We start from the raw sequence: 922,746 nt of genomic DNA, 5'->3' as shown, positions 1-922,746 counted from the left end.
GATCGGACGCCTATCCTTGTCGAAGTACTGCAGCGACGGGTTGTAGTAGACGAGGTGATAGTCGTGGCAGGTGTGATACGCGCGATAACCGAACTGACGCTCGTGCCGCGCGATCACGCTGAGAATCGAAGGCGACAGCACGTTGTGGTAGTTGTGCACCATCAGCCGATGCGGCCGGAAACGATGCAGCGCCTTTTCGAGCGCGCGCGCGGCGGTCGTGTTCCAGGAGCGCGACAGCATCGTCGAGCGCGCGGAAAACTGGCTATCGTCGAAACGCTCGACCTCGACGCCGGGCAGCGTGCCCAACAGCTCGGCCGATTGTTGATAGACCACTTCCGCGCCGCCCATGTGCGCGTAATCGTTGATCACCAGTACCCTGCAGCGCTGCATGTCCCCTCCTGTCGTATGCCCCTCGTGCCGTCTCGCGAAAAACCCGGACGGCGTTGCCCGGACGAATCGCTTCGTCCAGGCGCTCCCTCTGTTCAAAACTGCGGAAACTTGCCGCGCCAGCCTCCACCCTCGCGCAGATAGCGCAGAAACAGCGCAATGCCGCTCAATTGCGCCGCGAAGCGCAGCGTCGATGCCGCATCGTCGATGATGATCGTGCGCAGCCGGTACGGATCGGTGTGCTGATCGTTCCAGCCGATGTCGCAGGTGCGCGCGGTTTTGAAGCCGGCGGCCCGCACGAACTCCACTTCGCGTTCGCCGTAATTGCCGTTCGGATACGCGAAGTGCTCGCACGGTTGTTGCAGCAGCGCCGCGATCTCATGGCGGCTGTCGCGGATTTCGGCCTCGCTTTCAGCGTCGCTGCAATGCGTGAGGATCGGATGGAAGCGTGTATGCGCCTGGAAGTCGATGTGCTCGCGCATCGCCTGCATCGCTTCGATCGACAGGCCGGTTGGCCGGTCATCGCCGTCCTGCTGGTAGCCTTGGGCCGCCAGCGCGGCGAGGCGCTCGTCGTTCGTCATCCGCTTCAGACGTTCATGGCCGACGCGCAGCGAGCCCGGATGCAGCCACCAGTGACTGCGCGGCCGTCCGACGATGCGGCTGCACAGGAAGATCGTCGGGCGCACGTTGTGCCTGATGAACACCGGCAACAGCTTCGCGTTGCCCGCGTGGCCGTCGTCGAGCGTGATCGCCACGCGTGGCCGGCCGCGGCCGCGCGCGCTGACGTCGGTCAACGGCACGAACTCGCACAGCTTGCCGAGATAAGTCAGGTGACGGTCGAGCGTGTCCGGATCGGGATCGTGATAAAGCAGCACGGCCACGCGATCGCGCCACAGCACCTTGCGCGTGAACCACGCGAGACCCGAAATCAGGACGAAGCCCGCAAGCATCTCCTTCACGAGCATCTTGTAGCGCTTCATGCGGCGCCCGCGGTAGCTGTCGGACAGGTGCGAGCGCGCAGGCGCGCCCGTTGCCTGGGTTTTATTCACCTGAGCGCTCCGGCATGGGTGCATGGGCGACGGGCCACGTGCGTTGCCGCGCACCCGCTTTCAACGAACCGATAATGTGCCGCGCCACGGTCGGCGACGCGTGCTTGGTTCCATAGACGAAGCGCATCACGGGCCCGAAGCTGTGCGCGCACGCGGGTCCGATCACATAGAGGCCGCGCACGCGCGTTTCGTAGTGCGACGTCAGGTCGGGCATGCCGCCCTGATTCGAAATCGCGTCGGCCAGATCTTTGGACAGGAACGCGTGCTGCCGCATGTCGGTCTTGAAACCGGTCGCGGCGATCACGTGATCGGCGCTCACCCGCGCTTCCTTGCCATCGCTCAGCACGTTCAGTACGACGCGGTCGTTTTCGATCGCCGCGGAGCGCACCACGGTGCGATGCGATATCTGCACCTTGCCGACCACGCGATCGTGCAGCCACCACGCGCCGGACGCGCCGTACGTGTGCTCCATGATCTGCTTGCGGCGTCGCGGGTCGAGCATGTGGAACACGCCCGGAAACTCGGACAGGAACAGCGAGCGCCAGCCGCGCCCCAGTCCCGCGTCGGGCCCCTTGATGCGCGACAGGATGTTGCGACCGCCCTGCGGCCGCTCGTGCCACACCACGCTGCTCTCGCGCATCAGCACGTGCGCGCGCGCGCCGAGTTCGTTGAGCAGCGCGGACAGCCCGAGCGCCGACTGCCCGCCGCCGACGATCGCAATGTCCTTGCCGCGCGCCCACTCGAGGTTCCCATACAGCTCAGAATGCGACGCATATTGCGCCGGCAAGTCCCGCAGCGCCGGCGGGGTTTGCGCGAAGCCCTTCAGGCCGAGCGCGATCACGACTCTGCGCGCGGCGAGCGAGCGGCCGTCGCTCAGCGACAGCTGGAACTGATCGCCGACGCGGCGCAATGCGAGCACGTCGACCGGCCGGATTTCGCCGACCAGATTCGACTGGAACCACAGCCCGTACTCGACGAAGGTTTCGAGCGTCAGCGCCATGCCGAGCGGTTGGTAAGGCAGCCCTGTCAGGCGGCAGTAGTCTTCGACGGTAAAGCCGCTGCGCGGCGCGTGCAGGCTCGACGCGAACGCCTCGGAGCGCAGCAGCATGCCGGGTGGCATGTAGTTGCGCCACGCTCCCATCGGTTCCCCGAGGATCTGGTGATCCACGCCGGCGGCCTTCAGATGCGCGGCAAGAGATGACCCGTAGGGCCCCGCGCCAATGATGATGGTATCGGTCAAAGACATGCTGGTCTCCAGGGGAACGGCTTTCGTTGCCAGCGTCAGGCTTTGGCCTGACGCGACTCGGGCGCCCTGATCGCTTTTTTCCAGCTGCGCTTCATGCGTCGCAGCGGATTCATCACGACATAGTGCTGCAACGCTGGGAACGGATCGTTCCAGCGGAAATAGCCATCGAAAATTTTTGTGCGCTCGCTCAGCAATTCGGGCGGCGGCCGGTCGGAAAACGTCGCGCGCCACGCAACCGGTTGCCGGCTCAGGCGCTCGACGGGCAATGGCAGGCCGAGTTCATGGCGGTACGCGGCAAGCGGAATGTTGACGCCGCACAGCGTCGCGATCTCCTCCTGCCAGTCCGTGCGGCCGACCGTCGGCTCGACCATCATGAACTCGTTGTAGTTGTCGTCCCACACTTGTACTCGATGCTGCCCATGCCGTCGAAACCGGCCAGCTCGGCGAAGCGCCGCGTCAGCGGTTCGAGCGTCCCGCGCGCTTCGGGCGCGGCCACGCAGATCGCGGTGTTGCCGACGCCCGGCGGCGAGCTCAACACCTTGCGGCCGGTGAACATGCTGACCATGTTGCCGTCGGCGCCGCGATAGAACAGCGTGAAGTGGATGTTGCTGTCAGGCCCCTCGATCCACTCCTGCGCGATGATGCCGCCCGGTGTCGCGAGCATCGCCATAGCGCGATCGCGTGCATGCTGCAGCGTGTCGACGCGCACCGCGCGTTCTTTCTCGCCGCGCAGCACGTTGCGCTTGTCGTCCGGTTTCAGCACGCACGGGTAGCGCAATTCGGCCAGCCGTTCGATGTCGGCAAGCTTGTCGAGCACGACCGAGCGCGGCACCGGAAAGCCATGCTGCTGCGCGAATTCGTGAAAGCGCGCCTTGCTCGACAACATCTTGACGGTGTCGTCGGCCGGCAGGCGGAACCGATACCAGTGCGACAAAGCCGCCCGATTTTCCGACACCGCATGCACCGCGTCTTCGTCGGTCAGAATCAGAACTGGCAGACGATCGAACCGCTTGCCGAGTTCGATCATTTCATCAACGAATATTTTCCCGACAAAACTCTTTACCTGATGCGCATGAACGTGTCGGCACCACGTCGCCGCGCGGGTCCTCGTATCGACTGCGATAACCGGAACGCGGGCCTGCGCGAGCGATCGCGCCACCCCCAGTCCGTTCAACTCTGCTCCAACGATAACCCCTGCCGATTGACCTGAGTCGTATGCGCTCGCCATAGTGTCGATATCCTTGCTTCGTACGTGCGCGGACCCTCGAAGACAGACTTCGAGACTCCACGCAATCGAATTATCGAATCGGATAGAAATCCTTTTTTGTTGCCTCGCGGGGGCGCTTTGGCGTTAAAGCTTGGTTCCGGCGGCATGCATGCATGAGCGCGGCAGGCACGTCCTGGCACGCGCCGTGTGTCGAATCATGGTCTTGCGATTTACCGCAGCGTGAGCATTGCGCTGCTCTCGCCGTGACCTACTTTACGTTTCGGCCTGATCTCGATACGTGCGCCGGCGCACAGAGAACAATAGAAAGCAAGAAAGGAAGAAAACCTTTTAGAAAGGCGCAGAGCCTTATTCCGTAAGGGTTTCGAAGATTTCGCCATTGTTATGTAAAAACGTTGCGAAGCATTAATTTATTGCAACGCGATAACGGCGGGAAAGACTTTCTAATGGAACTATAAAGTGCTGGATCGCACAAAAGATATGCGCTGCGAATGCTATTCGTAGCGCATCGGAAAAATGCTTATTTACCTTCGCTCAAGCCGCGCTCGAGCGCCGCGACACCCGCCGGCAGATCGACCTTGACGCCGAGATCGACCATCGTGCGGCCCAGCGCATGCACGGTGCGAAACAGGTTGTGCTCGCGGCACTGTTCGCCCATCTGGCCGATACGCACGATCGGCAGACCGAACGAGCCGGAGATTTCCACCTGATGCTGCCGCGAGATATGCGCGCAGACGTCGGCGGGACTGAGGCCGTCCGGCACTTCGATGCCGACCACCGAATTCAGGCGGCAATTCTCCGGCGCATACAGTTGCAGGCCCATCGCGGTGACGCCTTGTTGCAACGCGAGCGAACATTTCAGATGGCGCGCGAAGCGCTTCTCCAGCGTCTCCGCGCAGACGAGCCGCAGCGCCTCGTGCAGCGCGAGCACGCCCGACACCGGCGCCGTGTAGTGATACCCGGCGTTGTGCCAGAAGTTTTCCGCCAGCGACGCATCGAGGCACCAGTGCGTATTGGGCGCCGTGCGGCCTTTGACGCGCGCCCAGGCGGCGTCTGAAAACGCAATCAGCGACACGCCCGGAATCGATGACAAGCCCTTCTGGCCGCCGGTGATCACCGCGTCGATGCCCCAGGTATCCATTTCGAGCGGCATCGTGCTCAGCGTGCAGACAGCGTCGACGATCACGAGCGCGCCCGCTTCCTTCGCAAGCGCGGCGATGTCTTTCAGATGATGATTCCACACGGTGTTCGAGGTCTCGCCCTGCACGACCGTGACGACCTCGGGACGCTCGCGGCGCAGCGCGTCGGCGATCTGGTCGAGACTCGCGACCGTGCGGTCCGCGACTTCGAGCATGCTCACGCGCGCGCCGACGCGCCGGCCCATCTCGCCCATGCGGTCGCTGAAGAAGCCGTTCTTGATGCACAGCATGCGCGTGCCTTCCCACGCGAGATTGGAGATCGCCATCTCCATCGCGCCCGATCCCGGTCCCGCGACGCCGAGCACCCACTTCGACTGCGTCTGGAACACGTAGCGCGCCATCGTTTTCACCTGGTTCACCACCTTCGCCATCGTGCCGCCCAGATGGTTGATCACGATCGCATTGGCCTTCGCGACCGCGGCGGGAATCGGCACGGGGCCGGCGCCCATCATCAGCAGCGGTTCTTCGGGAAGGATGGCGTCGAGTGATTCGACTATCGGACAGGGGACGGACGAAGCAATGGTAGTGGAGGTTGAAGTCGGCATGATCGATGTATGAATGTGTAGCGCAAAGGAACGAACGGCCTCGCGGCAGGCACGCCGCTCGAGGCCGTTCGTCCGATCATTCACTGAACCGTGTGATTGCGCAAGTTTTTTGGCCAAGATAGCCAGCCGTCATGCGCGAGCGGTACCCGCGTTCACCACATCACCCTACTCTTTCATTCGCGAAGTCGCCTAACATCGAGAGACAGCTTCTTCGGAGCCCGATATGCGCACGATCCTGTTCAGCAGTCGTCAATACGACGTTGATACATTCACCGAGGCCAATGCCGCGCATGGCTATGAACTGCATTTCCAGGAATCCCCTCTCGACAGCGAGACCGCGATCCTCGCGCATGGCTACGACGTGGTCTGCCCGTTCGTCAACGACAGCGTCGACGCCGCCACGCTCGAACGGCTTCATGCGGGCGGCACGCGCATGATCGCGCTGCGCTCGGCGGGCTTCAATCACGTCGACCTCGCGGCGGCCGAGCGGCTCGGCATGCCGGTCGCACGCGTGCCGGCCTACTCGCCGTATGCGGTCGCCGAACATGCGGTCGGGCTGATTCTCGCGCTGAACCGGCGCCTGCCGCGTGCGGTCGCGCGCACGCGCGAAGGCGACTTCTCGCTGCACGGGCTGCTCGGCTTCGACCTGCATGGCAAGACGGTCGGCGTGATCGGCACGGGCACCATCGGCCGGGTGTTCGCGCGCATCATGGCGGGCTTCGGCATGCAGGTGCTCGCCTACGATCCGGGGCCGCCGGCCGACGAACTGCTCGCGCTCGGCACGCGCTACGTGCCGCTCGATACCTTGCTCGCCGAATCGGACGTCGTCAGTCTGCATTGCCCGCTGTTGCCCGACACCTATCACCTGATCGACCGCGCCGCGCTGGCGAAGATGAAGCGCGGCGCGATGCTGATCAACACCGGGCGCGGCGGGCTCGTCGAGGCGAACGCACTGATCGGCGCGTTGAAGGACGGCCAGCTCGGCCATCTCGGGCTCGACGTGTACGAGGAAGAAGGCGGCATCTTCTTCGAGGATCATTCGAATCTGCCGCTACAGGACGACGTGCTCGCGCGTCTGTTGATGTTTCCAAACGTGATCGTTACCGCGCACCAGGCGTTCTTCACGCGCGAGGCGATGACCGAGATCGCGCAGACCACGCTCGCGAACATCGCGGCGTGGCAGGCGGGCACGCCGCGCAACGTCGTGCAGGCGGGGTAGCCGTGATAACCGTGGCGTACGCGAATTGCCGCGGAGCGCGAAAGTTAGACGTCGCTGTCGCTGCCCAATTGGGTCGCGCGAATCGCGGTGCGGGCATCATCGGCCGCGCCGCACAGCTCACTCAGCAATCCCGCCTCGCGCTCGTGCACTTCGACCGGACACCAGCGCGCGCCCGCCTCGGCCAGATAGCGCGCGCGATGCTGGCCGTTGCGAAACGCCACCACCCCCTCGCGCTCGATGCCGACCCAGCCGAGCAATCCCGGCGCGCGACGCGTGGAGATCGTCACGTAGGGCATCTGCGGAATCCGCGGGCTGTCGGGATCGAGAAACTCGCGAATGCCGCGGACCTTGCCCGCGTGCCATTCGGCGACTGGCTTCAGCACGTAATCGGTGTTGTCGCGATTCGCGCACACGAGCAGCTTGCGCAGATCGACGAGCACAACCTGGTGACGTGTGCCGTCGGTGACGAATACGCGCTTCAGGCGCACATGGTCGTACCACGAGTGGTCCTGCAACGGCAAGACCCACACCGCTTCGGCGCAGGCTGGCGCGGCGGCCGGCGATGAATTGGGCAAAGGCAAGGACAAAGGTAGGCTCGGCAAGCTGGCGACAGGACGCCAGCGCATCAATAGAGCGCTAACGCTACGAGCCGGATGTGATGGAAACATGACAACTCACCGGATTAATTACGCTGCATGAGCGTGCTGTAACACTGCCGGATCAACAGGTCAGCAGCGACCTTCAGGTACCCTTAAGGTACATAACGATGATAGCCAACCAATATTTCAATAACCATGTGCGAATCGAGTCGAATGACGGCAACGGCATCGCTACGATCGTGCTGGAGAGGCCCGCGCAGCGCAACGCGGTCGATCGCCAGGTGGCCGATGCGTTGAGCGCCGCGTTCAGCCGCTTCGAGGCGGAGCCCGCGTGGCGCGCGGCCGTGCTGTTCGGCGCGGGCGGCACGTTTTGCGCGGGCGCGGACCTCAGCGCGCTTGCCGACGACGCGCGCCGCAACGAGTTGCATGCGGACGGCAGCGGCCCCGGTCCAATGGGACCGACGCGCATGCATTTCAGCAAGCCGGTGATCGCCGCGATCGCCGGCTATGCGGTGGCGGGTGGGCTCGAGCTTGCCGCGATGTGCGACCTGCGCGTCGTCGAGGAAGATGCGGTGCTCGGCGTGTTCTGCCGGCGTGTTGGCATTCCGCTGATCGACGGCGGCACGATCCGGCTACCGCGACTGATCGGTCTGTCGCGTGCGCTCGATCTGATCCTGACCGGCCGCGCGGTCGATGCGCGCGAGGCGCTTTCGTTCGGGCTCGCCAACCGCGTGGTGCCGAAGGGCGAAGCGCGCGCGGCTGCCGGGCAACTGGCCGCGGAGCTCGCCGCGTTTCCGCAGGCGGCGCTGCTCGCCGATCGTCGCTCCACGCTCGAGAACAGCACGCTGGACGATCTCGCCGAGGCATTGCGGCGCGAAGGCGCGGGCGGCTACGCGGCAGTCTTCGCCGAGGGCGTGGCGGGCGCGGCGCGCTTTGTGTCCGGCGCGGGCCGTCATGGCGACACGTTCGACGCGGATCGCGGATAAGACGGCGCCGCGCGATCGGTGACAGGTTTGCAATCGCTGATCGCGACACTCCCGCGCGCACGAGACCTGGGTTACCCGAAACGAACAGGATGAAATGCGATGGCTACGATCTACCGGGAAATCGCCGTAGCAACCACCGCGGCCGATGCATGGGCCGCGCTGCGCGATCCCGCCGGGGTCGCCCGCGTATTCGCGGGCGTGCTGATCGCGGCGCGCATGGAAGGCGACCTGCGCTGGGTTACCTTCGCCGACGGTACCGTGGTGGAGGAACGCGTGATTGCCGTCGACGATGCCCACATGCGGCTCGCCTACTCGGTGGGCGGCGGGCGCTTCGAGCATCATCATGCGACGCTGCAGGTCGTGGCCGACACGTCCGCACATTGCCGCGTGATCTGGATCGCCGACTTCAAGCCCGACGATCGCAGCAACGTGGTCGAAGCGCTGACGGATGCGGGCTGCGTGGCACTCGGGCGCAACCTCGCGCGGCGCTGAACGCCGCTCGGCGGCTCGGGCTCCCGCCGCCGCGTTCCACAAAAAACAACAGCTTTCCGGACAGCCTGCAAGCCAGATTTGACTTAGGTAGAATCCCCTACTGTTTTCCCCTGGCCGGCGACAGCGTTTCCGCCTTCGGAATCGCCCGCCCGGCGGCCGTTTTTCGCGCCGCTTCACGCGTCACACCCCATCATCGCCATGCCATTGCCTCTGCTTGCCCTTGCCGTTGCCGCGTTTGGAATCGGTACCACCGAGTTCGTCATCATGGGCCTGTTGCCCGATGTCGCGCGCGATCTGTCCGTGTCGATTCCGGCGGCTGGCATGCTGGTGTCCGCGTATGCGCTCGGCGTCACGATCGGCGCGCCGATCGTCGCGATCGCGGTTGCCAACATGCCGCGCAAAAAGGCCCTGATGAGCCTGATCGGCGTGTTCATCGTCGGCAATCTGCTGTGCGCGATCGCGCCGGGCTACGCGGTGCTGATGGCCGCGCGCATCGTCACCGCGTTCTGCCACGGCGCGTTTTTCGGCATCGGCTCGGTGGTCGCGGCCGGGCTCGTCGCGCCGAATCGCCGCGCGCAGGCAATCGCGCTGATGTTCACCGGCCTCACGCTCGCCAACGTGCTCGGCGTGCCGCTCGGCACCGCGCTCGGCCAGGCGGTCGGCTGGCGCGCTACTTTCTGGGCCGTGACCGGCATCGGCGTGCTGGCGGCGGCCGCGCTCGCGGTGTGCCTGCCCGCGAAGATCGAGATGCACAAGGCGAGCCTCGTGCGCGAATTCAGCGTGCTGAAGAACCCGCAGGTGCTGATGGTGCTCGGTATCAGCGTGCTCGCGTCGGCGAGCCTGTTTTCGACCTTCACCTACATCACGCCGATTCTCGAAGACGTGACCGGCTTCACGCCGCACGCGGTCACCCTGGTGCTGCTCTTGTTCGGCCTCGGCCTGACGGTCGGCAGCACGCTCGGCGGTAAACTCGCGGACTGGCGGCTGATGCCCTCGCTGGTCGCGTTCCTGATGGCGATCGTCGTGATCCTGTGCGTGTTCGCGGGCACGATGCACGCGCGCACTCCGGCGATGCTGACCGTGTTCGTGTGGGGGGTGCTCGCATTCGCGATCGTGCCGCCGCTGCAGATGCTGATCGTCGATCGGGCGAGCCACGCGCCGAATCTGGCGTCGACGCTGAATCAGGGGGCGTTCAACCTCGGCAACGCGACCGGCGCATGGCTCGGCGGCATGGCGATCGGCGCCGGCGCGCCGCTGACGACACTGCCGTGGGTCGGCGTCGCGACCGCGCTCGGCGCGCTGTTGTTGACGTTGTGGTCGGTGTCGATCGAGCGGCGGGTGGCGGTGGCGGGGTGAGCTTGCCAGGCATTTTGACGATGCGCGAAATGGGGTATTCCATTCCGGCGCGCGACAGCCGCTGTTCCGCGCCGATGCACCAGTGCTCGATGTCCGCCAGCAACGACGAGCGGCTCTGAGGGTAAGGCCTCGTTCGACAGCATTTCAGCCAGCGAGTGGAAACGATCTGCAACAGATCTTGAGCCGGGCGCCGAGACCAATACCCGCTTCCACTCACGCTTTTCCGCGAACACAGTTTTTGCGACGTGCAGTGACGGGCGCGGCGTGCGGACCATCGTGCCAGGTTGTCGTGCTCGGCGCGGCCGCGGGCGCGATCTACACGCTGTCGGTGGTGGCCTGCGGCGAGCGCTTTCGCGGCGTCGCGCTGGTGTCGGCGAGTTCGCTGGTCGGCGCGTCGTGGATCGCGGCGAGCTTTGGCGGTCCGCTCGTCGCCGGCGCGTTGATGAAAACGGTCGGCCACGATGCGGTGGTCGGCGTGCTGTTGTGCGCGGCGCTCGCGTTTCTGACGGCGGCGTGGTGGGAGCGTCCGCGGATCGCGCTGCGGGCGCCGAGTTGACGATTAGACGCTAATTGCTGGCTTTTACGATCTATACGCAGGGTGATAATCTCAACCCACGTTGCGCGGACACTCGACGAACGGCCCATATTTCGTGGCGCCGCCGCAAGCAACGGGGAGTCCGCCATGGTCTCGATGCGCCTGTTGCTCCGTGCCAGCCTGTTGGGCACGGCGATCGCGGTAGCCGCGATCCTCGCGGCGAACTGTGGAGGCGGCGGAGGCGGAAACAGCAGTGCCCCGACGGGCGCGAGCGTCGGCGCCGGCGGCAGCGGCGCATCGGCCCCGGCCGCAGCGAGCGGCGGCAGCACCATCAGCGGTGGCACCACGAGCGGCGGCACCACCACCGGTAGCACCGGCGGCTCGGGCAGCGGCTCGGGCACCCCGATGGGCGGCACATCGGCGGCAGCCGTGCGCGACGTGCTCACCTATCACGACGACATCGCGCGCACCGGCCAGAACCTCGGCGAAACCACGCTGACGCCCGCCAACGTGGCGGCTTCGACGTTCGGCAAGGTCGGCTTCTTTAGCGTCGACGGCAAGGTCGACGCGCAGCCGCTATTCGTCGCTGCGCTGGCGATCGCGGGCGGCACGCACAACGTGCTGTACGTCGCGACCGAGAACGACAGTGTGTACGCATTCGATGCCGACACCGGCGCGACCCTGTGGCAGGTGCGCACACTCGGCACCGGCGAAACCCCGAGCGACAACCTCGGCTGCAGCCAGATCGTGAACACCATCGGCATCACCTCGACACCGGTGATCGACCGTTCGCGCGGCACGCACGGCACGATCTACGTGGTCGCGATGTCGAAGGACGCGGCCGGCGGCTACCATCATCGCATTCACGCGCTCGACCTCGCGACCGGCGCCGAGCTGCTGAACGGTCCCACCGAAGTCGCCGCCTCTTACCCGGGCAGCGGCGCGGGCAATACGAACGGCGTCTTGCCGTTCACCACGTCGTTGTACGCGGAGCGCGCGGGGCTGCTGTTGCTCGGTAACACGGTCTACACGTCATGGACCTCGCACTGCGACCACGGCGGCTATACGGGCTGGATCATGGGCTACGGCGCCGACACGTTGCAGCAGACCACCTTGCTCAACCTGGCGCCTAACGGCATCGGCGGCGCGATCTGGATGAGCGGCGCGGGACCGGCGTCGGACGGCTCGTCGATCTATCTGCTCGATGCCAACGGCACGTTCGACACGACGATGACGTCGAGCGGCTTCCCCGCCAGCAAGGATTTCGGCAATACGTTCCTGAAGCTCGGCACGGCGGGAGGCCTGTCGGTGGCGGACTACTTCGCGATGACGAACGTCGTGCAGGAGTCCAACGACGACATCGACCTCGGCTCCGGCGGCGCACTGGTGCTGCCGGACCTGACCGACGCGAGCGGCACCGTACAGCATCTGACGCTCGGCGCGGGCAAGGACAGCACCATCTACGTGCTGAATCGCGACTCGATGGGCAAGTTCAACCCGATGGCCGACAACATCTATCAGGAGATTCCCGCTCAGCTGGCCGGCGGCGAGTTCGGCATGCCCGCCTATTTCAGCGGGCGCGTGTATTTCGGCTCGGTCGGCGATCATCTGAAGGCGTTCACCGTGACCAACGCGAAGCTGTCGATCACACCGACCGCGCAAAGCGCGATGACGTTCGCCTATCCCGGGACGACGCCGAGCATCTCGGCGAACGGCACCACGAACGGCATCGTGTGGGCCGCCGAAAACGGCACCATCGCGGCCTTGCATGCGTTCGACCCGATCGCGCTCAACGAGCTGTACAACAGCAACCAGATGGGCACGCGCGATCAGTTCGGCACGGGCAACAAGTTCATCACACCATTGATCGCAAACGGCAAGGTGTATGTCGGCACGACGAATGGGGTGGCCGTATTCGGGTTGCTGGGTGGGTGAAGCGGACGACGCGCCGATTCATTTCGACCCGTACGCCCAAGGTCTCGCACAAACGACGAGGGCCGGCATTGCGCGCCGGCCCTCGCTCATCGTGACTGCCGCGCGCTCACCCTCGCGCCGGCAGAATCTCTGCGGCACACGCGCCGAACCCCACGCGATATCCGTCGCCCTGGCACCAGCCGACGAGCGTCAACTCATCGCCGTCCTCGATGAATGTGCGCGTGCCGCCCTCTTTCAACGCCAGCGGCTTCTTGCCGTTCCACGTCAGCTCCAGCAGGCTGCCGTACGAATCCTCGGTCGGCCCGCTGATCGTCCCCGAGCCCATCAGGTCGCCCACCCGCGTATTGCAGCCCGCCACCGTGTGATGCGCGAGCTGCTGCGCCATCGTCCAGTACATGTATTTGAAGTTGGTCCGCGCGATCGTGCTCGCTTGCCGCGCGGGTTGCGCACGCAATGTCACTTCGAGGTGAATGTCGAACGCATGCTTTCCTCGATGCCGCAGATAGGCGAGCGGCTCTGGCTCCTGCACCGGTTGCGCGACGCGGAAGGGTTCGAGCGCATCGAGCGTGACGACCCACGGTGAGATCGTCGTCGCGAAGGTCTTCGCATTGAATGGGCCGAGCGGCACGTATTCCCATTGCTGGATGTCGCGCGCGCTCCAGTCGTTCAGCAGCACCATGCCGAAAATGTGCGCCTCCGCGTCCTCGCACGCGATCGGCTCGCCCAGCGCATTGCCGCCGCCGATGATGAAACCCGTCTCCAGTTCGATATCGAGCTTGCGGCTCGCGCCGAACACCGGACGCTCCTCGTCGGGCAACTTCAGCTGACCATTGGGACGACGCACCGGCGTCCCGCTCACGACCACCGACGATGCCCGTCCGTTGTAGCCGATCGGCATCTCCGACCAGTTCGGCAGCAGCGCATTCTTCGGATCGCGGAACATCGCGCCGACATTGGTCGCGTGTTCCTTCGATGAATAGAAATCCGTGTAGCCCGGAATCTGCACCGGCAGATGCAGACGCGCATCGGCCGCGCGCACGAGCACCTTCGCGCGCAACGCGGCATCGTCGCGCAGCGTCGCGGTGTCGCGCGCGAGCAGTTGGCTCAACTGGATACGCACGCTGCGCCACACGTCGCGGCCAAGCGCGATGAAATCGTTCAGCGCATCGCGCGCGAACACGTTGTGCGCCGGCACGTTCAGCAGACCCGCGGCCTGCAATCCGGCGAGATCGACGATCTGATCGCCGAGCGCGACGCCCACGCGACGCGCGTCGTTGCCACGGTCGCTGAAAATGCCGAACGGCAGGTTCTGGATCGGGAAGTCGCCAGCCGGGTCGTTGGCCGACTCGATCCAGCTCTTGCGCGACGCATCGAGCGTCGCCTGGAGATCGTTCACCGCGTTCATCGTTGCTCCGGATTGAAGTGTTTCTCGAGGCCTTGCCAGCACTCGTAGTAATGCGCCTGCAGTTGCGCGGTTTCGAGCGCGAAGCGCGTCGGCTTGATCAGCGTGCGGGTCTCGAACATGAAGGCCATCGTGTCGTCGACCTTCTTCGGCACCGAGGTATCGATATGCGACGCCTTCTCGAACGTGTCCGCGTCCGGGCCGTGGCCCGTCATGCAGTTGTGCAGGCTCGCGCCGCCGGGCACGAAGCCCTCGGCCTTCGCGTCGTAGACGCCATGCACTAGGCCCATGAACTCGCTCGCGACGTTGCGATGGAACCAGGGCGGCCGGAACGTATCTTCGGCGGCGAGCCAGCGCGGCGGGAAGATCACGAAGTCGATCGTATCGACGCCCGGCGTGTCGCTTTGCGATTGCAGCACGAGGAAGATCGACGGATCCGGATGGTCGAAGCTGATCGAGCCGATCGTGTTGAAGCGGCGCAGGTCGTATTTGTACGGCGCGTAGTTGCCGTGCCATGCGACCACGTCGAGCGGCGAATGGCCGATGTCCGCGCGCCACAGATTGCCGTTCATCTTCGCGACGAGTTCGAATGCGCCTTCGCGGTCGTCGTATGCGGCGTGCGGCGTCAGGAAATCGCGCGGATTCGCGAGACCGTTGGAGCCGATCGGCCCCAGTTCCGGCAGTCGCAGCAGCGCGCCGAAGTTCTCGCAGATATACCCGCGCGCGCTGCCGTCCGGCAGGCTGACCGCGAAGCGCACGCCGCGCGGAATCACCGCGATCTCGAACGGCTCGACATCGACTCGGCCCATTTCGGTCGCGATATGCAGGCGCCCCTGTTGCGGCACGATCAGCAGTTCGCCGTCGGCGCTGTAGAAGAAGCGATCGTGCATCGAGCGGTTCGCCGCATACAGATGGATCGCGCAACCGCTCATCGCTTCGGCCGAGCCGTTGCCCGCCATCGTGACCCAGCCGTCGATGAAATCGGTCGGTTCGCTGGGCATCGGCAGGGGGGCCCAGCGCAGTTGGTTCGGCGGCGTCGGCGGCACCTCGGCGAAGTTCGCGACGAGCCGCTCCGACGGCATCGAAGTGAACGGCTTGTGCATGGCCGCCGGACGAATCCGGTACAGCCACGAGCGACGGTTGTGACCGCGTGGCGCCGTAAACGCCGTGCCCGAAATCTGTTCGGCATACAAACCATAGGCCGCGCGTTGCGGCGAATTGCGGCCGGTCGGCAGCGCGCCCGGCAATGCCTCGGTCGCGAATTCATTCGCGAAACCCGACTGATAGCCGGGCTCGATTTCAGGACGCAGGCGTTCGTCGGCCGGCGTACGTGTTGAGGTATCCATACAAGGTTCTCCGCGAGTTGCCCGATTCTTTCCCGGTTGATACGTGATCTTTGCTGTCAGGCTCAGGCCGGCTCCGCTTCGGACGCGCGGTTGGGTTGCCGCGTCGCACCGGCGAGCACGACCACCAGCAGCGCCGAGCACAGCACCGGCAGCGCCGCCGCATGAAACAGCGCGGCATTCGACCAGTTCAACGCGATCAGCTGTCCGCCGACGAGCGGCCCGATCACCGAACCGATCCGGCCAATGCCGAGACTCCAGCCGATGCCGGTCGAGCGCAGCGCGGTCGGATAGAAATGCCCGGCAAGCGCATTGACGGCCGGCTGTCCGCCGACCACACAGAAGCCGCCCGCGAACACGACGACGAGCAGCCACGGCAGCGCATGCGCGACCGCGCCGATCGTGCCGACCGCGAACGCGGCGAGCGCGAAGCACGCGAACAGCACGCGCACGAAACCCACGCGCTCGATGAACCAGCCGAGCAGCAGCGTGCCGATCACACCGCCCGTCTGCAGCACCGTGCCGACGATCACGGCCGTGCCCGGCGTGTAGCCAGCGTCGCGCATGACGGTGGGCAGCCAGTTCGACAGGAAGTACAGCACGATCAGGTTCATGAAGCTGATCGCCCACAGAATCAGCGTGACCGGACCGCGGCCCGCTCGGAACAACTCGGCGACCGGCGCGCCGTCGCTGCGCTTTTCGCTGACGACGAGCCGCGTGTTCGCGTCGATCCGCAGAGCCGGGTTGAACCTCGCCAGCCACCTCACCGCGCGCTCGCTGCGGCCCTTCAGCACCAGAAACTGCAGCGACTCCGGCAGCATCGCCAGCATCGCGAACGCGAGCAGCAACGGCACGGCGCCGCCGACCCAGAACACCCCGCGCCAGCCATAGGCCGGAATCAGCGCAGCGCTGACGAAGCCGCCGACCGCCGCGCCGAGCGTGAAGCCGCACGACACCAACATCATGCGCTTGACGCGATGCGCGGGCGTCGAGAATTCGCCGACCAGCGCCATCGCGTTCGGCATGATGCAGCCGAGCCCGAGACCCGTGATGAAACGCAGCGTGATCAGCGCGGGAATCGTCGCTACGAACGGCGTGACGAGCATCGACAGCGAGAAGAAGAACGTCGCGCCGATCAGCACCGGCCGGCGACCGATGCGGTCGGCCAGCACCGACAGCCCGAGCGCGCCCAACAGCATGCCGAACAGGCTCGCGCTGAAGACCGGGCCAAGCGCGGTTTTCGCGACGTGCCATTCGGCGATCACGCTGGGCGCGACATAGCCCATCGCCTGCGCGTCGAAACCGTCGATCAGCAGACATAGCCCGCACAGCGCAAGCAGCATCGCCTGAAAAGCCGGGCGATCGGTTTCGGCGAGCACGCGCTCGACTTCGATCACATTGGCGGCGGGTTGGTCACTCATTGGGTCGTCCCCTCTAAAATTGTGTTTTACGAATAGTAAAACGAATTACGAATAGTGAAACTAACGTATACCCTTGGAAACACGCCCGCGAACCTCGTCATTCCGCGCTCATCCCCGGCCGATAAGCGTGAGGCCAATAACGATATGAGCATTTTTTGTTAATCTGCGCAGGGCGCGTACTGCTACCATCAATGAATGCGGCCATCGCGTCGCGCTGCCACGCGCCCGGTGCGCGTTCATCGTCGCCTTTCATTTGCCTTCATGATTTCGCCGACCATCCCCGATCTGATCGCCCGCGCCGCTCATCACCCGTTTCTCGGCGAGCATCTGGCAATGGGACAAGGCGGGCACGCCGGCATCGCGCTCGCACATTTCGATGGCATCGAGCTCACGAGTGCCTACGAGCCGATCTTCGACATCAGCGTGCACGGGCTTGCGCAGTCGCTGTCATGCGGCGCGGAAGGGGTCGACCGCTTCGGTGATGAACTCGGCTTTCAGGCGGTCACGCACCGGCTCGACGCGCCGCCATTCGAGGTGTTCGATCCGTTCGACAACATCGCCGACGATCAGCAGCTGGTCGCGCTAGACCGCATGTCGCGCGCGCTGCACGCAATCAACTTCTTCGGCCCGCAGCGACATGGATTGCTTTTTCTGCGGGTGCACGAGAGGCTGTTGAAGAGCGTGAAGTACGACCACGGCCGGCATTTTTCGAGCGTGCTGACCTCGTTCAATTTGAGTCCGACGCGCATCGTGATCGAGTTGCCGGCGGCGGCGGTCGCACACAAGACGTTCCTGGGCTATCTGACGCGCAGCTATCAGCACTACGGGTTCAAGGTGGCGGGCAATCTGTCGAACGCGGGGCAGATCCTGTCGGTATCCGAAACCGCGCGGCTCGACTTCATCAAGATGGATGCGGCAGCCGCATTGCGCGACGCGACCGTGAAGCCGCTCGTGGGTTACGCGGGCCGGCTGCGGGTGCCGCTGATTTTCAATCGCGTGACGGATGAGGCGCAATTCTCCGCGCTACAGCAGTACGACGTGCGGTTCGTGCAAGGGCCATTATTCAACGCGCATTATCACGACCGGGCGGCGTGACACGGTTGGGCCCGGTTAGCCGGGGCGCTGCGGCATTACCTCAGCCCGGCTCCCCCAGCCGCGCCGCGAGCGCCTTCAGGCGCGGCGCGACATTCTCGCGAAACACTTCCTCCCCCATTGACGACGCCGGCCCGCTGCAACTGAGCACGAGCCAGCGCTTTTCGCGCGGCTCGCGAAACGGCACCGCGACTGCGTTCACGTCGTCATGCCACGCACGAAACGAGTAGCAGCATCGCTCGGTCGCGAACGCGGCGATCTCCTGTTCGGCTTCGGCGACGAGCATCGCCCCCACTCTGCCAGCCGCTTTTTTCAGTTCCGCGAGTAACGCGGTACGCGCGTCGGGCGGCTGCACGGCGAGATAGGCGCGGCCCATCGAGCTCGTCAGCATCGACAGTTTCGAGCCGGATGCGAGGCCGAGCGTCAATGCGGTTTCGCTGCGAATCGTCTCCAGATACACCATGTCGAGCCCGTCCCGGCACCCGAGCGAGACCGCCGCGCCGACCTCGCGCGCCAGGCTGCGCAGGTGCGGGCGTGCCAGTTCGAGCATGTCGGTGCCCGACAGCAGCGCGAAACCGAGCGACAGCACGCCCGCGTCGAGCGCATATTTGCCGTGTCTCTCGTCCAGCCGCAGATAGCCGAGCACAGTCAGCGTGTAGGCCAGCCGGTTCACGGTTGCCTTCGGCAACCCCGTGCGTTCGACGAAATCTCGATTGCCGAGCATCGTCTCGCCTGGCCGGAACGCGCGCAACAGGTCCAGCCCGCGAGCAAGGGCGACGACGAATTTGCGTTCGTCGAGCGGAGCGGAGAAAGTGGATGGCAGCGTCATAGGGTGATACACTCGGGCGTCATTTGCAAAACATTGTTTCGCAAAGCGGAACTCTAGTCAAGCTGTTTCTGAGCGAGAAATCAGGAGATACGTCATGGCCGTAGCCGCGCAGTTTCACTGGGAAGACCCGTTGCTGCTGGATCAGCAGCTCACCGAAGACGAACGTATGGTGCGCGATGCCGCTGCGGCTTACTCGCAGGACAAGCTGCTGCCGCGCGTGCTGGAGGCGTTCCGCCACGAAAAGACCGATATCGGGATCTTTCGCGAAATGGGCGAGCTTGGCCTGCTCGGTCCGACGATTCCCGAACAGTACGGGGGCCCCGGTCTGAACTATGTCGCGTATGGGCTGATCGCGCGTGAAGTGGAACGCGTCGACTCCGGCTATCGCTCGATGATGTCGGTGCAGTCGTCACTGGTGATGGTGCCGATCTACGAATTCGGCTCGGACGCGCAGAAGGAAAAATATCTGCCGAAGCTCGCGCGCGGCGAGTGGATCGGCTGCTTCGGCCTGACCGAGCCGAACCACGGCTCCGATCCAGGCAGCATGGTCACGCGCGCGAAGAAGGTCGATGGCGGCTACTCGTTGTCGGGCTCGAAGATGTGGATCACCAATTCGCCGATCGCCGACGTCTTCGTCGTATGGGCGAAGCTCGAGGAAGACGGCAAGGACAACATCCGCGGCTTCATTCTCGAGAAGGGCTGGAAGGGTCTGTCGGCACCGGCGATCCACGGCAAGGTGGGTCTGCGCGCGTCGATCACCGGCGAAATCGTGCTAGACGAAGCGTTCGTGCCGGAAGAGAACATCATGCCGGATGTCAGCGGCCTGCGCGGTCCGTTCACGTGTCTGAACTCGGCGCGCTACGGCATCGCCTGGGGCGCGCTCGGCGCGGCCGAAGCGTGCTGGCACATCGCGCGTCAGTACGTGCTCGATCGCAAGCAATTTGGCCGGCCGCTCGCCGCGAACCAGCTGATCCAGAAGAAGCTCGCCGACATGCAGACCGAAATCACGCTCGGGCTGCAAGGCGTACTGCGCCTCGGCCGCATGAAGGACGAAGGCACGGCCGCGGTCGAAATCACCTCGATCATGAAGCGCAATTCGTGCGGCAAAGCGCTCGACATCGCCCGCCTCGCCCGCGACATGCTCGGCGGCAACGGCATTTCGGACGAGTTCGGCGTTGCGCGTCATCTGGTGAACCTCGAGGTCGTCAACACCTACGAAGGCACCCACGACGTTCACGCGCTGATCCTCGGCCGTGCGCAGACCGGTATTCAGGCGTTCTTCTGATTCCGATGCTGGTGTATCGATAATGCAAAAAAGCCGGTTCCTTCGAACCGGCTTTTTGGTTCATGCCGCGCCGCTTACCGGTTCGGCTGCGGCGTCAGGCGCAGGTACGGACGCAACGCCTTGTAGCCCTTCGGGAATTTCTGCCTGATGACTTCCTCGTCCTTCAGCGACGGCACGATCACGACGTCATCGCCTTGCTTCCAGTTGCCCGGCGTCGCGACCGAGTGACTGTCGGTCAGTTGCAGCGAATCGATCACGCGCAGCACTTCGTCGAAGTTGCGGCCGGTGCTCGCCGGGTACGTGATGATCAGACGCACCTTCCGGTTCGGATCGATGACGAACAGCGAACGAACCGTGAACGTTTCGTTCGCGTTCGGGTGAATCATGTCGTACAGCCCGGAGACCTTGCGATCGCCATCCGCGAGAATCGGAAAACCGATGTTGGCGGCCTGCGTCTCGTTGATGTCCTTGATCCACTCCTTGTGCGACTCCGCGCTGTCGACCGACAACGCGATCGTCTTCACGTTGCGCTTTTCGAACTCGCCCGCGAGCTTCGCGGTCAGGCCCAGCTCGGTCGTGCAGACCGGCGTGAAGTCGGCCGGATGCGAGAACAGCACGCCCCAGCTATTGCCGAGCCACTCGTGAAACCTGATGCGGCCAATGCTCGACTCCTGTTCGAAATCCGGCGCAATGTCGCCAAGACGTAGACTCATAGTGCATCTCCTGTAGGTATTCGGAAGGTATCCGGATAAGGTCGCGGGCGTGTGCCCGCGACGGCCAGTCACGATAAAGCATAAGGCCGCGGTGGTACACGGCGAACCAACATCGCGTCAGTACTTTATGTGTTTTTGTAATTTTCTCCCGTTTGACGGAAACTTTGCGGGACAGATCAACTCAATCCAGATACCGGTCTGGAGCAGAGTGCCCGCAAACGGGTGTCTGGCGCCACGCGCTGGCGGGAACGGATCGTGCAGCGGCGGCATGCAACCGGCACTATGCTCGCCAGCGACCGTTTCTTTGGTTACGATTTACGCGTAGCGTGAGACAAAGGGAGCTGTCAATGTCGGAAGTCAACAAGGAGAGATTGATGTCGGATATCAAAACCGTCCTCGCGGACGCTGAAGACCTGCTGAAACAGGCCGCGAGCGCTACCGGCGAACGCGCGTCGGAACTGCGCGAAACCGCGCTGACGCGCCTGAAGCAGGCGAAAGAAAAGGCAGCCGACGTTCAGGTCGTGGTCGTCGAAAAAGGCAAGAAGGCCGCCCGCGCCACCGACGACTACGTGCACGAGCATCCGTGGGCGTCGATCGGCATCGCCGCGGGCATCGGCGTGGTGGTCGGTCTGCTGATCAATCGCAAGTAAAGGCCGGTGAGGCCGCCGGAGCAGGCAGGTCCGGCGCACCGGCGACACGGGCGGACCGGCGCGAGCCTCGCCGGTCCCCTTCTGCTGGCGCGCGCGCGCCGGCTAGGCCCTCACGCGCAACGCCCACAGCCATGACGACCGAAACACACTCGCAGCGCGCAGAACACAGCCCGTTGCGCCGTATTCTCAGTTCCGTGTTTGCGATCCTGCAGACGCGGCTCGAACTGGTGGGCATCGAACTCGCCGAGGAAAAAGACCGCCTGCTCGGCGTCCTGTTTCTCGGTCTTGCCGCGATGATGCTCGCCACGATGGCCTTGATCGCGTTGACCGCACTCGTCGCCATTGCCTTCTGGGACACCTACCGATGGCAGGCGCTTGCCGGCATCACCGCGGTCTACGCGATTGCCGGGCTCGCCTGTGCGCTGAAGGCGCGCAGCGGTTTGCGCAACGCGCCGATGGTATTCGAAGCGACCCTCGCGGAGTTCGAAAAGGATCGCGAAGCGTTTCGCAGCCGCGACTGATGGGAAAGTTCGTCTGCATCCGATCCATCGCCTCACCTTCACCGCCGCCGACACGCCATGAGCCCTTCCCGTCCTGATACCGCCTTTCGTAACAAGCGCCATCCGTCGAAGGATCTGAGCGCGCCGCATCTGCGGGCGCTGCGCAAGGAATTGCTGCTCGTGCGCGCCGACGTCGAGCGCGTCGAGCTCGCACAGGCCGCCTTCGAACTGCGCCAGGCCGTCACGCATTTCAGCTGGCTCAGGTTCGTGATCCCCGGCTTCGGCGGCGTGCGCGTCGGTAAAGGGCCAAAGGCGAGCGTGCTCAACGCGGGCACGATCGGCGCGTTGCTCAAGCAGTACCCGCTCATCAGCTCGATCGCTTCGCTGTTGCTCGCCAAACCGCTGCGCGCGAGGGTCGTCGCGAGCGCGAAGCCCGCGCTCAAGTGGGGCAGCCTTGCGCTCGGCGCGTGGGAAGCGTTCCGGATCTGGCAACAGATGAAGAACGAGTCGGCGGCGGCGCGGGCGGCCGCGGCGGCTTCCGCTACGGCGCGGTCGCCGGCTGCGCGGGACGATTCGTTGCGAAGCGGCTATTGACGTCGTGGCCGCTGCGAGTGGCAGCGATCTGGCGGACCTCCCGCTCGCAAGGTTGCGTGTGTCGGACTTCAATCACCCGCTAACTGGTATTCCAGCATTCGCTGCTTGTGGGCGTCGCGCCGCTCGCATCGTTTCTATTGCCTCGCTGACCCGTCGCATCTAGCGTGAACGTGCCGCACGGGTCGTCGCGCATCGGGCCCGCTTCCGCGGGCGCCGCTTCGATCGAATAGCCGCCGTTCGTATCGTCCGCGGGCAGCACGCGCACTCGATACACCGGGGCGCCGAACTGCGGCGCCTGATCGATACCCGGTGGCAAGGCCGGCGCCCCATCGCTCGCCGCGGCCTCGACGAATTGCGCAGCCCGATATAACGCCGACGCCGCATCGATGCGATGCGTGCGCGCAATGTGGCTGCGATACGAAGGGATCGCAAACGCGGCGAGCGTGGCGGCAATCGCGAGCGCGATCACGAGTTCGAGCAGCGTGAATGCGGATGTGTTCGGCCTTTTCATACGTGTCCAGTCGGTGCGTTCCTCAGAATGGTCTTGCTGCAACGCGCCGCCAATGACGTTCGATCGCGCCATCTTCGGTCACGACCTCCATCTGCAACCAGATCTGCGACTCGCTGCTCCGCCCGAAGCCGCGCGCTGTCAGCAGATAAGCGCTGGCGTTGGGTCGACTCGCGAGACGCCAAGGCTCGATCAGGCATTGCGGCGCGCGCGACGATCCCGGCCATTGCGCCACAGGCGTGATGGCGCCTGCGTCGAACGCGGTTTCAAGCCTCCATTGAGTCGGCTCGCCGGATGTGAGCGGTGCATCGCGCGCGTCGCCACTTGCCGATAGCACGTTGCGCTCGCACCAGCTCAGCGCCGAATCCGCCGCGTGGAAAGCCTGCAGATAGTCGCGCACATTGGTCGCCGCGCGAGCGGCCGCGAGCGATGTTTCGAACCATATCGCGGACGTGGCGAGCATCATGGCCGAGATCAACAGCACGATGGCTAGCACGACGCCGCGTTGATGTGCCCCTCGGGCACCGCCCTGACAATTTCGCCTACCTAAGTGTTTCGCTGTTGCGCCTGGCCTGCCGCATATGTCGTACGCGCGGCCGCGTTGCGTTGCTGTGCCGCGATCCATCACGACGGCACTCCGCGCGATTACGCAGCGCAACGCGGCGGGAAAACACCTGTCGAGGCCGCAGGTCGGTACCGAGTGTACTCACGCCATCGCAGTCGATGTACTTCGAACGCTGTCCTTGCGGCGCGCCGCGCACCAGCACGCAGACATCGACCGCAACGACGTTCGCCCATTGATCCGCCGCCACGGCTGACGCATTCACCGCATCCGCCGCGCCGTCCAGCCAGTAGCGCAACCGCACGCGCTCGACGCCTTCGATCAGCGGCTGCGCGGACCCCGCATTGCCGCTGCCGACGCAGTAAAGCTCCGGCTCGCCGGTCGAGCCGCTGACGTTGGCGAAGTAGCGATTGACCACCGGCGCGCCCTCATCGCCAAGGACCGCGTCGCTGCTTTTGACGGCCTGTCCGACACAGTCGGTGACCTGACCGCTCGACGATGGCCATGTCGATACGACGTCTGCGACGTAACGGATCGCGACGCCATCCGAGCCGGTGCTCAACGTGGTGCAAGCGAGGCTGTCGTCGGCGCCGGTCGGACGACCGCCCGAGCAGCCGAATAGCGCAGGCGCCGCGTTGTAGCCAATGACATTGGCAGGGACGAAGCCGGCCATCTGCAATTGCTGGCCGATCAGCATCAGCGCGGTCAAGCCCGCTTCGCGAATCCGGGTCGCGTTGCTCGCCTGCACGAACGCGTTGCGCTGCGCCGTGTAAAGGGACACGGCGCCCGCGATCACGAGCAACCCGAGCGCCATCGCGATCAGGAATTCGATTAGCGTATGACCGAGTGGGCAATGCGGCCGCTTCATTTCGCGAACGCCAACGCGACACACGACGATCCAGCCGGTGCATCGACGTCGCCGCAAGGCTCCGCCGGCTGGGCGCTCGCATCGCCCAAAGCGGGCCGGTCCCGCACGGACGCCCACGTCACGCGCGCCGCCGCGACCGCGCCGCTCTCGCCAATCGATGCGTCGCCGTGCGGCAGCAGAACGCTCGCCCAGGTGCGCCATTGATTGAGCGCGACATCGCCCGTGGAAGGCGTGCGCGTCGCTTCGGCAATCGAGTCGGCTATCCACGCGGCGCTCTCGCGCAGCGTCATCGCGCGCGCTTCGCGTGCGGTCCACACCTGAACCGCGATCAAACCCAGCGCGCTCACCGCGACCAACGCGACCGCCAGCATCACCTCGATCAACGAGCTGCCATCACAAGCCGATGCGTGCGCACGCAAACCGGTCTTGAATGCGGGCTGTCTCACGACGTCGCTCCGCACGCGCCCTCCGAGATCCGCGCGCGACCTCCTGCCGCGACACTGATGCAGCGCCGCCACGGGTTCCCCTGCATCGATTTCGATGGGCTTCGCGGCGCGATATCAAAACTTCGAAACGCGCCGATCACCTGCCCAGCCGGCGGCGTGAACGTCATATCCGTCTGCACGCCGGTGATGCTCACCGCCGCGAGCGCCGGCTGCGCGCGCAACAAGGACGGCTTGCCGCCACGTTCGGCGAATACGGCCCAGCCGCAGGCCCAGTCGGCGATGCCGCCGGCGCAAGGTTGGCCCGACGCGAGACAGACGCGCGCCGCATCGACGCGGCACACCGTGATGCGCGCACCGCGCCGCAGCGCCTCGCTGCGTGCGTAGGCGAACGTGGACAGCAGCGCCTTCGAGCGCGCGTCGACCTGATCGCGCATATGCCATGCGGCGAACGACGGCACCGCCATCACGGCCATCAGCATCACGAGCGCTATCACCGCCAGCGTTTCGACGAGTGTGAAACCGGCGCGCGATGGCCCGTAAATCCCCTTGAATTTCATCTGCACCCCTGAGCGTTACGAAAGGATGCAGCCAATCTAGCGATTTGCGAGCGCGCCGACCATCGTCCGAATGGCCAGGTGGCATTCAGACGTTAGCGCGCGCAACAATGCACGTGACGATCGATCACGGAGGCGGGAGAAGCGATGCGGGAAAAAAAGCGCGAAATGCGCGAGGCGATGAATGCGAATGACCGCAGCTCAGCTGCGACACGCGTGCGCTCAGCGCTTGCGGGAAGGCTTGGGCGGGGAAGAGGCGCGGCGGAATTCCTCGATCACGTCCTCGAATTCGGAGACGTCTTCGAAGCGCCGGTACACGGAAGCAAAACGGACGTAAGCGATCGTGTCGAGCGCGCGCAACTCGTTCATCACGAGTTCGCCGAGGCGCTCGCTACGCACCTCGCGCTCGCCGCTGCCGAGCAGCTGATACTCGATACGGGCGACAGCCGCTTCGATCGCGTCCACCGCAACCGGGCGCTTGCGCAGCGCCAGTTGCATGCTCGCGACAATCTTGCGGCGATCGAATTCCGTGCGCGTGCCGTCCTTCTTGACGACCGACGGCAACGCCAGCTCGACCCGCTCATACGTCGTGAAACGCTTGTCGCAGGCCGGGCAGCGGCGGCGCCGGCGGATCGTCGCGCCGTCTTCGGATACGCGCGAGTCGACGACTTGCGTATCGGCATGGCGGCAGAAGGGGCAATGCATGGTTTAGCCGTAAACCGGAAAGCGCCTGGTCAGATCGGCGACCTGAACCTTCACGCGCTCGATCGTCGCGGCATCTTCCGGGTTGTCCAGCACGTCGGCGATCAGGTTGCCGACCCGCTCGGCTTCCTTCACGCCGAAGCCGCGCGTGGTCATGGCCGGAGAACCGAGGCGGATACCCGAGGTCACGAACGGCTTTTCCGGATCGTTCGGGATCGCGTTCTTGTTGACCGTGATGTGTGCCGCGCCGAGTGCCGCTTCCGCAGCCTTGCCGGTGATCTTCTTCGCGCGCAGGTCGACCAGCATCACGTGGCTTTCGGTGCGACCCGACACGATGCGCAGACCGCGCTTGACCAGCGTTTCAGCAAGCACACGCGCGTTCTCGACGACCTGCTGCTGATACGCCTTGAATTCCGGCGAAAGCGCTTCCTTGAACGCGACGGCCTTCGCGGCGATCACGTGCATCAACGGACCGCCCTGGATGCCCGGGAAAATCGCCGAGTTGATCGCCTTCTCGAACTCGGCCTTCATCAGGATCACGCCGCCGCGCGGGCCGCGCAGGCTCTTGTGCGTAGTGGTGGTGACGAAATCGGCGTGCGGCACCGGGTTCGGATAAACGCCCGCGGCGACGAGACCGGCGTAGTGCGCCATGTCGACCATGAAGTACGCGCCGACCGACTTCGCGATCTTCGACATGCGTTCGAAATCAATGCGCAGCGCGAACGCGGACGCGCCCGCTACGATCAGCTTCGGCTTGTGTTCTTGCGCGAGCTTCTCGGCAGCGTCGTAGTCGATGTCTTCGGCTTCGTTCAAGCCGTAGCTGACCACGTTGAACCACTTGCCCGACATGTTGACCGGCGAGCCGTGCGTGAGGTGGCCGCCGTGCGCGAGGCTCATGCCCATGATCGTGTCGCCCGGCTTGAGCATCGCGAAGAACACGCCCTGGTTCGCCTGCGAGCCCGAGTTCGGCTGCACGTTCGCGGCTTCGGCGCCGAACAGCTGCTTCACGCGGTCGATCGCCAGCTGCTCGGCAACGTCGACGTATTCACAGCCGCCGTAATAGCGCTTGCCCGGATACCCTTCGGCGTACTTGTTCGTGAGTTGCGAGCCTTGCGCGGCCATCACGGCCGGGCTCGTGTAGTTTTCCGACGCGATCAGTTCGATGTGCTCTTCCTGACGGCGGTTTTCCTGCTCGATGACCTTCCAGAGTTCAGGATCGACGTTGGCGATGGTGCTTTGGGCTCTGTCAAACATACGGGTTCCGTTGAGTGTTTTCAGGTTGACCGGATCGTGCGCCGAATCCTGCGTAGAGGGTACACAGCGGGGTACGCAGCGCTTTGGGCGGCGAGGCTTGCCCTGACGCGGCGAGTGGAGAGTCGCCGCACACGCGAGGCGGGCCAGCCACCGTCAGCGCAGATCAATGCGCGCGGTTCACGGCTGCCCAGGCGAACGGCAAAACGGCACCCTGCGCTTCACGGTGGGTTGTTCCACCTTGAACCCGATTGGTTGAATCGGCTGAGTCGGACGACTCGGTTCTATCGCCAGTCACGCAGGGTCGAGCGCGTTAGTGTATTGGAAGAGGCCCGAATAGGCAACCGACTTGCGGGTGCTCCGGCGGCCGCTGGCGGGGCCTCCGGACGGTTTGGCGGCCCCTCTGCGCAACCATCTGAGGAAAGCGCGCCGGTCGCGCCGCGCACCCGTTGCGCGCCGCCGCGGCAGCCGCCGATCCGGCTCGTGCATCCTTGCCGCAGCGTGCCATTGGAAGTAGGCTTTGGGCCTTTGTCTCTTACCGACCAGGGAACTGCAATGATCGTGTTTGTCACAGGAGCGTCGGCCGGATTCGGCGCCGCCATCGCCCGCTCGTTCGTCAAGGGCGGCCATCGTGTCGTCGCCACTGCACGCCGCAAGGACCGTCTGCAAGCACTCGCCGACGAGCTCGGCGACGCGCTGCTGCCGTACGAGCTCGACGTGCGCGATCGCGCCGCCGTCGAAGCCGTGCCCGCCTCGCTGCCGGCGGACTTCGCCGCGATCGACGTGCTCGTCAACAACGCCGGCCTCGCGCTCGGCACCGAGCCGGCTCACAAGGCAAGTCTCGATGAATGGAACACCATGATCGAGACCAATTGCACGGGCCTCGCGCAGGTCACGCATGCGCTGTTGCCCGGCATGGTCGAGCGCAACCGCGGGCATATCTTCAATCTGGGTTCGGTGGCGGGCCGCTGGCCGTACGCGGGCGGCAACGTGTACGGCGCGACCAAGGCGTTCGTGCGCCAGTTCAGCCTGAACCTGCGCGCCGACCTCGCCGGCACGGCGCTGCGCGTGACCGACATCGAACCGGGACTGTGCGGCGGCACCGAATTCTCGAACGTGCGTTATCGCGGCGACGACGACAAGGCCGCCAAGGTGTACGAAAACGTGCAGCCGCTGACGGCCGAAGACATCGCCGATTCCATCTACTGGATCGCCACGCGCCCAGCCCACGTCAACATCAACACGATCGAGCTGATGCCGGTCGCGCAGTCGTTCGCCGGTCTGTCCGTGCATCGCGGCTGAGTTTGAAGGCGGGCGACGGCGGCCGCCGCTACCACTGGTCGCGCCACCGCCCATCATCGTGCTGGCTTTTCCTGCGGCACGTCGATAGCCCGCTCCGCCAGTCCCGGCCCGGCCGGCAAAGCCAGCTCCTATCGCCGCCGCCGCCCGCCACAAGCAACTCACACTTCGAAACAGACCCCGGGTTGTGCGTTCCGGTAGAATGCGCCGCATGAATATGTCGACCAGCCAGCCAGGCACGGAAATCGGCTATACGTGGCCCATCCGCGTGTACTACGAAGATACCGACGCCGGCGGCATCGTGTTTTACGCCAATTACCTGAAGTTTTTCGAACGCGCTCGCACCGAATGGCTGCGCGCGTGCGGCGTCGACCAGCACCGGCTTGCGGAAGAAAACGACGCGATTTTCATCGTGCGCAGTACCGCGGTCGATTACCGGGCTCCGGCCCGACTCGACGACATCGTGAAAATTATCAGCCGGATCGAGCGTCTTGGCCGAGCTTCGGTAGACTTCGTGCAGGAAGCATGGCGCGAAGGCACGCTGCTTGCGGCCGGTTCGGTCCGGATTGGCTGTGTGGACCGCGCGACGCTGCGGCCAGCCGCGATCCCGCCGTCGGTTCTCGCCGCGCTGCGGCACGGGCCGGGCACTAGCGAGAGCGCTGACTGAACGACGGCGGCATGTCAACGGACGATCCCTGAGCCTCGTTGTTACGGGGCCAGTGAACTCACACCGGTCAGGTAATACAAAGCATGGTTCGGCTTCGATATCGCCGAAGCTTCCGTTTTGCCCACGGCAAGCTTGAAGCGGCCTTGCAGCCGGACGCCCCCTTCCCGGGACGTTAAAACGAACCTTTATGAACACTACACAAGATCTGTCGATCGTTTCACTCGTACTCAACGCGAGCCTGCTGGCCCAGGCCGTCATGGCTCTGCTGCTGTTGCTGTCGCTACTCTCCTGGACTTTCATCTTCCGCAAGTGGTTTGCGATTCGCCGGGCGCGCGCGCAAACTGAACGCTTCGAGCGTGATTTCTGGTCGGGCGGCGACCTACAGGCGCTGTATCAGAGCGCCGCGAACAACCGTCACAGGATCGGCGCTCTCGAGCGGATTTTCGAGTCCGGCATGCGGGAATTCCTGAAGGGCAAAGAGAAGCGCCTGAACGATTCGGGCGCGATTCTCGACGGCGCCCGGCGCGCGATGCGCGCGGCGTTTCAACGCGAAATGGACGTGCTCGAAGCGAATCTGGCGTTCCTCGCGTCGGTCGGTTCGGTCAGCCCGTATATCGGTCTGTTCGGCACGGTGTGGGGGATCATGAATGCGTTCCGCGGCCTCGCCAACGTGCAGCAGGCCACGCTCGCGAACGTCGCGCCGGGCATCGCCGAGGCCCTGACCGCCACCGCGATCGGCCTGTTCGCCGCAATTCCGGCCGTGGTCGCCTACAACCGCTACGCGCACGACATCGATCGTCTGGCGATCCGTTTCGAAACCTTCATCGAAGAGTTCTCGAACATCCTGCAGCGCCAGGCACACTGAGGAGGCCATGATGGCAGGCTCCCGTTCCTCCAGCATGCGCGGCTCGCGCTCGCGTCGCGCAATGGCCGACATCAACGTCGTGCCGTACATCGACGTGATGCTCGTGCTGCTAGTGATCTTCATGGTCACGGCGCCGCTCGTCGCGCCGTCGATCGTCAATCTGCCGACCGTCGGCGGCGCGGCGCCCCAACAGCAGACGCCGCCCGTCATCGTCAACATCCGCGCGGACGGCAATATGAGCGTCAAGTACAAGGACGACTCCGGCGCGCAGCAGCAGGAAGACATGACGAAGGCTGGCCTCAACGGTTTCATCGCCGATCGGGCACAATCGCACCCCGATCAGCCCGTCGTGATCGCCGCCGACAAAACCGTGAAATACGAAGTCGTGATGAACGTGATGTCCGAGCTGAAGGCTCGGGGCGTCAAGCGCGTCGGATTGCTCGTCAAATCGCAATGATCCGCAAGAACTCCGAATACCCGCTTCAGCCGCCGCGTGAACGCGGCACCGGGCGAGCTTTTCTGTTCGCGCTGGTGATGCATGCGCTGCTCGGATTCTTCCTGTATCAAGGCATCCAATGGCAGAACAGCACGCCCGAGGGCGAGCAAGCGGAACTGTGGACAGAGGTGCCGGATTCGGCGATTCCGCGTCCCGTCGTCACGCCGCCGCCCACGCCTGTCGCCCCTGCTCCGCCCGTGCGTGACGAACAGGCCGACATCGCGCTGCAGGAAAAGAAGCGCCAGCAGCAGGAAGCGGCTCGCGCGGCCCAACTGGCCGAACAGCAGCGCCAGCTGAAGCTGAAAGAGCAGCAGGAAGCGGAAGCGAAGCGTCAGCAACAGCTGGCGGCCGAACAGGCGGCCCAGCTCGCGGCGCAGAAGGCCGCGAAGCTCAAGCAGCAGCAGGCGCAACAGCAGCAACAGCAGCAGCAACAGCAGCAGGCCGAGAAGCTCAAGCAACAGCAGCTCGCCGAGCAGCAGAAGCAACAGCAACTGAGAGAACAGCAGGAGCAGCAGCAAAAGCAGGCTCAGGCAGAAGCGCAGAAGAAGGCTGAGGCGGAGAAAGCGGCGAAGGCCAAGGCGCAAGCCGATGCGGCCGCGCAGGCGAAAAAGCAGCTCGACAACGAACGTCGCGCGCGGCTTGCGCAGATGCAGGGTCTGGCCGGCGGCGTGGGCGGCAGCAGTTCGAGCAGCAACGGACTGGGCAAGAGCGGAACGGGTAGCGGCTCGGGCGGCACGGCGGCATCGCCGGGTTACGCGGACAAGGTACGACGGCTGGTGCTTCAGCATGTGAACTGGGGCGGCGAAACGGAAGGTCTCGAGACCGTGATCGCCGTGCGTTGTTCGCCGGACGGCAATCAGCTGAGCGCAAACATTACCCACAGCAGCGGCAACGCCGGGTGGGACGCCGCCGCGTTGCGGGCGGTGAAAGCCTCCGATCCGATGCCTCGGGACGTCAATGGCAAGACGCCGGACTACTTCACTATCACGCTGCGTCCGGCGGCTTGATGCGCAGGCTGACAGCCGACCAGCGGCCAACGCCGCGCCCCACCCGGCGCGGCGTTGCGCGGGAACGAAATAGCCGTTTTCCGGTCTGTCTGCTGTCTTCGAGTATTGAGTAAAACCGTTTTGAGGAACCCATACAGCATGAGTTTGATGACCAAGCTAGGCCTGCGAACACTCGTGGCAACGTGCCTGATCGCCGTCGGCGGCGCCGCCAACGCACAACTCAACGTCCTCGTGACGGGCGTCGGATCCACTCAGTTTCCGATCGCAACGGCGAATTTCGCCAATGAAGCGAACTCCCCGCAGCAGGTCAGCACGATCGTGCGTCAGGATCTGCAACGCAGCGGCAAATTCACGAATATCGACGCAGGCTCGACGCCGGTGTCCGAGACCGATTCCGTCGACCTCGGCGCATGGAAGGCGAAGGGCGCCAACGCGTTCGTCGCGGGCAGCGTGAACCGCCTGCCGAACGGCCAGTACGAAGTGCGCTTCAAGCTGTACGACACGGTCAAGGGCGAAAGCCTCGGCGGCCTCGTGCTGGTGAGCCCGGAAAGCGGTCTGCGCATGAGCGCGCACAAGGTCGCGGACTACATTTACGCCAAGCTGATGGGCAATCGCGGCGTGTTCGCCACGCGCCTGTCGTATGTGATCAAGTCGGGCAACCGCTATCAGCTGCAGATCTCGGATTCGGACGGTCAGGACGCGCACATCGCGCTGTCGAGCCCCGAGCCGATCATCTCGCCGGCCTGGTCGCCCGACGGCACCAAGGTCGCTTACGTGTCGTTCGAGAAGAAGAAGCCGATCGTCTATATCCACGACCTGCCCACGGGCCGGCGCATCGTCGTATCGGACCAGAAGGGCAACAACAGTGCGCCGGCGTGGTCGCCGGATGGCCGCACGCTCGCCGTCGCGCTGTCGCGTACCGGCAATACGCAGATTTTCGCGGTCAACGCGGACGGCAGCGGTCTGCGTCGTCTGACGCAAGGCAGCTCGATCGACACCGAGCCGACCTACTCTCCTGACGGTCAATGGATCTATTTCACGAGCGACCGCGGCGGCGCACCGCAGATCTACAAGATGCCGGCGCAAGGTGAAAGCGCGGGCGGCGCGCAACGCGTCACGTTTACGGGCAGCTACAACACCAGCCCGCGTGTGAGTCCTGACGGCAAGGAGCTTGCCTACATCTCGCGCGTCGGCGGTGCATTCAAGCTGTACATCCAGGACCTGCAAGGCGGATCCGCCACGGGCCTGACGGACACGACACATGACGAATCGCCGAGCTTCGCGGCGAACGGTCAGTACATTCTTTACGCCACTCAGGTGAACGGCCGTGGCGTGTTGGCCGCAGTATCGACCGACGGTCGCACTCGGCAGGTCCTGTCCGTTCAGGGGGGCAGCGTACGCGAGCCGTCCTGGGGCCCGTTTATGCAATAACGTTGATGCAATAACACAAGGAGAGTAATCAAATGATGTCCAAACTTCGTTTCGCATTCGCCGTCGTGATGGTCGGTGCACTGGCCGCATGTCACTCGGGCGTCAAGCTCGACGAAAACGCCAACAAGGGCGCAGGCTCGGCCCAACCGAACCCGACCGACGTCGCGACGGTCAACGTCGACCCGCTGAACGATCCGAACAGCCCGCTCGCGAAGCGCAGCATCTACTTCGACTTCGACAGCTACTCGGTGAAGGATGACTATCAACCGCTGCTGCAACAACACGCGCAATATCTGAAGAGCCACCCGCAGCGTCACGTGCTGATCCAGGGCAACACCGACGAGCGCGGCACCAGCGAATACAACCTCGCACTCGGCCAGAAGCGTGCTGAAGCCGTGCGTCGTTCGTTGTCGCTGATGGGCGTGTCGGATTCGCAAATGGAGGCCGTGAGCCTCGGCAAGGAAAAGCCGCTGGCAACGGGTCATGACGAAGCGTCGTGGGCACAGAACCGCCGCGCCGACCTCGCGTATCAACAGTAAGTCAACGGGTGATGAGCCGAATGACGCATCGTTTCTCCTGGCTGCGGTTTGCCGCAGCGGCCTGCGTCGCAGGCACGGCCCTCACGGCCGTGCCCGCCCATGCGGGCATGTTCGACGACGATCAGGCCCGCCAGGCCATTCTCGATCTGCGCTCGAAGACCGATAGTCTGTCGAGCCAGCTATCGGCGGCGCAACGCACGATCCTCGATCAGTCCAACCGTCTCGACCAGCTCAACCAGCAGGTCGCGACGCTGCGCGGACAGAACGAGGACATGGCGAACCAGCTCACGACGCTGCAAAAGCAGCAGAAGGACTACTACACCGATCTCGACACGCGCCTGAAGAAATTCGAGCCGCAGCAACAGACGGTGGACGGCGTCCAGGGCGAGGTGCAGCCGGGTGAAACCGATGCGTTCAACGCGGCTTCACAGCAATTCCGCAGCGGCGACTTCAAGAACGCGGCGGCATCGTTCCGCAGCTTCATCTCCAAATATCCGAACAGCCCCTATCAGCCGACCGCGCAATACTGGCTCGGCAACGCGCTGTATGCACTGCGCGACTACAAGGGTTCGACGACTGTCTGGCAAGGTGTCGTGAAGAACTATCCGCAGCATCCGCGTGCACCGGAAGCGCTGCTCGCGATCGCGAACAATCAGCTCGAACAAGGCCAGAAGGCCGCGGCGAAAAAGACGCTCGAGCAGATCGTCGCGCAATACGCCGGCTCGGACGTCGCGCAGTCGGCCCAGAACAAGCTGTCGCAGATCAAGTAGATCGTGGTGTTGGATTGATCACGTTTTGATGTAGTTTGCAGTAACGCGCAGTGTCCGAAGTGATAGCCACGCGCGCCTCTCGCTGGAAAGCCCGGGTAGTGATGCCCGGGCTTTTCAATTTGGGCGACGGTCTTGCAGAGTTGACAGGGCATTGGTGCGCCGATATAATTTCGCTTCTCTTTTGGGTCGTTAGCTCAGCTGGTAGAGCAGCGGACTTTTAATCCGTTGGTCACAGGTTCGAATCCCGTACGGCCTACCAAAAGATTCGAGGGCTGACATGCGAAAGCATGTCAGCCCTTTTCTTTTTCCTTTGCCCGCGTGTGCAAACAGGTACGCGCGCGGCAAACGAGCCGCCTCTTCCCGTCCGCCTCAACGTAGCCTTCCGTTCAGGCACTGCCCTCCGCCCTCCAACGCCGCCCCAAAAAACCATGCATCCCGCAACGAAATCGCGCCAACGCGCCAGCGCATTCTTATCTTTTTAGTAATTTTCGATTCATGTTTGTGCCACGGGTGGTTTGTAGCCTCGCGACTTGCAATACCGGCTGCAACTTTCAAAAAATTTCACCCACCCTACTCAAACACAAAGAATGCAAACCACCCTGAAGGCGCTTCCGATCGCGGTTCTGATCTCCGCCATCTACGGCTGCGGCGGCAGCACCCAAAACACGAGTACAACGGCGCCGCAAGGCACCACGAGCAGCACCCCGGCCACGACGACGACGCCCTCGACTTCCGCCAGCAACTACACGGCTGGCAACCTCCTGGTCTCGCGCACAGCCTATGACCCGGCGTTCGCTCTGAGCGGCACACTGCCTTATAACGCGACGCCCACGACCACCAATGCAGCCCCCGTGACCGCAGTCACGCCGGGCACCTTTCCGAATGTGTTCACCAACGACGCGAACGACGCCAACTTCGGCGTGACGTCGGAAGCGTATCTGGATCAGTGGGCACCGAACGCGACGAGCCCGTCGCAAACGCTGGACATCACCGCGCAGGCCGCGAAAAGCAACGTGAATTTCGCCACCAGCTTCGCCTCGAAGTCGGAGCTCGCGCTGAACGTGTCGCTGGATCAGAAATCGCTGACCTTCACCGGCTACAACACGTCGATCGACCAGGCCGATATCTCGAACTCGAATACGCCGGGCGTGGTCGACACGACCAACACCGACATCGCGACGCCTACATACCGTACCGTCGCGCAGCTGAATTTCGCCGATAACAGCCTGTCGTTCACGAACACCAACGCGTACGCCGGCAACAACAGCCGCGCGGCCGTGCTCGCCAACGGCATGTACTACATCGTCGGCAATGCCGGCAATTCGGGCAAGAATCCGAAGCCGACGACGGCCCAGCTCGACATGCTGACGATGAACACCGGCGTGCAAAGCATCGCTCCGGGCAGCCAATGCGCGTTCACGCAAGTGATCGGCGCATTCCAGTCCGGCACGGGCACCGGCACGTACGCGGTCGCACCGGCGGGAACGGCGTGCTCGCTGGCATCGATGGGTTCGATCACGGGCGGCAGCTCGACCGGCGACCAGTTCGGATTCTCGATCGCGAGCCTGCCAACGACCCCCGCGACCGCCGCCGACAAAACCGGCAAGGACGTCAACCTGCGCGGCCTCTTCGTCGGCCCGGACGGCACGATGTATGTCTCCAAGGGCAGCGGCGGCAACGGCGTGAACACCGTGTACCAGGTCGGCGCGACCGGTGCGCTCGCCAACGGCGGCAAGTTGCCGCAAAACGCCGCGATGGCGATCGTGCCCGGCTTCACGACGGCCCTCGCGACCAACCTGACGGCGCTCACGTCGCCTAGCCAGGTGACCGGCACGGTCTATCCGTTCGGCATGTGGATCCCCGCGTCGAATCCGTCGATCATGTTCGTCGCCGACGAAGGCGACGGCACGCCGGGCGACCAGGTGAGCGGCAGCGGCGGCCTGTGGGTCTATCAGAACCAGAACGGCACGTGGAAGCCGCTCGCCAACCTGACGACCGGCCTGAACCTCGGCACGGCCTACACGGTGACGGACACGACCGGCGCGTACGGTACGAAGGGCGCGAGCTATACGACGACGCCTGACGGCTTGCGCAACATCACGGGCCAGGTCAACAGCGACGGTTCGTTCACGATCTACGCGGTGACCTCGACGATCGGCAACAGCCTCGGCACCGTGTTCGATGCAGGTGCCGACTCGAACCAACTCGTCAAGATCACGGTCAGCATCAGCGGTTCGACGGTGACCTCGACGCAGGGCTTCACCGTGATGCAGACCGCGCCGTATGGCCAGGCGCTGCGCGGCGTCGCCCTCGTGCCGAAGTCCTGAGCGGGTTAGTAGATTCAAAAGAAACGACCTGCCATCCGGCAGGTCGTTTTTTCTTGCACGCTCCAACGTAAAATCCGTCGCGAGCAATCGCCGTCTCGCCTCAACGCCCCGGCAATCCCGCATTGAACCGCAACACGATCCTGCAGCCTGGCGTGTTGTCGTGAATCTCCACGACGGCCTCGTGCACCCGCGCGATCGCGGCCACGAGACTCAAGCCGACGCCATGCCCCGAAGTCGCCGCCTCCTGCTGCCCGTTTCTGCTGCGATAGAACGGACGCAGGACTGCGTCGCGCTCACCTGCCTCGATACCGGGTCCAGTATCCGCGACCTGCACGACGGGCCTTCCCGCTTCGAGCGTTGCTTGCAGCGTCACCGCGCCGCCACCGGGCGTGAACTTCAGCGCGTTATCGAGCAGATTCTCGATAGCGCCGAACAGCAGATCCACGTCGCCGCGCGCGAAAACTGGTTCGGACGCAAGCACCGCGACCGACAACCGACGGTTCTCCGCGACCGGCTCGTACAACTCCGCGACGTCGCGCAGGATGGTGTCCAGCGACACGTCGCAGAAGCTCGCGCGTCTGACATCCGCTTCGACCTCCGCGATCCTCAATAGCGCGGTGAAACGGTTCAGCACGACGTCCGATTGCGCGATCGCGGTGTCGACGGCGCTCGTGTAGTCGTCGACGGTATGCGAGCGCCGCCGCGCGCGTTCGAGGCCCGCGCGCAGATGCGTCATCGGCGTGCGCAGATCGTGCGCGATGCCCGCGCACACGCCGCGGACTTCGGCCACGAGCCGCTCGATTTCATCGAGCATCAGGTTGACGATTTCCGCGAGACGATCGAGATCGTGATGCGTGCCGCGACTCGGCAGACGCCTGTCCAGTTGGCCCGCCATGATCTCGCGCGCCGTCAGACTCATCGAGCGGATGCGCCGGTTCGACAGCGCGTGCAGCGCGGCGCCGCAGCCCACGGCGAGCAGAATCGTCAGCGTGAGCCCGAGGCACAGGATCTTCACGAGCGTATGGTCGAAATAAATGATCTCGTCGATCGAGTGGCCGACGACGATCCGCAAACCGCTACGCGTCGGCACGATGATGCCGCGGAAATGACTGTCCAGCGACGGCGGTCCGTCGTCCATCGACTGCGTGTAGTAGAACGGCCGGCGTTCGCGCTCGGTCGGCAACGCATGGATATTGCCGGCGAGCCAGCGGCCGTCCTCATCGAACACGCCATAGGGTCGGCTGCTCGCGACGTCGCGCCGGCTGAGCGCCGCGATATCGGCAATCGCCTCGGCCCGGCCGATCGAACTGAACTCGGCCACTTCTCCTCGCAGCCGTTCATCGACCTCGTGCAGCAGATACGTGTGCATCATCCAGTAGAGCATGGCGAACAGCACGACCGCGCAACTGACGAACACCATCAGCGGCCAGGTGACGTTGTTGGCCGGCAGCCGCGGCCAGCGCCTATTCGCTGGCACGGAGGACATAGCCGACATTTCGAACCGTGTGGATCATGAGCGAAAACCGTCCGTTCATACTGATCTTGCGGCGCAGCTGACCGATGTGCATATCGATCACGTTGGTCTGCACATTGAAGTGGTAATTCCAGACTGACTCGAACAGCATCGCGCGCGTCACCGGCTGCTCCGTATGCAGCATCAGGTATTTGAGCAACTGGTACTCGCGGGGCTTCAACTCGATCGACTCGCCCGCGCGCCGGACCTGATGCGTGCCCTTATCGAGCACGAGATCGCCGACGCTCAGCACCAGCGGTTGCTCAGAAGAAGAGCGGCGGCGCAGCAGCGCATTGAGGCGCGCGGTCAACTCGAGACTGTCGAATGGTTTGGTCAGGTAATCATCGCCGCCGGCGCGCAGGCCGCGTACGCGTTCGTCGACCGCCGAAAGCGCGCTCAGTATCAGCACCGGGGTCTCTTTGCCGACGTTGCGCAACGTGGAGAGGATGGACAGACCATCCACGTCGGGCAGCATCCGGTCGAGCACGACTGCGTCGAAATCGCCGTTGAGCGCGCGCAGCAGGCCGGCATGGCCGCTCGGCACGCTTTCCACGGCGAATTCGTAGTCCTCGAGCGCGGTGGAGACTTCGAGCCTCACACGTTCGTCATCTTCGACGACGAGAATGCGGGGTCTGCGCCCCGCGGGGTAGTTGATCGCTGCTCTGCTTTCCAAGAGGACGTCGTTTCCTGTGGTCGTGCGTCGCCGCATGAACGGCGACGTCAATAGCGGGGGCCGCCTATGCGGGCGCGGAGTATGACATGGCCATGTTTCTGCCTCATGACGCGTCCCGCGCGGAGCCGAAAACCGTTCACACGTGCAACTAGTCGAGCTTCAGTGCCGCGCGCACTTCCGCCTTCGCATCGGCAAAGTCGCGCTGAAAATCCGGATTGGCCATCAGCGCCGCCGCGACGAGCGTTCCGTCGATGCGACCCGCTTCGACATCGCTCGGATAGTGGACGCCGTCGACGACGCGGTTCATGCCGAATTCGCGCCCACGCGCGAATAGCGCATCGCGCTTCTCGGGGACCATCTGCGCGAGCAGGATCGCGCACAGATAGCCGAAGGTCGCATGACCGCTCGGGTACGAGTTGTAGTCGTCGCCGGGCCGCTTCGGCACGATCGGTTGCACGTCGCGGCTCGCGATGAAGGGCCGCGCGCGGCTAAAGACATGCTTGCCGCCTTTTGCGACCCGCTCGGCATCGTGATCGACGGCTTCGAACAGCGCAGTGGTTTTCGGCAGACCGGCTTCTTTGAAGTCCGGTCCGAGCACATCCGCGAAGCGGAACACGGACTTGGTGGCGTCCGCCTTCGCGCGCGCCACCTGCTCCGGCGTGCGGCTGCGCTGCGCGTTCAGCACGGCATCGAGATCGGCTTGCTGACGCTCGGAACCATCGGCGGCAGGTGGCGCGAGCAGCACGCCAAGCGGAATTTGACGAGCGTCGAGATAGCTCGCCTCCGCGGACGGTGCGGCGTAACTCGCCGCACTTGCAGCGACGAAGAGGGAAGCCGCGAGCGGCAAGCAGGTAAAGCGTTTCATCGTGTGCGAGAAATGAAGAGAGATTGCAGCGAAGTGGCACGGCGCTATCGCCGCCAGGAAAAAAGGCGTGATTCACCGCCTGAACAGTGCTGCCGATGCTAGTGCGCACGTATGAATGCGCGGTGTCCACAATCTTACAAACCTGAGCGCGTCGCGTAGCGTCAGTGCGGATCGCGCTGTTGTGGGGCATCCGTAATAGCAACTTTAGATTCGTAAGATACCGATCACTTCGCATTAACGGACGGTTGATAGCATCCCGCCTCGTTCGACTCCCAGTTCATCGCCCCACTCGCGAAAGGATGCAGCACCATGCAACGGGTTAGTTTTCCCCTTAGAAAGAAGCCGCTGACGCAATTCGTTCTTGCCACACTGTGCGCGGCCGGCGCACAGATCTCGCATGCCCAGACCTCGGGCGATCTCGGCTCCGTGCAAAGCACGGCCGTCTCGTCATCGAACAGCGGCACGGCCACCAGCACCAACACGCAGTCGGCACCGGCGCAGGCGCCTTCGCAAGGCTCGCTCACCGCAACCCAACCGCAGTCGGTGATCAGCCGGCGTTACATCGAAAACAGTACCGCTCCGACCGCGAACTACAGCGAGATCGTGCAGATCGCGCCGAGCGTGTCGAATGTTTCTCCGAACGGCTCCGGCCTGATGGAATCGCAGAGCCTGTCCATTCGCGGCTTTCAGGACGGTCAGTACAACGTGACATTCGACGGCATCCCGTTTGGCGATACCAACGACTTCACCCATCATTCGACGTCGTTTTTCTCGAACCGGGTGCTCGGCAATATCGTCGTCGACCGCGGTCCCGGCGACGCTTCGCAGATCGGCTTCGCCACCTTCGGCGGAACGATCAGCCTGCAGTCGAGGGATCCGTCGGCATCGCCGGCATTCTCGGTGCTCGGCTCGTACGGCAGCTTCGACACATGGCAGGCCGGCGCCGAGTTCAATACCGGCTATCTGCAGCAATGGGGCGATGCGCGCGCGATGGTCGGCTATGCGCAGAGCAGCAGCGACGGTTATCTGACCAACGCGGACCAGCGCCGTCAGAACGTCTACTTCAAGCTCGACAAGCCGATCGGCGACAACACGCTGCTCACGCTGTTCGCGACTTACAACAACATCCACCAGAACGTGCCGCTCGGCGCGACGGCCGCGCAGATCCAGCAGTTCGGTCCCAACTTCGGTCTTAGCGCCGATCCGACGAGTCAGGCCTATGCCGGCTACAACTTCGACAAGATCAATACGGACTTCGAGTACATCGGCGTGAAGACCAAGGTCGCCGAGTGGGTGATCGACAACAAGCTCTATACGTACGGCTACTACCACAACGGCTTCAACGGGCTCGACCCGAACGGTGAAACGCCGAACGGCACGATCTTCGGGCCGAACAACGTGCCCGGCCAGGAGATGAACAACAACTACCGCGCGTTCGGCGACGTCCTCGCGCTCGAGCGCCAACTCGGTCCCGGCAAGCTGCAGACCGGCATGTGGATCGCGCACCAGTCCAACTTCCGCGACAACTTCAATGTCGATTCGTCGCTGAACTTCGCGTTCATCTCGCAAAACTTCACGATGAACGACACGATGCTGACGTTTCAGCCGTATCTGCAATACGCCTGGCAACTGCAGAACGGTTTGACGATCACGCCGGGACTCAAGTACGTGTCGTTCAACCGCAGCATCGATACGCCGATGAACCAGAAGACCGGTGAGCCGCTCGATTTCAGCCATACGTGGGACAAGGTGCTGCCGTCGTTGACGCTGCACCAGCAGATCACCCCGCAATGGAGCGCGTATGCGCAGTACGCGCAGGGCTTTCTCGCGCCGAACCTGAATGTGTTCTATGTCAACGATCCGACCGTCTCGGGACAACCCGATCCGGAACAGACCGACAACTACCAGATCGGCACGACGTACAAAACGGGGCGTCTGACCGTCGCCGCCGATCTGTACTACATCAACTTCCGCAACGCGGTGACGAGCCGCACGGTCGGCAACAACGTGATCTTCTCGAATGCGGGTGGTGCGACCTACAAGGGTGTCGAAACCGAAGCGACCTTGTCGGTCGGCGACGGCTTCAGCCTGTACGGCAATCTGACCTTCAATTCGGCCAAACAGAAGAGCACCAATACGTGGATGCCCAACGCGCCGCAATCGACGGCCGCCGCCGGCGTGCTCTACGAACGCGGGCCGCTCAACGGTTCGTTGCTGATGAAGTTCGTCGGCCATCAGTATGGCGATACCGGCAACACCCAGCCGATCGGCGGCTATGCGATCACCAACTTCGCCAGCTCGTACACGTTTGCCCGACTCGCACCGTGGACGCATAACACGCGCCTCGGTTTCCAGATCGACAACCTTTTCAACCGCACCAGCATCAATGCGCTGGCCGGCTACACCGCCGCGGACAACACACCGCTTTACTGGACCATCCCGGGCCGCGCGTTCGTCGCGACGCTGTCCACCGATTTCTGAACGGAGCTTCTTTCATGACTGTCGATAACCTGCTGCACCTCGCGAACAATTCCGGTGGCGTGTTGTATGTGATTGCCGCCATGCTGTTCGTTGCCCTGACGATCATCATCGAGCGCTCGTGGTTCCTGCAGCGCGCATCGAGCGGCAGCCGCGCGGTGCTCGACCAGGTCGACCGCCTCGAACAACTGAACGCCGCCTCGCTGACGGTATGCGCCGAACAGTTTCAGGCGCTGCCGATGGCGAGCCTGCTGAAGGTCGCCGGCCGGCTTGCCGGTCAGACGTCGCGCGATGAGCTCGATGCGTGTCTCGACGAAGCGATCATGCGCGAAGCACCGAACATCGACCGCTTCCTGTGGGTGCTCGACACGATCGTCACGCTCGCGCCGTTGCTCGGTCTGTTCGGCACGATCGTCGGTATGTTCAACGCCTTCCAGGTGCTGTCGAATCCGGGCAACGCACCGACCCAGGTCACGGGCGGCGTGGCCGAGGCACTCATCGCTACGGCGTCGGGTCTGTTCGTCGCGATGATCGGCCTCGTGTTCTTCAACGGTCTGCACAACCGCGTAAGAGGCGTCGTTCATCAGCTCGAAACCCTGAAGGCGGCGCTCGTGAACCGGCTTGCGGCCAGAACGCATGAGTCGGTCAAGCCGGTGCATGAAGTGCCGCGCCCGGTGGTCGGCAAATTCGCCTCGCAGGGAGTCTGACGATGAAGTATTTCGAGGCGCGAAAGGCGCGCATCGAGATCATCCCGATGATCGACATCATGTTCTTTCTACTGGTGTTCTTCATCATGATCACGCTGCACATGATCCCGAACGCGGGGCTGCGCTCGCAGCTGCCGTCGAGCGCCACGGCGCAAGCGCTGCCGCCGCCGCAGGTCACGGTAACGCTCGCGACCGACGGCAGTCTGTCGGTCGACGGCCGCACGCTGAGCCTTGCGCAATTGACCACCCTGCTCGCCGCCCGCACGGACGTCGCGCATACGGTCGTGACGATTGCCGGCTCGAAGCAGGCGCAGATCCAGCACCTCGTCTCGGTGATGGACGCGTGCCGCGCCGCGGGTGTATCGCAAATCGCGCTCGCCGCGCAGCCCGTGGCGAACTGATATGGCAACCGTACCCGCCTCCGGGATCGTGCAGGAACGAACGCGCCTATTGCGGGCCGCCGCCATCGCGCTCGTCGCGGAAGCGCTGGTGCTCGGCGCGACGATTGCGCTGCTCACGCATACGACCCGGATGTCTTCCGTGTCGCATGAAGCGCCGCCAACGCTGCTGACGCTGGCGGCACCGGCTCCCGCGCCGCAACCGCCGCAGCCGCCTGCGAAGCCCGTGCCGCCTCCCGCGCGGCCGGTCGTACCCGTGCGCCATGCTGCGCACACGCCCGCGAAGCCCGTGACGGCCGCGGTGCCGAAGCGCCTGCCGACTCCGGTGCCGGTGCAGCCCGCGGCGACACCGACCGAGCCGCCATCCGCGCCCGCGCCGCAACCGCCAGCTCAGCCCGCGCGGCAACCGCCCGCACCCGCTGCGGCGCCGGTTGCAGCCGCGCCTACGCCAAGCTTCGAGGGTGCGCTGCGCGCGGCGATTCAGGCCGCGCTGCGCTATCCCGAGTCGGCCCGCATGGCTGGCATGACGGGCCGCACACGCGTCGCGTTCCGGTATCGCGACGGCGTCGTGTCCGACCTCAGCGTCGTGGTGTCGAGCGGTATCGGACTGCTGGACCGCGCAGCGCTCGCAGCTGTGCGCGACGCCGCTTACCCGAAACCCGAGTCCGCATTCGCGGGCAAAACGCTCTCGGAACAATTGTGGGTCGACTTCAAACTCGACGACCACGAATGATGATCCGCTAACGCCCAACCGCACGAGGGACGTCATCCGCCCACCGGAATGGCGTCCCTCTTCCCAATCTATACGCAGTACTAGTATGAATATACTCAACGTGAAACTGAACAATATCCTGTCCGCCTTGATCGCCGGCGGCCTCGCTTCCCTGCTCGCGCTGTCGAACGTCCATGCGGCGACGGGCGCCAACGCCGATCAATTCGAAATCGCGAAACGCTATGGCCTCGAAGGCGGCGAGCGTTGGGATTACGTGGCGTACGACGCTGTTCGCCAGCACCTCTTCATCAGCCGCGACACGCACGTGCAGGTGATCGATACGCGCACCGGCAAACGGGTCGGCGAGATCGCCAACACCGACGGCGTGCACGGCTTCGCGTTAGTGGAGGACCTCAAGCTCGGCTTCGTCACCAACGGCCGCGCCAATACGGTGAGCGTCGTCGATCTCGACACACTCAAGGTCGTCGACAGCATCAAGGCCGCGGGCCCCGACCCGGACGGCATCCTCTACGTGCCGGCCTTGCGGCGCATCTTCGTGAGCAATGGCCACGACGGCAGCGTCAGCGCAATCGACGTCGCGACGCGCAAGGTGGTCGCCACGATGAGCGTCGGCGGCAAGCCGGAGGCGCTCGCGGCGGACAGCCACGGGCACGTGTTCGTCAATGTGGAAGATCGCGCCGAGATCGTCGAGATGGACGGTCGGTCCGCGACGGTGCTGGCGCATTGGCCACTCGCACGGTGCGAGTCGCCGACCGGACTCGCGATCGATCCGGCGAGCGAGCGCCTGTTTTCAGTTTGCGCCAATCACCGCATGATGATCGTCGATGCGACGTCGGGGCGTCGCGTGGCCGAGGTGCTGATAGGGGGTCACCCCGACGCGGCGGCTTTCGATCCGGCCTTGAAGCTCGCGTTCAGTTCGAACGGCGCGGACGGCACGCTGACGATCGTGCATGAAGACGATGCGGACCATTACACGGTCGCGCAGAACATGCCAACGCTGGAAGGCGCGAAAACGATGGCGCTCGATGAACAGCAGCACCGGATCTATCTGGTGTCGTCGAAGTTCGGCGCGGCCGACCCGGCCACGACTGCCAATTCTCATCCGCGCGCGACGGTGATCCCCGGCACGTTCGAAGTGCTCGAGGCGCAGCTCAAGGCACCCTGACGCGCGGCATCGACGCACGGCCGCCCGTTGATCGCGGCGGTGCATCAAACATCGGTTCGCCTAGATGAGGCCGTGCGCGACGCCGCTCGGCGTCGCCCAGCGCTCGCTGTCGTTCGACACGCCGAAATCGGCGGCCCGTAGTGAAACGGTGGCCGAGCAGGCCGTCGCACGCTTTGCGCTAGCGCGCGCGAGGATGCGCTGCTCGTGCATATAGAAGAATTCGAGTTGGCGCGCGTCGGACGCTTTTCGTTCGAGTTCGAACACATCCTCGAGCACGCGCCGCGACACATGAAAACGCTGAAGTCCGCGGCCAAGCCGGATCTGAAAGACAACACCATCGCTGTTGTGCGGCACCGCTGCCCAGATAAGCGGAATGCTACTCATGGAGCCCCCGTAACTGGATCTTCATGTCAGGAACATTGACAATTTCATCGTCGCACGGATAAACGCACGGCGCGACTTGTCAAAATTAAACAAGGTTGATTTGTCGTTTTCACCACAGTGGCAGGTGTTGCGACGCAACGCCCCATTGATCGACGACGCACCAATCTGGAGCGAATCCTTACTCGACAGCAGCCCGTCGCTTGCGCCGCGCGGTCGTTCGTCGGGTACGAATGCAATGCGGCCCGATTTAATTTGCCACGCTTCTCGCTGACTTTTCGGTGGCCGGCCATGCAGAAGAATCATTCGCTTTTGCGTCGGGAATCCACACGCAAGGAATATGCGTTGGCTCGTTTGCTTCTTGCCACGAGCCGCCTTATGCGCGCTGAGTCGGAAGCTGAAAAGACACTCGCCACCTGCTGGATGAAGGCGTGGGCAAGCGTCATCGGCGATGCGCAGTTCCCTAAGCTTCCTTACCGACCGGCCACATCCAAAGCGAGGCGGCGCTCCTCGCCAATGCCCCGCGATTGACATCTGCCGTCGCTCGAACTGAACGGCGACGCGGCGACATCGTCGCGCACTCCGACCCCATTCATTTGACCGTATGGTTCGCCACCTCACAGACCGTCTACGCCCTCTGCTCGCATGATCGCTTCACGACGCCTTAGAGCGTTCGCGACAAAGAGAGCAAAAGAAGAGACGACAAAACGGCGAGCGCGTCCCGCAACGATCGGGCTGCCCGCCGCGCAGGGGTACCCATGAAAGCTGGAAAGGTAATCTGGGTAGTGGCTTTGCCGTGTCTGATCGAAACGTCGCATGCGCAGGAGGTCTATCTGCAAGGCGGCACGCTGGGCATCGGGGTTGGCGCGGCGTGGAGCGTCACGTCGTGGTTCGGCGTGCACGCGGACTTCAACGCGATCAATCTGTCGCACAACTTCGAGGTCGGCGGCAATCGCTACGAAGACGGCATACGGCTGCGCCAGGGCGGTCTCTACGGCGATTTCTTTCCGTGGGCCGGCACCGGCTTTCGCGTGACAGCGGGCCTGCGTCTGACCGACAACGAAGTCAGCGGCAACTCGGTTCCGACCAACGGCATGTACGTATTCGAGGGCAAAGCCTCGCCGGCCTTTCCTGGCGAGTACGCGACGGCGACCGCCCGATACCCGACCGCGATGCCCTACCTTGGCGTCGGCTATGGCTTGCACCCGGGAGCCAAAGGCTGGGGGCTCGTGGTCGATCTCGGTGTCGCCTACGGCATTCCGAAATCCTCGTACACACTGTCGCCGGCACTGTCGCAGGCCGCAGGACCGGAGATGAGTCAGCAGATCATCAACACCGGATTGCAGCAACTGCGCGATAAGGTCTCGCCTTATCGATGGTATCCGACGTTGCAGATCGGCATTTCTTATCGCTTCTGAGGCGCAGCGCACGGAATCCGTCGCAGTACTATAAATTTGCAAAGGACTTTTCGCATCCCGATTGCCTATAAAAACAAACGAAAGAAAGAGCGATACGACCTTCGCTTTTTCTGGTTATTTATCGAGATGAAAAGATATGCAATGATCGCCGCCGAATCAGCGGAGCATGTCTGAACCTTGCGCGAGCATACGTTCCGGCAACCCCACGGCCCATTGCTCTTTCATTGAACCGATAATGACCACCTTCCTGTTCGATCTGCTGTCGAACCTCGCCTTGTTCGCCATCGTATCGATGGCCTGTCGACTGTATAACCGGTTCGGGTCGGGTGCCGCGCTGAGCGGCCCTGCGATTTTCATCGTGATCGCGCTGGCCACGTGCATGCTCGACGGCTTGTTGACGTTTGTCGTGTTCGCCGACGCGCAGAACCGCTATGGACAATTCGCCCTGCCGACGTCGTTTCTTCGGCGTGCTGGCGCGTATGCGCTCGCGATCGTGATCGCGTTCTCGTGGCATCGGATGTCGAGGCGCCGGTGCGCCGTGAAAAGCGCCCCGGACGACGCGGTTGTCATCCAGACGTCACCGTATTCCGAATCGCGGCTGCGCATGTGAGCCCGGCACGCCCCGACCGGCTTTTCACGTACGCCCCGCCATGTTTCATCTCTGTATTGCCGTCGCGAGCAGGGCAGGAACGGTCCTTGCGCGTGCGGGCGCCGTCGGCTATAACTCCCGAAGACCGCGCGTTGTGGGTCATGGCACCACCGTCGTTCAATCCGTTGATGGCAACCTATAACGAGGAAACATCTTGGATATCGAAACCGTACGTGCATTCATCATGACCCGTGGCATCGACATCGGCACCAAGGTCATCGGCGCAATCGTGCTGTGGATCGTCGGCCGCTGGGTCATCGGGCTGATCTCCCGCCTGTTGCGCAAGATGCTCGCACGCAACGGCCGGGTCGACCCGACGCTCGCCCACTACCTCGCGTCGATTCTCGCCGGGTTGCTGAACCTGCTGCTCGTCCTCGCGATCCTGCAAATCTTCGGTGTGCAGACGACGTCGTTCGCCGCGTTGCTCGCCGGCCTCGGCCTCGCGATCGGTACTGCGTGGGGCGGCCTGCTCGCGCACTTCGCGGCCGGCGTGTTCATGCAGGTGCTGCGGCCGTTCAAGGTCGGCGATTTCGTCATGGCCGCGGGCGTCACCGGCACCGTCACGGAATTGGGCCTGTTCGGCACCACGATCGTGACGCCGGACAACGTGACGACCATCATCGGCAACAACAAGATCTTCTCCGACACGATCTCGAACTACAGCGTGCTGCCGTTCCGGCGCGTCGAGCTGACCGCGAAGATCGCCAATGGCGTCGATCCGACCGATGCGATCGCGCGTTTGAAAGCCGCCGTCGCGAAGATTCCGAACGTGGCCGAAAACCCCGCGCCGGATATCGAGGTCTTGAGCTTCACGCCAGAAGGACCGCTGCTGTGCGTGCGCCCTTACTCGTCCAACCAGAACTACTGGCAGGTCTACTTCGACACCAATCGCGCGATCGTTCAGACCTTCAAGGAAGCCGGCTATCCGACGCCGGAAACGCCACTCGCACCGCGCGCGATCACGCGCGATTGATCTGATCGAACCTCCGCGCGCACCCGACCCGGGTCGTCGGCATGGCGGCATGAAAAAAGGCGTCGCGAGATTCGCGACGCCTTTCGTGTTTTCAAGGCCCGAAATACAGCAAACAACTCGTCATCAACGCGTACTCGCGTTCGCGCCATTCTTGCGCAGCATCTTCCACAGCGCGCCGAGCACGATCGGTACGATCGCCGCGCCGATACCGACAAGCACGATCACGTTCAGATACTGACGGATGAACGGGATGTTGCCGAAGAAATAGCCGAGCAGTGTCAGCAGCAGCACCCACAACAGCGCGCCGACGACGTTGAACATCTGGAAGCGGCTCCACGTCATCGACGACGCGCCCGCGACGAATGGCGCAAACGTCCGCACGACAGGGATGAAACGCGCGAGCACGATCGTCTTGCCGCCGTGTTTCTCATAGAAGTTGTGAGTCTTCTGCAGCGCGGCGCGATCGAGAAAACGCTCGAGCACCGGAATGTGCGTATTGAACACGCGCGGTCCGATCGCGCGGCCGATCAGATAGTTGGTCGTATTGCCCGAGACCGCCGCCACCAGCAGCAACAGGATCAGCAGCCCGAGATGCATCTGCCCGGTCGCGGAGAACGCGCCGCCGATGAACAACAGCGAATCGCCCGGCAGAAACGGCAGCACCACGAGCCCGGTTTCGGCGAACACGATCGCGAACAGCACCGCGTAGACCCAGGCGCCGTAGACCTGAATGAAGTCCCCGAGAAACTTGTCGATGTGCAGGACAAGATTGGCGAAATGTAGCAACGTATCCAAGGGACGTCCTTTTAAACCAGTATGTGCGTAGAGGGAAAACGGCCGCCGCGCGACCCGGCAACAGGGGCAGCAAGCGGCGAGCCGACCGCTGCGAATTGACCGCGACATGATACCGAAAGTGCCTCGGGTCGAATGAAAATCTGCTGGTTGGGCGTCTGCGCGGGCGGCGTGCGCCAAGTCGCTATAATTTCGCCATGTCCGAATTCTCCGAAACGCCTGCGGGCACCGCGGCCGCGGCCGCACCTTCCGACGCCTCTCGCGCGGCGCCCGCGCCGCGTCCGTTGCGCGCCATCCAGCCGCTCCCCGATCAATTGATCAGCCAGATCGCCGCCGGCGAAGTGGTCGAGCGGCCGGCGTCGGTAGTCAAGGAGCTGCTCGAGAATGCGCTCGACGCGGGCGCGCAGACGCTGCGCATCCTGCTCGACGAAGGCGGCGTCAAACGCATCTCGATCACCGATGACGGCTGCGGCATCCCCGAGAACGAACTCGTGCTCGCCCTGACGCGCCATGCGACCAGCAAGATCCGCTCGCTCGCCGAGCTCGAAGCGGTCGCGACGCTCGGGTTCCGCGGCGAAGCGCTGGCGTCGATCGCGTCGGTCGCGCAGATGAGCATCACGAGCCGCACCGCAGACGTGCCGCACGCGGTGCGCATCGACGCGGAAACCGGCGTGCTGAGTCCCGCCGCCGGCACCCAGGGCACGACGATCGAAGTCCGCGAGCTGTACTTCAACACCCCGGCACGCCGCAAATTCCTGAAAAGCGAACAGACCGAACTCGGCCACTGTCTTGAACAGATCCGCCGCGCCGCGCTCGCGCGGCCGGACGTCGCGATCTCGGTGCTGCACAACGGCAAGGCCGTCGAGCACTGGAACGCGAGCGAGCCGCCCGCGCGGGTCGCGAAGATTCTCGGCGAGACGTTCGCGACCGCTCATCTGCCGCTCGACGAATCCGCCGGTCCGCTTGCGATCTACGGCTGCGCCGGTCTGCCGACCGCGAGCCGCGGTCGCGCCGATCAACAGTATTTCTTCGTCAACGGCCGCTTCGTGCGTGACAAGCTGCTCACGCACGCGGTGCGCGCCGCGTATGAAGACGTGCTGCACGGTGAGCGTTATCCGTCGTACGTGCTGTTCCTCGATTTGCCGCCCGAAGGCGTCGACGTGAACGTACATCCGTCGAAAATCGAGGTGCGTTTCCGCGATTCGCGCTCGATCCACCAGTTCGTGTTCCATGCGGTGCAGCGCGCGCTCGCTCGGCACGCGGGCGCGTCGCCTGACACGACGGCGGGCGGGCATGCGGCGCGTCTGGAACCGTCGGCCGGTGGACCGGCTTCATCTGGTTCGACGCCGCCGGGTGTCACAAGCGGCGTAGGCGACGGCATTGGCGCGGGCGCCGGTCTTTCGAGCGGCGCGGGCTTCGGCGCGGGAAGCCGCGGCGGCCTTGGCGGCGGCAGCAGCTTCGGCGCCCCGGGCGCCTCGCAGCCTGGCAACACGTGGATGCGCCAGGCACGCATGACGCAAGGCACGCTGCCGGTCGCGCAACCGCTCGCCGGTTACGATGCGCTGTTCGGCCGCAAGGATCCGCTTGCCGGCCGGGTCGAAGGCGCGTCGCTGTTCGAAGCGCGCGACTCCGCAACCGACACGACGTCGCCATACGACGCGGCGCCGTTCGCGCCGCGCCCCGCTTCCCCCGCATTCGACGCCACCGACGACCAGCCGCTCGGCTTCGCGCTCGGCCAGGTCCACGGCATCTACGTGCTCGCGCAGAACCGCCACGGGCTCGTAATCGTCGACATGCATGCCGCGCACGAGCGCATCCTGTACGAGCAGTTCAAGAACGCGCTCGCCGACCGCACGATCGCCGTGCAGCCGCTGCTGATCCCGCAGACGATGCAGGCCGATCCGGTCGAAATCGGCACGGTCGAGGAAGAGCGCGATACGCTCGATGCGCTCGGCTTCGACCTCGCGGTGTTGTCGCCGACCACGCTCGCGATCCGCGCAGTCCCCGCGTTGCTGAAGGACGCCGACCTGCAAGCGCTTGCGCGCGCGGTGCTGTCCGACCTGCATGCATTCGGCGGCTCGCGCGTGCTGACCGAGCGTCAGCACGAACTGCTCGGCACGCTCGCGTGCCATCACGCGGTGCGCGCGAACCGGCGTCTGACGCTCGACGAAATGAACGCGCTGCTGCGCCAGATGGAAGCGACCGAGCGCGCCGATCAGTGCAACCACGGCCGGCCGACCTGGTATCAGCTGACGCTGGCCGATCTCGATCGGCTGTTCATGCGGGGGCAGTAACGCCGCTGCGTTTCGATCACACCGTTGCGCCGCGCGCCCGCTTGCCCATGACGTCACGCCCTACTCCCATCCCGTGCCTGCTCGGCCCGACCGCGTCCGGCAAGACCGCCGCCGCGCTCGCGCTCGCCGCGCGGCGGCCGGTCGAAATCATCAGCGTCGACTCGGCGCTCGTCTATCGCGAGATGGACATCGGCACCGCGAAGCCGACCGCGGAAGAACGCGCGGTCGCGCCGCATCATCTGATCGATATCGTCGATCCAGCCGACTCGTACTCGGCCGCGCAGTTTCGCGCCGATACGCTGCGGCTCGTCGGAGAAATTCATGCGCGCGGGCGGCTGCCGCTGCTGGTCGGCGGCACGATGCTTTACTACAAGGCGCTCACGCAGGGCCTCAACGACCTGCCCGCCGCCGATGCCGAAGTACGCGCGAGGCTCGACGCCGACGCCGCCCGCGACGGCTGGCCGGCGCTTCACGCGCGGCTCGCCGCGCTCGATCCGGTCACGGCCGCGCGTCTCGCGCCGAACGATTCGCAGCGCATCCAGCGCGCGCTGGAAGTGTTCATGCTGACCGGCCAGCCGATGTCGACACTGCTCGCCGCGCCCGCGCGCACCGACGACGCCGCATTGGCAAGCTTCGTGCCGGTCGCGCTGGAGCCGTCCGAGCGTGGCGTGCTGCACGCGCGCATCGAGCAGCGCTTCGATTCGATGCTCGCGCACGGTTTCGTCGATGAAGTGGTGAAGCTGCGCGCGCGCGGCGACCTGCTGCCCGAGATGCCGTCGATGCGCTGCGTCGGGTATCGGCAGGTGTGGGAATACCTCGACGGCGCGGTCGACTATCGGACCATGCGCGACAAGGGCGTCTTTGCGACGCGGCAACTCTGCAAGCGGCAGCTCACGTGGCTGCGCAGCATGCCGGAAAGACAGGTGGTGGATTGCTGCGATCCGCACGCGACGGCGCGGGTGGTGGAGTTGATCGAAACGCTGGTTTGAGGCGCCGATCAGCGTGGGGGAATCGGAGGGACGTAAAGCGGGAATTTGAAGCGGGAAATGTGAAGCAAAGGATTTGAAGCCCGCGCGGCGCACCATTGCGGCACGCCGCCCTCGTCAACCTTTAGACCACGACTGTCTGCGCTTCACCCGCTGCGCTCTCACGGACCGTGCCGATCTTCCAGACCTGCTCGCCCGCCGCGGACAGCAGACCAATCGCCGCTTCGGCATCCGCGGCCGACACGATTACCGCCATACCGATACCGCAGTTGAACACGCGATGCATCTCCGCATCGGCGACGCCGCCGTGCTTCTGCAGCCACGAGAACAGCGGCGGCAGCGGCCACGCGCGATGGTCGAGCTCGGCCGTCAGGCCTTCGCGCAGCACGCGCGGAATGTTCTCGACCAGGCCGCCCCCCGTGATGTGCGCCATACCCTTGACCTCGATCTGCTGCATCAGCGCGAGCAGCGGCTTCACATAGATGCGCGTCGGCGCCATCAGCGCGTCGGCGAGCGGGCGGCCGTCGAAGTCCGCGTTCAGATCGGGATTGGCACGCTCGATGATCTTGCGCACGAGCGAAAAGCCGTTCGAATGGATGCCGCTCGACGCGAGCCCGAGCACCACGTCGCCCGACGCGATCTTGCTGCCGTCGATAATCTTGCTCTTTTCCACCGCGCCGACCGCGAAACCAGCCAGGTCGTATTCGCCGTCCGGGTACATGCCCGGCATTTCCGCGGTTTCGCCGCCGATCAGCGCGCAGCCCGACAGCTCGCAGCCGTGCGCAATGCCCTTCACGACGGTCGCCGCCGTGCCGACGTCGAGCTTGCCGCAGGCGAAATAGTCGAGGAAGAACAGCGGCTCGGCGCCCTGCACGAGGATGTCGTTGACGCTCATCGCGACCAGATCCTGGCCGACCGTGTCGTGCTTGTTCAGCTGGAACGCCAGACGCAGCTTGGTGCCGACGCCGTCAGTGCCGGACACGAGCACCGGTTCCTTGTACTTCTTCGGCACTTCGAACAACGCGCCGAATCCACCGATGCCGCCCAGCACGCCGTCGCGCAGGGTTTTCTTGGCAAAGGGCTTGATGGCGTCGACGAGGGCGTCACCCGCATCGATGTCCACGCCGGCGTCGCGATACGACAAACCTTGGGCCGAATCGGTTGAATGCTCGGCGGATTTCGGTTGATTCATGGGGAAAAGCTCGAAGGTCGGTAAAATACGATTTTACCCGATGCTGGCCGCCTGGCTGGAATTCACGCGTTCCGACGATATCCTGGAAACGACATTGCAACACGACACCCCGATTCCGGCGCCGCCGACCCGCGCAATTGCGCCAGCCGTGCTTCGCGACGCGCGGCCTCACGACCCGGCGAGCACGCTTCACGACAACTGAGCGCCTGGCAACCTTCCAGGCCCCGAGGTCCGGGCCACTCGCGGCCTGAGCCTCATTTTCGGCATTAACCTACTGTGCTTCGTCAACTGACGCTCGATCTCGGCACCCCGCCGCCATCGACATTCGACAATTTCTTCGCCGGCGCGAACGCCGAGCTGGTCACGCGCCTGCGTGAGCTCGACGACGCGCTCGCCTCCGGACCGGTCGCCGATCGCACCTTCTACATCTGGGGCGAAGCCGGCAGCGGCCGCACGCACCTGCTGCAGGCGCTCGTGCACGAAGCGCCGCCGGGGCATGCGCGCTTCGCAGGGCCGCAAAGCAGCCTCGCCGCCTTCGGCTTCGATCCGCGCGTCGCGCTCTATGCAATCGACGACTGCGACGCGCTGTCGGCCGCGCAGCAGATCGCCGTGTTCAACCTGTTCAACGAAGTGCGCGCGCATCCGACCAGCGCGCTCGTCGCCGCGGGCAACGCGGCGCCGATCGGCATGACGGTGCGCGAAGATTTGCGCACGCGCCTCGGCTGGGGACTGGTGTTTCACCTTGCGCCGTTGCCCGACGACGCGAAGGCCGCGGTGTTGAAACGCGCGGCGCGCGAGCGCGGCATCATGCTCGCCGACGACGTGCCGGCGTACCTGCTCACGCACTTTCGCCGCGACATGCCGAGCCTGATGGCGCTGCTCGACGCGCTCGACCGCTTCTCGCTCGAACAGAAACGCGCGGTCACGCTGCCGCTGTTGCGCACGATGCTCGCGTCGCCCGACCCCGCCGCCGCGCCGGGTTCACACGCCGCTCTTCCCGCTTCAAGTAAAATAGGCGCCCATGGCTAACCTTGCACTCTTCGATCTCGACCACACGCTCATTCCCACCGACAGCGACCACGAATGGGGCCGCTTCATGGTGAAAAAAGGCATGGTCGACGCCGAAAATTTCGCCCGTGAAAACGATCGCTTTTACACCGACTACAAGGCCGGCAAGCTCGACATTCACGCTTATCTGATCGCCATGCTGACGCCGCTCGCGAAGTACACACGCGCGCAGCTCGCTGACTTTCACGCGCAGTACATGCACGAGTTCATCACGCCGGCCATCCAGCCGGTGGCGCTCGAACTCGTGAAACAGCATCGTGAAGCGGGCGACCTGTGCTGCGTCGTCACTGCGACCAACGAGTTCATCACGCGGCCGATCGCGCAGGCGTTCGGCGTCGACACGCTGATCGCGTGCGAGGCCGAGACCGTCGGCGGGGAGCCGCACGGCGCCTACACCGGTCGTCCGACCGGCACGCCGAGCTACAAGGAAGGCAAGATCGTGCGCACCGAAATGTGGCTCGCGTCGCTCGGCAAGAGCTGGAGCGACTTCGAGCACAGCTATTTCTATAGCGATTCGCACAACGACATCCCGCTGCTCGAAAAAGTCACCGATCCCATCGCGACCAATCCGGACGACACGTTGCGCGCCCATGCGCAGGCCAAAGGCTGGCGCATCCTCGAACTCTTCCAACCCTCGTGATCAAGAAACTCATCCGCAAGCTATTCGGCCAGGACACGGCGACCGCTGACGACACGCTCTCCGCCGCCGCCAGCGTCGACGTCAATGCCAATGACAAGCCGCCGGCGCGCAGCAAGTCCGTATCCGGCACGACCGCTTCCGGCACGGCCGCGCGGCCGCGCCGCAAGTCCGCAGGTGCCGCTGCTGCCGCGCAAGCGCCGCGCGAGCCGGACGTACCCGTCATCATTCCGCACGACGTGCACGGCATCGACCCCACGCTGATCTCGCGCAATGCGATCCGCGTGACCGAGGGCCTGCAACAGGCGGGCTTCCGTGCGTTCATCGTCGGCGGCGCGGTGCGCGACCTGCTGCTCGGCGTCAAGCCGAAAGACTTCGACGTCGCGACCGACGCGACTCCCGAACAGGTGCAGAAGCTGTTCCGCCGCGCGCGCATCATCGGCCGGCGCTTCCAGATCGTGCACGTGCAGTTCGGCCAGGAAATCATCGAAACCTCGACGTTCCGCGCGCTGGTCGATCCGCCCGCGGCCGACGCGCCGCCGCCGAAGCGTCTGAAGCGCGACGAGCTGGACCGCCGCACCCACGCGGTCGATGCGAGCGGCCGCGTGCTGCGCGACAACGTGTGGGGCGAGCAGCACGAGGACGCCACGCGCCGCGACTTCACGATCAACGCGATGTACTACGATCCGGCCACACAAACAGTGCTGGACTACCACAACGGCATGGCCGACATGCGCGCGCGCCTGTTGCGCATGATCGGCGACCCGGCCACGCGCTATCGCGAGGATCCGGTGCGCATGCTGCGCGTCGTGCGCTTCGCCGCCAAGCTCGACTTCGACATCGACGACGCCACGCGCGCGCCGATCGAGAAGATGGCCGATCTGATCAACAACGTGCCCGCCGCGCGTCTGTTCGACGAAATGCTAAAGCTGATGCTGTCGGGTCACGCGCTCGCGTGCCTGACGCGGCTGCGCCAGGAAGGCCTGCATCACGGGCTGTTGCCGCTGCTCGACGTCGTGCTCGAGCAGCCGACCGGCGAAAAATTCATTTCTCTGGCACTCTCTAACACAGATGCACGCGTGCTCGCCGGCAAGCCGGTGTCGCCGGGCTTCCTGTTCGCGACGCTGTTGTGGCACGACGTGCAGCAGCGCTGGCAGAAGTTCGAGGCCGAAGGCGAGTATCCGGTGCCCGCGCTGCATCGCGCGATGGACGAAGTGCTCGACATGCAGACCGAAAAGCTCGCGATCCACAAGCGCTTCTCGGCCGACATGCGCGAGATCTGGGGCCTGCAGCTGCGCCTCGAAAAACGCTCGGGGCGCAGCGCGCTGAAGCTGCTCGAACACCAAAGATTTAGAGCGGGGTATGATTTCCTCCTGTTGCGCTGCGCATCGGGCGAACTCGACGAGTCGGTCGGTGCGTGGTGGACGGAGTTCATCGAAGGTGACGTCGCCGCGCGCGAGACATTGCTCACGCAAGGCGGGAAGGACCGGAGCCCAAGAAAACGACGGCGGCGCGGTGGCGCCAGAAGCCGCAAATCAGGTGACGGAGTGGAGGGCGGCTCGTCCGCCGAACGCACGGACAACGACGCGGGCCTCGAAGGCTCGCACGAAGACTGACGCGGCGTTCGCGGAAAAGCCGTCAAAACGATAGTTGCAGGAAGTTATGCCATGACGGTTGCTTATCTCGGCCTCGGCGCGAATCTCGGGGACGCGCGCCAGACCCTGAAAGACGCGGTGGTGTGCCTCGCACAACAGCACGCCATCACCCGTGCTCGCCAAATCGAGCCTGTATCGTACTGCCCCGATCGACGCGGGCGGCGACGACTATTTCAACTGCGTCGTGAAGCTGGAAACGACGCTCCCCGTGCGGCATCTGCTCGCGCTGTGCCACAAGATCGAGCATCAGTTCGGCCGTGAGCGGCCGTTCCGCAATGCGCCGCGCACGCTCGATCTCGACATCCTGCTGTATGGCGATCAATCGATCGACGAAGCCGATCTGATCGTGCCGCATCCACGCCTCGTCGAGCGCGCGTTTGCGCTGGTGCCGCTCGTCGAGATCGACGCGGCGATCGTCATTCCGCTGCATGGCCGGGCCGCCGCGCTGCTCGACAGCGTGAGCGATCAGCGCATCGAGAAGGTGAAGTCGCCCTGCCAGTGCCCGATGCTCAATGCGCTGACCGGCAATTCCGCCGAGAAAGGCCGCTGCGAATGAGTTCGCCGCCGCTCACGGTCACCGCGCCGCAGCTGCGCCCGCCGTTCGGCTATATCGCGATCGAAGGGCCGATCGGCGTCGGCAAAACCTCACTCGCGCGGCGCCTCGCGCAACGCTGGTCGATGCACGAACTGTTCGAACGCTCGCAAGACAATCCGTTTCTTGAACGCTTCTATCGCGACACCACGCGCTATGCGCTACCGGTGCAGTTGCACTTCGCACTGCAACGCGCGCAGCAGGCGCAGGAAGTCAGCGCCGCGCAGGCGAGCGGCACGCCGCTGATCGCCGACTTCATCACGCAGCGAAACGACATCTTCGCGCGTCTGACCTTGCAGGAAGACGAGTGGCAGTTGTACCGCGCGCTTGCCGTGCGGCTCGACGTCAGCGCGCCGGAGCCGGACTTCGTCGTTTATCTGCAGGCGAGCCCAGAGGTGCTGTTCGCGCGCATCCAGAAGCGCGCGGTGCCGATGGAGCTGCAGATTTCCGATGCCTATCTGCGCGCGCTGTGCGACGCGTACAACGAATTCTTCTACCACTACGACCGCACGCCCGTGCTGACGGTCAACGCCGAACACCTGAATCCGCTCGACTCCGACGCGGACCTTGCGCTGCTCGCCGAACGCATCGAGACGATGCGCGGCCGCAAGGAATTCTTTGTCAAAGCCACGTCGCTGTAAGCGGCGCGGCTAGTTCATTTTTTTCACTGGATTGACCATGACTTATTTGCAGGAAGCGAGCCGGAGCGCGATCACCGTGCCGAAACTGCAGGCAATGCGCGATGCTGGCGAAAAGATCGCCATGCTCACCTGTTACGACGCGAGCTTCGCCGCGCTGCTCGATCGCGCGGGCGTCGACGTGCTGCTGATCGGCGACTCGCTCGGCAACGTCCTGCAAGGCCAGGCGACCACGCTGCCGGTGTCGCTTGCCGACATCACGTATCACACGGCGAGCGTCGCGCGCGCGCGGCCGTCGGCGCTGATCGTCGCGGACCTGCCGTTCGGCACCTACGGCACGCGCGAAGACGCATTCAGGAGCTCGGTCGAACTGATGCGCGCGGGCGCGCAGATGGTCAAGCTCGAAGGCGGCGAATGGCTCGCCGACACGGTGCGGTTTCTGGTCGAGCGCTCGATTCCGGTGTGCGCGCATGTGGGTCTCACGCCGCAGTCGGTGCATGCGTTCGGCGGCTTCAAGGTGCAGGCCAAGACCGAAGCGGGCGCGAGCCAGCTGCTGCGCGATTCGCTCGCCGTGCAGGAAGCCGGCGCGCAATTGATCGTGATGGAAGCGATCCCGTCGCAACTCGCGGGCGAGGTCACGCAACAGCTGCGCATTCCGACGATTGGTATCGGCGCGGGCCTCGGCTGCTCGGGTCAGGTGCTGGTGCTGCACGACATGCTCGGGATTTTTCCTGGCAAGCGACCGCGCTTCGTGAAGGATTTCATGCAAGGACAGCCGAATGTTCAGGCGGCCGTCGAGGCGTATGTGCGGGCGGTAAAGGACGGCACGTTTCCCGGCGCCGAGCACACGTTCTGATGTTTCATTGCCGCGCGAGCGCGCGGCATTCCCGTATTTTTCAGTGCTCTAACCAACAAGCCGTGCCGGCACCGCGCCGCGCAACGCGTTGCACACGAGCAGCGCTTCGGCGTTCAGCACATCCGCCCGCGTCAGCACTTTTTCACCTGCCCGCAAGCCCGACGCGTCGTCGAGCAACACGCTTCGCATTACACCTGGCAGCACGCCTGACGCGAGCGGCGGCGTCCACCATTGTCCCGCGAGCTTCACGAACACGTTCGACCTGCCGCCTTCGGTCAGTTCGCCCCGTTCGTTGAAAAACAGCGTATCGAAGGCGCCCTTCGCTTCGGCTTCGCGCCAGCCGCGGTCGTAGTCTGCTCGGCGCGTGGTTTTGTGGCGCAGCAGCGGATCGGCGGCGTGGGTCGGCGCGAACTGCGCTTCGGGGCCGAGCAGAACACCAACGATCGCATCCGCCAACGGCGCAAGTATCGCGGCCGAGATGTGGGTCACCCCGCTCTTGCTCAAAGCAAGCCGCATTCGATGCGGCATCTGCGCCGGGAGCGTGGCGCACCGCGCTGAAATCTCCTCACGAATGCGCGCTTCGTCGAACCCGAAGCCAAGCGTCGCGGCGCTCGACGACAAGCGCCGCAGATGCCGCTCGACGTGCCGCACGCCGTCTTCCCGCGTCGCGTACATCGTTTCGAACAGTTCGAAACCCGGCTCGGCGCCCATCAGAAAACGTGCTTTCAATCGACACTCCTCGTGCTCGTCGGCGGCCACGCTGTCGAGCACGATGCCCGCGCCGATGCCCATGCTGCCGTGCAGACCGTTCGTGCCACCGTCGGACGCCGACGACGCAGTCAACGTCAACGTGCGAATCGCGACCGACATGCAAAAGTCGCCGCAATCGTGATCATCGCCCGGCGCATCGAGCCAGCCGATCGCGCCGGTATAGAGCCCGCGCGGCGTGCTTTCCAGTTCGTCGATCAACTGCATCGTGCGATGCTTCGGCGCACCGGTAATCGAGCCGCAGGGAAACAGCGCGCGCAGGATCGTCGCGAACGAGGTGCCATCGAGCAATGTCGCCTCGACAGTCGACGTCATCTGCCACACCGACGCATACGGCTCGACCGAAAACAACGCCGGCACGCTGACCGAGCCGATCCGCGCGACTCGCGACAGATCGTTGCGCAACAGATCGACGATCATGACGTTCTCGGCGCGGTTCTTCGGATCGGTCGCGAGGAACTCGGCGTTACCCCGGTCGACGGCAGGATCTTGCGAGCGCGGCGCCGTGCCCTTCATCGGCCGCGCGCGCAACGTCGGGCCGTGCTTTTCGACGAATAGTTCGGGCGAACACGACAGCACCCACGCATCGTCCGGCAACGCGATCAGCGCGCCGAACGACACGGGCTGGCGCGCGCGCAACCGCCGATAGAACGCGAGCGGCGAGCCGAACACGTCGAAGCCGAGGCGGTACGTGTAGTTGACCTGATAGGAATCGCCCGCGCACAGGGCGGCGTGAATCGCGTCGATCGCCGCGTCGAACTCGGCGCGATCGACGCTCTCGCGCACGTTCGCGGTGCCCGCGACCGACGGCTCGAGAGCGCCGTTGTCCCGCGCCGTGAGCCACGCGTCGACCTCGTCGCGCGAAAGCTTCGCACAACGCTCGAACAATAAAAAACGCAGCGTGGCATTGCCACGCTGCGTTTCAGAAGACCGGCGCGCATCGAAACCCATCAGCGCGCGGCCAAATTCATAATCGGCGAGCACGACGGCGTGCAAACCGCTCCGGGTATCCGCCGCGACGCTGTCGCACACGGCTTCGAGCTGCGCCGCCTCCGTGCAGACCCGCTCGCGCACGAAACCCGTGTACAAGCGGCTCGACGGAAGCGCCGCCGTTGCACCGCAATCGTCGAGCAGCGCGAACGCCGCGCCGCGACTGTCCACCGTCATACTGACCGCCGAATCAAATCAATCGAAAAAACTCTTTACGCGATCGAACCAGCTCTTGCTTTGCGGACTATGCCGCGAACCGCCTTCCACGAGCGCCTTTTCGAACTGCTTGAGCAGATCGCGCTGCGCTTCGGTGAGCTTGACCGGCGTTTCAACCTGCACGTGTACGTACAGATCGCCGGCGATGCTCGAACGCAGCCCCTTGATGCCCTTGCCGCGCAAACGGAACGTTTTGCCGGACTGCGTGCCTTCCGGCACCGTGAAGCTGGCGCGACCGGCGAGCGTCGGCACCTCGATATCGCCGCCGAGCGCCGCGGTAGTGAACGGGATCGGCATCTGGCAATGCAGATCGTCGCCGTCACGCTCGAACACCGAGTGCTGCTTGATATGAATCTCGACGTACAGATCGCCCGACGGACCGCCGTTGATGCCCGGCTCGCCGTTGCCGGCCGAGCGGATGCGCATGCCGTCGTCGATACCGGCCGGGATCTTCACTTCGAGCGTCTTGGTTTCCTTCACCTTGCCCGCGCCGTGGCAGTGATTACACGGCTCAGGGATGTAGGTGCCGGTGCCGTGGCACTTCGGGCAAGTCTGCTGGATGCTGAAGAAGCCCTGCGACATGCGCACCGAACCCGAGCCGCTACAGGTCGGGCAGGTTTCCGGCTTGGTGCCCGGCTTCGCGCCCGAGCCATGGCAGACTTCGCACGAAACCCAGCTCGGCACGCGAATCTGCGTGTCGTAGCCGTGTGCGGCCTGCTCGAGCGTGATTTCCATGCTGTAGCGCAGATCGGCGCCGCGATACACCTGCGGGCCCGCGCGGCCGCCTGCGCGGGCGCCGCCGCCGGCCGCCTGGCCGAAAATGTCGCCGAAGATGTCGCCGAATGCATCGGCAAAGCCGCCGAAACCTTGCGCGCCGGCCCCACCCATGTTCGGATCGACGCCCGCGTGACCGTACTGATCGTACGCGGCGCGCTTTTGCGAATCCGACAGCATTTCATAGGCTTCCTTTACCTCCTTGAAATGCTCTTCCGCATCCTTGTGGCCCGGATTGCGGTCGGGGTGGTGCTTCATCGCGAGCTTGCGATAAGCCTTCTTGATTTCGTCGTCGCTCGCGTTCTTTGCGACGCCCAGAACCTCGTAGTAATCCCGTTTCGCCATATCGGTTCAACGCCGCCGCGCAAAGCGACGCGGTAGCTCCTTGTGAATGCTGTGGAGTCTCACGACTCGTCCGGCCGCTGTCTGCGCCGCGCCAGGGCACGGTTCAAAACAACGCCCTCCATAAAACGAACGTGCCCGGAGAGCCCCAAAAAGGCTCGCCAGGCGCGAAAACCGCTCTTGCACTTTGGGCGCCCCGGGGGCGCCGTTCTCGTGCAGCCGGGCCGCGCACATTGCTGTGCACGGCTTTACGGTCGGATGCCGACCTGGCTTTAGTCTTTCTTCACTTCCTTGAAGTCAGCGTCGACCACATCGTCGGCCTGCTGGCTCGCACCCGCCGATGCACCGGCACCGCCCGCCGCGCCCGCCGCCGCTTCGGCACCTTGCGCAGCCTGCATGTCGGCGTACATCTTCTCGCCCATCTTCTGCGACGCCGTGGCCACCGCTTCGATCTTCGCTTCGATCGCGGCCTTGTCGCTCGAGTTGCTCTTCAGCGTGTCTTCGAGGTCCTTCAACGCGGCTTCGATCTTGTCCTTCTCGCCAGCTTCGAGCTTGTCGCCGTACTCGGTCAGCGCCTTCTTCGTGCTGTGGACGAGCGCATCACCCTGGTTGCGGGCGTCGGCCAGCTCACGCAGCTTGTGATCTTCTTCCGCGTTCGCTTCGGCGTCCTTCACCATCTTCTCGATTTCGGCTTCGGACAGACCCGAGTTCGCCTTGATCGTGATGCGGTTCTCCTTGCCGGTCGCCTTGTCCTTCGCGCCGACGTGCAGAATGCCGTTCGCGTCGATGTCGAAGCTCACTTCGATCTGCGGCACGCCGCGCGGTGCCGGCGGAATGCCTTCGAGGTTGAACTCGCCGAGCAGCTTGTTGCCCGCTGCCATTTCGCGTTCGCCCTGGAACACCTTGATCGTCACGGCGCCCTGATTGTCGTCAGCCGTCGAGTAGACCTGCGCGTGCTTGGTCGGGATCGTGGTGTTCTTGTTGATCATCTTCGTCATCACGCCGCCGAGCGTTTCGATGCCGAGCGACAGCGGGGTCACGTCGAGCAGCAGCACGTCCTTGCGGTCGCCCGAAAGAACCTGGCCCTGGATCGCGGCACCAACGGCCACGGCTTCGTCCGGGTTCACGTCACGGCGCGGATCCTTGCCGAAGAATTCCTTCACCTTTTCCTGCACCTTCGGCATACGGGTCATACCGCCGACCAGGATCACGTCGTCGATTTCGCCGACCTTCACGCCTGCGTCCTTGATCGCGACGCGGCACGGCTCGATCGTGCGTTCGATCAGCTCTTCAACCAGCGCTTCGAGCTTGGCGCGCGTGATCTTCAGGTTCAGGTGCTTCGGACCCGATGCGTCGGCCGTGATGTACGGCAGGTTGATTTCGGTCTGCTGGCTCGACGACAGCTCGATCTTTGCCTTTTCAGCCGATTCCTTCAGGCGCTGCAGCGCGAGCACGTCTTTCGACAGATCGACGCCCTGCTCCTTCTTGAACTCGCCGATGATGTAGTCGATGATGCGCTGGTCGAAGTCCTCGCCGCCGAGGAACGTGTCGCCGTTCGTGGACAGCACTTCGAACTGCATTTCACCGTCAACGTCCGCGATTTCGATGATCGAGATGTCGAACGTGCCGCCGCCGAGGTCAAACACGGCGATCTTGCGGTCACCCTTTTCAGCCTTGTCCAGGCCGAATGCCAATGCGGCTGCGGTCGGTTCGTTGATGATCCGCTTGACTTCCAGACCGGCGATGCGGCCGGCGTCCTTGGTTGCCTGACGCTGGCTGTCGTTGAAGTACGCCGGCACCGTGATCACGGCTTCCGTGACGGTCTCGCCGAGGTAGTCCTCAGCGGTCTTCTTCATCTTGCGCAGCACTTCGGCGGAGATTTGCGGCGGCGCAAGCTTCTGGTCGCGCACTTCGATCCATGCGTCACCGTTGTCGGCCTTGATGATCTTGTAGGGCATCAGGCCGATGTCCTTCTGCACTTCCTTCTCTTCGAAGCGGCGGCCGATCAGGCGCTTGACCGCGAACAGCGTGTTCTTCGGGTTCGTGACCGACTGACGCTTGGCCGGCGCGCCGACCAGGATCTCGCTGTCATCCATGTAAGCGATGATCGACGGCGTGGTGCGCGCGCCTTCCGAGTTCTCGATGACCTTGACCGAGTTGCCTTCCATGATCGCCACGCACGAGTTGGTCGTGCCGAGGTCGATACCGATGATTTTGCCCATTTTTACAAATCTCCTGACTTTGATCGCTGCGGAAAGCGCCCGGTTGGCCCATCTGGCGGCGGGACGATCCGCTCTCAACTCATACCTGCACTCAAAATAAGTGCGGCCGCATCGTTTTCAAGACCTCTTTTGCGATGCGGTCTTTAATTTTTTTCAATCACGGGGCGAGGCGCCTGAATCTTCGCTGCGAGCCCGCTCCGTCAGTCTGCGCGGCGCCCCCGGCGTGGTTCGCCGGAAGTGCCTGAATCGATGGGATCTTTGCGGCACGTAGCGATGCGAAGCGACGCAGCAGACGCCACCGGTGCAAACTCCCGGAGCGAGTGTCGACGTGATTACTTCGGCGCCGCGACGGTCACGAGCGCGGGACGCAGCACGCGATCCGCGATCACAAAGCCCTTTTGCAGCACCGCGACGACGGTGTTCGGCTCCTGGTCGGCCGGCACCATCGAAATGGCCTGATGGCGATGCGGATCGAACTTTTCGCCGACCGGATCGATCGCCACGACGCGACCCTTCTCGAGCGCGCCGCTCAACTGCCGCAGCGTGAGCTCGACGCCTTCGCGGACCTTCTGCAAGTCGTCGGACGAATGGGCGACGGCCGCTTCGAGACTGTCGACCACCGGCAGCAGATGCTCGGCGAAGCTCTCGATCGCAAACTTGTGCGCCTTGGCGACGTCTTCCTGAGCGCGACGACGCACATTTTCGGTTTCTGCCTTCGCGCGCAGGAAGCTTTCCTGCAACTCGGCGATTTTCGCCTGAGCGTCGGCCAGCGCCTGCTCGGCGGCACCCTGGGCCGGTTCCGCGGGGGCGCCGGTGTCCGGCTGTTGAGCAGCGGCCCCGGCCGCCTCGGCGGCCTGGCGCGCGGCTTCGTCGGCGGGCGTGGGATTCTGGCTCGTCGGGTTCTCTTGCGTGTTTTCCATGTCGCTGAAAGTCGTTAAAAAGTAAAAGCCAAAGGCGGTGCAAGCCGTTCCGACACAGTACGATTCATGCTTTGCAAAATCGCGACACGCGTCTTCGCGCCGATCCGCCAGACCGGACCCCAGATGGGGCCTGAAAAAGCCGTTTCAAGCGGCTCCGAGGGTTTTTTCGCACCACCGACGTGCAGGCGAAATGCGCCGTAACAAGCCTCAACGTGGCGCAATCAGATAGAGATTGAGTGCAGCCCGCAACTGACCTATTCTCCAGTCATGGAGCGGCAACGCCACGTTAACCCTAATCTGACGTAAGCGTTACCGACACCTGACAGTCGTTCCGATAGCCTGTTTCAGCCCATCAAGGGGAGTACCGTGAAACTGACCTTTGCAATCGGGGTGGTCGCACTGGTACTGATCGCGGGCACCACGACCATCTGCATGTCCGGTGCGGTCAACGACCACACCACTGAGTACGGCGGCGCACACGCCACCGTGGAGCAGTTTTTCAATCCCCACCTGAAAATCTGTCGATAGTGCGCCGGTCGCGTTTGGTCGGTCGGCCGTGCAGCGCGGCGGCCGGCTCGTGGTAGACCTTGCGCCGTTCCTGCTCGACCTGCCGCTTCGCCTTGCTCTGCGCGGTTTCCACATAAAGCGTCTGCGCGACGCTCGCGGGACCGCGTACGTCGCATACGCCCAGCACCTCCACCTGCCACACGTAGCGCTCGATCTCGATTTCGACCAGATCGCCGACACGCACGTCCTTCGCCGGCTTCACAGCCACGCCGCCGATACGCACCCCGCCCCTTGTCGACCGCCTCCGCGGCCAGCGAACGCGTCTTGAAGAAGCGCGCGGCCCACAGCCATTTGTCGATGCGCAGTTTCGCGCCCGGTTCGGTTGAAATGCGGTAATTCATCTGCGTATTCAAGCTCCTGTCGTGTGCGGCACCGGCACCGCCTGCACGGGCCAGCCCTGCAGATGCTGCGCAACGATTTCGCCAAGCGCGGCAACCCACGGCTGCGACGCGTTCAGACAGGCGATCCGGTGAAACTCCTTGCCACCCGCCTGCAGAAATTCGCGGCGCACTTCCATGCCGATTTCCTCGATCGTTTCGAGGCAGTCGGCGGTGAAACCCGGGCAAAACACGTCAGCACGCCGCACGCCTGCCGCGCCGAGTTCCTTCAACGTCGGCGCCGTATAGGGCTGCAGCCATTCGGCCTTGCCGAAGCGCGACTGGAACGTGATGCGGCATTCGACCGACGTCAAATCGAGCGCCTGCATCAGCAGCGCGCCGGTCTGCTGGCATTGCTCGTGGTACGGGTCGCCGAGGTCGAGCGTACGCTTGGGCACGCCGTGGAAACTGAGCACGAGCTTGTCGCCCGCCGCGAAATTGGGGCGGCCGTGCAGATGCCAGTAGTGGTGCACCTGTGCGGCGAGCGCCGCGATGTACGCCGGGTGATCGGCGTACTGGCGCACGGTGCGGACTTCCGGCTGGTTGCGCATGCGCTCGAGCGCGGAAAAGGCTTCGTCGAACGCGGTCGCGGTGGTCGACGCCGAATACTGCGGATACATCGGCATCAGCAACACGCGCTCGGCGCCCGCGAGCTTCAGCTGGTTCAGCATTGCCGGAATGCCGGGCGTGCCGTAGCGCATCGCGTAGTCGACCAGCACCGTGTAGTCGTTCAGTTGCAGCAGATGGCGCAGGCCCTCGACCTGCTTTTCGGTGTGGACGCGCAGCGGTGAGCCCTCGGGCATCCACACCGCCGCATACTTCTTCGCAGAGCTGCGGCCGCGAAACGGCAGAATCAGCAGACGCAGAACGAGCTGCCACAGCAGCGCCGGAATTTCGACCACGCGAGGATCGGACAGGAACTGCGCGAGGTAGCGGCGCACCGCGCGCGGCGTCGGCGCGTCGGGCGTGCCGAGATTGATCAGCAACACGGCGACGCGATGCGACGTGGCGTTCTGTGAAGGCCGCTCGAGGTCGAAGCGCATAGGTAGCAGAAATCACCGCATCATGCGGCGAGTCGATTCAATGGAGATTCATTATAGCGGCGCGGGTTCTGCCCGGCGCCGCCAGAGACCCCTGGCCATTCGGACGATTGGCAGACGCCGCGCGTTCGCGCATCATGGTCGCCACGGACTGCGATGACGCCAGTTCCGCGGAGCCCGAGGACTACTGCTGGCTGAGCGTCATGGACAACAGCCGAGCGGTTATGTCCACGATCGGAATCACGCGGTTGTAGGCCATGCGGGTCGGTCCGATCACCCCGAGCGTGCCGACGATCTTGCCGTTCACCTCGTACGGCGCGGTGACGACGCTCATTTCCTCGATCGGTACCAGATTCGATTCGCCGCCAATGAATATTTGCACGCCCGCCGCGTGACTCGACACGTCGAGCAACTGAAGGAGGCTGGTCTTCTGGTCGAACACATCGAACAGCTTGCGCAGGCGCGCCATGTCCGACGAAAGATCGGCGACTTCGAGCAGATTGCGCTCGCCCGAGATCAACACGGTCTCGCCGGTGTCGGATTCGTCGGTGCTCGCGGTGACGGCCGCGTGCATCAGCGAGGTCATGTCGCCACGCAGCTCGTCGATTTCCTCGCGCAGGCGGCGGCGCACCTCGTCGAACGAGAGGCCCGCGAAGTGCGCATTGATGTAATTGGAGGCTTCCACCAGCTGCGAAGGCGAAAAGTCGCGCTGGGTGGCGAGGATGCGGTTTTGCACGTCGCCTTCGGGCGTCACGATGATCAGCAGAATGCGCTGGTCGGACAGGCGCATGAATTCGATCTGCTTGAACACGTGGCTGCGACGCGGCGTGAGCACGACGCCGGCGAACTGCGACAGATTTGACAGCACGCTCGCCGCCGCGGCGACGATCTTCTGCGGCTCGCCCACCTGCAGCGTGGTCTTGACGGTGCGCGTCACCGCCTCCTCGTCGGCGGCGGATTCGACGGTCAGCATCGTGTCGACGAACAGGCGGTAGCCTCGTGGCGTCGGAATGCGCCCTGCCGACGTATGCGGACTGATCACGAGCCCCAGATCCTCGAGGTCCGACATCACGTTGCGGATCGTGGCCGGACTCAGTTCGAGGCCCGAATAACGTGACAGCGTGCGCGAGCCGACCGGCTGACCTTCGGCGATGTAGCGCTCAATCAGCGTTTTGAGGAGGGTTTGTGCGCGAGGATCTAGCATGAAGAAAAATTTTAGCTCAATGGCATCGCAGCCGGGAGCGCCCGCGGCGCCCGCTCCCGGCGAATGCGCCGCCGTCGGCGGGCTCGCATGTCATCGGGTCTTCACCATTCTAACGATAATCGCGACATACGCAGACGCCCTGCGTGCGCCGCCCCACAACCGGGTTGGTCTGCGGTTCTTTTCAGGCCCTACCTATGGTGTAATGCCGGCATGCAAGTGACCAGCCAGTTCAAGACCGTCGCGCTCGTCGGGCGCAGCAATACGCCAGGCATCGGCGAGCCGCTGACCGCGCTCGCCGCGTGCATCGCGAGGCTCGGCCTCGAAGTCGTGTTCGAAGCCGACACCGCCGCCGAAATCGGCGTGACCGACTATCCGGCACTGCGTCTCGCCGAGATCGGCGCGCGCGCCGACGTCGCCGTGGTGCTCGGCGGCGACGGCACGATGCTCGGCATCGGCCGTCAGCTCGCGCCGTATCGCACGCCCTTGATCGGCATCAACCACGGGCGGCTCGGCTTCATCACGGACATTCCGATCTCCGACATGCGCGAGATCGTGCCGCAGATGCTGTCCGGCAATTTCGAGCGCGAGGAGCGCGTGCTGCTCGAAGCGCGCATCGTGCGCGACGGCACGCCGATCTACCACGCGCTCGCGTTCAACGACGTGGTGGTCAACCGCAGCGGCTTCTCGGGCATGGCGGAGTTGCGCGTGTCGGTCGACGGCCGCTTCATGTACAACCAGCGCTCGGACGGCCTGATCGTCGCGACGCCGACCGGCTCGACCGCGTACGCGCTGTCCTCGCAGGGGCCGATCCTGCATCCGCAACTACAGGGCATCGTGCTCGTGCCGATCGCGCCGCACGCGCTGTCGAACCGGCCGATCGTGCTGCCGGACGAATCGAAGGTCAGCATCCAGATCGTTTCCGGGCGCGAGGTGAACGTCAACTTCGACATGCAGTCGTTCACGTCGCTGGAGCTCGGCGACACGATCGAGGTGCGCCGTTCGCGCCACACGGTGCCGATGCTGCATCCGGTCGGCTACAGCTACTACGCGACGCTACGCAAGAAGCTGCACTGGCACGAGTACCCGTCGCACGAAGAAGACCCGAGGCCGTAAGCGGCACTTTGATTTCGCACGCCGCCGCGGCCGCCACCCGAATCCCAAGCTCACCCGACGACCTCCATGCTTCGCCACCTCTCGATACGCGACTTCGTCATCGTCGCCGCGCTCGACCTCGAATTCGACAGCGGCTTTACCGTTTTCTCGGGCGAAACTGGCGCCGGCAAATCGATCCTGATCGACGCGCTCGCGCTGGCACTAGGCGCGCGCGCCGAGGCGAGCGTCGTGCGCACCGGCGAGAGCCGCGCCGACATCACCGCGGAGTTCGAGACGCACGCACAGGTCGATCAATGGCTCGACACGCAGGCGCTCGGCGCGGCCGACGACAGCCAGCACGGCGGCACCGTGATGCTGCGGCGGGTGGTCGACGCGAACGGCCGCTCGCGCGCGTTCATCAACGGTACGGCGGCCACGCTCGCGCAGCTGCGCGAGGTCGGCGAGATGCTCGTCGATATTCACGGCCAGCACGCGCACCAGTTGCTGATGCGCCCGGACGCGCAGCGCGAGCTCTTCGACACGCACGCGGGCCTGTCCGACCTGGCCGCCGCCGTCACGCGCGCGTGGCGCACGTGGCGCGACAAGGCGCAGGTCGTCGAGCACGCGCAAACGCGCGATCGCGAGCTGCAACTCGAACGCGAGCGACTCGCATGGCAACTCACCGAACTCGACAAGCTCGCGCCACAGCCGGGCGAATGGGAAGAAGTCAACACCGAGCATAGGCGGCTGTCGCATTCCGCGAATCTGATCGACGGCGTGCAGGGAGCGCTCGGCGCGCTGTCCGAATCGGACGACGCGATGATCACGCATCTCGGCTCGATCGTGTCGAAGGTGCGCGACCTCGCGGAGATCGACCCCGCGCTGAACGACGTGCTCGCCGCGCTCGAACCGGCCGAAATCCAGTTGCAGGAAGCCGCGTATTCGCTGAGCCACTACGCGCAGAAGCTCGAGCTCGATCCGGAGCGGCTCGCGCAGATCGAAAAGCGCCTCGACGCGCTGCACTCGGCTGCGCGCAAGTTCCGCCTGCAGCCTGAGACGCTGCCGGAAGAACACGCAGAGCGGCGCAAACAATTGGCCGCGCTCGACGCCGCCGCCGACCTCGACGGCCTGCGCGCTGCCGAAGCGCAAGCGAAGGAAGTGTTCGTCGCCGAGGCGAAAAAGCTGTCGAAGGCACGCGCGAAAGCAGGTAAGGCGCTCGGCCAGGCGGTCACGACCGGCATGCAGGAACTGTCGATGAAAGGCGGCAGCTTCGACGTCGCGCTGGTGCCGCTGCCCGAAGGCGGCGCGCACGGGCTCGAGCAGATCGAGTTCCGCGTCGCCGGTCATGCCGGCGTGCCGCTGCGGCCGCTCGCGAAGGTCGCGTCGGGCGGCGAACTCGCGCGTATCAGTCTCGCGCTCGCAGTGATCGCGAGCACGGCCAGCCCGACACCGACGCTGATCTTCGACGAAGTGGATACGGGCATCGGCGGCGGCGTGGCCGAAGTGGTCGGACGGCTATTGCATCAGCTCGGCGAGGCGCGCCAGGTGCTGTGCGTGACCCATCTGCCGCAGGTCGCCGCGCGCGGCGATCATCATTTCCAGGTCGCAAAGATGAGCAACGGCACCGGCGGCACGCTCAGCAGCGTGAGCTCGCTCGACAAGGCGAGCCGCATCGAGGAAGTCGCGCGCATGCTCGGTGGCCTCGAAATCACGGCGACCACGCGCAAGCACGCGAAGGAAATGCTGGCCGCCTGAAATTGCGCCGCGCATAGGCGGCCGCACACGGCTGAGTCGGCTTGGCCGGGACGTCACACCGATCCCGGCCGCGCATGATGCGCTACGCGAAGTGCGTGAGCGCCCTTACCCAAACACCCTCTTCCACAACGCCAGCACCGCCTCGCGCTCGGCCGCGACCAGCGCCGGATCGACCCGCGCCTTCTCCATCCCATCGAGCCGCAGCGTGTGCTGCAGCTTGCGATAGCGCCGATAGGCGGCGCCGACCGTCTCCGCTTCCGCTTCGCTCATCAGCCCGAAACGCGACACCTCACGCAGCAGCGCGATATTGCCGGTATTGCGGATCAGCTCGGGATCGCGCGCCGCATGCAGCAGCACCCAGTACTGCACGGTGAACTCAATATCGACCATGCCGCCGCGGTCGTGCTTCAGGTCGAACAGCGCCGGCGTATGGTTCGGGTGCCCCGCCTCGACACGCGCACGCATCTCGACGATCTCTTTCGCGAGCGGCGCCGCTTCGCGCGGCGTCGTCAGCACCTGTTCGCGGATCGCCTCGAACTTCGCGCCGATCTCCGGATCGCCCGCGCAGTAGCGCGCACGCGTCAGCGCCTGATGCTCCCACACCCACGCGGTGTTCGCCGCGTCGCCCTCGCGCAGCTGGTAGCGGCGGAACGCATCGAGGTCGGTGACGAGCAGGCCCGACTCGCCGTTGGGTCGCAGCCGCAGGTCGATGTCGAACAATGTGCCGGCGCCGGTCGCGGTGGTCAGCCATGTGATCAGACGCCGTGTGTAGGTTGCGTAGACGTCGGCGGCGGCATCGCCGGGATCGTCGTACAGGAAGATCACGTCGAGGTCCGACGCGTAGCCGAGCTCCTTGCCGCCGAGCTTGCCGTAGGCGATCACCGCAAAGCGCGGCACGTCGCGATGACGTTTGGCCAACTGCTTCCACACGGCTTCGATCGTCACGTCGAGCACTGCGTCGGCGAGCTCGGACAGCCGGTCGCTGACGTGCTCGACGGACAGCTTGCCGGCAAGATCGATCAGCAGAATGCGGAACACCTCGGCCTGATGCGCGTGACGCAGCAGATCCATCTGCTGCTCGACGCCATCGGCGGCGGCGAGCCGCAAACGCAACGTACGCTTGAATTCAGCCCAGTCGAACGGACTGTTGATCGCCTCGGCGTCGAGCAGCTCGTCGAGCAGCTGCGGATGGCGGATCAGATAGCCGGCCGCCCAGCGCGAGCCGCCCAGCACCGACAGCACCTGGTGCAGCGCCTGCGGATACTCGGTCAGAAGCGCCAGATACGCGCCGCGCCGGCTCACCGCTTCGAGCAGATCGAACAGGCGCGCGACCGTATCGCCGCGCCGCCCGGCAGGCTCCAGCGTGCGCGCGGCTTCGAGCGCGCGCTGCGCGACGATGTCGAAACGCTGCCGGCTGCGCTCGTTCAGGCCCGTGTAGCGCGACGAGCGCCACACCGCCTGCAGCCGGGCGAGCAGCTCACCGGGCTCGGCCACCCCCAGTTCGACGAGGTGCGCGCGCAGTGCGTCGTCGGCGCTATCGTCGGCGAGCGCGCTGCTCCATACCCACGCGGCCGCGCCGTCCTCGGGCGCGCCGCAACCGTCGCGGCCGCCCACCTTGTCGGCGAAAATCTGGTCGAACTGCCGTTCGACGAACTCGCGATGCGCGTCGAGCTTCGTCATCAATTGCGGGTAGTCGTCGCAGCCCATCGCGCGCGCGAGCGCCATGCGGTCTTCGGCACCGACGGGCATCGCGTGGGTCTGCGCGTCGTTGCGATATTGCAAACGATGCTCGAGCTCCCGCAGAAAGCGATACGCCTGCGACAGCTTCACGCACACCGACGGGTCCATCAACCCATGCGTGGCCGCGTGGCGCAGCACGGAGAGCGTCGGCCGCACGCGAAAGCCGGCGTCCTGGCCGCCGCGGATCAGCTGGAACACCTGCGCGCTGAATTCGATTTCACGGATGCCGCCACGGCCGAGCTTGATGTCGTCGGCCTTGTCGGGGCGCATCGACGCGCGGCGCTGCGCCTCCTGGCGGATCTGCAGATGCAGCGCGCGAATCGCGCTGATCACGCCGAAATCCAGATAGCGTCGATAGACGAACGGCGTGACGATCGCCTCGAGCTGCTTCTGCAGCCGCTGCGCCGAGGCGCTCGCGCCCTCGGACACGAGCCGGCCCTTGATCCACGCGTAGCGCTCCCACTCGCGGCCCTGCACGTAGAAATACTCTTCGAGCATGCCGAGGCTGCATACGAGCGGCCCCGAATCGCCGTTCGGCCGCAGACGCATATCGACGCGAAACACGTAGCCGTCGGCGGTGACTTCGGCGAGCGCGCCGATCAGCCGCTTGCCGAGCCGCGTGAAGAACTCCTGGGTCGCGAGCGGCGAGCGCTGGCCGCCGGCGGTCTCGCCGTCGTCCTCATAGACGAAGATCAGGTCGATATCCGACGACACGTTCAGCTCGCGCCCGCCGAGCTTGCCCATACCGACCACGCCGAGCGTGAGCCGTTCGCCCTGCTGGTCGCGCGGCTCGCCATACAGCGCTTCGAGCTCGGCGCTCAGCACCGTCAGCGCGCGCTGGATCGTGGTTTCCGCGAGATCGGTCATCGCGCCGGTGACTTCGGCGATATCGGCCTCGCCGGCCAGGTCGCGCTCCATCACCGCGCAGAATACTTCGGTGCGCAGCTGGCGCAGCGCGCGCTTCAGCGCATCTTCGTTGACCGGCGCACCGGCTGGGGCCGCCGCCTCGGCGCACAGTTCGTCGAGACGCGCGTCGATGCGCTCGCGCGTCAGCGGTTCGTCGGCCAGCGCGCCGACATGCGCGACCAGTTGCGGGCGGGCCGCGGCGGCGCGCGCGGCATAGTGCGAATAGCTGGAACTCAGGAGGGTGGCGTCAGTCATCAAAAATCTGGCTCGCTCGTTGCTTGATCGAATTTGTCCGGCGGTATCCTGACGGTGTCCGGGTGTCGTTCCGGGGTCGTTGTCGTGTCGTTCCGTCGTCCCATCGGCATGCGGCGACAAGCGTGCCGGACCCCGTGCCGGATGGTCTCGCCAATCGCCGTCACGGGCCGTCGGACAGGGTTTGCAGGAGGTCCGCCGACGCTTTCCCGTGTGTTACATTTCGTCGTTAACACGCAAAACTACCATACGCCCAGCCGCCGCAGCATGTCCGAGCGAAACGAATCCGCCGACCCGCAAACCCCACCGCAGGTCCGGCATGTGAGCGGAAGCGACCACATCGTGCTGCGTCGGACGTTGCGCGTGCTCACCGCGCTCGCGCTCGTCCTCTATTTCATCGCGGGCGGACTGTTTCTGGGTTTGCGCTACGTGGTGCTGCCGCGCGCCGACATGTTCCGGCCGCGCATCGAAGCCGCGGTCTCCGACAAGCTGCGCACCCAATTCACGATCGGCCGGCTCGCGCCGCACTGGAGCGGCTTCCAGCCAGGGCTCGATGTCACGAATCTCGTCATCCGCGATCACGACGGCCAACCCGCGCTGACGATTCCGCACGCCACCGCGTCGGTGTCCTGGCGCTCGCTGTGGGAGTTTCATCTGGCGCTGTCGAGCCTGATCGTCGATGAGCCGGACGTGCTGGTGTCGCGCAGCGAGGACGGCGTGCTGTCGGTCGCGGGCGTGCCGGTGCCGACGCGCCACAGCGGCAACGACGCGCTGTCCACCTGGTTGTTGCGTCAGCAGGCGATCGTCGTGCGCGGCGGCGTGCTGCGCTGGCGCGACGCGACGCGCAACGAACCCGAACTGGCGCTGCGCGACATCCGCATCGCGATCCTCAATGACGGCCGCGACCACCGCATGGCGCTGCAGGCGCCACCCGACGGCCAGGTGCTGAAAGGCCCGCTCGACTTCCGCACACACTTCCGCCACGCGCCGCTCTCGGCGCTCGGCAAGCCGATCAACTGGAGCGGGCAGGTGTACATGTCGACGGGCCCGGTCGATCTGCCGACACTCGCGCGCTACATCCAGTTCCCGATAGAGACGTTCGCCGGCCGCATCGACAATGCAATCTGGATCGACTTCAGCGAAGGCCGCATGACCGAGGCGACCGGCCAGTTGAGCGGTTACGACGTCGCGATGCGCGTGCGCCCGACCCAGCCAAGGCTGCTCGTGCCGATCACCCACTTTCTGTGGCGCGTCGAGGCAAACGAAGGCGAGTACCGGCTGCAGCTGTCGGACCTGCGTGCCGAGCTCGGCCAGCCGCCGCTCGAAGACGGCACGCCGCTCACGCGCATCCTGCGCTTCCGGACCCTCGACAGCCGCTACCGGATGGCGTCGCAGCAGCATGGGCAGCTTTTGAGCATCAGCGGCGATCGCGTCGATCTCGGCATCCTCGCCGAATTCAGCCGCGCGCTGCCGCTGCCGCGGCACTTTCTCAATGAACTCGTGCGCATCAATCCGCGCGGGCTCGTCGCGAACTACGTGATCGAGGTCGAGCGCGGCAAGCCGGAATCCGGAGAAGTGGGCAGCGACCATCGGCCCACGGGTGCTGAACCGATCGAGCGTTATCGCTTCAAGGGCGATTTGCAGGGCATCAGCTTTGCCGCCCAGGAGCCGGGGCCGGGCCTGACGCCGCGCGGCCACCCGCGCGCCGGCGTTCCCGGCATCGAAAACCTGTGGGGCAACGTCGACGCCGATGAAAAAGGCGGCCACGCGAACCTCGATACGACCAACGTGGCGATCACGCTGCCGGGCGTGTTCGACGATCCGCGTCTCACGCTTGCGCGTCTGCACGGTCGCGCCGACTGGACGATGGGCACGAAGGCACCGGGCGACACGCGTCCCGCGTTCGCGGTCAAGCTCAACGATTTCAGCGTATCAAACCCTGACGTCGAGGCGAGCGCGACTGCGAGCTACAGCAATCCCGGCCACGGCCGCGGCTCGCTCGACCTGAAAGCCGACTTCCAGCGCGCGCAGGTGACGCGCATCGCCCGCTATCTGCCGACCGCGGTCAGCGAAAAGCTGCGCATTTACCTCGGCCACGGCTTGCAGGCTGGCGTGTCGCATGGCGGCACGATCGAAGTGCACGGCGACCTGACCAGGTTCCCCTACGCGCGCGACCCCGACGCCGGCATCTTCCGCATCGTCGCGCCGTTCACCGGCGGCAAGTTCGATCCGACGCCGTTCCCGCCGCGCAACATGCGCAACGGCACGCCAAACGTTTGGCCGCCGCTCGACGGCATCGACGGCGTGTTCGAGCTCAAGCAGAACGTGCTGCGCTTCGACATCGACCGCGGCCGTTACAAGCGCGTCGCGCTGACCGGCGTGAACGGCCGCATCGACGACCTCGGCACCAAAGGCTCGAACCTCACCATAGAGGGCAACGGCCGCGGCCCGCTCGCCGATATGCTCGACTACGTGAACGGCAGCTCGCTCGGCATCATGGCGCGGCACCAGACCGAAAAGATTCGCGCGGAAGGGCCCGCGTCGCTCGCGCTGAAGCTGACGATCCCGCGTACGCCGAAGCCGCATATCGGCGTGGAAGGTGCGCTCGGCTTCCAGAACAATCGCCTGAGCGTGAGCAATGCGCCGTCGCTGTCGCAGCTGAACGGCCGGGTGCGCTTCACCGAACGCACGGCCGAGGTCGAGCGGCTCTCAGGCCAGTTCCTCGGCGGTGACGTGCATGCGAACGGCGGCTTGCGGCAAGACGGCACGTACGCGCTCGGGCTCAACGGCCACATCGCCGTCGATGCCGCGCGCGAACTGCATCTGCATGGCCCGGCCGCACAGGTGCTCACGCATATGAGCGGCAGCGCGCCTTATGCATTGCGCGTCACCGGCGCGAAGGGCCGCCTGCCGGAGGTCAGCGCCAACTCTGATCTGAGCGGCCTCGGGCTCGATTTTCCAGCGCCATTCAAAAAGACGGCCGGCACACCGATGCCGCTGCACTTCTCGGTCAATCCGTCGACGGTGCCGGGCGAAGCCGGCCTCGAACGCGCCGACCTGACGTTGGGGCCGGTCGCCGCCGCGTATCTGCTGCGCTATCGGCCAAACGCGCAGCCGCGTACGTCACCGACCGTCGTGCGCGGCGCGATCGGCGTGAACCGGCCGGTCGACCTGCCGTCCGAGGGCGTGGTCGCCGCGGTGGACATCAAGGAGTTCGATGCCGACGCCTGGCGCGCGCTCGCCGCGCAGCTGCGCGCGGGCGTGAGCGCGGGCGGGGCGAATGGCGTGAACGGCGGTGCGAACGGCGGCAATACCGCCAGCAGCGCGGCCACACCCGCGGCCCCGCCGAATCCCATGCTCACGCAGTTCCTGCCGAACCGCTTCGCGCTGCACATCGACATGCTTACGCTGCTCAAGCGTCACTGGGACAACGTGATCGTCGGCGCGTCGCACGCGGACCGCACGTGGCAGGCGAACGTCGCGTCAAATCAGGTGTCAGGCCACGTGTCGTGGCTGCCGGGAGCGACCCGCGAATCGCCGGGCGAACTGCAGGCGCGCTTCGCGCGCGTCGTGATTCCGTCGGTCGCGGACAAGGACCTGCTCGGTCCGGCGATGTCGGCGCCCGCGCTGAACATGCCGTCGATCGATCTGGTCGTCGACGAGCTGATCGTGCACGATCGCAACGTCGGCCGGCTCGAGGTCGACGCGCACAACTTCAAAGAAAACGGCGTGCCGGTCTGGCAGCTCGACAAGCTCGACGTGACGAACCCCACCGCGACGCTGACCGCGACCGCGAACTGGCGCACCTCGACCGAACTGCCCACCTCGGCCGACGAAGCCATGCCGCGCCGCACCGTGTTCGATTTCAAGCTCGACATCAAGGATGCCGGCGCAATGCTCGAGCGCTTCGGTCTGCCGAGAACGCTCAGGGGCGGCACCGGCTCGATTCAGGGCAAGGCCGTGTGGCAGGGCGGCCCGACCACGATCGACTATTCGACGCTGAACGGCAACCTCGCGCTGGATCTACGCCACGGGCAGATCCTGAAGGTCGATCCGGGCGTCGCGACGCTGCTCGGCGTGCTGAGCCTGCAAAGCCTCGCGCGCATCGCCACACTCGATTTCCGCGATGTGATCGGCGAGGGCCTGCCGTTCTCGAGCGTGACGGGTACCGCGCAGATTCATGACGGCATCGCCCGCACTGACAACTTCAGGATGGTGACCGCGCCGGCCCGCGCCGAGATGGTGGGCTCGGTCGACATCGCGCAGAAGAGCCAGGACCTGCACCTGCACGTAGTGCCGACCGTCAGCGCCGGCTCCGCGGTGATCGCCGCGACGGTCATCAATCCGCTGATCGGCCTCGGCGCGCTGATCGCCGATATCGCGTTCACGCATGGGGTGTCGCACGTCTTCGCGCGCGACTACGCGATCACCGGCTCGTGGTCGAAACCGCACGTCGAGCGGGTGACGGGCGAACGGGGTAAGATTGACGCTCCGGCTTCGACCGTGGAAGCGCACTGAGCTCCGGTTTCCCTGGCGCCGCCGTCTCGAACCACGCGGCCGCTCGTGCCGCTCTATCGACTCAATGCGCCAACGGGGCCGAGCCAGCCCAGAACCATGCATGCGGCGCCCGCGCTTCACACCGCCGCCCGCCGGGAGTCTTTCGACACGCTCATGAGCGAAACACACGTCACTTCATCCGCATCCGCCGCAACGTCCAGCGGCCTTGTAGCCAGCCCCTTCCGGGTCGCCGCGCTGCAGATGGTCAGCTCGCCGGATCGCGATCGCAATCTCGCCGACGCAGAGCGCCTGATCGCCGAAGCCGCCGCCGACGGCGCGCAACTCGTGCTGCTTCCCGAGTATTTCTGTTTCATGGGCTTCAAGGACACCGACAAGCTCGCCGTGCGCGAGCCACATCAGGACGGCCCGATCCAACGCTTTCTCGCCGACGCCGCGCGCCGCCACCAGATCTGGGTGATCGGCGGCACCCTGCCGCTGAACGCACCGGAGCCGTCGCGCGTACTGAACACGACGCTGGTGTTCGACCCGAACGGCAACGAGGCCGCGCGCTACGACAAGATCCACCTGTTCAACTTCGAAAAGGGCGAAGAATCGTTCGACGAAGCGCGCACGATTCGACCCGGCACCTCGGTGCAAAGCTTCGAGGCGCCATTCGGCCGGGTCGGCCTGTCGGTCTGCTACGATCTGCGCTTTCCCGAGCTGTACCGGCGCATGGGCGACTGCGCGCTGATCGTGGTGCCGTCCGCGTTTACCTACACGACCGGCCGCGCGCATTGGGAACTGCTGCTGCGCACTCGCGCGATCGAAAACCAGTGCTACGTGCTCGCCGCGGCGCAAGGCGGCAAACATGAAAACGGCCGCCGCACCTGGGGCCACAGCATGCTGATCGACCCGTGGGGCGAGATCGTCGCGGTGCGCGACGAGGGCGCCGGCGTGGTCGCGGGCAACCTCGAACGCGCGCGCATCGACGAAGTGCGGCAGAGCCTGCCGGCATGGCGTCATCGCGTGCTGACCTGAAACCGACATTGAAACTGCGGCGCCTGCCACGCATATAGCGACGCAGGCGCTCCCCGACCCCTTCGTATCGAGCAGAGCATACTTCGCATGAACATCATCGAACCCGGTATCCGTAATCTCGCCGCCGCCAAGGACATCCTCCTCACGCCCTATGGTCTCGACGAATCGCTGCTCACGCGCACGCTCGCCGAAATCTTCACGCACCGCGTCGACTACGCGGACCTGTACTTCCAGACCACCCGCAGCGAAGCGTGGAGTCTCGAGGAAGGCATCGTGAAGTCGGGCAGCTTCAGCATCGATCAGGGTGTCGGCGTGCGCGCCGTGTCGGGCGACCGCACCGCGTTCGCCTACTCGGACGACCTGTCGCCCGAAGCGATCCGCCAGGCGGCCACCGCCACGCGCGCGATCGCCAAGGCAGGCGGCGGCAAGCAGAAGATCAAGGTGGCGTCGTCGCTGACCGGCATCGCTGGGCGCGATCTGTACCTGCCGTCCGACCCGCTGCATTCGCTCGACGCCACCGCCAAGGTCAAGCTGCTCGAGCGCATCGAGCAGATGGCGCGCGGCCGCGACCCGCGCATCCAGCAGGTGATGGCGGGCCTCGCCGGCGAATACGACGTGGTGCTGGTCGCGCGCAGCGACGGCGGCTTCGCGGCCGACATCCGGCCCCTCGTGCGTGTGTCGGTGACGGTGATCGCCGAGCAGAACGGCCGCCGCGAAATCGGCAGCGGCGGCGGCGGCGGGCGTTTCGACTACGGCTATTTCACCGATGAAGTGCTGTCGCGCTATGTCGACGATGCGGTGCACGCCGCTCTCGTCAATCTCGACGCGCGTCCGGCACCGGCCGGCGCGATGACCGTCGTGCTCGGGCCGGGCTGGCCCGGCGTGCTGCTGCACGAGGCGATCGGCCACGGACTCGAGGGCGACTTCAACCGCAAAGGGTCGTCGGCATTCGCGGGACGCATCGGCGAGCAGGTCGCCGCGAAGGGCGTCACCGTGGTCGACGACGGCACGCTGCCGAATCGTCGCGGCTCGCTCAATATCGACGACGAAGGTAATCCGACCCAGTGCACGACGCTGATCGAGGACGGCATCCTGAAGGGCTACATCCAGGACACGCTGAACGCGCGTCTGATGAAGATGCCGGTCACCGGCAACGCTCGACGCGAATCGTACGCGGCGCTGCCGATGCCGCGCATGACCAACACGTACATGCTGAACGGCGACAAGGACCCGCAAGAAATCCTCGCGTCCGTGAAGAACGGCCTGTATGCGGTGAACTTCGGCGGCGGTCAGGTCGACATCACGAACGGCAAATTCGTGTTCTCGGCCTCCGAGGCGTACATGATCGAGAACGGCAAGATCACGTATCCGGTCAAGGGCGCGACGCTGATCGGCAGCGGACCGGAATCGCTGAAGTACGTCACGATGATCGGCAACGACATGAAGCTCGATTCGGGCGTGGGCGTGTGCGGCAAGGAAGGCCAGAGCGTGCCGGTGGGCGTCGGTCAACCGACGCTGCGCATCGAGCGGATGACGGTCGGCGGCACGGCCTGATTTCGTCACGGATGCACGCTTCGCGCACGCAAGACGCGAAGTGTGCGGGTTTTTCGCATTTTTCGACGCTCCAGCTTGTCAACCGAGCCTGTACCGGGTTATAAAGTCACTCACCCTTTTTGACCAGCGACGCATTCACTTCGCCATGTCCGCCAAGTTTTATTTTTACTTTTTTTGGTATCTCAGACCGCTGGCGGATCGAGAGGGGTGTTAGTGCACGCAGGACACCGAGAATTCCCGAAAAACCGCCAGCTAGCCTGGCGGTTTTTTTTTCGTCTCACGCTTTTCGATACCTGACTGACATTTTGTCGTTGACCAATTTTTGATCGTCGTCCGCTCTGGCCTCGCTGTTTGATCACTGACTGATCGCCCCCGTTGCCCGCGCGAACACGCTACGAACCGATTCAGGAGAACAACATGCCCCCGCACAATACCGATGATGTCCGCATTCGCGAATTGAAGGAACTCACGCCGCCCGCTCACCTGATCCGCGAATTTGCCTGCGACGAGACGGTTTCCAACGTGATCTACGACTCGCGCACCGCGATGCATCGCATTCTGCACGGTATGGACGATCGTCTGATCGTCGTGATCGGCCCGTGCTCGATTCACGATCCGAAGGCCGCGATCGAATACGCGGGGCGTCTGATCGAGCAGCGCAAGCGCTTTGCCGGCGAACTCGAAGTCGTGATGCGCGTGTACTTCGAAAAGCCGCGTACGACGGTGGGCTGGAAGGGTCTCATCAACGACCCGCATATGGACAACAGCTTCAAGATCAACGAAGGTCTGCGCACCGCGCGCGAGCTGCTTCTGCGGATCAACGAACTCGGCCTGCCGGCCGGCACCGAGTACCTCGACATGATCAGCCCGCAGTACATCGCGGATCTGATCTCCTGGGGTGCCATCGGCGCGCGCACGACCGAATCGCAGGTGCACCGGGAGCTGGCTTCGGGACTGTCGTGCCCGGTCGGCTTCAAGAACGGCACGGACGGCAACGTGAAGATCGCCGTCGACGCGATCAAGGCCGCCTCGCAGCCCCACCATTTCCTGTCGGTCACGAAGGGCGGCCACTCGGCGATCGTATCGACCGCGGGGAACGAGGACTGCCACGTGATTCTGCGCGGCGGCAAAACGCCGAACTACGACGCCGACAGCGTCAACGCGGCCTGCGCGGACATCGGCAAGGCGGGTCTCGCCGCGCGTCTGATGATCGACGCGAGCCACGCGAACAGCTCGAAGAAGCACGAGAACCAGATTCCTGTGTGCGCGGACATCGGCCGTCAGATTGCCACGGGTGACGAGCGGATCGTCGGCGTGATGGTGGAGTCACACCTCGTCGCGGGTCGCCAGGATCTGCAGGAAGGCTGCGAGCTCACGTACGGGCAGAGCATTACCGATGCGTGTATCGGCTGGGACGAAAGCGTCGCGGTGCTCGAAGGCCTTGCCGAAGCGGTCAGGCAGCGCCGCGTCGCGCGCGGCAGCGGCAACTGAACGCCTGCCCCGCCACCACGGCGGGGGCTTGTCAGCCGTCCGTAGAAAAAACCTCGGTTCAATCAATTTCGAACCGGGGTTTTTTTATTGGCCATTCGGACGAATGGTACTCAGCCTGCCGCCTCGATATCGTCATAGCTCGTTGCCTGGTCGCTTACACGCTTGACCAGGTTGGAGAATGCGTATAAGATTTTATACATGAGGTGGCGATGGAGCAGGAAAAGGAAATTCGCTGGTTAGGCTCCAGCTACCGTGATCTGCTCGCTTTTCCCAACGAAGCGCGTCGTCTCGCAGGGTTTCAGCTTCACAAGATTCAGTCAGGACTCGACCCCGACGACTGGAAACCGTTCGAGTCTATCGGCGCGGGAACGCGCGAAATTCGCATCAGAGACCAGGACGGCATTTTTCGCGTGATGTACGTGACCAAATACGCCGAAGCGCTGTACGTGCTGCATTGCTTTCAGAAGAAAACGCAGAGGCTCGGACCGTGCGACAGAAAAATTGCCGAAACGCGCTACCGCGCCATCACCCATTACAGGACCACCCAGCCATGACGATCGACACCAACATTCGTCACGTAACGCGAGCCGGCGCGAACGTGTTCCTCGAACTCGGTTTTTCCACCGAGGAAGCGAAGCGCCTTCACGATGCGTCGCAAAAGCAGATCAACGACACGCGGCTGCTCAAGGAACAGCTGATGACCGAACTTTCCACGTGGATCGAACAGCATCATCTGAAGCAGGCCGAGGCGGCCGAAATTCTGATGGTGTCGCGCCCGCGCGTGTCCGACGTCGTCAACAAGAAAACCACCAAGTTCACGATCGACACGCTCGTGGAAATGCTGAGCCGCATCGGCAAGCCGGTCACGCTCGCCGTCGGTTGAGCGTCGGCTCGTGCGAAGCACCGTGCGTGTCCATGCGCACATGTGCGTCGCCATTCACGGCGCGCCACGATCGTGCTGCCACAGCACGTCGGTGCCGCCGTCCGCGCGATTGAGCACGCGCGCCAGCACGAACAGCAGATCCGACAGCCGGTTCACGTACTGACGTGGCGCCGCGTTCAGCGCCTCGTGTTCGCCAAGCGCGACGATCGCCCGCTCCGCGCGGCGGCAAACGGTACGGCACACATGCGAGAGCGCGGCCGCGCGCGAACCGCCCGGCAGAATGAATTCCTTCAGCGGCGGCAGCGTGGCGTTGTAGTCCGCGAGCCAGCCGTCGAGCTGAGCGAGATGCTGTTCGGTAATCATCGTGTGACCGGGAATGCACAGCTCGCCGCCCAGATCGAACAGGTCGTGCTGGATTGCGACCAGCGCCGCGCGTACGTTCTCGGGCAGGTTCTCGCACAACAGCACGCCGAGATTCGAATTGAGTTCGTCGACGTCGCCAATCGCGGCGATACGCGCGCTGTCCTTGCGCACGCGGCGGCCGTCGCCGAGACCGGTGGTGCCGTCGTCGCCGGTGCGAGTGGCGATCTTGCTGAGGCGATTGCCCATGACGTCTCCCATGCATTAGTGACGATGCTGCCAGCTGGTTTGTCCATATTGCACGCATCGCGAAATCGCCGCCATTATATGAGCGGAAGCCGACCCAGCGCTGCCTGGCGGGCGAACGGCGTAAAATGAAACACTTGCTGCAAACAGACCGTTATTTAAAGAAACTTTCATGGGACCGGAGCAAGCGTTGAAGCGCCAACTCCGATCGAGCTAAAGCATGGGACCGGAGTAAGCGCTGTAGCGCTAACTCCGGTCGACACAGGAGACATGCGTGAACCATCCCGTGCCGCCGGCGCCGCTACGCCGGCCGTTTCCCGCCGAATTGCTGAACCAGCTCAAAGCCGCTTTCGGCGATCGGGTTTCCGTTGCCGAAGCCGTGCGTGCGCACCACGGTCGCGACGAATCACCGTTCGATCCGCAACTGCCTGACGCCGTCGTGTTCGCGCGTACAACCGAAGACGTGCAAACCGCCGTCAAGCTGTGCGGCCAGTACGACGTGCCGATCATTCCGTACGGCAATGGCTCGTCGCTCGAAGGACATCTGCTTGCCGTGCAAGGCGGCGTGTCGATCGATCTGTCGGAAATGAACCGGGTGTTGTCGATCAACGCCGAAGACCTGACCGTCACCGTCGAGCCCGGCATCTCGCGCAAGCAACTGAACGAAGCGCTGCGCGACACCGGCCTGTTCTTCCCGATCGACCCCGGCGCGGACGCGAGCATCGGCGGGATGTCGGCAACCCGCGCGTCGGGTACCAACGCCGTGCGCTACGGCACGATGCGCGAGAACGTGCTCGGCCTGACGGTCGTGCTCGCCGATGGCCGCGTGATCAAGACCGGCTCGCGCGCACGCAAATCGTCGGCGGGGTACGACCTCACGCGCCTGTTCGTCGGCTCGGAAGGCACGCTCGGCGTGATAACGGAAATCACGCTGCGCCTCTATCCGCAGCCGGAGGCGGTGTCGGCCGCGGTGTGCACGTTCCCGTCGATGGGCGATGCGGTGCGCGCGGTCATCGAGACGATTCAGATCGGCGTGCCGATCGCGCGTGTCGAGTTCGTCGATTCACTTGCGATCCGCTCGATCAATCGCCATTCGAATCTGACACTGCGCGAAGCGCCCACATTGTTCTTCGAATTTCACGGCACCGAGGCCGGCGTCAAGGAACAGGCCGAACTCGTCCAGGAAATCGCCGCACAGAATGCCGGTGAAGGCTTCGAATGGGCGACCCGCCCCGAAGACCGCAGCCGTCTGTGGAACGCGCGTCACAACGCCTATTTCGCGATGCTGCAACTGAAGCCCGGCTCGCGCGCGGTCACCACCGACGTCTGCGTGCCGATCTCGCGTCTCGCGGAGTGTGTGGTCGAAACGGAGCAGGATCTGTTGGCGTCGCCGCTGCCCTGCCCGATCGTCGGCCATGTCGGCGACGGAAACTTTCACGTCGCGATCCTGATCGACCCGGAAAAGCCCGAAGAGCTCGAGGAAGCCGAGCGCCTGAACCATCGCATCGTGCAGCGCGCGCTGCGGATGGACGGCACCTGCACCGGCGAGCATGGCATCGGCCTGCACAAGATGGGCTTTCTGCTCGAGGAGCACGGCGACGGCGCGGTCGACACGATGCGCTCCATCAAGCACGCGCTAGACCCTCGCAATCTGATGAACCCGGGCAAGATTTTCGCCTGGGCGGCGGCCTGATCGACACTGCGCATGCCGGCCGCGGCAAACCGCTGACACGCCCAGTGGCAACCGCGCCAGGCTGAACACGCAAGTGATGCGAAGCAGGCAGCACGAAACAGCCGGCTCGAACCAGGAAGCCGGACCGGCGCAAGCCACGAGGAGACAACTCACATGAACGCACCCGCTGAACTGTCGGCCGAAGTCCTCGCGAAGCGTCAGCGCGAAGTCGTGCAGGCGCTGATGGCCGTGTTGCCGACCCACTGTCTGCTGTATCGCGAAGAAGACACCGTCGCGTACGAATGCGACGGACTCGCCGCGTACCGGCGTTTGCCGCTCGCGGTCGTGTTGCCGGAAACCGAATCGCAGGTGCAGCGCATCGTGCAGATCTGCCATCGCCTCGAGGTGCCCATCGTGCCGCGCGGCGCGGGCACCGGGCTGTCCGGCGGCGCGATGCCGATTCGGCACGGCGTGGTGGTATCGCTCGCGCGCTTTCGCAAGATCGTCGAAGTCGACTCGTACGCGCGCATCGCGACCGTGCAGCCGGGCGTGCGCAATCTGGCGATCTCCGAAGCCGCGGCGCCGTATGGTCTTTACTATGCGCCGGATCCGTCGTCGCAGATTGCCTGCACGATCGGTGGCAACGTGTCAGAGAATTCGGGCGGCGTGCATTGTCTGAAGTACGGCCTCACCGTGCACAACGTGCTGCGCGTGCGCGCGGTCACGATGGAAGGCGAGATCGTCGAATTCGGCTCGCTCGCGCCTGACGCGCCGGGGCTCGATCTGCTCGCGGTGCTGATTGGCAGCGAAGGCATGTTCGCGATCGTCACCGAGGTCACCGTCAAGCTGATCCCGAAGCCGCAAACCGCGCAGGTCATCATGGCCAGCTTCGACGACGTCGTCAAAGGCGGCGACGCCGTTGCGGGCATCATCGCGGCGGGCATCATTCCGGCCGGCCTCGAGATGATGGACAAGCCCGCCACGCGCGCGGTCGAGGAGTTCGTCAACGCGGGCTACGACCTCGACGCGGCGGCGATCCTGCTGTGCGAATCGGACGGCACGCCCGAGGAAGTCGCGGCCGAGATCGTGCGCATGACCGCGGTGCTGCGCGAGCACGGCGCAACCCGTATCCAGATTTCACGCACGGAAGCCGAGCGCCTGCGCTTCTGGTCCGGGCGCAAGAACGCGTTTCCGGCCGCCGGCCGCATTTCGCCGGACTACTACTGCATGGACGGTACCGTGCCGCGCCGCAGTATCGGGCCGCTGCTCGCGCGCATCGAGGAGATGGAGAAGACCTACCAGTTGCGCTGCATCAACGTCTTCCATGCCGGCGACGGCAACATGCACCCGCTGATCCTGTTCAACGGCAACGACCAGGACGAGTGGCATCGCGCCGAGTTGTTCGGTTGCGACATCCTCGAAGCTTGCGTCGAGCTGGGCGGCACGGTGACGGGCGAGCATGGCGTCGGCATCGAGAAGATCAATTCGATGTGCGTGCAGTTCTCGCCCGAAGAGCGCGACACGTTCCACGCGGTCAAGCGAGCATTCGACGCGCCCGGCCTGTTGAACCCCGACAAGGGCATTCCGACGCGGGCGCGCTGTGCCGAATACGGCAAGATGCACGTGCGCGGCGGCCTGCTGCCTCATCCCGAGCTGCCGCGCTTCTAGCGGCTGGCGTTTGTAGCGCGCATCCACCGTTCGCCGCGCCCGCGCTGATGCTGGCGCGGCCTGCGCGGCGCTTTGCGCCCTCCCCTCCAGACCGATGCCGCGCCCCGTCATGCGGGTGCGCTCCGGCTTGCCAGCGAGCCGCCGCCCGGTACAATCAAACGAAACACAACGAGCAGGACACCATGGAAGAGGACGACATCGTCGCCGTATGGTCCGAACGCGTGCGGTCGGCCAGCGCCGAGGGACGCGCGGTGCGCATCCGCGGCGGCGGCACCAAAGACTGGTATGGCCAGACGCTGGAAGGTGAGATCCTCGACACGCGCGCTTATCGCGGCATCATCGCGTACGATCCGGCCGAACTCGTGATTACCGCGCGCGCGGGAACACCGCTGCTGGAAATCGAAGCCGCGCTCGCCGAGCACGACCAGATGCTGCCGTTCGAGCCGCCGCACTTCGGGTCGCAGGCCACCTTCGGCGGCTGCATCGCCGCTGGCATTTCGGGGCCGCGCAGGCCGGCCGTCGGCGCCGCGCGCGACTTCGTGCTCGGCGCCGTCGTGATGAACGGCCAGGGGCAGGTGCTGCACTTCGGCGGCCAGGTCGTCAAGAACGTCGCGGGTTACGACGTGTCGCGGCTGCTCGCGGGCTCGCTCGGCACGCTCGGGCTGATCCTCGAGCTGTCGGTCAAAGTGCTGCCGCGGCCGCAGGTCGAAGCCACGCTGAAGTTCGACATGAACGGCACCGACGCGGTACGCAAGCTCAACGAATGGGGCGGCCGGCCGCTGCCGATCACCGCGAGCGCATGGCGCAACGGCACGCTCGCGGTGCGCCTGGGCGGCGCGGAAGCCGCGGTCAAGGCAGCGCGCACCGGGCTCGGCGGCGAAGTCGTCGATGCGGTCGAAGCTGAACGCTTCTGGGCCGGCCTGCGCGAACAGACCGATTCGTTTTTCGCGGGCATTCCACCGAAGGCCGCGCTGTGGCGTCTCGCGCTACCGTCGATCACCGAGCCGCTGCAGTTGCCCGGCGCGCAACTGATGGAATGGGGCGGCGGCCAGCGCTGGTGGATCACCGACACCGACGCGCAAACCGTGCGCATCAGCGCGAAACAGGCCGGCGGCCATGCGACCATCTTCCGCAGCGGCCAAGGCTACGACCGCAGCGCCGGCGTATTCACACCGCTGCCCGCGCCGCTGATGAAAATCCATCGCGGCCTCAAACATGCATTCGACCCGGCCCGCATCTTCAACCCCGGCCGTCTCTACTCCGACTTCTGAGCGACGCGATGCAAACCAACCTCGCGGACTTCATTCGTAATACGCCCGATGGCAACGAAGCGGACGCCATCCTGCGCAAATGCGTGCATTGCGGTTTTTGCACCGCCACCTGCCCAACCTACCAACTGCTTGGCGACGAACTCGACGGCCCGCGCGGGCGCATCTATCTGATCAAGCAGATGGTCGAAGGCGCGCCGGTCACGCGCAGTACGCAGGTTCACCTCGACCGCTGCCTGACCTGCCGCAATTGCGAGTCGACCTGCCCGTCGGGCGTGCAATATGGGCGGCTCGTCGAAATCGGCCGCAAGCTCACCGAAGAGAAAGTCACGCGTCCGCTCAATCAGCGGCTGATGCGGCGCCTGCTCGCGAGCGTGCTGCCGAACAGCGCGATCTTCACGCCGGCGATGCGGCTGGGTCAGCACGTGCGCGGCCTGCTGCCGAAGAAGCTGCGCGACAAGGTGCCGGCGCGCCAACGCCCGCTCGAATGGCCGAGCGCAAAACACGAACGCAAGGTGCTGATGCTGGCGGGCTGCGTGCAACCGTCGATGATGCCGAACGTCAACATCGCGACCGCGCGCGTGTTCGATGCGCTCGGCATCGAAACGCTGATCGCGCCCGACGCCGGCTGCTGCGGCGCGATCCGCCTGCACCTCGGCTACCACGACGAAGCGCTCGACGACCTGCGCGCGAACATCGACGCATGGTGGCCCTACGTCGAACAGGGCGTTGAAGCGATCGTGATGAACGCGTCGGGCTGCGGCGCGACGGTCAAGGAATACGCGCATCTGCTGCGCCTCGATCCGAACTATGCCGAGAAGGCGCGCCGCATCGTCGAATTGACGCGCGACGTCTCGGAGATCCTGCCCGAGTTCGAAGAAAAGCTCGTCGCCATCACGCGCCGCCGCTCGGTACACACGGTCGCATTTCATCCGCCCTGCACGCTGCAGCATGGCCAGCAGATCCGCGGCAAGGTCGAGCAACTGCTCAGCGCGCTCGGCGTCGAAGTGCGCCTGCCCGCCGACAGCCATCTGTGCTGCGGCTCGGCCGGCACCTACTCGCTGCTGCAGCCGCGCCTGTCGTACGCGCTGCGCGACCAGAAGCTCGAGCGTTTGCAGGCGCAGGAGCCGCAGGTGATCGTGTCGGCGAACGTCGGTTGCATCGCGCATCTGCAAAGCGGTACGTCGACGCCGGTCGCGCACTGGATAGAATTGGTCGAGCACATGCTGTCCGTATAATCGGGGCATCGTCTTCGCTGAACACCGGTTCGTTCCATGTCCGATCTGCCTCACAATCTCGCCGACGTGCACGAGCGCATCGCCAGGGCCGCGCAAGCGGCCCACCGCGACGCGCAGTCCGTGACGCTGCTCGCGGTCTCCAAGACGTTTCCCACCGATGCCGTGCGCGCCGCTCATGCGGCCGGTCAACGCGCATTCGGCGAGAACTACGTGCAGGAAGCGCTCGACAAGATCCAGGCACTTGCCGATCTGCGTGCGTCGCTCGAATGGCATTTCATCGGGCCGCTGCAATCGAACAAGACGCGGCCCGTCGCCGAGCATTTCGACTGGGTACATTCGGTCGATCGGCTGAAGATCGCGCAGCGGCTGTCGGAGCAGCGCCCGGACAACCTGCCGCCGCTCAACGTGTGCCTGCAGGTCAACGTCAGCGGTGAAGCGTCGAAGAGTGGCGTCGCCATCGCCGAGGCGGCCGCTATCGCGCAGCAGATCGCCGCGCTGCCGAAGCTGAAGCTGCGCGGACTGATGTCGATTCCCGAACCGGGCGGCGATCTCGCAGAACAACGCGCGCCGCATCGCCAATTGCGCGAGTTGTTCGAGCGCTTGCGTAACGACGGGCTCGCGCTCGATACGCTGTCGATGGGCATGTCGGCCGATCTCGAAGCAGCCGTGCTCGAAGGCGCGACGATCGTGCGCATCGGCACCGCGATCTTCGGCGCACGCGATTATTCGCGCTGAGCATTTCCACGGGCCTTGCGCGAACCTGGCTGCGCGAAGCCCTCACCGCATCTCATCTGAACCTACCCGGACCATCATGAAAATTGCGTTTATCGGCGGCGGCAACATGGCCGCGGCGTTGATCGGCGGCCTCATCAAGCGGGGCGTCGCGCCCGCGGACCTGTACGCGGTCGATCCGAACGAAGACGCGCGCCAGCGCAACGAGCAGCAATTCGGCATCCGCACCGGCGCGGCCGCCGACGCCACGCTCGCCGACTACGACGCGGTCGTGTTCGCGGTGAAACCGCAGATCCTGAAGAGCGTCGCCGGGACGCTGGCGCCGCATCTGCGCGCGTCGCAACTCGTCGTCAGCATCGTCGCGGGCATTCGCATCGGCGACATGTCGCGCTGGCTCGCTGGCCACAACCGCGTCGTGCGCGTGATGCCGAATACGCCGGCGCTGATCGGCATGGGCGTCACGGGTCTCGTCGCCAGCGGCAGCGTCGACGAAGCGGGCCGCGCGCTCGCGTCACAGGTGCTCGGCGCGGTCGGCGAAACCGTCTGGTTCGACGACGAAGCGAAGATCGACGCGGTCACCGCGATCTCGGGCAGCGGGCCGGCCTACGTGTTCTATTTCATCGAAGCGCTGCAGGAAGCCGCGCGCCAACTCGGTATGGACGAAGCGCAGGGCCGCGCGCTGGCGGTCGCGACCTTCACGGGCGCCGCGCAACTCGCGGCCAATTCCGACGAGCCGCCGAGCGTGCTGCGCGAGCGCGTGACATCTAAAGGCGGCACGACCGCGGCAGCGCTCGCCTCGTTCGAAGCGAGCGGCATCAAGGACGCGATCGTGCGCGGCGCACTGGCCGCCGACGCACGGGCGCGCGAGATGGGCGACGAGTTCGGCAAGCAGTAACGCGAACCGGCGTCGAAAAGAAACAGCGGAAACAGACACGCCGTAGCGCGACTGTCCTTCTTCTCATCAGGGCAGGCGCCTACGGCGTGTAGAAATGCAGCGGTCTGAAGCCAGAAAAGCGCTGACGCGAATTAAAACGAAGCCACCACGTAATGCGCGGCGATCCCCGCGAACAACGCGCCGCCGAGCCAGTTGTTGTGACGGAACGCGGCAAAGCACGGCATGCGCTCGCGATGGCGGATCAGCGTGTAGTGATAGATCGCGCAACCCACCGCGACCGCCCAGCCGAGCCAGTACAGCGGACCAAACCCGAGCGTCACGCCGATGCCGACGTAAATCCCGAGCGTCACCGCATAGCACAGCATGACCGCGGCCACGTCGAAACGGCCGAACGTCAGCGCCGACGTCCGGATGCCGATCTTGATGTCGTCGTCGCGATCGACCATCGCGTATTCGGTGTCGTACGCAACGGCCCAGAAGATATTCGCGACCAGCATCACCCACGCGAGCAGCGGCACGTGATCCTGCACCGCGGCGAACGCCATCGGAATACCGAAGCCGAACGCGATGCCCAGATACGCCTGCGGAATCGCGAAGAAGCGCTTCATGAACGGATACGTGCCGGCGACGAACAGCGCGACCACCGACAACTGCTTGGTCAATGCATTGAGCGGCTGAATCAGCAGAAACGCGATCAGCGACAGCACGGTTGCCAACACGACCGCTTCCCACGCATTGATCTTGCCGGACGTGATCGGCCGGTTCTCGGTGCGCTTCACGTGACGGTCGAAATCGCGGTCCGCGTAGTCGTTGATCGCGCAGCCGGCCGAGCGCATCAGCACCGTGCCGAGCGTGAAGATCACCAGCAATTGCCACGACGGATGACCGCCGGACGCGATCCACAGTGCGTTGAGCGTCGGCCACAGCAGCAGCAGGCTGCCGATCGGCTTGTCCATGCGCACGAGGCGCAGATACAGGGGAAATCGGGCGAACATGGGACGAATTCGGTGAAGTGCGAACACGGTGCGCCTATTTTACGGGAAGCGCACGGCGGCCCAGGATTCGCGCGGCCGCGTATCGAAGTGCCACGCGCTCGGATCTGCGCGTCACGCGGCAGCGGCGCAAAAAACAAAGCCTCCCGTGCAGAGAGGCTTGTGCGTTTTTAGCACGGCGCGGGCGATGCCGGCGCCGGCATCGGACTCGACTCGACCGGCTCAGCTGCGCCAAATCAGGCGAGCAGCGAGCGCAGCATCCATGCGGTCTTTTCGTGTGTCTGCATGCGTTGCGTGAGCAGGTCGGCGGTCGGCTCGTCGTTGGCGGCTTCCGTCGACGGGAAAATCGCGCGCGCGGTGCGCACCACCGCTTCCTGACCTTCGACCAGCTGACGGATCATGTCTTCCGCGGGCGGCACGCCGTCCGCTTCGGGGATCGACGACAGCTTCGCGAAATCCTTGTAGCTGCCCGGCGCATGCACGCCCAATGCACGGATGCGTTCGGCGATCGAGTCGACCGCGAGCGCGAGTTCGCTGTACTGCGTTTCGAACATCAGGTGCAGCGTATTGAACATCGGACCCGTGACGTTCCAGTGGAAGTTGTGGGTCTTCAGGTACAGCGTGTAGGTGTCGGCGAGCAGACGCGACAGCCCTTCGGCGATCTTCTTGCGATCCTTGTCGCTGATCCCGATGTTGACGTGCTGTACTGCTGCGGCGGCTTCTTTCTTGGCCATGATGACTCCTTTGAAGAGTGATACGAACCGGTCGGCAGATGACGGTCAGCGAAAACACGAATAAAACGTTCGACAGTGTAGCGTGAATGCCGCAAGGTTCGCGCAACACGTGCCCGCGAGCCTTGCTGCGCAGCCATTCTGGCGGTACTGCGCTCAGCCTCCCAGCGCGCGTTGCAACGCCTGCGCGGCGATTACCGCAAAGCCGCTCGCGACGATCGCAAAGCCCACCGCCTTGCGAAACATCAACGCCTGCCATTGCGCCTGCATGCTCGGCGCGGCGGCCGGACCGCCGATGCTTGCCATTATCATCCGAATCATGATCGTACTCCGGGTTCGTCTCGTGACGGACCGCAGCAATGCGCCGCGCCGTCGATTACTTTGCCACTGCTTTACCATCCGCCGCGTATATGACGCCTAGCGGTTCCCGCCTTCCCGCAACGCGGCGAGCGCCGCGATCACACCTTCCGCGTAAGCCGGATCGGCGCGGCGGAAATGCTCGATCTGACGCGCGACGATCTCCTGCGGCACGCCGTCGATATGTCGCGCGATATTGCCGAACAGACGCTCACGTTGCGCGTCGTCGAACAGCGCGAACAACATGCGCGGCTGCGTGTAGTAGTCGTCGTCCTCGCGATGCTCGTAACGCGCGACCGCGCCCGCCGCGAGCGGCGGCTCGGACGCGTTCTCGTCCTGCACGAAGTCGCCGAAGCGATTCGGCTCGTAATTCACGTTGCCGCCGCGATTGCCGTCGGTGCGCATCGCGCCATCGCGATGAAACGAATGCGGGTTCGGCACGCGCGGCGCATTCACCGGAATCTGGTGATGATTGATGCCGAGCCGGTAACGCTGCGTATCGCCGTACGAGAACAGCCGCCCCTGCAACAGACGGTCCGGCGAAAATCCGATGCCCGGCACCACGTTCGCCGGCGTGAACGCCGCCTGCTCGACGTCCGCGAAATAGTTCGCCGCGTTGCGATTCAGTTCGAGCGTGCCGACGTCGATCAACGGATAGTCCTTCTGCGACCACACCTTCGTGATGTCGAACGGATTGAAGCGGTAGTTCGCCGCATCCGCTTCCGGCATCACCTGAATTGCGAAGCGCCACTTCGGAAAGTTGCCCGCGTCGATGCTGTTCACCAGATCGCGCTGCGCGCTTTCGCGGTCATTGGCGACTACCTGCGCGGCATCGGCGTCGGTGAAGTTCTCGATGCCTTGCAGCGACTTGAAATGGAACTTGACCCAGAAACGCTCGTTGCTCGCGTTGATGAACGAGTACGTGTGCGAGCCGAAGCCGTGCATCTGCCGGTAGTTCTTCGGAATGCCGCGATCGCTCATCAGAATCGTCACCTGATGCAGCGACTCCGGATGACTCGACCAGAAGTCCCACGCGGCGACGTTGCTGCGCAGATTCGTGTACGGATCACGCTTCTGCGTATGAATGAAGTCCGGAAACTTGAGCGGATCGCGAATGAAGAACACCGGCGTGTTGTTGCCGACCACGTCCCAGTTGCCTTCCTCGGTGTAGAACTTGATCGAGAAGCCGCGCACGTCGCGCTCGGCGTCGGCCGCGCCACGCTCGCCGGCCACCGTCGAAAAGCGCATGAAGAGCGGCGTTTCCTGGCCGACCTGCGCGAATACCTTCGCCTTCGTGTAGCGCGAAATGTCGTGCGTCACCGTCAGCGTTCCGAACGCGCCCGAACCCTTCGCGTGAACGCGCCGCTCGGGAATCACTTCGCGATCGAAGTGCGCGAGCTTTTCGAGCAGCCAGACGTCCTGCAGCACCACGGGGCCACGCGGACCGGCGGTCATCGAGTTCTGGTTATCGGCGACGGGCGCGCCGGCGGCATTGGTGAGCTTACGTTCGGACATGGGCACTCCTGCATGGTTTCTATCGAATCGGGGGAAAAGCGTGCGGCATCCGTGCGCGACGGACGCCGTCACGGGTAGGCACGTCAGGCGGCCAGCACCCGGTCGGCCAGCAACGACACGGCGACCGTACGGATACTCGGCGCCGCGGCCGTCGTGGCCGGTTGCGCGGGAAAAGCGTGGATGGGCTGTGAAAGCGCTTGCATGGTGTTTTCCTCCCGGCTTGTCTCGCGCCCCGACTCGGAGTCTGGGCGCTGAGCCTTATCGAATAAGGGGTTCGGGCGATCCGTGGAGGAAACTATAGCAATATCTATCGAATATTCGTATTTGATTAATTTAATCTATTCGATAGGGCTTGCGCCCTTTTTGCGGCAGGCCGCACCGGTGTCCGGCGCGGCTGCGAATGATGGCGAGTCAGTTGACGGCCGCGGGCAGATCGAGCTTTTTGACGCCCGGCAGGTCGCACGCGGCGATTGCTTCGCAGATCGCGTCGATCGCGGGCATGCGCGTGAAGCTCTTGCGCCATACCAGCACGACGCGGCGATCGGGCACCGGCTCGTCGAATGCGACATAGCTGAGCAGGCCCGCGTCGATACCGCCCGCATGTGGCTTGACCTCGTGCACCGACATGCGCGGCAGCACGGTAATGCCCACGCCGCTTGCGACCATATGACGAATCGTTTCGAGCGACGAGCCCTCGAAGGTCTTCTGGATGCCGTCGGCGTTCTGCGAAAAGCGCATCAGCTCGGGACACACGCCGAGCACGTGATCGCGGAAGCAGTGGCCGCTGCCGAGCAGCAGCATGGTTTCCTGCTTCAGGTCGTCGGGGTCGATCTTCGGGCGGCTTTCCCATGCGTGGCCGGACGGCAGCGCGACGACGAACGGCTCGTCGTACAGCGGACGCAGCATCAGCCCGGTTTCGGGAAACGGCAGCGCCATGATCGCCACGTCGATTTCGCCCTGCTTGAGCAGCTCGATCAGCTTCAGCGTGAAGTTTTCCTGCAGCATCAGCGGCATTTGCGGCACGCGCTGGATCATCTGCTTGACGAGCGTCGGCAGCAGGTACGGTCCGATCGTGTAGATCACGCCGAGGCGCAGCGGACCGAGCAGCGGGTCCTTGCCCTGCTTGGCGATTTCCTTGATCGCGAGCGTCTGCTCGAGCACGCGTTGCGCCTGCGTAACGATCTGTTCGCCGATCGGCGTCACGCTGACCTCGCTGGTTCCGCGCTCGAAAATCTGCACGTTCAGCTCGTCTTCGAGCTTCTTGATGGCGACGGACAGCGTGGGCTGGCTGACGAAACACGCTTCGGCGGCCCGGCCGAAGTGCCGCTCGCGGGCCACCGCCACGATGTATTTCAATTCGGTGAGCGTCATTCGGGGATCAATCAGTCCGATGGATTCGATAGGTTCTAGTTATACACCTATAGGGTCGGTTCGCCAACTTTTTAGCCGTTGTGCTTGCGGCGGGGACGGCGGTCAGGCTTTCAGATACTGCTCGCGCGCGCCGAGCCAGCGCGCCAGATGCTGAATGACCACGTCCGGATATTGGTCGAGCAGCGTCGCGGCGGCTTCGCGTGCCGGCTCGATCAGGTGCTGATCGTTCTGCAGGTCGGCGAAACGCAGCATCGCGGCGCCTGACTGCCGCGCGCCGAGGAACTCGCCAGGTCCGCGGATTTCGAGGTCGCGGCGGGCGATCTCGAAGCCGTCTGTGGTTTCGCGCATCGTTTGCAGGCGCGCGCGCGCGGTCATCGACAGCGGTCCGGTGTAGAGCAGCACGCAGACCGACGCGGCGCTGCCGCGCCCCACGCGTCCGCGCAACTGATGCAGCTGCGCGAGACCGAAGCGCTCCGCATGCTCGATCACCATCAACGATGCGTTCGGCACGTCGACGCCGACTTCGATCACCGTGGTCGCAACCAGCAGCTGGATCTCGTTGCGCGAGAACGCGTCCATCACCGTGGTCTTTTCGGCGGGCGCGAGGCGCCCGTGCACCAGCCCGACCTTCAGCTCGGGCAGCGCGGCCACCAGCGTCTCGTAGGTCTCGACCGCGGTTTGCAACTGCAGGGTCTCGCTTTCCTCGATCAGCGGACACACCCAGTACACCTGGCGCCCCGTCAACGCCGCCTCGCGCACGCGGCCGATCACCTCTTCGCGGCGCGCATCGGACACGAGCTTCGTGAGGATCGGGGTGCGGCCGGGCGGCAGTTCGTCGATCGTGGAGACGTCGAGGTCCGCGTAGTAGGTCATGGCGAGTGTGCGCGGAATCGGCGTCGCGGACATCATGAGTTGATGCGGCTGGAAGTCGGCCGCGCCGTCGGCGGCGCCCTGCGCCTTCGCGCGCAACGCGAGCCGTTGCGCGACGCCGAAGCGATGCTGCTCGTCGACGATCACGAGTCCGAGGCGCGCGAACTCGACTGCGTCCTGAATGATCGCGTGCGTGCCGATCACGAGCTGCGCGGTGCCGAGCGCGGCCGCTTCGATCGCGGCGCGCTTCTCCTTCGTCTTCAGACTGCCCGCGAGCCACGCGACATTCACGCCGAGCGGCTCGAGCCAGCCGCGCAATTTGCGCGCGTGCTGCTCGGCGAGAATTTCGGTCGGCGCCATCAGCGCGGCCTGGTAGCCGGCGTCGATCGCCTGCGCGGCGGCGAGCGCCGCGACGATCGTCTTGCCGCTGCCGACGTCGCCCTGCAACAGCCGCTGCATCGGATGCGGCTGCGTCAGATCGAGTGCGATCTCGCCGCCGACGCGCTGCTGCGCGGCCGTCAGCGAAAATGGCAGCGCCTTCAGCAGCCGCGCGACCAGCGCCGATTCGTCGCCGAGCTTGCGGCGCGGCATGGCCGGCGCGGCGCGCGTGCGCCGCTCGTCGTGCGCGCGCTTCAGCGACATCTGCTGCGCGAGCAGCTCCTCGAACTTGATGCGCACCCAGGCCGGATGCGTGCCGTCGATCAGCGCCGTTTCGTCCGACTGCGGGTCCGGATGATGCAGCGTGCGCACCGCGTCCATCAGCGCCGGCACCCCGAGCGGTTCGAGAAACGCGCGCGCGACCGGCGCGGGCAGCAGCTCCGGCAGCGACGTGCGCGCGAGCGCGTTGTCGATCGCCTTGCGCAGATACGCCTGCGATACGCCCGCCGTGCTCGGATAGACCGGCGTCAGCGCCTGCGGCAGCGGCGTGTCTTCATCGACGACGCGCACGCTCGGATGCACCATCTCCATGCCGAAGAAGCCGCCCCGCACGTCGCCGCGCACGCGCAGGCGCGCGCCGGGCGCCATCTGCTTGACCTGCGAGCCGTAGAAATTCAGAAAGCGCAGCATGAGCTCGTCGCCGTCGGCGTCGCGCAGCTTCACGAGCAACTGCCGGCGCGGGCGATAGGCGATCTCATTGTCGAACACCACGCCTTCGGTTTGCGCGATGCCGCCGGGCAGCAAGTGACCGATCGGTGTCAGGGAGGTTTCGTCTTCGTAGCGCATCGGCAGATGCAGCACGAGGTCGATGTCGCGCGTGAGGCCGAGTTTGGCGAGCTTGTCGGCGGTTTTGACCGGGGCTTTGGCGGCGGCTTTTGCCACGCCTTTGGTTTTGGCGGCGGGTTTGTCGTCGCTCGCGTGGTCGGCGGCGAATTGATCCGGCGGGTCGCCCGCGTTGCCGCCGGGCTTGTCGCCGTCGCGCCCGGCATCGTGGCCAGCGGACATCATGCCACCTTGCGCGCCATCTTCCGCCGCATCCAGCTCCCCCGCCTCCGCCCGCGCACCGCGGCGCCGCGGTTCGGCGCCCGCTTCGAGGGTGGCAACGGACGATCGGCGGTCGGACAAAGGCATAGGCTGCTTCGCAAGTACAATATCGGGTGCTGTCGAAAAGAGGTCGTGCCGCCCTTCGCGCGTCCAGCGTAGGCAGGATGCGGCACAAAGCGCGCGGGCCGCTTCGGCGTCCCGCCATCATAGCCGCCCGGCTCCGGCTTCGGCTCAATTCAGTCCCAAATCAGTCCCAACCCGCTTCCAGTCGTTCGCATGTTTACGCTTTCCGATTTCGATTTCGATCTGCCGCCCGATCTGATCGCGCAAGCCGCGCTGCCCGAGCGCAGCGCAAGCCGTCTGCTCGACGTGGACGCCGCAGGCGCCGCCGACGGCGCCGCGCGCCTGATCGACCGCCGCTTCACCGAACTGCCCGAGTGCCTCGCGCCGGGCGATCTGCTCGTCTTCAACGATACCAAAGTGCTGAAGGCGCGCTTCTTCGGCCAGAAGTCAAGCGGTGGCAAGATCGAAGTGCTGGTCGAGCGCCTGACTGGCGAGCGCGGCGCACTCGCGCAGATCCGGGCGAGCAAGAGCCCGCAGGCGGGCACGACGATCCGTCTCGCGGATGCGTTCGACGTCACCGTCGGCGAGCGCGTCGATCAGTTCTACACGCTGCATTTCCCCGACGACTGCCTGACGCTGATCGAGCAGTACGGCCGTCTGCCGCTGCCGCCGTACATCGAGCACGACCCCGACGCGACCGACGAAACCCGCTATCAGACCGTATTCGCGCAGAACCCGGGCGCGGTCGCCGCGCCGACCGCCGGCCTGCACTTCGACGACACGCTGCTCGCCCGCCTCGACGCCCTCGGCATCGACCGCGCGACGCTGACGCTGCACGTCGGCGCGGGCACGTTTCAGCCGGTGCGCGTCGAAAACATCGCCGAGCACAAGATGCACAGCGAGTGGTATCACCTGCCGCAAGCGCTCGCGGACAAGATCGCCGCGACCAAAGCGCGCGGCAACCGCGTGATCGCGGTCGGCACGACGTCGATGCGCGCGCTCGAAGCCGCCGCGCGCGACGCCGAAGCCGCCGGCCATCCGCTCGGCGCGGCGAGCGCGGAAACCGACATCTTCATCACGCCGGGCTACCGGTTCCGCGTGGTCGACCGGCTGGTCACGAACTTCCATTTGCCGAAATCTACGCTGCTGATGCTGGTGTCGGCGTTCGCGGGCGTCGAGACGATTCGCGCCGCGTACCGTCATGCGATCGACGAGCGCTATCGTTTTTTCAGCTACGGTGACGCGATGCTGCTCACGCGGCGCGATGCATGAGCCGGTTCGAGCACTGCTTCAGCGTATTGGCAGTCTTCCTAGCCGCCGCGATCCCTCGTGGCGGTTTTCATTGATTGCGCCGGACTGTTTTCCGGTAGCCCAGGAGTGATCCCCATGACCCTTGGTCATCTCTCGCAACATCCTGCCCACGAGCGCCCGGAGAATGGCCTCAAATTCGAACTGCTCGGCACCGACTGCCTCGCGCGCCGCGGCCGCGTCACGCTCAATCACGGCGTGGTGGAGACGCCGATCTTCATGCCGGTCGGCACCTACGGCACCGTGAAGGCGGTCCAGCCGCGCGAGCTCGACGAAATGCACGCGCAGATCATCCTCGGCAATACGTTTCACCTGTGGCTGCGACCCGGCCTCGAAACCATCGAGGCGCACGGCGGCCTGCACGGCTTCATGGGCTGGAAGAAGCCGATCCTGACCGACTCGGGCGGCTTCCAGGTGTTCTCGCTCGGCGATCTGCGCAAGATCACCGAGGACGGCGTCACGTTCGCGTCGCCGATCAACGGCGACCGGCTGTTCCTGTCGCCGGAAGTGTCGATGCAGATCCAGAAGGTGCTGAACTCGGACATCGTGATGCAATTCGACGAATGCACGCCGTACGCGACCAACAACATCCCGACCTCGCACAAGGAAGCCGCCGGATCGATGCGCATGTCGATGCGCTGGGCGCAACGCTCGATCGACGAATTCGAGCGCCTCGGCAATCCGAATGCGCTGTTCGGCATCGTGCAGGGCGGCATGTTCGAGGATCTGCGCGACGAGTCGCTCGCCGGCCTCGCGGAGAAGACCTTCCACGGCCTCGCGATCGGCGGTCTGTCGGTCGGCGAGCCGAAGGAAGACATGATGCGGATCCTGAACCACATCGGCCCGAAGCTGCCGGCCGACAAGCCGCACTACCTGATGGGCGTCGGCACGCCGGAAGACCTGGTGGCCGGCGTCGCGGCCGGCGTCGACATGTTCGACTGCGTGATGCCCACGCGCAACGCGCGCAACGGCTGGCTCTTCACGCGTTTCGGCGACATCAAGATCCGCAACGCGACGCACAGGAACTCGCTGCGCCCGCTCGACGAGCAATGCGGCTGCTACACCTGCCGCAACTTCACGCGCGGCTATCTGCACCACCTGCATCGCGTCGGCGAAATTCTCGGCGCGCAGCTGAACACGATCCACAACCTGCATTACTACCTGGAACTGATGCAGGAAATGCGCGATGCGATCGAGGCGAAACTGTTCGACACATTCCGCAAGCGTTTCCACGAAGACCGCGCGCGCGGCGTCGAACCGTCGTCCTGACGGCCCGCCACATGGATTGCGCATGCCGCACGCGGACAACTTACAATTTACTTTCGCCGGCCGCTGAATTTGCCCCGAATCGGACCTTTAAACGATTGATCGCAAAGCCGATTCGCCGCGCCGGCGCGCGTGTGGCCGGTGGTAGAATAATCGGCTGATTTTTTTGATCGTTTGACTGATAACGGAGAGACCAACGTGTCGTTCATTTCCAATGCCTTCGCGCAAGGCGCAGCAGCAGGTGGTATCGAATCGAACCTGATGAGCTTCCTGCCGCTGATCCTGATGTTCGGCGTGCTGTACTTCATCATGATTCGCCCGCAAATGAAGCGTCAGAAGGAACATCGCAACATGCTCGCAGCGATGGCCAGGGGCGATGAAGTCGTGACGAACGGTGGCATCGTCGGCAAGGTGACGAAGGTGGGCGAAGCCTACGTCGGCATCGAAATCTCGGAAGGCACGGAAATCACCGTGCAAAAGGCGTCGGTCACGACAATTCTCCCGAAGGGCACGATCAAGTCGCTGTAAGGCCTGCACTCCCCGCGTCCGGTGCGGCCTCGCCGGCGGTTCCGGCACTTCGCTGAACGGCCCGCGCTCATCGCCGGACGCATCGCATCCAAGCCAACCTTCCCGTTGGACCACTCATGAATCGCTACCCCCTCTGGAAATACGCCGTGATGCTGGTGGCTCTGGTCATCGGCCTCGTGTACACGCTGCCCAATCTGTACGGCGAAGCGCCGGCGGTGCAGGTGTCGAGCGGCAAGGCCACGGTCAGACTCGACGCCACCACGCTGGCGTCGATCGAAGCCGCGCTCGCGGGCAATCAGATCAAGCCGACCGCGGTCACGTTCGACAACTCGCAGAACAACGCGAACATCCGCGTGCGCCTGACGGACACGGACACGCAGTTGCGCGTGAAAGACCTGCTGCAGAAGTCGCTCAATAGCGACCCGAACGATCCGCAGTACATCGTCGCACTGAACCTGCAAAGCGCGTCGCCGACCTGGATGACCGCGCTGCGCGCACTGCCGATGTACCTCGGTCTCGACCTGCGCGGCGGCGTGCACTTCCTGCTGCAGGTCGACATGGCCGGCGCGCTGAACAAGAAGCTCGACTCGGACGCCTCGGACGTGCGCACGCTCCTGCGCGACAACAACGTGCGCGACGGCGGCGTGAATCGCGTGAACCAGTCGGTGGTCGTGAATCTGGCCGACCAGGCCACGGCGGACGCAGCGCTCAAGCTGCTCGGCCGCAGCGTCAGCGAACTGCAGTGGGTGTCGCAGCCGAACACCGGCGCGGACGGCGGCGTGCAGCTCGTCGGCACCTTTACGCCGGCCGTGCAGCGCGCGGTGCAGGACGCCGCGCTCAAGCAGAACATCACGACGCTGCATAACCGCGTGAACGAACTCGGCGTGGCCGAGCCGGTGATCCAGCAACAGGGCGCAGACCGCATCGTGGTCGAGCTGCCGGGCGTGCAGGACACCGCGAAGGCGAAGGACATCATCGGCCGCACGGCGACGCTCGAAGCGCGCCTCGCCGACCCGGTCAACACGCATCCGAACCCGAACGACCCGGTGCCGCCGGGCGATGAACTCTTCACGCAAGGCAACCAGGCGCCGGTGCTGCTGCGCAAGCAGGTGATCTTCACCGGCGACCGCATCATCGACGCATCGGCGGGCTTCGACGAGCATCAGCGTCCGTCGGTCAACATCCGTCTCGATTCGGCAGGCGGCCGCGCGGTGCGCGCAGTGTCGCGCGACAACATCGGCAAGCCGATGGCGATGGTGCTGTTCGAACGCGGCAAGGGCGAAGTGCTGACGGTCGCGACCATTCAGTCGGAACTGGGCGACCGCTTCCAGATCACCGGCCAGCCGACCCCGCAAGCGGCCGCCGACCTCGCGCTGCTGCTGCGCGCCGGTTCGCTCGCCGCGCCGATGGAAATCATCGAGGAACGCACGATCGGCCCGAGCCTCGGCGCCGACAACATCAAGAAGGGCTTCCACTCGGTCGTGTGGGGCTTCGCGGCGATCGCCGTGTTCATGATCGCGTACTACATGCTGTTCGGCGTGATCTCGATGATCGGCCTGTCCGTGAACCTGTTGCTGCTGGTCGCGGTGCTGTCGATGCTGCAGGCCACGCTCACGCTGCCGGGTATCGCCGCTATCGCGCTCGCGCTCGGTATGGCGATCGACGCGAACGTGCTGATCAACGAGCGCGTGCGCGAGGAACTGCGCCACGGCGCGCCGCCGCAACTGGCCATCCAGAACGGCTACGCGCATGCATGGGCGACGATTCTCGACTCGAACGTGACCACGCTGATCGCCGGCCTCGCGCTGCTCGCGTTCGGCTCCGGTCCGGTGCGCGGCTTCGCGATCGTCCACTGTATCGGCATACTGACGTCGATGTTCTCGGCGGTGTTCTTCTCGCGCGGCCTGGTCAACTTCTGGTACGGCGGCAAGAAGAAGCTGAAGTCGCTGTCCATCGGCCAGGTGTGGCGTCCGCAAGCGGCGGCCGCCGGATCGGCTGCGTACGCCGGCGGCAACAGCCTCGGCAGCAGCGACGCCGCGACCGACACCGCGCAGGCCATCGCCACGGCAAAGGCGAGCGCGAAGGCAAGCTCGAAGGCACCGGCCGCGGCCGGCGCAAAGGGTCGCGCGAAGCCGACCGTGCGCCGCCGCAATGCGCCGGGCACGTCGACGTCGAATGACTCGACGCCGCAGAAACCGGGTTCATCCCGCTGAGTCCCGGAGAAAAGACCATGGAATTTTTCCGTTTCCGTAAAGACATTCCGTTCATGCAGCGCGCGTTGATCTTCAACGCGATCTCGCTGATCACCTTCCTCGCCGCCGTGTTCTTCCTCGTGCATCGCGGGCTGCATCTGTCGGTGGAATTCACCGGCGGTACCGTGATCGAGGTGCAGTATCCGGGCGCGGTGCCGCTCGACCCGGTGCGTAACACGCTCGGCAAGCTCGGCTATGCCGACGCGCAGGTGCAGAACTTCGGCTCCTCGCGCGACGTGCTGATCCGTCTGCCGCTGAAGTCGGGCTACACGTCCGCGCAGCAGAGCGAGCAGGTGATGGGCGCGCTGAAAGCCGACACGCCGGAAGTGCAGTTGCAGCGCGTCGAGTTCGTCGGTCCGCAGGTCGGCAAGGAACTCGCCACCGACGGTCTGCTCGCGCTCGCCTGCGTGGTGGCCGGCATCGTGATCTACCTGTCGTTGCGCTTCGAATGGAAGTACGCGGTCGCCGGCGTGATCGCCAACCTGCACGACGTCGTCATCATTCTCGGCTTCTTCGCGTTCTTCCAGTGGGAGTTCTCGCTGTCGGTGCTGGCCGCGGTGCTCGCGGTGCTCGGCTATTCGGTCAACGAGTCGGTCGTTATCTTCGACCGGATTCGCGAAACCTTCCGCCGCGAACGCAAGATGACCGTGATCGAAGTGATCAACCACGCAATCACCAGCACGATGTCGCGAACCATCATCACGCACGGTTGTACGCAGATGATGGTGCTGTCGATGTTCCTGTTCGGCGGCCCGACGCTGCACTACTTCGCGCTCGCGCTGACGGTCGGTATTCTGTTCGGTATCTACTCGTCGGTGTTCGTCGCCGCGGCTCTTGCCATGTGGTTCGGCGTCAAGCGCGAAGACCTGATCAAGGACAAGAAGGAACGCGTCGATCCGGACGATCCGAACGCGGGCGCCCAGGTTTGACGCGCGCGTAACCGCTGAGGATGCGCGGAATCGGCATAGGGGGCAGCCTGAGGCTGCGCCCCTGCCACACCACCCGGCATGCGGGTCCGCACCGGGCGGTTCGGGAAGTTGAGGTTAGGAGAGTCGGGGCACACCCAGCTGATCGAAGTAAGTGATGGTCAGCACGCTGTTGAGGAGCTTGCCGCTGTTGCACCACCAGCGGCGACTGTTCGCCGCCACCTGTTGTGCCACAGAGCATGACGCGCCCAGCGCGCGCAGTTCCCGGTAGATGGTTGAGCCACGGCGCCAATGCTTAAGCTGGATGGCGCGTAGTCGGTGGCGCAGCCACTCATCCAGCTCACGCCAGACTCTGGGGGTTTGCGCCAACCGGAAGTATGCCCTCCAGCCCTGCACATAAGTCCGCAACCGTGCCACCACGTCCTTCATGCTGCGCCCGCCAGATCGGCGGGTCAGTTCACGAATGCGGTGCCTGAACGCCAGCAGCGGTTTGGCCGCCACCTTGCGCTTGACCACACCGCCTGGAGCCACCCATAAGCTGTAACCCAGGAACTTGCGACCGAACACACTCGCGACCGCACTTTTGGTCTCGTTGACCTTCAGGCGCAATCGCCCATACAGACGTCGCAGCAGCACCATTACCCGTTCGCCCGCGCGGCGGCTACGAACATACACGTTCGCATCGTCGGCGTAGCGCGCAAAGCAGTGGCCCCGCCGCTCCAGTTCCTTGTCCACCTCATCCAGCAACACGTTGGCCAGCAGCGGCGATAGCGGCCCGCCTTGCGGCGTGCCCTGGGCTCGCTGCTGAACCACTCCATCATCCATGATGCCGCTGTTCAGATACGCCCTGATCAGCCGGATTACACCAGCGTCTCCAATGCGTTTCTGTAGGCGGTCGATCAGGATGTCGTGGTTGACCCGGTCGAAGAACTTCTCCAGGTCAACGTCCACCACGATTCGCCGGCCTGACTGCACGTACGACTGCGCGGCAAGCACCGCATCGTGTGCACGCCGTCCGGGCCGGAAGCCGTAGCTATGCTCGCTGAAGGTGGGATCCAGAACCGGCTGCAGCACCTGCAGCAGAGCCTGCTGGATCAACCGGTCCGTTACCGTCGGGATACCAAGCTCGCGCTCGCCTCCGTCCGGCTTCGGAATCGTCACCCGCCGTACCGGGCTGGGCCGGTACGTCCCCTTCAGCAGTTGTTCACGAATCGCTGGCCACGCCGTCACCAGATGGCGCGCAGTCTGGTCAACGCCCAGACCATCCACCCCAGCGGCTCCTTTGTTGGCCCGCACCCGTTTGAACGCCCGCTTCAGGTTCTCTCTCGTCAACGCCGCTTCCAGCAACGCTGACCCTGTGCTCCCGGGTTCATGCCGCGGGCAGCCGGCTTCGTCGCTCACAGGTACATGCGCAGCTTCACCACGCGCTGCTCCCGCTCGCCCCGTTTGCACGGGCATCTGACGCATTGCCTGCCGCATCGGCATATCCCTGAACACTCCTTCCCGTTCGGTCCTTCGTCACCAGCTTCAGCCTTGCCGACCTGTCCTGTGACTACTACGACCTCGGCTGACTTCTCGCTCCGGTTCGACACCGTTGCCCTTTCAGGCATGAGGCGAGATCTCCCCAGGTAAGAACGCACTCCTTCACCGCACAACCGCCGGATTTACGGCACCAATCCTTGACCACAAGAGCTTCGCAGATTCGTGCCCGCTCGCCCTGATCGGTGCCGCCTCATATCCGGTTCTTGTCCATCGGCTCACGGCTTTGCTCCACGCTTCCTCCCCACGCTCGGTCACCCTTACGCAGTTGCGCTTCACTTCATTCGCTGTGGTCAGCTTATGGGAGGACTTGCACCTCCAGGAGTGCGCCCATGCTGGGCGCACACAAAAAAGGCCGGTTCTGTCGAACCGGCCTTTTGCGTTTACGTACGCCGTCGTTACCGCCTCGTTCCTAGCGGAACCCCAGCTTGCGCCGTGCGCCGATCAGCGCCGCGATGCTCAGCAGCGCGGCAAACATCACGTAGTAGCTCGGCGCTGCCTTCGAACCGGTCGCGCTGATCAGCCACGCGATGATGAACGGCCCGAAGCCGCCGAAGATCGTCACCGCGATGTTATACGCGAGCGACATGCCGGTCGTGCGCGTCTGCACCGGGAAAATCTCCGACAGCAGTCCCGGCGTCGCGCCGAAGTAGCCGCTGACGAGAAAACCGAACACGATCTGCCACACGATCAGCGTGCCGAAGCTCGGATGCGCGATCAGGAACGCGAACGCCGGATAGACGAGCACGAACAGCAGCACGGCCGCGCCCAGCATGATGCGTGTGCGTCCATGCAGGTCCGACCAATGCCCGGCCACCGGCGAGAACACCATCTGGATCAGACCCGTCAGCGCGATCGCCGAGAACGCGACCGACGGCGCGAGCCCCAGTTGCCGCACGCCATAGGTCGGCATGAACAGCATCAGATACGCGGACACGGTCCCGAGGATCACCACGCCCATCGCGATCACGAGCCGCAGCTTCTGCGTCGCGAACGTATCGCGCAGCGGCGTCTGCGTCGTTTCGGCGGCGAGGAATTCGGGCGTCTCGTCGAGCCTGGTGCGGATGTAGAACGCAACGGGCCCAATCAGCAGACCGAAGAAGAACGGCACGCGCCAGCCCCACGATGCCATCTGTTCCGGCGACAGCTGGCCGGTCAGCAACGCGCCGAAACCGGCCGCGAGCAGCGTCGTCAGGCCTTGGCTCGCCATCTGCCAGCTCGCGTAGAAGCCGCGCCGGCCCGGCACGTGCTCGGCGAGAAACGCAGTCGCGCTGCCGAATTCGCCGCCGGCCGAGAAGCCTTGCATCAGCCGCGCGAGCACGAGGATCAGCGGCGCGGCGAGGCCGATGCTCTGGTAGGTCGGCAAAATCGCGATGATCAGCGTGCCGCTCATCATTAGCAGGATGGAAAGCGTGAGCGCCCCCTTGCGCCCGACGCGGTCCGAGTACGCGCCGATCACGATCGCGCCGAGCGGCCGCATGAAGAACGACACGCCGAACGTGCCGAGCGTGAGCAGCAGCGATACGGTCTCGTTGCCGGCCGGAAAAAACAGCTTGGAGATGGTCACGGCGAAAAAACCGTACACCACGAGGTCGAACCATTCGAGCGCGTTGCCGATCGAGGCGGCCACCACCGCGCGCCACGAATTCTGCCGGCTTCCCGCGACGCCTGCTGCTGTCGTTGCATTCATCCAGATCTCCTGTACGGCGCGAAATATTTATCGACACGAACGCATAACGTCCGCCCAGGCCATCCCGGCAACGCGCAGCACCGGCCTGACTGCTTGCGCTCTATTTAACTGAAAAAATAAAAGTGATGCGAGCGACAAATGGCCGAGGCGCGCCACCATGGCCGAGGCGTTCGCTACGGGCGACAAAAAACCGCTTCGTCGGTGAACGGCCGAAGCGGTTTTCGTATTGCGGCGCAGCGCGGATCGAATCGCAACAGCGGCCGGCGCGCGGCGCCGGTCGCGAAGCTGCCGGCGCCCCTACTGCTGCTTGATACCTTCCGACTGGATATGCAGGCGCGTCTGCATGCTGAAGCCGTACTTCGCGCCGAACTCCATGCCGTAATCGGCGCGATTGAATTCGGTGCTCGCCTCGACGCCGCAGACTTCGCGCTTGAGGACCGGGTGTTGCATGCACTTGAACGAATCGATCTTCAGATTCACCGGCTTCGTGATGCCGCGAATCGTCAGCGCGCCGATCACCTTGACGGGCTTGTCGCCGTCGAACTTGATCTCGGTGCCCTTGTAGGTCACGGTCGGATACTTCTCGACGTCGAAGAACTCGGCGGCCCTCAGGTGATCGTCGAGCTTCGGGTTGCCGGTCTGCACCGAAGCGGGATCGACGGTGACGTCGATGGTGCCGGTTTTGGCCGCGCGATCGAGCGTCACCGTTCCCGTGGTCTTCGTGAATTTGCCGCGCCAGATCGACAGACCGCCGAAGTGGTCGGCCTCGAAGCTCGGAAACGTATGCATCGGATCAAGCAGATAGGTATCGGCGGCGAAGGCGCCGAGCGACAGCGACGAAGCCAGCGCGCCAACAGCGATCAACATGGACGTTTTCAATTCGTGCTCCTGTTTTGCGTTGAAAATCGCGGTGCAACCTGCGGTGGGAAAGCGGCCGCGCCCCACGTGGCGCGGCGGACCTCGCGAGCGCCGTGCGCGTTACTTGAGCGCGGCGACGATATGAAACCTGATCACGACCTCGTCGGCGACGACCGATGCGTCCTTCCATTCGCCGGTGCCGATGTCGAACTGCGAGCGCTTGATCGGCAGCGCGCCGTCGAAGGTCTGCATCGCGCCCTGCTGGCCGACCGTGACCGGCACCACGACCGTCTCCGACTTGCCCTTGATGGTCAGATTACCGGTCACCTTGAACTGGTTGCCGCCGGCCGGCGCGATCGCGCTCGACACGAACGTCGCGCTCGGAAAGGTCTTCGCGTCGAACCATTCCTTGCCGCGCACCTGCTCGTTGTAGCTCTCGTCGCCGAGATCGTAGCTGGCGACGTCGATGTTGAGCAGCGCGCTGCCGGCCGTCGGTTTGGCCGGATCGAAGCTGACCTGCGCCGTGAACTTATTGAACTTGCCTTCGACCGGCACGTTCATCTGCTTCGAGGTAGCCGTCACCGAACTCTTCGCGACGTCGACCTGCGCGAGCGCCGCGCCCGCGGCGCTCAGCGACGCCGCCGCGAACGCGGCCAGCATGTAGCGATAAAACGAACCCTTCATGGATGTCCTTATTTGAGGAAAGGGAGCATGCGAGACAGCAGGCCGTCGCGATCGAGCCATTGATGCTTGAGCGCCGCCGCGGTGTGTAGCGCGACCAGCACGAGCAACGTGTAATTCAACGCGATGTGCAGGTTCTTCAGCACTTCCTTCAGGTGCGGATCGGGCGCGATGATTCGCGGCAGCGGAATCAGCCCGAGGTAGACGACCGGCACGTTCGCCGCCGAGCTATACAGATAGCCGGACACGGGAATCACGATCATCAGCACGTACAGCAACAGATGTGTGACATGCGCGGCGCCACGCTGCCAGGTGGGCATGCGGCGCGGCATCGGCGGCGAGGCGTGGGTCGCGCGCCACAGGATGCGCACGATCGCGAGCGCGAACACGGTCACGCCGATCCATTTGTGCCACGAGAAATAGCGCAGCTTGGTGGGCGTGAAGCCCGGGATGTCGGTCATCACCCAGCCGAGCGCAAAGCCGCAGACGATCAGCAGTGCGATCAGCCAGTGAAACGCGATGGCGGTCCGCGTGTACGACTCCCGGGTACCGAACGATGGATTGAGTGTCATGACAGATCAACGCAGGCAGTTAGAAGTTAACGGCGCGCCGCGGCCAGCTATTCCACGATCGCCGCCGCGCATCGGCGCGGCGCGCGCGGCCGATGCGGCGGACATCATCGCCACAAAAGGCCGCCGGGCATGCCACGGGCGCCATGCTACCCCAAGCGCGAAAAGCTGGCTGGAGCGCGTCGCGGAACGGGCCCGAATTTTGCCCTGCAATGGCCCCACTGCGTCGCGTCACCGCCCTTGCGTTGAACGATTCGGGGACGGAAAGCCCCGAAGCGACGCCATCTCAGGCCCGGACCAGCGCGCGGGGGGACGGCGCCACGCCCCGCGCCGCGCGCGCGGCTCGCGTCGGTCGCGAGGCCGCGTTTGGTACTATTGCTGCTCACCGCCGCCCGACCCCTCGTAAAGAGCAGGCCTTGCACGCCGCTACTACGTCGTTAGCCCATCTGCCGCATGGAACATGACAACCTGATCGCGTGCCATGAATGCGATACGCTGTTCCGCAAGCCACGGCTTGTCGGGCGCGTCGCCGCGCGTTGTCCGCGCTGCGGCGCGACGCTCTATCGCGGCGTCTCGCGCAAGCTCGACGCGATCTGCGCACTGACGCTCGCCGCGCTGATCACGTTCGTGATCGCGCAGGGCTTTCCGATCGTCGAACTGGAAACCAACGGCATCACGTCACAGACTACGCTGTTCGGCGCGCTCGTCGCGCTGTGGGGCGAAGACATGGAGATCGTCGCCGTGATGGTGTTCTGCTCGACGATCCTCTTTCCGTTCACCGAACTCGTCGCGCTGCTGTACGTGCTGGTGCCGCTACGCGCCGGCTACGTGCCCGCGCACTTCAATCTCGTGCTGCGCGCGATCCAGTTCGTGCGGCCGTGGGGCATGATCGAAGTGTTCATGCTCGGCGTGCTGATCACGATCGTGAAGATGGTGAGCCTCGCGCGCGTGATTCCCGAGGCGGCGCTGTTCGCGTTCGGCGCGCTGACGCTCATGTTCGCGGTCGTCGTCACATTCGATCCGCGCGTGCTGTGGGATGTCGCCGACGAGATCGACGCGAGCGGCGATCGGCCGTTGCCGCGCACGTCGGCCGACAGCCCGGCGGTCGCGGTCGGCTCGCTCGCCGGTCCGCCGGCGCCGTCCGCGCGCGTCGCGGGCTCGACCAGCGGCAGCGCTGGTGGCACAACCAACAGCACGGCGGACGGCACCCCGCCCGGCTTGCCGCCCACGCCGCGCGAAGGATGAGCCCGCGATGAAATACGTCACCGCGAAACGCGCGGGCCTGCTGTCCTGCCATTCGTGCGGGCGCGTCGAACCGCGCATCCGCTCGGTCACGCCGCAGCACTGCGGCCGCTGCGGCGCGCATCTGCACTCGCGCAACCCCGACAGCCTGATGCGCACATGGGCACTGCTGATCGCCGCGGCGCTGCTGTATATTCCGGCGAACCTGCTGCCGGTGATGCACACGTCGTCGCTGCTCGGCTCCGAGGACGACACCATCATGAGCGGCGTCGTCTATTTCTGGACCTCCGGCGACTGGCCGCTCGCGATGATCGTGTTCATCGCCAGCATCCTGGTGCCGATGCTGAAGCTCTCGGTGCTCGTGCTGCTCACCGTCACCGCGCAGCGCCGCTCGCGCTGGCGTCCGCAACAGCGCACGACGCTGTACCGGATGGTCGAGCGGATCGGCCGCTGGTCGATGCTCGACGTGTTCGTCGTCACGCTCACCGTGGCGCTCGTGCGTTTCAAATCGCTGGCCGTGATCACGGCCGGGCCGGGCGCGATCGCGTTCGGCTCGGTCGTGATCCTGACGATGCTGGCCTCCATGCAATTCGATCCACGCCTCATCTGGGACCCCGTGGAAAGCAGTACCCCAACACCTCAGGATCTCGACCATGACTAGCCCGCAAGAACCGACGCCCGCTTCCGATGACGCGCCGCGCAGCGATTCGAACGGACCCAGACTGCCGCCCCAACTGCCCGAACCCGACATCGAACCACGCAGCCGCTGGCTGCCGTCGCTCGTCTGGGTGGTTCCGCTGATCGCCGCGTTGATCGGCATCGCGCTCGTGATCAGGTCGGTGACCGAGCGCGGACCCGTGATCACGATCAGCTTCATCAGCGCGGAAGGGCTCGAGCCGGGCAAGACCAAGGTCAAGTACAAGGACGTCGACGTTGGTGCGGTGAAGACGATCACGCTGTCGCCGGATCTGTCGCACGTGCTCGTGCAGGTGCAGCTCACCAAGGAAGGCGGAAAGTTCGCGGTCAAGGACTCGCGCTTCTGGGTGGTGCGTCCGCGCGTCGGCGCGAGCGGCGTGTCGGGTCTGACGACGCTGCTGTCGGGCCCGTACATCGGCGCCGACGCGGGCCGTTCGTCCGATAGCGAGAGCAACTTCGTCGGCCTCGAAACGCCCCCGCCCATCACCGGCGACCAGAAAGGCCATCAGTACACGCTGCACGGCGATTCGCTCGGTTCGATCGACATCGGCTCGCCGATCTTCTATCGGCGCGTACAGGTCGGCCAGGTGGTCGGCTTTTCGCTCGACAAGAGCGGCACCGGCGTGACGATGCAGGTGTTCGTGTCGGCGCCGTTCGACCAGTACGTCGGCACCAACACGCGCTGGTGGCATGCGAGCGGCGTCGATCTGCGGCTCGATTCGAGCGGCTTCAAGCTGAACACGCAGTCGCTCGCGACGGTGATCGTCGGCGGTCTGTCTTTCCAGTCGCCGCTCGGCCAGAACATGGGCCCGCAGGCGCCGAACAACCAGACGTTCCACCTCGGCTCGGACGAAGCGGACGCGATGCGCGAACCGGACGGCGTGCCCTTGCGCGTCGTGATGAACTTCAACCAGTCGCTGCGCGGGCTGTCGATCGGCGCGCCGATCGATTTCCGCGGCATCGTGCTCGGCCAGGTGACCAATATCGGCATCGACTACGATCCGAAGACTCAGAGCTTCACGATGCCGGTCACGATGAACCTGTACCCGGACCGCCTCGGCAAGCGCTTCCGCGAGAGCTCGCCGCAGCCGGGCACGCTCGCCGGCGAGAACCTGCTGCAGGAACTCGTCAGGCACGGCCTGCGCGGCCAGTTGCGCACCGGCAACCTGATCACGAGCCAGCTGTACGTGGCGCTCGATATCTTCCCGAAAGCGCCGCCGGCCAAGGTCGACGTGACGACCGATCCGCTCGAGCTGCCGACCATTCCGAACACGCTCGACGAATTGCAACTGCAGGTCGCCGACATCGCGAAGAAGCTCGACAAGGTGCCGTTCGACCAGATCGGCGCGAATCTGAACACCGCGCTGAAGAACGCCGACCAGCTGTTCTCGCGTCTCGACAAGGAAGTCGTGCCGCAAGCGCGCGACACGCTGACGGCCGCGAAGCAGACCTTCAGTTCGGCCCAGGCAACCTTGCAGCAGGATTCGCCGATGCAGTCCGACGTTCATCAGGCGTTGCAGGAACTGACGCGCACGTTGCAGTCGCTGAACGCGCTGTCGGACTACCTCGAGCGTCATCCCGAATCGCTGTTGCGCGGTAAATCAGGAGATAAACCATGATGTTTGCCCGGCTCCCCCGTCCGCCGCGCGCGCTCGTGCGCGGTGCCGTACGCGGCGTCGCGTACGGCACCGCACTGGCTGCGGCTCTCGTCATCGCGGCGTGCTCGTCGCCGTCGAGCCGTTTCTATACGCTGGGTGGCGCGGATAGCGCAAGCACCGCCGCGAATGGCGCCGCGCCGGCCGTCGCGCGCACGAGCGCCGCGCCTGCCTGGCTGATCGAAGTCGCGCCGGTCAACGTGCCGCCGCAGGTGGCGAGAAATCAGCTGGTCGTGCAGACCGGGCCGACTCAGGTGCAGTTGCTCGAACAGGAGCGTTGGGCGTCGCTGCCCGGCGATGAAATCCGCCGCGCGCTGTCGACGAATCTGACGCAACAGCTCGGCACCATCGATACGTTCGGCACCGCGCACCCCGACGACGCGGCCGTCTACCGGATCGCCATGAACGTGCAGCGCTTCGAGTCGTGGCCCGGCTCGCATGCGTTGATCGATGCGGTGTGGAGCGTGCGGGCCGTGCGCAGCAATGCGGTGATGACGTGTCGCAGCGTGGTCAGCGAGACGGTTGGCGGCGGGTACGACGCGCTCGTCGATGGACATCGGCGCGCGCTCGCGGAAGTGTCGACACAGATCGCGATGGGCGTGCGCGCGATGGCGGCAACGGCCGTCGCTTCCACGAACACGACGGGCCGGCATTCGTCTTCGGCCAAACCGGCCGCGGCGCCGGCCGTGTCGCCCTGTCCTTCGGCGGGAACGGCCGCGGGAGCCGGCGCCTGACAGGCCCGGCTGGCGCGGCGAGCTCAACGGTGTCGGCATGCCGGCGGGCGTCGCGGGCCAAAGCGGGACGCGAGGCGAGATGACGCGACGACAGACGACGGGCCGCCGGCGCGCCAATCGCGCCGGCCCGCCGATCTCGACCGCGTACAATAGCGCCTTATCCAACGCCTTGCGGCAACCTCAATGTCCTTCGATTTCTTCCTTCCTTGCCCGCGCGGGCTCGAAGCTCCGCTCGCGGCCGAACTCGCCGAAATTGCCGCCAAACATCTGAACGGCGCCGCCTTCACGGCCGGGGCCCAGGTACCGGGCGGCGTGCATTTTCGCGGCGGCTGGGCCGCCGGCATGGCCGCCAATCTGCACTCGCGTCTCGCGAGCCGCGTGCTGCTGAAAATCGCGGAGCGGCCCTACCGCAGCGAGCAGGACATCTACGCGCTCGCGCTCGAGCAGCGCTGGGAGCAGTGGTTCTCCGCGGACGAGACGCTGCGCGTCGACGTCACCGCGATCAAGTCGCCACTGCGCAGTCTCGAGTTCGCGACGCTGCGCGTGAAGGACGCGATCTGCGATCGTCTGCGCGAAAAAAGCGGCGCGCGGCCGAGCATCGACACCGCGATGCCCGACGTGCGCGTGTTCGCGTTCCTGAGCGCGACCGACTGCACGCTGTACCTCGACACTTCCGGCGATCCGCTATTCAAGCGCGGCTGGCGTCTCGACAAGGGCGCGGCGCCGCTGCGCGAAAACCTCGCGGCTGGCATTTTGCGTCTGACTGGCTGGCAGGCCGGCACGCCGCTCTACGATCCGATGTGCGGCAGCGGCACGTTCCTCGCGGAAGCGGCGCAGGTCGCGTTGAACATCGCGTCGGGCGTCGAGCGGCGCTTCGGCTTCGAGAAACTCAAACAGTTCGACGCGCGGAGCTGGCAAGCGCTGAAGGGCGCCGCGCTCGAAGCGAAAAACGCGGCGCGCGGCTCGCGCGGCGCGGATCTGCAGATTTTCGGCAGCGACATCTCCGGCGACATGCTCGAAAAAGCGCGCGCCAACTTCGAGCGCGCCGGCTTGCCGCCCATTTCGCTCAAGCAGCTCGATGCGCGCGACATGACGCCGCCTGGCTCGGCGCCGGGCATCCTCGTCGCGAATCCGCCGTATGGCGAGCGGATCGAAGTGCGCGGCCGCAATGCGCGCGGCGAGCTTCGCGAAGGCCGCGGCAATCGCGACGACGACGGCTTTCGCCGCATTCAGGAAGAAGCGCCCGACAGCGAGTTTTTCCAGTTGCTCGGCAATGCGTTGAAGCAGCGCTTTGCCGGATGGCATGCGTTCATCCTGACGTCGGATCGCAAGCTTCCGGGGCAACTGCGATTGCGCGAATCGACCAAGACGCCGCTGTTCAACGGCGCGCTCGAATGCCGGCTGTTCCGCTTCGATCTGATCGCGGGCAGCGTGCGACAGCGTCCGCAGGGCGACACGCAGGCGGGCTGAGGCTGCGTCGGTCGGGCGGCGCGCTGTCGTCGTAGTTGACATGAAAACCGCGGACCTCGTGCCGCGGTTTTTTATTGCGCGACGGCGCCGAGTCGCCTGGCGAAACTGAGCGATAGCAGCAACGCGCACTGCGTTCACCTCGTCGTCCGTCGCGGGACCGACTTTCTGTCGGTCCCGCAACACCCCTCCGCCGCACCTCTATCCCACTGCTTCCCTTCCTTCGAAAGCGCCCGCATTCGATCCCGCCCCTTCATATTTGCAAACGTTTGCCGTAAACCCTAACGACCCCGCGTACTTTCCCGGTGCGCCGCTTTCCCGTTCCGTTGTTTCGAGGCATCCATGTTTTCGAACCTCACGATTCGTACGCGTCTGGCCCTCGCGATGGGCTTCCTCGGCTTGCTGATGGCGATCGGCGCGGCGCTCGGCGTCACCGGCATCGCGTTGAGCAACGCCGACCAGAAGGAGCTGTACACCGACGAGCTCGCGTCGGCGAGTGCGCTCGGCAAGTTCAACTTCTTCTACGCGCGCGGCAGGCTCGTGCTCGATCGCATCGCTGCGCAGCCGGATCGCGCGGACATCGCGAGCCTCGAACAGCATGCGCGCGAGCAGTTCGCGATCGGCGACAAGGCCTGGCAGGCTTATCGCGCGCTGCCCTCCGATGCGCAGGAGCGGCAACTCGCCGACGCGGTGGAGGCCAAACGCGCCCTGGCGATCAACGGTCCGGTTGCACAGGCGTTCGCCGCGATCGAACGGCGCGACACCACGCCGCTTGCCGACCTGATCTCGAACAGGATGACGGACCCGTTCAACGAAATCACGGACCGCTCCGCGAAGCTCGAGAAGATCCAGAGTGACAACGCGCGCAGCCGCTACGAAGCGGCGCAGGACCGCTTCCACGCGATTCTCGCGATCGCCGGGGTCGGCCTTCTGATTGGACTGGCGACGGCCGCGTTCGCATGGCATGCGCTGCGCAAGTCGATCGCCGGTCCTCTCGAAGAAGCCACCGGGCACTTCCGTGCGATCTCCAATGGCGATCTGGGCCGACGTATCGACGTGCGTTCGCGCGACGAAATGGGGCGCATGATGGAACACCTCCGCATGATGCAGACGCGCCTCAGGCAGGCGCTGCTGTCGGTGCGCGACGGCACGCAGTCCATTTCGACGGCGACCGCCCAGATTTCGGCGGGCAACACCGATCTGTCGCAACGCACCGAAGAACAGGCCGCGTCGCTCGAAGAAACCGCATCGAGCATGGCCGAGCTGACCTCGACGGTTCGTCAGAACGCCGACAACGCGCGGCAGGCGAGCGAACTCGCGCGGGCCGCGGTCGGTGTGACCACCGAAGGCAGCGACGTCGTCTCGCGGGTCGTGATCACGATGGGCGAGATCGACGCAAGCTCGAAGCAGATCGCCGAGATCATCGGCGTGATCGAGGGCATCGCTTTCCAGACCAACATCCTCGCGTTGAACGCCGCCGTCGAAGCCGCGCGCGCCGGCGAACAGGGCCGCGGCTTCGCGGTGGTGGCGGGCGAAGTGCGCACGCTCGCGCAACGCAGCGCGTCGGCGGCGAAGGAAATCAAGACACTGATCAGCGAATCGGTGGACCGCGTCGGCAACGGCACCGAACTCGTTGGCCGGGCCGGCAAAACCATGACGGAGATCAACGACGCGGTGCGCCGCGTGACCGAGCTGATGACCGAGATCGCGGCCGCATCGGAAGAACAGAGCGACGGCATCGAGCAGGTCAACCGCACCGTCTCGCAGATGGACGAAGTCACGCAGCGCAACGCGGCGCTCGTCGAGCAGGCCGCGGCCGCGGCGGCGTCGCTCGAAGAACAGGCCACGCGCATGAGCGATGTGGTGGGGATGTTTCAGTTGCCGGTGGAGTGAGACTGCCGCCTTTCCCCACCCTACTGCCACCACGCTGTCAGCAGCACCCCCGCACACTCCTTCTCACGCCATCCGGCGCTTGAACGGCCTACTGCCAACCGAAGGAGAGTGTCATGTCCGCATTGCCCAAACTCGTTGCCTGGTTCGAAATCCCGTCCGTCGATTTCGATCGCGCGGTGCGCTTTTACGAAGCCGCGCTCGACGCCCCGTTGAATCGACAGGAGATCGGCGGCCAGCCGATCGCCGTGTTCAGCTACGAGGAGCCCGCGACTGGCGGCGCGATCGTTCACAATCCGTCGATGACACCCGGCGTCGACGGCGTCACTGTCTACCTGAACGCGCTGCCCACCGTCGACGCGGCGCTTGCGCGCATCGAACGGGCGGGCGGCAAGACCGACGGCCCGGTGATCAAGCTGCCGCAGGACATCGGCTATATCGCGTTCTTCACCGATACCGAAGGCAACCGCCTCGGCCTGCATTCGCGCACCAACGGCTAAGCGCGCACCGGAAGCCGCCGCGCCCCGACCGAAGGCCGCCATGCGGCGCTATCATCGCGGGACCGTCCCCTTCCTCCTCTACCCGACGCCCACGATGACGCGCCGCGCCGACCGCCTGTTCCAGATCGCCGAACTGCTGCGCGGCCGGCGCCTGACCACCGCTCAGCAACTGGCCGACTGGCTGAACATCTCGCCGCGCACGGTCTATCGCGACGTGCGCGATCTGCAATTGTCAGGGGTGCCGATCGAAGGCGAAGCGGGCATCGGTTATCGGCTGTCGCGCTCGGCGAGTCTGCCGCCGCTCACCTTCACCGCCGACGAACTCGCCGCGCTCGCCGCCGGCGCGCGCATGCTCGAATCATGGGGTGGCGCGGGCTTCGCGAGCGGCGCGCGGGGCGCGCTGGCCAAAATCGCATCGGCGATGCCCGCCGACAAGCGCGCGACGCTCGAACGGCTCGCGATCTTCGCGCCGTCGTTTCACATCAAGGGGGATTTTTCGACGCAGCTCGACACGCTGCATCGCGCAATCGATGCGCGCCAGGTGGTGCGCTTCGCGTACACCGACGCGAACGGCGCCGACACCGAGCGCCGCGTCTGGCCGCTCGCGCTCGCGTACTGGGGCGCGCGCTGGACGCTCGGCGCATGGTGCGAGCTGCGTGCTGATTTCCGCAACTTCGGACTGGAGAAGATGCGCGATCTCGAAGTGCTCGAGACGTATCCGGATCAGGAAGGCAGGCGGCTCGCGGATCTGCTGCGGCATCTGAACGCGAAGCCGAACAGATGAAAAGGATCGCGGCAAAGGATCGCGGTGACCCACCGCGATCCTGACGCCTATTCACCGCTAGCGATCTAGTCGACCGCCTTCACCATATCCTCGATCACCTTCTTCGCGTCGCCGAACACCATCATCGTCTTGTCCATGTAGAACAGGTCGTTGTCGAGCCCGGCGTAGCCCGCCGCCATCGAGCGCTTGTTGACGATCACGGTGCGCGCCTTGTACGCCTCGATGATCGGCATGCCCGCGATCGGCGACTTCGGATCGTTCTTCGCGGCCGGATTCACCACGTCGTTCGCGCCGAGCACCAACACCACGTCGACCTGGCCGAACTCGCCGTTGATGTCCTCCATCTCGTACACCATGTCGTACGGCACTTCGGCCTCGGCGAGCAGCACGTTCATGTGACCCGGCATGCGGCCGGCCACCGGGTGAATGGCGTACTTCACCTCGATGCCCTTCTCGACCAGCTTGTCGGTCAGCTCCTTCAACGCATGCTGCGCGCGCGCGACGGCCAGCCCGTAGCCCGGCACGATCACGACCGTTTCCGCGTTGCCCATCATGAACGACGCGTCATCGGCCGAACCCGATTTCACCGGACGCTGCTCCGCCGCGCCGCCCGCGGCCGCGCCCGGCTCGTTGCCGAAGCCGCCGAGGATCACGTTGAAGAACGAGCGGTTCATCGCGCGGCACATGATGTACGACAGGATCGCACCAGACGACCCCACCAGCGAGCCGGCAATGATCAGCATCGGATTGTTCAGCGAGAAGCCGATGCCCGCCGCCGCCCAGCCCGAGTACGAGTTCAGCATCGACACGACGACCGGCATGTCCGCGCCGCCGATCGGAATGATGATCAGCACGCCGAGCACGAACGCGATGATCGTCATGATGATGAACGGCAGCCACGACTGCGTGAGGAAGAAGAGGACGCCGAAGCCGAGCATCGCGAGCGCGAGCATCAGGTTGATCAGATGCTGGCCGCCGTAGACGACCGGCGCACCCTGAAACAACCGGAACTTGTACTTGCCCGACAGCTTGCCGAACGCGATCACCGAGCCGCTAAAAGTAATCGCGCCGACGAAAGTGCCGATGAACAGCTCGATGCGGTTGCCGTACGGCAGGAAGCCCTCGATCGGCACGTCGGGATCGACGAGGCCGAACGCGGCCGGCTCCGACACCACCCCATACGCGATGCACACCGCCGCGAGACCGATCAGCGAGTGCATCGCCGCGACCAGTTCAGGCATCCTGGTCATCTCGACGCGCGCGGCGACGAACGCGCCGATCGCGCCGCCGATCACGAGCCCGAACAGCAGCAGGCCGAGCCCGAGACCGAGATTGGAGCCAAGTGCTTCGGCCTGCCGCGAGATCAGCGCGATGGTCGTCAGAATCGCGATCGCCATGCCGACCATGCCGAAGGTATTGCCGACGCGCGCGGTCTTGGGATTCGACAGCCCCTTGAGCGCCTGGATGAAGCAGACCGACGCGACCAGATACAGCAGCGTGACGACGTTCAGGCTCATTTACGTACCCTCCTTGCCGCCAGCCGGTAGTTTCCTGGGTTCCTTCTTCTTGAACATCTCGAGCATTCGCCGCGTGACGAGGAATCCGCCGAACACGTTGACGGCCGCGAGCGCCACCGCGATCGTGCCGAAGAACTTCCCGGCGCTGCCGACGGTGAGACCCGCCGCGAGCATCGCGCCGACGATCACGATCGCCGAGATCGCATTGGTCACCGCCATCAGCGGCGTATGCAGCGCGGGCGTGACGTTCCAGACCACGTGATAGCCGACGTAGATCGCCAGCACGAAGATGATCAGGTTGATCACCGTGTGATTGATGACTTCCATCTTCGGCCTCCTATGCGTTGCGCGTGACCTGGCCATCGCGAGCCAGCAGCGTGGCCGCGACGATGTCGTCCGCGAGATCGATGTTCAGCGTGCCTTCCTTGGCGATAATCAGCTTCAGGAAGTCGAGCACGTTGCGCGCGTACAGCGACGACGCGTCGGCGGGCACCATCGCGGCGAGATTCGTGTAGCCGACGATCTGCACGCCATAGCGCACCACCACCTGGTCCGCCTCGGTCAGCGGACAATTGCCGCCGCGCCGGCCGTCGACTTCGGGGCCGCGGCCGGCCGCGAGGTCGACGAGCACCGAGCCCGGTTTCATCGCCTGCACGGTTTCGACCGACAGCAGCGTCGGCGCGGGGCGGCCTGGAATCAATGCGGTCGAGATCACCACGTCGGCCTGCCTCGCGCGCTCGTGCACGAGCGCCGACTGGCGCGCGAGCCACGACGGCGGCATCGGCCGTGCATAGCCGCCCACGCCTTGCGCGGCCTCGCGCTCCTCCTCGGTCTCGTAGGGCACGTCGAGAAACTTCGCGCCGAGCGATTCGATCTGCTCCTTGACGGCCGGGCGCACGTCGGACGCCTCCAGCACGGCGCCGAGGCGCTTCGCGGTGGCGATCGCCTGCAGGCCAGCCACGCCCGCGCCGAGAATCAGCACGCGCGCGGCCTTCACGGTGCCGGCCGCGGTCATCAGCATCGGCATGAAGCGCGGATAGAGCGTCGCCGCGAGCAGCACCGCCTTGTAGCCGGCGATATTGGCCTGCGACGACAGCACGTCGAGGCTCTGCGCGCGCGTCGTGCGAGGCGCGGCTTCGAGCGCGAACGCGGTGACGCCGGCCGCGGCGAGCTTGCCCGCGTTGTCGGCGTTGAACGGATCGAGCATGCCGACGAGCGTCGCGCCGCGCTTGAGCAGCGGCAGTTCGGAATCGATAGGGGATTGGACTTTGAGGACGAGATCTGCGCCGAAGGCAGTGACGGCATCGACGATTTCCGCGCCCACGGCCGTATAGGCGTCATCGGGAAAGCTCGCGCCGGCGCCGGCACCGCTCTGGAGCGTGACCCGGTGGCCTTGCGCCACGTACTTCCTGACCGTCTCGGGCGTCGCGGCAACGCGGGTTTCATGCGCGCGCGTCTCGGCTGGCACTCCGATGTGCATCGTTGTTCCTCCTCGACTTCCTGTTTGACGACAGATCTGCCGACGAGGCTCGCCGGCTTGCACATGCAACGGCTAACGCAGGCCCCACTTTAACCGGAAACCGCCACATCACAAATATCGGGGTCGATGCGAATGCGCGGCAGACCGCCAAACTGTTACGGATCGGTCGCGATTCCACCTCGAACATGCTGCGAACCGGCTGCCAGCGGTCACCGGCCGTAGCCCAGCCCAGCGCCCGTCCGCCGTCCGGCAGCCGGCGCGCATAACCGGTAAAATGCGCACCCATGAAACCGGAAACCTGGCTGCCGCACGTGACCGTCGCGGCGATCGTCGAGCGTGACGGGCGCTTCCTGCTAGTCGAGGAACACACTGCCGCCGGCCTGCGCCTGAACCAGCCCGCCGGCCACCTCGAGGCGGGCGAAACGCTGCTGGAAGCGGTGGTCCGCGAAACGTTCGAGGAAACCGCGCATCCGTTCGCGCCCGAGGCCCTCGTCGGCATGTACATGACCCACTTCGAGCGGCCGGACCGCGCGGGCACCACGTACCTGCGCTTCACCTATTGTGGCGCGGGCGGCGAACCGGACCCGGCGAATTCGCTCGATCCCGACATCGTCCGCACGCTGTGGATGAGCGCCGATGAGTTGCGCGCGTGCCCCGAGCGGCATCGCACGCCGCTCGTGATGCAGTGCATCGACGATTACCTGGCCGGCCGGCGTTTCCCGCTCGACTTCGTCCATACGCATTCGGTTGGGCCGAAGCAATAGGGCCGTCACGAGCGACCCCATAGATCCATGCAGTCATGCAGCACCCAGTGAGTACCTTATGAGCAAGCGTAAAGTCGTAGTAGGCATGTCGGGCGGCGTCGATTCGTCGGTCACCGCGTGGCTGCTAAAGGAACAGGGCTACGACGTGGTCGGCCTGTTCATGAAGAACTGGGAAGACGACGACGACAGCGAATACTGCTCGACGCGCCAGGACTGGATCGACGTGGTGTCGGTGGCGGACCTGATCGGCATCGACGTCGAGGCGGTCAACTTCGCGGCCGAGTACAAGGACCGCGTGTTCGCCGAATTCCTGCGCGAATATTCGGCCGGCCGCACGCCGAACCCGGACGTGCTGTGCAACGCCGAGATCAAGTTCAAGGCCTTCCTCGATCACGCGATGTCGCTCGGCGCGGAAACGATCGCGACCGGCCACTACGCGCGCGTGCGCGAGAACGATGGCCGCTTCGAGCTGCTGAAGGCGCTCGACCATACGAAGGACCAGTCGTACTTCCTGCATCGGCTGAACCAGGCGCAGCTGTCGAAAACACTGTTCCCGCTCGGCGAAATTCCTAAGACGAAGGTCCGCGAGATCGCCGCGCAGATCGGCCTGCCGAACGCGAAGAAGAAGGATTCGACCGGCATCTGCTTCATCGGCGAGCGGCCTTTCCGCGACTTCCTGAACCGCTATCTGCCGACCAGGCCGGGCCCGATGAAGACGACCGACGGCAAGATCGTCGGCGAGCACATCGGCCTCGCGTTCTACACGTTCGGCCAGCGCAAGGGCATCGGTCTCGGCGGCAGCAAGGACGGCAGCGGCGAGCCCTGGTTCGCCGCCGGCAAGGATATTCCGACGAATACGCTGTACGTCGCGCAGGGACACGACCATCCGTGGCTGCTGTGCCATACGCTGTCGGCGGGCAACACGAGTTGGGTCGCGGGCGAGCCGCCGGCCGACGGCTTCGCGTGCGGCGCGAAGACGCGCTACCGGCAGGCCGACGCGGCGTGCACGTTCAACGCCTCGGCGGGAGGCGGTTCGGGCGAAGGCATCTTCGAACTGACCTTCGACGCCGCGCAATGGGCCGTCACGCCGGGCCAATCGGCGGTGCTGTATGATGGCGACGTGTGCCTCGGCGGCGGCATCATCGAACGCGCGATGACCGGGCAACCGGCCGAGCTGCCGCAGGATCAGGCGCCGAAGCAAACTCGCGCGCAGCGTCGCAAGCAGGCGCACAGGCCAAAGCAGCCGCAAGGCCAGGCGCAGGACGAGCCGCAAACTCCGCGGCAAAAAGCGGCTCTGCTCGGCGCGCGTTGAGCGATGCATAACGGCGGGCGCGGCGGGTCGTACCATTCCGACAGGTTCGCGCCGTTCACCATATTTCCCCCGCCTGGCGAATTCACACACACTTCACCTTCGCGTGCGACGCCTGGCTTCCATTCGCGGGCCTTATCTTCGGGCTTCGCCGGTCCGCGTCGCACCGTGACCCGCAACCGCCAGTTTTCCTTCGCGACCGATACCGCCCGCGCTCCCGTGCGGACGATGCCGCCGCAATGATCTTCACTGCACTGGAGTCCCCATGTTTTCTCGACGCTATCTGGCCATGTGGTGCGCAATCGCCCTCACCGCGGTATGTGCCGCGCTCGCCGCGACGCATCGCCTGTCGTGGTTCTGGATCCTCGTGCCGGCCGCGCTCGTCGCGCTCGGCGTGTTCGACCTGAGCCAACAGCGCCATGCAATCCTGCGCAATTACCCGCTGTGGGGCCACCTGCGTTTCATTTTCGAATCCATCCGCCCGGAGATCCGTCAGTATTTCGTCGAAGACGATACCGACGAGCAGCCGTTCTCGCGCGCGCAACGCAGCATCGTCTATCAGCGCTCGAAGAACGATGTCGACAGCCGCCCATACGGCACGCGAATCGACGTGAAGGCGGTCGCGCACGAATGGATCAGCCACTCGCTCGCGCCGACCTCGCTCGACGGTCACGACTTTCGCATCGTCGTCGGCCCCGATCGCGCGCGGCCGTATTCGATGTCGATCTTCAACGTGTCGGCGATGAGCTTCGGCTCGCTATCGGCCAATGCGATCATGGCGCTGAACCTCGGCGCGAAGAAAGGCAACTTCGCGCACGACACCGGCGAAGGTTCGATGTCGAAATATCATCGCGAACATGGCGGCGACATCATCTGGGAAATCGGGTCCGGCTATTTTGGATGCCGTAACGACGACGGCACCTTCAACGCCGGGAAGTTCGCGAAGCAGGCCGCCGAACCGCAGGTGAAGATGATCGAGGTGAAGCTGTCGCAAGGCGCGAAGCCCGGTCACGGCGGCGTGCTGCCGGGCGCGAAGATCACGCCCGAAATCGCCGAGACGCGCGGCGTGCCGATGGGCCGCGACTGCATCTCGCCGGCGACGCACTCCGAGTTCTCGACACCGCGCGAGCTGCTCGAATTCGTCGAGCGGCTGCGCACGCTGTCGGGCGGCAAGCCGACCGGCTTCAAGCTGTGCATCGGGCATCCGTGGGAATTCTTCGGTATCGCGAAGGCGATGCTGGAAACGGGCATTCTGCCGGACTTCATCGTCGTGGACGGCGCGGAAGGCGGCACCGGCGCGGCACCGCTCGAATTCACCGATCACGTCGGCGTGCCGTTGCAGGAGGGGCTGCTGCTCGTGCACAACACGCTGGTCGGCATCGGTCTGCGGCAACGCATCCGCATCGGCGCGAGCGGCAAGATGATCACCGCGTTCGATATCGCGAAGACGCTCGCGATCGGCGCGGACTGGGTCAACGCGGCGCGCGGCTTCATGTTCGCGGTCGGCTGCATCCAGGCGCAGACCTGCCATACCGGCCGCTGCCCGACCGGCGTCGCGACCCAGGACCCGGTGCGCCAGCGCGCGCTGGTGGTGCCCGACAAGGCCGATCGCGTGTTCAACTTCCACCACAACACGCTGCACGCGTTGCAGGAAATCATCCAGGCCGCCGGGCTCCGGCATCCGGCGGAGCTGCGCGCGCATCACATCGTGCGGCGCGTGTCCTCGCATGAGGTGCGGCTGATGTCGGATCTGCTCAAATATCTCGAACCGAACGACCTACTCAACGGCAACTATCGCTATACGCTGTTCGAGACGTACTGGCCGATCGCGCAAAGCGATTCGTTCTCGCCGAAGGCGGAGCTGGCGGCGAGCTGAACGTACGCGCGGCCCTTGCCGCGTCGCCCGTCGCCCAAAAACCGCATCGCGGCCCGTCCGACCCCGCAAAACGGGCCGCCCCCCTTCCTTTCCGTTAAAATCTCGGGTTTAGCACTTCGCTCCACGGCCCCCTCGCGCGCTTAGGCGCACGCGGCATGGCCCCATGCCCGAAAGGCACTTCATGCTCACGTTTCAGCAAATCATCCTGACCTTGCAGTCCTACTGGGACAAGCAGGGCTGCGCGTTGCTCCAGCCGATCGACATGGAAGTCGGCGCGGGCACGTCCCACGTCCATACGTTCCTGCGCGCGATCGGCCCCGAGCCGTGGCGCGCCGCCTACGTGCAGCCGTCGCGCCGCCCGAAAGATGGCCGCTACGGCGAGAACCCGAACCGTCTGCAGCACTACTACCAGTATCAGGTGGTGCTCAAGCCCGCGCCGGAAAACATTCTCGACCTGTACCTCGGCTCGCTCGAAGCGCTCGGCTTCGACCTGAAGCAGAACGACGTGCGTTTCGTCGAGGACGACTGGGAAAACCCGACGCTCGGCGCATGGGGGCTGGGCTGGGAAGTGTGGCTGAACGGCATGGAAGTGACGCAGTTCACGTACTTCCAGCAGGTCGGCGGTCTCGACTGCAAGCCGGTGCTCGGCGAAATCACCTACGGACTCGAGCGCCTCGCGATGTATCTGCAGAAGGTCGAGAACGTCTACGACCTCGTCTGGACCGAGTGGGAAGAACAAGGCCCGAACGGCCCCGAATTGCGCCGCCTGACCTACGGCGACGTGTATCACCAGAACGAGGTCGAGCAGTCCACCTACAACTTCGAGCACGCGAACGTCGATCTGCTGTTCACTTTCTTCAACAGCTACGAAGCGGAAGCGAAGCGCATGATCGACGCGCAGATCGCACTGCCCGCCTATGAGCTCGTGCTGAAGGCCGGCCACACGTTCAACCTGCTCGACGCGCGCGGCGCGATTTCGGTCACGGAACGCGCGGCGTACATCGGCCGGATTCGCGCGCTGTCGCGTCTGGTCGCGCAGGCCTACTACGACTCGCGCGAAAAGCTCGGCTTCCCGATGCTCGGCAATCCGGTGCACGGCGTGCCCGGCCTCACCACCGACGAGCAGGAAGCCGCGATGCCCGCGTGGGCGCCGCCGCTGAAAGTCGAACGCAAGATCGACCAGGACTGACGAGAACTTCAACCAATGACTCAATCTCAACACGCTACCCTGCTCGTCGAGCTGCTGACCGAAGAACTGCCGCCGAAGGCGCTCGCCCGTCTCGGCGACGCCTTCGCCGAAGGTATTGCGCAGCGCCTCGCGGTGCGCGACCTGATCGAAGGCGAGCCGTCGTTCGAACGCTTTGCTACGCCGCGTCGTCTCGCGGTGACGATTCACAACGTGCGCGCGGTCGCGCCGGAAAAACACGTGCGCGAAAAAGTGCTGCCGGTTTCCGTCGCGCTCGATAAAGACGGCCAGCCCACCGCGCCGCTCGCGAAGAAACTCGCCGCGCTCGGCTTCCCCGACTTCACGGTGAACGACCTCGAACGCGCCCAGGACGGTAAAGCCGAAGCGTTCTTCCTGCGCTACGCGGCGCCGGGCGCGACGCTCGCCGACGGCTTGCAGGGCGCGCTCGACGAAACGCTCGCGAAGCTGCCGATTCCGAATCCGATGACGTATCAGCGCCCCGACGGTTCGAGCGTGAAGTTCGTGCGCCCGGTGCATCGTCTGACCGCGCTGCACGGCGAGGAAATCGTGCCGGTCAGCGCGCTCGGCATCGACGCCGACGACACCACGCTCGGCCACCGCTTCCTGTCCGAAGGCTTCGTGCAGATCCAGCACGCGCAGTCGTATGCCGAAACGCTCGAACACAGAGGCCGCGTGGTCGCGAGCTTCGCGAAGCGCAAGGAAGCAATCCGCTCGCAACTGCTCGCGCAAGCCGGTGACGACAAGGTCGTGATGCCCGAAGCGCTGCTCGACGAAGTGACGTCGCTGGTCGAATGGCCGGTCGTCTATGAGTGCCGCTTCGAGGACGAATTCCTGCAAGTGCCGCAGGAATGCCTGATCCTGACGATGCAGACGAACCAGAAGTACTTCGCGCTGACCGATGCGAACGGCAAGCTGCGCTCGCGCTTCCTGATCGTGTCGAACATCGAGACGGCGACGCCGGTCGAGATCGTCGAAGGCAATGAGCGCGTGGTGCGTCCGCGTCTCGCCGATGCGAAGTTCTTCTTCACGCAAGACAAGAAGAAGCCGCTCGCGGATCGCGTGCCACTGCTCGCGAACGTCGTTTATCACAACAAGCTCGGCTCGGCGCTGCAACGCGTGGAGCGGCTCGAAGGGCTGGCCGGCGCGATCGCCGCACTGACCGGCGCCAACGTCGCGCTCGCGACGCGCGCCGCGCGCCTCGCGAAAGCCGACCTGATCACCGACATGGTCGGCGAATTCCCCGAGCTGCAAGGCACTATGGGCACGTACTACGCGCGCCACGACGGCGAGCCGGAAGAAGTCGCGCTCGCATGCTCGGAACACTACCAGCCGCGCTTCTCGGGCGACGCCTTGCCCTCCACTGCGACCGGCACCGTCGTCGCGCTCGCCGACAAGCTCGAAACGCTGGTCGGCATCTGGGGCATCGGCCTGCAGCCCACCGGCGAGAAAGACCCGTTCGCGCTGCGCCGTCATGCGCTCGGCGTGCTGCGCATTCTGGTCGAGAAGCAGCTGAACGTCGACTTCGTCGAGCTGCTGCGCATCGCTTATGCGCAATTCTCCGGCGTGCCGAACGTCGCCGATTCGACCGACGCGATCTACGAATTCAGCATGGACCGCCTGCGCGGCCTGCTGCGCGAACGCGGCTACGCGGCTGGAGAAATCGACGCGGTGCTCGCGCTGAACCCGACGCGGCTCGACGACCTCGTCGCGCGCCTCGACGCGGTGCGCGAGTTCGCGTCACTCGCCGAAGCGGCGTCGCTCGCGGCGGCCAACAAGCGTATCTCGAACATCCTGAAGAAGTCGGAAGGCGTGACGAATGGCGGCGTGCAGCCCAGCTTGCTCACCGAGGCAGCGGAGAAGGCGCTCAACGCGCAGCTCGAACAGGTCACGCCGCGCGTGCAATCGCAACTGGCCGTGCGCGACTACACCGGCGCGCTGACGGCGCTGGCCGCGCTGCGCGAACCGGTGGACACGTTCTTCAACGACGTGATGGTCAACGCCGAAGACCCCGCGTTGCGCGCGAACCGTCTGGCTCTGCTCGGCGCGCTGCATCAGCAGATGAACTGCGTCGCCGATATTTCCCGACTCGCCGCCTGAGCACCGCGCCATGCCGATCAAGAAAGTGGTGATCCTCGACCGCGACGGTGTGATCAACGTCGACTCCGACGCGTTCATCAAGTCGCCGGACGAATGGGTCGTGCTGCCCGGCTCGCTGGAAGCGATCGCACGCCTGAACCAGGCCGGCTATCGCGTCGCAATAGCGACGAACCAGTCGGGCATCGGCCGCGGTCTGTTCGACATGGATGCGTTGAACGCGATGCATCTGAAGATGCACCGGATGGCGGCAGCGGTCGGCGCGCGCATCGAAGCGGTGTTCTTCTGCCCGCACACGGCGGAAGATCAATGCGAATGCCGCAAGCCGAAGCCCGGCATGCTGAAGATGATCACCGAGCGATTCGAGGTCGATCCGGCGCATACGCCGACGGTCGGCGATTCTCTGCGCGATCTGCAGGCGGGCGCTGCGCTCGGTCATCCGGTGCATCTGGTGCTGACCGGCAAGGGCCGCAAGACCCTCGCCGCGGGCGGCTTGCCCGAAGGCACGATCGTGCACGACGACCTGCGCGCGTTCGCGCTCGACTTTCTCGCCGACGCTCAGGAATAAACGCGCGCACCGCGCTCCCACCCCCCACCGACCACGCCGATGCGCTTTATCCGTTCCCTGCTGCTGCTGATTTATTTCGTTGTGTTCACGGTGCCGTACGCGACCGCGTGCTTCATCGCGTTTCCGTTCCTGCGCGCGCAAAACCGCTACTGGATGGCGGCCGGCTGGTGTCGTCTGACGCTGTGGACGGTGCGCTACCTGAACGGCATCCGCTACCGCATCGAAGGTTTCGAGAATCTGCCCAACGGCCCGGCCGTGCTGCTGTCGAAGCATCAGTCGGCGTGGGAAACGCTCGCGTTTCCGGCGATCATGCCGCGCCCGCTGTGCTACGTGTTCAAGCGCGAGCTCTTGTATGTGCCGTTCTTCGGCTGGGCGCTCGGCATGCTGAAGATGGTTCACATCAACCGCAAGGAAGGCAAATACGCGTTCGTATCGGTCACGAACCAGGGCAAGGCCCGCATGGCCGAAGGCGCATGGGTCATCATGTTTCCGGAAGGCACGCGCACGCCGACCGGCAAGCAGGGCAAGTACAAGACCGGCGGCGCGCGCTTCGCGATCGCGACCGGTGCGCCCGTCGTGCCGATCGCGCACAACGCGGGCCGCGTGTGGCCGCGCAACTCGTTTCTTAAATATCCGGGTATAGTCACGGTGTCGATTGGCAAGCCGATCGACACGACGGGGCTCACGCCCGACGAAGTGAACACGCGCGTCGAGCAGTGGATCGAAGCCGAGATGCGCCGCATCGATCCGACTGCCTACAGCGCGGCGGCTAACGATTCCGCCGCCGCTCCCATCTGACGCGCCACGCCCTCGAACTCCGAAGGCGTATTGCGCGAAGCGAAGCCGATGCAGAAGTCTCCTACGCCGCAGCCCGCCGCGGCGCTCGAAAACCGGCAGCTCGATCTCCCGCTCTTCGCCGAGCCGGGGTCGACGTCGTCGTCTCCGTCACCTTCCGCGCCGGGTTCATTGGGCTCAACGCCGGTCAGGCCGCCCGTCGCGCCGCTCGCGCCGGACGGCAGCAGGCTGCGCTGTCTCACCATCGGTTCACGCACGCTGCATTACGCGCTCAAGCGTTCCGCGCGCCGCTCGATCGGCTTTGCGATCGACAGCACCGGCCTCACGATCACCGCGCCGCGCTGGGTCACGCTCGCCGATATCGAAACCGCGATCACCGAAAAACAGCGTTGGATTTTTACGAAGCTGATCGAATGGCAAACGCGCGTCGAGCAGCGTGCATTGCCGAAGATCGACTGGAAAGACGGCGCCGAAGTGCCCTACCTCGGTCAGCCGGTGCGCGTGACGCTCGGCGCGCCGCAAGGCATGCTCGCGTTCAGCGCCGAACATGGGTCGCTGCAATTGCCGCTGCCGTTGCAAGCCGACCCGCAGCAGATCAAGGATCGCGTGCAGGGCTGGCTGCAAGGAGAAGCGAAGCGGCTGTTCGGCGAGCGTCTGGCGATCTACGCGCAGAAGCTGGACGTCAACTATCGCGCGTATGCCTTGTCTTCGGCGGCGACGCGCTGGGGCAGTTGTTCGAGCGACGGCAAAATCCGCCTGAACTGGCGGCTCATCCACTTTCCGCTGTCGATCATCGACTACGTCGTCGCGCACGAGCTGTCGCATCTGCGCGAGATGAATCACAGTCCGCGCTTCTGGCAGACGGTCGAATCGATTTTTCCGGAGTTCCGCGAGGCGCGGCAGACACTGAAGTCGCATCCGCCGGAGCTGTTGCCGACGCTTTGAGGCCGGGCGCTATCTATGCGAGAGCGCTTTCGCGGACTGCAACAGATCGTCGAGCATCACGCCGCGCCTGTCCGGGCTCGTGTCGCGGCCGGTCATGAAACACAGCGCCGCGATTGGCAGTCCCGCACGGTCGCGAATCGGCGCTGCCATACAAAGCCTGAACGCATTCGAGAGTCCTTCGGTGCAGCAGTAGCCTCGTTCTTTTGCGGCCTGCACGTCGTTCAGGAAATCGTCGAATTCGATATTCACCCCGTTGTCGAGGATGAAATCTTCGGCCGGAATGAGCGCGCGAATCTCGTCGGCATTCAGGTGACCTAGCAGCAGACGTCCCGTGGCGGTCCACGGAATCGGCACTCTCACGCCGATGTCCGAACTGATGTTGAATGGCCGGGCACTGTTCTCGGATAAAACGACCGTGTACTTGTTGCCTTCCAGCATGCACAGCTGCGTGGTCTCATCGTACTTCCGTACCAATGCCAGAATGGATTGATGCGCGCGGCTAATCAGATCGTTGTGCGTTGCATAGTCGGACCCGTAGTAGTGCATCTCGCGCCCGAAGAACACGCTCCCATCCGCGGCCGTCTCGAGCCAGCCCACTTCCGCGAGAATCGCGACCAGCTCGTAAATGCTCGAACGCGGCGCGCCGGTCGCCTCGATTAATTCGCGCATGGTCAGCGGGCGTTGGGCGACGTGCAATTGCCGGAACATCGCGATGACGCGATCCACGCCTCTCGCCCGAGACGATTCTGTTACAGCCATGCGTTCACTCCGTAAAGCGTTCATCCGAGCGGTTGTCTTTCAAGCGACGTGAGTTTATCGCGCGGCAGACCCGCGAAAGCGACTTTCAGGCCACGACAGATCAATGGTCGAGTACTCTGTGCAGAAATTGCCGCGTGCGTTCGTTCGCGGGATTGACGAAGATCTGTTCCGGATCGCCCTGCTCGGCGATGACGCCCTTGTCCATGAAGACCACGCGGTCGGCGGTCTTGCGGGCAAAGCCCATTTCATGCGTGACGACGACCATCGTCATGCCGTCGCGCGCGAGCCCACGCATCACCTCGGTGACCTCGCCGACCAGCTCCGGATCCAGCGCGGACGTCGCCTCGTCGAAGAACATGATGCCGGGCTCGACCGCGAGCGCTCGCGCAATCGCCACGCGTTGCTGCTGACCGCCCGACAACTGGCTTGGATAGTGTGCCGCGCGGTCCGCGAGCCCGACGCGGTCGAGTGTGTCCATGGCGCGCTTGCGCGCGTCGTCCAGACTCATGCGGCGTGCCTTGATAAGCGCGAGCGTGACATTGCCGAGCGCGGTCTTGTGAGGAAACAGATTGAACTGCTGGAAGACCATGCCGACATGGCCACGAATCTCTCGCGCTCGGCGCGGATCATGCATGGGCACATCGTTGACCCAGACCTCGCCGGAATCGGTGGTCTCCAATCCCGCCATGATTCGCAAGACGGTGCTCTTACCCGAGCCGGACGCGCCAATGAGCACCAGCACCTCACCCGAGCGAACCTCGAGATTGATTTCGTTCAACACCCGAGTCGAACCGAATGCTTTGCTGACGCCCGTCAGTGAAATGATGGGTCTGGTTTGGCTTTGGTTACTCACGACAATCTCCTGCGGTCATGATGGCGCACCCATTGCGAGAGCGGGAAGCACACGGCGAAGTAAATGAGGGCGACGAGTCCGTAGATTTCCACGGGCTTTCCGACCCGGTCGACGATGGCCTGGCCACCATGCATCAACTCGGACATTCCGATCATGCTGACGATCGACGTGTCCTTGATGAGCGACAGATACTGACCGACGAGAGGCGGCAACACGATCTTTCCCGTCTGAGGCAGCACGACGAACGAGAACGATTGAGCCCGCGTGAGGCCGAGGATCTGAGATACCTCCCATTGACTTTTGGGTACCGCCTCGATCCCTGAGCGGAAGATTTCGGCGATGTAGGCGCCCTGATAGACGCTCAAGCCGATGACGCCGGCTGCGAAGACGTCGATCGCGTAACCGAAGTACGACACGCCGAAATAGATGAACATCAGCGTGATGAGTACCGGCGTGCCGCGAAACAGCTCCGTATAGAGTCTGGCAATGCGGGCTGTGCCCCACGGTCCGAACGACCGCAAGACGGCGGCGAAAAGGCCGATCAGCGTGCTGCCCACGATGGACGCAATGGAAAGCAACAGCGTCGTCGCCAGACCCTGCAGCAGGATTGAGAAACTGGTTTTCAGCAATTCGACTGACATGATCCAACTCCAATCCGGGAATCAGGCCCGTTTCGTCCGGCGCATAATGCCGGTCCCGAAACCGGTGCGCGCCGGCATGACGAGGGGAGGATGAAAGATCCGCGCTCCGAGCTGGTCCGCAAGCCAGGACAGTACGTTACTGAGCACGAGATACGCGACGAGCGTCACGCTGAACGTCTGAAGGTAGAGAAGCGTCCGCGAGTTGATCACGGTCGCAGTGCCGGTCAACTCCGGCAACGCAATGGCGGACAGCAGCGACGTACCGAGCAGCAACTGGATCAGGTAGTTGACGATGGCCGGATAGACCGCGCGCGTCGCCTGCGGTAGCACGACCTCGACGAAGATCTGCGCGCGTTCGAGACCGAGAATGCCGGCGGCCTCGAGTTGGCCGCGCGGCACCGACTGTATGCCGGCGCGGAACACTTCCGATAGATAAGCACCGACGTTGACGCCGAGCGCAATGACGCCCGCCCAGTATGCGTCGAGCGAAATACCCGCCGACGGCAGACCGAAGAAAACGATGAAAATCTGCAGGAGAACAGGCGTGTTGCGGATGATTTCAACGTAGCCACGAGCAATCAACCGAAATGGCGCGAGCGGAGAAGCGCTGGCAAGCGCGGTCAACAAACCGAGGACTAGCGCCAGTACGAATGCCAGCACGGTCACTTGCAACGTTAGCCAGCTCGCGCTCAAAAACTCGGGCACGTAGCCCCACAGAGTGAGCCACTCGTAACTCATCTCACCCTCCGCATCGTTCGGGTTTCAATGGATATCGGCATCTCCCGCTCCTCAAAACTGCGGATTGAGCGGGTAGCGCGGATCGGTGCCGAACCACTTGTTGTAGAGCTGCGCGTTGAGCTTCGACGCATTGACGTTGAAGAGGAACAGATTCAGGTAGGTGAGCCATTCCTGATCGCCGGCCTTGACACCGAACGCGTTGTATTCGAGCGGGACCAGCGCTTCGTTCGTGACGGCAAGTTCAGGATCGAGCTTGGCCTGATACGCGAGAAAGTTGTTGTCCTCGATCATCGCGTCGGCCTGCCCCTGCTTGACGGCAAGAATCGCAGCCTGCGAGCTGTCGTATTCCTGGATCTTGATCGGGATATTCAGCGAGCGCACTTCGTCGCCATTGGTCGAGCCCTTGACCGTCGCAATCGTGCGACCGCCCATGTCCTTGATCGACTGAACGCCACTATTTTTTCTGACCAGCAGTGCTTCGCTGGCAACCACGTAGGGGGTCGTGAATTCGATTACCTTCGCGCGCTCCAGATTACGCGTGAAGTTGCAGAACACGACATCCACTTTGCTGGTCTGCAGATTCGGAATCCGATTCGCGCTCGTCGTATTCACGACCTCGAGCTTCACGCCCATCTGCTTCGCGAGTTCCTTCGCGAGATCCACGTCATAGCCGTCTGGTTGGCCGTCCTTGTTATAGAACCCGAACGGCGCGAACGTCAGGCAGTCGCCGACGCGCAGCGTGCCTCGCTGCAGCACGGCCTGAAGCGTCGAGGGGGATGCCGCCGCGCTCTGCCCTGGCGTGGCAACCTTGGTGCAGCCGGTGATTGCGAGCAATCCAGCAACAGCGAACAGAAAGGCGGCTTGGGCGCCTCGTTTGGCAAGCTTCATGGCAGGGTCCTAAGCGGAGAAGAGTGGTCCGGAGCGGACGAATCGGCTTCAGCGCCTGTGTGCACGCTCAACGAATCGCCGGGTCACGCATCGATTGTCCGATATATCAGACTGCTATCTGACAAACCGGATTGATGCTGAGTGTTGGACACTAATATCAAACCGGCAACCGCACACAAACCCTTATTGCCTATACTTTTTTGTTCAAATAAGTCGGATCGAATTCCACGAGGCGCATCGAGTCCGCGGTGGGCCGGGCGGGCGGCGCGGCTTCGGGCTCAAGCTATACGGCAATCATTTACAATTGCCGCAGGTCGACGCATTTATCCACAAACTATCAAAGGAGTCCTCATGCGAATCTTGCATACTATGCTTCGAGTCGGTGATCTGGACGCATCGATCCGGTTCTACACCGAAGTTCTAGGAATGCGCCTGCTTCGAAAGAACGACTACCCGGACGGGAAGTTCACCCTCGCATTCGTCGGTTACGAGGACGAGTCCGAAGGCGCGGCGATCGAACTGACATACAACTGGGACACGAGCAAGTACGACCTCGGAACCGGCTACGGTCACATCGCCCTTGAAGTCGACGACGCCTATGCGGCATGCGAAGAAGTGAAGAAACGCGGCGGTGTCGTTACACGCGAAGCTGGGCCCATGAAACACGGCACGACTGTCATCGCCTTCGTCGCCGATCCGGACGGGTACAAGATCGAGTTGATACAGAAGAAGGGGCGAGTCGACTGACGTCCGGTGGCGGGCACGAGTCGCGCTGGCAGCCAGAACGATGAAAACACAGCCCGGCTTCACGTTGCACCCGGCGAATTGACGCCGGGCGAATTCGCCCGGCAATCTTGCCTCGTGCCGACACCATTAAAAAACGCCGACGACTGACGCTCGGCGTTGCCCGCAAGAAAATCAGGCAACTCAGACGCATCAACGACCGGCATCCGAGCGCGCCCACCGACATCCCTACGGCTCGGCGCACGCTCACAGAAGACAGGGCTTCGGCTCGCGCAGGCAGGTTTGCTATCGTATGGCCTTCGCCGCGCACCGGACCGACCGGCTCGCCGTGCACTCTCCACCTCTTCACCCACCGCCATGAGCACGACCACCGCCTTGCCCGCGCGCCGCGCCCCGGATAGCTTCGCGATCCTGTTGATGATCGGCCTGTGCGCAATCTGGGGGCTGCAGCAAGTCGCGATCAAGACCACCAATGCGGCGGTGCCGCCGGTCTTTCAGGCGGGACTGCGCTCGACGATCGCGGCGCTGCTCGTGTGGGCATGGGCACGCTCGCGCGGCACGCCGCTCTTTCGCGATGACGGCACGCTCGGCGCGGGCCTGCTCGCGGGCGTGCTTTTCGCGGCCGAGTTCGTCTGCATCTTTCTCGGCCTGACGCTGACGAGCGCGTCACGCATGGCGGTCTTTCTGTACACGGCGCCGTGTTTCACGGCACTCGGCCTGCACTGGTTCGTCGATGGCGAACGCATGCGGCGCATCCAGTGGCTCGGCATTGTCGTCGCGTTCGCGGGGATGGCGCTCGCGTTCGCGGACGGCTTCCTGCACACGGACGCGGGCACGGCTGCAAGCGCGGCAAACGGCTCGACGTTCGCGGGCGCGGCCGGCGATGCGCTCGGCGTGCTCGGCGGCATCGCGTGGGCCGCGACCACGGTGATCGTGCGCGGCTCGCGGCTCGCGCGGACGAGCGCGAGCAAGACGCTGTTCTATCAGCTGACTGTGTCGGCGGTGGTGCTGCTCGCGCTGGCGCTGGGGCTCGGCGAGGTGCGCGTGGAAAGCGTGACGCCGCTCGCGCTCGCAAGCCTCGCGTATCAAGCTGTGATCGTCGCGTTCGTCAGCTATCTGTTGTGGTTCTGGCTGTTGACGCGTTACATCGCGTCGAGGCTGTCGGTGTTTTCGTTTCTGACGCCGCTGTTCGGCGTCACCTTCGGCGTGCTGCTGCTCGGCGAGTCGTTCAGCGCGCGCTTTCTGATCGCCGCGCTGCTGGTGCTGACCGGCATCGCGCTCGTCAACGCGCCGGCGAAACGGTAAGCGGGCTCGACGGCGGCGCCCTGCCGCCGTCGAGCGTCGAGTCTATTCCGGCGCAGCGGCCGAGCGCGCCGCCACCGCCTGCGCCACACTCACGTATTCGGCGACCGGCACGTCCTCCGCGCGGCGTTGCAGATCGAAGCCGAGCGCGTCGAAATCGACGGTGTCGCGCAGCGCGGCAAGCGTGTTGCGCAACATCTTGCGACGCTGCGAGAACGCCGCCGTCACCACCCCGCCGAGCACGCTTTCGTCGACCACCGGCAGTTCGTGCCGCTCGTACGGAATCATCCGCACGATCGCCGAATCGACTTTCGGTGGCGGCTGGAACGACTCGGGCGGCACGTCGAGCTGCTTGTCGATCACGTAGCGGTACTGCAGCATCACCGACAGGCGACTGAACGCCTTCGTGCCCGGCTCCGCCACCATCCGCTCGACCACCTCGTTCTGCAGCATGAAGTGCTGATCGATCACGCGCTCCGCGAACGTCGCCAGATGAAACAGCAGCGGGCTCGAAATGTTGTACGGCAGATTGCCGACGATGCGCAGCGACGCCTTGTCGCCCGGTGCCGCGAGCGAGCCGAAGTCGAACTCGAGCGCGTCGCCCGCGTGCAGTTCGAGCAGGTTGCCGAACTTCGTCTTCAGACGGCCGATCAGATCGCGGTCGAGTTCGACCGCGTGCAGCGGCGTCTCGGGCGTCGCGAGCCGCTCGATCAGCGGCTCGGTCAGGGCGCCGAGGCCCGGCCCGATCTCGACCATGCGCTCGCCGCGCTGCGGCCGGATCACGTCGACGATCGAATCGATCACGCCCATGTCGACCAGGAAGTTCTGACCGAAACGCTTGCGCGCGAGATGGCCCTGGTGCCGGCCTTGCTGTCTGCTGGTGGACATCGGAGAAACGCTAGAAAGAAAACTGCTTGAGAATGAAAGACGTCACGGTGGAAACACGACGCCACGCGGCGCGTCACGAGCACCGCGACCGCCCACGCTACTCGCGCCTCAGCCCGCGCGACGATGCTGCGCCATCGACACCGCCGTGTCGATGGCGGCCATCAGGCTACCCGCGTCGGCGCGGCCGGTGCCGGCCAGATCGAGCGCGGTGCCGTGATCGACCGACGTGCGGATGATCGGCAGGCCGAGCGTCACGTTGATCCCTTCGCCGAACGTCGCGAATTTCAGCACCGGCAGGCCCTGGTCGTGGAACATCGCGAGCACGCAGTCGGCTTCGTCGAGATAACGCGGCTGGAACAGCGTGTCGGCCGGATACGGACCGCGCGCGTCGACGCCCTCGCCGTTCACCTGCCGCAACGCCGGCATGATCACGTCGATTTCCTCCCGGCCCAGATAGCCGTTTTCGCCAGCGTGCGGATTGAGCCCCGTCACGAGGATGCGCGGCGCGGGCAAACCGAAGTGGTGACGCAGGTCGTGATCGATGATGCGCAGCGTTGCAACGAGGCTTTCGATCGTCAAAGCCGCCGACACGTCCTTCAGCGGCAGATGCGTGGTCGCAAGCGCGACGCGCAGCGGCCGCTTGCCGGTGCCCGCGAGCATCATCACGACGCGCGGAGTATGGGTGCGCTCGGCCAGATATTCGGTGTGGCCGGTAAACGGCACACCGGCGTCGTTGATCGTGCTTTTTTGCAGCGGCGCGGTGACGATCGCGTCGAACCTGCCGGCCACCGCGCCGTCGATCGCCGCATCGAGCAGATCGAGCACATAGCGGCCGTTCGCGGCGTCGAGCTTGCCTGCCTGCGCTGGTGCGCCAAGCGAGTGATGTTCGAGCCGCACGCGCGGGCCTGGCGCGAGCAGCGCCGCCCAATCGACGCCGACCGCGCGCGCGCGCTCAGCGAGCAGTTGCGCATCACCGAGCACGGTGAACTGCGCGTGAGGCCAGTGCGCCGCCGCGCCGGCCAGCGCCTGCGCGGTCAGCTCGGGACCGACGCCGGCGGGTTCGCCGGTCGTGATCGCGATCTGCAGCGGGCGGTGGGTGGGCTGGGCAGCGCTCGTCATCGCATTGGCTCTGTTATTGCACGTTCGCCGTGGCCGGCTTCACTTCGACGTACGCGGTATCGCGCAGCTCGCGCAGCCAGTCGGCATACGCCTGTTCCGCCTTGCGCTGGCCGATGGCCTGACGCGCGAGATCCATCTGCTGCGCAATCGAGCCTTCCGCATCGCGGCGGCCGAGCACCTGAATCAGGTGGTAGCCGTATTCGCTGCGCACCGGGTCGCTGATCTGACCGTCCTGCAGCGAGTTCATTGCGCGCTCGAACTCGGGCACCGTCTCGCCCGGGCTGACCCAGCCGAGGTCACCGCCTTGCGACGACGAGCCGTCCTGCGAGTAGGTGCGCGCGAACTTCGCGAAGTCGCCGCCGGCGGCGATCTGGTTGCGGATGTCGAGCAGCTTCTGGCGTGCCTGCGGTTCGGACAGACCGTCGCCGACGCGCAGCAGAATATGGCGCACGTGCGTCTGCACGAGCTTCGGCGCCTCCGCGCTGGTGCCCTGGCCGGCACGGCGCTCGACCAGACGCACGATCTCGAAGCCGTCGTTGGTGCGGATCAAATCCGGATTGATCTCACCCGGACGCAGTGCCGACGCGGCCTTCACGAACTCGGGCGGCAGCTTCGACGGCGCGAGGAAGCCGAGATCGCCGCCGTTCTTCGACGCGTCCGGCGCCTGCGAATTGGCTTTCGCGAGCTTTTCGAAATCCGCGCCGCCCTTCGCTTCGGCGAGCAAACCCTCGGCCTTCTTCTGCGCCGCCTCGATGTCGGTCTCGGACGCGTTCAGCGGCGCCTTCACGAAAATGTGCTGGACGTGCAGGTCGTTCGTCTGGCCAGCGCCCGGGCCGCGCTGGCTGGCGATATAGTTCGCGACCTCGGCGTCCGTCACCGTGATCTTGCTGTCCACTTCCTTTTCGCGCAGACGCGACAGCGTCAGCTCCGTGCGCGCGTCGCTCGAGAAGGTGGTCCAGGGCACTCCTTGCGCTTCGATGCGCGCGCGGTACATGGCGAGCGACATGTTGTTCGCCTGCGCGAGACGCTCGAGCGTGCGCTGCACGGCCGCGTCGTCGATGGTGATGCCGTCTTCCTTGGCCTTCTGCAGCTGGATGCGCTCCAGCACCATCTGCGTGAGCACCTGCTGGCGCAACTGGTCCGTCGGCGGCACCGGAGCGTTCTGCTGGTTCAGCCGGTGCGCGATCAGACCGACCCGCTCGTCGAGCTCGCGCTGCGTGATGACACCGTTGTTGACCACTGCGGCGATGGTGTCCACCGTCTGGCCGCTATTGCCGGCCAATGCCTGCGCCTGTACCGACGCGACTGGAACGAAGGACGCCGCGGCGACGAGACCCGCCGCGAGTATTGCCAAGCGAAGCTGTTTCATGATTGCCACAGATACTCCAATGATGTCGGGCGCTTCGCCCGTCTTTTCGCAAGCCGTGAATGACCGGGCGACCGTCATTCGTAGTTGGTGAACCGCGACTCCGGCGGTGGCGGTGGCGGCAACGGCATGTAGCCAGCCACACTGCTGCGGAACGCGGTCATCAGCCCGTTGTCGACGCTCGACAAGCCCTTGAACGTCAACTGCGCCAGAAACCGTGTGCTCGACTGATTCTGTCCCGACGAGTTCAGGCCGTTCGCGTAGCGCTGGATGCCGGCGCCGAGCGTCCAGCAGTCCGCGTCGTATTGCAGGCCGACCAGGCCGTCGACGACACGGTGGCCACCCAGGTCGTAGTTGAACCGGCCGACACCGTACATCCGGTGCGTCAGCGGCCATTGGCCCGAAATCAGCACCTGATTGATCGGCTGGTTGTCGAGCGTGGTGTTGGCGCGCGTGTAGCGGTACGCGACGTTGATGACCTTGCCGCTCTCCGGACTGAACCCGAAGCCGACACTCGTCTTCGTGAGCTGGTTATTGTCCGCATTATATTGGAACGCCGTTTCCGAAGCGAAACCGGCGCCCAGCTTGATCGACGCGCCCGCGATCAGGTCCGAGTGCGTGGCCTGGGTACTGGTCTGGGTCGGCGTCAGCGTGACGCGCTGATCCCGGAAGTAATACTGCTGCGCGATCACGAAGCGCGCGCGCTCGTCGCCAGTGGACGGGTTGATGAAGCGCGTGGTGAGACCGGCGGTCAGGCGGTTCGCGTCGGCGATCCGGTCGTTACCGACGAACGTATTCGGCGTGAAGATTTCCGCGAGACCGAAGTCGGATTCGGCGGTATCGAACAGCGGCGCGTTGTTCTGGTTGCGGTACGGCGTGTACACGTAGTAGAGGCGCGGCTCCAGCGTCTGGATATAGTCCGCGCCGAAAATGCGCACCGAGCGCTCGAACGTCAGTCCCGTGTCGAACGTGAAGGTCGGAATCGACTCGGTGAAATTCTTCTGCGCCCCGGGCACGTTCGCCAGATCGGTGCCGATGTTGTTCAGGTTGTACGACGCAAAGTGCCACTGCACCTTCGGCGTGACGAAGTAGCCCGGCCCCACCACCGAATACGACAGGTACGGATTGAACAGTACCCGCTGGCCTTCGCTCAGATCCGCGGTGGTGATGCGGAAGTTCGTGTAGTCGGCTTCGGCGCCGAAATCGAAGCCGCCGATGTTGTACTTCGCGTACTTGACGTTCAACTGCGGCTCGCGGCCGTACGGCGCGACCGACGGCTCCAGCGTCTGCCAGTGCTGCTCACGCGCGAGCACGGACCACGGTCCGTTGTTGTAGGTCAACCCGGCTTCCTGCTGATACAGGAGCTGGGTGCCGTTCATGAACTGGTTGACCGACGACGACAGGTCTTCCGGATAGGTGTTGTCCGAAACCTTGTTGTAATAGATGTAGCCGCCGAAGCCGTTACCGAAATTCTGGTTGTGCTGGATGTACAGCGCGTAGCGGTTGGTCTTCGTCAGGCGATCGTCGGGCAGAAATTCACCGGTGATCGACCCGGAATACGTCGGCGACAAATAGCGGAACGTGCTCTGCAACTGCACACCGCGCTTCGAGATCAGACGCGGCGTGACCGTCAGATCGCGATTCGGCGCGATGTTGAAGTAATACGGTACCGACAGCTCGAAACCGTTCGTCGAGCTCAGCGAGAACGTGGGCGGCAACAGGCCGCTGCGCCGATCGCCCGACAGCGGGAACGACAGCCACGGCGAGGCGAACACCGGCACGCCCTGGAAGAACAGCACGCTGTTGTAGGCGACGCCTTCGTCGGCGCCGGTGTCGAAATCGAATTCGCTGCCCTTGATGTACCAGGCCGGATTGTCCGTGCACGCGCACGCCGTGTAGGTGCCCTTCGTGAACACGGAGCGCTCCGCGTCGAGCAGGTCGACGCGCTGCGCGCTGCCCGAGCCGCCCGTCAGCGTGAAGTGGTATTTCGGCGCGGTCATGAAGCCTTCGGTCGAATCGACGCGCAGATGCGCTTCGGGTCCGATGAAGGTATTGCCGGTATTGATCACGTGGACATTGCCGTACGCATCGGCCATGTCCGTGTCCTGATCGTAGTGCAGGTCGTCGGCCTTGATCACGGACGTGTTGTGCCGCACTTCCGCCGAGCCCTTGGCGGCCAGATCCTGGTCGATCGTGCCGCTCGCGTGGTCGCCGAGCACGAAGGTGGCCGGCCGCTGGCCCGTTTGCAACGGATGATCCTCGAGCTGCGGCGCAAGCTGCATGCCCCACGGCGGGTAGACCGCCTGCGGTTGCGCAGCTTCCCCCACCAGCTGGGCGTGCGCAAGCGCGGGCATCAGGCCCGGAACGGCGATCAGCGCCGCGACGAGCCGCCTTTTGCGCGGCACTACTGCACAGGAAGGAGTGGTATCGGAAAGCTGTCTGGGCGGCATGTATCGTTTGGCGAGTCGACCCGTGCGCAAGCTTCCGTCGTCACGATCCACCGCCTGCACACCGCGACCGTTAGAGTCGGCTGCACGTCTGGATTCCCAATTTGCCGAGTGATAAGGCGGGCGGTAAAACGGAGCACGCGAAAGCTGGCGTGTGAGTCGCGTCAAAAAAGTCGTGGGGTATTATATGGCAAGACGTTGTCCCCAAGAATTTGCCGCCGCTTTTCATGACGCTGCCTTCCACCCAAGATTTCACCGACACCCGTCTCTCCCTGCTCAAGGCCTGGCTGCAAGGCCACGCGGCGCGCCATGCGCTCGAGCCCGACACCCTCGTTCCGGCCTCGTCCGACGCCAGTTTCCGCCGTTATTTCCGGCTCGCCGGTAAGGCGGCGCAAGGCAATGGCGCGGCCACGCTGATCGCCGTCGACGCGCCGCCGCCCGAAAAATGCCGCGAATTCGCACAGATCGCGCAATTGCTCGCCGCCGCCGGCGTGCACGTGCCACGCGTGCTCGAGGTCGACTTCGACGCGGGCTTCATGCTCGTCACCGATCTCGGCACCGCGTCGTATCTGGGCGCGCTGACCGACGCGCAGGCCGCGGGCGACACGCGCGCGGCTCGCGCGCTGATGCGCGACGCGCTCGACGCGCTGATCCGCTGGCAGCTCAGCTCGCGCGAAGACGTGCTGCCGCCGTTCGACGAAGCGTTCCTGCACCGCGAGCTGGAGCTGATGCCCGAGTGGTTCATCGGCCGGCACCTTGGCCGCGAGGTCGATGCCGCTACGCGCGCGCTGCTCGATCGCACGTTCGCGCTGCTGATCGCGAGCGCACGCGCGCAGCCGCAAAGCTTCATGCTGCGAGATTTCATGCCGCGCAATCTGATGATCGCCGAGCCGAACCCAGGCGTGCTCGACTTCCAGGACGCGGTGTACGGGCCGATCACGTACGACGTCGTGTCGCTGCTGCGCGACGCGTTCCTCAGCTGGGACGAGGAGTTCGAGCTCGACTGCTTCGCGTACTACTGGGAGCGCGCCAAAAAAGCCGGCCTGCCGGTCGATGCCGATTTCGGCGAGTTTTACCGCCAGCTCGAATGGATGGGGCTGCAGCGGCACATCAAGGTGCTCGGCCTGTTCTGCCGCATCAACTACCGCGACGGCAAGGCGCATTACATGAACGACCTGCCGCGCTTCATCGGCTATGCACGCAAGGTGGCGGAGCGTTACGCGCCGCTGCGCGGGTTCGCGAAACTGCTCGACGACCTCGACGGCCGCGCGCAGGAAATCGGCTACACCTTCTGACCGATGACGATGTCCGTAAAGAAAGCGATGATTTTCGCCGCGGGCCGCGGCGAGCGCATGCGTCCGTTGACCGACGCGTGCCCGAAGCCCTTGCTCGAAGTGGGCGGCAAGCCGCTGATCGTATGGCAGATCGAACGGCTCGCGCGGGCCGGCATCCGTAGCATCGTGATCAATCATGCGTGGCTCGGCGCGCAGCTCGAAGCCGCGCTCGGCGACGGTTCGCGCTGGCAGGTCGAGCTGCGCTACTCGCCCGAGCACGAGGCGCTGGAGACCGCGGGCGGCATCGCGCAGGCGCTGCCGCTACTGACCGACGACGGCGCGGATCAGTTGTTCGTCGGGGTGGCCGGCGACGTGTACACCGATTACGACTACGCCGCGCTGCACGCGCACGCCGGCCGGCTGAAGGCGCTGCCCGTGCCCGGCATGCATCTGGTGATGGTGCCGAATCCTGCGTTTCACCCGAACGGCGACTTTGGTCTCGTCGACGGCGTGCTGTCGCTCGATGCGCAGCCGCGCCTCACGTTCGGCAGTTTCGGGCTGTACGACACGCGCATGTTCCGCGATCTGCCGCGTGGCACCCGGCGCGCGCTGAGCCCGTATTACCGCGGGACCATCGCGCGTGGGCTCGCGAGCGGCGAGCTGTACGAAGGCTTGTGGGAGAACATCGGCACCCAGGCGCAGCTGGAAGCGCTCGATCGGTTGCTGCGGGCGCGCTGAGCTTTACTTCGCCGGGCTCTCACCTGCCCCGACTGCTTCCGCTCTTTCCACCGCATCCGTGGTCTGCGCGGCGCGCTGCTGCAGCGCCCACATCTGCGCGAACAAACCGTTCGCGCGCAACAGCTCCGCGTGCGTGCCGCGCTCGACGATGCGCCCTTTGTCCATCACGATGATCTGCTGCGCGTGCACGACCGTCGACAGCCGGTGCGCGATGATCAGCGTCGTGCGTTCGCGCGCGATCAGGTCGAGCTCATGCTGGATCGCGCGCTCGGAGCGTGAATCGAGCGCGGACGTCGCTTCGTCGAACAACAGGATCGGCGGATTCTTGAGTATGGTCCGCGCGATCGCGACGCGCTGCTTTTCGCCCCCGGACAGCTTGAGCCCGCGCTCGCCGACCGGCGTGTCGTAGCCCTTCGGCAGACTCTCGATGAACTCGTGGATATGCGCGGCGCGCGCCGCCGCGATCACTTCGTCGCGCGTCGCCGACGGCCGACCGTACGCGATGTTGTAGTAGATAGAGTCGTTGAACAGCACCGTGTCCTGCGGCACGATGCCGATCGACGCGCGCAGCGAATCCTGCGTGACGTCGCGAATATCCTGCCCGTCGATGCGGATCGCGCCGCCCGTCGCGCGGTCGAGATCGTAGAAGCGGAACAGCAGCCGCGCGAGCGTCGATTTGCCCGAGCCGCTGTGGCCGACCACCGCCGTCGTCGTGCCGGCCGCGATCGTGAAGCTCACGCCGTGCAGAATCTGCCGCGAAGGCTCGTACGCGAAGCTCACGTCGTCGAAGCGCACCTGCGCGCCGCTCACTTGCAAAGCCACCGCATTGGGCGCGTCGGGCACTTCCCGCGGTGCGCCGAGCAGCGAGAACATGCGGTCCATGTCGGTCAGGCTCTGCTTCAGCTCGCGATAGACCACGCCGAGAAAATTCAACGGAATATACAGCTGCAGCATGAACGTGTTGATCAGCACCAGGTCGCCGAGCGTCAGACGCCCGGCCATCACGCCCTGGGTCGCGCGCCACAGGATGAACACGAGCCCCGTGCCGATGATCGCCTGCTGCCCGAAGTTCAGCGCCGACAGCGAGCGCTGCGACTTGATCGCCGCCGCGCGATAGCGCTTCAGGTTTTCGTCGTAACGGCTCGCTTCCCACTCCTCGTTGCCGAAGTACTTGACGGTCTCGTAGTTGAGGAGCGAGTCGATCGCGCGCGAATTCGCCTTCGAATCGAGCTCGTTCATCGTGCGGCGAAAGTGCGTGCGCCACTCGGTGACCTTCACCGTGAACGCGATGTACACCGCGAGCGCGACGAACGTGACGATCGCGTAATAGGCCTCGTATTTGACGACGAAAAAGCCGAGCACGAGACCGACTTCGACGAGCGTCGGCAGGATGCTGTACAGCGAATAGGAAATCAGCTGCGTGATGCCGCGCGTGCCGCGTTCGATATCGCGCGACATGCCGCCCGTCTGCCGCTCCAGATGAAAGCGCAGCGACAGCCCGTGCAGATGGCGGAACACCTTCAGCGCGAGTTGGCGCACCGCGCTTTCGGTCACTTTCGAAAACAGCATTTCGCGCAGCTCGGTGAAGAGCGACGTCGATAGCCGCACCACCGCATACGCGACCACCAGCAACCCGACGCCGCCGAGCAGCACGATGCCGGGCGCGTCCTGCGCGCGGCCGAGCGCGGTCAGATGCCGGACCGATGCAAGGCTATCGACGATGCGCTTCATCACGATCGGCACGCCGAGGTTGGCGACCTTCGCGCCGATCAGGCAGCTGAGCGCGAAGCCGACTCGCCATTTGTAGGTGGCAAGGTATGGCAGCAGCGACAGGATCGTTTGCCAGTCGTTGCGGGGTGCGGTGGAAATCGGCGAGGGTTCGGACGAAGGAGCGCGGCGCATAAATCGTGGGGAGAGTGTGGAGCTGCCGGAGTTCGCAGCGGCGCGCGGCTCGCGCGCTTCGCTGGGTGCTTTCCCGTACAATTCCTGATCTTTCTATTGTCGCAGAAGCCGGTTGGCGGCGCTTTGCATGGCCTACTGTCGAACTGGCCCAGCCATTGCGTCAATGTGCGTCAATACACTCGAACACGTTTCCCAAGGATGTCCCGATGACCGATCTTCTTCAACTTCCGTCCAAGCCGTGCGCGCTGCGCGTGATGCCGCAGCCATCGGACGCGAACATTCATGGCGACGTGTTCGGCGGCTGGATCATGGCGCAGGTCGACATCGCCGGCTCGATTCCGGCAAGCCGTCGCGCGAATGGGCGGGTCGCGACGATCGCGGTTAATTCTTTCCTGTTCAAGCAACCGGTGTTCGTCGGCGATCTGCTGAGCTTTTACGCGGATATCGTGAAGACCGGCAATACGTCGGTGACAGTGTCGGTCGAGGTCTACGCGCAGCGGTTGAGGCTCTCGCAGGAAGTCGTCAAGGTCACGGAAGCGATCCTCACCTACGTTGCCACCGACAGCGACCGCCGTCCGCGCGCGCTGCCCGCGCTGGACTGAGCCGGCGAGGATGCTTAAGCTAGCGGTTCCACGCGTCACGCGCCGCGCCACCCGCTAGCCGTTTCAGCCGATCAGCGCATGAGGCCCGGGGCGCCCCATAGTCGCTCTTCTAATGGAAACGAGATGAAACTAATCGGAATGCTCGACTCGCCCTACGTGCGGCGCGTCGCCATCTGCATGAAGCTGCTCGCGCTCGACTTCGAACACGAGTCGATTTCGGTATTCCGCACCTACGACCAGTTCGCGAAGATCAACCCGGTCGTCAAGGCGCCGACGCTCGTCGCCGACAACGGCGCGATCCTGATGGACTCGACGGTGATCCTGCAGTATCTGGCAGCGCTCTCCGGCCCCACCCCGCTGTTCCCGACGCAAGCCGACGCGGCGTTGCGCGCCGCGCGTCTGACGGGTCTCGCGCTCGCCGCGTGCGAAAAGAGCGTGCAGATCGTCTACGAGCGCAATCTGCGGCCTCAGGAGAAGCAGCATGAACCGTGGGTCGAGCGCGTGCGCGCGCAACTGCTCGCCGCCTATGCCGAACTCGAACGCGAGTTGGGCGAAGGGCCGCTGCCCGACACGCAGCAGCAGTTCAGCGCGGCGGACGTGGCCGTCGCCGTAGCCTGGCAGTTCACGCACATGATGCTGCCGGAGGCGGTCAGCAAGGCCGATCATCCGCGGCTCGAGAAGTTTTCCGCGTTCGCGGAAAGCCTGCCGGTGTTCAAGGACACGCCGGCTCAGTGACCAGCGTTGGACGCGGCACACGGCGACACGCGGCGACACCCGTCGCCGCGTCACGCTCCCCTCACGCCGGCTCCAGCTCCGGCACCAACCCGCCGTGCAGCAGTTCGGAAATCGCTTCCGTCGATAGCGGCTTCGCGAAATAGAAGCCCTGCATTTCGTCGCACGCGCGTTCCTTCAGGAAGTCGAGTTGCGCCGACGTTTCCACGCCCTCGGCGATCACCTGCAACTTCAGCGAATGGGCGAGCGCGATGATCGCCGACGTGATCGTCTCATCGTCGCCCGATACGCCGATATCCGACACGAACGAGCGGTCGATCTTCAAGCGGTCCACCGGGAAGCGCTTCAGATAGCTGAGGCTCGAATAGCCGGTGCCGAAGTCGTCGATCGCGAGACCGATGCCGAGCGCGTGCAGTTCGTTGAGCATCGACACTGCTTCTTCCGCGTTGCGCATGATCGTGCTTTCGGTCAGCTCGAGTTCGAGGTACTTCGGTTCGAGTCCGGTCTCGTCGAGCACCTGCATCACGAGCTTCGCGATGTCACGCTGCTGGAACACCCGCGCCGACAGATTCACCGACACGCGCGCCGGCGGCAAGCCCTGATCCTGCCACGCCTTGTTCTGCCGACACGCCTCGCGCAGCACCCACTCCGACAGCGGCCCGATCAGCCCGCTTTCCTCGGCGAGCGGAATGAACGACGACGGCAGCACGAGCCCGACCTCGGGATCGTGCCAGCGCACCAGCGCCTCGATGCCGACGATCTGTCCGCTGCCGATATCGACCTGCGGCTGATAGTGCAGCAGGAACTCGTTGTCGCGCAGCGCACGGCGCAGGCGTCGTTCGAGATTCAGGCGCGCGCCCGCGCTCGCGTTCATCTCCGGCTGATAGAACTGGAAAGTGTTGCGCCCCATGTCCTTCGCGCGATACATCGCGACGTCGGCCTTCTTCATCAGCGTTTCGGCATCCTCGCCGTCCTGCGGGAACAGGCTCGCGCCCATGCTGCAGCCGACGTACAGCTCGGTGCCGTCGAGCCACACCGGCTCGGCGATCGACGCGCGCACGCGCTCCATCCACGTGATCAGCGATTGCTCGTCGACGGTGTCGGTCATCACGATCACGAACTCGTCGCCGCCGTGACGCGCAACCGTGTCGCTGGTGCGCGAGCAGCGCGCGAGCCGTTCGGCGACCACCCCAAGCAGCCGGTCGCCGACGCTATGGCCGAGGCTGTCATTCACGTTCTTGAAGCCGTCGAGATCGAGGAACACGACCGCGACGCCCGAATGATGCCGCTGCGCGACGACGAGCGCATGTTCGAGCCGGTCGCGCAGCAGGTTGCGGTTCGGCAGCCGCGTAAGGCCGTCGTAGTTGGCCTGGTATTCGAGCTGCTCCTGATAGCGGATCAGCTCGGTCACGTCGTTGATCACGCCGATATGATGGGTGATCACGCCTTCCGCGTTCGGCACCGGCGCGATGAACAGCTGATTCCAGAACAGCGCGCCGTCCTTGCGATAGTTGCGCACCACCGCGCTGACCTCGCGATTCGCCGCGAGCGCTTCGCGGATCAACGCGACGCCTTCCTGGTCACGGTCGTCGCGTTGCAGCACGCGGCAGTCGTGGCCGATCACCTCGGCGGGATCGTAGCCGGTGATGCGCATGAACGCCGGATTCACGTATTCGATCAGATTGCCCGACGGCGACGGCGCGGTGATCAGGATCGCGTTGACGCTCGCGTCGAGCGCCCGGCTTTGCAGACGCAGCGCGAGATCGGCGCGCTTGCGCTCGGTGATGTCGGTGTACGAGCCGAGCACGCCGATCACCTGACCGTCGCCGTCGGTGAACGGCAGCTTGCTCGTGACCGTCGTGCGATGCACGCCGTCGATCACGAAGTCGACCTCGAAGTTCATCTTGGGCACGCCGGTGTTCACGACTTCGCGATCGTGCTCGGTCAACAGGTCGGCGAACGCGCGCCACGCCAGGTCGGCGTCGCTCTTGCCGACCACCTGTTCGGGATACGCGAGCCCCGCGTCGCGCGCGAATGCCATGTTGCAGCCGAGATAGCGCGAGTTCAGGTCCTTCCAGAAGATGCGCTGCGGAATGTTGTCGATCACCGCTTCGAGCATCTGATTCGAGCGCTGCGCTTCGGCTTCGGCGTTGATCTGGTCGGTCACGTCGTCCGCCAGCACGAACGAGGCGTCGCGGCCCATGAAGTTCAGTGCGTGATAGGACACGTTGACGCTGAGGATCGAGCCGTCCTTGCGCCGATGCCGCCAGATGCCCGCCATCGTGTGGCTCTGGCGGAGGTCGGCGCTACGCTGCAGGTGCGTCTCCAGGCGGGCGATTTCCGAGTTCGGGCGGATCGCGCGGATCGTCATGCCCAGAAACTCGTCTTCCGTGTAGCCATATTGCTGGATCGCCGCCTTGTTGACGGCGAGAAAGCACAGCGTGTCGCGATCGAAGATGTACATCGGCACGGTGTGATCGTCGAACAGGCTGCGAAAACGCTCGTCGTTGCGCACCAGCGCGCGGGCGCTGCGCAGCTTTTCGCGCGTGCTGTTCTCGCGCACGCCGAACGTGAGGAACAGCAGCACGCTGCCGGTGAGCATCGTCACGAGCAGCACGAACATCGCGCGCTCGCTGTCGCTCGCCGATGCCGCGAGCGAGGTCTGCAACGAGCGGTTCTCCTCGCTGCGCAACGTGGCGAGCGCGGCTTCGACACCCTCTACCGCGGGGGCAAGATGCGAGTTCGACGGCGCAGGGTCGAGGGATGCCTCGAATGGCGCGTCGAGGGGGGCCGCCCCTGATGCTTCGGTCGATGCCGCGTGCGCCACGCCCGACGCCGCGCCCGACGCCGCGCTTGCCGCTCCGGGCAGGTCACTCGCATGGTTGCGCAGCGTGTCCTCGAGATCGTGCTGCAACGCGCGCCGCGCCGCGCTCAGGCTGGCGAGCGCCCCCGACATGTACGGCTCGCTCGCGAGCTCGTCGCGCAGTGATTGCTCGCGGCTCGCGAGTGTGTTCGTCATCGAAGCGGCCGCGTCGGGCGGCACCGGCTTGCCCGATTCTTTCAGGCGGTGCAGAGCGGCGAGCGCGTTATCGAGCGCGGCGTGATACGCATCGAGGTTCTGGCGCACGCTGGTCGAGCGCGCGAGGCGCGCATCGGCGTCGCGCTGCCCGCGAATCTGCGTGTACGCGACGAACGCGTTTGCACCGACCGCGACGACCACGACCGCAATATTGATCAGCAGTCGCTTCGATAGAAAAGGATTCATGGGTTCCGAACGTCAATCGTTCCGAGGGCGGGAGAGCGCGCTCGCTGCCGGTGCGTCGGGCCGCATCGATGCAAGTCTTTTACGCGCCATCCTTTGGATATCGGCAGCGACCGGAAGCGGGTTGAGGGTCGGCGTGAAAAAAATCTGATGATTTGGGGGAAGGCTGCGAGTTGGTGGGGGCGCCTGGCTGGGAGCGGCTGGCCGGCCGCGCCTAGCCGGCCGCGCCTAGCCGGCCGCACCTAGCCGGCCGCACCTAGCCGGCCGCTCCAAATTCCTTCATCGCCGGGACGAAATCGTGGCTCGCCTCGGGCTTGCGCGACAGCTTCGCGAGCACATAGCGCTTGAAAGGATCGAGCTCGGCCCAGCGCGCGACGCTCGGCGCGGCGAGACCGGCCAGCCCCGCCTGATGCGCGACACCGTCGGGCACGCTGTCGGTTTGACGCCAGGCCGGCGACTCCTCCGGCGTAAACCACTCCGGTTCGACGTTCGCGTGCGTGCGCAGCATCTCGAACAGCGCGTGATCGAAATTCGGTTCGATCTGCGTGTCTTCTTCGACCGGGAAACGCGCGAGCAGCTTACGATCTTCGAGCGGCAGTTGCTGCCACTGCACGAGCGTGATGCGCAGCCCGAAACGGTCGAGATTGAAGCGCACCGACATCGGGATATAAGTGAAATTCTCCGAAGACGCGACTTCGAAGTCGAACAGAAGCGGTGCTTCGTTGAGTCCCATGTCAGTGCTCCTTGTCGGTGGCGGACAGCGTGCGGGCGTCGCTTGAGGTATTTTAGAACTTATTCGCGCGACGGCGCCCCGCGCGGCAGCCGCCGCGAAGCATACGGCGAGGCCGGCGCACCCTTTGACGCGCGGCATGGTACAGGAGTGAAGCAGCTTGAACGGACAGGAAAACGGGCGCGCAACCGAGCGGGCGGACGGCCAGCCCAACGCCCTCGACAGCGACGAACAACCCGGCGTAGTGCAACTCGAAGTGCGCCGCCATCGCGGCGCGGCGGTTGAAACCGCCACCGATCACGTCGGCCAGGAGTGGCCGGTCGCGCTCGTGTTCAACGGCATCTCGCACGCGGTGATGATGTGCACGCCGCGCGATCTCGAAGCGTTCGCGGTCGGCTTCTCGATTTCGGAGGGGATCGTCGAGCGCGGCAGCGACATTCAGGACATCGAGGTCGAACTGCATGAGCACGGCGAGCTGCCGCATGCCGAGGTGCAATTGCAGGTCGTGCAGCAGGCGTTCGCCGGTTTGAAGGAAAAGCGCCGCGCGCTCGCCGGGCGCACCGGCTGCGGCGTGTGCGGCATCGAAAGCATCGATCTGCTGGATCTGAAACCGCAGCGTGTACTCGACACTGGCTTCTTGCAGCGGCTCGCGCCCGATGCGATCGCACGCGCCGCGCGCGCGCTGCCCGAACACCAGGCGCTCACTCGTTTGACGGGCGGCCTCCACGCGGCCGCGTGGTGTGATGCGCAAGGCGCGATCCACTATGCGTTCGAGGACGTCGGCCGCCACAACGCGCTCGACAAGCTGATCGGCCAGCTCGTGCTCGACCGCGCCGATACGCGCGACGGTTTCGTGTTTCTGTCGAGCCGCGCGAGCTACGAGCTGGTGCGCAAGGCCGCGCGCGTCGACGTGCCGATGGTCGCGACGATCTCGGCGCCGTCGTCGCTCGCGATTGCGATCGCGCGTGAGGCGGGCGTGCGGCTCGTGAGCTTCTGCCGCGAAGGCAGCTACGTCGATTACGACACGTGGCAGCAGCAAGTTTGAGCGATTGACGCGGCGCAGCGACGATTCACGGCTAACCCACCCGAAGCCCGCCTGCGTCGCACACCCCTCAGTCGAACCGCCGGAAATCCGGCTTGCGCTTCTCGAAGAACGCCTTGAACGCCTCGCGCGCTTCGGGCGCAAGCAGCATCTTGCCGAAGTGCACGGCTTCCTCGGTCATCTGGGTCTGCAGTTCCTGCTGGCTCGCGCGCTTCATCAGGCTCTTCGTCACGCGCAACGACGACGCCGGCAGCGCCGCCAGCTTCGCGGCCTGCGACGCCGCGAACGCGTCGACTTCGCCCGCCGGCAGCACGCGATTCACGAAGCCCATGCGGTGCGCTTCGGCCGCGTCGAACGCCTCGCCGAGCAGCAGTTTTTCCGCCGCCGCCTGATAGCCGGCCACGCGCTGCAGCAACAGGCTCGACGCTGCTTCCGGGCACAGCCCGAGCTGCGTGAACGGCAGCGAAAAGCTCGCGGTGTCGGCCGCGTAGACCAGATCGCAATGCAGCAGCAGCGTCGTGCCGACGCCGACTGCCGGCCCCGCGACCGCCGCCACCACCGGTTTTTCCGCCGAACATAGCGCGCGCAGGAACTGGAACACCGGCGGGGTTTCGCCAACCGGCGGCGACTTCATGAAGTCCTCGAGATCGTTGCCCGCGCTGAACATGCCCGCGCTGCCGCGAATCAGGATCGCGCGCACCGACGCGTCGCCCTGCGCTTCTACGAGCGCGTCGGCCATCGTCTGGTACATCGCGGCCGTGAACGCGTTTTTCCTGCCGGGCCGGTTGAAGCTGATGGTCAGCACCGCGTCGGCGCGCTCGACCAGAATATCCGTCGTCATCCCGTTCATCTCCTTGTGCTTCTGCTGAATGTAAAAACGGTTCGCAAGCCGCGCGGCCTGCGAACCGTTGCGCGGTCCTTGGTGGATCACAGAAGGATCCCCCGTTCGATCAGCGGCTCACAGACGCTCGATGATGCCCGCCGCGCCCATGCCGGTACCGACGCACATCGTCACCATGCCGTACTTGTAGTTGCGGCGGCGCAGGCCGTGCACCACGGTCGCCGCACGAATCGCGCCGGTCGCGCCGAGCGGATGGCCCAGTGCGATCGCGCCGCCGAGCGGGTTGATCTTCGATGTATCGAGGCCGAGGTCCTGGATCACCGCGAGCGACTGCGCGGCGAACGCCTCGTTCAGCTCGATCCAGTCGAGGTCGTCCTGCTTCAGGCCCGCGGCTTTCAGCGCGGCCGGAATCGCTTCCTTCGGGCCGATGCCCATGATTTCCGGCGGCACGCCGCGCACCGCGAAGCTGACGAAGCGCGCGAGCGGCGTCAGGTTGAACTGCTTGAGGATCTTTTCCGATACGACGATCAACGCACCCGCGCCGTCCGACGTCTGCGAGCTGTTGCCGGCCGTGACCGAGCCTTTGTTCGCAAACACCGCGCGCAGCTTCGCGAGGCCTTGCATCGACGTGTCCGCGCGCGGACCTTCGTCGAGCGACACCTCGCGCGTTTTCACGTTGATCTCGCCGGTCGCGAGATCGGGCACGCGATCGACGATCGTGTACGCGGCGATTTCGTCGTTGAATTCGCCGGCTTGCTGCGCGGCCATCGCGCGGCGGTGCGATTCGACCGAGAACGCGTCCTGCGCTTCGCGGCTGATCTTCCAGCGCTCGGCGACTTTCTCCGCGGTCAGGCCCATGCCGTACGCGATGCCGACGTCTTCGTTGCGATCGAAGATATGCGGCGACAGCGACGGCTTATTGCCCATCATCGGCACCATGCTCATCGATTCGCAGCCGCCCGCGATCATCGCATCCGCCTCGCCGACGCGAATGCGGTCCGCGGCCATCGCGAGCGCGGTCAGACCCGACGCGCAGAAGCGGTTCACCGTGACGCCGCCGACCGTGTTCGGCAGACCTGCCAGTAGCGCGCCGATCCGTGCGACGTTCAGGCCCTGCTCCGCTTCCGGAATAGCGCAACCGACGATCGCGTCTTCGATCACGCCGGTGTCGAGGCCGGGCACCTGAGCGACGGCCGACCTGATCGCGTGAACCAGCAGCTCATCCGGACGTGTGTTCCTGAACATGCCGCGCGGCGCCTTGCCGATCGGCGTACGGCTCGCGGCGACGATGTATGCGTCTTGCAATTGCTTTGCCATTTGGGAATCTCCTTTGTCGACCAGAGTTGGCGCTTTAGCTGTCGATCCGGAGTTGGCGCTTTAGCGCTTACTCCGGTCCCATGCAAAGCTCTTACTCTGGTCCCATGCACATTGTGCGGTCGCCGCTTAGTTGCGCACCGGCTTGCCGGTCTGCAGCATGCCCATGATCCGTTCCTGCGTCTTCTGCGTGCCGAGCAGCTCGACGAACGCGCGACGCTCGAGTTGCAGCAGCCATTCTTCGTCGACGAGGCTGCCCGCTTCGACGTCGCCGCCGCACACCGCTTCCGCGATGCGGCTCGCGATCAGGAAATCGTGCTCGCTGATGAAGCGGCCGTCGCGCATGTTGACGAGCGACGCCTTGATCGTCGAAATCGCCGAGCGGCCCGCGACCGGCACCTGGGTCTCGCGCAGCGGCGCACGGTAGCCCGCCGCGGCGAGCGCGCGCGCTTCCTTCTTCGCGACGTCGAGCAGTTCGAACACATTGAAGACGATCGTGTCGGAAGGCTTCAGGTAGCCCATCGCGCGGGCGTCGAGCGCGGAGGCCGACACCTTCGCCATCGCCGCGTTCTCGAACGACTTCTGCAGGAACTTCAGCAGATCGTTCGTCGCACCAACCTGGCTTGCCGCTTCGGCCGCGCGCAGCGCCGCTTCCTTCATGCCGCCGCCCGCCGGCACGAGACCCACGCCGACTTCGACGAGACCCAGATAGCTCTCGATGTGCGCGACGCGCTTCGCGCTGTGCAGTGCGAGTTCGCAGCCGCCGCCGAGCGCGATGCCCGAGATCGCCGAGATCACCGGCACGTTCGCATACTTGACGCGCAGCATGCCCTGCTGGAAATTCTTCACGAACGGCTCGATGCCCTTCGCGCCGCCCATCATGAACGCGGGCATCGCTTCTTCGAGGTTGGCGCCCGCCGAGAACGGACCGCCCGGCGTGCCGAGCTTCAGCGATGTGGGCTGCCACACGACGAGGCCCTTGTAGTCCTTCTCGGCCAGTTCGATCGCCTGCGTGAGCCCTTCGATCACCGCCGGTCCGATCGTGTTCATCTTGCTCTTGAACGACACGATCAGCACGTCGTCCTCGCCCGCGCGATCGTCGACCCATGCGCGCACCGCATCGGTCTCGAACAGCGTCTTGCCGTAAGTCTTCGGATCGACGCCGGTTTCGCCGACGAGCGGCGCGCGGAACACCTGCTTGCGGTACACGTCGAGCGACGAGCGCGGCACGAAGGTCTGCGTGGCCGGTGACCACGAGCCTTCGGCCGTGTGCACGCCGCCCTTCTCGTCAACCGCGCCTTCGAGCACCCACGACGGCAGCGGCACGTTGGCGAGCGCCTTGCCCGCGGCGATGTCTTCCTGCACCCATTCGGCGACCTGCTTCCAGCCGGCCGTCTGCCAGCCTTCGAACGGGCCTTCGTTCCAGCCGAAGCCCCAGCGGATCGCGAGGTCGACGTCGCGCGCATTGTCGGCGATCGATTCCAGATGCACGGCGATGTAGTGATAGACGTCACGGAAGATCGACCACAGGAACTGCGCCTGCGGGTGCTGCGTTTCACGCAGCAGCTTCAGACGCTCGGCGGCCGGACGCTTCAGAATGCGGCCGACGAGTTCGTCCGCCTTCCCGCCGCCGTCGATATATGCACCCGTGTTCGGATCGAGCACCTTGATCGCCTTGCCTTCCTTCCTGTAGAAGCCGCCGCCGGTCTTCTGACCGAGCGCGCCCTTCTTCACCAGTTCGGCGAGCACGGCCGGTGTTTCGTAGACCGGCAGAAACGGATCGTCCGGCAGCGTGTCCTGCATCGTCTTGATCACGTGCGCCATCGTGTCGAGACCGACCACGTCGGCGGTGCGGAACGTCGCCGACTTCGCGCGGCCGAGGCGCGCGCCGGTCAGGTCGTCCACTTCGTCGAAACGCAGGCCGAACTTCGCGGCTTCGGCAATAACCGCAAGGATCGAGAACACGCCGACGCGGTTCGCAATGAAGTTCGGCGTATCTTTCGCGCGCACGACGCCCTTGCCGACCACGCTGGTCAGGAAGGTTTCGAGCTGATCGAGAATTTCCGGACGCGTCGTCGCGGTCGGGATCAGTTCGACCAGATGCATGTAGCGCGGCGGATTGAAGAAGTGCACGCCGCAGAAGCGCGCCTTCAGTTCGTCCGCGAAACCTTCGGACAGTGCGGTGATCGACAGCCCCGACGTGTTGGTCGCGAAAATCGCGTTCGGGCCGATGTGCGGCGCGACCTTCTTGTACAGGTCGTGCTTCCAGTCCATGCGTTCGGCGATTGCTTCGATCACGACGTCGCACTCGGCGAGCTTGTCGATGTCGTCGTCGTAGTTCGCGGGCTGGATGTATTGCGCGTCGTCCTTCACGCCGAACGGCGCCGGCGACAGCTTCTTCAGATTTTCGATCGCCTTCAGCGCGATCCCGTTCTTCGGGCCTTCCCTGGCGGGCAGGTCGAACAGCAGCACGGGCACCTTGGCGTTGATCAGGTGCGCGGCGATCTGCGCGCCCATCACGCCGGCGCCGAGCACGGCTACCTTGCGAATGATCAGATTGCTCACGTCGTTTCTCCGGAGAGTTGTGCGATGGCGCGAAGCGTCAGCCATGCTTCGCGCGATGTGTGTGGTCGGGAGCGAGGCACCTTGGGTTCAGTACGCGCAGGCGCCTCGCTCGATGTGCGAGCGTCAGAACAACGCTTCTTCGACGTCCATCATCGGCTTCGAACCTGCGCGCGCCTGGCGGATCGTCATCGCCGTTTCGGGTAGAAGCTTCGCGAAGTAGAAGCGCGCGGTCGCGAGCTTCGCCCTGTAGAACGGATCGCCCGATGCCTCCTTGTCCAGCGCGATGCGCGCCATGCGCGCCCAGAAATACGAGAACACCAGATGGCCGACCGTGCGCAGGTACGGCACGGCCGCGGCGCCGACTTCGTCGGGGTTCTGCATCGCCTTCATGCCGATTTCCATCGTCAGCTTCTGCACCTTTTCGCCGATCTCGGCGAGCGGGTTCACGAACTCCTGCATTTCCGGCTTGATGCCTTCCGCTTCGACGAACCCGGCGACGAGCTTGCCGAACTTCTTCATCTTCGCGCCCATGTCGCCGAGCACCTTGCGGCCGAGCAGATCGAGCGACTGGATGCCGTTGGTGCCTTCGTAGATCATGTTGATGCGCGCGTCACGCACGTACTGCTCCATGCCCCATTCGGCGATGAAGCCGTGGCCGCCGTAGATCTGCATCGCGTGATTGGTGCCTTCGAACGCGTTGTCCGACAGGAACGCCTTCAGGATCGGCGTGAGCAGCGCGACCAGGTCGGCGGCTTCCTTGCGCTCGGCTTCGTCGGCGTGCGACAACTCCTTGTCGATCTGCAGCGCCGACCAGTACGAGAACGCGCGGCCGGCTTCGGCGTAGGCCTTCTGCGTGAGCAGCATGCGGCGCACGTCCGGATGCACGATGATCGGATCGGCGGCCTTTTCCGGCGCCTTCGGGCCGGTCAGCGAACGCATCTGCAGCCGCTCCTTCGCGTACGTGAGCGAGTTCTGATATGCGACTTCGGTGAGACCGAGGCTCTGCATGCCGACGCCGAGACGCGCGGCGTTCATCATGACGAACATCGCGTTCAGGCCCTTGTTCGGCTCGCCGACCATCCAGCCCTTCGCGTTGTCGAGATTGATCACGCAGGTCGCGTTGCCGTGAATGCCCATCTTGTGCTCGATCGAACCGCACTTGACGCCGTTGCGCTCACCGGGCTCGCCCGCTTCGTTCGGCACGAACTTCGGCACGATGAACAGCGAAATGCCCTTGGTGCCCTTCGGCGCATCCGGCAGACGCGCGAGCACGAGGTGAACGATGTTCTCCGCCATGTCATGCTCGCCGCTCGAAATGAAAATCTTCGTGCCGCTGATCGAGTACGAGCCGTCGCCATTCGGTTCGGCCTTCGTGCGCAGAATGCCGAGGTCGGTGCCGCAATGCGGCTCGGTCAGACACATCGTGCCGGTCCAGACGCCTGCGACGAGCTTCGGCAGATAGCGCTGCTGCAGTTCCGGCGTGCCGTGCGCGTGCAGGCATTCGTACGCGCCGTGCGACAGGCCCGGATACATCGTCCACGCCTGATTCGCCGAGTTCAGCATTTCATAGAGCGCGTTGTTGACGAACGCGGGCAGTCCCTGGCCGCCGAATTCCGGGTCGCAACCGAGCGCCGGCCAGCCGGCTTCGACGTATTGCCGGTAGGCTTCCTTGAAGCCCTTCGGCGTGGTCACGACGCCGTCGCCGGCATACGTACAGCCTTCCTGGTCGCCGCTGAGGTTGAGCGGGAACAGCACTTCGGAGCAGAACTTGCCGGCTTCCTCGAGCACCGCGTTGATCGTGTCGGCGTCGAGTTCGGCGTGCTTCGGCATTTGCCGAAGTTCGGCCTCGACGTTGAGCAGTTCGTGCAACACGAATTGCATGTCGCGCAGCGGCGCGGCGTACTGTCCCATGACTCTCTCTCCCTGGTTTGACAAAAAGCCAGGCCGTTGGCCGGGTCCGTGGTCGGACCTTCTGCGCCGCGCGTTTCCGGTAGATTCCGGCGACGCCGCTAACGGCTTTCGCTTTGATACGAATTAATCAGTTTTTCCAGTGCGGCCCACGTGAGACGCACCGCATCCGGCAGATGCAGAAAGCGCGCGTCGTGATGCAGGCCGAGCGTGACGCTATACAGTTCGAACAGCATCAGCTGCGGGTCGGTATCGGCGCGCAGATGCCCTTCTTCCATCGCTTGCGAGATCGCGCGCGTGAGCGCCGCACGCCACGTCGTCACGCTCGACACCAACTGCTCGCGCACCTGGCTATCCGCGCGGTCGTCGTATTCGACGGCGCCGCTGATGTAGATGCATCCGGTCGTGACTTCCTGAATGCGTTTCTCGATCCAGCGGGAAATCATCGCGCGCAAGCGCGGCAGACCACGCGGCTCGCGCAGGCTCGGGAAAAACACCTCGTCTTCGAAACGGCGGTGGTATTCGCGCACGACCTCGATCTGCAGATCCTCGCGCGACCCGAAATGCGCGAACACACCGCTCTTGCTCATCTGCATGCGCTCGGCCAGCAGACCAATCGTCAGACCTTCCAGTCCGTCTCGGCCTGCCAGATCGAGTGCTGCGTCGAGAATCGCGGCTCGGGTTTGTTCGCCTTTTCGCATAGCTGTTTTACCGTTCTAATGTGACCGAATTGAAAATCGAACGGCCGTACTATTATTGAGTGCTTGCCGTCCGCGAAACAAGGACTTTATTAGAAACCGGTTTCTAACCGGCTTCTAATTTTGCGGCTTTCGACCATCAGATCAATCAGATTTTTAGAGGCGTTTGCCTTGAATCGATGGGTGCCGATCGGCGCGCGCGTGTTCTCGCGCGTGTTCTATTTCTTTGCCCCGGTTCGCTGGCGCCGATTGATGGCCGACATGATGCGGCAAGCGCGGGCTCTCGTGCGAGCGGTATTAGTCGTAGCCGCCCACCGTCAGCAGCTTCATCGCGACGCGGTAGCTCGTGTACGCGATCCAGCTCAGCGCGCGCACGCGCGCCGGTCGCGATTCGTAGTGCGCTTCATCGATTGGGCGCGCGTCCGTGAACGCGTCGAGAATCGCGTCGCGCAGTTTGGGGATCGACGGATCGTTCACGAGCACGACGTTCGCTTCGTTGTTCAGCATCAGGCTGAGCGCATCGAGATTCGACGAACCGACCGTGCCCCAGTTCGAATCGACCACCGCGACCTTGCCGTGTAGCAGCGTCTTCTCGTATTCGGCGATCTGCACGCCTGCGCGCAACAGCGCGTGGTACAGGAACGGCACGGCGTAATCGAGCGCCTTGAACTCCTTGCGCCCGATGATCAGCTTCACGACCACGCCGCGCCGCGCCGCGAACACCAGCGCGCGACGCAGCTTGCGTCCCGGCATGAAGTACGGATTCGCGAGCAGGATTTCATGGCGCGCCTGGCCGATCGCGGCCAGATAAGCTTTTTCGATCGCGCGGCGGTTGATCAGGTTATCGCGCGCGACGAATGCGACGCACGGCTCGCCGCCGGCCCACAGTGCCTCGTTGCGGCGTCGCCGGCGTCTGCGCAGACTGCCAAGCGAGTTGGCGTCCTGCGACGACAGGTCGGGCTTCATCGAATCGAGCGGCCGATGGCCGACGCGAATCCGCCGCCACTGCACTTCGATCGCATCGCGCACGTCGGCGACCACCGGCCCGCGCAGTTCGACCGCGAAGTCCCAGCGCCGGTACGGCAGCTTCTCGCCGTTGTTCTCGTAATCGTCGACGATATTGATGCCGCCGCAATATGCGATCTGATCGTCGATCACCGCGAGCTTGCGGTGCGTGCGCGAAAAGCCGAAGCGGCCGAACAGATGCGGGTTGTAGATGCGATGCTCGATGCCGCCGGCCGGCCATTGCTCGAACATCGTCAGGCGCGCGGTGCCGACGCCATCGGTGATCACGCGCACTCTGACGCCGCGCGCGGCAGCGCGAAGCAGCGCCTCGCTGACCGCGTGGCCGGCTTCGTCGTCGCAGAAGATGTAGGTTTCGAGCGCGACGTTGTGCTCGGCCGCGTCGATGCGCTCGATCAGCGCATCGAAGAAATCGTCGCCGGAGCGCAGCAGCTCGACCTCGTTGTTACTGGTGAAGCGGTAGCGCTGCCAGTAACGACGGCCGAGCAACGTGTGCCGCAGACGCGCGAAACGGCCCGAGCCGCCTGCGCTCACTGGCCACGCTCCCCGGCCAGCGGGCCGGATTGCGGGTCGACCGGGCGTGCGGCGAGCCGCCGCGGCAACTGCAGGATCGCATCGGCATTCGACGACGAAAAGCAGCGCGATGCGGCCTCTTCATATGGCAGCCACATATACGCGGTGTGTTCGCGCGGCGCGAGCGTCACGTCGATGCACTCGGGGACCTGCAGGCTGAACCAGTGCTCGGTGTTGTAGAGCACGCCCGCTTCGTAGCGGTAACGAAATTCCGGGTAGATCTCGTAGTCGATCGAGTAGTGCCAGTCGAACAACCCGCTGCGCGGCACCAGTGCGCCGCCGATCATGATGCCGGTTTCCTCGCCGACTTCGCGCACCGCCGTGTCGGCGAGCGGTTCGTCGAGCCGGTCTTTCGAACCCGTCACCGACTGCCAGAACGCCGCATGATCGGCGCGCTCGAGCAGCAGCACGTCGAGCGCAGGCGTATGAATGATGACGAGGACGGACTGCGGAATTTTCGGCGGTTTCGGCATGGCTCAAACTGGGCGCGACGATACGCGCGGTACATGTCGGATGACGGTCGAAAGGGTCTGGAAAGCGGTGGCTTCACTGTAACGCAAAAAATGAAAAAGGCGCTGAGGTGGAGATCACCTCAGCGCCTTTTCGTTTCGCTCGTGTGGTTTTTTTGCGGCCGCCGCCCCGCCGGCCGGCACACGCAAGACCGCTTGCCGGCCGCGCGCAGCGGCCGCGGCTTTATGCCTTCGGTTCCGGCGTACGCAGACGGATGTGCAGTTCGCGCAGCTGACGCTCGTCGACTTCGCTCGGCGCCTGCGTGAGCAGATCCTGCGCGCGTTGCGTCTTCGGGAACGCGATCACGTCGCGGATCGAGTCGGCGCCGGCCATCATCGTGACGATGCGGTCCAGACCGAACGCGATACCGCCGTGCGGGGGCGCGCCGTATTGCAGCGCGTCGAGCAGGAAGCCGAACTTCGCCTGCGCTTCTTCCGCGTTGATCTTCAGCGCGCGGAACACCTTGCTCTGCACTTCCTCACGGTAGATACGCACCGAGCCGCCGCCGATTTCCCAGCCGTTCAGCACCATGTCGTAGGCCTTCGCGAGGCAGCGCGCGGGGTCCGTTTCGAGGTACTCGAGGTGCTCGTCCTTGGGGCTCGTGAACGGGTGATGCGCGGCGACGTAGCGGTTGTCTTCCTCGTCGTATTCGAACATCGGAAAGTCGACGACCCACAGCGGCTTCCAGCCGGACTCGGCCAGGCCGTTGGCCTTGCCGAATTCCGAATGACCGATCTTCAGACGCAGCGCGCCGAGGCTGTCGTTGACGACCTTTGCGCGATCCGCCGCGAAGAAGATGATGTCGCCGTCTTGTGCGCCGGTGCGCTCGATGATCGCCTTCAGCGCTTCGTCGTGCAGGTTCTTCACGATCGGGCTTTGCAGACCGTCACGGCCCTTCGCCGCTTCATTGACCTTGATCCACGCGAGACCCTTCGCCCCGTAGATGCGCACGAATTCCGTGTAGCTGTCGATGTCGCCACGCGACAGCTCGCCGCCCTTCGGCACGCGCAGCGCTGCGACGCGACCGTCCTTCGTGTTGGCCGGGGTGCTGAACACCTTGAAGTCGACGTCGCGCATCGCATCGGTCAACTCGGTGAACTCGAGCTTCACGCGCAGGTCCGGCTTGTCCGAACCGAAGCGGCGCATCGCTTCCGCGTATTCCATGACCGGGAATTTCTGGTCGAGCTCGACGCCGATCGTCGTCTTGAACACGTGACGGATCATCGCCTCGAACAGATCGCGGATTTCCTGTTCCGAAAGGAACGAGGTCTCGCAGTCGATCTGCGTGAATTCCGGCTGACGGTCGGCGCGCAGGTCTTCGTCGCGGAAGCACTTGGTGATCTGGTAGTAACGGTCGAAGTTCGCGACCATCAGCAGCTGCTTGAACAGCTGCGGCGACTGCGGCAGCGCGAAGAACTGGCCCGGGTTCGTACGCGACGGCACGAGGTAGTCGCGCGCGCCTTCCGGCGTGCTCTTCGTGAGCATCGGCGTTTCGATGTCGATGAAGCCCTGCTCGTCGAGGTACTTGCGCACTTCGATCGCGACGCGGTAGCGCAGACGCAGGTTGTGCTGCATCTGCGGACGGCGCAGGTCGAGCACGCGATGCGTGAGGCGCGTGGTTTCCGACAGGTTGTCATCGTCGAGCTGGAACGGCGGCGTGACCGACGCGTTCAGCACGATCAGCTCGTGGCACAGCACTTCGATCTTGCCGCTCTTCAGCGAGGCATTGGTCGTGCCTTCCGGACGGCCGCGCACGATGCCCTTGACCTGCACGCAGAACTCGTTGCGCACGCCTTCGGCGACCTTGAACATGTCAGCGCGATCCGGATCGCAGACGACCTGAACGAGCCCTTCGCGATCGCGCAGGTCGATGAAGATGACGCCGCCATGGTCGCGGCGGCGGCTTACCCAGCCGCACAGCGAGACGGATTGGCCCAGCAGTTCTTCGGTCACCAGACCGCAGTATTCAGATCTCATCGACATGATGTTTGTCTTTCGTTTTGCATTGGTTGAACGGCGCGCCGCAGACGATCCTGCATGAAGCGTTGCGCGCCGGCATTAGAGCGGAGGCTCGACGGTGGCGCGGCGCACCGGCGCCGGCGGCGGCGCGGACGGCGCCACGACGCCCATCGAGACAATGTACTTGAGCGCAGCGTCGACCGTCATGTCGAGCTCGATCACTTCGCTTTTCGGCACCATCAGGAAGAAGCCGGACGTCGGGTTCGGCGTGGTCGGCACGTATACGCTGACGTAATCTTCCTTCAGATGGTTGGCCACGTCGCCGCCCGGGATGCCGGTCAGAAATGCGATCGTATAGGACCCGCGGCGCGGGTACTCGATCAGCAGCGCCTTGCGGAATGCATTGCCACTGCTCGACAGCAGCGTGTCGGACACCTGCTTCACGCTGGTGTAGAGCGGGCCGACCACCGGAATGTGCGCGACCAGCAGTTCCCACCACTTCACGAGCTTCTGCCCAATGAAGTTCTGCGTCAACAGCCCGACGACGAAGATGAACGCGAGCGTGAGCACCGCGCCGAGGCCCGGCAAGCGATAGCCGATCGTGCGTTCCGGCTGCCACGAGGTAGGCAGCAGCAACAGCGTCTGGTCCATCGTGCCGATGACCAGGCCGAGCACCCACAGTGTGATGGCCAGAGGCACCAGCACCAGCAGGCCGGTCAGAAACACCGATTTGAGCGTGAATTTCTTCGTCGTCATGTGTACCGCCAGAAAGCTGCGCGGGCCGAAGCCCATGCGCGGTAGATACGCCGCCCGCGCGGGGCGGGAGTCCCACTAGGCGCTGCCGGAACCGCTCGGGCTCGTGGCGGCGGGCGCTGCGGCGGGGGCCGCGGGCGCGGCAGCCGACGCAGCCGGGGCAGCGACTGCGGCCGGCTCGGACTTCGCTTCCGACGCGGCCGGCGCGCTCGTGCCGCCGCGGAAATCGGTCACGTACCAGCCGGAGCCCTTCAACTGGAAGCCGGCGGCGGTGAGTTGTTTGCTAAAGGTGTCTTTTCCGCACTCGGGACACTGCGTCAACTGGGGATCGCTCATCTTCTGGAGCACGTCCTTCCCGAAACCGCATGACCCGCAACGATAAGCGTAGATCGGCATGATCCTTTCTTACTCCAAATCCTACTGAAATCTTGTAAACGCTTGCAAAGCCTTGAATTATAGCCGCAAACAATGTCCGTTCCCCGGATTTCGGGAAGCGGACGCACGACGCGCCCGCCACCGCGCCAGATGGGGACGATCCCCGGACCTCTCAAGAGCGGCGCGCGTGGCGTTAGCCGCGACGCCGCCAGGTGAGCCAGCGCTCGCGTCCGGCGAATACGGCGATCGAGTCGTCGACCGCTTCGTCTTCGACCAGCTCGAAGTGTGGCGTAAGCAGCGCATCGAGCTCGCCGCGTTCGATGCCGAACGGCGGCCCTTTCGGCGTCGCGCCGATGAAAAAGATGCCCGCCAGCAACCCGCCGGCCGGCAGCAGTTCGCCCATGCGCTGCGCGTAGTCGGCGCGGCGCGCCGGCGGCAGCGCGCAGAAGAATGCGCGCTCATAGATCCATGCCGGTGCGAACGGTGGCGCATAGGTGAAGAAATCCGCCTGTTCGACCAGCGATGCATGCGCGCCGAGCTGCTCGCGTGCCGCCGCCACGGCGGCCGGCGAGAAGTCGATCGCGCGTACCGGGTTGCCCTGGCGCGCGAGCCATACCGCTTCGTGCGCGCTGCCGCAGCCTGGAATCAGCACGGCCACGTCGCGGTGCCGTTCGGCGAACGCGCGAAACGCGGACGGCACGCCCGCCTGATCCCACGGCGTGAAATGGCGCTCGAAGCGTTCGTCCCAGAACTCGGGCGAGCCGGGATCGCGGGTTGCGAAATCGGGCGCGGCGGGTTGGGTCGGATCGCTCATCGGAATCTATCCTCCATAAGCCAGTACCAGGAACGCACGCGCCAGCATCGCGCCGACGCCGACCGCCACGCCGAACAGCAGCAGGCCTTGCAGCAGACGGTTGGTGCGCTTTTGCTCGAGCAGGATCTGGCGGATCACGTCGTCGTTCGCGCCGCCCACCGGATGATGGCGCTCGGCCAGCATGTTATGGACGAGGCGCGGCAACTGCGGCAGCGTCTTGCTCCACTGCGGCGCCTCGATCTTCAGACGCTCGTACCAGCCGCGCAAGCCGATCTGCTCGTTCATCCAGCGCTCGAGATAGGGCTTCGCGGTCTTCCACAGATCCAGTTCGGGATCGAGCGAACGGCCTAGGCCTTCCACGTTCAGCATCGTCTTTTGCAGCAACACGAGCTGCGGCTGGATCTCGACGTTGAAGCGCCGCGACGTCGAGAACAGACGCAGCAGCACCTGGCCGAGAGAAATGTCCTTCAGCGCGCGATCGAAATACGGTTCGCAGACGGCGCGGATCGCGCTTTCGAGCTCCTCGACACGGGTGGTCGGCGGCACCCAGCCCGACTCCAGATGCAACGTCGCGACGCGATGATAGTCGCGCTTGAAGAACGCGAGGAAGTTCTGCGCGAGGTAGTTTTTGTCGAAGTCCGACAATGCGCCGATGATGCCGAAGTCGAGCGCGATATAACGGCCGAAGTGCGCGGGATCGAGGCTCACCTGGATGTTGCCGGGGTGCATGTCGGCGTGGAAAAAGCCGTCGCGGAACACCTGCGTGAAGAAAATTTCGACGCCCTCGCGCGCGAGCTTCGGGATGTCGACACCCGCCGCGCGCAACGTATCGACCTGGCTGATCGGCACGCCGACCATGCGCTCCATCACGAGCACCGTGGGCGTGCAGAACTCCCAGTACATCTCGGGCACGAGCAGCAGGTCGAGCCCCAGGAAGTTGCGCCGCAACTGGCTGCCGTTGGCGGCCTCGCGCATCAGGTCGAGTTCGTCGTGCAGGTATTTGTCGAATTCGGCGACCACCTCGCGCGGCTTCAGGCGCTTGCCGTCGGCCCACAGACGCTCGGCCCACACGGCGATGTCGCGCAACAGCGCGAGGTCGGAATCGATCACCGGCAGCATCTTGGGGCGCAGCACCTTCACCGCGACCGCCTTGCCCGCATGCTGGCCGGCCTTCACCTTCGCGAAGTGGACCTGTGCGATCGACGCGCTCGCGACCGGCACCCGCTCGAAATCGTCGAATAGCACGTCGACCGGCGCGCCGAGCGACTTCTCGACGAGCGCGATCGCGACCGCCGAATCGAACGGCGGCACCTGGTCTTGCAGCTTGGCAAGTTCGTTGGCGATATCGACCGGCAGCAGATCGCGACGGGTCGACAGCACCTGGCCGAACTTGACGAAGATCGGCCCGAGGCTTTCGAGCGCGAGCCGCAGACGCACGCCCCGCGGCGCATCGAACCTGCGGCCGAGCGTCGTGATGCGCAGCAGCAGACGCACGCGCCGGTCGTTGATGCGGCTCAACATCATTTCGTCGAGGCCGAAGCGGATGACCGTGAAAAATATCTTGAGAAAACGCAGAAAACGCATGGCTGGGCCCGGTGACTAGCGCGTGCCGCGCGACGTGGCGGCGCCGCCCGGCGTTTGCGCGCCGCGGACTTCGACCTTCTGTTCGATGCGCTCGATGCGCTTTTCGACGCGCGCGAGCGAATCGCGCGCGCGCGCCAGCTCGACGTTGAAGTCCGCGAGCGCGGTGCGGCGCACCAGCTGCGGATTTTCGTCGAGCAGGTACTCGGCGGCGGTGTCGAGCAGATTGCGACCGGTGCGCTGCACATGCTCGCCGACTGAGCGGACTAGCGACGTGATGCGCCACGCGGGTCCATCACCGATCAGCTTCGCGAGATCTTCCTCCGGCTCCCAGCGCAGATGCTCGGCGAGCTTCGCGATCACGGTCGCGAACTCGGCGTCGCCCTCGATCTTCACGTGCTTCATCACCGCGGCCTGGCCACCTTGCAGGAAGGCCGGCAGTGCGTCGGACGGCACCGAGATCGTCACGTCGAACTGATGCGCATCGGCTTCGTCGAGCGTACCGAGATAGCCGTCGGGCTGCACGAGCAGCGCGAGCACAACCGGCGGACATGACAGGCGAGCGGTCTTGCCCGCGTACGGGGCGAGGCGCTCGCGGGCCCACGATTCGCGGGCGAGCAGATGATTGACAGCAGCAGCGAAGGGCTTGGCGGCGAGGGTCATCGAAGGTGGCAAGAAAAAACCCGCGCGAGCAAGGTGCTTGCGCGGGCTCCCATTGTAACGTCCGTTCGCTTCGCGGCCTGCTATGCCGAACGGCCTAAGCCATGCGCGAGTTGAGGAATCGCTATGCCGTGGCCGGCTCTTTTCGAGGCAAACGCGACTCGATGCTTCGGCATGTCAGTGTTGCTCGACCTGCTGGATGCCGGCAAGCAGCCAGCCTTCGCCAGTGCGGTTCGCCTTCGTCAGATTCCAGACTTCGACGAACGGCTCGGCCGCCGCGCCCGGCTCCTCGCGGATCAAACCGGAGAAGCGCACGCTCGCGAAGTATTCGTTCGCGCGCTCCTCGACGCCGAGCAGCTCGGCGTTCAACTGCACGACGTCGGTCTGGGTCGGCTGCGTGCCGCGCGACGCGAGATCGACGCGCACTTCGGCGAACATTTCCGGCGTCGTGAATTCGCGGATGTCCTCGACGTTGCCGACGTCCCACGCGGCCTGCAGGCGCACGAAGTACACCTTCGCGTTACGCAGAAACGCTTCCGAATCGAAGCCGGCCGGCACCGACGGCGTCGCGCCGAGCGATGGCGTGGTCAACGGGTTGCCCTGCGGTTCGAGATACGAGCCGGTGGGCGGCGCCGTGTAACGCGGCTCCTGAATATAGTCAGTGCCTTTCGTGTTCAGCGACGGCGCCGTGCCCGCGTAGGCAGGCTGCGCCGCATCGCGCTTACGGCCGGTGAAGCGGCGGATGAGCCAGATCACCACAATTGCGATCAACGCGATCACGATCACGTTCGCGAGCATGCCGGCGAACGCCTCGCCGAGCCCGAAATGCGACAGCAATGCGGCGATGCCGAGACCGGCCGCGAGACCGGCGATTGGCCCGAGCCAGCGATTGCGGTTCGGTGCGCCGGGCGGCGTGGGCTTAGTCGCAGGCGCCGGCTGCGCGCTTTGCTGCGTGGCCTGATTGTTCTGCGCCGGCTGGGACGGCGGCGGCGTCTGGCGCTGCTGCTGCAGACTGTTCGATTGACGGCCGAAGCTGCGGCCTCCGCCCATGCGGCGTGCTTCGGCGTCGAGAGAGGCAAGAGTGCCGGCCATCAGCAGACCGACCATCGCGATCAGTCCGATTCTTCTCGCCAGCGCCCCCTTAACCTTACGAGTAGATAACAAATTCGAAACGGACATTTCGCACTTTCCTTTAAAAATCGATGGGTTAGGGACTCTAGTATTTGATCCCCACATGCAAAGCTACCACGCCAGCTGACAAATTGTAATATTTGACGCCGTCGAGACCAGCTTGTTCCATCATAGTTTTCAAAGTTTGCTGGTCCGGATGCATGCGGATCGATTCCGCCAGGTACTGGTAGCTTTCCGCGTCCTTGGCGAAGCGCTCGCCGAGCCACGGCAACACCTTGAACGAATACAGATCGTAGACCTTCTTCAGCGGATCCCATACCTTCGAGAACTCGAGCACGAGCAGCCGCCCGGCCGGTTTCAGCACACGACGCATCTCGGCGAGCGCGATGTCCTTATGTGTCATGTTGCGCAAGCCGAACGCGACCGTCACGACGTCGAAGTAGTTGTCCGGAAACGGGATTTTCTCGGCATCGCACAGCAGCGTCGGCGTGATGATGCCCTTGTCGAGCAGCCGGTCGCGGCCCACGCGCAGCATCGATTCATTGATGTCGGTATGCCAGACCTCGCCCGTTTCGCCCGCCTGTTTCGCGAATGCTTTCGACAGGTCGCCCGTGCCGCCCGCGATGTCGAGCACCTTGTAGCCCGGCCGCACGTTCGCCTGGGCGATCGTGAACACCTTCCACGCCCGGTGCAATCCGCCCGACATCAGGTCGTTCATCAGGTCGTAGTTGGCGGCCACCGAGTGGAACACCCCCGCCACCTTCTGCGCCTTGTCCTGTTCGTCGACCGATTGAAAGCCGAAGTGGGTTTTGCTCATCGCGCTCGTCCTTTCGCGTGTTCTTGAATGTTGCGCCGCTCGAGCGGCGTTCGGGGGCGAATCGTATCAGTGACAGTGCCCGTGCGCAGCCGCGGCGGGCACCATCGGCGTGTCGCGGTCGATGCCGGCCGCTGCCAGTTTGGCGAGATACGCGCGCCAGAGTTCATCCTGACGCACGGCCATGTCGTACAGCAGGTCCCACGAGTAGATGCCGGTGGCGTGTCCATCGGAGAAGGTCGGTTGCAGCGCGTAATTGCCGACGCCTTCGATCATCGTGATCGTCACGTCGCGCTTGCCGGTCTGCAGGGTTTCCTGGCCGGGCCCGTGGCCCATCACTTCCGCCGACGGCGAATATACGCGCAGCAGTTCGAACGGCAGGCGATACGCTTCGCCGTTCGCGTACTGCAGTTCGAGCACGCGCGACTTCGAATGCACGATCACGCCTGTCGGCACCGGCGTCTCGGGAGTCAATCCGCTCATGTTGGCCTCATCAGATAACGGCGGGTGATAACGTCGGATTGGCCGCCTCGCACGCCGACGGCAGTCCGGCGATACGCGGCGACGGGTTCAGCGACGCTCAGCCCAGCACCTGTTCGATTTCCTGCCGCACGGCTTCGCGCAGCAGCGTGGCTTGCGCGCGGCGCGACGACAACATCGCTTCGGACACCGTGCGCTGGCGCGGCGCCCAGATCGGCAGGGGGAAATGCGCGTCGTTCGAGAAACGCGGAATCACGTGCCAGTGCACGTGCGGCACCTGGTTGCCGAGGCTCGCGAGATTGACCTTCGCGGGCTGCATCACGCGTCGCTGCGCACGCTCGACCGCGTACACGGCCTTCATCACGTGATCGCGCTCGTCGGCAGAAAGATCCGAAAACTCGGCGACGTGAGCGTTCCAGATGACCCGGCAAAAGCCCGGGTAGTCGTGTTCGTCGGCGAGGACGACTCGGAGCGAGTCGTCCTGCCACAGCACATCGCCGCCGTCTTCACGGCAAAAAACGCAGTCCATCGTCGTCCTCGGCAAAAATCCTTGGTCGTGCCATTAAACCAGCACGCGCTCGATTCCGCCATTGTTCGCCCGTTGAACGTAGTCCGCCATCCAGTTTTCGCCCAGCACGTGACGTGCCATCTCGACCACGATGTAGTCCGCCTCGGTACCCGCGTCTTCGTTGTAGCGCGACAGCCCTTGCAGGCACGACGGGCAACTCGTGAGGATCTTCACGTCGGTCGCGCCCGCGTTTCCGGAATTGGGCTGCGGACCGTCGCCGGCCTTCAGCACCGAACCGTTCGGCGCGCCCGCGGCGCCGGCCGATGCATTGGCCGGATTGATCGCGTTCGCGCCCGCTTCGGCGACGAGAGGAATGCCGCGCAGCTTCGCCGCGCCCTTGCGGATCTCTTCTTCCTTGCGGAAGCGCACCTGAGTCGAGATGTCGGGACGCGTGACCGCGAGCGTGCCCGATTCGCCGCAGCAGCGGTCGTTCTTCTCGATCTTGTAGCCGTCCTGCTCCGAACCCATCAGCTGATTGACGAGCTTGACCGGGTCCATCGTCTTGATCGGCGAATGGCACGGGTCGTGGTACATGTAGCGCACGCCGTTCACGCCATCGAGCTTGATGCCTTTTTCCAGCAGATACTCGTGGATGTCGATGATCCGGCAGCCCGGGAAGATCTTTTCGAATTCGTAACCGGCGAGCTGGTCGTAGCACGTGCCGCACGACACCACCACCGTCTTGATGTCGAGGTAGTTCAGCGTATTGGCGACGCGGTGGAACAGCACGCGGTTGTCGGTGACGATCTGCTCGGCTTTGTCGTACTGGCCCGAGCCGCGCTGCGGATAGCCACAGCACAGGTAGCCCGGCGGCAGCACGGTCTGCACGCCCGCCTCCCACAGCATTGCCTGGGTCGCGAGACCAACCTGCGAGAACAGCCGCTCGGAGCCGCAGCCCGGGAAGTAGAACACCGCTTCGGTGTCGGCGGTGGTCGTCTTCGGATTGCGGATGATCGGGACGATCTTGTTGTCCTCGATATCGAGCAAGGCGCGCGCGGTCTTCTTCGGCAGGTTGCCCGGCATCTTCTTGTTCATGAAGTGGATCACCTGCTGCGTGATCACCGGCTTGCCGACCGTGGCGGGCGGATGCGCGGTCTGCTTCTTCGCGAACTTCTTCAGCACTTCATTGCCGAGGCGCTGCGCCTTGTAGCCGACGCCCATCATCGCGGTGCGCGCGAGGTTGATGGTCTGCGGGTTGGTCGCGTTCAGGAAAAACATGCCCGCGGCGTTGCCCGGGTTGAACTTCTTCTTGCCCATCTTGCGCAACAGGTTGCGCATGTTCATCGTCACGTCGCCGAAGTCGATCTTCACCGGGCACGGCGTCACGCACTTGTGGCAGACAGTGCAGTGATCGGCGACGTCGTTGAACTCGTCCCAGTGCTTGATCGACACGCCGCGGCGCGTCTGCTCTTCGTACAGGAATGCCTCGACCAGCAAGGACGTGGCGAGAATCTTGTTGCGCGGGCTGTACAGCAGGTTCGCGCGCGGCACGTGGGTCGCGCAGACGGGCTTGCACTTGCCGCAGCGCAGACAGTCCTTGATCGACTCGGAAATCGCGCCGATATCGGACTGCTGCATGATCAGCGATTCGTAGCCCATCAGGCCGAAGCTCGGCGTGTACGCGTTGCGCAGGTCCGCGCCTTCGAGCAGCTTGCCCGCGTTGAAGCGGCCATGCGGATCGACGCGCTGCTTGTACTTGCGGAATTCGCCGATCTCGTCGTCGGTCAGGAATTCGAGCTTCGTGATGCCGATGCCGTGCTCGCCGGAGATCACACCGTCGAGCGAACGCGCGAGCTTCATGATGCGCGCGACCGCCGTGTGCGCGTCCTGCAGCATCTCGTAGTTATCGGAGTTGACCGGCAGGTTCGTGTGGACGTTGCCGTCGCCCGCGTGCATGTGCAGCGCGACGAACACGCGCCCGCGCAGCACCTGCTTGTGGATCGCCTGGGCTTCGTCGAGGATCGGCTCGAACTCGCCGCCGTTGAAAATCTGCCGCAATTCGGCGCGGATTTCCTGCTTCCACGACACGCGAATCGTGCGGTCCTGCGCGAGGTGGAACACGGTTGCGTCGGGTTGCGCGTCGACGCGATCGGCGAACTTTTCGGCGAGCGATTCGTAGCCGAGGCCGACCAGGTAGTGCTGCGCCTCGCGCAGCGACAGGTCGAGCTTGCCGCGCACGAATTGCCAGCGCGTGCGCACACGCGCGAGTAGATCGAGCGCCTGCTGCACGCGGTCTTCGAGCAGCTCGGCGCTCGGGATTTCGTTCGCGTCGTCGCTCCTGCCGAGCGGCAGCTTGCCGCCCTTGAAGAACACTTCGAGCGCGTCGACCAGTTGCAGCTTGTTCTTCAGCGACAGCTCGATGTTGATGCGCTCGATGCCGTCCGTATATTCGCCCATGCGGTCGAGCGGAATCACGACGTCTTCGTTGATCTTGAACGCGTTGGTGTGCTTTGCGATCGCGGCCGTACGGCTGCGATCGAGCCAGAAGCGCTTGCGGGCCTCGGCGCTGACGGCGACGAAGCCTTCGCCGCTCTTGCCATTGGCCATGCGCACGACTTCCGAGGTGGCCTGCGCGACCGCGTCCGCGTCGTTACCGACGATATCGCCGATCAGCACCATCTTCGGGAACGCGTTGCGTTTGCTCTTGGTCGCATAGCCCACCGCGCGCAGATAGCGCTCGTCAAGATGCTCGAGACCCGCGAGAATCGCGCCGCCCTGGCGCGACGTCTCGAACAGATAGTCCTTGATCTCGACGATGCTCGGAATCGCCTCGCGCGCCTGGCCGAAGAACTCGAGACAGACGGTGCGCGTATGCGCGGGCATCTTGTGCAGCACCCAGCGCGCGGACGTGATGAGGCCGTCGCAGCCTTCCTTCTGCACGCCCGGCAGACCGGCGAGGAATTTGTCGGTGACGTCCTTGCCGAGGCCTTCCTTGCGGAACACGCGGCCCTTGATGTCCAGCGCTTCGGTGCGCAGCAGCTTCTCGCCCGGCGCGTAGTTGCCGTCGAACCATTTGAGCTCGAAACGCGCGACTTCGATGTCGTGGATCTTGCCCATGTTGTGCTCGAGACGCGCGACTTCGAGCCAGTTCCCTTCCGGGTCGACCATGCGCCACCACGCGAGGTTGTCGAGCGCCGTGCCCCACAGCACCGCCTTCTTGCCACCCGCGTTCATCGCGACGTTGCCGCCGACGCAGGACGCGTCGAGCGAGGTCGGGTCGACCGCGAACACGAAGCCGGTCTGCTCGGCCGCTTCGGTCACGCGGCGCGTGACGACGCCCGCGCCCGAGAAAATCGTCGCGACCTTGCGATCGACGCCCGGCAGCTGGGTCATTTCGACCGGGCCGAGCTGTTCGAGCTTTTCGGTGTTGATGACGGCCGAGAACGGCGTGAGCGGCACCGCGCCGCCCGTGTAGCCGGTGCCGCCGCCGCGCGGAATCACCGTCAGCCCGAGTTCGAAGCAGGCCTTGATCATGCCGGCGATTTCGGCCTCGGAGTCCGGCGTCAGCACGACGAACGGGTATTCGACGCGCCAGTCGGTCGCGTCGGTCACGTGCGAGACGCGCGACAGGCCGTCGAACTTGATGTTGTCTTTCTGCGTGACCTTGCCGAGCACGCGCGTGGAACGGCGGCGCAGGTCGTAGGTCTGCTGGAATTCGCTGGCGAACTCGTCGATCGCGCGGCGCGCGGCCTGCACCAGCTTTTCGACGCGCGCGGCGCGCTCGACGCCGGCTTCGTCGCCGTGGTCGCGCAGATCGGCGCGGCGGCGCTTCTCGATTTCGGCGAGACGGTGATTGAGCGCCTCGATCAGAAGCGCGCGGCGCTTCGGGTTGTCGAGCAGGTCGTCCTGCAGATACGGATTGCGACGCACGACCCAGATATCGCCGAGCACTTCGTACAGCATGCGCGCCGAGCGGCCGGTACGGCGTTCGGCGCGCAGTACGGCGAGCGCGTCCCAGGCGTCGTTGCCGAGCAGGCGGATGACGATTTCGCGGTCGGAGAACGACGTGTAGTTGTAGGGAATTTCGCGCAGACGCGCTTCGGGATCGGCGGCCACCGCGCCGGCGGCGCCGTGCGGATCGAAAACTTGAGGTGCGTTCATGGTTGGACGACTCGGTAGGTCAGCCTGGCGCACTCGTCACGAGGCGTCGGCGGACAATGCGCGTGGGGCGCAATGCTTGAAATCTTCTAGTGCTTCAAGGGGAGCGAGCACGACCGGCGGCCAACTCACGGCGGTCGCTTCGCGGCACTCAGAGACAGCTACACGATCGCGCGTGGCGGACATGCCGTTCCGCCGCGGGGCAGGATTCGCGCGGGACGGGCATTAAATGGGCGATCCGAGGCTGCCAGTGCATCTTCCGATCCTTATTCCAAAGCGAAATTCTACCGCATCATTCCGCCACGCGTTGACGGTGGGAATCGGGCGGCGGCGGGGGTTCGGAGGTTTTGGCGATGAATCCGGCGGCGTTTTCGCATACCGTCCATTGACCGGCCGGACGGTTGGGCGAGCTTCGATCGCGCGATTCCGATACGGCCCGGTTAAGTGCACGGCACCCGTCCGCGGAGCGCGCGCAACGGCCAGAGCGGGCACCGTTGGCGCTATCATTGACGTCTTCCCGTTTTACACAGCGCACCGCGCCACCCGCATGGCTTCCCACGACTACCTGAAAAAGACCCTGACCGCGCGCGTCTACGACGTGGCGCGCGAGACCGAACTCGAACGCGCGCCGAACCTGTCGGCGCGGCTGCGCAACCCGGTCTATCTGAAGCGCGAGGACAACCAGCCGGTGTTCTCGTTCAAGCTGCGCGGCGCATACAACAAGATGGCGCATATTCCGGCCGAGGCGCTCAGTCGCGGCGTGATCACCGCGTCGGCGGGCAATCATGCGCAGGGCGTGGCGTTATCGGCGGCACGCATGGGCGTGAAGGCGATCATCGTCGTGCCGGTGACGACGCCGCAGCTCAAGGTCGACGCGATCCGCACGCACGGCGGGCCGACCGTCGAGGTCGTGCAGTTCGGTGAGTCGTATAGCGACGCCTATGGTCACGCGGTCAAGCTGCGGGAAGAGCGCGGCCTGACCTTCGTGCATCCGTTTGATGACCCCTACGTGATCGCCGGCCAGGGCACCGTCGCGATGGAAATCCTCAGCCAGCACCAGGGGCCGATTCACGCGATCTTCGTGCCGATCGGCGGCGGCGGTCTCGCGGCCGGTGTCGCCGCATACGTGAAATCGGTACGCCCCGAGATCAAGGTGATCGGCGTGCAGACCGACGATTCATGCGCGATGGCCGCGTCGTTGAAGGCGGGCGAGCGCGTGACGCTGAACGAAGTGGGCCTGTTCTCCGACGGCACCGCGGTGAAGCTCGTCGGCGAAGAAACCTTCCGTCTGTGCCGCGAATATCTCGACGAAGTGCTGCTCGTGAACACCGATGCGCTGTGCGCCGCGATCAAGGACGTGTTCCAGGACACGCGCAGCGTGCTCGAACCGGCGGGCTCGCTCGCGGTGGCCGGCGCCAAGCAGTATGCCGAACGGGAAGGCATCGAGAACCAGACGCTGATCGCGATCACGTCGGGCGCGAACATGAACTTCGACCGCATGCGCTTCGTCGCCGAACGCGCGGAAGTGGGCGAAGCGCGCGAAGCGGTCTTCGCGGTGACGATTCCCGAAGAGCGCGGCAGCTTCAAGCGCTTCTGCGAGCTGCTCGGCACGCGCAGCGTCACCGAGTTCAACTACCGGATCGCCGACGCGAACTCGGCGCATATTTTCGTCGGCGTGCAGATCCGCAATCGCAGCGAATCGGCGCAGATCGCCGGCGCCTTCGAAGCGCACGGTTTTGCCACCGTCGACCTGACCTTCGACGAACTGTCGAAGCAGCACATCCGCTACATGGTCGGCGGCCGCTCGCCGCTCGCGCGCGACGAACGACTGTTTCGCTTCGAGTTTCCGGAACGTCCGGGCGCGCTGATGAAATTCCTGTCGTCGATGGCGCCGAACTGGAACATCAGCCTGTTCCACTACCGCAACCAGGGCGCGGACTACAGCTCGATTCTGGTCGGCATTCAGGTGCCCGGGAGCGACCACGCGGCGTTCGAGCGCTTCATCGAAACGCTCGGCTATCCGTGCTGGGAAGAGACGAAAAATCCCGTCTATCGTCTCTTCCTCGCCTGATCTCTTCGAACCGGAACGCAACGATGGCGCTTTCGCTCGTCGACAAACTGGTGGTCGCAATCTCGTCGCGCGCACTGTTCGACTTCGAGGAAGAGAACCGTGTCTACGAGGCCGGCGACCTGAAGGCTTACGAAGCGTTGCAGCGCGAGCGTCTGAACGTGCCCGCGAAACCGGGCGTCGCGTTTCCGCTGATCCGCAAGCTGCTTGCGCTGAACGCCGGCGGTCATCGCGTCGAAGTGGTGATCCTGTCGCGCAGCGATCCGATCAGCGGTCTGCGCGCGTTTCATTCCTGCCGCGAACACGGGCTCGCGATCGAGCGCGGCGTGTTCACGCGCGGCCGCGCGCCGTTCGGTTATCTGAAGCCGTTGAACGCTTCGCTGTTTTTGTCGGCGAATCAGCAGGACGTGCGCGATGCGCTCGCCGCTGGCTTCCCAGCCGCACGCGTGTTGCCGGAATCGGCGAAGATGGCGAGCAAGTACCCGGACGAAATCCGCATTGCCTTCGACGGCGACGCGGTCTTGTTTTCCGACGAAGCGGAACGCATCTTCCAGCAAGACGGCCTGCGCGCGTTCGTCGGTCACGAGATCGACAACAAACATCTGCCGCTCGCGGACGGTCCGCTCAAACCGCTGCTCGAAGCACTGCACCGGCTGCAAAAACTCGCGGACGCGGCGGCGCCGATGCGCATTCGCACGGCGCTGGTGACGGCGCGCTCGGCTCCCGCGCATGAGCGCGCGATCCGCACCCTGATGGCATGGAACATCGAAATCGACGAAGCGATGTTCCTCGGCGGCCTCGACAAAAGCGCATTTCTGCGCGAGTTCGAGCCCGACTTTTTCTTCGACGACCAGATCGGCCACTGCGAATCGGCCCGCGTCGTAACCGCGACCGGGCACGTGCTGAGTGGCATCGTGAACGCATCATGACACCCGAACAATCCCCGCTCGGCAAGTCCTCGACTTACACCGAACAATACGATCCGACGCTGCTGTTTCCGATTGCGCGCAGCAATGCGCGCGAGGCGATCGGCATTACCGCGCGACTGCCGTTTTTCGGCACCGACATCTGGAACGCCTACGAGCTGTCGTGGCTGAACGCGCGCGGCAAGCCGCAGATCGCCGTCGCGACGTTCTTCGTGCCGGCCGACTCGCCGAACATCGTCGAGTCGAAATCGTTCAAGCTGTATCTGGGCTCGTTCGCGCAGACTGCGTTCGACTCGGCCGAGAGCGTGCGCGACACGATCAGGCGCGACGTGTCCGCGTCGTGCGGCGCGACCGTGTCGGTACATCTGAGCACACCGCACGAATTCGGCAAGCTGAAAATGGAAGAATTCGACGGTCTGTCGCTCGACCGGCTCGAACTCGAGGCGAGCGTCTATCAGCCGGACGCGTCACTTTTGAGCGCGGCGCGCGACGAAGCGCCGGTCGCGGAAACGCTGTTCTCGAACCTGCTGAAGTCGAACTGCCCGGTGACCGGTCAGCCGGACTGGGGCAGCGTGCAGATCCACTACGCCGGCCCGCAGATCGATCACGCGGGCCTCTTGCGATACATCATCTCGTACCGCAATCACACCGGGTTTCATGAGCAATGCGTCGAGCGAATCTTCGTCGACATCATGAAGATGTGCAAACCGCTGAAGCTCGCCGTGTATGCGCGCTACACGCGCCGCGGCGGGCTCGACATCAACCCGTTCCGCACCAACTACAACCTGCCGATGCCGGACAACATGCGGCTCGCGCGGCAGTAACTCCAACACAAAAAACAGCGGTAAACGCGACGAGGGCGCCGCAGGCCATCACGACCTGCGGCGCCCTCGTCACATGAAAGCCATCAAAGCGATCAGGCCGCCGGCTTCTTATAAGCGACGCAATCCACCTCGACCTTGCAGTCGATCACCATCGACGACACCACGCACGCGCGCGCCGGCGGATTCTCGCCAAAATACTCGCGAAACACCTTGTTGAACGACGCGAAGTCGCGCGGATCGTCGAGCCACACGCCGCAACGCACGACGTGCTCGGCGCCATAGCCCGCTTCCTTCAGGATCGCGAACACGTTCTGGATCGCCTTGTGCGATTGCTCGACGATGCCGCCGTTGATCACTTCGCCGTTTTCCATCGGCGTCTGGCCCGACACGAACAGCCAGCCGTCCGCCTCGACCGCGCGCGCGAACGGCATCACCTGACCGCCCGTTCCCTTTCCGCCTTCCACGCCATATCGCTTCATCGTCACACTCCTTAAAAAGTCGGGCACGCGCGACGCCCTCGCCGCGCGCGCCGCCATCAATCGATAAAAAATCAGAACGCGCCCTGCGCATCGCCCTTCGACGGCGCGCCGCGCGTGACGAACCGGCCAGCCCGCTCGCCCGTCACCGCGCCATCGCGATACGACAGCACGCCGTTGACCCACACCGCGTCGATGCCGGCAGCGGGCTGCTGGGGCTTGTCGAACGTCGCCACGTCATGCACTTTCGCCGGATCGAACAGCACGAGGTCGGCGTGATAGCCGATATGCACTTCGCCGCGTTGCGCGAGTCCGAAGCGACGCGCGGACAGGCTCGTCATCTTGCGCACCGCTTCCTCGAGCGGCAGCAAAGCGGCATCGCGCGCATAGTGACCGAGCACGCGCGGAAACGCGCCCCACAGCCGCGGATGCGGCAGCGGATCGTTCGGCAGGCCGTCGGAACCGACCATCGTCGCCGGATGCGACAGGATGCGGCGCACGTCGTCTTCGGACATGTTGTGATAGACCGCGCCGGCCGGCTGCAGGCGCTTGCCCGCCTCCTGCTGCGAGACGCCCCATTCGGCCGCGACTTCCTTGATCAGCTTGCCCGCCATTTCCGGATGCGGCTCGGACCACGTGATCGTGATGTCGATGTCGCCTGTCACCTGCTTCAGATCAAGCGTCGACGAGCTGCGGTTGTACGGATAGCAGTCGCAACCGACCGGCTGCCCGCCGCGCGCGCCTTCGAGCGACTTCAGCACCTCGACGCTGCGCCCCCAGTTCGACGGCCCCGCGCACTTCAGATGCGAGATCACGACCGGCACACGCGCATGACGACCGACGCGGTAGGCCTCGTCCATCGCGTCGAGAATCGCGTCGAACTCGGTGCGCATATGGGTCGTGTACAGCGCGCCCGCGGCCGCGAGCGGCTCGGCGAGCGCCATCACTTCCTCGGTCGGCGCGGCGAACGCCGAACCGTATGCGAGCCCCGAGCTGAGACCGAGCGCGCCGTGCGCGAGCGCTTCCTCCAACTGCACGCACATGCGCTCGATTTCCTCGGCAGTCGCCGCGCGATCGAGCCGGTCCATCTGGTTGTTGCGCAACGCCGTGTGGCCGATCAGCGCGCCGACGTTCACCGCCGGCCGCGCGGCGTTCACCGCGTTCACATAGTCGGCGAAGGTCGGGTACTGGAACGCGTCGCGCTCGCCGAGCAGGTTCATCGGATCGGGCGGATCGCCCTTCAGCGATACCGGCGACGCGCTGATCCCGCAATTGCCGACGATCACCGTCGTCACGCCCTGGGTGATCTTGGGCAGCATCTGCGGCGAGCGGATCACATGCGTGTCGTCGTGCGTGTGTACGTCGATGAAGCCCGGCGCGAGCGCGCGCCCCTCGGCCTCGATCACCTCTTCGGCGAGCCAGTTCGACAGATTGCCGATCGCGGCGATGCGCCCGTCGCGGATCGCCACGTCGCGCTCGACGGGCGGCGCGCCCGTGCCGTCGTACAGTTGCGCGCCGACGATCAGCGTGTCGGCGGCTTCGGGATGCGAATGCATGGATCAGTCTCCTATCGGTTGTCGATCGCCGCCGCCGCGGTGCGCGTCGAGCGCGTGCTTCATGCGGCGCAGCAATTCGCGGCTCTCGTCGCCCTGACTGACGGCGAGTTCGGTGACGAGCACATCGAGCGCCATCATCATCGCGTAACGGGACGACGACGGCTTGTAGATGAAATCGGTTTCGAACGCGACGATCGGGATCAGCCAGTTGGCGAGCTTCGCCAGCGGCGACGCGGGCGCCGTCAGCGCGACCACCGTCGCACCGTAGCTGCGCGCGATCTTGCAGTTCTCGACCATCTCGGGCACGCGCCCCGTGGTAGACAGCGCGATCACGACGCACTCGCGCGACACCGTGCTCGCCACCATGCGCTGCAACAGCCCGTCCTGATAGGTTGCGACCGGGCGGCCGAGGCGCACGAGCCTGAAACGCATTTCGTCAGCGAGCGCGGTCGAGCCGCCGCCCATGCCGAACACGTAGATCATGCGCGCATTGCGCAGCGCGGTCGCCGCTTCGGCGAGCGGCGCCTGGCGCAGCAGTTGATGATTGTGCGCGAGCGCCGTTTGCAGTTCGTCGAAGACGCGCGTGGCGATCGGCTCGGGTGCGTCGCTTGCGGTGTCGCGCTCGAGAAACCGCTGACCGACCGCGGCCGCCTGCGCGAGTCGCAGCTTGAGTTCGCGCACGTCGCGGCAGCCGACCGCCTTCGCGAAGCGCGTGACGGTCGCGATGCTGACCTCGGCCTGCTGTGCCAGCGCGCCGATGCTCGCGCGCGACGCGCCGGTCAGATCGTCGAGGATCAGCGCGGCGACCTTGCGTTCGGCCGAGCGCAACTCCGGTGCGCACTCGGCAATGCGCGCGACGATGTCGAAAGCGAGCGGTTCGGCGCTACTGTTCATGGCAGGCGGTGGGGTTCGCGGCACGGCTTTCGCGGCCCTTTGCGGCGGCCTTCGAAACCCATGGTACTAAATAACATTCTTTCAGACATCGTACTTTCCGTAACATGGTAAAGTCAAATCTGACTCAATTTACCCGGACGATGGAGCACGGAGACATGAAAGTTACAAACTATCAGGGCGCGACGATTGATCCTTATAGCAAGGGCTTGGGCATGGTTCCGGGCACGAGCGTCCAGCTGAAGGACGCCGCGCGCCTCGACTGGAACCTGCTCGCCGAGGACGTCAGCCTGCCGGCTGCCGTACTGTACGAGGATCGCGTCGAGCACAACCTGAAGTGGATGCAGGCGTTCGTTGCCGAATACGGTGTCAAGCTCGCGCCTCACGGTAAGACCACGATGGCGCCGCAACTGTTTCGCCGTCAGCTCGAAACCGGTGCGTGGGGCATCACGCTCGCCACCGCTCATCAGGTGCGCGCGGCGTACCACGGCGGCGTCTCGCGCATCCTGATGGCGAATCAGCTGGTCGGCCGTCACAACATGACGATGATCGCCGAATTGCTCAGCGATCCGGATTTCGAATTCTTCTGCCTCGTCGATTCGGCTGAAGGCGTCGAGCAACTCGGCGAATTCTTCACCTCAGTGAAGAAGCCGCTGCAGGTGCTGCTCGAACTCGGCGTGCCGGGTGGACGCACCGGCGTGCGCGACGAAGCGCAGCGCAACGCGGTGCTGGACGCGATCGCGCGCTATCCGGACGTGCTGAAGCTCGCGGGGGTCGAACTGTACGAAGGCGTGCTGAAGGAAGAACCCGAAGTGCGCGCGTTCCTGCAAGACGCGGTTGCGGTCACTCGCGAACTTGTTGAGCAGGGGCGTTTCGCGCGCTCGCCGGCGGTGCTCTCGGGCGCGGGATCGGCGTGGTACGACGTGGTCGCCGAAGAGTTCGCGCAGGCGACGCAATCCGGCAAGGTCGAGGTCGTGCTGCGTCCCGGCTGCTATCTGACGCATGACGTCGGCATCTATCGCAAGGCGCAGACCGACATTTTCAAGCGCAATCCTGTCGCGAAGAAAATGGGCGAAGGGTTGCTGCCGGCGCTGCAATTGTGGGCGTACGTGCAGTCCATTCCCGAGCCGGATCGCGCGATCATCGGCCTCGGCAAACGCGACTCCGCGTTCGACGCGGGCATGCCGGAGCCGGCGCGCCACTATCGCCCGGGCCAGCAAGCGCCGCGCGACATCGCCGCGAGCGAGGGCTGGGAAATCTTCGGTCTGATGGATCAGCACGCGTATCTGCGGATTCCCGCCGGCGCCGATCTGAAAGTGGGCGACATGATCGCGTTCGACATCTCGCATCCGTGCCTGACGTTCGACAAGTGGAAGCAGGTGCTGGTCGTCGATCCGCAGTATCGCGTGAAGGAAGTGATCGAGACGTTCTTCTGATCGGACCACGCCGCGCTGACTGAAGCGCGATCTGTTCCGCTAAAGAAAAAAGGCTGTGCGCCCTTGGGCCCACAGCCTTTTTTATCCCCACACGCGAAGCAACGATCACACGCGTTGCGCCGCCTCGTCGCCAGCGGTCTCCTGCGGCGCGGCGGCCACGGTCGCGGCGCCGGCGTTGGCCGTCACCTCGCCGATCCGCGTCTCCAACATTTTCAGCGCGCTCGACAACGCCGCGAGCGCCTCATCCGGCAACCCGGCCATCGTGTCGTGCAAGAACGCGTTGCGACGCGGCAGGCTCGCTTCGGTCGCGGCGTGGCCCGCTTCGGTCAGGCGCACGTTGGTCACGCGGTTATCGCGCGTATCCATGCTGCGCGCGATCCAGCCCAACCCTTCGAGCGCCTTCAGCTGTCGCGTGAGCGCGCCAGGATCGACGCGCAACCGCTCGACGAGCCGCTTCTGCGACGACTCGCCGGCCTGCTCGCGCAGCGCGAGCAGAATGCGCCAGCGTGGCAACGGATGCCCCACCTGGGCCTCGAATGCCGACATGAACGCCCGATACGTGCGACCAAATTGCTGCATGACGGCGACGCGGTCCTGTTCTTCCATAATCTGCCTGTCCAACACCAAGTTCAAAAATCAGTCTGCGTGAATCACCGGCTCGAGCTTGCGCTGCAGCTTGATCGGCGGCACGCGGCGGGTTTGCCACACCGACACGACGGCGATCACCGCGGCCATCGCGAGACCCAGATGAATCGCCCCGACCAGCGCCTCGCGCGCACTTTCGAGCAACATCGCGCCGTTGTGGCCAGCATGGGTCAACTGGTCGACGAGCGTGGTCTGCGCATCGCGGTTGATCAGGATCTGCGGATCGCCGAGATCGGCGAACCAGTGCGACGCGCCCGCGCCTTCGAGCGCATTGCGCACACCGCTCTTGTACATGTGGGTCACGAGCGTGCCGGTCAGCGCCGTGCCGATCATGCCACCGATCATCCGCAGCGACTGCAGCAGCGCGGTCGCGATGCCGAGGTGTTCGCGGCCTGCGGTCTGCTGCGCGAAGATCGTCAGGTTCGGCATCACGAAGCCGAGCCCGAGGCCGCCGACGACCATGAACGACATCAGCACCCATTGCTGCATCGAACGGGTCGCGACGACGATGCCAAGGCATGACAGCGCGACCATCGCAAAGCCGATGTACAGCATCAGGTTCGGATTCTTCACCCGCGACACGACGCGCCCGTTCGCGATACTGCCGATCGTGATGAACACGACGAGCGGCGTGATCACGAGGCCCGCCTCTTTCGGCGACATGCCGAAGCCGCCCTGGAACAGCAGCGGTGCGTAGAACAGCAGCGAGAACATCGTGAAGCCGCCGAGCACGGCCAGCGTGAACAGCGCGGCCAGACTGCGGTTGCGGAACATGTCGACGGGCAGGATCGCGGTCGGGCAGCGCTTTTCCCATTTCCACAGCGTGACGGCCGACGCGACGGCGAGCCCGAGCAGCGCGAACGCGCTCAGCGTGATGCCGTGCTTCGGCAGCAATTCGACGAACAGCTGCAGTGAGCCGAGCGCGATCGCGATCAGCAGCGCGCCGGGCCAGTCGAGCCGCATTTTGCCGGTATGTTCGACGTGCCGCAGATGCGGCAGGAAACGCCAGACGAAAAACAGCGACAGCAGCCCGACCGGCAAATTCACATAGAACACCGAGCGCCAGCCGTAGTACTGCGTGAGAAAACCGCCGAGCGACGGGCCGACCGCATTGGCGATGCCGAACGCCGAGCTCATCAGCACCTGCCAGCGCAGCCGCACGACGGAATCGGGGAACAGATCGGGAATGCATGCGAACGCGGTGCCGACGAGCATGCCGCCGCCAATGCCCTGCAACCCGCGCGCGAGCACGAGAAACAGCATGCTGTTGGCCGCGCCGCACAGCACCGAGGCGGCGGTAAACACGACGATCGACGCAATCACGAACGGCTTGCGCCCGTAATAATCGCCAAGCCGCCCGAAAATTGGCACGGTGATCACCGAGGTCAGCAGATACGAGGTTGCGACCCATGCGTACAACTCGAAGCCACGGAGTTCGGACACGATGGTGGGCAGCGCGGTGCCGACCACGGTCTGGTCGAGCGCGACCAGCATCGTGACGAACGAGATGCCGAGCATGGCCAGCAGGGATTCGCGGAACGGTAAGACTTGCCCACTCGAATGGTGAGCGGCGGTATGGACAGCCATTTTTGATGGAGCAAAAGTTGACGTGTCAAAAGATTGGGGATCATACCATGGTGCGACGCTCCAAGCGGGACGGAACGCGTCTTGCAACGCGGTAGACTGACTCCAAGTACCCAAGACACGACATGCCAGGGAGGCCCATGCAGCCGAGTTCGCTCGCAACACCATCCTTATCGGAGCAGGACCTCGCCGCGCTGCGGCGCGCGAAACACCAGCTCGAAAGCCCCGCGCTCACGATGAAGCTCGCGAGCGTCGTCGGCGCGCCGATCGAGAAGCTGCTATCGCGCATCCCGGCGTTCGCCAACCAAAAAGTGTCCGATGCGACGCAGGCCGCGTTGCGCAAATGTCTGTCGATCGCGCTACGCACGCTCGGCCGGCGCGACGACGCCAAGCTTCTCGCGCCCGACAAGCCGAACAACCTGCTGCACAAGTTCGCGGTCGCGACCACCGGCGCGGCCGGCGGCGCGTTTGGATTGGTCGCGCTGCCGGTCGAGCTGCCGGTCACGACTACGCTGATGTTCCGCTCGATCTGCGACATCGCGCGAAGCGAGGGCGAGGACCTGACCTCGGTCGACACGCAGCTCCAATGCCTGACCGTGCTCGGCATGGGCGGTACATCGAGCGAGGACGACGACGCCGACCTCGGCTACTTCTTCATGCGCGGCGCGCTAGCGCAGGCGGTGTCGAAGGCGTCGTCCGAGGTGGCCAGCAAGGGCTTCACGACCCACGGCTCGGCGGCGCTGCTGCGGCTACTCAACGCGATCGCCGCGCGCTTTTCGGTGCAGGTCAGCGAACAGATCGCCGCCAAATCGATTCCCGCGATCGGCGCGGTGCTCGGCGCGATGGTCAACACCGTGTTTATCGATCACTTCCAGCAGGTCGCGCACGGGCACTTCACCGTGCGGCGGCTCGAGCGGCAATACGGCCAGCAAACGATCGAAGCCGTCTATCGGACGCTCGACGTCACGCTCGACGCCTGAGCCCTGTTCGCGGCGCGGCTCGTCGCGCGTCGCACGAACGCGGCCGCGCGATCGAGCGCGCGGTTCGCCTCCGGCATGAACGGCGCGAACATCGGCCACACGTGCGGCAGGTTTTTCCACACTTCGCATTCACAATCGACTCCTGCCGCGTGTGCATGGTCGGCGACGCGGCGCGCGTCGTCGAGCAGCACCTCGGTGCTGCCCGCCTGCAAGAACAGCGGCGGCAGACCGCGTAGGTCCGCGTAGACCGGCGACGCGTACGGATGCGTGGCCGGCGCGTCGCCGAGATAGACCTTGGCCGCGCGCTCGATCGAGGCGCCACAGAACATCGGATCGACGCTGTCGTTGGTGCGCAGGCTCGCGCCGGTCGTTGCCAGATCGGTCCACGGCGAGAACAGCAGGCCGCCAGCGGGCATCGGTGCGCCGGCGTCGCGCAGCGCGACCAGCGTGGCGAGCGCGAGGCCGCCGCCGGCCGAGTCGCCGGCGACCACGATCGAGCTCGGCGCGATGCCCATCGCGAGCAACTGTCGATAGGCGGCGGTGGCGTCGTCAAGCGCGGCCGGAAAGCGATGCTCGGGCGCGAGGCGGTAGTCGAGGGAGAAGAGCCGCGCGTCTGCGCGGGTAGCGAGAGCGAACGTTAGCGACCGATGCGTGCGCGGCGAGCAGAAGTAGTAGCCTCCGCCGTGGCAATACAGCACCGTCGGCTCCGCGCCGCCGGCCGTGCCGCCGTCCACGCGTTCCAGCCATTCGCCGACGAGCGGCGCCTCGCCCGCGCCATACGTTTCGCGAAGATGCCAGCCGCGCGGCACGCGTGGCGACCACACCCGCTTCGAGGTCAGCGCGCGCGCCCGCTCGACGTTGATAGACGGCTTGAGGGTTTCGGGCCGGAACTGCCTGCGCAAATACCAGCAAGCGAGCGCGCTTTGCCAGCTCATCGGGACATGCTCCTTCGTTGAAGTCCCGTCATGGTACGGGCGGTGGCGGGGGCGCCGTTGGTTGGCGGGTTCTAACGGTGTGAAGCTGCTTTTGGCCGCGGCACGCGCGCTCGGCCCACGCTACGCACACGCGAGGCCCACGCCTAGTTCGCCGGCAACACCTGCCCGCGAATTTCGCCCGTCGGATTCTGCGCGGTATGAACATTGAAGTACCACTGCCCCGCCATCAGATCCGTGACCTGCTGCTCGGTCAGCTTCGCCGTGCCTTTGATCGGACTCGCGAGGCCATTCTTCTCGATCGGCACCTGGACCTTCGCGTTCTGGCCAACCGGCGCGGGACCGTGGAAATGCGCGGCGGTGACCGGACCGCTCAAGCCTTCGTAAGTAGCAGTCCACTGCAGCGATTGGGTGGATGTGTCGAAGGTCGCATTCAGCACGCCGTGCCCGTGACTCACGCGCGGCGGCACTTCGCTCGACGGCTGGAGATCCGCCTTCAGCGCAACCGTATCCGCGAACGCAGCGCCCGACGCAAGCGCCCACACCACCACGGCCAGATTCAATTTTCGCAGCGAAATCATGGTCTTCTCCGGACATTGACGCGCCGCCGCGGCACCCGTGTCGGCCGTGCGGAGCTTCCACATACTAGTGCAAATCATTTGGAGCCGGTGAGGTTGGGATGGTGGCTTGCGCGGGCCGCTTTAATTCGAACCGGACTGTGATTGAAACAGAAGGCCTGATGGGCAACGTGCGCAATGCGCACAGGCGTTCGTCACGATATGCCTAAAAATACCGGCAAAAACGTAGTGCGAAATCGTTTTAATCGATTTAATCGAAAAGTTAATTGCGCGATTTGTAATGAATAAATGACGCTGTTCCTGGTATGCTTCGATTTGCGAGAAGTGACTCCTTCATCGAAGGATGTCTCCAAATCTTTAACGCGGCTTCGGCCGCGTTTTTTTTCGTCCCGATTTTGGTCGCGGCCGTTTGAATCGGCCGCGTATTCGCGCGAGGTCACCGCCCGCCGCCCGCTAGGCGAGCAATGCGGCCTGCTGTTCGATGCCATCGAGCATCGCCTCGCATTGGCGGATTAGCGCATGCCCCTCGTTACGCAACTGCTCGGGCGACTTCGCGACAATGTCGCGACGATAGGCTTCGAGCGCGTGTACGAGTGGCTGATACTGCAGCACGCTGGCCGCCCCCATCACCCGATGCAGCCACTCGGGCACCCGCCCCGTGTCCGCGCGTTCGAGTAACGTCGCAAGCGCGTTGAAGTCTTCGCGCATCGACGAGACGAATGAACCGAGCAACGCCTTGACCGTCGACTCGCTTCCCCATAACTGCGTCATGTGTGCTAGTTCGATGGGCACGTACGGTTCGACACCGACGCGCTGCGTGATCTGCCGCTCGCCGGCCGGCGCAGACGATTCGCGACCGCATGTTTCTGCCGGCGCGGGGTGCCGAACGGTGTCGGTGCCAAACCAGCGGCTCAGGTAGTCGCGCAATGTGGCGAGCCGAGTCGGCTTGATCAGACTGTCGTCCATGCCGGCTTCGCGGCACAGCCTCAGGTCGTCGGGCGCGGTGTTGGCCGTGATGCCGAGTATCGGCAGACGCTGCGCGCCGACGCGCAGTGCCTCCGCTTCGCGGATACGGCGAGTCAGTTCGTAACCGGACAGGTTTGGCATGTGACAGTCCGTGATCAGGCAGCCATAGCTCGTGCGCTCGAGCGCGAGAAGCGCTTCGGCGCCGTCGTTCGCGACGTCGCACGCGAACCCCAGCAGGGCGAGTTGATGGCGGATCAACTCCTGATTGACTGGGTGATCTTCCGCGACAAGAATCAGTCGCCCGCTCGCGATCGCGCGTTCACGATCAGGCGGCGGCGCGACGCCATCGGTCGAGAACGGCACGCCTGGCGCTCGCGGTACCATCGGGGACATCGACGACAGGCCCGTCATCGCGGCCGCGCATGCGGCGCCGAGGCCGCGCCACGAAATCGGATTGATGCTCACGCGCACCTTGTCGTCGAGGATGCGGTAACCCGTCGGCATCGGCTTTTCGGTCAGCGTGACGACACGCGCGTTTGCGCCGATCTGTACGGGCAACGTGACGTCCTCGCCGACGAACAGCAGATCCGCGCGGCTCAGCACGTCGCTTTTGCCCTGCGTCGCCGCAGCGGCCGAGAGGCGGCGCAGTTCGAGCCCGAGCGCCTCGCCGAAGTGTGCGAGAGCGCTGCCGATGCGCGGATCTCGCGTGATCACGACGGCGCGTTTGCCGCGCAGACCGTTGATCGAATAACGCCGTTCGACGATCGGCATCGTCAGCCGCACGATCATCCTCGTGCCGTGGCCGGGTTCGCTGCGCAGCGCGAGCGTGCCGTTCATCAGGTCGATCAGCTTGCGGCAGATCGTCAGCCCAAGGCCCGTGCCGCCGAAGCGCCGCGTGGTGGACGACTCAGCCTGCACGAACGGCTCGAACAGGCCCGCCTGCACGTCCGGCGCGATGCCGATGCCGGTGTCCTCAACGGTCAGCTCCAACGTCTGCGAGTCCGCGCGATCCTGGACGACCGCTACGCTCACACCCACCTCGCCCTTCGGCGTGAACTTGATCGCATTGCCGAGCAGATTGAACAAAATCTGGCGCAGACGCACGCTGTCGCCACGGAGCGTCGCGGCGGCGTCGGTCGCGATGTTGACGCGCACTTTCAGCCCTTTTTCGTGGGCGCGCCCCGCGAGCAGGCCGACCGCGTTATCGACGAGCTCGCGCAGATCGATCGGCTCGGCTTCGAGCGTGAGCCGCCCCGCCTCGATCTTCGAATAATCGAGCAAATCATCGAGAATCTGCAGCAGCGCGCCCGCCGACTCATGGATCATGCCGAGCATTTCGCTCTGATCGGTACTGAGCGGCGTGCGCTCGAGCACTTCGACGAGACCGAGCACACCGTTCATCGGGGTGCGGATCTCGTGGCTCATCATCGCGAAGAAGTCGTCCTTCGCGCGCGAGGCCGCCTCGACCACATCGCGTGCCCGCGCGAGTTCCTCCGAACGCGCGCGCTCGACGCTCGCATCGACCCAATAGCCGCTCCAAACGACGCTGCCATCGGCTTCTCGCCGCGGCACCAGCTCAGCCCGCACCCACTTTAGTTGACCGGCGTTTTCGAGGCGGAACTCCATATGCACTGGGCAGGCGCAGCTCGCGGAACGCTCGAGCTCGGCGAGAACGCGCGGCCGATCCAGCTCCGACACTCGTTGGAAATCGACTCGTGCTCCCCCCTGCCAATCACCCTCGCCGAGCAGATGCCGCGTGTCGCCGCCGATGTACGGGAAGGAATACGCGCCGGACGGCGAGCGCCGCAACTGGAACACGACGGCGGGCAACGAGCGCGTGACGTCGAACAGGCGCCGTTCGGTTTCGCGCGCGCGCATTTCAGCGCGCCGGATGTCGGTGATGTCGACCATCGTGCCAAGCACGTACGCCGGCTGCCCATCGCTGGCCTCGCAGACGCTCGTCCAGAAAATTCCATGCCGCGTCTCGCCAGCGCCGTCCTCGAACTCGAGTTCGACTTTCGCGATGCCGCCGCCGCGCAGGATCTCGCCCGTGATGTCGTCGAGCACGCGGCTGTTTGCGTCGCCCCATGTGCCGACCTCGGTCGTCGTGCGCCCGAGCACGTCCTTCCGCTCCAGTCCGCACGCTTTCTCATAGGCCTCGTTGATCGCGATGTACCGTCCGTCCAGGCCTTTCGCGATGAGCGGATACGGCACCGTCTTCATCATCGTTTCCTGGAAGTTCAATTGCAGGGCGAGTTCGCGCTCGGTCTGCTTGCGTAGCCGGACTTCGCGTTGTAGCAGCACGTACGCGCGCAACGTGACCAGCAGCACGACGCCGATGCCGATCAGCACCGGCAGCAGCCGCACCGCAGTCACGCTCCATACGGCGTTGTCCGGCGCGGCGGGACTAACCCACTTGCGCCGGATGCGCTGCTTTTCGGCTGCCGGCATCGCCTGCAACGCGCGATCGATCAGCTCGACGAGCGGGCTCAGATCCTCGCGCACAGCAAAATACAACGAGTCGGATTCGCCGAGCGAGTCGAGCACCCTGAGCGCGCCGACGTAGTGCTGCCGCAGTTGCACATTGATCGCGGCAGCGTTGCCGACCAGCACGTCGGCCTCGCCGCTCGCGACCATGCGCATCGCCTCGCCCAGGCTCGCCGCGACGACGATGTGATCGACCGGCACCGTTTCCAACGCGAGCGGCACCGAGCCGGCCACATGCGGCGACATCACGACGCGGCACGACGTGATGTCGTCGAACGAGCACGGGGGCGGCGCGCCGCTCCGCCCGACGATCACCAGCGGATCGCTCTCGTACACACGGCTATGGTCGGCGCCTACCAGAAGCGCGCCGCGACTCGATGTGGAGGACAGCATCGCGAGGTCGCCACGCTGGAACGCTTCGACGGCGGCGGCCCAGTCGGCCATGCGCGCGCGGTTGAACACGACACCGAGCGTGCTGCTCAGGTACGTGAGGTAATCGGCGGTCAGACCGACGGGGCGACCTGCGGAATCAACATAGCTGAACGGCGCCCAGTCGTTGTCGAAGCCGACCTGCAACGGCGGCAGCGAACGCAGCCAGTTCTTCTCTTCCGGCGTCAACGTGAAGCGTGGTGCATCCGGCGTGGGCGCCGCGTTGAAGTTGCCGGACAGCCAGCGCGCGCGTATCGCGGCGGCCTCGGCAGGATTCATCGACACGAGCGCACGGTTCAGCTGATCGCGCAAAGCAGGCTGGCGAGGCGATACGGCAAAGCGCAGGTCGAGCGCTTTACCGCCTTGCTCGAACGCTACGCGCAGATTGCGATACGCGTCGGTCGCCAGTTCGTATTGCACGACCGGCGTGAAGCCGAAGTAGACGTCTGCATCGCCATGCAGTAGCGCGTTCAGCGCTTCGTGCGTGCTCGCGAACGAGACGATACTCGCGCGAGGAAAACCTGCGCGCAACAAACGCTCACGCGCAAAACCGCGCTCGATCGCGATACGCGCGCCAGCGAGGTCGGTGGGGTTCACATGCCGGGCGTCGTCGCGACGCACGACGGCCGAGGCGAACGAGTGGAAGTAAGGAGCCGTAAAGCTGAGGCAGCGCTCGCGCTCCGGCGTGCGCGCTATGCTCATCAGCAGGTCGACCTCGCCGGCGCAAGCCGCGGCGACCAGCTTGGCCATGTCGGGAAAGCTCTTCGTCTCGATGACGACGTTCGGCCCCACGAGCGCGCGCAACAGGTCGCCGCTGACGCCGGCGAGCCGGCCGCCCAGCGGAATGTCGAACGGCGCCCAGCCTCCTTCGAGAATGCCGACCGTCAATCTGGCAGGAAATGCAATGGATGACGACGCGGAAGAACCCGCTCCCATTGCGGAAATTACGGGTGGCTGTGACGCAGCGCCGGCAGGTCCGGCCATGCAGACCGCATCCGTAACCGCCAGCAGAAAAAACGCGAGCCAATGCGTCATTGAGTGGCGCGGCGAGCGCGGCCAAAGACACCGCAACAAACGCCGCAGCCCCAATGTCAGCACCGCATCGACCGGAAGTGGTGAGTACCGTCCCTCGCTCACGAAACGTCACCCTGCCCGTCCACCAACGACACCGAAGACGAATCGGCTCCGCCGTCCAGAAACGAGAACAGCACGCCAGCCGCGATTGCTCCGGCCAACGGCGCGGCCCAGAACAGCCACAACTGATCCAGCGCCCAGTTGCCGACGAACAGCGCCTGCGCGGTCGAGCGTGCGGGATTGACCGCTCCATTGGTGATCGGAATGGACACCAGGTAGACGAGCATCAGACATGCGCCGGTGATGAACGGCGCAATCGTTGCCACCTCTTTTCGAACGACGACCAGCAGGCATGCTCCGACAAACACGAACGACAGCACGAATTCCACGACGAGCGCCGTATGCAATGGATAGTCGGCGGGCGAATGAGCGCCGAAGCCGTTCGCCGCGAATTCACTCGCGGAGAGTTCGAAACCTGGCCGGCCGCTGGCGAGGCAGGCGAGCAGCGCCGCGGCGACTATTGCGCCCCAGATTTGCGCAGCGATATAGGGCAAGACATCACGCACGGGAAAGCGCTGCGCGATCGTCAGGCCGATGGTGACGGCAGGATTGAAATGCGCGCCGGAAATCTTGCCGAAGGCATAGCTGCCGGTGGCGAGCGCAAGACCGAACGCCAACGACATTTGCAACGCGCCAGTGCCCTGCAGCACGCCTGTGGTGTCTAGCACCGTACTGCCGCAGCCGACGAACACACGAGCCAAGCCGTACCCACACCCTCGCTGCACAATCGCTTGCCTAGCGCAACCATCTCTATCCCGTCCATCAAGTATGAGGCACAGACGCCAAACGATCGCGCGAAGAGGTCTGCACCGGATTCCCCTGATCCATTGGTAATCGGATCACGAACCAGCCACTTGGCAGTTGCGGCGCAAGGCGCGCAATGACAGGCGGCCAGGATTATTGGGTGCCCCCCACGCCACGGCAATCAGATAAGTCTGATAAGGGCTACCTCAAAGCCATCGAGAACAAGAATTTGTGACCGTTGCTGCGCCTCATATCAGCCCAATCTGAGTGGCGTAGTTGATCAGGTCGGCTTCTGTTTCCAGTCCGAGCTTGCGCATCGCGCTGCGTTTTTGCGTGCTGATGGTTTTGTCGCTACGTCGCAGACGTGTGGCGATCTCGTGCACCGCGAGGCCTCGCACATAGAGTTGAAACACCTCCCACTCGCGTGCGCTCATCACACCGCCGCGCCGGGGCGGCGCAGGCTCCGCGGTCGCGAGTGCGGCCCGAACCTGTTCCGATAGATGGGTGCCCCCGGCGGCAACGGCTTCGATTGCGTCGATCAATGCGTCCACGGCGTCGCGCTTGTCGACGATTCCAGTCACGCCGATATTGCGCAAGCCGGCCAACACATGCGCGCGCCCAATCATGGTCAGCACGACCACGTGGGGATGCGGCGTGCGCCGTAGCAGCCGGCGCAATAGCGGCACCGCGCTGGTGTCTCCGTCGAGTCCCGGCATGCCGATGTCCGACACGACGACGTCGCATGCGCAGGCATCGAGCAGCTTCGCGAGACCACGGGTGTCGGCAGCTTCGCCGACAATTTCGATATTCGGCTTGTCGCGCAGCAGAGATCGGACGCCCGCGCGAATGGAGTCGTGATCGTCCGCCACGACGACGTGAATCTTGTTTGGCATTCTTTTCCGTGACTTTTTTATGGTGTCGATCGGGCATACCGCACTAAATGTGTCCCCCGGTTATGCCGATATATTCGCCGCGCGCCTGCGCAGTATGTTGCAGCTCGCTTAACGGCTTTGACCAAGCCCTTCTGGCACTACGCCATACTCGACTGCGAAGCGAAACAGTTCGGCGTCGCTATTCAGCGACAGCTTGCGCATGGCCATGCACTTCTGCGCGCTGATCGTCTTCACACTACGTCCCAGCCGCGTGGCGATTTCCGTGACGCCGAGTCCTGACGCGTATTGCGTAAAAACCTCGAACTCTCGGCGAGACAGGGTGGCGCGCACGAAGTCGAGACGTTTCGTCAGCGTGACATCGGCCAGCATGGCGCGCACCGCCGGACCGACAAAACATTCGCGCGCCAGCGCCATGACCACCGCCACATGGATCAGATCGATACGATCACGTTTGCTCAGCAGCCCATCCACGCCGAGCGACATCACTTTGCGCAGCGTCGCCGCCTCCGTTTCCATTGTCAGAATGACGAGCGCCACGTTGGGATAGCGCGCCTTCAACTGCCTGACGACGTCGAACCGGTTGTCGTTGTGCCCTCCTGGCATGTAAAGGTCCATCAGCACGATATCGCAAGGACTGCGATCGACTTCGATGAACAGTTCGGCGACATCCGCCGCACGGCCAACCACCTTCAGGTCTGGATAGTTGCCAATCAGATTTTCTATAGCCAGCAGAACCAGCGGATGATCATCCGCAATGATCGTTCGAACAGGCGAGCCTGATGCAGCCATGAGGTTCATCGTCTGGCGCTCCTCGATACTTTCATTTCTCGACACCTTGTTATGTGTGACCGGCGCTCACGCAATGGTCGAGCATTTCTATTGCGACAAACATCAGAGCGCTCTGAAATGGAACGAACAACCGTATGCCTGATGCTTAGTCTTCCGATTCGAGGAGAACCGTGCCACAGGCGCGCACACAGGAAAAAAGCGCGGGGTCGTCGTTGACTCCAAGCCGCGCCATCGCTTCGCGCTTGTGCCGGCTCACCGTGCGGCGATGGCAGCCGAGCGCCGCCGCGATCTGCACAATGGACTCGCCGCTCACGAGCCTGCGCAGGATGTCGGTCTGCCGCTTCGACAGCAGCAGGGCCGACACGAACCGACCGTTGTCCGGCTGCAAACGCGCGAGCGTATCGACTACCGAGCGGCCCAGGTAGCGCGCGCCGCGCGCACTGTCGCAGACCGCTTGCGGCAGTTCCTCGAGCGAATCGGCTTTGCCGATCACACTGACCGCGGCATCGGCGACGACGACACGCAACATCGCGGCATTCGTCTGCCCGGTCACGACGACGACGCGCAATGACGGCCACTCGCCACGAATGCGCCGGATCAGGCCGAGTCCGTCGCCAATCTCGCCGGCGGGCTCCGGCATGGAAAGATCGACGACGAGCACGTCGCACGGTGTGTGTTGCAGCAATGCGATCAACGCAGTGGGCATCTGCGCCTGACCGACGACGGACAGACCTTCGTGCGCCTCCAGTGTCGATTTCAGGCCAAGCAGGACGAACGGGTGATCGTCCGCCAGAATGATTCGAAGATTTGTCACGATTAGTCTCGCTCGCTATAAGAATGGTCGAAATGCGCGCGGCAGTGGCTGTGCAGGCGGCAGGCATCGACCTGCGTCGCGACACTCAAGCGACGTGCCGGAAAAGCCATCTGATCACCCTCGCAAATTCACGACAATCGGAGCGTTCCTAATCCAGATCAATAACCGGGATAATTTATAGTTCTACCAAGCAATATGCGCACCGTGATTCGAATCGAATCAAAATCAATTCGGCAACGCAAAGCGGGCGCTGTTCGCCCCATGTCTCACGCCGCATCGCAAGCACGCGTCGCGCGCATCGCACGCGTCGACGCGGCGCGCGGAAACACCGGCAATGCGAGCAACGCGCAAGCGCTCGCCACCGTCCACACCAGCGGCCATGCTCCGATAGACAGCAGCGCCGGAATCGCGAGCGGCGTCACGAACAGCGTGAGGAACACGCAGGTGTTGCCCATCGCGAGCGCGGTGCCCGCGCGGCGAGTACCGGCGAGCGTCGCGAGTTCGGTGAACGCGACGCCGTGCCACGCCGACGCGCTAACTCCGCCGAGTACGATCATCAGCGCGAGCGGCGCGACCGCCCCGGCGCGACGCAGGCCGATGAGCCCGGTCGCGAGCGCGAGCAGCACGAACAGCACGGCGGTCAACAGACTGCATGCCCGCATATACGCGCGGCGGTTGCCGCGCCGGTCGGTCCACGCGCCGCTCCAGACCCGCGCGATCGCGGCGCCAGTCTGCACCGCGGCCATCGTCGCGCTGATCGCGAACACGCCGGCACGCCCGAAGTCGTGCAGGAACACCGTGCCGAATGTGATCACGGCAATCTGCGGCATGCACAGCGCGCCCGCGCCGAGCGCGACGCGCCAGATCGCGATGTCGCGCAATGGGGAGATCATCGGCGGCGGTGCGCTGACGTTCGAGGAGTCCATCCTCCGACCGTTGGCCGCCGCAGCACGGGCCGTCGCAGCCGCGCGCGCCCCTTTGGGCGCCGGCGTATCGTCCGCGTGTGCGGGCTCGTGCAGCCAGCGCCACGCGAACCATGCGGTGATCGCGCACGCCAACGCCAGCACCGCATAGGCGCTCGCAAAACCAAAGTGCGCGGCGAGCACCGGCAGGACCAATGCGCCGAGTCCACCACCCGCCGGCACGGCGGTTTGGCGGATGCTCATCGCGAGGCCGCGCTCGCCTTCGCGAAACCACGCCATCACCGCTCGGCCGCTCGATCCGTTGACGCTGCCGCCCAGCAGTCCGACCAACAGCAGCCCGAGCGCGAGCGGGACGATGCCGGGCACATGCGCGCCGCCCGGCGACACGAACAGCGCGAGACCGGCGAGCGCGACCGCGGTCGACAGCAAGCCGAGCAGCAGCACCCGGCGATCGCCCCAGCGGTCGGTTAGCAGCCCCCACGGCAACTCGCTGATCGCAATGCCCAGGCCGAGCATGCCGAGCACGAGGCCGAGCCCGTGGTTGCCCAGGTGGTAGTCCGAGCGCAGGAACACCGCTGTCGTCGGAATCCCCGAAAATGCCGCCGAAAAGCTCGCATTCGCGGCAAAACCAACGCCCAGCACCTTCCAGCGATGCCGCGCGCCGCGCTCGCCGGTGCCGCCCGACGCTGTCATCGATCCGTTGTCCATCACACCCTCCGTGTGTCATTCGGGGGTATGCTACGGCTGGGCATTCCATCGGCAAAGCCGGAAATTTAGATCGCCACCATCGGAAAAACCGAATCATGAGCCAGCGTGGTTTCGACCTTGCGCAGTTGCGGACCTTCGTCGCCGTCGCCGAATCGGGCGGGGTGTCGGCTGGCGCGCAGCGCGTGTTCCTGTCGCAGTCGTCGGTAAGCGAGCAGCTGAAGAAGCTCGAGGAGCGCGCCGGCCAGCCGCTCCTCGTGCGCGGCCGGCAGGGTGTGAGTCCGACGTCCGCGGGCGAGCGCCTGCTCGAGCATGCGCGCCGCATCATCGCGATGAGCGAAGCGGCCTTCGACGACCTGCAAGGCCGCTCGCTCGACGGCGAGCTGCGCATCGCGATCACCGATTACTACCGGCCGCACGACATCGCGCGCATCCTCAAGACGTTTTCGGAACAGCATCCGCGGCTGAAGCTGCACGTGACGGTGCTGCCGAGCGCGGTGATCGACAGCGGCGCGGACGATCACGCCTCGTTCGACATCGGTTTGTCGGCGCGGCTAGTCACAGGCCAGCTGCGTGCGCGCGGCGCCGGTGCCGGTGCCGCGAGCATCGTCGTGCGGCGCGAAAGGCTGCTATGGGCCAGTTGCGCCGATGCCGCCACCCGCCCCACCGCGCCGTATCAACTGGTGCTGCTGCCGTCGACGTGTCAGTTGCAGCGCTTCGTCGTCAAGCTGCTCGACGAACACAAGGTACCGTACGTGGTGTCGCATTCGGCATCGGGCGTCGCGGGCCTGCAGCTTGCCTTGAAGGCGGGGCTCGGGATTTCCTGTCTGAACGAGTCGTCGCTCGGCGGCGGCGTGGTGGCGTGTGCCGCGAACTTCGGCTTGCCACCGCTGCCCGCCATCGAGTTTCATCTGCTGCCCCGGCGTCCGGGCGAAAGCGAGTTGGTCAGCAATGCACGTGATGCGCTCGTGCGGCTCTTCGCATGACGCACAAATGAAATTCACAGCAAAATTTATCGATCGACATCAGCTAATCACATTTACTTGATGCATTGCGATCGATAAGCCGCGGCGCCACAAAATCCGGCGCGCTGGGGCCTGCATCCATGCTGGTCCGCGATTATCGGAGCGCCTGTTTTCCTTTGTATTCTCTATTGACGCGTCCGATAAATTGTTGCACGCTGCTGCTGGCTACCGGGCGTTTTCAGCGCCTCACGCGTCGCTCTTTGCAGCCAGAAAGCCGCCGTCCCAGGCGCATCCAGCGCGAATCATTGTCGCAGATCAAGGTTTTGGCCGGACAATTGCATCATCATTGCGCTTCCATACTTCGCGGTCCCGAACAAGCCCGTTCCGAATAGCAGTTAATAGCAACTCAATTAAAAGCAGCTAGTCCCGAGATGCATCGTTTCCGGATTCATAAGGCAATCCGCACACGCGCGCCGGGTATATAAATCGAGCGATAAGAACGTTCCACAACGAGGCCCGGTGTGTATCGCAAAACTATCGGCGCTGCGGTCCTGTTCGTGCTGTGCGCGCTTCACGCGCTATGGAGCGGCGCGGCGTTCGCGGCCGCCGACGCGGCCGGCGCGATGCCCCCATCGATGGACCAGCGCATGCGCGCCTGCACGTCGTGTCACGGCGAGCAGGGCCAAGGCCGCAAAAACGACTACTTCCCGCGCATCGCCGGCAAACCGGCCGAGTACCTGTTCAACCAGCTGATCGCATTTCGCGACGGCGGCCGCACCTATCCGCCGATGGGCTATCTGCTCGCGTTCCTGCCCGACGACTACCTGCGTCAGATCAGCGAGTATTTCGCGGCCTTGCAGCCGCCCTATCCCGAATCCGACCACGCTGCCCTGCCGCCGAAGCTGCTCGCCGCCGGCGAAAAGCTCGTGATGCATGGCGACGCGGCGCGCGGCATACCGGCGTGCATCGCCTGTCACGGCGCGCGCATGACCGGCACGCAGCCGGGCATTCCGGGCCTGCTCGGCTTGCACGCGAGCTATATCGCCGGACAGATGGGCACCTGGCGCTCAGGCACCCGCCACGCGCTCGCACCGGACTGCATGCGCACGATCGCGCTCAAGCTGAACGACAACGACATCGCCGCGGTATCGAACTGGCTCGCGCGCCAGCCGCGTCCCGCCGATCCCCGGCCCGCACCGGCATCCGCCGAGCGGCTGCCCCTCGCTTGCGGGAGCCAACCGCAATGAAGCCGACACTTCGCCCGCCCGGTTGGCTGCGCCCGGCAAGCATGGCTAGCGTCCTTGCGATCGGCAGCCTCGCGCTCGCGTCGCTGCTTCATGCACCGCTCGCGACGACGGCGCATGCGGCGACCGCCGCACCTCAAGGCGCGGAAGCGACCGCCACGGCAGCCACAACTGGAGGCGGCGCCGACAGCCGCCCGGAGATCGTCAGACGCGGTGAATACCTCGCTCGCGCGGGCGACTGCATCGCGTGTCACACCGCGCCGCGCGGGCGGCTGTTCGCCGGCGGCCTCGCGATGGAAACGCCGTTCGGCACGCTGTACTCGCCGAACATCACGCCGGACCCGCAGTACGGCATCGGCACGTGGAGCGAGGAAGCGTTCTTCAAAATGATGCGCACCGGCCGCAAGCCAGACGGCGCGCCGATCTATCCGGCGATGCCGATCGCCCAGTACACGAAGGTCACGCGCGAGGACTCGAACGCGATCTTCGCGTTCCTGAAGACGGTCGAGCCGGTGCGTCAGCCGAATCGCCCGCACACGCTGCGCTTCCCGTTCAATCAGCGCGATCTGCTGTACGGCTGGCGCACGCTGTATTTCCACGAGGGTGAGTTCCAGCCCGACCCGACCAAATCGGTCGAATGGAATCGCGGCGCGTATCTGGTCGAAGGGCTCGGGCACTGCACGATGTGCCACACGCGCATCAATATGCTCGGCGGCTCGTCGCCGCGCGAGCAGTTCGCGGGCGGGCTGATTCCGTTGCAGAACTGGTATGCGCCATCGCTGACCTCCGACAAGGACGGCGGCCTTGGCGACTGGAGCATCAAGGACATCGTCGATCTGCTGCAGACGGGCATCTCCGCACGCGGCGCCGTCTACGGTCCGATGGCCGAGGTCACCTATCACAGCCTGCAGCACCTGAGCGACGAAGACATCCGCGCGATGGCCGTCTATCTGAAGTCGCTGCCCGACCAGGGCGGCCGCAAGACCGGGCCGAGCGCAACGCCGGACCCGACGGTGTTCGCGCTCGGCAAGCGGATTTACGCTGAGAAATGCGCGATCTGCCACGGCGACAATGGCGAAGGGCAGGTGCCGCATTACCCGCCGCTCGCGGGCAACCAGTCGATCGAAATGGACTCGAACGTCAATCCGATCCGCATCGTGCTGAACGGCGGCTTCCCGCCCGGCACCAAACAGAATCCGCAGCCGTTCGGCATGCCGCCGTTCGGCCAGGAGCTGAACGACACCGAGGCGGCCGCCGTCGTCACCTTCATCCGCACGGCGTGGGGCAATCACGGCCTGCCGGTCACGGCCCACGAAGTCAACGAGTTGCGCAAGGCGCCGCTGCACTGAGGCGCCGCACCGAAGGGCCGTACCAAAACGTCGCATAGGAGAACCATCGACATGAAAGCGAACGACCCGCCCAGCGCCGCCCCGCCGACCGACGACGAAGTCGAACGCGTCGTCGCGGCCGGTCCGCACGGCGCGATCGCGCTGGCCGGCGTCGCAACCGTCATCGTGATGCTGATCTGGTTCGCCTTCTACTTTTTCGCGTTTCTGCCGCGCGGCATCATCCACTGACCATGTCGACCGACTCTTCTCATCAACCCGGTAGCGGCCACGCGGTCGCATTGCGCGCCGAGCGGCGCTGGGCCATCTTCGCGGTCGCGCTGATCGTGCTGATGCTCGCCGTGATCGTGTTCTCGGGCGTGCATTGGGCGATGATGCCGCCGTCGCGCGTCGAGACGATCGATCCGTCGCGTCTGCAGCTGTCCGGCGAATTCGCCGAGGACAATCTCGGCAGCGCGGTGCAGCCGGACGGCTCGGTAATCGTGCGCTTCGTCGCGCAGCAGTACTCGTTCACGCCGCAGTGTCTGCTCGTGCCCGCCGATACGCCGATCACGATCCGCACCACCAGCGCCGACGTCGTGCACGGCCTGCTCGTCACCGACACCAACATCAACACGATGGTCGTGCCCGGCTACGTCGCGACGCTGAACACGCAGTTCGACCATCCCGCCGATCACGCGATGCCGTGCCACGAATACTGCGGCTTCGGCCATCAGACCATGTGGGCGAACGTGAAGGTGATCGACAAAGCCGCCTTCTTCGAACAGGCCCGACAATCACGGAGACTGAGCTGTGTTCCACGCTAAGCGACTCGTACTCGCGCATTTCTGGCTCGCCTTCATCATGTTCGCGATCGCGTTGTGCCTCGGCGCGTGGCAGATGCTGGTGCGCAGTCCCCTGTTGCCGTGGATCGCCGATCCTGAGCTGTACTATCGTTCCGTGACCGCGCACGGCACCGTGATGGCCTACGTGATGCCGACGCTCGTCTCGATGGGGTTCGGCTACGCGATCGTCGAGCTCGCGCTCGCGCAGCGCCTCGTCGGTCTCAAATGGGCGTGGGCCGCGCTCGTCACGCTGCTGGTCGGCGCCGTGATGGCGATGGTGCCGGTCGCGCTCGGCAAGGCGTCAGTGCTCTACACGTTCTATCCGCCGATGATCGGCAGTCCGTTCTACTACCTCGGCGTCGTGCTCGTGGTGGTCGGCTCGTGGATCTGGGTCGCGCTGATGCACGTGAACCTGCGCATCTGGAAGCGCGCGAACCCCGGCAAGCCGGTGCCGCTCGCGATGTTCGCGAACGTCGCGGGCGCCTACCTGTGGGCGTGGACCGCGGTCGGCGCGGCGCTCGAAATCCTGTTCCAGATCCTGCCCGTCGCGCTCGGTCTCGCCCATACGATCGACGCCGGCCTCGCGCGCGTGCTGTTCTCCTGGACGCTGCACGCGATCGTCTACTTCTGGCTGATTCCGGCGTACATCGCGTACTACACCCTGGTGCCGCGCGCGATCGGCGGACGGCTCTACAGCGATTCGATGGCGCGCGTGTCGTTCATCCTGTTCCTCGTGTTCGCGATGCCGATCGGCATCCATCACCTGTTCGTCGATCCGCAGGTCGGCGCAGGCTTCAAGTTCGTGCATGCGGTGTTCACCGGCATGGTGTCGGTGCCGACGCTGCTGACCGTGTTCACGATTTGCGCGTCGGTGGAAATCGCCGGACGGCTGCACGGCGGCAAGGGCGCGCTCGGCTGGCTCACCGCGCTGCCGTGGCGCAATCCGATGATGCTGGTCGTCGCGTTCTCGTTCGTGATGCTCGGCTTCGGCGGCGCGGGCGGCCTCATCAACATGAGCTATCAGCTGAACTCGACCGTGCACAACACGCAGTGGGTGACCGGCCACTTCCACCTGATTTTCGGCGGCGCGATCGTCATCATGTACTTCGCGATCGCGTACGAACTGTGGCCGCAGCTGACCGGCCGCGCGATCCTGTCGGCGAAACTGGTGCGCACGCAATTGTGGCTGTGGTTCATCGGCATGATGGTGGTCACGATTCCGTGGCATTACGTCGGCCTGCTCGGCGCACCGCGCCGCATGGCCTACTACGACTACGCGATGGCGGGCGTGCAGGGTCAGGGTGCGTGGGTCGTCATGTCCGCGGTGGGCGGGCTGATCCTGACGGTGTCCGGCCTGCTGTTCGTCTATATCCTCGCGAAGTCGCAATTCGGCCCCCTAGTGGAGCTGCAGACGTTCCGCTTCGCTAGCGCCGCGCACCCTGTCGAGCGCGTGCCCGTCGCGCTCAATAGCTTCGGCCTGTGGGTCGCGCTGATGATCGGGCTCACGGTCGTCAACTACAGCGTGCCGATCGTCCAGTTGCTCAGACTGCCGCAGACCTCCGTGCCGGCAGTCGTCATCGGAGCGCAGCGATGAACGAAGAACGCCTGTTCACCCGGCGCAACCCGTGGTTCGTGTGGAGCGTCGGCAGCACGCTCGCGGTTGCGATCGTCGCGATTCTGATCGGCTTCGTATGGCTGCCGTCGGCGAGCAGCGCGTTCGGCGACCTCAGCCTGTGGGCGAGGATTTGCGGCGCCGCCGGCGTGCCGTCGAGCTGGTACAGCGGCAACGAGACCAGCCACGTGCCGAGCGACGTCGTCGTCTTGCCGCCTTCGGACACGAGTCACGCGATGGCCGACGCGATCGGCCGCGGCGCGACGATCGCGACGCAGCACTGCTCGATGTGCCACGGCGTACTCGGCACCGTGCAGGTCACCGCGCCGGCGCTCGCCGGGCAGTACGCCGACGTGACCTACAAGGAATTGCGCGACTTCCAGAGCGGCCAGCGGCAAAGCGCGGTCATGCAGGCAATCATCGCGGGACGCAGCGACCAGGATCTGCACGATCTGGCGGTGTACTACGCGTCGCTCCCGCTCCCCGCGGCGGCCGAGAAGACCCGCGCCGGCGAAGGACCCGATGCGACCGCAACCAGGCTCGTGATGCAGGGTGACCCGCAACGCAATATCGCCCAGTGCGCCGCGTGTCATGGCCAACTCGATCGCAAGGGCGCGGCACCGTGGCTCGGCGGACAGTCGGCGGCCTATCTGGCCGCGCAGTTGCAGGCGTTCGCTTCGGGCGCGCGGCGCAACGACATCAACGAGCAGATGCGCAATGTCGCGCGGCAGATGACGCCCGAGGAAATCGATGCCGTGGCGAGGTATTACGCGGCCATGCAGTAGTGGGACGGTGAGAGGTCGCGGGTTGACGCAGCGCAACGGCTCGCGTTACGCCGCGACAAACTCGCTGTCCAGTCTCCGCTCGCCGGCAACACCGGCCACCTTCGCGCCGGGCGCTGGAGCACGGCTGCGCGATTCGCTGCCGGTCCGGAACACCGCCACCGCCGTCGACAGGCGCCGCGCCTGATCTTCCAGCGAACTCGCCGCCGCGGCCGCCTGCTCGACGAGCGCCGCGTTCTGCTGCGTGACCTCGTCCATCTGACCGACCGCGCGATTGACCTGATCGATGCCGGTGCTTTGTTCGAGCGCCGCCGCCGCGATCTCGTTCATGATGGAACTGACGCGCGCGATCGCCCCGACGATGTCGTTCATCGTCGTGCCCGAGCGCTCGACGAGCTGCGAGCCCTGCTCCACGCGGGTGGTCGACGCGTCGATCAAGCCCTTGATCTCCTTGGCCGCCGCCGCGCTGCGCTGCGCGAGCGAGCGCACTTCGCTCGCGACGACCGCGAAGCCGCGTCCCTGCTCGCCCGCTCGCGCCGCCTCGACTGCGGCGTTCAGCGCGAGGATGTTGGTCTGGAACGCGATGCCCTCGATCACGCCGACGATATCGGCAATCCGCCGCGAATCGTCGACGATGCCGTGCATCGTGCCGACCACCTGCTCGGTCAGCTCGCCGCCCCGCGCGGCCAGCGTCGAGGCGCCCTGCGCGAGCGAGCTCGCCTCTTTCGCGTTGTCGGCCGTCTGCTTGACCGTCGTGGTCAGCTCTTCGATGCTCGCGGCCGTTTCCTCGAGCGCCGCCGCCTGCTCCTCGGTGCGTTGCGACAGATCGGCGTTGCCGGCCGCGATCTCGCTGACGCCGGTATCGATCGAATCGGTACCTTGACGAACCGCGTTGACGGTCGCGATCAGCGACTCCTGCATCTTGCGCAGCGCGGCCGCGAGACGGCCCATCTCATTGTCGCTGAGCACCTCGATGCGGCCGCTCAGGTCGCCATCGGCGATGCGCTGGAACCGCGCGATCGTCGCATCGACCGGCGTGACGATCGCGCGCACGAGCACGAAGCGGGCGAGCAGGCCGCCGACCAGCGACAGCGCAATGCCGATCGCCACCGCCGTGCTGATCGCGTAGAACAGGTCCTGCGCATCCTTGTAGCGCTGTGCGCCGTGATCGAGTTGCAACTGCTCGAGCGCGAGCATGGCCTTCTCGTACGCGCTGTACAGCGACGGCAGTTTATGCGCCTGCGATTGCTGGAAGGCGTTGGTGTCGCTCGACTTCAGCGCGGCGAGCGTCGGGTCGACGCCGTCGTGCAGGAACGCGTCGCGCTTCTGCTGCATGTCGGCGATCAGACGCTGCTCATCGGCATCCGTGCCCGCATGGCTCAAATAGTGGGCAAGCCGCTCGTCAGAGGCTTTGCGGTACTGATCGAAGCGCTTGAGCACGGCGCTCGCGCCGTCCTGATCGTTCAGCGCGACGAGCGACGCGTACGTCGCGAGCGCGAGCCGCAGGCGCAGCAGTTGGCCGGCGCTGCCTTCGAGGTCGGCGACGGCGGGCGTGTCGACCGTGTACATCTGTTGCAGCGACGCGTTCGACGAGCGCAGCGACAACAATCCCGCGGCCGCACCGAGCAGCAGCACGATGCCGAAGAACACGATCATCAGGGTAAGGCTGGTGCGAATCGACAGCTTTTTCAACATCGGACTGGTCTCCTTGGGCTGCCCGGCCGATGGTTCCGTATCGTTGACGATAGCTGCACGGCCACGCAGGCTGCGCCCACGCCGTTCGGCCCGGTCCGCAACTTGTCTGAAAATTAAGCAAACAGCACATTCGGGACAACGGCGTATCGGCCGAAAACTTTATGGTTGATCGCTCGCCCGGCTTGCGTTACATCAATAGAGTCTCGAAGCCCGTTTGCTGAAGCCCTTCTGTCGAAGCTCCTTCCTGCCCGGAGCGCGCCCATGTCGGAAATCGGTTCGGCCGTACTCGTGTTCGCGCTGCTGCTGATCGCCACAGGCCTCGGCGTCGGGGTGCGGCCGCTGCTGCCGGAAGAGCACAAGGCACACGAGACCGTACAGCTCGTGCAGCTCGTGATCGGCATGCTGGTGACGTTCGCCGCGCTGGTGCTGGGATTGATGACGGCATCGGCGAAAGCGAGCTTCGACACCGCGTCGAACGATATGCGCAGCTATGCGGCCGAACTGATCGAATTCGACTCGACGCTGCGCGAGCTCGGCAGCGCGGCCGACGAATCGCGGCGCCTGGCGCCAGTACACGGCGGCGGCGATCGCTTCGACATGGCCGCGCGAGCCCGCGCCGAGCGGCGACTATCCGCACGATCTCGGGCCGCCGGACAATCCGCAGCAACTCGAAAACGTGCGTCTGGGCGATATGCTGACCACGGTGGGGCGGCAATTGCGACAGCTGCGCACGCAGGATGCATTGCAGCAACGTGCGCTCGATGACGCGTTGACGCAGTACCGGCGCGTCATCGATGCGCGCTGGAAAATCATCGAGGAAGCGCACAGCTCGATTTCGCAGCCGTTCTTCAGGACGCTGACGTTCTGGCTAGGCGTGATCTTTCTGAGCTTCGGGTTGATCGCGCCGCGCAATGCGTTGGCGCTGGTGACGATATCGCTGGGAGCGGTGTCGATTGCTTCGGCGGTTTATGTGATCGTCGATCTCGACACGCCGTTCACCGGGCCGATCGTGATTTCGAGTCTGCCGTTGCGGGATACGTTGGAGCATTTGAGTCGGTGAGTTTCTCAGGGAATGCCCCGTCCGCGCGCGTGACGTAAAAAAAGCCGGCAAACAGAAGGCAGAAAGGCCCGCTTTCCTGGCAGAAAGCGGGCCTCTGTTTTTGTGTCGATCAGCGGGACGCTGGTCGGCTCGGCATCGAGCCGCAACGATCAGAACGGAATATCGTCGTCCATCTCGTCGAAGCCACCGCCAGCCGGCGCGCTCGGACGGCTCGCACCGCCACCGCCGCTACCGCCACGCGAACCGCCGCCCGACGACATCGCGCGACCACCACCGCCGCCGCTACGCTCCGACGGCTCGCCACGGCTATAACCGCCTTCATCGCCGCCACCCATCGACGCGCCGCCGCGGCCGCCGAGCATCTGCATCTGCTCCGCGACGATCTCAGTCGAATAGCGATCGGTGCCGTCCTGCGCCTGCCACTTGCGCGTGCGGATGCGCCCTTCGAGGTACACCGACGAGCCCTTCTTCAGATATTCCGCCACGATTTCCGCTAGGCGGCCGAAGAACGCGACGCGGTGCCACTCGGTCGCTTCCTTCATCTCGCCCGACGCCTTGTCCTTGTAGCGGTCCGTCGTCGCAAGGCGGATGTTCGCCACTGCGTCGCCGCTCGGAAGATAGCGGACTTCCGGATCGGCGCCGAGGTTGCCGACCAGAATGACCTTGTTCACGGATGCCATGAATTTCTCCTGTTGATTCCTGTTGCAGGCGGCGCGGCACTACGCGGTTCGCGTCTCACGGCCGGCAGGCCCGAGACCAGAAGAGCGCCTCTGCCCGCCGCCGGGTGAGTTCTGGATGATTCGGGAGGTGCCCCGAGCACGCTCTGTTACGCCTTGCGCGGCGGCTGTTTCATCTTTGCGGCGATTATAAGCCAGCAAAATACCAGCCCGGAGCAGGCGAAGAAAACCGCGCTCTGGCCGTTAACCTTCAGGAGCCAGCCGCCGATCATTCCGCCCAGCGCAAGACCGATCGACTGCGTGGTGTTGTACACGCCGGCCGCGGCTCCCTTGCGGGTACCGGGCGCGAGCTTCGACACCAGCGAAGGCTGCGAGGCCTCGAGAATATTGAAGCCGAGAAAGTACACGAACAGGATCGCCGCCACACTCAGAATCGTATGCGGAGCAACGCCCAATAACAACTGGCCGATCAGGATAAGAGCGATCGCCGACAGCAGCACGATCTTCATCTTGCCGCGCTTCTCGGCGGCGATGATCGCCGGCACCATCATCACGAACGACAGCCCCATCACCGGCAGATACACCTTCCAGTGTGAAGCGACCGGCAGCCCGCCCGCTTCGAGAATGCGCGGCACGACGAGGAACAGCGCGGTTTGCGTGGCGTGCAGCACGAGCACGCCGAAATTCAAACGCAGCAACTCGACGTTGTGCAGCACTTCGGCGAACGGCGCGCGCACATGCACCGGCTTCGGCGCATCGGGCACGACCCATATCACGACGCCGATCGCGAGAATCGAGAACACGCCGACCAGCGTGAAGAGCCCGCTCATGCCGAGCCAGTGGAACACGATCGGCGCGCCGACGATCGCGACCGCGAACGACACGCCGATGCTGCCGCCGACCATCGCCATCGCCTTCGTGCGATGTTCCTCCGAGGTCAGATCGGCGATGAACGCGATCACCGCCGACGACACCGCACCCATCCCCTGAATCACCCGGCCGACGATGATCCACGTCATGTCGTGCGCGGCCGCCGCGACGAAGCTGCCGATCGCGAAGATCAGCAGGCCCGTCGCGATCACCGGCTTGCGGCCGACCTTGTCGGAGATCCAGCCATAGAAAATGTAGAGCATCGACTGCGTGACGCCGTACGCGCCGAGCGCGATGCCGACGAGCAGCACGTTTTCGCCGCCGGGAATGGTCTTCGCGTAGATCGAGAACACCGGCATGATCATGAAGAGACCCAGCATGCGCAGCGCGAAGATGGCGGCAAGCGACACGGTCGCGCGCAATTCGGGCGCGCTCATGCGTGTGGAGATGGCGGACGGATTGGACATCGAAGCGTTGTTTGAATGAACCGGGCGGCGAGCCCGTGGGGACAGCCTTGGCCGCCGGCACAGTGGAGCAGAACGAACAGGCAGGCGGCTAGCCCCGGCATATCGGCGGGTCCGCGCCGACGAGACGCGCAAAGCCCGTGCCCCATCGCCCCCGCTCGCCCCTCGCGGCATCTTGTACTCACGGAAAACGGCCCCAGTTACGCCTTTTTCCCGCTATCAGCACACCGTAACGGCGGTCTGGAAAAGTCGTTATAGTAGCAGGTTTGGCCTCTTTCCCTTTCCGCAGTTCATGGAATAAATCCGTGGAACAAATCCGTATTCGTGGGGCTCGCACCCACAACCTGAAGAACGTCAATCTCGACCTACCGCGTCACAAGCTCGTCGTTATCACGGGGCTTTCGGGCTCCGGCAAATCGTCGCTGGCGTTCGATACGCTGTATGCGGAAGGACAGCGGCGCTACGTCGAAAGTCTGTCCGCCTACGCGCGGCAGTTCCTGCAACTGATGGAAAAGCCGGACGTCGACCTGATCGAAGGCTTGTCGCCGGCTATCTCGATCGAACAGAAGGCGACCTCGCACAATCCGCGCTCGACGGTCGGCACCGTCACCGAAATCCACGATTATCTGCGCCTGCTATTCGCGCGCGTCGGCACGCCCTACTGCCCCGATCACGAGATTCCGCTCGAAGCGCAAAGCGTGTCGCAGATGGTCGACGCGGCGCTCGCGCTGCCCGACGAAACGCGCGTGATGATCCTCGCGCCCGTCGTCAGCGATCGCAAGGGCGAGCACACGGATCTGTTCGAGGACATGCAGGCGCAAGGCTTCGTGCGCTTTCGCGTGCGCTCGGGCGGCGGCACCGCCAACGAAGGCACCGCGAAAATCTATGATGTGGACTCTCTGCCGAAGCTGAAGAAAAACGACAAGCACACGATCGACGTCGTGATCGACCGCCTGCGCGTGCGCCCCGACATGAAGCAGCGCCTCGCCGAATCGTTCGAAACGGCGCTGCGTCTCGCCGACGGCCGCGCGATCGCGCTCGAAATGGATACGGACAAGGAGCACCTGTTCAGCTCGAAGTTCGCCTGCCCGATCTGCTCCTATTCGCTGCAGGAACTCGAGCCGCGCCTGTTCTCGTTCAACAACCCGATGGGCGCGTGCCCCGAATGCGACGGCCTCGGCCAGATTACGTTCTTCGATCCGAAGCGGGTGGTCGCGCATCCGTCGCTATCGCTAGCGGCGGGCGCGGTGAAGGGCTGGGACCGGCGCAACCAGTTCTACTTCCAGATGCTGCAGAGCCTCGCAGCGTTCTACGACTTCGACATCGACACCGCGCTCGAGGACCTGCCGGAGAAAGTCCGCAAGATCCTGCTGTACGGTTCGGGCAAGCAGGAAATTCCGTTCTCGTACATCAACGAGCGCGGCCGCACGTCGGTGCGCGAGCACGTGTTCGAAGGGATCATCCCGAATCTGGAGCGGCGCTACCGCGAAACCGATTCGTCCGCGGTGCGCGAAGAACTCGCCAAATACCAGAATAACCAGCCATGCCCGGCGTGCGCGGGCACGCGGCTGCGTCGCGAGGCGCGCTTCGTGCGCATCGGCGCGGACAGCGACGCGCGCGGCATCTTCGAGATCAGCGGCTGGCCGTTGCGCGATGCGCTCGGCTACTTCCAGACCCTGCGCCTCGAAGGCTCGAAGCGCGAGATCGCCGACAAGGTCGTCAAGGAAATCGTCGCGCGTCTGATGTTCCTGAACAACGTCGGGCTCGATTACCTGTCGCTCGAACGCAGCGCGGAAACGCTGTCGGGCGGCGAAGCGCAGCGCATTCGCCTCGCTTCCCAGATCGGCTCGGGGCTGACCGGCGTGATGTACGTGCTCGACGAACCGTCGATCGGCCTGCATCAGCGCGACAACGACCGGCTGATCTCGACGCTCAAGCATCTGCGCGATCTCGGCAACTCGGTGATCGTCGTCGAGCACGACGAGGACATGATCCGCATGGCCGACTATGTGGTCGACATGGGCCCGGGCGCCGGCGAGCACGGCGGCATGGTGATCGCCGAGGGCACGCCGAAAGAGGTGCAGAAGAACGCGGCGTCGCTGACGGGCCAATACATGTCCGGCGCGCGCACGATCGAATACCCCGACGAGCGCAAGGATCCCGACGAGCGGCGCCTGCGCATCGTCGAGGCGTACGGCAACAATCTGCACAACGTCACGCTCGATCTGCCGGTGGGTCTTTTGACCTGCGTGACCGGCGTGTCCGGCTCGGGCAAGTCGACGCTGATCAACGACACGCTGTATCACGCGGTCGCGCATCATCTGTACGGCTCGGCCACGGAGCCTGCGCCGTACGAGTCGATCGAGGGCCTCGAGCACTTCGACAAGGTGATCAACGTCGATCAGTCGCCGATCGGCCGCACGCCGCGCTCGAATCCGGCCACCTACACGGGCCTGTTCACGCCGATCCGCGAGCTGTTCGCGGGCGTGCCGGCCGCCAAGGAGCGCGGCTACGATCCGGGGCGCTTCTCGTTCAACGTGAAGGGCGGGCGCTGCGAATCGTGCCAGGGCGACGGCGTGCTGAAGGTCGAAATGCACTTCCTGCCCGACGTGTACGTGCCGTGCGACGTGTGCCACGGCAAGCGCTACAACCGCGAAACGCTCGATATCCAGTACAAAGGCAGCAACATCAGCGAAGTGCTCGACATGACGGTCGAACACGCGTACGAGTTCTTCAAGGCCGTGCCGGTCGTCGCGCGCAAGCTGAAAACCCTGCTGGACGTGGGTCTCGGCTATATTCGCCTGGGTCAGTCGGCCACCACGCTGTCGGGCGGCGAGGCGCAGCGTGTGAAACTGTCGCTGGAACTGAGCAAGCGTGATACCGGTCGCACGCTATACATCCTTGACGAACCGACTACCGGCCTGCACTTTCACGATATCGCGCAGTTGCTGGAAGTCATACACCGGTTGCGTGACCAGGGTAATACCGTCGTGATCATCGAACATAATCTCGATGTAATCAAAACTGCGGACTGGGTCATCGATCTCGGCCCCGAAGGCGGCGCCGGCGGCGGGCAGATCATCGCCCAGGGCACGCCCGAGCAGGTCGCGAAGTCGAAGGCCAGTTTTACCGGCAAATATCTGGCGCCGCTGCTCAAGCGCGCCGCCACCACGAAGTAACGCTGCACTACCGAGGTTGGAGACGGGATAAGCCATGACCAAGCGTAATCAGGCGCGCGAAGAAGATCGGGTGCAGGACCTGCGCCCGCGCCCGGTCAGGCTGACCAGCGACATGAGTCTGCCGAAGCTGTCGGCGGTCGAGATCGGCAGCTACGTGGTGATGCTGTTCGGCATGTGGGCGGTGATCGAACTGAAGCTGCTCGGCGCGCTGCTCGCCGGGCTGCTGGTGTTTCAGCTCGTGCATACAATCGCGCCGCGCATCGAGCGTCACATGTCGAGCAAGCGGGCGCGCTGGCTCGCGGTGGTGATTCTGTCGACGCTGATCGTCGGCGCGCTGACGGGACTCACGCTCGGCATCATCTCGCATTTCGAGAACGACGTGCCGAGCGTGCAGGCTCTGCTCGATCAGGCCATGCAACTGATCGACCAGGCGCGCGGCAGGATTCCCCAATTCGTCGCGAACTATCTGCCGGTCGACACCGAGCAGATGAAGACGAAGGCCGCCGAACTGATGCACACGCACGCGAACATGCTGCAGCAAAGCGGCACGACCGTGGCGCGCGCGTTCACGCACGTGCTGCTCGGCATGATCATCGGCGCGATCATCGCGGTCGGCGCGCAAAAGCATATCCAGCGGCTGCCGCTGTCCACCGCGTTCGTCACGCGCGTCACGCGTTTTGCCGACGCGTTTCGCCGCATCGTGTTCGCGCAGGTGAAGATCTCCGCGCTGAACACGGTGTTCACCGCGATCTTCCTGCTCGTGATCCTGCCGGTTTTCCATGACCGGCTGCCGCTGTCGAAGACGCTCGTGCTCGTCACGTTCATCGTGGGTCTGCTGCCGGTGATCGGCAATCTGATCTCGAACACGATCATCGTCGCGGTCGCGTTGTCGGTGAGTTTTCCGGCGGCGATCATGTCACTTGTGTTCCTGATCCTGATTCACAAGCTCGAGTACTTCCTGAACGCGCGGATCGTCGGCGGGCAGATCGAGGCGCGCGCGTGGGAGCTGCTGATCGCGATGCTGGTGATGGAAGCGGCGTTCGGTCTCGCCGGGGTCATCGCGGCGCCGATTTTTTATGCGTACATCAAGCGGGAGCTCATTTATTTGCGGTTGGTGTGAGTTGGGCCGAATCGAGTAGCAAAAGTCAGCACTCACTAGCGCTCCGCAGCACACGCGGCAGTCCATGCAGGCGACGAAAGCACAAGCGGCACTTCGGTGCCGCTTTTTTTTGCTTCCGCGACCCTGCAGCGTCGCCTCTTGCCGACAGAAAACTTGCAGCCGACCGCGTCAACCCCTAAGATGCGAACAATTCCTATTTACACACCGTCCGCATCGTGACGTTTCACCTGATCGCCCACCCGCGTCTCCGTCTGGGTCCCTGTTGTGCGTTGCCGGCTCGCGCATGAGACGCCAGCTTGTCCGCCTGCACCGTTGGTTCGGCGTCGCGACCGCACTGTTTCTGTTCGTCGCGGGCCTTACGGGCGCGATCATCGCGTGGGACCACGAGCTCGATGCCGCGCTGAACCCGTCGTTTTACCAGGCTCGCACGGTCGGGCCGACGCTGTCCGGCCTCGAACTGGCGAATCGCGTCGAAGCCGCCGATCCGCGTCTTCGGGTGACCTATCTGCCGCTCGCGGTCGAACCGGGCCACACGCTGCAGATGATGGTGCTGCCGCGCACCGATCCGGCGACGAAGCAGCCCGATCCGCTCGATTTCAATCAGATCGCCGTCGATCCCGTCACCGGCGAGATCCAGGGACGCCGCGAGTGGGGCGCCGTGTCGCTCGCGCGACTCAACCTGATTCCGTTCATCTACAAGCTGCACTACACGCTGCAGTTGCCGTTTACCGGCGGTGTCGACCTTGGCACCTGGCTGATGGGGATCGTCGGCATCGTGTGGCTCTTTGACAGCGTGATTGCGCTGTGCCTGTCGTTTCCGAGCCTGAAGGCCTGGCGCAAGTCGTTCACGTTCCGCCTGAAACGCGGCGGCTATGCGTTGACGTTCGATCTGCACCGCTCCGGCGGCGTATGGATCTGGAGCCTGCTGGCGATCGTCGCGCTGACGTCGATTTCGATGAATCTGTCGTCCCAGGTGGTGCGGCCGATCGTGTCACGACTGTCGACGCTGACACCCGATCCGTTCAGCGACCCAGAAATCCTGCGCGCGCCGCAACCCGGCGATCAGGTGCTGAGCCGCGAGCGCATCGTCGAACTCGCCGGGCAAGCCGGCACGGAAATGCATGTCGCCGCGCCGCCGGGCGGGCTCTACTACGCCGAATTCATGCACGCGTACGGCGTCGGCTTCTACACGCCCGGCAACGACCACGGCGACACCGGCCTCGGCAACCCGTGGATGTATTGGGACGCCGCCACCGGCAAGCGGCTCGCCGCGCGGATTCCCGGCCAAGGCACGGCCGGCGACATCTTCCTGCAGATGCAGTTTCCGCTGCACTCGGGGCGCATCCTCGGTCTCGGGGGGCGGATCCTGATCAGCGCGGTGGGGGTGGCGGTGGCCGTGCTGAGCGTCACGGGCCTGCTGATCTGGCTGAAGAAGCTGAACGCGCGCCGTCGTTCCGCGCAAAACGCGAATCTCGCGAGAAGCACGGGTGGCGCGGCAGCGCGTTCGTAACACGAGCAGGTAAAGGACCGCGCCGACCTCGACCGTCGCAGCGTTACTGGCGCGGCTCCTAGCGGAACACCACCGTCTTGCTGCCGTTCAGCACGACGCGATGCTCCACGTGCCACTTCACCGCGCGCGCGAGCGTCACGCACTCGACGTCGCGGCCGATCGCCGTCAGTTGTTCCGGCGTCATGCTGTGGTCCACGCGCTCGACTTCCTGCTCGATGATCGGGCCTTCGTCGAGATCGGTCGTCACATAGTGGGCGGTTGCGCCGATCAGCTTCACGCCGCGGTCGAATGCCTGGTAGTACGGCTTCGCGCCCTTGAAGCTCGGCAGGAACGAGTGGTGGATGTTGATCGCGCGGCCGGCGAGCGCCTCGCACAGATTCGGCGACAGGATCTGCATGTAGCGCGCGAGCACCACGAGGTCGGCCTGATGCTCGTTGATCACTTCGAGCACGCGCGCTTCCTGCGCGGTTTTCGCTTCGGGCGTGCCGCCCAGCAGCGGGAAGTGATGGAACGGGATGTCGTAGCTCGCGGCGAGCTGGTAGAACTCCTTGTGGTTCGAGATGATCGCCGGGATGTCGATGTTCAACTGACCGGTGCGGTAGCGGAACAGCAGATCGTTCAGGCAGTGGCCGATCTTCGACACCATGATCACGACGCGCGGCTTCACGTTCGCATCGTGCAATTCCCAGCTCATGCCGAACTGCTCGGCGAGTGTCACGAACGACGCGCGCAGCGCGTCAAGCCCCGGATCGCCGCCCACCTGCTGAAAATGCACGCGCATGAAGAACTCGCCGGTGCGGCTGTCGCCGAACTGCGCGGAGTCGAGAATATTGCTGCCCCGCTCGAACAGAAAGCCTGACACGGCGTGAACGATGCCGGGCCGGTCGGCGCACGACAGTTTGAGGATAAAGCTGTGATCGGTCGACATGACCTCGGTGACTCCCTTCTTCAATGCGTGGTTTGTTTCAGTGGGTACTGGCTGCACGGGTTGAGCTCGACTGATGAGCCTGAGCTAGGCCAGCGCCGGCGGCGCGAACAGCGCGTCGATGCCCTCGCACGCGTCCTCGTCGATCCAGCGGCGGCGCAGCAGGCAATCGAGCGTCGCGAGGCTGGCATCGACGGTCAACGCGCCTTCCTCGATCCAGCGCGCGACTTCGTCGATGCGCGCGAGCCGGTGTTCGCCCACTTCGCCGTCCTGGTTGCGCGGCGCGAAGTCGGCGGGCAGCGCGAGGTCGTAGATGAAAATCTGCTCGGCCTGCGTGCCTTCCGGCAGCGATTGCAGCACGTGCGCGGTGCGGCCGGCGACCGCACTCGCCGCGATCTGCGGCGGAATGCCCGCTTCTTCCCAGCATTCCTTGACGATCGTCTCGGCGATGCCGAAGCCCCAGCCGATCCCGCCTGCGACGACGTTGTCGAGCATGCCGGGGTCGGTCGCCTTGGTATCGCTGCGGCGCGCGATCCACAATTGCGGTGCGCCACGCGGCGCTCCGCCAAAGTGCGCTCCGCCATCCGCATATTCTACGACGCCGTTCAGATGCACCGCGTAGGTCATCGTGCCGAAGAAGCGCGACGCCGCGCGCTCGATATACGCGAGCGGCGGCGCGTCGAACGCATTGCGGATCGCGTACGTCTCGTTGCGCCAGCCGGGGATGCGACCATCGGCGGCGAGCGCGCCGATCACGGAAGCGAGCGCCGCGCTGCGCAGATCGACGGTATCGAACGTGGCGGAGAGCGTCACGCCGTCGTTCGCCATCTCGAACACGTCGGGCCAGCGCGCGAGCAGCGGCACGTCGCGCTCGCGAATCCACCCGACCTGTTCGGCGCAGATCAGAAACGGCCGATGCGCGTTCGCGTCGAAGCGGCGCGCGGCGGTGATGCAGGGCAAAGTCATCGGAAAACTCCAAACTGTCCGCCGTCGTGGCGAACCGGGGCAAAGCAGAAGCGGGCGGATTGCGTGACGACTGTCAGTCGCGCAAGGCGACGCGAATTCCGATCGCGATGAACGTCGCGCCGGCCACGCGATCGAGCCACAGGCCCACGCGCGGCCGCCGTCTGAGCCAGCCGCCGATGATCCCCGCGCACACGCCGAATAGCGAAAACACCACGACGGTCTGCAGCATGAACAGCGCGCCGAGCTCCAGCATTTGCACGGTGACGCTCTGCGCGCCGTCCGGCTGCACGAACTGCGGCAGAAACACGACGAAGAACAGCGTGACCTTCGGATTCATCAGATTGCCGAGCACGCTCTGGCGAAACACCGTCGAAAGCGGCTGCGGCGCACGCTCGTGCGCGGTCGCGAGGCCCTGGCTGCGCAGCGCCTTGATGCCGATCCACACCAGATACGCGGCGCCGGCGAGCTTGATCGCTTCGAACGCGAGCGGCGACGAGCGCAGCAGCGCGGCGACGCCGAGCGCCGCGAGTGTCGTATGAAACGTGATGCCGGCGGCAAAGCCGAGCGCGGCGACCAGGCCGGCCGCGCGGCCCTGCGAGATGCCGCGCGCGAGCACCTGCAGATTGTCCGGGCCGGGCGCCACGGTGATCGCGATCGAGGTGGCAAGAAACAGCAGGAAGTTGGGCATCGTGGTGGCCTTCTGGTTGGGCGACTGGTGAACCCTGATGGGTGAGCCATATCGTTGAGCCCGGTTGGTTTTGCTCGGCCAACCGGGCTTGTGCGGCTCGTGCGACTTTAGCCGCTGGTACGGCGGGAAACGCTACCGCGCGTCACGGCACGCGCCGTGACTACCTCCCGGTTCAATGACCGTCGAAACTCGTCACGGTATAGAGCGCAAGACCGCCCTCGCCCAGCAGCTTCGAGCCGCCCAGCTCCGGCAGATCGACGATCGCCGCGCCTTCCACGACGACCGCGCCGAGCCGCTCGAGCAGCAGTTTGCCGGCCATCATCGTGCCGCCGGTCGCGATCAGATCGTCGATGATCACGACGCGGTCGCCCGGCTCGCACGCATCCTCGTGAATCTCGACGGTCGCGGTACCGTATTCCAGTTCATACGATTGCGAGATCCGCTTGTACGGCAGCTTGCCCGCCTTGCGAATCGGGATGAAGCCAACGCTCAACTCATGGGCGACGATCGGCCCGATGATGAAGCCGCGCGCATCGAGCCCGGCAATGTAGTCGAGCTTCGCGTCGATATAGCGCTGCACGAACAGGTCGATCAGCACACGCAGCGACTTCGGTTCGCGCAGCAGCGGCGTGATGTCGCGGAACTGCACGCCCGGCTGCGGCCAGTCGGGCACCGTGCGAATGTGACTTCTGATGTAGTCGGCCGCATCGAGCGGCGCGCTCGCGAGCGCCTTGGACATGATGTCTCCGGATGGACCTCGACAGGTCCGGTGAAAAGCTTGAATCAGGGTCGCCCGCCAGAACGGGCCAGGCTCACGGGTTCAGGCCGCAGCGGCGCGGCGATGCTTCGACAGCCGCTCCTCGGCTTGCGCCAGTTGTTCGGGCAGACCGCGCAGCACCACGATGTCGCTCGCGCGCAGTTTCGTCGACGGGTCCGGTTCGACGCCGCGGATGCCGTGCCGGCGGATCGCGGTCACTTCGACACCGAGTTCGTACAGGCCCACCTCGGCGAGTGTACGGCCCACCGCGTCGGCGCTCTCGTCGACCGGCACCGATTGTAGCCGCACCTGCTCGTGGCCGTCGTCGTCGTCGATGTCGTCGGCGCCGTGGAAATAGCCGCGCAACAGCGAATAACGTTCGTCGCGCATCTCCTCGACGCGCCGCACCACGCGCCGCATCGGCACACCCATCACGACGAGCGTATGCGACGCGAGCATCAGGCTGCCCTCGACGATCTCCGGAATCACCTCCGTCGCGCCGGCGGCGAGCAGTTTCTCCAGATCGGCATCGTCGACGGTGCGCACGATGACCGGCAGCGTCGGCTCCATCTCGTGAATGTTGTGCAGCACGCGCAGTGCCGACGGCGTGTTCGCGTAGGTGATCGCGATCGCGGCCGCGCGATGCAGGCCGGCGGCCAGCAGCGACTCGCGCCGCCCCGCGTCGCCGAACACGACCGATTCGCCGGCTGCCGCGGCCGCCGCGACACGGTCGGGATCGAGATCGAGCGCGACATACGAGAGCCCTTCATGCTCGAGCATTCGTGCGAGGTTCTGCCCGGCGCGGCCGTAGCCGCAGATGATTACGTGGCCGCTCTGCTTCAGGCTTTGCGTGGCGATGCGCGTCATCTGCAACGACTGCATCATCCATTCGGTCGACGACAGCCGCAGCACGACACGGTCCGCGTTCTGGATCATGAACGGCGCGGCGAGCATCGACAGCAGCATCGCGGCGAGAATCGCCTGCAACAGCGTCGCATCGACGAGATGTCGGTCGAGAATCAGGTTCAGCAGCACGAAGCCGAACTCGCCCGCCTGCGCGAGACCGATACCGGTGCGCATCGCGACGCCCGGCGTCGCGCCGAAGAGCCGCGCAAGGCCGGTGATCATGACTGCTTTCAGCAGCACCGGGCCGAGGAAAAAGGCCAGCACGACGAGCGGATGCTCCCAGATCACGCGCGGATTGAGCAGCATGCCGGTGGTCACGAAGAAGAGCCCGAGCAGCACGTCGCGAAACGGCTTGATGTCCTCTTCGACCTGATGCCGATACGGCGTCTCGGCGATCAACATGCCGGCGATGAACGCGCCGAGCGCGAGCGACAGTCCGAATTTGTCGGTGATGAACGCGGCGCCGAGCGTCACCAGCAGCAGATTGAGGACGAACAGCTCCTGCGAGCGCCGCCGCGCGACCACGTTGAACCAGCGCGTCATGAAGCGCTGCCCGACGATCAGCAGCAGCGCGAGGGCCACGACGATCTTGATCGCCGCGACGCCGAGCGCGCTGACCAGATTTTCGGAGCGGCCGCCGAGCGCCGAAATGATGATCAACAGCGGCACCACCGCGAGATCCTGAAACAGCAGCACGCCGAAGATATTGCGGCCGTGCTCGGTTTCGATTTCGAGCCGCTCCGCGAGCATCTTGCTGACGATTGCCGTCGACGACATCGCCAGCGCGCCGCCCAGCGCGACGCTCGCCTGCCACGTGATATGCACCCAACGCTCGAGCACGAAGCCGAGCGACACCGCCACCGCGACCGTGCCGATCACCTGCAGCAAGCCGAGTCCGAACACGAGCCGGCGCATCGTGCGCAGCTTGGCTAACGAAAACTCGAGCCCGATCGAGAACATCAGGAACACGACACCGAATTCCGCGAGATTCTGCGCCCCCGCCGAATCGGGAATCAGCCCAAACGCATGCGGCCCGACGACGATGCCGACCGTCAGGTAGCCGAGCATCGGCGGCAGATTCAGGAAGCGAAAGATCACCACGCCCGCCACCGATGCCAGCAGCAGAAACAGCGTCATTTCGAGCGGGGAAATCATCGGCAAAAACGCATGGGTCAAGCGTCCTCGTTCGTCAGCGGAACCGCGCACGAGAACGCCGTGCGACATGATTGATTGGGCCGGCAAAAAAGCTGCAAAAAGGCGGCAAAGCAGCTGAAAAAGGGATTGTCGACAGGCCGATGCAGACAGCGGCTCGGCACAGCAGGCCCGGGGCGGCGAACAGGCGCCTTTGCTATACTCCGCGAATGATAGCGAAAATCAATGGCGACAGGGCACTCACGCTTGCTCGCGACGTACTCGACATCGAAGCGGACGCCGTGCGCGCGCTTCGCGACCAGCTCGACGGCAGTTTCGTCGGCGCGGTCGATTTCATCCTGGGTTGCCGTGGACGCGTGGTCGTCTCCGGCATCGGTAAATCCGGCCACGTGGCCCGCAAACTCGCGGCCACGCTGGCAAGCACCGGCACACCGGCGTTCTTCGTGCATCCGGCGGAAGCAAGCCACGGCGACCTCGGCATGGTGACCGCCGACGACGTATTTCTCGCGCTGTCCAATTCGGGCGAAACCGAGGAGCTGATGGCGATCCTGCCGCTCATCAAGCGGATCGGCGCGAAGCTGATCGCGATGACGGGCCGTCCTGGCTCTAGCCTCGCGCAACTCGCGGATGTGCATCTGAATTCCGGCGTCGCGAAGGAAGCCTGTCCGATGAATCTCGCGCCCACCGCCAGCACCACCGCCGCGCTCGCGCTCGGCGATGCGCTCGCGGTCGCGGTGCTCGACGCGCGCGGCTTCGGCCGCGACGACTTCGCGCGCTCGCATCCGGGCGGCGCGCTCGGCCGACGCCTGCTCACCTACGTGCGCGACGTCATGCGCACCGGCGACCAGTTGCCGCAGGTCACCCCTGAGGCAACCGTCAGCGATGCCCTCTTTCAACTGACCGCGAAGCGCATGGGCATGACCTCGGTCGTCGACCGCGAGGGCCGTGTGACGGGCATCTTCACCGATGGCGACCTGCGCCGCGTGCTCGAACGCGACGGCGATTTCCGCCAGCTGCCGATCGCCTCGGTGATGACCGCGGGCCCGCGCACGATCGGGCCGGATCATCTCGCGGTCGAAGCCGTGGAACTGATGGAGCGTTATCGCATCAATCAGATGCTGGTCGTCGACGAAACGGGCAAGCTGATCGGCGCGCTCAACATGCACGACCTGTTTTCGAAGAAGGTGATCTGATGGCCGTTGCTCCCCCTACCGCTACCGAACGCGCAAGCCGCGTGAAGCTGATGATTTTCGACGTCGACGGCGTACTGACCGACGGCGGCCTGCTGTTCACGGCGGAAGGCGACACGATGAAAGGCTTCAACTCGATGGACGGCCACGGCATGAAGCTGCTGCGCCAGGCCGGCATCGAAACGGCGCTCATCACCGGGCGCAAGTCCGGCATCGTGGCCGCGCGGGCGAAAGAAATGAACATCGCGCATGTCTACCAGGGCGTGCAGGACAAGCCACAGGCGTTCGCCGACCTGCTGCGGCAAACCGGCCTCACCGCCGAGGACTGCGGCTACATGGGCGACGACTGGGTCGATCTCGCGGTGATGCTGCGCGTCGGCTTCGCGGCCGCGCCGGCCAATTCGCATCCCGAAGTGATCGCACGCGCCCACTGGGTCAGCGAGGCGCGCGGCGGTTACGGCGCGGCGCGCGAAGTGTGCGACACGCTGCTGCGTGCCCAGCACAAATATGAAGCACTGCTCGCGGCGGCGTGCAGCGGCGAGCAACGGGGCCTCGTGGGATGAACCAGTTTCGCCTGACTTCGCTGATCCCGCTCATCGCGATGGCGGCGCTCGCCGGCATCACGTGGTGGCTGCTGCAAGCCACGTTGCCGCGCAAGACCGACGACGAGGTGCGCCCGAAGGAACACACGCCGGACTACTTCGCCGACGACTTTTCGGTGTCCGAGCTCGACCAGTCGGGCGCGACGCAGTACCGGCTGACCGCGAAGTCGCTGGTCCATTACGAGGACGACGAAATGAGCGACCTCGTCAAACCGGCGATGCGTGCGTTCCAGCCCGGCAAGCCGATCGTCACCGCGACCGGCGACACGGGCACGGTCAACGCGGATGCGTCGATCGTCAATCTGTACCAGAACGCGCGCATCCTGCGCGCGCCCGGCGGCGGCGACCCGCAGATGCAGGCCGATTCCGAGCATTTCAGGGTCCTCGTCAACGACGATGTGATCGAGACTGAAAAGCCAGTTAAACTTCAGCGCGGCATGTCCGTGATGACTGCCAGCGGCATGAAATACAACAATGTCACCCGGTTTATGCAACTGTTCGGCAATGTAAGAGGCGCAATCGCCGCGTCCGATTCCGGCCACTAAGCCAACGCATACCGGGTAATCCATTCCAGGCGTGACTGCATGAACGAATCGCACCCCCGTTTTGATACCGGCCGTTCGCGCGCGCTGTCCGCGTGCCGCGCCGCACTCGCTGCGCTCGTCGTCGCGCTGCCGCTCGTCGGCTTCGCGCCGCTTGCGCACGCGGACCGCGCCGACAAAGACAAGCCGCTGAACATCGAAGCGGACAACATGACTTACGACGACCTGCGGCAGGTCAGCATCTTCACCGGCCACGTGGTGGCCACCAAAGGGACGATCCTGATCAAGGCCGATCGCGTCGAAGTGTCGCAAGACCCGCAGGGCTACCAATTCGCGACCGGCACCTCGAGCGGCGGCAATCTGTCGTATTTCCGCCAGAAGCGCGAAGGGCTCGACGAATACATCGAGGGTACGGCGATCCGTATCGACTACGACGGCAAGCAGGATCTGACCACGCTGACCACCAATGCGACGGTGCGCCGCCTGCAGAGCATGACGACGCTGCTCGACCAGGTGCACGGTAGCGTGATCACCTACGACGGCCAGAACGACTTCTACACCGCGAAGGCAGGCAAGGACGTCGCAGGTCCGGGCAACCCGACCGGCCGCGTGCGCGCCATGCTCTCGCCGCGCAACGCCGGCGCCGCGCCGCTGACCGGCGCGTCGGCCACGCTCACGCCGTCCAACTCGATCCAGGGAGCGCCGAACCAGTGAGCACCATGAGCAGCACCATCGCGCCCCTCCCCCATCGGAAGCCGGCCGGCACCAGCAGTTCGCTGGTCGTGCGCAATCTGAAGAAGCGCTATGGCTCGCGCACGGTTGTCAAGGACGTGTCGCTCGACGTGAAGAGCGGCGAAGTGGTCGGCCTGCTCGGCCCGAACGGCGCCGGCAAGACCACGTCGTTCTACATGATCGTCGGCCTCGTGCCGCTCGACGCCGGCGAAATCGATCTGGACGGCAAGTCGATCAGCCTGCTGCCCATTCACAAACGCGCATCGCTCGGCCTGTCATATCTGCCGCAGGAAGCGTCGGTGTTCCGTAAGTTGAGCGTCGAGCAGAATATTCGCGCGGTGCTGGAATTGCAGCACGACGAAAACGGCAAGCGCCTCGGCAAAGACGTGATCACGTCACGCACCGAAGCGCTGCTCGACGAGCTTCAGATCGCGCATCTGCGTGAAAATCCGGCGCTCTCGCTGTCGGGCGGCGAGCGTCGTCGGGTTGAAATTGCGCGCGCGCTGGCAACCAATCCTAGCTTCATTCTGCTCGACGAACCGTTCGCCGGCGTCGACCCGATCGCGGTGCTGGAAATCCAGAAAATCGTCAAGTTCTTGAAGCAGCGCAATATCGGCGTCCTGATCACCGACCACAACGTGCGCGAAACGCTAGGTATCTGCGATCACGCGTACATCATCAGCGACGGCAGCGTGCTGGCCGCCGGCGCGCCTAGCGACATCATCGAAAACGAAAGCGTGCGGCGCGTCTATCTGGGCGAGCACTTCCGCATGTAAGCACACACGGCGTCCCCGGCCACGCGAGCGCGCGCGGCCGGCCGCGGCGCCATTTTTGCGGCACCCGCACATTCGTTGTCAGGCGGCGCAGGGTGGCGCCGCGCGGCGCGCCAAATTGGGCGTACCCAAAAATTGCGAGTGCCGCAAGGTATCGCGGTCGTGGCAAACTCTCTACAATGAATCTCAACTTGCCATGAAAGCCAGCCTCCAACTCCGCCTATCGCAGCATCTTGCGCTCACGCCGCAACTGCAACAGTCCATCCGACTGCTTCAGTTGTCGACGCTCGAACTGCAGCAGGAAGTCGCCATGGCGATCTCGCAGAATCCTCTCCTCGAAAACGAAGACGAGTGGATCGCGAGCCCGTTGCGGGTGGCAGGCGACGGTTCCGTGATCGCCCAGACACCGGGCTCCTCGGCGCCGGCCGATCCGATGGCCGGCAACGGTTCGGCATCGTCCGAGGGCAACGGCGAGCGAGCCGAAAGCGGCGAGCCGCAGGGTGTCGACGAATACAATGGCCTTTCGGGCGACGGCGGCGGCGATACCTCGCAGTGGAACCTGGACGACTACGGCCGCTCCGGCAACGCGTCGGACGACGACGACCTGCCCCCGCTGCAAATCCACGAATCGAGCACGTCGCTGCGCGACCACCTGATGGCGCAACTGCGCGTCACCCAGGCGAGCCAGCGCGACCGCGCGCTCATCACGTTCCTGATCGAATCGCTGGACGACGACGGCTATCTCGCCGCCACGCTCGAAGAAGTGCTGGCTGACCTGCCCGAAGAACTCGAAGTCGACGTCGACGAACTGAACGCCGCGCTTGCGCTGCTGCATAGCTTCGACCCATCAGGTGTCGGCGCGCGCTCCGCGTCCGAATGTCTGAAGCTGCAGTTGCTGCGGCTCGAGCCATCGCCCACGCGCACGCTTGCGCTAGACATTGTCAGCCATTACCTGGAACTGCTCGCCGCGCGCGATTTCACGCGGCTGCGCAAGTACCTTAAGGCCAGCGACGACGATCTGCGCGACGCGCATGTGCTGATCCGCTCGCTCGAACCATTTCCGGGCGCGGCCTATGGCAAGGCCGAAGCGGACTACGTGGTGCCTGACATCATGGTGCGCAAAACGGCACAGGGCTGGCAGGCGGAGCTGAATCCCGAGGTAGTGCCGAAGCTGCGGATTAACCATCTATACGCGAATATTCTGCGCAATAACCGCGGCGATCCGGGCAGTGGTTCGTTGCGCCAGCAACTGCAGGAAGCACGCTGGCTGATCAAAAATATCCAGCAGCGTTTCGAGACGATCCTGCGGGTTGCGCAGGCAATTGTCGAGCGTCAAAAGAGCTTTTTTGTGCACGGCGAAATTGCCATGCGCCCCTTGGTTTTGCGGGAAATAGCTGATACGCTGGGCCTACACGAGTCGACTGTCTCGCGTGTGACAACCGGCAAATACATGCTGACCCCATTCGGGACGCTGGAATTCAAGTACTTTTTCGGCTCACACGTTTCGACGGACACCGGCGGCGCGGCCTCCTCCACGGCCATTCGCGCGCTGATCAAACAACTGATAGGAGCGGAAAACCCGAAATCGCCACTTTCAGACAGTCGCATAGCCGAACTGCTGGCGGAACAGGGCTTCGTGGTCGCACGGCGTACCGTTGCGAAATACCGTGAGGCGCTCAGAATCCCGGCAGTCAACCTGCGCAAGTCTCTGTAGCCCGCCGCGTTTTGCAGCGGGCATTTACCGGCCGCTCCGCACCTGGCGGACAGGCCGGCCGCTGCGACCTGCCAGATGTCCGTCACCGGGGGGCGACACAGGCAAGCCGTCAGATCGACCGGACCTCTGTCATTGTGCGGACCAAGCGGCCATTAGCTTGGAGAAGCACTATGAATCTCAAGATCAGTGGACACCACCTCGAAGTAACGCCTGCGTTGCGCGAATACGTGATCACCAAACTGGACAGGGTGCTAAGACATTTCGATCAGGTCATCGACGGCAGTGTGGTCCTCTCGGTCGACAACCATAAGGAAAAGGACAAGCGTCAAAAGGTGGAAATCAACCTCCATCTGAAGGGTAAGGATATCTTCGTCGAGAGTTGTGACAGCGATTTGTACGCTGCAATCGATCTGATGATCGACAAGCTCGACAGGCAGGTGATACGCCACAAGGATCGTCTGCAAGGCCATCAGCACGAAGCGATCAAGTATCAGCCGGCGCCGCAACTGGACGTGCCGCCGCAATAGGAGAAATTAGAGGAAATTCCTCATTTCCCTTGAACTCGTCGAGCCGCCCGCGACCGGGCGGTTTTTCGTTTCAGCGCCCCGGTTCCCGCTCACCGCCGGTGCGTCTCGCCGAGGCCGACCCCAACCATTCCCGCAGAAGATTGCGCAGCGCGACATGTGCCGCGGCGCAAGCGCTGAAAAACCTGATATGCATAGATGGCGCGCCGCACCATCGGCCGTCACCCTGTTCTATAATGTTCCGGTTACCATCGGGGTCAAGCCAGCTCTGATGAAGTACGGCCGATCGAAATCTAACGCTTTCGCGATCGACGCTGACCGTCCGTCTTCGCCAGCATCGAACGAATGGAACGTCACTCAACCGCCCCGGTGGGGAGAACTCAGGCCACGTTTTCGCCTGTCAAAATGAATCGTTTAGCCAAATTTCTTCCCCTCGAGAACGTCGTCATCGGACTATCGGTCACCAGCAAGAAACGCGTGTTCGAGCAAGCGGGCCTGATCTTCGAGAACCAGAACGGCATCGCCCGCAGTACCGTCACAGACAATCTTTTTGCGCGAGAACGACTCGGCTCGACCGGGCTCGGCGAAGGCGTCGCGATCCCGCATGGGCGGATCAAGGGCCTCAAGCAGCCGCTCGCCGCATTCGTCAGACTCGCCGAACCGATCCCCTTCGAAGCGCCGGACGGCCAGCCGGTCTCGCTGCTGATCTTCCTGCTCGTCCCCGAACAGGCCACTCAACAGCACCTCGAAATTCTTTCCGAGATTGCGCAATTGCTGTCCGATCGCGACGCCCGCGAGCGGCTGCACACGGAAGAAGAACGCGAATCGTTGCATCGCCTGCTTACTCAGTGGCAACCTTGATGCAACGGCGGCAGTAGTTCATGCACGCACATACACGCAGGTAAGGCCCGGTAAGCGGCTCACACTGGAGTCACTGACTCATGGATACGTCCAGCATCAACGCCCAGAGCATTTTCGACGACAACGCCGCCATGCTGAAGCTCAGCTGGCTCACGGGGCATGAAGGCTGGGAGCGCGGCTTTTCTTCGGAATCGGTCGCCAATGCCACGTCGAGCGCCGACCTCGTCGGCCACCTGAACCTGATCCACCCCAACCGGATCCAGGTGCTCGGCGACGCTGAAATCGACTACTACAAACGTCAGACCGACGAAGACCGCTCGCGCCACATGGCCGAGTTGATCGCGCTGGAGCCGCCGTTTCTCGTCGTCGCGGGCGGAGTCGCGGCGCCGCCGGAGCTGGTGCTGCGCTGCACGCGCTCGTCGACGCCGCTGTTCACGACGCCGACCTCGGCGGCCGCGGTGATCGATAGTCTGCGTCTTTACATGTCGCGCATTCTCGCGCCGCGCGCGACGCTGCACGGCGTGTTTCTCGACATCCTCGGCATGGGTGTGTTGCTGACCGGCGACTCGGGCCTCGGCAAGAGCGAACTCGGCCTCGAACTGATTAGCCGAGGCCACGGTCTCGTCGCCGACGACGCTGTCGACTTCGTGCGCCTCGGCCCGGACTTCGTCGAAGGACGCTGTCCGCCGCTGCTGCAGAACCTGCTCGAAGTTCGCGGCCTCGGTCTGCTCGACATCAAGACGATCTTCGGCGAAACGGCGGTGCGCCGCAAAATGAAACTGAAGCTGATCGTGCAACTGGTGCGCCGCCCCGACGGCGAATTCCAGCGGCTGCCGCTGGAAAGCCAGACCGTCGACGTGCTCGGCCTACCGATCAGCAAGGTGACGATCCAGGTGGCCGCCGGCCGCAACCTCGCGGTGCTGGTCGAAGCGGCCGTGCGCAACACGATTCTGCAGCTGCGCGGTATCGACACGCTGCGCGATTTCATGGATCGGCAACGTCTCGCCATGCAGGATCCCGATAGCCAGTTTCCCGGCAAGCTGATCTGAAGCCCGCCACAGCGCCATGAAGCGCCCGCAGAAGGCAGGCCGCGGGCACGCGCATGGAGGCCAGATGCTATGATGAAATCTACGCTTTCGACGACTCCATGCGCATAATCCTGATCACCGGTATCTCCGGCTCCGGCAAATCCGTTGCCCTGAACGCGCTCGAAGACGCGGGTTATTACTGCGTCGATAATCTGCCGCCGCGTTTTCTGCAGCAACTCGCCACCTACCTCGCCGCGGACGGCCAGGATCGTCTCGCGGTCGCGATCGACGCGCGCTCCGGTTCGTCGCTCGACGAAATGCCCGCGATGATCCGCGACCTCAAGCGCTCGCACGACGTGCGCGTGCTGTTCCTGAGCGCGAGCACGCAGTCGCTGATTCAACGCTTTTCCGAAACGCGTCGCCGCCATCCGCTGTCCGGCTCGCCCGCGCACGACGCGGACGTTGGCCTGCTCACGTCGCTCGCCGAAGCGATCGAACGCGAGCGCGAACTGGTCGCGGGACTTGCCGAATTCGGCCATCAGATCGACACGAGCAATCTGCGCGCGAACGTGCTGCGCGCATGGGTCAAGCGCTTCATCGAACAGGAGGACGCGGGGCTCGTGCTGATGTTCGAGTCGTTCGGCTTCAAGCGCGGCGTACCGCTCGACGCGGATTTCGTATTCGACGTACGCACGCTGCCGAACCCATACTACGATCATGAATTGAGGCCGCTCACCGGCCTCGACAAACCGGTGATGGATTTTCTCGATGCGCAGCCGGTCGTCAACGAGATGATCGACGACATCGAGAAGTATCTGTCCAAGTGGCTGCCGCATTTCCGCGACGACAATCGCAGCTACCTGACCGTCGCGATCGGTTGCACGGGCGGCCAGCACCGCTCGGTATTCATCGCAGAGACGCTTGCCGCGCGTCTCGCAACATCGGCGAATGTGATTGTGCGGCACCGCGATGCGCCGGTCGACGTCGGCGAATCATCGAAGCTGGTGGCTTAACCGGCCGCATCGCGCGGCCTTAACCCGAAGCGTTGCGCCATGTCCTCTACGCCTACTGTGTACGCCGATTTGCCGCTGTTTCCGCTGCATACGGTGCTATTTCCCGATGGCTTGCTGCCGCTCAAAATCTTCGAAGCACGCTACCTCGACATGGCGCGCGACTGTCTGCGCGAAAAAACACCGTTCGGCGTTTGTATGCTGAAAAGCGGCGCCGAAGTCGCGCGCGAGGAAGAACCTTCGGTACCCGAAACGATCGGCTGTCTCGCCGAAATCGACGAGTGCGACGTCGAAGCATTCGGCATGCTGCTGATTCGCGCACGCGGCACGAAGCGCTTTCGTCTGTTATCGCATCGCGTCGAAGCGAGCGGTCTGCTGGTCGGCATGGCCGAGCCGCTCGCCGATGATCTCCCGCTCGAGGGCAATGAGCTATTGGCCAAATTCGGCGCGTGCGCGGAAGTGCTCGAGCGGATCATCGCAACGATCCGCGAACGCGATCCGGACAGCCTACCGTTCGCCGAGCCGTTCCGGCTCGACGATCCGTCGTGGGTGTCGAACCGTCTCGCCGAGGTGCTGCCAATCGCGTTGCGCGCACGGCAAAAGCTGATGGAATTAACCGATGCCGGCGCGCGCATCGACGTCGTGCATCACTACATGCAACAGCATCAGTTGCTGTGAAATCCTGAAGTCGTGAAGGCTGCCGCGCCGGACCCAAGTCGCCCGCTCAGCACCTCCGATCCATTCCGCTAGAGCAACGAACCATGCAGACTGGCGAGCAGCTTGCGTACCGGCGCCGGCACGCCGAACGAATCCAGATCGCTGAGCGCAACCCATGCGGTGTCCGCATCGTTGAGCGCGGCCAGGGCGCCGACACCGCGATCAAACTCCGCAAGCCGCGGTTCGATATCGAGCTTGAAATGCGTGAATACGTGTGAGAACGACGCGAGCGCGGACACTTCGCCGTCGCCGCCGAACGCGCGCGCCCGCTCGGCCAGCGATGCTTCGTCGGCAGCTTCGGGCAGACTCCACAGACCACCCCAGATGCCCGACGGTGGACGCCGCTCGAGCATCACCGCATTGCCGTCGCGCAGCACCAGCATCCACGTACGGCGTGTCGGCACCGCTTTCTTCGGGCGCGCGGTCGGCAATTCACGTTGACGTCCGGTGACGTTGGCGACGCAGTCCGGCGCGAACGGACAGCGCGAGCAATGGGGTTTGCCACGCACGCACAATGTCGCGCCGATATCCATCAAGCCCTGCGTGTACCCGCTGACCTCCGCGTTCGACGCATTCGACGGCAGCAGTGATTCCGCGAGCGTCCACATTGCATTCTCGACTTTCTTCTCGCCCGGAAAGCCTTCGACGCCGAATACGCGCGCAAGCACGCGCTTCACGTTGCCGTCGAGAATCGTCGCGCGCGCGCCGAACGCGAACGATGCGATCGCCGCGGCCGTCGAGCGGCCAATGCCGGGCAACTCGGCGAGCTCATCGACCGACGCGGGAAACGCGCCGCCATGCTGCTCGACGACGACCTGCGCGCAGCGATGCAGATTGCGCGCGCGCGTGTAGTAGCCGAGGCCGGCCCACAGCGCCATCACGTCATCGGACGGCGCGGCGGCGAGCGCGGCGACATTCGGGAAACGCGCGAGAAATTTCGCGTAGTACGGAATCACCGTCGACACCTGGGTCTGCTGCAGCATGATTTCGGACAGCCAGATGCGATACGGATCGCGCGTGTTCTGCCACGGCAGATCGTGGCGGCCGTGCTGGCGCTGCCACGCGATCAGCCGCGCGGAAAACTCGGGCATCGGCGCAAACGCGGGCGTGGTGTCGGACGCGCTCGAGCGCGCGCCGGTCGTTGGGGTCAGGCGGGAAGGCATCGAGACTCTAGCGCTGGCAAGTGGGACAGAAGTACGTGGAGCGTTGCCCCTGCACGATCTGTTTGATTGGCGTTCCACACACGCGGCATGGCAGGCCAGCGCGATCATAGACGAAGTAGTCGAGCTGAAAATAGCCGCTTTCGCCGTCGCTGCCTACGAAATCACGCAGCGTGCTGCCGCCCTTGTCGATCGCGGCGGCGAGCGTCACGCGCACGGCATCGGCCAGCAGTTCATAACGCACGAGCGACACGCGGCCCGCCGCGGTGGTCGGCCGGATGCCCGCGCGAAACAGACTCTCCGACGCGTAGATATTGCCCACGCCGACCACGATGTCCCCCGCCAGCAGCGCCTGCTTCACCGACACCTTGCGCCCGCGCGTCACCCGATGCATCAGCGCGCCCGAAAAAGCCGGCGAGAAAGGCTCGACGCCAAGGCTCGCGAGCAGCGGATGTTCGAGGATGTCGCCTGCTTCGCGCGGATGCCACAGCACCGCGCCGAAGCGGCGGGGATCACGATAGCGCAGGATAAAGTCGTCGAAGATCCAGTCGACGTGATCGTGCTTCGCCGCGGCAGGCGGATGCGGCACATGACGCAGAACGCGCAACGTGCCCGTCATGCCGAGGTGGACGATGAACCACCCTGCGTCGATTTCGAACAGCAAATACTTGCCGCGTCGCTCGACTTTGCGCACCACGTGACCGCGCAAGGTTTTCGCAAGGTCGGCCGGAATTGGCCAGCGCAGCGCGGCCGTCCGCACGTCGACGCGCTCAACCTTGCGCCCGGACACATACGGTTCGATCCCCCGTCGGGTAACCTCGACTTCTGGCAACTCTGGCATGGCTGATTGGTCTGCTACTTGCGTGAGTGGTTGTGCGCGTATTGTAGCGAGCGCGTTACAATCGACTGAAACATTGAACGGATTTCCATGAACGTGTCCTTCGTGAAGCTGCTATCAAAGCGCCGCGCGCGCGTGTCCAACGTGTCGCTCGCCGTGTTCGCTCGCCGGATGCTCGGTGCAGCCGCGCTCGGATTGTGGGCGCTGGCCGCCGTGCCCGCGCATGCGCAGGACCCGTCGCCGGATTCCGACGACACGTCGGTCACGATGCCGGACCCGCTGGGTCCGGCAACATCTGAAGAAGAAAAGTCGCTGCCCGGCGTACCGCTGTCGAGCCAGATCGTCTTTCAGGTGCTGGCCGCCGAGATCGCGCTGCAGCGCGACCAGCCGGCACCGGCCTATCAGACCTACCTCGCTCTCGCGCGCGATACTCACGACCCGCGCATGGCGCAACGCGCCACCGAAATCGCGCTGGCGGCGCAGAGCCCGTCGGACGCGCTCGCCGCCGCGCAACTGTGGCAACAGTACGCGCCGAGTTCGGAACGCGCCGCCCAGCTCGACGCGTCGCTGCTCGTGCTGTCTGGCAGGCCCGACGATGCGTCGCCGATCCTGTCGCAAGAACTGGCGAACGTACCCGAGGAAAATCGCGGCAGCGCGATCCTCGCGCTGCAACTGCTGTTGTCGCGCGGCCCGAACCGCGTCGGTGGCCTGCACGTGTTGCAGGACCTGCTGAAGAACGACATGAACCGGCCGGAGGCGCAACTGGCCCTCGCACGTCAGCAGCTGCTGGCCGACGACGCGCCGGGCGCGCACAAGTCGCTCGAGCAGGCGCTCACGATCAAGCCCGACTATCTGCCGGCGGCGTTGATGCTGTCGCAAATGGGTCCGGAGGAGCGCAAGGAAGGCATCGCGTCGCTCGAAAAGTACGTGCAGCAGAATCCGAAATCGCATGACGCACGGCTCGCGCTGGCGCAGATGTATCTTGCCAGCGACCGTCTCGACGACGCGCAGAAGCAGTTCGAGCTCATGCGCAAGGCAAACCCCAACGACTTGACACCGTTGATGGCGCTCGCGCTGATCAAGATCCAGCAGAAGAATCTCCCCGAAGCGCAGACGTATCTGGTGCAGTACGCGCAGCAGGCCGAGAAGACGCCCGGTGCCGATGCGGGCCAGGGCTACATCTACCTCGCGCAGCTAGCGCTCGAACAGAAGAATGAGGCGGCCGCGAGCGACTGGCTGAACAAGATCTCGCCAGCGAGTCAACAATACCTGGCCGCGCAGATTACCCACGCACAACTGCTCGCGAAACAGGGCAAGACGGAGGAGGCGCGCCAGTTGCTCTCCAACTTGCAGACCTCCGATCCGCGTGATGTGGCACTGATCGCGCGCACCGATGCGGCGATCCTGTTCGACGCGAAGCGCTACCCGGAGGCCGAAGCGCGTCTGCAGCAAGCCACGGCGAGCTTTCCCGACGACCCCGACCTCACCTACGACTACGCGATGGCCGCCGAGAAAACCGGCCATTACGACATCATGGAAGCGCAGCTGCGCAAGCTGATGCAGACGCAGCCGGACAATCCGCAGGCCTATAACGCGCTCGGCTATTCGCTCGCAGATCGCAACCAGCGCCTGCCAGAGGCGGACAAGCTGGTCGAGAAGGCCTCGGCGCTCGCACCGAACGATGCGTTCATCATGGACAGCGTCGGCTGGGTCAAGTACCGGATGGGTAACACGGCCGATGCGATCAAGCTGCTGCGCAAGGCATACAGCCTCCAGCCGAACGCGGAAATCGGCGCGCACCTCGGCGAAGTGCTGTGGAAGGCCGGCGAGCAGGAACAGGCGCGCGCCGCGTTTCGCGAGGCTCGCAAGCTCGAACCCGACAACGAGACTCTCGTCAAAACGTTGCAACGTCTTCAGGTAAACGATCTTTGATGCGTCTTTCCCGTTTGATTTCTTTTTCCAGGGCGCCGCGCGGCATGGCGGTTGGTTTCGCGGCGGCGGCGGTTGTCGCGCTGGCCGGCTGCGCGTCGGTGAAGCCGCAGGGGCCGTCCACGTCGAACGCCGCCACCGAAGTCACCGCGCAGACGAGCCGCTCGTATCAGGGCCGCTTCGCGATCCAATACAACGATCAGAACGGCCAGCAGCGCAACGCTTACGGCAATTTCTCGTGGCACGAAACGGGCGACACCGTCACGCTGCAGTTGCGCAATCCGCTTGGCCAGACGCTGGCCATCGTGACTTCGTCGCCGGCTTCGGCCACGCTCGAATTGCCGAACCGCCAGCCGCTCACCGCCGATAACGTGTCGACGCTGATGCAGAACGCGCTCGGCTTCACGCTGCCGGTCGAAGGGTTGCGCTACTGGCTGCAACCGTCGCCGGCGCCGACTTCGCGCGCGAAGACCGAGAAGGATCCGGAGCAACCGTCGCGCCTGAAGCAGATCACCCAGGACGGCTGGACGATCGACTATGTGGCCTATGCCGATGCACCAGCCACCGGCGTGAAGCGCCTCAATCTGAGCCGCTCGGAGCCGCCACTCGACATCAAGCTCGTGCTGGATCAGTGAGTCGTTCTTGCTGGGCCTTTTGTCCCAGCATCCGCTCACGTAACCTTGCTACCCGTTTGGCGCCCCCGTGGCGCATGTAGCCTTCACTCATGATCGAAACAACCAATTCGCTGCGCGACTGTCTCGCGCCAGCGAAACTCAATCTCTTCCTGCACATCACCGGCCGTCGGCCGGATGGTTATCACACGCTGCAGACGGTCTTCCAGTTGCTTGACTGGGGCGACACGCTGCACTTCACGCGACGCGACGACGGTCTCATCACGCGCCGCACCGAAATCGCCGACGTGCCACCCGAGCATGACCTGACCGTACGCGCCGCGACGTTGCTGAAGGTACATACGGGCTCCCGCGAAGGCGTCGATATCGAAATCGACAAGCGCCTGCCGATGGGCGCGGGCCTCGGCGGCGGCAGTTCCGATGCGGCGACGACGCTGCTCGCGCTCAATCGCCTGTGGAAGCTCGATCTGCCACGTCAGGAGTTGCAGGATCTTGCGTTGAAACTCGGCGCGGACGTGCCTTTCTTCGTATTTGGAAAAAATGCGTTTGCAGAGGGTGTCGGAGAATCATTAGACGTTGTACAATTGCCGCCGCGTCACTTCCTGATAGTGACGCCGAGGGTGCAGGTTCCGACTGCAGCGATTTTTTCCGAAAAAGCGTTGACAAGAGATACAAAGCCCCTCATAATTACCGACTTTCCCGCAGAACTCAGCTGCAACACTGAGTGGCCAGAAAGCTTCGGCCGGAATGACATGCAGCAGGTTGTCGTAGGAAAGTACGCGGAAGTAGCGCAAGTGTTGCGGTGGTTTGGAAGCATCGCGCCAGCGCGGATGTCCGGATCGGGTGCCAGTGTTTTTGCAGCGTTCCGTAGCAAAGCTGAAGCAGAAGCGGCGCAAGCCAAACTGCCCGGCGAGTGGAACAGTGCAGTAGCAGCGGGCTTGGATCAGCATCCACTCTTTGCTTTCGCGTCATAAGTTTTGCATCGTCGAACGAAACTCCACGTTCGGCGGAGCTCAAAGTTAGTGTAGGGGAGTCGCCAAGCTGGTTAAGGCACCGGATTTTGATTCCGGCATGCAAAGGTTCGAATCCTTTCTCCCCTGCCAAAAATTCTCGTAGTTCGCTGTATCGCATTTCTCCCGCCCCCAGCCTGAAGTAGGTGCACGATGAGCAGCCATGACGGCCTGATGGTTTTTACTGGCAACGCAAATCCCGCGCTTGCACAGGAAGTCGTCAAAAACCTCGGTATTCCCCTCGGCAAAGCAATGGTTAGCCGTTTCTCGGACGGTGAAATCCAAGTCGAGATTCAGGAAAACGTGCGCGGCAAGGATGTCTTCGTCCTGCAATCCACGTGTGCGCCGACTAACGACAATCTGATGGAACTGATGATCATGGTCGATGCGCTCAAGCGCGCATCCGCAGGCCGGATCACCGCAGCCATCCCCTACTTCGGTTATGCCCGTCAGGATCGTCGCCCGCGTTCGGCGCGCGTCGCCATCTCGGCTAAGGTCGTGGCGAACATGCTGGAAATCGCCGGCGTCGAGCGGATCATCACGATGGATCTGCACGCCGACCAGATTCAAGGCTTCTTCGACATCCCGGTCGACAACATCTACGCAACGCCCGTGCTGCTCGGGGATCTGCGCAAGCAGAACTACGACAACCTGATGGTAGTTTCGCCGGACGTCGGCGGTGTGGTCCGCGCCCGTGCATTGGCGAAGCAACTCAATTGCGATCTCGCGATCATCGACAAGCGTCGCCCGAAGGCGAACGTCGCCGAAGTGATGAACATCATCGGTGAAGTCGAAGGCCGCACCTGCGTGATCATGGACGACATGGTCGACACGGCTGGCACGCTGTGCAAGGCCGCGCAGGTTCTGAAGGAACGCGGCGCGAAGCAGGTATTCGCGTACGCCACCCACCCGGTTCTGTCGGGCGGCGCGGGTGAGCGTATCGCCGCTTCCGCACTCGACGAACTCGTTGTCACGGACACGATTCCGCTCGGCGAAGAAGCCCGTTCGTGCGCGAAGATCCGTTCGCTGACGAGCGCCGGTTTGCTCGCCGAAACGTTCTCGCGCATCCGCCGCGGCGATTCGGTGATGTCGCTGTTCGCTGAGAGTTAAGTATTTGCGAAGACACCGCGTACCGCTTCATGCGACACGCGGCGTTTTGGCACAATCGGCATGAACGAACGAAGGTTCTTGCCGCTATCCTGGGCCTCAGCCATTACGGCTTCGAGGCCCTGTTTTTACTGCCTGGTCGCGGGCAGTGCATTGGAGATTCAAAATGAAAGTAGTCGCTTTCGAGCGTTCCCTGCAAGGTACGGGTGCGAGCCGCCGCCTGCGTAACTCGGGCAAGACCCCGGGTATCGTTTATGGCGCCGGCGCTGACACGCAACTGATCGAACTCGATCACAACGCCCTGTGGCACGCGCTGAAGAAAGAAGTTTTCCACTCGTCGATCCTCGATCTGGAAGTGGCAGGCAAGTCGCAACAGGTTCTGCTGCGCGACGTGCAATACCACCCGTTCCGTCAGCTCGTGCTGCACGTGGACTTCCAGCGCGTCGACGCGTCGAAGAAGCTGCACACCAAGGTGCCGCTGCACTTCATGAACCAGGAAACCAACCCGGCAGTGAAACTGTCGAGCGCGGTGATTTCGCACATCCTCAACGAAATCGAAATCGAGTGCTTGCCGTCGGCACTGCCGGAGTTCATCGAAGTCGACCTCGCGAAGATCGAAGCAGGTCAATCGGTTCACGCGAAGGACATCCCGTTGCCGGCAGGTGTGGCGCTCGTGGCCCACGTCGACGCGGAAAACCCGGTGGTCGCTGCTGCAACGATCCCCGCTGGCGCAATCGCTGAAGACGCTGCTGCTGCTGAAGGCGGCGAAACGCCGGCTGCTTAAGAGCCTTCCGGTTCGAAGCAAGCAATCCTCTCGATCCGTTTCCTATGAAACGGTCGATGTGACCCGCCGAGGTTCGCCCTGGCGGGTTTTTTTTCGGCTTTTCTAGTCCGGTACGTTTCACTTCCGGACTTGGTGGACTCACGCAATCATGATCAAGCTGATCGTCGGGCTCGGCAATCCGGGCGCCGAATACACCGCGACGCGTCACAACGCCGGCTGCTGGCTGGTCGATCAACTCGCGCGCGAGGCTGGCACCGCGCTGCGCGACGAGCGGCGCTTTCACGGCTTTTACGCGAAAGCGCGGTTGCATGGCGAGGAAGTGCATCTGCTCGAGCCGCAAACCTACATGAACCGCTCTGGTCAATCGGTCGTCGCGCTCGCGCAATTCTTCAAGATTCTTCCCGACGAGATCCTCGTCGCGCACGACGAGCTCGACATGCCACCCGGCAGCGTCAAGCTGAAGCTCGGCGGCGGCAGCGGCGGGCATAATGGGCTGAAGGACATCAGCGCGCATCTGTCGTCGCAGCAATACTGGCGGCTGCGGATCGGCATCGGCCATCCGCGCGATCTGATTCCCGAAAGCGCGCGCGCCGGCGCGAAGCTGGACGTCGCGAACTATGTGCTGAAGCCGCCGCGGCGAGAAGAGCAGGCGGTCATCGACGCGTCGATCGAACGCGCGCTCGCGGTGATGCCACAGATCATCAAGGGCGAGCTCGAACGCGCAATGATGCAACTGCATCGCAACAACAGCTGACGCGCGCCACACTCATCGACACCCGCAATCGGCCCCGCAAGGAGAATCGCTTGAGCCGCTACTGGAGCGACATCGTTCACCGTCTGACGCCGTACGTGCCGGGCGAGCAGCCCGCGCTCGCGCATCCGGTGAAGCTGAATACCAACGAGAATCCGTATCCGCCGTCGCCGCGCGTGCTAGACGCGATCCGCCGCGAGCTCGGCGACACGGCCGACGCACTGCGCCGCTATCCCGATCCGAGCGCACGCAAACTGCGCGAAACGGTCGCCGCGTATCACGGCATCCGCGCCGAGCAGGTGTTCGCGGGCAACGGCTCGGACGAGGTACTCGCGCTAACGTTCCAGGCCTTGCTCAAGCACGACAAGCCGCTGCTTTTTCCCGACATCACTTACAGCTTCTATCCGACCTACGCGAAGCTGTTCGAGGTCGACTACCGGACCATCCCCCTCGACGACAGCTTCGCGATCAACGTCGACGACTACACGGTGCACAACAGCGGCATCCTATTTCCGAATCCGAACGCGCCGACCGGCCGGCCGCTGCCGCTCGCGGAAATCGAACGCCTCGTCGCGAGCCATCCTGATTCGGTCGTGGTGATTGACGAAGCGTATGTCGACTTCGGCGCCGAGTCGGCGATTGCGCTGATCGCGCGCTATCCGAATCTGCTCGTCGTGCAGACCGTGTCGAAGTCGCGTTCGCTCGCCGGCATGCGCGTCGGCTTTGCGTTCGGCGATCCTGCGTTGATCGATGCGCTCAATCGCGTGAAGGACAGCTTCAATTCGTACCCGCTCGACCGCCTCGCGCAAGTCGCGGCCACCGCTGCCTATGAAGACGACGCGTGGTTTCGCGAATGCTGCGCGAAGGTGATCGCGAGCCGCGAACGGCTTGCGGCGGAATTGACCGCGCTCGGCTTCGAGGTGGTGCCATCGGCGGCGAATCTGCTGTTCGCGCGGCATGAGGGGTACGACGCGGCGACGCTCGCGTCGCGGCTGCGGCAAAAGGAAATTTTCGTGCGGCATTTCAACGCGCCGCGCATCGACCAGCATTTGCGGATCTCGGTCGGCACCGACGCCGAATGCGACATACTGCTCGACGCTTTGCGCGGCATTTTCAGCGCTTACGTCGGATAACGGAAACGCCGCCCCCCAAAAAAAACGGCGAAGGCCCGCAAGCCTTCGCCGTTTTCTTTTGCGCGTCACCCGCGAACGTCAGGTGCCCTTGGCGGCCTGCAACGCGTGATATTTCGCCATCAAACCTTCGCGCGTTTCCAAGTGGTTCGGATCACGCGGGATGCACTCGACCGGACACACCTGAACGCATTGCGGCTCGTCGAAATGACCGACGCACTCGGTGCACTTCTTCGGGTCGATCACATAGATTTCCGGGCCCATCGAAATCGCGTCGTTCGGGCACTCGGGCTCGCAGACGTCGCAATTGATGCACTCGTCGGTAATCATCAGGGCCATGCCGCCACCAACTTTGCAAGAGGAAACAAAACATTATAGCTTTTCCACCCCCGCACGGCCGTGCAATGCCACGCCAGGATCATGGACGGCTGCGCTTCTCGGCCAGGTAGCCTTCGTCGCAAACTGGTTGGCGTATGCGTTGTTCAACGCCAACTGGATGCTGAACATGCCATTCGAGACGCGGGAATTGCCGGGCTGTTTCGGCAACAAGGCCAGCAGTGCCTTGATCACATACAGAATGATTAGCGCGCCGGCCAGATCACCCACAAACATCGTGAAGAAGCTTTCGAACCAGTTCTTCGTCGTACCGGCCAGCGCGAACCACAGGTGGTGAAACAGCGTATTTGCTCCCGAATAGGCGACAGCCAGAACAAGCAGCCGCTTCGGCGTCAGGTTCGTCAGCGATGCGCGCAGATCGAAATACTCGAGCGCAAACCTGTAGACCAGATACGGTGCCAGTGACCCAAGCAAAGCGCCTGCTATTGCACGCACCGGGTCATGCGGAAACCAGTACAGAAAGTCTGTAATCAGTCCGGCAAGCAGCAGGCCGAGTGCACCATCGAACCCAACCAGCAACGTGCTGAGAAGCCGAACACCGGACGGCAGGAAAATCCAGTTGACGCCTCGCACGAAAGACGTGTGCGTAAACACCTCCTGATTGATCCACAGCGACGCCAGGAACGCGATCAGGGTCCCAGCGATCGACCAAAAATGCAAACGTAAGCTAGACATTGCGGTGAGCCATCCTCGGTTGCTTTTGCCGAATGCATCATAGCGTGCCCGTATGGCGTTCCGCGAGCACAAGCAGCAGGCTTTCGGTCACAGATATCGTGACGCTCACGGAAAAAATTTCGCGAGGCCCTCAAGTTCTGCGCGACGCGACCGAAAACCCATGTATAGCTTTATGCCCGGCTCGACAAGCATGCAGAGCTGTGTCCATATTGATATGCTTTTTATAGCGATGAACCTGAGAGAACAGGCTGGAACGGAACGCGCTATCCGGACGAACCGGTGGCTATCGGCACGCCGACCAGTAGGCCGCCCGCCTGCTGCATGGCTCGCGTGCTATCCCGTCTTTCAAGATGCGTTGCTCGGCTGCGAAACAAGGTTGGGGGCGCTTCCTGACTTCGTCAGGCGCGCTGCTTTGGAAAGGCTGGGTGGCTCCAATTATTCGTGTGTGCCCACTTCAGTACTTGATGAAGTCCGCGCCTCTTACCTGGAACTTCGCAGCACATGCGTCGCAGAAGAAGTACGTCGATACCTGTCTGATATCGAGGACAGTCTGCTGGCGTCACACGAATCGTCGGACGCCCTTGAAACCCTGGCGGCGGGAATGCCGCGGATGCTGGTTCCGCCTGTCGCTCGCCCTCCGTGTCTGCTGAGTTCTGGCAAGGGAATGTTTCTCGGGGGCTGGGCGCGATTTGTTGCGTACTGGTGTCGGAAAGACCCAACGATTCCGCTACTCGCGGTAGATTGGCCGATCCTCCACGAGCACGTAGCGCCCTACAGCCTTCGCCACTTGATCGACGATCATAGTGTTGCATCGACCGGTTGAATGCGCCTTCGGAAAGCAGCCAATCGTCCTCCAGCGACGGCTCGAGCTGACCACCCGCACGAACCTTGCCAAGGCGCGACTTTATCGTTATAGTTTTTGTAACGGCCAAACCTGAGAGAAATGGTTCGCGTGGAACGCGCTGTCCGGACCGACCGGTTTTCTGGCTCGCGCCGACCGGTCGGTTACGTTTGATCGGTTGCATAACGGCAAAAGCCCATGCTCAACCTGCTTTTTCCTTTTATACCCGTGCAAAAGAGTACGAGGCATACGGCGCCACCGTAGCGATAATTCCGCCGGCGATTGACCGCACAGGGTCGTGCGGGAAGAAATTGAAGAGGGCGACGAGCCAGCTCGCTAATAGCAAGCCGATTGCGCCATCGCCCCCCAGAAGCAAGGTGCTCAATAGTCTGACTCCTGACGGCCGGTAGATTCAGTTCATGCCCCGGACGAACTCGATGTGCGTGAAGACTTCCTGGTCGATCCAGAGCGACAGCGCGAACGCGATGGCCGTGCCCGCGACCGGGAGCAAATGCAAACGTAAGCTGGACATGGAGATAAAATAGGGAAGCCCGGTTGTCGCTGGGCAGCATCAAGGTTCGCTTTCCGCGCTCGGGTGAGCGGCGTTTTCGTTGGAGCGATGGTCATGGCCCGCCCTGCTGATATCTATCTTCGATTTCTTCAATTGACCGAAGCACTGCGAGGTCTTCCCTCACTTCCCGCGCTCGATCCGCTCGAAGAAAAGATCCTGGAGTTCGTTGCTCGCATGAGGCAAAAAAACGAACGCCTGTCGGTTCGAGACATGATGGCCCAAAGTGCGCTGGGGTCGCCGGCTACCTTGCATGCCCGTATCACGTCAATGCGCGAAAAGGGCTGGCTCCTGCTCAACGACACCGAAGACGCTCGCCGCAAACAGGTCGAGCTGACGCCCGCGGCCCTCCGACACTTCGACAAGCTTGCCGAGGCGTTCGCCAAAGCCACGAAGGGAAGCTGACATTGTTCAGCGTCGGTTAAGCCGGCACTATCCGGTTAGAAAAAACTCCTCATTCCTCTTGCAATGCCCGTCTGGTTGCTCCGCCCCGGCAATTCCACGTACGCGGCACCTGTCACCCTGTTGAAGTCCATCGTACCGTACTGGTGCGCTTCGTCAGTTCATACTCGGCGAATTGGACAAAGGTATATCGATTGCCCACGCCCGTGACTTTTTCCGGATAGGATTCCGCAGGAACCTGACAAGCCGGCGTGACTATTGATGATCGGCCCGTTTGCGATGAAGAAACAATTCTTGTTCTTCGCATCAACATTGACATCGCAGCTTGCGCGAACCATCGAATACAGTGATGCCCTTGCGTAACGACAGGATCGACGTTCGCCGCCAATACGGCTCGCCAACATTACTTAGAACAGCCGACCGATGCACCTGGCGCCGATAACCGAGGCCTGGCCGGTCTTGATCCGTCAAACCCGGCATTCGCGCGACTCTGGCTCACGTCCCCTGAGCGCCGTCCTGCGGATCCAGCGAAGCGACCTTCTCCTTCAGCCATTTTTCGACGGACGGGAACACGAACTTGCTGACGTCGCCGCCCAATTGCGCAATCTCGCGCACGATCGTGCCCGAGATGAACTGATACTGATCGGACGGCGTCATGAACATCGTCTCGACGTCGGGCAGTAGATAACGGTTCATGCCCGCCATCTGGAACTCGTACTCGAAGTCCGACACCGCGCGCAGCCCTCTGACGATCACCCGCGCGTTGTTGGTCCGCACGAAGTCCTTCAGCAGTCCCTTGAAGCTCATCACCTGGACGTTCGGATAGTGGCCGAGCACCTCATGCGCAATCGCGAGGCGCTCCTGGAGAGTGAAAAACGGCTTCTTGGCACGGCTGTCGGCCACACCCACCACCAGCGTGTCGAAAATGCTCGACGCGCGCCGAACGAGGTCTTCGTGACCGCGCGTCAGCGGGTCGAACGTGCCCGGGTACACGGCGACTACCATGAGACTTCTCCTCACTTCAGACAAAAGGGCACGTCCGGGCGACACATTTCGCACCGGCGCGGATGACGATAAACCGCCCGGCCCTTTTTTGGAACGCGCATTATTCCTTATTTTCGCGCTGCAGCAAATGAAAGTGCACAGCGCCCGCTTTGCCCTGCCGCACGAGTTCCCAGCCTGACAGCGGCTCGTGAGCGGCCGGTTCGAGCGCTTCGCCTGCCTCGACATAAAGATAGCCGTCGGCACGCACGAGCGACACGGCCACCGCGAGCGCCTTGCCGAGCAGGTCGGCATCGAACGGCGGATCGAGGAACACGACGTCGAACGAGCCTGGCGCGAGACTCGCCGCAAGACGCAGCCCGTCCGCCTCGGCGATTTCGATCATGCGTGCATCGAGCCGCTGCTGGTTTGCGCGCAACTGGCCGGCAGCGCGCGCATGGCGCTCCACCATCAGCACGCGAGCGGCGCCGCGCGACGCGGCCTCGAAGCCGAGCGCCCCACTACCAGCGAACAGATCGAGGCAGTGCTGGCCGTCCAGACGCTGGCCGAGCCAGTTGAACAGCGTTTCGCGGACGCGGTCGGGCGTCGGGCGCAAGCCGTCCAGATCGAGCACGGGCAGCGGCGTGCGTTTCCAGTCGCCGCCGATGATGCGAATGGCATGCGGTTTGCCACTTTTGGACGAAGCGCCAGCGGCGCGTGAAGGTGCTAAACGAGGCATGCAGTATCGTGCAGTTTCAGCCAGGTGATGAACACGCCCGCGGCGTCGATGCGCGCGGGCCGGAGCGCTCACGTTACCACAGGGTTGGCGCGCGTCCAGCCTGGCCGAGCGGCCGATACGACGCGCCGCGGCACGCCTGATAAAATGTGCGGCTGCCAGCGCCCCGCCTTTTCGCATCCCGGCGCTGCCCACCGCTTCGCCGGTCCCGTGCCGGCTGCGCGCATCGGCGCGCTCTCCCATACGTCAGATCATGTTCAGCTTTTTCAAACGATTCAAGGGCTCGAAAGAGTCCGATACCGCCGCAGACGAATCGCTGGCGGCGCAAGACGGCGCGGCACCCGAGGCCGAGGTTGCGCCCGTTGCGCCCGCCGAACCGATCGAGCCTACCGCGCCCCCCGTTCCTCCTGTGGCCACGACGATCATCGAGCCGCAGCCCGAGCCGCCAGACGCCATGCTCGACACCGTCGAAATCGTCCCGCCGCCCGAGCAGGATGCCGGCGCGAAGCGCTCGTGGCTTACGCGTCTGAAGAGCGGCCTCGCGAAAACCAGTTCGAACCTGACCGGCATTTTCGTCGGCACGAAGATCGACGAGGACCTGTACGAGGAACTGGAAACCGCGCTGCTGATGTCTGACGCCGGCGTCGAGGCGACCGAATTCCTGCTCGAAGCGCTGCGCGAAAAAGTGCGCGGCGAACGCCTGACGGCCCCCCTGCAGGTCAAAACCGCCTTGCGCACACTGCTCGTCGAGTTGCTCAAGCCGCTCGAAAAATCGCTGATGCTCGGCCGCGCGCAACCGCTCGTGATGATGATCGCCGGTGTCAACGGCGCGGGCAAAACCACGAGCATCGGCAAGCTCGCGAAGCATCTGCAGAGCTTTGACCAATCGGTGCTGCTCGCCGCCGGCGACACGTTCCGCGCCGCCGCACGCGAGCAACTCGCCGTGTGGGGCCAGCGCAACAACGTGACCGTGGTCGCGCAGGAAAGCGGCGACCCGGCCGCGGTGATCTTCGACGCGCTCGGCGCCGCGCGCGCGCGCAAGATCGACGTGATGATGGCCGACACGGCCGGCCGCCTGCCCACGCAACTGCATCTGATGGAAGAACTGCGTAAGGTGAAGCGCGTGATTGGCAAGGCGCAGGACGGCGCGCCGCACGAAGTGCTGCTCGTGATCGACGCGAACACCGGCCAGAACGCGCTCACACAGGTCAAGGCGTTCGACGACGCGCTCGGGCTCACCGGCCTGATCGTCACCAAGCTCGACGGCACCGCGAAGGGCGGCATCCTCGCGGCGATCGCGCGGCAGCGGCCGATTCCGGTGTATTTCATCGGCGTCGGCGAAAAGGTCGAGGATCTGCAGCCGTTCAGCGCGGAGGAGTTTTCGGACGCGCTACTGGGCGGCTGATCGCGTGATCGTTGCGGCGCTCGGCGCTCGCGGCGAACCAAAGGAAAAGGGCACTCCGCGGAGCGCCCTTTTTTCGTTTCAAGCTGCCCTCGACGTGTCAGCGATCCCGGGCTCACTCCGCGTCCGGCTGCACGCCCGGCGCCGCGCGCGCGAACGCATCGAGTTGCATCGCGTGATCGTAGATGCGCTGGATCGTCGGAAACTTTGCGGTGTCGACCTTGAAGCGCTGCGCGTTGAATACCTGCGGAATCAGGCACGCGTCGGCGACTGTCGGTGCGTCGCCGAAACACAGTTTGCCGGTGCGCGCGTCGCCGGCAAGATGCGTCTCCAGCGTCGCGAAGCCCGCGTCGATCCAGTGCCGGTACCACGCGTCCTTCGCGTCGTCGTCGACTCGCAGCGTGTGCTTCAGATAGCGCAGCACGCGCAGATTGTTCAACGGATGAATCTCGCACGCGACCTGCAGCGCCACCGAGCGCACATACGCGCGATCGAGCGGCGCCTTCGGCAGCAGCGGCGGCTCCGGGTGCGTCTCCTCGAGGTACTCGATGATCGCGAGCGACTGCGGCAGCAAATGACTGCCGTCGGCGAGCGTCGGCACGATGCAGTCCGGGTTGATCTTGCGATACTCGGGCTTCAGCTGCTCGCCGCCTTCGCGCACGAGGTGCACGGGTACGTAGTCGTACGACAGGTTCTTCACGTTCAGCGCGATGCGCACGCGATACGACGCGGAGCTACGGAAATAGCTGTAGAGCTTCATGTTGTCTGCCTCCTCCACCTGCACGCAAGCCGTCTCAGACGACGCGCACGCTGAACTCGCCGAGCCCATCCACGCCGCCCTTCATCAGGTCACCCTTCGCGACCGCGCCGACGCCTTCCGGCGTGCCGGTGAAAATCAGGTCGCCAGGCCGCAGTTCGAACAGCGTCGACAGATACGCGATCGTCTCGGCCACCGACCAGATCAGCTGCGACACATCCGCGCGCTGCTTGTCCTCGCCATTCACCGACAGCCAGATCTCGCCTTTGCCGATGTGACCAACCGTCGAAGCCGGATGGATCGGGCCGAGCGGCGCCGAGTGATCGAAGCCCTTGGCGGTATCCCACGGACGACCCATTTTCTTCGCTTCGCCTTGCAGGTCGCGGCGCGTCATGTCGAGACCGAGCGCGTAGCCGTAGACGTGGTCGAGCGCGCGGTCGACGGGGATGTCTTTGCCGCCCTCGCCGATCGCCGCGACCATTTCCATTTCGAAATGGACGTTCCTGGTCTGCGACGGATACGGGAATTCGCCGGTCGTGCCCGGCGCGACGTACACGATCGCATCGGCCGGCTTCGTGAAGAAGAACGGCGGCTCGCGGTCCGGGTCGTGGCCCATTTCACGCGCGTGCGCCTCGTAGTTGCGCCCCACGCAGTAGATGCGGCGCACCGCGAACTGCTCTCTCGACCCCACGACCGGCACCGCGACCTGCGGTGCGGGTGCAAATACGTAACTCATCCCGTTCTCCGTTTTCCGATGTGCGCCGCCGAGGCGGCGAGAAACATCGAGTTTAACGCGCGGCACGGCGCGGGGGCGTGTCAGGCGGCCCGTCGCGCGCCACTGCGTGCCCGCTTCGTTGCTGTTCGCCCGCTCGCCATAGATGCGATACTCACACCGAACTGTTCCCCGAATGGCGTAGCGAACCGCCAGGCGCGGCACGCCACCCGCCTCTTGCGCACGATGACCGACTCCACCGATACCACTTCTCCCTTCCCCTGGGCCCGATTCATCAAGGAAATCGGCCGCGGCCCGAATGGCGCCCGCGCGCTGACCGCCGACGACACGCGCTCGCTCTACACCGCGATGCTCGACGGCCGCGTCGACGATCTCGAACTCGGCGCGGTGCTGCTCGCGTATCGCGTGAAAGGCGAAACCGCCGACGAACTCGCCGCGATGCTGGCCGCCGCGCATACGTCGTTCGAGCCGGTGCGGCTGCCGCACGGCGCGTTTCGGCCGGTGTCGATTCCGTCGTACAACGGCGCGCGCAAGCAGCCGAACCTCGTGCCGCTGCTCGCGCTGCTGCTCGCCCGCGAAGGCGTGCCGGTGCTGGTACACGGCGTCACCGAGGATCTGGGTCGGGTGACGAGCGCGGAAATCTTCACACATCTGCGCATCGCCCATGCGCAGTCGCACGCGCAGATCGAAGCTGGACTTGCGGAGCGCCGCGTGGCGTTCGCCTCGATCGACGTACTGGCTCCCAAGCTCGCGCGCCTGCTCGCGCTGCGCCGGCGCATGGGCGTGCGCAATTCGACGCATACGCTTGTGAAGCTGCTGCAGCCGTTCGCGCCCGCGGGATTGCGGCTCGTGAACTACACGCATCCGCCGTATCGCGACAGTCTCACTCAGCTGTTCGTCACGCATCCCGATGCGGCCGTCGGCGGTGCGCTACTCGCGCGCGGCACCGAAGGCGAGGCGGTCGCCGATACTCGCCGCCAGGTGCAGGTCGACTGGCTGCATGACGGCATCTGCGAGACGCGGCTGCCGCACGAGCGCTCGTCGCCCGATGCGCCCGAAGTCGAGCTGCCCGAAGCGCGCGACGCGGCGACCACGGCCGCCTGGATCGACGCCGTGCTGCGCGGCGAAGCGCCGGTGCCTGGCGCGCTCGAGCGGCAGGTCGAGCTGATCGTCGATATCGCGAAGACGGCGGCCTGACGGCCGCGGGTTGACAGGCCAACGCACGCCGTCATACATTTGGCCTCATGCGTTCCCTTCCGAACACCCTCCGAATTATCTCCGGCCGCCTGGCGCGGCCCCTATCGCTACGCCTGGCGTAAGTCTCGCGTAGCGCCGCGCGCTGGCAGCTCCGGTTGCCGTCGGCGGTCCTCCCCGTAGTTCCCGCAGTTTCGCTTCGCCCCCGTCGTAGTTCTCCACAACCTGTCGTCGTTTGCATTCGTCCGTTTACCGCGCGGACGATGCGAGAGGATCAAATGTACGTTGCATGGGCAGCATCCGCAGCGTGCATGCGTGAACAGTCGGCCAACCGCTCGACGTCCCCACCCTCCGCCGACGACACCACGAATGAGGCACCTCACCGTGTTGCGCAATCCCGCTGAAAAGTACCGCCCTTTTCCCGCCGTCCGGCTGACCGGCCGCAAATGGCCGAGTCGCACGGTCGACGCCGCACCCGTCTGGATGAGCACGGACCTGCGCGACGGCAATCAGGCGCTGATCGAACCGATGAACGCTGCGCAGAAGCTCGAATACTTCGAGATGCTGGTCGCGATCGGTTTCAAGGAAATCGAAGTGGGCTTTCCGTCGGCGTCGCACACCGATTTCGACTTCGTGCGCAAGCTGATCGACGAGCGACGCATTCCCGACGACGTCACGATCGAAGTCTTCGTGCCGTCGCGCGCGGAGCTGATCGCACGCACGTTCGACGCGCTCGAAGGCGCGCCGCGCGCGATTGTGCATCTGTACAACGCGATCTGCCCGTCGTTCCGGCGCATCGTGTTTCAGCAGCCGAAGGATGAGATCAAGGCGCTTGCCGTCGAAGGCACGGGCCTCATCAAGGAACACGCGCAGGCGCGGCCGGGCACGCGCTGGACCTTCCAGTACTCGCCCGAGACCTTCAACACGACCGAGCTGCCGTTCGCGCGCGAGGTGTGCGACGCGCTCGCGCAAACGTGGCGGCCTACGCGCGATCACAAGATGATCGTCAACCTGCCGGCAAGCGTCGAAGCGGCCACGCCGAACGTGTTCGCCGACCAGATCGAATGGATGCATCGCAACCTCGGTTACCGCGACAGCATCGTGCTGTCGGTGCATCCGCACAACGATCGCGGCACCGCCGTGGCCGCGGCGCAGCTCGCGCTGCTGGCGGGCGCGGATCGCATCGAAGGCTGTCTGTTCGGCAATGGCGAGCGCACCGGCAACGTCGATCTCGTCACAGTCGCGATGAATCTCGACGCAATGGGTATCGACAGCGGTCTGGATTTCTCGGATCTCGCGACGATCAGGCGCGTGGCGGAACGCTGCACGCGGCTTCCGGTTGCGGCGCGGCATCCGTATGCGGGAGAGGTAGCGATGCGCGGCACGCGCGAGGCGCGCGACGCGGATGCCGATGTAGACGAGCACGGCGCGAACAGCCGCGACAAAGCTGGCGAATGCGCGACCGCGTGAATTCGCGTTGGGCCTCGAGCCTGCTGCAGCGGAGTGCACACCCGCATTCCGCTGCCGCTGGAGACGCGCTCACGAGGCGCGCCCGCCCGATGAGAATCTCACTCGAGCGCGCAACGGGTCGCCTGCCACGCGATCAGTCGCCACTGCCCGTCTTCGTGCGTGTGAATCGCGGTATAGGCAATCGGAAACAGGAGCGCGCCGTTGTTCGCCTCAATCTCGATCAGCGCGCGGCCCGTGACGACGTAGGTCTCGCGCCCGGCCGGCAAGACATCCTGCGACTGCACCTCGATTTGCCGATAACGACGGCGCCCCGCGGTGATCCCGTCGATGAACTGCCGCTTCGTCTCGCGCTTGCCATTCGTATGGACGTAGCTCACGTTGTCCGCGAGCAGCGTGTCGAGCGACTGCCCATCGCCATCGACCATCGCGCGAAAACGCTCTCGCTCGAGCCCGCGGATCGCTTCGATCATCTTTGCCGCCATTGCAGAGCCCCTCGAACACCGCGAGCCGCAGGCGGCCACGGTCAGAAGTGATATTGCAAATATAGCTGGCTGAAATTTATACCAGGATTCGGCTCTTTGATACCGCCATTGGAGACATGCTGGAAGCGGTAGCCGGCGACATACTGCTCACGAGCGCCGAACTGCAACCCGACGCCCGCCATCTCGGCGAACTGGAACGAGGTGCCCAGCGTGAAGTCCGAAGAAATGCGCGGGCTGGTCAGCAGCCGGACGCCGGCACCCACCTCGATGAATGGCCGCACCGAACCCGACGACCTGATGAAGCGGATCACCGGCGTCACGCCGATCTCGCCGATGTTGTCGTGAACGTTTCCCTCATTGATGTGCCACCACGCGACATGCGCCTCGCCGAGCAGCGCGAAATGCCAGTCGCCGATCTGCCACCAGATCAGGTTTGGATCCCAGACCACGCCGAGATCGAGCGTCCTGACGTGATGGTCGCCGACGCCGGCGGCCACCTGCACGCCGAACTGCTCAGCTTGGGACGGGCCCGCTGCACCCAACAGCAGAACGAGCAGAACGGCAAACGTGCCTTTTAGAGTAAGTAGAGTAAGCCCACGCACCACAAGATTCTGCCTGTTCATCCGTCCCCCATACTGCCGAGTATTAAGCGAGCGCCCCCTTTATTCCAGGCACGAATTCAGGAGCAGGTATTTCCCAGATAATGCCCATAAGCAGCAATTATTCTCTTTAAAACAGGGGACATGTCAGTCAAACATGAGCGTGCAAGTGCTCCGGGCGGTACTTTGTACGGGTCCAACGCGCAAGGCAAATAGAGCGTATGATGGCTATTAGAAGTCAAAACTCAATAGGATTTTCGGGAACTCGGATGCCCCTGCGACCTCTAAGTATTAGCACTCGGCAGATCTGAGTGCTAACATCCATCGCTGGAGTCGTTTACTGAGTACGCTATTGTCTGATTCCAAAGGAGCTTCACACGTGAGCCATGCAATGACCCTTCCGAGTACTTTGAGCCCGTCGTCGGCTAAGGCCGCTCCGGCAGGTGCACTGGCGCTCTCGCATTCCTCGCTGCTGTCCGGTCACCTGGGCAACATCGACGCCTACATCCAGGCGGTCAACCGGATTCCGATGCTGACGCCGGCGGAGGAACGCCAGTTCGCCACCGAATTGCGCGAACACGACAATCTGGAGGCTGCGCGCCGCCTGGTGCTGTCGCACCTGCGACTCGTCGTGTCCATCGCGCGTAACTACCTCGGTTACGGGTTGCCCCACGCCGACCTGATCCAGGAAGGCAACATCGGCCTGATGAAAGCGGTCAAGCGCTTCGATCCCGAGCAAAACGTGCGCCTCGTGTCATACGCGATGCACTGGATCAAGGCCGAGATCCACGAGTACATCCTGCGCAACTGGCGCATGGTGAAGGTCGCCACCACCAAGGCGCAGCGTAAGCTGTTCTTCAACCTGCGCAGCCACAAGCAGGGGCTTGGCGCGTTCACGCCGGACGAGATCGACGGTCTCGCGAAGGAGCTGAACGTGAAGCGCGAAGAGGTCGCGGAGATGGAGACGCGTCTGTCGGGCGGCGATATCGCGCTCGAAGGTCAGGTCGAAGACGGCGAGGAGTCGTACGCGCCAATCGCCTATCTGGCCGACTCGCATAGTGAGCCGACTGCCGCGCTGGCTTCGCGTCAGCGCGACCGGCTGCAAAGCGACGGCATCGCAAGCGCGCTCGACGCGCTCGATCCGCGCAGCCGCCGCATCATCGAAGCGCGCTGGCTGAAGGTGGCCGACGACGGCTCGGGCGGCTCCACGTTGCACGAGCTGGCCGACGAGTTCGGTGTGTCGGCCGAACGTATCCGCCAGATCGAAGCCAGCGCGATGAAGAAAATGCGCGGCGCGCTGACCGAATACGCGTAAAGCGTCGAAGCCATGCGCGCGTCAATTGTGTCCCGCCCATGACATAGGTAGAAACGACACGCGTTAATCGGTCGCGCCATTTAGCGACCATCGCGCTCAAGCCCCGCCCTCGCAAGACGGCGGGGCTTTTTCATTCTTTTCGCCCTTTCTTGCGTCCCCGCGGCCGCGCTTCGCGTCGGCCTACCCGCAAGCCGGCCTGTCGAGGCCGGTAAGCCTTTCTTGACGTATCGCAAGTCCGGTAGCAATACTGCACAGACGCGGCAAGTTTCGCGACGTGTTGCCGCATGGCTAAACCTGAGCGCGCGAGGTTCACCTCCTACAATCGGCATGCATTCGCCAGACTGCCTGACGGCCAGGGCGGTCTGGATCCAGCCGGACTCACCGGCGTGAAGTCGTCTTCGACCGATCATGACCATAGCCCTCAATCGCAGCAGCACTGTCCGGTCGCGCTTGCGCGGCCGGTTCACCAGGTGGGTGCGCGGTCCAACGCTGGCGCGCGATATCGCCATCATCCTCGCCATCAAGTTCGTCCTACTGATGGCGCTCAAGTACACATTCTTCAATCATCCACAGGCGCAGCACATGATGCTGCCGCCTGAGCAGGTCGCGCAGGCGCTGCTGTCGGTGCCCGCCCCGCATCCGTCTCGAGGTGATCAACATGCCCGTTAGCGAAGTCGTAGAACTGTCGCGGTTCCAGTTCGCCATCACGGCGCTTTATCACTTTCTGTTCGTGCCGCTCACGCTCGGTCTCGCCTGGTTGCTCGTCATCATGGAATCGGTCTACGTGATGACCGGCAAGCAGATCTACAAGGACATGACGCAGTTCTGGGGCAAGCTGTTCGGCATCAACTTTGCAATGGGCGTCGCGACCGGCCTCACGCTCGAGTTTCAGTTCGGCACCAACTGGGCTTATTACTCGCATTACGTCGGCGACATTTTCGGCGTGCCGCTCGCCGTCGAAGGGCTGATGGCGTTCTTCCTCGAATCGACGTTCGTCGGTCTGTTCTTTTTCGGCTGGAACAGATTGTCAAAAATCCAGCATCTGATCGTCACGTTCTGTGTCGCGCTCGGTTCGAACCTGTCGGCGCTGTGGATTCTGATTGCCAACGGCTGGATGAACAATCCGGTCGGCGCGAAGTTCAACTATCAGACGATGCGCATGGAGCTCGACAGCATCGGCTCGGTGATCTTCAACCCGGTTGCACAGGTCAAGTTCGTGCACACGGTATCAGCTGGATACGTGACCGCGGCGATGTTCGTACTCGGCGTGTCGTCGTGGTATCTGTTGAAGCGCCGCGACACCGAGTTCGCGCTGCGCTCGTTCGCGATCGCCGCCGGCTTCGGCCTCGCGTCGGCGCTGTGCGTGATCGTGCTGGGCGACGAATCCGGCTATCGCACCGGTGAAGTCCAGCAGATCAAGCTCGCCGCGATCGAATCCGAATGGGAGACCGCGCCCGCGCCAGCACCGTTCACGATATTTGGCATCCCCAATCAGAAAGAGCAACGCACCGACTATGCGATCCGTGTGCCGTACGCGCTCGGCATTATCGCGACCCGCTCGCTCGACGAACCCGTGGTCGGCCTGCGCGACCTGATCGCCGAAAACGAAGGTCGCATCAAGGACGGCATGCTCGCCTATTCTGCGTTGCAGCGGTTAAAGGGCGGCGACTCCAGCGACGAGGCACATGCGGAATTCGACAAGTACAAGGACGATCTCGGCTACGCCCTGCTGCTCAAGCGGTTCACGCCGAACGTCATCGACGCGACGCCAGACCAGATCGCCGCGGCGGCAAGAAGCACGGTTCCGCCGGTGTTGCCACTGTTCTTCTCGTTCCGCACGATGGTCGGCCTTGGCCTGCTGTTCCTCGCCACCTTCGTGCTCGCCTTCTGGTTCTGCGCGCAGCGCACGTTGCTGCTCGAAAAGCGCCGCTGGTTTCTGCGCTGGGCAGTCATCGCGATTCCGCTGCCGTGGCTCGCCGCCGAGCTCGGCTGGATCGTCGCGGAAATGGGCCGCCAGCCGTGGAGCATCGCGGGCATTCTGCCGACCAACCTGGCCGCGTCGACGCTGACGCCGCGCGATCTGTATCTGAGCATCGGCGGCTTCGTGCTGTTCTACACGGGGCTGTTCGTCATCGAGATCATGCTGATGTTCAAGTACGCGCGGCTCGGCCCTTCGTCGCTGCATACGGGCCGCTATCACCACGAGAACGGACAGCCGGTGACGCAGCCACTGTCGAACACGGCCGCATGACGCACCGCTGCACCGCCCCGAAGGAGAAACCCATATGGACTACGCAGTTCTCAGACTGATCTGGTGGGTATTGATAGGTGTACTGCTGATCGCCTTCGCGCTCACCGACGGCTTCGACATGGGCGCGGCGATCCTGCTGCCGTTCATCGCCAACACCGACTCCGAGCGACGCATCGTCGTGAACACGGTCGGCGCGACGTGGGAAGGCAACCAGGTCTGGTTCGTGACCGCGGCCGCCGCGATGTTCGCCGCGTGGCCGCTCGCCTACGCGGCATCCTTCTCGGGATTCTACTTCGCGATGCTGCTCGTGCTGTTCGCGCTGTTCTTCCGCCCGGTCGGCTTCGACTATCGCGGCAAGCGCGAGGATCCGCGCTGGCGCAACGCGTGGGACTGGGGCCTCTTTATCGGCGGCTTCGTGCCGGCGCTGGTGTTCGGTGTCGCGTTCGGCAATCTGCTGCAAGGCGTGCCGTTCTCGTTCGATACCGATCTGCGCGTCACCTATCGCGGCAGCTTCTTCGGCCTGCTCAATCCGTTCGCGCTGCTGACGGGACTCGTCAGCGTGTCGATGCTGGCCGCGCACGGCGCCGCGTTCGTCAAGTGGAAGACCGATGGCGTGGTTCACGAGCGCGCATCGAAGGCGCTGCGGCTCGCGGCGCTGTGCACGGTGGTGCTGTTTCTCGTCGCGGGCGCGCTCGTCGCGACGATGATCGGCGGCTATCAGATCGTCGATGCGCCGCCGCTCGACGCCGTCTCCAATCCGTTGATGAAGACCGTGATCGGCGCGCCGGGTTTGTGGCTGAACAACTACGCGCTCTACCCGTGGATGGCGATTGCGCCGCTCGCGGGTCTCGTCGGCGGGGTGCTCGCGGTGCTGCTCGCGCGTTCGCGCTTCGAGGCGACGGCGTTTCTGTCGACGTCGTTGATGATCGTCGGCTTGATCTTGACCGCGGGCTTCTCGATGTTCCCGTTCATCATGCCTTCGTCGCTCGACGGCCGCAGCAGCCTGACCATGTGGGATTCCACATCGAGCCGCATGACGCTCGAGATCATGCTATTCGCCGTCATCGTGTTCCTGCCGATCATCCTGCTCTATACGGGCTGGGTGTATCGCGTGATGCGCGGCAAGGTGACCGCCGCGGCGATCAAGGAAAACCACCATTCGATGTATTGACCGGCACGACGCTTCAACAGAAAACAGGCGTGGTGATGTGGTATTTCAGTTGGATTCTCGGCGTTGGCGTCGCGCTGGCGTTTGGTGTCATCAATGTGATGTGGCTCGAATCGCGCGAGGTGGCGCGCTCGGCAAAGCGGGGGACTCGCTAGGCGCCACGCTCTCGTCGTAAACGCGAAAGCGGCACCTTGGGACCAGGTGCCGCTTTTTTATTGGCGTGCTGCGATCGCCGTGCAACTCAACAGCGCTCGACAGCCATCAACCGGTCACGCCGGCACCGGCGCCGCGCCCGCGCCGCCGCCTTGCGACGACAGGCGCTCGGCCAGCTTCTGCGCATAGCGCTGCGCGGCCTCGCCGACGACGATATGGAACGTGTCGGTCGACACCCACGCGATATCGAGCGTCGCGAGGCGCTGACGATCGACCACCGACGGATCGCGCACGACCACGCGCAGACGCGTCGCCGCGACCGCATCGAGCGATATCACGTTGCCCGCGCCGCCGAGCACGGCGAGCCAGCGCAGCGGATCGGGATCGAGCGGACCGCCTTGCGCGTCATCGGCGTGCCCAGCGTTTCGCGCGACCGGCGCGGCAGCGGTAGCCGCCGCGGCAGCAGCCGGCGCCGACACAGCAGCACCCGCCACCTTCACCGCGTCGCCCCGACCCTGCGCGATCGCCGTACGCATCTCATCGGCGATGATGTCCGCCTCCGGTCCGATGATCACCTGCACGTTGTTCGTGCCGCGCTTGAGCACACCGCGCGCACCGATCGACTTCAGTTCGCTTTCGGAGACCTTGTCCGTATCGACGACAGACAGACGCAGACGCGTCGTGCACGCATCCACGACCGACAGATTCGCCGCGCCACCGAGCGCCGCTATATAGCGCTGCGCACGCGGCACGGCCGCACCAGCCGCCGCCGCGACGAAACCGCCCGCCGCGAACGACTCGACCTGCTCGTCGGCAGCGGCGGGCTCACGGCCCGGCGTCGCCATGTTGAACTTACGGATGAAGAAGCGGAACAGACCGTAGTACACGACCGAGTACACGATGCCGAGCGGAATCGCCCACCAGCCCTTCGTCGACAGACCGAAGTTCAGCACGTAGTCGATGAAGCCCGCCGAGAACGTGAAGCCGAGGTGAATCCCGAGCGCCGAGCAGATCGCGAGCGACAGACCTGTCAGCAGCGCGTGGATTGCATACAGCACCGGCGCGAGGAACATGAAGCTGAACTCGATCGGCTCGGTCACACCGGTCAGGAACGACGTGAGCGCCATCGAGAAAAGCAGGCCGAACACCATCGCGCGACGCTCTTTCGGCGCCTCGTGATACATCGCGAGACATGCGGCCGGCAGGCCGAACATCATCACCGGGAAGAAGCCGGTCATGAAGGTGCCCGCGGTCGGATCGCCAGCGAAGAAGCGGTGCAGGTCGCCCGTGACGGGCGCACCGCCCGCCGGCGTGAAGGTGCCGAACACGAACCACGTCAGCGAGTTGAGGATGTGATGCAAGCCCGTGACGAGCAGCAGCCGGTTCAGCACGCCGAACACGAAGGCGCCGAGCGCGCCGGCCGTCGTCAGCCAGTGGCCGGCCACGTCGATCGCGTTCTGCACCGGCTCCCACACATGCCCGAATACGATGCCTAGCACCACGCAGACCACCCCTGTCACGATCGGCACGAAGCGTTTGCCGCCGAAGAACGCCAGGTAGTCGGGCAGCTTGATGTCCTTGTAGCGGTTGTACAGCAGCCCCGCGACGATCCCCGCGATGATCCCCGACAGCACGCCCATGTTGAGCTTGTCGTTGATGTCCTTCATCACCGCGATCTGCACCAGATAGCCGATCGCGCCAGCCAGACCCGCGACGCCGTTGTTGTCTTTCGCGAAGCCGACCGCCACGCCGATCGCGAACAGGAGCGGCAGGTTGTCGAAGATCGCGCCGCCCGCATCGGCGATCATCTTGATGTTGAACACGTCGGGCTGGCCGAGCCTCAGCAACAGGCCGGCCACCGGTAGCACCGCGATCGGCAGCATCAGCGCGCGTCCCAGGCGCTGAATCTTCAGAAACGGATTTCCATCCATCGGTATCTCCAATTTTGTCTCGTAGGGGTACGTCTTGGTTGAGTGGTGCAGCTATACGGAGAATCGCGCCGCGCGTGAAGGCAGACGTGCTGCCGGGCGCACGGCGTGCGGGTTCTCAAATTCGTTAGTGTTTCAATCGAGGGGCCACGTGGCGCGGCTTGCGGCTCTGACCGCCTGCGCCGAGTCGAGCGCTTGCGCTTCGCGGGCGCGCTGGCGACACAGCTGAAAGTCGAGCGTGCGCACGCGTGCCTTGATGCCTGGCACGGAGACCGGATCGACCGACAGCTCGGTCACACCTAGGCCCACCAGCAGCGGCATCGCGAGCGGGTCGCCGGCGAGCGCGCCGCACACGCCGACCCATTTGCCGTGCTTCGCGGCACCTTCGACGGTCGCCGCGATCAGGCGCAGCACCGCCGGATGCAGGCCGTCCGCCTGCGCCGCGAGATCGGGCTGGCAGCGGTCCATCGCGAGCGTGTATTGGGTCAGGTCGTTGGTGCCGATCGACAGGAAATCGGCGTGCTGCGCGAGCTGATCGGCGAGCAATGCAGCCGACGGCACTTCGATCATCACGCCAACTTCGACCGGCTCCGATCTACCCGCTTCGCGTGCAAGCTCGTCGATACGCTTGCGGATGCGGATCAGTTCGCCCGCATCGGTGACCATCGGCAGCAGGATGCGTACGGCGCCGACCGGACGGACCGCGAGCAGGCCACGCAGCTGGTCGTCGAGCAGATCGGGGCGCACCTGCGCGAGGCGCACGCCGCGCAGGCCGAGCGCGGGGTTCGGCTCGGGCGGCAGCGTCAGATAATCGACTTCCTTGTCCGCGCCGACGTCGAGCGTGCGGATGATCGCGGCGCGGCCGCGTAACGCATCGACGATCGCCTGATAGCTGTGGCGATGCTCGTCCGCGCTCGGCGCGGCCGGGCGGTGGATGAACAGCAGCTCGGTGCGCAGCAGGCCGACCGCGTCCGCGCCGTTGTCGACCGCGGCGTTCGCGTCGTCGAGTGTGGCGATGTTGGCGGCCACTTCGATCGCGCGACCATCGGAGGTCGCCGCTGCCTGCTGCGAGGTGCGGCGATTCGCTTCGCGCATGTCGCCGAGGCGGCTGCGTTCGCGTCGCGCGCGTTCGATGTCGAGTTCGGTCGGCGCGAATTCGAACCGGCCGGTGCTCGCGTTCACCACCACCTGAGTGCCCTCGGGTATCGCATGCAACGCGTCGCCGACCGCGACCAGCGCCGGAATGCCCGCCTGACGCGCGAGAATCGCCGCGTGCGAGGTCGCGCCGCCGCGTGCCATCACGAGCGCGGTCACGCGCGTGCGATCGAGTGACGACAGATCCGACGGCGTGAATTCGTCGGCCGCGAGCACCGCCTCGTCCGGCAGCGTGCGAGCCGCGCTGCTCGTGTAGCCGAGCGCGCGCTGCACGCGCTTTTCGATGTCGCGCAGATCGGCGGCCCGCTCGGCGAGCAGTGCGTCCTCCACATTACTCAGAATGCCTGCTTGCGCGCGGATCGCTTCACGCCACGCAAAACCGGCGCTCTTGCCGAGGCAGATCAGATCGCGCGCGGCGTCGAGCAGTGTCGGATCTTCGAGCAGCACGCGATGCACCGCGAAAATCCCCGCCTCGCCGACCGAGCCGCGTTGCGACGCATCGCGCACGATCGTGTCGAGATCGGCGTCGACGATCGCGATCGCCTTGTCGAGCAGACGGCTTTCCGCCGCCGACGTGCCGCTCGCCTGCTCCGGCGGCTCGAGATCCGCGTCGTCCCAGCGCACCAGCTTGCCGAGCGCGATGCCCGGCGCGGCGCACACGCCCGCGAGCGTGTTCGGCGCGGGCGGCTCGCCCGCGGCGGGCGCCGCAACGACTGCCGCCGGTGCGGCCGCTGGCCGCGCCGCTTTCTGTTCGCGCTTCGGTTCGACCTCGCCGTGCGCTTCGCGCGTCAGTTCGTCAGCGATTGCATCGACCGCCGCCTGCGCGTGCGGACCGACGCCGAGCAACTCGACGCTTGCGCCTTCGCCGGCACCGAGTCCCAGCAGACCCACCACGCTTTCGATCGGCGCCTTGCGCCCGTCGTAGCGCACCTCGACCCGTGCGTCGAAGCCGCGCGCCGCTTCGCGCGCCCGCGCCGCGGGCCGCGCATGCAGGCCGCCCGCGTGCGTCAGCGTGATCTGCCGGCGCGCTTCGTCCATCACGTGCGCGGCGCTCGCCTCGCGCACCGCGTCGTGGCTGACGCCCTCGCGCGCCCGCAGCACCAGCAGCGTCGTTTCGCCGGCCTTGACATGCCCGTTCGGCGCCCGCTCGATGATCTCGAACGCATCCGAATTCGCAATCGCGATCACCGAGACGAGGCTCGGCGCATTCAGCACGATCTGATCCTGATCGAACTCGATCAGCACGTCGCCGGCGTGCACGTGCGCGCCCTGCCCGACCATCGGCGCAAAACCCTTGCCGTTCAGCCCGACGGTGTCGATACCGATATGCAGCAGAATCTGCGCGCCCTCGGCGCTCTCGAGCGTTACCGCGTGGCCGGTGCGCGCGAGATGCGTGACGACGCCGTCGCATGGCGCGACGAGCCGCCCCTCGAGCGGATCGACGCCGATGCCGTCGCCGAACATGCCGCCCGAAAACACCGGGTCCGGCACCTTCGCGAGCGGCACGACCGGGCCGGTCAGCGGTGCAAGCAAAACAATGTGATTCTCGGAATGACTCATCAGGTTGGATTTCTCGACACGTCGCATCGCCATTCTCGTCAGTGAGTTTCGGTGACTTTGTTGAGATGGCGAGGCGCGTCGGGATTGCGCCCGCGCGCGGCGGCAAGATCCGCGGCCATCACGTAAAAGGACAGGATGGCGGCGATCGGATCGAGCGCCGCGTGTGCGGTGGCGACGAGCGGCAGCGAGGCTTGCGTGACGTCATCGGGCGCCGCGAGCAGCACGCGCGCGCCGCGCGCGCTCATGTCGTGCGCGAGTTGCAGCAGACCCGCCTGCTCCGGGCCACGCGGCGCGAACACGAGCAGCGGATAGTCGCGGTCGATCAGCTCCATCGGACCATGACGCACTTCCGCGCTCGAAAACGCTTCGGCCTGGATGCCGGAAGTTTCCTTCAGCTTCAGCGCGGCTTCCTGCGCGATCGCGAGGCCAAGACCGCGGCCAATCACGATCATCCGTTCGATACCGCGCAACTCGTTCACGGCCATCGACCAGTCGAGCCGGCCCGCGCGTTCCAGCGCGTTGGGCAGCGTATTCAGTCCATCGAGCAACTCGGCGTCGTTCTGCCAATGCGCAACCAGCTGCGCGGAGATCGACAGCATGGCGATATAGCTCTTGGTCGCCGCGACGCTCAGCTCGGGACCGGCTACGAGCGGCAGATGCCATTCGCACGCGTCGGCGAGCGGCGAGCTCGGTGCGTTCACGGCGGCGACCGTCAATGCGCCGGCCGCGCGCAACGCGTTCATCGTGCCGACGAGGTCGGGGCTCTTGCCCGATTGCGAAAATGCGAGCGCAAGCTGGTCGCGCACCTGCAGCGGCGCCTGCTGCAGCGTCGCGACCGACATCGGCAGCGACGCAACCGGCACGCCGAGGCGGCTCATCGTCAGGGATGCAAAGTAGCTGGCTGCATGGTCCGAGCTGCCGCGCGCGACGGTCAGCGCGACATGGCGCGGCTGTTGCGCAAGCTTCGCGGCGAGCGCCGCGACGCGCGAGGTGTCCTTGAGCTGCTCGGCTACTGTTGCGGCGGACGCGAGCGCTTCCTTAAGCATATTCGACAATGGCTTCTCCTTCGACATAGGTCGCGCTCAGCGCCAGTTCGCGGTCGAATACGACCACGTCGGCCCACGCGCCGCGCACGATGCGGCCGCGGTCCTCGATGCCGAGATAGTCGGCGGCGTAGCGTGACAAACGGTGGGATACATCGGCGATCGGCAAGCCGATCGAGACGAGATTGCGCAGCGCCTGATCCATCGTCAGCGTGCTGCCCGCAAGCGTGCCGTCGGCCAGACGTACGCCGCCGAGGCACTTGGTTACGTGCTGGCTGCCGAGGCGGTATTCGCCGTCGGGCATGCCGGTAGCCGACGTGCTGTCCGTCACCACATACAGGCGCGGAATCGCGCGCAGCGCGGTGCGGATCGCCCCCGGATGCACGTGCAGCAGGTCGGGAATGATTTCGGCGTATTCGGCGTGCGCAAGCGCAGCGCCGACGAGGCCAGGGTTGCGGTGATGCAGCGGCGACATCGCGTTGAACAGATGCGTGAAGCCGCACGCGCCGTGCTTGAGCGCGGCGACCGCGTCGTCGTAGGTGCCGAGCGAATGGCCGAGCTGCACGCGTACGCCGCGCGCCGCCATCTCGGAGATGATCTCCATGTGGCCGGCGATCTCGGGCGCCAGCGTAACGACGCGGATCGGCGCGATCGACAGATATCTGAGCACCTCGTCCAACACCGCCGATACCGCCGCGTCGGGCTGCGCGCCGAGCTTGCCGGGGTTGATGTACGGTCCTTCCAGATGCACGCCGAGCACGCGCGCGCAACCCGGCGTGCGCACCCGCGTGACGTTGCCGAGCCCGGCGACGACGTTCATCAGCTCGTCGCGCGGCGCGGTCATGGTCGTTGCGAGCAGGCTCGTGGTGCCGTAGCGCGCATGCGTGCGGGTGATCGTTTCGATCGCGTCGCCAGCTTCCATCACGTCGGCGCCGCCGCCGCCATGCACGTGCAGATCGATGAAGCCGGGCAGGATGTACGGTGCGTCGTTCGTCGACGGATCGACGCGCTCGCCGGACAGGGTCGTGATGCGGCCGTTTTCGTATTCGAGCGTGCCGTGGATCCACCCTTCGGTGGTGAGTATGTTTCCGGTCAGCATGAGTCTCTCTGGTGCGTGATACGTATGCGGCAAATGGCATCCGCCGGACTTGCGGCCTGCGAGGGCCGCGCAGCTCAGGTGCGCAATTCAGCGACGAAGTCGTAGTAGTCGTCGCGGCAATAGGTGTCGGTCAGCTCGATCGCGCGTTGATCCGCGCTGTAGCCGATCCGGGTGATGACCAGCAGCGCGGTGCGCGGTTCGATGTCCATCAGCGCGGAGATTTCGCTCGACGCGTTGACCGCGCGGAAGTGCTGCAACGCGCGCACGACCGCCGCGCCGCGCTGCTCGAGATAGCTGTATAGCGAGTCGCCGATCACGAGCGGATCAGGCACGATCGCGACCGGCAACGCCGAATGTTCGACCGCCATCACGATGCCGTCCGCGCGCCGCAGCCGCCGCAGGCTCGTGACGGCCGCGCCGGGCGACAAGCCGAGGTGCAGCAGTTCGTCGCGATTGGCGGCGCGCACGTCGCGTTCGAGCCAGACCGAATCGGGCCGGAAACCGCGCTGCTGCATCTTCTTCGTGAAGCCGGTGAGACGCGACAGCGGATCTTCGACGCGCGGCGTGATGAAGCTGCCCGCGCCGCGCGAGCGCCGGATCAGCCCCTGCTCGACCAATAGCTCGATCGCCTTGCGCGCGGTGATGCGCGACACGCCGATCGCGTCGGACAGCGTGCGCTCGGACGGCAACGCCTCGCCGGCCGACCAGACGCCGCAATGGATCGCCGTCGCCAGGTTGCGCGCGAGCTGCAGGTAGAGCGGCGTGACGTTACGCACGTCAGGCATCAATGCGGACCAGCGAGTTTCCATGGGGCTCCAAGGACGCCGTGAGCAGTACGGCCCGGAAAATTGAGAGCCCATTATATAACCAACATAATACCAGTCAACGGACTGATTCCATGTCGACCCGGATCCCCGTAAACCTTGCTGCGTGGGGATCACAGCGGAATTCAAAGGCTCCGTCGGAGGAAATTGCAGACCAGGACTTTCCCGCACCGCACGCATTTGACGATACCAGCGAGTCGTTATCGGCTTCTAGTGGTATCAAAACTGCCCAAATGATCAATACCTGTTTAATACGAGTTGGCGTCTCGCTGCAATGGAGCGGCTTTGTAAATAAGGGTCGTGCCGATATAGTGCGCTGTACCGACCATAAAAAGTCCCGGGAGCCGCCCTTGACAGATTCCGAGGCGCTGCGGCGCGCTCAGGCCGTCCGCCATTTCAATCGCTTCTATACCCAATGCATCGGTGCCCTGCACGAGCATCTGGCTCGAAGCGAGTTCTCGCTGACGGAAGTGCGCGTGTTGCACGAGCTATCGCGCGCCCGCGCGCAGACCGCGTCGGTGCTCGGGCGCGCGCTCGGGCTCGATAGCGGCTATCTGAGCCGCCTGCTGACCAGTTTCGAGCGACGCGAGCTGATCACGCGCCGTCCATCCGACACCGACGCACGCCAGTCGCTGATCGCGCTCACCGAGCACGGCCACGCGATCTACGCGCCGCTCGACGCCGCCGCCATCCACGAAGCACTCGGCATGCTCGACAGACTCAGCGCGCTATCGCAGGAGCAGTTGATCGCCGCGATGAAGCTGATCGAGCGCCTGCTCGGCGACAAGCCGAACCACGAGCTCGTGGTGCTGCGTCAGCCGCGCGCCGGCGAATGTGGCTGGCTCGTGCATCGTCAGGCGCAGTGGTTCGCCGCGCAGTACGGCTGGGATCACACGTTCGAGGGCTTGCTCGCGCGCGTCGTCGCCGAGTACGCGCAGCGCAACGATCCGCTGCGCGAGAAGTGCTGGATCGCCGAACAGGAGGGTCTGGTGGTCGGCTCGGTTTGCCTCGTCGGGGTCTCGACGACGGTCGCGGGCGTGCGCCTGCTGTGGGTCGAACCGGACGTGCGGAGGCTCGGCATCGGCACGCAGTTGCTCAGCGAATGCGTGCGCTTCGCGCGGCGCGCGGGCTACACGAAGCTCACGCTGACCACCGCGAGCGCATTGGCGGAGCCACGGCGGCTTTGCGAGCGCGCTGGGTTCGAGTTGGCCGGCAGCGCGGCGCAGCGCCGCTTCGGCCAGGATCTGACGATCGAAAGATGGGAGCTGGAGCTATAAAAAAAGCACGCGCCTGTACGGCGCGTGCTTTTCCTGGTGCCCATGCGGCTGCGCTTGCGATCGCGCTGAACGCGTCGCTTAGAACGACGGCACCATCGAACCCTTGAACTGCGTCTTGATGAACTGGCGCACGTCTTCCGACTGATACGCCGCGACCAGCTTCTTCACCCATGACTGATCCTTGTCCTTCGCGCGCACGGCGATCAGGTTCGCGTACGGGCTGTGGATGTCTTCGAGCGCGATCGCGTCCTTGGTCGGCTGCAGGCCAGCGGCCAGCGCGAAGTTCGTATTGATGACGGCGGCGTCGACGTCGGCGAGCGAACGCGGCAGTTGCGCTGCGTCGAGCTCGACGAACTTGATCTTCTTCGGATTGTCGACGACATCGAGCGGCGTCGCGTTGTTGCCGCCCGTGGCCGCGCCGGCCTTCAGCTTGATCAGCCCTTGCGCCTGCAGCAACAGCAGTGCGCGATTTTCGTTCGACGGATCGTTCGGCACCGCGACCTTCGCGCCCTGCGGCAGGTCCTTCAACGACTTCAGCTTCTTCGAGTACGCGCCGAGCGGCGAGATGTACGTGAGGCCCGCGTTGACGAGCTTGTAGCCGCGCTGCTTGATCTGGCTATCGAGGTACGGCTGGTGCTGGAAGCTGTTGGCGTCGAGGTCGCCCGCGTCGAGCGCGGCGTTCGGCTGAATGTAGTCGTTGAACTCGACGACCTTCACGTTCAGGCCTTCGCGCTTCGCGACCTTGGTGACGACTTCCCAGATCTGCGCGTCCGGGCCGCCGATCGTGCCGACCTTGATGACCTTGTCGTCGGCGTGTGCGCCGAAGCTGGTCAGGATCGCCGCACCGGCGACGACTGCGGTGAGGGCTTTGAGGATATTTCTGCGCTGCATGTAATTCTCGCTGTTGCGGTTCGACGTTTGAGTCGATGGCTCCGATCGATGTCGGAGTCGGATGAAATGGGCGGCGCTCCGGTTCGTGCTGGCGCGCCGTCGGCCAAGCCCAAAATTGTTTCATATGGGCGGCAAGTTGGGAAATACCCTTACCGCATATGGTTATGCGGAGCGCAAGCGCAATGGCTAGCGCAACGCAAAACCCGCGGCTGACCGATAATCCAGAGCCGTAGCCGCGCACGGCCTACTCACCCGCCTCTGAGAACGACCATGTACGTGATCAACCTGATCTACACCGCCCCCCTCGATCGTATCGACGACGCGCTCGACGCGCATCGCGCGTTTCTCGCGGAGCAGTTCGACGCGGGCATCTTCGTCGCGGCCGGGCCGAAAGTGCCGCGCGACGGCGGCATCATCCTCGCGGTTCGTATTGAGCGCGACAGGCTGGATCGCATTCTCGCGAGCGATCCGTTCGCACTGCAACAGCTCGCGCGTTACGAGGTGACGGAGTTCAAGACGACGCGTCTCGCGCCGGGGCTGAATTTGCCGATTCCGGTCTGAGTGCGAGTTGCGAAGAGGGGATGGATGCGGGGAGGCGTGAGCGGCGCCGCTTTAAAAAACCGCCTGCGATGCGCGTCAATCAAGCAGCAGCTTGATGTCATGCACCCATGGTGTCGCGCCTTGGCCATCGCGCGCGAACAGACGCAGCTTGCCGTCCGTGTCGAACACATAGCTCGCGGCCGTGTGGTCCATCGTGTAGCTGTCGGGCGTCTTGCCCGGGACCTTCGCGTAGTACACGCGGAAGTCTTTCGCGACCTTCGCGAGCTGTTCTTCGCTGGCGGGACGCAAGCCCACGAAGCTCGGATTGAACGCCGGCACGTATTGCGCGAGCAACTGCGGCGTATCGCGCTCGGGGTCGACGGTGACGAACAGCACCTGCACGCGCTTCGCGTCCTCCGGACCGAGTTGCTGCAATGCCTGTGACAGCTCAGCCATCGTGGTCGGGCAGACGTCCGGGCAATGCGTATAGCCGAAGAACAGCACGACGACCTTGCCTTTGTAGTCGGCAAGCGTGCGGATCTTGCCGGACGTGTCGGGCAACGAGAAATCGCTGGCGAATTGCGTATTGCCGGTGATGTCGAGATTCGTAAAAGCCGGCGGCTGCTTGCCGCAACCCGTCATCAGCAATGTGCCGCCCAGCGTCGCGCCGAGCGCGCAAGCCATCACAGCGGCGCGCGCAATGCGCGCAAAGCGATTGTTGTGCATGGTGTTACGCGCCTATCACAACGCGCGCGTAGTGGTCGATCAGCAGCGCGGCGAACAGCAGCGACAGATAGACGATCGAATAACGGAAGGTTTTGCGCGCGAGCTCGTCCGAATACTCCCGGAAGATCTTCCACGCATAAGCGAGAAACACGGCGCCGAGCAGCACCGCCGACGCGAGATACACGACGCCGCTCATGCCGGAGATGAACGGCATCAGCGTGACCGCGAACAGGATGACCGTGTAGAGAAGGATATGCAGGCGCGTGTACTTTTCGCCGTGCGTGTTCGGCAGCATCGGCAGGCCGGCGTTTTCGTAGTCCTTGCGGCGATACAGCGCGAGCGCCCAGAAATGCGGCGGGGTCCACACGAAGATGATCAGCACGAGGATCCACGCGTCGCCGGGCACGTGGCCCGTTACCGCGGCCCAGCCGAGCGCGGGCGGCATCGCGCCCGACGCGCCGCCGATCACGATGTTCTGCGGCGTGGCTGGCTTCAGCAGCAGCGTATAGATGACCGCATAACCGACGAACGTGGCGAGCGTGAGCCACATGGTCAGCGGATTGGCGAACGTGTACAGCGTCCACATGCCGAGGCCGCCGAGCACGGCCGAGAACAGCAGGATCTGCGGGGTGGAGATTTCGCCGCGCGCGGACGGACGCCACGACGTGCGGCGCATTTTGGCGTCGATCTGCTGCTCGACGAGGCAGTTGATCGCGAACGCGGCGCCGGCCAGCAGCCAGATGCCGACCGTGCCGCCGATCAGTACGGTCCATGGCACCATGCCCGGCGTCGACAGGAACATGCCGATGACCGCGCAGAACACCGCAAGCTGCGTAACACGCGGCTTGGTCAGTGCGAGAAATTGGGAGACCCGGCTGCCGGGCGTTTGGGAGAGTGTTGTGCTGTCCATGTGAGTCACGCTGGCGCGGCTTCGCGCGCAGGGAGCGCGGCGCGGCCGGGACGGCTATAAGCGATCCGAAAGTTTAACATAACGAGCAGCAGCAGCAGGATCGCGGCCCCGCCGTTATGGGTGACCGCAATCGGTAACGGCCATTGCAGCACGATGTTCGACAAGCCGGTGACGAACTGGATCAGCACCACCAGCAGCACGCCGTTGGCGGGTCGCCGCAGTGACTCGAAGCGCCGCATCTTCAACGCGAACCACACCAGATAGGCGATCACAGCGAACGCGAACGTGCGATGCGTCCAGTGAATCGCGACCAGCGCATCCTGCGTGATCACGTCGCCGTCGCCGGTCATGCCGAGCGCGCGCCACAGGTGGAAGCCGTGCGCGAAGTCCATCGGCGGAATCCATTGGCCGTTGCAGGTCGGGAAGTCGGTGCACGCGAGCACCGCGTAGTTCGTGCTGACCCAGCCACCGAGCGCGATTTGCAGCACCAGTAGCGCGAGACCCGCGAGCGCGGCCACGCGCCAGCGCGCGGCCTCGGGCTCGTAGGCCGGCAGCGGCGTCAAGCGCGCCGCGAGCCAGCCGAGCGTGCCGAGCAGCGCCAGGCCGAGCAGCAGATGCGTGGTTACGATGATCGGCTGCAGCCTCATGGTCACGGTCCACGCGCCGAACACGCCCTGCACGACGATCAGCAGCAGCAGCGAGGTCGGCCACCACGGTGACACATGCAGCGGACGACGCTTGATACGCGCCGTCCAGGCAATGATCGTCTGCGCGATGATCAGCACGCCGATCGCCATCGCGAAGTAGCGATGGATCATTTCGATCCACGCCTTCGTCATGCTGACGGGGCCGCTCGGCAACGCCTGATAGGCCGCGGAGATCGCCGCGTGCGCGATGAACGGCGACGACGTGCCGTAGCAGCCGGGCCAATCCGGGCAGCCGAGGCCCGAATCGGTGAGGCGCGTGAAGCCGCCGAACATCACGAGATCGAGCGTCAGGAAGGTGGTGAGCCAGACCAGTTTGCGGAATTTGTTGTCGTCGGCCTTGACCCACACATAGGACAACGGCAGCAACGCGATACACAACCCGATCAGGCCCAGTTGCAATACGAACATCTCATTTACCCAGGTTGGGACGTCAGCCGATGGTCGACCATTTGAGCAGCTTGGTCAGGTCGCCTTTGATCTTGCTCGGGTTCGCGTCTTTCGGAAAACGCATCATCAGATTGCCGCTCGGATCGACCAGGTAGATGTGGTCGGTGATCCGCGTGGCGGTGTCGGCGGGCAGCCACGCGGCGACCTGCGCCGGATCGGCGATCAGCATGTCGGTGTTGGGGTAGGCGGTTTGTATCACGTCCGCGACCTTGTCTGCATCGGTGCGCAGCCACACTTCCATGACGCGCTCGCGTTCCGGGCCCTGAGCTGCGCGGATTTGCCGCATGAAGTAGAGCTTGGTCACGCAGGCTTGGTCGCACGCGCTGTTGTCCACCGAGATCATGAGCCAGCGGCCATGCAGCGAGGCGAGCTTCAGCGGTTTGCCGTCCGCGCCGGTGACCATGAGCGAGTCCGGGATCGGCCGTTGCGGCTCGATCAGCGCGCCGTAGTTCGTGCTGCCGCCGGTCGGCTTCACGACGTAGTACATGAAGTACGAGATCGCGATCGGCGCCGCGCAGATCACCGCGAGCAGCAGCAGCACCCAGCGGCCGCGCCGCCACGAGCCCGGGCCGTTCGGTTGGCCGGGCATCGCTTTGGCCGCGGCGGGTTTGCCGCTGGATTTGCCAGCTTCCGGCGAACGGGGAGTTTGAGTCGACACTACAGAACCTCTTTCAATGTTTGGACGGCGGCGAGCCGTGCCTTGCGTTCCTCACGCGCCCGGCGCGTGCTCTTTTTTGCCCGCGCGGCGCGCCGCATACAGACCGAAGGCGAGCGCGGCGGCGGCCATGCCCCACCACTGCAGCATGTAGCCGTAGTTGCGCTCGACGCCGGTGGTCGGTGCGGGCCAGTCGCGCACCAGGCCGTCGGGGGCACCGCCGGTCTGCTGGATCACGAACGATTGCAGCGGCAGCCCGGTCTCCGCGGCGTACGAGCCGACATCCAGATTCTGCCGGATCAGGCGATGCGCGGCCGATCCGCCCTCGCCGAGCTCGAACGCGCGCGACGCGTCGGCACGCGCAATCCCTTCGATCTCGACCTCGCCCGACGGCGTCGTGTACGGCGCGATGGTCTCGCGATTGCTCAGGTTGCGCGGCAGCCAGCCGCGATTGACGAGCACGTAGCCGCCGTCGGCGAGTTTAAAAGGCATCACGACGTAAAAGCCCGGCTGATCGTTATACGGACGATTATCGAGGTACACGACCTTGTCCGTGACGAAACTGCCGCGCGCTTTCACGCGATGAAACTCGACGTCCTTCAGCGCGAGCGGCGCCGCGCTGACCGGCAACGCGGGCGCGTTCTCGAACTGCGTGATGCGCGCCTCGAGCGCTTCCTTCTGATGCGCGCGATCGCGCTGCCAGAAACCGAGCCGCATCGTCACGACGACGACCAGCAGGATCAGCAGCGCGGGAATCAGGCGAAACTTCATTGCAGGCGCTCCGGCATCGCGCTCAGGGCCGCCGGGAACCTGCGGCAGACGCCCGCTCGCGGTGCGATAATGAATGTCTTGCCACTGCGCTTTCCGGTTTCAGTTGGTTCCATGCACATTATCGTTCCCATCGCCTTTGCTCTCATCATCGCCAGCATGGTGTCGGCGCTGTATTTCATGATGCACGACAAAGGCAAGACCAAGCGGATGGTCTGGTCACTCGCCACGCGGGTGGGCCTGTCGATCTCGCTGTTCCTGTTCATCCTGTTCGCACACTGGATGGGCTGGATTCAGTCGACCGGGATTCCGTACGGGCGCTGACGCTCGCGGATAGGTCGCCGCCGCATCCCCGTCAGCGGCAAATTTTCCTCGCCGCCAAACAAAACGCCGCCCTGAGAGGTCGAGGGCGGCGCTGCATTCAGCCTTGCATACTGCTCGTGCGCGCCGCCTGAACGGCGTTGCGCGCACGGATCTGGCCGCATTACAGCCAGTACACGACGACGTACAGACCGAGCCACACGACGTCGACGAAGTGCCAGTACCAGGCCGCGCCTTCGAACGCGAAGTGATGTTCCGGCGTGAAGTGGCCGCGGATCAGGCGCACCAGCACGACGGCGAGCATCGTGCCGCCGAGGAACACGTGAAAGCCGTGGAAGCCGGTCAGCAGGAAGAACGTCGAACCGTAGATGCCCGAAGCCAGCGTGAGGTTCAGCTCGTTGTATGCATGGAAGTATTCGAAGCCCTGCAGGAACAGAAAGCTCACGCCCAGCACGAGGGTCGCCGCGAGCCACGCAATCGCCTTCTTGCGATGGTTGTCGCGCAGCGCGTGGTGCGACACCGTCAGCGTCGCACCCGACGACAGCAGCAGCGCCGTGTTGATAGTCGGCACCGGCCACGGCTGCATCGACTTATAGGTGCCCACGAGTTCGGCCGGGCCGTTGTTCGGCCACACCGCCGTGAAATCCGGCCAGATCAGTTTGTAGTCGAGGCTGCCGAGTTGATGCAGCGCGATTTCGCGGGCATAGAACAGCGCGCCGAAGAATGCACCGAAGAACATCACTTCGGAGAATATGAACCAGCTCATGCTCCAGCGGTACGACCGGTCGACGTTCTTGCCGTACATGCCGCCTTCCGACTCGGCGATCGCGTCGCCGAACCAATGCCACAGCGTAAAGAGCAGCCACAGCAGACCGATGAGCACGCCAAGCGGCGCCCAGGTATGGTCGTTGATCCAGGCCGCAAGCGATCCGAGCATGACCAGCAACCCCGTAGCGGCGCTGATCGGATGCCGCGACGGATGCGGTACGAAATAGTACGGGCTCTCGTTTTGACCGCTCATTCTTGATTCTCCACTTCAGTCCAGTTGTTCCGGAATCTCCGGCTGTATCTTCGGCGGCGCGTCGATACCGCACCGCTTTTCTCTAATTCGTGGGCTCTTCTCTGCTGCTGTGCCCTGCTACTGCCTCAACCGACCACGAGGCGCACGACCAGAATCAGCACCCCGATCAGAACCGCCGCGCCGATCAGCGCCGCCACGATCACATGCAGCGGGTTCAGTTGCGTCGCGTCCGCCTCGAGATCGCGGCGCTTGCGCACGCCGAAAAACGACCAGAACACCGCGCGCATCGATTGACCGAAACTGCTCTTGCGCGGACTGCCGCCGTTATCGTTCATGTCGCTTCGTTTTCCTTCGTTCGTCCGCGGCTCGCGCCGTCAAATCTGCTTCAGGCCGGCTTCGCGGGAGTGGCTGCCGCGCTGGTCACTGCATCGTTCACTGCATTCGACTTCGGCGCCGCATCATCCGCGCTAGCTGCCGCCGGCGTGTTCAACTCGAAAAACGTGTACGACAGCGTGATCGTCTTCACGTCCTTCGGCAACTTCGGGTCGACGACGAACACCACCGGCATCCGCTTCGTCTCGTTCGCGTTCAACGTCTGCTGCGTGAAGCAGAAACACTCGATCTTCCTGAAGTACTCGGTCGCCTGCTTCGGCGCGTAGCTCGGAATGGCCTGCGCACGGATCGTGCGCGACTGCTCGTTGCTGACGTCGTACATGACCGTCGTTACTTCGCCCGGATGCACGTCGAGACTGCGCTGCTCCGGCTTGAAACCCAACAGGCCCCGCGCGTTCGCATCGAATTCGATCGAAATCGTGCGGCTCATGTCGACCTGCGTATTCTTCGCCTCGCGCGCTGAAACGTCGCGCTGCACGAGGTTGTTCACGCCGGTGATCTGGCAGATCGCGCGATACATCGGTACCAGCGCGAAACCGAAACCGAACATCATCAAAGCGACGACGAACAGCTTGATCAGCATCGAACGGTTGAAAGAGCGGTCGGCCTCGGCCGGCGGTTGCGTCGACATCTGAATCCTCAACAAACCTGCATACGGACTGCAAATGCGGCGTTAGCTGAACCAGCACTGCTTGAGAATGGCGCTCGCGAAAAACACCGCGGCGATCGCGAACATCACCAACCCTATCCGCCTGTTGCCCGCGCGAATCTGCTCCGGCGTACGTCTTTCCTGTGGATTGCGCGTCATGCTCGACTTTCTGAGTACGGTTCTTGACTGGCGAGGCCGCCGCGCGAAGCGCCCGAGTCCGGTGGCGGCATGTCGCGCCGCCAGAACCCGGCACCTCGCCGGGATAGGCTTACTCGACGGTCGGCGGATGCTCGAACGTGTGGAACGGAGCCGGGCTCGGCACGGTCCACTCGAGGCCCGTTGCGCCGTCCCACGGCTTGTCGCCCGCTTCTACGTGCTCGCCACCACCACGGTAGGCGGGCAGCGCCACCGCGAACAGAAAGTACACCTGTGAGAGACCAAAGCCGAACGCGCCGATCGAGATCACCTGGTTCCAGTCGGTGAACTGCGCCGGGTAGTCGGCATAACGACGCGGGCATGCCAGCGAGACCGACGAAGTGCATCGGCAGGAACGCGAGGTTGAAGAAGAACATCGACGCCCAGAAGTGGATCTTGCCGCGCGTTTCGTTGTACATCCAGCCGGTCCACTTCGGCGACCAGTAGTACCAGCCGGCGAACAGCGCGAACAGCGACCCCGCCACCAGCACGTAGTGGAAGTGCGCGACCACGAAATAAGTGCCGTGATACTGGATGTCGAGCGGCGCCATGGCGAGCATCAGACCGGACAGGCCACCGAACGTGAACACGATCAGGAAGCCCACCGCGAACAGCATCGGCGTTTCGAAGGACAGCGAACCGCGCCACATCGTCGCGACCCAGTTGAACACCTTCACGCCGGTCGGCACCGCGATCAGCATCGTCGCGTACATGAAGAACAGCTGCCCCGTGACCGGCATGCCGGTCACGAACATGTGGTGCGCCCACACCATGAACGACAGGATCGCGATCGATGCCGTTGCGTACACCATCGAGCTATAGCCGAACAGCGGCTTGCGCGAGAACGCCGGGATCACCTGCGAGACGATCCCGAACGCCGGCAAGATCATGATGTACACCTCGGGGTGCCCGAAGAACCAGAAGATGTGCTGGTACATGACCGGGTCGCCGCCGCCTGCCGCATTGAAGAACGACGTGCCGAAGTGACGGTCGAACAGCACCATCGTGATCGCGCCCGCCAGAACTGGCATCACGGCGATCAGCAGGTACGCGGTGATCAGCCAGGTCCAGACGAACATCGGCATCTTCATCAGCGTGAGGCCGGGTGCACGCATGTTCAGGATCGTCACGACGATGTTGATACCGCCCATGATCGACGACGCACCCATCAGGTGGATCGCGAAAATCGCGAAGTCCATGCCCGGGCCCATCTGCGTGGAAAGCGGCGCGTACAGCGTCCAGCCCGCGGCGGTCGCGCCGCCCGGTGCGAAGAACGAGCCGACCAGCAGCACAGCGGCGACCGGCAGCAGCCAGAAGCTGAAGTTGTTCATCCGCGCGAAAGCCATGTCCGATGCGCCGATCTGCAGCGGCACCATCCAGTTCGCGAAGCCGACGAACGCCGGCATGATCGCGCCGAACACCATGATCAGCCCGTGCATGGTGGTCAACTGGTTGAAGAACTCGGGACGCATGATTTGCAGACCCGGCTCGAACAGTTCGGCACGGATCATCAGCGCCATCACGCCCCCGGACAGGAACATGGTGAACGAGAAGATCAGGTACAGCGTACCGATGTCCTTATGATTGGTTGCGAACAGCCAACGGCGCCAGCCGTGCGGCGTTTCGTGGGCATGGTCGCCGTGCACGTGCTCGTGGCCCGCGACTACATCGTGTCCGATGCTAGACATGACAATCTCCTAAAGCGAATTCTGCGGTGCTGACCATGAACACGTCAGGCTGCCGGGCTGATCTGAACGCGCCGGGCTTCCTTCGCGTCGGTGCCGCCGGTGATCGTTTCCGGCTTCTTCAAAATAATATGATCTTCGGCAATGCCGGCTGCTTTCAGCGCGTCGCGAACGGCTTCGGCACGACTCTTCGCGAGCTTCGCATTGACGTCGGCGGAGCCGGTTGCGTCGGTGAAGCCCGACAGCGTGAATTTCGCGTCCGGATGCGCCTTCGCGTAGGCCGCGGCCGCGTCGACCGCCGCTTTCGCGTCGGCCGGCAGCGTGCTCTTGCCGGTCTCGAAGTAGATGCTCGCCGGCAGCGCGGCCTCTGCGTTGTTCGAAGCAGCCGCGCCAGCCTCGTTGCCCGATGCGGCCGGTGCGGACGCCGCTTCTGCGCCCGACGCTGCTTCCGCGCCCGATGCCGCAACGGCGCCGCTCGCGGCAGCACCGGCGCTGGCCAGATGATCGCCGCCTTCCGGCAGCTTGCCGTTGCGCGCGTCGGCGACCTGCTTCGGCTGCAGGATGTCGCCCGTGTGGTTGCCCCACGAGTTACGTTCGTACGTGATCACCGAGGCGATTTCGACGTCGTTCAGCGTCGGCGCCCACGAAGGCATCGCGTTCTTGCCCTTCAACACGAGGCTCACGTGCTGCCCGATCGGACCGTTGGCGATCTGGCTGCCGTCGAGCGCCGGGAATGCGCCCGCGCCCTTGCCGGTCGGCTGGTGGCAGACCGCGCAGCTCGACGTGTAGACCTTGCCGCCGCGTTCCATCAGCTCGGCCATCGTGTAGGTCTTGTTCGGATCGTCCTGGCCGGCGGCCATTTTCTTCTTCTGCTCGTCGACCCACTTCGCGTAGTCGTCGGCAGACAGCACCTCGACGACGACCGGCATGAACGCGTGTTCCTTGCCGCACAGTTCGGTACAGAAGCCGCGGAACGTGCCGGTGCGGTTGGCCTTGAACCACGTGTCGCGCACGAAGCCGGGAATCGCGTCCTGCTTGACGCCGAAGGCCGGCACGTACCAGGAGTGGACCACGTCGTTCGCGGTGGTGATGATGCGGATTTTCTTGTCGACCGGCACCACGAGCGGGTTGTCGACTTCCTGCAGATACAGCGTGGAGATCGGCTCGCGGCCCTCGGTTTGCGCGCGCGGCGTGGCGAGCGTGGACAGGAAGCCGATGCCCTCGCCCGGACCCTTCACGTAGTCGTAGCCCCACTTCCATTGGTAGCCGGTGACCTTGATCGTGAGGTCGGCGTTCGAAGTGTCCTTCATCGCGACGACGGCCTTGGTGGCGGGCAGCGCCATCAGCACGACGATGATGAACGGCACGATCGTCCAGATGATTTCGACGGTGGTGCTTTCGTGGAAATTGGCTGCGTTGTGGCCTTTCGATTTGCGGTGCGCGAAGATTGAATAGAACATTACGCCGAACACACCGATGAAGATCACGGTGCAAAGTCCCAGCATGAACATGTGGAGGCTGAACAGTTCCTCAGCGATTCTCGTTGCAGGCGGCTGGAGATTGATCGCGTTGACGGCGGGGCCGCCCGGAGCATCGCCCACTGCCAGGGCGGCACCGGCGAAAAGCAGTCCGCTCGTCGCCAGCACGCTCATGAGCGCTCGCTTGATTGTTTTCATAGCTTCCTTACCCAAATTTTCCATTCAAACCCCTCGACCCCGCTGGCAGCGTGTCGCGCCCCCTTGAACGCCGCGCGTCCGGCACCATCTAACAACGTGCCAGCCACATACGCAGTTCGCCTGCGAACTGCGCGCGCCGATTCTGCGCGAGATGTTGCCCGATCATGATCGTCTGCCCGCGCGAGACCAGCTTGATCTGATCGCGCTGAGTTGCGCCCGGCTCTATCCGCACCCAGCGCGGATTGAATTCGAACTGCGTAATCTGCTCGGCGCTGACCTGCTCGATCACGAGCCGGTTCGGAAACAACCGGATGCGCTCGTAATCGACAGCATGACGCGCATATATTGCAAAGGCGATACCTACGGCCAGCAATTCGATTCCGGTGAACGGCAACACCAGCCAGGCGCCGACCAGAACCAGCATGAATGCAATTGCCAACGAGAACAACGCAAGCGACACGTACAGACAGACGAACTGCCGCGGCGATATCGAACAGTTGCGCTTCATGGTCCAGTCCCTGAGGACAGGTTCTGAATCCGCCAGCAGATGATCTGATGCGCCCATCGCTGCCTCCTGCGAATCGTCGCGTCCGGCCTGCCTTCTTTTGCTTCCGGATGCATCTCGCGGTCGCCGTTCGTGCCACTGTTTCCAGCATCACTCGCGACCGCGCCAACCCCTACCGCATCACTTCATTTTGCAGCCCCGCGTCTCGGGCTTGCCACCCCAAATGTGGGAACCTCGGGTGACAAACTGACGCATTATAGGCGCGATCCATAGCATCGACAAGCAAGCCCCGATCGGCCCACAAGCCAGGCGCGACAAGCCTTCGCGCCATTTTGCCCGGCATTTTGCGGCTCTTTTGGAGGGCAAATCCCAGGCATAACGGATGTCCTCTTTACCGCTTTTGCAACACGTCAACCGCACCGTCGGCAAGCAGTTGATGACAGCGCCGCAATCTGCTATCCACGCTTGCCCGGACCTCGTCCGATGTCCTCGAGCCGCACGATGCCATATCCTTCCGCCGTGGTGCGCGGCACGGCTTTCCATGCATGTCCGTAGATCACCTCGAAGGTCAGCGCGATCGTGCCGTCGGCGCGCCGACGCGCTTCGAGCGCGGCGAGCAGGGCTTTGTGCAACCGACGCGCGAGCACGCCGTCATGCGCATCGCGCTCGAACGGGTACGCGCCCCAGCGACGCACGTCCGCGAGCAGCGACTCGGGCGACTTGTAGGTGATCGTCAGCGTCTCCTGGTCCATCACCGGAATCTCGAAGCCCGCCTCGACGAGCATGTCGCCGAGATCGTGCATGTCGACGAAGTCGATCACATGCTTGCGAGACGCGACGCCGCGCGCGGCCTCGATCTCGGCGTAGGCACCGCGCAACTCCTTCAGCGTATCGGGGCCGAGCGTGCTGAACATTAGCAGGCCGTTGACCTTCAGCACGCGCTGCCATTCGGGAAAGACCAGATCGGGCCGCGAGTGCCAGTGCAGCGCGAGGTTAGACCAGATGAATTCGAATGCGCCGGACGTGAACGGCAGCGCGGAGAAATCGGTTTGCGCGAAGCGCGGGCCACGCGCGCCGAGCGCCTTGCCGAGTGAGGCGGGAAGAAAGCGCCGCCAACTGGTGTCGCCGGCATCGTGACGCAGCGCGCGGCGGAGCATGCCGTGCGACAGATCAGCGCCGAACACCGGCGCCTCGGGAAAGCGTTCGCGCAATGCGGGGAGGTCTTCGCCCGCGCCGCAACCGGCGTCGAGCACGCTCGAGGGCGCCACCTTGATGTAATCGAGACGCTCGCGCATGCGCTGCGCAATCTCGCGCGGCAGGAACGCAACCTCGTCGAAGGTAGCGGCACGACGGTCGAAAATACGCCTGAGGCGCCGTGAATCGTAGGCCGGACGGCCAGATTGAGCGGATGTTGGGGACATGTGTGTCGTGCTGGCGTGAGCTCGAAGTATACTCGTTCGTTCCCCTCCATTCAGCGAGAACGGCTTTCAACCGGCGCTCAGTCGTGCGATTTCAGTCATTTTCTTCGTCGTGTCGAAATCAGGTGGCGCGTTTTGCGCGCGGTCTGCATTCGGCATGGCCGCGGGCCTTGAACGCCGCGCTGCCGAACCTGTGCGCGTTGTGCGGCAATTTGTCGCATAAGACGTTGTGCGACGGTTGCGACGCGGCCTACTGGAACGAGAGCCGGCTGCGCTGCACCGTTTGCGCGGTGCCGTTGCCGGCGTCACGCTGGGTCGCTCAGGCGCGGTATCGCTGCGCGGATTGCGTGGCCGAGCCGCCGCCGTTCGACGCGAGCTTCGCGCTCGCCGACTATCGCGCGCCGCTCGATACGCTCGCGCTCGGCCTGAAGTTCCGCGCCCGGCTGATGCTCGCGCGAGACTTCGCGCAACGCCTCGCGCGGCTCGCGGAAGCCAATTGGCACGACGCGGCCGAGCGGCCCGACGTGATCGCGCCAGTGCCGCTCGCCGGTCGCCGTCTGGTCGAGCGCGGCTACAACCAGGCCTGGCAGATCGCGCGGCCGCTCGCCCGGGCGCTCGGCGTGCGCGGCGACGCCACGCTGCTCGAACGAACGCTCGACACCGCGCCGCAATCGCGCCTCGATCTCGATGCGCGCCGGCAGAACGTCGGCCGCGCGTTTCGCGTCGCGCGCCCAGTGCGCGGCCTGCACGTCGGCATCGTCGACGATGTGATGACGAGCGGCGCGACGCTCGAAGCGCTCGCGCATACGCTGAAGGCCGCCGGCGCGCGGCGGGTTACGAACTTCGTCGCGCTGCGCACTCCGAAAAACTAGCTTTTACGTGGTCTTCTTATGTTCAACGTCGTTCTCGTAGAACCCGAAATTCCGCCCAACACCGGCAACGTGATTCGCCTGTGCGCGAACACCGGCGCCCGGCTGCACCTGATCGAGCCGCTCGGCTTCCCTCTCGACGACACCAAGATGCGGCGCGCCGGCCTCGACTATCACGAGTACGCGGAAATGAACGTGCATGCCGATTGGGACGCGTTCATCGCGAAAGAAACGCCCGACGCGTCGCGAATGTTCGCATTCACGACGCGCGGTTCGGGGCGCTTTCACGACCACGCGTTTCAACCGGGCGACTGGTTCGTGTTCGGCGCCGAAACGCGCGGCCTGCCCGGCACGGTGCTCGAGCGCTTTGCAAACGAACAGCGCGTGCGTCTGCCGATGCGTCCCGGCAATCGCAGTCTGAATCTGTCGAATACGGTGGCGATCGTGGTGTTCGAAGCGTGGCGTCAGGCCGGCTTCGAAGGCGGCGCCTGACGGTGTTCGAGCTCGGCCTCGTAGCGTGCGAACATCGCGTCGTCGAAGCACGCGAACGTCACGTGTTTCATGTGTGGCGTGCGCGGCAACGTGTCGAGTACGGTCGCGACCGCGATGCTGACCGCATCGTCGGCGGGGAAACGGTAGATACCGCAGCTGATCGCTGGAAACGCGATGCTCGTGCACTGAGTTTCGCGCGCGACTTCAAGTGAGCGCTGATAGCACGATGCGAGCAGGTCGGCTTCGCCATGCGCGCCGCCACGCCACACTGGACCGACCGCATGAATCACATGCTTCGCGGGCAGACGATAGCCGGCGGTGATTTTGGCGTCGCCGGTCGCGCAGCCGCCGAGCGTTTCGCATTCGCGCAGCAACTCCTTGCCGGCCGCGCGATGAATCGCGCCATCCACACCGCCGCCACCGAGCAGCGAAGTATTCGCGGCATTGACGATCGCATCGACGGCGAGCGTCGTGATATCGACCACGCGCGCTTCGAGCGTGCACGTGCCTCGACTGAGATTGAAGGTGGGCATGGGAACCTCGCTGACCCGAATCTCGTTAACGAAGTGGACAACCGGGCGAGGCAGCCGTTCAACGCGAATTTCCGCTAAACGGCTGAGAGAAAACGCTTTATTCCGCCTTCGAATCGCGCCGCAGTAGCGCGCTAACCGCATCGCGCGGCACCACGCCGTCGAACAGCACCGCGCAGACCGCCTGCGTGATCGGCATTTCGATTGCATGAGCACGTGCGATCGAGAGTACCGCCCGCGCGCAGCGCACGCCTTCGGCCACGTGACCGAGACCGCCGAGGATGTCGTCGAGCGTGCGGCCCGTGGCGAGTTGCAGGCCCACGGTGCGGTTGCGCGACAGATCGCCGGTAGCAGTCAGAATCAGATCACCGAGGCCGGTCAACCCGGTAAAGGTTTCCGCGCGCCCACCGAGCGTCACGCCAAGGCGCGACATTTCGGCGAGGCCGCGGGTGATCAGCGCCGCGCGTGCATTGAGGCCGAGGCCGAGGCCATCGGCGATGCCCGTGGCGATGGCGAGCACGTTTTTCACCGCGCCGCCCACTTCGACGCCGACGACGTCGTCGCCGGTATAGATGCGCATCGCGCCGTGATGGAACGCCGCGACCGTGCGTTCGCGGCACGCCGCCGACGGGCTCGCGATCGTCAACGCAACCGGCAGCCCCTGCCCGACTTCGCGCGCGAAGCTCGGTCCGGACAACACGCCGTTGCTCGCATGCTCGGGCAATTCCGCCGCGACCGCCTGATGCGGCAACAACTGCGAATCCGCTTCGAACCCCTTGCACAGCCACACGATATGCGCGGGCACTTTGCCCGCATCGCGCATCGCGCGCAACAGGCCGCGCAGGCCAGCCACGGGCGTCGCGACCACGCACAGCGCATCGTCGTCGAGCGCGTGATCGAGCGCCACTCCGAGATCCGCTTCGTAGCGAAGCGCGGGCGGCAATGTGACGCCCGCCAGATAGCGGGCGTTTTCATCCGAAGTGGAAAGCTCGGCGATGAGCGCGGACTCGCGCGCCCACAACACCGTGTGGTGCCTTAAGGCCAGATGGCCGGCGAGGGCGGTGCCCCAGGCGCCAGCGCCGAGAACGGCGACTTTCATAGCTGGCACTGCGCGCGGCGCCTTAATGCGTGACGCCTTTTTGCGCCGCGCCGTCCTGCTGGGCCGCGCCCATCTGAGCGAGACGCTGCTCGTACAGCGCCTGGAAGTTGATCTCGGCGAGGTGGATCGGCGGGAAGCCGGCGCGGGTGATCGCATCGGCGATGTTCGAGCGCAGGTACGGGAACAGGATGGTCGGGCAGGCAATGCCGACGAGCGGATCGATCTGCTCGGCAGGAATGTTGCGAATGTCAAAAATGCCGGCCTGTTTCGCTTCGATCAGGAACGCGACCTTGTCCGACACCTTGGCCGTGACCGTGCCCGTCACGAGAATTTCGAACACGGATTCGGCGAGGCGCTCGGCCTTCACGTCGACTTCGACTTCGACCGACGGCATTTCCTGCTCGAGGAAGATACCCGGCGAATTCGGCTGCTCGAGCGACATGTCCTTCAGATAGATGCGCTGGATGTTGAAGAACGGCTGGTTATTCTCGTCGGACATGATGGTGATTCCTGATAGGTGTGCGTGGCGGCGGCCGATGCACGCATGGGCCGCCAGATTATTGCGCCGGCTCGCCGGCTCCACGAGGAGCGCGTGCGCCGGCTTATCGAGCGGTCCGCCCGCTCGCGCGGCGCGAAACGCGCGAACTCAGGCTGCTTCGAGCAGCGGCGTCAGACCGCCCGCGCGATCGAGCGCGGAAAGGTCATCATAGCCGCCCACATGCGTCTCGCCGATGAACACCTGCGGCACCGTGCGACGACCGGTCCGGGTCATCATCTCCTCACGACGGCCCGGGTCCTTGTCGATCAGTACTTTCTCAACGTGCTCGACGCCGCGCGACTTTAAAAGACGTTCGGCCATCTGGCAATACGGGCACACCTGGGTGCTGTACATGATCACTTTGTTCACTTGGCTGCTCCTTGTTTCACAACCGGCATACCGGCTTTCTGCCAGGCGTCGACGCCGCCCTCGAGAACATGGACTTCCGCGTATCCCGCTTCCTGCACGATACGCGCGGCCTTGTTCGACTGCTGGCCGGTCTGGCACACCAGCAGCACCGGGTTGCTCTTGTTCTTCGCGAGTTGCGTGACTTTCGCCTGCAACTCTGCGAATTCGAAATGCCGTGCCGAGGGCAGGTGCCCCTTGGCGTAATCGGCGGACGGCCGCAGATCGATGACCGTCGCGTTGCGCCGGTTGATCAGTTGGGTGGCTTCAGCGGCCGACAGGCCGCCACGTCCACGCCGACTGATGGTCGGCCACAGCAGCAACCCACCAGAGATAAGGACGACTGCGATCAGGACAAGGTTTGTGTATTCGGTGAAAAACTTCACGGAAGATCCGCCGGAAAGAGAGAAATCGAAAAGGTCAACCCGAGCATTATAAAATAACCGTTCGACGCGATGGCGATGCGCCGCCCGAGGCGCCGCACGGCGCGAGACCGCTTCCTCACTACCGACCGGCAACTCTCATGTACAAACTCGTTCTCATCCGCCACGGCGAATCGACTTGGAACAAGGAAAACCGCTTCACCGGCTGGGTCGACGTCGACCTCACCGAGCAGGGCAACCTCGAGGCGCAGCAGGCGGGCGTGCTGCTCAAGGAATCCGGCTATACGTTCGACATCGCCTACACGTCGGTGCTCAAGCGCGCGATCCGCACGCTGTGGCATGTGCAGGACCGGATGGATCTGATGTACCTGCCCGTCGTGCATTCGTGGCGCCTGAACGAACGCCACTACGGCGCGCTGTCGGGTCTGAACAAGGCCGAAACCGCCGCGAAGTTCGGCGACGAGCAGGTGCTGGTCTGGCGCCGCAGCTACGACACGCCGCCGCCCGCGCTCGAGCCCACCGACGAGCGCGCGCCGTACACCGATCCGCGCTACGCCAAGGTGCCGCGCGAGCAACTGCCGCTGACCGAGTGCCTGAAAGACACGGTCGCGCGCGTGTTGCCGCTGTGGAACGAGTCGGTTGCGCCGGCCATCAAGTCGGGGCGCAGCATCCTGATCTCCGCGCACGGCAACTCGATCCGCGCGCTGGTCAAGTACCTCGACAACATCTCGGACAGCGACATCGTCGGCCTCAACATCCCGAACGGCGTGCCGCTCGTCTATGAACTCGACGACAACCTGAAGCCGATCAAGCACTACTATCTCGGCGACCAGGACGCGATCGCCAAGGCGCAAGCCGCGGTCGCGAGCCAGGGCAAGGCGGGCTGATCCGGCATTTCCGGGCGCGGCCCCACGCCACGAAAACGCGCGGGGCCGCACGCAGACAACCGGGCCGGCCAGAAATTCTGTATTGCGCCCGGCGGTCAGATTCAGAGGCCCGCTGCAGGGTTCACCGTAGCGGCGTCCGCATCCGCTGGCCTTGCGCGGCATCTGTCAGTTTCGACCCGCCGAGTGCCATGTCATAGGGCTCGCCATCCGCGGGCCGGATCGCAAGAAACCAGGGCCTTCCCGTACTGTCGAAGCACGATTGCCTGCACCGCGCCCTGAGCAGGCGGGTGTGCAGTTATACTTGTCCGTCCAATCTTTATCGACGCTGCCACGCGCTTCCGACCGCAACAGACTCTATGCGAAAGAACCTGAAAAATATCGGCCTGATTGCCGCGGGCCTTGCTACCGGTGTCTTTGCCACACTGCAATACTCCGCCTCGGCCCAGCAACCCGCTAGCGCCGCGGTCGCCCCGCTGCCGCTAGACCAGCTCAGGCTTTTCGCCGAAGTGTTCGGGCAGATCAAGCACGAATACGTCGAACCGGTCGACGACAAGAAGCTCCTCACCGCCGCGATCAAGGGCATGGTGTCGAGCCTCGACCCGCACTCGTCGTACCTCGACAAGACCGACTACGAAGAGCTGCAGGAGCAGACCAAGGGCCGCTTCGCGGGCCTCGGCATCGAAATTTCGTCGGAAGACGGCCTGATCAAGGTGATTTCGCCAATCGAAGACACGCCCGCGTTCCGCGCCGGCATCCGTCCGGGCGACCTGATCACGCGCATCAACGACAAGCCCGTGCGCGGCATGACGCTCGACCAGGCGGTCAAGCAGATGCGCGGCGACCCGGGCACCAAGGTCACACTGACCATCTTCCGCAAGACCGACGACCGCACGTTCCCGCTCACCGTCACGCGCGCGATCATCAAGGTGCAGTCGGTGAAGGGCAAGATCGTCGCGCCGGGCTTCGCGTACGTGCGCATCACGAGCTTCCAGGAACGCACCACGCCCGACCTCGCGGCCAAGCTGCAGGATCTCGCGCGCCAGGAGCCGAACCTGAAGGGCCTCATCCTCGACCTGCGCAACAACGGCGGCGGTCTGCTGCAAAGCGCGGTCGGCGTGGCGGGCGCGTTCCTGCCGCCGAATTCGGTGGTGGTGTCGACCAACGGTCAGATTCCGGATTCGAAGCAGATCTATCGCGACACCTACGATAACTACCGTCTGCAATCGTTCGACAGCGATCCGCTCAAGGACGTCCCGGCCATCTTCAAGACCGTGCCGATGGTCGTACTGACCAACGCGTACTCGGCGTCGGCGTCGGAAATCGTCGCGGGCGCGCTGCAGGATCAGCACCGCGCGCTGATTCTCGGCAAGACCACGTTCGGCAAGGGGTCGGTACAAACCGTGCGCCCCATGACGGCCGACACCGCACTGCGCCTCACCACCGCGTATTACTACACGCCGAGCGGCCGTTCGATCCAGAACAAGGGCATCCGCCCCGACCTTCCTGTCGACCAATACGCGGACGGCGATCCGGACGACGCGCTCGTGACCCGCGAAGTCGACTACTCAAATCACCTCGCGAACACGCAGGACCCGAACGAGAAGAAGGAAGCGGAGCAGCGCGAGCAGGAGCGCATGGAGCAACTGCGTCAGCTCGAAGAGCAGAACGACAAGAAGACGCCGGAACAGCGCCAGAAGGAGCGCGAACGCAAGCCGGTCGAGTTCGGTTCGGCTGACGACTTCATGCTGCAACAGGCAGTCGGCAAACTCGAAGGCAAGCCGGTTCAGGAATCGAAGTCGTTGATGGAACGCCGTCTCGCGCAGAACAAGCCGGGCACGTCGGCCTCCGCGCCGGTCGCGGTGAAGCCGACGCAACCGGTGCCGGGCGCATCGGGACCGGCGCCGGCTTCGGCACCGGCTCCCGCTGGCAAGTAAGCCGGCCGCTGGCCAACAGGCAGCGAACCCCGCGCGTGTCTTCGCAGCACGATAGTCTGCGAAGACACGCCGCAACAGTTTCAGAAAAAGTCGCCGCCTAACCGGTGGCGCATCACGGCAAGCCGCAACCGCCACCCTCCCCGCGCGATTAAAATAACAGCCACGAATGCGCGCCGCGGCCCCTCGACCTGCCTCTCCTTGCGCGACACAGCGACATAGCGACACACCCCACGCGCCCCGCCATGAATGACGATCAACTCCTTCGCTACTCCCGCCACATCCTCGTCGATGAAATCGGCATCGAGGCGCAGCAGCGTTTTATCGACGCCCACGCGATCATCGTCGGCGCGGGCGGGCTCGGTTCGCCAGCCGCGCTGTATCTCGCGGCGGCGGGCGTCGGCCGTCTGACGCTCGTCGATGCCGATACCGTCGACCTGACCAATCTACAACGACAGATCCTGCACGTGAGCGCGTCGGTTGGACGTAGGAAGGTCGAGTCCGGGCGCGACATGCTCGCGCGGATCAATCCCGAGGTCGTCGTCAACGCGGTGGCCGAGCGCGTCGACGATGCGTGGCTCGACCGCGAGGTGCCGCACGCGAGTGTCGTGCTCGATTGCACCGACAACTTCGCGACGCGTCACGCGATCAACCGCGCGTGCGTCAAGCATCGCGTGCCGCTCGTGTCGGGCGCGGCGCTGCGCTTCGACGGCCAGATCAGCACTTTCGATTTCCGCGATGAAGCGTCGCCGTGCTACGCGTGCGTGTTTCCCGAAGACCAGCCGTTCGAAGAAGTCGCATGCTCGACGATGGGCGTGTTCGCGCCGACGGTCGGCATCATCGGTTCGATGCAGGCTGCCGAAGCGCTGAAGGTGATCGGCGCAATCGGCACGCCGCTCGTGGGCCGCCTGACGATGCTCGATTCGCTGCGGATGGAATGGAACACGATGCGCATCGGACGTCAGCCGGATTGTCCGGTGTGCGGCCACGCGCACGGGTCTTGAGGCGGTTCTGCACTGCCCGTTCGCGTGACGCCGAAATAGCAGAACGCCGCACATGTGCGGCGTTTTTTCGTTCAACGGCACGACGATGCGCGTCAGATTCAAACCAGCGCGACCCGCTTGAGCGCCGCTTGCACCTCCTCCGGCTCGAACGAAGCCAGCACGTCGGCAACGGGCTTTTCGAGCGTCTTCAGATGCGAGCGCAGCACCTCCTGCTTGACCTCGAGGAGTTGGCTCGGATGCATCGAAAACTCGGTCAGACCCATGCCGAGCAGCAGACGCGTCAACGCCGGATCGCCCGCCATCTCACCGCACACCGACACGGGCACGCCCGCGCGTTTCGCCTCGCGCAGCGTGAACGCGATCAGATGCAGCACGGCCGGATGCAGCGGGTCGTACAGATGCGCGACCGCGTTGTCCGCGCGATCGATCGCGAGCGTGTACTGAATCAGATCGTTAGTGCCGATCGACAGGAAATCGAGCCGCTTCAGAAACAGCGGCAACGCGATCGCGGCGGCCGGGATCTCGATCATCGCGCCCACCTGCACGTTCGGATCGTAAGCGATACCCGCGTCGTCGAGTTGACGCTTCGCTTCGCGGATCAGATCGAGCGTCTGGTCGATTTCCTGCGCGTGCGCGAGCATCGGGATCAGGATCTTCACCCTGCCGAACGCCGACGCGCGCAGGATCGCGCGCAACTGCGTGAGGAACATCTGCGGCTCGGACAGACTCCAGCGAATCGCGCGCAAACCGAGCGCCGGATTCGCGGCGGTCTCGTAGCCGTCGCCGCCCATCGAATCGAGCGGCTTGTCGGCGCCGACGTCGATCGTGCGGATCGTGACCGGCAAGCCGTTCATCAGTTCGACCGCGCGACGATACGCGCTGAACTGCGCCTCCTCTTCGGGCATCCGGTGCTTGTGATTCATGAACAGAAACTCGGTGCGGAACAGACCCACGCCGGTCGCGCCCGATTCGACCGCCGCGCGCGCGTCGTCCGGCAACTCGATGTTCGCGCACAGTTCGATGCGCGTGCCGCACAGCGTTTGCGTCGGCGAGAACTTGAGCCGTTGCAGCTTGCGCTGCTCGAGCTCCTTCTCGCTTTGCCGGTACGAGTATTCCTCGAGCACGATCGGCGCGGGATCGACGATCACGATGCCGTGGTCGCCATCGACGATGATCAGATCGTCCTGGCGGATCAGCGCGCTCGCATGCTGCACGCCGACCGCGGCCGGAATGCCGAGGCTGCGCGCGACGATCGCGGTATGCGACGTGCGCCCGCCGAGATCGGTGACGAAGCCCTGGAACGTCTGTGTCTTGAACTGCATCATGTCGGCCGGCGCGATGTCGTGCGCGACCACGATCATCTCGTCGCACGCGCCATGCACGTTGCCGACGATGCCCGGCGCGCCTGCGAGCGCCTTCAGCACGCGCTCGACGACCTGCTCGATATCGGCCTTGCGCTCGCGCAGGTATTCGTCTTCAATAGTGTCGAAATGGCGCGACAGTCTTTCGAGCTGTTCGGTCAGCGCCCATTCCACGTTGTAGCGGCGCGTGCGGATCAGGTCGATGGTTTCCTGAACGAGCATGACGTCGTTCAGGATCATCGTGTGAACGTCGATGAACGCGCCCATTTCGCTCGGGGCATCCGCGGCGAGATCGGCGCGCAATACGTTGAGTTCTTCATGCACGCGTTGCTGAGCCGCGCGAAAACGCCCCACCTCCCCTTCGATCTGGGGCGGTTCGATCAGATAGTGGTCTACGTCGAGTGCTGCCGGGGCGATCAGATAGGCCCGCCCGATGGCGATACCGCGTGACACGGGAATTCCATGCAGCGTGAATGACACGCGCACCTCCTCTAGTTGTGTAATGCCGCGGCAAACCGCTGCAATGCTCTCAGACTGTACTGGGCATTATAAATTCCGCGCCTTTTTGAAGTGTGTCGGCGGTGTGTGCAGCGCAGCACGGATTATCGCGATGAGGTGCCCTCGTACCCGGCGAAGCTTCGCTTTATACGCGTCGCACAAATCATATGGTTTAAACATTGAAAACGCATGTCGTCTTACGCACTCTTCCCGATGGCTTTCGCGCCGCTTCTAGATCCCTTTAATGTCGATTAACAGCGCGCCTCTTCTGATATTCAGATGTCGGCGGCGAAAAAAACCGCGGACTAAGCCGCGGCATTTTCGGGTTTGTCGAACGCAGAGCGCGCGGCTTTATTGACCTTCGCCAAATTTATCGGCGATCAGTTTCAAGAGCGCGTCCATCGCGTCCTGTTCGTCGGTGCCTTCCGTTTCGATCAGCACGGTACTGCCGATGCCCGCGGCCAGCATCATCACGCCCATGATGCTCTTCGCGTTGATACGACGGCCATTACGGCTCATCCAGATTTCCGCCTGGTAGTTGCCTGCGAGTTGCGTCAACTTGGCCGACGCGCGCGCGTGCAGCCCCAGCTTGTTCACAATTGTCGTTTCCTGTTGCAGCATGTGATGGTCCGAAGCGCGGGTGAATGAAATGGTGAAAAGTGTTACTGCAAAGCGGCTTCAATGCGATCGGCACCGTTGTGAAACCGCTTGAATCCGTCGAAGCTTGCCTGCTAACCAGCCCGGCTTACAGGCCGGGCGCGTCCGTCTTTTGCGTCAGATCGGCATCGGCCGGCAAAGCGGGAACACAGTCGGCGGCCGCCGCGTCGGGCGGCAGCGCCGGCAGGCACTCGGCAGCGCGCGCTGGCGGCGTGACCGGTGTCGGCATCGCCGGTCCGATCGCGTGCACGCCCTTGGTCGCGCCGGCGAGCGCCTTGTCGACGAGCGTGTCGAGCGGGGTCGCGCGATAGCAGACCGCGCGCACCAGCATCGGCAGATTGACGCCGCACAGTACACGCACGTCCGGCACGGTGGCGAGCCGGCCCGCGATGTTGGCCGGCGTCGCGCCGAACATGTCGGTCAGCACGAGCGCGCCATTCTCTTCCTTCAACCGCACGACTTCCGAATTCGCGAACGCGACGACCTGCGCAGGATCGCAATCCGGCGACACGTCGATCACGCCGATACGCGCCGGCAAACCGCCATAGATGTGGGAAATGCAATCGCGCAACGCGGTGGCGAATGGAGCGTGCGCAATGATCAGAATGCCTGCCATATCAGCCTTACTGCAAAAGAACGGCCCCAAACCGTGGACCGGGACTCGAGCCCGGTTCGCCATCGCCGCGGACCGGCCGTGGGTCGCGAGGGCGGGAATGCATCGCCGGGCGAGCGGGCATTGTAGCAGCCTCATTTTCGCGCCAATCCCGACGCCACGCCTGATGCGGATTTACTACACAGATTGGGGGTGCAGCCGGGCAATCAAGGCCACTGCGTCGGCGCGCCACGCGAGCGCCACCACGCGTCAGCCGACCCCGCGCTCCAGCGCGTCGACGAACATCGCGGCGACGTCGAAGCCGGTCTGGTCCATGATCTCGCGGAAACACGTCGGGCTCGTGACGTTGACTTCGGTGAGCCAGTCGCCGATCGCATCGAGTCCGACCAGCAGCAGGCCGCGCGCCGCCAGCACCGGCGCGAGCGTATCGGCGATCTTGCGATCCTGCTCGCTGAGCGGCCGCGCGACGCCCAGTCCGCCGGCCGCCAGATTGCCGCGCACCTCATTACCCTGAGGAATGCGAGCGAGCGAGTAAGGCACCACTTCGCCGCCGATCAGCAGGATGCGCTTGTCACCTTCCTTGATCTCGGGGATGAATTTCTGCGCCATCACCGAGCGCGCGCCGTCGTGACTCAGCATTTCGACGATCGAGCCGAGGTTCATGCCGTCCGCCTTCACGCGGAATACGCCCATGCCGCCCATGCCGTCGAGCGGCTTCAGGATCACGTCGCCGTGCTGTTCGTGGAACGCGCGCAGACGCGCCGGGTCGCGAGTGACCAGCGTCGGCGCGACGAACTGCGCGAACTCGCCGATTGCGAGCTTCTCCGAATGATCGCGGATCGCCTGCGGTTTGTTGAAGATGCGCGCGCCGCCACGCTCGGCCAGTTCGAGAAGCCACGTCGACGTCACGTATTCCATGTCGAACGGCGGGTCCTTGCGCATCACGACCGCACCGAAGCTCGCGAGCGCGCGCGGCGTGGCGGCATCGGCGGCGAACCAGACATGACGATGCAGATCCGTGGTATCGCCGACGATCGCAATGCGCTGCACGTTCGCCTCGACATCGCCGCCCGTCCACGCCAGATGCTTCGGCTCGCAGGTGTACACCGTGTGACCGCGCCGCGCCGCTTCGGCCATCATCGCGTAGGTCGTGTCTTTGTAGATCTTGAAATGGCTGAGCGGATCGGCGATGAAAAGAATGTCCATGAAAGTCCCGGTGCGCCCTGAGGGGCGTGACATTGTTCGTCAATATAGTCTTTGAAGACGGCGATGGCGGCACGCATGCCGCCATCCTGCCCGCGCGAGGTGGCTTAGACCTGGATCGCTTCAGGATCGGTCTTTTCGAGTTCGACCGATGCGGCCAGCAACCCGAGCCGCGCCACGACGCCATACATATAGAAGCGGTTCGGCGGCGCCGCGCCGGGCTTCGCGTGCGCATCGGGCAGCGCCGTGTGTTCGAAGCCGAGCGGCACGAAGTGCATGCCAGGCGCGTTCAGGTTCTGGTCGCGCTCGCGGCTGCCGTGCACGCGATAGAAGCCGCCCACCACATAGCGGTCGATCATGTAGACGACCGGCTCGGCGACTTCCTCGCCGATGCGCTCGAACGTGTAGACGCCTTCCTGCACGATCACGTCGTGCACTTCGAGGCCGTCTTTGGTCGCGGCCATGCGCGTGCGTTCGCGCTTCGTCAGCGCGGCGACTTCCGACGCGTCGTGCACGGTCATCACGCCCATGCCGTAGGTGCCCGCATCGGACTTGATCACGACATACGGTTTTTCGGAGATGCCGTACTCGCGATACTTGCGCGCGATCTTCTTCAGCACGCCGTCGATCGCATCGGCAAGGGCTTCCTCGCCTGTGCGCTGCTGGAAGTCGACGCCCTCGACGTGCGCGAAATACGGATTGATCATCCACGGATCGATCTCGACCATCTTCGCGAACTTCTTCGCGACGTCGTCATAGCATGAGAAATGCGTCGACTTGCGACGCACCGCCCAGCCCGCATGCAGCGGCGGCAGCAGGTACTGCTCGTGCAGGTTTTCGAGCACGGGCGGAATACCGCCGGACAGATCGTTGTTCAGCAGGATCGAGCACGGGTCGAAGTTCTTCAGACCAAGGCGTCGCTGCGAGCGCTCGAGCGGTTCGAGCACGAGCTTCTGGCCGTCCGACAGCGCAATCGTGACCGGGCCGTTGATGGTTTCGTCGAGCGTGCCGAAGCGTACGTTCAGACCCGCCTGGCGCATGATCGACGCAAGCCGGGCGACGTTTTCGAGGTAGAACGCGTTGCGGGTGTGACGCTCGGGAATGACGAGCAGATTCTTCGCGTCCGGGCAGATCTTTTCGATCGAGGCCATCGCGGCCTGCACCGCGAGCGGCAGCACTTCCTGCGGCAGATTGTTGAACGCGCCGGGAAACAGATTGGTGTCGACCGGCGCGAGCTTGAAGCCCGCGTTACGCAGATCGACGGAACAGTAGAACGGTGGCGTGTGCTCCTGCCATTCGAGCCGGAACCAGCGTTCGATAGCGGGCGTGGCGTCGAGGATCTTCCGCTCGAGGTCGAGCAGCGGGCCGTTTAACGCCGTAACTAGGTGCGGAACCATTGATCACTCGCAGACTGGAGAAAAAAGATTGTAGAGCAAATGCTTTGTCCATTTGGGGACGGTTTCTCCATTCGCAAGCAGACTCGAATGCATTCTCCCTATCTCGATGATAGGCGCGGAAAATCGCCGTTCGCAACCCGATCAGCAAGAAAAAAGCCCGCCAAGAAGGCGGGCGAAATTGCTGCGCTTGCTTAACCATTTTTTCTTACTGACGGGCCCGCGAGCGCGGGCGGAACCGGGACAGGTTCTCCGTTATTCGACTTTCTCGCCGTGCAGGCTCACGTCGAGGCCTTCGCGCTCCTGCTCTTCGGTCACGCGGAGGCCTATCACCATGTCGATGATCTTCAGCAGCACGAAGCTCACCACGCCGCTGTAGATCAGCGTCGTCAGCACGCCCTTCGCCTGCAGGATCACGCTGCCGTCCGAGCCGCCGATGTCCTTGACCGCGAACACGCCGGTCAGCAGCGCACCGATGATCCCGCCGATGCAGTGCACGCCGAACGCGTCGAGCGAATCGTCGTACCCGAACTTGTGCTTGAGCCACGTGGCCGCCCAGAAGCAGACCACACCCGCGACGATACCGATCACGAGCGCGCCGACCGTGCCGACGAAGCCCGACGCCGGCGTAATCGCCACCAGACCCGCGACCGCGCCCGACACGATACCGAGCACCGACGGCTTACCCTTGGCCGCCCATTCGGCGAACATCCACGCAAGCGCCGCCGCGGCGGTCGCCACCTGCGTCGCGAACATCGCGAAGCCGGCACGGCCGTCCGCTGCCACGGCCGAACCCGCGTTGAAGCCGAACCAGCCGACCCACAGCATCGCGCCACCGATCAGCGTGAGCGTCAGGTTGTGCGGCGCCATCGCTTCCTTGCCATAACCGACGCGCTTGCCGAGCACCAGACAGCAGACCAGACCCGCGATACCGGCGTTGATGTGCACCACCGTGCCGCCCGCGAAGTCGAGGATGCCCGCGCTAGCCAGCCAGCCGCTCGGCTCCCACACCATGTGCGCGATCGGCGAGTAGACGATGATCGACCACAGCGTCATGAACACCAGCATCGCCGAGAACTTCATGCGGTCCGCGAACGCACCGGTGATCAGCGCCGGCGTGATGATCGCGAAGGTCATCTGATAGACGAAGTAGACCGTCTCGGGGATCGTCGGCGCGAGGTGGCTGACGGTCAGCATCGTGGCCTTGTCGCCCTTGATGTAGTTCATGCCCGTCATGAACACGCGCGAGAAGCCGCCGATGAACGAGCCGCCCGGCGTGAACGCGAGGCTGTAGCCCACCACGGTCCAGACGATCGTCACGACACAGGTGATCGCGAAGCTTTGCATCAGCGTCGCGAGCACGTTCTTCTTGCGGACCATGCCGCCGTAGAACAGCGCGAGACCCGGGATCGTCATGAACAGCACCAGCGCGGTGGAGGTCAGCATCCATGCGGTGTCGCCGGAGTTGATCTTCGATGAATCGACCGAGAACGGTGCGGTTGGGGCGGCCGGTGCGGCGGCGGCGGTGGCCGATGCATCGGCGGCGGCCGGTGCGCTTGCGGCCGGCGCGGCGGACGCATCGGCGGCGGGAGCCGAGGCCGCCGGGGCAGCGGCTGCGGCGGAGGCGTCCGGTGCGGGCGCGCTCGCCGTCGTATCGGGAGCGGAGGCGGCTGCGGGAGCGGACGCATCGTCCGCGAGGGCGGTGCCGACACCGCTCGCGAGCAGCGAGCCGGCTATCAGCAGGGACATCATTAGTTTGCGCATCTTGGTTTTCCTCTTATCGCTATCCGTGTCGCTATGTTCTGGTCTTTTACAGTGCGTCCGCGCCGGTCTCGCCGGTGCGGATCCGAACCACCTGCTCGATCGGCGTGACGAAGATCTTGCCGTCGCCGATCTTGCCGGTACGCGCGGCGCGCTCGAGCGCCTCGATCGCCTGATCGACGATGTCGTCCGATACCGCCGCTTCGATCTTCACCTTCGGCAGAAAGTCGACGACGTATTCGGCGCCCCGATACAGCTCGGTGTGGCCCTTCTGCCGTCCGAAGCCTTTGACTTCGGTCACCGTGATGCCCGACACGCCGATCGCCGACAGGGCTTCGCGCGCTTCATCCAGCTTGAACGGCTTGATGATTGCGGTAATGAGTTTCATGAAATCCTCCTAGTTGTTGCTGATCCGTTGTGCCCCGTGGCGTACCCGTGACGGCGGTCTCCTGCGCTACCGGAAAAGTGCCCTGGCAGTGCGCGCGCGGGGCAGTAACAGCAACTCCTATGCCATGTTGTGTCGGAGCGCGCCTCGCGCGCGTGGCGCAGCGCGCGCCAGCGGCCTTGTCCGAACGGCCAGCGGCGCGGCGGGCGGTGGCGCGGCGGGGGGATCGTTGCTAGAGTGTTCGAACGTTCTGAACGCGAGGGCGCGCACCAAACACGCTCACGCGGCCGCGGCAACCAATACGTCGCGCGCACCAGGATCGCCCGTTCGCCGTAACGGGGCACGGGCGCAATGAAACATGCACATTTTTTGTGCACCAAGGGGAACACGATGAAACAACCGAACGACGTTTTTAACGACTTCCAGGCTCGCGTCAGCGATCTGTTCAAGAATTCGCCGGCCAAGGATGTCGAACGCAACGTCAAGGCAATGCTGTCGCAGGGCTTCTCGAAGCTCGATCTGGTCACGCGCGAGGAATTCGATACGCAGACCCAGGTGCTCGTGCGTACGCGCGCGCGCCTCGAAGAACTCGAGCGCCGCGTCGCCGAGCTCGAACAGAAATTGCCGCTCACGCAGACGCCGTAAGCGCTGCTCGCAGCCTTCGCGCTGCGCAGTGCCGCACATCACAGGCAAGCGGGCCGTGACGTCATCAGCGTTTTAGGGGATTTGCGCGCGATATGAGCGCGCTGTCCGACGGGAGAGAATATGTCGCTTGCCGTGGTGCGCAGCCGCGCGCCGGCCACTGGCCGTGCGCCCGAAGTGACCGTCGAGGTTCACCTCGCCAATGGACTGCCGTCCTTTTCGATCGTCGGCCTGCCCGACCTGGAAGTGCGTGAGAGCCGCGAACGCGTGCGCGCGGCGCTGCAGAACTGCGGTTTCGATTTTCCAGTCCGCCGCATCACCGTCAACCTCGCGCCCGCCGATCTACCGAAAGAATCCGGTCGTTTCGATCTGCCAATCGCGCTCGGCATCCTCGCCGCAAGCGGACAGATTCCTGCCGAATCGCTGCTCCATCGCGAGTTTGCCGGCGAGCTGTCGCTGACCGGCGCGCTGCGACCGATGCGCGGCGCGTTCGCGATGGCCTGCGGCACCGCGCGCGGCGCTCTGGCGAACGCCGGCGATGCCGACGCCTCATCTGAAGCGCGTTCTGCGTTGCCCGCCCTCCTCGATCAACTAGCCGCACCGGCCTTCCGTACCCCACAGCTTTACCTGCCGGCCGCGAGCGCGGCGGAAGCGGCGCTCGTGCCCGGCGTCGACGTGTTCGGCGCCGCCGATCTGCCGTCGCTATGCGCGCATCTCGCAGGCTCGCCGGACGCGCGTCTTAGTCCGGTCGTCGCGCCCGAGCACAACGAGCACGCCACCGCCCCGGCGCCGGACATGGCCGACGTGATTGGCCAGCGCGCCGCTCGGCGCGCCCTCGAAGTCGCGGCGGCCGGCGGCCATCACGTGCTGCTGATCGGACCGCCCGGCGCCGGCAAGTCGATGCTCGCGGCACGCCTTCCCAGCTTGCTGCCGCCCATGACCGACGACGAAGCGCTCGCCTCCGCCGCGCTACTGTCCGCGAGCCGCATCGGCTTCAAGCCGTCGCAGTGGCGTCAGCGGCCGTTTCGCGCGCCGCACCATTCGTCGAGCGCGGCAGCGCTGGTCGGCGGACGCAATCCGCCGCAGCCTGGCGAGATCACGCTCGCGCATCTGGGCGTGCTCTTTCTGGACGAGCTTCCCGAATTCGATCGCGTGGTGCTCGAAACGCTGCGTGAGCCGCTCGAAGCTGGCCGCATCACGATCTCGCGCGCCGCCTGGCAAGCGGATTTCCCCGCCGCCTGCCAACTGATCGCCGCAATGAACCCGTGCCCGTGCGGCTGGCGCGGCGATCCGGGCGGGCGCTGCCGCTGTACGCCTGAAGTTGCGGCGCGCTATTTGCGTAAATTGTCGGGACCGCTGCTCGACCGCATCGACATCCAGCTCGAAATTCCAGCACTGACCGCCGCCGAACTCGCGGCACGCGCCGCCACCACCGGCGAAGCAAGCGTCGCGATCGCACAGCGCGTGAGCGCTGCGCGCGAGCGGCAACTGGCCCGGCAAGGCAAGACCAACCGCGAGCTGGACGGACGCGAAGTCGACGATGTATGCCGCCCGGACGCAGCGGGCGAGGCGCTGCTGCGCGAAGCCGGCGAGCGCTTTGGCTGGTCGGCGCGGGCGTACTACCGGGTGTTGAAGGTCGCGCGCACCGTCGCGGACCTGGCTGGCGCGGCGATGCCGAGCGCCGCGCAGATCGCCGAGGCAATCCAATACCGCCGCGCTTTTGGCTCGTTATGAGGAGAAAAAACGACTGTCAAGACTTGACTTATTCACACACGCGCGATCCTGTTAGATTTTGATACAACTCAAAAGCGCGCGGACGAGCATCTCGCTAAGCCATTGATTTCAATGTATTTTTTTAAATGCCCTACGCCTGTGGAATTTGCCGGAAGGCCCGCCTGATGGGCTTTTGCGGCCATTGATGCCGACTTCTCAACAGAGTTATCCACAGGCTGTGCGCGTAACCCAAAAATCTCAACGTAAACCGGCAATTAGCGTACAAACCTGCGAAGGAACTTTCACTGCGTTCGGCACTCTGAGGTGCGCCCGATCGGCCAAAAATACCGCATTTAGTACAGCTGGAACGACGAAAAAAACTGGTCGACCTGGTCTTGCGGCAGCGGTTGATCGGCGATGATCGCCGCCTGGTACACGTGCCGGCCGCGCGCGACGAGCCGCGCATACACCGTGCGCGTCTCGTGTTTGGCGCCCGCCGCGCCGCTCACCGTCATTTCCAGCCCCGGTATCTTGCCGCCCGCCGCCAGTGGGATTTGCGCTGAGTGAGCATCGGGCGTCGCGCCGACATTGCGCGCCAGTCCCGCGCGCAGGAAATCGAGTGCGGCACGCTGGGTCGCGTCGCTGTCGTCGGGCAGCATCACGGTGCCGACCGCAAAGACCGCATTGCCCGCTTCGGCGGTCTGCATTGCCATCTGCATCGGTGTGCCGCCGATCTGCACCGCGCGCTGATCGTTGCCCGGCTTGGCTGGGAAGTCGACCGTGTAGCCCTTGTCGTTGTTCATCACGGTGCGCCAGTCGAAGGTCGGTGAGCAGGCGCTGAGCGCAACGCCGAGCGCCAACGCGGCCGACGCCGCGCCGATCACGGTTCGAGCGTGACAGGATCGCGTGAATGCGCGGAGAAATAGGCCCGCCGGTTGGAAGACGCCCGCACGGCGGGCGGACAATCGGCTGATCAACGGAAAACGGCAAGAAACGCGGGCAACTAAAGAGCAGACGCGAAGAACGGTTCGGAGCATGGGACGAAAGATCGGGCTTCTCGGAGCGTAAAGCGCCATTATCCGCTGATCGACTGCCGGGCCGACGCGCGGAGCGCAGCCGAACCCATTGGAGCTACAATGGAAAAGCTTTTCAGTACCGGCCCGCGGGCCACCACACCGCCCCATTGTTCCGCGCCGCGCGCGACTCACGAGGTTCCGTCCATGAGTTCCAATTCACCGACCGCCGTCCGGCGCACGAACCCGCTTCGCTATCTGATTGCGGTGGCCGTGGCCATTGCGCTCGCCGTCGCCGGTTACTTCGCGTTTGCCGGCCAGCAGCGCGTACCCGATGCGACCTTCACGCTGCTATCGGGACAGAAGCTCACGACCGCGGACCTCAAAGGCAAGGTTTATCTGGTCAACTTCTGGGCAACGAGTTGCGACACCTGCATGAAGGAAATGCCGCAGATGGTCGAGACCTATAACCGCTTCAAGGGCCAGGGCCTCGAATTCGTCGCGGTGGCAATGAACTACGACGCGCCGATGTACGTGACCAATTACACGCAGACGCGTCAGCTGCCGTTCAAGGTCGCGATGGACGACGGCTCGGCCGCCAAGCGGTTCGGCAACGTGCAGCTCACGCCGACCACCTTCGTCGTCGATAAAGACGGCAAGATCCTGAAGCGCTATGTCGGCGAGCCGCAGTTCGCGGAACTCGACCAGTTGCTCGCGAAAGCGCTGAAGGCTGGCGCGGCTTAAGCCGGCACAACCCCACGCGCCGGCGCAACCTCCCGCCGCCGGCGTCCGCCTCCTCACCGCTCCCCTTCCCCTTTGGCCGCAAGGCCATATCGCTTGATCTTCTCGTAGAGCGTCGCCTTGCCGAGCTGCAGCCGGTCCGCCGCGACCGCGACCACACCCCCCGCCTCCTCCAACGCCTCGGCGATCATCGCGCGCTCGAACTGCTCGACACGTTCCTTCAGCGGATGGGTAGCCCCGCCGTCTTCGCCGAACGACAGCACCGGTTCGTCGGCGATGCCGAGCACGAAGCGGTCGGCGGCATTACGCAGCTCGCGCACGTTGCCCGGCCAGTCTCGCTGCATCAGACTCGCACGTTGGCGATCGGTGAGCATCGGCGCCGGCCGCTGATAACGGACGGCAGCATCGAGCAGGAAATGCTCGAACAGCGGCACGATGTCCTCGCGACGCTCGCTCAAAGGCGGCAGCGCGATCGTCACCACGTTGAGCCGGTACAGCAGATCGCGCCGGAACGAGCCATCCGCGACGTGCTCGGCCATGTCGCCTTTTGCAGCCGCGACCACGCGGCAATTGACGCGAATCGGCTGATTCGAGCCGAGCCGTTCCAGCACGCCGTCCTGCAGCACGCGCAGCAGCTTGACCTGCAGCGCGAGCGGCATGCTCTCGATCTCGTCGAGAAACAGCGTGCCGCCCGACGCATGTTCGAGCTTGCCGATCCGCCGTTTGGCCGCGCCGGTGAACGCGCCCGGCTCGTAGCCGAACATCTCCGATTCGAACATCGGCTCGGGCAGCGCGCCGCAGTTCACTGCGATGAACGGCTTGTCACGCCGCGGCGACAGCTCGTGCAGGCTGCGCGCGATCAGCTCCTTGCCCGCGCCGGTATCACCGTTGATCAGGACGGACGCATCGGTCGGCGCGACGTTGGCGATCAGCCGCCGCACCTGCTCGATCGCCGGACTGCGGCCGATGATGCGCGGGGCGACCGCGTTCTGCCCGGCCAGCTCACGGCGCAGCGCGAGGTTTTCGAGCACGAGCTTGCGGCGCTCCAGCGCGCGCCGCACGGTTTCGATCAGCCGCTCGGACGCGAACGGCTTTTCGATGAAGTCGTAGGCACCGTCGCGCATCGCCTGCACGGCCATCGAGATATCGCCGTGGCCGGTGACCAGAATCACCGGCACGTCGGGCGCGCGCTCGTGGCACTGCGCGAGCAGGTCGAGACCGCTCGCGCCGGGCAGCCGGATATCGCTGACGATCACGCCGGAGAAGTCCGCGCTGATCAGCTTCGCCGCGGCCTCGACCGACGCATGGCCGACCACGTCGAAGCCCGCCAGTTGCAGGCTCTGCACGCTCGCGCGGCGCACCAGTTCCTCGTCTTCGATATACAGCACTTGCAGGCCGTCTTGCATTGCGTGTTCCGGGGTGATGCTTCGGGGTGAAATCAGGAGCCCGCGGTCAGCGGATCGTGCGAGGGGCTGGTCTGCACGCGCGCGCGACGCAGCGTCAACACGAATGATGCGCCACCGTGCGGCGCGTTGCGCGCGACGAGCGAGCCGCCGCAATCGCGCGCGATCGACGATGAAATCGCGAGGCCAAGGCCGAGCCCCTGGCCCATTTCCTTCGTCGTGAAAAACGGTTCGAACAGGTGCGGCAACACGTCGTCGGGAATGCCGGGGCCGTTGTCGCCGACCGCGATCGACAGGTTCGCGACGCCGGCCGCCACCTCGACCGTGATACGCGGCGGGTTGATGCCGGCGGTTGCGTCGAGCGCGTTGCCGAGCAGGTTGATCAGCACCTGTTCGAGCCGCAGATCGTCGCAATTCGCGACCAGCTCCGGATGATCGTCGGCGAGATTCAGCGGCGTGCGCGCGCTGCCTGCCGCAGCGGCGGCGTCGGTGTCGGTGTCGGTGTCGGTGTCGGTGTCGGCCGCGGTATCGATCAGCACGAACTCGAGTTCGACGCCCTGCAGGCGCTTTTGCAGCAACGCGACGACGTTGCGCAGGGCCCGCACGATCGACGCGCGCGCGCTGCGCGGCCGCGCGCGGCCGACGAACAGCTTCAGCTGGTTCGTGATCTTGCCCATGCGCTCGGTGAGCGCCGCGATCGCTTCGAGATTCTCGCGCGCCGATGCCTGATCGCCGCGTTCGAGCAACACGCGCGTGTTATCGGAAAAACTGCGCAGCGCGGCGAGCGGCTGGTTCAGCTCATGCGTGATGCCGGCCGCCATCTGACCGAGCGCGGCCAGCTTGCTCGCCTGGATCAGTTCGTCTTGTGCGGCGCGCAGTTCCTGCTCGGCGCGTGTACGCTCGGCGACTTCCTTGTGCAACTGCTCGTTCGCCTCGGACAGATCGGCGGTGCGCTCGGCGACGCGCTGGTTCAGCTCGGCATAGGCCTTCTGCAGCAGCGCGCGGCTGCGCATCATTTCGCGCACACGCGCGCGCCGCATGCGCCAGTAGAACGCGAGCAGCACCAGCGACACATAGCCGAAGCCGGTGACGATGGTCGCCTTGCGCGCGTCGGCATCGACCGGATCGACTGGCGACATCGTGATCAGATGCCAGTCCGGCTCGCCCATGGCGTGACGTGACGCGAGGAAGCGCGGCGCGGAGCGCCCGCCGCCGATGCGCAGGATCTGCGCATTGCCTTCGAGCATGCGCTCGACCGTCACCGGTAGCGGCTCGATCGGCTGCTGTGCGTACTGGCGAGCCTGGTAGATCGAATCGGCGATCTGGCCGGGCAGCGGCCGAATCGTGTGGTACTTCCATGCCGGCACCGACGACAGGAAGATCACGCCATGATCGTCGGTGACGACGAGCGGCTCGGACGCGTCCACGCCCTGAAACCATTCGAGATCGAGCTTGACGACTGCCACACCGACGATCTTGCCGTCGCGCCGCACCGGCTGCGAGATGTAGTAGCCGGGCGCCTGCGAAATCGTGCCGATGCCGAAGAAGCGGCCGACGCCGCCTTTCATTGCATCGACGAAATACGGCCGGAACTGATAGCCCGCGCCGACGAAGCTGCCCGGCCCGCGCCAGTTGCTGGCGGCGATGCAGTAGCCGTCGAGCGAAATGATGTAGGTGACCGTCGCGCGCGCGTGGCGGTTCAGGTCTTCGAGATAGACATTCGCGCGCTTGACGTTGGCGGGATTCGGATCGATCAGCACGTCCTGCACGATCGGATGCTCGGCGAGCAGATACGGCAGCGATTCGTAGCGTTCGAGCGTGCTCTTGAGGGCGCTCGCGGTGCGCTCGGCGCGCACGGCGGCGTTGCGCCGCAGCGTGTCGACACCGCTTTTCCACGCAAGGCTGTAGGTGAGCCAGCATGCCGCCGCGAGCCCGGCTGCGAGCGCGAAGAGAATCAGCAGGCGGCGGGTCACGTTGGCAAAGTCCGATCGATGTGCATCGGACATTGTGGCATAGGGCGGCAAGGCGTCGCCGCCAGACGAGTCGCGGGCTGGGCCGCGATTTTTGCCGGCGGTCTCGCCGGCAGACGCCTCGGAAGGTCGCGCGGACGCCGGTTTCATGCTCAAGCGTCCGCGCTGGTCACGACAGGGTTGGCGAGGCGCGACTCAAACGCCGGCCGGCTCTTTGACCGCCACCTCGCCGCGCAGCACCTTGTTCAGCTTGCTGCGATCGAGCTCCTTTTCCCAGGCCGACACGACGACCGTCGCGACACCGTTGCCGACGATGTTCGTCAGCGCGCGGCACTCGCTCATGAAGCGGTCGATGCCAAGGATCAGCACCATGCCCGACAGCGGAATCGTCGGCACCACGGCCAGCGTCGCCGCGAGCGTGATGAAGCCCGCGCCGGTCACGCCGCTCGCACCCTTCGAGGTCAGCATCGTCACCGCGAGCAGCGTCAGCTGCTGGCCCCACGTGAGGTCGGTGTTGGTCGCCTGAGCGATGAACAGCACCGCCCCATCGTCATGTAGATGTTGGTGCCGTCGAGGTTGAACGAGTAGCCGGTCGGCACCACGAGGCCCACCACCGAGCGCGAGCAGCCGAGCTTTTCGAGTTTCAGCATCAACTGCGGCAGCGCGGCTTCGGACGAGCTCGTGCCGAGCACGATCAGCATCTCTTCCTTGATGTATGCGACGAAACGCAGGATGTTGAAGCCCACCGCCCGCGCGATCGCGCCGAGCACGACCACCACGAACACGATCGAGGTCAGATAGAACGTGCCGACCAGCTTGAGCATCGGCAGCAGCGAGCCGATGCCGTACTTGCCGATCGTGAAGGCCATCGCGCCGAACGCGCCGATCGGCGCGAGCTTCGTGATGATGCGCACCATGCCGAACAGGATGTGCGAGAGCCCTTCGATGAAGTTGGTCACCGGCTTGCCCTTCTCACCGGCCGTCGCGAGCACGGCGCCGAACAGCAGCGCGATCAACAGGATCTGCAGGATCTCACCCTGCGCGAACGCCGACGACAGCGTGTCCGGAATGATGTGCATGAAGAAGTCGACCGTCGACTGGCCGTGCGCCTTCGCGGCATACGACGCAACCGCGCGGCCATCGAGCGAGGCCGGATCGACGTTGAAGCCGGCGCCGGGTCGCAGCAGGTGCGTGGCGGCGAGGCCGAGCACCAGCGCGAAGGTTGAGACGATTTCGAAGTACAACAGCGCCTTGCCGCCGACGCGTCCAACCTTCTTCATGTCCTCCATGCCGGCGATGCCCGTCACGACCGTGCAGAAGATGATCGGCCCGATCACCATCTTGATCAGCTTGATGAAGCCATCGCCGAGCGGCTTCATGTCGATGGCGAGGTTCGGGTAGAAATGCCCGAGTACGATGCCGACGATGATCGCCACGATCACCTGGACGTACAGCACTTTATGGATAGGTTTCTTCACGATGGTTCCTGCGAGGGATATGAGCTGATGACCCGCCGCGACGCGCGACACGCGAACGAAACGTCGTCGCGCGGGCGCACGTTAGCGGACCGCTGCAAAGACGACGAATTCAGAAATACCGGGAAGGGAAATCGGACATTTTGTCTCCTTGCTTTTTTGTCGGGCCGTGGCGGCCACGCGCTTTCTTTTGCAAGGTCGATGCCAGTTTGATTTCAGACTGGAAGCCTTGATTTTTATGGGTTTTCCGGCACAGCTCGGCGTGCGCCGTCCGGGTTTCCGGAAATCCGGACGAGCGCTGTCGGGGAATCCGGAATTCGGTGCGCGCGCGTTTGCGGGGAAACCCGCAGGGGTTTGTACGGAGCTTGCGAGCGCAACGTCACGTCAACAGATCGATCCGGTCCGTGCAGATCATGTCGACGCCCCATTCTTCGAGCAACCGCGCGCGCGCCGGATCGTTCACCGTGTAGGCGAGCACGCGCAGCCCGGCCGCGCGGATCTGCGCGACCAGCGGTTCGCTCAGATAGCGGTGGCTCGCGTGCAGCGAGACGCAGTCGAGTTCGTGCACGATGCGCAGCCAGTCCGCCGGCACCCGCTCGAACAGCATGCCGCGCGGCAGCGACGGCGCGGCATCGCGCGCGACGGCGAGCGCGTCGAACGAAAACGACGACAACAGCGGCGGCGTCTGCCCTTGCCAAAGCTCGAGCGCGCCTTGGGCGACCAGTGCGCCGGTGATGACTTCGCGGCCCGGACACGGCTTGATCTCGATGTTCGCCGCGATGCCGTCGCGCGCGCAACGCTCGGCCGCGTCAGCCAGCGTCGGCAGCCGCGTGCCGGCGAACTCCGCGCCGCGCCACGCGCCGGCATCCAGAGCGGCGAGTTGCTGCCATGTGTGCGTGGCCGCCTGCCCGTGGCCGTTGGTCGTGCGATCGAGCGTGTCGTCATGCAGCAGGAACAGCGCGTTGTCGGCGGACAGCTTCGCGTCGAATTCGACCATGCGATAGCCGTAGCGCACGCAGGCGTCGAAACCGGCCAAGGTGTTTTCCGGCGCGAGCGTACCGCCGCAGCGGTGCGCGATCAGCCGCGGATAAGGCCATTGTGCGGAGGTCTCGCGATCCATCGGGGTTGCCACGTGTCGTTTCCTTGCTGATAGAAGAGCGGTCTATGAAAAAAGCCCGCACATCGGCGGGCTTTTCGTTTCTGCGGGCGTGAAGCGAGGCAACAGCGGCGAGGCGCCAGCGCGTCAGACCACGCCGGCTCCATGCGCCTGCACGTCGGCGTGATAGCTCGAACGAACCATCGCGCCCACTGCGGCGTGCGTGAAGCCCATCTTGTACGCCTCTTCCTCGTACATCTTGAAGGTGTCCGGATTCACGTAAGCGCGGACCGGCAGATGGTGCTCCGACGGCTGCAGGTACTGGCCGATCGTCAGCATGTCGACGTCGTGCTCGCGCAGATCGCGCATCACTTGCAGGATTTCCTCTTCGGTTTCGCCGAGGCCGACCATCAGGCCGGACTTGGTCGCGACGTGCGGATGCAGCGCCTTGAAGTCCTTCAGCAGCTTCAGCGAATGCGCGTAATCCGACCCCGGGCGCGCTTCCTTGTACAGACGCGGCACCGTTTCGAGGTTGTGGTTCATCACGTCGGGCGGCGCGGCGTTCAGGATGCCGAGCGCGCGGTCGAGGCGGCCACGAAAGTCCGGCGTCAGGATTTCGATACGCGTTTGCGGCGACAGCTCGCGCGTCTGACGGATACATTCGACGAAGTGCGCCGCGCCACCGTCGCGCAGATCATCACGGTCGACGCTGGTGATCACCACGTACTTCAACTTCAGCGCAGCGATGGTGCGCGCGAGGTTGGTCGGTTCGTCGGCGTCGAGCGGGTCGGGACGGCCGTGGCCGACATCGCAGAACGGGCAGCGGCGCGTGCACTTGTCGCCCATGATCATGAAGGTCGCGGTGCCCTTGCCGAAACATTCGCCGATGTTCGGGCAGCTCGCCTCTTCACACACCGTGTGAAGATTGTGCTCGCGCAGGATCTGCTTGATCTCGTAGAAGCGCGAATTGCCGGTGGCCGCCTTGACGCGGATCCAGTCCGGTTTCTTCAGCTTTTCGATCGGGACGACCTTGATCGGGATGCGCGCGGTCTTGGCTTGCGCTTTCTGCTTCGCGGTAGCGTCGTAGGCGGCGGGGGCCGGCACGCCTTCGGGCGCGGGGGCGGCTGCTGCGGAATTCGCGGTTACGTCAGTCATTCGTTCGATCCAGTCAGGCGGTGAGCGCACCGGCCTGCGGTTGGGCGACGGCTGCGGGATTGCCGTCGAGGTTTGCGGTGAGACTTGCTGCGAGGGTACGGGCCACGTCGTCCCAGCCGGCGGCGACGCCGAGCGTCGCCATGTCGACTGTTTCGAGCCCCGCGTAGCCGCATGGATTGATCGCGAGAAACGGCCGCAGGTCCATGTGCACATTCAGACTCACGCCGTGATAGCTGCAGCCGTTGCGGATTTTCAGGCCAAGCGCCGCGATCTTGGCGCCGGCATGGAGCCCGGCGTCGGGCCCGGGCGCCACGTAGATGCCGGGGGCGCCCGCCTTGCGTTCTCCGGCGAGATTATACGCCGCGAGGGTGTCGATCACGGCCTGCTCGATCCGGGTGACCAGCTCGCGCACCATCAGCTTGCGCCGACGCAGGTCGAGCAGCAGATATGCGACCACCTGGCCGGGCCCGTGATACGTGATCTGCCCGCCGCGGTCGACCTTGACGAGTGGAATGTTGCTGTCTGCCGCGAGCAGGTGCGCCGGATCGCCGGCCTGGCCGAGCGTGAAGACGGGCGGATGTTCGACGAGCCAGATTTCGTCGGCGGTGTCAGCGGTGCGGGCGTCGGTGAAGGCGCGCATCGCGTCGAAACTGGCTTCGTAGAGTTCGCGGCCGAGCCAGCGCAGCATGGGCGGCTCGATGGCAGGTAGAGGAGACGGAGAGACCGGGGTGGCGCACATGATTCCGGGAGTTTACCGAAATCTCGGAAACCGCGCCCGAGGCCACCGGGAACCTGCACAGCCGGGGCCAGTACGCTGCCGGCTCCGTCGTCATGCACGGCTTTTGCGCCGCGCCACCGTCAAACGGTGCGCCAGCCGCCGCGCACACGCATCATCCAGCGCTCGCCGATGCGAGCGAGCCAGTTCAGCGCGCGCTCGTCGCAGCGCGTCGGCACCGAGAACGTAACCTTCGCGAACGTGGCGCCCTCGGCGCTGAGCCAGAGCCGCTCGCCGCGCCGCAGATGCAGCGTCTGCCCGGGCTGCAGCCAGTAGTCCTTCGTGTCGTCGCTGCGCGTGACCCACACCGCGCCGCCATGCACGCGCAACTTCGTGCTGCGCGCGACCTTCAGCGGCAGCGTGTCGCCAGTGCGGATTTCATATGCAATGCTAGAGGAGATTTCTCGCATGAGGCCCTCGCCAAAAATCGTTTAATGACTAGAATCCTAGGTGCAGCAAGGACTTGGGCAAAACGATCAATTTTCACGTCTATGTGAGAAATATTGCGATGGACCTGCGTCAACTCCCCGCCCTGAACGCGATCAAGGCGTTCGAAGCCGCCGCCCGCCACGAGAGCTTTTCGCGCGCCGCCGACGAGTTGTTCGTCACGCACGGCGCGGTCAGCCACCAGATCCGCGCGCTCGAGGCCGAGCTCGGCGTGTCGCTGTTCGCGCGCGACGGCAAGCGCGTGCGCCTCACCGAAACCGGCCGCCGCTACGCCACCCAGGTGCGCGCCGCGTTGATGGAGCTCGCCGACGCGACTCGCGCGATCCGTGCCGGCGACCGCGAGCGGCGCCTCGTGATATCGATGCTGTCGTCGTTCGCGGCCCGCTGGGTGACGCCGCGCATCGGCAGCTTTATCGAGGCAAATCCGCAGTGGGATCTCGAGTTGCTGACCACCAATGCGCTGACGGACTTCGCGCGCGACGACGTCGACGTCGCGATCCGTTTCGGCTTCGGCAAATATCCGGGGCTGCACGCCGAACTGCTGCTCGACGAGATTTTCTTCCCCGCCTGCTCGCCCAACTTCAACGGCGGCAAGCTGCCGCAAACCCCGGCCGATCTCGCCAAAGTCCCGCTGCTGCGCTCCGACGACGAGCTATGGCGCCCATGGTTCGACGCCGCCGGCCTCGCCGACTGGCCGGAGCCGAAGCGCGGCGTGCTGTATCAGGATTCGTCGAATCTGTTGCAGGCGGCCGTCGACGGCCAGGGGGTCGCGCTGACGCGCCGCTCGCTCGCGATGCACGAGATCGCGGCGGGCCGGCTCGTGCGGCTCTTTGATGTGGATGGACCGAGCCCGTGGCAATACTATTTGGTCTGCCTGCCGCAGATGCTGGGGACCGCGCGGGTCAAGGCGTTTCGCGACTGGGTGTTCGACGAGGTGGCGCGCTTCAGGCTGCTGTTCGATCTCGCCTGCGAGGCGGGTCCCGCGGCGAGCGCGCGCCTGGCGGCGCAGGGAGTGACGGCGGACGCGTTGCGCGTCGCGCCGTAAGGTGAAAAACCGCGCGGTGTTACAGCACGACCTTGACCATCGGATGGCCGGTCAGCGCGCGATAGATGTCGTCGAGATGCGCGCGGCTCGTCGCCCGCACGTGGACGGTCAGCCCCGTGTAGGTGCCGCTGCTCGACGGCCGCGTCTCGACGCGCGACGCATCGACCTCGGTATCGAACACGCGCACCACTTCGACGATCGTCGCGGCAAACTCGGGGTGCGATTTGCCCATGATCTTGATCGGGAAATCGCAGGGGAATTCAAACAGTGAGTCGTTCTCGGGATTCATTCTCTACTCCTTCTTCCGCCGCGGCGGCTTCAGCCGCCTTGGCTCGCTGATACGCCGCATACAGCTCCGCAAACACCGCGCCCGGGCGGCCCGTGCCGACCGGCGCGCCATCGAGCCGCGTGACCGGCAGCACTTCCCTGGTCGCCGAGCTGACGATGATTTCATCGGCCGCGCGCACTTCAGCTTCGGTGATGTCGCGCGCCTCGAAGCGGATACCGCATTCGGCCGTCAGCTCCTCGATGAGCCCATAGCGGATCCCTTCGAGAATCCTGTTGCTGCGCGGCGGCGCGGCCAGCACGCCATCCTTCACGATCCACACGTTCGACGACGACCCTTCGGTCAGCAAACCATCGCGGAACTGCAGCGTCTCGAAGGCGTCGTTTTCGGCCGCGTATTGCGCCATCAGCACGTTGCCGAGCAGCGATACCGACTTGATGTCGCAATTGAGCCAGCGACGATCCTCGGCGCTCACGCACGGGACACCGCTTGCGCGCTGCGCGGCGGCGGGCAGGTTCAGCGCGGTGACCATCACGAACACGGTCGGCTTCACGCCGGCCGGAAATGCGTGAGCGCGCTTCGCGACGCCACGCGTGACCTGGATGTATGCGATCGCGTCCTGATCGGCACGCAAGCCGCCGTCCGTTTCGTTGGCCTCGGCCACGCGTCCGATCAGCTCGCGCCAGCCAGCGTCGTCGAGCGGATTGGCGATGCCGATCTTGCCGACCGAGCGCGCGAGACGCGCCAGATGCTGCTTCAGACGAAACGCGGTGCGCCGTCCGCTCGCGTGCGCGTACAACGGCGCCACTTCGTAAATGCCGTCGCCGAAAATGAAGCCGCGGTCGAGCACCGGCACGCGCGCTTCGGACAACGGCACCAGTTCGCCGTTCAGATGAACGATCGGGTCCGGCGAAACCCCGGAGACAACGGTCATTGCGACGTAGCCCTTATTTTTTCTTGTTGAACATCAGCATCAGCGAATCCCACACGCGGCCCACCACACCGGCTTGCTGCACCGGCTGCAGCGCGACCACCGGGAATTGCGCGAGCACCTTGCCGTCGGCGACGAGCTTGGCGGTGCCGATCTGCTGGCCGTTTGCGATCGGCGCGACGAGCGGATCGTTGAGTTCGATCTGCGGCTTCGCCTTGTCGGCGGCGCCCTTTGGCAGCGTGATGTACTGGTCGCTTTTCACGCCAACCTGCACGCTGTCCTGCGAACCCTTGTAGACGCGCGGCGTGGCCACGACCTGGTTCGCCTTGTACAGACGCGTCGTGTCGTAGGCGGTGTAGCCGTAGTTCAGCATCTTCAGGCTGTCCTGCACGCGGTCGTGCTCCTTGGTCTCGCCCATCATCACCGAGACGAGACGGCGCGACGCGTCGGTCGTGCCCGGCAGCGGACGCTTCGCGCTCGCGATCAGGCAGTAGCCGGCCCCTTGCGTGTGACCGGTCTTCAGACCGTCGACGGTCGGGTCGATCCACAGCAGACGGTTGCGGTTCGGCTGCTTGATCTTGTTGTACGTGAATTCCTTGACCGAGAAGATGTTGTAGTAGTCCGGATAGTCGCGGATCAGGCGCGCCGACAGGATCGCGAGATCGCCCGCCGTGGTGTAGTGCTGCGGGTCGGGCATGCCGTTCACGTCGGCGAAATGCGTGTGCGTCATGCCGAGCTTCTGCGCCTCCTTGTTCATCATGTCGACGAACTGCGCCTCGCTGCCGCCCACCAGTTCGGCGAGCGCGATCGCCGCGTCGTTGCCCGACTGCACGATCATGCCGTACACGAGGTCGTGCACGGTCACCGGCTTGAGCGCCTCGATGAACATGCGCGATTCGTCGTTGCGCACGCGCCGCACGGCTTCGCTCGGCTCGATGCTCTGATCCATCGTGATCTTCTTCGTGTTGAGCGCTTCGAACACGAGATACGCGGTCATCAGCTTGGTCAACGACGCCGGCTCGACGCGCTCGTCGGCATTGGCGGATGCGAGCACCTGGTTGCTGGTCGCGTCGACGAGCACCCACGATCGCGCGTTGACGCCCGGCGGCGGCACCTGCGCGAACGCGGTGCTGGCGACGAGCGTGGCCGGCAGCACGAGGCCGACGGCGATGGCGCGATTGAGCGAAGCGGGAACGAAAGAAGCGAGTGACGGGAATGACGTGCGGCCAGAGGAGGAGAAACGCATAGGGTCGATTCGTGCAGAAAGATACGTTGCGCGACAGCGCGCGGAGTTGGGGGAGCCGGTCGGCGGGGCATCTGGCCGTAAAACGGCGGGCGCCCGTTGGACTGATGGCGACGCAATCGGTTCGCGAGCGCAGCGCTGCGCACCCGGCCGCGCCCTCCCGCGAAATGATTCCGCGGCGCGCGATTCTGCCGGCTGGGCGGCGCTGTGCCCAAAAAAAGAGCGCCCATTATACGCGCGCTACCTGGTCAGCTTCGCGCGCGTGTCGTCGATTTGCACACGTTTGCGCGCACCTGTCCCCCGCAAAATTCGCGTCGCGCGTTTTCAGCGCCAGGCGTCGACGATGATCCGCTTCAGGATGTGAAGCTTGCGATGCAAAAAGTGCTCGGCGCCCGGAATCACGACGACCGGCAGTTCCTGCGGCCGCGCCCAGTCGAACACGGACTGGACGGGAACGGTCTCGTCGACTTCGCCGTGGATCACGAGTGTGCTTTCGGGCACGGGTGCGACGTCCCAGCGGCTCGCCGCGGTACCGACGAACACGATGCGCTCGATTTCCCGGCCTTCATCGCGCAGCTTCGCCGCGACGTGCGACAGCACCACGGTGCCGAACGAAAAGCCCGCCAATACGAGCGGCAGATCGCCGTAGTCCGGATCGGCGCGCATGTGCTCGAGCACCGCGCGCAGATCGTCGCGCTCGCCGACGCCCGCGTCGTGCTCGCCCTGGGTCTGGCCGACGCCGCGGAAATTCGACCGGTAAGTGACGTAGTTCAGCTGCACGAGCGTGCGCGCGAGGGTCTGCGCGACCTTGTTGTCCATCGTGCCGCCAAACAGAGGATGCGGATGCGCGACGAGCGCGATGCCGCGTGGCGCGGCGCCTTTTTCGCGCACGCCGTCGGGCAGGTCCAGCGCGACCTCGATCTTGCCGACCGGGCCGTCGATCAGATACTTCTTCGTGTTGACGTTCATCGGGATGGATCGTTTTGTGGTTCGCGTTATTGATCGATCTTCAGACGCTCGACGATCTTGCCGTTCGCAAGATGCGATTCGACGATCTCGTCGATGTCGCTCTCGTCGACGTAGGTGTACCAGACCGCCTCGGGATACACGACGAGCGTCGGGCCCAGTTCGCAGCGATCGAGGCAGCCGGCCTTGTTGATGCGCACCTGGCCGGGCCCGGCGAGGCCGAGTTGCTTCACGCGTTTTTTCGCGTATTCCTGCATCGCCTGTGCGTTGCAGTTCGCGCAGCTCGGACGCTCGGCGCCGGGGTCGCGCTGATTCAGACAGAAGAAAACGTGGTGCTTGTAGAAGGAATCCATGATGTTCGGGAGGCGAGCCTGAAAGGAAGTGCAATGGCGGTGCGGACGATTATAGCCACCGGGCTGTGCAGGCGTCGGGACCTGGCGGCCGGCGCGCAGGCACGTCACGCCCGCCTCGCGCGCCGCTTGAGCCACGCCCGCTCGACCGCGAACGCGAGCCACACCAGCGCCGCATAGGGCCATATCCATGCGAGCCAGCGCGCGAGCCCGTTGAAATGCAGATAGCGTCCCTGCCGCCAGTCGGCGAGCACGGCGTCGAAATACGGGTTCACCGGCAGCAGATTGACGAACACGAGTGCGACGACCAGCGCGACCCCGGCGAGCGTCGCACGCAACCGCCGCCGCAGCGGCAGCGCGACGAACGCCGCGATGGTGCCGCACACGAGTCCGATTAGCGCGCCGGGCGTCGCCCAGTCGAACGCGAGGCCCGATTGCGATTGCAGGAACGTCGCGCCGGCCTTCACGCACAAGGTCGCGACGATGAACACGAACAGCAGGCGCACGCGTGGCGCATGACGGCGCGCCGGCAGCGATGCAAGCGCGAGCGCCGCGAACAGGTTTAGCGCCGTGATCAGCGCTTCCCATGTGTCGTCGTCCAGCCACGCGGCGGCCGCCGCCGGCCATGCGCCGACATGCCACGCGGACGGCGTCCACGAGAGCAGCGCGTCCTGGGTGGCCGGATCGACGCTCAGCCACAGCGCGCGCGGCCAGTTGCCGAGACCGAACAGACGCGGCGACGGATACATCGTCGCAAACGGCCACGCGGCGACGAGGCAGGCGAGCGTCGCATGGCCGCGCTCGAACCACAGCAACCGCAAACACCTGAGCAGGCCGCGGTCGAGCAGCGCGCCGGTCAACGGCGACATCATCGCCCCGCCGACGAGCGCGCCCAGCGTGTTGGCGGCGAGGTCGAGATTGGAGGCGACGCGTGTTGGCAGATAGGTCTGCACGGCTTCCATCGTGCCTGACAGCAGACCGCCCAACACGAACGCGAGTGCGACGGCCAGCGTGCCGCGCCAACGCGGGTACACCGCGAGCACCACCAGCGCGCCGAACGGCATATAGCCGAGCACGTTGGTGACGACGTCGAACGCCGTCAGGTACTGCGGCATCGGCTCGAACAGATAGGCGACCGGCGCGATGCCGAGCGAGCGCCAGCCCGAGAACGGATACCACGACCCGTAGACGATCAGCGCCGTGTAAAGCAGCAGCGCCTGACGGGCCAGCGTCGACGGGCGGCGCAGCCAGGGGCGTTCGCTCATGCAGCGCTCCGTTGCGTGCGCTGCCCGCCCGTCATTGCGCGGCGACCAGCGCCTGCGAGCCGAGCCACGTGGTGATCTGCGCGACGAGGTCGTCGCTGGCCGCGGCGAGCGCCCGTGCGCCGCCGGCCGCATCCGCCGAATGCGCGGGCGCGTGCGCGACGAAGGTCTGCTGGCCGATCACCTTGCCGCCCTGCATCAGCGTCGCGCGCGCGGTGATCGCGCCGTGGCTGTCCGTCTGGCTGTCGAACACCTGCTCGAACTCGGTCAGATCGACCCGCAGCACCGGCGCGGTCACGCCGTCCGCGCCCGTCAGCACGGTGCCCCGCTCGCTCAGCGCGTTGCGCAGGCGCTGCGTCAGCAGTTGCGACGGCATCATCGTCCAGTGGCTGCTGGCGTAGGCGGCTGTCTGCTGCGCGTCGGCGTAGCTCAGCCGATAAGTCAGCCGGTCGGATTCGAGCACGGACGGCGCGCTGACCTCCAGCACCTTGACGGCCGGCAGCCGGCTCGCCGCGGCGGCCTGCGGCGGCGGCCCGAAGTCGTAGCGGATGTCCGACACTACCGCGGACGTGCCCGCGCAGCCCGCCGCCAGCACGCCGAACGCGAGCAGCGCCGCGAGCGCGGCGCGCGAGGACAACAGTCGGTCAATCGAGCGTGACATGGGCATCTTCCTCTGTTCTAGCCTGCGGATTTAGTGAGCTGCGGGCGCAGTGGCGGCGGGCCACGCGAAGCCGGCCTCGCCCGGACCCGGCGCCGGGCGCGGCGCGCCAAACAGCACGCTGCGCGGATTGGTGCTGAAGGTGTCGGCGGCGCGGTCGATCGATTGCGCCGCCGCGCGCACGTCCTCGGTCAGCGAATTGACGCGCGGCAGCGTCTGGAAGCCGACCTGCGCGGACAGGTCCTGCAGCGACGTGTTCATCTGCGTGAGCGCATCGCCCGCCTGCTGCGCGGCCGTGCCGACCTTGTTCAGATTGCGCTCGAGGGGCCCGTCCGGACGGTTCAGGTTCGTGATCATCTGGTTGGTCGACGCGAGCGTGCGGTCCAGCTGGTCGATCGTGCCGGGCAGCTTCTTGGTGACCGGCGCCATGTCACGAGTCAGCGTCGCGACGCCCGAGGCCGCCTGCGCGATGCTCGCCGCCGTGTCGTGCAGCTGCGCGACCATTTCCGGCGACAGCATGTCGTTCACGTTGTCGGTCACTTTTTCGAGCTTGCGCAGCAGCACCTCGCCGCGTTGCTGCAACTGGTCGAACAGACCCGGGCGCATCGGTAATTGCGCGACCCGTTGCGCCGACGACGGCAGCGGCGTCGGATCGCGCCCGGTATCGTCGAGCTGGATGAACGCGATGCCGGTCACGCCCTGCAAGCCGAGGCTGCCGAACGTCGAATGCGTGATCGGCGCGTGCTCGTCGACCATGATGCGGATCAGGATCTGCCCCGGATGTGTCGGATCGAACTTGATCGACTGCACACGGCCGACGTCGAGCCCGCGAAAGCGCACCGCCGCGTCCGCAAAGAGGCCGTTCACGTTGGTGCGCGCGATCAGGTCGTACGGCACCCGCACGGTGCGGTCGACGTTGAACAGATACGCCGCCAGCGCGATCGCCGCCGTCAGCACGACCGTGAAGAGCCCGGCCCAGAACGCATGCGCTTTGTTTTCCATTGTCAGTCTTCCTGGTTCGTAGCGGCCCGGTTCATGGCGGCCGGCCTCATAGCGGCAACTCGGACGACGCCGGCTCGAGCGCCGCCTGCGGCAGCTTCGCGCGGCGCTCGGGTGGCAGCGCCTGCAGCGCGCGGCGCCCGCGCAGGCCGAGGAAATATTCGTGGATGAACGGATGGTCGACGCCCGCGGCCTCCTCGACCGGCGCGTTGACGAGCACTTTGCGATCGGCAAGCACGGCCACGCGTGTCGACAGTGCGACCATCGTATCGAGATCGTGCGTGATCATCACGACAGTCAGACCGAGCGCGCGATGCAGGCCTGAGATCAGCTCGACGAATTCGTCGGACGCCTCGGGGTCGAGGCCGGCGGTCGGTTCGTCGAGGAACAGCAGTTCGGGTTCGAGCGCGATCGCGCGCGCGATGCCAACCCGCTTGATCATGCCGCCCGACAGCGCCGATGGCATCTTCGACGCGTGCTTGCACGGCAGCCCGACCATTTCGAGCTTCAGCATCACGATGTCGCGCAGCAGGTCTTCGGGCACCTTGCCGAGCTCGCGCACCGGTTGCGCGACGTTGTCGAACACGGACAGCGACGAGAACAGCGCGCCGCGCTGGAACAGCATGCCGGAGCGGCTGCGCATCAGCAGCGCGGTGTCGGGCGAGATCGTCGCGAGGTCTTCGCCGAACAGCTTGATCGTGCCCCTCGACGGGCGCTCGAGGCCGAGAATCTGCCGCACCAGCGTGGTTTTGCCCGAGCCCGAGCCGCCGACGATCGACACGATCTCGCCGCGCCGCACGTCGAGGCTCAGATGCTGATGCACGATGTTGCGGCCGTAGCGCTTGGTGATGTCGATCACCTCGATCACCGGCTCGGCGATCGACGGTACGGGTTGGCCGCGTACGGCTTCGGTGAGTGGCGCGATCATCCTAGCCCCTCGTTTTGAAAGAGGATCGCGAACACCGCGTCCGCGAGAATCACGATGGTGATCGACGTGACCACCGAGGTCGTCGTGCCTTCGCCGAGACTCTGCGAATTGGCTTTGATACGGAAGCCGAAATGACAGCCGGCGAGCGCGATCAGCATGCCGAATACCGCGCCCTTGCCAAGCCCGATCCACAGGTTCGCGATCGGCACGACGTTCGGCAGCTGGCGCGCGAAGAAGCTCATGTCGATGCCGAGCACGAGCTTCGCGGCGAGCGCGCCGCCCGTTAACGAGACCACGTTGGTCCACATCACGAGCAGCGGCATCGCGACGGCCAGTGCGATCACGCGCGGCAGGATCAGCCGCAGGCCGTGCGGGATGCCCATTACGCGCATCGCGTCGAGCTCCTCGGTCACGCGCATCACGCCGATCTGCGCGGTGATCGCCGAGCCCGAGCGGCCCGCCACCAGAATCGCCGACAGCACCGGGCCGAGTTCGCGAATCACCGCGAGGCCGAGAATATTGACGATGAACTGGTTCGCGCCAAAGATGCGCAATTGCTGTGCCGACAGATAGCTCAACACGATGCCGATCAGGAACGCGACCAGCGCGGTGATCGGCAGCGCGCGGGCGCCGGCGTTGTAGATGTTCGCGGAGATTTCGGTCCACGGCGTGAGTTTCGGCTTGCGTACGATCGCGAGCAGATCGAGCACGAAGCGCCCGAGCATCGCGACGCCGCCCTGCATGTGCTCGACGAAAGAAAAGAGCCCGAGGCCGAGACGCGTAAAGGGATCGAGGCGCGTCACCGGCTCGGCGCTCTCGCGCACCGTGTCGAGCAGCGCGATGCGCTCGAAGATGTCGCGCTGCGTGTCCGTGAGCGCGGTGCCCGGCGGCATCTTGCGGCCCCACACGCGCCACAGCGCCTGGCCGCCGACGTGGTCCATCCTGTCGACGCGCGACAGGTCCCACTCGCCGATGCCCTGCGCGCCGGTCAGCGAACGCAGCTGCGGAATCACGTGCCCGGTGTCGCGATCGCGCGCGAGCGCGAGCGCCGTCCACTGGCCCGAGAGACGGACGATCTTGCCTTGGCTGCCGGCCGCGACTTCAAGGCCGGGCGGAGTGTCGTTGTTCAAGGATCGCGTGAATCTGGTTATCGGATTAGCGGCCATTGTAACGAAGGCTCGGCCGCCGGTCCGCACTGATGCACATCGACCGGCGTCGCCGTTCACCGCTGCGCATTCGAGTCCCGGGCGGGTTTGCTGTGGCTACAATATGGGACATGAATGCCTCCAAGACTCCCGCCTCCCCGTCCGCAGCGACAAGCGCGGCACCAGCCTCGTCGTCGGCTTCGACCGACTGGCGCATCGACCGCGAACGCGCGGTCAAGCTGTTCGGCGCGCATGCGCATGACTGGCCAATCGAAATCGTCGAAGAAACCGGCTCGACCAACGCCGACTTGATGACCCACGTGAAAGCCCTGCCGCGCCGCGCGAACGCGCTGCCGCGGCCGATCGTGCGCGTCGCGTATCTGCAGACCGCTGGGCGCGGCCGCCGTGGGCGGCCGTGGTACGCGGAGCCCGGCAACGCGCTGCTGTTTTCGGTCGCGTGCGTCTTGCCGCGACCGCTCGAAGGGCTCGTGGGCTTGAGTCTCGCGGTGGGCGTCGCGCTCGTCGACGGGCTGCGCTCGCTGCCGGTCGCCGGTCCCGGACAGATCGCGCTGAAGTGGCCGAACGACGTGCTGCTCGAAGGCGACAAGCTCGCCGGCATCCTGATCGAAACCGCGTGGAGCACCGACGACGCGAGCGCGGTCGTGATCGGCATCGGCACCAACGTGAAAGGCGCCGACCAACTCGCGGCGAAGGTGGGCGCGCTGAACGCCCAGGTACCGCCGCAGGCGCTCGGCACCGTGCCGACCGCGTTGCAACGCGCGCTGCCGAACGCGAATCTGACCGATACGCTGGCAGCCGAATTGAACGCGCTCGAACCGATGCTGCAGCGCTTCGGCGCCGAAGGCTTCGCGCCGTTCCAGCCGCGCTGGAACGCGGTGCATGCTTACGCGGGCCGCGACGTCGTGCTGCTCGAACAAGGCCAGGAACTCGCGCGCGGCGTGGCGGCGGGCGTGGACGAGCGTGGCCAGTTGCTGCTCGATACGGCTGAGGGCCGCCAGAGCATCGCGACCGGCGACGTGTCGCTGCGCCTCGCCCACGGTGTCGCATGAGGCAGCGCGCGCCATATCTGCTGATCGACGCGGGCAATAGCCGGATCAAGTGGGCGCTGGTGCAGCCCGATGGGACGCAGTTGGCGGGCGGCGCGCTCGCGCATGACGACCTTGCCGGGCCACGCGCGCGGTCGGGTGCGCAACCCGGTTGGACTGACTGGCCGGCGCCATGCGGCGCGTGGCTCTCCAACGTCGCGGGCGCGGAGGTCGCGACGCACATCGCGGCGCTGGTCGACGCGCACTGGCCGCGACTGCCGCTCGCGACGATCCGCGCAAGTGCTCGTCGATGCGGCGTGACCAATTGCTACACGACACCGGACTCGCTCGGCAGCGACCGCTGGGCCGGCATGATCGGCGCGCACGCGACCTTTCCCGGCGAGCATCTGCTGCTCGCGACCTTCGGCACCGCGACGACGCTCGAGGCCTTGCGCGCCGATGGCGAATTTATCGGCGGATTGATTGCGCCGGGCTGGACGCTGATGATGCGCTCGCTCGGTGAGCACACCGCGCAACTGCCGACGCTCGACGCCGCGCGCGCGCGCGGTCTGCTCGACGCCGCCGATACCACCGGCGCGGGCCGTCGCGGGCCGTTCTTCGCAACGGATACGCCGCGCTCGCTGTCGGCGGGCTGCACGCTGGCGCAGGCCGGATTGATCGAGCGGATGTGGCGGGACCTGCAGGATGAGTGGCAGGTGCCGGTGCGTCTCGTGGTCAGCGGCGGCGCCGCCGACGAAGTGGCGAGCGCCCTGAAAGTGCCGCATACTCGCCACGATTCGCTGGTGCTGTCAGGGCTTGCGCTGATCGCAGCCGAGGATACGGCGCGGCAAAGCGGCTGATTGCCTGCCGTGGCTAACGTTTGATTCGCGACCGGGTGGCGCGTGATGTAGAACGTGCGCCTGCGTTGCGCGCAATTCGCCGCCCATTTTCCGAACCCGAGTTTTTCCCGCACGCCCCAGGCTCAACTTCTTTCTGAATTGGAAACACCCACAATGCTTCGCTGGCCGATCGCCATTCTGATTGTTGTCAACGTGCTGGCTTTCGTCGCGCTGCTTGGCGCCTTCGGCCCCACACCCACCGCCAGCGGACGCGAGCCGAATCATCTGAACCGCCAGATTCATCCGGACTGGCTGAAGGTGCGGCCGATCAGCGCCGCCGATGCGGCCGACCAGGCGGTGGTCGGCGGACCCGCGCCGCAGGCGCCGATTTCGACATCGGAGTTGCCGCAGTAGTCAGGTGAGCGACGCGGTCGGTTAGAAGTTCAGCAGTGCGCCGCGCGTTTTGCGGTAACGGGCGGCATCAACCCTGCGTCCGCACCTTCTTCAACAGCGCGGTCGTCGAGCGCTCGTGCTCGAACGCAATCGCGAGCGCCTTGCCGCCCCAACCGCGCACGAGCGCCGATTCGGGCAGCGCGTCCATGTCGTAGTCGCCGCCCTTCACGAGCACGTCCGGGCGCAGCGCGGAAATCAGCTCGACCGGCGTCTTCTCGCCGAAGCCCACCACGTAATCGACGCTTTCCAGCGCCGCTAGCAAGGCCATGCGGTCGGCCTCGTTGTTGATCGGCCGGTCGTCGCCTTTGCCGAGCATCCGCACCGACGCGTCGCTATTGACACCAACGATCAGGCACGCGCCCAACGCCTTTGCGTCGGCCAGATAAGTCACGTGACCACGATGCAGGATATCGAACACGCCGTTCGTAAACACGACGGGCGCGCGCAGCGAAGGACGAAGCTTCACCAGGGCATCGCGCGTCAGAATCTTGCGTTCAAAGATGGCGGTCATCGCACGGTCACAGAGTTGGGGAATCTGGGAGTTGGGGAGTTACGGGAACAGGAATGCCAGGTGCCGTCACGATACACGCTGGACGGTTCGAAGCAAAACGGTCCGGCAAGCTGACGCTTGCCGGACCGCCGTTTGATACGGTGCTGAAACCGCCTGAGTCGTTACGCCGGCTGCTGCTGCGCCGGGTTTTGTTCAGCGGCTTGCAGACGCGCGACCACTTCCTTGCGATAACGGTTCAGTTCCTGCGCGGTGTTGAACGTGCGTTCGAACAGCAGCGACAGGTTGTGCAGAATGCGTTCGATGACCTTCTTTTCCCAGCCGTCGTCGAAACGGATCTGCTCGTCGAGCCAGCGCTCGAGCCATTCCGGATCCGGCAGACGCGACTGGATCGTGTCGCGCGGGAACAGCGCCTGGTTCACGTGCAGGTTGGTGGGGTGCAGCGGCTTTTCGGTGCGACGCGCCGACGCCATCAGCACGCCTATCTTCGCAAACGCGGCACGCGCGATGTCGCCGGTTTGCGCCATCGCCTTCTTCATGTAGCGCAGATACGCACCGCCGTGGCGCGCTTCGTCGCGCGAGATAGTTTCGTAGATGTGCTTGATGACTGGCTCGGTATGCCATTCGGCGGCGCGGCGATACCAGTGATTCAGGCGGATTTCGCCGCAGAAGTGCAACATCAGCGTTTCGAGCGGCGGTGCGGGATCGAACTCGAAGCGCACTGCGTGCAGTTCCTCTTCGGTCGGGACCAGTTCCGGCTTGAAGCGGCGCAGGTATTCCATCAACACCAGCGAGTGCTTCTGCTCCTCGAAGAACCACACGCTCATGAATGCGGAGAAATCGCTGTCGTGATGATTGTCACGCAGAAACATTTCCGTGGCGGGCAACGCCGACCATTCGGTGATCGCGTTCATCTTGATCGTCGCGGCTTGCTCGTCGGTCAACAGCGATGCATCGAATTTGTCCCAGGGAATGTCCTTCTCCATGTCCCATCGAACGGATTCGAGCGATTTATAAAGTTCCGGATAAAGCATGGTGTTCATAGTCCCACCCCTGTTCTGCACATACTGTGTGTGTCTGTTGCTGCTACGTGTAGCCGTTTTTACCTACGACGAACGGACGTGCCGTTTATCGGCCAAGCATTCAATTTTACGCGTTAATCAGCCGCCCAGAAGCATCGGGCAGCAAAGAAGTCCGGGCTTGGTATTGCCGCCTGAAGCGTGAATCAGGCGCCGTGGCCAACCGTGGGGGAGGGATACCCTTTGCCTGAGGTCGAGCCAGTCTGGGTCGACAACCGCACCGTCCAGCCCTGCACCGGTAGCGCCGGCGGCGAATGACGCGAGGGCGGCGGGATTGGTTGTTTTCGGCGCACGCCCCAAAGCCAGATCAAGCTTACACAATCATAGCACGCGCCTCCCACGAAACCCGTGACAGAAGCGGCGCGAGCGCACGGTGGTATTGACTTCTCTCAATAAAGTCGGCGATCCGCGCGGGCGGAAACCGCCGGCGCTGGAATAGGGAAAAACGCAGCCGATCAGTCGCCTTCATCATCGGCCACTGATTCCCGGCGCGCCTTCCGGCTCACGTCGACTTTTTCGGCGTTGCCGCGCTCGTTCCGGCCGCGCGTTTGGCCGACGGCGCGGCGCGCTTCGCCGCCGGCCGTTTGACGGCGGGCTTCGCGTTTTGCGCGGCGGCGCCCGACGCATCGGCGCCCGACGCATCCGCCGCCTTCGACGGTTCCGGCTTGCCCTGCGTGCCCCCGCCCGCCGCGGCGACCGCGACGGACGGCTGCGTCATTGCGAACTGCGCGATCTGGTTGAACTGCGATTGCAGCAGATTCCACCACGCGGACGCATCGAAGCCGGGCGCCGCGGGCGCTTCCTCTTCGTCGCTGTCGGCCTGCGTGGCGCTTTCGGGCGTGGGCTCGGCCGGCTTCGTCCAACTCCGCGCCGGGGCGGGGCTCGAGGCGGTGTTCGGCGCGTCACTCGCGGCGGCACCCGACGCAGCAGCCGCCGCCTGCGACATCGACGATTGCGCGAACGCGCCGAACGCGCGCAGCGTCGCGAGCGTCGCACGTTGCACTTCGAGCGCCTGGATCGCCGACTGCAGCATGCTCAGATTCAGCTTCAGCCATTGCTCGACCGCGCGCATGTCGGTGATGCGCTTGTCGAGCTCCTCGACGCTCGTGAGCGGCGCCATCATGTCGGACATCATCGACAGCGACGGACTCGTGCCCCCACCCGGCTGCGCGCCCGTCATGGCGGCGCCGAACGGCGACAGCCGAATCATGCTCCACATGCGATCGAGCATTTCAGCGGGCGGAAAACCGGGGAAGCCGGGAAATGGCGGCGCGGAGCCAGTGGTGTCGGTCATGGTTGTCGCCTCGGTGCTGGATGATAGGTGGAGCGCGCGATGCCGCGCGCGTCGATTCGATCATACCGTGTGGGGTATGACATCACGATCGTTCGTCGTTACGTGGACCGCCCGCGCCAAAATCGGGCGCGCGCCGCTCGCGCAACGAGCTCAGGCCCTCGCGCACGTCGGGCCCCGCGAAGCCCATGAATTCCAGCGCGAGCGACGTATCGAACGCCGGCCCCGCCGTGCGCAGCCAGTTGTTCAACGCGTACTTGGTCCAGCGGATGGCGGTCTGCGAACCGTCGGCCAGCTTGCGCGCGACTTCGAACGCCTTCGGCAGCAGATCGCTTTCGTCGACGGCCAGCGACACGAGCCCGATGCGCTCCGCCTCCTCGCCGCTCACCGGCTCGCACAGCAGCAGGTAGTACTTCGCCTTCGCCATGCCGCACAAGAGCGGCCAGACGATCGCCGCATGATCGCCAGCGGCGACGCCGAGGCGCGTGTGTCCGTCGATGATGCGGGCCGTCTTCGCCGCGATCGAGATATCGGCGAGCAGCCCCGCGACGAGCCCCGCGCCGACCGCGGGCCCGTGCATCGCCGACACGATCGGCTTGCCGCAGTTGATCACGTTGTAGACGAGATCGCGCGCTTCGCGCCACACACGCGTGCGCACCTCGAAATCGTTCGCCATGTCCTCGACGAGTTGCAGATCGCCGCCGGCCGAAAAGCCTTTGCCCTCGCCGCGAATGATCGCGACGCGCGTATCGGGATCGCGATCGATGTCGCGCCAGATTTCCGCGAGCTCGTAATGCATGCGTGCGTTCGCGGTCGCGAGGCCGCTTTTATTCGCGCCCTCGCCGCTCATCACGACTTCGAGCACGCCGTGCGGATGACGCTGCAAACGCAGCGACTGGTAGTGCGCGTAGTACGCGTCGTTCGGTTGCGATGGCTGAGGCATGGTGAGCAGTCTGGAGGAGATTCGTTCAGTCGCGCGCGCAACGCCGCGCCCCGTTCAATGCGGCTGATAAAGCCACTTGCCATTGGTGATTTCGACCATCACGCGGGCGCGCTGATCGAGCCCGAGATGATCGGCCGCGCTCATGTTGACGACGCCATTGGTGTCCGCGAGACCGCGTGTTCCTTCGAGCGCGTCGCGCAGCGCGCGGCGAAACGGCGGCGTGCCGGGCGCGCCGGCTTTCAGCGCGAGCGGAATCGCATGCTCGAGCAACGCGCCCGCGTCCGACGTGTACGAACCGAATGCCGACACGCTGCCCGCGCCGTGCCGCGCTTCGAAGCGCTCGATGTAATCGAGCGCGAGACGCCTGGCCGGATGATCGGCCGGCAATTGCGTGGCGACCAGCACCGGGCTCGCGGGCAGGAAGGTGCCGTCGCAATCGGCGCCGCACACGCGCAGGAAGTCGTTATTGCCGACGCCGTGGTTGTGATAGATGACGCCCTTGTAGCCGCGCTCGCGCAGCGTTTTCGGCGGCAACGCGGCAGGCGTGCCGGCCGCGCCGACCACTACCGCGTCGGGGTGGGTCGCGAGAATCTTCAGCACCTGGCCGGTCACGCTCGGATCGGTGCGATTGAAACGCTCGCTCGCGACCACGTCGATGTGATGCAGCTGCGCGAACTTCGCGACCTCGGCGTAGAACGTCTCGCCGAGCGCGTCGGCCTGGCCGATGAACGCGATCGTCTTCACACCGTGTCCGCTCGCATGCTCGGCGATCGTCGAGGCCATCATCGCGTCGGTCTGTGGCGTCTTGAAGACCCAGCGACGTTTCGCGTCGACCGGTTCGATGATTTTCGCGGACGACGCGAGCGAGATCATCGGCGTTTCGCCCTCGGCGACCACGTCGATCATCGCGAGCGAATTCGGCGTGATCGACGAGCCGATGATCGCGTCGACGTGATTCTCGCTGAGGAGCTTCCTGGTGTCCTGCACGGCGTGGGTCGTGTCCGATGCATCGTCGAGCACGATGTATTCGACGTTCTGCCCGCCGATCTGTTTGGGTAGCAGCGCGACCGTGTCGCGCGCGGGAATGCCGAGCGACGCGGCCGGCCCGGTCAGCGACAGCACGAGACCGATCTTCACCTGCGCGAACGATGTCAGCGGCAACGCACAGGCAAGCGCGGCCCACAGCGTCGCGGCGCGCCGCGCGAAGCGCCGACCACGTTGAGGCAAGCCACGCGCGCTCGTGCGCGCTTCAACGGGCGACGCGCAAGCGCGCCGACGTTCAGCTGCGGAGAAGTCCAATCGCGGCATGCTGTCTCCTCACGTCGGGGTTTTCGTTGTGATGTTTGCCGCAGTGTAGCCGCGCGCGCAAGTGGCGGCATCGGGCGAAACCCTTTCGCGCGTGCCACCCGCGTCACAGCACTGCCGCGTGAGCGCCGCGCTTCATTCGAGCGGCGCGATGCTCTGATCGATCGCACCGAAAATCGACTTGCCCGCATCGTCGAACATTTCGATCTTCACGGTGTCGCCGTATTTCATGAACTCCGTTTGCGGCGCGCCGTGCTCGATCGTTTCGAGGCAGCGCTTCTCGGCGATACAGCAGTAGCCGCGTTTCGCGTCCTTGTTCGACACCGTGCCCGAACCGACGATGGCACCAGCACGCAGATTGCGCGTTTTCGCGGCATGCGCGATCAGCTGACCGAAGTGAAACACCATATCGGTGCCCGCGTCGGGCTGGCCGACCTTCCTGCCGTTCCAGTGGACGATCATCGGCCGATGCACGCGGCCTTCGCGCCAGTGTTCGCCGAGCTCGTCGGGCGTCACGGCGACCGGCGCGAACGAGGTGGCCGGCTTGCTCTGGAAAAAGCCGAAGCCCTTCGCGAGTTCGGCGGGGATCAGGTTGCGTAGCGACACGTCGTTGACGAGCATGACCAGCCGCACGCCGCGCAGGGCCTGCTCGGGCGTCGCGCCCATCCGCACTTCGCCGGTGACGACCGCGACTTCGGCCTCGAAGTCGATGCCGTACTCTTCCGATGCGCACGCCACGTCGTCGCGCGGGCCGATGAAGTCGTCGCTACCGCCCTGGTACATCAGCGGGTCGGTCCAGAATTCGGGCGGCATTTCCGCGCCGCGCGCGCGCCGCACGAGCTCGACGTGGTTCACGTACGACGAGCCGTCGGCCCACTGGAACGCGCGCGGCAGCGGCGCCATGCACTCTTTGGCGTCGAATGAAAAGCTGTTGCGCGCACGGCCCTGGTTCAGCGCATCGTACAGGTCGTGCAGTTGCGGCGCGTAGAAGGCCCAGTCGTCGAGCACGCACTGCAGCGTGGGCGCGATCGCGTCGGCGATGGCCGCCGTGTGCAGGTCGCGGGACACGACGATCAGTTGACCGTCGCGCGTGCCGTCCTTCAGCGAGGCAAGTTTCATAGAGCTGTGAACCGTGTATTAGTGACGATGGAAGGAATGTATTCTACGATGGTGAATCGGCGCGGCCCAATATCTGCGTGTTCGTCGTCGTGTCACCGTAGCCGTCTCCATTACGATCACCGAACGCGCTGCTCGCGCCTTTTGCACATGTCCGCCAACGCCCGCTCCGGCACGATCCGCACCCGCACCGACCCCGCGTCCGTCGACGATCTGCTCGATCCCGCCCATGCAACCGACGCAACCGGCGCCGATGACGAACCCGGCGAAGAAAAACTGCGCTCGGGCATCCAGTCGATCGAGGTCGGTTTCAGGCTGCTCGACGTGCTGACCCACGAGCCGCGCGCGATGATGCTGCGCGATCTCGCGCAGCGCGCGGGCATGAGTCCGGCGAAGGCGCATCGCTATCTGGTCAGCTTTCTGCGTCTCGGCGTGGTCGCGCAGGACCCGCTGTCGGGCCGCTACGAACTCGGCGGCTTCGCTTTGCAGCTGGGGCTCGCGCGGCTTGCTCGCGTCGACGGTGTGAAGCTCGCGCGCATCGCGCTCGCCGAACTGCGCGACCGGCTCGACCTGACCGTCGGCATCGCGGTGTGGGGCAATCAGGGACCGACGATGGTGCACTGGATGGAGTCGAGCTATCCGGCCAAGGCGTCGCTCAAGCTCGGCGACGTGATGCCCTTGCTCAGTTCGGCGACCGGTCTGCTGTTCGCCGCCTACCTGCCGTCCGGCAAGACCGCCGCGATGCTCGAGCGCGAGCTGGCCGACTCGCGGCGCTCGTCGTATAGCGGCGCGCCACGCACCCGCGAAGAGGTCGACAAGGTGCTCGCCGAGGTGCGCGAGCACGAGGCTGCGCGCGTCGAAGGCATGCTGCTGCCGACGATCCACGCGTTTTCGTTGCCGGTGTTCGATTCGACTGGCGAACTCGCGCTCGGTCTCGTCGCGCTCGGCCATGAAGGCGCGTTCGATATCCGCTGGGGCGGCGAGATCGATACCGCGCTGCGCGAATGCGCGCGCAAGCTGTCGTACGAACTCGGCTATAGCGCGACGCCGCGTGGCGACAACGGTTGATACGCACCGATCCTTTCACGCTCTCACCGATTCAAGCGCCGATGGATTTTGCTTCCGCCAACCGCCGTCATGATCGCCTGCCCGCTTTTGGTAGCGGGCCGGGACGCGGCGCGCGCGCGTGGCGCTGGATCGCCGTCCTCGCGGCCGTCGCGGTTGTGCACTGGATCGCGGCGCAATGGTTCGAGCGCAATCGCGTGGATCTGAATCCGGTGAATCACGAGCATGTGCCGGTGCAGGTCGTGCTGCTGACGCCCGAAAGGGTCGAGCGTCAACCCGCGCCACAGCCCGCCATGCCGGCACCGCATCCGCCCGCGCCAGCACGCAAGCCCGCGGCGAGGCCGCCGCGCGAGCAGCATGTGATGACCGCGTTGCAACCGGCCAAACCGAACGAGCCCGCAGCCACGCCGGCATCGGAGGTGGCGGCTAGCGCGCCACCCGCCACCGCGAACGCGAATCCATCGGCCCATGCGAATGCCAATGGCGCCGTCGCGAGCGCCCCTGCCGCGGCCAGCGCGCCGCAAGCGTCGCAGGGCGTGAAGTTTTCGGTACCGCCGTCGGCCGAACTCGACTACGACACGTTCTATAACGGCGTGCGCAACGCGCCCGGCACGATCCATTGGGCGAGCGACGGGCAGGGCTACGAAATGGTCGTATCAGTGCCGCTGCCGTTCGTCGGTCCATTCGTGTTTTCGAGCCACGGCGGCATCGATGCCTTTGGCCTCGCGCCGGCGCAGTACAGCGAAAAGCGTGGCCGTCGCGCCGAAGACATCGCGATCTTCAATCGCAACGACAAGAAGGTTGGCTTTACGCGCACGCCCGCCTCGTTGCCGTTGCCCGACGGCGCGCAGGATCGCTTCAGTGTCGTGATGCAGCTCGCGAGCCTCGTGCGCGGCGATCCTGACGCCTATAAGCCTGGCGTGACGCGACAGTTTTTCGTCGTCGATACCGATAGCGGGGAGAATTGGCCGATCGAGACGATCGGTGACGAAACGATCCGCGCCGCCCAAGGCTACCTGGAGACGCGTCACTTCAAACGTCTGCCGCGGCACGATGGCGACCAGCGCCGCGTCGATGTGTGGCTCGCCCCGTCCCTTGGCTGGCTGCCGGCGCGCATCCTGCAGACGGAGCCGAACGGTACCCAGTTCGAACTGGTGTGGCGCGGCAAGCTCAATGTCGATGGCACGTCGCCGGATGACCGCGGCAATGGTGGCGCGCCGGCCACGCCTGCTGCACCCGCAGCCCCCGCTGCCACGGGCCCTGCAACGCCGGCGCCAGCTCCGGCGGACACATCGGCAGTAACACCCGAAGCCGCCCCAGCTGCACCGGTCGATTCGACCGCTCCGACCATCATCAAACCGTGACACTTTTCGTGACACAGTGTCACGAGCAGATTTGCTCGAGATCGGCGAAACTTCCTTTGCAACGCTGACTCGCACGTCAATGGAGCCCCGTTCGTGCGAACGAGGCGACCCACCGCGCTTTTTCACTGCGTTTCCTCAAAGGAGTCCGCATGCAAGTGAACATCAACGGTATCGACACACGCTACGTGCTGAGCAACGAAGGCGGCGGCCCGTGGCTCACGTTCATCCATCAGTTGGGCGGCGATCTTTCCATCTGGGATCAGATGGCAGGCTATTTCCGCGACGATTACACGGTGCTGCGCTACGACGTGCGCGGCCACGGCCACAGCGCGGTTGCGCGCGAGCCGTTCGCCATGCGCGATCTGGCCGACGATCTCGCCAAACTGCTCGATGCCCTCGGCGCGCGGACGACGCACCTGGTCGGCCTGTCGCTCGGCGGCATGATTGCGCAGCAGTTCGCGCTCGACCATCCATCGCGCATCGACACGCTGACGATTGCCGACAGCACCGGCGGCACTCCGCCCGAGAACCGTGAGTTGTGGAATCAGCGTGCCCACACCGCGCGCAGCGACGGCATGGAGGCGCTGTTACCGTCGACGATCGCACGTTGGCTCACGCCCGACTTTCAGGCCGGCCATCCCGAAGCGGTCGAGCCGATCCGTGAGACATTTGCGCGCACCTCGCCGGAAGGTTTTGCGATGGCCTGCGAGGCACTGCGCGATTTCGACCTTCGCGGCCAGCACGGCGCAATCCGCTCACCGACGCTGACGGTGGCCGGACGTCACGACACTGGCACGCCCCCTGCTGCTACGCAGGCAATAGCGGAGGCGATCGAGGGCGCCCGCTTCGAGTTGCTGGACGCCGCGCATCTCGCGCCAATCGAGCAATCACACCGTTTTGCCGCCTTGCTTGAATCGTTTCTGGAGCGGCGAGTCTAACCGTCAGGTCCGGAGTTTTTACTTGCGTCGTCCGGACCCACCCCTTGAATTCCATCCCACATGCTCCACCTACGGTGCAGAAAAAGGGCAGGAGCCCAACGGAAATAAGGAGTGTCGCCATGCAAATGATCTATAACAGCCCTAACTACTGTGTCGTCGAGTTTCCTCCGCAGGAAGGTCTGCTTGCCATGAAGTCGGGCGGCTACGAGATTGTCGACAAGAACATGCAGCGCGAAATCTACATCGATGGGGCAATGGCGGCGCGTTTTCGCGAGCATGTGCAAAAGCTGATCGAAGGCGAGCCGACGCTCGACGAGGTTGATGAATTCCTCGGTCAATTCGACAGTCTGATGCATCAACCGGTGGTCCTGCATTGACCGGAGGTGTTCAGCTGGCGCTCTGGCGACATCGATCGACCGCACCGCGCGGCTTTGGCGGCGGGTTCCATCAAGCGGTCGGCGGCAGCGAAACGGCCCGGCAGGCTTTGGCTTGCCGGGCCGTTTTTTATTGCGTCGTTGGTTAGCGCGTTTCTGAATTCCCGGCGCGGCGCGTTCGTATCGGTCGATTTTGCCGGCCGCGCCTCGCACTCTCCTCCGCGCCGGGCGCATCCGCCCGGCAGCGGCTACAATGACAGGCTTTCCGCCAACGCCGGCGCAAGCCCTCGTCCGCCATGACCCAGCCTGCTCAATCCATCACGCCAGTCCGTTCGGAGCCCGCCTACACCCGCGGCGCAGCGCTGCCCGCGCTGCTGAACTCGCGCATCCTGATTCTGGACGGCGCGATGGGCACGATGATCCAGCGCTACAAGCTCGACGAAGCCGGCTATCGCGGCGAGCGCTTCAAGGACTACGCGCGCGACATCAAGGGCAACAACGAACTGCTGTCGATCACCCAGCCGCAGATCATTGCCGAGATTCACGAGCAGTATCTCGCGGCGGGCGCGGACATCATCGAGACCAACACGTTCGGCGCAACCACGGTCGCACAGGCCGACTACGGCATGGAATCGCTCGCCGTCGAGATGAACATCGAATCGGCGAAGCTCGCGCGCGCCGCGTGCGACAAATACGCAACGCCGGACAAGCCGCGCTTCGTCGCTGGCGCGATCGGCCCGACGCCGAAAACCGCCAGCATTTCGCCGGACGTCAACGATCCGGGCGCGCGCAACGTGACCTTCGACGAACTGCGCGCCGCGTACTACGAGCAGGCGAAAGCGCTGCTCGACGGCGGCGCGGACCTGTTCCTCGTCGAAACGATCTTCGACACGCTGAATGCGAAGGCCGCACTGTTCGCGCTCGACGAGCTGTTCGAAAACACCGGCGAGCGTCTGCCGATCATGATCTCGGGCACCGTCACCGATGCGTCGGGCCGCATTCTGTCGGGCCAGACCGTCGAGGCCTTCTGGAACTCGCTGCGTCACGCGAGGCCGCTCACGTTCGGCCTGAACTGCGCGCTCGGCGCGGCGCTGATGCGTCCTTACATCGCCGAGCTCGCGAAGCTGTGCGACACCTACGTGTCGTGCTATCCGAACGCCGGCCTGCCGAACCCGATGAGCGACACCGGCTTTGACGAATTACCCGCGGATACCTCTGGCCTGCTGGAGGAATTCGCCGAAGCGGGGCTCGTGAACATCGCGGGCGGCTGCTGCGGCACGACGCCCGAGCACATCGCGGCGATCGCGAAGGCGCTCGCCGAGCTGAAGCCGCGCAAGTGGCCGAGCCAGTATCGCGACGCGGCCTGAGCCCGCCTGAAACACTTCGCCCCGACGCCCTGCACGTCCCTTAACGCACGCACCCGACTCGCACACACGCCATGACCGATCACACCATGCGCCTTGCCGGCCTCGAGCCGTTCAACGTCACGTCCGGGACGCTGTTCATCAACGTTGGCGAACGCACCAATGTGACCGGCTCGAAAGCGTTCGCGCGAATGATCCTGAACAATCAGTTCGACGAAGCATTGGCCGTCGCGCGCCACCAGGTCGAGAACGGCGCGCAGGTAATCGACATCAACATGGACGAGGCGATGCTCGATTCGAAAGCGGCAATGGTCCGCTTCATGAATCTGATCGCGTCGGAGCCGGACATCGCGCGCGTGCCGATCATGATCGACTCGTCGAAGTGGGACGTGATCGAGGCGGGTCTCAAGTGCGTGCAGGGCAAGGCGATCGTCAACTCGATCTCGCTGAAGGAAGGCAAGGAAGCGTTCGTTCATCATGCGAAGCTGATTCGCCGCTATGGCGCGGCTGCGGTCGTGATGGCGTTCGACGAACAGGGCCAGGCCGATACGTTCCAGCGCAAGACCGGGATTTGCAAGCGCTCGTACGACGTGCTCGTCAACGAAGTCGGCTTTCCGCCCGAGGACATCATCTTCGATCCGAACATCTTTGCGATCGCGACCGGCATCGAGGAACACAACAACTATGCGGTCGACTTCATCGAGGCGACCCGCTGGATCAAGCAGAACCTGCCGTACGCGAAGGTGAGCGGCGGCGTGTCGAACGTGTCGTTCTCGTTCCGCGGCAACGATCCGGTGCGCGAGGCGATTCACACCGTGTTCCTCTATCACGCGATCCAGGCGGGGATGGACATGGGCATCGTCAACGCGGGCCAACTCGGCGTGTATGCCGAACTCGATCCCGAACTGCGCGAGCTCGTCGAAGACGTCGTGCTGAATCGCCGTCAAGACGGCACCGACCGCCTGCTCGAAATCGCCGACAAGTTCAAAAGCGGCGCTGCGAAGAAGGAAGAGAACCTCGAGTGGCGCAAGCAGCCGGTCGAGAAGCGTCTCGCGCATGCGCTCGTTAGCGGCATCACCACGTTCATCGTCGAAGACACCGAGGAAGTGCGCGCGAAGATCGCCGCTGCAGGCGGCCGTCCGATCAACGTGATCGAAGGTCCGCTGATGGACGGCATGAACATCGTCGGCGACCTGTTCGGCCAGGGCAAGATGTTCCTGCCGCAGGTCGTGAAGTCGGCGCGCGTAATGAAGCAGGCGGTCGCGCATCTGATCCCGTTCATCGAGGAAGAAAAGCGCCAGCTCGCGGCGGCCGGCGGCGACGTGCGCGCCAAGGGCAAGATCGTCATCGCGACCGTGAAGGGCGACGTGCACGACATCGGCAAGAACATCGTGTCGGTCGTGCTCCAGTGCAACAACTTCGAAGTGGTCAACATGGGCGTGATGGTCCCGTGCAGCGAGATCCTCGCGAAGGCGAAGGTCGAGGGCGCGGACATCATCGGGCTGTCGGGCCTGATTACGCCGAGTCTCGAAGAAATGGCCTACGTCGCATCGGAAATGCAGCGCGACGACTACTTCCGCGTCAGGAAGATTCCGCTCTTGATCGGCGGCGCGACGACCTCGCGTGTGCACACGGCGGTGAAGATCTCTCCGCACTACGACGGGCCGGTGGTCTACGTCCCGGACGCGTCGCGCTCGGTATCGGTCGCCTCGAGCCTGCTGTCCGACGAGGGCGCCGCGAAGTACATCGACGAACTGAACGCCGACTACAACCGCATCCGCGATCAGCATGCGAACAAAAAAGCACAGCCGATGGTCACGCTCGCGCAAGCGCGCGCCAATAAGACGAAGATCGACTGGGCAGGCTATCAGCCGGTCAAGCCGAAGTTCATCGGCCGGCGCGTGTTCAAGAACTTCGATCTGAACGAGCTCGCGAACTATATCGACTGGGGTCCGTTCTTCCAGACGTGGGATCTCGCCGGCCCATATCCGGCGATTCTCAATGACGAGATCGTCGGCGAATCGGCGCGGCGCGTGTTCTCCGACGGCAAGTCGATGCTCGCGCGCCTGATTCAGGGCCGCTGGCTGCAGGCCAACGGCGTGATCACGCTGTTGCCGGCCAACACGGTGAATGACGACGACATCGAAATCTACACGGACGAATCGCGCACCGAAGTCGCGCTGACGTGGCGCAATCTGCGGCAACAGAGCGTGCGGCCGGTGGTCGACGGGGTGATGCGACCGAACCGCTCGCTGGCCGACTTCATCGCGCCGAAGGACTCGGACGTCGCCGACTACATCGGCATGTTCGCGGTGACGGCGGGTCTTGGCGTCGACGTGAAGGAGAGGCAGTTCGAGAAGGATCTCGACGACTACAGCGCGATCATGCTGAAGGCGCTCGCGGACCGGCTCGCCGAAGCATTCGCCGAAGCGTTGCACGCGCGCGTGCGGCGCGACCTGTGGGGCTACGCGAACAGCGAAAACCTTTCCAGCGACGAGCTGATCGCCGAAAAATACCGCGGCATCCGCCCGGCGCCAGGCTATCCGGCCTGCCCCGACCACCTCGTCAAGCGCGACATGTTCGACGTGCTGCGGGCGAACGAAATCAACATGAGCGTGACCGAATCGCTGGCGATGCTGCCGGCGGCGAGCGTGTCGGGCTTCTACCTCGCGCATCCGGACAGCACCTATTTCTCGGTCGGCAAGATCGGCGCGGACCAGCTCGACGACTACGCGCAGCGGATGTCGCTCACGAAAGCGGACGCCGAGCGCGCGTTGGCGCCGTTGCTTTGAGCGTGAAGCGATACATGGCCGGGCCGGGCCGTGCGGCCCGAGCCGCGCGTGCGCGACTATATCGAGTCCGAAAGACTGAATATTTGGCGCCACGGCAATTTCGGCTTTGTAGACTGAGTCGGCTTTCATCCCGTCAGGCGCGAGCACAACGCGCCGGCTCACCGAAATTGCAACCGTCAACGGAGAAAAATCGTATGAAGAAGCTGACACTGTTATTGACCGCTGTTTCGCTGGCCGCGGGCGCTTCCGTGGCGCTCGCACAACCCGCCGCGCCGGGCGGATCGAGCGCGGTCAGCTCCTACTCGCCCCCCACCGAGGCGCATGTCAAAAAGGCGAAGAAGCAAAAGATGAAGAAAGGCGCGGCAGCGTCGGCGGCCCCCGCGAGCCAGTGAGCGGCGAGACGGACAAGCCCTCTGAATGACAAAGAGCCCGCGTCAAGCGGGCTCCTTTCTTTGAGTGCGCCCCAAAAGCGCTTATGAAGGCCTTCTGAGACCGGGCCGCGGCGCTCGGGACCCAGCAGAAATCAAAGCCCCCAGACGATATCCGCGTTTTCCTTCTGCGCCGCGCGCAGCATGTCGAGGAACGGATACGCGCGCTGCGCGAGACCGGGCGGAATCTCGTGACGATCGCGGCCGTCTTCGCCCTCGTGGAAATGGCCCTCGTGCTCGGCGCGCTCCTGCTTGTCGGAGGTGATCGCCGCTTCGAGCTTCTCGATGGCCGGGCCCAGTTCGTCGTGAGTAATGACGCCCCGCTGCCCAAGGCGTTTGCCGACAATGCCGACCAGATACTGCGCCAGATTCTCCAGCATCATCACGTCCGGGCAGGCGTGGCACTTGAAAGTAATCAGCATGACCGTTCCCTTTTTCGTTATGTCGGGTTAACGCATGAGCGTCCCAAGGGCGGCAACAGCGCGCGCCTGACGTGGCGCCGGCAAGGCGCGGCGGCCCCAGCCCCTCGTGGGCAACTCATTGAACATATTAGCACCTGCTAAAATCCGTCTGAACGGAAAAGCGCGCCGCCCAGCGCCACGTATGGCAAGGCTCGACGAGCATCGCGCACGTGTGCAAGCGGGGGCGTCGAACCATCGGCCGCAATCCGCATGCCGCGCGAGCCTGCGTGCCGGCGGGCCGCCGAGCGGAGTCCACCGCGTTGCGCTGCTTGCGTCTCGTCGCATCGCCTTGGGGGACAGTCTGCCGGCGGCGCAGCCATCGGCGCCGCAAAGCGCTGCCGCGTTCTACGCTTGCGACACCGGCCTCGGCCGGCGCCTCTTCCGCCTTACCGGATTGCCTCACTGGACTCGCAACAAGCATGCTGCCCGCACATAAACACACACTCGAAACACTGCTCGCCGAGACGGTGAAGCAGATCGCGACTGCCACCCAAGGCGCGACGGAAGCCGCCTTCGTCTCGCCCGCCATTGCGCTGGAGCGCCCGAAAGTCGCCGCGCACGGCGACGTCGCGTGCAACGTCGCGATGCAGCTCGCCAAGCCGCTGCGCGCCAATCCGCGCCAGCTCGCGCAACAGATCGTCGATGCGCTGCTCGTCAATCCGCAGGCCAAAGGCCTGATCGACACCGCCGAAGTGGCGGGCCCTGGCTTCATCAACCTGCGGCTCACGGCCGCAGCCAAGCAAGGCGTGATCGCCGCCGTGTTCGCCGAGAAGGACGCGTACGGCCGCTCAAGGCGCGACGCCGGCAAGCACGTGCTGATCGAGTTCGTGTCGGCCAACCCCACCGGCCCGCTGCACGTCGGCCACGGCCGCCAGGCCGCGCTCGGCGACGCGCTCGCGAACGTGCTCGCGTCGCAGGGCTGGGACGTGCACCGCGAGTTCTACTACAACGACGCCGGCGTGCAGATCCACACGCTCGCCCTGTCGACCCAGGCACGCGCACGCGGCCTCGCCCCCGGCGACGAAGGCTGGCCCGCGTCGGCCTATAACGGCGAGTACATCGCCGACATCGCGAAAGACTATCTGAACGGCATCACGGTCGAGGCGAGCGACGGCGAGCCCGTCACCGGCGCGCGCGACGTCGAGGACCTCGAGGCGATCCGCCGCTTCGCGGTCACGTATCTGCGTCGCGAGCAGGACATGGACCTGCAGGCGTTCGGCGTGAAGTTCGACCAGTACTACCTGGAATCGTCGCTGTACACGGAAGGCCGCGTCGAGAAAACGGTCGACGCGCTGATCGCCGCTGGCAAGACCTACGAGCAGGAAGGTGCGCTGTGGCTGCGCACCACCGACGACGGCGACGACAAAGACCGCGTGATGCGCAAGACCGACGGCACCTACACGTACTTCGTGCCGGACGTCGCCTATCACGTCGCGAAGTGGGAGCGCGGCTTCACCAAGGTCATCAACGTGCAGGGCTCGGATCACCACGGCACGATCGCGCGTGTGCGCGCAGGTCTGCAGGGTCTCGGCATCGGCATTCCGAAGGGCTACCCCGACTACATCCTGCACAAGATGGTCACGGTCATGCGCAACGGCGAAGAAGTCAAGATCTCGAAGCGCGCGGGCAGCTACGTGACGGTGCGCGATCTGATCGAATGGTCGGGCGGCGCGACGCCGGGCTCGGAAGCGGCCGTCGATCTGATCGACGAGGAAACCATTCGCCGCGGCCGCGACGCGGTGCGCTTTTTCCTGATCTCGCGCAAGGCGGACACCGAGTTCGTGTTCGACATCGACCTCGCGCTGAAGCAGAACGACGAGAATCCGGTGCACTACGTGCAGTATGCGCACGCGCGCATCTGCTCGGTGATCGCCGAGTGCAATGCGCGCTACGGCCTCGACGAGAACGCGCTCGCAAACGTGGATCTCGCGCCGCTGACAAGCGAGCGCTCGATGGCGCTGCTCAACAAGCTCGCCGAATTCCCGGACATGCTGCAGCACGCCGCCGACGAACTCGCGCCGCACGCGGTCGCCTTCTACCTGCGCGAACTCGCTGGCGAATTTCACTCGTTCTACAATGACCGTGCCGAGCGCGTGCTGGTCGACGATGCGGCCGAACGCAACGCTCGCGTCGCGCTGCTCGCGGCCACGCGCCAGGTGCTGGCCAACGGTCTCGCGACGATCGGCGTCTCCGCTCCCGTCAAGATGTAACTCCTCCAGCGTAATATGCGCGCGGCCGTCGTTATAATCGGCGGCCGTTCCTGGATTCTTTTTGCAGGTGATTCGTACGATGGCAAAACCACGCCGCACAACAAAGCAATCGAAGCAAACCGGGGGCACTTTTCTCGGCATCGTGCTGGGCCTGATCGTCGGCCTGGCGATCGCGGTAGTGGTGGCGCTGTATATCACCCGTGCACCTACGCCGTTCGTGTCGAAGGTCGCGCCGCCAGCGGCGACCGACAACGGTGCGAGCCAGGCGCAATACGATCCGAACCGTCCGCTGCAAGGCAAGACGCCGGGCCAGCCGGTGCCGCAGGCCGCGCAACCGGCTCCGCCGAACACCGCGCCGGGCCAGACCAACGCCCAGACCCAGTCGGGCATGCTCGAAGAACCGCAGATCGTCGAAGTGCCGCCGTCGGGCGGCAACGCGAATAACAACGGCACGGCCGTCGCGCCAAATCCCGCGCAGGAGAACGGTACCGGCGGCATCGTCGCACCGGCGCCGGCGAAGAAACCGCAGACGTCGAGCGCGCCCGCCGCCACCGCGGCAGGCTCCGCGCCTAAGAGCACGAGCGCGACCACGGCGGCCAACGCCAAGCCGGGCTCGGCCGCCGCTCAGGCGCCGGGCGATGCGAACACCGGCTACTTCCTGCAGGTCGGCGCGTACAAGACCGCCGCCGATGCCGAACAGCAGCGCGCGCGCCTCGCGTTCCAGGGCTTCGAATCAAAGGTCACGCAGCGCGATGCCGGCGGCGTCACGTACTACCGCGTGCGCATCGGGCCGTTCTCGAAGTTCGAGGACATGAATTCGAGCCGTCAGCGTCTGTCGGACGCGGGTGTCGATACCGCGGTGATCCGCTTCGCCAAACAATAAATAAACGGTAATGCCGGCTCGCACGGCGCGTCGAACTATCGGCGCGGCGCGCGGGTCACAAGCACGATGGCCGCTTCGACCTGTATTGTGGCGGGCGGCCACACCGAATCCGACCAGCGGCGACGGGCCCTTAGCATGGCGTCGCCGCGCTACCGCCTTATCTGGGTCTACACAACATGAAAAAGCTGCTGAGCATCCTGTTTCTCTCGCTAGGCCTGATCGCGGCCAGCGCGCATGCGTCGCCGACCGCGCCGGTTGCCGGCAAAGACTACACCGTGCTGGCCTCGCCGCAACCGACCGACGTGCCGGCCGGCAAGATCGAAGTCACCGAATTCTTCTGGTACGGCTGCCCGCATTGCAATGAATTCGAGCCGTTCCTCGAAGCGTGGATCAAGAAGCAGGGCCCGGACGTCGTGTTCCGCCGCGTGCCGGTCGCCTTCCGCGACGACTTCATCCCGCACTCGAAGATGTACCACGCGCTCGATGCGCTCGGCGTCGCGAACGAACTGACGCCGAAGGTGTTCAACGAAATCCATGTCAACAAGAACTACCTGCTGACGCCGGAAGACCAGACCAAATTCCTCGCGAAGCTCGGCGTCGATCCGAAGAAGTACATGGACGCGTACAACTCGTTCTCGACGCAAAGCGCGCTGCAGAAGGACAAGAAGCTGCTCGACGGCTACAAGATCGACGGCGTGCCGACGCTCGCCGTGCAGGGCAAGTATGAAACCGGCCCGGCCGCGACCGGCACCCTGCCGGGCACGGTCCAGGTGCTCGACTACCTCGTCTCGCAAGTCCGCGCCAAGAAGATGTAATCACGAGGCGCCGGTATGACCTCTCCGCTGAAGGTTTTCATTACCGGCGCTTCGAGCGGCATCGGCCTCGCGCTCGCCGGCGAATACGCACGGAGCGGCGCGATTCTCGGTCTCGTCGCCCGCCGCGGCGACTCGCTCGCCGCGTTCCAGCGGTCCCATCCCCAGAACACCGTCTTGATCTACGCGCTCGACGTGCGCGACGCGGAAGCGCTCGCCGATGCGGCCGCGCGCTTCATCGCCGCGCACGGCCTGCCGGACATCGTGATCGCCAACGCCGGCATCAGCCGCGGCGCGCTGACGGGTCACGCCGATCTGCGCACGTTCCGCGAGGTGATGGACATCAATTACTTCGGCATGGTCGCGACGTTCGAGCCATTTGCCGCCGCGATGGCCGCATCGAAGCGCGGCACGCTGGTCGGCATTGCGAGCGTCGCGGGCGTGCGCGGCTTGCCCGGGTCGGGCGCGTACAGCGCGTCGAAATCGGCGGCCCTGAAGTATCTCGAGGCGTTGCGCGTCGAGATGCGGCCGTTCGGCGTCGGGGTCGTCACGATCGCGCCCGGCTATATCCGCACGCCGATGACCGAGCACAATCCGTACAACATGCCGTTCCTGATGGACGCCGACCGTTTCGCGACGAAGGTCGCGCGGGCGGTCGAACGGCAGACGTCGTTCGCGGTGTTTCCGTGGCAGATGCGTGTGGCCGCGATGCTGCTGCATGTGCTGCCGCGCTGGCTCTACGACCGCGTGTTCGAACGCGCGCCGCGCAAGCCGCGCGCCGCCACCGAGTAAGCCATGCAGTCCCGTGCGGTCGATGCAGCCGGCGTCGCGCACGAATCCGCGGGCACCGACGCGCGCATCGTGTCGCTGGTGCCGAGCCTCACCGAAACGCTGTTCGCGCTCGGCCTCGAGCGGCAGATCGTCGGGCGCACCGGCTTTTGCGTGCATCCGCGCGACAAGGTCCGGGCGGTGCCGAAGGTCGGCGGCACGAAGGCCGTCAAACTGGACGCGATCCGCGCGCTGCGCCCCACCCATCTGATCGTCAATGTCGACGAGAACGAACGCGACACCGTCGAGCAACTGCGCGCGTTCATGCCGCACATCGTCGTCACCCATCCGCAGACGCCGCACGACAACCTCGCGCTGTTCGCGCTGCTCGGCGCGATCTTCGGGCGTAAAGAAGAAGCGCGGCGCTTGAGCAACTCGCTCGAAGCGCGTCTGCGCGAAGCCGGCGCTCACGCCTTCGCCGCGCAGAACGTGCTGTACCTGATCTGGCGCGAACCGTGGATGAGCGTCGCAAGCGACACCTACATCGCCGCGATGCTGCGCCTCGTGAACTGGCATACGCTGCCCGACGTGCGCGGCGGCAGCGCGGGCGCCGCGCGTTACCCGACGCTCGACTTCGACGACGCGCCGTGGCTCGCGCAGGTCGACCGCGTGCTGCTGTCGAGCGAGCCGTACCGCTTCACGGCCGCGCATCGCGACGCGCTCGCGCGCGATTCGCGTCTCACCGGCAAGCGCATCGATCTGATCGATGGGGAAATGACGTCGTGGTACGGCGTGCGCGCAATAAGTGGCATCGGCTACATGCTGCGTCAGGCCGCCGCAGCCTGAGGCGGCAGCATAGCCGCGCCGCCCCCATATGGATATGTCGATTAAATTGTTGTCGCCAAAATGGCCCTTCGATAAGCTTTCGCGAAGGCGCGCCGCCGGCCAGATCTCGAAGGCCGGCCCCCAGGCCTCAGGCCGGGATCGCCCGACCTGTACGACGGCGCCGGGAACGTATCACAATCGTGGCGACGCGCGCGCCGGGACCGCTGACCTGCCCGCTCACGCATCGCCGCCATAAACACAACCAGACGCACTGCCTGACTGCGCTCGTTACCGGAGATCCTATGCGCTTCAAACTGCTCGCAGCCGCCATCCTGTTCACTGCGCCCGCGCTCGTGCTCGCCAAACCGTTGACCGTCTGTACCGAATCGAGCCCCGACGGCTTCGACGTCGTGCAGTTCAATTCGCTCGTCACGACGAATGCATCGGCCGACGTGATCTTCAACTCGCTGGTGTCGTTCGACGAAGCCGCGAAGAAGGTCGTGCCCGCGCTCGCCGACAAGTGGGAAGTGAGCCCCGACGGCCTGACGTACACGTTCCACCTGCGCCCCAACGTGCAGTTCCAAACCACCGACTACTTCAAGCCCACCCGCGCGCTGAATGCCGACGACGTGATCTTCACGTTCGACCGCATGCTCAACGACAGCAATCCGTGGCACAAGGTGGCGGGCGCGAGCGGCTTCCCGCACGCACAGTCGATGGGACTGCCGAAGCTGATCAAGTCGATTACCAAGGTCGACGACAACACGGTCAAGTTCGAACTGAACGAGCCGAACGCGACGTTCTTGTCGATCCTGACGATGGGCTTCGCCTCGATCTATTCCGCCGAGTACGCGGACCAGTTGCTGAAGGCCGGCCAGCAGGTCGACCTGAACGCGAAGCCGATCGGCACCGGGCCGTTCGTGCTGAAGGGCTATACGAAAGACGCGGTGATCCGCTACGACGTGAACCCGACCTACTGGGGGACGAAGCCGAAGATCGAGCGCGTGATCTACGCGATCACGCCGGACGCGACCGTGCGCGCGCAGAAGGTGAAGGCTGGCGAATGCCAGATCGCGCTGTCGCCGAAGCCGCAGGATCTCGCCGACGCGAAGAACGACAAGTCGCTCGCGATCGTGCAGACGCCCGCGTTCATGACGGCCTTCGTCGCGCTGAACACGCAGCAGAAGCCACTTGAAAACCAGAAGGTGCGCGCCGCGCTGAACATGGCGTTCGACCGCACGACATATCTGAAGACCGTGTTCGACAACACCGCAACGCCGGCCGTGAACCCGTTTCCGCCGAATACGTGGAGCTACAACCACTCGATCAAGGGCTGGCCGTACGACCCGGCGAAGGCGAAGAAGCTGCTCGCCGACGCGGGCTATCCGAACGGTTTTGAAACGACGATCTGGGTGCGTCCGAATGGCAGCGTACTGAATCCGAATCCGAAGGCCGGTGCCGAACTGCTGCAGGCCGACTTCGCGAAGATCGGCGTGAAAGCGGAAGTCAAGGTGATTGAATGGGGCGAACTGATCAAGCAGGCGAAGCAAGGACAGCATGACTCGCTGTTCATGGGATGGGCCGGCGACAACGGCGATCCGGACAATTATCTGTCGCCGCTCTTCAGTTGCAACGCGGTGAAGTCGGGCATCAACTTCGCGCGGTTCTGCGATCAGGACCTCGACAAGCTGATCGCCGACGGCAGAGCGACGTCCGATATCGCCAGGCGCACGAAAGCGTATGAAGCCGCGCAGCAGATCATCCACGACGAAGCGCTGTGGATTCCGCTCGGCTATCCGACCGCTGCCGCGATCACGCGCACGAACGTGAGCGGGTATCACGTGAGTCCGTTTGGACGGCAGAATTTCGGGGCGGTGGTGGTGCAGTGATTTTGCACTGCGGTTAGCGCAGGCGGCCCTGCAAGAAAGCCCGGTTTTTGAACCGGGCTTTTTTATTCAACGCGCGAATTGGCTGGTTGCATCTGACACTGCGTAACCTTTTTTCGACGTGATCTCGGGCCTTCGCCCGCCAGACCGATTCCTAATGCAATTTTCCTCAGGCAAGAAGCTGATAATTGCTTGCAAAGTAGCCGCCCACACTTTGACAGAAGGAATGGTTATGGCAATGCAAGCTCCAACGAGGACAGGTTTTGAACGGTGGCAGGATGGCGTTAGCAAGGCTGTAAGCGATGCCAAATGGAATTCCTGGGACTGCGAGATCCAGATGGCAGTCCATGAGTACAACCGCCAACTTCGCGGCACTTCCGGGTACGTGCCCTTGGACTGGCAGCTTATCAAGGCGATGTTGTGGGTCGAAACAGGTGCCCACGATCCTCAGTGGAACGCCAAGCCGATGCAGATTGGGGTTGCAGGCGATCCTGGATTAGCATCGCTGCTTTCGGGCAAAGAAGGCGGCGATCTGATTCTGCTACCAGGCTGGAAAGGACAGCTGACAATTGCCTCAGTCAGAACGATACCGGCGTATAACATCCGTGCCGGGGTTGGCTACCTGCTCATGCGCATGGCAATTTTCGAGTACCGGAGCGTACTTGGCGCTGACCCCAAAGTTTATGAGATCGCTGTCAAGCCGGGCGATAGCTTGGACAGGATGGCAAGGGCTCAAGGCACCACGATCGAGATGTTGAGAAAGCTAAACCCGACGTCCACTGCTCTTCGCCCTGGACAAGTGTTGAAGTACCGAAAAGCTTCAGTTCAAAATGTGATTGCAAGCTGGCACCCCATCTCCACGACATTGATAGCACGGCGCTATAACGGAGGTCGTGACTCAAAATACGCCAGAAAACTTGACTACGCGTTGTCATTGGTGCGTAACGGGAAGGCAGCCCTATGCGCACAATAAACCTGATCTGTTTCGGTTTGACCACCTACCTGCCAACAATGGTCCTTGCGGCCTCAACTGCTCCCGTTGCAAGCGAACGGGCTCTGCGCGAGGAATGCAGCGCGTTCTCGCAAGCGGGAATGCGGGACTGTCTGGCAGAGAAAGCAGAGGCCCGTCAGAAGGCCCTCAAACGAGCCGAGGAGAAGATGGCTGGCACCCTCTCCAAATGGGATGAAGACAACAAGTACGTCAACCAGGCCAGGGCAAAACTCGTCGCATCAAACAGGAAATTCGCGGAGTACCGCAAGGCTCAATGCGAATTCGCAGCTTCACTAAGTGGTGGTGGGGCGGGCAATTCGCACGAATTGGGCCGTTTGGCTTGCATTTCCGAACTCAACAACCGGCGAGCCCAGCAACTCCGCGACGCTGCCTCTGACTTGCCGTTGAAGTAGTTCGCACGAAAGGACGCCTGGCATCGTTGCGCCGCTCAGTGCCTCCGCGTAGCGCGGACCTATTCGTCGTCGCTTCTATGCCCGCAGCCAACGGCCGAGATCACACCGCCGCAAACCGAATCACTCCATCCGCATCCTGCGTCCGCTTCAAATCCCCCGCTCGCCACAGCAGATGCAAATGCGCGAGCGCCTCACCCATCGCGAATGTCATCTGATGGATATCGAGCTGGCGCTTGAACATCAACGGCACGATATCGGCGGCGCTGCGCGGCTTTTCCGCACATGCTTCGCGCACTTCGGCGAGCCGCGCGTCGTGATGCTCGCGCAATTGACGAATGCGCGTGCGCGCCCCGCGAAACGGCTTGCCATGCGACGGCAGCACGAGCGTGTCCTCAGGCATCGTCTCGTAGCGGCCGAGCGACTCCAGATACAGTTCGAGCGGAGAACCCTCAGGCTCGATATCGAACACCGACACGTTGGTCGAAATGCGCGGCAGCACCATATCGCCGGAAATCAGCGTGCCGGTTTCCGCGCAGTGCAGCGCACAGTGTTCCGGCGAGTGGCCGAAGCCCGTCACCACGCGCCACGTCCTGCCGCCGATCCTGACATCCTCGGCTTCGCGTAAACGACGGTATTGGCCCGGAATCGCCGGCACGAGGCTCGAGTAGTAGCTATTGCGATTGCGCAGTTTTTCGAGCGATTCGGCGTCGGTCAGACCGTGCCGCGCGAAGTGCCGCGCCGCGGCCTCGCCACCCGCGTTCGAGCCGTCGCCGGTTGCCATCACGCGCGCCTGCATGTATTCGCCGAGCGTCATCCACAGCCGCGCGTCCCAACGCTTTTTATCACCGCCGCCGCACACCCAGTGCGCGAGGCCGATGTGATCCGGATGGCAATGCGTGACGATCACGCGCAGCACCGGCAGGCCGTCGAGCACCCATTCGAACACGCTCTCCCAATTCGCCTTGATCGTGTCCGACGTGATGCCGCAATCGACCACGGTCCAGCCTTGCTGGCCGTCGATCTCATCGCGCAGCAGCCACAGGTTGATATGGTCGAGCGCGAATGGCAGCGGCATGCGCAGCCAAAGCACGCCGGGCGCGACTTCCATCGTGCGGCCCGCGTCGGGCATCGTGTCGTTGAAGGGGTATTCGAGCTGGTGTTCGAGTGCATTCATAGGGACTGTCTTCCTCCGACGACCCTCCGGCATGGCGAGGTGTGCGATGCCGGTCGGCCTGGTTGTGGTTGCTTTCCGCTCAGGTTGACGATAACGTAAACGTCGATTCTATCGTCCAATCCGGTTTTGTGCCCGGCCACACGGCCACGAGATGTCCCGATGAATACGCAATACACGATCACCGAGCTCGCGCGCGAATTCGACGTCACGCCACGCGCGATCCGTTTCTACGAAGATCAGGGTTTACTCTCGCCGCGCCGCGAGGGTTCGAGCGGCTTGCGGCGCGTCTATTCGGGCCGCGACCGCACGCGTCTGAAGCTCACGCTGCGCGGCAAGCGGCTTGGCTTTACGCTATCGGAGATTCGCGACCTGCTGGACGCCTACGAATCGCCGACCGACACCGTGCCGCAACTGCACGCGTTTCTCGCCACGGTCGCGCGTCATCGTGAGGTGCTCGAACGTCAGCGCGAAGATCTCGACGCGACGCTCGAAGATCTCTCGCAGTACGAAGCGCAGGCGCGCGCGCTGCTCGACGGCGCCAGGCATGACGCGAAGCCTGCCTGAATTGGCCTGACTCTGACCGGCGTTTGCGGAGCGCGCGTGATGAATCACTTCCCCAAGCTGTTATCGTCGCAAATCGGTTTCGACGTCGCACAGACGATGCTCGAAGGGTTCGACCGTCACTACCGGATCTTTCGCGAAGCCGCGATCCACGCGAAGACGCTGTTCGAAACCGGCGACTGGCATGGCATACAAAAACTCGCGCGCGACCGCATCGCCTCGTACGACGATCGCGTGCAGGAATGCGTGCAGCTGCTCGAAGACGAGTACGACGCGGAGAACATCGACAGCGAAGTGTGGCAGCAGATCAAGCTGCACTATATCGGCCTTCTGACCACGCACCGTCAGCCCGAATGCGCGGAAACGTTTTTTAATTCGGTATCCTGCAAGATCCTGCACCGCTCGTATTTCAACAACGATTTCATTTTCGTGCGCCCAGCGATCTCGACCGAATACATCGAGAACGACGAACCGGCCGCGAAGCCGACCTATCGCGCGTATTACCCCGGTACAGATGGACTTGCCGCGACGCTGGAGCGAATCGTCACGAACTTCCAGCTCGATCCGCTGTTCGAGGATCTGACGCGCGACGTCGCCTGCGTGATGCAGTCGATTCACGAAGCGTTCGGCGTATTCGACGAAGCGCCGAACTTCCAGATTCACGTACTGTCGTCGCTGTTTTATCGCAACAAGGCCGCGTATATCGTCGGGCGCATCATCAACGGTGACGCGCTGCTGCCGTTCGCGGTGCCGCTGCGTCATGTGAAACCGGGCGTGCTCGCGCTCGACACGGTGCTGCTCAAGCGCGAGCAATTGCTGATCATCTTCAGCTTCTCGCGCTCGTATTTTCTGGTCGACATGGAAGTGCCGTCCGCGTATGTCGAGTTTCTGCGCACGGTCATGCCGGGCAAACCGAAGGCGGAAATCTATACGTCGGTGGGTCTGCAGAAACAGGGCAAGAATCTGTTCTATCGCGACCTGCTGCATCACCTGTCGCATTCGAGCGACCATTTCATCGTCGCGCCCGGCATCAAGGGGCTCGTGATGCTGGTGTTCACGTTGCCGTCGTTTCCGTACGTGTTCAAGCTGATCAGGGACAACTTTCCGCCGCCGAAGGAAACCACGCGCGCGCAGATCCAGCAGAAGTATCAGCTCGTCAAACGCCACGACCGCCTGGGCCGCATGGCCGACACGCTCGAATATTCGAGCGTCGCGCTGCCGCTTGCGCGGCTCGACGAAACGCTGTTGCGCGAACTCGAGAAGGAAGTGCCGTCGCTGATCGAGTACGACGGCGAGAACCTCGTGATTCGCCATATGTACATCGAGCGACGCATGGTGCCGCTCAATCTGTTCCTGCAGAACGGCAACGACGACGACGTCGAGCGCGGTATCAAGGAATACGGCAACGCGGTGAAGGAACTGATCCAGGCGAACATCTTCCCCGGCGACTTGCTGTACAAGAACTTCGGTGTCACGCGACATGGCCGCGTCGTGTTCTACGACTACGACGAGATCGAATACCTGACCGACTGCAACGTGCGCGCGGTGCCACCGCCGCGCAACGAGGAAGACGAAATGTCGGCCGAGCCGTGGTACGCGGTCGGTCCGCACGATATTTTTCCGCAGACGTACGGCACGTTCCTGCTCGGCGATCCGCGCGTGCGCCGCTCGTTCATGCGGCATCACGCGGATTTCTTCGAACCCGAACTGTGGCAACGACACAAGGATTCCCTGTTGAAGGGCGAGCTGCCCGATTTTTTCCCGTACGACCAGACCGTGCGCTTTTGCGTGCGTTATCCGGAGCGGTTCGCCCAAGCGCCCGATGCGCAGGCGGACGAGCCAAATGTGCGCGTGGCTTGATGAATCCCACAAGGGTTCGCATCAGGCAACGCGCGGCGGTAGCCATCCAAGCTATGACCAAGGAGCTCGAACATGAGTGACGCAAACCACAGTGGTATCAACGCCGATCCAATCGTAATCGTCAGCGCGGCGCGCACGCCGATGGCCGGCTTTCAGGGCGACTTCGCGTCGCTGAGCGCGCCGCAACTCGGCGCGGTCGCGATCAAGGCGGCCGTAGAACGAGCGGGTCTGAAGCCCGAGCAGATCGACGAAGCGGTGATGGGCTGCGTGCTGCCCGCCGGCCTCGGCCAGGCGCCCGCGCGCCAGGCCGCGCTCGGCGCGGGTCTACCGCTCGCCACCGGCTGCACGACGGTCAACAAGATGTGCGGCTCCGGCATGCGCGCGGCGATGTTCGCGCACGACATGCTGGCCGCGGGCTCGCTCGACGTGATCGTCGCGGGCGGCATGGAGAGCATGACGAACGCGCCGTATCTGCTGCCGAAAGCGCGCGGCGGCATTCGCATGGGCCACGGCCAGGTGCTCGACCACATGTTCTACGACGGCCTCGAAGACGCCTACGACAAAGGCCGTCTGATGGGCGCGTTCGCCGAGGAATGCGCGGCGTCGTTCGACTTCACGCGCGAGGCGCAGGATGCGTTCGCGGTCGAGTCGTTGAACCGCGCGAAGCGCGCGAACGAGGACGGCTCGTTCGACTGGGAAATCGCGCCGGTTACGGTGGCGGGCCGCAAGGGTGACGTCACGATCGCGCGCGACGAGCAGCCGTTCAAGGCCAACCTCGACAAGATCCCCACGCTGAAGCCCGCGTTCAGCAAGACCGGCACCGTGACGGCGGCGAACTCGTCGTCGATCTCGGACGGCGCGGCCGCGCTCGTGATGATGCGCGAGTCGACCGCGAAACGGCTCGGCGTGGCGCCGCTCGCGCGCGTCGTCGGTCATTCGACGTTCGCGCAGGCGCCCGCGAAGTTCACCACCGCGCCGGTCGGCGCGATCCGCAAGCTGCTCGGGAAGAACGGTTGGCGCGCCGGCGACGTCGATCTGTACGAAATCAACGAAGCGTTCGCGGTCGTCACGATGGCCGCGATGAAAGAGCACGATTTACCGCACAACAAGGTCAACGTGAACGGCGGCGCGTGCGCGTTAGGCCATCCGATCGGCGCCTCGGGCGCGCGCATTCTCGTCACGCTGATCGGCGCGCTGAAGAATCGCGGTCTGAAGCGCGGTGTCGCGACGCTGTGTATCGGCGGCGGCGAGGCGACCGCGATGGGTGTCGAACTGATCTGACGCAGCCACAAAATCTTCGAGGAATACGATGAAAACAGTGTTGATCGTCGGTGCATCGCGTGGCATCGGCCAGGAATTCGTCCGGCAGTACAGAAACAGCGGCTGGCGCGTGCTCGCGACCGCGCGCGACGGCGCCGCGCTCGATGCGCTCAACGAACTCGGCGCCGAAACCTTCGCGCTCGACGTCACCGCGCCCGAAGACATCGCGGCGCTCGGCTGGAAGCTCGACGGCGAACGGCTCGATGCCGCGATCCTGGTGTCGGGCGTGTACGGTCCACGCACCGAAGGCATCGAAACGATCACCGCCGAGGACTTCGATCACGTAATGCACACGAACGTGCGCGGCCCGATGCAGCTGCTGCCAATCCTGCTGCCGCTCGTCGAGGAAACGGACGGCGTGCTCGCGGTGATTTCGAGTCGCATGGGCAGCATCGCCGATGCAAGCGGCACGACCGGCTGGCTGTATCGCGCGAGCAAGGCGGCGCTGAACGCCGTGCTGAAGCTCGCGTCGCTCGACGCGCAACGCGCGACCTGCGTGTCGCTGCATCCCGGCTGGGTGCGCACCGACATGGGCGGCGCGCAGGCCGCGCTCGATCCCGCGCGCAGCGTGGCGGGCATGCGCGAGGTGCTGGCGCAGGCGGCGGCATCGCGCGACGCGTTCCACGGCCGCTTCTTTCAGCACGACGGCACACAGCTCGACTGGTAGACAACTACGTTGCATGGGACCGGAGACACGCTCATGGTGCTTGATCAGGATCACCTGATGGTGCGCGACGCGCTGCGCACCTTCGTGCGCGAAGCGATCACGCCGTACGCGGCGCAATGGGACCGCGAGCGCACCTTTCCTCGCGACGTGCACCGGCAGCTCGCCGAGCTCGGTGCTTATGGCGTGCTGGTGCCCGAAGCGTATGGCGGCGCCGGCATGGACGCGCTCGCGCTCGCGTTGATCCTCGAAGAAATCGCGGCCGGCGACGGCGGCACGTCGACCGCGATCTCGGTGAACAACTGCCCGGTGTGCAGCATCCTGCTCACCTATGGCAACGACGCGCAGAAGCGCGACTGGCTCACGCCGCTCGCGCGCGGCGAGATGCTCGGCGCGTTCTGCCTGACCGAGCCGCAAGCGGGCTCGGATGCGTCGGCGCTGCGCACCACCGCGACATGCGACGGCGACGCGTACGTGCTGAATGGCGTCAAACAGTTCATCACGAGCGGCAAGAACGGCGACGTCGCGATCGTGATGGCCGTCACCGACAAGGCCGCTGGCAAGCGCGGCATCAGCGCGTTCATCGTGCCCACCGGCACGCCGGGCTACGTGGTCGCGCGGGTCGAAGACAAGCTCGGCCAGCATTCGTCGGATACCGCGCAAATCGTATTCGAGGCGTGCCGCGTGCCGGCCGCGAACCTGATCGGCGCGGAAGGCGAAGGCTACCGGATCGCGTTGTCGGGTCTCGAAGGCGGGCGCATCGGTATCGCCGCGCAAAGCGTCGGCATGGCACGCGCCGCGTTCGAGGCGGCGCTGACTTACGCAAAAGAACGCGAGAGCTTCGGCGCGCCGCTGTTCTCGCACCAGGCGGTGCAGTTTCGCCTTGCCGACATGGCGACCCAACTCGAAGCCGCGCGTCAATTGATCTGGCACGCGGCGTCGCTGAAGGACGCGGGCCAGCCGTGTCTGACCGAAGCCGCGATGGCAAAACTGTTCGCCTCCGAAGCGGCCGAGCGCATCTGCTCGGCCGCCTTGCAGACGCACGGCGGCTACGGTTATCTGAGCGACTTCCCGGTCGAGCGGATTTACCGCGACGTGCGCGTGTGCCAGATCTACGAAGGCACGAGCGACATCCAGAAGATCCTGATCGCTCGCGCGCTCAACTGAAATTTCAATGAACAAGCCATTGTTGTCACTGCAAAGACCTGTCGACTGTCCGTGCGGCGGCGCCGCGCCCGACGCACGCGGGGGCACCGCGACCAAAGCCCCGCGTTTCGCGCAATGCTGCGGCCGCTATATCGACGGCGGCGAAGCGGCGCCGCGCGCGCTCGAACTAATGCGCTCGCGCTATAGCGCGTACGTGCTCGGTGCAACCGACTACCTGCGCGCGACGTGGGACCCCAGCACCTGCCCCGCCGATCTCGACGTCGATCCCACCGTGCCCGACGCTCCCCGTTGGCTCGGACTGCAGATCAAAGGTTTCGCCGAAAGCGATGCCGATCGCGCGACCGTCGAATTCATCGCCCGCTACAAAGTGGGGGGGCGTGCTTATCGGTTGCATGAATCGAGTCGATTCGTGCGCGGCGATGATGGCCGCTGGCGTTATGTCGATGGCGACGTCAAAGAGTAAATGAAGAGCACGCGACGATTAAGTAATCGCTGCATTCCGCGCCGAAGCTTTCTCGTGCCTTTCACTCGCTCTCGACAAACTTTATAAAGGCCTTTGCATAGGCCTTTTTTCGTTCCTTTCACGCGGTCTTCTTCGTTGGCCTCGCACCACAGCACTGACACGACCTTTACTCGCCGCTTCCCGCCACATGTCCCCGGCCCCTGCCCGGCAAGGCTTTGAAGCCTCGTTCGCACATGCAGCAATTTTTTCGTCACGGGTTCTCCTTGATTGCACAAAACAAAATTGTCGTGCCAGGATGAGTCCGTAGTTTCATGACGTCACATTGCGAGAGAGGGTCATACCGGCTCCGCAACATGCAAAGGAAGGCTGACCGGCCGCTGATCGAACGCGAGCCGCGCGGACTCCGACAGCATCAAGTGACGTTCATCCTCGGCGCGTGGGTCGCGTCGGCCGTTGGGTTCATCCCGTGCGATCTCGATTTGCGTGCGTGCGCTTCCCGCAACGTTCGCGAGTGAGTCTGTTTGTGTCGAAATCGCGAACGAAAGCTGAATGTCAGCCGCGTTTTGCGCAACCGGACAGCACGGAGTTCTGTACACGTCTTTAAAGCAGGTGCGTCAATGGTGTTGAGCAAGGTTCTGACGAAGTGTGCGGCGATCTGCGCCGCGGCCACGTGTGCTGTCACGATCGCGCACGCCGATCCGCTCGCCTACTCGTCCCTTTCCGCACACAACGCGACGCCGTCGAGCGACACCCAGGGACCGCTGTCGCGCGCCCGCGTGCCGCGCCTCGCGCTGGACGACGACATCTACCTGCCCACCGCTCACCTGAACGAAAAGATCATCCGCGTGCCGGTCGACGCCACCGGCACGGTCACGCTTGAAACCACGATCTACAAGCCGGACGGCCCCGGCCCGTTCCCGATGATCGTCTTCAACCACGGCAAGATTCCGGGCGACCCGCGCACGCAGGAACGCAGCGACCCGCTGCCGTTCGCGCGCGAATTCGTGCGCCGCGGTTACGTCGTCGTCGCGCCGAACCGCCAGGGCTTCGGTCACTCGGACGGCGTGTACGAGCAGGACGGCTGCGACGTCGAGCGCAACGGCCTTGGCCAGGCCGGCGACGTCGCAGCGACGATCGATTACATGTCGAAGCAACCTTATGTCGACGCGACGCACATCGCGGTGGCCGGCACCTCGCATGGCGGTCTTGCGACGATCGCATACGGCACCGAAGCTGCGCCCGGCGTGCGCGCGCTGATCAATTTCTCTGGCGGCCTGCGCCAGGACGCCTGCGAAGACTGGCAAGGCAATCTGACGCGCGCATTCGGCGCGTACGGCGAGAAGACTGCGGTGCCGTCGCTGTGGCTCTATGGCGATAACGATTCGGTGTGGAACGCGCCGCTCGTCGCGGGCATGTACGCCGCGTACGGCGCACACGGCGCCAGCGTGAAGATGGTCGACTTCGGCCACTACAAGAACGACGCGCATCGGCTGGTCGGCGACCGCGACGGCGTGCACGTATGGTGGCCGGCCGTCGAAGCGTTCCTCGCGCGCGCCGGTATGCCGACTGCCGTGCAGTATCACGTCGCCGATCCGGCCGCGCCGAAGGCAACCGGATTCGCCGCGCTCGACGCGATCGACTCGGTGCCGTACCTCGACAACGAGGGCCGCAATGGCTATCGCAACTTCCTGCATCAGTATCCGAGCCGCGCGTTCGCGGTGTCGGACTCGGGCGCGTGGTCGTGGGCCGAGGGCGGCGACGATCCGATGTCGGTGGCGGTGACGAATTGCCAGAAGCAGAGCTCCGATCCGTGCCGGTTGTATGCGGTCGATAACGCGGTCGTGTGGGGCAATCAGAACTCGCAGACGGCGGATGCAAGCGATGCCGATGCCAATGGCCGGAAAGCGATTGCGAGCCGGGAGTGAAGTACGAATAGAGGCGTGAATCGCGCCTGATTCTGATGTGCCGCAAGCCCGCCGTATCGGCGGGCTTTTTCTTTTGCGCTCCATTCCCCCGCAAAAAAACACCTCGTCACCCCAAATTCTGGCCAGTAACAGCCCATTACTTTGACGTCGCTATCTCCGTCGATTGGCGAGCTTCCCTCACGAAATCGAACGAGCTGCATCGAACGATGCCAAACCTCGACGCTACCGCGAAAAACGAGCATTTCGCGGTTGATGCGCGCGACCAAATAAACCGCTAATCTCGACCCCGCGCACTCGCCGAGGCTTGCGTGCGTGGCAAAAAAGCACCCTGGAGTACCTCTTTGGAAAAGTCAGCAGTCCCCCCGGTCGCCCCTGAAGATTGGGTCGCCCGCAGCCTGCGCGCGGTGTGGCATCCGTGCACGCAGATGAAGCACCACGAACGTCTGCCGCTGATCCCCGTCGCGCGCGGTCAAGGCGCGTGGCTGTACGATCGCGCCGGCCATCGCTATCTCGACGCGATCAGTTCCTGGTGGGTCAATCTGTTCGGTCACGCGAACCCGCGCATCAACGCGGCGCTGAAAGATCAGCTCGATACGCTCGAACACGCGATGCTCGCCGGCTGCACGCACGAGCCCGCCGTCGAACTCGCGGAACGTCTGCACGCGTTGACCGGCAACACGCTCGGCCACGCGTTCTTCGCGTCGGATGGCGCGTCGGCGGTCGAGATCGCGCTGAAGATGAGCTTTCACAGCTGGCGCAACCGGGGCTACGCCGACAAGCAGGAATTCGTCTGCATTGCCAACAGCTATCACGGCGAGACGATCGGCGCGCTCGGCGTGACCGACGTCGCGCTGTTCAAGGACGCGTACGATCCGCTGATTCGTCACGCCCACGTCGTCGCCTCGCCCGATGCGCGGCTCGCGCAAGCGGGCGAAACCGCCGCCGACGTCGCGCGCCGCGCGCTCGACCATGTGCGCGCGCTGTTCGAGGCGCGCGCGAACCGCATCGCCGCACTGATCGTCGAGCCGCTCGTGCAATGCGCGGCCGGCATGGCGATGCACGACGCGTCGTACGTCGCCGGATTGCGCGCGTTGTGCGACCGGTACGGCGTGCATCTGATCGCCGACGAAATCGCAGTCGGCTGCGGCCGCACCGGCACGTTCTTCGCGTGCGAACAGGCGGGCGTGTGGCCGGACTTCCTGTGTCTGTCCAAAGGCATCAGCGGCGGCTATCTGCCGCTGTCGATCGTGCTGTCGCGCGACGAGATCTTCGCGGCCTTCTATCACGACGACACCGCGCGCGGCTTCCTGCACTCGCACTCGTACACCGGCAATCCGCTCGCGTGCCGCGCCGCGCTCGCGACGCTCGATCTGTTCACGAGCGACGACGTGCTCGCCGCCAACGCACGCAAATCGGCGACCCTCGCGGCCGCGCTCGCGCCGCTCGTCGAGCACGCGCACGTGCGCAATCTGCGTCAGCGCGGCACGATCTTCGCGTTCGACGCAATGATCGACGATCCTCAGCAAGCCAAAACGTTCTCGCGCCGCTTCTTCGAAAACGCGCTGCAACGCGAGCTGTTGTTGCGCCCGATCGGCACCACCGTGTACCTGATGCCGCCGTACATCCTCGACGACGAAGAACTCGCGCTGCTCGCCACGCGCACGCGCGACACCTTCGACGCAACGCTCGCGGAGACCCGCTGATGCATCTGCTCGACACACTCGCCGAAGGCCTGAAGGAAATCGACGCGCGCGGCCTGCGCCGACGCCGGCGCACCGCCGACACACCATGCGCCGCGCACATGACGGTCGACGGCCGTGAAATCATCGGCTTCGCGAGCAATGACTATCTGGGCCTTGCCGCGCATCCGCAATTGATCGACGCGATCGCCGAAGGCGCGCGCCTGTATGGCGCGGGCAGCGGCGGCTCGCATCTGCTCGGCGGTCATTCGCGTGCGCATGCGCAACTCGAAGACGATCTCGCTCAATTTGCCGGCGGCTTTCTCGACGATGCCCGCGCGTTGTATTTCAGCACCGGCTATATGGCGAATCTCGCGACGCTGACCGCGCTCGCGGGCCGCGGCACGACGCTGTTCTCCGATGCGCTCAATCACGCTTCGCTGATCGACGGCGCGCGGCTGTCGCGCGCGGATGTCCAGATCTATCCGCACTGCGACATGGATGCATTAAGCGCGATGCTCGAAGCGTCGGAGGCGGACGTCAAGGTGATCGTGTCCGACACGGTGTTCAGCATGGACGGCGACATCGCGCCGCTGCCGCGTTTGCTCGAACTCGCCGAGCGGCACGGCGCATGGCTGATCGTCGACGATGCGCACGGCTTCGGCGTACTGGGTCCGCAAGGCCGTGGCGCGATCGCGCAGGCCGCGCTGCGCTCGCCGCATCTGATCTCGATTGGCACGCTCGGCAAGGCGGCGGGTGTCTCCGGCGCGTTCGTCGTCGCGCATGCGACCGTGATCGAATGGCTCGTGCAGCGCGCGCGTCCGTATATCTTCACGACCGCGTCGGTGCCGGCGGCCGCGCATGCGGTGTCGGCGAGTCTGCGCATCATCGGCGGCGAGGAAGGCGATGCGCGCCGCGCGCATCTCCAGCAACTGATCGAACGCACGCGCGCGTTGCTGAAGGCGACGCCGTGGCTGCCCGTCGATTCACATACGGCCGTGCAACCGCTGATCATCGGCGCGAACGATGCGACGCTCGACATCGCCGCGTCGCTCGATCGCGCGGGGCTGTGGGTGCCCGCGATCCGTCCGCCGACCGTGCCGACCGGCACGTCGCGCCTGCGCATCTCGCTGTCGGCCGCGCACTCCCATGCGGATCTCGACCGGCTCGAGGCTGGCCTGCAACAAGTCGGAGCGCGCGCGGCATGAGCAACATGATTAACGATGACGGCGCGCTGTCGCTGTTCGTCACCGGCACCGATACGGAAATCGGCAAGACCTTCGTATCGTCGGCGCTATTGCGCGGCTTCGTGCGCGAAGGCCTGCAGGCAGCAGCGATGAAGCCGATCGCGGCGGGCGCGTTCGAAGTGAACGGCGTGCTGCACAACGAGGACGCGGATCAGCTCGATGCCGCGTCGAGCGTGCTGCTGCCGCCCGCCATGCGCACGCCGTATCTGCTGAGGGAACCGGCCGCGCCGCACATCGCGGCGGCGCTGGAAAACGTCTCGTTCGATCTCGAGCACATCGTCGCGTGCCATCGCGAGGCGTTGAAGCTCGCCGAGGTGGTCGTTGTCGAAGGTGTCGGCGGCTTTCGCGTGCCGTTGACCGCGACGCAGGACACCGCCGATCTCGCCGTCGCGCTGAAGCTGCCGGTGGTGCTGGTGGTCGGCATGCGGCTCGGCTGCATCAGCCACGCGCTGCTGACTGCCGAAGCGATCGCCGCGCGCGGTCTAACGCTCGCGGGCTGGGTCGCGAATCGCATCGCCCCGGACATGACCTTTCCCGACGAAAACATCGCGTCGATTCGCGTGCATTTCGCGCAAGCGTACGACGCGCCGTTGCTCGGCGTCGTGCCGCATATCAGTCCGCCGTCGCCGGAGCTTGCAGCGCAACAGCTCGACATTCGACGGCTTCTGCAAACGCTGCGCCAATTGCGCGCGGCATAGCGCTGCTCCGCAGCGCCAAACCCAAATTCATCCGTTTACGAGGATCGATCACATGACACAACTGAATATCGCAGCGGGCACCGCCGAAGCGAGCACCGCCAACAGCAATCCGACCGCAGCCGCTACTGAAGCGAAGCCGCTCGCGCGTTGGCGCGTCGCCGATATCGTCGCGTTGTACGAACTGCCGTTCAACGACCTGCTGTTTCGCGCGCAGCAAACGCATCGCGAGCATTTCGACGCCAATGCGGTGCAACTGTCGACGCTGCTGTCGATCAAGACCGGCGGCTGCGAAGAGGATTGCGCATACTGTCCGCAATCGGTGCATCACGACACGGGTCTCGCCGCCGACAAGCTGATGCCGGTCGACGAAGTGCTCGCCGCCGCGCAGGTCGCAAAGCAGAACGGCGCAACGCGCTTCTGCATGGGCGCCGCGTGGCGCAATCCGAAGGACCGCCACCTGGAGCCGATCAAGGCCATGATCCGCGGCGTGAAGGCGATGGGCCTCGAAACCTGCGTGACGCTCGGCATGCTCGAAACGCACCAGGCACAGGCGCTGCGCGATGCGGGCCTCGACTACTACAACCACAATCTCGATACGTCACCGGAGTTCTACGGCCAGATCATTTCGACGCGCACGTACCAGGATCGCCTCGACACGCTCGAACGCGTGCGCGACGCGGGCATCAACGTGTGCTGCGGCGGCATCGTCGGTATGGGCGAATCGCGCCGCGAACGCGCGGGGCTGATCGCGCAGCTCGCGAACATGGAGCCGTATCCGGAATCGGTGCCGATCAACAATCTGGTGCAGGTGCAAGGCACGCCGCTGACCGGGACCGAAGCGATCGATCCGTTCGAATTCGTGCGCACGATCGCGATTGCGCGCGTCACGATGCCGCGCGCGATGGTACGTCTATCGGCCGGACGCGAGCAGATGGATGAGGCGTTGCAGGCAATGTGCTTCCTCGCGGGCGCGAATTCGATTTTCTACGGCGATCAGTTGCTGACCACGAGCAACCCGCAGGCGGAAGCGGATCGCAAGCTGCTCGCGCGCCTGGGGATTCGCGCTGAGGCTGCGCAGCAGATGCCGGTCGAGCACAGTGGGGGCGAGCATGGACATGGGGATCACAGCGTGGCGAATTGAGTCGCGCAACTGTTTCATCGATATGTCGCATGCGCCAGGCGTGTGCGAATAGAAAAGGCTGCCTCGTTTTGCGAGGCAGCCTTTTCTTTTGACGCAAAACCCGGCGCTTACTTCCGATCAACAATAATCTGATCGAACGTCCCCCCATCGGAGAAGTGCGTGTCCTGCGTCTTCTGCCAGCTCCCGAACATCTCCTCCACCGTGAACGTCTTGATCGGCTTGAACTCGGCCGCGCGCTTCGCGCGGACGCCCTTGTCGCGCGGACGCAGATGATGCTGAGCGATGATCTCCTGCGCGGCCGGCGACCACAGATAGTCGAGATTCGCCTGCGCTTGCTTGCGCGTGCCACGCTTGTCGACGACCTTATCGACGATCGACACCGCTCACACGAGCGCATGCGGCGCGGTTTCGATCGCCTCTTCGCGAAAGCGCAGCGGCGCCGCGCAATGCACGAGCGTATCGACGAAATACTTCGCGCGCGGCCACGGACCGAAGCCCGCCGCCGTGTTGATATGCCCCGCGTCGCCGAGATTGACGAACGCGCTGCCGAGACGCTGCACAAGATCGCGCGCGTCGGCGAGCGCCATCCACGGATCGGTTTCGCTGCCGATCAAAATCGACGGCACGCCCAGACGTCGCGCGTCGAACGGTCCCGCGAATTCGAACTTGCGCGGACTCGCGGGCGCGACGAACAGCACGCCGACCACCTCGCTGGCGAGCGCGCCCTGCTGCAACGCATGCGCGGTCGCGAGGCAGCCAAAGCTATGCGCGGCCAGCACGAATGGACCGCGTTCGCGCGCGAGCAGGTCGCACAACGACTTCGCCCATAGCGCGAGATCGGGCGCGTCCCAGTTGGCCTGCTCGACGCGCAACGAGCGCGCGAACTGCCGCTCCAGCCATGTTTGCCAATGCGCGCCGTCGCTGCCGTGCAAGCCGGGAACGGTGACGAGCCGTGGCGGCCAGCTCGATCGGGTGCATGAAAGCATGTGCGTGCCTCGCTGCGCAAGGAATCCAGGCAATCATTGTCCCGCCCGGTCGCGCATCGATGAACCAAGTTTTTGTGCTTTCGTTATCGGGCAAACGAAGAAATGCGCGGGTACGCGCGAACTCGACGCCCACCACGGCATGCATTTCGAAGCGCACGTGCGTGCGCAAACGCGCGCGAGTTGCGTCGAAAAAGTAGAATGAAGCCTATTCATACCGGGAGGAGACCCGATCCCGCACGCGTCGTCCGATTGCCGTCGCGCGCTCCGGGTCGGTCCCGCTCATGCCCACAGCGACGCCGACGCATTCCGGACCGCATGAAAATACTGTTCTACGCACCGCACACCGAAGCCGCCGCGTGGCTGCACGACTTTGCGCGCGCTCTGCCCGCCGCCGAGCTGCGCGAATGGAAGCCCGGCGACACCGGCCCTGCCGATTTCGCGGTGGTCTGGCGTCCGCCGCGCGAGATGCTGGCCGGACGCAATACGCTGCGCGCGATCTTCAATCTCGGCGCTGGCGTCGATGCGATTCTCGCGCTCGAACGCGCGCATCCGGGCACGTTGCCGCCCGAGGTGCCGTTGATTCGCCTCGAAGATACCGGCATGGGCGCGCAGATGGCCGAGTACGTGACGCATGCGGTGCTGCGCTATCTGCGCCGCTTCGACGAATATCAGGTGCTGCAAGGCGAGCGCCGCTGGAAAGTGCTCGAGCCGCATCCGCGCGCAACGTTCACGGTGGGTGTGCTCGGGCTCGGTGTGCTTGGCACGCAGGTCGCGCAAACGCTCGCTTTGTTCGGCCTGCCGGTGCGCGGCTATAGTCGCGGCGAGAAGCAGATCGATGGCATCGCGACGTTCGCCGGCGACGCGCAATTCGATAGCTTCCTCGACGGCGCGAAGGTGCTCGTCAATCTGCTGCCGCATACACCCGACACGGAAAGCGTGCTGAATGCGCGAGTCTTCGCGAAGCTCGCGCGCGGCGCATATCTGATCAACGTCGCGCGCGGCGCGCATCTCGTCGAAGCGGATCTGCTCGCTGCGCTCGCGAGCGGCCAGCTCGCCGCCGCAACGCTCGACGTGTTCCGCGAGGAGCCGCTGCCCGCCGATCATCCTTTCTGGCGCGAGCCGCGCATCACGATCACGCCGCACACGTCGGCGCTGACATTGCGCGAGGACAGCGTCGCGCAGGTCGCGGACAAGATCGGCGCGATGATGCGCGGCGAGCAGGTGAGCGGCGCAGTGCAACTGGAACGCGGCTACTGAGTGAAACCCGCGCCCGCACGCGTCGCAGGCGTGCGGGCTGAATTGAATTGCAGCAACGCGGCAGCACCCATCCCGGATGGGACAGCGATAAAGCCGCATCGGATCGGAGACACATCATGGCCTTACCGAAGCAAGTGAAAATCGTCGAAGTTGGTCCGCGCGACGGGCTGCAGAACGAGAAGGAATTCGTGCCGACCGCGACCAAGATCGAGCTGATCAACCGTCTGTCGGCGGCGGGCTTCCGCAACGTCGAGGCAGCGTCGTTCGTGTCGCCGAAATGGGTGCCGCAGATGGCCGACGGCGCCGACGTGATGGCAGGCATCGAGCGCCGCGACGGTACGATTTACTCGGTGCTGACGCCGAACCTGCGCGGTTTCGAAGGCGCGCTCGCCGCGCGCGCCGACGAGATCGTCATCTTCGGCGCGGCGAGCGAGGCGTTCTCGCAGAAGAACATCAACTGCAGCATCGCGGAGAGCATCGAGCGATTCGCACCAGTCGCCGCGGCGGCGAAACAACATAAGCTGCGGATTCGCGGCAGCGTGTCGTGCGCGCTCGGCTGTCCGTACCAGGGCGAAGTGCCGGTCGCGTCGGTCGTCGACGTCGTCAAGCGCTTCGGGGCGCTCGGCTGCGACGAGATCGATATCGCCGACACGATCGGCGTCGGCACGCCGAAACGCACCCGCGAAGTGTTCGAGGCCGTAACCGAAGTGTTTCCGCGCGAGCATCTGTCGGGACACTTTCACGACACCTATGGCCAGGCGCTCGCGAACATCTACGCGGCGCTGCTCGAAGGCGTCGAGATTTTTCATACGTCGGTCGCGGGGCTCGGCGGTTGCCCGTATGCGAAGGGCGCGACCGGCAACGTCGCGACCGAAGACGTGCTGTATCTGATGAACGGCCTTGGCATCGAGACCGGTATCGACCTCGCCCAGGTGGTCGAAATCGGCGACTTCATTTCGAACGCGATCGGCCGGCCCAACGTGTCGCGCGCCGGCAAAGCGCTGCTCGCGAAGGCGCGCAGCGAAGCGAATACCTGCGTATAAACGCTCTATCCATTTTCAATCAGGATCCCCAACGATGAACGACCTCGCGTCCTTCGACTCCGACGATCTCGCCGCGCTGCCCGACTCGGCACGCCGCGTCGCGCTGCTGCTGCGCGAACGCGGTCACGCGGGGCGAATCGTGATGCTGCCGGAAACCGGCAAGACTTCCGCCGAAGCGGCCGCCGGACTCGGCTGCTCGGTCGCGCAGATCGCGAAGTCAATCCTGTTCCGGCGCCGCGAAGACGACACGCCGGTGCTCGTGATCGCGAGCGGCGCGAATCGTGTCGACGAAAAGAAAGTGGCCGCGCACGTCGGCGAGATCGGCCGCGCGGACGCGAAGTTCGTGCGAGAAAAAACCGGCTATGCGATCGGTGGCGTGTGCCCGGTCGGTCACACGACCGAGCCGGTCACGTTGATCGATGCGGATCTGCTCGAGCTGGAGAGCCTGTGGGCGGCCGCCGGTCATCCGCACGCGGTGTTCAATCTGACCGCGCAGGAGCTGATCTCGCTCACAGGCGCGCCGGTCGTCGATGTCGCGTTGCGCGAGCCGGCCTGAACACGATGGCGAGCGGCAACGATTACGACGACAGGGACGACGGCGGTTGCGTGCCATCGCCGTGCATCAGCGTGTGCAGGATGGATGCATCGACCGGCTGGTGCGAAGGATGCCTGCGCACGATCGACGAAATCGCCGGCTGGTCGACGCTCGACAACGACGCGAAGCGCGCGGTGTGGGACGCGATCGAAGTGCGCCACGCGACGTTAATGGCGCTGCGCACGACATCGACGACGAAGGAGAAGCAATGAACGCCGCGCCGCGCATCGTGACGCCCGGTGAGACGTTCAGTTCGACGCTCGAGTTGTCGGCGGATTCGATCAAATCGTTCGCGACGCTCGTCGTCGATCTGAACCCGTTGCATCACGATGAAGCGTATGCCGCGCAAAGCCGCTTTGGAGGCTTGATCGCGTCGGGCACGCAACCCACCGCGTATTTCATGGCGCTGCTCGCCACGCATTTCTCTACTTACGCGCAACCGCTCGGCCTCGAATTCGATATCAAGCTGAAGAAGGCAGTGCAGGCGCACGACACGCTGACGATCACGTGGCGTGTGCACGACGCTCACTGGAAGCCGAGCCTGAGCGGCGATCTGACCTATCTCGAAGGTTCGGTGGTCAATCAGCGCGGCGAGCTGATGTTGACGGGTACCTCGACGATCCTCGTGATGCCGACGCCCCCCGCAGTCGCAAACGCGCACGCGAGCACGGCCACGCCATGATCGCGCTGCCCGCATCGATCCGGGTTTTCGAGCGCGGCTGGCTGTCGTCGAACAACGTGCTGCTCGTCGACGACACATGCGCCGCGCTGGTCGATACCGGCTATGCGACGCACGCATCGCAAACGGTCGCGCTGGTACGCAATGCGTTGCGCACGCGGCCGCTCGATCTGATCGTCAACACGCACCTGCATTCGGATCATTGCGGCGGCAACGCACTGTTGCAGGCTACGTGGCCGTGCCGCACGCTGATTCCGTCATCCGAAGCCGATGCCGTGCGCGGCTGGGACGAAACGCGCCTCAGCTTTCGCGCGACTGGTCAAACCTGCGAGCGCTTCGGCTTCACCGGCACGCTGGAACCCGGCGCACGCTTGCGGCTGGGCGCACTCGACTGGCAGGTGCTCGGCGCGCCCGGCCATGATCCGCATTCGCTGATGCTCTATTGCGCGGACGAACGCTTGCTGATCAGCGCGGATGCGCTGTGGGAAAACGGCTTCGGCGTGATCTTTCCCGAACTCGAAGGCGAAAGCGGCTTCGCCGAGCAGCAAGCCGTGCTCGACCTGATCGCAACGCTCGACGTGCGCGTCGTCATCCCAGGCCACGGCGCGCCGTTCACGCAGGTCGAACCGGCGCTCGAACGCGCGATGTCGCGCGTCGCCTGGTTACGCGCCGATCCCGCGCGCAACGCAAGGAACGCGCTTAAGGTGCTGATCGTATTCAAGCTGCTCGAAGTCCGCGAGATGAGTGTGGACACGCTTTTGCGCATGCTCGACGACGCGGCCGTGATGCGCGCCGCCGCCTCGATGCTGAAGCCGCGCGGCGAATGGCCCGCGTTGCTGAAGGGAATGATCGGGGAACTCGCGGCGAACGATGGACCGCTCGAAGTGGACGGCACGCGCATTCTCGCGCGGCGTTGAACTGTGATGTGACCGGTTCGGCCGGCGCGGTGGAAAAGCGCACCGGAACGCAAAACCGTGCTACCCAAAAGAAAACCGCTCGACGAAGCGAGCGGCGGAACATCTGTTGGACGTGATCAGCGTCGCTATCAATGATACGCGTGTGGGTTTTTGCATCGCATCGGTGATTTCCCTACAGAAATTTGACGCCACGTTTTACGAATGCATACACGATCTGTCATCAAACGGCGTTAGGCGCTTGAATGCTTGCGCGTTATTCCGGAATCCGTAGCAATGTCCGATTGAATGTCGAATCGGGATCACGTGGACGATAAACGCTTTTTCTGCGGTACGATCCGCCACCCGAGATTGACGCCCGCCGCCGCCAGCAGAATCAGCGCGGCGCCGAGCACCTGAATCCATGCGAGCGTCTGTCCGAACGCGAGCCGGTCGACGATGATCGCGACCACCGGATAGATGAACGACAACGCGCCCGTCATCGACGTTGGCAGCTTCTGGATCGCGCCATACAGCAGCACGTACATGAGACCGGTATGGACGACGCCGAGCACGACCAGTTCGAGCCACTGCGCGCCGTTTGCCGGCAACGCGTCGAAGCGTACGAACGGCGCGAGCAACAGCACGCCGAGCGATACCTGGATCAGCGCGAGCAGATGCGGCGGCGTGCCCTTCAGCCGCTTCGTGATGATCGACGACACCGCGTACATCGCCGCCGCGCCGACCGCATAGGCGACGCCGACCAGATACTGCCCCGGCACCGCGAGCACGGCCGGCTCGACCTTCACGACGAACACGAGCCCGACGAACGCGACCACGAGCCAAGCGATCGTCGATGCGCTGATGCGCTCGCGAAACACCAGCGCGCCGAGCCCGACCAACATGAACGGCTGGGTGTTGTAGACGGCCGTCGCCATTGAGATCGACGCGCGTGAATACGCGGCGAACAGCAATACCCAGTTCACGACGATCGCCGCGCCGCCGAGCAACGCGAGGCCGAGCATCTTCCACGAAAACAGCTCGCGGCGGAACAGGCCGAGTACGGCACACACGAGCGCGAGCGTCGCGCCGCCGAAAATGCAGCGGAAAAACACCACGTTGAAGGGGCTTTGCTGCGACGACACGACAAGCCAGCCGATCGTGCCCGACATCAGCATCGCGATGCTCATCTCCGCCGCGCCACGGCGGATGTCGCTGGGCGAACTGCTCGAGGTCGTGACGGAAGCCTTGTTTGAAGCCATGATTCGATCCCGGATTGTGACTGCATAACTGGCAGTGTAATTAATCCACCCGCGCGAATACATGGCTAAACTTAAGCGTTACCGCATTGTCACCTCATAAACGAAGGCCATCATGATCAAACGCCTTGCATCGATCACGCCGGTCGCACTCGACGACACCGACCGCGCACTGCTCGCCGCGCTCGCGCAGGACGCGCGCCAGCCGGTCAGCGAACTCGCGCGCGTCGTCGGCTTATCGGCGCCCAGCACGGCCGAACGCGTGCGGCGGCTCGAAGCGCAGGGCGTGATCGAGCGCTTCACCGTGCAGATCGATCCGCGCGCGCTCGGCTTCACGCTGCAGGCGGTAGTGCGCGTGAAGCCGCTGCCCGGGCAGCTGCATCTGGTGGAGGAAGTGATCCGGCGCATTCCGGAGTTCGTCGAATGCGACAAGGTGACCGGCGACGACTGTTTCATCTGCCGCCTGTACTTGCATTCGATCGAGCAGCTCGACGAGATCCTGTCGAAAGTGACCGAGCGCGCGGAGACCAGCACGGCGATCGTCAAGTCGACGCCGGTCGCGCGACGGCTGCCGCCGCTCGGCTAACGAAGGTCCAGCGCTGGTCAAACGAAGGTCGCGCGAAGCAGCCCGGCGCTTATTGTTCGACCGCCTCGAAAAACGACAGCATCTCGGCGACCAGTTCGTCCGGCGCTTCCTCGGGCAGATAGTGCCCGCACGATAGCGCGCGGCCGCTCACGTCGCGCGCGACATGCCACCATTCATCAAGCGCATCGAAGCATTTTTCGATCACGCCCTTGTCGCCCCACAGCACCCGCAGCGGACAGCCGATCTTGTTGCCGCGCTCGATATCGGCGCGATCATGTTCGAGGTCGATGCTCGCCGACGCGCGATAGTCCTCGCACATCGCGTGCACCGCACCCGGTTGCGCGAGCGCCGCCCGATACGCGTTGAGCGCGGCGGGATCGAACGGTGCGAGACCCGCGTGACGTCCGCCCATCACCGCGTCGACATAGGCGGCCGGATTTGCGCCGATCAACGTTTCGGGCAGCGGCTCGGGCTGGATCAGGAAGAACCAGTGGAAGTAGTGCGTTGCGAACGCGCGGTCGGTGGCTTCGTACATCGCGAGTGTCGGCGCGATATCGAGCAGCATCAAACGCTCGATCGCGTCGGCGTGATCGAGCGCCATCCGGTGCGCGACGCGCGCGCCGCGATCGTGCGCACAGACGAGGAAGCGCTCGAAGCCGAAGTGGTGCATCACCGCGACCTGGTCGGCGGCCATCACGCGTTTCGAATACGGTGCGTGCGCGGCATCGCTCGGCGGTTTGCCCGACGCGCCATAGCCGCGCAGATCGGTCGCGATCACCGTGAAGTGCCGCGCGAGCGGCGCGGCGCAGCGTTCCCAGATCAGATGCGATTGCGGATGGCCGTGCAGCAGAAGCAGAGGCGGCCCGGCGCCGCCCTTCACTCCGAAAATGTCGACATCGCCCACGGCGACGCGAAAAGACGTGAAATTTTCGAAGGCCATGACGTCTCGTTGATCGTTTGCGGTCCGTGCATTGTAGAAGGCCAACAGGTCCGTGCGAGGTGGGATATCCCACGCAGACATGGAACCTGAATACTCCTTCGAACCGTTCCAAACGGGCCTACCGCGCGCGGGTCGCCGACTTCGCCTATAATCGAACGACCGTTCTTAAAAATTTGCCGCCATTTGCCACCACTTCGGCATGCCGGTTTCGTTCGATTGCCACACGCATTCGCCGGCCGCAAGCCGTGTGCCGCTAAACTCATCGATTCGCCGGGCGCACGTCGCACCGGCAAGTTGAATATTCATGGGACTCGAGTAAGCGCTAAAGCGCTAACTCGGGTCGACATCTGGAGACTCGCACCATGGCATTGCCCGCCGTTCTGCAAAACCTCACGCTGCCCGTCGTCGCTTCGCCGATGTTCATCGTCAGCTATCCCGAACTCGTGCTGGCGCAGTGCAAGGCCGGTATCGTCGGCTCGTTCCCTGCCCTCAACGCGCGCCCGGCCGAACTGCTCGACGAATGGCTGACGCAGATCCAGGCGCAACTCGCCGGGCACAAGGCCGCGAACCCGGATGCGGTGATCGGCCCGATCGCGGTCAATCAGATCGTTCATCAGTCGAATGCGCGGCTCGAGCACGACGTGCGCGTCTGCGTCGAGCACAAGGTGCCGATCTTCATCACGAGCCTGCGCGCGCCGGCACGCGAGATCGTCGATGCGGTGCATAGCTACGGCGGCATCGTGCTGCACGACGTGATCAATCTGCGTCATGCGCAGAAAGCGCTGGAAGCCGGCGTCGACGGGCTGATTCTGGTCGCATCGGGCGCGGGCGGCCACGCGGGCACCACCTCGCCGTTCGCGCTGGTCGGCGAGGTGCGGCGCATTTTCGACGGCCCGATCGTGCTGTCGGGCTCGATCGCCAACGGCGGCTCGATTCTCGCCGCGCAGGCGATGGGCGCGGACCTCGCGTACATGGGCACACGCTTCATCGCCACCAAAGAAGCGCACGCGGTCGACAGCTACAAGCAGGCGATCATCAACGCGAAGGCGTCGGACATCATCTACACGAATCTGTTCACCGGCGTGCACGGCAACTACATCCGCGAGAGCATTGCGAACGCGGGGCTCGATCCCGACGCGCTGCCCGAATCGGACAAGACCAAGATGAACTTCGGCGGCGACAAGGCGAAGGCGTGGAAGGACATCTGGGGCGCGGGCCAGGGCGTCGGCCTGATGGACGACGTGCCGGACGTCGCCGAACTCGTGCGGCGTCTGAAGAACGAATACGACGACGCGAAGGCGCGGCTCGGCATCGCGCACTGAAGTGAAGAACGGAGCGGGCCGGGGCGCCCGCTCGCGGCCTACATATTCCGCCGATACTGCCCGCCCACCTCGAACAGCGCGTGGGTGATCTGTCCCAGCGAACACACGCGCACCACGTCCATCAGCACCGCGAACACGTTGCCGTCGTCGATCACCGCTCGCTTCAGGCGTTCGAGCGCCTCGGGCGCGGCCTCGCGGTGGTGCGTCTGGAACTCGCGCAACCGCCGCAGCTGACTCTGCTTTTCCGCGTCGGTGGAACGCGCCAGCACCAGTGGCCGCGGCGCTTCATGCGGATGCGCGCTCAGGAACGTATTGACGCCGACGATCGGATACGAACCGTCATGCTTGCGATGCTCGTACAGCATCGACTCGTCCTGAATCCGTCCGCGCTGATAGCCGGTTTCCATCGCGCCGAGCACGCCGCCGCGCTCTGTCAGCCGCTCGAATTCGGCTAGCACCGCTTCCTCGACCAGATCGGTCAATTCGTCGATCACGAAGCTGCCCTGATTCGGATTCTGGTTCTTCGCGAGCCCCCATTCGCGATTGATGATCAGCTGGATCGCAACTGCGCGGCGCACCGATTCCTCGGTCGGCGTCGTGATCGCTTCGTCGAACGCATTGGTGTGCAGCGAGTTGCAGTTGTCGTAGATCGCGATCAGCGCCTGCAGCGTCGTGCGGATGTCGTTGAAATCGATCTCCTGCGCGTGCAGGCTGCGGCCCGACGTCTGCACGTGATACTTGAGCTTCTGACTGCGCTCGTTCGCGCCATAGCGCTCGCGCATCGCGACCGCCCAGATGCGTCGCGCGACGCGGCCGAGCACCGTGTACTCCGGGTCCATGCCGTTCGAGAAGAAGAACGACAGATTCGGCGCGAAGTCGTCGATCGACATACCGCGCGCGAGATACGCCTCGACGTAGGTGAAGCCGTTCGCGAGCGTGTACGCGAGCTGCGAGATGGGGTTCGCGCCGGCCTCGGCGATGTGATAGCCGGAAATCGACACCGAATAGAAATTGCGCACGCCGTGTTCGACGAAATACGCCTGAATGTCACCCATCACCTTCAGGCTGAATTCGGTCGAGAAGATGCAGGTGTTCTGCCCCTGGTCTTCTTTCAGGATGTCGGCCTGCACGGTGCCGCGCACGTTTTCGAGCGCGGTGCGGCGCGTTGCGGCGAGTTCGGCTTCGGTCAACGGGCGGCCTTGCTGTTGCTCGCCCAGCGCGATCTGCTGGTCGATCGCGACGTTGAAGAACATCGCGAGGATCGTCGGCGCGGGGCCGTTGATCGTCATCGAGACCGACGTATCCGGCGAGCACAGATCGAAGCCGTCATACAGCGTCTTCATGTCGTCGAGCGTCGCGACCGACACACCCGAATTGCCGACCTTGCCGTAGATGTCCGGGCGCTCGTGCGGCTCCTCACCGTAAAGCGTCACCGAGTCGAACGCGGTGGATAGCCGTTTGGCCGGCATGCCTTCCGACAGCAGCCTGAAGCGACGATTCGTGCGCTGCGGATCGCCCTCGCCCGCGAACATGCGCGTCGGGTCCTCGTTCTCGCGACGAAACGGAAACACGCCAGCGGTGAATGGGAAATAGCCGGGCAGATTGTCGAGCATCAGCCAGCGCAGGATCTCGCCGTGATCGACGAATTTCGGCAGCGACACTTTGCGGATTTCGGAGCCGGACAGCGTCGTGACCGTCAGCGCGGTGCGGATTTCGCGCTCGCGGATGCGCACCACATGTTCGTCGCCTGCATAGGCGGCCACCGTTTGCGGCCACGCGTCGAGCAGCTTGCGTTCGCGCTCGCCGAGCGCGGCGCCGCGTTGGTCGATCAGCGCATCGAGCGACGAGGCGTCGCTGCCCGCCTCGCCGAGCATGCGGCGCGTCTCGACGATCTGCCAGCGTTCCCGCGCGATTTGCGCCTGCGCGTCGGCCCGCGCTCGATAGCCGCGTACCGTCTGCGCGATGTCGGCCAGATAGCGCACGCGCGCGGGCGGCACGATCGCATGCAGGTTGCTCGAAAAGCGCACACCTTCGGCCGCGCCGAGCCGTGCGCCGCCCTCGCGCAGGCCATGCGTGCGCAGTGCATTAGCGATGCGCCGGTACAGCGCGGTCACGCCGTCGTCGTTGAAGCGCGACGCGATCGTGCCGAACACCGGCATCGCGTCGGGCGATATCGCGAAGTCCCCGCGGTTGCGCTGCACCTGCTTCGCGACGTCGCGCAGCGCATCCTGCGCACCCTTGCGATCGAACTTGTTGATCGCGACGAAGCTCGCGAAGTCGAGCATGTCGATCTTCTCGAGCTGGCTCGCGGCGCCGAACTCCGGCGTCATCACGTACAGCGATTCGTCGACGAACGGCACGATCGCCGCATCACCCTGACCGATCCCCGACGTCTCGACGACGATCAGATCGAAGCCCGCCACCTTGCACAGCATCAGCGCGGCGGGTAGCGAATCGGAGAGTTCGGTCGATGCATCGCGTGTCGCCATCGAGCGCATATAGATGCGGGCGCCGCCGCCCCAATCGCCGATCGCATTCATGCGGATGCGGTCGCCGAGCAGCGCGCCGCCGGATTTTCGGCGCGACGGATCGATCGCGAGCACGGCGATGTTCAGCGTGTCGCCGTAGTCGAACCGGACGCGGCGGATCAGCTCGTCGGTCAGCGACGACTTGCCCGCGCCGCCGGTGCCGGTGATGCCGAGCACCGGGATGCGTGGCGCTTGCGCGAGCGTCGCTAGCTGGTCGCGCGCGGCGGCGTCGACGCTGTTCGTTTCGAACGCGCTGATCAGTTGCGCGAGGCGGCGGAAGATCGGCGCGGCGGGATCGGCGGGGTGCGAGCCAGCAGCAGTGCCAACGTGCGGAGCATGGGCCTCACCGCAACGCGGCAACGGCCGCCCGGCCAGCTCGGCGAGCCATTCGCGCACCGGCGTCGGCCGCGCCGCGTCGGCCGCGCGCGCCCCTTCGACGCAGCGCGCGATCATGTCGTCGATCATGCCTTGCAGACCGAGCCGCTGACCGTCGTGCGGCGAGTAGATTTTTTCGACGCCGTCGCGTTCGAGCACGGCAATTTCCTCGGGGACGATCACGCCCCCGCCGCCGCCGAACACCTTGATGCGCTCGCCGCCGCTTGCACGCAGCAAATCCACCAGGTAGCGGAAGTATTCGTTGTGGCCGCCCTGATAGCTCGACACGGCGACGCCGTCGGCGTCCTCGTTGAGCGCGGCGGTCGCGACTTCAGCGACGGAGCGGTTGTGGCCGAGGTGGATCACCTCGACGCCGCTTGCCTGCAGGATGCGTCGCATGATGTTGATCGACGCGTCGTGGCCGTCGAACAATGCGGCGGCGGTGACGAAGCGCAGGCGCCGGCCCGCGGGAAGCTCGTGGCTGCCGGCACGCTGCGGCGTGGACAGATCGGTCATGTCTCCCCCAGATCATTTAACTGATGGGTGTTCACAATCAGTATATAGAAACGGGGTAACACGGCGCCGGGGCGCGGGGCGGGCGATTGGCGACGTATGCTCGGTGCTTCGCGAAACGCTACCGCACCGCCAACGCCTTGATTTCGTCGAGCGACGGCCACAGCGATTCGTTTGCGAATCGCGCCGCCAGAAAATCGACGAATGAGCGCACCTTGGCCGATAGATGCCGTCGGCTCGTGTAGACGACGTGGATCGGCAGCTCCCGCGGCGGCACCTGGTCGACGAGCAGCGGCACGAGCCGCCCTTCGGCAAGATCGCTGCCGATCACCTCGGTGCCGAGCATCGCGATGCCCGCGCCATGCAGCACGACCACGCGCTGGGCCTCGAGCTGATTGACGATCAGGTTGCCCGACAGGCGCACACGCGAGCCCGCGTCGCCGGTCGCGACTTCGAGCGCCGATACGCCCGCGTACTGTAGATAGTTGTGGCGCGCGAGATCGGCGACGCTCTTCGGCGTGCCATGCTTGCGCAGATAGGCGGGCGATGCGCACAGCACCAGATGCGCGGTCGCGATCTGCCGCGCGATCAGCGACGACGACTTGAGCCCGCCCGGCGACGCGCGGATCGCGACGTCGAAGCCCTCGTCGATCAGCTCGACGACGCGGTCGGACAGTGTCATATCGACGGTGACCTGCGGATACTGCGCGGCGTAGTCCGCGACCGCGGCCATCACGTGATTCAGGCCGAACGCCGACAGCGACGACACCCGCAGCCGCCCGTGCGGCACGACGCTTGCCGCGCCGACCGCCTGGCCGGCTTCGTCGAGCTCGGTGAGCGCCTGACTCAGCCGCTCGTAGTACTCGCGGCCTGCCTCGGTCGGCGCGACGCGACGCGTGGTGCGGTTCAGGAGCCGCGCGCCGAGCTGCTGCTCCAGATGCATCACGTGCTTGCTCGCCATCGCCGCCGACATCTCCATCTTCTCCGCCGCGCCGACGAAACTGCCGGCTTCGACCACGTGGCGAAACACTTTCATGCTGACGAGGGTGTCCATCTCAGTCGCTCGCTTCAGGAATCAATCGACGTCATTTTGCCGGGTTTATCAAAGGGACGGCAGCAAACGCTCGTATTCGGCGGCGCCCGAAAATCGGCATAGGGGGCAGCCTGAGGCTGCGCCCCTGCCACACCACCCGGCATGCGGGTCCGCACCGGGCGGTTCGGGAAGTTGAGGTTAGGAGAGTCGGGGCACACCCAGCTGATCGAAGTAAGTGATGGTCAGCACGCTGTTGAGGAGCTTGCCGCTGTTGCACCACCAGCGGCGACTGTTCGCCGCCACCTGTTGTGCCACAGAGCATGACGCGCCCAGCGCGCGCAGTTCCCGGTAGATGGTTGAGCCACGGCGCCAATGCTTAAGCTGGATGGCGCGTAGTCGGTGGCGCAGCCACTCATCCAGCTCACGCCAGACTCTGGGGGTTTGCGCCAACCGGAAGTATGCCCTCCAGCCCTGCACATAAGTCCGCAACCGTGCCACCACGTCCTTCATGCTGCGCCCGCCAGATCGGCGGGTCAGTTCACGAATGCGGTGCCTGAACGCCAGCAGCGGTTTGGCCGCCACCTTGCGCTTGACCACACCGCCTGGAGCCACCCATAAGCTGTAACCCAGGAACTTGCGACCGAACACACTCGCGACCGCACTTTTGGTCTCGTTGACCTTCAGGCGCAATCGCCCATACAGACGTCGCAGCAGCACCATTACCCGTTCGCCCGCGCGGCGGCTACGAACATACACGTTCGCATCGTCGGCGTAGCGCGCAAAGCAGTGGCCCCGCCGCTCCAGTTCCTTGCCCACCTCATCCAGCAACACGTTGGCCAGCAGCGGCGATAGCGGCCCGCCTTGCGGCGTGCCCTGGGCTCGCTGCTGAACCACTCCATCATCCATGATGCCGCTGTTCAGATACGCCCTGATCAGCCGGATTACACCAGCGTCTCCAATGCGTTTCTGTAGGCGGTCGATCAGGATGTCGTGGTTGACCCGGTCGAAGAACTTCTCCAGGTCAACGTCCACCACGATTCGCCGGCCTGACTGCACGTACGACTGCGCGGCAAGCACCGCATCGTGTGCACGCCGTCCGGGCCGGAAGCCGTAGCTATGCTCGCTGAAGGTGGGATCCAGAACCGGCTGCAGCACCTGCAGCAGAGCCTGCTGGATCAACCGGTCCGTTACCGTCGGGATACCAAGCTCGCGCTCGCCTCCGTCCGGCTTCGGAATCGTCACCCGCCGTACCGGGCTGGGCCGGTACGTCCCCTTCAGCAGTTGTTCACGAATCGCTGGCCACGCCGTCACCAGATGGCGCGCAGTCTGGTCAACGCCCAGACCATCCACCCCAGCGGCTCCTTTGTTGGCCCGCACCCGTTTGAACGCCCGCTTCAGGTTCTCTCTCGTCAACGCCGCTTCCAGCAACGCTGACCCTGTGCTCCCGGGTTCATGCCGCGGGCAGCCGGCTTCGTCGCTCACAGGTACATGCGCAGCTTCACCACACGCTGCTCCCGCTCGCCCCGTTTGCACGGGCATCTGACGCATTGCCTGCCGCATCGGCATATCCCTGAACACTCCTTCCCGTTCGGTCCTTCGTCACCAGCTTCAGCCTTGCCGACCTGTCCTGTGACTACTACGACCTCGGCTGACTTCTCGCTCCGGTTCGACACCGTTGCCCTTTCAGGCATGAGGCGAGATCTCCCCAGGTAAGAACGCACTCCTTCACCGCACAACCGCCGGATTTACGGCACCAATCCTTGACCACAAGAGCTTCGCAGATTCGTGCCCGCTCGCCCTGATCGGTGCCGCCTCATATCCGGTTCTTGTCCATCGGCTCACGGCTTTGCTCCACGCTTCCTCCCCAGGCTCGGTCACCCTTACGCAGTTGCGCTTCACTTCATTCGCTGTGGTCAGCTTATGGGAGGACTTGCACCTCCAGGAGTGCGCCCATGCTGGGCGCACACGACAAAGCCCGCGTTCCGGGCGGAACGCGGGCTTTGCGGTGACACCGTGGGCCGAGATCAGAACTTCGCGCGCAACCCCGCGCCATATGTATTGCCGCTCGACTGACCGGTGATGTGGTCATACAGGTACGCGGCATAGACATCAGTGCGCTTGGACAGCGGATAGTCGTAGCCGACCGCCGCCGTCTGGCGCGTCTGGTTCGAACCGCCGCCGTTACGCGAATACGCATACGACGCCATCACCGTGCCCGGCCCGAACGGCACCGTGACGCCGCCCTGTCCCGTGTTGACGTGCCAGCTCGTGACCTGCTGGTCGTTGTACGTGTACATGTACTGGCCGTACAGCTTGACGAACTTCAGGTCGTACGACACGCCCGCCTGCGCGACGCTCTGGCTGCGCAGACCCGGCACGCCCGACGTTTCGAAGCTGCCGAGGTCGCCCGGCACGTTGTTGAAGTTCACGTACTGGTACACCGCGGTCGCCGCGAACGGCCCGTGGAAGTACAGCACCTGGCCGCTCCACTTCTTAGCGCCGTTCTGGGTCGTGTTGCCGAGCGCGTACATCGCCGTCGCCGACAGACCGCTGAAGTTCGGCGTCGAGTACGACACCGCGTTGTTCCAGCCGGAGTCGCCGGTCACGCCCTGGTCGGTCGTGTAGGTCGGGAAGGTGCCGAGGCCGAGGTACGTGTGATAGACCATCGGCGAGAACACGTACGAATCGACGAACGGGTTGAACAGGATCGTCGACACGAACAGCGGCGTGGTCAGACGGCCGGCGGTCACCGTGCCGTACGGCGATTCGATGCCGACGTACGCATTGCGCGAGAACGTCGTGTCGCCGGTGAAGCGGCCGTACTCGCCGGTTTGCGCGCGGAAGAAGCCTTCGATAGTGAAGATCGCCTTGTAGCCGTTGCCGAGATCCTCGGTCCCCTTGAAGCCCCAGTACGACGTCGACATGCCGCCGCCCGACACGACCACCGCGGTCTGGCCGCCCGGAAACTTCTGCGAGCCGACCCATTCGTCGACCTGGCCGTAGAGCTGCACGCTCGATTGCGCGAACGCCGACGACGCGCCCGCCAGCGCGGCGACGCATGCGGTGGCCTTGAGAGTAGTCTTCAGCGCGCTGCTGAGGCTTGTGTTCATGGATTCTCCAATTTTTGTCAAAAGGGTGTGGCTGTGCGAAAGGGGGCGCTCGCGCGAAACGTTGTTGTTATCCGTTCGATCGTCGAGTCAATCTGGGCGGGTCCCATCTTTGGCGGACCATTTTTATAAACAAAAATATCGCTGCTTATTGCGGGTATATCGGTCTGATTAGTTTGGTCGGTTATCGGCTTGATACGACGCTTCAGAGCGGACTGGCGCCGCCCCGTGGACGCAATGCGGCATGCGGCGAACGGCGCGCCACAGCGTGCGTGAACGCCTTAAATGACGGGCCGATGACGCGACGCGGCAGAATGCCAAGATTTGACCCTGACCGGTACTTCGATGCCGGGTGTTTTCAAAAAAGTGTGGCGTCGAAACGTCAGATTTGGGGCTACAGCGCGGAGGAAGCCGCGCGAGGGATCGCGGGAAGGATCTGGAAGACGGGTTTCGGGACTGCGGTTGGGGCGGTGCGGTGGTTTGCGAAATCGCGCTCAGCTAATTCCGGTACGGTGAACCGCCCGGCTGACGCGGATCGTCGGCTGGGCGTTGCATCGGGCGCGCTGCGCCACGCTCTTCGTTGTAGCGGGCGACGTCGGCGCGGATCGAGCCGTTGCGTATCGGCATGTTGGACGGGGGATGCGGCACCGGACGCGACTCCGCGCTGACCGGCGTGATCGCGCCCGCATAGCCGGACGGATCGCCGACACGACGCATGCCGGACTTGTAGCCGCCGAAGCCATAACCGAAATTGGCGTCCGCGATATTCGGGTTGCCGCGCTGCGCGCGTGCATCACGAGCAGCCATCACATTGCGCGAGCCGCGCGGAGCAGGTGCGCCGCCCGCACCGGCATAACGGCCCTCGCCACGCATCTCCATGCGCGGCACGCGCCCGGCAGCGTCGCGCGAATAAGCGCCGCCCGCGGCGGCACCGCCGCCATGCGGCCCACCCGGCCCCTTCGCATAGGCGAACGAGCACAGCACGGCGATGACCGCGCCCCACGCCCAGTGCCTCGTTCTCGACAACCCGTCCACCTGTGACTCTCACGCCCGAAGACTTGCCTGAAATCCACCGTTCGAGCTGCGATGGACCTGTTGCGGGAGGAGAAAAGCGCCGCGTTCCTGTCGCGGCGCAGGGCATCCCTGCGGCCTTTGAACGAGTAATTTATGGTCGGGGGCAGAGGGTGTCGAGCCAAAAAGTGTTAGGTCTCGTCGGTGGATGTAACACCCTGTTACTGCGGCGTTTTTCCGCGCCGTAGCCCTCGTGCGGACGCGCCTCGGCGGCTTGCCGGCCGGCGTTTTCGCCTGGCCCGCGGGCACCGTTTGTTGCAAATCAACGCCGCTTGCAACGTCAATGGTTAAATGGTTTGTCGCGAGAAAGCACCTCGTGAATACTGAAACCTGGCGCGTCGCACGAGTGGGCTCGGCCTGATTGGGGAGTCAATGCGCAAACTTCATTAATCGATTCGGCAAATGAATTTGCGTTTTCAATCAGCTTTCGACAACAATAGCCGCTTTCCATTGGCATGGACCACACCTGACAGACCCGTCCCATGCTTACACTGCGTCATTGAATCGAGATTGCGATATGGCCCGCCCGAAATTCCTGCCCGATAACTTCACCCTGTGCCTCGTCGGCACCGTGATCCTCGCCAGCTTCCTGCCCGTTCATGGACAGGCCGCCGTGGGGTTCAACTGGGTGACGAACATCGCGGTCGGCCTGCTGTTCTTCCTGCACGGCGCCAAGCTGTCACGCGAGGCGATCATTGCGGGCGCGACGCACTGGCGCCTTCACCTCGTGGTGCTGCTGAGCACGTTCGCGCTGTTTCCGCTGCTCGGCCTCGCGCTTAAACCGGTCCTTTCGCCGCTGGTCACGCCGTCGCTCTACGCCGGGGTCCTCTTCCTCTGCACGCTGCCGTCGACGGTCCAGTCGTCGATCGCGTTCACGTCCATTGCCAAGGGCAACGTGCCGGCCGCGGTATGCAGCGCGTCCGCCTCGAGCCTGCTCGGCATCTTCGTCACTCCAGCACTCGTCAGCGTCGTCGTGACGAATCAGGCCGCGAGCGGCGGTGCGTCGCCGTGGCATACGATCGGCAACATCGTGCTGCAACTGCTCGTGCCGTTCGTTGCCGGCCAACTGCTGCGCCCGCTGATCGGCAAGTGGATCGAGAAGAATCGCGGCGTGCTGAAGTTCGTCGACCAGGGCTCGATCCTGCTCGTCGTCTACGGCGCGTTCAGCGAGGCCGTCACCGAAGGCCTGTGGCACACGATTCCGCTGTCGGCGCTCGGCGGCCTCGTCGTGGTAAGCGCCGTGCTGCTCGCGCTCGCGCTGGCCGTGACGATCTTCGCGAGCAAGCGGCTCGGCTTCAACCGCGCGGACCAGATCACGATCATCTTCTGCGGCTCGAAGAAAAGCCTCGCCGCCGGCGTGCCGATGGCCAAGGTGATCTTCGCGTCGCATGCGGTCGGCGCCGTGGTGCTGCCGCTGATGCTGTTCCACCAGATTCAGCTGATGGTCTGCGCCGCGCTCGCGCAACGCTGGGGCGCCCGCGACCTCAGCGGCGAGAGCAATGCCGCGGCGCGGCGAACCGCCGCCGCCGTCGCGCGCCGTTGAAAACACACGCAATGCAAACAGGACATTCATAAGCGCCCTCCCTGAGCGTCGTTTTGATCGTGTGAAGCAAGCCGCCTTCGGGCGGCTTTTCTTTTGGCTCTTCACTGGCCTTTGTCGTTATTTCACGCGCAAACGCTCTCGCTGTCGCCTCGGCCGGATGGCATAGGACGATTCTCGGACCGTCTCGAAAACAGCGGCCCGCCGGTTGTTTAGTCTGTTTTACTAAACACATTAATTTCCGACAACTCCATACGATACGGGTATTTACCTGTGTCATGCTGGCGTTTTGCGGGCGGCTTTAGCTGCGTTTTACTATACAATCGCCCGACCTGAACCCGTGCTGCCTCGCCTCGCGCGGCAGCTTCATTCGATGGCCACAACCATCCGCGACGTCGCCCGCGCGGCCAGCGTTTCGATCGGCACCGTGTCGCGCGCGCTCAAGAATCAGCCGGGCCTTTCCGAGGCCACGCGCGAACGCGTCGTCGAAGCGGCGCGCCAGCTCGGCTACGACTCGGCGCAGCTGCGTCCGCGCATCCGCCGGCTAACTTTCCTGCTGCATCGTCAGCACAACAACTTCGCCGCGAGCCCGTTCTTCTCGCACGTGCTGCACGGTGTCGAAGACGCGTGCCGCGAGCGCGGTATCGTGCCGTCAGTGCTGACTGCCGGGCCGACCGAGGACGTGATTCACCAGATGCGCCTGCACGCGCCCGACGCCGTCGCGATCGCCGGCTTCGTCGAGCCCGAAACGCTCGCCACGCTGGTCGCGATGCAACGCCCGCTGGTGCTGATCGATCTATGGTCGCCGGGCTTGCGCTCGGTCAATCTCGACAACGCCGGCGGCGCCACGCTCGCAATGCGCCATCTGTTCGCGCAGCAGCGCAAGCGCGTCGCATTCATCGGCGGCTCGCTCGCGCACTTCAGCATCGCCGAGCGCGCGCTCGGCTACCGGCGCGCGTTCTTCGAAGCGGGGCTGCTGTTCGATCCGTCGCTCGAAGTGAACATCGACGCCGGGCTCGATCCCGACACCGGCGCCGCGCGCGCGATGCAGCGCCTGCTCGACACGCCGGGCCCGCGCCCCGACGCCGTATTCGCGTTCAACGACGCCGCCGCGCTTGCCGCGCTGCGCGTGTGTCTCGCGCGCGGCTTCAGCGTGCCCGACGACATCGCGATCATCGGTTTCGACGACATCCCCGCCGCCGCCCACGCTACCCCGCCGCTATCGACGATCGCGGTCGACAAGGAAGCGCTCGGCCGACGCGGCGTCGAACTGCTGCTCGAAGACTCGCCCGCCGAACTCGAAGTCCGCTTGCCCGTTCAACTCGTTGCCCGTGCCAGTACTTTGGTGAAAACCCCATGACGCTAACCGATCCGCTTCAACTTTCCACCGACGCGGCGAAGGCGCCGCCGGTCGCCAGCTTCCGCAAGCGCGAGTTTCTGCTCACGCACATCGAGGACACGCTGCGCTTCTACGCGCCGAACGTGCTCGACCCGAGCGGCGGCTTCTACCACTTCTTGCGCGACGACGGTTCGATCTACAACCGCACCACGCGCCACCTGGTCAGCAGTTGCCGCTACGTGTTCAACTACGCGATGGCGTACCGGCAGTTCGGCGACCCGAAGCACCTCGAATACACGCGCCACGGCCTGCGCTTTCTGCGCGACGCGCACTGGGACTCGCAGCACGAGGGCTACGACTGGGAAATCGAATGGCGCGACGGCAAACAGCGCACGCTCGACGCGACGCGCCACTGCTACGGCCTCGCGTTCGTGCTGCTCGCGTACTCGCACGCGGCGATGGCCGGCATCGAGGAAGCGAAGCCGATGATCGGCGCCACCTTCGAGCTGATGGAGCACCGCTTCTGGGACGCCGCCGCCGGCCTCTATGCCGACGACGCGTCGGCCGACTGGCGTGTCAGCACGTATCGCGGGCAGAACGCGAACATGCATACCACCGAGGCGTTGCTCGCCGCGCACGAAGCGACCGGTCATCTGGTGTATCTCGATCGCGCCGAACGCGTGGCGTCGAATATCACGCTGCGCCAGGCGAAGCTGTCGCAAGGACTCGTGTGGGAGCACTTTCACGCGGACTGGTCGGTCGACTGGCACTACAACGAAGAGGACAGCTCGAACATTTTCCGTCCGTGGGGCTTCCAGCCCGGTCATCAGACCGAATGGGCGAAGCTGCTGCTGATTCTCGAACGCTTCCGTCCGCTGCCGTGGCTGCTGCCGCGCGCGATCGAACTGTTCGACGCCGCGATGACGCACGCGTGGGACGAAGACCACGGCGGCCTCTACTATGGCTTTGGCCCCGATGGCACCGTGTGCGATCACGACAAGTACTTCTGGGTGCAGGCCGAAACGTTCGCGACCGCCGCGCTGCTCGGCAAGCGCACCGGCAACGAGCGCTTCTGGGACTGGTACGACGAGATCTGGCGCTATAGCTGGACGCACTTCGTGGACCACAAGTACGGCGCGTGGTATCGCATCCTCACCTGCGACAACCGCAAGTACAGCGACGAAAAGAGCCCGGCCGGCAAGACCGACTATCACACGATGGGCGCGTGCTACGAAGTGCTCGCCCATGCGCTCGGCGAAAACGCTGCGGCTGAATCAGCCGCTCCCGCCGCAGCGGCTTCCGCGGAGAAAGCACAATGAGCGCGACGACCAACCTCCCCGTTTTCATATCCGCCGGCGACATCCTGACCGATCTCGTGCGCACCGGCGCATCGCACTGGCTGTCGCGTCCGGGCGGCGCGGGCTGGAACGCCGCGCGCTGCGTCGCGCGGCTCGGCCTGCCGACCGCGTGCGCGGGCTCGCTCGGCGTCGATAACTTTTCCGACGAGCTGTGGGACGCGAGCGTCGCGGCCGGCCTCGACATGCGCTTCCTGCAGCGCGTCGAGCGTCCGCCGCTGCTCGCGATCGTGCATCAGACGCATCCGCCCGCGTACTTCTTCATGGGCGAGAACGGCGCCGACCTCGCGTTCGATCCGGCGAAGCTGCCCGCCGGTTGGATGAACGCGGTGAAGTGGGCGCACTTCGGCTGCATCAGCCTCGTGCGTCAGCCGCTCGGCGACACACTGGCGAAACTCGCCGCCGAGTTGCGTTCGCACGGCGTGAAGATCAGCTTCGATCCGAACTATCGCAACCTGATGGAGCACGGCTACGAGCCGACGCTGCGCAAGATGGCGGCGCTCGCGGATCTGATCAAGGTATCGGACGAAGACCTGCGCATGATCTTCAAGACCAGCGACGAAGCCGCCGCGCTCGCGCAATTGCGCGCGATGAATCCCGCCGCCACCGTGCTCGTCACGCGCGGCCCCGAAGCGGCGATGCTGCTCGACGGCGCCGCGGTGATCGAGGCGAAGCCGCCGCGCGTCGAAGTGGTCGATACGGTCGGCGCGGGCGATGCGTCGATCGGCGGTCTGCTGTTCAGCCTGATGAGCGCGCCGCAACGCGGGTGGCCCGAGCATCTCGCGTTCGCGCTGGCGGCCGGCGCGGCGGCTTGCGGCCACGCCGGCGCGCATGCGCCGACGCTCGACGAGGTGGTCGCGCTGCTATAAAACGCGGCGCTGTAATTCTGCTGCCCTGGGGCGCGCGTAGCGTAACGGATGTCGAGCACGTCGCGCGGTCCGAAGTCTCCTCAGGGCGGGAACCGATCCCGCCACGCCGTGCTAGGATGAAAACATCGAAACCTTTGCGAAAAGGAGCGAGGCCATGGAGGACGTCACCTACACCAAAGGGCTCTACACGGCCACCGCGTCGATAAGAGAAGTCGCACATGACGCCTGGCAAGGTGTCGTCACCCTCGCGCGCGACGAAGGCGAACCCAGCGCCGATCAGGAAACCACGCTCTACGAAGTCGACTCGACGTCGTCGACGCCGGGAGAAGCGCTCGAAGAAGCCAAAGCGCTCGCACATCGTATCCTCGGGGAAATCGAACTGTAGGCCGAACCAGGGGCTGCGCGTCGCGCGTCCTCGCGCATCGGCGCGCCGCTGCCGGATCGGCCGGCTGGAGGCGATCATGGCTGAACAGCTGTTCCAATACGGCGTGTATTCGATTCACGTTCGTCCGCTCGAACTCAGTGGCGCGCGCTGGGACGCGGAATACGAAATCCGTCATCGCGAGAAGGCCGTCAAGGCGTGGACCACGGTCGGCGGCGACGCGGGTTATGCCGAGCAGGCCGAAGCGGTGGAAAGTGCGCATCGGCAGGCGGTCGACGATATCGAGCATGGCGCGGGAATTCCGAAGCCGCGCGTGTTTCCGTGACGGCGGGTGGGTGGGTGTGGCGCGCGGCTGCGCCCGACCCGCTCGCCGCGCGTGATGCGACCTGACCCAGCCTGAAATCCGGGACGCGCCCGGAAGCATTTCAACGACGGCATCGCGCAACCTCGCACCCTGGCGATACATCGCGCCGCGCCGCCTTCGCACCGCGCGGAAACTCGCGCAGCGCGCACAACGCGCCATGCTACGCTGTACACGTCTTCATTCCCACGAGCGCGTGATGGCAAGCGAACCGTCAGACCGTTTTTCCACGCTCGGCGACACCGACACCGAGGCGAGCGCGCCGAGGCGCCGCGCGCGCGGCAGTCGCGAAATGCGTCTCGACGATCGCGTGGTGATCGCGCACGGCATGCCGACGCCGCTGTGGCAAGACCTGTATCACCGCGCGCTCGGCGTGCGCTGGCCGGGGTTCTTCGTGTCGCTCGCGCTGCTGTTCCTACTGCTCAACACCGTGTTCGCCATGCTCTACATGCTCGGCGACGCTCCGATCGCGAATCAGTTTCCGAAGGGCTTCGGCGGCGCGTTCTTCTTTAGCGTCGAAACCCTCGCGACGGTCGGCTACGGCGACATGCATCCGCAAACCGTCTACGCGCACTGGATCGCGACGCTCGAAATCTTCATCGGCATGTCGAGCATCGCGTTGGCGACCGGGCTGATCTTCGCGCGCTTTTCGCGGCCGCACGCGAAGATCATGTTCGCGCGCTACGCGGTGATCCGGCCGATCGACGGCCGCATGACGTTGATGGTGCGTTCGGCCAACGCGCGTCAGAACGTGATCGCCGAGGCTCGCGCGCGGCTGCGCATCATGCGTCTGGAGACCTCGATCGAAGGCTTTACGCTGCGCAAGCTCTACGACCTCGCGCTGGTGCGCGACCAGCACCCGGTCTTCAAGCTCGGCTGGACGCTGATGCACATCATCGACGAAGCGAGTCCGCTGTTCGGCGAAAACGCCGAATCGTTGAAAGGCCGCGACGTGTCGCTGCTGCTCACGCTCGAAGGTATCGACGAATCGACGTCGCAAACCATGCAGGCGCGCCACATGTGGACCTGCGACCAGATCGTCTGGCAGCACCGGTTCGTCGACATCATGAGTGAGCGCGACGGCGTGAGCCACATCGACTACGCGCACTTCGACGAAATCGTGCCGCTCGATGCGGCACCGCTCCAACCGGACATCGCGGCGAACACGGCGCAATAGCAATAGCCATCGTCCCATTCGCCGCCTCACGATACCCCAGGGCATACCCGAAGCGCGCCGCCGCGTGGCAAATCCGGCTCAAAAGCGGGCCGAAACGCGCGACTCGTCGCGCCCATTCGCGCACGCCCGATTAAAGAAGAAATAATTCACTCTCACGAGCGCTAAAAAATAGAGTCTCTTTCGCTGCGCGGCATCCGTGACCCCACCGCCCGCGCGCGAAGCCAGAACATTGGAGACTCCCCCATGACCGCTCGCCTGCCCATCGACGGCACGCCCGCACTCGCCGACTACAAGCTTTCCGACAATCTCACCGCGACGCGCGGACGGATCTTTCTGACCGGCACTCAGGCGCTCGTGCGCCTCGCGCTGATGCAGCGCGTGCTCGACAAGACCCGCAACCTGAACACGGCCGGTTTCATCAGCGGCTATCGCGGCTCGCCGCTCGGCATGGTCGATCAGCAGTTGTGGAAGGCGAAAAAACTGCTTGCCGCGAGCGAGATCCGCTTTCTGCCCGCGATCAACGAAGAACTCGGCGGCACCGCCGTGCTCGGCACGCAGCGCGTCGAAGCCGATCCCGAGCGCACCGTCGATGGCGTATTCGCGATGTGGTACGGCAAAGGCCCGGGCGTCGACCGCGCGGGCGATGCCTTGAAGCACGGCAACGCGTACGGCTCGTCGCCGCACGGCGGCGTGCTGGTGGTCGCGGGCGACGATCACGGCTGCGTGTCGTCGTCGATGCCGCATCAGAGCGACTTCGCGCTGATCGGCTGGCATATGCCGGTCGTGAATCCGTCGAACATCGCGGACATGCTCGAATTCGGCCTGTATGGCTGGGCGTTGTCGCGCTTCTCCGGTGCGTGGGTCGGCTACAAGGCCATTTCGGAGACCGTCGAATCGGGCTCGACCGTCGATCTCGACGCGCTGCAAACCGAATGGACACCGCCACCGGAATTCGAAGCACCAGCCGGCGGTCTGCACAACCGCTGGCCCGATCTGCCGAGCCTGACGATCGAAGCGCGTCTGCACGCGAAGCTCGACGCGGTGCGCCAGTTTGCGCGCATGAACGGCATCGACAAATGGATCGCGTCGAGCCCGCACGCCAATGTCGGCATCGTCACCTGCGGCAAGGCGCATCTCGATCTGATGGAAGCACTGCGCCGGCTCGATCTGACGGTCGCCGATCTCGACGCGGCCGGCGTGCGCATCTACAAGGTCGGGCTGTCGTTTCCGCTGGAGATGACGCGCATCGACGCGTTCGTGTCGGGTCTGTCCGAAGTGCTCGTGATCGAAGAGAAAGGCCCGGTCATCGAGCAACAGATCAAGGACTATCTGTACAACCGCACACAAGGCACACGGCCGGTCGTGATCGGCAAGCACGCCGAAGATGGCACGTTGCTGCTGTCGTCGCTCGGCGAATTGCGGCCGTCGCGCATTCTCCCTGTGTTCGCGAACTGGCTCGCGAAGCACAAGCCGGCGCTCGATCGCCGTGAACGCGTCGTCGATCTGGTCGCGCCGCAGATCCTGTCGAACGCGGCGGACAGCGTGAAGCGCACGCCGTACTTCTGCTCCGGCTGCCCGCACAATACGTCGACGAAAGTGCCGGACGGCTCGATCGCGCAGGCGGGCATCGGCTGTCATTTCATGGCGTCGTGGATGGAGCGCGACACGACCGGGCTGATTCAGATGGGCGGCGAAGGCGTCGACTGGGCCGCGCATTCGATGTTCACGAAAACCCGCCACGTATTCCAGAATCTCGGCGACGGCACCTACTTTCATTCGGGCATTCTCGCGATCCGCCAGGCGGTCGCCGCGAACGCGACGATCACCTACAAGATCCTCTATAACGACGCGGTCGCGATGACGGGCGGCCAGCCAGTCGACGGCAGCATCTCGGTGCCGCAGATCGCGCGACAGGTCGAAGCCGAGGGCGTGTCGCGCTTCGTCGTGGTCAGCGACGAGCCGGAGAAATACGACGGCCATCACGGCCAGTTTCCGCAGGGCACGACGTTTCACCATCGCAGCGAGATGGACGCGGTGCAGCGCCAGTTGCGCGACACCGACGGCGTGACCGTGCTGATCTACGACCAGACCTGCGCGGCCGAAAAACGCCGGCGCCGCAAGAAGGGCGAATTCCCCGACCCGAACAAACGGCTCTTCATCAACGAGGAAGTCTGCGAAGGCTGCGGCGATTGCGGCGTGCAGTCGAACTGTTTGTCGGTGGAACCGGTGGAAACCGCGCTCGGTCGCAAGCGCCGCATCGATCAGTCGTCGTGCAACAAGGACTACTCGTGCGTGAACGGCTTTTGCCCGAGCTTCGTCACCATCGAAGGCGGTACGCTGAAAAAAGCCGCGGGCGACGCGTTCGATCCGCAGGCGCTCGCCACGCACGTCAACGCGTTGCCGATTCCCGCGACGCAACTCGATGCCGCGCCGTACGACATCCTCATCACGGGCGTCGGCGGCACCGGCGTCGTGACGGTCGGCGCCTTGATCAGCATGGCCGCGCACCTCGAAGGCAAGAGCGCGTCGGTGCTCGACTTCATGGGCTTCGCGCAGAAGGGCGGCGCGGTGCTGTCGTTCGTACGCTTTGCCGCCCGCGACGAATGGCTGAACCAGGTCCGCATCGACACGCAGCAGGCCGACGTGCTGCTCGCCTGTGACATGGTGGTCGGCGCGAGTGCCGATGCACTGCAGACGGTGCGACATGGCCGCACGCGCATCGTCGTCAACACGCATGCGATTCCGAACGCGAGCTTCGTGCAGAACCCGGATGCGACGCTGCATGCCGACGCGCTGATCGACAAGATGCGTCACGCGGCCGGGGAAGAGCGTATGTCGACGTGCGACGCGCAAGCGCTCGCAACGCGTTTTCTCGGCGATACGATCGGCGCGAACATTCTGATGCTCGGTTTCGCGTGGCAGCTCGGTCTCGTGCCGGTGTCGTTCGCCGCGATGATGCGCGCGATCGAACTGAACAACGTCGCCGTGCAGATGAACCAGCTCGCGTTCTCGATCGGGCGCATGGCCGCGGCTGATCCCGCCGCGCTCGAATCGCTGTGGCAGTCGCGTCATGCACCGAAGCCGAGCGTGCGGGTCGATACGCTCGACGAGCTGATCGCCCATCGCGAAGCACGGCTGCTCGCGTATGGCGGCGCGGCTTATGTGAAGCGGTATCGCTCGCTCGTCGATGCGGCACGGCGCGCGGAAGCCGCCGTCGATGCGGCGAGCGAGCGCGTGACGCGCGCGGTCGCGAGCACGTTCTACCGGCTGCTCGCGGTGAAGGATGAATACGAAGTTGCGCGTCTGCATACGGATGCCGCGTTCCGCGATGCGCTCGAAGCGCAGTTCGAGGGCGTCGCCGGCAAGGACTTCACGATCCGCTTCAACCTCGCGCCGCCGACGCTCACGCGCGCGCAGCCCGGCGCCGTGCCGACGAAGAAGACCTATGGTCAGTGGATGTGGCCCGTGCTCGGCCTGCTCGCGAAATGGCGCGGTCTGCGTGGCTCTGCGCTCGATCCGTTCGGCCGCACGCTCGAGCGCAAGATGGAGCGCGAGCTCGCGAGCGATTACGAAGCCACGCTGCACCGTGCGCTAGCGAAACTCGACGCGGGCCATCTCGACGACGTCGCGAAACTCGCTGAACTACATGCGCGCGTGCGCGGGTATGGGCACGTGAAGCTGGCGAATCTGGCGGGGGTCAAGCGTGGTGAGCGTGACCTCGCCGCGCGCCTCGGCATCGATGCGGCGACGGGTGTCGCGGTGAAGAAGTCGCTCGAGGAGATGAAGGGCGCCGGGCAGTTGCGCGGCATTCCGGTGGTGGTCGCGAAGTAAGTGGTCCGTTGCGCTGCTCACCGTTGCCTTGCGTCGAGCAGCGCCCTCACCTGCATCACCTTCGCCGGATCGACTGGCGCGAGTCCGTTGCCGTTCACGCGCACGCCGGAGCCGAAATGCACGGCCTCGACGTGCGTTTTGCTCACGAACTCCGCGATCGCATCGACCGTCAAGCCGGCACCGGCGAGCACCGTGCAATGCGAGCCGGCAGCCTGCCGCAGCAGTTCGCCGATCGTCGCTTGCGCCCGCAGCACCGACGGCTGTCCGCCCGACGTCAGCACATTCGTCACCGCCTCGAAACCGAGCAATACGTCGAGCGCTTCGCGCAGATCGCGCGCCTCGTCGAACGCGCGATGGAACGTGATCGCGAGTCCATCGGCAGCTTCGCACGCGCGCGCGAGACCTTCGCGGTCGATCGCCCGCTCGGTATCGAGCATACCGATCACGATGCCGTTCGCGCCGGCCGCCTTGACGGCCCGGATGTCGCGCAGCATCACCGTGTAGTCGTCGGCGTCGTAGACGAACGCGCGGCTATGCGGCCGCACGATCACGTTCACGGGTACGCCGGCTGCCCGGACGCCGACCGCTGAAACCACCGCCTCGATCAACCCCACACTCGGCGTCAGTCCGCCCTCGCCCATCGCGGTCACGAGTTCGAGACGGTCGGCACCGGCCTGCGCGGCAGCGCGCGCATCGGCGACGGTCGTGGCAATCACTTCGAGCAGCACGGACATGAGCGCAACCTGGTGTCGTTGAAAACGGCATCATGTCAGATGCGCGCGTCGCGTTCGTCTTCGACCCAGTCGATATCGCCGCACAGCACGCAGGTCTCGCTGCCGACGCGCGTCGCCACCGACAGCGTCACGCACGGCAACGCCTCGTTGATCGACAGATACGGCCGCGTCACGTGCACCCGCTCCGGCGCATTGATCGCGACGCTGAAGTACGGACGACGCAGCCAGTTCGCGCCCTGCGCGTCGGCGAGCGGCAGAAAGCGCGTTTCGTGCGCCGCGCGATCGGCGCGCAGCACGACGTTGCGGCCGGCCTGGCGCCCCTTCGCGTCGAGCAGAAAACAGCGCGCCACGTGATCGAGCGCGAGGAAATTCCAGCACACCTCGTCGAGCGGCTCACCGGCGGCGAGACGCTCCGCGGCGCGCTCGAACGCGCGCAGATACGGCGCGAGCCGAATCGCGCTGCGCCGCTCGCGTGCCTCGGCCTGCTCACGATAACGCTCGGTGACTTCGCCGATGCAAACCGCCGCGTGGATCGGATCGGCAACACCCGGATTCGGCCGGCCAAAGAAAAAGCCCTGCACGAAGTCGGCATTGCAGGCGAGCGCCATCTGCGCTTCGTGCTCGGTTTCGATGCCCTCGATCAGCACGAGCTTGCCCGCTTCATGCAGCATCGCCACGAGCCCCGGCAGGATCGTCGCCATGTCGGCGCGATGCGCGGCATGCGACAGCATGACGCGGTCGAGCTTCACGATGTCGGGATTCAGTTGCCAGATCCGCTCGATGTTCGAATGGCCGGCGCCGAAATCATCGAGCGCGATCAGGAAGCCGCGCTCGCGAAACTCGCGCACCGCGTCGGCGAGTCGATCGAGATCTGCGGCGCTCTGCTCGAGCACTTCGAGCACGACGCGCCGCGGCGACAGATCGAGCCGCCGCAGATTGGCGAGCAAAGCGGCCGCGAGATACGGGTCGGTCAGCACGCCCGGGTGCACGTTCAGAAACAACCATTCGCGCTCGGCGCCGAGCACCTTGAAGTTCTCCAGATGCAGCGTCTGCGCCAGCCGGTCGATCTGCAGCGCGTCGCCGAGGCGCGCGGCCTCGCCGAACACATCGAGCGGCGACACCGCGCGATCGAGCGCGTCGTGCGCGCGCAGCAAGCCCTCATAGCCGACCGCGCGCAGGTGCGACAGACTGAAAATCGGCTGGAACACGCTGGTAAGCGTCAGTTCGCCGTGCTGCACCGAATAGCGTTGAAGGCCCGAGCTCACCTCGACCTCGAAGCCGTGCGGCATGCTCGCCGCCCTGTCCTGTTGCGCAATCGTCATGCAATCCTCTCACGCGAGAGCCGGCCGGTCCGAACGCGACCGGCAACGAGCTCTCAAAATGTGCGTCATCATTACCGGTTAAGCAAGGTCCATGCGCACGCTGGCGCACACTGCGCTGTAACTCGCTCGAAGGATTGCACCGGCGACAGCGCTCGTGCGCCGCCCGTGGGCGTCGTGCGCACCGTTTCGGTGCACCGATTCGCATGCCGCGTCGCGGCGAAGCTCGCGGCAACTGCGCGCGCCGCCGGGCTACACTCGACCCTGCGCATCGCGCGCTCTCCCGGGACAACCCCTTCATCCCCCGAAACACACGATGGAAATTGTCTTTACCGTCCTGATCCTGCTACTCGCCGTCGCCGCGTCCGGCATGCTGACCCGCGCGCTGCCGTTCAAGCTGCCGCTGCCGCTCGTGCAGATCGCGATCGGCGCGATGCTCGCGTGGCCGCGCCTCGAATTGCACTTCGCGTTCGATCCGGAAATCTTCATGCTGCTGTTCATTCCGCCGCTGCTGTTCGCGGACGGCTGGCGCATCCCGAAGCGCGAGTTCTTCATGGCGCGCCGCGCGATCCTGATGCTCGCGCTAGGCCTCGTGTTCATGACGGTGCTGGTGGTCGGTCACTTCGTGCACGTGCTGGTGCCGCAGATCTCGCTGCCGGTCGCATTCGCGCTCGCCGCCGTGTTGTCGCCGACCGACGCGGTCGCGCTGTCCGGCATCGCCGGTAAGGGCAAGATTCCGGTGCAGCTGATGCATATCCTCGAAGGCGAGGCGCTGATGAACGACGCGTCAGGCCTCGTCGCGCTGAAGTTCGCGATCGCCGCCGCGCTGACCGGCGCGTTCTCGCTGCGTGAAGCGTCGGTGAGCTTCGTGATCATCGCGGTGGGCGGCCTCGCGGTCGGCGCGGCGGTGAGCGCGGTGTTCAGCTTCGTGTCCGCGCGCTTCCTGAATCTCACCGAAGAAGGCGATCCCGCGCCGGGCGTCGTGATGACCCTGCTGATCCCGTTCGCCGCCTATCTGACCGCCGAGCGCTTCGAGCTGTCAGGCATTCTCGCCGCGGTCTCCGCCGGCATGACGATGAACTTCGCGAGCATCACGGAAAAATGGCAGGTCGCCTCGCGCGTGCGGGCCTCGAACACGTGGACGATGATCGAGTTCGTATTCAACGGCATGGTGTTCATCATGCTCGGCCTGCAGTTTCCGCACATCCTCGGCCGCGCGCTGTTCGACGCGCACGAAACCAACGACGCGCAGGTCGCGCTGCTGATCGGCTATATCGTTGCGGTGGCGCTCGCGCTGTACGCGATGCGCTTCGCGTGGGTGTGGCTGCTGCGCTGGTTCGCGAGCCGCGGCGCGACGAAGCACGGCGTCGCGAACGCAGTGCCCGGGTTGCGCATGGCGTCGGTGACGACGGTGGCCGGCGTGCGCGGCGCGGTGACGCTCGCGGGCGTGCTGTCGCTGCCGGAGGTGCTGCCGAACGGCACGCCGCTGCCGGGACGCGATCTCGCGATCTTCATCGCGTCGGGGGTGATCCTGCTGTCGCTGCTGGTGGCGGTGGCCGCGTTGCCGCTGCTGCTGCGCGGCTGGCGGCGCGGCAAGGACCCGCATGCCGCCGAGGAAGCACTCGCGCGTACGCTCGCCGCGCAGTCGGCGATTCGCGCGGTCGATCATCTGCACGACACGGAATGCGCGGACCTCGAGGAATCGGCTCAGGCGTATGCAACCGATGTAACCGCGCGGGTGATGGACCTGTACCGCCGCCGCCTCGCGACGCTCGACGACGAACAGGCGCCACGCGAACTCGCGCGCCGTGCCGATGCCCTCGAATTCCGCATGAAGCTCGCGGCGATGCGCGCCGAGCGCAAGACGCTGCTCGACCTGCGCGACACCCAGCGCATCAACGACGAGACGCTGAACAAGCTGATGCGCGAGGTGGATCTGTCGGAGACGGCGCTGACCGCGCGCAAAAGGTAGGCGTTGGCTGCCGCATCGGCATCGGCACCGGCGCTTGAAATGCCAGTGCCGATAAAAGACGCTCAGGCCACTGGCCCTTGCGTCGGCTTTCTTCTCAGCAGCGCGTACAGGATGATCGCGCCGAACGTCGCGGTGCCGATGCCGCCGAGCCCGAAGCTGCCGAGCTTCAGCGAGAAGTCGCCGGCGCCGAGCACGAGCGTGACGGCCGCGACGATCAGATTGCGGTTATCGGAGAAGTCGACCTTGTTGACGACCCAGATGCGCGCGCCCGTCACCGCGATCAGCCCGAATACGACGATCGACACACCGCCCAGCACCGGTCCCGGAATCGTCTGGATCACCGCGCCGAACTTCGGCGAGAAGCCGAGCACGAGTGCGATCAACGCGGCGATCACGAACACCAGTGTCGAGTAGATCTTCGTGACCGCCATCACGCCGATGTTCTCCGCGTACGTGGTCACGCCGGTACCGCCCGCGAAGCCGGACACGATCGTCGCGAGCGCATCGCCGAGAAACGCGCGGCCGATATAGCGGTCGAGGTTCTGGCCCGTCATCGCGCTGACGGCCTTGATGTGGCCGAGGTTTTCGGCGACGAGGATCACCGCGATCGGCGCGAGCAGCGTCATCGCGTGCGGGTCGAACACCGGTGACATGAAGTGCGGCATGCCGAACCACGCGGCGTTCGCGACGATCGAGAAATCGATCGGCTTGCCCATGCCGAGGCCGTTCGTGACGATCGCGTAAATGACGTAGGCGAGCAGCAAGCCGACCAGGATCAGCAGACGCTGGAGCATGCCGCGCGTGAACACCGCGACCGCGCCGACGCACAGCACCGTGACGAGCGCCATCCACGATTCGAAATTGCTGCCGCTCACGCCATGCACGGCGATCGGCGCGAGGTTCAGACCGATCACGCAGACGATCGCGCCGGTCACGACCGGGGGCATCAGCGTTTCGATCCAGCCCGTGCCGACCGCCGCCACGATCAGGCCGATCACCCCGTACGCGACGCCGCACGCGATGATGCCGCCCAACGCGACCGCAATATTCGGGTTCGCGCCGTGTCCGCCGTAGCCGGTCACCGCGATCACGAGGCCGATGAACGCAAAGCTCGAACCGAGATAGCTCGGCACGCGCCCGCCGACGAGCACGAAGAACAGCAGCGTGCCGATCCCCGACATGAAGATGGCCAGGTTCGGATCGAAGCCCATCAGAAGCGGCGCAAGCACGGTCGAGCCGAACATCGCGACGACGTGCTGGACGCCCATCGCGAACATCTGCGGCCACCCGAGCCGTTCGTCGATGCCGACGATGCCGCCTTCGGCGCCGGCAGGCTGGCGGCGCCAGCGGGGGAAATAGGATGCGGCCATCGCGGGGATTCTCCTCAGGGTCGGCGTGGTGTGTGCCGATCACGCGCTGCGGCGTGGGTCCGGCAAAAGTTACGCGCGAGTTTACGGAGAGCAATAAGGGCTGGCAAGCGGGCCGACAAGTGGCTCGGGAAACGAGCCCTGGAAGCGCGTCAATTCGCGCGGCGCGGGTCGGTGTCCGGCGTCACCGCGGCGCCGTCCCGCGAGGAGTGGTCCGTCGGCGCGCCGTACAGCATCACCCGATTGCGGCCGGCATCCTTCGCGCGATACAGCGCTTCGTCGGCGGCGTCGACGAGCGCGCGGCTCGTCGCGAGCGCCGCGCCCTGCGTCGTCGCAGCGCCTGCGCTCACCGTCAGCACGTGATGCGTGCTGGCCACATGGCGGCATTGCAGCGCCTGCACCGCCGCGCGGATCTGCTCGGCGATCCGCTGCGCGCCCGTCGCGTCGGTGTCCGGCAGCAGCACCGCGAACTCCTCGCCGCCGAAGCGCGCGGCCGTATCGCCCGGACGTCGCGCGTTCTGCGCGATACAGCGCGCGACGCCGATCAGCGCTTCGTCGCCGGCCGAATGGCCGTAAAGGTCGTTGAAGCCCTTGAAGTTGTCGACATCGATCAGTAGCAGCGACAGCGGCCGGCCGGTGCGCTGCGCGCGTCGCCATTCGTCGTTCACGTGCTCCTCGAAGGCGCGGCGGTTGTTCAGGCCGGTCAGCCCGTCCGTGCGCGCCAGTTCGCGCAACTCTTCCTCGGCCGCGCGGCGCAGACGCAACTGGCGTGAGAACAGGATCGCGAGCGCGATGATCGTCACGTCGAGCGCGCCGATCAGCGTGCCGATGATCCATGCGCGCCGCTGCCACTCGACGTAGATGTCGCGCGTCGAGAGCGCGACGTCGAGGATCAGCGGAAAGCCGTCGATATGGCGGAACGCATACCAGCGCTCGACGCGATCGATCGCCGCCGTGCCGAAGAAGTCGCCGCTCGGCCGCTTGATGAAGCGCGAGAAGTTGGCCGTGCCGGTCAGGTTGATGCCGATCGTTTTCGAATCGTACGGACGGCGCATCAACATCGTGCCGTCGCTGAGCATCAATGCCATCGAGCCGCTCGGCCCGAGCTTCATGCCGTCGAACAGCCGATGGAAATACGTGAGGCGCAGCGTGCCGACCACCACGCCGCCGAAGCTGCCGTCCGGCCTCGAGATGCGCCGGCTCAGCGCGATGCGCAGGTCATCGTCGGTGCCGCTCGGGCTGAACGGATGGCTGATGTACAGGCCGACGTCGGGCGAAGCGCGCTGCGCCTTGAAGTAATCGCGGTCCGCATGGTTACTTGCGCGCGGCGGCCACGCGCGTGAATCGAAGCGCACGTTGCCGGTCTCGCCGAGCACGAATACCGAGCCCATGTCCTTTGCGCTGATCGAGCCGTCGAACAGCACCATCTGGCGGATCTCCGGCGGCAGATCGAGCACGCCCGGCTGCTTCAGTCCGTCGATCGCCGCGCGCAGCGACAGGTCGTAGATCTCGAGATTGCGCGACACGTCGCGCTGGACCAGCAGGGATATGTTGGCGATGGAGTCCTGCGCGCGCCGCAACGCATCTTCGCGCATCTGTGCGAGCAGCGACACGGCGATCGCGAGGATCGCGCCAGCCAGCAAGACACTGATCGCAATCACGTTGTTCGGTCGGCGCGTCACCATGCGTTTTTGGTTCTGACATGCGCTGAACGTCGCGCGTGAAGAAGCGGCCGCGTCTCGGCAATCACCGTCAAAACCGCGACCTACGAAAACGTAAGCGTAGCAGACATGGCGTACAGGCAAACGTTTGCGTAGCCAAGTTTTTGCCCGCATGCGCCAGAACGGCACGCCAGAAGTTCCGTCCGGCGGGGGTTGCGCCCGATCGCCAGATTATCCAGGCGCCGTCCAATTATTCGGATAGCAAATGCGAATTGGCTGGATAGTTGGCCTCGCCACTCGGGTATTCAATCGAGCCTGTCACGTTCAAACGATTGGACACAAGGAGAGAAACACATCATGAGCGAGAAGCGCAGCGCCTCGGAATGGCGCGAATTCGTCAGCGGCTGTCTGGACTTTCGCCCTGCGGAAGGCGTGTACCGGATTGCCCGCGAAATGTTCACGGAGCCCGAGTTGTTCTCGCTCGAGATGGAGCACATCTTCGAGAAGGCCTGGATCTATGCGTGCCACGAAAGCGAGATCCCCAACAAGAACGATTTCCTGACGATGCGCGCGGGCCGTCAGCCGCTGATCATCTCGCGCGACGGCGCCGGCAACCTGAACGCGATGATCAACGCGTGCCAGCACCGCGGCGCGACGCTCACGCGTATGACCAAGGGCAACCAGTCGACCTTCACGTGCCCGTTCCATGCATGGTGCTACAAGAACGACGGCCGGCTCGTGAAGGTGAAGGCGCCGGGCGAATACTGCGACGACTTCGACAAATCGGTGCGCGGCCTGAAGAAAGCGCGCATCGCGAGCTACAAGGGCTTCGTGTTCGTGAGCCTCGACGTCGACGGCATCGACACGCTCGAAGACTATCTCGGCGACGCGCGCATCTTCTTCGACATGATGGTCGCGCAGTCGCCGACCGGCGAGCTCGAAGTGCTGCCCGGCAAGTCGACCTACACGTTCGACGGCAACTGGAAGCTGCAGAACGAGAACGGTCTCGACGGCTATCACGTGAGCACCGTGCACTACAACTACGTGGCGACAGTGCAGCACCGCATCGAGTCGAATGCGAAGAAAGGGGATAACCCCGGCGGCACGCTCGACTACAGCAAGCTCGGCGCCGGCGACAGCGAAACCGACGACGGCTGGTTCGCGTTCAGGAATGGCCATAGCGTGCTGTTCAGCGACATGCCGAATCCGCAAGTGCGTCCCGGCTACGAGAGCGTGATGCCGCGGCTCGTCGAAGCCTATGGCCAGGACAAGGCCGAATGGATGATGCACCGGCTGCGCAATCTGAATGTCTACCCGAGCCTGTTCTTCATGGACCAGATCAGTTCGCAGCTGCGCATCGTGCGGCCGGTCGCGTGGAACAAGACAGAGGTCATCAGCCAGTGCATCGGCGTGAAGGGCGAGTCGGCGAAGGATCGCGAGAACCGCATCCGTCAGTTCGAAGACTTCTTCAACGTGTCCGGCATGGGCACGCCCGACGATCTCGTCGAGTTCCGCGAGCAGCAGCGCGGCTTCCAGGCGCGCCTCGAACGCTGGAGCGACATCTCGCGCGGGCATCACAAGTGGGCCAGCGGCGCGACCGCGAACACCACGCTGCTCGGCATCGAGCCGAATCTGACCGGCACCGAGCTGACCCACGAAGGGCTTTACGTGAACCAGCACGGCACCTGGCGCGACACGATCCTCAAGGGTCTCGACAAATCCATCGAATCGCAGGGAGAGCAGGCATGAGCCAACTCCAACACTCCGTCGAGCAGTTTCTGTATCTGAAGGCCGATCTGTGCGACAAACAGCAATGGGACGAATATGTCGACCTGTTCGATCCGCAGAGCGTGTTCCATGTGCCGCAGTGGGATTCGGAGCACGTGTACACGACCGATCCGAAGCAGGGCATGTCGCTGATTTACTACTCGGATCGCGCCGGTCTCGAAGACCGCGTGTTCCGGCTGCGCACCGGCAAGTCGGCCGCGTCGACACCGCTGCCGCGCACGATGCATCAGATCAGCAACGTGCGCCTGAGCGAGCGGGAAGATTCGAGCGTCGAAGCGAACGTGAACTGGTCGACGCTGTACACGCGTCACGGCTCGACCGACTACTTCTACGGCCGCGCGGTGTACGACCTGCAAGCGTCGGGCGATAGCTGGAAGATCAAGCGCAAGCACGTGCTGCTGCTGAACGACCACATCAACGCGGTGCTGGATTTCTACCATCTGTGAGCCGGGAGCACGACGATGAAACATAAGGTCGCGTTGAGCTTTGCCGATGGCAAAACCGCGTTCTTCGATGTGAGCCCGAACGAGCTGCTGCTCGACGCGGCGCTGAAGAACGGCGTGAACATTCCGCTCGACTGCCGCGAAGGCGTGTGCGGCACCTGCCAGGGGCGCTGTGAATCGGGCGACTACACGCTCGATTACGTCGACGAGGAAACGCTCAGCGAAGAGGACCTCGCGCAGCGCAAGATCCTCTCGTGCCAGACGCGCGTGAAGTCGGATGCGTCGTTCTATTTCGACTTCGACTCGACGCTGTGCGAAGGCGCCGGCACGACCACCGTGTCCGCGAGCGTGGTCGGCGTCGAGCTGGTGTCGGCGACGACCGCGATTCTGCGAGTCGATGCGAGCGCGCATGAGCGTCAGCTCGATTTTCTGCCGGGCCAGTATGCGCGCGTGAAGGTGCCCGGCACCGAAGAATGGCGTTCGTACTCGTTCGCGAATCATCCGAACGCGCGCAACGAGTTGCAATTCCTGATCCGTCTGCTGCCCGACGGCATGATGAGCAACTATCTGCGCGAACGTTGCAAGGCCGGTGATACGGTCGAGTTCGAGGCGCCGCTCGGCGCGTTCTATCTGCGCCAGGTCGAGCGTCCGCTCGTGATGGTGGCGGGCGGCACAGGACTCTCCGCCTTCCTCAGCATGCTCGACGACATCTCGGCGAAACGCAATGTCGCGCATCCGGTGCATCTGTACTACGGCGTCACGAATGCAGCCGATCTGTGCGAGACCGAGCGCATCAACGGCTACAAGGCGAGCATCGAAGGATTCGCGGTCGAGACCGTCGTGATGAATCCGGCGCCGGGATGGTCGGGCAAGACCGGGCTGATTCCCGAGCATTTCGACCGCTCGTTTCTCGAATCGAATGGCTTCGACATGTACGTGTGCGGACCGCCGCCGATGGTCGAAGCGATCAAGACCTGGCTCACCGAACAGGGTATTCAGGATTACCGGCTGTTTTACGAGAAGTTCGGCGAAAGCAACGCGCGATAGGACGTTCTAACGCCGCGCCGCGCGCTTCAGCGTATCGGATGGCGACTCGCCGAACAACGCCTTGTACTCGGTCGAGAAACGGCCGAGATGGGACATCCCCCAGCCCAGCGCCACCGACGAAATATTGCGCACCGAGCGGTCGTCGAGAATATCGCGCCGCGCCGATTCGAGCCGGTAGCGTTTCAGATACGCGATCGGCGCACAGCCAAAATATTGACGGAAGCCGTCGAACAGCTTGAAGCGCGACACACCCGACGCGCGCTCGATGTCTTCGAGCGTGATCGGCTCGCGCGCGTTGTCGTGAATGAACTGACGCGCGCGGGTCAGATAATGCGGTGGCATCGGTGCGGTCGCGTTGGCCAGCTGTTCCGAATAGTTATGCGGCTGCGACAGCAGCAGCCCCTTCAGCAACGTCAGTTCGAATTCGCTGGACATGAAAAGCTGCCCCAGCGACGGTCCCGAGCGCTCCATCTCGCCGGCCAGGAACTTGACCATGCGCCACCACGATGCCTGATCGCCGGCGGCCGCATCCATGTCGGGCTGGAACACGAGCGGCGCTTCGACGGGGCGTTGCAGCATCGTCTGCAGCACCTGCTGAAGCGCGGAGCGCGGAATCGCGACGTGCAGCTTGCGGCAATTGCCGGTGATCGCGAGATCCTGCGATTCCTGCGGACTGACGATCAGACCGCAATCCTGATCTGACAACCACCTCTTGCCGTGTACTGCGAGCTCCTGTTGACCGACCATCGGCAGGCTCACGCTGTAGCAGTTCAGCGGACTGCTCTCGCTCACCTCGACCGTCACGTCGGTGCCGTATTCGACGTAGCCTATCGTCGTCGCCATCGAACGAAGTACGGTGCCGGACTGGTGGAAGCGCAAGCGCTCTGGATGACTGACCTGGAGCCCGTGGGGGCCGCAGATGGATGCCATCCAGTTGCGGGCGCCATCGAGGTCGCTCAATGCGGCGCGGAGATCGCGGTTGCCGGGGTCCGGAGTTGGCATACGTGGAGACGAGCTATTGAGGTGCTCCCGAGGGCAGACAGTCCATCAGGGCGCAAACGGGGACATGATGGGTTTGGCTAAGCCTACCTCAACCGTGACCGCTGCGGGTGGATGAATAAAACATTGTCCTCCGGTAAAGCACCGCTGTGCTGGCATGGAGAATTGCTGCCAAATGGAAAAGAGACCGAAATTCAAACGAAAGGCGATGCATTCATCACGCATGTTAAATACGCGCAAAACCGTGCAAGCTTCTAATTTTTCGGTCATTGCGTTGTCCGTTGCGCAGAAGGGCAGCGCGGTGGCCGGCCATAGGTCGTCAACACGACGCGGCACATCATCGACAGCTCGACGAAGATCGCGGACATCACGGCGATCGTCGAGGCGTTGCGTTTCAGACCAACATTCTCGCGCTGAACGCGGCCGTCGAAACGGCGCGCGCCCGCGAGCGGGGACGCAACTTCGCGGTGGTCGCGAGCGAGGTGCGCAGCCTCGCGCAACGCTCGTCGAGCGCGGTCAAGGAGATCAAGGACCCGATCGCGACGTCGGTCGAGCGGATCCGCGACGGCTCGGCGCTCGCTGGCGAAGCGGGGAGGACGATGAACGAGGTCATGCACGCCCGTCACTTGCGCGACCGACTTGATCGCAGAGGGGTGGGATAAGTTCTAACCGGAGCTTTTTCGCCTGCGCGTCGCGCCTGCTGCTCCCGAAGGCACGGCACGCGGTCGACTCGTTCATCGAGGGGCAATGACGATGCGCGTTTGTCGATGTAGAAAGACAAAAACCGGCGGGAGGCCGGATTTCGTTTTGAGGAGGAGGATGGAACAATCTTGCTGAAGGCCGCTAGGTGGGACGCAAATGCTTGCCACGATTCCGAATATGCCCCCACGGGAGGGCTTGGCGCGAACTCGCTCAAACGTGCAATCAAACCCCCGACCCTTTCGACTGAGTCGACATTTACGCCGCCTGCTATGGCGACAGGGCCGCAGCCCCCGCTGGAGAAAGCGTATCCCAAACTGTTCTTCGAATCCACAAGCGACCAGTCGTAACCCTCGCGTCGGCATGCAGTCGCCTCTCCTGACGACAATGAGAGCTGCGCGTCGAAACCCGAATACCGACAATGCGCGCGGCCCGGCACCCCGCAAGTAACGCTCCCCGCCAATCCTCCCATCGATCTCGATCTCGATCGCGGAGCGAGGCGGCGCATATGGTATGCCATTGCCCAAATGCTCGGCGCCGTTGTTTCATCCGCGGTCGGATAAAGGTCAGGACGTGGCGGTGTCGCCACCCATTCCAAAGCCGCTTCAAGCGCGGCTATGCGTCGAGACGTGGAGACACGTGAGCGGAGTGATAGTGTCGAGGTGTCGACTTAGAACAGGTGTTATGTCAATCGTGGGCAGAGGTAGCGCGCTGACCGTGGCGCGTCAGGAGCTTGTATCAATCAAAGGCGTTATCCACAGGCCGTTCAACACAGATGTGGACAACTGCTATCTGGCTGAGGGCGCTGGAATTTGATGACCCATGTACAGGAAGCACGCAGTTGACCGCGTGTGCTGGCGTACCGGCTCTGAAGCCCCACCTCAGCGGAGTGACGCTCAAGTGAGACCCAACGCACCGGGAGGACCTCCAAAGCAGAAGCGCCGCAAAGACTGAAGTCCGCCGCGCGCTCAGCCCGCCAGCCTACCGCAACAATGCTTATAGCGCAGACCGGAACCGCAGGGGCACGGAGCGTTGCGACTGGGCCGCTGGCCAGGCACATGGAATTGTTCGGCCAGCAAGCCGCGAATCTTGATCTGATCCGCCGACAGTGTTGCCGAAGAGGCCGAGAGCAGCCAGTCGAGGCAATCGGTACGCAGGCTCACCCAGGCATATTCTTCGCGCAGGGCTCGTAGCGTCCGGCCGAGGTTCCACGCCGAAAGACTAGTGATCGGGTGCCGCTCGCCCAACACCCGCCGTCGTACCTCGAGCTCCTTCTCCTGCAGCCCGCGCGCGCCGGACAGATCGCCCTGGGCGTACAGCGTCAAGGCCAGATTACCCATCGCCGTAAGCGTGTGGGGATGCTCCTCGCCTGACAGCCGCCGCCGTGCCTCGAGCACCTTCTGCTGCAGCCCGCGCGCGCCGGACAGATCGCCCTGGGCGTACAGCGTGTGGGCCAGATTGCCCATCGACCCGAGCGTGTCGGGATGCTCCTCGCCTGACACCCGCTGCCGTGCCTCGAGCTCCTTCTCCTGCAGCCCGCGCGCGCCGGACAGATCGCCCTGGGCGTACAGCGTGTGGGCCAGATTGCCCATCGCCGTAAGCGTGTCGGGATGCTCCTCGCCTGACACCCGCCGCCGTGCCTCGAGCACCTTCTGCTGCAGCCCGCGCGCGCCGGACAGATCGCCCTGGGCGTACAGCGTCAAGGCCAGATTGCCCATCGCCGTAAGCGTGTGGGGATGCTCCTCGCCTGACAGCCGCCGCCGTGCCTCGAGCACCTTCTGCTGCAGCCCGCGCGCGCCGGACAGATCGCCCTGGGCGTACAGCGTCTGGGCCAGATTGCCCATCGCCGCAAGCGTGTCGGGATGCTCCTCGCCTGACACCCGCCGCCGTGCCTCGAGCACCTTCTGCTGCAGCCCGCGCGCGCCGAACAGATCGCCCTGGGCGCACAGCGTCAAGGCCAGATTGCCCATCGCCGTAAGCGTGTCGGGATGCTCCTCGCCTGACACCCGCCGCCGTGCCTCGAGCACCTTCTGCTGCAGCCCGCGCGCGCCGGACAGATCGCCCTGGGCGTACAGCGTGTGGGCCAGATTGCCCATCGACCCGAGCGTGTCGGGATGCTCCTCGCCTGACACCCGCTGCCGTGCCTCGAGCACCTTCTGCTGCAGCCCGCGCGCGCCGGACAGATCGCCCTGGGCGTACAGCGTCAAGGCCAGATTGCCCATCGCCGTAAGCGTGTGGGGATGCTCCTCGCCTGACACCCGCCGCCGTGCCTCGAGCACCTTCTGCTGCAGCCCGCGCGCGCCGGACAGATCGCCCTGGGCGTACAGCGTCAAGGCCAGATTGCCCATCGCCGCAAGCGTGTCGGGATGCTCCTCGCCTGACACCCGCCGCCGTGCCTCGAGCACCTTCTGCAGCAGCCCACACGCGCCGAACAGATTGCCCTGCGCGTATAGCGTCAAGGCCAGATTGTTCAGCGTCGTGAGCGTGTCGGGATGCTCCTCGCCCAGCACCCGCCGCCGTACCTCGACCTCCTTCTGCTGCAGTCCGCGCGCGGCGGACAGATCGCCCTGGGCGTACAGCGTCAAGGCCAGATTGTCCATCGCCGTGAGGGTGTCGGGATGCTCCTCGCCTGACACCCGCCGCCGTACCTGGAGCACCTTCTGCTGCAGTCCGCGCGCGCCGGACAGATCGCCCTGCCCTAGCAGCGTTCCGGCCAAATTGTTCATTGCGGTGAGCGTGTCGGGATGCTCCTCGCCTGACACCCGCCGCCATACGTCGAGCATCTTCTCCTGCAATCCGCGCGCGCCGGACAGATCGCCCTGTGCCTGCAACGTCAAGGCCAGATTGCCCATTGACCCGAGCGTGTCGGGATGCTCCTCGCCCAACACCCGCCGCCGTGCCTCGAGTACCTTCTCCTGCAGTCCGCGCGCGCCGGACAGATCGCCCTGCTCGTACAGCGTCGCGGCCAGATCGTCCATCGCCGTGAGCGTGTCGGGATTCTCTTCGCCTAACGCTTGGCGGTAAAACGCGACTGAGCGCGACTGCAAGCTACAGGCTTGCATGAACCGGCCTGTCGCGAAAAAGAAGTTTCCCAATCGAAGTCCTAGAGCGGCCTGCCTTCCGTCGATGTCCGGACCGCTCGAAAGCACATTGTTGTCCGGCTCCGTTGATTCGGTACGCACGACTACATTGGCCAGGGCCAAGGTCTGCCCATGCGAAGCCAGTGATTCCAAGAGCGGCCAGGCCGACGGATCGTCCGCGTCGCCCTTAAACGCCTGATCCAACCGAACCACTGCGTCCGCCAGTGCGTCGCGCCGCTGGTCAGCGTCCATCTGGGCGCGCGTGACCTCCTGGACCAGCCGATGCACGCTGAAGCCGCCCTCGTCGTTCGATGTCAACAACGAATAGGCGGCAAGTTCAGCCAGCGTTCCGGAATCGTCGAATACGGAGCCGGGAACCGGATCCGGAGCGAACCACGCCAAAGTTCGCAACAGCTTATGCGCTGAAGCGCCCAACTGTTCGAACGTCGTCAGCCATGTCACTGCCACACTGACCGGGTATTGCATCAACCGCGGGTCGAACCACCGCATCACCTTGTCGCGATTGCTTGTCCATTGCGCAAGATATTTCTCGAAGCTCAGGTGCTCTTGTCCGATGTGCGCTCCTGCCTGTTCCAGTGCCAGCGCCAGCTGGCCCAGCGCCTCCGCCACGGCACGCGCCTGCGCGGCATCGTCGGGCCGCTTGAGTCGCAGACCCTCGGTTCGCTCGAGCAGAAATGCGACGCTGTCGTCCAGGGGCAGCACGTCGAGCTGCAGCGTCGACACAGCGGCCGACCAGTTCCTGATGCGCGAGGTGATCAGCACCTGCCCTGCGTCCTCCAGCCGGCCCAGCAGACTCTCGACTGCTGCCGCGGCGTCCTCGGTGTCGACGTTGTCGAGGATCAGGAACCAGCCCGGATGTTGGCGCAGCCATCCCTGGGCGGCCGCTATCCGAACTTCGGCATCGGGGTTCTGATGCTCCGGCAGGTCAAGCACCATTGGCCCGCAAAGTTCCGCAAGGTTGTCGTCCAATTTTTCGGGCGAATCGGCGCGCACCATCAGCAGCGCGGTGTAGTCATCGGCGTGGCGGTGTGCGTACTCGATCGCCGCGCGCGTTTTGCCGATCCCGCCCAGGCCGTACACGGTGGTGGCGGTGGCGGTGATGACGGCGGCGCGCACTACACCGGTGTGCTGCATTTCGCCAAGTGCGGCGCGAATCTGTGCGAGGAAGTCGTCTCGTCCCTTGAACAGCGGACCCAGCGACTTGACGTCGATGTTGCTCGCCTTGTGCGGCGGGACGCCATCGGGGCTGATGTCGTACAGTACCCGTTTCAAAAGTTCGTTGGCGCTGGCGAACGGCTCCCGGTGCTCGCCGCTCTCCCGAATGCCTCGCACGTGGGCCTCCTGGCGGCAGGCGTCTTCGCTGCTTTGCGTCGGCGGTGCGCCATTTGGCCCCCGCCGCGGCGCTTGGGGTTCCGCCAGGTACACCAGTACGCGTTTGTCGAACTTGCGCGCCAGATGGTATTCCCACTGGGTATATGAAAAGTCCGGCACGGGCACCGGCACCGGCAACGGCTCGCCGAGTCGCTGGTACAGCGCTGCAACTTGGGCCGACGTGGGCCGCAGACCGCAGACATCACCCACAATATGGATCATCAGGTCGCAGCCGCGGATATATTCCGCGATCCGCTCGAGCAGCGTATTGCCGCCCTGCTTGAAATCCTCCTGCACAGCGACCTCGAAACGTGGTGCGATCAACGCGCGCAGATGATTAGCCAGTCGCCGTCGCTCGGGTGCGAACTCCGTGCTGGCGCACGACAGAAAGACTCGCTCGATGTGCGGCGGCTTCATGCGACGCCCGTTTGAGATGGAACAAGCTCAACGGTGTGCCGCGGCAAAGTGTCTACCGGTGGTTGACGATGAGCAATGTGACCGTTCCTGCATGAGGCGTTTACCGAGCGCTGTCTGTCATTTCCGTGACGCGCCCACCAGGCGGCGTTGATGCTTTCATCGCTGCCCGGCAGCGCGTGCGCGAGGCGCACCATGTGTTCGTCCCACTCTAACCGGCAGTAGTCGCTCGCGAAGTAGCCGGGCGACAGCCAGACCAGCAGAGTCTTCGACGAGCGAAGTACGCCGAGGATGCGGTGCCGCCAGTCGCTCTTGTCGGCAATCGCCGTCGTGTCGAAGGAGATCCGCAGCGGCTCGGTGGAAAAGCGCCGGTGGTCTGTGGCGATGTGGTCGCGAATCGCCGTCACCCAACCGGTGGTCTGTCCGCCAGGCTCGGCGATGTTGTCCTTGCGTGCGTATGAGATGAAGAGTTCGTAGCGCGTCTGGTCGCCCGGTGCGCTCATGGCAGGATCTCCTTCTCAAGTCACGCTGGTGAACGAGCGGCGCCAGAACCAGTTGAGGTTCTCGCCCAGCAGGCGCGACTCGGTTTCCCGAACGAGCCGGCTGAACCCGCGCTCGGAGCCCGCAGCATTTAACCGCCTGAGCTGCCTCTCCAGGAAGGCATGCATCTCCGCGAAAGTCTGCGCGCGCGCCTCCAGATCGCTAGCAGCTGCCCACGACAGGAAGCCGACAGCCGCTACCGGCATGAAGACGGCGAGCGTATTTCCCCAGTTATCGGTTGGCTCCACTAGGGCAGCAGGTAGCCGGTTGAATTGCAGCAGCAACTCGGCCACCGCCGCGACGATCGCCAGGGAGGAGAAGACCCGGAACAGCCACGTCGCGACCTTCAGGCTCAATTCGGCCTTGCGGGTCTGGGTCTCGTAGTAAGCCAGTTGGCCCCCCTTGAGACCGGTGAGGCGGCGCTCAATGTAAGCGTCGCGCCTTGCTGTCCACGTGGAATCCTCTCCCGACCGGTCCCTGCGCAGGTGCAGCACGGCGCTGGTGCGCAGGAGCGGCACGAGACCATCCGGCACGGGGAGCTCGAGCGGGTACGTGACGTCTCCACGGAGTCTTTCGACCTCGGCTAGTGAGCGCATGGTTTCGGCGACAAGCCGGTTGACGGCCCAGACGCGCGCATGCGCACCACGATGCAGCCGGAAGTGAGCGGCCAGGCCAGCGACCAGCAACAGGAACTCGGAGCTGAGGAAGATCGGGACAATTGTTTCGTGGAGCTTGCCCGCCAAGATCGCCACCACCGTCGCGCCTAGATGAAAACTGATGATGATAATCGCGGAACGCTTGAACCAGCCGCTATGCTTTTTCGATAGCTCGCTCGCGCGTCCCTTGATCTGTGCGATGAAGGATTCCGCCGTGGGCCACGCGTTAGCGGGGCCAGGCGCGGCGATGACCAGACCTGACAGTTCGCGAGGAGCCGAAGGCAACGCGAAGTCACTGCCGTTTAGCCACTCCTTCAGCGGCTTCAGCGGCGAGAGCTGGACCTTGCCCTCTTTGATCGCGACAGTGATCCTTGTCACTGGTTTGCCGAGCGCCTCCGCCTGACTGATCAGATCTTCCGTGCCGCCACGCCTGCTGCCGGCGGCTTCCCGCACGAGACAAATGACGATATCGCTGTCTTCAAGGATGGCAGTGTTGGTCTCCTCGAAGCGGGCGCTGCGATCCCTCGCATGGCTCACGACGCACTCTTCGATGATGTGCGGACTGCCCAGCAACCCGCGCGCCACCTGCTCCTCCTCGGGGGTGAAATCGGGTCCCTCCGTGCCGACCGCGGCGAGATAGTCCTCGCGCTCCTGGGGCAGCAGCACCCGTTGCGCGATGCCAAGTGTCTGGCAGGCGCGCGTGAACAGCGTGTCAGCACCGACGGCGATCTGCGAGACACCACACAGGAAGTGATGCGGCGACAGACCCAGCGCGGCACGCAGCTCGCGGAGGCGGTCCATCAGGGCGTCGGATACTTGCGCCATGAGGTCACCGGCATCGAGATCTGGATGCTGCGACAGGTCAAACATGGTTCGGGAACCGGCGAAGCCGACCCGAACGACCAGCGGGACGGTCGGTGGAATGGCGGGCGATGGACGGTGAAATGGTTTGAGAAACGACAGCAAAGACAGGCTTGTGCCGGGCGCGGATGCCGGATGGGGGGACGGCGTGGGAAGCGGAGTCGTGTCGGCCGGCATATTCACCACCAGTTTCTGTCGTTGTTATAGACGCGATCCGGCGGCGAAGCCAGTCAGATTGATGGTGTCACATGCCGCGTTCTGTATATGATAATGTCCTTTATCAGACATAGATGGGAGACTGCCCATGGCACAGCGTTCGCCGGCCGCCATCGAGCGCGGCCTCGCGCGGCTCGATGAACGTATCGCCGACTTGCGTGCGGTCGACATTGATACGCAATGGGACTCACGGGAGCTGCAGGCCCTGTCTGCTGCCATCGAAGAGACCTTGATCCGATGTTTTGGTGAAAACACTTGGGCTTACAGGCGCTTCGAAGATGCAGCGTCATTGGGCGAATCCAGCTTCCGCAGCAAATACCCGCACTCAAGTAGCATAAGTCCGGGCGGCGACAAGGTCCGACAGGAGATCGCTGCATCAATCGGGCTGCTGGAGGAGGCGCAACGTGTATTGAGGGAAGATCTGGCGGACGCGCAGCAGGAGACTGCGTCTTCGTCCACGCTTGAGCCGATCGTTCCGGAGGCGCCCCCACTTTCCCGGCGCGTGTTCGTGGTCCACGGCCACGACGAGGGCGCGCGCGAGACAGTCGCCCGCTTTCTGGAGAAGATCAGCTTCGAGCCGGTCATCCTGCACGAGCAGGCGAACCGGAACCGTACGGTCATTGAGAAGATCGAGGCCTATCACGATGTCGGCTTTGCGGTCGTGCTGCTCACGCCCGATGACGAGGGCTGCGTGAAGGGCGGACAGCCGGAACCGCGTGCGCGGCAGAACGTGCTGCTTGAGCTCGGCTATTTCATGGGCCATCTGGGGCGGGACAACGTGTGTGCGCTCAAGCGCGGCGAGGTCGATATTCCGAGCGACTTTGCCGGCGTGGTCTGGGTTGCCATGGACTCTGGTAACGGCTGGAAGCAGGCGCTGGGACAGGAGCTGGAGGCAGCAGGCCACAAAGTCGACTGGAACAAGGTGATGCGGCCATGAGCCTGCCTGTTGCGGTCAGCGACCTTCCCACGCCAGCGCTGGTCATCGCCGCCGGTGAACGGGCGCGGGTATCCGCTTCCTCGAATTCTTCGCGTCGGCGATCCGCAACCCGCATACGCGGCGCGCGTATGCGCGTGCCGCGGGGGATTTCCTCACGTGGTGCACCGGCGCCGGTGTAGCGTCCATTACCGAGGTGCAGCCACTGCATGTCGCCGCGTGGATCGAGCGGCAGACACAGGTGTCGTCGGCACCGACTGCCAGGCAGCGCCTCGCGGCAATCCGCCACCTGTTCGACTGGCTCGTCACCGGCCAGATCGTCCCGCACAACCCGGCCGCGTCGGTGCGGGGTCCTGCGCACTCCACGAAAAAGGGCAAAACGCCGGTGCTCGATGCGGCCGAGGCGCGGCAGCTGCTGGACAGCATCGATGTGACGACGCCAATCGGGCTGCGGGACCGCGCGCTGATCGCGCTGATGGTGTTTTCGTTCGCACGGGTGGGGGCGGCGCTCGCGATGCGGGTGGACGACGTCTATGTGCAGCAGCGGCGGCTGTGGGTCCGCCTGCTCGAAAAGGGCGGCAAGCGGCACGCGATGCCGTGTCACCACACGCTCGAGGCATACCTGCACGCGTATCTGGAGCACCTGAGCGGCACCGGCATCGCCGGTGATCCGAAGGGGCCGCTGTTCCGCACGATCGCGCGCGGCACCGGCCAGTTGAGCGAGACGCCGCTGCCACAGGCGAACGCGTATGCGATGGTGCGCCGGCGCGCGCTCGCAGCCGGTATCGGCACGGCGATCGGCAACCACACGTTCCGCGCAACCGGCATCACCGCCTATCTGAGCAACGGCGGCACGCTGGAGAATGCAGCGGCGATGGCCAATCACGCGTCGACGAGGACCACGCAACTCTACGACCGGCGACGTGACGACATCAGCCTGGACGAGGTGGAGCGGATTCATGTTTAGCCATGACAGTGTTCTGTGACGCGATCAATTACTTCATGATGGCTTTTGCGAGATACGCCAATCGCGGCTGGGTCTGAGCAGAGCCTGAGTGTCCCTTGATGGACGGCAGATTTCGGATGGGAAAGAGCGGCGTTCGCAACACCGAGGTCAGGGGTTCGATTCCCCTTTACTGAGCCGCGCGCGCAAAAGGTCCATGATGAATTCCGAACTGGCCGCCGAATTGGCTGACGAGGCACAACTGAAGACCGTTATACGCGAATTGCGCAAGCTGCGAAAAGAAAGCGAGCCTCTTAATCATGCATGGTCCGATACGCGGGTCGCCTGGCAGAGGTACGAGCGGGAATACGCGTTCGCGACCAAGCAACTACAGAAACGCGAGGACCGTATCATGGATGAGCTATGGCCCTATCTCGCTAAGATCGAGGAGTTGCAAAAACAGGTGAGGAAGTCGGACCGGAAGATACGGGAAGCGCAGTCCGGTTCGAAGGCTTATCCGACCGGACGGTGGCCAATAGCATGATGCACCTCGCTCTCTTGTCGCGTGTTCCACGTAGATAAGCCGTTCGGCGGGGAGCTGGCCTAGCGCAAAGGAAGGCAGCAAAAACAGGCCGGGTTGAGACTTTAAACAACCGAAACGCCCGGATCACCGAGCGGCACAAATGATATTCGCGCCCGCTTTAGCGCCGATCGCAAGAGGGCAAACGGCTACCACGCGACATGCGTCGCTCGAATCGGCGATAGCGGGCTGATTTGCACCGATGCCGGTGGTCGACCCAATCGAAACAACGTGACGTAAGCATAGTTCAGGCAGCAAACTTGAGCAGTTCTGGATGTGCAAGGAGATCACTTACCAACAGGCACAACGCCTTTGGCGCCTGTTTCTCGACACACGCCTTTGCAGCGGAGGAGAACTCCTGATCCTCTGAACACAGTTGCGCAAGGGCTCGTGCGGCCACTAGACGTAGTGCCTCTTGTGTCTGTAGTAGCGCGTGCGAGTCTGCATCTTCGAACTCCTTGATACGCTCAAGACATTTGTCCCAAGTCTCGGCCCGATTCTTGTTGAGCAAACGCAAGCGATTTAGGCCCAACACATCAATAGTGAGCTCTACTCGATCCTCGTTCTGCTGTGACAAGCCGGGGCTAGGCGTTGCTATGCACTCGCCATCGTCGAAACGCTCAAAGGAAACAAACCACGCCTCATTTGCAAGCGGATCAATTAGCAGAGACCCTTCTGCCAAAAGAGTCGGCAAGACGGTTGGCCGGGCGACACCTGGTATCTGCACGGGGAAGAGATCCCGCTTCTTGACGTTAAGAAGCTGTCCCGCAAGGCGATAATTTTTCCAGTCGAAAGTCAGCCACCAGTAGCCCGATCTTTGAGTTCCGTCCAGCTGTGCCGCACGCCCTTTGGGTCGAAAATGATCCACGTGGTACGACGACACAGATTCTTTCGCTTCGCTGTACCAGCACTTGCGGTGGTGGATGTCTGTCAGCCAATTCAAAAGTCTTGGATCACGCCAAAGCTTTCTATGTGCGAATGCCAAAGCAATGCGCGCTTTATCATCGGGCGCATTCCTGAGCTGCTCAGTTAGCGTCTCGGCTTCGTCTAGCCAGTCTTGCGGCGGTGAACTCCCCGGAGGAATGCGAACCGGCCTCACGCTTCACCCTCCTTTGTCGGTCTCAAAGCTTTTGCAAGCGACTCCATTTCACTCAAGCGCTTATCCGCAACCATGGCTTTAGCGATCTGCTGAGCTAACTGGTCTTGATGAGCCTGCTGCTCCGGTGTCAGCAACTGCGCCATTGGAAGACTGCGCGCCTCATACATTTTCTGGATAAACAATTGAAAAAGCGGATCCCGGTACTCACGCGAAAAACCGAGATCCGTCAGATAGGCTTTCAGGCGCTCCAACTCAGTTCTCTCATTTGGAACAAGCTCGTTCTTTGCCTCTTTAGCGAGCAACTCGTTTCGTCGATCCAAATCTTCGATAGTGCGCCGATCCAACGTCGAACTCAAACCAAATAATTCGCTCTTGAGCAGCCCAGCTACACCCATGCCCCGAGGATTCTCATCCGGGACGTCCACCACAGTTCTGTCGGAGCCTCGGCGCAGAATGTGTACCTGCTCGCGTTGCAGGCTTCCGAGCAGGATCGGGTCGTGTGTGGTTAGCAACACCTGCGACTCTCCCGACGCGCCTAAGCCAGCCTCGTTCGCCATCGCATCCTTGATGTCATCGAACAGACGCAGCTTCCACAGCGGGTTCAGGTGGGTGTCCGGCTCATCGAGCAGGAACAGGCAATGGTCTTCCCGCGTGATACGCATCAGGCCGAGCACAGTAAGCATCTGCATCTCGCCTTCGGAGAGCTGGGTGAAACTCACTTTGCCGCCATGCTCGTCAAGCTTTTTGACCGTGATGCGTACCTCGTCGATCAGGTCGCCGATGTAGGCACCTTCGGCATAGCGAAAAAAACTGTCCGTGCCGGCCACCAGATCGCCCAATTTTTTCAGGTTGGTCTGGCTCGGCACAAACAAATAGAGCTGCTTCTGCTTCTCGGTGCGACCGCGGAAATCGAGTTGTTTGAAGGTTTCCTGCTCAATGGGCGCCCAGGCCACCTGCCATAGCTTGTCGAGGAACTCGCTCACGACGTTGCCCCGTGCGTACCAGAAGCGCGGATCACCTTCGTTCAACTCGTTCTCGTCGAACTTCCCTTCACGGCGCTTGGTGCGCAATCGATGCGGCTCTTTGAGCACGAAGAGCGCAGACTCCAGCGACTCGATGTGCAGGTTGCTCAGCACCTTCTGGAACACCGGGTCATCCGACAGCAGGCACGCCAGCAGCACCAACTGACTGTGGCCGCCGCGACAATAGAACAGTCGGCGCAGACGGTCGTCGCCGGCCTGTTTCAGCCGTGCCTCTCGGCGACGTTTGGCTTCGTCCACTGCCCGGATGTCCGCATCGCTTGCAGTGAAGTTAGCAAGCAGCTGCTCGGGCAGTACCTCGTCCGTGGTGATTTCCTGGCGCTGGTTGAAGCGCCGCTGATGCTCCTGAAACAAGGCTTCGATGCGCTCGTTGCGGCCCGAGTAGTAGGCGAAGACATGCGTTGGCAACAATCGCGGGCCGCGTCTCTCATCACGTGGAGTCTTCGCAGGCGGATCGTTCTTGTTCAAATAGTCCTGTGTAACACGATCACCATCCACCCAGACATAGGGCCGCTTTTGCTTTGTGGTGTCGGCCTGGATTCGTACAATATGACCACGAATCTCGTACTCCAGCGTGTAGTCAAACGCAGCATCTTGATTGAGATCCATGTCGCGAAAGATAATGACCAGTGCCTCGATTAGGTTGGACTTGCCGGTACCGTTCTGACCGATCAAGGCATGGCTCCGGATGACCTTTTGCGTCGCATCGGTGCCTGCGCCCGGTATGGGTGAGAGCTCCGTCGCGAAGTCGATCGCCACCTCGCGCAAATTGCGAAAGTGTGGAATGGCTAGGTGTCGCAGCTGCATGCTCAGGCCTCCGCCGCGTCGGCTGCCTTCTCTCGAACCCCGGCCACCTTCGGCTCGGTAATCCAACCGTGTGCCACTTCGATCTTCAGTTGCGCGTAGAAGGCGTCGATCTCACCGCCGAAGCGCTGCCAGAGATCGCGGGCCTGCATCTCGCCGTTGTGGCGGGCGAGAAGTTTGGCTAGAGGGGCCTGAGCTTTCACATCGGGCGAAATGCCCAGCCGCAGCGGAGCGATCAGTTCGGTTTGTGGAGCTTTCACAGAGGTGTCTACTTTTCGTTCGATGGCGATGCCAGTGAGGGTGGCGACTGCAGCGGTACACAGCTTTGCTGCAACATCGCCCTTGGCATTGAGTTGCTCCGCCAAGGTATCGCACAGTTGCCGATTCCTGCGCAAAGTTGTCAATATGTCTGGAAGAACGTGCGCCGGCGGAACGGGTATTGGGACACTACCTACTTGGACAAGATTCAGGCCGGGCTTGTCGCCATAGATGTATCGTGCCAAGAAAGCTCGGCCGCCAAAAGCGTTGATCATCCAGAAGTGAATGAACTCAGACAGACTCGGCTTTTGCAGTCGAATCAGAGAAACGTGCTGGCTAACATAAGCGCTATTTGGTAGCTCAGGAACAACTGCACATCTGCCGACATTTCCGCCCGTGATCGTAAGCAGAAGGTCGCTTGGGCGAACCAGGGTTCTCTTGCCCTCAACTCGCTCAGGCAAACTGACGAAGGCGGGATTTTCAAAGACCAGCGCATCCTGCCGAATGTCTTGGGAGCGAATGAAAGAATCACCCGCGCTCGTCATGTAGGCTTTCCAGCCTCGCGATCCACTGGTGATGTATTCGGAAAGATCGGCCAGCGTTTTCCATTCCCATCCGTCTGGAAGTGGGCGCCGGTCCTCGCCGTCGCTTGCAGTCAGCTTTGACTGCGGCAAAAGGATGCCCCGCAGCGCCAGATCGAAGAGCATATCGCGGAGAAGCCGAACATCCGCGGGCTCGCTGAACAGGAAATCGAAGTTAATTTGCAGGCGTTGCCAGCTTTCTTGCAGTTCGCGCGGACTCTGGGCGATAGCGAGGGCTTGAAGGGTGGACTGGCGCAGGGCGTTTTGCAGTTTGCGGCGATCTTGCTGCTGCGCGTCCAACAGATCGCACAAGGCCATCAACTCATCGAGCTTACCGACGATGCGGGATTGCTCTTGTAGTGGTGGCAACGCGATTTCCGCCTCTGCAATCTGTGAGCCAGAAAGGTGATCCACCGTCGTGTAGTTCTTTAGACCCTGGAGCTTCCTCAGCTCAAACTGCAAAGCAATGCAAACATACTTTTTATTGACTTCGTCTGAATAGAATTGAAGCCTTGTGACTCGTTGATTCAGAAGCGCGTCATCCGAATCCCACACTGCAACCCGAAAATCACCATCCATGGCGATCAACCAGTCGCCGCGAGTCACAAGAAACTCGTCTCGGTATTCACCGGAGTAATACGTCGCCGGAGCATTGAAGCCAACATCCCGCACGCGAATGATCGGCAGCCCCATGCCATTCTGATTGAAACGGTTGGCCTTGAACGCGAATCCAGCTTGTGGGTTGGCAAGGCGGTTTAGCGATACCGGTATCCAACCAGAAGGCCGATTTTGAGCGCGATCGATCGATTCAATGGTGGCTGTTCTGGGACGCCGCCGCATTGTGGGGTGTATCTGCCCCAAAGACCTCGAGAGAAAGTCTGCTGCTGGTTCATCCAGATCGTTCTGAGGAACTAATCGCCCCTGCACAGCCAAACGCAGGACCAGCTCCCGCAACCTCGCCACGCCCTTCGGCGCATCGGCGATATGTCCAAACTCTGCCAAGAACTGCCGCGCATCCATCAGGCGTCCTCGCTGACGAAGTGGTGCGCCAGTGCCGCGGCGAGTTCGTTCTTCAGGCTATTTTCGCTTTCCTGGATCTGGCCGAGCAGGGTCTTGTATTTCTCCAGCAATACGTCAGGGTCGTGGCTCTCTTCTTCCGGCGCATTGGGGTTTTTCAGGTCTAGGTTGTAGATGGGCCAATAAAGACGATCGCCAGCGACCTGGGCGTCGCGAGCCTGCAGGCGCAGGCCTTCGGCTTGCGGGCGCAGCATCTCAATCTCATCTTCCACCGACCGCCGCTGTTTGGCGTCGCTCACGCCCTTGACGGAGTCGCGCAGGTCGCGAATGCGGTTTTCCAGCGCGCTAGCTTCATTGCCCAGTCGTTCGGCGCGGTCCCAATGCGGCTGCGCCGCGGCCTCGGCCTGTTCGCGCTTGTTTTTGAAATCCACCTTCCAGGCGAATTCGTTTTCCGTGCGGTCGGCAAAGTCGTTGACCTCACTCCCCCACCAGTCCTGCTCGGGCTTGAACTCTTCGAACCGGATGGGTTTGGTCTTGCTGTAGCTCTTGTAGCCCGGTGGGTACGGGTGCTCGTAGTACCAGATGGTGTCGGTGTGGAAGTGCTCGGTGCCATCGTCCACCACCGCGCCCCTGGTGAAGAACAGCAAGTTGGTCTTGATGGTGGTGTAGGGGGCGAACACGCCCTTGGGCAGGCGCACGATGGTGTGCAGCTTGCAGTCGCGCAGCAGCAGCTTCTTGAGCGTGGCCTTAATGCCTTCACCAAACAAGAAGCCATCGGGCAGCACCACTGCGGCGCGGCCGTTTTCCTTCAAGAGCTTCTTGACGATAAGGGCCATGAACATGTCGGCCGTCTCGCGCGTACGCAGGTCGGCGGGATAGTCGCTGCCCACTCCGTCATCCTCATAGCCACCGAATGGCGGGTTGGTGACGACGCAGTCCACCTTGTCGTTCGCGCTCCACTCGTTCCACCCGATAGCCAGGGTGTTTCTGTGGTCGATCTGGCTGGGCACGTCAATGCCGTGCAGCAACATGTTGGTGGTGCACAGCAGGTGCGGCAGTTGCTTTTTCTCGATGCCGCGAATGGCTTCTTCGATGGTCTTTTGTTCTTTTGCGCCCGACTTGGTGGTTCGCTGATTTCGCAAGTGGTCGATGCTGGACGTGAGAAAGCCGCCGGTTCCACACGCCGGATCCAGAACAACATCCTTGTTTTTCAACCGCGGATCGACGCGATCCACCATAAACTGCGTGATGGCGCGCGGTGTGTAGAACTCGCCCGCGTTGCCGGCGCCGCGCAGGTCGTTGAGCAGCTGCTCGTAGACATCGCCCAGGTTGGCGCGCGTCTTGAAGTCGTGGAAGTTGATGGCTTCTTCCAGCTTCTCGACCACGGCCAGCAACTGGGTGCCGGACTTCATGTAATTGTTGGCGTCCTCAAAGACGCTGCGGATCACCTTGTGCTGGGCACTGGCGTTGGCGTCCAGCTCCTTGAGTGTGGGGAACAGCTCGTTGTTGACGAAACTGATAATCTCGCTGGCCGCCTTCTGTGGGGCCTTCTTGCCGTCTTTGCCCGCCACATAGGCGGCCCATTTGCGCCAGCGCACGCGCTCGGGCAGCGGCGATTTGTACTTGGGGTTGTCGTCTTCCCATTCCTCTTCGCGCTGGTCGAAGACCTTGAGGAAGAGCATCCAGGTGAGCTGGCCGAGGCGTTGGGCATCGCCGTCGACACCGTCGTCTTTACGCATGATGTCCTGGATGGACTTGATGGTGCTGCTGAGGTTCATCTCGTTGTTCTCGTATCACGAGGCCTGAAATAGGTCAGGCCTGTTTCCGTTCGTTCTGGTCGTACAGTGCCTGTTCGAGAGCCTGTACGGCCTGGGTGTATAGTTCGACGCTGCCGAAAATGCCGCGCCGGATTTGCGTCTTGCTGCCGAACTGATCAAAAGGCGGCAATTCGAGCACCTTGGCGTCTTCGATGTCCTGTACGCCATGGTCGGCGAACTTGTCGAGCAGGGCTTCGAGCACGGCGCGGGCTTGTTCGCCGTACTGGCCAAACACATCGCGTTTCTTGACGTTGTTGGCGCGCTCGCGACGGGTCAGCGGCTTCTGCTCGAAGGCAACGTGGGCAACCAGATCGAAGACGTCGAGCTCGGCGCCGTTGGGCACGGCCTGTTGCAAGACGTCCAGCAGCACGCCGTGGCCGGCCAGTTCTTCCAGCACGATTTGCTTGCGCTCGGCGCTGTTCCAGCGGCGCAGGAAATCGGTGAGGCTGCCAAACTCGGCTTGCAAGGCCTTCTTGATATCGTCCTTCAGCAGGACGCGGTAATCCTCGGTGATGAGCTTGCCGTCGGCATCAAGGTACTGCGAACGCTCGACGGCGACGCGTACATTCACGTCGTCGATCACATACTTAACCCGACCTTCTCCGCCACCGCCGCCCGTATTGCCACCGGGTAGTGGGTCATCGCCGCCTGTCGTATCGGAACTAAAGGGCGGCGACTCGGGTTCGCCATTGCCGGGTGCTTCAATGACTTCCGGCGGCACCACAGGGTCATCGGGCTTGGGTTCATAAATCACCACCGGTTCGCCGTCGAAGTCAGGGTCGGCGAACAAGCGCGTGGCGCCCTTGAAATCCATGATGGTGAAGTAGAGTTTCTGATAATCCTCGCGCAGGCGGGTGCCGCGTCCGATGATCTGCTTGAACTCAGTCATCGAGTTGATATTTTGGTCCAGCACGATGAGCTTGCAGGTCTTGGCGTCCACCCCAGTAGTGAGCAGCTTGGACGTGGTGGCAATGACCGGATAAGGTTCGTCGTTGTCGATGAAGTAGGAGAGTTGGGCCTTTCCTTCATTGTCGTCACCGGTGATGCGCATCACGTAGCGTCGGTTGCTGGCAGCAGCTGGGATGATCTTCACCAACTCTTGACGCATGCGCTCGGCGTGGTCCTGATCGTCACAGAAGACAATTGTCTTGGCCATCGGGTCTGTGGCTCTTAGGTATTCCCAGACCTTGCTGGCCACCAAGCGGGTACGCTTTTCCAGCACCAAGTTGCGGTCGAAATCCTTAGTGTTGTAGAGGCGTTGTTCGACTGTCTGGCCGAGCTTATCGACCTTGTCCTTTTCAGGCGTGTAGCCCAAGGCGTCGGCATCGGTGGCAATGCGGATGACCTTGTAGGGCGCAAGAAAGCCATCCTCGATGCCCCGCTTGAGCGAGTAGGTATAGACCGGGTCACCAAAGTAAGTGATATTGCTGGCCTCCTTGGTTTCCTTGGGCGTAGCGGTCAGGCCGAGGTGACTGGCGCTACCGAAATAGTCGAGCACGTCCCGCCATGCGGAGTCATCGGCGGCACTCCCACGGTGGCATTCATCGATCACCACTAGGTCGAAAAAATCCGCAGGGAATTGGCGGTAGATCTGCTTCCACTCCTCTTTGCCCGTCACGGCCTGGTAGAGCGCCAAATAGATCTCGTAGTTCTTCTTGACCTCGCGATTGGCGACCTTGTGCATCACCTCGCCAAATGGGGCGAAGTCCTGCTGCATGGTCTGGTCGATGAGGATGTTGCGGTCAGCCAAGAACAGGATGCGCTTCTTGGCCTTGGCCTTCCACAACCGCCAGATGATCTGGAAGGCGGTGTACGTTTTGCCCGTACCGGTGGCCATGACCAGCAGCACCCGTTGCTGGCCTTTGGCGATGGCTTCAATGGCGCGATTGATGGCGACACGCTGGTAGTAGCGCGGCTCCTTGCCACTGCCATCGGTGTAGAAAGGCTGTTCGACCAGCTTGACGGCGGCGGCAGCAAGGCCCTTCCATCGCTGGTAAAGCGGCCACAAGTCGTCCAGCGACGGAAAGTCGGTGAGTGAGAGTTCGCGCTCGACGGGTTGCGTCAGGCCTGTGCGGTCATGCAGCAGGAAGCCATCGCCGTTGCTGCTAATTGCAAAGGGTGCATCCAACATCTCGGCATAGGCCAAGGCTTGCTGCATGCCATATCCCAAAGAAAATTTCGCCTGCTTGGCTTCGACAACGGCAATGGGGACGTTCGGACGGGCGTAGAGAACGAAATCGGCGCGCTTGGGGCCGCCTTTGGCGTCGGGGTTTTTGACGCGTGCAGCGAGCTTGCCGCGCACCATCACGCGGCCATTGGTGAGTTTCACCTCTTCACGGAACTGGTCCTGCTGCCACCCAGCCGCCCGAATAGCAGGGGTAATGAACTTGGTGCAGATATCTCGTTCGCTTAGCTCGTTCTTATCCACCCCGGTTCTCCCCTTGTTCTGCCGCTGACTCCCCCTTGGCAGTGAAAATGCCTCGATCAATCATTCGCCGCGGCGGTGTCCTCATCGGGTGCGTACTCCAGAAGATCGGCGACACTGCACTGGTAGTGCCTACAGATGGCATTGAGAGTCTCAAGGTCAATGCGCGACGAAGTCTCGCGATAGAGACTGGTGACCGTGTTACGCGACAAGCCAGTTGCACGAAGCAAGTCGACGATCTTTTCCTTGTTCTCGCCCATTAGGCGCGACAGATGAATTCGAATCACTTAAGCACCGGTAGGCATGGAATCAAATGGGTCGCGAAACCGTCAACTAGGTGATGTTTTTCACTATCAAGTTTACCATAGCCAGTGCAGCTGACCGCGCTAACCGACCCTGAACTACCCCTCCTCATCTCGGCCGCTGGGGGACTGTCCTGCCATGCGCAAACGACGCTCGTCCTGCCACGCGCCCACGACTGCTTTGGGTGACCGTGCCTTGCCGAGGGTATCCCGATTGGCTCGGGCACCACGGTTAGGAGTTTGAGCACCACAATCCTGTTGACTTATTCAAGACGTTTCGCAAGGTCTTCTGCGCGGGGATGGTAGTAGCGCATGAGCATGCGTGGATCCTTGTGTCCTGTGATTTTCGTCAGTTCATGCATCGGGAAGATCGAAGCCAGGCGTGAAATGGCCTCGTGCCGCAAGTCATGAAAGCGAAGGTCAGTCAGGAACTTACCATCCGGTCGTTGCTTGGCCGTCTTGCACTCCTCGACGTACATATTGCGGGCACGCCTTACGGCTCGTTCGAAGGCTCTGGTGATGGCGTCACTGCGTATCTCGAACACCCGTCCAATATCTGCGTTTTCGTCGTCATGGGCTTTTTCCTTGACGTGAGCAAAGGCATCTTTCAGGGATTGCAACAAGGCCACGGCACGCGACGACAGGGGTACGTCGCGCGCGCTACCGTTCTTTGTGGCCGGCAGATGAGCTACCCGCCGCTTGAGATCAACGTGCTCCCATCGCATCGCCACAATCTCGCCTCGACGCATCGCAGTTTCGACTGCCAGCCAGATGATAGGCGGCAAGAGCGCGGAGCCGCTGGCTGCCACAACACGCTCAAGTTCACCATCCTGTGCGCCACGATCCGTCTCGGCATCGGCCGCGCCCGACGCTTCGCGGGCGAGATCGCCAGCGGCAATCCGGCGCGTCCGCGCATTATTGGGCTGGGGCTTGCGCACCAGCTCCACGGGATTTGAAAGGCCTTCCATACCCCACTCTTTGCGAGCGATGCTGAATGCATGAGATAGAACTGCCAAGCGGCGCAGCACAGTGGCCGGCTTGTAGTCTTTCAGCCACCGATCCCGTAACCGAGCCACATCAGCGCTGCGGATCGCTGCGAGCGGCCGCTTGGCTATGTCTTCCATCCTGCAAGCACGCAGTACGGATTCTTCCTGCGCAGCCCCTTTCTTGGTCGGCACTACCTCGGTCTCGTACCGGGTCAACGCTTCATGGAGCGTTGTCGTCTCGGCCTCGCCGCGACTGACCCACACGCCCCGTGACATTTCCGACTCGATCATGTTGGCCCACGCTTCGGCCTCAGCTTTGGTCTCGAAGGTCTTGCTCTGCCCCGGATAGCCACGCCGACGTATCTGTGCTTCCCACTGATAGGGGCCACGCTTGCGAAAAGTTGCCATCAGCCACAATCGTTGTTCGTTGGTGTGGCAATATTGTGGCAAATAAGATTGGTGTGCGCCAGAAGCATTGATGAATATGGAGATGTTTTTACATTCGCAATGCGAAGGTCAGGAGCTTTTTTATCCTTCCCTGCTCAACATGAGCCTTCCCCACAACGACCCATCCTTCATATCACGCGGTTACGGTACGGAACTCAACGGAAGACGCGGACGCGATCTGATGGCCCCAACGTTTCGGATACGCCGTCTGAGCCTATCCGTTGAACCATGTTGCGCGGCTCATGCCATTTTTTCTTTTGCTGCTTGTAGATTGTCAATTACGATGGCCGCCCGCCAAGATGATTGTCGTTCTCTAGCTGCTGCCGAGCGGTCCTTTAGCACCCCTAGGCGTACGCCGATGCGTAGCGTTCCATGGGCAAATACGACTAGTCATCGTAGATGGCGCCGAAAACCGGCGCCAGCCTATCCTGCAGTACCTCATTTTTAAGTTTGCTTTTTGGCTCAACGCTAGCCGGATGCACGTGATTTACAACTCTCATGCGACAGAATTTCCATCGCGCGTAATCGCGGTGCGCAACGTGCTCAACGCAATGCTACAAAAATGAAAGTCGCATGCGTGTGGACGGTTGATTCAAAGTACATCTGGTGTAAAAGCAGCGATGTTGGCAGTCAGCGCGCGAGAAGCGGAAAGTGCCACTTACACGCCATCCTGTGTAACACAGGTGATACTCGTGTGCACGCGCTGTTGCATGGTTGTGATCTTCGGTCCACGTCGGACGACGTATGTAAGACGGCAGTGCGTTAATGACGGTTCAATAAGGGTGAGCATTGAGTTTGTCTACCTGTAGTCTAATAGGTGCCATGGCTGTACTCCACGTTGCTCGACGCGCACCTGATTGTGGCGCCGACGACGTCCGTCTGCGCGTGCGGCAATGCACGTTGACTTTTACGTAAATCGATGAGTGTCAAATACCAACATAAAAATTATTTTCGGTTCCTCTACGTTCCTATGGACTCCGATGTATTCCATCAGTCGTGCTGATCGACATGAACAGGTATTGACGATGGACAAATGCCTACGCAAGATATATGTGAGGACGTCGCATTGGAGCGAATCATGCCGGCTGTCAGGAGTTTCACCCGAGGGCAGTGGGAGGCACTCGGGAGGAGGCTGGATGCACTTCCAGAAAAGGCGAGAGACGATCAGCATCTCAAGGTAGGAGACGGCGTTCAATCCATTCGGACGCAAATCAGTACGGCGCGGGAGAAGGGTTACACCCTCGGCGAACTGATAGAGCAGGCAGCGCAGGAAGGGATCGACGTGAATCTCAATTCGTTGAGGTATGCGATGCGACGCGCTGACAAGGCGCGAATCCATCGCGAGAACAAAGAAGCGATACGAACTTATGGCGCTGCGCCAGCACGGACGAGCAAATCGGCCCGGACGACTACGGCACGGGACAGCCCGCCGCGGGCCGAACCAAAGCAGAATCAGAGTGGGCGAGAAAACGGGCGAGAAGTCACACAGATGCAGGGCAACCTCGGATTTCCGATCAGTCCTGATACCGAAAACTTGTAGAGGTGAGACATGGCAACGGAAAATCCTCCCATTTATATGATCGGCGGCAGTAAGGGCGGTGTGGGCAAGAGTTTCGTGACGCTGGCCCTAGTCGACTATCTGCGACGCGTGGACGTCAATGTCGCGCTGGTCGAGACCGATACGTCCAATCCCGATGTCATGAAGGCCATTCATGATGAAGTCGAGTGCGCGTCCTGCGATTTGGACGACGTAAGTGGGTGGATGGATCTCGTCAACTTTTGCGATGCGCACCGTGATTCGGTGGTCGTCGTTAACACGGCGGCTCGTAGCCAGGCGGGTGTAGCGCATTACGGCGGGACACTCGCCAATGCGCTCGACGAACTGGCGCGACGTCTCGTCGTATTGTGGGTCATCAATCGACAACGCGATAGCTTGGAGTTACTTCTGAAATTCGGCGCGACTTTTCCGAGGGCTGTTACACATGTTGTGCGCAACGGTTATTTCGGGGCGTCGGAAAAGTTCGCGTTGTATCGGGAGTCAAACCTGCGCAAGGCGATCGAGGAACAAGGTCAGTCGCTGGATTTTCCTGATCTCGCGGATCGTGTCGCAGACGAATTGCGCAGCCAACGTCTGTCGATACGCAAGGCGGCGGAAACAATGCACATTGGAGAGAGAGCGGAGCTGCTGCGCTGGCGCGCATTGTTCAGCACGATGTTTGCCAAGGTGACGCCTGTTTCTCGAAGTCACGGGTGAATCACCTGGTGGTACCCTGAACCGGCCCGGGATTTCCGGAGGCTCCACTTCTTGAGAAAATGGAGCTATGGAAAACACCAAGAAGAAGTCCCCAAGGTACTCGCCGGAAGTTCGTGAGCGGGCTGTGCGAATGGTGCTGGAACACCAGGGCGACCGCGAATCGCAATGGAAAGTGATCGCGTCGATCGCAGCGAAATTTGGCTGCTCGGGTGAAACGCTGCGTAGCTGGGTGCGCAAGGAAGAGCGGGATCGGGGTTTGCGCCCGGGCACAAGCACGCAGGAGCAGGATCGGCTCAAGGAACTGGAGCGGGAGAACCGTGAGCTGCGCCAGGTTAATGAAATCCTGCGCAAGGCGTCAGCATATTTCGCACAGGCGGAGCTCGACCGCCGACCGAAGTGATGATCACGTTCATCGATGATCACCGGCACGTCTACGGGGTCGAGCCGATCTGCAGGGTGCTGCCAATTGCCCCGTCGACGTACTACACGCATGTGGCCCGCCGCGTCAATCCAGGCCTGGTGCCGCCGCGGGCCCAGCGCGACAGGATGCTCAAGGATGAGATCCGGCGCGTGTGGGAAGAAAATTTCCAGGTGTATGGCGCAGACAAGGTCTGGACGCAATTGAAGCGGGAAGGCATTGTCGCGGCGCGCTGCACGGTCGAGCGGCTGATGAAGCAGATGGGCCTGCGCGGTGTGGTGCGGGGCAAGACGGTACGCACGACAGTGAGCGATGGTTCGACGCCGTGCCCGAAGGATCTCGTGAACCGGCAATTCACCGCCGAACGGCCCAATGCGCTGTGGGTGTCAGATTTTACCTATGTATCGAGCTGGCAGGGCTTCGTCTATGTCGCGTTCATCATTGACGTGTTCGCCCGACGCATTGTCGGCTGGCGTGTGTCGAGCTCGGCGCGCACGGACTTCGTTCTGGACGCACTGGAGCAGGCCTTGTACGAGCGACAGCCGACGCAGCAGGACGGGTTGATACATCACAGCGACCGCGGCGTGCAATACGTATCGATCCGCTATACGGATCGGCTGGTCGAGGCTGGCATTGAGCCGTCAGTGGGCAGCGTGGGCGACTCCTACGATAACGCACTGGCGGAAACGATCAACGGCTTGTACAAGGCAGAGGTGATCCATCGCCTCGGACCATGGCGCAATCCGCAGGCCGTTGAAATTGCGACGCTCGAATGGGTCGACTGGTTCAACAATCGTCGGCTCTTCGGCCCCATCGGCAACATTCCACCTGCTGAGGCAGAAGCCGCTTATTATTCAAAACTCGCTGGGTCCGCCATCGCGGCGTGACTCAAGCAAAACAGCCTCCGGGAAACCCCTCAGGATTACCCACAAGTAATGTGATGGTGCTATTCGTTTTGCCTGAATATTCGGTACATCATCGTGATTTCGTGCAGGACAAGAAATCCACGCCAGATGACGGTAGGACCAGGTGGACGATCATGCTTTCGAGCGAGATATCCGCCGAGTCTGGCGATCCACAAGATGACCTGCGCGAGTGACGGCGGTTTATCAGGTATTTCGGTACTGCCATGCGTACGACAGTAGAGGGCTCGCCACTCGATTGGCTGCAGCAATACTTCGCATGGCAGGTTGCCATCAAGCCTGGCAAGCAACATGGAGTACAGGATCCTCCAGCTTACGACGGCGAACAATGCGGTGGCGCGGACGAATCGATCGAGATTGCCAAATTGGCGGGCTTCAATGCGACAGCCACTTTTAAGCACACGATGCCACGATTCAATCGTCCATCGGCGCGCATACCATGCAAGACGCTCGAGGGCCTCTGCGTGTGTTTGCGTAGGCACCGAAGTCAGTAGAAGCCATTCCAATGGCTCTGCTCCTTCGTCCAAGTTCGTTTCCTGTGCATGAATTGCAAACACTTCAATTTCGGGAAGCTTCTCGCGACGACGATTTTGCGGCGGACGAAGGCGTACGGGCATGCAGCGCACAACCAGCCGTGCGGTGCGTGCCTGGCGGTTTTCGCGTGCAGGCACCTGCAGTTGCGCCTCTCCAAGCACTGGCGAGGCCAGCACGGTTTCCCACAAATATCGATCGGGGTGAGCAACGCGTCGGTTCCACGACGCGCGCACCAACCAGTCGACACCGGCAGGCCGCTGCGCCAGGAACACGTCATAGACATCGCCTTCACGGTCGCTCACGCCGATGACATGCGTGCACGGACAGTGCGTCTTGAGTACGCCCAGTTGCTCGATGCCTTCGAGCCATTTCGCGCTCTCTTTCTGTTGTACGGTTCGTTGCCCACGCAGATGTTTCTTGCCCAACTCCTCGTGCCTGCGTATCCAGGTCTTCATCCCGATCACCCCGAGTGGCAGCCCCTCTGGCGTGAGCGCAAGCAGACTGTGTATCAGGAAACCACGCACATGTGGATCGGAGCCATATCCCAGACCTTCGGTTGCCCGCAGATGAGACAAATTGAACTCGGTGGTGTCCTGAACAGCAAGGACGACTGGCACCTGTTGCATACGACACAGCGTTTGACCGATGTGCCCACCCAGCACGCCATCGACATCCACGTGCGGGTTGTCGAAAAAACGATATGCCGCCTTCAGCTCCGAACCATTGAACGACTGCGGAAAAGAGCAATGTGGGCCCAACGAAAGCTTGCGTGCCAGCGTCACGAGCCGTCTGGTCAGGCGAGCGTCGCCGAGCTCGGCGGCGCCAAACTCTTCATTTGCCCAATCATCAAGGTCAGATGTGTCCGACAATGCCCGACATCACAGATCACGAACCGGATCAAAGTTAACATCGGTCGTCACCGTTTACAAGCCATCGCCCTTCAATCGCACAGTCGCGAGCGACTTATGGGTAATCCTGAGGGGAAACCCGGGGCGGTTCACCCGGTCTCGTGCGTTTGCGTAAGTATCGGGTCGCGTTCACTCAGTCCGGCCACCGTTTAGCTCTACGCTCCGATCGATAAGACGGGCCGGGTGGACATTGCGCGCCCGCTCGCCGAGCGCCCGCACGGTCCACCTTTCGTAAGATTGAGTACGCGCATTGCTAGCACATCGAGACTCGAGATCGAAGTCGTTGTCCCTCCCCTGCGTACCCGCCGTTGTTGGTGAACCGCTGATAGGGGTTGCGCGATCCCAATATTTAGGTGGCGGATATCCAAATCTCGCGTCAACTAAGTACCTCTTTTCGCTAAAAGGCCAGACGCTCCTCCGTGGTACTAAGGAAGAACGCGTTCCTCAGGCGTGCCACAAGATCCTTCCCATTGGCCACGTCGACGCTGGCAGTCTCGATGACCGTCTGTTGACCTGTGATCTGGAACCGCGCCTGAATGCCCTCATTGCCGCCAAGCCCCTCGTGATGGGGATAAAGCAGGGTCAGCCGGGGTGCCTTGTAGAGATGGGCGTAAGCCATCATCTGGTAGACGTCGCCTTGGGAAACCCCCTGCTTCGGATCATCAATCCGCGGGGATATGCGTTTCCACTTCGTGTCGATTACATGGGTAGCCTGTCCCCCGCGCCAGATCAGTATGTCAGGCCTGGTCTGGAATACGGCACGCGCGTCCTCCAGTGAGGTCAGACAGAACAGCCGCCCACCTTGCAGCGTTACGCGGAACTCCGTCCCGGCGAGAGCGCGCAACACCAATCGACCCACATACTCTTCGAAAAGCGCGTTCATCTCAAAAAGGAGCGCCGTGCCTTGCCCTGAGCCACCGCTAGTCGTCTGGTATTGGTTCCGCAGGAACAGTTGTGCCATGCCGAACAGGTCCTGCCACGTGCGGTTGGTTCGATCGATAACGACCTCTGCCCAGCTTAGGGCCGGTGCCGGAACATCCGTGATATCGGCATACACGAAGGCCAACTCACGAAGCCGCTGCTGGTTCGTCGCATTTCGAGACATCTTGAACAGGTGCGAGACGGCTGCCTTCATGATGCGATTGAGCGCGATGTCTTCCGATAGCTCGTCGAACCGGCAGGCAAGACGTCCCGGGTTAGCCGCGTGGAGGGTGAATTGACGCGGTACATTCAGTGTGCCGCGTAGCGTTGAAAGGTCGTCCTCGTGGCCGAGATAGCGACGAGGTATGCCTCGACGGAGCGTTTCGGTCAGCTTGTCACAAAATATACGGATCAGGATTTCGAGAAGCGTCTCGCGCTGCCAGTCGAGTTCCGTAATCCGTCCCGTCTCGATTTTCAGATCCAGGGCAACGGCGAGCATATGGACGAGGCGCTTGCGGATGGCAGCATTCTGACGGGCAGGGCCTTCCTCGAATGCGATGTCGATCTTAGGAAGGATCTCGAGGTTGCAGTCCTGCGTAGCGAGCACACCAACCACACCGCGAGCCCGCAACTCGTGCCGTCGATCCTCCAACACTCCATTGCCGCCCGGGCCAGCGAAAGGCGAAGTCTTGGCCAGTGTCACAAGCCGGCTTGCCATATGTGGTGGAATGCAGCCCTCCGCATCGCCATGGGGCAGTGTCTCCCACTCGCGGAGAGTGAAGGATGGCCTCAAGCTTCGAACTCCGAGAAAGCGAACTGGTCCTTCACACGCCACCGCAGCTTCTCACCAGCAAAATTGTCCTCTTCAATCCCGGCAGGCGCGGCAAGCCGCCGTGCCTCCAGGAACTGTGCCTGGCCTTGCGCCGTGTCACCTAGAACGGCGGCAACCTTCGACCAGTCCTCGTAGAAATACTCGGCCAGCAGCGGGATTATCTTGTGGCGCATCACCTCTTCGACGTCGTCGCGGGTCGTGCAGTTGGTGAAATAGGCGTGCCCGATCTGATGGTCCCGGTCGAAGAGATACTCGATACGATCGTTGATGGAGGTCAGGAGCTTCTGCAGATCGATTCCGCCCACGTTTTTCGAAAGGACCATCGGGTCCGGCATCAGCTCGCGGAACGTGAAACGACGGCGGAGCGCGGCATCCAGAAGCGCAATGGACCGATCGGCCGTGTTCATTGTGCCGATGATGTGGAGGTTCGCTGGGACGCCGAATGGTTTCTTCGAATAGGGCAACACGAGGCGTATTTCATTCTGCATGCCCAGCCGCTTGTCTGGTTCTAGAAGCGTGATGAGCTCACCGAAGACTTTCGAGATGTTCGCCCGGTTGATCTCGTCGATGATGAGGACGTGGTCGCGCGCTGACTGGCTTGCGCGAGGTGTCTCAACGCCGAAGACAATCGCTTCCAGTGCGTCCCAGTCCACAAGTGACTGGTCGAGCTTGTAGACCGAATGCCGCCTGAAGCCGTTCGGGTAAAAGCGATCACGCGCAGTCCCGTCGCTGTCGCGCCAAAGCCACTCCACATTGCGGCGGTGTGGATGGAATGCCGCATCAGGTTCGTAGAAATATTCGCTGGTGACTCTGCCAAATGCCTGGAACCGATCCCGCCCATCTGAGACGACAACATAGTCGCCAACCTGCATGTCGGCCCTGAACGAGAAGGTGATTACGATGTTTCCATCGTGCCCGGTCGCCTCGGGATCCTTCAGGGTTCTCCATTCGGAGAAGATCTCGTTGTAGTCATCGAACCGCTCGTCTGACCAGTCAATGTCCCCGCCCCAACCAACATGGATCAAGTCGTGATCCAGGCCGAAGAGGATCCTCTCATCCTCGATTTGTCGCCTTCCCAGTGCGACCTTGAACACACGGGCGGAACGGTCGAGCCGCGCTGATGTATTCCCGCCTCCCTGATCAAGTCTTGCACGCTCGCTGACGCGCTTCAACACGCCATCATATGGCTTAAGGCAGAAGCCGGAGCTAGTTTCCCCCTCCTCTGGTCCCTCACCAGCATCGTCTCCAGTGCTTGGCCGTAGCCCTTCGACGAATTCCTCGTAGGACATGGACTGATGGAAGGTCACGAACTCGATTCGTCCTTCGCTTGCCAAACGCCGATACTCGTCCATCAACGCTTCACGCTTCTCGCTTTCCTGAAAGTCCACAGCAACCTGATCGCCAAGACAAAGCCGAACCGCCTCCCACGCGGTGCGGTAAGTTTTGCCCGTGCCGGGCGGTCCGTAGAAGATCAGGTTGGTTGCTGAACGCGTTGGCGTTGTTGTTGCGTCTGTCACGGTGGCTGCCTCCGCCTGCGATGCGAACTTGTATGTGAAGATGGTCGAGCTGCTGGGGTTGGGCTTGGTATGGGATGGTGCGGGAACTTGGGCTAACTGCTGAAACTTCTCGCCGCCGAGCGCGCTACAGATGGTAGGGAATCTGTCTCGTAAGCCCATCGCTTCGGCGATCTCGCTGGCGCGAATAGCGACCTCGGCAGCGCCGCGCTCTCGCGCTGGTTCCACGAAGTAATTCAGTGCGCAAAGACGTATTCGGTCTGCGTCGCTTATCAGGTGATCATTGTGTTCAGGGGGAAGGATGGGCTTGTCATCTCGATCCACAATGATGAAGCCCGAATTGTGTAAACGCGAGGCGGCCGCTTTCTGCCCCCAGCCTCCACTGAAGTCGGTCTTTTTTAAGATAAAGCCGACAAGGGGCTTCGAAGGATAAACGCGATTTCGACGCTCACGACTGGAGCGCACCCAAAAATCGCGAGGGTCCCCAAACCGACTGAAGACATCTGAGTTTTCACCAGTTTCGCCGTGCCGATCAAAGGCGTCCATAGCCCCTTCAATCTCTGCTCTTGTAAAGACACCTTTTGCGTCGGTTCTAATGGGAACGTTCATACTAGCCGGTCGCCAATGACTGCCATTGCTGTTGCCGTCGATAACTACACCTGCCGCACGACTCTGGCTGCTGAAGACATGATCGACGCTGAAACGGAAAAGCGCCGGGTTATTATCGGGAACCAGAACACCCTGTGCCACCAAACGATCGCGTTCGGGCCTATCCCGTTTCTCATCCGGGGAACCTTCCCGCATCGCGGTGGAGCCTTGGCGAACGACAAAACCATTTGGAACTGGTTTGCCGAAGGCTAAGGCCTGTTCTTTTTGGATCTGAAGCCACTCACCTTCATCTTTTTCCATCATCTTCTTTCACTTCTGAGTTTCAGAAAAACCCAACGCACAGAGTGCGCCCCCCAGTTGCATCTGCGCGACTGTATCGCATTTGGCCTCCCGCAGGCGCGGCGCGCGAAAAACGAGCGCCAGCCCCTCTCCATTCCCATTTTGTGAACTGCCGATTGAAAGGATCGTGGACCGTAACGAGGCGGAGTTTGCAGTGCGCGACGCGTATCCTGTGTACCGAGGGCACACGCTGATTATTTCCAGCCGCCACGTTAGTTCCCTGTTTGAATTGTCGACGCCAGAACGCGACCAGCTTTTCTCTCTCATTGACCGCGCAAAAAGTGCTCTGGACGAGCAATACCGGCCCGACGCTTACAACATCGGAATCAATGACGGCGTCGTCGCCGGCCAGACAGTGCCGCTCCTGCACATCCATCTAATGCCTCGCTTCAGGGGGGACTTGTCAGATCCGCGAGGCCGCATGCGATGGATCATCCCGGAAAAGGCCGACTACTGGAGCAATGGCGATTGCCGCTTCGCAATCGGCTGTTGGAGTGACTGGTCTTGCAAAGACCTTTTTAACGAGCTTCGATTGCGCGCAAGCATCCAACGATGACGAGATTGCACTATGTGGTGAACCCGGACTTGCTGCCATGGACCGGCAATTGGGGCAGTTGTACAACGCCGCACTCAAGACGATTTCGAATCCGCCGGCTCTCAAAAATCAGAGTCCGATTGGCTGTTCACGTGCAACAGGGATTTTGGGTGCCTGCGCCACGTTTATGGCGAACGTATCGGTCAATTCTTGGGTTTCGCTTGGTTCGAAGCCGCTGATCCCCGTGGCAAGCGAAGCTGATAAGCCTTGACTTTGACGCAGGCGACGGGCGATTGGCGGCTCCGGGTCGTACCCAGCCGGCGAGTCAGTCGTCGCTTTATGCGATCGGCATGAGTTCACAACCGGCGAGGAACGACATCGGCGAAACGGCTTCAAGTGAGTCCCCCGGGGGGAATTTAATGCGGGTAGACACAAAAACAAGACACACAGGCATTCCACCATGGTCGTCGATCTTAGCTTTTCTTTCGATCGAGGTACTACTTTTCTTCAGCACGAAGATAACAAACAAACGTGCCGAGAAGCTGACGAAAGGGTTACCATCTTACCGTCGAGCGAAGCCAACGGTCGATCTGCAAGTGGAAGCAGGCTTGCTCCCATACGGTGGCGAATACTTGCTTACCAGTACATTAGTTGCCGAAGACAAGGAGCTATTGAAAATGGCTCAAGACAGGATTTGGCCGATGCCGCCCGGCCAGCCAACAAATGGAAAATTATGAACCCGTCCCAATTTTGGAAAAACTTTCGACTTGGCGAGGAGATTCATATCTCGGGCATGTTCATCTATAACGGCCTTCGGCGATTCCACGAAATAAGGAAGTTGGATTTCGCCGATGAACTCTTCGAGTTCCTCTACGCACTGTCCGTGGGATTCGAGCGACTGCTGAAAACCGCCGTAGTCCTTTACGAGCACAACGACAGTACCGATCAAGAGGAGTTGGAAAAGTCCCTCGTCACTCACAACCACCTCGATCTTGCGGCGCGTCTCCGCAGGCATGTTGAACTAAACTTCGGAGTGGCGCACACCGACTTGTTGGGTTTACTCGGTACTTTTTATAAATCGCTAAGGTATGACAGATTTGCGCTCACTTCGGTCTACGAAAACGAGAAGGAGGCAAATGCGATTCGGGCACTATTGACCAAGCACTTGCAAGTCGAAATTCCAGCAAGGGATTCTTTCTTTGGCACTGACAACGACGACAGATACCGAAAATTTATTCGACGGACAGTTCTGAAGATAGCGAGAGACGTCTACGAGGTGATTGAAAGTCGAGCGCGACAGATCAATCTCTACACGTACGAGTTACGCAATGGGTCGAGGGCCGAAAGCGTGTTTCTCCGAGAAGTAGACATCGCTGACGAAGACGTATTGTGGAAAGAGTTGCTCATCTTTTTCATGAACGTTAAGGCTGATACGGGCTACCTCAAATTTCTCAGAGAAACCCAGCCTCTTAACTTCGATCCGGCGTTGGTACCTGACTACCTCGATTGCTTCCAGTCGGACTCGTCAAAAGCTAGCGTAATGGATGAACTGGAGCACCATTACGGTGAAATGGAGCGCGACGAACGTAACGAACGGATGCAACGCATGGGCGTCATAGGAGCACCCAACATTTTCTTCACCGAAGATGATGACGATATTGACGACAACGACGGGTCGGAAGAGCAGTTTTGAGGCTCTCGCGACCGTCTGCTTCTTGATGTTTTGAGAGACCGCTGTGGTGGTTTCGGCCGATCGCGTCGGGCGGATTGGGCATCGACTTCAGAGAGGCCGATTCCAGCTGATTTCGGACCTTTGCCTTTCGGTGGTCAGGAATGCGAGTCTGACGGAAGCCAGTGGTGTACTTGCAACCCTCAGCCGCTATTCACGCTCGCCTTTGGTCATCGATCGCTTCTTACGAAGCAAGTAACGGACGCCACCCCGGTCTACGACCCATCCGACGTAAGATAACGGCTGTAGCCAGCGGCGACTCGGGTGCCTGCATGATGGATCCATGGCTCGTCATAGGTATCGCGGTCGGACACCGATTTCATAAAAGAACGAAGGCACAAACAAAATGGATGGCAATCAGAACAGAATTTACTGGTCCGACGCTGAGCGTTTTGAGCGTTGGATCGGAGACTTGCTCGGTCGCTTCGAATTCCCGGTGAAAGAATTTGGTGGACGAGACCCATTGGACTTCACGATCGAGTATGAGCAGATGCTTGTGGCGATTGAGGTCAAGTATTTCAGAACGGTTAGCGCCATCAAAAGCATCATTAACGATGCCGCGGCGAGATTGAGTGCGTTCGTCGCTGTCCATCGACAGTATCAGGGCGCAATACTCGTGGTCTCATCCGTTGTTGAAGCAGTCCACATTGACGCTCTTGCTGCCAAGCACGGGGTGTTCGTGGCTGACGCATTGACATTGCGTAAATGGGCTGAGGACTTCCCAGACTTGGCGGGCCAGCTCGAGCAACTGCTGCCAATGCTTCGGGAAGCACCTGCGGCCCCCATCGAAGAATCGCTGCAGAGGCAAAGATTGGCCGCCCCGCTGCTGGACAGATTGCTCTCACTCGTCACAGTAGCGGCGAATAAGCCACATTCGCCCCCTCGCACGACAGGTCGCGACTTATGTCGAGAGTTGCACGCTCTCGCAAAAGGTAAGACGACCGCGAGCAAGTTCGAAGGCCTTGGCGCGCGGATTTTCGAGTACCTGTTTCAGGAGGGCTTGGATTGGAAAACGCATCGAACGCAGAAGCGCAACGCAGACGGACTACACATCTTCGACCTAGTTTGCCGAGTGAGAGGAGGAACGGCATTCTGGGACTTCGTGTTGAAGGAGTGCCGCACTCGATACGTGGTGTTCGAACTGAAAAATTACGCGGGGAAAATTGGACAGAACCAGGTGTATTCGACAGAGAAATATCTCTTCAAGGAAGCGTTTAGGTCCGTCGCTATCATTTTTTCAAGCTTGGACCGAACGGCAATGCGATTGAAGCGTCAAGAGGTGCCATGCGAGACGGCGAGAAGCTGCTAATTCACGTCAACGATGCCGATATTTGCAAGATGCTCGAGCTCCGCGACGATGACGATGACCCTGCGGATTATCTGTTTGCCCTGGTTGACGAATTCCTGATGGAATTAGGTCGTTGAACGATCCGACATCCTCTGGGTGCCTACCATGCGGGTTGCAATGCTCGCTAGGTACGGTCGTCGGAGTTGCAATCGCGACGTACGTCAGGTCCTGCTTGCTACTGGAGACGAAGCGGAAAACACGCCGCGCCGGAATAAGAAAAGCTGCTCCGCCGAGGGAGACATGACGGTCGGAATGTGGGCACTTAACCGCCCGGCAGAAGCCGATTCGCGAACCACCGCTAACGGCCGGCGATAACTCGCCGGTCGACTAGGTGCGGCGTGCGGCGACTGAACTTCAGAAACGGTCGTTGCGGTGGGGCGGGTGCGAACGGCGGTTGAGGGGTCGCTATCCGTCTTTCGTGCCCCGTTCGGCGATCGCGATCGCCGATCCGATCGATCACATTCGTCATAATGTATGCGGGAGCGACAGCTCCTATGTTAACCGCAACCGCTTGCGAAGCTAAAACAGACTACTTGCATCCACGCGGCGGCCGCTCGTCAGCTACTCGCCGACGCTCCGCAAGAAAGGCTACTTTTGAGCGATCCGTTGCGCTAGGTGTCTGGTTTCAGTCAAGTTGCGATGGAGTTTCTGTTATCGAACAACTCAAGCGGTAATTCCCACTACAACGAAGCTCACTTCGAACGCCTCTTGGCCTAATCGGACCCACCTCTGCCCCGGCCTTCAACCGATCCAGATAATCGGCCCACGCCTGCATCATCGCGATCCGGTCATCGATGAACCGCGTACGGTTGTACGCACTTCCGAGCGAGTCGGGCACCCGATGTGCCAACTGGTGCTCGATGACTTCCGCCGGAAACCGGAGCCGTTCATGCAGGATGGTCCGGGCCATCGCCCGGAATCCGTGGCCCGTGATCTCGGTTTTCGTATCGAAGCCCAGCCGCTGCAGCGCGGCATTGATCGCCGCGCCGCTCATGGGTTTCCTGCGATCCCGACCTGTAAAGACGCAACGCCATTTTCCGGTCAGCGCCTGCAACTCTTTCAGGATCTCCACCGCCTGCGCAGCCAGTGGTACCAGATGCTCCGTGTTTGTCTTCGAGACGGTATAACGCCATTCGCGCCGTTCCAGATCAATCTGCGCCCACTCGGCCTGCCGCAACTCTCCGGGCCGCACGAACAGCAACGGCGCGAGTTGCAGCGCCGCGCGGACGACCAGTGTCCCGGAAAAGCCATCAAAGGCGCGCAGCATTTCGCCGACCTTCTGTGGATCCGTAATCGAGGCGAAGTGGGTATGCCGGTTGGGCCGCAGCGCGCCGCGTAAATCGGCGCTTACGTCGCGCGTAGCGCGCCCGGTCACCACGGCGTAGCGAAAGATCTGACCGCAGTTCTGCTGAAGCCGGTGTGCGGTGTCGTGAGCACCGCGCTTCTCGGCACGGCGCAGCACTTCGAGAACTTCAGGTGGGCTGATGTCGGCAATGGGACGGGAGCCAAGCCACGGAAACAGGTCCTTCTTCAGCCGCCCCATGATCTTCTCGGAGTGGCTCGGTGCCCAGCCGGGCGCCTGCTGCTCGAACCACTCGAGCGCGACGGCCTCGAAGGTGGTGGCGGCGTTGAGCCGCGCCAGGCGTTTCTTGTCCTTCTTGGCCTGGCCGGGATCGATGCCATCGGCGAGCATCGCACGGGCTTCGTCGCGCTTTCTGCGGGCGTGGGCGAGTGTGACATCCGGATAGACGCCCAGCGCCAGCTTTCGCTCCCGGTCGTTGAACCGGTATTTGAGGCGCCAGTATTTGCCGCCGGACGGAGAAATCTCGAGATACATTCCGCGGCCGTCGGAGACCCGGTACGTCTTCTCCTGCGCGGCAGCCCGGCGAACTTCCAGATCGGTAAGAGGCATGGGACACCTCCTGCAACGTGGGGGCCTAAATTTCGGATGGGCTCAAAAATGAGCCTGAGGCCCCCAAACCTGCGCCGAAAGGCCCCCGGCTGTCAACGGAAACCATAATCCCGAAGTGGAAACAAAAACCCCGCGAGCCTTACGGGACGCGGGGTTTGCGGAATACTCTGGAACTGCCAGGACTACCTGATGGTGGAGAGGAGGAGGATCGAACTCCCGACCTTCGCATTGCGAACGCGACGCTCTCCCAGCTGAGCTACCCCCCCAACAAAAATAATTCTAGCACAGCCATTTTCCCTTTTGCCAAGCCTCCAGCCCCGGGAAAACCTCATCTGGACGGCGCGCCCGCGAGCACCCAGTCGACCACCGCGCGGATGTCCGCATCGTTCATCGATTGATGGGCCGGCATCGGAATCATGCCCCATACGCCGGAGCCGCCGTCCTTCACCTTGCGCGCGAGTTTGGCCGGCGCCTGCCCGTCGCCCTTGTACTTCGCGGCGATTTGCTGGAACGACGGACCAACCAGCTTGCGATCGACGGCGTGACAGCCCATGCATGCATTCGCGGCGGCGACCTGCTGGCCGCGCGGCGCCTCGGCCGCGCGAGCAACCGACGTCATCGTGCCCGCCACCGCGCCCACCACCAACGCGAACACGGCACCCGCACGCGTCACACCGCGCATCAAGGCACCGCCTTCGGATTACCCGGCCGCACCGACGTCGACGAGTTGACCGGCGCAGGCGCCTGCTGATCGAGCGGCCGCGCGCTCACCGACGAATCGGGAATCGCGCCGACCGTCGGCTCGCTGACCTCGGGCTGCGAGGCGGCCACCGGCGCCGTCGCACCGGCGGCCGCAGCAGCTTCGGCTTCCTGCGGCTGGATGTACTGGAACACCTTGACCACCTGCACGACGCCCGGCACGCGGCTCGTGACGTCGGCGCCGATATTGCCCTCATTCATCGTGACGAGGCCCATCAGATAGACGTTGCCGCGCTCGGCCACGACCTTGAAGTTGTTCGCCGAAATGTTCTTCTCGGCGATCAGAGCGGTCTTCACGCGCGTTTCGAGGTAGGTGTCATTGGTGCGCGACGAGAACGAGCTCGCCGGCACGATCGCCAGTTCATTGACGATCGTATTCACGTTGTTCATGTTCCGCACGATGCTCTCGGCACGCTGCTTCGACGCCTCGCCCGCGACCTCGCCGGTCAGCAGTACGCGGCGGTTGAACACCGTGACGTTGACGTGCGCGGAGTCCGGCAGATTCTGGCTGATCTGCGACAGCGCCTTCACCTGAATCTCGCGATCCTCGGTCTGCGCGCCGAGCGTGCGGCGGTCGGTCGCCATCAGCGCGCCGCCGCCCGCCGCCGCCCCGACAGCGAGAAAGCAGCCTTGCAGCGTGGCCGACAGGCCCGCCGCGACCCCGACCACGAGCACGGTTCTCACCAGTGTCTTCTTGATGCGGAAAACGCTCATCAACTAGCTCTCCTTCGAAATCAGTCTCAGTCTTCGCCGAGCAACATGGCATCGATGCCGTCGCACAGGCAATGGATGGTCAGCAGGTGCACTTCCTGGATGCGCGCCGTGCGGTCGGACGGCACGCACACGTGAATGTCGGTGTCGCTCAGCACTTGCTGCGCGCGTCCGCCGCCCTTGCCGGTCAGCGCAACGACGATCATTTCGCGCTCATGCGCGGCTTCGATCGCGGCGAGCACGTTCGCGGAATTGCCGGATGTGGTGATCGCGAGCAACACGTCGCCGGGCTGACCGAGCGCCCAGACCTGTTTCGCGTAGATCTGTTCGAACGAATAGTCGTTGGCGATCGCGGTGAGCACGGAGGTGTCGGTGCTGAGCGCAATGGCCGGCAGACCTGGCCGCTCGCGCTCGAAGCGGCCAATCAGCTCGGCCGCGAAATGCTGCGCGTCGGCGGCCGAACCGCCGTTGCCGCACGCGAGGATGCGATTGCCGTTGGCGAGCGCGGCGAACATCGTGTCGATCGCGGCGGCGATCGGCATCGACAGGGTTTCGAGGGCTTCGAGTTTGACTGCCGCGCTGTCGCGAAAGTGTTGTTGGATGCGTTCGACTGACATCGAGTCTCTATCTTCTACCGCGAATGGACCGCACTGCGCGGCCGTGTTGTGAAGTCATACTGCCAGGCTGTGGCCGCCGATGAGTTCGCGCGGCATGCGAGCGCAAGTTTATCGCACTCACGCGCGTTCTCTGCGCTGTCGGTCAGACTTCGTCGGCGCGAAACGCATCGCGCAACCACACGAGCCTGCCGCTCTCGAACGCGACGACGTCGAAACGGCACGCGGGTTCGTCGCGCGGGCCGCGGTTCGTCGTGGCGCGCGTCGCGAGATAGTGCCGCGCCGCTCGCACGATGCGCTGTCTCTTCTGCCAACCGATGCTCGCAGCCGCACCGCCATAATGCCGCTGCGCACGCGCGCGAACTTCGACGAACACCAGCGCGCCGTCACGATCACTCATCACGAGATCGATCTCGCCGCCCCGACATGCGACGTTGCGCGCCACGAAGCGCAGACGCTGGCGCTGCAAAAATTCTCGCGCGCGTGCTTCGAAAGCCGCGCCGACGGATTTGGACTGGTGAGCGCAGGAAAAGTTGTGGGCGGTTTTTGGACCGGCGTTTATGGGCATCTTTTGCGCAGTGTTCGGCGGGGCCTGCTCGCGCAAGCCCACATGGCACAATGTCGGCCTCGTTCCGTCTGTTTGTGTCTTCCGTGTCATGACTCCTCTCTCCGAACTCGCGCAAGGGCAGCAGTACCCCGCCGCCGTGCTGTATGTGGTGGCCACGCCGATCGGCAACATCGCCGACATCACGCTGCGCGCGCTGCACGTGCTCGGACTCGCGGACCGCATCGCCGCCGAGGACACCCGCAACACCGGTCAGCTGCTCGCGCGCTACGGCATCTCGAAGCCGCTCGTCGCCGTGCATCAGCACAACGAGCGCACCGCCGCGCAGCGCGTGATCGAGTATCTGCAGGCCGGCGAGCGCGTGGCCTACGTGTCCGACGCGGGCACGCCAGGCATCTCGGACCCCGGCGCCAAGCTCGTCGATGCCGTGCGCGAGGCCGGCTTCGTGGTGGTCCCGCTGCCCGGCGCGAGTGCGCTCGCCACCGCGCTCAGCGCAACCGGCGACTGGGTCGCGACGTTCTCGTTCCTCGGCTTCCTCCCGCCAAAGCCGAAGGCGCGCGCCACCGCCTTGCAGGCGCTCGCGCAACATCCTCACGCGATGGTGTTCTACGAAGCGCCGCACAGGATCGTCGAGACGGTGCAGGCGCTCGCCGATGCGTTCGGCGGCACACGCCGTCTGCTGATCGCGCGGGAACTGACGAAGTTACACGAAGCCCTGCACCAGGGCACCCTGGCCGAAGGGCCAACGTGGCTCGCTGCCGACGCGAACCGGCAGCGTGGCGAATTCGTGCTGGTGGTCGAAGGCGCGGCGCCCGAAGCGGCCGGCGAGCACGATCACGACGCGCTGCTCGGCATCCTGCTGGAAGAATTGACGGTGAGCAGCGCGGCGAAGGTCGCGGCGGCGCTCACGGGCGCATCGCGCAATGCGTTGTACACGCGCGCGCTGGCGCTGAAGGAAGACAAGCCCGACGCCTGAGAGCGAAGCCGGGCGGGTAAGCGGCGGACGGCAAACGAAACGGGCCGCATGTCGCGGCCCTTCGATTTTCTACAGACGGTTGGTTCACCCGACGCGGCATCATCGCCACGTAACGTCACATCACTTGTTCGAATCCGAGTTCGACGCGAGCGTCTCGTTCAGCTCGGCGCGCGCTTCCTGTTGCGTGAGCCCTTCAATCTTGACCCGCGCGGTGCCGGTGTGGCGCATGTCGAGCATGGCGGCGGCCGCCATCGACAGGTCGATCACGCGGCCGCGGGCGTACGGGCCGCGGTCGTTGATCCGTACGATCACCGAGCGCGAATTGGCCGGATTGGTCACGCGCACGTACGAGCCGAGCGGCAGCGTGCGATGCGCGGCCGTCAGGGCATGCATGTCGTAGCGCTCGCCATTGGCGGTGCGGCGGCCGTGGAAGAAGCGTCCGTACCACGACGCGCGTCCGATCTGATGGAAGTCCGCGACGTCTACGCCGTCGTCGGTGAGCGGCTGCGCGTCAGCCAGCGGCGACGCGGGCGCGCTCGACGCGCTCGGGCTCGAGGCCGGCGCGCTACCGAACGATTGCGGTCCGAAAGAGCTCAGGTGCGTGTTCTTTGTACTTTGTGGCGTGTCGTTCGCGGACGTATCGCGTGCGCCCGGAGGCGTGGCACAGCCGGCCAGTACAAAAAAGGTAAAAAGAGTCCCTAGACCACGGGTTAGCCCAGTTTTCATAAGACGTGCAATCACATTGTCGAGCCGCGTCACCCGCAAACTGCTGGGTATGTTGCTTGCGGCTCCGGCGGCAGGGACGACAACGCGCCGCGCGAAAAAGCGCAGTACGTCAAAGCCCGGATACGGCTCACTCAGCCGCTACCGCACGGTTAATTTTCACGTCTGGCGCAACCTGTCCCGGCAGCCTGACCAGACCCCACATGCCGCCAACTGAACGTGGCAATGACACGTTCTTGCGCGCGCAATTCAGCGCGCAGGAACGGCGGCGTAGGCCCCACCCAGCGTCACGGAGATTAATTCCGTAGCAGGCGCGCGGCGCCTGGCTGGGCAAGACGTGTGCATCGAACGCATCGATACTGGATGGCCGTCGGCATTCCGACAGCCCTTACTTGAACGGCGAGCGGCATTCCCTTTTGGTGGGAACACATCGCCTTGTGGCAGCACAATTCCTAGTGCATGGAGTCCATTATACCCAAAACTTTTTTCTGGGATGGCGGGCTGCTCAAAAACTTGATCAATCTTCACATTTATCGCAAAAATGAACATACGAAAGACCGAGACGGGCCGTGAGTCGGCCCCGTCGCATGGGCGGCGGAGGCTGTCGCGAGGCCCGGTACAATCAACGTTTTTCCAGCGCGTCGTCCAGCCATGAAAGTCACCCTGATCCCCGTCACGCCGTTCCAGCAGAACTGCTCGCTGCTCGTTTGCGAGGCCACCGGGCGCGCGGCCGTCGTCGATCCGGGCGGCGACCTCGACACGATCCAGCGCGAGATCGCGCGGCAGAACGTGACCGTCGAAAAGGTCTTGCTGACCCATGGCCACATCGATCACTGCGCTGGCGCGAAGACACTCGCCACCCACTACGGCGTGCCGATCGAAGGTCCGCATCCCGACGAACGCTTCTGGCTCGACAAGCTGCCGGACCAGAGCACGCGCTTCGGCTTCCCGGCCGCCGACGCCTTCGCGCCGGACCGCTGGCTACAAGACGGCGACACCGTGCAATTCGGCGACGAAACCCTCGAGGTCTATCACTGCCCCGGCCACACGCCGGGCCACGTGGTCTTCTTCAGCCGCGCGCACCGGCTTGCACTAGTTGGCGACGTGCTGTTCGCCGGCTCGATCGGCCGCACGGATTTCCCACGTGGCAATCATGCGGACCTGATCCGCTCGATCCGCGACAAACTCTGGCCGCTCGGCGACGACGTCACGTTCGTGCCCGGCCACGGCCCGACCTCGACGTTCGGCGCCGAGCGCCGCACGAATCCCTACGTCGCAGACGGAGTTGGCGCATGAGCAGCGAAATCTATGTGAGTACCGACGTCGAAGCGGACGGCCCGATCCCCGGCCCGCATTCGATGCTGAGCTTCGCGTCCGCCGCATACACCGAAGACAAGCAGCTGATCGCGACGTTTTCGGCGAATCTCGAACTGCTCGAAGGTGCAGCGCCGCATCCGGTTCAGGAAGCGTGGTGGAAGACGCAGCCGGAAGCATGGACGGCCTGCCGCCAGGACTTGCAGAAACCCGAGGCCGCCCTGACCGCCTATGTCGAATGGGTCGAGGCGCTGCCGGGCAAGCCGGTGTTCGTCGCGATGCCGGCCGGCTTCGACTTCACCTATATGTTCTGGTACATGATGCGCTTCGTCGGCCGCTGCCCGTTTTCGTGGTCGGCGCTCGACATCAAGACGCTCGCGTTCGCGATGACCGGCCTGCCGTACCGCAAGAACATCAAGCCGCGCTTTCCGAAGCACTGGTTCGACGACCATCCGCATACGCACGTCGCGCTTGACGACGCGATCGAGCAGGGTGCCCTCTTTTGCAACATGCTGAAGGACTTGCGCGCGCGTCAGCCCGAACTGCCGGGGGACGGCAAGGATGATGGGGACGGCTCAGGGCAAAACGCCGCTCCCGACCCGGTAAATTAGGCAATCTCGCTCGCGAGAGCCGTTTTACATTGCGTTTCGTTTTCGCGCCCTCTACCATGCGTTGATACGGCGACGCTAACGGAGGCGCAGTTGACACTCGATACGTTCTCACAGAAGATCCTGCGCCTTCTGCAGCTCGACGCACGTCGTTCCGTGCAGGAAATCTCCGACCAGGTCGGGCTGTCGAGCACGCCGTGCTGGCGGCGCATCAAGGACATGGAACAGTCGGGCGTGATCCAGCGCTACACGGCGCTGCTCGATCGCGAAAAGCTCGGCTTGCACGTGTGCGCGCTCGCGCATATCCATCTGACGCGCCATACCGAAGGCGGCGTCGAGCAGTTCGAGCGGGAAATCGCCACCTGCCCCGAAGTGACCGAGTGCTACAGCACGACCGGTGAATCCGATTACATCCTCAAGATCGTCGCGCCGGACATCAAGGCCTACGACAGCTTCCTGCACGAACGCATTTTCAAGATTCCGGCCGTCGCGCAGGTGCGTACGAGCGTCGTGCTGCGCGAAATCAAGTTCGATACGCAGTTGCCGTTGTGACGGATCCCGCCGCCGCGGGCGGCATGAAGGTTCGCGGCATCGGATGTCCGAAACTCGTCGGACTCAGGCGGCGTTGTGAGGCTCCGTGGCGGTTGACCGACCGCTGGGGGCGACGCCAGTCTTGAGTTCCGCCGCCGAACCGCCTTGCGCGGCCGAGATATCCCGTTGCAGCAGCACGTCTAGCTTGCGCGCGCCGAGACGACGCTTGAGCGCCTCCAGATCGACGCGCCCAAGCGACTGCGCCTCGCTTTCCAGCAGAGGCGCGGCCTCGGGGCCGTCTGCAGCGCGCCCTTGAACGGACGCTGCCGCCGGTAACACCACCGCCACGTCGAGCCCCGTGCTCAGGTAGTGCAGATTTATCGCAGCGGCCTGCAAGCCCCCGGCCGCCAGCGCCGCGTCGACCTCGGCGCTCACGCGCTCCCTCGGTGGCAGATCGACCGGTGGATGCGCGAGTGCATCGTTTTCCGGATCGACGTGGATCAGCGCGTCGAGCACGCGCTTGTCGGTCAGCACGCGCAGACGCGCCGACTCCGCGATGTAATGCCCTTCCGATACCGAAATCATCGGATCGACCAGAATGTGCGCGTCGACGAGCGCGAAATCGCCCATCTTGCGCGTACGCATTTCGTGCACGTCACGCACGCCGGGGGTGGACATCAGCAATGCGCGCATGTCGGCCGCGGCGGTTTCGTCGAGCGCGCGGTCCGACAGATCCTGCAGCGCGTCCCAACCGAAGATCCAGCCCATGCGCGCGACCATGAAACCGACGATGGCCGCTGCGATCGGGTCGAGCAACCGCAAGCCGGCGAGACTGCCGATCACGCCGATTCCCACCACCAGCGACGACGCCGCGTCCGAGCGCGCGTGCCATGCGTTCGCGATCAGCATCGCGGAACGCACGCGCTTCGCCTCGCGCAGCATGTAGCGAAACAGCGCTTCCTTGCAGACCAGCACGAGCGCCGCGACCGCGAGCGCGCTCATGTGCACGGCGGGAATATTTTGCAGGTCGGCGAGCCGCGTACCGGCGCGCCACAACATGCCGACGCCGACCGAGATCAGCAGCGCGCCGAGAAATAACGACGCCACCGTCTCATAACGGCTATGCCCGTAATTGTGATCCGCGTCGGGCTTGGCCCCGCTGTGCCGATTGGCAATCAGCACGACAAAATCGGAAATAAGATCGGCAAGGGAATGGACACCGTCGGCAACTAGCGCCTGCGAGTGCGCGACCGTGCCGATGGCGATTTGCAGCGTCATCAACACGCTATTGAGCGCAATACTCGCAAAAGTACTTTTGCGCGCAACGCGTTGTTTCTCGGTGGTTTGGGCGATCGTGGCGGACTGCATGCTGAAAAGGCGGAAAGGACAATTATTGTTATTGTACCCGCCACGAATCGCGCGCGCAGGGAAAAGCAGAAAAAAACCTTTTTAAATCAATCGCTTATCTAAACGAAAAGCATTCGCGTTCCAGCTGCCTGAAGCGCATGCGACAAAGAACTCGGCGCCGCAAATGACGAAAGCCGCGCCCTGAACGGTGCGCGGCTTTTTCAGATTCTGCAGCAGGCTATAAACGCGGTGGATTGCCGCTATTCGTACTACGTGCGGCCAACCCTCACTGCCCGCCTGATCGTGATTACTTCTGGATCAGAAACTTTTCGCGATCAAGACCCGCAATCCAGCGCGGCGGCTTGCCGCGACCGGACCACGTGCTGCCGCTTTCCGGATCGCGATATTTAGGCGCGACGCCTGCGCGCGGCCGGCTCCCTTTAGCGCCTTTCGGTGCGCGGCCGCCGCCGAGTTCGCTCAGTGAAATGCCGTAATCCGCCATCTTCTGCTTGATTTCATTCAAGACTTCCGCGTATTCGCGCGACTTCGCTTCTTCAATCTGCTTTTCGAGCTTCTCGCGCTGTGCGAGCAGTTCCTTGTAAGAAGACATAGGTTCCCTTGTGGTATGGATAAATGACCGCCGGTCTTTTGCCGACTCGCCTTTGAAGGTTTCATGCCTCGGAATTTGACGGCGAGATTAACACAAAATAGAAAGGCTGGATAAGTAACCGGACAAAATTAATTTAAATTCGTTTCAAAAAGTTTCCTGCGCTGCTTTTGGGTCGGACTACAAATCCTGATTTCGCATGTCGCTGAAAAAGTCCACTGATCTGCATATTTACACCATTTAACTATCAAGAAATGAGACTTGAGCCGTCTATTGCACATCGAACATTTCACGGCATGAAAGCTTTGACTTGGATAAGCCGCGCACTATTGAGACAAAGACCCGTTCGTCGCGACCGGCGCATGCGTGTTTTCCCGATAAACGATAAATACTTAATCCGCATGCCGCTCGATGCAGACTTCGAGCGCGGCGTGCAATGTCCCGGTATCGGACCGGGCGCCATCGAATGCGAAACGGTGGCGCACGCCGTTGCGTTTCAGATCGGCGCCATAACGGTCGACACCCAGCAATTCGACGCCGCCCGCGCCACTCAGCCGGTGACCGAATTCCGCGATCAGCGCGTCCTCCTCGCTGACTGCAAGCGGCGGCAGCGGATCGAGTTCGGCGCCATCGAGCCAGCCCATCGCGCCAAAGCCGCCGATGTAGCGCAGCCGCTGGACCTCCATGATCCAGAACGTGAAATCGCCCAGCATCAGGTAGCGCTCCGCGTCCGGGTGATAGCGCAGGTAGCGCCGCGCCAGTTCCGGGCTCGAGCCGACCGGCTCGAAGCGGCCGAGCAGCGTGACGCGCTGGCCGCCCAGCACGTCGCCGTCGGGTGCGTCGACGGCCAGAAAACCGGCGCGCGGATCGGTGTGCAGGTTGTGCGTGTGCTCCGCGAGCCGGCTCACGAGGATCGTCGGACGATGCCGCGCGTCCGGCGCGAACGGCAGCACCGACGGATACGGAAAGCCCTCGGGCTGGCGAGCATGCGTGGCGAGCGTGCCGACCGTGGCCGTGTGCAGCAGATGCAGCGGAGCGTGAGCCGGAATGTTCAACTGAGCGTTCCTCGGTGAATTAGAAATGAACGGAAAGCGGTGAGCGGCAGAAAAGCCGCCGCGCACGGCAATGCAAAAACCAACTGCGGCGTGCCATGGCATGACAGCCGGCAATACCGCCAGGTTCCATCCTCCAGCCTATCAATCGTATGCGCCCGATCCCACGGCTCCAAGCATTCGGCACCACGCTTCGATAGAATCGAAGATCCGCTTTCAATGCGCTTTCTCGCGCACTTCGCCTCGAGACCTCCGTGCCCGATCACCAAGCTTCCGAATTCGCCGTCCTGCCCGCCGCGCATCGCAATCTGTCTGTCACCGCACGGCAACGCGCACGCATTGCCACGATGGCGGTGTTTTTCATCGCCGGCATGATGTACGCCTCGTGGGGCGTGCACGTGCCAACGGTGCGCGACCGCTTCCATCTGAATCCGGCGATGCTGTCGTTCGCGTTGTTCGCGGTGGCGGGCGGATCGATCGGCGCGATGGTGACCAATGCGTCGTGGATCGCGCGGGTCGGCACGCGCCGCGCCTGCCTGACCGGCGGCCTCGCGATGGCCGCCTGCGCCGCGCTGATCCTCGTCGTGCCGGCGTACTGGATCCTGCTCGTCGTGCTGGCCGTCTTCGGCGCGGGCATGGCCACGCTCGACGTCGCGATGAACGCCGAAGCGAGCGCCGTCGAAAAGGCGCTCGGCAAGCCGATCATGTCGTCGCTGCATGGGATGTTCAGCCTTGGCGGCATGTTCGGCGCGGCGGTGGGCGGGGCGCTGCTGTCGCGCGGCATGGCGCCGGCTCTGCATCTCGCGCTCGCCGCGGCGGCCAGCGCGCTCGTGCTGGTGCTCGCGTGCCCGTCGGTGCTGCCGCACGTGCCGCACGCCGAGCATCCCGATGCCGCGACGCCGCGCGCGAGCCGCTGGCGCTCGCCGGCGTTGTGGGCGCTCGGCACGATGGCGCTGGTCGCGCTGATCGCCGAAGGCGCGATGTACGACTGGGCCACGGTCTATATGCGCGATGTCGTGCTCTCGACGCCCGCGCTCGCCAGCGCCGCCTACGCGGCGTTTTCCGGCGGCATGGCGGCAGCGCGTTTTGCCGGCGACGCGGTGCGCGCCCGCTTCGGCGCGCCGCAACTCGTGATGATCAGTGCGGCGCTCGCCTGCGCCGGGATGGTCGACGCGCTGCTGCTGCCGAATCCGGTGGCCGCGCTCGCCGGCTTTGCGCTGATCGGCCTGGGCCTCGCGAACATGATGCCGGTGCTGTTCGCGGCGGCCGCGAGCGTGAAGGGCATCCACGCGGCCGAGGGGCTCGCGCACGTCGCGGGTCTGGCCTATTTCGGGTTGCTGCTCGGACCGGTGATCATCGGTGCGGTCGCGCAGGTGACCAATCTGACGATCGGGCTGTCGGTCGTCGCTGTGTGCGCCGCGATGATCGCGCTCGTCGGGCCGAAGGTGCTGCGGCGTTTGAAGATCTGACGCAAACGCAACGCCAAAAAGAAGAGGCACGCAAGCCTGACGGCCCACGTGCCTCTTTGGCGGCAAATCGAAGTGCGGCCCGACGCCGCCTTCGACCACAGCGAATTTACATCTTCACGACGTCGAGCAGCGTCTTCTTGCCTTGCTTGTAGTTGTACAGCGAGATCACGCCGTGCTGCAGGTCGCCCTTCGAGTCGAACGTCGTTTCGCCGATCACGCCCTTGTAGTCGGTCGTCGGCATCGCTGCCAGGATCTTCGCCGGATCGGTCGAGTTAGCGCGCTTCATCGCGTCGACGACGATGTACACCGCGTCATACGTGAACGGCGCGTAAATCTGGATCGGCTGGCCGAAGCGCTTCTCGTACTTCGTTTCGAACGCCTTGCCGCCCGCCATCTTTTCGAGCGCCATGCCGGCTTCCGAGCAGACGATGTTGTCGGTTGCGTCGCCGGCCAGGTCCGACAGCTTGTCGGTACACACGCCGTCACCTGCCAGCACCTTCGCGCGCAGGCCGAGCTGCTTCGCCTGCTTGGCGAACGGGCCGCCGGTCGCGTCCATGCCGCCGTACATGATCGCGTCGGGATTTTCACCCTTGATCTTCGTCAGAATCGCGCGGAAGTCGACGGCCTTGTCGTTCGTCGCGTCGTGCGACACGACGTTCATACCGAGCGACTTCGCCGTCTTCTCGAATTCGTTCGCGAGACCCTGGCCGTAAGCGGTCGAGTCGTCGACGATCGCGACGCTCTTCACCTTCATGCCCTTCGCCGCGTAGTTCGCGAGTGCCGGGCCTTGCTGCGCGTCGGTCGCGACGACGCGGTAGGTCGTCTTGAAGCCTTGCTGCGTGTAGGCCGGGTTCGTTGCCGACGGCGAGATCTGCACGATGCCCGCATCGCTATAGATCTTCGATGCCGGGATCGAGGTGCCCGAGTTCAGGTGGCCGACCACGGCGACGACCTTGTCGTCGACGAGCTTCTGCGCAACCTGCGTGGCCGTGCGGGGGTCGGCCGCGTCGTCCTGCGCGTCGAGTTGCAGCGTGACCTTCTGGCCGCCGATCGTCAGACCCTTCGCGTTGATTTCCTCGACGGCGAGGCGCGCGCCGTTCTCGTTGTCCTTACCCAGGTGAGCGATACCGCCAGTCAACGGCGCGACGTGACCGATCTTCACGACCGTGTCGGCCGCGGCCGATGTTGCCAACGTCGCGAACAGCACCGCCGCAGCGCTGATCGGCAACAGCTTTTGAATCTTGATGTTCATGTAAGTCTCCAGTTTCGGTCAAAACAACGTAATCGCCCTGTGCCCCGCTTCCCTACACGTGTCGCTCAGTCCCGTGGACGACCACGCCGGTTGCATCGTTCATGCACTTGGCCAGTACGTTTACCGGACTGTTTGTGACAGTTGGCAAACCGTACTTGCGCGCAAGTGTAGGCCATCAAATTAATTTGGGGGAATTTTTTGAGAAAGTGGGAACAACACTAATAGCGCAGTTCCCGGGCGAACCGCTCGTGGCTTGGGCGAGCGGGCCGGAAAGCCCCAGCCCATGCGGGTTTCCGCTAATTGGGAAGTTTCTCCGCGGGCGCGGATTTAGCCATTTTCCGGCTTCTGTCACATATGATTCGAAGGGTTTTTCAACTCAAAAATGTGGCGTGCCGCACAGGATTGTCAGCGCGGTAAAAAACTTAAATCAGCCTTAAATCGGCCATGCAATCAACGCAAGAACGCGGCGATTCGCACGGAGGCCGCCTGCCATTCCTGCTCGAGCTGCGCCATCAGTTCGATCGCGCCGATTGCTTCGGCGCGCGTGTGGCCAAGCGGCGCACCCTGCCCCGCCCACAACGACAGGTAATCGCCGTTCTGCGCACGTGCCGCGTTTTGCCGCAGCTCCTGCGTCAACGCGTTTTGCACCGGATACGGCGCGATGCCGTCCGCCGATTCGCGCAATCGTTGTATCAACGGATTGCGGATGCCGCGCGCGTGGCGGCCCGTGATCGCGCGCGTCACCGTGGTCGAGGTATCTGCCATGCCGCGCACGCGGGTTTTCCATACCTCGGGGATCGCGCTCTCGCGGGTGGTCAGAAACGCGGTGCCCATCACCGCGGCTTGCGCGCCGAGCGCGAGTGCCGCGACGATGCCGCGACCGTCCATGATGCCGCCGGCCGCGAGCACCGGCAGCCCGGTCGCGTCGACGAGTTGCGGCACGAGCGCCATCGTGCCGACCAGCGCATCTTCGAATGCGCCGATGAACGTGCCGCGATGCGCGCCCGCCTCCGCGCCTTGCGCGGCGACGGCATCGGCGCCCGCATCGCGCCACGCGATGCCTTCGGCAACATGCGTCGCAGTCCCAACTACATAGCTGCCGCTCGCGTGCAAACGCTCGACGTCGCCCGCTGCTAGCAGTCCGAACGTAAAGCCGGCGACCGGCACCCGCAATTCGATCAGCGTTTCCAGTTGCGCGCGAAAGTCAGGCGCATAGCGTGCGAGCGGCTGTCCCGGCGGCAAGCCGAGATCGGCGCGCAGCGGATCGATTGCGTCGAGCGCGCGGCGCACGGTGGCTTCATCGGGCGAGACCGGATCGAGCACGAACAGATTCACGCCGAACGGGCGATCGGTCAGCGCGCGAATCGCCGCGACCTCGCTCGCGATCTTCTCGGGCGCGAGCGCCGCCCCCGCGAGAAAACCAAGTCCGCCCGCATTGGATACCGCCGCGACGAGCGCCGGCGTCGTCGCGCCGCCGGCCATCGGCGCCTGCACGACGGGTACCCGCATCTGGAAGTGCTCGGCGAACGGCGTCACGAAACTGTCTTCATTCATGTTCGTTTCCTTCCGGCGCAAAGCCGTCGATGTGCTGATTCATGCGCTCGCCAACATGTTCGCGAGACGCGCTGACACGCGCGAGCCATCACGCGCTGACTTTACCGACACGCGCCATCGCGGAGAAATGAATTATCGAGATCGTTTCAATCGCCTGACGAGAATCGAAGCAGTTCGCATCACCCGCGAGGCCCCGTCCCGCCTCCCTGCAAGGCGATTCTTTTGATGGCAAACTAAGCGCCCGTTGCAGGGCCTCGTGGCCTTGAGCGTTTCGTACACACCGACCTCGCGCGGCGGTCGCGCGAGTCAATGGAGAACAGCATGAGCACGACTTCCCGATGGATCGACATCCCCGCCGGCAACGACAGTTTCGGCGGCTACCTCGCGCTGCCGAAGGGCGGCAAGGGACCGGCCGTCATCATCATTCAGGAAATCTTCGGCGTGAACGGCCATATCCGCTCGGTCGCGGATCAGTACGCGCAGGACGGCTATGTCGCGCTCGCCCCGGACGTGTTCTGGCGCGTGCAGCCGCGCGTCGAATTGACGTATGACGGCAAGGATCGCGAAAAGGGCATCGAGCTGATGCAGAAAACCAAGGTCGACGACGCGGTCGCCGACCTCGGCGCCGCCGCGGCCGCCTTGCGCGCGCTGCCGGAAGTGACCGGCAAGATCGCGGCGATCGGCTACTGCTTCGGCGGCCGTCTCGCCTATCTGACCGCGGCGGCCGGTTCGGTCGACGCCGCTGTCGCCTACTACGGCGGCGGCATCCATAACCATCTCGACAAAGCCGCGAACATCAAGGTGCCGATGCAGTTCCACTACGGCGAGCTCGACGCGCATATTCTGCCGTCGGACATCGGCCAGATTCAGGAGCGCTTCGCGGGTCGCGCCAACGTGCAATTCAACATCTACCCGAACGCCGATCACGGTTTCAACTGCTCGGAGCGTGCGTCGTACAACCAGCACGCGTCGGCATTGGCGCATGGCCGCACGCTGACGTTCCTCGGCGAGCGGATGTAATCCGCGGTTCCGGCATTCAGTCGGCCCCGCCGCGTTGCGCATGTGATCGCAAGCTCGCGCATTTGAAGCGCGCACTCGAATTCACATGAGTCACGTCGGCGCTCAACTCGGGTACTCTGTGCAAGACGGCGTGTGGGCCGACACGCCGTCTTTTCACATGTGCGACGCCCGAGCGGGGCAACGCGATGCCGAGCGAAACGCCCCCGTCGCGCGTGCATGACCGGCCACGAATTCGACGCAGCATGCCAACCGACCGCGAGGGCTCAACCGACGTGCAATCAGACTATCTCGCTCATGACGCCATCGGCCTCGCCGAACTGGTGCGCACGCGCCAGGTCAGCGCGCGCGAATTGATCGACGTCGCGATCTCGCGCACCGAGGCCGTCAATCCCGCGATCAACGCGGTCGTTCTGAAGGACTACGATGCGGCCCGCCAACGTGCGTCGCGCGAAGACGCGAATCGCGCGAATACCGTCGACGGCGCGAACGGAACGGACAACTCCGCCGCCCACGCCGCGCTCGCCGGCGTGCCGTTCCTGATCAAGGATCTCGGCGCGCCCGTTGCGGGACTGCCCATGGCAATGGGCAGCCGACACTACCGGCACTTCATTCCGACTCAGGATGCGCCGGTCGTCGCGCTCGCGAAAGCGGCGGGTTTGAATATCTTCGCGAAGACCAGCACGTCCGAGCTGGGCCAGATGCCTTATACGGAGCCCGAACTATTTGGCGCGTGCCGCAATCCGTGGAATATCGATCACACGCCGGGCGGTTCGAGCGGCGGCGCGGCGGCGGCGGTCGCTGCCGGCATCGTACCGCTCGCGCATGCGTCGGACGGCGGCGGCTCGATCCGGATTCCGGCGTCGTGCTGCGGACTGTTCGGCCTGAAACCCTCGCGCGGTCGCGTGCCGCGTGCGGCGCAGGCCGGGGCCGGCGAACTCGGCATCGATCACGCCGTGTCGCGCAGCGTGCGCGACAGCGCGTTGCTGCTCGATCTGCTGGCCGGCAACGCCGAGCGGCCGAGCGGCGCGCCCGGCACCTTTCTCGGCGCGACGCGCGAGCCGTGCAAACCGCTGACGATCGCCTACGTGACCGAGCCGATGCTCGCGCCGTCGTTATCGGCCGATGCGCGCGCCGCGCTCGACGACGCCGCGCACCTCGCGAGCTCACTCGGCCATCGTCTGGAGCCGGTGTCGCTCGGCGTCGATTTCGCGGCGGTCCGTCATGCGTTCCTGACGCTGTGGTCGGTGACCGCCGAGGACCTCGTGCTGAACGCGGAGCGCATCACCGGCCACAAGCCAACGCGCGGCGAGTTCGAAATTTCGACATGGGCGATGGCGCACGTCGGCCGCAAGCTCGGCGAGCAGGGCTTGCCGGCCGCGCTCGACGAACAGCGCCGCATCACTGCGCGTCTGACCGACCTGCTGAACCGCTACGACGTGCTGTTGTGCGCGACGCTCGCGTCCGCGCCGATCAAGATCGGCGAGATGCGACCAAGCTCGGTCGAGCGCATGCAGATGCGCGCGGTCACCACGATACCGGTAGAACGATTGATGAAGAAACTGCTGTTCGAAGCGTCGAACAAGGCGTTCGCGTGGGCCGGATGCACGGAGCTGTTCAACCTGAGCGGCCAGCCGGCGATGTCGGTGCCTTTGTACTGGAATGCGCGCGGGCTGCCGATCGGCGTGCAGTTCGCGGCGCGTATCGGCGGCGAGGCGACTCTGTTCAGACTCGCCGCGCAACTCGAGGCGGCACGGCCGTGGTTCGACAAGCGGCCGCCATTGATGAATGCGCGCCGCTAAAAGTCCAGCGGCCCGCTGCAATGAAGCTTTGAAAAACCGGCCCGGCTTGCGCCGCGCAGCCTGCGCCACGCGCGGCGCGAAGCACCACGACGCGCACAATCACGGGATGCGCCGCGGTACTGCGGCGCATCCCGTGCGCGCTTGCAAGCACCTCATGCGCAGGCTTGATCAGGCCTTCTTGTTATAGGCGCTGCACCATCCCGTGGCCGCGACCTGCTTGCCCGCGAACATCGTGCAGGGGCCGTAGGCATCGCCCGCCTTGCCCTGGAAGAAGCTGCAGTTGCTGCATTGCTCGCCAGGCGTGTATTTGGCGAATTTCGCCTTGTCGACCTTGCTCGCGTCCGCCTTGTAGCCAAGCGCCTGCGCGGTCGGATCGGTTTCGGAGACTTTCGGCGCGTCGGCGAACGCCTGGCGCGACAGCGCGAGCGTCGATGCCACACCGATGCTGGTGATCAAAAACGTGCGACGGGAAGATCTCATGGGGACTCACTCCATTTATATTGGAATCAACGCCGTTCTGATGACAGCGTTCCCCAAGCATAGCAACGTAGCCGTCGCCCGTGATATTCCAAATGCTAAAAATAAGCGGATCGGTACGGGGCAAACACGGCCTCAAGGCCGCCCGCTCAGCTCGCAGACCCGCTGCGCAATCGCAAGCGATGCGGTCAACCCCGGCGACTCGATGCCGAACAGATTGACGAGCCCGCGCACGCCATGCGCGGCCGCCCCCTGGATCACGAAGTCCGCGGCGGGCTCGCCCGGGCCGGACAACTTCGGACGAATACCGGCATACGCCGGCTGCAACGCGCCATCGGGCAAGGCCGGCCAGTACGCGCGAATCGCCGCATAAAACGACTCCGCGCGACGCGGATCGACGTCGTAATTGATCGCATCGACCCATTCGACGTCGGGACCGAAGCGCGCCTGGCCGCCCAGGTCGAGCGTCAGATGCACGCCGAGGCCGGCTTCGTTCGGCATCGGATAGATCAGGCGGCTGAACGGCGCGCGCCCCGAGATGCTGAAGTAATTGCCGCGCGCGAAGTAGAGCGGCGGCACGTGGCGCACGTCGAGTCCGCGAATCTTGCGCGCGAGTGCGTTCGCATGCAGACCCGCGCTGTTGATCACGCAGGCAGCGCTGATCGTGGTGGGCGCCGCACCGCCGACCGCGATGGTGAAACGGCCATTGTGAGCCTCGATCGCCTCGACCGGCGCATGGAACGCGTACACGGCGCCGTCGCGCTCGGCATCGCCTTGCAGCGCGAGCATGTACTGATGACTATCGACGATCCCCGTCTGCGGCGAAAACACCGCCTCCACGCATTCGAGCGCCGGTTCGAGCGCCTGTGCCTGATCGCCGGTGATGCGCATCAGGTCGAGCACGCCGTTGTCGCGCCCTTTGGCCAGGATGCTTTCGAGCTGCGGAATCTGGTTGCGCGACGTGGCGACGAGCAGCTTGCCGCAGCGCGAATGCGGCACGTTGCGCTCGGCGCAATAGTCATACAGCATTTCGCGGCCGCGCACGCACAGCGTGGCCTTCAGCGATCCGCGCGGATAGTAGATGCCCGCATGAATCACTTCGCTGTTGCGTGAACTCGTGCCCACGCCGATGGCGTCGGCGGCCTCCAGCACGATCACCTCGCGCCCGCGCGCCGCCAGCGCGCGCGCCGTCGCGAGGCCGATCACGCCGGCGCCGATCACTACACATTCGATCTGATCCATATCCGTTGACGCGGCGCATGGGGCCGCGCGCTGCCTCGTTCAGCCGATGGAAGGAAGACAAGTACGGCACCTCGCCGCCGCGTTCCGTTTGTTGTCGAACGCATCTGTCCGCTGGTCTGCTTATGTCTTTTTATCACCGCCACGGAAAATTGTACGACTCGGTACAGACAGAAGTGACAAACGTTCGTGCGCGCCGACCAGGCGATGGCGGCGCAAGCTGGCTCGATTCCGCGCTCCCACATCGAAAATAGCAATAATTGCCGCGGCATTCACCATGCAGGCTGTATGAATTTGCCGAGACGGCTCCCCAAATTCCAGAGAAGCGGGGTTTGGGTGAAAAAAACGACCGAAAACCTCAAAAACCGATCGGTTTTCGCCGGTTTCCGTAATCTAGGCGGATATCGGCGGGCTCGATCTGGTCGCGTCCCGCGATGCGCGCCGCGCCGAAGCCGTTCAGGATCGCGCGGCGCATCTCGCGCGGCGAGGCCCGCTTGAGCGCATCGAGCGTCGCTTCGCCAAGCGTCCCCGGAAAGCGCAGGCCCCAGTTGTGCGCACCGCGGATCTCGTCGTAGATCGACTGCGCAATGCGTCGCGCGCCGGCGTGGTCCGGCGGCGAGATCTCGTAGACGTTCATGCGGTTCAGGATCGGCTCGGGGATCGCGCGTTCGTCGTTGGCGGTCGCGATCCAGATCACGTTGCCCGCGTTGATCGGTATCTCGGCGAACTCGTCGATAAAGCTCTGGGCGGTGTCGTGTTCGAGTAGCGCATACAGCGCGCCGAGCGGATCGTATTGCGAATCGCCGCTCGCCTTGTCGATTTCGTCGACGGCGATCACCGGGTTCGCGTAGCTGCCGTTCACGAGTGCATCGAACACCTTGCCCGGCTTCGCGTTCTTCCATTGCGACGACGCGCCCGACAGAATCCAGCCCGCCGTCAGCGAACTCATCGCGACGTATTGGTACGCGGTGCCGAGCAGGCGCGCGAGCTGCTTCGCGAAATGCGTCTTGCCGATGCCGGGCTCGCCGAGCAACAGGATCGGCATCAGTTCGAGCCGGTCCTCGGTTTCGAGGCACAGCGCGACCTGCTTGCGGATGTCGTCGAGCGGTGCGGAAAAATTGGGCAGCGCGCCGATCAGATCGTCGATCGACGGCATCCGGTTCGGCTTCACGCAGAATCGCAGATTGCCGGTTTTCAGCATCTTTTCGTAGGTCGCGCGCAGCGCCTCGTTCGCGCCCTCGCCGAGACCGTTCAGCGCGCTTTCGACCTCGTCGAGGTCATACACCCGGCTGAACGAGGCCACGGCGATTTCCTGTTTGACCATTGCTGTCGTCATCGCTCACCCCGTCTGGCTGATTCTGCAGCGGCGGCGCCTTGTGAGCGCCGGTTCGAGTCCAGTGTAGCGAGGACACAAACGCGTGCAAGCCAGCAGTCATGTGGCTCTGCTGCTAACGATCGCTGGCATCCCATCCTTATCTGGAATGGAGTGTTGCTGAACCGGCCCTCGTCGACCGTGTCAGAAATCGTTGCGGCCATCGGGGGTAAGATGGCTCTCTAATTGCTACGAGGCACCCACGCAAGCGACGCGTGAGCGGAGATCCTTTTTATGTGGAAAACCAGTATCCTGGCCATGCTGCTTGGCGCTTCGTTGCTCGCCCACGCGCAACAACGGCCAGCGCAGCAGGTCGTGCAATGGCAGCTGCAGGTGGTGAAAGATGGCCAGCAGATCGATTCGTTCGAAGGCACTACGACCGTCGGCCAGGCACGCACGGATACGCATCACCAGGTCGTGCAACACGAGGTCGGCTGCAAGGATCAGCCCGCCGGCAGCATCGATCTGTCACGCACGATCACGGTGTCGACGCTGCGCGTCGATCCCGAGGGCGTGATGTTTTCGATCGACACGCAGGAAACGCTCGAGGACGACAATGCGCGGCGCACCGACATCGGCTGCAAGCTGCCGCCGCAGCCGCGCCAGGTGAGCGCGAGCCACCCGGGTCTCGTGGTGCCGCCGGATCAATGGGCGAGCTGGACGATCGTCGATCACAATCCGAACCTCGTGTACCGCGTGCATGCGAACGTCGTGAGCAACGGTGCGAACGGCAACGGCACGAACGGCGGCATGAGCGGCAATGGCGCCGCGACCGGCAGCAGCAATCCGAACTGACAGGAACCGCGCGCCTTACCGACGCGCTCAAACAGAACACGTGGATAACGCGGCATGCGAAACCCAGAAGAACTGATCCGCGAGAGCCTCGCGCCGAACGATTTCGTCGCGGTGAGCTGGAACCTGCACAAGGGCCGCACACCGCTCGGTTTTCAGGCCTGGCAGGCGATGCAGCGCTGGGTTCAATCGACCCACGCGGACGCATACTTCCTGCAGGAAGCGATGGCGCGGCGTATGCCGTCGCCGGTATTGGCGAGCAGTTTCGGCACGCCGATGCGCGATCCACTGACCGACGTATGGCACTGTCAGGCAACCGAAATCGCGCGCGCGCTCGAACTCGAAGTCGCGCTCGGCCCGAACGTGTTCAAGCCGTCATGGCGGCACGGCAATGCGATCCTGTCGCCGCATCCGCTCGATCTCGGCGGCCGCTGGGACATCTCCGCGCACCGCTTCGAAAAGCGCGGCCTGCTGGTCGCGCGTGCGACGTTCGGCGGACGACTCGTCACGTTGCTCTGTGCGCATCTCGCGCTGACGCGTCCGGCGCGGTTGCGGCAGATGGACTGGATCGCGCACTGGATCGCGAAGGAAGCCCCCGACGGTCCGCTCGTGCTGGCCGGCGATTTCAACGATTGGCGCAACGACTCGGTGCCGCTCTTTCGCGAGCATGGCTTGCAGGAAGTCGCGACGCTGCTCGGCGAACCCGCGCGCACGTTCCCGGCGTTCTCGCCGGCGCTGTCGCTCGACAAGATGTTCGTGCGCGACATGCAGCCGGTCGAATGGATCCAGCCGACGCAGGAGACCGCGTGGCTGTCGGATCATTTGCCGTATATGGCGAAGTTGCGGCTGGAGTGAGCGCTTCTGTTGGTTGAGCTTTCGCCAACGGAACGCGCGTCCCCCCTCACTCGCGATGCGGCGTCCAGCTCAACGCCGCTTCGATCTCCTCCCCCGGCTGCAATACGCAGCCACCGACGTGTTCTTGTGTACCAACCGCGTTGAAGCAATCGGTCGTATTCGTGACCGGTTCCACGCATAGTTGCGGATCGTTGGCCGGCGCGAACACGACCAGGTGATCGAACGGCGCGTCGGCACGCATCGTCAGATTGCGGCGCTCGTCGGGCCACGCGATCGTCGCCACGCGCGACCAGTTCGAAAAGTTGTTGTCGAGATCGAAAGCATCGGGCGACATGCCCGCGCGCAATGCGTCGACGGCCGGATGCGGGCCGAGATGCGTCGGCAGCACGTCGGTGTCCGCGTGCCACATGGCCTGAACGTCGGCATGGATGCACGTCGACGCGGTGCGCGGATAGTACGGATGATGGCCCATGCCGAACGGCATCGGCCGGCCGGCGAGATTCCGCGCGGACATCGTGATGTGGAGCGCGCCACCGCGCAACTCGATACGCTGCCGCGCGCGATAGCGAAACGGCCAGTCGCCAGTCACGCTCGCATCCGGTTCGTGCTCGAAGTGCAAGTCCACCGCGCTTTCGCTGCGCGCGCCGACGCGCCACGGATGCCGCCACGCGTTGCCATGCAGCGCGTGGGCGAAACGCGGGTCGTTGCCGGCGAGATCGATCGTCGCGCCGTCGAACGCGAAGCGCGCATCGCGAATCCGGTTGCAGTATGGGAACAGCGGAAAGCTCGCCATGCGTAGCGGATCGCGCGCTTCGAACGCTTCCGGCGGCGCCGGCCGCAGCCAGTGCAACGGACCTTCCGGCGTGACTTCGTAGAACGCCGCGAGCGCGCCGCCAACGTCCGGCGCGAGCACCGCTCGCAACGCACCGGCCGACAACGTGACGAGGCGCGCGGCGATCGCGGGATCGTCGAGCCATGAGCGTTGAGTCGCCGAACGAGTCACGGCATGTGCCTCGCGCGGCCGGGCAGGATTCAGGGAAACATCGCGCATGGTCAGACGAGGCGAAACCGCGAGCGGAAAGCGGCATCAACGTGCATTCATATCTCCTTTGACTGCCGCGCACCCCGCGGCCGGCGGACCACCTCGGTCCGCCCCGAGCGAGAATCGCACGACACCGCACCATTGGTCAATATTATTAGTAATAAATTCGTTAAAAAAGGGCCGGCGACGGACCGTAAGCTCCGCTCCCAGATGGCGGGTTCGCGCGCGTTGCCGCGCGCATATTATTAGTGGTACCGTCAGCTGCATGATGCCGCTAGCATTCCCCCGCTTCAGCGCCGCCTCGGCGCGGCCCGCACAATGAAAAAATCGACTCAACGCCGTCCCACCATGACCGACATCGCCAAGCTCACCGGCGTGTCGCAATCCACCGTTTCGCTCGTGCTCAACAACGCGGCCGGCGCGAAATTCTCCGATGCAACCCGCAACAAGGTGCTGAAGGCCGCGCACGACCTCGGCTACCGGCTGTCGCTGCGCGCGCCCCTAGCGGCATCGAGCGACGAGCGCAACCTGATCGTCTATCTGGCTGACGAAATCTCGACGAGCCCGCACCCGGTCGTCAACATCGACGGCGCGCGCGACGCCGCGTACGCGAGCGGCAAGATGCTCGCGGTCTACTCGACGCACGGCAACGCCGACATCGAAAAACAGGTACTCGACAGGGTCCTCACCAATCCGCACGTGTTCGGTGTGATTTACGCGACCGTCTACACGCGCAAGGTCGCGCCGCCGACCGCGCTGTCGCAGGTGCCGACCGTGCTGCTGAACTGCTACACCGGCGACAGCACGTTCTCGTCCGTGGTGCCGGCCGAAGTCGCGGGCGGCCATCTGGCGACCGAGTACCTGCTGCAGGCCGGCCACCGGCGCATCGGCTACATCAACGGCGAGCCGTGGCAGGACGCCGCGAAAGACCGCCTGAAGGGCTACCGCACCGCGCTCGCGACCGCCGATCTGCCTTTCGCGGCCGAACTCGTGCGCGATGGCGACTGGAGCTCTGGCCTCGGCTTCGAGCTGACGCTGTCGCTGATGCGCGAGGCCAATCCGCCCACCGCGATCTTCTGCGCCAACGACCTGACCGCGATCGGCGCGATCGAGGCGCTCAAGCAGCTCGGCCTGCGCGTGCCCGAGGACGTGTCGGTGCTCGGCTACGACGACCAGGAAATCGCGCGCCACACGCATCCGCCGCTGTCGACGGTGGTGCTGCCCAACTACGAACTCGGCCGCTGGGCCGTCGAAACGTTGCTGCAGGAAGAGCACAACCGCGCAGCCGGCGCGCCGGTGCGCCATCGCACGGTCAAGCTCGACGGACCGCTGGTGGAACGCACCTCGGTCAGGGTAATTACCGAGGCGAAACCGGCGCCAGTTAATATTATTATTGATTGACCCATAATAATTTTGAGTGGACTAATCGGCACGTCGGGTCGGAAAGACAGCGCGCCGGTGGGTCATAGCCAATCGCGCGCTGGCCGGCGAACCAACGTCGGCCCCCGGCTGGACAAAGGCAATCCCGAGCAGCACGAAAAACAAATAAACCGTCACCGGTTACTGGAGGAAGACATGGCGTCGCTCAATACGCAGTCGCGCATGCACGCGCGCAAGCAGCAGATTCGTCCGCTGGCAGCTTCGTTGCTGGCTCTGGCAATCGGTGTCGGCGCGGCGGCCGCGCACGCGGACGACGCATTGCCGAAGTTGCCGACCAAGACCCCGCTGAAGGTCGGCTTCGCGCAGACCGAAAGCAACAACCCGTGGCGTCTCGCGGAAACCCGGAGCTTCAAGGACATCGCCGCGAAATGCGGCTGGCAGATCGTGATGACCGACGCCAACGGCTCCAACTCCAAACAGGTCTCCGACATTCAAAGCATGATCGCCCAGCACGTCGATCTGCTGGTGTTCCCGCCGCGTGAAGAGAAGCCGCTCGCGCCGGTCGTGCTGCAGGCGAAGAAGGCCGGCATTCCGGTGATCCTCGTCGACCGCGACGTCGACCAATCGGTGGCGAAGGCTGGCCGCGACTACATCACGTTCATCGGCTCGGACTTCATCGATCAGGGTCACCGCGCCGCCGACTGGCTCGTCAAGGCGACGGGCGGCAAGGCGAAGATCATCGAACTCGAAGGCACGACGGGTGCGTCGGCCGCGAACGATCGCAAGAAGGGTTTCGACGAAGTCATCGCGAAGAACCCCGGCATGACGATCATCGCGTCGCAAAGCGGCGACTTTGCGCGCGACACCGGCCGCAAGGTGATGGAAACACTGTTGCAGGCGCATCCCGACGTGACCGCCGTGTACGCGCACAACGACGAAATGGCGCTCGGCGCGATTGCCGCGATCAAGGCGGCCGGCAAGCAGCCGGGCAAGGACATTCAGATCGTCACGATCGACGGCACCAAGGGCGGCATGGACGCGATCGCGGCCGGCGAACTCGGCGCGAGCGTGCAGTCGAGCCCGTTCTTCGGCCCGCTCGCCTGCGACGTCGCGCAGCGCTATGCGAAGGGTGAAAAGATCCCGACCTGGATCAAGGTGTCCGACCGTTTCTACGACAAGGAAAACGTGCAGCAGAACATGCAGTACGGCTACTGATCGCAATTATCGGGAAGCGCCCCGGGCGCATCATTTTCCCGGGGACTCCCTTCGGCGTTGTAGCAGCAAGTCACCCGCCTTCCATGAATGTCTCCTCGTCGGGCGGGTGGTGGGCAGGCTTCGAAGCGACGCGCCCGTGACCGACGGACCGTCGCTTCGCTTTTATGCGGGCGTAGCATGGGCCGGGCGCGCTGGCGCGACGGACCCCGCGTCGCCGGCAACAGCGCAGTCGGCAATATCGACAGCATCCGCATCAGGAGAACGCCCGTGACGGAATCTGGCAAAGAGACGCCACACTCCCCCCTTACCCGTTCGCCGCTGCTCGAGATGCAGGACATCGGCATCAGCTTCGGCGGCGTGCCCGCGTTGCGCGGCGCGAATCTGAGCGTCGCCGCGGGCGAAGTGCACGCGCTGATCGGCCAGAACGGCGCCGGCAAATCGACACTGATCAAGATCCTGACCGGCGCCTATCGGCGCGGCTCGGGCAGCGTGAGATTCGAAGGCCGCGAGGTCGATTTCCGCACGCCCAAGCAGGCGCGCGAAGCGGGCATCAGCACGATCTACCAGGAGATCAACCTGGTGCCGTTCCGGTCGGTCGCGGAAAACATCTTTCTCGGCCGCGAGCCGCGCCGCTTCGGTCTGATCGACTGGCGCACGGTGCAGCAGCGCGCGGCCGCGTTGCTCGATTCGTTCGGTTTGCAGATCGATGTGAAAAAGCCGGTCGGTCGTTACTCGACCGCGATCCAGCAAATGGTGGCGCTTGCGCGTGCGGTGTCGTCGGACGCGAAGATGGTGATCATGGACGAATCGACGTCGTCGCTCGACGAGCGCGAAGTCGAACTGCTGTTCACCGTCGTGCGCAAGCTGCGCGACGACGGCCGCGCGGTGATTTTCGTCTCGCACCGGCTCGACGAGCTGTACGCGCTGTGCGATCGCGTGACCGTGATGCGCGACGGCCAGACGGTCGTGCAAAGCACGATGGCCGAGATGGACAAGCTGCAGCTCGTCACGACGATGCTCGGCCGCTCGCTCGCCGCTGTCGTGCAAGACGACACGGCCGCGCGCGAAGCGAATCTCGCCGGGCGCGGCAAGCAGGTGATCGGCGTGACGCAGCTCGGCGCGCCGCCGAAGGTCAACGGCGTGTCGCTCGACGTGCACGCTGGCGAGGCGGTCGGCCTGGCCGGACTGCTCGGTTCGGGCCGTACCGAAACGATGCGGCTGATGTTCGGCGCCGATCCGCTGGCACAAGGCGCGCTGTCGATCGGCGGCGAGAAAGTCGCGCTGAAGTCGCCGCAGGACGCGATCGCGCGCGGCCTCGCGTACCTGACCGAAGACCGCAAGGGCGAAGGCATCGTCCCCGAGCTGTCGGTGCGCGACAACCTGACGCTCGTCTGTCTGCGCACGCTCGCGAAAAACGGCATCGTCGACGTGAAGAAGCAGCAGGCGATCGTCGATCGCTTCATCGCGTCGCTCGGCATCAAGCTGCGATCGGCCGATCAGCCGATCCGTGAGCTATCGGGCGGCAACCAGCAGAAAGTGCTGCTCGCGCGCTGGCTCGCGGCCGAGCCAGCGCTGCTGCTGCTCGACGAGCCGACGCGCGGCATCGACGTCGGCGCGAAAGCCGACGTCGCGAAGATCGTGCGCGAGTTGCGCGACGCGGGGCTCGCGGTACTGCTGTCCGCGTCCGAGCTCGAAGAGTTGACCGCGGTCGCCGATCGCGCGGTCGTGATCCGCGACGGTCGCACGGTCGCCGAACTGAACGGCGCCGACATGAGCGAGACCGCGATCATGGATGCGATCGCCTACGGCAGCGAGGGCCAATCGGCGCTCGCGCAAGCCGCGCAATCGGCACACATCGAAGACGGGTTGGAGGGCGACCGTCATGGCGCTTAAGCTGCGTTCGAATTCGCTACGCAGCGATGCGGCGGGCGCCGACACCACCATGATGCAATCGACCAATACCCCGCCCGCACGGTCCGCGAGCACCGTGCACAAGTGGCGCTATCTCGCGATGCAGCGCGAAGTGATCGTGCTGCAAGCGATGGTGCTGTTCAACCTGATATTCACGCCGCACTTCTGGTCGTTGCAGACGTTCAACGTGAACATGACGCAGGTCGTGACGATCGTGATCGTCGGCATCGGCATGACGCTGGTCGTCGCGACGGGCGGCATCGATCTGTCGGTGGGCGCGTCGATGGCGATTTCGGGCGCGCTCGCGCCGATGCTGTTCCTCAACATAGCGGGGCCGCTCGGCATCGGGCTTGCGTTCGTTCTGCCGGTAGTCGCGGCGGCCGCATGCGGCGTGTTCAACGGCCTGCTCGTCACTCGTTTATCGGTGCAGCCGATCGTCGCGACGCTCGTGCTGTTCATCGCCGGACGCGGCATCGCACAGGTCGTCACCGACGGCAGCCTGCAGGCGTTCAACACGCCAGCCTTTCAGTGGATCGCGCTCGGCAAGGTCGCGGGCGTGCCGTTCCAGGTGCTGCTGATGCTCGCGCTGGTCGGCGCGTTCGCGTGGGTCGTGCGCAAGACGTTGTTCGGCCAGTATCTGCTGATCACCGGCGGCAACGAAAAAGCCGCGTATCTGTGTGGCGTGCCAACCGCTACCGTCAAGATGATCGCGTACACGCTGTGCGCGGCGCTCGCGGGCCTCGCGGGGCTGATCTCGATCTCGGTGAATTCGTCGTCGGATGCGAACGTCGTGGGGCTTGGCGTCGAACTCGATGCGATCGCGGCGGTCGCGGTCGGCGGCACGGCGCTGACGGGCGGCAAGGCGTATATCGGCGGCACGCTGATCGGCGCGCTGATCATCCAGTTGCTGCGCTATACGCTGCTCGCGCACGGCATTCCCGATGCCGCCGCGCTCGTCGTGAAGGCCGGCATCATCGTCGCGGCGGTTTGCGTGCAGCGGCGCTCGCGCTGATTCTGGCGCTGGCGCTCACGCTCATTTTCACGATCTGCGGGCAACCTTTCCGGATTCGATGCGATGAACAAGAATCTTCCCATCCTGCTCGCGCTCGCGGGGCTCGTCGTCTTTGGCCTCGTGCGCTACGACCACTTCGGCTCGGCGTACAACATCACGTCATTCTGGCGCTACAACTCGATGTTCGCGCTGATCTCCATCGGCATGGCCTTCGTGATCATCACGGGCGGCATCGATCTGTCGGTCGGCACGGTCGCGGCGCTCGCGAGCGTGGTCGCCGCGTTGACGAGCGTCTTCGGCGGCTGGGTCGCGGTGCTGGCCGGTTGCGCGGCCGGGCTCGCGGTCGGTGTGCTGAACGGCGTCATCATCACGCGGCTCAAGATCCTGCCGTTCATCGTCACGCTCGCGACGAGCCTCGGCGCGCACGGCGTCGCGCTGTTGCTCGGCAAGAACGACGCGGTATCGATCGCAGCCGATTCGAACTTCGGCAACTTCGGTCAGGGCGACCTGTTCGGGCTGCCGATTCCGGGACTCGTCGCGCTCGTCGCCGCGGTCGCCGGCTGGCTCGCGCTGCGCAGCACGCGCTTCGGGCGGCACTCGCTCGCTATCGGCGGCAGCGAAGAGGCCGCGCGGCTGATGGGGCTGAATGTCGACCGCACGCTGGTGATGACCTATGCGGTCAGCGGGCTGCTCGCCGGCATGGCGGGCGTGATTCTCGCCGCGCAGTTCGGCGCTGGGCAGCCTAACGAAGGCGTCGGTTGGGAGCTGTTCGCGATTTCGGCGGTCGTGCTTGGCGGCACGCTGCTGACCGGCGGCGAGGGTTCCGTCGCGATGACGATTGCCGGCGTGCTGCTGCTCGGGCTCGTGTTCAATCTGCTGAACTTCGAGAACGGGCTCGGGTTCATCAATCTGTCCGCGTACTGGCAATCGGTGATTCGCGGCGTGTTCCTGCTACTCGTGATCGTGCTGCAGGCGCGCGTGTTGAAACAGCGCGGAAAAAAGCGGGTGCCGGCGGTGTGAACAAGCGGCACCCGCGAATTGGCGTCATCAATTCCATCGGACAGAATTTCCTTACTTGGCCGAGGCTTGCCGCTACAATCTCCGCCCCCGACCCATCTCTGTGTACCGATAGACTCGCCGCGAAACCGTGTGACCGTGACGCGTCCCCGACGCGTCACGACGTCCCCGATCGTCGTCCCCGGTTTCCTTATTGACTGTCGGTGCGCAACGTCCAGACGGTCGCCGTATTCGTGGCGTCGTCTACCGCGGTGAACTGCAAGTGGCGCTTGCTATCGAGGCCGAATGCGAGGCCGAACGCGGAGCCCGGCGCAGGGTCGACCGACATTTGAGCGACGAATTGTCCGTCGACGGTGAACTCGACGATTTCGCTGGGATGTTTCGGGTCGGGGTTGACCGCGTCGCCGTTTGCGGTCACGAGATGCCCGTTGGGTGCGAGCGCCAGCGCAAGCGGACCGTGCAGGTGCTTGTTGTCCTGATAGATCATCCGGCCGATGCCGCCATCGTGTTTCGCGCCCGCAGCGCCGTAAATGGCGAACACCGCGTTGTCACCGGTCGAGGCGACGTAAAGCACGTCATGCGATGGGTCGTAAGCCAAGCCTGTCGGGCCGATCACGAGTGCCGCCGGGTCGGTGCGGTGCATGTAGCCTGACGCGATGATGGTCGAGCTTGGCAGCATCTGAACGCCATCCTCGCCGATGGCAAGATCGATCCGCGCGACCTTTCCGTTCAACACGTCCGAGACGAAGACCCGGACGAATCGCCCCCCGTCGATCACGGTGAGATCCCAGGGGCCATCCAGCAGGTTGGGATCTTTCAGCTCCTTGACGAGCCCGCCCTGAGGATTGGTGACGAGCAGCGAGCCCGGCGCGACGACGTTCTTGCCATCCGTGGTTGGCACATTGCCCACCAGCACGAAGCCGCTTCTCAGCACGGCGAGCGCCGTCGTGAGACCGAGATTGCTTCCCTGGAAGAACGTCACCGGATCGCTGTTGGACACGAGCTTGACGATCGTCGTACCGGTTCCCTGCAGATTCGACTTCGCATTGAAATTCGACACCACCACATCGCCGGGTTTGAGCGTGCTCCAGGACGGCACGCCGGCCGGCACGAACGCCATGCCGTACGGATTGACATCGCCGTTGGCCGGAACGGTCGATGAGATCACCGACTGCGGCGGCAAAATCGCCTCCTGCGCCTCGGCCCCGACCGTCCCCAACGCTAAAACCAGCAGACCGGCTCGACACAGCGCGCGACGCACGCGGCGCGATGCGCGTGCCCGTATAACCAACCCGTCGAAGCCAGTGTATGAACCGGATGCAGATATCGCACGAGAAGCTTCCATTTGACACCTCCTACTCGCATGGGCGGCCGCAGCCGCCAGGACGAGTCGCGCAGCCACCGCACTGCCTGGCTTCGCGCGACTCGCGTCCTGCGTAAACGAGGCAACGTCGGGCGTATTCCCCAAAAAGTCGCGGCGCGCAAACGATAGTAGAAAACGAGGCGATCTCGATGGCGCCGGCAGGGTTCCGCCCCATTTGCCAGTTTTATCAGCAGGGTCAATCCGCAGCGCACGCCGCCTTTCGGTATCATCTTGAAAATGTTGCCCTTGCGGCGCGTCGCTTTCGCGCCTGCCGGGCAACCAATGGCAGCCGCCCTTCGCGGCGTTCGCGGAATCGCCGTACCCCGCTGAAGCACGGCCGCACTCACGCCAACGTACTTCGCGGCGCCAGCAAGCCGGTGCCGCCGCTTCCCGGTTTGGCAACCCGCTTTACCACGCTCGACCGCCGCGCCGCGGCCCCGCCCCGGCGGGCACGGTAAAATGACGGATTGCGCGGGAGTCCCGACCACGGGTCAGCGCAGCATCGCCCCTTGCCGTGCCGGCCGGCTCAGACGACTGGCCGCCTTTGTTTTCGCACTATCCAAGAAGCCATGAGCAACCTGAATTCACAAACCGTCCTGAGCGTCCATCACTGGACCGATACGCTTTTCAGCTTCACCTGCACGCGCGATCCGTCGTTCCGTTTCGAAAACGGCCAGTTCACGATGGTCGGCCTGCAGGTCGAGGGCAAGCCGCTGCTGCGCGCATACAGCCTCGCCAGTGCGAACTACGAAGAACATCTCGAATTCCTCAGCATCAAGGTGCAGGACGGCCCGCTCACATCGCGTCTGCAGCACCTGAAGGTCGGCGACGAAGTGCTGATCGGCAAGAAGCCGGTCGGCACGCTGGTGGCCGACAACCTGCTGCCGGGCAAGACGCTGTGGCTGTTGTCCACCGGCACGGGCCTCGCGCCGTTCATGTCGATCATCAAGGATCCGGACATTTACGACCGCTACGAGCGCGTGGTCCTCACGCATACCTGCCGTTTCGTCGACGAACTCGCGTACAAGGACTACATCACCGAGCACCTGCCGGCGCATGAACACCTCGGCGAGTTCGTACAGGAAAAGCTGCTGTACTACCCGACCGTCACGCGCGAAGCGTTCCAGAACCGCGGCCGCATCACCGAGCTGATCGAAACCGAAAAGCTGTTCGCCGACCTCGGCGTGCCGGGTTTCTCGCTCGAGGACGACCGCGTCATGCTGTGCGGAAGCCCGCACATGCTGCGCGACACGCGCAAGCTGCTCGAAGACGCGGGCTTCAAGGAAGGCAGCAACAACGAGCCGGGCCATTACGTGGTCGAAAAGGCCTTCGTCGGCTAAGCCGGCCGGCATTCTTCTTCGCGGCCCGCGCGCCGCGAATTCCAAAAAAGGAGCCTCCGGGCTCCTTTTTTGTTGCTCCGTTACAAATTGGAGCCCGTTGCCTCACCTTCGCTGTCAGAGTTCCTCTGACAGCACGAGTCCGCGGCAAACATCATGTAATCTCTGAAGACTCTGCGCTAAGCCTTGGCGCGACTGCTTTTTTAATCTTTTTGAGATATCATCGCGCCGCGCGATCAGACGAATTCATGCACCGATCGTCGTCCGCCCGAGTTGTTACTGAATGTAAATTTCGTTACGTTGGGCCATCGTGTTTCGTCCGACGCGAAACCTCGTGATTCGCAGGCTTTGATTCCGTCTGCGCGTGCCCGCTTCGCCGTCCACTCCGCTTCCTGAGGGGGAAATTCATGGATACGTCGACTGCCGTCCCGTTCAACGCTGCGCTGGCTTCGTCCGCGCAGCGTGATGGCTTCGACATGCCATCGCTCGCCGCGCGCGAGATCGAGCGGCTGCGCGCGCGGGTACGCGAGCTGTCGGCCGAATTGGTCGACGCGCAGGAAAGCGTGCGCCGTCACGTCGCGCGCGAGCTGCACGACGGCGTCGGCGCCGAGCTGACTGCGACGCGCTTCGCGCTCGCCGGCATCGAAACCTGGCTGCCCGCCGACGCGCCGCCGCAATGCGCGGCCGCGCTCGCGGTCGCGAATCGTTCGCTCGACGCCGTGCAGGCGGCAAATCGCGACGCCATCGCGCAACTGCACGCGCCGTCGTTCGAGACAGGCCTCGCCGGCGCGCTGGAGTGCTGGGCCCGCGACTTCTCCATGCGCACCGGCTTGCGCACCACCTTCACCTGCAGCGTCGACGCGCGGCTCGCGCGCCTGCCCGCCGATGCCGCGCTCGGCGTGTTCCGCGTCGCGCAGGAAGCGCTGAACAACGTCGCGAAACACGCGCGCGCGACCTGCGCCGACCTGCGCGTCGAAACCGGTGCGCGTCATCTGAGGCTCCTCGTCAGCGACGATGGCATCGGCCTGCCGCGCGGCGCGCGCGAACGCGGTGGCCAGAAAAAAACGGGCGGTCATTTCGGCCTCGCCGGCATGCAGGCGCGCTGCGCCGCATTCGACGGCACGCTGCGAATCAGCGCGAGGCGCACGAGCGTCGGTCGTGGCGAGGACAGCGGCACTGGCAGCAACGGCGCCATCACCCCGCGCGGCACCCTGATCCAGGCCCGCTTCGCGTGGCACGCGCTGCTCGCGGCCGCCCCAACGCCGCGCGCCGCCCGGCGCGCGCTGCAATCGTGAGCCCGGGACCATGAGCCTGCGCATCCTGATCGTCGAAGATCACGCGGTGGTCCGCCAGGGCGTTCGCCAGCTGCTGCTCGATCGCGGCGTCGCGCGCGAGGTCGCCGAGGCGCAAAGCGGCTCCGAAGCGCTCGACCTGGTCGTCCACCAGAGCTTCGACGTCGTGCTGCTCGACATTTCGCTGCCCGACATGAATGGCGTCGAGGTGCTCAAGCGTCTGAAGCGCAAGGCGCCGCGCGTCGCGGTGCTGATGTTCTCGATGTACCGCGAGGACCAGTACGCGGTGCGCGCGCTCAAAGCCGGCGCGTCCGGCTATCTGTCGAAGACGGTCGATGCCGCGCAGATGATCGGCGCGATCCAGCAGGTCGCGGCGGGCCGCAAGTACGTGAGCCCCGAGATGGCCGAGGCGCTCGCCGACTACGTGTCGTTCGACGGCGAGCAGTTGCCGCACGAAAAGCTGTCCGATCGGGAGTACCAGACGCTGTGCATGCTCGCGTCAGGCAAACGTCTCACCGATATCGCGGCCGCGCTGTCGCTGTCGGTGAAGACGGTCAGCGTGTACCGCACGCGGCTGCTCGACAAGATGAAGCTGCGCAACAACGCCGAGCTGACCTTCTATGTAATGAGCAACCGCCTCGTCGATCTGAATCCCGCGATGGCGGGCTAGCCCAGCCGGCGCCGCAAGACCATCTCGAAATCACCTCCTGGCGGGAGTTTCCACCCATCGCCTTGGGCCCAGAAGGCGCCGCGCGAACCAGCCCGGCGGCACGCATCCGCTAGAATTGCGGGTTTTCCCGACATTCGGCGCGCAACACGCGTGCACCACTGGAGACCCACGCCAATGTCCCTGTTTCGCAAAAAGAGCGTCGAGCACATGCTTGCGGCGAGCGCTCAGACCGCCGGCCTGAAAAGGGCGCTGGGCGCGCTCGACCTGACTTTCCTCGGCGTCGGCGCCATCATCGGCACCGGCATCTTCGTGCTGACCGGCACGGGCGCCTTACAGGCCGGTCCCGCGCTGATGATCTCGTTCTTGATCGCGGCGATCGCCTGCGGCTTCGCCGCGCTCGCCTACGCTGAATTCGCATCGACGATTCCGGTCGCCGGTTCGATCTACACGTACTCGTATGCGACGCTCGGCGAGCTGGCCGCGTGGATCATCGGCTGGGACCTGATGCTCGAGTACGGGCTCGCGACCTCGGCGGTGTCGGTCGGCTGGTCCGGCTATCTGCAGTCGTTGCTGTCGGGCTTCGGCGTATCGCTGCCGATGGCGCTGACCGCAGCCCCCGGCGCCGTGCCCGGACACGAAACGCTGTTCAACCTGCCCGCCTTCCTCGTGATGATGGCGATCACCACGCTGCTGTCGCTCGGCGTGCGCGAATCCGCGCGAATCAACAACATCATGGTTGCGATCAAGGTCGTCGTCGTGCTGCTCGTGATCGGTGTCGGCGTGTTTCACGTCACGCCGGCCAACTGGCACCCGTTCATGCCTCACGGCTGGAGCGGCGTGTTCGGCGCGGCCGCGGTGATGTTCTTCGCGTTCATCGGCTTCGACTCGGTGTCGTCGGCGGCCGAAGAAGTGAAGAATCCGAAGCGCGACCTTCCGATCGGCATCATCGCGTCGCTCGGCGTGTGCGCGGTGCTGTATGTGGCCGTGGCCGCGGTCGTCACCGGCATCGTGCCGTCCGGGAAGTTCATGGGCATTTCGCACCCGGTGTCGTACGCGCTGCAACTCGCGGGGCAGAACTGGGTCGCCGGCTTCATCGACCTCGGCGCCGTGCTCGGCATGCTGACCGTGATTCTCGTGATGGCCTACGGTCAGACGCGGGTGATCTTCGCGATGTCGCGCGACGGCCTGCTGCCCGCGAAGCTGTCGAAAGTGCATCCGCGTTTCGCGACCCCGTTCTTCACGACGTGGCTCGTCGGCATCTTCTTCGGCCTGATCGGCGCGCTGGTGCCGCTCAATGTGTTGGCTGAGCTGATCAATATCGGCACGCTCGCGGCGTTCTCGATGGTGTCGATCGCGGTGCTCGTGCTGCGCAAGACACACCCAGAGCTGCCGCGCGCGTTCCGTTGCCCTGGCGTGCCGGTCGTGCCGGTGCTCGCGGTCGCATCGTGCCTGTTCCTGATGCTGAACCTGCAAGGCATCACGTGGGGCGCGTTCGTGATCTGGCTGCTGATCGGCATGGTCATCTATTTCGGCTACTCGCGCCGTCATTCGAAACTGGCAAGGTAAAGCGCCGTCTCGATGAAGCCACGCCAATGAGCTGAATGCACGCGAGCGTGGCCTCGCTTTCCGCTGATCTATCGATGCGCCCCGTCATGCTCCGCAGACGGGGCGCTTGTCTTTGCGGCGTCCCATTCCGTGGCCGCCGTCTTCTCCTCGTGCGCTCGCGCGCGCCGAACACACTTCCCCTCATAGCGCGCCTGCGCGATTTGTGCTTTACTTTTCGGCAGATTTGTAAAACCCGTAGTACCCTCACCCTCATCGGATCTGGCGAATCGAAGTCAGCACGCAGTCGAAGCAAAGCAGGGGCATAACAATCACAGGTCCGGTCTCACCCACAGCAACTATCTTGCATGGGATCGTGGTCTGCGCCGAGGCAGGGATCGATACGCCAACGCGCTCGCTCCGATCGACAAAGGAGACAGCTTCATGGCGATCAGCATCAGTCTGACGGTCAATGGCGCGCCCGTGAGCGCCTCAGTCGACCCTGGCACCCTGCTTGTCCAGTTCCTGCGCGATCAACTCCGTCTTACCGGCACCCATGTCGGCTGCGACACGGCGCAATGCGGCGCCTGCACCGTGCATCTGAACGGCCGCGCAATCAAGTCCTGCAACATCCTCGCCGCGCAAGCCGATGGCGCCGAGGTCACGACCATCGAAGGGCTCGCGCACAACGGCGCGCTGCATCCGATGCAGGCCGCGTTCAAACACTGTCACGGTCTGCAATGCGGCTTCTGCACGCCGGGCATGGTGATGAACGCGGTGTCGCTGGTGCAGCGTCAACCCGATCTGACGGGCGACGAGGTGCGCGAGCAGCTCGACGGCAATCTGTGCCGCTGCACGGGCTATCACAACATCGTCAAGGCCGTGCTCGAAGGCGCCGCGGGTATGAAGTCCGCCGCATCGAGCGCATCTGCCGGCGCGAATGCCGCCGGCGCAACCGCTGCCTGAGGAGACGACGATGAACGCACCCGATACACAGAGCCTGATCGGCGCCGCCGTCGAACGCAAGGAAGACTATCGCTTCCTGACCGGCAAAGGCCAGTACACCGACGACATCGTGCTGCCGCAGCAAACCTACGCGGTGTTCCTGCGCTCACCGCACGCGCACGCGAAGATCAGAAGCATCGACACGAGCGCGGCCAAACAGTCGCCGGGCGTGATCGCGATCTTCACCGGCGCGGATCTCGCCGCCGACAACGTCGGCGGACTGCCGTGCGGCTGGCTGATCCATAGCACCGACGGCAAGCCGATGAACGAGCCGCCGCATCCGGTGATCGCGCATACGAAAGCACGGCACGTGGGCGATCAGGTCGCGCTCGTGATCGCTGAATCGATCAAGATGGCGAAAGATGCGGCCGAACTGATCGAAGTCGATTACGAAGAACTGCCGGCCGTCGTCGATACCGCGCATGCGGCCGACCCGGGTCAAGCGGCCGTGCACGACGAAGTGCCCGACAACGTCTGCTACAACTGGGGCCACGGCGACAAGGCCGCGACCGACGCCGCGTTCGCGAAAGCCGCGCACGTAACCACGCTCGATATCGTCAACAACCGCCTCGTGCCGAACGCGATCGAACCGCGCGCGGTCAACGCGAACTTTTCGGCGCAGGACGACAGCTACACGCTGTACGTCGCGAATCAGAACCCGCACGTCGAGCGGCTGCTGATGGCCGCGTTCGTGCTGTCGCTGCCGGAATCGAAGCTGCGCGTGATCGCGCCGGACGTCGGCGGCGGCTTCGGCTCGAAGATCTTTCTATACGCCGAAGACGTCGCGCTCACCTGGGCGTCGAAGAAGATCGGCCGGCCGGTCAAATGGACCGCCGAGCGCTCCGAGGCCTTCCTGTCCGACGCGCACGGCCGCGATCACGTGACGAAAGCCGAGCTTGCGATGGACGCCGACGGCAAGTTCCTCGCCATGCGCGTGCATACGATCGCCAACATGGGCGCGTATCTGTCGACGTTCGCGTCGAGCGTGCCGACGATCCTGTACGCGACGCTGCTCGCCGGGCAATACGCAACGCCCGCGATCTACGCCGAAGTGAAGGCGGTCTTCACCAACACCGTTCCCGTCGATGCGTATCGCGGCGCGGGCCGGCCGGAAGCGACGTTCGTCGTCGAGCGTCTGGTGGAAGCCGCGGCGCGCGAGATGAAACTCGACCCCGCGGAAATCCGCCGCCGCAATTTCATCACGCAATTCCCGTACGCGACGCCGGTCGGCCTCACCTACGACACCGGCGACTACAACGCGATCCTGTCGCGCGCGCTCACGCTCGCGGACGTCGAGGGCTTCGCCGCACGCCGGCAGGAATCCGAAAAGAACGGCAAGCGCCGCGGCCTCGGCTACTCGTGCTACATCGAGGCATGCGGTCTCGCGCCGTCGAACATCGCGGGCGCGCTCGGCGCGCGCGCGGGCCTGTTCGAAGTCGGCCAGATTCGCGTGCACCCGACCGGCTCGGTCACCGTGTTCACGGGCTCGCACAGTCACGGCCAGGGGCATGAAACGACCTTCGCACAAGTCGTCGCGGACCGCCTCGGCATTCCGCTCGAAAGCGTCGAGATCGTGCACGGCGACACCGGCCGCATCGCGTTCGGCATGGGCACGTATGGTTCGCGTTCGATCGCGGTCGGCGGCTCGGCCATCTCGAAGGCGCTCGACAAGATCGAAGCAAAGGCGAAGAAGATCGCCGCGCATCTGCTCGAAGCGTCGGCTGAAGACATCGAGTTCAAGAACGGTGTGTTCCGCGTCGCGGGCACCGACCGCACCAAGGCGTTCGCGGAGATCTCGCTCGCCGCGTACGTGCCGCACAACTATCCGCTCGACGTGCTCGAACCGGGGCTCGAAGAAAGCGCGTTCTACGATCCGACCAACTTCACGTACCCGTCGGGTGCGTATATCTGCGAGATCGAAGTCGATCCGGACACCGGCGTCTCCCGCATCCAGCAGTTCACCGCGGTCGACGATTTTGGCAACGTGATCAATCCGATGATCGTCGAAGGTCAGGTGCATGGCGGGCTCGGACAAGGCATCGGTCAGGCGATGCTCGAGCGCTGCGTGTACGACAACGACAGCGGCCAGTTGCTGTCCGGCTCTTACATGGACTACGCGATGCCGCATGCGTCCGACCTGCCCGACTTCACGGTCGAAACGTCGAAGGGCACGCCGTGCACGCACAATCCGCTCGGCGTCAAAGGCTGCGGCGAAGCGGGCGCGATCGGCTCACCGCCGGCCGTGATCAACGCGATCATCGACGCGCTCGCGCCGCTTGGCGTGACCAATCTGCAGATGCCGGCCACGCCGCATCGCGTGTGGTCCGCGATTCAAGCCGCGAAGCAAGCCTGACCCAACGATCCTGAGCGGAGCATTCGACATGTATTCATTCGAGTATCAACGCGCGACGGATCCGCAAGCGGCCGCCGCAGCCCTCACCGCCGACAGCGACGCGAAGTTCCTCGCCGGCGGCCAGAGCCTTCTGCCGACGATGCGCCTGCGTCTCGCGCAGCCGTCGCAACTGATCGACGTGACGCGCATTCCCGCGCTCAGGACGATCATCGTCGACGCCAGCACGGTGACGATCGGCGCAGCCGTCTGTCACGCGGACGTCGCCGAACACGCGGACGTGCGGCGCGTGTTGCCCGCGCTCGCGGAGCTGGCCGCGAATATCGGCGATCGCCAGGTGCGCGCGCTCGGCACGATCGGCGGCTCGCTCGCGAACAACGACCCGGCCGCGTGCTACCCGGCGGCGGCGATGGGCCTCGATGCGACGATCGTCACGGACCGGCGGCGCATCGCTTCGGGCGATTTCTTCGTCGGCATGTACGAGACCGCGCTCGCGCCCGACGAGCTGATCGTCGCCGTCGAGTTTCCGGTGCCCGAGCGTGCCGCATACGAGAAATTCCGCAATCCGGCCTCGCACTTCGCGCTGGTCGGCGTGTTCGTCGCGAAGTCCGCGAGCGGCGTGCGCGTCGCGGTAACGGGGGCGGCGTCATCGGTGTTTCGAGTGGCCGAGCTCGAAAGCGCGCTGTCGACGAACTTCACGCCCGAGGCGGCACGTGCAGTGAGCGTGTCGCCCGACGAGCTGAACGACGACATGCACGCGAGCGCCGCGTATCGCGCGCATCTGATTCCGGTGCTCGCCGCGCGCGCGGTCACGAAGGCAAATACCTAGCGATCCTCGCCAGGCGCCCCGGCTTGCCGCGCCTTCACCACGGCGCGCGCAAGCCGGCTTCGTTCACTTCGCGAGCCGGCGCGACAGTTCGACGCCGGGCTCGCGGCCATTGCGTTCTTCACTCGCGCCACGCTTTGCCATGGCCTGTCGCGCAGATTCAGGATCACCATGCAGCCGGCTTCGATCGACGACACCCTCGCCCAACTCGCCGCCCAACGCTATTTCGCGAGCCGCGAGCTCGCGACCGCACTGTATCTCGCGCTGCGCATGGAGCGGCCGTTGTTCGTGGAAGGCGAGCCGGGTGTCGGCAAAACCGAGCTCGCGAAAGCGGCGGCGGGCATGCTCGGCACCACGTTGCTGCGCCTGCAATGCTATGAAGGCCTCGACACCGCGAGCGCGCTTTACGAATGGGACTACCCGCGCCAGATCATGGCGCTGCGGCTTGCCGAAGCGAGCGGCGAGCGCCCCGACAACGACACGCTATATCGTGGCGAATTCCTGCTGAAGCGTCCGCTTCTGCAGGCGTTGATGCCCGACGAAAACCATCCCGGCGCGCGGCGCGTGCTGCTGATCGACGAAATCGACCGCGCCGACGAACCGTTCGAGGCATTCCTGCTCGAACTCCTGTCCGACTTCCAGGTATCGATTCCCGAATACGGCACCGTGCGCGCGACGCAGCCGCCGCTCGTCATCATGACGTCGAACCGCACGCGCGAAGTGCACGACGCGTTGAAGCGCCGCTGTCTGTATCAATGGATCGGCTATCCGGACCGCGATCGCGAACTGGAGATCGTCGCCGCGCGCGCGCCGCAAACGTCGGCGCAATTGCAGCGGCGCGCGGTCGACTTCGTGCATCGGCTGCGCGGCATGGATCTGTTCAAGGCGCCCGGCATCGCCGAGACGATCGACTGGTGCCGCGCGCTCGAAGCACTGTCGGTCACGGAGCTCGATCCGCAATCGGTGCAGAACACGCTCGGCGTGCTGCTCAAGTATCAGGACGATCTCGCGCGTGTGGATGCCGCGCAGATCGCGCAGTGTCTGTCCGGGTGAGGTCGTTGGCATGACGAACGGAACCGGCTCAGGCAGGCTCGACGACACGAACCAGCACACTGCGCCCACGCTCGCGCGCAACGTCGTCCATTTCGTGCGCATGCTGCGCGGCGCCGGCTTGCCGATGTCGCCCGCACAAGCAGTCGACGCACTCGCCGCGTTGCAGTGGATCGACCTCGGCCGCCGCGACGACGTGCACGCCGCGCTTGCCGCGCTGCTCGTCACCGCGCCCGACGAACGCGAACTCTTCAATGCCGCGTTCGATCTGTTCTGGCGCGACCCCGATTGGGAAGGCAAGCTGCGCGCGCTGCTGCTGCCGAAAGTGCGCGACGGGCTGCCACCGCCTAAGCGCAACAACCGTCTCGCCGATGCGCTCGCGGTGCGCATGCCACCGTCGCCGCATCTGAATGCGCCGCAGGAAACCGAGCAGCACGAGTTGCATGCGCAGTTGACGTTCAGCGCGGAAGAGCGGCTGCGTCATCGCGATTTCGACACGCTGAACGCCGACGAATGGCGCACGCTGCGGCATCTGATTCGCGGCCAGCGGCTGCCGCTCGCAACCGAATCGACGCGGCGCCTGAAGGCGGCATCGCACGGCACGCATGCGGACTTGCGCGCGAGCGCGCGGCATGCGGTGCGCGCCGGTGGCGACTGGACCGTGTGGAAGTATCGCGCGAGGGTGGAGCGCAAACCGCCGCTCGTGCTGCTGCTCGACATTTCCGGCTCGATGAGCAACTACTCGCGCGCGGTACTCTACTTTTGCCACGCGTTGTTGCAGTCGCGCGAACGTCTGCAGGTGTTTCTGTTCGGCACGCGGCTCACGAACGCGACGCGCGCATTGCGCGAACGCGATCCGGACGTCGCGATCGCGACGCTCAGCGATCAGGTGATCGACTGGTCGGGCGGCACGCGCATCGGCGCGGCGCTCGCCGAGTTCAACCGCCGCTGGGCGCGCCGTGTGCTCACAGGTCGTGCGACGGTGCTGCTCGTCACCGATGGTCTCGATCACGAAGCGATCGACGTGCTCGATACCGAAATGGCGCGGCTCGCACGCTTCGCGCATCGCATCGTGTGGCTCAATCCGCTGCTGCGGTTCAGCGGCTTTACTCCGAAGGCGCGCGGCGTGCAGGCGATCCTGCCGTATGTCGACGCGCATCGTCCGGTTCATAATCTAGACAGTCTCGCAGCGTTCGGCCACGATCTCGCGCAACTGACGCGCGCGCCTCGCCACGCCGTCACCGCGACGACATTCGCAGGAGCAACGTCATGGAATTGAGCGAAACTCATACGCTGCCGGTCGCGCAGCAGCAAACCTGGGACGCGTTGAACGACACCGAGATTCTGCGCGCTTGCATCCCCGGCTGCGAAAGCATCGACCCGGACGGCAAAAACGCGTACCTGGTCACGCTGAGCGCGGCGGTCGGCCCGGTCAAGGCGCGCTTCAAGGGGCGCATGCAACTGACCGATATCGACGCGCCTAACACCTACACCATTGTGTTCGAAGGCCAGGGCGGCGCCGCGGGTTTTGCCAAGGGCAACACGCATGTCACGCTCGAAGCCGACGGCGATGCCGCGACGAAGCTCTCCTACACCGCCAATGCGCAGGTCGGCGGCAAGCTCGCGCAGATCGGCTCGCGGCTCGTCGACGGTGCGGCGCGCAAGATTGCGGGGGAGTTTTTCAAGCGCTTCGGCGCCCAGCTCTCGGGAGACAATAGCGCTCATGAAACAGCGGAAGGCGACGCCTCGGTGGATACCGAAGCCGAAGCCGCATCCGCCTCTGAGCAAACGGAATCGAACGAAGCCGCGGACGGCGAGTCCGGCGGCGAAGCAAAGAAAGGGAAGAAATCATGGACAGCGTGGATCTCGAAGTTCTGAAAACCAGCGCCCGCTGGCTGGCGGACGGACATCGCGCGCTCCTCGTGACGGTCGTGAAGACGTGGGGCTCGTCGCCGCGTCCCGAGGGCGCGATGCTCGCGGTGCGCGACGACGGTCTCGTGGTGGGCTCGGTGTCGGGCGGCTGCATCGAAGACGATCTGATCGATCGCGTGCGGCAACGGGGCATCGAGCAGACACATCCGGAGGCGGTGAAGTACGGCATCACGGCCGAGGAAGCGCATCGCTTCGGCCTGCCGTGCGGCGGCACGATCCAGCTCGTGCTCGAACCGTTGACGCGGCAAAGCGGCATCGCCGAGCTGTGTCACGCGGTCGAAAATGGCCGGCTCGTCGCGCGCGAACTCGACATGACGACGGGCGCGGTTCGGCTCGACAACGCGCAGGCGACCGACGGCGTGCATTTCGACGGTGAGCGTCTGTTGACGATCCACGGCCCGCGCTACCGGATGCTAGTGATCGGCGCCGGGCAGTTGTCTCGCTACCTGTGCCATATCGCGGTGGGGCTCGATTATCAGGTGACGGTCTGCGATCCGCGCGAGGAATACACCGAGGAATGGGACGTGCCGGGCACGAAGATCGTGCGCACGATGCCGGACGATACCGTGATCGACATGAAGCTCGACGAGCGCTGCGCGGTGATCGCGCTCACGCACGATCCGAAGCTCGACGATCTCGCGCTGATGGAAGCATTGAAGACGCCGGCGTTTTATGTCGGCGCGCTCGGCTCGCGCAGGAACAATCACGCGCGACGCGAGCGCCTGAAGGAGTTCGATCTGAACGAAGCCGAACTGGCCCGCTTGCATGGACCTGTCGGCATTTATATCGGCAGCAGGACGCCGCCCGAGATCGCGGTGTCGATTCTGGCGGAGGTGACGGCGGCGAAAAATGGCGTGTCGCTGCCGACGCTTTTGAAGGTCGAAGGCGCGAAGGCCGCGCGGGAGATTGCGGCGTCGGGTGGCGCCGCTTGCAGCGTGTAGCCCGTCGACATCGCGCAATTCCGCTCTACGGCGCGCTGCTCGACGCGGTCGGCGTGCGCAACGAGCCGGCGTTGATCAGCAGCGGCACGATCTACACGCTGCCGAGCGTCCCGGGCTACGGCGTCATCAATCATGCGATCACGTGGCTGCCCGATTTGCAGATGTACGCGGATTCGACCGGGTCGAACGTCGAATTCGGTTTTCTGCCTTCGTCCGACATGGACCGTCCTACCGTGCTGATCGGCGACGGCGTGCTCGCGCAAACGCCGGCCACCGCGCAGATGTCGCGCAGCACCGATCTCGCGATCAAGATCGAGCCGGATGGCTCGGCGAGCTTCACGTATCGGCTGCAGGATGCCGGGCCGTACGCCGAGCAGGCCCGCGCGCGGCTGCGCACGCAAACGCCCGCGCAACGCGAGGAATCGATTCAGGCCGAGTTACGCAACGCGAATCCGCGCGGCACCGCGACGCTGACGACGAGCGACCTCAGCGCGGCCGACGGCCCTCTCACGCTGACGATGAAAGGCACGCTCGAGAGTCTCGTGGTGACCGGCATGACGGCCTCGATTCCGGCCTTGACGAGCCTCGGCGGCGGCGTCGAAGCCGACACGCGCTACTGGCTCGGCGAACGCACGCGCACGCAGCCGTTCGTGTGCCACAACCTCGCGATCCACGAACGCGCGCGCATCGAACTGCCGGCCAATTTTCGCGTGCTCGACATGCCGGAGGCGCAACGCACACAGGACCGCTTCGTCGATTTCACGTCGCAGTACGCGTTCGACCCGCGCAGCAACGTGGTCACGATGACGCGTGACGGCGCCACCCATTTCGACAGCGACGTCTGCACGCCCGATGATTTCACGCGCATGCGTCCCGCGATCGAAGCGATTGGGCGGGACGTGCGCGCGGAGGTGATCGTCAGATCGACGTTGGTGGAGTCGTCGAATGTGGCGTCGCAGGCGCCTTGACCGTCATTACGTCAAACCGGCCACAACGGCCCTTCCTGCATCGCGCCGATCTGCTCGCGCATCTCGAGGATCCGATCTTCCCAGTAGCGCTGTGTGTTGAACCACGGAAACGCGGCCGGAAACGCCGGATCGTTCCAGCGGCGCGCGAGCCATGCCTGATAGTGAATCAGCCGCAACGTGCGCAGCGCTTCGATCAGATACAACTCACGCGGCTCGAATTCGCAGAAATCCTCGTAACCGGCGAGCAGATCGGCCAGCGCGCGCGACGCCTCCGCACGCTCGCCCGGCAGCAGCAGCCACAGATCCTGAATCGCGGGCCCCATGCGGCTGTCGTCGAAATCGACGAAATGCGGGCCCGCGTCGGTCCACAGCACGTTGCTCGGATGACAGTCGCCGTGCAGACGCAGCCTTCGAATCTCGCCAGCCCGCTCGAACGCACGCGCGACGCCTTCGAGCGCGAGATTCACGACGGTTTCCCACGCGGTGCGCAGATCGTCGGGCACGAAACGGTGCGCGAGCAGGAAGTCGCGCGGCTCGTAGCCGAACGCGTCGATGTTTAGCGTGGGACGTTCTACGTAGTCCTGGGTCTGCCCGATCGCATGAATGCGTCCGATGAAACGCCCCAGCCATTCCAGCGTGTCGCTCCGGTCGAGATCCGGCGCGCGACCGCCGCGTCGCTCGAAGACCGAGAAGCGGAAGCCGTCGAAGCTGTGCAGCGTGCGGCCATCGAGCTCGCACGCGGGCACCGCTGGGATCTCGCGCGCGGCGAGTTCGGCGACGAACGCGTGCTCTTCGAGAATCCCCGCGTCGCTCCAGCGCTCGGGACGATAGAACTTCGCGACTACGGGCGGACCGTCTTCGACGCCGACCTGATACACGCGATTTTCGTAGCTGTTGAGCGGCAGCAGACGGCCGTCGGTACGCACGCCAGTCGTTGCGAGCACGCCGTCGATCGCGTCGAGCACGGTTTCCGGCGTGAGCCGCGCGAATGGCACGGCGCCATCGGCGCCGGCCTCGGGATAGGAATTGTCGGGAATGGTGTCGTTCATGCCCCGCATTGTGCGCCGCGCCGCGGGTAAAGACGAGGGCGACGACTCACAATGCGTGCGTGGCATCGCTAGAAATACGGGCTGATTTGGGACGCGCCGTGAATCGACGCGCGCATCGGCCCACGGCGATGCTGGCGAGCCGATCTCACCTTACAGCATCACTACAGCCCGCACCTGCGGGTCACACAACGGCAATGAGCAACCGGTAAGCCTCTCGTTCAATGCGTCTGCGCGCCGGCCGGACGTATCAGATCGCCGGTATCGATCAGATCCTCCAGGAAAAAGGGTTCGGTATTCAGTTGCTGCGAGGCGCCGGGCTCGCCGGCGTACCACGCCACCATCGCCATGTCGCCAAGAATGCGCATGACGATTCCGCGCGCGCCTTGCGGCACGGCGATATGTACCGATCGCACAATGGAACCGACTTCCATGATAATTCCCCGCTTCCCTTAGCCGGCTTTATGATTTCACGCCGGTCGAGGTGATGATAAAAACGCCGCTTCGCATTTGACGTTGCGTGCGCACTTAATCCGTCGCGCGCATGGCGCGTGAGAGCTTCGAGTCATTGTTCCCGCTTTGCGGGGCTTTGGGAAGGCGAATAGAAGGCTTTCACCAGTCGTTTCGCCCTATTCCCATTACGCTGCGCACGGCCGATGATCTCGGCGTCAGACGTCGTAATGCAGACCATCATAAACCCTGCGGGGGGAGACATCAAAAACGTGCACGGCCAGAACGATCTGCCAGTTGCGGGCGCCGCGCGGCTTCGCACCTGCCTTCGCGCCGAGGTGCGCGCCTGCGTTTCCGGTCCGCGCGGCGCGGTCGCCGCTCATTTCATCCGTCTGCGCTAGGCTAGTCATGTGGATCGTTCGTCTCGCGCTACGGCGCCCCTATACGTTCGTCGTGCTGGCGCTGCTGTTGCTGATCGTCGGACCGTTGACCATTCTGCGCACGCCCACCGACATCTTTCCGAACATCGATATTCCGGTGCTCTCGGTCATCTGGTCGTATAACGGCCTGCCCGCCGACGAAATGGAGCGGCGCATCGCGCTGAACTACGAGCGCGGCTTGTCGGTGGCGGTCAACGATATCGAACACACGGAATCGACATCGCTGAACGGCATCACCGTCATCAAGATCTTTTTCCAGCCGGGCGCGAATATCGACGAAGCGCTCGCCGAGGTCACCGCGCTGTCGCAATCACAAGTGCGCTCGCTGCCGCCCGGCATCACGCCGCCGTTCATCCTGCGCTACAACGCGTCGACGGTGCCGATCTTGCGGCTCGCGTTGTCGTCCGCGTCGCTGACCGAGCAGGAACTCTATGACTTCGGCAATAACTTCCTGAAGACGCAACTCGCCACCGTGCCGGGCGCATCCGCGCCGCTGCCGTATGGCGGCAAGCAGCGGCAGATCATGGTCGACATCGATTCGCGCAAGCTGCAGGAGCGCAATCTGTCGCCGATCGACGTGGTCAACGCAGTCTCCGCGCAAAATCTGATCCTGCCCTCGGGTACCGCGAAAATCGGCTCGACCGAGTACTCGGTGGAAATGAACGGCAGCCCCGATTCCCTCGCGGGCCTGAACAACATTCCGATCCGCACCACGGCAAACGGCACCATCTATATCCGCGACGTCGCGCACGTGCGCGACGGCTACCAGCCACAGACCAACATCGTGCGCGTGAACGGCCAGCGCGCCGCACTGCTGACGATCAACAAAAGCGGCAACACGTCCACGCTCGATATCGTCGACCGCATCAAGACGATGATGCCGACGCTGCGCAATCTGGTGCCGCCGTCGCTGAATATCGATCCCGTCGCCGACCAATCGCTGTTCGTGCGTGCATCCGTGCAGGGCGTATTGCGTGAAGCGCTGATCGCCGCGTGCCTGACGGGCCTGATGATTCTGCTGTTCCTCGGCAACTGGCGCGCGACGCTGATCATCGCGGTATCGATTCCGTTGTCGATGATCACATCGATCATCGCGTTGTCCGCGCTCGGTCAGACGATCAACATCATGACGCTCGGCGGGCTCGCGCTCGCGGTCGGGATTCTCGTCGACGATGCGACCGTCGCGATCGAAAACATCAGCCATCAGCTCGAACAGGGCAAGCCGCTAGAACAGGCGATTCTCGACGGCGCGCATCAGATCGCGATTCCGACGCTGGTGTCGACGCTGGCGATCTGTATCGTGTTCGTGCCGATGTTTCTGCTCACCGGTGTCGCGCACTATCTGTTCATTCCGCTTGCCGAAGCAGTGGTTTTCGCGATGCTCGCGTCGTACTTCTTCTCGCGTACGCTCGTGCCGACGCTCGCGAAGTATCTGCTGCGCTATCACCACAAGCCCGCGGATTTACATCACACACCGGTGCAAACGCGCAATCCGTTCATGCGCATGCACTACGCGTTCGAGCGCGGCTTCTCGCGTTTGCGCGAGCGCTACCGCGTATTTCTCGAAGCGCGAGTCGCGCGACCGGGACTGTTCGTCACGCTGTTTCTCGCGTGCTGTTGCGCGTCGCTGCTGTTGCTGCCGTTTATCGGCCGCGACTTTTTCCCCGCCGTCGATGCCGGCACGATCGCGCTGCACATGCGCGCGAAAACCGGCATGCGCGTCGAGGAAACCGCGGTGCTGACCGATCGTGTCGATGCGCGCATACGTCAGCTGATTCCGGCCGGCGAACTGCATTCGATCATCGACAACATCGGTCTGCCGGTGTCGGGCATCAACCTTTCGTACAGCAACACGGGCACGATCGGCACATCCGACTCGGACATCCTGATCACGCTGAACCCCGATCATCATTCGAGTGCCGGCTATGTGCGCAAATTGCGGCGCACGCTCAGCGACGAATTCCCCGGCGTGCAGTTCGCGTTTCTGCCTGCCGATATCGTCAGTCAGACGCTCAATTTCGGCATGCCGTCGCCGATCGATATCCAGATCGTTGGCCGTGAGGTTGCAGCCAATCGTGCGTTCGCCGCGAACCTGCTAAACCGTCTGCGCACGGTGCCGGGTCTCGCCGATGCGCGCATCCAGCAGCCCGCCGATCTGCCGCGGATCTTCATCGACGTCGATCGCACGCGCGCGCAGCAAGCGGGTTTTTCGCAGCGCGATATCGCGAGCAATCTGTTGATCACGCTGTCGGGCAGCCAACAGACCACGCCGACGTTCTGGCTCAATCCGCGCAATGGCGTCAGCTACAACGTGATCACGGAAGCGCCGCAATACACGATCGATTCGCTGCAATCGCTCGCGAACATTCCGCTCAGCGCCAACGGCCGCAGCAACATTCTCGGCTCGCTCGCGACGATGCGCCGTGAAGCTGGCAACGCGGTGCTGACGCACTACAACGCGCAGACCACCATCGACATCTACGGCACCGCCGACGGCCGCGATCTCGGCGGTGTGTCCGACGACATCCGCAAGATCATCGACGCATCGAAAACCGAGCTGCCGAAGAGCTCGACGATCGAACTGCGCGGCCAGGTGCAAACGATGAACGCGTCATTCTCGGGCCTGCTCGCCGGTCTGCTGTTCGCGGTGCTGCTCGTGTATCTGCTGATCGTCGTCAATTTCCAGTCGTGGCTCGATCCGTTCATCATCATCACGGCGCTGCCGGGTGCGCTCGCGGGCATCGCGTGGATGCTGTTCCTCACGCACACCACGCTGTCGATCCCTGCCCTCACCGGCGCGATCATGTGTATCGGCATCGCGACCGCGAACTCGATTCTGGTGATCAGCTTCGCGCGCGAACAGTTGCTGCTGCACGGCGATGCGACGCGCGCGGCGATCGAAGCGGGCTTCACACGTTTGCGCCCGGTGCTGATGACCGCGCTCGCAATGGTGATCGGCATGGTGCCGATGGCGATCGGGCTCGGCGAAGGCGGCGAGCAGAACGCGCCGCTCGGACGCGCGGTGATCGGCGGGCTCGCGCTCGGCACGCTGGCCACGTTGATCTTCGTACCGGTCGTGTTCTCGATGATCTATCGACGGCTCGCGGCACGGCATCAGCGCGCCGCGGAACATGTGGTGCAGAAACCATGAACCTCCAGCACGCGATGACCGTACAAGCCGGCACGCGCACCGTGCGATGCCACGGCATAAGAGGCAGCATCGACTGCCCATGCAATTTCGAAGGGGAAGTTTGATGGAAGCACAACGTCCCGGCGACTCAGGTTCAGGCTCTGGTTCCGGTGGCCACACCGCGCATGACCCGGCGAAAGCGCGACGCGCGCGCCTGATCGTGATCGCCGCCGCCGTCGCCGTGCTCGCGCTCGCCGCGCAAGGCATCTGGTCGCGCCACGATGCGCATGCGGCGCTCGAACGCGATGCCGAGCACGCGAGCCAGATGAGCGTCGAAGTCGTGCAGCCGCAGAAGTCGTCGGCCGGGCTCGATCTCGTGTTGCCCGGCAATGTGCAGGCCTTTCTCGACACGCCGATCTATGCGCGCACCAACGGCTATCTGAAGAAGTGGTACGCCGACATCGGCGCCCGCGTGAAGAGCGGCCAGCTTCTCGCGGAAATCGACACCCCCGAAGTCGACGACCAGTTGCGCGCCGCCCGCGCCGACCTCGCGAACGCCGAAGCGAACTACGCGCTCGCGAAGAGCACCGCCGATCGCTGGACAGATATGCTCAGCAGCAAGTCGGTGTCGAAGCAGGAGACCGACGAAAAAGTCGGCGACATGCTCGCGAAAAAAGCCACGCTCGACGCCGCGCGTTTCAACGTCGCGCGACTCGAGAAGACGCAGTCGTTCCAGAAGGTCTACGCGCCGTTCGACGGCACCGTGACCGCGCGCAACGTCGACGTCGGCGCGCTGATCGACGCGGGCAGCTCGGGCGGTCCCGCGAAGGAGCTGTTTCATGTCGCCCAGGCGGACCGGCTGCGCGTCTACGTGAACGTGCCGCAGGCATACGCGCAGCAGGTTCGCGCGCAGCAGAGCGCGTTTCTGACGCTGACCGAGACGCCGTCGCGGCACTACCCGGGCACGGTCGCGCGCACCGCCGGCGCGGTCGATCCGCAGCAGCGCACGATGCTCGTCGAAGTCGACGTCGACAATCGCAGCGGCGAGCTGTTGCCGGGCGCGTACGCGCAGGTGCATTTCGCGCTCGGCGCGGGCACGGCGCCGTTCACGCTGCCGGGCAACGCATTGCTGTTCCGCCCCGACGGCGTCAAGGTCGCGACCGTCGATCCGCAGCACAAGGTGAAGCTGCTGCCGGTATCGCTCGGCACGGACTTCGGCACGCGCGTCGCGATCGTGTCGGGTTTGCAGGGCAATGAGCAGGTGATTCTGAATCCGCAGGATTCGATCGTCGATGGCGCGCCGGTGCGGATCGTGCCGCGCAAGGCGGAAAGCGGTGCGGCTTCGGAGGGCGCGGCTGGGGCGGCGGGTGCGACCGGCGCGGCGGCCAGCTCGCCGGCGGCGCAAGGCGGCGCGCAGCCGGCCGCGAGGACGTGATCATGAAGAGGTCGGTTTGGCGGCGCATGGTTGCGTCATTGGCTGGGTTCGCGGCTGGGTCGGCGAGCGTTTCCGTTCGCGCCTCGGCAGTTGCGCTGAGCCTCGCCGGCGCGCTCGGCGCCTGCACCGTCGGCCCCGACTACGTGAAGCCCGCCGCCGTCACGCCCGCGACCTGGCGCGAACTCGAGGGCACCGGCTGGAAGCCAGCGCAACCGGCCGACACGCTCACGCGCGGCGCGTGGTGGCGCATCTACGGCGACGCATCGCTCGATGCGCTCGAACCGCAGGTCGCGAGCGCGAACCAGGACGTGCAGGCCGCCGAAGCGCGCTTTCGCGCGGCGCGCGCAACCGTCGCGCAATATCGCTCGCAATTCTTCCCGGCGGTCACCGCGGGCGTCCAGTATTCGCGCACGCGGACCTCGGAGAACGTGCTGCATAAATCGACCGCCGGTCTCACGCTGAACGACTATCTGGTGCAGGCCGACGCGTCGTGGGAGCCGGATCTGTGGGGCCGCGTGTCGCGCAGCGCCGAAGGCGCCAAGGCCGGCGCGCAGGCGAGCGCCGCCGACGTCGACGCCGCGCTGCTGTCGATGCAGGCCGAGCTCGCCACCGATTATTTCGAGCTGCGCGGACTCGATCAGGAGCGTCAACTGCTCGACGACACGATCAAGGCCTACCAGCAGGCGCTCGAACTGACGCAGCATCGGTACGCCGGCGGCATCGCGACCGATGCCGATGTCGCGCAGGCGCAGACGCAGTTGAAGACGACCCAGGCGCAGGCGCTCGACCTCGGCGTGCAGCGCGCGCAGCTCGAACATGCGATCGCGATCCTGATCGGCCAGCCGCCTTCGACTTTCACTTTGCCGGTCGCGCCGCTCGTCGCGATGCCGGTGGTCGCGGCGACCGGCGTGCCGTCCGGATTGCTCGAACGGCGTCCCGATATCGCGGCGGCGGAGCGGCACGTCGCCGCAATGAACGCGCAGATCGGCGTGGCCACCGCGGCGTTTTTCCCCAACCTCGTGCTGGCCGTGACGGGCGGGCTCGAAGCGACCAATTACAGCCAGTGGCTGCTCGCGCCGAGCCGGCTGTGGTCGCTCGGGCCGACGCTCGCGGGAACGCTGCTCGACTTCGGCGGCCGCGCGGCGGTCAAGGAGCAGGCGCGCGCGCATTACGACGAAAGCGTCGCGCAATATCGGCAGACGGTGCTGAGCGCGTTCGGCCAGGTCGAGGACAATCTCGCCGCGCTGCGCGTGCTCGAACAGGAAGCCGCCGTGCAGGACGACGCGGTCGCAGCCGCGCGGCGCGCGCTCGCGGTCGTGTCTGACCGCTACCGGAACGGCGCGATCACCTATCTCGACGTGGTCGTCGCGCAGACGACCGCGCTGACCAACGAGCGCAACGCGGTCGCGATCGCGCGCCGCCGGATGGCCGCGAGCGTCGCGCTGGTGAAGGCGCTCGGCGGCGGCTGGGATACGTCGATACTGCCGGGCGACGACGCGCTCGTGCATCCGTCGACGGCGACTTCGGGGGCGACGCGGGCGCCGGCGCCGGGCAGTGAAGCCGGGGCGCATGGCTAGCGCCGGGAGATAGGTGCGCGACGTGCTGCGGATGGAGCGCTGCGGGCGCACCATTGGCGCGCCGCGTTGCTCGCGACGCCGGCTTGAAACGCTTTTTCAGCGTATCCTTAACACTTTTGCGCGTTTCCGTGTGACCCAAGGAGTTTTGTTGTGACCCTGCCGCCGCAATCCCAGCGGACTGCATCTGCCGTTCCCTCCCGCGGCGCAGCTTCAGCTGCCTGCGCAAGCACCACCACCGTGTCGGACATCCCTTATCTCGAACGCGGCTCGCGCGCGTACTGGCGTGCCAGCCTCGCGCTGCTGTTCGCCGGCTACGCGACGTTCTCGTTGCTCTACTGCGTGCAGCCGCTGCTGCCGTCGTTCTCCGCAGCGTTCAACGTGACGCCGGCGCAAAGCAGTCTGTCGTTGTCACTATCCACTGCTGCGCTCGCGCTCGCGATCTTCGTCGCCGGTTTCGTCTCCGAGGGTTGGAGCCGGCACAAGCTGATGACGCTGTCGCTGACGGTGTCGTCGGTGCTGACGATTGGCGTATCGGTCGCGCCGCACTGGCAGCAGCTGCTCGTGCTGCGGACGCTCGAAGGGCTCGCGCTCGGCGGCGTGCCGGCGGTCGCGATGGCTTATCTCGCCGAGGAAGTGCATCCCGACGGCCTCGGCCTCGCGATGGGCCTGTACGTCGGCGGCACGGCGATCGGCGGCATGGCCGGGCGGGTCATCACCGGCGTGGTCGCGGATCTGTTTTCGTGGCGCATCGCGATCGGCACGATCGGCGTGCTCGGCCTGCTGTCGATGCTCGCGTTCCGCGCGCTGCTGCCACCGTCGCGCCATTTCGTGCCGCGCCGCGGGCTCGGCTTCGCGCATCACCGCACGCTGCTGTTGCGCCAGTTCACGCGACCGGGTCTGCCGCTGCTGTTCCTGCTCGGCTTCGTGCTGATGGGCAGCTTCGTCACGCTGTACAACTACATCGGCTACCGGCTGCTCGCGCCGCCGTATCGGTTGAATCAGACGGAGATCGGCGCGATTTTCATCGTCTATCTGGTTGGCGTGGTCGCGTCGCCATGGTCCGGGCGCATGGCCGACACGTTCGGCCGCGCGCGCGTGCTGACCGGGAGCCTGCTGCTGATGGTGCTCGGCCTCGCGCTGACGATGCTGCATCCGCTCGCGGCGATCGCGACCGGTATCGCCTGCGTGACGTTCGGATTCTTTGCCGGGCATTCGGTCGCGAGCGGTTGGGTCGGGCGTCTGGCGAAAGACGCGAAAGGCCAGGCCGCTGCGCTGTATCTGCTCGCGTACTACATCGGCTCGAGCCTGGTCGGTTCGTATGGCGGCCATGTGTGGGCCGGTCATGGCTGGAACGGCGTCGTCGGGCTAGTCGGTGCGCTGCTCGTGATCGGCTTGATCGCGGCGAGCCGCCTGCGCGGGCGCGAATAGCCCGGCGCATCGGTCGCGTTGCGCGGTGCAGGCACCGCGAGCCGGCCGCAATCAGCCAACCCGCATGGATCGGCGGCAAAACGAAAGGCTTGCGTAAGCGAACGTTTGCTATTTTGCGCCGCGTTTTGTTGCGGCGCGCCAATCGCCGCAGGCCGCGCCGCGCCTGGGTTCAGCAGCTTACGAATAAGCGCCGACGCGCCAGCCTGCGCCGTCGCGCCGCTCCATCGGTCTCCTATACTCGATTCGTGCAATGGCGCTGCATGATTTCGAAGCCGCGGCCTCTGCTGGAACGACACAGCAACCATCCCGCATGGGAGGAGACGAAGATGACCTACTTTACGATCGCCGATTTCATCCTGGTCATTCCAATGGCGTTGGCGGGCGCGCTATTCGTCGGCGCGCTGCCCTGCAAGACCGAATTGCGACACAACGGGTTGCGTGTGCTGGGCGCGCTGATCGGTGTGATGTGCGCGGTGGCGCTGGTCGAGGGTCTGCCGGCGCTCGTGTAGCGGCGCGGCGAAGTACCTGCAGAAAAGCCGCACGCTGAGCGTGCGGCTTTGTTTTACCCTTGCGTCCGTCCGCCTGTTGCGCGGACGGCTCCTCACGCGATCAGATCGCCTGATCCGTCGACGGCTTTTCCCACAGATTGATCCCGCCTTCGGTCGCATAGCGATCGATTGCGGCGAGTTCGTCGGCCGAGAAGGCGAGGTTCTTCAGCGCGCCGACGTTCTCGCGCACCTGCTCCGCGCGGCTCGCGCCGATCAGCACCGAGGTCACGCGTGGATCGCGCAACGCCCACGCGAGCGCCATCTGCGCGAGGCTCTGACCACGGCGCTGCGCGATGTCGTTGAGCTTCCGCACGTGCTCGATGTTCTGCGGACTCAGATGCTCGTCTTTCAGCGAACCGCCGCCCGGCTTGTTGACGCGCGCATCGGCCGGCACGCCGTTCAGGTACTTGCCGGTCAACAATCCCTGCGCGAGCGGCGTGAACGCGATCGTGCCCGCGCCGACTTCATCGAGCGTATCGAGCAGGTCGTGTTCGATCCAGCGGTTCAGCATGTTGTACGACGGCTGATGGATCAGCAGCGGCACCTTGTATTCGGCGAGCAGCTTCGCCATTTCGCGCGTCTTCGCCGACGAGTACGACGAGATGCCGATGTACAGCGCCTTGCCCTGCTGCACCGCGCTCGCGAGCGCGCCCGCGGTTTCCTCGAGCGGCGTATGCGCGTCGAAGCGATGCGAATAGAAGATGTCGACGTAATCGAGGCCCATGCGCCTCAGGCTCTGATCGAGACTCGCGAGCACATATTTGCGCGAGCCGCCGCCCTGGCCGTACGGACCGGGCCACATATCCCAACCGGCCTTCGACGAAATCAGCAACTCGTCGCGATACGGTTTGAAATCGTCCTTGAACAGACGGCCGAAGTTGGTTTCCGCGCTGCCGTACGGCGGCCCGTAGTTGTTCGCCAGATCGAAGTGCGTGATGCCGAGGTTGAAGGCCGTGCGCAGGATGTCACGCTGCGTCGAGATCGGCGTGGTGTCGCCGAAGTTGTGCCACAGGCCGAGCGACAGCGCCGGCAGTTTGAGACCCGACTTGCCGCAGACGCGGTATTGCATGTCCGAATAGCGTTCTGAAGCTGCTTCGTAAGCCATTGCTAGTGTCCTTGTCGATGAGATCGCCCGAGGATGGCGGGCGTGAGGATTCGCGCGTTGCGGGAGGCGTGCTGCTGGGGAGATTTGTTGTCGTGGTGTCGCCGCGGTGCGGCGAGACCGCTATGTTAGCCAATCGACGCGGCGCTTGCAGCGCAACCAGTATGCGGGATGGACGAGCACGCACGGCTCACCTACACTCTGGCCGGTTCAGGTTGATGGGAGGTGCAGATGACGAAAGCGATTTCGATCGCGCTGATTGTCGGCGGTATCGTGCTGCTGTATTTCGGCGGGCAGGCATTCAATTCGGTGAGCAGCGACGTGTCGCGCTTCTTTACCGGCTCGCCGAGCAACAAGGCGATCGTGCTGATCGTCGCGGGCGTGGTGGCGACGCTCGCCGGGCTGACGGGAATCGCGATGTCGGGGCGCAAGCGCTGAGCGTCGGCGCGAGGCCCGCGACCAAAATAATCTAGAACGCGATCTCGGGCTTCGCGGCCGAGCGCGTGCCGGGCAGCGGCACATTGCTTGCGCCGTGATAGGTGAACACCAGCGAGAACTTCACCTCATCGCTGAGATTCTTGCCGGCCGAGTGCAGCGTGTTGCAGTGAAAGAACACCACGTCGCCAGTCTTCAACTCGGGCGACACCGCCGTGCGGATCGCGGCCTCATTCTCGGCGAGATCCGTGCGGAAAAACTTCGCTTCGTCGAAACGGTCCGATGTGAACGCGGCGCCGTGCGATTGCGGCACGAACCACAGCGCGCCGTTATCGACGGTTTCCGGGCCGACCGCGAGCCACACCGACATCAGATCGTCGCGCTCGAACGACCAGTAGCGCGCGTCGCGATGCCAGCCGGTCAGGCTGCCGTACGCGGGGTGCTTGGTCATCATGCAGTTGTGATGCGCGCGCGACAGACGCGGTTCCTCGCCAAAATACAGCTCCATCCAGCCACGGATTTCGGGCGCGGTCGCCCATTGCGCGAACGCGGGGTGACGACCGTACGCGTCGAGCAGGCGCCGCACCGTATGTCCGCCTGGAGCATCCTTCGATGACGGCGCGCCCGGATACTGCAAATCCGCTTCGAATTCGATCGGCGCCGCCGCTTCCTGCAGTTGCCGCTGCGCGATCCGCTTCAGCTCGTCGCAACGCTCGGGCGACACGAGTCCTGGCACGACGACAAAACCCTGCTCCCGCAACGTTTGAATCTGCTCTTTCTTCGAATGGAATGACATGGCGTTCCGTTACTGTCGACTAACTGATGTTCGATTGTAAAACGGGCGCGATCGGGGTGCGTTGGTTCACCGCGAGAGGCTCCTGCGTCCTGCTGATCTTTTGCGCCGGTCGCCTTCGCTTTTCGCGGCGCGCCAATGCACCGGTTTCAGGCGCGCGGCGCCCGCACCGCACATTGGCTGGGCAAACGCGCACGCAAATCGCCCGTAAGGGGGTGACAGCAGACTGGCATCCGCGACGATTCGATCCGCGGAGAAATCCGGTCTCGCAGGGTAATAACCGACTTTCTGACGTCATGATTCCCGTGTAGCCTGCTCGCATGTCGATCGTCGCTCACGCAGTTTTCTGTTGTGCGCAGGCCGTCAGGGCCCGTGCCGTTGGTTTCTCCGCGTTGTACCATCGCTGCGCTGTGCGCCCTGTTTCGCGTCGCAATCTCCCGCGCCACGACCCGCACCGAATCTCCGGCTTTCAGGCCGTTCATCGCTACCCCGTCATTGGCACATATGGTGCTGTTTGTCCGTGCACATCCGGTGCACGCGCCGACGTGCGGTTCATTGCCTAAATGTGAAGCCATGCATACTCTTTTGAGCACCCGTCTTACCCGCGCCGCGCTGAAAGCGGCGCGTCCCGCGCGCCGCCATATGATGCGGGCGCTGCGCCATCATGCCGCGCGCACCCGCGCGCTCGGCGAGCAGTGGCGCGACGCGAAGGCCGTCGACGGCTTTCGGACCTGGTTCCATACGTTCTTCTCGGCGCTACGCCAGCAGAGCGGCACGCGCCGTCTGTCGCTGCGCACGCTGCTGCGCAAACCGACACCGTTGCGCCTCGCGGTCGCGAAACGCGCGCCGGCGGTGCGCACGCCTGCGAGCCGCCGACCGCGTCGCCTGTCGACGAGCAGCGGCGGGTGGTTCGCGTTCGCGTTTGCGTTTGCGTTTGCGAGCCGGTGAGATTGCTGGGCCGGTGAGTTGCAGTTGCGCGTTGAGTGGCTAGACCGCTGATCTGCCGACCGGCTGGCCGTCCACCGCCGAGCTGACTTCGAGCACCGCAAGACTTCGAGCGCGCCGCCTCGACGACGTGCTTCGCGCGGCGGCATCGCTACGCCATCGATAGACAAAGAAAAACCCCGCCGGCTCACGCCGGCGGGGTTTGTTTGCTTTCAAGCGGCGATCGGCTCGCCCTTATTCGGCAAGTGCCGCGACCGGCTCAGTGCCTGCCGCTTCAGCGAGTGCGAGCGCCTTGTCGGTGGCTTCCCACGTGAATTCCGGCTCTTCGCGGCCGAAATGACCATACGCCGCGCTCTTCTCGTAGACCGGGCGCAGCAGGTCGAGCATCTGGATGATGCCCTTCGGACGCAGGTCGAAATGCTGACGCACGAGTTCCGTGATCGTCGCATCCGACACGCGGCCAGTGCCGAACGTGTTGACCATGACCGAGGTCGGTTGGGCGACGCCGATCGCATACGACACCTGGATCAGGCAGCGCGACGCGAGGCCCGCGGCCACGATGTTCTTGGCGACGTAACGGCCGGCGTACGCTGCCGAGCGGTCCACCTTCGACGGATCCTTGCCCGAGAATGCGCCGCCGCCGTGCGGCGCCGCGCCGCCGTACGTATCGACGATGATCTTGCGGCCCGTCAGACCGCAATCGCCCTGCGGACCGCCGATCACGAAACGACCGGTCGGGTTCACGAGGAACTTGATGTCACCCTTGATCAGCTCGGCCGGCAGCGTCGGCTTGATCACTTCCTCGATCACCGCTTCGCGCAGCGTGTCGAGCTCGATGTCCGGCGAATGCTGGGTGGACAGTACGACGGTGTCGATCGAATGCGGCTTGCCGTCTGCGTAGCGCACGGTGACCTGCGACTTCGCATCCGGACGCAGCCAGGGCAGACGGCCGTCGCGGCGCAGATTCGCCTGACGCTCGACGAGGCGGTGCGACAGATGGATCGGCAGTGGCATCAGTTCCGGCGTTTCCTCGCACGCGTAACCGAACATCAGGCCCTGGTCGCCCGCGCCTTGATCGAGGTTGTTGTCGTGCGCGCGGTCCACGCCCTGGGCGATGTCCGGCGACTGCTTGTCGTAGGCGACGAGCACCGCGCAGCCGCGGTAGTCGATGCCGTAGTCGGTGTTGTCGTAGCCGATGCGCTTGATCGTGTTGCGCGCGATCTGGATGTAGTCGACGTTCGCGGTGGTGGTGATTTCACCGGCCAGCACGACGAGACCCGTGTTGCACAGCGTTTCGGCCGCGACACGCGAGTACTTGTCTTGAGCGAGGATGGCGTCGAGGATCGCGTCCGAGATCTGGTCCGCGACTTTGTCGGGATGGCCTTCGGAAACGGATTCGGAAGTGAAGAGATAGTCGTTTGCCACGTTGCAGACTCCTGTTAGTGGTTACAGTTGCGTTCCACGTAGCCGACTTCGGGAGTCTGAAGCGGCGACGCTTTAGCGGATTACCTGACCGATGGACGCAAAACCCATGGAAACCCATGGACCGCACCCGCCGGCTTCGCCCCGCAAGTTGTCTATTAACTCGGCGAAGCCCTTATTATAGCGACTTCCTTTGAATGTCACAGAGTCGAAACGAGTGCGGTATCACGTTAATTTTTCCGCTTTCCACAATTTCGCCCCCTGCGGCGCCGCGCGCCTGGAGGCTGCATGCTGAGCCGCTACGGCGCGAAGCTCGCGATCGGGCTGCTCAAACTCTTTGCGCTGTTGCCTTACGGATTCGTCGCCCGTCTCGGTGACGGGATCGGCTGGCTGCTCTACCAGATCCCGAGCCGTCGCAAGCGCATCGTTCATACCAATCTGAAGCTGTGCTTCCCCGACTGGAGCGACGAGCGCCGCGAGGACGTCGCGCAAAAGCACTTCCGTCATGCGATCCGCAGCTATCTCGAGCGCAGCGTGCAGTGGTTCGGCTCGGCGAAGAAGCTCGAAAAGCTGATCCAGCTCGACAGCGCGATCGACCTGACGGACCCGAACCTGCCGCCCACATTGTTTCTCGGCTTTCATTTTGTCGGCATCGAGGCCGGTTCGATCTTTCTGAACTACTCGCTGAAGCGCCAGTGCGGCTCCCTCTATCAGCCAATGTCGAATCAGGAGTTCGAGGAAGCCGCGAAAGCAGCGCGCGCGCGTTTCGGCGCGGACATGGCGAGCCGCGCGGACAGCGCGCGCGTCGTGCTGCGCTGGCTGCGCGAACGCAAACCAGTGATGCTCGGCGCGGACATGGACTACGGCGCGCGAAATTCGACGTTCGTGCCGTTCTTCGGCGTGCCGACCTGCACGCTGACCGCAGTCGGCCGTCTCGCCAGGGTCGGGCACGCGCAGGTCGTACCGTTCATCGGCGAGGTGCTGCCGAACTACAAGGGCTACCGGCTCAAGGTCTTCAAACCTTGGGACAACTATCCGATCGGCGACGATGACGTCGATGCGCGACGCATGAACGAGTTTCTCGAAGAGAAGATTCCGCTGATGCCCGAGCAGTATTACTGGGTGCACAAGCGGTTCAAGACACGCCCGCCGGGAGTGCCGGGGGTGTATTGAAGGTGGGGCTGGGCTCCTTGCCTGCCGTACCGTTTCCGATGTGCCAACGTGTATCATCTGCTATTGGCCGAGCATGGCTCCAATGGGTGATTCACCCAACGGCCGGTGAGGCCGGGATTTTCGGCTCCGCCCGCACGCGCGAAGCCCTACGCAGCAACGGATACACGGAAAACGTGAAGCTCAAATTCACCAAAATGCACGGCGCGGGCAACGACTTCGTCGTACTCGACGGCTATACCCAACCGGTTGATCTAACCACGGCGCAGGTGCGCGCGTTGGCGAACCGCCATTTCGGCGTCGGCGCCGACCAGTTGCTGCTGGTCGAAAAGCCGACCGTCGAAGGCGTCGATTTCAGATATCGCATCTTCAATTGCGACGGCGGCGAGGTCGAACACTGCGGCAACGGCGCGCGCTGCTTCGTCAAGTTCGTGCGCGAGCGCGGCCTCACCGACCAGCGCAGCGTGCGCGTGCAGGTCCAGAAAGGCACGATCACGCTGACGATGCAGGACAACGGCGAAGTGATCGTCGACATGGGCACGCCCGTGTTCGATCCCGAACTCGTGCCGTTCGCGACCAAGGGTCTGCAAGGCCGCCGCGAAGGCGCGGATACGCTCTGGCCGCTCGACGTGAACGGCACGACGCGCTGGATGTCGGTGGTGTCGATGGGCAATCCGCACGCCGTGCAGGTCGTCGACGATGCCGAGGTGTTCCCGGTGCTCGTCGAAGGTCCGGCCATCGAGCGGCACACGCGCTTCCCGCAGCGGGTCAACGCGGGCTTCATGCAGATCGTCGACCGCAACGAGATCAGGCTGCGCGTCTACGAACGCGGCGCGGGCGAAACGCTGGCGTGCGGCACCGGCGCGTGCGCGGCGGTCGCGGCCGGCATCCGGCGCGGGCTGCTGGATTCGCCGGTGCTCGTACATACGCACGGCGGCGATCTGACCATCACGTGGGACAGCGCGCACCCAGGCGCGCCGCTGCTGATGGCCGGCCCCGCAGCCACCGTCTTCGAAGGGGAGATCGAGTTGGCCGAAGAGGCGTCGAGCGCCTCGTCGGACTCGACGCAGCACAATCTGTCCAGCCCGGCCGACATGGCGCCCTCCGTCTAACTCATTGACCGACGCGCCGCCGTGAGGCGGCCGTCCCGTAGTCCTCTAGCCGAAACCATGAACGATCGCGAAGTCGCCGAATACCTGCTCGCCAATCCCGAATTCTTCGTCGAACACGCGGAAACGCTCGCGACGATCCGGCTCGCGAACCCGCACGGCAAAGCCGCGGTGTCGCTGCAGGAGCGGCAGATGGAGATGCTGCGCGACAAGAACAAGCATCTGGAGCGGCGTCTTGCCGAACTGCTGCGCTACGGTCACGAGAACGACAGCATCGCGTCGAAATTCAACCGCTGGACCATCCGTGTGATGGCCGAGCGCGATCCATACGCGCTGCCGCGCACGATCGCTGGCGGTCTGCGCGACATCTTCGACGTGCCGCAAGCGGCTCTGCGCGTGTGGGACGTCGCCGAGCCGTATGCGCAAGCTGACTTCGCGCGCCACGTCAGCGAGGAAGTGCGCATTTTCGCGGGCAGCCTGAGTACGCCGTATTGCGGCGCGAACACCGGCTTCGAGGCCGCGCAATGGCTCGCGCAAGCTGCGGTTGCGTCCCACGGGACGACCAACCCGGCGGCAAGCGCGACAACGAGCGCGACCGACGACCTCGGCGTCGCGTCGAACGGGACGGCGCAGAGCACCGAATCGATCGCGCTGCTCGCGCTGCGCGACCCCGAAGGCGCCGAAGACGCGCCGACGTTCGGCCTGCTCGTGATGGGCTCATCCGACCCGCGGCGCTTCCACGAAGGCATGGCCACCGATTTCCTCACGCAGATCGGCGCGCTCGCGAGCGCCGCGCTGAGCCGGCTGCTGCCGCGCTGAGCCGCGCCACGCAACGTCACCGCGTACCGTGACCGCCGCCGACCCGATCGCCGCCTACCTGTCGCATCTCGAGCACGAGCGGCGGCTGTCGGCGCACACGCTGCGCGGCTACACGCATGAACTCGCGGAACTGAAGCAGCTCGCCAAAGGCCGAGCGCTCGAAAGCCTCACCGCCGTCGACATCCGCGGCGCCGTCGCGCGCGCGCACGCGGGCGGTCTCACCGCGCGGTCGATCGGCCATCGGCTGTCGGCATGGCGTGCGTTTTATCGCTGGCTCGCGGGCCACGTCGAGTTGCCGGCCAATCCGGTCGCCGCGGTGCGCGCGCCGAAGCAGGCGAAAACGCTGCCGAAGGCGCTTTCCGTCGACGACACCGCGCGCCTGATGGACAGCCCGCCCGCCGACTCGCCCGAAGGCCTGCGCGATCACGCGATGCTCGAGCTGTTCTACTCGTCGGGCCTGCGCCTCGCCGAACTGGTCGGCCTCGACGTGCGTTTCGCCGACGTCGACGGCTATCGCTCGGCCGGCTGGCTGAAACTCGATTCCGGCGAAGTCGAAGTGCTCGGCAAAGGCAATCGGCGTCGCGTCGTGCCGGTGGGCAGCAAGGCGGTCGCGGCGTTGAACGCATGGCTCGCGGTGCGCGAACCGATGGTCCGCCACGATCCGCATCCGCTGTTCCTGTCGGCGCGCGGCAACCGGCTGTCGCCGAACGTCGTGCGCGAGCGCGTGAAGCGCGCGGCGCTCGCCGCCGGCATTCCGGCCAACGTGCATCCGCACGTGCTGCGCCATTCGTTCGCGACGCACGTGCTGCAGTCGAGCGGCGACCTGCGCGCCGTGCAGGAGCTGCTCGGCCACGCGAGCATCACCGCGACGCAGGTTTATACGGGCCTCGATTTCCAGCACCTCGCCCACGTCTACGACAGCGCGCATCCTCGCGCAAAGAAACGCAACAGATCACGCGACTGACGCCGCGCGCCACGACGCGCCGCCTTCGCTTGCACTTTACCTACACCTGATGAATACCGTTACGCTCAAACCGTCGAAAGAAAAATCGCTGCTGCGCCGCCATCCGTGGGTTTATGCCAATGCGATCGAGCACGTCGACGGCCGCCCCGCGCCCGGCGCGACCGTGCTCGTGCGCGCGCACGATGGCCGCTTTCTCGCCCGCGCAGCCTACAGCCCGCACTCGCAGATCCGCGCGCGCGTCTGGAGCTTCGACGAAGCCGAGCCGATCGATCACGCGTTCTTCAAGCGCCGCGTGCAGCGCGCGTTCGCGCATCGTCAGGCGATGGTGCGCGACACCGGCGCCGTGCGGCTGATCTTCGGCGAGGCGGACGGTCTGCCGGGCCTGATCGTCGATTACTACGTCGCCGAGGACGCGGATCAGCGCAGCCAGATCGTCTGTCAGTTCATGGCGGCCGGCGTCGAAGCGTGGAAGGACGCGATCGTCGCGGCGCTGGTCGGCGCGACCGGCTGCCCGAACGTCTACGAGCGCTCGGACGTGTCGATCCGTCAGAAGGAAGGGCTCGAGCAGATCACCGGCGTGCTCGCGGGCGAGCCGCCTTCCGAGAAGCTGATCGCGAGCGAAAACGGCGTGCGCTATCACGTCGACGTGCGCAACGGTCACAAGACCGGCTTCTATGTCGACCAGCGCGATAACCGCCTGCTCGTGCAGCAGTTCGCGAAAGATCGCGACGTGCTGAACTGCTTCTGCTACACCGGCGGCTTTTCGCTCGCAGCGCTCAAGGGTGGCGCAAAGCGCGTGGTGTCGGTCGATTCGTCGGGTGAAGCGCTCGCGCTCGCGCAGCAGAACGTCGCGGCCAACGGCTTCGACGCCGACCGCGCGACCTGGCTCGACGCCGACGCGTTCAAGACATTGCGGCGCCTCTACGACGAAGGCGAACGCTTCGACCTGATCGTGCTCGATCCGCCGAAATTCGCGCCATCGCGCGAGCACGTGGACCGCGCCTCGCGCGCGTACAAGGACATCAATCTGACGGGCCTGAAGCTGCTGCGCCCGGGCGGTTTGCTGTTCACGTACTCGTGCTCGGGCGCGATCGATCCCGAGCTGTTTCAGAAGATCGTGTCGGGCGCGGCCGCCGACGCACGCGTCGACGCACGCATCCTGAAGCGCCTTGGCGCGGGCGTCGATCATCCGCTGCTCACTGCGTTCCCCGAAGGCGAGTATCTGAAGGGGCTGCTGTTGCAAATCGCCTGATTGCCCTTATTTTCCCGGTGATTGCGCGTGGCGGCGGCAGCGGCCCGTCTCCGCGCAGGCGGCCATCAGCCGGCCGCAGCGCGGCCGCCCCTGCGCCCGCCTGGCAAATATGTTTCAATGACCGGCTGGACGGGGCCCGCGCCGTCTGGCTGCGGCGGCCCGCCTAACGCATCTGGCTAGCCTTGCGCTAGCGTCCGATCACGCACCGTTTCACGACTTACAGGCGACCCACATGATTCCAGTCACCATCCTGACCGGCTTTCTCGGCAGCGGCAAGACCACCCTGCTCAAGCGCATCCTGAACGAAAAGCACGGCATGAAGATCGCCGTCATCGAGAACGAGTTCGGCGAAGAGAACATCGACAACGAGATCCTCGTGCAGGACACGAGCGAGCAGATCATCCAGATGAGCAACGGCTGCATCTGCTGCACGATTCGCGGCGACCTGTCGCGCGTGCTCAACGATCTGGCCGCGAAGAAGCAGGCGGGCGAAGTGGACTTTGACCGCGTCGTGATCGAAACCACCGGCCTCGCGAATCCGGGCCCGGTCGCGCAAACCTTCTTCATGGACGACCAGATCGCAAGCGAATTCCTGCTCGACGCGATCATCACGCTGGTCGACGCGAAGCACGCGAACCATCAGCTCGACGAGCACGAAGTGGTGCAGCGCCAGGTCGGTTTCGCGGACCGGATGTTCATCACGAAGGCCGATCTCGTCGACGAGCAGCACGTGGGCGATTTGCGCCACCGCCTGCTGCACATGAACCCGAAGGCTGCGATCAAGGTCGTTAATTTCGGCGCAGCGGACATCAAGGAAATTTTCGATCTGCGCGGCTTCAACCTGAACTCGAAGCTCGAAATCGATCCGGACTTCCTGAGTGAAGATGAACACGCGCATAGCCACGCGCACGCGCACGACGAGCACGGCCACACGCACGGCGACCATGACGACGATCACGCCAATTGCGATCACGACCATGGCCATTGCGATCACGAAGGCCAGGATCACGGACATCACCACCATGCGCATCACGACGACAAGATCAAGTCGTTCGTGTACCGCAGCGATCGTCCGTTCGATCCGAACAAGCTCGAAGACTTCCTCGGCGGCATCCTGCAGATCTATGGCGAGCACCTGCTGCGCTACAAGGGCGTGCTGTACATGAAGGGCGTCGATCGCAAGGTCGTGTTCCAGGGCGTGCATCAAATGATGGGCAGCGACCTCGCCGCGAAATGGCAACCGGCCGAGAAGAAGACCAACAAGATGGTGTTCATCGGCATCGAACTGCCGCGCGATCTGATCACCGACGGTCTCGACGCCTGCCTCGCCTGAGCGGGCGCAGCGCCGTCGCGCAAGCAAGCCTCGGAGCAAGCCCACGACATGCCGCGCGCAGCGCGGCATGCGCCGTGCTACTTCTAGTGCGGTGAGACGCCCGCCGCCGACTGCGCGGGCGTGAATCCTCTGCTGAAACTGCGCCGCCGCGGCGGCGAGGCCTTTCGAATCCAGGCCATATGAAAAGCGCGTGAAAACCCTGCTGTATTAAAGCGTGCGCGACCATCGCTTTTTGGCTTTCTGCGCGTTATATTTTCGGGATATCGCAGCGCCGCAGGCCGGCTTTCAGCAGTTGCGGTGCCGTATTGTGATTCAGTTACAATACGTGCCCACTGGAGAATGACAACGAATTGCCCGGTCGCGCGTATCCCGCGACGGGCCTGAAACGGCGCCGGAAAATCTTGTCCGGAGACACGCCGAAAACGCCGGCGGGCGCGGCCTGAAAGGGCACGCGCTCGTCGGCGAGCGATGCCTCAGGAGCATGTGTGAATCGGTTTCCAGAGGAGTTCGGCCCCGCAGCGGCGTAGCTAGCAACGCCCGGTGTGTGGGCGCCAGGCGCTTCGGCGTCACGACAGTCCAACGTTCGTGGCCACCCTGCGCTGCGCGTCCGCGCGACGCGTTTGCGGGCAATACGAAAGTGCGGGCCCTATGAGTTTTGCCTCACATTGAAGAAGTAAGCCAGATGACGACGAAACGACTCTTGACCGAAGCCGAAATCCTGAAGATGAGCGACAAGGATTACATGAATGCGGATCAGCTCGCCTTCTTCAAGAACAGGCTCGAACAGTTGCAGGCGGACATTCTCCGCAATGCCGGCCAGACGACCGAGAACCTGCGCGAAACGGTCATCGTGCCGGACCCGGCCGATCGCGCCACGATCGAGGAAGAGCATGCGCTCGAACTGCGCACGCGCGACCGCGAACGCAAGCTGCTGAAGAAGGTGCAGCAATCGATCGCGCGAATCGAGGCGGGCGACTATGGCTGGTGCGAGGAAACCGGCGAGCCGATCGGCATTCCGCGTCTGCTCGCGCGGCCCACGGCTACGCTGTCGCTCGAAGCCCAGGAGCGCCGCGAACTGCGCCAGAAGCTGTTCGGCGACTGATTATCTGCGGCGCGGCTTCGGCTTAGCGCCCTGAAAACGCTGCTTCGTCGAGAGGCGCACGGTGAACCGTGCGCTTTTTTTTTCGCGACATCCGCGCATGCTCTGTCATCCGTCCCGCCCCGCCATCCCTTCCCGCCTCGTTTCTCAGGCTCCCTGAGCGGATTTTCGGTTTTTCGTCCTATGCGTTCCGGCGGATCTTGATATGACCGCGCGCGCCCTAAAATAGATCGGACATGCGCTCACGAGCGCGCTAGCCGGCGCGCCGTCCGCTGACTGGATTCATGCGGTAGCGCACAGCGCTGCCGCGTCCTACCCGTTTTGCAAAGAGGAACGCATATGGAGCAATTTCACGGCACGACGATCGTTTCCGTGCGCCGCGGCAACAAGGTGGCGCTCGGCGGCGACGGCCAGGTCACGCTCGGCAACATCGTCATGAAAGGCGGCGCGAAGAAGGTCCGGCGCATCTACAACGGCAAGGTGCTGGTCGGCTTCGCCGGCGGCACGGCGGATGCCTTCTCGCTGCTCGACCGCTTCGAGGCGAAGCTGGAAAAACATCAGGGCAATCTGACGCGCGCGGCCGTGGAGCTCGCGAAAGACTGGCGCACCGACCGCATGCTGCGTCGTCTCGAGGCGATGCTGATCGCCGCGGACGCGACCACCACGCTCGTCATCACCGGCAACGGCGACGTGCTCGATCCCGAAGGCGGCATCTGTGCGATCGGCTCGGGCGGTGCGTACGCGCAGGCGGCCGCGAAGGCGCTTGCCGACAACACCGAGCTGTCGCCGCGCGACATCGTGGAGAAGTCGCTGGAAATCGCCGGCGACATGTGCATCTACACGAACCATAACCGCGTCATTGAGACGATCGAGTAAGGACCCATCGATGAGCACCATGACCCCCGCCGAGATCGTCTCCGAACTCGACAAACACATCATCGGCCAAGGCCGCGCGAAGAAGGCCGTGGCGGTCGCGCTGCGCAACCGCTGGCGCCGTCAGCAGGTCGACGAACCGCTGCGCCAGGAAATCACGCCGAAGAACATCCTGATGATCGGACCGACCGGCGTCGGCAAGACCGAAATCGCGCGGCGTCTCGCGAAGCTCGCGGACGCGCCGTTCATCAAGATCGAAGCGACCAAATTCACCGAAGTCGGCTACGTGGGCCGCGACGTCGACAGTATCGTGCGCGACCTGATCGAAATTTCGGTCAAGCAGACCCGCGAAACCGAAATGCGCAAAGTGCGGACCAAGGCCGGCGATCTGGCCGAAGACCGCATCCTCGACATCCTGCTGCCAACCGCACGGCCGGTCGGCTTCGGTTCGAGCTCGAGCTCGACCGACACCGCCGATGAAGGCAGCACGACGCGTCAAACGTTCCGCAAGCGCCTGCGCGAAGGCCAGCTCGACGACAAGGAAATCGAGCTCGACGTCGAGCAGCCGCAGGTCGGCATGGACATCATGGGGCCGCCGGGCATGGAAGACATGACCGAGCAGATCCGCTCGATGTTCGCCAACATCGGCGGCGGCAAGAAGATGCGCCGCAAGATGAAGGTCAAGGAAGCGCTGAAGGTGCTCACCGACGAAGAAGCCGGCAAGATGCTGAACGACGAAGAGGTGAAGAGCAAGGCGGTGCAGAACGTCGAGCAGAACGGCATCGTGTTCCTCGACGAAATCGACAAGATCGCGTCGCGCAACGAAGCGGGCGGCGGTGAAGTGTCCCGTCAGGGCGTGCAGCGCGATCTGCTGCCGCTCGTCGAAGGCACGACGATCAACACCAAGTACGGCATGGTGAAGACCGATCACATCCTGTTCATCGCGAGCGGCGCGTTTCATCTCGCGAAGCCGAGCGATCTGATTCCCGAGCTGCAGGGACGCTTCCCGATTCGCGTCGAGCTCGATTCGCTGTCGGTCAACGACTTCGAATCGATCCTCGTGTCGACGGACGCGAGCCTCGTCAAGCAATACCAGGCCCTGCTCGCGACCGAAGACGTGCACCTCGAATTTGCCGACGACGGCATCCGCCGTCTCGCCGAGATCGCGTACTCGGTCAACGAGAAGACCGAGAACATCGGCGCGCGGCGTCTTTATACGGTGATTGAAAAACTGCTCGAAGAAGTGTCGTTCTCGGCCGGCAATCATTCGGGCCGTGCAGTGCAGATCGACGCGGCGTATGTCGATAGCGCGTTGAACGAAATCGCCGAAGACGAGGATCTGTCGCGCTACGTGCTTTGACATGCGCGGTGACAGCGCGAAGCGCTGATGCATGAAAAACGGGCTGCCTTCGCATAGGCAGCCCGTTTTGTTTTGTGCCGCCCTTCCCGCGGCGGCGCCTCGAACAGCCAACGCCGCGCCAGAAGATCGCCGCCTACTGCTTCACCGGCCGCTTCGCCAACTTGCGCTGCAACGTGCGCCGATGCATGTTCAACGCGCGTGCGGTCGCCGAGATATTGCCGTTGTGTTCTGCGAGCACACGCTGGATATGCTCCCATTCGAGCCGCGCCACCGACAGCGGCTGCGGATGCTCGATCGCCTCCTCGGCCTGCAACGCGCTCGCCTCGCTTTGCAGCGCCGACAGGATCGTCTCGACGTTGGCGGGCTTTGCGAGATAGTTGTCGGCGCCGTCCTTGACCGCCTGCACCGCGGTGGCGATGCTCGCGTAGCCGGTCAGCACGAGCATGCGCGCATCGGGCTGCAGATCGCGTAACGGCGCGACGAGCGTCAGGCCGGAGTCGTTGCCGAGATGCAGGTCCACGGTGATCTCGCTGAACTTCTGCTGATTCGCGAGCCGGATCGCCTCGTCCGCGTTGTGTGCTTCGGTCACCGTGTAGCCGCGCCGCGTCAAGCCGCGCGCGAGGATGCCGGAGAACACTTCGTCGTCGTCGATCACCAGAAAATTCTTTTCGCTCATGCCTGTTTCTCCGTGTTGGACGGCGCGGCGCCATGTGGGCTCGCTCCGGAAATCTTGCGCGCGGCGAGCGGTAGTCGCAGCACCGCACGGGTGCCGCGCGGCCGTCCGCCGTTGGCGTCGGTCAGCTCGATCGATCCCTTCAGACGCGCCGCCGCCGAAAACGCCAGATACAGGCCGACGCCGTGTCCGCCCTGCGTGCTCTCCACCGGCATCGCGCCGAGCGAGCCGCGCAGCGCGGCCGGAATGCCCGGACCGTGGTCGCACACTTCGAACACGAGCTGGTCGCCGCGTGGCGCGAGCACGCAGGACAGTGTCGCGTGATCGCGGCTCGCGCGCGCGGCGTTGTCGAGCAGGATCGTCAGTATCTGGCTGACGGCCACCGTGTCGTTGAGACTGACATCGGCGGGCGGTGTGCCAAGCCGCTCGAACTTCACGTGAGGATGGCGCAGGCGCCATTGCTCGGCAAATGATTCGAGCCATTCGTCGACCGGCTGGCGGTTCGTCGTGGTCGTTGCGCGGCTGCGCAACCGCGCGAGCGCCGACGTGCACAGCATCATCTGCTGCTCGAGCAGCTCGAGATCGGCGCGGTAGGGGGCTAGTCCCGCGTCGGTCCGCGCCGCGTCGCGCAATTCTTCGGACAACATCGCGATTGTAGACAGAGGGGTGCCGATTTCGTGGGCCACGGTGGCCGCCTGCACGCCGAGCGCGACCGCCCGTTCGTCGTGGAGCAAGCGCTGCTGCGCTTCTCCAAGCGCTGCGTCACGTAGCCGCAGCGCTCGGGACATGCGCGCGACGAACCACGCAATCAGCCCCACGCTGACCATGAAGTTGACCCACATGCCCGAGCGGTAGTAGTCGAACAGGTTGGCGGGATTCTCGAGATTGAGCGGCACGGAATCGAAACTGAGCATCGCGTAGCAGGCGACCGCGAACGCCGCGAGCCAGGCCATCAGATACCACGGCAGCACGGCCGCCGCGATCGCAAGCGATGGCAGGTACAGCGACACGAACGGGTTGGTGGTGCCGCCGGACAGGAACAGCAGCGCCGACAACGCCCCGAGATCGACCCAGATCTGCCCGAACAGCTCGAGGTTGGACTCGGGACGCTGCTGCGACACGCGCCACCACGTGAGCGCGTTGAACAGCACTTCGAGCCCGATCACGAGCAGCATCGCGGGCAACGGCAGATTGGCGCCGATGAAGATCTGCACGAACGCGATCGTCAGCAGCTGACCGATGATCGCGAGGCTGCGCAGCCAGAACAGATGGCCGAGATTGACGCGGCCGGTGTTGGTTATACGGTGCATGACCCTAGTCTACCCGTTACGCCGCCGCGGCCCGAGCCAGTGGCGCCGCGGCAGTTGAAGCCCGTTGCTTCGCCGCCGCGGCCAAACTGCACCCGCTCGACGACGCCCGCCATTATTGCCCCACTCGACCTGGGAAACGCCGTCGCACAATTGCGCGCCGGCTACGCGCTGCAGATGGCCAGCCGGCAGGCCGACGCGATCGCCCCGGATCGGCAGCCGCGGTTCGGCGAATGGGAGCCGGCGCTGGAAGCGATTGCGCGCGATCTGCGGGCGCTGGTGGCGCAGCATCGCCACGCGTCGGCGGTTTCTGATCGGCCCCGGGGCAAACCCGACCATCACGGCCGCTCATGCTCACTCGCCTCGTATGTCGCCTGTGCAATCTCCGCGGCCAGACACTCCGGGCACAGACACCGGCCGCCTGGCTTTAACCGCTCGACCGGTAGCGGCGGCAGCGCGCGGCACCAGCAGTTGGACGGCTCAGTCTGCATGCCGCAGTCGAAAGCATTGCCGCAGCGCGGACAGCGTGCGCTGCGTTCGGAGCGGGGGGAATACGATTTCATCGCAGATCGGCGCTCAGGGCCGGGGACATTCATCAAGCCATGATGCCATGACTGACACGCTCAGGTGCAGTCGTCCGTTCGGCCAATGCACAGCCGTCACGCAAGTGCGTTACGCTTGCTGTTCGCCACCCCCGCGGCTCGTCATGGTGCGGTACGCCAAGCCTGCAGCGCCCGTCGCTCGCGCCGCGGCCGAAAACCCTGTTGCAGCGCGCCAGTCCTGTACAATTCGCGCTGTTTTAACTGTTCCGTGCCCGAGCCTGCCGCCATGTCCGAGCTTCCCGACCTCTCGCAGATTGCGCCCACCCTGAAAGCCGAAATTCTGGCCGAGGCGCTGCCTTACATTCGTCAGTATCACGGCAAGACCGTGGTCATCAAATACGGCGGCAACGCCATGACCGAAGAGCGTCTGAAGCAGGGCTTCGCGCGCGACGTGATTCTGCTGAAGCTGGTCGGCATCAACCCGGTCATCGTGCACGGCGGCGGTCCGCAAATCGACCAGGCGCTTAAGAAAATCGGCAAACAGGGCACGTTCATCCAGGGCATGCGCGTCACCGACGAAGAGACGATGGAAGTCGTCGAATGGGTGCTCGGGGGCGAGGTGCAGCAGGACATCGTGATGCTGATCAACCACTTCGGCGGCCACGCGGTCGGCCTGACCGGCAAGGATGGCGGCCTGATCCACGCGCGCAAGATGCTGATGCCGGATCGCGAAACTCCGGGCCAGTACGTCGACATCGGCCAGGTCGGCGAAGTCGAGTCGATCAACCCGGCGGTCGTGAAGGCGTTGCAGGACGACGCGTTCATTCCGGTGATCTCGCCGATCGGCTTCGGCGAAGACGGCCTGTCGTACAACATCAACGCGGATCTCGTCGCGGGCAAGCTGGCGGTCGTGCTGAACGCCGAAAAGCTCGTCATGATGACCAACATCCCCGGCGTGATGGACAAGGAAGGCAATCTGCTGACCGACCTGTCGGCGCGCGAAATCGACGGTCTGTTCGAAGACGGCACGATCTCCGGCGGCATGCTGCCGAAGATCTCCTCCGCGCTCGATGCGGCGAAGAGCGGCGTGCGCTCGGTGCACATCATCGACGGCCGCATCGAGCACTCGGTGCTGCTCGAAATTCTGACCGAACAGCCGTTCGGCACGATGATCCGCTCGCATTGATCGTTGCGGCATCCCCGGCACAGGGGTTGCGTCCGAGCGGCGCGACGCCTGTGCCCCACCTCGCGGCCGGCAGTCCATGCGCGCCCCCGAGCGTTGATGTGGCAATCTCTGTGCATCCGCAGCATGAAACGCCCGTCAGCGGCTGAAGAAATCCACCATGCGCACCCCCACTTCGCGGCGCCGCCGTCCTGACCTCGCAGGCGGCAAGCCCGTCTGGCTGTTCGATCTCGACAACACGCTGCACCGCGCATCACATGCCATTTTCCCCGCGATCAATCGCGGCATGATCCAGTACATCATCGACGCGCTGCAAGTCGACATCGACGAAGCCAACCGTCTGCGCACCGGCTACACGCTGCGCTACGGCGCAGCACTGCTCGGTCTCACGCGCCACCATCCGCTCGACGCGCACGACTTCCTGAAGGTCGTGCACACGTTCCCCGACCTCTGCTCGATGATCCGCCACGAGCGCGGCGTCGCGCGTCTGATCGCGGCGCTGCCGGGCCGCAAGATCGTGCTGACCAACGCGCCCGAAACCTACGCGCGCGCGGTGCTCGCCGAGTTGCGCATCGAGCGGCTATTCGAGCGCGTGATCGCGATCGAGCACATGCGCGATCGCCGCCAATGGCGCGCGAAGCCCGATCACGCGATGCTGCGCCGCGCGATGCGCGACGCGCACGTGTCGCTGAAAGACGCGTTCCTCGTCGAGGACACGCGTTCGCACCTGAAAAACTATCGACGGCTCGGCATCCGCACCGTGTGGATCACCGGGCACCTGCCGCGCAAGCCGCACGCGGAGGGTGTACCGACGCGCCTGCCGGGCACCGGCCGGCCGCATTATGTCGACCGCAGCATTCGTTCGCTAAAATCGCTACGACTGGGCACGCGCTCGGTTCGATGGAAGGGACGCAAGCCGGGACAGTAGGGACGAAAGCCGCCAACGACATCAGCCGGGGGACCACAGCCATGCAGCCGATCGACAAGCCTGACGAAACCTCAGCCGCAGCCTCCCCCGCGGCGCCGGCCGCCACACGCTCGCCGCGTCCGAAGCCGGGCGAGCGTCGCGTGCACATCCTGCAGACGCTTGCCAGCATGCTCGAGGCGCCGAAGCGCGAGAAGGTCACCACGGCCGCGCTCGCCGCCCGGCTAGGTGTGTCGGAAGCCGCGCTGTATCGCCATTTCGCCAGCAAGGCGCAGATGTTCGAAGGTCTGATCGAGTTCATCGAGCAGACACTGTTCGGCCTCATCAACCAGATCACCAATCACGAAAACAACGGCGTGCTGCAGGCGCGCGCGATCGCGCTGATGCTGCTCAACTTTCCCGCGAAAAATCCCGGCATGACGCGCGTGCTGACCTGCGAGGCACTGATCGGCGAGCACGAGCGACTCACCGAGCGCGTGAACCAGATGCTCCAACGGATCGAGGCATCGCTGAAGCAGTGCTTGCGGCTCGCGCAGACCGAAGCGCTTGCCCGTGCGAATAACGACGTCACAGGCAACGCCGGCCCGCAGACCGCACCGCAATCCACTGCGTTGCCTGCCGACTACGATCCCGCAATTCGCGCGAGCCTGGTGGTGAGCTATGTGATCGGCCGCTGGCATCGCTATGTGCGCAGCGGTTTCGCGCGGCCGCCCGCCGAACACGCGCACGAGCAACTGCTGCTGATTCTTCAGTAGTCCGCGAGGACTCGCACCCTTCGCGCGGCATCGCCCGTGCCGCTGCCGCGCGGAATTTTCCGCTATACTTTGCGCCTGATGTTGCCGCGGCCTTCCGATGCATAACGGACCGCGCCAAGGCATCCCGAAACACGTTGCACCCGGTTTCACACCCTTTCACGCGCCGATTTGCTGACTCGATTGCGGGCGCGCGAACCCTTGGCCCCAGGCCCGCGGTTCACTATAAATGCGGCTAAAGAGGTCGTCAGCTGCGCACACCGTCCTTCTCTTCGTGCTTCGCCGACGCCGTTTAGCCGCCCTGTTGACTCAATGGCGGAATGAATGGAATCCCTCGGCATCGTCGCTCCCCAAAAAATGCATTTCACCGAGCCGCTGCCATTGCGCAACGGCAGCTCGCTCGCAGGCTACGACCTGATGGTCGAGACCTACGGCACGCTCAATGCCGCGCGCAGCAATGCGGTGCTCGTGTGCCACGCGCTGAACGCATCGCATCACGTGGCGGGCGTGTACGCCGACAATCCGAAGGACATCGGCTGGTGGGACAACATGGTCGGCCCGGGCAAGCCGCTCGATACCGACAAGTTTTTCGTGATCGGCGTGAACAACCTCGGCTCATGCTTCGGCTCGACCGGGCCGATGAGCATCGACCCCGCGACCGGCAAGCCGTATGGCGCGACCTTTCCGGTCGTCACCGTCGAAGACTGGGTCAACGCTCAGGCGCGCGTCGCCGACGGGTTGGCCATCACGCGCTTCGCCGCCGTGATGGGCGGCAGTCTCGGCGGCATGCAGGCGCTCGCGTGGAGCATGATGTATCCGGAGCGGGTCGCGCATTGCATCGTGGTCGCATCGACGCCGAAACTGTCCGCGCAGAACATCGCGTTCAACGAGGTCGCACGCTCGGCGATCCTGTCAGACCCCGACTTCCACGGCGGCAACTACTACGCGCACGGCGTGAAACCGAAGCGCGGCCTGCGCGTCGCGCGGATGATCGGCCACATCACGTATTTGTCGGACGACGACATGGCCGAAAAATTCGGCCGCTCGCTGCGTCGCGCGGAAGGCGCGCTCGATGACTACAACTTCAGCTTCGACGTCGAATTCGAAGTGGAATCGTATCTGCGCTATCAGGGCGACAAGTTCGCCGACTACTTCGACGCGAACACCTACCTGCTGATCACGCGCGCACTCGACTACTTCGATCCGGCCAAGGCCTTCGACGGCGATCTGACCGCCGCGCTAGCGCACACCACCGCCAAGTATCTAATCGCGAGCTTCTCGACCGACTGGCGTTTCGCGCCGGCACGCTCGCGCGAACTGGTGAAGGCGCTGCTCGACCACAAGCGCACGGTCACCTATGCGGAGATCGACGCGCCGCACGGCCACGATGCCTTCCTGCTCGACGATGCGCGCTATCACAACCTGCTGCGCGCCTACTACGAACGCATTGCAAACGAGGTCAACGCATGAACCAGCGAGCACTTGATTACCTGGCATTGCGCCCGGACTTCCGCGCGATCGCCCGCTGGGTCGAACCGCGCGCGACCGTGCTCGATCTCGGCTGCGCGGACGGCTCGTTGCTGTCGCTGCTGAACGAAGAACTGGACGTGCAGGGCTACGGCATCGAGATCAACGACGCCGGCGTGCTCGCCGCGACGCAGAAGGGCGTCAACGTGATCCAGCAGAATCTCGAAGACGGCCTGCGCCTGTTCGAAGATGGCAGCTTCGATTTCGCGGTGCTGTCGCAGACGCTGCAGACGATTCATCAGACCGCGGCGATCCTGCGCGAGACGGTGCGCGTCGGCAAGCAATGCATCGTGTCGTTTCCGAATTTCGGCTATTGGGCGCATCGGCTGTCGGTGTTGCAGGGGCGTATGCCGGTGTCGAAGTCGCTGCCTTATCAATGGCACAACACGCCGAACGTGCGTGTGCTGACGATCAAGGACTTCGAAGCGCTCGCGCCCGAAGTCGGCATCGAGATTCTCGATCGCGTCGTGCTGCATGACGGACAGGTGGTGCGTTGGGGCGTGAACTGGCGTGGTAGTCTTGCGGTCTATCGCGTCAAGAAAAGCTAACGTCACTTATCCACATGTCGAACCCGCCGCACGAGGCGCCCGCACTTACCGCTCACGAAGAACATCCCGGCTGGCGCGCGTTTTTGAATACGCGCATGCTGATTTGCGTCTTTCTTGGCTTCACGTCGGGATTGCCGCTGTTTACGCTCGTCTACCTCGTGCAGGCGTGGCTGCGCTCGGAAGGCGTCAATCTGAAGGAAATCGGCCTCTTCGCGCTGATTCAGTTTCCGTACACCTGGAAATTCGTCTGGGCACCGCTGATGGACCGCTACGTACCGCGCGTGCCCGGTTGGCGGCCCGGCAGACGGCGCGGCTGGATGCTCGTCACGCAATTGCTCGTGGCCGGCGCGATGGCGACGCTCGGTTTCGTGTCGCCACGCGAATCGATCTGGACCGTCGCCGCGCTGACCGCTCTGGTCGCGTTCTTCGGCGCGAGCTCCGACATCGTGATCGACGCGTACCGGCGTGAATTGCTCAGCGACACGCAGCAGGGCCTCGGCAACGCGGTGCACGTGAACGCGTACAAGATCGCGGCGCTCGTGCCCGGTTCGCTCGCGCTGATTTTGTCCGATCATCTGCCGTGGAGCACCGTCTTCATCGTGACGGCCGCGTTCATGCTGCCGGGCGTTCTGATGACGCTGGTGGTGCGCGAGCCCGAGGTGCACGGCGAGCCGCCGAAGAACCTGCGCGAGGCGATCGTCGAGCCGTTCAGGGAATTCATTCAGCGCGACGGCTGGCGCGCTGCCCTTTTCGTGCTCGGCTTCATCTTCCTATACAAGCTCGGCGATACGATGGCGACCACGCTGTCCACGTCGTTCTTCCTCGACATCGGCTTTTCGCGCACGCAGATCGGCGTGATCGCCAAGACCACGGCGTTCGGCGCGAGTCTCGCGGGCGGCATCGTCGGCGGGATCTGGCTGATGAAGATCGGCATCGGCCGCGGCTTGTGGATCTTCGGTTTGCTGCAGATGGTGTCGACGCTCGGCTTCGCGTGGCTCGCGCATCTCGGCCCGGATTCGCCCGGACTTGCCGCGATTTACGACATTGCCGTCGCACTGAGCCAGGGGACGACGAAGCTGCTGTCGTTCGTCGGCATCGACTGGAGCGTGCAGCTCGATCCACGCTCGGTCGCGCTCGCGCTCGTGTACGGCTTCGAGACCTTCGCCACCGGTCTCACGATGGCCGCGTTCACCGCGTATATCGCGAGCACCACCGATCCGCGCTACACCGCGACGCAGTTCGCGCTGTTCACGAGCCTCGCGTCGGTGCCGCGCACGCTCGCGTCGGCGGCGAGCGGCTATGTGGTCGCGCGGATGGGCTGGTTCGACTACTTCATCCTCTGCACCGCGCTCGCGGTGCCCGGCATGCTGCTGCTGGTGCGTATCGCGCCGTGGAGGGACCGGTCGTGAAGGTACCGATTCCGACCCGCGCGCGCCGCACCACACTCAGCGCCGTAAGCGTCCTCGGTTGCGCGAGCGTCGCGCTGGCGATGCCGGCGGGCGCCTATGCGGCCGGCACGCCGGCGACTGGCGCCAGCCCGGTGAGCGGCGCGCAAGCGCCCGCGCCGGGCGCCGCCGCCGCGACCACCAGCGGTGCGACGCCCAACCCGGCCCCGATGCCTGCGGCCAAGTCCGCGACCAGCGGCACCAGCGCCGCGGAAAACGCGACTTCGGCTGCAGCCGGCAGCAGCGGCAACAACAGCGCCGGCGGTGCCAATCCTGGCGCGGATAACAGCACCGGTGCCAACGCCGGTGCCCCGAGCACGCCCAGCGCTAGCGGTAGCGCTCCGGGCGCCGCTACTTCCGGCTCCGCGCCGCAGCCCGCGCACCCCCCCGCCACCGCCAAAGCGCCCGCCACGGCATCGGCCCCCGCGGCCGTCCCGCCGCCCTACTACGTGAGCCCGCAACTGCGCTACGGCGGCTACATGGTGTTCCGCAACCTGATTCCGTCGTCGATGCTCGAGGCGCAGGCCGCCGAGGAGTTCAGCCAGATCGTCTACGGCGCCAGCCACGCGAACCGCCTGTACGGCGAGACGGACGCGCGCGTGACGCGCGTGCGCTCGATCATCGACCGGATGATTCCGTACTCGTTGAAATGGAACGAGCGAGCCAAGCTCTGGAAGTGGGAAGTCGCGGTGGTGCGCTCGAACGACATCCGCATGTACTGCCTGCCGGGCGGCAAGATCGTCGTCTATAGCGGGATTCTCGATCGCGTCCGCCTGAACGACAACGAGGTCGGCATGCTGATCGGCCATGAGATCGCGCACGCGTTGCGCGAGCACGCGCGCATGCGGCTCGGTCAGTTGCAGGCGAGCCAGCTCGATTCGTCCGGCACGATTCCGCGACTGTTCGGCCTCGCCGATCTGGGCATGGCGCCGCTCGGCATCGGTTCGCGTCTGCTGGAAATGAAGTACGAGAGCACCGACGAAACCGAAGCCGACGTGATTGGCAGCGATATCGCGTCGCGCGCCGGCTTCGATCCGCGCGCGGCGGTCACGCTGTGGGATAAGCTCGCGCAGGCGACGCGCGGCAGTCGCGAGCAGGGCTTCATCTACGTGCACCCGTACACGTCGGCGCGCCGCGACGACATCATCAAGCGGCTGCCGGACATGCTGCCGCTGTACGCGAAGGCAATCGGCAAGAGCGTCGACGAGTTGCCCGATTACGCAGGCATCGGTCGGCCGACCCGCAAGCCTGCGCGCGACTGATACCCCGCTTCTACCGACTGCTGGCAAGCCACTGCGCTGCACGCGCCGCTGCCGGCAGTTTCACTCTTCGACCTTATGGTCGTAGTCGACAGTCAGCGGCGCATGGTCGCTGAACTTGATATCGCGGAACACGTCGGTGCGCTTCGCCTTGCTTGCGATGCCCGGCGTCGCGATCTGGTAATCGATCCGCCACCCGACGTTCTTCGCATACGCCTGACCGCGATTGCTCCACCACGTGTACTGCTCGGGCCGCTGGTCGAGCGTGCGGAACACGTCCACATAACCGACTTCGTCGAACAGTTTGTCGAGCCATGCGCGCTCTTCAGGCAGGCAGCCCGAATTCTTCTGGTTGCTCTTCCAGTTCTTGATGTCGATTTCCTTGTGCACGATGTTCACGTCACCGCACACGATCACCTCGCGCTCCTTCGCCAACTCGGCGAGATGCGGCATGAACTCGTCCATGAAACGGAACTTGGCCTGCTGGCGCTCGTCGCCGCTCGACCCCGACGGCACATACACCGAGACCACCGACAGCTTGCCGAAACGCAGCTCGACGTAGCGCCCTTCCGGGTCGAACTCCTCGCTGCCGAAGCCGATGACCACTTCGTCCGGCTCATGACGCGTATAGACGCCCGCGCCGCTATAACCCTTTTTTACCGCATGCTGGAAATAGCCGGTGAAATCATGCGGCGCCATGAACTCCGGCGTCATGTCATCCTGCGAGCATTTGATTTCCTGCACGCAAAGCACGTCGGCGCCCTGTTCGCCGAACCAGTCGAAAAAGCCCTTCTTGGCCGCCGAGCGGATGCCGTTAAGGTTGGCGGTAATCACACGCAACATGTCTTTCCTCTTTTGTTCGATTCGTTTCTGAAGCCAAGGGGCAAGGCCGCGTTCACTCGACCTTGATGCCCTTCAGCGATTCCTTGGCCGGCGGATATTCGAGCTTCAGCGCGTCGAGCGTGCGCAGCAGCAGTTCGGCGACCATCACGTTGCGATGCGTCTTCGACTCGGCCGGAATCACGTACCACGGCGCGTATTCGGTCGACGTCGCGGCCAGTGTGTCGCGATACGCGGACTGATACGCGTCCCACTGCTTGCGCGCTTCGAGATCCGACACGTCGAATTTCCAGTGCTTCAGCGGATCGTCGATGCGCTCCTGCAAACGCACACGCTGCTCGTCCCTTGAAATGTGCAGCATGCACTTGAGAATCGTCGCGCCGCTGTCGGCGAGCATCTCCTCGAACTGACGGATGTGGCGGCACCGCTGCTGGAACGCCGCGGCGTCGAGCGCGCCCAGCACGGTCGGCACGAGCAGGTCTTCGTAGTGACTGCGGTTGAAGATCGTCAGCTCGCCGGCCGCGGGTGCCTGCGAATGCACGCGCCACAGGAAGTCGTGCGCAAGTTCGACGGGCGTCGGCGCCTTGAACGGCACGATGCGTAAGCCGAGCGGGTCCACTTCGTGAAATACCGCGCGGATCGTGCCGTCCTTGCCGCTCGTGTCCATGCCTTGCAGCACTAGCAGAACGCGGCGCTTGCGCTGCGCGTGCAGCCGCTCCTGCAGGTTGTCGAGCAGCAGGCCTACTTCCGACAGACGCGCGCGGTCAGCGTCTTTCGAGCCGCTCGAAAACGGCTTCGCCTTCGGATCGAAATGGTCGAGCGAGAAGTGGTTTTTTTTCTTGCCGTCGTCGAAATACGGCACGCGGAAATCGTCGAGATCGGGTTGCTTTGTCATGCATACACTCCAAGGTCTACGCTTACCTACGCTCAACCGGCTGAAGCGGGTCCGCAAAATAAAACGGGCCGTTGCCCTGCTTCGATCCGGCAACGGCCCGTGGTGACACGGGCGCGATCACGCCCGGCCCGCGGCACTTCAGCTCAGGACAACTTCTTCTTGAGCAATTCATTGACCTGAGCAGGGTTGGCCTTACCCTTGGTTGCTTTCATCGCCTGACCGATCAGCGCGTTGAACGCCTTTTCCTTGCCGGCGCGATATTCGTCGACCGACTTCTGGTTCGCGGCGAGCACTTCGTCGATGATCGCTTCGAGCGCGCCGGTGTCCGAAATCTGCTTCAAGCCTTTCGCCTCGATGATGCGATCGGCAGCGGCTTCGTCGGTGGCCTTCTCTTCCCAGATCGCGAGGAAGATTTCCTTCGCGATCTTGTTCGAGATCGTACCGTCGGCAATACGTTGCAGAACCAGCGCCAGCTGCGCGGCCGAGACCGGGCACGCGGCAATGTCGAGGCCTTCGCGATTGAGCTGCGACGACACTTCACCCATCACCCAGTTCGCCGCGACCTTCGCGTTGGCCGCACCGAACTTGGCGACCACCGCTTCGTAGTAAGCGGCCGTCGCCTTGCTCGAGGTCAGCACGTTCGCGTCGTACGGCGTGAGTCCGTACTGCGACACGAAGCGCCGCTGGATCGCTTCCGGCAGTTCCGGCATCTCGCTCTTTACGCGCTCGACCCACGCGGCGTCGATCACGAGCGGCATCAGGTCGGGGTCGGGGAAATAGCGGTAGTCGTGCGCGTCTTCCTTGCTGCGCATCGAACGCGTCTCGCGCTTGTCCGGATCGTACAGACGCGTTTCCTGCACCACCGTGCCGCCGTCTTCGATCAGTTCGATCTGGCGACGCACTTCGTACTGGATCGCTTCCTCGAGGAAGCGGAACGAGTTCAGGTTCTTGGTCTCGGTGCGCGTGCCGAATTCCTTCTGGCCGACCGGACGCACCGACACGTTCGCGTCGCAGCGGAACGAGCCTTCCTGCATGTTGCCGTCGCAGATGCCAAGCCACACGACGAGCGTGTGCAGCGACTTCGCGTAGGCAACGGCCTCGGCCGCGCTACGCATTTCCGGCTCGGTGACGATTTCGAGCAGCGGCGTGCCGGCGCGATTCAGGTCGATGCCGGTCATGCCCGCGAAGTCTTCGTGCAGCGACTTGCCCGCGTCTTCCTCGAGGTGGGCGCGCGTCAGGTTGATGGTTTTCTCGTACGCTTCCTTGCCCGCCTTTTCATTGGCCGGCACCTGGATCGTCACCTGACCGCCCTGCACGACGGGAATTTCGTACTGGCTGATCTGGTAGCCCTTCGGCAGGTCCGGGTAGAAATAATTCTTGCGCGCGAAGATGCTGCGCGTCGCCACCGTTGCGCCGATCGCGAGGCCAAACTGAATGGCGCGTTCGACCGCGCCGCGGTTCATCACCGGCAGCGTGCCCGGCAAGGCCAGATCGACGGGGCTGGCCTGCGTGTTCGGCGCGGCGCCGAATTGGGTCGCGGTGCCCGAGAAGATTTTCGAATGCGTCGACAACTGCGTGTGGGTCTCCAGACCGATCACGACTTCCCATTGTTTGGTCATGGTGCTCACACTCCTGCCGGTGCCTGACGGTGCCAGTCGGTCGCGCGCTGGAAGGCGTCGGCCACCTGCAGCATCCGGGCTTCATTGAAATAGTTGCCGATGATCTGCAGACCGACCGGACGCTGCGCATTCGCGCCCGCGCCGAAACCGCACGGCACGCTCATGCCAGGCAGGCCGGCGAGGCTCACCGACAGCGTGTAGATGTCGGCCAGATACATCTGCACCGGATCGTCGCCCTTCGCGCCGATGTCCCACGCCACCGACGGCGCGACCGGTCCCATGATCACGTCGCACTGCTTGAACGCTTGCTGGAAGTCCTGCGCGATGATGCGGCGGATCTTCTGCGCCTGCAGGTAGTACGCGTCGTAGTAGCCGTGCGACAGCACGTAGGTGCCGACCAGAATGCGGCGCTTCACTTCCGGGCCGAAGCCTTCGGCGCGCGACTTCTTGTACATGTCGAGCAGATCGCGGTACTCGGCCGCGCGATGGCCAAACCGCACGCCATCGAAACGCGACAGGTTCGACGATGCTTCGGCCGGCGCGATCACGTAGTAGACCGGGATCGACAGTTCGGTCTTCGGCAGCGACACCTCGACGAGCGTCGCGCCGAGCGCTTCGTACTGCTTCAAGGCGGCGTCGATCGACGCGCGCACGTCGTCGGCGAGACCGGGGCCGAAATACTCCTTCGGCAGGCCGATGCGCAGACCGGCGAGCGGCTTGTCCGTGCCGCCGTCCTGCCACGACTTGCCGAGATAGCGCGTGTAGTCCTCGTGCCCGTGCGAGAGGCTCGTCGAGTCGCGCTCGTCGAAGCCGGCCATCGCGTTGAGCAGCGTCGCGCAGTCCGCGGCGCTTTGCGCCATCGGGCCGCCCTGGTCGAGCGACGACGCGAACGCGATCATGCCGTAGCGCGACACCCGGCCGTACGTCGGCTTAATGCCGGTGATACCCGAGAACGACGCCGGCTGGCGGATCGAGCCGCCGGTGTCGGTGCCGGTCGCGGCGGGCGCGAGACGCGCGGCCACGGCGGCCGCGGAGCCGCCCGACGAACCGCCCGGCACGGCCTTGCGGTCCCACGGATTCTGCACGGCGCCGAAGTACGAATTCTCGTTGGACGAGCCCATCGCGAACTCGTCCATGTTGGTCTTGCCCACGCACACCATGCCGGCGTTCTGCAGACGCGCGACCACGGTCGCGTCGAACGGGCTTTCGTAGTTCGCGAGCATCTTCGAGCCGGCCGTGGAACGCCAGCCCTTCGTGACGAACACATCCTTGTGCGCGATCGGCAGGCCGACCAGCGGGCCCGCATGGCCGGTGTGCAGCAGCGCGTCGGCGGCTTTCGCCTGCGCGAGCGTCAGCTCGGGATCGACCTGGATGAACGCGTTCAGGCTATTGGCCGCGTCGATCCGCTTCAGGTACAGCTGCGCCAGTTCGACTGCGGAGCATTCCTTGTCCGCGAGCGCGGCGCGCAGTTCGGTCAGACTTTTTTCATGCATTGCGTTTTATCCTGGAAAGCGCGGCAGCGTGGTCATGCTGCCGTGGAGGCGTTCGGTTGCCCGTCGGCAGACCGGACCGGCAAGGTTCGCGGCGAAGCCGTGCGGCTGCGGCACGGAGGCTCGCGCCGGCGCTAGGCCCTGGGGCCTGCCCGGCAGGTCTTATTCGATCACCTTCGGCACGAGGTACAGGCCGTCCTGCACGGCCGGCGCGGGGCGCTGGAAAGCCTCGCGCTCGACCGTCTCGGTAACGGCGTCGTCACGCAGACGCAGCGCGACGTCTTCGATCTGCTCGATCGGGTGGGCAAGCGGCGCGATGCCGGTGGTATCGACCGCCTGCATCTGCTCGACGAGGCCGAAAAAATCATTGAGCTGGGCACGCGTATGCTCGGCGTCGGCATCGGCCAGTTCGAGCCGCGCGAGATGCGCGATGCGTTTTACATCGGTCAGGGTCAGAGCCATGCAGTCACCGGGAAGGGTGGAATGTCACAAAACTTTAAAAAAGTTGCGTTGTAACAATGGGTTACGACAAGATAGGACAAGACTGGGAAAGGAATGGCGGGGTCAAAAAGTGCCCTCCGTTTCCTGCAAAACATCCAAAATTATAAGGTATCATTACGCGTTCGACCCAAACCCGGACCGACTTACCAAGGCTTTACGGACAATTCCAACAACGTCCGGCGCTTTCCGCCTTGGCTTTGCAACGGCCTCCGGTAGACTCCCCCGCAGCTTCAAGTTCCTGTGGCGCCGCTTCGCCCGGTTGAAGCTGTTATTTATTCCGCTGCCGCCCTACGCATACGGTGCGAGGCCCGGCCCCCAGCGAGACAGGATTTTGAATGTTCGGTTTTTTGCGCAGCTACTTCTCCAACGATCTGGCCATTGACCTCGGCACCGCCAACACGCTTATCTACATGCGTGGCAAGGGCATCGTTCTCGATGAACCGTCGGTCGTGTCGATCCGCCAGGAAGGCGGCCCCAACGGCAAGAAGACCATTCAGGCAGTCGGCAAGGAAGCCAAGCAGATGCTGGGCAAGGTGCCGGGCAACATCGAGGCGATCCGCCCGATGAAAGACGGCGTGATCGCCGACTTCACCGTCACCGAGCAGATGATCAAGCAGTTCATCAAGACTGCCCACGAATCGCGCATGTTCTCGCCGTCGCCGCGCATCATCATTTGCGTGCCGTGCGGTTCGACCCAGGTCGAGCGTCGCGCGATCAAGGAAGCCGCGCACGGCGCGGGCGCCTCGCAGGTGTACCTGATCGAAGAACCGATGGCCGCCGCGATCGGCGCGGGCCTGCCGGTGTCGGAAGCAACGGGTTCGATGGTCGTCGACATCGGCGGCGGCACGACAGAAGTCGGTGTGATCTCGCTCGGCGGCATCGTGTACAAGGGCTCGGTGCGCGTCGGCGGCGACAAGTTCGACGAAGCGATCGTCAACTACATCCGCCGCAACTACGGCATGCTGATCGGCGAACAGACCGCCGAAGCCATTAAGAAGGAAATCGGCTCGGCGTTCCCGGGCTCCGAAGTCAAGGAAATGGAAGTGAAGGGCCGCAATCTGTCGGAAGGCATTCCGCGCAGCTTCACGATCTCCAGCAACGAAATCCTCGAAGCGCTGACCGATCCGCTGAACCAGATCGTGTCGTCGGTGAAGATCGCACTGGAACAGACGCCGCCGGAACTCGGCGCGGACATCGCGGAGCGCGGCATGATGCTGACCGGCGGTGGCGCGCTGCTGCGCGACCTCGATCGCCTGCTCGCCGAAGAAACCGGCCTGCCGGTGCTCGTCGCCGAAGACCCGCTGACCTGCGTCGTGCGCGGCTCGGGCATGGCGCTCGAACGCATGGACAAGCTCGGCAGCATCTTCTCGTACGAGTAAGCGAGTCTTCCTCCCATGTCAGTAGCGCGGATCTGGCACACGGCCCCTTGCGGGCCGCTTTGTCGTTGGCTGGGCCGACCAGCCTCCGCGCGCTGACCGCGCGCGCCTTGCGCGTCGCCGTCTCACCCAACCGCTCACGCCCCCGGCGCCGACCATGGAATACAGTCCGCCGCCCCTGTTCAAGCAAGGCCCCTCCGCTCTGGCCCGACTGGTGTTCTTCGTCGTGCTGGCGCTCGCCCTGCTGATCTCCGATGCCCGCTTCCAGACGCTCGAAATCGTCCGCGGCGTGCTCGGCGCGGGTCTTTATCCTTTGCAGCGCGCAGCGCTCGTGCCGCGCGACATCTTCATGGGCGCCGCCGACCTCGCCGTGACGAGCGCCACGCTACGCGACGAGAACGCGAAGCTGCGCGCGAAGGATCTGCGGCTGGCGCAGCAGGCCAATCTGGCCGCGTCGCTCGCCGCCGAAAATGGCCATCTGCGCGCGCTGATGCAACTGTCGCAGAGCCTCACCACGCAATCGCTGCCCGCCGAAATCCAGTACGACACGCGCGATCCGTTCACGCAGAAGGTCGTGATCGGACGCGGCGCGCAGCAAGGCATCCAGAACGGCTCGCCGGTCGTCGACGAAGATGGCGTGATCGGCCAGGTCACACGGGTGTTCCCGCTGCAGGCCGAAGTCACGCTGCTGACGGACAAGGACCAGGCGGTGCCGGTCGAAATTCTGCGCACCGGCTTGCGCAGCGTGATCTACGGTACGCCGAAGGGCGACACGCTCGATCTGCGCTTCGTGCCGATCAGCGCCGACGTCCAGACCGGCGACGAGCTCGTCACGAGCGGCCTCGACGGCGTGTATCCGCCGGGGCTGCCGGTCGCGAAGGTCGTGCGCGTCGACAAGCAGGCCGACACCGCGTTTGCGCGCGTAGTCAGTCTGCCGGTCGCCGCGGTGCGCGGTGCGCGTCAGGTGCTCGTGCTGCACGTCCAGAACAACGCGCCGCCGCGCCCGGCGGACGAATCCGATGCGGCAACCGTCGCGAAGGAAGCGAAAGCGAAGAAGGGCGCCAAAGCAGCGGACGGCAAGGGCGCGGCGGACAAATCCGCCGCCAAGCCAGCCGACAGGAACGCCGCCGACAAAGCGGCGACCGAAAAGCCCGCAGCCAAATCCGTGGAAAAGGCGCCGGGCAAAGCTGCGGCCGACAAGAAGTCCGAAAAACCCGCAGCCGACAGGAAAGCCGAAAAGCCGGCCGCCGCAAAGAACGTGAAGCCGCAAGCCGAGCCGGGGGCTCAGCCATGAATCGCCCGCAATACATCCTGCAGCCGGTCAACCCGTACTTCATCGCGTTCAGCCTCGCTTCCGCGTTCCTGCTGAACCTGATGCCGTGGGGGCGTCTCGCCGGCGTGCCCGATTTCGTCGCACTCGTGCTGCTGTTCTGGAATGTCCATCAGCCGCGCAAGGTGGGCATGGGCATCGCGTTTCTGCTCGGTCTGCTGATGGACGTGCACAACGCGAGCCTGCTCGGCGAGCACGCGCTCGCCTACACGCTGCTGTCGTACGGCGCGATCACGATTCACCGCCGCGTGCTGTGGATGTCGCTCGGCGTGCAAACGTTCGCGGTGATGCCGCTGCTCGTCGTCGCGCAACTGGTGCCGTTCGTGATCCGGTTGTTGACCGGCGCGGCGTTTCCGGGCTGGAGTTATCTGATCGACGGTTTCGTCGAAGCTGCGCTGTGGCCGGTCGCCAGCATCTTGCTGCTGATGCCGCAGCGCCGCCCCGCCGACCCGGACGATACGCGCCCCATTTGATCCCGCATCGGGCCCACCGGCCGCGGCCAGTTTGGGCGCACACTCTTGATGGCCGCATGCCGGCCTTTTGCAGAATCGCATGACCGAATTCAAGGACACTCAACAGCAGCTCACGAAATTCCGCCTGCGCGTCGCGGCGGCGGGCCTGTTCGTGTTTGTCTGCTTCGGGCTGATCGGCTTCCGGTTCCTGTTCCTGCAGGTCTGGCACTACAGTAAGTACTCGCTGCAAGCCGATGAAAACCGCATCTCCGTCGCGCCGATCGTGCCGAACCGCGGCATCATCACCGACCGGAACGGCGTCGTGCTCGCGAAGAACTACTCGGCCTATACGCTCGAAGTCACGCCGTCGAAGCTGAACGACACGCTCGATAACGTGATCGACAACCTCGCCACCGTCGTGTCGATCGATGCGCGCGACCGTCGCCGCTTCAAGAAGCTGCAGGAAGACTCGAAGAACTTCGAAAGTCTGCCGATCCGCACGCGCCTGACCGACGACGAAGTAGCGCGCTTCACCGCGCAGCGCTTCCGCTTCCCTGGCGTCGAAGTGCGCGCGAGGCTGTTCCGCCAGTACCCGCTCGGGCCGACCGCCGCACACGTGATCGGCTACATCGGACGGATTTCGCAACGCGACCAGGACCGCATCGACGACGCCAGCGATCAGAACGCCAGCGATCCGGACCACTACGATCCGCGTCTTGACGCGAACAACTACAAGGGCACCGATTACATCGGCAAGATCGGCGTCGAGCAGAGCTACGAGACCGAGCTGCACGGCCAGACCGGTTTCGAGGAAGTCGAGGTGACGGCGGGCGGCCGTCCGGTACGTACGCTGTCGCGCACCCAGGCGACGCCGGGCAACAACCTCGTGCTGTCGCTCGACATCGGCCTTCAGCAGGTCGCCGAGCAGGCGTTCGCCGGACACCGCGGCGCGCTCGTCGCGATCGAGCCGTCCACCGGCGACGTGCTCGCGTTCGTGTCGGCACCGAGCTTCGATCCGAATTCCTTCGTCGACGGCATCGACCAGCAGACCTGGGACGAGCTGAACAACTCGCCCGACCATCCTCTCCTGAACCGGCCGCTGCACGGCACCTATCCGCCGGGCTCGACCTACAAGCCGTTCATGGCGCTCGCCGCGCTGACGCTGCACAAGCGCACGCCGAGCTGGGGCTTCCAGGACCCCGGTTACTACACGTTCGGCGGCCACACGTTCCGCAACGACGTGCGCTCGGGCCAAGGCTGGATCGACATGAACCGCGCGATCGTCGTGTCGAACGACACGTACTTCTACATGCTCGCGCACGATCTCGGCGTCAACAACATCGCGAACTTCATGAAGCCGTGGGGCTTCGGGCAGATCACCGGCATCGACATCGCCGGCGAAGCGAAGGGCATCCTGCCGTCGACCGACTGGAAGCGCCACGCGTACCGCCGCCCCGAGCAGCAGAAGTGGTACGAAGGCGAAACGGTCAGCCTCGGCATCGGCCAGGGCTACAACTCGTTCACGATCCTGCAGCTCGCCCATGCCACCGCAACGCTCGCGAACAACGGCGTCGTGATGAAGCCGCACCTCGTGCGCGACATCGAGAATCCGATCACCAAGGACACGCGGCCGGTGGTGCGCGATCCGAGCGACAAGATCGCGGTCAAGCAGCAGGACATCGACTTCATCAAGCGCGCGATGGAAGGCGTGGTCACGAACGGCACGGCGGCCAAAGTGTTCGCGGGCGCGCCGTACCAGGCGGCCGGCAAGACCGGTACCGCGCAGGTGTACTCGCTGCAAGGCGCGAACTACAAAGGTCACGCGGTTGCCGAGAATTTGCGCGATCACGCGCTGTTCATCGCCTTCGCGCCGGCCGATCAACCGAAGATCGCACTCGCGCTGATCGTCGAAAACGGCGGCTGGGGCGCGGAGTCGGCCGGTCCGATCGCGCGCAGGGTGCTCGACTATTACCTGGTCGGCAAGAACAAGCCCGGCGCGGAAGAAGCGGCCGTCGCGGTAGCGGCATCGACCACGCTCGAAGCATCCGCGCCGCAGGTCGGCGATACGCCGGCCTCGCATGAGGGCGCTCACTCGCTCAAGATTGCGGCGGGCTTTACGGCACTGCCGATGCCGGGGGCGGCGGCTGCCGCAGCGGCCTCGGGTGCGTCGACGGCCGTTGCGGCTTCGGGCGCGAATGGCGCGTCTGCGCCGGTGGCGGCGTCGGCTGGCGCGGCGGCAACGGTGCCGGCGGCCAGCGCGCCGGCAGCGGCTTCGGCCACCGCGGCGCGCGCGGCCTCGGCGGCGAAGCCGGCATCGGCTTCGTCCGCGGCAAAGAAATCCGCGTCGCGTACGTCCGGCGCCCCGCACCAACCCCGTCCGGCAAGCGAGCCGGCGCCGAGCGTCGCGGCACCATCGCGCGAGGACAGCTTCCAGGGCGCGTCGCCGCGCCAGCCGGCCGCCGGCGGCATCGACGAATAAGGAGAAAGGCATGCAATTCGACAAGCGCGCCTGGCTCGAGCGCATCAAGCGGATGTTCGTAGGCTTCGACCGTCCGCTCGCACTGATCGTGTTTCTGCTGCTGTGCGTCGGCATCGTCACGCTGTACAGCGCGACGCTCGACATGCCGGGCCGCGTCGAAGACCAGTTGCGCAACATCCTGCTCACCTTCGTGCTGATGTGGGGGCTCGCCAATGTGCCGCCCAATACGCTGATGCGCTTCGCGGTCCCGCTCTACGCGTTCGGGATCGCGCTACTGGTCGCGGTCGCGATGTTCGGCCTTACGCGCAAGGGCGCGAAGCGCTGGATCAACGTCGGCGTGGTGATCCAGCCATCGGAAATCCTGAAGATCGCGACACCGCTGATGCTCGCCTGGTACTACCAGCGCCGCGAAGGCGTGATGCGCTGGTACGACTACCTGGTCGGGTTCGTGATCCTCATCGTGCCGGTCGGCCTGATCGCGAAGCAGCCCGACCTCGGCACGGCCGTGCTCGTGTTCGCGGCCGGCCTGTTCGTGATTTACTTCGCGGGGCTGAGCTTCAAGCTGATCGTGCCGGTGCTGATCGCGGCCGTGATTGCGGTTGCGTCGATCGCGGCGTTCCAGGACAAGATATGTCAGCCCGAAGTGCAGTGGCCGCTGATGCACGACTACCAGAAGCACCGCATCTGCACGCTGCTCGATCCGACCTCGGACCCGCTCGGCAAAGGCTTCCACACGATTCAAGCGGTGATCGCGATCGGCTCGGGCGGCCCGCTCGGCAAGGGTTGGCTGAAGGGTACGCAGGCGCATCTGGAGTTCATCCCCGAGAAGCACACCGACTTCATCTTCGCGGTGTTTTCGGAAGAGTTCGGTTTGGCAGGCGGAATCGTGCTGCTCACGCTGTACATGCTATTGATCGCGCGCGGGCTCTACATCGCGGCAAACGGCGCGACATTGTTCGGGCGATTATTGGCCGGCTCGTTGACGATGGCGTTCTTCACGTACGCGTTCGTCAATATCGGCATGGTGAGCGGGATTTTGCCGGTGGTCGGCGTGCCGTTGCCGTTCATGAGTTACGGTGGCACCGCGCTGACTACATTGGGCGTCGCGATCGGGCTGATCATGAGCGTCGCGCGACAGAAGCGGTTGATGCAGAGCTAACCCGTAGCTAGCGGTACGCTAGCAAACGACAATGCAAAAAAGGGCGCTCGCTGCGAGCGCCCTTTTGCTTTCTTGCTGCTTCATTACTGCGGCTTCACTTCCTTCTGATCGCGCAGCTGCGCGCTCAACTGCTGATACTTCAGGCGCGCGGCCGGATCGCCCTGCGCCGCCGCGGCCGCGTAATACGCGCGCGCCACATTCAGATTCCGGTCGACGCCATCGCCGCCACGCTCGTAGAACGAGCCGGTCACATACTGCGCGGTCATGTCGCCGCCCTGCGCCGCTTTCTTGTACCAGACGAACGCCTGCTTGTTGTCACGCTCGGTACCGCGTCCGTCGAGGAACTGATTCGCGAGTGCGAGCTCCGCCTGCACATGGCCCTGCGCGGCCGCCTTCATGAACCAGCGATGCGCCTCCACCGGATCGCGCTCGACGAACTCGCCATCGTCGTACATCTTGCCGTACACGTATTGCGCGTGCGACATGTTCGCGTCGGCGGCCTTGCGCAGCCACTTCTTGCCTTCGTCGACGTTGACCGGCGTGCCTTCGCCGTTGAGCAGCATCATCGCGTAATTGAACTGGGCGAGCCGGCTGCCGCGCTCGGCGGCCTGGCGGAATTCGGTCAGCGCCGCGCCGAGATTGCCGGCGTTGTAGTCGGCCACCGCGGATTGCGTCTGCGGATCGTTCGCTTTGGCGACGTGATCCTGTGCATACGCGGCGTTCCACGCCCCAGTCGCGAGCAGCGCCACCGCCATGGTCACTTGCGCGGTCACTCGCGTGATCATCCGCCCGGCGCCCCCCAGCACTCTGCCGTTCATGACCTCACCTCCTGTAATGCCTGGCGCGTCGCGCGCAACATCCAGATCACGTCGGCGGCTAGCGCGACGAAGCGAAAACCGGCGTCGCGATGCTGCCGCGCGCTCGCCACGTCCATCGCGAAGATGCCGGCGGCAATGCCGGCCTTGTCCGCCGCGCTGACTATACGCGCCATCGCGACCTGCACGTCCGCGTGTTTCGCGTCGCCGAGATGACCAAGGCTCGCGGCGAGATCGGCCGGACCGACGAACAGGCAATCGACGCCCGGCGTCGCCGCGATCTGCTCGACCTCCCGCAAGCCGCGCGCCGATTCGATCTGCACAATCGTCGCGATCTGTGCGTTGGCCGTCTGCACGTAATCACGCCGCATGCCGTAACCGGCCGCGCGCACGACGCCCGCGACGCCGCGCAGGCCGTCGAGCGCCTCGGCGGTCGGATATTGGGTGAGCCGCACGGCGCGTGCCGCGTCTTCAGCGGATTCGATGTTCGGGAACATCAGCGTTCGCGCGCCGGCGTCGAGCACGCGCTTGACGAGCCACGGCTCGCTCGCGGGCACCCGCACCACCGGCTCGCTCGGCAGATGGGCGGCGGCAATCGCGCGCAATTGCGACTCGACGCCGCCGCTATCGTTGGGCGCGTGCTCCATGTCGATCAGCAGCCAGTCGAAGCCGGCGTGCGCGAGTGCTTCCGCGGCGGCCTCGCTGCCGAGCGACAACCACAGCCCGATCAGCGGCGCGTTGTCCTTCAGACGTTGTTTGAGGGAGTTGGTGAAGGTGCTCATCGGCTGGCCTCGCGCAGGTTTGCAGTGCGAAGCGGGGCCAGATAGCGGATCAGGCAGGCACCGGGGCGCTGACGGCCTCGTTGCCTGCTGCGACGCAATGCGGTGACCGGCATGTCTCGCTCCGTGTGTTGGTCGGAACGATCATACCGTGACAATAACGCGAGAGTTCGTTCGCGCGGCGGGGCGTGGATTCAGGTGTGAAGCGAGTCGCGGACCACCTCGGCCCAGCAATTCGGCGTCTCGTACAGACGCACTTTGTGCAGGCGCAGGTTCACGCCGTAGTGCGCGTCGTAGACGTTCGCGAGAATGTCGAACGCAATCGCGGCGAGGTTTTCGACGGTCGGAATGCGATCGATCACCACCGTCTTGTGACCCGCCATGCTGTCGAGGAAGTCACGCACCTGCGTGTCGCCTTCGTAGACGAGAAACGCGTGGTCCCACTTGTCGACCAGGTGCTCGTTGGCGAGCGACTTCACGTCGGCAAAGTCCATCACCATGCCGCGATCGGGCGCGCCTTCGGTGTCGACCAGATCGCCTTGCAGCGTGATTTCGAGCACGTAGCGATGGCCATGCAGATTACGGCACTGGCTGCGGTGATCGGGAATGCGGTGGCCCGCGTCGAATTCGAGTTTTCGGGTAATCGTCAGCACGGCAAATCAGGGAATGTTCAGATACTTGTGAGTCTGCATCGACAGGCGCCACTGCGGATGACGTTTGCACCAGTCGATCGCGAGCTTCGTGTTGATGTCGCGCGACGGGCCGTCCATCGGTTGGACGAGGAAATACTCGAAGTCGAGCTTGGCGTAGTCGGCGAGGCGCTGGTTGTCCTGCGGGATCACGACCTTCAGTTCGTTGCCCTTCGTCACGACGAGCGGCGCGTCGGCCTTCGGGCTCACGCAGATCCAGTCGATCGTGTCGAGCACCGGCAGCGAGCCGTTGGTCTCGATCGCGATCTCGAAGCCGGCCGCGTGCAGCGCGTCGACGAGCGGCTGATCTATCTGCAGCATCGGCTCACCGCCGGTGCACACGACGAAGCGTTCGCCCTCGCCTTGCGGCCATTGCGACGCGATCATCGCGACCAGTTCGTCAGGTGTGCGGTACTTGCCGCCGTTCTCGCCGTCGGTGCCCACGAAATCGGTGTCGCAGAACCGGCAGACGGCTTCCGCGCGATCCTCTTCGCGGCCCGACCACAGATTGCAGCCCGCGAAACGGCAGAACACGGCCGGCCGCCCGGCATTCGCGCCCTCGCCCTGCAACGTGTAGAAAATTTCCTTGACCGCGTACGTCATGCTGCTTTCTGTCCTGTGTTCCTGAATCAATGATGGGCGCTTTCGCGCGAGCCGTCAGACCGGCTCGGTGACTTTTTCGCCGGCGAGGTAGGCCTCATAGCCACGTTTGCGCAACCGGCATGCCGGGCATTCGCCGCAGCCGAAGCCCCATGAGTGCAACTCGGCCCGTTCGCCGACGTAGCAGGTATGCGTCTCGACGCGCACCAGTTCCACCAATGCGTCGCCGCCGAGCGCGCGCGCGAGGCGCCACGTGTCGGCCTTGTCGAGCCACATCAGCGGCGTCTCCAGCGCGAAGCGCGTGTCCATGCCGAGATTCAGCGCGACCTGCAGCGCCTTCATCGTGTCGTCGCGGCAATCGGGGTAGCCCGAGAAGTCCGTCTCGCACATCCCGCCGACCAGCACCTGCAAACCGCGCCGATACGCGATGGCCGCGGCGATCGTCATGAACATCAGATTGCGGCCCGGCACGAACGTGTTCGGCAACCCATTGGCCGTGGCTTCGATTTCGATCTCGCGCGTCATCGCGGTGTCGCTGATCGCGCCGAGCAGCGACAGGTCGATCGTGTGATCGTCGCCGAGACGATCGGCCCACGCCGGAAACGCACGCACGACGGCCTGACGGAATCCTTCGCGGCATTCGAGTTCGACACGATGACGCTGACCATAATCGAAGCCGACCGTTTCGACCGTGTCGTAACGGTCGAGCGCCCACGCGAGACACGTGGCGGAATCCTGGCCGCCGGAAAACAGCACGAGCGCGCTACGCTTAGCGTCTTTGCGGATCACCGTGATACTCCGTGAATGAGAGTGCCACGTCGCGCTGCGCGAGGTGCGCCATGCAAGCAACGCGGCGCGACGTGTGCCGGCACTGTGCCGGCCCAAAGCAGTATAGGTCGCGCGTTGCGCGGGAACGTGGCTGGGCGCTTATACCGCCGATCGTCGGGCGAAGGATTGGGTGCTTGGGTGCGACATGCTCGGCACTGCATTCGCGCGGTGCACGACCGCGTGCGACGCCTGCATGCAAGTCCTTGAACTGGCGCGATTTTATCACGCGACACCGAATGTCGCCGACGCCAGCTGTCCCACGCGCGCGGCTTCAACTGCATGGCAAGCCGAAGTGACGACTTGTCCGCCAAACGGAAAAGCCCCAGGGAATCTTGCGATTTCCTGGGGCCGAATCCTGGTGGCCTGGGGCGGAATCGAACCACCGACACGCGGATTTTCAATCCGCTGCTCTACCAACTGAGCTACCGGGCCAACGAAGAGCGAAACTATATCAAGCGATCCGCACTTCAGCAAGCCCTTTCATAAATAATTTGCCGGGTTGCGTTCGCATGCAACACGTGGCGCTCACTCCCCTTTGTTCTTGCCGAGATCGACGCCGAGTTGCTTCAGCTTGCGATAAAGATGCGTGCGCTCGAGACCTGTCTTCTCCGCGACACGCGTCATGCTGCCGTTCTCGCGCGCGAGGTGATATTCGAAGTACGCGCGCTCGAACGCATCGCGCGCATCGCGCAGCGGAATGTCGAACGAGATCGACGCGGTTTGCGCGGCGAGCGCGCCGCCGCCGACGCCATCGGACGACAGTATCGGCAACGCGGCCGCCGACGCGACTGACGATGCGCTGACCGGCAACGCCGGCTTCGCAGCCACGCCGCCAGGCACGGCCGCCGCGTTACCACGCGCGAGTCCCTGCTCGACCGCCTTTAGTAGCTTCTGCAACGCGATCGGCTTTTCGAGGAAGTTGAGCGCGCCGATCTTGGTGGCCTCGACCGCGGTGTCGATCGTCGCGTGACCGGACATCATGATGACGGGCATCGTCAATTGACCTTGCGCGGCCCATTCCTTGAGCAGCGTCACGCCGTCGGTGTCCGGCATCCAGATGTCGAGCAGCACGAGGTCCGGTGCCTGACGCAGACGGAACTCGCGCGCCTCCTGCGCGTTTTCAGCGGCCTCCACGACGTGTCCCTCGTCGCTGAGGATCTCCGAGAGCAGTTCCCGGATGCCCATTTCATCATCTACCACCAGGATGGTTGCCATTTACGCTGCCCTTGTCTGCACTGTTGCTTTTGTGGTTCCCTGCGACGCGCCGCCGTGCGCCGGATGCGCAACCGAACCAGGTGCACCCGGCTGCGCGGGGTCGTCCGCCAGTTGAAGGAAGAGAATCGAAATCTGCGCGCCTTCGATCACGTCGCCGGCCTTCATGCGATTGCGAATGTCGATGCGCGCGCCATGTTCGTCGACGATCTTCTTGACCATCGCAAGTCCCAGACCCGTACCCTTGGCCTTGGTCGTCACGTACGGCTCGAACGCGCGCGTGAGGATACGCGCGGGGAAGCCTGGCCCGTTGTCCGACACTGTCAGACGGACCGCGACGCGTGCCTTGCCTTGCGCGTCGGGGTCTCCGTATTCTACTGTCCTCGTCTCGAGCAAAACACGCGGATGCGCGACTTCGGCGACCGCGTCCTGCGCGTTCTGCAGCAGGTTGTGGATCACCTGACGCAACTGCGTTGCGTCGCCGCGTATCGCGGGCAAGGCCGCGAGTTCGACCTGGATCGCGCCCTTGCCTTCTTCGATACCGTACAGCGTGAGCACCTCGCTGACCAGACCATTCAATTGCAGATGCGCGAGTACCGCGGGCGGTGTGCGCGCGTAGTCGCGGAAATCGTCGACCATCCGCTTCATCGCGGCGACCTGATTGACGATCGTCGTCGCGCCGCGCTTCAGCACGTCCGCATCCGACGGCGCGAGCTTGTCGGCGAGTTTCATCTGCAAACGCTCGGCCGACAGTTGAATCGGCGTGAGCGGATTCTTGATCTCGTGCGCGAGGCGCCGCGCGACTTCGCCCCATGCGATCGAACGCTGCGCGGAGATCACGTCGGAGATGTCGTCGAACACGATCACGTAGCCCGCGGTCTGCATGTCTTCAGCGTCGCGCTCGTTCGCCGCGACGAGGCGCGCGCCGCGCACGAGCAGCGTGAGCGGCTCGGTTTCGCCGGGCACCGGCACCGAGAACTGTTGCTGCCAATGGCCGTTGTGGTCATGGCCGTCTTCACTCGCCGCTTCGCGATCGGCGAATGCCTTGCGCACCATCGCGCCGAATTCGCCGAGCACGCCGATCTGATCGAGCGAGGAACCGAGCACCGTCTGGAACGGCTGACGGAAAATCCGCTCGGCGCCTCGATTCGCGGTGGTCAGCCGGAATTGCCGGTCGAACACGAACACACCCGCGGTCAGGTTCGCGAGGATGCTCTCGAGATACGCCTTCGAATGCTCGAGCGCGATACGATTTTTCTCGACCGCCCCGCGCGCTTCCGACAACTGCCGCGTCATCGCATTGAACGACTGCGTGAGGAAACCGAGTTCGTCGCGCGACTTGATCTCGCGCTTTGGCGTGTAGTCGCCCTCGGTGATTTCCTTCGTGCCCTGCGCGAGCAGGAATAGCGGCCGCGCAAGCTGATTGCCGAGCGCCAGCGCGAGCATCATCGCGATGAAAGTCGCGAGAAACAGCGACAGGGTCAGCGTGCCGATGTACATCTTGCGCAAGCCGGTGCGGCCGAGCGCCTTCTCCTGATACTCGCGATACGCGCGCTGCACTGAATCGGCATTGCGCGCAAGTGTCGTCGAGACCGGCTGCGTCAGTTGCAGGAAGCGCTCGGCGGGCTGCAACAGCGACGCGTTCGCATCGGGAATACGCTGCACCACGCGCAGACGTAGCGCTCCCTTGCCGCCGTGCGCATTCGGATCGCCGTCCACTTCGCCTTCGATCGCCGCATAGCCGTGGCCACGCGCCTGCTCGATCATCAGCGGTGTCGGCAGATCGTTCGGCAGGAGCATCGCGTAGTTGCCGGACGCCTGCGCGACCACGTGCATGTCCGGCGTCGCGCCAGACATGCTGCGGGTCGGCTCGACGATCGTCGCGTCCTGCACACCGAACTGGTCGCGCAAACGCAGCAGCGTCAACGTGGTGCCGGCCGCATCCGCGCTCGCGAGCTGCTCGGACATCAGACGCGCCTTCGTCTGCAGATCGGACAGCGACGCGTCGAGCATGCCGCGCCCGAGGTTGAGGCCGGACGCGAGCGCGGTTTCGACGTTCACGTCGAACCACGACTCGATGCTGCGCGACACGAACTGATAGGACACGATATAGATAATGCCGCCCGGCACCACGCCGACCAGCGCCATGAAGAACGCGAGCTTCGCGAGCAGCCGTGTGCCGAATTTGCCCGTGCGTAATCGCACGATGATGATGACGACGAGCGTCGCCACCACCAGCAGAAAGATCAACGCGACCGCGACGTTGGCCGCATACAGCCACTGGTAATAGCGGTCGAAGAATTCGGTGTTCGCGCTGGCGGCGGCCAGCAACACGAGCAGCAACACGGCCGTCACCGCGACCGTCGACACGAGCACGCGCACGACGATGCTGCTGACACTGGTGGAAGATGAGCGCACTTTATTTAGCACGATCGGCGGCCGTGAAAGTGAAGCGCTTCCAATCGGAGGCGAGGTTCCAGTCGCGGTTGTTCACCGCGTCGATCTGGAACGGCTTGGGCATCAGCCCGATGTCGAGTTGCATGCGCACGGACGCGTTATAGGTTTCGCCGACCCGCACCTGATTGCGGTCGATCACGTGCCACGACGTCACGTGCTTGATCACCGCGAGCGCATCGTTGAGCGTGGAAAAGCCGAGCTGCAAGCCGCCCGACTGCACGCTCGACACGCGATATTCGCGCGTGAGTGGCTGAAACGACAGCCGCAAACTTTGCGACACGCTGACCGGCTGCTCGTCAAACCAGTACCAGCGCGGCCGGCTCAGTTCGAAATCGGTCGTGAAATAAAGCGGAATGCCTTTGTTGACCGCGTCTTCGAGATTGCTGTTCAGCTCGAATTCGAAATGCGCGTCGAGACTCCAGCCGCCGTTGTCGGCCTGCAGCGACGCCCGCTGCACCGCGATCGAGTCAGCGTGCGCCGCGCCCGGCGCTGCAAGCCAGACGGCCAGCGCGATCCAGAGCACGGCAGCGAGCCGAAGCGGGAAGAAGCGTTTTATGGTCACCGTTTCTGAAAGCGCGCGTAGAAAAATCCGTCGTGGTCTGAGTTCGTGCCGGCGCTGAATTCAGCGGGTCGTTCAGCATGAGAACCGGCCGATGGGTCGGCGGGCGCGCGGGCAACTGAGGGTAAAAGCTGCCCCGGCGCGTCCAATCGTACCGCATCCTGGTGCTGGTTTCCAAACCACTGTGCCTGCAACTCGCCCTCCTCGGGGAAGATCGAACAGGTAACGTAAAGCAACTCGCCGCCCGGTTTCACGAGCGGCCACAGCGCGTCGAGAATGCGGCGCTGTTCGGCGACGAGCGCGGCGATATCGGACTGACGACGCAGCCAGCGAATATCCGGATGACGCCGCACGATGCCCGACGCCGAGCACGGCAGGTCGGCGAGGATGCGGTCGAACGGCTGGTCGAGGTCGTCGTGCCATTGCGCGGGGTTGCCCGCGTCGCCGATGCGCACTTCCGCTTCGAGCTTCAGACGCCGCAGGTTATCGCCGATGCGGCGCGCGCGAGAGGCATCGCTTTCGAGCGCGACCAGTTGAATGTTGGCGAGTTCGAGCAGATGGCCGGTCTTGCCGCCAGGGGCCGCGCATGCGTCGAGCACGCGCATGCCGTCACGCACGCCAAGTAATTGCGCCGCGAGTTGCGCAGCTGCGTCCTGCACGGACACGACACCTTCGCTGAAGCCCGGAATGCGCTCGACCGGCATTGGCATCGCGAGCGTGACCGCGTGCTCGCCAGCCTTGCTTGCGGCGATCTGCTGGCGTTGCAGCACTTGCAGATAGGCGTCGACCGTCGAATGGCGCGCGTTCACGCGCAACGTCATCGGACCCTGCGTGTTGCCGGCGGCCAGCACCGATTGCCACGCCTCGGGCCATGCGCGCTTCACCGCGTCGATCCACCAGGCCGGATAGTTCCAGCGCGCTACTTCATCGGCTTGCACGGAGGCGAGCAACGTGTCGCGCTCGCGCAAGAAGTTGCGCAGCACCGCGTTGACGAGCCCCTTCGCGAACGCGAACTCGCGACGCGCGCCAATCACCCTGACCGCCTGGTCGACGACCGTGAACGGCGTGTAGGCGGCGCTCGCTTCGTCGTCGACGAGCAGCGCGAGCGCGCACGCGAGCACATGCGCGACGTGCGGCGGAGGCGCCTTCTTCACCAGCTTCGCGATCAGCCACTCGGCGGTCGCGAGACGGCGCATCGTGCGATAGGCGATATCCTGCACCGCGCCGCGCGCTGCTGCGGCGCTGTCCTCGGGCACCGCCACGAAAACGCTTTGCAGCGCCGCGGGCAAGGCCGCGCCGAGACGCACGGCGCCGACGGCCTGGGCCGCGCAATCGAGTGCGAACCCGAGCGATTCGGGCGACAGTTGCAGCGTCGACAAACGGGATTCGCGCGAACGCGCCGACGAGGAAGCAGAACGCGAAGAAGGCTTTGAAGTCATGAAGGGAGCAAGGGCAAGCCGCACGGTGCGCGCGGCGCAATCAGCGCACATTGTAGCGTGGCGCCGGTGGGGCGCCGCCATGCGTGGGTGTTCGCCGTAGACGCTGTCGCGCAGTGGCGACGAACGGTGCGAAAAAAAGCGGGCCTCGCGGGCCCGCTCTTCAGTAATTCAGGCTCGACGCGCCGAGCGACGCGGCGCCTCAGTCGAAGCGCCCGGTGCGCGCCATTTCCATCAAACGCGCGATGCGTTCCTCGGTCGCAGGGTGCGTCGAGAACAGACTCGCGATACCGCCGCCCGACAGCGGATTCATGATCATCATCTGCGCGGTGGCCGGATGCGCCTCGGCCGTCGGGAACGGAATGCCGCTCGCATAGCGATGGATCTTGTCGAGCGCCGACGCCAGTGCCTGCGGGTCGCCCGAAATCTGCGCGCCGCCCCGGTCGGCTTCGAATTCGCGCGCACGCGAAATCGCCATCTGGATCAACGCCCCCGCAATCGGCGCGAGCAGCGCAACCGCGATGCTCGCGATCGGGTTCGCGGGACGGCCGTTTTCGTCGCGGCCGCCGAAGAACATCGCGAAGTTCGCCAACGCGGAAATCGCGCCGGCCATGGTCGCCGAAATCGTCGAGATCAGAATGTCGCGATGCTTCACGTGCGCGAGTTCGTGCGCCATTACGCCGCGCATTTCGCGCTCGGACAGTACGCGCAGAATGCCGGTGGTCGCCGCGACTGCCGCGTGCTCCGGGTTGCGGCCGGTGGCGAACGCGTTCGGCGCGTCTTCGTTGATCAGGTAGACGCGCGGCATCGGCAGGTTCGCGCGCGTGGCGAGATCGCGCACCATCCGATAGAACTGCGGCGCGCTGTTTTCGTCGACTTCCTGCGCGTTGTACATGCGCAGGACCATCTTGTCGGAGAACCAGTACGAGAAGAAATTCATCCCAAGGGCGATCACGAGCGCGACCATCATGCCGCGCGACCCGCCGATCATCCCGCCGATCACGATGAAAAGGGCCGTAATCGCGGCCATCAACATCGCGGTTTTCACCCAGTTAAACATGTCTGCAACTCCTTGCCCCGAGCGTGGCCTTCATCTCCGTGCCGCGCGATTGCGGCGCCAGATTGTAAGCGAAATGTTAGATATGGGCGATGCGGGAAAATTCAATCATCGCGAGGCGGTCGCGAGTTTGATGCCCAGGCCGACGAACGCGCTGCCGACGCCGCGATCGAGCAAGCGCTTGACCGCCGGTTTGCCCGAGAAACGCTGCGTGACGCTTCCCGCGATCCACGCGACGAAGCTGTTCCAGACCATGCTCATCAGCACGAAGACCGCGCCGAGCGTGAGAAACGCGAAGGTCTTATGTTTGCTGCCCGTCGTGACGAATTGCGGGAAGAACGACACGAAGAACAGCACGACCTTCGGATTCAGCACGTTGGTCCAGAAGCCCTGCAAGAACAGCTGCCGCAGCGACTTCGGCGTGGACGGCGCGCGCGCGTCGCCGACCGGCGCATCAGCGGCCGGCTTCGCGAAGATCAGGCGCACCCCCAGATAGATCAGATAAATCGCGCCGACGAATTTGACGATGGTGAACGCCGTGGCCGACGCGGCCAGCAGCGCGGTCAGCCCAAACGCGCAGGCAAGCGAGTGAATGCAGCAGCCCGCCGAAATGCCGAGCGCCGACATCAGCCCCGCGCCGCGACCTTGGGCGACGCTGCGCCCGACGATATATGCGGTATCCGGCCCCGGCGTGATGTTCAGGAGAAAAACCGCGACGATGAAAAACCCGAAATGGACGATGCCGAACATGTGATGCACCCTCGAAAACCTGGTCTGCTGCATGGAGGATTCTAACGCGCGTCGCGCTCGCGGCGGGCGCGGAGAACACCGGCCGAATGGACGATGCTCCGGCGTGCGAGACGCGCTTATTGCGTCTCGGGAAGCTGGAAGCGCTGGCCTGCGGCGAGCGACGAGCCAGCAAGGAATTCGCGCACCGGCAGGCGCTTGCCGCCGGGCTTCTGCAATTGCGTCAGACGCAGTGCACCTTCGCCGCAAGCGACCAGCACGCCGTCGGGCGCAACCTCGACGATGGTGCCCGGCGCCTTGTTGCTGCCCGACGCCGGCGAGGCCACGGCGGTGGTGGCCCAGATCTTGACGGTGCTGCCGTCGTCGAGCGTGCCGGCGCCGCCGGGGAACGGGTCGAACGCGCGCACCTGACGCGCAAGCGCCTCGGCCGGCCGGCGCCAGTCGAGCGCCGCTTCGTGCTTGGCGATTTTCTCGGCGTAGGTCACGCCGTCGGCCGGTTGCGGGATCGACGTCAGCTTGCCGCTGCGCTCGAGCTCGATCAGTGCGTCGACGATCAGTTGCGCGCCGTCGCCGGCGAGGCGGTCGTGCAGCGTGGCGGTGGTGTCGTCGGCGGAGATGGGGGTGCGTACTTCGGAAATCATCGCGCCGGTGTCGAGTCCAGCGTCCATCTGCATCAGCGTGATGCCGGTTTGCGCGTCGCCCGCCTCGATCGCGCGATGAATCGGCGCCGCGCCCCGCCAGCGTGGCAGCAGCGACGCGTGGATGTTGATGCAGCCGAAGCGCGGAATGTCGAGCACTTCCTGCGGCAGGATCAGCCCGTAGGCGGCGACAACCATCACGTCGTGCGGCGTCGCGCGCAGTTGCTCGATGCCGGCGGCGGCTTCCTGTGGATATTTGCCAGCGCGGCGCAGCGACGTGGGCTGCGCAACCGCGAGACCGTGCTCCTGCGCGTAGCGCTTGACCGGACTCGCCTGCAGCTTCATGCCGCGACCCGCCGGCCGGTCCGGCTGCGTCAAGACGAGCGGCACGGCAAACCCGGCGCAATGAATCGCGGCCAGCGCGGCCGCGGCGAATTCCGGTGTACCGGCAAAGATAACGCGCAACGAATGACTCATGAATGGGGCGGTAGGCAAGTTGAAAGCGCGTTACATCGCGTGGGCGAGTTTCTTCATCTTGCTCTTGATGCGCGTTTGCTTCAGCGGCGACAGATATTCGACGAACACGCGGCCCATCAGGTGATCCATCTCGTGCTGGATGCACACGGCGAGCAGCCCCTCGCAATCGAGCTCGAACGTTTCGCCCTTCTCGTTGAGCGCACGCACGCGCACTTTCTCGGCACGCTCGACGTTGTCGTAGATCCCGGGCACCGACAGGCAGCCCTCTTCCGACAACTTCCTCTCATCGCTCGACCAGACGATTTCCGGATTGATGAACGCGAGCAGTTCGTCGTGCGTTTCCGACACGTCGATCACGATCACGCGTTCGTGCACGTCCACCTGGGTGGCGGCGAGGCCGACGCCGGGCGCCGCGTACATCGTTTCGGCCATGTCCGCGACGAGACGGCGGATACGGTCGTTGACCTCCGGGACTGGCTTCGCCACCTTATGCAGCCGTTTGTCCGGGTAATTGAGGATGCTCAGTAAAGCCATGATTTCGAGTGTGATTTGAGACGCCGCCAACCGTTGGAGGCTCGCGTTGGCCATTTGGCCAGGTTGTGAGCCCGTCGCAATACGCAGAGGATAGATGGTGTCGAACCAGTTCGATTCAACGCGCCTCGTGCGCCCGACGACGAACCCGCGCCGGTAAGCGCGGCGCCGCGATTATTCGCGGCTCATTGCCGTTTTATTTCCGCGTTTTTATTTCGGATGATGAAAATTTTAGCATGGCGCCCGCCTGCCCGCAGGCCCCGCCAGAGGAGCGACCCGCATGCAGACCTTGCCCGCGACCCGTATCGAACTTGCCGCCTGGCTGCGGTTGTCACTTGCGCCGGGCCTCAAACCCGCGGCGTTGCGCCTGTTGCTGGGCGCATTCGGGCTGCCGCAGGCGCTGTTGGCGCAGTCGCCGGAGACGCTCGCGGAGGTCGCCGGTGACGCCGCGGCGCGCGCGGTGCTGGCGCCGCCGGGTCCAGCGTTCGACGGCCAGCTCGATGCAGTGCTCGCATGGCGCGAGCAGCCGGGCAACCAGATCGTCACACTCGACGATCCCGCCTATCCGCCCGCGCTGCTGACGACGCCCGATCCGCCACCGCTCCTATATATAAAGGGCCGGCTTGATTTGCTGCATACGCGCGCGGTCGCTCTGGTAGGCAGCCGCAGCGCGACGCCGCAGGGCATCGAGGATGCGCGGCGGTTCGCGCGAGAACTGTCGGCGGCGGGCGTGACGGTCGTATCGGGGCTCGCACTCGGCATCGACGGCGCCGCGCATCGGGGCGGGTTGGAAGGTGTCGGCGGAACGGTCGCGGTGGTCGGCACCGGCGCGGACCTCGTATATCCCGCCGCGCATCAAGCACTCGCGCGGCAGATCGCGGCGCAGGGTGCGATTCTCTCGGAGTGGCCGCTCGGCACGCCGGCACGCGCCGCCAACTTCCCACAGCGCAACCGGTTGATCGCTGGGCTGGTCAGCGGAGTCGTGATCGTCGAGGCGGCTATGCGTTCCGGTTCGCTGATTACCGCGCGGCTTGCCAATGAGATGGGGCGCGACGTGTTCGCGTTGCCAGGATCGATTTACGCGCCGTTGTCGCGCGGCTGTCATCGGATGATCAAGCAGGGAGCGCGGCTCGTGGAAACGCCTGACGAGGTGCTGGAGGAGCTCGGTTTTGCCCGGCGGCCGGCGGGCGATGCGAGACGCTCGGCGAAGCGGGCCGTGCCGCTGGAGCATGCGGGTTTGCACGTTTCGTCGGGTGGGACCGCTTTGCCCGCTACGACCGCAGCCTTCGCCGACTCACCGTCGTCCGGGCCGGCCCCGCAGCCGGCGCTCGCCCCTGACGCACAGCGTCTGCTGGCCGCGCTCGGCCATTCGCCGACCACGCTTGAAATTCTCGCCGCCCGTACCGAAATGGAGAACGCCGCCCTGCACGCCGCCTTGCTCCGGCTCGAACTCGCCGGCGAGGTCACGCTGCTGCCCGGCGGCCGCTTCATGCGAGCCCATCATGACTGAGCCGAGACTGACCGGCGTCAACGCAGATTGGCAACTTTTCGCGACCGGCCATGCTACATTCGCGCCAAAGCACCCGACAAAGCACACAAGGAAATCACTTCATGCCCGCGCTGAACCTCGACACCGACCAGGACCGCGATCGCCGAGCGCGTCAACGAACCCGACACACTGTTCGTTGCATGCCTGTGCGCGGAGTGGTGCGGAACGTGTCGCGAGTACCGGGACACCTTCAACCAACTGGCCGAGCGGCACCCGGAAGTCTGTTTCGCATGGATCGACATCGAAACTCATGCGGATCGGTTCGACGATCTGGACGTCGAGAATTTCCCGACCGTCCTGATCGAAGACTCGGTGACGACACGGTTTTTCGGTACGGTTTTGCCACAGGTGTCGATCGTCGAGCGGATGCTGTCGGATCTGACCGCGCTGCCCGGCGTAACCGGTGCGCCGAAGCTGCGGCCGGCGCTGGCGGTCGCCTGAAGGCGGCCTCGCGCGCCGCCCGGTCAAACGGAAAGCCTCGCGACGCGCGGCTTGCGGCACAGGCCCCCGTCGATCATTTGGGACAGCATCGCGGCTGGCATCGCTGTCCGCACGCGGCGTTTGCCGCAGTTGATCAACCGCTGGACGCGCAATTATGATGACGCGCTTTTATGGCACTTGACCCGTTGGGTTCGCACCGTGTGCTATAAAGCGGTCGTTATTGGGTCGAAAGAGGTCTCAAGCGAGCGTCGCGCGCCATGTTGGCCCTCAAGGCCACCAATCCGGATCTACCAACCTCACATCGAGTCATGTCCAAAGCACTGATCATCGCCGAAAAGCCTTCTGTCGCGAACGACATCGCGCGCGCTTTGGGCGGCTTTACCAAGCATGACGAGTACTACGAAAGCGACGACTACGTCCTTTCGTCGGCAGTGGGCCACCTGCTGGAAATCGCCGCGCCCGACGACTACGAAGTCAAGCGCGGCAAGTGGAGCTTTGCCAATCTGCCCGTCATTCCTCCGCATTTCGATCTGAATCCGATCGCGAAGAGCGAGTCGCGCCTGAAGGTGCTGACCAGGCTGATGAAGCGCAAGGACATCGACCGTCTGATCAACGCATGCGACGCGGGGCGCGAGGGCGAACTGATTTTCCGCCTGATCGCGCAGCACGCGAAAGCCAAACAGCCGGTGCAAAGGCTGTGGCTGCAGTCGATGACGGCCGGCTCGATCCGCGACGGTTTCGCGCGTCTGCGCAGCGACGAAGAGATGCAGCCGCTCGCCGACGCGGCGCGCTGCCGCTCGGAGGCGGACTGGCTCGTCGGCATCAACGGCACGCGCGCGATGACCGCGTTCAACAGCAAGGGCGGCGGCTTTTTCCTGACCACGGTCGGGCGCGTGCAGACGCCGACGCTATCGATCGTCGTCGAGCGCGAAGAGAAGATTCGACGCTTCGTGCCGCGCGACTACTGGGAAGTGAAGGCGGAGTTCGTCTGCGCGGCCGGCTTCTACGAAGGCCGCTGGTTCGACCCGAAATTCAAGCGCGACGAGTTCGACCCGGAAAAGCGCGATTCGCGCCTCTGGTCGTTGCCCGCCGCCGAGACGATCGTCGCGGCCTGTCGCGGCCAGCTGGGTGTGGTGACCGAGGAGTCGAAGCCCTCGACGCAGCTGTCGCCCGCCCTCTTCGACCTGACCAGTCTGCAGCGGGAAGCCAACGGCCGTTTCGGCTTTTCTGCGAAGAACACGCTGGGCCTCGCTCAGGCGCTGTACGAAAAGCACAAGGTGCTGACCTATCCGCGAACCGACGCGCGCGCGCTGCCGGAAGACTATCTGGACACGGTCAAGCAGACGCTCGGCATGCTCAAGGAGGGCAACAACTACCTGCCGTTCGCGAAACAGGTGCTCGACAAGGGCTGGGTCAAGCCGAACAAGCGCATCTTCGACAACTCGAAGATCAGCGACCACTTCGCAATCATTCCGACGCTGCAGGCGCCGAAGAGTCTGTCCGAGCCGGAACAGAAGCTCTACGACCTCGTCGTGAAGCGCTTCCTCGCGGTGTTCTTCCCCGCCGCCGAATACCGTGTGACGACGCGTATCACCGAGGTGGTCGGCCATCACTTCAAGACCGAGGGCAAGGTGCTGGTCGAGCCGGGTTGGCTGCAGATCTACGGCCGTGAAACCAGCGGCGATGACGCGAACCTCGTGCCGGTACAGAAGGACGAAAAGGTCAAGACCGACAAGATCGCCGCGCAGCAACTGGTCACGAAGCCGCCCGCACGCTACAACGAAGCGACGCTGCTGTCGGCGATGGAAGGTGCGGGCAAGCTGGTCGAAGACGACGAATTGCGCGAAGCGATGGCGGCCAAGGGTCTCGGCACGCCGGCGACGCGCGCGGCGATCATCGAAGGTCTGCTCACCGAAAAGTATCTGATCCGCGAAGGCCGCGATCTGATTCCGACAGCCAAGGCCTTCCAGTTGATGACGCTGCTGCGCGGCCTCGGCGTGAAAGAGCTGACCGCGCCGGAACTGACCGGCGAGTGGGAATATAAGCTGTCGCAGATGGAGCGCGGCAACCTGCCGCGCGACGCGTTCATGCAGGAAATCGCGCGCATGACGCAGACTATCGTCAAGCGCGCGAAGGAATACGATTCCGACACGATCCCGGGCGATTACGCGACATTGCAGACACCTTGCCCGAATTGCGGTGGCCAGGTGAAGGAAAACTACCGGCGTTTCGCGTGCTCGAAGTGCGAGTTCTCGATCTCGAAGATTCCGGGCGGTCGTCAGTTCGAGATCCCCGAAGTCGAAGAACTGCTGCAGAACAAGACGATCGGGCCGCTGTCAGGTTTCCGCAGCAAGATGGGGCGGCCGTTCTCGGCGATCCTGAAACTGTCGCTCGACGACGAGATCAAGAATTACAAGCTCGAGTTCGACTTCGGCCAGGACGCGGCCGGCGAAGATGGCGAGCCGCCCGACTTCTCCGATCAGCAGCCGGTCGGCGCGTGTCCGAAGTGCCAAGGCCGCGTTTTCGAGCACGGCATGAGCTACGTCTGCGAAAACTCGGTGGCGAATCCGAAGTCGTGCGACTTCCGTTCCGGCAAGGTGATCCTGCAGCAGGAAATCGCCCGCGAGCAGATGGCCAAGCTGCTCGAGGAGGGTCGCACCGATCTGCTGACGAACTTCAAGTCGTCGCGTACCGGCCGTAACTTCAAAGCTTTCCTCGTCAAGCAGAACGACGGCAAGATCGGCTTCGAATTCGAGAAGAAGGAGCCGGCGGCGGCGAAGACCGCAGCGGCGAAGACGTCGGGCGCTCGTTCTGCGGCCAAGGCGATGCCGGAAGCGGACGAAGGTGATACCGCGGTGGCCGTGAAGGCCGAGCCGGCGGAAAAGAAGGTGGCGGCGAAGAAGGCGCCCGCCGCCAAGACCGCGGCGGCCAGGAAGGCACCGGCGAAAAAGACCGCGGCGCGAAAAACCGGCTAGTAGGGCGAGATTCGGATCGGCGGCTCGCGGTGGTAGCAGGAATAGCTACATTAGCCACCGCAGTCGGCGATCCGTGCACAGCCCGCGGTGTAGTCCGCATCTGTCCATGAAAAAAGGCGCAGTCACTTGAGGTGACTGCGCCTTTTTAATGCCGGCCCGCAACGCTGCGGGCTTCGACATTCAGAGATTTACAGCGGCGACAACGCCGTCGGGCGTGGACTGCGATTGGACGACTTCGTCATCGGCTTCGGCACGGCCGGCGACAGCTCGCTATCGAGAAGCCGCGACAGCGGCTCGGCGCCATCGAACGCTTCCGGTGCGCGCGACTCGGCAGTCTCGAACGCGGCCGACGTCGCCGGACGCTCCAGACCGTCCTTGATCCACTGCTCGCCGAGCACGCTGTTCGGCGTCTGGTTGAAGTGCTCGACCAGATGGTCGATGAACGTGCGCACCTTGGCCGGCAGGTGACGGCGGCTTGGGTACGCAATATTGATTTCGACCTGCGGCAAACGGTAATCGCCGAGCAAACGCACGAGCCGGCCGCGCGTCATGTCGCGACCGATGAGATAGCTCGGCAGAATCGCGGTGCCCATGCCGAGCAGCGCAAACTGTCTCAGCATCTCCGTGTTGTTCGCGACGATCACGTTCGACGGCCGCACGCGCACTTCGCCTTCCGGCCCCGTAAACACGCGTTCATCACCCCAGTATTCGGATGGCAGGCTCAGGCACGGGTGCTCGAGCAGATGTTCGGGACGCGTCGGCATGCCATGTTTTTCCAGATAAGCCGGCGTCGCGCAGACGGTCATGCAGCCCGTGGTCAGACGCCGCGTAACGATACTCGCGCTGCGCATTTGCCGCGCGATCACGACGCCGACGTCGAAGCCCTCCTCGACGAGGTCCACCTGACGATCGACCAGCGTGACGTCGGGAATGACTTTCGGATAGCGCTCCGCGTACGTTTGCAGCACGGGCGCGAGATTATGCAGCCCGAACACGACGGGCGCGACGATGCGTAGCGTGCCGACGGGTTCGTGATTGCGAGCGACCACCATCTGTTCGACGTCTTCCAGTTCGTCGAGAATCTGACGGGCGCGCTCGAGGTAGACCTGACCGGATTCGGTCAGCGACAAGCTGCGGGTCGTGCGATTGAGCAGCCGCGTACCAAGACGGCCCTCGAGGTCGGCAACGTGACGGGTGGCGACCGCGTTGGAAATATCCATCGCGCTCGCGGCGCGGGCGAAACTGCCGAGATCCGCCACCTTGACGAAAACTCGCATCGACTGCAAATGATCCATAGGACAACTCCCTGCCTGGTTACTGCTTCCTGACAATTGGTGAAAACCAGTGAAGCGAACTTGGAATTCTCCTACGACTCGCAAAATCGTGCAGAAGTTGCCCGCAAAATAGGAAATATTGTCAATTTTGGTACGACTGTGTCGATAAAACCGGGGTCCGACCAGCGATTATTCCCAAATCAAAAACAATCTGCTGCGCTGCAGCTTGCTCTGTCTTTTTTGTTCGAACAGACGCAACGGTCGTTCGGCCATTGCGGAATTCGAAGAGACGGAAAAAACCGGGCACCCAACGAAAAAAACCGCCCGACGGCGGCTTTTTATGCTGAGTGAGGACTCACTTAATCAAGCTGTGAGTTTTTCCTCGAGCGCGCGCTTCGCCTCAGTCAGTGCCGGCGGCAGACCGTGTTGCAGCGTGTCAAACAGCTTCGTGTGCAACACGAGCTCGTCGCGCCATGCAGCGTCATCGACGGAAATCACCTGCTCGAACTGCTCGCGGCTGAAGTTCAGCCCGCTCCAGTCGATGTCCTCATAGTGCGGCGAAATGCCGAACGCATGCTCTTCGCCCTGCGCGGTGCCTTCGATGCGGCCGACCATCCAGCTCAGCACGCGCATGTTCTCGCCGAAGCCAGGCCACACGAACTTGCCGTCCGCGCCCTTGCGGAACCAGTTCACGCAGAAGATTCTCGGCAGCTTCGCGCTCAACTGCTGCAGACGCTCGCCGGTCTTCAGCCAATGGCTGAAATAATCGCTCATGTTGTAGCCGCAGAACGGCAGCATCGCGAACGGATCGCGGCGCACCACGCCCTGCTGTCCAGCCGCCGCGGCGGTGGTTTCAGAGCCCATCGTCGCCGCCATGTAGACGCCCTCGACCCAGTTGCGCGCTTCGGTGACGAGCGGCACGGTGGTCGAGCGGCGGCCACCGAAGATGAATGCGTCGATTGCGACACCGGCCGGGTTTTCCCAGTCCGCATCGATCGACGGGCACTGCGAAGCCGGCGCCGTGAAGCGCGCGTTCGGATGCGCCGCCTTGCGGCCGGTTTCCTTCGCCTCGGCTGGCGTCCAGTCCTTGCCCTGCCAGTCGATCAGATGCGCCGGCGGCTCGTCGGTCATGCCTTCCCACCAGACGTCGCCGTCGTCGGTCAACGCGACATTCGTGAAGATCACGTTTTCCTTCAACGTGGCGAGCGCGTTGTAGTTGGTCTTTTCGCTCGTGCCGGGCGCGACGCCGAAGTAGCCGGCTTCCGGATTGATCGCGTACAGGCGGCCGTCCTTGCCCGGTTTGATCCACGCGATGTCGTCGCCGATCGTCGAGATTTTCCAGCCGTTCAGGCCCGCAGGCGGGATCAGCATCGCAAAGTTGGTCTTGCCGCACGCCGACGGAAACGCCGCCGCCACGTGATGCTTGCGCCCGTCCGGCGAGGTGACGCCGAGAATCAGCATGTGTTCGGCGAGCCAGCCCTCGTCGCGGCCCATTGTCGATGCGATGCGCAGCGCGAAGCACTTCTTGCCGAGCAGCGCATTGCCGCCATAGCCCGAACCAAAGCTCCAGATTTCGCGCGATTCGGGGAAATGCACGATGTACTTGGTCTTGTTGCAAGGCCACGACACGTCCTGCTCGCCCGCCGCGAGCGGCGCGCCGACCGAATGCACGCACGGCACGAACTCGCCGTCCTCGCCGAGCACGTCATACACCTTGCGGCCCATGCGCGTCATGATGCGCATATTGGTCGCAACATACGGGCTGTCGCTCAACTCGACGCCGATATGCGCGATCGGCGAGCCGAGCGGGCCCATCGAGAACGGCACCACGTACATCGCGCGGCCGCGCATCGCGCCATCGAACAGGCCGTCGAGCGTCGAGCGCATTTCGGCCGGGGCGATCCAGTTGTTGGTGGGGCCGGCGTCCTCGGCGCGCTGCGAGCAGATGAAGGTGCGATCCTCGACGCGCGCGACGTCGGACGGATCGGACCAGGCGAGATAGGAATTGGGACGCTTGGCGGAGTTGAGTTTCTTTAGCGTTCCGGCTTCGACCATCTGCGCGCACAGGCGGTCATATTCTTCCTGCGAGCCGTCGCACCAGATCACTTTTTCAGGCTTGGTCAGCGCGGCGATGCGCTGGACCCAGTCGATCAGCTTGCGGTGTTTGACCCATGTGGGCGCCTCGATAGTGGGCTGCCCTTCGAACGAGGGATGATTCATCGACTTGTCTCCGTTTGAAGCAATAGAAAAACGATACAAGCCCGGGGACGCTGCATGCGAGAGGCATTGAATTCATCGCGCCGACGTGTCAATTTTCCACTGGCGGCGCATGATTGCGCAGATCGTCCTGGGCCACACAGCTTGCCAGGCGGAGGCGCGCTTCCTGCAAGGCTTCTGCAACCTTGTGTAAAGCGGCTTGCCTCAACACGCAACAAACTGCTAAAAACGTTCTCAATCCGCCCTCACGTAGCGTTGCCGTTCGTTTGTGTGCGACAGCTTCTACGGTAGGACATCTAGCCAGACCAACGTGTGCCCTAAGTCACATGATGGGACAGTCAGCATAACATTCCGTTCGCACCAACGAGGTGCGCCGCAAATTACATACCATGAAGATTGCCATCCTCGACGATTACCAGGACGCCGTTCGCAAGCTCGACTGCTTTCAATTGCTGGCCGACCAGGAAGTCAAAGTATTCAACAATACCGTGCGCGGTCTCGGACAACTTGCGAGCCGTCTTGCGGAAGTCGACGCCCTCGTTCTGATTCGCGAACGTACCCGCATCACGTCGCAACTACTCGACAAGCTGCCGCGTTTGCGCATGATCAGTCAGACTGGCAAAGTGTCGAGCCACATCGATCTGGCGGCCTGTACCGAGCGCGGCATTGCCGTGCTCGAGGGCAGCGGTTCGCCGGTCGCGCCGGCCGAGCTGACGTGGGCACTCATCATGGCCGCCCAACGGCGTATTCCGCAATACGTGGCAAACCTTAAACAGGGCGCCTGGCAGCAGTCGGGGCTGAAGACGTCGGCGCTGCCGCCGAACTTCGGTTTGGGGCAAGTGCTGCGCGGACAGACGCTAGGGGTCTGGGGCTACGGCAAGATCGGCCGACTGCTCGCTGGCTACGGCAAGGCGTTCGGCATGAACGTGCTGATCTGGGGCCGCGAGCACTCGCGCGAAGCCGCTCGAGCCGATGGCTATGGCGTCGCGGCGAGTCGTGAGGACCTGTTCGAGACCAGCGATGTGCTGTCCCTGCATCTTCGTCTGCACGACGACACGCGTGGCATCGTCAAGCAGGACGATTTGATGCGCATGAAACCGACCGCGCTGCTCGTGAACACGAGCCGCGCCGAGCTGCTCGAAGAGAGTGCGCTGGTGAACGCGCTGTCACACAACCGTCCGGGGATGGTCGCGATCGACGTCTACGAAAGCGAGCCGATCCTGCAAGGCTACAGCCTGCTGCGCATGGAGAACGTGATCTGCACGCCGCACATCGGCTACGTCGAGCGCGAGAGCTACGAGCTGTATTTTTCGGCGGCGTTCAACAACATCCTCGCGTTCGATGCCGGCGATACCGCCAGTGTCGCGAATCCGGAGGCGTTGCAGGGCGGGCGTCGGCGGTGATTGGCGGGCGAGGCGGCCGGCGGATCAGATGTGTGCCCGCCCGCCCCGCCGCGTCGCTCATCGCGCTTCGTGCGCTCCCGCCTCCATCAATGCAGGGATGCGTTCAAGGAAGACCTCACCGTCGGCACGGCCAAGGTTATAGGCGTGCACCATCTGCGACGGACTCGTGTAATCCCAACTCGAAATCGGCACCTTGCGCGACGGTTGCACGTAAAGCCGCTGCTGGACGCCGTGTGGCACGACGAACATCTGCGGCCGCGGATAAAGACGCGTGACCATCACGAGCACGTTGCCCGGCGCGTCGGCATCTAGCGCGCCGACCGGCACGTTGTCGACCATGCCGCCGTCCAGCACCGGCCGGCCGTTGCGCCGCAGAACCGGCGTGAACGGCGGTGTACTCGACGATTGCAGGATCAGGTCGGCCAACTCGTCGACGCTCGCGCAATCCTGCGCGCGCACGAATTCCGGATGAAAGCCAAGCGTCCGACCGAGCGTCGGATGCAGCGTCTTGCGTACGTATTTTTCGATGTTGTACGCGACCAGCCCTGCCGCGACCGCACTTCTCGCGCCGAGCCAGCGCGGCAGATGCGACACGCCGATGCGGATTTCCGGCGCCTGCGCGAGCCTGGAAAACTTGTCGCCATAGATATCGAGCAGCGCTTGACGGTAGATCCGGTAATGCGGGAACACCGACTCGCCGCGCAGCAGATTGCCCCAGTAGGCGTTGCGCGTGTTATGGCGCAGTGCGTCTTCGTAATAGCGCATAACCCAGTCGGAGTCGCCGCGCGTGTAAATCATGCACGCGGTCGCGGCGCCGGCCGAAATGCCGGTGATCACGCGCGGACGGATGTCGAGCTGTGGCTGCACGACGTCCCAGAAACCCGCCTGCCACCAGCAGCGGTTGCCGCCGCCGGCGAATACGACCTGATCGAACATGCTGCTTTTCCTTGCTTTCCTTTGCTCTTGCTGCGCGCAGATTGTGTTGGCGGCCCCCTCGGGTCCGACGCGCATTCACTCGAGCAGCGCGTAAGTCGTAGTGGCTTGAACCGCCATGTTGCCGCCTTCGTCGAACAGTTCGACTTCGCCAAACACGAGATTGCGGCCCATGCGCAGCACGCGCGCCTTGATCAGCACATCGCCCTTGCGGACCGCGCGCATGAAGTTGATGTTCAGCGACACCGTGCTCATCGGCTTGAAGCCGCCGAGCGCGGCGGTGATGGCGACGACCATCGCCGTATCCGCGGCCGCCATGAATACCTGGCCGCTGATCATGCCGCCCGAGTGTCGCCACTCGCCAGAGAACGGCAGACGCAGCGTGGCACTTTCCTCGTCGACCTTGATCGGCGTCAACGTGAGCGCCCGGACCCAGGGGGCGAGAACTCGGTCGAGTAGCTCGGTAATCTCTTTGTCATCCATGGGAATCCCCGGGCGAAAGCCGCGATGCTGCGTGCGGGAGGTGTCCGCGACATGATACCGGCAGCGTTGGACGCGTCGATGTTTTCGGGATGGCGGCTTTGTCGAGGGAACGCTCAAGTTCGGGCGATGCGATCTTTTTAATAAAACTGCGAAAAGGGCTTGGCAATCTCGAAAAGATCCTGCATAATCTCGCTTCTATTGGGGCGTTAGCTCAGTTGGTAGAGCAGCGGACTCTTAATCCGTAGGTCGAGTGTTCGAGTCACTCACGCCCCACCAAGAAATTCAAGCACTTAGCCCAGTCATCGCGACTGGGCTTTTTGCATTCTGACGCCCATGTAACCGCTGTGTAACCAGCTTTCGAGGCTGCGGGTGCGCTCCCATGTCGCCATAGATGCTCAATGCCGCGGCGTCCCTCCACGGGGACGAACTGTTCTTCAATATAACAACCGCGGTCAGCCCATGCTCGGCATTTTGCGAACTTTCACTGTCTCTTTCCGATCGCCGCTTTCGCGCTGAGCAACCAACCGCGCAGTCTCTATCGTCCGGGCACCAACAATCAGGAAAACCATGGGTTTGCTGTTTCGAGATCGGCGGTTTGAGCACCCCACAGCCTACCGGCGCGCGGCACCTTATCGGCCGTGTCTCCGCGCAGGGCTCACGACGACACCCAACCTGATCGTTGGTCGACTGCCGCCTTCGAAGAACTGACGGCGTTATCAGCGCGCTTTTAAATCCACGCCTTACGCAACTCGCGATACGTAAACCAAGCTACACAGGGCAAATCCGGATCAAACCGGGACGCCATCAGTGCAATTTAGCTGCAGTGCCTTTAGTTGCGCGTCCGCTCAGACGCGATTGAGCGTTCCGTTAGCACTCGACGATTCCGCGGAAAGGTCGCGGACGCGGTACTGAACCGCCCCGGGAATCGTGGAGGCTGGTTGGTTTAAGTTAATGCGGGTTCGGCGACCGATGTTTCAAGTTGCCGATAGTAGTTTGCCTCAGCTTCAGCCGGCGGGATGTAGCCGATGGGTTCCATCAATCGATGATGATTGAACCAGGCCACCCATTCCAGCGTTGCCAACTCGACGGACTCGCGTGTTTTCCAGGTGCGGCGATGAATCAGTTCGGCCTTGTACAAACCGTTGATTGTCTCGGCCAGTGCGTTGTCGTAACTGTCGCCACGGCTACCAACCGAGGGCTCGATGCCCGCTTCGGCCAGTCGCTCGCTATAGCGAATGCTGACGTATTGCGAGCCTCTGTCGGAGTGATGTATCAACGTTCCATCTCCGCCTGGGCGCCGCGCATAAAGTGCCTGTTCAAGTGCATCCAGAACGAAGTCTGTAGTCATCGACGAACTGACGCGCCAGCCGACAATCCGTCGGGCGAACACGTCGATCACGAAGGCCACGTAGAGCCAGCCCTGCCACGTCGAGACATAGGTGAAATCAGAAACCCAGAGCTCGTTTGGCCGGTCCGCCCTGAACTGCCGGTTGACCCGATCCAGCGGGCGAGCGGCCGCCGCATCGGCAATGGTCGTGCGAACACGTTTGCCTCGCGTTACGCCACGCAAACCCAGTTGCTTCATCAGCCGTTCGACCGTACAGCGAGCCACCGCAATGCGCTCCCGGTTCATCTGCTTCCAGACTTTATCCGCTCCGTAGACACGCATGTTGGCTTGCCAGACACGCTGGATCTCAGGCCGCAGGCGTTCATCGCGTATCGCACGTGCGCAGCGGCGCGACGGATCGCGAAGCTGCGCAGCATGGCGCCGGTAGCCCGACGGGGCAATCCGCAAGACCTTGCAGATCGGCTCGACCCCGAAGGTGTCTCGATGCTGATCGATGAAGGCCTTCAGGACTTCAGGCGGCGGTCGAGCTCCGCCTGGGCGAAAAACGCACTCGCCAGTTTCAGAATCTCGTTGGCGCGGCGCAGTTCCTTGACTTCGCGCTCCAGTGCCTTAAGACGTTCGCGTTCCGACGTGCTCACGCCCTCGCGCTCGCCGCTATCGACTTCATCTCGTTTGACCCACCCCAGCAATGTCTGGCTCGTGCAGCCGATCTTGGGGGCGATGGATTCGATCGCCGCCCACTGTGACGGATACTCGCCCCGATGCTCTTGCACCATGCGCACTGCACGTTCCCGGACTTCAGCAGAAAATTTGTTCGACTTGTTCATGGCTCCATTCTCTCAAGAGTTGGAGCCTCCACCAAATCCGGGGCGGTTCAGTACTCCGGCAACAACGGTCCACATAGGACGACCTGACAGTAGGCATTCTTGAATAGGCTCATGCGCTGGAACACCGTCTGCTCGTGCATCGGCCAGAAGAAGGGCCGCGTGCCTATGCCTTTCCCGCCTAGGAGCTTCATCGCTCTGGGCCATGAAGTCCGTATCTTTCACTCTGGTCTCGAAATTCTTGTCACGATGACGATCCGCGGGCGGCTGTGCCGCTCGCCGTATATGCGCAACGATCGAGTCGATCATCGTCGACCTGATGCATAGTAGGCACGGCCCAGATAGCGAGACTCGATGTGGGCGCGATCGAAGCCGTCCCATTCGCAGATCGCGGTATAGCCGAGTTCGTTCATGAGGCGCTCGAAGTTTTGCATCGAGAAAAACCGGTGGGGATAGGAAGCCTTGTGTATGGAAGCGCGTTGGACGGTGATTCGGTCTTGCGCTGTGTCGATGAAGGGCGTGCGGTCGATAATGATCCATTTCGACATACGCGCCGCTTCCTGAAGATGGACGAACGGATCTTCGACACATTGGAGCGACCCGGAGAACAAGGTAATGTCGATGGCGCTTCTCGTTGCCGCGTCTCCAAGCGAGAGATAGAACTTCAGGATGTCGTCCTCGAAATCCCGTCTTCCCACTTTGACGTAGTTGCTCTGCTCGACGATAGACCACTGCAGGACTTCGATCCGCTGCAGAAACTTCTTGTGTTGATAGTAGAAGCTGCCGAGCGACCCGCCGAAATCGACCACATGAAGATTGCGCGGCTTCATGATTGCAGCGTGAAGCAGACAACCGAGCAGCGGCCAGCGGAATGCCTCCTGCTCGAAGCAGACAGAATCACGTTCGAACGCAGCCTCGCCCTGTTTGACCCTCAAGGCCGATGCGTGCACCTTTTGGAGTATGGCCGGGTCATCGTAACCGTCGGCCGCCGCGAGTGCGGCTGACCAGGACGGGTAGCGGCCAATGAACTCGGCGGTCCAGCGAGACCGCCAGAATGCCGGCGAGAGAAGATGACTCAGCGTTCGCATGTTTTGCATTCTCCGCATCGTTACGGTCTGCGTTGCACGGCCGGATCGGTCTTTCGGTACATGCGGCCCAAATAGCGACATGTGTTGTCTGCGCGATCAAAGCCATTCCATTCGCAAAAGGAGGCGTAACCGAGGTTCGTCATGAAACGATCGAACTTCTCCTTCGCGAAAAAGCGGTGAGGATAAGACGCCTTGTAAATCGAAGCGCGAGCGCGCTGGACGGCGATACGGTCCTGGCTCTCGTCGATGAACGGAGTGCGGTCGATCATGATGCAGTCCGCCAAGGCGGCCGCCTGCATGATCTGATCGAATGGGTCATCGAGATACTGCAGTGATCCGGAGAACAGCGTAACGTCGATGGCGCTTCTCGTCGCTGTGTCTGCGAGCGTTGGAAAGAACTTCAGGGTCTCATCCTCGAAATCCTGGCGCCCGACTCTGACGTAGTCGCTTTGCTCGATAACCGACCATTGCAGGCTTTGGATCTGATGCAGAAACTTCCGGTGTTGAAAATAAAAACTGCCTAGTGATCCCCCGAAGTCGGCAACATGCAAGCTATCCCGATTCATTATTGCGGCGTGGAGCAGGACACTGAGCAACGGCCAACGGAATTCTTCCTTCTGGAAGCAGACCGAATCTCGTTCAAAGGTGGCCTCACCTCGTTTGACCTTCAAGGCTGACGCGTGCACCGTTTCGAGTATGCGCTGGTCATCGTATCCGTCGGCCGCTGCGAGAGCAGCCGACCAGGACGGATAGCGTCCTATGAACTCAGCGGTGAAATGAGACCGCCAATGCGCTGGCGAGAGAAGATGACTTAGCGTTGGCATTTTCGAACCGTCCGGTTGCCGCTCATCGGATTGCCGCGAGCGCTCCGTGAGCCTTCGACTTCCCACTCGTAGCCCGACAGTCGTGCGTCGCCACTGTCGACTCTCCATGCACTCGTTCCTATTGGATCGAGGGATTCATTGAAAGATAATATAGCCGAAGGTAATTCGCCAGGCGACCGGTGGCGGAAGAACGCATGACAATGGCCGGATAATGGGTAAGCGAGCGATTATCAACGCCCTACCAAGGATTCTCAAGAGAGTCGAGTTTTCGCCCAAATTTCTCGGCTTGAACCTACCGTTCGTAGGTGTCTATCCACATTTGCTTGAGTCTATTCAGTTCGTCTATCTGTTGCTCGGTGTAGATATCTGGCGGTATGACTTGCACGAGCCAGTCGATCACATTGCTTTCGATCAGGTCCTTTGGAAATGCGGGGTGCTGCTCGTGGATTCATTTGACGGACAGGTTGATCGACAGCTTTTGCCCGTCCGGCCAGATGATATTTCGCTTTCTCGCATTTAGCGTCGCCTTGTCCAACATATCCCACACCATGTCCATAACTTGATCGGACAGAGGATCTTCGGGTATGTCGGACCAGCCGATTGAGTCATCGACCCGGAAGCGATCCAGCCAGCGCTGTTGGAGTCGTTTGAACATGGCGAAAGCATATCACTTGGGCGCATCGTCCTGGCGCGCGAGCTTGATTTTCAGGCGGCTGTGTTCGATGCCCAGGTCGACCCACTCGGTCGTCGGTTCCTTGAAGCGCTTGTAGTTCTCTATCTGGCGACGAATGTCGCGTACGTCACCACCGGCAACGTATTCCGTTCGACTTCTCATCGCACGCGTGTAGCTGAGCTGGTAGTAGGCCCTTTCTTGTTCTCGGGGTCCTTGTACTGGCGCGTGAGCGAGCCAGGTCGCATTTCATCGATTGTGGCGAGCTTCACCTTGATAATGAGAGTGACGTTTAGGTATAGTTTCTTCCCGTCAAGTCGGTACTCGGCCATGCCAAACGGGGCCGCTACCGCTACGGGCCGAATCTTCCCAATACCCTGCCCACTACGCTCAGCATATTTACAGCACGAGACGCAGACCGACAGCCACATCGTCGACGCGGGACTGAACCCCGGCCTGCCCCAGTACCCACGCCTCGATCTTGTCGTGCCACATGCGAAGCAGATCCAGCGGACGGCGGCGGTAATGCTTTTCGGCAATCGCGCTCGGCTTGTGGCCCTGAATCTGAGCAACAACGCCGACTGGGCACTCCACCCATTCACTCAGCGTCCCGAAACTGCGACGCAGCCCGTGAAGGCTGACGTGCGGCAGGCCAGCGGCTTCCAGAGCCTGTGTGTGCGCAATACGCGGCTCGGCAATCTTGCCATCGGCGGACGTCCTGCTGGCGAAGACCCATGGCGGCGGCGCCCAAGTCTCGCCTTGGCGCTCAAGCCTCACAGGGGGCGGCGTGTCGTTGATGCGCTTCAGATCGAGCAGCAAGGAATGCAGATACGGCGTGAGCGGGATGACACGGCCTCCGGCCTCGACCTTGTCAGCAATGGCCAGGCTGCGCCACTGGAAATCCACGTCGGCCCATCTGAGCGCAGCCAGTTCCTCACGCCTCGCGCCGGTCAGCAGGAGTGCCTGCAGGTAAACCGAGATGACCGGGTTGCACGCGAAAGCGTCGCAACCCTTCTTCATTTCCGGTGCAGAAAAATAAGGAGCGACCGGTCACCCAACTCCCATCTGCGCGACCCTATTCCTGCCACCGGCCTTCGCCGTATACAACGCCTCATCGGCAGCCCGAACGACGACGCTGACATCCGTCACCCGATCCGACCGCGACGTGGTCGCGCCGATGCTGACCGTCACGCGACCGAACTCGCAGCCCTGGTGCGCGATGCCCAACTCGCCGATCGCCACGCGGATGTTCTCGCCGACCACCCCGGCACCGGCGGCGTCGGTATCCGGCAGCACCACGACGAACTCCTCGCCGCCGTATCGACCGACGCAATCGCCCGGTCGCTGGATCACCCTGCGGATGCAGCGCGCGACCGCGGTCAGCGCGACGTCGCCGGCCTGATGACCATACGTATCGTTATAGGCTTTGAAGTGATCGATATCGACGAACAGCAGCGATAACACGCTGCCCGTGCGGCGCGCGCGCAGCCATTCGCGCTCGAGCGTTTCACACAGCGCGCGGCGATTGGGCAGGCCGGTGAGTCCGTCCGTGCCGGCGAGCCGTTCGAGCTCGTGCTCCACCCGCTGTCGACGCCGCAGCTCGGCGCCGAGCCACGCCGCCAACACGATCACGCCGATCCCGAAGATCAGCATCAGCGAACCGATCGTCAGCGCGCGCCCCCACCAGCCCGCATAGATATCGTCGGTCGCCTCGGCGACCAGCACGATCAGCGGCAATCGCGGAATCCGTCTGAGCGAGTAAAGCCGCTCGGCGCCGTCGAGCGGCGAAGACGCGATAAAGCTGCCCTCGTCTTTCGCGAGCAGGTGCTGGAAGAACGCCGTCTTGCTGATGTCGCTGCCCGTCACGTGTCGATCGTCGGGCCGTCGCACGATGATCGTGCCGTCCGTTCTGACGATCGACACCGAGCCATGCTGCCCGATCCGCAGATCCGCGAACAGGCTCGTGAAATACTCCTGATCGATACCGAGCGCGACGATTCCCGCAAACGATCCGTCAGGGCGGGACAGTCGCCGGCTCAGCGCGATGCTGCGCGAACCGGGTCTGAGTCTGGAGATGTACGGCGCGCTGACATCGAGCCCGAGATCCGGATCTTCACGACGAATCCTGAAGTACGGACGGTCCGAGAGGTTTCCCCCGCGCGGCACGTCGCTATCCGAATCGATCACGACGTTGCCCAGTGCGTCGATCACCACCATCGCGCCGACGTATTGCCCGGTCGCCGCGCGATCGAACAGGATCTCGCGCCGCAAACGCGGCGAATCGAGCACGCCCGGACGCCCGAGGCCATCGGCGACGGCCTGCAGCGACAGCGCGTACAGCTCGAAATTGCGCGCGATGTCGCGCTCGGTGATCGTCGCGACATCGCGCGTCGAATCGAGTGCGCGCGCAATCGCATCCTCGCGGCTCTGATACAGCGCGTAGCCACACAGCGCGAGCATTGCGAGCACCACGCCGCATCCCGCGTAGATGACGCCCTCGCGTGGCATCCGCCATCTGCGCGCCCGTGCGATCAGGACGTGAAACCGGGCCTTTCTTTTGTGGACCATGTGCTCTGCGTTTCCAACGGCGGGACTCAGTTTGTCGAAGTGCTCACTACGCTTCCGGTTTGTTGGGACAGAGCACCCAGCAGATAGCGAATCCATACGCAAGTGGAATCACGCATTTGCGCTCCTACCAGCCGCCGAATAACGCGAGACACAGCTCGTTCGTTTCGTCCGCAGTTTTCTGCCTGCTCACATGGAGACCCAGATGCACTCCCTTTCACTGCGCGTCTCCAGCAGAAACGGACCGGGCTATCGATACTGATGCAAAGCATTCACCGCGCGCCGAATCCATCGCTTTTTTGCGCGAAAGTCGTTAAGCCCTGTATCGCTGGTTTTTCGAGGCTTCGGACTGTTTATCGGGCCGAATAATCGCCCGCTGCATAGGGGCATATCATAGGTTTCGATTAGTAGAATTTACCTGATAATTCAAAAATTGTTTTTCCTCGGTAACGTTTGCGCGTATTTATTTTTAAATTCAAACGCGCGTTTGTTATCGAGTTATCGCGTCGTCGCATTATGTTTTTGTGATCCGTTGAAGCCGCATGCGGATTTACCAGCTTTTCGACTGGGCAATTTCCTTCAATACATACCCTCGCCGTCTCGTTACCGTTTAGCGTCGCAATCCTTTCGCACACTCACGTTCCGAGGCATCCGATGACCGCATTACTCTCGATGGCCGCGTTCGCGCTCGCCAGTTCCATTTCTCCCGGCCCGGTCAACGTCGTCGCGCTGAGCGCCGGCGCGCAGCACGGGCTCGCCGCGAGTCTGCGGCACGTCACTGGCGCGACGGTCGGCTTCACGTTGCTGCTTCTGTTGATCGGCCTCGGCCTGCACGAATTGCTCGCGCGCTTTCCCAATCTGATCGAGATCGTCAAATGGGCGGGCGTGGGCTTTCTGCTCTACATGGCCTACAAGCTCACCATCGATGACGGCCAGCTCGGCGCGGACAAACCGGCGCGCGGGCCGTCGTTCGCGCACGGCGCGGCCATGCAATGGCTCAATCCGAAGGCGTGGCTCGCGTCGCTGGCCGGCATGGGCGCGTATGCGGCAGGCGGCGACGGCGGGCTCGTCTGGCAATTCACGGCGCTGTACTTCGTGATCTGCTATCTATCGATCGCGAGCTGGGCGTATGCCGGCACGTTTTTGCGCAGGCATCTGCGTGAAGCGAAGCGGGTCCGGGCGTTCAATCGCGTGATGGCGGCGCTGCTCGCGCTCAGTGCGATGTATCTGCTCGTGGAGTGACGCGAGCCGCGACTGCTTCGTGACGCGGGTTCATGCCGCGTCACGCTCCGCTGCGATATTGGCCCGGCGTCGCCGCCACCAGCCGCTTGAAGGTGCGCTGCAAATGCGCCTGATCGGCGAAGCCGGCATCGAGCGCGACATCGGCGATCAGTGCACCGCGCCGCAGTTGCGCGCGACTGTACTGGATGCGTCGGTTGATCAGATACGCGTGGGGCGTCATGCCGTAGCGCAGTTTGAACGCGCGTATCAGGTGCGACGCGGACAGCCCGGCGGCTTCGCACACATCGTCGAGTTTCAGCGCGCGCGTGCAGTTTTCGGCGATGTACTCCGCGGCGCGCGCGAGTTGGCCGCTCACGGCACGCTCGGGCAGGCTCGCCGGATTGAGCGTTTGCTGCACGCTGGAGAAGAAGGTGATGGCCGCGCTTTCCTTGCGCAGCGTGTCGTTGTCGTCGTCGTTACTGGCGAGAATCGCGCACAGCCGGTTCAGGCCGTCGAACAGCACGGCGTCGAGCGTCATGATCTGCGAAAACGCGCGGAACGCATGGTTCTCGTTGAAGCCCAGCTCGTGCTGCAGTTTCGTGAACCACGCAACGTGGACGTGCAGCATCCGATACGACCACCGCTCGCCGGCAACCGGGTTGCACGCGTGCACAACGTCGGGGTTCATCATCACGACGGCGCCCGCGCCGACCCATTCCCGCGCGTGGCGGTTCAGGTACACGCTGCGGCCTCCCGTCACCGCGCCGATCGAAAACGTTTCGTGCGAATGTTTGGCGTAGCAGACCTTGCAGCCATCGTCGATGGAACGCGCCTCGATGAACGGCAGCGCCGCGCTGCGCCAGAAGCGCGGCGCGTCTGCGCCTTTTGCGCGTGCGGTGTTCGCAGCGCGTGCCGCTTCGATCGTCTCGCTCATGCGCGCTCTCCGGTTGATCCGCCGACTTCGCCGTTGTCTCCGACTTCGCGAAGCCTACGTATCGTAGCCGTCAAACGCATGGCCAACAAGCGAACGCGCGGCGCCGCTCGCAAACCGCGCCGCCGACCGAACGCGACGCGATTACTTTGCGCTGATGTCGATATTGCCGAGATATTTCGCGGCGAGCGTCTTCACCGTGCCGTCGGCTTGCACCTTCGCGATCGCGGCGTTCAACTGATCGCGCAGCGCTGTATCACCCTTGCGAATGCCGTATGCGATGCCGCTGCCGAGAATCTTGTCGTCACGCACAGGCTGACCGACGAACGCGTAGCCCTTACCTTCGGGCTTCGACAGAAAGCCCGTTTGTCCTGCCGGTGCGAGCACGAGCGTGCCGTCGAGACGGCCAGCCGTCAGATCGGCATAGACCTGGTTCTGATCCTGATAGGGCAGCACGATCACGCCGGCCGGTTCCCAATGCACCTTAGCGAAGGTCTCCTGAATCGAGCCTTGCAGTACGCCGATGCGCTTGCCCTTCAGCGACTCAGGCGTCGGCTGCAAACCGCTGTCGCTGCGCGCGATCAGCTGCGACGGCACGCGATAGACGACGGTCGTGAAATCGATCGCCTGGCGGCGCTGCTCGGTCGCGTTCATCGCCGAGTTGATCGCGTCGAACTTGCGGCCTTGCAGCGCCGGAATCAGGCCGTCGAACGAGGTTTCGACCCACTTGCACGTCATGTGCGCGGCCGCGCAGACCGCGTTGCCCACGTCGATATCGAGCCCTTGCAGTTCGCCGTTCGGTCCTTTCGACTCGAACGGCGGGTACTGCGCTTCGAGGCCGAAACGCAGCGTCGCGGTATCGGCGGCGCTTGCGGCCGACGATGTTGCGAGCGACGCGCCGGCACAGGCCAGCGCCAACAAGCACTTGAGCAACTTCATAACATCTCCCTTCATTCTTCGAATACTTTGATGACTTCGATACTTCGAGTGTGCTCTCGCGCGCTCAGATTTCACACAAACGCCGCGCGCCTTCGAGCAGCGTCGCGTCGTCCTTCGAGAAACTCAGGCGAATCAGCCCCGAATCCGTGCCGTCGGTGTAGAACGCCGACAACGGAATCGTCGCGACGCGCGCATCGCGGATCAGGCGCAGCACGAAATCGCTGTCGCTTTCATCGGAGAAGCCGCGGAACCGGGCGAGCATAAAGAAACTGCCTTCGCTCGGCAACAGCTCGAAGCGCGATTCGCGCAGCGCATGCGCGAGCAGATCGCGTTTCTTCTGATAGAAGTCGGACAGGCCGAGATAGCTGTCACGATTGGCGAGCGCGTCGACGAACGCGTGTTGCATCGGCGTGTCGGCGGAGAACACCATGAACTGATGGACCTTGCGGATCTCGTCCATCAGCGCGGCGGGCGCGAGACAGTAGCCCACGCGCCAGCCGGTCACGTGATACGACTTGCCGAACGACGACACGATCACGCTGCGCTCGGCGAGCTCGCGATGGCGCGCCATGCTCTGATGCTTCGCGCCGTCGAACACGACGTGTTCGTAGACCTCGTCGGACAGAATCACGATGTCGGTGTTGCGCGTCAGCGCCTTCAGCCGGTCGATATCGGCGTCGCTAAAAATCGTGGCGGTCGGATTGTGCGGCGTGTTTACGATGATCATGCGCGTCTTCGGCGTGATCGCGGCGGCGACTTCGTCCCAGTTCACGCGGAAGTGGTCGAGCGACAGCTTGATCGCGACCGGCTTCGCGCCCTGCAGGCGTACGATCGGACCGTAGCTGTCGAACGACGGCTCGAAGTAGATCACTTCGTCGCCCGGATGCACGAGCGCGCTGATCGTCGAATAAAGACCTTCGCTCGCGCTCGCGAGCACGGTCACCTCGCTGGCGGGGTCGTAGCGCACGCCGTACAGCGTTTCGACCTTGTCGGCGAGCGCTTCGCGCAGCGCGCCGATGCCGGCCATCGGCGCGTACTGGTTGTGGCCGGCGCGCATCGCCTGCGCGACGCCGTCGACGAGCTTCGGGTCCGGCGCGAAATTCGGCGCGCCCTGCGACAGATTCAATGCATCGTGTTGCGCGGCCAACTGGCCGATCACGGTAAAAATGGTGGTGCCGACGTCCGGCAGTTTCGAGCGGGCTTGCGTGGCGCTCTGCATAAGACTTTCTCCCTTTCTTCAGCCGCCGGCGGCCGAGCCAACGGCGGCGGCGGTGCGCGTTCCTTCCGGTGAGGTGATTAGGCATCAGCCAAACAACGCTCACAATCGAAACTTTGTCATGCGCGGCATGCGTTTTCGTCATGGCTCGCGCGCAGCCGCTGTACGCCGGGCGAAGCCGGCGGGATCACGGTTTGCGGGGACGCGGTGCGGAGATCGGGGAATGCGGGAAACCGCGTAGGTATGAAGGAATGTGATGCTGAGCGGCCCGCTTGCGGAAACGGCCGCGAATGCGGCCGTTTTTCGAGTTATCGGACCTTCAAGGAAAGCCGGAGCTTCGGGTGAATCAGGCTTCGTCCATCAAACGAACCTTGACCTTGCGCCCCTTCAGCTTGCCCGCGCTGAGCCGGCGCACCGCCTCGCGCGCGATGCTGCGCTCCACCGCGACATAGGTCGACATGTCGGTCACGTTGATCTTGCCGATCTGCGAGCCCGCGAAGCCGGCATCGCCGGTCAGCGCGCCGAGCACGTCGCCGGGACGGATCTTGTCCTTGCGGCCGCCGAGGATTTGCAGTGTTTCCATCGGCGGCAGCAGCGGTTCGTTGTTGCCCGCCTTCAGCTCGGCCAGCTTGTGCCATTCGACGTCGCGCTTGTGCGCCTGCTCGATCCCACCGACGCGCCCCATCTCGTCCATGCTCGCGAGACTCAGCGCCCAGCCTTCCTGGTCGGCGCGGCCCGTGCGGCCGATGCGATGCGTGTGCACTTCCGGGTCCGGCGTCACGTCGACGTTGATCACCGCTTCGAGTTGCGCGATGTCGAGGCCGCGCGCGGCGACGTCGGTCGCGACGAGCACCGAGCAGCTGCGGTTCGCGAACTGGATCAGCACCTGATCGCGCTCGCGCTGATCGAGTTCGCCGTGCAGCGCAAGCGCATGGAAGCCCTGCGCGCGCAGCACGTCGAGCAGATCGCGGCACTGCTGCTTCGTGTTGCAGAACGCGATCGTGCTGACCGGACGATAGTGATTCAACAGCAGACCGACCGCGTGCAGACGCTCGTCTTCGGTCACTTCGTAGAAGCGCTGACGGATCTTGCTGTCGTCGTGCCGCTCGGCGAGTTTGACTTCCTTCGGGTTTCGCAGGAATTGCTGGCTCAGCTTCGCGATGCCCTCGGGGTACGTCGCCGAAAACAGCAGCGTTTGGCGCTCTTTCGGGCATTGCCTGGCGACCTTCGCGATGTCGTCGAAGAAACCCATGTCGAGCATGCGGTCGGCTTCGTCCAGCACGAGCGTGTTCAGCGATTGCAGATCGAGGCTGCCGCGTTCGAGGTGATCCATGATGCGGCCCGGCGTGCCGACCACGACGTGCGCGCCGTGCTCGAGGCTCGCCGTCTGCGGACGCATCGGCGTGCCGCCGCACAAGGTCAGCACCTTGATGTTTTCTTCCGCGCGCGCGAGACGGCGGATTTCCTGCGTGACCTGATCGGCGAGTTCGCGCGTCGGGCACAGCACCATTGCCTGCGTGCCGAATTTGCGTACATCGAGGCGCGCGAGCAGCGCCAGCGAAAACGCCGCGGTCTTGCCGCTGCCAGTTTTCGCCTGAGCGATCAGATCTTGACCGGCGAGCGCGATCGGCAGGCTCGCGGCCTGGATCGGCGTCATCTCGACGTAGCCGAGCTGCGTCAGGTTCGCGAGCGTGGCGGGCGGTAGCGGCAGCTCGCTGAATGCGGCGCCGGCGGGGGTGGGACTGTTCATAGGATCGTCTGTAGGAATCGCGATTACTGGGCCATCGGGCCCTGATCGGGGCGGCCCGGCAACTGCTCGTACAGCACCTCGCCGTCGTCGCCGTCGAAACGCTCGACGTAATTGCGCGCGCCGCACAGCGGGCAGCGGAACAGCAGCCCCTGGCCTTCGTTCTTGATGACGACGTCGGATTGCTCCCACTGCGCGCCGCAGGACTGATTTCTACAGGTGAACACGTTGATTCTCCAACTGGATTCGATGATCGATTGGCAAGGTCGCACATGCGGCCTTGCCGTGTATGGGGTTGCCGCGCCGGCGCTGCGTCGTGACGCGATGGCGCTCGACGGCAAGCATGGCGTCAGCCGAGATGCGTATGCCGCGGACGCGGCACGGCCACATCCATGTCGGTCAGGCCGTGCACGATGCCGCAGTCTTCGACCGGATGCTCGCCGTGGCATTGGTCGCGCAGCGTTGTCAGTTGCGCCTTCAGCTGCTGCAGTTCTTCGATACGCGTGTCGATGTGCGCGATGTGCTCGTCGACCAGCGTATGCATGCCGCCGCAGCCGTTCGCCGGCGCGTCGGTCAGACGCAGCAATGCGCGGATTTCGTCGTGAGTCATGTCGAGCGCGCGGCAATTGCGGATGAAGCGCAGGCGCTCGACATGCTTTGCCGTGTAACTGCGGTAATTGGCTTCGGTGCGCTCCGCCTCGGGCAGCAGGCGCTCTTTCTCGTAGAAACGGATGGTTTCTGTCGTGCAATGGGCGATTTTCGCCAGTTCGCCGATTTTCATGGACCCTTCCTCCACGCGGCCTTGACCTTGTAGTGGCTTCAGGGTGTTTACTAGACCACAAATCGCACGAGGAAGCCACCAATGCCTGACACCTGCCGTATTGCCACCGATCGTCCGGAACTGGACGAAGCCTGTATGGACGGGGGTTGCGGCGACGTTGATGCGCGGCGCGACCATGCTCACGGCAGGGGCACGGGTGAGGGATGTGGGCATTCGCATGGCGGTGAACATGCTTGTGGCGCCGACGTGGGCGGCGGTGATCGGCATGAAGGGCACGATCATCAGGACGGTCATGATCACGGCCACGCCCATGATCACGCTGCTGTCGCTTGCTGGGCCGCTAGCGCTTTTGCGCCTGCGTCGCTGCGCCTGCCTCCGTCCGAAGCCGTCGGCGACGACCTTCGCACCGCAATCCGCATCCTGCAGATGGACTGCCCGACCGAGGAAGCGCTGATCCGCAAGAAACTCGGCCGTATGCCGGTCGTGCGTAGCATGGACTTCAACCTGATGCAGCGCGTGCTGACTGTCGTCCACGCGCCGGAGGCGCTCGAGTCGGTCCTCGCCGCCCTGCGCTCGCTCGACTTCACGCCCGAGCTGGCAAGCGACGCCGGAAAGGGTGGGAACGCCGACGCGGTGCCCCAAGCAGCCACTGACGCAATGCGCAAGCCGTGGTGGCCCCTGATCCTCGCCGGTATCGTCGCGGGAGCCTCAGAGGCCGCTAGCTGGCTCGGCGCGCCGGCCTGGGTGGTGGCGGGTATGGCGGTCGTCGCGATTGCCTCCTGTGGCCTGACGACATATCGCAAGGGCTGGGTCGCCCTGCGCAACGGCAACCTGAACATGAACGCGCTGATGAGCATCGCCGTGACCGGCGCGGCGCTGCTCGGCCAGTGGCCCGAAGCGGCAATGGTGATGGTGCTCTTCACGATCGCCGAGCTGATCGAGGTGCGCTCGCTCGACCGCGCGCGCAACGCGATCGAAGGGCTCATACGGCTCACGCCCGAACAAGCGAGCGTGCAGCAGCCCGATGGAGCGTGGCAGCCCGTCCGCGTCGACGCGATCGTGCCCGGGACGCTCGTGCGCGTGAAGCCGGGCGAGCGGATCGCGCTCGATGGCGAAATCGTCGCGGGCCGCTCGAGCGTCGATCAGGCGCCGATCACCGGCGAGAGCCTGCCCGTCGACAAGGCGATCGGCGACGCCGTATTCGCCGGCACGATCAACCAGGCGGGCTCGTTCGATTATCAAGTGACGGCGGCCGCGGGCAACACGACGCTCGCGCGGATCATCCACGCGGTCGAGGAGGCGCAGGGCACGAAGGCGCCGACGCAGCGCTTCGTCGATGAATTCGCGCGCGTTTATACGCCGATCGTGTTCGCGATTGCGCTCGCCGTCGCTCTGGTCCCACCACTCGTGTTCGGTGGAGCGTGGCACGCGTGGGTGTACAAGGCGCTGGTGCTGCTCGTGATCGCGTGTCCGTGCGCGCTCGTGATTTCGACGCCGGTGACGATCGTCAGCGGGCTCGCGGCCGCGGCGCGCAAGGGGATTTTGATCAAGGGTGGCGTTTATCTCGAACAGGGTCGCAAGCTGACCCGGTTGGCGCTCGATAAGACCGGGACGATTACGCACGGGAAGCCGGTGCAGACGGAGTTTGAGGCGGTTGGTGACGCGGGTGAAACGTTCCGATACCGCACGCTTGCGGCAAGCCTCGCGGGCCGCTCCGACCACCCTGTTTCGATAGCGGTTGCTGCTGCCGCCAATGACGACGGCGTCGAACACCTGCACGTCGATGCGTTCCAAGCGATCGCTGGACGCGGCGTGCGCGGCGATATCGACGGTATCGCGTACTGGCTCGGCAATCATCGCTTGGTCGAAGAGTTGGGCCGCTGCTCGCCGCAACTCGAAGCGCGTCTCGATGCGCTCGAACAGCACGGCAAAACCGTCGTGATGCTCGCCGATGCGCAGCGCGTGCTCGCGCTGTTTGCGGTCGCCGACACGGTGAAGGAAACGAGCCGCGCCGCCGTCGCCGAATTACGGCGGCTCGGCGTCGGCACCACGATGCTGACCGGCGACAACCGTCATACCGCCGAGGCGATCGCGCAGCAGGTCGGCGTCGATGAAGCGCGCGGCGATCAGTTGCCCGAGGACAAGCTCGACGCGGTCACGCAATGGTCGAGCGATGGCGCGACGGTCGGCATGGTCGGCGACGGCATCAACGATGCGCCCGCGCTCGCGCGCGCTGACATCGGCTTCGCGATGGGTTCGATGGGTACCGACACCGCGATCGAAACCGCCGACGTCGCGTTGATGGACGACGATCTGCGGAAGATTCCGACGTTTATCCGGTTGTCGAAGGCGACGTACGGGGTGCTGGTGCAGAACATCGCGCTCGCGCTTGGCATCAAGAGCGTGTTCCTCGTGCTGACGTTGATGGGCTTCGGCACGATGTGGATGGCGGTGTGCGCAGATGTCGGTGCGAGTTTGCTGGTAGTGGCCAATGGGTTGAGGTTGTTGCGCAAGTGAGTGGGTGTGCGAAGTTACGCTCGTTGCTTCCTACGCTGAACCATCGTTCACGGCAGGATGCGTCGGAGCGCTGGCTAGCAGCTCATCGCTGTCGTCTTTCAAGCCCACCCCTGTCAGTCTCAGCTTCCTCGCCTGCGTGAGCAGATAGTGCAGCTTGTGCGCGGCCTGCGGATAGTCGAGACCTTGCGGGCGCACGTTGGAAATGCAGTTGCGCTGGGCGTCGCTGCACCCCGTTTTCGGCGCGTACGTGACGTAGATGCCGAGGCTATCCGGCGAACTCAAACCCGGTCGCTCGCCGATCAGCATCACGACGATCTTCGCGTCGAGCAATTCGCCGATCTCGTCGCCGAGTGCGACGCGTGCCTGACGCGCGACCACTACGGGACCGATGGTCCAACCCGCGAGCTTTGGATGTATAGCTTGCAGCAACGGTACAGCCTGCTTCGATGCGGCGAACGCCGATAGACCGTCGCCGATCACAAACAGCACATCGCTTGATTGCGATGGCAGTCGGGCAAGCGTCGCGCGACTCTCCTCCGACAGACGCCGCCCAAGATCAGGGCGCCTCAAATAATGCTCGCGATCCGGCGCGGCGCTATGCACGTCGAGCGTGTTGAAACCTTGCGCGCGCAGTTGTGCGTGCAGCGGGTCCACGTCGAGCGGATGGTGCACGGCGTCGCGCGCCTGCGCATGCGCGAGATTGAACGCGAGCAATGGTGCGGTCGGCAGGCTGTTGCCCGCTCGGCCCAACGCGATGCGTGCCTGCGTAAACCGACGCAGTGCGCTCCACGGGTCCTTGTCGAGTGCGTCGTTCTCGCTCATGCGATCCCCATCCAGTCGCGCGCGCCTTCGAGCAGCGGTTGCCGCGCCGATGCGCCGATCAACGCGCCGCGTGCGTCGATGATCTGCATCGACTCCAGCCATTCCTCGAATTCCGGCGCGCGGCGCAAACCGAGCACGTCGCGCACGTACAGCGCGTCGTGAAAGGACGTGCTCTGATAGTTGAGCATTACGTCGTCCGCGCCAGGTACGCCCATGATGAAATTGATGCCCGCTACGCCGAGCAGCGTCAGCAGATTGTCCATGTCGTCCTGGTCCGCTTCGGCGTGGTTCGTGTAGCAGATGTCGCAACCCATCGGCACGCCGAGCAGCTTGCCGCAGAAGTGATCCTCGAGACCCGCGCGCGTGATCTGCTTGCCATCGTACAAATACTCGGGGCCGATGAAACCGACTACCGTGTTCACCAGAAACGGCTTGAACTTGCGCGCGACCGCATAGGCGCGCGCCTCGCAGGTCTGCTGGTCAACGCCGAAATGCGCATCCGCCGACAACGCGCTGCCCTGCCCCGTTTCGAAGTACATCAGATTGCTGCCGACGGTGCCGCGCTGGAGCGACAGCCCCGCCTCGTACGCTTCCTGCAGCAGCGCGAGCGAAATGCCGAAGCTCGCGTTCGCTTTTTCGGTACCGGCGATCGACTGGAATACGAGATCGACCGGCGCGCCTTTTTCCATCGCGGCGATCGTGCTCGTCACGTGCGTGAGTACGCATGACTGCGTCGGTACCTGATAGCGCTGGCGGAAGTCGTCGATCATCTGCAGCAGCTTCGTGATCGCGGCGAGGTTGTCGCTCGCGGGGTTGATGCCGATCAGCGCGTCGCCGCAGCCGTACATCAGGCCGTCGAGCATCGAGGCGGCGATGCCTTTGACGTCGTCGGTTGGGTGGTTCGGTTGCAGGCGTACGGACATGCGGCCCGGTAAACCGACCGTGTTGCGAAAGCGGGTGATGACCGGGCGTTTACGGGCGGCGGTGATCAGGTCCTGGTTGCGCATCAGCTTTGAGACTGCGGCGACCATTTCTGGCGTGAGACCTTGGGTGATGCGGGTGAGTGCGTCGGTGTCGGTTGTGGTGCTGAGTAGCCAATTGCGGAAGTCGCCTACCGTCAGATGCGAGATTTCGGCGAAGTCTGCTGGCGAGTGATCGTCGATGATCAGGCGGGTGACTTCGTCGGTTTCGTAGGGGATCAGCGGTTCGTTCAGGAACGTGCGTAGCGGCACCTCGGCGAGCGCCATTTTGGCGGCGACCCGCTCTTCTTCGCTCGCTGCCGCGATGCTTGCGAGCTGGTCGCCCGAGCGTTGCGGGCTCGCTTTCGCGAGCAGGGTCTTCAGGTCGGCGAAGCGGTACGTGCGACCGCCGATCGACTCGGTGTAGCTCATGTTTGCGGCTCCATCGCCTCGCGCGAACGCGGGTAGGAATGGGAACGGCGATTGCATGCTGCAGATTGCTTGCTGCTGGTGCTGGTGCTGCTCGCTACACGATAGCGCCAAACGGCGGCACCGTCACGTTACGGAAATTGGGGCTGTTTGCCGATGCTGTGTTTGGCGCTCCTGCTCCCGCTCGCGTGCACGTGGCGCGGTCAAGAGGCGCTTAATCCGCTTCGTGCGCACCGCTTGAAATCCGCAGGATTTGGTAAACGGCCGACACTCGCTGACGTGATACTTTGTTCGCATCCTCTCGCGCCAATTTTCTGCGGTCCAGTCATGAACGAATCAGACCATCGGGCTCGATACGAGACGCGACTCGCACGCGTGCTCGACCATATCTACGATCACCTCGACGAACCGCTCGATATAGGACGGCTTGCGGAGATTGCTTGTTTGTCACCGAATCACTGGCACCGGATTTATCAAGCGATGTATGGCGAGACGGTCGCGACGACCGTGCGGCGTTTACGGTTGCATCGCGCAGCGGGTTTTCTTGCGAGTAGTTCGATGCCGATTGCTCAGATTGCCGAGCGTTCGGGGTATAGCAGTTTGCAGTCTTTTTCGCGGACGTTTCGCGCGGTGTTTAGTGTGCCGCCGGCGCGGTATCGCAGGCAAGGCACGCATAGCCGGTTTCGGCCGGCGCTTTCAGGAGACGATCAGATGACGATGATTCGTGAGGTCGTGATTCGTTATGTGGAGCCGATGGAGATTTTGTCGGTCGATCATGTCGGACCTTATATGCAGATCGGAAAGGCTTTTGATGCTTTGTTGGGGTGGCTTGCGAAACATAATCTGCTGGAGGCGCAGATGCGGATGATCGGGGTTTACTTCGATGATCCGGGAGTGGTCGAGGAGAAGGCGTTGCGGTCGAAGGCGGGGGTGTTATTGCCGGGGCCTGTGATGGCTGAAGTGGCTTCGGCTGTTGGGACGGGTGGGGCGGTTTCTGCCACGCGTGTACGCGGTGGGGAATATGCGGTGCTGCGGCATGTTGGGCCGTATAGCGATATGCGAGCGGCTTATGAGTGGTTGTACGGGACCTGGCTCGTGCAGTCTGGGAGGGACGCAGCGGATGCGCCGGTGTTTGAGGAGTATTTGAATAGTCCCAAGGAGACTGCGCCTGCGGAGTTGGTTACGGAGATTTGTTTGCCGCTGGGGTGAGGTGTGGGTGGCTGGGTTGGTGCTCGCTGGTTCTGCGTCCTGCCATGTTGCTGTTGTTATGTGCGTATACGTTGCCCGTGTTTCGGCGTGCTTCTCCGGTTTTTATAGTCTTTGTATATGTATACGTAGTAATAGTTAACAAGTGGGGCGTTCGGCTGTGGATAACTTGGAAGTTCGTTTACGGATCAACGCGCTACGGAATCGATAACCCTTGGGAGCGCGGGCGGACAGGTTAACGGAGCCAGGGAGAAGTTTTAGCCGACCGGTTAACGCGGCGCATTTATCAAGGTTTCGCCCACAATGTGTTCGGCTGTTTTTACAAAAGTTGTCCAAGGGAGGATGTGGATAAGTGGCCTCGAGTGAAAGGCCATTTTTTGAAGATCTCGTTAGCGACAACTGAATAGTGGCGACCCGTTCGCGCAGAAAGCAAATCTCCGCGCGTTTTGCGTAACAGCCCAAAGCAATGCTGATCCCGCCAGTCTCAACGGAATTACGGGGCACGTGTCGGTGTCGGCTTAAGCGCAGTGGTAAGCAGGTTGGCTATTGCCTTCTTCGTTTGCTCCGTCGCGCTCTCGTCGTACCCGATTGTCACGCCCCGTTCGACACAGGGGTCCGCATATGAGAACGGCAGGTTGCTTTTGACGTTAAGCAATTGTCCCGCGCTGCGTTCTTCCCATGCACAATTGCGCACTGTTTGCGCTTTGGGCAGGGGGATTGGATGTGCGAAGGCGCGCGCATCGAAAATATGATTAACTCCGGCAAACCCGGTCAGCTCTACGTCCGCCCCCTTTGCCTTCAGCCGTTCCACATAGGCCTTGCAAGGCGCGACCGGGTCATAGTTGTCTGCGCTTCCATGGAATATGCGAATAGGAGCCTTTGATACATTGTCGTCATCGAGGTAGTGGGCACTGCAGTCTGGGTAAAGCGGAACATAGGCTGCAAATCCTGGAGTCGACGCATCGGCATGCGCTTTCTGGAAGCGCACCATGCTCGCGTAGAGCGTGTCTTGCCCTCCACGGGAAAAGCCCATTAGCATCACGCGGCTCGCGTCGACATGAGGGTTTTTGGAAATAAGGCTGAGCGCGCGATACGCGTCTTCTGTCTGGGCGAGTCTGCCAAGCTGACTCTGGTCGTTGATTGTGTTTTCTATGCCTCGGCTCGTGAAACTGTCGACAACGAAAGTGGCAACGCCCAACGACAGGAACCACTGCTCCCAGTCCGCTATCTGGCCGCCGATACCCCCAGACGGGTGCAGCAGTATGACGGCGGGCAGCCTGTCGGTCCCGGGTCGAGGCAGCCGCAATTCACCGGCTATCGTCACGCGCTTGCCGTCTTCGCTTCCGGCCAGAAATTGCTCGTCTGTTAGCGTCATCGACTCGAATGGAATGACTTCCATTCGCGCCACCTGCGCGTAGGGGACGCGTGGAATGCAAAGGAGCACAAGGACTAGCAAAAGGAACGGCAAGCCTCTCACACTTGCGAACATGGCCGTCTCCCTTGAGTACGGACAGAGCTATTTATGCAGCGTTATAGGCGGTCCGGGCAGGAATGCAATGCAAATGACAGAATTGTCGTGATACGACAGACGGTGACGGCAGACGGCAGGCACTTTATCGATTTGCCGGGTCGCGCAGGTCCAGAACGTCGAGGATTCGAGTCGCTTTTAGACGTCCGGAATCGCCGAGCGCGGTCGGCGCGCGAGCGTAGCGCCGATTTCACTTCGCCGCCCCCAGGTTGATTCCTGAGCGGGAGAGGAGCAAAAACTCGAAGAAAGCCACCAACAGCTGTTGGGCCTGAATGTCGACTCCGCGAGCAGGAAGAAAAGCTCAAGCAGTATCAGCACGTCGACGTATTGTTCATCAGCCTGACTATTAATAAAAAGACCCATAAGTTTCTCAACTTATGGGCCCGTTTTTCTGAGGTTATGCGTCTACCTACATACACCCTCAAACATCGATATTCCCCGCCCTCAACGCATTCGACTCAATAAAAGCCCTGCGCGGCTCCACATCATCCCCCATGAGCGTAGTAAAGATGCCATCAGCAGCAATAGCATCCTCAATCTGCACCCGAAGAAGACGCCGCACCGCAGGATCCATAGTCGTCTCCCAAAGCTGCCCCGGATTCATCTCCCCGAGGCCTTTATAGCGCTGCTTGGACATATTCCTCTCAGCATCAGCCAGCAGCCACTTCATCGCACTCTTAAAGTCGGTGACAGCCATACTCCGCTCCCCACGCTTGATCACAGCGCCAGAGCCAATCAACCCCTTGAACGTATTAGCGGTCGTCACAAGCTGCTGATAATCCGCAGTCAACTGAAACTCTTCATCGATCACAGAAATCTTCTGATTCCCATGATGCGTCCGCGCGACGCGCAGCGAGCGCAGTTCCCGCACAGGGTCATACATCGTGGTCACGGTCACCTCAGGCTTCAACGCATCATCCCGCAGCTTCGCTTCGAGCGCGTGCGCCGAAGCCTCGGCCGCCTGCTCACTGGACAGATCGATAGCAACCCCATCCATCACGGCCTCGAGCGCACCCGCGTCATACAGCCGGCTCAACCGATCAACCACTGCCTGCGCCAACAGATAAGCCCGAGCCAACTCACCCAACGCATCCCCGGTAATCGGAGTCGCACCTTCAGAAGCCACCAATTCCGACCCTTGCAACGCGAGCCGAAGAATATGAGCGTTAACTTCCGACTCATCCTTCAGATACCGCTCATCCTTCCCCGCCTTGATCTTGTAAAGCGGCGGCTGCGCGATATAGATATACCCGCGCTCGATCATCTCCGGCATCTGCCGATAGAAGAACGTCAACAACAGCGTCCGGATGTGCGCGCCATCGACGTCAGCATCGGTCATGATGATGATGCGGTGATAGCGCAGCTTGTCGAGGTTGTAATCTTCCTTGCCGATCCCGCAGCCAAGCGCGGTAATCAGCGTAACGATCTGCTCGGAAGAAAGCAGCTTGTCGTAGCGCGCCTTCTCGACGTTCAGCACCTTGCCGCGCAGCGGCAAGATAGCCTGAAACTTCCGATCACGCCCCTGCTTCGCCGACCCACCCGCCGAGTCACCCTCGACGATATAAATCTCCGACTTCGCCGGATCCTTCTCCTGGCAATCGGCGAGCTTGCCGGGCAAACCGACGCCATCGAGCACGCCCTTACGGCGCGTCATCTCACGCGCCTTGCGCGCCGCGTCGCGCGCACGCGCCGCATCGACGATCTTGCCGCAGATGATCTTCGCGTCGCCCGGCGTCTCGAGCAGGAATTCCTCGAGCGCCTTTGCGACCACTTCTTCCACCGGCGCGCGCACTTCCGACGACACCAGCTTGTCCTTCGTCTGCGAGCTGAACTTCGGCTCCGGCACCTTCACGGACAGCACGCACGACAGCCCTTCACGCATATCGTCGCCCGACGTTTCGACTTTCGCCTTCTTCGCGACTTCGTGATCGGCGATGTATTTGTTCAGCACGCGCGTCATCGCCGCACGCAGACCGGTAAGGTGCGTGCCGCCATCGCGCTGCGGAATGTTGTTCGTGAAGCACAGCACGTTTTCGTTGTAGCTGTCGTTCCACTGCATCGCCACTTCGACTCCCACACCATCCTTCTCGCCCATGATGTGGAAGATGTTCGGGTGCAGCACGGATTTGTTCTTGTTGATGTACTCGACAAAACCCTTCACGCCGCCGACGAACGCGAAATCCTCTTCCTTACCCGAGCGCTGATCCACCAATCGAATCCGCACGCCGTTATTGAGGAACGAAAGCTCACGAATCCGCTTCGCGAGAATGTCGTAGTGGTATTCAACATTGCCGAAAATCTTTTCATCGGCCATGAAATGCACTTCGGTGCCGCGGTTTTCGGTGTCGCCGATCACCTGTATCGGCGACGTGGTCACGCCGTCGATCTCTTCGAGCACGCGGTTCTGCGGCACACCACGGTGGAATTCCATGAAGTGCTTCTTGCCGTCGCGGCGCACGGTGAGGCGCAACCATGCCGACAGCGCGTTCACGCACGACACGCCCACGCCGTGCAGGCCGCCCGACACCTTGTAGCTGTTCTGGTCGAACTTGCCGCCGGCGTGCAGCTCGGTCATCACGATTTCGGCGGCGCTGCGCTTCGGATCGTGCTTGTCGTCCATCTTGAGGCCGGTCGGCACGCCGCGGCCGTTGTCGGTGATCGACACGGAGTTGTCCGCGTGGATGATCACCTGGATGTCGTTGCAATGGCCGGCGAGCGCTTCGTCGATCGAGTTGTCGAGCACTTCGAACACGAGGTGGTGCAAACCGGTGCCATCCGATGTATCCCCGATGTACATCCCAGGTCGCTTGCGCACGGCTTCCAGACCTTCGAGGATCTGGATGGACGAGGCGCCGTAGCTGTTATCGGGCTGCGTATTGTTCGTTTCAGTCATGGATTTTTTCCGGTTCTGCGTTACTGCAAGGTTGCTGCTCTGGACTTTTCAAAACGCCATAAAAACGCCAAAGGGGCGCTGCGCCCCTTGGTGTTCTTCTTGATGTTGGACGCGTCAGATGCGCATCGGCATCACCACGTACTTGAATTCGTCGTTCTCGGGAATCGTGATCAACGCGCTGGAGCTGGCATCACCCAGGCTCACCTGCAGCATGTCGACCTTCAAATTCGCGAGCACGTCGAGCAGATACGTGACGTTGAACCCGATATCGACGCTGTCGCCGTCGTATGCGATTTCCAGTTCTTCCTGCGCCTCTTCCTGATCGGCGTTGGTCGACATGATCTTCAACTGGCCAGGCTCGACGATGCAGCGCACGCCCTTGAACTTATCCGACGTCAGAATCGCCGCGCGTTGCAGCGAACGCTGCAGTTCTTCGCGGCCAATCTGGAATTTGTTCTTGTGCGACTTCGGAATCACGCGCTGGAAGTCGGGGAACTTGCCTTCCACGAGCTTCGACACGAGTTCAACCTGACCGAACGTGAACTTGACCTGCGTCTGCGCGATGTCAATCTTCAGCGTGTCGTCGATGTCTTCGAGCAGGCGCTGCAGTTCAAGAATCGTCTTGCGCGGAATGATCACTTCGTGGCGCGCGAAGGAGCCCTCGATCTTCATCGACGAGAACGCGAGACGGTGACCGTCGGTCGCGACCGCCATCAGCTGATCGCCGTCCACCACCAGCAGCATGCCGTTCAGGTAGTAGCGGATGTCCTGCTGGGCCATCGAGAAATGGACCATGCCGAGCAGCTGGCGGAACGTCTTTTGAGGAACCACCAGGCTCGCGCCGTAGTCTTTGGCCTGAGCGACTGTCGGGAATTCGTCCGCGGCGAGCGTCTGCAGCGCAAAGCGGCTCTTGCCGGATTGCACGGTCAGACGCTTGTCGTTCAGCGTCAGCGTGACCTGGCCGTCAGGCATCGCGCGCAGAATGTCGAGGAGCTTGCGCGCCGCCACCGTGGTCGCGACCGAATCGCCGCCCACGCCAAAATCGGCGCGCGTGGTGATCTGCAACTCCAGGTCGGTCGACAGGAACGATACGTCAGGACCGTTCTTGGTGATCAGCAAATTGGCGAGGATCGGCAACGTATGGCGGCGTTCGACGATGCCGCTCACGGTTTGCAGCGGCCTGAGGAGGTTGTCGCGTTCGGTCTTGACCAGTTGCATAGGGTTCCTTCGTTGATATAACGGCCTGCACGCCTTACGGGACAAGCTTTTCAGCGCGCAGCCACGGCTCCCCGCCGGCGCCCTGAAAAGCGCCCGACACGGCGTGAAATCCGCCCGTCGCCGCCGGGCGGTTAAACCTGTATTGTGCCTGAAAACGGGACCGCCTCACTAAAATGGGGGCGAGTTCGGGAATAAACAGGTCGATTTTGTAGGGCGTGGTCCGGGCTGCCGCCGACTTGTCGCGCCGCTGCGCGCCGCTACCGGTTCGCAGGCTCGTTTTTCCGCCACTTCTGGCCGGTTGCGCCGCAAATTCGTCACGGGTTTGCCGCGCTTTTTACGTCGCTTCTGCCCGCTTACCGTCGCATTCCGTTCGCACCCGACAGCGCCGCCGGGTTGTGGGGTCCCCTGCCCGTTTCTCGATTTACAGCGTTTTCGCGGCCTCATTCAAACCACTGCGTAGCCGCTTCCAGCGTTTCCTGCCGCCGACGTCCGTTTCACGGTCGCGCGCGGCCAGGCCGTTTAGCCCTTCAGCGTCTGCTCCAGCACGTGCAGTTCGTGATTCAGCTGCGCGTCCTTGCTGCGCTCGTCGGCGATCTTGCGCACCGCGTGCAGCACCGTCGTGTGGTCGCGCCCGCCGAAAAGCTCGCCGATTTCCGGCAGACTCTTCTGCGTCAATTCCTTCGCCAGATACATCGCGATCTGCCGCGGCCGCGCGATGTTCGCCGGACGCTTCTTCGAATACATGTCCGCGACCTTGATGCTGTAGAAGTCGGCGACCGTTTTCTGGATGTTTTCCACCGAAATCTGCCGGTTCTGCACCGTCAGCAGGTCTTTCAGCGCTTCCTTGGTCAGTTCGATCGTGATTTCGCGGCCGTGGAACTTCGAATACGCGAGGATCTTGCGCAGCGCGCCCTCGAGCTCGCGCACGTTCGAGCGGAGATGCTTCGCGACGAAGAACGCGACGTCCTCATTCAGGCTCACGAACTCCGATTGCGCCTTGCGCATCAGAATCGCGACGCGCATTTCGAGTTCGGGCGGCTCGATCGCCACCGTCAGTCCGGAGTCGAAGCGCGAGATCAGGCGATCGTCGATACCCGAGATTTCCTTCGGATACGTATCGCTCGTGATGATCACTTGCGCCTTGTTGGCGACCAGCGCCTCAAAAGCGTAGAAGAATTCCTCCTGCGTGCGCGACTTGCCCGAAAAGAACTGAATATCGTCGATCAGCAGCAGGTCGAGCGAGTGGTAGTAGCGCTTGAAGTCGTCGAACGCCTTGCGCTGGTACGCCTTCACGACATCGGACACGTACTGTTCCGCGTGGATGTAGCGAATCCGCGCGCCGGGTTTGTCCATCAGCAACTGATTTCCGATAGCGTGGATCAGGTGTGTCTTGCCGAGGCCCACGCCACCGTACAGGAACAGCGGGTTATACGAAATGCCGGGGTTGTCGGCGACCTGGATCGCCGCGGCGCGCGCGAGCTGATTCGCCTTACCGGTCACGAAATTGTCGAAGGTCAGCACGGGGTTCAGCTTCGAGCGCTCGTACATCGAGTCGCTCTCGCCGGATGCCGTCGCGCCCACGCCTTGGCCTGGGCGCCACGTGCGACGTCCGGCGGCGGCTTCGTTCGCGTCCAGGCTCGGCAGATCAAGGTCTGCGACGTCTTCGGCGGCGCTGCGCGAATTCGCGTTTTGCGCTGCGAGCGCCGCAGCCGCGGCTGCGGGATTCGCGCGCGCGGCATGCGCGGCGTGCACGGCGCCGACAGCCGCATCGACGGCCGCGACGCCGCCGGCATTACCGCCCTGCGGCGCGGCCGAAGCCGGGCGTGCCGACGACGGAGCCGGCGCCGCGGCCGTTGGGCTACGCATGCCGGCCTTCGGATCCAATACGAATTGCACGTCCACCGGCGCATGCCAGAAATCGCGGGCCATATCCGCGATGCGGCCGGAGAACTGGCTCTTGACCCAGTCGAGCTTGAAACGGTTCGGCGCGGCAATGCTCAACGTGTTCGCATCGGCGTCGAAGGCGACCGGGGCCAAGGGTTTGATCCACGTCACGTACTGCTGGGGCGTAAGCTCACGCTCCAGCAATGCGGAACAGTGTTGCCAGAATTCGTTCATCAAGTTGCTATCGTTATGGTGTGCACGGCGGTCGCCGCTGCCCCTGTCGCGCACGCGCAACAAGGCCCTGAGCAGCCAGGCGTAACGGCCCCAGGCGCCTGTGCCACAAGGGTCTGCGGGACAAGCGTGCCGGAGCGGCGTGCAACATTTTTGGGAAGTAAGGCGAGATTCTAACGCTAAAACGAACCCGAAAGTGAGTTATCCACAGGGACCGATCGCTTGGTCCGGCAACCCCCGGCGGCGCCAGACGACGGCTAAACTATTGACGGCCAACGGAAAACCAGTTTAAATAGCGGGTTCCGCGAAAACCAATTTCAGTAAACCACCGGCCATTGCGCTTTCAGCGATGATCGCGCGGTTTTTTTCGATCAAGTGAGAGCAACATGAAACGTACTTACCAACCTTCCGTTACCCGTCGCAAGCGCACCCATGGCTTCCGCGTTCGCATGAAGACCGCTGGCGGCCGCAAGGTCATCAACGCACGTCGCGCGAAGGGCCGCAAGCGCCTCGCGATCTAAGGCAAGCGGATTGCGCGCTGTGACCGAAACCCGCGACGAAGCGGGAGCGGCCGGGGCGCAGCAACCGGGCTCGGTTCCGTTGCGAGCGCAAGCCGCCTTCCCCAAAGCCGCAAGGCTGCTAAAAACGGATGAATTTTCATCCGTTTTTCGTTTGCGGCCGTGGCGCCGTACCGCGCACTTCGTCGTGTACGGCCGGCCCACCGGCAATGAGGCGCGTCTTGGCCTCGTGATCGGTAAGAAGTATGCGCCGCGCGCGGCCACGCGGAATCTGGTGCGCCGGATCGCGCGCGAAGCCTTCCGGCTGCGTCGCGCGGAATTCGGCGGTTGGGATGTGCTGCTGCGTCTACACACGCGTTTCGACAAAAAAGCTTTGCCGAGCGCGTCGTCGTCGCCGTTGAAGGCGCTGTGCCGCAGCGAAATCGAGGCGCTGCTCGACAAGGCAGCGCGCGAAATTAGCCGTCGTCAGGCGCCGCCCGCGGAGGCGCCCAGGACGGAATGACGCAGTGACCGCCTGCACCACGGTCGCCGCAACGGGCGTTGCGCCGGCAGCTTCAGGGCGCGGGCGTCGTCCTGTACTTCACGTTGCGCGGCGCCGTACGACCGCACCTGCCATGCAAACGGTACTCTTCGCTTTATTGCGCTTTTACAAGCTTGCCGTGAGCCCCATGCTCGGCAACCGGTGCCGTTTTTACCCTTCCTGCTCTGATTACGCGCGCGAGGCAATCCAGTATCATGGCGCCGCGCGCGGGACTTATCTCGCCGTGAGGCGTGTTTGCCGCTGCCACCCGTTTTCCGCCGGCGGCATCGATCTCGTCCCGCCACCCACTTCTGAAAAGCGCTGACGCGCCGTTCCATCGACACTGAGACAACGCATGGATATCAAACGCACCGTCCTATGGGTCATCTTTTTCATGTCAGCTGTCATGCTGTTCGACAACTGGCAACGCGACCACGGACGCCCGTCGATGTTCTTCCCGAGCACGACGCCGACCCAGACCGCCGGCAGCGCCGCGCCGGGCACCACGACACCGGGCACCCAGCCGGCCGATCTGCCGGCCACCAACGCGGCCGCGCCGGGCAACGCGCCAGCGGCCGAGCAATCGCAGCTCGTGAAGTTCGGCACCGACGTCTATAGCGGTGAAATCGACACCCGCGGTGGCACATTGTCGCGCCTGTCGCTCGTCAAGCAGGGCGACGGCAAGCAGCCGGATCTCGTGATCACGCTGTTCGACAAAACGAAGAATCACACGTATCTGGCGCGCACTGGCCTGCTCGGCGGTGACTTCCCGAATCACAACGACGTCTTTACGCTGATGCCGAATCAGCCGACCCAACTGGCCGACGGCCAGAACTCGTTCCAGATGAGCTTCGAGTCGCCGGAAAAGGGCGGCCTCCGGGTCATCAAGACGTATACGTTCACGCGCGGCAGCTACGTGATCGGCGTCGAGACGAAGGTCCAGAACGTCGGCACCACGCCGGTGACGCCGCAGGTCTATATGGAACTCGTGCGCGACGACCAGCCAGTCGAAACGCCGCGCTTCTCGCACACGTTCATCGGACCGGCTGTCTACACGAACGAGCATCACTTCCAGAAGATGACGTTCAGCGATCTCGACAAGAACAAGCAGGACTTCGCGACGTCGGCCAACGACGGCTGGGTCGCGATGGTCCAGCACTACTTCGCGTCGGCCTGGATTCCGCAGGAAGGCGTGAAGCGCGAGTTCTACGCCGAGAAGATCGATCCGTCGCTGTATCGCGTCGGCATAAAGCAGGCGATGCCGACCATCCAGCCGGGCCAGACCGTCAGCGTGTCCGCGCGTCTGTTCGCCGGTCCGGAAGAAGAAAAGATGCTCGCAGGTATCGCGCCGGGTCTCGATCTGGTGAAGGACTACGGCTGGGTCACGATCATCGCGAAGCCGCTGTTCTGGCTGCTGTCGAAGATCCACAGCTATGTCGGCAACTGGGGCTGGTCGATCGTGCTGCTCACGGTGCTGATCAAGGCGGTGTTCTTCCCGCTGTCGGCCGCGAGCTACAAGTCGATGGCGCGCATGAAGGCGATCACGCCGCGCATGCAGGCGCTGCGCGAGCGTTTCAAGGGCGATCCGCAGAAGATGAACGCGGCGCTGATGGAGCTGTACAAGACCGAGAAGGTCAATCCGTTCGGCGGCTGTCTGCCGGTCGTGATCCAGATCCCGGTGTTCATCTCGCTGTACTGGGTGTTGCTGTCGTCGGTGGAAATGCGCGGTGCGCCGTGGATTCTATGGATTCAGGATCTGTCGCAGCAGGACCCGTACTTCATCCTGCCGGTCCTGATGGCCGTGTCGATGTTCCTGCAGACCCGCTTGAACCCGACGCCGCCCGACCCAGTCCAGGCGAAGATGATGATGTTCATGCCGATCGCGTTCTCGGTGATGTTCTTCTTCTTCCCCGCAGGTCTCGTGTTGTACTACGTCGTGAACAACGTGCTGTCGATCGCGCAGCAGTACTACATCACGCGGATGATGGGCAGTTCGAAGGCGAAGCCGGCCTGATGTTCCGTCCGGCGGCGGCCCGCAGAGCCGCCGTGACGCAAGCTGAAGACGAAAAGCCGCCCGGTGCGAACCGGGCGGCTTTTTTTATGGTGCGGTTGAAGAAAATGCCGCGGGCGGCTGCGCTTGAGTTTCGTCGTTCACTCTTCGTCGGAATCTTCGCCGTAAAAACGCACGATCATTTCCTCGACCAGATTCCGGTCCTTCGGGGTCAACGATGCGATCTTCGAAGCGAGTTCGATCGTTTCGGGTGTCGGCGGATACTTTTCGCCACGTGCCATCGGTCGTGCGCTGGCGCCGGGCGGTGGTCCGTAATGGAGCCAGTGCTCCTTGACGTTCAACCATTCGGCGAGGGTCCGCAACTTGTCCGGCTTCGGAATCGTCGTGCCCGTCAGCCATTTGTGTGCGGTCTGGGGCGTCACGGGCCGCTCGCCGTAATAGCGAAGATTGAATTGCTCGGCGAGTTTGGTCCCGCCGCGGATTTTCAGCGGCTCGAGCAGATCCTTCAGCCTCTTGGCGAAGGCGGCTTTTTCTTTGTCGGTCGGCATGGGCCAGATTGTGCAATTCAGAGTTCAGCCAGTTGACAACCGATCAAGCTTTGCTTTCTCTTATTTGAGATAGTTTTAGCTTGCAGCGCGCGCCCCATAACGCGTTGCACGAATTTGATTTTTTTCATCTCTCGACTGCCAGGCTTGGCTTTGCCTGAACTGCAGTTCCTGCCGAGTCTCAAATATTCCTAAGTAGTGCGGTAATGATCCTAGCTTAATTGGGATAAATCTGAGTTGTTCAAACGAAAGGGGCAAACGGGCACGTCATCCACTTCGCGTCCTGGTCGTCAGCCCTTCCGTGCGAGGCGCGCGCGTTACAATGCCTCGCGCCGGCTCGACCGACACGGCCCTGCCCTTCCCCTCCCGTTTCGCCCGACTTCACATGCTCACGACCGACTCCGATCCCATCGTTGCCATTGCTACCGCGCCCGGCCGGGGAGGCATCGGTGTCGTGCGGATTTCGTTCGGCCGCGCTGGCGCGGCGGCGGCCCAGCCGTTGATGCAGGCCCTCACCGGCCAGACGCCCGCGGCGCGTCACGCGAGCTACGTGCCGTTTCTCGACGCGAGCGGCAATCCGCTCGATCGCGGCATCGCGCTGTACTTTCCGGCGCCGCATTCGTACACCGGCGAGCACGTGCTTGAACTGCAAGGCCATGGCGGCCCGGTCGTGCTGCAATTGGTCCTGCAGCGCTGCATCGACGCCGGCCGCGCGTTCGGTCTACGGCTCGCCGAGCCCGGCGAATTCACGCGTCGCGCGTTTCTGAACGACAAGCTCGACCTCGCGCAGGCCGAGGCCGTCGCCGATCTGATCGAGGCGAGCACCGAGGCCGCCGCGCGTTCGGCCGGCCGCTCGCTCGACGGCGCGTTCTCGCGCGACATCCACGCGCTGGTCGAAGAGGTGATCACGCTGCGGATGCTGGTCGAAGCGACGCTCGACTTCCCGGAAGAGGAAATCGACTTCCTCGAAGCCGCCGACGCCCGCGGCAAGCTCGTGCGCATACGCGAGCGTCTGGCGCACGTGCTGAGCGAGGCGCGCCAGGGCGCGTTGCTGCGCGAGGGTTTGTCGGTCGTGCTGGCGGGGCAACCGAACGTCGGCAAGTCGTCGCTGCTGAACGCGCTCGCCGGCGCCGAACTCGCGATCGTCACGCCGATCGCCGGCACGACGCGCGACAAGGTCGCGCAGACGATCCAGATCGAAGGCATCCCGCTGCACGTGATCGACACGGCCGGCCTGCGCGAGACCGAGGACGAGGTCGAGAAGATCGGCATCGAGCGCACGTGGGGCGAGATCGAGCGCGCGGACGTGGTGTTGCATCTGCTCGACGCGCGCGCCGGAATGACGGCCGACGACGAAACGATCGCCAGACGCTTTCCGCGCGGCGTGCCCGTCGTCCGCGTGCTGAACAAAACCGACCTGACAGGGCTCGCGCCCGCGACGCAGGCGCTCGACGCCGACCTCGAACTTAGCGAGGTGCGGCTGTCGGCGAAGAAAGGTGACGGCGTCGCGCTGCTGCGCGACGAACTGCTGCGGATTGCCGGCTGGCAGGCGGGCGCGGAGAGCGTCTATCTCGCGCGCGAGCGGCACCTGATCGCGTTGCGCGCGGCCGACGAGCATCTGGCGACCGCCGCAGCGCATGCGGAGCAGAACGCGCAGGCGCTCGATCTGTTCGCCGAGGAATTGCGGCTCGCGCAGGATCAACTGAACTCGATCACCGGTGAGTTCAGTTCGGACGATCTGCTCGGCGTGATTTTCAGCCGATTCTGTATCGGCAAGTAACGCCGACCTTGTGCGTCGCCGCAATCCGGCCGTCATATAGCCTCTCGTGGCCGAATCGGCGCCGCTGCCGCACACGCGAAAATCGCACTCCGTCGACCAAAAGCCCACCGGGTTTTTGGTACACAACCGGGCAAAGGTTTAGAATCCAGCTGTCCGAGCCTAAACGTACAGCGTCCCCAAAGCATGCCCCGCCTCGCCACCCCGCTCACCGAATCCGAGATCCGCGCGCTCGAACCGCGCGCGACCCGCTACTGCGTCGCCGACGGCAACGGCCTCGTGATCGAGGTCATGACGACCGGCACCAAGGTCTGGCGCTTCCGCTATACGTTGAACGGCAAGCGTCAGCCGCTCGCGACCATCGGCGATTACCGGATGATTTCGCTGCGCGTCGCGCGCGCGAAGGCGCAGAGGTACGCGGCGCTCGTCGCGCAGGGCATCTCGCCGGTCGCAACCGCGCGGCGCGATCGCGGTGCCGAGAGCAAGGCCGACGTGCTGCGCGAAGCGGCCGAGCTTTATCTCGCGACGGCGCTGGCCGGCAAGTCGGATGAATATCGCCGCACCACGCGGCGCGCGCTCGATAAGGACGTGCTGCCCGCGATCGGCAACAAGCCGATCGGCGCGGTCACCGCTGACGACGTCGCCGCGATCTGCGAGCGCATCAAAAGCCGCGGCTCGCCGAAAATGGCGCTGCACACGCGCAACGTCGTGAAGCGCCTGTACTCATATCTGATCGCGCGCCAGCTCGCGACCAGCAATCCCGCGGAAGTCGTACCGGCGCGCTCGATCGCGACCTTCGACAGCCGCACCCGCGTGCTGTCCGGCGCCGAGATCGGTGTCATGCTGCGCACGATCGACACATCCAATATCCGCCGTCCGCTGAAGCTCGCGCTGCATCTGCTGGTGCTGACGATGGCACGCAAATCGGACCTCGTCGAATCGACATGGGTCGAGTTCGATCTCGACGACGCGCTGTGGACGATCCCCGCCGCGCGCCTGAACGCGCGCGAGGCCCGCGTCGTCCGTCTGCCGCGCCAGGCGGTTGCGCTGCTGCGCGAGCTGCTACGCGGGCGCACCAGCGAGACGTTCGTGTTCCCGAGCGTGAGGGGCGACGATCGGCCGATCGCGAAAAGCACGCTGAACCAGGCAGTCAAGGCATTGGGGCTCGACGTGGAGCATTTCGTGCTGCATGACTTTCGTCGCACCGCGTCGTCGCATCTGCGCGACATGGAACAGCAATCAGCTGCGAAGGGCGACATCGCGAAGCGTGAAGCAACCGACGAAGCGGCGTGGCAGCGTCGCCTGCTTCAGAGTTGGGCGGACTTTGTCGATAGCCAGATGGAAGTCGCGCGGCAGACGGCGAACGGGACGGCTTGACGGCACTGTCATGGGTTTTGGCGCCATGTGACGCTTGGCCGTCAGGCCGGTAACAGGATGGTACGCAGGCTAATGCGACCTCGCCCGGACCCTAAGCAAATAAAGGAAAAATCATCAAAAACAGGTTTCCAAACCGGGCGCAAATGCGCCCTTTTTCGCTTCTCTGGACCGTTTGACATCGTCGTTCTTTCCCCGCTTCCTTCGCCTACACTGAGAGATGGATGCAAGCCGATACGGAGGTTCCATGCCTGAATCAATGCTCGCCTATCTGATGGGGCCCGCCGTCATGTTGGTGGTCGGCTTTGCCATCTGGATGATGTCGCGTCACCGCGACCCGTCCAGGCCGCCCAGGCTCGAGCGCTGGCTCGACACGCATTACGCGGAGTGGCTGCATCACAAGCATTAAGCCGCGCCTCAAATGGAAAAGGCCGTCGCATTGGGCGACGGCCTTTTTGTCTGCGCGTCGTTCGGCTGAATCATCCGCGCATCAGAGCCTTGCCGCGCTCACCACTGCGGCTCGGGTTGCGGTTGCGCATAGCCGTACTGTCCGGGCGGCGGTGCGCCGCACGCGACATAGGCGCGCTGATACTGGTCGTAGCAATATCCGGGCGGCGGTGCCGCGTAAGCCGGCGCGGGCTGGTACGCGGGCTCGGCATAGACCGGCTGCGGATACGCGACCACCGGCGCCGGCGTCAACGCCGAGGTGACCACCGCGCCCAGCACCGCGCCGCCAATCAGGGCACCCACCACATCACCGCCGTGTCCGTGCGCGGACGCCTGGCCCGCCACCGTCAAACTACCCGCCATTACCAACGCCACTGCGATCTTTTTCATATTGAGCTCCCGCCGTTCAGGCATGGACGAATTGTCGCCGGCGCGCGCGGAAATAGATGCTGCAGTTGGTAACCGGACATTAACTCTGTAACAGGTGCATAACGTCGGACGCGCTAACCCACGCATGGCATTGCGCTGCATTTCATCCAGGCAACGCGGGGAAGATTGCCGCGCTGGCCTTGATGCGGGCGCCGACTATTATCTGACCAATGGCAGTGGTCAACGAGCGCCTCGCCTTCCCGCAAGCTGACGTGCCCTTCCTGAACTTCATTCTGGCTGAACCACATGGACACCTCTAAACCGCCCCAGAACGCCGCAACGCTGCATCCCGCAGACGACGCGAACGCGCAGGCGCACGCGCTCGTCGCTGAGGATGCGCCCAGTCTCGCCAGCGACGACGCGCTCGCGCGCATGCTCGCCGACCCGCCGGCGGCCGAGTGCCCGATCATGGTGCTGCTGGTCGGCGACCAGGCGGTCATCGCCGCGGGGGTGCGCGAGGCGCTCGCCGACGAGCCGGGCATCGACTTTCGCTACTGCGCGTCATGGGAAGACGCGGTGCGCTGCGCCGAGGAAACGCGCGCGACGGTGATCCTGCAAGATCTCGTGATGCCGGGCACCGACGGTCTGACGCTGGTGCGGCAATACCGGCTGAATGCCGCCACTCGCGACATCCCGATCGTCGTGCTGTCGACCAACGAAGAGCCGCTCGTCAAAAGCGCGGCGTTCGCCGCCGGTTCGAGCGACTATCTCGTGAAGCTGCCCGACCGCATCGAGCTGATAGCGCGCATCCGCTATCACTCGCGCTCGTATCTACACCTGCTGCAACGCGACGAGGCGTACCGCGCGCTGCGGCAATCGCAGCGGCAACTGCTGGCGACGAATCTGGAGTTGCAGCGGCTCACGCATTCGGACGGTTTGACCGGGCTGTCGAACCGCCGCTACCTCGACCAGTATCTGGCCACCGAATGGCACCGCGGCACCCGCGACAAGACCGGCCTCGGCCTCCTGATGATCGACGTCGATCACTTCAAGGCCTACAACGACACCTATGGGCACGTCGCCGGCGACGAAGTGCTGAAGAGCGTCGCGCATACGATCGAAGCGTACCTCGGCCATTCACTGGATCTCGCCGCGCGCTTCGGCGGCGAGGAGTTCGCGGTGGTCGTGCCGGACACGTCGGCGGGCGGCTTGCGCCTGCTCGCGGAGAAAATCCGCATCGCGGTCGAAGACCGCGCGATCACCCATGCGGGCTCGGCAGAGGGCGTCGTCACGATCAGCATCGGCGCGGCGATGGTGGTGCCGTCGGCCGCCGAACCAGTCACGACGCTGATCGAGGCCGCCGGCGTCGGCCTGTATCGCGCGAAACACGACGGCAAGAATCAGGTGGCAGTGAGCGGCTGAGTCTGGCGCCGCCCTCCTCAACCTTCGGTTTACGCCACCACGGCGCGCGTATAGCGCTCGGCCGGCGCGCTGTGCGACAGATTCGGCTGCAGATGCAAACGCGCGCTGTTCAGACGCTCCCAGTCGGCGGCATCGGGCAACGACGGGATCGTCACCAGCTCGCCCTGGTCGAGACCGACAAGCGCCGCGTCGACCATGTCCTCGGCGCTCATCACGATCTGCGAAGGCAGGTTCTCGACCGCGAGACCCGCGCGATCCCAGAACGCGGTGCTCGTCGCGCCCGGCAGCACCGCTTGCAGCCGCACGCCCTTGTCGCCCACCTCGTGATGCAGCGACTGCGTGAGGTTCAACACGTAGGCCTTAGTGCCGCTATAGGTGCCGTTCAACAATTCCGGCGCCAGCGCGACGATCGACGAGATATTGATCACCGTACCGGCGCCGCGCGCGATGAAGCCCGGCAACACCGCCGCCGTCAGGCGCGTGAGCGAGGTCACGTTCAGCTCGATCATCTGCTCGAGTTCATCGATGTCGGAGTCGACCAGCGTCGCGGTCGCGCCGACGCCCGCGTTGTTGACCAGCATCGTGATGCCGCGCTCGGCGCGCAACTGGTTCTCGATGCGGCGCACGTCGGCCTTGTTGGTCAGATCGGCGCTGACGGTGCTCACGCGGCGGCCGGTTTCCTTCGTCAGCCGGTCGGCGAGGCTGCTGAGGCGTGCGCCGTCGCGCGCGATCAGCAGCAGGTCGTAGCCGCGTCGCGCGAGCCGGTCCGCGTAGACCGCGCCGATACCCGACGATGCGCCCGTGACCACCGCCGTACCCTTGCCTTCATTCGAATTGCCTTGTACGCCCTTGTCTGCCTGCGTTGCCATTGAAGCTCTCCTTGCGGGCTGCGGATGATGCGGCCGCCCTGTCCGGTGAATGGGAACATCCGTGAACTCGCCGCCTGGCGGCTTTTGCGCTGATACGGCGGGGTTGACGAGCTGAGTTTAGGCGCGTACTGTTTTGTCTCAAATGTCATATTTCCCTCGTTTCCGGACATCGCAAATGAAACGCATCGGCGTGGTGGTCTTTCCGGGCTTTCAGATACTCGACATGGTCGCGGTATCGATTTTCGAACTCGCCAATCAGGACACCGGCGAGCCAGCGTACGACGTCGCGGTGATCTCCGAGCACGGCGGCATGGTACGCAGCTCGGCGGGCGTCGAGGTCGCGACGCGCCCGTTCGGCGATCCCGCCTACGACACCGTGATCGTCACCGGCGCGATGGAGATCGCGCCGTCGTCGCCGGGGCTGCTCGCGTTTCTGAACGACGCCCTCGCCGCCTCGCGCCGCACCGCGAGCATCTGCACCGGCGCGTTCGTGCTCGCCGAAGCGGGCATCCTCGACGGCCGCCACGCGACTACGCACTGGGCGCATGCGCGCGATTTGCAACGGCGCTTTCCGCGCGCGCGGGTCGACGAGGACCGCATCTTCATCGTCGACGGCTCGGTGTGGACGTCGGCCGGCATGACCGCGTGTATCGATCTGTGCCTCGCGCTCGTCGAGAACGACCTCGGCGTCGCGGTTTCGCGCGCGATCGCGAAGAAGCTCGTGGTCTATCACCGGCGCACCGGCGGGCAATCGCAGTACTCCGCGATGCTCGATCTCGAACCAAAATCCGATCGGATCCAGAACGCGCTGTCGTATGCGAAGAGCCATCTGCGCGAGCCGCTGACCGTCGAGCAGCTCGCCGACGTCGCGCATCTGAGCCCGCGCCAGTTCAGCCGCGCGTTTCGCGACGAGACGCGCCAGTCGCCGGCCCGCGCGATCGAGGCGCTGCGTGTCGAAGCGGCTCGCACGATGCTCGAAACCGGCCGTCATTCGATCGAAACCGTCGCAGCCGACACCGGCTTCATCGACCCCGAGCGGATGCGGCGCGCGTTTTTGCGCGCGTTCGGCCAGCCACCTCAAGCGATCCGGCGTGCCGCACGCGTGGCGTAAGCGTTCGGGTAGAGAATAGGAAACCCGCGGTGCGAAGCTACGCAAAAAACAGTATCCCGCTCGACCCGTGAATCGAACCCAGCCCAAATGAAAGGAAACGCGATGAGCTACAACGACAGCAACCCGTTCGCCAAAATCTTGCGCGGCGAACTACCGTGCATCAAGGTGGCCGAAAACGACCAGGCGCTGGCTTTCATGGACTTGATGCCGCAAGCCGACGGCCATCTGCTCGTCGTGCCGAAGGAAGCGGTCGCGGAAATTTTCGATCTGTCGGATGCGGCGCTCGTCGCGTCGACGCGCATGGCGCAGAAGCTCGCGATCGCGGTGCGCGCGGCACTGCGCCCTGACGGCGTGTTCATCGGCCAGTTCAACGGCGCGGCGGCGGGACAGACAGTGCCGCACGTCCATTTCCACGTGATTCCGCGCTGGGAAGGCCAACCGCTGAAGCTGCATGCGCGCGAGGTCGCCGATCCGGACACGCTCGAAGCGCTCGCCAAACGGATTCGCGCGCACTGGCGCGCCCATTGAAGCGCGACGCGAAGCCTGCCGACGCAACGTCGCACCCCGCATTACGGTCACGCCCGGTAACAACTATAAAAGCCGTTGAAACCACCGATCGGCGCGTCGCGACTAGACTGCTATTGCCTTGTGTTCAAGGCATTGAGTGTGGATCTCTTTTTTCAGCCTGCCCCTGTGGCAGGCTTTTTTCTTTGAGGACCCGCTTCGCAATCTCAGAGCCGCTCGCGCGAACGGCGTAGCAGATGCCGCCAGTCGATGCGTCGGCGACGCGCTGGCAACGGCCGTCCGTCGTGCAGGTCTCGATGCTCCTGCCACAGTTCGTCGGAAAAGAGAAACATGACGATCAGCAGCGGTACCACCAGAAAAATCCCGAGTATTACGTGCTCGTTCACGATAGCCTCCGGTGCAGGAGATTCGTTTTCATTGTAGAGCACCGCCTGTGCCCGCATACCGGCTCGACGAAGATCCAAGTGGGATTCAGGCGGCACGCGAAGGGTACCTTGCACTGCGATCGCGCCACCCTCGCCTGTCCACGCGGCTTTGCGCCGCGCGGCTTCTTTTTCGTGCGTTTTCGGCAATGGCGCGTTGCAAGCGTTTCACCAAGGCCCATGAGAGACGGCTGGCACTGTTTATTTTCTGCACTTGCCTCGTTATTGCGCATCGCAGCTTTTGCCTTGGAATGACTTTGTGTGCGACGCACAAACCCATCGATTAAATTGTATTAGATCGCTTAATTGACGCTACGCGTTTACGTGAATACGCGCGCAAAGCTTTACCGGCTAAGCCGTGTGCGGGAGGGGATTTTTAGTTATTCATTTCATTGCCATTCGATCAGGCGTGTGCTCAGGCTTTAACCAGTTTCGACAGCAGGTGCGACAATTCGCCACTGTTGCGACCGCACACAAGAAGTGCTTGTCGTTCTCATCGGTTCTCCTAGAGTGTGAGATGCGGGTCTACCGTTAAAGTTAAATACATAGCTAACCGAGATTTTTTCGGCCCGCCCCGGAGGAACGAATGAAAACTCGAATTGCCGTTGTTTTCGCCATCGCGGGTTTGGCTGCCGCTAGCGTTCAGGCGCAAGACGTCGTGATCAAGCCGCAGCAAACGATCCAGTTCAAGGCCAATGCCTATGGCTGCGTATCGAAGGACAAGCTCGATGCCGCCGATCACCACGCGCAAGCCGGTGAACAGCAGCAGATGCAGGAATTCTTCTCCGGATATCAATGCGTGTCGACTCCGACCGACTCGAGTTTCCGCGTGGTGCGCGTGGTCGGCCACGACGTCGAGTTCGTGAATTCAGCCAATAGCGATACCGAGGGGCTCTGGGCGAACGACCGATTCATCAAGCAATAACTACAACACCGGTATTCCGGCAAAAGCCGGAATACGGTCGCATGCGTATCCGCAGCAGCTTTAAAAGTCGCAGGCGTGAACGCGTGAGCTAAAAGAGACGGCTTGGGCATTCAGACGCCAAGCCGTTTTTTATTGCTTTTGGATACTTGCCTGGCTTCACCTGCAATAAAAAAGCCGATGCGGGTTTTATCGACCCGCATCGGCAGTACGCCTTCTCGCAAAGCGCAGGAAACCGGCCACGAGCAACGGCGCGTCAGTGCACGCGCTTGCTGCGGCGGAACTGGTCGAACAGAACCGCGAGCAGCAGGATGCCGCCGCGAATCAGATACTGATAGAACGTCGGCACGTTCAGCAGGCTCATGGCGTCCTGCACGGAGCCCATGATCAGCACGCCGACCAACACGCCGGAGATCGTCGCGACACCGCCCGTCAGCGATACACCACCGAGCACGCACGCGGAAATCACGCCGAGCTCGAGCCCGACCGACGTCTTCGGATCGCCGAGGCTCATGCGCGACGCGAGCATCACGCCCGCGAAGCCGGTCACGAGGCCTTGCAGCACGAACACGGTGATCTTGATCCGCGTGACGGGCAGCCCCGCGAGCACAGCCGCTTCGCTATTGCCGCCGACGGCCAGCACGTTCTTGCCGAACACGGTCTTTTTCAGCAGGAAGCCGAACAGAACGAAGCCGACGATGTTGCTCCAGATCGGATAAGAAATGCCGAGGAATGAGCCGCCGCCGAGGTCGAAGAAGCGCTCCTCGGAGATCATCACCGCGTCGCCGTTCGACGTGATGTACGCGAGGCCGCGCACGACCTCCATCATCGCGAGCGTGACGATCAGCGAGTTGATCTTGTAGCGCGCGACCAGCGTGCCGTTGACGAGCCCGACCGCGCCGCCCGCGAGCACGCCGGCCGTGATGCCGACTAACACGCTGTGCGTCGCGGTGATCAGCACGGAAGCCACCACGCCCGAAAACGCGACGATCGACGCCACCGACAGGTCCACCTCGCCGAGTGCGAGCACGAACATCATCGTGACGGAGATCGAGCCGATCAGCGTGACCGACAGCAGCAGGCCCTGGATATTGCGCGTGCTCAGAAAGTCTGGGACCGTGAACGACAGCACCGCGAACAGGACGATGAACACCATCACGATGCCGGATTTGTTGATCAGGTCCCAGGTGCGCGCGGCGCGCGCGGTCAAGCCCACGGAGGCGACGGCGGGGGTGGAGGAATCGGTGGAAGGTGTATTCATGATGTCTGTTCCATTCAATGCCGTTTTCGTTGCGGTATTCGGTAAGAGGTCTGGTGGCGCGATCCGTTGGGCGATCAGCGCGGCAATGCCAGCTTGATCAGCGCATCCGGCGTGGCCTGCGCCTTCGGCAGATCGCCGACGATGCGGCCTTCCTTCATCACGATCACGCGATCGGTCACGCCGATCACCTCGGCGAGATCGCTCGACACGACGATGACCGTGCGGCCCGCCTCGGCGAGCCCATACAGCAGCCCATAGATCTCGCTGCGCGCCCCGACGTCGATGCCGCGCGTCGGCTCGTCCATCAGGAACACGTCGATCTCTTCGGCGAGCCAGCGCGACAGGATCACCTTCTGCTGATTGCCGCCGGACAGCGTGCCGATCGGCGTGTCGCCGTTGCGCGTCTTGATCGCGAGCTTGCCGATGAACTCACGCGTGGTCTGCGCTTCCTTGCGGCCGTTGAGCACGTTGAAGCGGCTGAAGTGACGGCGGCAGCTGATGTTCAGGTTGTCCGACACCGACGCGATCGACACGATGCCTTCCTGCTTGCGATCCTCGGGACACAGCGCGACACCGGCGCGCACCGCGTCGCGCGGCGTGGCGAACTGCACGCGCTTGCCCTTCAGCGCGACCTCGCCGGCGCTCGGCTTGACCGCGCCGTAGATCAGCTTCATCAACTCGGAGCGGCCCGCGCCGACGAGCCCGAAGAAGCCGACGATCTCGCCCTTGCGCGCCGAAAACGATGCCGGTTCGCGCAGGCCCGGTCCCATCAGGCCGTCGACCTGAAGCTGCACGTCGCCGTGCTCGCGCGCGCGATAGCCGTACACATCGGTGATCGAGCGGCCCACCATGCAGCTGATCAGCCGATCGCGATCGAGTCCCGCGCCGGCTTCGAAGGTGTCGATGCGGCGGCCGTCGCGAAACACGGTGACGCGATCGCACAGTTCGTAGACTTCATCCATCCGGTGCGTGACGTAGATGATCGCGCGGCCTTCGGCCTTCAGCGCGCGGATGATGCGGAACAGTTGCGTGGTTTCGCGCGACGACAGCGAGCTGGTCGGTTCGTCGAACGCGATCACGCGCGCGTCGCGCATCAGCGCCTTGCCGATTTCGATCATCTGCCGCTGACCGATCGACAGATGCTTGACCTGCTGCGACGGATCGAGCTTTTCGCCGAGGCGTTCGAGCTCGCGCATCGCACGCGCGACCAAAGCCTTTTCGTCCAGTACGCCGAAGCGATTCGGCAGGGCGCCGAGCATCAGATTCTCGGCGACCGTCAGCTCCGGCACCAGATGCAGTTCCTGATAGATGATCGCGATGCCCGCGGCGATCGCCGCCTTGGTCGTCGCGAACTGCTGCTCGACGCCGTCGAGCGACAACGTGCCCGAGACAGGATGATTGACGCCTGACAGGACCTTCAGCAGCGTCGATTTGCCGGCGCCGTTTTCGCCCATCAGGCCGTGCACCTCGCCGCGGCGCACTTCTAGCGAGACCTGGTCGAGCGCGAGCACGCCCGGAAAGCGCACGGTGATGCCGTCGAGCCGGAGATAGGGGGCGTCGGATGCGGGCGTCGATGCAGGCGAGGGCGAGGGCGCGAGCGCCGCCTCGCTGGCACGAGACCCGGTGAGTAAGGACGTCATCGATAAACCTCGAACGGATGAAACCTGAGCGGGCCGCGCTCGCGCTAAACGCGAGGCACGAGGCGGCCCGCCGTCTGCTGCGAGAACCTCGCTTAAATACCCAGTTCCTTGCGCACGTCCTGCCAGTTGCCGCGCACCATCAGCTTGCCGGTGGTTTGCGTGTCGGCGGGCGGCTGCTTGCCGTCCTTGATCCACTCGATAAGGTTCTCGGTGCTTTCCTTGCCGTGGTTCGTCGAGCTGACCGCGATCGTGCCGTAGAAGCCCGTCGGTTCCTTCTTCTGGAACTCGGCGAACGCCTCGCCCGCGCCGTTGATGCCGACGCCGATCACGTCCGCGGCCGGAATATGCAGCTGTTCGGTCGCGCGCACGCCGCCGAGCACGCTTTCCTCGTTGAGCGCGAAGATCACCCACTTCTTGATGTTCGGATGCTGCGCGAGCACCGGCGACACCGCGTTGAAGCCGCCTTCGTCGTCGGTGGTTTTCTGCGGCGCGTCGAAGACGTTTTCCTTCTTGAAGCCGCCGGCGAGCAGCGACTGCGTCGCGCCGTCGGTGCGCAGCTTCGCGGTCGGCAGCTCATAGTCCGTGATACGCAGCGCGCCGACTTCCTCAGGCTTCCAGCCGCGGCGCTTCATTTCGTCGGTGATCGCCTGGCCCACCTGGTTGCCGATCTTGAAGGCCGACATGCCGAGGTGCGGCACGTTCGCCAGCGGCTTGCCGGTCGAATCGACCAGCTGGTCGTCGACGGTCACGAACTTCATGTTGTAGCGCTTCGCGCGCGCCTGAATCGCCGGTCCGAGACGCACGTCGGGCGCGCAGATCACGAAGCCTTTCGCGCCTTGCGCGCCGAGGTTGTCGATCGCGGCCAGCACTTTTTCGCCGTCGGGCGTGCCGATGTTGACGACCGAGAAGCCGTCCTTCTGGCCGAGCGCGGTCGCGGCTTTCTGTTCGTTGATGAACCACGCCTGTTCGGGCATCTTCACGAGGAAGCCGACTTTGAGCGGCTCATCCGCGCGGGCGGACAGTTGTGCGGCGAACGGGGCGGCGAGGGCGGCGGCGGCCATCGCGGTCAGGGTCAAACGGCGTAGCTTGCTGGTCATCTACTGTCTCCTGAGGGTGAAAAGCTGCATTGATGTCGTGTAGTTGCAGCGGGGTAACGCAGGCGGCGTCAGCCGTCGCGCGAATCGGGGCGGATCTGCGCGCGGCACGCCGGACGGTTCGCGCAAGTCGCGGTGAAAACGGTGGCGCGGCTCATTGCTTCTAGCTCGCCAGGTACGCCGTTTTCACGGCGGTCCAGAACGCGGCATCGCTCGCGCCATAGGCCGACGCCTTGCGCCCGCCGCCGGGTCCGTGATGCTCGACGGCCGTGGTCGGCAGATTGATCGTGACGAGACCGCTCTGCACGTGGCGGCGAAAATGCCGCGCGCGTTCGAGCGAGCGCGTGCAGATGCCGGCGCACAGTCCGTAGGCGGTGTCGTTCGCGAGATGTAGCGCGTGTTCGTAATCGTCCGCGCGCAGCACGACCGCGAGCGGCCCGAAAATCTCTTCACGCGCAATGCGATGCTCCGATTCGCCGATAAACAGCGCCGGCTCGAAAAAATAGCCGCGCGTCGCGCGCTCCAGTTGCCGCCCGCCGCGCAGCAACTGCGCGCCTTCCTGCTCGCCGACGCGCACGTAGTCGAGATTGCGTTCGAGCTGCGCGGCGTTCGCCACCGGGCCGATATCGGTGCCGTGCTTCAACGCGTGATCGACGGTGAGTTTCGCGAGCTTTGCCTGCAACGCGTCGACGAACGGCGCGAACACCGTGCGTTCGACGATCAGCCGCGCGGCAGCCGTGCTGCGCTGGCCGGTCGCGCTGAAGGCACCGGTGAGCGCCGCGTCGACCGCGCCGTCGAGATCGGCGTCGGCCAGCACGACGAACGGATTCTTGCCACCCATCTCGAGCTGCACGCGCGCCTGGCGCGTCGCGGCGGCCTGCAGCACGCGCGTGCCGGTGTCGGACGAACCGGTGAAGCTGATCGCCGCGACGAGCGGATGTGCGACGATGCGCGCACCGACCTTGCGTCCGCTGCCCATCACGAGGTTGAACACGCCGGCCGGCAAGCCCGCGCGACTGACGATCGACGCGAGCGCCGCCGCGCAAGCCGGCGCCGATTCTGCCGGCTTGTAGACGACGCAGTTGCCGTGCGCGAGCGCGGCACCGATCTTCGCCGCGGCGATCGCGAGCGGCGCGCTCCACGGCGCGATGATGCCGACCACCCCGAGCGGCTCGCGCGTCACGTCGATTTCGACGCCGGCACGCGCCGACGCGAGCGGCTCGACGAACGCGCGCAGCGCCTCGGCCGCGAACAGCTTGAACAGTTGCCCTGCGCGCGTCGCTTCGGCGAGCGCCTCAGGCAGCACCTTGCCGACTTCACGCGCGAGCAGCCGGGCCAGCTCCTCGCGGCGCGCGAGCATTTCGCTGCCGATCGCGTCGAGCGCGTCGGCGCGGCGCTGTGCGGAGGCGAGCGACCAGTCGCGAAACGCCGCGTGCGCAGCCTCGATCGCGCTGTCGGTCTGCCGCACGTCCGCGCGCACGTATTCGCCGACCGGCTCGTCGAGATCCGACGGATTGAGCGACACGCCCGTGGTCGCGCCGGTCTCCCATCCGCCATTGATGTAATGGCGAAACGGGCTGGCAACGAGGGGGACGAGCGGATCGCGGTTCATCGGCGAAAAAAAGGCGCACCGGAAGTTCACAAAAGTCCACGAATGGTATGAGCGGTCCCAATAACTTTCCAATCCCTTTTTAGGCTTCTCCGATATCAGTTTCGGTATGGCATCATGGAGCTTCAGAGGAAGAACGTACAAACATCGCTCGTAAAAAAACCCAGGAGACCCTGCGATGACGCGTAGCTATTCGAACTGGTTCGTGCGCGCGCGGCTAAAGACGCGCCAGTTGCTGCTGCTTGCCGCGATGGAGGAGGAGGGCAACGTGCGCCGCGCGGCCGACGTGCTCGGCATGACGCAGCCGGCCGCGTCGCGCCTGTTGAAAGAGCTCGAGGACATGCTCGGCGTGAGCCTGTTCGACCGCACGCCGCACGGTATGCATGCGACGCTGTACGGCGAGGTGATGATCCGCCACGCGCGCATGGTGCTGTCGAACCTGAGCCAGGCGCACGACGAAATCTCGGCGCTGCGCTCGGGGCTCGCGGGTCAGGTGCGTATCGGCGTGATCGCCGCGGCCGCCGCGACGATGGTGCCGCGCGCGATCGCGAGCGTGAAGGAGCGTTATCCGCAGTTGCAGATCTGGACCGAGGTCGAGACCTCCGACGTGATGCTGCCGCGGCTCGCCGAAGGCGATCTCGACATCATGATCGGCCGCGTGCTCGAACGGCAGAATCAATTCAAGACCGACGTGCGCTACGAACCGCTCGCCGACGAACCGCTGTGCGTGGTCGCGCGTCCCGGCCATCCGCTCGAAAATGAAACGGGATTGACGCTGCGCGGTATCGTCAACGCGGCGTGGGTGCTGCATCCGCCGGGCAGCGTGCTGCGCCATCGCTTCGATCTGATGTTTTCGCAGATCGGCCTGAATCCGCCGCAGAACGTCGTCAATACCAACAACTTTCTCGCGATTTCGAGCCTGCTGCTGCAAAGCGACATGTTGGCGGTATTGCCCGATGAAGTGGCGCGTCAGTACCAACAGTACGGGGTATTGAAGCGCGTCCCGATCGATTTGCCTTGCAGGATGGATACATTCGGTATCATCACGCGCCAGTCGCATCTATTGTCGCCAGCGGCCGCCGTCGTGCTCGACGCGCTGCGAGATGCGGCTCGCGACGTGTACGGCACGGCCACGGAACCCGCAGTGGCCCGGTAAATGCTTCCTTCTGTGTCATAGGCACCGGCTGACGGCGCGGGAGGAACATCCGATGTACAGCAAACACGAGAAACGGCAACGCGCCGTCGACGATTCATTTTCGCTGCGCTCCGGTGGAGCGAGCGCCTGGTTTAGCAACGGCATGGCTCTCAAATCGACGATATACAAGGCGGAACTGCAGATCGCTGACATGGACCGGCACTATTACGCCGACCATTCGCTGACGATCGCCCGTCACCCCTCCGAAACCGACGAACGGATGATGGTCCGCGTCGCCGCGTTCGCGCTGTTCGCGCAGGAACGGCTGGAGTTCTGCAAAGGTTTGTCGGATGTCGACGAACCGGATCTGTGGGCGAAGGATCTGACCGGCGCGATCGACACGTGGATCGAGGTCGGCCAGCCCGATGAGCGCCGCATCGCCAAGGCGAGCGGGCGGGCGAATCACGTGGTCGTGATCGCGTATGGCGGGCGTACTTCGGAAATCTGGTGGCAGGGCGTGCGCAACAAGGTCGAGCGCCTGCGCAACGTGACGGTCTGGACGCTCGACGAAGACGTCGCGGCATCGCTCGGCTCGCTTGCCGAACGCACGATGCGGCTGCAATGCACGGTGCAGGACGACGAAGCATGGCTCGGCAGCGCCGAAGCCGATGCGGTGAAGATCGACCGGACCGTACTGAAGGCGCCCGCCGATGCGTGATGGCTCAGGTCTGAACCAGTTTTTGCGCCGCTTCGTTCTCGCCTTCAGAGCGACGTGACCCGCGCCGCTTCCGGCGGCCCCTTCAGCTCGACCATATTGCCCTCCGGGTCGAACAGATACAGCGACGGCCCGAATCCGTCCGCGCCATAACGCACTCCCTGTTCGCCGAGCCGCGCGCCATGCGCGCTCAGATGCGCCTTCAGCGCGTCGGCGTCGAATGACTCGACGCGCAGACACAGGTGGTCCATGTTGCGCCCCGTGCCCGCCGCGCCATTTTCCGCGCGATCGAGCTTCGCGCCGACCTGCAGCAGATCGATCAGCGATCGGCCCGCGCGCAGTTGCGTGAGGCCGAGTTCGCGCTGCTCCTTTTCAACACTGCAACCGAGTACGTCGCAGTAAAAGCGCGCGAGGGTTTCGACGTGCGTCGCCCGGATCACGACGTGGTCGATCTCGCGAATGTGGATTTTCATGTCGAACGCCCTTTCGCTAGTTCGGAGAACCGATTAGGAAGTGTAGGAGAAAGGAAAGGGCGGGGTGGATCGGCGGGAAGTCGTGGGCGAACCGGACCAAATGCGGACCAGGCGCGGACAAAAAACGCAGGCAAAAAAAAGCCCGCTCAAGTGGAGCGGGCTGAATCCATATCAGGAGGAGACATGGAGGAGACAAGTACTAATATACACATCGGCTTGGTGCGACGCAATAACTTTTTAAGGGAAAACCCGACATCGTGCGAAATTGCCGCACTTTGAGGCAAAACGCCCGGCCGCAGGGCATTCCAAGGCGCTTCGAATTGCGGTTTGCCGGGTTTGACCCCACTACGGGTACGGACAAGCGCGTCCGAATGACAGAGCAAGATCCGGCGCGTACTGTGTAGCGTTCGGGCCTAGATTGATGAGTATCGACACTGCCTGCCCATCTGGGCCCCAGGACATCATGAACGCCACCACTCGCCATTCCGTCCCCATGCGCACCGCCGCCGACGTCGACACCACCCAGTGGCGCACCGACGACGAACGCTGGGACGCCGTCACCCACCGCGACCGCGATGCCGACGGCGCATTCTTCTACGCGGTCAGGACGACCGGCGTGTTCTGCCGGCCGTCGTGCGCGTCGCGCCAGCCGCGCCGCGAAAACGTCGCTTTCTTCACCGATGCCGCCGCCGCGCGCGCCGCGGGCTTTCGCGATTGCAAGCGCTGCCAGCCCGGTGGTCTGCCGCGCGAGCTCGACATCGTCGCCAGGGCGTGCGCCGCGCTCGACGCCGATCCGCAGCAGCGCCTCACGCTCGCGCAACTGAGCGATGCCGTGCACGTGAGCCTGTTCCATTTGCAGCGCCTGTTCAAGCGCGTGGTCGGCGTCTCGCCGCGTCAGTACCAGGCCGCGCAGCGCGGCGCCGCGTTGCGCGATGCGCTGCAGGGCGGCGCCGACGTCACACGCGCGACGCTCGACGCCGGTTTCGGCTCGCCGTCGCGAATGTACGACAGCGCGCCGGCCGAGCTCGGCATGGCGCCGTCCGCGTATCGCCGCAAGGGCGCGGGCCTGACGGTGCGCTATGCGAGCGCGCCGACCTCGCTCGGCTTCGTGCTGGTCGCCGCGACCGACAAGGGCATCTGCAAGATCGGTTTCGGCGACGACACCGCGCTGCTGATCGACGAATTGCGCGGCGAGTTCGCGAATGCCGAGCTACGCGAAGACGCCGGCCGGCTCGCGCCGTTCATCGCGCAGATCGACGCGTATCTGCGCGGCACGCGCCAGGACTTCGAGTTGCCGCTCGATATCGCGTCGACCGCATTCAAGCAGCGCGTGTGGGATGCGCTGCGGCGGATCCCGTACGGCGAGACACGCAGCTATTCGCAGATCGCCGAGGCGGTCGGCTCGCCGCGGGCGGTGCGCGCCGTCGCGAGCGCATGCGCGACCAACCCGGTCGCACTCGCGATTCCTTGCCATCGCGTCGTGCAGAAGGGCGGGGCGCTCGCCGGCTATCGCTGGGGGCTGCCGCGCAAGGCCGCGTTGCTCGACAATGAGGCGCAGCACGCAGGCGGCGTTTCAGCCAGCGACGCGCCCCGCCGCGACGCAAGCCGCACAGATGCCGACTCCCACAACTCCCAACTGGATCACGCCGCTTGAGCACGCTTAACGAGGTTGCAACTCTCGAATTGCCGTTCAAGGCACCGTTCGACTGGCCGCGGCTGCTGCGCTTTTTCAGCGGCCGCGCGACGCCTGGCGTCGAAGCCGTCGAGGACGGCGCGTATCGTCGCGCGATCGACTGGAACGGCGACAGCGGGACGCTCAGCGTGCGGCTGCATCCGCGCAAGCGCTGCATCGTCGCGAGCATCGAAGGGCCGGCGAGCCGCCACGCCGATGCACTCGCCGCGCCAATCGCAGGAATGTTCGATCTGCGCGCCGATCCAAGGAAGATCGCCGCCGGACTCGCGGCGGACCCGTGGCTCGCGCCGCTCGTCGCCGCGGTGCCCGGCCTGCGCGTGCCGGGCGCGTGGTCCGGCTTCGAACTGGTGGTGCGCGCGATCGTCGGTCAGCAGGTCAGCGTGAAGGCCGCGACGACCATCATCGGACGGCTCGTGCAGCGAGCGGGCGAACGCATCGACGGGCATCCGCACGAAAACACCGCGTGGCGTTTTCCGACGCCGGCCGCGCTCGCCGAAGTCGATCTCGCGCAGATCGGCATGCCGGGCAAACGCGTCGCCGCGTTGCAGGGCTTCGCGCGTGCGGTCGCGGGCGGCGACGTGCCGCTCGACAGCAGCGACACCGTCGACGCCGCGAGCCTGCGTGCCGCATTGCTCGCGCTCGCGGGCATCGGCCCATGGACCGTCGAATACGTCGCGATGCGTGCATGGCGCGATCCCGATGCATGGCCCGAGGCGGATCTCGTGCTGATGCAATCGATCTGCGCGCGCGATCCTTCGCTCGTACGGCCCGCGCAGCAGCGCAGCCGCACCGACGCGTGGCGGCCGTATCGCGCGTATGCCGCGATGCATCTGTGGAACGAGGTGGCGGATCGGGCGGGCGCTGCGCGCGGGGGATGAGCTGAGCGTCGTCGCGACGTGCCGATGCCGATGGCGTAGTTCAGCGCGACCTCGACGTGCCCGCTGAAACTCCGCCGAAGCGGCCGCAAGCGGCGGTTCTGGCGAGATGTTAAAGTGCCCGCTACTGAAAATTCCGCCGAACGTTGTCAGCCGCTATACCGTCTGTGAATCGTCTGGCGATACACGGCAACCGGCAACGCCCGACTTGCATCAATGCCAAACACCACACCTTCCTGCACGACCGACGCGCTTTCGCACCGCCTGTCCGTGCTCGGCTCGAGCCCGCAGCGCGATGTGCTGATACGCGGCCTGCGCGGCATCGAAAGGGAAAGCCTGCGCGTGACGCGCAACGGCCAGCTCGCGATGACGCCGCATCCGCGCGCGCTCGGCTCGGCGCTCACGCACCCGTCGCTGACGACCGACTACTCCGAGGCGCTGCTCGAGCTGATCACGCCGGCTGAGCAGGACGCCGCCGGAACCCTCGCGCAACTCGACGTGCTGCATCGTTTCGTCTACGCGGAGCTCGGCGACGAGATCCTGTGGAACAACTCAATGCCGGGACTGTTGCCCTCCACCGACGATGGCATTCCGATCGCGCACTACGGCACGTCGAACATCGGCAAGCTGAAGTACGTGTACCGCGTCGGCCTCGCGCTGCGCTATGGCCGCACGATGCAGTGCATCGCGGGCATCCACTACAACTATTCGCTGAGCGAAGACGTGTGGCGCCTGCTGCACGCCGATCAGCAATCCACCGCGAGCGCCGTCGACTTCCAGTCCGACCGCTACCTCGCGCTGATCCGCAATTTCCGCCGCACGAACTGGCTGCTAATGTATCTGTTCGGCGCGTCGCCGGCGCTCGATCGGCGCTTTCTCCGCGATCGCAAACACACGCTCGACACGTTCGACGCCGACACGCTGTACCGCCCGTACGCGACCAGCCTGCGCATGAGCGATCTCGGCTATTCGAACACGACCGCGCAAGCCGCGCTGCGCGCCGACTACGACACGCTGCCCGGCTATCTCGACGCGCTCGCGAAAGCCGTGAGCCAGCCGTATCCCGCCTACGAGCGGATCGGCACGCAACGCGACGGCGAGTGGGTGCAGATCAACACCAACGTGCTGCAGATCGAAAACGAGTTCTATTCGACGATTCGTCCGAAGCGCGTCACGTATCCGGGTGAGCGGCCGTTGCATGCGCTCGCCGCGCGCGGCGTGCAATACGTCGAAGTGCGTTGCATGGACATTGATCCGTTCGAGCCGGCCGGCATTTCGCTGGAAACGTCGCGCTTTCTCGACGCGTACCTGCTCGTGTGCGCGCTCGACGACAGCGCGTCCCTGCCTCCGCCTGCGTACACCGAAGCGAACCAGAACTTCGGCCGCGTGACGATGGAAGGCCGCAAGCCAGGCCTCGAACTGGTTCGCGACGGCAAGCCGGTCGCGATGATCGACTGGGCCGACGAACTGCTCGTGAAAATCGACGCCGCGGCGGCCGTGCTCGACAGCCTGAAGGGCGGCGACGAACACGCGCGCGCGGTCGCCGCGCAACGCGCGAAGCTCGCGGACGTGTCGCTGACGCCATCGGCGCGCGTGCTGCAAACGATGCGCGACCAGCAGCAAAGCTTCCTCGCGTTCGGCCTCGCGCAAAGCGAAGCGCACGCCGCGTACTTCCGTGCGCGTCCGCTCGATGCCGCGCAGTCCAAGGCGTTTGCCGACCTCGCGGTGCGATCGCTCGACGAACAGGCGAAGCTCGAACGCGACGAGGTTGGTTCGTTCGATGCGTTCGTCGCTGCGTATCGGGCCTATACGCTCAATCGCTTCAGCGTCTGAGCGTTCGGACCACAGCATCCCGGAAGTGCTTCAAGCGGCCCACGTGGCCGCTTTTTCTTTGCCCCGAGTAACGCGCAGGTAACCTCTACGGATTGAGCTCTTCAGGCGTCCGCGGAATCGGCAAATACTCCGCGCGACGTCGCGATTCTCTGATCTGGGTGAAACACCGCTTCGATGGGGTGGTCCAAAATCTTATGACATGCTCCACAGGGGAGGTATCGACGTGAAGAACAAAGCTCTGTTGGCCGCGCTGTGTCTCGTGGCGGCGACGGCATGCTCGACCCAGGGTCAGGTCGATCCCGATGTCATGCAGATCGCGACCAGGCCGTTGACGTGTTCGAACAAGGCCGAATGCGACCTCTGGTGGCAACGGGCGCAAACGTGGGTCGCGAGTCATTCGAAGTACAAGATCGAGACCGCTAACGACTCGCTGATCCAGACCGCCGGCCCGGACGGCGGCAAGCGCGCGCTCGCGTTTCAGATCACGCGCGCCGCAGGTCCCGATGGCACCACCACGATCGGCTTTTCGGCGCATTGCGACAGCTCGCTCGGCTGCAAGCCGAATCCGTGGGAAGCCGGTGCGGATTTCAAGCAGTATGTGAGAGGCACCACGGGCACAGCCGCCAGCGCGCCGCAAGGCAGCGCGACGCCATCGCAGAACGCGCCCGATGCGACGCATCCGGAGACGATGCCCCGTAACACGACCACGCTGCCGAATGGCGAGGCGATGTCGCAATAGATCGAGCGGTGGCCGCAGCGGCGATGCGTTCGCCGCTGCCGCGCGTTTGCTTCAGTGTCCTAATGAGGGCCCGGTGCCTTTGCGCGGCTTCGTGATCCACACGAGCACCGCCAGCACGATAAACGCCGCGCCCGAGATGCGGAAGAAGTCGTTGGTGGCCATCATGTACGCCTGACTCGTCACCACCTGGTTCAGCTGCGCGGTCAGGCTGTCGCCGGAGAGCCCGGCGCCCGCCAGCGCATTCGTATAGGCGTTGGTGTTCGCCGAATACGTGCTGACCGAATCTGCAAGCATCGCGTGGTGATAGATCGTGTCGTTTTCCCAGAACGTCGTGCTGATCGCGGTGCCGATCGCGCCCGACAATGTGCGGAAAAAGTTCGACAGACCCGACGCGCTTGCAAGACGCTCGTCGGACACGCTCGACAGCGTGATTGTCGTCATCGGCACGAAGAAGCAGGCGACGCCGATCCCCTGCACGAGCCGCGGCAGGATCACGTGGCCGAACGGCACGTCGAGCGTGAACGTCGAGTTCCAGAACGACACGATCGCGAACACGATGAACGCGAAGCTCGCGACCATGCGCAGATTCAGCCGATGCATGTTCTTGCCGATCATCGGCGACAGAAACAGCGCGAGCAATCCGACCGGTGCCGTGGCGAGACCCGCGAGGCCGGCCGTATAGCCCATCACCGTTTGCAGCCATAGCGGGAAGATCACCACCGAGCCGAAGAACGCCATGAAGCCGAACGAGACGATCACGACGCCGAGCGCGAAGTTGCGATCCTTGAACAGCGACAGGTCGACGATCGGCTCCTTCTCGGTCAACTCCCACACGAGCAGGAACGCGATCGACACGAGCGCGATCACGGCGAGCGCCACGATGAACGTCGAGTTGAACCAGTCGCGGTCCTTGCCGAGGTCGAGCATCATCTGCAGACACGACACGCCGGTCACGAGCAGCACGAGGCCCACCGCGTCGATGCGCTGGCGCGTCGTCTGCGTCTCGCGGCCACGCAGCAGCAGATACGCGCAGAACGCCGAAAACAGGCCGATCGGCACGTTGATGTAGAAGATCCACGGCCACGTGAAGTTATCGGTGATGTAGCCGCCCATCACCGGGCCGAAGATCGGCGCGCAGATCACGGTCATCGCCCATAAGCCGAGCGCGAGTCCACGTTTGGCGGGCGGGTAGGAGCGCATCAGGATCGTCTGCGACAGCGGCACCATCGGCCCGGACACGAGCCCTTGCACGAGCCGGAATGCGATCAGCGATTCGAAGTTGTGCGCGAAACCGCAGGCCGCCGACGCGATCGTGAACAGCAGCACGGACAGCGTGAAAAGTCGTACCTCGCCGACGCGTCGCGCGAGCCAGCCGGTCAGCGGCACAGCGATCGCCGAGGCGACCGAGTACGACGAGATCACCCAGGTGCCCTGGCTTGCGGCGACGCCGAGGCTGCCGGAAATGGTCGGCACCGCGACGTTCGCGATCGAGGTGTCGAGCACCTCCATGAAGGTGCCGAGCGCAAGGCCGACGGTCAGCAGCGCGAGCGTGCCGCCCTTGAGCGGGGCGAGTTCTGCTGCGGGCAGCGTGGCGTTGGAAGCCGTGGCATCCATAGGTTTGTTCTCCCTCAGGCGGCGAAAGCTTGTCGCGGCAGCCTTATCGCGTGCGTCAGATACGTTGCTTGCATGCCGCATCACCCTCTGCCCAGACAGATATCTAATGACAATGACGCCTTGGAAAAGCGCCTCGTGATTGTCCTGCTAGTACTTCGTGATGACGCGCCGCCGCCATCCGACGACGACCGTTGTTTGACGCATGCTTCGGCTCATCCCGGCGGCTCGTCCGGCGGTGGCGCCGGTCCGCAACCCACGTCGGCGCCTCCCTCGGGACCGTTTGCGATGAAACGGGCGAGCAGGTGAATCAGCGTCGCGTGCTCCCCGGCGGTAAAGCCGCGCAACTGGTCGTTCAGCACAGTTGCGCCGAGGTTCGGCAACTGGCGCGCGGCCTCGTGGCCCTGCTGCGTCAGCTCAAGTTTCACCATGCGTCGGTCGTCGCTGCTGCGCGTGCGCACGACGAAGCCCTTCTTTTCCAGCCGGTCGAGCAGACGCGTCATCGAGCCGCTGTCGTACGACATCGCGCGCGACAGCTCGAATGGCGTGCTCGCGCGCCGCGACGACAGCATCAGAATCACCCCGATCTGCTGCGCGGTGAGCCCGAGCGGCTTGACCGCACGGTCCGTGCGCTCGACCAGTACATTGCGCGCTTTCGTCAGGTAGTAGCCGAGACTGCTCGTGAGCTCGACCTCGTCCGCTTTGTAGGGGCCATCAGTCATGGGGTATCCGCAACATCCAGGCAAGACGAAGTTTAGCTGCCTAAGCAGACAAGTCAAATCGCATTTTGCGGTGCGCAACGAGGCCAACCGAAATACAACAGTCGAATCATTTGCGTCGCACAGTATCTTGAAATTTGATTGCATAGTCAATATTATGACAAGCAATGAGTTTCGCGCGTCCTGCGCCATTCGAGACCATGTTCTGACCGATCGACCGCACGCCGCCCGCCTCGCGACGCGCGCCAAAGGATTTCCCCGATGCTGTACCTCAAAAACACGCTTGGCGGCCTCAGCCGCTCACTGACCGATTCCGCACTCCATACCTTCCAGGGCCGACACCGCTGGTGGAAGCTCGCGCTGTTTGCGGGACTGTTCGTGCTGCCGGGTGGGTCGGTGGGTGTCGCGTTGCTCGCGTGGGCCGAGCATCGAAGGGGGACGAAGCGGGCGAGGAAAGGCAGCGTTGGGGGCGCGGAATCCAGCGAGATCGTGCTGCCGAAGGAAAGCTTCGTGATAAAGGCGGGAAACGTCGCCCCCGCGACGGCCAACGGCGGTAACGCTTGCCTCGCGCCAGGCGGTGCGTCGTGCCGGGCCTCCGCTGGCAAGCTCGCGTGCCAGCGTCAACGCCAGCAGACCCAATCCACGGAATCGCGGCTCTGAAGGTGCACCGATGGTGCACCGATTCGCAGCGCGCTTTTCGGCACACAGTTTCGCTTCGTCTAGCCATCTGAACGACCGCGAACCCGCAGCCTCTCGCGCCGCCGGTAACAACGCGTAACCATCGCGTCACCGCAAGTAACACAACTGCGCACGGCCTCGCATTAACCTTTCGGCTTTCAGTTTCCCGCGCTCGCGCGGGCTCATACGCTAACATTCCGGCAGACCACGATCTCGCCCGGCCGGTGGCGCCATTCCCCGGCGGCATTGCGGCGTCCAGAAGGAATTCATTGCATGCAGTCTGATCGAATGTCGCGGGCGCTTGCGCCGCGCGTCCTGTCCCTTGCCGTGAGCGCGGCCTGCGCGACGCTCCTGGCCGCCTGCGCGGTCGGTCCGAACTATCAGCGGCCGGCCACCGAGATCCCCGCGTCGTTCAAGGAAGCCGCGCCCGGCTGGAAAGTCGCCGAACCCGCCGATCAACACGACCGCGGCGACTGGTGGGCGATCTACGAAGACCCGAAGCTCAACGAACTCGAATACAAGCTCAACACCGCGAACCAGACCATCGCGCAATTCGCCGCGAGCTACCGGCAGGCGCGCGCGCTCGTCGGCGAAGCGCGGGCAGCGTACTTCCCGACGATCGGTGCGTCGGCGGGCGCGACGCGCTCGGGCAACGGCACGCAAACCAGTGGCAACGCGACTACGGCGACCAGTCGCGAGGGCATCACCAACAGCTTCAACGTCCAGATGACGGCGAGCTGGGAGCCCGACCTGTGGGGCTCGGTCACGCGCTCGGTCAACGCGCAGAAAGCCGGCCAGCAGGGCGCGGCCGCCGACCTCGCGAACGCGCGCCTGTCCGCCCAGGCGACGCTCGCGCAGACCTACTTCCTGCTGCGCGCGCTCGACTCCACGCAGAAGCTGCTCGACGACACCGTGATCGCCTATCAGCGCTCGCTGCAACTCACGCAGAATCAGTACGCGGCGGGCGTCGCCGCGCGCTCGGACGTGATCCAGGCGCAAACGCAGCTGCAATCGGCGCAGGCCGCCGCGATCGACAACGGCATCCAGCGCGCGCAGGACGAGCACGCGATCGCGGTGCTGGTCGGCGTGCCCGCGTCGATGTTCTCCCTGCCGCCGATGCCGCTCACCGCGACGCCGCCCGCCGTGCCTGCGCAGATGCCCTCCGCGCTGCTCGAACGCAGGCCGGATATCGCATCGGCGGAACGCAAGGCCGCGGCGGCGAACGAGCAGATCGGCGTGGCGATCGCCGCCTTCTTCCCGTCGCTGACGCTGTCGGCGACCGGCGGCTTCGAGAACTCGGTGTTCTCGCAATTGTTGACGTTGCCGTCGCGCTTCTGGACGCTCGGCCCGCAACTGGCCGGGACGATCTTCGACGCCGGCCTGCGCAAAGCGCAAACCGAGGCCGCGCGTGCCACCTATGATGCGGATGTCGCGACCTATCGGCAGACGGTGCTCGCCGCGTTCCAGGACGTCGAGGACAACCTCGCGTCGCTGCGCATCCTCGAACAGGAAATCGTCGTGCAGCGGCAGGCGGTCGACTCGGCGCGCCAGGCGCTCGCCATCGTGACGAACGAGTACAAGGCGGGTACGGTCGGCTTCGTCAATGTGCTGACCGCGCAGACCACGGCTTTCACGGCCGAACAGAAGCTCGAGAATATCGCCGGGCAGCGGATGGTGTCGTCGGTGGGGCTCGTGAAGGCGCTCGGCGGCGGCTGGGACGCGTCGCAGATGAATCGCGAGACCGGCGATGTCGCGGCGCCCGCGCCGCTGCCGGCATCGGCGCCGAGGGCTGCGGCCACGTCAGTCGGCGCGCCGTCCATCGCACAGAGCACCGCGTCGGGCATAGACGCGCCGCAAGCGCGGGTGCAGAGCAAATAATGTCCGCTGCGCTCGCCGCGCAGCAGCGCCACAAAACAGAAGAGGCATGGTCGCAACTCGCGGCCATGCCTCTTTTTTCATCGCGCCACGCGCGAAACACGCGCCTCGGCACACATCAGCGCACGTCAGCCTCAACTCAGTGCACGAACGTCAGCGCCACCGTATCCGGCCCGCTAGGCCGGCCAAGCAGATTCAGCAGGCCGGCGAGGTTATCGTGCTGTTCCGGCGCGGCGCTCGCCGTGCCATGAAACGACGTCGATGCGGCCGACACCGTGCCGCTGCCGGTCAGCGTCAACGGACCCTTGATCGTGCTCAGATCGAGCGCCGACGACGTGCCCTGCGCCTGAAACCTGACCCGGTACGACCCGAGCGGCTTCACGAGCGACACCCGCGAGCTGACGTCGTCGAGCATCATCGTCAGCTGGCCGAACGCTTCGCCGTTGAAACTGCGCCAGTCGGACCACGACAGCTGCACGTTGCCCTGCAGATCGAGCGTGTTGAATGGCGCGCCAAGCCCCGCGAGCAGCGACGCCGGCACCGCGAGCACGCCCGGCGTGATGGTTGCGCCGCGCGGCGTCGCTTCGACCGTGATCGGGTCGGGCATCGCCTCGCTATGGCGCATGACCATGCGCACGCGTCCGGTGAAAAGCGGCCAGAACGCCGTGCGCCATTCGATCCGACCAGGCAGCAGCGTCGCCGCGCTCATATCGGCGCCGGCGGCCAGCATCACGGTCGCCGAGCCGTGCCACAGCGAGCCCTCGGCGTCGACGAGATTGACGTGCCCGTGCGTTTGCCGCGCGAACTGCGGCGTAATCCAGGCGGCCGGCAGTAACGCGAGCGTCACGGCCGCCATCGACGAAACGGCGACCGCCAGCCACGGCAGCGCCGCACGCAGGCGCCACATCCAGTAATTCATGCGAGATCCTGTAGCGAGCGGCGCGTTGTTATTTCGCGGTCGACGGTTGCAGCGCGACCGTCAGATCGACCTGGCCGTCGTCTTTCAACGCGGTGATGTGCGCCTCGGAGACCTGCACTTTGAACTGCTTGCGCACGTCATCGACCCACGCGGTCCAGGCCGGAAACGCCACGTTTTTCATTTGCACCTGCACCGCGTTGCCGACGAACTGCACCTGCGTCGCGGCGAGGCCATGTTCGCCGAGCGATGCGGAAAGCGCGTCCTTCAGCGCCGCGCCGGTCGGCGCGACACCTTGCGCGGCCGCCGACAGCGAGCGCGCCTCGTTCGACTGCGCAGTCATCTGCGCGAGCTGCCGCTGCAGGCTGGGCAGCGATTCACGCAGGTGCGCGCGGCCTTCCTGCGCGGGCGCCCACAGCACCGACCACGCAATCGCCACGGCGAGCGCGGCGCCGCCCCACGTCAGCAGCGCCTTTTCGCGATCGGTGCGCTGGTCCCAGAAGCCAGCCCATGTTTGAGCGAGTTCAGCTTTCATTGTCCGTTCCTGATGGTCCACTTGCCGGTACTGCTGTCGATCGCGCCGGTGAGGCCGTTGCGCGCGAGGCGCTTGGCGAAGTCGGGGTCGACCTTGACCGCGGGTTTGAAGGTCACGTCGAGGCGGTGCTCGTGATAGTCGAGCGCGGCAATGCCGTTGACCGGCAGCGGCGACAGCGAGCGCGCGAGGCCGTCGGCGAGCGACAGGAAGTCCTCCGGCGACAGCTCGCCCGCCGCCACGCGCAGCTGTTGCACCTGACGCGCCATCTGATCGGGCGCGTCGAGTACGACGGTCGTCTTCGGGAACGTATTGAGCAGCAGCTCCGTCATCTGCGTGTTGATCGCGTCACGCTGACGCGCAAGCATCAGCCACTGCACGTTCGCGCCCATGATCGCGACGACGAGCGCGGCGACCGCGAGCACGATCGGCAGACGCAGACGCCGCAGCGTCGCGCGATCGAGGCGCCACGGCTGCGACGCGAATTCGAACTGGCACAGGTCGAAGCGGCATTCGAGCGCGCGCCGCGCGAGCTGCTCGAACGGCAGCGGACTCGCGCCGTGAATATGCGAGGCGAGCCGCGCGGGACTCGTCGTGGGTTGGTTCGGCTCGTTGCCGGGCACCTCGGTCAGCATGTACAGCGATACCGGCGCCGCACCCGCTAGCGCGGACAGCGTCGCGTTCACCGCATCGGCCGGCGCCGCGAAACCCTCGCCCTGGACACCGCGTGCAATCGCCAGTTCGACGCGCGGCACGCCGCTGTCGAGCGCGCCTTCGACGAGCAGGGCGGGTGCGGTCTGCACGACCGCACCGAGCACCGCGGCCACCATCGGCACGATGGACGGCGCTTCGGGCGCGACTACCGGCGCGACGCCCGGTAGCGACGTCGCGACGCTCGCCGCGCCGGCCATCGCCGGCTCGCGCACTTCGGCTGTTTCATCGACGTTCGCGGCAACTTCGGTCACCGGCGCCAGCGGCAGGCAACGCGTGACCGGCACCGCGCGCAGACTGCGATGACCGGCCGCCGTGAACGCCTCACAGATGAAACGGAACCAGCCGCGATCAATGATCGCGAGCAGGTGCCGACCTTCACCAAGCCCCTGCGGATCGACCGCGATATGGCAGGTCTGCGGGTCCTGGATCAGTTGATCCTCGACGATATTGGGCAGCGCCTGGCGCAGCTTCGGGCCACGCAGCGGCGGCAGCGTCGCGGGCATCAGCAGCAGGTCGCGCGCGGCGAGCATCAGCACCGTCGTGCCGGCGCGCGGCAGCAGCGCGAGTGCCGAGCGGCCGGCGCGCTGCGTGCGCCCCGTCTTGTCGAGCAGCACGAACGGCAGCTCGGGCAGTTGCCATTCCTGCGAGGGCACCGCCGGATCACGCGGCGGCAATAGGACGATCAGCGTGCTCAAAGGCCACTCTCTCTATGGATTGCGTTGTTCATAGTTGGTCTTGTACCCGCACGATACGCGTGGTGTGAGTCAGCGGATCGCGATAGACGAGCGTCGTGCGATCCACTTCGGCGCGCTCGTGCTGCACACTGCCGTGGACTAAAAAGTAGCTCGAATTGACGTCGAACTGGTTCGGATCGATCGACACCGATTGCACACCGGCGGCGGTCAGCGCGAGCTGCACGTCGCCGGCGTTGCGGAAAAACACGGTCTGGCGCCGCGCCACGAGTGCTTGCGCCTGCGACACGGTCATGCCCGGCACCACCGCCGCGATCACTTCGGCCGACGCGGTGTTCATGTTGATCGCGGTAGTCGTAGGCAGCACGGTGACGAACGGCCGCAGCTTCGCGACGATCTCCGGCGTGTAGCCCGGAATATCGAGCAGCGAATCGACGCTCGTCATCAGCAGCGGCGCGACCGCCACGTTGTCCTCGCCGTCCTCGATGCCGGGCTGGTTCGTGAAGTTGCCGCCCGTCATACCGCCGCCGCCACCCACCTGCGGCGTGCTGCTGATCGACGTGCCGGTCTGAAAGCGCGTCGCCGATTGCGACAGCCCCGCGCGCACGTGCAGCGCGGTCACTTTGGCGAGCTGCCCGCTCAGGCCGAGCGACACCAGCAGGCGCTGATACGCGGCCATCTGCTCGGCGCTGATTTGCGTCACGCCGGGCGCCGGACTTGCGATCAGATTGCGCAGATTGAATCGGGACTGCGCGTCCTCGATCGAGCCCGACAGGTAGGTGGCCGCGCCTTGTTCAGCGCGTACCTCGCCAATCTGGCCGAGAAAATCCGACAGCCGGGTTTTCGCGATCGGCACGCCCCACAAGCCGCCCAGATACGTGATGCCAGCCGACGTATCGCCTTCGGAGCGCAAAATCAGCCGGGTCCAGTCGAGCGCGCCGCGCGCGACCCATTGCGCCTGCGACAACAGCCGCTGATTCTCGATGCGCCGGATTTGTACCTGCTGGCGCCACAACATGCCGGACACGAGGATCGCCGACAGCGCGACGACGAGCAGCGCGCTGATGATGGCCGCACCGCGCTCCCGCGCGCCGGCCACGCGCGAACCGGATGCCGACTTTTTCGACAACGACGAGGAGAACGTCATGTCATTCTCCGACCAGAAAAACGCGCGTGACCGGCCGCGCGAGCGATGTTGCGCCGATGCTGACCTCGAGCCCCGTCACCGAGCGTGGCATCGGCGCGTTGCCGAGCTGCGGCACCTTCAGGTTGTTGACGGCCTCGGTCATCGCGGTCTGTACGTCGTTCATCCGTATGGTCCAGCCGAGCTTCGGCACGTACATGCGCGCCGAGATCGAGCCGACGCCACCCATCAGCGGCACCGCGCTCCAGTCTTCGTCGCTGCCGTGCAACGCGCGCCGCAATTCGCCGACGTTGCCGAGCGGCGGCGACGCGTAGCGCACCACGCGGCCGTTCGAGATCTGATAGCGCACCACCTGCAGACGCGGCGCGGTGGCCGGCAGCACCATGTGCCGCACGATCTGCAGAGCGTTGCCGGACACCGAGACCGCGGCCTGGCCTGATTCGTCGTCGCTGGCGGCCTGGCGTGCGTCGATGCGCATCTGGTCGAACAGCTGCGCGAACACGCGTTCGTCTTCCATCGCGTTCGTGATCGTCGTGCGGCCGCGGATGATCTGATCGAGCCCGCGCCATGACAGCACGGCGATCACCGCGAGGATCGCGATCGCGACCAGCAGTTCGATCAGCGTGAAGCCGCGCGCGCCATGACGGCGGCGGCGCTCACAGCGAGCGGTTGTTTTCATTCGCGACCACCGTGACCATCTGCGCGAGATTGCCGGACTGCCCAGGCATCGTCACCATCACTTCGACACGGCGAAACACCGGATTCGGCGTCGCCGTCACATGCTCGGTACAGCGCAGTTGCAGATTGCCTTGCGAGCAATCGAAGCTCGTTGAGCCGATGCTGGGCCATGCATGCTTCAGATGAAGGTCCGCGAGCGCGTTGTCCGCGCTCCAGCCGGCGAGCAGACGCCGGTGCAGATCGGCTTCGCCGCTCGCGAGACTGCCGACCGCGCGCAACGACGCGGCAAGCGCGACCGCGATGATGGCGAGCGCGACCAGCACCTCGATCATCGTGAAGCCACGCTCCTCGCGGCACCCGACATCGCGCATCATGAAGAGAGAAGGGGCACGGACCGACCTGCCATAGCGAAGCATCCGCATCTCAGCGCACCTCGTAGCGGCCATTGCCGGTACCGACGATCGTCGCCTGGCCGGCCGCCGAAAACAGCGTGACCTGCACCGGCACGTCGATCGCCTCGGTACCGAACACGATGCGATCGGCGTTCGAATCCGAGCCCGGGTAACTGATCGCGACACTGGTCACGCCGCCTTCCCACTGACGCGGTCCGAGCAGATCGTCGCGCAGCGGACGCCAGCCGTCCTGGGTGCGCTGATCGAAACGGAAGCCGCCCTCGAACGGCTGCCACGCGATCGGCCGCGCGCGCACCTGCGCTTCATCGCCAGCCGATTCGAACAGCAACGCGAGACGCTGCGCTTCCTCGTTCAGATCGGTGCGCGGATTGCGGGTCATCGTGACCGCGGTCAGCGACACGAGCAGGCCCGCGATCACGAGCACGACCATCATTTCGAGCAGCGTGAAGCCTGCCGCGCGGCGGCGGCGCAGGCGGGAGCGCGGCCGCGAAGCCGTACACGGAGTGTCCACACGGGACTTGCAAGCGGACGTGCGCATAGTGCCGGCCATCGACGATCAACGAAAATTCATACAGCAATGCATCGGTGAAGCACGCACGCTTGCACGCGCCGCGAACATAACGGCGTGGCGGGCAGGGCGCCTGGCGAAACAAGCGGCCGAACCGGTGGCAAGGAGGGCGCGTGCATGAACATCATCGAGTCTGGCGGGATGCAAGGTTCAGCCTGTTCATTGCCAGGACCCGACGTCGGAGTCGTTGCCTTCGCCGCCCGGTTTGCCATCGGCGCCGTAGCTGAACACATCGATCTCGCCGTGCACGCCGGGATTCAGGTACTGGTACGCATTGCCCCACGGATCGTTCGGCAGACGCTCGAGATAGCCGCCTTCCTTCCAGTTGTTCGGCACCGGGTCGGTGGACGGCTTTTCGATCAGTGCGTGCAGGCCTTGCTCCTGGGTCGGATAGCGGCCGTTGTCGAGGCGATAGAGCTTCAACGCCTGCATCACGGTGCCGATGTCCTGCTTCGCGGCAACGCGCCGCGCTTCGTCCGGACGGCTCATGATCTTCGGCACGATCAGCGCGGCGAGAATGCCGAGAATGGCGATCACGACCATGATTTCGATCAGCGTGAAACCGCGTTGACGACGGCCGCGCGAACCCGCGTTGTCAGCGCGGCGAATGGTCGACAGTTGCATAGGTTGCTACCTCTTTTCAGGTGAAATTTTCGGTCCGGGTTATCAGATTGAACACGCCGGGCCGTCATTTTAATGTCATGCAGTTGAAGGGTTTCAACCCACCGCAATTTTCACAATAGTCCGTACAATGTGCGCATGAACGCCATCCAAATCCGCCTCCTGTCGCTCGCGCTGTTCGCCGCTTTCTGCGCGACGCTGACCTACTGGGTCATCACGCTCATCACGATGTCCGGCGCGCCGTTGCCGGCTGCGGCAGCGCATGCGCAGGTCTCGACCGATCAGGCCGCGACGCTGTTCGGCGGACAGCTCACGCGCAACGTCAATCAGGACATCCATCTCTTCGGCATCCTCGCGTTGAGCGAAGGCGCCGCGGCGATCGTCAGCGTCGGTGGCGAGCCGCCGCGCGCGGTGTCGCTCGGCAGCACGCTGATGCAAGGCACCAGGCTCGCCGAAGTCCGCGCCCGCTCGATCATCATCGACCGCAATGGCGCCCACTCGGAAATCTTCCTCCCCGCCAACTCCAGCGGTCCCACCATTTACGTGCGCTGAAACCCGAAGCGGTTGCGCGGCTGATACCGCCCGCCGCGCAAATCCTTTCTCTTCCTTCCTCGCGCTACGACGACTACTACTGCACGAGGTTGTTCAGTTCGATGATCGGCAGCATCACCGCGAGCACGATCACCAGCACCACGCCCCCCATCGCCAGGATCAGCAGCGGCTCCAGCAGGCTCGTCAGGAACATCGTGCGACGCTCCAGCTCGCGCGCTTCGCCATCGGCCGCGCGATCGAGCATCGTCGTCACGTCGCCGGTCGCTTCGCCCGAGCGGATCAGGTGCACGAGCACCGGCGGAAAGGTCTTCGTGTTGCCGAGCGCGCGCGACAGCGACGTACCTTCGCGCACTCGCACGATCGCGTCGTCGATGTTCTCGCGCATCGCATTGTTGCTGAGCGTTTCGGCCGCGGCTTGCAGCGCGCGCAGAATCGGCACGCCCGCCGCGGTCAGAATGCCGAGCGTGCTAGCGAAGCGGACCGTGTTATAGCCGCGCACGAGCTTGCCGATCAGCGGCGCGGTCAGCAGCCAGCGGTCGAAGGCGAGCCTTGGGCCCGGTTGCCTGAGCGTCGCGCGCACCAGATAGACGACCACGATCGCGCCGATCAGCATCGCCCACCACCAGTGCCGCACGAAGCCGGACAGCGCCATCATCACGATCGTCAGAAACGGCAGTTGCTGCTTGGTGCTCGCGAACACGTTGACGACCTGCGGCACCACATAGCTGAGCAGGAACGTGACGATGCCGAACGCGATGATCGTGACGATCGTCGGATACGTGAACGCCAGCACGATCTTCTGCTTCAGTGCATTGCGCTGCTCGATGTAGTCGGCGAGCCGCGACAGCACCAGGCCGAGCTTGCCCGTGTGTTCGCCGGCCGCGACGAGCGCCCGGTAGATCTCGGGGAAGTCCTTCGGATGCTGCTGCAGCGCATTCGCGAGCGAATGACCGCCGAGCACTTCGGCGCGAATCGCCGCCATCAGCTCGCGGATGTAGTCGCGCTCCGACTGCTCGGTGAGCACCGCGAGCGCTTCGTCGAGCGGCAGACCCGCGATCAGCAGACTCGCGAGCTGCCGCGTCAGAATGGCCTGCTCGCGCTGCGACAGACGACGCCCGAGCGCGAGCCGCTGATTGCGCTCGCCGCGCGTACGCGACGCCGCCGGTTCGACGACGAGGGGGGTGAGTCCCTGCGAGCGCAGATTGGTGCGCGCGCCGCGCGCACTGTCGGCGTCGAGCACGCCTTTTTGTGCCTTGCCCGCCGCGTCGATCGCTTCGAAACGGAATGCCGGCATGCGCTTATGCTCCGCCCGTCACGCGAATCACTTCTTCGAGCGACGTCAGTCCCGATGCGAGCCAGCGCTCCGAATCCTCGCGCAGCGTGCGCATGCCGTGCGCGCGGCCCGCTTCGAGAATTTCGGCGTCCGCCGCGTTGCGGTGGATCAGCGCACGGATCGTTTCATCGATCAGCAGCAGCTCGTAGACGCCGCGCCGTCCCGCGTAACCGGATTGGCCACAACGGTCGCAGCCGACCGGATGCCAGCGCTTGCTGCCGTCCTCTTCCGTGCGCTCTTCGCGACACACCGGGCACAGCCGCCGCACGAGCCGCTGCGCGAGCACGCCGAGCAGCGACGACGCGAGCAGATACGGCTCGACGCCCATGTCGGTCAGACGCGTGACCGCGGATGCCGCGTCGTTCGTGTGCAGCGTCGCGAGCACCAGGTGGCCGGTCAGCGACGCTTGCACCGCGATCTGCGCGGTTTCGAGGTCGCGGATTTCACCGATCATGATGACGTCCGGATCCTGACGCAGAATCGAGCGCAACGCGCGCGCGAAGCTCATGCCGATCCGCTCGTTGACCTGGGTCTGGCCGATGCCGGACAGGTCGTATTCGATCGGGTCTTCCACCGTCATGATGTTGGTGGTCGCCGTCTCCAGTCGCGACATCGACGCATACAGCGTCGTGGTCTTGCCGGAGCCGGTCGGGCCCGTCACGAGCACGATGCCGTGCGGCTTGCCGATCAGCTTGTCGAACTTGCCGAGCGTGTCGGATGCCATGCCCAGCGCTTCGAGATTCAGTCGCGCCGCGTCTTTTTCAAGCAGCCGCAGCACCGCGCGCTCGCCGTGGCCGGTGGGCAGCGTCGATACGCGCACGTCGACCGGACGACCGCCGACGCGCAGCGTAATGCGGCCGTCCTGCGGCAGACGTTTCTCCGCGATGTCGAGCTGCGCCATGATCTTGATCCGCGAGATCAGCGCGCCGTGCAGCGCTTTTTTCGGCCGCACCACGTCGCGCAGCGTGCCGTCGACGCGAAAGCGCACCACGGACGCATTCTCGAACGGCTCGATATGAATATCCGATGCCTGTTCGCGCGCCGCTTGCGTGAGCAGCGCGTTGATCATGCGAATGATCGGCGCGTCGTCTTCCGATTCAAGCAGATCCTCGACCTCGGGAATGTCCTGCATCAGACGCGACAGATCGACTTCGCCTTCCACTTCACCGACCACCTGCGCGGCGCTGCCGTCCTGGCGCGCATAGGCCTGGTTGATCGCCTGCGCGAGATCGTCGGCGGGCACGCGCACGACCGATACCGTGCCGTAGTTGCGCGCGACTTCGGCAAGCGCGGCTTCGCTCGTGCGCTCGCTGATCCAGACTTCGAGGCTATCGGCATACTGATGCGCGACCAGGATCTGGCCGCTGCGCGCGAAACCGTACGGCACGAGCCGGGCGGCGAGCGGCGAGGGCGCCGCGCGCTCGCCGGCGGCGGCGTCGCCGTTCAACAGACCTTGCGATGGCGCGTTTTGCGCGGGCATCTGCGTCACGGACGCGCTCCCGGCGATACCGTACTCGGCACCACGCCGCTGGCCGGATCGACGACCGCCGGTTGCGGCACGGTTTGCGGCATCGTTTGCGGCACAGGTTGCGTCGTGGGCTGCGCGTTGGCTTGCGGCACGGCCTGCGGCGGTACCTGTTGAGGCACCTGTTGCGGTGCCTGCTGCGGCATCATCTGCTGACGGCGCATCTGGTTCAGATCGAACAGGTTCAGCGCCGGCACACCGCCCTGGCTCGGGCCGAGCGGCATCGGCGGCAAGACCGGATCGTCGTGATCCTTCATGATGTTGTTGTCCGAACGGTACGCACCCTGCATGCCCTGGACGTAGTCGTAGCGGTTCGCCGTGACGGCCTGGGTGGTGTCGTGATCGGCGAGAATGACCGGGCGCAGGAATACCATCAGGTTAGTCTTGTCGCGCGTCTTTTGCTCGGAGCGGAACAGCTGGCCCAGCCACGGAATGTCGCCGAGCAGCGGCACCTTGCTGTTGCTGACCTGGTAGTTGTCCTGCATCAGGCCGCCGAGCACGATGATCTCGCCGTTATCGCACAGCACGGTCGACTGGATCGAACGCTTCGTGAATTCCGGGCCCGCCGGGTTCGTCGCCGCGTTGTTCGTACCGTTCACGATCGCCGAATCTTCCGTGTAAAGCTGCAGCTTCAGGATGCCGCCGTCGGTAATCTGCGGCTTCACGTGCAGCGTCAGACCGACGTCGACACGGTCGAACGTGTTGAACGCCGCGCTCGTCGTGCCGCTCGTCAGGTTCGAGTACGAACCGGTCTGGATCGGCACGTTGGTACCGACGATAATCTTCGCTTCTTCGTTGTCGAGCGTGATCAGGTTCGGCGTGGACAGCACGTTCGCGTCGGCGGTCTGCGACAGCGCCTGCAGCAGCGCGCCGAGACCCTGCACGCCGAAAATGTTGTGGATCCAGCCAACGTTCAGGCCCTGTTGCAAGTTCTGGGCGCCCAGTGCCGTAGCGAGACCGCCGGTCGAGCCGGCAGCGGCCGCGGCCGCCGTCAGGTTGACGATGCTGTTGCCCGAGCCAGTCGACAGGTTGGTACCGGCATACAAGTTACCGTTCGCGACCTGCCACTGAATCCCGAGGTTGCCGGCGGTATTCGAGTTCAGCTCGACGAGCAGCGCCTCGATATACACCTGCGCGCGACGTGCATCGAGCTGGTCGATCACCGCGCGCAAGTTGCGGTACGTCGCTTCGGGCGCCGTGATGATCAGCGAGTTGGTTGCGGGATCGGCCGTGATCATGCCGCCGCCCTGGTCTTCGCTCTTCTCCTTCTCTCCGCCGAGAAAGCCGCCACTACTACTATTCGAGCCCGAGGCGCCACCGCCCAACGGCGAGTTCATCGAGCTGCCGCCGAGTCCGCCTGACGGCAACGGTGGCGTGCCCGATGTGCCCGTCGAATTGCTGGCGTTCGACAGACCGCCGCCGCCACCACCACCACCACCACTGCTGTTCTGGTTGAACGAGTTCGCCTCGTTCGAGCCGCCCGACGAGCCTTCGCCGCCGCCCTTGCCGAGCATGTTGCGCAGCGTGCGCGCGAGCTTGGTCGCGTCCGCGTTGCGCAGCGGCACGACGTGAATGTTGCCCGGCATCGTGGTCGGCACGTCGAGCTGTTTCGCGAGCTCCTTTGCCGCCGCGAGACGTGCGGTGTTCGACGCGCGCATCAGTAGCGAGTTGGTGCGCGGATCCGACGCGATCGACACCTTCAGCGTCGCGTCCGTACTGCCTATCGAGCCCGGATCGAGCATCTTGTTCATCTGCTGCGCGATGTCGATCGCATTCGCATTCTTCAGCGGCACGACCGCCACCGACTGGCCTGCCGCGCTATCGATGCCCGCGATGATCTGCGCGATGCGCCGCACGTTGTCGGCGTAGTCGGTGACGACGATCGTATTGTTGGCGGGGTAGGCCGCGACGGTGTTGTTCGGCGAAATCAGCGGACGCAGTACCGGCAGCAGGTTGTTGGCCGATTCGTTCCTCAGCGTGAAGACCTGCGTGACGACCTGGTCGCCGCGCGCCGTCGGCGCGTTGCCGACGTAGGTCGGCACGCCTTGCAGCTTGGCGTCGGCCTCGGGCACCACTTTCAGCACGCCGTGATCCTGCACGAGCGCGAAGCCCTGCATGCGCAGCGCGGACTGCAGGGTTTTGAGCGCCTGATCCTCGGGTACCGCGTTTTCGGACACGAGGTTCAGTTGCCCCTTCACCCGCGGATCGACGATGATCGTCTTGCCGGTCGCCGCGCCGATCGCCTTGGCGACCTGGTCGATGTCGGCGTTGACGAAGTTGAGTGTCACCTCTGCCTGTGCTGTCTGCGCGGTGATCAGTCCAGCCACCAGCAGCGCCGTTGCCACGCGACGCAAAGCCATACAATTTCTTCTCATGGAATGTGATATCGATGCCGGCAGCCTCTGCCACCGACGGTCATGCGATGCGGACCTGGCAGCAAGCTACCGCCCGGTCGGTCTGTGAGCCGGCCCCAAAAGCGAGTTTCGCTTCGAGCTCCAGCGTCCCGACGTCCGAAAAAAACGAACAGTAACAGCTTTTCATGTCGGATTTGAAACAAAACAATGGGCCTCATGCGAATCCTTAGGGATCGCAGGGTTGTTATTAAATTGAAAGCTAACCGGCACCGTACACAGACGCCATTACCCGGCTTTGTACGGTCTTATGTCGGTTAGCCAACTTGACGAAGGTCGGACTGCCGGTATGATACGAGCCGTTCGACTCACTGCTACGTGTTTGCTGACGCGGGTTTTCCCCGATGCTCGACAAATGCCCGGCCAGCTTGCCGTTGCGGCCGAAACGCGGCCGGCAAACTGCCTTACCGATTCTTACCTCGGGTTTATCCAGTCCTGTTGACCGATGAAACGTCCGCTCGTCACCGTCGCCGCCATGCTCGCGCTGCTCGTCGCAGCCGGCTCCGCGCGCGCCGACTGCTTCGACGAAGCGGCGAAGTATCAGAAGGTCAACCCATTGATTTTACGGGCTATCGCGTGGCAGGAGTCGCACAACCGGCCGGATGCGCAGCACAAGAACGCGAACGGCTCGACCGACTACGGTGTGATGCAGATCAATTCGGTGCATCTGCCGGTGCTCGCCAAGTACGGGATCTCGCAGGGCACGCTGATGGAGCCGTGCAAGAACGTTTATATCGCGGCGTGGCATCTGCGCCGCCAGATGAACAGATACGGCAATACCTGGCAGGCGGTCGGAGCATACCACTCTGAGACGCCGGCGTTGCGGGACAAATACGCGCAACAGATCGCCGCGATTCTGCGCAGCTGGAAGTTGATGCCCGCGCGGTAGGCTTCTCCAGCGCTGTCGCTCGCGCAGGCCGCGCCCGTTTTAATGCACAATGCGGCTTCATGCTGCTGTCGCGCCGTCGCAGCGACGCCGACCATTTGGCCCCGCCCCCGGCACGCCTTTCAATCCTCCCGTATTCCGTACCGCGATGAACCAGCCGCTATTGCCCATCACCGTGCTCTCCGGTTTTCTGGGCGCCGGCAAGACCACGCTCCTGAATCACATCCTCGCGAATCGCGCCGGTTTGCGCGTCGCCGCGATCGTCGACGATCTCGCCGCGGTCAATATCGACCCGACGCTCGTGCGCCAGGCCGCCGACCTGTGGAGCGTCGACGAGCAGGTCGTTGAACTCAAGAACGGTTGTATCTGCTGCACGCTGCGCGACGAGCTGCAAAACGAAATCCGTCGCCTCGCCGGCGAAAATCGCTTCGACGCGATCGTGATCGAATCGAGCGGCATCGCCGAGCCGATGTCGAGTGCCGAAACCATTACATTCGAGGGCCACGAAGGCGCGTCGCTCGGCGACGTCGCGCGGCTCGATACGATGGTCACGATCGTCGATGCGTTCAACTTCCTGCGCGATTATGCGTCGGCCGACGCGCTCGCCGAACGCGGCATCACAGTCGACGAAGACGACGACCGTACGATCGTCGAATTGCTGATCGAGCAGATCGAGTTTTGTGACGTGCTCGTCGTGAACAAGATCGATCTCGTCAGCGCCGACGAGCTAGCGCGTTTGCAGCGCATCCTCGCCCGCCTGAACCCGCGCGCGGTGCAGCTCGTGAGCCGCTTCGCCGACGTGCCGCTCGACCAGATCGTGAACACCCGACGCTTCGATTTCGACGAAGCGTCGAATGCGCCGGGCTGGCTCGCGGCACTCGAGCACGAGCACGGCGGTCAACACGGCCACATGCATCGCAGCGAAGCCGACGAATACGGCGTCGGCCATTTCGTCTATCGCGCACGCCGGCCGTTTCATCCGCAGCGGCTGTGGGAGCTGCTGCATCGGGAGTGGAAGGGCGTACTGCGTAGCAAGGGATTCTTCTGGCTCGCGACGCGCAACGATATCGGCGGTTCGCTATCGCAGGCCGGTGGCGCTTGCCGGCACGGTCCGGCGGGCATGTGGTGGGCCGCGCAGGATCGCAGCGAATGGCCGGCAGGCGACGACGAGCTGGCCGCCGAAATCGCCGCCGACTGGTACGGCGCGCCGGACGATACCAGCATCGGCGATCGTCGTCAGGAGTTCGTGCTGATCGGCGTGGATATCGACCCCGCCATCTGGCGCGCGAAGTTCGACGCCTGTCTGCTCACCGACGACGAATACGCGCTCGGGCCGCAAGCCTGGCAGCAGTTCCCTGATCCGTTCCCGGCGTGGGAGTTCGACGACCACGATCATGATCATGATCGCGGCCATCATCATCACGGGCACGGCGACGACTGCGAACATTACGGACATGACCACGGCGAGAACGCGCATCGTCATGACTGAACGAAGCACGTCCCGCGCTTGAACCATATGCATGGACGAAAAAAAACCCGCCACTGGCGGGTTTTTCTCGCGGGTGTCAACTGCCCGGCAGGAATCTGCCTAGCGCTTGTTGACCGAGTCCTTGAACGCCTTGCCTGCCGTGAATTTGACTGTCTTGGCAGCCGGGATCTTGATAGTTTCGCCGGTCTTCGGATTACGACCCGTACGCGCTGCGCGCTTGCCCGAACCAAAGCTACCGAAGCCGATCAACTGGACCGCCTCACCCTTCGACACAGACTTCTTGATCACTTCAAGCAACGTGTCCAGCGTTTCACCGGTTTGAGCTTTGCTGGCGCCCGTCTGTCCTGCGACAGCGTCGATCAGTTCCTGTTTGTTCATTAAGGTTCCTTTCTGAGTTTAGGTTGATACGAACAGCGCGACCGCGCCGATTATACGTGCGCGCACCGCGCCGTCGAGCAGCTGCGGCCCTGATCCTGAAGATCTCCCGCGCCGGACAAAACCCTGTTCGGCGGCCGTGCTGCCGCTCCCTTCGCGGCGCTTGCTATGATAGCGCAGCGCAAACCCAATCAGGATAAGGGTTTCGAGGAATTGCACGGTTTTCGGGCCGTTCTTGCAAGGAAATCGAAGTTTTGCCCCTCAGCACCCCCTAAACGAGGGCTGAAACCCAGTCCTGGCGGGGGTTAGCGTTGGTTTTTGCCAACGCAGCAAAGCGTCCGAATGCGTCCTGATGGGTCTTTTACGCCGACTCGCGCGCAGCGCGCGCCGGCTCGAACCATCGAACCCGCTCTTTCGAGCGACTTTTGAGCGTGTTTTCCCGTCGCGCATGACCGATCCGCTGATCCCCGCCGTCCTCGCTTTCCGCGACAACGGCAGCCCCTTTTCACCACACTACGACGACATCTATCACAGCGCCGTCGGCGCGCTCGAGCAGGCTCACTACGTCTTTCTGCGTGGCAACGAATTGCCCGAAAGATGGCAGAGCCGCCGTACGTTCACCGTGCTCGAAACCGGCTTTGGCATCGGCATCAACTTTCTCGTCACGTGGGCCGCATGGCGCGCCGATCCGGCTCGCTGCGAGCGGCTGCATTTCGTGTCGACCGAAAAGCATCCGTTTAGCGCCGCCGATCTGCGCCGCGTTCACGCAACGACGATCTCCGATCCGCTGATCGCCGGGCTCGCGGACACGCTCGGGAACGCTTGGCCGATGCTCGTGCCCGGCACGCACCGGCTCGAATTCGAAGGCGGCCGCGTCGTGCTGACGTTGATCTTTGCCGATGCGCTCGACAGCCTGCCCACATTGCGGCTGCGTGCCGATGCGTTCTATCTGGATGGCTTTGCGCCCGCGAAAAATCCAGAGCTGTGGAGCCAGGCGATCTTCAAGGCGCTCGCGCGCGTCGCGGGCGATGACGCGACCTTCTCCACCTATAGCAGCGCGGGCGACGTCAAACGCGCATTGACGCAATGCGGCTTCGAGTATCGCAAGGTCGACGGCTTCGGCTGGAAACGCGCGATGCTGGTCGGTCGCTTCGCGCCGCGCTGGCGTGTGCGCCGTTATGAGCCGCCCGCGCCGTTCGGGCACGACGAACGACACGCGGTCGTGATCGGTGCGGGACTGGCCGGCTGCGCGGTAATCGAGCGGCTTGCGGCGCGCGGCTGGCGCGTGACTTCGCTCGAGCGGCATGCGTCGGTTGCACAAGATGCGTCTGGCAATCCAGCCGGCGTATTCCACCCAATGATTTCGCGCGACGACAGCGTCGCGTCGCGCGTCACGCGGGCGGGCTTTCTGTACGCGCTCAATCGTTGGGCAGCGCTCGAAAGTGCAGGGCATCGGCTCGCGCGCGGCGATCGCGGTCTGCTGCAGATCGCCGCGGACGACGACGAGGCGCGCGCAATCGGCGAGGCCATCGGTGCGTTCCGCTATCCGTCCGACTACGTGACGCCGGTGTGCGCGTCCGATGCCGAGCGACTCGCCGGCGTGCCGCTCGCGCGTGGCGGCTGGTTCTTTCCGCGCGGCGGCTGGATCGATCCGGCTTCGCTGTGCGCGGCGCAATTCGCATCGGCAGGCGGCTTGCTCGAACGACGCTTCGGTGTCGACGTCGCGCGGCTCGAACGTTCCGGCGATCAGTGGACCGTCTTCGATATTGCGGGAAAGGTAGTCGCGCGAGCGCCGGTCGTGATCGTCGCTGGTGCGCATGAAGCTGCGCGCATCGCTGGCTTGCGTCATGCGCCGACACGCAGCATTCGTGGTCAGTTGAGCTTGCTGCCGGCGGGTACCGTCGCGCCGCTTGCGCTGCCGGTGATCGGCGAGGGCTACGCCGTGCCGCTCGCGAACGGTGTCACGCTGACAGGCGCGACCTATGAACTCGACGACCCCGACACGTCGCTGCGCGCGGACGGTCATCGCGAGAATATCGAGCGCGTCGCGCAGATGTTGCCGTCGTTCGCAAGCGCACTCGATGCCGCGCCGCTGACCTCGCTCGCCGGACGCGTTGCGTTTCGCTGCGTGACCTCGGATCGCATGCCGATGATCGGCCAGTTCGCCGACGAAGCCGCTGCCGCCCGCGATGCTGCCCGCCTGCGCGGCGCATGGCCGCTCGATCTGCCGCGCCTCGACGGTCTGTACGGCGCATTCGCTTATGGTTCTCGCGGGCTGGTGTGGGCCGCGCTCGGCGCTGAACTGATCGCCTCGCAGATCGAAGGCGAGCCGTGGCCGCTCGAACGCGATCTCGCCGAAGACATCGACCCTGGGCGTTTTCTGCTGCGGTCCTTGCGACAGGGAACGATCGGTTAAACGGCTTCGACCATTGCGAAGTTATCTCTGCGCCCGGCACGTTAACTCCGCCCGCCCTGTAAACCAGGTTAACCAGGGCTCCGGCTTATCCACTGCGACCTGTGGATAACCGCGCGATTAACCGGCGCAAGTCGTGTGGAACCGTTGTGGACGTAAACGGGGTAACTGGGACATCGCGAAAAAGTGCGAAAAGTTGCTCGCGTATACCGGCAGCCGCCGCACATGCAGTGCATCCGGTTATGCGGCCGGGAACTCGATGATTTGTTTCGGTAAACATAGGTTATCCACAGAAACCAAGGCAGCTTGTTAACTGTTACTACGTATACATACGGTAAACCAGTAAACAGCAAAGACGGAGGCTAACGCCCCGCCCATCGGGCTAGCTGAATTTCGTTCGAGATCGCGTAAACCGGATCGCTCGACGCACTGCGTTAACGTCAAAACCGCGCCTCGAAATCACCGAAGTAGCGGTAACGCCCGGGAGCGGATTCGCCGTTCGCGACGTGGTCGAAACTAACGCGATACCTCAAAAAAAGGTCGCTTTTTCCGTTCACTGGGAAAATAACGTTCTTTTTTACCGTTTTGCCTGCGAGTTAACGTCTTTTCGGTCAACCCGGAAAAAGCTATGGCACAATCCCCGTTTTTCCGCGTCGTGCCACAGCAACTGACGGCACGCGCAGCAATGGAACGGTGCCGGTCAAACAGAATCTGATTCAAGGTCGACGGCGTTCCTTCAGCGTGCCTGTTGCTACTGCCGCATCCCGTGTATGTGCCCGACTCCGTGCGGTTCTTCGCGGCCCTGGCGCATTCCGATCATCCGATCATTGAAACCTCGCAACGCTGATTTCGCGAAGCGCTTGCGACAACGTGCGCTCCCGGTGCGCTCGTGACGGCGTGCGTGTGCGCCGGTTCGTGTCGTCTGCCGTTGCTGCCAAGGAGAACCCATTACGATGAATTCGGCGTTTTCGTTTTTGCCAGCGTGGCCGCTTTCGCCCGACGCCATTTTCTGGGCGGGTCTTGCATTGCTTGCCGCCGGTTTGTGCGGCGAGCTTTGCTATCGCGCGTGGCGTTTACCGCGCATTTCCGGCTATGCGGTGATCGGACTCGTGGCCGGCGCGGCAGGCTTTGGCGTGATCGATGCGGATTCCGCGAGCGCCGCGCGGCCGCTGCTCGACGTCGCGCTCGGCCTGTTGCTGTTCGAACTCGGCAGCCGGCTCGATCTGCGCTGGATCCGCCGTAATCCGTGGCTGATTCTGTCGAGCGTCGCCGAAGCCACGCTGACTTTCGTGCTGGTGCTGCCCGTGTTGCTGTTTCTGCACGTGCCGCTGATGGTCGCGACCGTACTCGCCGCGATCGCGATGGCGACATCGCCCGCGATGGTGATCCAGCTCAAAACCGAACTACGCGCGGAAGGCCAGGTCACGCAGCGTCTTCTGACCTTGACCGCGCTGAACAGCATGTACGCGGTCGTGATCGAAAAGCTCGTGTCGAGCTGGCTGCATCAGGAGGTTTACGGCAACGTGTTCGCGACCATCCTGCAGCCGTTGTACCTGCTGGTCGGCTCGCTCGTGCTCGCGTATCTGCTCGCGCGCACGTGCACGTTCTTCTATCGGCGCCTGAACATGCAGGACGAGCATTCGTTCGTGGCGCTGTTCGGTCTCGTGTTGCTCGCGATCGCGATCGCGCATCTGTTCAAGCTGTCGACGATTCTCGCGCTGCTCGCCGCGGGCATCATCGTGAAGAATCACGAAGTGCGTCCGCAGTTGTGGCCAGAGCATTTCGGCACTGCGGGCTGGCTGCTGACGGTGATCCTGTTCGTGCTGACGCTGACATCGTTCGAATGGAAGCACATCGCGTTGGGCGGAGTCGCCGCGCTGGGTCTGATCGTTGCTCGCCTCGTCGCGAAGCTGGTCGGCGTGCTGGCGTTCGCGAAGCCGAGCGGTCTGAACTTGAAGCAGGGCATCGCGCTCGGCCTGTCCTTGTCACCGATGTCGGCGCTCGCGTATCTGCTCGTCGACGACACGTACAACCTGTATCCGAACTTCGAACCGCAGCTGCGCGCGATCGTCATGTGTTCGATTTTCGTGCTGCAGATTCTCGGGCCGTGGCTCGTCTATCGCAGCCTCGCGCTCGTCGCCGAGCGGCGCGAGGGGTAAGCGTGAAACGCGCGTGGGCTGCCATGCGCGTTTCACGAACCCGTCTTTCAATTCCTTCGCCTCAAACGACCTGACTCAGGGGACGCCATGTCACTCGAACCCTTCATCGACTCGAAACCGTTCACGTTCGGTATCGAGCTCGAAATGCAGATCGTCAATACGCACGACTATGATCTGACCAAAGCCGGCACGGATCTGCTGCGCCTCATCAAGGACGAAAAAATCCCCGGCAATATCACGCCGGAAATCACCGAAAGCATGATCGAGCTGTCGACCGGCATCTGCACGTCGCACGAACAGGCGGTCACCGATCTGCGCAAGATTCGCGACACGCTGGTGTCCGCGGCCGATCATCTGAACGTCGGTCTGTGCGGTGGCGGCACCCATGCTTTCCAGCAATGGAGCGAGCGGCAGATCGTCGATACGCCGCGCTTTCAGTATATTTCCGAGCTATACGGCTATCTCGCGAAGCAGTTCACCGTGTTCGGCCAGCACGTGCACATCGGTTGCCCGAATCCGAACAGCGCGCTGTATCTCCTGCATTCGATGTCGCGCTTCATCCCGCATTTCATTGCGCTGTCCGCGTCGTCGCCTTTCGTACAGGGCGTCGATACCGGATTTCATTCGGCACGACTGAATTCCGTGTTCGCGTTTCCGCTGTCGGGCCGCGCGCCGTTCGTGCTGACGTGGGACAGCTTCGAGGAGTATTTCTCGAAGATGGTCCACACGGGCGTGGTCAACAGCATGAAGGATTTCTACTGGGATATCCGTCCGAAGCCGGGCTTCGGCACGATTGAGGTCCGCGTGATGGATACGCCGTTTTCGGTGGATCGCGCCGCGGCGATCGCCTGCTACATCCAGACGCTCTCGCGTCATTTGTTGCTCGATAAGCCGATCATGCCGCAGGAAGACGACTATCTGGTCTACACGTTCAACCGTTTCGAAGCCTGCCGCTTCGGACTCGGTGGCACCTGCATCAATCCGCAAACCGGTGAACGCAAGACGATTTCCGAAGATATTCTCGAAACGCTCGAACAGATCGGACCGCATGCGGAAGCGCTCGGCTCGGTGAATGCGCTGGCCGAAGTCGGCGCGATCGCGCGCGGTCAGGTCAACGACGCGACGTGGCTGCGCAGTGTGTTTGCGCAGGAAAAGTCCTTACATGAAGCGGTTCGCCAGCAGTGTCTGCAATGGCGCGCCTAGTCGCGAAGACTTCATGAAACCGTTTGCGTGCGCCAGGTACGCGACGTTCCGACGAAACCCGCCGCGTGCGGGTTTTTTTTTCGTAAGAAAATTTTTATGGTTTTTCGCGCGCGCAACCCTTCAGATTTTTCGAAAGTTTACGTATACCAGCGTAGTAGTCGTAAGCAGGCATTGCCAAAGGCTGTGGACAACTGAATAATTTCCTGCAAAGTCAATGCGCTGGGGAAATGATAACTGGACTCGTAAAGCGGGCTCCCGGCCACGCCTGGCAAGCGCAACCGAGGAAACGTTCAGCACGCTGCAAGTGCTTGTTGCAAAACGGTACACAGGCTGTCCAAACGTTTTCCCCTGCTTATCCACAGCTCGCGTTGGATAAGTTAGCTGTACGATTAGCCGCTGTCGCATAGAATGTCGTTTTTCGCCGCCTTCGGCTTCCAAGACGGTGTATTTTTGAGATAGTACAAACGGTTTCATCCGCGGTTGGACGAAGCGACCCCACACACGCAACGGGTGTACTCCGGCAGGCAGCCGCCGGCATTGCACCAAAGCGGTAAATAAACGAATCGAAGATTATGAGCGAAGGCGTATACGGAGAACAGGCAGCCGGGCGAGTGACCCACAGCCTCTTGCGATTGAGCACGGCGATGCGAAGCCAGGCTTGGGAATGGGCGGAAGGCGCGGGCCTTACGCCGACCCAGGGCGAGATTCTCGTGCTGTTGATGCAACGTAAGGGGCCGATGCGTCTCGGCGAAATCGCGCGTGAAACGGCGCTGACTGCCGCGACCACCAGCGATGCGGTCAGCACGCTCGAGACCAAGGGCCTCGTCGAAAAGCGTCGCGCACTCGACGACGGTCGCGCGCTCGCGGTACGTCTGACCTCGCGTGGCCGCACCGCTGCCAAACGCGCCGCGCAATGGCCGGACTTCCTCTCGAAGGCGGTCGGCACGCTGCGCGACGACGAGCAGTCCGTGTTCTATCGCACGCTGCTCAAGACCATCTATCAGCTCGAAGCGCAAGACACGATTCCGTCGCATCGTATGTGCCTGAGCTGCACGCATTTCCAGCCGAGCAAGAATCCGAAGAAGACGCCGCATCACTGCGCGCTGCTCGACCTGAACATGTTGGACACCGATGTGCGTCTCGACTGCTCCGTGCATGAAACGGCGGACGTCGCCACCCGGAAGAAGACCTGGAAGATCTTCGCCCAATAAGCGGCGTCTTCCTGGGCAATCCGCTAACATGGCCTGGCCGGCGACGGCGGGCGGTATGCGCCGCCTGCTTGCCGGCTGGTGCCGTGCAAGGATAAAGTCGCTGGCGGCAAGTCGTTAGTCAACCTGAAGATAGGGCAGGCCGATGAATCGGGAAGTACTCGCCATCCGCCATGTGCACTTCGAGGATCTGGGCAGTCTCGAGCTCGTGCTCGGCGAGCGCGGGCGTCCGGTCCGTTATCTCGATGTGGGCGTTGCCCGTATCGAGGCGCCCAATCCGGTTGCCGCGTCGCTGATGGTCGTGCTGGGCGGCCCCATCAGCGCTACCGACGACGCGCTGTACCCCACGCTCGCGCCGCTGTTGTCGTTGATCGAAAAACGCATCGCGGCCGGTCTGCCGACACTCGGTATCTGCCTTGGCGCACAACTGATCGCGCGGGCGCTCGGTGCGCGCGTCTACCCCGCGGCTCAGGCCGAACTCGGCTGGACGCCGCTCATGCTGACCGATGCCGGCCGCGCCTCGCCGCTGCGTCATCTCGATGGCGCTCATACCTCGATGCTGCATTGGCACGGCGACACCTTCGATCTGCCAGCCAACGCGACCCGTCTGGCATCGACTCCGGCTTGCGAGAATCAGGCCTTCGCATGGGGCGATCACGTACTGGGCTTGCAGTGTCATCCCGAGATCCGCACCGATCGGTTCGAACCTTGGCTGATAGGGAATGCAAACGAACTCTCGGGCCACGGCATCGACGCGCGTCGGTTGCGCGCCGACACCGGCCGATACGGTCCCGTGCTCGAAGCCGCCGCGTGCCGCATGTTCGGCGAATGGCTCGATCGCGTCGAGACGCAAGCCTGAATGGCTAGCCGAATGGCGACGTAAGCGGCCAGCCAGGTGCCACGTTCATGCAGTAAACCGCGTGCGGTGCTATCCTCGATCGCTCTCGGGCTTTCACTGGGCGTAATCCATGAGCGCGCTTTTCTCTCCGCTCACGCTGCGTAGCGTGACGCTTCCCAATCGTATCGTCGTCTCCCCAATGTGCCAGTACTCCGCCGAACGCGGCGAAGCGACCGCCTGGCACATGATTCACCTCGGCGGTCTCGCGCTGTCCGGCGCGGGCATGCTGTGCATCGAAGCAACCGCCGTCGAGCCGGACGGGCGCATCACCCCCGGCGATCTCGGCTTGTGGGACGACGCGACCGAAGAGGCGCTCGTGCCGGTGCTGGCCGCGATCCGCAAGCATTCGCACGTCAACGTGACGATGCAACTGGCGCACGCGGGCCGCAAGGCATCGAGCCACGTGCCGTGGGAAGGCGGCCAGCTGATTTCGGTGTCGCAAGGCGGGTGGCTGCCGCATGCGCCGTCGGCGCTGCCGCACAAGCCGGGCGAGGAGCCGCCGCTCGCGCTCGATGTCGTCGGCCTGAACCGGATTCGCGAGGCGTTCGCCGCGTCCGCGCGGCGCGCCGCGCGTCTTGGCATCGATGCGCTCGAAGTGCATGCCGCCCATGGCTATCTGCTGCATCAGTTCCTGTCGCCGATCGCCAATCAGCGCACCGACGACTACGGCGGCTCGCTCGAAAGCCGCATGCGTTTTCCGCTCGAAATCTTCGACATCGTGCGTGCCGCATTTCCTGCCGACAAACCGGTCGGCGTGCGCGTGTCGGCGACGGACTGGGTCGAAGGCGGCTGGACGCTCGAAGACACGATCGCGTTTGCACACGAGCTGGAAAAGCGCGGCTGCGACTGGATCGACGTGTCATCGGGTGGTGTCTCCCCGCTGCAGAAGATTCCGCTCGAGCCGGGCTATCAGATTCCGTTCGCGAAGGCGGTCAAGCACGCGACCGGTCTGACGACGATCGGCGTCGGACTCATCACTGATCCGCTGCACGCCGAGCAGCTGATCGAAGCGGGCGATGCGGATCTGATCGCGCTGGCTCGCGCGCTGCTCTATAACCCGCGCTGGCCGTGGCATGCCGCCGCTAACCTCGGTGCGACCGTCGAAGCGCCGCCGCAGTACTGGCGTTCACAACCGCGTGAGCAGAAAGCGCTGTTCGGCGACATTTCGTTTGGTCAACGGTGACGCCCGTCGCATGTTGAACGAACGCATTGGCTGACGGTTGAAGGAAGCCGTGGACAGCGTGTAGGATGCCGGTTGTGGCGCGGTGCGCGTCGCAAGTCGATGCGGCGCTTTCAGGGCGCCGCGTTTGCTATTCGCGTCAGAAAAAAGCCGCGCGCACGACGCGCCTGACGATTGCCAGACTTGATTCCCCAGTTCTTCACAAGGATTCATTCAATGAATTCACGCAGGATCGCCGTGCGCCGTTCGGGTGTGCACGGCAAAGGCGTGTTTGCTCTCGAACCGATCGCGGCCGGCGAGCGACTGATCGAATACAAGGGCGAGCGGATTACCTGGAAAGAAGCGTTGCGCCGCCATCCGCATAATCCGGCTGAACCGAATCACACGTTTTATTTCGCGCTGGATAACGGCAAGGTCATCGACGGCAAGGTGAACGGCAATAGCGCGCGCTGGATCAATCATTCATGCGCGCCGAACTGCGAAGCCGAGGAAATCGACGGACACGTGTACGTGCATGCGCTGCGCGATATCGCGGAGGGCGAGGAAGTCTTTTACGACTATGGCCTCGTGATCGACGCGCGTCAGACGAAAAAGCTGAAAAAAGAATACGAATGCCGCTGCGGCGCGCGCAAGTGCCGTGGCACGATGCTGGCGCCGCCGCAGAAGGGCAAGGGCGGCGGCAAGTCGGGTAAAGGCGCCGACAAGGGGGAAAAGTCGAGCAAATCGGCGAAGAAATCGAAGAAGAAATGAGCCGCGGGCCGGTGCGCGGCGGTAGCTGTCTGCGCTGATCGAAGCGCTGAGGCGAACGCCGCCGCGGCAGCCGGGCAAACCTTCTACAAATCGACCGGCGCCGAGTGCGCCGGTTTTTTCGTGGCGCGCCGTGCGTTGGCATCGTTGGCGGTGGCAGCGCCTGCGGACGCACCGGGCGGCAGCAACGGAATCCTCACGATAAAGCGTGCGCCGCCCTCCGGGGCGTCCTCGTAATGCACGCTGCCATGATGCAGCACCATGATGTCGTGGACGATCGCGAGGCCCAGACCCGCGCCGCTGTCGACGCCCGCCTCGGTCTGCCCGTCGCCGCGGAAGAATCGCTTGAACAGATCCGCCTGCTGCGAACGCGGCACGCCCGGCCCGTTGTCTTCGACGACGATCTCGGCCATGCGCAGATCGTCGATCAGCGTCTGCGAAACTGTGACCGTGATACGCCCGCCGTCGGCCCGCGAAGGCGGTACATACTTCAGCGCGTTATCGAGCAGATTCGCGATCACTTCATGGAGCAGCACAGGGTTGCCGCGTGCCATCAGCGGGTCATCGTTCGACGGATCGTCGAGGCGCTGGAAGCCGAGGTCCACGTGTACCGGTAGCGCGCGCGGCACCCATTCGGCGCCGGTGTCGAACGCGAGCGCGGCCATGTCGACATTGACGAAGCGGGCCGCCTGTTCGCCCGGCTCGGCGCGCGCGAGCGACAGCAATTGATTCGACAGCCGCACGGCGCGATCGGCCGCGGCGCGCAGTTCGCGCACGGCAGCGAGCGTCTGCTGCGGATCGCGTGCGACGACCGCCTGCTCCGCATGCAGCTTCACGGCGGTGAGCGGCGTGCGCAGCTGATGCGCGGCATCGGCGATGAATTTACGTTGCGCATCGAGGGCGGCTTTCAGACGATCGAGCAACGCGTTCAGCGCGCCCGTCAGCGGACGGATCTCGACCGGCACATAGGTTTCGTCGACCGGCTCGAGCGACGTGTGCGTTTGCCGGTTCAGCGAATCGGCGAGCGCCGTCAGCGGATTGAGCTGCTGATTGACGACGCGCCACACGATCACCCAGCCGGCTAGCAGCAGGAGCAATAACGGCATCATGATCGCGATGAGGAACTCGGCGGCGATGCGGAAGCGGTGATGCACGGGCTGGCCGACTTCGACGACGATCGGATTACCGCTCGGCTGATCGACGCGCACCTGAGCGACCCGCACGGTCACGCCTTCGTGCTGCGTCTCGAACACGTACGCGTAATGCATGCGGCGCACGTTGGTGCCTTGCAGCGGCAGATTGTGGTCGCCGGCGATTTCGGTGTCGCCGGTGCTGATCCGGTAGACCAGATGTTCGACCGGGTCGGAGAACATCGCCTGCGCGAGCGGCGGCACCGTGATCGGCGCTTCCGGTCCGGCAATCTGGATCTGTTTGGAGATCGCGGTCGCGAGATCCGCGAGCGAACGGTCGACCACGTGCTGCGTGTACTGCCATGCGAGCCAGTAAGCGATCAGGCCGCTCATCAGCGCGAGCAGCGACAGGGGAGCAGCGAGGCGCCGCAGCAGCGTGCGGCGCAGACTATTGGCGGCCGGCTGGTGCATGATCGAACGCGCGGGAAAGTTGTGACTGCGGTGGCAACTGCGGTAGTAATGGCGCGCGGCGCCTTGAGACGGTCCGGGGCCCGGCACAACGCGCTGCGGGCACAGCCGATGCGCGGCGCCGCTCCGGCGCCGTCAGGCCGCGACGCAAGGCGCGGCCTTCACGACGATTATGCGGCCTGGCGAATTTCCTGCAACAGGTAGCCAAAGCCACGCACGGTGACGATTTCGACACGGCAGTTCTCGAGCTTCTTGCGCACGCGGTGCACGTAGACTTCGATCGCGGTATCGCCGAGGTCGCCGCCGAAGTGTGTCAGATGATCCTGTAGTTGCGCCTTGCTGACGACGCGGCCGTGACGCAGCAGCAGCATTTCGAGCACCGCGAATTCGCGCGGCGACAGTTCGAGCGGTTTGTCGTCGTTGAAGATGCGGCGGTCGACGCCCGACAGCCGCACGCCGCCCAGCGACACTTCCGGACGCGGCATGTCACCGTGCGGACCGCTGCGGCGCATCACCGCGCGAATACGCGCTTCGAGCTCGGCCGGCTCGAACGGCTTCAGCATGTAGTCGTCCGCGCCCGAGTTCAGGCCTTGCACGCGGTCGTTCAGTTCGTCGCGCGCGGTCAGGATGATCACCGGCGTGTGACGGTTGCTCTGGCGGAAACGCGACAGCAGCGTCATGCCGTCGATGCCCGGCAGACCCAGATCGAGGATCACGAGTTCGTGGCGATTTTGCGTGAGGGCCTGCTCGGCAAAGATGCCGTCATGGACCATGTCGACGGTGAAGCCGGCTTGTTCGAGACTGCTTTGGATGCCGCGTGCGATGGGGCGGTCATCTTCGATCAGAAGGAGTCGCATGGATTTCGCTCAATTACAATGGGGTTAGGCGCTTGGGCAAGCGGTTCGCCGGGGCGCCTGCTACACAGCCAGCGTGCGAAGCGGCGGCAGACGCGCCACGAAGCAGCTGTCGAGCCGGATCGAAGCACCGTGCCAGCCATCACGAAGTCATGTCCGAGATCAGCATTCACGAACTGGAAGCCGCGATCAACTTCTGGCGCACCCGCTCACCCTCAAGCGGCGACGAACACGTTCTGTGCAAGGAGGCAAGCGCGCTCTCCAAGCCGTATGCGCTGCTGATTGTACAGCGTCAGCAGTCGCTATCACTCGATCGTTTCGACCCGATTGCAAGGCAGGCCTGGGAAGCTTACGTTCAACTTAAGAATAGCCTGTAGAACTGAAGGTTTGCCTAGGGAATTGCCTGCATTGTCCTTTCATGGTCGCCTGATTACGCGGCGAGTTATGCATAAACACGCATAAAAGCCCATAATTATTTGTATTACGTAGTAATACCGTCGATGAATGCGGCAAGCGCGATGTCGCGTTCGGTCACGCCGTTCGCTTCATGGGTGGAGAGCGTGATGTCGACCTTGTTGTACACGTTGGACCACTCGGGATGGTGGTCCATCTCCTGCGCCTTGATCGCGACACGCGTCATGAAGCCGAAGGCCTCGTTGAAGTCGGCGAACTCGAACGCGCGGCGAATCGCATCACGCTCAGCCACGCTTTGCCAGCGATCCAGTTTCGCCAGTTGCTGGGTTCGCTCGTCGGAAGTCAGTTTCTGAATCATGGTGTTACCTCGCTCGTCGAACTCGCTTGCCGGCAGGCGGACGAATCCGTCATTTTTTCATGGTTGCGCAACGCTCGCCGCACGCTGGGCCGGATCGGTTTGCGATGGCTTTTCGTTCAAACGTCGCTGCCGGTGTTCCAACCCTCGCGGGTTCCACGCGTAATCACGCAGTCGCCGTCGAACACGTCGCCCGCAGCGCAGGCAGGTGCGTTGGCGAGCTTCGTCAGCAGCGGCGCGAAGTCGGTTTGCGCGACGTGGAAAAGTTGCGCGAAGTCATCGATGACGAAATAGGTTTGTTGGAACGTATCGATGCGATAACGCGTGCGCATCACGCGTTCCAGCGCGAAGCCGAGTCGGTTCGGCGCCGCGCTTCGCTGGCTATGCAGCGTCTCCGCCTTGCTCGAAACGACGCCCGCGCCATAGATCCTCACGCCGTTCGGACTCGCGTCATCGCGGATCAGCCCGAACTCCACTGCGTACCAATAGAGCCGCGCGAGCAGCGGCAGCGCGCCCGCGTCATTGGCAGCGAGCGCGGCGCGGCCGTACGCGTGCATGTAGTCGGCGAACACCGGATCGATCAACAACGGCACATGGCCGAACAGATCGTGAAAACAGTCGGGCTCTTGCAGGTAGTCGAGCTGGTTGGGGCGGCGCATCCACCACGTGACCGGAAAGCGGCGATTCGCCAGATGCTCGAAAAATGCCTGATCCGGTACGAGGCCAGGCACCGCGACGATGCGCCAGCCGGTTGCGGGCGTGAGCTTCGCGTTGATGTCTTCGAACGACGGCACGCGCTCTGACGGCAGGCCGATGCGCTCGACGCCCGCGAGGAATTCATCGCACGCACGGCCTTCGAGCAAGGCTGTTTGGCGCGCGTACAGTTGTCGCCAGACCGCATGGTCGACCGTGCCGTAGCGCTCAAGCGGCTGATCGATCGTGAAGTCGGCGCGGGTCTCGAGACCGGCGTCGAACTGTTCCTTGAGTTTGGCGGTGCTGGCGGTGGACATGGCGAGGCTGCTGTAAGACAAATTGCATGAAATTGGTGTATGCGAGTGTAGAGCGGAGAACGTGCGGAAGGGGCGCAAGTGTCGCGTATGAGCGGTTTGATATGCGATAATCGTGTGTTAAATTACCAATTAATGCGGGATTTCACCATGCTTGAACTCGACCACTTCGATCTCGCGCTGCTCGACGTGCTGCAGCGCTTCGGCCGCGCCACGCATCAGCAGTTGGCGGAGCAGGTGCCGCTGTCGCCGTCGCAGATCGGGCGACGCCTGCAACGGCTGGAACAGGTCGGCGTGGTGGATGGCTATCGCGTCGTGCTGCGGCCCGAAAAGCTTGGGCTCGGCGTCACCGCTTTCACGAGCCTGAAGCTGAAGCATCACGGCGATTCGATCATCGAGCAGTTTCAGCAGCAGATCGACGTGCTGCCCGAAGTGCTCGAATGTCACGCGGTCGTCGGCGATGCCGACTATCTGCTGCGCATCGTCGCGCCGGATCTGAATTACCTGTCGACCTTCGTGATGAAGAAGCTGATGCGCGTGCCGGGTGTCGATAGCGTGCGCTCGAATATCGTGCTGACCACGTTCAAGCGCAATGGGCCGTTGCCGCTCGGGCATCTGGCGCCGGGGGCGGCGGCGGTTTGAGGGTTCGAAGCCGTTGCCGGCAGTGCCGACTGACAGAAAGAGGGAGCCGCGCATGCCTTGCCGCGGCCCCTGCGGTGACGGGATCTCTATGCCGCCCGCTTCGGCTCGTCGTCGGCATTCAGCAGATCGACATACGCGACCGGCACCAGATCCGCTTCCGATACGCCAAGGCTCTTGAACATCGCTTGTGCTTCCGCGTGGCCGCCTTCTTCGTCGTCGTCCTGCGCGAGCACCACTTCGAGTTCGACGAAATCGCCGAGACCATCGACGCGATCCAGATGAATCCGCGTGCGCCCGCTCAGATATACGTGCCGCTCTTTCGAGACGATGCCGCGCGTGGTCAGCGCGGTCGCGAGCAGCGCATGCATCGCTTCGGGATTCGTCACCGGACTGCGCGTGTAGTACGACGCCTTCGGGCCGTCGCGGTCGTCGCGCTGATAGAAGATCAGCTCGGCCGGCGTGCCGTCGTCGAACTGGCGCAGCTTCAGGCGGCCGCGCGGCACGTCGTAGAAAAAGTCCTGCTGGCGGAAGATCAGCGGCGCGTCCGTCGCGAGCTGTGCGGCGCGCTCGCGCAGTTGGTCGAAATGCTGGGCGCGGGCTTTGATTTCGATGTTGCGTGCCATGTCAGGCTCCTGTGGATGGGGGAAGTGACCGACGGCTCCGGAGTTGCTGGTATTGCCGGGCGGAGGCCGCCGGGAAGGACGAAGCCAGGCGGAACGGAAAGCTGCGAGGGCGCTGCGCGAGCGCAAACCGACAATCTAGCAAAAACTTCGTGACGGAGCGGTTTCAGCTCGGCGGGCAAGTGGGAGAGGGCGGGCATTAGCGAGACTCATATCGCAACGCGTCAGACCGTCCCCGCTCAAATCGCCCACTGCTGTTCGATCAGCTTCAACGCCGCCGCGATCGCGGGCTCGTCCTTGCGCTCGTCGAGCGTGATGAAGCTCAGCTGCGTCGGCACCGTTATGCCATCGACGATCGTCAGCGCGTGCGCATGCGCCTCGGCGATCGCGGTTGCGTCGCGCGCAAGCGTGAGACCGACGCCCGATTTGACCAGATCGAGCATCGACGGCTCCTGGTCCACCTCGGCCACCTTGACCGGCTTCACACCGGCTGCGCCGAAACAGCGCGACAGCAGCCGGTTGTGCGCGGACGCCGGCGGCGTCCAGATCCACGGCAGCGCCGCGAGCGAGCGCCAGTCCCGCGCACCCTTCACGCGATCTTTCCAGCCCGCCGGCGCGAGCACGCGATACTGGAAATGCGTGAGCGTGACCGCGTGAAACGTGGCGCCGTCGCGCGTGTCGTCGTCGGCGGGCAGGCCAATGTAATAGCCGACGTCGAGCTCGCCCGCGCGAATCTGTTCGCGCACCCAGCCCGACATGCCGTGGCGCAGCGCGGTTTCGATCTGCGGCCAGGTCTCGACGAGCTGCTTCAGGAAACCGCCGAGGCGCAAAAACTCGGGGTCGAGAATGGTGCCGATGCGCAGGCGCCCGCGTACTTCCTGGCGCAGCGTCTGCGCCGCCCGCTGCACGTCGGCTGCCGCGCCGAGCGCGCGTTCGGCATGCGGCAGCAGCGCCTGGCCGTCGCGTGTCAGCGCGAGCCCGTGCGAAGTCCGCGTGAACAGCGTCACGCCGAGCGTCTCCTGCAAGTGCTTGATTTGCAGGCTGACGGCAGGTTGGGTCAGATGCAGTTGCACCGCGGCACGCGTAAGGTTGCCCTCGCGTGCGACGGTGACGAAGGCCCTAAGGAGAGTCAGATCCATATGCTGATATTAGCGCGGCTTATAGCGCAGTTGAGCATTACTCATTGGATTTGTCGCTCGTAAGGGCCGTACGCTTGGTGTTCAGCACGCTTGTGCGCGCGGCATCGAGCGCGAAGCGGAAGATTTCACAGGAAAGAGGAACGAGATGAGCGAGACATATTCCGACGCAACCGCGCAGGACGAAGCCGCACGCAGCGCGGCGAGTGCACGCGCGCTGAGCCATTTCATCAACGGCAAGACGGTCGAAGGCACGAGCGGGCGCTTCGGCGACGTCTTCAATCCGGCGCTCGGCAGCGTCAGCGCGCGCGTGCCGCTCGCGAGCGTCGCCGAGGTGGACGCCACGGTCGCTGCCGCCAAAGCCGCGTTTCCCGCCTGGAGCGAAACCGCGCCGATCAAACGCGCGCGGGTGCTGTTCAAGTTCAAGGAACTGCTCGACCGTCATCACGATGAGCTCGCGGAGCTGATCACGCGCGAGCACGGCAAGGTATTTTCCGACGCCAAGGGCGAGGTGATGCGCGGCATCGAGATCGTCGAATTCGCGTGCGGCATCCCGAATCTGCTGAAGACCGATTTCACCGATCAGATTGGCGGCGGCATCGACAACTGGAATCTGCGGCAGCCGCTCGGCGTGGTCGCGGGCATCACGCCGTTCAATTTCCCGATGATGGTGCCGTGCTGGATGTTCCCCGTCGCGCTCGCGTGCGGCAACACCTTCGTGCTGAAACCGTCCGAACGCGATCCGTCCGCGTCGAACCGGCTCGCCGAACTGCTGAAGGAAGCGGGCCTGCCGGACGGCGTGTTCAACGTCGTGCACGGCGACAAGGTCGCGGTCGACGCGCTGCTCGTGCATCCGGAAGTCAGCGCGCTGTCGTTCGTCGGCTCGACGCCGATCGCCGAATACATCTACACCGAAGGCACGAAGCACGGCAAGCGCGTGCAGGCGTTGGGCGGTGCCAAGAATCACCTCGTCGTCATGCCCGACGCCGATCTCGACCAGGCCGTCGACGCCCTGATCGGCGCCGCCTACGGCTCGGCCGGCGAGCGCTGCATGGCGATTTCGGTGGCGGTCGCGGTGGGGCATATCGCCGATGAGCTGATCGAGCGTCTGACGCCGCGCGTGAATAGCCTGAAGATCCTCAACGGCATGGAAGCGGCGGCCGAGATGGGGCCGCTCGTCACCGGCGCGCATCGCGACAAGGTGCTCGGCTATATCGACGCTGGCGTCGCCGCGGGCGCGAAGCTCGTCGTCGATGGGCGCGGTCATCAGGTCGCTGGGCACGAGAAGGGTTTCTTCCTCGGCGGCACGCTGTTCGACGACGTGTCGCCCGACATGAAGATCTACCGCGAGGAGATATTCGGACCGGTGCTATGCGTCGTGCGCGTGCCCGACTTCGCCTCCGCAGTCGAACTGATCAACGCGAATCAGTTTGCGAACGGCGTGTCGCTGTTCACGTCCGACGGCGGCATTGCGCGCGCGTTTTCCCGGCAGATCGAGATCGGCATGGTCGGCATCAACGTGCCGATTCCGGTGCCGATGGCCTGGCATTCGTTCGGCGGCTGGAAGAAGTCGCTGTTCGGCGATCATCATGCGTACGGCGAGGAAGGCGTGCGGTTTTACACGCGCTACAAGAGCATCATGCAGCGCTGGCCTGACAGCATCGCGAAGGGCGCCGAATTCACGATGCCGGTCGCCAAATAAGCTGGCGGCTTTGCGCGGCATCAAGTCGGCAAGCGCGCGAGGAAAACAATAACAGCGCTTCGCGGCGCACGCGTGGAAGCGATCGAGCAGCCACGCGTGCGCCGCAAAAATGCTTAGGAGGCTGAACGATGAGTCATACCGACAGTACGCCTCGCGCCGCACGGCGACTCGAAGGCGAGTTCGACTACGTCATCGTCGGCGCGGGTACCGCCGGCTGCGTGCTGGCGAACCGGCTCACCGAAGATCCCGACATCCACGTGCTGCTGCTCGAAGCCGGGGGGAAGGACGACTATCACTGGATTCACGTGCCGGTCGGCTACCTGTATTGCATCGGCAATCCGCGCACGGACTGGCTGTACAAGACCCAGGCCGAGCCGGGTCTGAACGGCCGCACGCTGTCGTATCCGCGCGGACGTGTGCTCGGCGGCAGTTCGTCGATCAACGGCATGATCTACATGCGCGGTCAGCGGGAAGACTACGACGAGTGGGCGCGTGTGACGAACGACAGGACGTGGTCCTGGAACGCGGTGCTGCCGGTCTTCAGGCGCAGCGAGGATCACCACGGCGGCGCCAACGAAGCGCACGGCGCGGGCGGACCGTGGCGCGTCGAGAAGCAGCGCCTCAAATGGAAGATTCTCGAAGAGTTCGCGCAAGCCGCGCAGCAAACCGGCATCCCCGCCACCGACGATTTCAATCGCGGCGATAACACCGGTGTCGGCTACTTCGACGTCAACCAGAAGCGTGGCATTCGCTGGAATGCGTCGAAGGCATTTTTGCGGCCCGCGTTGAAGCGGGAGAACCTCACTGTCATCACCGGTGCCCACACGCAGCGTGTCGTGTTCGATGGCCGCCGCTGCACCGGAGTCGAATATCGTGGCGGCGAGGTCGACTATCTCGCCAAAGCGCGTTGCGAAGTGATCCTTTCCGCCGGCGCGGTCAACTCGCCGCAACTGCTCGAATTGTCCGGTGTCGGCAATGGCGCGCGTCTGCAGAATCTCGGCATCGAGGTCGTTCAGGATCTGCGCGGTGTCGGTGAAAATCTGCAGGACCATCTGCAACTGCGCATGGCGTATCAGGTGCAGGGCGTGCGCACGCTGAATACGATGTCCGCGCACTGGTGGGGCAAGCTGATGATCGGCATGCAGTACGCGTTGTTTCAGAGTGGACCGATGTCGATGTCGCCGTCGCAACTCGGCGCGTTCGCGAAGTCCGACGCCGACGATCGCTCGTTGTCGCGACCTGATCTCGAGTATCACGTGCAGCCTTTGTCGCTTGATCGCTTCGGGGAACCGCTGCATCGCTTCAATGCGTTCACGGCTTCGGTGTGTCAGCTGCGCCCCACGTCGCGCGGCAGCATTCATATTGCGTCGGCCGATGCTTCCGCGCCACCGTTGATCGCGCCGAACTATCTGTCGACCGACTACGACCGCCGCGTCGCCGCGAACGCGTTACGTCTGACGCGTCGCATCGTCGCGGCGCCCGCGCTCGCGCGCTATCAGCCGCGGGAGATCCTGCCGGGCCTCCAGTATCAAAGTGAAGAAGAATTGCAGCAGGCCGCGGGCGCGGTCGGCACGACGATCTTCCATCCGGTCGGCACCTGCCGCATGGGCACGACCGACGATCCCGCCGCGGTCGTCGACAACCGGCTACGAGTTATCGGAGTCGAGGGCTTGCGTGTCGTCGATGCGTCGGTGATGCCCAACATCACGTCAGGTAACACCAATTCGCCGACGCTGATGATCGCCGAGCGCGCGAGCGACATGATCCGCGAGGATCGTCGCGCGCGCGTGAGCGGCAGCATGGCCGCGCATACCGGTGTGGCCGCGTCGATGTCAGCTGTGTGACATGACTCGGTGAGCGCATCGGTCAGGTTTTCCGCCGCGTACGTGAAGCGTGTGAACCGCGCGTCACATACGCACGGCGCGGGCCTCGTTCCCTAAGTGCAAATCCCAATGATTGCGCTGCATCATTGGCGCGACAATGGCAGCCATGCTGCGTGCCACGCCATGGATTACCGTACGGATTGGTGCAGCACGCCAAGGAGCGGCAAGGGGTGCCGCAAAAACAACAAGTCGCGCAGAGCTTCGCGCGGAAAGATCGTAGTGCTTCGCCTTACTCCGTATGGAAGGGAACATGATTCTCGGCGATACGATTCTCGAAACGCGCGGCCTCACCCGCGAGTTCAAAGGCTTTGTCGCCGTGAACGGCGTGAACCTGCGCGTGCGCCGTGGCTCGATCCATGCGCTGATCGGTCCCAATGGAGCGGGCAAGACCACCTGCTTCAATCTGCTCACCAAATTTCTCGAACCCACCGCGGGCCAGATCGTTTTCAACGGTGTCGATATCACCGGCGAACGGCCAGCTCAGATCGCGCGGCGCGGCATCATCCGTTCGTTCCAGATTTCCGCGGTATTTCCGCATCTGACGGCATTGCAGAACGTGCGCATCGGGTTGCAGCGCTCGCTCGGCACCGCGTTTCACTTCTGGAAGAGCGAGCGTACGTTGCGCCGTCTGAACGATCGCGCGATGGATCTGCTGACCCAGGTCGGCCTGACCGATTTCGCCGATGTGTTGACCGTCGAGCTCGCCTACGGCCGCAAGCGCGCGCTCGAAATCGCGACCACGCTCGCGATGGAGCCGGAACTGATGCTTCTCGACGAGCCCACGCAAGGCATGGGTCATGAGGACGTCGATCGCGTGACCGCGCTGATCAAGAAAGTGTCGGCCGGACGCACGATCCTGATGGTCGAACACAATATGAATGTGATCGCCGGTATCTCCGACACGATCACCGTGCTGCAACGGGGTGAAGTGCTCGCCGAGGGCAGCTACGCGGAAGTGTCGAAGAATCCGCTCGTGATGCAAGCCTACATGGGCAGCGCCGACGCGGCGCTCGCCGGAGCCCACGCATGAATACGACGGTCGAGCGCGAAGGCCTCGAAGCGAGCGAAACGAAAAGCGGCGCACCCGCGCTGGAAATCGCGGGACTGCAAGCCTGGTACGGGGAATCCCACATTCTGCACGGCGTCGATCTGTCGGTCGGCCGCGGCGAGGTCGTGACGCTGCTCGGGCGCAATGGCGCGGGCCGCACCACGACGCTACGCGCGATCATGGGCCTCACGGGTCGCCGTACCGGCTCGATCCGTATCGACGGACGCGAAACGGTCGGCTTGCCGACGCATCGCATCGCGCATTGCGGCATCGGCTATTGCCCGGAAGAGCGCGGCATTTTTTCGAGCCTGTCGTGCGAGGAAAATCTGCTGCTGCCGCCGCCCGTCGGCGAAAAGGCGCGCATGATGTCGCTCGAGGAAATCTACGCGATGTTCCCGAATCTGCACGAGCGGCGCATGAGTCAGGGCACGCGGCTCTCGGGCGGCGAACAACAGATGCTCGCGGTCGCGCGGATTCTGCGTACCGGCGCGAATCTGCTGCTGCTCGACGAAATCTCGGAAGGGCTCGCGCCCGTGATCGTGCAGGCGCTCGCACGCATGATCGTTACGCTGAAGGCGCGCGGCTACACGATCGTGATGGTCGAGCAGAACTTCCGTTTCGCCGCGCCGCTCGCGGATCGTTTCTATGTGATGGAGCACGGCATGATCGTCGAGCATTTCGGGGCTAGCGAGCTCGAAGGCAAGATGCCGGTGCTGCACGATTTACTGGGCGTATAGACACGGACACACGCGCGCCCGACTGCCTCTGATAACCACAAGCGAAGAACCAGGAGACATGCATGAAAAAGAACCCACTCGCGCGAATTGCCTCACTCTGTTTCACGGTCGCCGCCGGCACCGCACTGACGTTGGGCAGCGCGCAAGCGGCCGACGATGCCGTGAAGATCGGCTTCATCACGGACATGTCGGGGCTGTACGCGGATATCGACGGGCAGGGCGGTCTTGAAGCGATCCGGATGGCGGTCGCCGACTTCGGCGGCAAGGTCAACGGCAAGCCGATCACGGTGCTGTATGCGGATCACCAGAACAAGGCGGACATCGCGGCATCGCGCGCTCGCGAGTGGTTCGACCGCGACGGCGTGGACATGGTGGTCGGCGGCACGAACTCGGCGACCGCGCTCTCGACTAACACCGTCGCGGGCGAGAAGCACAAGGTCTATATCAGCGTCGGCGCCGGCGCCGATACGTTGACCAACGAGCAATGCACGCCGTACACGATCCACTACGCATACGACACGACCGCGCTCGCGAACGGCACGGGCTCGGCCGTGACGAAGCAGGGCGGCAAGACCTGGTACTTCCTGACGGCAGACTACGCATTCGGCAAGGCGCTCGAAAAAGCGACCTCGGACGTCGTGAAGGCGAACGGCGGCCAGGTGCTCGGCGCGGTGCGTCATCCGCTGTCGGCGTCGGACTTCTCGTCGTTCCTGCTGCAGGCGCAGGCGTCGAAGGCACAGATCCTCGGCCTCGCGAACGCGGGCGGCGACACGATCAACGCGATCAAGGCCGCGAAGGAATTCGGCATCACCAAGACGATGAAGCTCGCCGCGCTGCTGATGTTCATCGACGACGTGCACAGCCTCGGTCTCGAAACGACGCAAGGTCTCGTGCTGACCGACAGCTGGTACTGGAACAAGGACGCCGACACGCGTAAGTGGTCGCAGCGCTACTTCGACAAGATGAAGAAGATGCCATCGAGCCTGCAGGCTGCCGACTACTCGGCGACGATGAACTATCTGAAGGCGGTGCAGGCGGTGGGCTCGACCGATCCGGACAAGGTGATGGCGCAGTTGCACAAGACGAAGATCGATGACTTCTACGCGAAGGGCTACATCCGTCAGGACGGCAGCATGATCCACGACATGTACCTGATGCAGGTGAAGACGCCGGCCGAATCGAAGGAGCCGTGGGATTACTACAAGATCACTGCGACGATTCCGGGCGATCAAGTCTTCACGACCAAGGCGCAGACCCGCTGCGCGCTGTGGAAGTAAGCGCGGGCGCAGTGAGCGGTCGAGGACCGCGCAGACCTGAGAGAACCGCCGGCGCTGCAGGGGCACGCGCTGGCGGATGACCGTTTCAGATGCCGCACGCGATGGGCAGCGTCGCCGCTCGTCGCGTGCCGGCCGGATCGTGCGTCATCGATCTCACCTTGACGATGGCTTGAAGGGCTAAGGGCTTCAATGGACATCTTTGGCGTTCCGCTACCGGCGATGCTGAGCCAGCTTCTGCTCGGGCTCGTGAACGGCTCGTTCTACGCGATTCTGAGCCTCGGGCTGGCGATTATTTTCGGCTTGCTCAACGTGATCAACTTCGCGCATGGCGCGCTGTTCATGCTCGGGGCGATGCTCGCGTGGATGGGGCTGTCGTATTTCAATCTGCCGTACTGGGCGATGCTCGTGCTCGCGCCGCTGATCGTCGGACTGGTCGGCGTCGCGATCGAGCGCTCGATGCTGCGCTGGCTTTACAAGCTCGATCATCTGTATGGCCTGTTGCTGACGTTTGGCCTCACGCTGGTGATCGAAGGCGTGTTCCATTCGATCTACGGCTCGTCGGGCCAGCCGTACGACGTGCCGTCGGCGCTGTCGGGCGCGACCAATCTCGGCTTCATGTATCTGCCGAACTATCGCGCATGGGTCGTCCTCGCGTCGCTCCTCGTATGCTTTGCGACCTGGTTCGTGATCGAGAAGACGCGGCTTGGCGCGTATCTGCGCGCGGGCACCGAAAACCCGAAGCTCGTCGAGGCGTTCGGCGTCAACGTGCCGCTGATGATCACGCTGACCTACGGCTTCGGCGTCGCGCTCGCGGCGTTTGCCGGCGTGCTCGCCGCGCCGGTGATTCAGGTCTCGCCACTGATGGGCCAGTCGATGATCATCACCGTGTTCGCGGTGGTCGTGATCGGCGGCATGGGCTCGATCATGGGCTCGATTCTGACCGGCCTGATGCTCGGCGTAGTCGAAGGACTCACGCGTGTGTTCTACCCCGAGGCGTCGGCGACCGTCGTCTTCGTGATCATGGCGCTCGTGCTGCTCGTGCGTCCGGCGGGTCTTTTCGGCAGGGAAAAATGATGCAGAGAAAAGTGCTCTACGGTCTGCTGCTGATCGTGCTGCTCGCGGTGCCGGTGCTCGGCATCTATCCGCTCTTCGTGATGAAGGTGCTGTGCTTCGCGCTGTTCGCGGCCGCCTTCAATCTGCTGATCGGCTATACGGGCTTGCTGTCCTTTGGTCATGCGATGTTTCTCGCGTCGGCCGGTTACGTCACCGGCTATGCGATGCAGACGCTCGGCTTTTCGCCGGAGCTCGGCGTGCTGAGCGGCACCGCGGCGGCGACGCTGCTTGGGCTCGTCGTCGGCTTCTTCGCGATTCGCCGTCAGGGTATCTACTTCGCGATGGTGACGCTCGCGCTCGCGCAGATGGTCTACTTCGTGTTCCTGCAGGCGCCGTTCACGCACGGGGAAGACGGTCTGCAAGGCGTGCCGCGCGGCAAGCTGTTCGGCGTGCTCGATCTCTCTTCGGACGTCGCGCTATATTTCGTCGTGCTCGCGGTGATCGTCGCGGCTTTCCTGCTGATCGTGCGGATCGTGCATTCGCCGTTCGGGCAGGTGCTCGTCGCGATCAAGGAAAACGAGCCGCGCGCGGTGTCGCTCGGATACGACACCGACCGTTTCAAGCTGCTCGCATTCATCCTGTCGGCCGGCATTGCGGGTCTCGCGGGTTCGCTGAAGGTGCTGGTCCAGGGCTTCGAAACGCTGAGCGATGCCTATTGGACGATGTCCGGCCTCGTGATCCTGATGACGCTGGTGGGCGGCATGGGCACGCTGTTCGGGCCGTTGCTCGGCGCCGCGTTGATCGTGTCGCTCGAAGACAGGCTCGGCGATATCGGCGCGGCACTCGCGTCGATGACCGGCATCGACTGGTTCCGCTCGCTCGGCGAATCGGTGACGATCGTCACGGGGGTGATTTTCATCGCGTGTGTGCTGGCGTTCCGGCGCGGCATCGTCGGTGAGATCGTCGCGCGAGTGCGACCGTTGCGGGCTTGAGATTGGCTGTTTGATCCCGCCCGCGTGGTCGCTCGCTTGATGCGGTGCGATACGAAATTGCTTCGACATCCGATCTAATTGTGGCTCGTGCTGAAGGTCCGCTGGATCAAGGGCTCGGGCGAACCTGTGGCAAACCGTGTGGCGAAATGCGTCCTACGCGCCCCAATCTGGTGCCGCAGTGCACCACTAGGGTAATTGCTAGTTGTGACTGTTGGGGTGGTCGTTTAATCTTCATGCAGTTCTGATGCACCACGAATTTGCAGGTGGAGAACGAGGAGACAAGTGAGGCACTCAGTGCCCAGAAGAAAGCGCTGTTGGATTGATATCCAACAGCGCTTTTTTATTTGTGTTTATCGAATTTTTTGACGCGATCTCCCGGCTATTTCACGCGCCATTTTTTACTCTCCGCCAGCCGCTGCAGGTAAACATCACAAGCCTGCGAAACGCTTGCAGCACGGCGCTTGCGTCCGCTACACTCGCTATTCACCGACCACTGGGTTGGCAATTAAATCCGCGGATTTAATTGCAATTGAATAACGGGGTTAATAGAGGAGCAGGATGAAGTCGGCATTGCGTTGGATCAGCGCGGCATTGGTCGCCACAGGGGTCTCGGCTGCTTGGAGCGGCCATCCATTCGCGGACGTGAAAATCGGCGTCACCGTGTCGGCAACAGGGCCGGCCGCATCGCTCGGCATTCCGGAAAAGAACACGATCGCGCTGCTGCCGAAAGAAGTGGCGGGCCAGAAGATCGACTACATCGCCCTCGACGACGCAACCGACTCCACCCAGGCGGTCAAGAACGCCCGCAAGCTCACTAGCGAAGACCACGTCGATGCACTGATCGGCTCGACCGTCGTGCCGAACTCGCTTGCCATGATCGACATCGCTGCCGAAACCTCGACGCCGATGATCTCTCTGGCCGCGGCCGCGGGCATCGTCGAGCCGATGGACGCGAAGCGTGGATGGGTCTTCAAAACGCCGCAAAACGACATTCTGATGGCCACGGCGATTGCGGAGCACATGGGCAATCACGGCGTGAAGACGGTCGCGTTCATCGGCTTTTCCGACGCGTACGGCGAGAGCTGGTTCAAGGAATTCAGCAAAGCCGCTGACTTCGCGAAGATCAAGATCGTCGCGAACGAGCGCTTCGCGCGCAACGATGCATCGGTCACGGGCCAGGTGCTGAAGATGATGTCGCAGAACCCGGACGCGGTGCTGATCGCCGGTGCGGGCACGCCGGCCGCGCTGCCGCAGAAAACGCTGAAGGAGCGCGGCTACAAGGGCAAGTACTATCAGACGCACGGCGTCGCGAACAACGACTTCCTGCGCGTGTGCGGCAAGGATTGCGAAGGCACGTGGCTGCCCGCTGGCCCACTGCTGGTCGCCGAGCAACTTCCCGAGGCGAATCCGGTGAAGAAAAGCGCGCTCGCGTACAAGCATGCGTATGAAACGGCGTATGGCGCGGGGTCGGTGTCGACGTTCGGCGGTCACGCATGGGACGCGGGTCTGCTGCTGCAGCATGCGATCCCGCTCGCGTTGAAGAAGGGGCAGCCAGGCACGCCGGCATTCCGCGAGGCGCTGCGTGCCGCGCTCGAAGGCACGAAAGATCTGCCCGCGTCGCACGGCATCTTCAGCATGAGCGGGAACGACCATGCCGGCCTCGATCAGCGGGCGCGCGTGATGGTGCAGATCGTCGACGGCAAGTGGAAGCTCGCCGGCGACTGAGCGAAGGCTCTGCGCCACGGGACCTCATCGAAACAGACGCGTGCAGTTGACGCGTCTTTTTTATTACCCGGGCCGGGTGTCGGCATCGCGCAGAAATGTGGTTTCGCTGCTTCAGGACAAACCCGCATTTGGCGCACGCTCTCTTGACCGTCGATAATGCAGAACGCAAACTACTAACATATTAGTGGTTTATGAGATGCCTGATTGGAATAAAGCCGCGGCACAGAAACGCGGTGTATGACGCGAATGCGCACTCGCGCGACGCGAGAGGAGCGGTACCCAGCGTAGCTGGGGAAGGTATGCGCGCCGAGCAGGGAAAACCATGCTTGGCACACCTGAACCCGCTCACTAGATTCAAACACCCGGCCCAGCAAGCCGGTTTACAGATAGGCGCTTTTCAAAGCGTTTGGAGACTCGCAATGAAAAAGACAAGGCATTGGGTACGCACCGGCATCGCGATGGCGCTGATGTGCGGCGCGGGGGCTGCATTCGCGCAGGTGAAGATCGGCGTCACGTTGTCGACGACGGGGCCGGCCGCGTCGCTCGGGATTCCTGAAAAGAACACGATCGCGTTGCTGCCGAAGGAGATCGGCGGCAAGAGCGTGCAGTACATCATCCTCGACGACGGGTCGGACACCAGCAAGGCCGTGCAGAACACGCGCAAGCTGATCGACGAAGACCACGTCGACGCGATCATCGGCTCGACCGTCACGCCGAATTCGCTGGCGATGCTCGATCCGGCCGCTGAGGGCAAGACGCCGGTGATCTCGCTCGCGGCATCGGCCGCGATCATCCAGCCGATGGATGCGAAGCGCGCATGGGCATTCAAACCGCCTCAGAACGACAGCCTGATGGCCGAAGCGATCGCCGATTACATGCAGCATCACGGCGTGAAGACGGTCGGCTTCATCGGATTCTCGGACGCATACGGCGACAGCTGGAACACGACGTTCGACGCCGCCGCGAAAGCGCACAACCTGAAGATCGTGTCGAACGAGCGCTTCAACCGCACCGATGCATCGGTGACGGGCCAGGTGCTGAAGACGATGGGCGCGAATCCCGACGCGGTGCTGATCGCGGGCTCGGGCACGCCGTCGGCGCTGCCGGCCAAGACGCTGAAGGAGCGTGGCTACAAGGGCAAGATCTATCAGACTCACGGGGTCGCGAACAACGACTTCCTGCGTGTGTGCGGCAAGGATTGCGAAGGCGAACTGCTGCCGGCCGGTCCGATTCTCGTCGTCGATCAATTGCCGGATTCGAACCCGGTGAAGAAGTCGTCGGAAGCCTATAAGAACGCCTATGAGAAGGCTTATGGCGCGGGTTCGGTCGCGACCTTCGGCGGCCACGCATGGGATGCCGGCCAGATGTTGCAGGCTGCGATTCCGGTCGCGCTGAAGACCGCCCAGCCGGGCACGCCGGAGTTCCGCGTGGCGCTGCGCAACGCGCTCGAAAACATCAAGGAGCTGCCAGTGTCGCACGGCATCATGAACACCACCGCGAACGACCACAACGGCCTCGACCAGCGCGCACGCGTGATCGTGCAGATCGTCGACGGCAAGTGGAAGTTGCAGAACAACTAAGACTATTTACAAAAACAAGTAGCGGTACGCGCCTCTCGCGCAATCTGCGGTGCATGAGGCCGCATTGCCATTGTGTTCGACGACAATGGCATCGACCGCCGCGCCGCGTCCCGGCGCGGCGGTTGTCTTTTCAGACATGCAGACCGATGGCCGGCTTCGCACCGCGCCGTCGCGATTGTTTCCCGGTTTTTCGATTTCGACGCTTCAGGACGAGGAAGTATGGATCTATCAATTGCGGCGATCCTCGCGCAGGACGGCATCACGACCGGCGCGATCTACGCGCTGCTCGCGCTTGCGCTGGTGCTGGTGTTCTCCGTCACGCGGGTGATCTTCATCCCGCAAGGGGAGTTCGTTTCGTACGGTGCGTTGACGCTCGCCGCACTGCAAACGCAGAAGTTTCCGGCCACCTGCTGGCTGTTGATGGCGATGGGCGCGGCATGCTTCGTCGTCGAGACGGCGGCCGTGTTGCGGCATGCTGGGCGGCGTCGTCATGCCGCGCGCACGCTGCCCGTGCTGGCGGGGAAGTACCTGCTGTTTCCGATCGCGGTGTACGCGCTCACGCGCGGCATCTTCCTGCAACCGCTGCCGATGATCGTGCAGATCGCGCTGACGCTGCTGATCGTGATTCCGATGGGTCCGTTCGTGTATCGCCTTGCCTACGAGCCGATCGCGGAGGCGACCACGCTGCTGCTGTTGATCGTCGCGGTGGCCGTGCATTTCGCGATGGTCGGTCTCGGACTCGTGATGTTCGGCGCCGAAGGCTCGCGCACCAACGCGTTTTCCGATACGACGTTCAACATCGGCACGTTGTCGATCTCCGGCCAGAGCCTGTGGGTAATCGGCACCGCGGTCGTGCTGATCGGCACGCTGTATCTGTACTTCGATCGCTCGATCTCGGGCAAGGCATTGCGCGCGACGTCGGTGAACCGGCTCGGCGCACGGCTTGTCGGCATCGGCACGACGCAGGCGGGACGTCTCGCGTTCACGCTTGCGGCGGGGCTCGGCGCACTGTGCGGCATCCTCGTCGCGCCGCTCACGACGATCTACTACGACTCGGGCTTCCTGATCGGTTTGAAGGGCTTCGTGGGCGCGATCATCGGCGGTCTGGTCAGCTATCCGCTGGCGGCGGCCGGCTCGATTCTCGTTGGTCTGCTGGAGTCGTATTCGTCGTTCTGGGCTAGTGCTTATAAGGAAGTGATCGTGTTCACGTTAATCATCCCGGTGCTGCTGTGGCGCAGTCTTGCGAGCCCGCACGCCGAAGAGGAAGAGGAGTGACACGATGAAACGAATCATGCAAAAGAAGTTCTTCTGGTTGTTCCTCGTGGTGCTGTTCGCTTTGCCGGTTCTGCCGCATCCGATCCATGTACCCGAGTACTGGGTCACGCTGCTGAACTACATCGGCCTCTATTCGATCGTCGCGATCGGCCTTGTGCTGTTGACCGGCATCGGCGGGATGACGAGCTTCGGGCAGGCCGCGTTCGTTGGCATCGGCGCGTATGCAACCGCGTATCTGACGACGAACTTCGGCGTGTCGCCGTGGCTCGCACTGATCGCGGGCGTGATCGTCACTGCGCTGGTTGCGCTGATGCTCGGTCTTGTGACGATGCGCCTATCCGGCCACTTTCTGCCGCTCGGCACGATTGCGTGGGGGCTCGCGCTGTTCTACCTGTTCGGCAATCTCGACATGCTCGGCAAGTACGACGGCATCAACGGCATCCCGGTGTTGAATGTTTTCGGGATCAATCTTGAGTCCGGCCGCCATATCTATTACCTGATCTGGGTGGTCGTGCTCGGTGCGGTCGTCTCTGTTCAGAATCTGCTTAATAGCCGGCCGGGTCGCGCAATCCGCGCGTTGCGCGGCGGTGGTCTGATGGCCGAGGCAATGGGCGTCAACACCGGCTGGATGCGCGTCGTGATTTTCGTCTATGCGGCGGTGCTTGCGTCGGTCTCGGGTTTTCTGTACGCGCACTTGCAGCGCGCCGTGAATCCGACGCCGTTTGGACTGAATCACGGCATCGAGTTCCTGTTCATGGCGGTGGTGGGCGGCGTCTCGCACGTCTGGGGCGCGGTGCTCGGCGCGGCGATCCTGACCGTGCTGCAGGATTATTTGCAGACGCTGCTGCCAAAACTGCTCGGCGAGAACGGCAACTTCGAAGTGATCGTGTTCGGCATCATCATGGTGCTGCTTCTGCAGTACGCGCGGCAGGGCGTATGGCCGTTCGTCGCGCGCTTTTTCCCGCGCGGCCCGCGGGCGCATCTCGCAGATCACGCGGATCCTCTGCCGCAGCGCAACAAGCCACAGACCGGCGAAGACCTGCTGACGGTGAACAAGGCGCGCAAGCAGTTCGGCGGTCTCGTCGCGGTGAACGACGTCAGCTTCGAGGTCAAAGCAGGGCAGATCATCGGGCTGATCGGACCGAACGGCGCAGGCAAGTCGACGACCTTCAATCTCGTGACCGGCGTGCTGCAGGCGACAAGCGGCGAGATCACATTCCGCGGCGAGCGCATCGATGCGCTGAGTTCACGTGAAATCGTCAAGCGCGGCATCGGCCGGACGTTCCAGCACGTGAAGCTGCTGCCGGGTATGACCGTGCTCGAGAACGTCGCGATCGGTGCGCATCTACGTGGCCATGCGGGCGTGTGGCGCAGTGTCGTGCGGCTGAACAGCTCCGAAGAGCAGCGGTTGATGGCCGAAGCCGCTCGGCAGATTCGTCGCGTCGGCCTCGAACAGCACATGTATGACGAAGCGGGTAGCCTGGCGCTTGGTCAACAGCGGATTCTCGAAATTGCGCGCGCCCTGTGCTGCGACCCGACTCTGCTATTGCTCGATGAACCGGCCGCTGGTCTCCGGTATCAGGAAAAGCTTCAGCTCGCCGAACTGCTGCGCAGACTGAAGACTGAAGGGATGAGCGTGCTGCTCGTCGAGCACGATATGGATTTCGTGATGAATTTGACGGACCGGCTCGTGGTGATGGAGTTCGGCACGCGGATCGCAGAGGGCCTGCCGCAGGAAGTCCAGCAGGATCCGGCGGTGCTCGAAGCGTATCTGGGTGGGGTGGAATGATGGACAACATGACAACGACCGGCGTGGCGGCGGCGGGACCGATTCTCGGAGTGAGCCAATTGTCCGTCCGCTACGGCAAGGTTGAAGCGCTGCACAATGTGGCGATCAAGGTGCGGGCGGGGCAGATCGTCTCCGTGATCGGCCCGAACGGCGCGGGAAAGTCGACGCTGCTGAATGCGATCATGGGCGCGTTGCCGACGTCCGGTCATGCGAAAGGCGCGGTTTCCTATCAGGGCGACGACGTCAGCGCGATGCCGGTCGAAAAACGCGTTGCGCTTGGTATCTGCCTGGTGCCGGAAAAGCGCGAGCTTTTCGCTTCGATGACCGTCGAGGACAATCTGCTGCTTGGCGCCTACCGGCGCAAGCGAGCAGGGGAGCGCAACTTTCTCGATCAGCTGGAACCGGTGTTCGAACTGTTTCCGCGGCTGAAGGAGCGGCGCAAGCAGGCGGCCGGCACGCTTTCCGGCGGCGAGCGGCAGATGCTCGCGGTTGGCCGCGCCCTGATGGGCAAGCCCGATCTGCTAATGCTGGACGAGCCGAGCCTCGGTCTCGCGCCGCTGATCGTGAAGGAAATCTTTCACATCATCAGCGCGTTGCGGCAGACGGGCGTCGCGACGCTGCTGATCGAGCAGAATGCGCGCGCTGCATTGCAGATCTCGGACTACGGCTACGTGCTGGAAACCGGCGAGTTGGCGCTGGAAGGACCGGCAACCGACCTCGCGCAAAATCCCCAGGTGATCGAAACCTATCTCGGTCTTGCCAAAAAGGTCGCATAAGCCCGCACTTATTTCGCTGATCGCTGTCGCTGGAAGCGGTGTGTTTCACGTGAAACACACCGCTTTTTTATTGTTTCACCATTCGGACGAAATTCGGGCCGAAACTGAACCCGTTATAATTCGCCCATACATTTCTTTTGAAGGCTCACGCGACGATCTGGCGTGAGATCCCGCGATGCTTTTTCCCACAGAATTTGACGTAATCGTCGTCGGTGGCGGTCATGCCGGCACCGAAGCTGCTTTGGCGTCGGCGCGCATGGGCAACAAAACGCTGCTTTTGACCCATAACATCGAGACTCTTGGTCAGATGAGCTGCAATCCGTCGATTGGCGGTATTGGGAAAGGCCATCTGGTCAAGGAGGTCGACGCGCTGGGTGGCGCCATGGCGGCCGCTACCGACGAAAGCGGCATCCAGTTTCGGATCCTGAATTCGTCGAAAGGACCGGCGGTCCGCGCGACGCGCGCTCAGGCTGACCGCGTGCTGTACAAAGCGGCGATCCGCCATCGTCTAGAGAATCAGCCGAACCTCTGGCTATTTCAGCAGGCCGTCGACGATCTGATGGTGGAGGGCGACCGCGTAGTCGGCGCCATCACGCAAGTGGGTATTCGTTTCCGGTCGCGCGCGGTGGTTCTAACCGCGGGCACGTTCCTCGACGGCAAGATTCACGTGGGGTTGAACAACTACACCGGCGGACGCGCGGGCGACCCGGCTGCGGTTTCGCTGTCGGCGCGGTTGAAAGAGCTGAAGCTACCGCAGGGCCGGCTTAAGACTGGTACGCCACCGCGAATCGACGGTCGCACGATCGACTATTCGCAGCTCGAAGAGCAGCCCGGCGATCTGGACCCGGTGCCGGTGTTCTCATTCCTCGGGCGTGTCGAGCAGCACCCGCGCCAGGTGCCGTGCTGGGTCACGCATACGAATCAACGGACACATGACATCATTCGCGGCGGTCTCGATCGTTCGCCAATGTACACGGGCGTGATCGAGGGGGTGGGCCCACGCTATTGCCCGTCGATCGAGGACAAGATTCACCGGTTTGCGTCGAAGGAATCGCATCAGATCTATCTCGAGCCGGAAGGTCTGACGACCAACGAGTTCTATCCGAACGGGATCTCGACGAGCCTGCCCTTCGACGTGCAGCTCGAGCTGGTGCGTTCGATGCGCGGCCTCGAGCATGCGCATATCCTGCGCCCGGGCTACGCGATCGAGTACGACTATTTCGATCCGCGTGGCCTGAAGGCATCCCTAGAAACGAAGGTGATCAGTGGCCTGTTCTTCGCCGGACAGATCAACGGTACGACCGGCTACGAAGAGGCAGCTGCACAGGGCACTCTGGCCGGCATCAACGCCGGTCTGTTCGTGCAAGGCAAGGAAGCATGGTGTCCGCGTCGCGACCAGGCTTATCTCGGCGTGCTCGTGGACGATCTAGTCACGCGCGGGGTGTCCGAGCCGTACCGGATGTTCACGAGCCGCGCGGAGTACCGTCTCAGCTTGCGCGAAGACAACGCCGATATGCGGCTGACGGAGATCGGGCACGAACTCGGCGTGGTCGATGACGCCCGCTGGGACGCCTTCAGTCGCAAGCGGGACGCTGTTTCACGTGAAACACAGCGCTTGCGTTCAACCTGGGTCAATCCTAAGACCTTATCGGCAGAAGAGGCGACCGCCTTGCTTGGCAAGTCAATTGACCACGAATACAGACTCGCGGACCTGCTGCGTCGTCCGGGCGTCAGCTACGACGGCGTCTGCGGGCTTCGTGACGGCACTTGTGGCGCGCCCGAGGCCCTTGCGGAAGACCCCGTGCTGCTCGCGCAAATCAAGGAACAGATCGAAATCGGCGTCAAATATCAGGGCTATATCGACCGACAGGCCGGTGAGATCGAACGCAACGAGGCGCAAGAGAACACGCGTCTGCCTGAAGGACTGGACTACACCGAGGTGCGTGGGCTGTCGTTCGAAGCTCGCCAGAAGTTGATGCAGTTCCGGCCGGAAACGATCGGACAGGCGTCGCGTATTTCCGGTATCACGCCTGCCGCCATCTCGCTGCTGATGGTCCATCTGAAGCGTGGCCTCGGGCGTCGTCCGTCGAAGTCCGCCGAGCCCGGCGCCGACAGCACGCCGGTGGTTCAATGACGGTAGCGCAGAGGGGAATTGACCAGCAGGCCTTGGCGTCATTGCTGGCGGACGGTGTCGGTGAACTTCGTCTCGAACTCAGCGACGCGCAGCAGCGCAAGCTGCTCGATTACGTCGCGCTGCTCGCGAAGTGGAACAATGTCTACAACCTGACAGCGATCCGCGATCCGAGGCAGATGCTAATCCAGCACATTCTCGATTCGCTATCGATCGTGCCGCACCTGGCGCCGCGCGGGCCGTCGTCGGTGCTCGACGTCGGTTCGGGCGGGGGGCTGCCGGGCATCGTGCTCGCGATCGTGCTGCCCGATTGGACCATCACGACGAACGACATCGTCCATAAGAAGACTGCCTTTCAGTCGCAGGCGAAGGCGGAACTGGGCCTCGCGGACCTGTCGGTTGTGACCGGTCGGGTGGAGACGCTGCGGCCTGGCGCCGAAGTACCGGCAAAGTTCGACGTAATTGTCTCGCGCGCGTTCGCAGAACTCTCGGATTTCGTTACACTGGCCCGTCATCTGGTTGCGGAGCAGGGCGCAATTTGGGCGATGAAGGGTATGCGGCCGGATGCCGAAATCGCGCGTCTGCCGGCGGGCGCCCACGTGGAACAGATCATCCGGCTGAACGTGCCGTCGCTCGACGCCGAGCGGCATCTGATCGAGGTACGAGTGGACCCCGAAAGCTGACGGCCGCCTCGGCCTGTAAGCACCCTCAACGATTTTCACTTCATCCAAGCAGCAAAAGGGACACACCAACGATGGCAAAAATCTTCTGCGTTGCGAACCAGAAGGGCGGCGTCGGCAAGACGACCACCACAGTCAATCTGGCCGCGAGCCTGGCAGCGCAGGGACAGCGAGTCCTTCTCATCGATCTGGACCCGCAAGGCAACGCCACGATGGGCAGCGGTATCGACAAGGCCGAATGTGCGAACACGGTCTACGAGGTGCTCGTGGACAACGTGTCGGTGGCCGATGCGCGCGTACGGCCCGAGGCGGTCGGATACGACGTGCTTCCCGCGAACCGTGAGCTCGCGGGCGCCGAGGTCGAACTCGTCAGCATGCAGAATCGCGAGCGTCAATTGAAGGCGGCGCTCGCCGGAGTCGAGGGCGAGTACGATTTCGTGCTGATCGATTGCCCGCCGGCTTTGTCACTGCTGACGCTCAACGGACTATGCGCCGCGCACGGCGTCGTCATTCCGATGCAGTGCGAATACTTCGCGCTCGAAGGGCTGTCCGACCTCGTCAACACGATCAAGCAGGTCCATGCGAATCTGAATCGCGACCTCAAGGTGATCGGTCTGCTGCGCGTCATGTTCGATCCGCGCATTACGTTGCAACAGCAAGTCTCGGATCAATTGAAAGAGCACTTCGGCGACAAGGTCTTCGACGCGGTGATTCCACGCAACGTGCGATTGGCCGAGGCGCCCAGCTACGGGCTGCCCGGTGTGGTGTTCGACAGGGCGTCGCGAGGCGCGCAGGCGTACGTGCAGTTCGGCGTCGAAATGATTGAGCGGGTGCGCGCGCTGAATGACGCGCCCCAGGCATCCTAAGCGGATCGAGGAAGCACGATGAACGCAGTAGCAAGAAAGAAGGGACTGGGCCGCGGTCTGGAGGCATTGCTCGGCGGCACCGCCGATATCACCGAGGCAGCGGTGATCGACGGCGCGCCGAACGTATTGCCGCTCGGCAAGATGCAGGCGGGCAAATACCAGCCGCGCATCCGCATGGACGAAGGCGCGCTGCAGGAGCTTGCGGCGAGCATCCGCGCGCAAGGGCTCATGCAGCCGATTCTCGTGCGTCCGATCGCGGCGGATCGCTATGAGATCATCGCGGGGGAGCGGCGTTTTCGCGCGGCGCGGCTCGCGGGCCTCGACGAGGTGCCGGTGCTTGTGAAGGACGTGCCCGACCAGGCCGCCGCGGCGATGGCGCTGATCGAAAACATCCAGCGCGAGGATCTGAATCCCCTCGAAGAGGCCCAGGGTATCCAGCGCCTGCTCGACGAATTCAATTTCACGCATGAGCAGGCGGCAGAGTCGGTGGGCCGTTCGCGCAGCGCGGTGTCGAACCTGCTGCGTCTGCTGAACCTTGCGACACCGGTACAGACGATGTTGCTCGCCGGCGATCTCGACATGGGTCACGCTCGCGCGCTGCTCGCCGTCGATGCCGCGACGCAGATCACGCTGGCCAACCAGGTCGTCAACAAGCGCCTGTCTGTGCGCGAGACGGAAAAGCTGGTTGCGATGACCACGAAGGTGACGCCGGCGGCCAAGGCCCGCGCGAATCCGGACGGCGGCCGTGACACGCGACGCCTGGAAGAGGAACTGTCGGACCTGCTGTCCGCTACGGTGAAAATCAAGCTCGGCCGACGCGGTCGCGGCCAGGTGCTGGTGGACTTCGGCGATCTCGACGCGCTGGAAGGCATTCTGGTTCGTTTGCGCGGGAACGCGAACGTCTGAGCGCAGATTGGCGCTCAGCAGGCAAGGGTGGTGAACGGCTGGCGGCCTGTGCATGAGCACTGCCGCGAGTTGGTCTACCTCGGTGCGAGATCGACTATTGTGGATTCCAAAACAACCGATGCACGAATAATCAGGAATCCTAGCTTCAGACGCTCCACATTCACGCGATAATCATCCTGACGCGCCGCTATCAAAAGCGACCCAATCATCATCGAAATTTGCGGTGAGGCTGATTCCGCTCATTAGAAGAGCTATCCCGTTCAGCCCTTAAAAAAGAGGCATTTGTTGCATTTTCGAGACGTCCGCCGCTGCGTCGGAACGCACTGCCAACGAGCTTCGATCCACGCGACCACCCGCGCGGGTTTTGCCGCCCCCCGCCCGCCTTACATTTGACGTGTTTCGCATCGTTAGCGTACGTTTTACCGCATCGTGAAGGGAAGTTTCACGCGGTTATAGGCTGGCCTAAAGTCTTGAATTGCCTGCAACTATCGCTTACAATCGCCCGGATTTAATTGCACGGCAACCCCGTAAGCGCTGCGTAAACTCGCGGGCTGAACGAGACTTTCGGAACATTGCGATGGCGGTCAAAACGTCGAATCTGTCGCCGGAGAATGGTGACGACAGACACCGCGCTGAACGCTCCGCACCCGAGATGTCCTCCAGTCGGCAGTTCGATCCGGCCGAAGCGTGGGATGACGCGCAGGATGATAACAATATCGTTCCGCTCACGCGGGCCGAGGCGGAAAAGCTGTTTGGTCCCGGCGTGGGTCGTCCATCGCGCGTAACGCCGTTCAGGGTCGTCGCAGCGCAAATGGTTTTGTCCCTGGTCGCAACGCTGTTGTGGTGGCTGTTCTACAAGCCGCCGGGCGCTGCTGCGCTGTCCGCGTTCCTCGGAGGGGCGATCTGCTGGGTGCCGAGCGCGTTGTTCGCGGCACGACTGAAAAAGCAGGGCGGCGCCGAGACCGTGATGAGCTGGATGATCGGCGAAGCACTCAAGATGGGGACAACGATTGCGATGTTTGTCGCAATCGCCTTCTGGTATCACGACGTACGCTGGATTCCGCTGCTCGTGACCTACCTCATCGCGCTGAAGACTTACTGGATCGCCTTGGCGTGGCGCTAAGGTAGCAGCACAAAAAACAGCAGCAAAAAGAATTTAAGGCCGGCGCGTAGCGCCGGCATGGGTGTGCGGGTGAGACAGGGCCCGCACCCGGCGCGTTCCCGCGACACAGTATTCCGGCGGGAGCGGCCTCGAACGATTTTCGACAATTTGGGTGGCTTTAACGATATGGCAGCTAGCGAAGGCACGCGCGCAATGGATCCGTCCGAGTACATCGCGCACCACTTGCAGAACTTTTCCACCGCACACCAGACGTCGATTTTCGACATCCATGTGTGGAATCTCGACACCCTTTTCTGGTCGATCGTGTGCGGCCTCGTCACGATTTTCGTGCTGCATCTGGCAGCCCGCAAGGCAACGGCCGGCGTGCCGGGTCGCTTCCAATGCGCGATCGAAATGCTGGTCGAAATGGTCGAGGATCAATCGAAGGCCATGATCCACGGCTCGCGCACCTTCATCGCGCCGCTCGCGCTGACCGTGTTCGTCTGGGTCGCGCTAATGAACTCACTCGACTTCATTCCAGTCGACCTGCCGGGCCGCGTGATCGGCTGGCTGGGACTCTCCGAAGTCATCCCGCATCACCGCCTCGTGCCGACCGCCGACCTGAATGGCACGATCGGCATCGCGCTCGGCGTGTTCGTGCTGATGATTTACTACAACTTCAAGATCAAGGGCGCTGGCGGCTTCGTGCATGAACTGCTGTCCGCTCCGTTCGGCGCGCATCCGCTGCTGTGGATCCCGAACCTGGCACTGAACATCATCGAGTTCGTCGCGAAGACGGTCTCGCTCGGCATGCGGTTGTTCGGCAACATGTACGCGGGCGAACTGTTGTTCCTGCTGATTGCCCTGCTCGGCAGCATCTGGAGCTTCGGCGCGGACACGACGGTGCTTGGCTTCATCGGCCACGTGGTCGCCGGCACAGTGTGGTCGATCTTCCACATCCTGATCGTTCTGCTGCAGGCGTTCATTTTTATGATGCTGACGCTGGTGTACATCGGCCAGGCACACGACACGCACTAACCTGCGTTGTCGGCAAAGAATCGTAGTTTTTTAAATCCCAGTTCCAACCAGTTCTAAAAGACTTTTCACAAAGGAGTGATCATGCAAGCTTTCATCGCCAACATCCAGGGTCTGACCGCCATCGGTATCGGCATCATCATCGGCCTGGGTGCTATCGGCGCCTGTATCGGTATCGGTCTGATGGGCGGCAAGTACATCGAAGCATGCGCCCGTCAACCGGAACTGATGAACCCGCTGCAAACCAAGATGTTCCTGCTGGCTGGTCTGATCGATGCGGCGTTCCTGATTGGCGTTGGTGTGGCAATGCTGTTTGCGTTCGCGAACCCCCTGCTCTCGAAGCTGGCAGGCTGAGGTTCCTCGGAGGTTTGCGCCTGAGCTATAACAGGTAAAGGCGCAGGGCGGAACGGGTACTGGGGCGCTGATCGAGCAGAATCGATGAGCGCCTTGCCGTTTCACTTTCCGAACTAGCAACGTTTAAGGAAACACCGTGAATCTCAACGCAACCCTGTTTGCGCAAATGGTCGTGTTCCTGATCCTCGCGTGGTTCACGATGAAATTCGTGTGGCCGCCACTGATCAACGCCATCGACGAGCGCGCGAAGAAGATCGCCGACGGTCTGTCCGCCGCGGAAAAGGGCAAGCAGGAACTCGAAGCCGCTCACAAGCGCGTCGACCAGGAACTGGCTCAGGCTCGCAACGACGGCCAGCAACGCATCGCCGACGCTGAAAAGCGCGCAGTCGCAGTCGCCGACGAAATCAAGGCTCAGGCGCAGTCGGAAGCCGCCCGCATCATTGCGCAGGCGAAGGCCGACGCGGACCAGCAAGTCGTGAAGGCGCGCGAAGCGCTGCGTGGCGAAGTCGCTGCACTCGCTGTGAAGGGCGCTGAACAGATCCTGAAGCGCGAAGTCGACCAGGCAGCTCATGCTGACCTGCTGAATCAACTGAAAGCAGAGCTCTGATCATGGCCGAACTTGCAACCATCGCCCGTCCGTACGCGGAAGCGCTGTTTGGCGTGGCCGAAGCTGGTGACATCGCCGCCTGGTCCACGCTCGTGCAGGAGCTGGCACAGGTTGCGCGTCTGCCCGAAGTGCTGTCGATCGCCTCGAGCCCGAAAGTGAGCCGCGCCCAGGTTAGCGATCTGCTGCTGGCTGCGGTCAAGTCGCCGCTCAAGGACAACGCGCAAGCGAAGAATCTGGTGCAGATGCTGGTGGACAACCATCGCCTGCAGCTGCTGCCGGAAATAGCCTCGCAGTTCGAAGAGTTGAAGAACGCCCGCGAAGGGGCAGCAGATGTGCTGATCGTCAGCGCATTCCCGTTCGAAGGTGCGCAGTTGAACGAACTCGTCGCAAGCCTCGAACACAAGTTCAAGCGCAAGCTGAAGCCGACGGTCGAAGTCGATCACTCGCTGATCGGCGGCGTACGCGTGACGGTCGGCGACGAAGTGCTCGATACCTCGGTCCGCGCGCGGCTCGCCAGCATGCAAACGGCCCTGACGGCCTGAAGCGCTTCGCGTTTTAGCGGCTGGCACGCAACAGAATTGACTATCAGGAGCGAATAATGCAACTCAATCCCTCTGAGATCAGCGAGCTGATCAAGAGCCGGATCCAGGGCCTTGAAGCGAGCGCAGACGTTCGCAACCAGGGCACCGTGATCTCCGTGACCGACGGTATCGTGCGCATCCACGGCCTGTCGGAAGTGATGCAGGGCGAAATGCTCGAATTCCCGGGCAACACCTTCGGTCTCGCGCTGAACCTCGAGCGCGACTCGGTCGGCGCCGTGATTCTGGGTGAATACGAACACATTTCGGAAGGCGACATCGTCAAGACGACGGGCCGCATTCTGGAAGTGCCGGTGGGTCCGGAACTGCTCGGCCGCGTGGTCGACACACTCGGCAACCCGATCGACGGCAAAGGCCCGATCAACGCGAAGAAGACCGATGCAATCGAAAAGATTGCTCCGGGCGTGATCTGGCGTAAGTCGGTTTCGGAACCGGTCCAGACCGGTCTGAAGTCGATCGACGCGATGGTGCCGATCGGCCGTGGCCAGCGTGAGCTGATCATCGGCGACCGCCAGTGCGGCAAGACCGCAGTCGCAGTCGACGCGATCATCAACCAGAAGGGCAAGAACCTCTTCTGTATCTACGTCGCGATCGGCCAGAAGGCTTCGTCGATCATGAACGTGGTGCGCAAGCTGGAAGAAACCGGCGCGCTGGAATACACGATCGTCGTGTCCGCTTCGGCTTCGGAATCGGCCGCGATGCAATACCTCGCGCCGTACGCCGGCTGCACGATGGGCGAATACTTCCGCGATCGCGGCCAGGACGCGCTGATCGTTTACGACGACTTGACCAAGCAGGCTTGGGCATACCGTCAGATCTCGCTGCTGCTGCGCCGCCCGCCGGGCCGTGAAGCTTATCCGGGTGACGTGTTCTATCTGCACTCGCGTCTGCTCGAGCGTGCTGCTCGCGTCTCGGAAGAGTACGTCGAGAAGTTCACCAACGGTGAAGTGAAGGGCAGGAGCGGTTCGCTGACGGCACTGCCGGTCATCGAAACGCAGGCAGGCGACGTGACCGCATTCGTTCCGACGAACGTGATCTCGATTACCGACGGCCAGATCTTCCTTGAAACCGACCTCTTCAACGCAGGTATCCGCCCGGCAATTAACGCTGGCGTGTCGGTGTCGCGTGTGGGTGGCGCGGCTCAAACGAAGGTCGTGAAGAAGCTGTCGGGCGGTATCCGTACCGACCTAGCGCAGTACCGCGAACTCGCTGCGTTCGCGCAGTTCGCATCGGACCTCGACGAAGCGACCCGCAAGCAGCTCGAGCGCGGCCGCCGCGTGACGGAACTGCTGAAGCAGCCGCAGTATCAGCCGCTGCAAGTGTGGGAACTGGCTGTGTCGCTGTTCGCGGCGAACAACGGCTATCTCGACGACCTCGAAGTTGCTCAAGTCCTGCCGTTCGAAAAGGGCTTGCGCGACCACCTGAAGTCGAGCCATGCTGACCTGGTCAAGCGTATCGAAGATACCAAGGAACTCTCGAAGGACGACGAAGGCCTGCTGCACACGGCCGTCAAGGACTTCAAGAAGTCCGGCGCTTATTGATCCGCGAGTGATCCGCAAGGCATAAACGGACCTTGAAGCGGCGCGGGCCGCATGCGAATGCTCCCGCGCTACTTCGGCCGCATTGCATGGGACCCGAGTAAGCGCTAAAGAGCTAACTCGGGCCGACAAAGGAGCAAGCAATGGCTGGAATGAAGGAAATTCGCGGCAAGATCAAGAGCGTGCAAAACACGCGCAAGATCACGAAAGCGATGGAGATGGTGGCCGCATCGAAGATGCGCCGCGCTCAGGAGCGCATGCGCGCTGCTCGCCCGTATGCCGACAAGGTCCGCGATATCGCCGCGCACATGAGCCGTGCGAACCCGGAGTATCGTCACCCGTTCATGGTGTCGAACGAAGGCGCGAAGGCGGCCGGCATCATCCTCGTCACGACTGATAAAGGTCTGTGCGGGGGGATGAACACCAACGTGCTGCGTGCGTCGCTGCAGAAATTCAAGGAACTGGAAGGCCAGGGCAAGACGATCGAGGCAACCGCGATCGGCAGCAGGGGTCTGGGCTTCCTGAACCGACTGCAGGCGAAAGTCGTGTCGAACGTCGTGCAACTGGGCGATACGCCGCATCTGGAAAAACTGATCGGCGCTGTGAAGGTGCAGCTCGACCTGTACTCGGAAGGGAAGATTTCGGCGGTGTCCCTCGCGTACACGCGCTTCGTCAACACGATGAAGCAGGAGCCGGTGATCGAGCAGCTGCTGCCATTGTCGGCGGACCAGTTCGAGCGCACGGAAGAAGAGGGTACGACGCCGAGCACGCAGTGGGACTACATCTACGAGCCGGATGCGCAGGCAGTGGTGGACGAACTGCTGGTGCGTTATGTCGAAGCGCTGGTCTATCAGGCCGTCGCGGAAAACATGGCATCGGAGCAGTCGGCCCGCATGGTCGCGATGAAAGCCGCTTCGGACAACGCGAAGACGGTCATCAACGATCTGCAGCTCGTCTACAACAAGAGCCGTCAGGCCGCGATCACGAAAGAACTGTCGGAAATCGTCGGTGGAGCGGCGGCCGTCTGACCCCGGTCAGGCAGGTCGTTGCGTGTGCGCCCGAGCGGCGCGCCCATCGGAGAAACTGCGCCTTTGCGCGAGTGAAGAATTGAGTATCTAAAGGAAAAGCGATGAGTACTACTGCTTTGGTAGAAGGCAAGATCGTACAGTGCATCGGCGCGGTGATCGACGTGGAATTTCCGCGTGAAACCATGCCGAAGATCTACGACGCGCTCATTCTGGAAGGTTCGGAATTGACGCTCGAAGTCCAGCAGCAGCTGGGCGACGGCGTGGTCCGTACCATCTGTCTGGGTGCTTCGGATGGTCTGCGCCGCGGCACGATCGTGAAGAACACGGGCAACCCGATCAGCGTGCCGGTCGGCAAGCCGACCCTCGGCCGTATCATGGACGTGCTTGGCCGTCCGATCGACGAAGCCGGCCCGATCTCGAGCGAAACCACGCGTGCGATCCACCAGAAGGCTCCGGCGTTCGACCAACTGTCGCCGTCGACCGAGCTGCTCGAAACCGGCATCAAGGTTATCGACCTGATCTGCCCGTTCGCGAAGGGCGGTAAGGTGGGTCTGTTCGGTGGCGCCGGCGTGGGCAAGACCGTGAACATGATGGAACTGATCAACAACATCGCGAAGGAACACGGCGGTTACTCGGTGTTCGCCGGTGTGGGCGAGCGTACCCGCGAAGGGAACGACTTCTATCATGAAATGAAGGACTCGAACGTTCTCGACAAGGTCGCGCTGGTGTACGGCCAGATGAACGAGCCGCCGGGCAACCGTCTGCGCGTCGCGCTGACCGGCCTGACGATGGCCGAGCACTTCCGTGACGAAGGCCTCGACGTGCTGTTCTTCGTCGACAACATCTACCGTTTCACGCTGGCCGGTACCGAAGTGTCGGCACTGCTCGGCCGTATGCCGTCGGCAGTGGGCTATCAGCCGACGCTGGCTGAAGAAATGGGTAAGTTGCAAGAGCGTATTACGTCGACCAAGACTGGTTCGATCACGTCGGTGCAGGCCGTGTACGTCCCTGCAGACGACTTGACCGACCCGTCGCCGGCTACGACCTTCGGCCACCTCGACGCAACCGTCGTGCTGTCGCGTGACATCGCTTCGCTCGGTATCTACCCCGCGGTGGACCCGCTCGATTCGACCTCGCGTCAGATCGACCCACACGTGATCGGCGAAGAGCACTACTCGATCACGCGCGGCGTGCAGCAAACGCTGCAGCGCTATAAGGAACTGCGCGACATTATCGCGATTCTGGGCATGGACGAACTCGCGCCGGAAGACAAGCTCGCCGTCGCGCGCGCTCGTAAGATTCAGCGTTTCCTGTCGCAGCCGTTCCACGTCGCTGAAGTGTTCACGGGTTCGCCGGGCAAGTACGTGCCGCTGAAGGAAACGATCCGTGGCTTCAAGATGATCGTCGAAGGCGAGTGCGACCACCTGCCGGAGCAAGCGTTCTACATGGTCGGCACGATCGACGAAGCCTTCGAAAAAGCCAAGAAGATCCAGTAAAGGTCGGGTGTAACGAAGCGGGCGCCGACCTCGCGCATCACGGCTGCCAAAACGGTAGTGTTGCGCAAAGCCAGCGTCTCTGATTACGCTCAACCCGCCTTGCATGGGACGGGAGTCAGCGCTAAAGCGCTAACTCTCGTCGACAGGAGTCGACACATATGGCAACCATTAAAGTAGACGTCGTCAGCGCGGAAGAGGAAATCTTCTCGGGCCAGGCGAAGTTCGTCGCGCTGCCAGGCGAAGCGGGTGAACTCGGCATTCTGCCGGGCCACACGCCGCTCATCACGCGGATCCGTCCGGGTGCGGTGCGCATCGAAGTTGAAAACGGCGAAGAAGAGTTTGTGTTCGTCGCCGGCGGCATCCTCGAAGTCCAACCGGGTGCAGTGACGGTTCTCGCCGACACCGCGATCCGCGGCAAGGATCTCGACGAAGCCAAGGCCGAAGACGCACGCAAGCGTGCGGAAGAGGCGTTGCAGAACACGGGCTCGAACCTCGAGTACGCGACCGCACAGGCGGAACTCGCGTACGCGACGGCGCAACTCGCGGCAATCCAGCGTCTGCGCAAGCTGCGCGGCCAGCACTAAAGCAGCACGTAGTAGAAGAAAGCAGCCTGCGCGGCTGCTTTTTTTTGACAGCTAGTTGACGTTTACGTAAAGGTCGGCAAAATCCACGAGAAAGGAGAAACGGACGGTCGCCGCTCGCCGCGGTCGATGCGACGCGGTGCGGGTAAGACTTGATGCCGGCCGGATACGCGCCGGTGCACAATCGATTTCAAATTCATTTCAATCGAGCGCGCTTGCGCTCACGGAGACAACACCATGGCAACGCATAGCTCGGGAGAAGGTGCGCTCATCGAACCCGCGGATGGACTGTCGTATGTGCGCGGGTCGACTGAAAATCCGTTGAGCGAAGCGACCGTCGGCGAGCTTCTGCGCGACACCGCGGCGCGCTTTCCCGACCGGCCGGCCGTGGTGTTTCGGGAGCAGCGCATACGTTGGACGTGGAGCGAATTCGCGCAGGAAGTGGATGTGCTTGCGTCCGGCCTGCTTGCACTCGGCATCGCGAAGGGCGATCGCGTCGGCATCTGGTCGCCGAACCGCGTCGAGTGGCTGCTGACGCAGTTCGCGACCGCGCGTATCGGCGCGATCCTCGTCAACATCAATCCTGCCTACCGGCTCGCGGAACTCGAATACGCGCTGAACAAGGCCGGTTGCAAGGCGATCATCACCGCCGAGCGCTTCAAGACGTCGATGTACCTCGAGATGCTGCAGGAACTCGCGCCCGAATTGCCGACGCAGCCGCCGGGCGAACTGCATGCCGCGCGGCTGCCGGAACTGCGCTACGTGATCCGCATGTGCGACACGGAGACGCCAGGCATGCTGAGCTTTTCCGACGTGATCGAGCGTGGCCGTGCGTCGTTCGACGCCACTCGGCTCGATGCGATTGGCGCGACGCTGTCGTGCCGGGAGCCGATCAACATCCAGTTCACGAGCGGCACGACGGGCAATCCGAAGGGCGCGACGCTGACGCATCGCAACGTCGTGAACAACGCGCGCTATATCGCGATGGCGATGCGGCTCAGCGAGCAGGACGGCCTGTGCATTCCAGTGCCGCTGTACCACTGCTTCGGGATGGTACTGGCGGTGCTCGCGTGCGTGTCGGTCGGGGCGAACATGGTGTTTCCGGGCGAGGGCTTCGATCCGGCCGCGACACTCACCGCGACCGCGGAGGAAAAATGCACCGCGCTGCACGGCGTCCCGACGATGTTCATCGCAGAACTCGACCATCCGACCTTCGCCGCGTACGACTTCTCGCGGCTGCGCACCGGCATCATGGCGGGCTCGCCGTGCCCGATCGAGACGATGAAGAAGGTCGTCTCGAAGATGCACCTGAGCGAGATCACGATCGCCTACGGCATGACGGAAACCAGCCCAGTTTCGTTCCAGAGCTCGACGACCGATCCGCTCGACAAGCGTACGACGACAGTCGGGCGCATCCAGCCGCATCTCGAAGTGAAAATCGTCGATCCGCTCGGCAATATCGTGCCGGTCGGCGAAACGGGCGAGCTATGCACGCGCGGCTACTCGGTGATGCTCGGTTACTGGGGGGACGAAGCGAAGACGCACGAGAGTATCGTCGACGGCTGGATGCACACGGGCGACCTGGCGACGCTCGACGCCGAAGGCTATTGCAACATCGTTGGCCGGCTGAAGGACATGCTGATTCGCGGCGGCGAAAACATCTATCCGCGCGAGATCGAGGAGTTTCTGTTCCGTCACCCGAAGATCCAGAGCGTGCAGGTGTTCGGCGTGCCCGATACCAGGTATGGCGAAGAAGTATGCGCGTGGATCGTGCTGCGGACCGGCGAACAGGCGACGGCAGAAGAAATCCAGCAGTTCTGCCAGGGACAGATTGCGCACTACAAGGTGCCGCGATATATCCGCTTCGTCGATGAACTGCCGATGACCGTGACCGGCAAGGTGCAAAAATTCGTGATGCGCGAACGGATGATCGGCGAGTTGAAACTCAGAGAGGACAAGACGGCATGACGCCGCCGCAGCACGCTGCGCAGCCAAATATGCCAAATAGGTGCGGTAGAACAGGAGTTGCGCGGCGAGGATTCGTCGCGCGCAAACGTTTGAGCAGGCGAAAAAAAAGCGGGCCTGGAGCCCGCTAAAAACCACACGCTACGGGGTTAGCGCGAGGAGACCAAAGATGGGACGGTTATCTCGACGACCCTGCGTCGATGACGGCCCCAGCAGGGATGCCCCTTTACAGGGCTTCGGCAAGCGCCGACCGGCAAGTGCATCGTATCCGCTCACACCACGCACACAGCCACATCCGTGTTGAAACCGTTGAGGGCATTGTGGGCGAATTACCCTATGAACGCGGTAACAAAGTGTTTCAGGTTGTAACGCCCGCCAGATAAGGCGCTGCGGGATTTATTACCAAAATGAAACCTTTAAAACGTAGTTATTACCGATGACTATGCCGCAATTTAATATGCATGATTGATGCCATTCACGACGCATAGTGCAGTAGAAATGGGGTCACTAATCAGCGTGAAATGGTTGCGTCTGCAGCTTTCGAGCGACGAATTTCCTGCGGAACAAGCGCTGTGACCCTGCCCCGAAATACGTCTCGATTAGACGAAAACTTGTGAAGCGATGCGGCAAAGCGAATCCGCCTGGGTTGTGTGTTAAAAAGGGGCGTATCGCTGCGCCCTCGACCCGACGACGTCGCGCTTCGTTACATCATCGCCGGCACCAAATCTTCAGGCCTGGCAGGCCGCCCTCGCAATCAGTCAGCAGCTGACAGCCTCAACGGACACGGTCGGCTTACTTCAACCACTTGTCCGAGATGGCCTGATACTCGCCGGTCGCTCGAGCGAGATGCAACCACTGATCGACGTATTGCTGGAACGCGACATCCCCGCGCGGTAGCAACCAGGCCTTCTCGCCGTACTGGAACGGCTTGTCCGGATGCACCGAGCAGAGGCCGGGATTGAGTTTCTGCTGCAGCAGCGTTTCCGACGCATCCGTCACCATCACGTCCGCCTTGCCCGCGAGGATCTGCTTGAAGATCGTCACGTTGTCCGGATAAACGGTGACGTTTGCGTGCGTGAAGTATTGCTTCGCGAACTTCTCGTTGGTGCCCCCCGGATTGACGATCACTCGTGTGGACGGTTGATCGATCTGCGCGACCGTCTGATATTTGTTGACGTCGTCGCAACGGACGATCGGCGTTTTGCCGTCGATCATGTAAGCCTGTGTGAAGAACGCATGCTTCTGGCGCTCGAGCGTCGGCGACACACCGCCAATGCCGATGTCGCACCTTGCGACGAAGTCGTTCATCAGGTTCGACCACGACGTCTTGACGAACTCGACCTTCACGCCGAGCGACTTCGCGAGCGATTCAGCCATGTCGATATCGATGCCCTCGAACTGGCCATCGCCCTTGTAGAACGAATACGGCTTGTAGTCGCCGGTAGTGCAAGCGCGCAGCGTGCCGCGGCTGATGATGTCGTCGAGCCTGGACGGCGCGGGCGCGGCGTTTTGCGCGCTGGCTACGCCGACGTGCATCAGGACGCCGGCGAGCGCGCCGAGCATTGCGAGTGCTGCCTTCTTCATCGAGTCTCCTGGTGGTGTGTAGTGTGTAATTCATCGGTAAAGCTGTCGGATAGTAGCTTGGCAGCGCGGGCTTGAACATCGGCCGTTCAGCCAGGGCGACCCGGGCAGCGGAAGACACCGACCCTGACCAGTGCGGGCAGTGGCGGCCGGTCGCTGATCGAGGTGCGTCCGAGCTGCTTCCCGCCCGCTTCCCTCGACGCGCCGTCGCAACATTCATTACCCCGCGACGCGCGATGTCCGGAGCCGCCTCCGGTAAAATGCTCCTTTGCCCTCAGCTCTTCAGTCGCACGCAACGTGACCCATCAACTCCTGAACGACACTTTTCTGCGCGCGCTGCTGCGCCAGCCCACCGACTACACACCAATCTGGCTGATGCGGCAGGCTGGCCGCTATCTGCCGGAATACAACGCCACGCGCGGCCGCGCGGGCAGTTTCCTCGGTCTCGCGAAGAACCCGGCTTTCGCGACGGAAGTCACCTTGCAGCCCCTCGATCGCTATCCGCTCGACGCCGCGATCCTGTTCTCCGACATCCTGACCGTGCCCGACGCGATGGGCCTCGGTCTCGAGTTCGTCAACGGCGAAGGGCCGAGATTTGCCCGTCCGGTGCGCACCGAAGACGACGTCGCGCGCCTCGCGGTGCCCGACATCGACGCGACACTGCGCTACGTGACCGACGCCGTGCGTGAAATCCGCTCGGCGCTGAAGGACGCGCAAGGTCGCCAGCGCGTGCCTCTGATCGGCTTCTCAGGCAGCCCGTGGACGCTCGCGTGCTACATGGTGGAAGGCGGCGGCTCGGCGGACTTTCGCACCGTCAAATCGATGCTGTACGCGCGTCCCGATCTGCTGCAGCGGATTCTCGAGGTCAACGCGCGCTCGGTCGCGGCATATCTGAACGCGCAGATCGAAGCTGGCGCGCAAGTGGTGATGATTTTCGACACATGGGGCGGAGCGCTCGCCGATGGCATCTATCAGCGCTTTTCGCTGCGCTACATCGAGCAGGTGGTCAGTCAGCTGAAGCGCGAACACGACGGCGAAAAAGTGCCCGTAATCGCGTTCACGAAGGGGGGCGGCTTGTGGCTCGACGACATCGCCGCGAGCGGCGTCGACGCGGTGGGCCTCGACTGGACCGTGAACCTCGGCAAGGCGCGCGAACGTGTCGGTGGCAAGGTGGCGCTTCAGGGCAACATCGATCCGTCGGTGCTGTTTGCGCCGCCTGCCGCGATCCGCATGGAAGCGCGCGCGGTGCTCGACAGTTTCGGCAATCATCCCGGCCACGTTTTCAATCTGGGTCACGGCATTTCACAGTTCACGCCGCCAGAGCATGTTGCTGAACTGGTCGACGAAGTGCATCGTCACAGCCGCGCTATTCGTAGTGGTGCACATAGGCCCGCGTGAGAGTGTAATCATTACCGTTTCTTGTTGCGCTGCAGCGAATTGGGCTCTCGCCCTAAGGACCGCAGCTCCGCGAATAGGCCGCCAGATGGTGGTCTTACGAAAGTCAAGGGCTGACTTATGCACACTTCGCACGCTGCGGCGCGGTAGAGACTTTAATCGTGCCCCGACCCTTGCACATAGTCGGCGCATTTGATCTGAGCCTTGTCCGGCAAGGGTTTGCGGCGCGCGTGATGAAATGTGCGGAATCCCACACAAGGCCGTCGCGGCGCCGTTTGCGGCCCGTCGAAGCGAAGTTCTCAACAAAGTTATCCACAGGGCCGCGAGCCGAGCGCAATTGTTCAGTCGAATCCAAAACTTAGCGGTGAAATTAAGGTTTTACTTTAACTTCTACGGCTTCGCGTCCCGTGCAACCCACCCCGCGCCGCGAGTTGGCCTCGTGCCGGCTCATCCTCAGCGCCACGCCGAGTGAGCGAAATGTTCGTCCGCGTCGCGCTCGACCATCCGCTGCCGACCCTGTTCGACTATCGCTGCGACATCTCCGCGGCGGCTGTCGTGGGCACGCTAGTCAGCGTTCCGTTTGGGAAGCGGCACGTGGTGGGGCTCGTTTGCGAAGTGACCGCTCACAGCGACGTGCCGGCCGAGCGCCTGCGTGATGTGGATCAGGTCTGCACGGCGTGTCCGCCGGTGTCGGCACATTGGCTCGCGCTCGCCGCATTCGCCGCGGACTACTATCAGCGCGGTCTCGGCGAAGTGGCGCTGCCGGGGCTGCCGCAGGCGCTGCGCGACGCGTCGCGCTGGTCGCGGCTGTTCGCGCCGGAAGAGCGCTATCGGTTAACGGCCGAGGGCCGCACGGTATTGCCTGACGCCTTGCCCGCCCGCGCGACGGCGCTCCGAGCGCTCGCGCAAGCGCTCGCTCGAGCCGACTTCCTCCTCGCTGCCGACGCCCGCGCGCTGCATCCGAAGGCGCTGGCGACACTCGACACATGGCAGACGGCAGGCTGGGTCACGCTCGATGTGATCGACGCCGCCGCGGTGCCCGCAGCCGCGTCGCTGCCGAACATGCCCGCGCCTGCCCTGCCAACCCTCACCGACGAACAGACGAGTGCGGTCGAAGCGATCCGCGACGCCCACGGCTTCGCACCGTTCCTGCTGCACGGGGTGACGGGCAGCGGCAAGACCGAGGTGTATCTGCGCGCGCTCGCCGCGATTCTGGCCGGCAACCCCGATGCGCAAGCGCTCGTGCTGGTACCGGAAATCAACCTGACGCCGCAGTTCGAGGCGGCGTTCCGCGCCCGCTTCGCCGCGCTCGACGCCAGCGCGATCGTCACGCTGCATAGCGGCCTCGCCGAAGGCGAGCGCGCCCGCAACTGGTTCGCCGCGCATACCGGCCGCGCGCGCATCGTGCTCGGCACGCGGCTCGCGGTGCTCGCGTCGCTGCCGCGGCTGGCGATCATCGTCGTCGACGAGGAGCACGATCCGGCCTACAAGCAGCAGGAAGGCTTGCGCTATTCGGCGCGCGATCTCGCGATCTATCGGGCGAAGCAACTCGGCGTGCCGGTCGTGCTTGGCTCGGCGACGCCGTCGCTCGAGAGCTGGTGGCAGGCAGATCAGGGCCGCTACGAGCGGCTCACGCTGTCGCGCCGCGCCGTCGCCGAGGCCGCACTGCCGAGCGTGCGTCTCATCGATCTCGAAGACGAGCGCCGGCGCGGGCGGGCATCGATCGAAGGTTTGTCGGGCCCGTTGATCGCCGCGATGAAGGCGCGGCTCGAACGCGGCGAGCAGAGCCTCGTGTTCCTCAACCGCCGTGGCTACGCGCCGCAACTCGCCTGCGACGCGTGCGGCTGGGTGGCCGGTTGTCCGCGCTGCAGCGCCTACGTCGTGCTGCACAAGCCCGAGCGCGCGCTGCGCTGCCATCACTGCGGCTGGGAGTCTCGTATCCCGCGTTCGTGCCCGGAGTGCGGCAACGTCGATATCGCACCGCTCGGGCGCGGCACGCAGCGCGTCGAGGAAACGCTTGCGAGCGCGGTGCCGGGCGCCCGTGTGCTGCGTATCGACGCCGACAGCACGCGCCGCAAGGGCAGCGCGCAGGCGTTGTTCTCGGACGTGCACGCGGGCGAGGTCGATATTCTGGTCGGCACGCAGATGATCGCGAAGGGACACGATTTCCAGCGCGTGTCACTGGTTGGCGTGCTGAACGCCGATACCGCGCTGTTTTCGCATGATTTCCGCGCGAGCGAGCGCCTGTTCGCGCAGCTGATGCAGGTGAGCGGCCGCGCGGGCCGCGCCGGTCTGCCGGGCGAAGTGCTGGTGCAGACGCGCTATCCGCGTCACGCGCTGTATCACGCGCTGTGCCGTCATGACTACGTCGGCTTCGCCAATGCGACGCTCGCCGAGCGACGCGACGCGCACCTGCCGCCGTTCGTCTACCAGGCGCTGTTGCGCGCCGAAGGCCGCACGCTCGAAGCCGCGCTCGCGTTTCTGCAGCAGGCCGCCGCCGAACTTGCGCGGATTCCTGCCGCCGAGCGCGTCACCGTCTACGACGCAGTGCCGCTCACGATCGTCAAGGTGATGCACGTGCATCGCGCGCAGCTGCTGATCGAAAGCGCATCGCGCGCGGCGCTGCAGGCTACGCTGCGCGCGTGGCAGCCACTGTTGCGCGCGCTCAAGGGCGTGCTGCGCTGGAACCTCGAAGTCGATCCGCTCGACATCTGACGCCACGGGCCAGATGGCGCCCGCCATACTTCTTTGAGTCATATCCATAGAGCGAATGATCGTTTCGCTTTGCGATCCCGCTCGCCTATAGTCGCCAAATCGGTGCATTTTGGGGCTAAACGACAATAACTTCGCGCCGATGCCACTCAACTTTCTCGGGGCATCTGCAATGAGCGACACCCATCACACCGTGCCGGAGGGCGCCGCGCCGGGTCAGCGGCAAGGTACACAAGACGCGCAAACCGCACGAGGCAGCGGCTTTTCGCTGACCGAAGACTGGCTCGCCGCTGGCGTCGGCCTGCTCGTGATCGTGATCGCGTGGGCGCTGTTCGCGTCGGGCAGCAGCATCAAGTGGCTCGCGGTCGCGCCGGCCAAATGGTCGAGCGTCGCGCAGGCCGCGCAGGACATCGGCAAGCATCTACCCAACTACCTCGCGCTATTCGCGACATTCGCGGTGCTGTTCGGCGCGAGCGTCGCCCTGCTCCGGCAGCGCGTCGGCGCGTTTCTCGCCGCGTTCATCGTCGTATTCGTCGCTTCCGCGCTGATTCTGACGCTCGGCGCATGGGTCGACGCGTCCAGGTACAACCTCGAGCCGCCGCTCGTCGCGCTCGCGCTCGGGCTGCTCGTGTCGAACCTGTTCACGCTGCCGGAGTGGCTCGCGGCCGGGCTGCGCGTCGAGTTTTACATCAAGGTCGGTATCGTGCTGCTCGGCGCGACGCTGCCGTTCACGCTGCTCGTGTGGGCCGGTCCGGTCGCGGTCGTCCAGGCGAGCATCGTGTCATTGGTGACGTTCTTCGTGATCTTTCTCGTTGCGCGAGCATTCGGACTCGATCGACGCTTTGCCGCCGTGCTCGGTGTCGGCGGCGCGGTGTGCGGCGTGTCGGCGGCGATCGCGATTGCCGGCGCGGTACGGGCGAAACGCGAGCAGGCGTCGGTCGCGATCACGCTGGTCGTGCTGTGGGCGATCGTGATGATCTTCGTGCTGCCGTTCGCGTCGCGCTCGCTCGGACTGCCGACGGCCGTCGCCGGCGCCTGGATCGGCACCTCCGAATTCGCCGACGCCGCGGGCATCGCCGCCGCGCAGGCCTATGGCGATTTCGCGCGCCACGCGGGCGGCGCGATCGCCGGCGCACCGGAAGCGTCGTTGCAGGCCTTCACGCTGATGAAGGTGGTCGGCCGCGACATCTGGATCGGCATCTGGGCGTTCGTGCTCGCAATCGTCGCGACGACGCGCTGGGAAGCGCAGGACAGCGGCGTCGCCGCGCGCGCGAATGCCGGTGAGATCTGGGCGCGTTTCCCCAAGTTCGTGATCGGCTTCGTGATCGCGTCGGCGTTGGTCACGTGGATCGCGAGCCATTATTCACTCGCTGATTACCGTAAGGTCGTCACGCCGGAGTTCGTCGCGCCGATCACGGTGCTGCGCACGTGGGCGTTCACGTTCTGCTTCCTGAGCATCGGTCTGACGACGCGCTTCCGCTCGCTTGCCGCGACCGGTCTGAAGCCGTTCCTCGCGTTCACGGCGGGCGTGGTGGTCAATATCGCGATCGGTTACGCGCTGTCCGCACACGTGTTCGCGTCGTACTGGAACAGCCTCGGATAACGCCGTGAAGATTTCGATGGATCGTGGCGCCGGCGCTGCGCCATACATAGGCGCCGTAGAGCGCAGCAGCGCGGCGGACGCGCCCTGCTGCGCCGGATGCCGGCATCGCGTGAGCGAAAGGGATGCGCTCGAGCAGCGTATCCCAGGGCTTGCCGTGTTCAGTTCAGGGTTCGGCGCGAGCGTCGCCGATAGCCGACTGTGTCGTCTGCATGACCAGTTGGTATCGCCCGGCGATGTCTGTGCGCGGTTCGACCCGGTTGCGCCGTCGCTCGGGCCGAGCTGATCCAACAGCGATCTTCAGGCGCAAATCCCCGTGCCAATCCGGTCGCGAATCCCCGCACTCGCACGCATCCGGCTTCATGAGCCGTGCGCGCTCTCTCCTGATCTCAGTCGTTCAGCGCGTTTCGCGTATTGCCCGCCGATCCACGCGAGGCCATGCTCGCACGCTTGCGCTCCTCTTCGCGCCGATTCGGGTCCCTTGTCGCGCCTCGAATGAAAAACACCGCACAGGCCGCGCACATCGCCCAGATGCCCAGTATTACCAGCCACTTTTCCATCACACCAACCTTCGGGAACCCCGTTTATCTTTTCTGTGTGCCCTGAAACCGACGTTTCGGGCCGTCCGTCATCGTGCTTCTGTATATCGGCGCGCGAAGTCGTTTGATAAGGCTTATTTCAAAAATAATCACGCCAGGGAAAGTACCGATCGAAAACACCCCGGTCCGACTGTCGGTCTCCGCCCGGAAACCCATGTTCCATAAGGCTTCCGACGGGGTGCAACCAACCTGTCGATTTGGTTGCACCTTTTTATTTGGAGGCGTACGATTCGCCCAACTTTTAGTCTTTCGCCAGGCTCGCGCCCGGTATCAGAGAAGGAAACATGGCCAGCACCACCCTTGGCGTCAAGGTCGACGACCTCCTGCGTTCCCGGCTCAAAGATGCCGCCACCCGCCTCGAGCGCACCCCGCACTGGTTGATCAAGCAGGCGATTTTCGCCTACCTCGAAAAGATCGAGCACGGCCAGTTGCCGCCCGAACTGTCAGGCGCGACCGGCACGGCCGATCTCGCCGACGGCGCGGCGGTCGAGAACGAGGAAGACGGCGCATCCCATCCGTTTCTCGATTTTGCGCAGAACGTGCAACCGCAGTCGGTGCTGCGCGCGGCGATCACCGCCGCATATCGCCGCCCTGAACCCGAGTGCGTGCCGTTCCTGCTCGGCCAGGCGCGTCTGCCGGCCAACCTCGCCGGCGACGTGCAGGCGATGGCCGCCAAGCTCGTCGAAACGCTGCGCTCGAAGAGCAAGGGCGGCGGCGTCGAAGGGCTGATCCACGAATTTTCGCTGTCGAGCCAGGAAGGCGTCGCACTGATGTGCCTCGCCGAGGCGCTGCTGCGCATTCCCGACCGCGCGACCCGCGACGCGCTGATCCGCGACAAGATCAGCAAGGGCGACTGGAAATCGCACGTCGGCCAGGCGCCGTCGCTGTTCGTCAACGCGGCGACCTGGGGCCTGATGATCACCGGCAAGCTGGTGACGACCAATAGCGAGACGAGCCTGTCGTCGGCGCTCACGCGCCTGATCGGCAAGGGCGGCGAGCCGCTGATCCGGAAGGGCGTCGACATGGCGATGCGCCTGATGGGCGAGCAGTTCGTGACCGGCGAGAACATTTCCGAAGCGCTTGCGAACAGCCGCAAGTACGAGGCGCGCGGTTTCCGCTATTCGTACGACATGCTCGGCGAAGCGGCCACCACCGAGGCCGACGCGCAGCGCTACTACGCGTCGTACGAGCAGGCGATCCACGCGATCGGCAAGGCCGCGGGCGGCCGCGGCATCTACGAGGGCCCCGGCATCTCGATCAAGCTGTCGGCGCTGCACCCGCGCTACTCGCGCGCGCAGCAGGAACGCACGATGAGCGAGTTGCTGCCGCGCGTGCGTTCGCTCGCGATCCTTGCGCGCCGCTACGACATCGGCCTCAATATCGATGCCGAAGAAGCCGACCGCCTCGAACTCTCGCTCGACCTGCTCGAAGCGCTGTGCTTCGATCCGGAGCTGCAAGGCTGGAACGGCATCGGCTTCGTCGTGCAGGCGTATCAGAAGCGCTGCCCGTTCGTGATCGACTACCTGATCGATCTGGCGCGCCGCAGCCGCCACCGTGTCATGGTGCGGCTCGTGAAGGGCGCGTACTGGGATACGGAAATCAAGCGCGCGCAGGTTGACGGCCTCGAAGGCTATCCGGTCTACACGCGCAAGGTCTACACCGACGTGTCGTACCTCGCCTGCGCGAAGAAACTGCTCGGCGCGCCCGATGCCGTCTATCCGCAGTTCGCGACGCACAACGCGCACACGCTGTCGGCGATCTATCAACTCGCAGGCAACAACTACTACCCCGGCCAGTACGAGTTCCAGTGCCTGCACGGCATGGGCGAGCAGCTCTACGAAGAAGTCACCGGCCGCGACAAGCTGAACCGCCCGTGCCGCGTGTACGCACCGGTCGGTACGCATGAGACGCTGCTCGCGTACCTCGTGCGCCGGCTGCTCGAGAACGGCGCGAACACGTCGTTCGTGAACCGCATCGCCGACGAATCCGTCGCGATCAAGGACCTGGTCGCCGATCCGGTCGAGGAAGCGTCGAGAATCGTGCCGCTCGGCGCGCCGCACGCGCGCATTCCGCTGCCGCGCAATCTGTATGGCGCGGAACGGCTCAATTCGATGGGCTTCGATCTGTCGAACGAGCATCGGCTCGCGTCGCTGTCGTCGGCGCTGCTCGCGAGCGCGCATCATCCGTGGCGCGCCGCGCCAATGCTCGAAGACAACCAGATCGCGGTCGGCACCGGGCGTGACGTGCGCAACCCGGCCGACCAGCGCGATCTCGTCGGCACGGTCGTCGAAGCGACGGCGGAGCACGTGAGCGCCGCGCTCGGCCATGCGGTGGCCGCCGCGCCGATCTGGCAGGCGACGCCGGTTGAGGCGCGCGCGGATTGCCTCGCGCGTGCCGCCGATCTGCTCGAAGCGCAGATGCACACGCTAATGGGCCTCGTGGTGCGCGAAGCGGGCAAATCGCTCGCCAACGCGGTCGCGGAAATCCGCGAGGCGATCGACTTCCTGCGCTACTACTCGACGCAGATCCGTGACGAGTTTTCGAACGACACGCATCGGCCGCTGGGTCCGGTGGTCTGTATCAGCCCGTGGAATTTCCCGCTGGCGATTTTCATGGGCCAGGTGGCCGCCGCGCTCGCGGCCGGCAACACGGTGCTCGCGAAACCGGCCGAGCAGACGCCGCTGATCGCAGCTCAAGCGGTGCGAATTCTGCGCGAAGCGGGCGTGCCGGCGGGCGCGGTGCAACTGCTGCCGGGCAATGGCGAGACGGTCGGAGCCGCGCTGGTCGCCGATCCGCGCACGCGTGCGGTGATGTTTACCGGCTCGACCGAAGTCGCGCGTCTGATCAACAAGACGCTGTCCGGCCGACTCGATCCGGATGGCAAGCCGATTCCGCTGATCGCCGAAACCGGCGGCCAGAACGCGATGATCGTCGACTCGTCGGCGCTCGCCGAGCAGGTCGTCGCCGACGTGCTGCAGTCGTCTTTCGACTCCGCCGGTCAACGGTGTTCGGCGTTGCGCGTTCTTTGTTTGCAGGACGATGTCGCGGACCGCACGCTCGAAATGCTGACGGGCGCGATGCGCGAGCTCGCGCTCGGCAACCCGGACCGGCTGTCGACCGACGTCGGCCCGGTGATCGACCTGGACGCGAAGCGCGGCATCGACGCCCACATCGCGGCGATGCGCGACAAGGGCCGCAAGGTCGAGCAACTGCCGCTGCCGGAGGGCGCGACGCAGGGTACTTTCGTGCCGCCGACGCTGATCGAGCTCGACAGCATCGACGAGCTGAAGCGCGAAGTGTTCGGTCCGGTGCTGCACGTGGTGCGCTATCGCCGCAGCCAGCTCGACAAGCTGCTCGAACAGATTCGCGCGACGGGTTACGGTTTGACGCTCGGCATCCACACGCGCATCGACGAAACGATCGCGCACGTGATCAGCCGCGCACACGTAGGCAACATCTACGTGAACCGCAACGTGATCGGCGCGGTGGTCGGGGTGCAGCCGTTCGGTGGCGAAGGACTGTCGGGTACGGGGCCGAAAGCCGGCGGTGCGTTATATCTGCAGCGTCTGCTCGCAACGCGTCCGGCTGGTTTGCCGAAGTCGCTCGCGCAGGCGCTGGTGGTCGAAGTACCGCAGGCGGCGCAGGCTGCACAACAGGGCGACAATCCGGCGGCCGCGCTGATCGCGTTGCGCGACTGGCTGATCGCCGAGCGCGAGCCGCAGCTTGCCGCGCGTTGCGACGGCTATCTGTCGCATGTGCCGGCGGGCGCGACCGCGGTACTGTCGGGGCCGACCGGCGAGCGCAATACGTACACGCTGGGCCCGCGCGGCACGGTGCTGTGTATCGCGTCGACGGCGAGCGGCGCGCGCGTGCAGTTCGCGGCGGCGCTGGCTACGGGAAATCGTGCGTTGTTCGAGGGCGCGGCCGGTGAACAATTGGTTTCGCAATTGCCGGCGTCGCTGAAGGCCCACGCGAGCGTGAAGAAGAGCGCCGACGCGCCGTTCGACGCCGTGCTGTTCGAAGGCGACAGCGATGAGCTGCTCGCGCTCGTGAAGGAGGTCGCGAAGCGCGCGGGGCCGATCGTGTCGGTGCAGGGCGTCGCGGCCCGTGCGCTCGCGAGCGGCGACGAGGACTACGCGCTCGAGCGTCTGCTCACCGAGCGCTCGGTCAGCGTGAATACCGCGGCGGCAGGCGGCAATGCGAATTTGATGACGATCGGTTGAGCGAACCTCGGCGATTTATTCAATAGAAAGGAAGCGGCACGGCGACCCCGACACCGCTTCATCCACACCTGGTATCAAGGAGAAGCTATGCAACACAAAATGAAACAGCTGGCAGGCGCAGCTCTGGTTGCCGCCATGTCGCTGGCGGGGACGGCCAACGCTCAATCGACGGAAGACGTGAAGATCGGTTTCGCGGGTCCGATGACGGGCGCACAGGCGCACTATGGCAAGGACTTCCAGAACGGCATCACGCTCGCGGTCGAAGAGTTCAACGCGACGAAGCCGGTGATCGGCGGCAAGCAGGTTCACATTGTGCTCGACTCGGCCGACGACCAGGCCGACCCGCGCACCGGCACGACGGTCGCGCAGAAGCTCGTGGATGACGGCATCAAGGGCATGCTCGGCCACTTCAACTCGGGCACGACGATTCCGGCCTCGCGCATCTACGCGAACGCGGGCATTCCGCAGATCGCGATGGCGACGGCGCCGGAATACACGCAGCAAGGCTTCAAGACCACCTTCCGCATGATGACGTCCGACACGCAGCAAGGCTCGGTCGCTGGCACGTTCGCGGTGAAGAACCTCGGCATGAAGAAGATCGCGATCGTCGACGATCGCACCGCTTACGGCCAGGGTCTTGCGGATCAGTTCGAGAAAGCTGCGAAGGCGGCAGGCGCGACGATCGTCGATCGTGAATACACGAACGACAAGGCCGTCGACTTCAAGTCGATCCTGACCAAACTGAAGTCGTCGAACCCGGATCTGATCTATTACGGCGGCGCGGATTCGCAAGCAGCACCGATGGTCAAGCAGATGAAGCAGCTCGGCGTGAAGGCGCCGCTGATGGGCGGCGAAATGGTCCACACGCCGACCTTCATCAAGCTCGCCGGCGATGCGGCGAACGGCACGGTGGCTTCGCTCGCCGGTTTGCCGCTCGAAGAAATGCCGGGCGGCAAGGCATACGTCGAGAAGTACAAGGCGCGCTTCAACGAAGACGTGCAAACGTACTCGCCGTACGCGTTCGACGGCGCGATGGCGATGTTCACCGCGATGAAGAACGCGAACTCGACCGATCCTGCCAAGTACCTGCCGGTGCTCGCCAAGACGTCGAAGCCGGCCGTGACGTCGGCCAACCTCGCATACGACGCGCGCGGCGATCTGAAGAACGGCGGTATCACGCTGTACAAGGTCGTCGATGGCAAGTGGACGACGCTGCAAAGCGTGGGCGGCAAGTAAGTTTTTTGCTGACTACGGTTGATAGAAAACCCCGCTCTGGCGGGGTTTTTTTATGGGCGGCGCATTCGACACGCTGTCAGGCCACGTGGCGATTTTCACTGCCCGCGCATCTTCCTCCCCTGCTCACGAATCATCTCGAGCGTCGCCGCGGGCGTGCTCGCTTCCTGCGGCATGCGAATTTCGATCACGGCCGGCAGCTGCGATTCGATCGCGCGTTGCAACGCCGGCAGAAAATCCCCGGTACGTTCAACGGTTTCGCCATGCGCGCCGAACGATCGCGCGAATGCCGCGAAGTCCGGATTCGTGAGGCCGGTGCCATGCACGCGATGCGGATAGTGTCGCTCCTGATGCATGCGGATCGTCCCGAATTGGCTGTTGTTGACGACGATGAACAGCACGCGCAGGTCGTACTGCATCGCTGTCGCGAGCTCCTGCGCGGCCATCATGAAGCAGCCGTCGCCGGCGAGCGCGACCACCGCGCGCTGTGGATACAGCGACTTTGCCGCGAGCGCCGCCGGCACGCCGTAGCCCATCGCGCCGCTCGTCGGCGCGAGCTGAGAACGGAAGTGCCGATACGAGAAATGCCGATGCAGCCACGTCGCGTAATTGCCCGCGCCGTTCGTGAGGATCGCGTCGTCGGGCAAGTGGGCGCGTAACTGCTGGATCACTTCGCCCATCTGCACGTCGCCGGGAATTGGGCGCGGCTTGCGCCAATCCAGATACGCGCGATGCGCTTCTTCAGCGGCACCCGCCCAGGCGAGCCTGCCGGACGACGACGGTTTCAGTTCCGCAAGCATCGCCGCAAGCTCAGGCATGCCCGAGACGATCGGCAGATCGGCCGCATATACGCGGCCCAGTTCTTCCGCGCCCTGATGCACGTGCACGAGCGTCTGCTTCGTCTTCGGGATGTCGAACAGCGTGTAGCCGTTGGTCGTCGCTTCGCCGAGGCGCGGGCCGAGCGCGAGCAGCAAGTCCGCATCGCGAATGCGCTGAGCGAGCGCCGGATTGATGCCGAGACCGACGTCGCCCGCGTAGTTCGGATGCTCGTTGTCGAAGGTGTCCTGGAAGCGGAACGCGAGGCCAATCGGCAACTGCCAGTTTTCGATGAAACGCTGCAGGTCCGCGCATGCGGCCTCTGTCCAGCCGCTGCCGCCGGCGATCACCATCGGCCGTTGCGCGCCTTCGAGCAACTCGCGCAGCTTCGCGATCTGCGCGGCCGATGGCGACGCCGCCACGCGGTGATAAGCGGGTGCGCCAGGTACCGCGTCGCAGGCGTCGCTCAGCACGTCTTCGGGCAGCGCCAGCACGACCGGCCCGGGCCTCCCTGAGGTGGCCGTATGAAACGCATGGCTCAGATATTCGGGGATGCGCTTCGGGTCGTCGATCTGCGCGACCCACTTCGCCATCTGACCGAACATGCGCCGGTAGTCGATCTCCTGAAAGGCCTCGCGATCGAGATGTTCGCGCGCGCACTGACCGATCAGCAGAATCATCGGCGTGGAGTCCTGGAACGCAGTATGAACGCCGATCGACGCATGCGTCGCGCCCGGCCCGCGCGTGACGAGTGCGACACCCGGGCGGCCGGTCAGCTTGCCGAGCGCTTCGGCCATGTTCGCGGCCGCGGCTTCGTGACGGCAGACGATCGTCTGGATGCGCCCGGTTTCGTCGTGCAGCGAATCGAGCACGGCGAGAAAGCTTTCGCCGGGGACGCAGAACACGCGCTCGACGCCGTGTGTGAGCAACGCATCGACGACGAGGCGCGCGCCGGTCGTGCGTGCGGTATGGGAAGCGATAACGGAATTGGAAGCGGGATTGGAAGCGGGAGCATTCGGCAGCGACATTGCGAAGAAGCCTCCTGGCAGTGCGTGGGTGCGTTGGGATGGAGCCGCATCGGCGGAACGTGCAACAGCGGCCGATGGGCGCTTCGACAGCTTACGCCGAGCACGTGGGCGCTGTCATGGCGCAGCGCAACTGTTCGATCGGCGTGCGCGCAACACGATCGCGCAAATGAAAACGCGAGCCGCAAGGCCCGCGCTTTTCCGATGCGATCGCACGCAATTGAATGCCGCGCTCAACGACTCAACACTCGACGATATTTACCGCGAGTCCGCCGCGCGACGTTTCCTTGTACTTGGTCTTCATGTCCGCGCCGGTTTCGCGCATCGTCTTGATCACCGAATCGAGCGACACGTAGTGGCTGCCGTCGCCGCGCAACGCCATGCGTGCGGCATTGACCGCCTTCACCGATGCCATCGCATTGCGCTCGATGCACGGAATCTGCACCATGCCGCCGACCGGATCGCAGGTGAGCCCGAGGTTGTGCTCCATGCCGATTTCCGCGGCGTTCTCGACCTGCTTCGGCGTGCCGCCCATCACGGCGGCCAGCGCGCCCGCGGCCATCGAGCATGCGACGCCGACTTCACCCTGACAGCCTACCTCCGCACCGGAGATCGACGCATTCAGCTTGTACAGGATGCCGATCGCGGCGGCCGTCATCAGGAAGTCGATCACGCCCTGCTCGTTCGCGCCCGGCATGAAGCGCGTGTAGTAATGCAGCACCGCCGGAATGATGCCGGCCGCGCCATTGGTCGGCGCGGTTACGACGCGCCCGCCCGCCGCGTTCTCTTCGTTGACGGCGATTGCGTACAGGTTGATCCAGTCGACCATGGACAGCGGATCCTGCAACGCGCGCTCAGGGTTGCCCGTCAACGCGCGATAGAGCTGCGGCGCGCGCCGCTTCACCTGGAAAGGTCCGGGCAAGTGACCATCGGCATCGGGATTGTTGATGCCGCATCCGCGCGCGACGCATGATTGCATCACGTCCCAGATCTTCAGCAGACCCGCGCGCGTCTCTTCCTCGCTGTGCCAGACGCGCTCGTTTTCCCACATCAGCTGCGCGATGCTCTTGCCGCTCGCCGCACACAGCGCGAGCAATTCGTTGCCGGTACGGAACGAATGCGGAAGCTGATCGACGGCGCTCAATACCTTCGTGTTCGGTGCGCCGGCCGTCACGACGAAGCCGCCGCCGACCGACAGATAGGTCGACTCGCGCAGCGTTGCCCCTTGCGCATCGAAGGCGAACAGCTTCAGGCCGTTCGGATGCTCGGGCAGCGCCTGACGATAAAACGCGATGTGCTCTTTCTGCACGAAGGGCACCTCGTGCGTGCCGAGCAGCGCGAGTTGGCGCGACGTGCGCACTGCTTCGAGCCGTTGCGCGATCGTCTCGGGATCGACGGTGTCGGGCGCGTCGCCCATCAGGCCCAGCATGACGCCGCGATCGGTGCCGTGTCCCTTGCCGGTCGCGCCGAGCGAGCCGTACAGCTCCGCCTTCACCGATGCAGTGGAAGCGAGCAGCCCGTCGCGCTCGAGTCCCTGGACGAACATCAGCGCCGCGCGCATCGGCCCGACCGTATGCGAGCTCGACGGACCAATGCCGATTTTGAAGAGATCGAAGACGCTGACTGCCATGTACTGCTCCCTGCCTATAGATAAAGAGTTTAGCGCGCCGGCAGCGGCAAGCACACGGCGAGCCACGCGGGCGGCGTCGGTGCGAGCTGCAGCGCGACTGGCGTAAAGCGTCCATCGAGACGGGCCGCCAGGTGAAACAGTTCCGTCGCGTTCTTCGGATTCCACTGACCCGAATAGCCGGGCAAGCCGGCCTCGCGACGTTTGGCATCGAACGCGACGTTCGAATGCACGAATTCCTCATGCGTCTGACCGCCGGTAGCAAACGGCACGAGCCAATCCAGCGCGGCGAGCAGCGTCGCGCCGTTCGCGCCCTTTTCTTGCAGCCAGTTGCGGTTGTGGCGGCGCGCGGCGAGCGCGGCCGTCACCAGCGGTTGCAGATCGTAGGTCACGTAGTGCAGCGCATCGCGCTCGCCGAAGTCGATCGTCGAGCCGTCCGGGGCGATGTTGTCGCCGATATGCTCTACAAACAGCCGCTGCGCGGCGTTGATCATCTTGCGGTTGTCGAGCGTGAATGCCGCCATCGCGATCAGCTTGATGCGGTGGCTTTGCCAATTGTTGCGGAACGTGCCCGTGAGCGGCCGCGGCTGCGCGTCGATCTGCGCGATGTAGCCGTTCGCGAGCTTCGTCAGAAACGCCATCGCCGCGTTGCGCGTTTTGACGGGCAACGCGCTCGCGGTCATGTCGTACGCGAGGATCAGACCTTCGAAACGCGTTTCGTCGATCGGATCGAAGCTCGGCTGATAGGTCGTGACCCACGCGTACAGCAGACGGTCGACGAGCTTCAGGAAGCGGTCGTCGCTGGTCGCGCGCCACGCGAGCGCGGCGTCGCGCAGCAGGTCGAGATCCTTCTCCGCTTCGACGCTCTGATCGTAGATGCCCTCGTGCGGCAGCGTGCCCTCGGTGTGCAATTTGGCGAGCGCATGGGGCTGCTCGTTCAGATGTGCCTGCACGTTGGCGACGAGCGCCTTGACGCCGGGGTCGGCATTGGTGCGCTCGCTCGTTTGCAGCGCCGGCGCCGCGCAGAAATTCATCGCGGCCTGCGCCGCGCGCAGCGGCAGCAACGCGGCCGCTGCGGCCAGCAGTACCGCGTAAGCGGGCCGCCACGGACGGACGCCTGCCGCCTCGGCCCGGCTTTGCATCAATCGCACCTTTCGCGCCATGCGAAACTCCTCGTTAGGCTGATTCGGTGTGTGATGTTAGCCGGTTGCGGCTTTCAACGACAGGACCGCGGGTGGACCGCTCGCGGACGCAGACGGACCTTCACAGCGCCGCGCATGACGTCTCGCCGACTCGCGCTGTTTACTCGTAATCGGCGATCGGCACGCACGAGCAGAACAGGTTGCGATCGCCGTACACGTTGTCCGCGCGACCGACCGGGGGCCAGTACTTGTTCGCGATCAGCGTCTTCAGCGGGTAGGCGGCGGTCTCGCGCGCATACGCGTGCTTCCAGTCGTCCGAGATCACGACCGCCGCCGTGTGCGGCGCGTGCTTCAGCAGATTGTCTTCCCGGTCCGCGCGGCCTTCCTCGACCGCGCGGATTTCCTCGCGGATCGCGATCATCGCCTCGATGAAGCGGTCGAGTTCTTCCTTCGACTCCGACTCGGTCGGTTCGACCATCAGCGTGCCCGGTACCGGGAAGCTCATCGTCGGCGCGTGGAAGCCATAGTCGGCGAGGCGCTTCGCGACGTCGTCGACGGTGATGCCGCTCGTGTCCTTGATCGGACGCAGATCGAGAATGCACTCGTGTGCGACGAGGCCGCCGGGGCCCGAGTACAACACCGGATAGTGCGGCGCGAGCTTGTTGGCGACGTAGTTCGCGTTGAGGATCGCGGTTTCGGTCGCGGCGGTCAGGTTCTTCGCGCCCATCATCGCGATGTACATCCACGAGATCGGCAGGATCGACGCCGAGCCGTACGGCGCGGCCGACACCGCGCCGATGCCATTCTCCGAGCGCTGGTAGCCCGACGAGGTCTGGTTCGGCAGGAACTGCGCGAGATGCGCGCCGACCGCGACCGGACCGACGCCCGGTCCGCCGCCGCCGTGCGGAATGCAGAAGGTCTTGTGCAGGTTCAGATGCGAGACGTCGCCGCCGAACTGACCCGGCGCGCACAGCCCGACCATCGCGTTCATGTTCGCGCCGTCCACGTACACCTGGCCGCCGTGCGCATGCACGATCTCGCAGATTTCGCGGACGTTCTGCTCGAACACGCCGTGCGTCGACGGGTACGTGATCATGATCGCCGCGAGCTTATCGGCGTGCTGCGCGGCCTTCTTCTTCAGGTCTTCGATATCGACGTTGCCCTGCGCGTCGCATGCCACGACCACGACCTGCATGCCGGCCATTTGCGCCGACGCCGGGTTCGTGCCGTGCGCCGAAGCGGGAATCAGACAGACATCGCGATGCGCTTCGCCGCGCGACGCGTGATAGGCGTGGATGATCAAAAGACCCGCGTACTCGCCCTGCGAGCCCGCGTTCGGCTGCAGCGACACGGCCGCATAGCCGGTCGCGGCGACCAGCATCTCTTCGAGCTGATCGATCATCTCGCGGTAGCCGACGGTTTGTTCGGTCGGTGCGAACGGATGGATCTGGCCGAACTCGGGCCACGTGACCGGCAGCATTTCCGACGTCGCATTCAGCTTCATCGTGCAGGAGCCGAGCGGGATCATCGAGCGATCGAGCGCGAGGTCCTTGTCCGACAGACTGCGCAGATAGCGCAGCATTTCCGTTTCCGAATGATGACGGTTGAACACGTGATGCGTCAGGTACGCGCTCGTGCGTTCGAGCGCGGCCGGCACCGACGCAGAGTTCGATGCGTTGAGCGCGGCGTCGATCGCGTCGACTTGCGGCACGTCGCTCGTGAAGGCCGCTTGAGCGAACACCGCGAGCAGGTCGGCCAGATCGTGGCGCGTGGTGGTTTCGTCGATCGACAGGCCGACTTGCGTCGCGCTCACGTGGCGCAGGTTGATGCGCCTGGCCGTCGCCGCGTCGTGCAGCGCTTGCGTGCGTGCGCCGGTGTCGAACGTGAGCGTGTCGAAGAAAGTTTCGTTGACGAGCTTATAGCCAAGCTGCTTCGCGCCTTCGGCGAGCAGCGTGGCGATGCGATTGACGCGCAGTGCGATCGTCTTCAGGCCACGCGGGCCGTGATAGACCGCGTACATGCTCGCCATGATCGCGAGCAGCGCCTGCGCGGTGCATACGTTCGAGGTCGCCTTCTCGCGGCGGATGTGTTGCTCGCGCGTTTGCAGCGCGAGACGCAGCGCGGGGTTGCCTTGCGCGTCAACGGTTACGCCGACCAGACGTCCCGGCATTTGCCGCTTGAATTCGTCGCGCACCGCGAGGTACGCGGCATGCGGGCCGCCGAAGCCGACCGGCACGCCGAAACGCTGCGTATTGCCGATCGCGACGTCCGCGCCCCATTCGCCCGGAGGCGTAAGCAGCGTCAGCGCGAGCAGGTCGGCGGCGACGACGACATGGCCGCCCGCCGCGTGGATCGCTTCGGTCAGCGCGCGGTAGTCGCGCACGTCGCCGTTCACCCCCGGGTATTGCAGCAGCACGCCGAATGCGTTGGCGTCGGCGGCTTCAGCGGCCGGGCCGACTTTCACTTCGATGCCGACCGGCGTCGCGCGCGTCTTCACGACTTCGATGGTCTGCGGCAGCACGTCGTCGGCAACGAAGAACACGTTCGACTTCGGCTTGCCGACGCGTTGCAGCAGCGTCATCGCTTCGGCGGCGGCGGTCGCTTCGTCGAGCAGCGATGCGTTCGAGATCGCGAGGCCGGTCAGGTCGGTGACCATCTGCTGGAAGTTCAAGAGCGCTTCCAGACGGCCTTGGGAAATTTCAGGCTGGTACGGCGTGTACGCGGTGTACCACGCCGGATTTTCGAGCACGTTGCGCAGGATCACCGTCGGCGTATGGGCGTTGTAATAGCCCTGGCCGATGTAGGAGCGGAACACCTGGTTCTTGTCCGCGAGCTCGCGCAAGGCGGCGAGCGCTTCGGCTTCGCTCTTCGGTTGCGCGAAGGGGCCGAGCGGCAGCGTTTCGGTGCGGCGGATCGTCTTCGGGATGACGGCGTCGATCAATGCCGCGCGCGACGCGAAGCCGAGTGCTTCGAGCATCGCTTGCTGGTCGGCCGTATCCGGGCCGATATGCCGTTCGGCGAAGGCGTCGTGCACTTCGAGCGCGGCGAGCGAGAGAGGAGTGCGGTTCATCAGACGATCCGGGTGTTCGAGCTTCATGGGTGTTCCTGGCGGCGCGGCGCGCCGTTGTGCGAGCGCCGCGCCTGACGGTTAAAACAAAGGTGACTCAGGCGCCGATCGACTTCGCGTACGCCTCGGCGTCGAGCAGACGGTCGAGCGACGCATCGGCGGCCGGCTTGATCTTGAACAGCCAGCTGTCGTACGGCGTGCTGTTGACGGTGTCGGGCGAGTCGGCGACGGTCGTGTTCGCCTCGATGACTTCGCCCGAGACCGGCGCGTAGATATCGGAGGCGGCCTTCACCGATTCGATCACGGCGACGGTGTCGCCCGCGGTCACGGACTTGCCCACTTCCTGGACTTCGAAGAAGACGATGTCGCCAAGCGCTTCCTGCGCGTGGTCGGTGATGCCGACCGTCAGCGTGCCGTCCGCTTCGGTGCGGACCCATTCGTGCGATTCGGTGTATTTCAGTTCGGCCGGGATGCTCATTGGATGCTCCTGAACGGTATGTTCGGTAGTGTTTGAATGTAGGGGCGTGCGCCGGCCGCTTAGACCGCCAGCACCTTGCCGTTGCGCACGAACGGCAGTTTTACCACGCTTGCGGGACACGCTTTGTCACGAATCTGGACGTGCACGGTGTCGCCCGGCTGCACGCCCTTCGGCACGCGCGCGAAGGCGATCGATTCCTGCATGGTCGGCGAGAACGTGCCGCTGGTGATTTCGCCGTCGCCGTGCGGCGTGACGACTTTCTGATGCGCGCGCAGCACGCCCGCGGCCTTGCCGTTTTCCTTCAGCAGGATCAGGCCGACGAACGCGGCGCGCGAGCCGTCGGCTTCGAGGCTGCTCTTGCCGACGAAATCGCGCGGCGAGGTGAGGTCGACGGTCCATGCGAGGCCGGCGTCGAGCGGCGAGACATTGTCGTCCATGTCCTGGCCGTACAGGTTCATGCCGGCTTCGAGGCGCAGCGTATCGCGCGCGCCGAGCCCGGCCGGGCGCACGCCGTGGGCCGCGAGCGCATTCCACAGCGCTTCGACGTGGGTAGCCGGCACGATGATCTCGAAGCCGTCTTCACCGGTATAGCCGGTGCGCGCGATGGTCAGCTCGCCAAACGGCGTGCCGTCGACGCGCGCGGCGTTGAACGGCTTCAGCGTTTCAGTCGCGGCGCGCGCGGCCGGCACGGTTTGCCAGGCCTTTTCGCGTGCGTTCGGGCCTTGCACGGCGACGATCGCCAGATCGCGGCGCGGCGTGATGGTGAGACCGAAGCCGCCCGCGTTGAGCTGGCCGAACCAGGCGATGTCTTTGTCGGCGGTGCCGGCGTTGACGACCACGCGGAAGTGGTCTTCGGCGAAGTAATAGACGATCAGATCGTCGATCACGCCGCCGTTCGGATTCAGCATGCAGGAGTAGAGCGCGCGGCCCGGCGTTTGCAGCTTCGCGACGTTGTTCGCGAGCGCGTATTCGAAGAACGCGCGGACGCGCTCGCCGGTGAAGTCGACCACGCACATGTGGGACACGTCGAACATGCCGGCGTCGGTGCGCACCGCGCGATGTTCCTCGATCTGCGAGCCGTAGTTGACGGGCATGTCCCAGCCGCCGAAGTCGACCATGCGAGCATTGAGCGCGCGGTGAGCGGCGTGGAGCGGGGTGTGTTTGAGTTCGGTCATGGGGCCTCGGGCATCTCGCGAAACAAGAAAAGGCCATGCGGCGCACTGCCTCGCGGCTGTGTGCCTGCGAGCGTGGTTCTGCATGACCCCTCTGTCCTCGATACCTGAGAGATTGCGCCGCCGCGACTGGCTCAATGAGCTCGATCCGTCACGGTGAAACGCGCGCCCCTTCGGTGGGCAGCCTGCCTGCGGTGCACGACGTGCGACGCGGATGGCTACTGCCGCTCTCCAGAGTGCGAAAAAGCCGCCGGAAGACGGGTTTTTCGACGCGGTCGGTCCTTTTGCCTGAGAGTTTGCGGGTGTGCCCCTTCGGCGGCGCGGCCTGCGATTTTTCGCCTGCCAGCACGCTCTCCCGACGCGTGCGGCGAATTTACGCGACGGGCCGGGGCTTGTCAAATAAAGGCCCGGGAGCGGTGTGGGGCCGGCTGTGGCTGTTCGGGGGCGTCAAAAAGAAAAGCGCCGACCGTGGTGCCCGCGCTTTTCAGTTGCTTCTCCCGGTGCCATCCGTGACCGCACGATGAGCGGTAGTGGGGGCTCACCTGGTGGCTCGTTTGCCGATTCGGTTTGCCCACTTGCTCGCTGACTCACTCGCCGATCGCATGAGCCGCATTGTCCAGTTCCTGATTCAGCACGCGCTGTTCTTCCGCGGACAAACCGCCGCCATGCTGGGCGGCCATGTCATGCGCTTCCTGGCGGATCGTCTCGAGACGATGATGCAGCGCGGCGCCTTGCGGCGGCGGGTAATAGCCCTGATTCACGCGGTTTTCGATACGGTGCGCGAGATTGTCGATGCGGCCGTCGACCTGATGCAGACGCTGGTCCGCGATCTGCTGCGGAGTCGGGCCCGGATGCGGCGCCGGCGGGGGCGTTACCACGCAGGCGGCGACGGAGCCGAGCAGCGCGCATGCAACAAGGGCACGGATGATTCGAGACATGGATTCTCCCGGAGTCGTTGTCGTGTTGGGTTGCTACCTCACTAGCAACGGCTGACGAAGAACGCCCGCTGACTTGGCAGCGGGCGAATTTGTAACGTTGTGTTCCTTTCCGGAACGTCAGGAAAGCCCGCGCCGACAGCCTTCGGGGCGCTAAAGGCGGTCCCGTTTTTGGTACACAGATCGTGGTGGCGCGGTGTCGACGCGCAGCGGGGCGGGGTTCAGCGAATGCGCTCGAACGGCAGTCGCACGCCCTGCTCGGAACTGCGCGCGGCCAGTTCGATGATCGTCATCACGTCGACCGCGTCCTGCGTGCTGATCGGAAATGCGACGCGGTTCTGGATCGCGTCGGCCAACGCAATATAGAAGCCTGCGTACTCGCCGTTGCGGGTCGGCAATTCGCACTCGACTTCCTCGTCGCCTTCGAGCACGCGCAGCACGCCGGGGCTGTTGCCGGCGCCGAAGCCTGCGTCGCCGGGGCGCAGGCCCGCTTTCAGCTGATCTTCCTGTGTGTCGAGGCCGTACTTCACGTAGCTGCCGCGCGTGCCGTGGATAGCAAAGCGCGCTCCCGGCAACGCGGCCAGCGCGCTTGCGTGCAGCACGACCTCGAACTCGTCGTAGCCGAGCTGGATGTGCACGTAGTCGGGTGCACTTGCGTCGTCGCGATGGGTGCGCACCGTCGCCGATACGGTCTTCGGCGCGCCGAAGAGGGCGAGCGCCTGGTCGATCAGATGCGGACCGAGATCGAACAGCAGACCGCCGCCGCGCGTTACGTCTTCGCGCCAACGCTGACGCACACCCGGCCGGAAGCGGTCGAAACGCGATTCGTACTGCGTGACGCGTCCCAGTTCCACGCGTGCGAGCAGATCGCGCACGGTCAGAAAATCGCCGTCCCAGCGTCGGTTGTGAAAGGGCGCGAACAGTTTGCCGCGCGCCAGCGCGATATTGGCAAGCGTGTGGGCGTCGGCGGCGCTCAGCGTGACAGGCTTGTCGACGACCACGTGCTTGCCGGCTTCGAGGGTGCGGCGCGCGAGGTCGAAGTGGGTGTCGTTGGGGGTCGCGATCACGACGCAGTCGATGTCGTCGAGCGCGAGCAGCGCGTCGAGATCGGCGACGATTTTCGCGTGTGGATAGTCGGCGTGCGCGCGCTCGGATTGCCCGGTCGCAATCGCGGCGACCCTCGCGCGTCCGCAGTGTTCGATCACCGGTGCGTGAAACGTCGCGCCGGCGAAGCCGTAGCCCATCAATCCAATTTTCAGCGATGCGGACATGCGAGTCTTCCTGGAGGAGCGGCGCGCCGCCTTGCCACCGCGGCGGCGGCGCGCAATCTCATCATTGTGGCATTTGTGGGCTGGACTGGGGGCTGAGCATGACGGCCGGCCTTGCGCGCAGCCCGTCGGGGCGTCCGAACCATCGAGGCATCCAACGAGGGCGTCCATCGCGGTGGCCATCGCAGTGGCCATGTTAACATCGCACCTCTCGCGCGCATTGCGCCGCGCAGCATGCCCCGGGCCTTCGGCCGGCGCCACCCGCCGGTCCGACCTCAGCGGCCCTCAACCGCATTACCCATCCACAAACAATGTCCGCAGGCCTGAACCCCGCTCAAAGTGAAGCGGTCCGTTATCTCGACGGTCCCTGTCTCGTGCTCGCCGGCGCCGGCAGCGGCAAGACGCGCGTGATCACGCAGAAAATCGCGCACCTGATCGAAGCGAAGGGCTTCGAGCCACGCCACATCGCCGCCGTCACGTTCACGAACAAGGCCGCGGCGGAGATGCGCGAGCGCGTCGGCAAGCTGCTCGAAGGCAAGACGCTGACCGCACCCGGCAAGGAAGGCCGCAAGGTGCCCGTGAACCAGCTGACGGTGTGTACGTTCCACTCGCTCGGCGTGCAGATTTTGCGTCAGGAGGCGGAGCACGTCGGCCTGAAGCCGCAGTTCTCGATCATGGATTCCGACGACTGCTTCGGCATGATCCAGGAGCAGATCGGCTCGACGGACAAGGGCCTCATCCGCAAGATCCAGTCGATCATCTCGCTGTGGAAAAATGGCCTGATCATGCCCGAGCAGGCGATCGCGATCGCCTCGACCGAGGACGAGCATCAGGCGGCGATCGTCTATCGCAACTACGTGGCGACGCTGCACGCTTACCAGGCGGTCGATTTCGACGATCTGATCCGCCTGCCCGCCGAACTGTTCGCGAGCAACGAGCAGGTGCGCGACCGCTGGCAGAACAAGCTGCGCTATCTGCTGATCGACGAGTATCAGGACACCAACGCGTGCCAGTACGAACTGGTGAAGCTCCTGGCCGGCAAGCGCGCGGCGTTCACGGCGGTCGGCGACGACGATCAGGCGATCTACGGCTGGCGCGGCGCGACCCTCGAAAACCTCGGCCAGCTCGGCAAGGATTTCCCGAACCTGCACCTGATCAAGCTCGAACAGAATTACCGCTCGACGGTGCGCATCCTGACCGCCGCGAACAACGTGATCGCGAACAATCCGAAGCTGTTCGAGAAGAAGCTGTGGTCCGAGCACGGCATGGGCGACACGATCACGGTGACGGGCTGCAACGACGAGGAGCACGAGGCGGAGTCCGTCGTGTTTCGGCTGTCCGCGCACAAGTTCGAGCGGCGCGCGAATTTCCGCGACTACGCGATCCTCTATCGCGGCAACTTCCAGGCGCGCATCTTCGAGCAGGTGCTGCGCCGCGAACGGATTCCGTACGTGCTGTCGGGCGGCCAGTCGTTCTTCGATAAGGCCGAGATCAAGGACATCTGCGCGTACCTGCGTCTGATCGCCAACGCGAACGACGATCCCGCGTTCATCCGCGCGATCACGACACCGCGTCGCGGCGTCGGCAATACGACGCTGGAGGCGCTCGGCGCGTTCGCGGGTCAGGCGAAGGTGTCGCTGTTCGAGGCGGTCTACATGGGCGGCATCGAGGCGCGTCTGTCGCCGCGTCAGATCGAGCCGATGCGCGCGTTCTGCGACTTCATGCAGCGCCTGACCGACCGCGCGGAGAAGGACGCGGCGGGCACGCTACTCAATGAGCTGATGGAGGCGATCCACTACGAAGTGTATCTGCACGACGCGTTCGACGAACGCCAGGCGCAGGCGAAGTGGCAGAACGTGCTGGAGTTCATCGAGTGGCTCAAGCGCAAGGGCACGAAGGAAGAGCCGGAGCACGGCAGCGGCAGCGAAGCGACCGGCTACGACACCGCCGACGGCTTCGGCGACACCGGCAAGAACCTGCTCGGGCTGATCCAGACGGTCGCGCTGATGTCGATGCTCGAAGGCCGCGAGGAAGATCCGGATGCGGTGCGGCTGTCGACCGTGCATGCGTCGAAGGGGCTCGAGTATCCGCACGTGTTCCTGGTCGGCGTCGAGGAAGGCATCATGCCGCATCGGGGCGGCGCGGACGACGAGCCGATCGACGACGCGCGCATCGAGGAGGAACGCCGGCTGATGTACGTCGCGATCACGCGCGCGCAGCGCAGCCTGCATCTGAACTGGTGCAAGAAGCGCAAGCGGGCGCGGGAGACGGTCGTCTGCGAGGCGTCGCGCTTCATCAACGAAATGCTGCTCGACGATGCGCCGCCGCCGACACCGGAAGAAGCGCCGATGTCGCCGAAGGACCGGCTCGCGAGCCTGAAGGCGTTGTTGCAGAAGTCGTGAGCGGGCGGGACTGCAAGTGCCCGCCAGGTACGTTTGCTTGCGATTGCACATAAAAAATCCCTGCATCGCGTTAGTGCATGCAGGGATTTTTCATTTCAGCGACGACCGATGCCGCGTGCTTTACTTCACCGCGCTGACCATATAGTCGACCGCGGCCTTCACGTCCGCATCCGATGCGTTCGAGCCGCCCTTCGGCGGCATCGCACCCTTGCCGTGCAGCGCGTAGTTATAGACGGTGTCCATCGGGTCCTTCAGGCGCGGCGCCCATGCTTCCTTGTCGCCGAACTTCGGCGCGTTCAGCACGCCGGCCGCGTGACAGGCCTGGCATACCGACTGATACAGCGCCTTGCCGGCCTGCGAGGCGTCCGCGCTTTGCGCGCCACCTGCTCCCGGGGCGGGAGTCTGCGGCACGCTGGCCATTGCGGCCATCGCCGCGGCGGCCTGGGCCGCGCCCGCGTCCGATGCACCTGCTGCACCGGATGCCGCGGCCGCGCCGGATGCCGCGGCCGCGCCCGCCGCCGGCTGCGCCGGCTCGGGGAAGCTCGCGCCCGAATTGTTCGCCATATAGACGACCGCGCGCGCGATCTCGACGTCACTGTAGTCGTCGGGGCTCGTGCCGCCGCGCGGCGGCATGGCGCCCTTGCCGGACAGGGCGGTGTGCCACAGGGTGTCGAAGCCCTGCGCGATGCGCGGCGCCCAGTCGGCGGTGTTGGTAAATTTCGGCGCGCCTGCGGCACCCGACGCGTGACACGCCGAGCAGACCGCCTTGTAGACTTCCTCGCCGCTCTTGTAGACGCGCGGCGCGTTGGCGTCGCGGATCTCGACGTGGGCGATCGGATGGATGCGGGAGGTGACTTCGGCTTCGGAGAGAGAGTCGGTGCCGGCGCCGGTGCGCGTCGAATTATCGACGTAGACGGCGAGCAGAACGATGATGACGATCGGCACAGCAAACCCGGCGATGACCGCGGCGATGAGCTGTGCTGGGGTTTTGATCGGGGCTCCGTGTGGTGCTTCGCTCATGCTTGTCTCGTCTCCGTGGGTGTGTGAGCGGTACAGCGCGACGGCAACTTCCTGTTCTTTATCAGCCACGGACGATTATAGACGCAAGCTTTCGGCGGCGGCGAGGGGGCCAGGACGGTGTTCAGCAGGCGTTTACCCGGGTCGGCATGGACGATGGCAGGGGCCGGGGAAGACGCTGGGATGGGCGTCGGAGGCCGTCCTGTGGACGGTTCGGCCGAAACCGGGTATCCTTGCGGTCTCTCGCGTTGCCGTCGCGTCCGTTCTGGTTGGCGCGCTCTCGCGTAGATTCCCCGCAGTTTTATGGTGAAGCGCCCGTAGCTCAATGGATAGAGTACTGCCCTCCGAAGGCAGGGGTTGCTGGTTCGATCCCAGCCGGGCGCGCCAAGCCAAATAAGGGTTTCAACGATTTTTGAACCTGTGAGTATTCGCCACAGATGTCGTAAACGACACCTGTAGCTACCACGTTAAGTCCAGAGCTAGACTTTGCGGCCGGGTCGTTCCAAATCCGGACGAACTCTCCTCCTCCTCCCTCCTGTCGACCCCGCGATTTTCGCGGCCGTTGCGGCGAACGCTCCGAGATGAGCTTTCTGCACGCGCCGAAAACTTCCAGGCACTATTCTCCCGTTCAATCGTTCGAGTACCCGCCTTCGCGAGGGATATACGCCCGCCGCGCGGAGGGAATTGCGTTCATCCAAATACATCACGTTGAACGTCTCTGTCGCTTCCCGGCGAAGAGACTCGGACAATTCGCGGCCGTGTTTGACCAAAAACGCATGTTGGTCAGGAAAGTTCTTTTTCAGATATTTCAGCGAAATCCCGGCGGCTCGCGCTGCTTCGGTTGCGTTAATTGCGCGGCCGCTGCGAATCAACGCGTCAACTTCTGCACGTAAGTCATCTTTTGGTCGCCGAGCGCCGGTCACTCCGCTCTGCATCAACCGACGACGTTGCTCACCCGGCGCGCGACGGAGCGAAAGCATGACGCGGTTTCCGAGCAGAATATCGGCGATGGCGCATCCACAGCTGCCGCGCGAAGTCGTTCGGCACGAACTTCCCGAGATTTTGCACGGATCGAACGATTACCCCGAGATCAAGGCAGGCACGCCGGCATGTAATCACGCGCGGTTAACACATGGCTTGAGCACGCTGCCGGAGTCGGTAGGCTAAACACCGGCTGGGTTTAAGGTCTGTCTTGGTCGAGAAGAAGTTACGACTCTCATTGCGCGCCTGTCCGGAACAATCAGGCAATGAATCAAGAGGAACTGACTAACATCCCCTTCCTGCATATGCCATCGTAAACGGAGCACTTTTCGATGGAGGAGCAGCATGCTTAAGACTCGGAAGCTTGGACGTGAAGGACTTGTGGTGTCGGAGATCGCGCTGGGCTGCATGGGGATGTCCTTTGCATACGGCACGCCGGACGACGAGGAATCGGTCGCAACGATCCATCGGGCGATCGAACTGGGTTGTGCGTTTCTCGATACTGCGGAAATCTATGGCCCATTCACCAACGAAGAACTGCTCGGCCGTGCGTTGAAGGGGCGCCGGCACGAGGTCACGATCGCGACCAAGTTCGGTTTTGCCTTTGAAAATGGTGTGCGCGGCCTCAATAGCCGCCCCGAGCACATCAAGGGAGTGATTGATGCTTCGCTAAAGCGCTTGCAGACCGATCACATCGATTTACTGTATCAGCATCGGGTCGATCCCGATGTGCCGATCGAAGATGTTGCGGGCACGGTGAAGGATGCGATCGCGGCCGGCAAGGTGCGCTTTTTTGGCTTGTCCGAAGCGAGCGTCGATACCATCCGGCGGGCGCACGCGGTGCAACCGGTTTCCGCCCTGCAGAGTGAATATTCGCTGTTCGAGCGCGGTGTCGAAGACAAGGTCTTGCCGGCGCTTCGTGAACTCGGCATTGGTTTTGTGCCATTTAGTCCGCTTGGCCGCGGGTTTCTGACCGGCACGGCGCGGCGGGCGGAAGAGTTGCCCGCCGATGACTGGCGTGCTGCCAACGATCCGCGCATTCAGGGCAACAATTTCGACGCGAACATCAAGCTCGCCGACTTCGTCAAGGCGCTGGCGAAGGACAAGTCCGTGACGCCGGGCCAGATTGCCCTCGCATGGCTGCTTCATCAAGGCAACGATCTGGTGCCGATCCCGGGCACCAAGCGGCGCCAGTACCTCGAGGAAAACCTGGGGGCGGCTTCAGTCACGCTCACGGCCGCCGAGCTGGAAAGCATTCGCGCTTTCCTCTCGCAGCACAAGACGGCGGGTGCGCGCTACCTGCCGGCGATGCTATCGAATCTCGATCAGTAGCGCAGCGCGGACGATCAGGCGAGCTCCGCGAGGCAAGCCTCGAAGGTGGCGATCAGGCGGTCGACGTCAGTCGTAGAGGTTTAGTTTGTTTTTATTGAGCGTCTTGTAGTACCTTCGGCAGTTCCACATTCTGATGCATTGGCGCTGGATGATCGTCAGGTCATCCAGCCGCTCCTGACGAGCGACAACGTAAATAGCCGCCTTGGCCAAGGGTGCTTGAGTCGTACACCGTGAACGTCTGCTCTACCTCGGGAAGAGCCGTAGATGGCTCGCCATGGCGAACGTTGGTTCGGGGTCCGAAAGCGGCCCATTGCCGGTATGCGGCGAGCGTGGCGACGGCCGCAACTCACCCGGCTGGCAAAGCCGCCTGCCGCGTCAGCCGGTTCCACGGCGTGATCTGCCAGCGCAGCGCAGCATGCGTCGCACTGCGCGCAGCGCGCACACCCCTGTTCCGGCCGCAGTCATAGCCAACGAACGACGACGCAGCGCTCATCTGTGCTGGCTGAGCCCGTTGGCATCAGGCACTCGCGGTCCGTACACCACGCCGACACTGGCCCGCCCGTGGTCTGACCCAATCGGCCATTTTCCTGAAGCCGATCGCACCGGCTCGCGAAAAGCCGGTGCGATGCTACCTACCTCAGGACGAGGCGAGCGTGGCGATGTCGCTCGCGCTCATGGCGCCGTTATAGACACGGAAGTCGTCGATCAGACCGCTGAAATACGGGTCATTAAATTGTGAACGTCCCAGCCAGTTGTTCGTCGTACCTCGCAATTGGAACGGCGAAAGTGACATCGAGGTATTGGTTCCGACAACGGCTCCATTGACGTACAACGTGCCAGTCGCACCGGACAGCGTCACCGCGACATGCACCCATTGCGACATCGGCAGCGCCGCAGTGCCGTTGATACGTTGCTCGGCATTCCCACCGCCGCTGTCCGTAATCGCAAACCGCACCTGGCCGCTATCGCTTCGCGGTGTCAAAAACATGTAACGAGTGCTGTTGTTGCCAAAGTCGAAAATACGCTGCCAATTCGAGGAGCCATTCCAGTACACCCAGGCCGCGATGGTGAAGTCGTTGATGCCTGAGATGAAGCCGGCCGGCAGGGTGACATAGGCGCCGCTCCCGTTGAGTTGCACGGCGGTGTTGTGCTTGCCGGCCGCCCATGTTGCGCCGCCGAGCAGCGTGCCGTTATTGCCATTGCGCGTCGCATCGGAGGCGGTGGTGCCGCTCCCCTGGTCGAAAGTCAGGTTGGTGTATAGCAGCGTGCCACTCACGCCCATCGCTTCGCTTGACTGCGTCGTTTCGCCGGACGGCGTGATCGCGGTCACCACATAGTAGTAAGCGCCTGCGGGCAGGTTGGCGTCGGTATACGCCAGAAGATCGGAAATACCGCTCGCGGCAAGCGTGTAGGGGCCGCCGGACGTCGTGCTCCGGTAGACGTTGTAGCTGGTCGCATAGGCGGTTCCCCACCAGGACAGGACGATCTGGCCGGCAATCGTCGGCGCGGTCAGGCCCGAGGGGGGTGTCCCTTGAGCAATCGGGTCGCGCTGGAAGGTCAAGGTGCCATAGCCCAACTGATCAGAATTGCCGCCGGTGCCAAGTCCGCCTTCCGGCGAGTGCGAGGTCGCAAACTTCTGACAGTATGGAGCGGCAATGCCTTTCCGGTTGACGTAATGGTTGTAAATCAGCGCCCATTCTGGCCGGGTGTTGCCCTGAGCTGCGGTCGAAAAGACGGTGTCATACGCATTGTTGGTAGGGCAGTAATAGGGAGCGAACGGCACGGAATAGTAGGTCGTGCCTGACTGGATGAGGTTGCCCTTTGCGACGTATTCGCTGGCAGCCAACGCCCGGTTGTTGTCGTAGCCGTACAGGTCGATGCCTTGGTTCCACGCCATTTCGCAGATGGGACCTAACACGGAAATGCTGAGTGTATCGTGTCCCTGGTCGCGCCCAGCCTCCTGGGTCTGGCCCAGATAGCCAGGATGAAGGTGAACGACCAGATTCTCGATAGCGCCGTTGCCAAGGCCTTGCTGGAAGTAGCTGATCGCCTGGTTGAAGATCGTCTGGTTGTCGCAGAGGACACCTACCGCTAGAACCATGGCGGTGGCGAGGAGATCCCAGCTTGCGTAGACGGCGAGGGCCGCGCCAGTCCCGCTGGCGACACCTCCGTTCAACGGATAAAACACGTTGAGCATCATGTTCTGGAACGCCGCGAAGTCCGCCGGCGCCCAGCCCGGATAGTCGCGCATCAATTCTGCGGCGTTGGCGAACGTGTAACCCTGGAGCCCGGCCCGCAAGAAGCCGCCGTAGTTACCGTTGGACACGGCGATTTGCGTCAGCGTCGACGCCCAGGCGTTCATGATGGCCACCGCCGTATTGGCGGCCGTCGTGTCTCCGGCAATCTTCCAGCGCAACGCGTTGGCATAGGCGGCGGCGACGTCGTTGTACAGATACCCGCAATTGTCCGCGTAGCCGGGCATGGCATTATAAATGACCGCTTGGGGACTGGGCTTCCATGACGTGCTGGCGTAAGGGCTTGTGAGCATCAGGTTCCAGGTGTCGATCCACGGCGAAGCCTTGGCTGCCACCTTCTGGGCCATCCGGTTCAAATCGGCTTGCGTATGGAGCAGCCCGGGATGGACGAATGAACTGCTTCCAGACGGTCCGTTTACGATTGCCTGTGCGTTTGCGACTGCCTGCTGGCTGCGCGCTGCACTCGCTGCTCCCGTACTGCCGTCGGACCCCGAGCCGGCGCCACATCCCGTCAGAGCAAGCGCTCCGAGTCCCTGCAGGAAGTTGCGGCGCGACATGTTGCTTTTTAGGGACGACAACACATCGAACAGGGCGCCTCCCTCGTCGCCCCGACCGATTTCTGCCGCTGCGTATTCCGTTATCGTTTGAGTCGCGTCCTGATTCGGTTTGTTCATAGACACCTTCCTTTTGGTGATGCAGTGGGACAGCGATAGATAGAGTTCAAAGCTCGCCTGGACTTTGATGTTGGAGCCGGCGCATGCCGGGCACGAAAGGACGTGTGAGACAAAGCGACCCGAATGTTGACCTGACCAATCGACGCACAGCACGCACAAGCGCGCTTCTCGACGAGATAAGGCGCACATCGCGCGTCGAAAGAATTGATGGCGCTGATTGCACCGCACGCGCAAGCCTGGGCGAAGGGCCACCCCGCCGTTTGCCGTCGGAGCGTTGATGCGCATAAATGAGCACACGCCACTGAGCCCTGATGCCTATACGCTTAAGGCAGGCACGGCGGTTGATGCGATGCTGATTGCCACGCCGTGTTCGACGACGAACAAGGGCGGCGAGCGCGGCCCTGAGATGCATCAGACCAAGACCTGGCGCTTCGGCGCGACGTGCCGTATTGACGTGGACGCCGACTTGGGGCTGGCGCATACGGTCGTGGGCACGACGGCCAACGTTCGCAAAGCGACGTAAACTCATGCACCGGTGCGGCGATGGTGCGCAGATCGCTGAATGACACCTCGCTTTGCTCATCGGCGCAAGGCGATTTCCGAGCGCGGCGCCAGGGGAGCCGCATATAACCGGATGGAACTCCAAGGAATGCTCCAAGGTGAAGCGTTAAGCAAACGTTTGCATCTGTGCTTACGGCACATTGTTACGTTTCTGAAGGTTTGCGGTTGTAAGGATTTCCTGCTTGTTGAGTGGCGTGCGGGATCGGCAGTGGGTGAAAGTGTCGGCGCCCATGTCCCCCTTGTAGCGCCATCGCTTGTATCAAACCCTCCTGTCGCAAGATCTCTGCGCGAATCGGGTCGAGCTGCGCTTTGTGTGGAAACTGCATTTCATCGGGACGTAATTACGGCATCGCTAAGCAACTGATTCCATTGGGTGCTTTGTGTCAGACTCTGTTGTTCGTTTACCTGAGTAAGTAGCATGCCAAAAGTCTGCTTTGCCTGTCAGTCATGAAGGCTTCGAATGAGGTTGACCCGGTTCGACGGACGGATTTGCAGCCTGCGATTTGATGCGATCTAACCTCCGTTGAGTGTTGAGTCGCGGGTTGTCCACGGGCGGGCGGCGGGTCGCCTCTCACGACCATGACGCTGCCCGCCGGTGGACAACCCGCAAGGCGATACGGTTTGCCTTTTAACGTTGAGGTTTTCGAATTCAAGCGGCGAACGATAGCCAATGCCGCTGTGTAAGCGGCGTACGTTGTACCAGCCCTCCAGGAACCAGAAGATGCGTTGCCGGGCCTGTTCACGAGTCGCAAAGAGTTCTCGCGAGAGTAGCTCCGCTTCAAGCGTGCCGAAGAACGATTCGCACATCGCGTTGTCGTACGCGTCGCCGGCCGTCCCCATCGACGGTTGCACACCGGCTTCGCGGCAGCGCCGTCCGAATGCAATAGAGGTGTATTGGCATCCCTGGTCCGAATGTAGAATTACGCCCTCGTGGCGTCGCTGCAGCAACGCCATATCGAGTGCGCGCAGCATCAGTTCGGTGTACAGATGGCTTGACATCGCCCAGCCTACAATTCGGCGACTGAACACGTCGAGGACTACGGCCAGATACAGAAACCCCTCGCCAGTCGGGATGTAGGTGGCGTCCGCCACCCACAGCATGTTTGTCGCCTCCGCGCAGAAGTGCCGACGCACCAGATCCGGAGCGCGCCGAGCCCCCGCGCGTTGCCGCGTGGTGTGTGGCCAGCGCCGCCGGCTCGCACCATGCAGGCCGGCCAGGTGCATCAGACGTGCGACCCGCTTGCATCCCACATGCACGCCTTCCCACGCGAGCTGCGCATGGATACGTGGCGCCCCATATGTGCCGCGTGAATTCGCATGCAGCGTGCGGATGCGCTCGAGCAGTTGCGCATCGCTACACGAGCGTTTCGATGGCTCACGCACCAGCCATGCGTAGTAGCCGCTCGCGGAGACCCTGAGCAGCCGTGCCATCGTGGCAATGGGCCACCTGGCCCGGTTCGCTCTCATGAATCCGTACCGCCCTTCGGCGGAACGGCTCCCGTCTCCCTCGCGAACCAGGCCGCGGCCTGCGAGAGAATGTCCCTTTCCATCTTCAGTTGCCGGTTCTCGCGACGCAACCGTGTGAGTTCCTGCCGCTCGGCCGTGGTCAGCCCGTCGTGACGCACACCCGCATCGCGATCGGCCTGCGCGACCCAGTTGTTGATCGTCTGTTCGGTCGGCTCGAACTCGCGCGCCAGATCCTCAGGCGTTCTTCCGGCCTTAACCAGCTCGACCATGTGAGCCCGGAATTCCACAGGGTATGGGGTACGATGCCTGCCCATTTTCGACACCTCCTGATCAAAAGCATAGGTGTCCGTTTTCGCGGGTCAACTTCAGAAGGCATCGGCGCGGAGCAGTTCTGGATTTATGAAATGTGAGCGAAGATGCTCGTCTAGCCGTCCACGCTCGATTGATGGCGATGTTGCGTTTCCTGATTCAAGCTTCGCGAGATACTCCGACGGTGCGACTCCACCGATAATCCGGTTGGTTCGATAGGACAATGGCGTCTTATTGATAATTGAATCGAACACGGCTGGTTTGATGTTGTGCGACTTGCACCAGTCCTGAGGAAAAATGTGGTGAATGTCGACGTTTTCACCGAAGAACACAATATGGTCGAATTCCTGACCCGAGCGGAAGTCCTGTGCACCCCTCTTCATCAACAGGGCATTTACCCCTTTGTATGCGGCTGACAGACGCATTCGCATCGTTTTCAATCTGTCGGCGCGGAAAATGGTCTCGCTTACCGTCGTCGGTTCCGGTCCACCGTTGAGCCACGCCGGGACCTCCAGGAAGTCTTGAGAAAAACGCGAATCGGCTGCCGAACCATAGAGCTCGCCGAAGACTCCATTCCAGTACCACCGCACCAGTTTTGCGCGGGTGGTGTCATGTTCCCAAGCGTTCCCGATGTCGGCGAGAATCGCCGCTAGCGGGACGATTTGCGACTGATAGGGAAGGTCGAACACGCGATAGATGTGCAGCATGTGCAGGAACTTTGCTGCGTGTACAAAGCCGGTCTCAACCTGTGCCTCATACTTCTTGTAGGCACTCAGTGGCAGGTTCAAGAGCGCTTGCCGGTTGCCGGTAACGGCGGGCAGGTCTCTTCCGGATTTTCCGGACCGCTCCGCTTCTCGTCGTTTCTCGCGAGTATGAAATAGCGAGATTGCCTGCAAGAAGTCTGTGTTCGTCACATCGGCAATGATGCCGGAGGTTGCGCCCGCTGGTCGCAATGTTTCTGCGAACCGGCCCTGGCGTCCCCTGACATTCTCGATACCGTATCTCTTTTCATAACTTTCACCATGGTTCACGCCCTTCTCGTAGGTCCACGCGTTTGAATCCACGAAGACCTCACGAATCTCACCGTATGCGCCATTTGGCGGAACAGTGGCGGCATCGAGAATAGTCCAGGCATAACCGTCCGATCGAAAATCGCGGCTGCACAAAGAAAAGCCCGCGCAAGGCGGGCCGGGGTGCGCAAATGCACAGCGAATCAGCGAATCGTGGTTCCTGCTTCAAGCGAGAGCCACGCTCAAATACCGCCCGGCGTTGCGACTCGCCTGCATGTTCGCCTGATACTCGGCGCCCAGTTCCTGTTGCGCGACACGCGCGGCGTCGAAGATGCGGCTGTCGATCTCGTCGATCTCTCTGAGCCGTGCCATAACCTCCTGCGGCGGCTGCGCGCCGAGCGCCGTCAAGAGCGGCGAGCGCTCGTCGGCGAGCTGCGCGGCGCGCTCCCAGTCGCCGACAGCGGCCGCCAGTTCGAGGTCTTTCGTCATCTGCCAGATGCGCTCGATCGTGGCTATGTTCTGCATGGTTCGCTCCGCGCCACGCTCAGCCCTTGTTCGTGGCAAGCGCGCCTGCGCTGTTGGTGCCACCGAACAGTTGCGTGAGGTACTGCGAGTTGTTGTTCATCGTTGCCATCAGCGTGTCGAGTGCGGTGAACTGCGCGGTGTACTGGCTGGTGAGCTGCGCCTGCCACGCCGTCAGCGTCGTCTGCTGGTTCGAGAGGCTCGTCAGGTCGCTGTTGATCGCGTCCGTACGGTTTTTAATGATGCCGGCGGACGAGGTGTAGTTCGTGATGCTGTCGTCCAGTTGCGCGGCGATGCCGGTGGTCGGATTGAACAGCGAGGCCACAGCCGACTGGTTGTTCTGCAGCGCATCGCTGAGCTTCGTGTCGTCGACCGACAGCGTGCCGTCCGACTGGAGCGTAACGCCGATCGCGGCAAGCGTCGTCTTCGTGGTGCCGCTGCCCACGCCGCTGCCCACGATCTTGGCGAGCTGGTTCTGGATCACACTCAACGTGGAATCGCCGAGCAGCACCCCCTGCGACGTCGAGCTCGCGTTGTACGCCGTCAACGAGCCCATCGTCGTGACGAGTGTGTTGTAGACGGTGACGAAATTGTCGATCGCGGACGACTCCGCGCTGGTGTCCTGCGCGACCGTGAGCGTCTGGGTGGCGCCGACCGCCGCTGACGTGAGATTCAGCGTCACGCCGGACAGGGCCGTCTTCACGGCGTTCGTGGAGCTGCTCACGCCGACGCCGCCGAGCGTGAAGTACGAATCCTGGGCGGCCTGCGTCTGGTTCCAGCCTGTGCCGGAGATGGTCGACTGGCTGGGGTTGATCGTGTTGCCGCTGCTGTCGGTACCGGTGAGGTCGCTCGCGCTGGATATCGACTTGCCGGCGGTGGTCGTCACCGCGAGCTTGTTCAGGTCGTCGGTCGAAGTCGAATCGCTGATCGCGATGCTGATGCCGCTCGACGCACCGGTCGAGTTCGATTGCAGCACGAGGTGGGCGCCGTCCGAGCCGGTCACCACGGTCGCGGTCACGCCGGGATTGTCGTTGGCCGAATTGATCGCCGAGGCAATGCCGGCAACCGTGCTGTTCGAGCTGTTCAGGGAAATCGTGCTGCTCTGGCCGTTGACCGTCAGGGTCATCGTGGCTGAGCCGGAAGCCAGGTTCGTGCTCGCGTTATAGCCCGCCGAGGTGAGCATTTGCGAGGTGGCGACCTGCGCCACATTGAGCGAGTACGAACCCGCCACCGCGCCGGTCGCTGCCGTGGCGGTGACGCCGGTGCCGCTCAGGGTGGTCTTGAACGTATTGAGCGTGGCGCCGTCGCTGAGCGGCAAGATGGCGGCCTGCAACGCGGACAGTCCCGCGGAGAGCGTGCCGTAGGCCGAAATCAGCGTGTTGTCCGCGGTCTGCTCGGCGGCGATGGTCGCGGCCTGGCCGGCGGTCTTGCTGTTGACGAGCGCCGTGACGAGCGAACTCGTGTCCATCGAGGAATTGGTCGAGCCGCTGATGATCGACTGGGCGGCTGCCTGCACCGACGCCTTGGCGGCGGCGGTCGTGGTGGCGACTGCGCTCGAGATCGCGGCAGTCGTGGATCCGGTTACGGTGGACATGAGGAGGCTCCGTGCGTCGGCAAGGCCGGTCAAAACGCTTGAATGCGCGATTTAATTCGCGATTTAATTCGCGGTGTAACGCTGGAAACGACAATCGGGAGGCAAGCCTCCCGACGGATTTGCGTCCGGCTCGCGATGCGCTGCGCGCCGGACACCTGCGGCCGGAAGCGCCTTACTGGAGGAGCTTCAGGATCTGCTGCGGCTGCGAGTTTGCTTGTGCCAGCACCGAGATACCGGCTTGTTGCAGAACCTGTGCCTTGCTCAGGTTAGCCGTTTCTGCCGCGAAGTTCGCGTCCTGGATCGACGACTGGGCGGTCGACAGGTCGGTCGATTGCGCTTGCTGCGTCGAGCCGATGGCGGTGAAGCGGTTTTGTGCTGCGCCGAGCGTAGCTTGCAGGTTGTTCAGCGTGGTCAGCGCGTTGTCGATCGACTCCATCGCTGCGCTTGCGCCGGTCTGGCTGCTGATGTCGATGCTCGCAACGTTCGTCGGCGTGTTGAGCGCGTCGATCGCCGCACCGGTGTTGGTGTTCGAAGCCGCGGTGAAGGACGTGGTGAGCGTAGCGGTGGAGCCGCCTACCGCCGTCGACATGTCGGAAGCAAGCTTCGTAGCAATCGCTGCGCCCTTGCCGGCAGCATTAGCGGCGGTGATGACGGCGTTGCCGTTGGCGTCGGCGGTCGTCACGCCGGCGCCGAGCACGGAAGAAGCCACGGCTTGGGTCAGCGCCTGGTTGTTCTGGTCCGTCAGCGTGTAACCGCCCTTGCCGTCGGCGATCACGTTGATGGCCGTGATCGCGGCGCCCGTAGCAACCGTTTGGCCGCTAGTGTTCAGCGACAGGTTGCCGAACGAACCGAGCGTGTTGCCTGCTTGCACATTGCCGGTGCCGAGCTTCGCAGCCGACATGTCTTGCGTCAGGTTCAGGCTGATCGACTGGCCGACGTTCGCGCCAACCTGGAACGACACGGTGCCCAGCGAACCGTTGAGCAGGTTCATGCCGTTGAACGTCGTCTGCGACGCGACACGGTTGACTTCCGAAATCTGTTGCGAGACTTCCTGCTGCAGGGCCGCGCGGTCGTCGCTGGTCATCGAGCCGTTCGCTGCTTGCGTGGCCAGCTGGCGGATACGCTGCAGGCTGCTCGTCAGCGAGGCGAGACCGCTCGATGCCGTTTGCACCATCGACGTGCCGTCGTTCGAGTTCGACACGCCCTGGTTCAGACCGTTGATCTGGGTCTGCATGATGTTCGAGATCGCGAGGCCTGCTGCGTCGTCCGCTGCGCTGTTGATGCGTTTGCCCGACGACAGACGCGTGATCGCCTGCGACAGTGCGCTGCCCGAACCGGTCAGGTTCTGCTGCGAAATAAGCGAGTTGATGTTTGTATTGATTCCGAGCATTTCAATTCTCCGAGTAGGGCACGGGCCCGATCCCAAAAATGGCAGCGTGGTGTGTGTTGGCCGCCTTGTTTGGGATATCGGTCCCTACCGGGAAAACTTTAAGGGGAGAATCAATCAAGGGAGTCAAATGGCGCAAAAGGGGCTTCGGCGCGGGATTGACGGCGCATGTCCGGCATTGAATCTTGCAGCTTGCTTTCAGGGGGGCTGCGCCTGGCTTCAAGGGCTGGTCATTGGATTCATTGCGCATTTTCGCTATGTCATAGCTTGCGCGAACCCGGCGTTCCCGCATCTGCGGAATTAGGCGCTAAAGGCGTGCCTGTCTGCCGGATCAACATTCCGTAGCGGCCGCTACACTGCCCGATCGCTTAATTCAGCCGCCAGTCGTATGCCCACAGTCAGCATCCTCATTCCCGCGTTCAAGCCGGCATACCTGGCCAAGACTTTGGCGAGCGCCTGCGCTCAAAGCTTCACGGACATCGAAATCCTCGTCGGCGACGACACGCCGGACGGCATACTGCGCGAGATTGTCGATGGAGCGAACGATCCGCGGATTCGATATTTTCACCACGGATTTCAGGACGGCCTGCGCAACCAGGAGCAGTTGTGGGCGCAGGCTAGCGGCCGGTACGTGAAGTGGCTTTACGACGACGATCTTTTGATGCCGACCTCGGTCGCCACGCTGGTTGCCGCGCTCGACAATCATCCCGAATCGACCCTGGCCTTTCATCAGCGCGTCGTCATCGACTCCGACGACAAGGTGATCGACGTGCCAGCCGCACTGATCCAGCCCGGCGAGACGGCGCTCCTCGATCGCGCGTTTCTGATCGAGAACGTGGTGGTGACCGCCAACAACTTCCTCGGTGAACCAAGCAACGTCATGCTTGTGCGCGAGCGGGTCAACGTCGGCGCCATGATGAAGTACAGGGGACACGGATTCATCTATCTGACCGATGTCGCGATGTATCTGAACATGGCGGAGCAGGGGCCGGTCGTCCTGGCTGGCGGCTACCACAGTTGCTTTCGGCGGCACGCGACGCAAAACTCCGGCGTGGCGAACCCTTGGCTTGCGGCGGGCTTTTACGAATGGGAAATCATGGTGCGCGGCGAAGCGGCCGCCGGGACCATCGGCGCGGAGGCGCTCGGCAAGGCTCGCGAGCGGCTCGGCGAGGTTTACCGCTTTGCCATTGAACAGCGCGGCCTGTCTGGGCTTGAACCGTTGAAACAGAGCCTGGACGAGCTGGGGCGCGTGCCGCCTCGCGAACTGCCGGCGTCTCGCCGGTTTCTCGACGGCATCGCCCACTCGCGCGCGGTGGCGGCAGCAAAGAGCCGCAAGCGCGTGCGGCTCGTCTGCGCCACGCGGGGTGACCAGCAGCAGTTCATGGCCGAAACCGCGCTCGGCCGTTCGCTGCGGCTATACAGCTCCGCCATGCGTGAAGACGACGTGCAGATCAGGCTGACGATCAACAACACGCAAGGGCTGCCTGCGATCTACAACGCCGCGATCGAGGCGGCGGCCAATGATCCGGCGATCCTCGTCTTTATCCACGATGACGTTTGGCTTGCCGACTTTTTCTGGCAGGAACGCATCCACACGGCACTCGACCACTTCGATGTGGCCGGTATCGCTGGCAACACGCGCCGCGTGCCGGGGCAGCCGGCCTGGCATTCGACGACGCTCAGCTTTGAACAGGACGCGGAGCATCTGAGCGGAAACGTTGGCCGCGGTCGGGGCATGCCCTGCGACGAAGTCGATCTGTTCGGGCCATCGGAGCAAGAATGCAAGCTGCTCGACGGCTTGATGCTTGTCGCCGATAGCGAGACGCTGCTTGCCCGCGGTGTCCGGTTCGACGAACGTTTTGCGTTCGACTTCTACGATCTGGACTTCTGCCGGCAGGCCGAACTGGCTGGCCTGCGGATGGGAACGTGGGCGTTAAGCGTGATTCACGAGGGCGGGCGTCGGTACGGCACCGAGGCGTGGCTCGAAGGCTACATCCGGTATCTGCAGAAATACGGCGAAAAGGCGGGGCATGACATGCCGGTCGCGCAGGTTTATGCCAATGAGGCGTAGTGAGGGGGAAAAGCCCCTTAGTTCGCCGGACTGAAATGGCGGCGCGAGGGTCAAAATCTCGGGACCGACTTATCTCGATTACCCATGAAATCGCCCGGCCACACGCCCATCTATGTCACCCAGCCGTACATGCCACCGCTGGAGGACTTCATTCCCTATCTGGAAAAAATCTGGGACTCCAAGCGGCTGACCAATCATGGGCCGATGCACGAGCATCTCGAGAAAGCGCTCGCCGAGTATCTCGGCGTCGAGCACATCGCACTCTTTTCCAACGGCACACTGGCGCTGGTCACGGCCCTGCAAGCCTTGCGCATCACCGGCGAGGTCATCACGACGCCGTACTCCTTCATCGCCACGGCGCACTCCCTGCGCTGGAACGGCATCGAGCCGGTCTTCGTGGACATCGACCCGGTCACGCTCAATCTTGACCCAGCGAAGATCGAAGCGGCCATCACGCCCAAGACCACGGCTATCCTGCCCGTGCATTGCTATGGCAATCCCTGCAAGGTCGACGCCATTCAGAAGATCGCCGACATTTACAACCTGAAAGTCATATACGACGCCGCGCATGCCTTCGGTGTGGGCGACGAAGGCGGCAGCATCGTGCGGCACGGCGACCTCTCCGTATTGAGCTTTCACGCCACCAAAGTATTTACGACCTTCGAGGGCGGCGCCATCGTCTGCCCGGACAGGAAGACCAAAGAACGCATCGACAACCTGAAGAATTTCGGGATCGTCGACGAAACCACGGTCGTCGCACCGGGCATCAACGGCAAGATGGCTGAGGTCAATGCCGCCTTCGGCTTGCTGCAACTGCAACACATCGACAAGGCACTGGCGCGCCGCCGCGAGATCGGCGCGAAGTACGGTGAGCTGTTGAGAGACGTTCCGGGCATCGAATGCGTCCAGCAACGGGAGGGGAATGGCAGAAATTTTTCGTATTACCCGATCCTGGTCGGACAGGAATATCCGATCAGTCGGGACGCGCTTTTTGAGCGATTGAGGGACAAGGGAATTCATGGCCGCCGGTATTTCTATCCGTTGATCACCGAGTTCCCGATGTATCGCGGCATGTCTGGCGCTTCGCGCGGCAATCTGCCGGTGGCGACGAAGGTGGCAGCGGATGTGATCTGCCTGCCGATTTATCCGAACCTCACGAACGATGAGGTCGAGAGGATTGCTGCACTGATTGGAGATAGTTGATGACTACCGAGTATGTAATGCCCAGCATCGAAAGCTTTATTGAAAATTTTCTGGTTGTCACCGATTTTCAGAATCCGGTGGAAGTGAAACCGGAGACGGAATTGAGCAGCCTGGAAGAATGGGATTCGCTGGCTGCGCTGGGCGTGATCGTGATGTTCGACACGGAGTTCGGCAAGGTGATCTCGGGTGACGACCTGAAGAAGTGCGCAACGATCACCGACCTTTACAAACTGCTCGGATAAGAACATGGCATTTTCCACTCTGCGCAATGTGCGTTTCGCAGGCATGGCGACCTGTGTGCCCAGACGTGTCTATGACAACGTCCTCGATGCTCCGCCGCAAATCCGTTCGGAGCGCGAGCGCCTGGTGCGCAATATCGGCATCAAGACGCGACGCCTTTGTCCGGAGTGGCAATGCTTTTCCGACCTCGCTTTCGATGCAGCGGAGAAGTTGCTCGCTGAGTTGGAGTGGGCACGTGAAGAGATCGATGCGCTAGTTGTCGTGACGCAGTCGCCGGACTACCTGATTCCATCGACAGCGATCATCCTGCAGGATCGCCTGAAGCTGTCGCAGGCGACGATTGCCTATGACGTGAACCTCGGCTGCTCCGGCTATCCCTTTGGCTTGCATCTGCTGGGTAGCATGATTGCCGCTGGCGCTATCAAGAAGGCGTTGCTGCTGATTGGGGATCGTTCGGGCAATCTTCGCGATCCTTTGTTCTCCGATGCCGGCACGGCGACGGCACTCGAATTCGATGAGAAAGCGCCGCCGATGCACTTCGACCTCAACAGCGACGGTAGCGGTTACAAGGCCATCTGCTTGCCGGTCGGCGGACATCGGGAGCCGGTTGGTATTCACCATTTGATCCCGACTCGCGATGAAGGCGGGTTTTTTCATTCAGGACTGGACCTGACGCTTGATGGTCCAGCCGTGCTGAGTTTTTCCACGCAGCGTGTACCGCTTGCAGTGGAAAAGATTCTGGAAAAAACCGGCAGGAGCAAGGACGACATCGACTATTTCGTCTTTCATCAGGCCAACAAGATGATCAACGAAACCATCCGCAAGAAGCTGGGTTTGCCGGTGGAGAAAGTGCCTTCCACCTTGCCGGATTTCGGCAATACCAGCGGCGCATCCTTGCCGGTGACGATGACGGCCCGTTTGCACGAGGTGCTGGGCAAAGCCCGGCATCGCTTGTTGTTGAGCGGTTTCGGTATTGGCCTGTCGTGGGGCACGGTCATTATGGATATTGAAGGCGCCAAGTTTCCGGCATTGATCGAGTCATGAGTATGGAAAACCCGTTCTCGCTTTCCGGGAAGCGCATCCTGGTCACAGGGGCTTCATCCGGCATCGGTCGCCAGATCGCGATTTCCTGTTCACAGATGGGCGCGCAGGTCGTTATCACGGGCCGCGACCGCGAACGTTTGAAGCAGACGCTAGAGATGCTCGATAAATCGGCATCGGCAGGACATCAAGCAGTTCAAGCCGAACTGACGGATGCGGCTGAGAGGGAGATGTTAGTCGCTGCGCTCGGCGGCGTTGCGCTGAATGGAGTCGTACATAGCGCGGGTATCTCGCGTTTGAGTCCGGTGCGAATGTTTACCGAGGCACATTTGCGCGAACTGCATTCCATTAATGTCGAAGCCCCCATGCTGCTGAGTCAGGCTTTGCTCAAGCGTAATTTAGTGGCTGCGGATGGCTCCCTCGTGTTTATGGCATCGATTGCAGCGCATATTGGTGTCGCGGGAGTCGCAGCATATTCCGGCACCAAGGCCGCATTGATTGCCATGATGCGTTGTCTTGCTATGGAAGTCGTTAAGCGCCGTATTCGCGCCAATTGTCTTTCACCAGCGCTCGTGGAAACGCCCATGCTTGACAGCCCCGGGGTTATGGTGGGGTTGCTAGAGAAGGAGCAAGGCAACTACCCGCTCGGCTTCGGCAAGCCCGAAGATGTGGCCAATGCCGCTGTTTTCCTGTTGTCGAACGCCAGCCGCTGGATCACCGGCACGACGCTGGTGATGGATGGCGGCTTGACGATCAGCTGATATGTCGAACTCTCCTCGCCACCTGTTGATTGTTGGGGCCGGAGGTTTCGGTCGCGAAGTACTGAGCTACATCGAGGACGACAATCCTTTATTCGAGGTGAAAGGCTTTCTCGATGGCCGTGCCGGTGCGCTCGATGCAACGCCACGCGACGTGCCGATCGTCGGCGATCCGCTGACGTACCAGCCATTGCCGAACGAGGTCTTCATGGCTGCGCTCGGCGATCCGCAGCAGCGTTTCAAGTACACCGCTACGCTCCGTGACGTTCATGATGTCGATTTCGCGACCGTCGTGCATCCGCGTGCAAATGTGAGTAAGCACGCAAATCTGGCACATGGTTGCATCATCGGCCCAGGCGTAGGCCTCTCGGTCGATACGCACGTCGGTGCCTTTACCTGCATCCAGGAATACACGGTCGTCGGTCACGATGCGCGTATCGGCGAGTGGTGCCAGATTAACAGCCATTGCACGATTGCCGGCGGCGCCCGTATCGGCAACTTTGTCACGATTCATCCCAACTGCGTGATTACCAGTCGTGCCGTCATTGGAGACGGTGTCACCGTTGCGCCGGGCAGTGTTGTCATCGGACGGATTCCGGCCGGTATCACGGTCCTGGGCAATCCGGCCAAACGTTTTTCTTTCCGCTGATTTTATGCCGACTCAACAGATTCCGCCCCGAGCTTACGTCGATTCTGCCCATCACGAAAACGAGCTGAATGGTTTGTTTCGTCAGTCGTGGATTTTCGCTGGCCTGAAACTGGAACTGCAGGGCAACGTGCATCAAGGCATGCGCCTGGGGAATACGGAGATCGTTCTGCAATGCGACGAAATGGGCAAGCCGCGCGCTTTTCTGAACGTGTGCTCGCATCGTCATGCCCGTTTGTGCGAGCCCGGGACTCATCGCGGGTTCGTGCGCTGCCCGTACCACAGTTGGGTGTACGACAAATGCGGCGTTCCTCTTAGCATTCCCCAGAAGCAGGCATTTCCTCAAGTAGTCGCGGAGCCGAAGAAGTTCCGACTGCATGAGTTTGCTTGCGACACGGCAGGACAATTCATCTTTGTGCGCCTGTCGGAGGAGGGGCCGAGTCTGCGCGACTATCTCGGTTCGCAATATGTCTTCCTCGAAAATGCAAGCGAAGGCATGGACACGGTGCTGGACGAATTCCGCGAAGATGTCGCGGCCAACTGGAAAGTCGTCATCGAAAACGCCCTGGAGGGCTATCACGTCCCCTCGGTGCATTCCGGCACATTCATGGAGGTCGACGGGATGAGCCGCGAAAAAGAAGCTCCGCGCTTTTTCTTCGACGAGGCCCGACACAGTCACCTGGAGCACGATGCCAACGCCGATTGGGTCGCTCGTTTCAAGCGCATGGAATCCAGAATCGGCCGCTGGCCGTGGCCTTTCGAGCATTACACGCACCATCACATTTTTCCGAACCTGACCGTGACGTCCTTCATGGGCTATAGCTTTCACGTGCAGCGTTTCGATCCGACCTCCGTGGAGACCACGACGGTACATTCGCGCACGCTCGGCGTGAAATTCGAAGGAAGCACGGAGGCCGGGAAAAAAATGATGGAACACATCTACGCAGATGGGCACGCTTTCACGAGGAAGGTGTTTGCGGAAGATGGCGGGATTTGTGCCAAGGTGCAGGCGGGTGTGCGCAATGCGACGAAGCTGGCTGTTCTCGGCGAGGGAATCGAAGACCGTGTTCGTCATTTTCACCATGCCTATGTTGCAGCCCAACCAATCGAAGGACAGAAATGAGTGCCGTTGATATCGCAGGAAAATCTGCGGAAGAATCGTTTTATCGTGCGTTGGAGCAATATCGGGAAGATGCAGCGTGGTTTGTCACCGACAATGCACGCAAGGTGATTGGGAAATACGGCAAGGCGACGAAATACGTCGTGCTTGGCACGAAAGATTTCGGCGCACAGTTTATTGCCGCACTTGGCGAAAAGGGAACGGCGCTGCATGTCGTGGATGATTTCAAATGTCATCGCGGCGAGCAGTTTTGGGGCGTGGATATTATTTCCACCGACGTGTTCCTCGAACTGGTAAAGAAAGACCCATCCATCGTTGCGATCAATTCCTGCCGCTACGATCATTCCAAGCGCTTTTTCGACGACCTTTGCCGTCGCCATGACATTCCCTGTCTGAATTTTGAGCAGGCGGTGCGTGTGCTCGATTTGAATTCTTCGCTCGACTATCGCGTCGCGGATTGGGGGCGAGTCATTGCAGACCGTGCCGACGGGTTCGCTGCTTTGTCGAAACGACTTGCGGACAGCTACTCGCAAGAAACGCTTTGGCGCGTCCTCACCTTTCATCTGACGTGCGACCCGGAGTGGTATCTGAACGTCGCCAGACAATATTGCACCTTGTATTTCCGTTCCGGACTGTTGTCTTTTACCGAGCACGAAAAATTCGTCGATTGCGGTGCCTCCATCGCGGAATCCACGACAGGCTTGATCGGCACGACAAAGGGCAAGTTCGATCGTGCGTGGATGATTGAGCCGGATCACATCAACATCAAGACGCTCCGGCAATTCCTGCGGCGGTATGCAGGCACGGAACTGGAACGCAAGATCAGTCTGCATCCTTATGCCGTCGGCGAGAGTCGGGCGCAGGTGCCGTTCAATCATGTGGGTGGCCACGGCGGTTCCATTCTTCCTGGCGGCGATGAGAAGCCCTCGGGTATGGTCGAGCTTCGTCCCGTCGATGAGATCATCGATGACGTTCCCACCTTCATCAAAATGGACATCGAAGGTTTCGAGCTGCCGGCTCTCAAGGGAAGCATCAAGTCGATTCAGGCCGGACATCCGAAGATGGCGATTTCGGCTTACCACCGCGCTACGGATTTGCTGGATCTCCCTGCGTTCGTGGATTCCATCGAGCCGGGTTACCGGATCGGCCTGCGTCACCACACGGAAGACCGGTGGGACACTTGCCTGTACTTTTACTGAGCCGGCGAAGGAAAAGCATGGCAATCAGTAATATTTTTATCGCCGGCATGGACAAGTGCGGTACGACTGCACTGTCCCAATGGATGGTCGATAACGATCTGGCCGAAGACAGGGTGCCGGGAATCAAGGAACCTGCGCTGTATGTCAACGATGAACCGCATCCCGGCAAATTCCGCGTTCCAGCAGGGCGCCCGTTGCTAGACGCCACGGTAGCTTATTCCAAGAGCGCCGATTACGTCCGATTATTGCCCGAGCACGAGACCAGGATTGTCATTTGCTGGCGTAATCAGCTCGATCGGTCATGGTCGTTGTACAAGATGCTGAAGGTCTTTGAAAGAAGCGGTGCGGAACTCGATAGCTATTTTCATTCGTTCTGGAAGAGAGTGGGGGCGGAGGAATTCAGGCGCCAGACCTTTTTCGAGGTTATCGAGCATTATTTCCCACGGCGTCTTCACGACGTGTTCAGGCGATACGTCGAAAAGGAAATGGAGCATATCCGCACCCATAGCTTTGTCGAGCGCGTCGAATACGAAATGAGTTTTTATCTCTCGCGGCAGCAATGGCCGTTCTGCTCCGTGCTTGCCGGTGGGTTTTATTACCGCCCAATCCGCATGCTGCTGGAAAAGTATCTGCCGCAGGACATCGCGGTGATCTCGGTCAATCAGCTTGCCGACCAGGATCGACGCCGCCATTTCGTTCGCGAGGTGTTCGAGAAGGAAATCGAAACTCCTGACGTGCCTCTGTCTTTCTCTAATGAAAACATCGAGCTGGAAGAACCCAAACCGGATTTCCACGACAGGAAGTTCGACACGCTGCGCGCGTGTTTTCGCTACGACCTGGAACAGGCTCGTGAGCTGGTCAAAACGACATTGTTCGGAGACAGTCTTCTTGACCATGCCGGACTGGATCGCTATTTCACTGAACCGACAACATAAATGACGAACGCTTCCCTATCCTTGCGCGAGCGGTTGCTGCGCGCCTTTGCCGACGATACGGCGCCCGCACGCGCCGCTGCCAGTCTGAAGGGCGTGGCGCTGGTCGTCTTCGGTCCCGGCTCATTCCTCGCATCGATTCATCTGCCGGGCTTGCTCGCGCGCGGGGCGAACCTGGTGTTGGCTGTGGACGACTGGTCCCGCACGGAGGAAGTCTCCGGCATCCCTGTGTGCACATCGGCGCAATTACCCGCGGAACTGGCGCGGCGGGTGCCAACAGGCACGGAGGTCAAGGCCGTCGATTTCACGCAGAGCCGCTATGGGCAGGCCCGTTTCCGCGCGCTGGCCAGGCACTTGGGCATGCCGATTCACGGCCTTGTGGAATTGCTTGCGGCGTACGATTGCCCCGGTGTTTACGAGCCTGTCTTGCAGTATCGTGCGCGAACCCGGGAACGTGCCGATGACTGGCTTGCATTCGCCGAGCGGCTCGAAGACGAGCGGAGCCGCGAAACCTTATATGCCGTGCTGCTGCAGCGCCTGGAATTCGATTGCCGTGCGCTGGATTCAGTCATGGCCAGTCCGCACGACGAATATTTTGGCGTCGGTCGCGCACACAGCGAAACATTCACGATCGGCACCAGGGAGCACTTCGTAGATTGCGGTGCGCATACCGGCACGGTTGTCGCCAAGTTGTTGGGCGCGACCGACTGGAACGTGGCAACTGTGCATGCGTTCGAGCCGGATGCGCAAAACTATGAGGGATTGAACAAGCTGATGCCCTATCCGTTGCCTTTCATGCACACGCACCGCTGTGCGGTATCCGACCGTAGCGAGACGTTGCGTTTCCACCAGACCGGCACGATGGGCAGTCATGTCAGTTCCAGCGGAGGGGTCGAGGTGCCTTGCGTGAAGCTCGACGACGTGGTCGAAGACGCCACCTTCATCAAGATGGATGTCGAAGGTTTCGAGGCGCGCGCCTTGCGCGGCGCAGCGCAGCTGATCGCCCGTGCGAAACCGAGAATGACGATTGCCTCTTACCACTATGCGAACGATCTGCTCGACGTGGCCGATACGCTGCGCGAAATCGTCCCTGGGCATCGCCTGCGCTTGCGTCATCACTACAGCTTCTTCTACGACAGCATCATCTACGCTTCGCCACGCGATGATTGGGCGCCGCTGACACGGGCCGAATAGGACGCAGTCGATATGGCTCTTGAATCGAAGCTTCCACCGCAATGCTTCTCTGATCCGGCAATCTTTGCCGCCGAGCAGTCCATCCTGTTCGAGCGAACCTGGCAATTTGCATGCTTGCGGACTGACGTACGTGACGACAAGGACTTTGTGACTGGCAACATCGGCTCACAGCCTTTCGTGTTGCAGAACTTTCGCGGCCGTCTGGCTGCATTGCATAACGTGTGCTCGCATCGCGCGGCACCGTTGCAGCCAACGGAGCGCGGTAATCGCGGCCTGCATTGTCCGTATCACGGATGGGTCTATGATCCATCCGGCGTGCCGGTTGGCATTCCGCACAACGAGACGTTCTATCCCATCAGTGTGGAGGAGGCCAGATGTCTGGCTGCGAAGTCCTTTTCCCATACAGCGTTGGGAAACATGGTGTTCGTCTCGGCCGCGCCGGATGCTCCCTTGTCTTCGCAGTTGGGAGAGCACACCGATTTGCTGGCGAATATCGGCAACGCGCTCGACGACATCAGCTTCCGCACCCGTATCCATGCCGCGTGTAACTGGAAATTCCTGATGCATAACGGCTATGACGACATTCACGCGCAGTTTGTGCACCCGTTGTCGTCGCTGGATACGCGAGATTATATTGGCGCGGAATGGCTGTCTCATCCTTTCGACAGCGATGTCGAAAGCATTCCAGCTGGTTACGGCAGACGGCATGCGTTGCTCAAGGTGATGATGACGCAAGCGGCGCAGGCGCGTAATGCTGCGATATTCAACGGCTGTCTTGCGAATAGAGAGTTTGCGTTCGATCACTACATGCATCTTGTCCTCTGGCCCAACGTCATCATTACTTCTGTGCAGGGGCTTTGGTACAACATCGTGCGTTATCGTCCAACCTCCGAGTCCTCGACGGAAATCGACGTGTCGGTTGTTCCGGGGCGTCAGAAAGATGGTCAGTCCAGAGTCACGCCGGACATTCTCTATCACCTGGCGCTTAGCGGCTTGCGAGTCTTCAACGAGGATATTGAGGCTGTCGAATCCAGCCAACGCGGCATTGCGTCGGTCCGGCGACATGCCGTATTGGGCGAACGCGAAGACAAGATAATCAATTTTGATAGCGCCTACGTCGCGGCCATGACGCTGGCCGGTATCGAAATCGGCGCATAAGCGGGATACGGGAACGCTATTTCATGAGTCGCAAGATCGTCGTTTTTGGCATTAGCCCCTTCTCCCGGATGGTTTGTTCGTTGTTTGCGGACAGCGGTGCGGATACGGTTGTACGTACGGCACATCAGCGTTTCATTCCGCAAGACGAACATGGCGATTTGCCTTTCGTGCCATTCGAGACATTGGCGCAGAGCCATCCGCCACATGAGTATGAGGTATTCGTTGCGCTGGAACATGCACGGCAGAACGTAGTGCGCGCCGAGATCGCCGAAACTGCAAGACAGCAGGGCTATCGGCTTGCTTCGTATGTCAGTCCTTCGGCACAGCTCGGTGCGCGTGTTGTCCTTGGCGAGCACAGTCTGGTTCTCGAAGGTGCCATCGCGCAATACGATGTGCGTATTGGTAACAACGTCATCGTCGGGGCCAGGTGCTTTTTCGGTCAGGGTACCGAAATCGGTGAGAACGCCTACTTCGGCTCTGCCGTATTCGTCGATCGTTTTTCAAAGATCGGCCGCCATTGCACTATCGGTAGCCAGGTACGTATTGCCGAATCGGTCAAGGTTCCGGCCTGGTCGTATCTCAAGGCGTTTGAAGATGTTCATTCTTCATTGACGGAACCTGTTTTCATCCATGAGGCACTTCGGGCTTCAGGTCGCATTGTTGATCGTCGGCTTGCAGCGGGAAAGGAGGGGATCTGATTCGGGCCTCGCAGATGGCGCGTGATCCAGCGGAACACTGCGCCGATGCCGTTCGGCAGATATTTCACCGGCGATTGGCGTAGCCTCGAAAAATCAGCTTCGTTCACTGGCTGCGCCTGCAATCTACTAGCTCCCGTATTTGCGCAAATACCGCTCGTACCCCTCACGCCATCCCGGCGACCCAAAAGCCCCACCGCTTTCGTGCACCACGCTCAACGGCCAGGTGCCCATGCTCAGGCCCTTGAGTTCGGCCTCGCGACAAAAATCCATGTCATAGAAGTGGAACTTGAACTGCTCGTCGAATCGCACGTCGCGGCTCACGAGCGTTTCGCTGTCGGCAATCAGCAGGAGACCGTCGAGGAGCTTGCATTCCTGGGCGACCGGGCCGAAGTTCGATATCTCGTTGCACGGGAATCCCTTGCCGTGGCCGACCGTCCCGCTCAGGTACCGGCGCTCGTCCCAGCGCAGGTCCGGCGAGACGAAGGCCCATGAGGGCTGGTGCGGCACGCGGCGCAGGTTACCGGCAAGGCCCACCACGTCGAAACGCGTCAGCGATCGCCGCACGCGCAGCTTCCAGAAGAAGTCGCTGAGCCAGATGTCGTCGTGAATGAAGACGAGAATCGCCGGATCCTGCCTGGCGTGCTCGATGGCTTCGTTGTAGATGCTGGAAAGCCCGCGCGAGTTGTTGTCGAACAGTTGGAGTTGGACGTCAGGCTGGTTCGCGTAGGGCTTCAGCGTCCGGCCCAGTGCGGTTTGGTTCCAGAACTGCTCGCGGCTGCAACGGGTGCCGCAGACGAAACGGATCGGCTTGATTGCTGCGGGGACGCCGGCTGCCTTCTCGCTCGACGTGACCGATGCCGCCGTCGTTCCGGCGGCGGCTTGCGTATCGCTTTCGCGCGCCGCGACTGGCTGCGCCGGCGCATTCGCGTCGCGCGCCGGAACCTCGAAGTGTGCGGGTTCCAGCCCGTCGCACCAGCGTTGCCACATCGCGCGCAGCGCACGCGATGCGGCCTCGGCAATCGTGCCCGCGCTGATGAGCGAGGACTGCGCGCAGTGCGCTCGAAGCTCGCGGCGCACCATGGCTAGCGCATCCAGATCGGCGGCCAGCGCGACGCACTTGCGCACAAAATCGTTCTCGTCGCGCGCAACGAATGCGTCGTCGATGCCGAGGTGCGAGAGCCATCCCGTGCTGCCCCGACTCGCCATCGAGAAGCCGGGCAGGGTCACGGTCGGGACGCCCATCCACAGCGCGTGCATGGTCGTGGTCGAACCGGCGAACGGAAATGCGTCGAGACACACGTCGATCTGATGGTGCTGCGCCAGGTAGGCCGCCATCCCCGCGCGTGGCAGGAAGCTGATGCGGCTGGCGTCTATGCCCTCGTTGGCGAATAGCGCGCTGACCTTGCTCATTTGCTCGGGCGCCACAATCGCGCCGATGACCATCCGCGAATGCGGCACCTCGCGCAGCACGCGCGCCCACAGCGCGATGACTTCCGGCCCGATCTTGAGTAGCTTGCTGAAGCTGCCGAAGGTCATGAAGCCGTTTTTCAGGGCGGGCAACGCGTTGACGTCCGGCGCGTGCGGGTGCGGCTTGAACGGTGCGAGCGCCGGCAGGAACACGAGCTTTTCGGAGAACTGCCCGGCGAACTGCTCGAGCGGCGTGACGAAGCGGTCCGACATGTAATAGTCGATGGCCGTCAGACCGGTCGTCGATGGATTGCCGATCCAGCTCACCTGCACCGGCGCTGGTTTGTGCGCGAATGTCACGAGCCGGTTGCGGCCGGTATGGCCGGACAGATCGATGAGAATATCGATGCCGTCGCCGCGGATTTTTTCAGCGAGCACGGCATCGCTGATGCCGGAAACCGGGTGCCAGCCTTGGGCATGGGCGCGGATCTGGTCGGTGTAGCCGTCGCTGACCGTGTGGTTCGAATAGAAGTGCAGTGCGAGGCTCGTGTCGCGTGCCAGATTCTCGACGATCGACAGCAGGAAATAAGCGATTGGGTGATTGAACAGGTCGCCCGAAACGAAGCCGATCTTCAGACGCCGCGACGGATTGCGATCATTGGCGTGCTTTGGCCGGCGCGCGCGCAGGTGCGCCTCGTGGCGGGTCGCGAATTCGCGGTATTCGGCGAAGGCGCTCGCCGCATCGAGCCCGTTCTTGTGCATCAGGCAAAACAGCAGGTTGCTGTGCACCTGCGCCTGCGTCGGCGCCAATTCGAGTGCCCGGCGCAAGGCCGATTCGGCCTCTTTGCTCTCGCCATACTCAAGGAGTGCGACGCCGAGCGCGTCGTACGCGAGAGCGTTGTCCGGTGTCAGCGCCACAGCACGGCGGAAACAGGCGATGCTCTGCGCGTGTCGGCCCATTGACTGCAGGACGACGCCCAAGGTGTGATGCAGTCCCGCGCTGTCGGGGTGGCGTTTGAGCGCCTCGCGGCAGTGCGTTTCGGCTTGCTCGAACTGGCGCGTGATTTTCAGCGCGTCGGCCAGCAGTGTCTGTGCGGAAAGCGTGTCGGGCAGCAGGGTGGCGGCACGCTCAGCGGCGCTCGCGAACTCAGTGTGCCTGCCCGCGCGCTGCAACGCGCACGCAAGGGCGAGCCAGCATTCGCCGTGCGACGGGTATTGCTGCGTCAAGCGATGCGCGGTCTTGAGCGCCGCTTCGATTTTTCCCTTGCCGAAGAGATCCGTGTATTGCCGCATTTCCCTGGCGCTTGCGCGTCTGTCATCGCGTCTTGCGGGCGCGGCTGCGTCCGCTACCGCGATGTCGTGTTCCGGGTGCGGATCGGCGGCTGGTACACCGGTTTCGGCTGGAACCGGCAAAGCGGCGTCGAAATGCTCGGGCGCGAGTCCGTCGCACCAGCGCTGCCACATGATGCGCAGCGCGCGCGATGCGGCGTCTGCGACCGGTTTCGCACTGAACACTGATGACTGCGCGCAGTGCTGGCGAAGCTCGCGGCGCAGCGTCGCGAGAGCGTCGATGTCGGCGGCGAGTGTCACGCACTTGCGCACGTAGTCGTCCTTGTCGTGCGCGACGAAGGGCGCGTCGAGCCCCAGCAATGAGAGCCAGCCGGTGCTGCTGCGGCTTGCCATCGAATCGCCGGGGAGCGTCACCGTGGGGACGCCCATCCACAAGGCTTGCAGTGTCGTGGTCGAGCCGCCGAACGGAAACGCGTCGAGACAGACGTCGATCTGGTGGTGCTGTTCCTGATAACCGAGCATGCCTTTGCGCGGCAGAAAGCCGAGCCGCGCCGCGTCGATCCCTTCAGCCGCGAACCGCTCGGTCAGCTTGTCGATCTCGTCCTGACCGGAAATCGAACCGATGACGAGACGCGCATCGGGCACCTCGCGCAGTACACGCGCCCACAGCGCCACGACTGCTGGCCCGATCTTGCTCATCCGGCTGAAACTGCCGAACGTCAGAAAGCCATTGCGCGACGCGGGCAGTTCGTCGACGGGCGGTGAGTTTTCCGGTGCCCTGAACGGGGCGAGGGCTGGCAGGAACACGAGCTTTTCCGAGAACTTGCCGGCGAACTGTGCGAGGGGCGTGACGAAACGGTCGGACAGGTAATAGTCGATGGACGTCAGGCCGGTCGTGGCGGGATTGCCGATCCAGCTGACCTGAACCGGCGCCGGTCTATGCGCGAACGCTGCAAGCCGGTTGCGGCCAGAATGGCCCGCGAGGTCGATCAGAATGTCGATGCCGTCAGCGCGGATCTGCTGGACGAGCGCGCCGTCAGGGAGGCCGTACACTTCTCGCCATCCATCGACATGCCCGCGGATCTGTGCGGTGACGCTGTCGCTGGCCGGATTGTTCGAATAGAAGTGCAGCGAAAGGCCGTTGTCCCGCGCGAGATGCTCGACGACCGGCAAAAGAAACGACGTCACGGGGTGATCCACCAGATCGCCCGAAACGAAGCCTATGCGCAGGCGCCGCGACGGATCGCGCGGATTCGCATGGCGGGGCCACTGCTCGCGAAGGGGCGCTTCGTGTCGCTTCGCGAACTCGCGGGCCTCGGCCTGGAACATCGCCATGTCGCGATCGACCTTGTGCATCAGACAGTGAAGCAAGGCGGTGTACGCGCTCGCATCCATCGGGGTCAATTCGAGTGCGCGGCGATACGCAGTTTCCGCTTCTTCATTCTGGCCGTGTCCGAGCAGAGCAGTGCCGAGCGTGCCATAGACGTCTGCATGGCCGGGTGCCAGCGCCGCGGCGCGGCGGCAACTGGCGATGCTGTCGGTGTAGCGGTGCATACCCGTCAGGCTGTTCGCCAGCATGCGATGCAGTTCCGCATAGTGGGGGAATTGCTCGAGCGCCTCGCGGCAGTGCGCCTCGGCGCGCGGCCAATCGGCGATGGCGCAGAGTCCGCTTGCCAGCAGCATGTGGGACACCAGATCGTTGCGGAGCAGCCGCACGGCGTGCTCCGCAACGGGCACGGATTTGGCGTACTGCCCCAGACGCTGCTGGGACAGGGCGAGTGCTCGCCAGCATTCTCCGTGCGACGGATAGTGCGTCGTCAGACGAAGGGCGATGTTCAGCGATGCCTCGATCTCGCCTTTGCTGAAGAGGGCCGCGTGCTGGTTCAACTCCTCTGTGCTCGCGCGACGCGTATCACTGGAGGGCATACGGGCGAGCAGCGTAGCGAATGCCGGCTCGCGTACGCCGAGCTGCTGTGCCGCGTCGCATGCCGCGCGGGCGGCTTCGTTCTGGCCGCTCTCGATGAGGGCATTGATGTAGCCGACCCAATACGCGCCGTTGTCCGGTTCACGGCCGAGTGCGGCTTCGAAATGCGGCCACGCCTCGGCCGGCCGGCCGGTTTGCACTAGCAGCAGGCCGAGGTGATGATTTGCAGAGGCGTGATCGCGAATCGCCTCGAGAATCGCGGTGTAGTGCGAAGCGGCCTGGTCGAATTCCTGCCTGCGATGATGCTCGAACGCCGCCTGCATGACGACCGCAATGTCGCGCTCCAGCTGTTGTTCGAGCTCCAGGGCGTCGGTTGGGTGGGAAGGAGTGGACATGTCGAATTCGCGCGTAGATCGCAAGGAGGCTGAGTTTGCAATTATGCGGTGGGGTCTGCTGCCCCGATGCGTCGAGCTAACGCCAAAACGGTCGTCAATTTGGCGGGATATCCGGAACTGTCGCTCATCGCGATATGGCGCGAGCCCGCAACCTGACCGTGGCGTGTGCCCGCGTCCGTGTCCTACGCGATGCCGCCGCTTGCGGCATTCGCCGTACCTGCGAGGGGCATTGGAAAAGACTTGAGAGGCGCGCGCATCCCGTTGCGTCCCCTTTTGCGCTGTGCATCAATGTGGTCAGTGCCATGCGCTGTGACTTGCAGCGGCGCCGCGCGCTGCAGCCTTGTTCAAGGCGGCGTATGCTCAACCGTCCCGGGTTCGCCCACCCATTTCCCGCATTGCGTTCGCCCACTCATACCTGGAGCCATCATGGAACTACGCAGGATCGGCACTTCCTCGTTGCGGGTCGCCCCGCTCATGTTCGGCGGCAACATATTCGGCTGGACGGCCGATGAAGCCACCTCTTTCTCGATGCTCGACGCGTTCGTTGAAGCCGGACTCAATTTCATCGACACCGCCGATGTCTACTCGGCCTGGGTGCCCGGCAACCAGGGCGGCGAGTCGGAGACGATCCTCGGCAAGTGGTTCCATGAGAGCGGCAAGCGCGAGCGGATCGTGCTCGCGACCAAGGTCTCGAAGCATCCGCAGCGCAAGGGGCTATCGGCCGCAAATATCCAGGCGGCGGTCGAAGACTCGCTGCGCCGCCTGCAAACCGATTACATCGACGTCTATTTCTCCCACGACGACGACACCGCGACGCCGCTCGCCGAAACGCTCGGTGCGTATCAGAAGCTGATCGAGGCGGGTAAGGTGCGCGTGATCGGCGCGTCTAACTATAGTGGCGCGCGCGTCGAGGAAGCGCTCGCGGTATCGCGCGAGCACGGGCTGCCCGGGTATCAGTTGCTGCAGCCCGAATACAACCTGTACGACCGCGCGCAATACGAGAGCGACAGCGAGCCGGTGGCGCTCGCGAATCATCTCGGCGTGGTCGTCTATTACAGCCTCGCGAGCGGGTTCCTGTCAGGCAAATACCGCAGCGGGGCCGATCTGGCCGGCAAGGCGCGCGGGAGCCGGGTCGAAAAATACCTGAACGGGCGCGGCTTGCGGATTCTCGGCGCGCTCGACCGCGTCGCGCAACGGCACGGCAGCACGCCGGCCGCGATCGCGCTTGCATGGCTGATCGCGCGTCCTAGCGTTACGGCCCCTATTGCGAGCGCAACCTCGGTCCAGCAGTTGAAGAGCCTGGTCGCGGCCGTCCAGCTGTCCCTCGCCGCCGACGATATTCGTGAGCTGGACGAAGCGAGCGCCTGATAAGGCGAACACCTCGGCCGCCGACGCGGGGGCGATCCGCGCCAGGGAAAAGCCTGGCGCAATCGGTAAACCCCTGGTAGGATGGAGAGTTTCCTGGTATGATCGGGAGTGAATTGAGATCTTTGCCTGTTTCGTCAGTGTTCTTCGTTGATGAAAGGTTGGCGAAACGGCAACAGACGCGGCATTTGCATTACGTCTGTCCGCGTTGCGCGGTGAACTCCCCACCTCTCTTTTCCGGCCTCCGTGGCCGCTTTGCCTCTCGCTTCATTCGTGGTTTGGCCGGGGTTATTTATCAGCCTCGCGTTTGCCTGTTACTGGCCATGAATCGGAGCGACCGGAGGGCCGGCGCGTGAATGGTGACCTGAGCGGTTACCGCCATGCAATTAAACCCGTATCTAGTGATTGAGTTAGGAATTACATGACGACGATTCTTCTGAAGGAAAACGAGCCGTTCGAAGTGGCAATTCGCCGCTTTCGTCGCGCAATCGAAAAGAATGGCCTGATCGCTGAACTGCGTGAACGCCAGTCGTACGAAAAGCCGACCACGGCTCGCAAGCGCAAGAAGGCAGCAGCTGTTAAGCGCCTGCACAAGCGTCTGCGCAGCCAGATGCTGCCGAAAAAGCTGCACTAAGCACGCTTTTTACATACGCCGAACGGCGGTGTGAGCTTCGAAAGAAGCCACATCGCCGTTTTGCTTTTGCGGCGTCGGATTTTGCCCCTGCGTGCAGCCGTTACGCCGCGCTCCTCAGCCGCTCGGCCGACAACCCGAACTCGCGCGCGATCGAGCCCAGCCGGTCGTGCCACTCCCATGTGCCGAACACGTCGTGCACGTTTTGCAGGCAACTGAGCAAAGCGATGGTCACCGGGTCGCATACGTTGATGCGGGCGCGAAGCAGCGCTTTTTTCAGCGCGGCCAAGCCGGCATCCATGTAAGCGGGCACTTCGGCCAGTGGCTTGCCGATGAAGCGCACCGGCACGCCTTCCATTGCGGTCATGTAATCGCGCGGCTTGATCAGGTTGCCGACCGGGCAGCCGCCACAATAGCCGCGGTAGGCGCCGCCGCCCCTCGGTAGCAATGCAGCGCGTTTCTGTTCGGATGCGTGACGGACTGATCGTAAATGTCCTGGTGGGTCAGGAAGCTAAGTGTTTTCATGGTTGGTCTCCCGCGTCCGAGGCGGTAGTTATTTGTTGTTGAGCGCGCATCACGTGAGCGCATGGCGACGAGTATCCGCCGTGCGTCGTCCGACGAAGGGCCGACTACGAGCATGAAAGGGCGCCAATTCACGCGTTTGCGCCTCCCGCGGACGCCGTGGCCTCACCTCGCCTTCCGACCACGCCCCTTCTTGCCCAGCGACACGCATCGCTCACGACACATGCAGGTCGTCTCATGATCGTTGACCATGCCGATCGCCTGCATGAATGCGTAGCAGATCGTCGAACCGACAAATTTGCAACCGTAGCGCTTGAGCGCCTTGCTTAGCGCGTCCGATACTTCCGTCGACGCAGGTGCATGCTTATACGAAGCCCATTCGTTCTGAATCGGCGTGTCGTCGACGAATGTCCACACGAAGTTCGCGAGCGAGCCATGTTCAGCCTGAATCTGCTGCACAGCGCGTGCGTTCAGGATGGCCGCCTCGATTTTGCCGCCATGTCGCACGATGCTTTCATCGGCGACGAGCGCATCCACGTGCTTCGGCGTGAAGGCCGCGACCTTGTCGATGTCGAAGTCGGCGAATGCACGGCGGTAGCCGATGCGCTTGTTGAGGATCGTCGACCATGACAAACCGGCCTGCGCGCCTTCGAGCACGAGCATCTCGAACAGGTGCTGGTCGTCGCGCGAGGGCACACCCCATTCGGTGTCGTGGTACTGTGCGAGCGCTTCGCTCGATACCCAGTTGCATCGTTGTGTCACTGTCGCGCTCCCGCGTGATCATGTCGTTCGCCAGCATAGCGGAAGCGGTGTACGCCGCAAGCTGGCCAATCGGCCAATTGCGCGATTCAAACTGACCTGCGACGCTAAGCGTTATTCACCCACGGAACTGATTCGATTCGATGAACCACGACTTCTTTCTGATCGGCCTCGACGGCGGCGGCACCGGCACGCGCGTCGTGCTCGGCGACGCGCAGGGCCGCGAACTGGCGCAAGCGGCAGGCGGCCCATCGGGCCTTGGGCTCGGCATCCCGCGCGCATGGCAGTCCATTCAGGCCGCCTGCGGCGAAGCGTTCCAGCGAGCTGGAGTCGCGCTGGACTGGTCGCGTTGCGTGCTCGGTTGCGGACTGGCGGGCGTCAACAATCGTGACTGGCTCGCCGAGTTTCACCAGCAGGCGCCGCGGCTCGCCGGACTGGCCGTCGAAACCGACGCCTACACGACCCTGCTCGGCGCGCACGACGGCGCGCCCGGCGTGATCGTCGCACTCGGCACCGGCAGCGTCGCGGCTTCGCTCGCGAGCGACGGCGAATTCCGCATGGCCAGCGGCTACGGCTTTCCATCGGGCGACGAAGCGAGCGGCGCGTGGCTCGGCCTCCGGCTGATCGTGCGCGCGCAACAGGCGCTGGATGGCCGCGTTCCCGTCGACGATCTCACGCACGCGCTGCTCGCGCATACCGGCGCGCGGGATCGCGACAGTCTCGTCGTGTGGCTGTGCGCGGCCAATCAGACTGCCTACGCGCGGCTCGCGCCGATCGCGATCGAACACCGCGCACATCCGTTCGCGGCGCGGCTGCTCGGCGAGGCCGGCGTCGAAGTCGGCAAGATGATCGCCGCGCTGGACGCGACGGGCGCGCTGCCGGTCGCGTTATGCGGAGGCCTCGGTACGCCGTTGCGCGAGTACGTGCCGCAGGCGTATCAGGCGCGCCTGCGCGAGCCGCGGGCGGATTCGGTGCATGGCGGCTTGCAACTGGCGCGGCGCGAGGCGCAGCGGCTGGCTCGAGGAGACCTGTAAAATACCCGCTTTGACGCTGCCTCGACGGCTCAGCCGCCGGACTCACCATGTATAAAGTCATCGCCACGGATCTGGACGGCACACTGCTCAACGCTGATCACCAGGTAGACCCGTTCACGGTCGCCACGGTGCGCAAGCTCGAAAGCGACGGGCTGCAGTTCGTGATCGCCACCGGGCGGCATTACTGCGACGTCGCGGGCATCCGCGATCTGCTCGGCATCAATCCGTATCTGATCACGTCGAACGGCGCGCGCATTCACGCGCCTGACAACACGGTGATCCACGCCGACGATTTGCCGCCGGCGATCGTCCAGCGTCTCGTGCAGCCCGAAATTGTCGGCGCGCATGGTCGAGTGATCGTCAGTCTGTTTGCAGACGAGGCGTGGCTCATCGACCGCGACGCGCCCCATCTGCTGGAATTTCACCAGGATTCCGGCTTCACGTACGAAGTGACCGACCTGCCGAAGCACGATGGTGTCGACATTGCCAAGGCGCTGTATATCGGCGATCCCGCCGATCTCGCGCAGGTGGCCGCCAATCTGGAACGCGACTTCGGCGAACGACTGTACGTGACGTATTCATTGCCGGATTGTCTCGAAGTGATGACCGCGAATGTGTCGAAGGGGCGCGCCCTGCAGATCGTGCTCAAGCGTCTCGGTGTCGACGCGTCGCACTGCGTCGCGTTCGGCGACAACATGAACGATATCGATCTGCTCGAGACGGCCGGCCATCCATTCATGATGAACAACGCCAATCCCGATCTGAATCACCCGTCTGCCGCATGTGCCGCGCATCGGGAACAATTTCGAGGCGGGCGTTGCGCATCATCTGCGCAAACTGTTTGCGCTCGACGACGAACTGGCATCTTGAACCGTAGTCACTGCGATTGAAAGCGGCCCGCATCCACTCGCGTGGATGCGGGCCGCAAACGTTGCTCCCGAAGCACGCAGCGCGCGCTCCGCTTGCGCTCGTCAATCCCGCCAGCCGCGGTGCTCGCCTCGATTGTCATGACCCCAGCGACGGTTGTCGTGACCCCAGCCGCGATCATCGCGGTGATAGTCGCGGTAGTAGTCACCACGCGGGTAGCGATGATCCCAGCCGCCGTAATACACCGGCTCCGGCGCGGCGTAGACGCTCACGGGCGCGGCATAAACCGGGGCGCCGAGCGATAGGCCGACGCTCAGATCCGTATGCGCCTGCGCGACACCGCATGCGCCCGCCGCGAGTCCGGCAGCAACCAGCAAGTGAGTGACGATGCGTTTCATGTTGGTCTCTCCTGTGAGGCGACGTAGGTTTGTCGCACAGGACCAATGTACGCACTCGAGGCGGGCCGGACTGCGACCAGATGTTACGGACTGCAAGCATCGTCGAAGTCATCGAAGCCAGGAAAAGCGCTCGCGCGGACGTTGCGCGCAAACACCTCACTTCGCTTGCAGCCGCGCCCCACGGGGCTTTGCGGCCGGTCAATTCAAGCCGGCAGGCGGCTCGTCGCGCACGCTCGCCGCTTGCCGCGCCAGCGCACGTAAACACGGCTTACATCTGTATTGCTCAATTAATCCGCCGCAGGCGCCGAAGCGGCCGAAGTTGCGGAAGAGGCCGCCCCTGCCGAAGATGCCGACACTCCTGGCAAGGCCGCGCAAGGGCAATCGGTTGCCCGCCCGTCGAGCCCTTCGCGATCGTGTTTGAAGCTCGCGCGCGGCGTGCCGTTCTGCCAGTCGAGTCGGACGATGTAAATGCTGTCGAAGTCGTCGCTTTGCCATTTCGGCACGTCGGCCGCGCGACCGCCATGCGTGCTCAACATCTGCCGCAACAGCTTCTCGATCAGCTTGTGCTCCCAGGCAACGACGATCAGCTTGCCGCGATTGGCTGGGTCAACGAGCGCGTTGCCGAGCTGGTCGATCTGCGCAAAACCGTACGGTGTTTGGACCGGCATCTGGAATTGAATCGCGGTCGGTTCGATCGTCGCGAGCGGGCGCACGTAATAGTACGGATGACCGCCGTCGTCTTTTTGCTGGCCGGGGTCGGGCGCGTAGATCGCATCGGGTTTGCCGAATTTGGCGGCGATCACGGCCGGCAACGCGAGCGCACGGTTGAGCCCCTGGCAGTCTAGCTGGCCGTACCCCTGCGCGGGTTTCTCGCCGTGTCGAACGAATACAAGGGTTTCGATATTGCCGCCCGCCGCGGCAACGGCGGGGGCCGCGGTCGCAACGACGGTCGCCGTGTTCGTCGCCGCGGACGCGGCCGGCAACGCCATCGTGCTCGCGCACAGGCCGCCGAGCGACAGCGCGACGCCATGCAGGAATCCGCGGAAACGGTTCATCGAAAGCACCTGTGCGAGGCGGGGAAGTCGCCCGATTCTAGCAGCGGTGCCCACCGGCACGCGGCCGGCGCGGCATTCATCTCGCATTGGCGAGCGCAATGAATAATGGGCGCCGAAGCGCCCATTCATGCCGACTACGCGACGATCGCGAGACCAGGGCGTCGAACTGGCCGTCAGTCGAGCGCCAGCCTGCGCGCATCGCTGCTGCGATCCTCAGCGATCAGCGGATAGACGACACCCGCGATCACCGCACCGATGATCGGCGCAACCCAGAACAGCCACAGCTGATCGATCGCCACACCGCCGACGAATAGCGCCGGGCCCGTCGAGCGCGCCGGATTGACCGACGTGTTGGTGACAGGAATCGAGACCAGATGGATCAGCGTCAGGCACAGGCCGATCGCGATGGGCGCGAAGCCGGCCGGCGCGCGGCGGTCGGTCGCGCCGAGAATCACGAACAGGAAGAAGCCAGTCATTACCACTTCGCAAATGAAGGCAGCGGCGAGCGAGTAGTGCCCCGGCGATTGCTCGCCGTAACCGTTCGTCGCGAAGCCGCTCGCGACCAGGTCGAAGCCAGGCTTGCCCGACGCGATCAGCGACAGCACGAATGCGCCGAGCACCGCGCCGACCACCTGCGCGACGACATAGGGCAGAAGATCGCGCACCGGAAATCGGCCGGCGACGGCCAGTCCGACGCTCACCGCCGGATTCAGGTGGCAGCCCGAAATGTGGCCGATCGCAAAAGCCATCGTCAGCACGGTCAGGCCGAAGGCCAGCGACACGCCGACGAAGCCGATGCCCAATCCGTGAACCGGCCCGGCGAAGTTGGCGGCGAGGACCGCGCTGCCGCAGCCTCCGAGCACGAGCCAGAAGGTGCCGAGCAATTCGGCAACGACGCGCTTTGACAACTGCATGTTTGGTGATCCTAAAAAGAATGGGTACTTCAGAAGCACGCATCGAAAAGGGCGAGTACGTACCTTGAGCGCGCAATTCTAGGCGGACAGCGCCAAATCGGGTGTCAAGGATTGTCAATCCGGACAGAATTTATAAACTATTGCGAGATAAAGCGGAGGTTTTACAATTCACACATTTTAATAATTATCAGAGGAAAATTCGCTAAACCGGTATTAGTCGCCATTGCGAATTTTTATAATTGCAGCTAGTCTGCGGTCGAATGAGTTCTAGAAAGGGGAGAACCGAATGTCTCAATATGCAGACCTCAAGGCGCAGATTGCCAAATTGCAGGCACAGGCCGAAGAAGCGCGACGCACGGAAATCGACAATGTCGTCGCCGACATCCGCCAAAAGATCGCCGAATACGGTCTGACCGCGCAGGATCTCGGTTTCGCGGTCGCCGCCAAGCGCGGCCGCCCGCCCAAGAAGACGCCGCTGCCGGCGAAATATCAGGACCCGAAGTCGGGCAATACATGGAGCGGGCGAGGCAAGCCGCCCAAATGGATCGTCGGCAAGAATCGCGAGCGCTTTCTGATTGGCTCGGCGTGACGCCCGCCCGACCTGATGTGAGACGGGGTGAAGGCGGTCTGAAGGTTTCTTTGCTGTTTGGCTTATTCGCCGCGCGCTAATCCACCGTGGAAGCGCAACCATCCCTGTATTAAAAAGCCGCCCATACAGGGCGGCTTTTTCGCGTCCCGCAGCCAAAAGACTTCGTTTTTCGCTCGCGCAAACGATTCCGGTGCCGGACTCGCCGCTATTGAGCGTCATAAGCGAAGGTTCACAGCGCCGCTTCAATGCGTGCCGAAAACGGCCAGCCGTAAAAGCGCCGGCCGTTTTCAGGCGCGCCTAGCCGACCGCGACCTGGCGCAATACCGGGCGCCGCGACGTTTCAATCAAGGCGGAATAGCCGTCTATATAGTTCTGCGCCATCGTTTTCGAACTGAAGCGGCGTTCGAACTGGGCGCGGATTTCGATGCGCGACAGCTCGTCGAGACGCTGCAGAGCTGCTACCGCGCCTTGCACGTCCTCGACGATATAGCCGGTCACGCCGTGGTCGATCACCTCAGGCACAGAGCCGCGGTTGAACGCGATAACCGGCGTGCCGCAGGCCATCGACTCGATCATCACGAGGCCGAACGGCTCGGACCAGTCGATCGGGAACAGCAGCGCCTTCGCGCCCGACAGAAACTCGGGTTTCTGCGCCTCGTTGATTTCGCCGACGAACTCGACATGCGCCATCGACAGCAGCGGCTCGATCTCGCGCTTGAAGTACTCCATGTCGACCTTGTCCACCTTGGCGGCGATCTTCAGCGGCAGACCGCTTTGCGCGGCGATCCTGATAGCTGTATCGACGCGTTTTTCCGGGCAGATGCGGCCGAGGAACGCGAGATATTCGGGCTTCTTGTGCGGCTGCGGCGTCAGCAACTGGTCCGGCAGACCGTGATAGATCGTGTTGAGCCAGTTGGCCTGCTGTAGCGGCAGACGCTGCGAATCCGAAATCGACACGACCGGCACATGCGAGAACGCGTCGAACACCGGCTGTAATTCGGGCAGGTCGAGACGACCGTGCAGCGTAGTCACGAACGGCGTGTCCATCGTCGTGAACAGGGGGAACGGCATGTAGTCGAGATGAAAGTGCAGCACGTCGAACTCGTGCGCGATCTTGCGGACCTTTTCCATCATCAGCACGTGCGGCGCCAATGCATCGCGAATCGTCGGATCGAGGCGCAGCGCGCGCGGCCAGCATGCCTCGAGATTGGCGGCCGTGACCGAGTCGCCGCTCGCGAACAGCGTGACGTCATGGCCGAGCTCGACCAGCGCTTCGGTCAGATACGACACGACACGTTCGGTGCCGCCATAGAGTTTCGGTGGGACAGCTTCGTAGAGCGGCGCGACTTGTGCGATTCGCATGCGTTTTCTCCTGTGTCGATCAGAGTTAGCGCTGTGGCGCCGACCCGGATCCCATGCGGATTTTTGATACTTACCGGGGCTTCGCACGACGGCTGAATGGCGCGAGGTACGTATGCCTAACCGGACGGTTGGGCGCGGTTTGCCCCGCCCGAGGGTTGCTCCGAAATAGCTATCGGGTAATCCCTTAGCCTTCATTATCGGGATCGACCGCGGTAATTCGAGTTATTTTTCAAACGCTTAATGTTGTTACAGCGCGAAACATGGACCGTTACAGCTGCCGCGCAAGGTCGGGTCGCCAACAGTCCCCATAATCGGGAAGCGTAATTCCACCGACTCAATCAAGCTCGACAGGCGAAATGCACCGTAGCAAGCGGCGGACCCGAGGGTCGGATGAGCCGGGAAAGGTCTCCAACCGAGCCAGATTGCAGCCGGGTGAAAACGTCTTATAATTTCTTTTCCACCGATTTACGGTGCGGCGGTGAAGTTCTGAAAACTCACCATCCGGTACACGCCGCAGCCGTATAAATTCCCAGCGCGCATCGTCAGTCCCGCCCCGCGCATCAATTCGGCCCAATTCGTGCCTCGCCTCAACCTGGGTTGTAGGAATAATTCCTACACAAATGACGGATTAATCCGTCACCCAGCTGGGGTGTCTCTCCGATTTTCGGCTGTGCCTCCTTTCGAGACAATCCTTGCAAGACCAGAGACGAGCGGATTCGCGCGGGTTCAGCGCGCGCATTCGAGCAAACGTTTCCGCAAAAATCGGCCTGACCAGCCGGGCATACGAACGGGGGAAATCATGAGCACGACTAGCCATATGCTCAGTGAGATCAGGGAAGTCAATCTTTCCTATCTGCTGCTCGCCCAGCGTCTGCTGCGCGAAGACAAGCCGATGGGCATGTTCCGCATGGGTATTTCGGACCAGCTGGCCGACGTTCTCGCCAATCTGTCGTTGGCGCAGACCGTCAAGCTCGCGGCGTCCAACCAGATGCTGTGCCGCTTCCGCTTCGACGATCACTCGGTGCTGTCCGCCCTCGCGGACAAGGACAAGTCCAGCGCGATCGCGCAGGCTCATTCGGCGATCCTGATGGCGAGCCAGCCGGTCGAGCAGCTCGGCTGATGGCCAGTAAGAGCGTCGTACTCGAAGTCCGGGAAATCACCCTCGCGATCGAGCTGATCGAACTGGGCGCGTGTCTGCAATTGCTGGAGGCGGAAACCAGCCTGTCGCGCGACCGGCTCGTCAAGCTGTACAAGGAATTGAAAGGGGTGTCGCCGCCCAAGGGCATGCTGCCGTTTTCGACCGACTGGTTCATGACCTGGCAGCCGAACTTTCATTCGTCCCTGTTCTACAACATCTACCGTTTCATGGCCGGTCACGGCGGCTGTCGCGCGATCGAATCGATCGTGAAGAGCTACCGGCTGTATCTCGAGCACGTGCAGTTGCACGACGACGAGGCGGTGCTCAGTCTCACGCGCGCGTGGACGCTGGTGCGCTTCTTCGACTCGGGCATGCTGCAGATGAGCGCCTGCCGCCGCTGTGGCGGCCACTTCGTCGCGCACGCGCACGATCCGCAGCACGGGTTCGTTTGCGGGCTGTGTCAGCCGCCGTCGCGCGCGGGCAAGACGAAGAAGGCGGCGCAAACGCGGGCCGAGCGGCAAATCGCCGTCGCCGAAATCCCGGCGGAGGTGCCGCAAGTGACCGACGCGCGAGCTCACGAGACCCGCTGCCCCGCCCCCACGCTCGATATCGTCGTCACCGCCGAAGTCTGAGCAGCACGCGTTGAGGCAGCGCAAGCCTCTGGTTTACACCGGACTCGAGCGCCGCCTTTTTCGCCAAAGTTTTCCGCCTCGGTGCCGTAAACCTGACTAACGACGGTGACCGTCGCTTTTTTGTGAGGGCTCGGCAGTGCTGATTTTCGTGGGAACACTCGTGACGCTGTTGTCCGTTTTCGGCGGTTACGCGCTGGAAGGCGGCCATCTCGGCGCGCTGCTGCAACCCGTTGAAGTGCTGATGATCGTCGGCGCTGGACTCGGCGCGTTCATTCTCGGTAACGGGATGAAGACGATCCGGGCGACACTGCGCGTCATTCCGACCCTGTTCAAGGGCGCGAAGTACAACAAGGACGTCTACATGGAGCTGATGGGGCTCCTGTACGTGCTGCTCGCGAAGGCACGCAAGGAAGGCACGCTTACGCTCGAAGCCGACATCGACGATCCGTCGAAGAGCCCGATCTTCACGCAGTACCCGAAGATCCTCGCCGACAAGCACATCATCGAGTTCCTGACCGACTACCTGCGGCTGATGGTCGGCGGCAACATGAATGCGTTCGAGATCGAAAGCCTGATGGACGAGGAGATCGAGACGCACCACCAGGAAGGCGAGGCACCCGCGCACGCGCTGACCAAGGTCGGCGACGCGATGCCGGCGTTCGGTATCGTCGCCGCGGTGATGGGCGTCGTGCACACGATGGCCTCGGCCGACAAGCCGCCCGCGGTGCTCGGTGAAATGATCGCGCAGGCGCTCGTCGGCACGTTCCTCGGCATTCTGCTTTCGTACGGGCTGATCGGGCCGCTCGCCAGCGTCGCCGAGCAGCGCGTGACCGAGTCGACCAAGATGTTCCAGTGCATCAAGGTGACGATCCTCGCGAGCCTGAACGGCTACGCGCCGGCGATCGCGGTCGAGTTCGGCCGCAAGGTGCTGTTCTCGACCGAGCGCCCGTCGTTCGCCGAGCTCGAAGAGCACGTGCGCCGCGTCAAGGCGAAATAAGCAGGCGACGGGAACCGAACCGATGAGCAGCAAGGACAAAGACCGCGCAATCGTCGTCAAGCGCAGCGCGCCGAAAAAGTCCGGTCATCACGGCGGCGCGTGGAAGCTCGCGTACGCGGACTTCATGACCGCGATGATGGCGTTCTTCCTGCTGATGTGGCTGCTGAGTTCGGCCTCCACCGTGCAGCTGAAAGGTATCGCCGACTACTTCAACCAGCCGTTGAAGATCACGCTGTGGGGCGGCGATCGCAGCGCCGAAGACTCGAGCATCCTGAAGGGCGGCGGTCGCGACATCTCGACCGACGCGCGGGGCGTGACCCGCTCGACCGACGGCAGCAGCAGCCGCGCCGAGCGCACCGCGTCGCACAACGACGACGACTCCGTGAAGCAGCTGACGGGCGCGCTCGAACGCCAGGAACAGGTGCGTCTGCACGACCTGCAGGTCAAGCTGATGGCCGCGATCGAGGCGAACCCGGTGCTGCGCCAGTTCAAGCAGCAGATCCGCATCGACTCGACGCTGACCGGCCTGCGCATCGAGATCGTCGACTCGCAGAAGCGACCGATGTTCGCGACCGCGCGCGACGTCGTCGAGCCGTACATGCGCGACATCCTGCGCGAGATCGGCCACACGCTGAACGACGTGCCGAACCGCATCATCGTGCAGGGCCATACCGACGCCGTGCCGTACGCGGGCGGTGAGAAGGGCTATAGCAACTGGGAGCTGTCGGCCGACCGCGCCAACGCATCGCGGCGCGAGCTGGTCGCGGGCGGCATGGACGAAGCGAAGGTGATGCGCGTGCTCGGTCTCGCGTCGACGCAGAACCTGAACAAGGCGGACCCGCTCGATCCGGAAAACCGTCGCATCAGCATCATCGTGTTGAACAGGAAGTCCGAGGAGGCGCTCGATCACGACGACTCCACGACGACGACCCTGTCGGACGACGCAGCCGGCTCGAAGCCGCTGCTGCAAAAACTTGCGCAGCCGGTGACGGCTGCACCGAAGTTGCCGGCGGCGGCGCCACCGGCCCAGTAACAGACCGCGGCCGCCGGGCCGCGGCCCGCGCCCGACCGGCGCGCACCGCCCGGCGGCCCAGTGTTAAGCGCAGCGAGGTTTTCATGATCAGGCACATCCTGGCAATCGACGATTCGGCATCGATGCGGCAGATCCTCGCCGCGACGCTGACGGGCGCCGGCTATGAAGTCACGCTCGCGGCGGACGGCAACGAAGGGCTCGAAAACGCGCTCGCGATGGCGTTCGATCTCGTGTTGACCGACCAGCACATGCCCGGCAAGACCGGTCTCGATCTGATCACCGCGCTGCGCGGAAATCCGGCCTATCAGGCGACGCCCATCCTCGTCCTCACGACGGAATCGGGCGAACCCTTCAAAGAGGCGGCGCGCGCGGCGGGCGCGACCGGCTGGATCGAAAAGCCGCTCGACCCGGACATGCTGACCGAGCTGGTGGCGGCGCTGGCCGAACCGGACCCGGCTTGATCCGCGTCATCAGCACCTTTAGACACAGTACAGATAGCTCTCGACGCGCCTCTACGGCGACTCACGCCAGACAGGCACTCTCGCGGTGAACCAGGCATGACACTCGACATCACACAGTTCTATCAGACGTTCTTCGACGAAGCGGACGAACTGCTCGCGCAGATGGAGCAATTGCTGCTCAATCTCGACGTGGCCCACCCGGACCCCGAAGACCTCGCGGCGATCTTTCGCGCCGCGCATTCGATCAAGGGCGGCGCGGCGACGTTCGGTTTCACCGCGCTCACCGAGACCACGCACATTCTCGAGTCGCTGCTCGATCGCGCGCGCAACAACGAGCTGGTGCTGCGCAAGGACATGATCGACACGTTCCTCGAAACCAAGGACGTGCTGTCCGGTCAGCTCGCCGACTATCGCGCGAGCGCCGAGCCCGATGCGGCGGTGGCGCGTGCGATCTGCGCGAAGCTGGAGCAGCTGCACGCGGAAAGCCGCATGGGCGGCGCGCCGCCAGCGGCGGCGAGCGCCGAAACCGCGCCGGCCGTGAGCGCCCCCGCGCCCGCAGCAGCGCAGGCGATGGCAACCCAAACAACAACACAAGCAACCGCGGTACAGCAGCAAGGCGGCACCCCGCCCGAGCACGTCGTCGAACAGGCGGTGCAGGCGGCGGGCGAATGGATCGACGGCGAACCGGCACAGACCGGACAAGCCGCGGGCACGGCCGACAGCGCCGGCCCACATCTGAAAATTACGCTACGGGGCGTGGGAGAGAAAGACCAGGAACTGCTCACCGAAGAGCTGGGCAACCTGGGCAACATCGTCGGGCAGGTCAAGAGCGGCAGCGATCTGACGCTGTGGCTCTCGAGCGACGTATCTTCCGACGACATCATCGCCGTGTGCTGCTTCGTGATCGACGAAAGTCAGATCACGATCGGCCGCGGCACCGCGCCGGCGGACGACGCGCAGCAGGGCGAACCTGGAACGCCCGACGCTGCCGTTCCGACACCGCTATCCGCGCAGGTCGCGCCCGCCGCTCCCGCGGCGCAAGCGCAAGCGCAGCCGGTCCTTCACACCGAGCCCGCAGCATCGTCGACCCCGGCGGCCCTCACCGCTGCGGCCGCAAGCGCACCCGGTCAGGCGGACAGCATCGAGCCGCCGCCTGCGGCACCCGCGGCGGCTCAGGCGGCGGCCAAACCAGCTTCGGCCGCGTCCGCCGATCAGGACCGCAAGGCGCCCCGTCCGGCCGCCGCGGCGGCCGGCGGCGAAGGCAGCTCGATTCGCGTGGGCGTCGAGAAGGTCGATCAGCTGATCAATCTGGTCGGCGAGCTGGTGATCACGCAGGCGATGCTCGCGGAGACCACCAGCACGTTCGATCCGGCGCTGCACGACCGGCTCTTCAACGGCATGGCGCAACTCGAGCGCAACGCGCGCGATCTGCAGGAAGCGGTGATGTCGATCCGCATGATGCCGATGGATTACGTGTTCAGCCGCTTCCCGCGTCTGGTGCGCGATCTCGCGGCGAAACTCGGCAAGGAGGTCGAACTCGTCACCTTCGGTCAGGCGACCGAACTCGACAAGAGCCTCATCGAACGGATCATCGATCCGTTGACGCACCTCGTGCGCAACAGTCTCGACCACGGCATCGAGACCGTCGAGGCGCGGCGCGCGGCGGGCAAGGATTCGACCGGTCAGCTGGTGCTGTCGGCGGCGCACCACGGCGGCAACATCGTCATCGAGGTCAGCGACGACGGCGCGGGCCTGCGCCGCGACAAGATCCTCGCGAAGGCGGCCAAGCAGGGCATGCAGGTCAGCGAAACGATGAGCGACGAGGAAGTCTGGAACCTGATCTTCCTGCCGGGCTTCTCGACCGCCGAGCAGGTCACCGACGTGTCCGGCCGCGGCGTCGGCATGGACGTGGTGAAGCGCAACATCCAGTCGATGGGCGGTCACGTCGAGATCACCTCGCACGCGGGCAAGGGCAGCACCACGCGGATCGTGCTGCCGCTCACGCTCGCGATCCTCGACGGCATGTCGGTGAAGGTCGGCAACGAGATCTTCATCCTGCCGCTGAACTTCGTGATGGAGTCGCTGCAACCGCGAGCCGAAGACATTTACACGGTCGCCAACGGCGAGCGCGTGGTGCGCGTGCGCGGCGAATACCTGCCGCTGGTCGCGCTGCACGAGGTGTTCAACGTGTCGGATGCGAAGCAGGAGCCGACGCAGGGCATCGTCACGATCATGCAGACCGAGGGACGGCGCTTCGCGATGCTGATCGATGAACTCGTCGGCCAGCAGCAGGTGGTCGTGAAGAATCTGGAAACGAACTACCGCAAGGTGCACGGCATTTCCGCGGCGACCATTCTGGGCGACGGCAGCGTCGCGCTGATCGTGGACGTCGCGGCGCTGAACCGCGAATCGCGTCATGCGCATGGGCATGCGCAGGCGATGAGCCTCGCGTAACGCACGCAGCAAACGCGGCACTGACAGACATCGCAACACAACTTCAACTCAATTCATCCCAACCGTTTGGGGGCTAACGTGGCAGAAGTCCAATCCATCAATTCGAGCGTCGCAAACGCGAGCGGTACGAATGGCCGCCGCGACGCGCAGGCGGACGCCGGCGGTCAGGAATTCCTCGTCTTCACGCTCGGCGCGGAAGAGTACGGCATCGACATCCTGAAGGTGCAGGAAATCCGCGGCTACGACAACGTGACGCGCATCGCCAACGCGCCCGAGTTCATCAAGGGCGTGATCAACCTGCGCGGCATCATCGTGCCGATCGTCGACATGCGGATCAAGTTCCATCTCGGCCGCGTCGAGTACGACCATCAGACCGTCGTGATCATCCTGAACGTCGCGCATCGCGTGGTCGGCATGGTCGTGGACGGCGTGTCGGACGTGCTGACGCTCGCGGTCGATCAGATCATGCCGGCGCCGGAATTCGGCGCGACGCTGACGACCGAATACCTGACCGGTCTCGGCACGGTCGACGGCCGCATGCTGATCCTGATGGACATCGAGAAGCTGATGACCAGCTCCGAGATGTCGCTGACCGAAACGCTCGGCGTCTGAGCGCAGGCAGTAACGGAACCCGGCACAAGGAGCATCAAAATGCTGAGCAGGTGGTCGATCCGCGCGTCGCTGACGATGGTGGGGATTCTTCTGGTGACGCTGACCGTGGTGGTCGGCGCGCTCGGGCTGACCGCGCTGAATCGCGCGAGCGGCTCGCTCGATCGCATCGCACGCGGCGAACTGGTGGCGATTCATGCGCTCGACGATGCGTCGGCGTATCTGTTGCGTTCGCGCATCGCGATCGATCGCTTCAACACGCTGACAGCCGCCGGTAACGCGGACGAGGCGAAGAAGGCGCTCGATCGCGCGCAGGAGCTGCTCGGCAAGAGCAAGCAGAGCTGGCAGGCGTATCTCGACGCGCCGAAGCACGGCGTCGAGCAGGCCTTGCTCGACGATGTGCTCGCGAAACATACGACGGTGATGCACGACGGCGTCGACGTCGAATTCGCCGCGTTGAACGCGAACAATCTCGATGCGTATCACGCGGTCGCGGACACGAAGATCAGCCCGCTGTTCATCGCCTACGACGCGGCTGCCGCCGCCGTGATCCAGGCGCTGCAGCAGAGCGTGGCCGACCAGGAGACGAGCGCGCAGTCGAACGCCTCGTTGATGGTCACGCTGATCAGCGTGATCACGGTGTTCGCGCTGCTGGTGGTGATCGGCATCCGTTTCGCGCTGCGCGGGCTCATCGTGCAGCCGCTGAACGACGCGAGCGCCTGTTTCGAGCGGATCGCCGGGGGCGACCTGTCCACCCCCGTCGAGGTGCTCAGCAACAATGAAATCGGCCGTCTGTTCGCGGGCATCAAGCGGATGCAGGAAAGCCTCGCGACGATGGTGCGCGCGGTCCGCAGCGGCACCGAATCGATCGACACCGGCGCGCGCGAAATCGCGATGGGCAACACCGATCTGTCGCAGCGCACCGAGCAGCAAGCGGCGTCGCTGCAGGAAACCGCATCGAGCATGGATCAGCTGACCGGCACCGTGCGGCAGAACACCGAGAACGCGCGCCAGGCGAGCCAGCTCGCCGTGAACGCGTCGGACATCGCGACGCGCGGCGGCGACGTGGTGAGCCAGGTCGTCACGACGATGCAGGAAATCGCGACCAGTTCGAACAAGGTCGTCGACATCATCGGTGTGATCGAGGGCATCGCGTTCCAGACCAACATCCTCGCGCTGAACGCGGCGGTCGAAGCCGCACGCGCCGGCGAACAGGGCCGCGGATTCGCGGTCGTCGCGGGCGAAGTGCGCAGCCTCGCGCAGCGCAGCGCGAGCGCCGCGAAGGAGATCAAGGAGCTGATCGGCGATTCGGCCGACAAGGTCAAGAGCGGCTCCGAGCTGGTCGGCCGCGCGGGCACGACGATGGACGAAATCGTGCAGGCGGTGCGTCGCGTGACCGACATCATGGGCGAGATCAGCGCGGCGTCGGAAGAGCAGTCGGGCGGCATCGAGCAGGTCAACCGCGCGGTCGTGCAGATGGATTCGGTTACGCAGCAGAACGCGGCGCTGGTCGAACAGGCGGCGGCCGCGGCGGCGTCGCTCGAAGATCAGACGCGGCAGTTGCAGGCGGTGCTGGGCGGCTGGAAGGTAACCGGTACACCGGCGCGTCAGAGCGCCCCGGCGACGCGTGCGCAGACGCCCGCGCGGCTCGCCAGGGCTGCACCGCAAGCGGCGAGCGCGGCGACTCCGGTGAATCCGGTGGGCGCGAGCAAGGAATCGAAGGCAACTGCGGCGAGCGCGGCGCCCCCCACGCAGCACGACGCGGCCGCACGCGTCGAACCGGCATTGAAGCCCCGGCCGGCCGCAGCCGCGGCTCGCGTCACGACCGACACGCCCACGCGCGCCGCTCCGCCGGGCACGGCGAAGGCGAGCTCGGACGCGGACTGGGAAACATTTTAGGCAACGGCAGAGTGACATGTGGTCAACCGGCATCGCGCCCGCGGATGGGCGAAGCATCGAAGCACGCACGGTACGCGTGTCGCGAGCCGGCCATATGTCGCTGGTACTCGCGGGAGGGCGCGACCCCGCGACGACAATTCCTACTTCCCAGGCAGTCCGGCTGGGCGGCGAGCGTGATGGCTCATATCGCAGACAGGAATTTTCATGATGGCAACGCGCGCAACACAACGCCCCGCGCGGGCAGCACCTGACGGCACAGAGCCGGCCAGGTCCGTCGAGACGGGCCGCGATTTCGAATTTACGGCGGCGGATTTCGCCCGCATCCGCGACCTGATTCATCGCGGGGCGGGCATCTCGCTGTCGGACCACAAGCGCGACATGGCGTATAGCCGCCTCGCGCGCCGCTTGCGGGCGCGCGGCATCGATACGTTCCGGCAGTATCTCGATCTGCTCGAAGCGGACAACGATCCGGCCGAGTGGGAAGCGTTCACCAATGCCCTGACCACCAACCTCACGGCGTTTTTCCGCGAAGCCCATCACTTTCCGATCCTCGCCGAGTTCGTGCCGCGCCGTGCGCAACCGGTGTCCGTGTGGTGCTCGGCGGCATCGACGGGCGAGGAGCCGTACTCGATCGCGATGACGCTGATCGAGGCGCTCGGCGACAGCGGCGCGCGCCAGGCGTCGGTGCTCGCGACCGACATCGACACCCAGGTGCTCGCGAAGGCCGAGGCCGGCGTCTACCAGTTCGACCAGGTCAAGCACCTGTCGCCCGAGCGGTTGAAGCGCTTCTTCCTGAAGGGCACGGGCGCGCATTCGGGGATGGTCAAGGTGCGTCCCGACGTGCGCGCGCTCGTGCGCTTCGAGCAACTGAACCTGACCAATCGCGATTACCAGTTACGCACGCAGTTCGACGCGATCTTCTGCCGCAACGTGATGATCTATTTCGACAAGCCGACGCAGGCGCAGGTGCTGACGCGCTTCGAGCCGCTGATGAAACCGGGCGGCCTGTTGTTCGCCGGCCATTCGGAAAACTTCACGTACGTGACGCAAGCGTTCCGGCTGCGCGGCCAGACCGTCTACGAACTGACGCGCGACGTGGGCGGCACTCGCGCGCCGTCGCGCGCCAACGCGCCTGACGCGCATGACGCGCATCAATCGAGCGGGGTGGCCGCATGAGCAGCACGCTGCCGATCGCTTCGAACCTGTACTACGACAACCACTTCCAGCGCCCCGGCGTGAAGCTGTTGCCCAACGAGTTCTATACGACGAGCGAAGACATGGTGCTCGTGACCGTGCTCGGCTCATGCGTCGCGGCCTGCATCCAGGACCGCACCGCGGGCATCGGCGGCATGAATCACTTCATGCTGCCCGACGACGGCGCCGACGTCGCGCAGGCCGCGTCGGACTCGATGCGCTACGGCGCGTACGCGATGGAAGTGCTGATCAACGAACTGATCAAGGCGGGCGGGCGGCGCGAGCGCTTCGAGGCCAAGGTGTTCGGCGGCGGCGCGGTGCTCGCGGGCATGACAACGATGAACATCGGCGATCGCAACTCGGAGTTCGTGCGCCGCTACCTGGCCACCGAAAAGATCCGCATCGTCGCCGAGGACCTGCAGGGCTCGCACCCGCGCAAGGTCGCGTTCATGCCGCGCACCGGTCAGGTGATGGTGAAGAAATTGCGCTTGCAACAGGAAGCGGGCGTCGCCGAGCGCGAACAGGCGCTCGTGCGGCAAAGCGCCGAAGCGCGCGCGGAGCGGCTCGCCGCCGCGCGCAAGCGGGTCGAGCTGTTCGCGAAGCCGGCCGCCGCCGCCGCGCGGCCGAGAATCGAACTGTTCGGCGCGAGCCCGCGCCCGACTCATTCCAACAACGCCAGAACCACAGAGGAGGCGTGAGCGCTGTGCAAAAGATCAAGGTATTGTGCGTCGACGATTCGGCGCTGATCCGCAGCCTGATGACCGAAATCATCAATGGCCAGCCGGACATGACGGTGGTCGCGACGGCACCCGATCCACTCGTCGCGCGCGAGCTCATCAAGCAGCACCACCCGGACGTGTTGACGCTCGACGTCGAAATGCCGCGCATGGACGGCCTCGACTTTCTCGAGAAGCTGATGCGTCTGCGGCCGATGCCGGTTGTGATGGTGTCGTCGCTGACCGAGCGCGGCAACGAAATCACGCTGCGCGCGCTCGAACTCGGCGCGGTCGATTTCGTGACCAAGCCGAAGGTCGGCATTCGCGACGGCATGCTCGACTACGCGGAAAAGCTCGCCGACAAGGTTCGCGCGGCAGCCCGCGCGCGCGTACGCCAGGCCGCGCCGGCGCAGCATGCGGCCACGCAGGCCGCGGATGCGCCGGTCGGCTCCGCGCCGCTCTTCAACAACCCGCTGCTGAGTACCGAGAAGCTGGTTATCGTCGGCGCCTCGACGGGCGGCACCGAAGCGATCCGCGAAGTGCTGGTGCCGCTGCCGCCCGACGCGCCCGCGGTGCTGATCGCGCAGCACATGCCGCCGGGCTTTACGAAATCTTTCGCGCAACGCCTCAATGGTTTGTGCCGGATTACCGTTAAAGAAGCGGAGCACGGCGAGCGTGTGCTGCCGGGGCACGCGTACATCGCGCCGGGCCATGCGCATCTTTTGCTCGCGAGGAGCGGTGCGAACTATATTGCGCATCTGTCCGACGACCCGCCGGTGAACCGGCATCGTCCGTCGGTCGATGTGCTGTTCCGTTCGGCCGCGCAGCATGCGGGCAAGAACGCGGTCGGCGTGATTCTGACCGGCATGGGGCGCGACGGCGCGGCCGGGCTGCTCGAGATGAAAAAGGCCGGTGCCTACACGCTGGCGCAGGACGAGGCGAGTTGCATCGTGTTCGGCATGCCGCGCGAGGCGATCGCGCTCGGCGCGGCCGACGAAATCGCCGCGCTGCCGGACATGAGCCGGCGCGTGATGGCGCGTTTGTCGTCGATGGGTGACCGCGTTCAGCGGGTATGATGCGTGCCGGATGGAATGACGCGGCCGAACGCCGCAACATGGATCAAGCAAAGGGAAAGAAATGGACAAGGGAATGAAGATTCTGGTGGTTGACGATTTTCCGACGATGCGCCGGATCGTCCGCAACCTGCTGAAGGAACTGGGCTACTCGAACGTCGACGAGGCGGAAGACGGCGCGGCCGGTCTCGCGCGTCTGCGCAGCGGCAGCTACGAGTTCGTGATCTCGGACTGGAACATGCCGAACCTCGACGGTCTCGCGATGCTGAAGGAAATCCGCGCCGACGCGAGCCTCGCGCACCTGCCGGTGTTGATGGTGACGGCCGAGTCGAAGAAGGAAAACATCATCGCGGCGGCGCAGGCCGGCGCGAGCGGTTACGTCGTCAAGCCGTTCACGGCCGCGACGCTCGACGAGAAGCTCAACAAGATCCTCGAGAAGATGGCGAAAGCCGGGAGCTGACGTGACGCCGCCGACCCAAACGCCTGGCGCCGAAGCGGGCAACGACAGCGGCGACTTCGCGTCGGACCGCATCCTTGCCCGCATCGGACAACTGACGCGCACGCTGCGCGATTCGATGCGCGAACTCGGGCTCGACAAGCATGTCGAGCGCGCGGCCGAAGCCGTGCCCGATGCGCGTGATCGTTTGAAGTACATCGCCGACATGACCGAGCAGGCCGCCGAGCGCGTGCTGTCGGCGATCGACATCGCGAAGCCGATCCAGGAGCAGCTGCAGAGAGACGCGGGCACGCTCGACGCGCGCTGGGAGCAGTGGTACGCGGCGCCGATCGAGCGCGAGGAAGTGCGCGCGCTGATGAACGACACGCGCACCTTCCTGCGCGGCGTGCCCGACGCGACCAGCGCGACCAACTCGCAGCTGATGGAGATCATGCTCGCGCAGGACTTCCAGGATCTGACCGGCCAGGTGATCAAGAAGATCACCGACGTCGTCTATCTGATCGAGCAGCAGCTGCTCGGCGTGCTGGTCGAGAACATCGCGCTCGAGCGGCGCGAGCAGTTCGCGGCGAACGCTGCGGCTCTCAAGGCGGAGGTGTCGTCGACGGGCAGCCCCGAGCATCTGCTCAACGGTCCGCAGATCAATCCGGAAGGCAAGACGGATGTGGTGCAGGACCAATCGCAGGTCGACGATCTGCTCGCGAGCCTCGGTTTCTGAGCAAATGACTGGGCCCGGCAAGCGCGCCGGGCTGGTGGTTTCTCCGCGATTTGCGCCAAACACGCATTCAATGAGTACCGGCTACCCATCTTCCGTACGTTTTCCTGCTAGTAATAGGCGGCAAGTCGCGCGCGTGGGCGCGCCTTGCGCCGGCTGAAAGAATCCGCAGGCATACTACGAGGTCAAAGCGGTACGGCACCCGGCCCGCGCAACGCCGGGCAGTCGCCCGGTGAGGCCATCCCTCAGCGTTGCGGCCGCGACGGTGCCGTATCATCTGCGGATAAGCGGCCGCTTCGCGCAGTCGGCGAAGCGTGCCGCGGCTCGGGAGGAGCTTCTCATGTGGAGTCGTATTGGTCGCGCCGGAGTCACGGCGCTCGTATTGCCATGTTCGTTACTGGCCCTGACGGCCGCGCAATCCGCCCATGCAGCGCTGGGCAGCGCGCCGCTTACCCCCCCTTCCGACGCGTCGGTGTCGTCCCGCGTGGTGCAACCCGCCAGCGGCACATCGCAAAGTGTCATGCGTTCTGAATCGAGCGCGGCGTCTTCCACTTCTTCCACACCCGCTTCCTACACGGTACGCGAGACCACGTTCGGCAACGGCACCGTGGTGCGCGAATACCTGAGCACGAGTGGCGCGGTATTCGGCATTTCGTGGCATGGTCCGCAAATGCCCGATCTCAGTGATCTGCTCGGCAGCTATTTCCCGCAGTACGTGGCCGGCGTGAAGGCCGTGCGGGCCGCGCGCGGCAACGCGCGGGGGCCGGTCGCAGTCAACGACAGCGCCATTGTGGTGCGTTCGGGCGGTCACATGGGCGCGTACAGCGGCGTCGCGTGGCTGCCCTCCGCGCTGCCGGCCGGCGTCAGCGGTTCCGACATCCAGTAACGGCGAGGACGACGATGCGAACCATGCTCACGACCGTGAACATCAAAAGCTGGATGCAGGCCGCGCTTGCCGTGCTGCTCACGGCGACGCTCGTCGCCTGCGGCGGAGGCGGAGGCGGCGGTAGCGACAACAACTCCAGTTCCAACAATGGCAGCAACACCTCGAACGGACTGAACGGCGGTTCGCTGCCGGCCAGCCCGACCCAGCAGCCGATCTCCGCGAACGCGTCGAACACGGTGCCGATCACGGTCGGCCGGGGCGTTTCGGGTGTCATCAACATCCCGACCGTCAGCGTGAGGATCTGCGCGCCAGCCTCGACCAGCAACTGTCAGACCATCGACAATATCCAGGTCGACACCGGCTCGTTCGGCTTGCGCGTGGTCAGCTCCGCGCTCAATTCGACGCTGCTCGGCGCACTGCCGGTCAGCAAGATCGGCAGTAACAGCGCGGACCTCGCCGAGTGCGCGACGTTCGCGGACGGTTACACGTGGGGCTCGGTGCGTACCGCGATCGTGACGATCGGCGGTGAAACGACGACCGGCAGCATCCCGCTGCAGATGATCGGCGACAAGGCGGCGAGCACGGTGCCCACGCCCGGCTGCGGCAATGGCTCGGCGCAGAACACGGCTAGCGATCTCGGCGCGAATGGCATTCTCGGCATTGGCACCGCGCTGAACGATTGCGGCGCGACGTGCGCGGACCCGACCAAGGCGGCGACCTACAGCAACTACTTCGCCTGCCCTGGCGGTACGTCGTGCGCCCGCACTCAAGTCACAACAGATCAGCAGGTTACGAATCCGGTCTCGAAATTCCCGCTCGACAACAACGGTGTGATCGTGCAGATGGCGCCGGTCTCGAACACCGGCCAGGCGTCGGCGACCGGCACGCTGGTGTTCGGCATCGGCACGCAGGGGAACAACCCGCTTGCCGCTGCGCAGGTCTTCACGACCGACGCATTCGGCGACCTCAACAACAGCACCTTCAACGGCACGACCGTCCAGGCGTTCCTCGATTCCGGCTCGAACGCCTATTTCTTCGCCGATAGCACGCTCACGCTGTGCGGCAGCCAGTTCGCGGGATTTTATTGCCCGTCGTCGGCGCAAACCCGCACGGTCACGCTGGTCGGGTTGAACCACGTGTCGGCGGTTGCGAGCATCGGCATCCTGAACGCGCAGACGCTGTTCGCCAACGGCAGCAACTACGCGTTCAACACTCTCGCCGGCCAGATTGGCGGCAACGCCAGCTTCGACCTCGGTCTGCCGTTCTTCTACGGCCGCCACGTGTACTACCAACTCGATCAGACCGCGAGCGGCGGCCCCGCCCCCTTCGTCGGCTACTGAAGCCGCACCTCGATCAAATGCCGGACGGCGCGCGTGTGACAGACGCGCGAGCCGTCCGCTCATCCGTCGAAATACCCCGGTTTCTCCGCCCTTATCCGCCGATCGGCGCTTGCGTCGAGCAGGAATAATCGCTCTCACTGGAAAGAGGCGCCGTGCCTCGGCCGACTGGAGAGCTTTGTGGCAGAGGACAGCGACCTCGAAAAAACCGAATCCGCCACCCCTCGGCGCCTGCAGAAGGCGCGCGAGGATGGGCAGATCGTGCGTTCGCGGGAGCTGTCGACCTTCGCGCTGCTCGCGGCCGGGTTCTACGGCGTATGGGGCATGTCGGGCAGCATCGGCGAGCATTTGCAGAACATGCTGCGTGCGTCGCTCACCTTCAACCACGCGAGCGCGTTCGACACCAGCCGCATGCTGATCGGCGCAGGCACAGCGGGTCGCGAAGGACTCTACGCGCTCGTGCCGATACTCGGCGTCACCGGACTTGCCGCGCTGCTCGCACCGATGGCGCTGGGCGGCTGGCAGCTGTCGGGGAAAGCGCTCGAGCCGAAGTTCAACCGGCTGAACCCGATCGAGGGCCTCGGCCGCATGTTTTCGATCAACGGACCGATCCAGCTCGGCATGTCGCTCGCGAAGACGCTGGTGGTGGGGTTGATCGGCGGCACGGCGATCTGGAATCGCCACGAGCAATTCCTCGCGCTCGCGACGCAGCCGCTCAATCTCGCGCTCGCCAACTCCGTGCATCTGATCGCGGTGTGCTGCGGCATGACGGTGGCCGGCATGTTCGCGGTGGCCGCGCTCGACGTGCCGTACCAGCTGTGGTCGTTCCACAAGAAGCTGCGCATGACGAAGGAAGAAGTGAAGCGTGAGCATCGCGAGAGCGAAGGCGATCCGCACATCAAGGGCAAGATTCGCCAGCAGCAGCGCGCGATCGCGCGGCGCCGCATGATGGCGCAAGTGCCGAAGGCCGACGTGGTCGTGACTAACCCGACCCACTTCGCCGTCGCGCTGCAATACACGGATGGCGAGATGCGCGCGCCGAAGGTGGTCGCGAAGGGCGTGAACCTCGTGGCCGCGCGGATTCGCGAGATCGCCGCCGAAAACAACGTGCCGCTGCTCGAAGCGCCGCCGCTCGCGCGTGCGCTCTATCACAACGTCGATCTGAATCGCGAGATTCCGGGGCCGCTCTATGGCGCGGTCGCGGAAGTGCTCGCGTGGGTCTATCAGCTGCGCCGCTTCAAGGCCGAAGGCGGCGACGTGCCGGTAGCGCCGACCGAACTCGACGTGCCGCCCGAACTCGACAAGGGCGGCGTATCGGACGAGGACGCCGCCGAGGAAGCCGCCAACACGCTGAACCCGACCGACGACGACGCCAACGACGCCGCTAGCGACGACAACAACGGAGCCTCCGCATGAACGCTCGCGCCGGTTTCCTCGCCCGACGGCCGGATGCGCTGAGCAGCACCAACCTGCGCGCCCTCGCCGGGCCGGTGCTGATCTGCATGATCCTCGGCATGATGATTCTGCCGTTGCCGCCGTTCCTGCTGGATCTGCTGTTCACGTTCAACATCGCGCTGTCGGTGATGGTGCTGCTCGTCAGCATGTACACGATGAAGCCGCTCGACTTCGCCGCGTTCCCGAGCGTGCTGCTGTTCTCGACGCTGCTGCGGCTGTCGCTGAACGTCGCCTCGACGCGGGTCGTGCTGCTCGAAGGCCATACCGGTCCCGATGCGGCCGGTCAGGTGATCGAGTCGTTCGGGCACTTCCTCGTGGGCGGCAACTTCGCGGTCGGTATCGTCGTGTTCGTGATCCTGATGGTGATCAACTTCATGGTGATCACGAAGGGCGCGGGGCGGATCGCCGAAGTGTCCGCGCGCTTCACGCTCGACGCGATGCCCGGCAAGCAGATGGCGATCGACGCCGATCTGAACGCCGGCCTCATCAACGAAGAGCAGGCTCGCACGCGGCGCAAGGAGATCTCTCAGGAAGCCGAGTTCTACGGCTCGATGGACGGTGCGAGCAAGTTCGTGCGAGGCGATGCGGTCGCCGGCCTCCTGATCATGGTGATCAACATCATCGGCGGGCTGATCGTCGGGATGGTCCAGCACGACATGAGTTTTGCCGCGGCGGGCAAGAACTACACGCTGCTGACGATCGGCGACGGCCTCGTCGCGCAGATTCCGTCGCTGGTGATTTCGACGGCGGCCGGCGTGATCGTCTCGCGCGTCGCGACCAACGAGGACATCGGCACGCAGCTGACCGGCCAGCTGTTCACGAACCCGCGCGTGCTGATGATCACCGGCTGCATTCTCGTGCTGATGGGCCTGATCCCGGGCATGCCGCACTTCGCGTTCCTGATTCTCGGCGGCGGCCTGATCCAGCTCGGCCGCACGATGAAGAAGCGCACCGAGGAGCGCAAGAACGCACCGGCGCTCGTCGACGTCGCGCCGGCCGCGCTGGCGCCGGTCGAAAACGCCGAGGCGAGCTGGGACGACGTGACGATGATCGACACGCTCGGCCTCGAAGTCGGCTACCGGCTGATTCCGCTCGTCGACAAGAACTCGGACGGCGAGCTGCTCAAGCGGATCAAGAGCATCCGCAAGAAGTTCGCGCAGGAAATCGGCTTCTTGCCGCCGGTCATTCATATCCGCGACAACCTCGAATTGCGGCCGAACGGCTATCGGATCGCGTTGAAGGGCGTCGAGGTCGGCTCGGGCGAGGCGTATCCGGGCCAGTGGCTCGCGATCAACCCGGGCCAGGTATCGGCCGCGCTGCCTGGCACGCCGACCCAGGACCCGGCGTTCGGCCTGCCCGCCATCTGGATCGACACGAATCTGCGCGAACAGGCGCAGGTATACGGCTACACGGTCGTCGATTCGAGCACGGTGGTCGCGACGCACCTGAATCACCTCGTCGTCACGCACGCGTCGGAGCTGCTCGGCCGCCGCGAGGTGCAGTCGCTGGTCGAGCGGATGCAGAAGGACACGGCGTCGCTCGTCGACGATCTGGTGCCGAAGATGCTGCCGCTCACCACGCTGCAAAAGGTGCTGCAGAACCTGCTCGAAGAAGGCGTGCCGATTCGCGACATGCGCACGATCCTCGAAGCGCTCGCCGAACACGCGGCCAAGCTCACCGACCCGCACGACCTCACCGCCGCGGTGCGGCTCGCGCTGGGCCGCGCGATCACGCAGCAGTGGTTCCCCGGGACCGCCGACATGCAGGTGATGGGCCTCGACGCGAACCTCGAACGGGTGCTGTCGCAGGCGCTATCGACCGGACCGAACCCGGGCCTCGAACCGGGTCTCGCGAACACGCTGCTCACCGAAACGCAGAAAGCGATGACGCGTCAGCAGAACCTTGGCCTCGCTCCGGTGCTGCTGGTGCAGCACGCACTGCGGCCGATGCTCGCGCGCTTCCTGCGCCGCAGCCTGCCGCAGCTGAAGGTGCTCTCGTATGCGGAAGTGCCCGATACGCGCAACGTCAAGGTGGTCAATCTGATCGGCGCGCACGGCTGACGAAGGTCGCTCGCTCGCGGCTGTCGATACAACGCAAACCGGCGCTCCAATGGGGCGCCGGTTTGCGTTTGCACGGCTCTCCCTGGCTCGTCGAACGATGCGTCTGCCGTGTGTCCATCGCGCGAATTACCCACCTTTAACGGTCTTTATCCATCGATCGTCGCCCGACGCCTTTCGCAATAATTGATCGCAATGGGAAGCGGTGTATTGCCGGTCCGTCAGTCCGTATACCTCATCGGGGGTCCAGCTTGAACATTCGTAAATTTGTCGGTGCTACCAGTCGCGACGCGCTGCGTCTCGTTCGCGAAGCACTTGGCCCCGATGCGGTCGTGCTGTCGAATCGCACGATGGACGACGGCAGCGTCGAAATCGTCGCGCTCGCCGATAGCGATCACGCCGAAAGCGCGCGAAGGCGCGCAGGCCGCGGCGCTCGGCACGGGCTCAGGTGCGGCATCGACGCTGGCCCCGCGCGGCTTGTTCGCGGCGCCGACGAATCCGTACGCGAGCGCAATGCCGGACGTGTTTTCGTCGGTGTTCGGCGCGAGCCCGGAAGCGGGTGGTGAAGCGACGCCGGCGATCGAGCCGGCGCATGCGGCTGCGGATTTCATGGCCGGCTCGGTGAACAGGACGGCGCTCAATTCGGCGCTCAATTCGGCGGTCAGTCAGGCGCTCAGCATTTCCGCGAACCAAGCAGCGTCCGCCGCCGCGTTGCCCGGCAATTCGCCAATCGGCCCGGCGATGCTGGGCGCGACCGGCGCGTCCGCGGCCATCGCGACAGGCCCCGCGCCCGCCGCAAGCCAGTCGGCATCCAGCGCGGCCACATCGTTCAACGCACCGGCCACGCCCGCCGCTGCCGCCACGCCTTCCGGCGCGAGCGCCCGCGCCGCGGCCGCGCGCCTGTCGAAAGACATCCGCGCGGATTTGCTGAAAGCTGCCGGCGTGCCGGTACCGCCGGCAATCCCATTGAGCGAAGCCGCCGCGCCGCGCACGATGGCCGAGTCGAATCCGTGGCTCATCGATCACGCGCGCCGCATCGCGGCCGAGCAGCAGCAACAGAGCGGCCAATACAGCGCGCGTCCCGCCGCGATGACGCCCGCCGTCGCGACCGCCAAAGGCCTCGGCAGCGCGGTCGACGCGCGGCCGGCCGCCGTGCCGCCGGTGATCGACACGCCCGACTGGGCGCGCGAAGCCGCCGAAGTCGCTGCGCGCCGCGCCGCTCAGAAGATCGCGCCCGTGCCGTCCGCTACTGACGAAAGCCGCACGCCGTCCGCCGTCGCCGAAGCGATCAAGGGGCGCATGGAGCAGGTCGTCAAGGACACCGTGATGAACGAGCTGTCGTCGATGCGAGACATGATGGAAGAGCACTTCGCGGGTCTGCTGTGGGGCGATCGACAGCGCCGCAGTCCCGCACGCGCCGCGCTCACCAAGCACCTGTTCGCCGCTGGCTTTTCCGCGCAGCTCGTGCAGATGCTGGTCGACAACATGCCCGAAGAGGTCGACACGATGGATGGCGGCATGGACTGGGTACGCTCGGTGCTCGAGTCGAACCTGCCGGTGATGGAGGACGAAGACGCGCTGATGGAGCGCGGCGGCGTGTTCGCGCTGATGGGGCCGACCGGCGTCGGCAAGACGACCACCACGGCGAAGCTCGCAGCGCGCTGCGTGATGCGCTTCGGCGCGAGCAAGGTGGCGCTGCTGACGACCGACAGCTATCGCATCGGCGGTCACGAACAGCTGCGCATCTTCGGCAAGATTCTCGGCGTTTCGGTGCATGCGGTGAAGGACAGCGCCGATCTGCAACTCGCGCTCTCGGAGTTGCGCAACAAGCACATCGTGCTGATCGACACGATCGGTATGAGCCAGCGCGACCGGCTCGTGTCCGACCAGATCGCGATGCTAAGCCGCGCCGGCCAGCCGGTGCAGCGTCTGTTGCTGCTCAACGCCACGAGCCACGGCGACACGTTGAACGAAGTCGTGCAGGCGTATCAGCGCGCGCCGGACCAGCAGCCGCTCGCCGGCTGCATTCTGACCAAGCTCGACGAAGCGACCAACCTCGGCGGCGTGCTCGATACGGTGATCCGCTACAAGCTGCCGGTGCATTACGTATCGACCGGACAGAAGGTGCCGGAGAACCTTTACGTCGCGACGAAGAAATTCCTGATCAAGAGCACCTTCTGCATTCCGCGCGACAGCTCGCCGTTCGTGCCGCACGACGACGACATCCCCGCTTTGCTGTCCTCGCTGTCAGCACGTTCGACGGCCGAGCTGCACGAGGTTCGCTTTGGATAAGTTCGTTTCAGATCAAGCCGAAGGGTTGCGGCGGCTGCTCGCGCGCGGCGGCGCGCGCGTGATCGCGTTGGCGGGTGCGTCGTCGGGCGTCGGTAATACGACCGTGGCGGTCAACCTCGCGGCGGCGCTCGCACAGCAGGGCAAGGACGTGCTGGTGATCGATGAATGCGTCGGTGAGAAATCGGTGAGCGCGATGCTTGGCGGCTTGCGCGGCGCGGGTAACTTCGCGGCGGTGATGCGCGGCGAGAGCCCGGTCGATTTCGCCGCCGCGCGTCACGCGCTCGGCTTTTCGGTGCTGTCCGCCTCGCGCAACAATCGCGAGGGGCATACGGAGGCCGAACTCGGTGTGCTGCTCGGCGGCTCGGCCGATATCGTGCTGATCGACGCGCAGCTCGACGACGAAGGGCATCTGTCGCCGCTCGCCAAGCAGGCGCATGACGTGATGATCGTCGCGCGCATGTCGGGCGAGGCGATCACCGAGGCCTATGCGTGCATCAAGCGTTTGCATTACGCGCACGCGATCGCGCAGTTGCGCGTGCTCGCGAATAACGTGCAAAGCGCCAACGACGCGCAAGCAGCGTTCGCGAATCTCGCCGGCGTGGCCGGCCGTTACCTGACCGTCGCGTTGGAAAACGCCGGCTGCATTGCGGCCGACGTGCGCATCGCACGGGCACTCGAGCTGTCGCGCTGCGTGGTCGACGCGTTTCCGTCGACACCGGCCGCGCGCGACTTCCGCCATCTCGCCGCCGAATTGCAGTACTGGCCGATGCGGCCAGCGATGTCGTCGCAAACGCCCTGGCGGGCGCCTGCGACAGTTACAGCGGCGCACCACGCCGACCAACCGTCCGCGCATCACGCTTAAAAGGCGTGCACGAAGGACAAGGGGAGCACGATGTACAACGCTCAGGGAAAGATTTCTCAGGCCGAAGTTTTGACGAAGTACGCACCGCTCGTGCGTCGACTCGGCTTGCAGCTTGTCGCGAAAATGCCGGCGAGCGTCGATCTCGACGACCTGATCCAGGCCGGCATGATCGGTTTGCTGGATGCCGCCGGCCGCTACAAGGAAGACCAGGGCGCACAGTTCGAGACCTATGCCAGCCAGCGGATTCGCGGCGCGATGCTCGACGAGTTGCGCAGCAACGACTGGCTGCCGCGCAGCCTGCGCCGCACGTCGCGCGAAGTGGAATCCGCAGTGCACAAGGTGGAGCAGAACCTCGGCCGTTCGGCGAGCGAGGCGGAGGTCGCCGAGCACCTGCAAATGCCGCTCGACGAATATCAGTCGATGCTGCAGGACCTGCATGGCAGCCAGCTGATCTACTACGAAGACTTCGACCGCTCCGCGGACGACGAACCTTTTCTGGACCGCTACTGCGTCGATCATTCCGATCCGCTCTCGGCGCTGCTCGACGACAGCCTGCGCTCGGCGCTCATCGAAGCGATCGACCGCTTGCCGGAGCGCGAGAAGCTGCTGATGTCGCTGTACTACGAGCGCGGCATGAATCTGCGCGAGATCGGCGCGGTGATGGAAGTCAGCGAATCGCGCGTGTGCCAGTTGCATAGCCAGGCCGTGGCACGCCTGCGCGCCCGACTGCGCGAAATGGCCTGGGCGAACGCCGAGACGAACTGACGCCACCGCGGCGCAGCACGCCGTTTTTCACGCGCTGCCTTCAGATGCGGCGGTGCGCCGATGCCGATGCGCGCCCGTGCCGCCTGCCGTTGCTCAGGCGTTCGCCATCTCATGCTCGGCGGCGAGCGCGAGAAACGCCGAGCGCGACATACCGCGCGCCTGCGCATACGCGTCGATTTCCTGCACCAGCACCTCGGGCAGCGAGATGTTGATGCGAACCGCCTTCTTCAACGCCGGAATATTGCGCGTCGTCACGAAACCCCATGTGAACCCCGCGAACTCAGGATTGCGCCGATGTTCGCCTAGCGTGAGAGGCTCGGGCAGCGGCAGCCCTTCGTCGAGCAAGGTTTCGAGATGCGATTCGATTGCCTCTTTCGCGTTCACATACGCTTGTTCGAGCGTGTCACCCGCGGAGTAGCAGCCTGGAATATCGGGCACCACGACGCCGAACGCGTGCGTGTTGTCCCCGGGTTCGATGGCGATCGGAAAGATCAGATGCTTCATTTGAGCCCCGCCTGTTTCAGAATGCTGTTCAGGGTGCCGGCCGGCAAATCTTTTTTCGGATGCGGGATGGTCACGAGCCCCCGTTTTCCCGCGTGCCTGAAATGATGGTGACTGCCCGCTATGCGGACGAGCTGCCAGCCATTCGCTTGAATCAATTTGACGACCTCGGCACTGTTCATACATCATACCCTCCATTATACACACGCCTACACAAACCAATGAGCAAACAAGATTCCGCCCGTCGAATTGCGGCCACGTCGAAGCCGCGGCGTTGGCGATAGCTCGAACGAAGTCACCATTTCAACGTGACGAGGTGGACTAGCGCCAGCTAGCCGAACGGCTAACGCAGCGTGGAACGGACAGGGAAGAGGGTGGAAAAGCGGCGACGGAAAACGAAAAAGCCCGTCGATGACGGGCTTTTCATTCATTTCGTATATTGCTGCGATTGCAGGCCGGGCAGGCGGGCCGATCAAAGTCCCGAATAAGCTGGAACTCGCCCATCCGGCCCGTACAGATTCGTCTTGCGCGGCACGTTGACCTGCAGCGCCTTTAGCGCGCGCTCGTTGTAGTCCATCCGCACGCGGATCAGCTCGCCGTTGTTGGTGTTAACGCGCCGCGCGCGATCCGCGGCTTTCTGCAGCAGCTTCCATTGCGTCGCGACGCGCGCGTCGGTGCTGGCCGCGAGCTCCATGCCGGACCAGCCGGTCGGAAAGCCGAGTTCGGCCAGATGCGAGTCGCGCGCGGTTTCGAGCCTCGCGAGCACGCCGATCAGCTCGGTTTTTTTCTCGACGATCGCCGGCAACTGCTCCAGCGGCGAGATCGCCGTCAGCGCTTTGGTTTCGAGAGTGAGGATCGAGGCGAATGCCTCGACGGTCGAATATTCTTCGACCAGGGTAGCAACGAGGGCATCTTTCATATCAACAACTCGCTACGCACACTGGCTCGCGAACGGCGCGCGAACCGGGTTGGTCGGACGCCGCCCGGCAGATCACCGCGCGGCGAAATGCCGATCAGTTGCCGGTCGACGAGTTTTTGTTCTGCAACAGGTCGCGCGCCGTCTGCAGCACGCCGTCGGCGATCTTGCCGGAGTCGATCTGCAGCTTGCCGTCCTTGATCGCCTGTTTGATCGACTCGACGTGCGCGGTGTCGATGTCGGCCGAGCCGGAGGCCGCGAGGCTGCGCAGATGCTGCGACAGATCCGACAGGCTCACGCTCGTGTCGCCCGACGCGCTGCTCGCGGCCGGCGCGGCCGTGCTCGTCGCGCCCTGCGTGGTGCTGGCTGCCGGCGTGGCTTCGCCGCTCTGCTGCGAACGGGACAAAGCGTCTTTCAACGACGGCAGATTCGAAGAGGTGGTGGGATCGACTTTCACGATTGGCTTCCCTAACGATTTGATCCTGATAACGGCAACCGCTGATCAAAACTTTAGCGCAATCGCTCGACACCCGGGCCGCCGCCAGGAGGCCATCTGCCCCTTTCAATCCCCGTCCGTCTGCCCTGGCCGCCGGGGCGCCGACCGTGTCGACGGTGCTCGTTGCCGCCAGCCCGCTCACATCGGGATCTCCACCGTGCCGCCGTCCTTGACGATGCCGGAGATGATCTGGCCGTTGGCGGTCTTCACGCGCACCTGCTGGCCCGGCGACGCGTTGTTCATCGCGCTGCCCTCGGACGAGATCGAGAAACCGTCGCCGGCCGCGATGACCCGCACGGTCTGCCCGAACACCACCGCCGACGCGCTCTTCAGCATGTCGCGGCGCAGTGGCATGCCGCCCGCGATCCGCACGAGCGAGACCGAGCCGACCGCCTGCGACGGGTCGGTGACGATCGCCTGCGGCAGGCCTGTCAGGTCGCCCTCGCGCGCGACGAGGTCGGCGGCCGTGAACACTTCGCCCGGCGCCATCGCGCGCGCGGCGAGGTAGTAGGTCGCATGCAGCGAGATGCGCGCCTGCAGATAGATGGTCCACGGCCGCTCGCCCGCGCAGCGCACGCCGACCGTCAGCCGGCCCCACAGGCGCGCGCCGGTCGGCATGAACGGTTCGAGCGACGTGCACGCGGCGAGGCCGCGCGGAAACGCGGACGCGACAGTGATGTCGGCCTTGCCGGGCAGGCCGACGGCCTGCTGTTGCAGGAACGCGAGCGCGCTCGCGTGAATCGCTTCCGGGTCCTGCTGGCCTGGCAGCGGCGCGGCTTGCGCAGCCGTCGCGGCGGTAGCGGTCTGCGGCGTTCTCTGTGCAATGACGGCCGCCGGTTGGCGCGTGCCAGGCGACGTCGCGGGTGTTCTCGCGATCCCGGGATGCGCCGGCTGCGCCGCAGCGACCGCGATCGGCTTGCCATTCGCGCCGAACTCGGGTGGCTCGCCGCGCGCGGCGAGACTGTCGAAACCGTCGCCTTGCGGCGCATTGGCCACGACCACGCGCTGATTCGCCACGCTGGCGGCCGGGCCCGCTTCGACATTGACGCGCGCGACGCCCGACGCCCCAGTGCTGGCCGCCGGCGGAATCGTCACGACGCCGTTGGCGTCCGGTTTGAAGTTGGTGCGGATGATGGCCGGCGCGGCGGCAGCGGGCTCGCCCGCGCCCGGAATGACGATCGCGCCGCTTGCGCTCGCGGCACGTCCGAACGTATCGGCGTCGCGCGACGCGCTCGCGCGGCCGAGCGACTGTGCGGTCGCCGCCGCGAGCGACGCCGCCGACGCGCTGCGCTGCGCCGGCGTCTGAATCCGTTGCGCGAGATCGTTCAGCGCGGCGGGATTTTTCTCGGCGGGCCCGGCAATCACGATCGGGCCGCCCGCATCCTGCGCCTGGGTCGTAGCCGGCAGCAACACGATGCCGCCCGCAACCCATACCGCGACGTTGACGGCCACCCGCGTCAGGCAATGCGCAAGGCAACGCGAGAAAGTGCGCGGCACCGGCTGGACGAGCGCGTCCTCCGAACCATCGACCCGTTCATCGACCCGGCCACCCCCCACGCGACGCATCGTCGTGCCGCTCGCCGGCTGCGGCAAGGTGTTGGTGGGCTGGTCCATCGCGGGTCTCCATCGAATGCATCGGTACGCCTTGCATTCTAGTGAGCCCCCCTTTCGCGCAAACGTTGAATAGAAGCCCCCTTTCCCGGTTATTCGTCCGATTGCCGCTTGTGCGCGGCCCATAAGATGCATCACATGCAAAAAGGCCTTCGCACCTGCCGCGTGTCTCTCACGATGCGCACACGGGACGGCCTTGGAAACGTTCTCGGGAGATTCCGATGCTGGACAAGCTCGATGCCGAATTCGCATTCGGCCGGCAGGCGATGGATGTGCGCGCATACCGGCAGGAACTGCTGTCGTCGAATATCGCGAACGCCGACACGCCCGGCTACAAGGCGCGCGATATCGACTTCGCGTCGTCGCTCGCCGGCGCGCTGAAGAAGACGGGCGGGAGCACCGCGGGCCAAGGCGCATCGAACAGCTCGACGCTCGCGATGACGCAACCCGCGGGCGTGACGAGCGGCATGTCGATGAACACGACCGAGGCCGGCCACATGAGCGGCAAGGCCAGACTGACGGCGACGGGCGGCAGCCCCGACGATTACGGCAACCTGCAATACCGGATTCCGCTGCAGCCGGCGCTCGACGGCAACACGGTCGACGTCGACACCGAGCGCGTGCAGTTCGCCGACAACACGGTGCACTTCGAGTCGGGTATGACGGTCGTGTCGAACCAGATCAAGACGATGCTGTCGGCGATCACGTCGGGCTCGTCGTAAGCCCGGCACGCCGCACGGGCACGCAAGCAGAGCGCACAGCAGCTGAAGACGGGCAGCACGCACGCACGAACAGAAACGCTACGGGACTTAACGTAAAGCCGGTGCGAACCGGCAGGAGAGGTCAGGAAACATGCCATCCCTGATGAACATTTTTGGTGTCGCGGGTTCCGCGATGTCGGCGCAGTCGGAGCGGCTCAACGTGACGGCGTCGAACCTGGCCAACGCGGACAGCACGACGGGCCCGGACGGTCAGCCGTACAAGGCCAAGCAGGTCGTGTTCGCGGTGAGCCCGCTCGGCGGCGCGCGCACACGCTCCGGCCAGCAGGTCGGCGGCGTGCAGGTGACGGGCGTGGTCGACGATCCGTCGCCGATGAAGACCGCGTACGAGCCCGGCAATCCGGCCGCCGACGCGAACGGCTACGTGACGCTGCCCAACGTCGACCCGGTGCAGGAGATGGTCAACATGATCTCGGCCTCGCGCTCGTACCAGGCCAACGTCGAAACGCTGAACACCGCCAAAACCCTGATGCTGAAAACGCTCACGATCGGAACCTGAGGAGAGAGCCTTGACCACCAACACCACGATCGGCGGCAGCGGCACGACCGTTTCGCAGACGCTGCTCGACACGATGAACGGCACGAGCAGCAGCTCGAGCGCGACCGGCTCGACGACCAGCTCGACGAGCAGCACGTCGGGCACGTCGGCGACGGACCTGCAGAACACCTTTCTGCAGCTGCTCGTCGCGCAAATGAAGAACCAGGACCCGACCAATCCGATGGACAGCTCGCAGATGACCTCGCAGCTCGCCCAGATCAGCACGGTGCAGGGTATCAGCCAGCTCAATACGTCGCTCTCCTCGCTGTCGACGCAGCTGTCGGCGGGCCAGCAGTCGCAGGCCGCGCTGCTGATCGGTTCGACCGTGCTCGCACCGGGCAACTCGATCACCGTGTCGAGCGGCAAGACGAACGAGTTCGGCGTCACGCTCGCGAACTCCGTCAGCGACCTGCAGATCGTCGTGAAGAACTCGGCCGGCACGATCGTCAACACGCTCGATCTCGGCAAGCAGTCGGCCGGCACGATTCCGGTTGGCTGGACGCCGACCGATTCGGCGGGCAACACGCTCGCCGACGGCACCTACACGATCACCGCGACAGGCACGATCAACGGCCAGCAGGCGACGGCTACCACGCTCACCGGCGCGACGGTGCAAAGCGTCGTCCAGCAAAGCAGCGGCACGCCGGGGCTCGTGCTGTCGAACGGCTCGACGGTCGGCCTGACCAGCGTCGCAGCGATCCTGTAGTCCGGATCCATTCAGTTACGACTTTACAGATACGGAGTACGTCATGAGTTACCAAACAGGTTTGAGCGGTCTGTCGGCGTCGTCGAGTGATCTCGACGTGATCGGCAACAACATCGCCAACGCCAACACCGTCGGCTTCAAGAGCGGCACCGCGGAATTCGCCGACATGTACGCCAATTCGGTCGCGACCGCGACGAGCCAGCAGATCGGTATCGGTACGCAACTCTCCGAAGTGCAGCAGCAATTCTCGCAAGGCACGCTCACGACGACGAACCAGGCGCTGAACGTCGCGATCAACGGCAACGGCTTCTTCCAGATGTCGAACAACGGCACGCTGACCTATTCGCGCAACGGCGTGTTCCAGCTCGACAAGAACGGCTTCATCACGAACGCGCAGGGCCTCGATCTGATGGGCTACGCGGCCAATGGCTCGGGCATCATCAACACCGCGCAGACCGTGCCGCTGACGGTGCCGACCGCGAACATCGCGCCGCAGGCGACCAGCAAGATCACCGCAGGTCTGAACCTGAACGCGCAGGACAACATCATGCTCGGCTCGCCCACCGCGAAGGCCGGCGCCGGCAACACCGGTACGCTGGCCACGACCGGCGCGACGATCACCAATGCGGCCGCGGGCACCAACACCGACAACTACAGGATCGACTTCCCGACCACCACCACCTACACGGTGACGGACACCACGACCGGTCTGGCCGCGGGGTCCGGGACCTACACGGCCGGTACCGCGATCACGCTCGGCAACGGTGAGAGCATTACGTTCAGCGGCGCGCCGGCAGCCAGCGACAGCTACACGATCACGCAGAACCCGACCACGTTCAACCAGAGCAGCTCGTCGACCTACAACTACTCGACGAGCACGACCGTCTACGACACGCTCGGCGGCTCGCAGACAGTCAATATGTACTTCGCGAAGACGGGCTCGGGCACATGGAACGTGTACGCGGGCCCGTCGACCGGCACCGCTTCCCTGATCGGCACGGCGAACTTCAATTCGTCGGGCACGCTGGTCAGCACGACCGACGCGACGACCGGCCTCGCGACCGCGACGCTCGGCGCGTTCACGATGTCGATCCCGAACACCGACGGTTCGGGCACGCCGCAGAACGTCACGCTGAACATGGCCGGCACCACGCAGTACGGCGGCAAGGACGGCGTCAACAGCCTGTCGACCGACGGCTACGCGGCGGGCCAACTGACGAGCTTCACGGTCGGCTCCGACGGCACGCTGACGGGCAACTACTCGAACGGCCAGACCGCGGCGCTCGGCCAGATCGTGCTCGCGAACTTCTCGAACCAGAACGGCCTCGTCGACCTCGGCAACAACGAGTACGGCCAGACGGCTGCCTCGGGCGTCGCGCAGATTTCGACGCCGGGCTCGACCAATCACGGCGTGTTGCAAGGCGGCGCGGTCGAGAACTCGAACGTCGATCTGACGAGCGAGCTGGTCAACCTGATCACCGCGCAGCGCAACTATCAGGCGAACGCGCAGACGATCAAGACCCAGCAGGCCGTCGACCAGACCCTGATCAACCTGTAAGCGAACGGGACCTCTTCATGGATCGGCTGATCTACACCGCGATGTCGGGCAGCGCGCAGGCGCTCGAACAGCAGGCGATCGTCGCGAACAACCTCGCGAACGCGTCGACCACGGGCTTTCGCGCGCAGCTCGAAACCTACCGCGCCGTGCCGATGTCGTTCGGCGACGGCAGCACGATCAACGACGACACGACCCGCACCTTCGTGCTGTCGTCGACACCGGGCGCCGACTATACGCCGGGGCCGATCCAGCAGACGGGCAATCCGCTCGACGTCGCGATTCAGGGGCCGGGCTGGCTGTCGGTGCAGACCGCCGACGGCAACGAGGCCTACACGCGCGCGGGCAATCTGCACATCGACGAAAACGGCCAGCTCGTGAACGCGACCAATCAGGTCGTGCTCGGCAACGGCGGGCCGGTATCGGTGCCGCCGGGCGCGCAGATCACGATCGGCAAGGACGGCACGGTGTCGGCATTGACGCCGGGCGATCCGCCCACCGCCGTGGTCACCGTCGATCAGCTGAAGCTGGTCAATCCCGATCCGCAGTCGCTCACGCGCGGCGATGACGGCCTGTTTCGCACCGCCGACGGCAATCCCGCCGACGCCGATCCGACCGTGACGCTCGCGCCGGCGTCGCTCGAAGGCAGCAACGTGAATCCGGTCAGCGCGATGGTCTCGATGATTACCAACGCGCGCCAGTTCCAGATGCAGACGCAGTTGCTGGAAAACGCCGACAAGAACGATCAGTCCGCCAACCAGCTGCTCAGCTTCAGCTAACGGATTGCCACGGAGTGCGCTACGAGGCGCGCTCCGAGACAGCTTTGCATGGGGCCGGAGTAAGCGCTAAACCGCCAATTCCGCCCGACATTGGAGAACCATAAGTGAACCGCTCACTGTATATCGCCGCTACCGGCATGAATGCGCAACAGGCGCAGATGGACGTGATCTCGAACAACCTCGCGAACGTCAGCACCAACGGCTTCAAGGGCTCGCGCGCGGTGTTCGAGGATCTGCTGTACCAGACCATCCGCCAGCCGGGCGCGAACTCGACGCAGCAAACCGAACTGCCGTCCGGCATCCAGCTCGGCACCGGCGTGCAACAGGTCGCGACCGAGCGTCTGTACACGCAGGGCAACCTGCAGCAGACCGGCAACTCGAAGGACGTCGCGATCAACGGCGCGGGCTTCTTCCAGGTGCAGATGCCCGACGGCACGACGGCCTACACGCGCGACGGCTCGTTCCAGACCAACGCGCAGGGTCAGCTCGTCACGTCGAGCGGCTACCAGGTGATTCCGGCGATCACGATCCCGACCAATGCGACCTCGCTGACGATCGGCAGCGACGGCGCGGTGTCGATCACCGTGTCCGGCTCGAGCAATACGCAGCAGCTCGGCACGATGCAGCTCGCGACCTTCATCAACCCGGCCGGCCTCGACGCGAAGGGCGAGAATCTGTTCGCGGAGACGGCGTCGTCGGGTGCGCCGAACGTGTCGCAACCGGGTCTGAACGCCGCGGGCACGCTCAACCAGGGTTACGTGGAAGCGTCGAACGTGAACGTCGTGCAGGAGCTGGTGAACATGATCCAGACGCAGCGCGCGTACGAAATCAACAGCAAGGCCGTGACGACCTCCGACCAGATGCTGCAGACCTTGAGCCAGATGCAGGTTTGAGGACTGGAAATTTAAGGCGGTAAACGATGATGTCGCACTCCACACGCACTCCGGTTCATTCGCGCACGGCCGAGGCGCTCGTGCAGCTCGCGCTGCTCGCCGCGCTCGGCGGCTGCGCACTCGTGCCGAAGCAACCGATCACGCAACAGCCGATGAGCGCGCTGCCGCCGGTGCCGCCGCAGGCGCAGGCGCCGGGCTCGATCTACAACCCGGGCTACGCGGGCCGTCCGCTGTTCGAAGATCAGCGGCCGCGCAACGTGGGCGACATCATCACGATCGTGATCGCCGAGAACATCAACGCGACGAAGTCGTCGGGCGCGAATGCGAAACGCAACGGCAGCACGGACTTCAACGTGCCGACCGCGGGCTTCCTCGGCGGACTGTTCGCCAAGACCAACCTCAGCGCGACCGGCAGCAACGGCTTTGCCGGCACCGGCGGCGCGAACGCGTCGAATACGTTCAACGGCACGATCACGGTGACCGTGACCGGCGTGCAGGCGAACGGCAACCTGATCGTGAGCGGTGAGAAGCAGATGCTGATCAATCAGGGCAACGAGTTCGTGCGCTTCTCGGGCGTCGTCAATCCCAACACGATTTCGAGCCTGAATGCCGTGTACTCGACCCAGGTCGCCGACGCGAAAATCGAATACTCCGCGAAGGGCTACATAGACGAAGCGGAGAACATGGGCTGGCTGCAGCGGTTCTTCCTCAACGTGGCGCCGTGGTGATCATGGGTACTGTCTTCAACACGCTGTCGCGCGCGGGCCGCGCACTGATGTTCGTCGCGCTCGCCTGCGCGGCGCTGCCGGCCGCGACGCCAGCGCACGCGGAGCGCCTGAAGGACCTCGTGCAGATCCAGGGCGTGCGCGACAACCCGCTGATCGGCTACGGCCTCGTGGTCGGCCTCGACGGCACCGGCGACCAGACCACGCAGACGCCGTTCACGACGCAGACGCTCGCGAACATGCTCGCGAACCTCGGCATCTCGATCAACAACCAGGCGGCGGGCTCCAGCAACTCGCAGTCGTCGCTGTCGAACATCCAGCTGAAGAACGTCGCCGCGGTGATGGTGACCGCGGTGCTGCCGCCGTTCGCGCGGCCGGGCGAAGCGATCGACATCACGGTGTCGTCGCTCGGCAATGCGAAAAGCCTGCGCGGCGGCACGCTGCTGCTCACGCCGCTGAAGGGCGCCGACGGCCAGGTGTATGCGCTCGGCCAGGGCAACGTCGCCGTGGGCGGCGCGGGCGCGAGCGCGAACGGCAGCAGGGTGCAGGTCAACCAGCTCGCCGCGGGGCGCATCACCAGCGGCGCGATCGTCGAGCGCTCGGTGCCGACGGCGGTGTCGCAGGCGGGCACCATGCAGCTCGACCTGAACGACATGGACTACGACACCACGCAGCGCGTCGTCGCGGCGATCGACAACGCGTTCGGCAGCGGCACCGCGACCGCGCTCGACGGCCGCACGATCCAGCTGCGCGCGCCGGCCGATCCGCAGCAGCAGGTCTCGTTCATGGCGCAATTGCAGAACCTCGAAGTGCGGCCCGGGCAGGCCGCCGCGAAGGTCATCCTGAACGCCCGCACCGGCTCGATCGTGATGAACCAGATGGTCACGCTGCAGAACTGCGCGGTCGCGCACGGCAATCTGTCGGTCGTGATCAATACGCAGCCGGTGGTGAGCCAGCCGGGCGCGTTCTCGAACGGCCGCACGGTGGTCGCGCAGCAGTCGCAGATCCAGATGAAGCAGGACAACGGCTCGCTGAAACTCGTGAACGCCGGTGCGAACCTCGCCGAAGTGGTGAAGGCGCTCAACGCGCTCGGCGCGACGCCCGCGGATCTGATGTCGATCCTGCAGGCCATGAAAGCAGCCGGTGCATTGCGCGCCGACCTTGAAATCATCTAAGGAGCACGCGAGATGAATTCCGATACGACCAATAGCGTCAACTCCGCCAACGATCTGACCAGCCGGTTCGCGCTCGACGTGCAGGGCTTCGGCGCACTCAGCGCGCAGGCAAAGGCCTCGCCGCAAGCCGGCATGAAGATGGCCGCGCAGCAGTTCGACGCCGTGTTCACGCAGATGATGTTGAAGAGCATGCGCGATGCAACGCCGCAGGACGGTCCGTTCGATTCGCACGACACGGCGACGTTCACGTCGATGATGGATCAGCAGATGGCGCAGCAGCTGTCGAAGAAGGGCATCGGCGTCGCCGACGCGATGCTCAAGCAGCTGATGCGCAACCAGGGCATGCAGGTGGGTGGCGCGAACGGCGCGGGCGCGGCGGGTGGTCTCGCCGGCATGGCCAACGCGCTCGGCGGCGGTAGCGGCGGCGACGAAGGCCAGAGCGCGGCGCTCCACGCGCTCGCGCGTGCCTACGGCAACGCCCAGGCCAACGGTCAGCTCGGGCTCGGCCGCGCCTACTCGGCCAATAGCGCGCTGACGCCGCCGGTGCGCGGCGACGGCAGCTCGTCGAAGGTCGACGCCTTCGTCGACAAGCTCGCCGCGCCGGCGCAGGCCGCGAGCGCGGCGACCGGCATTCCGGCGCGCTTCATCATCGGTCAGGCCGCGCTCGAATCGGGCTGGGGCAAGAGCGAGATCAAGAAGGCCGACGGCTCGGCGAGCCACAACGTGTTCGGCATCAAGGCGGGCAACGACTGGACCGGCAAGACCGTGTCGACGGTCACGACCGAATACGTGAACGGCAAGCCGCATCGCACGGTCGAGAAATTCCGCGCGTACGACTCGTACGAGGAAGCGATGACCGATTACGCGAGCATGTTGAAGAGCAATCCGCGTTACGCGCAGGTGATCAATTCGTCGCACGACGTGAACGGTTTTGCGAACGGCATGCAGCGCGCCGGTTATGCAACCGATCCGCATTACGCGAAAAAGCTGCTGTCGATCATGCAGAAAATGGGCTGATTAAAAATAACGCACGCGACGGGCATTAAAGCGGTTTTAAAGATGTCGGTAAAAGCGGCGATAAAAGCAGCAGAAAAACCGGCATCGGTAAAAAGCTCCGCAAGGTCGGGGGGCGGGCAAGGTCGCGGAAAATAGGGCGGATACGTTTTTAACGTTTGCGCGAAATTTTCCGGCGAATATTTAAATTGAGCCCCTAAATTTTGGCTCGATGCTGCCGCTAACGAGTTAGACCCGATACCGGAATAGCGCTGTAAGGTCCGGTCGAACGCGTGTGTTGCGGCTTTGCATGAAGACCCTCAGAGTCCATGGCTAGGCCCTGGCACGTGCCCGCAAGAACATGCTTACCGGCAAGCCCATGGATATGAACCAGTCGAACGGCCTGATTGACACGAACGGTCAGCCGCACGTCCCGCAAAACGAGAGCGCTTCCGATTTCGGCCGCCGCAATCCGCTGGAAATCGGCGTGCAGCTGCGCAATATCGTCAATCGCGGCGATTTCCTCACCGTCGAATATGGGGGCGGGCAGATCGTCACGCGCCTGCTCGACGTCGACGTGCGCGAGCGCACCTTCACCTTCGATTGGGGCGCGCTGGCCGATGAGAACAAGGGGCTGCTCAACGCGCCACGCTGCCAGTTCCACGCGTCGCCCGACGGCGTGCGCGTCGAGTTCACGACCCCGACGCCACGCGAGACGCGCTTCGAGGGAATGCCGGCGTTCGAGGCCGACTTCCCCGAGGTGCTGTTCTACGTGCAGCGCCGCGAGTACTTCCGCGTCGCCGCACCAATTCTCGACCCGTTCATGTGTACGGGCCGCCTGCCCGAGGGCGACACGTTCCGCTTCGAGGTGCACGACCTGTCGCTCGGCGGCGTCGGGATGCGCACGACCGACCTGCGCGTCGCCGAGCTGCCGATGGGCGCGCGCCTGATGGACTGCGAGCTCACGCTCGGCGCGCTCGGCCGTCTGTCGCTCGATCTGCAGCTCGTGTCGCATCGCTCGCTCGCGCTGCCGAACGGCACGCAGCGCTATCAGCTCGGCTTCCGTTTCCTGTCGCTGCCGGGCAGCGCGGAAAACACGCTGCAGCGGCTGATCACGCAGCTCGAAATGAAGCGCCGCTCGCTGGCTCGCTGAGCGGCGAGCCAACGCGCGGTGCCGTGCGCGCGACGCCCGGCACCGCGCGAACGTTTTGGCCGACGAAGCAAACGTTGCACTCGCGTCGGAGGCAACAGCGCGGCAACGTCGCGCAAACGTCGCGGCGAGCTCAAACGAAGTGGAATGGCCCTCAATTTTTCGCACGTCGGGCCGTTAAAGAGGATGTTCCACTAACGCGGTGGCATGTCTGCGATGCCGCCCTTCAGGATGACGCATGTCCAGCAATCTGTTGACTATCGGCCTTAGCGGACTCAACGCGGCCCAATGGGGTTTGACGACGACTGGTGAGAACATCAGCAACGCGTCGACACCCGGCTATACGATGGAAACCCCGGTGTATTCGGAGACGGGCGGCGCGTATACCGGCTCCGGCTACCTGCCGATGGGCGTCTCCACCGACACCGTGACGCGCGCGTACAGCCAGTACCTGACGACCGAGCTGAACAACGCGCAGTCGTCGAGCAGCGCGCTCACCGCGTACAACACGATGATCACCCAGCTCAACAACCTCGTCGGCAGTCCGACCGCCGGGATTGCGAGCGCGATCAGCGGTTACTTCACGGGGCTGCAGAACGTCGCCAATAACGCGTCGAGCGTGTCGACGCGGCAGACCGCGATCAGCGACGCGCAGACGCTCGCGAACCAGATCAACGCGGCGGGCCAGCAGTACGACCAGTTGCGCTCGAGCGTCAACACGCAGCTGAGCAACTCTGTTACGCAGATCAACACCTACACCGCGCAGATCGCGTCGCTGAATACACAGATCAAGCAGGCGAGCAGCCAGGGCCAGCCGCCGAACCAGCTGCTCGACGCACGCGACCAGGCGGTGTCGAACCTGTCCCAGCTGATCGGCGTGTCGGTCGTGCAGGACAACGGCAGCTATAGCCTGTTCATGTCGAGCGGACAGCCGCTCGTGCTGGCCGGCAACAGCTTCAATCTCGGCACGGCGACTTCGTCGGGTGATCCGAGCGAGCTGTCGGTCCAGTATCTCGGCCAGGCCGGGGCAAAGCCGACACCGACGCCGCAGACGCTGTCCGACACGAGCGTGTCCGGCGGCACGCTGGGCGGACTGCTGCAATTCCGCTCGCAAACGCTCGATCCGGCCGAGGCGCAACTCGGCGCGATCGCGACCAGCTTCGCCGCGCAGGTCAATGCGCAGAACGAACTCGGCCTGACGCTGAACGGCACCGCGGGCGGCGCGCTGTTCACGGTCGGCTCGCCGACCGTGTACGCGAACTCGCAGAACACCGGCAACGCTACGCTGGGCGCCTCGTTCGCCGACGCGACCCAGCCGACCACGGGCGACTACACGCTGTCGTACGACGGCAGCACCTACACGCTGACGGACAGCCAGACCGGCAGCATCGTCGGTTCGGCGGCGAACCTGACCAACCCGATCGGCGGCCTGCGGTTCTCGGTCGCGAGCGGCACGATGAAGGCCGGCGACTCGTTCTCGGTCGAACCGACCCGCGGCGCGCTCGACGGCTTCGCGCTGACCACCACGTCGGCGTCGGCAATCGCGGCCGCGGCGCCGGTGCTCGCGTCGGCGTCGACGTCGAACACCGGCACCGGGACGATCACGCAAGGCACGGTATCTGTCGGCTACAGCGCGCCGACCAGCACCTCGACGATCACTTACACCGCGGGCACCGGCCTGACCGGCTTCCCGGTCGGCACGGTGGTGACAGTCGCCGGCTCGCCGTCCACGCAGTACACGATCAGCTCGTCGACGACCGCGGTGCCATACTCGCCGAGCTCGGGCGCGACGCTGACGATCACCAACCCGAGCAATTCGACCAGCGCGGGCGTGATGAACAACGTGACGGTCACGATCAGCGGCACGCCCGCCAACGGCGACTCGTTCACGATCGGACCGAACACCGGCGCGACCAACGACGGCCGCAACGCGCAACTGCTGTCGAACCTGACTTCGGCGCAGGTGCTCAACGGCGGCACCTCGACGCTGACGGGCGCGTACGCGAGCTACGTCAACAACATCGGCAACCAGACCACGCAGATCCAGACCTCGGCGACCGCGCAAAGCACGCTCGTCACGCAGATCACGTCGGCGCAGCAGTCGGTGTCGGGCGTCAATATCAATGAGGAAGCGGCCAACCTGCTTCAGTACCAGCAGCTCTATCAGGCCAACAGCAAGGTCATCCAGACGGCGCAGACGCTGTTCCAGACTTTGCTTGGCATCTTCTCGTAAGGCGGAACCATGCGAATTTCGACCCAGCAGTACTTCAGCATGAACGTCGCGAACATGAGCAATCAGCAGGCTCAGTTGTCGCAGATCTATCAGGAAATCTCGAGCGGCCAGAGCCTGACCACGCCCGCCGACAATCCGCTCGGCGCCGCGCAGGCCGTGCAGCTCAGCTCGACGGCGTCCGCGCTGTCGCAGTACACGACGAACCAGAACGCGGCGCTCACGTCGTTGCAGGCCGAGGACTCGACGCTCTCCACCGTCATCACGACGTTGCAAAGCGCGAACACGTTAGGCCTGCGCGCCGGCGACGGCGGTTTGAACGACGCCGACCGCACGGCGATCGCCGCGCAGCTGACCACCCTGCGCGACCAGCTCGTCACTTACGCGAATGCGACCGACAGCTCGGGCAATGCGCTGTTCGCCGGTTTCCAGAATTCGACCCAGGCCTTCACGACCGATGCGGCCGGCAACGTCACCTATACGGGCGACACGGGCACGCGCACCGTGCAGGTCACCGGCAGCAACGCGGTCTCGACCGGTGACAATGGGCTGTCGGTGTTCATGAGCGTCGGTGCGACCAACGCGCAGCCGATCGCCTCGGGCGACCCGGCCAATACCGGCAGCGGCGTGATCGGCGCGGTGTCGGTCAAGGATCCGACCAACGCGGGGAACGCGGACTCGTACCAGATCCAGTTCAGCGGCAGCGGCAGCTCGCTCACCTACACGGTCACTGACACGACGACCAACGTCGCGGGTACGGCGCAGCCGTACACGGCGGGCTCGGACATCACGATCGCGGGCCAGACCGTCGAAATCACAGGCACGCCGGCCGCCAACGACAAATTCACGGTGCAGCCGGCCAACCAGGCGGGCACCAACGTGTTCACGAACCTGAACGCGATGATCGCCGCGCTCCAGCAGCCGGTGAGCGGCGACCCCGCGGCCTCGGCGAAGCTGCAGAACGCGTTGAATATGGGCCTGTCGCAGCTTGGCAACACGCTGAACAACATCACCGCGGTGCAGGCATCGGTCGGCGGCCGCGAGCAGGAAGTCAAGGCGCTGCAAACGGTTACGGAGACCAACTCACTGCAAACGCAAAGCGATCTCGCGGACCTGACCCAGACCGACATGGTCTCGACGATCAGCAAGTACACGATGCAGCAGGCGGCCCTGCAGGCTTCGCAGCAAGCGTTCGTAAAGATCCAGAACATGTCGCTGTTCCAGTACATCACCAGCTGATGCCGCTCCGGCGGCGCAATAAAGAAACCGGCGCGAGCCGGTTTTTTTATGTCCGCGATTTTCGGCGTTATCTCAGCGCCGCCGCGACCCGTCCCATCTCATCGATGCCGTTATCGAACAAGCGCACGAAGAACGGAATCATGTTCGGCAGCATCAGCTGCACGAGCAGCAGGCCGACCAGCATCGTCAGCGGAAAGCCGATCTGGAACACGCCGATCTGCGGCGCCGCGCGATTGAGAATGCCGAGCGCGAGGTTCGCGATCAGCAGTGCGACGACGACCGGCAACGCGAGCAGCAGCCCCGCCGAGAAGATCGAGCCGCCCCAGTTCGCGAGCGTTTGCCAACCGTGCGGCGCGAGCAGGTTCGCCGACACCGGCACCGACTGGAACGTCGTCACGAGCGCGGCGATCATCTGCAGATGACCGTCGACGGCGAGAAACACCAGCGTCGCGATCGTCGTCATGTAGCGTGAGATCACGACGCCCGAGCCGGTCGCCTGCTGGTCGAAGAAGGTCGCGAAGCCAAGGCCCATGCCGAGGCCGATGAAGTAGCCGGTCGCGTCGATCGCCTGGAACACGACCTGCATCGTCACGCCGAGCGCGATGCCGATCAGGAACTGGTTGACGAGAATCCACACGCCGGCCGCGGAAAACACGGTGACCTGCGGCAGCGCGCCGATCGTCGGGGCGACGATGATCGTCGCGAACGCGGCGAGACCGATTTTCACGCGCGAGGGCAGCGACATGTTGCCGAGCACCGGCGCGGTCGCGATCAGCGCGGCGATGCGCGCGAACGGCCACAGGAACGCGGTCAGCCAGACGTTCAGTTGCGCGTAGGTGACCGTGAACATGGAGTGGGGAGGGCAGACGTGCCAGCGGCGCTCAGTTGACGAGCGTCGGAATGCTGGTGATCGTGTGGCGCAGATAGTCGAGCATCGTGGTCAGCATCCATGGTCCGGCGATCACGAGCGTGAGCGCGATCGCGAGCAGTTTCGGGATGAACGACAGCGTGCTTTCGTTGATCTGCGTGGCCGCCTGGAACAGGCTCACGACCAGACCGACGACGAGCGCGACGAGCAGCAGCGGGGCTGCCAGCACGAGGCCGACGTACATGGCCTGGTGGGCCAGCGTCATGACTGCTTCGGGTGTCATCGTGAGTGCCTGAGGAACAAGGAGTCGAAAAAAATCAGACGAAGCTCTGCGCGAGCGAGCCGAGCAGCAACTGCCAGCCGTCGACGAGCACGAACAGCATCAGCTTGAACGGCAGCGAAATCGTCGCCGGCGACACCATCATCATGCCCATCGACATCAGCACGCTCGCGACCACCATGTCGATGATCAGGAACGGAATGAAGATCGTGAAGCCGATCGTGAAGCCGGTCTTCAGCTCGCTCGTCACGAACGACGGTACCAGCAGCGACAGCGGCACGTCTTCGGGCCCCTGCATCGGCGCCGCATGGGAGATGCGCGCGAACAGCGCAAGGTCGCTTTCGCGGGTCTGACGCAGCATGAAGGTCTTGAACGGCGCGACGCCGCGCGCCACCGCCTGATCCATCGACATCGTGCCTTCGGAGAACGGCTTGTAACCTTCGTTATAGGCTTTATTGAGCACCGGCGACATCACGAACAGCGTCAGAAACAGCGCGAGACCGACGACCACCTGGTTCGGCGGCGTCGTGGTCGTGCCGAGCGCCTGGCGCAGCAGCGACAACACGATCACGATGCGCGTGAAGCTCGTCATCATCAGCACCATCGCGGGCAGGAACGACAGCATCGTGAGCAGCAGCATCGTCTGCACGCTCAGCGAGTAGGTCGTGCCGCCGTTGGGGCCGGGGCTCGTCGTGAACGCTGGCAGGCCGGCGGTTTGCGCGAAAGACAGCGTCGGCAGCGCGAACAGCAGTGCCGGCAGCGCGAGTTGAAGCGCTGCGGGGAGCGCCCGCCCCGCACGGCGCGTAAGCGTGAAGAACGAACCTGACCGCCTGAAACTGACCTGCATTACCGATCCCCGCCGCGGTGCGCGTTGAAACGTTTGCCCACTTCGCCTTTCAGGGCGTCGCGAAAGCGTTGACCAAAAGTGCCGGAAAGCGGTGCCGGCGAAGCGGCAACCGTATCGGCCGCGACGGAACCCGCCGGCATCGTATGCAGCAGCCGCACGTTGCCGGGCGCGGCGCCGAGCACGAGCCACGTATCGCCGATCTCGACGACCGCGACGCGTTCCTTGCCACCGAGCGAAGCGCCGCCGACCGTCTTCACGAGGCCGCCGCGCTGGCCCGGTTGCAGGCCGAAGCGTCGCGCGAGCCATGCGCAGCCGAACACGAGGCCGATCACGACCGCGAGCCCGACGAAGGTTTGCAGGACCGCGCCGACGCCGAGCGCCGGCACCGCGCTACCCGCGCCGACACCGGAGGCGATCTTCGCGGCGTTGTTGACCGCGTTCATGTCGGCGGCGTGCGCGACGGTGGACTCGAAAAACGACGCGAGCAGCACGCCGCGACCTGCCAAACGTTTCATCGATTGAGTTTCCGGATGCGTTCGGACGGCGTGATGATGTCGGTCAGCCGGATACCGAACTTGTCGTTGACGACCACCACCTCGCCCTGCGCGATCAGGCAGCCGTTGACGAGCACGTCCATCGGCTCGCCGGCCATGCCGTCGAGTTCGACGACCGAGCCCTGCGCGAGCTGCAGCAGATTGCGGATCGCGATCTTGGTGCGGCCGAGTTCGACCGTCATCTGGACGGGAATGTCCAGGATCATGTCGATGTCGTTGTGCGTCGAGGTCGGCGCGGCCTTCGACAGCGGCTGGAACACGGCGCCCGCGGCCGGGTTGATTTCGTCGTTGCCGTTCTGCTCGGCGAGCGCGCTTGCCCAGTCGGCCATCGCCGCGTCGTCTTCCACGGCGGACAGCTCGCCGGCGGCGAGTTGCTCGGCTGCCGCGAGATCGGTCTCGGGCTTTGCGTTCAGGTCACTCATATCCACCTTCCTTCATCGTGTCGGCTGCGCTGATCATCTTCTGGACCCGCAACGCGTACTGACCATTGAAAATTCCGTAGCCGCATTCCATCACCGGCACACCGTCTACTTTCGCGGTGATGTGCTCGGGGATGTTGATCGGCAGAACATCGCCTTTGCGCATGTTCAGGATCTGTTCGAACGTGACCGGCACCTGCGCGAGATCGGCGCTCAGCTGCACTTCGGCGGCCTGCACCTGCTGCGACAGCACGCGCACCCAGCGTCGGTCGACGTCCACCGCCTCGCCCTGGATCGGCGACGAGAGAATGTCGCGGATCGGCTCGATCATCGAGTAGGGCATGCAGATGTGCAGCGTGCCGCCCGTCGAGCCGAACTCGATCGAGAACTGCGTGACGATGACGATCTCGTTCGGTGTCGCGACGTTGGCGAACTGCGTGTGCATTTCCGAGCGCACGTATTCGAACTGCAGCGGGCGCACGCTTTTCCACGACGCCGCGTAGTGCTCGAACGTCAGATTGAGCAGCTTCGTGATGATGCGCTGCTCGGTCTGCGTGAAATCGCGTCCTTCGACGCGCGTATGGAAACGACCGTCGCCGCCGAACAGGTTGTCGACCACGAAGAACACGAGGTTCGGATCGAACACGAACAGAGACGTGCCGCGCAGCGGCTTCACGTGGACCAGGTTCAGGTTGGTCGGGATCGGCAGGTTGCGCGTGAACTCGCTGTACTTCTGCACCTTCACCGGGCCGACGGAAATTTCCGCCGAGCGCCGCATGAAGTTGAAAATGCCGACGCGCAACAGGCGCGCGAAGCGGTCGTTGATGATTTCGAGGCCCGGCATCCGGCCACGGACGATACGTTCCTGCGTCGCGATGTTGTACGGACGCACGCCCGTGCGGTCGTTTTGCTCGGATTCCGTGTCGGATTCGCCGGTGACGCCCTTCAGAAGGGCATCGACCTCCTCCTGGGACATGAACTCTTCGTGGCCCATTGCTTATTCCTCGTGCGTCCCTTGGCGATTGATGATGGCAGCGCTTGACAACGTCACGTCACTGCACGACGAATTCAGTGAACAGCACGTCCTGCACGCGGATCGGTGCGGCGCCCTTGTCGGTCGGCTCGGTGATCAGCGTCTTCAGCTCTCCGGCGAGCGCGCGCTTGCCTTCGAGCGGCGCGAGTTCTTCGGGGTGCTTGTTCGACAGCGCGAGCAGGATGCGGCTGCGCACTTCCGGCATGTGATCGGTGAGCGCCTGCTGGGTGGCGGCATCGCCGAGCTTGAGCGTGAGGCCGATGCGCAGGAAGTGTTGCTGGCCGTCGTCCGATTGCAGGTTGACGGTCATCGATTCGAGCGGGAAGAACAGCGGCACGGCGGATTGCGCCGGCGCGGCTTCGGCCGATACGGCGACGGGTGCGCGCTTCGACAGGAAGAACCACACGCCGGCACCGGCAGCGCCCGCAGCGATCAGCGCAATGAGGACGATCAGGATGATGCGCTTCATGGGGCCCGGCGAGGCGGGCGCGGCTTGTTGCGGGGCGGTCGTGGTTGCCATTTGGTTTGCCAGCTTGTTGCTGGCCTAGTAAGGGTTAGGGTGATTGTTGTTGATTTGCCTGCGGCGCTATGGGTCGAAAAGAAGGGCTATTTCTGGCTATTTCTGGCCGTTTCTGGTTTTGGGCTTTTTTTTTGTCGTTGTTCTGGCTTTGTTGGCCTTTCCTTGTTGGCTTATCGGTCTATTAGCGTTGCCCCTGTGCGGGGCGGCACCTACTTTCTTTGCTGCTGCAAAGAAAGTAGGCAAAGAAGACAGCTAAAACCGCCAGCCCATAAGCGGGTCCCCTGGCTTGGAAGGGGTAGTGGTGCATCTGGAATCCGTGCCCCCGCACATTCCGCGGTAGTGACAAGGCCGTCATTCTTCCGGCGGCGCTACGCGCGCCGAAACCCCGCTCAAAAACCACTGGTTGTTTCGGCGCATCGCCGAGGCGCAGCCGATGGCTCCGCTGCGCGGGCCAAACCATTGGTTTCCCTGGCAGACCCGTCCGCGACGCACGTAGTGCGGAGTGGGAGCGGATGACGGCTTTGTCACGAACGGCGGAATGTGCGGCGGCCCGGATTCCAGATGCACCACTACCCCTTCCAAGCCAGGGGCCCCGCTTAAGAGTTGGCGGTTTTAGCTGTCTTCTTTGCCTACTTTCTTTGCAGCAGCAAAGAAAGTAGGTGCCGCCCCGCACAGGGGCAACGCTAATAGACCGATAAGTCAGCAAGGAAAGGCCAACAAAGCCAGAACAACGACAAAAAAGCGCCCCGCCTCGCTTCAGGCAAACGTATCGACTAGTCCAACCTGCTGCCGCACGGCAACGTTACCGATGGCATCGCTGGACTCCACCGAACTGTCCCCTGCAAGGGCGCCGCCCCCACCACTACCCCTCTTCCCATTCCCCCCACCCGCGCCAGCGCTCTGCTGTTGTTGCCCGCTCTGCCGCGCAAACCCATCACTCACACTCGCACTGCCGAGCCCAATCCCATTCGACTCCATCGCCTCGCGAAGCTTCGGCAACGCCGCCTCGACCGCCTCCCGCACCGACTGGTGCTGCGAAACGAACAGCGCATGCGCATGGTTATCCGCCACCTGCAACACGACCTGCAACGGCCCCAGATCCTTCGGATTGAGCGTCAGCTCAGCACTCTGCGAATGCGCATTCGACAAAAACACCACCTTCTGGCTCAGCGCGTCTTCCCAGTCGCTCGTGCCGACCTGCGGCGTCAACGCATTCGCGGCGGCGGCCGCGCTCGCATTGCCCGTACTCTGCACTGCCGCCGTCGTGCTCGCGGCGTTCGCTGCCGCTTGCGTCGCGGCCAGCGCGGCGTTCGCCGCCTCGGACGCGCTGCGCGCCGATGCGAGGTTGTCCGCCTGGCCGCTCGTCGCGGCCGCGGCGCTCAACGCATCGGCGGCCGACTTCGCTGCCGACGGATCGGCCAGCGCGGTCGCGGCGGCCGTCGCCGTCGACGTCGTGTGGGTCGTCGAGGCGCCCTTGCCGCTGCCGAACAGGCCGCTCGCGAGCGTCTTGTCGTCTGACGTGCCGTTCAGACCGTTTTTCGTGTTGCCCAAGCCGCCCGCCGCGCTCGACACGCTCGCGGCTTTTGCGGCCGCGCCGCCAGCAAGCGCGGCCGCGGGCACCGCGCCCTGGCCGCTCGACAGCGCGGACAGCGCACTCTGCAACGCATCCTGCAGCGACTTCGGATCGACCGCGCTTTTCCTGCTTGCCGCGGTGGCCGCGAGCGCGCTCGTGGCCATGCCGGCCAGCGCGCTCACCGCATCGGCGGCGGAGCTCGCGGCATCGGTCGTGGTGGTGGCGTTCGAGTCGGCGTTGTTGGCGACGACCTGTGCCTGCGCTTGCGCCTGAGCCTGGGCGGCAGCCGCAGCGGCGGCGAGCGCGCCAGCGTCGGTTTGCGCCTTGGTGTCTTTCTGCCTGGCTTGCGTCGCGGTCGTCTGGCTGTTCGATGCCTGCTGCGTTGGTGTCGTCGACGGCGTGGACGACGGCGATGACGCGCTGCTGCTGGCGGCGTTGCTCGCTGTGCCGTTGCCGTTCTGGTTGCCGCTCGCGCTCTGCTGCGAGGAAGCGGGAGCGGACGTGGAAGCGGGCGGCGGCGCACTGGGCGCGCTCGGCGCCGAGGCTTGCGACGCCGTCGCTGATCTGGTCTGCTGTTGATTCGCGCTGTTCTGCTGGTCGATGCTTTGCTGCAAGGTCTGCGCGAACGGGCTCGAGCCCGCGGCGTTCGCGGACGCGCTGCTCGACCCATTGCCGCTCGTGTCGAGCAGCGTGCTCAGTTGGGAACCGATCTGTGAAAGAAGCGACATAAAGAATCCTGTGAATCGGTCGAACGGGTGTGCCGTAGGGCGTTAGCCGCGAGGCAAGGCCTCACGCGCCGTCGGCTCGCATGCGCAGACTCCGCGCCGCATATTCGTCGGCGTCGCGCTGTTCGCGCCGCGCCGCAACCTTCGCCTCGGCCGCCTCGCCGCGCGCCTGCAGCACTTCGTACGAGCCGAGCTTCTGCTTGTGGCGCTGCCAGTCGGGCTTCGCCGCCTCGAGGCGCGCGCTCGCCGCCGCGAGCAGGTTGCGCTGCTGCTCGATCGCGGCATCGAGCGTGTCGATGAACGCCTGGAAGTTGCGCATGTTGCCGGCCGGCATGCCCGACTGCGCGCTCTCCATGAAGCGTGCGTAGTATTCGTCGCGGTACTGCACGAGCGCATCGAGTTGCGCCTGTACGTCGTTGCGCTCGCGCTGCGCGCGGCCGAGCCGCTGCGCGGCGGCGTCCACGTCGTCCTGCGCGAGACCGATCAGCGTCTTGATCGGAAAATGTTTCGACATCGTCAGCCTCCTCGGCCCTAAGCAAACAGCGCATTCAGCATGTCGATGCTCGGCTGGAAGTTCGCGCACTCGCGAAAGCCTTGCTGCAGGAACGCTTCCATCCGCGGATACAGCGCGATCGCGCGATCGAGCACCGCGTCGCGCCCGCTCGAATACGCGCCGACGTTGATCAGATCGCGGTTGCGCTGATAGCGCGACAGCATCTGCTTGAACATACGCGTTTTATTCAGATGGTTATCGTCGATCAGCGCGGTCATTGCCCGGCTAATCGACGCTTCGATATCGATCGCAGGGTAGTGGCCGGCTTCGGCGAGCGAGCGCGACAGCACGATGTGGCCGTCGAGAATCGCGCGCGCCGAGTCGGCGATCGGGTCCTGCTGGTCGTCGCCTTCGGTGAGCACCGTGTAGAACGCGGTGATCGAGCCGCCGCCCGCCGGTCCGTTGCCGGTGCGCTCGACGAGCGCCGGCAGCTTCGCGAACACCGACGGCGGATACCCCTTGGTCGCGGGCGGCTCGCCGATCGCGAGCGCGATCTCGCGCTGCGCCATCGCGTAACGGGTCAGCGAATCCATTAGCAGCAGCACGTGCTTGCCCTGGTCGCGGAAGTATTCGGCGAGCGAGGTCGAGTACGCGGCGGCCTGCATCCGTAACAGCGGCGACACGTCGGCCGGCGCGGCGATCACGACCGAGCGCGCCAAACCTTCCTCGCCGAGAATCTGTTCGATGAACTCCTTCACTTCGCGGCCACGTTCGCCGATCAGGCCGATCACGATCACCTCGGCGCTGGTGTAGCGCGCCATCGTGCCGAGCAGCACAGATTTACCGACGCCCGAACCCGCGAACAGCCCCATCCGTTGACCACGACCGACGGTTAACAGCGAGTTGATCGCGCGCACGCCGACGTCGAGCACCTTGTGAATCGGCTCGCGATTGAGCGGATTGATGACCGGCGCGGACAGCGGCGCGTCCTTTTGCGTGCCGAGCGGGCCGAGCCCGTCGAGCGGACGGCCGGATGCGTCGAGCACGCGGCCGAGCAATTCCCAGCCGACCGGCAGACGCTTCGCGCCCGCGAGCGGGTCGGCGATGGGCGCGCTTTCGAGCGGAAAGACCCGCGCGCCGGGCAAGAGGCCCATCACTTCGGTGGTCGGCATCAGGAACAGCTTGTCGCCGGAGAAGCCGACCACTTCGGCTTCGGCCATCGGCAGCGAACTGCCGGGCGGCAACTCGATCATCACTTCGGCGCCGACCGACAGACGCAGGCCGACCGCTTCGAGCACGAGACCGGCCGCGCGTGTGAGACGCCCGCACGCGCGCAGCGGCTTCGCGATCGCGTTGCGCGCGCGCAGCGCGTCGAGCTGGCCGCGCCATGCCTGCATGTGGGGATTGATGTCGAGCGCGGGATCGTAGGACGGCGCGTGCGGAGCGTGAGCGGCGGAAGCACTGCGCGCGGCGTGGTTCGTCGCGGCGGACTCGCGGCTCGCCGCCGCGCCTGTCGCTGGATGTGCGCTCGCAGGAGCCTGCCATGCCGCATCCGGGGGCTCCGGAAGACCGGCCGACTCGACATCGGCCAGCGCCTCGGCGCCGAACGACGCCAAGGCGAGCTCGCGTTCGAGCGGCGTCAGATCGCTCGCGCGGATCTCGTCGAGCGTCGGCTTCACCACGTGCTCACCTTGCCGAGCGCGGCGGCGACGCGCTGCCAGCGCGTGTCGATGCCCGCGTCGACCTCGCCGGTGCCGGCCTGCGCGCGGCAACCGCCACGCTCCACCGATGCGTCGGTGCGCACGGTCCAGCCGCGCGTTTGCAATTCTTCGAGCAGATACGCCTCGACGACCGGCAGATCGGCGGGACTCACGATCAGCGCCGGCGCGCCGGCAAGCGCGGGCTCGGCCGCGAGTACCTCGCGCGCGGCCGCGATCAGTGCGGTCGGGTCGTGCTGCACGTGCTGGCGCACGACCTGCTGCGCGATGTCGAGCGCGAGTGCGATCAGCGTTTCGGAGATCGCGTGCTGCGCGCCATCGAGCGCGCTCTTGAAGGTTTCGGCGAGCGCGGCGAGCCGCATCGCTTCCTCGCGCGCCTCGGTCTGGCCTTGCGCGAAACCCTGCGCGTGCCCCTGGTCATAGCCCGCCTGATAGCCGAGCGCCTGGCCGGCCACATGACCGGACGCGACGCCCTGTGCATGCGCGGCTTCGCGGCGGTGCTCGAGTTCAGCTTCGAACGCGCGCTCGTCGAATTCGGGTTCGGCAGGCGGCGGCGCCGGCGGAGCCGGGTCGAACGACGCCATCTCCCAGCGCTGGTAGGCCGAGAGGCTTTCCTTTGCCGGGGCGTTCGGATCAGACATAGGCGTCTTCCGCCTTGCCGCCGATCACGATCTGCCCGCTCTCGGCCAGGTTGCGCACGATCTGCAGGATGCGGCGCTGCTGCGTCTCGACTTCGGACACGCGTACCGGGCCGCGCGCGTCGAGGTCTTCGGCGAGCAACTCGGCCGCGCGCTGCGACATGTTCGACAGGAACTTCTGACGCAGCGCGGGCGCCGCGCCCTTCAGCGAGATGATCAGCGCTTCGGATTCGACTTCCTTCAGCAGCAGCTGGATCGCGCGGTCTTCGAGGTCGAGCAGGTTCTCGAACACGAACATCTGGTCGATGATCTTCTGCGCGAGCTCGGCGTCGTACTGGCGCACGTTTTCGATGACGCCTTCCTCGTGGTTGCTCGACATGAAGTTCAGAATCTCGGCCGCCGTGCGGATACCGCCCATCGGGCTGCGCTTCAGGTTGTCGCTTCCGGACAAGAGGCCGGTCAGCACGTCGTCGAGCTCGCGCAGCGCGGCCGGCTGGATGCCGTCGAGCGTCGCGATCCGCAGCAGCACGTCGTTGCGCAGCCGGTCCGTGAAACAGCCGACGATCTCCGAAGCCTGATCGCGGTCCAGATGCACGAGGATCGTCGCGATGATCTGCGGATGCTCGTTCTTGATCAGTTCCGCGACCGCCGCCGAATCCATCCACTTCAGGCCTTCGATGCCGCTCGTGTCGCTGCCCTGCAGGATCCGGTCGATGATCGCGCCGGCCTTGTCGTCGCCGAGCGCCTTGGTCAGCACGGAGCGGATGTAATCGCTCGAATCGAGCGACATGCCGGTGTGCTGCTCGGCCTCGCGCACGAACTCCTGCAGCACCTCGTCGACCTGCTCGCGGGTGACGTTCTTCAGCGCGGCCATCGCGACGCCGATTTTCTGAACCTCACGGGGGCCCAGAAACTTGAATACCTGCGCCGCCTCTTCCTCGCCGATCGACATCAGCAGAAGCGCGCTCTTCACTACGCCTTCAGCGCTCATCGGACACCCAGTTCTTGACGACGGTTGCTACGATCTTCGGATCCTGACGCGCGATGCTGCGCGCGAACTCCAGGTTCCGCTCGTATTTGTGCTTCGCGTTTTCGAGCGCGAGCTTCTCGCTATCCGCTTCGATTTCGACCACCGCGCCATCGCGCTCCTCGGCCGGGATGCCGTCGAGCAGCACCGGTTCGTCGGGCGCCATCAGCGCGGCAACCGGCTCGGGCGGCGGCGGGAAGGCGCGGCGCAAGGCCGGCTTCACCATCACGAAGTAGAGGAACAGGGCCACCGCGCCGATGCCGAGGTACGTCGCGATCTGCTTGTACAGCGCGAGCATGTCGGGCGTGCGCCACCACGGCAGGTCGGCGTTCGGGTCGAGCTCGGTGGTAAACGCGCTGTTGACCACGTTGACCGAGTCGCCGCGCGACGCGTCGAAGCCCATCGCGTCCTTCACGAGCTGGGTGATCTGCGCGAGCTTGTCGGCGCTGACCGGCTGCATCGTCACGTGACCCTTCGGATCGACGACCCGCAGATAATTGACGACCACCGCGACCGATAGTCGGCGGATGCCGCCCATCGGCTGGTCGACGTGGCGCACGGTCTTGTCGAGCTCGTAGTTGGTGGTCGAATCCTTGTGATCGCTGACCGGCGTCGTGCTCACCGAGCTCGCGCCGTTGCTGGCCACGATCGGCGCGGAGGCCGGCTGCGGCGGCTGGTTCGACAGCGCGCCCGGCACGCCCGAGGCGCCGCCTTGCGACATTTCGGTGGCGCTGCTCTGCTGCTGGCTGCGGATCGCGGCCTGCTGCGGATTGCCGTTCGGGCCGTAATTTTCCGAGGTCTGCTCGCTGTGCGAGAAGTCGATGTCGGCGCTGACCTGCGAGCGCGCGTTGCCGGCGCCGAACAGCGGCGCGAGGATCGTGTCGATGCGCTGCTGGGTGTTGCGCTCGATCTGCTGGCGGAACTTCAGCTGGGTCGCATCGAGTCCGCTGCCATTGGTCGGCTGCGTGAGCAGGTTGCCGTCCTGGTCGAGGATCGTCACGCCGCGCACCGGCATTTCCGGCACCGCCGACGCCACCATGTGCGTAATCGCGACGACCTGCCCTTCGTCGAGCACGCGGCCCGGGTACAGGTTCACGAGCACCGCCGCCGATGGCGCTTCCTTGTCGCGCACGAACACGCTCGGCTTCGGAATCGCGAGATGCACGCGCGCCGATTTGACGCTCGAGATCGCTTCGATCGTGCGTTCGAGTTCGCCTTCGAGCGCGCGCTGATAGTTGATCTGCTCGTCGAACTGGCTGATGCCGAATTTCTGGTTGTCCATCAGTTCGAAGCCGACCGAGCCACTCTTCGGCAGCCCCTGCGATGCGAGGCGCAGGCGCATCTCGTGGACCTGCTCGGCCGGCACGAGGATCGCGCTGCCGCTTTCGGACAGCTTGTACGGAATATTGGCCTGCTGCAGCGCGGTGATGATCGAGCCGCCGTCGCGGTCGGACAGATTGCTGTAGAGCACCTTGTAGCTGGGCGCGCGCGACCACAGGAACAGGCCGGCGACGACCGCCACCAGCAGCGCGACCGCGAACACGAGCGGCGCGCGCGGGTTGCCGCGCATCTGCGCGAGTCCGGACAGACGCTGGCCGAAATTGCCGCCGATACCTCCGAAGCCGCCGAGGCCACCGAGGTCGGCCGTGCCGCCGGCCTGGCCGCTACCGGCCTGACCGGCAGCGGGCTGCGCGCCGGCGAGCCCCATACGGGCGTCGGGGTTGATCAAAGAGTTGGCTGACGAATCCATGCGTCGGGTTTCTCCGGGGAATGCCTTGGCGTTCTGTCGTGATGCCGCGCCGGGGCTCGGCGGACGGACAGAGACTTTCACTTTTGAAATTATCCGCAGCGCCGCTCAACCCGATTGCTTGAATAGAGCCGGGTTTCCCCTCTAGTTTCGGGACTTTCCGCGAGGAGCCGCTGCTATGCTTTCGTCCAGATCGGTACACCGTCCGGCGGTCCGATCGCACATCCAACGGAGAAAACATGACCATGCCCGTGAACGCGCTATCGTCGGCGCTGCAACAGATGCAGGCGATGGCGGCGCAGGCGGCCGGCGACGCGACCCCGGCGGCGGAGCAATCCGGCGCCGCGACGCCCACCAACTTCGCGGCGGCGCTGAAGGCCTCGCTCGACAAGATCAGCGGCGACCAGCAGAAGGCGATCGGCGAGTCGCAGGCGTTCGAGCTCGGTGCGTCGAACGTGTCGCTGAACGACGTGATGGTCGACATGCAGAAGGCCAACGTCGGTTTCCAGTTCGGCCTGCAGGTGCGCAACAAGCTGGTCGCCGCGTACAACGACATCGCGCAGTTGTCGATCTGAGCGGGATCGCGCAGGTCTGCCTGAAAGACTGAATGAAGGTCCACACGAGTCCCGTCCGACGATCCGGAACGCCGCTGCCGGCGCTTGCGCCGGCAGCTTCGTGCCGTGTTTCCCGTGCCCGCCCAGCGGCGCTTTCGATCCTCCTTACGCCGGACTAAAGCTTTGTCGTCGCGCATCCGATAACCCAATTACAGGTCAGCGACCGGCGCGTCAACGCGCCGCGCGGCCACGCCACGACTTAACCGCAGCCAGTATCAGAGGAGGAGCGCCGATGTTTTCCCAAGGGCACGCTGGAGCCAACGCGTATGCGCGTGTCGGTATCGAGACATCCGTGATGGGCGCAAGTCCGCATCGTCTGATCGTGTTGCTGTACCAGGGCGCACGCCAGGCGATCGCGCAAAGCCGCATGCATTTGCAGCAGGGCAACGTGGCCGAGCGTGGCATGGCGATCAGCAAGGCGATCCGGATCATCGAAAGCGGGCTGCAGACGTCGCTCAACCTCGAGGTGGGCGGCGAAATCGCCGAACGGCTCAATGCTTTGTACGACTATATGGCGCGTCGACTGTTGCAGGCCAATATCAATCAGAGCGAGGCGATGCTCGTGGAGGTGGACCGTCTGCTCGCGACGCTCGAAGAGGCATGGATCGGGATAGCCCCGGAGATCGCGCGGATGGCAGCACAGCCAGCCGCGGAAAGCCTGAGATGACATCGAACGCAGAATATTTTGCCCGCTACGAGGCGATTGCCGCGCTGTCCTGCCGCATGCTGATGGCGGCCCATCGTGCACTGTGGAACGACCTGGCGCACTTGCAGGAAGAGTATCGGCAGCTGGTCGAAGCGCTGCGCGAAGCCGACGTGGGCGTCAAGCTCGACGAGGCCGAACGCCTGCGCAAGTACGCGCTGATCCGCCAGATCCTCGCCGACGACGCCGCGATCCGCGACCTCGCGAATCCGGGTATGGCGCATCTGTCGGCGCTGTTCGCCGGCCGGTCGACGCGCGTGCTGAAGGAGTTGTACGGGGCGCGCTGAGCGCGAGCGGGCGCGCGCGTGAGCTGGCGCCACGCCGCACGCGTCTGAAGGATCGGAGCAATCAGAGCATCGCGCGCGTCGCCGCCGATGCGACCAAGGAACCGGCATGAACGGAATCGATTCGGCCCTCGCTTCGGTGCTGTCGAGCCGGATCGACAGCCTGCTCAGCATCGCGCCGGGAACCGCGACCACCTCGCAGACCGGCGCGGCCGGCGTCGATACCGCGGTTCCCGCGGCGCCTGCGAACGTGACGCCCGCGCCCCAGTCGTCCGCGCAAACGGCGCTGTCGGCCATCGCGCTGACGCTGAATGCAATTGCGCACTCAGGCGGCGAGGCCACACCGGCGGTGCTCGGCCGCGCGCCGATCTGGGCGGCCGCGCCGGCGCTCGACGTCGCCATCGAAAGCTTGCAGCTGACCGATGCGGCGGGCGCCGCGACAGTCAATTTCGCTGCCGGCGATTCCGCCGCTGCTGCCAACACCAATACCAATCCCAACGCTGCCGCCAGCGCAACCGCGGCCGCCACCGCGAGCGTGGCGGCGACCGAAGTGCCGGTCGCGGCGCTCGCGGCCACGCTGCAACAGACGGTCGCCGACAGCGGCCTGTTCTACGAGGCGCATCTCGCGGCGTGGCTGGTCGGCCAGCGTTCGCCGGCCCAACTGGCGAACGAGGCGCAGAACCAGCTCGTCGCAGATTCTCAATTGCCTCCCGACTGGAGCGCCGACGCTGGCGACGCGAGCGCGCGGTCCGCTGCGGCGAACGGAGCCCCCGAGGCAACGCCACGCGGCACGCCGAACGTTGCCGAGAACAACCCTGCCCTGCACGCGATGCCGTCGATCCTGACCGCGCAGGCCGCGCGACTCGTCGCGGGCGAGCTGCTGGCCAGCTCGGTGTCCGACCTGAATGGCCAGTCCACACACGCGGGGCTGCACAGCGCGGTGTCTCAGGCGGCCGATGCCGGCTCGTCGCAGAGCGCCCAGGCGATGACGGCGGCGGTGCATCCGGCGACGGTGCCGCTCGTGCGCCAGCAGCTCGATCTGCTTGCGACCGGACAGTTCCGCTGGACCGGCGAGGCGTGGCCCGGCGCGCGTCTGGACTGGACGATCGAGCAGGATGGCGACGAATGGGACCGCAGCGGCGGCGGCCTCGCAAGCGAGGACGACCAGCCGTGGCGCACGCGCCTGACGCTGTCGCTGCCGACGCTCGGCACCGTCGATGCCGAACTGACGCTGACCGGCACGCGGCTGACCGCGCGCGTGCAGGCGAGCCCGCGGGGCGCCGCGCGGCTCGCGATGCAGGGGGACGGTTTCCGTCAGCGGCTCGCGGCGGCGGGGCTCGATCTGCAGGGATTGACGATTCGGGAGATCGGCGGCGGTGTGCCTGGTGCTACCGCGGCGGGCACCTCGGCGGCGGGTGCGCAGGCCGCGGGCGCGTATGCACGGTCGGCGTCGGCGGCTGTGGCCACGTCGACGGCGTCGGCGTCGGCGTCGGCGTCGGGCGCCGCATCGCGCGACGACTTCAATTGGGATATCTGATGAGCCGCACCCATCGTCGCAGCGCGGCTGCGCTTGTTTATGACGCTCATGGCGGCGAGCCCGCCCCGCGTGTGGTCGCCAAGGGGTATGGGCTGCTCGCTGAGATGATCGTGCAGCGCGCGAAGGAGGCTGGGCTGTATGTGCATGAGGCGCCCGAGATGGTGTCGCTGCTGATGCAAGTCGATCTGGATGCGCGGATTCCACCGCAGCTTTATCAGGCTGTCGCCGAGTTGCTGGCCTGGTTGCATCGGCTCGAGAGTGGGGCTGATGCTGAGCCGGGCAATGGCGCTGGCGCGCCGGATGTGGTTGATGTTGTTGCTACTGATGTGCCTGGCGGCGCTAGTACTGCGGATCACTGAAGGTGTGTGTTTGCCCTTTGGCAGGGCGGGGCTTTTTTGTCGTTGTTCTGGCTTTGTTGGCCTTTCCTTGTTGTCTTGTCGGTCTATTAGCGTTGCCCCTGTGCGGGGCGGGGCTTTTTCCGGTGTTCTGGCTTTGTTGGCCTTTCCTTGTTGGCTTATCGGTCTATTAGCGTTGCCCCTGTGCGGGGCGGCACCTACTTTCTTTGCTGCTGCAAAGAAAGTAGGCAAAGAAGACAGCTAAAACCGCCAACTCTTAAGCGGGTCCCTCGGTCTGCATGAGGTAGTGGTGCATCTGGAATCCGTGCCCCCGCACATTCCGCGGTAGTGACAAGGCTGTCATTCTTCCGGCGGCGCTACGCGCGCCGAAACCCCGTTCAAAAACCACCGGTTGTTGCGGCGCATCGCCGAGGCGCAGCCGAGGGTCCCCGCTGCGCGGGCCAAACCATTGGTTTCCATGGCAGACCCGTCCGCGACGCACGTAGTGCGGAGTGGGAGGGATGACGGCTTTGTCACGAACGGGGAATGTGCGGCGGCCCGGATTCCAGATGCACCACTACTCCTTCCAAGCCAGGGGCCCCGCTTAAGAGTTGGCGGTTTTAGCTGTCTTCTTTGCCTACTTTCTTTGCAGCAGCAAAGAAAGTAGGTGCCGCCCCGCACAGGGGCAACGCTAATAGACCGATAAGTCAGCAAGGAAAGGCCAACACCGCAACGAACAAAGACAAAAAAGGCCCCACCCCGCCCAGGGGCTAAATCAGAATCTCATCATCAACTTCAACACCGCGTTCACGCGTCTACCGTACGGTGGCGAAATCAACCCACGCGCATTCAACCGCGCCTGCATGAGCACGGGCTTCATCTTGGAAAAAGTAACGAACCCCTCGTACCCGTGGTACGCCCCCATCCCACTCGCCCCGACCCCGCCGAACGGCAAACTCTCACATGCCAAATGCATCAGCGTCTCGTTAACCGCCATGCCGCCGGCGATCGTTTCATGCGTGACACGCTCAACCGTCTGCGCATCGTCGGCATAGAGATAAAGCGCCAGCGGCCGCGGCCGCGCATTGATCCACGCGATCGCGTCGTCGAGCGTGTCGTACGGCACGAGCGGCAACAGCGGCCCGAAAATCTCCTCCTGCATCAGCGCGCATTCGTCCGGCGCGCCAGTCACGGCGATCAGCGGAAAGCGCCGGCTCCCGGCATCGGGCGTCGCGTTGGTCAGCGCATGCAATTGCGCGCCCGCAGTCCGCGCCTCGTGGGCGAGACGTTCGAGCCGCTCGAAGTGCCGCGAAGAAATGATCGACGTGTAATCCGGGTTCTGCGCGAAGTCCGGATACATCCTCGCCATCCGCACGCGCGCCCGTTCGATGAACGCCTGCTCCTTGCCGCGCGGCACCAGCACGTAGTCGGGCGCCACACAGGTCTGCCCCGCGTTCAGCGTCTTGCCGGCGATCAGATTGTCGACCGCGTTGTCGAAACGCGCATGCGCGCCGATCAGCGCCGGCGACTTGCCGCCGAGTTCGAGCGTGAGCGGCGTCAGATGCTCGGCCGCCGCGCGCATCACTTCGTGACCGACCTTCGTCGAGCCGGTGAACAGCAGATGATCGAATGGCAGCGCGCTGAACGCGGCCGCGAGCGCCGCATCGCCGTTGACGACCGCGACGTGAGTGCGCGCGAACGTCTGACCGATCAGCAGCTCGAATAGCGCCGACGTGCGCGGCGTCAGCTCGGACATCTTGATGATCGCGCGATTGCCGGCCGTCAGCGCGCTGATCAACGGGCCGACCGCGAGCAGCACCGGATAATTCCACGGCACGATGATGCCGACCACGCCGAGCGGCTGCGGCACCACCTTCGCGCGCGCCGGCAGCAGCCACTTGTTGGTGCGGCGGCGCTGCGCTTTCATCCAGCGCTTGCCGTGACGCAGCGCGGCGTCGATCTCTTCCTTCACGAGCAGGAATTCGGCGAGCAGCACTTCTTCCTTCGCGCGATTGCCGAAGTCCGCGTGCATCGCGTCGGCGAGCGCGTCGCGATTGTCGAGCATCAGCTTGCGCAGCGCACGCAGATGCGTCGCGCGCGTGTCCCACGACGGATAGGGCGCGCGCAGATACGCATGACGTTGATCGCGCAACAGTGCTTCGAGCGCGGCGACCTCCGGCAGATCGTTCTTCATGTGAGTCCACTCCCAGACGGATGACCGTGCGCGTCGAGCGCGCTTATTGGCTTGAGGTTGAGTCGGAGTTGCGAGCGGTGCGCTCGGGGTTTGCGTGCCCGCCGCGTTTACGCGGGAAAGGCGCGCTCGACGATCGCCGCGTGATCGAACGTGGCCGGCAGCGTGCCGTACACGCGGCCGCTTTCGCCGCAGCCGTCGGCGAGACGCGTCGCGATGAACGCGTCGGCGACCTCGACGGGCGCGTGCTGCGCGAGCAGCGTCGCCTGCGCGATCAGCACGATCTGCTGCGCGATACGTCGCGCCGACGCCTCGCGCGGTTCGGCCGGTCCGTTCAGCGTCGCGTCGAGACGCGCGAGCGCCGCGCCCAACGCCGGATGCGCGCGCGCGACGTCCTGCCAGGCGGCGAACAGCGCTTGCGCGGCCTGCGGCTCGCGCTCCATCGCGCGCAGCACGTCGAGGCACATCACGTTGCCCGAGCCTTCCCAGATCGAGTTGACCGGCGCCTCGCGATAGAAGCGCGCCATCGGCCCGGTTTCGACGTAGCCGTTGCCGCCCCAGACTTCCATCGCCTCGCCGGTGAATTCGAGCGCGCGCTTGCAGACCCAGTACTTCGCGGCAGGCGTAACGATGCGCCGCCAGGCGCGTTCGGCCGATGAAGCCGACGACGCGTCGGCGGATTCCTCGAACGCGCGCGCGAGACGCATGAACAGCACCGTAGCCGCTTCGGATTCGAGCGCGAGATCGGCGAGCACGTTGCGCATCAGCGGCTGCTCGGCAAGGTGCCGGCCGAACGCGCTGCGATGCCGCGCATGATGGACCGCCTGCACGAGCGCGGCACGCATCAGCGCGGCGCTGCCGATCACGCAGTCGAGCCGCGTGTAGCTCGCCATTTCGATGATGGTCGGCACGCCCCGTCCTTCGTCGCCGATCATCACACCGTACGCGTCGAGAAATTCGACTTCGCTGCTTGCGTTGGAGCGATTGCCGAGCTTGTCCTTCAGACGCTGGATCTGCACCGCGTTCTTGCTGCCGTCCGGCGCGAAGCGCGGCACGAAAAAGCACGACAGTCCCTCGTGCGTGTCGGTGCGCGCGAGCACCAGATGCGCGTCGCACTGCGGCGCCGAGAAGAACCATTTATGACCGACGAGCCGGTAGGCGCCGCCGCGTCCGCCGGCACCGTCGAACGCATCGGCGCGCGTCCGGTTGCTGCGCACGTCGGAGCCGCCCTGTTTCTCGGTCATGCCCATGCCGATCATCGCCGAGCGCTTTTGCGTGAGCGGCACGTCGCGCGGATCGTGCTCGCGTGTGTACAACTGATCGCGCAGCGTATCGAACAACGTGGATTCACGCCGCAACACCGGAATGCTCGCGAATGTCATCGTCAGTGGGCACAGCGAGCCGGATTCGATCTGCGCGTGCATGAAGTAGCCGGCGCAGCGCGCGGCCATCGCGCCGCTTCGCGGCTCGGCGAACGGAAGCGCGTGTAGCCCTTCGCGGCGCAGCAGCGCGAGCAGTTCATGCCACGCGGGATGGAACTCGAGCGCGTCGATGCGCTCGCCGCGCGGACTATGCGTGACCAGTTCCGGCGTATGGTGGTTGGCGAGCTCCGCGAGCGCGAGCGTGTCGGGCGTCGTCAGCGCCGCGCCGTGTCGCAGCAGCGCCTCGCGATGCCAGCTCGCGCCGTCGCGATCGACGGCCGCGCTCAAAGCGGCGTCGCTCGCGAACAGGTTGTAGTCCGCGAGCGGCGGTGCCTGATTCGTCACCTCGTGAGTCTGGCCGAAGCCGTGCCGTTCCATCTGCTGTCTCCGTGCTTTCGCTATTGTGCGCCGCTTTGCCGACGGCATCCGCGATGCGCTTCGACGCATCTGTTCGAGCGCCGCGCGTGATGCCGCATGCGGGAAGGAGGGCGCGCGTCGCGCCATGTTTGGAAGCCACGCGCGGGCCGTGCGCGCCTTTCATCATAGGGGCGCGTTGCCGCCGGCGTTTAGAGGAATCGTTCTGTCAGGAGGCCGCCGCAGCCCCAATACGCTCCCTACAATGCGCAGAAAACACACGTAGACAAGTGTGCACGAGACAGGGTCCGCGAGCAACGCGGCCCATCAGGAGGAGCGCATGCAATACGACTACATCATCGTCGGTGCGGGCTCGGGCGGCTGCACGCTCGCGAGCCGTCTCGCGGATAGCTGTCCCGACGCGACCATCGCGCTGATCGAGGCCGGTCCGCACACCGAGCGCAATCTGTTGGTGAACATGCCGGTCGGCGTCGCGGCCGTGGTGCCGAATAGACTGAAGACCAACTACGGCTACCTGACCACGCCGCAGCCGGGGCTCGCCGGTCGCCAGGGCTATCAGCCGCGCGGACGCGGTTTCGGCGGATCGAGCGCGATCAACGCGATGATCTACACGCGCGGCCATCCGCTCGATTACGACGAGTGGGCGCGGCTCGGCTGCGACGGCTGGTCGTGGGCCGAGGTGCTGCCGTATTTCCGCCGCGCCGAAGACAACGAGCGCGGCGCCGATGCGTGGCATGGCGAGGCCGGTCCGCTGACCGTGTCCGATCTGCGCTTCAGGAATCCGTTTTCCAGGCGCTTCGTGCAGGCCGCGCTCGAAGCGGGCTACAAAGCGAACGACGACTTCAACGGCGCGGATCAGGAAGGCATCGGCTTCTATCAGGTCACGCAACGTGACGGGCGCCGTTGCAGCGTCGCGCGCGCGTACATCTACGACCGGCCGCGCGCGAATCTGCACACGATGGCCGACGCGACCGTGCTGCGCGTCGTGTTCGACGGCAAGCGCGCGAGCGGCGTCGAAATCGTGCGCGGCGGCCGCGCCGAAACGCTCGCGGCGCGCGCCGAGGTCGTGCTCGCCGCTGGGGCGTTCAACTCGCCGCAACTGTTGATGTGCTCGGGCATCGGGCCGGCCGCGCATCTGCGCTCGCTCGGCATCGACGTGCTTCACGATGCGCCCGAGGTCGGCCAGAACCTGATCGATCACATCGATTTCACGATCAACAAGCGCGTGAGGTCGATCGAGCCCACCGGCTCCTCGTTGCGCGGCATCGCACGGATGCTGCCGCAATTCGTGACCTTCATGCGACACGGGCGCGGCATGCTGTCGAGCAACGTCGCCGAGGCGGGCGGTTTTCTGAAGAGCCGGCCGACGCTCGCGCGGCCCGATCTGCAACTGCATTTCTGCGCGGCGATCGTCGACGATCACAACCGCCATATGCACTGGGGCCACGGCTATTCGCTGCATGTATGCGTGCTGCGTCCGCATAGCCGCGGCACCGTGACGCTCGCAAGCGCCGATGCGCGTGTCGCGCCGCTGATCGATCCGCGCTTTCTGAGCGATGCGCGCGATCTCGATCTGCTCGTCGAGGGCGCGAAGATGGCGCGGCGCATTCTCGGCGCGCCGTCGCTCGCGCTGCACGGCGGCGAGGAGTTGTACACGCGGCCAGGGCAATCGGATGCGGAGCTACGCCAGACGATCGCCGAGCGCGCGGACACGATCTATCACCCGGTCGCGACCTGCCGGATGGGCGGCGACGCGCGCTCGGTCGTCGATCCGCAATTGCGCGTGCGCGGCGTGACGGGGTTGAGGATCGTCGATGCGTCGATCATGCCGACCCTGATCGGCGGCAACACCAATTCGCCGACGGTGATGATCGGCGAACGGGCCGCGGAGTTGATCGCGACGAGCCGGCGAGACGGAGCGGGGAGGTCGGCGACGGTGACGCCCCCGAACCCAGGTGACATGCCCGCGCAGGCGGTTTGATCGCCGTTTGCAAGGAGGTCGGCAAACGCGAGCGGCGTAACGCGGCTGGCCGCCGCCCGTCACTCGCCTGAGGGTGCCGGAGCTCCTTGCGGCGCTGCGATTCCGTTAAAGCCGATCCCCGGTCCGAGTATGAAATCGTCACTGACGTGGGTCGGCAGCGTTTCGCGCGCGACGTCGAGCCACGCGCGCGCCGCGTGCGACAGATAGCCGTTGCGGCGCCAGCCGATCGCCATTTCCCACGGGATCTCCGGTTCGATGACCGGGCGGCACGTGAACTGCGCGGGATCGAGCCGCCGGCAATAGGGCGCGGGCAGCAGCGCGATGCCGACGCCAGCCAGCACCAGCGCCGCCATGAAGTCCCAATGCCCGCTGCGTCCGACGATCGCGGGCGCAAATCCCGCCGCGCGACATGCGTTCAACACGACGTCGTTCAGCGCGAGGCTTTCGCCGTAAAACACGAACGGCTCATCGGCGAGTTGGGCGAGCGGCACCTCGTTCAACGCATCCCAGCGTGAGCCGGCGCGCGCGACGAGCCACAACAGCTCGCGCGACATCGGCAGCACGTCGATGTTGTCGGGGTCGACCGGCTGCAGCACACCGCCCAGTTCCAGTTCACCGTTGATCAGCGCGGCTTCGATCGCGCGCGAGCCCTGCTCGAACAGCTTCAGCTCGATCTTCGGATAGCGCTGGCGGAACGCGGCGATTGCGGGGGTGAAGAGCGCACCGCCCATCGGCGGAATGCCGATTGCCAGTTCACCGCGCCCGAGCGTGTCGAGATCGTTCAGCTCGGCCTGCAGTTGCGCGTGCGCGGCGAGCACGTCCTGGCCGCGCTGATAGACGATCCGGCCCACGTCGGTGAGAACCATCTGGCGGCCGTCGCGCAGCAGCAGCGGCGAGCCGATTTCGTCTTCCAGCGACTTGACCATCTTGCTGATGGTCGGCTGCGTGACGAACATCTGCTCAGCGGCGGCGGTGAAGCTTTGCTGACGGACCACTTCGACGAAATAGCGCAGCGCGCGGAGTTCCATGAGTGTGGTCTCCAGAATTCCAGTTTGGAATGGTTTCGATGATTGTAAGTCATTTTGTTTATGGCGCGGCGGGCCCCATACTAAGTGGCTTCCACACCAGCCAGGGGATGTCATGTCCGCGCCAGTTTTCGCCCGTTCCGCGCGTCCCGCCGGTGGCGGCTCAAGTGGGGACGCGGGTGGCTTCGGCCGTGTCGCACGCATCGCCGTGCAAAGCGCCGCGATCGCGGCGCTGTGGATCGGCGCCGATTTCATCGTGCGGCGGCTGCATCTGCCGGTGCCGGGCGGCGTGGTCGGCCTCGTCGTGCTGCTCGCGCTGCTGTTCTGTGGCGGTATCGCGCCGCGCTGGGTCAAGGCCGGCGCGGACTGGCTGCTGTCCGACATGCTGCTGTTCTTCATTCCGGCGGCGGTCGCCGCCGTGCAATACGGCGGCCTGTTCCGCGCGGACGGCTGGCGCCTCGCGCTGGTGGTGATCGCCGGCACCCTGATGGTGATGGTCGCGGTGGCGTTCGCTGTCGATCAGGCCGCGCGCGTCGAACGGCGTTTCGCGCTGCGCCGCGTGCGGGTTGCGCGTAAGGCAGGCAGTCTGTCGCGCGAGCGCCGATGAACCCGCTCCCGTTCGCTTCGCTGTTGGCCGACGACGCCTCGCGCCTGATCGCGGCCGGCTGCCTCGTGCTGACGATCGCGCTGTACTTCGCGTCGAAGGGGCTGTATGCGCGCGTGCGCTCGCCGTGGCTCACGCCGATGCTGACGGTGCCGGCCGCGCTCGTCGCGATCGTCGTACTCGCGCACATTCCGTATTCGCTTTACTTCGAGGACACGCGCTGGCTGATGTGGCTGCTCGGCCCCGCGACGGTCGCGTTCGCCGTGCCGATCTACGAGTACCGCGCACTGTTGAAGCGCCACTGGATCTCGCTGTCCGTCGGCGTGACGGTGGGCATTCTGGTCGGCGTCGGCGGCTCGCTGATGCTCGCGAAGCTGCTGCACCTGTCGCCGGACTTGCAGCGCAGCCTGATGACGCGTTCGGTGTCGACGCCATTCGCGCTCGCGGTGTCCGACAGGATTCACGCGCCGAAGGACCTGACCGCGCTGTTCGTGATCGCGACCGGCGTCTGCGGCATGCTGTTCGGCGAAATCGTGCTCGCGATCGTGCCGCTGCGTACGCGGCTCGCGCGCGGCGCGCTGTTCGGTGCGGCCGCGCACGGCGTCGGCACCGCGAAGGCACGCGAGCTCGGCAGCGAGGAGGGCGTAGTGTCCAGCCTGACCATGATGATCGCCGGCGTCGCCATGGTACTGCTCGCACCGATACTGGGGCTGCTGCCAATCTGAACCAGCGCGCTGCCGCACCATCCGGCGCGCGCCGAAGTCATCTCGATTTGCTACAATCGCCGTTCGTCTTCGAGGAGCGTTGCGACGGGTACCGCGAATCCGCATTCGCCGGCCGCCCGCCAGGCTCGAAGGCTTCAATTGGCAGCATGGAATGCGCATCGCGCGAATCCGAACGCTGCCTCAAACCGCGCTCACGTCACATTTCTAGTCAATTTCTTAGAAAGGAGGGCGTGATGAACGCCGCAGTCATCGATTCCCAGAAGCAGGATTACGTTGTCGCCGACATGTCGCTCGCCGCTTGGGGCCGCAAGGAACTCACGATCGCCGAGACCGAAATGCCCGGCCTCATGCAGACCCGTGATGAGTACAAGGCGCAGCAGCCGCTGAAGGGCGCGCGCGTCGCCGGCTCGCTGCACATGACGATCCAGACCGGCGTGCTGATCGAGACGCTGACCGCGCTCGGCGCGGACGTACGCTGGGCCTCGTGCAACATCTTCTCGACTCAGGACCATGCCGCCGCCGCGATCGCGCAGGCCGGCACGCCGGTGTTCGCGTTCAAGGGCGAATCGCTCGATGAATACTGGGAGTTCTCGCACCGCATTTTCGAATGGCCGAACGGCGAGTTCGCCAACATGATCCTCGACGACGGCGGCGACGCGACGCTGCTGCTGATCCTCGGTTCGAAGGCCGAAAAAGACCGCTCGGTGATCGCCAAGCCGACCAACGAGGAAGAAGTCGCGCTGTACAAGTCGATCGCCGCGCACCTCGAGATCGACCCGACGTGGTACTCGAAGCGCCTCGCGGCAATCAAGGGCGTCACCGAAGAAACCACCACCGGCGTGCACCGTCTGTACCAGATGGAGAAGGAAGGCCGCCTGCCGTTCCCGGCCATCAACGTCAACGACTCGGTCACGAAGTCGAAGTTCGACAACCTGTATGGCTGCCGCGAGTCGCTCGTCGACGGCATCAAGCGCGCGACCGACGTGATGATCGCGGGCAAGATCGCGGTCGTGGCCGGTTACGGCGACGTGGGCAAGGGCTGCGCGCAATCGCTGCGCGGTCTGGGCGCGACCGTGTGGGTCACCGAAATCGATCCGATCTGCGCGCTGCAAGCGGCGATGGAAGGCTACCGCGTCGTGACGATGGAATACGCGGCCGACAAGGCCGACATCTTCGTGACCGCGACCGGCAACTACCACGTGATCAACCACGATCACATGAAGGCGATGCGTCATAACGCGATCGTCTGCAACATCGGCCACTTCGACTCGGAAATCGACGTCGCGTCGACCCGTCAGTACCAGTGGGAAAACATCAAGCCGCAAGTCGACCACATCATTTTCCCTGACGGCAAGCGCGTGATCCTGCTGGCCGAAGGCCGTCTCGTGAATTTGGGCTGCGCGACGGGTCATCCGTCGTTCGTGATGTCGAACTCGTTCACGAACCAGACGCTCGCGCAGATCGAACTGTTCACGCAGGGCGCGAAGTACGAAAACAAGGTGTACGTGCTGCCGAAGCATCTCGACGAGAAGGTCGCGCGTCTGCATCTGGCGCGCATCGGCGTGAACCTGACCGTGCTGTCCGACGCGCAGGCCGGCTACATCGGCGTCGACAAGAACGGTCCGTTCAAGCCGAACCACTATCGCTATTAAGCACGCGGCCGTCCGCGGCTCGATGCGCGCGTTCGCGCGCCCGGCCACGCGGGCGGCGGTAAAAGCTTGACGGTCCGATCTCGGGGCGGCGCGCAATGCGCCGCTTTGTTCGCCAGCGCCGCTTTCCGTTTGCTGGACATCTTCTCCGCACAGGTGCTTACAAGGAGTTCTACATGACCGTGCTGCTGACCTGGCTCATCAACGCGCTCGCGCTGCTGATCATCACCTACATCGTTCCGTCGATCCATATCCGTAGTTTCGGTACCGCGCTGATCGTCGCGATCGTGCTCGGCCTCATCAATACGCTGCTGCGGCCGCTGCTGATCCTGCTGACGCTGCCCGTCACGATCCTCACGCTCGGACTCTTCATTCTGGTCGTCAATGCGCTGTGCTTCTGGCTGTGCGCGTCGCTGCTGAAGGGCTTCGAGGTGTCGGGCTTCTGGTCGGCGTTCTTCGGCTCGATCCTGTACAGCATCGTGTCGTGGCTACTGTCCGCGCTCATTTTCGGCAACCGCAGTCTCGGTTGACTTTTTGACTATGAATCCGATCGAACTCTCATTCGAATTCTTCCCGCCGAAAACGCAGGAAGGCATCGACAAACTGCGCGCGACGCGCGCGGAACTCGTGTCGCTCAAACCGAAGTTCGTGTCCGTCACGTTCGGCGCCGGCGGCTCGACCCAGCAAGGCACGCTCGATACCGTCGTCGACATGGCGAAGGAAGGGCTCGAGGCGGCGCCGCATCTGTCGTGCATCGGCTCGTCGAAGGAAAGCCTGCGCGCGATCCTGGGCGAGTACCGCGCGTACGGCATCCGCCATATCGTCGCGCTGCGCGGCGATCTGCCCTCGGGCATGGGCGCGGTCGGCGAGCTGCGCTATGCGTCGGAGCTCGTCAGCTTCATCCGTGCCGAGTTCGGCGACTGGTTCTGGATCGAGGTGGCGGGTTATCCGGAATACCATCCGCAGTCGCGCTCGCCGCGTCACGATCTCGAAAACTTCGCGCGCAAGGTGAAAGCCGGCGCAAACTCGGCGATCACGCAGTACTTCTTCAACGCGGACGCGTACTTCCGTTTCGTCGACGATGCGCGCCAGATCGGCGTCGACGTGCCGATCGTGCCCGGCATCATGCCGATCACGAACTTCTCGCAGCTGATGCGTTTCTCCGAAATGTGCGGCGCCGAAGTGCCGCGCTGGATCGCGCGCCGGCTAGAGAGCTTCGGCGACGACCGCGAGTCGATCCGCGCGTTCGGGCTCGACGTGGTGACGGCTCTGTGTCAACGGCTCCTCGACGCGAAAGTGCCGGGTCTGCACTTCTATACGCTGAACGCGGCCGCATCGACCAAGGCGATCTGCGAACGGCTCGCCGTGTAATTGCGATGCCCGCGCGGCTGCAACGGCCGCGCGGTCCCCGCCAGTCTGGCATGGGTCGCGAATTTGTCCCAAATAGCGTGGTAAGTCCCTGTTGAAGCTCATTTTTGGGCTGTCTATCATCGAGACGCAGCCAACCCGGCTGCTGTGCGGAGGACGATATGACAGTGACAAGAAAGACTGCGGCACACCGACTGTTCGCGCTTCACCCGTTCTGCCTGCCGGCTCTCGCCGCGCTCGCGGTTGCCACGAGCGGCCTCGTGCCCGCCGCGTCGCAGGCGGCCACGCTGCCCGACAAGACGCTGATTTTCTGCTCCGAAGGCAGCCCGGCGGGTTTCGATACCGCGCAATACACGACCAGCGTCGAATTCAGCGCCGGCTCGTACACGGTCTATAACCGGCTCGTCGAATTTGCGCACGGCAGCACGGACATCGAGCCAGGACTCGCCGAAAAGTGGGACGTGTCGCCCGACGGCCTCACCTATACGTTCCATCTGCGCCACGGCGTCAAATTCCAGACCACGTCGTACTTCAAGCCGACCCGCGAATTCAACGCGGACGACGTCGTGTTCACCTACGAGCGCATGTTCGATCCCGAGAACCCGTTCCGCAAGGCGTATCCAGTCAATTTCCCGTATTTCAACGACCTCGGTCTCGCGAAGAACATCGCCAAAATCGAGAAGGTCGATCCGTACACGGTGCGCTTCACGCTGAAGGAAGTCGACGCGCCGTTCCTGCAGCAGATCGCGATGCCGTTCGCGTCGATCCTGTCGGCTGAATACACGGATCAGCTGCTGAAGGGGGGCAAGGCGTCCGACATCAACCAGTACCCGGTCGGCACCGGTCCGTTCATCTTCCGCAGCTATACGAAGGACGACACGATCCGCTTCGACGGCAATCCCGACTACTGGAAGCCGGGCGTCGCGAAGGTCGGCAAGCTGATCTTCGCGATCACGGTCGATCCGGCCGTGCGCCTGCAAAAGCTCAAGCGCGGCGAATGCCAGGTGATGTCCTATCCGCGCCCGGCCGACATCCCCACCGTGAAGGCCGATGCGTCGCTCGCGATGCCGAGCGAAGTGGGCTTCAACCTCGGCTATATCGCGTACAACACGACCAAAAAGCCGCTCGACAACGTGCTCGTGCGCCGCGCGCTCGACATGTCGGTCAACAAGAAGGCGATCATCGAAGCGGTCTACCAGGGCGCGGGCCAGCTCGCGACGAACCCGATGCCGCCGACGCAATGGGGTTACGACAAGAACCTGAAGGACGCGCCCTACGACGTCGACAAAGCGAAAGCGCTCCTGAAGCAGGCGGGCTACCCCGACGGCTTCGAGCTGACGCTATGGGCGATGCCGGTACAGCGCCCGTATAACCCGAATGCACGCCTGATGGCCGAAATGCTGCAGGCGGACTGGGCGAAGATCGGCGTCAAGGTCAACATCGCCACTTACGAGTGGGGCGAGTACATTCGCCGCGCGCACGCCGGCGAGCATCAGGCGATGCTGATCGGCTGGACGGGTGACTACGGCGACCCTGACAACTGGCTCGGCGTGTTGCTCGGCTGCGACGCGGTCAACGGCAGCAACTTCTCGAAGTGGTGCTACAAGCCTTACGACGATCTGATCAAGCAGGGCCGCAGCACCACCAACATGGCCGATCGCACCAAGGACTATACCCAGGCGCAGGAGATCTTCAAGGACCAGGTGCCGTTCACGCCGATCGCGCATTCGACCGTCTATCAGCCGATCAGCAAGAACGTGACGGGCTTCAAGATCGATCCGTTCGGGCCGACGCAATTCCTGGAGGTTGGGGTGAAATAAGCGGGCGCCGCGCGCTTTTTGTGCCGCATTCGTCGCCGGGCGGCTCGAATGGGCCCGCCCGGCCCGTGACAAAACCGTGGCAAAACGTTTGCACGAAGTGTTTCCTATCGTCAACAGAGGGATTTTGCTCCGCTTGGTAGCCGGCCCAAGCTCAAGTAATATCCCGCTACGCCGGCGCAAGCCGGCCCCGAACCTGGAGGAAACATGAAGCAAAACAATCTGTTGCGCGTCGCGCGTATGTCCACGCTCGTCGCTGCCGCAGCGGCATCCCTGCTTGGCGTGACGAGCGCGCAGGCCGCTGGGATCCCGAACAAAACCCTCGTTTACTGCTCGGAAGGCAGTCCCGCGGGTTTCGATCCGGCCCAATACACGACGGGCGTCGACTTCACGGCCAACACGTTCACCGTCTATAACCGCCTCGTCGAGTTCGAACGCGGCGGCACCAAGGTCGAGCCCGGCCTCGCGGAGAAGTGGGACGTGTCGCCCGATGGCAAGACCTACACGTTCCATCTGCGTCATGGCGTGAAGTTCCAGACCACCTCGTTCTTCAAGCCGACGCGCGAATTCAACGCGGACGACGTGGTCTTCTCGTTCCAGCGCATGCTCGACCCGAACCAGCCGTTTCGCAAGGCGTATCCGGTGCAGTTCCCGTACTTCACCGACATGGGCCTCGACAAGCTGATCACGAGCGTCGAGAAAGTCGACCCGTACACGGTCAAGTTCACGCTGAAGGAAGTCAACGCGCCGTTCATCCAGAATCTGGCGATGGAATACGCGTCGATCCTGTCGGCTGAATATGCGGATCAGCTGCTCAAGGCAGGCAAGGCCGCCGACATCAATCAGTTCCCGGTGGGCACCGGTCCGTTCATCTTCCGCAGCTACACGAAGGACGCGACGATCCGCTTCGACGGCAACCCGGACTACTGGAAGCCGGGCGCGGTGAAGATCTCGAAGCTGATCTTCTCGATCACGCCGGATGCCGGCGTGCGCGTGCAGAAGATCAAGCGCGACGAATGCCAGGTGATGAGCTATCCGCGCCCGGCTGACATCGCGCCGCTGAAGGCCGAGCCGAACATCGACATGCCGTCGCAACCGGGCTTCAACCTCGGCTATCTCGCGTACAACGTGACGCACAAGCCGGTCGACAAGCTCGAAGTGCGTCAGGCGCTCGACATGGCGATCAACAAGAAGGCGATCATCGACTCGGTCTACCAGGGCGCGGGCCAGCTCGCGACGAACCCGATGCCGCCGACGCAATGGTCGTTCGTCAAGAACCTGCCGGCCGCCTCGTACGATCCGGCCAAGGCGAAGGATCTGCTCGCGAAGGCGGGCTACCCGAACGGCTTTGACCTCACGCTGTGGGCGATGCCGGTGCAGCGCGCGTACAACCCGAACGCGCGTCTGATGGCGGAAATGATCCAGGCGGACTGGGCGAAGATCGGCGTGAAGGCGAAGATCGTCACGTACGAATGGGGTGAGTACATCAAGCGCGCGCACGCGGGTGAAGACGACACGATGCTGATCGGCTGGACCGGCGACAACGGCGATCCGGACAACTGGCTCGGCACGCTGCTCGGCTGCGAGGCGATCAACGGCAACAACTTCTCGAAGTGGTGCTACAAGCCGTTCGACGATCTGATCCAGAAGGGCCGCACGACTTCGGACGTGGCGACGCGCACGAAGATCTACGGCGACGCGCAGCATATTTTCGCGCAGCAACTGCCGTTCTCGCCGATCGCGCACTCGACCGTCTATCAGCCGGTCAGCAAGAAGGTGGTCGACATGCGCATCGAACCGCTCGGCTACGCGCGCTTCGACGGCGTCAGCATCAAGTAATCGTAAAGTTCGCACAGTAGGCCGCAATACAGTACGCCGCAACACAGTACACTTTTCGCACGGTTAGAAAACTGGTCGAAATGGTCCGGCGACCGGGGTCACGAGCCCTCGTCGCCGGTTGCGTTTTTTCATCACCAGTACCATGGGAGCGAACCATGTTCCGCTTCGTTTTGCGCCGCATCGGCATGGTGATACCGACGTTCATCGGCATCACGATCCTCGCGTTCGCGCTGATCCACCTGATCCCGGGCGACCCCATCGAAGTGATGATGGGCGAGCGCGGCGTCGATCCGGCCATGCATGCGGCCGCGATGCACCGCCTCGGGCTCGACGAGCCCTTGCCAATGCAGTACTTCCACTACATCGTCCGTGCCGTGCACGGCAACCTCGGCACGTCGATCATCACCAACACCAGCGTGATGGGCGAATTCCTCGCGCGCTTTCCCGCCACCGTCGAACTGTCGCTCTGCGCGATGCTGTTCGCGCTGATCATCGGCCTGCCGGCGGGCGTGTTCGCGGCGCTGAGGCGCGGCACGGTGATCGATCACGGGGTGATGGGCACCGCCCTGACCGGCTACTCGATGCCGATCTTCTGGTGGGGCTTGATCCTCATCATGGTGTTCTCGGTCAAGCTCGGCTTGACGCCGGTGTCGGGCCGCATCGCGGTCGAATACGACATTCCGCACGTGACCGGCTTCATGCTGATCGACTCGCTGATGTCCACCGACGAAGGCGCGTTCAAATCCGCGCTCAGTCACCTGATCCTGCCCGCGATCGTGCTCGGCACGATTCCGCTCGCGGTCGTCGCGCGCATGACGCGCTCGTCGATGCTCGAAGTGCTGCGCGAGGACTACATCCGCACCGCGCGCGCGAAGGGGCTGTCGCCGGGACGCGTGATCGTCGTGCATGCGCTGCGCAATGCGCTGATTCCGGTCGTCACCGTGATCGGCCTGCAGGTCGGCACACTGCTTGCGGGCGCGGTGCTGACCGAAACGCTGTTTTCATGGCCGGGCATCGGCAAGTGGCTGATCGACGCGATCGGCCGGCGCGATTATCCGGTCGTGCAGGGCGGTATCCTGTTGATCGCCACGCTGGTGATCGTCGTGAACCTCGTCGTCGATCTGCTGTACGGCGTGCTCAACCCGCGCATCCGCCATACGAGGTAAATCACAATGGCTGATATCCAAAACACCGTCCCCCAAGCGGTTACCCCGCCGAGCGGCCGCGCCATCGCGGCACGCGAATTCTGGGCCAACTTCTCGCGCAACCGCGGTGCGGTCGGCGCGGGCATCATCGTGCTGGTGCTGGTCTTCATCGCGATCTTCGCGCCGCTGATCGCGCCGCACAGCCCGATCGAGCAATACCGCGACTCCGTGAAGATCCCGCCGGCGTGGCTCGACGGCGGCAACTGGAAGTTCATTCTCGGCACCGACGAAGCGGGCCGCGACATCCTTTCGCGTCTGATGTACGGCGCGCGGCTGTCGTTCTGGATCGGCTTCGTCTCGGTGGTCCTCGCGCTGATTCCGGGCGTCGTGCTCGGCCTCGTCGCCGCGTTCTTCGAGAAATGGGCCGACACGCCGATCATGCGCATCATGGACGTGCTGCTCGCGCTGCCGTCGCTGCTGCTCGCGGTCGCGGTGGTCGCGATCATCGGTCCGGGTCTCGTCAACACGATGCTCGCGATCGCGATCGTCGCGCTTCCGGGCTATGTGCGTCTGACGCGCGCGTCCGCCCAGGGTGAGTTGCAGAAGGAGTATGTGACCGCTTCGCGCGTCGCGGGTGCGAGCACGTTGCGGCTGATGTTCTCGCAGGTGCTGCCGAACTGCACCGCGCCGCTGATCGTGCAGGCAACTCTTGGCTTTTCGTCGGCGATTCTCGATGCCGCCGCGCTCGGCTTCCTCGGCCTCGGCGTGCAGCCGCCGTCGGCGGAGTGGGGCGCGATGCTCGCGTCGGCGCGCGATTACATCGACAGCGCATGGTGGATCGTCACGATGCCCGGTCTGTCCATCCTGATCTCGGTGCTCGCGATCAACCTGCTCGGCGACGGGCTGCGCGACGCGCTCGACCCCAAACTGAAACGGATGGCCTGATCATGAGCAATCTACTGACCATCCGCAATCTCGCGGTCAACTTCGGCGGCCTGCCCGCGGTCGACCGCATCAATCTCGACGTCGCGCCGGGCGAAGTGGTCGGCGTGGTGGGCGAATCGGGCTCGGGCAAGAGCGTGACGATGATGGCGCTGATGGGCCTGATCGACGCGCCCGGCAAGGTCTCCGCCGACGAAATCACGTTCGACGGCAAGAACCTGCTGAAGGCCTCCGCGAAGCAACGCCGCAAGATCATCGGCAAGGACATCGCGATGGTGTTCCAGGACGCGCTGACGAGCCTGAACCCGAGCTACACGGTCGGCTATCAGATCAAGGAAGTGCTGAAGCTGCACGAGGGCCTGCGCGGCAGCGCGCTAGACAAACGCGCGCTCGAACTGCTCGATCAGGTCGGCATTCCCGATGCAAAAAATCGTATCGGCTCGTTTCCGCATCAGATGTCGGGCGGCATGAACCAGCGCGTGATGATCGCGATGGCGATTGCCTGCAACCCGAAGCTGCTGATCGCCGATGAGCCGACCACCGCGCTCGACGTGACGATCCAGGCGCAGATCATGGAATTGCTGATGCGCCTGCAGAAGGAACGCGGCATGGCGCTCGTGCTGATTTCGCACGATCTGGCCGTGGTGTCCGAGGTCGCGCAGCGCGTCGCCGTGATGTATGCGGGCGAGGTGATCGAGACGAACAAGGTGCCGGAGATCTTCGCCGCGCCTCATCATCCGTACACGGAGGCGCTGTTGGCCGCGATTCCCGAGCACAACGTGGGCGCGGTGCGGCTCGCGGCGCTGCCGGGCATGGTGCCGGGCCGCGACGACCGGCCCAAGGGGTGCCTGTTCGCGCCGCGCTGCAAGTACGTGGTCGACGACTGCATGAAGGCCCGCCCCGCGCTCGCGCCGCTGCCCGCGCACACCGAGCTCACGCGCGTGCGTTGCATCAAGCCGCTGAACCTCGAGAAGGACGCCAACGTTCACACGCAAGGAGGCGCCCGATGAGCGCAGTACCCGAAACCCGTCGCCAGTCGGATCGTACTGGGGATCACGTGCTCGTCGCCGACCAGCTCGCGCGCTACTACACGGTCAAGCGCGGCATGTTCGCGCACGGCACGGTGAAGGCGCTGAACGGGGTGTCGTTCGCGCTCGACCGCGGCAAGACGCTGGCGGTAGTCGGCGAGTCCGGCTGCGGCAAGTCGACGCTCGCGCGTCAGCTGACGATGATCGAAACGCCGAGCGCGGGCCGCCTGCTGATCGACGGCGAGGACGTGGCCGGCGCGAATCACGAGAAGATCGCGGCGCTCAGGCGCCGCGTGCAGATGGTGTTCCAGAACCCGTTTGCGTCGCTCAATCCGCGCAAGACCGTCGAGCAGACGCTCGGCGAACCACTCGCGATCAACACGCAGATGAGCGCGACCGAGCGCGCCGAGCGCATCGCGCAGATGATGCGCACGGTCGGCCTGCGGCCCGAGCACGCGAAGCGCTATCCGCACATGTTCTCCGGCGGCCAGCGTCAACGTGTGGCGATCGCGCGCGCGATGATCCTCGATCCGCAGATCGTGGTCGCCGACGAACCGGTCTCGGCGCTCGACGTCTCGATCCAGGCGCAGATCCTGAACCTGTTCATGGACCTGCAGGACGAGTTCAAGACGAGCTACGTGTTCATCTCGCACAACCTGTCGGTGGTCGAGCATATCGCCGACGACGTGATGGTCATGTACTTCGGCGGCGTCGCTGAACTCGGCGACAAGCAGCGCATCTTCTCGAAGCCGCGTCATCCGTACACGCGCGCGCTGATGTCGGCGACCCCGTCGATCTTCGAGGCCGACCGCACGATCAAGATCAAGCTGCAAGGCGAAATGCCGTCGCCGCTGAATCCGCCGTCGGGCTGCACGTTCCATCAGCGCTGCCCGTACGTGATCGACCGCTGCCGCAGCGAGGAGCCGAAGCTGCGAGAAGTGGATGGCCGCCTGGTCTCCTGTCACCGCGCTGAAGAGGTGGGGGACGTGGATGCCTGATGTGGTGGCGGCGCGTCGTCTTGCGCGCCGCTTGTGTGAGGGCGGCTGGATAGCCGCCTTTGCGCGGCGCCGCGGGGCGCGTGCGCTGGGAGGCGCCGCGCCCTGCGGCGCATTTGCTGGAAGGTTCGCCGGCAAGTTTTTTCGCACGTTTCTCTGCGCGTTCGTTCATGCGCTCGCGCGCGCCTTTTTCTCCGTATTTCTTCCCGCGTCGCTGTCCGCTTTATTTCGCGTAGGCTGCGCGCTGTCGGTCGGCGCGGCCGTACCCTGCATCGCTCACGCGGCCGGCGCGGCGGCCAAGGCGCCAGCCCAGGCGGCCCGTCCTGCCGTCACGGTGCCAAGCCCGCCACCGCCGTCAATTGCGCCGCCCCCGGTCCCCGGCACCACCGCGAGCGGCCCGGTGCGCCAGCAACCGGCGCACATGCCGTTCTATGTCGCGACGCGTGGCAGTACGACGATCTACGTGCTCGGCACGCTGCACGTCGGCGATCCCGTCGACTATCCGGCGGGGCGGCCGTTCCGCGCGCCGATCCTCGCGGCGCTCGCCGCATCGCAGACGCTCGCGCTCGAATTGTCGCCCGACGAGTTGCTGGTGTCGCAGGACGACGTGTCGAAGTACGGCGTATGCAAGCACGACTGCCTGCCGGGTCTGCTGCCCGAGCCGCTGTGGCACAAGCTCGCGTTGCGGCTGCGCGGCAACCCGGCCGCGCTCGATGCGATCAAGAAGATGCGGCCGTGGCTCGCGTCGCTGGTGGTCGAGACCTACGACTCGCTGTCCGCGGGGCTGCAAACCGAGTACGGCACCGAAGCGCAATTGCAGAACGTCTATCTGAAGACGCGCGGCAAGATCGTCGGACTCGAAACGCTCGCGCAACAGATGCGCGCGTTCACCGGACTGTCGGCCGCGCAGCAGCGGGAGATGCTCGCGCAGGATCTGGTGCAGACGCCCGCGCAGAACGTCGAGGACGTGCACACGCTGCACCGGCTGTGGCGGGTCGGCGATGCCGATGCGATCGCCGCGTGGCAGGCTGCCAAATCGGAGAAGCTCGCGCGCGACCCGCGCGTCTCCAATTCGATCGACAACCGGATCGTCTACGAGCGCAATCGCCGCTTCGTCGCGAGGATGCTGCAACTCGCCGCGCCGAACAAGCCGCTGTTCGTCGCGATCGGCGCGCTGCACCTGGGTGGGCCGAAGGGCGTGCTGCAGCTGTTGCGGCAGCACGGCTTCGTGGTTGAGGCGGGTTGAGTCGGTTCGAGACTGCAGCCGTAGCGAAAATGGCGCTGATTTGTATTGCGCTCGCACTGGCGCTGACGCTTCCCATCGCAGTGGGAATTGCCCCGCATGCCGGGTATTGATGAATGGTTTGCGAGCGGCGCGGGCTCAGAGTTTTTTGCTCCGCTTTTCAAGGTACTGGATTCGGTTGGCGGAGAAAACAACACGGACATCATCGTCGCAACGTTGCTCGTTGTCAGTTTTCTGGTCTCGTTGATATTGGCCGTCGCTCTGTTAGCGATCGTTAGTCATGTGCGTCGGCCGCGCCACCGTTGATTGGACAGCAGCAGCTTTCGGGCGACGAGGTACTGCGTCAGATGGCCAGCACCTCGTCGATATGAAAGGAACCGCCGGATCGGATCGGCGCGCAGTGTGGACGACGGTGATGCGAACGCTCAGACGCGCGCGGCGGCCGCCGCATGCACTTCGATGCCTGCGTCGGCGAGCGCGCCGCGAATGCGTCGCGCGAACGCCAGCGCATGCGGGCCGTCGCCGTGCAGGCAGATGGTCTGCGCGTTCAACGGCACCCACTGCCCATCGACGGCTTTCACGCGATGCTCGCGGATCATCGCGAGCGTGCGCGCGAGCACTTCGTCCTCGTCGTCGAGCAGCGCGCCCGGCTCCTTGCGCGGCACGAGCGAGCCGTCCGCGCGATAGCCGCGGTCGGCGAACACTTCCTCGATCGCGGTCAGGCCCGCGTTGCGCGCGGCGCTCACGAGCCCGCTGTTGGCGAGCGCGAACACGGCGACAGACAGATCGAAATCGTGCACCGCGGAGACGATCGCGTCAGCGATCTTCGCGTCGCGTGCGGCCTGGTTGTACAGTGCGCCGTGCGGCTTCACGTGCGCGATGCGCCCGCCCTCGGCCTGCGCGATCGCCGACAGCGCGCCGAGCTGATACAGCACGCCCGCGTAGATCTCGCCCGCCGGCAGATCCATTTCCTTGCGGCCGAAATTCTCGGGATCGTTGAAGCTCGGATGCGCGCCGATCGACACGCCTTTCTGCACGGCCCAGCGCACGCAGTCGCGCATCGCGTTGGGGCTGCCCGCATGCCAGCCGCACGCGATGTTGGCCGAGCTCACGAGGTCGAGCAGCGCCTCGTCGGAGCCGCAGCCTTCGCCGAGATCGGCGTTCAGATCGATTTCCATGGGGATTCCTTTACTTAGTGTCACAGCGCCGCGAGCGCCACCCGGCGCGCGCAACGCTCTTCATGCATCGCGATCGCGGCGTCGATCTGCCGCAGATACGTGCGTTCTTCCAGCAAAGCCTGGCGCGCTTCGTAGGGCGTCGTCGGGATGAAACGGACAGCACCGTTCAGGCGCACCTGCGCGAGCTTCCACAGATCGGCCTGAATCACCGCGCCGATCTTCGGATAGCCGCCGGTGGTCTGCGCGTCGCTCATCAGCACGATCGGCTGACCGTTCGGGGGCACCTGGATCGTGCCGGGCAGTACTGCGTGCGACAGCAGGTCAGTCTTGTGCGTGCGCTTCAGCTCGGTGCCGGCAAGGCGATAGCCCATGCGGTTGCTGTTCGGCGTCACGAGCCACTCGTCGGACCAGAACGACTGCTGTGCATCCGCGGTGAAGCTGTCGTATTCGGGGCCGCGCAGCACGCGGATCGGTATGGCCCACGGCATGCCCGACGGATGACGACCGCGCCGCAGCGGCTCGTTGACCAGCACGAACTTGCACCAGGCGGGCGCCTTCACGCCGAACTCGGGCGCCTCGGGCGTGAAGCCGAGGTGGCCGCGCTGCTGCGGCGCGCCGACCGGCAGACGGTCGCCGTCGTTGAGCGCGCGGCCGCCGAGTCCGCCGAAATGGCCGGCAAGGTCGGTGCTGCGCGAGCCGAGCATCGGCAGCACGTCGATGCCGCCCGCCACGCAGACATAGCCGCGCATGCCGCGCTTCGCAGCGTGCAGCACGAGCTCCTGGCCGGCCTGCACGGGCAGACTCCAAAACGAATAGACGGGTTTGCCGTCGAGCGTCGCGCCGAACTCGGTGCCGGTGATCGCGACGCGCGTCGCGCGCAAAAAGCGCAGCGCGGTCGGGCCGAAGGTGATTTCGAGGCCGGCCGCGTCGGGGCGGTTGCCGACCAGCCGGTTGCCGACTTCGAGCGACAGCCGGTCGAGCGCCCCCCCCATCGCGACGCCGAGATGCCGATAGCCGTGGCGGCCGAGGTCCTGGATCGTGGTCTGGAGACCCGCGCGGATCACGTCGATCATGCGTGCATCCCCGCGATCGTGAAGCGCACCCGGTCGCCGGGCTGCAGCAGCGTGGGCGGACGGCGCGCCGGATCGAACAGCGGCACCTCGGTGCGGCCGATCAGCTGCCAGCCGCCCGGCGACACCGCCGGATAGATGCCAGTCTGCTCGCCGCCGATGCCGACCGAGCCCGCTGGCACCTCGAGCCGCGGCGACGCGCGGCGCGGCGTGTACAGCGCGGTGTCGAGCCCACCCATATAGGCGAAGCCGGGCTGGAAGCCGAGAAAGAACACCACGTAGGCGCCGCCCGCATGATGTTCGACGACCTCGCGCGCGCTCAAGCCAGTATGTTCGGCGACCGCCTGCAGATCGGGGCCGAATGCGCCGCCGTACTGCACTGCAATCTCGACGTCGCGGCCGGGCGCGACGGCTTTGGCCGCTGCGTTCCAGGCCGTCAGCAACTGCTCGCCGAGCGCGTCGGCGTCGGTCGAGAGCGGGTCGAATACGAGCGTCAGATTGTTCATGCCGGGCACGACTTCGAGCACCTGCGGCCAGTCGCGCGCGGCTTCGGCCGCAGCCCACACGCGCTGCTGGCACTCCAGCGTGGCGGGCGGCGGCGCTTCGCAGACGAGCGCGGCATCGCCGAGGGGAAAAATTCGTGGTTGGCTCATGACTGGACGGCCCGGATCGAGTCGGAGGGTGAGGCGGACAGCGCGGTGCGTTGGCGCATGCCCGGCACGGAGTCGGCGACCTTTGGAGCGTACATTATCAATAAAATATCGACGATTTAGCAATAAGCGTTTTTGCCACGCTCGTCGGCGGCGAGCATCGTCGTACACTTGCGACACTTTTCCAGCCCATTTTCGTCACGGGAACCTCGTATGACGCGTCATCCCACCAAGATCGTTTCGTCGGAACACCTCGTCTCCGAGAGCAGCGCGGAACTCTCGGAACTCGAATACGCGCTGATCATGGCGGGCAATGCGTTCAACCGCTGGATGGTGCGCTGCATGTCGGCGGCCGGCGACAAGGACATGACCGCGATCGAGGTGTCGCTGCTGCACCACGTGAGCCATCGCGAACGCCGCAAGAAGCTCGCGGACATCTGCTTCGTGCTGAATATCGAGGACACGCACGTCGCGACGTACGCGTTGAAAAAGCTCGTAGCTAGAGGGTACGTAAAAAGCGAAAAGACCGGCAAGGAAGTGTTCTTTTCCGCAACCGACGCGGGCCGCGAACTATGCCTGAAGTATCGCGAGGTGCGCGAAGACTGCCTGATCTCGACGCTCAAGGAAAGCGGCCTGACCAACCAGCAGATCGGCGAGGCCGCGCAGTTGATACGCAATGCGTCGGGCCTGTACGACACGGCGGCGCGCGCGGCGGCTTCGCTGTAACGACGAAGCACCGCGCAAGCGCCGGCGCGTCACACGCCGCGCATCGCGCGTTCAGCCCGGCAGCGCCGGATGAAACCCCGCCTCTGTGACGATCAGATCGAGTGGAATGTCATGCGCCTCGCGTTCCAGCGTGTCGGTGCGGCACGCTTCGTATGCGATGCCGACCGTGATCGGCTTGTGCGCCGCCGGCCAGCCGGCCAGCGTGCGGTCGTAATAGCCGCCGCCGTAGCCGAGGCGGTAGCCGTCCGAGTCGAAACCCACGCAGGGCACGAACAGCAGCTCGGGCAGCACCACGCGCCCCGAGGTGGGCTCGGCAATCTTGTGATGGCCGATTTTCATCGGCGTCGCGGGCGTCCAGGCATGGAATTCGAGCGCCATGCCACGTTCTTTAATGATTGGCAGACTGGCTTCGTGGTGCGAGTCCGCGGCAAGCCAGATCGCAATCGCCCCGCGCGCGTCGAACTCGCCGGCAAGCGGCCAGTAGAATCCCGCGCTGCGTACCGCGTAGTGCTTCAGCGCGTCGAGCATCCGACGCCCGAGCGCGGCATTCTTCGCCGGCTGGGAAGCCGCTTGCAGACGGCTTTCCAGCAACATCCGGCGCAGCGCCTTTTTCGTTGCCGGGACAGGGTTGCATGCTATGCTTGGGTCCAATTCGCGCTCCAGAAACAACGATGTCAAAACGCTTTTTTCGAGTATATCGCGCGGCCGGTATCGCGCTTGCCGCAGCGGCACTCGTGGCCTGCAGCACTGCCTCGGCCGTCAAGCCCCTTCCGATCTCGCAACTCACGAACGACGACCAGATTTTCGTCCAGCTTCGCGAAGCCTCGCGTACTAACGACGCGGCGCGCGCAGCCCAGCTCGCGAGCATGATCCCGAATTATCCGGCGCCCTCGTATCTGGAGTACTTCCAGATCAAGCCGCAGCTGTTCGATTCGACCGGCCATGCGCGCATCGACGCGCCGGACGCGCCCGTGCTCGCGTTCCTGCAGAAGTACGACGGCCAGGCGATCGCCGATCGCATGCGCAACGACTACCTGACGGTGCTCGGCACGCGTCACGACTGGCGCAACTTCGACCAGCAGTACGCGAAGTTCGTGCTCGACGACGACACTCAGGTCAAGTGCTACGCGCTCGAATCGCGCGCGTCGCGCGGCGAGAACGTCGCGGACGCGGCGCGCGCGCTGCTCGTCGAGCCGAAGTGGTACGGCGACGGCTGCGTCGATCTGATCACGGTGCTCGGCGTGAACCACCAGTTCAGCGCCGACGACATCTGGGCGCAAATTCGTCTCGCGTACGAGCAGAACTACACGAGCACCGGCAGCAAGCTCGTCGACGCGCTCGGCGACCAGCCGCCCGACCCGGTGCTGTTCAGCCAGGCGACCAACACGGCGCCGCTATTGCTCGCGCGCGGCGTCGGACCGGATGCGCAATCGCACCAGCTGGCGCTGCTCGCCATCACGCGCATGGCGCGCAACGATCCGGCCATGGCCGCTGCCACGTTCGCGTCGGTCGCGCCGTCGCTGAATTCGCCGGAGCGCGCGATCGGCTGGGGCACGATCGGCTATCAGGGCGCGCTCAAGCAGATGCCAGGCGCGGTCGACTGGTTCCGGCTGTCGGCCAACGCGCCGCTGTCGAATCCCGCGTATGAATGGCGCACACGCAGCGCGCTGCTCGCAGGCGACTGGAACATGGTGCGCTGGTCGATCGAGCAGATGCCCGAGTCGCTGCGCAAGCAATCGTCGTGGGTGTACTGGCACGCGCGCGCGCTGAAGCAGGTCGGCGACACGGCCACGGCCGATCAGGAATTCCAGTCGATCGCGTCGAACTTCAACTTCTACGGCCAACTCGCGCTCGAAGAGCTCGGCCAGAAGATCACCGTGCCGCCAAAAACCACCGTGACCGACGCCGAAGTGCAGCAAGCCGGCACCACGCCGGGCTTCGATCTCGCGCAACGCTTCTATGGGCTGAACCTGCGGCTCGAAGGCAATCGCGAGTGGAACTGGCCGTTGCGCAACATGTCCGACCGGCAACTGCTCGCCGCCGCCGAGTACGCGCGCCGCATCGAGCTGTACGACCGCACCGTCAACACCGCGGACCGCACGAAGAGCGAGCACGATTTTTCGCTGCGCTATCTATCGCCGTTCCGCAACATCGTCGAGCAGGACGCGCAGTCGAGCGGGCTCGACGTCGAGTGGGCGTACGGGCTGATTCGCCAGGAGTCGCGCTTCATCATCAACGCGCGCTCTGACGTCGGCGCGGGCGGACTGATGCAGCTGATGCCCGCCACCGCGCAACTGGTCGCGAAGAAGATCGGTCTGGGACCGGTGTCGCGCGAGCAGATGAACGACATCAACACCAACATCCTGCTCGGCACGAACTACCTGGCGATGATCTACAATCAGTTCGACGGGTCCGCCGTGCTGGCCACCGCTGGCTACAACGCGGGTCCGGGCCGTCCGCGCAACTGGCGGCAGTCGCTGCAGCGCCCGGTCGAAGGCGCGGTCTTCGCCGAGGCGATTCCGTTTCAGGAAACTCGCGACTACGTGAAAAATGTGTTGTCCAACACGGTCTACTACGCGGCATTGTTCGAAGGCCGTCCGCAATCGCTGAAGGCGCGCCTGGGTTACATCGCACCGTAAGCGCCTTGGCGCCGCAATCTCGCTTCGAGGTTGCGGCGCGCTTCGCCAGCCGTTGCCGCGGCTTCCATCAGGGAGTCGAAAAATGCGACATCAAGCCATTGCGGTCATCGGCGGTTCAGGGTTTATCGGCAGCCACCTCGTCAACGCGCTCGTCGAGACGGGCAAGGACGTGCGCGTCGCCACACGGCGACGCTACAACGCGCGCCATCTGACCATGCTGCCGATCGACGTGCTCGAAACCGACGTGTTCGATCCGGTGCAACTCGCGCGCTTCGTCGAGGGCGCGGATTGCGTAATCAATCTCGTCGGTATCCTGAACGGCAAACGCGGCAAGCCCTATGGGCGTGAGTTCGCGCATGCGCACGTCGAGCTGCCGACGCGCATCGTCGCCGCCTGCGAAGGCAAGGGCGTGCATCGGCTGATTCATCTGAGCGCGCTAGGCGCCAATCCGAACGGCCCGAGCATGTATTCGCGCTCGAAGGCCGACGGCGAGAAAGCCGTGCATGCGGCCAACGTCGCGTGGACGATCTTCCGGCCGTCCGTCGTGTTCGGACCCGAGGACGCGTTTCTGAACAAGTTCGCGTTCCTGCAGCGCGTGTTTCCGGCCATTCCGCTCGCGATGCCGGACGCGCAGTTCCAACCGGTCTATGTCGGCGACGTCGCGAAGGCGATCGTCAACGTGCTCGATCTCGATGGCGCGAGCGGCCGCACCTACGAACTCGGCGGTCCCACCGTCTACACGCTCGAAGACCTGGTTTCGTACTGCGGCGACGTGATCGGCAAGCATGCGCGCATCATCCGTCTGCCCGAGCCGCTCGCGCGCCTGCAGGCGTTGAGCTTCGAAATGGCGCCGGGCAAACCGGTGATTTCGCGCGACAATCTCGATTCGATGAAGGTCGCCAACATTCTGAGCGGGCCGCTCGCGCCCGAGCTCGGACTCGAACCGGTCAGCATCGAAGCGATCGTGCCGACGTACCTGACCGGTGCTGCCTCGGGTTCGCGACTCGACACGTTCCGCGCCAACGCCGGGCGCTGAAGCCTTTCCCTCTACCTGATAACAAGTATGAAACTGCTGATTGGTGACAAGAACTATTCGTCGTGGTCGATGCGTCCGTGGCTGCTGCTCACGCACTTCGGCATTCCGTTCGACGAGGAACTGATCCTGCTGTACGAAGCGGACACGAATGCGAAGATCCGCGCTCAGGCGCCGCGCGGACCGGGCAAGGTGCCGTGCCTGATCGACGACGCCGGGCAGGCCGTGTGGGATTCGCTGGCGATCGCCGAAACGCTCGCCGAGCGCTTCCCGCAACACGCGCTGTGGCCGCGAGACGCGGCGGCGCGCGCGCATGCGCGCAGCGTCAGCGCCGAGATGCATTCGGGGTTCGGCGAGTTGCGCTCGAAGATGTGGATGAACATCCGTGCGTCGTTCCCGGGCAAGAACGCGACGCCGGGCGCGCTCGCCGATATCGCGCGGATCGAGACGATCTGGCGCGACTGCCTCGAGACCTACGGCGGTCCGTTCCTGTTCGGCGAATTCGGCATTGCCGACGCGATGTTCGCGCCGGTCGCGATGCGCTTCAACACGTGGAAGCCGGCGTTGTCGGAGACCGCAGCCGCCTATGTCGAGCGGCTCACCGAGCTGCCCGCGGTCAATGCATGGATCGACGCCTCGCGCCGCGAAACTCACGCGATCGCCTATCAAGACGAATGCCCATGAATATCTACGCGGTAGGTGGCGCGGTCCGCGACGAGCTGCTCGGCGTGCCGGTGCAGGACCGCGACTACGTGGTGGTGGGAGCGACACCCGAGCAGATGGTCGCGCAGGGCTATCGGCCGGTGGGCAAGGACTTTCCGGTATTCCTGCATCCGCAGACGCACGAGGAGTACGCGCTCGCGCGCACCGAGCGCAAGACGGCGGCCGGCTATCACGGCTTCCAGTTTTTCTATGCGCCCGACGTGACGCTCGAAGAAGACCTCGCGCGCCGCGATCTGACGATCAACGCGATGGCGCGCGAGGCGCGCCCGGACGGCGAGCTGACCGGCCCGGTCATCGATCCGTTCAACGGCCAGGCTGACTTGCAGGCGCGGCTTTTTCGCCATGTCAGTGCCGCGTTCCTCGAAGATCCGGTGCGGATTCTGCGCATCGCGCGTTTCGCGGCGCGTTTCGTCGATTTCACGGTCGCGCCGGAAACGCTGGCGCTGATGCGCGAGATGGTCGCCGACGGCGAAGCCGATGCGCTGGTGGCCGAGCGCGTGTGGCAGGAGGTGTCGCGCGGGTTGATGGAGAAGAAGCCGTCGCGGATGTTCGGCGTGCTGCGCGACTGCGGCGCGCTCGCGCGGATTCTGCCGGAGATCGACGCACTGTTCGGCGTGCCGCAGCGCGCCGACTATCACCCCGAGGTCGATACCGGTGTCCACGTGATGATGGTGCTAGACCATGCCGCGCAGCAGGGCTACGCGCTGCCGGTGCGCTTCGCGGCGCTGACGCACGACCTCGGCAAGGCGACCACGCCGGAGGACCTGCTGCCGCGGCACATCGGCCACGAGGGCCGCAGCGTCGATCTGCTGAAGCCGCTGTGCGAGCGGCTGCGCGTGCCGAACGAGTGCCGCGATCTGGCGGTGCTGGTCGCGCGCGAGCACGGCAATATTCATCGCGTGATGGAGATGGGGGCGGCGGCTCTGGTGCGCCTGCTCGAGCGCAGCGACGCGATCAGGAAGCCGGCGCGCTTCGCCGAGGCGCTGCAGGCCTGCGAGTCGGATGCACGCGGGCGGCTCGGCCTCGAGATGAGCGAGTACCCGCAGGCCGAGCGGCTGAGGCTTGCACTGGTGGCCGCGCGAGGCGTGGATGCAGGGGCAGTGGCGCAGCGGCTCGCCGATGCGCCGGCAGGCATCAAGGACGCCGTGCATGAGGAGCGCGTGCGTGCGGTAGAGGCTGCGCTGGCTTGAAGTCGCGCGGGCGTAATGTAGCGCGCGACGGCGCCTACAACACCCGCGCCAACAGCGACAACAGCATCGACAGCACCAGCGTCGACATGAACGGAAACGGATACTCGCGGCCGAACAGCCGCAAGGTCACGTCGCCGGGCATCCGGCCGATGCCGAGCTTCCTCAGCCACGGCCAGCACGACGACAGCACCGCGACGGCAACGAAGGTAGTCAAAAGCCAGCGGATCATCGCGAGTCCTCGAGCCAGAGCGGATTCACAATCACAGCGTATGCGAACGATCGCCGCTCGAAAAGGCGCGCAGCGTATCGTCGAGTCCACGCGAAAACGCGATCACCTTGAAGAGCTCGCCCATCTCCGCCTCGGACAGCAGCTTCTGTACCGCATTGGCGGCGGGAAGAAAGCGCGCGGCGTCGGCGGGATCGATTTCGCCGAGCGCCTCGGTGACGCCCGCGTTCAGCAGGAAGCGCGCTTGCGATGTGAAGCCGAGCAGGTCCGCGCCGGTCTCGACGCCCGCCTCGGCGATGCCGGTGAATTCGACGTGCGCGGTGATGTCCTGCAGACCGGGGTACAGGAACGGGTCACCGTGCGCGCGGTGCCGGTAGTGGCACATCAGCGTGCCCTGCGCGCGCTGGTCGTGGTAGTACTCGTGGCGCGGAAAACCGTAGTCGATCAGCAAGATCGCGCCGCGCGCTAGCATCGTGCAGATGGTGCGCGTGAAGGCGCGCGCGGCTTCGTGCGTTTCTGTCACGTAGTCGTCGCCGGCCGGTTCGCGGGTCGCATCGATTTCGGTCAGCAGCGCGAGGTCCGCGGCGGCCGCGACGGGGCGGTCGTCGAACGCGAAGGCGCCGTCGCGCCACACCACGCCGCGCTCGCGCCAGACACCGCCGTTTTGCGCGAAGAGCCGCACCGGCATCGCATCGAGCACCTCGTTGCCGATCACCACGCCTTCGAAGCGCTGCGGCAACGCGTCGAGCCAGCGCACTTTCGCGAGCAGCGCGGGCGCGGCCGCCGCGATCGTTTCGCGCTGCCGCTCGCGCAGCTCACCCGATAGATCGATGATCGAATAGCTGTCGAACTCGGCGCCGAGCGTGTCGAGCGCATTGAGCAAGCCCGCGGCGAGCTTGCCGGTGCCGGCGCCGAACTCCATCACATCGCGCGTGCCACTCGCCTCCAACGCTTCGGCGAGCGGGCGCGCGAGCGTCGCGGCGAACAGCGGCGACAATTCCGGCGCGGTGACGAAGTCGCTGCCGTCGTCGGCGCGCAGGCCGAATTTACGCGCACCGCCGCTGTAGTAGCCGAGCCCCGGCGCGTACAACGCGCGGTCCATGTAGCGGTCGAACGGCAGCCATCCGCCGGCCGCGTCGAGCTGCGCGCGGATCTCGGCGACGAGCGCGTCGGACTGCGCGAGCGCACTCGGGCCGGGAGCAGGTAAACTATCGGGCTGGTGAGCTTTCGGATTCATCCCCGCATTGTAAATGACCGTTTCTCCGGACATCGCTGCCCGCGCGGCTGCACTGCCGCCCGAAACGCCCCGCGTCGTGCTGATTACGGGCGCCGCGCGCCGCATCGGGCGCGCGCTCGCACTCGGCTTCGCCGCGCGCGGGTGGGACGTGGCCGTGCACTACGGTGCCTCGCGTGAGGACGCCGACGAAGTGGTCGCGCAGATCGTCGCGCTGGGCCGCCGCGCGGTCGCGCTGCACGCCGAGCTCGGCGACGAGGCGCAGGTCGCCCGGCTGCTGCCGGACTGCGCCGCTGCGCTCGGGCGGCCGTCGTGCATCGTCAATAACGCGTCGCGCTTCGAGGAAGACACGGCGCGCGACGTCGGCTACGAGCTGCTGCTGAAGCTGACCGCGATGAACGTCGGCGCGCCGCTCGTGCTCGCGCGCATGCTTTACGACGCGACGCCCGATGCGGCATTGCGCGACGAAAGCCAGCGCGGCGTCGTCATCAATGTGCTGGATCAGAAGCTGTACAACATGAACCCGGACTATCTGTCGTACACGCTGTCGAAGGCGGCGCTGCAGACCGCGACGGTCGCGCTCGCTCAGGCGCTCGCGCCGAAGCTCCGGGTGGTCGGGCTCGCGCCCGGGCTGACCATGCAATCGGGCGACCAGACCCAGCACGGGTTCGAGGCCGCTCACCGTATGACGCCTCTTGGCCGTGCGTCGCGGCCCGAGGATATCGTCGCCGCCGCGCTGTATCTCGCGGATGCAGCCGGCGTTACCGGAACGACGCTGGTGGTCGACGGCGGGCAGCATCTCGTGCCGCTGCCGCGCGACGTGATGTTTTTGACGGGCGCCTGACACGCGCGCGTGGCCGGCCTTCGAGGCGGTCATCGCGTGTGGCGAAGCGCCCCTTTGCGTGCCCCGCACGCTTTTTTGGACTGGAACGAACATGTTTGCCGCTCTTTCGCACCCCCGGCTCTCCGATTGCCGCCGGCTTTTTCTGCGCAATTACGAAGTGCACATCAATATCGGCGTGCACGACGCCGAAAAGCGCGGCGAGCAGCGCGTCGTGATCAACGTCGAACTGTTCGTGCCGCTCACGATGTCCACGCCGGTGCACGACAAGCTCACCGAAGTCGTCGACTACGACTTCATGCGCTCCACGATCGCCAGGCGCGTCTCGCAAGGCCATATTCATCTGCAGGAAACGCTGTGCGACGACCTCGTGCGCGCGATGCTCGAACATCCGCAGGTGCGCGGCGCGCGCGTGTCGACCGAAAAGCCGGACGTGTATCCGGACTGCGATGCGGTCGGCGTCGAAGTCTTCCGCATCAAGGAGGACTGAGCGATGAACGCACCGGAAATGCTGACCGCAGGCAACGAAGCCGCCGAGGCCACCGCGGCACCGAGCGCCGCCCGCGCCTCGAAATCGCCGCTCACGCGCCGCGAGCAGAAGGAAGCGTACGAGAACAACAAGCTCTTCAAGCGTCTCGCGCGCCAGGTCGGCCAGGCGATCGGCGACTACAACATGATCGAGGACGGCGACAAGGTGATGGTGTGCCTGTCGGGCGGCAAGGACAGTTACGCGATGCTCGAGATCCTGATGCGGCTGCGCGAGCGCGCGCCGATCAATTTCGACATCGTCGCGGTAAACCTCGACCAGAAGCAGCCAGGCTTCCCCGAACACGTGCTGCCCGAGTATCTGACCCAGCTCGACATCCCGTTTCACATCGAGAATCAGGACACCTACAGCATCGTCAAGCGGCTCGTGCCGGAGGGCAAGACAACCTGTTCGCTGTGCTCGCGGCTGCGGCGCGGCATCCTGTATCGCGTCGCCGGCGAGCTCGGCGCGACCAAGATCGCGCTCGGCCATCATCGCGACGACATCCTGCAAACGCTGCTGCTGAACCTGTTCTACGGCGGCAAGTTGAAGGGTATGCCGCCCAAGCTGCAATCGGACGACGGCAAGAACATCGTGATCCGGCCGCTCGCCTACGTGAAGGAAACCGATCTGGAGAAGTACGCCGAGCTGCGTGAATTCCCGATCATTCCGTGCAATCTGTGCGGTAGCCAACCAAACCTTAAGCGCGCGGAAATGAAGGCGCTGGTCCGCGACTGGGAAAAGCGTTTCCCGGGCCGCATCGAGAACATGTTCAATGCGTTGTCGAACGTGGTGCCGTCGCATCTGATGGATCACCAGCTGTTTCCGTTCGCGGGGCTGCGCGCGACCGGCGAAGCCGACCCGCAAGGTGACATCGCGTTCGACGAAGAACCATGCTCGAACGGCGACGAAGGCGCGCCGCTCACCAGTGCGAAGACCATTTCGCTAGTCCAGTTCGACGACCTGTAACGAGCGAAAAGTGCCTGTTCCGGTGGCATTCCGGCGCTTTTCCGCTGGCTTGCAAGCCCTGCCGAGGCCGCGTCTGCGGCCTTTTTTGCAGGTGCAGCATGATAGAATCGTCCGCTCCAAACTCGTCTATTTGCCGACGCCATGAACATCGTCATTTTGGCGGCAGGTACCGGCAAGCGCATGCGGTCCGCGCTTCCCAAGGTGCTCCATCCTCTGGCCGGCCGGCCGCTCCTCGCTCACGTCATCGACACCGCCCGCGCACTGAAGCCCGCCCGCCTGATCGTCGTGATCGGCCACGGCGCCGAAGCCGTGCGCGAAGCCGTCGCGGCGCCCGATATCCAGTTCGCGGTGCAGGAGCAACAGCTCGGCACCGGCCACGCGGTGCAGCAGGCGCTGCCGCTGCTCGATCCTTCGTTGCCCACGCTGGTGCTTTATGGCGACGTGCCGCTCACGCGTGCGCAAACGCTGCGCGCACTGACCGGGCGTGCCGGCCAGGACGGCTACGGCGTGCTCACCGTCACGCTCGACGACCCGACCGGTTACGGCCGCATCGTGCGCGATCTGCACGGCAACGTGCAACGCATCGTCGAGCAGAAGGACGCGAGTCCCGAGCAACGGAAGATCGCCGAAATCAACACCGGCATCATCGTCGCGCCGACCGCGCGCCTTGCCGGCTGGCTCGCGGCGCTCAAAAACGACAACGCGCAAGGCGAGTTCTATCTGACCGACGCGGTCGAAATGGCGATCGAAGCCGGCCTCGAAGTCGTCACCACGCAACCCGACGACGAGTGGGAAACGCTCGGCGTCAACAGCAAGCAGCAACTCGCCAAGCTCGAGCGGATTCATCAGCGCAATGTCGCCGACGCACTACTCGTCGCGGGCGTGACGCTCGCCGACCCGGCGCGCGTCGACGTGCGCGGCACGCTCGAATGCGGCAGCGACGTGTCGATCGACGTCAACTGCGTGTTCGAAGGCCGTGTGACGCTGGCCGACAACGTCAGCATCGGGCCGAACTGCGTGATTCGCAACGCGAGTGTCGGCGCCGGTACGCGCGTCGATGCGTTCACGCACATCGAAGGCGCGGAAGTCGGCGCGAAGGCCGTTGTCGGTCCGTATGCGCGCTTGCGCACAGGCGCGGCACTGCAAGACGAGTCCCATGTAGGGAACTTCGTCGAGATCAAGAACGCGGTGCTCGGTCATGGCTCGAAGGCCAACCACCTCACCTACATCGGCGATGCGGATGTCGGCGCGCGCGTGAATATCGGCGCGGGCACGATCACCTGCAACTACGACGGCGCCAACAAATTCCGCACCGTGATCGAGGACGACGTGTTCGTCGGCTCGGACACGCAACTGGTCGCACCAGTGCGCGTGCAGCGCGGCGCGACGATCGCGGCCGGCACCACGGTGTGGAAGGACGTCGCCGCCGGCGCGCTGGTGTTGAACGATAAAACCCAGACGAGCAAGACGGGCTACGTGCGCCCTGTCAAAAAGAAAAGCTGATCGATACGGCGTGCCCACGAGGCGCGCTCACTGAATCCGGCACTGAAAAGGAATACACCATGTGCGGCATTGTCGGCGCGGTTGCGCAACGTAATATCGTTCCCGTCCTGATCGAAGGACTGCGACGCCTCGAATATCGCGGCTACGATTCGTGCGGCGTCGCCGTGCTAGGCGCTCGCGGGCCGAGCCGCGCGCGCAGCGTCGCGCGCGTGGCCGACCTCGAAGGCCAGGTGCGCGACGGTCACCTCGAAGGCGTGACGGGCATCGCGCATACGCGTTGGGCCACGCATGGCGCACCGGTCACCGACAACGCGCACCCGATCTTCTCGCGGGATGCGCTGGCGTTGGTACACAACGGCATCATCGAAAACTACGAAACCTTGCGCGAAATGCTGCGCGGCAAGGGTTACGAGTTCGTCTCGCAGACCGACACCGAGGTTATCGCGCACCTGATCCATAGCCTGTATCGCGGCGACCTGTTCGCTGCGGTGCGCGAGGCGATCGCGCAACTGCACGGCGCGTATGCGATCGCGGTGCTGCACAAGGATCAGCCGCATATGGTGGTCGGCGCGCGCCAGGGCTCGCCGCTCGTGGTCGGGCTCGGCGACGGCGAAAACTTCCTCGCATCGGACGCGCTCGCGCTCGCAGGCAGCACCGAGCGCTTCATCTTCCTCGAGGAAGGCGACGTCTGCGAACTGTCGCTCGATGGCGTGCGCATCGCCGATCGCCAGGGCGAGGCCGCGCAACGCGAGGTGCGCCAGGTCGCGGCCTATGGCGGCGCGGTCGAACTCGGCCCGTATCGCCACTTCATGCAGAAGGAAATCTTCGAGCAGCCGCGCGCGATCACCGACACGATTCCGCAGGCCGACGCGTTCGATGCGTCGATCTTCGGCGAAGGCGCGCGCCAGGTGTTCGCGGACATCGACAGCCTGCTGATTCTCGCGTGCGGCACCAGCTACTACTCGGGGCTCACCGCCAAGTACTGGCTCGAATCGCTCGCGAAGATTCCGAGTCAGGTCGAGATCGCGAGCGAGTATCGCTATCGCGAGTCGGTGCCGAATCCGAAGTCGCTGGTGGTGGTGATTTCGCAGTCGGGCGAAACCGCCGACACGCTCGCGGCGCTCAAGCACGCGCAGGAGCTCGGCCACAAGCACACGCTCGCGATCTGCAACGTCGGCACGAGCGCGATGGTGCGGCAGACCGAGTTGTCGTTCCTCACGCACGCGGGCCGCGAGATCGGCGTCGCGTCGACCAAGGCATTCACGACGCAGCTGGTTGCGCTGTTCACGCTGGCGGCAACGCTCGCGAAGCTGCGCGGACGTTTGAACGACGAGCAGGAAGCGAGTTATCTGAAGCAGTTGCGCCACCTGCCGGCGGCGCTCAACAGCGTGCTCGCGCTGGAGCCGCAGATCATCGCGTGGTCGGAGGAGTTTTCGCGCAAGGAACATGCGTTGTTCCTCGGCCGCGGCATGCACTATCCGATCGCGCTCGAAGGCGCGCTGAAGCTCAAGGAGATTTCGTATATCCACGCCGAGGCGTATCCGGCTGGCGAGCTGAAGCACGGGCCGCTGGCGCTCGTGACCGAAGCGATGCCCGTGGTGACGGTCGCGCCGAACGACGCGCTGCTCGAAAAGCTGAAGTCGAACATCCAGGAAGTGCGCGCGCGCGGCGGCGAGCTTTATGTGTTCGCCGATGCCGATACGAAGATCGTCAACGGCGAAGGGCTGCATGTGATCCGGATGCCAGAGCACTATGGCTTGCTGTCGCCGATCCTGCACGTCGTGCCGCTGCAGTTGCTCGCGTATCACACCGCTTGTGCGCGTGGCACGGATGTGGATAAGCCGCGGAACCTGGCCAAGTCGGTGACGGTGGAGTGACGAAGGCGTAGCGGCAAACCGGGCCGCAAGCTCACGCAATCAGCCGCGCCGCCATGCGGTCCGGCGGACGAAACACCATCGGCATCTGTCTTGCCACGATGCCTCGACGTGACGACGCCACATCGACTACCCTCTGTCGACATCCCACGTGGCCTCGTCATCATGAAGACCTCATCTCCCAACACGCTAACCGAAAAGCTGAAGTCACGCGTCGTGCTAATCGCGCTGTTCGTCGGTTCGATGTGGGCGGTGTTCTTCCTGTCGGTTGCGTTGCCGTTCCTGCATCTGAACGAACACGGCGTCGTGCCGCGTTCGCTCGACGGTTTGCAGGGCATCCTGTTCGCGCCGTGGCTGCATGCGAGCGTCGGACACATCGCCGCCAACACGAGCGGGCTCGTCGTACTCGGCTGGCTGTGTACGTGGCCGAACATCGCCGGCTTCTGGCGCGCGACCATCGGCGCGATGCTCGGCGCCGGTCTTTGCGCGTGGCTATTCGGCGCGCCGTATTCCGTGCATATCGGCGCGAGCGGGCTGGTGTTCGGCTATGCGGGTCACCTGGTTGCGCGTGGTTACTACACGCGCAATCTCGTGTCGATCCTCGTGGCCCTGGTCGTCGTCAGCAGCTACGGTCTCAGCCTGCTGTTCGGCGTACTGCCGATCTATCCGGATGTGTCGTGGCAGAGCCATGTCGGCGGCGTGCTCGGTGGGGTGCTCGCCGCGCGTGCGGGGGCCGGCGCGGCAAACCGGGTACGCGTGCGCTGACCCACCCGCATTTTTCGCGTATCGGCATATCGCCGGGCGATCGACGAATCCTACAACTCCGGCCGCGCCAGATCGCTCGCGACGATGTGTTCGCCATACACCTGCGCGGCCGCGAGCGCTTCGAGTCGGCTCGCGTGTGGGCCCAGTTCGGGCGCGCCATCGAATGGAAACAGCACGCGGCTGTCGGTCGTGCGCACCACCTTCAATACGCCGACGAAGCGCCGGTAGCCGGCCATTTTCGCGCTCGCCGAAATCTCGAAGTCGTCCTCCGACGTGCCGGGGACGCTGGGAATAAACGCGGTCTTGCTCATAGCTGAAAAATCGGTTGTTCGTTGAGGCGGCGCGCAACGATGCGCGCGGCCGACGCGCATTGTCTCAAATCGGCGCGAAGCGTGAATCGAGTCGGCAACCCGCTGGTTCGCCAATGGTTTTATCGGTGAACTAACGTCAACTTTCACGGCAATGTCATAGGCGCTCCATAAAGTCTGCCCGCAAATAAAACCGCATTCCCCACAGGGCAACAAAAAGACAGCAACAGAGGGCAACGAACATGTCACACCGCATTGGGCTACGCGCATTCATCATGGCCGCTTGCGCGGCTTTAATCGCCTTGATCGTGGCCGCCTGCGGCTCGTCTTCTTCGTCCGGCGGGCTGCAACTGACCGGACAGCAGCAGATTCGCCACGTCTTCGTGATCACGCTCGAAAACGAAAACTACGCGACCACATTCGGCGCCAACACCAAAGCGCCGTATCTCGCGCAAACACTGGCATCGCAAGGCGCGCTCGTGCAGCAGTACTACGGCACGGGCCACGTGAGTCTCGACAACTACATCTCGATGATCAGCGGCCAGTCGCCGACCAACGAGACCGACAACGACTGCATCACCTATCAGGACTTCAAGCTGACCGGCATGACGTCCGATGGCCAGGCGATCGGCTCGGGCTGCGTGTATCCGGCGAGCGTGAAGACGTTGCCGGACCAGCTGAAGGCAGCGGGCTATACGTGGAAGGGCTATGAAGGCGACATGGGCAACGATCCGTCGCGCGAAGCCGCCACCTGCGGCCATCCGACGCTGAACACGACGGACCTCACGCAGTCGGCCGAAGCGCCGAGCGCGGCCGTGCCGCTCGGCGACCAGTATGCGACGCGCCACAATCCGTTCATGTACTTCCACTCGATCATCGATTCGCCGGACTGCGGACAGCACGTCGTCAATCTGAATAACCTGCAGAACGATCTGCAATCGGTCTCGACCACGGCGAACTTCAACCTGATCACGCCGAACCTGTGTGACGATGGCCACGACGCACCTTGCGTGAACGGCCAGCCGGGCGGCCTGACGAGCGCGAACACGTTCCTGCAGAAGTGGGTGCCGATCATTACCGCATCGCCGGCGTTCCAGAAGGATGGCCTGCTGATCATCAACTTCGACGAAAGCAGCTACGCGACAGTCACGCAGTCCGCGTCGGGCGAGGATCTGATATTTGCCGGCACGACCTGCTGTAGCCAGCAACCCGGCCCGAACCTGCCGTCGTTCCCAGAGACTTCGTCGCTCGCCTATCACGGCATCACGATCAACCTGACCAAGTCGAGCTACGGCGGCGACCAGACCGGCGCCGTGATGCTCTCGAAGTTCATCAAGCCGGGCACGGTGTCCACGGTGCCGTACAACCACTATTCGATGCTGAAGAGCATCGAGGACATCTTCCAGCTGGACCACCTCGGTTATGCGGGACAGGCCGGTCTGGTGGGGTTCGGCAGCGACATCTTCACGAACCTGTAAAAGACTCGATGCTGTCTTCTGTCATGCGCTATCCGACGCGCGCGAGCGCGCGTCGGATAGCGCTCGCCGCCCTGATGGGCGGCGCGTTACTGGGGGGCGCCGGTGCGGCGCCCGCTGTTGCGTCGAATGCGACACCGGCTTCCGCCGATGCGAAGCCCGTCTATAGCGACGCCGCCGCGCTCGGCAAACTGATGTTCTTCGATCCGGCGCTGTCGGCCTCGGGCAAGATGTCGTGCGCGAGCTGCCACAGTCCCGAGCACGCGTACGGGCCGCCCAACGGCCTCGCCGCGCAGCTGGGCGGCGCGGACTTGCATCAGCAGGGCACGCGCGCGGTGCCGAGCCTGCGCTATGTGCTGAACCGTACGCCCATCTGGACGCATGCGCAGGCGGCGAGCCTGTCCGAGCGGCTCAGCGAAACGGACAACGCGCCGGTCGGCGGCTTCGGCTGGGACGGGCGCTTCAACTATCTGCACGATCAGGCGAACTTCCCGCTGTTCAATCCGAACGAGATGGCCAATAAGGATCCGGCCGCATTGCTCGCGAAGATGCAGCGCGCGCCATACGCTGCGCGCTTCAAGGAAGTATTCGGCCAGAACATTTTTGCCGATCCGACCAAGGCGTTCACCCAGGCGATGTACGCGATCGAGCGCTTCGAGCTTGAAGACCCGAGTTTTCATCCGTACACGAGCAAGTTCGACTACTACCTGGACGGGAAAGTGCAACTAACTGCACAAGAGTTGCACGGCAAAAAACTGTTCGACGACCCTGCCGGCGGCAATTGCGCATCCTGTCATATCGACCAGTCGGGCGTGAACGGCGCTCATCCGCTTTTCACCGACTTCAACTTTCAGGCGCTTGGCGTGCCGCGCAACTCTGAACTGAAGGTCAACGCCGATCCGAAGTATTTCGACATGGGCCTGTGCGGACCATTGCGTACGGATCAGAGCGACAGGCTGAACTGTGGACTGTTCAAGTCGGTATCGCTGCGCAATACCGCGACGCGTCACGTGTTTTTTCACAACGGTCGCTTCCACACGCTGAAAGAGGCGTTGCGTTTCTACGTGCAACGCGATACGAACCCGGACAAGTGGTATCCAAGGGGTGCGCACGGCAAAGTCGACAAATTCAACGATCTGCCGGTCGCACTGCGCGTGAACGTCGATACGACCGACGAGCCGCTGACGCGCAAAACGGGCGAGCGTCCGGTCTGGTCCGAGCGTGATATCGACGACGTCGCCGCGTTCCTCGCGACGCTGAGCGACGGCTATGACCTGAAGTTAAAAGCGGTCAAATGAACGCATCGGAAAGCGGGACGAGTTTCGGTCACCCTTGATTTAAAAGACAAAAATTGCCGAGGAAAGGCGCCGCCCGATGCAGCGGCGCTATAATGCGCGGATCTTTGCTTCCTCCGACGTCCACCATGAGCCGGTTACTTTGCCTGATCGTGCTTTCGCTCGGCCTCGCGCAAACCGCGGCGGCCGACGAAAACACCGACCGAATATCGGCGTACCTGACGCAGAAGTTCGGTGTGGGCAAAGAAAAGGCTCAAAAGATCTCCGACGCGGTGCGATCCGCCGCCAACAAATACTCCCTTCCTCCGGCGCTGCTGCTCGCCATCATCTCGATCGAATCCCGCTTCAAGGAAAAAGCCCGCGGCGCCAATGGCGCGACGGGGCTGATGCAGGTCGTGCCGCAGGCGCACCGCGGGCTGCTGCGCAACGTGAAGGATCTGACCGAGCCGGGCGCGAACATCGAAGCGGGCTCGGCGATTCTGTACGGCTACATGCGCTCGGCGAACGGCGATCTGAATACCGCGCTCAAGAGCTATGGCGGCTCGAAGGCCTATGCGCAGAAGGTGAATCTGCGCGTGGAGGATTTCGCGGCGGTTGCGACACCCGCTGACGGCGCTTCCGGGGCCGCTGGGCGGGCCGCGTCGTGCGAGGCGGATCGTTGCGCCAGCGCGAACCCGTGGGCCGACGCGTTCAGCGTGCCGGCGGCGCTCATTGCATCCGCGGCACCCGCCGCGAGCGGGGCAGCCGGGGCATCGTCGGCCGCGACCTCTGGGTCGACTTCGGCCGCGACGATTGGCTCGACGCGCACGACGTCCAACTAAACACGCACGCGCGGTCTCTTCTCGCATTTTCGCCCGTATGCACTGCGAGGGCGCGGCGGCGTGCTTCAAGTTGACGCCCTGTTCCCCGCTGTAATAGCGTCCGGGCTGCACCTTGCACGCTTGTTACGCACGTGACGCTGCCCGCTCTACAATGCATTTCCATTCGCGCTCACGAGGCGCTTCTCGCAACTGATCATGCAGAACCCCTTTTCCCGCACAACCGCCGCGGCCCTGTTCGGGCTGGTCGCGCTCACGGCATGCAGCAGCACGCCGCAACCCAAATTCACTCAGGAACTATTCGAAACCGGCGCAAGCCCGTACGCGCGCAATTTCAATTCGAGTACGGGCGATAGCTGCGAAGCCGCGCGCCGCGCATTGCTGAGCCAAGGCTATCTGACGACGATGTCGCGTCCCGATACCGTCGACGGCACGAAGAATTTTCAGCCGACCGGCGATTCGCACGTGGTCGTCGAATTTCACGTCGTGTGCACGCCCGGCGAAGAGGCGGCCGATACCAGCATCGTGTACGTGAACGCGGTGCAGAACGGCTTCGCATTGAAGAAGAGCGATACGTCGGCGAGCGTCGGGCTCAGCGTGCTCGGTTCGCTGTCGCTGCCGATTCGCTCCAATAGCGACGCGATGGTGAAGATCTCGAGCGAGACGATTCCGTCGGGCAAGTTCTATGACCGCTTTTTCGGTCTCGTCGATCATTACTTGCAGACGGTCGCGCGCACGCAGCCGGTGACGAGCAGCCCGATCGAGACGCGGACGCTGCCGATGCCGGCAGCAGCGCCGCTTCAACTGACGATCCCTGAGCCGGTGCCCGAGCCGGTAGCGGCGACCACTTCCGCTGCAGTTCGAGCGACGCCGACCGTGCCGGTTCAGACCACCTCACCAGCGCTCGCCCAACCGACGACCGACAAGCCTGTCGCGGCGACGCCACCAGCTGCGGCTCAGGCGGTCGAGTCAGCGCCCGCACCGGTTCCGTTGACGACACCGTCGACATCCTCGCCGGTCCAACCCGCCGACCCCATTGGTCAGGCTGCAGCGATCGAACCCGCGAGCGGCACGGCGCCTCTGGTGCCGTGACAGCGGCGCAGCGGCTTTCGCATCGAGGCTGATCAAGATCCGATCAGCCTCTGATTCAGGCGCGCAGCGATATTCACCTTATGGTGTTTACTTGATACGTATACATACGTAGTAGTAGTTAACAAGGGGTAACCGATTCTGTGGATAAGTCGCAAATGTCGCGCCGCTTCAACATCATCCGAAACCTATAACCCTGCGGAACACGTCGGTAGAAAAACTACATAACTGGGATAAGTTCGAACACCATTAGCCGACCCTGATCTTTATCAAGATTTCGCGCACAGGCTGTTCGTCGCGCTATCCCCAAGTTATTCAGAAGTCGCTGTGGATAACCACGCCTCCGACCGACACTTCCCGTTGCTCCCGCATCGACTGTTCGCGACGCGAAGGGCTCGCCAACGCACAGATTTCCGCCCACCGAACGCGCACATTGATAACTCGGTACGAAGATTGCGCGCCTTCTTATTGCAAGCGCAACTGTTGCTATTTAGTCAAAACCATTTGCCCAGCGAACAATCCGGCATAGAGTTAAAGTGCTTTGTGAGGTTTCTGGTGCAGTGCGGGGGGTGTATGAAACGCAGATCAGCACGACAGCTAGTCCGTCTTCTGTCGGACCTTCGACATGCGGCCCATTGCAGTTCGTTGCGCGCGGCCGCGACCAGTCGGGTGATGGCGCTGGCAGCCGCCGAGGCTGCCGAGAACGGCGACGCCACCCGCGACGACGACAGTCCCGAGTCCGCGCGCGATGCGCAGCGCGACAAGCTGTTCCGGAGCAGATCATGAGAGCCGCGAGCGAACAGTCGTTGCGGTTTCTGGTCGAGAAGTGGCTTTCGCCATCGCCGGCCGAGCCGGTTCATGTGACGGAGTTCAGCCGCACACGCGCGGGCGGGCGGCGCTATGTACGGGTGGAGACGTCGCCGGAACAGGGCGGGCGGGGTTTGTTCTTCTTTCGCCACGACGACGGCTGCTGGTGCGTGTTTCCGCCAACCGCCGATACGCCGAGCCCATTCGCTCATCCGCGCGCGGCATAGTTGGGCGAAGGGGCAAGACGCCTGCCGGCGCGCATCCCGCACCGAGCGTTGGCGTCGAATCGTTTTATAACGCTGTAAATCACATCATCTGCGGCGCACGCTGCCGGGCGCGTTTCCAGCCCGGCAGTATCTGACACACGATCAATCCCGCGAGCATCAGCGCAGAGCCGAACAACGCGCGAGTCGTCAGCGTTTCGCCGAGGACGAGCCAGCCCGCGAACGCCGCGAACACGCCTTCCATGCTGAAAATCACCGCCGCATGCGAGGGCGCCGCGTAGCGCTGCGCGACCACCTGGATCGTATACGCGACGCCCACCGATAACGCACCGCCGTATGCGATCGTCGGCGCGGCTCGCGCAATTACCGCGGCGCTAACGGGTTCGATGGCAAGGCCGATCGACAGGCACACGAGCCCACAGGTCACGAACTGCGCGAGTGCGAGCATCAGCGTGTCGTGGCGCGCCGCGAAGCGGCCGACCAGCATCATCTGCGCGGAAATCACCAGCGCCCCGGCGAGCTGATACCAGTCGCCGTACAGCATCGAAAAGTGCTCGTCGACGCTCAGGAAGTACATGCCAACGGCCGCCAGTAGCGCGCCAAACCACGTACCGAGGCCAGTCCGGTGGCGAAACAGCACGCCGAGCAGCGGCACGATCACCACATACAGCGAACTGATGAAGCCCGCGTTCGCGATCTTCGTGTACTGCAGGCCGATCTGCTGCAGCGAGATCGACACGGCCAGCACGACGCCGAGCAGCCCGCCCGCACCAAGCAGTTCGCGGGCTCCGCCGGGCGCGCCCTTCGTCAGCTCGGCGAGCGCCGGGCGGCGCACGCAGACGATCATCGTCAGCACGACGAGCGCGCCGAGCAGAAAGCGCAAGCCGGTAAACAGGAACGGGCCGATCGTATCGAGGCTCAGTCGCTGTGCGACGAACGCGGAGCCCCAGATCATCGCGGCGATCAGCATCAGCACGTTCGCGCGCAGGTGTTGGCGGGTATCGGGATTCAAGATCTCTTCTGATTTGTCTTGGGATCGCGCTGGGAAGCCGCGCATGCGCGCCACGCGGTGCTCAGCCGGTAAGGAATCGCTCACATGATACGCGGGCGTCGCGCACCGGGCAGGCAAAGCCTGCGAGTCGCGCGATAATCGCGCAACGGCCGTGCGGTCGCCGGCCTGCGGATCGCGGTGATCAAGCGACTTGCGGACCGGACCGCGATCCCCCGCTCCTTCCACGAGCAAACGACATGGACGACAAGGACTGGATCGCGGGCGCCGCGAAGGCGCTCGCGATCATCGAAGCATTCGACGAAGAGCACGCGCGCATGACGCCAACGATGGTCGCCGCGCGCGCCGGCCTGTCGCGCACGGCTGCGCGCCGCTATTTGCTGACGCTGCGCGAGCTCGGCTACGTCGACACCGACGGCAAGCTGTTCTGGCTCGCGCCGCGCGTGCTGCGGCTCGGCCAGTCTTACCTCGATTCGGCGCGGCTGCCGCGCACGGTGCAACCGTTCCTGCAGCGGATCACCGCGACCGTGCAGGAAACCGCGCTGGTCGCGATCCTCGACGAACACGACGTCGTCTACGTCGCGCGCAACGGTGTGAATCGGGCGATGGCGGTCGGCTTCGTGACCGGCTCGCGCGCGCCGGCACCGTTATCGTCGGCGGGGCTCGTGCTGCTCGCGTTCCAGCCGCCCGACCGCATCGACCCGTGGCTCGCGTCGTATCCGATCAAGGTTTTCACGCCGTACACCTATTCGACCGTCGAACGGCTCAGAGAAGTGCTTGGCGAAATCCGCCGCAACGGCTACGTGGTCACCGACCAGCAGCTCGAGATCGGTGTGCGCGGCGTCGCGGTCCCGCTGCGCGACCGGCACGGTACGGTGGTCGCGGCGATCAGCGTCAGCATGCCGATCGGCGAGGAGTCGGCGAACGCCGCGCTGCACCGCGTTTTGCCGGCGCTGCAGGAGACCGCAAGCCTGCTGCGGAACCTGGTTTGAGCGCCGCGAAGCGGTCGGCGAGGCGCGCGGGCGGCGGCTTCACGGGGACCTGGTAGGGTCCCCGCTGCGGCTTGCGGGTAGATGAAAGCAGGCTGAAAGCAGGCTGTCTCCCGGAAAATACATATCGAGTTTTGCGCATGACAAACCGCCTACGCTTGGGTAATACTCTCCCGCGGGGAGCACAAGGCACCTCGAAGTCCAGCCGCTCTACCGTGCAGCTGTATTCATTCACATTGACTCAGTCGTCTGGTTTGGGGATCAACACATGAAAAAAGTTATCGTCTCGCTCGCAGCCGCTTCGATCGCACTCGTTTCCGTTCAGGCTTTCGCGCAGGCATCGGATGCCGCTCCCGCGGCAGCGGCAAGCGCACCGAAGAAGCACCACATCAAGCAGCTGAAGACCCACGGCAAGAAAGCTCCGGTTTCCGCCGCAGCTTCGGCCGCTGGCACGAACGACAAGGGCGCGCAGAACTAAGCCAACGCGCGCTCGTTGGGCGCGACATAGCGCTGCGCCGCGCACCGTTTGCTGGTCGGTGCAGCCGGTGGCGGCAGATGTGTTGCCAGCAAAAAGGCCAGAGCTCGCGCTCTGGCCTTTTTGCTTTTGCGGCGGATTTTGTGCGCGGGAAGATCAGCCCGCGAGCCCGCGCCGGATCACTTCATCCAGCAGCCCGTTCAGGCCGTCCGGATGACTGGCGGCGCGCGTTTTCAGCTCCTCCACCAGCTCGCCGTTGAGCTTGCACGCAAACGGGACGAGGCCTTGCGCCTGATCGAGCTTGCGCTGCTCGCGCCGGTCGATCTTCGGCTCGGTCGCCGCGTTCTTGCCGCCGCGGTTCGCGGTCGTCTGTTTCATCGCGTTGCCCAGTTTCAGCGCCTTGTTCTTTTCAAGGTCGGTTTTTTTCATCGCCATCGGAAAGGCCTCTGCCAAATAGATCAACCCGCATTGTACGCAAGCGCGGGGCGTCAGCCGACACGGTCCGGCGCGCCGGCGGAGACGCTGTCCATCAACGCGCGCATCCTCTGCCAATGCGTGCCTTCCCAGAACACGCGTCCGCATACATCGCAGGTCACGAAGCGGCTGTGCCGCTGCAGCACGCCGCGCGGCACGCGCGGGCCGGCTTCCTCGCGTGCGATGCGTCGCAGCGGCGCGTTGCATACGAGGCATAGCCGAAACGGTTGCGCGCTGCGCGCGAGATCGAGTCGTTCGAACACTTCGCGCAACTGCTCGCGCGGCCGCAGCGCGCGCACGTAGCAGCCATGCGTGATGTTGCGGCGTTTGAGCAGCTCGCGGTCGCGCGTCAGCACGATGCGCTGCTGCGCGGCGGCGAGCGCCTCGATATCGGCGTCGGGAAAGTGGTTGTCGTACAGCGTGTCGAAGCCCGCAAGCCGCAGAAGCGGCGCGAGGCCGCCGAGATGCGCATCGGCGATGAAGCGCATCACGCGCAACGGCCGCTCGCGCACGCGCAGCAGCGGCTGGATGTCGAGCGCCTCGAATTTCGGATAGACCGCGACGCGGTCGCCGTCGGCGAGCGGATGATCGAAACCGACCGAGTCGCCGTTGACCAGTATCAGCTCGACCTCGGTATGCGGCACACCGAGCACTTCGATCATGTGCTTGGTCGTTGCGCCGCGCGCGCAGACGCAGGTGAACGCGCGCCGGCGCAGCGGCCGGGCGATGAAGTCGTTCAGCTCCTCGTAGAAGCGGAATGTCGCGGTGACCATGCCTGCAGTATCGCACCGCTCGGGTTGCGGGTTGTCCTGCGCTTGTCGCATGAGTGTGCTCTACTTCGGGTTCTTTAGAAGACGGAGCAATAGATGGACATCGGTTTTATCGGTCTCGGCGAGATGGGCGCCGCGATGGTTGCAAACATTCTGAAAGCCGGGCACCAGGTGCGCGTGTGGAACCGCTCACCGGAAAAGGCCCAGCCGCTGGCCGGGCTGGGCGCGCAAGTCGTCGCGACGCCGGCTGAAGCGTTTGCGGGCGACGCCGTGTTCTCGATGCTCGCCGACGATGCCGCGCTGCGCGAAATCATCACCGCGTCGTTGCTCGAACATGCGCCGCGCGGGCTGATCCACGCGAATATGGCGACGATTTCCGTGGCGCTCGCCGAGGAGCTGGCGACCGCGCACGCGTCGCGCGGCGTGCATTACGTCGCCGCACCGGTGCTCGGGCGGCCCGACGTCGCGGCCGCGGGCAAGCTGACGATCGTCGCGGGCGGCCCGGCCGAATCGATCGACCGGATCCAGCCGATTTTCGACGCACTCGGCCAGAAGACCTGGCGCATCGGCTCGCTGCCGCAGCAGGCGAACGTGATGAAGCTGGCCGCGAACTTCATGCTCGGCGCGGCGATCGAGACGCTCGGCGAAGCGGCCGCGCTCGTGACGGGCCACGGCCTCGCGATGCAGGACTTCCTCGACGTGATCACGAGCGGCCTGTTTCCGGGACCGGTGTACTCGGGCTACGGCAAGCTGATCGCCGAGCAGCGCTTCGAGCCGGCGCTGTTCAAGGCGCGTCTGGGACTGAAGGACGTGCGCCTCGCGCTCGCCGCCGCCGATGCGGTGACGACGCCGATGCCGGTCGCGAGCGTGGTTCGCGACAGCCTGATCGAGGCGATCGCGCACGGCGACGGCGAGAAGGATTTCGCGGTGCTGGGTCAGGTCGCGACGCGCCGGGCCGGCCGCTGACGGCGCTGTCGATCGCCGGACGCAAGCGATCGACGCGACGTGGCCGCATGAGTCGCGCTGGGCGGCAAGGCATAATAGCCACCCGATCCCCCGACACCCGATTTCGATGACTCTGCATACCTGGTGGCTGTTCGCCGCCACTGTTTTCGTCGTTTCCGCGATTCCCGGTCCCAACATGCTGCTCGTGATGACGCACGGCGCCCAGCACGGCCTGCGTCGCGCGAGCGCGACGATGGCCGGTTGTCTGTCGGCGCTGGTGCTGATGCTGGCGGTATCGGCGGCGGGGCTCGGCGTGTTTCTGGCGGCATGGCCGACCATGTTCAACGCACTGCGCATGATCGGCGCGGCCTACCTCGTCTATCTGGGCATCAAGGCATGGCGCGCGCCAGCCGACGAAACCGCCGCGCACAACGTCGACGACCTGACAGCCCGGCCCGCGCGCTCGCGCTTCGCGCTATTTCGCAACGGCTTTCTGGTCGCAAGCAGCAATCCGAAGGCGATTTTGTTCGCGGCCGCGCTGCTGCCGCAATTCATCGATGCAACCCAGCCGAAGTTGCCGCAGTTCGGCGTGCTGCTCGCGACGTTCGCGTCGATCGAGGTCAGCTGGTATCTGCTGTATGCGGGTTTTGGCACGCGCATCGGCGCCAGGTTGAAGAGCCGCAGCGTCGCGCGGGTGTTCAACCGGCTGACGGGCGGTGTGTTCGTCGGTTTCGGCGCGATGATGGCGCTGGTGAGGCACTAAGCACCGCGCGTGTCGGCAGACAAGGGAAAACTGGGCCGTACCAATGCGACCGTTGTATGTCTGCAACATTGAGGGTCAACCCTAATTTGCATGTTGCAACGCACCAAGCGGTCTGCTATAGTTCGTCTTGTCTCCTCCATGTCTCCTCTGATATGGATTCAGCCCGCCAACATAGGTGGGCTTTTTTTTGCCCGGAATTCGCCGCGCGCCCAAAGCGGCGCCGCGACCGCGGAAAATCAAATTCAGAACTTATACGACACGGCCAGGAAGGAAATGATCGGGTTTGCGCTCAGATCCGCCTTCGACACGCCAAGCTCTGTCCCATCGGCCGCCTTGATGATGACCGACGACGTCGTCTTCAGCGGGATATACGTGACCGACGCAACGAGCCCCCAGTGCTCGGTGATGTTGTACGCAAGGCCCGCGTTGAACATCGGCGCCCACGAGTCGACGTGATCCCGCCGTTTTCTTCGCCCTGAATCACGGTCGCGTACAGTCCGCCCGACGCGATCGCGAGACCGGTGTTGCAGGTGCCGTCCCGCACGTTGACGAGACCGGGGCTCGACGCGCCATAGCCCAAACCGACCGAGCTTTCCGCGGCCGACGTCGACGGATTGATGAATGTCGCGACCGCGCCCTGGACCAGCGTCGCCGTGTTCTTGAAGTTCGAATCCGCGCCGACGTAACCGCCATCGAAGCCGCCCGAGGCGAGCGGCGTCGCCGCGGCGAGCATCGCGATGCCGGATTCGTCGTCGACCTGCGGGGAGATCAGGTTGCTCGTGTCGACGAAGCCGGTGCGGACCACGAGCGGGACCGTCGCGCCGTTGAGCTGGCCGAGGATCATGTGCGCGGTGCCGTACTTGCCGGTGCGCAGCGGATTGCTGGTGGCGCCGGTGCCCGGCACGATCTGCGGCGGGCTGGCGCTGTCGAAATAGCCGTTGCTGTTCAGCGTCAACGCGTTGCCGGTGCTCAGACACCCGGCCGCGCTCGATGACGTGCAGTTGCCGCTCGCGTCGAAGGTTTCGACGGCGTTCGAGGCGACTGTTTCGTAGTTCGCGGTCGGCGACAGGTGGTACAGCAGCGCGTTGTAGGTGCCGGGAAGCTTCGTGATGTCGGTAGTCGTGCTCGCGAAGCCGAGGAACGGATAGAAGTCGAAGTGCCGCTGGTTGACCGCGCCGATGGCGGGAACGCCGGGCAGCAGCGTGATGCCTGCATACTGGATCGTCGCGCCCGGAATCCCGCCGCCCGCGACGCCCTTGCCGATCAGGATCATCGGCGGGTTCGGGTTGTCGACGAAGTCGGGCGTCGTGTAGGTCGTGCCGTCCGACGCGGTGCCGGTGCCCGCGCCGAGGATGAACGCGCAGCGTGTCTGCTCGGCGGTCGGCAGCATGCCGGTGGGCGGGTGAATCACCGCGCCCGTGATCTGCGTGCCCCTGCGTGTGACGGAGACGCTCGCGCTGGTGAGCGGAATCGTCGACTCGAGCCACTTCAGCGTGTAGGTCATCGCGGTCGCGTCGATATTCAGCTGAACGATTTCGCCGCTGCCGGCGCCACCGAGGTAAGTGCTTTTGACGAGGGCCGCGGTGTCGGGGCACAGCGTTGCGGTGCTAGCGCTGGGCGTCGGCGCGCCTTGCGTACCGCAACTCGCGCCCGAGCATTGCGCCGGTGTGACGGGGTTCGGATTGTCGGCTTTGCCGCCGCCGCAAGTGATAAGAAAAGGTGCTGTGGCAATAGCCATTGCCAGACCGCGAGTTATGCCGTGCGACATGCTGCTGTCTCCCTTTATTTAATTGTGCGGAGTCATTTTGCTGTGCATTTATTCGCTGTCAATTGAAGTGGCAATCTAAAAATATCGATTCAAACAGCACGAATTTCAACGCGCGCGCACTGCACGGGCATGCGCGGTCCTCTTAAACGGAAAAGGATTTTTCACGCTGAACGCGGCATCGTTGTTTCGCCCTATACCCTTGCTGGACAAGCGTCTTGGCAAAAATGCTCTATCATCCTGGCACGCCCGTTCGCAAAAAATTCGGAGTTTCCCTATGCGGAAAACAATGCGGTGCGATGCAATTACGAGGAATTAATTACCGTCTCGAATGGGCAATTCGATTTTTATTTCAGGTAATTCGGACGACTACCGGGCAGAAATGTTTTGTATCAATTTTAATGGGCGGGCTTTTTTGTGGCACCGCGGATGCGGGTCGACTCGCCTAGCGTTTCAAACCGGTGCCTTCTGCCGCGCCGATCGCGAGATTCATGCACTGGATCGCCGCACCCGACGCGCCCTTACCGAGATTGTCCAGCCGCGCGACGGTCACGAAGCGCTCTTCGTTGCCGAACACGAACAGGTCGACGCGGTTGGTGTCGTTGTTCGCCTGCACGTCGAAGAAGCCGTTGTCGAGACTCGCGTCGGCGTTGAACGGCGCGACGTGCACGAACGCTTCGCCCGCGTAGTATTCGGCGAACTGAGCCTGCACGTCCTGCGGCGTCGTCTTCTTCGCGAGCTGGCCCGGCGAGAAGTACGTGATGACCGCGAGGCCCTTGTAGAAGTCGCCGACGATCGGCGTGAAGATCGGCGCCGACTTCAGGCCCGTATGTGTGGCCATTTCCGGCAGGTGCTTGTGCGTGAGGCCGAGCGCGTACGGGCGCGGGCTCTTGAGTCTGTCGTTGCCGCCGGCTTCGTAGTCGGCAATCATCTTCTTGCCGCCGCCGCTGTAGCCAGTGATCGAATAGGCGTGCGCGGCGAACTCGGGCGCGACGACGCCGCCTTCGACGAGCGGGCGCATCGCGAGCACGAACGCCGAGGCGTGGCAGCCCGGCACGGCGATGCGTTTGGCGGTGCGCAGGCGCTCGCGCTGCAAGCGAGCCAGCTCGGGCAGGCCGTAGGCCCAGTCGGGCGAGGTTCGGAACGCGGTGCTCGCGTCGATCAGCACCGTGCGGTCGTTCTCGACGAGCGAGGCCGACTCGCGCGAGGCGACATCGGGCAGACACAGGAACGTGACGTCCGACGCGTTGATGAGACGACGGCGCTCGTCCAGGTCCTTGCGCTTCGCTTCTTCGATACGCAGGATTTCGACGTCGGCGCGCTGCGACAGGTATTCAAAAATTTTCAGGCCGGTCGTGCCTTCCTGTCCGTCGACAAAAACTTTCGTGCTCATCTCGATCTCACTCGCTGGAAACGGGGCGCGACGCCGCGCCGGAACGTTATTTTAAGACGTCATCGCCGCGACCGTGCGGTGCAGCGCGAAAAAACGACGATGCGCGCGCAACGTGACGTTGGCGTGACCCGTTGCGCGACGAATGCGGCTGATGACCGAAGATGAACCGCAGATGAGCCGCGACGTCGTTTCGACGCCGTTCAGCCATTAGCCGCGCGCCGCTAGCCGCTAGCCGCGCGGCGCGATCCAGCGCGCGGTGACGCCCGCAATGCGCGCGCCGAACAGGCGCGCGGTTTCGAGATCCCCCGGCGGCGGCGCTTCGTCGGGCGACGCATCGGCCGCCGATTGCGTAAGCAGTCCGGTAAAGCCGCCGACGAAGTTCAGATCGTTGCGCGTCGCCGCCATCGTGTTCGACGGCATCATGCCGGTGCCGGCCCAGATCATGCTGTGCTGCATCGCCAGCGTGACGAAGTACTGGATAGTCGAGAACTTGTCGCCGTTCATCGTCGCCGAGTTCGTGAAGCCGGCTGCGATCTTGTCTTTCCACGCCTGCGCGAACCACGGTTTCGAACTGGCGTCGGCGAACTTCTTGAAGTCGGCCGACGGGCCGCCCATGTAGGTCGGCGCACCGAAGATCAGCGCGTCGGCGGCGGCGAGTTCGTCCCACGAGGCGTCGTCGAGGTCGCCGACCGGGATCATCTTCGCCTGCGCACCGACTTCCAGCGCGCCCGCGAGCACGGCTTCGGCGACCTTCTTCGTGTGGCCGTAGCCGCTGTGATAAACGATGACGATCTTCGACATGAAGTGCTCCAGCAAAGCGATCGGGAAGGCGAACGGCGCAAGCCAGGCGATGCGGCGCGGCGGCGCCCCATCACGACCGCGACGGCCGCCACTAGCGCCCGTAATTGACCTCGAGCCGCGCGCTGCCGATCGCGGCCGTGCCGATCTCGTGATCGAACATCAACGAGGGACGTCCTTGCGCGAGACGCAGATCGGCCGAGTTCAGCGCGTACACGGTAATGATATAGCGATGCGGTTTGCCGGGCGGCGGGCACGGGCCGCCATAGCCGTCGGTATCGAAGTCGTTGCGCGCTTCGACCGCGCCGAGCTTGCGCAGGAAACCGGACGAGCTCGCATTCTCGGGCAGGCTGTCGACCGTGGCGGGGATGCCCGCGACCGCCCAGTGCCACCAGCCGCGCCCCGGCGCGTCCTCGTCGAACATCGTGATCGCGAAGCCGCGCGTACCGGCCGGCGCGTCGCGCCATGAGAGCTGCGGTGAACGGTTGCCGCCCTTGCAGTCGTTCCGGTCGAACACCTGCGCATTCTGCACGGTGCCGCCCGCGCGCACGCTCGCGCTCGTCAGCGTGAACGGCTCGTCGGCCCGCGCACCGGCACTATGCGCTGCGAATAGCGCGAGCATCGCGCCGACGGCGAGCGATCGATGCCGCCAAGATGTAGCCAGCGAAACAACCAGGCAACGCACGCGCATATGCCGGTTCTCCTGTAAGGGCGCGAGGCGCGGGTCCTCGCGACTGTCGTTGTCCTGAATTGTGCCCCAAGGTCGAATCAAGTCTAACATCAGCGCTGATTAGCTCTGCGACGCAATATGTTCGCGTGCCGCGGAATTCGCAGACAGGAAATCAGCTATAGTAAGGGGGTTGTCGCGCGACCCTTACTGCATTTGACTCGTTTAAATAGCGAGCGTCAAAAGCAGTGTTAGAAGTTGTGGAGACCGGTTTATCCGTCCAGAGGAGGACGATGCAAGTTTCACTCAGGGTCGTGGTGGCAGACGATCATCCGGTTATTCTGTTTGGCGCTGAAAATGCGCTGCTCAAATTTCCCGGTATGCAAGTCGTTGGGCGCGCAAGGCAGTCGACTGAACTTATCAAAATGTTGCAATCCACCGAATGCGACGTGCTCGTCACCGACCTGGCCATGCCGGGCGGTCAGTACGGCGACGGCTTGCAACTCATCGACTATTTGCGCCGCAATTTCCCGAATCTGCCGATCGTCGTGCTCACCATGCTCGAGAACGCCGCATTGCTCAAACGGCTCAAGGAACTTGGCGTGACGTCGGTCGTGAACAAATCGGACGATCTCAGCCATATTGCGCTTGCGGTACAACACGTGGGCCGTCGCATGACCTATATGAGTCCGTCGGTGAAGGCGGTGCTCGATGGGTTGCGGGTCAATTCAGCCGGCAAGCGCGACGACTCGAAGCTGTCGCGGCGCGAACTCGAAGTCGTGCGCCTGTTCGTATCGGGTATGACGATCAAGGAAATATCGGAGCGTTTGAATCGCAGCATCAAGACGATCAGCACACAAAAAAACGCGGCCATGCGCAAGCTCGGAATCGATCGAGACTCCCAACTATTCCAGTATGCGCAGAGCAATGGTTTGCTGAATCTTTCGTCGAACTCGAGTAGGGACATCGCGAACCAGTCCTGATATCGGGCCTCGGTTCGTCCGCCGGGTAATCGGCGATAAAAAAAGCCGCCTGTTGCGAAACAGGCGGCTTTTTCATTCAATCCGCATAAAGCGGCTACGTTTTTATTGTCACTGCCTTACCGCGATGGCTTCATTGCGGCGTAGACGTTGCACCGCCATGTGCAGCGGACCACTCGGCCGGCGCGTGCAGGAATTTTTCCACTTCGTCGATCGTCTTCGTGTCGAAGTAGTTGTTCTGCTTCGCGACGCGCAGCACGTCCCACCACGTGGCGAGCGCGTGCAGATCGACGTCGATGTCTTTCAGCACCGACACGCTTTCCTTGAAGATGTTGTAGTGGAACAGCACGAAGCAGTGGTTCACCGTCGCGCCGGCGGTGCGCAGCGCGTTGATGAAGTTGATCTTGCTGCGGCTGTCGGTCGTCAGGTCTTCGACGAGCAACACGCGCTGGCCTTCGGTCAGCAGACCTTCGATCTGCGCGTTGCGGCCGAAACCCTTCGGCTTCTTGCGCACGTACTGCATCGGCACCATCAGGCGGTCGGACAGCCATGCCGCGAACGGGATGCCCGCGGTTTCGCCGCCGGCGACCGCGTCGATCTGCTCATAGCCGACGTCGCGCAGGATCGTCGCTTCGGCCATTTCCATCAGGCCGCGGCGCACACGCGGATACGAGATCAGCTTGCGGCAGTCGATATACACCGGGCTCGCCCAGCCGGACGTGAAAATATACGGTTTCTCCGCGTTGAAATGCACTGCTTGCACTTCGAGCAGCATCTTGGCGGTGGTGTCGGAGATCGTCTGGCGATCGAAGCCTGTCATGGGCGGATCCTTCGGAGTGAGCGGGGGAGAAGCGGGCGCTGGGCCCGGTGGCGCAGCAAGCGGGGTATGCCGCGCCATGCTGGGCGGGATACGCGGCCGGGGGAAGAGCACAGACCGGCTTTTGCTGCGCGCGTGGGCCGCTATTTTACCTGAAATGGGTCGCACCGAGGAGGCCGTCGTGCGCGGCGGCGCAGCCGGCGGGCGCTTTGGCGCGCGCATTGTCTTGTGACCGGGTGAGGCCGCCTTTACACTCACGCGACTTTCCCGGGACGCTTCCCACGCAGCCGCCTTCAGACCTACGGAATGCTTTCAATGAACGCCGCTCCGCCCGCCTCCGCCTCCACCACCGAAACCCGCTCCGCCGTCAAACCGGGCTATGCGGGCCGCGCGCTGCTTGCGTCGGTGTTGGGCTATGCGATGGACGGCTTCGATCTGCTGATTCTCGGCTTCATGCTGCCGGTGATCGCCGCCGACATGCATCTGAGTTCCTCGCAGGCCGGCGCGCTGGTCACATGGACGCTCATTGGTGCGGTGGCGGGCGGCGTGCTCTTCGGCATGCTCAGCGATTATTTCGGCCGCGTGCGCATGCTGACGTGGACGATCCTGATCTTCGCGGTGTTCACCGGCCTGTGCGCGCTCGCGCAAGGCTACACGGACCTGCTGATCTATCGGACCATCGCCGGGATCGGGCTGGGCGGCGAATTCGGCATCGGTATGACGCTGGTCGCCGAAGCGTGGCCGGCGTCGCAGCGGGCGCGGGTGTCGTCGTATGTCGGGCTCGGCTGGCAGCTTGGCGTGCTGGCGGCCGCGTTGCTGACGCCGCTGCTGCTGCCGGTGATCGGCTGGCGCGGCATGTTCGCGCTCGGGCTGCTGCCGGCGGCGGTGTCGTTCTTCGTGCGGCGCCGCGTCGAGGAGCCGGCGATTTTCAACCAACGCGTCGCGCGCGGCATGCGCAAGCTGCCGCTGAAACTGCTGTTCGTCGATGGACGCACGACGCGCGCGAGCCTCGGCGTCACGATCCTGTGCTCGGTGCAGAACTTCGGCTATTACGGGCTGATGATCTGGCTACCCAGCTATCTGTCGAAGACCTTCGGCTATTCGCTGACCAAATCGGGGCTGTGGACCGCCGCGACGATTCTCGGCATGGCGGCCGGCATCTGGCTATTCGGCATCGCCGCCGACCGCTTCGGCCGCAAGCCGACGTTCCTGTTCTACCAGGCGGGCGCCGTCGTCATGGTGTTCGTCTATGCGCAACTGACGGCGCCGATGGCGTTGCTGATCGGCGGCGCGGCGATGGGAGTGTTCGTCAACGGCATGATTGGCGGCTACGGCGCGCTGATTTCGGAGCTCTATCCAACCGATGCGCGCGCCACCGCGCAAAACGTGCTGTTCAACGCGGGTCGCGCGGTGGGCGGCTTTGGGCCGGTCGTCGTGGGCGCGCTGGCGGCGCGCTACTCGTTCGGCGCGGCGCTCGCGCTACTGGCGTCGATTTACCTGCTCGACATCCTCGCGACCCTGTTTCTGATTCCTGAGCGACGCGGCGCCGAACTCGACTGACCGCGTCGACGAAGCGCGTCCTTCAATCGCTTCGAATACTGCGAATGCGTGGACCACGCGGCCCGCATGGCGCCCCGCTGCGTGGCGGAAAAGCACGGCCGGGTCGTGGCGACGCAGCGTCCTGAGCGCCTGTTTCGCTAATGGCGGGTCCTGTTAACCACTCAGTGCATCGACACGTCCGGGGTGTACACTGATCGACCCGCGAAGCACTCCACATCGTCCCGTCTTCGTCGAGGTACGCCGTCGCGCCTGACCGGGCGCGTGCGAAAACCGCCTCGATCGGCTATCCGTCCGACAGATGAAAGCGCTGCAACGATGTGTGTCGCCGGGCCCAATCACTTACGTCTCGCAGGCCTAGAAATGGACGAACAACTCAAGCAAAGCGCTCTCGCCTACCACCAGAATCCGAAACCCGGCAAGATTTCGGTGACGCCTACCAAGCCGCTGTCGAACCAGCTCGATCTGTCGCTGGCGTATTCGCCGGGTGTGGCGGCAGCCTGTATGGCAATTCACGACGAACCGCTCGACGCGCAGAAGTACACGTCGCGCGGCAACCTCGTCGGCGTGATCACGAACGGCACCGCGGTGCTCGGCCTCGGCAATATCGGCCCGCTTGCCGCGAAGCCGGTGATGGAGGGCAAGGGGTGTCTGTTCAAGAAGTTCGCGGACATCGACGTGTTCGACATCGAGCTGAGCGAATCCGATCCGGACAAACTCGTCGAGGCGATTGCGATGCTCGAGCCCACGCTGGGCGGCATCAACCTCGAGGACATCAAGGCGCCCGAGTGCTTCTACATCGAGAAGAAGCTGCGCGAGCGCATGAAGATTCCGGTCTTCCACGACGATCAGCACGGCACCGCGATCATCGCGTCGGCGGCGATCCTGAACGGCCTCAAGGTGGTCGGCAAGAGGCTCGACGAAGTGAAGCTGGTCTGTTCGGGCGCGGGCGCGGCGGCCATTGCGTGTCTGGATCTGCTGGTCAATCTCGGTCTGTCGAAGAAGAACATTCTCGTCGCCGACTCGAAGGGCGTGATCTACGAAGGGCGCGGCAACCTCGATCCGTCGAAGGAGCGCTATGCGGCGCACACCGAAGCGCGCTCGCTCGCCGATGCGATCCGCGGCGCCGACGTGTTCCTCGGCTGCTCGAGCGCCGGCGTGCTGAAGCCGGAGATGGTCGCCGAAATGGGCTCGCAGCCGCTGATTCTTGCGCTCGCGAACCCCGAGCCGGAAATCCGTCCGGAAGAGGCGCGCAAGGTGCGCCCGGACTGCATCATCGCGACCGGCCGGTCGGACTATCCGAACCAGGTCAACAACGTGCTGTGTTTCCCGTTCATCTTCCGCGGCGCGCTCGACGTCGGCGCGACGACGATCACCGAAGATATGAAGCTTGCGTGCGTGCGCGCGATTGCCGAACTGGCCGAGGAAAGCGACCAGGGCGATGAAGTCGCGAAGGCCTACGAAGGCCACTCGCTCGAATTCGGTCCCGAATACCTGATTCCGAAGCCGTTCGATCCGCGCCTGATCATCAAGATCGCGCCGGCCGTCGCGCAGGCCGCAATGGATTCGGGCGTCGCGACCCGCCCGATCCAGGACATGGATGCGTACCGCGAACAGCTCGGCGCGACCGTCTATCGCTCGGGCATGGTGATGCGGCCGGTGTTCGCGGCGGCGAAGTCGGCACCGGCGCGCATCGTGTTCGCGGAAGGCGAAGACGAGCGCGTGCTGCGCGCCGCGCAGTTCGTGCTGCTCGAAAAGATCGCCAAGCCGATCCTGGTCGGCCGTCCGTCGGTGATCGAGATGCGTCTGAAGAAGATGGGCTCGAAGCTCAAGTGCGGCGAAGACGTCGAGATCGTCGATCCGGAAGACGATCCGCGCTATCACAAGTGCTGGCAGGCGTATCACGAACTCGGCGCGCGCGAAGGCGTAACGCCGGACGTCGCGAAGGCCGCGATGCGCAAGTTCAACACGCTGATCGGCGCGATCCTCGTGCGCCTTGGCGAAGCGGACGGCATGATCTGCGGCATGATCGGCCAGTACCACACGCATCTGAACTTCATCGAGCAGGTGCTCGGCAAGGCCGACGACGTCGAGAACTTCGCCGCGATGAATCTGCTGATGCTGCCGGGCCGTAACCTGTTCATCTGCGACACGTACGTGAACGAAGTGCCGACCGCCGAGCAGCTTGCCGACATGACGATGCTCGCCACGCGCGAAATCGAGAAGTTCGGCATCACGCCGAAGGTCGCGCTGCTGTCGAACTCGAACTTCGGCAGCGCGCCGTCGTCGTCGTCGCAGCGCATGGCCGCGGCGCGCAAGCTGATCACGCAACGCGCGCCGTCGCTCGAAATCGACGGTGAAATGCACGGCGACGCGGCGCTGTCGGAGACGATCCGCAAGGCCGCGTTCCCGGGCACGACGCTCGCCGGCGAAGCGAATCTGCTGATCATGCCGAACGTCGAAGCGGCGAACATCGCGTACAACCTGCTGAAGGTCGTGGGCGGCGAGGGTGTGACGGTCGGGCCGTTCCTGCTGGGCGCGGAAAAGCCGGTGCATATCCTGACGCCGGCCGCGACCGTGCGCCGGATCATCAACATGACGGCGGTCGCTTCGGCGAACGCGCGCAAGTTGGTGAACGCGAAGTAACGTGCATCACGTGAGGTTGGCGCGGGCGCGGCAGTAACGCGCCCGCGGCGGCCTGGGCAGAAGCGCTACGGAGCTCCGGCTCCGTAGCGTTTTTTTTTGCGCCTGAAAAAAAGCGGCGGTCCGTGCAGACCGCCGCTTTTCGGTTCAGCTGGGAGAGTCGATCAAGCCGCGTGCTGCGTCTTGCCCGCATCCGGCGAACGCCAACGCGCGAGCAGCTCGTTCCACCTGATGCGCACGCCTTTCAGGTTGTTTTCCTTCACATGCCCATAGCCGCGGATGCCGTCGGGCAGATTCGCGAGTTCGACCGCGAGATCGCGTTTCTGAGAAGTCAGCCCGCTGATCAGCTCACGCACCAATGCCTCGTATTCACCGATCAGCGCGCGCTCGGTGCGACGCTCCTCGGTGTTGCCGAACACGTCGAACGCGGTGCCGCGCAGGAACTTGAGCTTCGCGAGCACGTGCATCGCGCGGAACATCCACGGGCCGTACTTCTTCTTCACCAGATGGCCGTGCGCGTCCTTCTTCGATAGCGTCGGCGGCGCGAGATGCAGGTGCAGCTTCCAGTTGCCTTCGAACGTCGCGTTCAGTTTTTCGATGAACACCGGGTCGCTGTACAGACGCGCGACTTCGTATTCGTCCTTGTACGCCATCAGCTTGTGCAGGTTCTTCGCGACCGCCTCGGTCAGCGGCATTTGGCCGTCGGCGGGATCGAGCGCTTCTTCCGCGGCCCGCACCTGCGACACCAGCGCGCGATAGCGCTCCGCGTACGCACGGTTCTGCCAGGCGGTCAGATAGTCGGCGCGCTTGTCGATCAGCGTGTCGAGCGCCTTCGGCGTATGCAGCGCGATGATCTTGCCGCCCGCGCTGTCGGCCGGATCGCCGCGCCCCTGCGTTTGCGCGAGCTTGCGTACCGCAGCCAGATCGTGCGCGGCACGCCGGCCCCATTCGAACGCCGCGCGGTTCTTGTCCACCTGCACGTTGTTCAGCTCGATCGCGCGAATCAGCGACTCGTGCGTGAGCGGCACCCAGCCGCGCTGCCACGCATAGCCGAGCACGAACGGGTTCGTGTAGATCGCGTCGCCGAGCAGCGCGACGGCGAAGTGATTCGCGTTGACGGTCGAGACATTGTCATCGCCGGCCGCGGCGCGCACGTCGGCTTCGGTGCTGCTGCCGGGGAAGCGCCAGTTCGGGTTCTTGATCAGCTCGGCCGTCGGCGTGTGCGCGCTGTTCAGCACGACGCGCGTGCGATCCGCGTGCATCCGCGACACGCATTCGTCGCTGGCGGTGACGATCGCGTCGCAGCCGATCACGAGGCTCGCTTCGCCCATTGCGATGCGGGTCGCGTGGATGTCGGCGGGCTGCTTCGCGATCTGCACGTGGCTCATCACGGCGCCGCCTTTCTGCGCGAGGCCGGTGACGTCGAGCACCGTGACGCCCTTGTTCTCGAGATGCGCGGCCATGCCGAGCAGCGCGCCGATCGTGACGACGCCCGTGCCGCCGACGCCCGTCACCAGAACGCCGTACGGACGGTCGATGGACGGCAACTCGGGATCCGGCACCGGCGGCATTTCGGCGCCGGCGCCCGACGCCGCCTTCGGCTTGCGCAACTGGCCGCCTTCAACGGAGACGAAGCTCGGGCAGAAGCCGTTCACGCACGAGAAGTCCTTGTTGCAGGTCGACTGGTTGATCTGGCGCTTCGTGCCGTACTCAGTGTCGAGCGGTTCGACCGACAGGCAGTTCGACTTCACCGAGCAGTCGCCGCAGCCTTCGCACACCGCTTCGTTGATCACGACGCGCCGTGCAGGATCGGGATACGCGCCACGTTTCCTGCGACGGCGCTTTTCGGTCGCGCAGGTCTGGTCGTAGACCAGGATCGTGGTGCCCGGAACCTCGCGCAGCTGACGCTGCACGTCGTCGAGCTTGTCGCGGTGGTGAATGTCGACGCCGGGCGCAAGGCCGACGTTTGCCGCGTACTTCTCCGGCTCATCGGTGACGATGACGATCTTCGCCGCGCCTTCGGCGGCGAGCTGATGCGTGATCTGCGGCACGCTCAGCACGCCGTCGACCGGCTGGCCGCCCGTCATCGCGACCGCGTCGTTGTACAGCAGCTTGTAGGTGATGTTTGCCTTCGACGCGATCGCCGCGCGAATCGCGAGCAGCCCCGAGTGGAAGTAGGTGCCGTCGCCGAGATTGGCGAACACGTGCTTGTCGTTCGTGAACGGCGCCTGGCCGATCCACGCGACACCTTCGCCGCCCATCTGGCTGAACGTGCTGGTACTGCGATCCATCCAGACCGTCATGTAATGACAGCCGATGCCGGCCATCGCGCGCGAGCCTTCCGGCACGTTGGTCGACGTGTTGTGCGGGCAGCCCGAGCAGAACCACGGCTTGCGCTCGACTTCGACGCGCGGCCGCGCGAGCGCCTTTTCCTTCGCCTCGATCACCGCGATGCGCGCGGCGATGCGGGCGCGCACATCCGACGGCAGATCGAACTTGTCGAGCCGCGTGGCGATCGCCTTCGCGATGATCGCGGGCGACAGCTCGTAGTGCGCCGGCAGCAGCCAGTTGCCCATCGGCACCGACCATTCGCCGCCCGCGCCGTCCTTCTCGTCGAACTTGCCGAATACGCGCGGGCGCTGCGCGTCGGGCCAGTTGTACAGCTCTTCCTTGATCGCGTATTCGAGGATCTGGCGCTTTTCCTCGACCACCAGAATTTCGTCGAGACCGCGTGCGAAGGCCTGCGCACCTTGCGCTTCGAGCGGCCACACGCAGCCGACCTTGTACAGCCGGATGCCGATGCGCGAGCAGGTTTCGTCGTCGAGACCGAGGTTGGTCAGCGCCTGGCGCACGTCTAGATAAGCTTTGCCGCCGGTCATGATGCCGAAGCGCGCATGCGGCGAATCGATTTCGACGCGGTCGAGCTTGTTCGCTCGCACGTAGGCGAGGCCCGCGTACCACTTGTAGTCGAGCAGACGCGCTTCCTGCACGAGCGGCGAATCGGGCCAGCGGATGTTCAGCCCACCGTCGGGCATCACGAAGTCTCCCGGCAGGATGATGTTGGTGCGGTGCGGATCGATATCGACCGATGCGGACGATTCGACCACGTCGGTCACGCACTTCATCGCGACCCAGAGGCCCGAGTAGCGGCTCATCGCCCAGCCGTGCAGGCCGAAGTCCAGATATTCCTGCACGTTGGACGGAAACAGCACCGGCAGCCCGCATGCCTTGAAGATGTGTTCGGACTGATGCGCGAGTGTCGAGGATTTGGCCGCGTGATCGTCGCCGGCGAGCACGAGAACGCCGCCATGCCGCGACGAGCCGGCCGAGTTGCCGTGCTTGAAGACGTCACCGGACCGGTCGACGCCGGGGCCCTTGCCGTACCACATCGAAAACACGCCGTCGTATTTGGCGCTCGGGTACAGATTGACTTGTTGCGAACCCCACACGGCGGTGGCCGCGAGGTCTTCGTTGACGCCGGGCTGGAACACGACCTGATGCGCGGACAGATGCTTTTTCGCTTTCCACAGCGACTGGTCGAGCCCGCCGAGCGGCGATCCGCGGTAGCCGGAGATGAAGCCGGCCGTGTTGAGGCCGGCGGCGCGGTCGCGTTCCTGCTGCAGCATCGGCAGACGCACCAGCGCCTGGATGCCGCTCATGTACGCGCGGCCGCGATCGAGGGTGTATTTGTCGTCGAGCGTGACGGAAGACAACGCGGCTTCGAGCGAGGCTCGCTGACCTGCGTCTAGCGGGGCATTCATTATGTGTACTCCTCCACTTCAGCTTGGGATCACCAAAACTTTTCTGGCCCCGGCATCTCGTGAATGCTGGGGCCGGGGTCGTCATATTGACGGGTTTTAAGCGATGGTAGCACTGGTGGAAACCCGCCGCAGCGGATCAAAAATCGCCCGCGCACGATCTGATTTCGGCCGGTTTCGCGACGAGTTGCCTACGTGTTGTCAGCAGTTGTCGCGGATTTCCGCCGGAATGGAGTTGTATTGCGCCTGCGCGTGTAACAAGCTGTAAAACCTACAAATTTGCGGAACCGCAGTGAAAACCACTGTCTAACCCCGACCTGTGAGCGATGCCGAACGCCGCGCATTCTGTGCAGCTTCTGGGCAGCAGGGCAGTTAGAAAAGGAGTACGCATGAACACAAGAAACGTCCAGACCTTCCTGATGGTTTCCGCCGCTTTCTTCGCGATGAGCGCGCCGGTGCGCTCGAATCCGGGCAGCACGGGGGCACTGTCGAACGCGATCGTCCGCACGGCGCAGGTGGCGCCGGCGCGTCTGGGAACGGCGCGGGTCGACGGTGCGATCGGCAGCGATCTGTACAGGCAGAATTCATGACGCACCGCATCGCGCGCGTCTAATGACGACCGGCCGCCGTTCCGAAGAGAGCGGCGGCGTTACAACGTAAAAGGGCGAGGATCCTGCGATCCTCGCCCTTTTTTCTTCTGCGCGCCGATCAGGCGCGAGTCTCCGTGGTCAGGTCTTGTCCTGCACGACGCCGCGGCGAATCTGATCGAGCTCGATCGATTCGAACAGCGCCTTGAAGTTGCCTTCGCCAAAGCCCTGGTTGCCCTTGCGCTGAATGATCTCGAAGAAGATCGGGCCGATCTGGTTTTCGGTGAAGATCTGCAGCAGCAGATCGTCCGGTGCGCCGTCGATCAGGATCTTGCGCTTGCGCAGTTCCTCGAGCGGCTCGCCATGATTCGGCACGCGTCGGTCGACGAGTTCGTAGTACGTGTCGATCGTGTCGAGCAGTGAAATGTCCGATGCGCGCAGGCCGTCGACGGTGCGGTAGATGTCGCTGGTGCCGAGCGCGATGTGCTGGATGCCTTCGCCGTGGTACGCGTCCAGATATTCCTGGATCTGACCGGCGGTGTCCGAGCCTTCCTCGTTGATCGGAATGCGAATCTTGCCGCACGGCGAGGTCATCGCCTTCGACTTGACGCCCGTCACCTTGCCCTCGATGTCGAAGTAGCGCACCTCGCGGAAGTTGAACAGGCGCTCGTAGAACTCCGCCCATTCCTGCATGCGGCCGCGATGCACGTTGTGCGTCAGGTGATCGATATAGGTCAGGCCGTGGCCCACCGGGTTCGGGTTCGCGCCCGGAATCGGCTCGAAGTCGACGTCGTAAATGTCGATGTCACCGATGCTGTTCGGCGTCGCGCCGTTCTTGCCGCGCCAGCGGTCGACGAAATAGATCAGCGAATCGCCAATGCCCTTGATCGCCGGGATGTTCAGCTCCATCGGGCCGGTCTTGTTGTCGAAACCCCATGCGCCTTTTTCGAGCGCTTGGGCGTAGGCCTTCGCGGCGTCCTGTACGCGAAACGCAATCGCGCAGATCGACGGGCCATGCAAGCGCGCGAAGCGCTGCGCAAACGAATGCTTCTCCGCGTTGACGATGAAGTTGATGTCGCCCTGACGATACAGCGTCACGTCCTTATGACGATGCCGCGCGACGGCCGTGAAGCCCATCCGTTCGAACAGCTTGCCGAGCGCTTTCGGGTCCGGCGCCGTGTATTCGATGAATTCGAAGCCGTCGGTGCCGACCGGGTTTTCCCAAGTAGAAACCTGCATTGTCTGTCTCCAATCCCATGCAAGAGGGTTGCCGAGGCGCGCTGGCGGTGAGCGCGCGGTACGGTCGGCTGGGCGCGACCGGATAGGGCAAGTGTAGGACTGCGACGAAGGCAAAAACTTGCGAACTTAATCGCGCGTCACTACGCTTGAGCCAGTTTATGGCTTTATTCAACGGATACGCGGCAGAACATGGCCAATAACGGGATAGACGCGATCGATCGACGCATTCTGGCGATCCTTCAGGAGAATGGCCGGCTGTCGAATCAGGAGATTGCGGAACGGATCAATCTGTCGCCGAGTCCGTGCCTGCGGCGGATTCGCCGGCTCGAGGAAAGCGGCGTGATTCGCGGCTATGTCGCGCTGCTCGACGCGCAAAGTCTCGGGCTTGACCTGCTCGCGTATGTCAGCGTGCGGCTGGAGAAGGGTGGCGGTCGCGCGTTCAGTCCGCATGGCGAGGCCACGCACGCCGATCTGTTCGGCGCGGCCGTGCAGACGTGGCCCGAAGTTGTCGCATGTCACGCGATGACGGGTGAGATGGATTACCTGCTGCGCGTCCAGGTGGAGGACATGGCGCACTTTTCGCGCTTCGTGCAGGATCAATTGCTGCGGCATCCATCGGTGATCGATGTGAAATCGAGCTTTTCGCTAGAAAAGATCAAGGAAACGACAGCGCTGCCCATTTTGTAGGCTTCACGCGCACGGTCCTACGCGGGGCGTTGATTGGGTACAGATAGAAAAAAGGCGACCTTGCGGCCGCCCCAATCTCATTTCCCCGTAGCGATTATTCAGGCAGCGACAGCCACCGGCATGAACGACTCGAACAGTCGCGATGCCTGGCGTGCGTGGCGCTTGAGCGCGTAATCGAACACGGCGGCCTGCTCCTGCAGCATTTCCGCGAGGATGCTCGACTGATCGGCCGGCGACAGCGTCAGATACGCGTCGGCTTCGCCATACGCGTACTCGATCTTCATGCCGGCCTTCCTGGCGATGTGCATCATGGTCGAATTGCGCGCCAGGCAGTGGATGTACAGCGTCGTCACATGCGTGTTGCGGCTGCGGATCGCGGCGCGCTCGAATAGCTTCGAGCCGATACCGATGCCGCGTGCGCTTTCTAGCACGGAGACGCCGAATTCGGCGGTGCGCTTGTTGCCTTCGGCCGGCAGGTAGGCCAGATGGCCGACGCCGCTCAGTTCCAGCTTGCTGTTGAACACGCCGAACACGGTGTCGCGCGTGAAGTCGATCGCGCGCACGTAGTTTTCGATCACGTGGTTCGGCACGACCTGGCCGAAGCGCAGCAGACGGTCTTCTTCGTCGAGCGCGAGGAAGTGAGCAAGCAGGCGTTCGCGATCGACGGCGGTGAGTTCACGGACCAGAACGTGCGCGCGTCCAGCAGGCAGCGACGCCCGATCGTTCGGCGCGATCGGCTCGGTGTTGCGATGGGTCAGCATGTTCATGGTCGGGTTCTCCTTTTAATCAGGCGGCGTTGTGCACCGCAAAACCAATTTTAACGGAAACCTACGCCATTCACTAGGGAAAACCCGTATCAAAAATCGAGGTGAATACCTGGAACGCTGGAGCCCTAAATTTAATTAATTGATTTTAAACGGAAGTTAAAAGTGAGCGCACGTTCGCGACACCATGCCGCATGGATTCCCTGCGCTGATTTATTTGGTCTGCATGTTGTTGCTTTGCAACATCCAGTGCGCGGGTTGCGATCTGTTCAGACCATCGTCTAACTGGCCGGCGCGCTGCCGAGACCATGCTCGACCATGCCGACCACCTGCTCGGCGAACTCGCGATAGCCCATCCGCCCGTCCGGCTTGAGCCACGTGAAGGTCCAGTTGATCATGCCGAACACCATCATCGTCAGCGCGGTCTGGTTGTCGCGTGTCGCGCGTTCGGGATAGGCGCGCACGAGCTGCCGCGCGAAGGCGGCGACTACGTCGCGCTGACGGTTCAGGATGATCTCGCGCTGCGAATCGACCAGATACTTGACATCGTTCAGCAGCGCCACGTGCCGGCTGTGCGACGTCTCATACTCGGACAGGAACGCGCGGATCAGCTCCGCGAAGGTTTCTCGCTCGCTCAGTTCGCGCCGCTGGCTCGATCCTTCCACCTCGGCGATGATCAGCATCAGGCGCTTCGTGTAGCGATCGAGCAGATCGAACAGGATTGCTTCCTTGCTCTCGTAATAGTGATAGAGGCGCGCTTTCGAGGTGCCGCTCGCCGCGGCAAGATCGGCCATCGACGTGCTTGGATAGCTGGTCTGCGCGAACTTCGCGGCGGCCAGTTCGAGAATCTGCTCGCGTTGGGTTTCGTGGTCGGGGGCTCGGGTGCGGGCCATATTCGTCTGTTCTTGTCTTATTGGGGTGAGCAGGGGGGGGATGCCCCGCGCAGTTCGAGCGAGCGCCATTCGTTCGCGTCGCCGCGCAGGCGGATGCGCCGCAGCGCCGCGAGTTCTCGCATGCGCCACAGCACGATGCTGTCGCTGACGAGGAACCACAACCCGGCGGTCATCACGTAGGCGGCGACGCGCGCGGCGGGCTGCCAGGCGTCGGTTGCGCGGTCGAGGATCAGCGCGTCGATTTCGGCAACGCTGCCGTTCGTGAAGGTGTTGTCACGCCAGCGCCGCGTCTCGCCGTTCGCCTGTTTGACCTCCTGCCATTCGAGCGCGAGCCGGCTGATGCGCTGCACGGAAATCGGCGCGGCGTCCGGCAGGTGTGTCTGCAATACGTCCGGCGCAAACATGCCGACCGATGTCGCGCGATCCTTGCGGGTATGCGCCCACGCTTGCGGATCGGTGAGGTCGGCGATCGACAGACGCACTTCGTTCAAACGCTGCGGGCTGTTGCACACCAGGTAGCAGACGCGGCGCAGCATCAGTTGATCGGACGCGCTTTCGCCGTGCCACACCACGAGATTCGCGGTGCTGCTGGCGAGGCCGTCGAGCACCGCGGCCTGTTCGCGGAACTCGCGCACGAAGTCGCGTTGCGTGTCGGCGCTGACGCGTTCCCAGAAGTCGGCGCGCACGTGCGCAGCGTCGTCGACGCCGCGTAACGGGCCGACCGCCAGATCGTCCCGCAGCGGCTGCACGCGATCGTCGCGGCCCGCCTGGTCGAGCGCGGTACGCAGCGACTCGGCGGCGACATCGCCGTTGGTGAGGTGAATCGTGCTCATGGGCAAGGGCTTGCAGTGACACCTGCAGCTGTAACAAAAAGAGGCCGCTCGCCGACTGGAACCCGATGTCCCGATCGATGAGCGGCCCCTAGTTTAAGCGGATCGCGAAACGGCCGAAAGCGGTGGCGGACGTCACAGGAGGGCAGTCCGTACCTGGGCCACGAAAGCACTCGACTCAACGTTCGTCGTAACTGACGACGACCTTGTCGCTAACCGGATGACACTGACACGTCAGCACGAACCCGTCGCGGACCTCGTCCTCTTCGAGCGTGTAGTTCTTTTCCATCTTCACTTCGCCCTCGAGCACCTTCGCGCGACAGGTGCAGCACACGCCGCCCTTGCACGCATACGGCAGCGCGAGACCGGCGCGCAGCCCGACGTCGAGCACGCTCGTGCCCTGATACGGCAGGCGCAGCTTGCGCCGCTTGCCGTCGAGCACGATTTCGAGCTCGGCCGCGGGGGTGTCCGCGGTGATCTCGACGGGCGGCACGCCCGCCTGCGGCAGCGGCGTACCGAAGCGCTCGACGTGCACCTTCGCGGGCGGCACGCCGGCTGCCTTGAGCGCGGCCTCGGCCGCATCCATCATCGGCGCGGGGCCGCAGATGAACGCTTCGTCGATCGCGTCGGCCGGCAGCAGTTGCTCGATGAACGCCGCGCATTTTTCCTGGTCGAGCACGCCGTTAAACAGCTCGACGTCCTGCAGGTCGTCCGACAGCACGTGATACAGCACGAAGCGGTTCATGAAGCGGTTCTTCAGATCCTCGAGCTCCTCGGCGAACATGATCTGGTCGACGCTGCGGTTGCCGTACACGAGCGTGAAGGTGCTGCGCGGCTCGACTTCGAGCGTCGTCTTGATGATCGCGAGCACCGGCGTGATGCCCGAGCCGCCCGAGAACGCGAGGTACTGCTGCCCCTGTTCCGCGTTCAGGTGCGTGAAGAAGCGGCCGTCGGGCGTCATCACGTCGATCGTGTGGCCCGGCTGCAGCGTGTCGAACGCGAAGTTCGAGAAACGCCCGCCGCGCACGCGCTTGATGCCGATGCGCAACTCGCCGTCGCGATCGTAGTCGGTGACGCCGACGCAGATTGAATACGAACGGCGCGTTTCCTCACCGTCGATATGCGTCTTCAGCGTGACGAACTGGCCCTGCGTGAAGCGATAGTGGTCGCGCAGTTCGGGCGGGACTTCGAAGGCGACCGAGACCGCATCGGCGGTTTCAGGGCGCACTTCGCGGATACGCAGCGGATGGAATTGCGGGGTGGCCATATCAGTACGGTTTGAAGTAGTCGAAGGGTTCGCGGCAGTCGAGGCAGCGATACAGGGCCTTGCAGGCGGTCGAGCCGAATTGCGCGAGCCGCTCGGTGTGCGCCGAGCCGCAGCGTGGGCAGCCTGGGGCCGGCAGCGCGCGCGGCACGAAGCGCAGCACTTTCTCCTGCGGCGCTGACGTCGCGGCTGAACCGCAGTTGCCCGTCGGCGGCGCGATGCCGTAGACGCGCAGTTTTTCGCGGGCTTCGGCCGTGATCCAGTCGGTGGTCCACGCCGGCGCGAGCACGGTGGCGACGCGGTATGGCGTGAGCTGCGCGGCCTCGAGCGCACGGCCGATGTCTTCGGCAATCTGCGACATCGCCGGGCAGCCCGAGTAGGTCGGCGTGATCACGACTTCGAGCGCGCCGTCCGCGGCGCGTCGCACGTCGCGCAGGATGCCGAGTTCGCGGATCGACACCACCGGGATCTCCGGGTCGGGTACCGCTTCGAGCACGGTCCATGCACGGGTGAGCGCGGCGTCGGTCGTGGCAGCGGCGGCGTTCGCGGGCTGCGGAGCGGTCGAGGTCGTCATCGCGTGCTCACCAGCTGGCGCCCGGATGCTGGCGCGCGAGGCTCTGCATTTGCGCGAGCACGAAACCCATGTGCTCCGAATGCTCGCCGTGCTTGCCCGTGCTCACGTGCCGCAGCGCCGCGGGCAGCGTCAGCGTGGCCTGGTCGAGCGTGGCGCGCACGTCGTCGAGCCACGCGGCTTCCAGCGCCGAGGTGCGCGGGCCGATACCGGCCGCGGCGACCGCGTCTTCCACCGCGTCCGCGCTGAAGAACTCGTACGTGTACGGCATCAGATAGTCGAGCGCGGCCTGCGCGCGACGGTGCGATTCGTCGGTGCCGTCGCCGAAACGGATCAGCCACTCGCTCGCGTGATGCACGTGGTACTGCGTTTCCTTGATCGACTTCGCGGCGATCGCGGCGAGCTGCCCGTCGCTGGAGCCCGTCAGCGCACCCCACAGATGCATCATCAGCGTCGCGTACAGGAAGTTGCGCACGATCGTGACCGCGTAATCCTTCCCGGCCTGCGCGGTGCCGGCGAGCGGCCCGTAATGCGGCAACTCGGCGAGCGTGTAGTTCGCGAATTCGCGCTCGGCGCGGAAGTACGCGTAGTCGTCTTCGCTGCGCTGACGGCCGGTGAGCTGCGCTTCGAGCGCGGCCGCGTGCGTGTACAGCAGGCGCGCCTGGCCGATCAGGTCGAGGCTCATGTTCGACAGCGCGATGTCCTCTTCGAGGATCGGGCCGTGGCCGCACCACTCGGTGTTGCGCTGACCGAGGATCAGCGCGGTATCCGCGAGGCGCAGCACGTACTGGAGATGTTCGGGCGTAATGGACGTAGTGGAGGACGTAGTGGTCATGGCCGCGCTTACATGTGGTTGACTTCGTCGGGGAGCGTGTAGAACGTCGGGTGGCGATAGATCTTGTCGCCCGCCGGTTCGAACAGCTCGGCCTTCTCGTGCGGCGCCGAGGCCGTGATCGCCGAGGACGGCACCACCCAGATGCTCACGCCTTCCTGGCGGCGCGTGTAGACGTCGCGCGCCATGCGCAGCGCCATCGGCGCGTCGGCGGCATGCAGACTGCCGCAGTGTTTATGGTCGAGTCCCTGCTTGCTGCGCACGAACACTTCCCAAATCGGCCATTCCTTGTTCATTGCTGATCTCCTGATTCCTTTGATGTGCGCTGCCACTCAGGCGGCGTGCTGCTGCGCGCGCTGGCGCTGCTTTTCCGCATGGGCGAGCGCGGCTTCGCGTACCCAGGCGCCGTCTTCATGGGCCTTCACGCGGGTCGCGAGGCGCTCGCGGTTGCACGGGCCGTCGCCATTGACGACGCGCCAGAACTCTTCCCAGTCGATGTCGCCGTAGTCGTAGTGGCCGCGCGCCTCGTTCCATTTGAGGTCCGCGTCGGGCAGCGTGACGCCGAGCACCTTCGCCTGCTCGACGGTCGCGTCGACGAATTTCTGGCGCAGGTCGTCGTTGGTGATGCGCTTGATGCCCCATCTGGCCGACTGGTTGCTGTGGACCGAGTCCCTGTCGCTTGGGCCGAACATCATCAGCACCGGCCACCACCAGCGGTTCACCGCCTGCTGGACCAGCTCGCGCTGCGCCTCGGTGCCGGCCATCATCGCGAGCAGCGCGTCGAAGCCCTGGCGCTGATGGAACGACTCTTCCTTGCAGATGCGGATCATCGCGCGGGCGTACGGGCCGTACGTGCAGCGGCACAGCGGGATCTGGTTCATGATCGCCGCGCCGTCGACGAGCCAGCCGATCACGCCGACGTCGGCCCAGGTGGGCGTCGGGTAGTTGAAGATGCTCGAATACTTGGCCTTGCCCGCGTGCAGCGCGTCGATCAGCTGCTCGCGCGAGACGCCGAGCGTTTCGGCGGCGCTATACAGATAGAGGCCGTGGCCGGCTTCGTCCTGCACCTTGGCGATCAGGATCGCCTTGCGCTTGAGGCTCGGAGCGCGCGTGATCCAGTTGCCCTCGGGCAGCATGCCGACGATCTCCGAGTGCGCATGCTGCGAGATCTGCCGCACTAGCGTTTTGCGGTACGCGTCGGGCATCCAGTCCTGCGGCTCGATCTTGCCGTCGGCGGTCATGACCGCGTCGAAGCGAGCCTGTTCGGGCGAATTCGCGTCCGCGTCCAGCGGGGCGACGGTGCCGGGGATATCGAGGGATTGGGTGTACATGAGGGACGCTCTCTCTGGAGGAGTGGTCTGTGTCGGCGTAGTATAAACCAACCGACCGGTCGGTTAATAAATTTTTTGTGCAGAGACGTTGGGGCTGATAGCTCATTGAGGGCGCCGAAGCATGCATGCTGGTTTGCCCGGTTTCGATGGGCCGGCGGTTCATTACCGGCCGTCACCCCGCGTCGACACTTACCGGTAAAATTGCGAATTGGCCGCGATTTGCGGCCCACTTGCATCCCCGGTACTCATGTTACGTCTAAGCGAAATCAAACTCCCGCTCGATCATCCCGAAAGCGCCCTCGAAGCCGCCATCCGTGCGCGCCTCACGGAACTCGGCGTGGCGCGGGACGGGCTCATCCGATACACCGTGTTTCGCCGCGCGCACGACGCGCGTAAGCGCGCCGACATCAAGCTCACCTACATCGTCGATGTCGAGATCAAGGATGAAGGGGCCGCGCTGAAACGGCTCGCCGACGTGCCGCATTGCGGGGTGACGCCCGACATGAGCTACAAGTTCGTCGCCGAAGCGCCCGCCCAACTGAGCACGCCGCGTCCGGTCGTCATCGGCATGGGGCCGTGCGGACTGTTCGCGGGCCTGATCCTCGCGCAGATGGACTTCCGGCCGATCATCCTCGAGCGCGGCAAGGCCGTACGTGAGCGCACCAAGGACACGTTTGGCCTGTGGCGCAAATCGGTGCTGAATCCCGAGTCGAACGTGCAGTTCGGCGAAGGTGGCGCGGGCACCTTTTCGGACGGCAAGCTCTACAGCCAGATCAAGGACCCGAAACACTACGGCCGCAAGGTGCTCGATGAATTCGTGCGGGCCGGTGCGCCGGAGGACATCCTGTACCTGAGCCGGCCGCATATCGGCACGTTTCGTCTCGTCAGCATGGTCGAGAAGATGCGAGCGAGCATCCATGAGTTGGGCGGCGAAGTGCGCTTCGAAACGCGTGTCGAGGACATCGACATCGACAACGGCCAGGTGCGCGGGCTGAAGCTGTCGACCGGCGAGACGCTGCGCTGCGACCACGTTGTGCTGGCGGTCGGCCATAGCGCACGCGATACCTTCCAGATGCTGTACGACCGCGGCGTTCACGTCGAGGCGAAGCCGTTTTCGCTCGGTTTTCGGATCGAGCATCCGCAAGGGGTGATCGATCGGAGCCGTTTTGGGAAATTTGCCGGTCACAAACAGCTCGGCGCAGCCGACTACAAGGTGGTGCACCACTGCAGCAACGGGCGAGCGGTTTATAGCTTCTGCATGTGTCCTGGCGGCACCGTGGTGGCGGCCACGTCGGAGCCGGGGCGCGTCGTCACGAACGGCATGAGCCAGTACTCGCGCGCGGAGCGCAACGCGAACGCGGGCATCGTGGTCGGCATTACGCCAGACGACTACCCGGGCGGGCCGCTCGCCGGCATCGCGTTCCAGCGCAAGTGGGAGGAGCGGGCGTTCGAGCTCGGTGGCGGTAACTATATGGCTCCAGGGCAGTTGGTCGGCGACTTCATCGCGGGGCGGCCGTCCACTTCACTCGGCTCGGTCGTTCCGTCGTACAAGCCGGGCGTGCGGCCAACCGATCTCAGCACCGCGCTGCCCGACTACGCGATCGAAGCGATTCGCGAAGCGCTGCCACAGATGGAGAAGAAAATCGCAGGTTTCGCGATGCATGATGCGGTGCTGACCGGCGTTGAAACGCGAACTTCGTCGCCGGTACGCGTGCGTCGCGGCGACGACTACCAGAGTGTCAACGTCAACGGGCTGTATCCGGCGGGCGAGGGTGCGGGGTATGCGGGCGGGATCTACTCGGCGGCAATCGACGGAATCGAGGTCGCCGAAGCGGTCGCGCTGAAGATCATGAGTCAGCAAACGGCGTGAGTCCGAGCCGGCACAGCCGCCGGGCGCCGGGGTAAGCGGACCTGCCGGCGATTGCCGCGTCGTTCGGGCACAATGCGCGTTTCGCCTCGAACCGATCCTCCGAATGACCATTCGCACCCTGGCTGCCGCATGCGGCGCGGCGCTGCTTGCCCAATTTGCCCCGTTTGTCGTTTCCTCGAGTGCGTTCGCTGCCGAAGCGTCCGAGCATTGGGTCGCCGTTTGGGCGACCGCGCTGCAACCGATTCCACAGCGGGCCGAGTTGCCACCGCTGTATCGCGCGCCGGAAGTCGCCGGGCGCACCGTTCGGCAAATCATGTATCCGACGTTGTCGGGGAGGGTCGCGCGAATTCATCTGAGCAATGCGTACGGCAGGACGCCTCTCGTCATCGACGAACTGCGCATCGCGCGCTCCGCCGGTGGCGCGGCAGCAGTCGAGGGCGCTGGCAGTCGGGTGACGTTTGGCGGTAAGGGCGCGGTCAGCGTTCCGCCTGGCGGCGAGGTGGACGGCGATCCGGTCGCGATCGATGTCGTCGAGGGCGCGCCATATGCGATCAGTGCGTTCGTGGGACCGGAGCAGCGGATCGTCGCATGGCACCGAGTGTCGAATCAGGTGAATTATGTGTCCGGGCCCGGCAATCACACCACCGACGCGTCCGCCACGGCGTTTCGCGGCCGCTTCACGCAATATGTGTGGGTCACGGGTTTGTCGGTGGAGGCGGCGGCACCGTCGCTTGCCGTGGCCGCGATTGGCGACTCGATCACCGACGGCATGCGCTCCACCCTCAACCAGAACCGTCGCTGGCCGGATGCGCTGGCTCGGCGACTGGCGGCGAGCGGCGCGCAGTCGACCGCGATCGTGAATCTCGGCATCAGCGGCAACCGGCTCCTGAGCGACTCGCCTTGCTATGGCGACGCGCTTGCGAGCCGCTTCGAGCGCGACGTTTTGCGACGTCCAGGCGTCAAAGCGGTAATCCTGCTGATTGGCATCAACGACATCAACTTTGCGGCAATGCCGCCTCATGGCGGGCTCGACTGCGATTTTCCTCATACGTTGGTCACGGCTGCCGATCTGATCGCCGGTTACCAGCGAGTGATCGCGGCCGCGCGGCGCAACGGTGTCAAGATGTTCGGCGCGACGCTGACGCCGGCGTCGCTGCCACAGGAGCGGGAAAACATCCGACTCGCGGTTAATCAGTGGATCCGAACTAGTCGTGCTTTCGATGGCGTCGTCGACTTCGACGCGGCGTTGCGCGATCGGGCGCAGCCGGAGCGTCTGCAGCGCGCTTTCGATAGCGGCGATCACATCCATCCAAGCGACGCGGGCTACGCGGCTATGGCCGCTGCAGTTCCCGTCGAGGTCGTGGTGGATGCGACCCGGAAGTGAGCGGCAACTTTTTTAAGCGAAAGCAAAAACGGGTATTGACGAGACGCGAAAGAGTCTCCATAATCCCGTTTCTCTGCTGCAGACGCAGCGACGCAAACGAAGCAGTGCCGGGTAGTGGTGGTTCAGGCGCTGCGGGTCTGGCGGACCGATCTTTAAAAACTAACAGTCGATAAGTGTGGGCGCTTGATGCGGAATGCGGCGGCGGATTCTGTGGAATCTGCTGTCAGGCAGAAGTATCAGAAGCCTCACACAGTATTGGAGGAAGGTTTGTCTGTCGGAAGACGGATCAATCATCGTCAGTACGTTGAGTGAGCGACCGGGTTCGAGAGAGCCCGAAAACAGTAACAGGTTTGAACTGAAGAGTTTGATCCTGGCTCAGATTGAACGCTGGCGGCATGCCTTACACATGCAAGTCGAACGGCAGCACGGACTTCGGTCTGGTGGCGAGTGGCGAACGGGTGAGTAATACATCGGAACGTGTCCTGGAGTGGGGGATAGCCCGGCGAAAGCCGGATTAATACCGCATACGCTCGGGAGAGGAAAGCGGGGGATCGCAAGACCTCGCGCTCAAGGGGCGGCCGATGGCAGATTAGGTAGTTGGTGGGGTAAAGGCCTACCAAGCCGACGATCTGTAGCTGGTCTGAGAGGACGACCAGCCACACTGGGACTGAGACACGGCCCAGACTCCTACGGGAGGCAGCAGTGGGGAATTTTGGACAATGGGCGCAAGCCTGATCCAGCAATGCCGCGTGTGTGAAGAAGGCCTTCGGGTTGTAAAGCACTTTTGTCCGGAAAGAAAACCTCGTGGCTAATATCCGTGAGGGATGACGGTACCGGAAGAATAAGCACCGGCTAACTACGTGCCAGCAGCCGCGGTAATACGTAGGGTGCGAGCGTTAATCGGAATTACTGGGCGTAAAGCGTGCGCAGGCGGTGCTGTAAGACCGATGTGAAATCCCCGGGCTTAACCTGGGAACTGCATTGGTGACTGCAGCGCTGGAGTATGGCAGAGGGGGGTGGAATTCCACGTGTAGCAGTGAAATGCGTAGAGATGTGGAGGAACACCGATGGCGAAGGCAGCCCCCTGGGCCAATACTGACGCTCATGCACGAAAGCGTGGGGAGCAAACAGGATTAGATACCCTGGTAGTCCACGCCCTAAACGATGTCAACTGGTTGTCGGGCCTTCATTGGCTTGGTAACGTAGCTAACGCGTGAAGTTGACCGCCTGGGGAGTACGGTCGCAAGATTAAAACTCAAAGGAATTGACGGGGACCCGCACAAGCGGTGGATGATGTGGATTAATTCGATGCAACGCGAAAAACCTTACCTACCCTTGACATGTATGGAATCCTGCCGAGAGGCGGGAGTGCCCGAAAGGGAGCCGTAACACAGGTGCTGCATGGCTGTCGTCAGCTCGTGTCGTGAGATGTTGGGTTAAGTCCCGCAACGAGCGCAACCCTTGTCCCTAGTTGCTACGCAAGAGCACTCCAGGGAGACTGCCGGTGACAAACCGGAGGAAGGTGGGGATGACGTCAAGTCCTCATGGCCCTTATGGGTAGGGCTTCACACGTCATACAATGGTCGGAACAGAGGGTTGCCAAGCCGCGAGGTGGAGCCAATCCCGGAAAACCGATCGTAGTCCGGATCGCACTCTGCAACTCGGGTGCGTGAAGCTGGAATCGCTAGTAATCGCGGATCAGCATGCCGCGGTGAATACGTTCCCGGGTCTTGTACACACCGCCCGTCACACCATGGGAGTGGGTTTTACCAGAAGTGGCTAGTCTAACCGCAAGGAGGACGGTCACCACGGTAGGATTCATGACTGGGGTGAAGTCGTAACAAGGTAGCCGTATCGGAAGGTGCGGCTGGATCACCTCCTTTCCAGAGCTGTGCATTCACTGCACTCAAGTGCTCACGCTTATCGGCTGTGGTTAATGGAAGCAACGCAGACAGACATCAGGGGTCTGTAGCTCAGCCGGTTAGAGCACCGTCTTGATAAGGCGGGGGTCGATGGTTCGAATCCATCCAGACCCACCACGGTCTTGTCTGGTGAGCTGAAGGGCTGGGGCCGCTGGAATAGCTGTGGGACTGGGGGATTAGCTCAGCTGGGAGAGCACCTGCTTTGCAAGCAGGGGGTCGTCGGTTCGATCCCGTCATCCTCCACCAATCCTCAATGCGCAGGGTTCTGCCTGAAGGCAGAGCGTTGCGCATTGGCGATTGAGCCAGTCAGGGCGGTATGAGGCACAGGCTTCATACCGGCTGCCGTTCTTTAACAATCAGGAAGAAGTAGTAAAGAGATTCACGAAAGCATACCTGGAGATGGGTGTGTGAGTAGGTGAATCAGGGTTGTGATTGTATCGATGTATTTTAAAGGTGATCGAAAGATTGCCTTGGAATACGGCGCAACACGAATACTCAACCTGTAACGGAACGTGAATGGTCGACTCCTTTGGGAACCTGTCCCCTCCGGGGATGGGACCAGAGTAAGCGCTAAAGCGCTAACACTGGTCGACAGAGACACACCCGTTATAGGGTCAAGCGAACAAGTGCATGTGGTGGATGCCTTGGCGATCACAGGCGATGAAGGACGCGGTAGCCTGCGAAAAGCTCCGGGGAGCTGGCAAACGAGCATTGATCCGGAGATGTCCGAATGGGGAAACCCACTCCTAATGGAGTATCCGTAGCTGAATCCATAGGCTGCGTGAGGCGAACGCGGTGAACTGAAACATCTAAGTAACCGCAGGAAAAGAAATCAACCGAGATTCCCAGAGTAGTGGCGAGCGAAATGGGATCAGCCTGTACACGTTATCTGTATTGTTAGTCGAACGCTCTGGAAAGTGCGGCCATAGCAGGTGATAGCCCTGTAGACGAAAACAGCATGGAAGAACTGGGTGTACGAGAAGTAGGGCGGGACACGTGAAATCCTGTCTGAAGATGGGGGGACCATCCTCCAAGGCTAAATACTCGTGATCGACCGATAGTGAACCAGTACCGTGAGGGAAAGGCGAAAAGAACCCCGGGAGGGGAGTGAAACAGATCCTGAAACCGCATGCATACAAACAGTCGGAGCCTCTGCGAAGGGGTGACGGCGTACCTTTTGTATAATGGGTCAGCGACTTACATTCAGTGGCGAGCTTAACCGATTAGGGCAGGCGTAGCGAAAGCGAGTCCGAACAGGGCGTCCAGTCGCTGGGTGTAGACCCGAAACCAGGTGATCTATCCATGGCCAGGTTGAAGGCACGGTAACACGTGCTGGAGGACCGAACCCACTAACGTTGAAAAGTTAGGGGATGAGCTGTGGATAGGGGTGAAAGGCTAAACAAACCTGGAAATAGCTGGTTCTCTCCGAAAACTATTTAGGTAGTGCCTCGTGTATCACCTTCGGGGGTAGAGCACTGTCATGGTTGTGGGGTCCATTGCGGATTACTACGCCATAGCAAACTCCGAATACCGAAGAGTGCAATCACGGGAGACAGACATCGGGTGCTAACGTCCGGTGTCAAGAGGGAAACAACCCAGACCGCCAGCTAAGGTCCCCAAATATGGCTAAGTGGGAAACGAAGTGGGAAGGCTAAAACAGTCAGGAGGTTGGCTTAGAAGCAGCCACCCTTTAAAGAAAGCGTAATAGCTCACTGATCGAGTCGTCCTGCGCGGAAGATGTAACGGGGCTAAGCCATATACCGAAGCTGCGGATGCACAGCAATGTGCATGGTAGGAGAGCGTTCCGTAAGCCTGCGAAGGTGCACTGGAAAGTGTGCTGGAGGTATCGGAAGTGCGAATGCTGACATGAGTAGCGATAAAGGGGGTGAAAGGCCCCCTCGCCGTAAGCCCAAGGTTTCCTACGCAACGTTCATCGGCGTAGGGTGAGTCGGCCCCTAAGGCGAGGCAGAAATGCGTAGCTGATGGGAAGCAGATTAATATTTCTGCACCATTGTGAAATGCGATGGGGGGACGGATCGCGGAAGGTTGTCCGGGTGTTGGAAGTCCCGGTCCTTGCATTGGAGAAGGCGCTTTGGCAAATCCGGGCGCGGAATTCAAGGGTGCGAGGCGAGTCGCTCAGGCGACGAAGCAACTGGAAGGGGTTCCAGGAAAAGCCTCTAAGCTTCAGTTTCACAGTGACCGTACCGCAAACCGACACAGGTGGGCGAGATGAGTATTCTAAGGCGCTTGAGAGAACTCGGGAGAAGGAACTCGGCAAATTGGTACCGTAACTTCGGGATAAGGTACGCCCTCATAGCCTGACTGGCCTGCGCCAGAAGGGTGAAAGGGTTGCAATAAACTGGTGGCTGCGACTGTTTAATAAAAACACAGCACTCTGCAAACACGAAAGTGGACGTATAGGGTGTGACGCCTGCCCGGTGCCGGAAGATTAAATGATGGGGTGCAAGCTCCTGATTGAAGTCCCGGTAAACGGCGGCCGTAACTATAACGGTCCTAAGGTAGCGAAATTCCTTGTCGGGTAAGTTCCGACCTGCACGAATGGCGTAACGATGGCCACACTGTCTCCTCCCGAGACTCAGCGAAGTTGAAGTGTTTGTGATGATGCAATCTCCCCGCGGCTAGACGGAAAGACCCCATGAACCTTTACTGTAGCTTTGCATTGGACTTTGAACCGGTCTGTGTAGGATAGGTGGGAGGCTATGAAGCGTGGACGCCAGTCTGCGTGGAGCCGTCCTTGAAATACCACCCTGATCTGTTTGAGGTTCTAACCTTGGCCCGTGATCCGGGTCGGGGACAGTGCATGGTAGGCAGTTTGACTGGGGCGGTCTCCTCCCAAAGTGTAACGGAGGAGTACGAAGGTACGCTAGGTACGGTCGGAAATCGTGCTGATAGTGCAATGGCATAAGCGTGCTTGACTGTGAGACTGACAAGTCGAACAGGTGCGAAAGCAGGTCATAGTGATCCGGTGGTTCTGTATGGAAGGGCCATCGCTCAACGGATAAAAGGTACTCTGGGGATAACAGGCTGATACCGCCCAAGAGTTCATATCGACGGCGGTGTTTGGCACCTCGATGTCGGCTCATCTCATCCTGGGGCTGTAGCCGGTCCCAAGGGTATGGCTGTTCGCCATTTAAAGAGGTACGTGAGCTGGGTTTAAAACGTCGTGAGACAGTTTGGTCCCTATCTGCCGTGGGCGCTGGATATTTGAAGGGGGCTGCTCCTAGTACGAGAGGACCGGAGTGGACGAACCTCTGGTGTACCGGTTGTCACGCCAGTGGCATCGCCGGGTAGCTATGTTCGGAAGAGATAACCGCTGAAAGCATCTAAGCGGGAAACTCGCCTTAAGATGAGATATCCCCGGGGCTTCGAGCCCCTTGAAGGGTCGTTCAAGACCAGGACGTTGATAGGTCAGGTGTGCACGTACAGTAATGTACTGAGCTAACTGATACTAATTGCCCGTAAGGCTTGATCCTATAACCGGTGTGTTTTGCGGTCAGCGTGAGCGCTTCAGCTGTCGGCCGGAGTTAGTGCTTCAGCACTTACTCCGGGCCCATGCAAAGCGCTTACCCGGACCCCACCCCCGAAGGGGGCAGGAACACGCACACGGTTGAGATCGGTGTTGTGCCAGAAACAACACAACCCCCACCCGAATCCTTTACGCTTCTTCCCGATTGGCTGTGGCGCAACCGGTTGACTCCAACCCTGCGACGCAGCAACCCGTCATGCCTGATGACCATAGCGAGTCGGTCCCACCCCTTCCCATCCCGAACAGGACCGTGAAACGACTCCACGCCGATGATAGTGCGGATTGCCCGTGTGAAAGTAGGTAATCGTCAGGCTCCTCCCCAGTCAGAAACCCCACCCGCCGCGGTGGGGTTTTTGCGTTTACGGACGGCTAACAGCCAATCACTATATAAGTGAGAGCGTTGGGATCGGAACGGTCAAGCAGCCCTTGACAAAGAGACATTGTTCCCCCACAATTGTCAGTTCTCTGCGGAGGGGTGCCCGAGTGGCTAAAGGGGGCAGACTGTAAATCTGTTGGCTTACGCCTACGTTGGTTCGAATCCAACCTCCTCCACCAGAATGCAAGATGCAGCAGTTGTTGGGAATCCATGATCCTTGCGGGTGTAGCTCAATGGTAGAGCAGAAGCCTTCCAAGCTTACGACGAGGGTTCGATTCCCTTCACCCGCTCCAGCAACACAGAGGTAGCGCCCATGTGGCTCAGTGGTAGAGCACTCCCTTGGTAAGGGAGAGGTCGGCAGTTCGATCCTGCCCATGGGCACCAGAAGTAATCGGTGATTGTTTGCGCCCGGCGCAACGTACGGAAAATCCTCTTAGGAGTCGAAAATGGCCAAGGGTAAGTTTGAACGGACCAAGCCGCACGTGAACGTGGGCACGATCGGTCACGTTGACCACGGCAAGACCACGCTGACGGCAGCGATCACGACGGTCCTGACGCAGAAGTTTGGCGGCGAAGCGAAGGCGTACGACCAGATCGACGCGGCACCGGAAGAAAAGGCGCGTGGCATTACCATCAACACCGCGCACGTCGAGTACGAAACGGCTAACCGCCACTACGCACACGTCGACTGCCCGGGCCACGCAGACTACGTGAAGAACATGATCACGGGCGCGGCGCAGATGGACGGCGCAATCCTGGTGTGCTCGGCTGCCGACGGCCCGATGCCGCAAACGCGTGAGCACATCCTGCTGGCGCGTCAGGTTGGCGTTCCGTACATCATCGTGTTCCTGAACAAGTGCGACATGGTGGACGACGCCGAGCTGCTGGAACTCGTCGAGATGGAAGTTCGCGAACTTCTGTCGAAGTACGACTTCCCGGGCGACGACACGCCGATCATCAAGGGTTCGGCCAAGCTGGCGCTGGAAGGCGACAAGGGCGAGCTGGGCGAGGTAGCGATCATGAACCTGGCCGATGCGCTGGACACGTACATCCCGACGCCGGAGCGCGCGGTTGACGGTGCGTTCCTGATGCCGGTGGAAGACGTGTTCTCGATCTCGGGTCGCGGCACGGTGGTGACGGGTCGCGTCGAGCGCGGCGTGATCAAGGTTGGCGAGGAAATCGAGATCGTCGGTATCCGCGCAACGGCCAAGACGACCTGCACGGGCGTGGAAATGTTCCGCAAGCTGCTCGACCAGGGTCAGGCAGGCGACAACGTTGGTATCCTGCTGCGCGGCACGAAGCGTGAAGACGTGGAGCGTGGTCAGGTTCTGGCCAAGCCGGGTTCGATCAACCCGCACACGCACTTCACGGCTGAAGTGTACGTGCTGAGCAAGGACGAAGGCGGCCGTCACACGCCGTTCTTCAACAACTACCGTCCGCAGTTCTACTTCCGTACGACGGACGTGACGGGCTCGATCGAGCTGCCGAAGGACAAGGAAATGGTGATGCCGGGCGACAACGTGTCGATCACGGTGAAACTGATCAACCCGATCGCGATGGAAGAAGGTCTGCGCTTCGCAATTCGCGAAGGCGGCCGTACGGTCGGCGCTGGTGTCGTCGCCAAGATCATCGAGTAACGCCAGAGAGTTCTCGATAATCGGTTGTATCGGGGTTGGCGGTGTCGTCAACTCCAAATGGTTTAGGGGTATAGCTCAACTGGCAGAGCGTCGGTCTCCAAAACCGAAGGTTGGGGGTTCGATTCCCTCTGCCCCTGCCAATTATCGCGCCGTAGTGGCGCTTGTTAAGGTGTTATGGCGAATCCTTCCGTCGAAACTGTAAATACATCCGGCGACAAGTTGATGTTGATCGCAGGTGTGTTGCTGGTCTTGGCCGGGTTCGTGGGGTTCTTCTGGCTTAGTGGCCAGGAATGGTACATCCGCGGAGCCGCCTTGGCTGTTGGTGCGATCGCGGGTGTCGCAGTCGGTCTTCTCTCGGCGCCTGGCAAGGGTTTCATCGCTTTCGCCAATGACTCATACAAAGAGGTCCGCAAGGTAGTTTGGCCGAGTCGCAAAGAGGCGACCCAAACAACACTCGTGGTCTTCGGCTTCGTAGTCGTGATGGCTATCTTTCTTTGGGTTTGTGATAAATCCATTGAGTGGGCGATTTTCTCGGCGATTCTGGGTTGGAAATGATATGAGTGATACTCCGGCATCCCCGAGCGGCAAACGTTGGTACGTAGTGCACGCATATTCCGGTATGGAGAAGAGCGTGCAACGAGCGCTTCAGGAGCGCATCGAGCGGGCTGGTATGCAGGATCAGTTCGGCCAGATCCTCGTTCCAACGGAAGAGGTTGTTGAGGTAAAGGGCGGTCACAAATCAGTAACCGAACGTCGTTTCTTCCCGGGCTATGTTTTAGTCGAAATGGAAATGACAGACGAAACGTGGCACCTCGTGAAAAATACGGCGAAGGTGACCGGCTTCGTCGGCGGGGCGCGTAATCGGCCGAGCCCGATCTCCCCTCGGGAAGTTGAAAAGATCATGTCGCAGATGCAGGAGGGCGTGGAGAAGCCGCGTCCGAAGACCCTGTTTGAGGTAGGCGAGATGGTGCGCGTGAAAGAAGGCCCCTTCACAGATTTCAACGGCAGCGTCGAAGAAGTGAACTACGAAAAGTCGCGAGTCCGTGTTTCCGTTACAATCTTCGGCCGCGCAACGCCGGTCGAGTTGGAATTCGGCCAAGTCGAAAAGTTGTAGTCTAGATTTTACGGAACGCACCGCTAGGTGCGTTCCGTATTTCGCGCTTACGGTCCGCGTAATGGCCGTTGAGGAGCGTAACTAGCCAGTTTGCCGGCGAACACGCGCTACTACTCACTGAGCGTCCGCCCGTAAGGCGGCGTTCCACAGAGGTTCTCGAAATGGCAAAGAAAATTATCGGCTTTATCAAGCTGCAGATTCCTGCAGGTAAAGCCAACCCGTCGCCGCCGGTTGGTCCGGCACTGGGTCAGCGCGGCCTGAACATCATGGAGTTCTGCAAGGCGTTCAACGCGCAGACTCAAGCGACGGAACCGGGTCTGCCGATTCCTGTCGTGATCACGGCATTCGCGGACAAGAGCTTCACGTTCGTTCTGAAGACGCCGCCGGCTACGGTTCTGATCAAGAAGGCAGCGAAGCTCGAGAAGGGTTCGAGCAGGCCGCATACCGACAAGGTCGGCAAGATCACCCGCGCTCAAGCTGAAGATATCGCCAGGACCAAGATGCCCGATCTGACGGCTGCTGATCTGGACGCAGCGGTTCGCACGATCGCTGGTAGCGCCCGCTCGATGGGCATCACCGTGGAGGGCGTGTAAATGGCTAAGCTTTCGAAGCGTCTGCAAGCATTTGCAGCCAAAGTGGATCGTCAGAAGCTGTACCCGATCGAAGCCGCTCTGTCGCTCGTGAAGGAATGCGCAAGCGCGAAGTTCGACGAGTCGATCGACGTCGCCGTGCAACTCGGCATTGACGCAAAGAAGTCGGATCAAGTGGTTCGCGGCTCGGTCGTGCTGCCCGCTGGTACCGGTAAGTCGGTCCGCGTCGCTGTGTTCGCGCAGGGCGAAAAGGCTGAGCAGGCTCGTGCCGCTGGTGCTGACGTCGTCGGTATGGAAGACCTGGCCGAACAGGTCAAGGCCGGGAACCTGAACTTCGACATCGTGATCGCTTCGCCGGACACGATGCGTATCGTAGGTACGCTCGGGCAGATTCTCGGCCCGCGTGGCCTGATGCCGAACCCGAAGGTTGGCACGGTCACGCCGGACGTCGCGACCGCGGTCAAGAACGCCAAGGCTGGTCAGGTGCAATTCCGTGTCGACAAGGCCGGCATTATCCACGCAACGATCGGCCGCGCTTCGTTTGAACCGGCGGAACTGCGCAACAACCTGAATGCGCTGATCGAAGCGCTGCAGAAGGCGAAGCCGGCAACGAGCAAGGGCGTGTATCTGCGCAAGGTCGCTCTGTCGAGCACGATGGGTGTTGGTGTTCGTGTCGACCAGACGTCGATCGCTGCCCAGTAATGAATTTCGCCGCTCCGACGCGAGTTGGGGCGGCTTTTAAGGGCTTTGGGCGGTTGCGAGGTGGCAGTCTGCATCGCGCGACCGGTTATCAAAGACCGTTGGTGGGCACGCAGCAAGTAGGCTGGTCCTTAATGTAATGCCAACGCAGATGGCGAACCCGAAAAGGTTGTGTAGTGATGAAGCCGTTGGATGTCTGTAGCGATACGGATTTTTGACGGTCGAAATACTCCTGACTGGTCGGACGCCGTTATTGAATGCGGTACACAAGGCGCACGCTGCGTGTATCGAATCTGGAGGTTAACCGTGCCACTCAACAAAGAAAGCAAGCAGGCCGTCGTCGCTGAGGTTGCCGCGCAAGTCGCGAAAGCTCAGACCGTGGTTCTGGCTGAGTATCGTGGAATCGCGGTTGGCGATCTGACCAAGCTGCGCGCGAAAGCGCGTGAGCAACAGGTTTACCTTCGCGTGTTGAAGAACACGCTGGCGCGTCGCGCCGTCGAGGGTACCCCGTTTGCTCCGCTGGCAGAGCAGATGACTGGCCCCCTGATCTACGGCATCTCGGAAGATGCGATTGCTGCTGCTAAGGTCGTCAATGACTTCAGCAAGAGCAATGACAAGTTGGTCATCAAGGCTGGTTCCTACGAAGGCAAGGTGATGGACAAGGCTGGCGTGCAAGCGCTGGCAAACATCCCGAGCCGCGAAGAACTGCTCTCCAAACTGTTGTACGTTATGCAGGCACCTGTTTCTGGCTTCGCGCGCGCTCTGGCCGCGCTGGCAGAAAAGAAGCAAGGCGAAGAAGCCGCCGCGTAATGCACTTCAGTCGAGCGTGATTGATCGCTGGCTGTATCCGAATTCAATTTAGGAGTATTTCAAATGGCAATCGCAAAAGAAGACATCCTCGAAGCCGTAGGCTCGATGTCGGTTCTGGAACTGAACGAGCTGGTCAAGGCGTTCGAAGAAAAGTTTGGCGTCTCGGCAGCTGCTGTTGCAGTGGCTGGCCCGGCAGGTGCAGCCGGCGGCGCTGCTGCTGCAGAAGAGCAGACCGAATTCACGGTCATCTTGGCTGAAACCGGTGCAAACAAGGTTTCGGTCATTAAGGCTGTTCGCGAACTGACAGGTCTCGGCCTGAAGGAAGCGAAGGATCTGGTCGACGGTGCACCGAAGCCCGTTAAGGAAGCGGTGCCCAAGGCTGCTGCTGAAGAAGCCAAGAAGAAGCTGGAAGAAGCCGGCGCGAAGGTTGAAATCAAGTAAGATTCAACGCGCTGTGCGAAGGCTGGCGGTTTTTCACCGCCGGCCTTTTTGTGCTTTGTGGAGGACGCGTTTTTGCGGGCGTATGCCGGCAGGAATGTGACTCCCAGAGGCCAAAGAAAAATGCCCACGGTAATTTTGACCGGCATTTCTCTTTGTCTTCTGAAGCGACTGCAGAAGGCAAGTTTGGTCGGGTAGCGGGCAACACAGGCATCCGCTGCCGTCAGCCAGCGGTTGGTAGCGGCCAACCACCAAGCTTCTAGGCTCGTTCAAGCCATCGGACGGCCATCGGGTCTCAGTCGGTGAACACTCGGGTTGTCTCATCAAGGTATCCTGCCTCGACAACTATGCCCGCCGTGATTCGGAGATCGTATGCAATATTCCTTCACCGAGAAGAAGCGTATTCGCAAGAGTTTTGCGAAGCGCCCCATCGTTCACCAAGTACCTTTCCTGCTGGCTACCCAGCTTGAATCATTCAGCACGTTTCTGCAAGCAGATACGTCATCTACGCAACGCAAGCCGGAAGGCTTGCAGGCCGCGTTTACTTCCGTTTTTCCGATCGTTTCGCACAACGGCTTCGCGCGTCTTGAGTTCGTCAGCTACATGCTGTCGCCGCCCGCATTCAACATCAAGGAATGCCAGCAGCGCGGTCTGACGTACTGCTCGGCGCTGCGCGCCAAGGTGCGTCTGGTGCTGCTCGACAAAGAATCACCGAGCAAGCCGGTCGTCAAAGAAGTGAAGGAACAGGAAGTGTACATGGGCGAAATCCCGCTCATGACGCCGACCGGTTCGTTCGTCATCAACGGCACGGAACGTGTGATCGTTTCGCAGCTGCACCGTTCGCCGGGTGTTTTCTTCGAACACGACAAGGGCAAGACGCACAGCTCGGGCAAGCTGCTGTTTTCGGCACGTATCATTCCCTACCGTGGCTCGTGGCTCGACTTCGAGTTCGACCCGAAGGACGTGCTGTACTTCCGCGTCGACCGTCGTCGTAAGATGCCGGTTACGATCCTGCTAAAGGCAATCGGCCTGACGCCGGAACAGATCCTCGCAAACTTCTTCGTGTTCGACAATTTCACGCTGATGCCGGAAGGCGCGCAGATGGAATTCGTGCCGGAGCGTTTGCGCGGTGAAGTCGCGCGCTTCGATATCACGGACCGCGATGGCAACGTGATCGTCCAGAAGGACAAGCGGATCAACGCCAAGCACATTCGCGACCTCGATAACGCGAAGACCAAGTTCATCTCGGTGCCGGAAGATTATCTGCTCGGGCGCGTGCTCGCGAAGAACGTGATCGACGGCGATACGGGTGAAGTCATCGCGAACGCCAACGACGAAATTACCGAATCCGTGCTCGAGAAGCTGCGCGAAGCGAAGATCAAGGACATCCAGACGCTCTACACGAACGATCTGGACCAGGGTCCGTACATCTCGTCGACGCTGCGTATCGACGAAACGGCCGACAAGATGGCCGCACGTATCGCGATCTACCGCATGATGCGTCCGGGCGAGCCGCCAACCGAAGAGGCGGTCGAGGCACTGTTCAACCGTCTGTTCTACAGCGAAGAAGCGTACGACCTGTCGAAGGTGGGTCGTATGAAGTTCAACCGGCGCGTCGGCCGTGATGAAATCGTCGGTCCGATGACGCTGCAGGACGACGACATTCTCGCGACGATCAAGATCCTCGTCGAACTGCGCAACGGCAAGGGCGAAGTGGACGACATCGACCACCTCGGCAACCGTCGTGTGCGCTGCGTCGGCGAACTCGCTGAGAACCAGTTCCGCGCGGGCCTCGTGCGTGTCGAACGTGCTGTGAAGGAGCGCCTCGGCCAGGCCGAAAGCGAAAACTTGATGCCGCACGACCTGATCAACTCGAAGCCGATCTCGTCGGCGATTCGCGAGTTCTTCGGGTCGTCGCAGCTGTCGCAGTTCATGGACCAGACCAATCCGCTGTCGGAAATCACGCACAAGCGTCGTGTTTCTGCACTAGGCCCGGGCGGTCTGACTCGTGAGCGCGCAGGCTTCGAAGTCCGCGACGTGCACCCAACTCACTACGGCCGTGTGTGCCCGATTGAAACGCCGGAAGGTCCGAACATCGGTCTGATCAACTCGCTCGCTCTGTACGCGCACCTGAACGAATACGGCTTCCTCGAAACGCCGTATCGCAAGGTGGCGGACGGCAAGGTGACCGACCAGATTGACTATCTGTCGGCGATCGAAGAAGGCCGTTACGTGATCGCTCAGGCGAACGCGGCGGTGGCCGACGACCGCACGCTGACCGACGAACTCGTGTCGTCGCGTGAAGCGGGCGAAACGCTGATGGTCACGCCGGACCGCATTCAGTACATGGACGTGGCGCCGTCGCAGATCGTGTCGGTCGCAGCTTCGCTGATTCCGTTCCTCGAGCACGACGACGCGAACCGCGCATTGATGGGCTCGAACATGCAGCGTCAGGCCGTCCCGTGTCTGCGTCCAGAAAAGCCGGTCGTCGGTACGGGCATCGAACGCACCGTGGCGGTCGACTCGGGCACGACGGTTCAGGCACTGCGTGGCGGTGTGGTCGATTACGTCGACGCGGGCCGTATCGTGATTCGCGTGAACGACGACGAAGCGGTCGCGGGTGAAGTCGGCGTCGACATCTACAATCTGATCAAGTACACGCGTTCGAACCAGAACACGAACATCAACCAGCGTCCGATCGTGAAGATGGGCGACAAGGTTGCGCGCGGCGACGTGCTGGCTGACGGCGCATCGACCGATCTGGGCGAGCTCGCGCTCGGCCAGAACATGCTGATCGCGTTCATGCCATGGAACGGCTACAACTTCGAAGACTCGATCCTGATTTCGGAGAAGGTCGTTGCGGACGACCGTTACACGTCGATTCACATCGAAGAACTGAACGTCGTTGCACGCGACACGAAGCTCGGACCGGAAGAAATCACGCGCGACATCTCGAATCTCGCCGAAGTGCAGCTTGGCCGTCTCGACGAGTCGGGCATCGTGTACATCGGCGCGGAAGTCGAAGCGGGCGACGTGCTGGTCGGCAAGGTCACGCCGAAGGGCGAAACGCAGCTGACGCCGGAAGAAAAGCTGCTGCGCGCGATCTTCGGTGAGAAGGCGTCGGACGTGAAGGACACGTCGCTGCGCGTGCCGTCGGGCATGAGCGGCACCGTGATCGACGTGCAGGTATTCACGCGTGAAGGCATCCAGCGCGACAAGCGCGCGCAACAGATCATCGACGATGAACTGAAGCGCTATCGTCTCGACCTGAACGACCAGCTGCGTATCGTGGAAGGTGATGCGTTCCAGCGTCTCGCGCGCATGCTCGAAGGCAAGGTCGCGAACGGCGGTCCGAAGAAGCTCGCGAAGGGCACGAAGATCGAGCGCGCTTACCTCGAAGATCTGGACCACTACCACTGGTTCGACATCCGGCTCGCGGATGAAGAAGCAGCGGCCCAGCTCGAAGCGATCAAGAACTCGATCGAAGAGAAGCGTCACCAGTTCGACCTCGCGTTCGAAGAGAAGCGCAAGAAGCTCACGCAAGGCGACGAACTGCCGCCGGGCGTGCTGAAGATGGTCAAGGTGTATCTGGCGGTGAAGCGCCGTCTGCAGCCTGGCGACAAGATGGCAGGCCGTCACGGTAACAAGGGTGTCGTGTCGAAGATCGTGCCGATCGAAGACATGCCGTACATGGCCGACGGCCGTCCGGCTGACGTCGTTCTGAACCCGCTCGGCGTGCCGTCGCGGATGAACGTGGGTCAGGTTCTCGAAGTGCATCTGGGGTGGGCCGCGAAGGGTCTCGGCTGGCGTATCGGCGAAATGCTGCAGCGTCAGGCGAAGATCGCTGAACTGCGCGAATTCCTGATCAAGATCTACAACGAATCGGGCCGCGCCGAAGAGCTGGACAGCTTCAGCGACGACGAAATCCTCGAACTGGCGAAGAACCTGCGTGAAGGCGTGCCGTTCGCAACGCCGGTGTTCGACGGTGCGACGGAAGAAGAAATGTCCCGCGCGCTGGATCTGGCGTTCCCGGATGACATCGCTGAAAACCTCGGCATGACGCCGTCGAAGAACCAGGTGCGTCTGTTCGACGGTCGCACGGGCGAGATGTTCGAACGTACGGTGACGGTCGGCTACATGCACTACCTGAAGCTGCACCACCTGGTCGACGACAAGATGCACGCGCGTTCCACGGGCCCGTACTCGCTCGTCACGCAGCAGCCGTTGGGCGGTAAGGCGCAGTTCGGTGGCCAGCGTTTCGGTGAAATGGAAGTTTGGGCGCTCGAAGCGTACGGTGCATCGTACGTGCTGCAGGAAATGCTGACGGTGAAGTCGGACGATGTGACGGGCCGGACCAAGGTTTACGAGAACCTGGTCAAGGGCGATCACGTGATCGATGCCGGCATGCCTGAGTCGTTCAACGTGTTGGTGAAGGAAATCCGGTCGCTGGGTATCGACATCGACCTGGACCGGAACTAATCGGACTACTGGAGAGAAGCGATGAAAGCTTTGCTCGATCTATTCAAGCAAGTCCAACAACCTGAAGTTTTCGACGCGATCAAGATCGGTCTGGCCTCGCCGGACAAGATCCGTTCGTGGTCGTTCGGTGAAGTCAAGAAGCCGGAAACCATCAACTACCGCACGTTCAAGCCGGAGCGCGATGGTCTGTTCTGCGCGAAGATTTTCGGTCCGATCAAGGACTACGAATGCCTTTGCGGCAAGTACAAGCGCCTGAAGCACCGCGGCGTGATCTGCGAGAAGTGCGGCGTCGAAGTGACGCTCGCGAAGGTGCGTCGTGAGCGAATGGGCCACATTGAGCTGGCCTCGCCGGTCGCGCACATCTGGTTCCTGAAGTCGCTGCCGTCGCGTCTGGGCATGGTGCTCGACATGACGCTGCGCGACATCGAGCGCGTGCTGTACTTCGAAGCATACGTGGTGATCGATCCGGGCATGACGCCGCTCAAAGCGCGGCAGATCATGACCGAGGAGGATTACTACAACAAGGTCGAGGAATACGGCGACGAATTCCGTGCCGAGATGGGCGCGGAAGGTATTCGCGAACTGCTGCGCGCGATCAACATCGACGAGCAGGTCGAGCTGCTGCGCACGGAGCTCAAGAACACCGGCTCGGAAGCGAAGATCAAGAAGTACGCGAAGCGCCTGAAAGTGCTCGAGGCGTTCCAGCGTTCGGGCATCAAGCCGGACTGGATGGTCCTCGAAGTGCTACCGGTGCTGCCGCCGGAACTGCGTCCGCTCGTCCCGCTCGACGGCGGCCGTTTCGCGACGTCGGACCTGAACGACCTGTATCGCCGCGTGATCAACCGTAACAACCGGTTGAAGCGTTTGCTCGAGCTGAAGGCGCCTGAAATCATCGTCCGCAACGAAAAGCGGATGCTGCAGGAAGCCGTCGACTCGCTGCTCGACAACGGCCGTCGCGGCAAGGCGATGACCGGTGCGAACAAGCGTCCGCTGAAGTCGCTCGCGGACATGATCAAGGGTAAGGGCGGTCGCTTCCGTCAGAACCTGCTCGGTAAGCGCGTCGACTACTCGGGCCGTTCCGTGATCGTGGTCGGCCCGACGCTGAAGCTGCATCAGTGCGGTCTGCCGAAGCTGATGGCGCTCGAACTGTTCAAGCCGTTCATCTTCAACAAGCTCGAAGTGATGGGTGTCGCTACCACCATCAAGGCTGCGAAGAAGGAAGTCGAGAACCAGACACCGGTGGTGTGGGACATCCTCGAAGAGGTGATCCGCGAACATCCGGTCATGCTGAACCGTGCGCCGACGCTGCACCGTCTCGGCATCCAGGCTTTCGAGCCGGTGCTGATCGAAGGTAAGGCAATCCAGCTGCACCCGCTCGTTTGCGCGGCGTTCAACGCCGACTTCGACGGTGACCAGATGGCCGTTCACGTGCCGCTGTCGCTCGAAGCGCAGATGGAAGCGCGCACGCTGATGCTCGCGTCGAACAACGTACTGTTCCCGGCTAACGGCGATCCGTCGATCGTGCCGTCGCAGGATATCGTGCTCGGCCTGTACTACGCGACGCGTGAAGCGGTGAACGGCAAGGGCGAAGGTCTGACGTTCACGGGCGTGTCGGAAGTGCTGCGCGCGTACGAGAACAAGGAAGTCGAACTGGCCTCGCGCGTCAACGTGCGGATCACCGAAATGGTCCACAACGAAGACAAGTCGGAAGGCGCGCCAGCGTTCGTGCCGAAGATCACGCTGTATGCGACCACGGTTGGCCGCTCGATCCTGTCGGAAATCCTGCCGCCGGGTCTGCCGTTCTCGGTGCTCAACAAGCCGCTGAAGAAGAAGGAAATCTCGCGTCTGATCAACACCGCGTTCCGCAAGTGCGGTCTGCGTGAGACGGTGATTTTCGCCGACCAACTGATGCAGTCAGGCTTCCGTCTGGCAACGCGCGCTGGTATTTCGATCTGCGTCGACGACATGCTCGTACCGCCGCAGAAGGAAACCATCGTTGGCGACGCCGCGAAGAAGGTGAAGGAATACGACCGTCAGTACATGTCGGGTCTCGTCACTGCGCAGGAGCGCTACAACAACGTGGTCGACATCTGGTCGGCGACGTCGGAAGCGGTTGGCAAGGCAATGATGGAGCAGCTGTCGACGGAACCGGTCACGGACCGCGACGGCAACCAGACGCGTCAGGAGTCGTTCAACTCCATCTACATGATGGCGGACTCAGGCGCTCGTGGTTCCGCGGTTCAGATCCGTCAGCTGGCCGGTATGCGCGGTCTGATGGCGAAGCCGGACGGCTCGATCATCGAGACGCCGATTACGGCGAACTTCCGCGAAGGTCTGAACGTGTTGCAGTACTTCATCTCGACCCACGGTGCACGTAAGGGTCTGGCTGATACGGCACTGAAGACCGCGAACTCCGGTTACCTGACGCGTCGTCTCGTCGACGTGACGCAGGATCTGGTCGTCGTCGAGGAAGATTGCGGCACGTCGAACGGCGTGGCGATGAAGGCGCTCGTGGAAGGCGGTGAAGTGGTCGAAGCGCTGCGTGACCGTATCCTGGGTCGCGTGGCCGTGGCTGATATCGTCAACCCGGAATCGCAGGAAACGCTGTTCGAAGCGGGCACACTGCTCGATGAGGACGCGGTCGAAGACATCGAACGCCTCGGCATCGACGAAGTGCGCGTGCGCACGCCGCTGACCTGCGAAACGCGCTACGGTCTGTGCGCGGCCTGCTACGGTCGCGACCTCGGCCGCGGCTCGCTGGTGAACGTCGGCGAAGCGGTCGGCGTGATCGCGGCGCAGTCAATCGGTGAACCGGGCACGCAGCTCACGATGCGTACGTTCCACATCGGTGGCGCGGCGTCGCGTGCGGCGGTGGCATCGTCGGTCGAAGCGAAGTCGAACGGTACGGTGCGTTTCACGTCGACGATGCGTTACGTCACGAATGCGAAGGGCGAGCAGATCGTCATCTCGCGTTCGGGTGAAGCGATGATCACCGACGATCACGGCCGCGAGCGCGAGCGTCACAAGGTGCCGTACGGCGCCACGCTGCTGCAGCTCGACGGTGCGCAGATCAAGGCTGGCACGCAACTGGCCACGTGGGATCCGATGACGCGTCCGATCATCACCGAGTACGGTGGTACGGTGAAGTTCGAGAACGTCGAGGAAGGCGTGACGGTCGCGAAACAGATCGACGACGTGACGGGTCTGTCCACGCTCGTCGTGATCGACGTGAAGCGTCGTGGTTCGCAGGCGTCGAAGACGGTGCGTCCGCAGGTCAAGCTGCTCGATGCGAACGGCGAGGAAGTGAAGATCCCGAACACCGAGCACTCGGTGCAGATCGGCTTCCAGGTCGGCGCGCTGATCACCGTGAAGGACGGTCAGCAGGTGCAGGTCGGCGAAGTGCTCGCACGTATCCCGACCGAATCGCAGAAGACGCGTGACATTACCGGTGGTCTGCCGCGTGTGGCGGAACTGTTCGAAGCACGTTCGCCGAAGGACGCGGGTATCCTGGCGGAAGTCACGGGTACGACGTCGTTCGGTAAGGACACGAAGGGCAAGCAGCGTCTCGTTATCACGGACCTCGAGGGCAACCAGCACGAGTTCCTGATCGCGAAGGAAAAGCAGGTTCTGGTGCACGATGGTCAGGTCGTCAACAAGGGCGAAATGATCGTCGACGGACCGGCGGATCCGCACGACATCCTGCGTCTGCAGGGCGTCGAGGCGCTGTCGCGCTACATCGTGGACGAAGTGCAGGACGTGTACCGTCTGCAAGGCGTGAAGATCAACGACAAGCACATCGAAGTGATCGTGCGTCAGATGCTGCGCCGCGTGCAGATTTCGGACAATGGCGACACGCGTTTCATCCCGGGCGAACAGGTCGAGCGGTCGGACATGCTCGACGAGAACGACCGTATGATCGCGGAAGACAAGCGTCCGGCAACGTACGAAAACGTGCTGCTCGGTATCACGAAGGCGTCGCTGTCGACCGATTCGTTCATCTCCGCGGCGTCGTTCCAGGAAACGACCCGCGTGCTGACCGAAGCGGCGATCATGGGCAAGCGCGACGACCTGCGTGGCCTGAAGGAAAACGTGATCGTCGGCCGCCTGATACCGGCCGGTACGGGTCTCGCGTTCCACAAGGCGCGCAAGAGCAAGGAACTGGCCGACCGCGAGCGTTTCGATCAGATCGCAGCGGAAGAGTCGTTCGAATTCGGCACGCCGGAAACGCCGGCTGCCGAACAGCAACACTCGGGCGAGTAAGTGCTGGCGGCGCAAGCCGCCTTGCCTCACGAGCCACGAAGGCCGCTCAGTTTCGACTGAGCGGTTTTTTTTTGCTCTTTTTGCACGTGCATGGGTGCCACGTGCCGGAGCAGTCCTAGGCCCGATGGCTAACGTTGTCGCAAAGCGCGGGCGCGGCACGAATGCGTTGGTAAAATTCGTCTCACCGCCTGCGTGCCGCTCCCTTCGCCGTCTCTCTCAAATACATGTCCCGACCGCTCGAAATCCTCAATGAAGTCTTTGGTTATCCCGCGTTCAGAGGGCAGCAGGGCGAAATTGTCGAGCACGTCGCCGACGGTGGCGATTGCCTCGTGCTGATGCCGACGGGCGGCGGCAAATCGCTGTGCTATCAGATCCCGTCGCTGGTGCGGCGCGAATGCGGCTTTGGCACCGGCATCGTAGTGTCGCCACTGATCGCGCTGATGCAGGATCAGGTGGCCGCGCTGACCGAAGTCGGCGTGCGGGCCGCGTACCTGAACTCAACGTTGTCGAGCGCGGAGGCGGTGGCCACCGAGCGGGCGCTCCGCGACGGCGACATCGATCTGCTCTACGTCGCACCGGAGCGGCTGATGACGCCGCGCTTCCAGGAACTGCTCGAACGCACGCGCATCGGTCTTTTCGCGATCGACGAAGCGCACTGCGTGTCGCAATGGGGACACGATTTCCGGCCCGAATATATTCAGCTGTCGGTGCTGCACGAGCGCTTTCCGAATGTCCCGCGCATCGCGCTGACGGCGACCGCCGACGCGATCACGCGCGACGAAATCATCCACCGTCTCGCGCTCGACGATGCGCGCGTGTTCGTGTCGAGTTTCGATCGGCCGAACATCCGCTATCGCATCGCCGAAAAAGACAACGCGCGCACGCAACTGCTCGACTTCATCCGCGCCGAGCATACGAAAGCCGACGGTACGACCGACGCGGGCGTCGTTTATTGCTTGTCGCGCCGCAAGGTCGAGGAAACCGCGGAGTGGCTGAAGGAAAAGGGCATGCGCGCGCTGCCGTACCACGCCGGCATGGAGTTCGAGGTGCGCCAGAAACATCAGGAGATGTTCCAGCGCGAGGAAGGCATCGTGATGTGCGCGACGATTGCGTTCGGCATGGGCATCGACAAACCCGACGTGCGGTTCGTCGCGCATCTGGATTTGCCCAAGAGCGTGGAAGGGTACTACCAGGAGACCGGCCGCGCGGGCCGCGACGGACTGCCGTCGAACGCGTGGATGGCCTACGGGCTCGGCGACGTCGTGCAGCAGCGCAAGATGATCGACGAATCCGAAGCAGACGACGCGCACAAACGCGTCCAGACCGGCAAGCTCGACGCGCTGCTCGGTTTGTGCGAAACGGCGACTTGCCGGCGGGTGCGCCTGCTCGCGTACTTCGGCGAAACGAGCCAGCCGTGCGGCAACTGCGACAACTGCCTTGAGCCGCCGCCGACCTGGGATGCAACGCGCGAGGCTCAGATGGCGCTGTCGTGCGTGTTTCGCGCGCAGCGTGCGAGCGGCTTTCATTTCGGAGCCGGACACCTGATAGATATTTTGTGTGGCAACCGCAGCGACAAAATCCTGCAGCGCGGCCACGAGAAGCTGACCACGTTCGGTATCGGCGCGGCGCTCGGTGAGCCGGAGTGGCGTGCGATCTTCCGCCAACTCGTCGCATTCGGTTACCTGACGGTCGACCACGAGGGCTTCGGTTCGCTCGTGCTGACGGAGGCGAGCAAGCCGGTGCTCAAGGGCGAGCAGAAGGTGACGATGCGCCGCTACGTCAAGCCGACACGCACGCGTCAATCGTCGGGTCGTACGAGCGAGCGCGCGGATCCGACCATCGGCATGGGCCCTCGCGAGCGGGCCCGCTGGGAGCGTCTACGCATGTGGCGCACAGAAACCGCAAAGAGCGACGGAGTGCCGGCTTATGTGATTTTCCATGACGCGACGCTCGCGGAAATCGCCCGTCTCGGCCCCGATTCGATCGACGATCTGCGCGGGATTCCGGGCATGGGGGCGCGTAAACTGGACCGTTTCGGCTACGAATTGCTGCACGTCGTAGCGGCAGACTGACGTCGTCTGGCTGTTTAGCCGGATTGACAGGGGCGAAACACCGCAACCTGTTGACTCTCTGAGTATTTTCGGAATATTATATTAGGTTCCGGTTCTTGGAATGCCTACGCGCAACTTCAGTTCGTGCGTGAGCGGGCCAGCCGGAAGTTCGATGCGCGGGCGTTTCCGCTTTGCCCGGAAACCGATGCGTCGATTTTGTTCAATTTCAGGAATAATCAATGCCAACCATCAATCAACTGGTTCGCAAAGGCCGCACGTCGGAAACGACGAAGAGCAAGAGCCCGGCTTTGCAGGACTGCCCCCAGCGTCGCGGCGTGTGCACCCGTGTGTACACCACGACGCCGAAGAAGCCGAACTCGGCACTCCGTAAGGTCGCCAAGGTTCGTCTGACGAACGGCTTCGAAGTCATTTCGTACATCGGTGGTGAAGGCCACAACCTGCAGGAACACTCGGTCGTGCTGATTCGCGGCGGCCGTGTGAAGGACTTGCCGGGTGTGCGTTACCACATGGTTCGCGGCTCGCTGGATACCCAGGGCGTCAAGGATCGTAAGCAGGCTCGCTCGAAGTACGGTGCGAAGCGTGCCAAGGCTGGCAAGTAATTAGCCGGTCGATCGTAGTTTCAGGTCGCCTGCAAAGGCGGTAATAGCGATGGTGCCGGAATCGCCGGTGCTATCGAGTAAGTGGTCACCCGACCAAGGCTGGTTAGTCTTGCGGATGAATCGGGTTAGTTGGTGGCCGCGGGGCTGTAAACAGCTCCAACTGAAAAGTAAAGGAAGAAACATGCCGCGTCGTCGCGAAGTCCCCAAGCGGGAAGTGTTGCCGGATCCGAAGTTTGGCAACGTTGATGTAGCAAAATTCATGAACGTGCTGATGCTCTCCGGCAAGAAGTCGGTTGCCGAGCGTATCGTGTACGGCGCTTTCGAACAGATCCAGACCAAGGGTGGCAAGGACCCGCTGGAAGTGTTCACGGTGGCGCTCAACAACGTCAAGCCGGTGGTCGAAGTGAAGAGCCGCCGCGTTGGTGGTGCGAACTATCAGGTCCCGGTCGAAGTGCGCCCGTCGCGTCGTATGGCATTGGCGATGCGTTGGCTGCGTGAAGCCGCGAAGAAGCGCAGCGAGAAGTCGATGGCCCTGCGTCTGGCAGGTGAGCTCTCCGAAGCGGCCGAAGGCCGTGGCGGCGCGATGAAGAAGCGCGACGAAGTTCACCGGATGGCAGAAGCCAACAAGGCGTTCTCGCACTTCCGTTTCTAAGCTTCCCGACCCCGGGTTTAGCGGAAAACGGAAAGAAATTCCGGGCGGGTGCGCTTCAAAGGCGCCTCGCCCGTTTGTGTTACAGCGCGATGGGCATCTCTCGCATCGCGTCATCCCAATAGAGGATCAAAGTGGCTCGCAAGACTCCTATCGAGCGCTACCGTAACATCGGTATTAGCGCTCACATCGACGCCGGCAAAACGACGACGACCGAGCGCATTCTGTTCTACACGGGCGTGAACCACAAGATTGGTGAAGTTCACGACGGTGCTGCCACCATGGACTGGATGGAGCAGGAACAGGAGCGCGGCATCACGATTACTTCCGCTGCTACCACGGCATTCTGGAAGGGCATGGCGGGCGACCGCGCCGAACACCGCATCAACATCATCGACACCCCGGGTCACGTCGACTTCACGATTGAAGTCGAGCGCTCGATGCGCGTGCTCGACGGCGCGTGCATGGTGTACTGCGCTGTGGGCGGCGTGCAGCCCCAGTCGGAAACCGTGTGGCGTCAGGCTAACAAGTACAAGGTTCCCCGTCTTGCGTTCATCAACAAGATGGACCGTACCGGCGCGAACTTCTTCAAGGTCTACGACCAGCTCAAGCTGCGTCTGAAGGCGAACCCGGTTCCGGTCGTCGTGCCTATCGGCGCGGAAGAGAACTTCACAGGCGTCGTCGATCTGATGAAGATGAAGGCGATCATTTGGGACGACGCGTCCCAAGGCACCAAGTTCTCGTACGAAGACATCCCGGCAGAGCTCGTCGACACATGCAACGAATGGCGTGAAAAGATGGTCGAAGCCGCGGCTGAAGCGAACGAAGACATGATGAACAAGTACCTCGAGTCGGGAGAGCTGACCGAAGAGGAAATCATCAAGGGTCTGCGCGACCGTACGATCGCTTGCGAAATCCAGCCGATGCTGTGCGGCACCGCGTTCAAGAACAAGGGTGTGCAGCGCATGCTGGACGCCGTGCTCGACTTCCTGCCGTCGCCGATCGACATCCCGCCGGTTACCGGCGAGCTGGAAAACGGTGAAAAGGGTGAGCGCCGCGCTGCTGACGACGAAAAATTTTCGGCACTGGCATTCAAGATCATGACCGACCCGTTCGTCGGCCAACTGATCTTCTTCCGTGTGTACTCTGGCGTTGTGAATTCGGGCGACACCCTGCTGAACGCGACCAAGGACAAGAAGGAACGTCTGGGCCGTATTCTGCAGATGCACGCGAACCAGCGCGAAGAAATCAAGGAAGTGCGCGCAGGCGACATCGCTGCTGCGGTCGGCCTGAAGGACGCGACCACGGGAGACACGCTGTGCGATCCGACGAGCCCGATCGTGCTCGAGCGCATGGTTTTCCCGGAACCCGTGATTTCGCAGGCTGTTGAGCCGAAGACCAAGCCGGACCAGGAAAAGATGGGTCTGGCTCTGAACCGTCTGGCGCAGGAAGATCCGTCGTTCCGAGTTCAAACGGACGAAGAATCGGGTCAAACCATTATTTCGGGCATGGGCGAGCTCCACTTGGAAATTCTGGTCGACCGGATGAAGCGTGAGTTCGGCGTTGAAGCAACGGTTGGCAAGCCGCAGGTGGCTTACCGCGAAACGATTCGCGGCAAGGCGGAAGACGTTGACGGCAAGTTCGTCAAGCAGTCGGGTGGTCGCGGCCAGTACGGTCACGCGGTCATCACGCTCGAGCCGAACGAGCAAGGCAAGGGCTACGAGTTCCTGGACGAGATCAAGGGCGGTGTGATTCCGCGTGAATACATCCCGGCAGTCGACAAGGGTATCCAGGAAACGCTGAAGGCCGGCGTGCTGGCGGGCTTCCCGGTCGTGGACGTGAAGGTTCACCTGACGTTCGGTTCCTACCACGACGTCGACTCGAACGAAAACGCGTTCCGCATGGCCGGTTCGATGGCGTTCAAGGAAGCGATGCGCAAGGCACAGCCGGTCATCCTCGAACCGATGATGGCTGTCGAAGTCGAAACGCCAGAAGACTACATGGGCAACGTGATGGGCGACCTCTCTGGCCGTCGCGGTATTGTTCAGGGCATGGATGACATGGTTGGCGGCGGTAAGATCGTTCGCGCCGAAGTGCCGCTGTCGGAAATGTTCGGCTACTCGACGTCGCTGCGTTCGCTGACGCAAGGCCGTGCAACGTACACGATGGAGTTCAAGCACTACGCTGAAGCTCCGCGTAACGTGTCGGAAGCGATCATCAACGCGAAGTCGAAGTAATTGCGTGGCAAAGTCATTCAACGATTAACTTTCTGAAAGAAGAGAAACATGGCTAAAGGTAAATTCGAACGGACCAAGCCGCACGTGAACGTGGGCACGATCGGTCACGTTGACCACGGCAAGACCACGCTGACGGCAGCGATCACGACGGTCCTGACGCAGAAGTTTGGCGGCGAAGCGAAGGCGTACGACCAGATCGACGCGGCGCCGGAAGAAAAGGCGCGTGGCATTACCATCAACACCGCGCACGTCGAGTACGAAACGGCTAACCGCCACTACGCACACGTCGACTGCCCGGGCCACGCAGACTACGTGAAGAACATGATCACGGGCGCGGCGCAGATGGACGGCGCAATCCTGGTGTGCTCGGCTGCCGACGGCCCGATGCCGCAAACGCGTGAGCACATCCTGCTGGCGCGTCAGGTTGGCGTTCCGTACATCATCGTGTTCCTGAACAAGTGCGACATGGTGGACGACGCCGAGCTGCTGGAACTCGTCGAGATGGAAGTTCGCGAACTTCTGTCGAAGTACGACTTCCCGGGCGACGACACGCCAATCATCAAGGGTTCGGCCAAGCTGGCGCTGGAAGGCGACAAGGGCGAGCTGGGCGAGGTAGCGATCATGAACCTGGCCGATGCGCTGGACACGTACATCCCGACGCCGGAGCGCGCGGTTGACGGTGCGTTCCTGATGCCGGTGGAAGACGTGTTCTCGATCTCGGGTCGCGGCACGGTGGTGACGGGTCGCGTCGAGCGCGGCGTGATCAAGGTTGGCGAGGAAATCGAGATCGTCGGTATCCGCGCAACGGCCAAGACGACCTGCACGGGCGTGGAAATGTTCCGCAAGCTGCTCGACCAGGGTCAGGCAGGCGACAACGTTGGTATCCTGCTGCGCGGCACGAAGCGTGAAGACGTGGAGCGTGGTCAGGTTCTGGCCAAGCCGGGTTCGATCAACCCGCACACGCACTTCACGGCTGAAGTGTACGTGCTGAGCAAGGACGAAGGCGGCCGTCACACGCCGTTCTTCAACAACTACCGTCCGCAGTTCTACTTCCGTACGACGGACGTGACGGGCTCGATCGAGCTGCCGAAGGACAAGGAAATGGTGATGCCGGGCGACAACGTGTCGATCACGGTGAAACTGATCAACCCGATCGCGATGGAAGAAGGTCTGCGCTTCGCAATTCGCGAAGGCGGCCGTACGGTCGGCGCTGGTGTCGTCGCCAAGATCATCGAGTAAAATCGACGATTGCTGTAGCAGTCTGTAGCGCCTGGGCTCGGGCACTCGCTCTGCGCGAGCGTCCGAGCCTACGTTCTTTTTCTAATCGGCGATGCAATATCGCCTCGCTCTTTTCAAGGAATTTGTCATGCAGAACCAGAAAATCCGCATTCGCCTGAAGGCTTTCGACTATCGCCTGATCGACCAATCGGCAGCTGAAATCGTCGATACGGCAAAGCGGACTGGCGCGATTGTTCGTGGTCCCGTACCCTTGCCGACCCGCATTCAACGCTTTGACATCCTGCGTTCGCCGCACGTCAACAAGACGTCGCGTGACCAGCTCGAAATCCGCACCCACCAGCGCCTAATGGACATCGTTGACCCGACGGACAAGACCGTCGACGCGCTCATGAAGCTGGATCTCCCGGCTGGCGTGGACGTTGAAATCAAGCTGCAGTAAGGCTTCCAGCCCTTGCCCGGCCACCTAGGCAACGCTAAGTCATTGATTGCTTGCGGAAAACGAAAAGGCTCGCTATACTATTGAGCTTTTCGCGCATTTGCGTAAAAAAGTCGGCGTCCTGCAGCATGGTTTCATGCCCGAGGCGGTGCCGGCATTTTGTAAATTAGCCCCGACCAATCGCAGTCGGGAATGGAGAAAACGATGAGCCTTGGACTCGTAGGTCGCAAGGTTGGCATGACCCGTATCTTCACGGCTGAAGGGGATTCGATTCCCGTCACCGTGCTGGACGTGTCCGACAACCGCGTGACGCAGATCAAGACTGTTGAAACCGACGGCTACACGGCCGTGCAGGTTGCCTTCGGTACGCGCCGTGCATCCCGCGTGACGAAGCCGTTGGCGGGCCATCTTGCCAAAGCCGGTGTTCAAGCCGGTGAAATCCTCAAAGAATTCCAGATCGATGCCGCTAAGGCTGCCGAACTGTCGAGCGGCGCCGTGGTTGGTCCCGAGCTGTTCGAAGTGGGTCAGAAGGTCGACGTGCAAGGTGTGTCGATCGGTAAAGGCTACGCCGGGACCATCAAGCGTTATAACTTCTCGTCTGGCCGTGCATCCCACGGTAACTCGCGCTCGCACAATGTGCCGGGCTCGATCGGTATGGCGCAGGATCCGGGTCGTGTTTTCCCGGGTAAGCGCATGACCGGTCACATGGGTGATGAGAAGGTAACGGTGCAAAACCTCGAAATCGCTCGTATCGACGCTGACCGCAAGCTGCTGTTGGTCAAGGGCGCCGTTCCGGGTGCGAAGGGTGGCAAGGTATTCGTTACGCCGGCCGTGAAGACGCGTGCCGTGAAAGGAGCGAAATAATGGAACTTAAGCTCCTGAATGCCAATGGTCAGGAAAGTGCAGGCGTTAGCGCGTCGGACGTCGTGTTCGGCCGTGACTACAACGAAGCCCTGATTCACCAGGTGGTGGTGGCGTACCAGGCGAATGCCCGTAGCGGCAACCGCGCGCAGAAGGATCGTGAGCAGGTCAAACACACGACCAAGAAGCCGTGGCGCCAGAAGGGTACGGGCCGCGCCCGTGCCGGTATGTCGTCGAGCCCGCTGTGGCGCGGCGGTGGCCGTATTTTCCCGAATTCGCCGGAAGAAAACTTTTCGCACAAGGTCAACAAGAAGATGCATCGTGCAGGTCTCTGCTCGATCTTCTCGCAGCTGGCCCGCGAAGGCCGCATCTCGGTGGTCGACGAGTTGACGCTCGAAGCGCCGAAGACGAAGCTGCTGGCCGAAAAATTCAAGGCGATGGGTCTCGATTCCGTGCTCGTGATTACCGACACGGTTGACGAAAACCTGTACCTCGCGTCGCGCAACCTCGCCCACGTGGCGGTTGTGGAGCCGCGTTACGCCGACCCGCTGTCGCTGATCTACTTCAAGAAGATCCTGATCACGAAGGCTGCGGTCGCCCAGATCGAGGAGTTGCTGTCATGAGCGAGATTCGCAAGAACGATCATCGTTTGATGCAGGTCCTGCTCGCGCCGGTGGTCTCCGAAAAGGCGACGCTGGTGGCCGACAAGAACGAGCAGGTTGTGTTCGAAGTCGCGCCGGATGCCACGAAGCAGGAAGTGAAAGCTGCAGTCGAACTGCTGTTCAAGGTGGAAGTCGACTCCGTCAACGTGCTGGTCGCGAAGGGCAAAGCCAAGCGCTTTGGTCGCTTCATGGGCAAGCGCAAGGACGTGAAGAAGGCGTACGTCTGCCTGAAGCCGGGCCAGGAAATCAACTTTGAAGCGGAGGCCAAGTAATCATGGCAATCGTGAAAGTTAAGCCGACTTCGCCGGGTCGCCGCGCGATGGTCAAGGTGGTCAACAAGGAACTGCACAAGGGCAAGCCGTTCGCAGCGCTGCTCGACACGCAGTCGTCGACCGCCGGCCGTAACAACAACGGTCACATCACCACGCGTCACAAGGGTGGTGGTCACAAGCATCACTATCGTGTCGTCGACTTCCGTCGCACGAAGGATGGTATTCCCGCAAAGGTCGAGCGTCTCGAGTACGACCCGAACCGTAGCGCGAACATCGCGCTGGTTCTGTACGCAGACGGCGAGCGCCGCTACATCATCGCTCCGAAGGGTATTGCCGTCGGTCAACAGCTGATGTCGGGTTCGGAGGCGCCGATCCGCGCAGGTAACACGCTGCCGATCCGCAACATCCCGGTCGGTACGACGATTCACTGCATCGAAATGCTGCCGGGCAAGGGCGCGCAAATGGCGCGTTCGGCGGGTACGTCGGCGATGCTGCTGGCTCGCGAAGGCATCTACGCGCAGGTTCGTCTGCGTTCGGGCGAAATCCGCCGCGTTCACGTTGAATGCCGCGCAACGATCGGTGAAGTAGGCAACGAAGAGCATAGCCTCCGTCAAATCGGTAAGGCTGGTGCGAACCGCTGGCGCGGTATCCGCCCGACGGTGCGTGGCGTTGCAATGAACCCGGTCGACCACCCGCACGGTGGTGGCGAGGGCAAGACTGCGGCAGGCCGCGATCCGGTGAGCCCGTGGGGCACGCCGACGAAGGGCTATCGCACCCGCAGCAACAAGCGCACGACGAGCATGATCGTCCAGCGCCGTCACAAGCGTTAAGGAGTAGGCAATGGCACGTTCTATTAAGAAAGGTCCGTTCTGCGACGCCCATTTGCTGAAGAAGGTTGAGGCGGCTGCAGCATCGCGTGACAAGAAACCGATCAAGACCTGGTCGCGTCGCTCGACGATCCTGCCGGACTTCATCGGCCTGACGATCGCCGTTCACAACGGCCGTCAACACGTTCCGGTGTATGTCACGGAAAACATGGTCGGCCACAAGCTTGGCGAGTTCGCACTGACCCGTACGTTCAAGGGACACGCGGCCGACAAGAAGGCCAAGAAATAAGGGGCAATCAAGATGGAAGTGAAAGCAATTCATCGCGGTGCCCGCATCTCGGCGCAGAAAACGCGCCTTGTGGCTGACCAGATCCGCGGTTTGCCGGTCGACAAGGCGCTGAACGTTCTGACGTTCTCGCCGAAGAAGGCTGCGGGGATCGTGAAAAAGGTCGTGCTGTCGGCGATCGCGAATGCGGAGCACAACGAAGGCGCCGATATCGACGAGCTCAAGATCAAGAGCATCTACGTCGACAAGGCAGCATCGCTGAAGCGTTTCACCGCGCGCGCTAAAGGCCGCGGTAACCGCATCGAGAAGCAATCCTGTCACATCACTGTGACGGTCGGGAATTAAGGGGTCATACGATGGGACAGAAAATTCATCCGACTGGCTTCCGTTTGGCCGTCAGCCGCAACTGGGCTTCGCGTTGGTACGCGAACAACAACAATTTCGCGGCGATGTTGCAGGAAGACATCGGTGTTCGTGAATACCTGAAGAAGAAGCTGAAGAACGCGTCCGTCGGCCGCGTTGTGATCGAGCGTCCTGCAAAGAACGCGCGTATCACGATTTTCAGCTCGCGTCCGGGTGTCGTGATCGGCAAGAAGGGTGAAGACATCGAACTGCTGAAGTCCGAGCTGCAAAAGCGCATGGGCGTTCCGGTTCACGTCAACATCGAAGAAATCCGCAAGCCGGAAACGGACGCGCAACTGATCGCTGATTCGATCACGCAACAGCTCGAGCGCCGGATCATGTTCCGCCGCGCGATGAAGCGTGCGATGCAGAACGCGATGCGTCTGGGTGCTCAAGGCATCAAGATCATGAGCGCTGGCCGTCTGAACGGTATCGAAATCGCCCGTACGGAATGGTATCGCGAAGGTCGGGTGCCGCTTCATACGCTGCGTGCGGATATCGACTACGCAACGTCGGAAGCAAAGACGACGTACGGCATCATCGGCGTGAAGGTGTGGGTCTACAAGGGCGACACGCTCGGCCGCAACGATGCGCCGGTGGTCGAAGAAGTCGCCGAAGAAAAGCGTCCGCGCCGCAACGCACGTCCGGGTGGCGATCGCCGTCCGCGTCGTGATGGTGAAGGTGGTGGCCCGGCAGGTGCACGCCGTGGCGCTCCCCGTCGTGCTGGCGGTGCCGGCGGCGACGGGAAGACTGGAGAATAACGATGCTGCAACCGAAACGCAGAAAGTATCGCAAAGAGCAGAAAGGTCGTAACACCGGCGTTGCTACCCGCGGCAACGCGGTGTCGTTCGGTGAGTTCGGCCTGAAGGCTGTCGGTCGTGGCCGTCTGACCGCGCGCCAGATTGAAGCGGCGCGTCGTGCAATGACGCGTCACATCAAGCGCGGTGGCCGCATCTGGATCCGGATATTCCCGGACAAGCCGATCTCGACCAAGCCAGCGGAAGTGCGTATGGGTAACGGTAAGGGTAACCCGGAGTACTACGTCGCTGAGATTCAACCGGGCAAGATGCTGTACGAAATGGACGGCGTAACCGAAGAACTGGCGCGCGAAGCGTTCCGTCTGGCTGCAGCGAAGCTGCCGCTGAAGACGACGTTTATCGTGCGTCAGCTCGGCGCCTAAGGAGCAAATGATGAAGGCTTCCGAACTTCACCAGAAAGATCAGGCCGCGCTCAACAAGGAGCTGTCGGACCTGTTGAAGGCGCAATTCGGCCTGCGCATGCAACTCGCGACCCAGCAGCTCACGAACACGAGCCAGCTGAAGAAGGTCCGTCGCGACATCGCACGTGTGCGGACCGTCCTGACTGAGAAGGCGAACCAGAAATGAACGATAGCGTAAAAACCTCGCTTAAGCGGACGCTGGTCGGCAAGGTCGTCAGCAACAAGATGGACAAGACGGTTACCGTGCTGGTCGAGCACCGCGTGAAGCACCCGATCTACGGCAAGTACGTCGTGCGGTCGAAGAAGTACCACGCGCATGACGACGCGAACACGTACAACGAGGGCGACCTCGTTGAAATCCAGGAAACTCGTCCGATTTCGAAGACGAAGGCTTGGGTTGTGGCTCGCTTGGTCGAGGCTGCTCGTGTCATCTAATGTCGCAAAGCCGTAGAAGTAGTTGAAATCGCAGTAAGTTTCGCTTGCAAGACCGAGATTATTTGATATAATTTCGGTCTTCCCTCTTTGGGAGCCCCGTCGCGGGCGAAGTTGGTGGGGGAAGCGGTTCGGGCGCCAGCCCAGACCGAAGGATTCACCGGATTGCGATGGCGGGTTTCGTTTGCCGTCGCTGCTGTTCTAACCCAAGCAGCCGATCGGCTGACGGGACCAAGACTGACCGGGAAGCGCCATGGTGGTGTGACCGGATTAAGTTGGGAAAGATAAACCATGATCCAGACCGAAACTCGGCTTGAAGTGGCCGACAACACGGGTGCACGTGAAGTCATGTGCATCAAGGTGCTCGGCGGCTCGAAGCGTCGTTATGCCAGCATTGGCGACATCATCAAGGTGACTGTCAAAGAGGCAACGCCGCGCGGGCGCGTGAAGAAAGGCGAAATCTACAACGCCGTGGTGGTTCGCACCGCCAAGGGCGTGCGCCGTCAGGACGGCTCGCTGATCAAGTTCGACGGCAACGCGGCTGTGTTGCTCAACACCAAGCTCGAACCGATCGGTACCCGTATTTTTGGGCCTGTCACGCGCGAGTTGCGTAGCGAACGATTCATGAAGATCGTTTCGCTGGCGCCTGAAGTGCTGTAAGGAGTCGCGATGAACAAGATTCGCAAGGGTGACGAAGTTATCGTCATCACCGGCAAAGATAAGGGCAAGCGTGGCGTAGTGCTGGCCGTTCACGGCGAGACCGTGACTGTCGAGGGCATCAACCTCGTCAAGAAGCACGTCAAGCCGAACCCGATGAAGGGTACGACGGGCGGCGTGGAAGCCAAGACGATGCCGCTGCAAATTTCGAACGTCGCATTGGTGGACGCGAATGGCAAGCCATCGCGTGTAGGCATCAAGGTCGAAGGGGACAAGAAGGTCCGTTTCCTGAAGACGACCGGTGCCGTACTGAGCGCCTGACGCTGCGGAGTAAAAAATGGCTCGTTTGCAAGAGTTTTACAAAGAGAAGGTTGTACCCGGCCTCATCGAGAAGTTCGGTTACAAGTCCGTGATGGAAGTGCCGCGCATCACCAAGATCACCCTGAACATGGGCCTTGGCGAAGCCGTCGCTGACAAGAAGATCATCGAAAACGCCGTTGGCGATCTGACGAAGATCGCGGGCCAGAAGCCCGTGATCACGAAGGCGCGCAAGGCAATCGCTGGCTTCAAGATCCGTCAGGGTTATCCGATCGGTTCAATGGTCACGCTGCGTGGCCAGGCAATGTACGAATTCCTGGACCGTTTCGTGACGGTTGCGCTCCCCCGTGTGCGCGACTTCCGTGGCGTGTCGGGCAAGGCGTTCGATGGTCGCGGCAACTACAACATCGGTGTGAAAGAGCAGATCATTTTCCCCGAAATCGACTACGACAAGATCGACGCACTGCGTGGGCTGAACATCAGCATCACGACGACTGCGAAGACTGACGACGAAGCAAAGGCTCTGCTCGCCAGCTTCAAGTTCCCGTTCAGAAACTGAGGTTACCGTGGCTAAACTGGCACTGATCGAACGTGAAAAGAAGCGTGCTCGCCTCGCCGCCAAGTACGCTCCGAAGCGTGCAGCATTGAAGGCAATCATTGGCGATACGAGCAAGTCGGAAGAAGAGCATTACGCAGCACGCCTGGAACTGCAGCAACTGCCGCGAAACTCTAACCCCACCCGTAAGCGCAACCGTTGCGCAATTACTGGTCGTCCGCGCGGCACGTTCCGTAAATTCGGGCTGGCGCGTAACAAGATTCGCGAAATCGCGTTCCGCGGCGAGATCCCTGGCCTGACCAAGGCGAGCTGGTAATAGGAGAAACATAAATGAGCATGAGTGATCCTATCGCCGATATGCTGACTCGCATCCGCAATGCGCAGATGGTCGAGAAGGTTTCGGTGACTATGCCCTCGTCGAAAGTCAAGGTTGCGATTGCGCAGGTCCTGAAGGACGAAGGTTATATCGACGATTTCGCAGTGAAGTCCGAAGGTGCGAAGTCGGAATTGAACATCGTGTTGAAGTATTACGCTGGCCGTCCGGTCATCGAGCGCATTGAACGCGTCTCGAAGCCTGGTCTGCGTGTGTACCGCGGCCGTAACGACATCCCCGTGGTCATGAATGGCCTGGGCGTGGCAATCGTGTCGACGCCGAAGGGCGTGATGACGGACCGCAAGGCACGTGCAACGGGCGTTGGCGGCGAAGTCATCTGCTATGTCGCTTAAGGCCGAAAGGAGAGAAACATGTCTCGAGTAGGTAAGAGCCCAATCGCGCTGCAAGGCGCGGAAGTGGCCCTGAGCGCCGACAGCATTACTGTCAAGGGTCCGCTGGGTACGATTTCGCAGGCTGCCAACAGCCTCGTGAAGGTAGTGAACGACAGCGGCACGCTGAAGTTCGAGCCGGTCGATGAGAGCCGCGAGGCGAATGCGATGTCGGGCACGATGCGCGCGCTGGTTGCGAACATGGTGCACGGCGTGACGAAGGGTTTCGAGCGCAAGCTGACGCTGGTTGGCGTCGGTTATCGCGCACAAGCGCAAGGCGACAAGCTGAACCTGTCGCTGGGTTTCTCGCACCCGGTGGTGCACCAGATGCCGGCTGGCGTCAAGGCAGAAACCCCGTCGCAAACCGAAATCGTGATCAAGGGGATCAACAAGCAACAAGTCGGTCAAGTCGCTGCAGAAGTGCGCGGCTACCGTCCGCCGGAGCCCTACAAGGGCAAGGGCGTGCGTTACGCCGATGAGGTTGTGATCCTCAAAGAAACGAAGAAGAAGTAAGGGTGCGCAATCATGGATAAGACTCAATCTCGCCTGCGCCGCGCTCGTCAGACGCGTATCAAGATCGCTGAGCTGCAGGTCGCGCGTCTCGCCGTGCATCGCACGAACACGCACATCTATGCGCAAGTGTTCTCGCCGTGCGGCACCAAGGTGCTAGCTAGCGCGTCGACGCTCGAAGCCGAAGTGCGTGCGCAACTGGCCGATCAATCGGGACAGGGCGGCAACGTTGCTGCTGCAACCCTGATCGGCAAGCGCATTGCAGAAAAGGCTAAGGCTGCCGGCATCGAATCCGTCGCCTTCGACCGTTCGGGTTTCCGTTACCACGGCCGCGTGAAAGCGCTGGCTGACGCGGCGCGCGAAGCCGGACTCAAGTTCTAAGGGAAGAATTCGTCATGGCAAAGATGCAAGCTAAAGTTCAGGCTGACGAACGCGACGACGGCCTTCGTGAAAAAATGATCGCGGTTAACCGCGTGACCAAGGTCGTGAAGGGTGGCCGTATTCTCGGCTTCGCTGCACTGACCGTAGTTGGCGACGGTGATGGCCGCGTCGGTATGGGCAAGGGCAAGGCGAAGGAAGTGCCGGTCGCTGTCCAGAAGGCGATGGAACAGGCTCGCCGCAACATGTTCAAGGTGCCGTTGAAGAACGGTACCTTGCAACACGAAGTGCACGGTAAGCACGGCGCATCGACGGTCCTCCTCGCTCCGGCGAAGGACGGTACCGGCGTGATCGCGGGCGGACCGATGCGCGCCGTGTTCGACGTGATGGGTGTGCAGAACGTTGTGGCCAAGAGCCACGGGTCGACGAACCCGTACAACCTCGTTCGTGCGACGCTCGATGGTCTGCGCAAGCAGTCCACGCCGGCCGACATCGCTGCGAAGCGTGGCAAGTCCGTCGAAGAAATTCTGGGCTAAAGGTGGACACCATGTCTGATAAAACTGTCAAGGTCCAGCTCGTCAAGAGCTTGATCGGCACCCGTGAATCGCACCGTGCAACGGTGCGTGGGTTGGGCCTGCGCCGACTCAACTCGGTTAGCGAGTTGCAGGATACGCCGGCTGTGCGCGGCATGATCAACAAGGTTTCGTACCTCGTTAAGGTCATCAGCTAAGCGGCTGACCAGGACTCAAGGAGTTGATAATGGAATTGAATAACCTGAAGCCGGCCGAAGGTGCGAAGCACGCAAAGCGCCGCGTTGGTCGCGGCATCGGCTCCGGCCTCGGCAAGACCGCTGGCCGTGGTCACAAGGGTCAGAAGTCGCGTTCGGGCGGCTTTCACAAGGTTGGCTTCGAAGGCGGTCAAATGCCGCTGCAACGTCGCCTGCCGAAGCGTGGCTTCACCTCGCTGACGAAGGAGTTCGTCGGTGAGGTACGTCTCTCGGATCTGGAGAAGCTGCCAGTCGACGAAATCGATCTGCTGGCTCTCAAGCAAGCCGGCCTGGTCGGCGAGCTGATCCGTAGCGCCAAGATCATCGCAACGGGCGAGCTCAAGCGCAAGGTCGTTGTGAAGGGTCTGGGTGCGACGAAGAGCGCACGCGCTGCTATCGAGGCAGCCGGTGGCTCTTTTGCCGAGTAACGCGCAAGTTAATTGCCGTCACTAGCACTTGCATCGGAGAAGGTACTTGGCTAACAGCCCGAGTCTCGCAAAACCCGGTCGCGGCGCGGCGAAGTTTGGCGATCTGCGCCGGCGAGCAGTGTTCCTGCTGCTGGCGCTAGTCGTCTACCGTATCGGCGCGCATATTCCGGTGCCGGGTATCGACCCGGACCAACTGGCGAAACTGTTCCAAAGCCAGTCGGGCGGCATCCTTGGCATGTTTAACATGTTCTCGGGTGGCGCACTTTCGCGGTTCACAATTTTCGCGCTGGGGATCATGCCGTACATTTCGGCGTCGATCATCATGCAGTTGCTGGCGATTGTTTCGCCGCAGCTCGAAGCGCTGAAAAAGGAAGGGCAGGCAGGTCAGCGAAAGATTACGCAGTACACGCGGGTCTTCACGGTTGTGCTGGCGACGTTCCAGGCGTTCGGTATTGCTGTCGCGCTGGAAAATCAGCCGGGCCTCGTGATCGATCCGGGGATGGTTTTCCGCTTGACGACGGTCGTGACGCTGGTGACGGGCACGATGTTCCTGATGTGGCTGGGTGAGCAGATCACGGAGCGCGGGCTTGGCAACGGTATCTCGATCATCATATTCGGCGGTATTGCGGCGGGTTTCCCGAACGCAATCGGTGGTCTCTTTGAACTGGTGCGAACCGGCTCGATGAGCATCATCTCGGCCATCATCGTCGTCGCGCTGATTGCTGCTGTGACCTATCTGGTGGTGTTCATCGAACGCGGCCAGCGCAAGATACTTGTGAATTATGCGAAGCGGCAGGTGGGCAACAAGATTTACGGCGGCCAGTCTTCGCATTTGCCGCTGAAGCTGAATATGTCGGGCGTGATTCCGCCGATCTTCGCATCGTCGATCATTCTCTTCCCGGCAACTATCCTGAACTGGTTCAGTTCGGGTTCGCGTACCAGCTGGTTCGCAGACACGTTGCACAACGTGGCCGAAGCCCTGAAGCCCGGTCAACCCGTGTACGTGTTGCTGTACGCGTTGGCGATCGTCTTCTTCTGCTTCTTCTACACCGCACTGGTGTTTAACAGCAGGGAAACGGCCGACAACCTGAAAAAGAGCGGCGCTTTCGTCCCTGGCATCCGCCCGGGCGATCAGACGGCGCGATATATCGACCGCATCCTAACGCGTCTGACGCTGGCCGGTGCGATCTACATCGTGTTCGTTTGCCTGCTGCCCGAATTTCTGGTGCTGCGCTGGAACGTGCCGTTTTATTTTGGTGGAACGTCGCTGCTGATCATTGTCGTCGTCACAATGGATTTCATGGCGCAGGTGCAGTCGTACGTTATGTCGCAACAGTATGAATCGCTGCTGAAGAAGGCTAATTTCAAAGGCGGCGGCGTCCCGATGCGTTGAAAGGACTTATGGCCAAAGACGATGTTATCCAGATGCAGGGCGAAGTAATCGAGAACCTGCCTAACGCTACCTTCAGGGTGAAGCTGGAAAACGGCCATGTCGTGTTGGGACACATATCCGGCAAAATGCGGATGCACTACATCCGGATCTTGCCGGGCGACAAGGTGACGGTTGAATTGACGCCTTACGATCTGTCGCGTGCGCGGATCGTGTTCCGGGCGAAGTGATTTGAAAAAAGGGTAATATCATGAAAGTGATGGCATCGGTTAAGCGCATTTGCCGCAATTGCAAGATCATCAAGCGCAAAGGCGTTGTGCGCGTGATTTGCAGCTCTGATCCGCGCCACAAACAGCGTCAAGGCTGAACGCCGCGCTTTTGCTTGCGCTTTTTGTTTGAGGAAAAACAATGGCTCGTATCGCAGGGGTTAACATCCCGAATCACCAGCATACTGAAATCGGCCTGACGGCTATTTACGGTATCGGTCGCACGCGCTCGCGCGACATTTGCGTCGCTGCTGGTGTGGCATTTTCGAAGAAGGTCAAAGACCTGACTGACGCAGACCTCGAAAAGCTGCGTGAAGAAGTCGGCAAGTTCATCGTTGAAGGCGATCTGCGCCGTGAAACGACGATGAACATCAAGCGCCTGATGGATCTCGGCTGCTATCGTGGCGTGCGGCATCGTAAGGGTCTTCCCCTGCGCGGCCAGCGTACGCGTACGAATGCCCGTACGCGCAAGGGTCCGCGTCGTGCAGCGCAATCGCTGAAGAAGTAAGCGGAACTGATAGTTACAGGAAAACGTAATGGCTAAGGCTTCGAACAACTCCGCGGCGCAACGCGTTCGCAAGAAGGTCAAGAAGAACGTCGCCGAGGGCGTGGTTCACGTTCACGCGTCGTTCAACAACACCATCATCACGATCACCGACCGTCAAGGCAACGCGCTTGCTTGGGCAACGTCGGGCGGTCAGGGCTTCAAAGGTTCGCGTAAGTCGACCCCGTTTGCAGCTCAGGTCGCAGCTGAATCAGCTGGCCGCGTGGCGATGGAATACGGCGTGAAGAACCTCGAAGTGCGGATCAAGGGCCCCGGTCCTGGCCGTGAATCGGCGGTGCGCGCGCTGCATGGTCTTGGCATCAAGATCACCGCGATCTCCGACGTGACGCCGGTCCCGCACAACGGCTGCCGTCCGCCGAAGCGTCGTCGTATCTAAGACGCTGGTATTGCGAGCGCCTGTTGCCGCCTTGCGCGGTGGCGGGCTGCGCGCGTTATTGAATTGACTAAGCCCACCGTTCGACTCAAAGGGTTCGGACTAGCGCGAGTGGAAGCATTCGCGTGATAAATCACAGAAGGAATCAACGTGGCACGTTATATCGGCCCCAAGGCCAAGCTGTCCCGCCGTGAAGGCACTGACCTCTTCCTGAAGAGCGCGCGCCGTTCGCTCGCTGACAAGTGCAAGCTTGACAGCAAGCCCGGCCAGCACGGCCGTACCTCGGGCGCACGTACGTCCGACTATGGTACTCAGCTGCGCGAGAAGCAAAAAGTAAAGCGTATCTACGGTGTCCTCGAGCGCCAGTTCCGTCGCTACTTCGCTGAAGCAGACCGCCTGAAGGGCAACACGGGTGAGAACCTGCTGCAACTGCTCGAATCGCGTCTGGACAACGTCGTGTATCGCATGGGCTTTGGCTCGACGCGCGCTGAAGCACGTCAGCTCGTTGGCCACAAGGCAATCACGGTGAACGGCGTCGTGACGAACATCCCGTCGATGCAAGTGAAGGCTGGGGACATCGTCGCCGTGCGCGAACAGAAGCGCAAGCAGGCTCGCATCATTGAGGCGCTGTCGCTCGCTGAGCAAGGCGGCATGCCGAGCTGGGTCGCGGTCGACGGGAAGAAGTTCGAAGGTACCTTCAAGCAGAAGCCGGAACGCAGCGACATCGCTGGCGACATCAACGAAAGCCTGATCGTCGAATTGTATTCGCGGTAATCGGATTGACGGCCGGGGCGCCCTGATTGCGTTGCGCAAGGGGGCGTCTCGGCTGTTTATTTTCAGGTTGTTACCGGTCAGCCTTATCGGTGTAACGAGCCGAGGGTATTGAAAAGGAAAACCTATGCAAACCAGTTTGTTGAAGCCCAAGATTATTGCAGTTGAATCGCTTGGCGAAAGCCACGCGAAAGTGGTCATGGAGCCGTTTGAACGCGGTTATGGCCACACCTTGGGTAACGCGCTTCGGCGCGTGCTGCTGTCGTCGATGGTGGGCTACGCCCCGACCGAGGTGACGATTGCAGGCGTCGTGCACGAGTATTCGACGCTCGACGGTGTGCAAGAGGATGTGGTCAACCTGTTGTTGAACCTGAAGGGCGTCGTCTTCAAGCTGCATAATCGTGACGAAGTGACGGTTACGCTGCGGAAGGAAGGCGAAGGCGTGGTCACGGGCGGCGATATCGAACTCGCACACGATTGCGAAGTCATCAATCCCGATCATGTGATCGCGCATCTGTCGAAGGGCGGCAAGCTCGACGTGCAGATCAAGGTCGAAAAGGGCCGCGGCTATGTGCCGGGCAATGTGCGTCGTTACGGTGAAGAGTCGGCCAAGGTCATCGGCCGGATCGTACTGGACGCCTCGTTTTCGCCGGTTCGTCGCGTGAGCTACGCGGTCGAAAGCGCTCGGGTCGAGCAGCGCACCGACCTCGACAAGCTCGTGATGAACATCGAGACCAACGGTGTGATTTCGCCGGAAGAAGCGATCCGACAATCGGCGCGCATTCTGGTCGATCAGTTGTCGGTGTTCGCAGCGCTGGAAGGTACCGAAGCAGCGGCGGAAGCGCCGTCGCGCGCACCGCAGATCGATCCGATCCTGCTGCGTCCGGTCGACGATCTCGAACTGACGGTTCGTTCCGCGAACTGCCTGAAGGCCGAGAACATCTACTACATCGGCGACCTGATCCAGCGTACCGAGAACGAACTGCTCAAGACTCCCAATCTGGGTCGCAAGTCGCTGAACGAGATCAAGGAAGTTCTGGCATCGCGTGGTCTGACGCTCGGCATGAAGCTCGAAAACTGGCCGCCGGCTGGTCTCGACAAGTAAGCGGACAACTCGGTCGGGTGTGACCCGCGAATTGCACCGCTGTACTGTACTGGCAAAGACGCGGATTTTCCTTTAAAATCCGCGTCTTGTCTTTTGTCACTACCGGCCCGTGCGCTCACTGTTTGTTGTCGATGCTGCAGAACGAGTGCGATAGAAGAGCTGGACCAAAACTTTGAACTGAAGGAATTAACATGCGTCACCGTCATGGTCTGCGGAAACTGAACCGCACGAGCAGCCACCGTTTGGCAATGCTCCGTAACATGTCCAACTCGCTGATCGAGCACGAAGTCATCAAGACCACGCTGCCGAAGGCCAAGGAACTTCGTAAAGTCGTCGAGCCGCTGATCACGCTCGGCAAGAAGCCGTCGCTCGCAAACCGTCGTCTGGCGTTCAATCGCCTGCGCGATCGTGACTCGGTCACGAAGCTGTTCGACGTGCTCGGCCCGCGCTACGCAAACCGTCCGGGCGGCTACCTGCGCGTGCTGAAGTTCGGCTTCCGCGTTGGTGACAATGCGCCGATGGCACTGGTCGAACTGCTCGACCGTCCGGAAGTTGAAGAAACGGAAGTGCAAGAAGCTGAGTAAGCTTTCTGCTTCGACAAAAAGCCAGGCGCATCGCCTGGCTTTTTTGTTTTCCGCGGCGGATTTCTCATTGATAGCGAAAGCCGCTTCGCAGTGACCAAATGTCGCGGCCGCACCGCGTGGCGCCCTGCAGGGCGACAGGGCTAGGTGATACGATATCGGCATCGAAATCCTGCGCCGTCGGAGCTTGGTGTGAGTGTGAATGTGACCTTGGTGCTGACAACGATGCCGGATGCGGCCGTCGCTCAAAAGCTCGCAGCCGACGCCGCTCGCCGCTCACCTTTGTGCGTGCGTCACCCAGCTAGGCAGCGTGCAGTCGAGCTATCACTGGCAGGGCGCGATCGAAACCGTGCAGGAAATCCAGCTGCTGTTCAAGACCAGCGCCGCTCGCGCGCTCGAACTGGAGCAATACATTCAGGCTCACCATCCCTACGGCACGCCGGAAATCCTCTCATGGCAAGCGACGGCCTCCGCCGCCTACGGCCAGTGGATCACTGCTGAAACCCAACGCCCTATTCATGTTTAACGGTCTCAACCGGCGCGCGCGCGCTGCGCTGCGCACCGCATTCTTTCTGCTCGGCTGCGTGTTCCTCGCGCAAGTCGCCACGCTCGCACGCGCCGCGGACGACTTCCTCGACCCGTCCGTCGCGTTCCGGTTCAGCGCGACCGAGGCCCCCGGCCAAGTCGTCGTCACCTACAAGATTGCGGACGGCTACTACATGTACCGCGAGCGCTTCGCGTTCGCGCCCCGCAACGGCACGGCGACGCTTGGCGAGCCTGAACTGCCAGGCGGTCATGTGAAGTTCGATCAGACGTTCAACAAGAATGTCGAGACGTATCGCAACGAGCTGACGATTCGTATTCCGGTCAAGCAGGCTGCCGGACCGTTCGATCTTGCGGTGACGTCGCAGGGCTGCGCCGACGCGGGCATCTGCTACCCCCCGATGGAGCGCGTGTACCACGTGAGCAGCGAGGCGCTGCAGCTGGCTGGCAGCGGGGCGGCGACCCCAACCGCGCAACAATCCGCCGCCACTGATGACGAACCTTGGTACCAACGCGCCACCAGCGCCGATTACGCGCAGTCGCTGCTGCAGCGTGGCGGTTTTTTTGCGATCGTCGGGCTTTATTTCGTTGCCGGCGCCATTCTGAGCTTGTTGCCGTGCTCGTATCCGATGATTCCGATTCTGTCGGCGATCATCATCGGTGAGGGAGCGCGCGTCACGCGCAGGCGTGGCTTCGCGCTGTCGCTCGCGTATGTAGTCGGGATGGCGCTCGTGTACACGGTGCTGGGTGTTGTGGCGGCACTCGTCGGGCAGAGTCTCGGCGCATGGCTGCAGAACCCGTGGGTGCTCGGCGCGTTTGGCGGCCTTCTGACGATTTTCGCGCTGCTGCTGATCGCCGGTGTGGATCTCGAACTGCCGCCGCGCTGGCGCGATCGCATGTCGAGCGCGTCAGCGGGACGCTCGGGTGGCAAATTTACCGCGGTCGCCGTCATGGGCGCGCTATCGGCGCTGGTGGTCGGCGCTTGCATGACCGCGCCGCTTTTTGCGGTGCTCACGTTCATCGCGCATACCGGCAACGCCGTGCTCGGTGGCGCGGCACTGTTCTCGATGGGCATCGGGCTCGGGCTGCCGCTGCTGATCATTGGCCTCGGCGCGGGTACACTGCTGCCGCGCGCGGGCAAGTGGATGGACAGTGTAAAAGTGTTCTTTGGCGTCGTTCTGCTGGCCGCGGCGCTGTGGATCGTTTGGCCGGTGCTCGGCAGGGCGGCGTCGATGCTGTTGAGCGCCCTCTGGCTGCTGATCGCCGCGGTTTCGCTCGGCCTGTTTTCCAAGTCGGTTGCGGGCGCCTCGATATGGCACCGGCTTGGGCGTGCGGTCGGCGTCGTGATGGCGGTTTGGGCAGCCGCGCTTCTAGTTGGCCTCGCGGCGGGATCGTTGGATCCGCTGCGACCGCTGGCGGTGCTCGCGGCTCGCGTCGGCAATCAGGCGAGCATCGCGAAGGATCGCTCCAGCGCGGCCGCATCGGCGCCGCAAAGCGATTTGACGTTCGCGCCGGTACGTTCATCGGATCAGCTCGACCAGGCCGTCAAAACGGCGGCGCAGCCAGCCATGCTCGATTTTTACGCGGACTGGTGCGTGAGCTGCAAGGAGATGGAGAAATTCACCTTCAGCGACCCGCGCGTTCAGGCGAAGCTGAAGCAGATGAATCTGCTGCGCGCCGACGTCACTGCGAACAATACCGACGACCAGGCGCTGCTCAAGCGCTTCAATCTGTTCGGGCCGCCGGGGATTATTATTTTCGATAAGGGTGGCAAGGAAGTGCTGCGCGTGGTCGGCTACGAATCGGCGGATAAATTCCTGCGTACCCTGGATCGGGCGAGTGCGTCGGGGGTGTAATCAAAGGCCGCAGGGCGTTGCAAGGCCGCCGCTTCGCAAACGGCAGCACAAAAAAACGGAGGCGAAACCCTAAGGTTCGCCTCCGTTTTTTTCTCGACAGCCGCGCGCTAAAACGCGCCTGGCTTACTTCTGCGAACGCAGGATCTTCGCGGCATCCAGCGCGAAGTACGTCAGCACGCCGTCCGCGCCTGCACGCTTGAACGCGAGCAGCGATTCGATCATCACCTTGTCGTGATCGAGCCAGCCATTCTGCGCGGCGGCTTTCAGCATGGCGTATTCGCCGCTTACCTGGTACACGTAGGTGGGGAACTGGAACTCGTCCTTCACGCGACGCACGATGTCCAGATACGGCATGCCCGGCTTGACCATCACCATGTCCGCGCCTTCGTTGATGTCGGCCTGCACTTCGCGCAGCGCCTCGTTGGAATTTGCCGGGTCCATCTGGTAGGTCATCTTGTTGCTCTTGCCGAGGTTCGTCGCGGAACCGACGGCATCGCGGAACGGGCCGTAGAACGCTGAAGCGTACTTCGCCGCGTACGCCATGATGCGCGTGTGGATGTGGTCCTCGCTCTCGAGCATTTCGCGGATCGCACCAATGCGTCCGTCCATCATGTCCGACGGCGCGACGATGTCGACGCCGGCTTCCGCCTGCGCACGAGCCTGCTCGACGAGGATCTCGACGGTTTCGTCGTTGATCACGTAGCCGGTTTCGTCGAGCACGCCGTCCTGACCATGGCTCGTATACGGATCGAGCGCCACGTCGGTGAGCACGCCGAGCCCCGGAAAATTCTTCTTCAACTCACGCACCGCGCGCGGGATCAGGCCCGCCGGGTTGGCCGCTTCACGGCCTTCGGGTGTTTTCAGCGAGGGCTCGATCGCGGGAAACAGAGACAACACCGGCACGCCCAGTTCGACGCACTGCCCGGCGACGCCCATCAGCAGATCGACCGACACACGCTCGACGCCCGGCATCGACGGCACGGCTTGCCGCACGTTGGTTCCCTCGACGATGAACACGGGGTAAATCAGATCGTTGGTCGTGAGGATGTTTTCGCGCATCATGCGACGCGAGAAGTCGTCACGGCGCATGCGGCGCGGACGGTAGTGAGGGTAGAAGCTCATATCGAATCGAAGATCGTGGATAGGTGGAGTGGACAAATAGCACCTGGCTCCGCTCCCGGAAACTTTTCGAGACAATGGTATATCATACCGATCGAGCAAGGCGCCTAGCGCTGACCTCCCCGCTTCTCCTCCCTGAGCGGGTGCCTGTCGTTTTTCGATTAGGCTGTTTGACCCGCCGTTCAAGCGGCGGGTTTTTTTATGCGCGGCCGCAAACGCGCTCTGACGCGGGTTTTACAGGCATATCACGCGTGCCGCGGGATTCCTGCATTGATATGCGTTCAGCCCGCGGCCGGCGTTTCGCCAGTTTCGCCCGCTGCCTCCGGGATCAGCCAGCTCTCGATCAGCTCATGCGCTTCATCGAGCCCCGTTCGCTTGAGCGCCGAAAACAGTTGCGCGGTGAGTTCGCCGCGATAGCCCGCAGCCCGATATTCGGCCAGTCCCTTCTGCGCGGTGCGCAACGCGTTCGTGCTTTCCTGACGCGTCAATTTGTCGCATTTGGTGAGCAGCGTGTGGATCGGCTTGCCGGTCGGCGCGAACCACTCGATCATGCGCCGATCGAGATCCGTCAGAGGGCGGCGCGAATCCATCATGAGGATCATGCCGCGCAGTTGCGAGCGCGATTGCAGATACGTGGACAGCAGCGCTTCCCAGTGCGCCTTCGCCGCACCCGGCACTTCCGCATAACCGTAGCCCGGCAGGTCGACCAGATAGGCGGTCGGCTCATCCGCCTTGCCAACCGAAAAATAATTGATGTGCTGCGTGCGGCCAGGCGTCTTACTTGCGAATGCAAGTCGCTTCTGATTGCAGAGCACGTTGATCGCGGTCGATTTGCCCGCGTTCGAGCGTCCCGCGAAAGCGATCTCGGGCTGCGCGGTGGCCGGCAGGTCGCGCAGATGATTGACGGTGGTATAGAAGCGGGATTCGTGGAGCAGGAAGGGCATGGTGGAAGCCAGATTGGAGAAGCTGCGGAGCCCGCAGCGGGAACGGGGTCAAGCCCGACTGGCGTCTAAGCGATTAGCGAGTTATTGTACAATACGATGGTTTACTGAAAACCTTAGGAGGCCGCCCCACGTGCCTTGGCGGCTCCTGGCGGTCACTCGGTCGCCGTCGTCGTACTTTGCAGAACATCTAAAATCCCACAAGACGAGACAGGGTGTGCGAATGAATCGACTGTGCAAGACTCTGATGGTGCTTCATGTAACGGCAGGTCTTTCAGGTTTGGCAATTCAGGCACGAGCAGCAGATCCGGCAAAGCCGGACATCAATCGGGGGCAGGCAATCGCTGTACAGGTATGCGCGTCATGCCACGGCGCAGACGGCAACAGTGCCGGCGGCGCATACCCGAAACTGGCGGGCCAGCATCCTGAGTATCTCGTCAAGCAGCTCAGAGATTTCAAGGCGCAGCCGGGCGCCAAACAGGCCGCGCGCAACAATGCCATCATGGCGGGCATGGCCGCCGCGCTTTCCGATCAGGACATGATCAACGTCGCGGCTTACTTCTCGACGCAGACGCCCAAGCCAGGCTATGCGCACAACAAGAACACTGTCGCGGTGGGCCAGCAGATCTATCGCGGTGGGATTGCCGACCGCGGCGTGCCGGCCTGCGCGGCCTGTCACGGGCCCACGGGGCAGGGTATTCCGATCCAGTATCCACGCCTGTCGGGGCAGTGGGCCGAGTACTCGGTGACGCAATTGACCGCGTTCACGCAAGGTCCGGGCGCTCGTAATAACAACGACGCGATGCATGCGATAGCATCGCGCCTGTCGGACAACGAAATCAAAGCGGTTGCCGACTACATCGCGGGCCTGCATTAAGCGCTTCGTCCGCGCAAATCCAACCGGCCCGGCGAGGCCGGTGAAAAACAAGAAAAGGGTGAGGGTGTCGTCGCTACGACAGCCCTTCACCCTTTTTTGCTGTTCAGTCGGAGTTTGAATGAGCGTCACCACGTCGGGTCTGCAGTCGAAGTCGGGCAATCGCGTCATGCGTAGCACCATCGAGCTCCTGAGCTCGATGCGTTTCGCCATTGCGCTGCTCGTCATTCTGTCGATCGCCAGCATCATCGGTACCGTCCTCACGCAGGACGATCCGTATCCCAACTACGTCAACCAGTTCGGTCCGTTCTGGGCGGACATCTTCCGCGCGCTGAGCCTCTACACGGTGTACAGCTCGTGGTGGTTCATGCTGATTCTCGGTTTCCTGATGGTGTCTGTGTCGCTCTGCGTGATCCGAAATGCGCCGAAGATGGTCGCCGACGCGAAGAGCTGGAAGGACAAGGTTCGAGAAGGCAGCCTGCGCGCGTTCCATCACAAGGGTGAGTTCGCGGTGCACGGCACGCGCGCGCAGTCGGCGGCGGTGCTCGCAAGGTTGTCGGCGAAGCTCGGCTACAAGTTCGTCACGCGCGAGTCGGACGGCGCGACGTTGATCGCCGCGAAGCGTGGCGCGCTGACGAAGTTCGGCTACATCTCCGCGCACCTCGCGATCGTCGTGATCTGCCTCGGCGGCCTGCTCGACAGCAATCTGCCGATCAAGCTGCAAATGTGGCTGTTCGACAAGTCGCCGATCAACTCGAACACGGTGATCAACGAGATTTCGCCCGAGCATCGGCTGTCGCAATCGAACCCGACGTTCCGCGGCTACGCGTGGGTACCCGAAGGGCAGCACGTGTCGACCGCGATCCTGAATCAGCCCAATGGTTCGCTGATCCAGGACCTGCCGTTTTCGATCGAGCTCAACAAGTTCATCGTCGATTACTACTCGACCGGCATGCCGAAGCTGTTCGCGAGCGACATCGTCGTGATCGATCACAAGACCGGCGCGCGCGTGCCGGCGCGCGTCGAGGTCAACAAGCCGTTCGAATACGACGGCGTGTCGATTTATCAATCGAGCTTCCAGGACGGCGGCTCGCAGATGCAGATGACTGCCTTCCCGATGTCCGGCCCGAGTGCAAAGCCCGCGCCGTTTGGCGGCACGATCGGCGGCAGCGCGCCGTTGAGCTCGGCCACGCCGCTGGCCGATGGCCAGACCGTCGAATTCACCGACTTCCGCGCGATCAACGTCGAAAACATCTCGAACGGCAACGGGCAGAACGATGCGCGCGGGGTTGTCGCGCAGCGCTCGCTGAAGGAAGCGTTCGACGAGCGCCTCGGCTCCGGCGCGAAAACGTCGAAGCCGCTCGATCTGCACAACGTCGGCCCGTCGGTGCAGTACAAGATTCGCGGCAAGGATGGCCAGGCGCGCGAGTACAACAACTACATGCTGCCCGTCGACGTGAACGGCGAGAAAATGTTCCTCGCCGGCATGCGCTTGAATCCCGACGACCCGTTCCGCTACCTGCGCATTCCCGCCGACAGCGGCGGCACGCTCAAGGAATGGATGAATCTGCGCGCCACGCTGGAAGACCCGAACCAACGGGCCATCGCCGCTCATCAATTCGCGCAGCGTTCGGTGCCGGGTTCAAATGCGGAGTTGCAGCAACATCTGGAGGAAAGCGCCTTGCGGGTGCTGACCCTTTTTGCGGGCGCCGACAGCAGCATGAAGATGCCGAATGGCGAAACGCTCGGCGGCTTCCAGGCGGTCGCTGGGTTTATCGACCGCTCGGTACCGAAGGGCGAGCAGGAAAAGGCGGCGGGCCTGCTGCTTCGCATGCTCGAAGGCGTGACGTGGGACTTGTGGCAACTGTCGCGCCAGCGGCTCGGCGAGCCCGCCGCGCCGGCCGATGCGGACACGAGCCGCTTCATCCAGAGTTCGCTTAATGCGATTTCCGACAGCTTTCTGTATGGATCGCCGGTCTATTTGCAGCTTGACTCATTCAAGCAGGTGCAAGCTTCGGTATTTCAGTTGACGCGCGCGCCGGGCAAAAAAGTCGTGTATCTTGGCAGCCTGCTTCTCGTATTGGGCATCTTCTCGATGTTCTACGTTCGCGAACGGCGTCTGTGGTTCTGGCTCAAGGACACGGACCACGGCACGAGCGTCGTAATGGCGATGTCGAGCGCGCGTAAGACGCTAGACTTCGAGAAAGAGTTCGTCCAGACGCGGGCCACCGTGAGCGCCGCACTGGGCGCGAAACTCATCGAAGCAGCCGATGCCAGCCCGGCCGGTCAGGCCGCCGCTGCGTCGGCAAGCTCACAGGATTCGACCCGGTAAGATCATGGACTTGACTCAGGTTTCCTCCTCCTCTTCTTCTGCTTCACGCGCCGACAAGGCGTTTGCGAGCAGCACGCCCGAACTCCCGAACTTCGACGAACGGCCGTTCCTGAAACGCCTGGGTATCGTCGACTGGCTGTTCGCGCTCGCGCTCGTCGGGGGCGCCGGGTTCGCGCTGTCGCGCTATTACCCGTTCATGAACTACTACGACAAACTGGTGCTGATGTGCTCGGTGCCGGCTTTCGTCGCGCTCGGCTGGCGCTGGAAGCCGGTGCGTCCGCTGATGGTGGGAATCGCCGCGCTGTCGCTGCTCGCAATCCAGATCTACCACGGCGATCTGAGCCGCGCCGACAACGCTTTCTTCCTCAAGTATTTCCTGTCGAGCCAGTCCGCGATCCTGTGGATGAGCGCGCTCTTCGTATTCGCGACCGGGTTCTACTGGATCGCGCTGCTGTCGCGCTCACCGACCGGCGCCGCGATTGGCTCGAAGATGACGTGGGCGGCGGTGCTGATGGGCTTCGTCGGCATGATGGTGCGCTGGTACGAGTCGTATCTGATCGGCGCGGACGTCGGCCATATTCCGATTTCGAACCTCTATGAAGTGTTCGTGCTGTTCAGCCTGATCACCGCGCTGTTCTATCTGTACTACGAGCAGCACTACAACACGCGCGCGCTCGGCGCGTTCGTGTTGCTCGTGATCAGCGCAGCCGTCGGCTTCCTGATGTGGTACTCGGTCGCGCGCGACGCGCAGCAGATCCAGCCGCTCGTGCCGGCGCTGCAAAGCTGGTGGATGAAGATTCACGTGCCGGCGAACTTCATCGGCTATGGCAGCTTCGCGCTGTCGGCGATGGTCGGCGTCGCATATCTGGCGAAGGAACGCGGCGTGCTCGCGGATCGTCTGCCGGCGCTCGACGTACTCGACGACGTGATGTACAAGTCGATCGCGGTCGGCTTCGCGTTCTTCACGATCGCAACGATTCTCGGCGCGCTGTGGGCCGCCGAAGCCTGGGGCGGCTACTGGAGCTGGGACCCGAAGGAGACGTGGGCGCTGATCGTGTGGCTGAACTACGCGGCCTGGCTGCACATGCGTATGATCAAGGGCCTGCGCGGCGCGGTCGCCGCGTGGTGGGCGCTGACCGGGCTGCTGGTCACGAGCTTCGCTTTCCTCGGCGTGAACATGTTCCTGTCGGGCTTGCATAGCTACGGCAAGCTGTAAGATCCGCCGCGCTGAACCGACTAAGAACCGCCGCGTGCTTTCGCACCGGCGGTTTTTTTATGGCCGATGGAATATTCATTGCGCCCCGGTGTTCGCCAGTCGAGCACCTGAGCAACTACCCGCGGATGACAGACGCCCCCAAAGGGGCGATCATCAATAAGGCTCCGCAACGCGCGCGACGCGGCGGGCCGGCAAGGAGCAGCACGATGTGGATCAAGCGAAGCGACAGAATTCAACTGACCGGCGATGACATCGCGCGCAGCGAAATCGCGCCGCGGCACGTGTTCGAAAACCGGCGACGCATTCTGCGGGCGACGGGCGCGATGGCACTCGGCGGCCTGATCGGCGTGAGCGGCGAGGCGCTCGCGACCTACTCGTCGCCCGATCCGAAGGCGCAGAAGCTCGCGGCGAAAACCAACACCAGGTTCGTCGCGCTCGACAAGATCACGCCGTACAAGGACATCACCACCTACAACAATTTCTATGAGTTCGGCACCGATAAATCCGACCCCTCGCAGCACGCGGGCACGTTGCGGCCGCATCCGTGGAAGGTGAGCGTCGAGGGCGAGATCAAGAATCCGAAGGTGTACGACATCGACGATCTGCTGAAGCTCGCGCCGCTCGAGGAGCGTGTGTACCGGCATCGCTGCGTCGAAGGTTGGTCGATCGTGGTGCCGTGGATCGGCGTCTCGCTGTCGGAGCTGATCAAACGCGTCGAGCCGACCGGCAATGCAAAGTACGTGCAGTTCATCACGCTCGCCGATCCGTCGCAGATGCCAGGGTTGTCGGCACCCATACTCGATTGGCCGTACTCCGAAGGCCTGCGGATGGACGAGGCGATGCATCCGCTGACGCTACTGACGATGGGCCTCTACGGCCAGCTGCTGCCGAATCAGAACGGCGCGCCGGTGCGCGTCGTGGTGCCGTGGAAGTACGGCTTCAAGAGCGCGAAGTCGCTCGTGAAAATCCGCTTCGTCGAGAAGCAGCCGCCGACGAGTTGGAACACGTACGCGTCGAACGAATATGGGTTTTATTCGAACGTGAATCCGAATGTCGATCATCCGCGCTGGAGTCAAGCCACTGAACGGCGCATCGGCGAAGACGGCTTTTTCACGCCGAAACGCAAGACGCTGATGTTCAACGGTTACGGCGATCAGGTCGCGTCGCTCTATCAGGGCATGGACCTGAAGAAGAACTTCTAGGGCGAGCGCGATGGTTTCCGATACGCAAACTGTCACCCGCACCGAGCCTGCGACGCGGCGGACGTCGTCGGCGTCGGCGGCGAAGCCGCGTTCCACCGGCGGCGCGCGCTGGGTGGTGCCCACGAAAGTCGCAGTCTTCATCGCGGCGCTCTATCCTCTCGCGCGCCTCGTGCTGTTCGGACTGACCGACCGGCTCGGCGCGAATCCGATTGAATTCATCACACGCTCGACCGGCCTGTGGACCCTCGTGTTCCTGTGCATCACGCTCGCGGTGACGCCGCTACGCCGTCTGACCGGCGTCGCCGCGTTCGTGCGTTTCCGCCGCATGCTCGGGCTCTACACGTTCTTCTACGCGACGCTGCATTTCACCACGTACCTGTGGTTCGACAAGTGGTTCGATGTTGCGGAGATTCTGAAGGACATCGGCAAGCGGCCGTTCATCACGGTGGGCTTCACCGCGTTCGTGCTGCTGATCGCGCTTGCGGTCACGTCGCCGCGCGCGATGGTGCGCAAGCTCGGACGTCGCTGGCAGACGCTGCATCGCGCGATCTATGCGATCGGCGCGCTCGCGATCCTGCATTTCTGGTGGATGAAGGCGGGCAAGCACGATCTGCTGCTACCGAAGATCTACGGCGCGGTGATGATCGCGTTGCTGGGATGGCGGCTGGTGGTGTGGATACGTGAGCGGCGGATGGGAACGCGCCGACGATGATGGCGAGTTTATTGGCGTCACGCTGTTTCAAATAAAAATGGCGATGCACCGTGGCATCGCCATTTTCGTTGCTGCGCTCGACCTTCGCGCTCTGCCGCAGGTACTGACGTTTACGCCGGCAGTATCGTTTCATCCGCAAACAGCTGCTTGACCTCTTCGCGCGCGCGAACCACATGCGCCTGTGTACCATCCACCATCACCTCGGCGGCGCGCGCACGGGTGTTGTAGTTCGAACTCATCACGAAGCCGTACGCGCCGGCCGAGCGGATCGCGAGCAGATCGCCGGGTTCGACCGCGAGCAGCCGCTCGCGGCCGAGCCAGTCGCCGCTTTCGCAGACCGGGCCGACCACGTCGTACACATGCGCGGGGACGTCGCGCTTCACGACCGGGTCGATGGCGTGATACGCGTCGTACATCGCGGGGCGCGCGAGATCGGTCATCGCCGCGTCGACGATCGCGAAGTTCTTGTCCTCGCCCGGCTTCAGAAACTCGAGACGTGTGAGCAGCACGCCCGCATTGCCGACCAGCGAGCGGCCCGGCTCGAAATAGACTTCGCGGTGACCGTGGCCGCGCGCTTCGATGCGATCGAGCACCGTGCGCACGAATTCGCCGATTTCCGGCGGCGTTTCGTCGTCATAGGTGATGCCGAGACCGCCGCCGACGTCGATATGGCGAATCGACACGCCGTCCTGTTCGATCTGCTCGACGAGTTCCAGCACCTTGTCGATCGCGTCGAGATAGGGCGCGACTTCGGTGATCTGCGAGCCAATATGGCAGTCGATGCCGATCACCTCGAGCTTCGACATCGCCGCGGCCGCCTGGTAGGTGGCACGCGCATCTTCGAACGCGACGCCGAACTTGTTGGTCTTGAGTCCGGTGGAAATGTACGGATGCGTTTTCGCATCGACATCGGGATTCACGCGCAGCGACACCGGCGCTTTCTTGCCCATCTCGCCCGCCACCGCGTTGAGGCGGTCGAGTTCGGGAATGGATTCGACGTTGAAGCATTTGACGCCCGCCGCGAGCGCGTCGCGCATTTCGCTTGCCTGCTTGCCGACGCCCGAAAACACGGTGTTTTCCGCTTTGCCGCCAGCCGCGAGCACGCGCGCGAGCTCGCCGCCCGACACGATGTCGAAGCCCGCGCCGAGGCGCGCGAACACGTT

At 63.9% G+C, this 922,746-nt stretch carries 813 protein-coding genes, 13 tRNA genes, 3 rRNA genes, 23 pseudogenes, 4 riboswitches and 2 other annotated features (2 of these 858 running past the window's edge); of the genes and pseudogenes, 485 read left to right on the top strand and 367 right to left on the bottom strand.

The window, feature by feature from the left end; translation table 11 throughout:
- The 5 genes and pseudogenes from OKW41_RS43450 to OKW41_RS43430 form a co-directional block, all read right to left on the bottom strand.
- On the bottom strand, positions 1-390 hold the start of the coding sequence (locus tag OKW41_RS43450; RefSeq protein WP_429576223.1) for a glycosyltransferase. 855 nt of this gene lie to the left of the window's left edge; 390 of the gene's 1,245 nt are visible here — the first part of the coding sequence; its start codon is at positions 388-390; the stop codon falls past the left edge of the window.
- A gap of 92 nt (positions 391-482) precedes the next feature.
- Positions 483-1,367, bottom strand: a complete 885-nt coding sequence (locus OKW41_RS43445) for a polysaccharide deacetylase family protein (protein ID WP_429454593.1) — start codon at positions 1,365-1,367, stop codon at positions 483-485.
- Positions 1,368-1,428: 61 nt separating this feature from the next.
- On the bottom strand, positions 1,429-2,682 hold the full coding sequence (locus tag OKW41_RS43440) for an NAD(P)-binding domain-containing protein (protein ID WP_429576222.1): 1,254 nt from the start codon (positions 2,680-2,682) through the stop codon (positions 1,429-1,431).
- A gap of 35 nt (positions 2,683-2,717) precedes the next feature.
- Positions 2,718-3,910: pseudogene (locus tag OKW41_RS43435) on the bottom strand (carboxylate--amine ligase).
- A 517-nt stretch (positions 3,911-4,427) separates the two neighbouring features.
- A complete protein-coding gene (locus OKW41_RS43430; RefSeq protein WP_429453016.1) occupies positions 4,428-5,651 on the bottom strand; it encodes a pyridoxal-phosphate-dependent aminotransferase family protein in 1,224 nt (407 codons plus the stop codon).
- A gap of 223 nt (positions 5,652-5,874) precedes the next feature.
- Between OKW41_RS43430 and OKW41_RS43425 the strand changes: the two genes are divergently transcribed.
- Positions 5,875-6,870: a 2-hydroxyacid dehydrogenase gene (locus OKW41_RS43425; protein ID WP_429576221.1), complete on the top strand. Its 996-nt coding sequence runs from the start codon at positions 5,875-5,877 to the stop codon at positions 6,868-6,870.
- A 44-nt stretch (positions 6,871-6,914) separates the two neighbouring features.
- On the opposite strand, the gene OKW41_RS43420 is transcribed toward OKW41_RS43425, so the two are convergent.
- A complete protein-coding gene (locus OKW41_RS43420; protein WP_429576220.1) occupies positions 6,915-7,496 on the bottom strand; it encodes a plasmid fertility inhibition factor family protein in 582 nt (193 codons plus the stop codon).
- Positions 7,497-7,636: 140 nt separating this feature from the next.
- Here OKW41_RS43420 and OKW41_RS43415 point away from each other — a divergent pair, with 140 nt between their 5' ends.
- The 5 genes and pseudogenes from OKW41_RS43415 to OKW41_RS43395 all read left to right on the top strand — a co-directional run bounded on the left by OKW41_RS43415 (position 7,637) and on the right by OKW41_RS43395 (position 12,773).
- Entirely contained in the window at positions 7,637-8,455 is an 819-nt protein-coding gene (locus OKW41_RS43415) for a crotonase/enoyl-CoA hydratase family protein (protein WP_429576219.1), read from the top strand.
- A 99-nt stretch (positions 8,456-8,554) separates the two neighbouring features.
- Positions 8,555-8,947: an SRPBCC family protein gene (locus tag OKW41_RS43410; protein ID WP_429576218.1), complete on the top strand. Its 393-nt coding sequence runs from the start codon at positions 8,555-8,557 to the stop codon at positions 8,945-8,947.
- A gap of 198 nt (positions 8,948-9,145) precedes the next feature.
- Positions 9,146-10,303 (top strand): MFS transporter, encoded by a 1,158-nt coding sequence (locus tag OKW41_RS43405; protein WP_429453023.1) that lies wholly within the window; start codon positions 9,146-9,148, stop codon positions 10,301-10,303.
- Between the two features lie 289 nt (positions 10,304-10,592).
- Positions 10,593-10,859 (top strand): annotated as a pseudogene (locus OKW41_RS43400) (MFS transporter); the annotation flags it as partial.
- A 126-nt stretch (positions 10,860-10,985) separates the two neighbouring features.
- Entirely contained in the window at positions 10,986-12,773 is a 1,788-nt protein-coding gene (locus tag OKW41_RS43395; protein ID WP_429576217.1) for a pyrrolo-quinoline quinone, read from the top strand.
- A 106-nt stretch (positions 12,774-12,879) separates the two neighbouring features.
- Here OKW41_RS43395 and fahA read toward each other — a convergent pair whose 3' ends face one another.
- From fahA to OKW41_RS43380, 3 genes are all read right to left on the bottom strand, one after another.
- Complete coding sequence (gene fahA / locus OKW41_RS43390; RefSeq protein WP_429453027.1) at positions 12,880-14,178, bottom strand: fumarylacetoacetase; 1,299 nt, start codon at positions 14,176-14,178, stop codon at positions 12,880-12,882.
- Positions 14,175-15,521, bottom strand: a complete 1,347-nt coding sequence (gene hmgA, locus OKW41_RS43385) for a homogentisate 1,2-dioxygenase (RefSeq protein WP_429576216.1) — start codon at positions 15,519-15,521, stop codon at positions 14,175-14,177. Before hmgA ends, fahA begins: the two co-directional genes overlap by 4 nt.
- 62 nt (positions 15,522-15,583) lie before the next feature.
- The gene (locus OKW41_RS43380) at positions 15,584-16,939 is read right to left on the bottom strand and encodes an MFS transporter (RefSeq protein ID WP_429576215.1); all 1,356 of its coding nucleotides are present in this window, start codon (positions 16,937-16,939) and stop codon (positions 15,584-15,586) included.
- A gap of 261 nt (positions 16,940-17,200) precedes the next feature.
- On the opposite strand from OKW41_RS43380, the gene OKW41_RS43375 reads away from it, so the two are divergent.
- Positions 17,201-18,034 (top strand): EAL domain-containing protein, encoded by an 834-nt coding sequence (locus tag OKW41_RS43375; RefSeq protein ID WP_429453032.1) that lies wholly within the window; start codon positions 17,201-17,203, stop codon positions 18,032-18,034.
- Positions 18,035-18,074: 40 nt separating this feature from the next.
- Here the strand turns inward: OKW41_RS43375 and OKW41_RS43370 are convergent, their stop codons facing one another.
- A complete protein-coding gene (locus OKW41_RS43370; protein WP_429576214.1) occupies positions 18,075-18,860 on the bottom strand; it encodes an IclR family transcriptional regulator in 786 nt (261 codons plus the stop codon).
- A 94-nt stretch (positions 18,861-18,954) separates the two neighbouring features.
- On the opposite strand from OKW41_RS43370, the gene OKW41_RS43365 reads away from it, so the two are divergent.
- The gene (locus tag OKW41_RS43365) at positions 18,955-20,145 is read left to right on the top strand and encodes an acyl-CoA dehydrogenase (protein ID WP_429453035.1); all 1,191 of its coding nucleotides are present in this window, start codon (positions 18,955-18,957) and stop codon (positions 20,143-20,145) included.
- Between the two features lie 74 nt (positions 20,146-20,219).
- Here the strand turns inward: OKW41_RS43365 and OKW41_RS43360 are convergent, their stop codons facing one another.
- Positions 20,220-20,858: a peroxiredoxin gene (locus tag OKW41_RS43360; protein ID WP_429576213.1), complete on the bottom strand. Its 639-nt coding sequence runs from the start codon at positions 20,856-20,858 to the stop codon at positions 20,220-20,222.
- 347 nt (positions 20,859-21,205) lie between these two features.
- Here OKW41_RS43360 and OKW41_RS43355 point away from each other — a divergent pair, with 347 nt between their 5' ends.
- From OKW41_RS43355 to OKW41_RS43345, 3 genes are all read left to right on the top strand, one after another.
- The gene (locus OKW41_RS43355; protein ID WP_026225611.1) at positions 21,206-21,508 is read left to right on the top strand and encodes a DUF883 family protein; all 303 of its coding nucleotides are present in this window, start codon (positions 21,206-21,208) and stop codon (positions 21,506-21,508) included.
- Positions 21,509-21,639: 131 nt separating this feature from the next.
- Positions 21,640-22,029, top strand: a complete 390-nt coding sequence (locus OKW41_RS43350; protein WP_429453039.1) for a phage holin family protein — start codon at positions 21,640-21,642, stop codon at positions 22,027-22,029.
- A 57-nt stretch (positions 22,030-22,086) separates the two neighbouring features.
- Positions 22,087-22,602, top strand: coding sequence for a DUF3318 domain-containing protein (locus OKW41_RS43345; protein WP_429453041.1), 516 nt, complete (start codon positions 22,087-22,089; stop codon positions 22,600-22,602).
- Positions 22,603-22,681: 79 nt separating this feature from the next.
- On the opposite strand, the gene OKW41_RS43340 is transcribed toward OKW41_RS43345, so the two are convergent.
- From OKW41_RS43340 to glyA, 7 genes are all read right to left on the bottom strand, one after another.
- Positions 22,682-23,113, bottom strand: coding sequence for a type IV pilin protein (locus tag OKW41_RS43340; protein ID WP_018419513.1), 432 nt, complete (start codon positions 23,111-23,113; stop codon positions 22,682-22,684).
- A gap of 22 nt (positions 23,114-23,135) precedes the next feature.
- Positions 23,136-23,606 (bottom strand): pilus assembly PilX family protein, encoded by a 471-nt coding sequence (locus OKW41_RS43335; protein WP_187617853.1) that lies wholly within the window; start codon positions 23,604-23,606, stop codon positions 23,136-23,138.
- 46 nt (positions 23,607-23,652) lie between these two features.
- Positions 23,653-24,540: a PilW family protein gene (locus OKW41_RS43330; RefSeq protein WP_429576212.1), complete on the bottom strand. Its 888-nt coding sequence runs from the start codon at positions 24,538-24,540 to the stop codon at positions 23,653-23,655.
- On the bottom strand, positions 24,537-24,986 hold the full coding sequence (locus OKW41_RS43325; protein WP_429453048.1) for a type IV pilus modification PilV family protein: 450 nt from the start codon (positions 24,984-24,986) through the stop codon (positions 24,537-24,539). Before OKW41_RS43325 ends, OKW41_RS43330 begins: the two co-directional genes overlap by 4 nt.
- Positions 24,983-25,543 (bottom strand): GspH/FimT family pseudopilin, encoded by a 561-nt coding sequence (locus tag OKW41_RS43320; protein ID WP_429453049.1) that lies wholly within the window; start codon positions 25,541-25,543, stop codon positions 24,983-24,985. Before OKW41_RS43320 ends, OKW41_RS43325 begins: the two co-directional genes overlap by 4 nt.
- 219 nt (positions 25,544-25,762) lie before the next feature.
- Positions 25,763-26,245, bottom strand: a complete 483-nt coding sequence (gene nrdR, locus OKW41_RS43315; RefSeq protein WP_008919734.1) for a transcriptional regulator NrdR — start codon at positions 26,243-26,245, stop codon at positions 25,763-25,765.
- Between the two features lie 3 nt (positions 26,246-26,248).
- On the bottom strand, positions 26,249-27,496 hold the full coding sequence (glyA, locus tag OKW41_RS43310; protein WP_429576211.1) for a serine hydroxymethyltransferase: 1,248 nt from the start codon (positions 27,494-27,496) through the stop codon (positions 26,249-26,251).
- A 178-nt stretch (positions 27,497-27,674) separates the two neighbouring features.
- Positions 27,675-27,801: riboswitch (ZMP/ZTP riboswitch) on the bottom strand.
- 247 nt (positions 27,802-28,048) lie between these two features.
- Here glyA and ydfG point away from each other — a divergent pair.
- From ydfG to OKW41_RS43260, 10 genes are all read left to right on the top strand, one after another.
- Entirely contained in the window at positions 28,049-28,795 is a 747-nt protein-coding gene (ydfG, locus tag OKW41_RS43305) for a bifunctional NADP-dependent 3-hydroxy acid dehydrogenase/3-hydroxypropionate dehydrogenase YdfG (RefSeq protein ID WP_090803174.1), read from the top strand.
- A 199-nt stretch (positions 28,796-28,994) separates the two neighbouring features.
- Entirely contained in the window at positions 28,995-29,459 is a 465-nt protein-coding gene (ybgC, locus tag OKW41_RS43300; protein ID WP_429453053.1) for a tol-pal system-associated acyl-CoA thioesterase, read from the top strand.
- Between the two features lie 187 nt (positions 29,460-29,646).
- Positions 29,647-30,324: a protein TolQ gene (tolQ, locus tag OKW41_RS43295; RefSeq protein ID WP_090803171.1), complete on the top strand. Its 678-nt coding sequence runs from the start codon at positions 29,647-29,649 to the stop codon at positions 30,322-30,324.
- Between the two features lie 10 nt (positions 30,325-30,334).
- Positions 30,335-30,781, top strand: a complete 447-nt coding sequence (gene tolR / locus OKW41_RS43290) for a protein TolR (protein WP_090803169.1) — start codon at positions 30,335-30,337, stop codon at positions 30,779-30,781.
- A complete protein-coding gene (gene tolA, locus OKW41_RS43285) occupies positions 30,778-31,827 on the top strand; it encodes a cell envelope integrity protein TolA (protein ID WP_429576210.1) in 1,050 nt (349 codons plus the stop codon). The genes tolR and tolA overlap by 4 nt, the downstream gene beginning before the upstream one ends.
- A 138-nt stretch (positions 31,828-31,965) precedes the next feature.
- The gene (gene tolB, locus OKW41_RS43280) at positions 31,966-33,258 is read left to right on the top strand and encodes a Tol-Pal system beta propeller repeat protein TolB (protein ID WP_184034369.1); all 1,293 of its coding nucleotides are present in this window, start codon (positions 31,966-31,968) and stop codon (positions 33,256-33,258) included.
- Positions 33,259-33,290: 32 nt separating this feature from the next.
- A complete protein-coding gene (gene pal, locus OKW41_RS43275) occupies positions 33,291-33,797 on the top strand; it encodes a peptidoglycan-associated lipoprotein Pal (RefSeq protein ID WP_184067373.1) in 507 nt (168 codons plus the stop codon).
- A gap of 20 nt (positions 33,798-33,817) precedes the next feature.
- Positions 33,818-34,567, top strand: coding sequence for a tol-pal system protein YbgF (gene ybgF / locus OKW41_RS43270; protein WP_184034372.1), 750 nt, complete (start codon positions 33,818-33,820; stop codon positions 34,565-34,567).
- Positions 34,568-34,750: 183 nt separating this feature from the next.
- Positions 34,751-34,826 (top strand) — tRNA-Lys (locus OKW41_RS43265).
- A 328-nt stretch (positions 34,827-35,154) separates the two neighbouring features.
- The gene (locus OKW41_RS43260; RefSeq protein WP_429576209.1) at positions 35,155-36,894 is read left to right on the top strand and encodes a hypothetical protein; all 1,740 of its coding nucleotides are present in this window, start codon (positions 35,155-35,157) and stop codon (positions 36,892-36,894) included.
- 100 nt (positions 36,895-36,994) lie between these two features.
- Here OKW41_RS43260 and OKW41_RS43255 read toward each other — a convergent pair whose 3' ends face one another.
- The 3 genes from OKW41_RS43255 to OKW41_RS43245 all read right to left on the bottom strand — a co-directional run bounded on the left by OKW41_RS43255 (position 36,995) and on the right by OKW41_RS43245 (position 39,945).
- Positions 36,995-38,380 (bottom strand): sensor histidine kinase, encoded by a 1,386-nt coding sequence (locus tag OKW41_RS43255; RefSeq protein WP_429576208.1) that lies wholly within the window; start codon positions 38,378-38,380, stop codon positions 36,995-36,997.
- Positions 38,358-39,080, bottom strand: coding sequence for a response regulator transcription factor (locus tag OKW41_RS43250; protein ID WP_429576207.1), 723 nt, complete (start codon positions 39,078-39,080; stop codon positions 38,358-38,360). The genes OKW41_RS43255 and OKW41_RS43250 overlap by 23 nt, the downstream gene beginning before the upstream one ends.
- A gap of 148 nt (positions 39,081-39,228) precedes the next feature.
- A complete protein-coding gene (locus OKW41_RS43245) occupies positions 39,229-39,945 on the bottom strand; it encodes an acid phosphatase (protein WP_429576206.1) in 717 nt (238 codons plus the stop codon).
- A 309-nt stretch (positions 39,946-40,254) separates the two neighbouring features.
- On the opposite strand from OKW41_RS43245, the gene OKW41_RS43240 reads away from it, so the two are divergent.
- The 5 genes from OKW41_RS43240 to OKW41_RS43220 all read left to right on the top strand — a co-directional run bounded on the left by OKW41_RS43240 (position 40,255) and on the right by OKW41_RS43220 (position 45,426).
- On the top strand, positions 40,255-42,426 hold the full coding sequence (locus OKW41_RS43240) for a TonB-dependent receptor (protein WP_429576205.1): 2,172 nt from the start codon (positions 40,255-40,257) through the stop codon (positions 42,424-42,426).
- A gap of 14 nt (positions 42,427-42,440) precedes the next feature.
- Positions 42,441-43,130: a MotA/TolQ/ExbB proton channel family protein gene (locus OKW41_RS43235; protein WP_429576204.1), complete on the top strand. Its 690-nt coding sequence runs from the start codon at positions 42,441-42,443 to the stop codon at positions 43,128-43,130.
- A 2-nt stretch (positions 43,131-43,132) separates the two neighbouring features.
- Positions 43,133-43,531, top strand: coding sequence for an ExbD/TolR family protein (locus tag OKW41_RS43230; RefSeq protein ID WP_090803146.1), 399 nt, complete (start codon positions 43,133-43,135; stop codon positions 43,529-43,531).
- 1 nt (position 43,532) lies between these two features.
- Entirely contained in the window at positions 43,533-44,261 is a 729-nt protein-coding gene (locus OKW41_RS43225; RefSeq protein ID WP_429576203.1) for a TonB family protein, read from the top strand.
- An 85-nt stretch (positions 44,262-44,346) separates the two neighbouring features.
- Positions 44,347-45,426, top strand: a complete 1,080-nt coding sequence (locus tag OKW41_RS43220) for a hypothetical protein (protein WP_429576202.1) — start codon at positions 44,347-44,349, stop codon at positions 45,424-45,426.
- Positions 45,427-45,486: 60 nt separating this feature from the next.
- Here OKW41_RS43220 and OKW41_RS43215 read toward each other — a convergent pair whose 3' ends face one another.
- Together OKW41_RS43215 and OKW41_RS43210 are read right to left on the bottom strand one after the other, a co-directional pair.
- Positions 45,487-45,810: a hypothetical protein gene (locus OKW41_RS43215; protein WP_429453072.1), complete on the bottom strand. Its 324-nt coding sequence runs from the start codon at positions 45,808-45,810 to the stop codon at positions 45,487-45,489.
- A gap of 21 nt (positions 45,811-45,831) precedes the next feature.
- A complete protein-coding gene (locus tag OKW41_RS43210; RefSeq protein ID WP_429453074.1) occupies positions 45,832-46,113 on the bottom strand; it encodes a hypothetical protein in 282 nt (93 codons plus the stop codon).
- Between the two features lie 452 nt (positions 46,114-46,565).
- On the opposite strand from OKW41_RS43210, the gene OKW41_RS43205 reads away from it, so the two are divergent.
- The 3 genes from OKW41_RS43205 to OKW41_RS43195 all read left to right on the top strand — a co-directional run bounded on the left by OKW41_RS43205 (position 46,566) and on the right by OKW41_RS43195 (position 48,847).
- A complete protein-coding gene (locus OKW41_RS43205) occupies positions 46,566-47,225 on the top strand; it encodes a hypothetical protein (RefSeq protein WP_429576201.1) in 660 nt (219 codons plus the stop codon).
- Positions 47,226-47,460: 235 nt separating this feature from the next.
- Positions 47,461-47,835 carry a hypothetical protein gene (locus OKW41_RS43200; protein WP_429453078.1) on the top strand — a complete coding sequence of 125 codons (375 nt, stop codon included), beginning with the start codon at positions 47,461-47,463 and terminating at the stop codon, positions 47,833-47,835.
- A 193-nt stretch (positions 47,836-48,028) separates the two neighbouring features.
- Positions 48,029-48,847: a mechanosensitive ion channel family protein gene (locus tag OKW41_RS43195; RefSeq protein ID WP_429453080.1), complete on the top strand. Its 819-nt coding sequence runs from the start codon at positions 48,029-48,031 to the stop codon at positions 48,845-48,847.
- A gap of 123 nt (positions 48,848-48,970) precedes the next feature.
- Here OKW41_RS43195 and OKW41_RS43190 read toward each other — a convergent pair whose 3' ends face one another.
- Positions 48,971-49,642 carry a VTT domain-containing protein gene (locus OKW41_RS43190; RefSeq protein WP_429576200.1) on the bottom strand — a complete coding sequence of 224 codons (672 nt, stop codon included), beginning with the start codon at positions 49,640-49,642 and terminating at the stop codon, positions 48,971-48,973.
- Between the two features lie 194 nt (positions 49,643-49,836).
- On the opposite strand from OKW41_RS43190, the gene mutL reads away from it, so the two are divergent.
- Both mutL and miaA read left to right on the top strand, forming a co-directional pair.
- A complete protein-coding gene (mutL, locus tag OKW41_RS43185) occupies positions 49,837-51,933 on the top strand; it encodes a DNA mismatch repair endonuclease MutL (protein ID WP_429576199.1) in 2,097 nt (698 codons plus the stop codon).
- Positions 51,934-51,980: 47 nt separating this feature from the next.
- On the top strand, positions 51,981-52,922 hold the full coding sequence (miaA, locus tag OKW41_RS43180) for a tRNA (adenosine(37)-N6)-dimethylallyltransferase MiaA (protein WP_429576198.1): 942 nt from the start codon (positions 51,981-51,983) through the stop codon (positions 52,920-52,922).
- Between the two features lie 121 nt (positions 52,923-53,043).
- Here the strand turns inward: miaA and purM are convergent, their stop codons facing one another.
- Complete coding sequence (gene purM, locus OKW41_RS43175) at positions 53,044-54,111, bottom strand: phosphoribosylformylglycinamidine cyclo-ligase (protein ID WP_429453088.1); 1,068 nt, start codon at positions 54,109-54,111, stop codon at positions 53,044-53,046.
- 40 nt (positions 54,112-54,151) lie between these two features.
- Here purM and OKW41_RS43170 point away from each other — a divergent pair, with 40 nt between their 5' ends.
- The 7 genes and pseudogenes from OKW41_RS43170 to panB all read left to right on the top strand — a co-directional run bounded on the left by OKW41_RS43170 (position 54,152) and on the right by panB (position 59,557).
- The gene (locus OKW41_RS43170; protein ID WP_429453089.1) at positions 54,152-54,313 is read left to right on the top strand and encodes a hypothetical protein; all 162 of its coding nucleotides are present in this window, start codon (positions 54,152-54,154) and stop codon (positions 54,311-54,313) included.
- Between the two features lie 74 nt (positions 54,314-54,387).
- Complete coding sequence (gene hda, locus OKW41_RS43165) at positions 54,388-55,140, top strand: DnaA regulatory inactivator Hda (protein WP_090803130.1); 753 nt, start codon at positions 54,388-54,390, stop codon at positions 55,138-55,140.
- Entirely contained in the window at positions 55,133-55,819 is a 687-nt protein-coding gene (locus OKW41_RS43160; protein ID WP_429576197.1) for an HAD family hydrolase, read from the top strand. The genes hda and OKW41_RS43160 overlap by 8 nt, the downstream gene beginning before the upstream one ends.
- Positions 55,816-57,432 (top strand): polynucleotide adenylyltransferase PcnB, encoded by a 1,617-nt coding sequence (gene pcnB / locus OKW41_RS43155; RefSeq protein WP_429576196.1) that lies wholly within the window; start codon positions 55,816-55,818, stop codon positions 57,430-57,432. Before OKW41_RS43160 ends, pcnB begins: the two co-directional genes overlap by 4 nt.
- A 51-nt stretch (positions 57,433-57,483) precedes the next feature.
- Positions 57,484-58,027: pseudogene (gene folK / locus OKW41_RS43150) on the top strand (2-amino-4-hydroxy-6-hydroxymethyldihydropteridine diphosphokinase).
- Positions 58,024-58,704 (top strand): deoxynucleoside kinase, encoded by a 681-nt coding sequence (locus OKW41_RS43145; protein WP_090803123.1) that lies wholly within the window; start codon positions 58,024-58,026, stop codon positions 58,702-58,704. The pseudogene folK and the gene OKW41_RS43145 overlap by 4 nt, the downstream one beginning before the upstream one ends.
- Positions 58,705-58,741: 37 nt before the next feature.
- Positions 58,742-59,557: a 3-methyl-2-oxobutanoate hydroxymethyltransferase gene (gene panB, locus OKW41_RS43140; protein WP_429576195.1), complete on the top strand. Its 816-nt coding sequence runs from the start codon at positions 58,742-58,744 to the stop codon at positions 59,555-59,557.
- 48 nt (positions 59,558-59,605) lie between these two features.
- Here the strand turns inward: panB and pabB are convergent, their stop codons facing one another.
- From pabB to grpE, 4 genes are all read right to left on the bottom strand, one after another.
- Positions 59,606-61,492 (bottom strand): aminodeoxychorismate synthase component I, encoded by a 1,887-nt coding sequence (pabB, locus tag OKW41_RS43135; protein WP_429576194.1) that lies wholly within the window; start codon positions 61,490-61,492, stop codon positions 59,606-59,608.
- An 18-nt stretch (positions 61,493-61,510) separates the two neighbouring features.
- Complete coding sequence (gene dnaJ, locus OKW41_RS43130) at positions 61,511-62,650, bottom strand: molecular chaperone DnaJ (protein WP_429453099.1); 1,140 nt, start codon at positions 62,648-62,650, stop codon at positions 61,511-61,513.
- 269 nt (positions 62,651-62,919) lie between these two features.
- Positions 62,920-64,869, bottom strand: a complete 1,950-nt coding sequence (dnaK, locus tag OKW41_RS43125; protein WP_429453101.1) for a molecular chaperone DnaK — start codon at positions 64,867-64,869, stop codon at positions 62,920-62,922.
- A 332-nt stretch (positions 64,870-65,201) separates the two neighbouring features.
- Entirely contained in the window at positions 65,202-65,789 is a 588-nt protein-coding gene (gene grpE, locus OKW41_RS43120; protein ID WP_429576193.1) for a nucleotide exchange factor GrpE, read from the bottom strand.
- 366 nt (positions 65,790-66,155) lie between these two features.
- On the opposite strand from grpE, the gene OKW41_RS43115 reads away from it, so the two are divergent.
- Positions 66,156-66,317, top strand: coding sequence for a hypothetical protein (locus OKW41_RS43115; RefSeq protein WP_184002309.1), 162 nt, complete (start codon positions 66,156-66,158; stop codon positions 66,315-66,317).
- Here the strand turns inward: OKW41_RS43115 and OKW41_RS43110 are convergent.
- The 3 genes and pseudogenes from OKW41_RS43110 to hrcA all read right to left on the bottom strand — a co-directional run bounded on the left by OKW41_RS43110 (position 66,289) and on the right by hrcA (position 68,977).
- Positions 66,289-66,697: pseudogene (locus OKW41_RS43110) on the bottom strand (RNA-binding S4 domain-containing protein). The gene OKW41_RS43115 and the pseudogene OKW41_RS43110 overlap by 29 nt on opposite strands.
- 8 nt (positions 66,698-66,705) lie before the next feature.
- On the bottom strand, positions 66,706-67,776 hold the full coding sequence (gene hemH / locus OKW41_RS43105; protein WP_429576192.1) for a ferrochelatase: 1,071 nt from the start codon (positions 67,774-67,776) through the stop codon (positions 66,706-66,708).
- A 181-nt stretch (positions 67,777-67,957) separates the two neighbouring features.
- On the bottom strand, positions 67,958-68,977 hold the full coding sequence (hrcA, locus tag OKW41_RS43100) for a heat-inducible transcriptional repressor HrcA (protein WP_090803113.1): 1,020 nt from the start codon (positions 68,975-68,977) through the stop codon (positions 67,958-67,960).
- Between the two features lie 210 nt (positions 68,978-69,187).
- Here hrcA and OKW41_RS43095 point away from each other — a divergent pair, with 210 nt between their 5' ends.
- Both OKW41_RS43095 and recN read left to right on the top strand, forming a co-directional pair.
- The gene (locus OKW41_RS43095) at positions 69,188-70,090 is read left to right on the top strand and encodes an NAD kinase (protein WP_429576191.1); all 903 of its coding nucleotides are present in this window, start codon (positions 69,188-69,190) and stop codon (positions 70,088-70,090) included.
- Between the two features lie 66 nt (positions 70,091-70,156).
- A complete protein-coding gene (gene recN, locus OKW41_RS43090; RefSeq protein WP_429576190.1) occupies positions 70,157-71,824 on the top strand; it encodes a DNA repair protein RecN in 1,668 nt (555 codons plus the stop codon).
- Positions 71,825-71,929: 105 nt separating this feature from the next.
- On the opposite strand, the gene glnE is transcribed toward recN, so the two are convergent.
- Complete coding sequence (gene glnE / locus OKW41_RS43085) at positions 71,930-74,725, bottom strand: bifunctional [glutamate--ammonia ligase]-adenylyl-L-tyrosine phosphorylase/[glutamate--ammonia-ligase] adenylyltransferase (protein WP_429576189.1); 2,796 nt, start codon at positions 74,723-74,725, stop codon at positions 71,930-71,932.
- A 264-nt stretch (positions 74,726-74,989) separates the two neighbouring features.
- Here glnE and OKW41_RS43080 point away from each other — a divergent pair, with 264 nt between their 5' ends.
- The 6 genes from OKW41_RS43080 to OKW41_RS43055 all read left to right on the top strand — a co-directional run bounded on the left by OKW41_RS43080 (position 74,990) and on the right by OKW41_RS43055 (position 84,185).
- Positions 74,990-79,240, top strand: coding sequence for a YhdP family protein (locus OKW41_RS43080; protein WP_429576188.1), 4,251 nt, complete (start codon positions 74,990-74,992; stop codon positions 79,238-79,240).
- Positions 79,241-79,393: 153 nt separating this feature from the next.
- On the top strand, positions 79,394-80,257 hold the full coding sequence (locus tag OKW41_RS43075; protein ID WP_184062298.1) for a carbon-nitrogen hydrolase family protein: 864 nt from the start codon (positions 79,394-79,396) through the stop codon (positions 80,255-80,257).
- A gap of 87 nt (positions 80,258-80,344) precedes the next feature.
- Complete coding sequence (tldD, locus tag OKW41_RS43070) at positions 80,345-81,811, top strand: metalloprotease TldD (RefSeq protein WP_429453115.1); 1,467 nt, start codon at positions 80,345-80,347, stop codon at positions 81,809-81,811.
- A gap of 417 nt (positions 81,812-82,228) precedes the next feature.
- Positions 82,229-83,302, top strand: a complete 1,074-nt coding sequence (gene aroG, locus OKW41_RS43065) for a 3-deoxy-7-phosphoheptulonate synthase AroG (RefSeq protein ID WP_429576187.1) — start codon at positions 82,229-82,231, stop codon at positions 83,300-83,302.
- A 209-nt stretch (positions 83,303-83,511) separates the two neighbouring features.
- Positions 83,512-83,856 carry a type II toxin-antitoxin system RelE/ParE family toxin gene (locus OKW41_RS43060; RefSeq protein ID WP_429453118.1) on the top strand — a complete coding sequence of 115 codons (345 nt, stop codon included), beginning with the start codon at positions 83,512-83,514 and terminating at the stop codon, positions 83,854-83,856.
- Positions 83,853-84,185, top strand: a complete 333-nt coding sequence (locus OKW41_RS43055) for a helix-turn-helix domain-containing protein (protein ID WP_429576186.1) — start codon at positions 83,853-83,855, stop codon at positions 84,183-84,185. The genes OKW41_RS43060 and OKW41_RS43055 overlap by 4 nt, the downstream gene beginning before the upstream one ends.
- A 54-nt stretch (positions 84,186-84,239) precedes the next feature.
- Here the strand turns inward: OKW41_RS43055 and OKW41_RS43050 are convergent, their stop codons facing one another.
- Positions 84,240-84,794, bottom strand: coding sequence for a cob(I)yrinic acid a,c-diamide adenosyltransferase (locus OKW41_RS43050; RefSeq protein WP_429453122.1), 555 nt, complete (start codon positions 84,792-84,794; stop codon positions 84,240-84,242).
- A gap of 271 nt (positions 84,795-85,065) precedes the next feature.
- Here OKW41_RS43050 and OKW41_RS43045 point away from each other — a divergent pair, with 271 nt between their 5' ends.
- The 6 genes from OKW41_RS43045 to proC all read left to right on the top strand — a co-directional run bounded on the left by OKW41_RS43045 (position 85,066) and on the right by proC (position 92,264).
- On the top strand, positions 85,066-86,484 hold the full coding sequence (locus OKW41_RS43045; RefSeq protein WP_429576185.1) for an FAD-linked oxidase C-terminal domain-containing protein: 1,419 nt from the start codon (positions 85,066-85,068) through the stop codon (positions 86,482-86,484).
- A 153-nt stretch (positions 86,485-86,637) separates the two neighbouring features.
- Entirely contained in the window at positions 86,638-88,131 is a 1,494-nt protein-coding gene (locus OKW41_RS43040; protein WP_429453126.1) for an FAD-linked oxidase C-terminal domain-containing protein, read from the top strand.
- A gap of 182 nt (positions 88,132-88,313) precedes the next feature.
- On the top strand, positions 88,314-89,402 hold the full coding sequence (glcE, locus tag OKW41_RS43035; protein ID WP_429453128.1) for a glycolate oxidase subunit GlcE: 1,089 nt from the start codon (positions 88,314-88,316) through the stop codon (positions 89,400-89,402).
- An 8-nt stretch (positions 89,403-89,410) separates the two neighbouring features.
- A complete protein-coding gene (gene glcF, locus OKW41_RS43030) occupies positions 89,411-90,637 on the top strand; it encodes a glycolate oxidase subunit GlcF (RefSeq protein WP_429576184.1) in 1,227 nt (408 codons plus the stop codon).
- A gap of 36 nt (positions 90,638-90,673) precedes the next feature.
- The gene (locus OKW41_RS43025; RefSeq protein ID WP_429576183.1) at positions 90,674-91,372 is read left to right on the top strand and encodes a YggS family pyridoxal phosphate-dependent enzyme; all 699 of its coding nucleotides are present in this window, start codon (positions 90,674-90,676) and stop codon (positions 91,370-91,372) included.
- A 76-nt stretch (positions 91,373-91,448) separates the two neighbouring features.
- On the top strand, positions 91,449-92,264 hold the full coding sequence (gene proC, locus OKW41_RS43020) for a pyrroline-5-carboxylate reductase (protein ID WP_429576182.1): 816 nt from the start codon (positions 91,449-91,451) through the stop codon (positions 92,262-92,264).
- Between the two features lie 131 nt (positions 92,265-92,395).
- Here proC and ubiA read toward each other — a convergent pair whose 3' ends face one another.
- The 6 genes from ubiA to recG form a co-directional block, all read right to left on the bottom strand.
- On the bottom strand, positions 92,396-93,259 hold the full coding sequence (gene ubiA / locus OKW41_RS43015; RefSeq protein ID WP_429576181.1) for a 4-hydroxybenzoate octaprenyltransferase: 864 nt from the start codon (positions 93,257-93,259) through the stop codon (positions 92,396-92,398).
- A 233-nt stretch (positions 93,260-93,492) separates the two neighbouring features.
- On the bottom strand, positions 93,493-93,990 hold the full coding sequence (locus OKW41_RS43010) for a Dps family protein (RefSeq protein ID WP_429453137.1): 498 nt from the start codon (positions 93,988-93,990) through the stop codon (positions 93,493-93,495).
- A 153-nt stretch (positions 93,991-94,143) separates the two neighbouring features.
- Complete coding sequence (locus OKW41_RS43005) at positions 94,144-94,308, bottom strand: hypothetical protein (RefSeq protein WP_429453139.1); 165 nt, start codon at positions 94,306-94,308, stop codon at positions 94,144-94,146.
- 96 nt (positions 94,309-94,404) lie between these two features.
- Positions 94,405-95,859, bottom strand: coding sequence for a catalase (locus tag OKW41_RS43000; RefSeq protein WP_429576180.1), 1,455 nt, complete (start codon positions 95,857-95,859; stop codon positions 94,405-94,407).
- A 411-nt stretch (positions 95,860-96,270) separates the two neighbouring features.
- The gene (locus OKW41_RS42995) at positions 96,271-97,230 is read right to left on the bottom strand and encodes a LysR substrate-binding domain-containing protein (protein WP_429576179.1); all 960 of its coding nucleotides are present in this window, start codon (positions 97,228-97,230) and stop codon (positions 96,271-96,273) included.
- Between the two features lie 102 nt (positions 97,231-97,332).
- A complete protein-coding gene (gene recG, locus OKW41_RS42990) occupies positions 97,333-99,669 on the bottom strand; it encodes an ATP-dependent DNA helicase RecG (RefSeq protein WP_429453142.1) in 2,337 nt (778 codons plus the stop codon).
- Positions 99,670-99,858: 189 nt separating this feature from the next.
- On the opposite strand from recG, the gene queA reads away from it, so the two are divergent.
- The 5 genes from queA (at position 99,859) to secF (ending at position 105,928) form a co-directional block, all read left to right on the top strand.
- Entirely contained in the window at positions 99,859-100,917 is a 1,059-nt protein-coding gene (gene queA, locus OKW41_RS42985) for a tRNA preQ1(34) S-adenosylmethionine ribosyltransferase-isomerase QueA (protein WP_429576178.1), read from the top strand.
- A gap of 114 nt (positions 100,918-101,031) precedes the next feature.
- Positions 101,032-102,222 carry a tRNA guanosine(34) transglycosylase Tgt gene (gene tgt, locus OKW41_RS42980; protein ID WP_429576177.1) on the top strand — a complete coding sequence of 397 codons (1,191 nt, stop codon included), beginning with the start codon at positions 101,032-101,034 and terminating at the stop codon, positions 102,220-102,222.
- 195 nt (positions 102,223-102,417) lie between these two features.
- Positions 102,418-102,747, top strand: a complete 330-nt coding sequence (gene yajC / locus OKW41_RS42975; protein ID WP_018419452.1) for a preprotein translocase subunit YajC — start codon at positions 102,418-102,420, stop codon at positions 102,745-102,747.
- 116 nt (positions 102,748-102,863) lie between these two features.
- Positions 102,864-104,960 carry a protein translocase subunit SecD gene (gene secD, locus OKW41_RS42970; RefSeq protein WP_429453147.1) on the top strand — a complete coding sequence of 699 codons (2,097 nt, stop codon included), beginning with the start codon at positions 102,864-102,866 and terminating at the stop codon, positions 104,958-104,960.
- A 17-nt stretch (positions 104,961-104,977) separates the two neighbouring features.
- Complete coding sequence (gene secF, locus OKW41_RS42965; RefSeq protein ID WP_429576176.1) at positions 104,978-105,928, top strand: protein translocase subunit SecF; 951 nt, start codon at positions 104,978-104,980, stop codon at positions 105,926-105,928.
- Between the two features lie 114 nt (positions 105,929-106,042).
- Here secF and ltrA (OKW41_RS42960) read toward each other — a convergent pair whose 3' ends face one another.
- The 5 genes from ltrA (OKW41_RS42960) to OKW41_RS42940 all read right to left on the bottom strand — a co-directional run bounded on the left by ltrA (OKW41_RS42960) (position 106,043) and on the right by OKW41_RS42940 (position 111,265).
- Positions 106,043-107,410, bottom strand: coding sequence for a group II intron reverse transcriptase/maturase (gene ltrA, locus OKW41_RS42960; RefSeq protein ID WP_187620135.1), 1,368 nt, complete (start codon positions 107,408-107,410; stop codon positions 106,043-106,045).
- Positions 107,411-107,876: 466 nt separating this feature from the next.
- Positions 107,877-109,154: an MFS transporter gene (locus tag OKW41_RS42955; protein ID WP_429576175.1), complete on the bottom strand. Its 1,278-nt coding sequence runs from the start codon at positions 109,152-109,154 to the stop codon at positions 107,877-107,879.
- 297 nt (positions 109,155-109,451) lie between these two features.
- Positions 109,452-110,021 (bottom strand): YceI family protein, encoded by a 570-nt coding sequence (locus tag OKW41_RS42950; protein WP_429576560.1) that lies wholly within the window; start codon positions 110,019-110,021, stop codon positions 109,452-109,454.
- 111 nt (positions 110,022-110,132) lie between these two features.
- Complete coding sequence (locus OKW41_RS42945) at positions 110,133-110,696, bottom strand: YceI family protein (protein ID WP_429576174.1); 564 nt, start codon at positions 110,694-110,696, stop codon at positions 110,133-110,135.
- A gap of 8 nt (positions 110,697-110,704) precedes the next feature.
- Entirely contained in the window at positions 110,705-111,265 is a 561-nt protein-coding gene (locus OKW41_RS42940; protein WP_184067228.1) for a cytochrome b, read from the bottom strand.
- A 450-nt stretch (positions 111,266-111,715) separates the two neighbouring features.
- Here OKW41_RS42940 and OKW41_RS42935 point away from each other — a divergent pair, with 450 nt between their 5' ends.
- The 8 genes from OKW41_RS42935 (at position 111,716) to OKW41_RS42900 (ending at position 120,230) form a co-directional block, all read left to right on the top strand.
- A complete protein-coding gene (locus tag OKW41_RS42935) occupies positions 111,716-112,507 on the top strand; it encodes a paraquat-inducible protein A (RefSeq protein WP_429576173.1) in 792 nt (263 codons plus the stop codon).
- Between the two features lie 7 nt (positions 112,508-112,514).
- Entirely contained in the window at positions 112,515-113,165 is a 651-nt protein-coding gene (locus OKW41_RS42930) for a paraquat-inducible protein A (protein ID WP_429576172.1), read from the top strand.
- Positions 113,158-114,819: an intermembrane transport protein PqiB gene (locus OKW41_RS42925; RefSeq protein WP_429576171.1), complete on the top strand. Its 1,662-nt coding sequence runs from the start codon at positions 113,158-113,160 to the stop codon at positions 114,817-114,819. The genes OKW41_RS42930 and OKW41_RS42925 overlap by 8 nt, the downstream gene beginning before the upstream one ends.
- Positions 114,816-115,589 (top strand): PqiC family protein, encoded by a 774-nt coding sequence (locus tag OKW41_RS42920; RefSeq protein WP_429576170.1) that lies wholly within the window; start codon positions 114,816-114,818, stop codon positions 115,587-115,589. The genes OKW41_RS42925 and OKW41_RS42920 overlap by 4 nt, the downstream gene beginning before the upstream one ends.
- Positions 115,590-115,772: 183 nt before the next feature.
- On the top strand, positions 115,773-117,059 hold the full coding sequence (locus tag OKW41_RS42915; protein ID WP_429576169.1) for a THUMP domain-containing class I SAM-dependent RNA methyltransferase: 1,287 nt from the start codon (positions 115,773-115,775) through the stop codon (positions 117,057-117,059).
- 339 nt (positions 117,060-117,398) lie between these two features.
- A complete protein-coding gene (locus OKW41_RS42910) occupies positions 117,399-118,949 on the top strand; it encodes a methyl-accepting chemotaxis protein (protein ID WP_429576168.1) in 1,551 nt (516 codons plus the stop codon).
- Between the two features lie 113 nt (positions 118,950-119,062).
- Entirely contained in the window at positions 119,063-119,446 is a 384-nt protein-coding gene (locus tag OKW41_RS42905; RefSeq protein ID WP_184034560.1) for a VOC family protein, read from the top strand.
- Positions 119,447-119,486: 40 nt separating this feature from the next.
- On the top strand, positions 119,487-120,230 hold the full coding sequence (locus OKW41_RS42900) for a helix-turn-helix transcriptional regulator (RefSeq protein ID WP_429576167.1): 744 nt from the start codon (positions 119,487-119,489) through the stop codon (positions 120,228-120,230).
- A 65-nt stretch (positions 120,231-120,295) separates the two neighbouring features.
- Here OKW41_RS42900 and OKW41_RS42895 read toward each other — a convergent pair whose 3' ends face one another.
- The 3 genes from OKW41_RS42895 to OKW41_RS42885 are packed head-to-tail and all read right to left on the bottom strand — an operon-like array spanning position 120,296 to position 123,227.
- Positions 120,296-121,747 (bottom strand): NAD(P)(+) transhydrogenase (Re/Si-specific) subunit beta, encoded by a 1,452-nt coding sequence (locus OKW41_RS42895; RefSeq protein WP_429453172.1) that lies wholly within the window; start codon positions 121,745-121,747, stop codon positions 120,296-120,298.
- Positions 121,748-122,074, bottom strand: coding sequence for an NAD(P) transhydrogenase subunit alpha (locus OKW41_RS42890; RefSeq protein WP_018419437.1), 327 nt, complete (start codon positions 122,072-122,074; stop codon positions 121,748-121,750).
- Positions 122,075-122,084: 10 nt separating this feature from the next.
- Positions 122,085-123,227 carry a Re/Si-specific NAD(P)(+) transhydrogenase subunit alpha gene (locus tag OKW41_RS42885; RefSeq protein ID WP_429576166.1) on the bottom strand — a complete coding sequence of 381 codons (1,143 nt, stop codon included), beginning with the start codon at positions 123,225-123,227 and terminating at the stop codon, positions 122,085-122,087.
- A gap of 284 nt (positions 123,228-123,511) precedes the next feature.
- Between OKW41_RS42885 and OKW41_RS42880 the strand changes: the two genes are divergently transcribed.
- The 8 genes from OKW41_RS42880 to OKW41_RS42845 all read left to right on the top strand — a co-directional run bounded on the left by OKW41_RS42880 (position 123,512) and on the right by OKW41_RS42845 (position 132,785).
- Entirely contained in the window at positions 123,512-123,991 is a 480-nt protein-coding gene (locus tag OKW41_RS42880; protein WP_429576165.1) for an NUDIX hydrolase, read from the top strand.
- 58 nt (positions 123,992-124,049) lie between these two features.
- On the top strand, positions 124,050-125,303 hold the full coding sequence (gene mnmA / locus OKW41_RS42875) for a tRNA 2-thiouridine(34) synthase MnmA (protein ID WP_429576164.1): 1,254 nt from the start codon (positions 124,050-124,052) through the stop codon (positions 125,301-125,303).
- Between the two features lie 262 nt (positions 125,304-125,565).
- Positions 125,566-127,176 carry an FMN-binding glutamate synthase family protein gene (locus OKW41_RS42870; RefSeq protein ID WP_429576163.1) on the top strand — a complete coding sequence of 537 codons (1,611 nt, stop codon included), beginning with the start codon at positions 125,566-125,568 and terminating at the stop codon, positions 127,174-127,176.
- A 181-nt stretch (positions 127,177-127,357) separates the two neighbouring features.
- Positions 127,358-128,365 carry a glycine--tRNA ligase subunit alpha gene (gene glyQ / locus OKW41_RS42865; protein ID WP_008921090.1) on the top strand — a complete coding sequence of 336 codons (1,008 nt, stop codon included), beginning with the start codon at positions 127,358-127,360 and terminating at the stop codon, positions 128,363-128,365.
- A gap of 15 nt (positions 128,366-128,380) precedes the next feature.
- Entirely contained in the window at positions 128,381-130,480 is a 2,100-nt protein-coding gene (gene glyS, locus OKW41_RS42860; RefSeq protein ID WP_429576162.1) for a glycine--tRNA ligase subunit beta, read from the top strand.
- Between the two features lie 10 nt (positions 130,481-130,490).
- The gene (gene gmhB / locus OKW41_RS42855; RefSeq protein WP_429576161.1) at positions 130,491-131,045 is read left to right on the top strand and encodes a D-glycero-beta-D-manno-heptose 1,7-bisphosphate 7-phosphatase; all 555 of its coding nucleotides are present in this window, start codon (positions 130,491-130,493) and stop codon (positions 131,043-131,045) included.
- A gap of 39 nt (positions 131,046-131,084) precedes the next feature.
- On the top strand, positions 131,085-131,843 hold the full coding sequence (locus OKW41_RS42850; RefSeq protein ID WP_429576160.1) for a lysophospholipid acyltransferase family protein: 759 nt from the start codon (positions 131,085-131,087) through the stop codon (positions 131,841-131,843).
- Between the two features lie 48 nt (positions 131,844-131,891).
- The gene (locus OKW41_RS42845; protein ID WP_429576159.1) at positions 131,892-132,785 is read left to right on the top strand and encodes a M48 family metallopeptidase; all 894 of its coding nucleotides are present in this window, start codon (positions 131,892-131,894) and stop codon (positions 132,783-132,785) included.
- Between the two features lie 9 nt (positions 132,786-132,794).
- On the opposite strand, the gene OKW41_RS42840 is transcribed toward OKW41_RS42845, so the two are convergent.
- The 5 genes from OKW41_RS42840 to OKW41_RS42820 form a co-directional block, all read right to left on the bottom strand.
- Positions 132,795-133,544, bottom strand: coding sequence for an IclR family transcriptional regulator (locus OKW41_RS42840; protein WP_429576158.1), 750 nt, complete (start codon positions 133,542-133,544; stop codon positions 132,795-132,797).
- Positions 133,545-133,644: 100 nt separating this feature from the next.
- Entirely contained in the window at positions 133,645-134,397 is a 753-nt protein-coding gene (locus OKW41_RS42835) for an amino acid ABC transporter ATP-binding protein (RefSeq protein WP_429453188.1), read from the bottom strand.
- Entirely contained in the window at positions 134,394-135,038 is a 645-nt protein-coding gene (locus tag OKW41_RS42830; protein WP_429576157.1) for an amino acid ABC transporter permease, read from the bottom strand. The genes OKW41_RS42835 and OKW41_RS42830 overlap by 4 nt, the downstream gene beginning before the upstream one ends.
- Positions 135,039-135,059: 21 nt before the next feature.
- On the bottom strand, positions 135,060-135,776 hold the full coding sequence (locus OKW41_RS42825; protein WP_429576156.1) for an amino acid ABC transporter permease: 717 nt from the start codon (positions 135,774-135,776) through the stop codon (positions 135,060-135,062).
- Positions 135,777-135,827: 51 nt separating this feature from the next.
- Entirely contained in the window at positions 135,828-136,664 is an 837-nt protein-coding gene (locus OKW41_RS42820) for a transporter substrate-binding domain-containing protein (protein WP_429453192.1), read from the bottom strand.
- Positions 136,665-137,015: 351 nt separating this feature from the next.
- On the opposite strand from OKW41_RS42820, the gene gloA reads away from it, so the two are divergent.
- Together gloA and OKW41_RS42810 are read left to right on the top strand one after the other, a co-directional pair.
- Positions 137,016-137,411 (top strand): lactoylglutathione lyase, encoded by a 396-nt coding sequence (gloA, locus tag OKW41_RS42815; protein ID WP_018419422.1) that lies wholly within the window; start codon positions 137,016-137,018, stop codon positions 137,409-137,411.
- A gap of 354 nt (positions 137,412-137,765) precedes the next feature.
- Positions 137,766-138,713, top strand: a complete 948-nt coding sequence (locus OKW41_RS42810) for a DMT family transporter (protein WP_429576155.1) — start codon at positions 137,766-137,768, stop codon at positions 138,711-138,713.
- 42 nt (positions 138,714-138,755) lie between these two features.
- Here OKW41_RS42810 and rsmA read toward each other — a convergent pair whose 3' ends face one another.
- The 4 genes from rsmA to OKW41_RS42790 all read right to left on the bottom strand — a co-directional run bounded on the left by rsmA (position 138,756) and on the right by OKW41_RS42790 (position 144,533).
- The gene (gene rsmA / locus OKW41_RS42805; protein ID WP_184034614.1) at positions 138,756-139,598 is read right to left on the bottom strand and encodes a 16S rRNA (adenine(1518)-N(6)/adenine(1519)-N(6))-dimethyltransferase RsmA; all 843 of its coding nucleotides are present in this window, start codon (positions 139,596-139,598) and stop codon (positions 138,756-138,758) included.
- 108 nt (positions 139,599-139,706) lie between these two features.
- On the bottom strand, positions 139,707-140,717 hold the full coding sequence (pdxA, locus tag OKW41_RS42800; RefSeq protein ID WP_429576154.1) for a 4-hydroxythreonine-4-phosphate dehydrogenase PdxA: 1,011 nt from the start codon (positions 140,715-140,717) through the stop codon (positions 139,707-139,709).
- Positions 140,718-140,730: 13 nt separating this feature from the next.
- Positions 140,731-142,095 (bottom strand): peptidylprolyl isomerase, encoded by a 1,365-nt coding sequence (locus OKW41_RS42795; protein WP_429453197.1) that lies wholly within the window; start codon positions 142,093-142,095, stop codon positions 140,731-140,733.
- Between the two features lie 65 nt (positions 142,096-142,160).
- The gene (locus OKW41_RS42790) at positions 142,161-144,533 is read right to left on the bottom strand and encodes an LPS-assembly protein LptD (protein WP_429576153.1); all 2,373 of its coding nucleotides are present in this window, start codon (positions 144,531-144,533) and stop codon (positions 142,161-142,163) included.
- A gap of 224 nt (positions 144,534-144,757) precedes the next feature.
- Between OKW41_RS42790 and OKW41_RS42785 the strand changes: the two genes are divergently transcribed.
- Together OKW41_RS42785 and murU are read left to right on the top strand one after the other, a co-directional pair.
- Positions 144,758-145,825 carry an aminoglycoside phosphotransferase family protein gene (locus tag OKW41_RS42785; RefSeq protein WP_429453201.1) on the top strand — a complete coding sequence of 356 codons (1,068 nt, stop codon included), beginning with the start codon at positions 144,758-144,760 and terminating at the stop codon, positions 145,823-145,825.
- A gap of 3 nt (positions 145,826-145,828) precedes the next feature.
- Positions 145,829-146,542 (top strand): N-acetylmuramate alpha-1-phosphate uridylyltransferase MurU, encoded by a 714-nt coding sequence (murU, locus tag OKW41_RS42780; RefSeq protein WP_429576152.1) that lies wholly within the window; start codon positions 145,829-145,831, stop codon positions 146,540-146,542.
- Between the two features lie 3 nt (positions 146,543-146,545).
- On the opposite strand, the gene OKW41_RS42775 is transcribed toward murU, so the two are convergent.
- The gene (locus tag OKW41_RS42775; protein ID WP_429576151.1) at positions 146,546-148,444 is read right to left on the bottom strand and encodes an ABCB family ABC transporter ATP-binding protein/permease; all 1,899 of its coding nucleotides are present in this window, start codon (positions 148,442-148,444) and stop codon (positions 146,546-146,548) included.
- A gap of 206 nt (positions 148,445-148,650) precedes the next feature.
- Between OKW41_RS42775 and OKW41_RS42770 the strand changes: the two genes are divergently transcribed.
- Together OKW41_RS42770 and OKW41_RS42765 are read left to right on the top strand one after the other, a co-directional pair.
- Positions 148,651-149,046, top strand: a complete 396-nt coding sequence (locus tag OKW41_RS42770) for an acyl-CoA thioesterase (protein ID WP_090803024.1) — start codon at positions 148,651-148,653, stop codon at positions 149,044-149,046.
- 123 nt (positions 149,047-149,169) lie between these two features.
- Complete coding sequence (locus OKW41_RS42765) at positions 149,170-149,781, top strand: glutathione S-transferase family protein (protein WP_429576150.1); 612 nt, start codon at positions 149,170-149,172, stop codon at positions 149,779-149,781.
- A gap of 61 nt (positions 149,782-149,842) precedes the next feature.
- Here the strand turns inward: OKW41_RS42765 and OKW41_RS42760 are convergent, their stop codons facing one another.
- Positions 149,843-153,043, bottom strand: coding sequence for a sensor domain-containing protein (locus tag OKW41_RS42760; RefSeq protein ID WP_429576149.1), 3,201 nt, complete (start codon positions 153,041-153,043; stop codon positions 149,843-149,845).
- Between the two features lie 253 nt (positions 153,044-153,296).
- Complete coding sequence (locus tag OKW41_RS42755) at positions 153,297-153,773, bottom strand: nitrate reductase associated protein (RefSeq protein WP_429453212.1); 477 nt, start codon at positions 153,771-153,773, stop codon at positions 153,297-153,299.
- A 157-nt stretch (positions 153,774-153,930) separates the two neighbouring features.
- On the opposite strand from OKW41_RS42755, the gene fdhD reads away from it, so the two are divergent.
- Complete coding sequence (gene fdhD / locus OKW41_RS42750) at positions 153,931-154,815, top strand: formate dehydrogenase accessory sulfurtransferase FdhD (RefSeq protein ID WP_429453214.1); 885 nt, start codon at positions 153,931-153,933, stop codon at positions 154,813-154,815.
- Between the two features lie 67 nt (positions 154,816-154,882).
- Here the strand turns inward: fdhD and OKW41_RS42745 are convergent, their stop codons facing one another.
- The 18 genes from OKW41_RS42745 to OKW41_RS42660 form a co-directional block, all read right to left on the bottom strand.
- The gene (locus tag OKW41_RS42745) at positions 154,883-155,653 is read right to left on the bottom strand and encodes an enoyl-CoA hydratase (protein ID WP_187618976.1); all 771 of its coding nucleotides are present in this window, start codon (positions 155,651-155,653) and stop codon (positions 154,883-154,885) included.
- Between the two features lie 117 nt (positions 155,654-155,770).
- Positions 155,771-156,970: an acetyl-CoA C-acyltransferase gene (locus OKW41_RS42740; RefSeq protein ID WP_429576148.1), complete on the bottom strand. Its 1,200-nt coding sequence runs from the start codon at positions 156,968-156,970 to the stop codon at positions 155,771-155,773.
- Positions 156,971-157,096: 126 nt separating this feature from the next.
- Positions 157,097-159,532: a 3-hydroxyacyl-CoA dehydrogenase/enoyl-CoA hydratase family protein gene (locus OKW41_RS42735; protein WP_429576147.1), complete on the bottom strand. Its 2,436-nt coding sequence runs from the start codon at positions 159,530-159,532 to the stop codon at positions 157,097-157,099.
- Positions 159,533-159,655: 123 nt separating this feature from the next.
- Positions 159,656-161,443, bottom strand: a complete 1,788-nt coding sequence (locus tag OKW41_RS42730; protein WP_429576146.1) for an acyl-CoA dehydrogenase C-terminal domain-containing protein — start codon at positions 161,441-161,443, stop codon at positions 159,656-159,658.
- A 98-nt stretch (positions 161,444-161,541) separates the two neighbouring features.
- Positions 161,542-162,141 (bottom strand): TetR/AcrR family transcriptional regulator, encoded by a 600-nt coding sequence (locus tag OKW41_RS42725; protein ID WP_184027146.1) that lies wholly within the window; start codon positions 162,139-162,141, stop codon positions 161,542-161,544.
- 294 nt (positions 162,142-162,435) lie between these two features.
- Entirely contained in the window at positions 162,436-163,695 is a 1,260-nt protein-coding gene (gene clsB / locus OKW41_RS42720; RefSeq protein WP_429576145.1) for a cardiolipin synthase ClsB, read from the bottom strand.
- The gene (gene nudB / locus OKW41_RS42715; protein ID WP_090803007.1) at positions 163,692-164,207 is read right to left on the bottom strand and encodes a dihydroneopterin triphosphate diphosphatase; all 516 of its coding nucleotides are present in this window, start codon (positions 164,205-164,207) and stop codon (positions 163,692-163,694) included. Before nudB ends, clsB begins: the two co-directional genes overlap by 4 nt.
- 220 nt (positions 164,208-164,427) lie before the next feature.
- The gene (gene aspS / locus OKW41_RS42710) at positions 164,428-166,227 is read right to left on the bottom strand and encodes an aspartate--tRNA ligase (protein ID WP_429453226.1); all 1,800 of its coding nucleotides are present in this window, start codon (positions 166,225-166,227) and stop codon (positions 164,428-164,430) included.
- A gap of 75 nt (positions 166,228-166,302) precedes the next feature.
- Positions 166,303-166,959 carry a DUF502 domain-containing protein gene (locus tag OKW41_RS42705; protein WP_429356582.1) on the bottom strand — a complete coding sequence of 219 codons (657 nt, stop codon included), beginning with the start codon at positions 166,957-166,959 and terminating at the stop codon, positions 166,303-166,305.
- Between the two features lie 75 nt (positions 166,960-167,034).
- Positions 167,035-167,352, bottom strand: coding sequence for an FmdB family zinc ribbon protein (locus OKW41_RS42700; protein ID WP_429453228.1), 318 nt, complete (start codon positions 167,350-167,352; stop codon positions 167,035-167,037).
- A 172-nt stretch (positions 167,353-167,524) separates the two neighbouring features.
- Positions 167,525-168,145 carry a methyltransferase domain-containing protein gene (locus OKW41_RS42695; protein ID WP_429576144.1) on the bottom strand — a complete coding sequence of 207 codons (621 nt, stop codon included), beginning with the start codon at positions 168,143-168,145 and terminating at the stop codon, positions 167,525-167,527.
- A 6-nt stretch (positions 168,146-168,151) separates the two neighbouring features.
- Complete coding sequence (gene ubiB, locus OKW41_RS42690) at positions 168,152-169,729, bottom strand: ubiquinone biosynthesis regulatory protein kinase UbiB (RefSeq protein WP_429576143.1); 1,578 nt, start codon at positions 169,727-169,729, stop codon at positions 168,152-168,154.
- Between the two features lie 15 nt (positions 169,730-169,744).
- Positions 169,745-170,389 (bottom strand): ubiquinone biosynthesis accessory factor UbiJ, encoded by a 645-nt coding sequence (locus OKW41_RS42685; RefSeq protein ID WP_184027113.1) that lies wholly within the window; start codon positions 170,387-170,389, stop codon positions 169,745-169,747.
- Positions 170,390-170,563: 174 nt separating this feature from the next.
- A complete protein-coding gene (locus OKW41_RS42680) occupies positions 170,564-171,565 on the bottom strand; it encodes a TIM44-like domain-containing protein (protein WP_429576142.1) in 1,002 nt (333 codons plus the stop codon).
- A 37-nt stretch (positions 171,566-171,602) separates the two neighbouring features.
- The gene (gene ubiE, locus OKW41_RS42675; RefSeq protein WP_429453236.1) at positions 171,603-172,334 is read right to left on the bottom strand and encodes a bifunctional demethylmenaquinone methyltransferase/2-methoxy-6-polyprenyl-1,4-benzoquinol methylase UbiE; all 732 of its coding nucleotides are present in this window, start codon (positions 172,332-172,334) and stop codon (positions 171,603-171,605) included.
- 66 nt (positions 172,335-172,400) lie between these two features.
- Positions 172,401-172,814, bottom strand: a complete 414-nt coding sequence (locus OKW41_RS42670; RefSeq protein ID WP_429576141.1) for a gamma-butyrobetaine hydroxylase-like domain-containing protein — start codon at positions 172,812-172,814, stop codon at positions 172,401-172,403.
- 97 nt (positions 172,815-172,911) lie between these two features.
- Entirely contained in the window at positions 172,912-173,340 is a 429-nt protein-coding gene (locus OKW41_RS42665) for an HIT family protein (RefSeq protein ID WP_429576140.1), read from the bottom strand.
- A 33-nt stretch (positions 173,341-173,373) separates the two neighbouring features.
- On the bottom strand, positions 173,374-177,480 hold the full coding sequence (locus OKW41_RS42660; RefSeq protein WP_429576139.1) for a DUF3683 domain-containing protein: 4,107 nt from the start codon (positions 177,478-177,480) through the stop codon (positions 173,374-173,376).
- Between the two features lie 502 nt (positions 177,481-177,982).
- Between OKW41_RS42660 and ilvA the strand changes: the two genes are divergently transcribed.
- The 3 genes from ilvA to queF are packed head-to-tail and all read left to right on the top strand — an operon-like array spanning position 177,983 to position 181,295.
- Positions 177,983-179,548 carry a threonine ammonia-lyase, biosynthetic gene (gene ilvA, locus OKW41_RS42655; RefSeq protein WP_429454595.1) on the top strand — a complete coding sequence of 522 codons (1,566 nt, stop codon included), beginning with the start codon at positions 177,983-177,985 and terminating at the stop codon, positions 179,546-179,548.
- 23 nt (positions 179,549-179,571) lie between these two features.
- A complete protein-coding gene (locus OKW41_RS42650; RefSeq protein WP_018419389.1) occupies positions 179,572-180,474 on the top strand; it encodes a 5'-nucleotidase in 903 nt (300 codons plus the stop codon).
- Positions 180,471-181,295, top strand: coding sequence for an NADPH-dependent 7-cyano-7-deazaguanine reductase QueF (queF, locus tag OKW41_RS42645; RefSeq protein ID WP_429576138.1), 825 nt, complete (start codon positions 180,471-180,473; stop codon positions 181,293-181,295). Before OKW41_RS42650 ends, queF begins: the two co-directional genes overlap by 4 nt.
- A gap of 92 nt (positions 181,296-181,387) precedes the next feature.
- Here the strand turns inward: queF and OKW41_RS42640 are convergent, their stop codons facing one another.
- From OKW41_RS42640 to OKW41_RS42630, 3 genes are all read right to left on the bottom strand, one after another.
- Positions 181,388-181,774, bottom strand: coding sequence for a RidA family protein (locus tag OKW41_RS42640; RefSeq protein WP_008923846.1), 387 nt, complete (start codon positions 181,772-181,774; stop codon positions 181,388-181,390).
- Positions 181,775-181,845: 71 nt separating this feature from the next.
- Positions 181,846-183,327, bottom strand: a complete 1,482-nt coding sequence (locus OKW41_RS42635; RefSeq protein WP_429576137.1) for an N-acyl-D-amino-acid deacylase family protein — start codon at positions 183,325-183,327, stop codon at positions 181,846-181,848.
- Positions 183,328-183,330: 3 nt separating this feature from the next.
- Entirely contained in the window at positions 183,331-184,221 is an 891-nt protein-coding gene (locus OKW41_RS42630; protein WP_429576136.1) for a MurR/RpiR family transcriptional regulator, read from the bottom strand.
- 155 nt (positions 184,222-184,376) lie between these two features.
- On the opposite strand from OKW41_RS42630, the gene OKW41_RS42625 reads away from it, so the two are divergent.
- Positions 184,377-185,654: an amino acid deaminase gene (locus OKW41_RS42625; protein ID WP_429576135.1), complete on the top strand. Its 1,278-nt coding sequence runs from the start codon at positions 184,377-184,379 to the stop codon at positions 185,652-185,654.
- 105 nt (positions 185,655-185,759) lie between these two features.
- Here OKW41_RS42625 and OKW41_RS42620 read toward each other — a convergent pair whose 3' ends face one another.
- Positions 185,760-186,260, bottom strand: coding sequence for a MarR family winged helix-turn-helix transcriptional regulator (locus OKW41_RS42620; protein ID WP_429576559.1), 501 nt, complete (start codon positions 186,258-186,260; stop codon positions 185,760-185,762).
- A gap of 30 nt (positions 186,261-186,290) precedes the next feature.
- On the bottom strand, positions 186,291-187,886 hold the full coding sequence (locus OKW41_RS42615) for an MDR family MFS transporter (protein WP_429453256.1): 1,596 nt from the start codon (positions 187,884-187,886) through the stop codon (positions 186,291-186,293).
- A gap of 137 nt (positions 187,887-188,023) precedes the next feature.
- On the opposite strand from OKW41_RS42615, the gene OKW41_RS42610 reads away from it, so the two are divergent.
- A complete protein-coding gene (locus OKW41_RS42610; RefSeq protein ID WP_429576134.1) occupies positions 188,024-188,863 on the top strand; it encodes an EcsC family protein in 840 nt (279 codons plus the stop codon).
- Here the strand turns inward: OKW41_RS42610 and OKW41_RS42605 are convergent.
- The 8 genes and pseudogenes from OKW41_RS42605 to OKW41_RS42570 all read right to left on the bottom strand — a co-directional run bounded on the left by OKW41_RS42605 (position 188,830) and on the right by OKW41_RS42570 (position 200,260).
- Positions 188,830-189,798, bottom strand: coding sequence for an alpha/beta hydrolase (locus OKW41_RS42605; protein ID WP_184067089.1), 969 nt, complete (start codon positions 189,796-189,798; stop codon positions 188,830-188,832). The two genes, OKW41_RS42610 and OKW41_RS42605, sit on opposite strands and share 34 nt — an antisense overlap.
- 143 nt (positions 189,799-189,941) lie before the next feature.
- Positions 189,942-190,376 carry a CHRD domain-containing protein gene (locus OKW41_RS42600; RefSeq protein ID WP_429453260.1) on the bottom strand — a complete coding sequence of 145 codons (435 nt, stop codon included), beginning with the start codon at positions 190,374-190,376 and terminating at the stop codon, positions 189,942-189,944.
- 450 nt (positions 190,377-190,826) lie between these two features.
- Entirely contained in the window at positions 190,827-195,239 is a 4,413-nt protein-coding gene (locus OKW41_RS42595) for an ATP-binding protein (protein WP_429576133.1), read from the bottom strand.
- 149 nt (positions 195,240-195,388) lie between these two features.
- Positions 195,389-196,137 (bottom strand): annotated as a pseudogene (aqpZ, locus tag OKW41_RS42590) (aquaporin Z).
- Positions 196,138-196,381: 244 nt separating this feature from the next.
- The gene (locus tag OKW41_RS42585; protein ID WP_184053864.1) at positions 196,382-197,026 is read right to left on the bottom strand and encodes a response regulator transcription factor; all 645 of its coding nucleotides are present in this window, start codon (positions 197,024-197,026) and stop codon (positions 196,382-196,384) included.
- A 108-nt stretch (positions 197,027-197,134) separates the two neighbouring features.
- Complete coding sequence (locus OKW41_RS42580) at positions 197,135-197,824, bottom strand: response regulator transcription factor (RefSeq protein ID WP_090802973.1); 690 nt, start codon at positions 197,822-197,824, stop codon at positions 197,135-197,137.
- 136 nt (positions 197,825-197,960) lie between these two features.
- Entirely contained in the window at positions 197,961-198,629 is a 669-nt protein-coding gene (locus OKW41_RS42575) for a response regulator (RefSeq protein WP_429453266.1), read from the bottom strand.
- 266 nt (positions 198,630-198,895) lie between these two features.
- The gene (locus tag OKW41_RS42570; RefSeq protein ID WP_429576132.1) at positions 198,896-200,260 is read right to left on the bottom strand and encodes an MFS transporter; all 1,365 of its coding nucleotides are present in this window, start codon (positions 200,258-200,260) and stop codon (positions 198,896-198,898) included.
- Positions 200,261-200,355: 95 nt separating this feature from the next.
- Between OKW41_RS42570 and OKW41_RS42565 the strand changes: the two genes are divergently transcribed.
- The 7 genes from OKW41_RS42565 to OKW41_RS42535 all read left to right on the top strand — a co-directional run bounded on the left by OKW41_RS42565 (position 200,356) and on the right by OKW41_RS42535 (position 207,033).
- Positions 200,356-201,243, top strand: coding sequence for a LysR family transcriptional regulator (locus OKW41_RS42565; RefSeq protein WP_429453269.1), 888 nt, complete (start codon positions 200,356-200,358; stop codon positions 201,241-201,243).
- A 500-nt stretch (positions 201,244-201,743) separates the two neighbouring features.
- Positions 201,744-202,469, top strand: a complete 726-nt coding sequence (locus OKW41_RS42560; RefSeq protein ID WP_429576131.1) for a c-type cytochrome — start codon at positions 201,744-201,746, stop codon at positions 202,467-202,469.
- A complete protein-coding gene (locus OKW41_RS42555; protein WP_429576130.1) occupies positions 202,466-203,815 on the top strand; it encodes a c-type cytochrome in 1,350 nt (449 codons plus the stop codon). Before OKW41_RS42560 ends, OKW41_RS42555 begins: the two co-directional genes overlap by 4 nt.
- Positions 203,816-203,866: 51 nt before the next feature.
- Positions 203,867-204,043 carry a hypothetical protein gene (locus OKW41_RS42550; protein ID WP_429576129.1) on the top strand — a complete coding sequence of 59 codons (177 nt, stop codon included), beginning with the start codon at positions 203,867-203,869 and terminating at the stop codon, positions 204,041-204,043.
- A 2-nt stretch (positions 204,044-204,045) separates the two neighbouring features.
- Complete coding sequence (locus OKW41_RS42545; protein ID WP_429576128.1) at positions 204,046-204,618, top strand: cytochrome C oxidase subunit II; 573 nt, start codon at positions 204,046-204,048, stop codon at positions 204,616-204,618.
- Positions 204,605-206,230: a b(o/a)3-type cytochrome-c oxidase subunit 1 gene (locus tag OKW41_RS42540; protein ID WP_429576127.1), complete on the top strand. Its 1,626-nt coding sequence runs from the start codon at positions 204,605-204,607 to the stop codon at positions 206,228-206,230. The genes OKW41_RS42545 and OKW41_RS42540 overlap by 14 nt, the downstream gene beginning before the upstream one ends.
- Positions 206,227-207,033, top strand: a complete 807-nt coding sequence (locus OKW41_RS42535; RefSeq protein WP_429576126.1) for a c-type cytochrome — start codon at positions 206,227-206,229, stop codon at positions 207,031-207,033. Before OKW41_RS42540 ends, OKW41_RS42535 begins: the two co-directional genes overlap by 4 nt.
- A 45-nt stretch (positions 207,034-207,078) precedes the next feature.
- Here the strand turns inward: OKW41_RS42535 and OKW41_RS42530 are convergent, their stop codons facing one another.
- A complete protein-coding gene (locus tag OKW41_RS42530; protein ID WP_429576125.1) occupies positions 207,079-208,725 on the bottom strand; it encodes a methyl-accepting chemotaxis protein in 1,647 nt (548 codons plus the stop codon).
- 261 nt (positions 208,726-208,986) lie between these two features.
- Here OKW41_RS42530 and OKW41_RS42525 point away from each other — a divergent pair.
- Positions 208,987-209,785 (top strand): annotated as a pseudogene (locus tag OKW41_RS42525) (hypothetical protein).
- Positions 209,786-209,934: 149 nt separating this feature from the next.
- Here the strand turns inward: OKW41_RS42525 and OKW41_RS42520 are convergent.
- The gene (locus OKW41_RS42520) at positions 209,935-210,465 is read right to left on the bottom strand and encodes a single-stranded DNA-binding protein (RefSeq protein ID WP_090802962.1); all 531 of its coding nucleotides are present in this window, start codon (positions 210,463-210,465) and stop codon (positions 209,935-209,937) included.
- Positions 210,466-210,611: 146 nt separating this feature from the next.
- On the bottom strand, positions 210,612-211,799 hold the full coding sequence (locus OKW41_RS42515; RefSeq protein WP_429576124.1) for an MFS transporter: 1,188 nt from the start codon (positions 211,797-211,799) through the stop codon (positions 210,612-210,614).
- A 302-nt stretch (positions 211,800-212,101) separates the two neighbouring features.
- Between OKW41_RS42515 and uvrA the strand changes: the two genes are divergently transcribed.
- From uvrA to OKW41_RS42500, 3 genes are all read left to right on the top strand, one after another.
- Complete coding sequence (gene uvrA / locus OKW41_RS42510; protein ID WP_429576123.1) at positions 212,102-214,975, top strand: excinuclease ABC subunit UvrA; 2,874 nt, start codon at positions 212,102-212,104, stop codon at positions 214,973-214,975.
- A gap of 34 nt (positions 214,976-215,009) precedes the next feature.
- The gene (locus tag OKW41_RS42505; protein ID WP_429576122.1) at positions 215,010-216,095 is read left to right on the top strand and encodes an AI-2E family transporter; all 1,086 of its coding nucleotides are present in this window, start codon (positions 215,010-215,012) and stop codon (positions 216,093-216,095) included.
- A gap of 283 nt (positions 216,096-216,378) precedes the next feature.
- Positions 216,379-217,605, top strand: a complete 1,227-nt coding sequence (locus OKW41_RS42500) for a PepSY-associated TM helix domain-containing protein (protein WP_429576121.1) — start codon at positions 216,379-216,381, stop codon at positions 217,603-217,605.
- Positions 217,606-217,663: 58 nt separating this feature from the next.
- On the opposite strand, the gene purU is transcribed toward OKW41_RS42500, so the two are convergent.
- From purU to OKW41_RS42475, 5 genes are all read right to left on the bottom strand, one after another.
- Positions 217,664-218,533, bottom strand: coding sequence for a formyltetrahydrofolate deformylase (gene purU, locus OKW41_RS42495; protein ID WP_184067058.1), 870 nt, complete (start codon positions 218,531-218,533; stop codon positions 217,664-217,666).
- A gap of 84 nt (positions 218,534-218,617) precedes the next feature.
- Positions 218,618-219,496, bottom strand: coding sequence for an NUDIX hydrolase (locus tag OKW41_RS42490; protein ID WP_429576120.1), 879 nt, complete (start codon positions 219,494-219,496; stop codon positions 218,618-218,620).
- A 73-nt stretch (positions 219,497-219,569) separates the two neighbouring features.
- Complete coding sequence (locus OKW41_RS42485; protein WP_184027294.1) at positions 219,570-220,184, bottom strand: LysE family translocator; 615 nt, start codon at positions 220,182-220,184, stop codon at positions 219,570-219,572.
- A gap of 172 nt (positions 220,185-220,356) precedes the next feature.
- The gene (locus tag OKW41_RS42480) at positions 220,357-220,923 is read right to left on the bottom strand and encodes an adenine phosphoribosyltransferase (protein ID WP_184062472.1); all 567 of its coding nucleotides are present in this window, start codon (positions 220,921-220,923) and stop codon (positions 220,357-220,359) included.
- A gap of 81 nt (positions 220,924-221,004) precedes the next feature.
- Positions 221,005-223,002 (bottom strand): cation:proton antiporter, encoded by a 1,998-nt coding sequence (locus OKW41_RS42475; RefSeq protein ID WP_429454599.1) that lies wholly within the window; start codon positions 223,000-223,002, stop codon positions 221,005-221,007.
- Positions 223,003-223,208: 206 nt separating this feature from the next.
- On the opposite strand from OKW41_RS42475, the gene kdsD reads away from it, so the two are divergent.
- The 11 genes from kdsD to OKW41_RS42420 all read left to right on the top strand — a co-directional run bounded on the left by kdsD (position 223,209) and on the right by OKW41_RS42420 (position 232,653).
- Complete coding sequence (kdsD, locus tag OKW41_RS42470; RefSeq protein WP_090802947.1) at positions 223,209-224,192, top strand: arabinose 5-phosphate isomerase KdsD; 984 nt, start codon at positions 223,209-223,211, stop codon at positions 224,190-224,192.
- A complete protein-coding gene (locus OKW41_RS42465) occupies positions 224,192-224,752 on the top strand; it encodes a KdsC family phosphatase (RefSeq protein WP_184026959.1) in 561 nt (186 codons plus the stop codon). The genes kdsD and OKW41_RS42465 overlap by 1 nt, the downstream gene beginning before the upstream one ends.
- The gene (lptC, locus tag OKW41_RS42460; RefSeq protein WP_429453294.1) at positions 224,749-225,336 is read left to right on the top strand and encodes an LPS export ABC transporter periplasmic protein LptC; all 588 of its coding nucleotides are present in this window, start codon (positions 224,749-224,751) and stop codon (positions 225,334-225,336) included. The genes OKW41_RS42465 and lptC overlap by 4 nt, the downstream gene beginning before the upstream one ends.
- Positions 225,337-225,375: 39 nt before the next feature.
- Entirely contained in the window at positions 225,376-226,047 is a 672-nt protein-coding gene (gene lptA, locus OKW41_RS42455; RefSeq protein ID WP_429453296.1) for a lipopolysaccharide transport periplasmic protein LptA, read from the top strand.
- 17 nt (positions 226,048-226,064) lie between these two features.
- Positions 226,065-226,841, top strand: a complete 777-nt coding sequence (gene lptB / locus OKW41_RS42450; RefSeq protein WP_090805577.1) for an LPS export ABC transporter ATP-binding protein — start codon at positions 226,065-226,067, stop codon at positions 226,839-226,841.
- A 193-nt stretch (positions 226,842-227,034) separates the two neighbouring features.
- Positions 227,035-228,552, top strand: coding sequence for an RNA polymerase factor sigma-54 (locus tag OKW41_RS42445; protein ID WP_429454601.1), 1,518 nt, complete (start codon positions 227,035-227,037; stop codon positions 228,550-228,552).
- A 170-nt stretch (positions 228,553-228,722) separates the two neighbouring features.
- A complete protein-coding gene (gene hpf, locus OKW41_RS42440; protein WP_027199628.1) occupies positions 228,723-229,079 on the top strand; it encodes a ribosome hibernation-promoting factor, HPF/YfiA family in 357 nt (118 codons plus the stop codon).
- Between the two features lie 342 nt (positions 229,080-229,421).
- Positions 229,422-229,937: a PTS sugar transporter subunit IIA gene (locus OKW41_RS42435; protein ID WP_184026940.1), complete on the top strand. Its 516-nt coding sequence runs from the start codon at positions 229,422-229,424 to the stop codon at positions 229,935-229,937.
- Between the two features lie 80 nt (positions 229,938-230,017).
- On the top strand, positions 230,018-230,986 hold the full coding sequence (hprK, locus tag OKW41_RS42430; protein WP_008921706.1) for an HPr(Ser) kinase/phosphatase: 969 nt from the start codon (positions 230,018-230,020) through the stop codon (positions 230,984-230,986).
- Positions 230,987-231,084: 98 nt separating this feature from the next.
- Positions 231,085-231,978 carry an RNase adapter RapZ gene (gene rapZ / locus OKW41_RS42425; protein WP_429576119.1) on the top strand — a complete coding sequence of 298 codons (894 nt, stop codon included), beginning with the start codon at positions 231,085-231,087 and terminating at the stop codon, positions 231,976-231,978.
- Between the two features lie 39 nt (positions 231,979-232,017).
- Positions 232,018-232,653 (top strand): LON peptidase substrate-binding domain-containing protein, encoded by a 636-nt coding sequence (locus tag OKW41_RS42420; protein WP_013088324.1) that lies wholly within the window; start codon positions 232,018-232,020, stop codon positions 232,651-232,653.
- A 68-nt stretch (positions 232,654-232,721) separates the two neighbouring features.
- Here OKW41_RS42420 and mutY read toward each other — a convergent pair whose 3' ends face one another.
- Both mutY and mutM read right to left on the bottom strand, forming a co-directional pair.
- Complete coding sequence (gene mutY, locus OKW41_RS42415) at positions 232,722-233,855, bottom strand: A/G-specific adenine glycosylase (RefSeq protein ID WP_429576118.1); 1,134 nt, start codon at positions 233,853-233,855, stop codon at positions 232,722-232,724.
- Positions 233,856-233,862: 7 nt separating this feature from the next.
- Entirely contained in the window at positions 233,863-234,693 is an 831-nt protein-coding gene (mutM, locus tag OKW41_RS42410; RefSeq protein ID WP_184053933.1) for a bifunctional DNA-formamidopyrimidine glycosylase/DNA-(apurinic or apyrimidinic site) lyase, read from the bottom strand.
- Between the two features lie 87 nt (positions 234,694-234,780).
- On the opposite strand from mutM, the gene OKW41_RS42405 reads away from it, so the two are divergent.
- The 8 genes from OKW41_RS42405 (at position 234,781) to hisC (ending at position 242,036) form a co-directional block, all read left to right on the top strand.
- Positions 234,781-236,622, top strand: coding sequence for a tetratricopeptide repeat protein (locus OKW41_RS42405; protein WP_429453300.1), 1,842 nt, complete (start codon positions 234,781-234,783; stop codon positions 236,620-236,622).
- Positions 236,622-237,254, top strand: a complete 633-nt coding sequence (lolB, locus tag OKW41_RS42400; RefSeq protein ID WP_429453302.1) for a lipoprotein insertase outer membrane protein LolB — start codon at positions 236,622-236,624, stop codon at positions 237,252-237,254. Before OKW41_RS42405 ends, lolB begins: the two co-directional genes overlap by 1 nt.
- Positions 237,255-237,343: 89 nt before the next feature.
- On the top strand, positions 237,344-238,225 hold the full coding sequence (ispE, locus tag OKW41_RS42395; RefSeq protein WP_429453304.1) for a 4-(cytidine 5'-diphospho)-2-C-methyl-D-erythritol kinase: 882 nt from the start codon (positions 237,344-237,346) through the stop codon (positions 238,223-238,225).
- A gap of 52 nt (positions 238,226-238,277) precedes the next feature.
- Positions 238,278-238,354: transfer RNA gene (locus tag OKW41_RS42390), tRNA-Gln, on the top strand.
- Positions 238,355-238,414: 60 nt separating this feature from the next.
- Positions 238,415-239,371: a ribose-phosphate pyrophosphokinase gene (locus OKW41_RS42385; RefSeq protein WP_008921698.1), complete on the top strand. Its 957-nt coding sequence runs from the start codon at positions 238,415-238,417 to the stop codon at positions 239,369-239,371.
- Between the two features lie 163 nt (positions 239,372-239,534).
- Positions 239,535-240,152 carry a 50S ribosomal protein L25/general stress protein Ctc gene (locus tag OKW41_RS42380; protein ID WP_429453306.1) on the top strand — a complete coding sequence of 206 codons (618 nt, stop codon included), beginning with the start codon at positions 239,535-239,537 and terminating at the stop codon, positions 240,150-240,152.
- Between the two features lie 148 nt (positions 240,153-240,300).
- A complete protein-coding gene (pth, locus tag OKW41_RS42375; RefSeq protein WP_429453308.1) occupies positions 240,301-240,906 on the top strand; it encodes an aminoacyl-tRNA hydrolase in 606 nt (201 codons plus the stop codon).
- A gap of 50 nt (positions 240,907-240,956) precedes the next feature.
- Positions 240,957-242,036 carry a histidinol-phosphate transaminase gene (gene hisC / locus OKW41_RS42370; protein WP_429453310.1) on the top strand — a complete coding sequence of 360 codons (1,080 nt, stop codon included), beginning with the start codon at positions 240,957-240,959 and terminating at the stop codon, positions 242,034-242,036.
- 78 nt (positions 242,037-242,114) lie between these two features.
- On the opposite strand, the gene OKW41_RS42365 is transcribed toward hisC, so the two are convergent.
- Entirely contained in the window at positions 242,115-242,372 is a 258-nt protein-coding gene (locus tag OKW41_RS42365; protein ID WP_429453312.1) for a YfhL family 4Fe-4S dicluster ferredoxin, read from the bottom strand.
- 33 nt (positions 242,373-242,405) lie between these two features.
- Positions 242,406-243,089, bottom strand: coding sequence for a hypothetical protein (locus tag OKW41_RS42360; protein ID WP_429576117.1), 684 nt, complete (start codon positions 243,087-243,089; stop codon positions 242,406-242,408).
- Between the two features lie 1,481 nt (positions 243,090-244,570).
- On the opposite strand from OKW41_RS42360, the gene OKW41_RS42355 reads away from it, so the two are divergent.
- Positions 244,571-244,918: a winged helix-turn-helix domain-containing protein gene (locus tag OKW41_RS42355; RefSeq protein ID WP_429453318.1), complete on the top strand. Its 348-nt coding sequence runs from the start codon at positions 244,571-244,573 to the stop codon at positions 244,916-244,918.
- Between the two features lie 35 nt (positions 244,919-244,953).
- Here OKW41_RS42355 and OKW41_RS42350 read toward each other — a convergent pair.
- From OKW41_RS42350 to rsmD, 3 genes and pseudogenes are all read right to left on the bottom strand, one after another.
- A pseudogene (locus tag OKW41_RS42350) lies at positions 244,954-245,114 on the bottom strand (porin); the annotation flags it as partial.
- A gap of 296 nt (positions 245,115-245,410) precedes the next feature.
- A complete protein-coding gene (gene coaD, locus OKW41_RS42345; RefSeq protein ID WP_062125937.1) occupies positions 245,411-245,920 on the bottom strand; it encodes a pantetheine-phosphate adenylyltransferase in 510 nt (169 codons plus the stop codon).
- Positions 245,921-246,020: 100 nt separating this feature from the next.
- Positions 246,021-246,635, bottom strand: a complete 615-nt coding sequence (gene rsmD, locus OKW41_RS42340; protein ID WP_429576116.1) for a 16S rRNA (guanine(966)-N(2))-methyltransferase RsmD — start codon at positions 246,633-246,635, stop codon at positions 246,021-246,023.
- Between the two features lie 250 nt (positions 246,636-246,885).
- Between rsmD and ftsY the strand changes: the two genes are divergently transcribed.
- Positions 246,886-248,037 (top strand): signal recognition particle-docking protein FtsY, encoded by a 1,152-nt coding sequence (gene ftsY / locus OKW41_RS42335; protein WP_429576115.1) that lies wholly within the window; start codon positions 246,886-246,888, stop codon positions 248,035-248,037.
- Between the two features lie 112 nt (positions 248,038-248,149).
- Here ftsY and maiA read toward each other — a convergent pair whose 3' ends face one another.
- The gene (gene maiA, locus OKW41_RS42330) at positions 248,150-248,794 is read right to left on the bottom strand and encodes a maleylacetoacetate isomerase (protein WP_429576114.1); all 645 of its coding nucleotides are present in this window, start codon (positions 248,792-248,794) and stop codon (positions 248,150-248,152) included.
- A 34-nt stretch (positions 248,795-248,828) separates the two neighbouring features.
- Positions 248,829-249,527, bottom strand: coding sequence for a fumarylacetoacetate hydrolase family protein (locus tag OKW41_RS42325; RefSeq protein ID WP_429576113.1), 699 nt, complete (start codon positions 249,525-249,527; stop codon positions 248,829-248,831).
- Positions 249,528-249,749: 222 nt separating this feature from the next.
- Here OKW41_RS42325 and ybiB point away from each other — a divergent pair, with 222 nt between their 5' ends.
- Together ybiB and OKW41_RS42315 are read left to right on the top strand one after the other, a co-directional pair.
- Complete coding sequence (gene ybiB, locus OKW41_RS42320; protein WP_187612613.1) at positions 249,750-250,721, top strand: DNA-binding protein YbiB; 972 nt, start codon at positions 249,750-249,752, stop codon at positions 250,719-250,721.
- A 381-nt stretch (positions 250,722-251,102) separates the two neighbouring features.
- Positions 251,103-252,089: pseudogene (locus OKW41_RS42315) on the top strand (2-isopropylmalate synthase); the annotation flags it as partial.
- A gap of 197 nt (positions 252,090-252,286) precedes the next feature.
- On the opposite strand, the gene OKW41_RS42310 reads toward OKW41_RS42315, so the two are convergent.
- Together OKW41_RS42310 and OKW41_RS42305 are read right to left on the bottom strand one after the other, a co-directional pair.
- Positions 252,287-252,670, bottom strand: a complete 384-nt coding sequence (locus OKW41_RS42310) for a nuclear transport factor 2 family protein (protein WP_429453327.1) — start codon at positions 252,668-252,670, stop codon at positions 252,287-252,289.
- A 41-nt stretch (positions 252,671-252,711) separates the two neighbouring features.
- Positions 252,712-253,293, bottom strand: coding sequence for an acyloxyacyl hydrolase (locus tag OKW41_RS42305; protein ID WP_429576112.1), 582 nt, complete (start codon positions 253,291-253,293; stop codon positions 252,712-252,714).
- Positions 253,294-253,648: 355 nt separating this feature from the next.
- Between OKW41_RS42305 and rpoH the strand changes: the two genes are divergently transcribed.
- The 5 genes from rpoH to cydX all read left to right on the top strand — a co-directional run bounded on the left by rpoH (position 253,649) and on the right by cydX (position 258,158).
- Positions 253,649-254,584 (top strand): RNA polymerase sigma factor RpoH, encoded by a 936-nt coding sequence (gene rpoH, locus OKW41_RS42300; RefSeq protein WP_429576111.1) that lies wholly within the window; start codon positions 253,649-253,651, stop codon positions 254,582-254,584.
- Between the two features lie 408 nt (positions 254,585-254,992).
- Positions 254,993-255,253 carry a cytochrome oxidase putative small subunit CydP gene (gene cydP, locus OKW41_RS42295; RefSeq protein WP_018419327.1) on the top strand — a complete coding sequence of 87 codons (261 nt, stop codon included), beginning with the start codon at positions 254,993-254,995 and terminating at the stop codon, positions 255,251-255,253.
- On the top strand, positions 255,243-256,835 hold the full coding sequence (locus OKW41_RS42290) for a cytochrome ubiquinol oxidase subunit I (protein WP_429576110.1): 1,593 nt from the start codon (positions 255,243-255,245) through the stop codon (positions 256,833-256,835). Before cydP ends, OKW41_RS42290 begins: the two co-directional genes overlap by 11 nt.
- Before the next feature lie 34 nt (positions 256,836-256,869).
- The gene (gene cydB, locus OKW41_RS42285; protein WP_429576109.1) at positions 256,870-258,006 is read left to right on the top strand and encodes a cytochrome d ubiquinol oxidase subunit II; all 1,137 of its coding nucleotides are present in this window, start codon (positions 256,870-256,872) and stop codon (positions 258,004-258,006) included.
- Positions 258,007-258,041: 35 nt separating this feature from the next.
- Positions 258,042-258,158: a cytochrome bd-I oxidase subunit CydX gene (gene cydX / locus OKW41_RS42280; protein WP_184053981.1), complete on the top strand. Its 117-nt coding sequence runs from the start codon at positions 258,042-258,044 to the stop codon at positions 258,156-258,158.
- A 114-nt stretch (positions 258,159-258,272) separates the two neighbouring features.
- Here cydX and nagE read toward each other — a convergent pair whose 3' ends face one another.
- The 5 genes from nagE to OKW41_RS42255 form a co-directional block, all read right to left on the bottom strand.
- Positions 258,273-260,087, bottom strand: coding sequence for an N-acetylglucosamine-specific PTS transporter subunit IIBC (gene nagE / locus OKW41_RS42275; RefSeq protein ID WP_429576108.1), 1,815 nt, complete (start codon positions 260,085-260,087; stop codon positions 258,273-258,275).
- A gap of 132 nt (positions 260,088-260,219) precedes the next feature.
- Entirely contained in the window at positions 260,220-262,826 is a 2,607-nt protein-coding gene (gene ptsP / locus OKW41_RS42270; protein ID WP_429576107.1) for a phosphoenolpyruvate--protein phosphotransferase, read from the bottom strand.
- An 11-nt stretch (positions 262,827-262,837) separates the two neighbouring features.
- Positions 262,838-263,854, bottom strand: coding sequence for an SIS domain-containing protein (locus OKW41_RS42265; protein WP_429576106.1), 1,017 nt, complete (start codon positions 263,852-263,854; stop codon positions 262,838-262,840).
- Positions 263,838-264,941: an N-acetylglucosamine-6-phosphate deacetylase gene (nagA, locus tag OKW41_RS42260; protein ID WP_429453339.1), complete on the bottom strand. Its 1,104-nt coding sequence runs from the start codon at positions 264,939-264,941 to the stop codon at positions 263,838-263,840. The genes OKW41_RS42265 and nagA overlap by 17 nt, the downstream gene beginning before the upstream one ends.
- Before the next feature lie 74 nt (positions 264,942-265,015).
- Positions 265,016-265,750, bottom strand: coding sequence for a GntR family transcriptional regulator (locus OKW41_RS42255; RefSeq protein ID WP_429576105.1), 735 nt, complete (start codon positions 265,748-265,750; stop codon positions 265,016-265,018).
- A gap of 365 nt (positions 265,751-266,115) precedes the next feature.
- On the opposite strand from OKW41_RS42255, the gene OKW41_RS42250 reads away from it, so the two are divergent.
- Complete coding sequence (locus tag OKW41_RS42250) at positions 266,116-267,042, top strand: bifunctional helix-turn-helix transcriptional regulator/GNAT family N-acetyltransferase (protein WP_429453343.1); 927 nt, start codon at positions 266,116-266,118, stop codon at positions 267,040-267,042.
- 78 nt (positions 267,043-267,120) lie between these two features.
- Here the strand turns inward: OKW41_RS42250 and OKW41_RS42245 are convergent, their stop codons facing one another.
- The gene (locus OKW41_RS42245) at positions 267,121-267,933 is read right to left on the bottom strand and encodes a MetQ/NlpA family ABC transporter substrate-binding protein (protein WP_429576104.1); all 813 of its coding nucleotides are present in this window, start codon (positions 267,931-267,933) and stop codon (positions 267,121-267,123) included.
- Between the two features lie 270 nt (positions 267,934-268,203).
- Here OKW41_RS42245 and OKW41_RS42240 point away from each other — a divergent pair, with 270 nt between their 5' ends.
- Positions 268,204-268,494, top strand: a complete 291-nt coding sequence (locus OKW41_RS42240; RefSeq protein ID WP_018419317.1) for a YciI family protein — start codon at positions 268,204-268,206, stop codon at positions 268,492-268,494.
- Positions 268,495-268,569: 75 nt separating this feature from the next.
- On the opposite strand, the gene OKW41_RS42235 is transcribed toward OKW41_RS42240, so the two are convergent.
- Genes OKW41_RS42235 through OKW41_RS42215 form a run of 5 tightly spaced genes read right to left on the bottom strand, consistent with a single transcriptional unit; the run spans position 268,570 to position 272,689 of the window.
- Positions 268,570-269,199 carry an SCO family protein gene (locus OKW41_RS42235; RefSeq protein ID WP_429576103.1) on the bottom strand — a complete coding sequence of 210 codons (630 nt, stop codon included), beginning with the start codon at positions 269,197-269,199 and terminating at the stop codon, positions 268,570-268,572.
- 4 nt (positions 269,200-269,203) lie between these two features.
- On the bottom strand, positions 269,204-270,109 hold the full coding sequence (cyoE, locus tag OKW41_RS42230) for a heme o synthase (protein ID WP_429576102.1): 906 nt from the start codon (positions 270,107-270,109) through the stop codon (positions 269,204-269,206).
- A 5-nt stretch (positions 270,110-270,114) separates the two neighbouring features.
- Positions 270,115-271,224 carry a COX15/CtaA family protein gene (locus tag OKW41_RS42225; RefSeq protein ID WP_429576101.1) on the bottom strand — a complete coding sequence of 370 codons (1,110 nt, stop codon included), beginning with the start codon at positions 271,222-271,224 and terminating at the stop codon, positions 270,115-270,117.
- A 22-nt stretch (positions 271,225-271,246) separates the two neighbouring features.
- The gene (locus tag OKW41_RS42220; protein WP_429453351.1) at positions 271,247-271,921 is read right to left on the bottom strand and encodes an SCO family protein; all 675 of its coding nucleotides are present in this window, start codon (positions 271,919-271,921) and stop codon (positions 271,247-271,249) included.
- Between the two features lie 51 nt (positions 271,922-271,972).
- Positions 271,973-272,689 carry an SURF1 family protein gene (locus tag OKW41_RS42215; protein WP_429576100.1) on the bottom strand — a complete coding sequence of 239 codons (717 nt, stop codon included), beginning with the start codon at positions 272,687-272,689 and terminating at the stop codon, positions 271,973-271,975.
- A gap of 111 nt (positions 272,690-272,800) precedes the next feature.
- Between OKW41_RS42215 and OKW41_RS42210 the strand changes: the two genes are divergently transcribed.
- Complete coding sequence (locus tag OKW41_RS42210) at positions 272,801-273,010, top strand: twin transmembrane helix small protein (RefSeq protein WP_008921867.1); 210 nt, start codon at positions 272,801-272,803, stop codon at positions 273,008-273,010.
- Between the two features lie 160 nt (positions 273,011-273,170).
- On the opposite strand, the gene OKW41_RS42205 is transcribed toward OKW41_RS42210, so the two are convergent.
- From OKW41_RS42205 to OKW41_RS42170, 8 genes and pseudogenes are all read right to left on the bottom strand, one after another.
- Entirely contained in the window at positions 273,171-274,028 is an 858-nt protein-coding gene (locus OKW41_RS42205) for a cytochrome c oxidase subunit 3 (RefSeq protein WP_184026608.1), read from the bottom strand.
- Between the two features lie 125 nt (positions 274,029-274,153).
- Complete coding sequence (locus OKW41_RS42200; RefSeq protein ID WP_018419310.1) at positions 274,154-274,363, bottom strand: DUF2970 domain-containing protein; 210 nt, start codon at positions 274,361-274,363, stop codon at positions 274,154-274,156.
- 50 nt (positions 274,364-274,413) lie between these two features.
- A complete protein-coding gene (locus OKW41_RS42195) occupies positions 274,414-275,052 on the bottom strand; it encodes a cytochrome c oxidase assembly protein (RefSeq protein ID WP_429576099.1) in 639 nt (212 codons plus the stop codon).
- A 42-nt stretch (positions 275,053-275,094) separates the two neighbouring features.
- A complete protein-coding gene (locus tag OKW41_RS42190) occupies positions 275,095-275,229 on the bottom strand; it encodes a cytochrome oxidase small assembly protein (RefSeq protein WP_018419308.1) in 135 nt (44 codons plus the stop codon).
- A gap of 109 nt (positions 275,230-275,338) precedes the next feature.
- Positions 275,339-276,953 (bottom strand): annotated as a pseudogene (gene ctaD / locus OKW41_RS42185) (cytochrome c oxidase subunit I).
- 44 nt (positions 276,954-276,997) lie between these two features.
- A complete protein-coding gene (gene coxB / locus OKW41_RS42180; RefSeq protein ID WP_429576098.1) occupies positions 276,998-278,650 on the bottom strand; it encodes a cytochrome c oxidase subunit II in 1,653 nt (550 codons plus the stop codon).
- A gap of 64 nt (positions 278,651-278,714) precedes the next feature.
- Entirely contained in the window at positions 278,715-279,191 is a 477-nt protein-coding gene (locus OKW41_RS42175; RefSeq protein ID WP_429453359.1) for a DUF2244 domain-containing protein, read from the bottom strand.
- Between the two features lie 395 nt (positions 279,192-279,586).
- Complete coding sequence (locus OKW41_RS42170; RefSeq protein ID WP_429453361.1) at positions 279,587-280,552, bottom strand: methyltransferase domain-containing protein; 966 nt, start codon at positions 280,550-280,552, stop codon at positions 279,587-279,589.
- A 122-nt stretch (positions 280,553-280,674) separates the two neighbouring features.
- Between OKW41_RS42170 and OKW41_RS42165 the strand changes: the two genes are divergently transcribed.
- Both OKW41_RS42165 and trmL read left to right on the top strand, forming a co-directional pair.
- The gene (locus OKW41_RS42165; RefSeq protein WP_429576097.1) at positions 280,675-281,421 is read left to right on the top strand and encodes a phosphoribosyltransferase family protein; all 747 of its coding nucleotides are present in this window, start codon (positions 280,675-280,677) and stop codon (positions 281,419-281,421) included.
- 18 nt (positions 281,422-281,439) lie between these two features.
- Positions 281,440-281,910 (top strand): tRNA (uridine(34)/cytosine(34)/5-carboxymethylaminomethyluridine(34)-2'-O)-methyltransferase TrmL, encoded by a 471-nt coding sequence (gene trmL / locus OKW41_RS42160; RefSeq protein WP_090802877.1) that lies wholly within the window; start codon positions 281,440-281,442, stop codon positions 281,908-281,910.
- Here trmL and OKW41_RS42155 read toward each other — a convergent pair.
- The 5 genes from OKW41_RS42155 to OKW41_RS42135 all read right to left on the bottom strand — a co-directional run bounded on the left by OKW41_RS42155 (position 281,883) and on the right by OKW41_RS42135 (position 284,868).
- On the bottom strand, positions 281,883-282,443 hold the full coding sequence (locus OKW41_RS42155; RefSeq protein ID WP_429453365.1) for an O-acetyl-ADP-ribose deacetylase: 561 nt from the start codon (positions 282,441-282,443) through the stop codon (positions 281,883-281,885). The genes trmL and OKW41_RS42155 overlap by 28 nt on opposite strands.
- A 97-nt stretch (positions 282,444-282,540) precedes the next feature.
- Positions 282,541-283,539 (bottom strand): NAD(P)H-dependent glycerol-3-phosphate dehydrogenase, encoded by a 999-nt coding sequence (locus OKW41_RS42150; protein ID WP_429576096.1) that lies wholly within the window; start codon positions 283,537-283,539, stop codon positions 282,541-282,543.
- Positions 283,540-283,561: 22 nt separating this feature from the next.
- Positions 283,562-284,038 carry a protein-export chaperone SecB gene (gene secB / locus OKW41_RS42145; protein ID WP_429453369.1) on the bottom strand — a complete coding sequence of 159 codons (477 nt, stop codon included), beginning with the start codon at positions 284,036-284,038 and terminating at the stop codon, positions 283,562-283,564.
- Positions 284,039-284,185: 147 nt separating this feature from the next.
- Positions 284,186-284,446, bottom strand: a complete 261-nt coding sequence (gene grxC / locus OKW41_RS42140; protein ID WP_090802871.1) for a glutaredoxin 3 — start codon at positions 284,444-284,446, stop codon at positions 284,186-284,188.
- Positions 284,443-284,868, bottom strand: coding sequence for a rhodanese-like domain-containing protein (locus OKW41_RS42135; RefSeq protein WP_429576558.1), 426 nt, complete (start codon positions 284,866-284,868; stop codon positions 284,443-284,445). The genes grxC and OKW41_RS42135 overlap by 4 nt, the downstream gene beginning before the upstream one ends.
- Before the next feature lie 137 nt (positions 284,869-285,005).
- Here OKW41_RS42135 and gpmA point away from each other — a divergent pair, with 137 nt between their 5' ends.
- The 3 genes from gpmA (at position 285,006) to OKW41_RS42120 (ending at position 288,687) form a co-directional block, all read left to right on the top strand.
- Positions 285,006-285,752, top strand: a complete 747-nt coding sequence (gene gpmA / locus OKW41_RS42130) for a 2,3-diphosphoglycerate-dependent phosphoglycerate mutase (RefSeq protein WP_429576095.1) — start codon at positions 285,006-285,008, stop codon at positions 285,750-285,752.
- Between the two features lie 356 nt (positions 285,753-286,108).
- On the top strand, positions 286,109-287,686 hold the full coding sequence (locus OKW41_RS42125; RefSeq protein WP_429453372.1) for a S41 family peptidase: 1,578 nt from the start codon (positions 286,109-286,111) through the stop codon (positions 287,684-287,686).
- Between the two features lie 242 nt (positions 287,687-287,928).
- Positions 287,929-288,687, top strand: a complete 759-nt coding sequence (locus OKW41_RS42120; protein WP_184054036.1) for a HesA/MoeB/ThiF family protein — start codon at positions 287,929-287,931, stop codon at positions 288,685-288,687.
- 98 nt (positions 288,688-288,785) lie between these two features.
- Here the strand turns inward: OKW41_RS42120 and ptsP (OKW41_RS42115) are convergent, their stop codons facing one another.
- From ptsP (OKW41_RS42115) to OKW41_RS42085, 7 genes are all read right to left on the bottom strand, one after another.
- A complete protein-coding gene (gene ptsP, locus OKW41_RS42115; RefSeq protein WP_090805570.1) occupies positions 288,786-290,528 on the bottom strand; it encodes a phosphoenolpyruvate--protein phosphotransferase in 1,743 nt (580 codons plus the stop codon).
- Between the two features lie 369 nt (positions 290,529-290,897).
- Entirely contained in the window at positions 290,898-291,167 is a 270-nt protein-coding gene (locus tag OKW41_RS42110; protein WP_018419292.1) for an HPr family phosphocarrier protein, read from the bottom strand.
- Between the two features lie 124 nt (positions 291,168-291,291).
- Positions 291,292-291,819 carry a PTS sugar transporter subunit IIA gene (locus OKW41_RS42105; protein ID WP_429576094.1) on the bottom strand — a complete coding sequence of 176 codons (528 nt, stop codon included), beginning with the start codon at positions 291,817-291,819 and terminating at the stop codon, positions 291,292-291,294.
- Between the two features lie 246 nt (positions 291,820-292,065).
- Entirely contained in the window at positions 292,066-293,022 is a 957-nt protein-coding gene (gshB, locus tag OKW41_RS42100) for a glutathione synthase (RefSeq protein ID WP_429576093.1), read from the bottom strand.
- A gap of 104 nt (positions 293,023-293,126) precedes the next feature.
- Entirely contained in the window at positions 293,127-294,416 is a 1,290-nt protein-coding gene (gshA, locus tag OKW41_RS42095; protein ID WP_018434736.1) for a glutamate--cysteine ligase, read from the bottom strand.
- 252 nt (positions 294,417-294,668) lie between these two features.
- Positions 294,669-296,177, bottom strand: coding sequence for an ammonium transporter (locus OKW41_RS42090; protein ID WP_429576092.1), 1,509 nt, complete (start codon positions 296,175-296,177; stop codon positions 294,669-294,671).
- A gap of 46 nt (positions 296,178-296,223) precedes the next feature.
- Complete coding sequence (locus tag OKW41_RS42085) at positions 296,224-296,562, bottom strand: P-II family nitrogen regulator (RefSeq protein WP_013088261.1); 339 nt, start codon at positions 296,560-296,562, stop codon at positions 296,224-296,226.
- 387 nt (positions 296,563-296,949) lie between these two features.
- On the opposite strand from OKW41_RS42085, the gene OKW41_RS42080 reads away from it, so the two are divergent.
- Together OKW41_RS42080 and OKW41_RS42075 are read left to right on the top strand one after the other, a co-directional pair.
- Entirely contained in the window at positions 296,950-297,204 is a 255-nt protein-coding gene (locus OKW41_RS42080) for an accessory factor UbiK family protein (RefSeq protein ID WP_026228952.1), read from the top strand.
- A gap of 120 nt (positions 297,205-297,324) precedes the next feature.
- Positions 297,325-298,935, top strand: a complete 1,611-nt coding sequence (locus tag OKW41_RS42075) for a YifB family Mg chelatase-like AAA ATPase (RefSeq protein WP_429576091.1) — start codon at positions 297,325-297,327, stop codon at positions 298,933-298,935.
- Positions 298,936-299,267: 332 nt separating this feature from the next.
- On the opposite strand, the gene OKW41_RS42070 is transcribed toward OKW41_RS42075, so the two are convergent.
- A complete protein-coding gene (locus OKW41_RS42070; protein ID WP_429576090.1) occupies positions 299,268-299,951 on the bottom strand; it encodes a hypothetical protein in 684 nt (227 codons plus the stop codon).
- 183 nt (positions 299,952-300,134) lie between these two features.
- Between OKW41_RS42070 and OKW41_RS42065 the strand changes: the two genes are divergently transcribed.
- A complete protein-coding gene (locus OKW41_RS42065) occupies positions 300,135-300,671 on the top strand; it encodes a TlpA disulfide reductase family protein (RefSeq protein ID WP_184026536.1) in 537 nt (178 codons plus the stop codon).
- 53 nt (positions 300,672-300,724) lie between these two features.
- On the opposite strand, the gene OKW41_RS42060 is transcribed toward OKW41_RS42065, so the two are convergent.
- The 7 genes and pseudogenes from OKW41_RS42060 to OKW41_RS42030 all read right to left on the bottom strand — a co-directional run bounded on the left by OKW41_RS42060 (position 300,725) and on the right by OKW41_RS42030 (position 308,952).
- The gene (locus tag OKW41_RS42060; protein ID WP_429576089.1) at positions 300,725-302,074 is read right to left on the bottom strand and encodes a sigma-54-dependent transcriptional regulator; all 1,350 of its coding nucleotides are present in this window, start codon (positions 302,072-302,074) and stop codon (positions 300,725-300,727) included.
- Between the two features lie 32 nt (positions 302,075-302,106).
- Positions 302,107-304,191, bottom strand: coding sequence for a sensor histidine kinase (locus OKW41_RS42055; protein ID WP_429576088.1), 2,085 nt, complete (start codon positions 304,189-304,191; stop codon positions 302,107-302,109).
- 45 nt (positions 304,192-304,236) lie between these two features.
- Positions 304,237-305,522, bottom strand: a pseudogene (locus OKW41_RS42050) (dicarboxylate/amino acid:cation symporter).
- 373 nt (positions 305,523-305,895) lie between these two features.
- Positions 305,896-306,648, bottom strand: coding sequence for a glycerophosphodiester phosphodiesterase (gene ugpQ / locus OKW41_RS42045; protein ID WP_429576087.1), 753 nt, complete (start codon positions 306,646-306,648; stop codon positions 305,896-305,898).
- 111 nt (positions 306,649-306,759) lie between these two features.
- On the bottom strand, positions 306,760-307,767 hold the full coding sequence (gene lipA, locus OKW41_RS42040; RefSeq protein WP_429576086.1) for a lipoyl synthase: 1,008 nt from the start codon (positions 307,765-307,767) through the stop codon (positions 306,760-306,762).
- Between the two features lie 13 nt (positions 307,768-307,780).
- Entirely contained in the window at positions 307,781-308,506 is a 726-nt protein-coding gene (gene lipB / locus OKW41_RS42035) for a lipoyl(octanoyl) transferase LipB (RefSeq protein ID WP_429576085.1), read from the bottom strand.
- Positions 308,507-308,625: 119 nt separating this feature from the next.
- The gene (locus tag OKW41_RS42030; protein ID WP_184002639.1) at positions 308,626-308,952 is read right to left on the bottom strand and encodes a DUF2917 domain-containing protein; all 327 of its coding nucleotides are present in this window, start codon (positions 308,950-308,952) and stop codon (positions 308,626-308,628) included.
- Between the two features lie 98 nt (positions 308,953-309,050).
- Here OKW41_RS42030 and OKW41_RS42025 point away from each other — a divergent pair, with 98 nt between their 5' ends.
- Positions 309,051-310,034, top strand: coding sequence for a transcriptional regulator GcvA (locus tag OKW41_RS42025; protein ID WP_429576084.1), 984 nt, complete (start codon positions 309,051-309,053; stop codon positions 310,032-310,034).
- Between the two features lie 19 nt (positions 310,035-310,053).
- Here the strand turns inward: OKW41_RS42025 and OKW41_RS42020 are convergent, their stop codons facing one another.
- From OKW41_RS42020 to OKW41_RS41975, 10 genes are all read right to left on the bottom strand, one after another.
- Entirely contained in the window at positions 310,054-310,323 is a 270-nt protein-coding gene (locus OKW41_RS42020; protein ID WP_018419275.1) for a DUF493 family protein, read from the bottom strand.
- On the bottom strand, positions 310,295-311,254 hold the full coding sequence (locus OKW41_RS42015) for a D-amino acid aminotransferase (protein WP_429576083.1): 960 nt from the start codon (positions 311,252-311,254) through the stop codon (positions 310,295-310,297). Before OKW41_RS42015 ends, OKW41_RS42020 begins: the two co-directional genes overlap by 29 nt.
- A gap of 13 nt (positions 311,255-311,267) precedes the next feature.
- The gene (locus OKW41_RS42010) at positions 311,268-312,497 is read right to left on the bottom strand and encodes a D-alanyl-D-alanine carboxypeptidase family protein (RefSeq protein WP_429576082.1); all 1,230 of its coding nucleotides are present in this window, start codon (positions 312,495-312,497) and stop codon (positions 311,268-311,270) included.
- Positions 312,498-312,818: 321 nt separating this feature from the next.
- Complete coding sequence (locus OKW41_RS42005; protein WP_090802833.1) at positions 312,819-313,463, bottom strand: alpha/beta hydrolase; 645 nt, start codon at positions 313,461-313,463, stop codon at positions 312,819-312,821.
- 26 nt (positions 313,464-313,489) lie between these two features.
- The gene (locus OKW41_RS42000) at positions 313,490-313,813 is read right to left on the bottom strand and encodes a (2Fe-2S) ferredoxin domain-containing protein (protein WP_018419271.1); all 324 of its coding nucleotides are present in this window, start codon (positions 313,811-313,813) and stop codon (positions 313,490-313,492) included.
- Between the two features lie 104 nt (positions 313,814-313,917).
- The gene (locus tag OKW41_RS41995) at positions 313,918-315,075 is read right to left on the bottom strand and encodes a VanZ family protein (protein ID WP_429576081.1); all 1,158 of its coding nucleotides are present in this window, start codon (positions 315,073-315,075) and stop codon (positions 313,918-313,920) included.
- Positions 315,076-315,106: 31 nt separating this feature from the next.
- The gene (locus tag OKW41_RS41990; protein ID WP_429576080.1) at positions 315,107-315,733 is read right to left on the bottom strand and encodes an ABC-type transport auxiliary lipoprotein family protein; all 627 of its coding nucleotides are present in this window, start codon (positions 315,731-315,733) and stop codon (positions 315,107-315,109) included.
- A gap of 30 nt (positions 315,734-315,763) precedes the next feature.
- Positions 315,764-316,732: an MlaD family protein gene (locus OKW41_RS41985; protein WP_429576079.1), complete on the bottom strand. Its 969-nt coding sequence runs from the start codon at positions 316,730-316,732 to the stop codon at positions 315,764-315,766.
- A gap of 46 nt (positions 316,733-316,778) precedes the next feature.
- Positions 316,779-317,657: an ABC transporter ATP-binding protein gene (locus tag OKW41_RS41980; protein WP_018419267.1), complete on the bottom strand. Its 879-nt coding sequence runs from the start codon at positions 317,655-317,657 to the stop codon at positions 316,779-316,781.
- Positions 317,654-318,787: an MlaE family ABC transporter permease gene (locus OKW41_RS41975; RefSeq protein WP_429453401.1), complete on the bottom strand. Its 1,134-nt coding sequence runs from the start codon at positions 318,785-318,787 to the stop codon at positions 317,654-317,656. Before OKW41_RS41975 ends, OKW41_RS41980 begins: the two co-directional genes overlap by 4 nt.
- Before the next feature lie 146 nt (positions 318,788-318,933).
- Here OKW41_RS41975 and OKW41_RS41970 point away from each other — a divergent pair, with 146 nt between their 5' ends.
- The 3 genes from OKW41_RS41970 to OKW41_RS41960 all read left to right on the top strand — a co-directional run bounded on the left by OKW41_RS41970 (position 318,934) and on the right by OKW41_RS41960 (position 321,101).
- On the top strand, positions 318,934-319,872 hold the full coding sequence (locus tag OKW41_RS41970) for a biotin--[acetyl-CoA-carboxylase] ligase (RefSeq protein ID WP_429576078.1): 939 nt from the start codon (positions 318,934-318,936) through the stop codon (positions 319,870-319,872).
- Positions 319,869-320,708, top strand: a complete 840-nt coding sequence (locus tag OKW41_RS41965) for a type III pantothenate kinase (RefSeq protein WP_429576077.1) — start codon at positions 319,869-319,871, stop codon at positions 320,706-320,708. Before OKW41_RS41970 ends, OKW41_RS41965 begins: the two co-directional genes overlap by 4 nt.
- A 153-nt stretch (positions 320,709-320,861) precedes the next feature.
- Positions 320,862-321,101, top strand: coding sequence for a hypothetical protein (locus OKW41_RS41960; RefSeq protein WP_429576557.1), 240 nt, complete (start codon positions 320,862-320,864; stop codon positions 321,099-321,101).
- Between the two features lie 67 nt (positions 321,102-321,168).
- On the opposite strand, the gene rfaE2 is transcribed toward OKW41_RS41960, so the two are convergent.
- The 6 genes from rfaE2 to OKW41_RS41930 form a co-directional block, all read right to left on the bottom strand.
- On the bottom strand, positions 321,169-321,651 hold the full coding sequence (rfaE2, locus tag OKW41_RS41955; RefSeq protein ID WP_429453407.1) for a D-glycero-beta-D-manno-heptose 1-phosphate adenylyltransferase: 483 nt from the start codon (positions 321,649-321,651) through the stop codon (positions 321,169-321,171).
- Between the two features lie 161 nt (positions 321,652-321,812).
- Positions 321,813-322,691, bottom strand: coding sequence for a ferritin-like domain-containing protein (locus tag OKW41_RS41950; protein ID WP_184026492.1), 879 nt, complete (start codon positions 322,689-322,691; stop codon positions 321,813-321,815).
- A gap of 538 nt (positions 322,692-323,229) precedes the next feature.
- The gene (locus OKW41_RS41945; RefSeq protein WP_429576076.1) at positions 323,230-324,021 is read right to left on the bottom strand and encodes a PhaM family polyhydroxyalkanoate granule multifunctional regulatory protein; all 792 of its coding nucleotides are present in this window, start codon (positions 324,019-324,021) and stop codon (positions 323,230-323,232) included.
- Between the two features lie 82 nt (positions 324,022-324,103).
- Positions 324,104-324,961, bottom strand: a complete 858-nt coding sequence (locus OKW41_RS41940) for an enoyl-CoA hydratase/isomerase family protein (protein WP_429576075.1) — start codon at positions 324,959-324,961, stop codon at positions 324,104-324,106.
- A 54-nt stretch (positions 324,962-325,015) separates the two neighbouring features.
- A complete protein-coding gene (locus tag OKW41_RS41935; RefSeq protein WP_429576074.1) occupies positions 325,016-326,269 on the bottom strand; it encodes an ABC transporter substrate-binding protein in 1,254 nt (417 codons plus the stop codon).
- Between the two features lie 132 nt (positions 326,270-326,401).
- Positions 326,402-327,385 carry a fumarylacetoacetate hydrolase family protein gene (locus tag OKW41_RS41930; protein ID WP_429576073.1) on the bottom strand — a complete coding sequence of 328 codons (984 nt, stop codon included), beginning with the start codon at positions 327,383-327,385 and terminating at the stop codon, positions 326,402-326,404.
- A 147-nt stretch (positions 327,386-327,532) separates the two neighbouring features.
- Here OKW41_RS41930 and OKW41_RS41925 point away from each other — a divergent pair, with 147 nt between their 5' ends.
- The 7 genes and pseudogenes from OKW41_RS41925 (at position 327,533) to OKW41_RS41895 (ending at position 335,671) form a co-directional block, all read left to right on the top strand.
- Complete coding sequence (locus OKW41_RS41925; protein WP_429576072.1) at positions 327,533-328,450, top strand: IclR family transcriptional regulator; 918 nt, start codon at positions 327,533-327,535, stop codon at positions 328,448-328,450.
- A gap of 41 nt (positions 328,451-328,491) precedes the next feature.
- Positions 328,492-329,811: a DUF3108 domain-containing protein gene (locus OKW41_RS41920; RefSeq protein WP_429576071.1), complete on the top strand. Its 1,320-nt coding sequence runs from the start codon at positions 328,492-328,494 to the stop codon at positions 329,809-329,811.
- Positions 329,812-329,960: 149 nt separating this feature from the next.
- On the top strand, positions 329,961-330,749 hold the full coding sequence (locus OKW41_RS41915; RefSeq protein WP_184026471.1) for an alpha/beta fold hydrolase: 789 nt from the start codon (positions 329,961-329,963) through the stop codon (positions 330,747-330,749).
- 119 nt (positions 330,750-330,868) lie between these two features.
- Positions 330,869-331,126, top strand: a complete 258-nt coding sequence (locus OKW41_RS41910; RefSeq protein WP_062125693.1) for a BTH_I0359 family protein — start codon at positions 330,869-330,871, stop codon at positions 331,124-331,126.
- A 293-nt stretch (positions 331,127-331,419) separates the two neighbouring features.
- On the top strand, positions 331,420-332,490 hold the full coding sequence (locus OKW41_RS41905) for a homocysteine S-methyltransferase family protein (protein WP_429576070.1): 1,071 nt from the start codon (positions 331,420-331,422) through the stop codon (positions 332,488-332,490).
- Between the two features lie 59 nt (positions 332,491-332,549).
- A pseudogene (metH, locus tag OKW41_RS41900) lies at positions 332,550-335,279 on the top strand (methionine synthase); the annotation flags it as partial.
- 194 nt (positions 335,280-335,473) lie between these two features.
- On the top strand, positions 335,474-335,671 hold the full coding sequence (locus tag OKW41_RS41895; protein ID WP_018419250.1) for a hypothetical protein: 198 nt from the start codon (positions 335,474-335,476) through the stop codon (positions 335,669-335,671).
- 131 nt (positions 335,672-335,802) lie between these two features.
- On the opposite strand, the gene OKW41_RS41890 is transcribed toward OKW41_RS41895, so the two are convergent.
- A complete protein-coding gene (locus OKW41_RS41890) occupies positions 335,803-336,129 on the bottom strand; it encodes a DUF1840 domain-containing protein (RefSeq protein ID WP_018419249.1) in 327 nt (108 codons plus the stop codon).
- 458 nt (positions 336,130-336,587) lie between these two features.
- Between OKW41_RS41890 and argS the strand changes: the two genes are divergently transcribed.
- The 8 genes from argS (at position 336,588) to OKW41_RS41850 (ending at position 344,956) form a co-directional block, all read left to right on the top strand.
- Positions 336,588-338,378 (top strand): arginine--tRNA ligase, encoded by a 1,791-nt coding sequence (gene argS / locus OKW41_RS41885; RefSeq protein ID WP_429453424.1) that lies wholly within the window; start codon positions 336,588-336,590, stop codon positions 338,376-338,378.
- Positions 338,379-338,457: 79 nt separating this feature from the next.
- On the top strand, positions 338,458-339,261 hold the full coding sequence (locus OKW41_RS41880) for an SPOR domain-containing protein (protein ID WP_429576069.1): 804 nt from the start codon (positions 338,458-338,460) through the stop codon (positions 339,259-339,261).
- Between the two features lie 176 nt (positions 339,262-339,437).
- Complete coding sequence (locus tag OKW41_RS41875) at positions 339,438-340,076, top strand: thiol:disulfide interchange protein DsbA/DsbL (RefSeq protein ID WP_429576068.1); 639 nt, start codon at positions 339,438-339,440, stop codon at positions 340,074-340,076.
- Between the two features lie 15 nt (positions 340,077-340,091).
- Complete coding sequence (locus OKW41_RS41870; protein ID WP_429576067.1) at positions 340,092-340,865, top strand: SDR family oxidoreductase; 774 nt, start codon at positions 340,092-340,094, stop codon at positions 340,863-340,865.
- A gap of 3 nt (positions 340,866-340,868) precedes the next feature.
- Positions 340,869-341,687: a helical backbone metal receptor gene (locus OKW41_RS41865; protein WP_429576066.1), complete on the top strand. Its 819-nt coding sequence runs from the start codon at positions 340,869-340,871 to the stop codon at positions 341,685-341,687.
- A gap of 281 nt (positions 341,688-341,968) precedes the next feature.
- Positions 341,969-343,555 (top strand): ABC transporter substrate-binding protein, encoded by a 1,587-nt coding sequence (locus OKW41_RS41860; protein WP_429576065.1) that lies wholly within the window; start codon positions 341,969-341,971, stop codon positions 343,553-343,555.
- 229 nt (positions 343,556-343,784) lie between these two features.
- Positions 343,785-344,525, top strand: a complete 741-nt coding sequence (locus OKW41_RS41855) for a LysM peptidoglycan-binding domain-containing protein (RefSeq protein ID WP_429454606.1) — start codon at positions 343,785-343,787, stop codon at positions 344,523-344,525.
- Positions 344,513-344,956: a lysozyme inhibitor LprI family protein gene (locus OKW41_RS41850; RefSeq protein ID WP_429576064.1), complete on the top strand. Its 444-nt coding sequence runs from the start codon at positions 344,513-344,515 to the stop codon at positions 344,954-344,956. The genes OKW41_RS41855 and OKW41_RS41850 overlap by 13 nt, the downstream gene beginning before the upstream one ends.
- A 100-nt stretch (positions 344,957-345,056) precedes the next feature.
- Here OKW41_RS41850 and OKW41_RS41845 read toward each other — a convergent pair whose 3' ends face one another.
- Positions 345,057-346,130, bottom strand: coding sequence for an MBL fold metallo-hydrolase (locus OKW41_RS41845; RefSeq protein WP_429453435.1), 1,074 nt, complete (start codon positions 346,128-346,130; stop codon positions 345,057-345,059).
- A gap of 159 nt (positions 346,131-346,289) precedes the next feature.
- Here OKW41_RS41845 and OKW41_RS41840 point away from each other — a divergent pair, with 159 nt between their 5' ends.
- The 11 genes from OKW41_RS41840 to bioB all read left to right on the top strand — a co-directional run bounded on the left by OKW41_RS41840 (position 346,290) and on the right by bioB (position 358,855).
- Positions 346,290-346,694, top strand: coding sequence for a MerR family transcriptional regulator (locus OKW41_RS41840; protein WP_429453437.1), 405 nt, complete (start codon positions 346,290-346,292; stop codon positions 346,692-346,694).
- Positions 346,695-346,733: 39 nt separating this feature from the next.
- Positions 346,734-348,551, top strand: a complete 1,818-nt coding sequence (aceK, locus tag OKW41_RS41835; protein WP_429453439.1) for a bifunctional isocitrate dehydrogenase kinase/phosphatase — start codon at positions 346,734-346,736, stop codon at positions 348,549-348,551.
- A 72-nt stretch (positions 348,552-348,623) separates the two neighbouring features.
- Complete coding sequence (locus tag OKW41_RS41830; RefSeq protein WP_429576063.1) at positions 348,624-349,832, top strand: acetyl-CoA C-acetyltransferase; 1,209 nt, start codon at positions 348,624-348,626, stop codon at positions 349,830-349,832.
- A gap of 28 nt (positions 349,833-349,860) precedes the next feature.
- Entirely contained in the window at positions 349,861-350,538 is a 678-nt protein-coding gene (locus OKW41_RS41825; RefSeq protein WP_187628338.1) for an SDR family oxidoreductase, read from the top strand.
- Positions 350,539-350,571: 33 nt separating this feature from the next.
- Positions 350,572-351,702: an acyl-CoA dehydrogenase family protein gene (locus tag OKW41_RS41820; RefSeq protein ID WP_429576062.1), complete on the top strand. Its 1,131-nt coding sequence runs from the start codon at positions 350,572-350,574 to the stop codon at positions 351,700-351,702.
- 7 nt (positions 351,703-351,709) lie between these two features.
- On the top strand, positions 351,710-352,165 hold the full coding sequence (locus OKW41_RS41815; RefSeq protein WP_429576061.1) for a YchJ family protein: 456 nt from the start codon (positions 351,710-351,712) through the stop codon (positions 352,163-352,165).
- Between the two features lie 617 nt (positions 352,166-352,782).
- Positions 352,783-354,090: a dienelactone hydrolase family protein gene (locus OKW41_RS41810; protein WP_429453447.1), complete on the top strand. Its 1,308-nt coding sequence runs from the start codon at positions 352,783-352,785 to the stop codon at positions 354,088-354,090.
- Positions 354,091-354,431: 341 nt separating this feature from the next.
- Positions 354,432-355,793 carry an adenosylmethionine--8-amino-7-oxononanoate transaminase gene (bioA, locus tag OKW41_RS41805; protein WP_429576060.1) on the top strand — a complete coding sequence of 454 codons (1,362 nt, stop codon included), beginning with the start codon at positions 354,432-354,434 and terminating at the stop codon, positions 355,791-355,793.
- Complete coding sequence (gene bioF, locus OKW41_RS41800; RefSeq protein WP_429576059.1) at positions 355,793-356,977, top strand: 8-amino-7-oxononanoate synthase; 1,185 nt, start codon at positions 355,793-355,795, stop codon at positions 356,975-356,977. The genes bioA and bioF overlap by 1 nt, the downstream gene beginning before the upstream one ends.
- Complete coding sequence (gene bioD / locus OKW41_RS41795) at positions 356,974-357,714, top strand: dethiobiotin synthase (protein ID WP_429576058.1); 741 nt, start codon at positions 356,974-356,976, stop codon at positions 357,712-357,714. Before bioF ends, bioD begins: the two co-directional genes overlap by 4 nt.
- Positions 357,715-357,766: 52 nt before the next feature.
- The gene (gene bioB, locus OKW41_RS41790; RefSeq protein ID WP_429576057.1) at positions 357,767-358,855 is read left to right on the top strand and encodes a biotin synthase BioB; all 1,089 of its coding nucleotides are present in this window, start codon (positions 357,767-357,769) and stop codon (positions 358,853-358,855) included.
- A 107-nt stretch (positions 358,856-358,962) separates the two neighbouring features.
- Here the strand turns inward: bioB and OKW41_RS41785 are convergent.
- Together OKW41_RS41785 and OKW41_RS41780 are read right to left on the bottom strand one after the other, a co-directional pair.
- Positions 358,963-359,235: pseudogene (locus OKW41_RS41785) on the bottom strand (sulfate ABC transporter substrate-binding protein); the annotation flags it as partial.
- A gap of 3 nt (positions 359,236-359,238) precedes the next feature.
- A complete protein-coding gene (locus OKW41_RS41780) occupies positions 359,239-359,841 on the bottom strand; it encodes an RBBP9/YdeN family alpha/beta hydrolase (protein WP_429576056.1) in 603 nt (200 codons plus the stop codon).
- Between the two features lie 315 nt (positions 359,842-360,156).
- On the opposite strand from OKW41_RS41780, the gene OKW41_RS41775 reads away from it, so the two are divergent.
- The 6 genes from OKW41_RS41775 (at position 360,157) to OKW41_RS41750 (ending at position 364,332) form a co-directional block, all read left to right on the top strand.
- The gene (locus tag OKW41_RS41775; protein WP_429576055.1) at positions 360,157-361,098 is read left to right on the top strand and encodes a 2-hydroxyacid dehydrogenase; all 942 of its coding nucleotides are present in this window, start codon (positions 360,157-360,159) and stop codon (positions 361,096-361,098) included.
- Positions 361,099-361,214: 116 nt separating this feature from the next.
- On the top strand, positions 361,215-362,141 hold the full coding sequence (locus OKW41_RS41770) for a hydroxymethylglutaryl-CoA lyase (RefSeq protein WP_429576054.1): 927 nt from the start codon (positions 361,215-361,217) through the stop codon (positions 362,139-362,141).
- 34 nt (positions 362,142-362,175) lie between these two features.
- Positions 362,176-362,697, top strand: coding sequence for a YbaK/EbsC family protein (locus OKW41_RS41765; protein WP_429576053.1), 522 nt, complete (start codon positions 362,176-362,178; stop codon positions 362,695-362,697).
- A 5-nt stretch (positions 362,698-362,702) separates the two neighbouring features.
- Positions 362,703-362,948, top strand: coding sequence for a DUF1289 domain-containing protein (locus OKW41_RS41760; RefSeq protein ID WP_090802758.1), 246 nt, complete (start codon positions 362,703-362,705; stop codon positions 362,946-362,948).
- Complete coding sequence (locus tag OKW41_RS41755) at positions 362,945-363,418, top strand: MaoC family dehydratase (RefSeq protein WP_429576052.1); 474 nt, start codon at positions 362,945-362,947, stop codon at positions 363,416-363,418. The genes OKW41_RS41760 and OKW41_RS41755 overlap by 4 nt, the downstream gene beginning before the upstream one ends.
- Complete coding sequence (locus tag OKW41_RS41750; RefSeq protein WP_429576051.1) at positions 363,415-364,332, top strand: MBL fold metallo-hydrolase; 918 nt, start codon at positions 363,415-363,417, stop codon at positions 364,330-364,332. The genes OKW41_RS41755 and OKW41_RS41750 overlap by 4 nt, the downstream gene beginning before the upstream one ends.
- 299 nt (positions 364,333-364,631) lie before the next feature.
- Here OKW41_RS41750 and OKW41_RS41745 read toward each other — a convergent pair whose 3' ends face one another.
- Positions 364,632-365,570, bottom strand: a complete 939-nt coding sequence (locus OKW41_RS41745; RefSeq protein WP_429576050.1) for a DMT family transporter — start codon at positions 365,568-365,570, stop codon at positions 364,632-364,634.
- Positions 365,571-365,682: 112 nt separating this feature from the next.
- Between OKW41_RS41745 and OKW41_RS41740 the strand changes: the two genes are divergently transcribed.
- Positions 365,683-366,153: an Lrp/AsnC family transcriptional regulator gene (locus tag OKW41_RS41740; RefSeq protein WP_429453468.1), complete on the top strand. Its 471-nt coding sequence runs from the start codon at positions 365,683-365,685 to the stop codon at positions 366,151-366,153.
- Positions 366,154-366,202: 49 nt separating this feature from the next.
- On the opposite strand, the gene OKW41_RS41735 is transcribed toward OKW41_RS41740, so the two are convergent.
- Complete coding sequence (locus OKW41_RS41735; protein WP_429576049.1) at positions 366,203-367,093, bottom strand: alpha/beta fold hydrolase; 891 nt, start codon at positions 367,091-367,093, stop codon at positions 366,203-366,205.
- Positions 367,094-367,455: 362 nt separating this feature from the next.
- On the opposite strand from OKW41_RS41735, the gene OKW41_RS41730 reads away from it, so the two are divergent.
- Positions 367,456-368,415: an NAD(P)H-dependent flavin oxidoreductase gene (locus OKW41_RS41730; protein ID WP_429576048.1), complete on the top strand. Its 960-nt coding sequence runs from the start codon at positions 367,456-367,458 to the stop codon at positions 368,413-368,415.
- A gap of 38 nt (positions 368,416-368,453) precedes the next feature.
- Here OKW41_RS41730 and icmF read toward each other — a convergent pair whose 3' ends face one another.
- From icmF to OKW41_RS41705, 5 genes are all read right to left on the bottom strand, one after another.
- Complete coding sequence (gene icmF, locus OKW41_RS41725) at positions 368,454-371,834, bottom strand: fused isobutyryl-CoA mutase/GTPase IcmF (RefSeq protein WP_429576047.1); 3,381 nt, start codon at positions 371,832-371,834, stop codon at positions 368,454-368,456.
- 118 nt (positions 371,835-371,952) lie between these two features.
- A complete protein-coding gene (locus tag OKW41_RS41720; protein ID WP_184026292.1) occupies positions 371,953-372,885 on the bottom strand; it encodes a LysR family transcriptional regulator in 933 nt (310 codons plus the stop codon).
- A gap of 177 nt (positions 372,886-373,062) precedes the next feature.
- Complete coding sequence (gene ltrA, locus OKW41_RS41715) at positions 373,063-374,430, bottom strand: group II intron reverse transcriptase/maturase (protein ID WP_429576046.1); 1,368 nt, start codon at positions 374,428-374,430, stop codon at positions 373,063-373,065.
- Between the two features lie 458 nt (positions 374,431-374,888).
- Positions 374,889-375,974 carry a porin gene (locus OKW41_RS41710; RefSeq protein ID WP_429576045.1) on the bottom strand — a complete coding sequence of 362 codons (1,086 nt, stop codon included), beginning with the start codon at positions 375,972-375,974 and terminating at the stop codon, positions 374,889-374,891.
- Positions 375,975-376,469: 495 nt separating this feature from the next.
- Positions 376,470-377,006, bottom strand: coding sequence for a hypothetical protein (locus OKW41_RS41705; RefSeq protein ID WP_429576044.1), 537 nt, complete (start codon positions 377,004-377,006; stop codon positions 376,470-376,472).
- A 553-nt stretch (positions 377,007-377,559) separates the two neighbouring features.
- On the opposite strand from OKW41_RS41705, the gene OKW41_RS41700 reads away from it, so the two are divergent.
- The 8 genes from OKW41_RS41700 to OKW41_RS41665 all read left to right on the top strand — a co-directional run bounded on the left by OKW41_RS41700 (position 377,560) and on the right by OKW41_RS41665 (position 387,896).
- Entirely contained in the window at positions 377,560-378,585 is a 1,026-nt protein-coding gene (locus OKW41_RS41700; RefSeq protein ID WP_429453482.1) for a bile acid:sodium symporter family protein, read from the top strand.
- 370 nt (positions 378,586-378,955) lie between these two features.
- Positions 378,956-379,942 carry a LacI family DNA-binding transcriptional regulator gene (locus OKW41_RS41695; RefSeq protein ID WP_429576043.1) on the top strand — a complete coding sequence of 329 codons (987 nt, stop codon included), beginning with the start codon at positions 378,956-378,958 and terminating at the stop codon, positions 379,940-379,942.
- Positions 379,939-381,240 (top strand): AGE family epimerase/isomerase, encoded by a 1,302-nt coding sequence (locus OKW41_RS41690; protein ID WP_429576042.1) that lies wholly within the window; start codon positions 379,939-379,941, stop codon positions 381,238-381,240. The genes OKW41_RS41695 and OKW41_RS41690 overlap by 4 nt, the downstream gene beginning before the upstream one ends.
- Positions 381,237-382,145: a carbohydrate kinase family protein gene (locus OKW41_RS41685; RefSeq protein WP_429576041.1), complete on the top strand. Its 909-nt coding sequence runs from the start codon at positions 381,237-381,239 to the stop codon at positions 382,143-382,145. Before OKW41_RS41690 ends, OKW41_RS41685 begins: the two co-directional genes overlap by 4 nt.
- Positions 382,146-382,299: 154 nt before the next feature.
- Positions 382,300-382,530 (top strand): hypothetical protein, encoded by a 231-nt coding sequence (locus OKW41_RS41680; RefSeq protein ID WP_018419210.1) that lies wholly within the window; start codon positions 382,300-382,302, stop codon positions 382,528-382,530.
- 76 nt (positions 382,531-382,606) lie between these two features.
- Entirely contained in the window at positions 382,607-382,852 is a 246-nt protein-coding gene (locus OKW41_RS41675) for a hypothetical protein (protein ID WP_090802738.1), read from the top strand.
- A 235-nt stretch (positions 382,853-383,087) separates the two neighbouring features.
- Positions 383,088-384,065 carry an ion channel gene (locus OKW41_RS41670; protein ID WP_429453490.1) on the top strand — a complete coding sequence of 326 codons (978 nt, stop codon included), beginning with the start codon at positions 383,088-383,090 and terminating at the stop codon, positions 384,063-384,065.
- Positions 384,066-384,308: 243 nt separating this feature from the next.
- Complete coding sequence (locus tag OKW41_RS41665; protein ID WP_429576040.1) at positions 384,309-387,896, top strand: indolepyruvate ferredoxin oxidoreductase family protein; 3,588 nt, start codon at positions 384,309-384,311, stop codon at positions 387,894-387,896.
- Between the two features lie 17 nt (positions 387,897-387,913).
- On the opposite strand, the gene OKW41_RS41660 is transcribed toward OKW41_RS41665, so the two are convergent.
- Together OKW41_RS41660 and OKW41_RS41655 are read right to left on the bottom strand one after the other, a co-directional pair.
- A complete protein-coding gene (locus OKW41_RS41660) occupies positions 387,914-388,630 on the bottom strand; it encodes a copper homeostasis protein CutC (protein ID WP_429576039.1) in 717 nt (238 codons plus the stop codon).
- Positions 388,631-388,665: 35 nt separating this feature from the next.
- A complete protein-coding gene (locus OKW41_RS41655) occupies positions 388,666-389,952 on the bottom strand; it encodes an EAL domain-containing protein (protein ID WP_429453496.1) in 1,287 nt (428 codons plus the stop codon).
- Between the two features lie 313 nt (positions 389,953-390,265).
- Between OKW41_RS41655 and OKW41_RS41650 the strand changes: the two genes are divergently transcribed.
- Positions 390,266-391,921 (top strand): Na+/H+ antiporter, encoded by a 1,656-nt coding sequence (locus OKW41_RS41650; RefSeq protein ID WP_429576038.1) that lies wholly within the window; start codon positions 390,266-390,268, stop codon positions 391,919-391,921.
- A gap of 62 nt (positions 391,922-391,983) precedes the next feature.
- Here OKW41_RS41650 and OKW41_RS41645 read toward each other — a convergent pair whose 3' ends face one another.
- On the bottom strand, positions 391,984-393,291 hold the full coding sequence (locus OKW41_RS41645) for a solute carrier family 23 protein (protein WP_184051238.1): 1,308 nt from the start codon (positions 393,289-393,291) through the stop codon (positions 391,984-391,986).
- A gap of 149 nt (positions 393,292-393,440) precedes the next feature.
- A complete protein-coding gene (locus OKW41_RS41640; protein WP_429576037.1) occupies positions 393,441-394,973 on the bottom strand; it encodes a sensor domain-containing diguanylate cyclase in 1,533 nt (510 codons plus the stop codon).
- Positions 394,974-395,306: 333 nt separating this feature from the next.
- Here OKW41_RS41640 and antA point away from each other — a divergent pair, with 333 nt between their 5' ends.
- Genes antA through antC form a run of 3 tightly spaced genes read left to right on the top strand, consistent with a single transcriptional unit; the run spans position 395,307 to position 398,227 of the window.
- Positions 395,307-396,698, top strand: coding sequence for an anthranilate 1,2-dioxygenase large subunit (gene antA / locus OKW41_RS41635; protein WP_184026238.1), 1,392 nt, complete (start codon positions 395,307-395,309; stop codon positions 396,696-396,698).
- Positions 396,695-397,183: an anthranilate 1,2-dioxygenase small subunit gene (gene antB / locus OKW41_RS41630; RefSeq protein WP_090802720.1), complete on the top strand. Its 489-nt coding sequence runs from the start codon at positions 396,695-396,697 to the stop codon at positions 397,181-397,183. The genes antA and antB overlap by 4 nt, the downstream gene beginning before the upstream one ends.
- A gap of 15 nt (positions 397,184-397,198) precedes the next feature.
- Positions 397,199-398,227, top strand: coding sequence for an anthranilate 1,2-dioxygenase electron transfer component AntC (gene antC / locus OKW41_RS41625; RefSeq protein ID WP_429576036.1), 1,029 nt, complete (start codon positions 397,199-397,201; stop codon positions 398,225-398,227).
- Between the two features lie 6 nt (positions 398,228-398,233).
- On the opposite strand, the gene OKW41_RS41620 is transcribed toward antC, so the two are convergent.
- On the bottom strand, positions 398,234-399,229 hold the full coding sequence (locus OKW41_RS41620) for an AraC family transcriptional regulator (RefSeq protein WP_429576035.1): 996 nt from the start codon (positions 399,227-399,229) through the stop codon (positions 398,234-398,236).
- Positions 399,230-399,274: 45 nt separating this feature from the next.
- Positions 399,275-399,496 (bottom strand): hypothetical protein, encoded by a 222-nt coding sequence (locus OKW41_RS41615; RefSeq protein WP_429576571.1) that lies wholly within the window; start codon positions 399,494-399,496, stop codon positions 399,275-399,277.
- A gap of 1 nt (position 399,497) precedes the next feature.
- On the opposite strand from OKW41_RS41615, the pseudogene OKW41_RS41610 reads away from it, so the two are divergent.
- Positions 399,498-399,846: pseudogene (locus OKW41_RS41610) on the top strand (methyl-accepting chemotaxis protein); the annotation flags it as partial.
- Positions 399,847-400,893: 1,047 nt separating this feature from the next.
- On the opposite strand, the gene OKW41_RS41605 reads toward OKW41_RS41610, so the two are convergent.
- Genes OKW41_RS41605 through OKW41_RS41595 form a run of 3 tightly spaced genes read right to left on the bottom strand, consistent with a single transcriptional unit; the run spans position 400,894 to position 407,045 of the window.
- A complete protein-coding gene (locus OKW41_RS41605; RefSeq protein ID WP_429576034.1) occupies positions 400,894-404,814 on the bottom strand; it encodes a tetratricopeptide repeat protein in 3,921 nt (1,306 codons plus the stop codon).
- On the bottom strand, positions 404,811-405,314 hold the full coding sequence (locus OKW41_RS41600; RefSeq protein WP_429576033.1) for a hypothetical protein: 504 nt from the start codon (positions 405,312-405,314) through the stop codon (positions 404,811-404,813). Before OKW41_RS41600 ends, OKW41_RS41605 begins: the two co-directional genes overlap by 4 nt.
- Positions 405,315-405,329: 15 nt before the next feature.
- A complete protein-coding gene (locus OKW41_RS41595) occupies positions 405,330-407,045 on the bottom strand; it encodes a hypothetical protein (RefSeq protein ID WP_429576032.1) in 1,716 nt (571 codons plus the stop codon).
- Between the two features lie 127 nt (positions 407,046-407,172).
- On the opposite strand from OKW41_RS41595, the gene OKW41_RS41590 reads away from it, so the two are divergent.
- The 4 genes and pseudogenes from OKW41_RS41590 (at position 407,173) to OKW41_RS41575 (ending at position 409,505) form a co-directional block, all read left to right on the top strand.
- Positions 407,173-408,021 carry a TIR domain-containing protein gene (locus OKW41_RS41590; RefSeq protein WP_429576031.1) on the top strand — a complete coding sequence of 283 codons (849 nt, stop codon included), beginning with the start codon at positions 407,173-407,175 and terminating at the stop codon, positions 408,019-408,021.
- Positions 408,018-408,985 (top strand): annotated as a pseudogene (locus OKW41_RS41585) (tyrosine-type recombinase/integrase). Before OKW41_RS41590 ends, OKW41_RS41585 begins: the two are co-directional and overlap by 4 nt.
- A 63-nt stretch (positions 408,986-409,048) precedes the next feature.
- Positions 409,049-409,164, top strand: a tRNA-Ala gene (locus OKW41_RS41580).
- Between the two features lie 14 nt (positions 409,165-409,178).
- A complete protein-coding gene (locus OKW41_RS41575) occupies positions 409,179-409,505 on the top strand; it encodes a hypothetical protein (protein WP_429576030.1) in 327 nt (108 codons plus the stop codon).
- A gap of 283 nt (positions 409,506-409,788) precedes the next feature.
- Here the strand turns inward: OKW41_RS41575 and OKW41_RS41570 are convergent, their stop codons facing one another.
- The 7 genes from OKW41_RS41570 to OKW41_RS41540 all read right to left on the bottom strand — a co-directional run bounded on the left by OKW41_RS41570 (position 409,789) and on the right by OKW41_RS41540 (position 420,278).
- Positions 409,789-410,640 (bottom strand): hypothetical protein, encoded by an 852-nt coding sequence (locus OKW41_RS41570; RefSeq protein WP_429576029.1) that lies wholly within the window; start codon positions 410,638-410,640, stop codon positions 409,789-409,791.
- A complete protein-coding gene (locus OKW41_RS41565) occupies positions 410,637-412,487 on the bottom strand; it encodes an AAA family ATPase (RefSeq protein WP_429576028.1) in 1,851 nt (616 codons plus the stop codon). Before OKW41_RS41565 ends, OKW41_RS41570 begins: the two co-directional genes overlap by 4 nt.
- A 2-nt stretch (positions 412,488-412,489) precedes the next feature.
- Entirely contained in the window at positions 412,490-414,343 is a 1,854-nt protein-coding gene (locus tag OKW41_RS41560) for a restriction endonuclease subunit S (protein WP_429576027.1), read from the bottom strand.
- Positions 414,343-416,118: an N-6 DNA methylase gene (locus OKW41_RS41555; RefSeq protein ID WP_429576026.1), complete on the bottom strand. Its 1,776-nt coding sequence runs from the start codon at positions 416,116-416,118 to the stop codon at positions 414,343-414,345. Before OKW41_RS41555 ends, OKW41_RS41560 begins: the two co-directional genes overlap by 1 nt.
- A 34-nt stretch (positions 416,119-416,152) precedes the next feature.
- Positions 416,153-418,585, bottom strand: a complete 2,433-nt coding sequence (hsdR, locus tag OKW41_RS41550) for an EcoAI/FtnUII family type I restriction enzme subunit R (protein ID WP_429576025.1) — start codon at positions 418,583-418,585, stop codon at positions 416,153-416,155.
- Positions 418,586-418,641: 56 nt separating this feature from the next.
- Complete coding sequence (locus OKW41_RS41545; RefSeq protein ID WP_429576024.1) at positions 418,642-418,869, bottom strand: helix-turn-helix domain-containing protein; 228 nt, start codon at positions 418,867-418,869, stop codon at positions 418,642-418,644.
- A 278-nt stretch (positions 418,870-419,147) separates the two neighbouring features.
- Entirely contained in the window at positions 419,148-420,278 is a 1,131-nt protein-coding gene (locus tag OKW41_RS41540) for an integrase (RefSeq protein ID WP_429576023.1), read from the bottom strand.
- A gap of 1,117 nt (positions 420,279-421,395) precedes the next feature.
- Here OKW41_RS41540 and OKW41_RS41535 point away from each other — a divergent pair.
- The 3 genes from OKW41_RS41535 to OKW41_RS41525 all read left to right on the top strand — a co-directional run bounded on the left by OKW41_RS41535 (position 421,396) and on the right by OKW41_RS41525 (position 423,876).
- The gene (locus OKW41_RS41535) at positions 421,396-421,857 is read left to right on the top strand and encodes a hypothetical protein (protein ID WP_429576022.1); all 462 of its coding nucleotides are present in this window, start codon (positions 421,396-421,398) and stop codon (positions 421,855-421,857) included.
- Between the two features lie 9 nt (positions 421,858-421,866).
- The gene (locus OKW41_RS41530) at positions 421,867-422,571 is read left to right on the top strand and encodes a protein mobD (RefSeq protein WP_429576021.1); all 705 of its coding nucleotides are present in this window, start codon (positions 421,867-421,869) and stop codon (positions 422,569-422,571) included.
- 67 nt (positions 422,572-422,638) lie between these two features.
- A protein-coding gene (locus OKW41_RS41525) for an IS3 family transposase (RefSeq protein WP_429576020.1) occupies positions 422,639-423,876 on the top strand; the annotation gives its coding sequence in 2 pieces (ribosomal slippage) (positions 422,639-422,942 and positions 422,942-423,876; 1,239 coding nt in all).
- Positions 422,929-423,045 (top strand) — a sequence feature (AL1L pseudoknot). Its footprint overlaps the gene before it by 117 nt.
- A 59-nt stretch (positions 423,877-423,935) precedes the next feature.
- Here the strand turns inward: OKW41_RS41525 and OKW41_RS41520 are convergent.
- From OKW41_RS41520 to OKW41_RS41510, 3 genes are all read right to left on the bottom strand, one after another.
- Complete coding sequence (locus OKW41_RS41520; RefSeq protein ID WP_429443705.1) at positions 423,936-425,315, bottom strand: IS4 family transposase; 1,380 nt, start codon at positions 425,313-425,315, stop codon at positions 423,936-423,938.
- A 436-nt stretch (positions 425,316-425,751) separates the two neighbouring features.
- Positions 425,752-426,978: an McrC family protein gene (locus tag OKW41_RS41515; RefSeq protein ID WP_429576019.1), complete on the bottom strand. Its 1,227-nt coding sequence runs from the start codon at positions 426,976-426,978 to the stop codon at positions 425,752-425,754.
- A gap of 86 nt (positions 426,979-427,064) precedes the next feature.
- Positions 427,065-429,533 (bottom strand): AAA family ATPase, encoded by a 2,469-nt coding sequence (locus OKW41_RS41510; RefSeq protein ID WP_429576018.1) that lies wholly within the window; start codon positions 429,531-429,533, stop codon positions 427,065-427,067.
- 163 nt (positions 429,534-429,696) lie between these two features.
- On the opposite strand from OKW41_RS41510, the gene OKW41_RS41505 reads away from it, so the two are divergent.
- The 5 genes from OKW41_RS41505 (at position 429,697) to OKW41_RS41485 (ending at position 433,258) form a co-directional block, all read left to right on the top strand.
- A complete protein-coding gene (locus OKW41_RS41505) occupies positions 429,697-430,125 on the top strand; it encodes an HIT family protein (protein WP_429576017.1) in 429 nt (142 codons plus the stop codon).
- A gap of 37 nt (positions 430,126-430,162) precedes the next feature.
- A complete protein-coding gene (locus OKW41_RS41500; protein WP_429576016.1) occupies positions 430,163-430,375 on the top strand; it encodes a hypothetical protein in 213 nt (70 codons plus the stop codon).
- A gap of 189 nt (positions 430,376-430,564) precedes the next feature.
- Complete coding sequence (locus OKW41_RS41495; RefSeq protein WP_429576015.1) at positions 430,565-431,797, top strand: hypothetical protein; 1,233 nt, start codon at positions 430,565-430,567, stop codon at positions 431,795-431,797.
- Between the two features lie 382 nt (positions 431,798-432,179).
- Positions 432,180-433,142: a hypothetical protein gene (locus tag OKW41_RS41490; protein WP_429576014.1), complete on the top strand. Its 963-nt coding sequence runs from the start codon at positions 432,180-432,182 to the stop codon at positions 433,140-433,142.
- Positions 433,118-433,258, top strand: coding sequence for a hypothetical protein (locus OKW41_RS41485; protein ID WP_429576013.1), 141 nt, complete (start codon positions 433,118-433,120; stop codon positions 433,256-433,258). The genes OKW41_RS41490 and OKW41_RS41485 overlap by 25 nt, the downstream gene beginning before the upstream one ends.
- Positions 433,259-433,806: 548 nt before the next feature.
- On the opposite strand, the gene OKW41_RS41480 is transcribed toward OKW41_RS41485, so the two are convergent.
- The 6 genes from OKW41_RS41480 to OKW41_RS41455 form a co-directional block, all read right to left on the bottom strand.
- The gene (locus OKW41_RS41480) at positions 433,807-435,093 is read right to left on the bottom strand and encodes a tyrosine-type recombinase/integrase (protein WP_429576012.1); all 1,287 of its coding nucleotides are present in this window, start codon (positions 435,091-435,093) and stop codon (positions 433,807-433,809) included.
- A gap of 190 nt (positions 435,094-435,283) precedes the next feature.
- Positions 435,284-435,359, bottom strand: a tRNA-Ala gene (locus OKW41_RS41475).
- A 62-nt stretch (positions 435,360-435,421) separates the two neighbouring features.
- Entirely contained in the window at positions 435,422-435,775 is a 354-nt protein-coding gene (locus OKW41_RS41470) for a c-type cytochrome (RefSeq protein ID WP_429453550.1), read from the bottom strand.
- Entirely contained in the window at positions 435,775-436,566 is a 792-nt protein-coding gene (locus OKW41_RS41465) for a BON domain-containing protein (protein WP_429453552.1), read from the bottom strand. The genes OKW41_RS41470 and OKW41_RS41465 overlap by 1 nt, the downstream gene beginning before the upstream one ends.
- Positions 436,567-436,592: 26 nt before the next feature.
- Entirely contained in the window at positions 436,593-437,180 is a 588-nt protein-coding gene (locus tag OKW41_RS41460) for a phosphoheptose isomerase (protein WP_184068788.1), read from the bottom strand.
- 142 nt (positions 437,181-437,322) lie between these two features.
- The gene (locus tag OKW41_RS41455; protein ID WP_429453554.1) at positions 437,323-437,745 is read right to left on the bottom strand and encodes a YraN family protein; all 423 of its coding nucleotides are present in this window, start codon (positions 437,743-437,745) and stop codon (positions 437,323-437,325) included.
- 88 nt (positions 437,746-437,833) lie between these two features.
- Between OKW41_RS41455 and rsmI the strand changes: the two genes are divergently transcribed.
- Positions 437,834-438,718, top strand: a complete 885-nt coding sequence (gene rsmI / locus OKW41_RS41450) for a 16S rRNA (cytidine(1402)-2'-O)-methyltransferase (RefSeq protein WP_429576011.1) — start codon at positions 437,834-437,836, stop codon at positions 438,716-438,718.
- 120 nt (positions 438,719-438,838) lie between these two features.
- On the opposite strand, the gene OKW41_RS41445 is transcribed toward rsmI, so the two are convergent.
- Complete coding sequence (locus tag OKW41_RS41445) at positions 438,839-439,444, bottom strand: septal ring lytic transglycosylase RlpA family protein (protein WP_429453558.1); 606 nt, start codon at positions 439,442-439,444, stop codon at positions 438,839-438,841.
- Positions 439,445-440,092: 648 nt separating this feature from the next.
- On the opposite strand from OKW41_RS41445, the gene OKW41_RS41440 reads away from it, so the two are divergent.
- The 3 genes from OKW41_RS41440 to OKW41_RS41430 all read left to right on the top strand — a co-directional run bounded on the left by OKW41_RS41440 (position 440,093) and on the right by OKW41_RS41430 (position 441,915).
- Positions 440,093-440,737, top strand: a complete 645-nt coding sequence (locus OKW41_RS41440; RefSeq protein ID WP_429576010.1) for an MBL fold metallo-hydrolase — start codon at positions 440,093-440,095, stop codon at positions 440,735-440,737.
- A complete protein-coding gene (locus tag OKW41_RS41435; protein WP_429576009.1) occupies positions 440,734-441,366 on the top strand; it encodes an exonuclease in 633 nt (210 codons plus the stop codon). Before OKW41_RS41440 ends, OKW41_RS41435 begins: the two co-directional genes overlap by 4 nt.
- Before the next feature lie 90 nt (positions 441,367-441,456).
- On the top strand, positions 441,457-441,915 hold the full coding sequence (locus OKW41_RS41430) for an Lrp/AsnC family transcriptional regulator (RefSeq protein ID WP_012431468.1): 459 nt from the start codon (positions 441,457-441,459) through the stop codon (positions 441,913-441,915).
- A gap of 63 nt (positions 441,916-441,978) precedes the next feature.
- On the opposite strand, the gene OKW41_RS41425 is transcribed toward OKW41_RS41430, so the two are convergent.
- Complete coding sequence (locus OKW41_RS41425) at positions 441,979-443,172, bottom strand: cation diffusion facilitator family transporter (protein ID WP_429576008.1); 1,194 nt, start codon at positions 443,170-443,172, stop codon at positions 441,979-441,981.
- Here OKW41_RS41425 and OKW41_RS41420 point away from each other — a divergent pair.
- The gene (locus tag OKW41_RS41420) at positions 443,161-443,364 is read left to right on the top strand and encodes a hypothetical protein (RefSeq protein ID WP_429453565.1); all 204 of its coding nucleotides are present in this window, start codon (positions 443,161-443,163) and stop codon (positions 443,362-443,364) included. The genes OKW41_RS41425 and OKW41_RS41420 overlap by 12 nt on opposite strands.
- 184 nt (positions 443,365-443,548) lie before the next feature.
- Here OKW41_RS41420 and OKW41_RS41415 read toward each other — a convergent pair whose 3' ends face one another.
- A complete protein-coding gene (locus OKW41_RS41415; RefSeq protein WP_429453567.1) occupies positions 443,549-443,851 on the bottom strand; it encodes an H-NS family nucleoid-associated regulatory protein in 303 nt (100 codons plus the stop codon).
- A gap of 389 nt (positions 443,852-444,240) precedes the next feature.
- Complete coding sequence (locus OKW41_RS41410) at positions 444,241-444,903, bottom strand: HugZ family protein (protein WP_184068800.1); 663 nt, start codon at positions 444,901-444,903, stop codon at positions 444,241-444,243.
- A gap of 251 nt (positions 444,904-445,154) precedes the next feature.
- Between OKW41_RS41410 and OKW41_RS41405 the strand changes: the two genes are divergently transcribed.
- On the top strand, positions 445,155-446,369 hold the full coding sequence (locus tag OKW41_RS41405) for an MFS transporter (protein WP_429453571.1): 1,215 nt from the start codon (positions 445,155-445,157) through the stop codon (positions 446,367-446,369).
- Between the two features lie 106 nt (positions 446,370-446,475).
- Here the strand turns inward: OKW41_RS41405 and OKW41_RS41400 are convergent, their stop codons facing one another.
- The gene (locus tag OKW41_RS41400) at positions 446,476-447,621 is read right to left on the bottom strand and encodes a branched-chain amino acid ABC transporter substrate-binding protein (RefSeq protein ID WP_429453573.1); all 1,146 of its coding nucleotides are present in this window, start codon (positions 447,619-447,621) and stop codon (positions 446,476-446,478) included.
- Positions 447,622-448,071: 450 nt separating this feature from the next.
- A complete protein-coding gene (locus tag OKW41_RS41395; RefSeq protein WP_429576007.1) occupies positions 448,072-449,175 on the bottom strand; it encodes an NAD(P)H-dependent flavin oxidoreductase in 1,104 nt (367 codons plus the stop codon).
- Between OKW41_RS41395 and OKW41_RS41390 the strand changes: the two genes are divergently transcribed.
- The 3 genes from OKW41_RS41390 (at position 449,174) to OKW41_RS41380 (ending at position 451,994) form a co-directional block, all read left to right on the top strand.
- A complete protein-coding gene (locus OKW41_RS41390) occupies positions 449,174-449,401 on the top strand; it encodes a hypothetical protein (RefSeq protein WP_429576006.1) in 228 nt (75 codons plus the stop codon). The two genes, OKW41_RS41395 and OKW41_RS41390, sit on opposite strands and share 2 nt — an antisense overlap.
- Positions 449,402-449,496: 95 nt before the next feature.
- Positions 449,497-450,195, top strand: a complete 699-nt coding sequence (locus OKW41_RS41385) for a dienelactone hydrolase family protein (protein ID WP_429453577.1) — start codon at positions 449,497-449,499, stop codon at positions 450,193-450,195.
- A 242-nt stretch (positions 450,196-450,437) separates the two neighbouring features.
- Positions 450,438-451,994: an amidase gene (locus tag OKW41_RS41380; RefSeq protein WP_429576005.1), complete on the top strand. Its 1,557-nt coding sequence runs from the start codon at positions 450,438-450,440 to the stop codon at positions 451,992-451,994.
- Between the two features lie 168 nt (positions 451,995-452,162).
- Here OKW41_RS41380 and OKW41_RS41375 read toward each other — a convergent pair whose 3' ends face one another.
- The 3 genes from OKW41_RS41375 to OKW41_RS41365 all read right to left on the bottom strand — a co-directional run bounded on the left by OKW41_RS41375 (position 452,163) and on the right by OKW41_RS41365 (position 455,046).
- Positions 452,163-452,474 carry a high-potential iron-sulfur protein gene (locus OKW41_RS41375; RefSeq protein ID WP_429453581.1) on the bottom strand — a complete coding sequence of 104 codons (312 nt, stop codon included), beginning with the start codon at positions 452,472-452,474 and terminating at the stop codon, positions 452,163-452,165.
- A 132-nt stretch (positions 452,475-452,606) separates the two neighbouring features.
- Positions 452,607-453,713, bottom strand: a complete 1,107-nt coding sequence (locus tag OKW41_RS41370; protein WP_429576004.1) for an NAD(P)/FAD-dependent oxidoreductase — start codon at positions 453,711-453,713, stop codon at positions 452,607-452,609.
- 355 nt (positions 453,714-454,068) lie between these two features.
- Positions 454,069-455,046 (bottom strand): AAA family ATPase, encoded by a 978-nt coding sequence (locus OKW41_RS41365; RefSeq protein ID WP_184060843.1) that lies wholly within the window; start codon positions 455,044-455,046, stop codon positions 454,069-454,071.
- A gap of 270 nt (positions 455,047-455,316) precedes the next feature.
- Here OKW41_RS41365 and OKW41_RS41360 point away from each other — a divergent pair, with 270 nt between their 5' ends.
- Together OKW41_RS41360 and OKW41_RS41355 are read left to right on the top strand one after the other, a co-directional pair.
- Positions 455,317-455,877: a hypothetical protein gene (locus OKW41_RS41360; RefSeq protein ID WP_429453584.1), complete on the top strand. Its 561-nt coding sequence runs from the start codon at positions 455,317-455,319 to the stop codon at positions 455,875-455,877.
- A gap of 54 nt (positions 455,878-455,931) precedes the next feature.
- Entirely contained in the window at positions 455,932-456,729 is a 798-nt protein-coding gene (locus OKW41_RS41355) for an endonuclease/exonuclease/phosphatase family protein (RefSeq protein WP_429576003.1), read from the top strand.
- A 46-nt stretch (positions 456,730-456,775) separates the two neighbouring features.
- Here OKW41_RS41355 and OKW41_RS41350 read toward each other — a convergent pair whose 3' ends face one another.
- Positions 456,776-457,780, bottom strand: a complete 1,005-nt coding sequence (locus tag OKW41_RS41350) for an aldose 1-epimerase (protein ID WP_429576002.1) — start codon at positions 457,778-457,780, stop codon at positions 456,776-456,778.
- Positions 457,781-458,119: 339 nt separating this feature from the next.
- Between OKW41_RS41350 and OKW41_RS41345 the strand changes: the two genes are divergently transcribed.
- The 5 genes from OKW41_RS41345 to OKW41_RS41325 all read left to right on the top strand — a co-directional run bounded on the left by OKW41_RS41345 (position 458,120) and on the right by OKW41_RS41325 (position 464,309).
- Positions 458,120-459,172: a LacI family DNA-binding transcriptional regulator gene (locus OKW41_RS41345; RefSeq protein WP_429576001.1), complete on the top strand. Its 1,053-nt coding sequence runs from the start codon at positions 458,120-458,122 to the stop codon at positions 459,170-459,172.
- 174 nt (positions 459,173-459,346) lie between these two features.
- Positions 459,347-460,366: an ABC transporter substrate-binding protein gene (locus OKW41_RS41340; protein WP_018419141.1), complete on the top strand. Its 1,020-nt coding sequence runs from the start codon at positions 459,347-459,349 to the stop codon at positions 460,364-460,366.
- Between the two features lie 327 nt (positions 460,367-460,693).
- A complete protein-coding gene (locus tag OKW41_RS41335) occupies positions 460,694-462,259 on the top strand; it encodes a sugar ABC transporter ATP-binding protein (RefSeq protein ID WP_429576556.1) in 1,566 nt (521 codons plus the stop codon).
- Positions 462,260-462,308: 49 nt separating this feature from the next.
- Positions 462,309-463,289: an ABC transporter permease gene (locus OKW41_RS41330; protein ID WP_429576555.1), complete on the top strand. Its 981-nt coding sequence runs from the start codon at positions 462,309-462,311 to the stop codon at positions 463,287-463,289.
- Positions 463,290-463,352: 63 nt separating this feature from the next.
- On the top strand, positions 463,353-464,309 hold the full coding sequence (locus OKW41_RS41325) for an ABC transporter permease (RefSeq protein ID WP_429576000.1): 957 nt from the start codon (positions 463,353-463,355) through the stop codon (positions 464,307-464,309).
- Between the two features lie 187 nt (positions 464,310-464,496).
- Here the strand turns inward: OKW41_RS41325 and OKW41_RS41320 are convergent, their stop codons facing one another.
- Positions 464,497-465,651, bottom strand: coding sequence for a hypothetical protein (locus OKW41_RS41320; RefSeq protein ID WP_429576554.1), 1,155 nt, complete (start codon positions 465,649-465,651; stop codon positions 464,497-464,499).
- Between the two features lie 587 nt (positions 465,652-466,238).
- Between OKW41_RS41320 and OKW41_RS41315 the strand changes: the two genes are divergently transcribed.
- The 12 genes from OKW41_RS41315 (at position 466,239) to OKW41_RS41260 (ending at position 479,582) form a co-directional block, all read left to right on the top strand.
- Positions 466,239-467,009 (top strand): ferredoxin--NADP reductase, encoded by a 771-nt coding sequence (locus OKW41_RS41315; protein WP_429575999.1) that lies wholly within the window; start codon positions 466,239-466,241, stop codon positions 467,007-467,009.
- A gap of 404 nt (positions 467,010-467,413) precedes the next feature.
- On the top strand, positions 467,414-468,301 hold the full coding sequence (locus tag OKW41_RS41310) for a sensor histidine kinase (protein ID WP_429453591.1): 888 nt from the start codon (positions 467,414-467,416) through the stop codon (positions 468,299-468,301).
- Positions 468,302-468,311: 10 nt separating this feature from the next.
- The gene (gene rqpR, locus OKW41_RS41305) at positions 468,312-468,968 is read left to right on the top strand and encodes a response regulator transcription factor RqpR (RefSeq protein ID WP_184051190.1); all 657 of its coding nucleotides are present in this window, start codon (positions 468,312-468,314) and stop codon (positions 468,966-468,968) included.
- 174 nt (positions 468,969-469,142) lie between these two features.
- A complete protein-coding gene (locus tag OKW41_RS41300) occupies positions 469,143-470,534 on the top strand; it encodes an amino acid permease (RefSeq protein ID WP_429575998.1) in 1,392 nt (463 codons plus the stop codon).
- 420 nt (positions 470,535-470,954) lie between these two features.
- Positions 470,955-471,476 (top strand): (2Fe-2S)-binding protein, encoded by a 522-nt coding sequence (locus OKW41_RS41295; RefSeq protein ID WP_018419132.1) that lies wholly within the window; start codon positions 470,955-470,957, stop codon positions 471,474-471,476.
- A 10-nt stretch (positions 471,477-471,486) separates the two neighbouring features.
- Positions 471,487-473,868, top strand: a complete 2,382-nt coding sequence (locus OKW41_RS41290) for a xanthine dehydrogenase family protein molybdopterin-binding subunit (RefSeq protein WP_429575997.1) — start codon at positions 471,487-471,489, stop codon at positions 473,866-473,868.
- A gap of 28 nt (positions 473,869-473,896) precedes the next feature.
- Positions 473,897-474,694, top strand: a complete 798-nt coding sequence (locus tag OKW41_RS41285) for an FAD binding domain-containing protein (RefSeq protein WP_429575996.1) — start codon at positions 473,897-473,899, stop codon at positions 474,692-474,694.
- Between the two features lie 168 nt (positions 474,695-474,862).
- Positions 474,863-475,744 (top strand): AAA family ATPase, encoded by an 882-nt coding sequence (locus tag OKW41_RS41280; RefSeq protein ID WP_090802637.1) that lies wholly within the window; start codon positions 474,863-474,865, stop codon positions 475,742-475,744.
- A 10-nt stretch (positions 475,745-475,754) separates the two neighbouring features.
- Entirely contained in the window at positions 475,755-477,020 is a 1,266-nt protein-coding gene (locus tag OKW41_RS41275) for a vWA domain-containing protein (protein ID WP_429575995.1), read from the top strand.
- Positions 477,011-477,619 carry a CoxG family protein gene (locus OKW41_RS41270; protein ID WP_429575994.1) on the top strand — a complete coding sequence of 203 codons (609 nt, stop codon included), beginning with the start codon at positions 477,011-477,013 and terminating at the stop codon, positions 477,617-477,619. The genes OKW41_RS41275 and OKW41_RS41270 overlap by 10 nt, the downstream gene beginning before the upstream one ends.
- Positions 477,592-478,614: an XdhC family protein gene (locus OKW41_RS41265; protein WP_429575993.1), complete on the top strand. Its 1,023-nt coding sequence runs from the start codon at positions 477,592-477,594 to the stop codon at positions 478,612-478,614. Before OKW41_RS41270 ends, OKW41_RS41265 begins: the two co-directional genes overlap by 28 nt.
- A complete protein-coding gene (locus OKW41_RS41260) occupies positions 478,602-479,582 on the top strand; it encodes a hypothetical protein (protein ID WP_429575992.1) in 981 nt (326 codons plus the stop codon). The genes OKW41_RS41265 and OKW41_RS41260 overlap by 13 nt, the downstream gene beginning before the upstream one ends.
- Positions 479,583-479,593: 11 nt before the next feature.
- Here the strand turns inward: OKW41_RS41260 and OKW41_RS41255 are convergent, their stop codons facing one another.
- From OKW41_RS41255 to OKW41_RS41245, 3 genes are all read right to left on the bottom strand, one after another.
- Positions 479,594-480,631, bottom strand: a complete 1,038-nt coding sequence (locus OKW41_RS41255) for a serine/threonine protein kinase (protein WP_429575991.1) — start codon at positions 480,629-480,631, stop codon at positions 479,594-479,596.
- Positions 480,632-480,849: 218 nt separating this feature from the next.
- Positions 480,850-481,062, bottom strand: a complete 213-nt coding sequence (locus tag OKW41_RS41250) for a hypothetical protein (RefSeq protein WP_018419122.1) — start codon at positions 481,060-481,062, stop codon at positions 480,850-480,852.
- A gap of 234 nt (positions 481,063-481,296) precedes the next feature.
- Complete coding sequence (locus tag OKW41_RS41245; protein WP_429575990.1) at positions 481,297-481,461, bottom strand: hypothetical protein; 165 nt, start codon at positions 481,459-481,461, stop codon at positions 481,297-481,299.
- A gap of 25 nt (positions 481,462-481,486) precedes the next feature.
- Here OKW41_RS41245 and OKW41_RS41240 point away from each other — a divergent pair, with 25 nt between their 5' ends.
- The 5 genes from OKW41_RS41240 to OKW41_RS41220 all read left to right on the top strand — a co-directional run bounded on the left by OKW41_RS41240 (position 481,487) and on the right by OKW41_RS41220 (position 489,597).
- Positions 481,487-484,669, top strand: coding sequence for an efflux RND transporter permease subunit (locus tag OKW41_RS41240; protein ID WP_429575989.1), 3,183 nt, complete (start codon positions 481,487-481,489; stop codon positions 484,667-484,669).
- 103 nt (positions 484,670-484,772) lie between these two features.
- Positions 484,773-486,083 carry an efflux RND transporter periplasmic adaptor subunit gene (locus OKW41_RS41235; RefSeq protein WP_429575988.1) on the top strand — a complete coding sequence of 437 codons (1,311 nt, stop codon included), beginning with the start codon at positions 484,773-484,775 and terminating at the stop codon, positions 486,081-486,083.
- 26 nt (positions 486,084-486,109) lie between these two features.
- Positions 486,110-487,660, top strand: coding sequence for an efflux transporter outer membrane subunit (locus OKW41_RS41230; RefSeq protein ID WP_429576553.1), 1,551 nt, complete (start codon positions 486,110-486,112; stop codon positions 487,658-487,660).
- Positions 487,661-487,897: 237 nt separating this feature from the next.
- Positions 487,898-489,088, top strand: a complete 1,191-nt coding sequence (locus tag OKW41_RS41225; RefSeq protein WP_429453616.1) for an MFS transporter — start codon at positions 487,898-487,900, stop codon at positions 489,086-489,088.
- Between the two features lie 326 nt (positions 489,089-489,414).
- Positions 489,415-489,597, top strand: a complete 183-nt coding sequence (locus OKW41_RS41220; protein WP_184002864.1) for a hypothetical protein — start codon at positions 489,415-489,417, stop codon at positions 489,595-489,597.
- A 100-nt stretch (positions 489,598-489,697) separates the two neighbouring features.
- Here the strand turns inward: OKW41_RS41220 and mgrA are convergent, their stop codons facing one another.
- The gene (gene mgrA / locus OKW41_RS41215; protein ID WP_429575987.1) at positions 489,698-490,741 is read right to left on the bottom strand and encodes an L-glyceraldehyde 3-phosphate reductase; all 1,044 of its coding nucleotides are present in this window, start codon (positions 490,739-490,741) and stop codon (positions 489,698-489,700) included.
- A 228-nt stretch (positions 490,742-490,969) separates the two neighbouring features.
- Between mgrA and OKW41_RS41210 the strand changes: the two genes are divergently transcribed.
- Positions 490,970-491,176 carry a DUF3185 family protein gene (locus OKW41_RS41210; protein ID WP_018419114.1) on the top strand — a complete coding sequence of 69 codons (207 nt, stop codon included), beginning with the start codon at positions 490,970-490,972 and terminating at the stop codon, positions 491,174-491,176.
- Between the two features lie 31 nt (positions 491,177-491,207).
- Here the strand turns inward: OKW41_RS41210 and OKW41_RS41205 are convergent, their stop codons facing one another.
- Positions 491,208-491,969 (bottom strand): phytanoyl-CoA dioxygenase family protein, encoded by a 762-nt coding sequence (locus OKW41_RS41205; protein WP_429575986.1) that lies wholly within the window; start codon positions 491,967-491,969, stop codon positions 491,208-491,210.
- 570 nt (positions 491,970-492,539) lie between these two features.
- Between OKW41_RS41205 and OKW41_RS41200 the strand changes: the two genes are divergently transcribed.
- Entirely contained in the window at positions 492,540-492,914 is a 375-nt protein-coding gene (locus tag OKW41_RS41200; RefSeq protein ID WP_429407781.1) for a hypothetical protein, read from the top strand.
- Positions 492,915-493,145: 231 nt separating this feature from the next.
- Here OKW41_RS41200 and metK read toward each other — a convergent pair whose 3' ends face one another.
- Entirely contained in the window at positions 493,146-494,336 is a 1,191-nt protein-coding gene (gene metK, locus OKW41_RS41195) for a methionine adenosyltransferase (RefSeq protein ID WP_429575985.1), read from the bottom strand.
- A gap of 285 nt (positions 494,337-494,621) precedes the next feature.
- Here metK and OKW41_RS41190 point away from each other — a divergent pair, with 285 nt between their 5' ends.
- From OKW41_RS41190 to hslU, 9 genes are all read left to right on the top strand, one after another.
- Complete coding sequence (locus tag OKW41_RS41190) at positions 494,622-495,506, top strand: lipid A biosynthesis lauroyl acyltransferase (protein WP_429575984.1); 885 nt, start codon at positions 494,622-494,624, stop codon at positions 495,504-495,506.
- Positions 495,507-495,679: 173 nt separating this feature from the next.
- A complete protein-coding gene (dapF, locus tag OKW41_RS41185) occupies positions 495,680-496,615 on the top strand; it encodes a diaminopimelate epimerase (RefSeq protein ID WP_429575983.1) in 936 nt (311 codons plus the stop codon).
- Positions 496,616-496,672: 57 nt separating this feature from the next.
- Positions 496,673-497,431: a DUF484 family protein gene (locus tag OKW41_RS41180; RefSeq protein ID WP_429575982.1), complete on the top strand. Its 759-nt coding sequence runs from the start codon at positions 496,673-496,675 to the stop codon at positions 497,429-497,431.
- 28 nt (positions 497,432-497,459) lie between these two features.
- A complete protein-coding gene (gene xerC, locus OKW41_RS41175; protein WP_429575981.1) occupies positions 497,460-498,395 on the top strand; it encodes a tyrosine recombinase XerC in 936 nt (311 codons plus the stop codon).
- A 49-nt stretch (positions 498,396-498,444) separates the two neighbouring features.
- Positions 498,445-499,647, top strand: a complete 1,203-nt coding sequence (locus tag OKW41_RS41170) for a class I SAM-dependent rRNA methyltransferase (protein ID WP_429453637.1) — start codon at positions 498,445-498,447, stop codon at positions 499,645-499,647.
- 232 nt (positions 499,648-499,879) lie between these two features.
- Positions 499,880-500,980 carry a CobW family GTP-binding protein gene (locus OKW41_RS41165; RefSeq protein ID WP_429575980.1) on the top strand — a complete coding sequence of 367 codons (1,101 nt, stop codon included), beginning with the start codon at positions 499,880-499,882 and terminating at the stop codon, positions 500,978-500,980.
- Between the two features lie 682 nt (positions 500,981-501,662).
- Positions 501,663-502,082 carry an RNA polymerase-binding protein DksA gene (gene dksA / locus OKW41_RS41160; protein WP_090802202.1) on the top strand — a complete coding sequence of 140 codons (420 nt, stop codon included), beginning with the start codon at positions 501,663-501,665 and terminating at the stop codon, positions 502,080-502,082.
- Positions 502,083-502,418: 336 nt separating this feature from the next.
- Positions 502,419-502,955, top strand: a complete 537-nt coding sequence (gene hslV, locus OKW41_RS41155) for an ATP-dependent protease subunit HslV (protein WP_184051150.1) — start codon at positions 502,419-502,421, stop codon at positions 502,953-502,955.
- 10 nt (positions 502,956-502,965) lie between these two features.
- Positions 502,966-504,312 carry an ATP-dependent protease ATPase subunit HslU gene (hslU, locus tag OKW41_RS41150; protein WP_429453641.1) on the top strand — a complete coding sequence of 449 codons (1,347 nt, stop codon included), beginning with the start codon at positions 502,966-502,968 and terminating at the stop codon, positions 504,310-504,312.
- Positions 504,313-504,445: 133 nt separating this feature from the next.
- Here the strand turns inward: hslU and OKW41_RS41145 are convergent, their stop codons facing one another.
- From OKW41_RS41145 to OKW41_RS41135, 3 genes are all read right to left on the bottom strand, one after another.
- A complete protein-coding gene (locus tag OKW41_RS41145) occupies positions 504,446-504,988 on the bottom strand; it encodes a response regulator transcription factor (RefSeq protein ID WP_184025882.1) in 543 nt (180 codons plus the stop codon).
- Positions 504,985-506,295, bottom strand: a complete 1,311-nt coding sequence (locus OKW41_RS41140; protein ID WP_429575979.1) for an ATP-binding protein — start codon at positions 506,293-506,295, stop codon at positions 504,985-504,987. The genes OKW41_RS41145 and OKW41_RS41140 overlap by 4 nt, the downstream gene beginning before the upstream one ends.
- Positions 506,296-506,630: 335 nt before the next feature.
- Positions 506,631-506,855 (bottom strand): cysteine-rich CWC family protein, encoded by a 225-nt coding sequence (locus OKW41_RS41135; RefSeq protein ID WP_429453646.1) that lies wholly within the window; start codon positions 506,853-506,855, stop codon positions 506,631-506,633.
- A 265-nt stretch (positions 506,856-507,120) separates the two neighbouring features.
- On the opposite strand from OKW41_RS41135, the gene argB reads away from it, so the two are divergent.
- From argB to OKW41_RS41100, 7 genes are all read left to right on the top strand, one after another.
- Positions 507,121-508,020, top strand: coding sequence for an acetylglutamate kinase (gene argB, locus OKW41_RS41130; RefSeq protein ID WP_018419098.1), 900 nt, complete (start codon positions 507,121-507,123; stop codon positions 508,018-508,020).
- Between the two features lie 157 nt (positions 508,021-508,177).
- Positions 508,178-508,945, top strand: a complete 768-nt coding sequence (locus OKW41_RS41125) for an HAD-IA family hydrolase (protein ID WP_429575978.1) — start codon at positions 508,178-508,180, stop codon at positions 508,943-508,945.
- A gap of 41 nt (positions 508,946-508,986) precedes the next feature.
- A complete protein-coding gene (gene slmA / locus OKW41_RS41120) occupies positions 508,987-509,697 on the top strand; it encodes a nucleoid occlusion factor SlmA (RefSeq protein WP_429575977.1) in 711 nt (236 codons plus the stop codon).
- Between the two features lie 321 nt (positions 509,698-510,018).
- Positions 510,019-511,164 carry a homoserine O-succinyltransferase MetX gene (gene metX / locus OKW41_RS41115; RefSeq protein WP_429575976.1) on the top strand — a complete coding sequence of 382 codons (1,146 nt, stop codon included), beginning with the start codon at positions 510,019-510,021 and terminating at the stop codon, positions 511,162-511,164.
- Positions 511,161-511,769, top strand: a complete 609-nt coding sequence (metW, locus tag OKW41_RS41110; protein WP_090802214.1) for a methionine biosynthesis protein MetW — start codon at positions 511,161-511,163, stop codon at positions 511,767-511,769. Before metX ends, metW begins: the two co-directional genes overlap by 4 nt.
- A gap of 14 nt (positions 511,770-511,783) precedes the next feature.
- Complete coding sequence (locus OKW41_RS41105; RefSeq protein ID WP_429453654.1) at positions 511,784-513,178, top strand: AmpG family muropeptide MFS transporter; 1,395 nt, start codon at positions 511,784-511,786, stop codon at positions 513,176-513,178.
- Positions 513,160-514,476 carry a M48 family metalloprotease gene (locus OKW41_RS41100; protein ID WP_429575975.1) on the top strand — a complete coding sequence of 439 codons (1,317 nt, stop codon included), beginning with the start codon at positions 513,160-513,162 and terminating at the stop codon, positions 514,474-514,476. Before OKW41_RS41105 ends, OKW41_RS41100 begins: the two co-directional genes overlap by 19 nt.
- 60 nt (positions 514,477-514,536) lie before the next feature.
- On the opposite strand, the gene OKW41_RS41095 is transcribed toward OKW41_RS41100, so the two are convergent.
- The 5 genes from OKW41_RS41095 to gatC all read right to left on the bottom strand — a co-directional run bounded on the left by OKW41_RS41095 (position 514,537) and on the right by gatC (position 519,779).
- The gene (locus tag OKW41_RS41095; protein ID WP_429575974.1) at positions 514,537-515,316 is read right to left on the bottom strand and encodes an exodeoxyribonuclease III; all 780 of its coding nucleotides are present in this window, start codon (positions 515,314-515,316) and stop codon (positions 514,537-514,539) included.
- 52 nt (positions 515,317-515,368) lie between these two features.
- Complete coding sequence (locus OKW41_RS41090) at positions 515,369-516,208, bottom strand: PPK2 family polyphosphate kinase (protein WP_429453660.1); 840 nt, start codon at positions 516,206-516,208, stop codon at positions 515,369-515,371.
- A 143-nt stretch (positions 516,209-516,351) separates the two neighbouring features.
- Complete coding sequence (gene gatB, locus OKW41_RS41085) at positions 516,352-517,827, bottom strand: Asp-tRNA(Asn)/Glu-tRNA(Gln) amidotransferase subunit GatB (protein WP_429575973.1); 1,476 nt, start codon at positions 517,825-517,827, stop codon at positions 516,352-516,354.
- A 5-nt stretch (positions 517,828-517,832) separates the two neighbouring features.
- Positions 517,833-519,320, bottom strand: a complete 1,488-nt coding sequence (gene gatA, locus OKW41_RS41080; RefSeq protein ID WP_429575972.1) for an Asp-tRNA(Asn)/Glu-tRNA(Gln) amidotransferase subunit GatA — start codon at positions 519,318-519,320, stop codon at positions 517,833-517,835.
- Between the two features lie 159 nt (positions 519,321-519,479).
- Positions 519,480-519,779 (bottom strand): Asp-tRNA(Asn)/Glu-tRNA(Gln) amidotransferase subunit GatC, encoded by a 300-nt coding sequence (gatC, locus tag OKW41_RS41075; protein WP_018419087.1) that lies wholly within the window; start codon positions 519,777-519,779, stop codon positions 519,480-519,482.
- Between the two features lie 374 nt (positions 519,780-520,153).
- On the opposite strand from gatC, the gene OKW41_RS41070 reads away from it, so the two are divergent.
- The 5 genes from OKW41_RS41070 (at position 520,154) to rodA (ending at position 526,614) form a co-directional block, all read left to right on the top strand.
- Positions 520,154-521,197 (top strand): rod shape-determining protein, encoded by a 1,044-nt coding sequence (locus OKW41_RS41070; RefSeq protein WP_004189550.1) that lies wholly within the window; start codon positions 520,154-520,156, stop codon positions 521,195-521,197.
- Positions 521,198-521,351: 154 nt separating this feature from the next.
- The gene (gene mreC / locus OKW41_RS41065) at positions 521,352-522,488 is read left to right on the top strand and encodes a rod shape-determining protein MreC (protein ID WP_429453666.1); all 1,137 of its coding nucleotides are present in this window, start codon (positions 521,352-521,354) and stop codon (positions 522,486-522,488) included.
- Complete coding sequence (gene mreD / locus OKW41_RS41060) at positions 522,485-522,997, top strand: rod shape-determining protein MreD (protein WP_018419085.1); 513 nt, start codon at positions 522,485-522,487, stop codon at positions 522,995-522,997. Before mreC ends, mreD begins: the two co-directional genes overlap by 4 nt.
- A 79-nt stretch (positions 522,998-523,076) precedes the next feature.
- The gene (gene mrdA / locus OKW41_RS41055) at positions 523,077-525,455 is read left to right on the top strand and encodes a penicillin-binding protein 2 (protein ID WP_429453668.1); all 2,379 of its coding nucleotides are present in this window, start codon (positions 523,077-523,079) and stop codon (positions 525,453-525,455) included.
- A gap of 10 nt (positions 525,456-525,465) precedes the next feature.
- Positions 525,466-526,614: a rod shape-determining protein RodA gene (gene rodA / locus OKW41_RS41050; RefSeq protein WP_429453670.1), complete on the top strand. Its 1,149-nt coding sequence runs from the start codon at positions 525,466-525,468 to the stop codon at positions 526,612-526,614.
- 83 nt (positions 526,615-526,697) lie between these two features.
- Here the strand turns inward: rodA and OKW41_RS41045 are convergent, their stop codons facing one another.
- The 14 genes from OKW41_RS41045 to def form a co-directional block, all read right to left on the bottom strand.
- Positions 526,698-527,399: a tetratricopeptide repeat protein gene (locus OKW41_RS41045; RefSeq protein WP_429576552.1), complete on the bottom strand. Its 702-nt coding sequence runs from the start codon at positions 527,397-527,399 to the stop codon at positions 526,698-526,700.
- 29 nt (positions 527,400-527,428) lie between these two features.
- Entirely contained in the window at positions 527,429-528,211 is a 783-nt protein-coding gene (locus OKW41_RS41040) for an HpcH/HpaI aldolase family protein (protein WP_429294279.1), read from the bottom strand.
- Between the two features lie 191 nt (positions 528,212-528,402).
- Positions 528,403-528,858 (bottom strand): 6-carboxytetrahydropterin synthase QueD, encoded by a 456-nt coding sequence (queD, locus tag OKW41_RS41035; protein ID WP_429576551.1) that lies wholly within the window; start codon positions 528,856-528,858, stop codon positions 528,403-528,405.
- Positions 528,859-528,867: 9 nt separating this feature from the next.
- Positions 528,868-529,500, bottom strand: a complete 633-nt coding sequence (queE, locus tag OKW41_RS41030; RefSeq protein WP_013088055.1) for a 7-carboxy-7-deazaguanine synthase — start codon at positions 529,498-529,500, stop codon at positions 528,868-528,870.
- 54 nt (positions 529,501-529,554) lie between these two features.
- Positions 529,555-530,286: a 7-cyano-7-deazaguanine synthase QueC gene (gene queC, locus OKW41_RS41025; protein WP_187615130.1), complete on the bottom strand. Its 732-nt coding sequence runs from the start codon at positions 530,284-530,286 to the stop codon at positions 529,555-529,557.
- Between the two features lie 395 nt (positions 530,287-530,681).
- Positions 530,682-530,757, bottom strand: a tRNA-Phe gene (locus tag OKW41_RS41020).
- Positions 530,758-530,850: 93 nt separating this feature from the next.
- The gene (gene esaR, locus OKW41_RS41015) at positions 530,851-531,540 is read right to left on the bottom strand and encodes a response regulator transcription factor EsaR (protein ID WP_184069010.1); all 690 of its coding nucleotides are present in this window, start codon (positions 531,538-531,540) and stop codon (positions 530,851-530,853) included.
- Positions 531,541-533,967: an ATP-binding protein gene (locus OKW41_RS41010; RefSeq protein WP_429575971.1), complete on the bottom strand. Its 2,427-nt coding sequence runs from the start codon at positions 533,965-533,967 to the stop codon at positions 531,541-531,543.
- Positions 533,957-534,556 (bottom strand): DUF4390 domain-containing protein, encoded by a 600-nt coding sequence (locus OKW41_RS41005; protein WP_090802240.1) that lies wholly within the window; start codon positions 534,554-534,556, stop codon positions 533,957-533,959. Before OKW41_RS41005 ends, OKW41_RS41010 begins: the two co-directional genes overlap by 11 nt.
- Positions 534,553-535,992, bottom strand: a complete 1,440-nt coding sequence (rsmB, locus tag OKW41_RS41000) for a 16S rRNA (cytosine(967)-C(5))-methyltransferase RsmB (protein WP_429575970.1) — start codon at positions 535,990-535,992, stop codon at positions 534,553-534,555. Before rsmB ends, OKW41_RS41005 begins: the two co-directional genes overlap by 4 nt.
- A 199-nt stretch (positions 535,993-536,191) precedes the next feature.
- A complete protein-coding gene (gene htpX / locus OKW41_RS40995; RefSeq protein ID WP_018418965.1) occupies positions 536,192-537,049 on the bottom strand; it encodes a zinc metalloprotease HtpX in 858 nt (285 codons plus the stop codon).
- Positions 537,050-537,154: 105 nt separating this feature from the next.
- Complete coding sequence (locus tag OKW41_RS40990; protein ID WP_429453676.1) at positions 537,155-537,796, bottom strand: LysE family translocator; 642 nt, start codon at positions 537,794-537,796, stop codon at positions 537,155-537,157.
- 116 nt (positions 537,797-537,912) lie between these two features.
- A complete protein-coding gene (gene fmt, locus OKW41_RS40985) occupies positions 537,913-538,908 on the bottom strand; it encodes a methionyl-tRNA formyltransferase (protein ID WP_429575969.1) in 996 nt (331 codons plus the stop codon).
- A gap of 30 nt (positions 538,909-538,938) precedes the next feature.
- Positions 538,939-539,442, bottom strand: coding sequence for a peptide deformylase (gene def / locus OKW41_RS40980; RefSeq protein WP_184051099.1), 504 nt, complete (start codon positions 539,440-539,442; stop codon positions 538,939-538,941).
- A 277-nt stretch (positions 539,443-539,719) separates the two neighbouring features.
- Here def and dprA point away from each other — a divergent pair, with 277 nt between their 5' ends.
- From dprA to OKW41_RS40965, 3 genes and pseudogenes are all read left to right on the top strand, one after another.
- Complete coding sequence (gene dprA, locus OKW41_RS40975; protein ID WP_429453681.1) at positions 539,720-540,949, top strand: DNA-processing protein DprA; 1,230 nt, start codon at positions 539,720-539,722, stop codon at positions 540,947-540,949.
- Positions 540,950-541,050: 101 nt separating this feature from the next.
- Positions 541,051-541,429 (top strand): annotated as a pseudogene (locus tag OKW41_RS40970) (thioredoxin family protein).
- Between the two features lie 308 nt (positions 541,430-541,737).
- Entirely contained in the window at positions 541,738-544,404 is a 2,667-nt protein-coding gene (locus OKW41_RS40965) for a DNA topoisomerase III (protein WP_429453683.1), read from the top strand.
- A gap of 188 nt (positions 544,405-544,592) precedes the next feature.
- Here the strand turns inward: OKW41_RS40965 and OKW41_RS40960 are convergent, their stop codons facing one another.
- Positions 544,593-545,699, bottom strand: coding sequence for a LysR family transcriptional regulator (locus OKW41_RS40960; protein ID WP_090802249.1), 1,107 nt, complete (start codon positions 545,697-545,699; stop codon positions 544,593-544,595).
- 60 nt (positions 545,700-545,759) lie between these two features.
- Between OKW41_RS40960 and OKW41_RS40955 the strand changes: the two genes are divergently transcribed.
- A complete protein-coding gene (locus OKW41_RS40955; protein ID WP_429575968.1) occupies positions 545,760-546,029 on the top strand; it encodes a hypothetical protein in 270 nt (89 codons plus the stop codon).
- A gap of 12 nt (positions 546,030-546,041) precedes the next feature.
- Here the strand turns inward: OKW41_RS40955 and OKW41_RS40950 are convergent, their stop codons facing one another.
- The gene (locus OKW41_RS40950) at positions 546,042-547,898 is read right to left on the bottom strand and encodes a phosphoenolpyruvate carboxykinase (GTP) (RefSeq protein ID WP_429575967.1); all 1,857 of its coding nucleotides are present in this window, start codon (positions 547,896-547,898) and stop codon (positions 546,042-546,044) included.
- 386 nt (positions 547,899-548,284) lie between these two features.
- Between OKW41_RS40950 and OKW41_RS40945 the strand changes: the two genes are divergently transcribed.
- Entirely contained in the window at positions 548,285-549,298 is a 1,014-nt protein-coding gene (locus OKW41_RS40945) for a D-2-hydroxyacid dehydrogenase family protein (RefSeq protein ID WP_429453688.1), read from the top strand.
- Positions 549,299-549,355: 57 nt separating this feature from the next.
- Here OKW41_RS40945 and OKW41_RS40940 read toward each other — a convergent pair whose 3' ends face one another.
- The gene (locus tag OKW41_RS40940; protein WP_184025761.1) at positions 549,356-550,234 is read right to left on the bottom strand and encodes a patatin-like phospholipase family protein; all 879 of its coding nucleotides are present in this window, start codon (positions 550,232-550,234) and stop codon (positions 549,356-549,358) included.
- 75 nt (positions 550,235-550,309) lie between these two features.
- Complete coding sequence (locus OKW41_RS40935; RefSeq protein ID WP_018418954.1) at positions 550,310-550,714, bottom strand: PaaI family thioesterase; 405 nt, start codon at positions 550,712-550,714, stop codon at positions 550,310-550,312.
- A 200-nt stretch (positions 550,715-550,914) separates the two neighbouring features.
- On the opposite strand from OKW41_RS40935, the gene OKW41_RS40930 reads away from it, so the two are divergent.
- Positions 550,915-550,990, top strand: a tRNA-Lys gene (locus OKW41_RS40930).
- Positions 550,991-551,657: 667 nt separating this feature from the next.
- Here OKW41_RS40930 and OKW41_RS40925 read toward each other — a convergent pair.
- The 7 genes and pseudogenes from OKW41_RS40925 to OKW41_RS40895 all read right to left on the bottom strand — a co-directional run bounded on the left by OKW41_RS40925 (position 551,658) and on the right by OKW41_RS40895 (position 557,976).
- Positions 551,658-552,889, bottom strand: a protein-coding gene (locus OKW41_RS40925; protein ID WP_429571231.1) for an IS3 family transposase whose coding sequence is annotated in 2 segments (ribosomal slippage) — positions 551,658-552,601 and positions 552,601-552,889 — 1,233 coding nt in all. Because the reading frame shifts where the segments join, the coding sequence is not laid out codon by codon here.
- Positions 552,495-552,611: a sequence feature (AL1L pseudoknot), on the bottom strand. Its footprint overlaps the gene before it by 117 nt.
- Positions 552,890-553,191: 302 nt before the next feature.
- Complete coding sequence (locus tag OKW41_RS40920; protein ID WP_429453690.1) at positions 553,192-553,983, bottom strand: methyltransferase, TIGR04325 family; 792 nt, start codon at positions 553,981-553,983, stop codon at positions 553,192-553,194.
- 11 nt (positions 553,984-553,994) lie between these two features.
- On the bottom strand, positions 553,995-554,798 hold the full coding sequence (locus OKW41_RS40915; protein ID WP_429575966.1) for a methyltransferase, TIGR04325 family: 804 nt from the start codon (positions 554,796-554,798) through the stop codon (positions 553,995-553,997).
- A gap of 448 nt (positions 554,799-555,246) precedes the next feature.
- On the bottom strand, positions 555,247-555,453 hold the full coding sequence (locus tag OKW41_RS40910; protein WP_429575965.1) for a hypothetical protein: 207 nt from the start codon (positions 555,451-555,453) through the stop codon (positions 555,247-555,249).
- Between the two features lie 12 nt (positions 555,454-555,465).
- Positions 555,466-555,660: pseudogene (locus OKW41_RS40905) on the bottom strand (DUF6788 family protein); the annotation flags it as partial.
- A 207-nt stretch (positions 555,661-555,867) separates the two neighbouring features.
- A pseudogene (locus OKW41_RS40900) lies at positions 555,868-556,458 on the bottom strand (tyrosine-type recombinase/integrase); the annotation flags it as partial.
- Positions 556,459-556,518: 60 nt separating this feature from the next.
- Complete coding sequence (locus OKW41_RS40895; RefSeq protein WP_429575964.1) at positions 556,519-557,976, bottom strand: sensor domain-containing diguanylate cyclase; 1,458 nt, start codon at positions 557,974-557,976, stop codon at positions 556,519-556,521.
- 711 nt (positions 557,977-558,687) lie between these two features.
- Here OKW41_RS40895 and OKW41_RS40890 point away from each other — a divergent pair.
- Positions 558,688-559,275: a LysE family translocator gene (locus tag OKW41_RS40890; RefSeq protein ID WP_184056108.1), complete on the top strand. Its 588-nt coding sequence runs from the start codon at positions 558,688-558,690 to the stop codon at positions 559,273-559,275.
- A gap of 40 nt (positions 559,276-559,315) precedes the next feature.
- Here the strand turns inward: OKW41_RS40890 and OKW41_RS40885 are convergent, their stop codons facing one another.
- The 6 genes from OKW41_RS40885 to cadR form a co-directional block, all read right to left on the bottom strand.
- On the bottom strand, positions 559,316-560,188 hold the full coding sequence (locus OKW41_RS40885) for an AraC family transcriptional regulator (RefSeq protein ID WP_429575963.1): 873 nt from the start codon (positions 560,186-560,188) through the stop codon (positions 559,316-559,318).
- A gap of 141 nt (positions 560,189-560,329) precedes the next feature.
- Entirely contained in the window at positions 560,330-561,124 is a 795-nt protein-coding gene (locus OKW41_RS40880) for an ABC transporter substrate-binding protein (RefSeq protein ID WP_429575962.1), read from the bottom strand.
- 64 nt (positions 561,125-561,188) lie between these two features.
- The gene (locus OKW41_RS40875; RefSeq protein WP_429575961.1) at positions 561,189-562,343 is read right to left on the bottom strand and encodes a pyridoxal phosphate-dependent aminotransferase; all 1,155 of its coding nucleotides are present in this window, start codon (positions 562,341-562,343) and stop codon (positions 561,189-561,191) included.
- 343 nt (positions 562,344-562,686) lie between these two features.
- Positions 562,687-564,090 (bottom strand): ATP-dependent RNA helicase DbpA, encoded by a 1,404-nt coding sequence (dbpA, locus tag OKW41_RS40870; protein WP_184056100.1) that lies wholly within the window; start codon positions 564,088-564,090, stop codon positions 562,687-562,689.
- 23 nt (positions 564,091-564,113) lie between these two features.
- Positions 564,114-564,314: a hypothetical protein gene (locus OKW41_RS40865; protein WP_429453707.1), complete on the bottom strand. Its 201-nt coding sequence runs from the start codon at positions 564,312-564,314 to the stop codon at positions 564,114-564,116.
- A gap of 122 nt (positions 564,315-564,436) precedes the next feature.
- Complete coding sequence (cadR, locus tag OKW41_RS40860) at positions 564,437-564,868, bottom strand: Cd(II)/Pb(II)-responsive transcriptional regulator (RefSeq protein ID WP_184074348.1); 432 nt, start codon at positions 564,866-564,868, stop codon at positions 564,437-564,439.
- A 135-nt stretch (positions 564,869-565,003) separates the two neighbouring features.
- On the opposite strand from cadR, the gene OKW41_RS40855 reads away from it, so the two are divergent.
- Positions 565,004-567,385 (top strand): heavy metal translocating P-type ATPase, encoded by a 2,382-nt coding sequence (locus OKW41_RS40855; protein WP_429576550.1) that lies wholly within the window; start codon positions 565,004-565,006, stop codon positions 567,383-567,385.
- 30 nt (positions 567,386-567,415) lie between these two features.
- On the opposite strand, the gene eutC is transcribed toward OKW41_RS40855, so the two are convergent.
- Entirely contained in the window at positions 567,416-568,207 is a 792-nt protein-coding gene (gene eutC / locus OKW41_RS40850) for an ethanolamine ammonia-lyase subunit EutC (RefSeq protein WP_184060925.1), read from the bottom strand.
- Entirely contained in the window at positions 568,204-569,598 is a 1,395-nt protein-coding gene (locus OKW41_RS40845) for an ethanolamine ammonia-lyase subunit EutB (protein WP_429453711.1), read from the bottom strand. The genes eutC and OKW41_RS40845 overlap by 4 nt, the downstream gene beginning before the upstream one ends.
- Positions 569,599-569,922: 324 nt before the next feature.
- On the opposite strand from OKW41_RS40845, the gene OKW41_RS40840 reads away from it, so the two are divergent.
- Positions 569,923-570,804 (top strand): AraC family transcriptional regulator, encoded by an 882-nt coding sequence (locus OKW41_RS40840; RefSeq protein ID WP_429575960.1) that lies wholly within the window; start codon positions 569,923-569,925, stop codon positions 570,802-570,804.
- A 490-nt stretch (positions 570,805-571,294) separates the two neighbouring features.
- Here OKW41_RS40840 and OKW41_RS40835 read toward each other — a convergent pair whose 3' ends face one another.
- The 4 genes from OKW41_RS40835 to dnaA form a co-directional block, all read right to left on the bottom strand.
- Positions 571,295-572,200: a dienelactone hydrolase family protein gene (locus OKW41_RS40835; RefSeq protein WP_429575959.1), complete on the bottom strand. Its 906-nt coding sequence runs from the start codon at positions 572,198-572,200 to the stop codon at positions 571,295-571,297.
- A gap of 550 nt (positions 572,201-572,750) precedes the next feature.
- Positions 572,751-575,222 carry a DNA topoisomerase (ATP-hydrolyzing) subunit B gene (gene gyrB, locus OKW41_RS40830; RefSeq protein WP_429453715.1) on the bottom strand — a complete coding sequence of 824 codons (2,472 nt, stop codon included), beginning with the start codon at positions 575,220-575,222 and terminating at the stop codon, positions 572,751-572,753.
- Between the two features lie 114 nt (positions 575,223-575,336).
- Positions 575,337-576,440 (bottom strand): DNA polymerase III subunit beta, encoded by a 1,104-nt coding sequence (dnaN, locus tag OKW41_RS40825; RefSeq protein WP_090802283.1) that lies wholly within the window; start codon positions 576,438-576,440, stop codon positions 575,337-575,339.
- A gap of 519 nt (positions 576,441-576,959) precedes the next feature.
- The gene (gene dnaA / locus OKW41_RS40820; protein WP_429453717.1) at positions 576,960-578,558 is read right to left on the bottom strand and encodes a chromosomal replication initiator protein DnaA; all 1,599 of its coding nucleotides are present in this window, start codon (positions 578,556-578,558) and stop codon (positions 576,960-576,962) included.
- Between the two features lie 383 nt (positions 578,559-578,941).
- Here dnaA and rpmH point away from each other — a divergent pair, with 383 nt between their 5' ends.
- From rpmH to yidC, 4 genes are all read left to right on the top strand, one after another.
- A complete protein-coding gene (gene rpmH / locus OKW41_RS40815) occupies positions 578,942-579,076 on the top strand; it encodes a 50S ribosomal protein L34 (RefSeq protein ID WP_004198824.1) in 135 nt (44 codons plus the stop codon).
- Positions 579,077-579,095: 19 nt separating this feature from the next.
- On the top strand, positions 579,096-579,575 hold the full coding sequence (rnpA, locus tag OKW41_RS40810) for a ribonuclease P protein component (RefSeq protein WP_429453719.1): 480 nt from the start codon (positions 579,096-579,098) through the stop codon (positions 579,573-579,575).
- A 112-nt stretch (positions 579,576-579,687) separates the two neighbouring features.
- Positions 579,688-579,918, top strand: a complete 231-nt coding sequence (yidD, locus tag OKW41_RS40805; protein ID WP_167050029.1) for a membrane protein insertion efficiency factor YidD — start codon at positions 579,688-579,690, stop codon at positions 579,916-579,918.
- Between the two features lie 30 nt (positions 579,919-579,948).
- Complete coding sequence (yidC, locus tag OKW41_RS40800) at positions 579,949-581,607, top strand: membrane protein insertase YidC (protein ID WP_429575958.1); 1,659 nt, start codon at positions 579,949-579,951, stop codon at positions 581,605-581,607.
- A 137-nt stretch (positions 581,608-581,744) separates the two neighbouring features.
- Here yidC and OKW41_RS40795 read toward each other — a convergent pair whose 3' ends face one another.
- Positions 581,745-582,152 carry a helix-turn-helix domain-containing protein gene (locus tag OKW41_RS40795; protein WP_018418931.1) on the bottom strand — a complete coding sequence of 136 codons (408 nt, stop codon included), beginning with the start codon at positions 582,150-582,152 and terminating at the stop codon, positions 581,745-581,747.
- Between the two features lie 382 nt (positions 582,153-582,534).
- Between OKW41_RS40795 and mnmE the strand changes: the two genes are divergently transcribed.
- The 3 genes from mnmE to OKW41_RS40780 all read left to right on the top strand — a co-directional run bounded on the left by mnmE (position 582,535) and on the right by OKW41_RS40780 (position 585,709).
- Positions 582,535-583,929 carry a tRNA uridine-5-carboxymethylaminomethyl(34) synthesis GTPase MnmE gene (mnmE, locus tag OKW41_RS40790; RefSeq protein ID WP_429575957.1) on the top strand — a complete coding sequence of 465 codons (1,395 nt, stop codon included), beginning with the start codon at positions 582,535-582,537 and terminating at the stop codon, positions 583,927-583,929.
- A 183-nt stretch (positions 583,930-584,112) separates the two neighbouring features.
- On the top strand, positions 584,113-585,303 hold the full coding sequence (locus OKW41_RS40785) for a tyrosine-type recombinase/integrase (RefSeq protein WP_429575956.1): 1,191 nt from the start codon (positions 584,113-584,115) through the stop codon (positions 585,301-585,303).
- Positions 585,304-585,547: 244 nt separating this feature from the next.
- Positions 585,548-585,709 (top strand): hypothetical protein, encoded by a 162-nt coding sequence (locus OKW41_RS40780; RefSeq protein ID WP_184002982.1) that lies wholly within the window; start codon positions 585,548-585,550, stop codon positions 585,707-585,709.
- A gap of 98 nt (positions 585,710-585,807) precedes the next feature.
- Here the strand turns inward: OKW41_RS40780 and OKW41_RS40775 are convergent, their stop codons facing one another.
- Positions 585,808-586,137 carry an ecotin precursor gene (locus OKW41_RS40775; protein ID WP_429575955.1) on the bottom strand — a complete coding sequence of 110 codons (330 nt, stop codon included), beginning with the start codon at positions 586,135-586,137 and terminating at the stop codon, positions 585,808-585,810.
- Between the two features lie 285 nt (positions 586,138-586,422).
- Here OKW41_RS40775 and OKW41_RS40770 point away from each other — a divergent pair, with 285 nt between their 5' ends.
- Positions 586,423-587,538, top strand: coding sequence for a diguanylate cyclase (locus tag OKW41_RS40770; protein ID WP_429575954.1), 1,116 nt, complete (start codon positions 586,423-586,425; stop codon positions 587,536-587,538).
- Between the two features lie 29 nt (positions 587,539-587,567).
- On the opposite strand, the gene OKW41_RS40765 is transcribed toward OKW41_RS40770, so the two are convergent.
- A complete protein-coding gene (locus tag OKW41_RS40765; protein WP_429575953.1) occupies positions 587,568-588,407 on the bottom strand; it encodes an SDR family NAD(P)-dependent oxidoreductase in 840 nt (279 codons plus the stop codon).
- Between the two features lie 175 nt (positions 588,408-588,582).
- Between OKW41_RS40765 and OKW41_RS40760 the strand changes: the two genes are divergently transcribed.
- Complete coding sequence (locus tag OKW41_RS40760; protein WP_184055347.1) at positions 588,583-589,518, top strand: GlxA family transcriptional regulator; 936 nt, start codon at positions 588,583-588,585, stop codon at positions 589,516-589,518.
- A 102-nt stretch (positions 589,519-589,620) separates the two neighbouring features.
- On the top strand, positions 589,621-590,046 hold the full coding sequence (locus tag OKW41_RS40755) for an HIT family protein (RefSeq protein WP_090805510.1): 426 nt from the start codon (positions 589,621-589,623) through the stop codon (positions 590,044-590,046).
- A gap of 203 nt (positions 590,047-590,249) precedes the next feature.
- Here the strand turns inward: OKW41_RS40755 and OKW41_RS40750 are convergent, their stop codons facing one another.
- The gene (locus OKW41_RS40750) at positions 590,250-590,429 is read right to left on the bottom strand and encodes a hypothetical protein (protein ID WP_429453730.1); all 180 of its coding nucleotides are present in this window, start codon (positions 590,427-590,429) and stop codon (positions 590,250-590,252) included.
- A 622-nt stretch (positions 590,430-591,051) separates the two neighbouring features.
- Between OKW41_RS40750 and sap1 the strand changes: the two genes are divergently transcribed.
- Complete coding sequence (gene sap1 / locus OKW41_RS40745; protein ID WP_018418921.1) at positions 591,052-591,390, top strand: surface attachment protein Sap1; 339 nt, start codon at positions 591,052-591,054, stop codon at positions 591,388-591,390.
- A 253-nt stretch (positions 591,391-591,643) separates the two neighbouring features.
- Here sap1 and araH read toward each other — a convergent pair whose 3' ends face one another.
- From araH to OKW41_RS40725, 4 genes are all read right to left on the bottom strand, one after another.
- On the bottom strand, positions 591,644-592,648 hold the full coding sequence (gene araH, locus OKW41_RS40740) for an L-arabinose ABC transporter permease AraH (RefSeq protein WP_090802302.1): 1,005 nt from the start codon (positions 592,646-592,648) through the stop codon (positions 591,644-591,646).
- A 74-nt stretch (positions 592,649-592,722) separates the two neighbouring features.
- Positions 592,723-594,288 (bottom strand): L-arabinose ABC transporter ATP-binding protein AraG, encoded by a 1,566-nt coding sequence (gene araG, locus OKW41_RS40735; RefSeq protein WP_429453734.1) that lies wholly within the window; start codon positions 594,286-594,288, stop codon positions 592,723-592,725.
- 92 nt (positions 594,289-594,380) lie between these two features.
- Complete coding sequence (locus OKW41_RS40730) at positions 594,381-595,385, bottom strand: arabinose ABC transporter substrate-binding protein (RefSeq protein WP_429453736.1); 1,005 nt, start codon at positions 595,383-595,385, stop codon at positions 594,381-594,383.
- Between the two features lie 160 nt (positions 595,386-595,545).
- On the bottom strand, positions 595,546-596,994 hold the full coding sequence (locus OKW41_RS40725; protein ID WP_429453738.1) for an aldehyde dehydrogenase family protein: 1,449 nt from the start codon (positions 596,992-596,994) through the stop codon (positions 595,546-595,548).
- 175 nt (positions 596,995-597,169) lie between these two features.
- Between OKW41_RS40725 and OKW41_RS40720 the strand changes: the two genes are divergently transcribed.
- Positions 597,170-598,147: a LysR family transcriptional regulator gene (locus tag OKW41_RS40720; protein ID WP_018418915.1), complete on the top strand. Its 978-nt coding sequence runs from the start codon at positions 597,170-597,172 to the stop codon at positions 598,145-598,147.
- Positions 598,148-598,289: 142 nt separating this feature from the next.
- Complete coding sequence (locus OKW41_RS40715) at positions 598,290-598,844, top strand: YaeQ family protein (RefSeq protein ID WP_429454621.1); 555 nt, start codon at positions 598,290-598,292, stop codon at positions 598,842-598,844.
- Between the two features lie 44 nt (positions 598,845-598,888).
- Here the strand turns inward: OKW41_RS40715 and OKW41_RS40710 are convergent, their stop codons facing one another.
- On the bottom strand, positions 598,889-599,314 hold the full coding sequence (locus OKW41_RS40710) for a VOC family protein (RefSeq protein WP_090802309.1): 426 nt from the start codon (positions 599,312-599,314) through the stop codon (positions 598,889-598,891).
- Between the two features lie 463 nt (positions 599,315-599,777).
- On the opposite strand from OKW41_RS40710, the gene ada reads away from it, so the two are divergent.
- From ada to OKW41_RS40690, 4 genes are all read left to right on the top strand, one after another.
- Positions 599,778-600,968 (top strand): bifunctional DNA-binding transcriptional regulator/O6-methylguanine-DNA methyltransferase Ada, encoded by a 1,191-nt coding sequence (ada, locus tag OKW41_RS40705; protein ID WP_429575952.1) that lies wholly within the window; start codon positions 599,778-599,780, stop codon positions 600,966-600,968.
- Positions 600,965-601,885, top strand: coding sequence for a DNA-3-methyladenine glycosylase family protein (locus tag OKW41_RS40700; protein ID WP_429575951.1), 921 nt, complete (start codon positions 600,965-600,967; stop codon positions 601,883-601,885). The genes ada and OKW41_RS40700 overlap by 4 nt, the downstream gene beginning before the upstream one ends.
- A 213-nt stretch (positions 601,886-602,098) precedes the next feature.
- Entirely contained in the window at positions 602,099-603,715 is a 1,617-nt protein-coding gene (gshA, locus tag OKW41_RS40695; RefSeq protein WP_429453744.1) for a glutamate--cysteine ligase, read from the top strand.
- Between the two features lie 223 nt (positions 603,716-603,938).
- Entirely contained in the window at positions 603,939-604,454 is a 516-nt protein-coding gene (locus OKW41_RS40690; RefSeq protein WP_429453746.1) for a hypothetical protein, read from the top strand.
- Between the two features lie 51 nt (positions 604,455-604,505).
- On the opposite strand, the gene OKW41_RS40685 is transcribed toward OKW41_RS40690, so the two are convergent.
- A complete protein-coding gene (locus tag OKW41_RS40685) occupies positions 604,506-606,068 on the bottom strand; it encodes a DHA2 family efflux MFS transporter permease subunit (protein WP_429453748.1) in 1,563 nt (520 codons plus the stop codon).
- A gap of 212 nt (positions 606,069-606,280) precedes the next feature.
- Complete coding sequence (locus tag OKW41_RS40680; RefSeq protein ID WP_429575950.1) at positions 606,281-606,787, bottom strand: MarR family winged helix-turn-helix transcriptional regulator; 507 nt, start codon at positions 606,785-606,787, stop codon at positions 606,281-606,283.
- Between the two features lie 258 nt (positions 606,788-607,045).
- On the opposite strand from OKW41_RS40680, the gene OKW41_RS40675 reads away from it, so the two are divergent.
- Positions 607,046-607,444, top strand: coding sequence for a hypothetical protein (locus OKW41_RS40675; RefSeq protein ID WP_429575949.1), 399 nt, complete (start codon positions 607,046-607,048; stop codon positions 607,442-607,444).
- Positions 607,445-607,735: 291 nt separating this feature from the next.
- On the top strand, positions 607,736-609,340 hold the full coding sequence (locus OKW41_RS40670; RefSeq protein ID WP_429575948.1) for an efflux transporter outer membrane subunit: 1,605 nt from the start codon (positions 607,736-607,738) through the stop codon (positions 609,338-609,340).
- A 136-nt stretch (positions 609,341-609,476) separates the two neighbouring features.
- Here OKW41_RS40670 and OKW41_RS40665 read toward each other — a convergent pair whose 3' ends face one another.
- The 8 genes from OKW41_RS40665 to gspG all read right to left on the bottom strand — a co-directional run bounded on the left by OKW41_RS40665 (position 609,477) and on the right by gspG (position 615,618).
- Positions 609,477-610,256, bottom strand: coding sequence for a type II secretion system protein N (locus tag OKW41_RS40665; RefSeq protein ID WP_429575947.1), 780 nt, complete (start codon positions 610,254-610,256; stop codon positions 609,477-609,479).
- A 28-nt stretch (positions 610,257-610,284) separates the two neighbouring features.
- Entirely contained in the window at positions 610,285-610,788 is a 504-nt protein-coding gene (locus OKW41_RS40660) for a type II secretion system protein M (RefSeq protein ID WP_090802323.1), read from the bottom strand.
- Positions 610,785-612,194, bottom strand: a complete 1,410-nt coding sequence (gspL, locus tag OKW41_RS40655; RefSeq protein WP_429575946.1) for a type II secretion system protein GspL — start codon at positions 612,192-612,194, stop codon at positions 610,785-610,787. The genes OKW41_RS40660 and gspL overlap by 4 nt, the downstream gene beginning before the upstream one ends.
- Positions 612,195-612,222: 28 nt before the next feature.
- Positions 612,223-613,338 (bottom strand): type II secretion system minor pseudopilin GspK, encoded by a 1,116-nt coding sequence (gene gspK, locus OKW41_RS40650; protein ID WP_429575945.1) that lies wholly within the window; start codon positions 613,336-613,338, stop codon positions 612,223-612,225.
- Position 613,339: 1 nt separating this feature from the next.
- On the bottom strand, positions 613,340-614,014 hold the full coding sequence (locus OKW41_RS40645) for a PulJ/GspJ family protein (RefSeq protein ID WP_429575944.1): 675 nt from the start codon (positions 614,012-614,014) through the stop codon (positions 613,340-613,342).
- Positions 613,992-614,384, bottom strand: coding sequence for a type II secretion system minor pseudopilin GspI (gene gspI / locus OKW41_RS40640; protein ID WP_429576549.1), 393 nt, complete (start codon positions 614,382-614,384; stop codon positions 613,992-613,994). Before gspI ends, OKW41_RS40645 begins: the two co-directional genes overlap by 23 nt.
- 52 nt (positions 614,385-614,436) lie before the next feature.
- Positions 614,437-614,964 carry a GspH/FimT family pseudopilin gene (locus OKW41_RS40635; protein ID WP_429575943.1) on the bottom strand — a complete coding sequence of 176 codons (528 nt, stop codon included), beginning with the start codon at positions 614,962-614,964 and terminating at the stop codon, positions 614,437-614,439.
- A 189-nt stretch (positions 614,965-615,153) separates the two neighbouring features.
- Complete coding sequence (gene gspG / locus OKW41_RS40630; protein WP_429453768.1) at positions 615,154-615,618, bottom strand: type II secretion system major pseudopilin GspG; 465 nt, start codon at positions 615,616-615,618, stop codon at positions 615,154-615,156.
- A gap of 135 nt (positions 615,619-615,753) precedes the next feature.
- On the opposite strand from gspG, the gene OKW41_RS40625 reads away from it, so the two are divergent.
- Positions 615,754-616,167: a type II secretion system protein N gene (locus tag OKW41_RS40625; protein WP_429575942.1), complete on the top strand. Its 414-nt coding sequence runs from the start codon at positions 615,754-615,756 to the stop codon at positions 616,165-616,167.
- Positions 616,168-616,243: 76 nt separating this feature from the next.
- On the opposite strand, the gene gspF is transcribed toward OKW41_RS40625, so the two are convergent.
- The 3 genes from gspF to gspD are packed head-to-tail and all read right to left on the bottom strand — an operon-like array spanning position 616,244 to position 621,385.
- Positions 616,244-617,461 (bottom strand): type II secretion system inner membrane protein GspF, encoded by a 1,218-nt coding sequence (gspF, locus tag OKW41_RS40620; protein ID WP_184036826.1) that lies wholly within the window; start codon positions 617,459-617,461, stop codon positions 616,244-616,246.
- 4 nt (positions 617,462-617,465) lie between these two features.
- Entirely contained in the window at positions 617,466-618,980 is a 1,515-nt protein-coding gene (gene gspE / locus OKW41_RS40615; RefSeq protein WP_429576548.1) for a type II secretion system ATPase GspE, read from the bottom strand.
- A 5-nt stretch (positions 618,981-618,985) separates the two neighbouring features.
- Positions 618,986-621,385, bottom strand: a complete 2,400-nt coding sequence (gene gspD / locus OKW41_RS40610) for a type II secretion system secretin GspD (protein ID WP_429575941.1) — start codon at positions 621,383-621,385, stop codon at positions 618,986-618,988.
- A gap of 496 nt (positions 621,386-621,881) precedes the next feature.
- On the opposite strand from gspD, the gene OKW41_RS40605 reads away from it, so the two are divergent.
- Together OKW41_RS40605 and OKW41_RS40600 are read left to right on the top strand one after the other, a co-directional pair.
- Positions 621,882-622,325: a lytic transglycosylase domain-containing protein gene (locus tag OKW41_RS40605; protein ID WP_429575940.1), complete on the top strand. Its 444-nt coding sequence runs from the start codon at positions 621,882-621,884 to the stop codon at positions 622,323-622,325.
- Positions 622,326-622,470: 145 nt separating this feature from the next.
- Entirely contained in the window at positions 622,471-623,811 is a 1,341-nt protein-coding gene (locus tag OKW41_RS40600; RefSeq protein ID WP_429575939.1) for a GTP-binding protein, read from the top strand.
- Between the two features lie 99 nt (positions 623,812-623,910).
- On the opposite strand, the gene OKW41_RS40595 is transcribed toward OKW41_RS40600, so the two are convergent.
- Positions 623,911-624,189: an HU family DNA-binding protein gene (locus OKW41_RS40595; protein WP_018418891.1), complete on the bottom strand. Its 279-nt coding sequence runs from the start codon at positions 624,187-624,189 to the stop codon at positions 623,911-623,913.
- A gap of 18 nt (positions 624,190-624,207) precedes the next feature.
- On the bottom strand, positions 624,208-624,405 hold the full coding sequence (locus OKW41_RS40590; RefSeq protein WP_090802341.1) for a hypothetical protein: 198 nt from the start codon (positions 624,403-624,405) through the stop codon (positions 624,208-624,210).
- A 229-nt stretch (positions 624,406-624,634) separates the two neighbouring features.
- Here OKW41_RS40590 and mnmC point away from each other — a divergent pair, with 229 nt between their 5' ends.
- The 7 genes from mnmC to OKW41_RS40555 all read left to right on the top strand — a co-directional run bounded on the left by mnmC (position 624,635) and on the right by OKW41_RS40555 (position 633,997).
- Positions 624,635-626,602, top strand: coding sequence for a bifunctional tRNA (5-methylaminomethyl-2-thiouridine)(34)-methyltransferase MnmD/FAD-dependent 5-carboxymethylaminomethyl-2-thiouridine(34) oxidoreductase MnmC (gene mnmC / locus OKW41_RS40585; RefSeq protein ID WP_429575938.1), 1,968 nt, complete (start codon positions 624,635-624,637; stop codon positions 626,600-626,602).
- Positions 626,603-627,552: 950 nt separating this feature from the next.
- Entirely contained in the window at positions 627,553-628,758 is a 1,206-nt protein-coding gene (locus OKW41_RS40580; RefSeq protein WP_429575937.1) for a cation:proton antiporter, read from the top strand.
- Between the two features lie 87 nt (positions 628,759-628,845).
- Complete coding sequence (locus OKW41_RS40575) at positions 628,846-629,961, top strand: YbdK family carboxylate-amine ligase (protein WP_429453782.1); 1,116 nt, start codon at positions 628,846-628,848, stop codon at positions 629,959-629,961.
- Positions 629,962-630,533: 572 nt separating this feature from the next.
- On the top strand, positions 630,534-631,172 hold the full coding sequence (locus OKW41_RS40570; protein ID WP_429575936.1) for a MarR family winged helix-turn-helix transcriptional regulator: 639 nt from the start codon (positions 630,534-630,536) through the stop codon (positions 631,170-631,172).
- Positions 631,173-631,314: 142 nt separating this feature from the next.
- Positions 631,315-632,028, top strand: coding sequence for a glutamine amidotransferase (locus tag OKW41_RS40565; protein WP_429575935.1), 714 nt, complete (start codon positions 631,315-631,317; stop codon positions 632,026-632,028).
- Positions 632,029-632,137: 109 nt separating this feature from the next.
- Complete coding sequence (locus OKW41_RS40560) at positions 632,138-633,250, top strand: NADH:flavin oxidoreductase/NADH oxidase (RefSeq protein ID WP_429453785.1); 1,113 nt, start codon at positions 632,138-632,140, stop codon at positions 633,248-633,250.
- 213 nt (positions 633,251-633,463) lie between these two features.
- Positions 633,464-633,997 carry an SET domain-containing protein gene (locus OKW41_RS40555; protein WP_018418882.1) on the top strand — a complete coding sequence of 178 codons (534 nt, stop codon included), beginning with the start codon at positions 633,464-633,466 and terminating at the stop codon, positions 633,995-633,997.
- Between the two features lie 83 nt (positions 633,998-634,080).
- On the opposite strand, the gene OKW41_RS40550 is transcribed toward OKW41_RS40555, so the two are convergent.
- Positions 634,081-635,595: a sensor histidine kinase gene (locus tag OKW41_RS40550; protein WP_429575934.1), complete on the bottom strand. Its 1,515-nt coding sequence runs from the start codon at positions 635,593-635,595 to the stop codon at positions 634,081-634,083.
- Between the two features lie 167 nt (positions 635,596-635,762).
- Complete coding sequence (locus OKW41_RS40545) at positions 635,763-636,449, bottom strand: response regulator (protein WP_013090980.1); 687 nt, start codon at positions 636,447-636,449, stop codon at positions 635,763-635,765.
- A gap of 149 nt (positions 636,450-636,598) precedes the next feature.
- On the opposite strand from OKW41_RS40545, the gene OKW41_RS40540 reads away from it, so the two are divergent.
- Positions 636,599-636,823: a DUF3717 domain-containing protein gene (locus OKW41_RS40540; protein WP_090802357.1), complete on the top strand. Its 225-nt coding sequence runs from the start codon at positions 636,599-636,601 to the stop codon at positions 636,821-636,823.
- Between the two features lie 104 nt (positions 636,824-636,927).
- Here OKW41_RS40540 and OKW41_RS40535 read toward each other — a convergent pair whose 3' ends face one another.
- Both OKW41_RS40535 and phhA read right to left on the bottom strand, forming a co-directional pair.
- Entirely contained in the window at positions 636,928-637,254 is a 327-nt protein-coding gene (locus tag OKW41_RS40535; protein WP_429576547.1) for a 4a-hydroxytetrahydrobiopterin dehydratase, read from the bottom strand.
- Positions 637,255-637,334: 80 nt separating this feature from the next.
- Positions 637,335-638,225, bottom strand: coding sequence for a phenylalanine 4-monooxygenase (phhA, locus tag OKW41_RS40530; protein ID WP_429575933.1), 891 nt, complete (start codon positions 638,223-638,225; stop codon positions 637,335-637,337).
- Between the two features lie 147 nt (positions 638,226-638,372).
- On the opposite strand from phhA, the gene OKW41_RS40525 reads away from it, so the two are divergent.
- Positions 638,373-638,864, top strand: a complete 492-nt coding sequence (locus tag OKW41_RS40525; protein WP_026225524.1) for an Lrp/AsnC family transcriptional regulator — start codon at positions 638,373-638,375, stop codon at positions 638,862-638,864.
- An 86-nt stretch (positions 638,865-638,950) separates the two neighbouring features.
- On the opposite strand, the gene OKW41_RS40520 is transcribed toward OKW41_RS40525, so the two are convergent.
- Positions 638,951-639,487, bottom strand: a complete 537-nt coding sequence (locus OKW41_RS40520) for a class IV adenylate cyclase (RefSeq protein WP_018418876.1) — start codon at positions 639,485-639,487, stop codon at positions 638,951-638,953.
- A gap of 236 nt (positions 639,488-639,723) precedes the next feature.
- Entirely contained in the window at positions 639,724-640,623 is a 900-nt protein-coding gene (locus OKW41_RS40515; RefSeq protein ID WP_429575932.1) for a LysR family transcriptional regulator, read from the bottom strand.
- 145 nt (positions 640,624-640,768) lie between these two features.
- On the opposite strand from OKW41_RS40515, the gene OKW41_RS40510 reads away from it, so the two are divergent.
- The 26 genes from OKW41_RS40510 to OKW41_RS40385 all read left to right on the top strand — a co-directional run bounded on the left by OKW41_RS40510 (position 640,769) and on the right by OKW41_RS40385 (position 671,348).
- Complete coding sequence (locus tag OKW41_RS40510; protein WP_429575931.1) at positions 640,769-642,322, top strand: CoA-acylating methylmalonate-semialdehyde dehydrogenase; 1,554 nt, start codon at positions 640,769-640,771, stop codon at positions 642,320-642,322.
- 128 nt (positions 642,323-642,450) lie between these two features.
- Positions 642,451-644,166, top strand: coding sequence for a GMC family oxidoreductase (locus OKW41_RS40505; RefSeq protein WP_429453798.1), 1,716 nt, complete (start codon positions 642,451-642,453; stop codon positions 644,164-644,166).
- A gap of 289 nt (positions 644,167-644,455) precedes the next feature.
- Positions 644,456-645,235 carry an ABC transporter ATP-binding protein gene (locus OKW41_RS40500; RefSeq protein ID WP_018418872.1) on the top strand — a complete coding sequence of 260 codons (780 nt, stop codon included), beginning with the start codon at positions 644,456-644,458 and terminating at the stop codon, positions 645,233-645,235.
- On the top strand, positions 645,232-645,990 hold the full coding sequence (locus tag OKW41_RS40495; protein ID WP_429453800.1) for an ABC transporter ATP-binding protein: 759 nt from the start codon (positions 645,232-645,234) through the stop codon (positions 645,988-645,990). The genes OKW41_RS40500 and OKW41_RS40495 overlap by 4 nt, the downstream gene beginning before the upstream one ends.
- Before the next feature lie 62 nt (positions 645,991-646,052).
- Positions 646,053-647,267 (top strand): ABC transporter substrate-binding protein, encoded by a 1,215-nt coding sequence (locus tag OKW41_RS40490; RefSeq protein ID WP_429453802.1) that lies wholly within the window; start codon positions 646,053-646,055, stop codon positions 647,265-647,267.
- Positions 647,268-647,456: 189 nt separating this feature from the next.
- Positions 647,457-648,341 (top strand): branched-chain amino acid ABC transporter permease, encoded by an 885-nt coding sequence (locus OKW41_RS40485; RefSeq protein ID WP_429575930.1) that lies wholly within the window; start codon positions 647,457-647,459, stop codon positions 648,339-648,341.
- Positions 648,341-649,312 (top strand): branched-chain amino acid ABC transporter permease, encoded by a 972-nt coding sequence (locus OKW41_RS40480; RefSeq protein ID WP_429576546.1) that lies wholly within the window; start codon positions 648,341-648,343, stop codon positions 649,310-649,312. The genes OKW41_RS40485 and OKW41_RS40480 overlap by 1 nt, the downstream gene beginning before the upstream one ends.
- A gap of 558 nt (positions 649,313-649,870) precedes the next feature.
- Positions 649,871-651,037, top strand: a complete 1,167-nt coding sequence (locus OKW41_RS40475) for an ABC transporter substrate-binding protein (protein ID WP_429575929.1) — start codon at positions 649,871-649,873, stop codon at positions 651,035-651,037.
- 419 nt (positions 651,038-651,456) lie between these two features.
- Positions 651,457-652,617, top strand: coding sequence for an ABC transporter substrate-binding protein (locus OKW41_RS40470; RefSeq protein WP_429453808.1), 1,161 nt, complete (start codon positions 651,457-651,459; stop codon positions 652,615-652,617).
- 219 nt (positions 652,618-652,836) lie between these two features.
- On the top strand, positions 652,837-653,892 hold the full coding sequence (locus OKW41_RS40465; RefSeq protein ID WP_429575928.1) for a branched-chain amino acid ABC transporter permease: 1,056 nt from the start codon (positions 652,837-652,839) through the stop codon (positions 653,890-653,892).
- A gap of 4 nt (positions 653,893-653,896) precedes the next feature.
- Complete coding sequence (locus tag OKW41_RS40460; protein ID WP_184051700.1) at positions 653,897-655,681, top strand: ATP-binding cassette domain-containing protein; 1,785 nt, start codon at positions 653,897-653,899, stop codon at positions 655,679-655,681.
- A complete protein-coding gene (locus OKW41_RS40455) occupies positions 655,681-656,457 on the top strand; it encodes an ABC transporter ATP-binding protein (protein ID WP_429575927.1) in 777 nt (258 codons plus the stop codon). The genes OKW41_RS40460 and OKW41_RS40455 overlap by 1 nt, the downstream gene beginning before the upstream one ends.
- Before the next feature lie 175 nt (positions 656,458-656,632).
- Positions 656,633-658,591, top strand: a complete 1,959-nt coding sequence (mnmG, locus tag OKW41_RS40450; RefSeq protein ID WP_429575926.1) for a tRNA uridine-5-carboxymethylaminomethyl(34) synthesis enzyme MnmG — start codon at positions 656,633-656,635, stop codon at positions 658,589-658,591.
- Positions 658,588-659,271 carry a 16S rRNA (guanine(527)-N(7))-methyltransferase RsmG gene (gene rsmG, locus OKW41_RS40445; RefSeq protein ID WP_429575925.1) on the top strand — a complete coding sequence of 228 codons (684 nt, stop codon included), beginning with the start codon at positions 658,588-658,590 and terminating at the stop codon, positions 659,269-659,271. Before mnmG ends, rsmG begins: the two co-directional genes overlap by 4 nt.
- Positions 659,272-659,342: 71 nt before the next feature.
- Positions 659,343-660,134 (top strand): ParA family protein, encoded by a 792-nt coding sequence (locus OKW41_RS40440; RefSeq protein WP_429453818.1) that lies wholly within the window; start codon positions 659,343-659,345, stop codon positions 660,132-660,134.
- 18 nt (positions 660,135-660,152) lie between these two features.
- Positions 660,153-661,040, top strand: a complete 888-nt coding sequence (locus OKW41_RS40435; RefSeq protein ID WP_429453820.1) for a ParB/RepB/Spo0J family partition protein — start codon at positions 660,153-660,155, stop codon at positions 661,038-661,040.
- A 577-nt stretch (positions 661,041-661,617) separates the two neighbouring features.
- The gene (locus OKW41_RS40430) at positions 661,618-662,163 is read left to right on the top strand and encodes an ATP synthase subunit I (RefSeq protein WP_429453822.1); all 546 of its coding nucleotides are present in this window, start codon (positions 661,618-661,620) and stop codon (positions 662,161-662,163) included.
- A gap of 165 nt (positions 662,164-662,328) precedes the next feature.
- On the top strand, positions 662,329-663,180 hold the full coding sequence (atpB, locus tag OKW41_RS40425; protein WP_429453824.1) for a F0F1 ATP synthase subunit A: 852 nt from the start codon (positions 662,329-662,331) through the stop codon (positions 663,178-663,180).
- 81 nt (positions 663,181-663,261) lie between these two features.
- The gene (gene atpE, locus OKW41_RS40420; protein WP_007180033.1) at positions 663,262-663,531 is read left to right on the top strand and encodes a F0F1 ATP synthase subunit C; all 270 of its coding nucleotides are present in this window, start codon (positions 663,262-663,264) and stop codon (positions 663,529-663,531) included.
- Between the two features lie 136 nt (positions 663,532-663,667).
- Positions 663,668-664,138, top strand: coding sequence for a F0F1 ATP synthase subunit B (locus OKW41_RS40415; RefSeq protein ID WP_429453826.1), 471 nt, complete (start codon positions 663,668-663,670; stop codon positions 664,136-664,138).
- Between the two features lie 2 nt (positions 664,139-664,140).
- Positions 664,141-664,680 (top strand): F0F1 ATP synthase subunit delta, encoded by a 540-nt coding sequence (locus tag OKW41_RS40410; protein WP_429453828.1) that lies wholly within the window; start codon positions 664,141-664,143, stop codon positions 664,678-664,680.
- A 56-nt stretch (positions 664,681-664,736) separates the two neighbouring features.
- Complete coding sequence (atpA, locus tag OKW41_RS40405) at positions 664,737-666,278, top strand: F0F1 ATP synthase subunit alpha (RefSeq protein ID WP_184036907.1); 1,542 nt, start codon at positions 664,737-664,739, stop codon at positions 666,276-666,278.
- 140 nt (positions 666,279-666,418) lie between these two features.
- Positions 666,419-667,303, top strand: coding sequence for a F0F1 ATP synthase subunit gamma (gene atpG, locus OKW41_RS40400; protein WP_429575924.1), 885 nt, complete (start codon positions 666,419-666,421; stop codon positions 667,301-667,303).
- Between the two features lie 101 nt (positions 667,304-667,404).
- Positions 667,405-668,799 carry a F0F1 ATP synthase subunit beta gene (gene atpD, locus OKW41_RS40395; protein WP_090802401.1) on the top strand — a complete coding sequence of 465 codons (1,395 nt, stop codon included), beginning with the start codon at positions 667,405-667,407 and terminating at the stop codon, positions 668,797-668,799.
- A 158-nt stretch (positions 668,800-668,957) separates the two neighbouring features.
- Positions 668,958-669,383: a F0F1 ATP synthase subunit epsilon gene (locus OKW41_RS40390; RefSeq protein WP_008917918.1), complete on the top strand. Its 426-nt coding sequence runs from the start codon at positions 668,958-668,960 to the stop codon at positions 669,381-669,383.
- 234 nt (positions 669,384-669,617) lie between these two features.
- The gene (locus OKW41_RS40385) at positions 669,618-671,348 is read left to right on the top strand and encodes an AMP-binding protein (protein ID WP_429575923.1); all 1,731 of its coding nucleotides are present in this window, start codon (positions 669,618-669,620) and stop codon (positions 671,346-671,348) included.
- A gap of 789 nt (positions 671,349-672,137) precedes the next feature.
- Here the strand turns inward: OKW41_RS40385 and OKW41_RS40380 are convergent.
- A complete protein-coding gene (locus tag OKW41_RS40380; protein ID WP_429575922.1) occupies positions 672,138-672,929 on the bottom strand; it encodes a transporter substrate-binding domain-containing protein in 792 nt (263 codons plus the stop codon).
- A 294-nt stretch (positions 672,930-673,223) separates the two neighbouring features.
- Here OKW41_RS40380 and hemE point away from each other — a divergent pair, with 294 nt between their 5' ends.
- From hemE to OKW41_RS40350, 6 genes are all read left to right on the top strand, one after another.
- Positions 673,224-674,324 (top strand): uroporphyrinogen decarboxylase, encoded by a 1,101-nt coding sequence (gene hemE / locus OKW41_RS40375; protein WP_429575921.1) that lies wholly within the window; start codon positions 673,224-673,226, stop codon positions 674,322-674,324.
- A gap of 474 nt (positions 674,325-674,798) precedes the next feature.
- The gene (locus OKW41_RS40370; protein ID WP_429575920.1) at positions 674,799-677,036 is read left to right on the top strand and encodes a primosomal protein N'; all 2,238 of its coding nucleotides are present in this window, start codon (positions 674,799-674,801) and stop codon (positions 677,034-677,036) included.
- Positions 677,037-677,205: 169 nt separating this feature from the next.
- Positions 677,206-678,636, top strand: coding sequence for a YeiH family protein (locus OKW41_RS40365; protein ID WP_184069841.1), 1,431 nt, complete (start codon positions 677,206-677,208; stop codon positions 678,634-678,636).
- Positions 678,637-678,745: 109 nt separating this feature from the next.
- Positions 678,746-678,919, top strand: a complete 174-nt coding sequence (locus OKW41_RS40360; RefSeq protein WP_429575919.1) for a hypothetical protein — start codon at positions 678,746-678,748, stop codon at positions 678,917-678,919.
- Positions 678,920-679,516: 597 nt separating this feature from the next.
- On the top strand, positions 679,517-683,455 hold the full coding sequence (gene putA, locus OKW41_RS40355) for a trifunctional transcriptional regulator/proline dehydrogenase/L-glutamate gamma-semialdehyde dehydrogenase (RefSeq protein WP_429575918.1): 3,939 nt from the start codon (positions 679,517-679,519) through the stop codon (positions 683,453-683,455).
- A gap of 87 nt (positions 683,456-683,542) precedes the next feature.
- A complete protein-coding gene (locus OKW41_RS40350) occupies positions 683,543-684,691 on the top strand; it encodes a branched-chain amino acid ABC transporter substrate-binding protein (protein WP_429453844.1) in 1,149 nt (382 codons plus the stop codon).
- A gap of 95 nt (positions 684,692-684,786) precedes the next feature.
- On the opposite strand, the gene OKW41_RS40345 is transcribed toward OKW41_RS40350, so the two are convergent.
- From OKW41_RS40345 to OKW41_RS40310, 8 genes are all read right to left on the bottom strand, one after another.
- Complete coding sequence (locus tag OKW41_RS40345; RefSeq protein ID WP_429575917.1) at positions 684,787-686,532, bottom strand: thiamine pyrophosphate-binding protein; 1,746 nt, start codon at positions 686,530-686,532, stop codon at positions 684,787-684,789.
- A gap of 238 nt (positions 686,533-686,770) precedes the next feature.
- Positions 686,771-688,159 carry an L-serine ammonia-lyase gene (locus OKW41_RS40340; protein WP_090802417.1) on the bottom strand — a complete coding sequence of 463 codons (1,389 nt, stop codon included), beginning with the start codon at positions 688,157-688,159 and terminating at the stop codon, positions 686,771-686,773.
- Between the two features lie 29 nt (positions 688,160-688,188).
- Positions 688,189-689,319 carry an alginate lyase family protein gene (locus tag OKW41_RS40335; protein WP_429575916.1) on the bottom strand — a complete coding sequence of 377 codons (1,131 nt, stop codon included), beginning with the start codon at positions 689,317-689,319 and terminating at the stop codon, positions 688,189-688,191.
- A gap of 139 nt (positions 689,320-689,458) precedes the next feature.
- Positions 689,459-692,395, bottom strand: a complete 2,937-nt coding sequence (gcvP, locus tag OKW41_RS40330) for an aminomethyl-transferring glycine dehydrogenase (protein ID WP_429575915.1) — start codon at positions 692,393-692,395, stop codon at positions 689,459-689,461.
- 67 nt (positions 692,396-692,462) lie between these two features.
- Positions 692,463-692,843, bottom strand: a complete 381-nt coding sequence (gcvH, locus tag OKW41_RS40325) for a glycine cleavage system protein GcvH (protein WP_429453851.1) — start codon at positions 692,841-692,843, stop codon at positions 692,463-692,465.
- Positions 692,844-692,902: 59 nt separating this feature from the next.
- Entirely contained in the window at positions 692,903-694,018 is a 1,116-nt protein-coding gene (gene gcvT, locus OKW41_RS40320; protein ID WP_429575914.1) for a glycine cleavage system aminomethyltransferase GcvT, read from the bottom strand.
- An 81-nt stretch (positions 694,019-694,099) separates the two neighbouring features.
- A riboswitch (glycine riboswitch) is annotated at positions 694,100-694,260 on the bottom strand.
- A gap of 21 nt (positions 694,261-694,281) precedes the next feature.
- Positions 694,282-694,383, bottom strand: a riboswitch (glycine riboswitch).
- Between the two features lie 219 nt (positions 694,384-694,602).
- Positions 694,603-694,953: a hypothetical protein gene (locus tag OKW41_RS40315; RefSeq protein WP_429453855.1), complete on the bottom strand. Its 351-nt coding sequence runs from the start codon at positions 694,951-694,953 to the stop codon at positions 694,603-694,605.
- Between the two features lie 218 nt (positions 694,954-695,171).
- On the bottom strand, positions 695,172-696,221 hold the full coding sequence (locus OKW41_RS40310; RefSeq protein ID WP_429453857.1) for an oxidoreductase: 1,050 nt from the start codon (positions 696,219-696,221) through the stop codon (positions 695,172-695,174).
- 308 nt (positions 696,222-696,529) lie between these two features.
- Between OKW41_RS40310 and OKW41_RS40305 the strand changes: the two genes are divergently transcribed.
- Entirely contained in the window at positions 696,530-698,620 is a 2,091-nt protein-coding gene (locus tag OKW41_RS40305; protein WP_429575913.1) for a UvrD-helicase domain-containing protein, read from the top strand.
- 120 nt (positions 698,621-698,740) lie between these two features.
- Here the strand turns inward: OKW41_RS40305 and OKW41_RS40300 are convergent, their stop codons facing one another.
- Positions 698,741-699,640, bottom strand: coding sequence for a c-type cytochrome (locus tag OKW41_RS40300; protein ID WP_429575912.1), 900 nt, complete (start codon positions 699,638-699,640; stop codon positions 698,741-698,743).
- A gap of 308 nt (positions 699,641-699,948) precedes the next feature.
- On the opposite strand from OKW41_RS40300, the gene OKW41_RS40295 reads away from it, so the two are divergent.
- Positions 699,949-700,024: transfer RNA gene (locus OKW41_RS40295), tRNA-Arg, on the top strand.
- 92 nt (positions 700,025-700,116) lie between these two features.
- Here the strand turns inward: OKW41_RS40295 and OKW41_RS40290 are convergent.
- The gene (locus OKW41_RS40290; protein WP_429453863.1) at positions 700,117-700,617 is read right to left on the bottom strand and encodes a hypothetical protein; all 501 of its coding nucleotides are present in this window, start codon (positions 700,615-700,617) and stop codon (positions 700,117-700,119) included.
- A 346-nt stretch (positions 700,618-700,963) separates the two neighbouring features.
- On the opposite strand from OKW41_RS40290, the gene OKW41_RS40285 reads away from it, so the two are divergent.
- Positions 700,964-701,950, top strand: a complete 987-nt coding sequence (locus tag OKW41_RS40285; RefSeq protein ID WP_429575911.1) for an aldo/keto reductase — start codon at positions 700,964-700,966, stop codon at positions 701,948-701,950.
- Positions 701,951-702,587: 637 nt separating this feature from the next.
- Here the strand turns inward: OKW41_RS40285 and OKW41_RS40280 are convergent.
- Positions 702,588-704,879, bottom strand: coding sequence for a LamG-like jellyroll fold domain-containing protein (locus OKW41_RS40280; protein WP_429575910.1), 2,292 nt, complete (start codon positions 704,877-704,879; stop codon positions 702,588-702,590).
- A gap of 322 nt (positions 704,880-705,201) precedes the next feature.
- Here OKW41_RS40280 and OKW41_RS40275 point away from each other — a divergent pair.
- Positions 705,202-705,399 (top strand): annotated as a pseudogene (locus tag OKW41_RS40275) (IS5/IS1182 family transposase); the annotation flags it as partial.
- A gap of 683 nt (positions 705,400-706,082) precedes the next feature.
- Here OKW41_RS40275 and OKW41_RS40270 read toward each other — a convergent pair.
- From OKW41_RS40270 to OKW41_RS40250, 5 genes and pseudogenes are all read right to left on the bottom strand, one after another.
- Positions 706,083-707,221, bottom strand: a pseudogene (locus tag OKW41_RS40270) (IS3 family transposase); the annotation flags it as partial.
- A 51-nt stretch (positions 707,222-707,272) separates the two neighbouring features.
- Positions 707,273-708,247 carry a hypothetical protein gene (locus OKW41_RS40265; protein ID WP_429575909.1) on the bottom strand — a complete coding sequence of 325 codons (975 nt, stop codon included), beginning with the start codon at positions 708,245-708,247 and terminating at the stop codon, positions 707,273-707,275.
- Positions 708,248-708,451: 204 nt separating this feature from the next.
- Positions 708,452-708,751, bottom strand: a complete 300-nt coding sequence (locus OKW41_RS40260; protein WP_429453871.1) for a flagellar protein FliT — start codon at positions 708,749-708,751, stop codon at positions 708,452-708,454.
- A 19-nt stretch (positions 708,752-708,770) separates the two neighbouring features.
- A complete protein-coding gene (gene fliD / locus OKW41_RS40255) occupies positions 708,771-710,342 on the bottom strand; it encodes a flagellar filament capping protein FliD (protein ID WP_429575908.1) in 1,572 nt (523 codons plus the stop codon).
- 172 nt (positions 710,343-710,514) lie between these two features.
- Positions 710,515-711,732 (bottom strand): flagellin, encoded by a 1,218-nt coding sequence (locus OKW41_RS40250; RefSeq protein ID WP_429575907.1) that lies wholly within the window; start codon positions 711,730-711,732, stop codon positions 710,515-710,517.
- Between the two features lie 385 nt (positions 711,733-712,117).
- On the opposite strand from OKW41_RS40250, the gene OKW41_RS40245 reads away from it, so the two are divergent.
- The 12 genes from OKW41_RS40245 (at position 712,118) to OKW41_RS40190 (ending at position 723,989) form a co-directional block, all read left to right on the top strand.
- Positions 712,118-713,800 carry a glycosyltransferase gene (locus OKW41_RS40245; RefSeq protein ID WP_429575906.1) on the top strand — a complete coding sequence of 561 codons (1,683 nt, stop codon included), beginning with the start codon at positions 712,118-712,120 and terminating at the stop codon, positions 713,798-713,800.
- Positions 713,801-713,884: 84 nt separating this feature from the next.
- Entirely contained in the window at positions 713,885-715,003 is a 1,119-nt protein-coding gene (locus OKW41_RS40240) for a DegT/DnrJ/EryC1/StrS family aminotransferase (RefSeq protein WP_429575905.1), read from the top strand.
- Between the two features lie 17 nt (positions 715,004-715,020).
- Entirely contained in the window at positions 715,021-715,245 is a 225-nt protein-coding gene (locus tag OKW41_RS40235; protein WP_018418810.1) for an acyl carrier protein, read from the top strand.
- 4 nt (positions 715,246-715,249) lie between these two features.
- Positions 715,250-716,287 (top strand): ketoacyl-ACP synthase III, encoded by a 1,038-nt coding sequence (locus OKW41_RS40230; protein ID WP_429575904.1) that lies wholly within the window; start codon positions 715,250-715,252, stop codon positions 716,285-716,287.
- A gap of 2 nt (positions 716,288-716,289) precedes the next feature.
- Positions 716,290-717,045, top strand: a complete 756-nt coding sequence (locus OKW41_RS40225) for an SDR family NAD(P)-dependent oxidoreductase (protein WP_429453883.1) — start codon at positions 716,290-716,292, stop codon at positions 717,043-717,045.
- Position 717,046: 1 nt separating this feature from the next.
- Positions 717,047-717,691, top strand: a complete 645-nt coding sequence (locus OKW41_RS40220; protein WP_429453885.1) for an acetyltransferase — start codon at positions 717,047-717,049, stop codon at positions 717,689-717,691.
- A gap of 4 nt (positions 717,692-717,695) precedes the next feature.
- The gene (locus tag OKW41_RS40215; protein ID WP_429575903.1) at positions 717,696-718,811 is read left to right on the top strand and encodes an aromatic ring-hydroxylating oxygenase subunit alpha; all 1,116 of its coding nucleotides are present in this window, start codon (positions 717,696-717,698) and stop codon (positions 718,809-718,811) included.
- Positions 718,808-720,007, top strand: coding sequence for an FkbM family methyltransferase (locus OKW41_RS40210; RefSeq protein ID WP_429575902.1), 1,200 nt, complete (start codon positions 718,808-718,810; stop codon positions 720,005-720,007). The genes OKW41_RS40215 and OKW41_RS40210 overlap by 4 nt, the downstream gene beginning before the upstream one ends.
- Positions 720,008-720,024: 17 nt before the next feature.
- Positions 720,025-720,942 carry a sulfotransferase domain-containing protein gene (locus OKW41_RS40205; protein ID WP_429575901.1) on the top strand — a complete coding sequence of 306 codons (918 nt, stop codon included), beginning with the start codon at positions 720,025-720,027 and terminating at the stop codon, positions 720,940-720,942.
- Positions 720,943-722,133 (top strand): FkbM family methyltransferase, encoded by a 1,191-nt coding sequence (locus tag OKW41_RS40200; protein WP_429453893.1) that lies wholly within the window; start codon positions 720,943-720,945, stop codon positions 722,131-722,133. It abuts the gene before it with no gap.
- Between the two features lie 12 nt (positions 722,134-722,145).
- Positions 722,146-723,291, top strand: a complete 1,146-nt coding sequence (locus OKW41_RS40195) for an aromatic ring-hydroxylating oxygenase subunit alpha (RefSeq protein ID WP_429575900.1) — start codon at positions 722,146-722,148, stop codon at positions 723,289-723,291.
- 23 nt (positions 723,292-723,314) lie between these two features.
- Complete coding sequence (locus OKW41_RS40190) at positions 723,315-723,989, top strand: hypothetical protein (RefSeq protein WP_429575899.1); 675 nt, start codon at positions 723,315-723,317, stop codon at positions 723,987-723,989.
- Between the two features lie 126 nt (positions 723,990-724,115).
- Here OKW41_RS40190 and OKW41_RS40185 read toward each other — a convergent pair whose 3' ends face one another.
- A complete protein-coding gene (locus tag OKW41_RS40185; RefSeq protein WP_429575898.1) occupies positions 724,116-729,005 on the bottom strand; it encodes a tetratricopeptide repeat protein in 4,890 nt (1,629 codons plus the stop codon).
- A 426-nt stretch (positions 729,006-729,431) separates the two neighbouring features.
- Here OKW41_RS40185 and OKW41_RS40180 point away from each other — a divergent pair, with 426 nt between their 5' ends.
- Together OKW41_RS40180 and rpsU are read left to right on the top strand one after the other, a co-directional pair.
- Complete coding sequence (locus tag OKW41_RS40180) at positions 729,432-730,373, top strand: aldo/keto reductase (RefSeq protein ID WP_429575897.1); 942 nt, start codon at positions 729,432-729,434, stop codon at positions 730,371-730,373.
- Positions 730,374-730,791: 418 nt separating this feature from the next.
- Positions 730,792-731,004, top strand: coding sequence for a 30S ribosomal protein S21 (rpsU, locus tag OKW41_RS40175; protein WP_006050883.1), 213 nt, complete (start codon positions 730,792-730,794; stop codon positions 731,002-731,004).
- Between the two features lie 100 nt (positions 731,005-731,104).
- Here the strand turns inward: rpsU and OKW41_RS40170 are convergent.
- Positions 731,105-731,526, bottom strand: a pseudogene (locus OKW41_RS40170) (hypothetical protein).
- Between the two features lie 162 nt (positions 731,527-731,688).
- Positions 731,689-732,285, bottom strand: coding sequence for a DNA-3-methyladenine glycosylase I (locus OKW41_RS40165; protein ID WP_429575896.1), 597 nt, complete (start codon positions 732,283-732,285; stop codon positions 731,689-731,691).
- A gap of 140 nt (positions 732,286-732,425) precedes the next feature.
- On the opposite strand from OKW41_RS40165, the gene OKW41_RS40160 reads away from it, so the two are divergent.
- Together OKW41_RS40160 and OKW41_RS40155 are read left to right on the top strand one after the other, a co-directional pair.
- The gene (locus tag OKW41_RS40160) at positions 732,426-733,316 is read left to right on the top strand and encodes a BadF/BadG/BcrA/BcrD ATPase family protein (RefSeq protein WP_429575895.1); all 891 of its coding nucleotides are present in this window, start codon (positions 732,426-732,428) and stop codon (positions 733,314-733,316) included.
- Positions 733,317-733,363: 47 nt separating this feature from the next.
- Positions 733,364-734,186: pseudogene (locus OKW41_RS40155) on the top strand (Cof-type HAD-IIB family hydrolase).
- A gap of 101 nt (positions 734,187-734,287) precedes the next feature.
- On the opposite strand, the gene OKW41_RS40150 reads toward OKW41_RS40155, so the two are convergent.
- The 3 genes from OKW41_RS40150 to aqpZ (OKW41_RS40140) form a co-directional block, all read right to left on the bottom strand.
- On the bottom strand, positions 734,288-734,581 hold the full coding sequence (locus OKW41_RS40150; RefSeq protein ID WP_184069793.1) for a PXPV repeat protein: 294 nt from the start codon (positions 734,579-734,581) through the stop codon (positions 734,288-734,290).
- Positions 734,582-734,868: 287 nt separating this feature from the next.
- A complete protein-coding gene (locus OKW41_RS40145) occupies positions 734,869-735,636 on the bottom strand; it encodes a histidine phosphatase family protein (RefSeq protein WP_429453911.1) in 768 nt (255 codons plus the stop codon).
- A 173-nt stretch (positions 735,637-735,809) separates the two neighbouring features.
- Complete coding sequence (gene aqpZ / locus OKW41_RS40140) at positions 735,810-736,550, bottom strand: aquaporin Z (RefSeq protein WP_429453913.1); 741 nt, start codon at positions 736,548-736,550, stop codon at positions 735,810-735,812.
- Between the two features lie 286 nt (positions 736,551-736,836).
- Here aqpZ (OKW41_RS40140) and OKW41_RS40135 point away from each other — a divergent pair, with 286 nt between their 5' ends.
- Positions 736,837-737,139: an H-NS family nucleoid-associated regulatory protein gene (locus OKW41_RS40135; protein WP_013090908.1), complete on the top strand. Its 303-nt coding sequence runs from the start codon at positions 736,837-736,839 to the stop codon at positions 737,137-737,139.
- A 297-nt stretch (positions 737,140-737,436) separates the two neighbouring features.
- Here OKW41_RS40135 and OKW41_RS40130 read toward each other — a convergent pair whose 3' ends face one another.
- Positions 737,437-738,501, bottom strand: coding sequence for a glycosyltransferase family 4 protein (locus OKW41_RS40130; protein ID WP_429453915.1), 1,065 nt, complete (start codon positions 738,499-738,501; stop codon positions 737,437-737,439).
- 799 nt (positions 738,502-739,300) lie between these two features.
- Between OKW41_RS40130 and flhD the strand changes: the two genes are divergently transcribed.
- The 20 genes from flhD (at position 739,301) to OKW41_RS40030 (ending at position 761,530) form a co-directional block, all read left to right on the top strand.
- Positions 739,301-739,621: a flagellar transcriptional regulator FlhD gene (gene flhD, locus OKW41_RS40125; protein WP_429453917.1), complete on the top strand. Its 321-nt coding sequence runs from the start codon at positions 739,301-739,303 to the stop codon at positions 739,619-739,621.
- On the top strand, positions 739,621-740,271 hold the full coding sequence (gene flhC, locus OKW41_RS40120; RefSeq protein ID WP_429575894.1) for a flagellar transcriptional regulator FlhC: 651 nt from the start codon (positions 739,621-739,623) through the stop codon (positions 740,269-740,271). Before flhD ends, flhC begins: the two co-directional genes overlap by 1 nt.
- 136 nt (positions 740,272-740,407) lie before the next feature.
- Positions 740,408-741,268 carry a flagellar motor stator protein MotA gene (gene motA, locus OKW41_RS40115; RefSeq protein WP_018418791.1) on the top strand — a complete coding sequence of 287 codons (861 nt, stop codon included), beginning with the start codon at positions 740,408-740,410 and terminating at the stop codon, positions 741,266-741,268.
- 22 nt (positions 741,269-741,290) lie between these two features.
- Positions 741,291-742,301 (top strand): flagellar motor protein MotB, encoded by a 1,011-nt coding sequence (motB, locus tag OKW41_RS40110; RefSeq protein ID WP_429575893.1) that lies wholly within the window; start codon positions 741,291-741,293, stop codon positions 742,299-742,301.
- A gap of 83 nt (positions 742,302-742,384) precedes the next feature.
- Positions 742,385-742,762, top strand: coding sequence for a response regulator (locus tag OKW41_RS40105; RefSeq protein ID WP_018418789.1), 378 nt, complete (start codon positions 742,385-742,387; stop codon positions 742,760-742,762).
- Between the two features lie 96 nt (positions 742,763-742,858).
- Complete coding sequence (cheA, locus tag OKW41_RS40100) at positions 742,859-745,216, top strand: chemotaxis protein CheA (RefSeq protein WP_429575892.1); 2,358 nt, start codon at positions 742,859-742,861, stop codon at positions 745,214-745,216.
- Positions 745,217-745,294: 78 nt separating this feature from the next.
- Positions 745,295-745,828 (top strand): chemotaxis protein CheW, encoded by a 534-nt coding sequence (locus OKW41_RS40095; protein WP_090802480.1) that lies wholly within the window; start codon positions 745,295-745,297, stop codon positions 745,826-745,828.
- Positions 745,829-745,867: 39 nt separating this feature from the next.
- Positions 745,868-747,724, top strand: a complete 1,857-nt coding sequence (locus OKW41_RS40090; protein WP_429575891.1) for a methyl-accepting chemotaxis protein — start codon at positions 745,868-745,870, stop codon at positions 747,722-747,724.
- 204 nt (positions 747,725-747,928) lie between these two features.
- Positions 747,929-748,900, top strand: a complete 972-nt coding sequence (locus OKW41_RS40085; RefSeq protein ID WP_429575890.1) for a CheR family methyltransferase — start codon at positions 747,929-747,931, stop codon at positions 748,898-748,900.
- Positions 748,897-749,616 carry a chemoreceptor glutamine deamidase CheD gene (gene cheD, locus OKW41_RS40080; protein ID WP_018418784.1) on the top strand — a complete coding sequence of 240 codons (720 nt, stop codon included), beginning with the start codon at positions 748,897-748,899 and terminating at the stop codon, positions 749,614-749,616. Before OKW41_RS40085 ends, cheD begins: the two co-directional genes overlap by 4 nt.
- Before the next feature lie 5 nt (positions 749,617-749,621).
- Positions 749,622-750,710, top strand: a complete 1,089-nt coding sequence (locus OKW41_RS40075; protein ID WP_429454629.1) for a protein-glutamate methylesterase/protein-glutamine glutaminase — start codon at positions 749,622-749,624, stop codon at positions 750,708-750,710.
- Positions 750,711-750,771: 61 nt separating this feature from the next.
- Positions 750,772-751,167: a chemotaxis response regulator CheY gene (gene cheY / locus OKW41_RS40070; protein WP_018418782.1), complete on the top strand. Its 396-nt coding sequence runs from the start codon at positions 750,772-750,774 to the stop codon at positions 751,165-751,167.
- A gap of 1 nt (position 751,168) precedes the next feature.
- A complete protein-coding gene (gene cheZ, locus OKW41_RS40065) occupies positions 751,169-751,879 on the top strand; it encodes a protein phosphatase CheZ (protein WP_429453929.1) in 711 nt (236 codons plus the stop codon).
- Positions 751,880-752,216: 337 nt separating this feature from the next.
- Complete coding sequence (locus tag OKW41_RS40060; RefSeq protein ID WP_429575889.1) at positions 752,217-752,762, top strand: DUF2844 domain-containing protein; 546 nt, start codon at positions 752,217-752,219, stop codon at positions 752,760-752,762.
- Between the two features lie 14 nt (positions 752,763-752,776).
- Positions 752,777-754,102 (top strand): DUF3443 domain-containing protein, encoded by a 1,326-nt coding sequence (locus OKW41_RS40055; protein ID WP_429575888.1) that lies wholly within the window; start codon positions 752,777-752,779, stop codon positions 754,100-754,102.
- 177 nt (positions 754,103-754,279) lie between these two features.
- Positions 754,280-755,515, top strand: coding sequence for a flagellar biosynthesis protein FlhB (gene flhB, locus OKW41_RS40050; protein ID WP_429575887.1), 1,236 nt, complete (start codon positions 754,280-754,282; stop codon positions 755,513-755,515).
- Positions 755,512-757,614: a flagellar biosynthesis protein FlhA gene (gene flhA / locus OKW41_RS40045; protein WP_429453938.1), complete on the top strand. Its 2,103-nt coding sequence runs from the start codon at positions 755,512-755,514 to the stop codon at positions 757,612-757,614. Before flhB ends, flhA begins: the two co-directional genes overlap by 4 nt.
- A 321-nt stretch (positions 757,615-757,935) precedes the next feature.
- Positions 757,936-759,903, top strand: coding sequence for a flagellar biosynthesis protein FlhF (flhF, locus tag OKW41_RS40040; RefSeq protein ID WP_429575886.1), 1,968 nt, complete (start codon positions 757,936-757,938; stop codon positions 759,901-759,903).
- On the top strand, positions 759,896-760,765 hold the full coding sequence (locus OKW41_RS40035) for a MinD/ParA family ATP-binding protein (protein ID WP_429453942.1): 870 nt from the start codon (positions 759,896-759,898) through the stop codon (positions 760,763-760,765). The genes flhF and OKW41_RS40035 overlap by 8 nt, the downstream gene beginning before the upstream one ends.
- Before the next feature lie 30 nt (positions 760,766-760,795).
- Positions 760,796-761,530, top strand: coding sequence for an RNA polymerase sigma factor FliA (locus tag OKW41_RS40030; protein ID WP_429453944.1), 735 nt, complete (start codon positions 760,796-760,798; stop codon positions 761,528-761,530).
- A 93-nt stretch (positions 761,531-761,623) separates the two neighbouring features.
- On the opposite strand, the gene OKW41_RS40025 is transcribed toward OKW41_RS40030, so the two are convergent.
- The 5 genes from OKW41_RS40025 to flgA form a co-directional block, all read right to left on the bottom strand.
- Complete coding sequence (locus tag OKW41_RS40025) at positions 761,624-762,034, bottom strand: type II toxin-antitoxin system HicB family antitoxin (RefSeq protein ID WP_090802498.1); 411 nt, start codon at positions 762,032-762,034, stop codon at positions 761,624-761,626.
- A complete protein-coding gene (locus OKW41_RS40020; protein WP_429575885.1) occupies positions 762,031-762,213 on the bottom strand; it encodes a type II toxin-antitoxin system HicA family toxin in 183 nt (60 codons plus the stop codon). Before OKW41_RS40020 ends, OKW41_RS40025 begins: the two co-directional genes overlap by 4 nt.
- Positions 762,214-762,503: 290 nt before the next feature.
- Positions 762,504-762,950: a flagella synthesis protein FlgN gene (locus OKW41_RS40015; RefSeq protein WP_429575884.1), complete on the bottom strand. Its 447-nt coding sequence runs from the start codon at positions 762,948-762,950 to the stop codon at positions 762,504-762,506.
- A 94-nt stretch (positions 762,951-763,044) separates the two neighbouring features.
- Positions 763,045-763,404: a flagellar biosynthesis anti-sigma factor FlgM gene (gene flgM, locus OKW41_RS40010; protein ID WP_429575883.1), complete on the bottom strand. Its 360-nt coding sequence runs from the start codon at positions 763,402-763,404 to the stop codon at positions 763,045-763,047.
- Positions 763,405-763,581: 177 nt separating this feature from the next.
- Positions 763,582-765,057 (bottom strand): flagellar basal body P-ring formation chaperone FlgA, encoded by a 1,476-nt coding sequence (flgA, locus tag OKW41_RS40005; RefSeq protein WP_429575882.1) that lies wholly within the window; start codon positions 765,055-765,057, stop codon positions 763,582-763,584.
- Positions 765,058-765,275: 218 nt separating this feature from the next.
- Here flgA and flgB point away from each other — a divergent pair, with 218 nt between their 5' ends.
- The 12 genes from flgB (at position 765,276) to flgL (ending at position 777,816) form a co-directional block, all read left to right on the top strand.
- Positions 765,276-765,776: a flagellar basal body rod protein FlgB gene (gene flgB, locus OKW41_RS40000; RefSeq protein ID WP_429575881.1), complete on the top strand. Its 501-nt coding sequence runs from the start codon at positions 765,276-765,278 to the stop codon at positions 765,774-765,776.
- A gap of 130 nt (positions 765,777-765,906) precedes the next feature.
- Positions 765,907-766,332: a flagellar basal body rod protein FlgC gene (gene flgC / locus OKW41_RS39995; RefSeq protein ID WP_026225509.1), complete on the top strand. Its 426-nt coding sequence runs from the start codon at positions 765,907-765,909 to the stop codon at positions 766,330-766,332.
- Positions 766,333-766,342: 10 nt separating this feature from the next.
- Complete coding sequence (locus OKW41_RS39990; RefSeq protein WP_429575880.1) at positions 766,343-767,077, top strand: flagellar hook assembly protein FlgD; 735 nt, start codon at positions 766,343-766,345, stop codon at positions 767,075-767,077.
- Positions 767,078-767,120: 43 nt separating this feature from the next.
- A complete protein-coding gene (locus tag OKW41_RS39985; protein ID WP_429575879.1) occupies positions 767,121-768,635 on the top strand; it encodes a flagellar hook-basal body complex protein in 1,515 nt (504 codons plus the stop codon).
- Between the two features lie 17 nt (positions 768,636-768,652).
- Positions 768,653-769,411 carry a flagellar basal-body rod protein FlgF gene (gene flgF, locus OKW41_RS39980; protein ID WP_184034927.1) on the top strand — a complete coding sequence of 253 codons (759 nt, stop codon included), beginning with the start codon at positions 768,653-768,655 and terminating at the stop codon, positions 769,409-769,411.
- Positions 769,412-769,515: 104 nt separating this feature from the next.
- Positions 769,516-770,304, top strand: coding sequence for a flagellar basal-body rod protein FlgG (flgG, locus tag OKW41_RS39975; RefSeq protein ID WP_429453960.1), 789 nt, complete (start codon positions 769,516-769,518; stop codon positions 770,302-770,304).
- A gap of 29 nt (positions 770,305-770,333) precedes the next feature.
- Positions 770,334-771,032, top strand: a complete 699-nt coding sequence (gene flgH, locus OKW41_RS39970; RefSeq protein WP_429454631.1) for a flagellar basal body L-ring protein FlgH — start codon at positions 770,334-770,336, stop codon at positions 771,030-771,032.
- Positions 771,033-771,034: 2 nt separating this feature from the next.
- Positions 771,035-772,204, top strand: coding sequence for a flagellar basal body P-ring protein FlgI (locus tag OKW41_RS39965; RefSeq protein WP_026225507.1), 1,170 nt, complete (start codon positions 771,035-771,037; stop codon positions 772,202-772,204).
- Between the two features lie 12 nt (positions 772,205-772,216).
- Complete coding sequence (gene flgJ, locus OKW41_RS39960; RefSeq protein ID WP_429575878.1) at positions 772,217-773,221, top strand: flagellar assembly peptidoglycan hydrolase FlgJ; 1,005 nt, start codon at positions 772,217-772,219, stop codon at positions 773,219-773,221.
- 355 nt (positions 773,222-773,576) lie between these two features.
- Positions 773,577-774,350, top strand: a complete 774-nt coding sequence (locus tag OKW41_RS39955) for a flagellar brake protein (RefSeq protein ID WP_429575877.1) — start codon at positions 773,577-773,579, stop codon at positions 774,348-774,350.
- Positions 774,351-774,585: 235 nt separating this feature from the next.
- Complete coding sequence (gene flgK, locus OKW41_RS39950; protein WP_429575876.1) at positions 774,586-776,580, top strand: flagellar hook-associated protein FlgK; 1,995 nt, start codon at positions 774,586-774,588, stop codon at positions 776,578-776,580.
- A 9-nt stretch (positions 776,581-776,589) separates the two neighbouring features.
- Positions 776,590-777,816, top strand: coding sequence for a flagellar hook-associated protein FlgL (flgL, locus tag OKW41_RS39945; RefSeq protein WP_429575875.1), 1,227 nt, complete (start codon positions 776,590-776,592; stop codon positions 777,814-777,816).
- A gap of 67 nt (positions 777,817-777,883) precedes the next feature.
- On the opposite strand, the gene fliR is transcribed toward flgL, so the two are convergent.
- From fliR to fliF, 13 genes are all read right to left on the bottom strand, one after another.
- A complete protein-coding gene (fliR, locus tag OKW41_RS39940) occupies positions 777,884-778,666 on the bottom strand; it encodes a flagellar biosynthetic protein FliR (RefSeq protein ID WP_184051828.1) in 783 nt (260 codons plus the stop codon).
- Between the two features lie 31 nt (positions 778,667-778,697).
- The gene (fliQ, locus tag OKW41_RS39935; RefSeq protein WP_090802525.1) at positions 778,698-778,967 is read right to left on the bottom strand and encodes a flagellar biosynthesis protein FliQ; all 270 of its coding nucleotides are present in this window, start codon (positions 778,965-778,967) and stop codon (positions 778,698-778,700) included.
- A gap of 34 nt (positions 778,968-779,001) precedes the next feature.
- The gene (gene fliP / locus OKW41_RS39930) at positions 779,002-779,811 is read right to left on the bottom strand and encodes a flagellar type III secretion system pore protein FliP (protein WP_429575874.1); all 810 of its coding nucleotides are present in this window, start codon (positions 779,809-779,811) and stop codon (positions 779,002-779,004) included.
- Positions 779,811-780,326 (bottom strand): flagellar biosynthetic protein FliO, encoded by a 516-nt coding sequence (fliO, locus tag OKW41_RS39925; protein ID WP_429453974.1) that lies wholly within the window; start codon positions 780,324-780,326, stop codon positions 779,811-779,813. Before fliO ends, fliP begins: the two co-directional genes overlap by 1 nt.
- On the bottom strand, positions 780,323-780,787 hold the full coding sequence (fliN, locus tag OKW41_RS39920) for a flagellar motor switch protein FliN (RefSeq protein WP_090802529.1): 465 nt from the start codon (positions 780,785-780,787) through the stop codon (positions 780,323-780,325). The genes fliO and fliN overlap by 4 nt, the downstream gene beginning before the upstream one ends.
- Complete coding sequence (gene fliM / locus OKW41_RS39915) at positions 780,780-781,778, bottom strand: flagellar motor switch protein FliM (protein ID WP_018418751.1); 999 nt, start codon at positions 781,776-781,778, stop codon at positions 780,780-780,782. The genes fliN and fliM overlap by 8 nt, the downstream gene beginning before the upstream one ends.
- 58 nt (positions 781,779-781,836) lie before the next feature.
- Complete coding sequence (fliL, locus tag OKW41_RS39910; RefSeq protein ID WP_429453976.1) at positions 781,837-782,337, bottom strand: flagellar basal body-associated protein FliL; 501 nt, start codon at positions 782,335-782,337, stop codon at positions 781,837-781,839.
- A 756-nt stretch (positions 782,338-783,093) separates the two neighbouring features.
- On the bottom strand, positions 783,094-784,638 hold the full coding sequence (locus OKW41_RS39905) for a flagellar hook-length control protein FliK (RefSeq protein WP_429575873.1): 1,545 nt from the start codon (positions 784,636-784,638) through the stop codon (positions 783,094-783,096).
- Between the two features lie 61 nt (positions 784,639-784,699).
- Positions 784,700-785,149, bottom strand: coding sequence for a flagellar export protein FliJ (gene fliJ / locus OKW41_RS39900; protein WP_429575872.1), 450 nt, complete (start codon positions 785,147-785,149; stop codon positions 784,700-784,702).
- Positions 785,150-785,166: 17 nt separating this feature from the next.
- A complete protein-coding gene (gene fliI / locus OKW41_RS39895) occupies positions 785,167-786,810 on the bottom strand; it encodes a flagellar protein export ATPase FliI (RefSeq protein WP_429575871.1) in 1,644 nt (547 codons plus the stop codon).
- Complete coding sequence (gene fliH / locus OKW41_RS39890) at positions 786,804-787,487, bottom strand: flagellar assembly protein FliH (RefSeq protein ID WP_429335453.1); 684 nt, start codon at positions 787,485-787,487, stop codon at positions 786,804-786,806. Before fliH ends, fliI begins: the two co-directional genes overlap by 7 nt.
- Entirely contained in the window at positions 787,480-788,475 is a 996-nt protein-coding gene (fliG, locus tag OKW41_RS39885; protein WP_429453984.1) for a flagellar motor switch protein FliG, read from the bottom strand. The genes fliH and fliG overlap by 8 nt, the downstream gene beginning before the upstream one ends.
- Positions 788,465-790,261 (bottom strand): flagellar basal-body MS-ring/collar protein FliF, encoded by a 1,797-nt coding sequence (gene fliF, locus OKW41_RS39880; protein WP_429575870.1) that lies wholly within the window; start codon positions 790,259-790,261, stop codon positions 788,465-788,467. The genes fliG and fliF overlap by 11 nt, the downstream gene beginning before the upstream one ends.
- A gap of 236 nt (positions 790,262-790,497) precedes the next feature.
- Between fliF and fliE the strand changes: the two genes are divergently transcribed.
- The 5 genes from fliE (at position 790,498) to OKW41_RS39855 (ending at position 793,755) form a co-directional block, all read left to right on the top strand.
- Positions 790,498-790,833 (top strand): flagellar hook-basal body complex protein FliE, encoded by a 336-nt coding sequence (gene fliE / locus OKW41_RS39875; protein WP_429575869.1) that lies wholly within the window; start codon positions 790,498-790,500, stop codon positions 790,831-790,833.
- 271 nt (positions 790,834-791,104) lie between these two features.
- Positions 791,105-791,539: a flagellar export chaperone FliS gene (fliS, locus tag OKW41_RS39870; protein WP_429453990.1), complete on the top strand. Its 435-nt coding sequence runs from the start codon at positions 791,105-791,107 to the stop codon at positions 791,537-791,539.
- Positions 791,536-791,862, top strand: a complete 327-nt coding sequence (locus tag OKW41_RS39865; protein ID WP_429453992.1) for a flagellar protein FliT — start codon at positions 791,536-791,538, stop codon at positions 791,860-791,862. Before fliS ends, OKW41_RS39865 begins: the two co-directional genes overlap by 4 nt.
- A 106-nt stretch (positions 791,863-791,968) precedes the next feature.
- The gene (locus OKW41_RS39860) at positions 791,969-793,396 is read left to right on the top strand and encodes a flagellar hook-length control protein FliK (protein ID WP_429575868.1); all 1,428 of its coding nucleotides are present in this window, start codon (positions 791,969-791,971) and stop codon (positions 793,394-793,396) included.
- Complete coding sequence (locus OKW41_RS39855) at positions 793,396-793,755, top strand: EscU/YscU/HrcU family type III secretion system export apparatus switch protein (protein WP_429453996.1); 360 nt, start codon at positions 793,396-793,398, stop codon at positions 793,753-793,755. Before OKW41_RS39860 ends, OKW41_RS39855 begins: the two co-directional genes overlap by 1 nt.
- Positions 793,756-794,506: 751 nt before the next feature.
- Here the strand turns inward: OKW41_RS39855 and OKW41_RS39850 are convergent.
- The gene (locus OKW41_RS39850; protein ID WP_429575867.1) at positions 794,507-795,925 is read right to left on the bottom strand and encodes a coniferyl aldehyde dehydrogenase; all 1,419 of its coding nucleotides are present in this window, start codon (positions 795,923-795,925) and stop codon (positions 794,507-794,509) included.
- A gap of 107 nt (positions 795,926-796,032) precedes the next feature.
- Positions 796,033-797,721: an isovaleryl-CoA dehydrogenase gene (locus OKW41_RS39845; RefSeq protein ID WP_429575866.1), complete on the bottom strand. Its 1,689-nt coding sequence runs from the start codon at positions 797,719-797,721 to the stop codon at positions 796,033-796,035.
- A 316-nt stretch (positions 797,722-798,037) separates the two neighbouring features.
- Between OKW41_RS39845 and OKW41_RS39840 the strand changes: the two genes are divergently transcribed.
- Positions 798,038-799,699, top strand: a complete 1,662-nt coding sequence (locus OKW41_RS39840; RefSeq protein WP_429575865.1) for a GMC family oxidoreductase — start codon at positions 798,038-798,040, stop codon at positions 799,697-799,699.
- A 59-nt stretch (positions 799,700-799,758) separates the two neighbouring features.
- Here the strand turns inward: OKW41_RS39840 and OKW41_RS39835 are convergent, their stop codons facing one another.
- Entirely contained in the window at positions 799,759-800,727 is a 969-nt protein-coding gene (locus OKW41_RS39835; RefSeq protein ID WP_429575864.1) for a LysR substrate-binding domain-containing protein, read from the bottom strand.
- Positions 800,728-800,839: 112 nt separating this feature from the next.
- On the opposite strand from OKW41_RS39835, the gene OKW41_RS39830 reads away from it, so the two are divergent.
- The 13 genes from OKW41_RS39830 to OKW41_RS39770 all read left to right on the top strand — a co-directional run bounded on the left by OKW41_RS39830 (position 800,840) and on the right by OKW41_RS39770 (position 814,385).
- Positions 800,840-801,331: a CidA/LrgA family protein gene (locus OKW41_RS39830; RefSeq protein WP_184034818.1), complete on the top strand. Its 492-nt coding sequence runs from the start codon at positions 800,840-800,842 to the stop codon at positions 801,329-801,331.
- Positions 801,328-802,053, top strand: coding sequence for an LrgB family protein (locus OKW41_RS39825; protein WP_429575863.1), 726 nt, complete (start codon positions 801,328-801,330; stop codon positions 802,051-802,053). Before OKW41_RS39830 ends, OKW41_RS39825 begins: the two co-directional genes overlap by 4 nt.
- 65 nt (positions 802,054-802,118) lie before the next feature.
- Positions 802,119-802,253: riboswitch (S-adenosyl-L-homocysteine riboswitch) on the top strand.
- 33 nt (positions 802,254-802,286) lie between these two features.
- On the top strand, positions 802,287-803,705 hold the full coding sequence (ahcY, locus tag OKW41_RS39820; protein WP_429454010.1) for an adenosylhomocysteinase: 1,419 nt from the start codon (positions 802,287-802,289) through the stop codon (positions 803,703-803,705).
- A 173-nt stretch (positions 803,706-803,878) separates the two neighbouring features.
- Positions 803,879-804,232 (top strand): phage holin family protein, encoded by a 354-nt coding sequence (locus OKW41_RS39815; protein ID WP_090805530.1) that lies wholly within the window; start codon positions 803,879-803,881, stop codon positions 804,230-804,232.
- A 10-nt stretch (positions 804,233-804,242) separates the two neighbouring features.
- Positions 804,243-805,073, top strand: coding sequence for a methylenetetrahydrofolate reductase [NAD(P)H] (metF, locus tag OKW41_RS39810; protein WP_429454012.1), 831 nt, complete (start codon positions 804,243-804,245; stop codon positions 805,071-805,073).
- A gap of 158 nt (positions 805,074-805,231) precedes the next feature.
- Positions 805,232-806,890, top strand: a complete 1,659-nt coding sequence (locus OKW41_RS39805) for an ABC transporter substrate-binding protein (protein WP_429575862.1) — start codon at positions 805,232-805,234, stop codon at positions 806,888-806,890.
- A 204-nt stretch (positions 806,891-807,094) separates the two neighbouring features.
- The gene (locus tag OKW41_RS39800) at positions 807,095-808,726 is read left to right on the top strand and encodes an ABC transporter substrate-binding protein (RefSeq protein WP_429575861.1); all 1,632 of its coding nucleotides are present in this window, start codon (positions 807,095-807,097) and stop codon (positions 808,724-808,726) included.
- 155 nt (positions 808,727-808,881) lie between these two features.
- Positions 808,882-809,892, top strand: a complete 1,011-nt coding sequence (locus OKW41_RS39795) for an ABC transporter permease subunit (RefSeq protein ID WP_429454018.1) — start codon at positions 808,882-808,884, stop codon at positions 809,890-809,892.
- 6 nt (positions 809,893-809,898) lie between these two features.
- Positions 809,899-810,816: an ABC transporter permease subunit gene (locus OKW41_RS39790; RefSeq protein ID WP_018418726.1), complete on the top strand. Its 918-nt coding sequence runs from the start codon at positions 809,899-809,901 to the stop codon at positions 810,814-810,816.
- A 2-nt stretch (positions 810,817-810,818) separates the two neighbouring features.
- Positions 810,819-811,823: an ABC transporter ATP-binding protein gene (locus tag OKW41_RS39785; protein ID WP_429454020.1), complete on the top strand. Its 1,005-nt coding sequence runs from the start codon at positions 810,819-810,821 to the stop codon at positions 811,821-811,823.
- Entirely contained in the window at positions 811,820-812,839 is a 1,020-nt protein-coding gene (locus tag OKW41_RS39780; RefSeq protein ID WP_090802569.1) for a peptide ABC transporter ATP-binding protein, read from the top strand. Before OKW41_RS39785 ends, OKW41_RS39780 begins: the two co-directional genes overlap by 4 nt.
- Positions 812,832-814,082, top strand: a complete 1,251-nt coding sequence (locus tag OKW41_RS39775; protein WP_429576545.1) for a TraB/GumN family protein — start codon at positions 812,832-812,834, stop codon at positions 814,080-814,082. The genes OKW41_RS39780 and OKW41_RS39775 overlap by 8 nt, the downstream gene beginning before the upstream one ends.
- 96 nt (positions 814,083-814,178) lie before the next feature.
- Positions 814,179-814,385 (top strand): hypothetical protein, encoded by a 207-nt coding sequence (locus tag OKW41_RS39770; protein ID WP_429575860.1) that lies wholly within the window; start codon positions 814,179-814,181, stop codon positions 814,383-814,385.
- A 119-nt stretch (positions 814,386-814,504) separates the two neighbouring features.
- Here the strand turns inward: OKW41_RS39770 and pxpA are convergent, their stop codons facing one another.
- The 3 genes from pxpA to pxpB are packed head-to-tail and all read right to left on the bottom strand — an operon-like array spanning position 814,505 to position 816,980.
- Positions 814,505-815,257: a 5-oxoprolinase subunit PxpA gene (pxpA, locus tag OKW41_RS39765; RefSeq protein ID WP_429575859.1), complete on the bottom strand. Its 753-nt coding sequence runs from the start codon at positions 815,255-815,257 to the stop codon at positions 814,505-814,507.
- A 20-nt stretch (positions 815,258-815,277) separates the two neighbouring features.
- A complete protein-coding gene (locus tag OKW41_RS39760; protein ID WP_429454028.1) occupies positions 815,278-816,330 on the bottom strand; it encodes a biotin-dependent carboxyltransferase family protein in 1,053 nt (350 codons plus the stop codon).
- Entirely contained in the window at positions 816,327-816,980 is a 654-nt protein-coding gene (gene pxpB / locus OKW41_RS39755; protein WP_429575858.1) for a 5-oxoprolinase subunit PxpB, read from the bottom strand. The genes OKW41_RS39760 and pxpB overlap by 4 nt, the downstream gene beginning before the upstream one ends.
- 210 nt (positions 816,981-817,190) lie before the next feature.
- Here pxpB and OKW41_RS39750 point away from each other — a divergent pair, with 210 nt between their 5' ends.
- On the top strand, positions 817,191-817,703 hold the full coding sequence (locus tag OKW41_RS39750) for a winged helix DNA-binding protein (RefSeq protein ID WP_429454032.1): 513 nt from the start codon (positions 817,191-817,193) through the stop codon (positions 817,701-817,703).
- A 51-nt stretch (positions 817,704-817,754) separates the two neighbouring features.
- On the opposite strand, the gene OKW41_RS39745 is transcribed toward OKW41_RS39750, so the two are convergent.
- Positions 817,755-818,297: a 5-formyltetrahydrofolate cyclo-ligase gene (locus OKW41_RS39745; RefSeq protein WP_429454034.1), complete on the bottom strand. Its 543-nt coding sequence runs from the start codon at positions 818,295-818,297 to the stop codon at positions 817,755-817,757.
- Between the two features lie 77 nt (positions 818,298-818,374).
- Between OKW41_RS39745 and OKW41_RS39740 the strand changes: the two genes are divergently transcribed.
- The 4 genes from OKW41_RS39740 (at position 818,375) to OKW41_RS39725 (ending at position 823,288) form a co-directional block, all read left to right on the top strand.
- On the top strand, positions 818,375-820,342 hold the full coding sequence (locus OKW41_RS39740) for a transglycosylase SLT domain-containing protein (protein ID WP_429575857.1): 1,968 nt from the start codon (positions 818,375-818,377) through the stop codon (positions 820,340-820,342).
- 82 nt (positions 820,343-820,424) lie between these two features.
- Positions 820,425-821,378, top strand: coding sequence for a complex I NDUFA9 subunit family protein (locus OKW41_RS39735; protein WP_429454038.1), 954 nt, complete (start codon positions 820,425-820,427; stop codon positions 821,376-821,378).
- Positions 821,379-821,405: 27 nt separating this feature from the next.
- On the top strand, positions 821,406-822,059 hold the full coding sequence (locus tag OKW41_RS39730; protein WP_184034757.1) for a glutathione S-transferase family protein: 654 nt from the start codon (positions 821,406-821,408) through the stop codon (positions 822,057-822,059).
- Positions 822,056-823,288, top strand: a complete 1,233-nt coding sequence (locus OKW41_RS39725; RefSeq protein ID WP_429575856.1) for a multifunctional CCA addition/repair protein — start codon at positions 822,056-822,058, stop codon at positions 823,286-823,288. The genes OKW41_RS39730 and OKW41_RS39725 overlap by 4 nt, the downstream gene beginning before the upstream one ends.
- Positions 823,289-823,322: 34 nt before the next feature.
- Here the strand turns inward: OKW41_RS39725 and OKW41_RS39720 are convergent, their stop codons facing one another.
- Together OKW41_RS39720 and OKW41_RS39715 are read right to left on the bottom strand one after the other, a co-directional pair.
- Positions 823,323-823,517, bottom strand: a complete 195-nt coding sequence (locus OKW41_RS39720) for a DUF2905 domain-containing protein (RefSeq protein WP_018418711.1) — start codon at positions 823,515-823,517, stop codon at positions 823,323-823,325.
- Between the two features lie 31 nt (positions 823,518-823,548).
- On the bottom strand, positions 823,549-824,751 hold the full coding sequence (locus OKW41_RS39715) for a class I SAM-dependent methyltransferase (protein WP_429575855.1): 1,203 nt from the start codon (positions 824,749-824,751) through the stop codon (positions 823,549-823,551).
- A 13-nt stretch (positions 824,752-824,764) separates the two neighbouring features.
- Here OKW41_RS39715 and OKW41_RS39710 point away from each other — a divergent pair, with 13 nt between their 5' ends.
- The 6 genes from OKW41_RS39710 (at position 824,765) to OKW41_RS39685 (ending at position 831,226) form a co-directional block, all read left to right on the top strand.
- Positions 824,765-825,592 carry an SDR family oxidoreductase gene (locus tag OKW41_RS39710; RefSeq protein ID WP_429575854.1) on the top strand — a complete coding sequence of 276 codons (828 nt, stop codon included), beginning with the start codon at positions 824,765-824,767 and terminating at the stop codon, positions 825,590-825,592.
- Positions 825,593-825,683: 91 nt separating this feature from the next.
- Positions 825,684-826,079, top strand: a complete 396-nt coding sequence (locus OKW41_RS39705; protein WP_429575853.1) for a dihydroneopterin aldolase — start codon at positions 825,684-825,686, stop codon at positions 826,077-826,079.
- A 3-nt stretch (positions 826,080-826,082) separates the two neighbouring features.
- Positions 826,083-827,084: a tRNA 2-thiocytidine(32) synthetase TtcA gene (gene ttcA, locus OKW41_RS39700; RefSeq protein ID WP_429575852.1), complete on the top strand. Its 1,002-nt coding sequence runs from the start codon at positions 826,083-826,085 to the stop codon at positions 827,082-827,084.
- Positions 827,085-827,225: 141 nt separating this feature from the next.
- On the top strand, positions 827,226-828,587 hold the full coding sequence (glmU, locus tag OKW41_RS39695) for a bifunctional UDP-N-acetylglucosamine diphosphorylase/glucosamine-1-phosphate N-acetyltransferase GlmU (RefSeq protein WP_429575851.1): 1,362 nt from the start codon (positions 827,226-827,228) through the stop codon (positions 828,585-828,587).
- A gap of 59 nt (positions 828,588-828,646) precedes the next feature.
- Entirely contained in the window at positions 828,647-830,464 is a 1,818-nt protein-coding gene (glmS, locus tag OKW41_RS39690; RefSeq protein ID WP_429575850.1) for a glutamine--fructose-6-phosphate transaminase (isomerizing), read from the top strand.
- A gap of 162 nt (positions 830,465-830,626) precedes the next feature.
- Positions 830,627-831,226 carry a rhomboid family intramembrane serine protease gene (locus OKW41_RS39685; RefSeq protein ID WP_090802595.1) on the top strand — a complete coding sequence of 200 codons (600 nt, stop codon included), beginning with the start codon at positions 830,627-830,629 and terminating at the stop codon, positions 831,224-831,226.
- 50 nt (positions 831,227-831,276) lie between these two features.
- On the opposite strand, the gene OKW41_RS39680 is transcribed toward OKW41_RS39685, so the two are convergent.
- Positions 831,277-831,537, bottom strand: a complete 261-nt coding sequence (locus OKW41_RS39680) for a DUF6723 family protein (protein ID WP_429454238.1) — start codon at positions 831,535-831,537, stop codon at positions 831,277-831,279.
- 239 nt (positions 831,538-831,776) lie between these two features.
- Between OKW41_RS39680 and OKW41_RS39675 the strand changes: the two genes are divergently transcribed.
- From OKW41_RS39675 to OKW41_RS39655, 5 genes are all read left to right on the top strand, one after another.
- Entirely contained in the window at positions 831,777-833,012 is a 1,236-nt protein-coding gene (locus tag OKW41_RS39675) for an alkaline phosphatase family protein (RefSeq protein WP_429454240.1), read from the top strand.
- 8 nt (positions 833,013-833,020) lie between these two features.
- Positions 833,021-834,307: a cytochrome-c peroxidase gene (locus OKW41_RS39670; RefSeq protein WP_429575849.1), complete on the top strand. Its 1,287-nt coding sequence runs from the start codon at positions 833,021-833,023 to the stop codon at positions 834,305-834,307.
- 125 nt (positions 834,308-834,432) lie between these two features.
- Positions 834,433-835,125, top strand: coding sequence for a lytic transglycosylase domain-containing protein (locus OKW41_RS39665; protein ID WP_429575848.1), 693 nt, complete (start codon positions 834,433-834,435; stop codon positions 835,123-835,125).
- A 195-nt stretch (positions 835,126-835,320) separates the two neighbouring features.
- Entirely contained in the window at positions 835,321-836,214 is an 894-nt protein-coding gene (locus OKW41_RS39660; RefSeq protein ID WP_429575847.1) for a DUF2242 domain-containing protein, read from the top strand.
- A gap of 779 nt (positions 836,215-836,993) precedes the next feature.
- Entirely contained in the window at positions 836,994-837,245 is a 252-nt protein-coding gene (locus OKW41_RS39655) for a hypothetical protein (protein WP_184034717.1), read from the top strand.
- A 79-nt stretch (positions 837,246-837,324) separates the two neighbouring features.
- Here OKW41_RS39655 and OKW41_RS39650 read toward each other — a convergent pair whose 3' ends face one another.
- Complete coding sequence (locus OKW41_RS39650) at positions 837,325-838,254, bottom strand: DMT family transporter (protein ID WP_429575846.1); 930 nt, start codon at positions 838,252-838,254, stop codon at positions 837,325-837,327.
- Positions 838,255-838,490: 236 nt separating this feature from the next.
- On the opposite strand from OKW41_RS39650, the gene OKW41_RS39645 reads away from it, so the two are divergent.
- Both OKW41_RS39645 and OKW41_RS39640 read left to right on the top strand, forming a co-directional pair.
- The gene (locus OKW41_RS39645) at positions 838,491-839,243 is read left to right on the top strand and encodes an IclR family transcriptional regulator domain-containing protein (RefSeq protein WP_429575845.1); all 753 of its coding nucleotides are present in this window, start codon (positions 838,491-838,493) and stop codon (positions 839,241-839,243) included.
- 265 nt (positions 839,244-839,508) lie between these two features.
- On the top strand, positions 839,509-839,718 hold the full coding sequence (locus tag OKW41_RS39640; RefSeq protein ID WP_184009037.1) for a hypothetical protein: 210 nt from the start codon (positions 839,509-839,511) through the stop codon (positions 839,716-839,718).
- Between the two features lie 153 nt (positions 839,719-839,871).
- Here OKW41_RS39640 and OKW41_RS39635 read toward each other — a convergent pair whose 3' ends face one another.
- Together OKW41_RS39635 and OKW41_RS39630 are read right to left on the bottom strand one after the other, a co-directional pair.
- Positions 839,872-840,150 (bottom strand): hypothetical protein, encoded by a 279-nt coding sequence (locus OKW41_RS39635; RefSeq protein ID WP_429454250.1) that lies wholly within the window; start codon positions 840,148-840,150, stop codon positions 839,872-839,874.
- 53 nt (positions 840,151-840,203) lie between these two features.
- Positions 840,204-840,962: a Mut7-C RNAse domain-containing protein gene (locus tag OKW41_RS39630; RefSeq protein ID WP_184056392.1), complete on the bottom strand. Its 759-nt coding sequence runs from the start codon at positions 840,960-840,962 to the stop codon at positions 840,204-840,206.
- A gap of 93 nt (positions 840,963-841,055) precedes the next feature.
- Between OKW41_RS39630 and OKW41_RS39625 the strand changes: the two genes are divergently transcribed.
- Positions 841,056-841,925, top strand: a complete 870-nt coding sequence (locus OKW41_RS39625) for an NAD(P)-dependent oxidoreductase (RefSeq protein ID WP_429454252.1) — start codon at positions 841,056-841,058, stop codon at positions 841,923-841,925.
- A 106-nt stretch (positions 841,926-842,031) separates the two neighbouring features.
- Positions 842,032-842,667 carry a LysE family translocator gene (locus tag OKW41_RS39620; protein WP_429454254.1) on the top strand — a complete coding sequence of 212 codons (636 nt, stop codon included), beginning with the start codon at positions 842,032-842,034 and terminating at the stop codon, positions 842,665-842,667.
- Between the two features lie 242 nt (positions 842,668-842,909).
- On the opposite strand, the pseudogene OKW41_RS39615 reads toward OKW41_RS39620, so the two are convergent.
- From OKW41_RS39615 to OKW41_RS39595, 5 genes and pseudogenes are all read right to left on the bottom strand, one after another.
- Positions 842,910-843,113 (bottom strand): annotated as a pseudogene (locus OKW41_RS39615) (OmpW family outer membrane protein); the annotation flags it as partial.
- Positions 843,026-844,435: a DUF2957 domain-containing protein gene (locus OKW41_RS39610; protein ID WP_429575844.1), complete on the bottom strand. Its 1,410-nt coding sequence runs from the start codon at positions 844,433-844,435 to the stop codon at positions 843,026-843,028. The gene OKW41_RS39610 and the pseudogene OKW41_RS39615, both read right to left, overlap by 88 nt.
- Positions 844,436-844,877: 442 nt before the next feature.
- Positions 844,878-845,825, bottom strand: coding sequence for an N-acetyl-gamma-glutamyl-phosphate reductase (argC, locus tag OKW41_RS39605; protein WP_429575843.1), 948 nt, complete (start codon positions 845,823-845,825; stop codon positions 844,878-844,880).
- Positions 845,826-846,053: 228 nt separating this feature from the next.
- A complete protein-coding gene (locus OKW41_RS39600; protein WP_429575842.1) occupies positions 846,054-846,626 on the bottom strand; it encodes a flavodoxin family protein in 573 nt (190 codons plus the stop codon).
- Positions 846,627-846,717: 91 nt separating this feature from the next.
- Positions 846,718-847,314 carry a YbhB/YbcL family Raf kinase inhibitor-like protein gene (locus OKW41_RS39595; protein WP_429454639.1) on the bottom strand — a complete coding sequence of 199 codons (597 nt, stop codon included), beginning with the start codon at positions 847,312-847,314 and terminating at the stop codon, positions 846,718-846,720.
- 269 nt (positions 847,315-847,583) lie between these two features.
- On the opposite strand from OKW41_RS39595, the gene OKW41_RS39590 reads away from it, so the two are divergent.
- The gene (locus tag OKW41_RS39590; RefSeq protein WP_429454260.1) at positions 847,584-848,273 is read left to right on the top strand and encodes a response regulator; all 690 of its coding nucleotides are present in this window, start codon (positions 847,584-847,586) and stop codon (positions 848,271-848,273) included.
- 130 nt (positions 848,274-848,403) lie between these two features.
- On the opposite strand, the gene OKW41_RS39585 is transcribed toward OKW41_RS39590, so the two are convergent.
- Positions 848,404-849,090 carry an orotate phosphoribosyltransferase gene (locus OKW41_RS39585; RefSeq protein ID WP_018418686.1) on the bottom strand — a complete coding sequence of 229 codons (687 nt, stop codon included), beginning with the start codon at positions 849,088-849,090 and terminating at the stop codon, positions 848,404-848,406.
- 312 nt (positions 849,091-849,402) lie between these two features.
- On the opposite strand from OKW41_RS39585, the gene OKW41_RS39580 reads away from it, so the two are divergent.
- Together OKW41_RS39580 and OKW41_RS39575 are read left to right on the top strand one after the other, a co-directional pair.
- On the top strand, positions 849,403-850,647 hold the full coding sequence (locus tag OKW41_RS39580; protein ID WP_429575841.1) for an MFS transporter: 1,245 nt from the start codon (positions 849,403-849,405) through the stop codon (positions 850,645-850,647).
- Between the two features lie 360 nt (positions 850,648-851,007).
- Positions 851,008-853,290, top strand: a complete 2,283-nt coding sequence (locus tag OKW41_RS39575; RefSeq protein WP_429575840.1) for an NADP-dependent malic enzyme — start codon at positions 851,008-851,010, stop codon at positions 853,288-853,290.
- 161 nt (positions 853,291-853,451) lie between these two features.
- Here the strand turns inward: OKW41_RS39575 and OKW41_RS39570 are convergent, their stop codons facing one another.
- Complete coding sequence (locus tag OKW41_RS39570) at positions 853,452-857,048, bottom strand: indolepyruvate ferredoxin oxidoreductase family protein (protein WP_429575839.1); 3,597 nt, start codon at positions 857,046-857,048, stop codon at positions 853,452-853,454.
- A 386-nt stretch (positions 857,049-857,434) separates the two neighbouring features.
- Here OKW41_RS39570 and OKW41_RS39565 point away from each other — a divergent pair, with 386 nt between their 5' ends.
- Positions 857,435-857,635, top strand: a complete 201-nt coding sequence (locus OKW41_RS39565; protein WP_429454268.1) for a hypothetical protein — start codon at positions 857,435-857,437, stop codon at positions 857,633-857,635.
- Positions 857,636-857,773: 138 nt separating this feature from the next.
- On the opposite strand, the gene hppD is transcribed toward OKW41_RS39565, so the two are convergent.
- Positions 857,774-858,871 (bottom strand): 4-hydroxyphenylpyruvate dioxygenase, encoded by a 1,098-nt coding sequence (gene hppD / locus OKW41_RS39560; RefSeq protein ID WP_429575838.1) that lies wholly within the window; start codon positions 858,869-858,871, stop codon positions 857,774-857,776.
- Between the two features lie 189 nt (positions 858,872-859,060).
- Here hppD and OKW41_RS39555 point away from each other — a divergent pair, with 189 nt between their 5' ends.
- Positions 859,061-859,558, top strand: coding sequence for an Lrp/AsnC family transcriptional regulator (locus OKW41_RS39555; protein WP_429575837.1), 498 nt, complete (start codon positions 859,061-859,063; stop codon positions 859,556-859,558).
- A gap of 98 nt (positions 859,559-859,656) precedes the next feature.
- On the opposite strand, the gene OKW41_RS39550 is transcribed toward OKW41_RS39555, so the two are convergent.
- From OKW41_RS39550 to paaA, 8 genes are all read right to left on the bottom strand, one after another.
- Positions 859,657-860,325, bottom strand: coding sequence for a GNAT family N-acetyltransferase (locus OKW41_RS39550; RefSeq protein ID WP_429454274.1), 669 nt, complete (start codon positions 860,323-860,325; stop codon positions 859,657-859,659).
- Positions 860,326-860,603: 278 nt separating this feature from the next.
- A complete protein-coding gene (locus tag OKW41_RS39545; RefSeq protein ID WP_429575836.1) occupies positions 860,604-861,215 on the bottom strand; it encodes a TetR/AcrR family transcriptional regulator in 612 nt (203 codons plus the stop codon).
- Between the two features lie 17 nt (positions 861,216-861,232).
- The gene (locus OKW41_RS39540; RefSeq protein ID WP_429575835.1) at positions 861,233-862,048 is read right to left on the bottom strand and encodes a DUF1835 domain-containing protein; all 816 of its coding nucleotides are present in this window, start codon (positions 862,046-862,048) and stop codon (positions 861,233-861,235) included.
- Between the two features lie 175 nt (positions 862,049-862,223).
- Positions 862,224-863,312 (bottom strand): 1,2-phenylacetyl-CoA epoxidase subunit PaaE, encoded by a 1,089-nt coding sequence (gene paaE, locus OKW41_RS39535; protein WP_429575834.1) that lies wholly within the window; start codon positions 863,310-863,312, stop codon positions 862,224-862,226.
- Between the two features lies 1 nt (position 863,313).
- Complete coding sequence (gene paaD, locus OKW41_RS39530; protein ID WP_090802184.1) at positions 863,314-863,883, bottom strand: 1,2-phenylacetyl-CoA epoxidase subunit PaaD; 570 nt, start codon at positions 863,881-863,883, stop codon at positions 863,314-863,316.
- Between the two features lie 7 nt (positions 863,884-863,890).
- Complete coding sequence (paaC, locus tag OKW41_RS39525) at positions 863,891-864,715, bottom strand: 1,2-phenylacetyl-CoA epoxidase subunit PaaC (protein ID WP_429454280.1); 825 nt, start codon at positions 864,713-864,715, stop codon at positions 863,891-863,893.
- An 8-nt stretch (positions 864,716-864,723) separates the two neighbouring features.
- A complete protein-coding gene (paaB, locus tag OKW41_RS39520; protein ID WP_018418671.1) occupies positions 864,724-865,008 on the bottom strand; it encodes a 1,2-phenylacetyl-CoA epoxidase subunit PaaB in 285 nt (94 codons plus the stop codon).
- A 36-nt stretch (positions 865,009-865,044) separates the two neighbouring features.
- Positions 865,045-866,043: a 1,2-phenylacetyl-CoA epoxidase subunit PaaA gene (gene paaA / locus OKW41_RS39515; RefSeq protein WP_429454282.1), complete on the bottom strand. Its 999-nt coding sequence runs from the start codon at positions 866,041-866,043 to the stop codon at positions 865,045-865,047.
- Positions 866,044-866,290: 247 nt separating this feature from the next.
- Between paaA and OKW41_RS39510 the strand changes: the two genes are divergently transcribed.
- The 56 genes and pseudogenes from OKW41_RS39510 to dsbD all read left to right on the top strand — a co-directional run bounded on the left by OKW41_RS39510 (position 866,291) and on the right by dsbD (position 913,187).
- Entirely contained in the window at positions 866,291-867,913 is a 1,623-nt protein-coding gene (locus OKW41_RS39510; protein WP_429575833.1) for an NAD(P)/FAD-dependent oxidoreductase, read from the top strand.
- A 103-nt stretch (positions 867,914-868,016) separates the two neighbouring features.
- Complete coding sequence (locus OKW41_RS39505) at positions 868,017-869,297, top strand: SGNH/GDSL hydrolase family protein (RefSeq protein WP_429575832.1); 1,281 nt, start codon at positions 868,017-868,019, stop codon at positions 869,295-869,297.
- A gap of 352 nt (positions 869,298-869,649) precedes the next feature.
- Positions 869,650-871,180 (top strand): 16S ribosomal RNA (locus OKW41_RS39500).
- A 79-nt stretch (positions 871,181-871,259) separates the two neighbouring features.
- Positions 871,260-871,336, top strand: a tRNA-Ile gene (locus OKW41_RS39495).
- Positions 871,337-871,389: 53 nt separating this feature from the next.
- Positions 871,390-871,465, top strand: a tRNA-Ala gene (locus tag OKW41_RS39490).
- Positions 871,466-871,831: 366 nt separating this feature from the next.
- Positions 871,832-874,713, top strand: a 23S ribosomal RNA gene (locus tag OKW41_RS39485).
- 252 nt (positions 874,714-874,965) lie between these two features.
- A 5S ribosomal RNA gene (gene rrf / locus OKW41_RS39480) occupies positions 874,966-875,079 on the top strand.
- Together the 16S, 23S and 5S rRNA genes with 5 tRNA genes alongside form the textbook arrangement of a ribosomal RNA operon.
- Positions 875,080-875,235: 156 nt before the next feature.
- Positions 875,236-875,321: transfer RNA gene (locus OKW41_RS39475), tRNA-Tyr, on the top strand.
- A gap of 40 nt (positions 875,322-875,361) precedes the next feature.
- Positions 875,362-875,435, top strand: a tRNA-Gly gene (locus tag OKW41_RS39470).
- Positions 875,436-875,451: 16 nt separating this feature from the next.
- Positions 875,452-875,526 (top strand) — tRNA-Thr (locus OKW41_RS39465).
- Between the two features lie 62 nt (positions 875,527-875,588).
- Positions 875,589-876,779 carry an elongation factor Tu gene (gene tuf, locus OKW41_RS39460; protein WP_129958904.1) on the top strand — a complete coding sequence of 397 codons (1,191 nt, stop codon included), beginning with the start codon at positions 875,589-875,591 and terminating at the stop codon, positions 876,777-876,779.
- Positions 876,780-876,843: 64 nt separating this feature from the next.
- Positions 876,844-876,919: transfer RNA gene (locus tag OKW41_RS39455), tRNA-Trp, on the top strand.
- A 34-nt stretch (positions 876,920-876,953) separates the two neighbouring features.
- Complete coding sequence (secE, locus tag OKW41_RS39450; RefSeq protein ID WP_429452028.1) at positions 876,954-877,334, top strand: preprotein translocase subunit SecE; 381 nt, start codon at positions 876,954-876,956, stop codon at positions 877,332-877,334.
- A 1-nt stretch (position 877,335) separates the two neighbouring features.
- Positions 877,336-877,893, top strand: coding sequence for a transcription termination/antitermination protein NusG (gene nusG, locus OKW41_RS39445; protein ID WP_075303275.1), 558 nt, complete (start codon positions 877,336-877,338; stop codon positions 877,891-877,893).
- A 161-nt stretch (positions 877,894-878,054) separates the two neighbouring features.
- Positions 878,055-878,486 (top strand): 50S ribosomal protein L11, encoded by a 432-nt coding sequence (gene rplK / locus OKW41_RS39440; RefSeq protein ID WP_429575831.1) that lies wholly within the window; start codon positions 878,055-878,057, stop codon positions 878,484-878,486.
- Positions 878,487-879,185: a 50S ribosomal protein L1 gene (gene rplA, locus OKW41_RS39435; RefSeq protein WP_429452024.1), complete on the top strand. Its 699-nt coding sequence runs from the start codon at positions 878,487-878,489 to the stop codon at positions 879,183-879,185.
- A gap of 303 nt (positions 879,186-879,488) precedes the next feature.
- Complete coding sequence (gene rplJ / locus OKW41_RS39430; RefSeq protein ID WP_184056644.1) at positions 879,489-879,992, top strand: 50S ribosomal protein L10; 504 nt, start codon at positions 879,489-879,491, stop codon at positions 879,990-879,992.
- Between the two features lie 63 nt (positions 879,993-880,055).
- Complete coding sequence (gene rplL, locus OKW41_RS39425) at positions 880,056-880,433, top strand: 50S ribosomal protein L7/L12 (RefSeq protein WP_018420143.1); 378 nt, start codon at positions 880,056-880,058, stop codon at positions 880,431-880,433.
- A 369-nt stretch (positions 880,434-880,802) separates the two neighbouring features.
- Positions 880,803-884,909, top strand: coding sequence for a DNA-directed RNA polymerase subunit beta (gene rpoB, locus OKW41_RS39420; RefSeq protein ID WP_184040838.1), 4,107 nt, complete (start codon positions 880,803-880,805; stop codon positions 884,907-884,909).
- A 21-nt stretch (positions 884,910-884,930) separates the two neighbouring features.
- The gene (gene rpoC / locus OKW41_RS39415; protein ID WP_018420145.1) at positions 884,931-889,169 is read left to right on the top strand and encodes a DNA-directed RNA polymerase subunit beta'; all 4,239 of its coding nucleotides are present in this window, start codon (positions 884,931-884,933) and stop codon (positions 889,167-889,169) included.
- Positions 889,170-889,393: 224 nt separating this feature from the next.
- Entirely contained in the window at positions 889,394-891,241 is a 1,848-nt protein-coding gene (recQ, locus tag OKW41_RS39410; RefSeq protein WP_429575830.1) for a DNA helicase RecQ, read from the top strand.
- A 218-nt stretch (positions 891,242-891,459) separates the two neighbouring features.
- Positions 891,460-891,840, top strand: a complete 381-nt coding sequence (gene rpsL, locus OKW41_RS39405) for a 30S ribosomal protein S12 (protein ID WP_006053290.1) — start codon at positions 891,460-891,462, stop codon at positions 891,838-891,840.
- Positions 891,841-892,021: 181 nt separating this feature from the next.
- Positions 892,022-892,492: a 30S ribosomal protein S7 gene (rpsG, locus tag OKW41_RS39400; protein ID WP_006053291.1), complete on the top strand. Its 471-nt coding sequence runs from the start codon at positions 892,022-892,024 to the stop codon at positions 892,490-892,492.
- A gap of 131 nt (positions 892,493-892,623) precedes the next feature.
- The gene (gene fusA / locus OKW41_RS39395) at positions 892,624-894,726 is read left to right on the top strand and encodes an elongation factor G (protein WP_090802169.1); all 2,103 of its coding nucleotides are present in this window, start codon (positions 892,624-892,626) and stop codon (positions 894,724-894,726) included.
- Positions 894,727-894,774: 48 nt separating this feature from the next.
- Complete coding sequence (gene tuf, locus OKW41_RS39390) at positions 894,775-895,965, top strand: elongation factor Tu (RefSeq protein WP_129958904.1); 1,191 nt, start codon at positions 894,775-894,777, stop codon at positions 895,963-895,965.
- A 127-nt stretch (positions 895,966-896,092) separates the two neighbouring features.
- On the top strand, positions 896,093-896,404 hold the full coding sequence (gene rpsJ, locus OKW41_RS39385; protein WP_006998489.1) for a 30S ribosomal protein S10: 312 nt from the start codon (positions 896,093-896,095) through the stop codon (positions 896,402-896,404).
- A gap of 201 nt (positions 896,405-896,605) precedes the next feature.
- Positions 896,606-897,265, top strand: coding sequence for a 50S ribosomal protein L3 (gene rplC / locus OKW41_RS39380; RefSeq protein WP_090805499.1), 660 nt, complete (start codon positions 896,606-896,608; stop codon positions 897,263-897,265).
- Complete coding sequence (rplD, locus tag OKW41_RS39375) at positions 897,265-897,885, top strand: 50S ribosomal protein L4 (protein ID WP_090802165.1); 621 nt, start codon at positions 897,265-897,267, stop codon at positions 897,883-897,885. Before rplC ends, rplD begins: the two co-directional genes overlap by 1 nt.
- A complete protein-coding gene (gene rplW, locus OKW41_RS39370; protein ID WP_008923345.1) occupies positions 897,882-898,196 on the top strand; it encodes a 50S ribosomal protein L23 in 315 nt (104 codons plus the stop codon). The genes rplD and rplW overlap by 4 nt, the downstream gene beginning before the upstream one ends.
- A 2-nt stretch (positions 898,197-898,198) precedes the next feature.
- On the top strand, positions 898,199-899,026 hold the full coding sequence (rplB, locus tag OKW41_RS39365) for a 50S ribosomal protein L2 (RefSeq protein ID WP_184065465.1): 828 nt from the start codon (positions 898,199-898,201) through the stop codon (positions 899,024-899,026).
- A 10-nt stretch (positions 899,027-899,036) separates the two neighbouring features.
- The gene (gene rpsS, locus OKW41_RS39360; protein WP_006998484.1) at positions 899,037-899,312 is read left to right on the top strand and encodes a 30S ribosomal protein S19; all 276 of its coding nucleotides are present in this window, start codon (positions 899,037-899,039) and stop codon (positions 899,310-899,312) included.
- A 12-nt stretch (positions 899,313-899,324) separates the two neighbouring features.
- Complete coding sequence (rplV, locus tag OKW41_RS39355) at positions 899,325-899,654, top strand: 50S ribosomal protein L22 (RefSeq protein WP_004199272.1); 330 nt, start codon at positions 899,325-899,327, stop codon at positions 899,652-899,654.
- Positions 899,655-899,665: 11 nt separating this feature from the next.
- Positions 899,666-900,472, top strand: coding sequence for a 30S ribosomal protein S3 (rpsC, locus tag OKW41_RS39350; RefSeq protein ID WP_012434570.1), 807 nt, complete (start codon positions 899,666-899,668; stop codon positions 900,470-900,472).
- A gap of 2 nt (positions 900,473-900,474) precedes the next feature.
- Positions 900,475-900,891: a 50S ribosomal protein L16 gene (rplP, locus tag OKW41_RS39345; protein ID WP_008923342.1), complete on the top strand. Its 417-nt coding sequence runs from the start codon at positions 900,475-900,477 to the stop codon at positions 900,889-900,891.
- Between the two features lie 10 nt (positions 900,892-900,901).
- On the top strand, positions 900,902-901,096 hold the full coding sequence (gene rpmC / locus OKW41_RS39340; RefSeq protein WP_007180130.1) for a 50S ribosomal protein L29: 195 nt from the start codon (positions 900,902-900,904) through the stop codon (positions 901,094-901,096).
- Positions 901,093-901,365: a 30S ribosomal protein S17 gene (rpsQ, locus tag OKW41_RS39335; RefSeq protein WP_007180129.1), complete on the top strand. Its 273-nt coding sequence runs from the start codon at positions 901,093-901,095 to the stop codon at positions 901,363-901,365. The genes rpmC and rpsQ overlap by 4 nt, the downstream gene beginning before the upstream one ends.
- A gap of 288 nt (positions 901,366-901,653) precedes the next feature.
- Positions 901,654-902,022 (top strand): 50S ribosomal protein L14, encoded by a 369-nt coding sequence (rplN, locus tag OKW41_RS39330; protein ID WP_006998478.1) that lies wholly within the window; start codon positions 901,654-901,656, stop codon positions 902,020-902,022.
- Positions 902,023-902,031: 9 nt separating this feature from the next.
- Complete coding sequence (rplX, locus tag OKW41_RS39325; RefSeq protein WP_008923340.1) at positions 902,032-902,340, top strand: 50S ribosomal protein L24; 309 nt, start codon at positions 902,032-902,034, stop codon at positions 902,338-902,340.
- Positions 902,341-902,356: 16 nt separating this feature from the next.
- The gene (rplE, locus tag OKW41_RS39320) at positions 902,357-902,896 is read left to right on the top strand and encodes a 50S ribosomal protein L5 (RefSeq protein WP_429452022.1); all 540 of its coding nucleotides are present in this window, start codon (positions 902,357-902,359) and stop codon (positions 902,894-902,896) included.
- A 7-nt stretch (positions 902,897-902,903) separates the two neighbouring features.
- A complete protein-coding gene (rpsN, locus tag OKW41_RS39315) occupies positions 902,904-903,209 on the top strand; it encodes a 30S ribosomal protein S14 (RefSeq protein ID WP_090802162.1) in 306 nt (101 codons plus the stop codon).
- A 14-nt stretch (positions 903,210-903,223) separates the two neighbouring features.
- Complete coding sequence (rpsH, locus tag OKW41_RS39310) at positions 903,224-903,619, top strand: 30S ribosomal protein S8 (protein WP_006052216.1); 396 nt, start codon at positions 903,224-903,226, stop codon at positions 903,617-903,619.
- An 18-nt stretch (positions 903,620-903,637) separates the two neighbouring features.
- Positions 903,638-904,168 carry a 50S ribosomal protein L6 gene (gene rplF / locus OKW41_RS39305; RefSeq protein WP_018420154.1) on the top strand — a complete coding sequence of 177 codons (531 nt, stop codon included), beginning with the start codon at positions 903,638-903,640 and terminating at the stop codon, positions 904,166-904,168.
- 12 nt (positions 904,169-904,180) lie between these two features.
- The gene (gene rplR, locus OKW41_RS39300) at positions 904,181-904,546 is read left to right on the top strand and encodes a 50S ribosomal protein L18 (RefSeq protein WP_429575829.1); all 366 of its coding nucleotides are present in this window, start codon (positions 904,181-904,183) and stop codon (positions 904,544-904,546) included.
- 14 nt (positions 904,547-904,560) lie between these two features.
- Positions 904,561-905,079 (top strand): 30S ribosomal protein S5, encoded by a 519-nt coding sequence (gene rpsE / locus OKW41_RS39295; protein ID WP_075303262.1) that lies wholly within the window; start codon positions 904,561-904,563, stop codon positions 905,077-905,079.
- 11 nt (positions 905,080-905,090) lie between these two features.
- Positions 905,091-905,273, top strand: coding sequence for a 50S ribosomal protein L30 (rpmD, locus tag OKW41_RS39290; RefSeq protein WP_008923335.1), 183 nt, complete (start codon positions 905,091-905,093; stop codon positions 905,271-905,273).
- Positions 905,274-905,302: 29 nt separating this feature from the next.
- Positions 905,303-905,737 (top strand): 50S ribosomal protein L15, encoded by a 435-nt coding sequence (gene rplO / locus OKW41_RS39285; protein ID WP_018420156.1) that lies wholly within the window; start codon positions 905,303-905,305, stop codon positions 905,735-905,737.
- Between the two features lie 46 nt (positions 905,738-905,783).
- Positions 905,784-907,130, top strand: a complete 1,347-nt coding sequence (gene secY / locus OKW41_RS39280; protein ID WP_429452018.1) for a preprotein translocase subunit SecY — start codon at positions 905,784-905,786, stop codon at positions 907,128-907,130.
- Between the two features lie 8 nt (positions 907,131-907,138).
- On the top strand, positions 907,139-907,357 hold the full coding sequence (gene infA, locus OKW41_RS39275) for a translation initiation factor IF-1 (protein ID WP_004521905.1): 219 nt from the start codon (positions 907,139-907,141) through the stop codon (positions 907,355-907,357).
- Between the two features lie 20 nt (positions 907,358-907,377).
- On the top strand, positions 907,378-907,494 hold the full coding sequence (gene rpmJ / locus OKW41_RS39270) for a 50S ribosomal protein L36 (protein WP_004199844.1): 117 nt from the start codon (positions 907,378-907,380) through the stop codon (positions 907,492-907,494).
- 41 nt (positions 907,495-907,535) lie between these two features.
- Positions 907,536-907,901: a 30S ribosomal protein S13 gene (rpsM, locus tag OKW41_RS39265; protein ID WP_008923332.1), complete on the top strand. Its 366-nt coding sequence runs from the start codon at positions 907,536-907,538 to the stop codon at positions 907,899-907,901.
- A gap of 28 nt (positions 907,902-907,929) precedes the next feature.
- The gene (rpsK, locus tag OKW41_RS39260; RefSeq protein ID WP_006052224.1) at positions 907,930-908,334 is read left to right on the top strand and encodes a 30S ribosomal protein S11; all 405 of its coding nucleotides are present in this window, start codon (positions 907,930-907,932) and stop codon (positions 908,332-908,334) included.
- 147 nt (positions 908,335-908,481) lie between these two features.
- Positions 908,482-909,105 carry a 30S ribosomal protein S4 gene (rpsD, locus tag OKW41_RS39255; protein WP_429452016.1) on the top strand — a complete coding sequence of 208 codons (624 nt, stop codon included), beginning with the start codon at positions 908,482-908,484 and terminating at the stop codon, positions 909,103-909,105.
- A 124-nt stretch (positions 909,106-909,229) separates the two neighbouring features.
- Positions 909,230-910,207: a DNA-directed RNA polymerase subunit alpha gene (locus tag OKW41_RS39250; RefSeq protein WP_429575828.1), complete on the top strand. Its 978-nt coding sequence runs from the start codon at positions 909,230-909,232 to the stop codon at positions 910,205-910,207.
- Positions 910,208-910,398: 191 nt separating this feature from the next.
- Positions 910,399-910,791, top strand: coding sequence for a 50S ribosomal protein L17 (gene rplQ / locus OKW41_RS39245; RefSeq protein WP_013090750.1), 393 nt, complete (start codon positions 910,399-910,401; stop codon positions 910,789-910,791).
- Between the two features lie 189 nt (positions 910,792-910,980).
- Positions 910,981-911,314: pseudogene (gene cutA, locus OKW41_RS39240) on the top strand (divalent-cation tolerance protein CutA).
- Positions 911,307-913,187, top strand: a complete 1,881-nt coding sequence (gene dsbD / locus OKW41_RS39235) for a protein-disulfide reductase DsbD (RefSeq protein ID WP_429575827.1) — start codon at positions 911,307-911,309, stop codon at positions 913,185-913,187. Before cutA ends, dsbD begins: the two are co-directional and overlap by 8 nt.
- Before the next feature lie 123 nt (positions 913,188-913,310).
- Here dsbD and hemB read toward each other — a convergent pair whose 3' ends face one another.
- Entirely contained in the window at positions 913,311-914,309 is a 999-nt protein-coding gene (gene hemB / locus OKW41_RS39230) for a porphobilinogen synthase (RefSeq protein ID WP_429575826.1), read from the bottom strand.
- Between the two features lie 278 nt (positions 914,310-914,587).
- The gene (gene yihA, locus OKW41_RS39225; RefSeq protein WP_018420165.1) at positions 914,588-915,250 is read right to left on the bottom strand and encodes a ribosome biogenesis GTP-binding protein YihA/YsxC; all 663 of its coding nucleotides are present in this window, start codon (positions 915,248-915,250) and stop codon (positions 914,588-914,590) included.
- 220 nt (positions 915,251-915,470) lie between these two features.
- Between yihA and OKW41_RS39220 the strand changes: the two genes are divergently transcribed.
- The 5 genes from OKW41_RS39220 to msrQ all read left to right on the top strand — a co-directional run bounded on the left by OKW41_RS39220 (position 915,471) and on the right by msrQ (position 921,583).
- A complete protein-coding gene (locus OKW41_RS39220) occupies positions 915,471-916,124 on the top strand; it encodes a c-type cytochrome (RefSeq protein ID WP_429452006.1) in 654 nt (217 codons plus the stop codon).
- A gap of 118 nt (positions 916,125-916,242) precedes the next feature.
- On the top strand, positions 916,243-918,453 hold the full coding sequence (locus OKW41_RS39215; protein ID WP_429575825.1) for a cytochrome c biogenesis protein ResB: 2,211 nt from the start codon (positions 916,243-916,245) through the stop codon (positions 918,451-918,453).
- Positions 918,454-918,457: 4 nt separating this feature from the next.
- Positions 918,458-919,669 carry a c-type cytochrome biogenesis protein CcsB gene (ccsB, locus tag OKW41_RS39210; protein ID WP_429575824.1) on the top strand — a complete coding sequence of 404 codons (1,212 nt, stop codon included), beginning with the start codon at positions 918,458-918,460 and terminating at the stop codon, positions 919,667-919,669.
- 206 nt (positions 919,670-919,875) lie between these two features.
- Positions 919,876-920,871 (top strand): protein-methionine-sulfoxide reductase catalytic subunit MsrP, encoded by a 996-nt coding sequence (gene msrP / locus OKW41_RS39205; protein WP_429575823.1) that lies wholly within the window; start codon positions 919,876-919,878, stop codon positions 920,869-920,871.
- Between the two features lie 10 nt (positions 920,872-920,881).
- Positions 920,882-921,583, top strand: a complete 702-nt coding sequence (gene msrQ / locus OKW41_RS39200; protein ID WP_429575822.1) for a protein-methionine-sulfoxide reductase heme-binding subunit MsrQ — start codon at positions 920,882-920,884, stop codon at positions 921,581-921,583.
- A 110-nt stretch (positions 921,584-921,693) separates the two neighbouring features.
- Here msrQ and lysA read toward each other — a convergent pair whose 3' ends face one another.
- Positions 921,694-922,746, bottom strand: the 3' portion of a protein-coding gene (gene lysA, locus OKW41_RS39195; RefSeq protein ID WP_429575821.1) for a diaminopimelate decarboxylase. Its footprint extends 210 nt past the window's final position; only the last 1,053 of its 1,263 coding nucleotides appear in the window; the start codon falls outside the window, past its right edge; it ends in the stop codon at positions 921,694-921,696.

Origin of the sequence: Paraburkholderia sp. UCT70 (assembly GCF_050434085.1) — a bacterium.
Classification (GTDB): domain Bacteria; phylum Pseudomonadota; class Gammaproteobacteria; order Burkholderiales; family Burkholderiaceae; genus Paraburkholderia; species Paraburkholderia tuberum.
Note: the sequence above shows the minus strand (reverse complement) of the source record. Positions and strands in the feature narration are given on the sequence as shown.

Excerpts from the sequence above, each read along its gene's own strand:
- OKW41_RS43445 (WP_429454593.1), bottom strand. The coding sequence starts at position 1,367 with ATGAAGCGCTACAAGATGCTCGTGAAGGAGATGCTTGCGGGCTTCGTC.
- OKW41_RS43440 (WP_429576222.1), bottom strand. The coding sequence starts at position 2,682 with ATGTCTTTGACCGATACCATCATCATTGGCGCGGGGCCCTACGGGTCA.
- OKW41_RS43430 (WP_429453016.1), bottom strand. The coding sequence starts at position 5,651 with ATGCCGACTTCAACCTCCACTACCATTGCTTCGTCCGTCCCCTGTCCG.
- OKW41_RS43425 (WP_429576221.1), top strand. The coding sequence starts at position 5,875 with ATGCGCACGATCCTGTTCAGCAGTCGTCAATACGACGTTGATACATTC.
- OKW41_RS43420 (WP_429576220.1), bottom strand. The coding sequence starts at position 7,496 with ATGCGCTGGCGTCCTGTCGCCAGCTTGCCGAGCCTACCTTTGTCCTTG.
- OKW41_RS43415 (WP_429576219.1), top strand. The coding sequence starts at position 7,637 with ATGATAGCCAACCAATATTTCAATAACCATGTGCGAATCGAGTCGAAT.
- OKW41_RS43410 (WP_429576218.1), top strand. The coding sequence starts at position 8,555 with ATGGCTACGATCTACCGGGAAATCGCCGTAGCAACCACCGCGGCCGAT.
- OKW41_RS43405 (WP_429453023.1), top strand. The coding sequence starts at position 9,146 with ATGCCATTGCCTCTGCTTGCCCTTGCCGTTGCCGCGTTTGGAATCGGT.
- OKW41_RS43395 (WP_429576217.1), top strand. The coding sequence starts at position 10,986 with ATGGTCTCGATGCGCCTGTTGCTCCGTGCCAGCCTGTTGGGCACGGCG.
- fahA (WP_429453027.1), bottom strand. The coding sequence starts at position 14,178 with ATGAACGCGGTGAACGATCTCCAGGCGACGCTCGATGCGTCGCGCAAG.
- hmgA (WP_429576216.1), bottom strand. The coding sequence starts at position 15,521 with ATGGATACCTCAACACGTACGCCGGCCGACGAACGCCTGCGTCCTGAA.
- OKW41_RS43380 (WP_429576215.1), bottom strand. The coding sequence starts at position 16,939 with ATGAGTGACCAACCCGCCGCCAATGTGATCGAAGTCGAGCGCGTGCTC.
- OKW41_RS43375 (WP_429453032.1), top strand. The coding sequence starts at position 17,201 with ATGATTTCGCCGACCATCCCCGATCTGATCGCCCGCGCCGCTCATCAC.
- OKW41_RS43370 (WP_429576214.1), bottom strand. The coding sequence starts at position 18,860 with ATGACGCTGCCATCCACTTTCTCCGCTCCGCTCGACGAACGCAAATTC.
- OKW41_RS43365 (WP_429453035.1), top strand. The coding sequence starts at position 18,955 with ATGGCCGTAGCCGCGCAGTTTCACTGGGAAGACCCGTTGCTGCTGGAT.
- OKW41_RS43360 (WP_429576213.1), bottom strand. The coding sequence starts at position 20,858 with ATGAGTCTACGTCTTGGCGACATTGCGCCGGATTTCGAACAGGAGTCG.
- OKW41_RS43355 (WP_026225611.1), top strand. The coding sequence starts at position 21,206 with ATGTCGGAAGTCAACAAGGAGAGATTGATGTCGGATATCAAAACCGTC.
- OKW41_RS43350 (WP_429453039.1), top strand. The coding sequence starts at position 21,640 with ATGACGACCGAAACACACTCGCAGCGCGCAGAACACAGCCCGTTGCGC.
- OKW41_RS43345 (WP_429453041.1), top strand. The coding sequence starts at position 22,087 with ATGAGCCCTTCCCGTCCTGATACCGCCTTTCGTAACAAGCGCCATCCG.
- OKW41_RS43340 (WP_018419513.1), bottom strand. The coding sequence starts at position 23,113 with ATGAAAAGGCCGAACACATCCGCATTCACGCTGCTCGAACTCGTGATC.
- OKW41_RS43330 (WP_429576212.1), bottom strand. The coding sequence starts at position 24,540 with ATGAAGCGGCCGCATTGCCCACTCGGTCATACGCTAATCGAATTCCTG.
- OKW41_RS43320 (WP_429453049.1), bottom strand. The coding sequence starts at position 25,543 with ATGAAATTCAAGGGGATTTACGGGCCATCGCGCGCCGGTTTCACACTC.
- nrdR (WP_008919734.1), bottom strand. The coding sequence starts at position 26,245 with ATGCATTGCCCCTTCTGCCGCCATGCCGATACGCAAGTCGTCGACTCG.
- glyA (WP_429576211.1), bottom strand. The coding sequence starts at position 27,496 with ATGTTTGACAGAGCCCAAAGCACCATCGCCAACGTCGATCCTGAACTC.
- ydfG (WP_090803174.1), top strand. The coding sequence starts at position 28,049 with ATGATCGTGTTTGTCACAGGAGCGTCGGCCGGATTCGGCGCCGCCATC.
- ybgC (WP_429453053.1), top strand. The coding sequence starts at position 28,995 with ATGCGCCGCATGAATATGTCGACCAGCCAGCCAGGCACGGAAATCGGC.
- tolQ (WP_090803171.1), top strand. The coding sequence starts at position 29,647 with ATGAACACTACACAAGATCTGTCGATCGTTTCACTCGTACTCAACGCG.
- tolR (WP_090803169.1), top strand. The coding sequence starts at position 30,335 with ATGGCAGGCTCCCGTTCCTCCAGCATGCGCGGCTCGCGCTCGCGTCGC.
- tolA (WP_429576210.1), top strand. The coding sequence starts at position 30,778 with ATGATCCGCAAGAACTCCGAATACCCGCTTCAGCCGCCGCGTGAACGC.
- tolB (WP_184034369.1), top strand. The coding sequence starts at position 31,966 with ATGAGTTTGATGACCAAGCTAGGCCTGCGAACACTCGTGGCAACGTGC.
- pal (WP_184067373.1), top strand. The coding sequence starts at position 33,291 with ATGATGTCCAAACTTCGTTTCGCATTCGCCGTCGTGATGGTCGGTGCA.
- ybgF (WP_184034372.1), top strand. The coding sequence starts at position 33,818 with ATGACGCATCGTTTCTCCTGGCTGCGGTTTGCCGCAGCGGCCTGCGTC.
- OKW41_RS43260 (WP_429576209.1), top strand. The coding sequence starts at position 35,155 with ATGCAAACCACCCTGAAGGCGCTTCCGATCGCGGTTCTGATCTCCGCC.
- OKW41_RS43255 (WP_429576208.1), bottom strand. The coding sequence starts at position 38,380 with ATGTCCTCCGTGCCAGCGAATAGGCGCTGGCCGCGGCTGCCGGCCAAC.
- OKW41_RS43245 (WP_429576206.1), bottom strand. The coding sequence starts at position 39,945 with ATGAAACGCTTTACCTGCTTGCCGCTCGCGGCTTCCCTCTTCGTCGCT.
- OKW41_RS43240 (WP_429576205.1), top strand. The coding sequence starts at position 40,255 with ATGCAACGGGTTAGTTTTCCCCTTAGAAAGAAGCCGCTGACGCAATTC.
- OKW41_RS43235 (WP_429576204.1), top strand. The coding sequence starts at position 42,441 with ATGACTGTCGATAACCTGCTGCACCTCGCGAACAATTCCGGTGGCGTG.
- OKW41_RS43230 (WP_090803146.1), top strand. The coding sequence starts at position 43,133 with ATGAAGTATTTCGAGGCGCGAAAGGCGCGCATCGAGATCATCCCGATG.
- OKW41_RS43225 (WP_429576203.1), top strand. The coding sequence starts at position 43,533 with ATGGCAACCGTACCCGCCTCCGGGATCGTGCAGGAACGAACGCGCCTA.
- OKW41_RS43220 (WP_429576202.1), top strand. The coding sequence starts at position 44,347 with ATGAATATACTCAACGTGAAACTGAACAATATCCTGTCCGCCTTGATC.
- OKW41_RS43215 (WP_429453072.1), bottom strand. The coding sequence starts at position 45,810 with ATGAGTAGCATTCCGCTTATCTGGGCAGCGGTGCCGCACAACAGCGAT.
- OKW41_RS43210 (WP_429453074.1), bottom strand. The coding sequence starts at position 46,113 with ATGATTCTTCTGCATGGCCGGCCACCGAAAAGTCAGCGAGAAGCGTGG.
- OKW41_RS43205 (WP_429576201.1), top strand. The coding sequence starts at position 46,566 with ATGAAAGCTGGAAAGGTAATCTGGGTAGTGGCTTTGCCGTGTCTGATC.
- OKW41_RS43200 (WP_429453078.1), top strand. The coding sequence starts at position 47,461 with ATGACCACCTTCCTGTTCGATCTGCTGTCGAACCTCGCCTTGTTCGCC.
- mutL (WP_429576199.1), top strand. The coding sequence starts at position 49,837 with ATGTCCGAATTCTCCGAAACGCCTGCGGGCACCGCGGCCGCGGCCGCA.
- miaA (WP_429576198.1), top strand. The coding sequence starts at position 51,981 with ATGACGTCACGCCCTACTCCCATCCCGTGCCTGCTCGGCCCGACCGCG.
- purM (WP_429453088.1), bottom strand. The coding sequence starts at position 54,111 with ATGAATCAACCGAAATCCGCCGAGCATTCAACCGATTCGGCCCAAGGT.
- OKW41_RS43170 (WP_429453089.1), top strand. The coding sequence starts at position 54,152 with ATGCTGGCCGCCTGGCTGGAATTCACGCGTTCCGACGATATCCTGGAA.
- OKW41_RS43160 (WP_429576197.1), top strand. The coding sequence starts at position 55,133 with ATGGCTAACCTTGCACTCTTCGATCTCGACCACACGCTCATTCCCACC.
- OKW41_RS43145 (WP_090803123.1), top strand. The coding sequence starts at position 58,024 with ATGAGTTCGCCGCCGCTCACGGTCACCGCGCCGCAGCTGCGCCCGCCG.
- panB (WP_429576195.1), top strand. The coding sequence starts at position 58,742 with ATGACTTATTTGCAGGAAGCGAGCCGGAGCGCGATCACCGTGCCGAAA.
- pabB (WP_429576194.1), bottom strand. The coding sequence starts at position 61,492 with ATGACGGTGGACAGTCGCGGCGCGGCGTTCGCGCTGCTCGACGATTGC.
- dnaJ (WP_429453099.1), bottom strand. The coding sequence starts at position 62,650 with ATGGCGAAACGGGATTACTACGAGGTTCTGGGCGTCGCAAAGAACGCG.
- dnaK (WP_429453101.1), bottom strand. The coding sequence starts at position 64,869 with ATGGGCAAAATCATCGGTATCGACCTCGGCACGACCAACTCGTGCGTG.
- grpE (WP_429576193.1), bottom strand. The coding sequence starts at position 65,789 with ATGGAAAACACGCAAGAGAACCCGACGAGCCAGAATCCCACGCCCGCC.
- hemH (WP_429576192.1), bottom strand. The coding sequence starts at position 67,776 with ATGCGCTTCGACCTCGAGCGGCCTTCACAGAACGCCACGTCGCATCGC.
- hrcA (WP_090803113.1), bottom strand. The coding sequence starts at position 68,977 with ATGCTAGATCCTCGCGCACAAACCCTCCTCAAAACGCTGATTGAGCGC.
- OKW41_RS43095 (WP_429576191.1), top strand. The coding sequence starts at position 69,188 with ATGCAAGTGACCAGCCAGTTCAAGACCGTCGCGCTCGTCGGGCGCAGC.
- recN (WP_429576190.1), top strand. The coding sequence starts at position 70,157 with ATGCTTCGCCACCTCTCGATACGCGACTTCGTCATCGTCGCCGCGCTC.
- glnE (WP_429576189.1), bottom strand. The coding sequence starts at position 74,725 with ATGACTGACGCCACCCTCCTGAGTTCCAGCTATTCGCACTATGCCGCG.
- OKW41_RS43080 (WP_429576188.1), top strand. The coding sequence starts at position 74,990 with ATGTCCGAGCGAAACGAATCCGCCGACCCGCAAACCCCACCGCAGGTC.
- OKW41_RS43075 (WP_184062298.1), top strand. The coding sequence starts at position 79,394 with ATGAGCGAAACACACGTCACTTCATCCGCATCCGCCGCAACGTCCAGC.
- tldD (WP_429453115.1), top strand. The coding sequence starts at position 80,345 with ATGAACATCATCGAACCCGGTATCCGTAATCTCGCCGCCGCCAAGGAC.
- aroG (WP_429576187.1), top strand. The coding sequence starts at position 82,229 with ATGCCCCCGCACAATACCGATGATGTCCGCATTCGCGAATTGAAGGAA.
- OKW41_RS43060 (WP_429453118.1), top strand. The coding sequence starts at position 83,512 with ATGGAGCAGGAAAAGGAAATTCGCTGGTTAGGCTCCAGCTACCGTGAT.
- OKW41_RS43055 (WP_429576186.1), top strand. The coding sequence starts at position 83,853 with ATGACGATCGACACCAACATTCGTCACGTAACGCGAGCCGGCGCGAAC.
- OKW41_RS43050 (WP_429453122.1), bottom strand. The coding sequence starts at position 84,794 with ATGGGCAATCGCCTCAGCAAGATCGCCACTCGCACCGGCGACGACGGC.
- OKW41_RS43040 (WP_429453126.1), top strand. The coding sequence starts at position 86,638 with ATGAACGCACCCGCTGAACTGTCGGCCGAAGTCCTCGCGAAGCGTCAG.
- glcE (WP_429453128.1), top strand. The coding sequence starts at position 88,314 with ATGGAAGAGGACGACATCGTCGCCGTATGGTCCGAACGCGTGCGGTCG.
- glcF (WP_429576184.1), top strand. The coding sequence starts at position 89,411 with ATGCAAACCAACCTCGCGGACTTCATTCGTAATACGCCCGATGGCAAC.
- OKW41_RS43025 (WP_429576183.1), top strand. The coding sequence starts at position 90,674 with ATGTCCGATCTGCCTCACAATCTCGCCGACGTGCACGAGCGCATCGCC.
- proC (WP_429576182.1), top strand. The coding sequence starts at position 91,449 with ATGAAAATTGCGTTTATCGGCGGCGGCAACATGGCCGCGGCGTTGATC.
- ubiA (WP_429576181.1), bottom strand. The coding sequence starts at position 93,259 with ATGTTCGCCCGATTTCCCCTGTATCTGCGCCTCGTGCGCATGGACAAG.
- OKW41_RS43010 (WP_429453137.1), bottom strand. The coding sequence starts at position 93,990 with ATGGCCAAGAAAGAAGCCGCCGCAGCAGTACAGCACGTCAACATCGGG.
- OKW41_RS43005 (WP_429453139.1), bottom strand. The coding sequence starts at position 94,308 with ATGATTCGGATGATAATGGCAAGCATCGGCGGTCCGGCCGCCGCGCCG.
- OKW41_RS43000 (WP_429576180.1), bottom strand. The coding sequence starts at position 95,859 with ATGTCCGAACGTAAGCTCACCAATGCCGCCGGCGCGCCCGTCGCCGAT.
- OKW41_RS42995 (WP_429576179.1), bottom strand. The coding sequence starts at position 97,230 with ATGACGCTCACCGAATTGAAATACATCGTGGCGGTGGCCCGCGAGCGG.
- recG (WP_429453142.1), bottom strand. The coding sequence starts at position 99,669 with ATGCCTTTGTCCGACCGCCGATCGTCCGTTGCCACCCTCGAAGCGGGC.
- queA (WP_429576178.1), top strand. The coding sequence starts at position 99,859 with ATGTTTACGCTTTCCGATTTCGATTTCGATCTGCCGCCCGATCTGATC.
- tgt (WP_429576177.1), top strand. The coding sequence starts at position 101,032 with ATGACCCTTGGTCATCTCTCGCAACATCCTGCCCACGAGCGCCCGGAG.
- secD (WP_429453147.1), top strand. The coding sequence starts at position 102,864 with ATGAATCGCTACCCCCTCTGGAAATACGCCGTGATGCTGGTGGCTCTG.
- secF (WP_429576176.1), top strand. The coding sequence starts at position 104,978 with ATGGAATTTTTCCGTTTCCGTAAAGACATTCCGTTCATGCAGCGCGCG.
- ltrA (WP_187620135.1), bottom strand. The coding sequence starts at position 107,410 with ATGCCGATGCGGCAGGCAATGCGTCAGATGCCCGTGCAAACGGGGCGA.
- OKW41_RS42955 (WP_429576175.1), bottom strand. The coding sequence starts at position 109,154 with ATGAATGCAACGACAGCAGCAGGCGTCGCGGGAAGCCGGCAGAATTCG.
- OKW41_RS42950 (WP_429576560.1), bottom strand. The coding sequence starts at position 110,021 with ATGTTGATCGCTGTTGGCGCGCTGGCTTCGTCGCTGTCGCTCGGCGCC.
- OKW41_RS42945 (WP_429576174.1), bottom strand. The coding sequence starts at position 110,696 with ATGAAGGGTTCGTTTTATCGCTACATGCTGGCCGCGTTCGCGGCGGCG.
- OKW41_RS42940 (WP_184067228.1), bottom strand. The coding sequence starts at position 111,265 with ATGACACTCAATCCATCGTTCGGTACCCGGGAGTCGTACACGCGGACC.
- OKW41_RS42935 (WP_429576173.1), top strand. The coding sequence starts at position 111,716 with ATGGAACATGACAACCTGATCGCGTGCCATGAATGCGATACGCTGTTC.
- OKW41_RS42930 (WP_429576172.1), top strand. The coding sequence starts at position 112,515 with ATGAAATACGTCACCGCGAAACGCGCGGGCCTGCTGTCCTGCCATTCG.
- OKW41_RS42925 (WP_429576171.1), top strand. The coding sequence starts at position 113,158 with ATGACTAGCCCGCAAGAACCGACGCCCGCTTCCGATGACGCGCCGCGC.
- OKW41_RS42920 (WP_429576170.1), top strand. The coding sequence starts at position 114,816 with ATGATGTTTGCCCGGCTCCCCCGTCCGCCGCGCGCGCTCGTGCGCGGT.
- OKW41_RS42915 (WP_429576169.1), top strand. The coding sequence starts at position 115,773 with ATGTCCTTCGATTTCTTCCTTCCTTGCCCGCGCGGGCTCGAAGCTCCG.
- OKW41_RS42910 (WP_429576168.1), top strand. The coding sequence starts at position 117,399 with ATGTTTTCGAACCTCACGATTCGTACGCGTCTGGCCCTCGCGATGGGC.
- OKW41_RS42905 (WP_184034560.1), top strand. The coding sequence starts at position 119,063 with ATGTCCGCATTGCCCAAACTCGTTGCCTGGTTCGAAATCCCGTCCGTC.
- OKW41_RS42900 (WP_429576167.1), top strand. The coding sequence starts at position 119,487 with ATGCGGCGCTATCATCGCGGGACCGTCCCCTTCCTCCTCTACCCGACG.
- OKW41_RS42895 (WP_429453172.1), bottom strand. The coding sequence starts at position 121,747 with ATGAGCCTGAACGTCGTCACGCTGCTGTATCTGGTCGCGTCGGTCTGC.
- OKW41_RS42890 (WP_018419437.1), bottom strand. The coding sequence starts at position 122,074 with ATGGAAGTCATCAATCACACGGTGATCAACCTGATCATCTTCGTGCTG.
- OKW41_RS42885 (WP_429576166.1), bottom strand. The coding sequence starts at position 123,227 with ATGCACATCGGAGTGCCAGCCGAGACGCGCGCGCATGAAACCCGCGTT.
- OKW41_RS42880 (WP_429576165.1), top strand. The coding sequence starts at position 123,512 with ATGAAACCGGAAACCTGGCTGCCGCACGTGACCGTCGCGGCGATCGTC.
- mnmA (WP_429576164.1), top strand. The coding sequence starts at position 124,050 with ATGAGCAAGCGTAAAGTCGTAGTAGGCATGTCGGGCGGCGTCGATTCG.
- OKW41_RS42870 (WP_429576163.1), top strand. The coding sequence starts at position 125,566 with ATGTTTTCTCGACGCTATCTGGCCATGTGGTGCGCAATCGCCCTCACC.
- glyQ (WP_008921090.1), top strand. The coding sequence starts at position 127,358 with ATGCTCACGTTTCAGCAAATCATCCTGACCTTGCAGTCCTACTGGGAC.
- glyS (WP_429576162.1), top strand. The coding sequence starts at position 128,381 with ATGACTCAATCTCAACACGCTACCCTGCTCGTCGAGCTGCTGACCGAA.
- gmhB (WP_429576161.1), top strand. The coding sequence starts at position 130,491 with ATGCCGATCAAGAAAGTGGTGATCCTCGACCGCGACGGTGTGATCAAC.
- OKW41_RS42850 (WP_429576160.1), top strand. The coding sequence starts at position 131,085 with ATGCGCTTTATCCGTTCCCTGCTGCTGCTGATTTATTTCGTTGTGTTC.
- OKW41_RS42845 (WP_429576159.1), top strand. The coding sequence starts at position 131,892 with ATGCAGAAGTCTCCTACGCCGCAGCCCGCCGCGGCGCTCGAAAACCGG.
- OKW41_RS42840 (WP_429576158.1), bottom strand. The coding sequence starts at position 133,544 with ATGGCTGTAACAGAATCGTCTCGGGCGAGAGGCGTGGATCGCGTCATC.
- OKW41_RS42830 (WP_429576157.1), bottom strand. The coding sequence starts at position 135,038 with ATGTCAGTCGAATTGCTGAAAACCAGTTTCTCAATCCTGCTGCAGGGT.
- OKW41_RS42825 (WP_429576156.1), bottom strand. The coding sequence starts at position 135,776 with ATGAGTTACGAGTGGCTCACTCTGTGGGGCTACGTGCCCGAGTTTTTG.
- OKW41_RS42820 (WP_429453192.1), bottom strand. The coding sequence starts at position 136,664 with ATGAAGCTTGCCAAACGAGGCGCCCAAGCCGCCTTTCTGTTCGCTGTT.
- gloA (WP_018419422.1), top strand. The coding sequence starts at position 137,016 with ATGCGAATCTTGCATACTATGCTTCGAGTCGGTGATCTGGACGCATCG.
- OKW41_RS42810 (WP_429576155.1), top strand. The coding sequence starts at position 137,766 with ATGAGCACGACCACCGCCTTGCCCGCGCGCCGCGCCCCGGATAGCTTC.
- rsmA (WP_184034614.1), bottom strand. The coding sequence starts at position 139,598 with ATGTCCACCAGCAGACAGCAAGGCCGGCACCAGGGCCATCTCGCGCGC.
- pdxA (WP_429576154.1), bottom strand. The coding sequence starts at position 140,717 with ATGACGAGCGCTGCCCAGCCCACCCACCGCCCGCTGCAGATCGCGATC.
- OKW41_RS42790 (WP_429576153.1), bottom strand. The coding sequence starts at position 144,533 with ATGCCGCCCAGACAGCTTTCCGATACCACTCCTTCCTGTGCAGTAGTG.
- OKW41_RS42785 (WP_429453201.1), top strand. The coding sequence starts at position 144,758 with ATGACGCTGCCTTCCACCCAAGATTTCACCGACACCCGTCTCTCCCTG.
- murU (WP_429576152.1), top strand. The coding sequence starts at position 145,829 with ATGACGATGTCCGTAAAGAAAGCGATGATTTTCGCCGCGGGCCGCGGC.
- OKW41_RS42775 (WP_429576151.1), bottom strand. The coding sequence starts at position 148,444 with ATGCGCCGCGCTCCTTCGTCCGAACCCTCGCCGATTTCCACCGCACCC.
- OKW41_RS42770 (WP_090803024.1), top strand. The coding sequence starts at position 148,651 with ATGACCGATCTTCTTCAACTTCCGTCCAAGCCGTGCGCGCTGCGCGTG.
- OKW41_RS42765 (WP_429576150.1), top strand. The coding sequence starts at position 149,170 with ATGAAACTAATCGGAATGCTCGACTCGCCCTACGTGCGGCGCGTCGCC.
- OKW41_RS42760 (WP_429576149.1), bottom strand. The coding sequence starts at position 153,043 with ATGAATCCTTTTCTATCGAAGCGACTGCTGATCAATATTGCGGTCGTG.
- OKW41_RS42755 (WP_429453212.1), bottom strand. The coding sequence starts at position 153,773 with ATGGGACTCAACGAAGCACCGCTTCTGTTCGACTTCGAAGTCGCGTCT.
- OKW41_RS42745 (WP_187618976.1), bottom strand. The coding sequence starts at position 155,653 with ATGACGACGGATATTCTGGTCGAGCGCGCCGACGCGGTGCTGACCATC.
- OKW41_RS42740 (WP_429576148.1), bottom strand. The coding sequence starts at position 156,970 with ATGGCAAAGCAATTGCAAGACGCATACATCGTCGCCGCGAGCCGTACG.
- OKW41_RS42730 (WP_429576146.1), bottom strand. The coding sequence starts at position 161,443 with ATGGGACAGTACGCCGCGCCGCTGCGCGACATGCAATTCGTGTTGCAC.
- OKW41_RS42725 (WP_184027146.1), bottom strand. The coding sequence starts at position 162,141 with ATGCGAAAAGGCGAACAAACCCGAGCCGCGATTCTCGACGCAGCACTC.
- nudB (WP_090803007.1), bottom strand. The coding sequence starts at position 164,207 with ATGCCGAAACCGCCGAAAATTCCGCAGTCCGTCCTCGTCATCATTCAT.
- aspS (WP_429453226.1), bottom strand. The coding sequence starts at position 166,227 with ATGTCGATGAGATCTGAATACTGCGGTCTGGTGACCGAAGAACTGCTG.
- OKW41_RS42705 (WP_429356582.1), bottom strand. The coding sequence starts at position 166,959 with ATGACGACGAAGAAATTCACGCTCAAATCGGTGTTTCTGACCGGCCTG.
- OKW41_RS42700 (WP_429453228.1), bottom strand. The coding sequence starts at position 167,352 with ATGCCGATCTACGCTTATCGTTGCGGGTCATGCGGTTTCGGGAAGGAC.
- OKW41_RS42695 (WP_429576144.1), bottom strand. The coding sequence starts at position 168,145 with ATGAGCGATCCGACCCAACCCGCCGCGCCCGATTTCGCAACCCGCGAT.
- ubiB (WP_429576143.1), bottom strand. The coding sequence starts at position 169,729 with ATGCGTTTTCTGCGTTTTCTCAAGATATTTTTCACGGTCATCCGCTTC.
- OKW41_RS42685 (WP_184027113.1), bottom strand. The coding sequence starts at position 170,389 with ATGACCCTCGCCGCCAAGCCCTTCGCTGCTGCTGTCAATCATCTGCTC.
- OKW41_RS42680 (WP_429576142.1), bottom strand. The coding sequence starts at position 171,565 with ATGTCCGTTTCGAATTTGTTATCTACTCGTAAGGTTAAGGGGGCGCTG.
- ubiE (WP_429453236.1), bottom strand. The coding sequence starts at position 172,334 with ATGAGCAAAACCCACTTCGGCTTTCAATCGGTCGACGAACAGGACAAG.
- OKW41_RS42670 (WP_429576141.1), bottom strand. The coding sequence starts at position 172,814 with ATGAGCGGATTGACTCCCGAGACGCCGGTGCCGACAGGCGTGATCGTG.
- OKW41_RS42665 (WP_429576140.1), bottom strand. The coding sequence starts at position 173,340 with ATGGACTGCGTTTTTTGCCGTGAAGACGGCGGCGATGTGCTGTGGCAG.
- OKW41_RS42660 (WP_429576139.1), bottom strand. The coding sequence starts at position 177,480 with ATGAACGCACCTCAAGTTTTCGATCCGCACGGCGCCGCCGGCGCGGTG.
- OKW41_RS42650 (WP_018419389.1), top strand. The coding sequence starts at position 179,572 with ATGGCGCTTTCGCTCGTCGACAAACTGGTGGTCGCAATCTCGTCGCGC.
- queF (WP_429576138.1), top strand. The coding sequence starts at position 180,471 with ATGACACCCGAACAATCCCCGCTCGGCAAGTCCTCGACTTACACCGAA.
- OKW41_RS42640 (WP_008923846.1), bottom strand. The coding sequence starts at position 181,774 with ATGAAGCGATATGGCGTGGAAGGCGGAAAGGGAACGGGCGGTCAGGTG.
- OKW41_RS42635 (WP_429576137.1), bottom strand. The coding sequence starts at position 183,327 with ATGCATTCGCATCCCGAAGCCGCCGACACGCTGATCGTCGGCGCGCAA.
- OKW41_RS42630 (WP_429576136.1), bottom strand. The coding sequence starts at position 184,221 with ATGAACAGTAGCGCCGAACCGCTCGCTTTCGACATCGTCGCGCGCATT.
- OKW41_RS42625 (WP_429576135.1), top strand. The coding sequence starts at position 184,377 with ATGAAAGTTACAAACTATCAGGGCGCGACGATTGATCCTTATAGCAAG.
- OKW41_RS42620 (WP_429576559.1), bottom strand. The coding sequence starts at position 186,260 with ATGGAAGAACAGGACCGCGTCGCCGTCATGCAGCAATTTGGTCGCACG.
- OKW41_RS42615 (WP_429453256.1), bottom strand. The coding sequence starts at position 187,886 with ATGGCTGTCCATACCGCCGCTCACCATTCGAGTGGGCAAGTCTTACCG.
- OKW41_RS42610 (WP_429576134.1), top strand. The coding sequence starts at position 188,024 with ATGCAGCCGAGTTCGCTCGCAACACCATCCTTATCGGAGCAGGACCTC.
- OKW41_RS42605 (WP_184067089.1), bottom strand. The coding sequence starts at position 189,798 with ATGAGCTGGCAAAGCGCGCTCGCTTGCTGGTATTTGCGCAGGCAGTTC.
- OKW41_RS42600 (WP_429453260.1), bottom strand. The coding sequence starts at position 190,376 with ATGATTTCGCTGCGAAAATTGAATCTGGCCGTGGTGGTGTGGGCGCTT.
- OKW41_RS42595 (WP_429576133.1), bottom strand. The coding sequence starts at position 195,239 with ATGGCCGGACCTGCCGGCGCTGCGTCACAGCCACCCGTAATTTCCGCA.
- OKW41_RS42585 (WP_184053864.1), bottom strand. The coding sequence starts at position 197,026 with ATGCCAAACAAGATTCACGTCGTCGTGGCGGACGATCACGACTCCATT.
- OKW41_RS42580 (WP_090802973.1), bottom strand. The coding sequence starts at position 197,824 with ATGAACCTCATGGCTGCATCAGGCTCGCCTGTTCGAACGATCATTGCG.
- OKW41_RS42570 (WP_429576132.1), bottom strand. The coding sequence starts at position 200,260 with ATGGACAACGGATCGATGACAGCGTCGGGCGGCACCGGCGAGCGCGGC.
- OKW41_RS42565 (WP_429453269.1), top strand. The coding sequence starts at position 200,356 with ATGAGCCAGCGTGGTTTCGACCTTGCGCAGTTGCGGACCTTCGTCGCC.
- OKW41_RS42555 (WP_429576130.1), top strand. The coding sequence starts at position 202,466 with ATGAAGCCGACACTTCGCCCGCCCGGTTGGCTGCGCCCGGCAAGCATG.
- OKW41_RS42550 (WP_429576129.1), top strand. The coding sequence starts at position 203,867 with ATGAAAGCGAACGACCCGCCCAGCGCCGCCCCGCCGACCGACGACGAA.
- OKW41_RS42545 (WP_429576128.1), top strand. The coding sequence starts at position 204,046 with ATGTCGACCGACTCTTCTCATCAACCCGGTAGCGGCCACGCGGTCGCA.
- OKW41_RS42535 (WP_429576126.1), top strand. The coding sequence starts at position 206,227 with ATGAACGAAGAACGCCTGTTCACCCGGCGCAACCCGTGGTTCGTGTGG.
- OKW41_RS42530 (WP_429576125.1), bottom strand. The coding sequence starts at position 208,725 with ATGTTGAAAAAGCTGTCGATTCGCACCAGCCTTACCCTGATGATCGTG.
- OKW41_RS42520 (WP_090802962.1), bottom strand. The coding sequence starts at position 210,465 with ATGGCATCCGTGAACAAGGTCATTCTGGTCGGCAACCTCGGCGCCGAT.
- OKW41_RS42515 (WP_429576124.1), bottom strand. The coding sequence starts at position 211,799 with ATGTCCAATCCGTCCGCCATCTCCACACGCATGAGCGCGCCCGAATTG.
- OKW41_RS42505 (WP_429576122.1), top strand. The coding sequence starts at position 215,010 with ATGACCAAGCGTAATCAGGCGCGCGAAGAAGATCGGGTGCAGGACCTG.
- OKW41_RS42500 (WP_429576121.1), top strand. The coding sequence starts at position 216,379 with ATGAGACGCCAGCTTGTCCGCCTGCACCGTTGGTTCGGCGTCGCGACC.
- purU (WP_184067058.1), bottom strand. The coding sequence starts at position 218,533 with ATGTCGACCGATCACAGCTTTATCCTCAAACTGTCGTGCGCCGACCGG.
- OKW41_RS42490 (WP_429576120.1), bottom strand. The coding sequence starts at position 219,496 with ATGACTTTGCCCTGCATCACCGCCGCGCGCCGCTTCGACGCGAACGCG.
- OKW41_RS42485 (WP_184027294.1), bottom strand. The coding sequence starts at position 220,184 with ATGCCCAACTTCCTGCTGTTTCTTGCCACCTCGATCGCGATCACCGTG.
- OKW41_RS42480 (WP_184062472.1), bottom strand. The coding sequence starts at position 220,923 with ATGTCCAAGGCGCTCGCGAGCGCGCCGCTCGATGCGGCCGACTACATC.
- OKW41_RS42475 (WP_429454599.1), bottom strand. The coding sequence starts at position 223,002 with ATGATTTCCCCGCTCGAAATGACGCTGTTTCTGCTGCTGGCATCGGTG.
- kdsD (WP_090802947.1), top strand. The coding sequence starts at position 223,209 with ATGATAGCGAAAATCAATGGCGACAGGGCACTCACGCTTGCTCGCGAC.
- OKW41_RS42465 (WP_184026959.1), top strand. The coding sequence starts at position 224,192 with ATGGCCGTTGCTCCCCCTACCGCTACCGAACGCGCAAGCCGCGTGAAG.
- lptC (WP_429453294.1), top strand. The coding sequence starts at position 224,749 with ATGAACCAGTTTCGCCTGACTTCGCTGATCCCGCTCATCGCGATGGCG.
- lptA (WP_429453296.1), top strand. The coding sequence starts at position 225,376 with ATGAACGAATCGCACCCCCGTTTTGATACCGGCCGTTCGCGCGCGCTG.
- OKW41_RS42445 (WP_429454601.1), top strand. The coding sequence starts at position 227,035 with ATGAAAGCCAGCCTCCAACTCCGCCTATCGCAGCATCTTGCGCTCACG.
- hpf (WP_027199628.1), top strand. The coding sequence starts at position 228,723 with ATGAATCTCAAGATCAGTGGACACCACCTCGAAGTAACGCCTGCGTTG.
- OKW41_RS42435 (WP_184026940.1), top strand. The coding sequence starts at position 229,422 with ATGGAACGTCACTCAACCGCCCCGGTGGGGAGAACTCAGGCCACGTTT.
- hprK (WP_008921706.1), top strand. The coding sequence starts at position 230,018 with ATGGATACGTCCAGCATCAACGCCCAGAGCATTTTCGACGACAACGCC.
- rapZ (WP_429576119.1), top strand. The coding sequence starts at position 231,085 with ATGCGCATAATCCTGATCACCGGTATCTCCGGCTCCGGCAAATCCGTT.
- OKW41_RS42420 (WP_013088324.1), top strand. The coding sequence starts at position 232,018 with ATGTCCTCTACGCCTACTGTGTACGCCGATTTGCCGCTGTTTCCGCTG.
- mutY (WP_429576118.1), bottom strand. The coding sequence starts at position 233,855 with ATGCCTTCCCGCCTGACCCCAACGACCGGCGCGCGCTCGAGCGCGTCC.
- mutM (WP_184053933.1), bottom strand. The coding sequence starts at position 234,693 with ATGCCAGAGTTGCCAGAAGTCGAGGTTACCCGACGGGGGATCGAACCG.
- OKW41_RS42405 (WP_429453300.1), top strand. The coding sequence starts at position 234,781 with ATGAACGTGTCCTTCGTGAAGCTGCTATCAAAGCGCCGCGCGCGCGTG.
- lolB (WP_429453302.1), top strand. The coding sequence starts at position 236,622 with ATGCGTCTTTCCCGTTTGATTTCTTTTTCCAGGGCGCCGCGCGGCATG.
- ispE (WP_429453304.1), top strand. The coding sequence starts at position 237,344 with ATGATCGAAACAACCAATTCGCTGCGCGACTGTCTCGCGCCAGCGAAA.
- OKW41_RS42385 (WP_008921698.1), top strand. The coding sequence starts at position 238,415 with ATGAGCAGCCATGACGGCCTGATGGTTTTTACTGGCAACGCAAATCCC.
- OKW41_RS42380 (WP_429453306.1), top strand. The coding sequence starts at position 239,535 with ATGAAAGTAGTCGCTTTCGAGCGTTCCCTGCAAGGTACGGGTGCGAGC.
- pth (WP_429453308.1), top strand. The coding sequence starts at position 240,301 with ATGATCAAGCTGATCGTCGGGCTCGGCAATCCGGGCGCCGAATACACC.
- OKW41_RS42365 (WP_429453312.1), bottom strand. The coding sequence starts at position 242,372 with ATGGCCCTGATGATTACCGACGAGTGCATCAATTGCGACGTCTGCGAG.
- OKW41_RS42355 (WP_429453318.1), top strand. The coding sequence starts at position 244,571 with ATGGCCCGCCCTGCTGATATCTATCTTCGATTTCTTCAATTGACCGAA.
- coaD (WP_062125937.1), bottom strand. The coding sequence starts at position 245,920 with ATGGTAGTCGCCGTGTACCCGGGCACGTTCGACCCGCTGACGCGCGGT.
- rsmD (WP_429576116.1), bottom strand. The coding sequence starts at position 246,635 with ATGCCTCGTTTAGCACCTTCACGCGCCGCTGGCGCTTCGTCCAAAAGT.
- ftsY (WP_429576115.1), top strand. The coding sequence starts at position 246,886 with ATGTTCAGCTTTTTCAAACGATTCAAGGGCTCGAAAGAGTCCGATACC.
- maiA (WP_429576114.1), bottom strand. The coding sequence starts at position 248,794 with ATGAAGCTCTACAGCTATTTCCGTAGCTCCGCGTCGTATCGCGTGCGC.
- OKW41_RS42325 (WP_429576113.1), bottom strand. The coding sequence starts at position 249,527 with ATGAGTTACGTATTTGCACCCGCACCGCAGGTCGCGGTGCCGGTCGTG.
- ybiB (WP_187612613.1), top strand. The coding sequence starts at position 249,750 with ATGACCGACTCCACCGATACCACTTCTCCCTTCCCCTGGGCCCGATTC.
- OKW41_RS42310 (WP_429453327.1), bottom strand. The coding sequence starts at position 252,670 with ATGGCGGCAAAGATGATCGAAGCGATCCGCGGGCTCGAGCGAGAGCGT.
- OKW41_RS42305 (WP_429576112.1), bottom strand. The coding sequence starts at position 253,293 with ATGAACAGGCAGAATCTTGTGGTGCGTGGGCTTACTCTACTTACTCTA.
- cydP (WP_018419327.1), top strand. The coding sequence starts at position 254,993 with ATGACCATAGCCCTCAATCGCAGCAGCACTGTCCGGTCGCGCTTGCGC.
- OKW41_RS42290 (WP_429576110.1), top strand. The coding sequence starts at position 255,243 with ATGCCCGTTAGCGAAGTCGTAGAACTGTCGCGGTTCCAGTTCGCCATC.
- cydB (WP_429576109.1), top strand. The coding sequence starts at position 256,870 with ATGGACTACGCAGTTCTCAGACTGATCTGGTGGGTATTGATAGGTGTA.
- cydX (WP_184053981.1), top strand. The coding sequence starts at position 258,042 with ATGTGGTATTTCAGTTGGATTCTCGGCGTTGGCGTCGCGCTGGCGTTT.
- nagE (WP_429576108.1), bottom strand. The coding sequence starts at position 260,087 with ATGGATGGAAATCCGTTTCTGAAGATTCAGCGCCTGGGACGCGCGCTG.
- ptsP (WP_429576107.1), bottom strand. The coding sequence starts at position 262,826 with ATGCGACGTGTCGAGAAATCCAACCTGATGAGTCATTCCGAGAATCAC.
- nagA (WP_429453339.1), bottom strand. The coding sequence starts at position 264,941 with ATGCTGACCGGAAACATACTCACCACCGAAGGGTGGATCCACGGCACG.
- OKW41_RS42255 (WP_429576105.1), bottom strand. The coding sequence starts at position 265,750 with ATGGAAACTCGCTGGTCCGCATTGATGCCTGACGTGCGTAACGTCACG.
- OKW41_RS42245 (WP_429576104.1), bottom strand. The coding sequence starts at position 267,933 with ATGCAGCGCAGAAATATCCTCAAAGCCCTCACCGCAGTCGTCGCCGGT.
- OKW41_RS42240 (WP_018419317.1), top strand. The coding sequence starts at position 268,204 with ATGTACGTGATCAACCTGATCTACACCGCCCCCCTCGATCGTATCGAC.
- OKW41_RS42235 (WP_429576103.1), bottom strand. The coding sequence starts at position 269,199 with ATGCACAACAATCGCTTTGCGCGCATTGCGCGCGCCGCTGTGATGGCT.
- cyoE (WP_429576102.1), bottom strand. The coding sequence starts at position 270,109 with ATGGACAGCACAACACTCTCCCAAACGCCCGGCAGCCGGGTCTCCCAA.
- OKW41_RS42225 (WP_429576101.1), bottom strand. The coding sequence starts at position 271,224 with ATGTTCGTATTGCAACTGGGCCTGATCGGGTTGTGTATCGCGTTGCTG.
- OKW41_RS42215 (WP_429576100.1), bottom strand. The coding sequence starts at position 272,689 with ATGAAGTTTCGCCTGATTCCCGCGCTGCTGATCCTGCTGGTCGTCGTC.
- OKW41_RS42210 (WP_008921867.1), top strand. The coding sequence starts at position 272,801 with ATGCACATTATCGTTCCCATCGCCTTTGCTCTCATCATCGCCAGCATG.
- OKW41_RS42205 (WP_184026608.1), bottom strand. The coding sequence starts at position 274,028 with ATGAGCGGTCAAAACGAGAGCCCGTACTATTTCGTACCGCATCCGTCG.
- OKW41_RS42200 (WP_018419310.1), bottom strand. The coding sequence starts at position 274,363 with ATGAACGATAACGGCGGCAGTCCGCGCAAGAGCAGTTTCGGTCAATCG.
- OKW41_RS42195 (WP_429576099.1), bottom strand. The coding sequence starts at position 275,052 with ATGTCGACGCAACCGCCGGCCGAGGCCGACCGCTCTTTCAACCGTTCG.
- OKW41_RS42190 (WP_018419308.1), bottom strand. The coding sequence starts at position 275,229 with ATGACGCGCAATCCACAGGAAAGACGTACGCCGGAGCAGATTCGCGCG.
- coxB (WP_429576098.1), bottom strand. The coding sequence starts at position 278,650 with ATGGAAAATTTGGGTAAGGAAGCTATGAAAACAATCAAGCGAGCGCTC.
- OKW41_RS42175 (WP_429453359.1), bottom strand. The coding sequence starts at position 279,191 with ATGGGCGCATCAGATCATCTGCTGGCGGATTCAGAACCTGTCCTCAGG.
- OKW41_RS42170 (WP_429453361.1), bottom strand. The coding sequence starts at position 280,552 with ATGTCCCCAACATCCGCTCAATCTGGCCGTCCGGCCTACGATTCACGG.
- trmL (WP_090802877.1), top strand. The coding sequence starts at position 281,440 with ATGTTCAACGTCGTTCTCGTAGAACCCGAAATTCCGCCCAACACCGGC.
- OKW41_RS42155 (WP_429453365.1), bottom strand. The coding sequence starts at position 282,443 with ATGCCCACCTTCAATCTCAGTCGAGGCACGTGCACGCTCGAAGCGCGC.
- OKW41_RS42150 (WP_429576096.1), bottom strand. The coding sequence starts at position 283,539 with ATGAAAGTCGCCGTTCTCGGCGCTGGCGCCTGGGGCACCGCCCTCGCC.
- secB (WP_429453369.1), bottom strand. The coding sequence starts at position 284,038 with ATGTCCGACGAGAATAACCAGCCGTTCTTCAACATCCAGCGCATCTAT.
- gpmA (WP_429576095.1), top strand. The coding sequence starts at position 285,006 with ATGTACAAACTCGTTCTCATCCGCCACGGCGAATCGACTTGGAACAAG.
- OKW41_RS42125 (WP_429453372.1), top strand. The coding sequence starts at position 286,109 with ATGCGAAAGAACCTGAAAAATATCGGCCTGATTGCCGCGGGCCTTGCT.
- OKW41_RS42120 (WP_184054036.1), top strand. The coding sequence starts at position 287,929 with ATGAATGACGATCAACTCCTTCGCTACTCCCGCCACATCCTCGTCGAT.
- OKW41_RS42110 (WP_018419292.1), bottom strand. The coding sequence starts at position 291,167 with ATGCTGCAACAGGAAACGACAATTGTGAACAAGCTGGGGCTGCACGCG.
- OKW41_RS42105 (WP_429576094.1), bottom strand. The coding sequence starts at position 291,819 with ATGGCAGGCATTCTGATCATTGCGCACGCTCCATTCGCCACCGCGTTG.
- gshB (WP_429576093.1), bottom strand. The coding sequence starts at position 293,022 with ATGGACATTCTTTTCATCGCCGATCCGCTCAGCCATTTCAAGATCTAC.
- gshA (WP_018434736.1), bottom strand. The coding sequence starts at position 294,416 with ATGGTTCCGCACCTAGTTACGGCGTTAAACGGCCCGCTGCTCGACCTC.
- OKW41_RS42090 (WP_429576092.1), bottom strand. The coding sequence starts at position 296,177 with ATGCGCAAACTAATGATGTCCCTGCTGATAGCCGGCTCGCTGCTCGCG.
- OKW41_RS42085 (WP_013088261.1), bottom strand. The coding sequence starts at position 296,562 with ATGAAACTCATTACCGCAATCATCAAGCCGTTCAAGCTGGATGAAGCG.
- OKW41_RS42080 (WP_026228952.1), top strand. The coding sequence starts at position 296,950 with ATGAAACAACCGAACGACGTTTTTAACGACTTCCAGGCTCGCGTCAGC.
- OKW41_RS42075 (WP_429576091.1), top strand. The coding sequence starts at position 297,325 with ATGTCGCTTGCCGTGGTGCGCAGCCGCGCGCCGGCCACTGGCCGTGCG.
- OKW41_RS42070 (WP_429576090.1), bottom strand. The coding sequence starts at position 299,951 with ATGCTCCGAACCGTTCTTCGCGTCTGCTCTTTAGTTGCCCGCGTTTCT.
- OKW41_RS42065 (WP_184026536.1), top strand. The coding sequence starts at position 300,135 with ATGAGTTCCAATTCACCGACCGCCGTCCGGCGCACGAACCCGCTTCGC.
- OKW41_RS42060 (WP_429576089.1), bottom strand. The coding sequence starts at position 302,074 with ATGCAAGACGGCCTGCAAGTGCTGTATATCGAAGACGAGGAACTGGTG.
- OKW41_RS42055 (WP_429576088.1), bottom strand. The coding sequence starts at position 304,191 with ATGAAACCGGCGTCCGCGCGACCTTCCGAGGCGTCTGCCGGCGAGACC.
- lipA (WP_429576086.1), bottom strand. The coding sequence starts at position 307,767 with ATGACTGACGTAACCGCGAATTCCGCAGCAGCCGCCCCCGCGCCCGAA.
- lipB (WP_429576085.1), bottom strand. The coding sequence starts at position 308,506 with ATGTGCGCCACCCCGGTCTCTCCGTCTCCTCTACCTGCCATCGAGCCG.
- OKW41_RS42030 (WP_184002639.1), bottom strand. The coding sequence starts at position 308,952 with ATGCGAGAAATCTCCTCTAGCATTGCATATGAAATCCGCACTGGCGAC.
- OKW41_RS42025 (WP_429576084.1), top strand. The coding sequence starts at position 309,051 with ATGGACCTGCGTCAACTCCCCGCCCTGAACGCGATCAAGGCGTTCGAA.
- OKW41_RS42020 (WP_018419275.1), bottom strand. The coding sequence starts at position 310,323 with ATGAATCCCGAGAACGACTCACTGTTTGAATTCCCCTGCGATTTCCCG.
- OKW41_RS42015 (WP_429576083.1), bottom strand. The coding sequence starts at position 311,254 with ATGACCGTTGTCTCCGGGGTTTCGCCGGACCCGATCGTTCATCTGAAC.
- OKW41_RS42010 (WP_429576082.1), bottom strand. The coding sequence starts at position 312,497 with ATGCGTTTCTCCTCCTCTGGCCGCACGTCATTCCCGTCACTCGCTTCT.
- OKW41_RS42005 (WP_090802833.1), bottom strand. The coding sequence starts at position 313,463 with ATGAACGTCAACACGAAGAAGTATCTGATCGACGGCCCGGTCGGCAAG.
- OKW41_RS42000 (WP_018419271.1), bottom strand. The coding sequence starts at position 313,813 with ATGGATTCCTTCTACAAGCACCACGTTTTCTTCTGTCTGAATCAGCGC.
- OKW41_RS41995 (WP_429576081.1), bottom strand. The coding sequence starts at position 315,075 with ATGAGCGAACGCCCCTGGCTGCGCCGCCCGTCGACGCTGGCCCGTCAG.
- OKW41_RS41990 (WP_429576080.1), bottom strand. The coding sequence starts at position 315,733 with ATGTCACGCTCGATTGACCGACTGTTGTCCTCGCGCGCCGCGCTCGCG.
- OKW41_RS41985 (WP_429576079.1), bottom strand. The coding sequence starts at position 316,732 with ATGGAAAACAAAGCGCATGCGTTCTGGGCCGGGCTCTTCACGGTCGTG.
- OKW41_RS41980 (WP_018419267.1), bottom strand. The coding sequence starts at position 317,657 with ATGATCGCGCCACTCACCGAAGCCGTACGCGGCCAACCCGTACCGTCG.
- OKW41_RS41970 (WP_429576078.1), top strand. The coding sequence starts at position 318,934 with ATGAATGCCTCCAAGACTCCCGCCTCCCCGTCCGCAGCGACAAGCGCG.
- OKW41_RS41965 (WP_429576077.1), top strand. The coding sequence starts at position 319,869 with ATGAGGCAGCGCGCGCCATATCTGCTGATCGACGCGGGCAATAGCCGG.
- OKW41_RS41960 (WP_429576557.1), top strand. The coding sequence starts at position 320,862 with ATGCTTCGCTGGCCGATCGCCATTCTGATTGTTGTCAACGTGCTGGCT.
- rfaE2 (WP_429453407.1), bottom strand. The coding sequence starts at position 321,651 with ATGACCGCCATCTTTGAACGCAAGATTCTGACGCGCGATGCCCTGGTG.
- OKW41_RS41950 (WP_184026492.1), bottom strand. The coding sequence starts at position 322,691 with ATGAACACCATGCTTTATCCGGAACTTTATAAATCGCTCGAATCCGTT.
- OKW41_RS41945 (WP_429576076.1), bottom strand. The coding sequence starts at position 324,021 with ATGACCGACACCACTGGCTCCGCGCCGCCATTTCCCGGCTTCCCCGGT.
- OKW41_RS41940 (WP_429576075.1), bottom strand. The coding sequence starts at position 324,961 with ATGCCTCAGCCATCGCAACCGAACGACGCGTACTACGCGCACTACCAG.
- OKW41_RS41935 (WP_429576074.1), bottom strand. The coding sequence starts at position 326,269 with ATGCCGCGATTGGACTTCTCCGCAGCTGAACGTCGGCGCGCTTGCGCG.
- OKW41_RS41930 (WP_429576073.1), bottom strand. The coding sequence starts at position 327,385 with ATGAAACTTGCCTCGCTGAAGGACGGCACGCGCGACGGTCAACTGATC.
- OKW41_RS41925 (WP_429576072.1), top strand. The coding sequence starts at position 327,533 with ATGTCCGCCAACGCCCGCTCCGGCACGATCCGCACCCGCACCGACCCC.
- OKW41_RS41920 (WP_429576071.1), top strand. The coding sequence starts at position 328,492 with ATGGATTTTGCTTCCGCCAACCGCCGTCATGATCGCCTGCCCGCTTTT.
- OKW41_RS41915 (WP_184026471.1), top strand. The coding sequence starts at position 329,961 with ATGCAAGTGAACATCAACGGTATCGACACACGCTACGTGCTGAGCAAC.
- OKW41_RS41910 (WP_062125693.1), top strand. The coding sequence starts at position 330,869 with ATGCAAATGATCTATAACAGCCCTAACTACTGTGTCGTCGAGTTTCCT.
- OKW41_RS41905 (WP_429576070.1), top strand. The coding sequence starts at position 331,420 with ATGACCCAGCCTGCTCAATCCATCACGCCAGTCCGTTCGGAGCCCGCC.
- OKW41_RS41895 (WP_018419250.1), top strand. The coding sequence starts at position 335,474 with ATGAAGAAGCTGACACTGTTATTGACCGCTGTTTCGCTGGCCGCGGGC.
- OKW41_RS41890 (WP_018419249.1), bottom strand. The coding sequence starts at position 336,129 with ATGCTGATTACTTTCAAGTGCCACGCCTGCCCGGACGTGATGATGCTG.
- argS (WP_429453424.1), top strand. The coding sequence starts at position 336,588 with ATGCTGCCCGCACATAAACACACACTCGAAACACTGCTCGCCGAGACG.
- OKW41_RS41880 (WP_429576069.1), top strand. The coding sequence starts at position 338,458 with ATGGCAAAACCACGCCGCACAACAAAGCAATCGAAGCAAACCGGGGGC.
- OKW41_RS41875 (WP_429576068.1), top strand. The coding sequence starts at position 339,438 with ATGAAAAAGCTGCTGAGCATCCTGTTTCTCTCGCTAGGCCTGATCGCG.
- OKW41_RS41870 (WP_429576067.1), top strand. The coding sequence starts at position 340,092 with ATGACCTCTCCGCTGAAGGTTTTCATTACCGGCGCTTCGAGCGGCATC.
- OKW41_RS41865 (WP_429576066.1), top strand. The coding sequence starts at position 340,869 with ATGCAGTCCCGTGCGGTCGATGCAGCCGGCGTCGCGCACGAATCCGCG.
- OKW41_RS41860 (WP_429576065.1), top strand. The coding sequence starts at position 341,969 with ATGCGCTTCAAACTGCTCGCAGCCGCCATCCTGTTCACTGCGCCCGCG.
- OKW41_RS41855 (WP_429454606.1), top strand. The coding sequence starts at position 343,785 with ATGGCAATGCAAGCTCCAACGAGGACAGGTTTTGAACGGTGGCAGGAT.
- OKW41_RS41850 (WP_429576064.1), top strand. The coding sequence starts at position 344,513 with ATGCGCACAATAAACCTGATCTGTTTCGGTTTGACCACCTACCTGCCA.
- OKW41_RS41845 (WP_429453435.1), bottom strand. The coding sequence starts at position 346,130 with ATGAATGCACTCGAACACCAGCTCGAATACCCCTTCAACGACACGATG.
- OKW41_RS41840 (WP_429453437.1), top strand. The coding sequence starts at position 346,290 with ATGAATACGCAATACACGATCACCGAGCTCGCGCGCGAATTCGACGTC.
- aceK (WP_429453439.1), top strand. The coding sequence starts at position 346,734 with ATGAATCACTTCCCCAAGCTGTTATCGTCGCAAATCGGTTTCGACGTC.
- OKW41_RS41830 (WP_429576063.1), top strand. The coding sequence starts at position 348,624 with ATGAGTGACGCAAACCACAGTGGTATCAACGCCGATCCAATCGTAATC.
- OKW41_RS41825 (WP_187628338.1), top strand. The coding sequence starts at position 349,861 with ATGAAAACAGTGTTGATCGTCGGTGCATCGCGTGGCATCGGCCAGGAA.
- OKW41_RS41820 (WP_429576062.1), top strand. The coding sequence starts at position 350,572 with ATGGTGCTTGATCAGGATCACCTGATGGTGCGCGACGCGCTGCGCACC.
- OKW41_RS41815 (WP_429576061.1), top strand. The coding sequence starts at position 351,710 with ATGAACAAGCCATTGTTGTCACTGCAAAGACCTGTCGACTGTCCGTGC.
- OKW41_RS41810 (WP_429453447.1), top strand. The coding sequence starts at position 352,783 with ATGGTGTTGAGCAAGGTTCTGACGAAGTGTGCGGCGATCTGCGCCGCG.
- bioF (WP_429576059.1), top strand. The coding sequence starts at position 355,793 with ATGCATCTGCTCGACACACTCGCCGAAGGCCTGAAGGAAATCGACGCG.
- bioD (WP_429576058.1), top strand. The coding sequence starts at position 356,974 with ATGAGCAACATGATTAACGATGACGGCGCGCTGTCGCTGTTCGTCACC.
- bioB (WP_429576057.1), top strand. The coding sequence starts at position 357,767 with ATGACACAACTGAATATCGCAGCGGGCACCGCCGAAGCGAGCACCGCC.
- OKW41_RS41780 (WP_429576056.1), bottom strand. The coding sequence starts at position 359,841 with ATGCTTTCATGCACCCGATCGAGCTGGCCGCCACGGCTCGTCACCGTT.
- OKW41_RS41775 (WP_429576055.1), top strand. The coding sequence starts at position 360,157 with ATGAAAATACTGTTCTACGCACCGCACACCGAAGCCGCCGCGTGGCTG.
- OKW41_RS41770 (WP_429576054.1), top strand. The coding sequence starts at position 361,215 with ATGGCCTTACCGAAGCAAGTGAAAATCGTCGAAGTTGGTCCGCGCGAC.
- OKW41_RS41765 (WP_429576053.1), top strand. The coding sequence starts at position 362,176 with ATGAACGACCTCGCGTCCTTCGACTCCGACGATCTCGCCGCGCTGCCC.
- OKW41_RS41760 (WP_090802758.1), top strand. The coding sequence starts at position 362,703 with ATGGCGAGCGGCAACGATTACGACGACAGGGACGACGGCGGTTGCGTG.
- OKW41_RS41755 (WP_429576052.1), top strand. The coding sequence starts at position 362,945 with ATGAACGCCGCGCCGCGCATCGTGACGCCCGGTGAGACGTTCAGTTCG.
- OKW41_RS41750 (WP_429576051.1), top strand. The coding sequence starts at position 363,415 with ATGATCGCGCTGCCCGCATCGATCCGGGTTTTCGAGCGCGGCTGGCTG.
- OKW41_RS41745 (WP_429576050.1), bottom strand. The coding sequence starts at position 365,570 with ATGGCTTCAAACAAGGCTTCCGTCACGACCTCGAGCAGTTCGCCCAGC.
- OKW41_RS41740 (WP_429453468.1), top strand. The coding sequence starts at position 365,683 with ATGATCAAACGCCTTGCATCGATCACGCCGGTCGCACTCGACGACACC.
- OKW41_RS41735 (WP_429576049.1), bottom strand. The coding sequence starts at position 367,093 with ATGGCCTTCGAAAATTTCACGTCTTTTCGCGTCGCCGTGGGCGATGTC.
- OKW41_RS41730 (WP_429576048.1), top strand. The coding sequence starts at position 367,456 with ATGGCATTGCCCGCCGTTCTGCAAAACCTCACGCTGCCCGTCGTCGCT.
- icmF (WP_429576047.1), bottom strand. The coding sequence starts at position 371,834 with ATGACCGATCTGTCCACGCCGCAGCGTGCCGGCAGCCACGAGCTTCCC.
- OKW41_RS41720 (WP_184026292.1), bottom strand. The coding sequence starts at position 372,885 with ATGGACACCCTCGTCAGCATGAAAGTGTTTCGCCACGTGGTCGAAGCC.
- ltrA (WP_429576046.1), bottom strand. The coding sequence starts at position 374,430 with ATGCCGATGCGGCAGGCAATGCGTCAGATGCCCGTGCAAACGGGGCGA.
- OKW41_RS41710 (WP_429576045.1), bottom strand. The coding sequence starts at position 375,974 with ATGAACACAAGCCTCAGCAGCGCGCTGAAGACTACTCTCAAGGCCACC.
- OKW41_RS41700 (WP_429453482.1), top strand. The coding sequence starts at position 377,560 with ATGGCCCGCCCGAAATTCCTGCCCGATAACTTCACCCTGTGCCTCGTC.
- OKW41_RS41695 (WP_429576043.1), top strand. The coding sequence starts at position 378,956 with ATGGCCACAACCATCCGCGACGTCGCCCGCGCGGCCAGCGTTTCGATC.
- OKW41_RS41690 (WP_429576042.1), top strand. The coding sequence starts at position 379,939 with ATGACGCTAACCGATCCGCTTCAACTTTCCACCGACGCGGCGAAGGCG.
- OKW41_RS41685 (WP_429576041.1), top strand. The coding sequence starts at position 381,237 with ATGAGCGCGACGACCAACCTCCCCGTTTTCATATCCGCCGGCGACATC.
- OKW41_RS41680 (WP_018419210.1), top strand. The coding sequence starts at position 382,300 with ATGGAGGACGTCACCTACACCAAAGGGCTCTACACGGCCACCGCGTCG.
- OKW41_RS41675 (WP_090802738.1), top strand. The coding sequence starts at position 382,607 with ATGGCTGAACAGCTGTTCCAATACGGCGTGTATTCGATTCACGTTCGT.
- OKW41_RS41670 (WP_429453490.1), top strand. The coding sequence starts at position 383,088 with ATGGCAAGCGAACCGTCAGACCGTTTTTCCACGCTCGGCGACACCGAC.
- OKW41_RS41665 (WP_429576040.1), top strand. The coding sequence starts at position 384,309 with ATGACCGCTCGCCTGCCCATCGACGGCACGCCCGCACTCGCCGACTAC.
- OKW41_RS41660 (WP_429576039.1), bottom strand. The coding sequence starts at position 388,630 with ATGTCCGTGCTGCTCGAAGTGATTGCCACGACCGTCGCCGATGCGCGC.
- OKW41_RS41655 (WP_429453496.1), bottom strand. The coding sequence starts at position 389,952 with ATGACGATTGCGCAACAGGACAGGGCGGCGAGCATGCCGCACGGCTTC.
- OKW41_RS41650 (WP_429576038.1), top strand. The coding sequence starts at position 390,266 with ATGGAAATTGTCTTTACCGTCCTGATCCTGCTACTCGCCGTCGCCGCG.
- OKW41_RS41645 (WP_184051238.1), bottom strand. The coding sequence starts at position 393,291 with ATGGCCGCATCCTATTTCCCCCGCTGGCGCCGCCAGCCTGCCGGCGCC.
- OKW41_RS41640 (WP_429576037.1), bottom strand. The coding sequence starts at position 394,973 with ATGGTGACGCGCCGACCGAACAACGTGATTGCGATCAGTGTCTTGCTG.
- antA (WP_184026238.1), top strand. The coding sequence starts at position 395,307 with ATGAGCGAGAAGCGCAGCGCCTCGGAATGGCGCGAATTCGTCAGCGGC.
- antB (WP_090802720.1), top strand. The coding sequence starts at position 396,695 with ATGAGCCAACTCCAACACTCCGTCGAGCAGTTTCTGTATCTGAAGGCC.
- antC (WP_429576036.1), top strand. The coding sequence starts at position 397,199 with ATGAAACATAAGGTCGCGTTGAGCTTTGCCGATGGCAAAACCGCGTTC.
- OKW41_RS41620 (WP_429576035.1), bottom strand. The coding sequence starts at position 399,229 with ATGCCAACTCCGGACCCCGGCAACCGCGATCTCCGCGCCGCATTGAGC.
- OKW41_RS41615 (WP_429576571.1), bottom strand. The coding sequence starts at position 399,496 with ATGACCGAAAAATTAGAAGCTTGCACGGTTTTGCGCGTATTTAACATG.
- OKW41_RS41605 (WP_429576034.1), bottom strand. The coding sequence starts at position 404,814 with ATGAAGCCGCCGCACATCGAGCGAGTCTTTCTGTCGTGCGCCAGCACG.
- OKW41_RS41600 (WP_429576033.1), bottom strand. The coding sequence starts at position 405,314 with ATGAGCGCACCGGGCGACCAGACGCGCTACGAACTCTTCATCTCATAC.
- OKW41_RS41595 (WP_429576032.1), bottom strand. The coding sequence starts at position 407,045 with ATGCCGGCCGACACGACTCCGCTTCCCACGCCGTCCCCCCATCCGGCA.
- OKW41_RS41590 (WP_429576031.1), top strand. The coding sequence starts at position 407,173 with ATGGCACAGCGTTCGCCGGCCGCCATCGAGCGCGGCCTCGCGCGGCTC.
- OKW41_RS41575 (WP_429576030.1), top strand. The coding sequence starts at position 409,179 with ATGATGAATTCCGAACTGGCCGCCGAATTGGCTGACGAGGCACAACTG.
- OKW41_RS41565 (WP_429576028.1), bottom strand. The coding sequence starts at position 412,487 with ATGCAGCTGCGACACCTAGCCATTCCACACTTTCGCAATTTGCGCGAG.
- OKW41_RS41560 (WP_429576027.1), bottom strand. The coding sequence starts at position 414,343 with ATGGATGCGCGGCAGTTCTTGGCAGAGTTTGGACATATCGCCGATGCG.
- OKW41_RS41555 (WP_429576026.1), bottom strand. The coding sequence starts at position 416,118 with ATGAACCTCAGCAGCACCATCAAGTCCATCCAGGACATCATGCGTAAA.
- OKW41_RS41540 (WP_429576023.1), bottom strand. The coding sequence starts at position 420,278 with ATGGCAACTTTTCGCAAGCGTGGCCCCTATCAGTGGGAAGCACAGATA.
- OKW41_RS41535 (WP_429576022.1), top strand. The coding sequence starts at position 421,396 with ATGCCGGCTGTCAGGAGTTTCACCCGAGGGCAGTGGGAGGCACTCGGG.
- OKW41_RS41530 (WP_429576021.1), top strand. The coding sequence starts at position 421,867 with ATGGCAACGGAAAATCCTCCCATTTATATGATCGGCGGCAGTAAGGGC.
- OKW41_RS41510 (WP_429576018.1), bottom strand. The coding sequence starts at position 429,533 with ATGATGGAAAAAGATGAAGGTGAGTGGCTTCAGATCCAAAAAGAACAG.
- OKW41_RS41500 (WP_429576016.1), top strand. The coding sequence starts at position 430,163 with ATGGACCGGCAATTGGGGCAGTTGTACAACGCCGCACTCAAGACGATT.
- OKW41_RS41495 (WP_429576015.1), top strand. The coding sequence starts at position 430,565 with ATGGTCGTCGATCTTAGCTTTTCTTTCGATCGAGGTACTACTTTTCTT.
- OKW41_RS41490 (WP_429576014.1), top strand. The coding sequence starts at position 432,180 with ATGGATGGCAATCAGAACAGAATTTACTGGTCCGACGCTGAGCGTTTT.
- OKW41_RS41485 (WP_429576013.1), top strand. The coding sequence starts at position 433,118 with ATGCGAGACGGCGAGAAGCTGCTAATTCACGTCAACGATGCCGATATT.
- OKW41_RS41480 (WP_429576012.1), bottom strand. The coding sequence starts at position 435,093 with ATGCCTCTTACCGATCTGGAAGTTCGCCGGGCTGCCGCGCAGGAGAAG.
- OKW41_RS41470 (WP_429453550.1), bottom strand. The coding sequence starts at position 435,775 with ATGCGCGGTGTGACGCGTGCGGGTGCCGTGTTCGCGTTGGTGGTGGGC.
- OKW41_RS41465 (WP_429453552.1), bottom strand. The coding sequence starts at position 436,566 with ATGAGCGTTTTCCGCATCAAGAAGACACTGGTGAGAACCGTGCTCGTG.
- OKW41_RS41460 (WP_184068788.1), bottom strand. The coding sequence starts at position 437,180 with ATGTCAGTCGAACGCATCCAACAACACTTTCGCGACAGCGCGGCAGTC.
- OKW41_RS41455 (WP_429453554.1), bottom strand. The coding sequence starts at position 437,745 with ATGCCCATAAACGCCGGTCCAAAAACCGCCCACAACTTTTCCTGCGCT.
- rsmI (WP_429576011.1), top strand. The coding sequence starts at position 437,834 with ATGACTCCTCTCTCCGAACTCGCGCAAGGGCAGCAGTACCCCGCCGCC.
- OKW41_RS41445 (WP_429453558.1), bottom strand. The coding sequence starts at position 439,444 with ATGAAAACTGGGCTAACCCGTGGTCTAGGGACTCTTTTTACCTTTTTT.
- OKW41_RS41440 (WP_429576010.1), top strand. The coding sequence starts at position 440,093 with ATGAAAGTCACCCTGATCCCCGTCACGCCGTTCCAGCAGAACTGCTCG.
- OKW41_RS41435 (WP_429576009.1), top strand. The coding sequence starts at position 440,734 with ATGAGCAGCGAAATCTATGTGAGTACCGACGTCGAAGCGGACGGCCCG.
- OKW41_RS41425 (WP_429576008.1), bottom strand. The coding sequence starts at position 443,172 with ATGACGCTGCAAATCGCCATCGGCACGGTCGCGCACTCGCAGGCGCTA.
- OKW41_RS41415 (WP_429453567.1), bottom strand. The coding sequence starts at position 443,851 with ATGTCTTCTTACAAGGAACTGCTCGCACAGCGCGAGAAGCTCGAAAAG.
- OKW41_RS41400 (WP_429453573.1), bottom strand. The coding sequence starts at position 447,621 with ATGAACATCAAGATTCAAAAGCTGTTGCCGATCAGCGCTGCGGCGGTG.
- OKW41_RS41390 (WP_429576006.1), top strand. The coding sequence starts at position 449,174 with ATGTTCGTTTCCTTCCGGCGCAAAGCCGTCGATGTGCTGATTCATGCG.
- OKW41_RS41395 (WP_429576007.1), bottom strand. The coding sequence starts at position 449,175 with ATGAATGAAGACAGTTTCGTGACGCCGTTCGCCGAGCACTTCCAGATG.
- OKW41_RS41385 (WP_429453577.1), top strand. The coding sequence starts at position 449,497 with ATGAGCACGACTTCCCGATGGATCGACATCCCCGCCGGCAACGACAGT.
- OKW41_RS41380 (WP_429576005.1), top strand. The coding sequence starts at position 450,438 with ATGCCAACCGACCGCGAGGGCTCAACCGACGTGCAATCAGACTATCTC.
- OKW41_RS41375 (WP_429453581.1), bottom strand. The coding sequence starts at position 452,474 with ATGAGATCTTCCCGTCGCACGTTTTTGATCACCAGCATCGGTGTGGCA.
- OKW41_RS41370 (WP_429576004.1), bottom strand. The coding sequence starts at position 453,713 with ATGGATCAGATCGAATGTGTAGTGATCGGCGCCGGCGTGATCGGCCTC.
- OKW41_RS41365 (WP_184060843.1), bottom strand. The coding sequence starts at position 455,046 with ATGACGACAGCAATGGTCAAACAGGAAATCGCCGTGGCCTCGTTCAGC.
- OKW41_RS41360 (WP_429453584.1), top strand. The coding sequence starts at position 455,317 with ATGTGGAAAACCAGTATCCTGGCCATGCTGCTTGGCGCTTCGTTGCTC.
- OKW41_RS41355 (WP_429576003.1), top strand. The coding sequence starts at position 455,932 with ATGCGAAACCCAGAAGAACTGATCCGCGAGAGCCTCGCGCCGAACGAT.
- OKW41_RS41350 (WP_429576002.1), bottom strand. The coding sequence starts at position 457,780 with ATGCGCGATGTTTCCCTGAATCCTGCCCGGCCGCGCGAGGCACATGCC.
- OKW41_RS41345 (WP_429576001.1), top strand. The coding sequence starts at position 458,120 with ATGACCGACATCGCCAAGCTCACCGGCGTGTCGCAATCCACCGTTTCG.
- OKW41_RS41340 (WP_018419141.1), top strand. The coding sequence starts at position 459,347 with ATGGCGTCGCTCAATACGCAGTCGCGCATGCACGCGCGCAAGCAGCAG.
- OKW41_RS41335 (WP_429576556.1), top strand. The coding sequence starts at position 460,694 with ATGCAGGACATCGGCATCAGCTTCGGCGGCGTGCCCGCGTTGCGCGGC.
- OKW41_RS41330 (WP_429576555.1), top strand. The coding sequence starts at position 462,309 with ATGATGCAATCGACCAATACCCCGCCCGCACGGTCCGCGAGCACCGTG.
- OKW41_RS41325 (WP_429576000.1), top strand. The coding sequence starts at position 463,353 with ATGAACAAGAATCTTCCCATCCTGCTCGCGCTCGCGGGGCTCGTCGTC.
- OKW41_RS41320 (WP_429576554.1), bottom strand. The coding sequence starts at position 465,651 with ATGGAAGCTTCTCGTGCGATATCTGCATCCGGTTCATACACTGGCTTC.
- OKW41_RS41315 (WP_429575999.1), top strand. The coding sequence starts at position 466,239 with ATGAGCAACCTGAATTCACAAACCGTCCTGAGCGTCCATCACTGGACC.
- OKW41_RS41310 (WP_429453591.1), top strand. The coding sequence starts at position 467,414 with ATGGATACGTCGACTGCCGTCCCGTTCAACGCTGCGCTGGCTTCGTCC.
- rqpR (WP_184051190.1), top strand. The coding sequence starts at position 468,312 with ATGAGCCTGCGCATCCTGATCGTCGAAGATCACGCGGTGGTCCGCCAG.
- OKW41_RS41300 (WP_429575998.1), top strand. The coding sequence starts at position 469,143 with ATGTCCCTGTTTCGCAAAAAGAGCGTCGAGCACATGCTTGCGGCGAGC.
- OKW41_RS41295 (WP_018419132.1), top strand. The coding sequence starts at position 470,955 with ATGGCGATCAGCATCAGTCTGACGGTCAATGGCGCGCCCGTGAGCGCC.
- OKW41_RS41290 (WP_429575997.1), top strand. The coding sequence starts at position 471,487 with ATGAACGCACCCGATACACAGAGCCTGATCGGCGCCGCCGTCGAACGC.
- OKW41_RS41285 (WP_429575996.1), top strand. The coding sequence starts at position 473,897 with ATGTATTCATTCGAGTATCAACGCGCGACGGATCCGCAAGCGGCCGCC.
- OKW41_RS41280 (WP_090802637.1), top strand. The coding sequence starts at position 474,863 with ATGCAGCCGGCTTCGATCGACGACACCCTCGCCCAACTCGCCGCCCAA.
- OKW41_RS41275 (WP_429575995.1), top strand. The coding sequence starts at position 475,755 with ATGACGAACGGAACCGGCTCAGGCAGGCTCGACGACACGAACCAGCAC.
- OKW41_RS41270 (WP_429575994.1), top strand. The coding sequence starts at position 477,011 with ATGGAATTGAGCGAAACTCATACGCTGCCGGTCGCGCAGCAGCAAACC.
- OKW41_RS41265 (WP_429575993.1), top strand. The coding sequence starts at position 477,592 with ATGGACAGCGTGGATCTCGAAGTTCTGAAAACCAGCGCCCGCTGGCTG.
- OKW41_RS41255 (WP_429575991.1), bottom strand. The coding sequence starts at position 480,631 with ATGAACGACACCATTCCCGACAATTCCTATCCCGAGGCCGGCGCCGAT.
- OKW41_RS41250 (WP_018419122.1), bottom strand. The coding sequence starts at position 481,062 with ATGGAAGTCGGTTCCATTGTGCGATCGGTACATATCGCCGTGCCGCAA.
- OKW41_RS41245 (WP_429575990.1), bottom strand. The coding sequence starts at position 481,461 with ATGAGCGGCGACCGCGCCGCGCGGACCGGAAACGCAGGCGCGCACCTC.
- OKW41_RS41240 (WP_429575989.1), top strand. The coding sequence starts at position 481,487 with ATGTGGATCGTTCGTCTCGCGCTACGGCGCCCCTATACGTTCGTCGTG.
- OKW41_RS41235 (WP_429575988.1), top strand. The coding sequence starts at position 484,773 with ATGGAAGCACAACGTCCCGGCGACTCAGGTTCAGGCTCTGGTTCCGGT.
- OKW41_RS41230 (WP_429576553.1), top strand. The coding sequence starts at position 486,110 with ATGGTTGCGTCATTGGCTGGGTTCGCGGCTGGGTCGGCGAGCGTTTCC.
- OKW41_RS41220 (WP_184002864.1), top strand. The coding sequence starts at position 489,415 with ATGACCTACTTTACGATCGCCGATTTCATCCTGGTCATTCCAATGGCG.
- mgrA (WP_429575987.1), bottom strand. The coding sequence starts at position 490,741 with ATGGCTTACGAAGCAGCTTCAGAACGCTATTCGGACATGCAATACCGC.
- OKW41_RS41210 (WP_018419114.1), top strand. The coding sequence starts at position 490,970 with ATGACGAAAGCGATTTCGATCGCGCTGATTGTCGGCGGTATCGTGCTG.
- OKW41_RS41205 (WP_429575986.1), bottom strand. The coding sequence starts at position 491,969 with ATGTCATTCCATTCGAAGAAAGAGCAGATTCAAACGTTGCGGGAGCAG.
- OKW41_RS41200 (WP_429407781.1), top strand. The coding sequence starts at position 492,540 with ATGCATACTCTTTTGAGCACCCGTCTTACCCGCGCCGCGCTGAAAGCG.
- OKW41_RS41190 (WP_429575984.1), top strand. The coding sequence starts at position 494,622 with ATGCTGAGCCGCTACGGCGCGAAGCTCGCGATCGGGCTGCTCAAACTC.
- OKW41_RS41180 (WP_429575982.1), top strand. The coding sequence starts at position 496,673 with ATGAACGATCGCGAAGTCGCCGAATACCTGCTCGCCAATCCCGAATTC.
- OKW41_RS41170 (WP_429453637.1), top strand. The coding sequence starts at position 498,445 with ATGAATACCGTTACGCTCAAACCGTCGAAAGAAAAATCGCTGCTGCGC.
- OKW41_RS41165 (WP_429575980.1), top strand. The coding sequence starts at position 499,880 with ATGATTCCAGTCACCATCCTGACCGGCTTTCTCGGCAGCGGCAAGACC.
- dksA (WP_090802202.1), top strand. The coding sequence starts at position 501,663 with ATGACGACGAAACGACTCTTGACCGAAGCCGAAATCCTGAAGATGAGC.
- hslV (WP_184051150.1), top strand. The coding sequence starts at position 502,419 with ATGGAGCAATTTCACGGCACGACGATCGTTTCCGTGCGCCGCGGCAAC.
- hslU (WP_429453641.1), top strand. The coding sequence starts at position 502,966 with ATGAGCACCATGACCCCCGCCGAGATCGTCTCCGAACTCGACAAACAC.
- OKW41_RS41145 (WP_184025882.1), bottom strand. The coding sequence starts at position 504,988 with ATGAGCGAAAAGAATTTTCTGGTGATCGACGACGACGAAGTGTTCTCC.
- OKW41_RS41140 (WP_429575979.1), bottom strand. The coding sequence starts at position 506,295 with ATGCACCGTATAACCAACACCGGCCGCGTCAATCTCGGCCATCTGTTC.
- OKW41_RS41135 (WP_429453646.1), bottom strand. The coding sequence starts at position 506,855 with ATGAAATCGTATTCCCCCCGCTCCGAACGCAGCGCACGCTGTCCGCGC.
- argB (WP_018419098.1), top strand. The coding sequence starts at position 507,121 with ATGTCCGAGCTTCCCGACCTCTCGCAGATTGCGCCCACCCTGAAAGCC.
- OKW41_RS41125 (WP_429575978.1), top strand. The coding sequence starts at position 508,178 with ATGCGCACCCCCACTTCGCGGCGCCGCCGTCCTGACCTCGCAGGCGGC.
- slmA (WP_429575977.1), top strand. The coding sequence starts at position 508,987 with ATGCAGCCGATCGACAAGCCTGACGAAACCTCAGCCGCAGCCTCCCCC.
- metX (WP_429575976.1), top strand. The coding sequence starts at position 510,019 with ATGGAATCCCTCGGCATCGTCGCTCCCCAAAAAATGCATTTCACCGAG.
- metW (WP_090802214.1), top strand. The coding sequence starts at position 511,161 with ATGAACCAGCGAGCACTTGATTACCTGGCATTGCGCCCGGACTTCCGC.
- OKW41_RS41105 (WP_429453654.1), top strand. The coding sequence starts at position 511,784 with ATGTCGAACCCGCCGCACGAGGCGCCCGCACTTACCGCTCACGAAGAA.
- OKW41_RS41095 (WP_429575974.1), bottom strand. The coding sequence starts at position 515,316 with ATGTTGCGTGTGATTACCGCCAACCTTAACGGCATCCGCTCGGCGGCC.
- OKW41_RS41090 (WP_429453660.1), bottom strand. The coding sequence starts at position 516,208 with ATGACAAAGCAACCCGATCTCGACGATTTCCGCGTGCCGTATTTCGAC.
- gatB (WP_429575973.1), bottom strand. The coding sequence starts at position 517,827 with ATGACCAAACAATGGGAAGTCGTGATCGGTCTGGAGACCCACACGCAG.
- gatA (WP_429575972.1), bottom strand. The coding sequence starts at position 519,320 with ATGCATGAAAAAAGTCTGACCGAACTGCGCGCCGCGCTCGCGGACAAG.
- gatC (WP_018419087.1), bottom strand. The coding sequence starts at position 519,779 with ATGGCTCTGACCCTGACCGATGTAAAACGCATCGCGCATCTCGCGCGG.
- OKW41_RS41070 (WP_004189550.1), top strand. The coding sequence starts at position 520,154 with ATGTTCGGTTTTTTGCGCAGCTACTTCTCCAACGATCTGGCCATTGAC.
- mreC (WP_429453666.1), top strand. The coding sequence starts at position 521,352 with ATGGAATACAGTCCGCCGCCCCTGTTCAAGCAAGGCCCCTCCGCTCTG.
- mreD (WP_018419085.1), top strand. The coding sequence starts at position 522,485 with ATGAATCGCCCGCAATACATCCTGCAGCCGGTCAACCCGTACTTCATC.
- mrdA (WP_429453668.1), top strand. The coding sequence starts at position 523,077 with ATGACCGAATTCAAGGACACTCAACAGCAGCTCACGAAATTCCGCCTG.
- rodA (WP_429453670.1), top strand. The coding sequence starts at position 525,466 with ATGCAATTCGACAAGCGCGCCTGGCTCGAGCGCATCAAGCGGATGTTC.
- OKW41_RS41045 (WP_429576552.1), bottom strand. The coding sequence starts at position 527,399 with ATGATCACGCGAGTGACCGCGCAAGTGACCATGGCGGTGGCGCTGCTC.
- OKW41_RS41040 (WP_429294279.1), bottom strand. The coding sequence starts at position 528,211 with ATGAGCACCTTCACCAACTCCCTCAAACAACGTCTGAAGGACAACGCG.
- queE (WP_013088055.1), bottom strand. The coding sequence starts at position 529,500 with ATGACGTACGCGGTCAAGGAAATTTTCTACACGTTGCAGGGCGAGGGC.
- esaR (WP_184069010.1), bottom strand. The coding sequence starts at position 531,540 with ATGGCAACCATCCTGGTGGTAGATGATGAAATGGGCATCCGGGAACTG.
- rsmB (WP_429575970.1), bottom strand. The coding sequence starts at position 535,992 with ATGACTTCAAAGCCTTCTTCGCGTTCTGCTTCCTCGTCGGCGCGTTCG.
- htpX (WP_018418965.1), bottom strand. The coding sequence starts at position 537,049 with ATGTTTAACTGGGTGAAAACCGCGATGTTGATGGCCGCGATTACGGCC.
- OKW41_RS40990 (WP_429453676.1), bottom strand. The coding sequence starts at position 537,796 with ATGTTCGGCATCGTCCATTTCGGGTTTTTCATCGTCGCGGTTTTTCTC.
- fmt (WP_429575969.1), bottom strand. The coding sequence starts at position 538,908 with ATGAGTCATTCGTTGCGCGTTATCTTTGCCGGTACACCGGAATTCGCC.
- def (WP_184051099.1), bottom strand. The coding sequence starts at position 539,442 with ATGGCTTTACTGAGCATCCTCAATTACCCGGACAAACGGCTGCATAAG.
- dprA (WP_429453681.1), top strand. The coding sequence starts at position 539,720 with ATGCAGACCTTGCCCGCGACCCGTATCGAACTTGCCGCCTGGCTGCGG.
- OKW41_RS40965 (WP_429453683.1), top strand. The coding sequence starts at position 541,738 with ATGTCCAAAGCACTGATCATCGCCGAAAAGCCTTCTGTCGCGAACGAC.
- OKW41_RS40960 (WP_090802249.1), bottom strand. The coding sequence starts at position 545,699 with ATGGATCATTTGCAGTCGATGCGAGTTTTCGTCAAGGTGGCGGATCTC.
- OKW41_RS40950 (WP_429575967.1), bottom strand. The coding sequence starts at position 547,898 with ATGAATCATCCCTCGTTCGAAGGGCAGCCCACTATCGAGGCGCCCACA.
- OKW41_RS40945 (WP_429453688.1), top strand. The coding sequence starts at position 548,285 with ATGAAGATTGCCATCCTCGACGATTACCAGGACGCCGTTCGCAAGCTC.
- OKW41_RS40940 (WP_184025761.1), bottom strand. The coding sequence starts at position 550,234 with ATGTTCGATCAGGTCGTATTCGCCGGCGGCGGCAACCGCTGCTGGTGG.
- OKW41_RS40935 (WP_018418954.1), bottom strand. The coding sequence starts at position 550,714 with ATGGATGACAAAGAGATTACCGAGCTACTCGACCGAGTTCTCGCCCCC.
- OKW41_RS40920 (WP_429453690.1), bottom strand. The coding sequence starts at position 553,983 with ATGCAAAACATGCGAACGCTGAGTCATCTTCTCTCGCCGGCATTCTGG.
- OKW41_RS40915 (WP_429575966.1), bottom strand. The coding sequence starts at position 554,798 with ATGCCAACGCTAAGTCATCTTCTCTCGCCAGCGCATTGGCGGTCTCAT.
- OKW41_RS40910 (WP_429575965.1), bottom strand. The coding sequence starts at position 555,453 with ATGTTCAAACGACTCCAACAGCGCTGGCTGGATCGCTTCCGGGTCGAT.
- OKW41_RS40895 (WP_429575964.1), bottom strand. The coding sequence starts at position 557,976 with ATGCCACGCGAGGGCGTCATCTACGCGGGATGCGGCGTGGTGCTCGCA.
- OKW41_RS40890 (WP_184056108.1), top strand. The coding sequence starts at position 558,688 with ATGACCGCATTACTCTCGATGGCCGCGTTCGCGCTCGCCAGTTCCATT.
- OKW41_RS40885 (WP_429575963.1), bottom strand. The coding sequence starts at position 560,188 with ATGAGCGAGACGATCGAAGCGGCACGCGCTGCGAACACCGCACGCGCA.
- OKW41_RS40880 (WP_429575962.1), bottom strand. The coding sequence starts at position 561,124 with ATGAAGTTGCTCAAGTGCTTGTTGGCGCTGGCCTGTGCCGGCGCGTCG.
- OKW41_RS40875 (WP_429575961.1), bottom strand. The coding sequence starts at position 562,343 with ATGCAGAGCGCCACGCAAGCCCGCTCGAAACTGCCGGACGTCGGCACC.
- dbpA (WP_184056100.1), bottom strand. The coding sequence starts at position 564,090 with ATGAACAGTCCCACCCCCGCCGGCGCCGCATTCAGCGAGCTGCCGCTA.
- cadR (WP_184074348.1), bottom strand. The coding sequence starts at position 564,868 with ATGAAAATCGGCGAACTGGCGAAAATCGCCCATTGCACGACAGAAACC.
- OKW41_RS40855 (WP_429576550.1), top strand. The coding sequence starts at position 565,004 with ATGGACGGGGGTTGCGGCGACGTTGATGCGCGGCGCGACCATGCTCAC.
- eutC (WP_184060925.1), bottom strand. The coding sequence starts at position 568,207 with ATGAGCGAGAACGACGCACTCGACAAGGACCCGTGGAGCGCACTGCGT.
- OKW41_RS40845 (WP_429453711.1), bottom strand. The coding sequence starts at position 569,598 with ATGAGCTACACCGAGTCGATCGGCGGTCGCACGTACCGCTTCGCCGAC.
- OKW41_RS40840 (WP_429575960.1), top strand. The coding sequence starts at position 569,923 with ATGAACGAATCAGACCATCGGGCTCGATACGAGACGCGACTCGCACGC.
- OKW41_RS40835 (WP_429575959.1), bottom strand. The coding sequence starts at position 572,200 with ATGGAAGTCATTCCATTCGAGTCGATGACGCTAACAGACGAGCAATTT.
- gyrB (WP_429453715.1), bottom strand. The coding sequence starts at position 575,222 with ATGACTGAAACGAACAATACGCAGCCCGATAACAGCTACGGCGCCTCG.
- dnaN (WP_090802283.1), bottom strand. The coding sequence starts at position 576,440 with ATGCAACTGGTCAAGACCGAACGCGACAACCTCCTCAGGCCGCTGCAA.
- dnaA (WP_429453717.1), bottom strand. The coding sequence starts at position 578,558 with ATGAACGAATTCTGGCAACACTGTTCCGCATTGCTGGAGCGTGAGCTT.
- rpmH (WP_004198824.1), top strand. The coding sequence starts at position 578,942 with ATGAAACGTACTTACCAACCTTCCGTTACCCGTCGCAAGCGCACCCAT.
- yidD (WP_167050029.1), top strand. The coding sequence starts at position 579,688 with ATGCAAACGGTACTCTTCGCTTTATTGCGCTTTTACAAGCTTGCCGTG.
- yidC (WP_429575958.1), top strand. The coding sequence starts at position 579,949 with ATGGATATCAAACGCACCGTCCTATGGGTCATCTTTTTCATGTCAGCT.
- OKW41_RS40795 (WP_018418931.1), bottom strand. The coding sequence starts at position 582,152 with ATGCCGACCGACAAAGAAAAAGCCGCCTTCGCCAAGAGGCTGAAGGAT.
- mnmE (WP_429575957.1), top strand. The coding sequence starts at position 582,535 with ATGCTCACGACCGACTCCGATCCCATCGTTGCCATTGCTACCGCGCCC.
- OKW41_RS40785 (WP_429575956.1), top strand. The coding sequence starts at position 584,113 with ATGCCCCGCCTCGCCACCCCGCTCACCGAATCCGAGATCCGCGCGCTC.
- OKW41_RS40780 (WP_184002982.1), top strand. The coding sequence starts at position 585,548 with ATGCCTGAATCAATGCTCGCCTATCTGATGGGGCCCGCCGTCATGTTG.
- OKW41_RS40775 (WP_429575955.1), bottom strand. The coding sequence starts at position 586,137 with ATGAAAAAGATCGCAGTGGCGTTGGTAATGGCGGGTAGTTTGACGGTG.
- OKW41_RS40770 (WP_429575954.1), top strand. The coding sequence starts at position 586,423 with ATGGACACCTCTAAACCGCCCCAGAACGCCGCAACGCTGCATCCCGCA.
- OKW41_RS40765 (WP_429575953.1), bottom strand. The coding sequence starts at position 588,407 with ATGGCAACGCAGGCAGACAAGGGCGTACAAGGCAATTCGAATGAAGGC.
- OKW41_RS40760 (WP_184055347.1), top strand. The coding sequence starts at position 588,583 with ATGAAACGCATCGGCGTGGTGGTCTTTCCGGGCTTTCAGATACTCGAC.
- OKW41_RS40755 (WP_090805510.1), top strand. The coding sequence starts at position 589,621 with ATGAGCTACAACGACAGCAACCCGTTCGCCAAAATCTTGCGCGGCGAA.
- sap1 (WP_018418921.1), top strand. The coding sequence starts at position 591,052 with ATGAAAACTCGAATTGCCGTTGTTTTCGCCATCGCGGGTTTGGCTGCC.
- araH (WP_090802302.1), bottom strand. The coding sequence starts at position 592,648 with ATGAATACACCTTCCACCGATTCCTCCACCCCCGCCGTCGCCTCCGTG.
- araG (WP_429453734.1), bottom strand. The coding sequence starts at position 594,288 with ATGACGTCCTTACTCACCGGGTCTCGTGCCAGCGAGGCGGCGCTCGCG.
- OKW41_RS40730 (WP_429453736.1), bottom strand. The coding sequence starts at position 595,385 with ATGACCAGCAAGCTACGCCGTTTGACCCTGACCGCGATGGCCGCCGCC.
- OKW41_RS40725 (WP_429453738.1), bottom strand. The coding sequence starts at position 596,994 with ATGAACCGCGATCCGCTCGTCCCCCTCGTTGCCAGCCCGTTTCGCCAT.
- OKW41_RS40720 (WP_018418915.1), top strand. The coding sequence starts at position 597,170 with ATGACGCGTAGCTATTCGAACTGGTTCGTGCGCGCGCGGCTAAAGACG.
- OKW41_RS40715 (WP_429454621.1), top strand. The coding sequence starts at position 598,290 with ATGGCTCTCAAATCGACGATATACAAGGCGGAACTGCAGATCGCTGAC.
- OKW41_RS40710 (WP_090802309.1), bottom strand. The coding sequence starts at position 599,314 with ATGAAAATCCACATTCGCGAGATCGACCACGTCGTGATCCGGGCGACG.
- ada (WP_429575952.1), top strand. The coding sequence starts at position 599,778 with ATGAACGCCACCACTCGCCATTCCGTCCCCATGCGCACCGCCGCCGAC.
- gshA (WP_429453744.1), top strand. The coding sequence starts at position 602,099 with ATGCCAAACACCACACCTTCCTGCACGACCGACGCGCTTTCGCACCGC.
- OKW41_RS40685 (WP_429453748.1), bottom strand. The coding sequence starts at position 606,068 with ATGGATGCCACGGCTTCCAACGCCACGCTGCCCGCAGCAGAACTCGCC.
- OKW41_RS40680 (WP_429575950.1), bottom strand. The coding sequence starts at position 606,787 with ATGACTGATGGCCCCTACAAAGCGGACGAGGTCGAGCTCACGAGCAGT.
- OKW41_RS40675 (WP_429575949.1), top strand. The coding sequence starts at position 607,046 with ATGCTGTACCTCAAAAACACGCTTGGCGGCCTCAGCCGCTCACTGACC.
- OKW41_RS40670 (WP_429575948.1), top strand. The coding sequence starts at position 607,736 with ATGCAGTCTGATCGAATGTCGCGGGCGCTTGCGCCGCGCGTCCTGTCC.
- OKW41_RS40665 (WP_429575947.1), bottom strand. The coding sequence starts at position 610,256 with ATGAATTACTGGATGTGGCGCCTGCGTGCGGCGCTGCCGTGGCTGGCG.
- OKW41_RS40660 (WP_090802323.1), bottom strand. The coding sequence starts at position 610,788 with ATGAAAGCTGAACTCGCTCAAACATGGGCTGGCTTCTGGGACCAGCGC.
- gspK (WP_429575945.1), bottom strand. The coding sequence starts at position 613,338 with ATGACGTTCTCCTCGTCGTTGTCGAAAAAGTCGGCATCCGGTTCGCGC.
- OKW41_RS40645 (WP_429575944.1), bottom strand. The coding sequence starts at position 614,014 with ATGAAAACAACCGCTCGCTGTGAGCGCCGCCGCCGTCATGGCGCGCGC.
- gspI (WP_429576549.1), bottom strand. The coding sequence starts at position 614,384 with ATGCGCGATGTCGGGTGCCGCGAGGAGCGTGGCTTCACGATGATCGAG.
- OKW41_RS40635 (WP_429575943.1), bottom strand. The coding sequence starts at position 614,964 with ATGCGCACGTCCGCTTGCAAGTCCCGTGTGGACACTCCGTGTACGGCT.
- gspG (WP_429453768.1), bottom strand. The coding sequence starts at position 615,618 with ATGCAACTGTCGACCATTCGCCGCGCTGACAACGCGGGTTCGCGCGGC.
- OKW41_RS40625 (WP_429575942.1), top strand. The coding sequence starts at position 615,754 with ATGAACGCCATCCAAATCCGCCTCCTGTCGCTCGCGCTGTTCGCCGCT.
- gspF (WP_184036826.1), bottom strand. The coding sequence starts at position 617,461 with ATGCCGGCATTCCGTTTCGAAGCGATCGACGCGGCGGGCAAGGCACAA.
- gspE (WP_429576548.1), bottom strand. The coding sequence starts at position 618,980 with ATGCCCGCGCAAAACGCGCCATCGCAAGGTCTGTTGAACGGCGACGCC.
- gspD (WP_429575941.1), bottom strand. The coding sequence starts at position 621,385 with ATGGCTTTGCGTCGCGTGGCAACGGCGCTGCTGGTGGCTGGACTGATC.
- OKW41_RS40605 (WP_429575940.1), top strand. The coding sequence starts at position 621,882 with ATGAAACGTCCGCTCGTCACCGTCGCCGCCATGCTCGCGCTGCTCGTC.
- OKW41_RS40600 (WP_429575939.1), top strand. The coding sequence starts at position 622,471 with ATGAACCAGCCGCTATTGCCCATCACCGTGCTCTCCGGTTTTCTGGGC.
- OKW41_RS40595 (WP_018418891.1), bottom strand. The coding sequence starts at position 624,189 with ATGAACAAACAGGAACTGATCGACGCTGTCGCAGGACAGACGGGCGCC.
- mnmC (WP_429575938.1), top strand. The coding sequence starts at position 624,635 with ATGACCGATCCGCTGATCCCCGCCGTCCTCGCTTTCCGCGACAACGGC.
- OKW41_RS40580 (WP_429575937.1), top strand. The coding sequence starts at position 627,553 with ATGAATTCGGCGTTTTCGTTTTTGCCAGCGTGGCCGCTTTCGCCCGAC.
- OKW41_RS40575 (WP_429453782.1), top strand. The coding sequence starts at position 628,846 with ATGTCACTCGAACCCTTCATCGACTCGAAACCGTTCACGTTCGGTATC.
- OKW41_RS40570 (WP_429575936.1), top strand. The coding sequence starts at position 630,534 with ATGAGCGAAGGCGTATACGGAGAACAGGCAGCCGGGCGAGTGACCCAC.
- OKW41_RS40565 (WP_429575935.1), top strand. The coding sequence starts at position 631,315 with ATGAATCGGGAAGTACTCGCCATCCGCCATGTGCACTTCGAGGATCTG.
- OKW41_RS40560 (WP_429453785.1), top strand. The coding sequence starts at position 632,138 with ATGAGCGCGCTTTTCTCTCCGCTCACGCTGCGTAGCGTGACGCTTCCC.
- OKW41_RS40555 (WP_018418882.1), top strand. The coding sequence starts at position 633,464 with ATGAATTCACGCAGGATCGCCGTGCGCCGTTCGGGTGTGCACGGCAAA.
- OKW41_RS40550 (WP_429575934.1), bottom strand. The coding sequence starts at position 635,595 with ATGCACCAGCCGGCCGCCAATAGTCTGCGCCGCACGCTGCTGCGGCGC.
- OKW41_RS40545 (WP_013090980.1), bottom strand. The coding sequence starts at position 636,449 with ATGCGACTCCTTCTGATCGAAGATGACCGCCCCATCGCACGCGGCATC.
- OKW41_RS40540 (WP_090802357.1), top strand. The coding sequence starts at position 636,599 with ATGTCCGAGATCAGCATTCACGAACTGGAAGCCGCGATCAACTTCTGG.
- phhA (WP_429575933.1), bottom strand. The coding sequence starts at position 638,225 with ATGTCCACCGCCAGCACCGCCAAACTCAAGGAACAGTTCGACGCCGGT.
- OKW41_RS40525 (WP_026225524.1), top strand. The coding sequence starts at position 638,373 with ATGCTTGAACTCGACCACTTCGATCTCGCGCTGCTCGACGTGCTGCAG.
- OKW41_RS40520 (WP_018418876.1), bottom strand. The coding sequence starts at position 639,487 with ATGGCACGCAACATCGAAATCAAAGCCCGCGCCCAGCATTTCGACCAA.
- OKW41_RS40515 (WP_429575932.1), bottom strand. The coding sequence starts at position 640,623 with ATGGATCTGACTCTCCTTAGGGCCTTCGTCACCGTCGCACGCGAGGGC.
- OKW41_RS40510 (WP_429575931.1), top strand. The coding sequence starts at position 640,769 with ATGAGCGAGACATATTCCGACGCAACCGCGCAGGACGAAGCCGCACGC.
- OKW41_RS40505 (WP_429453798.1), top strand. The coding sequence starts at position 642,451 with ATGAGTCATACCGACAGTACGCCTCGCGCCGCACGGCGACTCGAAGGC.
- OKW41_RS40500 (WP_018418872.1), top strand. The coding sequence starts at position 644,456 with ATGATTCTCGGCGATACGATTCTCGAAACGCGCGGCCTCACCCGCGAG.
- OKW41_RS40495 (WP_429453800.1), top strand. The coding sequence starts at position 645,232 with ATGAATACGACGGTCGAGCGCGAAGGCCTCGAAGCGAGCGAAACGAAA.
- OKW41_RS40490 (WP_429453802.1), top strand. The coding sequence starts at position 646,053 with ATGAAAAAGAACCCACTCGCGCGAATTGCCTCACTCTGTTTCACGGTC.
- OKW41_RS40485 (WP_429575930.1), top strand. The coding sequence starts at position 647,457 with ATGGACATCTTTGGCGTTCCGCTACCGGCGATGCTGAGCCAGCTTCTG.
- OKW41_RS40480 (WP_429576546.1), top strand. The coding sequence starts at position 648,341 with ATGCAGAGAAAAGTGCTCTACGGTCTGCTGCTGATCGTGCTGCTCGCG.
- OKW41_RS40475 (WP_429575929.1), top strand. The coding sequence starts at position 649,871 with ATGAAGTCGGCATTGCGTTGGATCAGCGCGGCATTGGTCGCCACAGGG.
- OKW41_RS40470 (WP_429453808.1), top strand. The coding sequence starts at position 651,457 with ATGAAAAAGACAAGGCATTGGGTACGCACCGGCATCGCGATGGCGCTG.
- OKW41_RS40465 (WP_429575928.1), top strand. The coding sequence starts at position 652,837 with ATGGATCTATCAATTGCGGCGATCCTCGCGCAGGACGGCATCACGACC.
- OKW41_RS40460 (WP_184051700.1), top strand. The coding sequence starts at position 653,897 with ATGAAACGAATCATGCAAAAGAAGTTCTTCTGGTTGTTCCTCGTGGTG.
- OKW41_RS40455 (WP_429575927.1), top strand. The coding sequence starts at position 655,681 with ATGGACAACATGACAACGACCGGCGTGGCGGCGGCGGGACCGATTCTC.
- mnmG (WP_429575926.1), top strand. The coding sequence starts at position 656,633 with ATGCTTTTTCCCACAGAATTTGACGTAATCGTCGTCGGTGGCGGTCAT.
- rsmG (WP_429575925.1), top strand. The coding sequence starts at position 658,588 with ATGACGGTAGCGCAGAGGGGAATTGACCAGCAGGCCTTGGCGTCATTG.
- OKW41_RS40440 (WP_429453818.1), top strand. The coding sequence starts at position 659,343 with ATGGCAAAAATCTTCTGCGTTGCGAACCAGAAGGGCGGCGTCGGCAAG.
- OKW41_RS40435 (WP_429453820.1), top strand. The coding sequence starts at position 660,153 with ATGAACGCAGTAGCAAGAAAGAAGGGACTGGGCCGCGGTCTGGAGGCA.
- OKW41_RS40430 (WP_429453822.1), top strand. The coding sequence starts at position 661,618 with ATGGCGGTCAAAACGTCGAATCTGTCGCCGGAGAATGGTGACGACAGA.
- atpB (WP_429453824.1), top strand. The coding sequence starts at position 662,329 with ATGGCAGCTAGCGAAGGCACGCGCGCAATGGATCCGTCCGAGTACATC.
- atpE (WP_007180033.1), top strand. The coding sequence starts at position 663,262 with ATGCAAGCTTTCATCGCCAACATCCAGGGTCTGACCGCCATCGGTATC.
- OKW41_RS40410 (WP_429453828.1), top strand. The coding sequence starts at position 664,141 with ATGGCCGAACTTGCAACCATCGCCCGTCCGTACGCGGAAGCGCTGTTT.
- atpA (WP_184036907.1), top strand. The coding sequence starts at position 664,737 with ATGCAACTCAATCCCTCTGAGATCAGCGAGCTGATCAAGAGCCGGATC.
- atpG (WP_429575924.1), top strand. The coding sequence starts at position 666,419 with ATGGCTGGAATGAAGGAAATTCGCGGCAAGATCAAGAGCGTGCAAAAC.
- atpD (WP_090802401.1), top strand. The coding sequence starts at position 667,405 with ATGAGTACTACTGCTTTGGTAGAAGGCAAGATCGTACAGTGCATCGGC.
- OKW41_RS40390 (WP_008917918.1), top strand. The coding sequence starts at position 668,958 with ATGGCAACCATTAAAGTAGACGTCGTCAGCGCGGAAGAGGAAATCTTC.
- OKW41_RS40385 (WP_429575923.1), top strand. The coding sequence starts at position 669,618 with ATGGCAACGCATAGCTCGGGAGAAGGTGCGCTCATCGAACCCGCGGAT.
- OKW41_RS40380 (WP_429575922.1), bottom strand. The coding sequence starts at position 672,929 with ATGAAGAAGGCAGCACTCGCAATGCTCGGCGCGCTCGCCGGCGTCCTG.
- OKW41_RS40370 (WP_429575920.1), top strand. The coding sequence starts at position 674,799 with ATGTTCGTCCGCGTCGCGCTCGACCATCCGCTGCCGACCCTGTTCGAC.
- OKW41_RS40365 (WP_184069841.1), top strand. The coding sequence starts at position 677,206 with ATGAGCGACACCCATCACACCGTGCCGGAGGGCGCCGCGCCGGGTCAG.
- putA (WP_429575918.1), top strand. The coding sequence starts at position 679,517 with ATGGCCAGCACCACCCTTGGCGTCAAGGTCGACGACCTCCTGCGTTCC.
- OKW41_RS40350 (WP_429453844.1), top strand. The coding sequence starts at position 683,543 with ATGCAACACAAAATGAAACAGCTGGCAGGCGCAGCTCTGGTTGCCGCC.
- OKW41_RS40345 (WP_429575917.1), bottom strand. The coding sequence starts at position 686,532 with ATGTCGCTGCCGAATGCTCCCGCTTCCAATCCCGCTTCCAATTCCGTT.
- OKW41_RS40340 (WP_090802417.1), bottom strand. The coding sequence starts at position 688,159 with ATGGCAGTCAGCGTCTTCGATCTCTTCAAAATCGGCATTGGTCCGTCG.
- OKW41_RS40335 (WP_429575916.1), bottom strand. The coding sequence starts at position 689,319 with ATGGCGCGAAAGGTGCGATTGATGCAAAGCCGGGCCGAGGCGGCAGGC.
- gcvP (WP_429575915.1), bottom strand. The coding sequence starts at position 692,395 with ATGAAGCTCGAACACCCGGATCGTCTGATGAACCGCACTCCTCTCTCG.
- gcvH (WP_429453851.1), bottom strand. The coding sequence starts at position 692,843 with ATGAGCATCCCGGCCGAACTGAAATACACCGAATCGCACGAATGGGTC.
- gcvT (WP_429575914.1), bottom strand. The coding sequence starts at position 694,018 with ATGACCGAACTCAAACACACCCCGCTCCACGCCGCTCACCGCGCGCTC.
- OKW41_RS40315 (WP_429453855.1), bottom strand. The coding sequence starts at position 694,953 with ATGTCTCGAATCATCCGTGCCCTTGTTGCATGCGCGCTGCTCGGCTCC.
- OKW41_RS40310 (WP_429453857.1), bottom strand. The coding sequence starts at position 696,221 with ATGTCCGCATCGCTGAAAATTGGATTGATGGGCTACGGCTTCGCCGGC.
- OKW41_RS40305 (WP_429575913.1), top strand. The coding sequence starts at position 696,530 with ATGTCCGCAGGCCTGAACCCCGCTCAAAGTGAAGCGGTCCGTTATCTC.
- OKW41_RS40300 (WP_429575912.1), bottom strand. The coding sequence starts at position 699,640 with ATGAGCGAAGCACCACACGGAGCCCCGATCAAAACCCCAGCACAGCTC.
- OKW41_RS40290 (WP_429453863.1), bottom strand. The coding sequence starts at position 700,617 with ATGCTTTCGCTCCGTCGCGCGCCGGGTGAGCAACGTCGTCGGTTGATG.
- OKW41_RS40285 (WP_429575911.1), top strand. The coding sequence starts at position 700,964 with ATGCTTAAGACTCGGAAGCTTGGACGTGAAGGACTTGTGGTGTCGGAG.
- OKW41_RS40280 (WP_429575910.1), bottom strand. The coding sequence starts at position 704,879 with ATGAACAAACCGAATCAGGACGCGACTCAAACGATAACGGAATACGCA.
- OKW41_RS40260 (WP_429453871.1), bottom strand. The coding sequence starts at position 708,751 with ATGCAGAACATAGCCACGATCGAGCGCATCTGGCAGATGACGAAAGAC.
- fliD (WP_429575908.1), bottom strand. The coding sequence starts at position 710,342 with ATGTCCACCGTAACCGGATCCACGACTGCCGCGATCTCGAGCGCAGTC.
- OKW41_RS40250 (WP_429575907.1), bottom strand. The coding sequence starts at position 711,732 with ATGCTCGGAATCAATACAAACATCAACTCGCTTATTTCGCAGCAGAAC.
- OKW41_RS40245 (WP_429575906.1), top strand. The coding sequence starts at position 712,118 with ATGCCCACAGTCAGCATCCTCATTCCCGCGTTCAAGCCGGCATACCTG.
- OKW41_RS40240 (WP_429575905.1), top strand. The coding sequence starts at position 713,885 with ATGAAATCGCCCGGCCACACGCCCATCTATGTCACCCAGCCGTACATG.
- OKW41_RS40235 (WP_018418810.1), top strand. The coding sequence starts at position 715,021 with ATGCCCAGCATCGAAAGCTTTATTGAAAATTTTCTGGTTGTCACCGAT.
- OKW41_RS40230 (WP_429575904.1), top strand. The coding sequence starts at position 715,250 with ATGGCATTTTCCACTCTGCGCAATGTGCGTTTCGCAGGCATGGCGACC.
- OKW41_RS40225 (WP_429453883.1), top strand. The coding sequence starts at position 716,290 with ATGGAAAACCCGTTCTCGCTTTCCGGGAAGCGCATCCTGGTCACAGGG.
- OKW41_RS40220 (WP_429453885.1), top strand. The coding sequence starts at position 717,047 with ATGTCGAACTCTCCTCGCCACCTGTTGATTGTTGGGGCCGGAGGTTTC.
- OKW41_RS40215 (WP_429575903.1), top strand. The coding sequence starts at position 717,696 with ATGCCGACTCAACAGATTCCGCCCCGAGCTTACGTCGATTCTGCCCAT.
- OKW41_RS40210 (WP_429575902.1), top strand. The coding sequence starts at position 718,808 with ATGAGTGCCGTTGATATCGCAGGAAAATCTGCGGAAGAATCGTTTTAT.
- OKW41_RS40205 (WP_429575901.1), top strand. The coding sequence starts at position 720,025 with ATGGCAATCAGTAATATTTTTATCGCCGGCATGGACAAGTGCGGTACG.
- OKW41_RS40200 (WP_429453893.1), top strand. The coding sequence starts at position 720,943 with ATGACGAACGCTTCCCTATCCTTGCGCGAGCGGTTGCTGCGCGCCTTT.
- OKW41_RS40195 (WP_429575900.1), top strand. The coding sequence starts at position 722,146 with ATGGCTCTTGAATCGAAGCTTCCACCGCAATGCTTCTCTGATCCGGCA.
- OKW41_RS40190 (WP_429575899.1), top strand. The coding sequence starts at position 723,315 with ATGAGTCGCAAGATCGTCGTTTTTGGCATTAGCCCCTTCTCCCGGATG.
- OKW41_RS40185 (WP_429575898.1), bottom strand. The coding sequence starts at position 729,005 with ATGTCCACTCCTTCCCACCCAACCGACGCCCTGGAGCTCGAACAACAG.
- OKW41_RS40180 (WP_429575897.1), top strand. The coding sequence starts at position 729,432 with ATGGAACTACGCAGGATCGGCACTTCCTCGTTGCGGGTCGCCCCGCTC.
- rpsU (WP_006050883.1), top strand. The coding sequence starts at position 730,792 with ATGACGACGATTCTTCTGAAGGAAAACGAGCCGTTCGAAGTGGCAATT.
- OKW41_RS40160 (WP_429575895.1), top strand. The coding sequence starts at position 732,426 with ATGAACCACGACTTCTTTCTGATCGGCCTCGACGGCGGCGGCACCGGC.
- OKW41_RS40150 (WP_184069793.1), bottom strand. The coding sequence starts at position 734,581 with ATGAAACGCATCGTCACTCACTTGCTGGTTGCTGCCGGACTCGCGGCG.
- OKW41_RS40145 (WP_429453911.1), bottom strand. The coding sequence starts at position 735,636 with ATGAACCGTTTCCGCGGATTCCTGCATGGCGTCGCGCTGTCGCTCGGC.
- aqpZ (WP_429453913.1), bottom strand. The coding sequence starts at position 736,550 with ATGCAGTTGTCAAAGCGCGTCGTTGCCGAATTGCTCGGCACCTTCTGG.
- OKW41_RS40135 (WP_013090908.1), top strand. The coding sequence starts at position 736,837 with ATGTCTCAATATGCAGACCTCAAGGCGCAGATTGCCAAATTGCAGGCA.
- OKW41_RS40130 (WP_429453915.1), bottom strand. The coding sequence starts at position 738,501 with ATGCGAATCGCACAAGTCGCGCCGCTCTACGAAGCTGTCCCACCGAAA.
- flhD (WP_429453917.1), top strand. The coding sequence starts at position 739,301 with ATGAGCACGACTAGCCATATGCTCAGTGAGATCAGGGAAGTCAATCTT.
- flhC (WP_429575894.1), top strand. The coding sequence starts at position 739,621 with ATGGCCAGTAAGAGCGTCGTACTCGAAGTCCGGGAAATCACCCTCGCG.
- motB (WP_429575893.1), top strand. The coding sequence starts at position 741,291 with ATGAGCAGCAAGGACAAAGACCGCGCAATCGTCGTCAAGCGCAGCGCG.
- OKW41_RS40105 (WP_018418789.1), top strand. The coding sequence starts at position 742,385 with ATGATCAGGCACATCCTGGCAATCGACGATTCGGCATCGATGCGGCAG.
- cheA (WP_429575892.1), top strand. The coding sequence starts at position 742,859 with ATGACACTCGACATCACACAGTTCTATCAGACGTTCTTCGACGAAGCG.
- OKW41_RS40090 (WP_429575891.1), top strand. The coding sequence starts at position 745,868 with ATGCTGAGCAGGTGGTCGATCCGCGCGTCGCTGACGATGGTGGGGATT.
- OKW41_RS40085 (WP_429575890.1), top strand. The coding sequence starts at position 747,929 with ATGATGGCAACGCGCGCAACACAACGCCCCGCGCGGGCAGCACCTGAC.
- cheD (WP_018418784.1), top strand. The coding sequence starts at position 748,897 with ATGAGCAGCACGCTGCCGATCGCTTCGAACCTGTACTACGACAACCAC.
- cheY (WP_018418782.1), top strand. The coding sequence starts at position 750,772 with ATGGACAAGGGAATGAAGATTCTGGTGGTTGACGATTTTCCGACGATG.
- OKW41_RS40060 (WP_429575889.1), top strand. The coding sequence starts at position 752,217 with ATGTGGAGTCGTATTGGTCGCGCCGGAGTCACGGCGCTCGTATTGCCA.
- OKW41_RS40055 (WP_429575888.1), top strand. The coding sequence starts at position 752,777 with ATGCGAACCATGCTCACGACCGTGAACATCAAAAGCTGGATGCAGGCC.
- flhA (WP_429453938.1), top strand. The coding sequence starts at position 755,512 with ATGAACGCTCGCGCCGGTTTCCTCGCCCGACGGCCGGATGCGCTGAGC.
- flhF (WP_429575886.1), top strand. The coding sequence starts at position 757,936 with ATGCGGTCGTGCTGTCGAATCGCACGATGGACGACGGCAGCGTCGAAA.
- OKW41_RS40030 (WP_429453944.1), top strand. The coding sequence starts at position 760,796 with ATGTACAACGCTCAGGGAAAGATTTCTCAGGCCGAAGTTTTGACGAAG.
- OKW41_RS40025 (WP_090802498.1), bottom strand. The coding sequence starts at position 762,034 with ATGAAGCATCTGATCTTTCCGATCGCCATCGAACCCGGGGACAACACG.
- OKW41_RS40020 (WP_429575885.1), bottom strand. The coding sequence starts at position 762,213 with ATGAACAGTGCCGAGGTCGTCAAATTGATTCAAGCGAATGGCTGGCAG.
- OKW41_RS40015 (WP_429575884.1), bottom strand. The coding sequence starts at position 762,950 with ATGAAAGATGCCCTCGTTGCTACCCTGGTCGAAGAATATTCGACCGTC.
- flgA (WP_429575882.1), bottom strand. The coding sequence starts at position 765,057 with ATGGACCAGCCCACCAACACCTTGCCGCAGCCGGCGAGCGGCACGACG.
- flgB (WP_429575881.1), top strand. The coding sequence starts at position 765,276 with ATGCTGGACAAGCTCGATGCCGAATTCGCATTCGGCCGGCAGGCGATG.
- flgC (WP_026225509.1), top strand. The coding sequence starts at position 765,907 with ATGCCATCCCTGATGAACATTTTTGGTGTCGCGGGTTCCGCGATGTCG.
- OKW41_RS39985 (WP_429575879.1), top strand. The coding sequence starts at position 767,121 with ATGAGTTACCAAACAGGTTTGAGCGGTCTGTCGGCGTCGTCGAGTGAT.
- flgF (WP_184034927.1), top strand. The coding sequence starts at position 768,653 with ATGGATCGGCTGATCTACACCGCGATGTCGGGCAGCGCGCAGGCGCTC.
- flgH (WP_429454631.1), top strand. The coding sequence starts at position 770,334 with ATGTCGCACTCCACACGCACTCCGGTTCATTCGCGCACGGCCGAGGCG.
- OKW41_RS39965 (WP_026225507.1), top strand. The coding sequence starts at position 771,035 with ATGGGTACTGTCTTCAACACGCTGTCGCGCGCGGGCCGCGCACTGATG.
- flgJ (WP_429575878.1), top strand. The coding sequence starts at position 772,217 with ATGAATTCCGATACGACCAATAGCGTCAACTCCGCCAACGATCTGACC.
- OKW41_RS39955 (WP_429575877.1), top strand. The coding sequence starts at position 773,577 with ATGGATATGAACCAGTCGAACGGCCTGATTGACACGAACGGTCAGCCG.
- flgK (WP_429575876.1), top strand. The coding sequence starts at position 774,586 with ATGTCCAGCAATCTGTTGACTATCGGCCTTAGCGGACTCAACGCGGCC.
- flgL (WP_429575875.1), top strand. The coding sequence starts at position 776,590 with ATGCGAATTTCGACCCAGCAGTACTTCAGCATGAACGTCGCGAACATG.
- fliR (WP_184051828.1), bottom strand. The coding sequence starts at position 778,666 with ATGTTCACGGTCACCTACGCGCAACTGAACGTCTGGCTGACCGCGTTC.
- fliQ (WP_090802525.1), bottom strand. The coding sequence starts at position 778,967 with ATGACACCCGAAGCAGTCATGACGCTGGCCCACCAGGCCATGTACGTC.
- fliP (WP_429575874.1), bottom strand. The coding sequence starts at position 779,811 with ATGCAGGTCAGTTTCAGGCGGTCAGGTTCGTTCTTCACGCTTACGCGC.
- fliO (WP_429453974.1), bottom strand. The coding sequence starts at position 780,326 with ATGAAACGTTTGGCAGGTCGCGGCGTGCTGCTCGCGTCGTTTTTCGAG.
- fliN (WP_090802529.1), bottom strand. The coding sequence starts at position 780,787 with ATGAGTGACCTGAACGCAAAGCCCGAGACCGATCTCGCGGCAGCCGAG.
- fliM (WP_018418751.1), bottom strand. The coding sequence starts at position 781,778 with ATGGGCCACGAAGAGTTCATGTCCCAGGAGGAGGTCGATGCCCTTCTG.
- fliL (WP_429453976.1), bottom strand. The coding sequence starts at position 782,337 with ATGGCAACCACGACCGCCCCGCAACAAGCCGCGCCCGCCTCGCCGGGC.
- OKW41_RS39905 (WP_429575873.1), bottom strand. The coding sequence starts at position 784,638 with ATGTCGCTTCTTTCACAGATCGGTTCCCAACTGAGCACGCTGCTCGAC.
- fliJ (WP_429575872.1), bottom strand. The coding sequence starts at position 785,149 with ATGTCGAAACATTTTCCGATCAAGACGCTGATCGGTCTCGCGCAGGAC.
- fliH (WP_429335453.1), bottom strand. The coding sequence starts at position 787,487 with ATGTCTGATCCGAACGCCCCGGCAAAGGAAAGCCTCTCGGCCTACCAG.
- fliG (WP_429453984.1), bottom strand. The coding sequence starts at position 788,475 with ATGAGCGCTGAAGGCGTAGTGAAGAGCGCGCTTCTGCTGATGTCGATC.
- fliF (WP_429575870.1), bottom strand. The coding sequence starts at position 790,261 with ATGGATTCGTCAGCCAACTCTTTGATCAACCCCGACGCCCGTATGGGG.
- fliE (WP_429575869.1), top strand. The coding sequence starts at position 790,498 with ATGACCATGCCCGTGAACGCGCTATCGTCGGCGCTGCAACAGATGCAG.
- fliS (WP_429453990.1), top strand. The coding sequence starts at position 791,105 with ATGTTTTCCCAAGGGCACGCTGGAGCCAACGCGTATGCGCGTGTCGGT.
- OKW41_RS39865 (WP_429453992.1), top strand. The coding sequence starts at position 791,536 with ATGACATCGAACGCAGAATATTTTGCCCGCTACGAGGCGATTGCCGCG.
- OKW41_RS39860 (WP_429575868.1), top strand. The coding sequence starts at position 791,969 with ATGAACGGAATCGATTCGGCCCTCGCTTCGGTGCTGTCGAGCCGGATC.
- OKW41_RS39855 (WP_429453996.1), top strand. The coding sequence starts at position 793,396 with ATGAGCCGCACCCATCGTCGCAGCGCGGCTGCGCTTGTTTATGACGCT.
- OKW41_RS39850 (WP_429575867.1), bottom strand. The coding sequence starts at position 795,925 with ATGAAGAACGATCTGCCGGAGGTCGCCGCGCTCGAAGCACTGTTGCGC.
- OKW41_RS39845 (WP_429575866.1), bottom strand. The coding sequence starts at position 797,721 with ATGGAACGGCACGGCTTCGGCCAGACTCACGAGGTGACGAATCAGGCA.
- OKW41_RS39840 (WP_429575865.1), top strand. The coding sequence starts at position 798,038 with ATGCAATACGACTACATCATCGTCGGTGCGGGCTCGGGCGGCTGCACG.
- OKW41_RS39835 (WP_429575864.1), bottom strand. The coding sequence starts at position 800,727 with ATGGAACTCCGCGCGCTGCGCTATTTCGTCGAAGTGGTCCGTCAGCAA.
- OKW41_RS39830 (WP_184034818.1), top strand. The coding sequence starts at position 800,840 with ATGTCCGCGCCAGTTTTCGCCCGTTCCGCGCGTCCCGCCGGTGGCGGC.
- OKW41_RS39825 (WP_429575863.1), top strand. The coding sequence starts at position 801,328 with ATGAACCCGCTCCCGTTCGCTTCGCTGTTGGCCGACGACGCCTCGCGC.
- ahcY (WP_429454010.1), top strand. The coding sequence starts at position 802,287 with ATGAACGCCGCAGTCATCGATTCCCAGAAGCAGGATTACGTTGTCGCC.
- OKW41_RS39815 (WP_090805530.1), top strand. The coding sequence starts at position 803,879 with ATGACCGTGCTGCTGACCTGGCTCATCAACGCGCTCGCGCTGCTGATC.
- metF (WP_429454012.1), top strand. The coding sequence starts at position 804,243 with ATGAATCCGATCGAACTCTCATTCGAATTCTTCCCGCCGAAAACGCAG.
- OKW41_RS39805 (WP_429575862.1), top strand. The coding sequence starts at position 805,232 with ATGACAGTGACAAGAAAGACTGCGGCACACCGACTGTTCGCGCTTCAC.
- OKW41_RS39800 (WP_429575861.1), top strand. The coding sequence starts at position 807,095 with ATGAAGCAAAACAATCTGTTGCGCGTCGCGCGTATGTCCACGCTCGTC.
- OKW41_RS39795 (WP_429454018.1), top strand. The coding sequence starts at position 808,882 with ATGTTCCGCTTCGTTTTGCGCCGCATCGGCATGGTGATACCGACGTTC.
- OKW41_RS39790 (WP_018418726.1), top strand. The coding sequence starts at position 809,899 with ATGGCTGATATCCAAAACACCGTCCCCCAAGCGGTTACCCCGCCGAGC.
- OKW41_RS39785 (WP_429454020.1), top strand. The coding sequence starts at position 810,819 with ATGAGCAATCTACTGACCATCCGCAATCTCGCGGTCAACTTCGGCGGC.
- OKW41_RS39780 (WP_090802569.1), top strand. The coding sequence starts at position 811,820 with ATGAGCGCAGTACCCGAAACCCGTCGCCAGTCGGATCGTACTGGGGAT.
- OKW41_RS39775 (WP_429576545.1), top strand. The coding sequence starts at position 812,832 with ATGCCTGATGTGGTGGCGGCGCGTCGTCTTGCGCGCCGCTTGTGTGAG.
- OKW41_RS39770 (WP_429575860.1), top strand. The coding sequence starts at position 814,179 with ATGCCGGGTATTGATGAATGGTTTGCGAGCGGCGCGGGCTCAGAGTTT.
- pxpA (WP_429575859.1), bottom strand. The coding sequence starts at position 815,257 with ATGGAAATCGATCTGAACGCCGATCTCGGCGAAGGCTGCGGCTCCGAC.
- OKW41_RS39760 (WP_429454028.1), bottom strand. The coding sequence starts at position 816,330 with ATGATCGACGTGATCCGCGCGGGTCTCCAGACCACGATCCAGGACCTC.
- pxpB (WP_429575858.1), bottom strand. The coding sequence starts at position 816,980 with ATGAGCCAACCACGAATTTTTCCCCTCGGCGATGCCGCGCTCGTCTGC.
- OKW41_RS39750 (WP_429454032.1), top strand. The coding sequence starts at position 817,191 with ATGACGCGTCATCCCACCAAGATCGTTTCGTCGGAACACCTCGTCTCC.
- OKW41_RS39745 (WP_429454034.1), bottom strand. The coding sequence starts at position 818,297 with ATGTTGCTGGAAAGCCGTCTGCAAGCGGCTTCCCAGCCGGCGAAGAAT.
- OKW41_RS39740 (WP_429575857.1), top strand. The coding sequence starts at position 818,375 with ATGTCAAAACGCTTTTTTCGAGTATATCGCGCGGCCGGTATCGCGCTT.
- OKW41_RS39735 (WP_429454038.1), top strand. The coding sequence starts at position 820,425 with ATGCGACATCAAGCCATTGCGGTCATCGGCGGTTCAGGGTTTATCGGC.
- OKW41_RS39730 (WP_184034757.1), top strand. The coding sequence starts at position 821,406 with ATGAAACTGCTGATTGGTGACAAGAACTATTCGTCGTGGTCGATGCGT.
- OKW41_RS39725 (WP_429575856.1), top strand. The coding sequence starts at position 822,056 with ATGAATATCTACGCGGTAGGTGGCGCGGTCCGCGACGAGCTGCTCGGC.
- OKW41_RS39720 (WP_018418711.1), bottom strand. The coding sequence starts at position 823,517 with ATGATCCGCTGGCTTTTGACTACCTTCGTTGCCGTCGCGGTGCTGTCG.
- OKW41_RS39715 (WP_429575855.1), bottom strand. The coding sequence starts at position 824,751 with ATGAATCCGAAAGCTCACCAGCCCGATAGTTTACCTGCTCCCGGCCCG.
- OKW41_RS39710 (WP_429575854.1), top strand. The coding sequence starts at position 824,765 with ATGACCGTTTCTCCGGACATCGCTGCCCGCGCGGCTGCACTGCCGCCC.
- OKW41_RS39705 (WP_429575853.1), top strand. The coding sequence starts at position 825,684 with ATGTTTGCCGCTCTTTCGCACCCCCGGCTCTCCGATTGCCGCCGGCTT.
- ttcA (WP_429575852.1), top strand. The coding sequence starts at position 826,083 with ATGAACGCACCGGAAATGCTGACCGCAGGCAACGAAGCCGCCGAGGCC.
- glmU (WP_429575851.1), top strand. The coding sequence starts at position 827,226 with ATGAACATCGTCATTTTGGCGGCAGGTACCGGCAAGCGCATGCGGTCC.
- glmS (WP_429575850.1), top strand. The coding sequence starts at position 828,647 with ATGTGCGGCATTGTCGGCGCGGTTGCGCAACGTAATATCGTTCCCGTC.
- OKW41_RS39685 (WP_090802595.1), top strand. The coding sequence starts at position 830,627 with ATGAAGACCTCATCTCCCAACACGCTAACCGAAAAGCTGAAGTCACGC.
- OKW41_RS39680 (WP_429454238.1), bottom strand. The coding sequence starts at position 831,537 with ATGAGCAAGACCGCGTTTATTCCCAGCGTCCCCGGCACGTCGGAGGAC.
- OKW41_RS39675 (WP_429454240.1), top strand. The coding sequence starts at position 831,777 with ATGTCACACCGCATTGGGCTACGCGCATTCATCATGGCCGCTTGCGCG.
- OKW41_RS39670 (WP_429575849.1), top strand. The coding sequence starts at position 833,021 with ATGCTGTCTTCTGTCATGCGCTATCCGACGCGCGCGAGCGCGCGTCGG.
- OKW41_RS39665 (WP_429575848.1), top strand. The coding sequence starts at position 834,433 with ATGAGCCGGTTACTTTGCCTGATCGTGCTTTCGCTCGGCCTCGCGCAA.
- OKW41_RS39660 (WP_429575847.1), top strand. The coding sequence starts at position 835,321 with ATGCAGAACCCCTTTTCCCGCACAACCGCCGCGGCCCTGTTCGGGCTG.
- OKW41_RS39655 (WP_184034717.1), top strand. The coding sequence starts at position 836,994 with ATGAGAGCCGCGAGCGAACAGTCGTTGCGGTTTCTGGTCGAGAAGTGG.
- OKW41_RS39645 (WP_429575845.1), top strand. The coding sequence starts at position 838,491 with ATGGACGACAAGGACTGGATCGCGGGCGCCGCGAAGGCGCTCGCGATC.
- OKW41_RS39640 (WP_184009037.1), top strand. The coding sequence starts at position 839,509 with ATGAAAAAAGTTATCGTCTCGCTCGCAGCCGCTTCGATCGCACTCGTT.
- OKW41_RS39635 (WP_429454250.1), bottom strand. The coding sequence starts at position 840,150 with ATGGCGATGAAAAAAACCGACCTTGAAAAGAACAAGGCGCTGAAACTG.
- OKW41_RS39630 (WP_184056392.1), bottom strand. The coding sequence starts at position 840,962 with ATGGTCACCGCGACATTCCGCTTCTACGAGGAGCTGAACGACTTCATC.
- OKW41_RS39625 (WP_429454252.1), top strand. The coding sequence starts at position 841,056 with ATGGACATCGGTTTTATCGGTCTCGGCGAGATGGGCGCCGCGATGGTT.
- OKW41_RS39620 (WP_429454254.1), top strand. The coding sequence starts at position 842,032 with ATGACTCTGCATACCTGGTGGCTGTTCGCCGCCACTGTTTTCGTCGTT.
- OKW41_RS39610 (WP_429575844.1), bottom strand. The coding sequence starts at position 844,435 with ATGTCGCACGGCATAACTCGCGGTCTGGCAATGGCTATTGCCACAGCA.
- argC (WP_429575843.1), bottom strand. The coding sequence starts at position 845,825 with ATGAGCACGAAAGTTTTTGTCGACGGACAGGAAGGCACGACCGGCCTG.
- OKW41_RS39600 (WP_429575842.1), bottom strand. The coding sequence starts at position 846,626 with ATGTCGAAGATCGTCATCGTTTATCACAGCGGCTACGGCCACACGAAG.
- OKW41_RS39595 (WP_429454639.1), bottom strand. The coding sequence starts at position 847,314 with ATGCGCGTGCGTTGCCTGGTTGTTTCGCTGGCTACATCTTGGCGGCAT.
- OKW41_RS39590 (WP_429454260.1), top strand. The coding sequence starts at position 847,584 with ATGCAAGTTTCACTCAGGGTCGTGGTGGCAGACGATCATCCGGTTATT.
- OKW41_RS39585 (WP_018418686.1), bottom strand. The coding sequence starts at position 849,090 with ATGACAGGCTTCGATCGCCAGACGATCTCCGACACCACCGCCAAGATG.
- OKW41_RS39580 (WP_429575841.1), top strand. The coding sequence starts at position 849,403 with ATGAACGCCGCTCCGCCCGCCTCCGCCTCCACCACCGAAACCCGCTCC.
- OKW41_RS39575 (WP_429575840.1), top strand. The coding sequence starts at position 851,008 with ATGGACGAACAACTCAAGCAAAGCGCTCTCGCCTACCACCAGAATCCG.
- OKW41_RS39570 (WP_429575839.1), bottom strand. The coding sequence starts at position 857,048 with ATGAATGCCCCGCTAGACGCAGGTCAGCGAGCCTCGCTCGAAGCCGCG.
- OKW41_RS39565 (WP_429454268.1), top strand. The coding sequence starts at position 857,435 with ATGAACACAAGAAACGTCCAGACCTTCCTGATGGTTTCCGCCGCTTTC.
- hppD (WP_429575838.1), bottom strand. The coding sequence starts at position 858,871 with ATGCAGGTTTCTACTTGGGAAAACCCGGTCGGCACCGACGGCTTCGAA.
- OKW41_RS39555 (WP_429575837.1), top strand. The coding sequence starts at position 859,061 with ATGGCCAATAACGGGATAGACGCGATCGATCGACGCATTCTGGCGATC.
- OKW41_RS39550 (WP_429454274.1), bottom strand. The coding sequence starts at position 860,325 with ATGAACATGCTGACCCATCGCAACACCGAGCCGATCGCGCCGAACGAT.
- OKW41_RS39545 (WP_429575836.1), bottom strand. The coding sequence starts at position 861,215 with ATGGCCCGCACCCGAGCCCCCGACCACGAAACCCAACGCGAGCAGATT.
- OKW41_RS39540 (WP_429575835.1), bottom strand. The coding sequence starts at position 862,048 with ATGAGCACGATTCACCTCACCAACGGCGATGTCGCCGCCGAGTCGCTG.
- paaE (WP_429575834.1), bottom strand. The coding sequence starts at position 863,312 with ATGGCCACCCCGCAATTCCATCCGCTGCGTATCCGCGAAGTGCGCCCT.
- paaD (WP_090802184.1), bottom strand. The coding sequence starts at position 863,883 with ATGACGACCTCGACCGCTCCGCAGCCCGCGAACGCCGCCGCTGCCACG.
- paaC (WP_429454280.1), bottom strand. The coding sequence starts at position 864,715 with ATGACCACTACGTCCTCCACTACGTCCATTACGCCCGAACATCTCCAG.
- paaB (WP_018418671.1), bottom strand. The coding sequence starts at position 865,008 with ATGAACAAGGAATGGCCGATTTGGGAAGTGTTCGTGCGCAGCAAGCAG.
- paaA (WP_429454282.1), bottom strand. The coding sequence starts at position 866,043 with ATGTACACCCAATCCCTCGATATCCCCGGCACCGTCGCCCCGCTGGAC.
- OKW41_RS39510 (WP_429575833.1), top strand. The coding sequence starts at position 866,291 with ATGTTACGTCTAAGCGAAATCAAACTCCCGCTCGATCATCCCGAAAGC.
- OKW41_RS39505 (WP_429575832.1), top strand. The coding sequence starts at position 868,017 with ATGACCATTCGCACCCTGGCTGCCGCATGCGGCGCGGCGCTGCTTGCC.
- tuf (WP_129958904.1), top strand. The coding sequence starts at position 875,589 with ATGGCCAAGGGTAAGTTTGAACGGACCAAGCCGCACGTGAACGTGGGC.
- secE (WP_429452028.1), top strand. The coding sequence starts at position 876,954 with ATGGCGAATCCTTCCGTCGAAACTGTAAATACATCCGGCGACAAGTTG.
- nusG (WP_075303275.1), top strand. The coding sequence starts at position 877,336 with ATGAGTGATACTCCGGCATCCCCGAGCGGCAAACGTTGGTACGTAGTG.
- rplK (WP_429575831.1), top strand. The coding sequence starts at position 878,055 with ATGGCAAAGAAAATTATCGGCTTTATCAAGCTGCAGATTCCTGCAGGT.
- rplA (WP_429452024.1), top strand. The coding sequence starts at position 878,487 with ATGGCTAAGCTTTCGAAGCGTCTGCAAGCATTTGCAGCCAAAGTGGAT.
- rplL (WP_018420143.1), top strand. The coding sequence starts at position 880,056 with ATGGCAATCGCAAAAGAAGACATCCTCGAAGCCGTAGGCTCGATGTCG.
- rpoB (WP_184040838.1), top strand. The coding sequence starts at position 880,803 with ATGCAATATTCCTTCACCGAGAAGAAGCGTATTCGCAAGAGTTTTGCG.
- rpoC (WP_018420145.1), top strand. The coding sequence starts at position 884,931 with ATGAAAGCTTTGCTCGATCTATTCAAGCAAGTCCAACAACCTGAAGTT.
- recQ (WP_429575830.1), top strand. The coding sequence starts at position 889,394 with ATGTCCCGACCGCTCGAAATCCTCAATGAAGTCTTTGGTTATCCCGCG.
- rpsL (WP_006053290.1), top strand. The coding sequence starts at position 891,460 with ATGCCAACCATCAATCAACTGGTTCGCAAAGGCCGCACGTCGGAAACG.
- rpsG (WP_006053291.1), top strand. The coding sequence starts at position 892,022 with ATGCCGCGTCGTCGCGAAGTCCCCAAGCGGGAAGTGTTGCCGGATCCG.
- tuf (WP_129958904.1), top strand. The coding sequence starts at position 894,775 with ATGGCTAAAGGTAAATTCGAACGGACCAAGCCGCACGTGAACGTGGGC.
- rpsJ (WP_006998489.1), top strand. The coding sequence starts at position 896,093 with ATGCAGAACCAGAAAATCCGCATTCGCCTGAAGGCTTTCGACTATCGC.
- rplC (WP_090805499.1), top strand. The coding sequence starts at position 896,606 with ATGAGCCTTGGACTCGTAGGTCGCAAGGTTGGCATGACCCGTATCTTC.
- rplD (WP_090802165.1), top strand. The coding sequence starts at position 897,265 with ATGGAACTTAAGCTCCTGAATGCCAATGGTCAGGAAAGTGCAGGCGTT.
- rplW (WP_008923345.1), top strand. The coding sequence starts at position 897,882 with ATGAGCGAGATTCGCAAGAACGATCATCGTTTGATGCAGGTCCTGCTC.
- rplB (WP_184065465.1), top strand. The coding sequence starts at position 898,199 with ATGGCAATCGTGAAAGTTAAGCCGACTTCGCCGGGTCGCCGCGCGATG.
- rpsS (WP_006998484.1), top strand. The coding sequence starts at position 899,037 with ATGGCACGTTCTATTAAGAAAGGTCCGTTCTGCGACGCCCATTTGCTG.
- rplV (WP_004199272.1), top strand. The coding sequence starts at position 899,325 with ATGGAAGTGAAAGCAATTCATCGCGGTGCCCGCATCTCGGCGCAGAAA.
- rpsC (WP_012434570.1), top strand. The coding sequence starts at position 899,666 with ATGGGACAGAAAATTCATCCGACTGGCTTCCGTTTGGCCGTCAGCCGC.
- rplP (WP_008923342.1), top strand. The coding sequence starts at position 900,475 with ATGCTGCAACCGAAACGCAGAAAGTATCGCAAAGAGCAGAAAGGTCGT.
- rpmC (WP_007180130.1), top strand. The coding sequence starts at position 900,902 with ATGAAGGCTTCCGAACTTCACCAGAAAGATCAGGCCGCGCTCAACAAG.
- rpsQ (WP_007180129.1), top strand. The coding sequence starts at position 901,093 with ATGAACGATAGCGTAAAAACCTCGCTTAAGCGGACGCTGGTCGGCAAG.
- rplN (WP_006998478.1), top strand. The coding sequence starts at position 901,654 with ATGATCCAGACCGAAACTCGGCTTGAAGTGGCCGACAACACGGGTGCA.
- rplX (WP_008923340.1), top strand. The coding sequence starts at position 902,032 with ATGAACAAGATTCGCAAGGGTGACGAAGTTATCGTCATCACCGGCAAA.
- rplE (WP_429452022.1), top strand. The coding sequence starts at position 902,357 with ATGGCTCGTTTGCAAGAGTTTTACAAAGAGAAGGTTGTACCCGGCCTC.
- rpsH (WP_006052216.1), top strand. The coding sequence starts at position 903,224 with ATGAGCATGAGTGATCCTATCGCCGATATGCTGACTCGCATCCGCAAT.
- rplF (WP_018420154.1), top strand. The coding sequence starts at position 903,638 with ATGTCTCGAGTAGGTAAGAGCCCAATCGCGCTGCAAGGCGCGGAAGTG.
- rplR (WP_429575829.1), top strand. The coding sequence starts at position 904,181 with ATGGATAAGACTCAATCTCGCCTGCGCCGCGCTCGTCAGACGCGTATC.
- rpsE (WP_075303262.1), top strand. The coding sequence starts at position 904,561 with ATGGCAAAGATGCAAGCTAAAGTTCAGGCTGACGAACGCGACGACGGC.
- rpmD (WP_008923335.1), top strand. The coding sequence starts at position 905,091 with ATGTCTGATAAAACTGTCAAGGTCCAGCTCGTCAAGAGCTTGATCGGC.
- rplO (WP_018420156.1), top strand. The coding sequence starts at position 905,303 with ATGGAATTGAATAACCTGAAGCCGGCCGAAGGTGCGAAGCACGCAAAG.
- infA (WP_004521905.1), top strand. The coding sequence starts at position 907,139 with ATGGCCAAAGACGATGTTATCCAGATGCAGGGCGAAGTAATCGAGAAC.
- rpmJ (WP_004199844.1), top strand. The coding sequence starts at position 907,378 with ATGAAAGTGATGGCATCGGTTAAGCGCATTTGCCGCAATTGCAAGATC.
- rpsM (WP_008923332.1), top strand. The coding sequence starts at position 907,536 with ATGGCTCGTATCGCAGGGGTTAACATCCCGAATCACCAGCATACTGAA.
- rpsK (WP_006052224.1), top strand. The coding sequence starts at position 907,930 with ATGGCTAAGGCTTCGAACAACTCCGCGGCGCAACGCGTTCGCAAGAAG.
- OKW41_RS39250 (WP_429575828.1), top strand. The coding sequence starts at position 909,230 with ATGCAAACCAGTTTGTTGAAGCCCAAGATTATTGCAGTTGAATCGCTT.
- rplQ (WP_013090750.1), top strand. The coding sequence starts at position 910,399 with ATGCGTCACCGTCATGGTCTGCGGAAACTGAACCGCACGAGCAGCCAC.
- dsbD (WP_429575827.1), top strand. The coding sequence starts at position 911,307 with ATGTTTAACGGTCTCAACCGGCGCGCGCGCGCTGCGCTGCGCACCGCA.
- hemB (WP_429575826.1), bottom strand. The coding sequence starts at position 914,309 with ATGAGCTTCTACCCTCACTACCGTCCGCGCCGCATGCGCCGTGACGAC.
- yihA (WP_018420165.1), bottom strand. The coding sequence starts at position 915,250 with ATGCCCTTCCTGCTCCACGAATCCCGCTTCTATACCACCGTCAATCAT.
- OKW41_RS39220 (WP_429452006.1), top strand. The coding sequence starts at position 915,471 with ATGAATCGACTGTGCAAGACTCTGATGGTGCTTCATGTAACGGCAGGT.
- OKW41_RS39215 (WP_429575825.1), top strand. The coding sequence starts at position 916,243 with ATGAGCGTCACCACGTCGGGTCTGCAGTCGAAGTCGGGCAATCGCGTC.
- ccsB (WP_429575824.1), top strand. The coding sequence starts at position 918,458 with ATGGACTTGACTCAGGTTTCCTCCTCCTCTTCTTCTGCTTCACGCGCC.
- msrP (WP_429575823.1), top strand. The coding sequence starts at position 919,876 with ATGTGGATCAAGCGAAGCGACAGAATTCAACTGACCGGCGATGACATC.
- msrQ (WP_429575822.1), top strand. The coding sequence starts at position 920,882 with ATGGTTTCCGATACGCAAACTGTCACCCGCACCGAGCCTGCGACGCGG.